Annotated in this window: 854 protein-coding genes, 16 tRNA genes, 1 other RNA gene, 6 pseudogenes and 4 riboswitches (1 of these 881 only partly in view); of the genes and pseudogenes, 340 read left to right on the top strand and 537 right to left on the bottom strand. The window is 69.1% G+C overall.

Features of this window, described 5'->3' with window-relative positions; genetic code table 11:
* Positions 1-4: 4 nt before the first annotated feature.
* Positions 5-535 carry an RES family NAD+ phosphorylase gene (locus tag FNH13_RS06600; RefSeq protein ID WP_143782734.1) on the bottom strand — a complete coding sequence of 177 codons (531 nt, stop codon included), beginning with the start codon at positions 533-535 and terminating at the stop codon, positions 5-7.
* Positions 536-886 (bottom strand): hypothetical protein, encoded by a 351-nt coding sequence (locus FNH13_RS06595; RefSeq protein WP_143782733.1) that lies wholly within the window; start codon positions 884-886, stop codon positions 536-538.
* A 397-nt stretch (positions 887-1,283) separates the two neighbouring features.
* Between FNH13_RS06595 and FNH13_RS19960 the strand changes: the two genes are divergently transcribed.
* Both FNH13_RS19960 and FNH13_RS06580 read left to right on the top strand, forming a co-directional pair.
* Positions 1,284-1,382 (top strand): hypothetical protein, encoded by a 99-nt coding sequence (locus FNH13_RS19960; RefSeq protein ID WP_228266701.1) that lies wholly within the window; start codon positions 1,284-1,286, stop codon positions 1,380-1,382.
* A 91-nt stretch (positions 1,383-1,473) separates the two neighbouring features.
* Positions 1,474-2,217: an alpha/beta hydrolase gene (locus FNH13_RS06580; RefSeq protein WP_143782731.1), complete on the top strand. Its 744-nt coding sequence runs from the start codon at positions 1,474-1,476 to the stop codon at positions 2,215-2,217.
* Positions 2,218-2,467: 250 nt separating this feature from the next.
* On the opposite strand, the gene FNH13_RS06575 is transcribed toward FNH13_RS06580, so the two are convergent.
* Positions 2,468-2,737 carry a hypothetical protein gene (locus FNH13_RS06575; protein WP_143782730.1) on the bottom strand — a complete coding sequence of 90 codons (270 nt, stop codon included), beginning with the start codon at positions 2,735-2,737 and terminating at the stop codon, positions 2,468-2,470.
* A 508-nt stretch (positions 2,738-3,245) separates the two neighbouring features.
* Here FNH13_RS06575 and FNH13_RS06570 point away from each other — a divergent pair.
* The 3 genes from FNH13_RS06570 to FNH13_RS18990 all read left to right on the top strand — a co-directional run bounded on the left by FNH13_RS06570 (position 3,246) and on the right by FNH13_RS18990 (position 5,185).
* The gene (locus tag FNH13_RS06570; RefSeq protein WP_143782729.1) at positions 3,246-3,602 is read left to right on the top strand and encodes a hypothetical protein; all 357 of its coding nucleotides are present in this window, start codon (positions 3,246-3,248) and stop codon (positions 3,600-3,602) included.
* Positions 3,603-3,909: 307 nt separating this feature from the next.
* Complete coding sequence (locus FNH13_RS06565; RefSeq protein ID WP_143782728.1) at positions 3,910-4,545, top strand: hypothetical protein; 636 nt, start codon at positions 3,910-3,912, stop codon at positions 4,543-4,545.
* Between the two features lie 472 nt (positions 4,546-5,017).
* Positions 5,018-5,185, top strand: coding sequence for a hypothetical protein (locus tag FNH13_RS18990; RefSeq protein ID WP_165700038.1), 168 nt, complete (start codon positions 5,018-5,020; stop codon positions 5,183-5,185).
* Positions 5,186-5,856: 671 nt separating this feature from the next.
* Here the strand turns inward: FNH13_RS18990 and FNH13_RS06560 are convergent.
* The 5 genes from FNH13_RS06560 to FNH13_RS06540 form a co-directional block, all read right to left on the bottom strand.
* Positions 5,857-6,480, bottom strand: coding sequence for a hypothetical protein (locus FNH13_RS06560; RefSeq protein ID WP_143782727.1), 624 nt, complete (start codon positions 6,478-6,480; stop codon positions 5,857-5,859).
* The gene (locus tag FNH13_RS06555) at positions 6,477-6,998 is read right to left on the bottom strand and encodes a SigE family RNA polymerase sigma factor (RefSeq protein ID WP_143782726.1); all 522 of its coding nucleotides are present in this window, start codon (positions 6,996-6,998) and stop codon (positions 6,477-6,479) included. The genes FNH13_RS06560 and FNH13_RS06555 overlap by 4 nt, the downstream gene beginning before the upstream one ends.
* Positions 6,999-7,109: 111 nt before the next feature.
* Complete coding sequence (purE, locus tag FNH13_RS06550) at positions 7,110-7,625, bottom strand: 5-(carboxyamino)imidazole ribonucleotide mutase (RefSeq protein ID WP_143782725.1); 516 nt, start codon at positions 7,623-7,625, stop codon at positions 7,110-7,112.
* A complete protein-coding gene (locus FNH13_RS06545) occupies positions 7,618-8,745 on the bottom strand; it encodes a 5-(carboxyamino)imidazole ribonucleotide synthase (protein ID WP_229576579.1) in 1,128 nt (375 codons plus the stop codon). The genes purE and FNH13_RS06545 overlap by 8 nt, the downstream gene beginning before the upstream one ends.
* 190 nt (positions 8,746-8,935) lie before the next feature.
* Positions 8,936-9,298 carry a hypothetical protein gene (locus FNH13_RS06540; RefSeq protein ID WP_143782723.1) on the bottom strand — a complete coding sequence of 121 codons (363 nt, stop codon included), beginning with the start codon at positions 9,296-9,298 and terminating at the stop codon, positions 8,936-8,938.
* A 291-nt stretch (positions 9,299-9,589) separates the two neighbouring features.
* Here FNH13_RS06540 and FNH13_RS06535 point away from each other — a divergent pair, with 291 nt between their 5' ends.
* The gene (locus FNH13_RS06535; RefSeq protein WP_228266625.1) at positions 9,590-10,084 is read left to right on the top strand and encodes a GtrA family protein; all 495 of its coding nucleotides are present in this window, start codon (positions 9,590-9,592) and stop codon (positions 10,082-10,084) included.
* A gap of 106 nt (positions 10,085-10,190) precedes the next feature.
* Here the strand turns inward: FNH13_RS06535 and FNH13_RS06530 are convergent, their stop codons facing one another.
* The 6 genes from FNH13_RS06530 to FNH13_RS06505 all read right to left on the bottom strand — a co-directional run bounded on the left by FNH13_RS06530 (position 10,191) and on the right by FNH13_RS06505 (position 16,052).
* Entirely contained in the window at positions 10,191-11,393 is a 1,203-nt protein-coding gene (locus FNH13_RS06530; RefSeq protein WP_228266624.1) for an MFS transporter, read from the bottom strand.
* Positions 11,394-11,416: 23 nt separating this feature from the next.
* Positions 11,417-12,391 (bottom strand): threo-3-hydroxy-L-aspartate ammonia-lyase, encoded by a 975-nt coding sequence (locus FNH13_RS06525; RefSeq protein ID WP_143782721.1) that lies wholly within the window; start codon positions 12,389-12,391, stop codon positions 11,417-11,419.
* 217 nt (positions 12,392-12,608) lie between these two features.
* On the bottom strand, positions 12,609-13,661 hold the full coding sequence (locus FNH13_RS06520; protein WP_143782720.1) for a sensor histidine kinase: 1,053 nt from the start codon (positions 13,659-13,661) through the stop codon (positions 12,609-12,611).
* Positions 13,662-13,669: 8 nt separating this feature from the next.
* Positions 13,670-14,353 carry a response regulator transcription factor gene (locus FNH13_RS06515; RefSeq protein WP_143782719.1) on the bottom strand — a complete coding sequence of 228 codons (684 nt, stop codon included), beginning with the start codon at positions 14,351-14,353 and terminating at the stop codon, positions 13,670-13,672.
* Positions 14,354-14,442: 89 nt separating this feature from the next.
* Positions 14,443-15,255, bottom strand: coding sequence for an enoyl-CoA hydratase/isomerase family protein (locus FNH13_RS06510; RefSeq protein WP_143782718.1), 813 nt, complete (start codon positions 15,253-15,255; stop codon positions 14,443-14,445).
* Between the two features lie 35 nt (positions 15,256-15,290).
* Positions 15,291-16,052: a biotin--[acetyl-CoA-carboxylase] ligase gene (locus FNH13_RS06505; protein WP_165700037.1), complete on the bottom strand. Its 762-nt coding sequence runs from the start codon at positions 16,050-16,052 to the stop codon at positions 15,291-15,293.
* Between the two features lie 181 nt (positions 16,053-16,233).
* Here FNH13_RS06505 and FNH13_RS06500 point away from each other — a divergent pair, with 181 nt between their 5' ends.
* The 7 genes from FNH13_RS06500 to FNH13_RS06470 all read left to right on the top strand — a co-directional run bounded on the left by FNH13_RS06500 (position 16,234) and on the right by FNH13_RS06470 (position 25,012).
* Positions 16,234-17,841 (top strand): acyl-CoA carboxylase subunit beta, encoded by a 1,608-nt coding sequence (locus FNH13_RS06500; protein WP_143782716.1) that lies wholly within the window; start codon positions 16,234-16,236, stop codon positions 17,839-17,841.
* Complete coding sequence (locus FNH13_RS06495) at positions 17,838-18,167, top strand: acyl-CoA carboxylase subunit epsilon (RefSeq protein WP_228266623.1); 330 nt, start codon at positions 17,838-17,840, stop codon at positions 18,165-18,167. The genes FNH13_RS06500 and FNH13_RS06495 overlap by 4 nt, the downstream gene beginning before the upstream one ends.
* 382 nt (positions 18,168-18,549) lie before the next feature.
* Positions 18,550-20,115, top strand: coding sequence for an aldehyde dehydrogenase family protein (locus tag FNH13_RS06490; RefSeq protein ID WP_202878879.1), 1,566 nt, complete (start codon positions 18,550-18,552; stop codon positions 20,113-20,115).
* A 97-nt stretch (positions 20,116-20,212) separates the two neighbouring features.
* Positions 20,213-21,553, top strand: coding sequence for an aminotransferase class III-fold pyridoxal phosphate-dependent enzyme (locus FNH13_RS06485; RefSeq protein WP_143782714.1), 1,341 nt, complete (start codon positions 20,213-20,215; stop codon positions 21,551-21,553).
* A 13-nt stretch (positions 21,554-21,566) separates the two neighbouring features.
* Positions 21,567-22,877 (top strand): aminotransferase family protein, encoded by a 1,311-nt coding sequence (locus tag FNH13_RS06480; protein ID WP_143782713.1) that lies wholly within the window; start codon positions 21,567-21,569, stop codon positions 22,875-22,877.
* 65 nt (positions 22,878-22,942) lie between these two features.
* Positions 22,943-23,293 (top strand): DUF2200 domain-containing protein, encoded by a 351-nt coding sequence (locus FNH13_RS06475; protein WP_143782712.1) that lies wholly within the window; start codon positions 22,943-22,945, stop codon positions 23,291-23,293.
* Between the two features lie 216 nt (positions 23,294-23,509).
* Positions 23,510-25,012, top strand: coding sequence for an HNH endonuclease signature motif containing protein (locus FNH13_RS06470; RefSeq protein ID WP_143782711.1), 1,503 nt, complete (start codon positions 23,510-23,512; stop codon positions 25,010-25,012).
* A gap of 191 nt (positions 25,013-25,203) precedes the next feature.
* On the opposite strand, the gene FNH13_RS06465 is transcribed toward FNH13_RS06470, so the two are convergent.
* Entirely contained in the window at positions 25,204-25,902 is a 699-nt protein-coding gene (locus FNH13_RS06465; protein WP_143782710.1) for an MOSC domain-containing protein, read from the bottom strand.
* Between the two features lie 25 nt (positions 25,903-25,927).
* Positions 25,928-26,353 (bottom strand): PPOX class F420-dependent oxidoreductase, encoded by a 426-nt coding sequence (locus FNH13_RS06460; RefSeq protein WP_143782709.1) that lies wholly within the window; start codon positions 26,351-26,353, stop codon positions 25,928-25,930.
* Between the two features lie 123 nt (positions 26,354-26,476).
* Between FNH13_RS06460 and FNH13_RS06455 the strand changes: the two genes are divergently transcribed.
* The 4 genes from FNH13_RS06455 to FNH13_RS06440 all read left to right on the top strand — a co-directional run bounded on the left by FNH13_RS06455 (position 26,477) and on the right by FNH13_RS06440 (position 30,712).
* On the top strand, positions 26,477-28,162 hold the full coding sequence (locus FNH13_RS06455; RefSeq protein WP_228266622.1) for a DUF885 domain-containing protein: 1,686 nt from the start codon (positions 26,477-26,479) through the stop codon (positions 28,160-28,162).
* A 3-nt stretch (positions 28,163-28,165) separates the two neighbouring features.
* The gene (locus tag FNH13_RS06450; RefSeq protein WP_143782708.1) at positions 28,166-29,023 is read left to right on the top strand and encodes a MerR family transcriptional regulator; all 858 of its coding nucleotides are present in this window, start codon (positions 28,166-28,168) and stop codon (positions 29,021-29,023) included.
* A complete protein-coding gene (locus tag FNH13_RS06445) occupies positions 29,020-29,940 on the top strand; it encodes a transglutaminase-like domain-containing protein (protein WP_143782707.1) in 921 nt (306 codons plus the stop codon). The genes FNH13_RS06450 and FNH13_RS06445 overlap by 4 nt, the downstream gene beginning before the upstream one ends.
* Before the next feature lie 184 nt (positions 29,941-30,124).
* Positions 30,125-30,712, top strand: coding sequence for a DUF998 domain-containing protein (locus FNH13_RS06440; protein WP_143782706.1), 588 nt, complete (start codon positions 30,125-30,127; stop codon positions 30,710-30,712).
* A gap of 257 nt (positions 30,713-30,969) precedes the next feature.
* Here the strand turns inward: FNH13_RS06440 and FNH13_RS06435 are convergent, their stop codons facing one another.
* Positions 30,970-31,161, bottom strand: a complete 192-nt coding sequence (locus tag FNH13_RS06435) for a hypothetical protein (protein WP_143782705.1) — start codon at positions 31,159-31,161, stop codon at positions 30,970-30,972.
* A 120-nt stretch (positions 31,162-31,281) separates the two neighbouring features.
* On the opposite strand from FNH13_RS06435, the gene FNH13_RS06430 reads away from it, so the two are divergent.
* From FNH13_RS06430 to FNH13_RS06415, 5 genes are all read left to right on the top strand, one after another.
* Positions 31,282-31,926, top strand: a complete 645-nt coding sequence (locus tag FNH13_RS06430) for a Maf family protein (protein WP_143782704.1) — start codon at positions 31,282-31,284, stop codon at positions 31,924-31,926.
* The gene (locus FNH13_RS06425; protein WP_143782703.1) at positions 31,923-32,192 is read left to right on the top strand and encodes a hypothetical protein; all 270 of its coding nucleotides are present in this window, start codon (positions 31,923-31,925) and stop codon (positions 32,190-32,192) included. The genes FNH13_RS06430 and FNH13_RS06425 overlap by 4 nt, the downstream gene beginning before the upstream one ends.
* Before the next feature lie 26 nt (positions 32,193-32,218).
* Positions 32,219-32,350: a hypothetical protein gene (locus FNH13_RS19740; protein ID WP_267873010.1), complete on the top strand. Its 132-nt coding sequence runs from the start codon at positions 32,219-32,221 to the stop codon at positions 32,348-32,350.
* 143 nt (positions 32,351-32,493) lie between these two features.
* Positions 32,494-33,348: a hypothetical protein gene (locus FNH13_RS06420; protein ID WP_143782702.1), complete on the top strand. Its 855-nt coding sequence runs from the start codon at positions 32,494-32,496 to the stop codon at positions 33,346-33,348.
* A gap of 137 nt (positions 33,349-33,485) precedes the next feature.
* On the top strand, positions 33,486-33,974 hold the full coding sequence (locus FNH13_RS06415; RefSeq protein WP_143782701.1) for a hypothetical protein: 489 nt from the start codon (positions 33,486-33,488) through the stop codon (positions 33,972-33,974).
* Positions 33,975-34,004: 30 nt separating this feature from the next.
* On the opposite strand, the gene FNH13_RS06410 is transcribed toward FNH13_RS06415, so the two are convergent.
* Both FNH13_RS06410 and FNH13_RS06405 read right to left on the bottom strand, forming a co-directional pair.
* Entirely contained in the window at positions 34,005-35,597 is a 1,593-nt protein-coding gene (locus tag FNH13_RS06410; RefSeq protein ID WP_143782700.1) for an acyl-CoA carboxylase subunit beta, read from the bottom strand.
* A 26-nt stretch (positions 35,598-35,623) separates the two neighbouring features.
* On the bottom strand, positions 35,624-36,808 hold the full coding sequence (locus tag FNH13_RS06405) for an acyl-CoA dehydrogenase family protein (protein WP_143782699.1): 1,185 nt from the start codon (positions 36,806-36,808) through the stop codon (positions 35,624-35,626).
* A 74-nt stretch (positions 36,809-36,882) separates the two neighbouring features.
* Here FNH13_RS06405 and FNH13_RS06400 point away from each other — a divergent pair, with 74 nt between their 5' ends.
* Positions 36,883-37,290, top strand: coding sequence for a MerR family transcriptional regulator (locus FNH13_RS06400; protein ID WP_143782698.1), 408 nt, complete (start codon positions 36,883-36,885; stop codon positions 37,288-37,290).
* Between the two features lie 68 nt (positions 37,291-37,358).
* Entirely contained in the window at positions 37,359-38,564 is a 1,206-nt protein-coding gene (locus FNH13_RS06395) for a cysteine desulfurase-like protein (protein WP_143782697.1), read from the top strand.
* A gap of 89 nt (positions 38,565-38,653) precedes the next feature.
* Here FNH13_RS06395 and FNH13_RS06390 read toward each other — a convergent pair whose 3' ends face one another.
* Entirely contained in the window at positions 38,654-39,916 is a 1,263-nt protein-coding gene (locus FNH13_RS06390; protein ID WP_143782696.1) for an alpha-hydroxy acid oxidase, read from the bottom strand.
* 125 nt (positions 39,917-40,041) lie between these two features.
* Between FNH13_RS06390 and FNH13_RS06385 the strand changes: the two genes are divergently transcribed.
* Both FNH13_RS06385 and FNH13_RS06380 read left to right on the top strand, forming a co-directional pair.
* Complete coding sequence (locus FNH13_RS06385; protein WP_143782695.1) at positions 40,042-41,811, top strand: acetyl/propionyl/methylcrotonyl-CoA carboxylase subunit alpha; 1,770 nt, start codon at positions 40,042-40,044, stop codon at positions 41,809-41,811.
* Between the two features lie 150 nt (positions 41,812-41,961).
* On the top strand, positions 41,962-42,246 hold the full coding sequence (locus tag FNH13_RS06380; protein WP_228266621.1) for a Na+/H+ antiporter NhaC family protein: 285 nt from the start codon (positions 41,962-41,964) through the stop codon (positions 42,244-42,246).
* A gap of 103 nt (positions 42,247-42,349) precedes the next feature.
* On the opposite strand, the gene FNH13_RS06375 is transcribed toward FNH13_RS06380, so the two are convergent.
* The 20 genes from FNH13_RS06375 to FNH13_RS06280 form a co-directional block, all read right to left on the bottom strand.
* A complete protein-coding gene (locus FNH13_RS06375) occupies positions 42,350-43,060 on the bottom strand; it encodes an ABC transporter ATP-binding protein (RefSeq protein ID WP_143782693.1) in 711 nt (236 codons plus the stop codon).
* 2 nt (positions 43,061-43,062) lie between these two features.
* On the bottom strand, positions 43,063-44,847 hold the full coding sequence (locus FNH13_RS06370) for a branched-chain amino acid ABC transporter ATP-binding protein/permease (RefSeq protein WP_143782692.1): 1,785 nt from the start codon (positions 44,845-44,847) through the stop codon (positions 43,063-43,065).
* Positions 44,848-44,849: 2 nt separating this feature from the next.
* Complete coding sequence (locus tag FNH13_RS06365) at positions 44,850-45,725, bottom strand: branched-chain amino acid ABC transporter permease (protein WP_143782691.1); 876 nt, start codon at positions 45,723-45,725, stop codon at positions 44,850-44,852.
* 25 nt (positions 45,726-45,750) lie between these two features.
* The gene (locus FNH13_RS06360; RefSeq protein ID WP_165700036.1) at positions 45,751-46,875 is read right to left on the bottom strand and encodes an ABC transporter substrate-binding protein; all 1,125 of its coding nucleotides are present in this window, start codon (positions 46,873-46,875) and stop codon (positions 45,751-45,753) included.
* A gap of 329 nt (positions 46,876-47,204) precedes the next feature.
* Positions 47,205-48,209 (bottom strand): glucose-6-phosphate dehydrogenase (coenzyme-F420), encoded by a 1,005-nt coding sequence (gene fgd, locus FNH13_RS06355; RefSeq protein ID WP_143782689.1) that lies wholly within the window; start codon positions 48,207-48,209, stop codon positions 47,205-47,207.
* A gap of 29 nt (positions 48,210-48,238) precedes the next feature.
* On the bottom strand, positions 48,239-49,063 hold the full coding sequence (locus FNH13_RS19480) for a MaoC/PaaZ C-terminal domain-containing protein (RefSeq protein ID WP_143782688.1): 825 nt from the start codon (positions 49,061-49,063) through the stop codon (positions 48,239-48,241).
* A 43-nt stretch (positions 49,064-49,106) separates the two neighbouring features.
* A complete protein-coding gene (locus FNH13_RS06345) occupies positions 49,107-49,871 on the bottom strand; it encodes an enoyl-CoA hydratase/isomerase family protein (RefSeq protein ID WP_165700035.1) in 765 nt (254 codons plus the stop codon).
* On the bottom strand, positions 49,868-51,256 hold the full coding sequence (locus FNH13_RS06340) for an amidase (RefSeq protein WP_143782686.1): 1,389 nt from the start codon (positions 51,254-51,256) through the stop codon (positions 49,868-49,870). The genes FNH13_RS06345 and FNH13_RS06340 overlap by 4 nt, the downstream gene beginning before the upstream one ends.
* The gene (locus FNH13_RS06335; RefSeq protein ID WP_143782685.1) at positions 51,249-52,007 is read right to left on the bottom strand and encodes an SDR family NAD(P)-dependent oxidoreductase; all 759 of its coding nucleotides are present in this window, start codon (positions 52,005-52,007) and stop codon (positions 51,249-51,251) included. Before FNH13_RS06335 ends, FNH13_RS06340 begins: the two co-directional genes overlap by 8 nt.
* Before the next feature lie 30 nt (positions 52,008-52,037).
* Positions 52,038-53,045 (bottom strand): LLM class flavin-dependent oxidoreductase, encoded by a 1,008-nt coding sequence (locus FNH13_RS06330; RefSeq protein ID WP_143782684.1) that lies wholly within the window; start codon positions 53,043-53,045, stop codon positions 52,038-52,040.
* Entirely contained in the window at positions 53,042-53,857 is an 816-nt protein-coding gene (locus FNH13_RS06325) for an alpha/beta fold hydrolase (RefSeq protein WP_143782683.1), read from the bottom strand. Before FNH13_RS06325 ends, FNH13_RS06330 begins: the two co-directional genes overlap by 4 nt.
* Entirely contained in the window at positions 53,854-55,440 is a 1,587-nt protein-coding gene (locus FNH13_RS06320) for an AMP-binding protein (RefSeq protein WP_143782682.1), read from the bottom strand. Before FNH13_RS06320 ends, FNH13_RS06325 begins: the two co-directional genes overlap by 4 nt.
* Before the next feature lie 104 nt (positions 55,441-55,544).
* Positions 55,545-56,864 (bottom strand): amidase, encoded by a 1,320-nt coding sequence (locus FNH13_RS06315; protein WP_143782681.1) that lies wholly within the window; start codon positions 56,862-56,864, stop codon positions 55,545-55,547.
* Positions 56,861-57,595 carry an ABC transporter ATP-binding protein gene (locus FNH13_RS06310; RefSeq protein ID WP_202878877.1) on the bottom strand — a complete coding sequence of 245 codons (735 nt, stop codon included), beginning with the start codon at positions 57,593-57,595 and terminating at the stop codon, positions 56,861-56,863. Before FNH13_RS06310 ends, FNH13_RS06315 begins: the two co-directional genes overlap by 4 nt.
* On the bottom strand, positions 57,570-58,322 hold the full coding sequence (locus tag FNH13_RS06305) for an ABC transporter ATP-binding protein (RefSeq protein ID WP_143782680.1): 753 nt from the start codon (positions 58,320-58,322) through the stop codon (positions 57,570-57,572). The genes FNH13_RS06310 and FNH13_RS06305 overlap by 26 nt, the downstream gene beginning before the upstream one ends.
* Entirely contained in the window at positions 58,309-59,292 is a 984-nt protein-coding gene (locus tag FNH13_RS06300; protein ID WP_143782679.1) for a branched-chain amino acid ABC transporter permease, read from the bottom strand. The genes FNH13_RS06305 and FNH13_RS06300 overlap by 14 nt, the downstream gene beginning before the upstream one ends.
* Positions 59,289-60,137, bottom strand: coding sequence for a branched-chain amino acid ABC transporter permease (locus FNH13_RS06295; protein WP_143782678.1), 849 nt, complete (start codon positions 60,135-60,137; stop codon positions 59,289-59,291). The genes FNH13_RS06300 and FNH13_RS06295 overlap by 4 nt, the downstream gene beginning before the upstream one ends.
* A complete protein-coding gene (locus FNH13_RS06290) occupies positions 60,134-61,303 on the bottom strand; it encodes an ABC transporter substrate-binding protein (protein ID WP_143782677.1) in 1,170 nt (389 codons plus the stop codon). Before FNH13_RS06290 ends, FNH13_RS06295 begins: the two co-directional genes overlap by 4 nt.
* A gap of 95 nt (positions 61,304-61,398) precedes the next feature.
* Entirely contained in the window at positions 61,399-62,022 is a 624-nt protein-coding gene (locus tag FNH13_RS06285) for a TetR/AcrR family transcriptional regulator (protein WP_143782676.1), read from the bottom strand.
* A gap of 118 nt (positions 62,023-62,140) precedes the next feature.
* Complete coding sequence (locus tag FNH13_RS06280; RefSeq protein ID WP_143782675.1) at positions 62,141-63,598, bottom strand: NAD(P)H-quinone dehydrogenase; 1,458 nt, start codon at positions 63,596-63,598, stop codon at positions 62,141-62,143.
* A 32-nt stretch (positions 63,599-63,630) separates the two neighbouring features.
* Here FNH13_RS06280 and FNH13_RS06275 point away from each other — a divergent pair, with 32 nt between their 5' ends.
* Both FNH13_RS06275 and FNH13_RS06270 read left to right on the top strand, forming a co-directional pair.
* Positions 63,631-64,437, top strand: a complete 807-nt coding sequence (locus FNH13_RS06275) for a purine-nucleoside phosphorylase (protein WP_143782674.1) — start codon at positions 63,631-63,633, stop codon at positions 64,435-64,437.
* Positions 64,438-64,439: 2 nt separating this feature from the next.
* Complete coding sequence (locus tag FNH13_RS06270; protein ID WP_143782673.1) at positions 64,440-66,122, top strand: phospho-sugar mutase; 1,683 nt, start codon at positions 64,440-64,442, stop codon at positions 66,120-66,122.
* Between the two features lie 93 nt (positions 66,123-66,215).
* On the opposite strand, the gene FNH13_RS06265 is transcribed toward FNH13_RS06270, so the two are convergent.
* A complete protein-coding gene (locus tag FNH13_RS06265; protein WP_143782672.1) occupies positions 66,216-66,803 on the bottom strand; it encodes a hypothetical protein in 588 nt (195 codons plus the stop codon).
* Between the two features lie 40 nt (positions 66,804-66,843).
* Between FNH13_RS06265 and FNH13_RS06260 the strand changes: the two genes are divergently transcribed.
* The 6 genes from FNH13_RS06260 (at position 66,844) to FNH13_RS06235 (ending at position 73,076) form a co-directional block, all read left to right on the top strand.
* The gene (locus tag FNH13_RS06260) at positions 66,844-67,500 is read left to right on the top strand and encodes a uridine kinase family protein (RefSeq protein ID WP_143782671.1); all 657 of its coding nucleotides are present in this window, start codon (positions 66,844-66,846) and stop codon (positions 67,498-67,500) included.
* A complete protein-coding gene (locus tag FNH13_RS19215) occupies positions 67,484-68,875 on the top strand; it encodes a hypothetical protein (protein WP_143782670.1) in 1,392 nt (463 codons plus the stop codon). Before FNH13_RS06260 ends, FNH13_RS19215 begins: the two co-directional genes overlap by 17 nt.
* A 4-nt stretch (positions 68,876-68,879) precedes the next feature.
* Complete coding sequence (locus FNH13_RS06250) at positions 68,880-69,503, top strand: DUF4129 domain-containing protein (protein WP_165700034.1); 624 nt, start codon at positions 68,880-68,882, stop codon at positions 69,501-69,503.
* A 7-nt stretch (positions 69,504-69,510) separates the two neighbouring features.
* Complete coding sequence (locus tag FNH13_RS06245; RefSeq protein ID WP_143782668.1) at positions 69,511-70,677, top strand: DUF4350 domain-containing protein; 1,167 nt, start codon at positions 69,511-69,513, stop codon at positions 70,675-70,677.
* Positions 70,677-71,666 (top strand): AAA family ATPase, encoded by a 990-nt coding sequence (locus FNH13_RS06240; protein ID WP_143782667.1) that lies wholly within the window; start codon positions 70,677-70,679, stop codon positions 71,664-71,666. The genes FNH13_RS06245 and FNH13_RS06240 overlap by 1 nt, the downstream gene beginning before the upstream one ends.
* A gap of 114 nt (positions 71,667-71,780) precedes the next feature.
* Entirely contained in the window at positions 71,781-73,076 is a 1,296-nt protein-coding gene (locus FNH13_RS06235) for a DUF58 domain-containing protein (protein ID WP_143782666.1), read from the top strand.
* 50 nt (positions 73,077-73,126) lie between these two features.
* Here FNH13_RS06235 and FNH13_RS06230 read toward each other — a convergent pair whose 3' ends face one another.
* The 3 genes from FNH13_RS06230 to FNH13_RS06220 all read right to left on the bottom strand — a co-directional run bounded on the left by FNH13_RS06230 (position 73,127) and on the right by FNH13_RS06220 (position 75,710).
* Positions 73,127-73,678 carry a P-loop NTPase family protein gene (locus FNH13_RS06230; RefSeq protein WP_202878876.1) on the bottom strand — a complete coding sequence of 184 codons (552 nt, stop codon included), beginning with the start codon at positions 73,676-73,678 and terminating at the stop codon, positions 73,127-73,129.
* Between the two features lie 58 nt (positions 73,679-73,736).
* Positions 73,737-74,648 carry a DUF5996 family protein gene (locus FNH13_RS06225; RefSeq protein ID WP_143782664.1) on the bottom strand — a complete coding sequence of 304 codons (912 nt, stop codon included), beginning with the start codon at positions 74,646-74,648 and terminating at the stop codon, positions 73,737-73,739.
* A gap of 66 nt (positions 74,649-74,714) precedes the next feature.
* The gene (locus FNH13_RS06220) at positions 74,715-75,710 is read right to left on the bottom strand and encodes a stage II sporulation protein M (RefSeq protein WP_143782663.1); all 996 of its coding nucleotides are present in this window, start codon (positions 75,708-75,710) and stop codon (positions 74,715-74,717) included.
* A gap of 25 nt (positions 75,711-75,735) precedes the next feature.
* Here FNH13_RS06220 and FNH13_RS06215 point away from each other — a divergent pair, with 25 nt between their 5' ends.
* Entirely contained in the window at positions 75,736-76,551 is an 816-nt protein-coding gene (locus tag FNH13_RS06215; protein ID WP_143782662.1) for an RDD family protein, read from the top strand.
* Between the two features lie 97 nt (positions 76,552-76,648).
* Here FNH13_RS06215 and FNH13_RS19810 read toward each other — a convergent pair whose 3' ends face one another.
* From FNH13_RS19810 to FNH13_RS06200, 3 genes are all read right to left on the bottom strand, one after another.
* On the bottom strand, positions 76,649-80,347 hold the full coding sequence (locus FNH13_RS19810; RefSeq protein ID WP_143782661.1) for a S8 family serine peptidase: 3,699 nt from the start codon (positions 80,345-80,347) through the stop codon (positions 76,649-76,651).
* A gap of 96 nt (positions 80,348-80,443) precedes the next feature.
* The gene (locus FNH13_RS06205; RefSeq protein WP_228266620.1) at positions 80,444-81,589 is read right to left on the bottom strand and encodes an adenosine deaminase; all 1,146 of its coding nucleotides are present in this window, start codon (positions 81,587-81,589) and stop codon (positions 80,444-80,446) included.
* Positions 81,582-81,929, bottom strand: coding sequence for a cupin domain-containing protein (locus FNH13_RS06200; protein WP_143782659.1), 348 nt, complete (start codon positions 81,927-81,929; stop codon positions 81,582-81,584). The genes FNH13_RS06205 and FNH13_RS06200 overlap by 8 nt, the downstream gene beginning before the upstream one ends.
* Positions 81,930-81,989: 60 nt before the next feature.
* Here FNH13_RS06200 and deoC point away from each other — a divergent pair, with 60 nt between their 5' ends.
* The 5 genes from deoC to FNH13_RS06175 all read left to right on the top strand — a co-directional run bounded on the left by deoC (position 81,990) and on the right by FNH13_RS06175 (position 86,636).
* Entirely contained in the window at positions 81,990-82,985 is a 996-nt protein-coding gene (deoC, locus tag FNH13_RS06195; protein ID WP_143784974.1) for a deoxyribose-phosphate aldolase, read from the top strand.
* Between the two features lie 84 nt (positions 82,986-83,069).
* The gene (locus FNH13_RS19210; RefSeq protein ID WP_143782658.1) at positions 83,070-84,515 is read left to right on the top strand and encodes an aldehyde dehydrogenase family protein; all 1,446 of its coding nucleotides are present in this window, start codon (positions 83,070-83,072) and stop codon (positions 84,513-84,515) included.
* Entirely contained in the window at positions 84,512-85,447 is a 936-nt protein-coding gene (locus FNH13_RS06185; protein WP_202878875.1) for an aldehyde dehydrogenase family protein, read from the top strand. Before FNH13_RS19210 ends, FNH13_RS06185 begins: the two co-directional genes overlap by 4 nt.
* A 16-nt stretch (positions 85,448-85,463) precedes the next feature.
* A complete protein-coding gene (locus FNH13_RS06180) occupies positions 85,464-85,868 on the top strand; it encodes a type II toxin-antitoxin system VapC family toxin (RefSeq protein ID WP_143782656.1) in 405 nt (134 codons plus the stop codon).
* A 12-nt stretch (positions 85,869-85,880) separates the two neighbouring features.
* Complete coding sequence (locus tag FNH13_RS06175) at positions 85,881-86,636, top strand: DUF3626 domain-containing protein (RefSeq protein ID WP_143782655.1); 756 nt, start codon at positions 85,881-85,883, stop codon at positions 86,634-86,636.
* 37 nt (positions 86,637-86,673) lie between these two features.
* On the opposite strand, the gene FNH13_RS06170 is transcribed toward FNH13_RS06175, so the two are convergent.
* The 4 genes from FNH13_RS06170 to FNH13_RS06155 form a co-directional block, all read right to left on the bottom strand.
* Positions 86,674-87,411: an ABC transporter ATP-binding protein gene (locus tag FNH13_RS06170; RefSeq protein ID WP_143782654.1), complete on the bottom strand. Its 738-nt coding sequence runs from the start codon at positions 87,409-87,411 to the stop codon at positions 86,674-86,676.
* Positions 87,408-88,568 (bottom strand): ABC transporter permease, encoded by a 1,161-nt coding sequence (locus FNH13_RS06165; RefSeq protein ID WP_143782653.1) that lies wholly within the window; start codon positions 88,566-88,568, stop codon positions 87,408-87,410. The genes FNH13_RS06170 and FNH13_RS06165 overlap by 4 nt, the downstream gene beginning before the upstream one ends.
* A 129-nt stretch (positions 88,569-88,697) precedes the next feature.
* Positions 88,698-89,306: a TetR/AcrR family transcriptional regulator gene (locus FNH13_RS06160; protein ID WP_143782652.1), complete on the bottom strand. Its 609-nt coding sequence runs from the start codon at positions 89,304-89,306 to the stop codon at positions 88,698-88,700.
* 233 nt (positions 89,307-89,539) lie between these two features.
* A complete protein-coding gene (locus FNH13_RS06155; RefSeq protein WP_143782651.1) occupies positions 89,540-89,761 on the bottom strand; it encodes a hypothetical protein in 222 nt (73 codons plus the stop codon).
* 196 nt (positions 89,762-89,957) lie between these two features.
* On the opposite strand from FNH13_RS06155, the gene FNH13_RS06150 reads away from it, so the two are divergent.
* Positions 89,958-91,670: an ABC-F family ATP-binding cassette domain-containing protein gene (locus FNH13_RS06150; protein WP_143782650.1), complete on the top strand. Its 1,713-nt coding sequence runs from the start codon at positions 89,958-89,960 to the stop codon at positions 91,668-91,670.
* Complete coding sequence (locus tag FNH13_RS06145) at positions 91,667-92,122, top strand: GNAT family N-acetyltransferase (RefSeq protein ID WP_143782649.1); 456 nt, start codon at positions 91,667-91,669, stop codon at positions 92,120-92,122. The genes FNH13_RS06150 and FNH13_RS06145 overlap by 4 nt, the downstream gene beginning before the upstream one ends.
* A gap of 6 nt (positions 92,123-92,128) precedes the next feature.
* Here FNH13_RS06145 and FNH13_RS06140 read toward each other — a convergent pair whose 3' ends face one another.
* The gene (locus tag FNH13_RS06140) at positions 92,129-93,421 is read right to left on the bottom strand and encodes a thymidine phosphorylase (protein ID WP_143782648.1); all 1,293 of its coding nucleotides are present in this window, start codon (positions 93,419-93,421) and stop codon (positions 92,129-92,131) included.
* Positions 93,422-93,528: 107 nt separating this feature from the next.
* On the opposite strand from FNH13_RS06140, the gene FNH13_RS06135 reads away from it, so the two are divergent.
* Both FNH13_RS06135 and FNH13_RS06130 read left to right on the top strand, forming a co-directional pair.
* The gene (locus tag FNH13_RS06135; RefSeq protein ID WP_143782647.1) at positions 93,529-94,059 is read left to right on the top strand and encodes a MarR family winged helix-turn-helix transcriptional regulator; all 531 of its coding nucleotides are present in this window, start codon (positions 93,529-93,531) and stop codon (positions 94,057-94,059) included.
* A gap of 115 nt (positions 94,060-94,174) precedes the next feature.
* The gene (locus FNH13_RS06130; RefSeq protein ID WP_143782646.1) at positions 94,175-94,885 is read left to right on the top strand and encodes a hypothetical protein; all 711 of its coding nucleotides are present in this window, start codon (positions 94,175-94,177) and stop codon (positions 94,883-94,885) included.
* Positions 94,886-94,943: 58 nt separating this feature from the next.
* On the opposite strand, the gene FNH13_RS06125 is transcribed toward FNH13_RS06130, so the two are convergent.
* The 7 genes from FNH13_RS06125 to FNH13_RS06095 all read right to left on the bottom strand — a co-directional run bounded on the left by FNH13_RS06125 (position 94,944) and on the right by FNH13_RS06095 (position 103,544).
* Complete coding sequence (locus FNH13_RS06125; RefSeq protein ID WP_143784973.1) at positions 94,944-95,342, bottom strand: cytidine deaminase; 399 nt, start codon at positions 95,340-95,342, stop codon at positions 94,944-94,946.
* A gap of 13 nt (positions 95,343-95,355) precedes the next feature.
* The gene (locus FNH13_RS06120) at positions 95,356-96,678 is read right to left on the bottom strand and encodes an ABC transporter permease (protein WP_228266618.1); all 1,323 of its coding nucleotides are present in this window, start codon (positions 96,676-96,678) and stop codon (positions 95,356-95,358) included.
* Positions 96,675-97,976, bottom strand: coding sequence for an ABC transporter permease (locus FNH13_RS06115; protein WP_407669955.1), 1,302 nt, complete (start codon positions 97,974-97,976; stop codon positions 96,675-96,677). Before FNH13_RS06115 ends, FNH13_RS06120 begins: the two co-directional genes overlap by 4 nt.
* A complete protein-coding gene (locus FNH13_RS06110) occupies positions 97,973-99,598 on the bottom strand; it encodes an ABC transporter ATP-binding protein (RefSeq protein ID WP_143782645.1) in 1,626 nt (541 codons plus the stop codon). The genes FNH13_RS06115 and FNH13_RS06110 overlap by 4 nt, the downstream gene beginning before the upstream one ends.
* Positions 99,599-99,760: 162 nt before the next feature.
* A complete protein-coding gene (locus FNH13_RS06105) occupies positions 99,761-100,930 on the bottom strand; it encodes a BMP family lipoprotein (protein ID WP_143782644.1) in 1,170 nt (389 codons plus the stop codon).
* A 212-nt stretch (positions 100,931-101,142) separates the two neighbouring features.
* Positions 101,143-102,387: an amidohydrolase gene (locus tag FNH13_RS06100; protein WP_228266617.1), complete on the bottom strand. Its 1,245-nt coding sequence runs from the start codon at positions 102,385-102,387 to the stop codon at positions 101,143-101,145.
* A gap of 74 nt (positions 102,388-102,461) precedes the next feature.
* On the bottom strand, positions 102,462-103,544 hold the full coding sequence (locus FNH13_RS06095; protein ID WP_228266616.1) for a quinone-dependent dihydroorotate dehydrogenase: 1,083 nt from the start codon (positions 103,542-103,544) through the stop codon (positions 102,462-102,464).
* 44 nt (positions 103,545-103,588) lie between these two features.
* On the opposite strand from FNH13_RS06095, the gene FNH13_RS06090 reads away from it, so the two are divergent.
* Positions 103,589-104,665 (top strand): mannose-1-phosphate guanylyltransferase, encoded by a 1,077-nt coding sequence (locus FNH13_RS06090; RefSeq protein WP_143784968.1) that lies wholly within the window; start codon positions 103,589-103,591, stop codon positions 104,663-104,665.
* A 134-nt stretch (positions 104,666-104,799) separates the two neighbouring features.
* Positions 104,800-105,954, top strand: coding sequence for a glycosyltransferase family 4 protein (locus tag FNH13_RS06085; RefSeq protein WP_202878935.1), 1,155 nt, complete (start codon positions 104,800-104,802; stop codon positions 105,952-105,954).
* A gap of 4 nt (positions 105,955-105,958) precedes the next feature.
* Here the strand turns inward: FNH13_RS06085 and FNH13_RS06080 are convergent, their stop codons facing one another.
* A complete protein-coding gene (locus FNH13_RS06080) occupies positions 105,959-106,483 on the bottom strand; it encodes a 2'-5' RNA ligase family protein (protein ID WP_228266615.1) in 525 nt (174 codons plus the stop codon).
* Between the two features lie 93 nt (positions 106,484-106,576).
* On the opposite strand from FNH13_RS06080, the gene FNH13_RS06075 reads away from it, so the two are divergent.
* On the top strand, positions 106,577-108,154 hold the full coding sequence (locus FNH13_RS06075) for a S10 family peptidase (protein WP_143782642.1): 1,578 nt from the start codon (positions 106,577-106,579) through the stop codon (positions 108,152-108,154).
* 115 nt (positions 108,155-108,269) lie between these two features.
* On the top strand, positions 108,270-108,977 hold the full coding sequence (locus FNH13_RS06070; protein WP_165700033.1) for a maleylpyruvate isomerase family mycothiol-dependent enzyme: 708 nt from the start codon (positions 108,270-108,272) through the stop codon (positions 108,975-108,977).
* 149 nt (positions 108,978-109,126) lie between these two features.
* Here FNH13_RS06070 and FNH13_RS06065 read toward each other — a convergent pair whose 3' ends face one another.
* On the bottom strand, positions 109,127-110,347 hold the full coding sequence (locus tag FNH13_RS06065) for an NADP-dependent isocitrate dehydrogenase (protein ID WP_143782640.1): 1,221 nt from the start codon (positions 110,345-110,347) through the stop codon (positions 109,127-109,129).
* A gap of 230 nt (positions 110,348-110,577) precedes the next feature.
* Here FNH13_RS06065 and FNH13_RS06060 point away from each other — a divergent pair, with 230 nt between their 5' ends.
* Positions 110,578-111,573 (top strand): malate dehydrogenase, encoded by a 996-nt coding sequence (locus tag FNH13_RS06060; protein ID WP_143782639.1) that lies wholly within the window; start codon positions 110,578-110,580, stop codon positions 111,571-111,573.
* A gap of 280 nt (positions 111,574-111,853) precedes the next feature.
* Here the strand turns inward: FNH13_RS06060 and FNH13_RS06055 are convergent, their stop codons facing one another.
* From FNH13_RS06055 to sucC, 8 genes are all read right to left on the bottom strand, one after another.
* Positions 111,854-112,180, bottom strand: coding sequence for a DUF3017 domain-containing protein (locus FNH13_RS06055; protein WP_165700032.1), 327 nt, complete (start codon positions 112,178-112,180; stop codon positions 111,854-111,856).
* Entirely contained in the window at positions 112,177-113,058 is an 882-nt protein-coding gene (locus FNH13_RS06050; protein WP_143782637.1) for a bifunctional methylenetetrahydrofolate dehydrogenase/methenyltetrahydrofolate cyclohydrolase, read from the bottom strand. Before FNH13_RS06050 ends, FNH13_RS06055 begins: the two co-directional genes overlap by 4 nt.
* Positions 113,059-113,222: 164 nt before the next feature.
* A complete protein-coding gene (locus FNH13_RS06045) occupies positions 113,223-114,230 on the bottom strand; it encodes a DMT family transporter (RefSeq protein ID WP_165700031.1) in 1,008 nt (335 codons plus the stop codon).
* A complete protein-coding gene (purH, locus tag FNH13_RS06040; RefSeq protein ID WP_407669954.1) occupies positions 114,220-115,842 on the bottom strand; it encodes a bifunctional phosphoribosylaminoimidazolecarboxamide formyltransferase/IMP cyclohydrolase in 1,623 nt (540 codons plus the stop codon). The genes FNH13_RS06045 and purH overlap by 11 nt, the downstream gene beginning before the upstream one ends.
* Complete coding sequence (gene purN / locus FNH13_RS06035) at positions 115,839-116,456, bottom strand: phosphoribosylglycinamide formyltransferase (RefSeq protein WP_143782635.1); 618 nt, start codon at positions 116,454-116,456, stop codon at positions 115,839-115,841. The genes purH and purN overlap by 4 nt, the downstream gene beginning before the upstream one ends.
* Before the next feature lie 48 nt (positions 116,457-116,504).
* Positions 116,505-117,761: a cell division protein PerM gene (locus tag FNH13_RS06030; protein ID WP_143782634.1), complete on the bottom strand. Its 1,257-nt coding sequence runs from the start codon at positions 117,759-117,761 to the stop codon at positions 116,505-116,507.
* Between the two features lie 166 nt (positions 117,762-117,927).
* Positions 117,928-118,815 (bottom strand): succinate--CoA ligase subunit alpha, encoded by an 888-nt coding sequence (gene sucD, locus FNH13_RS06025; RefSeq protein WP_143782633.1) that lies wholly within the window; start codon positions 118,813-118,815, stop codon positions 117,928-117,930.
* Between the two features lie 19 nt (positions 118,816-118,834).
* Positions 118,835-120,007: an ADP-forming succinate--CoA ligase subunit beta gene (sucC, locus tag FNH13_RS06020; protein WP_143782632.1), complete on the bottom strand. Its 1,173-nt coding sequence runs from the start codon at positions 120,005-120,007 to the stop codon at positions 118,835-118,837.
* Between the two features lie 294 nt (positions 120,008-120,301).
* On the opposite strand from sucC, the gene FNH13_RS06015 reads away from it, so the two are divergent.
* Complete coding sequence (locus FNH13_RS06015) at positions 120,302-121,489, top strand: M23 family metallopeptidase (protein ID WP_143782631.1); 1,188 nt, start codon at positions 120,302-120,304, stop codon at positions 121,487-121,489.
* Positions 121,490-121,545: 56 nt separating this feature from the next.
* Here the strand turns inward: FNH13_RS06015 and pcrA are convergent, their stop codons facing one another.
* Positions 121,546-123,975 carry a DNA helicase PcrA gene (gene pcrA / locus FNH13_RS06010; RefSeq protein WP_143782630.1) on the bottom strand — a complete coding sequence of 810 codons (2,430 nt, stop codon included), beginning with the start codon at positions 123,973-123,975 and terminating at the stop codon, positions 121,546-121,548.
* A 136-nt stretch (positions 123,976-124,111) separates the two neighbouring features.
* Here pcrA and FNH13_RS06005 point away from each other — a divergent pair, with 136 nt between their 5' ends.
* The 3 genes from FNH13_RS06005 to FNH13_RS05995 are packed head-to-tail and all read left to right on the top strand — an operon-like array spanning position 124,112 to position 125,474.
* Positions 124,112-124,591 (top strand): GNAT family N-acetyltransferase, encoded by a 480-nt coding sequence (locus tag FNH13_RS06005; RefSeq protein ID WP_143782629.1) that lies wholly within the window; start codon positions 124,112-124,114, stop codon positions 124,589-124,591.
* A complete protein-coding gene (locus FNH13_RS06000) occupies positions 124,588-125,043 on the top strand; it encodes a hypothetical protein (protein ID WP_143782628.1) in 456 nt (151 codons plus the stop codon). The genes FNH13_RS06005 and FNH13_RS06000 overlap by 4 nt, the downstream gene beginning before the upstream one ends.
* Positions 125,040-125,474 (top strand): hypothetical protein, encoded by a 435-nt coding sequence (locus FNH13_RS05995; RefSeq protein ID WP_143782627.1) that lies wholly within the window; start codon positions 125,040-125,042, stop codon positions 125,472-125,474. Before FNH13_RS06000 ends, FNH13_RS05995 begins: the two co-directional genes overlap by 4 nt.
* 30 nt (positions 125,475-125,504) lie before the next feature.
* Here the strand turns inward: FNH13_RS05995 and FNH13_RS05990 are convergent, their stop codons facing one another.
* Together FNH13_RS05990 and FNH13_RS05985 are read right to left on the bottom strand one after the other, a co-directional pair.
* On the bottom strand, positions 125,505-125,870 hold the full coding sequence (locus tag FNH13_RS05990; protein ID WP_143782626.1) for a hypothetical protein: 366 nt from the start codon (positions 125,868-125,870) through the stop codon (positions 125,505-125,507).
* 4 nt (positions 125,871-125,874) lie between these two features.
* Entirely contained in the window at positions 125,875-126,489 is a 615-nt protein-coding gene (locus FNH13_RS05985; RefSeq protein ID WP_143782625.1) for an NUDIX hydrolase, read from the bottom strand.
* Positions 126,490-126,913: 424 nt separating this feature from the next.
* Here FNH13_RS05985 and FNH13_RS05980 point away from each other — a divergent pair, with 424 nt between their 5' ends.
* Positions 126,914-128,089 carry a lysylphosphatidylglycerol synthase transmembrane domain-containing protein gene (locus tag FNH13_RS05980; protein ID WP_143782624.1) on the top strand — a complete coding sequence of 392 codons (1,176 nt, stop codon included), beginning with the start codon at positions 126,914-126,916 and terminating at the stop codon, positions 128,087-128,089.
* Between the two features lie 70 nt (positions 128,090-128,159).
* Here the strand turns inward: FNH13_RS05980 and FNH13_RS05975 are convergent, their stop codons facing one another.
* The 8 genes from FNH13_RS05975 to FNH13_RS05940 all read right to left on the bottom strand — a co-directional run bounded on the left by FNH13_RS05975 (position 128,160) and on the right by FNH13_RS05940 (position 136,789).
* Positions 128,160-128,924: a type 1 glutamine amidotransferase gene (locus FNH13_RS05975; RefSeq protein ID WP_228266614.1), complete on the bottom strand. Its 765-nt coding sequence runs from the start codon at positions 128,922-128,924 to the stop codon at positions 128,160-128,162.
* The gene (locus tag FNH13_RS05970) at positions 128,921-130,225 is read right to left on the bottom strand and encodes a Mur ligase family protein (protein WP_143782623.1); all 1,305 of its coding nucleotides are present in this window, start codon (positions 130,223-130,225) and stop codon (positions 128,921-128,923) included. The genes FNH13_RS05975 and FNH13_RS05970 overlap by 4 nt, the downstream gene beginning before the upstream one ends.
* 205 nt (positions 130,226-130,430) lie before the next feature.
* A complete protein-coding gene (locus FNH13_RS05965; protein ID WP_228266613.1) occupies positions 130,431-131,027 on the bottom strand; it encodes a DoxX family protein in 597 nt (198 codons plus the stop codon).
* A 139-nt stretch (positions 131,028-131,166) separates the two neighbouring features.
* Entirely contained in the window at positions 131,167-132,744 is a 1,578-nt protein-coding gene (guaA, locus tag FNH13_RS05960; RefSeq protein WP_143782622.1) for a glutamine-hydrolyzing GMP synthase, read from the bottom strand.
* A gap of 53 nt (positions 132,745-132,797) precedes the next feature.
* Positions 132,798-133,130: a DUF3817 domain-containing protein gene (locus tag FNH13_RS05955; RefSeq protein ID WP_143782621.1), complete on the bottom strand. Its 333-nt coding sequence runs from the start codon at positions 133,128-133,130 to the stop codon at positions 132,798-132,800.
* Positions 133,123-133,932 carry an SURF1 family protein gene (locus FNH13_RS05950; RefSeq protein WP_143782620.1) on the bottom strand — a complete coding sequence of 270 codons (810 nt, stop codon included), beginning with the start codon at positions 133,930-133,932 and terminating at the stop codon, positions 133,123-133,125. The genes FNH13_RS05955 and FNH13_RS05950 overlap by 8 nt, the downstream gene beginning before the upstream one ends.
* A 150-nt stretch (positions 133,933-134,082) precedes the next feature.
* Entirely contained in the window at positions 134,083-135,432 is a 1,350-nt protein-coding gene (locus tag FNH13_RS05945) for a beta-propeller fold lactonase family protein (protein ID WP_143782619.1), read from the bottom strand.
* Between the two features lie 235 nt (positions 135,433-135,667).
* The gene (locus FNH13_RS05940; RefSeq protein ID WP_143782618.1) at positions 135,668-136,789 is read right to left on the bottom strand and encodes a GuaB3 family IMP dehydrogenase-related protein; all 1,122 of its coding nucleotides are present in this window, start codon (positions 136,787-136,789) and stop codon (positions 135,668-135,670) included.
* Between the two features lie 104 nt (positions 136,790-136,893).
* Here FNH13_RS05940 and FNH13_RS05935 point away from each other — a divergent pair, with 104 nt between their 5' ends.
* Positions 136,894-137,682, top strand: coding sequence for a dioxygenase family protein (locus FNH13_RS05935; protein WP_143784963.1), 789 nt, complete (start codon positions 136,894-136,896; stop codon positions 137,680-137,682).
* Between the two features lie 16 nt (positions 137,683-137,698).
* On the opposite strand, the gene guaB is transcribed toward FNH13_RS05935, so the two are convergent.
* Positions 137,699-139,222 (bottom strand): IMP dehydrogenase, encoded by a 1,524-nt coding sequence (gene guaB, locus FNH13_RS05930; protein WP_143782617.1) that lies wholly within the window; start codon positions 139,220-139,222, stop codon positions 137,699-137,701.
* A 238-nt stretch (positions 139,223-139,460) separates the two neighbouring features.
* Here guaB and FNH13_RS05925 point away from each other — a divergent pair, with 238 nt between their 5' ends.
* Positions 139,461-139,796: a WhiB family transcriptional regulator gene (locus tag FNH13_RS05925; protein ID WP_228266612.1), complete on the top strand. Its 336-nt coding sequence runs from the start codon at positions 139,461-139,463 to the stop codon at positions 139,794-139,796.
* A 96-nt stretch (positions 139,797-139,892) separates the two neighbouring features.
* Here FNH13_RS05925 and groL (FNH13_RS05920) read toward each other — a convergent pair whose 3' ends face one another.
* The 3 genes from groL (FNH13_RS05920) to FNH13_RS05910 form a co-directional block, all read right to left on the bottom strand.
* The gene (gene groL, locus FNH13_RS05920) at positions 139,893-141,497 is read right to left on the bottom strand and encodes a chaperonin GroEL (protein WP_143782615.1); all 1,605 of its coding nucleotides are present in this window, start codon (positions 141,495-141,497) and stop codon (positions 139,893-139,895) included.
* Positions 141,498-141,736: 239 nt separating this feature from the next.
* Positions 141,737-142,033, bottom strand: coding sequence for a co-chaperone GroES (gene groES / locus FNH13_RS05915; protein ID WP_143782614.1), 297 nt, complete (start codon positions 142,031-142,033; stop codon positions 141,737-141,739).
* A gap of 163 nt (positions 142,034-142,196) precedes the next feature.
* Complete coding sequence (locus FNH13_RS05910; protein ID WP_143782613.1) at positions 142,197-143,444, bottom strand: phospholipase D-like domain-containing protein; 1,248 nt, start codon at positions 143,442-143,444, stop codon at positions 142,197-142,199.
* A gap of 113 nt (positions 143,445-143,557) precedes the next feature.
* On the opposite strand from FNH13_RS05910, the gene FNH13_RS05905 reads away from it, so the two are divergent.
* A complete protein-coding gene (locus FNH13_RS05905) occupies positions 143,558-144,790 on the top strand; it encodes a THUMP-like domain-containing protein (protein ID WP_143782612.1) in 1,233 nt (410 codons plus the stop codon).
* A gap of 98 nt (positions 144,791-144,888) precedes the next feature.
* Here the strand turns inward: FNH13_RS05905 and FNH13_RS05900 are convergent, their stop codons facing one another.
* From FNH13_RS05900 to FNH13_RS05875, 6 genes are read right to left on the bottom strand one after another with little or no spacing between them, the layout of a single operon-like run.
* Entirely contained in the window at positions 144,889-146,685 is a 1,797-nt protein-coding gene (locus tag FNH13_RS05900; protein WP_165700030.1) for a glycoside hydrolase family 3 protein, read from the bottom strand.
* Positions 146,682-147,743 carry a tRNA (adenosine(37)-N6)-threonylcarbamoyltransferase complex transferase subunit TsaD gene (tsaD, locus tag FNH13_RS05895; RefSeq protein WP_143782610.1) on the bottom strand — a complete coding sequence of 354 codons (1,062 nt, stop codon included), beginning with the start codon at positions 147,741-147,743 and terminating at the stop codon, positions 146,682-146,684. Before tsaD ends, FNH13_RS05900 begins: the two co-directional genes overlap by 4 nt.
* Positions 147,736-148,197: a ribosomal protein S18-alanine N-acetyltransferase gene (rimI, locus tag FNH13_RS05890; RefSeq protein WP_228266611.1), complete on the bottom strand. Its 462-nt coding sequence runs from the start codon at positions 148,195-148,197 to the stop codon at positions 147,736-147,738. Before rimI ends, tsaD begins: the two co-directional genes overlap by 8 nt.
* The gene (gene tsaB / locus FNH13_RS05885) at positions 148,194-148,889 is read right to left on the bottom strand and encodes a tRNA (adenosine(37)-N6)-threonylcarbamoyltransferase complex dimerization subunit type 1 TsaB (protein WP_143782609.1); all 696 of its coding nucleotides are present in this window, start codon (positions 148,887-148,889) and stop codon (positions 148,194-148,196) included. The genes rimI and tsaB overlap by 4 nt, the downstream gene beginning before the upstream one ends.
* A 27-nt stretch (positions 148,890-148,916) precedes the next feature.
* The gene (locus FNH13_RS05880) at positions 148,917-150,242 is read right to left on the bottom strand and encodes an HD-GYP domain-containing protein (RefSeq protein ID WP_143782608.1); all 1,326 of its coding nucleotides are present in this window, start codon (positions 150,240-150,242) and stop codon (positions 148,917-148,919) included.
* Positions 150,239-151,705: an HD-GYP domain-containing protein gene (locus tag FNH13_RS05875; RefSeq protein ID WP_143782607.1), complete on the bottom strand. Its 1,467-nt coding sequence runs from the start codon at positions 151,703-151,705 to the stop codon at positions 150,239-150,241. Before FNH13_RS05875 ends, FNH13_RS05880 begins: the two co-directional genes overlap by 4 nt.
* Before the next feature lie 475 nt (positions 151,706-152,180).
* Between FNH13_RS05875 and FNH13_RS19955 the strand changes: the two genes are divergently transcribed.
* Positions 152,181-152,255: a 50S ribosomal protein bL37 gene (locus tag FNH13_RS19955; protein WP_373288732.1), complete on the top strand. Its 75-nt coding sequence runs from the start codon at positions 152,181-152,183 to the stop codon at positions 152,253-152,255.
* A gap of 81 nt (positions 152,256-152,336) precedes the next feature.
* On the opposite strand, the gene rsrA is transcribed toward FNH13_RS19955, so the two are convergent.
* From rsrA to FNH13_RS05860, 3 genes are all read right to left on the bottom strand, one after another.
* Positions 152,337-152,624 (bottom strand): mycothiol system anti-sigma-R factor, encoded by a 288-nt coding sequence (rsrA, locus tag FNH13_RS05870; protein ID WP_143782606.1) that lies wholly within the window; start codon positions 152,622-152,624, stop codon positions 152,337-152,339.
* Positions 152,621-153,265 (bottom strand): sigma-70 family RNA polymerase sigma factor, encoded by a 645-nt coding sequence (locus tag FNH13_RS05865; protein WP_143782605.1) that lies wholly within the window; start codon positions 153,263-153,265, stop codon positions 152,621-152,623. Before FNH13_RS05865 ends, rsrA begins: the two co-directional genes overlap by 4 nt.
* 211 nt (positions 153,266-153,476) lie before the next feature.
* The gene (locus tag FNH13_RS05860; protein WP_165700029.1) at positions 153,477-154,370 is read right to left on the bottom strand and encodes an SGNH/GDSL hydrolase family protein; all 894 of its coding nucleotides are present in this window, start codon (positions 154,368-154,370) and stop codon (positions 153,477-153,479) included.
* 76 nt (positions 154,371-154,446) lie between these two features.
* Between FNH13_RS05860 and FNH13_RS05855 the strand changes: the two genes are divergently transcribed.
* From FNH13_RS05855 to FNH13_RS05820, 8 genes are all read left to right on the top strand, one after another.
* Positions 154,447-155,691 (top strand): pyridoxal phosphate-dependent aminotransferase, encoded by a 1,245-nt coding sequence (locus FNH13_RS05855; protein WP_143782603.1) that lies wholly within the window; start codon positions 154,447-154,449, stop codon positions 155,689-155,691.
* 99 nt (positions 155,692-155,790) lie between these two features.
* Positions 155,791-156,639 carry an SOS response-associated peptidase gene (locus tag FNH13_RS05850; RefSeq protein WP_143782602.1) on the top strand — a complete coding sequence of 283 codons (849 nt, stop codon included), beginning with the start codon at positions 155,791-155,793 and terminating at the stop codon, positions 156,637-156,639.
* Entirely contained in the window at positions 156,636-157,388 is a 753-nt protein-coding gene (locus FNH13_RS05845) for an alpha/beta hydrolase family protein (RefSeq protein ID WP_143782601.1), read from the top strand. The genes FNH13_RS05850 and FNH13_RS05845 overlap by 4 nt, the downstream gene beginning before the upstream one ends.
* A gap of 52 nt (positions 157,389-157,440) precedes the next feature.
* Positions 157,441-157,941, top strand: coding sequence for a DoxX family protein (locus FNH13_RS05840; protein ID WP_143782600.1), 501 nt, complete (start codon positions 157,441-157,443; stop codon positions 157,939-157,941).
* Between the two features lie 56 nt (positions 157,942-157,997).
* Entirely contained in the window at positions 157,998-159,338 is a 1,341-nt protein-coding gene (gene aroA / locus FNH13_RS05835; protein WP_229576575.1) for a 3-phosphoshikimate 1-carboxyvinyltransferase, read from the top strand.
* Positions 159,335-160,342 (top strand): ribosome small subunit-dependent GTPase A, encoded by a 1,008-nt coding sequence (gene rsgA / locus FNH13_RS05830; protein ID WP_143782599.1) that lies wholly within the window; start codon positions 159,335-159,337, stop codon positions 160,340-160,342. The genes aroA and rsgA overlap by 4 nt, the downstream gene beginning before the upstream one ends.
* Positions 160,343-160,504: 162 nt before the next feature.
* Entirely contained in the window at positions 160,505-161,308 is an 804-nt protein-coding gene (locus tag FNH13_RS05825; RefSeq protein WP_143782598.1) for an inositol monophosphatase family protein, read from the top strand.
* 31 nt (positions 161,309-161,339) lie between these two features.
* On the top strand, positions 161,340-162,044 hold the full coding sequence (locus FNH13_RS05820; RefSeq protein WP_165700028.1) for a M15 family metallopeptidase: 705 nt from the start codon (positions 161,340-161,342) through the stop codon (positions 162,042-162,044).
* 8 nt (positions 162,045-162,052) lie between these two features.
* Here the strand turns inward: FNH13_RS05820 and FNH13_RS05815 are convergent, their stop codons facing one another.
* From FNH13_RS05815 to FNH13_RS05795, 5 genes are all read right to left on the bottom strand, one after another.
* A complete protein-coding gene (locus FNH13_RS05815) occupies positions 162,053-163,432 on the bottom strand; it encodes a M16 family metallopeptidase (RefSeq protein WP_143782596.1) in 1,380 nt (459 codons plus the stop codon).
* A complete protein-coding gene (locus FNH13_RS05810; RefSeq protein WP_143782595.1) occupies positions 163,429-164,754 on the bottom strand; it encodes a M16 family metallopeptidase in 1,326 nt (441 codons plus the stop codon). The genes FNH13_RS05815 and FNH13_RS05810 overlap by 4 nt, the downstream gene beginning before the upstream one ends.
* A gap of 93 nt (positions 164,755-164,847) precedes the next feature.
* Positions 164,848-166,224, bottom strand: coding sequence for an NAD(P)/FAD-dependent oxidoreductase (locus tag FNH13_RS05805; protein ID WP_143782594.1), 1,377 nt, complete (start codon positions 166,222-166,224; stop codon positions 164,848-164,850).
* A gap of 217 nt (positions 166,225-166,441) precedes the next feature.
* A tRNA-Met gene (locus FNH13_RS05800) sits at positions 166,442-166,515 on the bottom strand.
* Between the two features lie 97 nt (positions 166,516-166,612).
* Entirely contained in the window at positions 166,613-169,762 is a 3,150-nt protein-coding gene (locus FNH13_RS05795; protein ID WP_228266609.1) for a UPF0182 family membrane protein, read from the bottom strand.
* 173 nt (positions 169,763-169,935) lie between these two features.
* Between FNH13_RS05795 and FNH13_RS05790 the strand changes: the two genes are divergently transcribed.
* Entirely contained in the window at positions 169,936-170,445 is a 510-nt protein-coding gene (locus FNH13_RS05790; RefSeq protein ID WP_143784960.1) for a PPA1309 family protein, read from the top strand.
* A 132-nt stretch (positions 170,446-170,577) separates the two neighbouring features.
* Here FNH13_RS05790 and FNH13_RS05785 read toward each other — a convergent pair whose 3' ends face one another.
* The 3 genes from FNH13_RS05785 to FNH13_RS05775 form a co-directional block, all read right to left on the bottom strand.
* On the bottom strand, positions 170,578-171,705 hold the full coding sequence (locus FNH13_RS05785) for a YlbL family protein (protein ID WP_165700027.1): 1,128 nt from the start codon (positions 171,703-171,705) through the stop codon (positions 170,578-170,580).
* Positions 171,702-172,136, bottom strand: coding sequence for a molybdenum cofactor biosynthesis protein MoaE (locus FNH13_RS05780; protein ID WP_228266608.1), 435 nt, complete (start codon positions 172,134-172,136; stop codon positions 171,702-171,704). The genes FNH13_RS05785 and FNH13_RS05780 overlap by 4 nt, the downstream gene beginning before the upstream one ends.
* A gap of 156 nt (positions 172,137-172,292) precedes the next feature.
* Positions 172,293-173,399 carry an NAD-dependent epimerase/dehydratase family protein gene (locus tag FNH13_RS05775; RefSeq protein WP_165700026.1) on the bottom strand — a complete coding sequence of 369 codons (1,107 nt, stop codon included), beginning with the start codon at positions 173,397-173,399 and terminating at the stop codon, positions 172,293-172,295.
* A gap of 134 nt (positions 173,400-173,533) precedes the next feature.
* On the opposite strand from FNH13_RS05775, the gene FNH13_RS05770 reads away from it, so the two are divergent.
* Positions 173,534-175,054 (top strand): zinc-dependent metalloprotease, encoded by a 1,521-nt coding sequence (locus tag FNH13_RS05770; protein WP_228266607.1) that lies wholly within the window; start codon positions 173,534-173,536, stop codon positions 175,052-175,054.
* A gap of 10 nt (positions 175,055-175,064) precedes the next feature.
* On the opposite strand, the gene FNH13_RS05765 is transcribed toward FNH13_RS05770, so the two are convergent.
* Positions 175,065-175,649, bottom strand: coding sequence for a M48 metallopeptidase family protein (locus tag FNH13_RS05765; protein ID WP_143782590.1), 585 nt, complete (start codon positions 175,647-175,649; stop codon positions 175,065-175,067).
* A gap of 187 nt (positions 175,650-175,836) precedes the next feature.
* Between FNH13_RS05765 and FNH13_RS05760 the strand changes: the two genes are divergently transcribed.
* Together FNH13_RS05760 and FNH13_RS05755 are read left to right on the top strand one after the other, a co-directional pair.
* Complete coding sequence (locus tag FNH13_RS05760; RefSeq protein ID WP_143782589.1) at positions 175,837-176,010, top strand: DUF5679 domain-containing protein; 174 nt, start codon at positions 175,837-175,839, stop codon at positions 176,008-176,010.
* 131 nt (positions 176,011-176,141) lie between these two features.
* A complete protein-coding gene (locus FNH13_RS05755) occupies positions 176,142-176,981 on the top strand; it encodes a TOMM precursor leader peptide-binding protein (protein ID WP_143782588.1) in 840 nt (279 codons plus the stop codon).
* A gap of 196 nt (positions 176,982-177,177) precedes the next feature.
* Here FNH13_RS05755 and FNH13_RS19735 read toward each other — a convergent pair whose 3' ends face one another.
* From FNH13_RS19735 to nudC, 5 genes are all read right to left on the bottom strand, one after another.
* A complete protein-coding gene (locus tag FNH13_RS19735; RefSeq protein WP_267873009.1) occupies positions 177,178-177,309 on the bottom strand; it encodes a hypothetical protein in 132 nt (43 codons plus the stop codon).
* 33 nt (positions 177,310-177,342) lie between these two features.
* Entirely contained in the window at positions 177,343-177,669 is a 327-nt protein-coding gene (locus FNH13_RS05750) for a WhiB family transcriptional regulator (protein WP_228266606.1), read from the bottom strand.
* A gap of 164 nt (positions 177,670-177,833) precedes the next feature.
* Positions 177,834-178,013, bottom strand: coding sequence for a hypothetical protein (locus FNH13_RS05745; RefSeq protein ID WP_143782587.1), 180 nt, complete (start codon positions 178,011-178,013; stop codon positions 177,834-177,836).
* A gap of 107 nt (positions 178,014-178,120) precedes the next feature.
* A complete protein-coding gene (locus tag FNH13_RS05740; RefSeq protein WP_228266605.1) occupies positions 178,121-180,247 on the bottom strand; it encodes an ATP-dependent DNA helicase UvrD2 in 2,127 nt (708 codons plus the stop codon).
* Positions 180,244-181,212 carry an NAD(+) diphosphatase gene (gene nudC / locus FNH13_RS05735; protein ID WP_202878872.1) on the bottom strand — a complete coding sequence of 323 codons (969 nt, stop codon included), beginning with the start codon at positions 181,210-181,212 and terminating at the stop codon, positions 180,244-180,246. Before nudC ends, FNH13_RS05740 begins: the two co-directional genes overlap by 4 nt.
* Before the next feature lie 81 nt (positions 181,213-181,293).
* Between nudC and FNH13_RS05730 the strand changes: the two genes are divergently transcribed.
* Positions 181,294-183,039, top strand: a complete 1,746-nt coding sequence (locus FNH13_RS05730; RefSeq protein ID WP_143782586.1) for a phosphotransferase — start codon at positions 181,294-181,296, stop codon at positions 183,037-183,039.
* Between the two features lie 7 nt (positions 183,040-183,046).
* Here the strand turns inward: FNH13_RS05730 and FNH13_RS05725 are convergent, their stop codons facing one another.
* The 3 genes from FNH13_RS05725 to FNH13_RS05715 are packed head-to-tail and all read right to left on the bottom strand — an operon-like array spanning position 183,047 to position 189,871.
* Positions 183,047-186,280: an ATP-dependent helicase gene (locus tag FNH13_RS05725; RefSeq protein ID WP_143782585.1), complete on the bottom strand. Its 3,234-nt coding sequence runs from the start codon at positions 186,278-186,280 to the stop codon at positions 183,047-183,049.
* A 41-nt stretch (positions 186,281-186,321) separates the two neighbouring features.
* The gene (locus tag FNH13_RS05720) at positions 186,322-189,582 is read right to left on the bottom strand and encodes an ATP-dependent helicase (RefSeq protein ID WP_143782584.1); all 3,261 of its coding nucleotides are present in this window, start codon (positions 189,580-189,582) and stop codon (positions 186,322-186,324) included.
* A gap of 13 nt (positions 189,583-189,595) precedes the next feature.
* Positions 189,596-189,871 carry an MGMT family protein gene (locus tag FNH13_RS05715; RefSeq protein ID WP_229576573.1) on the bottom strand — a complete coding sequence of 92 codons (276 nt, stop codon included), beginning with the start codon at positions 189,869-189,871 and terminating at the stop codon, positions 189,596-189,598.
* 45 nt (positions 189,872-189,916) lie between these two features.
* On the opposite strand from FNH13_RS05715, the gene FNH13_RS05710 reads away from it, so the two are divergent.
* The 3 genes from FNH13_RS05710 to FNH13_RS05700 all read left to right on the top strand — a co-directional run bounded on the left by FNH13_RS05710 (position 189,917) and on the right by FNH13_RS05700 (position 191,325).
* Positions 189,917-190,609, top strand: a complete 693-nt coding sequence (locus FNH13_RS05710; protein WP_228266604.1) for a TetR/AcrR family transcriptional regulator — start codon at positions 189,917-189,919, stop codon at positions 190,607-190,609.
* A 74-nt stretch (positions 190,610-190,683) separates the two neighbouring features.
* Entirely contained in the window at positions 190,684-190,908 is a 225-nt protein-coding gene (locus FNH13_RS05705) for a DUF3107 domain-containing protein (protein ID WP_143782582.1), read from the top strand.
* A gap of 132 nt (positions 190,909-191,040) precedes the next feature.
* On the top strand, positions 191,041-191,325 hold the full coding sequence (locus FNH13_RS05700) for a GlsB/YeaQ/YmgE family stress response membrane protein (RefSeq protein ID WP_143782581.1): 285 nt from the start codon (positions 191,041-191,043) through the stop codon (positions 191,323-191,325).
* Positions 191,326-191,417: 92 nt separating this feature from the next.
* On the opposite strand, the gene FNH13_RS05695 is transcribed toward FNH13_RS05700, so the two are convergent.
* A complete protein-coding gene (locus FNH13_RS05695) occupies positions 191,418-192,119 on the bottom strand; it encodes a ferritin-like fold-containing protein (protein WP_143782580.1) in 702 nt (233 codons plus the stop codon).
* A gap of 208 nt (positions 192,120-192,327) precedes the next feature.
* Here FNH13_RS05695 and FNH13_RS05690 point away from each other — a divergent pair, with 208 nt between their 5' ends.
* Positions 192,328-193,857, top strand: a complete 1,530-nt coding sequence (locus FNH13_RS05690; protein ID WP_143782579.1) for a DEAD/DEAH box helicase — start codon at positions 192,328-192,330, stop codon at positions 193,855-193,857.
* 70 nt (positions 193,858-193,927) lie between these two features.
* Here FNH13_RS05690 and FNH13_RS05685 read toward each other — a convergent pair whose 3' ends face one another.
* Complete coding sequence (locus FNH13_RS05685; RefSeq protein WP_143782578.1) at positions 193,928-194,794, bottom strand: PHP domain-containing protein; 867 nt, start codon at positions 194,792-194,794, stop codon at positions 193,928-193,930.
* 41 nt (positions 194,795-194,835) lie between these two features.
* On the opposite strand from FNH13_RS05685, the gene FNH13_RS05680 reads away from it, so the two are divergent.
* Positions 194,836-195,558 (top strand): RodZ family helix-turn-helix domain-containing protein, encoded by a 723-nt coding sequence (locus tag FNH13_RS05680; protein ID WP_143782577.1) that lies wholly within the window; start codon positions 194,836-194,838, stop codon positions 195,556-195,558.
* Here the strand turns inward: FNH13_RS05680 and FNH13_RS05675 are convergent, their stop codons facing one another.
* Positions 195,559-197,091 carry a threonine/serine exporter family protein gene (locus FNH13_RS05675; RefSeq protein ID WP_143782576.1) on the bottom strand — a complete coding sequence of 511 codons (1,533 nt, stop codon included), beginning with the start codon at positions 197,089-197,091 and terminating at the stop codon, positions 195,559-195,561.
* A 58-nt stretch (positions 197,092-197,149) separates the two neighbouring features.
* Here FNH13_RS05675 and FNH13_RS05670 point away from each other — a divergent pair, with 58 nt between their 5' ends.
* Positions 197,150-198,643 (top strand): aminopeptidase P family protein, encoded by a 1,494-nt coding sequence (locus tag FNH13_RS05670; RefSeq protein WP_143782575.1) that lies wholly within the window; start codon positions 197,150-197,152, stop codon positions 198,641-198,643.
* 3 nt (positions 198,644-198,646) lie between these two features.
* Here FNH13_RS05670 and FNH13_RS05665 read toward each other — a convergent pair whose 3' ends face one another.
* The 3 genes from FNH13_RS05665 to FNH13_RS19730 all read right to left on the bottom strand — a co-directional run bounded on the left by FNH13_RS05665 (position 198,647) and on the right by FNH13_RS19730 (position 200,612).
* A complete protein-coding gene (locus tag FNH13_RS05665; protein ID WP_143782574.1) occupies positions 198,647-199,666 on the bottom strand; it encodes an LLM class flavin-dependent oxidoreductase in 1,020 nt (339 codons plus the stop codon).
* Between the two features lie 27 nt (positions 199,667-199,693).
* Positions 199,694-200,398: a general stress protein gene (locus FNH13_RS05660; RefSeq protein WP_228266603.1), complete on the bottom strand. Its 705-nt coding sequence runs from the start codon at positions 200,396-200,398 to the stop codon at positions 199,694-199,696.
* Between the two features lie 79 nt (positions 200,399-200,477).
* A complete protein-coding gene (locus tag FNH13_RS19730) occupies positions 200,478-200,612 on the bottom strand; it encodes a hypothetical protein (protein ID WP_267873008.1) in 135 nt (44 codons plus the stop codon).
* Positions 200,613-200,729: 117 nt separating this feature from the next.
* Here FNH13_RS19730 and FNH13_RS05655 point away from each other — a divergent pair, with 117 nt between their 5' ends.
* Genes FNH13_RS05655 through FNH13_RS05645 form a run of 3 tightly spaced genes read left to right on the top strand, consistent with a single transcriptional unit; the run spans position 200,730 to position 204,025 of the window.
* On the top strand, positions 200,730-202,088 hold the full coding sequence (locus tag FNH13_RS05655; RefSeq protein WP_143782573.1) for a magnesium transporter: 1,359 nt from the start codon (positions 200,730-200,732) through the stop codon (positions 202,086-202,088).
* On the top strand, positions 202,081-202,836 hold the full coding sequence (locus FNH13_RS05650) for a DUF1003 domain-containing protein (protein WP_407669951.1): 756 nt from the start codon (positions 202,081-202,083) through the stop codon (positions 202,834-202,836). Before FNH13_RS05655 ends, FNH13_RS05650 begins: the two co-directional genes overlap by 8 nt.
* A gap of 55 nt (positions 202,837-202,891) precedes the next feature.
* Entirely contained in the window at positions 202,892-204,025 is a 1,134-nt protein-coding gene (locus FNH13_RS05645) for an Mrp/NBP35 family ATP-binding protein (protein WP_143782572.1), read from the top strand.
* Between the two features lie 126 nt (positions 204,026-204,151).
* Here the strand turns inward: FNH13_RS05645 and FNH13_RS05640 are convergent, their stop codons facing one another.
* The 3 genes and pseudogenes from FNH13_RS05640 to sigE form a co-directional block, all read right to left on the bottom strand.
* Positions 204,152-204,562 carry a Sec-independent protein translocase family protein gene (locus FNH13_RS05640; RefSeq protein ID WP_143782571.1) on the bottom strand — a complete coding sequence of 137 codons (411 nt, stop codon included), beginning with the start codon at positions 204,560-204,562 and terminating at the stop codon, positions 204,152-204,154.
* Positions 204,563-204,570: 8 nt separating this feature from the next.
* The gene (locus FNH13_RS05635) at positions 204,571-205,944 is read right to left on the bottom strand and encodes a S1C family serine protease (protein ID WP_143782570.1); all 1,374 of its coding nucleotides are present in this window, start codon (positions 205,942-205,944) and stop codon (positions 204,571-204,573) included.
* A gap of 54 nt (positions 205,945-205,998) precedes the next feature.
* Positions 205,999-206,604 (bottom strand): annotated as a pseudogene (sigE, locus tag FNH13_RS05630) (RNA polymerase sigma factor SigE); the annotation flags it as partial.
* A 92-nt stretch (positions 206,605-206,696) separates the two neighbouring features.
* Here sigE and FNH13_RS05625 point away from each other — a divergent pair.
* Positions 206,697-207,329: an O-methyltransferase gene (locus FNH13_RS05625; protein ID WP_143782568.1), complete on the top strand. Its 633-nt coding sequence runs from the start codon at positions 206,697-206,699 to the stop codon at positions 207,327-207,329.
* 6 nt (positions 207,330-207,335) lie between these two features.
* Here FNH13_RS05625 and FNH13_RS05620 read toward each other — a convergent pair whose 3' ends face one another.
* The gene (locus tag FNH13_RS05620) at positions 207,336-207,503 is read right to left on the bottom strand and encodes a DUF3117 domain-containing protein (RefSeq protein WP_143782567.1); all 168 of its coding nucleotides are present in this window, start codon (positions 207,501-207,503) and stop codon (positions 207,336-207,338) included.
* Between the two features lie 144 nt (positions 207,504-207,647).
* Between FNH13_RS05620 and FNH13_RS05615 the strand changes: the two genes are divergently transcribed.
* Both FNH13_RS05615 and FNH13_RS05610 read left to right on the top strand, forming a co-directional pair.
* Positions 207,648-208,466, top strand: coding sequence for a PaaX family transcriptional regulator (locus FNH13_RS05615; protein ID WP_165700025.1), 819 nt, complete (start codon positions 207,648-207,650; stop codon positions 208,464-208,466).
* Positions 208,463-209,266, top strand: a complete 804-nt coding sequence (locus tag FNH13_RS05610; RefSeq protein ID WP_143782565.1) for an enoyl-CoA hydratase-related protein — start codon at positions 208,463-208,465, stop codon at positions 209,264-209,266. Before FNH13_RS05615 ends, FNH13_RS05610 begins: the two co-directional genes overlap by 4 nt.
* 187 nt (positions 209,267-209,453) lie before the next feature.
* Here the strand turns inward: FNH13_RS05610 and FNH13_RS05605 are convergent, their stop codons facing one another.
* The 4 genes from FNH13_RS05605 to dapE form a co-directional block, all read right to left on the bottom strand.
* Positions 209,454-210,653: a hypothetical protein gene (locus FNH13_RS05605; RefSeq protein ID WP_143782564.1), complete on the bottom strand. Its 1,200-nt coding sequence runs from the start codon at positions 210,651-210,653 to the stop codon at positions 209,454-209,456.
* The gene (locus FNH13_RS05600) at positions 210,650-211,069 is read right to left on the bottom strand and encodes a DivIVA domain-containing protein (protein WP_228266602.1); all 420 of its coding nucleotides are present in this window, start codon (positions 211,067-211,069) and stop codon (positions 210,650-210,652) included. The genes FNH13_RS05605 and FNH13_RS05600 overlap by 4 nt, the downstream gene beginning before the upstream one ends.
* On the bottom strand, positions 211,066-211,794 hold the full coding sequence (locus FNH13_RS05595) for an LOG family protein (protein ID WP_143782563.1): 729 nt from the start codon (positions 211,792-211,794) through the stop codon (positions 211,066-211,068). The genes FNH13_RS05600 and FNH13_RS05595 overlap by 4 nt, the downstream gene beginning before the upstream one ends.
* 76 nt (positions 211,795-211,870) lie before the next feature.
* A complete protein-coding gene (gene dapE / locus FNH13_RS05590) occupies positions 211,871-212,947 on the bottom strand; it encodes a succinyl-diaminopimelate desuccinylase (RefSeq protein ID WP_143782562.1) in 1,077 nt (358 codons plus the stop codon).
* Positions 212,948-213,056: 109 nt separating this feature from the next.
* Here dapE and FNH13_RS05585 point away from each other — a divergent pair, with 109 nt between their 5' ends.
* Positions 213,057-213,926, top strand: coding sequence for a hypothetical protein (locus FNH13_RS05585; protein WP_143782561.1), 870 nt, complete (start codon positions 213,057-213,059; stop codon positions 213,924-213,926).
* 182 nt (positions 213,927-214,108) lie between these two features.
* Here FNH13_RS05585 and FNH13_RS05580 read toward each other — a convergent pair whose 3' ends face one another.
* The 10 genes from FNH13_RS05580 to FNH13_RS05535 all read right to left on the bottom strand — a co-directional run bounded on the left by FNH13_RS05580 (position 214,109) and on the right by FNH13_RS05535 (position 226,841).
* Positions 214,109-215,395, bottom strand: coding sequence for a citrate synthase (locus FNH13_RS05580; protein ID WP_143782560.1), 1,287 nt, complete (start codon positions 215,393-215,395; stop codon positions 214,109-214,111).
* 94 nt (positions 215,396-215,489) lie between these two features.
* Positions 215,490-215,819: a ferredoxin gene (fdxA, locus tag FNH13_RS05575; protein WP_143782559.1), complete on the bottom strand. Its 330-nt coding sequence runs from the start codon at positions 215,817-215,819 to the stop codon at positions 215,490-215,492.
* Positions 215,820-215,958: 139 nt separating this feature from the next.
* Entirely contained in the window at positions 215,959-217,683 is a 1,725-nt protein-coding gene (locus tag FNH13_RS05570; RefSeq protein WP_143782558.1) for a VanW family protein, read from the bottom strand.
* A gap of 133 nt (positions 217,684-217,816) precedes the next feature.
* Positions 217,817-218,665: a xanthine dehydrogenase accessory protein XdhC gene (xdhC, locus tag FNH13_RS05565; protein ID WP_143782557.1), complete on the bottom strand. Its 849-nt coding sequence runs from the start codon at positions 218,663-218,665 to the stop codon at positions 217,817-217,819.
* Positions 218,665-221,058 carry a xanthine dehydrogenase molybdopterin binding subunit gene (xdhB, locus tag FNH13_RS05560; RefSeq protein WP_143782556.1) on the bottom strand — a complete coding sequence of 798 codons (2,394 nt, stop codon included), beginning with the start codon at positions 221,056-221,058 and terminating at the stop codon, positions 218,665-218,667. Before xdhB ends, xdhC begins: the two co-directional genes overlap by 1 nt.
* The gene (locus tag FNH13_RS05555) at positions 221,055-222,557 is read right to left on the bottom strand and encodes a xanthine dehydrogenase small subunit (RefSeq protein WP_143784951.1); all 1,503 of its coding nucleotides are present in this window, start codon (positions 222,555-222,557) and stop codon (positions 221,055-221,057) included. Before FNH13_RS05555 ends, xdhB begins: the two co-directional genes overlap by 4 nt.
* A gap of 351 nt (positions 222,558-222,908) precedes the next feature.
* Positions 222,909-223,424, bottom strand: a complete 516-nt coding sequence (locus FNH13_RS05550) for a flavin reductase family protein (RefSeq protein WP_228266601.1) — start codon at positions 223,422-223,424, stop codon at positions 222,909-222,911.
* Between the two features lie 45 nt (positions 223,425-223,469).
* Positions 223,470-224,441: a PIG-L family deacetylase gene (locus FNH13_RS05545; RefSeq protein ID WP_228266600.1), complete on the bottom strand. Its 972-nt coding sequence runs from the start codon at positions 224,439-224,441 to the stop codon at positions 223,470-223,472.
* On the bottom strand, positions 224,434-226,341 hold the full coding sequence (typA, locus tag FNH13_RS05540) for a translational GTPase TypA (protein ID WP_143782554.1): 1,908 nt from the start codon (positions 226,339-226,341) through the stop codon (positions 224,434-224,436). Before typA ends, FNH13_RS05545 begins: the two co-directional genes overlap by 8 nt.
* Positions 226,342-226,424: 83 nt before the next feature.
* Positions 226,425-226,841, bottom strand: a complete 417-nt coding sequence (locus tag FNH13_RS05535) for a (deoxy)nucleoside triphosphate pyrophosphohydrolase (RefSeq protein ID WP_143782553.1) — start codon at positions 226,839-226,841, stop codon at positions 226,425-226,427.
* Positions 226,842-226,985: 144 nt separating this feature from the next.
* Here FNH13_RS05535 and FNH13_RS05530 point away from each other — a divergent pair, with 144 nt between their 5' ends.
* From FNH13_RS05530 to FNH13_RS05505, 6 genes are all read left to right on the top strand, one after another.
* Positions 226,986-228,710 carry an ABC transporter substrate-binding protein gene (locus tag FNH13_RS05530; RefSeq protein WP_143782552.1) on the top strand — a complete coding sequence of 575 codons (1,725 nt, stop codon included), beginning with the start codon at positions 226,986-226,988 and terminating at the stop codon, positions 228,708-228,710.
* A 115-nt stretch (positions 228,711-228,825) separates the two neighbouring features.
* Positions 228,826-229,836 (top strand): ABC transporter permease, encoded by a 1,011-nt coding sequence (locus FNH13_RS05525; RefSeq protein ID WP_143782551.1) that lies wholly within the window; start codon positions 228,826-228,828, stop codon positions 229,834-229,836.
* Positions 229,837-229,945: 109 nt separating this feature from the next.
* Positions 229,946-230,854 carry an ABC transporter permease gene (locus tag FNH13_RS05520; protein WP_267873013.1) on the top strand — a complete coding sequence of 303 codons (909 nt, stop codon included), beginning with the start codon at positions 229,946-229,948 and terminating at the stop codon, positions 230,852-230,854.
* A 5-nt stretch (positions 230,855-230,859) separates the two neighbouring features.
* Positions 230,860-231,909, top strand: coding sequence for an ABC transporter ATP-binding protein (locus FNH13_RS05515; protein ID WP_407669950.1), 1,050 nt, complete (start codon positions 230,860-230,862; stop codon positions 231,907-231,909).
* On the top strand, positions 231,909-233,126 hold the full coding sequence (locus FNH13_RS05510) for an ABC transporter ATP-binding protein (RefSeq protein WP_143782549.1): 1,218 nt from the start codon (positions 231,909-231,911) through the stop codon (positions 233,124-233,126). The genes FNH13_RS05515 and FNH13_RS05510 overlap by 1 nt, the downstream gene beginning before the upstream one ends.
* Before the next feature lie 77 nt (positions 233,127-233,203).
* Positions 233,204-233,935 carry a type 1 glutamine amidotransferase gene (locus tag FNH13_RS05505; RefSeq protein WP_143782548.1) on the top strand — a complete coding sequence of 244 codons (732 nt, stop codon included), beginning with the start codon at positions 233,204-233,206 and terminating at the stop codon, positions 233,933-233,935.
* A 21-nt stretch (positions 233,936-233,956) separates the two neighbouring features.
* Here FNH13_RS05505 and FNH13_RS05500 read toward each other — a convergent pair whose 3' ends face one another.
* Both FNH13_RS05500 and FNH13_RS05490 read right to left on the bottom strand, forming a co-directional pair.
* Positions 233,957-234,850 (bottom strand): universal stress protein, encoded by an 894-nt coding sequence (locus tag FNH13_RS05500; protein ID WP_143782547.1) that lies wholly within the window; start codon positions 234,848-234,850, stop codon positions 233,957-233,959.
* A gap of 752 nt (positions 234,851-235,602) precedes the next feature.
* Positions 235,603-236,556, bottom strand: a complete 954-nt coding sequence (locus tag FNH13_RS05490) for a helix-turn-helix transcriptional regulator (protein WP_143782546.1) — start codon at positions 236,554-236,556, stop codon at positions 235,603-235,605.
* Here FNH13_RS05490 and cobT point away from each other — a divergent pair.
* Both cobT and FNH13_RS05480 read left to right on the top strand, forming a co-directional pair.
* On the top strand, positions 236,534-237,760 hold the full coding sequence (gene cobT / locus FNH13_RS05485; RefSeq protein ID WP_228266598.1) for a nicotinate-nucleotide--dimethylbenzimidazole phosphoribosyltransferase: 1,227 nt from the start codon (positions 236,534-236,536) through the stop codon (positions 237,758-237,760). The genes FNH13_RS05490 and cobT overlap by 23 nt on opposite strands.
* Before the next feature lie 40 nt (positions 237,761-237,800).
* Positions 237,801-238,559, top strand: a complete 759-nt coding sequence (locus FNH13_RS05480; protein ID WP_228266597.1) for an adenosylcobinamide-GDP ribazoletransferase — start codon at positions 237,801-237,803, stop codon at positions 238,557-238,559.
* Positions 238,560-238,569: 10 nt separating this feature from the next.
* Here FNH13_RS05480 and FNH13_RS05475 read toward each other — a convergent pair whose 3' ends face one another.
* Positions 238,570-239,097, bottom strand: a complete 528-nt coding sequence (locus tag FNH13_RS05475) for a bifunctional adenosylcobinamide kinase/adenosylcobinamide-phosphate guanylyltransferase (protein WP_143782544.1) — start codon at positions 239,095-239,097, stop codon at positions 238,570-238,572.
* Positions 239,094-239,636 carry a 2'-5' RNA ligase family protein gene (locus FNH13_RS05470; RefSeq protein ID WP_143782543.1) on the bottom strand — a complete coding sequence of 181 codons (543 nt, stop codon included), beginning with the start codon at positions 239,634-239,636 and terminating at the stop codon, positions 239,094-239,096. The genes FNH13_RS05475 and FNH13_RS05470 overlap by 4 nt, the downstream gene beginning before the upstream one ends.
* A gap of 103 nt (positions 239,637-239,739) precedes the next feature.
* Here FNH13_RS05470 and FNH13_RS05465 point away from each other — a divergent pair, with 103 nt between their 5' ends.
* The gene (locus tag FNH13_RS05465) at positions 239,740-240,330 is read left to right on the top strand and encodes a GNAT family N-acetyltransferase (RefSeq protein WP_143782542.1); all 591 of its coding nucleotides are present in this window, start codon (positions 239,740-239,742) and stop codon (positions 240,328-240,330) included.
* Between the two features lie 4 nt (positions 240,331-240,334).
* Here FNH13_RS05465 and FNH13_RS05460 read toward each other — a convergent pair whose 3' ends face one another.
* Both FNH13_RS05460 and FNH13_RS05455 read right to left on the bottom strand, forming a co-directional pair.
* On the bottom strand, positions 240,335-242,017 hold the full coding sequence (locus FNH13_RS05460; RefSeq protein ID WP_143782541.1) for an alpha-amylase family protein: 1,683 nt from the start codon (positions 242,015-242,017) through the stop codon (positions 240,335-240,337).
* Positions 242,014-242,988, bottom strand: a complete 975-nt coding sequence (locus tag FNH13_RS05455) for a TIGR03885 family FMN-dependent LLM class oxidoreductase (RefSeq protein WP_143782540.1) — start codon at positions 242,986-242,988, stop codon at positions 242,014-242,016. Before FNH13_RS05455 ends, FNH13_RS05460 begins: the two co-directional genes overlap by 4 nt.
* A gap of 66 nt (positions 242,989-243,054) precedes the next feature.
* Between FNH13_RS05455 and FNH13_RS05450 the strand changes: the two genes are divergently transcribed.
* Complete coding sequence (locus tag FNH13_RS05450) at positions 243,055-243,768, top strand: lysoplasmalogenase (protein ID WP_143782539.1); 714 nt, start codon at positions 243,055-243,057, stop codon at positions 243,766-243,768.
* Between the two features lie 34 nt (positions 243,769-243,802).
* On the opposite strand, the gene FNH13_RS05445 is transcribed toward FNH13_RS05450, so the two are convergent.
* From FNH13_RS05445 to FNH13_RS05430, 4 genes are read right to left on the bottom strand one after another with little or no spacing between them, the layout of a single operon-like run.
* The gene (locus FNH13_RS05445; protein WP_143782538.1) at positions 243,803-244,048 is read right to left on the bottom strand and encodes a hypothetical protein; all 246 of its coding nucleotides are present in this window, start codon (positions 244,046-244,048) and stop codon (positions 243,803-243,805) included.
* A 5-nt stretch (positions 244,049-244,053) separates the two neighbouring features.
* A complete protein-coding gene (locus tag FNH13_RS05440; RefSeq protein ID WP_143782537.1) occupies positions 244,054-245,577 on the bottom strand; it encodes a molybdopterin-dependent oxidoreductase in 1,524 nt (507 codons plus the stop codon).
* Positions 245,578-245,581: 4 nt separating this feature from the next.
* Positions 245,582-246,487 carry a formate transporter FocA gene (gene focA, locus FNH13_RS05435; RefSeq protein WP_165700024.1) on the bottom strand — a complete coding sequence of 302 codons (906 nt, stop codon included), beginning with the start codon at positions 246,485-246,487 and terminating at the stop codon, positions 245,582-245,584.
* Between the two features lie 44 nt (positions 246,488-246,531).
* A complete protein-coding gene (locus tag FNH13_RS05430; RefSeq protein WP_143782536.1) occupies positions 246,532-246,975 on the bottom strand; it encodes an RpiB/LacA/LacB family sugar-phosphate isomerase in 444 nt (147 codons plus the stop codon).
* A gap of 141 nt (positions 246,976-247,116) precedes the next feature.
* Between FNH13_RS05430 and FNH13_RS05425 the strand changes: the two genes are divergently transcribed.
* Positions 247,117-247,512: a hypothetical protein gene (locus FNH13_RS05425; RefSeq protein WP_143782535.1), complete on the top strand. Its 396-nt coding sequence runs from the start codon at positions 247,117-247,119 to the stop codon at positions 247,510-247,512.
* Between the two features lie 209 nt (positions 247,513-247,721).
* On the opposite strand, the gene ychF is transcribed toward FNH13_RS05425, so the two are convergent.
* Positions 247,722-248,807, bottom strand: coding sequence for a redox-regulated ATPase YchF (ychF, locus tag FNH13_RS05420; RefSeq protein WP_143782534.1), 1,086 nt, complete (start codon positions 248,805-248,807; stop codon positions 247,722-247,724).
* A gap of 169 nt (positions 248,808-248,976) precedes the next feature.
* Between ychF and FNH13_RS05415 the strand changes: the two genes are divergently transcribed.
* Both FNH13_RS05415 and FNH13_RS05410 read left to right on the top strand, forming a co-directional pair.
* Positions 248,977-249,789 carry a hypothetical protein gene (locus FNH13_RS05415; RefSeq protein ID WP_143782533.1) on the top strand — a complete coding sequence of 271 codons (813 nt, stop codon included), beginning with the start codon at positions 248,977-248,979 and terminating at the stop codon, positions 249,787-249,789.
* A gap of 197 nt (positions 249,790-249,986) precedes the next feature.
* Positions 249,987-251,201, top strand: a complete 1,215-nt coding sequence (locus FNH13_RS05410) for a DNA recombination protein RmuC (protein ID WP_228266596.1) — start codon at positions 249,987-249,989, stop codon at positions 251,199-251,201.
* 83 nt (positions 251,202-251,284) lie between these two features.
* Here the strand turns inward: FNH13_RS05410 and FNH13_RS05405 are convergent, their stop codons facing one another.
* The 5 genes from FNH13_RS05405 to FNH13_RS05385 form a co-directional block, all read right to left on the bottom strand.
* On the bottom strand, positions 251,285-252,040 hold the full coding sequence (locus FNH13_RS05405; RefSeq protein WP_321169220.1) for an amino acid ABC transporter ATP-binding protein: 756 nt from the start codon (positions 252,038-252,040) through the stop codon (positions 251,285-251,287).
* Entirely contained in the window at positions 252,037-252,783 is a 747-nt protein-coding gene (locus FNH13_RS05400) for an amino acid ABC transporter permease (RefSeq protein WP_143782531.1), read from the bottom strand. The genes FNH13_RS05405 and FNH13_RS05400 overlap by 4 nt, the downstream gene beginning before the upstream one ends.
* Before the next feature lie 9 nt (positions 252,784-252,792).
* On the bottom strand, positions 252,793-253,620 hold the full coding sequence (locus tag FNH13_RS05395) for a transporter substrate-binding domain-containing protein (protein WP_143782530.1): 828 nt from the start codon (positions 253,618-253,620) through the stop codon (positions 252,793-252,795).
* 271 nt (positions 253,621-253,891) lie between these two features.
* Positions 253,892-254,911, bottom strand: coding sequence for a 4-hydroxy-3-methylbut-2-enyl diphosphate reductase (locus FNH13_RS05390; RefSeq protein WP_143782529.1), 1,020 nt, complete (start codon positions 254,909-254,911; stop codon positions 253,892-253,894).
* A gap of 51 nt (positions 254,912-254,962) precedes the next feature.
* Positions 254,963-255,193: a hypothetical protein gene (locus FNH13_RS05385; protein ID WP_143782528.1), complete on the bottom strand. Its 231-nt coding sequence runs from the start codon at positions 255,191-255,193 to the stop codon at positions 254,963-254,965.
* A 141-nt stretch (positions 255,194-255,334) separates the two neighbouring features.
* On the opposite strand from FNH13_RS05385, the gene FNH13_RS05380 reads away from it, so the two are divergent.
* From FNH13_RS05380 to FNH13_RS05355, 6 genes and pseudogenes are all read left to right on the top strand, one after another.
* Positions 255,335-257,014 (top strand): DUF885 domain-containing protein, encoded by a 1,680-nt coding sequence (locus tag FNH13_RS05380; protein ID WP_143782527.1) that lies wholly within the window; start codon positions 255,335-255,337, stop codon positions 257,012-257,014.
* A pseudogene (locus tag FNH13_RS20050) lies at positions 257,011-258,017 on the top strand (DUF2804 domain-containing protein). Before FNH13_RS05380 ends, FNH13_RS20050 begins: the two are co-directional and overlap by 4 nt.
* Before the next feature lie 79 nt (positions 258,018-258,096).
* A complete protein-coding gene (gene xseA, locus FNH13_RS05370) occupies positions 258,097-259,353 on the top strand; it encodes an exodeoxyribonuclease VII large subunit (RefSeq protein ID WP_143782526.1) in 1,257 nt (418 codons plus the stop codon).
* Between the two features lie 201 nt (positions 259,354-259,554).
* Positions 259,555-260,220, top strand: a complete 666-nt coding sequence (locus FNH13_RS05365; RefSeq protein WP_143782525.1) for an NADPH-dependent F420 reductase — start codon at positions 259,555-259,557, stop codon at positions 260,218-260,220.
* Positions 260,221-260,247: 27 nt separating this feature from the next.
* Positions 260,248-260,613, top strand: a complete 366-nt coding sequence (locus FNH13_RS19725; RefSeq protein ID WP_143782524.1) for an exodeoxyribonuclease VII small subunit — start codon at positions 260,248-260,250, stop codon at positions 260,611-260,613.
* On the top strand, positions 260,606-261,163 hold the full coding sequence (locus FNH13_RS05355) for a GNAT family N-acetyltransferase (RefSeq protein WP_143782523.1): 558 nt from the start codon (positions 260,606-260,608) through the stop codon (positions 261,161-261,163). The genes FNH13_RS19725 and FNH13_RS05355 overlap by 8 nt, the downstream gene beginning before the upstream one ends.
* 12 nt (positions 261,164-261,175) lie before the next feature.
* On the opposite strand, the gene FNH13_RS05350 is transcribed toward FNH13_RS05355, so the two are convergent.
* The gene (locus tag FNH13_RS05350) at positions 261,176-261,913 is read right to left on the bottom strand and encodes a DUF4245 family protein (protein ID WP_143782522.1); all 738 of its coding nucleotides are present in this window, start codon (positions 261,911-261,913) and stop codon (positions 261,176-261,178) included.
* Between the two features lie 74 nt (positions 261,914-261,987).
* Between FNH13_RS05350 and glpX the strand changes: the two genes are divergently transcribed.
* Both glpX and FNH13_RS05340 read left to right on the top strand, forming a co-directional pair.
* Positions 261,988-263,013 (top strand): class II fructose-bisphosphatase, encoded by a 1,026-nt coding sequence (gene glpX / locus FNH13_RS05345; protein ID WP_143782521.1) that lies wholly within the window; start codon positions 261,988-261,990, stop codon positions 263,011-263,013.
* A 4-nt stretch (positions 263,014-263,017) separates the two neighbouring features.
* Complete coding sequence (locus FNH13_RS05340; protein ID WP_143782520.1) at positions 263,018-263,950, top strand: carbohydrate kinase family protein; 933 nt, start codon at positions 263,018-263,020, stop codon at positions 263,948-263,950.
* Between the two features lie 4 nt (positions 263,951-263,954).
* Here FNH13_RS05340 and FNH13_RS05335 read toward each other — a convergent pair whose 3' ends face one another.
* The 4 genes from FNH13_RS05335 to FNH13_RS05320 are packed head-to-tail and all read right to left on the bottom strand — an operon-like array spanning position 263,955 to position 268,339.
* Entirely contained in the window at positions 263,955-265,208 is a 1,254-nt protein-coding gene (locus FNH13_RS05335; RefSeq protein WP_143782519.1) for an ABC transporter ATP-binding protein, read from the bottom strand.
* Positions 265,209-265,235: 27 nt separating this feature from the next.
* Positions 265,236-266,072, bottom strand: coding sequence for a carbohydrate ABC transporter permease (locus FNH13_RS05330; protein WP_143782518.1), 837 nt, complete (start codon positions 266,070-266,072; stop codon positions 265,236-265,238).
* A 12-nt stretch (positions 266,073-266,084) separates the two neighbouring features.
* Positions 266,085-267,038, bottom strand: coding sequence for a carbohydrate ABC transporter permease (locus tag FNH13_RS05325; protein WP_143782517.1), 954 nt, complete (start codon positions 267,036-267,038; stop codon positions 266,085-266,087).
* Positions 267,035-268,339 (bottom strand): extracellular solute-binding protein, encoded by a 1,305-nt coding sequence (locus FNH13_RS05320; RefSeq protein WP_143782516.1) that lies wholly within the window; start codon positions 268,337-268,339, stop codon positions 267,035-267,037. Before FNH13_RS05320 ends, FNH13_RS05325 begins: the two co-directional genes overlap by 4 nt.
* A 178-nt stretch (positions 268,340-268,517) precedes the next feature.
* On the opposite strand from FNH13_RS05320, the gene FNH13_RS05315 reads away from it, so the two are divergent.
* Entirely contained in the window at positions 268,518-270,251 is a 1,734-nt protein-coding gene (locus FNH13_RS05315; RefSeq protein ID WP_143782515.1) for a fumarate hydratase, read from the top strand.
* Positions 270,251-270,757, top strand: a complete 507-nt coding sequence (locus tag FNH13_RS05310) for a beta-class carbonic anhydrase (protein WP_143782514.1) — start codon at positions 270,251-270,253, stop codon at positions 270,755-270,757. Before FNH13_RS05315 ends, FNH13_RS05310 begins: the two co-directional genes overlap by 1 nt.
* Positions 270,758-270,915: 158 nt before the next feature.
* Here the strand turns inward: FNH13_RS05310 and FNH13_RS05305 are convergent, their stop codons facing one another.
* The 4 genes from FNH13_RS05305 to rplM form a co-directional block, all read right to left on the bottom strand.
* Positions 270,916-272,790: a cell wall-binding repeat-containing protein gene (locus FNH13_RS05305; RefSeq protein ID WP_165700023.1), complete on the bottom strand. Its 1,875-nt coding sequence runs from the start codon at positions 272,788-272,790 to the stop codon at positions 270,916-270,918.
* Positions 272,791-272,849: 59 nt separating this feature from the next.
* The gene (gene glmM / locus FNH13_RS05300) at positions 272,850-274,199 is read right to left on the bottom strand and encodes a phosphoglucosamine mutase (RefSeq protein ID WP_143782512.1); all 1,350 of its coding nucleotides are present in this window, start codon (positions 274,197-274,199) and stop codon (positions 272,850-272,852) included.
* 140 nt (positions 274,200-274,339) lie between these two features.
* Positions 274,340-274,843: a 30S ribosomal protein S9 gene (gene rpsI / locus FNH13_RS05295; protein WP_202878870.1), complete on the bottom strand. Its 504-nt coding sequence runs from the start codon at positions 274,841-274,843 to the stop codon at positions 274,340-274,342.
* Positions 274,844-274,859: 16 nt separating this feature from the next.
* Entirely contained in the window at positions 274,860-275,303 is a 444-nt protein-coding gene (gene rplM / locus FNH13_RS05290; RefSeq protein ID WP_143782511.1) for a 50S ribosomal protein L13, read from the bottom strand.
* Between the two features lie 192 nt (positions 275,304-275,495).
* On the opposite strand from rplM, the gene FNH13_RS05285 reads away from it, so the two are divergent.
* Positions 275,496-276,065 (top strand): winged helix-turn-helix domain-containing protein, encoded by a 570-nt coding sequence (locus FNH13_RS05285; protein WP_143782510.1) that lies wholly within the window; start codon positions 275,496-275,498, stop codon positions 276,063-276,065.
* Positions 276,066-276,160: 95 nt separating this feature from the next.
* Here the strand turns inward: FNH13_RS05285 and FNH13_RS05280 are convergent, their stop codons facing one another.
* On the bottom strand, positions 276,161-276,592 hold the full coding sequence (locus tag FNH13_RS05280; protein ID WP_143782509.1) for an OsmC family peroxiredoxin: 432 nt from the start codon (positions 276,590-276,592) through the stop codon (positions 276,161-276,163).
* Between the two features lie 117 nt (positions 276,593-276,709).
* Here FNH13_RS05280 and FNH13_RS05275 point away from each other — a divergent pair, with 117 nt between their 5' ends.
* Positions 276,710-277,636: an AEC family transporter gene (locus tag FNH13_RS05275; RefSeq protein ID WP_165700022.1), complete on the top strand. Its 927-nt coding sequence runs from the start codon at positions 276,710-276,712 to the stop codon at positions 277,634-277,636.
* 51 nt (positions 277,637-277,687) lie between these two features.
* Here FNH13_RS05275 and FNH13_RS05270 read toward each other — a convergent pair whose 3' ends face one another.
* Both FNH13_RS05270 and FNH13_RS05265 read right to left on the bottom strand, forming a co-directional pair.
* Positions 277,688-279,784: an alpha-amylase family glycosyl hydrolase gene (locus FNH13_RS05270; protein WP_143782507.1), complete on the bottom strand. Its 2,097-nt coding sequence runs from the start codon at positions 279,782-279,784 to the stop codon at positions 277,688-277,690.
* Between the two features lie 26 nt (positions 279,785-279,810).
* Positions 279,811-281,508 (bottom strand): ABC-F family ATP-binding cassette domain-containing protein, encoded by a 1,698-nt coding sequence (locus tag FNH13_RS05265; RefSeq protein WP_143782506.1) that lies wholly within the window; start codon positions 281,506-281,508, stop codon positions 279,811-279,813.
* A gap of 151 nt (positions 281,509-281,659) precedes the next feature.
* Between FNH13_RS05265 and FNH13_RS05260 the strand changes: the two genes are divergently transcribed.
* Complete coding sequence (locus tag FNH13_RS05260) at positions 281,660-282,097, top strand: cupin domain-containing protein (protein ID WP_143782505.1); 438 nt, start codon at positions 281,660-281,662, stop codon at positions 282,095-282,097.
* Between the two features lie 105 nt (positions 282,098-282,202).
* Here FNH13_RS05260 and FNH13_RS05255 read toward each other — a convergent pair whose 3' ends face one another.
* On the bottom strand, positions 282,203-282,526 hold the full coding sequence (locus tag FNH13_RS05255; protein ID WP_202878869.1) for a TraR/DksA family transcriptional regulator: 324 nt from the start codon (positions 282,524-282,526) through the stop codon (positions 282,203-282,205).
* A 101-nt stretch (positions 282,527-282,627) separates the two neighbouring features.
* Between FNH13_RS05255 and FNH13_RS05250 the strand changes: the two genes are divergently transcribed.
* Positions 282,628-282,987, top strand: coding sequence for a UBP-type zinc finger domain-containing protein (locus FNH13_RS05250; protein WP_143782504.1), 360 nt, complete (start codon positions 282,628-282,630; stop codon positions 282,985-282,987).
* Positions 282,988-282,998: 11 nt separating this feature from the next.
* Here FNH13_RS05250 and FNH13_RS05245 read toward each other — a convergent pair whose 3' ends face one another.
* Positions 282,999-283,913, bottom strand: a complete 915-nt coding sequence (locus FNH13_RS05245) for a LysR family transcriptional regulator (RefSeq protein WP_143782503.1) — start codon at positions 283,911-283,913, stop codon at positions 282,999-283,001.
* Between the two features lie 72 nt (positions 283,914-283,985).
* On the opposite strand from FNH13_RS05245, the gene FNH13_RS05240 reads away from it, so the two are divergent.
* Complete coding sequence (locus FNH13_RS05240) at positions 283,986-284,915, top strand: EamA family transporter (protein ID WP_143782502.1); 930 nt, start codon at positions 283,986-283,988, stop codon at positions 284,913-284,915.
* Here the strand turns inward: FNH13_RS05240 and FNH13_RS05235 are convergent.
* From FNH13_RS05235 to FNH13_RS05070, 34 genes are all read right to left on the bottom strand, one after another.
* Positions 284,876-285,529, bottom strand: coding sequence for a hypothetical protein (locus FNH13_RS05235; RefSeq protein ID WP_143782501.1), 654 nt, complete (start codon positions 285,527-285,529; stop codon positions 284,876-284,878). The genes FNH13_RS05240 and FNH13_RS05235 overlap by 40 nt on opposite strands.
* Before the next feature lie 65 nt (positions 285,530-285,594).
* Complete coding sequence (gene truA / locus FNH13_RS05230) at positions 285,595-286,428, bottom strand: tRNA pseudouridine(38-40) synthase TruA (protein ID WP_143782500.1); 834 nt, start codon at positions 286,426-286,428, stop codon at positions 285,595-285,597.
* Positions 286,429-286,807: 379 nt separating this feature from the next.
* A complete protein-coding gene (gene rplQ / locus FNH13_RS05225; RefSeq protein ID WP_143782499.1) occupies positions 286,808-287,443 on the bottom strand; it encodes a 50S ribosomal protein L17 in 636 nt (211 codons plus the stop codon).
* Positions 287,444-287,465: 22 nt separating this feature from the next.
* Positions 287,466-288,488 carry a DNA-directed RNA polymerase subunit alpha gene (locus tag FNH13_RS05220; protein ID WP_143782498.1) on the bottom strand — a complete coding sequence of 341 codons (1,023 nt, stop codon included), beginning with the start codon at positions 288,486-288,488 and terminating at the stop codon, positions 287,466-287,468.
* A gap of 269 nt (positions 288,489-288,757) precedes the next feature.
* Complete coding sequence (gene rpsD / locus FNH13_RS05215) at positions 288,758-289,366, bottom strand: 30S ribosomal protein S4 (RefSeq protein WP_143782497.1); 609 nt, start codon at positions 289,364-289,366, stop codon at positions 288,758-288,760.
* A gap of 28 nt (positions 289,367-289,394) precedes the next feature.
* On the bottom strand, positions 289,395-289,805 hold the full coding sequence (gene rpsK / locus FNH13_RS05210; protein WP_143782496.1) for a 30S ribosomal protein S11: 411 nt from the start codon (positions 289,803-289,805) through the stop codon (positions 289,395-289,397).
* A gap of 97 nt (positions 289,806-289,902) precedes the next feature.
* Positions 289,903-290,280: a 30S ribosomal protein S13 gene (rpsM, locus tag FNH13_RS05205; protein ID WP_143782495.1), complete on the bottom strand. Its 378-nt coding sequence runs from the start codon at positions 290,278-290,280 to the stop codon at positions 289,903-289,905.
* Positions 290,281-290,481: 201 nt separating this feature from the next.
* Positions 290,482-290,595: a 50S ribosomal protein L36 gene (gene rpmJ, locus FNH13_RS05200; RefSeq protein WP_006592630.1), complete on the bottom strand. Its 114-nt coding sequence runs from the start codon at positions 290,593-290,595 to the stop codon at positions 290,482-290,484.
* A 68-nt stretch (positions 290,596-290,663) separates the two neighbouring features.
* Positions 290,664-290,885 carry a translation initiation factor IF-1 gene (gene infA / locus FNH13_RS05195; protein WP_143782494.1) on the bottom strand — a complete coding sequence of 74 codons (222 nt, stop codon included), beginning with the start codon at positions 290,883-290,885 and terminating at the stop codon, positions 290,664-290,666.
* 230 nt (positions 290,886-291,115) lie between these two features.
* Positions 291,116-291,979, bottom strand: coding sequence for a type I methionyl aminopeptidase (map, locus tag FNH13_RS05190; RefSeq protein ID WP_143782493.1), 864 nt, complete (start codon positions 291,977-291,979; stop codon positions 291,116-291,118).
* A 19-nt stretch (positions 291,980-291,998) separates the two neighbouring features.
* Positions 291,999-292,592: an adenylate kinase gene (locus tag FNH13_RS05185; RefSeq protein ID WP_143782492.1), complete on the bottom strand. Its 594-nt coding sequence runs from the start codon at positions 292,590-292,592 to the stop codon at positions 291,999-292,001.
* Complete coding sequence (gene secY, locus FNH13_RS05180; protein WP_143782491.1) at positions 292,592-293,917, bottom strand: preprotein translocase subunit SecY; 1,326 nt, start codon at positions 293,915-293,917, stop codon at positions 292,592-292,594. The genes FNH13_RS05185 and secY overlap by 1 nt, the downstream gene beginning before the upstream one ends.
* 172 nt (positions 293,918-294,089) lie before the next feature.
* Complete coding sequence (rplO, locus tag FNH13_RS05175; RefSeq protein ID WP_143782490.1) at positions 294,090-294,566, bottom strand: 50S ribosomal protein L15; 477 nt, start codon at positions 294,564-294,566, stop codon at positions 294,090-294,092.
* Between the two features lie 2 nt (positions 294,567-294,568).
* Entirely contained in the window at positions 294,569-294,751 is a 183-nt protein-coding gene (gene rpmD, locus FNH13_RS05170; protein ID WP_143782489.1) for a 50S ribosomal protein L30, read from the bottom strand.
* A complete protein-coding gene (gene rpsE, locus FNH13_RS05165; protein WP_143782488.1) occupies positions 294,751-295,398 on the bottom strand; it encodes a 30S ribosomal protein S5 in 648 nt (215 codons plus the stop codon). Before rpsE ends, rpmD begins: the two co-directional genes overlap by 1 nt.
* A gap of 34 nt (positions 295,399-295,432) precedes the next feature.
* The gene (rplR, locus tag FNH13_RS05160; RefSeq protein ID WP_143782487.1) at positions 295,433-295,807 is read right to left on the bottom strand and encodes a 50S ribosomal protein L18; all 375 of its coding nucleotides are present in this window, start codon (positions 295,805-295,807) and stop codon (positions 295,433-295,435) included.
* Positions 295,808-295,810: 3 nt separating this feature from the next.
* Positions 295,811-296,350 (bottom strand): 50S ribosomal protein L6, encoded by a 540-nt coding sequence (rplF, locus tag FNH13_RS05155; protein WP_143782486.1) that lies wholly within the window; start codon positions 296,348-296,350, stop codon positions 295,811-295,813.
* Positions 296,351-296,367: 17 nt separating this feature from the next.
* Positions 296,368-296,766 carry a 30S ribosomal protein S8 gene (gene rpsH / locus FNH13_RS05150; RefSeq protein ID WP_143782485.1) on the bottom strand — a complete coding sequence of 133 codons (399 nt, stop codon included), beginning with the start codon at positions 296,764-296,766 and terminating at the stop codon, positions 296,368-296,370.
* Positions 296,767-296,860: 94 nt separating this feature from the next.
* Positions 296,861-297,046, bottom strand: a complete 186-nt coding sequence (locus FNH13_RS05145) for a type Z 30S ribosomal protein S14 (protein ID WP_143782484.1) — start codon at positions 297,044-297,046, stop codon at positions 296,861-296,863.
* A 3-nt stretch (positions 297,047-297,049) separates the two neighbouring features.
* Positions 297,050-297,640: a 50S ribosomal protein L5 gene (gene rplE / locus FNH13_RS05140; protein ID WP_143782483.1), complete on the bottom strand. Its 591-nt coding sequence runs from the start codon at positions 297,638-297,640 to the stop codon at positions 297,050-297,052.
* Positions 297,640-298,002 (bottom strand): 50S ribosomal protein L24, encoded by a 363-nt coding sequence (gene rplX / locus FNH13_RS05135; RefSeq protein WP_143782482.1) that lies wholly within the window; start codon positions 298,000-298,002, stop codon positions 297,640-297,642. The genes rplE and rplX overlap by 1 nt, the downstream gene beginning before the upstream one ends.
* Positions 298,003-298,005: 3 nt before the next feature.
* Positions 298,006-298,374: a 50S ribosomal protein L14 gene (rplN, locus tag FNH13_RS05130; protein ID WP_143782481.1), complete on the bottom strand. Its 369-nt coding sequence runs from the start codon at positions 298,372-298,374 to the stop codon at positions 298,006-298,008.
* Between the two features lie 114 nt (positions 298,375-298,488).
* Positions 298,489-298,794, bottom strand: a complete 306-nt coding sequence (gene rpsQ, locus FNH13_RS05125) for a 30S ribosomal protein S17 (RefSeq protein WP_143782480.1) — start codon at positions 298,792-298,794, stop codon at positions 298,489-298,491.
* 2 nt (positions 298,795-298,796) lie between these two features.
* Positions 298,797-299,066: a 50S ribosomal protein L29 gene (gene rpmC / locus FNH13_RS05120; protein ID WP_143782479.1), complete on the bottom strand. Its 270-nt coding sequence runs from the start codon at positions 299,064-299,066 to the stop codon at positions 298,797-298,799.
* Positions 299,066-299,485, bottom strand: a complete 420-nt coding sequence (rplP, locus tag FNH13_RS05115) for a 50S ribosomal protein L16 (protein WP_143782478.1) — start codon at positions 299,483-299,485, stop codon at positions 299,066-299,068. Before rplP ends, rpmC begins: the two co-directional genes overlap by 1 nt.
* A complete protein-coding gene (gene rpsC, locus FNH13_RS05110; protein ID WP_143782477.1) occupies positions 299,485-300,351 on the bottom strand; it encodes a 30S ribosomal protein S3 in 867 nt (288 codons plus the stop codon). Before rpsC ends, rplP begins: the two co-directional genes overlap by 1 nt.
* The gene (rplV, locus tag FNH13_RS05105) at positions 300,351-300,713 is read right to left on the bottom strand and encodes a 50S ribosomal protein L22 (RefSeq protein ID WP_143784943.1); all 363 of its coding nucleotides are present in this window, start codon (positions 300,711-300,713) and stop codon (positions 300,351-300,353) included. Before rplV ends, rpsC begins: the two co-directional genes overlap by 1 nt.
* Before the next feature lie 26 nt (positions 300,714-300,739).
* Positions 300,740-301,021, bottom strand: a complete 282-nt coding sequence (gene rpsS / locus FNH13_RS05100) for a 30S ribosomal protein S19 (protein WP_143782476.1) — start codon at positions 301,019-301,021, stop codon at positions 300,740-300,742.
* A gap of 19 nt (positions 301,022-301,040) precedes the next feature.
* Entirely contained in the window at positions 301,041-301,877 is an 837-nt protein-coding gene (rplB, locus tag FNH13_RS05095; protein ID WP_143782475.1) for a 50S ribosomal protein L2, read from the bottom strand.
* A gap of 36 nt (positions 301,878-301,913) precedes the next feature.
* Positions 301,914-302,219: a 50S ribosomal protein L23 gene (gene rplW, locus FNH13_RS05090; protein ID WP_143782474.1), complete on the bottom strand. Its 306-nt coding sequence runs from the start codon at positions 302,217-302,219 to the stop codon at positions 301,914-301,916.
* Positions 302,216-303,223 carry a 50S ribosomal protein L4, sunset domain variant gene (rplD, locus tag FNH13_RS05085; protein WP_143782473.1) on the bottom strand — a complete coding sequence of 336 codons (1,008 nt, stop codon included), beginning with the start codon at positions 303,221-303,223 and terminating at the stop codon, positions 302,216-302,218. Before rplD ends, rplW begins: the two co-directional genes overlap by 4 nt.
* A 4-nt stretch (positions 303,224-303,227) precedes the next feature.
* Complete coding sequence (rplC, locus tag FNH13_RS05080) at positions 303,228-303,884, bottom strand: 50S ribosomal protein L3 (RefSeq protein WP_143782472.1); 657 nt, start codon at positions 303,882-303,884, stop codon at positions 303,228-303,230.
* Between the two features lie 10 nt (positions 303,885-303,894).
* Entirely contained in the window at positions 303,895-304,203 is a 309-nt protein-coding gene (rpsJ, locus tag FNH13_RS05075) for a 30S ribosomal protein S10 (protein WP_006946210.1), read from the bottom strand.
* A gap of 533 nt (positions 304,204-304,736) precedes the next feature.
* On the bottom strand, positions 304,737-305,306 hold the full coding sequence (locus FNH13_RS05070) for a YceI family protein (protein ID WP_143782471.1): 570 nt from the start codon (positions 305,304-305,306) through the stop codon (positions 304,737-304,739).
* A 219-nt stretch (positions 305,307-305,525) separates the two neighbouring features.
* On the opposite strand from FNH13_RS05070, the gene FNH13_RS05065 reads away from it, so the two are divergent.
* On the top strand, positions 305,526-306,089 hold the full coding sequence (locus FNH13_RS05065; protein WP_143782470.1) for a DUF2599 domain-containing protein: 564 nt from the start codon (positions 305,526-305,528) through the stop codon (positions 306,087-306,089).
* A 346-nt stretch (positions 306,090-306,435) separates the two neighbouring features.
* Here the strand turns inward: FNH13_RS05065 and tuf are convergent, their stop codons facing one another.
* From tuf to FNH13_RS05010, 11 genes are all read right to left on the bottom strand, one after another.
* Positions 306,436-307,632, bottom strand: coding sequence for an elongation factor Tu (tuf, locus tag FNH13_RS05060; RefSeq protein ID WP_143782469.1), 1,197 nt, complete (start codon positions 307,630-307,632; stop codon positions 306,436-306,438).
* Between the two features lie 100 nt (positions 307,633-307,732).
* The gene (fusA, locus tag FNH13_RS05055) at positions 307,733-309,835 is read right to left on the bottom strand and encodes an elongation factor G (RefSeq protein ID WP_143782468.1); all 2,103 of its coding nucleotides are present in this window, start codon (positions 309,833-309,835) and stop codon (positions 307,733-307,735) included.
* Positions 309,836-309,893: 58 nt separating this feature from the next.
* A complete protein-coding gene (gene rpsG, locus FNH13_RS05050; protein ID WP_143782467.1) occupies positions 309,894-310,364 on the bottom strand; it encodes a 30S ribosomal protein S7 in 471 nt (156 codons plus the stop codon).
* Positions 310,364-310,738, bottom strand: a complete 375-nt coding sequence (gene rpsL / locus FNH13_RS05045) for a 30S ribosomal protein S12 (protein ID WP_143782466.1) — start codon at positions 310,736-310,738, stop codon at positions 310,364-310,366. The genes rpsG and rpsL overlap by 1 nt, the downstream gene beginning before the upstream one ends.
* Before the next feature lie 295 nt (positions 310,739-311,033).
* A complete protein-coding gene (locus FNH13_RS05040; protein WP_143782465.1) occupies positions 311,034-311,753 on the bottom strand; it encodes a GNAT family N-acetyltransferase in 720 nt (239 codons plus the stop codon).
* A 190-nt stretch (positions 311,754-311,943) separates the two neighbouring features.
* Positions 311,944-315,840 carry a DNA-directed RNA polymerase subunit beta' gene (locus tag FNH13_RS05035; protein WP_143782464.1) on the bottom strand — a complete coding sequence of 1,299 codons (3,897 nt, stop codon included), beginning with the start codon at positions 315,838-315,840 and terminating at the stop codon, positions 311,944-311,946.
* 170 nt (positions 315,841-316,010) lie between these two features.
* Positions 316,011-319,496, bottom strand: coding sequence for a DNA-directed RNA polymerase subunit beta (gene rpoB, locus FNH13_RS05030; RefSeq protein ID WP_143782463.1), 3,486 nt, complete (start codon positions 319,494-319,496; stop codon positions 316,011-316,013).
* 408 nt (positions 319,497-319,904) lie between these two features.
* Entirely contained in the window at positions 319,905-320,294 is a 390-nt protein-coding gene (rplL, locus tag FNH13_RS05025; RefSeq protein ID WP_143782462.1) for a 50S ribosomal protein L7/L12, read from the bottom strand.
* Positions 320,295-320,367: 73 nt separating this feature from the next.
* A complete protein-coding gene (gene rplJ / locus FNH13_RS05020) occupies positions 320,368-321,027 on the bottom strand; it encodes a 50S ribosomal protein L10 (RefSeq protein ID WP_143782461.1) in 660 nt (219 codons plus the stop codon).
* Positions 321,028-321,276: 249 nt separating this feature from the next.
* Positions 321,277-322,215, bottom strand: a complete 939-nt coding sequence (locus FNH13_RS05015) for a hypothetical protein (protein WP_143782460.1) — start codon at positions 322,213-322,215, stop codon at positions 321,277-321,279.
* Positions 322,212-322,841, bottom strand: a complete 630-nt coding sequence (locus FNH13_RS05010) for a VOC family protein (protein WP_143782459.1) — start codon at positions 322,839-322,841, stop codon at positions 322,212-322,214. The genes FNH13_RS05015 and FNH13_RS05010 overlap by 4 nt, the downstream gene beginning before the upstream one ends.
* A 103-nt stretch (positions 322,842-322,944) precedes the next feature.
* Between FNH13_RS05010 and FNH13_RS05005 the strand changes: the two genes are divergently transcribed.
* Positions 322,945-323,676 (top strand): esterase family protein, encoded by a 732-nt coding sequence (locus tag FNH13_RS05005; RefSeq protein ID WP_143782458.1) that lies wholly within the window; start codon positions 322,945-322,947, stop codon positions 323,674-323,676.
* A gap of 30 nt (positions 323,677-323,706) precedes the next feature.
* Here the strand turns inward: FNH13_RS05005 and FNH13_RS05000 are convergent, their stop codons facing one another.
* The 7 genes from FNH13_RS05000 to FNH13_RS04970 form a co-directional block, all read right to left on the bottom strand.
* Positions 323,707-324,717 (bottom strand): GTP pyrophosphokinase, encoded by a 1,011-nt coding sequence (locus FNH13_RS05000; RefSeq protein WP_321169217.1) that lies wholly within the window; start codon positions 324,715-324,717, stop codon positions 323,707-323,709.
* Positions 324,718-325,197: 480 nt separating this feature from the next.
* The gene (locus FNH13_RS19460; protein ID WP_228266595.1) at positions 325,198-325,752 is read right to left on the bottom strand and encodes a hypothetical protein; all 555 of its coding nucleotides are present in this window, start codon (positions 325,750-325,752) and stop codon (positions 325,198-325,200) included.
* Positions 325,753-326,513: 761 nt separating this feature from the next.
* A complete protein-coding gene (gene rplA / locus FNH13_RS04990) occupies positions 326,514-327,224 on the bottom strand; it encodes a 50S ribosomal protein L1 (RefSeq protein WP_143782455.1) in 711 nt (236 codons plus the stop codon).
* Between the two features lie 158 nt (positions 327,225-327,382).
* The gene (rplK, locus tag FNH13_RS04985) at positions 327,383-327,814 is read right to left on the bottom strand and encodes a 50S ribosomal protein L11 (RefSeq protein ID WP_143782454.1); all 432 of its coding nucleotides are present in this window, start codon (positions 327,812-327,814) and stop codon (positions 327,383-327,385) included.
* A gap of 162 nt (positions 327,815-327,976) precedes the next feature.
* Positions 327,977-328,828: a transcription termination/antitermination protein NusG gene (gene nusG / locus FNH13_RS04980; RefSeq protein WP_143782453.1), complete on the bottom strand. Its 852-nt coding sequence runs from the start codon at positions 328,826-328,828 to the stop codon at positions 327,977-327,979.
* A gap of 84 nt (positions 328,829-328,912) precedes the next feature.
* On the bottom strand, positions 328,913-329,161 hold the full coding sequence (gene secE / locus FNH13_RS19205) for a preprotein translocase subunit SecE (RefSeq protein ID WP_202878868.1): 249 nt from the start codon (positions 329,159-329,161) through the stop codon (positions 328,913-328,915).
* 69 nt (positions 329,162-329,230) lie between these two features.
* Positions 329,231-329,303, bottom strand: a tRNA-Trp gene (locus tag FNH13_RS04970).
* Positions 329,304-329,452: 149 nt separating this feature from the next.
* On the opposite strand from FNH13_RS04970, the gene FNH13_RS04965 reads away from it, so the two are divergent.
* Together FNH13_RS04965 and FNH13_RS04960 are read left to right on the top strand one after the other, a co-directional pair.
* Entirely contained in the window at positions 329,453-330,661 is a 1,209-nt protein-coding gene (locus FNH13_RS04965) for a pyridoxal phosphate-dependent aminotransferase (protein ID WP_228266594.1), read from the top strand.
* A gap of 217 nt (positions 330,662-330,878) precedes the next feature.
* Positions 330,879-331,619: an SDR family NAD(P)-dependent oxidoreductase gene (locus FNH13_RS04960; protein WP_143782451.1), complete on the top strand. Its 741-nt coding sequence runs from the start codon at positions 330,879-330,881 to the stop codon at positions 331,617-331,619.
* A gap of 109 nt (positions 331,620-331,728) precedes the next feature.
* On the opposite strand, the gene FNH13_RS04955 is transcribed toward FNH13_RS04960, so the two are convergent.
* The 8 genes from FNH13_RS04955 to FNH13_RS04920 all read right to left on the bottom strand — a co-directional run bounded on the left by FNH13_RS04955 (position 331,729) and on the right by FNH13_RS04920 (position 338,506).
* Positions 331,729-332,454, bottom strand: a complete 726-nt coding sequence (locus FNH13_RS04955) for an ABC transporter permease (RefSeq protein WP_143782450.1) — start codon at positions 332,452-332,454, stop codon at positions 331,729-331,731.
* Positions 332,451-333,365, bottom strand: a complete 915-nt coding sequence (locus FNH13_RS04950) for an ABC transporter ATP-binding protein (protein ID WP_143782449.1) — start codon at positions 333,363-333,365, stop codon at positions 332,451-332,453. Before FNH13_RS04950 ends, FNH13_RS04955 begins: the two co-directional genes overlap by 4 nt.
* Positions 333,362-334,261 (bottom strand): ABC transporter permease, encoded by a 900-nt coding sequence (locus FNH13_RS04945; RefSeq protein ID WP_143782448.1) that lies wholly within the window; start codon positions 334,259-334,261, stop codon positions 333,362-333,364. Before FNH13_RS04945 ends, FNH13_RS04950 begins: the two co-directional genes overlap by 4 nt.
* Positions 334,245-335,174 (bottom strand): ABC transporter ATP-binding protein, encoded by a 930-nt coding sequence (locus FNH13_RS04940; protein ID WP_143782447.1) that lies wholly within the window; start codon positions 335,172-335,174, stop codon positions 334,245-334,247. The genes FNH13_RS04945 and FNH13_RS04940 overlap by 17 nt, the downstream gene beginning before the upstream one ends.
* A 76-nt stretch (positions 335,175-335,250) precedes the next feature.
* A complete protein-coding gene (gene nagA, locus FNH13_RS04935; RefSeq protein WP_228266593.1) occupies positions 335,251-336,402 on the bottom strand; it encodes an N-acetylglucosamine-6-phosphate deacetylase in 1,152 nt (383 codons plus the stop codon).
* 15 nt (positions 336,403-336,417) lie between these two features.
* Positions 336,418-337,203, bottom strand: coding sequence for a glucosamine-6-phosphate deaminase (gene nagB / locus FNH13_RS04930; RefSeq protein WP_143782446.1), 786 nt, complete (start codon positions 337,201-337,203; stop codon positions 336,418-336,420).
* Positions 337,203-337,550 carry a beta/alpha barrel domain-containing protein gene (locus FNH13_RS04925; protein ID WP_143782445.1) on the bottom strand — a complete coding sequence of 116 codons (348 nt, stop codon included), beginning with the start codon at positions 337,548-337,550 and terminating at the stop codon, positions 337,203-337,205. Before FNH13_RS04925 ends, nagB begins: the two co-directional genes overlap by 1 nt.
* Before the next feature lie 83 nt (positions 337,551-337,633).
* Positions 337,634-338,506, bottom strand: a complete 873-nt coding sequence (locus tag FNH13_RS04920) for a patatin-like phospholipase family protein (protein ID WP_143782444.1) — start codon at positions 338,504-338,506, stop codon at positions 337,634-337,636.
* 65 nt (positions 338,507-338,571) lie between these two features.
* Here FNH13_RS04920 and FNH13_RS04915 point away from each other — a divergent pair, with 65 nt between their 5' ends.
* Together FNH13_RS04915 and FNH13_RS04910 are read left to right on the top strand one after the other, a co-directional pair.
* Positions 338,572-339,606 (top strand): adenosine deaminase, encoded by a 1,035-nt coding sequence (locus FNH13_RS04915; protein WP_143782443.1) that lies wholly within the window; start codon positions 338,572-338,574, stop codon positions 339,604-339,606.
* Positions 339,607-339,676: 70 nt separating this feature from the next.
* Positions 339,677-340,204 carry a hypothetical protein gene (locus tag FNH13_RS04910; protein ID WP_143782442.1) on the top strand — a complete coding sequence of 176 codons (528 nt, stop codon included), beginning with the start codon at positions 339,677-339,679 and terminating at the stop codon, positions 340,202-340,204.
* Positions 340,205-340,219: 15 nt separating this feature from the next.
* Here FNH13_RS04910 and FNH13_RS04905 read toward each other — a convergent pair whose 3' ends face one another.
* The 9 genes from FNH13_RS04905 to FNH13_RS04865 all read right to left on the bottom strand — a co-directional run bounded on the left by FNH13_RS04905 (position 340,220) and on the right by FNH13_RS04865 (position 346,680).
* Positions 340,220-341,398 (bottom strand): UDP-N-acetylmuramate dehydrogenase, encoded by a 1,179-nt coding sequence (locus FNH13_RS04905; protein WP_143782441.1) that lies wholly within the window; start codon positions 341,396-341,398, stop codon positions 340,220-340,222.
* The gene (locus tag FNH13_RS04900) at positions 341,395-341,808 is read right to left on the bottom strand and encodes a MaoC/PaaZ C-terminal domain-containing protein (RefSeq protein WP_143782440.1); all 414 of its coding nucleotides are present in this window, start codon (positions 341,806-341,808) and stop codon (positions 341,395-341,397) included. Before FNH13_RS04900 ends, FNH13_RS04905 begins: the two co-directional genes overlap by 4 nt.
* A gap of 2 nt (positions 341,809-341,810) precedes the next feature.
* Positions 341,811-342,257, bottom strand: a complete 447-nt coding sequence (locus FNH13_RS04895) for an FAS1-like dehydratase domain-containing protein (RefSeq protein WP_143782439.1) — start codon at positions 342,255-342,257, stop codon at positions 341,811-341,813.
* A 208-nt stretch (positions 342,258-342,465) separates the two neighbouring features.
* Positions 342,466-342,636: a 50S ribosomal protein L33 gene (gene rpmG, locus FNH13_RS04890; protein WP_143782438.1), complete on the bottom strand. Its 171-nt coding sequence runs from the start codon at positions 342,634-342,636 to the stop codon at positions 342,466-342,468.
* 118 nt (positions 342,637-342,754) lie between these two features.
* A tRNA-Met gene (locus FNH13_RS04885) sits at positions 342,755-342,828 on the bottom strand.
* A 43-nt stretch (positions 342,829-342,871) separates the two neighbouring features.
* Positions 342,872-342,944 (bottom strand) — tRNA-Thr (locus FNH13_RS04880).
* 99 nt (positions 342,945-343,043) lie between these two features.
* Entirely contained in the window at positions 343,044-343,985 is a 942-nt protein-coding gene (locus FNH13_RS04875) for a MaoC/PaaZ C-terminal domain-containing protein (protein WP_202878867.1), read from the bottom strand.
* Between the two features lie 2 nt (positions 343,986-343,987).
* Entirely contained in the window at positions 343,988-345,397 is a 1,410-nt protein-coding gene (locus FNH13_RS04870; RefSeq protein WP_143782437.1) for a 3-oxoacyl-ACP reductase, read from the bottom strand.
* Positions 345,397-346,680 carry an acetyl-CoA C-acetyltransferase gene (locus FNH13_RS04865; RefSeq protein ID WP_143782436.1) on the bottom strand — a complete coding sequence of 428 codons (1,284 nt, stop codon included), beginning with the start codon at positions 346,678-346,680 and terminating at the stop codon, positions 345,397-345,399. The genes FNH13_RS04870 and FNH13_RS04865 overlap by 1 nt, the downstream gene beginning before the upstream one ends.
* An 87-nt stretch (positions 346,681-346,767) precedes the next feature.
* On the opposite strand from FNH13_RS04865, the gene FNH13_RS04860 reads away from it, so the two are divergent.
* Positions 346,768-347,421, top strand: coding sequence for a TetR/AcrR family transcriptional regulator (locus FNH13_RS04860; RefSeq protein ID WP_143782435.1), 654 nt, complete (start codon positions 346,768-346,770; stop codon positions 347,419-347,421).
* 12 nt (positions 347,422-347,433) lie between these two features.
* Positions 347,434-349,491, top strand: coding sequence for an acyl-CoA dehydrogenase family protein (locus FNH13_RS04855; RefSeq protein WP_143782434.1), 2,058 nt, complete (start codon positions 347,434-347,436; stop codon positions 349,489-349,491).
* Between the two features lie 17 nt (positions 349,492-349,508).
* Here FNH13_RS04855 and FNH13_RS04850 read toward each other — a convergent pair whose 3' ends face one another.
* The 4 genes from FNH13_RS04850 to FNH13_RS04835 form a co-directional block, all read right to left on the bottom strand.
* A complete protein-coding gene (locus FNH13_RS04850) occupies positions 349,509-350,312 on the bottom strand; it encodes a sulfite exporter TauE/SafE family protein (protein WP_143782433.1) in 804 nt (267 codons plus the stop codon).
* Positions 350,313-350,439: 127 nt separating this feature from the next.
* Positions 350,440-351,669, bottom strand: a complete 1,230-nt coding sequence (rocD, locus tag FNH13_RS04845) for an ornithine--oxo-acid transaminase (RefSeq protein ID WP_143782432.1) — start codon at positions 351,667-351,669, stop codon at positions 350,440-350,442.
* Between the two features lie 32 nt (positions 351,670-351,701).
* Positions 351,702-352,286, bottom strand: a complete 585-nt coding sequence (locus FNH13_RS04840; protein ID WP_143782431.1) for a DinB family protein — start codon at positions 352,284-352,286, stop codon at positions 351,702-351,704.
* A 184-nt stretch (positions 352,287-352,470) separates the two neighbouring features.
* Positions 352,471-352,556: transfer RNA gene (locus tag FNH13_RS04835), tRNA-Tyr, on the bottom strand.
* A 77-nt stretch (positions 352,557-352,633) separates the two neighbouring features.
* Here FNH13_RS04835 and FNH13_RS04830 point away from each other — a divergent pair.
* The 3 genes from FNH13_RS04830 (at position 352,634) to FNH13_RS04820 (ending at position 355,559) form a co-directional block, all read left to right on the top strand.
* On the top strand, positions 352,634-353,131 hold the full coding sequence (locus FNH13_RS04830; RefSeq protein WP_143782430.1) for a YajQ family cyclic di-GMP-binding protein: 498 nt from the start codon (positions 352,634-352,636) through the stop codon (positions 353,129-353,131).
* A gap of 153 nt (positions 353,132-353,284) precedes the next feature.
* A complete protein-coding gene (locus tag FNH13_RS04825; RefSeq protein ID WP_165700021.1) occupies positions 353,285-353,800 on the top strand; it encodes an RNA polymerase sigma factor in 516 nt (171 codons plus the stop codon).
* Positions 353,801-353,882: 82 nt separating this feature from the next.
* Positions 353,883-355,559, top strand: coding sequence for a hypothetical protein (locus FNH13_RS04820; protein ID WP_143782428.1), 1,677 nt, complete (start codon positions 353,883-353,885; stop codon positions 355,557-355,559).
* A gap of 144 nt (positions 355,560-355,703) precedes the next feature.
* Here FNH13_RS04820 and pepN read toward each other — a convergent pair whose 3' ends face one another.
* Positions 355,704-358,181, bottom strand: coding sequence for an aminopeptidase N (pepN, locus tag FNH13_RS04815; RefSeq protein ID WP_143782427.1), 2,478 nt, complete (start codon positions 358,179-358,181; stop codon positions 355,704-355,706).
* Positions 358,182-358,204: 23 nt separating this feature from the next.
* Positions 358,205-359,320, bottom strand: a complete 1,116-nt coding sequence (gene ald / locus FNH13_RS04810; protein WP_143782426.1) for an alanine dehydrogenase — start codon at positions 359,318-359,320, stop codon at positions 358,205-358,207.
* A gap of 57 nt (positions 359,321-359,377) precedes the next feature.
* Here ald and folP point away from each other — a divergent pair, with 57 nt between their 5' ends.
* On the top strand, positions 359,378-360,322 hold the full coding sequence (gene folP, locus FNH13_RS04805; RefSeq protein WP_228266592.1) for a dihydropteroate synthase: 945 nt from the start codon (positions 359,378-359,380) through the stop codon (positions 360,320-360,322).
* Positions 360,323-360,504: 182 nt separating this feature from the next.
* Here folP and htpX read toward each other — a convergent pair whose 3' ends face one another.
* The 13 genes from htpX to FNH13_RS04740 all read right to left on the bottom strand — a co-directional run bounded on the left by htpX (position 360,505) and on the right by FNH13_RS04740 (position 373,794).
* On the bottom strand, positions 360,505-361,362 hold the full coding sequence (gene htpX / locus FNH13_RS04800) for a zinc metalloprotease HtpX (RefSeq protein ID WP_143782425.1): 858 nt from the start codon (positions 361,360-361,362) through the stop codon (positions 360,505-360,507).
* A gap of 129 nt (positions 361,363-361,491) precedes the next feature.
* Positions 361,492-363,183, bottom strand: coding sequence for a proton-conducting transporter transmembrane domain-containing protein (locus FNH13_RS04795; RefSeq protein WP_143782424.1), 1,692 nt, complete (start codon positions 363,181-363,183; stop codon positions 361,492-361,494).
* Positions 363,180-364,763, bottom strand: coding sequence for a complex I subunit 4 family protein (locus FNH13_RS04790; protein ID WP_143782423.1), 1,584 nt, complete (start codon positions 364,761-364,763; stop codon positions 363,180-363,182). Before FNH13_RS04790 ends, FNH13_RS04795 begins: the two co-directional genes overlap by 4 nt.
* Positions 364,760-366,805, bottom strand: coding sequence for an NADH-quinone oxidoreductase subunit 5 family protein (locus tag FNH13_RS04785; RefSeq protein ID WP_143782422.1), 2,046 nt, complete (start codon positions 366,803-366,805; stop codon positions 364,760-364,762). The genes FNH13_RS04790 and FNH13_RS04785 overlap by 4 nt, the downstream gene beginning before the upstream one ends.
* Positions 366,802-367,170, bottom strand: coding sequence for an NADH-quinone oxidoreductase subunit NuoK (gene nuoK / locus FNH13_RS04780; RefSeq protein ID WP_143782421.1), 369 nt, complete (start codon positions 367,168-367,170; stop codon positions 366,802-366,804). The genes FNH13_RS04785 and nuoK (FNH13_RS04780) overlap by 4 nt, the downstream gene beginning before the upstream one ends.
* Complete coding sequence (locus FNH13_RS04775; RefSeq protein ID WP_143782420.1) at positions 367,167-367,727, bottom strand: NADH-quinone oxidoreductase subunit J family protein; 561 nt, start codon at positions 367,725-367,727, stop codon at positions 367,167-367,169. Before FNH13_RS04775 ends, nuoK (FNH13_RS04780) begins: the two co-directional genes overlap by 4 nt.
* Complete coding sequence (locus FNH13_RS04770) at positions 367,724-368,371, bottom strand: NuoI/complex I 23 kDa subunit family protein (protein WP_165700020.1); 648 nt, start codon at positions 368,369-368,371, stop codon at positions 367,724-367,726. The genes FNH13_RS04775 and FNH13_RS04770 overlap by 4 nt, the downstream gene beginning before the upstream one ends.
* Positions 368,368-369,330 (bottom strand): NADH-quinone oxidoreductase subunit NuoH, encoded by a 963-nt coding sequence (gene nuoH, locus FNH13_RS04765; RefSeq protein ID WP_143782419.1) that lies wholly within the window; start codon positions 369,328-369,330, stop codon positions 368,368-368,370. Before nuoH (FNH13_RS04765) ends, FNH13_RS04770 begins: the two co-directional genes overlap by 4 nt.
* Positions 369,330-369,884 (bottom strand): NADH-quinone oxidoreductase subunit C, encoded by a 555-nt coding sequence (locus FNH13_RS04760; protein WP_143782418.1) that lies wholly within the window; start codon positions 369,882-369,884, stop codon positions 369,330-369,332. The genes nuoH (FNH13_RS04765) and FNH13_RS04760 overlap by 1 nt, the downstream gene beginning before the upstream one ends.
* A complete protein-coding gene (locus FNH13_RS04755; RefSeq protein ID WP_143782417.1) occupies positions 369,881-370,531 on the bottom strand; it encodes an NADH-quinone oxidoreductase subunit B in 651 nt (216 codons plus the stop codon). Before FNH13_RS04755 ends, FNH13_RS04760 begins: the two co-directional genes overlap by 4 nt.
* Entirely contained in the window at positions 370,531-370,887 is a 357-nt protein-coding gene (locus FNH13_RS04750; RefSeq protein ID WP_143782416.1) for an NADH-quinone oxidoreductase subunit A, read from the bottom strand. Before FNH13_RS04750 ends, FNH13_RS04755 begins: the two co-directional genes overlap by 1 nt.
* Before the next feature lie 121 nt (positions 370,888-371,008).
* Positions 371,009-372,169 (bottom strand): AAA family ATPase, encoded by a 1,161-nt coding sequence (locus FNH13_RS04745; RefSeq protein WP_143782415.1) that lies wholly within the window; start codon positions 372,167-372,169, stop codon positions 371,009-371,011.
* A 53-nt stretch (positions 372,170-372,222) separates the two neighbouring features.
* Positions 372,223-373,794 carry a serine hydrolase gene (locus FNH13_RS04740; RefSeq protein WP_143782414.1) on the bottom strand — a complete coding sequence of 524 codons (1,572 nt, stop codon included), beginning with the start codon at positions 373,792-373,794 and terminating at the stop codon, positions 372,223-372,225.
* A gap of 223 nt (positions 373,795-374,017) precedes the next feature.
* Here FNH13_RS04740 and FNH13_RS04735 point away from each other — a divergent pair, with 223 nt between their 5' ends.
* The 3 genes from FNH13_RS04735 to rarD are packed head-to-tail and all read left to right on the top strand — an operon-like array spanning position 374,018 to position 378,014.
* Positions 374,018-375,898 carry a 2-oxoacid:acceptor oxidoreductase subunit alpha gene (locus tag FNH13_RS04735; protein WP_143782413.1) on the top strand — a complete coding sequence of 627 codons (1,881 nt, stop codon included), beginning with the start codon at positions 374,018-374,020 and terminating at the stop codon, positions 375,896-375,898.
* Between the two features lie 29 nt (positions 375,899-375,927).
* On the top strand, positions 375,928-376,998 hold the full coding sequence (locus tag FNH13_RS04730; RefSeq protein ID WP_143782412.1) for a 2-oxoacid:ferredoxin oxidoreductase subunit beta: 1,071 nt from the start codon (positions 375,928-375,930) through the stop codon (positions 376,996-376,998).
* A complete protein-coding gene (gene rarD / locus FNH13_RS04725) occupies positions 376,995-378,014 on the top strand; it encodes an EamA family transporter RarD (protein WP_143782411.1) in 1,020 nt (339 codons plus the stop codon). The genes FNH13_RS04730 and rarD overlap by 4 nt, the downstream gene beginning before the upstream one ends.
* Before the next feature lie 59 nt (positions 378,015-378,073).
* Here the strand turns inward: rarD and FNH13_RS04720 are convergent, their stop codons facing one another.
* On the bottom strand, positions 378,074-379,075 hold the full coding sequence (locus FNH13_RS04720) for a hypothetical protein (protein ID WP_143782410.1): 1,002 nt from the start codon (positions 379,073-379,075) through the stop codon (positions 378,074-378,076).
* Between the two features lie 176 nt (positions 379,076-379,251).
* On the opposite strand from FNH13_RS04720, the gene FNH13_RS04715 reads away from it, so the two are divergent.
* Positions 379,252-381,309 (top strand): PhoX family protein, encoded by a 2,058-nt coding sequence (locus FNH13_RS04715; RefSeq protein ID WP_143782409.1) that lies wholly within the window; start codon positions 379,252-379,254, stop codon positions 381,307-381,309.
* Positions 381,310-381,462: 153 nt separating this feature from the next.
* Here FNH13_RS04715 and FNH13_RS04710 read toward each other — a convergent pair whose 3' ends face one another.
* From FNH13_RS04710 to FNH13_RS04640, 15 genes are all read right to left on the bottom strand, one after another.
* A complete protein-coding gene (locus FNH13_RS04710; protein ID WP_143782408.1) occupies positions 381,463-382,482 on the bottom strand; it encodes a polyprenyl synthetase family protein in 1,020 nt (339 codons plus the stop codon).
* Positions 382,479-384,008, bottom strand: a complete 1,530-nt coding sequence (gene nuoN, locus FNH13_RS04705; protein ID WP_143782407.1) for an NADH-quinone oxidoreductase subunit NuoN — start codon at positions 384,006-384,008, stop codon at positions 382,479-382,481. Before nuoN ends, FNH13_RS04710 begins: the two co-directional genes overlap by 4 nt.
* Entirely contained in the window at positions 384,008-385,540 is a 1,533-nt protein-coding gene (locus tag FNH13_RS04700; protein WP_143782406.1) for an NADH-quinone oxidoreductase subunit M, read from the bottom strand. The genes nuoN and FNH13_RS04700 overlap by 1 nt, the downstream gene beginning before the upstream one ends.
* Complete coding sequence (nuoL, locus tag FNH13_RS04695; RefSeq protein WP_143784938.1) at positions 385,540-387,483, bottom strand: NADH-quinone oxidoreductase subunit L; 1,944 nt, start codon at positions 387,481-387,483, stop codon at positions 385,540-385,542. The genes FNH13_RS04700 and nuoL overlap by 1 nt, the downstream gene beginning before the upstream one ends.
* A 24-nt stretch (positions 387,484-387,507) precedes the next feature.
* Positions 387,508-387,807, bottom strand: a complete 300-nt coding sequence (nuoK, locus tag FNH13_RS04690; RefSeq protein ID WP_143782405.1) for an NADH-quinone oxidoreductase subunit NuoK — start codon at positions 387,805-387,807, stop codon at positions 387,508-387,510.
* The gene (locus FNH13_RS04685) at positions 387,804-388,637 is read right to left on the bottom strand and encodes an NADH-quinone oxidoreductase subunit J (RefSeq protein ID WP_143782404.1); all 834 of its coding nucleotides are present in this window, start codon (positions 388,635-388,637) and stop codon (positions 387,804-387,806) included. Before FNH13_RS04685 ends, nuoK (FNH13_RS04690) begins: the two co-directional genes overlap by 4 nt.
* Entirely contained in the window at positions 388,634-389,311 is a 678-nt protein-coding gene (gene nuoI / locus FNH13_RS04680) for an NADH-quinone oxidoreductase subunit NuoI (protein ID WP_143784937.1), read from the bottom strand. The genes FNH13_RS04685 and nuoI overlap by 4 nt, the downstream gene beginning before the upstream one ends.
* Positions 389,312-389,420: 109 nt before the next feature.
* Complete coding sequence (nuoH, locus tag FNH13_RS04675) at positions 389,421-390,866, bottom strand: NADH-quinone oxidoreductase subunit NuoH (protein ID WP_228266692.1); 1,446 nt, start codon at positions 390,864-390,866, stop codon at positions 389,421-389,423.
* Between the two features lie 68 nt (positions 390,867-390,934).
* Positions 390,935-393,484: an NADH-quinone oxidoreductase subunit G gene (locus FNH13_RS04670; protein WP_143782402.1), complete on the bottom strand. Its 2,550-nt coding sequence runs from the start codon at positions 393,482-393,484 to the stop codon at positions 390,935-390,937.
* Positions 393,481-394,794 (bottom strand): NADH-quinone oxidoreductase subunit NuoF, encoded by a 1,314-nt coding sequence (gene nuoF, locus FNH13_RS04665; RefSeq protein ID WP_143782401.1) that lies wholly within the window; start codon positions 394,792-394,794, stop codon positions 393,481-393,483. The genes FNH13_RS04670 and nuoF overlap by 4 nt, the downstream gene beginning before the upstream one ends.
* Positions 394,791-395,669, bottom strand: coding sequence for an NADH-quinone oxidoreductase subunit NuoE (gene nuoE / locus FNH13_RS04660; RefSeq protein ID WP_143782400.1), 879 nt, complete (start codon positions 395,667-395,669; stop codon positions 394,791-394,793). Before nuoE ends, nuoF begins: the two co-directional genes overlap by 4 nt.
* Positions 395,666-397,006, bottom strand: a complete 1,341-nt coding sequence (locus tag FNH13_RS04655) for an NADH-quinone oxidoreductase subunit D (protein WP_143782399.1) — start codon at positions 397,004-397,006, stop codon at positions 395,666-395,668. Before FNH13_RS04655 ends, nuoE begins: the two co-directional genes overlap by 4 nt.
* Complete coding sequence (locus FNH13_RS04650; protein ID WP_143782398.1) at positions 397,006-397,713, bottom strand: NADH-quinone oxidoreductase subunit C; 708 nt, start codon at positions 397,711-397,713, stop codon at positions 397,006-397,008. The genes FNH13_RS04655 and FNH13_RS04650 overlap by 1 nt, the downstream gene beginning before the upstream one ends.
* Complete coding sequence (locus tag FNH13_RS04645; RefSeq protein ID WP_143782397.1) at positions 397,710-398,264, bottom strand: NuoB/complex I 20 kDa subunit family protein; 555 nt, start codon at positions 398,262-398,264, stop codon at positions 397,710-397,712. Before FNH13_RS04645 ends, FNH13_RS04650 begins: the two co-directional genes overlap by 4 nt.
* 86 nt (positions 398,265-398,350) lie before the next feature.
* Positions 398,351-398,716: an NADH-quinone oxidoreductase subunit A gene (locus FNH13_RS04640; protein WP_143784936.1), complete on the bottom strand. Its 366-nt coding sequence runs from the start codon at positions 398,714-398,716 to the stop codon at positions 398,351-398,353.
* 366 nt (positions 398,717-399,082) lie between these two features.
* Between FNH13_RS04640 and FNH13_RS04635 the strand changes: the two genes are divergently transcribed.
* Positions 399,083-399,961, top strand: a complete 879-nt coding sequence (locus FNH13_RS04635) for a hypothetical protein (RefSeq protein WP_143782396.1) — start codon at positions 399,083-399,085, stop codon at positions 399,959-399,961.
* 87 nt (positions 399,962-400,048) lie between these two features.
* On the opposite strand, the gene FNH13_RS04630 is transcribed toward FNH13_RS04635, so the two are convergent.
* From FNH13_RS04630 to FNH13_RS04615, 4 genes are all read right to left on the bottom strand, one after another.
* Positions 400,049-401,176, bottom strand: a complete 1,128-nt coding sequence (locus FNH13_RS04630) for a hypothetical protein (RefSeq protein WP_143782395.1) — start codon at positions 401,174-401,176, stop codon at positions 400,049-400,051.
* 205 nt (positions 401,177-401,381) lie between these two features.
* A complete protein-coding gene (locus FNH13_RS04625; protein ID WP_228266591.1) occupies positions 401,382-401,957 on the bottom strand; it encodes an exonuclease domain-containing protein in 576 nt (191 codons plus the stop codon).
* Between the two features lie 35 nt (positions 401,958-401,992).
* Positions 401,993-403,858, bottom strand: a complete 1,866-nt coding sequence (locus FNH13_RS04620) for a DUF294 nucleotidyltransferase-like domain-containing protein (protein ID WP_143782393.1) — start codon at positions 403,856-403,858, stop codon at positions 401,993-401,995.
* A 31-nt stretch (positions 403,859-403,889) separates the two neighbouring features.
* The gene (locus FNH13_RS04615; RefSeq protein ID WP_143782392.1) at positions 403,890-404,579 is read right to left on the bottom strand and encodes a demethylmenaquinone methyltransferase; all 690 of its coding nucleotides are present in this window, start codon (positions 404,577-404,579) and stop codon (positions 403,890-403,892) included.
* 43 nt (positions 404,580-404,622) lie between these two features.
* Here FNH13_RS04615 and FNH13_RS04610 point away from each other — a divergent pair, with 43 nt between their 5' ends.
* Positions 404,623-405,957 carry an isochorismate synthase gene (locus FNH13_RS04610; RefSeq protein ID WP_143782391.1) on the top strand — a complete coding sequence of 445 codons (1,335 nt, stop codon included), beginning with the start codon at positions 404,623-404,625 and terminating at the stop codon, positions 405,955-405,957.
* Positions 405,958-405,959: 2 nt separating this feature from the next.
* Positions 405,960-406,586 carry a GNAT family N-acetyltransferase gene (locus FNH13_RS04605; RefSeq protein ID WP_143782390.1) on the top strand — a complete coding sequence of 209 codons (627 nt, stop codon included), beginning with the start codon at positions 405,960-405,962 and terminating at the stop codon, positions 406,584-406,586.
* Here the strand turns inward: FNH13_RS04605 and FNH13_RS04600 are convergent.
* Positions 406,583-407,782, bottom strand: a complete 1,200-nt coding sequence (locus FNH13_RS04600) for an MFS transporter (RefSeq protein WP_143782389.1) — start codon at positions 407,780-407,782, stop codon at positions 406,583-406,585. The genes FNH13_RS04605 and FNH13_RS04600 overlap by 4 nt on opposite strands.
* Positions 407,783-407,865: 83 nt before the next feature.
* Here FNH13_RS04600 and FNH13_RS04595 point away from each other — a divergent pair, with 83 nt between their 5' ends.
* From FNH13_RS04595 to FNH13_RS04580, 4 genes are all read left to right on the top strand, one after another.
* Entirely contained in the window at positions 407,866-409,215 is a 1,350-nt protein-coding gene (locus tag FNH13_RS04595; RefSeq protein ID WP_143782388.1) for a GNAT family N-acetyltransferase, read from the top strand.
* Positions 409,216-409,382: 167 nt separating this feature from the next.
* On the top strand, positions 409,383-410,852 hold the full coding sequence (locus FNH13_RS04590; RefSeq protein ID WP_143782387.1) for a DUF5129 domain-containing protein: 1,470 nt from the start codon (positions 409,383-409,385) through the stop codon (positions 410,850-410,852).
* A gap of 78 nt (positions 410,853-410,930) precedes the next feature.
* Positions 410,931-413,153 (top strand): helicase-associated domain-containing protein, encoded by a 2,223-nt coding sequence (locus FNH13_RS04585; RefSeq protein WP_143782386.1) that lies wholly within the window; start codon positions 410,931-410,933, stop codon positions 413,151-413,153.
* A 120-nt stretch (positions 413,154-413,273) separates the two neighbouring features.
* Positions 413,274-414,743, top strand: a complete 1,470-nt coding sequence (locus FNH13_RS04580; RefSeq protein WP_143782385.1) for an APC family permease — start codon at positions 413,274-413,276, stop codon at positions 414,741-414,743.
* On the opposite strand, the gene menD is transcribed toward FNH13_RS04580, so the two are convergent.
* The gene (gene menD, locus FNH13_RS04575) at positions 414,744-416,498 is read right to left on the bottom strand and encodes a 2-succinyl-5-enolpyruvyl-6-hydroxy-3-cyclohexene-1-carboxylic-acid synthase (protein WP_143782384.1); all 1,755 of its coding nucleotides are present in this window, start codon (positions 416,496-416,498) and stop codon (positions 414,744-414,746) included. It lies immediately after the preceding gene.
* A gap of 46 nt (positions 416,499-416,544) precedes the next feature.
* Complete coding sequence (locus FNH13_RS04570; protein ID WP_143782383.1) at positions 416,545-418,521, bottom strand: M13 family metallopeptidase; 1,977 nt, start codon at positions 418,519-418,521, stop codon at positions 416,545-416,547.
* Between the two features lie 320 nt (positions 418,522-418,841).
* Between FNH13_RS04570 and FNH13_RS04565 the strand changes: the two genes are divergently transcribed.
* Positions 418,842-419,156, top strand: coding sequence for a hypothetical protein (locus FNH13_RS04565; protein ID WP_143782382.1), 315 nt, complete (start codon positions 418,842-418,844; stop codon positions 419,154-419,156).
* Positions 419,157-419,181: 25 nt separating this feature from the next.
* On the opposite strand, the gene FNH13_RS04560 is transcribed toward FNH13_RS04565, so the two are convergent.
* Positions 419,182-420,123: a hydroxymethylglutaryl-CoA lyase gene (locus FNH13_RS04560; protein WP_143782381.1), complete on the bottom strand. Its 942-nt coding sequence runs from the start codon at positions 420,121-420,123 to the stop codon at positions 419,182-419,184.
* Positions 420,124-420,671: 548 nt separating this feature from the next.
* Here FNH13_RS04560 and FNH13_RS04555 point away from each other — a divergent pair.
* Both FNH13_RS04555 and FNH13_RS04550 read left to right on the top strand, forming a co-directional pair.
* Positions 420,672-421,121 (top strand): hypothetical protein, encoded by a 450-nt coding sequence (locus tag FNH13_RS04555; protein ID WP_143782380.1) that lies wholly within the window; start codon positions 420,672-420,674, stop codon positions 421,119-421,121.
* A gap of 7 nt (positions 421,122-421,128) precedes the next feature.
* Entirely contained in the window at positions 421,129-422,787 is a 1,659-nt protein-coding gene (locus FNH13_RS04550; RefSeq protein ID WP_143782379.1) for a DNA repair helicase XPB, read from the top strand.
* Here FNH13_RS04550 and FNH13_RS04545 read toward each other — a convergent pair.
* Positions 422,739-423,440, bottom strand: coding sequence for a phosphatase PAP2 family protein (locus FNH13_RS04545; RefSeq protein ID WP_143782378.1), 702 nt, complete (start codon positions 423,438-423,440; stop codon positions 422,739-422,741). The two genes, FNH13_RS04550 and FNH13_RS04545, sit on opposite strands and share 49 nt — an antisense overlap.
* 106 nt (positions 423,441-423,546) lie before the next feature.
* Here FNH13_RS04545 and FNH13_RS04540 point away from each other — a divergent pair, with 106 nt between their 5' ends.
* Both FNH13_RS04540 and FNH13_RS04535 read left to right on the top strand, forming a co-directional pair.
* The gene (locus FNH13_RS04540) at positions 423,547-424,260 is read left to right on the top strand and encodes a response regulator transcription factor (RefSeq protein ID WP_143782377.1); all 714 of its coding nucleotides are present in this window, start codon (positions 423,547-423,549) and stop codon (positions 424,258-424,260) included.
* Positions 424,261-424,265: 5 nt separating this feature from the next.
* Entirely contained in the window at positions 424,266-425,735 is a 1,470-nt protein-coding gene (locus FNH13_RS04535) for a sensor histidine kinase (protein WP_143782376.1), read from the top strand.
* 17 nt (positions 425,736-425,752) lie between these two features.
* Here FNH13_RS04535 and FNH13_RS04530 read toward each other — a convergent pair whose 3' ends face one another.
* From FNH13_RS04530 to FNH13_RS04515, 4 genes are all read right to left on the bottom strand, one after another.
* Positions 425,753-427,009, bottom strand: coding sequence for an RNA polymerase sigma factor (locus FNH13_RS04530; protein ID WP_143782375.1), 1,257 nt, complete (start codon positions 427,007-427,009; stop codon positions 425,753-425,755).
* An 89-nt stretch (positions 427,010-427,098) separates the two neighbouring features.
* Positions 427,099-427,449, bottom strand: coding sequence for a YciI family protein (locus tag FNH13_RS04525; RefSeq protein ID WP_143782374.1), 351 nt, complete (start codon positions 427,447-427,449; stop codon positions 427,099-427,101).
* The gene (locus tag FNH13_RS04520; protein WP_143782373.1) at positions 427,446-427,799 is read right to left on the bottom strand and encodes a YciI family protein; all 354 of its coding nucleotides are present in this window, start codon (positions 427,797-427,799) and stop codon (positions 427,446-427,448) included. The genes FNH13_RS04525 and FNH13_RS04520 overlap by 4 nt, the downstream gene beginning before the upstream one ends.
* On the bottom strand, positions 427,796-428,179 hold the full coding sequence (locus tag FNH13_RS04515; RefSeq protein ID WP_143782372.1) for a YciI family protein: 384 nt from the start codon (positions 428,177-428,179) through the stop codon (positions 427,796-427,798). The genes FNH13_RS04520 and FNH13_RS04515 overlap by 4 nt, the downstream gene beginning before the upstream one ends.
* Before the next feature lie 297 nt (positions 428,180-428,476).
* On the opposite strand from FNH13_RS04515, the gene FNH13_RS04510 reads away from it, so the two are divergent.
* The 3 genes from FNH13_RS04510 (at position 428,477) to FNH13_RS04500 (ending at position 432,619) form a co-directional block, all read left to right on the top strand.
* The gene (locus FNH13_RS04510; protein WP_143782371.1) at positions 428,477-429,616 is read left to right on the top strand and encodes a S1C family serine protease; all 1,140 of its coding nucleotides are present in this window, start codon (positions 428,477-428,479) and stop codon (positions 429,614-429,616) included.
* Between the two features lie 84 nt (positions 429,617-429,700).
* Entirely contained in the window at positions 429,701-431,833 is a 2,133-nt protein-coding gene (locus tag FNH13_RS04505) for a HelD family protein (protein ID WP_143782370.1), read from the top strand.
* A 72-nt stretch (positions 431,834-431,905) separates the two neighbouring features.
* Positions 431,906-432,619 (top strand): HD domain-containing protein, encoded by a 714-nt coding sequence (locus FNH13_RS04500; protein ID WP_143782369.1) that lies wholly within the window; start codon positions 431,906-431,908, stop codon positions 432,617-432,619.
* A 70-nt stretch (positions 432,620-432,689) separates the two neighbouring features.
* Here FNH13_RS04500 and FNH13_RS04495 read toward each other — a convergent pair whose 3' ends face one another.
* The 3 genes from FNH13_RS04495 to FNH13_RS04485 form a co-directional block, all read right to left on the bottom strand.
* Positions 432,690-438,404, bottom strand: coding sequence for a peroxidase family protein (locus FNH13_RS04495; protein ID WP_143782368.1), 5,715 nt, complete (start codon positions 438,402-438,404; stop codon positions 432,690-432,692).
* Positions 438,405-438,607: 203 nt separating this feature from the next.
* Positions 438,608-439,375 (bottom strand): DUF4031 domain-containing protein, encoded by a 768-nt coding sequence (locus FNH13_RS19200; RefSeq protein WP_143782367.1) that lies wholly within the window; start codon positions 439,373-439,375, stop codon positions 438,608-438,610.
* A 5-nt stretch (positions 439,376-439,380) separates the two neighbouring features.
* The gene (locus tag FNH13_RS04485) at positions 439,381-439,713 is read right to left on the bottom strand and encodes a YnfA family protein (protein ID WP_143782366.1); all 333 of its coding nucleotides are present in this window, start codon (positions 439,711-439,713) and stop codon (positions 439,381-439,383) included.
* 140 nt (positions 439,714-439,853) lie between these two features.
* On the opposite strand from FNH13_RS04485, the gene FNH13_RS04480 reads away from it, so the two are divergent.
* The gene (locus tag FNH13_RS04480) at positions 439,854-440,150 is read left to right on the top strand and encodes a WXG100 family type VII secretion target (RefSeq protein ID WP_143782365.1); all 297 of its coding nucleotides are present in this window, start codon (positions 439,854-439,856) and stop codon (positions 440,148-440,150) included.
* 87 nt (positions 440,151-440,237) lie between these two features.
* On the opposite strand, the gene FNH13_RS04475 is transcribed toward FNH13_RS04480, so the two are convergent.
* The 5 genes from FNH13_RS04475 to FNH13_RS04455 form a co-directional block, all read right to left on the bottom strand.
* Positions 440,238-441,680: an MFS transporter gene (locus FNH13_RS04475; RefSeq protein ID WP_143782364.1), complete on the bottom strand. Its 1,443-nt coding sequence runs from the start codon at positions 441,678-441,680 to the stop codon at positions 440,238-440,240.
* The gene (locus FNH13_RS04470; protein ID WP_143782363.1) at positions 441,677-442,297 is read right to left on the bottom strand and encodes an ArsR/SmtB family transcription factor; all 621 of its coding nucleotides are present in this window, start codon (positions 442,295-442,297) and stop codon (positions 441,677-441,679) included. The genes FNH13_RS04475 and FNH13_RS04470 overlap by 4 nt, the downstream gene beginning before the upstream one ends.
* A gap of 203 nt (positions 442,298-442,500) precedes the next feature.
* Positions 442,501-444,132 carry a chaperonin GroEL gene (groL, locus tag FNH13_RS04465; protein WP_143782362.1) on the bottom strand — a complete coding sequence of 544 codons (1,632 nt, stop codon included), beginning with the start codon at positions 444,130-444,132 and terminating at the stop codon, positions 442,501-442,503.
* Positions 444,133-444,368: 236 nt separating this feature from the next.
* Positions 444,369-446,258 carry an acetate--CoA ligase gene (locus tag FNH13_RS04460; RefSeq protein ID WP_143782361.1) on the bottom strand — a complete coding sequence of 630 codons (1,890 nt, stop codon included), beginning with the start codon at positions 446,256-446,258 and terminating at the stop codon, positions 444,369-444,371.
* 39 nt (positions 446,259-446,297) lie between these two features.
* Positions 446,298-447,164, bottom strand: coding sequence for an MBL fold metallo-hydrolase (locus FNH13_RS04455; protein ID WP_165700019.1), 867 nt, complete (start codon positions 447,162-447,164; stop codon positions 446,298-446,300).
* A 188-nt stretch (positions 447,165-447,352) separates the two neighbouring features.
* On the opposite strand from FNH13_RS04455, the gene FNH13_RS04450 reads away from it, so the two are divergent.
* From FNH13_RS04450 to FNH13_RS19720, 3 genes are all read left to right on the top strand, one after another.
* A complete protein-coding gene (locus tag FNH13_RS04450) occupies positions 447,353-447,901 on the top strand; it encodes a pilus assembly protein HicB (protein ID WP_143782359.1) in 549 nt (182 codons plus the stop codon).
* 67 nt (positions 447,902-447,968) lie between these two features.
* The gene (locus tag FNH13_RS04445; protein WP_143782358.1) at positions 447,969-448,886 is read left to right on the top strand and encodes a DUF4097 family beta strand repeat-containing protein; all 918 of its coding nucleotides are present in this window, start codon (positions 447,969-447,971) and stop codon (positions 448,884-448,886) included.
* Between the two features lie 13 nt (positions 448,887-448,899).
* Positions 448,900-449,031: a hypothetical protein gene (locus tag FNH13_RS19720; RefSeq protein WP_267873007.1), complete on the top strand. Its 132-nt coding sequence runs from the start codon at positions 448,900-448,902 to the stop codon at positions 449,029-449,031.
* Positions 449,032-449,226: 195 nt separating this feature from the next.
* On the opposite strand, the gene FNH13_RS04440 is transcribed toward FNH13_RS19720, so the two are convergent.
* Positions 449,227-449,517, bottom strand: coding sequence for a DUF3263 domain-containing protein (locus FNH13_RS04440; RefSeq protein ID WP_143784935.1), 291 nt, complete (start codon positions 449,515-449,517; stop codon positions 449,227-449,229).
* Positions 449,518-449,683: 166 nt separating this feature from the next.
* Here FNH13_RS04440 and FNH13_RS04435 point away from each other — a divergent pair, with 166 nt between their 5' ends.
* Positions 449,684-450,361, top strand: a complete 678-nt coding sequence (locus FNH13_RS04435; protein WP_143784934.1) for a uracil-DNA glycosylase — start codon at positions 449,684-449,686, stop codon at positions 450,359-450,361.
* Between the two features lie 72 nt (positions 450,362-450,433).
* Positions 450,434-451,264 (top strand): SGNH/GDSL hydrolase family protein, encoded by an 831-nt coding sequence (locus FNH13_RS04430; RefSeq protein ID WP_143782357.1) that lies wholly within the window; start codon positions 450,434-450,436, stop codon positions 451,262-451,264.
* 48 nt (positions 451,265-451,312) lie between these two features.
* On the opposite strand, the gene FNH13_RS04425 is transcribed toward FNH13_RS04430, so the two are convergent.
* From FNH13_RS04425 to FNH13_RS04410, 4 genes are read right to left on the bottom strand one after another with little or no spacing between them, the layout of a single operon-like run.
* Positions 451,313-452,446 (bottom strand): ABC transporter ATP-binding protein, encoded by a 1,134-nt coding sequence (locus FNH13_RS04425; protein WP_143782356.1) that lies wholly within the window; start codon positions 452,444-452,446, stop codon positions 451,313-451,315.
* Positions 452,443-453,267 (bottom strand): ABC transporter permease, encoded by an 825-nt coding sequence (locus FNH13_RS04420; protein WP_143782355.1) that lies wholly within the window; start codon positions 453,265-453,267, stop codon positions 452,443-452,445. The genes FNH13_RS04425 and FNH13_RS04420 overlap by 4 nt, the downstream gene beginning before the upstream one ends.
* Entirely contained in the window at positions 453,254-454,072 is an 819-nt protein-coding gene (gene modA, locus FNH13_RS04415; protein WP_143782354.1) for a molybdate ABC transporter substrate-binding protein, read from the bottom strand. Before modA ends, FNH13_RS04420 begins: the two co-directional genes overlap by 14 nt.
* 8 nt (positions 454,073-454,080) lie before the next feature.
* The gene (locus tag FNH13_RS04410; RefSeq protein ID WP_143782353.1) at positions 454,081-454,476 is read right to left on the bottom strand and encodes a TOBE domain-containing protein; all 396 of its coding nucleotides are present in this window, start codon (positions 454,474-454,476) and stop codon (positions 454,081-454,083) included.
* A 69-nt stretch (positions 454,477-454,545) separates the two neighbouring features.
* Here FNH13_RS04410 and FNH13_RS04405 point away from each other — a divergent pair, with 69 nt between their 5' ends.
* Together FNH13_RS04405 and FNH13_RS04400 are read left to right on the top strand one after the other, a co-directional pair.
* Positions 454,546-455,688 (top strand): acyl-CoA dehydrogenase family protein, encoded by a 1,143-nt coding sequence (locus tag FNH13_RS04405; protein ID WP_143782352.1) that lies wholly within the window; start codon positions 454,546-454,548, stop codon positions 455,686-455,688.
* 65 nt (positions 455,689-455,753) lie between these two features.
* Positions 455,754-456,518 carry an SDR family NAD(P)-dependent oxidoreductase gene (locus FNH13_RS04400; RefSeq protein WP_143782351.1) on the top strand — a complete coding sequence of 255 codons (765 nt, stop codon included), beginning with the start codon at positions 455,754-455,756 and terminating at the stop codon, positions 456,516-456,518.
* A 377-nt stretch (positions 456,519-456,895) separates the two neighbouring features.
* On the opposite strand, the gene FNH13_RS04395 is transcribed toward FNH13_RS04400, so the two are convergent.
* Positions 456,896-457,405, bottom strand: a complete 510-nt coding sequence (locus tag FNH13_RS04395) for a hypothetical protein (protein WP_143782350.1) — start codon at positions 457,403-457,405, stop codon at positions 456,896-456,898.
* A 713-nt stretch (positions 457,406-458,118) separates the two neighbouring features.
* Between FNH13_RS04395 and FNH13_RS19940 the strand changes: the two are divergent.
* Positions 458,119-458,799: pseudogene (locus FNH13_RS19940) on the top strand (transposase); the annotation flags it as partial.
* 428 nt (positions 458,800-459,227) lie between these two features.
* Here the strand turns inward: FNH13_RS19940 and FNH13_RS19715 are convergent.
* The 4 genes from FNH13_RS19715 to FNH13_RS04375 all read right to left on the bottom strand — a co-directional run bounded on the left by FNH13_RS19715 (position 459,228) and on the right by FNH13_RS04375 (position 462,989).
* Positions 459,228-459,353, bottom strand: a complete 126-nt coding sequence (locus FNH13_RS19715) for a hypothetical protein (protein ID WP_267873006.1) — start codon at positions 459,351-459,353, stop codon at positions 459,228-459,230.
* A 376-nt stretch (positions 459,354-459,729) separates the two neighbouring features.
* Positions 459,730-459,805 (bottom strand) — tRNA-Thr (locus FNH13_RS04385).
* A 151-nt stretch (positions 459,806-459,956) separates the two neighbouring features.
* Entirely contained in the window at positions 459,957-460,697 is a 741-nt protein-coding gene (locus tag FNH13_RS19805) for a transglycosylase family protein (protein WP_143782349.1), read from the bottom strand.
* A gap of 8 nt (positions 460,698-460,705) precedes the next feature.
* Positions 460,706-460,845, bottom strand: a riboswitch (cyclic di-AMP (ydaO/yuaA leader).
* Positions 460,846-461,033: 188 nt separating this feature from the next.
* Complete coding sequence (locus tag FNH13_RS04375) at positions 461,034-462,989, bottom strand: serine/threonine-protein kinase (RefSeq protein WP_143782348.1); 1,956 nt, start codon at positions 462,987-462,989, stop codon at positions 461,034-461,036.
* A gap of 189 nt (positions 462,990-463,178) precedes the next feature.
* Here FNH13_RS04375 and FNH13_RS04370 point away from each other — a divergent pair, with 189 nt between their 5' ends.
* Positions 463,179-464,633, top strand: a complete 1,455-nt coding sequence (locus tag FNH13_RS04370; protein ID WP_165700018.1) for an alpha,alpha-trehalose-phosphate synthase (UDP-forming) — start codon at positions 463,179-463,181, stop codon at positions 464,631-464,633.
* Positions 464,630-465,394, top strand: a complete 765-nt coding sequence (otsB, locus tag FNH13_RS04365) for a trehalose-phosphatase (protein ID WP_143782346.1) — start codon at positions 464,630-464,632, stop codon at positions 465,392-465,394. The genes FNH13_RS04370 and otsB overlap by 4 nt, the downstream gene beginning before the upstream one ends.
* Before the next feature lie 23 nt (positions 465,395-465,417).
* Here otsB and FNH13_RS04360 read toward each other — a convergent pair whose 3' ends face one another.
* From FNH13_RS04360 to FNH13_RS04345, 4 genes are all read right to left on the bottom strand, one after another.
* Positions 465,418-466,422: a LacI family DNA-binding transcriptional regulator gene (locus FNH13_RS04360; RefSeq protein WP_143782345.1), complete on the bottom strand. Its 1,005-nt coding sequence runs from the start codon at positions 466,420-466,422 to the stop codon at positions 465,418-465,420.
* Positions 466,423-466,447: 25 nt separating this feature from the next.
* Positions 466,448-467,389, bottom strand: coding sequence for a sugar ABC transporter permease (locus tag FNH13_RS04355; protein ID WP_143782344.1), 942 nt, complete (start codon positions 467,387-467,389; stop codon positions 466,448-466,450).
* 1 nt (position 467,390) lies between these two features.
* Positions 467,391-468,992 carry an ABC transporter permease subunit gene (locus tag FNH13_RS04350; protein WP_143782343.1) on the bottom strand — a complete coding sequence of 534 codons (1,602 nt, stop codon included), beginning with the start codon at positions 468,990-468,992 and terminating at the stop codon, positions 467,391-467,393.
* A gap of 112 nt (positions 468,993-469,104) precedes the next feature.
* Positions 469,105-470,475: a sugar ABC transporter substrate-binding protein gene (locus FNH13_RS04345; protein WP_143782342.1), complete on the bottom strand. Its 1,371-nt coding sequence runs from the start codon at positions 470,473-470,475 to the stop codon at positions 469,105-469,107.
* Positions 470,476-470,784: 309 nt separating this feature from the next.
* Here FNH13_RS04345 and FNH13_RS04340 point away from each other — a divergent pair, with 309 nt between their 5' ends.
* Positions 470,785-471,867, top strand: a complete 1,083-nt coding sequence (locus tag FNH13_RS04340) for an ABC transporter ATP-binding protein (protein WP_143782341.1) — start codon at positions 470,785-470,787, stop codon at positions 471,865-471,867.
* A 25-nt stretch (positions 471,868-471,892) separates the two neighbouring features.
* Positions 471,893-473,134, top strand: coding sequence for a DUF4032 domain-containing protein (locus FNH13_RS04335; protein ID WP_143782340.1), 1,242 nt, complete (start codon positions 471,893-471,895; stop codon positions 473,132-473,134).
* Positions 473,135-473,326: 192 nt separating this feature from the next.
* Here FNH13_RS04335 and FNH13_RS04330 read toward each other — a convergent pair whose 3' ends face one another.
* Genes FNH13_RS04330 through cysS form a run of 3 tightly spaced genes read right to left on the bottom strand, consistent with a single transcriptional unit; the run spans position 473,327 to position 476,195 of the window.
* Positions 473,327-473,782, bottom strand: a complete 456-nt coding sequence (locus FNH13_RS04330; protein ID WP_165700017.1) for an NUDIX domain-containing protein — start codon at positions 473,780-473,782, stop codon at positions 473,327-473,329.
* A 1-nt stretch (position 473,783) separates the two neighbouring features.
* Positions 473,784-474,734 (bottom strand): 23S rRNA (guanosine(2251)-2'-O)-methyltransferase RlmB, encoded by a 951-nt coding sequence (gene rlmB / locus FNH13_RS04325; protein WP_143782338.1) that lies wholly within the window; start codon positions 474,732-474,734, stop codon positions 473,784-473,786.
* Positions 474,735-474,737: 3 nt separating this feature from the next.
* Positions 474,738-476,195, bottom strand: coding sequence for a cysteine--tRNA ligase (gene cysS, locus FNH13_RS04320; RefSeq protein ID WP_202878865.1), 1,458 nt, complete (start codon positions 476,193-476,195; stop codon positions 474,738-474,740).
* Between the two features lie 255 nt (positions 476,196-476,450).
* On the opposite strand from cysS, the gene FNH13_RS04315 reads away from it, so the two are divergent.
* Genes FNH13_RS04315 through FNH13_RS04305 form a run of 3 tightly spaced genes read left to right on the top strand, consistent with a single transcriptional unit; the run spans position 476,451 to position 478,764 of the window.
* On the top strand, positions 476,451-476,864 hold the full coding sequence (locus FNH13_RS04315) for a DUF6069 family protein (RefSeq protein WP_165699938.1): 414 nt from the start codon (positions 476,451-476,453) through the stop codon (positions 476,862-476,864).
* A 17-nt stretch (positions 476,865-476,881) separates the two neighbouring features.
* Entirely contained in the window at positions 476,882-478,141 is a 1,260-nt protein-coding gene (locus FNH13_RS04310) for a sensor histidine kinase (protein ID WP_165700016.1), read from the top strand.
* Positions 478,138-478,764: a response regulator transcription factor gene (locus FNH13_RS04305; protein WP_143782334.1), complete on the top strand. Its 627-nt coding sequence runs from the start codon at positions 478,138-478,140 to the stop codon at positions 478,762-478,764. Before FNH13_RS04310 ends, FNH13_RS04305 begins: the two co-directional genes overlap by 4 nt.
* A 43-nt stretch (positions 478,765-478,807) precedes the next feature.
* Here the strand turns inward: FNH13_RS04305 and FNH13_RS04300 are convergent, their stop codons facing one another.
* The 6 genes from FNH13_RS04300 to FNH13_RS04275 all read right to left on the bottom strand — a co-directional run bounded on the left by FNH13_RS04300 (position 478,808) and on the right by FNH13_RS04275 (position 482,258).
* The gene (locus tag FNH13_RS04300; RefSeq protein ID WP_143782333.1) at positions 478,808-479,263 is read right to left on the bottom strand and encodes an SRPBCC domain-containing protein; all 456 of its coding nucleotides are present in this window, start codon (positions 479,261-479,263) and stop codon (positions 478,808-478,810) included.
* 61 nt (positions 479,264-479,324) lie between these two features.
* A complete protein-coding gene (locus FNH13_RS04295) occupies positions 479,325-479,837 on the bottom strand; it encodes a YidC/Oxa1 family membrane protein insertase (RefSeq protein WP_143782332.1) in 513 nt (170 codons plus the stop codon).
* 3 nt (positions 479,838-479,840) lie between these two features.
* A complete protein-coding gene (locus FNH13_RS04290) occupies positions 479,841-480,026 on the bottom strand; it encodes a hypothetical protein (RefSeq protein WP_143782331.1) in 186 nt (61 codons plus the stop codon).
* 71 nt (positions 480,027-480,097) lie between these two features.
* Positions 480,098-480,421, bottom strand: a complete 324-nt coding sequence (locus FNH13_RS04285; protein WP_143782330.1) for a DUF6412 domain-containing protein — start codon at positions 480,419-480,421, stop codon at positions 480,098-480,100.
* Between the two features lie 107 nt (positions 480,422-480,528).
* Positions 480,529-481,155, bottom strand: a complete 627-nt coding sequence (locus FNH13_RS04280; RefSeq protein WP_143782329.1) for an MBL fold metallo-hydrolase — start codon at positions 481,153-481,155, stop codon at positions 480,529-480,531.
* Positions 481,152-482,258, bottom strand: coding sequence for an S-(hydroxymethyl)mycothiol dehydrogenase (locus tag FNH13_RS04275; RefSeq protein WP_143782328.1), 1,107 nt, complete (start codon positions 482,256-482,258; stop codon positions 481,152-481,154). Before FNH13_RS04275 ends, FNH13_RS04280 begins: the two co-directional genes overlap by 4 nt.
* A gap of 169 nt (positions 482,259-482,427) precedes the next feature.
* On the opposite strand from FNH13_RS04275, the gene FNH13_RS04270 reads away from it, so the two are divergent.
* Complete coding sequence (locus FNH13_RS04270) at positions 482,428-482,811, top strand: hypothetical protein (RefSeq protein ID WP_143782327.1); 384 nt, start codon at positions 482,428-482,430, stop codon at positions 482,809-482,811.
* On the opposite strand, the gene ispF is transcribed toward FNH13_RS04270, so the two are convergent.
* Positions 482,808-483,353 carry a 2-C-methyl-D-erythritol 2,4-cyclodiphosphate synthase gene (ispF, locus tag FNH13_RS04265; RefSeq protein ID WP_143782326.1) on the bottom strand — a complete coding sequence of 182 codons (546 nt, stop codon included), beginning with the start codon at positions 483,351-483,353 and terminating at the stop codon, positions 482,808-482,810. The two genes, FNH13_RS04270 and ispF, sit on opposite strands and share 4 nt — an antisense overlap.
* Positions 483,354-483,391: 38 nt before the next feature.
* Between ispF and FNH13_RS04260 the strand changes: the two genes are divergently transcribed.
* Positions 483,392-484,345 carry an LLM class F420-dependent oxidoreductase gene (locus FNH13_RS04260; RefSeq protein WP_143782325.1) on the top strand — a complete coding sequence of 318 codons (954 nt, stop codon included), beginning with the start codon at positions 483,392-483,394 and terminating at the stop codon, positions 484,343-484,345.
* Here FNH13_RS04260 and ispD read toward each other — a convergent pair.
* Together ispD and FNH13_RS04250 are read right to left on the bottom strand one after the other, a co-directional pair.
* Positions 484,326-485,564 (bottom strand): 2-C-methyl-D-erythritol 4-phosphate cytidylyltransferase, encoded by a 1,239-nt coding sequence (ispD, locus tag FNH13_RS19800; RefSeq protein ID WP_321169215.1) that lies wholly within the window; start codon positions 485,562-485,564, stop codon positions 484,326-484,328. The two genes, FNH13_RS04260 and ispD, sit on opposite strands and share 20 nt — an antisense overlap.
* 29 nt (positions 485,565-485,593) lie before the next feature.
* Positions 485,594-486,076, bottom strand: a complete 483-nt coding sequence (locus tag FNH13_RS04250; protein ID WP_143782324.1) for a CarD family transcriptional regulator — start codon at positions 486,074-486,076, stop codon at positions 485,594-485,596.
* Between the two features lie 184 nt (positions 486,077-486,260).
* On the opposite strand from FNH13_RS04250, the gene FNH13_RS04245 reads away from it, so the two are divergent.
* Entirely contained in the window at positions 486,261-486,794 is a 534-nt protein-coding gene (locus tag FNH13_RS04245; protein WP_143782323.1) for a hypothetical protein, read from the top strand.
* A 68-nt stretch (positions 486,795-486,862) separates the two neighbouring features.
* On the opposite strand, the gene phoU is transcribed toward FNH13_RS04245, so the two are convergent.
* Entirely contained in the window at positions 486,863-487,555 is a 693-nt protein-coding gene (phoU, locus tag FNH13_RS04240; protein ID WP_143782322.1) for a phosphate signaling complex protein PhoU, read from the bottom strand.
* A gap of 190 nt (positions 487,556-487,745) precedes the next feature.
* Here phoU and FNH13_RS04235 point away from each other — a divergent pair, with 190 nt between their 5' ends.
* From FNH13_RS04235 to gpmI, 3 genes are read left to right on the top strand one after another with little or no spacing between them, the layout of a single operon-like run.
* Positions 487,746-489,014, top strand: a complete 1,269-nt coding sequence (locus tag FNH13_RS04235) for a sensor histidine kinase (protein WP_143782321.1) — start codon at positions 487,746-487,748, stop codon at positions 489,012-489,014.
* Positions 489,015-489,018: 4 nt separating this feature from the next.
* Positions 489,019-489,705, top strand: coding sequence for a response regulator transcription factor (locus tag FNH13_RS04230; protein WP_143782320.1), 687 nt, complete (start codon positions 489,019-489,021; stop codon positions 489,703-489,705).
* The gene (gene gpmI / locus FNH13_RS04225; protein WP_202878864.1) at positions 489,702-491,339 is read left to right on the top strand and encodes a 2,3-bisphosphoglycerate-independent phosphoglycerate mutase; all 1,638 of its coding nucleotides are present in this window, start codon (positions 489,702-489,704) and stop codon (positions 491,337-491,339) included. The genes FNH13_RS04230 and gpmI overlap by 4 nt, the downstream gene beginning before the upstream one ends.
* Before the next feature lie 37 nt (positions 491,340-491,376).
* On the opposite strand, the gene FNH13_RS04220 is transcribed toward gpmI, so the two are convergent.
* Positions 491,377-491,892, bottom strand: a complete 516-nt coding sequence (locus tag FNH13_RS04220) for a type III secretion system chaperone family protein (RefSeq protein ID WP_407669969.1) — start codon at positions 491,890-491,892, stop codon at positions 491,377-491,379.
* Between the two features lie 2 nt (positions 491,893-491,894).
* Complete coding sequence (mshA, locus tag FNH13_RS04215; protein ID WP_143782318.1) at positions 491,895-493,238, bottom strand: D-inositol-3-phosphate glycosyltransferase; 1,344 nt, start codon at positions 493,236-493,238, stop codon at positions 491,895-491,897.
* 30 nt (positions 493,239-493,268) lie between these two features.
* On the opposite strand from mshA, the gene FNH13_RS04210 reads away from it, so the two are divergent.
* Positions 493,269-494,093 (top strand): class I SAM-dependent methyltransferase, encoded by an 825-nt coding sequence (locus FNH13_RS04210; RefSeq protein ID WP_143782317.1) that lies wholly within the window; start codon positions 493,269-493,271, stop codon positions 494,091-494,093.
* Between the two features lie 12 nt (positions 494,094-494,105).
* On the opposite strand, the gene FNH13_RS04205 is transcribed toward FNH13_RS04210, so the two are convergent.
* The 8 genes from FNH13_RS04205 to ygfZ form a co-directional block, all read right to left on the bottom strand.
* Positions 494,106-494,561, bottom strand: a complete 456-nt coding sequence (locus FNH13_RS04205) for a phosphomannose isomerase type II C-terminal cupin domain (protein WP_143782316.1) — start codon at positions 494,559-494,561, stop codon at positions 494,106-494,108.
* Positions 494,561-495,397 (bottom strand): alpha/beta fold hydrolase, encoded by an 837-nt coding sequence (locus FNH13_RS04200; RefSeq protein ID WP_143782315.1) that lies wholly within the window; start codon positions 495,395-495,397, stop codon positions 494,561-494,563. The genes FNH13_RS04205 and FNH13_RS04200 overlap by 1 nt, the downstream gene beginning before the upstream one ends.
* Positions 495,391-495,711 carry a DUF2516 family protein gene (locus tag FNH13_RS04195; protein WP_143782314.1) on the bottom strand — a complete coding sequence of 107 codons (321 nt, stop codon included), beginning with the start codon at positions 495,709-495,711 and terminating at the stop codon, positions 495,391-495,393. The genes FNH13_RS04200 and FNH13_RS04195 overlap by 7 nt, the downstream gene beginning before the upstream one ends.
* 71 nt (positions 495,712-495,782) lie before the next feature.
* On the bottom strand, positions 495,783-496,208 hold the full coding sequence (gene dtd, locus FNH13_RS04190; RefSeq protein WP_143782313.1) for a D-aminoacyl-tRNA deacylase: 426 nt from the start codon (positions 496,206-496,208) through the stop codon (positions 495,783-495,785).
* Positions 496,209-496,214: 6 nt separating this feature from the next.
* Positions 496,215-497,198 (bottom strand): asparaginase, encoded by a 984-nt coding sequence (locus tag FNH13_RS04185; protein WP_228266589.1) that lies wholly within the window; start codon positions 497,196-497,198, stop codon positions 496,215-496,217.
* 65 nt (positions 497,199-497,263) lie between these two features.
* Positions 497,264-498,421: a hypothetical protein gene (locus FNH13_RS04180; protein WP_143782311.1), complete on the bottom strand. Its 1,158-nt coding sequence runs from the start codon at positions 498,419-498,421 to the stop codon at positions 497,264-497,266.
* A 24-nt stretch (positions 498,422-498,445) separates the two neighbouring features.
* A complete protein-coding gene (locus tag FNH13_RS04175; protein ID WP_143782310.1) occupies positions 498,446-498,868 on the bottom strand; it encodes a helix-turn-helix domain-containing protein in 423 nt (140 codons plus the stop codon).
* A gap of 107 nt (positions 498,869-498,975) precedes the next feature.
* Positions 498,976-500,055 carry a CAF17-like 4Fe-4S cluster assembly/insertion protein YgfZ gene (gene ygfZ / locus FNH13_RS04170; RefSeq protein WP_143784932.1) on the bottom strand — a complete coding sequence of 360 codons (1,080 nt, stop codon included), beginning with the start codon at positions 500,053-500,055 and terminating at the stop codon, positions 498,976-498,978.
* Positions 500,056-500,108: 53 nt separating this feature from the next.
* Between ygfZ and FNH13_RS04165 the strand changes: the two genes are divergently transcribed.
* Positions 500,109-501,203, top strand: coding sequence for an LCP family protein (locus tag FNH13_RS04165; protein WP_143782309.1), 1,095 nt, complete (start codon positions 500,109-500,111; stop codon positions 501,201-501,203).
* Positions 501,204-501,225: 22 nt separating this feature from the next.
* Here FNH13_RS04165 and FNH13_RS04160 read toward each other — a convergent pair whose 3' ends face one another.
* Positions 501,226-501,723 carry an FABP family protein gene (locus tag FNH13_RS04160; RefSeq protein ID WP_143782308.1) on the bottom strand — a complete coding sequence of 166 codons (498 nt, stop codon included), beginning with the start codon at positions 501,721-501,723 and terminating at the stop codon, positions 501,226-501,228.
* A 117-nt stretch (positions 501,724-501,840) separates the two neighbouring features.
* Positions 501,841-502,620: a hypothetical protein gene (locus FNH13_RS04155; RefSeq protein ID WP_143782307.1), complete on the bottom strand. Its 780-nt coding sequence runs from the start codon at positions 502,618-502,620 to the stop codon at positions 501,841-501,843.
* Positions 502,621-502,685: 65 nt separating this feature from the next.
* Between FNH13_RS04155 and FNH13_RS04150 the strand changes: the two genes are divergently transcribed.
* Genes FNH13_RS04150 through FNH13_RS04135 form a run of 4 tightly spaced genes read left to right on the top strand, consistent with a single transcriptional unit; the run spans position 502,686 to position 507,607 of the window.
* Positions 502,686-503,408, top strand: coding sequence for a winged helix family transcriptional regulator (locus FNH13_RS04150; protein WP_143782306.1), 723 nt, complete (start codon positions 502,686-502,688; stop codon positions 503,406-503,408).
* A gap of 4 nt (positions 503,409-503,412) precedes the next feature.
* On the top strand, positions 503,413-504,357 hold the full coding sequence (gene mshD, locus FNH13_RS04145; RefSeq protein WP_143782305.1) for a mycothiol synthase: 945 nt from the start codon (positions 503,413-503,415) through the stop codon (positions 504,355-504,357).
* A 30-nt stretch (positions 504,358-504,387) separates the two neighbouring features.
* Entirely contained in the window at positions 504,388-506,625 is a 2,238-nt protein-coding gene (locus FNH13_RS04140; RefSeq protein WP_143782304.1) for an RNA degradosome polyphosphate kinase, read from the top strand.
* Between the two features lie 22 nt (positions 506,626-506,647).
* Complete coding sequence (locus tag FNH13_RS04135; RefSeq protein ID WP_228266586.1) at positions 506,648-507,607, top strand: NUDIX hydrolase; 960 nt, start codon at positions 506,648-506,650, stop codon at positions 507,605-507,607.
* 79 nt (positions 507,608-507,686) lie between these two features.
* On the opposite strand, the gene FNH13_RS04130 is transcribed toward FNH13_RS04135, so the two are convergent.
* The 14 genes from FNH13_RS04130 to FNH13_RS04065 all read right to left on the bottom strand — a co-directional run bounded on the left by FNH13_RS04130 (position 507,687) and on the right by FNH13_RS04065 (position 523,568).
* On the bottom strand, positions 507,687-509,150 hold the full coding sequence (locus FNH13_RS04130; RefSeq protein WP_143782303.1) for a phospholipase D-like domain-containing protein: 1,464 nt from the start codon (positions 509,148-509,150) through the stop codon (positions 507,687-507,689).
* Positions 509,151-509,247: 97 nt separating this feature from the next.
* Complete coding sequence (gene pstB, locus FNH13_RS04125) at positions 509,248-510,027, bottom strand: phosphate ABC transporter ATP-binding protein PstB (protein WP_143782302.1); 780 nt, start codon at positions 510,025-510,027, stop codon at positions 509,248-509,250.
* 18 nt (positions 510,028-510,045) lie between these two features.
* Positions 510,046-511,197, bottom strand: coding sequence for a phosphate ABC transporter permease PstA (pstA, locus tag FNH13_RS04120; RefSeq protein WP_143782301.1), 1,152 nt, complete (start codon positions 511,195-511,197; stop codon positions 510,046-510,048).
* Positions 511,197-512,132, bottom strand: a complete 936-nt coding sequence (gene pstC, locus FNH13_RS04115; protein ID WP_143782300.1) for a phosphate ABC transporter permease subunit PstC — start codon at positions 512,130-512,132, stop codon at positions 511,197-511,199. The genes pstA and pstC overlap by 1 nt, the downstream gene beginning before the upstream one ends.
* Before the next feature lie 152 nt (positions 512,133-512,284).
* Positions 512,285-513,481 carry a phosphate ABC transporter substrate-binding protein PstS gene (gene pstS, locus FNH13_RS04110; RefSeq protein WP_228266584.1) on the bottom strand — a complete coding sequence of 399 codons (1,197 nt, stop codon included), beginning with the start codon at positions 513,479-513,481 and terminating at the stop codon, positions 512,285-512,287.
* A gap of 203 nt (positions 513,482-513,684) precedes the next feature.
* On the bottom strand, positions 513,685-514,677 hold the full coding sequence (locus FNH13_RS04105; RefSeq protein WP_165700015.1) for an inorganic phosphate transporter: 993 nt from the start codon (positions 514,675-514,677) through the stop codon (positions 513,685-513,687).
* A gap of 2 nt (positions 514,678-514,679) precedes the next feature.
* Entirely contained in the window at positions 514,680-515,267 is a 588-nt protein-coding gene (locus tag FNH13_RS04100) for a DUF47 domain-containing protein (RefSeq protein WP_143782298.1), read from the bottom strand.
* A gap of 466 nt (positions 515,268-515,733) precedes the next feature.
* Positions 515,734-516,360, bottom strand: coding sequence for a hypothetical protein (locus tag FNH13_RS04095; protein ID WP_143782297.1), 627 nt, complete (start codon positions 516,358-516,360; stop codon positions 515,734-515,736).
* A gap of 5 nt (positions 516,361-516,365) precedes the next feature.
* Positions 516,366-518,141, bottom strand: coding sequence for a malto-oligosyltrehalose trehalohydrolase (treZ, locus tag FNH13_RS04090; protein ID WP_143782296.1), 1,776 nt, complete (start codon positions 518,139-518,141; stop codon positions 516,366-516,368).
* A 172-nt stretch (positions 518,142-518,313) separates the two neighbouring features.
* Entirely contained in the window at positions 518,314-518,769 is a 456-nt protein-coding gene (locus tag FNH13_RS04085; RefSeq protein ID WP_143782295.1) for a hemerythrin domain-containing protein, read from the bottom strand.
* Between the two features lie 27 nt (positions 518,770-518,796).
* On the bottom strand, positions 518,797-521,190 hold the full coding sequence (gene treY, locus FNH13_RS04080) for a malto-oligosyltrehalose synthase (protein WP_143782294.1): 2,394 nt from the start codon (positions 521,188-521,190) through the stop codon (positions 518,797-518,799).
* Between the two features lie 12 nt (positions 521,191-521,202).
* Entirely contained in the window at positions 521,203-522,114 is a 912-nt protein-coding gene (locus FNH13_RS04075) for a hypothetical protein (protein ID WP_143782293.1), read from the bottom strand.
* A 6-nt stretch (positions 522,115-522,120) separates the two neighbouring features.
* Entirely contained in the window at positions 522,121-523,035 is a 915-nt protein-coding gene (locus FNH13_RS04070; protein ID WP_143782292.1) for a hypothetical protein, read from the bottom strand.
* Positions 523,035-523,568: a SigE family RNA polymerase sigma factor gene (locus FNH13_RS04065; RefSeq protein WP_143782291.1), complete on the bottom strand. Its 534-nt coding sequence runs from the start codon at positions 523,566-523,568 to the stop codon at positions 523,035-523,037. The genes FNH13_RS04070 and FNH13_RS04065 overlap by 1 nt, the downstream gene beginning before the upstream one ends.
* A 168-nt stretch (positions 523,569-523,736) precedes the next feature.
* On the opposite strand from FNH13_RS04065, the gene metH reads away from it, so the two are divergent.
* Positions 523,737-527,378 (top strand): methionine synthase, encoded by a 3,642-nt coding sequence (metH, locus tag FNH13_RS04060; RefSeq protein ID WP_143782290.1) that lies wholly within the window; start codon positions 523,737-523,739, stop codon positions 527,376-527,378.
* A gap of 15 nt (positions 527,379-527,393) precedes the next feature.
* On the opposite strand, the gene FNH13_RS04055 is transcribed toward metH, so the two are convergent.
* Positions 527,394-529,841, bottom strand: coding sequence for a phosphoketolase family protein (locus tag FNH13_RS04055; protein ID WP_143782289.1), 2,448 nt, complete (start codon positions 529,839-529,841; stop codon positions 527,394-527,396).
* A 171-nt stretch (positions 529,842-530,012) separates the two neighbouring features.
* Between FNH13_RS04055 and FNH13_RS04050 the strand changes: the two genes are divergently transcribed.
* Together FNH13_RS04050 and FNH13_RS04045 are read left to right on the top strand one after the other, a co-directional pair.
* On the top strand, positions 530,013-530,633 hold the full coding sequence (locus FNH13_RS04050; protein ID WP_143782288.1) for a DUF47 domain-containing protein: 621 nt from the start codon (positions 530,013-530,015) through the stop codon (positions 530,631-530,633).
* A 4-nt stretch (positions 530,634-530,637) separates the two neighbouring features.
* Complete coding sequence (locus FNH13_RS04045) at positions 530,638-531,633, top strand: inorganic phosphate transporter (protein ID WP_321169214.1); 996 nt, start codon at positions 530,638-530,640, stop codon at positions 531,631-531,633.
* A gap of 73 nt (positions 531,634-531,706) precedes the next feature.
* Here FNH13_RS04045 and FNH13_RS04040 read toward each other — a convergent pair whose 3' ends face one another.
* On the bottom strand, positions 531,707-533,266 hold the full coding sequence (locus FNH13_RS04040) for a long-chain-fatty-acid--CoA ligase (protein ID WP_143782286.1): 1,560 nt from the start codon (positions 533,264-533,266) through the stop codon (positions 531,707-531,709).
* A 157-nt stretch (positions 533,267-533,423) separates the two neighbouring features.
* Between FNH13_RS04040 and FNH13_RS04035 the strand changes: the two genes are divergently transcribed.
* Together FNH13_RS04035 and FNH13_RS04030 are read left to right on the top strand one after the other, a co-directional pair.
* Complete coding sequence (locus FNH13_RS04035; RefSeq protein ID WP_143782285.1) at positions 533,424-534,338, top strand: SDR family oxidoreductase; 915 nt, start codon at positions 533,424-533,426, stop codon at positions 534,336-534,338.
* A 66-nt stretch (positions 534,339-534,404) separates the two neighbouring features.
* The gene (locus FNH13_RS04030) at positions 534,405-535,121 is read left to right on the top strand and encodes a hypothetical protein (RefSeq protein WP_143782284.1); all 717 of its coding nucleotides are present in this window, start codon (positions 534,405-534,407) and stop codon (positions 535,119-535,121) included.
* Positions 535,122-535,154: 33 nt separating this feature from the next.
* On the opposite strand, the gene FNH13_RS04025 is transcribed toward FNH13_RS04030, so the two are convergent.
* Positions 535,155-535,847: a GAF and ANTAR domain-containing protein gene (locus FNH13_RS04025; protein WP_143782283.1), complete on the bottom strand. Its 693-nt coding sequence runs from the start codon at positions 535,845-535,847 to the stop codon at positions 535,155-535,157.
* Between the two features lie 462 nt (positions 535,848-536,309).
* On the opposite strand from FNH13_RS04025, the gene FNH13_RS04020 reads away from it, so the two are divergent.
* Positions 536,310-536,615 (top strand): DUF6343 family protein, encoded by a 306-nt coding sequence (locus tag FNH13_RS04020; RefSeq protein WP_143782282.1) that lies wholly within the window; start codon positions 536,310-536,312, stop codon positions 536,613-536,615.
* 38 nt (positions 536,616-536,653) lie between these two features.
* Here FNH13_RS04020 and FNH13_RS04015 read toward each other — a convergent pair whose 3' ends face one another.
* The 4 genes from FNH13_RS04015 to FNH13_RS04000 all read right to left on the bottom strand — a co-directional run bounded on the left by FNH13_RS04015 (position 536,654) and on the right by FNH13_RS04000 (position 544,992).
* The gene (locus FNH13_RS04015; RefSeq protein WP_143782281.1) at positions 536,654-536,956 is read right to left on the bottom strand and encodes a WhiB family transcriptional regulator; all 303 of its coding nucleotides are present in this window, start codon (positions 536,954-536,956) and stop codon (positions 536,654-536,656) included.
* A gap of 264 nt (positions 536,957-537,220) precedes the next feature.
* Positions 537,221-537,478 carry a DUF7218 family protein gene (locus FNH13_RS04010; RefSeq protein ID WP_143782280.1) on the bottom strand — a complete coding sequence of 86 codons (258 nt, stop codon included), beginning with the start codon at positions 537,476-537,478 and terminating at the stop codon, positions 537,221-537,223.
* Positions 537,479-537,601: 123 nt separating this feature from the next.
* The gene (locus tag FNH13_RS04005; protein WP_143782279.1) at positions 537,602-540,232 is read right to left on the bottom strand and encodes a DEAD/DEAH box helicase; all 2,631 of its coding nucleotides are present in this window, start codon (positions 540,230-540,232) and stop codon (positions 537,602-537,604) included.
* A gap of 113 nt (positions 540,233-540,345) precedes the next feature.
* The gene (locus FNH13_RS04000) at positions 540,346-544,992 is read right to left on the bottom strand and encodes a S8 family serine peptidase (protein ID WP_143782278.1); all 4,647 of its coding nucleotides are present in this window, start codon (positions 544,990-544,992) and stop codon (positions 540,346-540,348) included.
* Positions 544,993-545,132: 140 nt separating this feature from the next.
* Here FNH13_RS04000 and FNH13_RS03995 point away from each other — a divergent pair, with 140 nt between their 5' ends.
* Entirely contained in the window at positions 545,133-546,131 is a 999-nt protein-coding gene (locus FNH13_RS03995; protein WP_143782277.1) for a helix-turn-helix domain-containing protein, read from the top strand.
* A 7-nt stretch (positions 546,132-546,138) separates the two neighbouring features.
* Here the strand turns inward: FNH13_RS03995 and FNH13_RS03990 are convergent, their stop codons facing one another.
* Positions 546,139-546,747 (bottom strand): DinB family protein, encoded by a 609-nt coding sequence (locus FNH13_RS03990; RefSeq protein ID WP_143782276.1) that lies wholly within the window; start codon positions 546,745-546,747, stop codon positions 546,139-546,141.
* A 67-nt stretch (positions 546,748-546,814) separates the two neighbouring features.
* Between FNH13_RS03990 and murA the strand changes: the two genes are divergently transcribed.
* Entirely contained in the window at positions 546,815-548,125 is a 1,311-nt protein-coding gene (gene murA / locus FNH13_RS03985; protein WP_143782275.1) for a UDP-N-acetylglucosamine 1-carboxyvinyltransferase, read from the top strand.
* A 54-nt stretch (positions 548,126-548,179) separates the two neighbouring features.
* Here the strand turns inward: murA and FNH13_RS03980 are convergent, their stop codons facing one another.
* Genes FNH13_RS03980 through FNH13_RS03970 form a run of 3 tightly spaced genes read right to left on the bottom strand, consistent with a single transcriptional unit; the run spans position 548,180 to position 552,765 of the window.
* The gene (locus FNH13_RS03980) at positions 548,180-548,827 is read right to left on the bottom strand and encodes a cysteine hydrolase family protein (RefSeq protein WP_143782274.1); all 648 of its coding nucleotides are present in this window, start codon (positions 548,825-548,827) and stop codon (positions 548,180-548,182) included.
* On the bottom strand, positions 548,824-550,365 hold the full coding sequence (locus tag FNH13_RS03975; RefSeq protein ID WP_143782273.1) for a purine-cytosine permease family protein: 1,542 nt from the start codon (positions 550,363-550,365) through the stop codon (positions 548,824-548,826). Before FNH13_RS03975 ends, FNH13_RS03980 begins: the two co-directional genes overlap by 4 nt.
* Before the next feature lie 27 nt (positions 550,366-550,392).
* Complete coding sequence (locus tag FNH13_RS03970) at positions 550,393-552,765, bottom strand: cell wall-binding repeat-containing protein (RefSeq protein ID WP_143782272.1); 2,373 nt, start codon at positions 552,763-552,765, stop codon at positions 550,393-550,395.
* Between the two features lie 193 nt (positions 552,766-552,958).
* Between FNH13_RS03970 and FNH13_RS03965 the strand changes: the two genes are divergently transcribed.
* From FNH13_RS03965 to FNH13_RS03945, 5 genes and pseudogenes are all read left to right on the top strand, one after another.
* Complete coding sequence (locus FNH13_RS03965; protein WP_143782271.1) at positions 552,959-554,068, top strand: endonuclease/exonuclease/phosphatase family protein; 1,110 nt, start codon at positions 552,959-552,961, stop codon at positions 554,066-554,068.
* Positions 554,069-554,085: 17 nt separating this feature from the next.
* Positions 554,086-554,487: pseudogene (locus FNH13_RS19445) on the top strand (alpha/beta fold hydrolase); the annotation flags it as partial.
* Positions 554,488-554,560: 73 nt separating this feature from the next.
* A pseudogene (locus tag FNH13_RS03955) lies at positions 554,561-554,848 on the top strand (GPP34 family phosphoprotein); the annotation flags it as partial.
* Positions 554,849-554,888: 40 nt separating this feature from the next.
* Entirely contained in the window at positions 554,889-556,481 is a 1,593-nt protein-coding gene (locus FNH13_RS03950; protein WP_143782269.1) for a serine/threonine-protein kinase, read from the top strand.
* An 86-nt stretch (positions 556,482-556,567) separates the two neighbouring features.
* A tRNA-Lys gene (locus tag FNH13_RS03945) sits at positions 556,568-556,640 on the top strand.
* 74 nt (positions 556,641-556,714) lie between these two features.
* On the opposite strand, the gene fabG is transcribed toward FNH13_RS03945, so the two are convergent.
* From fabG to FNH13_RS03930, 3 genes are all read right to left on the bottom strand, one after another.
* Positions 556,715-557,485, bottom strand: a complete 771-nt coding sequence (gene fabG / locus FNH13_RS03940) for a 3-oxoacyl-ACP reductase FabG (RefSeq protein WP_143782268.1) — start codon at positions 557,483-557,485, stop codon at positions 556,715-556,717.
* A 115-nt stretch (positions 557,486-557,600) separates the two neighbouring features.
* The gene (locus FNH13_RS03935) at positions 557,601-559,163 is read right to left on the bottom strand and encodes a SulP family inorganic anion transporter (protein ID WP_143782267.1); all 1,563 of its coding nucleotides are present in this window, start codon (positions 559,161-559,163) and stop codon (positions 557,601-557,603) included.
* Between the two features lie 88 nt (positions 559,164-559,251).
* Complete coding sequence (locus tag FNH13_RS03930) at positions 559,252-561,003, bottom strand: AMP-binding protein (RefSeq protein ID WP_143782266.1); 1,752 nt, start codon at positions 561,001-561,003, stop codon at positions 559,252-559,254.
* An 86-nt stretch (positions 561,004-561,089) separates the two neighbouring features.
* Here FNH13_RS03930 and FNH13_RS03925 point away from each other — a divergent pair, with 86 nt between their 5' ends.
* The 5 genes from FNH13_RS03925 to FNH13_RS03905 all read left to right on the top strand — a co-directional run bounded on the left by FNH13_RS03925 (position 561,090) and on the right by FNH13_RS03905 (position 565,475).
* Positions 561,090-561,695 carry a class I SAM-dependent methyltransferase gene (locus FNH13_RS03925; RefSeq protein ID WP_143782265.1) on the top strand — a complete coding sequence of 202 codons (606 nt, stop codon included), beginning with the start codon at positions 561,090-561,092 and terminating at the stop codon, positions 561,693-561,695.
* Positions 561,696-561,779: 84 nt separating this feature from the next.
* Positions 561,780-561,992 (top strand): dodecin, encoded by a 213-nt coding sequence (locus FNH13_RS03920; protein WP_143782264.1) that lies wholly within the window; start codon positions 561,780-561,782, stop codon positions 561,990-561,992.
* A gap of 144 nt (positions 561,993-562,136) precedes the next feature.
* Positions 562,137-564,209 carry an MMPL family transporter gene (locus tag FNH13_RS03915; protein ID WP_228266583.1) on the top strand — a complete coding sequence of 691 codons (2,073 nt, stop codon included), beginning with the start codon at positions 562,137-562,139 and terminating at the stop codon, positions 564,207-564,209.
* A 64-nt stretch (positions 564,210-564,273) separates the two neighbouring features.
* Positions 564,274-564,765 carry a hypothetical protein gene (locus FNH13_RS03910; RefSeq protein ID WP_143782262.1) on the top strand — a complete coding sequence of 164 codons (492 nt, stop codon included), beginning with the start codon at positions 564,274-564,276 and terminating at the stop codon, positions 564,763-564,765.
* A gap of 98 nt (positions 564,766-564,863) precedes the next feature.
* Positions 564,864-565,475, top strand: a complete 612-nt coding sequence (locus FNH13_RS03905) for a CueP family metal-binding protein (RefSeq protein ID WP_143782261.1) — start codon at positions 564,864-564,866, stop codon at positions 565,473-565,475.
* 11 nt (positions 565,476-565,486) lie between these two features.
* Here FNH13_RS03905 and FNH13_RS03900 read toward each other — a convergent pair whose 3' ends face one another.
* Positions 565,487-566,332 carry an ABC transporter permease gene (locus FNH13_RS03900; protein WP_143782260.1) on the bottom strand — a complete coding sequence of 282 codons (846 nt, stop codon included), beginning with the start codon at positions 566,330-566,332 and terminating at the stop codon, positions 565,487-565,489.
* Positions 566,329-567,336, bottom strand: a complete 1,008-nt coding sequence (locus FNH13_RS03895; protein ID WP_143782259.1) for an ATP-binding cassette domain-containing protein — start codon at positions 567,334-567,336, stop codon at positions 566,329-566,331. The genes FNH13_RS03900 and FNH13_RS03895 overlap by 4 nt, the downstream gene beginning before the upstream one ends.
* A gap of 300 nt (positions 567,337-567,636) precedes the next feature.
* Between FNH13_RS03895 and FNH13_RS03890 the strand changes: the two genes are divergently transcribed.
* Positions 567,637-569,376, top strand: a complete 1,740-nt coding sequence (locus FNH13_RS03890; protein ID WP_202878862.1) for a lipase family protein — start codon at positions 567,637-567,639, stop codon at positions 569,374-569,376.
* A 148-nt stretch (positions 569,377-569,524) separates the two neighbouring features.
* Here FNH13_RS03890 and FNH13_RS03885 read toward each other — a convergent pair whose 3' ends face one another.
* From FNH13_RS03885 to FNH13_RS03870, 4 genes are all read right to left on the bottom strand, one after another.
* Positions 569,525-570,373 (bottom strand): aldo/keto reductase, encoded by an 849-nt coding sequence (locus tag FNH13_RS03885; RefSeq protein WP_202878861.1) that lies wholly within the window; start codon positions 570,371-570,373, stop codon positions 569,525-569,527.
* A gap of 88 nt (positions 570,374-570,461) precedes the next feature.
* A complete protein-coding gene (locus FNH13_RS03880) occupies positions 570,462-571,400 on the bottom strand; it encodes an ICP22 family protein (protein WP_143782258.1) in 939 nt (312 codons plus the stop codon).
* Between the two features lie 12 nt (positions 571,401-571,412).
* Positions 571,413-573,728 (bottom strand): aminodeoxychorismate synthase component I, encoded by a 2,316-nt coding sequence (gene pabB / locus FNH13_RS03875; RefSeq protein WP_202878860.1) that lies wholly within the window; start codon positions 573,726-573,728, stop codon positions 571,413-571,415.
* A 12-nt stretch (positions 573,729-573,740) separates the two neighbouring features.
* Positions 573,741-574,739, bottom strand: coding sequence for a pirin family protein (locus FNH13_RS03870; RefSeq protein ID WP_143782256.1), 999 nt, complete (start codon positions 574,737-574,739; stop codon positions 573,741-573,743).
* Positions 574,740-574,967: 228 nt separating this feature from the next.
* Here FNH13_RS03870 and FNH13_RS03865 point away from each other — a divergent pair, with 228 nt between their 5' ends.
* The 4 genes from FNH13_RS03865 to FNH13_RS18965 all read left to right on the top strand — a co-directional run bounded on the left by FNH13_RS03865 (position 574,968) and on the right by FNH13_RS18965 (position 583,319).
* A complete protein-coding gene (locus FNH13_RS03865) occupies positions 574,968-577,007 on the top strand; it encodes an SPFH domain-containing protein (RefSeq protein ID WP_228266581.1) in 2,040 nt (679 codons plus the stop codon).
* Positions 577,000-578,379 carry an SPFH domain-containing protein gene (locus FNH13_RS03860; protein ID WP_202878859.1) on the top strand — a complete coding sequence of 460 codons (1,380 nt, stop codon included), beginning with the start codon at positions 577,000-577,002 and terminating at the stop codon, positions 578,377-578,379. The genes FNH13_RS03865 and FNH13_RS03860 overlap by 8 nt, the downstream gene beginning before the upstream one ends.
* Positions 578,380-578,596: 217 nt before the next feature.
* Positions 578,597-581,878 (top strand): S41 family peptidase, encoded by a 3,282-nt coding sequence (locus FNH13_RS03855; RefSeq protein WP_143782255.1) that lies wholly within the window; start codon positions 578,597-578,599, stop codon positions 581,876-581,878.
* A gap of 184 nt (positions 581,879-582,062) precedes the next feature.
* Positions 582,063-583,319 (top strand): MFS transporter, encoded by a 1,257-nt coding sequence (locus tag FNH13_RS18965; RefSeq protein WP_165700014.1) that lies wholly within the window; start codon positions 582,063-582,065, stop codon positions 583,317-583,319.
* 56 nt (positions 583,320-583,375) lie between these two features.
* Here FNH13_RS18965 and FNH13_RS03845 read toward each other — a convergent pair whose 3' ends face one another.
* Complete coding sequence (locus FNH13_RS03845; RefSeq protein WP_165700013.1) at positions 583,376-584,308, bottom strand: GNAT family N-acetyltransferase; 933 nt, start codon at positions 584,306-584,308, stop codon at positions 583,376-583,378.
* 36 nt (positions 584,309-584,344) lie between these two features.
* Between FNH13_RS03845 and FNH13_RS03840 the strand changes: the two genes are divergently transcribed.
* Positions 584,345-584,974 (top strand): DUF2461 domain-containing protein, encoded by a 630-nt coding sequence (locus FNH13_RS03840; RefSeq protein WP_143782253.1) that lies wholly within the window; start codon positions 584,345-584,347, stop codon positions 584,972-584,974.
* A 147-nt stretch (positions 584,975-585,121) separates the two neighbouring features.
* Here FNH13_RS03840 and FNH13_RS03835 read toward each other — a convergent pair whose 3' ends face one another.
* Positions 585,122-587,383: an MMPL family transporter gene (locus FNH13_RS03835; RefSeq protein ID WP_143782252.1), complete on the bottom strand. Its 2,262-nt coding sequence runs from the start codon at positions 587,381-587,383 to the stop codon at positions 585,122-585,124.
* 132 nt (positions 587,384-587,515) lie between these two features.
* Between FNH13_RS03835 and FNH13_RS03830 the strand changes: the two genes are divergently transcribed.
* From FNH13_RS03830 to FNH13_RS03820, 3 genes are read left to right on the top strand one after another with little or no spacing between them, the layout of a single operon-like run.
* A complete protein-coding gene (locus FNH13_RS03830) occupies positions 587,516-588,928 on the top strand; it encodes a sensor histidine kinase (protein ID WP_143782251.1) in 1,413 nt (470 codons plus the stop codon).
* Position 588,929: 1 nt separating this feature from the next.
* Entirely contained in the window at positions 588,930-589,607 is a 678-nt protein-coding gene (locus FNH13_RS03825) for a response regulator transcription factor (protein ID WP_143782250.1), read from the top strand.
* The gene (locus tag FNH13_RS03820) at positions 589,604-590,326 is read left to right on the top strand and encodes a DUF4097 family beta strand repeat-containing protein (RefSeq protein ID WP_143782249.1); all 723 of its coding nucleotides are present in this window, start codon (positions 589,604-589,606) and stop codon (positions 590,324-590,326) included. The genes FNH13_RS03825 and FNH13_RS03820 overlap by 4 nt, the downstream gene beginning before the upstream one ends.
* A gap of 46 nt (positions 590,327-590,372) precedes the next feature.
* On the opposite strand, the gene FNH13_RS03815 is transcribed toward FNH13_RS03820, so the two are convergent.
* Positions 590,373-590,804 (bottom strand): GNAT family N-acetyltransferase, encoded by a 432-nt coding sequence (locus FNH13_RS03815; RefSeq protein ID WP_143782248.1) that lies wholly within the window; start codon positions 590,802-590,804, stop codon positions 590,373-590,375.
* A gap of 95 nt (positions 590,805-590,899) precedes the next feature.
* Between FNH13_RS03815 and FNH13_RS03810 the strand changes: the two genes are divergently transcribed.
* From FNH13_RS03810 to FNH13_RS03775, 8 genes are all read left to right on the top strand, one after another.
* The gene (locus FNH13_RS03810) at positions 590,900-591,925 is read left to right on the top strand and encodes a PHP domain-containing protein (protein WP_143782247.1); all 1,026 of its coding nucleotides are present in this window, start codon (positions 590,900-590,902) and stop codon (positions 591,923-591,925) included.
* Positions 591,926-592,101: 176 nt separating this feature from the next.
* A tRNA-Glu gene (locus tag FNH13_RS03805) sits at positions 592,102-592,174 on the top strand.
* An 80-nt stretch (positions 592,175-592,254) separates the two neighbouring features.
* Positions 592,255-592,328: transfer RNA gene (locus tag FNH13_RS03800), tRNA-Asp, on the top strand.
* A gap of 156 nt (positions 592,329-592,484) precedes the next feature.
* Positions 592,485-593,816 carry a hypothetical protein gene (locus FNH13_RS03795; RefSeq protein ID WP_143782246.1) on the top strand — a complete coding sequence of 444 codons (1,332 nt, stop codon included), beginning with the start codon at positions 592,485-592,487 and terminating at the stop codon, positions 593,814-593,816.
* A gap of 96 nt (positions 593,817-593,912) precedes the next feature.
* Positions 593,913-594,686, top strand: coding sequence for a CHRD domain-containing protein (locus tag FNH13_RS03790; RefSeq protein ID WP_143782245.1), 774 nt, complete (start codon positions 593,913-593,915; stop codon positions 594,684-594,686).
* A 2-nt stretch (positions 594,687-594,688) separates the two neighbouring features.
* Positions 594,689-595,501 carry a class F sortase gene (locus tag FNH13_RS03785; RefSeq protein ID WP_143782244.1) on the top strand — a complete coding sequence of 271 codons (813 nt, stop codon included), beginning with the start codon at positions 594,689-594,691 and terminating at the stop codon, positions 595,499-595,501.
* Between the two features lie 36 nt (positions 595,502-595,537).
* Complete coding sequence (gene sigK, locus FNH13_RS03780; protein WP_143782243.1) at positions 595,538-596,098, top strand: ECF RNA polymerase sigma factor SigK; 561 nt, start codon at positions 595,538-595,540, stop codon at positions 596,096-596,098.
* Positions 596,095-596,832, top strand: a complete 738-nt coding sequence (locus FNH13_RS03775; RefSeq protein ID WP_143782242.1) for an anti-sigma factor — start codon at positions 596,095-596,097, stop codon at positions 596,830-596,832. The genes sigK and FNH13_RS03775 overlap by 4 nt, the downstream gene beginning before the upstream one ends.
* Positions 596,833-596,864: 32 nt before the next feature.
* On the opposite strand, the gene FNH13_RS03770 is transcribed toward FNH13_RS03775, so the two are convergent.
* From FNH13_RS03770 to FNH13_RS19195, 3 genes are all read right to left on the bottom strand, one after another.
* Entirely contained in the window at positions 596,865-597,275 is a 411-nt protein-coding gene (locus FNH13_RS03770; RefSeq protein WP_143782241.1) for a transferase, read from the bottom strand.
* Between the two features lie 176 nt (positions 597,276-597,451).
* The gene (locus FNH13_RS03765; RefSeq protein ID WP_165700011.1) at positions 597,452-598,108 is read right to left on the bottom strand and encodes a 4'-phosphopantetheinyl transferase family protein; all 657 of its coding nucleotides are present in this window, start codon (positions 598,106-598,108) and stop codon (positions 597,452-597,454) included.
* Between the two features lie 97 nt (positions 598,109-598,205).
* Positions 598,206-598,982, bottom strand: a complete 777-nt coding sequence (locus FNH13_RS19195; protein WP_143782239.1) for a transposase — start codon at positions 598,980-598,982, stop codon at positions 598,206-598,208.
* 43 nt (positions 598,983-599,025) lie between these two features.
* On the opposite strand from FNH13_RS19195, the gene FNH13_RS18955 reads away from it, so the two are divergent.
* Positions 599,026-599,184 (top strand): hypothetical protein, encoded by a 159-nt coding sequence (locus FNH13_RS18955; protein ID WP_165700010.1) that lies wholly within the window; start codon positions 599,026-599,028, stop codon positions 599,182-599,184.
* A 247-nt stretch (positions 599,185-599,431) separates the two neighbouring features.
* Here the strand turns inward: FNH13_RS18955 and FNH13_RS18950 are convergent, their stop codons facing one another.
* From FNH13_RS18950 to FNH13_RS03735, 6 genes are all read right to left on the bottom strand, one after another.
* On the bottom strand, positions 599,432-599,608 hold the full coding sequence (locus FNH13_RS18950; protein ID WP_165700009.1) for a hypothetical protein: 177 nt from the start codon (positions 599,606-599,608) through the stop codon (positions 599,432-599,434).
* Positions 599,609-600,182: 574 nt separating this feature from the next.
* Complete coding sequence (locus FNH13_RS03755) at positions 600,183-600,470, bottom strand: SdpI family protein (RefSeq protein ID WP_228266688.1); 288 nt, start codon at positions 600,468-600,470, stop codon at positions 600,183-600,185.
* A 76-nt stretch (positions 600,471-600,546) separates the two neighbouring features.
* Complete coding sequence (locus FNH13_RS03750) at positions 600,547-601,551, bottom strand: sporulation-delaying protein SdpB family protein (RefSeq protein ID WP_143782237.1); 1,005 nt, start codon at positions 601,549-601,551, stop codon at positions 600,547-600,549.
* Complete coding sequence (locus FNH13_RS19935; protein ID WP_407669968.1) at positions 601,548-602,039, bottom strand: SdpA family antimicrobial peptide system protein; 492 nt, start codon at positions 602,037-602,039, stop codon at positions 601,548-601,550. The genes FNH13_RS03750 and FNH13_RS19935 overlap by 4 nt, the downstream gene beginning before the upstream one ends.
* A 107-nt stretch (positions 602,040-602,146) precedes the next feature.
* Positions 602,147-602,707, bottom strand: coding sequence for a hypothetical protein (locus tag FNH13_RS03740; RefSeq protein WP_143782235.1), 561 nt, complete (start codon positions 602,705-602,707; stop codon positions 602,147-602,149).
* A gap of 284 nt (positions 602,708-602,991) precedes the next feature.
* Positions 602,992-603,525 (bottom strand): hypothetical protein, encoded by a 534-nt coding sequence (locus FNH13_RS03735; protein WP_143782234.1) that lies wholly within the window; start codon positions 603,523-603,525, stop codon positions 602,992-602,994.
* A gap of 153 nt (positions 603,526-603,678) precedes the next feature.
* Here FNH13_RS03735 and FNH13_RS03730 point away from each other — a divergent pair.
* Positions 603,679-603,755: transfer RNA gene (locus FNH13_RS03730), tRNA-Phe, on the top strand.
* Between the two features lie 542 nt (positions 603,756-604,297).
* Here the strand turns inward: FNH13_RS03730 and FNH13_RS03725 are convergent.
* The gene (locus FNH13_RS03725; RefSeq protein ID WP_143782233.1) at positions 604,298-604,858 is read right to left on the bottom strand and encodes a dihydrofolate reductase family protein; all 561 of its coding nucleotides are present in this window, start codon (positions 604,856-604,858) and stop codon (positions 604,298-604,300) included.
* A 188-nt stretch (positions 604,859-605,046) separates the two neighbouring features.
* On the opposite strand from FNH13_RS03725, the gene FNH13_RS03720 reads away from it, so the two are divergent.
* Positions 605,047-606,846 carry a glycoside hydrolase family 15 protein gene (locus FNH13_RS03720; RefSeq protein ID WP_228266577.1) on the top strand — a complete coding sequence of 600 codons (1,800 nt, stop codon included), beginning with the start codon at positions 605,047-605,049 and terminating at the stop codon, positions 606,844-606,846.
* Between the two features lie 27 nt (positions 606,847-606,873).
* Here FNH13_RS03720 and FNH13_RS03715 read toward each other — a convergent pair whose 3' ends face one another.
* Positions 606,874-608,895, bottom strand: a complete 2,022-nt coding sequence (locus FNH13_RS03715) for an NADPH-dependent 2,4-dienoyl-CoA reductase (RefSeq protein WP_143782232.1) — start codon at positions 608,893-608,895, stop codon at positions 606,874-606,876.
* A gap of 200 nt (positions 608,896-609,095) precedes the next feature.
* Between FNH13_RS03715 and FNH13_RS18945 the strand changes: the two genes are divergently transcribed.
* On the top strand, positions 609,096-609,905 hold the full coding sequence (locus FNH13_RS18945; protein ID WP_228266576.1) for a hypothetical protein: 810 nt from the start codon (positions 609,096-609,098) through the stop codon (positions 609,903-609,905).
* A gap of 40 nt (positions 609,906-609,945) precedes the next feature.
* Here FNH13_RS18945 and FNH13_RS03700 read toward each other — a convergent pair whose 3' ends face one another.
* The 3 genes from FNH13_RS03700 to fdhD all read right to left on the bottom strand — a co-directional run bounded on the left by FNH13_RS03700 (position 609,946) and on the right by fdhD (position 612,801).
* On the bottom strand, positions 609,946-611,151 hold the full coding sequence (locus FNH13_RS03700; RefSeq protein WP_143782229.1) for a hypothetical protein: 1,206 nt from the start codon (positions 611,149-611,151) through the stop codon (positions 609,946-609,948).
* An 89-nt stretch (positions 611,152-611,240) separates the two neighbouring features.
* A complete protein-coding gene (locus tag FNH13_RS03695) occupies positions 611,241-611,945 on the bottom strand; it encodes a Crp/Fnr family transcriptional regulator (RefSeq protein ID WP_228266575.1) in 705 nt (234 codons plus the stop codon).
* Positions 611,938-612,801, bottom strand: coding sequence for a formate dehydrogenase accessory sulfurtransferase FdhD (gene fdhD, locus FNH13_RS03690; RefSeq protein WP_143782227.1), 864 nt, complete (start codon positions 612,799-612,801; stop codon positions 611,938-611,940). The genes FNH13_RS03695 and fdhD overlap by 8 nt, the downstream gene beginning before the upstream one ends.
* A 223-nt stretch (positions 612,802-613,024) precedes the next feature.
* Here fdhD and FNH13_RS03685 point away from each other — a divergent pair, with 223 nt between their 5' ends.
* Entirely contained in the window at positions 613,025-615,067 is a 2,043-nt protein-coding gene (locus tag FNH13_RS03685) for a cytidylate kinase family protein (protein WP_228266687.1), read from the top strand.
* A 101-nt stretch (positions 615,068-615,168) separates the two neighbouring features.
* Positions 615,169-615,660, top strand: coding sequence for a tetratricopeptide repeat protein (locus tag FNH13_RS03680; RefSeq protein WP_143782226.1), 492 nt, complete (start codon positions 615,169-615,171; stop codon positions 615,658-615,660).
* Between the two features lie 17 nt (positions 615,661-615,677).
* Here the strand turns inward: FNH13_RS03680 and FNH13_RS03675 are convergent, their stop codons facing one another.
* From FNH13_RS03675 to uxaC, 8 genes are all read right to left on the bottom strand, one after another.
* On the bottom strand, positions 615,678-615,833 hold the full coding sequence (locus FNH13_RS03675; protein ID WP_143782225.1) for a MetS family NSS transporter small subunit: 156 nt from the start codon (positions 615,831-615,833) through the stop codon (positions 615,678-615,680).
* Positions 615,830-617,386 carry a sodium-dependent transporter gene (locus FNH13_RS03670; RefSeq protein WP_143782224.1) on the bottom strand — a complete coding sequence of 519 codons (1,557 nt, stop codon included), beginning with the start codon at positions 617,384-617,386 and terminating at the stop codon, positions 615,830-615,832. The genes FNH13_RS03675 and FNH13_RS03670 overlap by 4 nt, the downstream gene beginning before the upstream one ends.
* Before the next feature lie 73 nt (positions 617,387-617,459).
* Complete coding sequence (locus FNH13_RS03665; RefSeq protein WP_143782223.1) at positions 617,460-619,382, bottom strand: chorismate-binding protein; 1,923 nt, start codon at positions 619,380-619,382, stop codon at positions 617,460-617,462.
* A gap of 108 nt (positions 619,383-619,490) precedes the next feature.
* Positions 619,491-620,066, bottom strand: a complete 576-nt coding sequence (locus FNH13_RS03660; RefSeq protein ID WP_143782222.1) for a DapH/DapD/GlmU-related protein — start codon at positions 620,064-620,066, stop codon at positions 619,491-619,493.
* A gap of 56 nt (positions 620,067-620,122) precedes the next feature.
* Positions 620,123-621,418, bottom strand: coding sequence for a lactate racemase domain-containing protein (locus tag FNH13_RS03655; RefSeq protein ID WP_143782221.1), 1,296 nt, complete (start codon positions 621,416-621,418; stop codon positions 620,123-620,125).
* Positions 621,419-621,428: 10 nt separating this feature from the next.
* Positions 621,429-621,953, bottom strand: a complete 525-nt coding sequence (locus FNH13_RS03650; protein WP_143782220.1) for a gluconokinase — start codon at positions 621,951-621,953, stop codon at positions 621,429-621,431.
* Positions 621,950-623,329, bottom strand: a complete 1,380-nt coding sequence (locus FNH13_RS03645; protein WP_143782219.1) for a mannitol dehydrogenase family protein — start codon at positions 623,327-623,329, stop codon at positions 621,950-621,952. Before FNH13_RS03645 ends, FNH13_RS03650 begins: the two co-directional genes overlap by 4 nt.
* Positions 623,330-623,341: 12 nt before the next feature.
* Positions 623,342-624,751 (bottom strand): glucuronate isomerase, encoded by a 1,410-nt coding sequence (gene uxaC / locus FNH13_RS03640; RefSeq protein ID WP_143782218.1) that lies wholly within the window; start codon positions 624,749-624,751, stop codon positions 623,342-623,344.
* 134 nt (positions 624,752-624,885) lie between these two features.
* On the opposite strand from uxaC, the gene gndA reads away from it, so the two are divergent.
* The 3 genes from gndA to larB are packed head-to-tail and all read left to right on the top strand — an operon-like array spanning position 624,886 to position 628,006.
* On the top strand, positions 624,886-626,310 hold the full coding sequence (gndA, locus tag FNH13_RS03635) for an NADP-dependent phosphogluconate dehydrogenase (protein ID WP_143782217.1): 1,425 nt from the start codon (positions 624,886-624,888) through the stop codon (positions 626,308-626,310).
* Positions 626,311-627,273 (top strand): ATP-dependent sacrificial sulfur transferase LarE, encoded by a 963-nt coding sequence (gene larE / locus FNH13_RS03630; RefSeq protein WP_321169213.1) that lies wholly within the window; start codon positions 626,311-626,313, stop codon positions 627,271-627,273.
* Positions 627,266-628,006, top strand: a complete 741-nt coding sequence (gene larB, locus FNH13_RS03625; RefSeq protein ID WP_143782216.1) for a nickel pincer cofactor biosynthesis protein LarB — start codon at positions 627,266-627,268, stop codon at positions 628,004-628,006. Before larE ends, larB begins: the two co-directional genes overlap by 8 nt.
* Before the next feature lie 3 nt (positions 628,007-628,009).
* On the opposite strand, the gene FNH13_RS03620 is transcribed toward larB, so the two are convergent.
* From FNH13_RS03620 to FNH13_RS03590, 7 genes are all read right to left on the bottom strand, one after another.
* Positions 628,010-629,320, bottom strand: coding sequence for a TRAP transporter large permease (locus FNH13_RS03620; RefSeq protein ID WP_143782215.1), 1,311 nt, complete (start codon positions 629,318-629,320; stop codon positions 628,010-628,012).
* A gap of 2 nt (positions 629,321-629,322) precedes the next feature.
* On the bottom strand, positions 629,323-629,829 hold the full coding sequence (locus FNH13_RS03615; protein WP_143782214.1) for a TRAP transporter small permease: 507 nt from the start codon (positions 629,827-629,829) through the stop codon (positions 629,323-629,325).
* 1 nt (position 629,830) lies between these two features.
* A complete protein-coding gene (locus FNH13_RS03610) occupies positions 629,831-630,841 on the bottom strand; it encodes a TRAP transporter substrate-binding protein (protein ID WP_143782213.1) in 1,011 nt (336 codons plus the stop codon).
* A 163-nt stretch (positions 630,842-631,004) separates the two neighbouring features.
* Complete coding sequence (gene ilvD / locus FNH13_RS03605) at positions 631,005-632,633, bottom strand: dihydroxy-acid dehydratase (protein WP_229576593.1); 1,629 nt, start codon at positions 632,631-632,633, stop codon at positions 631,005-631,007.
* Between the two features lie 125 nt (positions 632,634-632,758).
* The gene (gene ilvC, locus FNH13_RS03600) at positions 632,759-633,787 is read right to left on the bottom strand and encodes a ketol-acid reductoisomerase (protein WP_143782211.1); all 1,029 of its coding nucleotides are present in this window, start codon (positions 633,785-633,787) and stop codon (positions 632,759-632,761) included.
* A gap of 121 nt (positions 633,788-633,908) precedes the next feature.
* Positions 633,909-634,229, bottom strand: coding sequence for an acetolactate synthase small subunit (gene ilvN / locus FNH13_RS03595; protein ID WP_143782210.1), 321 nt, complete (start codon positions 634,227-634,229; stop codon positions 633,909-633,911).
* 196 nt (positions 634,230-634,425) lie between these two features.
* Positions 634,426-636,243, bottom strand: coding sequence for an acetolactate synthase large subunit (locus tag FNH13_RS03590; RefSeq protein WP_143782209.1), 1,818 nt, complete (start codon positions 636,241-636,243; stop codon positions 634,426-634,428).
* 267 nt (positions 636,244-636,510) lie between these two features.
* On the opposite strand from FNH13_RS03590, the gene FNH13_RS03585 reads away from it, so the two are divergent.
* Positions 636,511-637,071, top strand: coding sequence for a hypothetical protein (locus tag FNH13_RS03585; RefSeq protein WP_143782208.1), 561 nt, complete (start codon positions 636,511-636,513; stop codon positions 637,069-637,071).
* Between the two features lie 170 nt (positions 637,072-637,241).
* On the opposite strand, the gene FNH13_RS03580 is transcribed toward FNH13_RS03585, so the two are convergent.
* On the bottom strand, positions 637,242-638,732 hold the full coding sequence (locus tag FNH13_RS03580) for a catalase (protein ID WP_143782207.1): 1,491 nt from the start codon (positions 638,730-638,732) through the stop codon (positions 637,242-637,244).
* Positions 638,733-639,200, bottom strand: a complete 468-nt coding sequence (locus tag FNH13_RS03575) for a Fur family transcriptional regulator (protein ID WP_321169212.1) — start codon at positions 639,198-639,200, stop codon at positions 638,733-638,735.
* A gap of 143 nt (positions 639,201-639,343) precedes the next feature.
* On the opposite strand from FNH13_RS03575, the gene FNH13_RS03570 reads away from it, so the two are divergent.
* The 5 genes from FNH13_RS03570 to FNH13_RS03550 all read left to right on the top strand — a co-directional run bounded on the left by FNH13_RS03570 (position 639,344) and on the right by FNH13_RS03550 (position 646,878).
* The gene (locus tag FNH13_RS03570; RefSeq protein WP_143782206.1) at positions 639,344-640,666 is read left to right on the top strand and encodes a hypothetical protein; all 1,323 of its coding nucleotides are present in this window, start codon (positions 639,344-639,346) and stop codon (positions 640,664-640,666) included.
* Entirely contained in the window at positions 640,650-642,050 is a 1,401-nt protein-coding gene (lpdA, locus tag FNH13_RS03565; protein WP_143782204.1) for a dihydrolipoyl dehydrogenase, read from the top strand. The genes FNH13_RS03570 and lpdA overlap by 17 nt, the downstream gene beginning before the upstream one ends.
* A gap of 8 nt (positions 642,051-642,058) precedes the next feature.
* Positions 642,059-642,583, top strand: a complete 525-nt coding sequence (locus FNH13_RS03560; RefSeq protein ID WP_143782202.1) for a YqeB family protein — start codon at positions 642,059-642,061, stop codon at positions 642,581-642,583.
* Positions 642,584-642,774: 191 nt separating this feature from the next.
* On the top strand, positions 642,775-644,520 hold the full coding sequence (locus FNH13_RS03555; protein ID WP_143782200.1) for an NAD-dependent malic enzyme: 1,746 nt from the start codon (positions 642,775-642,777) through the stop codon (positions 644,518-644,520).
* A 321-nt stretch (positions 644,521-644,841) separates the two neighbouring features.
* Positions 644,842-646,878: a beta-propeller domain-containing protein gene (locus FNH13_RS03550; protein WP_143782198.1), complete on the top strand. Its 2,037-nt coding sequence runs from the start codon at positions 644,842-644,844 to the stop codon at positions 646,876-646,878.
* A 52-nt stretch (positions 646,879-646,930) separates the two neighbouring features.
* Here FNH13_RS03550 and FNH13_RS03545 read toward each other — a convergent pair whose 3' ends face one another.
* The gene (locus tag FNH13_RS03545; RefSeq protein ID WP_143782196.1) at positions 646,931-647,986 is read right to left on the bottom strand and encodes a hypothetical protein; all 1,056 of its coding nucleotides are present in this window, start codon (positions 647,984-647,986) and stop codon (positions 646,931-646,933) included.
* 44 nt (positions 647,987-648,030) lie between these two features.
* On the opposite strand from FNH13_RS03545, the gene FNH13_RS03540 reads away from it, so the two are divergent.
* The 3 genes from FNH13_RS03540 to FNH13_RS03530 are packed head-to-tail and all read left to right on the top strand — an operon-like array spanning position 648,031 to position 650,644.
* A complete protein-coding gene (locus tag FNH13_RS03540) occupies positions 648,031-649,086 on the top strand; it encodes a Glu/Leu/Phe/Val dehydrogenase dimerization domain-containing protein (protein WP_143782194.1) in 1,056 nt (351 codons plus the stop codon).
* The gene (locus FNH13_RS03535) at positions 649,086-649,439 is read left to right on the top strand and encodes a nuclear transport factor 2 family protein (RefSeq protein WP_143782193.1); all 354 of its coding nucleotides are present in this window, start codon (positions 649,086-649,088) and stop codon (positions 649,437-649,439) included. Before FNH13_RS03540 ends, FNH13_RS03535 begins: the two co-directional genes overlap by 1 nt.
* Before the next feature lie 11 nt (positions 649,440-649,450).
* A complete protein-coding gene (locus tag FNH13_RS03530) occupies positions 649,451-650,644 on the top strand; it encodes a YbfB/YjiJ family MFS transporter (protein WP_165700008.1) in 1,194 nt (397 codons plus the stop codon).
* A gap of 97 nt (positions 650,645-650,741) precedes the next feature.
* Here the strand turns inward: FNH13_RS03530 and FNH13_RS03525 are convergent, their stop codons facing one another.
* Together FNH13_RS03525 and FNH13_RS03520 are read right to left on the bottom strand one after the other, a co-directional pair.
* Positions 650,742-651,431 (bottom strand): LuxR C-terminal-related transcriptional regulator, encoded by a 690-nt coding sequence (locus FNH13_RS03525; RefSeq protein ID WP_143782189.1) that lies wholly within the window; start codon positions 651,429-651,431, stop codon positions 650,742-650,744.
* Positions 651,428-652,852, bottom strand: a complete 1,425-nt coding sequence (locus FNH13_RS03520) for an ATP-binding protein (protein ID WP_228266574.1) — start codon at positions 652,850-652,852, stop codon at positions 651,428-651,430. Before FNH13_RS03520 ends, FNH13_RS03525 begins: the two co-directional genes overlap by 4 nt.
* A gap of 115 nt (positions 652,853-652,967) precedes the next feature.
* Here FNH13_RS03520 and FNH13_RS03515 point away from each other — a divergent pair, with 115 nt between their 5' ends.
* The 3 genes from FNH13_RS03515 (at position 652,968) to FNH13_RS03505 (ending at position 655,412) form a co-directional block, all read left to right on the top strand.
* Complete coding sequence (locus tag FNH13_RS03515) at positions 652,968-654,395, top strand: PspC domain-containing protein (protein WP_143782187.1); 1,428 nt, start codon at positions 652,968-652,970, stop codon at positions 654,393-654,395.
* Complete coding sequence (locus tag FNH13_RS03510) at positions 654,392-654,835, top strand: hypothetical protein (protein ID WP_143782185.1); 444 nt, start codon at positions 654,392-654,394, stop codon at positions 654,833-654,835. The genes FNH13_RS03515 and FNH13_RS03510 overlap by 4 nt, the downstream gene beginning before the upstream one ends.
* Positions 654,836-655,160: 325 nt before the next feature.
* A complete protein-coding gene (locus FNH13_RS03505; protein ID WP_143782184.1) occupies positions 655,161-655,412 on the top strand; it encodes a hypothetical protein in 252 nt (83 codons plus the stop codon).
* Positions 655,413-655,453: 41 nt separating this feature from the next.
* Here FNH13_RS03505 and FNH13_RS03500 read toward each other — a convergent pair whose 3' ends face one another.
* Positions 655,454-657,106 (bottom strand): thiamine pyrophosphate-binding protein, encoded by a 1,653-nt coding sequence (locus FNH13_RS03500; RefSeq protein ID WP_143782183.1) that lies wholly within the window; start codon positions 657,104-657,106, stop codon positions 655,454-655,456.
* A gap of 180 nt (positions 657,107-657,286) precedes the next feature.
* Positions 657,287-657,407, top strand: a riboswitch (SAM riboswitch).
* Between the two features lie 220 nt (positions 657,408-657,627).
* Between FNH13_RS03500 and FNH13_RS03495 the strand changes: the two genes are divergently transcribed.
* Positions 657,628-658,944 (top strand): bifunctional o-acetylhomoserine/o-acetylserine sulfhydrylase, encoded by a 1,317-nt coding sequence (locus FNH13_RS03495; RefSeq protein ID WP_143782181.1) that lies wholly within the window; start codon positions 657,628-657,630, stop codon positions 658,942-658,944.
* Between the two features lie 13 nt (positions 658,945-658,957).
* Entirely contained in the window at positions 658,958-660,277 is a 1,320-nt protein-coding gene (gene metX / locus FNH13_RS03490; RefSeq protein ID WP_143782180.1) for a homoserine O-acetyltransferase MetX, read from the top strand.
* A gap of 68 nt (positions 660,278-660,345) precedes the next feature.
* Here metX and FNH13_RS03485 read toward each other — a convergent pair whose 3' ends face one another.
* Positions 660,346-660,996, bottom strand: coding sequence for a hypothetical protein (locus tag FNH13_RS03485; RefSeq protein WP_143782178.1), 651 nt, complete (start codon positions 660,994-660,996; stop codon positions 660,346-660,348).
* Between the two features lie 290 nt (positions 660,997-661,286).
* Here FNH13_RS03485 and FNH13_RS03480 point away from each other — a divergent pair, with 290 nt between their 5' ends.
* Both FNH13_RS03480 and FNH13_RS03475 read left to right on the top strand, forming a co-directional pair.
* Positions 661,287-661,517 (top strand): hypothetical protein, encoded by a 231-nt coding sequence (locus tag FNH13_RS03480; protein ID WP_143782176.1) that lies wholly within the window; start codon positions 661,287-661,289, stop codon positions 661,515-661,517.
* Complete coding sequence (locus tag FNH13_RS03475) at positions 661,501-661,833, top strand: type II toxin-antitoxin system PemK/MazF family toxin (RefSeq protein WP_228266573.1); 333 nt, start codon at positions 661,501-661,503, stop codon at positions 661,831-661,833. The genes FNH13_RS03480 and FNH13_RS03475 overlap by 17 nt, the downstream gene beginning before the upstream one ends.
* Here FNH13_RS03475 and FNH13_RS03470 read toward each other — a convergent pair.
* The 5 genes from FNH13_RS03470 to FNH13_RS03450 all read right to left on the bottom strand — a co-directional run bounded on the left by FNH13_RS03470 (position 661,830) and on the right by FNH13_RS03450 (position 668,176).
* Positions 661,830-662,480 (bottom strand): hypothetical protein, encoded by a 651-nt coding sequence (locus FNH13_RS03470; protein WP_143782175.1) that lies wholly within the window; start codon positions 662,478-662,480, stop codon positions 661,830-661,832. The two genes, FNH13_RS03475 and FNH13_RS03470, sit on opposite strands and share 4 nt — an antisense overlap.
* A 306-nt stretch (positions 662,481-662,786) precedes the next feature.
* On the bottom strand, positions 662,787-664,220 hold the full coding sequence (argG, locus tag FNH13_RS03465; protein WP_143782174.1) for an argininosuccinate synthase: 1,434 nt from the start codon (positions 664,218-664,220) through the stop codon (positions 662,787-662,789).
* A 130-nt stretch (positions 664,221-664,350) separates the two neighbouring features.
* Entirely contained in the window at positions 664,351-665,487 is a 1,137-nt protein-coding gene (locus FNH13_RS03460; protein ID WP_143782172.1) for an SPFH domain-containing protein, read from the bottom strand.
* A 20-nt stretch (positions 665,488-665,507) separates the two neighbouring features.
* Entirely contained in the window at positions 665,508-666,071 is a 564-nt protein-coding gene (locus FNH13_RS03455; RefSeq protein WP_143782170.1) for an NfeD family protein, read from the bottom strand.
* Positions 666,072-666,664: 593 nt separating this feature from the next.
* Positions 666,665-668,176 (bottom strand): hypothetical protein, encoded by a 1,512-nt coding sequence (locus tag FNH13_RS03450; RefSeq protein ID WP_143782168.1) that lies wholly within the window; start codon positions 668,174-668,176, stop codon positions 666,665-666,667.
* 158 nt (positions 668,177-668,334) lie between these two features.
* Between FNH13_RS03450 and FNH13_RS03445 the strand changes: the two genes are divergently transcribed.
* Entirely contained in the window at positions 668,335-669,582 is a 1,248-nt protein-coding gene (locus FNH13_RS03445) for a carboxylate--amine ligase (protein WP_143782166.1), read from the top strand.
* Positions 669,583-669,680: 98 nt separating this feature from the next.
* Here FNH13_RS03445 and FNH13_RS03440 read toward each other — a convergent pair whose 3' ends face one another.
* The gene (locus FNH13_RS03440; protein WP_143782164.1) at positions 669,681-670,754 is read right to left on the bottom strand and encodes a lysylphosphatidylglycerol synthase domain-containing protein; all 1,074 of its coding nucleotides are present in this window, start codon (positions 670,752-670,754) and stop codon (positions 669,681-669,683) included.
* Positions 670,755-670,773: 19 nt separating this feature from the next.
* Positions 670,774-671,406: an IMPACT family protein gene (locus FNH13_RS03435; RefSeq protein ID WP_143782162.1), complete on the bottom strand. Its 633-nt coding sequence runs from the start codon at positions 671,404-671,406 to the stop codon at positions 670,774-670,776.
* Between the two features lie 43 nt (positions 671,407-671,449).
* On the opposite strand from FNH13_RS03435, the gene FNH13_RS03430 reads away from it, so the two are divergent.
* From FNH13_RS03430 to FNH13_RS03420, 3 genes are all read left to right on the top strand, one after another.
* Positions 671,450-672,151 (top strand): copper resistance CopC family protein, encoded by a 702-nt coding sequence (locus FNH13_RS03430; protein ID WP_165700007.1) that lies wholly within the window; start codon positions 671,450-671,452, stop codon positions 672,149-672,151.
* A gap of 249 nt (positions 672,152-672,400) precedes the next feature.
* Positions 672,401-672,601, top strand: a complete 201-nt coding sequence (locus FNH13_RS03425) for a DUF3073 domain-containing protein (RefSeq protein ID WP_143782160.1) — start codon at positions 672,401-672,403, stop codon at positions 672,599-672,601.
* A gap of 162 nt (positions 672,602-672,763) precedes the next feature.
* A complete protein-coding gene (locus FNH13_RS03420) occupies positions 672,764-673,300 on the top strand; it encodes a hypothetical protein (protein ID WP_143782159.1) in 537 nt (178 codons plus the stop codon).
* Here the strand turns inward: FNH13_RS03420 and purM are convergent.
* The 3 genes from purM to purF form a co-directional block, all read right to left on the bottom strand.
* Positions 673,273-674,394, bottom strand: coding sequence for a phosphoribosylformylglycinamidine cyclo-ligase (gene purM / locus FNH13_RS03415; protein WP_228266572.1), 1,122 nt, complete (start codon positions 674,392-674,394; stop codon positions 673,273-673,275). The two genes, FNH13_RS03420 and purM, sit on opposite strands and share 28 nt — an antisense overlap.
* Before the next feature lie 61 nt (positions 674,395-674,455).
* Positions 674,456-675,772, bottom strand: a complete 1,317-nt coding sequence (locus tag FNH13_RS19440) for an AI-2E family transporter (protein WP_143782157.1) — start codon at positions 675,770-675,772, stop codon at positions 674,456-674,458.
* Between the two features lie 37 nt (positions 675,773-675,809).
* Positions 675,810-677,408, bottom strand: coding sequence for an amidophosphoribosyltransferase (gene purF / locus FNH13_RS03405; RefSeq protein WP_143782156.1), 1,599 nt, complete (start codon positions 677,406-677,408; stop codon positions 675,810-675,812).
* 246 nt (positions 677,409-677,654) lie between these two features.
* Between purF and FNH13_RS03400 the strand changes: the two genes are divergently transcribed.
* Together FNH13_RS03400 and FNH13_RS03395 are read left to right on the top strand one after the other, a co-directional pair.
* Entirely contained in the window at positions 677,655-678,569 is a 915-nt protein-coding gene (locus tag FNH13_RS03400; RefSeq protein ID WP_143782155.1) for an LLM class flavin-dependent oxidoreductase, read from the top strand.
* A 5-nt stretch (positions 678,570-678,574) separates the two neighbouring features.
* Positions 678,575-678,811: a hypothetical protein gene (locus FNH13_RS03395; protein ID WP_143782154.1), complete on the top strand. Its 237-nt coding sequence runs from the start codon at positions 678,575-678,577 to the stop codon at positions 678,809-678,811.
* Positions 678,812-679,129: 318 nt separating this feature from the next.
* Here the strand turns inward: FNH13_RS03395 and FNH13_RS03390 are convergent, their stop codons facing one another.
* The 3 genes from FNH13_RS03390 to FNH13_RS03380 form a co-directional block, all read right to left on the bottom strand.
* Positions 679,130-680,122 carry a hypothetical protein gene (locus FNH13_RS03390; protein WP_228266570.1) on the bottom strand — a complete coding sequence of 331 codons (993 nt, stop codon included), beginning with the start codon at positions 680,120-680,122 and terminating at the stop codon, positions 679,130-679,132.
* 401 nt (positions 680,123-680,523) lie between these two features.
* Positions 680,524-680,889, bottom strand: coding sequence for a sterol carrier family protein (locus FNH13_RS03385; protein ID WP_143782153.1), 366 nt, complete (start codon positions 680,887-680,889; stop codon positions 680,524-680,526).
* A 3-nt stretch (positions 680,890-680,892) separates the two neighbouring features.
* Positions 680,893-682,131, bottom strand: coding sequence for an arginine deiminase (locus FNH13_RS03380; RefSeq protein ID WP_143782152.1), 1,239 nt, complete (start codon positions 682,129-682,131; stop codon positions 680,893-680,895).
* Positions 682,132-682,289: 158 nt separating this feature from the next.
* Between FNH13_RS03380 and FNH13_RS03375 the strand changes: the two genes are divergently transcribed.
* The 5 genes from FNH13_RS03375 (at position 682,290) to FNH13_RS03355 (ending at position 686,188) form a co-directional block, all read left to right on the top strand.
* A complete protein-coding gene (locus FNH13_RS03375; RefSeq protein ID WP_143782151.1) occupies positions 682,290-682,964 on the top strand; it encodes a P-loop NTPase family protein in 675 nt (224 codons plus the stop codon).
* A 42-nt stretch (positions 682,965-683,006) separates the two neighbouring features.
* Complete coding sequence (locus FNH13_RS03370; protein WP_143782150.1) at positions 683,007-684,053, top strand: zinc-dependent alcohol dehydrogenase family protein; 1,047 nt, start codon at positions 683,007-683,009, stop codon at positions 684,051-684,053.
* A 74-nt stretch (positions 684,054-684,127) separates the two neighbouring features.
* Positions 684,128-684,215 (top strand) — tRNA-Ser (locus tag FNH13_RS03365).
* 121 nt (positions 684,216-684,336) lie between these two features.
* Positions 684,337-684,433, top strand: an RNA gene (ffs, locus tag FNH13_RS03360) — signal recognition particle sRNA small type.
* 126 nt (positions 684,434-684,559) lie between these two features.
* Positions 684,560-686,188, top strand: coding sequence for a vWA domain-containing protein (locus FNH13_RS03355; protein WP_143782149.1), 1,629 nt, complete (start codon positions 684,560-684,562; stop codon positions 686,186-686,188).
* Positions 686,189-686,396: 208 nt separating this feature from the next.
* Here FNH13_RS03355 and FNH13_RS03350 read toward each other — a convergent pair whose 3' ends face one another.
* Complete coding sequence (locus FNH13_RS03350; RefSeq protein ID WP_228266568.1) at positions 686,397-687,980, bottom strand: helicase HerA-like domain-containing protein; 1,584 nt, start codon at positions 687,978-687,980, stop codon at positions 686,397-686,399.
* 71 nt (positions 687,981-688,051) lie between these two features.
* Here FNH13_RS03350 and FNH13_RS03345 point away from each other — a divergent pair, with 71 nt between their 5' ends.
* Both FNH13_RS03345 and FNH13_RS03340 read left to right on the top strand, forming a co-directional pair.
* Positions 688,052-688,354: a type II toxin-antitoxin system VapB family antitoxin gene (locus FNH13_RS03345; RefSeq protein WP_143782148.1), complete on the top strand. Its 303-nt coding sequence runs from the start codon at positions 688,052-688,054 to the stop codon at positions 688,352-688,354.
* A 31-nt stretch (positions 688,355-688,385) separates the two neighbouring features.
* The gene (locus FNH13_RS03340) at positions 688,386-688,910 is read left to right on the top strand and encodes a LytR C-terminal domain-containing protein (RefSeq protein WP_143782147.1); all 525 of its coding nucleotides are present in this window, start codon (positions 688,386-688,388) and stop codon (positions 688,908-688,910) included.
* Between the two features lie 60 nt (positions 688,911-688,970).
* Here FNH13_RS03340 and FNH13_RS03335 read toward each other — a convergent pair whose 3' ends face one another.
* Positions 688,971-690,041, bottom strand: coding sequence for an alpha/beta fold hydrolase (locus tag FNH13_RS03335; protein ID WP_143782146.1), 1,071 nt, complete (start codon positions 690,039-690,041; stop codon positions 688,971-688,973).
* Between the two features lie 107 nt (positions 690,042-690,148).
* Between FNH13_RS03335 and FNH13_RS03330 the strand changes: the two genes are divergently transcribed.
* Positions 690,149-690,616: an SRPBCC family protein gene (locus FNH13_RS03330; protein WP_143782145.1), complete on the top strand. Its 468-nt coding sequence runs from the start codon at positions 690,149-690,151 to the stop codon at positions 690,614-690,616.
* A gap of 710 nt (positions 690,617-691,326) precedes the next feature.
* Here FNH13_RS03330 and FNH13_RS03325 read toward each other — a convergent pair.
* Both FNH13_RS03325 and FNH13_RS03320 read right to left on the bottom strand, forming a co-directional pair.
* Positions 691,327-691,944, bottom strand: a complete 618-nt coding sequence (locus FNH13_RS03325) for a hypothetical protein (protein WP_143782144.1) — start codon at positions 691,942-691,944, stop codon at positions 691,327-691,329.
* An 801-nt stretch (positions 691,945-692,745) separates the two neighbouring features.
* Positions 692,746-694,641, bottom strand: coding sequence for a cell wall-binding repeat-containing protein (locus FNH13_RS03320; protein ID WP_143782143.1), 1,896 nt, complete (start codon positions 694,639-694,641; stop codon positions 692,746-692,748).
* Between the two features lie 94 nt (positions 694,642-694,735).
* Positions 694,736-694,860: riboswitch (cobalamin riboswitch) on the bottom strand.
* 7 nt (positions 694,861-694,867) lie between these two features.
* Between FNH13_RS03320 and FNH13_RS03315 the strand changes: the two genes are divergently transcribed.
* The 3 genes from FNH13_RS03315 (at position 694,868) to FNH13_RS03305 (ending at position 698,673) form a co-directional block, all read left to right on the top strand.
* Positions 694,868-696,367, top strand: a complete 1,500-nt coding sequence (locus FNH13_RS03315; protein ID WP_143782142.1) for an aldehyde dehydrogenase family protein — start codon at positions 694,868-694,870, stop codon at positions 696,365-696,367.
* Between the two features lie 98 nt (positions 696,368-696,465).
* Positions 696,466-696,942: a flavodoxin family protein gene (locus FNH13_RS03310; protein WP_143782141.1), complete on the top strand. Its 477-nt coding sequence runs from the start codon at positions 696,466-696,468 to the stop codon at positions 696,940-696,942.
* A gap of 192 nt (positions 696,943-697,134) precedes the next feature.
* On the top strand, positions 697,135-698,673 hold the full coding sequence (locus FNH13_RS03305) for a M20/M25/M40 family metallo-hydrolase (protein WP_143782140.1): 1,539 nt from the start codon (positions 697,135-697,137) through the stop codon (positions 698,671-698,673).
* A gap of 246 nt (positions 698,674-698,919) precedes the next feature.
* On the opposite strand, the gene FNH13_RS03300 is transcribed toward FNH13_RS03305, so the two are convergent.
* Together FNH13_RS03300 and FNH13_RS03295 are read right to left on the bottom strand one after the other, a co-directional pair.
* Complete coding sequence (locus FNH13_RS03300) at positions 698,920-700,740, bottom strand: GMC family oxidoreductase N-terminal domain-containing protein (protein ID WP_143782139.1); 1,821 nt, start codon at positions 700,738-700,740, stop codon at positions 698,920-698,922.
* A complete protein-coding gene (locus FNH13_RS03295) occupies positions 700,737-701,462 on the bottom strand; it encodes a TetR/AcrR family transcriptional regulator (RefSeq protein ID WP_143782138.1) in 726 nt (241 codons plus the stop codon). Before FNH13_RS03295 ends, FNH13_RS03300 begins: the two co-directional genes overlap by 4 nt.
* Positions 701,463-701,579: 117 nt before the next feature.
* On the opposite strand from FNH13_RS03295, the gene FNH13_RS03290 reads away from it, so the two are divergent.
* Positions 701,580-702,011, top strand: coding sequence for a DoxX family protein (locus FNH13_RS03290; RefSeq protein WP_143782137.1), 432 nt, complete (start codon positions 701,580-701,582; stop codon positions 702,009-702,011).
* Here FNH13_RS03290 and FNH13_RS03285 read toward each other — a convergent pair.
* From FNH13_RS03285 to FNH13_RS03270, 4 genes are all read right to left on the bottom strand, one after another.
* Positions 701,998-703,089, bottom strand: coding sequence for a hypothetical protein (locus FNH13_RS03285; RefSeq protein WP_143782136.1), 1,092 nt, complete (start codon positions 703,087-703,089; stop codon positions 701,998-702,000). The two genes, FNH13_RS03290 and FNH13_RS03285, sit on opposite strands and share 14 nt — an antisense overlap.
* The gene (locus FNH13_RS03280) at positions 703,086-703,586 is read right to left on the bottom strand and encodes a SigE family RNA polymerase sigma factor (RefSeq protein ID WP_143782135.1); all 501 of its coding nucleotides are present in this window, start codon (positions 703,584-703,586) and stop codon (positions 703,086-703,088) included. Before FNH13_RS03280 ends, FNH13_RS03285 begins: the two co-directional genes overlap by 4 nt.
* A gap of 63 nt (positions 703,587-703,649) precedes the next feature.
* The gene (locus tag FNH13_RS03275) at positions 703,650-704,165 is read right to left on the bottom strand and encodes a tetratricopeptide repeat protein (protein ID WP_143782134.1); all 516 of its coding nucleotides are present in this window, start codon (positions 704,163-704,165) and stop codon (positions 703,650-703,652) included.
* A gap of 38 nt (positions 704,166-704,203) precedes the next feature.
* Complete coding sequence (locus FNH13_RS03270) at positions 704,204-704,827, bottom strand: hypothetical protein (RefSeq protein WP_143782133.1); 624 nt, start codon at positions 704,825-704,827, stop codon at positions 704,204-704,206.
* A gap of 229 nt (positions 704,828-705,056) precedes the next feature.
* Between FNH13_RS03270 and FNH13_RS03265 the strand changes: the two genes are divergently transcribed.
* Together FNH13_RS03265 and FNH13_RS03260 are read left to right on the top strand one after the other, a co-directional pair.
* A complete protein-coding gene (locus FNH13_RS03265) occupies positions 705,057-705,578 on the top strand; it encodes a DinB family protein (protein WP_143782132.1) in 522 nt (173 codons plus the stop codon).
* Positions 705,579-705,636: 58 nt separating this feature from the next.
* On the top strand, positions 705,637-706,389 hold the full coding sequence (locus FNH13_RS03260) for a class I SAM-dependent methyltransferase (RefSeq protein WP_143782131.1): 753 nt from the start codon (positions 705,637-705,639) through the stop codon (positions 706,387-706,389).
* On the opposite strand, the gene FNH13_RS03255 is transcribed toward FNH13_RS03260, so the two are convergent.
* On the bottom strand, positions 706,370-707,392 hold the full coding sequence (locus FNH13_RS03255; protein ID WP_143782130.1) for a Rossmann-fold NAD(P)-binding domain-containing protein: 1,023 nt from the start codon (positions 707,390-707,392) through the stop codon (positions 706,370-706,372). The two genes, FNH13_RS03260 and FNH13_RS03255, sit on opposite strands and share 20 nt — an antisense overlap.
* A 222-nt stretch (positions 707,393-707,614) precedes the next feature.
* Between FNH13_RS03255 and FNH13_RS03250 the strand changes: the two genes are divergently transcribed.
* From FNH13_RS03250 to FNH13_RS03220, 7 genes are all read left to right on the top strand, one after another.
* The gene (locus tag FNH13_RS03250; protein WP_143782129.1) at positions 707,615-708,391 is read left to right on the top strand and encodes a class I SAM-dependent DNA methyltransferase; all 777 of its coding nucleotides are present in this window, start codon (positions 707,615-707,617) and stop codon (positions 708,389-708,391) included.
* A gap of 142 nt (positions 708,392-708,533) precedes the next feature.
* Entirely contained in the window at positions 708,534-709,004 is a 471-nt protein-coding gene (locus FNH13_RS03245) for a hemerythrin domain-containing protein (RefSeq protein WP_143782128.1), read from the top strand.
* Positions 709,005-709,062: 58 nt separating this feature from the next.
* Positions 709,063-709,608, top strand: a complete 546-nt coding sequence (locus tag FNH13_RS03240; protein ID WP_143782127.1) for a YdeI/OmpD-associated family protein — start codon at positions 709,063-709,065, stop codon at positions 709,606-709,608.
* Between the two features lie 123 nt (positions 709,609-709,731).
* Positions 709,732-711,015, top strand: coding sequence for a threonine/serine exporter family protein (locus FNH13_RS03235; protein WP_143782126.1), 1,284 nt, complete (start codon positions 709,732-709,734; stop codon positions 711,013-711,015).
* Between the two features lie 126 nt (positions 711,016-711,141).
* Positions 711,142-712,194 carry an NAD(P)-dependent alcohol dehydrogenase gene (locus tag FNH13_RS03230; protein ID WP_143784919.1) on the top strand — a complete coding sequence of 351 codons (1,053 nt, stop codon included), beginning with the start codon at positions 711,142-711,144 and terminating at the stop codon, positions 712,192-712,194.
* Positions 712,195-712,374: 180 nt separating this feature from the next.
* Positions 712,375-713,358, top strand: a complete 984-nt coding sequence (locus tag FNH13_RS03225) for an iron-containing redox enzyme family protein (RefSeq protein ID WP_143782125.1) — start codon at positions 712,375-712,377, stop codon at positions 713,356-713,358.
* Entirely contained in the window at positions 713,355-713,552 is a 198-nt protein-coding gene (locus FNH13_RS03220) for a CDGSH iron-sulfur domain-containing protein (protein ID WP_228266566.1), read from the top strand. The genes FNH13_RS03225 and FNH13_RS03220 overlap by 4 nt, the downstream gene beginning before the upstream one ends.
* 37 nt (positions 713,553-713,589) lie before the next feature.
* Here FNH13_RS03220 and FNH13_RS03215 read toward each other — a convergent pair whose 3' ends face one another.
* On the bottom strand, positions 713,590-714,210 hold the full coding sequence (locus tag FNH13_RS03215) for a methyltransferase (protein ID WP_228266565.1): 621 nt from the start codon (positions 714,208-714,210) through the stop codon (positions 713,590-713,592).
* A 124-nt stretch (positions 714,211-714,334) separates the two neighbouring features.
* On the opposite strand from FNH13_RS03215, the gene FNH13_RS03210 reads away from it, so the two are divergent.
* Entirely contained in the window at positions 714,335-715,201 is an 867-nt protein-coding gene (locus FNH13_RS03210; protein ID WP_143782122.1) for an alpha/beta fold hydrolase, read from the top strand.
* Positions 715,202-715,243: 42 nt separating this feature from the next.
* Here FNH13_RS03210 and FNH13_RS19435 read toward each other — a convergent pair whose 3' ends face one another.
* The 5 genes from FNH13_RS19435 to FNH13_RS03185 all read right to left on the bottom strand — a co-directional run bounded on the left by FNH13_RS19435 (position 715,244) and on the right by FNH13_RS03185 (position 717,253).
* On the bottom strand, positions 715,244-715,819 hold the full coding sequence (locus FNH13_RS19435; RefSeq protein ID WP_228266564.1) for a helix-turn-helix transcriptional regulator: 576 nt from the start codon (positions 715,817-715,819) through the stop codon (positions 715,244-715,246).
* 109 nt (positions 715,820-715,928) lie between these two features.
* The gene (locus FNH13_RS03200) at positions 715,929-716,327 is read right to left on the bottom strand and encodes a type II toxin-antitoxin system VapC family toxin (RefSeq protein WP_143782121.1); all 399 of its coding nucleotides are present in this window, start codon (positions 716,325-716,327) and stop codon (positions 715,929-715,931) included.
* Complete coding sequence (locus FNH13_RS03195; protein ID WP_228266749.1) at positions 716,324-716,569, bottom strand: type II toxin-antitoxin system VapB family antitoxin; 246 nt, start codon at positions 716,567-716,569, stop codon at positions 716,324-716,326. Before FNH13_RS03195 ends, FNH13_RS03200 begins: the two co-directional genes overlap by 4 nt.
* 98 nt (positions 716,570-716,667) lie before the next feature.
* A tRNA-Ser gene (locus tag FNH13_RS03190) sits at positions 716,668-716,757 on the bottom strand.
* A gap of 10 nt (positions 716,758-716,767) precedes the next feature.
* Positions 716,768-717,253, bottom strand: a complete 486-nt coding sequence (locus tag FNH13_RS03185) for a nucleoside deaminase (RefSeq protein WP_407669944.1) — start codon at positions 717,251-717,253, stop codon at positions 716,768-716,770.
* 241 nt (positions 717,254-717,494) lie between these two features.
* Between FNH13_RS03185 and upp the strand changes: the two genes are divergently transcribed.
* Entirely contained in the window at positions 717,495-718,133 is a 639-nt protein-coding gene (gene upp, locus FNH13_RS03180) for a uracil phosphoribosyltransferase (protein ID WP_143782119.1), read from the top strand.
* 308 nt (positions 718,134-718,441) lie between these two features.
* Here the strand turns inward: upp and FNH13_RS03175 are convergent, their stop codons facing one another.
* Complete coding sequence (locus tag FNH13_RS03175; RefSeq protein ID WP_143782118.1) at positions 718,442-719,101, bottom strand: LysE family translocator; 660 nt, start codon at positions 719,099-719,101, stop codon at positions 718,442-718,444.
* A 192-nt stretch (positions 719,102-719,293) separates the two neighbouring features.
* On the opposite strand from FNH13_RS03175, the gene FNH13_RS03170 reads away from it, so the two are divergent.
* Positions 719,294-720,454 (top strand): pyridoxal phosphate-dependent aminotransferase, encoded by a 1,161-nt coding sequence (locus tag FNH13_RS03170; protein WP_143782117.1) that lies wholly within the window; start codon positions 719,294-719,296, stop codon positions 720,452-720,454.
* A gap of 76 nt (positions 720,455-720,530) precedes the next feature.
* Here the strand turns inward: FNH13_RS03170 and FNH13_RS03165 are convergent, their stop codons facing one another.
* Genes FNH13_RS03165 through FNH13_RS03150 form a run of 4 tightly spaced genes read right to left on the bottom strand, consistent with a single transcriptional unit; the run spans position 720,531 to position 723,880 of the window.
* A complete protein-coding gene (locus FNH13_RS03165) occupies positions 720,531-721,058 on the bottom strand; it encodes a VanZ family protein (protein ID WP_165700004.1) in 528 nt (175 codons plus the stop codon).
* Positions 721,055-722,251 carry an L-2-hydroxyglutarate oxidase gene (lhgO, locus tag FNH13_RS03160; RefSeq protein WP_143782115.1) on the bottom strand — a complete coding sequence of 399 codons (1,197 nt, stop codon included), beginning with the start codon at positions 722,249-722,251 and terminating at the stop codon, positions 721,055-721,057. Before lhgO ends, FNH13_RS03165 begins: the two co-directional genes overlap by 4 nt.
* 47 nt (positions 722,252-722,298) lie before the next feature.
* Complete coding sequence (locus FNH13_RS03155) at positions 722,299-723,393, bottom strand: hypothetical protein (RefSeq protein ID WP_143782114.1); 1,095 nt, start codon at positions 723,391-723,393, stop codon at positions 722,299-722,301.
* Positions 723,386-723,880, bottom strand: a complete 495-nt coding sequence (locus FNH13_RS03150; RefSeq protein ID WP_143782113.1) for an RNA polymerase sigma factor — start codon at positions 723,878-723,880, stop codon at positions 723,386-723,388. The genes FNH13_RS03155 and FNH13_RS03150 overlap by 8 nt, the downstream gene beginning before the upstream one ends.
* A gap of 83 nt (positions 723,881-723,963) precedes the next feature.
* Between FNH13_RS03150 and FNH13_RS03145 the strand changes: the two genes are divergently transcribed.
* Positions 723,964-724,836, top strand: a complete 873-nt coding sequence (locus FNH13_RS03145) for an alpha/beta fold hydrolase (protein WP_143782112.1) — start codon at positions 723,964-723,966, stop codon at positions 724,834-724,836.
* Here the strand turns inward: FNH13_RS03145 and FNH13_RS03140 are convergent.
* The 3 genes from FNH13_RS03140 to FNH13_RS03130 all read right to left on the bottom strand — a co-directional run bounded on the left by FNH13_RS03140 (position 724,823) and on the right by FNH13_RS03130 (position 726,432).
* Positions 724,823-725,218 (bottom strand): type II toxin-antitoxin system VapC family toxin, encoded by a 396-nt coding sequence (locus FNH13_RS03140; RefSeq protein ID WP_143782111.1) that lies wholly within the window; start codon positions 725,216-725,218, stop codon positions 724,823-724,825. The two genes, FNH13_RS03145 and FNH13_RS03140, sit on opposite strands and share 14 nt — an antisense overlap.
* A complete protein-coding gene (locus tag FNH13_RS03135) occupies positions 725,215-725,490 on the bottom strand; it encodes a type II toxin-antitoxin system Phd/YefM family antitoxin (protein ID WP_143782110.1) in 276 nt (91 codons plus the stop codon). The genes FNH13_RS03140 and FNH13_RS03135 overlap by 4 nt, the downstream gene beginning before the upstream one ends.
* A gap of 96 nt (positions 725,491-725,586) precedes the next feature.
* Positions 725,587-726,432 carry an ECF transporter S component gene (locus tag FNH13_RS03130; protein ID WP_228266561.1) on the bottom strand — a complete coding sequence of 282 codons (846 nt, stop codon included), beginning with the start codon at positions 726,430-726,432 and terminating at the stop codon, positions 725,587-725,589.
* Between the two features lie 23 nt (positions 726,433-726,455).
* On the opposite strand from FNH13_RS03130, the gene FNH13_RS19190 reads away from it, so the two are divergent.
* On the top strand, positions 726,456-726,638 hold the full coding sequence (locus FNH13_RS19190; protein WP_202878856.1) for a hypothetical protein: 183 nt from the start codon (positions 726,456-726,458) through the stop codon (positions 726,636-726,638).
* On the opposite strand, the gene FNH13_RS03125 is transcribed toward FNH13_RS19190, so the two are convergent.
* Genes FNH13_RS03125 through FNH13_RS03115 form a run of 3 tightly spaced genes read right to left on the bottom strand, consistent with a single transcriptional unit; the run spans position 726,633 to position 730,893 of the window.
* Positions 726,633-728,417 (bottom strand): ABC transporter ATP-binding protein, encoded by a 1,785-nt coding sequence (locus FNH13_RS03125; RefSeq protein ID WP_143782108.1) that lies wholly within the window; start codon positions 728,415-728,417, stop codon positions 726,633-726,635. The two genes, FNH13_RS19190 and FNH13_RS03125, sit on opposite strands and share 6 nt — an antisense overlap.
* Positions 728,414-729,574, bottom strand: coding sequence for an energy-coupling factor transporter transmembrane component T (locus FNH13_RS03120; protein ID WP_143782107.1), 1,161 nt, complete (start codon positions 729,572-729,574; stop codon positions 728,414-728,416). The genes FNH13_RS03125 and FNH13_RS03120 overlap by 4 nt, the downstream gene beginning before the upstream one ends.
* The gene (locus tag FNH13_RS03115; protein ID WP_143782106.1) at positions 729,571-730,893 is read right to left on the bottom strand and encodes a hypothetical protein; all 1,323 of its coding nucleotides are present in this window, start codon (positions 730,891-730,893) and stop codon (positions 729,571-729,573) included. Before FNH13_RS03115 ends, FNH13_RS03120 begins: the two co-directional genes overlap by 4 nt.
* 70 nt (positions 730,894-730,963) lie before the next feature.
* Positions 730,964-731,135: riboswitch (cobalamin riboswitch) on the bottom strand.
* 34 nt (positions 731,136-731,169) lie between these two features.
* On the opposite strand from FNH13_RS03115, the gene FNH13_RS03110 reads away from it, so the two are divergent.
* Entirely contained in the window at positions 731,170-732,414 is a 1,245-nt protein-coding gene (locus FNH13_RS03110; RefSeq protein ID WP_165700003.1) for a polysaccharide pyruvyl transferase family protein, read from the top strand.
* Here the strand turns inward: FNH13_RS03110 and FNH13_RS03105 are convergent.
* Positions 732,411-733,088 (bottom strand): response regulator transcription factor, encoded by a 678-nt coding sequence (locus FNH13_RS03105; protein ID WP_165700002.1) that lies wholly within the window; start codon positions 733,086-733,088, stop codon positions 732,411-732,413. The genes FNH13_RS03110 and FNH13_RS03105 overlap by 4 nt on opposite strands.
* Positions 733,089-733,434: 346 nt before the next feature.
* Here FNH13_RS03105 and FNH13_RS03100 point away from each other — a divergent pair, with 346 nt between their 5' ends.
* Positions 733,435-735,324, top strand: a complete 1,890-nt coding sequence (locus FNH13_RS03100) for a cell wall-binding repeat-containing protein (RefSeq protein WP_165700001.1) — start codon at positions 733,435-733,437, stop codon at positions 735,322-735,324.
* A 114-nt stretch (positions 735,325-735,438) separates the two neighbouring features.
* On the opposite strand, the gene FNH13_RS03095 is transcribed toward FNH13_RS03100, so the two are convergent.
* Positions 735,439-736,284, bottom strand: coding sequence for a glycosyltransferase (locus FNH13_RS03095; protein ID WP_202878855.1), 846 nt, complete (start codon positions 736,282-736,284; stop codon positions 735,439-735,441).
* Positions 736,281-737,429, bottom strand: a complete 1,149-nt coding sequence (locus tag FNH13_RS03090; RefSeq protein ID WP_228266559.1) for a Coenzyme F420 hydrogenase/dehydrogenase, beta subunit C-terminal domain — start codon at positions 737,427-737,429, stop codon at positions 736,281-736,283. The genes FNH13_RS03095 and FNH13_RS03090 overlap by 4 nt, the downstream gene beginning before the upstream one ends.
* 234 nt (positions 737,430-737,663) lie before the next feature.
* Between FNH13_RS03090 and FNH13_RS03085 the strand changes: the two genes are divergently transcribed.
* Both FNH13_RS03085 and FNH13_RS19795 read left to right on the top strand, forming a co-directional pair.
* Positions 737,664-738,410 carry a hypothetical protein gene (locus tag FNH13_RS03085; RefSeq protein WP_143782102.1) on the top strand — a complete coding sequence of 249 codons (747 nt, stop codon included), beginning with the start codon at positions 737,664-737,666 and terminating at the stop codon, positions 738,408-738,410.
* Positions 738,411-738,565: 155 nt separating this feature from the next.
* Positions 738,566-739,588: pseudogene (locus FNH13_RS19795) on the top strand (O-antigen ligase family protein); the annotation flags it as partial.
* 312 nt (positions 739,589-739,900) lie between these two features.
* On the opposite strand, the gene FNH13_RS19425 reads toward FNH13_RS19795, so the two are convergent.
* On the bottom strand, positions 739,901-740,746 hold the full coding sequence (locus FNH13_RS19425) for a glycosyltransferase (RefSeq protein WP_143782100.1): 846 nt from the start codon (positions 740,744-740,746) through the stop codon (positions 739,901-739,903).
* Complete coding sequence (locus FNH13_RS03070) at positions 740,743-741,636, bottom strand: glycosyltransferase (RefSeq protein ID WP_165700000.1); 894 nt, start codon at positions 741,634-741,636, stop codon at positions 740,743-740,745. Before FNH13_RS03070 ends, FNH13_RS19425 begins: the two co-directional genes overlap by 4 nt.
* Before the next feature lie 229 nt (positions 741,637-741,865).
* Between FNH13_RS03070 and FNH13_RS03065 the strand changes: the two genes are divergently transcribed.
* The 4 genes from FNH13_RS03065 to nadE all read left to right on the top strand — a co-directional run bounded on the left by FNH13_RS03065 (position 741,866) and on the right by nadE (position 745,751).
* Positions 741,866-742,441 (top strand): class I SAM-dependent methyltransferase, encoded by a 576-nt coding sequence (locus tag FNH13_RS03065; RefSeq protein ID WP_165699999.1) that lies wholly within the window; start codon positions 741,866-741,868, stop codon positions 742,439-742,441.
* 137 nt (positions 742,442-742,578) lie between these two features.
* Positions 742,579-742,782, top strand: coding sequence for a hypothetical protein (locus FNH13_RS03060; protein ID WP_143782097.1), 204 nt, complete (start codon positions 742,579-742,581; stop codon positions 742,780-742,782).
* Positions 742,782-744,761 (top strand): asparagine synthase (glutamine-hydrolyzing), encoded by a 1,980-nt coding sequence (asnB, locus tag FNH13_RS03055; protein ID WP_143782096.1) that lies wholly within the window; start codon positions 742,782-742,784, stop codon positions 744,759-744,761. Before FNH13_RS03060 ends, asnB begins: the two co-directional genes overlap by 1 nt.
* Before the next feature lie 9 nt (positions 744,762-744,770).
* Positions 744,771-745,751, top strand: coding sequence for an NAD(+) synthase (gene nadE, locus FNH13_RS03050; protein WP_143782095.1), 981 nt, complete (start codon positions 744,771-744,773; stop codon positions 745,749-745,751).
* An 18-nt stretch (positions 745,752-745,769) separates the two neighbouring features.
* Here nadE and FNH13_RS03045 read toward each other — a convergent pair whose 3' ends face one another.
* Positions 745,770-746,795, bottom strand: a complete 1,026-nt coding sequence (locus FNH13_RS03045) for an aminoglycoside phosphotransferase family protein (protein WP_143782094.1) — start codon at positions 746,793-746,795, stop codon at positions 745,770-745,772.
* A gap of 186 nt (positions 746,796-746,981) precedes the next feature.
* Between FNH13_RS03045 and FNH13_RS03040 the strand changes: the two genes are divergently transcribed.
* From FNH13_RS03040 to FNH13_RS03030, 3 genes are all read left to right on the top strand, one after another.
* The gene (locus FNH13_RS03040; RefSeq protein WP_143782093.1) at positions 746,982-747,242 is read left to right on the top strand and encodes an acyl carrier protein; all 261 of its coding nucleotides are present in this window, start codon (positions 746,982-746,984) and stop codon (positions 747,240-747,242) included.
* A 158-nt stretch (positions 747,243-747,400) separates the two neighbouring features.
* On the top strand, positions 747,401-748,561 hold the full coding sequence (locus FNH13_RS03035) for a glycosyltransferase family 4 protein (protein ID WP_229576564.1): 1,161 nt from the start codon (positions 747,401-747,403) through the stop codon (positions 748,559-748,561).
* A 296-nt stretch (positions 748,562-748,857) separates the two neighbouring features.
* Entirely contained in the window at positions 748,858-749,505 is a 648-nt protein-coding gene (locus tag FNH13_RS03030; protein WP_165699998.1) for a right-handed parallel beta-helix repeat-containing protein, read from the top strand.
* Positions 749,506-749,540: 35 nt separating this feature from the next.
* On the opposite strand, the gene FNH13_RS03025 is transcribed toward FNH13_RS03030, so the two are convergent.
* Entirely contained in the window at positions 749,541-750,614 is a 1,074-nt protein-coding gene (locus FNH13_RS03025) for a PQQ-dependent sugar dehydrogenase (RefSeq protein WP_228266558.1), read from the bottom strand.
* Positions 750,615-750,920: 306 nt separating this feature from the next.
* On the opposite strand from FNH13_RS03025, the gene FNH13_RS03020 reads away from it, so the two are divergent.
* From FNH13_RS03020 to acpS, 3 genes are read left to right on the top strand one after another with little or no spacing between them, the layout of a single operon-like run.
* Positions 750,921-752,420 (top strand): class I adenylate-forming enzyme family protein, encoded by a 1,500-nt coding sequence (locus FNH13_RS03020; RefSeq protein WP_143782090.1) that lies wholly within the window; start codon positions 750,921-750,923, stop codon positions 752,418-752,420.
* Positions 752,421-752,439: 19 nt separating this feature from the next.
* Positions 752,440-753,273, top strand: coding sequence for a hypothetical protein (locus tag FNH13_RS03015; RefSeq protein ID WP_143782089.1), 834 nt, complete (start codon positions 752,440-752,442; stop codon positions 753,271-753,273).
* Between the two features lie 3 nt (positions 753,274-753,276).
* On the top strand, positions 753,277-753,678 hold the full coding sequence (acpS, locus tag FNH13_RS03010) for a holo-ACP synthase (protein WP_143782088.1): 402 nt from the start codon (positions 753,277-753,279) through the stop codon (positions 753,676-753,678).
* Here the strand turns inward: acpS and FNH13_RS03005 are convergent.
* Both FNH13_RS03005 and FNH13_RS19790 read right to left on the bottom strand, forming a co-directional pair.
* Complete coding sequence (locus FNH13_RS03005; RefSeq protein ID WP_143782087.1) at positions 753,666-755,486, bottom strand: ABC transporter ATP-binding protein; 1,821 nt, start codon at positions 755,484-755,486, stop codon at positions 753,666-753,668. The two genes, acpS and FNH13_RS03005, sit on opposite strands and share 13 nt — an antisense overlap.
* A gap of 25 nt (positions 755,487-755,511) precedes the next feature.
* Positions 755,512-756,156 (bottom strand): DapH/DapD/GlmU-related protein, encoded by a 645-nt coding sequence (locus tag FNH13_RS19790; RefSeq protein WP_143782086.1) that lies wholly within the window; start codon positions 756,154-756,156, stop codon positions 755,512-755,514.
* Positions 756,157-756,562: 406 nt separating this feature from the next.
* On the opposite strand from FNH13_RS19790, the gene FNH13_RS02995 reads away from it, so the two are divergent.
* Complete coding sequence (locus FNH13_RS02995) at positions 756,563-757,348, top strand: hypothetical protein (RefSeq protein ID WP_143782085.1); 786 nt, start codon at positions 756,563-756,565, stop codon at positions 757,346-757,348.
* A 10-nt stretch (positions 757,349-757,358) separates the two neighbouring features.
* Here the strand turns inward: FNH13_RS02995 and FNH13_RS02990 are convergent, their stop codons facing one another.
* Entirely contained in the window at positions 757,359-758,423 is a 1,065-nt protein-coding gene (locus FNH13_RS02990; RefSeq protein WP_228266557.1) for a glycosyltransferase family 4 protein, read from the bottom strand.
* Positions 758,424-758,482: 59 nt separating this feature from the next.
* On the opposite strand from FNH13_RS02990, the gene FNH13_RS02985 reads away from it, so the two are divergent.
* From FNH13_RS02985 to FNH13_RS02980, 3 genes are all read left to right on the top strand, one after another.
* Positions 758,483-759,634, top strand: a complete 1,152-nt coding sequence (locus tag FNH13_RS02985; protein WP_143782084.1) for a glycosyltransferase family 4 protein — start codon at positions 758,483-758,485, stop codon at positions 759,632-759,634.
* 126 nt (positions 759,635-759,760) lie between these two features.
* Entirely contained in the window at positions 759,761-759,928 is a 168-nt protein-coding gene (locus FNH13_RS18940; RefSeq protein WP_165699996.1) for a hypothetical protein, read from the top strand.
* Positions 759,929-759,966: 38 nt separating this feature from the next.
* Positions 759,967-760,677, top strand: a complete 711-nt coding sequence (locus FNH13_RS02980) for a PH domain-containing protein (protein WP_143782083.1) — start codon at positions 759,967-759,969, stop codon at positions 760,675-760,677.
* Between the two features lie 15 nt (positions 760,678-760,692).
* Here FNH13_RS02980 and FNH13_RS02975 read toward each other — a convergent pair whose 3' ends face one another.
* Positions 760,693-761,085, bottom strand: coding sequence for a TA system VapC family ribonuclease toxin (locus tag FNH13_RS02975; protein WP_143782082.1), 393 nt, complete (start codon positions 761,083-761,085; stop codon positions 760,693-760,695).
* On the bottom strand, positions 761,082-761,225 hold the full coding sequence (locus FNH13_RS19415; RefSeq protein ID WP_228266556.1) for a hypothetical protein: 144 nt from the start codon (positions 761,223-761,225) through the stop codon (positions 761,082-761,084). The genes FNH13_RS02975 and FNH13_RS19415 overlap by 4 nt, the downstream gene beginning before the upstream one ends.
* 219 nt (positions 761,226-761,444) lie before the next feature.
* Between FNH13_RS19415 and def the strand changes: the two genes are divergently transcribed.
* The 8 genes from def to FNH13_RS02930 all read left to right on the top strand — a co-directional run bounded on the left by def (position 761,445) and on the right by FNH13_RS02930 (position 770,380).
* A complete protein-coding gene (def, locus tag FNH13_RS02965) occupies positions 761,445-762,014 on the top strand; it encodes a peptide deformylase (protein WP_143782080.1) in 570 nt (189 codons plus the stop codon).
* Positions 762,015-762,018: 4 nt separating this feature from the next.
* On the top strand, positions 762,019-762,651 hold the full coding sequence (locus FNH13_RS02960) for a TIGR03085 family metal-binding protein (RefSeq protein WP_143782079.1): 633 nt from the start codon (positions 762,019-762,021) through the stop codon (positions 762,649-762,651).
* A 60-nt stretch (positions 762,652-762,711) separates the two neighbouring features.
* Complete coding sequence (locus FNH13_RS02955; protein ID WP_143782078.1) at positions 762,712-763,815, top strand: acyltransferase family protein; 1,104 nt, start codon at positions 762,712-762,714, stop codon at positions 763,813-763,815.
* Positions 763,816-763,887: 72 nt separating this feature from the next.
* Positions 763,888-765,852, top strand: coding sequence for a glycosyltransferase (locus FNH13_RS02950; RefSeq protein ID WP_228266554.1), 1,965 nt, complete (start codon positions 763,888-763,890; stop codon positions 765,850-765,852).
* Complete coding sequence (locus FNH13_RS02945; RefSeq protein WP_143782077.1) at positions 765,849-767,165, top strand: O-antigen ligase family protein; 1,317 nt, start codon at positions 765,849-765,851, stop codon at positions 767,163-767,165. The genes FNH13_RS02950 and FNH13_RS02945 overlap by 4 nt, the downstream gene beginning before the upstream one ends.
* Positions 767,098-768,168, top strand: a complete 1,071-nt coding sequence (locus FNH13_RS19930) for a glycosyltransferase family 4 protein (protein WP_407669943.1) — start codon at positions 767,098-767,100, stop codon at positions 768,166-768,168. Before FNH13_RS02945 ends, FNH13_RS19930 begins: the two co-directional genes overlap by 68 nt.
* The gene (locus FNH13_RS02935; protein WP_143782075.1) at positions 768,165-769,298 is read left to right on the top strand and encodes a glycosyltransferase; all 1,134 of its coding nucleotides are present in this window, start codon (positions 768,165-768,167) and stop codon (positions 769,296-769,298) included. Before FNH13_RS19930 ends, FNH13_RS02935 begins: the two co-directional genes overlap by 4 nt.
* A complete protein-coding gene (locus FNH13_RS02930; RefSeq protein WP_143782074.1) occupies positions 769,298-770,380 on the top strand; it encodes a glycosyltransferase family 4 protein in 1,083 nt (360 codons plus the stop codon). Before FNH13_RS02935 ends, FNH13_RS02930 begins: the two co-directional genes overlap by 1 nt.
* Here FNH13_RS02930 and FNH13_RS19925 read toward each other — a convergent pair.
* Together FNH13_RS19925 and FNH13_RS19920 are read right to left on the bottom strand one after the other, a co-directional pair.
* Positions 770,328-771,368 (bottom strand): glycosyltransferase, encoded by a 1,041-nt coding sequence (locus tag FNH13_RS19925; RefSeq protein ID WP_143782073.1) that lies wholly within the window; start codon positions 771,366-771,368, stop codon positions 770,328-770,330. The genes FNH13_RS02930 and FNH13_RS19925 overlap by 53 nt on opposite strands.
* A 10-nt stretch (positions 771,369-771,378) precedes the next feature.
* Positions 771,379-772,038: a polysaccharide pyruvyl transferase family protein gene (locus tag FNH13_RS19920; RefSeq protein ID WP_407669987.1), complete on the bottom strand. Its 660-nt coding sequence runs from the start codon at positions 772,036-772,038 to the stop codon at positions 771,379-771,381.
* A gap of 492 nt (positions 772,039-772,530) precedes the next feature.
* Here FNH13_RS19920 and FNH13_RS02915 point away from each other — a divergent pair, with 492 nt between their 5' ends.
* The 5 genes from FNH13_RS02915 to FNH13_RS02895 all read left to right on the top strand — a co-directional run bounded on the left by FNH13_RS02915 (position 772,531) and on the right by FNH13_RS02895 (position 779,357).
* The gene (locus FNH13_RS02915; protein ID WP_165699992.1) at positions 772,531-774,129 is read left to right on the top strand and encodes an oligosaccharide flippase family protein; all 1,599 of its coding nucleotides are present in this window, start codon (positions 772,531-772,533) and stop codon (positions 774,127-774,129) included.
* A gap of 287 nt (positions 774,130-774,416) precedes the next feature.
* Positions 774,417-775,604, top strand: a complete 1,188-nt coding sequence (locus FNH13_RS02910; RefSeq protein ID WP_143782071.1) for a hypothetical protein — start codon at positions 774,417-774,419, stop codon at positions 775,602-775,604.
* A gap of 126 nt (positions 775,605-775,730) precedes the next feature.
* Positions 775,731-776,267: a SigE family RNA polymerase sigma factor gene (locus FNH13_RS02905; RefSeq protein WP_143782070.1), complete on the top strand. Its 537-nt coding sequence runs from the start codon at positions 775,731-775,733 to the stop codon at positions 776,265-776,267.
* Positions 776,267-778,477 carry a hypothetical protein gene (locus tag FNH13_RS02900; RefSeq protein ID WP_143782069.1) on the top strand — a complete coding sequence of 737 codons (2,211 nt, stop codon included), beginning with the start codon at positions 776,267-776,269 and terminating at the stop codon, positions 778,475-778,477. The genes FNH13_RS02905 and FNH13_RS02900 overlap by 1 nt, the downstream gene beginning before the upstream one ends.
* 25 nt (positions 778,478-778,502) lie before the next feature.
* Positions 778,503-779,357, top strand: coding sequence for a TIGR03620 family F420-dependent LLM class oxidoreductase (locus FNH13_RS02895; protein WP_143782068.1), 855 nt, complete (start codon positions 778,503-778,505; stop codon positions 779,355-779,357).
* Here the strand turns inward: FNH13_RS02895 and FNH13_RS18930 are convergent.
* The gene (locus tag FNH13_RS18930; RefSeq protein WP_165699991.1) at positions 779,346-779,510 is read right to left on the bottom strand and encodes a PH domain-containing protein; all 165 of its coding nucleotides are present in this window, start codon (positions 779,508-779,510) and stop codon (positions 779,346-779,348) included. The two genes, FNH13_RS02895 and FNH13_RS18930, sit on opposite strands and share 12 nt — an antisense overlap.
* Before the next feature lie 47 nt (positions 779,511-779,557).
* Positions 779,558-780,109, bottom strand: a complete 552-nt coding sequence (locus FNH13_RS02890) for a hypothetical protein (RefSeq protein ID WP_143782067.1) — start codon at positions 780,107-780,109, stop codon at positions 779,558-779,560.
* A gap of 92 nt (positions 780,110-780,201) precedes the next feature.
* Between FNH13_RS02890 and FNH13_RS02885 the strand changes: the two genes are divergently transcribed.
* Positions 780,202-780,483 carry a hypothetical protein gene (locus FNH13_RS02885; protein WP_143782066.1) on the top strand — a complete coding sequence of 94 codons (282 nt, stop codon included), beginning with the start codon at positions 780,202-780,204 and terminating at the stop codon, positions 780,481-780,483.
* Between the two features lie 365 nt (positions 780,484-780,848).
* On the opposite strand, the gene FNH13_RS02880 is transcribed toward FNH13_RS02885, so the two are convergent.
* From FNH13_RS02880 to FNH13_RS02870, 3 genes are all read right to left on the bottom strand, one after another.
* A complete protein-coding gene (locus tag FNH13_RS02880) occupies positions 780,849-781,289 on the bottom strand; it encodes a TA system VapC family ribonuclease toxin (protein WP_143782065.1) in 441 nt (146 codons plus the stop codon).
* Positions 781,282-781,509, bottom strand: coding sequence for a hypothetical protein (locus FNH13_RS02875; protein WP_143782064.1), 228 nt, complete (start codon positions 781,507-781,509; stop codon positions 781,282-781,284). Before FNH13_RS02875 ends, FNH13_RS02880 begins: the two co-directional genes overlap by 8 nt.
* 240 nt (positions 781,510-781,749) lie before the next feature.
* Positions 781,750-781,822 (bottom strand) — tRNA-Arg (locus FNH13_RS02870).
* A gap of 175 nt (positions 781,823-781,997) precedes the next feature.
* Here FNH13_RS02870 and FNH13_RS02865 point away from each other — a divergent pair.
* From FNH13_RS02865 to FNH13_RS02855, 3 genes are read left to right on the top strand one after another with little or no spacing between them, the layout of a single operon-like run.
* Positions 781,998-783,830 (top strand): phosphoenolpyruvate carboxykinase (GTP), encoded by a 1,833-nt coding sequence (locus FNH13_RS02865; RefSeq protein ID WP_143782063.1) that lies wholly within the window; start codon positions 781,998-782,000, stop codon positions 783,828-783,830.
* Positions 783,830-785,011 carry a glycosyltransferase gene (locus FNH13_RS02860; RefSeq protein WP_143782062.1) on the top strand — a complete coding sequence of 394 codons (1,182 nt, stop codon included), beginning with the start codon at positions 783,830-783,832 and terminating at the stop codon, positions 785,009-785,011. The genes FNH13_RS02865 and FNH13_RS02860 overlap by 1 nt, the downstream gene beginning before the upstream one ends.
* Positions 785,008-785,232: a hypothetical protein gene (locus FNH13_RS02855; protein WP_143782061.1), complete on the top strand. Its 225-nt coding sequence runs from the start codon at positions 785,008-785,010 to the stop codon at positions 785,230-785,232. Before FNH13_RS02860 ends, FNH13_RS02855 begins: the two co-directional genes overlap by 4 nt.
* Positions 785,233-785,322: 90 nt before the next feature.
* Here FNH13_RS02855 and FNH13_RS02850 read toward each other — a convergent pair.
* Positions 785,323-785,413, bottom strand: a tRNA-Ser gene (locus FNH13_RS02850).
* Positions 785,414-785,589: 176 nt separating this feature from the next.
* Here FNH13_RS02850 and FNH13_RS02845 point away from each other — a divergent pair.
* Positions 785,590-787,242 (top strand): LCP family glycopolymer transferase, encoded by a 1,653-nt coding sequence (locus FNH13_RS02845; protein WP_143782060.1) that lies wholly within the window; start codon positions 785,590-785,592, stop codon positions 787,240-787,242.
* A gap of 120 nt (positions 787,243-787,362) precedes the next feature.
* On the opposite strand, the gene FNH13_RS02840 is transcribed toward FNH13_RS02845, so the two are convergent.
* Positions 787,363-787,566, bottom strand: coding sequence for a cold-shock protein (locus FNH13_RS02840; protein WP_143782059.1), 204 nt, complete (start codon positions 787,564-787,566; stop codon positions 787,363-787,365).
* 344 nt (positions 787,567-787,910) lie between these two features.
* Between FNH13_RS02840 and FNH13_RS02835 the strand changes: the two genes are divergently transcribed.
* Positions 787,911-787,993 (top strand) — tRNA-Ser (locus FNH13_RS02835).
* Between the two features lie 46 nt (positions 787,994-788,039).
* Here FNH13_RS02835 and FNH13_RS02830 read toward each other — a convergent pair.
* A complete protein-coding gene (locus FNH13_RS02830; RefSeq protein WP_143782058.1) occupies positions 788,040-788,663 on the bottom strand; it encodes a hypothetical protein in 624 nt (207 codons plus the stop codon).
* A gap of 104 nt (positions 788,664-788,767) precedes the next feature.
* On the opposite strand from FNH13_RS02830, the gene FNH13_RS02825 reads away from it, so the two are divergent.
* Complete coding sequence (locus tag FNH13_RS02825; RefSeq protein ID WP_143782057.1) at positions 788,768-789,973, top strand: MalY/PatB family protein; 1,206 nt, start codon at positions 788,768-788,770, stop codon at positions 789,971-789,973.
* Positions 789,974-790,025: 52 nt separating this feature from the next.
* Positions 790,026-790,385, top strand: a complete 360-nt coding sequence (locus tag FNH13_RS02820; protein ID WP_143782056.1) for a YtxH domain-containing protein — start codon at positions 790,026-790,028, stop codon at positions 790,383-790,385.
* Between the two features lie 198 nt (positions 790,386-790,583).
* Here the strand turns inward: FNH13_RS02820 and epsC are convergent, their stop codons facing one another.
* Together epsC and cysK are read right to left on the bottom strand one after the other, a co-directional pair.
* A complete protein-coding gene (gene epsC / locus FNH13_RS02815; protein WP_143782055.1) occupies positions 790,584-791,213 on the bottom strand; it encodes a serine O-acetyltransferase EpsC in 630 nt (209 codons plus the stop codon).
* Positions 791,213-792,145 (bottom strand): cysteine synthase A, encoded by a 933-nt coding sequence (gene cysK / locus FNH13_RS02810; protein ID WP_143782054.1) that lies wholly within the window; start codon positions 792,143-792,145, stop codon positions 791,213-791,215. The genes epsC and cysK overlap by 1 nt, the downstream gene beginning before the upstream one ends.
* A 232-nt stretch (positions 792,146-792,377) precedes the next feature.
* Between cysK and FNH13_RS02805 the strand changes: the two genes are divergently transcribed.
* Positions 792,378-793,667 carry a DUF2254 domain-containing protein gene (locus FNH13_RS02805; RefSeq protein ID WP_165699990.1) on the top strand — a complete coding sequence of 430 codons (1,290 nt, stop codon included), beginning with the start codon at positions 792,378-792,380 and terminating at the stop codon, positions 793,665-793,667.
* 9 nt (positions 793,668-793,676) lie between these two features.
* Positions 793,677-796,001 carry a (Fe-S)-binding protein gene (locus FNH13_RS02800; RefSeq protein WP_143782052.1) on the top strand — a complete coding sequence of 775 codons (2,325 nt, stop codon included), beginning with the start codon at positions 793,677-793,679 and terminating at the stop codon, positions 795,999-796,001.
* Positions 796,002-796,045: 44 nt separating this feature from the next.
* Here FNH13_RS02800 and FNH13_RS02795 read toward each other — a convergent pair whose 3' ends face one another.
* Together FNH13_RS02795 and FNH13_RS02790 are read right to left on the bottom strand one after the other, a co-directional pair.
* Positions 796,046-797,809, bottom strand: coding sequence for a P-loop NTPase family protein (locus FNH13_RS02795; protein ID WP_143782051.1), 1,764 nt, complete (start codon positions 797,807-797,809; stop codon positions 796,046-796,048).
* Positions 797,790-798,095, bottom strand: a complete 306-nt coding sequence (locus FNH13_RS02790) for a hypothetical protein (RefSeq protein WP_143782050.1) — start codon at positions 798,093-798,095, stop codon at positions 797,790-797,792. Before FNH13_RS02790 ends, FNH13_RS02795 begins: the two co-directional genes overlap by 20 nt.
* 167 nt (positions 798,096-798,262) lie before the next feature.
* Between FNH13_RS02790 and FNH13_RS02785 the strand changes: the two genes are divergently transcribed.
* Positions 798,263-798,790 (top strand): RNA polymerase sigma factor, encoded by a 528-nt coding sequence (locus FNH13_RS02785; protein WP_202878851.1) that lies wholly within the window; start codon positions 798,263-798,265, stop codon positions 798,788-798,790.
* A gap of 26 nt (positions 798,791-798,816) precedes the next feature.
* On the opposite strand, the gene FNH13_RS02780 is transcribed toward FNH13_RS02785, so the two are convergent.
* Entirely contained in the window at positions 798,817-800,244 is a 1,428-nt protein-coding gene (locus FNH13_RS02780) for a dynamin family protein (RefSeq protein WP_165699989.1), read from the bottom strand.
* Positions 800,245-800,420: 176 nt separating this feature from the next.
* Between FNH13_RS02780 and FNH13_RS02775 the strand changes: the two genes are divergently transcribed.
* The 4 genes from FNH13_RS02775 (at position 800,421) to FNH13_RS02760 (ending at position 805,582) form a co-directional block, all read left to right on the top strand.
* Entirely contained in the window at positions 800,421-801,692 is a 1,272-nt protein-coding gene (locus tag FNH13_RS02775; protein ID WP_143782048.1) for a C39 family peptidase, read from the top strand.
* Between the two features lie 96 nt (positions 801,693-801,788).
* Entirely contained in the window at positions 801,789-803,600 is a 1,812-nt protein-coding gene (locus FNH13_RS02770) for an Hsp70 family protein (protein WP_143782047.1), read from the top strand.
* A gap of 141 nt (positions 803,601-803,741) precedes the next feature.
* Positions 803,742-804,920 (top strand): nucleotide exchange factor GrpE, encoded by a 1,179-nt coding sequence (locus tag FNH13_RS02765; protein WP_143782046.1) that lies wholly within the window; start codon positions 803,742-803,744, stop codon positions 804,918-804,920.
* Positions 804,921-805,054: 134 nt separating this feature from the next.
* Positions 805,055-805,582: a hypothetical protein gene (locus FNH13_RS02760; RefSeq protein ID WP_143782045.1), complete on the top strand. Its 528-nt coding sequence runs from the start codon at positions 805,055-805,057 to the stop codon at positions 805,580-805,582.
* Here FNH13_RS02760 and FNH13_RS02755 read toward each other — a convergent pair.
* Both FNH13_RS02755 and FNH13_RS02750 read right to left on the bottom strand, forming a co-directional pair.
* Positions 805,575-807,140, bottom strand: a complete 1,566-nt coding sequence (locus FNH13_RS02755) for a hypothetical protein (protein ID WP_143782044.1) — start codon at positions 807,138-807,140, stop codon at positions 805,575-805,577. The two genes, FNH13_RS02760 and FNH13_RS02755, sit on opposite strands and share 8 nt — an antisense overlap.
* A complete protein-coding gene (locus FNH13_RS02750) occupies positions 807,137-807,616 on the bottom strand; it encodes a DcrB-related protein (protein ID WP_165699988.1) in 480 nt (159 codons plus the stop codon). Before FNH13_RS02750 ends, FNH13_RS02755 begins: the two co-directional genes overlap by 4 nt.
* A gap of 267 nt (positions 807,617-807,883) precedes the next feature.
* Between FNH13_RS02750 and FNH13_RS02745 the strand changes: the two genes are divergently transcribed.
* From FNH13_RS02745 to FNH13_RS02735, 3 genes are all read left to right on the top strand, one after another.
* Positions 807,884-808,183 (top strand): hypothetical protein, encoded by a 300-nt coding sequence (locus tag FNH13_RS02745; protein ID WP_143782042.1) that lies wholly within the window; start codon positions 807,884-807,886, stop codon positions 808,181-808,183.
* 213 nt (positions 808,184-808,396) lie between these two features.
* Positions 808,397-808,666, top strand: coding sequence for a hypothetical protein (locus FNH13_RS02740; RefSeq protein WP_143782041.1), 270 nt, complete (start codon positions 808,397-808,399; stop codon positions 808,664-808,666).
* Between the two features lie 203 nt (positions 808,667-808,869).
* Positions 808,870-810,624 (top strand): esterase/lipase family protein, encoded by a 1,755-nt coding sequence (locus tag FNH13_RS02735; protein WP_228266553.1) that lies wholly within the window; start codon positions 808,870-808,872, stop codon positions 810,622-810,624.
* Between the two features lie 11 nt (positions 810,625-810,635).
* On the opposite strand, the gene FNH13_RS02730 is transcribed toward FNH13_RS02735, so the two are convergent.
* Positions 810,636-811,181 carry a DUF1697 domain-containing protein gene (locus FNH13_RS02730; protein ID WP_143782039.1) on the bottom strand — a complete coding sequence of 182 codons (546 nt, stop codon included), beginning with the start codon at positions 811,179-811,181 and terminating at the stop codon, positions 810,636-810,638.
* Between the two features lie 83 nt (positions 811,182-811,264).
* On the bottom strand, positions 811,265-811,963 hold the full coding sequence (locus FNH13_RS02725; protein ID WP_143782038.1) for a hypothetical protein: 699 nt from the start codon (positions 811,961-811,963) through the stop codon (positions 811,265-811,267).
* 181 nt (positions 811,964-812,144) lie between these two features.
* Here FNH13_RS02725 and FNH13_RS02720 point away from each other — a divergent pair, with 181 nt between their 5' ends.
* Positions 812,145-812,849 carry a hypothetical protein gene (locus tag FNH13_RS02720; protein ID WP_143782037.1) on the top strand — a complete coding sequence of 235 codons (705 nt, stop codon included), beginning with the start codon at positions 812,145-812,147 and terminating at the stop codon, positions 812,847-812,849.
* Positions 812,850-812,861: 12 nt separating this feature from the next.
* Here the strand turns inward: FNH13_RS02720 and FNH13_RS02715 are convergent, their stop codons facing one another.
* From FNH13_RS02715 to dcd, 6 genes are all read right to left on the bottom strand, one after another.
* Positions 812,862-813,770: an ABC transporter substrate-binding protein gene (locus FNH13_RS02715; RefSeq protein ID WP_143782036.1), complete on the bottom strand. Its 909-nt coding sequence runs from the start codon at positions 813,768-813,770 to the stop codon at positions 812,862-812,864.
* A gap of 46 nt (positions 813,771-813,816) precedes the next feature.
* Positions 813,817-814,500: an ABC transporter permease gene (locus FNH13_RS02710; protein WP_143782035.1), complete on the bottom strand. Its 684-nt coding sequence runs from the start codon at positions 814,498-814,500 to the stop codon at positions 813,817-813,819.
* Entirely contained in the window at positions 814,497-815,138 is a 642-nt protein-coding gene (locus FNH13_RS02705; RefSeq protein WP_143782034.1) for an ABC transporter permease, read from the bottom strand. Before FNH13_RS02705 ends, FNH13_RS02710 begins: the two co-directional genes overlap by 4 nt.
* On the bottom strand, positions 815,135-816,247 hold the full coding sequence (locus tag FNH13_RS02700; protein WP_143782033.1) for an ABC transporter ATP-binding protein: 1,113 nt from the start codon (positions 816,245-816,247) through the stop codon (positions 815,135-815,137). The genes FNH13_RS02705 and FNH13_RS02700 overlap by 4 nt, the downstream gene beginning before the upstream one ends.
* Positions 816,248-816,401: 154 nt before the next feature.
* Positions 816,402-818,036: a cell wall-binding repeat-containing protein gene (locus tag FNH13_RS02695; protein ID WP_143782032.1), complete on the bottom strand. Its 1,635-nt coding sequence runs from the start codon at positions 818,034-818,036 to the stop codon at positions 816,402-816,404.
* Positions 818,037-818,058: 22 nt separating this feature from the next.
* Complete coding sequence (gene dcd, locus FNH13_RS02690; protein ID WP_143782031.1) at positions 818,059-818,634, bottom strand: dCTP deaminase; 576 nt, start codon at positions 818,632-818,634, stop codon at positions 818,059-818,061.
* A 173-nt stretch (positions 818,635-818,807) separates the two neighbouring features.
* On the opposite strand from dcd, the gene FNH13_RS02685 reads away from it, so the two are divergent.
* Positions 818,808-818,881 (top strand) — tRNA-Gly (locus FNH13_RS02685).
* Between the two features lie 101 nt (positions 818,882-818,982).
* Here FNH13_RS02685 and cutA read toward each other — a convergent pair.
* Both cutA and FNH13_RS02675 read right to left on the bottom strand, forming a co-directional pair.
* The gene (cutA, locus tag FNH13_RS02680) at positions 818,983-819,357 is read right to left on the bottom strand and encodes a divalent-cation tolerance protein CutA (RefSeq protein ID WP_143782030.1); all 375 of its coding nucleotides are present in this window, start codon (positions 819,355-819,357) and stop codon (positions 818,983-818,985) included.
* 11 nt (positions 819,358-819,368) lie between these two features.
* Positions 819,369-820,718 (bottom strand): aspartate aminotransferase family protein, encoded by a 1,350-nt coding sequence (locus FNH13_RS02675; RefSeq protein ID WP_143782029.1) that lies wholly within the window; start codon positions 820,716-820,718, stop codon positions 819,369-819,371.
* Positions 820,719-820,858: 140 nt separating this feature from the next.
* Here FNH13_RS02675 and FNH13_RS02670 point away from each other — a divergent pair, with 140 nt between their 5' ends.
* Positions 820,859-821,311, top strand: a complete 453-nt coding sequence (locus FNH13_RS02670) for a universal stress protein (RefSeq protein ID WP_165699986.1) — start codon at positions 820,859-820,861, stop codon at positions 821,309-821,311.
* Positions 821,312-821,370: 59 nt separating this feature from the next.
* Here FNH13_RS02670 and FNH13_RS02665 read toward each other — a convergent pair whose 3' ends face one another.
* The 3 genes from FNH13_RS02665 to FNH13_RS02655 form a co-directional block, all read right to left on the bottom strand.
* Positions 821,371-822,519, bottom strand: a complete 1,149-nt coding sequence (locus tag FNH13_RS02665; protein ID WP_143782027.1) for an acyl-CoA dehydrogenase family protein — start codon at positions 822,517-822,519, stop codon at positions 821,371-821,373.
* A gap of 66 nt (positions 822,520-822,585) precedes the next feature.
* Positions 822,586-823,017 carry a pyridoxamine 5'-phosphate oxidase family protein gene (locus FNH13_RS02660; protein ID WP_143782026.1) on the bottom strand — a complete coding sequence of 144 codons (432 nt, stop codon included), beginning with the start codon at positions 823,015-823,017 and terminating at the stop codon, positions 822,586-822,588.
* 47 nt (positions 823,018-823,064) lie between these two features.
* Positions 823,065-823,472, bottom strand: coding sequence for a universal stress protein (locus FNH13_RS02655; RefSeq protein WP_143782025.1), 408 nt, complete (start codon positions 823,470-823,472; stop codon positions 823,065-823,067).
* Between the two features lie 194 nt (positions 823,473-823,666).
* Between FNH13_RS02655 and FNH13_RS02650 the strand changes: the two genes are divergently transcribed.
* Positions 823,667-824,137: a hypothetical protein gene (locus FNH13_RS02650; protein ID WP_143782024.1), complete on the top strand. Its 471-nt coding sequence runs from the start codon at positions 823,667-823,669 to the stop codon at positions 824,135-824,137.
* Between the two features lie 132 nt (positions 824,138-824,269).
* Here FNH13_RS02650 and FNH13_RS02645 read toward each other — a convergent pair whose 3' ends face one another.
* The 4 genes from FNH13_RS02645 to FNH13_RS02630 all read right to left on the bottom strand — a co-directional run bounded on the left by FNH13_RS02645 (position 824,270) and on the right by FNH13_RS02630 (position 826,846).
* On the bottom strand, positions 824,270-824,932 hold the full coding sequence (locus FNH13_RS02645) for an SRPBCC family protein (protein ID WP_143782023.1): 663 nt from the start codon (positions 824,930-824,932) through the stop codon (positions 824,270-824,272).
* Positions 824,929-825,276 (bottom strand): ArsR/SmtB family transcription factor, encoded by a 348-nt coding sequence (locus FNH13_RS02640; protein ID WP_143782022.1) that lies wholly within the window; start codon positions 825,274-825,276, stop codon positions 824,929-824,931. The genes FNH13_RS02645 and FNH13_RS02640 overlap by 4 nt, the downstream gene beginning before the upstream one ends.
* A gap of 89 nt (positions 825,277-825,365) precedes the next feature.
* Positions 825,366-826,145, bottom strand: a complete 780-nt coding sequence (locus FNH13_RS02635) for a putative hydro-lyase (protein WP_143782021.1) — start codon at positions 826,143-826,145, stop codon at positions 825,366-825,368.
* A 47-nt stretch (positions 826,146-826,192) separates the two neighbouring features.
* On the bottom strand, positions 826,193-826,846 hold the full coding sequence (locus FNH13_RS02630) for a GntR family transcriptional regulator (protein ID WP_143782020.1): 654 nt from the start codon (positions 826,844-826,846) through the stop codon (positions 826,193-826,195).
* 114 nt (positions 826,847-826,960) lie between these two features.
* Here FNH13_RS02630 and FNH13_RS02625 point away from each other — a divergent pair, with 114 nt between their 5' ends.
* The 5 genes from FNH13_RS02625 (at position 826,961) to fgd (FNH13_RS02605) (ending at position 831,579) form a co-directional block, all read left to right on the top strand.
* Positions 826,961-828,196 (top strand): NRAMP family divalent metal transporter, encoded by a 1,236-nt coding sequence (locus tag FNH13_RS02625; RefSeq protein ID WP_143782019.1) that lies wholly within the window; start codon positions 826,961-826,963, stop codon positions 828,194-828,196.
* Between the two features lie 27 nt (positions 828,197-828,223).
* Positions 828,224-828,988, top strand: a complete 765-nt coding sequence (locus FNH13_RS02620) for a LamB/YcsF family protein (protein WP_143782018.1) — start codon at positions 828,224-828,226, stop codon at positions 828,986-828,988.
* A 1-nt stretch (position 828,989) separates the two neighbouring features.
* A complete protein-coding gene (locus FNH13_RS02615; protein ID WP_143782017.1) occupies positions 828,990-829,598 on the top strand; it encodes a 5-oxoprolinase subunit B family protein in 609 nt (202 codons plus the stop codon).
* Complete coding sequence (locus FNH13_RS02610) at positions 829,595-830,443, top strand: 5-oxoprolinase subunit C family protein (RefSeq protein ID WP_202878850.1); 849 nt, start codon at positions 829,595-829,597, stop codon at positions 830,441-830,443. The genes FNH13_RS02615 and FNH13_RS02610 overlap by 4 nt, the downstream gene beginning before the upstream one ends.
* 119 nt (positions 830,444-830,562) lie before the next feature.
* On the top strand, positions 830,563-831,579 hold the full coding sequence (gene fgd, locus FNH13_RS02605; protein WP_143782016.1) for a glucose-6-phosphate dehydrogenase (coenzyme-F420): 1,017 nt from the start codon (positions 830,563-830,565) through the stop codon (positions 831,577-831,579).
* Positions 831,580-831,591: 12 nt separating this feature from the next.
* Here fgd (FNH13_RS02605) and FNH13_RS02600 read toward each other — a convergent pair whose 3' ends face one another.
* The 3 genes from FNH13_RS02600 to FNH13_RS02590 all read right to left on the bottom strand — a co-directional run bounded on the left by FNH13_RS02600 (position 831,592) and on the right by FNH13_RS02590 (position 836,617).
* A complete protein-coding gene (locus tag FNH13_RS02600; RefSeq protein ID WP_228266552.1) occupies positions 831,592-832,611 on the bottom strand; it encodes a S66 family peptidase in 1,020 nt (339 codons plus the stop codon).
* A 73-nt stretch (positions 832,612-832,684) separates the two neighbouring features.
* Complete coding sequence (gene icmF, locus FNH13_RS02595) at positions 832,685-835,996, bottom strand: fused isobutyryl-CoA mutase/GTPase IcmF (RefSeq protein WP_143782014.1); 3,312 nt, start codon at positions 835,994-835,996, stop codon at positions 832,685-832,687.
* A gap of 27 nt (positions 835,997-836,023) precedes the next feature.
* The gene (locus FNH13_RS02590) at positions 836,024-836,617 is read right to left on the bottom strand and encodes a MarR family winged helix-turn-helix transcriptional regulator (RefSeq protein WP_143782013.1); all 594 of its coding nucleotides are present in this window, start codon (positions 836,615-836,617) and stop codon (positions 836,024-836,026) included.
* A 158-nt stretch (positions 836,618-836,775) separates the two neighbouring features.
* Here FNH13_RS02590 and FNH13_RS02585 point away from each other — a divergent pair, with 158 nt between their 5' ends.
* The gene (locus tag FNH13_RS02585) at positions 836,776-837,420 is read left to right on the top strand and encodes a GOLPH3/VPS74 family protein (RefSeq protein ID WP_143782012.1); all 645 of its coding nucleotides are present in this window, start codon (positions 836,776-836,778) and stop codon (positions 837,418-837,420) included.
* A 419-nt stretch (positions 837,421-837,839) separates the two neighbouring features.
* On the opposite strand, the gene FNH13_RS02580 is transcribed toward FNH13_RS02585, so the two are convergent.
* Positions 837,840-838,616 (bottom strand): SDR family NAD(P)-dependent oxidoreductase, encoded by a 777-nt coding sequence (locus FNH13_RS02580; protein ID WP_143782011.1) that lies wholly within the window; start codon positions 838,614-838,616, stop codon positions 837,840-837,842.
* Positions 838,617-839,180: 564 nt separating this feature from the next.
* On the opposite strand from FNH13_RS02580, the gene FNH13_RS02575 reads away from it, so the two are divergent.
* Positions 839,181-840,224, top strand: a complete 1,044-nt coding sequence (locus tag FNH13_RS02575) for a zinc-binding dehydrogenase (RefSeq protein WP_143782010.1) — start codon at positions 839,181-839,183, stop codon at positions 840,222-840,224.
* Between the two features lie 106 nt (positions 840,225-840,330).
* Here the strand turns inward: FNH13_RS02575 and purU are convergent, their stop codons facing one another.
* From purU to FNH13_RS02555, 4 genes are all read right to left on the bottom strand, one after another.
* The gene (gene purU / locus FNH13_RS02570; RefSeq protein WP_202878849.1) at positions 840,331-841,215 is read right to left on the bottom strand and encodes a formyltetrahydrofolate deformylase; all 885 of its coding nucleotides are present in this window, start codon (positions 841,213-841,215) and stop codon (positions 840,331-840,333) included.
* Between the two features lie 148 nt (positions 841,216-841,363).
* Complete coding sequence (locus tag FNH13_RS02565) at positions 841,364-842,323, bottom strand: glycine betaine ABC transporter substrate-binding protein (protein ID WP_228266550.1); 960 nt, start codon at positions 842,321-842,323, stop codon at positions 841,364-841,366.
* Positions 842,324-842,406: 83 nt separating this feature from the next.
* Entirely contained in the window at positions 842,407-843,360 is a 954-nt protein-coding gene (locus FNH13_RS02560; RefSeq protein WP_228266548.1) for an ABC transporter permease, read from the bottom strand.
* Complete coding sequence (locus tag FNH13_RS02555; RefSeq protein WP_143782009.1) at positions 843,360-844,643, bottom strand: quaternary amine ABC transporter ATP-binding protein; 1,284 nt, start codon at positions 844,641-844,643, stop codon at positions 843,360-843,362. Before FNH13_RS02555 ends, FNH13_RS02560 begins: the two co-directional genes overlap by 1 nt.
* A 612-nt stretch (positions 844,644-845,255) precedes the next feature.
* On the opposite strand from FNH13_RS02555, the gene FNH13_RS02550 reads away from it, so the two are divergent.
* Positions 845,256-846,314 carry a helix-turn-helix transcriptional regulator gene (locus FNH13_RS02550; RefSeq protein ID WP_143782008.1) on the top strand — a complete coding sequence of 353 codons (1,059 nt, stop codon included), beginning with the start codon at positions 845,256-845,258 and terminating at the stop codon, positions 846,312-846,314.
* A gap of 8 nt (positions 846,315-846,322) precedes the next feature.
* Here FNH13_RS02550 and FNH13_RS02545 read toward each other — a convergent pair whose 3' ends face one another.
* Genes FNH13_RS02545 through FNH13_RS02510 form a run of 9 tightly spaced genes read right to left on the bottom strand, consistent with a single transcriptional unit; the run spans position 846,323 to position 858,497 of the window.
* The gene (locus FNH13_RS02545) at positions 846,323-846,520 is read right to left on the bottom strand and encodes a DUF1707 domain-containing protein (RefSeq protein WP_143782007.1); all 198 of its coding nucleotides are present in this window, start codon (positions 846,518-846,520) and stop codon (positions 846,323-846,325) included.
* A 25-nt stretch (positions 846,521-846,545) separates the two neighbouring features.
* Complete coding sequence (locus FNH13_RS02540; protein ID WP_143782006.1) at positions 846,546-847,433, bottom strand: ABC transporter permease subunit; 888 nt, start codon at positions 847,431-847,433, stop codon at positions 846,546-846,548.
* Positions 847,430-848,371 (bottom strand): ABC transporter ATP-binding protein, encoded by a 942-nt coding sequence (locus FNH13_RS02535; protein ID WP_143782005.1) that lies wholly within the window; start codon positions 848,369-848,371, stop codon positions 847,430-847,432. The genes FNH13_RS02540 and FNH13_RS02535 overlap by 4 nt, the downstream gene beginning before the upstream one ends.
* Positions 848,368-849,774: an acyl-CoA thioesterase/bile acid-CoA:amino acid N-acyltransferase family protein gene (locus tag FNH13_RS02530; RefSeq protein WP_165699985.1), complete on the bottom strand. Its 1,407-nt coding sequence runs from the start codon at positions 849,772-849,774 to the stop codon at positions 848,368-848,370. Before FNH13_RS02530 ends, FNH13_RS02535 begins: the two co-directional genes overlap by 4 nt.
* Positions 849,771-850,919 carry a M50 family metallopeptidase gene (locus FNH13_RS18925; protein WP_165699984.1) on the bottom strand — a complete coding sequence of 383 codons (1,149 nt, stop codon included), beginning with the start codon at positions 850,917-850,919 and terminating at the stop codon, positions 849,771-849,773. Before FNH13_RS18925 ends, FNH13_RS02530 begins: the two co-directional genes overlap by 4 nt.
* Entirely contained in the window at positions 850,919-851,998 is a 1,080-nt protein-coding gene (locus FNH13_RS02525; RefSeq protein WP_143782003.1) for a thiopeptide-type bacteriocin biosynthesis protein, read from the bottom strand. The genes FNH13_RS18925 and FNH13_RS02525 overlap by 1 nt, the downstream gene beginning before the upstream one ends.
* On the bottom strand, positions 851,995-854,910 hold the full coding sequence (locus FNH13_RS02520) for a lantibiotic dehydratase (RefSeq protein WP_143782002.1): 2,916 nt from the start codon (positions 854,908-854,910) through the stop codon (positions 851,995-851,997). The genes FNH13_RS02525 and FNH13_RS02520 overlap by 4 nt, the downstream gene beginning before the upstream one ends.
* Positions 854,907-856,529, bottom strand: coding sequence for a SagB family peptide dehydrogenase (locus FNH13_RS02515; RefSeq protein WP_143782001.1), 1,623 nt, complete (start codon positions 856,527-856,529; stop codon positions 854,907-854,909). Before FNH13_RS02515 ends, FNH13_RS02520 begins: the two co-directional genes overlap by 4 nt.
* Positions 856,530-856,580: 51 nt before the next feature.
* Positions 856,581-858,497, bottom strand: coding sequence for a TOMM precursor leader peptide-binding protein (locus FNH13_RS02510; protein ID WP_143782000.1), 1,917 nt, complete (start codon positions 858,495-858,497; stop codon positions 856,581-856,583).
* Between the two features lie 89 nt (positions 858,498-858,586).
* Here FNH13_RS02510 and FNH13_RS20045 point away from each other — a divergent pair, with 89 nt between their 5' ends.
* Entirely contained in the window at positions 858,587-858,841 is a 255-nt protein-coding gene (locus FNH13_RS20045; protein ID WP_228266547.1) for a hypothetical protein, read from the top strand.
* A 474-nt stretch (positions 858,842-859,315) separates the two neighbouring features.
* Here the strand turns inward: FNH13_RS20045 and FNH13_RS02490 are convergent, their stop codons facing one another.
* The 11 genes from FNH13_RS02490 to FNH13_RS02440 form a co-directional block, all read right to left on the bottom strand.
* The gene (locus FNH13_RS02490; RefSeq protein ID WP_143781996.1) at positions 859,316-861,460 is read right to left on the bottom strand and encodes a YcaO-like family protein; all 2,145 of its coding nucleotides are present in this window, start codon (positions 861,458-861,460) and stop codon (positions 859,316-859,318) included.
* Between the two features lie 212 nt (positions 861,461-861,672).
* Positions 861,673-862,803: a P1 family peptidase gene (locus FNH13_RS02485; RefSeq protein ID WP_228266544.1), complete on the bottom strand. Its 1,131-nt coding sequence runs from the start codon at positions 862,801-862,803 to the stop codon at positions 861,673-861,675.
* A gap of 32 nt (positions 862,804-862,835) precedes the next feature.
* Positions 862,836-863,819 carry a DsbA family protein gene (locus FNH13_RS02480; protein WP_143781995.1) on the bottom strand — a complete coding sequence of 328 codons (984 nt, stop codon included), beginning with the start codon at positions 863,817-863,819 and terminating at the stop codon, positions 862,836-862,838.
* Positions 863,820-863,868: 49 nt separating this feature from the next.
* Positions 863,869-865,083: a M20 family metallopeptidase gene (locus tag FNH13_RS02475; protein ID WP_143781994.1), complete on the bottom strand. Its 1,215-nt coding sequence runs from the start codon at positions 865,081-865,083 to the stop codon at positions 863,869-863,871.
* The gene (locus tag FNH13_RS02470) at positions 865,076-866,101 is read right to left on the bottom strand and encodes an ATP-binding cassette domain-containing protein (protein WP_143781993.1); all 1,026 of its coding nucleotides are present in this window, start codon (positions 866,099-866,101) and stop codon (positions 865,076-865,078) included. The genes FNH13_RS02475 and FNH13_RS02470 overlap by 8 nt, the downstream gene beginning before the upstream one ends.
* Positions 866,094-867,131, bottom strand: a complete 1,038-nt coding sequence (locus tag FNH13_RS02465) for an ABC transporter ATP-binding protein (RefSeq protein WP_143781992.1) — start codon at positions 867,129-867,131, stop codon at positions 866,094-866,096. Before FNH13_RS02465 ends, FNH13_RS02470 begins: the two co-directional genes overlap by 8 nt.
* Positions 867,128-867,946, bottom strand: a complete 819-nt coding sequence (locus tag FNH13_RS02460; protein WP_143781991.1) for an ABC transporter permease — start codon at positions 867,944-867,946, stop codon at positions 867,128-867,130. The genes FNH13_RS02465 and FNH13_RS02460 overlap by 4 nt, the downstream gene beginning before the upstream one ends.
* Positions 867,946-868,896 (bottom strand): ABC transporter permease, encoded by a 951-nt coding sequence (locus FNH13_RS02455; protein ID WP_143781990.1) that lies wholly within the window; start codon positions 868,894-868,896, stop codon positions 867,946-867,948. Before FNH13_RS02455 ends, FNH13_RS02460 begins: the two co-directional genes overlap by 1 nt.
* An 86-nt stretch (positions 868,897-868,982) precedes the next feature.
* Positions 868,983-870,539 carry an ABC transporter substrate-binding protein gene (locus tag FNH13_RS02450; RefSeq protein WP_143781989.1) on the bottom strand — a complete coding sequence of 519 codons (1,557 nt, stop codon included), beginning with the start codon at positions 870,537-870,539 and terminating at the stop codon, positions 868,983-868,985.
* A 302-nt stretch (positions 870,540-870,841) separates the two neighbouring features.
* Positions 870,842-871,672, bottom strand: a complete 831-nt coding sequence (locus FNH13_RS02445; protein WP_143781988.1) for an ABC transporter permease — start codon at positions 871,670-871,672, stop codon at positions 870,842-870,844.
* Positions 871,669-872,568, bottom strand: coding sequence for an ABC transporter ATP-binding protein (locus FNH13_RS02440; protein WP_143781987.1), 900 nt, complete (start codon positions 872,566-872,568; stop codon positions 871,669-871,671). The genes FNH13_RS02445 and FNH13_RS02440 overlap by 4 nt, the downstream gene beginning before the upstream one ends.
* Before the next feature lie 162 nt (positions 872,569-872,730).
* Here FNH13_RS02440 and FNH13_RS02435 point away from each other — a divergent pair, with 162 nt between their 5' ends.
* The 3 genes from FNH13_RS02435 (at position 872,731) to FNH13_RS02425 (ending at position 876,613) form a co-directional block, all read left to right on the top strand.
* A complete protein-coding gene (locus FNH13_RS02435; protein ID WP_143781986.1) occupies positions 872,731-873,903 on the top strand; it encodes a sensor histidine kinase in 1,173 nt (390 codons plus the stop codon).
* Entirely contained in the window at positions 873,900-874,631 is a 732-nt protein-coding gene (locus FNH13_RS02430; protein ID WP_228266543.1) for a response regulator transcription factor, read from the top strand. Before FNH13_RS02435 ends, FNH13_RS02430 begins: the two co-directional genes overlap by 4 nt.
* A gap of 131 nt (positions 874,632-874,762) precedes the next feature.
* Positions 874,763-876,613 carry an acyl-CoA dehydrogenase gene (locus tag FNH13_RS02425; RefSeq protein WP_143781985.1) on the top strand — a complete coding sequence of 617 codons (1,851 nt, stop codon included), beginning with the start codon at positions 874,763-874,765 and terminating at the stop codon, positions 876,611-876,613.
* A 62-nt stretch (positions 876,614-876,675) separates the two neighbouring features.
* Here FNH13_RS02425 and FNH13_RS02420 read toward each other — a convergent pair whose 3' ends face one another.
* Positions 876,676-877,443 (bottom strand): SIR2 family NAD-dependent protein deacylase, encoded by a 768-nt coding sequence (locus FNH13_RS02420; protein ID WP_228266542.1) that lies wholly within the window; start codon positions 877,441-877,443, stop codon positions 876,676-876,678.
* A 64-nt stretch (positions 877,444-877,507) separates the two neighbouring features.
* On the opposite strand from FNH13_RS02420, the gene FNH13_RS02415 reads away from it, so the two are divergent.
* Complete coding sequence (locus FNH13_RS02415) at positions 877,508-878,275, top strand: helical backbone metal receptor (protein ID WP_202878848.1); 768 nt, start codon at positions 877,508-877,510, stop codon at positions 878,273-878,275.
* A gap of 117 nt (positions 878,276-878,392) precedes the next feature.
* On the opposite strand, the gene FNH13_RS02410 is transcribed toward FNH13_RS02415, so the two are convergent.
* Both FNH13_RS02410 and FNH13_RS02405 read right to left on the bottom strand, forming a co-directional pair.
* Positions 878,393-879,220 carry a carbon-nitrogen family hydrolase gene (locus FNH13_RS02410; protein WP_143781984.1) on the bottom strand — a complete coding sequence of 276 codons (828 nt, stop codon included), beginning with the start codon at positions 879,218-879,220 and terminating at the stop codon, positions 878,393-878,395.
* A 22-nt stretch (positions 879,221-879,242) separates the two neighbouring features.
* Positions 879,243-881,198: a cytochrome c oxidase assembly protein gene (locus FNH13_RS02405; protein ID WP_143781983.1), complete on the bottom strand. Its 1,956-nt coding sequence runs from the start codon at positions 881,196-881,198 to the stop codon at positions 879,243-879,245.
* Positions 881,199-881,315: 117 nt separating this feature from the next.
* Here FNH13_RS02405 and FNH13_RS02400 point away from each other — a divergent pair, with 117 nt between their 5' ends.
* The 5 genes from FNH13_RS02400 to FNH13_RS02380 all read left to right on the top strand — a co-directional run bounded on the left by FNH13_RS02400 (position 881,316) and on the right by FNH13_RS02380 (position 885,146).
* Positions 881,316-882,185 carry a maleylpyruvate isomerase family mycothiol-dependent enzyme gene (locus FNH13_RS02400; RefSeq protein WP_143781982.1) on the top strand — a complete coding sequence of 290 codons (870 nt, stop codon included), beginning with the start codon at positions 881,316-881,318 and terminating at the stop codon, positions 882,183-882,185.
* Between the two features lie 226 nt (positions 882,186-882,411).
* Positions 882,412-883,020, top strand: coding sequence for a hypothetical protein (locus tag FNH13_RS02395; RefSeq protein WP_143781981.1), 609 nt, complete (start codon positions 882,412-882,414; stop codon positions 883,018-883,020).
* Positions 883,021-883,252: 232 nt separating this feature from the next.
* A complete protein-coding gene (locus FNH13_RS02390; protein WP_143781980.1) occupies positions 883,253-883,888 on the top strand; it encodes a hypothetical protein in 636 nt (211 codons plus the stop codon).
* On the top strand, positions 883,885-884,442 hold the full coding sequence (locus FNH13_RS02385) for a DUF4352 domain-containing protein (RefSeq protein ID WP_143781979.1): 558 nt from the start codon (positions 883,885-883,887) through the stop codon (positions 884,440-884,442). Before FNH13_RS02390 ends, FNH13_RS02385 begins: the two co-directional genes overlap by 4 nt.
* Positions 884,439-885,146: a hypothetical protein gene (locus tag FNH13_RS02380; protein WP_143781978.1), complete on the top strand. Its 708-nt coding sequence runs from the start codon at positions 884,439-884,441 to the stop codon at positions 885,144-885,146. Before FNH13_RS02385 ends, FNH13_RS02380 begins: the two co-directional genes overlap by 4 nt.
* On the opposite strand, the gene FNH13_RS02375 is transcribed toward FNH13_RS02380, so the two are convergent.
* From FNH13_RS02375 to FNH13_RS02345, 7 genes are read right to left on the bottom strand one after another with little or no spacing between them, the layout of a single operon-like run.
* Positions 885,038-886,546, bottom strand: coding sequence for a hypothetical protein (locus FNH13_RS02375; protein WP_143781977.1), 1,509 nt, complete (start codon positions 886,544-886,546; stop codon positions 885,038-885,040). The genes FNH13_RS02380 and FNH13_RS02375 overlap by 109 nt on opposite strands.
* Positions 886,547-886,606: 60 nt before the next feature.
* Positions 886,607-887,704, bottom strand: a complete 1,098-nt coding sequence (locus FNH13_RS02370; RefSeq protein ID WP_143781976.1) for a nitroreductase family protein — start codon at positions 887,702-887,704, stop codon at positions 886,607-886,609.
* Entirely contained in the window at positions 887,701-888,840 is a 1,140-nt protein-coding gene (locus tag FNH13_RS02365) for a hypothetical protein (protein WP_202878847.1), read from the bottom strand. Before FNH13_RS02365 ends, FNH13_RS02370 begins: the two co-directional genes overlap by 4 nt.
* Complete coding sequence (locus tag FNH13_RS02360; RefSeq protein WP_143781975.1) at positions 888,821-889,300, bottom strand: DUF4188 domain-containing protein; 480 nt, start codon at positions 889,298-889,300, stop codon at positions 888,821-888,823. The genes FNH13_RS02365 and FNH13_RS02360 overlap by 20 nt, the downstream gene beginning before the upstream one ends.
* Entirely contained in the window at positions 889,297-889,650 is a 354-nt protein-coding gene (locus FNH13_RS02355; protein WP_143781974.1) for a hypothetical protein, read from the bottom strand. Before FNH13_RS02355 ends, FNH13_RS02360 begins: the two co-directional genes overlap by 4 nt.
* Positions 889,647-891,257 (bottom strand): phenylacetate--CoA ligase family protein, encoded by a 1,611-nt coding sequence (locus tag FNH13_RS02350; protein ID WP_143781973.1) that lies wholly within the window; start codon positions 891,255-891,257, stop codon positions 889,647-889,649. The genes FNH13_RS02355 and FNH13_RS02350 overlap by 4 nt, the downstream gene beginning before the upstream one ends.
* A gap of 38 nt (positions 891,258-891,295) precedes the next feature.
* Positions 891,296-891,883: a YybH family protein gene (locus FNH13_RS02345; protein ID WP_228266541.1), complete on the bottom strand. Its 588-nt coding sequence runs from the start codon at positions 891,881-891,883 to the stop codon at positions 891,296-891,298.
* 164 nt (positions 891,884-892,047) lie between these two features.
* Between FNH13_RS02345 and FNH13_RS02340 the strand changes: the two genes are divergently transcribed.
* Positions 892,048-893,694 (top strand): HNH endonuclease signature motif containing protein, encoded by a 1,647-nt coding sequence (locus FNH13_RS02340; RefSeq protein WP_143781971.1) that lies wholly within the window; start codon positions 892,048-892,050, stop codon positions 893,692-893,694.
* 37 nt (positions 893,695-893,731) lie between these two features.
* Here the strand turns inward: FNH13_RS02340 and FNH13_RS02335 are convergent, their stop codons facing one another.
* From FNH13_RS02335 to pdhA, 6 genes are all read right to left on the bottom strand, one after another.
* Positions 893,732-894,853 (bottom strand): thermonuclease family protein, encoded by a 1,122-nt coding sequence (locus FNH13_RS02335; RefSeq protein WP_165699983.1) that lies wholly within the window; start codon positions 894,851-894,853, stop codon positions 893,732-893,734.
* A gap of 214 nt (positions 894,854-895,067) precedes the next feature.
* The gene (locus tag FNH13_RS02330) at positions 895,068-895,523 is read right to left on the bottom strand and encodes a VOC family protein (protein WP_143781969.1); all 456 of its coding nucleotides are present in this window, start codon (positions 895,521-895,523) and stop codon (positions 895,068-895,070) included.
* A gap of 14 nt (positions 895,524-895,537) precedes the next feature.
* Entirely contained in the window at positions 895,538-895,927 is a 390-nt protein-coding gene (locus tag FNH13_RS02325; protein ID WP_143781968.1) for a hypothetical protein, read from the bottom strand.
* A gap of 162 nt (positions 895,928-896,089) precedes the next feature.
* The gene (locus FNH13_RS02320) at positions 896,090-897,682 is read right to left on the bottom strand and encodes a dihydrolipoamide acetyltransferase family protein (RefSeq protein WP_143781967.1); all 1,593 of its coding nucleotides are present in this window, start codon (positions 897,680-897,682) and stop codon (positions 896,090-896,092) included.
* 64 nt (positions 897,683-897,746) lie between these two features.
* Positions 897,747-898,748 carry an alpha-ketoacid dehydrogenase subunit beta gene (locus FNH13_RS02315; RefSeq protein ID WP_143781966.1) on the bottom strand — a complete coding sequence of 334 codons (1,002 nt, stop codon included), beginning with the start codon at positions 898,746-898,748 and terminating at the stop codon, positions 897,747-897,749.
* The gene (gene pdhA, locus FNH13_RS02310; RefSeq protein WP_407669940.1) at positions 898,745-899,935 is read right to left on the bottom strand and encodes a pyruvate dehydrogenase (acetyl-transferring) E1 component subunit alpha; all 1,191 of its coding nucleotides are present in this window, start codon (positions 899,933-899,935) and stop codon (positions 898,745-898,747) included. Before pdhA ends, FNH13_RS02315 begins: the two co-directional genes overlap by 4 nt.
* Before the next feature lie 231 nt (positions 899,936-900,166).
* On the opposite strand from pdhA, the gene FNH13_RS02305 reads away from it, so the two are divergent.
* The gene (locus FNH13_RS02305; protein ID WP_143781965.1) at positions 900,167-901,666 is read left to right on the top strand and encodes a gluconokinase; all 1,500 of its coding nucleotides are present in this window, start codon (positions 900,167-900,169) and stop codon (positions 901,664-901,666) included.
* A gap of 37 nt (positions 901,667-901,703) precedes the next feature.
* On the opposite strand, the gene hisC is transcribed toward FNH13_RS02305, so the two are convergent.
* Positions 901,704-902,780, bottom strand: a complete 1,077-nt coding sequence (gene hisC, locus FNH13_RS02300; RefSeq protein WP_143781964.1) for a histidinol-phosphate transaminase — start codon at positions 902,778-902,780, stop codon at positions 901,704-901,706.
* Between the two features lie 103 nt (positions 902,781-902,883).
* Here hisC and FNH13_RS02295 point away from each other — a divergent pair, with 103 nt between their 5' ends.
* The 4 genes from FNH13_RS02295 (at position 902,884) to FNH13_RS02280 (ending at position 904,795) form a co-directional block, all read left to right on the top strand.
* Entirely contained in the window at positions 902,884-903,267 is a 384-nt protein-coding gene (locus FNH13_RS02295; protein WP_143781963.1) for a phage holin family protein, read from the top strand.
* A 3-nt stretch (positions 903,268-903,270) separates the two neighbouring features.
* A complete protein-coding gene (locus tag FNH13_RS02290; RefSeq protein WP_143781962.1) occupies positions 903,271-903,993 on the top strand; it encodes a dienelactone hydrolase family protein in 723 nt (240 codons plus the stop codon).
* Between the two features lie 58 nt (positions 903,994-904,051).
* Entirely contained in the window at positions 904,052-904,396 is a 345-nt protein-coding gene (locus tag FNH13_RS02285) for a hypothetical protein (RefSeq protein ID WP_143781961.1), read from the top strand.
* Positions 904,397-904,528: 132 nt separating this feature from the next.
* Positions 904,529-904,795, top strand: a complete 267-nt coding sequence (locus tag FNH13_RS02280) for a DUF6458 family protein (RefSeq protein ID WP_143781960.1) — start codon at positions 904,529-904,531, stop codon at positions 904,793-904,795.
* A 56-nt stretch (positions 904,796-904,851) separates the two neighbouring features.
* Here FNH13_RS02280 and FNH13_RS02275 read toward each other — a convergent pair whose 3' ends face one another.
* The 4 genes from FNH13_RS02275 to paaN form a co-directional block, all read right to left on the bottom strand.
* The gene (locus tag FNH13_RS02275; RefSeq protein WP_143781959.1) at positions 904,852-906,543 is read right to left on the bottom strand and encodes a substrate-binding and VWA domain-containing protein; all 1,692 of its coding nucleotides are present in this window, start codon (positions 906,541-906,543) and stop codon (positions 904,852-904,854) included.
* 21 nt (positions 906,544-906,564) lie between these two features.
* On the bottom strand, positions 906,565-907,356 hold the full coding sequence (locus tag FNH13_RS19405) for an NUDIX hydrolase (protein ID WP_228266540.1): 792 nt from the start codon (positions 907,354-907,356) through the stop codon (positions 906,565-906,567).
* Positions 907,357-907,449: 93 nt separating this feature from the next.
* Complete coding sequence (locus tag FNH13_RS02265) at positions 907,450-907,908, bottom strand: DUF3817 domain-containing protein (protein WP_143781958.1); 459 nt, start codon at positions 907,906-907,908, stop codon at positions 907,450-907,452.
* Positions 907,901-909,082, bottom strand: partial view of a phenylacetic acid degradation protein PaaN gene (paaN, locus tag FNH13_RS02260; RefSeq protein WP_143781957.1) — the 3' portion only. Its footprint extends 534 nt past the window's final position; the window shows 1,182 of its 1,716 coding nt (coding positions 535-1,716); its start codon lies beyond the right edge, outside the window; the stop codon is at positions 907,901-907,903. The genes FNH13_RS02265 and paaN overlap by 8 nt, the downstream gene beginning before the upstream one ends.

Below are 909,082 nucleotides of genomic sequence, written 5' to 3'. Positions count from 1 at the left end.
CGGGTCAGGTACGCATTCCGCGTGGCACAGGCGGGACGTCGGTGATCGGCGTGGGCGGTGCCTGCGGCATGCAGCCGGCGACCTCACGTCTTTCACGGAAAACGACAAGATTGCGGTGCTGCGGGCGGGCCGCGGAGGCGACCAGTATGGCTTGGTAGCCGTCGCGGTGAAGCTGCTCGCCGATGACCTGGCACGCCGGCCACTGGCTGATGGTGGGAAGCGGCGGCGGTAGGCCGACCCTGCGAAGGCGGTCGTCATCATCGAGAAGTGCGACACGGTCGAGCTCGACCTGCCAACGCCAAAGATCTCGCGGCACGGCATGGGCGGGCGGCAGACCAGTTCCGGCCAAGGCTCGATACCACTCGGCCCATGCAGTGGCTTGCTCGTCGGCGAAGTACCAGGCCGCTATGACGCGGCCGTGCTGCCAGCGGCCATCTGGCGGGTCGGGCGGCTGGTAGAGCGGGTCGGCGTTGTGAGGGATGTGGCGTACGAAGACGCTGTGTAAGGAGTCTTCGTCGACGTCGAGGGTGGGCACTTACGCGACGGGCATTTCCTCGAGCGCCGCGACCAGCCTGGAAACGCTGCGGTAGTCCCCGTCGCGAATCGCGTCGACCGGACGCCGGTCATCGAGGCGGGCGATGGGCTTGACCAGCCAGACCGGGATGTAGGTGGAATCCATCACCTGGGCAAGCCGCTCGACCAGAGCGGTGAGTTGTAGGGCGCGGCTGGCATGCTCGCCTGCAGGCGCGCGAGTGCCGTTCCGCCAGCGACGCGCGCTGCTCGGGTCGCCCCCGGTCGCGTCGGCCAAGTGCGCGGCCGTCAGGTTGCCCAAGCGAGAGACCCGCGCGATCTCTTGGGCCAGCGAAGTCTGAGCCACCGTTGTCATGGGTCCCACGATAGCGCATGAGCACGCTGGAAGCACGCTATACGCTCGCATAACGCCGGTAGGTGACGGAACCGCGACCTTGCGTTCCGAGTCCCCGCAAGCGGATCCGCACCTGGGACTGGACGACGTGATGGACGCATGGAGCAGCGACCCGCTGTTCTACCCGGCGCGCTCGGGCGACCCGAGCAAGTGCCGACTGATCGGCTGCTACGAGGCGTCTTCGGGCCTTGCCACCTACCGAAGGGACCGTGATGAGCACTGACAACACCCCTCAGTCGATGACGCCCGAGCAGGAGTACGAGTTCTACGCCGACCCGCGTAACCAGGAGCCCCAAGGGCCCCCGCGCCGACGCAAACCTCCGTTGAGCACACCGGTGCCGGTGCGTTTCCGGCTGACCTGCTCGAGCAGGTCAAGCAGGCCGCAGAAGCTGATGACCGCTCGGTCTCGGCTTGGATCCGCCGCGCCGTCGAGCACGAACTCTCCCGCCCTGCCTGAGCATCTTCCCCTTGCTGCCTCACGCGGTCGGCGGCAGAAGCGCGTGCTGGGGCTTGGATGCTAACTCTGGGCATGGTGGTAGACACGTCACATGTCAGACGCCTCAACCATCGCGCTCCCAGTTCGGGACCGTGACGTTCGCGCCACGTTGCGCGTGCCGGCGCCCACCCCGAGCGGGGTGGTGCTCTTTGTTCATGGGAGTGGCGACGGCAGCGCGGACGGATTCGCTGACTACGCCGACAGACTCGCCGCCCTTCGTGTCGCATCCCTGGTCGTCGACAAAATTATGGACGGGTACGGACAGTTCCGACGGAACTACGACCAGCTCGCCTCGGACACGATAGATGCCCTGTCCTGGATCCGGCACCACTACGAAGTGCCAGTGGCGTTGCTGGGCTACAGCGAAGGCAGTTGGGTATCAATCCTGGCGGCGACCAGGCGCCCTGATCTGATTGACCGCCTCATCCTTTGCTCGGCGCCACTAGTGCCCCCGCGTCAGCAAACCGCTCACCACTGGTCAAACATCGCCAACTCCAACCCTTCACTGCTCCAGCGATGGCTCGCTCGTGTCCGTTACGGGCTGGGGTGGTCCATGCTCTCGGCCACCGACTATGGCCGCACCGACATAGTCACGTCTCTCGAGGACATCCGGTCGCCGGTGCGGTTAGTGCTGGGCCAAGACGACCCGACCATCGACGTGCCCGAAGCTGTGGCGGCATTCCACCGGCACCGACCGTACGACGAACCACCCTTGCTCGTTCCGCACGCGGCTCATTTCCTACCACCCAGCGGCGACTGGCTCGCACTGATCGCGAGCTTCATCGGTCAGAAGTAGCAACGGTCCGCCCGGGCGCGTCAAGGTCGCTGGCCCCATCACGAGCAGACACCACGCGCTGAACGCGGCATGTCCAGGCGGCCGCAGCCCGCGTCACTTGCGGCGGAAGGACGCACCCCGGAGCTATCAACCCGCCGCCGTGTTCTGTTGGAACCGTGAGCGCTCTGAGCGCTGCCTTCTTCATGCCCGTGCGCGATCCAGCCGGGGTGCAGGCGACGCTTCCCTCGCCTTGCACCCCGGCCACGGGTCACTACTTGACGCGCATCTGGATGCGCGTGCCCTCACCAATGAGCGTCGCGTAGTCGGTCAACTCGGGATCGGAGATCGATCCACCAATCCGAGCCCACTCGCGTCGGAGGACGGGCTTGATTTCAGAGACAGAACGTCCCCGGTAGCGGCGCGACAGGGAATCGAACATCTTCTGGTATTCAGAGGCGATGTCCGTGACGGCTCCCTGCGCCGCCTTCTTCAAGTCCCGCTCGAAGTTGCGGGACATCTCGAACTTGAAGCCCGAACCCATCGTCACACCCGCTGACTGATCGTCGTACTGGGGTGGCGCCGGGCCGTGGACTCCTTGACGAACCGCCCGGTGATGGACGACCGGTGGACGGTCCTCCTGTTGGACGTCCCGCGACCCATCCTCTCGGTCGAGGTTGTCCGAGGGCTTCGACGCGCAGTCGACGCTTTCACAAAGCGCCCGGTACGGGCACTCCTACTCGCGGAGCGTGCCATAGCAGCTCGCCTCCATTCTGGGCCGCAGCCCACTTGCGAGCACTACGCATGGAGCGACTAGAGTCGGAGTCCTAGTTCACCCAACTAGACGCCAGGCCCCGAGCGCTCCACCCCGAGCATTCGGGGCCTCGGTGCTCTGATAGCCAGTCTAGTCGCTACTAATGACAACCATGTAGTCCCGCTGTGGACGCAGGTCCACCCTCCGACACACGGGAGCGCGGTGGTAGCGGAGGTAAGACGCGGCTCGCCTGGGTCCCAGGGCGGCGAACGAGCGATGGCACGCTTACGCTCTGTGCATGAGGGGCGACGAGGAGCGAGTGATCCAGGCCTTCTGCGCCTTCTTGAGCTCGGGAGGATGGTCCGTGACGCGGGAGGTCTCGTTCGTCGACGTCGTCGCAGAGAAGGACGGTCGGCAGATCATCGCAGAGGCCAAGGGGCGAACTGCCGCGATGGGCTTGGACGTGGACACGATGTACGGCCAACTGCTGCGTCGGATGCCCGAGACGAGGCCGGACCCGGCTACCCGGTTCGCATTGGTGGTGCCGACAGAGGCGTCGGCGGCCGTCAGGCGCGTGCCTGGGTGGGTCCTGAATGAGCTCGCCATCGACATCTACCTTGTCGGGCCCGACGGAACCGTGACCGTTCCCGACTAGTGATCCAGCGGCGGCGATGTTGCGCGCCAGTACGGCCTGGTCGGGCGTTGGCGGGCCTAGAGCAGCGTCCGCTCGCGGCGAAATGATGCTGGTGAACGCAGGGTCCGGTGGGATGCAACATGCCATCACGGCGGTTCCTTCGTGATCGGTCCTTACGTAACGGGTCGGAGGCAGACCGCCGCCGTTATGCAAACGTGACATTGGGGATCTTTGCGGACAAGGCGTCGCCCAATACGATGGCTCACACACCATCGGTGGGAGGGGCATTTGCACCCTTATCTCCTACGCTAACGAATGGGGTCACGACGTGACTAAGCAGCGCCCCTCCATGGCCGTTTTGGCCGTGTCTATCCTTGCCCTCATCTTCACGATGTTCACCCAGATCGGGACGACTGATCAAGCGGTCGCTGGCCCGTGCGAGAATCTGAAATCCACAATCGACCTCGAGCATGCTGCTGAAATGGACGCAGCTGCGGGGACGACCGACGAGTATGGTCCTGTTGTCACCACTGATCTGGATGCCCTGGCTGCAGAAGCTCTTCCAGTGTACACAGGCGCCCTCTTCGATGACGACGACAATGCTGAAATGGATGACCTCACCGAGGCTGAGGCATCGTTGGACTGTTTCGCGGGCTTCACTTCTCGGAACTTCCGGAAGAACCTTATGAACTTGACAGGGAAAAGCACCGCGCAAGTTCAAGGCTTTGACGCACACCACGTGTTTCCTCAGAAATTCCAGGCAAGGTTTACTAAAGCGGGAATCAATATCCATCACCCCAAGTACGGTGCGTGGTGGAAATCGAGGCCGCATCAAGCGACAGCGTACGAATACAATAAGAAATGGGAGAACTTCTTCGCCAAGTACCCCAACCCCTCGAAAAGCCGCACCTTGACCTATGGACGGGCCTTGAATGCGAGCTACTCCCTACGTGGGTGGTTCTGACGTGTCCGCCCGCCCTAGACAGTGGTTTCTTTCCGTTTCTGGACTCTCGCAGTACGCAGACCGAATCGACGAGAAAACGTTCCGCATCGCCTATCCCCGCCGGCGAATTCCTGATTTGATTGAAGCGGGCGTGGGACCGAGACTGGCTTCACCGCGGCTCGTTGCCGCGCTTCGCGAGATAGGTGCGACCGGGTGGGACTCGCGACCCGTTGACCTGCATCGCGAGGGTGACCTCCTTCCAGGGTATGCCGAGCTCATCGTCCTTGGATCGTCCCCTCGCATCTCATATGCGTTCCATGACGACCACGTGCGTGAGGTCCGCAACAGTGCCGGCGTATGGTCCCCGGAACATGCCTGCATGGACCCAGCTGTTGACGGTTGGGATGGCTCAGATGTTTACCGTCCAGCCAACAGCGAGCATACGGTGGTCAGCGACCGAGTCGCCGAGGCTATTCTCCGGTCGAAGCTGCTCGTGGATTTGGACCAGGTGGGCCGTGGCCCCCTGCAATCTCTGCTCCTCGACATCGATCACCCGACCGCTGCTGCGGAGTGGCGCAAGCGTGCCGGGTTCCAGCCCGGTGAGCGCGAGGGCACCCCGATCTGTCCGCTACTCCTCCCCGATCAGGACTCCACCGGCTAACCGTCTAGCCTGAGTTTGTTCATGCCGTCGGTCGTCGCGAGTGGGCGTTCTGTTGACCGGCGGTGATGCTGTTCGGTGGGAGTGTTTTCACAGACTAACGGCGGGCGTTAGGGTCCGTGTGTGGCGTACATCAGGCCGTGCGAAAGGTATCAAGTTGGCAATCCCCTGAAACCGTAGAGACCTGATTTTTGTGGTTCCTGCTTCCCATGAGCGTGGGGGACCACGCTCATGGTTGACGGACCGCGCCCGGAGTGAGGGGAAGGGGGCGGTTGCTCCTGGTAGCCCATTCTGGGCGGTATGCAGCGGGCGTCGGTTCGTCCGCGCGGCACCGTCCCGCAGGACGAACCCCATACGGCAAACGTGCACTTGAGCGACAGGCACTCCGGCTGTGAAGGGCAGGTCACGTTCCTTTAGGCCCGTCCGGATAATCGCTCCGGGACAGGGACGTCATACGGCTCCCCTGCTGCCTGGCCGCGAGTGCTCGTCGCGACCGCAGACGTACGTCTCCACATGTCGTCGTCTCCCGTGCGCCAGTCCGCTACTTTGCACGGCAACGTCCATCGCAACGATCTGGGCCAAGTGTCGAGCCAGTGGGCGTGCAATCTTCGTCGCATCTCGACATGGGGAGGTTCCGTACCGCCTCTGCGACTGGAAGCGGCGCGTCGGAATGCTCACCCGTGTGTCGGCATACTCTCGCGGTCGACGTGGAAGGGCACCGCGTCGGTCACGGTTCCGGCATCGTCGCGGGAGATGCGCTCCCACCCCGTCGGGTCCGGCGGCAGCAGCCGTGCGACCGCGATCGAGACGTCGAGCTCGCTCACGCGATAGACGTCCGCGGGGATCGTGCCGCCGCTGGGCTGCTCCAGGACCGCTGTGTCGGTGCTGTCGCGGACCACCCAGACATAGATCTGCGGACCCGAGTCACCGTGGGACCAGCTGAGGGTCGAGCCCTCCCGGAACGCCACGTTCACGCCGCAGTCATAGACGGCGCGTTGCGGGTTGGCCAGGCACAGGCCCTGTCCGTCGACCACCATCTGCCAGTCGTGGCCGATGTCGAAGGTGCCGCTGACCTCGGTCACCCCGGCCGGCACCAGCGCCGGTCCGTCGTCCCCGGGCCAGGTGGCGACGGCGACGCCGCCCGCAGCCAGGACCGCGCTGGCCGCCACGGCACCTGCCCACTGGGAGCGGCGGCGCTGACGGCGGACAGCCCTGACGATCGGCTCGGCGGGCAGGGAGGGGGTCTGTGGGTCGAAGGCCAGCGCCTCGCGCAGGGCCTGCTCGGTCTGGGTGCTCATGATGTTCTCCCCTGGTGGGTCTCGATGAGGTCGGGCGAGCGGCGCAGCTTGGCCATCGCCCGCGAGGCGGTGCTCTTGACGGTGCCGATCCGGACGCCGAGCTGCTCGGCGGTCGCGGCCTCGGTGAGGTCCTGCTGATAGCGCAGGACGATGACGGCCCGCTCTCGCGGCGTCAGGTCGGCCAGTGCCGCCAGCAGCGCGTCCCGGTCGACCAGGCCGGTGGCATGGTCGGGCACCGCCTGGTCACGGTGGTCCGAGGGGTCGGCGACCGGTGTCTCACGCCACCTGGTCCGCCCGCCCGAGAGGTACTGGTTGAGCACCGCCCGCCGCGCATAGGCGAGCGGGTGCTCGATCTGGCGCTTCCGCCATACCTTGAAGACCTTTTCCAGCGCGGTCTGCACCAGGTCCTGAGCCTGGTGCAGGTCCCCGCACAGCATCCGGGCAAAGTGCACGAGCTGGGCCGACTGGGCCGCGACGAACACGGCGAAGTCGGCCTCACGCTGCTGGGAACTGCTCACACCCTCCTAGACCTCCGCGACGGCCGAAAGGTTCTGTCGCGTGCCGGACCGGCCTCGGCAGCGACCTACGAAACCCCTGCAAAAAGGCGTGACCGACCGACGAAACCACTCTCAAAATTGCTGGCGGAGCTTCTCACCCTTGGCGTGGGCCTGGTCGCGCAGCCCCACCGCGTATGCCGACAGGGCCTCCCGCAGGCGCCGCGCCTCGTCCCCGTCCCCGGCACCGAGCATCCGCACGGCCAGCAGCCCGGCGTTCTTGGCGCCGGCGATCGACACCGTCGCCACCGGGATGCCGCCGGGCATCTGCACGATCGACAGCAGCGAGTCCATGCCGTCCAGGTGCTTCAGCGGCACCGGCACCCCGATCACGGGCAGCACCGTCACCGACGCCAGCATGCCCGGCAGGTGCGCCGCGCCCCCGGCCCCGGCGATGATCACCCGCAGCCCACGCTCCTCCGCGGACCGGCCGTAGTCGATCATCTCCGCCGGCATCCGGTGCGCGGAGACGACGTCGGCCTCGAACCCGACGCCGAACTCCTCCAGCACCTGCGCCGCGGCCTCCATCACCGGCCAGTCGCTGTCGCTGCCCATGACCAGCCCGACGACGGGACGTGCGGTCTCACTCATCGATAACTCCCTGCAGGTAGTCGGCAGCGTGCCGGGCCCGTTCGCGCAGCGCCTCGAGGTCGCCGTCGCCGGTGACCGTGACGTGCCCGAGCTTGCGCCCGGGCCGCACGCCCTTGCCATAGAGATGGATTTTCAGCCCCGGGTCACGGGCCATCAGGTGCCGGTAGGTGGGATACAGGTCCGGGTGCTCCCCACCGAGCACGTTGGCCATCACGGTCCACTCCTGGCGCGCCGACGGGTCACCCAGCGGCAGGTCCAGCACCGCCCGCAGGTGCTGCTCGAACTGGCTGGTCACAGCCCCGTCGATGGTCCAGTGCCCGGAGTTGTGGGGGCGCATCGCCAGCTCGTTGACCAGGTATGCCGCACCACCGGTCTCCCCGTCGCGCACCTCGAACAGCTCGACGGCCATCACCCCTGTGACGCCGAGCTCGCCGGCGATCCGCAGGGCGGCCTCACCGATCCTGGTGGCCAGGTCGTCGTCCAGCCCCGGCGCAGGGGCGATCACCTCGGTGCAGATGCTGTTGGTCTGCACGGTCTCCACGACCGGCCAGGTCGCGGCCTGCCCGCTGGGGCTGCGCCCGACCATCACGGCCAGCTCACGGACGAAGTCGACGGCCTCCTCCAGCAGGACCCCCTCGCGCATCGGACCGTCCTGACCGACCAGCTCGAGCCAGTCGGTGACCTCCTCGGGTGAGGAGATCCGGCGCACCCCCTTGCCGTCATACCCGCCCCGGGGGGTCTTGGCGATAACCGGCCAGCCGATCTCCTCCCCGAAGGCGGCGACGTCGGCAGCGGTCTGGGCCGCGGTCCAGCGCGGGCAGGGGATGCCCAGCTCGGTGAGTCGGCGACGCATGACGATCTTGTCCTGGGCGTGCAGCAGCGCCTCCGGCCCGGGGTGCACCGGGACCCCGTCGTCAATCAGCGCGGAGATCACCTGCGGCGGCACGTGCTCGTGGTCGAAGGTGATCACGTCCACGTGGCGCGCGAAGGCGCGGACGACCTCCAGGTCGGTGTGGTCCCCGACCGGGGCGTGCGGGGTGACGAGGGCTGCGGACGCGGTCTCGGACTCGGCCAGGACCGACAGGGTGATCGACAGGTTGATCGCCGGCGGCTGCGACATGCGCGCCAACTGCCCCCCGCCAATGATCCCGACAACCGGGAAACCGCCTTCTGCGCGCCGTGGTCCAGGTGCCTGTGTCACGTCGGTCACCCTAAGGCACCGGCAGTATGCCGCTCCACGCCACCGTGGTGACCGACCCTTAGACCAGGGTCCCGGGCCGACCCCTCACATCTGGGTCCCGGGCCGACCCTCAGTCGGGCTCGCGTACCCGCGGATCCAGCAGGCTGAGTGCCAGCACGGCCAGCGCTCCCTCCGGGCACAGCCTGGGCGCCCGGATGTTGAGCACCTCGCGGTCCTCCTGCTCCACCTGCTTGACCCCCGCCTGGGTCCCGAGCACGGCCGCGACCGGCGTCGCCTCGTCGTCGTAGTGCAGGCGGGCGGCATCCCCCAGCCACAGCGAGTAGTGGAAGCCGTTCTCGCGCAGCTCGTCGCCCGCCTCGCCGCCGGGCTCGGAGGGCTCGACGCCTAGCTCCGCCTGGTCGATGAGGGAGCCGACCGTCACGGGTTCGGCGTCGTCGGCCTCACGCAGCCAGGCCGACGCGGGTGGCAGCACGGCACCACGCAGCTCGGCATCGAGGTGCCGGGCACACCGGCAGGCATCAGGAGAGGGTGCAGTCCACCCACGGGAAAAGGGCCACACGCGAGAAAGGTACCGCCTGGCGACCAACGCGCACCAGAGTCACGAGCGTCGGGTCACCCGAGTCACGAGCGATGGGGCGGGCAGAGTCACGAGCAGGCGGGTCACCCGAGTCACGAGCAGTCGGGCGGGCAGAGTCAAAAGCCGGCGAGTCAGCGCGGACCGGGGCTGACCGAGGAACCCAGCGACCCGGCATACACTCCCGTCGTGACCCACACCCGCCTGACGAGCGACACCGGGCTCATCGGGCGGATCCGGGGAGCCTATGAGGTGCTCGCCCGGGAGGTCGCCAAGTTCGGCACGATCGGACTGCTGGCGTTCATCCTGGACACCACGCTCTACAACTACTTTGTGTTCGGCCTGCCCGGCGGTGGCGACGGCCCGCTGCACGACATCCCGCTGCGCGCCAAGATCCTGGCGACCGCGATCGCGACGGTCTTCTCCTGGCTGGGCAACCGCTACTGGACCTTCCGACACCGGCGGACCGCAGCGGTGGCCAACGAGTTCCTGCTATTCGTGTGGTTCAACATCCTGGGGCTGGGCATCGCGGTCGCCTGCCTGGGCTTCTCGCGCTATGTCCTGGGCCTGGACAGCCAGCTCGCCGACAACATCAGCGCCAACGGCGTCGGCCTGGTCCTCGGCACGCTCTTCCGCTTCTGGGCCTACCGCACCTATGTCTTCAAGGGCGACGCGCTCTCCTAGACCATTTTTGGAGGGGTTTCGTCGGCGCTTCCCGCATTTTTGGAGGGGTTTCGTCGTCGTCGGTGCCTCCCGCATTTTCGGAGGGGTTTCGTCGGCCCCGCATCGGCTACTCCGAATTCACCCCCAGCGGCTCGGGCGCGCGCAGCCATGGGATCAGCCCGATCACACAGATCACCCCGGTGACCGCAAAAGCAACCCCGAACCCGACCGTGTCCGCCACCACCCCGACCAGGATCGGACCCACGATCGCGCCACCATCCTGCGACATCTGGAAGGTGGACAGCACCGTCCCGCCACTGCGCTCGTGCCCGACGACGTCAGCCACTGCCGCCTGCTGGGCCGGGTTGACCAGCCCCGCCCCGATGCCAGACGTCACCGACAGTGCAAACAGCACGGCCAGCCCGGTTTCGGTGGACAGGCCCGGACTCTGCGCCAGCCCGATCAGGCCGAACGAGACACCCATCACCGCCAACCCGGCGATGACCAGGGGACGTCGGCCCACCCGGTCCACCCACCGCCCGGAGAACTGCAGGGTCCCGGCCGTGCCCACCGCGCCGACGGCCAGCACCGCCCCGGCCACCCAGGGCTCATCGAGGACCGCGGCCGCCAGGAGCGGCAGCAGCGCCATCCGCACCCCGAAGTTCGTCCACCCGTTGGCCATCCCGGAGACCAGCACCGCGCGATAGACCGGCGATGTCAGGGCCTCCCGCAGCGTCAGAGCCGGCCGCGCGGCGGCACCAGGCTCGGGACGCAGCCGTGCCCCACCCAGCCCGATGCCCACGACGAGGGCGGCGAGGACCAGCGCCACGCCATACACGATGAAGGGTGCCCGCAGTCCGAACCCGGCGAGCGCACCACCCAGCAACGGACCGACCATGCCTCCGATGAGAAAGGCCGAGCCGTATGCCGACGAGACCCGACCGCGGGCGACCGGCGGTGCGAGGCGGACCAGCAGAGCCATCGCGGAGACGGTGAACATCGTCGATCCGATGCCGCCGAGCCCACGGAAGAGCAGCAGCTGGCCGTAGCTCTGCGCGAAGGCGGTCGCGAAGGAGGAGGCCGCGACCACGAGCAGCCCGGCGAGATAGACGGGTCGCTCGCCCAGCCGGGAGACGAGCAGGCCGCCGGCCGGCGCGAAGACGAGGCGGAAGAACGCGAAGGCCGAGACGATCACCGAGGCCGCGGCCACCCCGACATCAAAGGAGCGGGCGTATGCCGGGAGCACCGGCGAGACGATGCCAAACCCGATCGCGATGACGAAGGCGGCACCGACCAGGATCCAGATCTCGCGGGGGATCCTCGGTCGCACAGGCGCCGCAGTCGGGATGTCGCTCAGGGCGCACCCACCAGCTCGGCGAAACGGGCCAGGTCGATGTTGCCTCCCGAGAGGACCACGCCGACCCGCAGCCCGGCCGTGTCGGGCACCGCGCCGGACAGGACCGCGGCCAGGGCCAGCGCCCCGGTCGGCTCCACGACCTGCTTGAGCGTGGCAGCCAGCAGCTGCATGGACCCGACCAGCTCCTCGTCCGTCGCGGTGACGATGTCGGTGACGCCGTCGGCGATGATCGGGAAGGTCAGCTGCCCCAGGTGGGTGGTCTGGGCCCCGTCGGCCAGGGTGCGCGGGGTCTCGATAGTGACGATCCGTCCCTGGCGCAGCGACTGCTGGCCGTCGTCGCCGGCAGCCGGCTCGACGCCATACAGCCGGCAGTGCGGTGCCAGCGCCCCGGCCGACAGGATGCTGCCCGCCAGCAGGCCGCCCCCGCCCAGCGGGGTCACCAGCACGTCGAGCGGGCCGACGTCGGCCAGGAGCTCCCGGGCCGCGGTGCCCTGCCCGGCGATCACGTGCGGGTGGTCATAGGGCGGGATGACGGTCATGCCGCGCTCGGCCGCCAGCGAACTCGCGATCTCCTCACGGTCCTGGGTATAGCGGTCGTAGCGCACCACCTCGGCGCCGTAGCCCTGCGTCGCAGCGACCTTCAGAGCCGGGGCATCGTGCGGCATCACGATCACGGCGCGGGTCCCGGTCTCGCGCGCGGCCAGCGCGATGGCCTGGGCGTGGTTGCCCGAGGAGTAGGCCAGCACCCCGCCACGGCGCTGGTCCGCGTCGAAGGCGGACAGGGCGTTGAGCGCGCCCCGGAACTTGAAGGCCCCGACCCGCTGCAGGTGCTCGGCCTTGAGGTGGATCTCGCACCCGGCCCGCTCGTCCAGGCGCCGCGAGCGCAGCACAGGGGTCCGGTGCGCGCGTCCCTCGAGGAAGCCGGCGGCCTGCTCGACGTCGGCATAGGTGGGCAGGGTGACAGGTGGCACGCGCTCAGGCTAGGCCAGGAGGGCACTCGGTGTGCGCGCGGACGCCTTGCGGACACGTGGGCGGGTTGCGGGACTCGCGCGGACCAGCCCGTATGCCGGGTCGCCCCGCCGCCGGGAACCACCGGTGGCCTACCAAACCTCTCCAAAAAGGCGGGACACACCTACCAAACCCCTCCGAAAAGGCGGGATCCGCCGACGAAACCTCTCACAAAATGGTTTAGCGGACGGGGGCCATCGAGACGAAGAGGGCGAAGATCGCCGGCTCTGCCTGGGCGAGTTCGAGGCGACCGCCGAAGGACTCGGCCGTCTCCCGCGCCACGGCCAGACCGAGCCCGGTGCCGGTGCCGGTGGTGGCGCCCCGCTCAAAGATGGTGCGGGCAAAGTGTGGCGGGATGCCTGGACCGTCGTCGGTCACTTCGATGACCGCAGCGGGGCCGCTACGCCGGGCCTGCACGCGCACGTCCCCGGCACCGTGGGCCAGGGAGTTCTCGACCAGGGTGTTGAGGATCTGCGAGATGGCCGACGCGCTGGATCGCACGATCATGCCCCGCTCGATGGAGCAGCTGATCCGACGGTTCTCGCCGGCGAAGGCCGCCTCCCACTCCCTGGTCAGCTGGGTCAGCACCGTGTCCAGCGACACCGACCGACCGCCGTCGGCATGCCCCGCCCGGGTGCGGTGCAGCAGGTCGTCGACGACACCGGCCAGTCGCTCGGTCTGCCCGATGGCGATGTCAGCCTCGTGCCGCGCCAGCTCCAGGTCGGTGGACTCGCTGATCTCCTCCAGCCTCAGCAGCAGCGCCGCCAAGGGTGTCCGCAGCTGGTGTGAGGCATCCGCTGCGAAGGACCGCTCGGCGGTCAGCGCCCGCATCAGCGCGTGGTGGTTGCGATCCAGCACCCGGGAGAGGCTGTCGATCTCCTCCAGCCCGGAGGTCAGCGGGACCAGCTCCTCCGCTGTGAGCGGCTCCAGCGCGAATCCGCCCACGCCGTACTCCTCGGCACGCTGGGTCACCTGACGCATCGCCTGGGCCGCCCGGGCGGCGCGCCGCTCGGCCAGCCGGCGCACGGCATACCAGGTCAGGGCGAGGACAACCATGACCACCAGCAGGACGATGAACCCCAGGATCCACGCAGAGACCAGTGGTGAGTGATCCACCGCCCGCTCCCGCTGCAGCTTGAGCAGCAGGGCTGCGACCAGCCACGACAGGCCGAGGGAGAAGACCGCCGAGCCGATCCCGGCGACGACCGCGACCCACCGGAACTCCGCGCCCACCGCTCGGGCTAGCTCTCGGGCTCGTTCTCGAACCGGAAGCCGACGCCGCGCACCGTGACGATGTGCTTGGGATCGGCCGCGTCGTCACCGATCTTGCGCCGCAGCACGGAGACGTGCATGTCGAGGGTCTTGGTCGAGCCGTACCAGGCCGAGTCCCACACCTCGCGCATCAGGTCCTCACGGGAAACGACCCGCCCGCCCTCGCGCATCAGCACCCGCAGCAGGTCAAACTCCTTGGCGGTCAGCTGCAGCTCCTGGCCGCGGAAGAAGGCCCTGCGCGCCTTGGTGTCGATCGTGATCGGACGCTCCTCCTCGTCCTCGCGTCCCTCACCGCCACGGCGCAGCAGCGCGCGGACCCGGGCCAGCAGCTCGGCCAGCCGGAACGGCTTGGTGACGTAGTCGTCGGCACCCGCGTCGAGTCCGACGACCGTGTCCACCTCGTCGCCGCGGGCGGTGAGGATCAGCACCGGGCTGGTGAGTCCGTCACGACGCAGCTGGCGGCAGACGTCCAGACCGTCCACGTAGGGCAGTCCGAGGTCAAGGATCACCAGGTCGGGGGTCTCCTGGGCAGCGGCCTGCAGCGCCTTGCGGCCGTCGCCGCACACGTCAACCTCGTAGCCTTCGCGGCGCAGTGCCCGCGCCAGCGGCTCCGAGATCGTCTCGTCGTCCTCAGCAAGCAGCACCCTTGTCATGGGCTTGATGATACGTAGTCCTCTCTCGCTCGCCCCCGAGGTTCGCGAATTCGTGCTGTCCAGCGCGGCGCGTTCGCCGTCCCCACATGCTAGTGGCCCGGCCAGTTCGGCGGGCGCTTCTCAGCGAAGGCCGCCACCCCCTCGGCCCGGTCTGCGGAGAAGGCCGTGGCGCGCCAGCAGGCGTCCTCCACCTGCAGCCCGGTCTGCAGGTCGACGTCGGCGCCCAGTCGCATCGCGCGCTTGGCGCTGCGCACGCCCACCGGGCTGTGGCCGGCAACGACGGTGGCCAGCTCCAACGCGCGGTCGCGGGCCGTGCCTGGGGAGACCAGCTCATCGACAATCCCGAGCTCGAAGGCCTCCGCGGCGGGCAGCTTGGCGGCGGTGAAGATCGCCTTCGCCGCTCGGGACCAGCCGATACGGCGGGTGAGCAGCTGGGTGCCCCCACCGCCGGGGATAACGCCCACCGACACCTCGGGCAGACCCACCAGTGCACCCTCGCCGGCGACGATCACGTCACAGGACAGGGCGATCTCCAGACCCCCGCCGAGGGCAAATCCCTCGACGGCCGCAAAGGCGGGCACCGGCAGGTTGAGCACTCCGCCATAGGCCTGCTGGGTGAGCGGCCGCTGACGCATCAGGTCGGCGTCGGTGAAGGAGTTGCGCTCCTTGAGGTCGGCCCCGACGCAGAAGGCCCGGGGGTGCGTCGAGGTCACCACCACCGCCCGCACGCTCGGATCGGCCGCCAAGGCACTCGTGGCCGCAGTGATCTCCTCGGCGAAGGCGGTCGAGATCGCATTCATCGCCTCCGGCCGGTCCAACACCAGCTCGGCGACGTGACCGCCCTCCCCGTGCCGGGTGATCTGCAGCATCGTCGGGGCCCCGCGGGTCGTTGCGTCGCTCATGGGGCCAGGTTATCCACGGTGTGCGACAGCCGTCATCAGGCAGGTCGGACGTGCACGACGTCACCTGCGACATGGACGGTGCGGGCGCCGCCGCCCTCGACGACCAGCGCGCCGGACTGATCGACCGCCACAGCCCTGCCGGTGCGGGTCCCGCCCGCCGGCAGGTGCACGGCCACCTCCTGGCCGAGTGTCGAGCACCCTTGCCGGTATGCCGTCCGCACCCGTTCCGGATCCTCCTCCAGAACGCCCATCAGGTCGGCCAGGCGCTGGAGATAGTCAGCGACGAGTTGCTCGCGGGCACCCTCCGGGAGGGGTGCCCCGCCACCGCGGGAGAGTCGCCACGACGTCGCGGTGGCCACCGGCAGCTGGTCGCGCACCTGATCGATGTTGACGCCTGCCCCGACCACCACGACCGACCCGGCGGGCGTGTCGGGGATCGCCTGGGCGAGCACCCCACAGACCTTGTGCCACTCCCCCTCCTCCTGGACCAGCACGTCGTTGGGCCACTTGAGCACGGCGGGCACGGCATACCGGCTCTCCTGCAGTGCCTGCACGACGGAGAGGCCGGCGACCAGCGGGACCCACCCGATCAGGTCCGGACCCGGTGCGGGCAGGACAGCGCTGATCGCCACCGCAGTGTCCGGCGGGGCGGTCCAGGACCGGCCCCGCCGGCCCAGCCCACCACTCTGGTGGTCGGCGACGACCACACGTCCGGGGCGGGGGTCGCGAGCCGCCTCGAGGTTCGTCGAGTCGATGCTCGGGTGCCACTCGGAGGGCTCCCAGGGGATGCGGGCCATCGGGCCAGGGTAGTGACCTGCTCCGCTGCTGCCTCGTGCCCACTGCTCACCCCGCCGCCGCACACCCTCTGCCAGGAGCGGCTCTCCGCACAGTGGGTGTGTGACGAGGAGCGCTTCACCGACACAGCCTTCTTGGACCCGCGCCGTTGGGCCGCGGCGAGCACGGGATAAGTTGTCCCCCATGACCGCGGACTCTCAGGAAGCCACCGCACCCAACATCCACACGACGGCCGGCAAGCTCGCCGACTATCACGAGCGGGTCGAGGAGGCCGTGCACGCCGGCTCGGCACGAGCGGTGGAGAAGCAGCACGCCAAGGGCAAACAGACCGCCCGCGAGCGCATCGACATGTTGCTCGACGAGGGGTCCTTCACCGAGCTCGACGCCCTGGCCCGGCACCGCTCCACCGCCTTCGGTCAGGAGCAGAGCCGCCCCTACGGCGACGGTGTCGTCACCGGCTACGGCACGGTCGACGGACGCCCGGTGGCGGTCTTCGCCCAGGACTTCACGGTCTTCGGCGGCTCGCTCGGCGAGGTCTTCGGCGAGAAGATCGTCAAGGTGATGGACCTGGCGATGAAGGTGGGTTGTCCCGTCATCGGGATCAACGACTCCGGCGGGGCCCGCATCCAGGAGGGCGTGGTCGCCCTGGGTCTCTATGCCGAGATCTTCAAGCGCAATGTGCACGCCTCGGGTGTCATCCCGCAGATCTCCCTGGTGATGGGCCCGGCCGCAGGTGGCGCGGTCTACTCCCCCGCGATCACCGACTTCGTGGTCATGGTCGACCAGACCTCGCACATGTTCATCACCGGCCCCGACGTCATCAAGACCGTCACCGGTGAGGACGTCACCTTCGAGGAGCTCGGTGGGGCCCGCACCCACAACACGGTCTCCGGGGTGGCGCACTACATGGGCAGCGACGAGGCGGATGCCATTGACTACGTCAAGGAGCTGCTGTCGCACCTGCCCCAGAACAACCTGGAGGAGACCCCGGCCTTTGAGTCCGACGCCGAGCTGGAGGTCACCGAGGAGGACCTCGAGCTGGACACGCTGGTGCCGGACTCGGCCAACATGCCCTACGATATCCAGACGGTCATCCGGCACATGCTCGACGATGGTGAGTTCCTCGAGGTGCAGGCCCTGTTCGCACCGAACATCGTCTGCGGCTTCGGTCGGGTCGAGGGTCGCTCGGTCGGCATCGTGGCCAACCAACCAATGCAGTTCGCGGGAACCCTGGACATCAACGCCTCGGAGAAGGCCGCGAGGTTCGTGCGGACCTGTGACGCCTTCAACGTCCCGATCCTCACCTTCGTGGACGTGCCCGGGTTCCTGCCGGGCACCGACCAGGAGTTCGGCGGCATCATCCGGCGCGGCGCCAAACTGCTCTATGCGTATGCCGAGGCGACCGTCCCGCTCGTCACCGTGATCACTCGCAAGGCCTACGGCGGGGCCTATGACGTGATGGGGTCCAAGCACCTCGGAGCGGACATCAATCTGGCCTGGCCGACAGCGCAGATCGCCGTGATGGGCGCTCAGGGGGCGGCCAACATCCTCTATCGCAAGCAGCTGGCCCAGGCGGCCGAGGAGGGACGCGACGTCGACGCCGAGCGCGCCCGGCGCATCCAGGAGTATGAGGACACTCTGGCCAACCCCTACATCGCCGCCGAGCGGGGCTACATCGACGCGGTGATCGCCCCGTCCCAGACGCGCCTGGAGATCAGCAAGGCCCTGCGCACCCTGGCCACCAAGCGGGACACCCGGCCCCCGCGCAAGCACGGGAACATCCCACTGTGAGCGACCAGAGCGAGAGCCCGGACGGCATGAGCGCCACCGACACCGGTGCGGACACTGCCGCAGACACTGCCACCGGGGGCACCGACACCGCCACCGCCGACACAGATCACACATCTTCCACGCCGGTGCTCAAGGTCGTCTCGGGCAACCCCACTGCGGAAGAGGTCGCGGCCCTCACGGCCGTGCTGGCGGTCGTCGGCGGCGGTGACTCTGGCGAGGCGACAGCAACGCCGACTACGTCCCTGTGGGGGCGCTCGGCCCGGCTGCCCGCCCAACGTGTCACCCCCGGTCCGGGCGCCTGGCGCGCGTCGGCCATGCCGCACTGAGGGCGCACCGCACCCGACTACCACCGCACCCCGACTGCCACCGCGCCGCCGAGCGCCGCGCACGCTCGAACGTTGCCCGCGACGTCTGTGCCCACAGCGTGCCATGGCTCCGACACCCAAGACCACCTGTCAGGAGGCCTTCCTGTCAACACCCTCTCCATGAGGACAATCACCGCTATTCAGCGTCTTCAACGGGAAAATAACCGTTGTTTCACCTGTTTGACAGGATCCGGTGGCAGACATCCGAGCCTACCTGAGGTACTGTCCGAAGCATGGTCGCGCACAGCAGTAATCCGTGGCGCGCCCGACACTGCAACCCAGACACCGAGGGGACCCCGCACCCGCTGCGGCGCGTGCCCCACGCATCGACGGAGGAATGACAATGGCGTCCCGCTTCCGGGTCACATACGCGACCCTGTCCGCTGACAACGAGGACCTGCACGCCTGGTACGAGGAGGGGCTGGAGACAGCCCGCGGTTGGCTGGGCCGGCATATCACCCCCTTCGTCAACGGGGAGGACCGTCCCGGCGGGGAGACCTTCGAGGTGCACAGCCCCGTCGACACGTCGGTGACCCTGTGCACCGTCGCGTCGGCGACCACGGACGACGTCACGGACGCGGTGGCTGCCGCCAAGGCCGGCCGCAGCAGCTGGGGCAACACCGACTGGCAGGAGCGGGTGCGCGTCCTGCGCGCCGCCGCCGAGATGATCAGCGACCGCTGCGCCGAGTTCGCCGCCGTGATGACCATGGAGGTCGGCAAGAACCGCCTTGAGGCGCTGGGCGACGTGGAGGAGGCAGCGGACCTGATCCGCTACTACTGCACCCAGATGGAGAAGAACAACGGCTTCGCCAAGGACATGGACAAGCTGCTCGACAAGGAGAGCACCCGCAGCGTCATGCGTCCCTACGGCGTGTGGGGCGTGATCGTGCCCTTCAACTACCCGATGGCGCTGGCCGCCGGTCCCGCGGGCGGGGCCCTCGTCGCTGGCAACACCGTCGTCCTCAAGCCTGCCCCGCAGGGCACCTTCTCCTCCGCCCTGTTCATGGACTGCCTGCGCGAGTCCGGCGTCCCGGCCGAGGCCTTCCACCTGCTCCCCGGTGGGGACGAGGTTGGCCAGGCCATCGTGTCCCACCCGGACGTCGACGGCATCACCTTCACCGGCTCCTACGCCGTCGGCATGTCGATCTACCGCGAGTTCGCCACGGCATACCCCAAGCCGGTCATCTGCGAGATGGGCGGCAAGAACCCCACCATCGTCACCGCCAAGGCAGACCTCGACCTCGCCGCCCAGGGCATCACCCGCTCAGCCTTCAGCTTCTCGGGCCAGAAGTGCTCGGCCAACTCCCGGGTCTACGTCGAGCGGGAGGTGTATGACGAGCTGCTGGCCAAGATTCTCGAGCGCGCCTCCTCGCTCGTCATGGACGACCCCACCAAGCGCGACACCTTCCTCGGTCCGGTGATCGAGGAGGAGTCTGTGCGACGCTACGAGAAGGCCGTCGCCCACGCCCGCGAGGCAGGCACCATCGTGCTCGGTGGCGAGGTCGTCGGTCAGACCCCCGACGGTGTCCAGGGCCACTACGTCTCCCCGACGATCGTCACCGACCTGCCGCTGGAGGACCGGCTCTTCCGCGACGAGCTGTTCCTGCCCTTCCTGGCCATCGCACCGGTGGACTCCCTGGAGCAGGGACTGGAGCTGGCCAACGACTCCGACCTGGGGCTGACGGCTGGCTTCTTCTCCACCGACGAGGCCGAGATCCAGCAGTTCTTCGACACCATCGAGGCCGGCGTGGTCTATGTGAACCGTCCCGCGGGGGCCACCACCGGCGCCTGGCCGGGCGTGCAGCCGTTCGGCGGCTGGAAGGGCTCGGGCACCTACGGCAATGCCGGCGGCGGGCTCTACTACGTCCAGCAGTTCATGCGCGAGCAGTCGCGCACCGTGGTCGCCTGACTCATACCCGACCACCGGTCCACGTGACGAGACAGATCACGCGACCACCCGACATACCAGAGCACCCGAGAGGACCCCTGACCAGATGAGCGCCACCATGACAGAGACCGACCAGCAGGGCATCGACCCGGCCCGGCCAGTCCCGGACATCCGCACCGCCCTGCCCGGCCCCGAGGGGCAGAAGGTGCTGGACCGTGACGGGGCCGTGACCAGCCCCTCGCTCCCCCGCGCCTATCCCCTGGTCCCCAAGCGGGCCAGCGGATCGACGATGGAGGACGTCGACGGCAACCTCTTCCTCGACCTCAACGCCGGCATCGCCGTGAACTCCACCGGGCACACCCACCCAGCGGTGGTCGCGGCCATCAAGGAGCAGGCCGACCAGCTGCTGCACTACTCAGCGAGCGACTTCTACCTGCCGATCTACTCCCAGATGTGCGCCGCGCTGGCCGAGACCCTGCCGATGGAGGGGCCGACGCGGGTCTTCCTCACCAACTCCGGCGCGGAGGCGGTCGAGGGTGCGATCAAGCTGGCCCGCTATGCGACGGGACGCCAGCACCTGATCAGCTTCTTCGGCGCCTTCCACGGCCGGACCTATGGCGCGGTCAGCCTGACGGCGTCAAAGTCGAAGTACCACAAGGGATTCGGCCCCCTGCTCTCCGGGGTGCACCACGTGCCCTTCGCCTTCGCGGAGATCGACGAGAACGGTCACCGCAGCCACGACGAGGAGGCCACCTTCGCCGAGCTGGACCGCCTCTTCGAGACCGAGGTGGACCCCAGTGAGGTCGCGGCGATCTTCCTGGAGCCGGTGCAGGGCGAGGGTGGCTACATCGTCCCGCCGGCCTCCTGGGTGCAGCGCCTGCGCGCGCTGTGCGACGAGCACGGCATCCTGCTGGTCGCCGACGAGGTGCAGTCCGGCATGGGCCGCACCGGCAGGATGTGGGCGATCGAGCTGGCCGACGTCCAGCCCGACATCCTGATCAGCGCCAAGGGTCTGGCCTCCGGCCTGCCGCTGGGCGCCTTCGCGGCCCGGGCCGAGCTGATGGAGAAGTGGGGCGCCGGTGCGCACGGCTCCACCTACGGCGGCAGCCCCATCCCCTGCGCGGCCGGGCTGGCCACGCTGCGCACCATCCAGGAGGAGGGCCTGCTGGCCAACGCCACCACCATCGGCGACCAGCTGCTCACCGGGCTGCGCGAGCTGCAGGCCAAGCACCCCGAGGTGATCACCGACGTGCGCGGTGTCGGTCTGATGATCGGCGTCGAGTTCCGTGACGCGGCCACAGCCGCCGAGGCCCAGAACCAGGCCTTCCAGCGCGGACTGCTGGTCCTGGACTGCGGTGTGCGGACCATCCGCATGTCCCCGCCGTTGGTGTTCACCGCGGAGGAGGCCACCACCGCCCTGCGCGTCCTGGGCGAGGCACTCGCCGCGCTCGAGGCCTGAGCGGGGGCCCCAGGTGGGCGGACACGTCTTCGCCCGCGGCCGCGACCTTCCGGTCGCGGTCCGCGGGCAGGGGTGCGAGATCGTCGACGCCGACGGGCGGACCTATCTCGACGGCTCCGGCGGGGCAATCGTGGTCGGCATCGGTCATGGTGTCGCCGAGATCGGCGCGGCGATCGCCGCGCAGTCCGCGGACCTCGCCTACGCCCACGGCAGTGCCTTCACCGGCACGGCCCTGGAGGAGTATGCCGACCGGCTGGCCGGCATACTCCCGGTGCCTGACGCGCGGGTCTATCCGGTGTCGGGTGGCAGCGAGGCGGTCGAGACGGCGCTGAAGATGGCGCGCGCCTATCACCTGGCCCGCGGCGAGGACCGGCACATCGTGATCGGCCGGTCCGGGTCCTACCACGGCAACACCCGAGGGGCTCTGGACGTGGGCTCCCGGGACGGGCTGCGGGCGCCCTACCTTCCCTGGCTAGGTCAGGCAGCGCACACCGGCACGCCCTACGAGTACCGCTGTGCCTCTCCCGTGCACCCGCAGGCGTGCGGGCAGTGGCACGCGACCCAGCTGGAGAGCCTGATCGAGCAGCTCGGGCCCCAGCGGGTGGCGGCCTTCATCGCCGAGCCGGTGTCCGGTGCCGCGCTCGGTGCGTGTGTCCCACCGCAGGACTACTGGCCGGCCGTGCAGGAGGTCTGCGCCCGGCATGGGGTGCTGGTCGTGGCCGATGAGGTCATGACCGGCTTCGGCCGGACCGGCACCTGGTTTGCCAGCGAGCACTTCGGGTTGGTGCCCGACCTTTTGGTGGCAGCCAAGGGGGCGGCCTCGGGCTACTGGCCGCTGGGGCTGGCGGTGGCCAGTGGCGCCGTGCACGACACGATTGGTGAGGCCTCACTGACCCACGGGTTCACCTACTCCCACCACCACGTCGGGGCGGCAGCCGGCCTGGCCGTGCTGGACTATCTGACCGAGCACGAGCTGGTGACGGCCTCGGCGGTGCGCGGCGATCAGCTGGGCGCTGCGCTGCAGGCGCGGCTGGGCGAGCACCCCCACGTGGGCGACATCCGCGGACTGGGGCTGCTGCGCGCTGTGGAGCTGGTCGTGAACCGCGACACCCGGACACCGTTCCCGCGCAGTGAGCGGGTCACCGAGCGTGTCCTCGCAGCCGGCAAGGCGGCCGGGGTTCTGATCTATCCGGGCACGGGCTGCGCTGACGGCACCGATGGCGACCTGCTCGTGCTCGGTCCGCCGCTGGTTATCACTTCGGAGCAGGTCGAGCGGCTGGCCGACCTGGTCGCCACGGCCGTCGGTGAGGTCCTGCCCGCCTGAGCCGGTCTCCACACAGCCTCGTGGGTCAACCAAGCGCCCTCGGACTCCTCTGCGACGCTGGCGCGATGAGCAAGTTGTTCTCCATGAGCGTCGCGAAGGTCTACCCCCTCTATGTCGCCAAGCTTGAGCGCAAGGGGCGCACCAGGGACGAGCTGGACGAGGTCATCGCCTGGCTCACCGGTTTCGACACCCATGAGTTGCAGGGTCACCTCGACGCTGAGACGACGTTCGAGGAGTTCTTCGCACAGGCCCGCCTCAACCCGCACGCCGAGCTGATCACCGGTGTCATCTGCGGCATTCGGGTCGAGGACATCGAGGATCCGTTGATGCAGCAGATCCGCTATCTCGACAAGCTGGTCGACGAGCTCGCCAAGGGAAAAGCCATGGAGAAGGTCCTGCGCGCCCTACACGCCTGATCTCCACACTCTTCCGCCTTCCACCCTCACGTCCTCCCCGTCCCCTTCCACCTTCCACCTTCCAGCCTCACGTCCCCTTCCACCTTCCAGCCTCACGTCCCCTTCCACCTCCGCCCCCACCCCCTCTACCTCCTCTCGTCCGCTTACCCCTTGTCCTGACCAGGGAAAACTCCTCTGCTTCGCACCACTGTCAGTGCTGGCACATATGTTCTATTCATGGATCAGCGGGAGCGGCACTGCAGCGGCGCGGAGGGCGCCCCAGAGGCCTCTGCGCCCAGCGCCGCGCTCACGGCAGACGGCCCGATGCGCTACCTGCCGGTGATCGGGACCGGCCCCCTCCCCGCGGCCGGCACAGCATCGTCCGGGCCACTGGTGCCTGACCCAGCACCAGGAGTGCCCGGATCCGAGACCGCGTCAGCCGTTGCACTGCTGGCCGCTGAGGCCGCGGCCACCACGTCGGGGCATGCCGTGCCGGAGTTTCTCGCCGGCGCGGCTGCAATGACCCAGATGTTGGCCGGGCAGTTCCCGATGGCCGTGCTGCCCGAGCAGGCGATCGGGGAGACCGTGGGGCTGGCACAGGCGATGGTCCAGGCAGCCCAGTCGTTGCTGGTCATGGCCACCAGCGAGGCGCTGACCCGGGGCCTGCCTGCCGCCACCGGCCACTCGGTCCCTGACTGGGTCGGCACGTGGGCCCCGCAGATCGATCGGTCCGAGGCTCTCTCCACCGCGCGCCTGGCCACGGCCCACAGCGAGCCGTCCCTCGAGGCACTCTCCCACAAGGTCACCGACGGCACGGCTCGTGTCGGTTTGGCCAACCAGGTGGTGCGCTTCGCCCAGGAGATGACCCCCATCGCCGATGAGCAGTCCCTGGCCGCGATGGTCACGTTGCTGACCGACAACATCGAGAGCCTCACCAGCGCCCAGATGACCCTGGCCATCCGCGAGGCCAAGCTCGCCCTCAAGAAGCCTGATGACGACGACAGCGACGAGGAAAAGCTGACCAACCGGCGGCTGTTGCGACGCGTCGGGACCGTCGCTGGGCTGGCCGAGTGGCAGTTGCTGCTTGATGAGGAGGCCGAGGGCATCCTGCAGGCCGCGCTGGATCCGTTGACCAAGCCCCGGCCCAGCGCCGACGAGTTCGGCCACCAGCAGCACGACCCCCGCACCGCCTCCCAACGCCGTGCCGACGCCCTGGTCGAGATCCTCGGCCGGTCCGCCGCAACCGACGACTCCGACCTGCCCACCAGTGGCGCTGCCAAGATTCAGGTCACCACCAATCTGGAGGCACTCAAGGGCCTGGTCCCCGGTGGCGGCATCGACGAGCACGGCCATCACCTGTCTCCCGGTGCCATTCGCCGCCTGGCCTGCGATGCCGACCTCTACCCCGTGGTCCTCGGCGGACCCTCGGAGCCGCTGGACGTCGGCCGGCTGAAGCGACTCTTCACGCCGGGACAGCGCAAAGCTGTCTACCTACGAGACCGGCACTGCAGTTTTCCAGGTTGCACCGTCCCACCCGCCTGGTGCCAGATTCACCACGTCCTGCACTGGGTCTTCGGAGGTCGCACCGACCTGCTCAACGCCGCTGCACTCTGCCAACGGCACCACACCATCGTGCACAAGTACGGCTTCACCGCCACTGTCACCGACACCGGTGTCACCTGGCACCTGCCCAGCACCTTCAGCAGCAACGGCCCACTCACGTCAGCCGGCTTCTCCTGACCACCGAGCACCGCACCCCACCAGATCCGGTGGGGTGCATCGTCATGCCACGACCCATGCATGAGGCGTTCATCGGGCCCACCGCCGGGCACGAGGCATTCATCAGGCCCACCGCCGGGGACGAGGCATTCATCAGGCCCACCGCCAGGCACGAGAGCACCGTGGGCCCCCGCCCTGCAGCGGGCACATGCTCAGGCCGGGCGACGCCCCGTGCGACGCTCGAAGGACTCCGCCAGCTGCGCGAGCTCCTCCCCCACCAACACCCGCGCGGCGATCACCTGCTCGACCAGTTCCAGGTCTCCGGTCAGCGCCCTGAACATCTGCGGCACGGTCAGCCCATGACCCGGCACGTCCATCACCGTGAGAGCGCGCCCGGCCCAGATCTCCCCCGGTTGCTCGACAGCACAGTAGGCGCCGGTCAGCCCACGGGCGGTGAACCGTTTGATCCACTGGCGCTCGCCGAGATGGCCGGCAAAGGTGCGACACGGAATCCGCGGTCCGGCGACCCGCAACACCGCCTCGGGCTCATCGGGATCACCCACCGCGAGGCGCGTCCCCACGGCCAGCCCGTCGACATCGAGGTCGACGGTGGTGACGTTCTCCCCGAAGATGCCCGAGCGCAGCGGCCGCCCCGTCTCGATCTCCCACCAGTCCAATTCCTCGCGGGCAAACAGATAGACCGCCTTGTTGTCCCCACCGTGGAACCGTTGGTCACCGATGTGGTCACCGACCACGCCGCTGCCGAGCCCACCCACCTTCGGCCCGGGCGCACGGACGGTCAGCGAGCTGACGGCATACTTGTCGATCCCTGTTGTCCCTCTCGGTGCGCTCGTGTGGTCGGTCGCCACCGCCTTGCCGATGTTGACGGACAGGACACGTGGTGCGCTCATGGGGGCAACGGTACGCGGCGAGGAATCAGGACGGGACGATGCCGTAGGCGTGCGTCGCGATGACCGAGAGCACCAGTCGCTGCTCGGCCACCATCGCCGCGCGGTACTCCTCCCAGTCGGGGTGTTCCCCCGCCAGGGTGCGGTAAAGGTCGACCAACGCATCACCGGCAGCGTCGTGCGGGTCGCTGGTGACCTCCCCGAGGCTGGCGTCACCATCGACGACGAGATACTCCCAGCGGCCACCGACGACCATCAGGGTGGCGCGCGGGTCACGGCGCAGGTTCTTGAACTTCGCCCGGGTGCCCGTGATCGAGATGCGGAAGGTCTGCGTCCCGGCGTCGAAGTGATAGCCCACCTGGGACAACTGCGGACGTCCGTCGCGTTTGAGGGTCGCCAGACTCGCCAGGTTGTGGTCTGTGAGGAACTGCAGGTGCGTGTCGGTGAGGGCCATGCCTCCAACGTACTGCCCGGTTGCGCGACGTCAGCGAAGCAGACGTGAGGTCCTGGGTGCGCACGCCAGCCCGCCACAGAAAGCGCATGGCTCCAGCGGCCGGCCTGAGATAACGTCCTCACCGTGACTGAGACCACGAACCGTCCCCAGACCGAGATCGACCGCATCGCCGAGGCGCACCTGCAGGACACGATCGCCCTGAGCCCGATGAGCGCCACCTACATGGGCGTGCCCGGACGCACCGACGAGATTGACGACCTGTCCATCGACGGGCTGGGGGCCCACCGTGATCTCAACGCTCGCACCCTGGACCTGCTGGCGGCGTCCACCCCGAGCGACGACGTCGACAAGGTGACCGTCGCAGCCATGCGTGAGCGCCTGTCGCTGGAGATCGAGGGCATCGACCGCATGGTGGCCGGGCAGGACCCGATGGAGCTCAACGTCATCGCCTGTCCCGTCCAGTCCGTGCGCGACATCTTCGACATCATGCCCAAGGAGAGCGCAGAGGACTGGGGCACCATCACCCGCCGCCTCCGGGCGGTCGGACCTGCTCTCCAGCAGTATGCCGGGGCACTCGCCTACTCCGCCGGTCACGGCGCGGTCTCCCCCCGCCGGCAGGTGGAGAAGGTGGCTGAGCAGTGCGCCGACCAGGCCGGTGATGCCTCCACCTACGGGGCCCTGCTCGCCGAGGCAGAGGCCGCCCCGGTGGATGTGCGCGAAGAGCTGGCGGCCGCGGTCGCCGAGGCCAAGGCGGCCTTCGGCACCCTGGAGAACTACCTGACCGAGGAGATCCTGCCCCAGGCCCCCGAGTCCGACGCGGCCGGTGTGGAGCGCTACCGGCTCGCGTCCCGCAGCTTCCTGGGGGCTGAGATCGACCTGGCCGAGACCTACGCCTGGGGTCTGGAGGAGGTGGCCCGGATCGACGCGATGATGCTGGAGACCGCGCAGGCCATCAAGGAGGGCTCCACGGTCAAGGAGGCGATCGCGGTCCTCGACGCCGACCCGACCTACATCCTCCAGGGCACCGACGCGCTGCGCGAGTGGATGCAGGAGAAGGCCGACGCGGTCGTGGCGGACCTGGCCGATCGCCACTTCGACATCCCCGAGCCGGTCCGCGCCATCGAGTGCATGATCGCCCCGAGCCAGACCGGCGGCGTCTACTACACCGGCCCGAGCGAGGACTTCTCCCGCCCCGGACGCATGTGGTGGTCGGTGCCCAAGGGGGTCACCGAGTTCACCACCTGGCGTGAGCTGACGACGGTCTACCACGAGGGCGTCCCGGGTCACCACCTGCAGATCGGGCAGACCGTCTATCGCGGTGAGCTCCTCAACCGGTGGCGCCGGATGGCTTCCTGGACCTCCGGGCACGGTGAGGGGTGGGCGCTGTATGCCGAGTGGCTGATGGCCGACCTGGGCTACATGGACGACCCGGGCAACCGGATGGGCTTGCTCGACGGTCAGGCCCTGCGGGCCACTCGCGTAGTGATTGACATCGGCGTGCACTGCGGTTTCGAGGCCCCCGAGGAGGTCGGCGGCGGCGAGTGGACCTATGACAAGGCGTGGGAGTTCCTCAACAACCACACCAACATGGACGAGGGGTCGGCCCGCTTCGAGCTGGACCGCTATCTCGGGTGGCCGGGTCAGGCACCCTCCTACAAGATCGGCGAGCGGCTGTGGCTGCAGCTGCGCGACCAGGTCCGAGAGAGCGAGGGCGAGACCTTCGACCTCAAGGCCTTCCATCGCCGTGCGCTCGACATCGGTGGCGTCGGCCTCGACACGCTGCGCCAGGCGGTGCTCGGCGAGCTCTGAGTGATGAGCCCCGACCCGACGGCCCTGACGACCGGCGCCTTCCGTGCCGCCACCGGCCTGTCCGTCAAGGCACTGCGCCTCTACGACTCCACGGGGCTACTGCCTCCAGCGGAGGTGGACCGGCACACCGGCTACCGCTACTACGCACCGTCTCAGGTGGAACGGGCACAGCGCATCGCACTGCTGCGCCAGGCCGGGATGCCGCTGGCCCGGATTGCCGCGGTGCTGGACACCAGCGCGGACGAGGCTGTCGTGCTACTGGAGCGGTGGTGGGCAGAGCAGGTGGCGGACGCGAGGCGCCGGGAGGGTGTCGTGGCCTATCTGCGGGATGAGTTGGTCGAGCGACCTGCTCCCGGGCACTCAGTGCGCTCCCGCCACGTTCCGGAGCGCACCGTGGCAACGCTGACCGCCCACGTCACCCAGCCGGACCTAGTGGAGACGATCATCGCCCTGCGGTCCAGACTGCGCGCTCACCTGTCCGAGGGTGGGGCGAGGCACACCGATGAGCATTGGGTGATCTATCACGGCGCAGTGACCCCGGACAGCGATGGTCCTGTCGAGGTCTGCGTCCCCTACTCCGGATCCGCGGCACCGGGCGCCGACGTGGTCCTGCGGGTGGAGCCGGCGCACGAGGTGGCCGGAGTTGAGTTGACCGCCGATCAGTGCGCCTATCCACAGATCCTCCACGCCTATGCGGCCGTGGATCGCTGGGTGGCAGGACACGGGCAGCCGGTCGGCGCGCCGCGGGAGATCTACCCGGTGCCGTGGGACGAGAGCCCCGATGCCGGGACCGTGGCCGAGGTGATGCGCCCCTACCGGGTTGACTCGGCCCCTGGGGCGGCCCTCAGCGTGCAGGGATGAACACTCATCAGAAGGCAGCATTCCGCGCCGACCAGCACACGGCCTACAGCGATCCCGGCCCGTGGGGCCATCTCCTCGCGGCGATCGACCCCGACGTGGAGAGCGTGTCGGCGGCCGCGCGCAACGTCATCGTCCACTATCGCGAGGCCATGGCGGACCTGCCGACGCACACGCGTGAGGACATCCACGGCCGGTGGCTCGTGCGCATCCTTGCTCGGGATCAGGCGCGCCACGGAGTCGGGCTGGCTGAGCACCGGGAGCTGACGCAACGCGTGCAGGGCTGCTGCCGTGACCACACGCTGCTGGCCTGCGCGGTGCTGCGCCACCAGGGAGTCGCGGCCCGCGGCCGCGTCGGCTTCGCCCGCTATCTCAACCCGGACTTCTGCCATGACCACGTGGTGGTCGAGGCCCGGCTCCCCGACGCCGGTGGTCGCTGGGTACGTTTCGACCCCGAGCTCACTGGCCCACACGGGAGCCTGGAGACCCCCACGGACATGCCGGTCGGGCCGGAGTCCCCGTTCCCCACGGCCGCAGAGGTGTGGCGCGGGTGGCGCGCTGGCGACCTCGACGCCCAGGTGTTCGGGGTCAGTCCGGACAGTCCGGTGCGTGGGCCGTGGTTCATCCAGAACTACGTCCTGCGGGACGTGGCCCACCGGCACCGCGACGAGTTGCTGCTGTGGGACTTCTGGGGGGAGATGGCCACCCCCGACGGTCCGCTTCCCGCGGAGCTGGTGGCTCTGACCGATCGGGTCGCCGCGCTGACGGTGGGCGCCGACGCGGGTGACCCGGCGGCCGAGGCCGAGCTGACCGCGCTCTACACCTCGCGGCTGCGGCCCGGTCCCATGGTGCTGCGTCTCGACCCGTTCGCGCCCCAGGCGCCGCCCGTCAGGGAGGCGCTGGACCCGACCCCAGACTGAGCCGGTGAGTCCTCCCCAACGGCCCTGCCCGGGACGCCACGACATTTGCCACACGTCGTCGGAGCGGCCCCGCACGGAGGCGAGGGGCTGCTGTGCCAGGCTGTCGCATGACTTCCGGCACTGCCCCACGCGGCAGAGTCATGGTCTGCTGGACCTGTCTACGTAGCCGGCAGAAAGGACGGTCATGCCCTACTGGGTCGGCGCCCTCGGCGCCGTGCTGTTCGTGATCGTCTTCCTCCTCGACGGGATGACGCGACCGGGCTACTCCCCCAGCCGGCACACGGTGAGTGCGCTGGCGCTCGGTCCGCGGGGTTGGCTCCAGCGCGCCAACTTCGTGGTGTGCGGGGCAGCTATCACCGGCAGCGCAATCACCCTGCTCACCTCCGGCGACCACCGCATGCTGGGTCTGGTCCTGACGATGTTCGGGCTGGGGCTGGTCGTCTCCGTGGTCCCGATGGACCCGATGCGGGGCTATCCGCCGGGCACCCCCGAGCGCGATCCCGCGGAGTTCTCCACCGCACACGCCGTGCACGACGGCGCCGGGATGGTCGTCTTCTTCGCCCTGCCGGTCATCGCTGCGGTCTCCGCCTTCGCCCTGCCGGGGATCGCCTGGACGGTCGGCGGACTGCTCGTCGCCCTCGTCCTCCTGGTCGGCCTGAGTGCTTTCGACCGGACCTGGCGAGAGGACTCCCCGACCACCGGGACCGCCCAGCGATCAGCCCTCGTGCCAGGGCTGCTGTGGGTGGCGCTCGTCTTCCTGGCCTTCGCCTGACGGCTCCCAGGGAGTATGCCGAGGGGCCGGGGCAGCGCTCCACGAACCACTGGATCAGCAGGGGCACGATGACGGCCGCGGACGCGCCGATGGCCGCGACGATCCGGGCCCCCTTGGCCTCCGCCCCCAGCTTCGGGTTCTCCCAGCCCGCACGCTCGAGCACTGCAGCGAGCGGTAGGTCCAGTTCGTTGGTGTTGTAGGTGTAGTCGACCTTGGTCGAGAGCCCGCCCCAGTCGGTGCCCAGCTCGATGCGCCTCTCATAGCGCCAGGTCCAAGGTGACCTGGATGACCCGGTCGTTGTGCTCGACCACATAGGGGGTGGCCAGCGGATCGTGCGCCTGCAGCTCCTGCGCCAGGGCGGCGGCCACGGCCGTGATCGGCCACGGGGGTGGGCTCCCCGTCACCGACCGGCCGCGGTTGCGCCGGGACCAGGTCCTGGTCCACCGCACGGCCAGTCTGCCTGCGAGCACGCGGCGCGAAGGCCAAGGGGGTGATGCCAATGGCCAGATTGCACGGATGCGCCTCAACGGGTCGGCCCCGGCGTCGTCTCCAGCCGCTACCGTGACACCGTGCCGATCCGACTCGTCCTCGCCTCCGCCTCCCCCGCCCGTCTGAGCACCCTGCGCTCAGCCGGTGTCGAGCCCACGGTGATCGTCTCCTCCGTCGATGAGGACACTGTCCTGACAGCGGCTCAGACGGCAGCAGCCGAGCCGCTCGACGCGGCCGACATCGCCCTGCTGCTGGCCCGCGCCAAGTGCGAGGACGTGGCTGCGACCGCCCCTGACGCCGACCTGGTGCTCGGCTGCGACTCGGTCCTCGAGCTCGACGGCGAGGTGCACGGCAAGCCCGCCGACCCGGCCGAGGCAGTCAGTCGCTGGCAGCGGATGCGGGGGCGCTCCGGCATACTCCACAGCGGGCACTGGGTCATCGACCGACGCGACCCTGACGAGGGAGGCACCGGCGGCACGGTCGGCGCCTCGACCTCGACACTGGTGCACTTCGCCGATCTCAGTGACGAGGAGATCGAGGCCTATGTCGCCACCGGCGAGCCGCTGCGGGTGGCCGGGGCGTTCACCGTCGACGGGCTCGGTGGCCCCTACGTGCGAGGCATCGAGGGTGACTACCACGCGGTCGTGGGAGTCAGCCTGCCCGTCCTGCGTGAGCTGCTCCTGGACCTCCAGATCCCCTGGCACACACTGCGATCGGCCGTATGACGCCTGCTCCCGAAACACCCGACCCGCCACCAAGCGGGGCGCACCCGCGGACGCTGCTCGCGTCCGCGGTGGATCAGCTGGGCGAGCGGGAGGTCGTGGCCTGGTGCTGTCGGCTGATCCTCGGGCAGGAGCGGGCCGAGGACCCGGACCTGGCCTGGCTGGGCGGCACCGAGGACTGGCTGCCCTACTGGCGGAGGGTCTGGGGCGCCCGCGGACTGCTCTATCCTGGCACGAGGATGCGCTCGAAGCCACCGCTGCCGCGCTGACGGACGAGCACTGGCGGGTGCGGGAGATGGGCCTCAAGGTCGTGCGCGCCCAGGACCTCACCGAGCTCACCGGGGAGGCTGCTGGTCTGCGTGACGACGACAACGCCCGGGTCCGCGTCGCCGCCGAGCGCGCGCTGCGCACGATCCGCGAGCGCTGACGACCTCCGCAGCAGATTGTTCGCAGGATTCTCCCAGGCCGCTCTCGGCCTTCTCTCGGACAGCAGGTGCAGCGTGGAGAGAGTCCTGAAGCAGTGGAATCTCTGGTGCACCGCCAGGCGCACCACAAAGGCAGGCGAACATCATGAGGAGTCGACGTAGCACCACCACCGTTCTCACCGCGACCGCACTGGTCGCCCTGCTGGCCGGCTGCTCCGGCAACGACCAACCCGAAGTGGTCGCACCGGCGAGCACCAGCACGAGTCCCCCGGACAGTTCTCAGGCCACGACCCCGCCGGACAACGCGTCGGCCACCACGAGTCCGATGGACACCTCACACACGACCTCAGATGCCGGTGCCACCTCCGCCCCCGAAGACTCTGGGTCCTCGACCTCCGATGCCTCCGACACCACCCTGCCGACCGTGCCCGCGGACTACGCCGATGCCTTGGTGCAGGCCTGGGGCTCAGGGGACCGGGCCAGGATGGAGGCTCTGGGCACCGCGGAGGTCCTCCATATCCTGGGCGATCAGGGCGGCCCCCACTGGGACCAGACCAGCGTCGAGGGGGCCACCGGCTCCACGATCGTGACCTATACCAACACCGACAGTGGTGACACCCTCGAGCTGCGGGTCGAGAACGAGGCGGCCAGCCAGGGTGCCGAGCAGTCCGTCGTGGAGGCGCGCTACACGGCCGCCGCCGACGCCGAGGACGCTGTGCCGACCGTCCCGACGGACTATGCCGACTCCCTGGTGGTCGCGTGGGGCACGGACGACCAAGCCACGATGGAACGCCTGGCCACCCCCGAGGTGATCGACACCCTGGGCACGAAGGGCAGTCCGCACTGGGAGCGGATCAGTGCCGAGGGTGCCGCGGGCTCGACGATCGTCACCTATCGCGAGACGGAGAGCGGCGAGGTCCTCTCGCTGCGGGTCGAGAACGAGCTGGCCAGCCAGGGCGGCGAGCACGCCGTCGTCGAGGCACGCTTCGAGAGCAGCTGAGCAGGCCGTATGCCGGACCCGGCCCCTGCCAGACGGCTGCCCCGAGGCGCTGCTCCCGGAAGATCGCTCCTCCCGAGGCGGCTACCCCGGTCCCCCGTCACCAGGTGCCGGTGCCTGCGCGCCGCTACTTTGGCCTCATGGACGGTGATCTGCCTGACGACGACCACCTCACCCCGCCCGGAGTCGATGAGACGACGGTCGAGGCGCTGGGAAAACTCAGCGAGGCCCTCGAGAAGGTCGAGATCGCCCGTGGCGATCTCTATCGCTTCCATCAGATGACCGGCGCCGCCGACTTCGCTCTCGGCGACGCAGTGGAACTGCTCCGACAGGCAGGACACCGTGAGCTCGCCGACCGGATCGAGACCGAGCTGGTTGGACGCAACGTGCTCCCGGGGCGGTGGACCTTCCAGATCGTCGAGGACTACGACGACACCTACTGGTCGGCCTTTCGCCGCCTCGAGCAGGAGGCCAGGGACGCACTGGTCGGCGGCACGCGGCACCTGCACGAGGCCCGCCTCAAGGAGCAGCGGCGCACCCAGGGACGCCGCGGGCACGAGGCGACGCCCCAGCAGACGCCCCAGCAGACGCCCCAGCAGACGCCCCGACGGGAGACGGATCCCACCTGACTCCCGTGACCCGCACGACCCGCTGACGGATCAGACCGGCGGGACCGCGCGGTGACGTGAGGAGAAGTGCCGGTCCCGACGGGCGGCATACCTCAGGCGGTGCAGCAGCTCGTCGCGCAGGGCGTCGGCCTCGATGACGCCGTCGATGACCAGGTCGGCGGCGAGCCGTTCGAGGTCGACGTCCTCCTCATACTCCGCCCGGCGGGCTGCCACGAACGCGGCCTGCTCCTCGGGGTCGGTGATCTCGGCGATCTTGTTGGCATAGACCGCATTCACCGCCGCCTCCGGCCCCATGACGGCGATCTTGGCCGTCGGCAGCGCCAGGGTCGCATCGGGCATGAAACCCGGGCCACCCATCGCATAGAGCCCGGCACCGTAGGCCTTGCGCACGACGACACAGAACTGCGGGACGGTCGCCTCCGAGACGGCCGAGACCATCTTGGCGCCGTGCCGGATGATGCCGCCGCGCTCGACCTCCGAGCCGATCATGAAGCCCGGGACGTCGGCCAGATAGATCAACGGGATCCCGAAGGCGTCGCAGAGCCAGATAAAGCGGGTCGCCTTGTCGGCCGAGTCGGTGAACAGCACTCCGCCCTTGACCGCAGAGTTGTTGGCCACGATCCCGACGGTCTCCCCCGCCATCCGGCCGAAGCCGACCACCAGCTCGGCGGCGAACAGCGGCTTGATCTCGAAGAAGCTGTCGTCATCGACCAGCCCGTCGATCACCTCGCGGATGTCAAAGGGCAGCGACTCCGCCTCTGGCACCGTGTGCCGGGTGAGCGGAGCGGACGGCTCCTCGCCGGCATACCTGGGGGTGGGGGTGCGCCAGTTGTCCGGCACATAGGAGAAGTAGAGCTTGGCCAGCTCGATCGCCTCGGTGTCGTCGGAGACGAGCAGGTCACCGACGCCCGAGACGGTGCAGTGCATCCGCGCCCCACCCATCTCCTCCAGGGAGACCTTCTCGCCGACGACCATCTCGGCCATGCGGGGGCTGCCCAGATACATCGAGGCGTTGCCCTCGACCATGATGATCAGGTCGGTGAAGCTCGGGATGTAGGCCCCACCGGCGGCCGACGGACCAAACAGGCAGCAGATCTGCGGCACCTTGCCGGACAGGGCGACCTGGTTGTGGAAGATCCGCCCGGCCCCGCGGCGACCCGGGAAGAGCTCGACCTGGTCGGTGATCCGTGCACCGGCCGAGTCGACGAACCAGAAGATCGGCAGCTCCTCGCGCAGCGCCATCTCGGTGGCGCGGATGATCTTCTCGACCGTCCGCGCGCCCCAGGAGCCGGCCTTGACGGTCGGGTCGTTCGCGACGACGATCGCCGGCCGACCGTCGACCTCACCGCGCCCGGTGACCACCCCGTCGGCGGGCAGACCGGCGGCCATCGAGTTGGCATACCTCCCGTCCTCCACGAAGGTGCCCTCGTCAAAGAGCAGCGCGATCCGGTCACGGACATAGAGCTTGTTCTGGGAGTCGAGCTTGGCCCGCGCCTTCTCGCTCGGGGCGTCGGAGGCGCGGTATGCCGTGGCGAACCGGCCACGGATGTCACCCACCCTGGCGTCGGCCCCCTCGGAGGGGTCGGCGAACGGGGCGTGGCCGGGAACGGACTGCGGTGTCATGCCGCTCATCGTGTCAGGTGTCCCAGTCAGGCGGACGGCAGGCCGAGACCGCGGGCGATGAGCATGCGCTGGACCTCGGAGGTCCCCTCGCCGATCTCCAGGATCTTGGCGTCCCGATAGAAGCGGGCGACGGGATACTCCTCCATGAAGCCGTTGCCGCCGAAGACCTGCGTGGCCATCCGCGTCGCGGTGACCGCGGACTCGGTGGCATAGAGCTTGGCGATGGCGGCGGCCTGCTTGACCTCGGCGACCGAGCGCTTGCCGGCGGCCTGCTGCTCACGCAGCCAGGCGGCCTTGTAGACCAGGGCGCGTGCCGCTTCGGTCATCACCGCGATGTCGGCGACCTGGAACGAGACACCCTGATAGGTCCCGATCGGCTTGCCGAAGGCGAGGCGCTCCTGGCTGTAGCGCGTGGTCTCCTCCAGCATGCGCTGCAGGCAGCCGACCGCGAGCGCGGCGATGGCGATGCGCCCGTCGTCAAGGGTCTTGAGGAACTGTTTGAAGCCGTGCCCTCGCTCGCCGAGCAGGTTGGCCTCGGGGACGCGCGCGCCCTCGAAGGTCAGGCCGTGGGTGTCGGAGATGTGCCAGCCGAGCTTGCGATAGGGCGGCTCGACGATGAAGCCGTCGGTGCCGTTGGGCAGGATGATCGCGCTGATCTCGGGGCGCCCGTCCGGCAGCTCCCCGGTCTTGGCGGTCACGGTGACGACCGAGGTGATGTCGGTGCCGGAGTTGGTGATGAACGCCTTGGCGCCGTTGACGACCCACTCGCCGTTCTCCAGGACCGCTCGGGTCTTGGTGGCCCCGGCGTCCGAGCCTGCCTCCGGCTCGGTCAGGCCGAAGCCGGCCAGGGCCCTGCCGGCCAGCAGGTCCGGGAGCCAGCGCTCCTTCTGCTCCTGGGAACCGTAGGTCTGGATCGGGTTGATGCCCAGACCGACCCCAGCCTCCAGCGTGATGCCCATGGCCTGGTCGACGCGGCCGAGCTCCTCGATGGCGACGCACAGGTACGAGAAGCCCTCATGGCCCATCCCCGCCCCACCGAACTCCTCGGGGGCCTCGAGCCCGAACAGCCCCAGCTCGCCCATCTTGGGCACCAGGTGCACCGGGAAGTGACTCTCGCGGTCCCACTCCTCGACGTGGGGGCCGATCTCGGCCTCGGCGAAGTCGCGGACGAGGCGACGGAAGTCCTCGTGGTCACTGCTGAGCTCGAACATCGGTGGCCAGCCTCTCGGGGTAATGCGCGCGGTTGCGCTTGACGTTAACGTAAACGTAAAGCAATATGGAGCGCATGGCAAGTGCGCAGGCAGGCGAGGAACCCACGGCGAGGACCTGGACGATCTCCGAGGTCGCCGAGGAGTTCGAGGTCACCCACCGGGCGATCCGCCACTACGAGGAACTGGGCCTGCTCTCCCCCGAGCGGCGCGGCACCCAGCGCCTCTTCCACCCCCGGGACCGCATCCGGCTCGCCCTGATCCTGCGCGGACGGCGCATCGGCTTTCCGCTGGAGGAGATCCGCACGATCATCGACATGTATGACGAGCAGCCCGGCGAGGCGGGCCAGCTGCGCTACCTGCTGGGCCAGATCGACGACCGGCGCGCCGACCTGGAGAGCCGTCGCCGCGACATCGAGGACTCCCTCGCCGAGCTGGCCACCCTCGAGCGCCGCTGCCAGGAGGACCTCGGGCGGCTGGTCTGACCCCTGCTCCGAGCGCCCGTGAGCGGGGTCCGTGGCGGCACCGGCACGGCACAGTGCAGGATCTGCTCATGAGCTATGACGTCGCTGCCGTGCGCGCCCACTTCCCCGCCCTGACCGAGGGGGCTGCCCACTTCGACGGGCCGGGCGGCACCCAGACCCCGGAACCGGTCGCCCGAGCCGTGGCACAGACCCTGACCGCGGCCGTCGCCAACCGGGGCACCGTCACCCCCGCGGAGCAGCGCGCCGAGACCATCGTGGCCGACGCCCGTCAGGCCATGGCCGACCTCCTCGGCGCCGACCTCCGGGGCGTGGTCTTCGGTCGCTCCGCCACCGAGCTGACCTTCCACCTGAGCCGCACCCTGGCCTCCGGCTGGGGTCCCGGGGACGAGGTGGTCGTCAGCCGGCTGGACCACGACTGCAACGTGCGCCCCTGGGTGTATGCCGCGGAGCAGGCAGGCGCCACCCTCCGGTGGGTGGATTTCGACCCGGCAACCGGGGAGCTCACCCCCGAGCACCTGTCGGCGGTGCTCTCGGAGCGGACGGTGCTGGTCGCCATCACCGCAGCGTCCAACCTCATCGGCACCCGTCCCGACCTACCCGCGCTGGCCGCACTGGTTCACGGGGTCGGCGCCAAGCTCTATGTTGACGGCGTCCACGCGACCGCCCATGTGCTGCCCGACCTGCAGGCCAGCGGAGCGGACTTCTGGGTGTGCTCGCCCTACAAGTTCCTCGGCCCGCACTGCGGTGTCCTGGCCGCGCGACCGGAGACGCTCGAGGAGCTGCACCCGGCCAAGCTGCTGCCCTCCACCAACGAGGTGCCCGAGCGCTTCGAGCTCGGCACCCTGCCCTACGAGCTGATGGCCGGCACCACCGCGGCCGTGGACTTCCTCGCCGACCTGGTCCCGGGACAGCCCGGCACCCGCAGGCAGCGGCTCGCCACGTCATACGCGGCACTGGAGGAGCACGAGGAGCGGCTGCGGGGACGTCTCGAGCCGGCCCTCCGCGACCTGCCGGGAGTGCGGGTCTACAGCAACGCCGCCCACCGCACCCCGACCCTGCTGTTCACGATTGACGGCGTCGACAGCCAGGTGGTCCGCCAGCACCTCGCCGATGTCGGCGTGAACGCCCCCGCCAGCCACTTCTATGCCTGGGAGACCAGCCACCACCTGGGCTTGGGCGCTGCCGGTGGCGTGCGCGTCGGGCTGGCGCCCTACACCGACGACTCCGACATCGACCGGCTCGTGGTGGGCCTGCGGACGCTACCGCGCGGCTGACGGGGCAGGGCTGCTCTGCGGTGGGCGCAGTCGGACCTGCTCCCACCATCCTGCTCCCACCATCGCAGGTGCGACCGCACGTTCCCCCGTCAGGGCCGCTCGGTCACCGCACGCACCGCAGGCTCGATCCGGTTGAACCGGGTCAGCTGCGTGACGTGCGAGGGGTTGAGTTCCTCGACGGTGCGCACCTGCAGCAGCTGCATGGTGCGCCGGACCTGGTCGGCCAGGATCTCGATGGTGCGGTCGACACCCTCGCGCCCGCCGGCCATCAGGCCGTAGAGGTAGGCCCGGCCGATCAGGGTGAATCTGGCGCCCAGCGCGAGGGACGCCACGATGTCGGCGCCATTGCGGATCCCGGTGTCCACCATCACCTCGGTGTGCGCCCCAACCTCACGGACCACCTCCGGGAGCAGGTGGAAGGGCACGGGAGCGCGGTCGAGCTGGCGACCACCGTGGTTGGACAGCAGGATCGCGTCCACGCCGAGGTCGGTGAGCTTCTTGGCGTCCTGCACCGTCTGGACGCCCTTGATCGCCAGTTTGCCCGGCCACATCGTCCGGATCTCGGCGAGGTCCGCGAAGTTGATCGAGGGGTCCATCGCCGAGTTGAGCAGCTCCCCCACCGTGCCGCCGGTCCGCGAGAGCGAGGCGAACTCCAGCTTCGGCGTGGTCAGGAAATCCCACCACCACCAGGGCCGCACGGAGGCGTTGGCCAGCGTGCCCAGCGAGAGCTGGGGCGGGATGGAGAAGCCATTGCGGGTGTCGCGCAGCCGGGCCCCGGCCACCGGGGTGTCGACGGTGAAGAACAGGGTGTCGTAGCCGGCTCGTGCGGCACGCTCGACCAGCCCGTAGGAGATCTCACGCTGACGCATGACATAGAGCTGGAACCAGTTGCGTCCGTGGAGATTGGCGGCCTTGACGTCCTCGATGGAGGTGGTGCCCAGGGTGGAGAGGGTGAACGGGATCCCGGCGGCGCCGGCCGCCCCTGCTCCGGCGATCTCACCCTCGGTCTGCATCAGGCGGGTGAACCCGGTGGGTGCGATGCCGAACGGCAGGGCCGAGGTGTCGCCCAGGACGGTGGTCGAGGTGTTGACCTCCGAGACGTCATTGAGGATCGCCGGGTGGAACTCCACGTCCTCGAAGGCCTGGACGGCGCGGTCGAGGGAGATCTCCTGCTCGGCGGCACCGTCGGTGTAGTCGAAGGCCGCGGCGGGTGTGCGGCGTTTGGCGATCCTGCGCAGGTCCTCGATCGTCTGGGCCGACTGCAGGCGGCGCCGCTTGCCGTTGAGGTCGACCTTCTTGAACTTCATCAGCTCAAAGATCTCGGCCGGCTTGGGGACCTGTCGCTGGACCATGGTGGTCGTCTCCTTCGTGGCGTGGGTCGGAGGTGCATCAAGAATGACGGGTTCGGGCAGTTCGAGGCGGGTCATAGCGCCGGCACCATCCAGGGCAGGACCGTCCGGGGGCTAAAGTAACGCCCATGCCGATCAGCAAGGTCCTTATCGCAAACCGCGGCGAGATCGCCGTCCGCATCGCTCGCGCCTGCAAGGACGCCGGCCTCGGGTCCGTGGCGGTCTATGCCGAGCCGGACCGGGACGCACTGCACGTCAAGGTGGCCGATGAGGCCTACGCCCTGGGCGGGAGCACTCCGGGCGACTCCTACCTGCTGCAGGAGAAGCTGATCGACGTCGCCAAGCAGGCGGGGGCGGACGCAGTCCACCCGGGCTATGGCTTCCTTGCCGAGAACGCGTCCTTCGCCCAGGCCGTGATCGATGCCGGGCTGACCTGGATCGGGCCCGGTCCCGCGGCGATTGACTCCCTCGGCGACAAGGTCAGGGCACGGCACATCGCGACCGCAGCCGGCGCCCCGCTGGTGCCCGGCACCAAGGACCCGGTGGCCGACGCCGATGAGGTGATCGCCTTCGCCCAGGAGCACGGGCTGCCGGTTGCCATCAAAGCTGCCTACGGCGGTGGCGGGCGGGGCCTGAAGGTCGCCCGCACCCTCGAGGAGATCCCCGAGCTCTTCGACTCCGCCGTCCGTGAGGCCGTCTCGGCCTTCGGCCGCGGCGAGTGCTTCGTCGAGCGTTACCTGGACAAGCCGCGACACGTCGAGACCCAGTGCCTGGCCGACGAGCACGGCAACGTCGTGGTGGTCTCCACCCGCGACTGCTCGCTGCAGCGCCGTCACCAAAAACTGGTCGAGGAGGCTCCCGCCCCCTTCCTGTCCGAGGAGCAGCGCGCCGAGCTGGACCGCGCATCCAAGGCCATCCTGACCGAGGCCGGTTACGTCGGCGCCGGCACCTGCGAGTTCCTCGTCGGCCAGGACGGCACCATCTCCTTCCTCGAGGTCAACACCCGCTTGCAGGTCGAGCACCCGGTGACTGAGGAGGTCACCGGGATCGACCTGGTCCGTGAGCAGTTCCGCATCGCCGACGGCGAGGAGCTGGGCTACGACAGCACGCAGATCCGCGGACACTCCTTCGAGTTCCGGATCAACGGGGAGGACCCGGGCCGCGGCTTCCTCCCGGCGCCTGGCTCGGTCCTGACCTACCGGGTGCCCAGCGGACCGGGCGTGCGCGTGGACTCCGGCGTGGAGCAGGGTGACGTCATCTCCGGCGCGTTCGACTCGATGCTGGCCAAACTGATCGTCACCGGCCGCACCCGCCAGGAGGCGCTGGAGCGCTCGCGGCGCGCGCTCGCCGAGTTCGTGGTCGAGGGCATGCCCACGGCACTGACCTTCCACCGGGTGGTCGTGGAGGACCCCGCGTTCGCCCCGGAGGACCCCGAGACCCCATTCTCGGTGCACACGCGGTGGATGGAGACCGAGTTCGACAACCAGATCGAGCCCTACTCCGGCCCCAGCGCCGACGCGGACACCGAGCCCGAGGAGCGGCAGAACCTGGTCGTCGAGGTCGGCGGCAAGCGTCTGGAGGTCTCCCTGCCCGGCGGTCTGTCCCTCGGTGGTGGCGGCAACGGCGCCCGCAAGAAGGCACCCAAGCGAGCCCGCTCCGGCAGTGGTGCAGCAGCAGCCTCTGGCGATGCGGTGACCGCCCCGATGCAGGGCACCATCGTCAAGATCGCCGTCGAGGAGGGCCAGCAGGTCGCCGAGGGCGAGCTGGTCATCGTGCTCGAGGCGATGAAGATGGAGCAGCCGATCAACGCCCACAAGGCAGGCACCGTCACTGGCCTGACGGCCGAGATCGGCCAGACCGTCGGCAACGGCGCCGCGATCTGCGAGCTCAAGGACTAACCAATTTTTGGAGGGGTTTCGTCGGCCCTAACCCAATTTTTGGAGAGGTTTCGCTGGCCCCAACCCAACTCTTCGAGGGGTTCCGTACGCGCTGAACCTCTGCTTGCGGGGTTCGCCACGCCAGAACCCTCGTGCCGCACGTCCTCCACGGTGTGCGGTCGCCGGTGCTGTCTCGGCGACCACTGCAGCCCGATCAGCGACACCACGATCCTGTCCAGCACCGGCTCGGGCGCCAATGTCATGACGCTCACCATCCAGCTGCCCTACGCTCTGGCAAGCGCCGCGACCGCACTGCTCGGGTATGTCGTCTACGCCCTGACCAGCAACGGCTGGCTCGGTCTGCTAACCGCGCTGTGCTTCCTCGGGCTGGGGCCGGGGGCGCGAAGGTGCTGCTCACCCCCTGGAGGAGGAAGTTCCGCTGGAGGAGCAGGCTGAGCGCGTCCCGGGTTAGGCACCTGCTTGGCATCAGGGCTCACCGCCCCGATCCGGGCTGGCCGCGTCGTGGGTGGAGCAGTCCGTATGCCGCGGGCGGCGGGTCCTAAACCTCGCCGAGGTAGATCGCAGCCAGTCGGCCGTCGGCCGCGAGGTCTGCGGACCGCCCGGAGGAGACGAGTGAGCCGGACTCAAAGACGTGGGCGGTCTCGCACAGCTCGAAGGCGTCCGGTGCGCGTTGTTCCACCAGGATCAGCGTGACCTCACCGAACTCCTCCAGCCGTCCGAGGCCAGTGAACACTGTCTCTGCCGCAAGCGGAGACAGTCCCATCGACGGCTCATCGAGCATCAGCAGCCTCGGGCATCCCATCAGTCCCCGGGCGATGGCCAGCATCTGCTGCTGCCCACCGGACAGGGACTCCCCCGGCCGGCTGAGCATCTCCATCAGGGTGGGGAAGAGTTCGCGGACGACATCCATCTGCTGGTCGACGTGCGGCCGGGCTGCCCGCCGTTGCGCCCCCACCAGGAGGTTCTCTCGCACACTCATCCCGGAGAAGACGCGCCGGCCCTCGGGGATGTGGATGATGCCCATCTCGACACGATCGTGGGGTGCGACCTGAGCCAGGTTGGTTCCCTCGAAGGAGATCTGCCCCTCCCACTCTTCGACGGTGCCTGAGACCGCCTTGAGCAGGGAGGACTTGCCGCCTCCGTTGGGGCCCACGAAAGCCGTCCGCTCTCCCGCCTCGACCTGCAGGTTCACCCCTGACAAGGCCGGCATGCCGTGATAGCGGATGGTGAGGTCCTCGATCTTCAGCATGGTCAGTCCTCTCCGGTCTGCGCCGTGTCTGCGCCCTGCTTGCTCCACTTGGTGCCGAGGTAGGCCTCGATGATCTTGGGATCCGCGACGACGTCGCCGGGGTCGCCGTGGGCGATGACCTGACCGTGATCGAGGGCAATCAGCGTGTCGACGTGCTCCAACAGCGATCGCACGGAGTGCTCGATGACGAGCACGGCAGTGTCCTCCGGGACGACACGTCCAAAGATCGCGAAGTAGTCCTTGCGCTCGGCCTCGTTCAGGCCGGCGAGGGGTTCGTCCACCAGCAGCAGGTAAGGCTGCGCCACGAGGGCCCGCGCGAGCTCGAGCAACTTGAGCTCATACGTGGTGAGCGCCGTGACGACCGCCGCTCGTTTATCGGCCAGTCCGACGGCCTCCAGCACGTCTCCGGCGGCGCGGTAGGGATCGCCTCCGATCCCACAGCCGATGGCGGCCACCGCGATGTTCTCCAGGACAGTCATCCGCTGGAAACCCTGCGGATGCTGGAAGGTGCGCGACAGTCCGTTCTGGAACCGTTGCGGAGCGTTCAGCCGGCTGATGTCCTCACCGTTCATCGTCACGGTGCCGGCGTTCTGCCGCAGATGCCCCGAGAGCACGTTGAAGAGCGTGGTCTTGCCCGCACCGTTCGGGCCGATGACGCCGACTCGAGCGCCACGCTCGATGCTGAAAGAGACGTCCTCCAGCACGGTCAGTCCGGCAAAGCTCTTGGTGACTCCGTCGACGCGCAGCAGCAGACCGTCCGTGCCGACCGCCTCGCGCTGCGCGGGCAGGTCGCCGTAGCCGGAGTCCGCCAACATCGACAGCTCCTGGTCGGCACTCGGGCCTCGCAGCCACGGCACTCGCGCGCGGAGACGGTCCAGCCAGACGATCAGGCCAGCGGGTGCCAGCAGGGCCGCCAGCACCAGCGCCACCCCGTAGATCAGGGTTTCTGACCCGGGGACCCGGTCCCCGATCGAGAAGGTGAGGACCTGGCTGAGCGGCACCAGGACCACCGCGCCGAGCACCGGACCCCAGGTGCGTCCGATGCCACCGACAAAGGTCACCGACAGCATCAAGATCACGACACCGATGCCGAAGACCTCCTCCGCGCTCACCACCAGGAGCACGGCATTGACCCAGACGACACCCAGCGCGGCACTGATCGCCGCCGAGGTGGCCAGGGCAAACAGCTTCCAGCGGTCGGAACGGATGCCGATCGAGCGGGCCAGGACCTCGTTGTCCCGGATCGCCCGCAGTGCCTGACCGACCCGACCGCCGTCGACCCAGAGGGTGAACGCCAGCGTGCCGACCAGCATCACCAGGAGCAGCCAGACAAACATCTGGGGCTCATACCACTGCATGTAGGCGCCGGGCGCCTCCGGGTGGAAGGCCACCGTCATCTCTGGATAACCCCAGTTGATCACGATGAGCATGAGGATCAACGGGTAGGCCATGGTCGCGAGGGTGAAGTAGAAGCCCTGGAGTCGAAAAGTCGGTATGCCGATGATCACCGCGGCGATGGCGGCCAGCACCATCGCGACGAGGGTTCCGAGCCACGGGTTGAGGCCGTAGTTGTCCATCAGGAGCACGAAGGTATAGGCCCCCACCCCCGTGAAGGCACCGTGTCCAAGGGAGATCTGGCCGGCCTTGGCCAAGAGGTTCCAGGCCAGCCCGCCGATCGCCCACACCAGGGTGAGGACCAGGACTCGCAGCACGGTCCGGTCCTCGATGAGCAGATTGAGCACGCCGACAGCGATCACGAGCGGCAGAAGGTTGCGGAGGTATCGCATGATCAGATTGCCCTACTTACCTTGCCGAACAGGCCCTGCGGTCTCAGCAGCAGGATCAGGAGGAACAGGACGAAGACATAGACGTTGGACAGCGACGCCGGGGACCACAACTGGGACACCTGCTGGACCACACCGATGAGCACTCCACCGGCGAAGGCACCGGCGGTGCTACCCAGACCGCCGAGGACGACGGCTGCGAACATGACGACGACGAAGTCAAGGCCGGTGAACGGGCCGAACGGGTAGAAGGTTGCCAGCGCCACACCGCCCACGGCCGTAAGCCCGATGCCGATGCCGAACGCCAGCCGGTGGGTGCGCTGGACGTCGATCCCCATGTAGGTGGCCGCTTCCCAGTCGGCCGAGGCGGCGCGGACTGCACGTCCCGTCCGAGTCAGGTTGAGGAAGGCGAAGAGCGCAACAGCCACCACGACAGCGGTGAGGAACGCGAAGAGCCGCGGCCGGTCGATGAACAGCTCCCCGATGAAGAAGCCGTTCTGGCCGTACGGGAGGTTGATCAACCGTGGCGTGGCCGAGAAGGTCAGCAGGACGAGGCTCTGCAGGATCAACCCGATGCCAAGCGTCAGGATCACCTGCGCGTCGTGGTTCTCGCGTCGCCCCGAGACCCGCTGCAAGAGCCCTCGGTGCACCGCCATCCCGAGGGCGACGAAGGCAATGAACACCAGCGGGATTGCCAGGAAGGGGTCGATGGAGAGGCCGTTCCACAGGATGAACGCGGCAAACATCGCCAGCATCATGAAGTCCGCCTGGGCGAAGTTCACGATGCGCATCACACCGAAGATCAGGCCCAGGCCTGACGCGAGCAGCGCATACGTGCCGCCCACGAGCACACCTGTGACGAGCAGTTGGATGAAGTCCATGGTTGCCTTTCAGCTCCGGAATCGACTACTGCCAGTCCGGTTCGCAGACTGCTTGCTCGACGGGATAGATCGTGCACGGGATGAGTTCGCCATCGACCCGCTGCCACTGGGCCAGCACCCCGAACGCCGGAGTGATCCGTCCGCCGTCGTCGAACGCGATGCGGTCGGTGGGCATGAGATCGACAGCCGCCCCCTCGCGCAGATCGAGGTTCCGCAGGGCGGTATTGAGGGCCTCTCGGTCGGCCACCCCGGCGTCTTCCAGTCCGGCGGCCACGACGCTCACGGCAAAGTAGCCACCGATCTGGTCCTGCCAGACGTACGGCACCCCCGTGGCCTCCGCCATCTGGTCGGTCAGCTCCTCTGAGCCCGGCAGCGGATTGGTGTAGACGAAACTCGACAGCCCCTGAGCCTCGTCGCCCAGCTCGCGCCACTGCGGCACGATGCCTTGGCCACCGTTCTGGATGACCGGGACATCAATCCCCCTGGCCTGCAACTGTCGAACGATTGAGGAGACGTCGTTGAAGCTGAAGGCGATCAGCAGGACCGCATCCACTTTGCCCGAGGAGACCTTCTGCACCAGGCCAGACGGATCCTGCAGCGGCGGGGTCCACTGCTCGCGGATGGCCACCTCGATCCCCCGCTCCTGCAGCGCCACCTCCAGCCCATCGATCAACGGTGTCGCCGCGGCGGTGTTGTCCCCGATCAGCGCCACCCGATCCATCTCGATCCCGGCCTCGGCCAGGCTGGGCTGCACTGAGTCCAGAAGGAGATCGGCGATCTGGGAGCTCGGGGGCGCGTAGTCAAAGACATGGGTGAAGTAGGGCCGGTCGGTCATGTGGTCGGCGAAGCTCTCACTGATGTAGGGCACTCGACCGCGTTCGGTGACCTCGCTGGCGGCCAGCGACAGCGACGAGAGCCACGAGCCCATCACGGCAACGACGTCCTCGTCGTTGACCAGGCGGTCCGCAGAGGCGACCGACTCGGCAGCCGACGATCCAGCATCAACGACGCGCAACTCCAAGTGCGCTCCCCCGAGCGCCTCGATGCCACCCGCCTCGTTGATGTCGTCCACCGCGGCCTGGGCACCGTCGAGCACCGCGTTGCCGTTAAAGGCAAATGGTCCCGACAGGGGCCAGGCGGCTCCGATCACGACGGTCTCCGTGCCATCGTCCTCCGCGGCCGGAGATCCACATGCCGTGACGGCGAGGCCGCACAACACCATCAGGGTCATGAGAAATCTGCCGTGAAACACACGAGAGCGACGGAATTGATGCACTGGCACTTTCCTTCGGCGTTGGTGACCCCGGGCGCTGCGGACAAGGTCTGCCCAGTCTGCTGAGCGAGGGTGGCTATGTCAAGAGGGTGATGTCGTTTTTTTCTTTGGTCTGTCACGGTGGTCGATCCTGAGCAGCGACCCACAGACCGATCCAGTGACTCTGTCTGTGGGTCCCGGTGGCTCAGGGACGCAGGTCCTGTGTGTCAGGCCAGCTCTCGCAGCCGCGGCACGAGATCCTCGGTGACCTGGGTCAGGAAGCGTTCCTGGTCCCCGCCCGGTCCGTGAAAGACGAGGTGGGTGAAGCCAGCCTCGAGGTAAGGACTGAGCTGGCGCATGGCCTCCTCCGGGTCAGAGGCGACGATCCACCTCCGGGCGACCTGCTCGATCGGCAGCTCATCGGCCAGCCGTTCCATCTCGGTCGGGTTGTCCACCGAGTGCTTCTGCTCTGCAGTGAGTGACAGCGGCGCCCAGAAACGGCAGTTCTCCAGGGCGCGATCCGGGTCACGGTCGTAGGACAGCTTGACCTCCAGCATCCGGTCATAGCCCTCGTCGGTCCGGTCCGCCGCGGCCAGGCCTTCGGCCACCGCAGGCAACAACTTGTCGGTGTAGAGCTCCATGCCCTTGCCGCTGGTGCAGATCATCCCGTCGCCGACCCGCCCCGCATACTTCGCCACGACTGGGCCGCCAGCGGCGACATACACCGGCACCGGCTGCTCGGGACGGTCGAAGATGGAGGCACCGACGGTCTGGTAATAGTCGCCCTCGAAGGAAACGTCAGACTCGGTCCACAGGGCCCGCATCAAACGCACCGACTCCCGCAACCGGCCAAATCTCTCCTTGAACTCGGGCCACTCACGCCCCGAGACCGCGACCTCGTTCAGTGCCTCCCCGGTGCCCACGCCCAGAAAAACTCGCCCCTCGGTCAGTAGCGACATCGTGGCGAACGCCTGCGCGATCACGGCAGGGTTGTACCGGAAGGTCGGGGTGAGCACGCTCGTGCCGAGCTGGATCCGTTCAGTCCGCTCCCCCACCGCAGCCATCCAGGCCAGGGAGAAGGGCGCGTGCCCGCCGCGCTGCCGCCAGGGCAGGAAGTGGTCACTGACCGTCACGCTGTCCAGGCCGAGCTCCTCGGCGCGCACCGAGAACTCCACCAGCTCACGCGGTGCGAACTGCTCCGCGGACGCCTTGTATCCGATTCGAATCCCCACGCCAGACCTTTCCGTAGTTTGCGTTCAGTTCACTTCACGGCGCCGAAGGTGGCGGTCCCGGCGCTGATGACGGCACGGTCCTCGACGAACGCGCCGAAGGAGACCTTCCGTGCACTGTCGGCCTCGGTCGCCTCGACACGGACCGTGTCACCTGGCAGCACGGGCGCGGCCAGTCTGGCCTCGAGGCTGGTGAGGTCGGCCGGGTGGGCGCCACTGAGGACGGCCGTCTCACGCGCTGCGGCCCCCAGGGTGCACAATCCGTGCAGGATCGGCCGGTCAAAGCCGTTGGCACGGGCCACCTCGGGATCGACGTGGATGGGGTGCCGATCCCCGGTCAGGCGATACAGCACCGCCTGGCTGGCCGTCGTCTCGACCTCACCGGAGGAGCTGTATGCCGGAGCCTCACCTCTGGGGGAGGACGGACCCCGCTCGCCGCCCCACCCACCGGTGCCTGGCAGGAAGATGCTGTAGCCCGCGGTGAAGTAGTCGCTGGTCACCTCGATCTCCACGACGCTGGCCTTGCCCTCGCCCTTGTCCCAGGCCGCCTCGACGCGTCCCGACATGACGATCTCCCCGGCCGTCGGCAGGGGCTGGTGGACCACCAGACGCTGGGCGGCGTGCAGGGAACGGTGCGGGTCGTAGGCCCCAAGCCGACCGGTGGCCTCGACGGCCCAGAGCCCGAATCCGCAGGCCATGGTGGGCAGCGCGCGCAGGTCAAGCTCGTAGACCAGGTCCAGGTCATCCGGGGCGGCACCGACGGCGATCGCGTAGAGCATGGTGTCGGTGTCGCGGTAGCCCACCGTGGACTCCCCCAGGGACTGTCCGGCCAATTCAGCCAGCGTCAGCGTCGTCATGAGAATGCTCCGTTCATGTGGCGGATCACCAGGTACGTGGTTGTCACTCTGTTCCCTGTCCTTCGTGCGTTGTGTGGCGTGCGTGGGCCTGCTCGACGGCCCGGCGGCGTGCGTCTGACCCGAGCAGCTCGCGGCGGACCGCCTCCCAGTGCTCCGCCCGATGGCCGGCGTCCGGGTCGGCCAACAGCGCCTTCGTCGCGGCGGTGGCATCCCGGCCGCCGATGCTGAGGGGCGCCAGCATCGCCTGGGCCTGCTCGACGGCGGTCCCCGCGGCCACCACCACGGAGACGAGACCGGCGCTCTGCGCCGAGTCTGCGTCGAACCGCTCCCCCAGCAGGAAGAGTCGCGCCACGGTGTCTGCCGGCAGGCTCCTGCGCATCCGCAGGACCGCGGAGGGGTTATACAGAATCCCCAGGCGCGTCGCGGGCACCTGCAGGTATGTCGTGCTGTCGGCGATCCGGACATTGCACGCGAGCGCAAGATCGGCACCGGCTCCGAGACACGCCCCGTGCAGGGCTGCGACGACCGGACGGGGGCAGTGCTGGATGGCGGTGACAGCAGCGGCGACATCGTCGTCGAACCCCACATCCTCCACGGTGCCCGTGAGGTCCGCGAAGTCGGCTCCCGCGCTGAAGTGGCCCGCTGTCCCGGTCAGGATCACACCGCTGGCGCCGCGGGTCACATCCCCGCCCAGGACCTCTGCGAGGTCACGCAGGGCTGACCTGCTCAGGGCGTTGCGCCGGTTTGGACGGTCGATGCTGACCGTGACCACCCCGTCGAACTCCTCGACCCGCAGCTCACTCGTCACGTGGTCTGCACCTCCTGCGCGGACCACCGCACTAGCACCGGGCGCTGGTCAAACTCCAGTGCCGTCTCGAGGTCCTCGCACAGGTCGAGCAGCAACGCGTGGGCCCCTCGGGCAGCCACCAGCTGAGCACCGACCGGCAGCCCGTCGACCATGCCGCACGGCACGGACGCCGCGGGAGTCCCGGCGACATTGAACGGCGCTGCGAACGGGAAGGCTCCCCACAGGTAGCTCACCGCCTCGCCGTCGATGGTGCGAGGCCGATCCCCCAGCGGAAAAGCCGGGGTAGCCGTCGTGGGCGTGAGCAGCACATCGTAGGTGTCAAAGAGCGCGGAGATGCGCTGACGATAGCCGGGTAGCGCGCGCCTGGCCTCGGCCACCACCGCCGGGTCGAGGTCCACGGCGGCCCGCAGCGAGGACCGCTCATAGCGGGTCAACAGGTCCGGCGCCAGCTGCAACAGGTGGCCCCGCTCCCGGTGCTCGTCCTCGAGGACCAGCGGACCGAAGATGTCGTCCCAGCCGGCCAGCGGCAGGTCGACCTCCTCGACGTGGTGTCCAAGGGCCGAAAGCGCCTGGGCAGCAGCAGCCACTGCAGTCGCCACACCCGGGTCGACGGGTCGTCCCTCTGGCCGGGGGCAGTAGGCCACCCGAAGTCCCTTCGGGGTGAGTCCGCGGGACAGCGAGGTGTCGGTGAGCACCCCCAGCATCACCCGGGCATCGGCGACCCGACGAGCCAGCGGCCCCGGGCAGACGAAGTCACTCATCCCCCGGAAGCCCCGTTCGTCCGGGCACTCACCAATGCCGGGCTTGAAACCGAACAGGCCGGTGAACGTGGCCGGGATCCGGATCGAGCCACCGCCGTCAGAGCCCACCGCCAGGGTCGAGAAGCCGGCCGCGACGGAGGCGGCTGCACCACCGCTGGAGCCACCGGGGGTCCGCTGGGGGTCCCAGGGGTTGCCGGTGTCCGGGCCGAGGAGGTTGTCCGTGGTGGCGGACTGCCCGAACTCAGCGGTGTTGGTCTTGCCGGTGAAGACCGCTCCGGCACCGCGGAGCCGGTGCACGACGCCCGAGTCCGCCTTGGAGATGTGGTTCTCATAGACCCGTGAGCCGATCGTGGTGCGGAGGCCCGCAACGTGGAAGGCGTCCTTGACCGAGACCGGGACCCCCAGCAGGGGGGCGTCGTCGCCGGCGGTATACCGGTCTGCTGCCTCACGTGCCTGGCCGAGGGCCAGGTCGCGGGTCACCTCGACGAAGGCGTGCAGGCTCTCGTCGTGCGCCTCGATCCTGGACAGCGCTTCCTCAGCCACCTCGACGGGGCTGAAGTCGCCGCGACGGAATCCTGCGACCAGGTCGGCGACCGGACGGGTCACCAGGCTTGGATCAGGCATGTGGTGCCACCCCACCGCTGACGCCGTAGACCTCCCCGGTGATGTAGCCGGAGTCCTCCCCGACCAGGAAGGACACCAGGCCCGAGACGTCCTCGGGACGCCCGACCCGCCCCACGAGGGAACGGTTCTCGGCATAGCCGGCGAAGAACTCCTCGGGATAGATCTTGCGCAGGAAGTCGTTGTAGATCAGGCCCGGGGTGATGGCGTTGACCCGGATGCCGTGCTGACCGTTCTCGGCAGCCGCCACTCGGGTCAGGGCCAGGACACCGGCCTTGGCTGCGGAGTAGGCCGCGCCGTGCTCGGTGGAGGTCTCGAAGGCCGAGATCGAGCTGATGTTCACGACATTGCCGGAGCCGGCCTTGATCATGTGCGGCAGCGCGTAGCGCATGGCCAGGAAGGTGCCGGTGAGGTCGACGTCCAGGCAGCGCTGCCACGTCTCCAGGGACATCTCCGCGACGGGCTCGATCTTGCTCCAGCCGGCATTGTTGACCAGGACGTCGAGGCGCCCGTGGTGCTCCGCGGCCGCGTTGACGGCCTGCTCGACCGCCGCGGGATCGGTGACGTCCAGGGGCATCGCGAGGAACGGCCGCTTGTGCTCCTCCTGGAGCTTGACTGCCATCTCGTGGCAGCGCCGCTCGTGGGCATCGGTGATGACGACGTCAAAACCATCGGCGGCCAGACGCTCGCTGATGGCGGCGCCGATGCCAGCACCGGCGGCGGCGGTGACGAGTGCAACTTTGCGGTCTCCCATGACGGGCTCCTTCTGAGGGGGGTGAGGTTGTCAGGCCGGCTGGTTGGTGACGGCAGGGATGATCCGGTCCGCCAGCTGCTCCATGCGCCGCATCCGGCCACCAGACAGCAGGGCGAAGGTGATGCGGTCGATATCCAGGGCTGCCAGCTCCTTCAACCGCTCGATGCACTGCGCCTCGGTGCCGGCCAGCGCGACCGAGCGGACGAACTCGTCGGAGACGACCTTCTTGTGCCCCGCGTGCCGGGACAGGTGGTCGACCAGGTGGTAACCCTCCTTGGCCGCCGAGAACTCGGGACGGAAGCGCTCCCACGCCGGGGGCATGTGCTTCCACACGTCGAAGGTCGCGGCCTGGCTGGTGGCCCACGCGCGCACGTCGCTCAGCGCCTTCTCCTCGTCGTCGTCCACGCTCATCGTCACCAGCAGGTCGATGACCAGGTCCTCGCGCTTGCGGCCGGCCTTCTCCAGACCCTCATAGATGTAGTCGAGCTGCCAGCGGCAGAACTCGGGGTCGGCGGCCCCCATGAGGATGGCTCCGTCGCACTTCTCCCCCGCCAGCCGCAGCATGCCCGGCTGGGAGACAGCCATGTAGATCGGGATCTGCTGCGTGGCGGTGGCCATCTTGACCTTGGTGCCGTAGAGCTCGACCTCCTCACCGGTGAAAAGCTGCTGGAACTCATCGATCGAGGAGCGCAGCTCGGCGAGCTTGGACGGCTTGCCGCCGGCGCCGTAGACGGCCGACCAGCCGGCACCCAGGCCGAGCATGGCGTGACCGCCGGTGAGCTCGTCCAGGGCGATCGTGGCGTTCGCAGTCACCGTGGGGTGACGGGTCACCAGGTTGGTGACCGCCGAGCCGATGTGCATCTCCTTGGTCGCCAGCGCAGCGATGTTCATCGCGGCGTAGACGTCCTTCATGCCGAGCTGGAAGTCGATGAACCACATCGCCTCGAAGCCGCGCTCCTCCGCGGCCGTGGCGAGTCCGCTCACGTTGGTCAGCGGCTCACGCGGGCTCACGCCCATGGAGAGTCCCCATCTGTTCATGTCTGGTCCGTCCCTTCGAGGATTGATCGCAGGACGGCGGTGACACCGTCCGGGTTGTCGACGTTCATGAGGTGCCCGGCGGCCGGGACCTCGTGGTAGGTGCTGTCCGGAAGGGCCGCGACCATGATGTCGGCGGCCTTGCGCGGGCAGAAGGAGTCATCACTGGCGCCGACGACGTCGACGGGGCACCGGATCTCGCCGAGGCGGGGGGTGAGTGGACTCTGGTTGATGGAGGCCATGGCGCTGGCGGCGTTGACATAGCCGCCACCCTCGCCGACAGCCCTGACGCGTGCGGCCACAACCTCATCCAGACGGTCGGTGGCTGTCACGATGGCCGGTGCGGTGTCCTCATGCAGCGCCGCGGCGCGCTCCTGCGCGCTGCCGGACTCCATGAGGGCGATGCGCTCGCCGTAGAAGGCTGCCGCGGTCCTGCCGACGACGCTAGAGGTGCCGAGCACCACCGCGCGGGTGACCAGGTCGGGCCGGTCGGCGGCAGCCCGGAGCACCAGGGTGCCCCCGAGCGAGAACCCGACCAGTACCGCCGGTCCGGTCACCGTCTCGACAAAGCCGACCAGATCGGCCACCAGCTGGTCGAGCGTGCCGTCGGCAGAGCCCAGGCTCGTGTCGCCGAGGCCCCGCAGGTCGTAGGCATAGGTGCGCCATCCCGTCAGCTCACGCTGCTGGACAGCCCACGTGCTCCGGTCCTCGGCGAGCCCGTGGACGAGCACCACCGGGCGCCCCTCCCCTGCCTCGCTGTAGGCCACCGAGAGGTCGCCGACCTCGACGGTGCGGTCTGTGCGTGCCGAACTCATGGGTGGACCACCAACTTCCTGACGTCAACCTTGCGGATCTTGCCGGCCGCTGTCGTGGGCATGTCGTCGCGGACCACGAGACTCTCGGGCATCAACCGCCTGGGCAGCCCGGCGTCCGTGAGAAAGGCCACCAGTTCCGCCAGCGTCGGCGCCGGACCCTGCGGGGTGATCACGGCGCAGATCCGCTCCCCCAGCCGGTCGTCCGGGATCCCGATCACCGCGACGCTGCGGACGCCCGGGTGGGCGGCGAGAGCGTTCTCGGTCCGGACCGGGGAGATGTTCACTCCTCCGCGCACGATCAGGTCCTTGAGCCGTCCCGTCAGCCGCAGGAAGCCGGCCTCGTCGACCGTGGCCAGGTCACCGGTGCGGAAGTACCCGTCCTCGGTGAGGCTGTCGGCATACAGCTGCTCCTGACCCAGATATCCGACGAAGACACCCGGCCCGCGCATGACCAGCTCGCCCCCCTCAGGGTTGAGGGTCCCGTCCGGGTCGACAGTGGCCAGCTCCAGCCCCGGCAGCCCCACGCCGCAGGTGGCCGCCCGCTGCTCCAGGGTGCTGTCGGGCAGGCAGGTCGTCACCCCTCCCTCGGTCATCCCCCAGAGGACCGTGACGAAGGTGTGGGCCAGCTCGGTGGCGGCCCGCTCCATGAGGGACTCCGGCACCGCCGCACCGCCGCAGAGGAAGTTGCGCATCGTGGCGAACTTGGGTCCGTCCCAGGGCGCCTCGACCAGGTCCTTGAGGAACGGCGTGGCCGCAGCAGTGAACTCGCAACGGTGCTCGTCAACCAGTTCCAGCGCGATCCGGGGGTGCCAGCGGTCCTGCAGGACCAGGTGGGCACCGGTGAACAACGACAACCGGCCACCGTGCCAGGCGCCGACGCTGTGGCCGAGCGGAGAGGGCATGAAGATCGGGGTGTCCTCAGTGATGCCGAAGCGCTCCGCAAACCCGATGTTGACCGCCGCGAGGGTGTCAGCCGTGTGCATCACCGCCTTGGAGGAGCCGGTGGTGCTCGAGGTGAACATCAGGTGGTCCAGGTCCACGGGACGGACAACGTCGCTGGTGGGACCGTCGACGCTGACCCAGTCCTGCTGGTCGTCGTCCACGATCAGGATCTCGCAGCGCAAGCCGGCCTCGCGGGCGGCCTCGGCAGCGACCTCACCCAGGCGGTAACCGTGGTGGTCGGCGATCGTCACGATGGCGCGGGTGCCGACCGCCCGGCAGTTGACAGCCAAGGCACTCTGGTCAGTGGTCACCGGCAGGGTGGCCGGGACCGCCGCGAGCTGCAGGCAGGCCAGCAAGGCGGCCTGCCACAGGACACTGTTGGGCAGGTAGACAACCACGACGTCACCGGGGACCACCCCGCGCTCGCGCAACTGCTCGCTCAGGCTCTCGGCGCGCTCCCAGAGCTGTCGACGGGTGAGGCTGGTGCCATAGCTGTCGGTGACGGAGACCTGGTCCGGACCGGAGGCGACATGGCCTCGGAAGCGCTCCAGCAGGCTCTCCCCGGGCCACCAGCCCTGGGACCGGTAGCGCTCTGCCCGGTCCTCCGGGACCAGGTTGGCCGCCTTCAGTTGGTCCGCCATCGTCACCTCTCCGCACCGCTCTCACCGGTCGTCACGACCGCATGAGAACGATGCTCGCGCATCACTGACCAGAAGTCAAGACAGTGATGTCGCTTTTTCTTTTCCTAGTCGAGTGCGGAGCCAAAGGCGGACTCGATCCACCCGCCCAGTCGGATCAGGTCTCGATCCGAGCCGAGGCCGCCGAGCAGTTGGGTCCCGACCGGCAGCCCACCGTCCGCAGGTGCCGGCAGGGCCAGCACCGGGTGGCCGGTGAGGTTGGCGAGCGCCATATTGCGGCACAGCGCCGTGTCCCGGTCCTCCGGCTGACCCGCGACCTCGACCTGGTCGTCATAAGCGGGCGGTGCGGTGAACGGGACACCGGGCAGCAGGAGGACGTCAAACTGTCCCAGAGCCTGGTCGATCGCGGTCCGCAACTGTCGGGCACGCTCCAGCGCGGCCTGGTAGTCCGTCTCGCTCGTGGTCTCCGCGTCCTCCAGTCGCGACCGCACATAGGGCGTGTAGTCGTCGCGGCGGTCTGCCCACCGGCGGTGATACTGCACGGCCTCGAAACCGATGATCAGGAAGTCGTCATAGACCGACTCGGTGCAACCCGGCAGCTCCAGCCCCTCGACCGTGGCTCCCCCCGTTGCCAGCACCTCCTGCGTGGCGGACAGGCCACGCAGGACCTGGTCATCCATCGGACCGAGCGAGAGCAGCCCGACGCACAGTCCCTCCGGCGTCCGCGGGGCAGGATCCCCGGTGGCTGGCTGGCCGGACATCACCGACAGCAGCGGGTCCAGGTCAGCGACACGTCGGGCCATCGGGCCCACCACGTCCAGGGTGGGCGACAGCGGGATCACACCGGTGGGGTCCACCAGGCCTCGCGAGGGCTTCAGGCCGGCCACCCCGCACAGTCCCGCGGGGTTGCGGATCGAGCCGGCCGTGTCGGTCCCGACCGCTCCCAGACAGTAGCCGGCGGCCAGCGCAGCCGCCGGGCCGCCCGAGGAGCCACCGACCATCCTGGAGGTGTCGGCTGGGTGACGGGTCGGCTCAGAGGTGCCGCCATAGGCGAACTCGTGGGTGTTGGCCTTGCCGAGCAGGACGGCCCCGGCCGCCCGCAGTCGCTGCCACACCACGGCATCGCTGGTGGCCATATTGTCGGCCAGGACCCTGCTCCCGGCCGTGGTCGGCACCCCTGCTACGTCGACCAGGTCCTTGAGCACGATGGGTATGCCGAGCAGGTCGCCTCGGTCTCCGGCGGCCAGCCGGCGGTCTGCGTCCTGCGCCGCCGCCCGGGCCAGTTCCGGGGTCTGGGTCACCATGGCGTGGATCTGTGGTTCCCAGTGCTCCATCTCGGCCAGGGCGGTGTCCAGGAGCTCGACCGCGGAGGTGCGGCCCTCGTGGAGTGCTGAGCGGGCTTGCGTAAGTGAGGTGAACATGGTCATCCGACACCCAATCCGATCAGTTGCTGCTGCCGCTCGACGTCTTCGGCCAGCGCCGCGGCCGTGCCGTCGAAGGCGACATCACCCTTGACGAGCACGACGGCCCGGTCGGCCACCTGCAGGGCGAAGCGCAGGTTCTGCTCAACCAGGAGCACCGCGGGAGCGTCCTCCTCCACGAGCAGTCGGCGCACGAGGTCACCGACCTCCTGCACCACCGCTGGCGCCAGTCCTTCCGTCGGCTCGTCCAGCAGCAGCAGCTGCGGGTTGGTGCTCAGTGCCCGTGCGATCACCAGGAGCTGCTGCTCGCCGCCGCTGAGCTTGTTACCCATCGCGCCCGATCGGCGCCGCAGGACGGGGAACAGATCCATCAGCCGCGCGGTGTTCCAGCCTGGTGAGCCATTGGCGGCCGGTCGGTAGGCCATCTCCAGGTGCTCCTTCACCGTCAGTGAGCGGAACGCCTGACGCGCCTCGGGCACCAGCCCGATCCCGAGGCGTGCCCGCCGGTGGGAGGGGAGGTGGGTGATGTCCTGCCCGGCCAGCCGGATAGCTCCGGAGGTCTGGGGCAGCAGGCCCATGATCGCCCGGATCGTGGTGGTCTTGCCCATGCCATTGCGACCGAGCAGGGCCGTGACCGACCCTGCCGAGACGGACATTGAGACACCGTGCAGCACGGTCACCGTGTCGTATCCGCCCTCGACGTTGTCGAGCTCAAGCAGTGGTTGTTCCTGTGGCACCGAGATACACCTCCTCCACGAACGGGTTGTTCGCGATCTCCTCCGGCGGTCCGTCCGCCAGGAGTCCTCCCTGGTGCATCACCAGGATCCGGGTGGCCCACCCGAGCACCATGTCCATGTCGTGCGCGACGAAGACAACGGCCGGGTCGGGACCCAGGGCCCGCAACCGCGCCAGCAGGTCGTCGCACTCTGCGGCCGTGAGCCCGACGTTGGGCTCGTCCAGCAGCAGCAGCCGTGGTTTCGAGGCCACGGCCAGAGCGAGCTCGAGGCGGCGTTGCTCTCCGTAGGACAGCAGCGCCGGCAGGGCGTGGTCACGGTCGCGGTCCAGACCCCACAGGTCGAGCATCTCGTCGACCCGGGCCTGCAGCTCCCGGTCGCCCCGCCAGGTGCGGGCCAGGTTCCAGCGGTGCTTCTCGCGGCACGCCAGCGTCAGGTGCTCACGCACCGTCAGATCGGGAAAGAGGCTGCTGATCTGGAAGGAGCGAGCAACACCGAGCCCATAGCGGGCGTGCGGTTCCAGCCGGTTGATGTTCCGGCCGGCCAGCCGGACGGTCCCCGAGTTGGGCTTGACCTGACCGCCCAGCAAGTTGAACAGCGTGCTCTTGCCGGCGCCGTTAGGGCCGATAACGGCCACCCACTCACCGGCGTCGATCTGGACGGAGACGTCGTCGACCGCTCGCACGCCGCCATAGCTGCGGACGACGGACTCAACCTCAAGTAAGGCCATGCTGGGGACTCCTTCGAGTGACTCGGCGCACCCATGCCGCCAACGCCGCGCGCCGGTGGAAGGTGAGTGCGGTGACGATGAACAGGAGCCCGATGAGGAGTGGAGCACGGGCCTGCGACACCTCTGTCGCGTAGAACTCCAGCAGAACCACGAAGATCCCACCGAGCGCCGGGCCGTAGCGGGTACCGGTGCCGCCGATGATGACCATGAGGACCAGCAGACCGGAAGTCTCCAGCCCGATATTGCTGGGTGCGATGAGTCCGCTGTGATAAGCGAACAGGGCTCCGGCCATGCCGGTCAGCGTGCCCGACACGACCAGGGCCGCGACCCGGTAGCGATAGGTGTTGTAGCCCAGGGCCTGCATCCGCTCGTCGTTGTCGCGGGTGCCGCGCATCGCGAGTCCGAGCGGCGAGCCGCCGATCCGCAGGATGATCCACATGGCCACGACACACACCACCAGGACGAACTGGTAGAAGGTGCCGGGGTTCCACTCCTCGCCGAATCCCAGCGAGGGCCACATGATACCGACGACAGCCTCGGCCCCACCGGTCTTGAGCACGTCCCACTGCTGGGCCAGATTGGCCATTCCCTGCCCGAGGGCGAGGGTAACGAGGATGAAGTACAGACCCTTCGTCCGCAGCGAGATCAGCGCGAAGATGAGCGAGGCGACCGCTGCTGCGGCGCCGGCGGCGAGCATCCCGATCCAGAAGGAGTCGATGCCTCCCTGCACCATGAGCAGGCCTGCGGTGTAGCCGCCCACCCCGGCGAGAGCGGCATGCCCCAGCGAGATGAGCCCGGCCTGTCCGTAGGCGAGATCGAGGCTGGCCGCCATGACCGCGAAGATGAGCGCCCGGGTCAGCAGGCTCTCCATCTGGCTGGAGATCATGAAGGGCAGCAGGAAGGCCAGCACGACAGCGGCTAGCGCCAGGAAGGGCAGCCGTGCCGGGAGCAGGTTCTTGACGGTGTTCATGCGGTCCTCCCGCTCAGGCCGGACGGTCGAATCATGAGAACGAGCGCCATCAGCAGGTACAGCACGACGGAGGCCATCTCCGGGAACTGGTGGCGGGAGAAGGCGTCGAGTAGCCCGATCACGACCGCGGCGACAAGGGTCCCGGGCACGGAGCCCACACCGCCCACCACCACGACGACGAGGGCGAGCAGCAACACGTCCATCGGTTGGCTGGAGCTGGCGCCGAGGACGAGTCCACCCATTCCTCCGGCGATGCCGGCGACCGCCGAACCCAGGACAAAGACGGCCACGACGACCCGGTCCAGGTTGATCCCGAGACTGCGGGTCATCTCGGCATCGTCCATGCCCGCTCGGACGATGGCCCCGACGCGGGTGCGGTCCTGCACCACCCAGAGGAGCACGGCGAGGGCGAAGCCGACGGCGGCGATCGCCAGCCTGGCCGTGGGGATCGAGACGTTGCCGATGGTGAGAGCCCCCTCGAGCCAGGAGACCTGGAAGGGTGCCTTAGCCACCGGTCCCCAGATCCACTGGGCAACATTGGCCAGGACATAGATGAGGCCGAAGGACAGCAGGATCTGCTCGTTCGGCTTACCCGGAATGATGCGGAACAGCCGCTCCAGCCCGAGGCCGACGACACCGCAGACCGCGCCCGCGGCGAGCACGGCGAGCACCAACGAGAGCCCCTGGTCGACGGTGAGCATCCAGGTGACGTAGGCACCGATCATGTACACCGCACCGTGGGCGAGATTCAGCACGCCCATGGCACCGAGAAGCAGTGATAGCCCGGCGGCCATCAGGAAGAGGATCGCGCCGAGCGCGACCCCGTTGGCAACGACCTGCATCATCGGTCCGCCCCCACACTCTCGTAGGTCTTCAGGGGCTCCCAGATGTAGGCGCCGTCAGCCTCCGCGGCGCGCACCACCACCCGGTTGGAACTGGCAATGCCGTCGGCATCAAACCGGGCCGGGCCGATGACCGTGTCGAACTCGTGGCCGGCCAGGGCCTCGCGCAGCGCGTCGACGGAGGGATCGGTGCCGCTGTTCGTGAGGCCCTGGACCACGAACTCGGTGGCGGTGTACGCGAAGGCGGTCGTCTGGTTCGGCACACCGCCGACCTCGGCCTCGTAGGCGGCGACGAAGGCCTGGTTCTCCGGATAGTCCAGCAGGGGGTTGTACTCGTTGAGACCGATCGTGCCCACCAGTTGAGAACCGATCTCCTGGTAGGTCGGGTCAAAGACACCCTGGAACATCAGCAGCGGTACGTCGATGCCCAGGTTGCGGTACTCGCGCACGAATGCCGCAGCGTCCGTGGGCACGAGCCACATGACCAGGGCGTCGACATCCCGGTCCAGTGAGGTGGCGTACTGCAGCATGTCGGTGGTCCCGAGGGGCACCCACTGCTGCTGCACGACCGTGCCGCCAGTGGCCTCAAAGGCCTCGGCCGCACCGTTCATGGTGTCGTGGCCGTAGGCGTAGTCGGGCCCGAGAGTCGCGATGGTGTCGTAGCCCAGGTCCTCACCCGCATAGGTGCCCAGGGGGCGGGCGGTCTGGTCGTCAGGGGCGGGCCAGATGAAGCCGCTGCGCTCCCCCGCCAGTGAGGACTGTCCGCCCAGGAAGGAGAACATCGGCAGCTTGCGCTGGGACAGGTAGGGCGCGACGGCCTGCTGGCTGGAACCGAACACCGGGCCGATCAGGACATCGGCCCCGTCTCCCTCCACGGCCTTCTTGACGCGCTCGAGGGTCTGCGACGGGTCCAGCACGTCCTCGTCCACGAAGACCACGTCCAGCGTCGCGCCGCCGGCCGAGTAACCGGCCTCCTCTAGCGCCAGCTCGACCCCGGCCTGAGCCTCTGGGCCGTAGTTGGCGGAGAACCCGCTGAACGGAGCGATCACACCGATCGTGATCTCGTCACTGGGCCCGCTGGTGGCCCCCGCCTCCCCCGTCGCACAACCTGCGGTCACCAGGACCGCAACGGCCGCCAGGGGGGCCGCATAAGAGCGAAGTAGTGCCATCGAATCCCTCTCCGGACATGGCCGTCGTTGGCCCGGTCTGGATCGATGGTTGCTGGCCCGGCGCCTAAAGTCAAGAGAGTGATGTCGCTTTTTTGTTACGGCTCCATGTTTTGGAAGAAGGATCGGTGCCAGATACGGGTCACCACGTGTGCTGCCTCGTCCACGTCGACCCCTGCTCCGTGCAGCTCATCCTGCGCAAACCAGACATAGGCCGACTGCTCGACCATGCAGGCCAGCGACTCCGCCACCAGCCGCGACTCCGCGGCGGAGGCACCGGCGCCGGTCGTCCCGGACTTCTCCAGCACACGGAGGAAGCGGTCGATGTGTCGGGTGCGCATCGACCACCAGAAGTCGCGGAATCGTCGGTCAACGTGCGCCGCCTCCATAAAGGCACGCATGACGTCGCGATAGTCGTAGTAGACCTGCAGATAGCCTCGGTTGGCCTGGAGCAGAGCCTCAAAGGGCTCCGTCACGAAGTCGTGGTCACGCGAGACGCTCGCCCGGAAGAGGTCCTCGTGGACGTCGGCGATGACGGCTTCGAAGACGTCATCCTTGTTGGCGAAGTAGCGGTAGAGCCCGCCCATGGACAGGCCCGCCTGCTCGGCGATGTCCCCCATCCGGGCATTGACGAAACCGTCCCGGTCGAAGACCGTCCGCCCAGCCTCAACGATCGACTGTCGCGTGCGCAGCCCCTTGGGCGTCGTGGGCTTGGCCGACATCTCACTCCCCTGTGTTTCGCGGTTCGGTGCCGTGATCCTAGCCTAAAGCGACACGGGCCTCGCTCATCGGCCTCGCGTCGCGTCGCACGTCAGCGCCCCCAGCCTCTGTCCTCCAGCGTCAGCCCCCCAGCGTGGTGTGCAGCTGGCGAGCGGCCTCGGCGATCGAGCCGGACATCGACGGATAGACCGTGAAGGTCGAGGCGAACTGGTCAACGTTCAGCCGGTTGGCGACGGCCAGCGTCAGCGGGAAGATCAGCTCCGAGGCGCGCGGAGCCACCACCACCCCGCCGAGGATGGTGTCACTGCCGTTGCGCGCAAAGATCTTGACGAACCCGTGCTTGGTGTTCTGCATCTTGGCCCGTGGGTTGCCGGTCAGCGGCAGCATGACGGAGCGCGCGTCGACCTTGCCGGAGTCCACGTCGGCCTGGGAGACACCGACCGTGGCGATCTCCGGATCGGTGAAGATGTTGGAGCTGACCCGGCCCAGGTTCAGCGGCGCGACGGCGTCACCCAGGGCATGGGCGATGGCGATGCGCCCCTGCATCGCCGCGACCGACGCCAACGGCAGCACTCCGGTGCAGTCACCGGACGCATAGATGCCCGGCACCGAGGTCCGGGAGACCCGGTCCACCACGATGTGGCCGGAGTCCGACAGCGTCACCCCGGCCTCCTCCAGGCCCATGTCCTGGGTGTTCGGGATGGACCCCACCGCCAGCAGCGCGTGGGAGCCACGCACCTCTCGGCCGTCCTCCAGACTGACCACGACCGAGTCACCGTCCCGGACCACACCGCCGGCACGTGAGCGGTTGAGCACCTCCATGCCACGGCTGCGGAAGACCTCCTCCAGCACCGTGGCGGCGTCCTGGTCCTCCCCCGGCAGCACGCGTTCGCGCGAGGACACCAGGGTCACCCGGCAGCCCAGTCCCAGATAGGCGTGGGCGAGCTCGGCACCGGTGACACCGGAGCCGATGACGATGAGGTGCTCGGGCAGGTCCGGCAGCGCATAGATCTGCTGCCACGTCAGGATCCGCTCCCCGTCGGGGATGGCGGAGTCCAGCACCCGTGGCCGGGCCCCGGTCGCGATCAGGATCACGTCGGCAGTCAGTTCCCGGGTCGCCCCGGCACGCTCCTGCGAGGACGGGGCCGGCTCCTCTCCCGACTCCACGCTCGGCACGCCGGTGGCGACCTCGACGACGCCCGGGCCGACGATGTGCCCGGCCCCCTTGATCACCTCGACACCGGCGGTCACCAGCTTGTCGCGGATGTCCTGACTCTGTGCCGCGGCCAGGTTCATGATCCGGGTGTTGATCTCGCTGAGGTGAGCGGTGACGCCCTGGTCACTGGGCGCGTCCTCGAAGTGGACGCCGATGCGCTCGGCCGCGCTGAACCGGTCCATGAAGTCGGCGGTGGCGATCAGTGCCTTGCTCGGCACGCAGTCCGTCAGCACCGCCGCACCGCCGAGGCCCTCCCGCTCGACCACGGTGACCTTGGCGCCCAGGTGTGCGGCTGGCAAAGCGGCCTCATAACCACCCGGTCCGCCCCCGACGATGACAACTGACTTCTCGTGTGCACTCACGCGTCCTATCCAACCATCGGTACGCTGCCCCCGTGATCACCGAATCCTCTGCCGAGGTCGCGCGCGCTGCGGCCACCGTCATCGCCGAGCGCACCGACGCCGCCACCCATGACATCGCCCTGGTCCTCGGATCGGGCTGGGGCCCGACCGCCGACCTCATCGGCGAGACGGTCGCAACCGTGGAGAACACCGTCGTCCCGGGTTTCACCGGCGCCGCCGTGGCCGGTCACACAGGCACCATGCGCTCCGTCGCCGTCTCGGGCAGCGGCAAGCGGGCCCTGGTCTTCGGCACCCGGACCCACTTCTACGAGGGCCGCGGCGTCCGCGCGGTCGTGCACGCGGTGCGGACGGCCGCCGCCGCCGGTTGCCAGACGATCGTGCTGACCAACGGGTGTGGCGGCCTCAACCCCGACTGGGCCCCGGGCACTCCCGTGCTGATCCGGGACCACATCAACCTCACGGGCGAGTCCCCCATCGAGGGCGCCAACTTCGTCGATCTCACCGATCTCTACACCCCGCGCCTGCGCGACCTGGCCCGTGAGGTGGACCCGAGCCTCGACGAGGGGGTCTACGTCCAGTTCCGGGGTCCTCACTATGAGACACCGGCTGAGGTCCAGATGGCCAAGATCCTCGGCGGCGACCTGGTGGGCATGTCCACCACCCTCGAGGCGATCGCGGCCCGCGAGGCCGGCATGGACGTCCTCGGCGTGTCGCTGGTCACCAACGCGGCAGCCGGGATCAGCGAGACCGCGCTGTCCCACGAGGAGGTCCTCGAGGCGGGCCAGGCGGCGGCTCAGCGATGCGGTGAGCTGCTCTCCCAGATCGTGGCGAGGATCTGAGTATGCCGACCCCCACCGACCTCATCGCCCTCGCCGAGGCGTGGCTCGCCGACGACCCGGACCCGCAGACCCGAGCCGAGCTGACCACGGTCCTGGACGCCGCCCGCAGCGGCGACCCGGACGCCGCGGAGCACGCCGAGGCGGACCTGGCGGACCGGTTCAGCGGCCTCCTGGAGTTCGGCACAGCCGGGCTGCGCGGTGCCCTGGGGGCCGGTCCACACCGGATGAACCGCGTCGTCGTGATCCGCACGGCAGCCGGCCTCACGGCATACCTGAAGGAACAGGTCGACCCGGAGCCGACGGTGGTCATCGGATTCGACGCCCGCCACAACTCCGACGTCTTCGCCCGCGACACCGCCGCCGTCGTGACGGCGGCGGGTGGGCGGGCCCTGGTGCTGCCGCGGCCGCTGCCGACGCCGGTGCTGGCCTTCGCCATCGGTCACCTCGGCGCCGATGCGGGGGTGATGGTCACCGCGAGCCACAACCCTCCCCAGGACAACGGTTACAAGGTCTATCTCGGTGACGGCTCCCAGATCGTGCCTCCGGCCGATGCCGACATCGCGGCCCACATCGCGGCGGTGACCTCCGCCGCGAGCGTGCCCTTGGCCTCCAGCGGGTGGGAGACGCTGGACGACCGGCTGCTCGAGGCCTATCTGACCAGCGCCGTCGCCGTCGTCGCCCCGGACTCTCCCCGGGACCTGTCCGTGGTGCACACCGCCCTGCACGGGGTGGGTTCCGACACCGTGCTGGCGGCCTTCACGGCTGCGGGCTTTCCGGAGCCACAGGCCGTGCTGACCCAGTCGGCACCGGACCCGGAGTTCCCGACGGTGTCCTTCCCCAACCCTGAGGAGCCCGGGGCCATCGACGCTGCACTGGCGCAGGCTGAGCGGGTACGCCCGGACATCGTGCTGGCCAACGACCCGGACGCCGACCGCTGCGCCGTGGCAGTCGAGGACCAACAGGGGTGGCGCATGCTGCGCGGTGACGAGGTCGGCGCGCTGCTCGGACAGCACATCATCACCCGAGGCGTCGATCCCGCGGGGGAGCACACCGTGCTGGCCCGCTCGATCGTGTCCTCCCGGCTGCTGGGGGCGATGGCGCGGGCCGCGGGGCTGCCCGCGCAGGAGACGCTGACCGGGTTCAAATGGATCGGCCGGGTGCCGGGTCTGCGTTTCGGTTACGAGGAGGCGCTGGGCTACTGCGTCGACCCGGCCACCGTCCCGGACAAGGACGGGATCACCGCCGCCCTGCTGGTCGCCGAACTGGCGGCCACGCTGAAGCAGCAGGGACGCACCCTGCTGGACCTGCTCGACGATCTCGCACGCGAGCACGGGGTGCACCAGACGGACGCCTTCTCGGTGCGGGTGACCGACCTGTCCCTGATCGCGACCATCATGCAGCGGCTGCGGGCACAGCCTCCGACCGAGATCGGCGGGGTGCCGGTCGCCACGGTCGATGACCTTGCCCTGGGCGACGGTGGCCTGCCGCCGACCGAGGGGCTGCGTTATCTACTCGCGGACGACACCCGGATCATCGCCCGCCCGAGCGGCACCGAGCCCAAGCTCAAGGTCTATCTCGAGGCGATCGTGCCTGTCGCGGGCGCCGACCTGGACGGCGCCCGCGCTGAGGCGACCCGTCGCCTTGCGGCGGTCCGCGCCACCATGGAGGAACTGACCCGGGCCTAACCATTTTCGGAGGGGTTTGGTAGGTCGCTCACGCCTTGTCCGAGGGGTTTCGTAGGTCACTCACGCCTTGTGCGAGGGGTTTCGTACGCCCGGTCAACCGAGCAGGAGCACGACCACCAGGAAAGCGACCGCCGCGGCGAGCGGCACGATCGCCGTCCAGGACCAGGTCGGGCTCACGCCGAGGCCGGGCTCGGCGTGACCACCGGCCAGCTTCCACCGTTGCACCATCTGCTGGACCCGACCGGAGATGACCTCGGCGTTGTTGCCCTCGGCCGTCTTGCCCTTCGTGGTTGCCTCGGCATAGCTGTCGATGTCCCTACGCGGACGGAGTTCACGGCGCACCGGGATCGCCCACGAACTGTGCTTGGTCCCGGCGTTGTCAATGATCTCCAAAGCCCACTGGTGCTCCGCCGCCTTGAGCCGGGAATACGGCACCTCGATGTCAGTGACCAGGTTGCTCATCTGGACCCGGTCGTCGCTGACCCGCACCGCCGGACGCAGCAGGACGATCCAGACGACTGCGGCGACAACGGCCAGGAAGGCCGCGGGCGTGATCGGGTTGTTGCCGCTGGCCGCCTCCATCATCCCGATGGCGACGGCGAGTCCGCTCGTGGCGATCAGGATGGTCCATCCGGTCACACGGGAGGGCAGGGTGCGGTAGGTCGTGGTCTCGGCGGCCATGGTGCGGCAAGTGTAGGCCGGGGCCGTAAACTCAGCGCCCATGACCGCCGACCCTGCCCCTGCCGCGCGGGTGCTGGTGCTTGCCGGCCCCAGCGGCGCTGGCAAGTCCCGTCTGGCGCGCCGCCTGCACGCCGCCCATGGCTGGCCGGTCGTGCAGCTGGACGACTTCTACCGCAACGGTGACGACCCCTCGCTGCCGATGAGCCCGCAGGCCGGGCTGCCCGACTGGGACGATGCGCGTTCCTGGCGCCTCGACGACGCCCTGGGCGCGCTGGAGACGCTGATCCGCACGGGCACTGCGGAGGTGCCGGTCTATGACATCGCGACCTCGCGAGCAACGGGCACGCAGCGCCTGGAACTGGGTGGGCATCCCATCGTGATCGCCGAGGGCATTTTTGCTGCCGACACGATCGCGGGGCTCGCCGAGCGCGGACTGCTCGCCGAGGCCTGGTGCATCCGCAACCGTCCCTGGAAGACCTTCGCCCGCCGCCTCGTGCGGGATCTCGCCGAGCGTCGCAAGCCGCCGCTGACCCTGGTGCGACGCGGCCTGGCCCTGCACCGTCTGGAGCCAGGTATCGTCAGGGCCCAGGAGGCACTCGGGGCCGAGCCGATGACTGCCCGGGAAGCGGAGGCTCGGGTCCCGCGCCTGGGTCACAACGACGAGCAGGAGGGGCGACGACGTGGGGCAACCACCTGATCAGGCTCCCGACACCGGGGACGATGAGTCCTACTGGCAGCCGGGACGGTATGTCGGATCCTCCTCTGAGTCCCCCTCCGGTGAGGTGGAGGAGGACTCAGCCGACCTCACCCAGGCGCACCCGGTCCAGGACCCCACCACCGCGTTTCCGGCGCCTCCGCCGACTCAGGGCGTGCCAACGTCCGGAGCCGGTCAGCCCCCCGGCTATGGCCAGCCCACCTCTGGTCAGCAACCCGGCTATGGCCAGCCCACCTATGGCCAGCAACCCGGCTATGGCCAGCCCACCTATGGCCAGCAACCCGGCTACGGCCAACCCACCTATGGCCAGCAACCCGGCTACGGCCAGCCCGGCTACGGCCAACAGCCCGGCTACGGCCAGCAACCCGGCTACGGTCAACAGCCCGGCTATGGCCAACAGCCCTCGCAGTGGCACAACCTGCCCCCGGAGGACCTCGCTCGGATGCACCAGCCCGGGGTGATCCCGCTGCGCAGACTGACGCTCGGCGAGATGTTCGAGGGCAGCCTGAAGACGATGCGCCGCAACCCCGAGGCCACGATCGGGATGGCCGTGCTGGTGCTCGGCGTCCTCATGGTGCCGTCGTTGGCGCTCTCGATGTTCATCCCCGACCTGTTCCCCAGGCTCGGCACGCTCGACGCCCTCGCCGTCGCAGCGATCATCCCGAGTCTGGTCAGCTCGCTCGCCACCCTGACGCTCAGCGGCTTTGTCATCTATGTCGTCAGTGAGGCGACGCTCGGCGACCGGGTCGGCATCGCAGCGACGTGGGACGCGGTCAAGGGCCGCATCCTGGCGCTGGTCGGCATCTCGCTCCTGTCCTTCCTGGCCGTCATTTCGGTCCTGCTCGGCGTGCTGCTGCTCGGCGTCCTGCTGGCCGTCGCCGTCGGTCCGCTCGGGGCGATCCTGATGGGCCTGAGCATGATCGGTCTCATCCCGTTGATGATGTGGCTCTATGCGCGCCTGTCCCTGGGGGCGGCAGCCGTGGTGCTGGAGAAGGCCGGGCCGATCACGGGCATCAAGCGCTCCTGGGCACTCACGCAGGGCAAGCAGGCCTGGCGGGTGCTGGGCATCAGCTTGTTGGCCGCCATCGTGGCCGGGCTCTTCGCGGCGCTCATCGGAGGGATCTTCGGAGCGCTGCTCGGCGCGATCTTCGGTCTGGTCTCCGACGACCTCGGTGCCCAGTACTACTTCCAGGTGATCCTGGACCACGTGAGCACCTTCCTGATCGGCGCGATCACCACGCCCTTCACCGCCGGTGTGACCGCTCTGCTCTATCTGGACCAGCGGATCCGCCGCGAGGGCCTGGATGTCGGACTGCTCCGCGCAGCGCAGGAGCGCGCCGCCGCACGACGGGCCTGACGACGTGCTCGACCCCGACCGGGACCAGGCCCGGGAGTTGCTGCTGGACGAGCTGCAGAAGCCGGAGTACAACCGTCCCGAGTCGGTGATCACCAAGGTCCTGGGCTGGCTGATGGAGCGGCTGAACCGCCTGATCGAAATCATTCCTGGCTCCAACGGGCTGTCCACCCTGCTGCTCGGCGTGGTGCTGACCATCCTGGTGGCCGGCATCTACTTCGCGGTCCGCGGCACCCGCCGGACCGGTCGCCTCACTGATCGCGCTACCGGCCCCGTCCTGGACGAGGTGGGCCTGACGGCGGCGGACTACCGGGCGCGCGCGAGCGCCGCGGCCCGCAACGGCGACTGGGACCGGGTGCTGCTCGACTCCTACCGGGCGATCGCGGCGGGGGTCGACGAGCGTGCCCTGCTCGATGAGCTGCCGGGCACGACAGCCCGGGAGATCGCCGTCGGTCTGCACGCGCCCTTCCCGGACCACGCCGCCGACCTGCTCGAGGCGGCGGACGCCTTCGACGCCGTCTGCTACGGCGACCAGCACGCGACCCAGGTGCAGGCGGAGCGGGTGCGCGAGCTGGACCGGGTGCTGGCCAAGACCCGTCCGGCCAGACTGCGTGCCGGGATGAACGGGTGAGACGCCGATGACCCGCACCACCACCCGCAAGCTGGCCCTGTGGGGTCTGCTCGTGCTGCTGATCGCGCTGGGCGCGGCGCTGCTGAACGGCATGCGCACCACCAACCAGCTGCCCTTCGACCCCGACAACCCTGAGGACGGTGGGATGCAGGCGCTCGCCCGCGTCCTGGAGCAGGAGGGCGTCGAGGTCACCGTGGCCCGCAACTTGCCCCAACTGCTCGGCACGCCCACCTCCGCGGACACGACCGTGCTGGTCGCCGGGACGGCCCTCCTCGGCGACGAGGCTGGCGAGGAGGTGATGGCGTATGCCGGACAGGCCGGGCTGCTGGTCGTCCTCACCCCGGAGTCCAACACCGCGGACGCCCTCGGGCTCCCGGTCGAGGGGTCCGCCTCCGCCCAGGTCGGAGCCGCAGCACCAGGCTGTGAGTCCACCATCCTGACCTGGCGGGACGGCGACGAGATCAGCCAGGCCAACCGGCTGGTCCGCGTCACCGGGGAGCGTGGCGACGCGAACCCATGCTTCCCCCCGACACCGGGCTACAACGCCGGCGGAGCCCAGGCCGGCTATCTGATCGAGGTCCCGGCGAGCGGCGACCGCCCCGACACCGTCGTGGCCGGCATCGCGTCGTCCCTGACCAACCAACACATCGACAAGGACGCCAACGCCGCGGCAGGCCTGCGGCTACTCGGTGCCCACCCGCACCTGGTCTGGTACATCCCCTCCGTCGCCGACGCCGGGGAGACCCCTCCGCAGTCCCTGCTCGACGTGCTGCCCGATGCCTTCCTGCCCTCGGTCGTGCTGCTGACCGTTGCCCTGCTCGCGCTGATGGTCTGGCGCGGTCGACGCCTGGGACCGGTGGTCACCGAGCCGCTGCCCGCCGTCATCCGCTCCATCGAGACGACCCAGAGCCGTGGCCGGATGTATCACCGGGCCCGGGACCGGGAGCGGGCTCTGGCCGCACTGCAGCTGGCTGCCCGCCGCCGACTGGCCACCCGGCTCGGCCTGACCCAGCACGCCCAGCCACAACAGATCGTGCGGTCCCTCGCGGAGGCGACCGGACGGCATACCGACGAGCTCCACCGGCTGCTGGTCGACCCGACCGCACCCGATGACGAGACACTGGTCCGGATCGCCCGCGAGGTGCGGTCCCTCGAGGAAGGGATGATCGGCTGATGAGCACGCACGAGGAGCAGGGGCGCGAGCAGCGCAGCCCGGAGCAGGCGCGGGAGGCGCTGCACCGGGTCCGCGTCGAGGTCGGCAAGGCCCTGGTCGGGCAGGACCAGGCGGTCACCGGGCTGATCGTGGCACTGCTCGCCCGCGGGCACATCCTGCTCGAGGGCGTGCCGGGGGTGGCCAAGACCCTGATGGTGCGCACATTGGCAGCTGCCCTGGACGTGGACACCAAGCGGGTGCAGTTCACCCCCGACCTGATGCCCGGCGACGTCACCGGGTCCCTGGTCTATGACTCACGCACCAGTGACTTCGAGTTCCGTGCAGGACCGGTCTTCACCAACCTGCTGCTGGCCGACGAGATCAACCGGACCCCGCCGAAGACGCAGTCCTCGCTGCTGGAGGCGATGGAGGAGCGTCAGGTCACCGTGGACGGCACCCCGCGTCCGTTGCCCGACCCGTTCCTGGTCGCCGCCACCCAGAACCCCGTGGAGTATGAGGGCACCTATCCCCTTCCCGAGGCCCAGCTGGACCGCTTCCTGCTCAAGGTGGTCCTGCCGATCCCGCCGCGTGAGGACGAGATGCAGGTGCTGCAGCGTCACGCCACCGGGTTCAACCCCCAGGACCTGGCCGGCGCCGGGGTGCGGGCGGTCGCCGGACCGGCGGACCTGCGCGCCGGGTCGGCCGCGATGCGCCAGGTGCAGGTCGCCCCCGAGGTGATCGCCTACATCGTCGACATCGCCCGTGCCACGCGGCAGTCCCCCTCGCTGCAGCTGGGGGTCAGCCCCCGTGGCGCGACCGCCCTGATGAGCACGAGCCGGGCCTGGGCCTGGCTCAACGGTCGCTCCTTCGTCACCCCCGACGACGTCAAGGCCCTGGCCCACGGCACCCTGGGGCACCGGCTGGCGCTGCGGCCCGAGGCCGAGCTCGAGGGGGTCTCGGTGACCTCGGTGCTGGACAGCGCGCTCAACTCCGTGCCGGTCCCCCGCTGAGGTGGCTGTATGACCTCGCGTCGATCCCCCGCTGAGGTGGCCGTATGACGGCACTCCTCTCTCCCACCGAGGTGCCCGTATGACGGTGCGTCCCTCTCCCGCCGAGGTGCCCGCATGGCGCTGAGCTGGCGAGCGGTGGCCCTGGTCCTGCTGGGGTTGGCCCCGGTGCTGCAGTGGCCGTCCATGACGACGGTCCGGTGGTGGGTGCTGGGCTGCTTGGTGATCATGGCGCTCGACCTGTTGCTCGCGCCCTCTCCCCAGAAACTGGAGTGGTCGCGCTCCGCCGACCAACAGGTCCGTCTCGGGGAGTCCGCGACCTCGACGCTGACGGTCACCAACCCGACGCGGCGGCGGATGCGTGGTCAGGTGCGCGACGCCTGGGTGCCCTCGGCAGGAGTCTCGGGCGGGCGGCACCGCCTCGACGTGCCTGGCGGGGAGCGGCGCAGGATGTCGACCCGCCTGCTGCCCACCCGCCGGGGCGACCGGCGCACCGACCGGGTCACCGTGCGCGTCTGGGGCCCGCTGGGCATCGCGGCCCGTCAACGGTCGGTGCGGGTGCCGGGGTCCGTCCGGGCGCTGCCGCCCTTCCACTCACGCAAGCACCTGCCCAGCCGCCTGGCCCAGCTGCGCCAGCTCGACGGACGCTCGGCAGTGCGCACCCGCGGTCAGGGCACCGAGTTCGACTCGTTGCGCGACTATGTCGAGGGCGATGACGTGCGCTCGATCGACTGGCGCGCCACGGCCCGGCGTCAGCACGTGGTGGTGCGCACCTGGCAGCCGGAGCGGGACCGTCGGGTGATCCTGGTGCTGGACACCTCACGCACCAGCGCCGCCCGGATCGATGACCAGCCGCGCCTGGACGCCGCGATGGACGCCTCTCTGCTGCTGGCTGCCCTGGCCTCTCGGGCCGGGGACCGGATCGACCTGATCGCCGGTGACCGCCGGGTGCGTGGCCGGGTCACCCCCAACACCGACCGCAAGGCGTTGCTCCACCAGCTGGTGTCCACCATGGCGCCCATCGAGCCGGTCCTGGTCGAGGCGGACTGGACGATGCTCGCCGGCAAGGTGACCGGCGTGACGCGCCGTCGTGCGCTGGTGGTGCTGCTCACCGCGCTCGAGCCGGCCGCGGTCGAGGAGGGGCTGATCCCGGTGCTCCCGGCCCTGACCGCCCACCACCGGGTCGTCATCGCGTCGGTCGCCGACCCCGAGCTGGGCCGGATGCGCGAGGACCTCAGCACCCTGGAGTCGGTCTATGACGCGGCCGCGGCCGAGCGCACCGTCTCTCTGCGCCAGCGCACTGCGGACGCCCTGGAGCGGATGGGCGTGCACGTGATCGAGGCCGACCCCGAGCAGCTCCCGCCCCAGTTGGCGGACCACTACCTGGCGCTGAAGGCGCAGGGCCTGCTCTAACCACCACCGGACGCGCCGCGTTGCGGTCCAGCGCCCCACCGGGCGCACGATCAGTCCGGCAGTCCCGCCACCCACCGCTCCACGTCACGTCGGCTGCGCAGCCGCACGCCCACCAGGTGCGGGAACTCCGCGAGCGTCGCCGGCACGCGATGTTCCAGCTTGTGACGCCCGGCGATCGCCCAGCGGACCACGTGCTCCCGGTCGGTCAGGATGGTGTGCAGCGGCGGCTCGATGTTGCCGTGCCACAGCACCTCCCGTCGCAGGCGCCGCCGCACGGTGCGGACCACGAGCCGGCTCAGGGTCAGCGGGAAGGGCAGATCCAGCCACACCAGGAGGTCTGCCCGGACCGTCAGGAGGGGCCGGGCGGCGGCATACTGCCACTCGGTCACCCAGCACTCACCCGAGGCGAGCGTGCGGACATCGTCCAGGAACTGCGGCCGCGGTCTCCAGCCCGGCCCGTGGTGCAGACCGTCGAGCTCGGTGTGCGGTATGCCGAGCCGCGCCCCGATCCGCCCGGCCAGGGTGGTCTTGCCGCTGCCGCTGACACCAGCCACCAGCACGCGCCGCGGCAACGACGGCAGGGGGTCGGCGGCGGTCAGCACCACAGGAGTCTAGGAGCCGCCCGAGCGACACCACGCACGCGACCACGGCGGTGATAGTTCACCCCGACCGCTCCAGCGCGGCGCGGTCCCACCCGGCGGTCTCGGCGGCGGCCTCGTAGGTCGCCTGCAGGAAGTGCAGCAGCACCGCGTCCGGGTCGGCCGCGGTGCGCACCGCCGTGTAGGGCAGAACGAACTCTCCCAGCTCGTCGTCCCACCGGGCCCGCTCGGGCCCTGGGGACCGGTCGCGATATCCGTTCGGCTCGGGGTAGGCGTAGGCATAGAAGATCCCCTCGCCCTCGGCGCCCGGCCAGTAGCCGGCGCTGCTCACCTCGTGGGAGTAGGCCTCGTGCATCACGTGCGGCCCGCAGTTCGGGACACCCCCGGGGTGGGGAGGCGCTGACCGTCCCGAGAAGCGGGTAGTGGCCAGGTCGAGAGCTCCCCAGAACAGATGGGTGGGACTGGACTTGCCGACGAACCTAGCCGCGAAGATGTCCACGACCCGCTCGACCTGCACCAGGGTGCGCCACCAGTCCGTGACCGCTGCCGCGTCATAGGAGTCGTGTGTGTCGTCGTCGGGGAAGGGTATGGCGTCGGGCAGCTCGACGGGAACCGGCCAGATCTGCGTCGCCAGGCCCAGCGAGTCGAGCTGCTCGCAGAACTCCGCATAGAAGTCCCGCACCGACCGGGGCTCCAGCTGCATGCTGCTCCGGTCGCCGTCCGTCGTGGAGATGTCCAGGCGGTGCTCCAGCAGGTCGAGGTCGATGGAGAACATCGCACCGCGCTCCCCCGGGATCAGCGAGGTGGTCAGCCCGGTCGATGTCAGATAGAGCGGTGAGTTCCACCAGTGGTTGAGCAGGGGTGCGCGGGCGATGCGGACCTTGCCCACGATCTGCAACCACAGCATCAGCGTGTCCCGGGTGGGGGCCCAGCTCTCGACGGGCAGTTCGGGCCATCCGGCGCTCTTGGTCACGATGGTCTCCTCGGGTCTTGCGTCGGACCACTGTAGCGAGACGCCGCACCCCTGCCCAGGGGCCGATCAGCCGGCGGTCGGCGCGACGTGGGCCTCGAGCGACTCGTCCACATCTCCGGTGATGCCCCGGCGCACCGCCGAGCGTCCCAGCGTGAAGACATAGACGAGGAAGAGCAACAGGGCCAGCACGCCGATCCCGACGCGCGCCCAGGTCGGCAGGGGCGACGGTGTCACGAAGGCCTCGATGAGACCTGAGATCAGCAGCACCACGACCAGTCCGAGCGAGACGCCGGCCGCGGTCCGGCCCTCATGGGCCAGCGACGACAGACGGGTGCGCGGCCCCGGCGCCACCCAGGACCAGAACAACCGGAGCCCGACTCCGGCCGCGACGAAGATGGCGGTCAGCTCCAGCAGCCCGTGTGGGCTGAGCATCCCCCAGAAGACGTCGGCGCGGCCGTGCTGGTGCATCAGCGAGCCGATCACCGCGACATTGCTGATGTTCTGCCACAACACATAGATCACGGGCAGCCCGAGCACCCCAAAGACGATGCACTGGGCGGCCACCCAGGCGTTGTTGATCCACACCAGTGTCGCGAAGCTGCTCGCCGCGTGCTCGGAGTAGTAGGACTCGAAGTCGGTCTGCACGAGCTGCTGGACCTCCACCGAGGACAGCAGGGTGTTCTCCACGACCGGGTGGTGATAGAGCCACACCCCGAGCGCGAGCCCCACCACCACATTGGCCAGCGCGGTGAGGATCCACCACCACCGCAGCCGATAGAGGGCCGCCGGGAAGTCCTCGACGAAGAACCGGCCGACCATGTCCCAGGAGAAGGTGCGCGTTCCGGCGGACCGCAGCCGGGCACCGGCGAGCAGCCCGGACAGGTGGGTGACCAGCGAGGGATCCGGGGCTGCCGAACGCACGGTCGACAGGTCCGTCGCCACCCGCTGATAGCCGTCGAGCAGCTCATCGGCCTGGGCACCGTCGAGGTGACGCTGCCGGGAGAGCACGCGCAGCCGCTCCCACCCCAGGCGGCGTCGGGCCACCAGTGCATCCAGGTCCATGGAGCCAGAATAGGCTGAACCCACTATGGCGACGCGGGGCATCTTCGACAGCGAGGGCTTCGTCACGTCCGAAGCGGTCGAGATCGACCTGCCCGCCGCGAGCCTGCCACTGCGGATGGCCTCCGGCGCGATCGACCTCGCCGTGGTGGTGGCCGTGCTGGTGCTGGCGCTGTGGATCGCCCCGTGGAACCTGATCGGTGGCGACTTCGCCCTGCTGCAGGCGATGGTCATCCTGCTCCTCGTCGGCTCGCTGGTGGCCGTGCCCGTCGCCAGTGAGACGTTCAGCAAGGGGCGGACCCTGGGCAAGCTCGTCTTCGGCCTGCGCACGGTGCGCGACGACACCGGACCCATCGGCTTCCGGCACGCCCTCATCCGGGCCCTGACGGCCTGGTTCGAGGTGTGGCTGACGGTCGGCTCGCTCGCGGTCCTCATCGCGGCCACCAACGAGAAGGCCAAACGGCTCGGGGACTTCCTGGCCGGCACCTATGTGGTCCGGGAGCGAGTGCGCCTCACCCTGCCCGAGCCGCCGGCGATGCCGGCCGAGCTGGCGCCGTGGGCCATCGGCGCCGACATCGGTGTCCTGCCCGACGCCCTGGCGGTGGCGGTCCGCCAGTTCCTGTCCCGCAGCCGCGAGCTGACGCCGACCAGTCGGGCGGTCACCGGGTCCTCCCTGTTCGCGGACCTGATGCCCTATGTCTCACCACCTCCCCCTCCGCAGGCCCACCCCGAGGCGGTCATGGCGGCGGTGATGGCCGAGCGCCGACGCCGCGACATGATCCGGCTCGAGCGCAACGACCAACTGCGCGCCCGCGTGCTCGGCCCCGACCCGCTGGGTCGCTGACCAGGCGTGCCCCACCTGACCGGATCGACGTATCCACCGCAGACATGACGGTGGCGCAGGTGCCTCGCACCCACGCCACCGTCACCTCACACTGCGGTCAGCCGGTGTAGTCGAGCGCGGCGATCTGCTCCTCGACCTCCTTGGAGACCGCGCCGGTGCCACCGAGGATGACGACCTCCGCCGCCTCTAGCCGCTCCAGCTCCGCCAGGGTGACCGCCGGGATCTGGCCCGGCTTGACCAGCAGGACCGGCGCCTCCACGTGCCCGGCGCGGGCCGCACCGGCCAATGCGTCGGGGAAGTCGAGTCCGGTGGCCACGAAGGCCACCGAGACGCCCGCGTCGTAGTCGGTCGAGATCGCGGCTGCCGTGGCGTACCGGTCAACGCCGGCCTGGCGGCTCACCGCGCCGTAGTCGGCCAGCTCTATGGCCACGTCCGCCGAGATGGCAGTGGTGCCGCCGAGCAAGACCACGCGGGTCGGGTCGAGACGGTCCAAAGCAGCCCGGGTGGCCGCCGGGACACGGTCGGTCTGCACCAGCAGGACCGGTGCCTCGGTGGCCCCGGCGCGCGCGGCACCGGCCAGAGCGTCCGGGAAGTCCGCACCCGTGGCGACATAGACCATGTCGACACCCGCGTCATACGCCTGCGAGATCGTCGCCGCAGTCGCATAACGGTCGGTGCCTGACACTCGCGTCACCGCACCATCGGTGAAGTCCCGCAACTGGCTGGCCACCTTCCCGTCCACGACGCTCGTGCCGCCCAGGACGATGATCTCGCCCGCATCCAACCGGTTGAGCTCGAGCTGGGTGGCCGCCGGGATCGACCCCGGCCGGACGAGGAGCAGGGGCGCACCCTCGGCCCCGGCGAGCGCTGCCCCGGCGAGCGCGTCGGGATAGTCCCGGCCGGTGGCGATGTAGACGCGGTCCACGCCCGGCTCGTACTCGGCCGAGATCCGTGCGGCGGTCGCGTACCGGTCCGTCCCGACATACCGGGTGACCTCCGGTGAGCTCGGCGGGGACACGGCGCTGCCGATGGTGAACGGCTCACTGGTGAAGGTCTCGGTGTGGGCCGGGTTCGCGGGGTCACCGAGCGCCTTCAGCACACTCATCTCCAGGAGGTACTTGCCGTCCGCGACAGCCTCGCCCTGGAACGTGCCGTCCCAGACGAACGCGCTGAAGTCACCCTGGGCCGCCGAGCGCGGCAGATAGTCCTGCGTGGAGACCACCCCGACCTCGGCGCCCTGCGAGCCATCGTCGTTGACCTCGTATGCCGTGAGCGTCACCGAGCGCGCCTGGTGCTCCAGGTGCGCCAGGACCGTTGGGACGTCGCCGTCCACGAGGGTGTAGACCGGCTCGTCGCCGGCACCGGTGTCGGCGAAGGTGTCCCAGACTCCGTTCCAGGCACACTCATCGCCGATCAGCCGGTCACACGCGGTGAGCTGACCGAGCACCGGGAGGGCACCGGAGGTGCCGGGAGTGAGCACCTCCAGGCTCTGGTAGTCACCGGAGAAGCCGGCATACGGCACCCGCAGCGGGTCGCCCTCGCCTGGCGTGAAGGTGATCCACCCGCTGTACATCCGCTGCGAACTCGCCGGCGGCGTGATGGTCAGCTCGACCACCGCGGTCTCGCCGGCACCGACGGTCACCTCGGTCGGACCCGTCATGGAAGCCGGGTCGTAGTAGTAGGACGGCACGTCGGTCGGCGGTCCGACCGCGATGGTCTCGGCGTTGTTGGCGATGTCGTAGGTCGCCGGAGCGTCGGCGGTGTTGGTCACCGACAGCGACACCGTCTGCGGACCCGCCTCGCCCTCACCCAGGGCGAGCTTGCCCGGGGTGATCGAGGTCGTGGCCAGGATCGCGTCGTCCACGTCGAGCATGCCGGCGCCCTGGCGGAAGGCGCCCTCGAGCAGGCCCGTCGCGACGTTGAGCGACCACAGGGCCGGGTCGGCGCTGTTCTGCAGGACGTCCCGGACCTGTGCGGCGCTGAGGTCTGGGTGCTCCTGCAGCAGCAGGGCGACCGCGCCGGCGACGTGCGGGGAGGCCATCGAGGTGCCCGAGATGGTGGCATAGCCGCCGTTCTCCAGCGGCCACGCCGACCGGATGTTGCCACCCGGCGCACCGATGTCCGGCTTGAGACCGAGCTCGGCGGTCATCCCGTAGGAGCTGAAGCTCGAGATCAGGCCACCCGTGGGCGAGGGGATGGTGGTCTCCTGGTCGGTCCAGGTCAGCGTCGTCTCACCGGCCACGACGCGGCCGTCGATCAGCACACCGTCGGCCTGCTGGATAAAGATGACGGGGATGGTGATCGGTGGGTCGGCCGGCGTCGGCGGCTCGACGGTGGGGTTGATCAGGCCGGCAACGTTGTTGTAGATGATCACGGCCTCGGCGCCAGCCTCCTGACCCTGGAGGGCCTTGTTGTAGAACGAGGCGTCGCAGGCAGGGTGGTCGGGGTGCGCCCCGCGCTCGACGAGGACCGTGGTGCCTGTGAGGTCGGCGGTGATGGGCACGCAGGCTCGGGCCTCGGCGCTACCCGGGTCCCCCAGCCTGGAGAGCACCGTGGTGCCCTCGGTCGGGGTCGGGGCCGCACCGGTGGCATTGACATAGCCGATCTCGGCGTCATCGGGACTGATGGTCACCGCGTTGACGACGATCTGAGTGTTGTCGTAGGACGCCACGCCGATGACCTTGTCGCCGACCCCGGGTGCACCCGCGGAGTAGAGACCCTCGGCGCCACTGTTGCCGATCGAGGCGACCACGACGACCCCGGCGTCGACGAGCGCGTCGGCGGCGACGGCGGTGGGGTACTGCTTCCAGGTCACGAACGCCGAGCCGATGGACATGTTGACCACGTCCATGCCGTCCTCGTAGGACTGCTCCATCGCGGCCAGCATGATCTCGGCCGTCGTGGAGCCGGCGCAGCCGAAGACGCGGTAGGCGCCGATCGCTGCGTCGGGAGCGACACCGACCACACCATCGGCGTCCGGGTCACCATTGCCGGCCGCGATGCCGGCCACGTGGGTGCCGTGCCCGTTGCAGTCGTCGGGGTTGCCGTCCGGGACCGGGGTCGGGCTGTAGGCCGCGGACCCGGGGTCGGCGTTGTAGTCGTCGCCGACCAGGTCGATGCCGTACTGGATCTGCGCGGTGCGCCACTGGCTGTGCTGCCCGTCGGTCGGGGTCCCGCCACCGCCGAAGTCGGGGTGGTCCACATCGACTCCGGTGTCGATGATGGCGATCTTCAGACCTTCACCGGTGATGCCCATCGCGTGCGCCTCATCGACGCCGGTCATGCCGATCGCCGAGCCCATCATCGGCTGCATCGAGCCCGTCTGGTCCTCCGGCAGGTCGACGGTGTAGATCGGGAAGATCGCCTCCACCTGGCTGGTGGCCGCCAGCACGGACAGGTCCGCCTCCGTGGCCGAGAGCGCCAGGCCGTTCCAGACGGACTGATAGCTGGTGGAGACCTCTAGGTCCGCGCCCTGCTCCGCCACCTCGGCGAGGAAGGCCTCCTGCTCGGCAGCGACCGTGGCCGCCGAGCCACCGGCGACCACCGGCGGTGCGCTGAGCTGCACGAAGTAGCCGGACGGCACACGCGGCGAGCCGGAGAGCACCCCCTCGTCATAGACCGTGTCCGCGGGCGAGGCGAGCACCCCGTAGTCCGAGGCATCTCCCAGATCGGCGTGCTCCGGGGGTGTGTCAGCGGCGGCGACGCCGCTGAGGGCTGCGGCGACCAGCGCGGCGGAAGCCACGGCGCTGGTGCCGGCCCTTCGGATGGTCAGTGGACGGCTGGATCTCACGCGCATGGGTGGCACTCCCGTAGGGCCGATAGGTGTGTGATCCACCACACAGTAACGTCGATCAGGCCCACTGACCAGAGTCGCTCGCTGACATCTTGCCCATCAGCCGTCGTAGAACGGCTTGATCTGGTTCTCGATGATGTCCAGGCGCTGGTCGAAGGGCAGGAAGGCCGACTTCATCGCATTGACCGTCACGCGCCGCAGGTGGCGCAGGTCCCAGCCGGCCTCCGCGACGAGCAGCTCCATCTCCCGAGACATCGAGGTGCCGCTCATCAGCCGGTTGTCGGTGTTGAGCGTCACCCGGAAGCGCAGCCGGTCCAGCAACGTGATCGGGTGCGCCGCGATCGTGGGTGACGCGCCGGTCTGCAGGTTGCTCGAGGGGCACATCTCCAGCGGGATGCGTCGATCCCGCACGTATGCCGCCAGCCGGCCGAGCTGCACCGAGGCCAGCTGCTCCTCGGTCCACTCCGCATAGGGCACCTGGTCGTCCAGCTCGGCGACGGGCACCCCGTCGATCGTGAGGTCGTCGACGAGGCGCACACCGTGGCCGAGTCGCTCGGCACCGCACCACTGGATCGCCTCCCAGATCGAGGGCAGCCCGAAGGCCTCACCGGCGTGGATCGTGAAGTGGAAGTTCTCCCGGCGCAGATACTCGAAGGCGTCCAGGTGGCGGGTCGGCGGGAACCCCGCCTCGGCACCGGCGATGTCAAAACCGGCGACCCCGGCGTCTCGGTGGCGCACCGCCAGCTCGGCGATCTCCCGGGACTTGGCGGCGTGCCGCATCGCGGTGACCAGGGTGTCGACCCGGATGGGCCGGCCGGCCTCGGCAGCCAGCGCCTCGCCCTCGCGGATGCCCTCCTCAACGGCCTCCACCACCTCGTCCAGGCTCAGCCCCTGGGAGAGGTGCTGCTCAGGGGCATAGCGCGACTCGGCATACACCACGCCGTCGGCAGCCAGGTCCTCGACGCACTCCCGCGCCACGCGGCGCAGTCCCTCGGCGGTCTGCATCACGGCGATGGTGTGGTCGAAGGTCTCCAGATAGCGCACCAGCGACCCGGAGTCGGCGCTGGCCCGGAACCACTCAGCCAGCCCATCGACGTCGTCGGCCGGCAGCTCGTGGCCGATCTGGGCGGACAGCTCCAGCACGGTCGCGGGGCGCAGCCCGCCGTCCAGGTGGTCGTGCAGCAGGGCCTTGGGAGCGACCCGGATGGTCTCGTGGTCCACTGTCTGGTCCTGGGTCTCAGGCACGGTGTGCCCCTTCCTCGGAGAAGGCTGGCACGCAGACAGCGACATAGTCGGCGCCCTCGGGACCGGCCTCATAGCGCACCCGCTCCCCCGCCCGGGTCAGGACGCCGCGTCCGGCCCCAACCGTCTCGGTGCCCGCCTCCGTGTGCACGAGCAGCTCTCCCGCCAGGACATAGGTGACCTCGTCGAAGTCCGGGCGCTGGGTGGGCTCGTCCCACCCCGCGGGTGCGCTCATCCGCGCGACGGAGTAGTTGTTGTGCCCGGTGGCGACGCGACCGGCTAACTCCTCGATCACCTTCCCCCCGGGGACGGGGATGCGGACGGGTTCCAGGTGCTGTGCCATGACAGCGATCTTAGGTGCCCCGCTGACCCGCCGGGCTAGACTCAACGGGTGAGCACAGACATCGACGTCCCTGTGACGACACCGGCCGGGACCCCTGTCCGCGCCCGCGAGATCCTCGGTGTCTCGCAGGTGACCAACAAGGCCCTGACCTCGTGGCTGCACGGCCTGCCCGGAGTGGACCAGGTCGGCGCCGAGGCCCGTGCCGCCTCCCTCGGCACCCGCTCGATCAAGACCACGTCCAAGGCGTGGGCGATCGACACGGCGATCTCCATGATCGACCTCACCACCCTCGAGGGTGCCGACACCCCGGGGCGGGTGCGAGGTCTGGCCACCAGGGCGCTGACTCCCGACCCCAGCGACCTGAGCACCCCGCGGCCCGCTGCGGTCTGTGTCTATGGCGACATGGTCGGTCATGCCAGGGACGTCCTCGGTGACAGCGGCGTCAAGGTGGCCGCCGTCGCTACCGCCTTCCCCAGCGGACGTGCGAGCATGCGGGTCAAGCTGGCCGACGTCGCGGACGCCGTGAGCGCCGGAGCCGACGAGATCGACATGGTGATCGACCGCGGGGCCTTCCTGTCCGGCGACTACCTGACCGTCTTCGACCAGATCGTCGCCGTCAAGGAGGCCTGCGGTGACGCCCGCCTGAAGGTGATCATGGAGACCGGCGAGCTGGTCACCTATGACAACGTGCGCCGCGCGTCCTACCTGTCGATGCTGGCCGGCGGTGACTTCATCAAGACCTCGACCGGCAAGGTGAGCCCTGCGGCGACCCTGCCGGTGACGGTGATCATGCTGCAGGCGGTGCGTGACTGGCGCGAGCAGACCGGTCAGATGGTCGGGGTGAAGCCGGCTGGCGGGATCCGCACCAGCAAGGACGCCATCAAGTTCCTGGTCAGCGTGCACGAGGTCGCCGGAGAGGACTGGCTGACCAACGAGTGGTTCCGGTTCGGCGCCTCCAGCCTGCTCAACGACCTGATCCTGCAGCGGCAGAAGATGGCCACCGGCGCCTACTCCGGTTCCGACTACATCGCCGACGACTCCCCCAGCCTCTACTAGCTCCCACAGGGGCTCCGCCCCCGCGGCCCCCCAAAAACCCAAGGCCCCTCAGACCCGAACTGCCCAGACGCGAGGACGAGAGATATGCCCACCTTCGAGTACGCACCGGCGCCGGAGTCCCCCTCCGTCGTCGACCTCAAGAGCTCCTACGGGCTGTTCATCGACGGCGAGTTCGTCGACTCCCGCGGCGGCACCCCGTTCAAGACGATCAGTCCGGCCACCGAGGAGGTCCTCGCGGAGGTCTCCGAGGCGAGTGCCGACGACGTGGACCGGGCCGTCGCCGCCGCGCGCACGGCATACCGCTCCTGGTCCCGCCTGTCCGGTGCCGACCGCGGCAAGTTCCTGTTCCGGATCGCGCGCATAATGCAGGAGCGGGCCCGCGAGTTCGCGGTGCTGGAGTCCCTCGACAACGGCAAGCCGATCAAGGAGTCGCGCGACGTCGACGTGCCGATCGCTGCGGCGCACTTCTTCTACCACGCGGGCTGGGCCGACAAGCTGGCCTACGCCTCCCTCGGGGACAACCCCCGGCCGCACGGGGTGGTCGGGCAGGTCATCCCCTGGAACTTCCCGCTGCTGATGCTGGCCTGGAAGATCGCCCCGGCCCTGGCCACCGGCAACACCGTGGTGCTCAAGCCGGCCGAGACCACGCCGCTGACCGCGCTGCTGTTCGCGGAGGTCTGCCAGCAGGCCGACCTGCCCCCCGGCGTGGTCAACATCATCACCGGTGCGGGTGAGACCGGGCGCGCGCTGATCGCTCACGAGGGCGTCGACAAGGTGGCCTTCACCGGCTCCACCGCTGTCGGCAAGGCCATCGCGCGCACGATCGCCGGCACCCGCAAGAAGGCCACGCTGGAGCTCGGTGGCAAGGCCGCCAACATCGTCTTCGACGACGCCCCGCTCGACCAGGCCGTCGAGGGCATCGTCACCGGCATCTTCTTCAACCAGGGCCACGTCTGCTGCGCCGGGTCGCGCCTGCTGGTGCAGGAGTCGATCGCCGAGGAGGTCGAGGCCAAGCTCAAGGCGCGCCTGGCCACCCTGCGGGTCGGTGACCCGTTGGACAAGAACACCGACATCGGTGCCATCAACTCCCGCGAGCAGCTGGACCGCATCACCGAGCTCGCTGCCGTGGGCGAGGCCGAGGGTGCCACCCGGTGGGCACCGGAGTGCGAGCTGCCGGCCAACGGCTTCTGGTTCCGCCCCACGATTTTCACCGGCGTCAGCCAGACCCACCGCATCGCCCAGGAGGAGATCTTCGGCCCGGTGCTGTCCGTGCTGACCTTCCGCACCCCGGGCGAGGCGGTCTCCAAGGCCAACAACACGCCCTACGGCCTGTCGGCAGGCATCTGGACCGAGAAGGGCAGCCGGATCCTATGGATGGCCGACCAGCTCAAGGCTGGTGTGGTCTGGGCCAACACCTTCAACAAGTTCGACCCCACCAGCCCGTTCGGGGGCTACAAGGAGTCCGGCTACGGCCGGGAGGGTGGCCGCCACGGACTGTCCGCCTATGTCACGACGGGAGCGTCCCAGTGAGCACTTCGACGCGCAAGCCGGCCGCCAGGTCCACCGCCTCCTCGCGGGTGGACGTCCGCAAGACCTACAAGCTCTATATCGGCGGCAAGTTCCCCCGCAGCGAGTCGGGCCGTTCCTATGAGGTCTTCTCCTCCGGCCGGTCGCCGAAGTTCCTGGCCAACGCCGCTCAGGGGTCGCGCAAGGATGCCCGCGACGCGGTGGTCGCCGCCCGCAAGGCGGTCTCCGGCTGGGCCGGTGCCACGGCCTACAACCGCGGCCAGGTCCTCTATCGCGTCGCCGAGGTGATGGAGTCGCGCCGCTCGCAGTTCGTCGCCGAGGTGCAGGCCGCCGAAGGGCTGACGGCGGCCCGCGCCGAGGCCAACGTCTCGGCTGCCATCGACCGATGGGTCTGGTATGCCGGGTGGTCCGACAAGTTCGCGCAGATCCTGGGCGGTACCAACCCGGTCGCCGGACCGTTCTTCAACATCTCCGCTCCCGAGCCGACCGGCGTCGTGGCGGCGCTGGCACCGCAGGGCTCGTCGCTGCTCGGGCTGGTCTCGGTCGTGGCGCCGATCATCGTCTCGGGCAACACGGCTGTGGTCCTGGCCTCCCAGGGCCGGCCGGTGCCGGCGATCACCCTGGCCGAGGCCCTGGCCACCTCGGACGTGCCCGGTGGCGCGGTCAACCTGATCACCGGCATCACCTCAGAGGTCGCCCCGTGGCTGGCCTCGCACCGCGACGTCAACGCGATCGACCTGACCGGTGCCGCGGACGCCCCCGATGTGGTGTGGGGCGACCTGGAGGCGGCCGCGGCAGAGAACCTCAAGCGGGTGCTGCGACCGGCCGGCTCCGGCGTCATGGCCATCGAGCCGGACTTCGCGGTCGAGCCCGGGCTGTCCCGGATCGAGGCCTTCCTGGAGACCAAGACCGTCTGGCACCCCAAGGGCATCTGAGGCGAGGTCTGCCCAGGTGACGCGCTTCGCGGTCGATGCCCCGACGACGCTCCGGCTCGTCCAGGAGGGGATCGACCCCGGCGAGCACCAGCTCGTCGGGACGGCGAGCCTGCGCTCCGAGGTCCTCTCGCTCCTCTATCGGGAACAACGAGAGCCCGACCTGGGGGCTGCCGAGCGCAACGCGCTGCTCGATCGCCTGGCGGGGCTGCGGATGCGGTTGCTGGGTGACCGCGTCTCACGTCGTGAGGCGTGGCGGATCGCCAGCGAGCTGCAGCTGGACGACACGCGACCGGCGGAGCTGATCGCCGTGGCGCGCCTGCAGGCGGACGTGCTCGTCACCGACGACGAGGCGCTGCGCTCGCTGGCCAACGGCCTGATCGAGGTCGTCGGTTGGCGCGACTTCGTGGCCGCACTGTCCTGAGGAGGGTCGACCGTGCACGTGACTCTCCAGTTCCACCCCGACTGGCCCCACCGTGACGAGATGGTCATCGAGTCGATCGTCCGTGACGGCGTCTATCTGAGCCAGTTCGAGACCGGCACCTCCAACGGAGGGCTGACGGCTCATCAGGGTGGCAACCGCTGGCGGTGGGAGAGTCGCCTCTTCGGTGGGCGCTATGACCGGAGCGGCCCTCGGGAGCGGCCGGTCTATGGCGCTCTGAACTTCGACGACGGGCCGTATGGCGCCTCCGTCAGGTTCGGGTCGGCGCACCTGCGACTGCGTCCTGATGTCAACGCCCGCAGCACCTTTTGTTATCCGGACTCGGTGTTCGAACCCGACGCGGTGCGCGGCTTCCAGGAGGTCGAGGAACTGGTCGACCAGGCCCGAACCGGTGAGCATGACCTGCTGGACCGCTACGTCGAGGCTCACGTGCACGGCGGCGTCTCCATCAGCCGAGACGTCGAGGCCGTCGTCCTCGATCCCTGCTTTCGGGGGACGACGGTCGAGGAGGCCGCGCAGTCGCTGGGATGCCCGGTGGAGTGGCATCCCGGCTTTGAGGTCGCGTCCTCCTCCCTCGACCCGGACTACCGCGGACCTCAGTTCGTCGCTCTCGCACGCGCTCTCGGCCGGGTGGTCACGCCCGACCTCATCGGGGAGGTCGCCCGGTCCCGGCAGTACGACCCCCAGGCTCTGAAGCGCGTCTGGCACTACCTGGCCCGGTTCGGCCAGCAGACCCTTGACGATCCCTGAGCCGAAGGGCATCGGCTGGCACACCTCGGCGTGGACCCTACGCCGGCTGCAGCCGGCCGTCGACCATCTCCGTCACGCGGTCCACGTGGGTCAGGATGTCGTGGTCGTGGGTGACCATGACCACGGCTACCCCGTGTTCTCGTGCCTGGGCGGCGAGGAGAGCGACGATGTCGTGACTGCGCTGCCGGTCCAGCGCGGCGGTGGGCTCGTCCACGAGGAGGAGGCCGGGTGCGTTGGCAAGGGCTCGGGCGATCCCCACGCGCTGCCGCTCGCCGCCGGAGAGCTGTCCGGGGCGGTGCGTGGCGCGGTGATCCATGCCGACCGCTTCCAGCAGGGGCAGGGGGTCGGAGCCGCGCGGCTCGCCACGACGGCGGCCCAGTCGGTGGGCCAGTCGCAGCTGGTCGGCGGCGGTCAGCGCGGGGATGAGGTTGCCGGCCTGGAAGACAAAGCCCAGGTGCTGGCGTCGGAACCGTGCCAGCTGCCCCTGACCTCGACGACGCAGGGACGCGAGGTCCTGCCCGAGCACCTCGACGTGACCGGAGGTCGGCGCTGCGAGCGCGCCCGCCACGGCCAGCAGGGACGACTTCCCGGCGCCCGAGGGGCCGATGACAGCGACGAACTCCCCGGTGGCGACCTCGAGGCTGACCCCGTCGAGGGCGCGGATCTTGCCGTCCCCGTCGCCGACCTCCAGAGTGACGTCGGCCAGGACGAGGGCGGGGGCAGCCGGTCCGGTCGCGTCGGGCGGGGTCGGGTGCGTGCCCGCACGGGTGTTCATCGGGCTCCTCCCAGGGCGGCCAGCGGCTCGATGCGGGTCACCCGCAGCACGGCGACGGTCGCGCCGACCAGGCCGAGCAGGACCATCACTGCGCTCGCAGTGGCGATCGGGCCGGCCTCCAGCGAGAACGGCATGCCGGCCGGCATCAGGCTCCCCAGGGCGATCCCGACCACCAGCCCACCGAGGGTGAAGGTCACCAGCAGGATGGCGGCCTGGGCCAGGGCGTCGCCGAGCAGATAACGCACGGAGGCCCCCATGGCACGCAGGACGGCCAGCTCGTGGCCTCGTTGGATCGTCCACACCGTGAAGAAGGCACCCACCACCAAGGCACCGATGGCATAGAGGAACCACTGAATCATGTCCAGGGTGAGCGTCTCCGCCTGGTAGCCCGGGGAGGCATTGAACGCCTCCTCAAGCATCATCGTGGTCGTGGCAGCATCCGCGTCCCCAGCGGCGAGGACGTCAGCCTTGCCCGCCGCCAGGTCCGTGCCCTCCACCGCGCGCAGGGCGACGACGGATGCGGCATCGAAGTCGAGGGCCGCGACCTCCTCGGAGGTGGGAGCACCGTCAGGTGCCTCACCAGCCGCGATGAGCTGCCAAGTGCCGAGCGGCAGATAGGCGACGTCCACGTGGCCGAAGGTGGCCTGTCCCTCGGTGAAACCGACTACCTCCAGCTCCGTGCCGATGCGGTCGAGCGTGATGACGGTGCCGAGCTCGATCCCGTCCTCCCGGGCGGTGTCCGAGACGACGATCCCCGCCGGGTCGCCGAACTCCTGGCCGGCACTGATCGCGGGGGCCAGGAAGGAGTGTGGCGCCACCCCGAAGAGCGTCAGGTCGATCTGATCGCCGTCGCCGGTCACCGCGTTGACGATGGAGACACCCATGGGCTCGGCGGCCTCGACCTGCGAATGATGTCCCCAGGTGGCGACCTGCTCTGCGTCGACGACGGACCTGGAGAAGGCGTTGTCCTGCTTGGTGCCCTCGTCGAAGGCGAACGCGGTGACCGGCATCGCCTTCAGGCCGGAGACCCCGTCGTTGACCAGGCCGGCGGACAGCCCGGAGAGCATCACCATGAGGACGGCCATGAGGGAGATGACCAGGCCCATCAGGCCGAACCGGCCGCGGGCGAACCGCAGCTCGCGTAGCGCTAGAAACATGAGAACTCTTGTCGTGGCAGCCGCCGCGCACGTTCGGACCCGCTGGTGCGGACCGAACGTTTAACGACAACGTGTCGGGAAGATGTTGACATCGTGCCACAGGCTCGACCGGAGGACGAAATCCGTTGTTCACGGGCTCCCTGTGGCCAGCTGGGCTGTCCCACCGAGCTCGCGCACCAACGGCCCGAGGATCAGCGACACGTGCCCGATGACCATGTCAACGTCGACACCTGACTCCAGGATGCGCGTCGCCCCATGCACGACGGCGCTGACGAGTGCGGCGACGTCCTCGGGCGACTCCACCTCCAAGGAAGCAAGGACCTGGATCAACGGCTCCTGGATCTCCCGGTGCATGCGCGTGGCCTGCTCGTCGAGCTCCTCGTCCGGGGCAAGGGCGGCCAGGGCACTGCCGATGGCGTGGGTTCCCTCGGCCACCAGCTGCAGGTTGGCGACCGCGTAGGCAAGCACACGGTCGGCGTCGGTGGGTGCGGCGGCCATCGCGCTGGTGACACGTTCGGTCCACCGCGGATAGACGTCGCGCACCATCGCACGCAGGAGGTCGGCCTTGGAGCCGAAGTACTGGTAGATGCTGGTGCGCGCCAGGCCGGCACGGGCGGCCACCTGCGGCAGACCGGGAGCCTCACCGGACTCCAGCAACAGCTCGTGCGCCGCGTCAAGCAATGCCCTCTCCCGCGCAGCACGATGCTGGACGAGAGTCGGTGCACTGATCTTCGGCATGGCGCATCACCCTACGCCGGGGCACGCTCGACGGGCACTCTCCCCGCTGCGATCGGCGCAAGTTGGGCTCGGAGCCAACGGGCGAACAGCCGCACGTGAGATCCAGACCCCAGCTGGGCCTTCGCGTGCATGCGCCCTACGGGCGCGAGGAGTCGGTCCGGGCCCTGGCCTGGCTGAGCCCGGCGGAACGTCGCACTTCCTGACGTCGGGCACCGGTGTGGAGGAGCGTGTGGTCAGCGTCCGCGGTTGCGCGGGTGCTGGCGGGCCTGGCGCTCGTTGCCCCGCCGGTAGTTGCCGGTCAGCCTCGCCATCAGCTCCTGCGGATCCTCGTTCCTGACGTCCTCGAGGAAGGCGGCTGCACGTCTCCCTCGAAGGGTCGTCGCCGGCCGACCGTGGTGGGTCACGACGACATCCTCGCCCCGCACCGCGTAGTCGAATCCGTCAGGGTTGGCCACGGGGCAGAGGCTAGCGGGACGTCGCGAGCGCGGCCACCGAATTGCCGCCCAACCCCGGCCCATGCCCGGATAACCACTTGCCCCCGGCCCACCCAGCGCCTTACGGTCCATGCCATGTGGATTTCCTGAAGTTGCCCCGCCGCGCCATCTCGCCCTCGCGCTGACGGCTGCGGTCTCCGCTTCCCACAGGAGTCCCATGACCCAACCCTCACCCCTGCTCACTTCTGCCGCCTCCGGCGCTGATCACCTGCGCCTGGACGGCATCTCGCGGTCCTTCCCCGACCGTCGTGTGCTGACCGACGTCTCGTGCACGGTGGCCTCCGGTGAGATCGCCGCCCTGATCGGCGAGAACGGCTCGGGCAAGTCGACCCTGCTGCGCATTGCAGCCGGCCTCGACGAGCCCGACGCCGGCTCGGTCAGCGCCCCCGGCACGGTCGGCCTGTTCCACCAGGAACCACCGTTTCGCCTCAGCTTGACGATCGCGCAGGTGCTGGAGGATGCCACCGGGCCGGTGCGCGAGCTCGCCCACCTCGTCGAGGTCGAGGGCCAGGCGTTGGCCGACGGCGACGCCACGGCCGCGTCGCGTCTCCAGGCCGCGATCGACGCCGCCGAGCGGCATCACGCCTGGGAACTCGACCACCGCACCGACCGCGTCCTGGCCGGGCTCGACCTGGCCGCCCTACCCCGCGACCGTCCAGCTGGCGAGCTCTCCGGCGGTCAGGTCTCGCGCCTCTCCCTCGCCTGGCTCCTGCTCCGCTCGCCCGACACGCTGCTGCTGGACGAGCCCACCAACCACCTCGACGACGCGGCGACCCAGACCCTCGTCGGTCTACTGCGCGACTGGTCGGGGCCGGTGCTGCTCGCCAGCCACGACCGGGCGTTCCTGGACGAGGCCGCCACCACCCTGCTCGACCTGGACCCCGCGCCGCGCCCCTATGCCACGGTGCGACAGGACCGCGACTCCCCCGGGTCGGGGTTCGGCGTCACGAAGTTCACCGGCAGCTACACGGCATACCTCCAGGATCGGTATGCCGAGCGCGACCGTTGGGTGCGCCGCTTCCGGGACGAGCAGGCCGAGTTGGCCAGGTTGCGTGCCCGGGTCCGGGACGACCACACCGTCGGGCGCGCCGACCGGCCCCCTCGGACCGAGGGAGGAGCGGCCAAGAAGTTCTATGCCGACCGCAACGCCAAGGTGGTGGCGCGCCGGGTCAACGACGCGTCGACTGCCCTGGAGCGCCTCGAGCACGACCAGGTGCGCAAGCCGCCTGCCCGGCTGCGGTTCATCGGCCTCGGCGAGGTCGGCGCCGGCGCAGGCGCGACGGCGGCTGGTGCGACGACCGGCCCGGTGCTGACCGCGACGGGCCTGGCGGTCGCCGGGCGCCTCGCTCCCACGACGCTGAGCCTGCGCCCCCGCAGCCAACTGCTCGTCACCGGACCGAACGGCTCGGGCAAGTCGACCCTGCTCTCGGTCCTCGCCGGCGACCTGGCACCCGACCACGGGTCACTCACCTCGTCGCGGCGGCTGCGGGTCGCCCTGCTCAGTCAGGAGCCGCTCGCCCGTGACGCCGAGCAGTCGGTGCGCAGCGCCTATGAGGCAGCGGTGGGACCAGAGCGTGCCGAGCGCACGCCACTGGCGACCTTCGGGCTGATCGCAGGTCGGGACGCCGAGCGCCGCGTCGGTGCCCTCAGCGTGGGCCAGCGCCGCCGGCTCGACCTGGCGACCCTGCTGGCCGACCCGCCGGACGTCCTGGCCCTCGACGAGCCCACCAACCACCTGTCCCTGCTCCTGGTCACCGAGCTGGAGCAGTCCCTGCCCGACTACCCTGGCGCCGTCGTCGTCGCCAGCCACGACCGGTGGCTGCGCGAGCGCTGGACCGGCGAGCGCCTCCACCTGGAAGGACCGGCATGAACGTCACGATTGTCCGAGACCACGACCCCGAGGCGACCCGCCAGATCCTCGCGGTCCTGCCGGACTGGTTCGGCATCCCCGAGGCCAACGAGCACTACGTGCGCGCGGCCGCCGAGAAGGCCAGTTATCTGGCCCGCGTCGACAACACGACCGTGGGGGTCGCGCTGCTGGACCGGCACTTCCCGATGACCGGCGAGATCCACCTCATCGCGGTCACCCCGCAGGCCCACGGCAGCGGGGTCGGGTCAGCCCTGCTCGCGGCTATCGAGGCGGACCTGGTCGCCGACGGGGCGCACCTGCTCGAGGTCAAGACCGTGGGTGCTTCCTTCGCAGACGAGGGGTATGCCGCCACCCGAGCCTTCTATCAGGCTCGCGGGTTCCTGCCCCTGGAGGAGTTCGAGGGCCTGGACTGGGACGGCCCGACCCTGATCATGGTCAAGCCGCTGACCTGAGCCTGCTCAGTCGGCGGCCACCCGGTCGATCAGCAGCGGCGACGGGGAGTATGCCGACACCTCGGTGATCTCCCAGGCCCCCGCGAGCGCCTCGGTCGCCCGGGCGAACCGCTCGGGGGTGTCGGTGTGCAGGGTCAGCAGCGGCTGGCCCGCGCGCACCGTGTCTCCCGGTCGCGCGTGCCACTCGACACCCGCTCCGGCCTGCACCGGGTCCTCCTTGCGGGCCCGGCCAGCGCCCAGCCGCCAGGCGGCCACCCCGACCTGGTAGGCATCCAGTCGAGTGAGCACCCCGTCGGACTCCGCCGTGATCTGCTGGGTCTCCGCGGCGCGCGGCAGCTCAGCGTCCGGGTCCCCGTCCTGGGCGGAGATCATCGCCCGCCAGGCGTCCATCGCGCGCCCGTCGGCGAGGGCATCGGCGGGGTCGATGTCGTCTCGGCCGGCACCAGCAAGCATCTCCCGGGCCAGGGCCACGGTGAGCTCGACGACGTCAGCGGGCCCCCCGCCGGCCAGGACCTCGACGCTCTCGCGCACCTCCAGCGCGTTGCCGGCGGTCAGCCCGAGCGGGATCGACATGTCCGTCAACAGAGCCACCGTGCGGACCCCGGCGTCGGTGCCGAGCGCGACCATGGTGCGCGCCAGCTCGGTTGCCTGCTCACGGTCCTTCATGAACGCACCGGAGCCGACCTTGACGTCCAGGACGAGCGCCCCGGTGCCCTCCGCGATCTTCTTGCTCATGATCGACGAGGCGATCAACGGGATCGCCTCGACCGTCCCGGTCACGTCACGCAGCGCATAGAGGCGCTTGTCGGCCGGCGCCAGTCCGGACCCGGCCGCGCAGATCACCGCTCCAACGCTCTCGAGCTGGGCGAGCATCTCCTCGTTGGACAGGTCCGCCCGCCACCCCGGGATAGCCTCCAGCTTGTCCAGGGTGCCGCCGGTGTGCCCCAGCCCCCGGCCGGACAGCTGCGGGACGGCCACGCCGCAGGCCGCGACGAGCGGAGCGAGCGGCAGGGTGATCTTGTCCCCCACACCGCCGGTGGAGTGCTTGTCCGCCGTCGGCCGGCTCAGCGAACCGAAGTCCATCCGCTCGCCCGACTCGATCATCGCGGTGGTCCAGTCGCTGATCTCGCGCCGGTCCATGCCGTTGAGCAGGATCGCCATGGCCAGCGCAGACATCTGTTCGTCGGCGATCACCCCACGGGTGTAGGCGTCGATGGTCCAGGCGATCTGCTCGCTGGACAGCCGCTGCCTGTCCCGCTTGGTCCGGATGATGTCGACGGTGTCAAAGTTCTCGCTCACGCCCCCATCCAACCGCACGGACGCCGCGCAGGACAGCGCCGACACCGCATCCCTCCTCCGGACAAATTTTTTAGTTGTGTCCACAAGTTATCGGCTAGGATGTGGCGATGAGCACCCACGGGACACCGACACCGGGAGCGACCCGCTGGCTGAGCGAGGACGAGCTCCAGGTCTGGGTCGGTCTTGTGGCTGTCCTGGAACTTCTTCCCGCGCAGCTGGACTCGCGCCTGCGACGCGTTGCCGACCTGACCTATTTCGACTATTACGTGCTCGCCAGGCTGTCCGAGGCACCCGAGCGCACACTGCCGATGAGCGCCCTGGCCACCCGCACCAACGCCACCTTGCCGCGACTGTCCCACGTCGCCCGTCGCCTCGAGGCCCGCGGGATGATCGAGCGGTCCACGGCGCACCAGGACCGACGCGTCACGATCGTGCGCCTGACCCAGGACGGCTGGGACCTCCTGGAGGCCACCGCCCCCACGCACGTCGAGCAGGTGCGTGAGCTCGTCTTCGACCGACTCAGCAGCGAGCAGGTCAGGCAGCTCGGAGCCATCACCGACACGCTGCTCACCAGCCTCGACCCGCGGGGCCTGATGAGCCTGCCCTACCGTCGACCCGGAGCTGAGCCCCAGCAGTGAGTCCACCCGCCGGGAGGTGGACGGCAGCTGACCCGAGGACACCGACCTCGGTGAGGCGGTGGTGAGCAGCACCCCGTGAGTATGCCGGGTGCCCGGGTTGTGCGATCCTGTGCCGGTGAACCTCGCCCAGGCCATGAAACAGATCGTTCCCGGTGTCCAGGACCTCAAGCGCCGCTCGCTGCGCCAGGCCGGGGGTGAGGCCACGATGTCGCCGACGCTCATCGCCCTGCGCGAGGACCGCGTGCTCGCCGTCATCACGGCACCGCGCCTGGAGGTGGTCCTGTCCTGCGCGTCGACCCTCGCGATCGGACTGGCTCCGCAGATGCTGGCGGTGGCGGCCCAGGTCACTCTCCCCGAGCGTGCTGGCAGCGAGGACCTGCCGCCCCAGGAGGCCGGCGAGGGCATCGCCTACACGACCTTCACCCGGGACCGGGAGGCCAGCCTGGCCGTCCAGCGCTATCAGGTGCAGGACGGAGAGGTGGTCTTCACCGCCCCCGAGCGTGGTCGCCCGGACGACCGGAGGCTGATGGACGAGCTGGCCAAGGCGATGGGTCACGCCCCGCTGGACCCGGCCAAGGTCGCCCGCAAGGACCCTGCTGGGCAGACCGCCGCAGACCAGGCAGGGCAGGCGCCACAGGCCCCGGTCTCCCCCGACTTCATTCCGGCGGCCGAGGGACGGATGGCGATCGACGCCGGCACCATCAAGACGACCTACGAGCGGGTCAAGGGCATCGGTGGCACCGCCCTGTTCGTCGCCGCCGACGGGACCCAGGCCACCAGGATGCTCGCCGCCGGGCTGCCTCAGGAGTGCCTGCTCACCCGCTGAGCAGGCACAACCATCCCTGTCGCCGCCTCGGTCGGCCTGACCGGCGGCGCCGAGATCCTCAGGCCTCGAGGTCCTCGGGACCGAAGGCCTGCGGCAGCACCTGATCCATCGGCAGCACCCCGCGGGGAGTCTCCAGGAGGCACTCGGCTCCGCCGTGCTCCCAGATGAGTTGACGGCACCGACCGCACGGCATGATCGTCGCGCCCGAGCCGTTGACGCAGGAGACGGCCACGAGGCGTCCCCCGCCGGTCGCGATGAGCTCGGAGATCATCCCGCACTCGGCGCATAGGGTGACGCCATAGCCGGCGTTCTCCACATTGCACCCGCCGACCACCCGGCCGTCGTCGACCAGTCCGGCGACCCCGACCGGATACTGGGAGTAGGGCGCGTAGGCACGCTCCATCAACTCGGTGGCCCGCGCCTTCAGCGCGACCCAGTCAATCTCCTGCTCGTGCATCATCAGGCGGTCCTCACTTGGTGTAGGGGATGCCCTCGGCGGCAGGGGCGCGCACCCGGCCGACCAGTCCGGCGACGGCAAAGATGGTGATGACATAGGGCAGCATCGCCAGCAGCTGTGGTGGCATGGGAGAGCCGATCGTGCCCAGGACGTTGCCGAGGTTTTTGGAGAAGCCGAACAGCACGGCAGCAACCAGAGCCCCGGCGGGGTTCCACTTGCCCAGGATCATTGCGGCCAGGGCGATGAAGCCGTTGCCCGCAGACATGTCTCGGCCGAAGGCCAGTCCGCTGCCGATGGTGAAGAAGGCACCACCCAGGCCCGCGACCGCACCACCGAGGACCGTGTTCCAGACGCGGCGCTTGTTCACGTTGATGCCGACGGTGTCGGCCGCCTTGGGGTGCTCGCCGACGGCGCGGGTGCGCAAACCCCACCGGCTGCGGAAGAGCATGAACTGCAGGATGATCACCGCGGCATACATCAGGTAGACCAGGATGGTCTGCCGGAAGAGCACGGGGCCGACGATCGGGATCTGGCTCAGCAGCGGGATCTCGATGATGCCCAGCGGCTGGCGGGCGTTCCAGGTCTCGCGGTTCTCGGCCAGCAGCGTGGAGAAGAAGAAGCTGGTCAGACCCAGAATCAGCGTGTTGAGCACGACGCCGACGATGATCTGGTTGACCTGGTACTTCACCGCGAACCAGGCGAGCAGGGCACCGACCAGACCACCGGCGATCGGGGCCGCGACCAGACCGAGGTAGGGCGCGGTGAACAGCGAGGCGATCACCGCCGCGGCGAACGCACCGAACAGGAGCTGACCCTCGATGGCGATGTTGATGATGCCCGAGCGCTCGCAGATGATGCCGGACATCGCACCAAAGATCAGCGGCACCGACAGCGCCAGCGCACCGGCCAGGAGTGAGGTCACCGGGATCACCGAGGTCTTGCCGGCCCCGGCCCAGGTGAGGAAGGCCACCACAAAACCCACACCGACCACGAGGTGCAGCCAGACCGGTGTCTTCGCGCGGGACCGAGCCAGCACGAAGCCATAGACGGCCGCCGCGAGCAGGATCCCGGTGAGCACGAGCACTGTCAGCATCGATGGGACGCTGAAGTTGGGGATGGTGAACCACTGCTCGCCGTAGCGGGACTGGAACTCCGTCGCCTCCTCCCACACGCCCTCACGCCGGATCATGGTGCCGACCAGGCCCAGGAGTGCGGCGGCGGCCAGCACGGCGTAGGTGACGGGAATCCGGTAGGAGACCTTGCCCAGGACGGTGCCACCGGTGGGTACGTCATCGACCGGCGTGCCGGCAGTCACGGGGACGAGTGGCGTGGTCACGCTGCAGTCTCCTTCGGTGCGGTCCGCGCAGCCTTGGGAGGCGCATCGGGATCAGGGAGTCGGAAGATCGCGCGCACCAGGGGCGGCGCGGCGATCAGCAGGACGATGACGGACTGGACGACGAAGACGATGTCGATCGGTGTCGAGGTGACGGACTGCATCAGCGTGCCGCCCGCCTGGAAGGCGCCGAACAGCAACCCGGCGATAAAGGTGCCCAGAGGCTTGGAGCGTCCCAGCAGGGCGACCGTGATGGCGTCGAAGCCGTAGGTGGCGGCCACCCCGGCGGTCAGGGACCCTCCGGTGATCAGCACCTGTGAGGTGGCGGCCAGACCTGCCAGTCCACCGGCGATGACCATCGTCAGCACGGTGATCCGGCCGACGGACATGCCGGCGGTGCGGGCCGCGTGGGGGTTGGCTCCGGCCGCACGGATCTCAAAGCCTGTCGTGGACCGTTCCAGCAGCCACCAGACGAAGATCGTGGCGAGGATGGCGACCACGAAGCCCCAGTGCAGGCGGAAGGTGTTGCCGGGCACCAAGAAGTCCGGGATCAGCGCCGGATAACCGGCGTTGGGCCCGATCTGCGGGCTGCGCAGGCCGGTGCCGCTCGCGTTGAACTTGCCCATGGTCAGCACATAGGCGATGAGATAGACCGCGATCCAGTTGAGCATGATCGTCACGATCACCTCGTTGGCTCCGGTGCGGGCCTTCAGGATGCCGGGGATGAAGCCCCAGAGTGCGCCGCCGAGTGCGCCGCCCACCACGCAGAGGAGCAGGTGCACGACCGGCGGGAAGTCGAAGGCAAACCCGAGGTAGGCGGCGAAGATGGCACCGAGGATGATCTGTCCCTGCGCACCGATGTTGAACAGGCCGGCGCGGAAGCCGACGGCCACACCGAGGGCGGCCAGGATCAGCGGGGTCGCGAAGGTCATCGACTCGGTGATCGGACGGATCTGCCGCTGGAACTCGTCGGCCTGATAGTCGAAGATCGCGCCGCGGAAGAGCGCCTTGTAGGCCTCGCTCACGGCCTCCCAGGACGCCGCGAAGAAATCCGCGGGGCGGGCGAAAACATAGGACACCGTCTCGGAGACCCTCGGATCGGCAAAGGCGATCAGCACGCCACCGAGGACCAGCGCGATGATGATCGCGAAGACCGAGACCATCACGTCCCCACCGACGATCTGGCGCAGGATGACCGAGCCGGAGCGCGGGTCCTCGCCACTCGGCCCGGGGGGTGCCGTGGTGGCCCCCGCCGTGCCCTGCGGGGAGGGTTGTGGCGCCGGGGTGTTCGACTCGCTCACGTCAGGTCCTTCCCTTCAGCGGCCTTGTCGGCGCCAGCCAGCACCGACTGGTGCCCTGCTGCCTGCGCGACCGCGTCGTCCAGTGGCACGCCTGCCATCATCAGTCCGAGCACGTCCCGGCTGATGCCTCCGGGGCCGGACTCAGCGGCGTCGATGATGCCGATGATCCGTCCGCGATACATCACGGCGACCCGGTCGGCCAGCGCGAGCACCTCGTCCAGTTCGGTGGAGACGATGACCACCGGGGTGCCGTGGTCACGCTCGGCGACGATCCGCTTGTGGACAAACTCGATGGAGCCCACGTCCAGGCCACGTGTCGGCTGGGAGGCGACCAGGAGCCGCAGCGGGCGTGACATCTCCCGCGCCAGGACAACCTTTTGGGCATTGCCTCCGGACAGGGTGGAGATCGGATCGGTGATATTGGTGAGCCGCACGTCGAACTCGGTGGTGCGGTGCTCGGCGTTCTCCGCGATCTTGCCCAGGTTGAGCGAGGGTCCGCGGGAGAACTCCTCGGTGCTATAGAGATCCAGGACCAGGTTCTCGGCGATGGTGAAACTGGCGACGACACCGTCGGTCGAGCGATCCTCGGGCACGAACCCCAGTCCGGCACGCAGCCGCTGCCGGACGCTCTTGCCCAGCAGTTCCTCACCGTCGAGGGTGATCGAGCCTGCCGCCGCCTCGTCGATGCCGAGGATGACCTCTGCCAGCTCGGTCTGGCCGTTGCCCTGCACACCGGCGATCGCCAGGATCTCGCCGCCCCGGACCTCAAAGCTGACGTGGTCCACCACGGCGGTCGCGCCGTTGAGCACTGTGAGGTCGGAGACCACCATCCCGTTGTCCCGTGGCTGTGCCGCCGTCTTGTCCACCGCGAGGTTGACCGACCGGCCCACCATCAGGGAGGCGAGCTCGGTCTCGGTCGACTCGGGGCCGGCCTCCCCCACGACCTTGCCACGACGGATCACGGTGATGCGGTCGGCGATCGCCCGCACCTCCCGGAGCTTGTGGGTGATGAAGACGATGGAGGTGCCGGCGGCTTTCAGCTCTCCCATGATCTTGATGAGCTCGTCGGTCTCCTGGGGCGTGAGCACCGCGGTGGGCTCGTCCAGGATCAGGATCTTGGCGTCGCGAGAGAGCGCCTTGATGATCTCCACGCGCTGCTGCACGCCGACCGGCAACTCCTCGATGAGGGCGTCGGGGTCGACGTGGAAGCCGAAGCGCTCGGAGATGTCACGGACCTTGCGTCGCGCCGAGGCCAGGTCCAGGATGCCGAGTGAGTGCGCAGCAGGGTCCAGCAGGCCAGCCAGGCCGGTCGGTTCATAGCCCAGCGCGACCGACTCGGCGACCGTGAAGACAGGCACCAGCATGAAGTGCTGGTGAACCATCCCGATGCCGGCCCGGACCGCGTCCCCGGGGCCGGGAAAGGTCACCGGGGTGTCGTCGAGCAGGATCTGCCCGCCGTCCGGGTCGTAGAGGCCGTAGAGCACGTTCATCAACGTGCTCTTGCCGGCGCCGTTCTCGCCCAGCAGGGCATGGATCTCACCGGGTTCGACAACAAGGTCGATGTGGTCGTTTGCCACCAGCGGTCCGAAGACCTTGGTGATCCCGCGCAGTTCGAGCTTCATCGCTCCTCGGCTCCATCGGTAGTGAATGCGGGACAGCGTAGCGGCCCAGCCGGGAGTGGCTGGGCCGCTACATCGGAGAGTTGTGACTCCCGCGTACTGCTCAGTGCTTCAGTGCTCGGTGCACCCGGGCTGCGGTGCACCTGTCACCCGTGGATCCGGGTGTCAGGGAGCGTTGGGGGACTCGATGACGAGCTCCCCGGCGATGATCTGGTCCTGGTACTCCGTGAGCTTGTCCTTCAGCTCCTGCGGGACCTCGTCCTCGAAGTCGTGGAACGGCGCCAGGGCGACGCCGCCGTTCTCCAGGGTCCCAACATACGGCTCGTTGCTGAAGGTGCCGTCCGCGGTCTCCGCGATGGAGCCCTCGACGGCCGAGCCGATCTCCTTCAGGACCGAGGTGAGGATGAGGTCGCCGTACTCGGTGGTCTCGTAGCCGTCCAGGTCGACCCAGATGAGCTTGGTGTCGGTGCCCTCGGCGACCGAGGCGGTGCCCAGCCCGACCGGACCGGCGACCGGCATGATGATGTCCGCACCCTGGGAGATGAACTGCTCGCCCAGCGAGGCGCCCTGCGACTGGTCGTCGAAGGTGTTGGCGAAGGCGCCGTTCTGCGCCTCCTTGTCCCAGCCGAGGAGCTCGACGGTCGTGCCGTTGTCCTCGTTGTAGGCGTCGATGCCGTCCGAGAAGCCGTCCATGAAGATCTGGACGGAGGGGATCGGCAGGCCACCGAAAGTCGCGACCTTGTCAGTCTCGGTCATGCCCGCGGCCAGGTAGCCCGCGAGGAAGGCGGCCTCGGAGGTGTTGAACAGAATCGGCTTGCCGTTGTCGAGCTCGATGGGGTTGAAGTCCGCATCGGAGAAGCCGGAGTCGACCAGACCGAAGTTGGTGTCCGGGTTGGCGTTGGCCGCGTCCTCGATGGCCTGCTCCAGCAGGAAGCCGGCACCGATGACGAAGTTGCAGTCCTGCTGGACCATGGCGTCGATGTTGGGGCCGAACTCCGCGTCGGAGTTGGACTCGGCGTCGGCGATCTGGATGCCCAGGGAGGACTCGGCGGCGGTCAGGCCCGCGTGGGCTGCCTGGTTGAACGACTGGTCGTCGAAGCCACCGGCGTCGGAGATCATGCAGGCCTTGAAGTCAGCCATGTCGCCGGCGACAGCGGTCTGGTCGCTGCCGTCGTCGGTCTGCCCGGTGTCGTCAGCGGTCGCGTCGCCACCGTCGCCAGCGTCGGCGCTCGTCTCGGTGTCGGTGGTCTCGGTGTCCTCGTCCGGGGCGTCGGAACACGCGGCGAGGACCAGGACGGCGGCCGCACTGACCGCGGCAATCTTGAAGACCCTCACGGGGCACTCCTTTGTTCTGGGGACGTGGGTCACGCGATGTTAACTCCCCCGTAACCCCTTTCGGGTGCGGGAGAGCCCAGAAACCGCGAGATGTGTCTGATTCGTGACCCAGCAACGCTGATTCGTGACCAGCGCGGTCTCAGCGACCTGGCTGGCGCAGCGCCCCCCGGCTGGCACAGCGACCCGGCTGGCGCAGCGACGCGCTCGATCTCTCAGACCAGGCCGTCCGGACCGACCGAGCTGAGCACCGCGGCCGCCAGGAACTTAGCGGCGATGAGCACCGACTCCTCATCGACGACCAGATCGCCCTGGTGCAGCTCGTGGGTGCGGCCACCCGGGGTGCGGGTTCCCAGCCGGGCCATCGCCCCGGGCACGTCGGTGAGCAGCCAGCCCAGGTCCTCCCCACCCAGCGACTGCTTGGTCGGCACCACGGAGGTGGGGCCGAGGACGGCACCGGCCGCCGCGGTCATCGCGGAGATCGTGGCAGGGTCGTTGTCCACGGGCGGCACGCCGCGCACGTGCCGGACCTCGGCGGTGACGCCGTAGGGACTGACGACGGCGTGCACGATCTCCTCGATCAGCGGCCCCGTCGTCGCCCAGGTCTCCGAGTCCAGCATGCGCAGCGTGCCGACGCACTCCCCCCGGGACGGGATCACGTTGGCCACGGTGCCGGACCGGACCGCTCCCCACACCAGCGCGGTGCCCGAGCGTGGGTCCATCCGCCGGGACAGGGCTGCGGGCACGTCGGTCAGCACCTTGCCGAGGGCGAAGGTGAGGTCCTGGGTCAGGTGGGGGCGCGAGGTGTGACCGCCCCCGCCGGTCAGCGTGACGTGGATGGAGTCCGAGGCTGCTGTGATCGGCCCCGTCTTCAGGCCGATGGTCCCCACGTCGATCGACGGGTCACAGTGGACCGCGAGCACCCGGTGGACCCCCTGCATCCACCCGTCCTCGACGACCTGGTGAGCGCCGCCGGGGATGGACTCCTCGGCGGGCTGGAAGATCAGCCGGACCCCGAGCGACAGGCGCTCCAGCTGGTCCTGCATCGAGGCCAGGGCGAGCCCGGCCCCCAACATCCCCACGGTGTGCACGTCGTGGCCGCAGGCATGGCAGACCCCCTGCTGTCGCGAGGCGTAGGGCAGCCCGGTGAGCTCGTCGATCGGCAGAGCGTCCAGGTCGGCGCGCAGCGCGATCCGCACCCGGGGCTCCGCTGCGCCGAGGTCGGCAACCGCGCCGCTGCCGGCCATCGCCTGGGCCGTGACGCCCGCCTCGGCCAGCCGCTCCATCACCACGGCGGTGGTGCGGTGCTCCTGCCAGGAGACCTCCGGGTTGGCGTGCACGTCACGGCGCAGTGCCAGCAGCTCGGTCCGTCGCGACTCGACGGCGGCCATGACGTCCTCGATGAGGTCGTCGGTGACGGGGACGGGGGTGGCTGCAGGCGGCAGATCGTGCAAGGTCACGCGAGTCAGGGTCCTGTGGTTGGGGTGAGTGGCTGAATTGTCAGGTTACCTCGCCGCCCGGCCCACCCCTGACGTCACAGGGCTGCCACCGCGCGCACCAGGGCAGGTCCGGCATAGATCAACCCGGTGTAGAGCTGCACGAGACTGGCCCCCGCGTCCAGCAGCGCCTGGGCGTCGTCCGCCGTCATCACCCCGCCCACACCGATCACCGGCAGGTCGCTCGTCGCCTCGATGCGGGTGACCACCTCACGGGCCCGCCGGGTCAGCGGGGCACCGGAGAGTCCGCCGGCCTCCCGCTGGGCCAGGTCCCGCTCCGCAGGTGCCACGTGCCGCCGCCCGATCGTGGTGTTGGTCGCGATCAGGCCGGCGGCTCCTGCTCCCTCAGCCACCTCGAGCGCCTGGTCCAGCGCGGCGTCGCTGAGGTCCGGGGCCAGCTTCACGAGGACGGGGGTGGGTGTGCCGGCACCGGCCAGGTCACGGGTCTGGGCGACGACGGCCTCGAGGAGCTCGGCCAGCGGGCCCGCGTCCTGCAGGTCGCGCAGCCCGGGGGTGTTCGGTGAGGAGACGTTGACCGCCAGATAGTCGGCCAGCCCGTCCAGCGCTCGGACCGAGGTCAGATAGTCCTCGACGGCGTGCTCGAGCGCCGTCACCTTGGTCTTGCCGATGGACACCCCCACCGGTATGCCGATCGCGCCGTCCGCGCGTGCCTCGCGCAGCCGTTGCGCCAGCGCGTCCACGCCACCGTTGTTGAACCCCATCCGGTTGATCACCGCCCGGCTGGCCGGCAGCCGGAACAGCCGCGGTGCGTCGTTGCCCGGCTGCGGGTGCGCCGTGACGGTGCCCAGCTCCACGTGGCCGAACCCCAGCGCGCCCCAGGCCCGGACCCCACGCCCGTCCTTGTCCATGCCGGCGGCCAGACCGACCCGGTTGGGGAAGGTCAGGCCCCACAGGCGCACCGGCTCTCCGACCGGGCCCAGCATCCGGGCCAGCGCGTTCACCGCCCGGGGACGGGACCCGAGCGACTCGGCCAGCGACACCATCTGGTGGTGCGCGAACTCGGCGTCACCGCCGCCCTGCCGGAAGAAGACCGGTCGTGCGCCGCGCCGGTAGGCCAGGTCCAGGGCGCGGGTGCGCAGGTCGGCGTGGGGCTGAGTCACGATGTCAACCCTATGCTGGTGGGGTGAGCCAGAGCGACGAGTTGATGCAGCACTTCTGGGGGGTCATTCCGGCTGGTGGGTCCGGGACACGGCTGTGGCCGCTGTCCCGCCGTTCCTCCCCTAAGTTCCTCCACGACCTGAGCGGGTCGGGGCACTCGCTGCTGCAGGACACCGTCAGCCGGCTGACCCCGCTGGCCGGGGACCGGGTCATGGTCGTCACCGGCGTCCGGCACGCCGAGGCCGTGCGCGCCCAGCTGCCCGACCTGCCGTCGGATCAGGTGCTGGTCGAGCCCGGCCCCCGCGACTCGATGCCGGCCATCGGGCTGGCCGCCGCCGTGCTGGAACGACGAGACCCCGACGCGGTGCTCGGCTCCTTCGCGGCGGACCACGTCATCGGCGATCCCGAGGCCTTCCGGGGGTGCGTAAGGGAGGCGGTGGCGGCGGCCGCGTCAGGTGCCCTGGTCACGCTGGGCATCACCCCGACCTATCCCGCGACCGGGTTCGGTTATATCAAGATGGGCCAGCCGTGGTCGTCCGGCACGGGGCACAGCGCCCGCCGGGCGGAGGAGTTCGTCGAGAAGCCGGACCGTGCGCGCGCCGAGTCGTATCTTGACTCAGGTGACTACCGCTGGAATGCCGGCATGTTCGTGGTGCGGGCCAGCACCCTGCTCGATCTGCTGGCCACCTGGCACCCGGAGCTCGCGGAGGAGCTGCGTCAGCTGGCCGCGGAGCCCGAGCTCATCGACCAGAGGTGGTCCGCGCTGACCAAGATCTCGATCGACCACGCCGTCGCCGAGCCCGCAGCCGACGCCGGCCGGGTCGCGGTCGTGCCCGCCGACTTCGCGTGGGACGACGTGGGCGACTTCGCCTCCCTCGCCACCCTGCTGACGGAGTCTGCCGAGGGCATGCACATCCTCGGGCCGACCGACCGGGTCGTCTCCCAGGACAGCACCGGACTGGTGGCGGCCCACGGCGGACGCACCATCGTCACCCTCGGTGTCGACGACGTGGTCGTGGTGGACACCCCGGACGCGCTGCTGGTCACCACCCGCGAGCGCGTCCAGGACGTCAAGGGCATCGTCGAGCTCCTGCAACGCTCCGGACGTGAGGACCTCACGTGAACCAGACGGCCCGACACCGCGCCCCGTCGGGGCGGCTGCGGGACGCCCTGGGTCACCCATTGGTCACGTCCCGCTCACTGGACACCACCCCGGACGTTGCCGTCCCACCACCGACGGGCCGCACGCTGGGTCATGTGCGAGTCGCCATCGTGACAGAGTCCTTCCTCCCCGCCCTCAACGGTGTGACCAACAGCGTCTGCAAGGTCCTGGAGTGCCTGCGTGCCGGCGGTCATGAGGCCCTGGTCGTCGCCCCCGGGACCACGCCCTGGGCCGAGACCGCGGCACCAGAGCACTATGCGGGCTATCCCGTGCACACCGTCAGCAGCCTGCCCATCCGCCAGTTCCGGGTGGGCCTGCCGTCCTACGAGCTGGAGACGGTGCTGCACCGCTTCCGTCCGGACGTCGTCCACGTCGCCTCACCCTTCGTGCTGGGGGTGCGGGGCCTGACGGCCGCGCGCGCCCTGGGCATCCCGTCGGTCGCGATCTATCAGACCGACATGCCCAGCTACATCCGGCAGCACTCCGGCCCGATCGGTGACCTCACCGCGCGGGCTGCCTGGCGCTGGATCCGCCGCATCCACTCCCAGGCGGACATCACCCTCGCGCCGTCCAGCGCCGCGATGCAGGACCTCACCAACCACGATGTCCCCCGGGTGGCGCTGTGGGGCCGGGGCGTGGACTCCACCCTGTTCCATCCCGACCGCAGGACCGATCCAGAGACGGCAGCACTGCGCGCCCGGCTCGCCCCGCACGGTGAGACCCTGCTGGGGTATGTCGGCCGGCTGGCTCCCGAGAAGGAGCTGCACCGACTCCGCGAGCTCAACTCGTTGCCGAGCACCAGGATCGTCCTGGTCGGTGACGGACCCAGCGCCGAGCACCTGCGCGAGGACCTGCCCGGGGTGGTGCTGCTGGGCCGTCAGGAGGGTCTGGACCTGGCGCGCAGCTATGCCGCCTTCGACCTGTTCGTGCACACCGGGACCCGCGAGACCTTCGGGCAGACATTGCAGGAGGCCGCGGCCGCCGGGCTGCCGGTGGTGGCGCCGGCCCGGGGCGGGCCGCTGGACCTGATCGACCCCGGTCGCACCGGACTGCTCTTCGACCCCGTCACCCCCGGGGCGCTGCGCGAGGCGGTGGCCACCCTGACAGGCCCGGAGCGTGCCGGCGAGCGTGAGGCGATGGGTCGGGCCGGTCGGGCCCGCGTCGAGGAGCGTTCGTGGCCGGTGCTGACCGAGCAGCTCATCGGCTACTACGCCCGAGCCATGGGCCCCGCGCGGATCGCCGTGGCCTAAGCGGCTACACCCCGACCTGGTCGCCCGTGAGCTCATAGGTGACCAGGGGGCGCCACACCTCATCGCCGTGGTGCACGTAGACCGCGAACTCGCCGGCCTCGAACTCGGCCACCAGGTCGGCGAACTCGGCAAACGCCCGGTCGAGCACCGCAGACGGCAGGTCGTGAGCCAGGGTGACGTGCGGGTGATAGGGAAAGTCGAGATCCCGCCATACGGGGCCGTTGCGCACCGCCCGCTCGAGCTGCTCGCAGGAGGAAACCCCGCGCGCGATCTGGACATAGACCACGTCCGAGACGGGCCGGAAGGTGCCGGTCCCCCGCAGCACCATCAGGAAGGGGGCCATCCGCTGAGCCACGTCCTGCAGGTAGGTCAGCAGCTCCTCGAGGCGCTCGGCCGTCGTCTCGGTCGGGGGCAGCAGTGTCACGTGGGTGGGGATGTGCTGGGCACGGGCCTCGCCATAGTCGATCCGCGCCTGCTGGATCATGCTCCCCCACGGCTCCGGCACCGGCAACGCGATGCCAACCGTCACGGGCCCGTGTGGTTGGAGAGTCACAATCACTGACCCTACCCCTGCCTCGACTGGTGACGTGCGGGTCGCCCGGAGGCTCTAGGGTCTTGCCCTATGGCCCACCCGGATGACATCCCCACCCACCCCGCCACCGTCGGCGGATCCGCGGATTCCGCGGACCCGGACCGCGCCGGCCTTCCCACGGACCCAGCGGCCCCGGGCAGCGCGGTGACCACCGTGCCTGCCGAGCCGCAGGACGATCTGGTCACCACGACGCACACGCTCGCGGTGGGGCGGAGCACGCTGTCCTACACGGCGACTACCGGCCGCGTCGTGCTGCGCGAGGAAGTCTATGAGGACGATGTCTTCACCGGCACCAAGCCCAAGGCAGAGGTCTTCCTGACCTCCTATGTCGTCGACCCCGCCGACGGTGCCCCACAGCGTCCGGTGACCTTTGCGTTCAACGGGGGCCCCGGGTCCTCCTCGGTCTGGCTGCACCTGGGCCTGCTCGGCCCACGGCGTGTCGAGATGGGCGATGTCGGCGACCTGCTGCCGCCTCCCTACGGCCTGGTCGACAACCCCGAGTCACTGCTCGCCGTCTCCGACCTCGTCTTCATCGATCCGGTGTCCACCGGCTTCTCCCGGGCCGTGGAGGGGGGCAAGTCCAAGGACTACCACGGCTTCACCGGCGACATCGAGTCCATTGCTGAGATCATCCGGCTCTGGACCTCGCGCAACGAGCGCTGGATGTCCCCCAAGTTCCTGGCCGGCGAGTCCTACGGCACGCTGCGGGCCGCCGCGCTGGCCGACCACCTGCAGTCCCGTTATGGCATGTACCTCAACGGCATCATGCTGATCTCCTCGGTCCTGGACCTGGGCTCGATCGGGTTGCAGGAGCCGGACACCGACCGGGCGTTCGCAGGCTTCCTGCCCACCTATGCCGCGGTCGCGCACTATCACGGCAAGCACGGCCGCAAGTCGCTGTCGACGGTGGTCCGCGCCGCCGAGGAGTATGCCGCCCGCGACTACCCCTATGCGCTCAGCCGCGGGGCCCGTCTGACCGGGTCCGAGCGGGCCGAGCACGTCTCCCGCCTCGCCGACCTGACGGGGCTGGCGGCGGACTGGATCGACCGGGCCGACCTGCGCATCGAGCACCTGCGGTTCTTTACCCAGCTCCTGCGCGAGCAGGGGCTGGTGGTCGGTCGCCTGGACTCGCGGTTCACCGGTCCGGCCGCCGCGGGCAACGCCGAGGTGATGGACGCCGACCCCAGCCACGACGCGATCGCCGGTCCCTACGCCGCCGCGTGGAATCATCACGTGCGTGCCGACCTGGGCTACCAGTCGGACCTGCACTATGAGCAGATCTCCGCGAGGGTGCACCCGTGGTCGTATGCCGACTTCGAGGGCAGGTCCGTCGACGTCACCCCACGACTGGCCCGCGCGATGCGCGCCAACCCGCACCTGCGGGTGCACGTGGCCTACGGCTGGTATGACGGCGCGACCCCCTTCTTCGCCGCCCGGGAGGTGCTCGAGCAGCTCGACATCCCGGCTGCGGCCCACGAGAACATCGAGCACCGCTGCTACGAGTCCGGTCACATGATGTATGTCCACGAACCGTCCCGGGTGCAGCAGTCCAAGGACCTGGCCGAGTTCGTCACGCGCAGTTCGGGATCCCAGCCCAGCTCGATGTGACGAGCCGCTGCCGCCACGCCGCACGCTGCCATCCCTTGCGGTCCTCGTCCGAGAGCGAGAGCATCGAGACAAGGACCGCAGGAGGTCCGTCACGCAGGCTGAGCGGAGGCACGAGATGACTGAGGGTTCACTGTCACCGGGTCGGGCGATCGATCTGCTCGCCGAGGCCGACCGTGCGCTGGTGGCGACCATGGCGCGGATGACCGAGGCAGACCTGCGTGCTCCGAGTCTCTGCGAGGGGTGGACCCGGGCCCATGTGCTGGCCCACCTGGCCCGCAACGCCGACGCGCTGCAGCACCTGGTGCAGTGGGCCGCCAGTGGTCGTCAGACCCCCGCCTATGTCTCCCAGGAGCAACGCGACCGGGACATCGAGGAGTCGGCACAGCAGTCGCTCCCCCGATTGCGCGCCGACGTCACCTCGGCCTCCAACGCCTTCCGCAGCCGGGTCGAGGCGCTGCGCGGACGCACTGACCTGCACCCGGTAGTCGCCGGGTCCAATCGTCCGATGCCCGGAGACCGGGTGCCGTGGGCCCGGTTGCGCGAGGTGACCTACCACCACGTCGACCTCGATCTCGGATTCACCTTCGCGCAGGCACCTCCGGAGGTGGTCCGTGCCGGTCTGGTGGAGGCCACGCAGCGACTCGGTCCCCGGGGGACCCCGCCGATGACCCTGATCGGCACCGACGGGCGCCACTGGCACCTGAACGGTGGCGGCACCGAGGTCCACGGCAAACCGGCCGACCTGCTGCTCTGGCTCAGCCGCGGCGTCGAGCACAACCTGACCAGCCACCACCCGCTGCCCACCCTCCCCGCCTGGGGCTAACCCGCCCCCGACCGAGCGCACCGTCTGGCGGGATTCGTCCCCGACCGAGCGCACCTCCGCTGCAGGGCACCCACCGAAGGTGCGGCACGGCATACACAACGGCCGCCCACCCAGGGTCGGGTGGACGGCCGAGGCGTGTCACTCGTGGCTCAGGCAGCCATCGCCTTCTGCAGGTTCTCGTCGATCGCGGCGAGGAACTCCTCGGTGGTCAGCCACTTCTGGTTCGGGCCGACGAGCAGTGCCAGGTCCTTGGTCATCTTGCCCGACTCGACCGTCTCGATGCAGACCCGCTCGAGGGTCTCGGCGAACTCGGTCACCTCGGGGGTGTTGTCCATCTTGCCGCGGTAGGAGATGCCACGGGTCCACGCAAAGATCGAGGCGATCGGGTTGGTGGATGTCTGCTTGCCCTGCTGGTGCTGACGGTAGTGCCGGGTGACGGTGCCGTGTGCAGCCTCGGCCTCGACGGTCTTGCCGTCCGGGGTCATCAGCACGGAGGTCATCAGGCCGAGGCTGCCGAAGCCCTGGGCCACGGTGTCGGACTGGACGTCGCCGTCATAGTTCTTGCAGGCCCAGACATAGCCGCCCTCCCACTTCATCGCGGCAGCAACCATGTCGTCGATGAGGCGGTGCTCATAGGTCAGGTCCGCGGCGTGGAACTTCTCCTTGAACTCCGCGTCGAAGACCTCCTGGAAGATGTCCTTGAACGCACCGTCATAGGCCTTCAGGATGGTGTTCTTGGTCGACAGGTAGCACGGGACGCCACGGTCCAGGGCGTAGTTCAAGCTGGCCCGGGCAAAGTCGCGGATCGAGTCGTTGTAGTTGAACATGCCCATCGCGACACCACCGTCCTCGCCATACTTCGCGACCTCGTGGACCTCCGGCTCGCCGCCGTCGGCCGGGGTGTACGTGATGGTGACGGTGCCCGGCCCCGGCACCTTGAAGTTCTGCGCCTTGTACTGGTCACCGTGGGCGTGACGGCCGATGATGATCGGCTTGGTCCAGCCCGGCACCAGTCGCGGGACGTTGGAGATGATGATCGGCTCGCGGAAGATCACGCCGCCGAGGATGTTGCGGATGGTGCCGTTCGGGCTCTTCCACATCTCCTTGAGGCCGAACTCCTCGACCCGGGCCTCATCGGGGGTGATCGTCGCGCACTTGACGCCGACGCCGTGCTCCTTGATCGCGTGGGCCGCGTCAATGGTGATCTGGTCGTTGGTCTCGTCACGCTTCTCGACACTGAGGTCGAAGTACTTCAGGTCGACGTCGAGGTAGGGGTGGATCAGCCGGTCCTTGATGAACTGCCAAATGATGCGGGTCATCTCGTCACCGTCGAGCTCGACGATCGGGTTGGCGACCTTGATCTTCTCCATGCCTGCAGGCTCCTGTGGTCAGTGTGAGTGGCCGTCTGCACGGCCCGGCGTGAACAGGCGGCTGCGCTGGCAGCCGCCACCCCTCAGGTTATCGCGCGGCGCGGCTCCCCCGAACAACACCCACCGCCAGCCCCTGAAGAGGTGACAAACCCCACCCTTCCCGGGCCTCCGGCATCTGGACGGCGCGGTGCTAACGTCACCCGTGACGAACCTCCCCTTCACACCTAAGGATGAGCACCGTGAACACTCCCGTCAAGGTTGCCGTGACCGGCGCCGCCGGCCAGATCGGCTACAGCCTGCTCTTCCGGATCGCCAGCGGCGACCTGCTGGGCAAGGACATCCCGGTGCAGCTGCGACTGCTGGAGATCACCCCCGCCCTCAAGGCTCTTGAGGGTGTCGTCATGGAACTCGACGACTGTGCGTTCCCGACCCTGGCGGGCGTGGAGATCGGCGACGACCCCAACGTCATCTTCGACGGCGCCAACGTCGCCCTCCTGGTCGGCGCCCGTCCCCGCAGCAAGGGGATGGAGCGTGGCGACCTGCTGGAGGCCAATGGCGCGATCTTCACCGGTCAGGGCAAGGCACTCAACGACCACGCCGCCGACGACATCCGCATCACCGTCACCGGCAACCCGGCCAACACCAACGCGCTGATCGCGATGAGCAACGCCAAGGACATCCCGACCGAACGGTTCTCCGCGCTGACCCGGCTCGACCACAACCGGGCCCTGGCGCAGCTGTCGGCCAAGGCTGGCGTCGCCGTCACCGACATCACCAACATGACGATCTGGGGCAACCACTCGGCCACCCAGTACCCCGACATCTTCCACGCCCAGATCGGTGGCCGCCCCGCGGCCGAGGTCGTCAACGACCAGACCTGGCTCGAGGACACCTTCATCCCGACCGTCGCCAAGCGCGGGGCGGCGATCATTGAGGCGCGTGGCTCCAGTTCCGCGGCCTCCGCCGCGTCGGCCACCATCGACCACACCCGCGACTGGCTGCAGGGCAGCGCCGAGGGCAACTGGCTCTCGATGGCGGTCCGCTCCGACGGCTCCTACGGCGTGCCGGAGGGTCTGATCTCCTCCTTCCCCGTCACCACGTCTGGTGGCAACTGGGAGATCGTCCAGGGTCTGGAGATCGACGAGTTCTCCCGGGCCCGCATCGACGCCTCCGTGGCCGAGCTGGACGAGGAGCGCCAGACCGTCGCCGACCTCGGCCTCATCTGACCAATTTTCCGAGTGGTTTCGCTGCTTCATCCCGTCTTTTTGCAGGGGTTTCGCTGCTCCATCCCGTCTTTTTACAGTGGTTTCGCTGCTGGCCGGGAGCTAGTTCCTGCCAGGCGCCAGGCCCGCCGAGTATGCCGTCAGGCACCTCGGCGGGTCGTGTGGTCTGTGGCGGTGGTCGCGCGCCGGGACAGCGCGTGCCAAACCTCCCCAAGAAGGGGCTGAGCGTACGGAACCTCCCCCAGAAGGGGCTGAGCGCGCACGGAACCTCCCCAAGAATGGGTCAGCGGATGACCAGGGTCGCGCTGAGGATCGCGACAGCGACGGCCATCACCAGCAGGACCAGCACGTCCCAGACCCTCGAGCGGACCAGCAGTCCCCCGACCGCAGCACGCGGCAGCACCAGGCGCAGCAGGGCAGCCACGGCCAGGGTCACGGCGACGGTGTAACCCGCCGTGCGCACGCTGCCGACGAGCAACACCCACAGAGCCACGCTCAGCCCGGCGGGCAGCACCCACCACAGCCCCAGCGGCTGACTGCCCCAGTTGGCCGGTCGCCGCTGGCGCGGGGGCGGCGCAGCGGGCGCACTGCCGGGCTCGGAGGTCGTCACCGGACGGCTGTGACCCGGTCCGCAGGAGCGCCGCCCCGCGCCGCTCGCTCGGCCGCCTCGACGACATTGGTCAGCAGCATCGCGCGGGTCATCGGGCCGACGCCTCCGGGATTCGGTGAGATCCAGCCGGCCACCTCCGCCACGTCCGGGGCGACGTCTCCGGCGATCTTGCCGTCGCGGCGTGCGACGCCGACGTCCAGCACCGCCGCACCCGGTCGCACCATGTCAGCGGTGACGAGGTCCGGGACCCCGGCTGCCGACACGATGATGTCTGCGCCACGGGTGTGCGCCGCGAGGTCGCGGGTGCCGGTGTGGCACAGGGTGACCGTGGCATTCTCCGAGCGCCGCGTCAGGATCAGTCCGAGTGGGCGGCCAACCGTCAGCCCACGCCCGATGACCACCACCTCGGCCCCGTCGATCTGGACCTCGTGGCGCCGCAGGAGGTGCACGATGCCAAAGGGGGTGCAGGGCAGCGGCGCCGGCTCCCCCAGCACGAGGGAGCCGAGATTGACCGGGTGCAGTCCGTCAACGTCCTTGGCCGGGTCGATGCGGGACAGGATCGCGAATTCGTCCAACCCGGTCGGCTGCTGGACGAGGAAGGCGGTGCAGTCCGGGTCGACATTGAGGTCGTCGACGACCGCCTCGACCTGGGCCTGACTGGACCCGGCGGGCAGGTCCCGGCGCAGTGACCGGATGCCGATCTCGGCACAGTCGCGGTGCTTGGCGTTGACATACCAGGTGCTCGCCGGGTCGTCCCCGACCAGCACGGTGCCCAGGCCCGGGACCACACCCTGCTCAGCCAGTGCGGCAACGCGCGCCCTCAGGTCGGTCTTGATCTCGGCCAGCGCGGCGCGGCCATCGAGGATGCGTGCGGTCATGCTCGCCAGTCTATGGACGGCTCACGACACGTCCGCACACCCACCGGTCCCGCGGCCCCCTCGGCGCGCAGACACCCAGGTCGGCGCACCGCCCCGCGGTCCGATGTGATGAACCTCTCGACCGGCAAGCACCGCGCCCGGTCAGCACCGCCCCGACGGGAGCGTCAGTGCGCCGCCCGCCGGCGTGACCTCGCGCGGGCCAGCGCTGCCCAGGCAGCAGCCAGCACGGTCAGGGCGACCCCAACCAGCATCTGCACTCCGACCGCGTCACGCGTCGCCGGCGCCAGCAGGTCCAGGACCACTCCGGTCCCCATCTGGCTGGTGATGGTGACCAGGGCAAACAACAACACCCCGCTGTGCATCACGGCCCAGGCGGCCAGGACGATGAACAGCACCCCCAGGACCCCGCCGGGCCAGGCCCACCACGGGATCCCACTGAGGTCCGGCACTCCGGCGGGCAGCACCGTCCATGCCCCGATCAGCACCAGCAGCACCGACCCGGTCGTGAAGTTGATGAAGGCCGTCACCGACGAGTCCCCACTGATCGTGGTGATCCGGGCGTTGGTGGCCTGCTGCACCGCGGTCAGCATGCCGACTACGAAGGCCAGCACCGCCGGAAGCCACAGAAACTCCCCGTCCCGCACACCAGGGGTGACCGCGACCACCACCCCGATGACCGCCAGGACGGCGGCCGCGACCCGGGCGGGGGTGATCAGTTGCGGGGCGGCGGGGCCGAAGCGGAAGCGGTCCACCACCAGGGCGTTCACCGTCTGACCACCGATCAGGGCGATCAAGAAGGTCGCGACGCCGACCAGCGGCACGGCATAGGTCTGGGTGGCCACCACCAGGCCGCCGGCGAACCCACCGAACAGCTGCCAGAGCGGCAGCTGCCGCTCACGGACGGCGGTGCGGACCCTGGCGACGCCGGAGCGGAACCGAGCGGTGAACCACAGCAGCGCGACCGCCGTCAGGCCGATGAAGAAGCTCAGCCAGGCCGCTGTCATGGCCGGGATGTGCGAGCCAAGCTCACCGTTGACCCGGGACTGCACGGCCAGCAGCACGCCTGCGACGAAGGCGGCGACCAGCGCCAGGGTCAGATCAGTGGGTCGGCGACCGAACCGGGCCGTTCCCCCGCCGGCGCGGGGTGCGCGTGAGGACGCGTCAGTGGGCAAAGTGTCGGGTGCCGGTGAAGTAGAGCGAGACACCAGCTGCCGCGGCCGCGGCGACAACCTCCTCGTCGCGGATCGAACCGCCCGGCGAGACCACGGCCCGCACCCCAGCGTCCAGCAGGATCTGCAGACCGTCGGCGAAGGGGAAGAAGGCGTCGGAGGCCGCCACGGACCCCTCCGCCCGCTCGGCACCGGCGCGCTCCACCGCCAGGCGGCAGGAGTCGACCCGGTTGACCTGGCCCATCCCGATGCCGACGCTGGCACCGTCACGGGCCAGCAGGATCGCGTTGGACTTCACCGCGCGGACCGATCGCCAGGCAAAGGCCAGGTCGGCCAGCATGGCCTCGTCGACGGCTGGTCCGGTGGCCAGCTGCCAGTGCGCCGGGTCGTCACCCTCCGCGTCGATCACGTCCAGGGCCTGCAGCAGCGCACCCCCGCCGATGTTGCGCACCTCGTTGCCGCCACGCTGGACTGCTGCCGCACGGACCACCCGCAGGTTCTTCTTGGCCTGCAGCAGCTCGAGAGCCTCCGGCGCGAAGTCCGGGGCGATGATCACCTCGGTGAAGATCTCGGCGACCTGCGCTGCCAGCTCGGCGGTCACCGCACGGTTGGTGGCGATGATGCCGCCATACGCCGACACCGGGTCGCAGGCGTGGGCCTTGCGGTGCGCCTCGGCGATGTCGGCGCCGGTCGCGATGCCGCACGGGTTGGCGTGCTTGATGATCGCTACGGTCGGCACGTCGCCGTGGTCGTGCGCAGCCCGGCGGGCGGCGTCGGCGTCCACATAGTTGTTGAAGGACATCGCCTTGCCGTGCAGCACCTCGGCCTGCGCCAGCGAGGGCACCGGCTGGAAGCCGTTGCGGTAGAGCGCGGCCTGCTGGTGCGGGTTCTCCCCATAGCGCAGCACCTCGGACCGCTCCCAGGTCGCCCCCATCCAGGCCGGGAAGCCGGTCCCGTCGGAGGTGTCGGTGAGCACGTTGGCCATCCAGGAGGCGACGTGCACGTCATACGTCGCGGTGTGGATGAAGGCCTGGGCGGCCAGGGCCTTGCGCTGGTCGAGGGAGAAACCGCCGCCCACGGCAGCGGCGACGACCTGCTCGTATGCCGTGGGGTCAACGACGACCGCCACCGACGCGTGGTTCTTGGCGGCCGCCCGCACCATCGAGGGGCCACCGATGTCGATCTGCTCGACGCACTCCTCCTGGGAGGCGCCGGACCCGACGGTCTCGGTGAAAGGGTAGAGGTTGACGACGACCAGGTCGAAGGGCTCGATGTCGAGATCGGCGAGCTGCGCCACGTGGTCGGGGTTGCGGGTGTCGGCCAGCAGTCCCGCATGCACCCGCGGGTGCAGGGTCTTGACCCGACCATCGAGGCACTCGGGGAAGCCGGTGAGCTCCTCCACCCGGGTCACCGGGACCCCGGTCTGCTCGATCCGGGCCGCGGTCGAACCGGTCGAGACCAGCTGCGTGCCCGCCTCGTGCAGTCCCGTGGCCAGCTCCTCCAGCCCGGTCTTGTCATAGACCGAGATGAGTGCCCGGCGGATGGGGCGGCGGGCCTCCTCCGGCGCACTGTCGACGTCCGGGATGTCCTGGGCGTCCTGCGGGGTGGCATTCACGGGATGGTGACCTTCCTGTCGGTGAGGGTGTGGCCGTGCCGGGCCAGGCGGCCCACGACGTCCACCAGCATGGCGTGCTCGACGTCCTTGATGCGTGCGTGGAGGGTGTCCTCGGTGTCGTCGTCCTCGACCGGGACGGCACGCTGGGCCAGGATCGGGCCGGTGTCGACGCCGCTGTCGACGAGGTGGGCGGTGCACCCGCTCACCCGAACACCGTAGGCCAGGGCGTCCGCGACAGCATGCGCCCCCGGGAACGCCGGCAGTAGCGCGGGGTGGGTGTTGACCACCGTGTGGTCGGCGAGCACCTGCTCCCCCAGGATCTTCATGAAGCCGGCTGAGACGACGAGATCAGGACCGTATGCCGCCAGTTGCGTCGCCAGGGCTGCGTCCCACGCCGTCCGGTCCGGGTGGTCGCCCACCCGGACGACAAAGGTGGGGATCTGGTGGCGCTCGGCCCGCTCCAGGGCGAGGATCGCGTCCCGGTCCGCGCCGACGGCGACGATCTCGACCCCGTAGCCGGGGTCCGCGGTGGCGTCGATCAGCGCCTGCAGGTTGCTGCCGGTGCCGGAGACGAGCACGACGACCCGCGCGGGCGCAGCGTGGTGAGAGGGCACCCGAAGACGATAACCCCCCACCCATCGATCCTCGCCACGAACGGAGGGTCAGAGCCGGCGTCGGAACAGGTGCAGCACTGTCAGGGTGAGCAGCGCGCCACCGAGCAGCTCTGCTCCCAGCAGGCCGGCCACCCGCAGCGGGTCGGTGCCCACGACGGCGAGCAGACCCGGGGTCAGCCCGCCCAGCGCGAGCCAGCTCAGCACCAGCACGACCACCGTGACGCACACGCAGGCCGACACCGCGATCTGCGCCTTGGCCCACCAGGAGGCCAGGCGGGGGGCGGCGCGCACACTCTGGAAACCCAGCCAGGCGCCGGCGAGAACCGGGATCAGGACCACCAGCCACAGGCCGGGGGGAAGGGACCCGGGCTCGGGAAGCGCGGCCAGGACCGGGACCAGCGGCAGGTCCCCCGCCGTCGACCCGGCCCAGCCGACCTGCACGGTGCCCACGGCGACATCGGCACCGCTGGTCCAGCCCATGGCCCACACCAGCAGGTTGGGCAGGGCCAGGACCTGGCCGAGCGTGAGGACCGACGTGCCCACCGTGCCGGCGTCCAGCGCGTCATACAGGGTCAGCACCCGGTCAAAGCGCATCACCAGGAGCGCGACCAGGATCAGCAGGGCACCGGTGAGCAGGAGGCCGAGGGCCTGCGCCGCCGGGCGCAGTCCACGACGGAAGAGCACCGGGGTGTGCAGCTCGATCCACCGCAGGCCCCGGTCGAGGGTGGGCTGCTCCTGACGCCTGCGCTCGCGCCACAGGCTGAGCATGATCGCCACCAAGGGGATCAGGACCAGTCCGGGCACCGTGCTGGCGACGACCACGGGTGCCTGGCCGAGGCTGGCCAGGGAGACCAGGAGTAGCCCGGAGGCGACATAGCCACCCAGGAAGGCCAGCAGCTCGGCGGCGCCGAGCGCCGCCCAGGCCGAGCGCCACCCACGCACATCCTGGAGCTGGCCACGGGCGTCGGGCCGGTCCACGACCACCTGCCCCACGGCATACCAGCAGGCGAGCAGCGGGACGAGGGTGAGCAGCAACGGGGCGAAGACGACCGAGGTGGCCCCCACCTCGATGGTGCCACGGTGCGCCAGTGCCCACAGGTCGACACCGATGCCCGCCGTCTGCCAGATCGACGTGCTGCTGCGGTCGTCGGCCAGCCACGCGACCACGACCGGCACCAGGACGACGACCCAGGAGATCACGGCGGCCAGCAGGCCGGCCAGCGCTGCCAGCAGGACCGCGCGCAGCCGCCCGGTCAGGGTGGCCGCGTCGGAGGGTCGAGTGGTGGTGCGCTCCAGGAGTGTCATGACGTCACCATCGTCACCCGGCGCGGGACGGATGAAGCGGAGGCACACCGAGAGCAGGCACTCCGCCGGGACAGCACTCGGGCCCCCGACCGACACCAGGGTCGTGGTCGGGGGCCCGAGAGGTCCGTGCCGTGTCCGCACCGCGGACAGCTGGCAGGGCGGTGCGTCAGGCGTCCTGGCTCTGCAGGATCTGACGCATCAGGTCTGCGGTCTCCGAGGGGGTCTTGCCCACCTTGACGCCAGCGGCTTCGAGGGCCTCCTTCTTGGCGGCAGCGGTGCCGGAGGACCCGGAGACGATGGCGCCGGCGTGGCCCATGGTCTTGCCCTCCGGGGCGGTGAATCCGGCGACGTAGCCGACGACCGGCTTGCTCACGTGCTCCCTGATGTAGTCGGCGGCACGCTCCTCGGCGTCGCCGCCGATCTCGCCGATCATCACGATCGCCTTGGTGTCCGGGTCGTTCTCGAAGGCCTCGAGCGCGTCGATGTGCGTCGTCCCGATGATCGGGTCGCCACCGATGCCGATCGCGGTGGTGAAGCCGAAGTCCCGCAGCTCATACATCATCTGATAGGTCAGCGTGCCCGACTTGGAGACCAGGCCGATCGGCCCCTTGCCCGCGATGGTGTGCGGGGTGATGCCGGCCAGGGACTCCCCGGGGGAGATGACTCCCGGGCAGTTCGGGCCGATCATCCGGGTCTGCTTGCCCTCGAGGTAGGCGAAGACCTCAGCCGTGTCCTTGACCGGGACCCCTTCGGTGATGACCACGATCAGCGGCATCTCCGCGTCGATGGCCTCGATGCAGGCGTCCTTGGTGAAGGCCGGCGGCACGAAAAGCACGGACACATTGGCACCGGTCGCCTCCATGGCTTCCTTCACGGTGCCATAGACGTGCAGCTCCTGGTCGTTGAGCGTGACGGTGGTGCCAGCCTTGCGCGCGTTGACGCCGCCGACGATGTGCGAGCCGGCCAGCAGCATGAGCTCGGTGTGCTTGGAACCCATGCCACCGGTGATGCCCTGGACGATGATCTTGGAGTCCTTGTTGAGGTAGATCGTCATTTTTTGTTGTCTCCCGGTCTCAGGCGTTCGCCAGCTCAGCGGCCTTGTCGGCCGCGCCGTCCATGGTGTCAACCTGGGTCACGAGCGGGTGGTTCAGCTCGTCCAGGATCGCGCGACCCTTCTCGACGTTGTTGCCGTCGAGACGGACCACGAGGGGCTTGGTGGCGCTGTCACCGAGGATCTCCAGCGCTCCCTTGATGCCGTTGGCGACCTCGTCGCAGGCGGTGATGCCGCCGAAGACGTTCACGAAGACGGCCTTGACCTGCTCGTCACCGAGGATGACGTCGAGACCGTTGGCCATCACCTGGGCGTTGGCGCCACCGCCGATGTCGAGGAAGTTGGCCGGCTTGACCCCACCGTGCTGCTCGCCGGCATAGGCCACGACGTCGAGGGTGCTCATCACCAGACCCGCGCCATTGCCGATGATGCCGACCTGGCCGTCGAGCTTGACGTAGTTCAGGCCCATCTCCTTGGCCTTGGCCTCCAGCGGGTCGGTCGAGTCCTTGTCCTCCAGCGCGGCGTGGTGCTCGTGGCGGAACTCGGCGTTCTCGTCGAGGGTGATCTTGCCGTCCAGGGCGATGATCTGCCCGTCGGTGGTCTTGACCAGCGGGTTCACCTCGACCAGGGTCGCGTCCTCACCCTGGTAGACACCCCACAGCTTGACGATCACGTCAGCGAGCGCGTCCTGGTCACTGGTGAAGCCGGCGGCGTCGACGATCTCGCGGGCCTTGGCGGCGTCGATGCCGGTCAACGGGTTGACAGCGACGCGGGCCAGGGCCTCGGGACGCTCGACGGCGAGTTGCTCGATCTCCATGCCGCCTTCCTTGCTGCACATGGCAAGGACGGAACGGTTGGCGCGGTCGAGCAGGACCGAGAAGTAGTACTCCTCGGCGATGCTGGCTCCCTGGGCGATCATGACGGTGTTCACGGTGTGACCCTTGATATCCATCCCGAGGATCTGCTCTGCCGCGGTCGCGGCCTCCTCGGCGCTCTTGGCGAGCTTGACGCCACCGGCCTTGCCCCGACCGCCGGTCTTCACCTGCGCCTTGACCACGACGACACCGCCGCTGTTGGCACCGATGCGCTCTGCTGCCGCGGCTGCGTCACCGGGGTCGGTGATCACCTCGCCGGCTAGAACCGGCACGCCGTGCGCCTCGAACATATCCCGCGCTTGGTACTCAAAAAGGTCCACGAGTCAGCTATCCCATCTGCGTGTTGGTTGTGGGTCTGTGCGTGTGTGTTGCTGGGCGGCCGGGCTGAGGTTCTGGGAGGCGCCCAGGTCCTGACCGGATGTCCGTTGCAGATTAGCGCACCGTCCACAGCGTGATCAGTGCCACATCCGCCAGTGGGTCAAGGAAGGGTAAAGTGCTCGCACGTCCAACAGCCCCGGGAACCCCCCGCCCGGCGCGCTGGCCCCCTGTCTGGACCCGTTCGATGTCCCATCGGAGCTGATGTGCGCGAGTCTCCTGACGACCGTTTGCGGTCGGTGTCGCGGCCTGCGGTGCGCCAGGACCAGACCGGCAGCGCTGCGACCAGCGGACGTCACCGCACGGTCCACGTGACTCACGGACAGCCTCGCACGCACGGCGAGACCCCGGAGGCTGCGGAGCCGCGCACGCGCCGCGAGGCCCGGCAAGCCCGCCAGGTCAGTCCACCCCGGACCCGACGCGAGGCTCGGCAGGCACGCGAGGCTCGGCAGGCACGCGAGGCCCGGCAGGTCGTCGACCATCCGACCGAGCCACGCTCGCGCAGGGAGGCCCGGGAGGCCGCACGGGGCCGGAGTCTCGGCAGAGCCCGTGATCCCCTTCCTGCCCCGTCCGCGGCGCCGGAGGCACCCCAGACCCGCAGGGAGGCCCGGGAGGCGGCCGCACGTCTCCAGCGCTCGCTGGCCAACCGGCGTCTGATCAGTCCGCTGGTCGCCACGGCCCTGGTGGCCGCCGGAGCCTCGACGGGAGTGGTGGGAATCCCCCAGAGCGTGTGCGCCGGCACTCACGCTGACCATGCGGCGCGGGCGGCTGTGCTGCGCGACCAGCCCGTCTCGTCAGCGGCTCAGGAGGGCACCGGGCGATTCCTGCCTGCCGGGGCGGGTGGGGCCGCCCTGATCGCGGATCGCTCCACCACGGCGACGGCGCGAGGCTCGATCGGGCGGATGAGCCTGGCGTGGGGCACCACAGCGGTCACCGAGGGGCACCGCCTGATGAGTGCCCAACTTTCCCTCATGGAATCCTCGGTCACCACCGGGGTCGAGCTGACCGAGGGCGCCCGGGAACAGGTCCGCGAGATCATCCAGACCCAGGCCTTCCACGAGCCGATCCTGGACGCACGCCAGACCTCGCGGTTCGACTGGCGGTGGGGGCGGATGCACAACGGCCTCGACTACGGCGCCGACATCGGCACTCCGTTGTATGCCGTGGGGCAGGGCACCGTGACCACCACCGGGTGGAACTCCGGACTCGGCTATCACACCAAGATCACCCTCGACACCGGCGAACTGACCGTCTACGGTCACCTGTCCCGGATCGACGTCTCAGAGGGCGACGCCGTCGTGGCAGGCACCACGGTCGGCGCCGTGGGTAACACCGGGCGGTCCACCGGGGCTCACCTGCACTTCGAGGTGCACACGGAGCAGGGTCCGATCGACCCGACCCCGTGGCTGGAGTCACGCCGCGGCTGAGCCGTCACCCCGACTCAGCCTTGTCGGGCCTCCAGGGCCAGCGGACCGGACCGGACTCAGAGTTTCTCCAGCGGCGCATAGCGCAGCAGGAGACGTTTGACCCCCGCGTCACCGAAGTCCACGTGCGCCATCGTGTGGTCTCCGGTGCCCTCGACCCGGATGACGGTGCCGAGGCCGAAGGAGTCGTGGCTGACCCGGTCCCCGGCGGCCACCGAGATCGGCGCAAGAGTCCTGGGCGCTGCGGAACCGCGGGGGTTGAGGCGGACCACGCCACCGCCGGTCCGTCCCCGGTCCGCGCCTCCCCAGCCCTGCTGGACCGAAGCGCTGGGCCGGCCCGCGACACTCATCCGATCGCGGTCGGAACGCTCCCAGTCGACCACCTCGGGCGGGATCTCGTCGAGGAAGCGCGAGGGTGGGTGGTACTGCGGCGCCCCGAAGGCGGCCCGGGTGCCGGCCCGACTCAGGTGCAGGCGCTGCTGGGCGCGGGTGATGCCCACATAGGCCAGGCGCCGCTCCTCCTCCAGCTCCACAGGGTCATCCATCGAGCGCATGTGGGGGAAGGTGCCGTCCTCGAGACCGGTGAGGAAGACCACCGGGAACTCCAGGCCCTTGGCCGTGTGCAGGGTCATCAGCGTCACCACCCCCGCCTCGGTGCCGTCACCGCCCTGGGGGATCTCGTCGGCGTCCGCGACGAGGGCGACCTGCTCCAGGAAGTCGACGAGCGTCCCCTCGGGGTAGTTCTCGTCGAACTCCCGCGCGACAGCCACCAGCTCCGCGAGGTTCTCCAGCCGCGTCTCGTCCTGCGGGTCGTGGCTGGCCCGCAGCTCCTTGGTGTAGCCAGAGCGGTCCAGGATCGCCTCGAGCAGCTCGGCGACCCCGGCCTCCTCATCGGCGGCGACCTTGCCGACGTCCTCCAGGATGGCCGTGAACGCCTGGATCGCCGTCACCGAGCGCGTCGCGATCCCCGGTGCGTCCTCAGGGCGAGCGAGGGCCGCCACGAAGGGGATCCGCTCACGTGCCGCGAGCGCCGCGACGGCGGCCTGAGCACGATCACCGATGCCGCGCTTGGGCACGTTGAGGATGCGGCGCAGGTTGACGTCGTCAGCGGGGTTGGCCACCACCCGCAGGTAGGCCAGTGCGTCCTTGACCTCACGGCGCTCGTAGAACCGGGTGCCGCCGACCACCTTGTAGGGGTGGCCGGTGCGCACGAAGACCTCCTCCAGCGCCCGGGACTGGGCGTTGGTGCGATAGAAGACCGCGACGTCCTTGGGCTGCACCCCGTGCTCGTCGCCGAGCCGGTCGATGGTCTGCGCGACGAACGACGCCTCGTCACGCTCGTCGTCGGCGACGTAGCCGACAATCATCGGCCCCTCACCCAACTCGGACCACAGCTTCTTGTCCCGCCGGCCAGGGTTGCGTGAGATCACCGCATTGGCCGCCCGCAGGATGCGCTCGCTGGACCGGTAGTTCTGCTCGAGCAGGATGGTGCGCGCCTGCGGGTAGTCCTTCTCGAACTCCACGATGTTGCGGATCGTGGCTCCCCGGAAGGCGTAGATCGACTGGTCGGCGTCACCGACCACGCACAGCTCGGCGGGTGGCACCTCCTCGTCCTCGGTGCCGACGAGCTCGCGGACCAGGGTGTACTGCGCGTGGTTGGTGTCTTGGTATTCGTCCACCAGCACGTGCCGGAAGCGGCGTCGGTAGTGCTCGCGCACCGCCGGGAAGGCCTGCAGGATGTTCACCGTCAGAGAGATGATGTCGTCGAAGTCCAGCGCGTTGGCCTGGCGCAGGCGTCGCTGGTAGTCGGTGTAGGCCTGCGCCACCACCGCCTCGTAGGGGTTGTTGCCCACCTGCGCCGCGAAGGTCTCCTCGTCGATCAGCTCATTCTTGGCGTTGGACACCTTGTGGCAGAAGACCCGGGCCGGATAGCGCTTGGGATCCAGGTCCAGGTCCCGGATCACCATGGCCATCAGCCGTTGACTGTCGGCGGCGTCATAGATCGAGAAGGTCGACTTCAACCCGACAGTCGCCGCCTCGCGGCGCAGGATGCGCACGCACGCCGAGTGGAAGGTGGACACCCACATCGCCTTGGCCCGGGGACCGATCAGGCCCTCGACCCGCTCGCGCATCTCTGCGGCGGCCTTGTTGGTGAAGGTGATGGCCAGCACCTGGCCCGGCTGCACCCCCCGGTGCGCCAGCAGGTAGGCGATGCGGTGCGTCAGCACCCGGGTCTTGCCCGAGCCGGCTCCGGCCACGATCAGCAGGGGCGAGCCCTCGTGGACGACGGCCTCGCGCTGCGGCCCGTTGAGACCCTTCAGCAGCGTGGCGGCGTCCGCGTGGGACGTCGGCTCCTCGTCGGCGAAGTCGGGGGCCGGTGCCTCCTCCAGAGCCCACAACGGCACTCCGGACTCGTCCACCGGCACGCTCCCGCTGGCCTGGGAGGGCGACATGGGGGGCAGGGGGACGTTGTCAAAGAGCGTGCTCATGGTGCGGCTCAGTCTAGGTCGAGACACTGACACCTTCCCGGCTCTGTCCACCGAGCCCGGACACCGCAGGGGACGAGGTATGCCGGACCCGCCCGTCCGGCACCCACCCCACCTCTGCCGACGTACCCTTGTCTGCGTGATCCGCGAAGCAACAGAGCAGGACATCCCCGCGATCCTGGGTCTGGTCCAGGAGCTGGCCGACTACGAGAAGGAGCCGGAGGCGGCGGTCGGCACCGTCGAGGCCTACCGGCAGGTCCTCTTCCCCCAGGACAGCTCCCCGACGGCGTGGGCCCATGTCGCCGAGGTGGACGGACAGGTCGTCGGCATCGCGGTGTGGTTCCTGACCTTCTCCACCTGGACCGGACGCAACGGGCTGTGGCTGGAGGACCTCTACGTCTCCCCCGCCCACCGCGGGAGCGGGATCGGCGGCACGCTGATGGCCACGCTCGCCCGGGTCTGCACCGAGCGCGGCTACCCGCGCATGGAGTGGACCGTCCTCGACTGGAACACGCCCGCCCTGGAGGTCTACCGCCACGTCGGGGCGGAGGCGATGAATGAGTGGACCACCCAACGCCTCACCGGTGACGCCCTGGCCGCACTGGGGGCCGACGCGTGATCCTGCCCACTCCCACCCTCACCCTCACCCTCACCCTCACCCTCACAGCCGGGACCATCTCACCGGCCGGCTCCACGGCATACCTCGACGGGTGGACCATCACCCTGCTCCTGGCCGGCTTCCTGACCCTGGGGGTCTGCGTCGTCTCGGGGCTGCGCGGCCGGGGCCCCGGACGGGTCACCCTCGGGATCACCGCCGCGCTGCAGGTGGTGGTGACCGTCGTGTTCGGGTCCTATCTGCTGCGCACCCTTGAGGGACAGCGCCCGGTCGGACCGTCCTGGGAGCTGTGGGCCTATCTCGTCACGGTGCTCATGGTCCCGGCCGTCGCCTGGCTCTGGACCCGCAGCGACCAGTCCCGTTGGGGCACCTTCGTGCTCGCGCTCGCCGGCTTCGTCGTCGCGGTGATGGGCGCCCGGTGCGCCCAGATCTGGCACGGGGTGGGTTATCTGTGACCTCCACGGACGCCACCACGCACCGCGAGGTCAATCCCCGCACCTCCGGTCCGGGCCGCCTGATCATCGCGCTGTATGCCGTGTTCGTCGTGGGATCGCTGTCCCGGGCGGGTTTTCAGATCGCCACCCGGTTCCACGAGGCACCGCTGGCCTACACCCTCTCCGCGGTCGCGGGAGTGATCTATGTGGTGGCCGCAGTGTCCCTGGCGCTGCGCGGCCCCCGCGCCTGGTGGGTTTCTGTTGTGGCGATCAGCACCGAGCTCCTGGGGGTCCTCGCCGTGGGGCTGTGGAGCGTGCTGGACCCGGCGGCCTTCCCGGACGCCACGGTGTGGTCCAACTTCGGTCGCGGTTACCTCTACATCCCGCTGGTGCTGCCGGTGCTCGGCCTGTGGTGGCTGTGGAGCACCCGCCCGGCGCGGCTGGCGCGCTAGCGGCGAGCCCTCCGGCTCAGGTCACCCGGCTCAGTTCCAGAGCGTCGCGACGAGCACGTTCACCACGGCGAGCAGGCCGGCGCCGTGCACCATCCCCGCGGCGACGGGCTTGTCCTTGCGCGCCCGGGCGGCGGCCACCTCGGTCAGGCCGGCGACCGCGAGCGCGATGACCAGCTTGACGGCGATCTTGGTGTTGTTGACCTCGGCGTCCAGCGCCCCCTGGGCGACACCGACCAGGATCAGGCCGGTGAGCACCTGCACCCGCGCGCCCCACACCATGACCGTGTTGGGCACCAGACCCTGGGAGCTGCGTGTCACCGCCACGAGGTAGCCACCGATGAGGGAGGCCAGGCCGAGCATGTGGGCAGCAACAGTCAGGTCGTAAACGAATTCCATGTCCTTAGCCTAGGCTGCGCGGCAGGATCCTCCGCTGCCAGTCCAGCAACGGGGTGACCGCCAGCTCGGACAGGGGGATCCAGGCCGCATGCGCGGTGCTGCCACCGACGTCGTGGACCACCGGGACGACCGGCTCTGAGCAGGCAGCGAGATAGACCGCGGAGATGGCGTGATAGTCCTCGAGGCGCCCGGACGGGGCCTGGCCGGTCCAGTGCCGGCTGACCAGTTGTAGTGGCGCGGTGACCTGCACCTGCTGGCCGGTCTCCTCCCAGACCTCCCGGACCGCTGCCGCTGCCGGGTCCTCCCCTGGATCGACGCCGCCACCGGGCAGGCCCCAGACGTCGTCGTCGGTGTTGGCAAAGGTGGTGAGCAGCAGGGAGGGTATGCCGAGATGCTCGGCGACGACCACGGCATACGCCCCGAGGCGCTGGTGGGGCTCTGGGCGCTCTCCTGGCTCGACCAGGTAGACCAGCACCACCTCCCCGTCCACCAGCTCGGTGCCGGACCACAACGGCTCGTGGCCGTGCGCCTGAAGGACTGCTGCGGGGTCGATGCCGTGCGGCACGACATCCTCCACGAGCGTTGTCCCGGCCCTGTCAACGGCGCGCACCCTGACCATCGCAACCTTCCTGCAGACCCGTCCTCACCGGGTCAGACTGCCATGGCGGGTATCGTGCTCCAAGGCACAGCCCCGGGCCGGGTCGGGGTCAGCGGACGGGGTGCACAGCAAGGGCGCTGGGTGCTGGTGACAGCAGGGGTGTGCGGACACGTGCCCGACACACGGGCGATCGGGGCAGGTGGGAGATGATGGTGACAGGACGGATACCCAGGGCGCTGGGGCGCGGGTCCGGGGCAGGCGGGTCGAGACGTCCGGGGGCACGCCCGAGCGAAATTGCTGCCAGTGTGGTCCTCGGGGGACGTACGCTTGTCCCTGTGCTGCGCCCTCCTACCCCAGGCTGCCTCCGGGTGCCGGGACGTCGGATCCCTCAGGAGAGGGTTGACCACGCGTCGGCGCTTCGATCGCACCAGCGAGGTGTCGACACGTGACGTCCGTCGGGGACGAGTCGCTGCCGGAGCCGAAGCTCACGCGCCTCGGGCGCCGGGAGATCATCCAGTCGCTGCTCGGCTTCGCGATCGCCCTGGCGCTGCTGATCTTTGGCATGCCGCTGGTCGTTGACACCACGTGGACCCAGATCGGCACCCAGCTGAGCATGGTGGGCTGGGAGGCCTCCGCGGTGATGCTGGGCCTGATGCTGGTGGGCCTCTACTGCTACACCCTCACGCTCATCGGGTCGCTGCCCGGGCTCAGCCACGTCCGTGCCCTCATGGTCAACGCGGCGGGCTCGATGGTCAGCAACATCCTTCCGGGTGGCGGTGCTGTCGGGGTGGCGATCTCCTATGTGATGTATCGGTCCTGGGGCTTTTCCCGGAGCAACATCTCCACCTCCCTGGTGGTGACCGGGGTCTGGAACATCCTGGCCCGCGTGGCGCTCCCGGTGCTCGGCATGGCCGTGGTCATCTGGGGTCCCGTCGAGGCACCCACCGCGATCATCGCCGTCAGCGTCATCGCCGGAGCCGCCGGGACGGGGCTCATCGTGCTCTTCGCCCTGGCGATCTACTCCGACCGGGTCTCGACCTTCCTGGGGCACCTGATCAGCAAGCTGTTGCGGCCCTTCTCCAAGAAGATCCGTTCCGGCGTCGACATGGACCGCATCATCCAGGACCAGCGGGCCCGGATGTCCACCGTGGTGGGCAAGCACAGCATCAAGATGACGCTGGGCCTGGTGGGGATGTTTGGCTTCTTCTTCATCCTCTACTGGGTGGCCTCTCGCACCGTGGGGTTGGGCCTGCCGGTCTACATGCTCTTCGCCGCCTACGCCTTCCGGCAGTTCCTCACAGTCATCGCCATCACCCCGGGCGGCCTGGGCATCACGGAGGTCGGCACGGCCGGCATCCTGGTCGCCTTCGGCGGCGACCCGGGAGCGGCCTCAGCCGCCGCACTGCTCTATGCGATCTTCACCAACCTGTTGTCCGTGCCCTTGGGTCTGGCGGCCTGGGGCATCTGGTGGTTCGGCCCCAAGAACACCTCGCGGGCCGCCGGTCAGCTCAAGCGCAACCTCGCGCCAAAGGACCCCGCGTCACCCAGTGATCAGGCACGACCCGCGCAGCACGAGACGCATCAGGACCCGCACCCACGTCCGCAGCAGCCCAGCGCCTGACCGGGCGTGGGCCGACCTCCGGCGCACAGTGCGCCGACGGCCCGCACGCGCGCTGGCGGTCGGGTTGGCGTCAGCGTCGCAGCAGCTGCCGCACCCTGCTGACCTGCCGCCCCTGGGACATCAGGCGGAGCACCTGCCGACGGCGGGCCTGGTCGGCGAGCGCGTCGTCCGGCTCCCCGGGCTCCCACCCTCCCGTGGCCCGGGTCGCGGCGGCCTCGAGCAGGTAGTCGGCCAGCGCGGGGTTGGCGGGCAGGATCGGTCCGTGCAGGTAGGACCCGATCACGTTGCCGGTGCGGGCCCCCTCCGTGCCGTCCGAGCCGTTGTTTCCCTGTCCGACACGCACCTGCCCGAAGGGCTCCTGCCCCTGACCGAGGACAGTGGAGCCGGAGTGGTTCTCATAACCGACGACCTGACCCACCGCAGTGTCGAGGACCACGGGACCGATCATCCGCGTGCTCCCGCCGGTCGTGGTGACATCGAGTATGCCGAGCCCCGGCAGCCGCTGGCCCTCCACCGTGGTGAAGGCCTGGCCGAAGAGTTGATACATGCCGCAGATCATCAGCATCGGCACCCCGTCCTCGGCCAGCGCCCGGAGCCGGTCAGCATGGGTGCCCAGGTCGTCCTGGACCCGGGCCTGCCCGGAGTCCTGGCCCCCGCCGCCGAGCAGCAGGTGCGCCTCCTCCGGCCAGGGCTCCCCGGGATGGTGGTCGTGCACCACCGGGGTGTAGCCGTGCCAGCGCAGCCTGCTGGCCAGCGTCCGGGTGTTGCCCAGATCGCCGTAGATGCTCATCTCACGCGGATAGAGGTGGACGATGTGGACGGTGCCCTTGCTCACGCGGCGTCCTCTCCGAAGCGCGCGAGACCGTAGCGGGCCGCCAGACGGCGTCGCAGGTGCATCATCGCGGTGTAGGTGCAAAAGATCCGGGTCGGCCGACCGGAGTGCTCGGTCAGGAACCGATCGAGGGCGGCGTCGAGATCGGGTTCGACATCGCCGACCGGCACCCCGTCATACTGCAGCCGCAGGGCCATGTCGAAGGCACGCACCCCGCTGGTGAGGGCGACCCCGTGCTCGGCCAGGCTCTCGAAAGAGACGTCATAGAGCCAGGAGACGTCCCGCCCGTCGGCATAGTTGTCATTGATCGCGATCAGGGTGTCGACAGGCTCGGAGCCGTAGGTGCCCAGCGCCACCGTGAACCCGGCCGGGTTCTTGACCAGGACCAGCTCGAGAGGATGCCCGTCGACGTCGATCACCTCACCCCGCCCGAACGGGGGCGTCACCGTGGCCAGTGCCGAGGCAGCCACGGCCGGATCGAAGTCGTCGGCCAGGACCAGACGAGCGATGGCGGTGGCGGCCGTCGCGTTGATCATCGCGGCCAGCCCGCGCTGCTGCAGGGTCAGCGGCCCGACGTCGGCGGAGCCGGTGACGGTGAAGGAGCGCTCGTCGTGGACCAGCAGCAGGGAGGTGTCGGCACTGTCCGGCAGCGCTGCCGCACCGTCCGCCTCGGGCGCGCGCACATCCGCCTCCTGCAACTCGGGCAGCCGGTCGGCGCAGGAGGGGTCGACGCCGAACCAGTTCACCTGCACCCCGTCCGCCACCCGGCGCCGGATCCGTGCGATGAAGGAGTCGTCGACGTTGAGGACCACCCCGAGGGTGGTCTGCTCGGCCAGCTGGGTCAGCAGCTGGGCGGTCTGATCGATCTCGGCAAACCGGTCGAGCTGGTCGCGGGCCACGTTGAGCAGCAGCGCGTGGGTCGGGGCGACCGTGGCGGCGAAGTGCAGGGCGTGCGCCTCATCGAGCTCGAGCACCGCCCAGTCTGCGTCCAGGCGCCCGTTGAGCGGCACCTCGGCGAGCATCGCTGAGATCACGCCGCGGGTGAAGTTGCTGCCCGTCGGGTTGGTGAAGACGCGCTGGCCGTGCGCCCGCAGCAGGGCGACGACCATCTTGGTGGTCGTGGTCTTGCCGTTGGTGCCGCTGACCACGACGATCCCCCCGGGCAGACCCGAGAGGGCGTGCGCCAGCACCTGCGGGTCCAGGGTCTCCGTCACCAGGCCGGGCAGGGCGGAGCCGCCACCACGCAGACGGGACAGACCCCGGGCCAGCTTGCCGGCGGCGATAGCGACAGAGGAGCGGATCACAGGGCAACTCTAATCGGCCGCGCCCCCACCGCCACGCACCTCACGTCCCGACCACCTCACGTGGCACCCCTGCGCCTCACGCGTCGCTCCGCCACCACACCCCACCCGTCGCTCCGCCACCACAGACGCGCACCGCACACGGAACTGCCCGTCATACTCGCGTGGAGTATGACGGGCAGGTCACGTCAGTCGGTCGACCAGGAGGTCACCGCAGCCAGCTGTTGCCGACCTTCTCGCCCCACCAGCGGCCCAGGCCCCAGGTGTCACCCGAGAGGGTGTAGGCGGCGACCAGCAGGACCGCGGCCTCGATCCAGTGCGAGTCGGTGATCGGGTTGGTGAAGCCCATGTTGGCCGCGCCGATGGGGAGTGCGGCGAAGTACATGAAGGCCATCAGCAGGGTGCCACCCCAGGCGGCGAGCTTCAGGCCCGCGCCGGCGAGCATGGCCAGGCCGATGCCGAACAGACCAAACATGAAGACGAAGTCCGTCAGACCACCGAAGGTCTCTGCCATCCAGACGAAGACCTCCTTGAACGGACCGGAGGTGGCGTTGATCATGTAGCCCTGTGCCGGTGCACCACCCTCGATCCAGGCGCGGGCGGACTCAGTGCCATAGCCGAGACCGAACAGCTTGTCGAGGAAGGGCCACATGAAGGTCCAACCGATCAGGATCCGCATGCCGGCCAGCAGCTTGCGGACAAAGCTGGAGTGGACGATGTCGGTCTGGTAGACGGTGTCGTCGCCGCGACCACCGCGGCCCACAACAACGTCGTCCTGTGCGGGGGTTTGGAGATTCGCGCTCATGACGATGCCTTTCGGATTCTGCGAGGTGGAGGTCGTTCTCGACCTCCACTACAGAGTGTAGTACTACACCGTGTCGAAGTTCCACTTTCCCGGTGTCTCTTACCTCACACCCGCCGGCTCACTCCCAACACCCGTCGGCTCACTCCCACTCGATGGTCCCCGGCGGCTTGCTCGTCACGTCGAGCACCACCCGGTTGACCTCCTCGACCTCGTTGGTGATCCGGCTGGACACCTTGGCGAGCACGTCATAGGGCACCCGGCTCCAGTCGGCGGTCATGGCGTCCTCACTGCTGACCGGACGCAGCACGACCGGGTGCCCATAGGTGCGTCCGTCGCCCTGCACGCCCACCGAGCGTACGTCGGCGAGCAGGACCACGGGGCACTGCCAGATGTCGCGGTCCAGGCCGGCCTTGGTGAGCTCCTCGCGGGCGATGGCGTCAGCCCGCCGCAGGATGGCCAGACGCTCGGCGTCGACGGCACCGATGATCCGGATGCCCAGGCCCGGCCCGGGGAACGGCTGGCGCCACACGATGGCCTCTGGGACCTCCAGCTCGAGGCCGACCTGGCGCACCTCGTCCTTGAAGAGCGTGCGCAGCGGCTCGATGAGGCTGAACTGCAGGTCGTCCGGCAGCCCGCCCACGTTGTGGTGGCTCTTGATGTTGGCCGCACCGCTGCCTCCGCCGGACTCCACGACGTCGGGATAGAGCGTGCCCTGCACCAGGAACTTGACCGGGTGGCCCTCGGCGTCGGCGTGGCCGACCACGTCCCGGGCGGCCTGCTCGAAGACCCGGATGAACTCACGGCCGATGATCTTGCGCTTGGTCTCGGGGTCGGTCACTCCCGCGAGCGCGTCGAGGAAACGCTGCTGGGCGTCGACGACGAGCAGGTCCACGCCGGTCGCCGCGACGAAGTCCTGCTCGACCTGCTCGGCCTCTCCCTCACGCAGCAGACCGTGGTCGACGAAGACGCAGGTGAGCTGGTCCCCCACAGCGCGCTGCACCAGGGCTGCGGCCACCGAGGAGTCGACACCCCCGGACAGCCCGCAGATGACCCGGGCGTCCCCGACCTCCTCGCGGATCGAGGTGACCAGGTCCTCCACGACGTTCTCGCTGGTCCAGGTCTGCTCCAGGCCGGCCCCCCGGACCAGGAAGTTCTCCAGCACGCGCTGGCCGAAGGTGGAGTGCAGGACCTCGGGGTGCCACTGCACGCCGTAGCGGCGGGCCTCGTCGTCCTCAAAGGCCGCCACCTCCGCCCCCGGTGTCGTCGCGGTCACCCGCATCCCCTCGGGGGCCTCGGAGACGGAGTCCCCGTGGCTCATCCACACCGGCTGCTCATCCGGCTGACCGTCGAAGAGGGTGCTGGAGGTGTCGGAGATCCGGGCCTTGGTCTCGCCAAACTCCCGCAGCCCTGTCTTCTCCACCGTCCCACCGAGCGCGCTGGCCATCGCCTGGAAGCCGTAGCAGATGCCCAGGACCGGCACCCCCGCCGTCAGCAGGTCGGCGTCCAGCGACGGCGCCCCCTCGGCATACACCGACGAGGGTCCACCGGAGAGGATCAGGGCCGCGGGGTTCTTGGCGAGCACCTCCTCGGCCGGCATGTCGTGCGGCACGATCTCGCTGTAGACGGAAGCCTCGCGGACCCGTCGGGCGATGAGCTGGGCATACTGCGCGCCGAAGTCGACGACGAGGACAGGGCGCTGCTGGAGGGCGTCGGTCACCGGGACAGGTTATCTGCCTGCGGCCCTTCCGTATGCCGGAGGGCTGGGTTCGGTCAGACCCGCACCCCGGCTCCGCTCTCCCTGGCCTCGATCTGGGCCCGTGCCATCCGGGTGACCCGGTGCTCGACCCAGAAGGACAGGAAGGGCACGCACCCGGCCAGCATGACGAGCACCATGGGTCCGATCTCCCAGCGCAGCGCGAAGCCGAGCAGGGCGACGGACACCAGATAGATCATGTAGAGGAAGCCGTGCGGCATCGCCCACCAGTCGAGGGCGTGGTTCTGGAAGCCGTAGCGCAGCACCATGTGCGTCGTCAGGACCAGCAGCGCGACACCGACGACGAACGCCATCACCTGGAAGAACTTCAGCTTGGCGCGGTCAGACATGGTGGGGCTCGATCCTCTCGTCGGCGGGTGCGGGGGCGCTGCTCACTGTAGGCCCAGACCCTGAGCGTCCTCCGCTGACCTCCCGGTGCCGGGCCGCGTCGTGCAGCAGCTTGAGATACATGAAGACCGCAAAGGCGGCGAACACCCACCACTGCAGGGCGTAGCCGAGGTTGCGCCAGTCGATGTCGCCGGCCTGCAGCGTTGGGGGCGGGACGTGCTGCAGGTCCGCAGAGCTCAGGGCAGGCTCCTCGGCGGTGCTGAAGATGAACCCGTTGTAGAGCGACTCCGGCCACTCGTTGGCCAGCACCGACAGGTCGATCGTGCCGTGCTGGCCCGCGGGCAGTTCCTCCTCGCCAAAGTAGGGCGACTCCCCCGGGGCGAGCTCGCCGCGCACGGTCACCGGCGTGCTGGGGGGCAGGTCGGCGTCGGCCGGGTCCGTGACGAAGCCGCGCAGCACCGGGATCACCTCCGCGCCGTTCCCGGTCACCAGGGGGGTGACCACCCACAGCCCGCTCTCCTGCCCCAGGATGCGGTCGGGGACCAGGAACTGGCGCGTGCCGTCATACTCCCCCTCCACGACCACAGGGTGACCGGCGCCGTCGGCGGGGAAGGGCGCATGCGGCTCCATCACCTGGTCCAGCGGCTTTTCGACGAGCGCGTCGCGCTCGGCCTGCAGCTCGGCGATCGCCGAGTCCTGCGCCACGGCCAGCTGCCACAGCCCCAGCCACACGAAGGCCACACAGATGGCGACGACGACGCCGAGCAGCGTGAGCCAACGTGGGGTGAACAGGGTGCGCAACACCCTCCCAGGGTAGGTGACCTCCCCTGCACGACCGTCAGCGAGGGTCGACTCCCAAGGCCACTACGAGAATGCGGGGTGACAGCGTCCGTGACAGACGAAACCACGACAAAAATGCGTTAACCGCCGACGAAACCACTCTCAAAATTGGGGTCAGGCGTCGGGGTCGCTCGCGAGGGTGTCGTCGAAGACGTAGATCGACCCGCCGTAGCAGGCGACCCAGACCGTGTGGGTGACCGGCTCATAGGTGATGCCGATCGGGTTGGCGTCGGTCGGCTCCTTCTGCAGCACCTCCATGTCCTCGGTGCTGATCTTGGCGACGGAGGGCTCGTAGTAGTTCACGACATAGAGCGCGGTGCCGTCCGAGGACAGGATCATCGAGCGGGGCTCCCGGCCCGACTCCACCTGGTCGACGATCTCCTCGGTCTCGGTGTCGATCTTGTAAATCGTGTCGTTGCCCGAGACGGCCATGAAGAGGTACTTGCCGTCCGCAGAGAGGTTGAGGTGACGCGGCTTGCGGCCGGTCTCCATCATCACCTCGGACTCGCCGGTCTCCAGGTCAACCTTGAACAGCTTGTCGGCATACATCGCCGCGACGTATGCCGTGCGGTTGTCCGGGAGCACCTCGATCCCCCGCGGCGCGGCCGCGATCGGGATGGTCTTGACCTCCTGGGCGGTCTCGACGTCCACGACCGAGATGGTCGAGTCGCACCAGTTGCTGACCAGGATCGTCTTCTGGTCGGGGGTGATGTCAACATACTTCGGGACCGCGCCGACCTCGATGGCTTGGTCCCAGTCCATCGTCTCGGCGTTGAAGCGGTAGAGCAGGGACGGTCCGACGCCGTCGGCCGGGGTGCACGCGTCGAAGCCCTCCTTGCCGAAGCTCTCGCCATACATCGTGTACTGCGAGACGTAGGCGTACTTGCCGTCGTCGGTCCAGGCCGCCTCGACCGGGGAGCCCTTGGCCGTCCCGGGGTGCCCCTCGACGCCCAGCTCGCTCGGGACGACCTCGTCCGAGAGGGTCTTGACCAACTCGCGCGACTCAGCGTCGTAGACCGTCGAGGTGTGGCTGTACATCATGTTGTTGGCGATGACCAGACCCGCGTTGGAGGCCACCACGGACTTCGGGGTGATGCCGCCGGTGATGTAGTCGACCCGCTCCATATAGGACTCTGCGGAGGGAATCGGAGGTGGCCCGGCCACGGGTGCCTCGCTGACCTCCGCGTCGTCTGGCGCAGTCGCAGACTCAGAGTCCGCGTCGGAGCCAGGATCAGAGTCGGCGCCTTTGCCACCGCCCGTGGCGTTCTTGAAGCCCTCCGCCGCACCGCCGCTGGTGGTCGCTGCGTCATCCCCGGCGGTGCCGGTCTGAGCCGCAGGGGTGTTGTCGGCGTCGTCGTCACCGGTGGTCAGGCACGCGGTGAGTGATCCCGCCAGCACTACAGCCAGCGCTCCTGCGACGATCGCCCGGCGACGCTTGAACTTGGCTTCACTGCGCACGTGCATGCTCTGCTCCTCCGACCACTCCGGCGCGCGCTGCTCGCACACCCCAGAGTTCCCTGACTCGACGACCCCTCAAGGGTAAGCGGATCGGCGCCCGCTACCGGCCAGGCGCGCGCCAGACGCCCCCCGGACAACTCTCCTGGCGGCCACGGTGCATCTGGACACAATCTTTCTCACCACCGGCAGGGCGGCCACAGTGCATCTGCACCCAATGGCGCGTGGATCGGTGGCGTGTGGATCAGTGGCGCGTGTAGGGCGCGACGACCACCTCGACGCGCTGGAACTCCTTGACGTCGGTGTAGCCGGTGGTGGCCATCGCCCGGCGCAGCGCGCCCATCAGGTTGGTGGTGCCGGAGGCGTCGCGTCCCGGCCCGGTGAGGATCTCCTGCAGGCTGCCGACCGTGCCGACCTGGACGCGCTCTCCGCGCGGCAGGAACGGATGGTGCGCCTCCGAGCCCCAGTGGAACCCACGACCGGGCGCCTCGGAGGCCCGGGCCAGGGCGGCCCCGACCATGACCGCATCGGCGCCGCAGGCCACCGCCTTGACGATGTCGCCCGACTGCCCCGCCCCACCGTCAGCGATGACGTGGACATAGCGACCACCCGACTCGTCCAGGTAGTCCCGGCGGGCAGCCGCCACGTCGGCGATGGCGGTGGCCATCGGCGCGTGGATGCCGAGCGTGGTGCGGGTGGTGTGGGTCGCACCGCCGCCGAACCCGACGAGGACACCGGCTGCTCCGGTGCGCATCAGGTGCAGTGCGGCCGTGTAGGTGCCCGCTCCGCCGACGATGACCGGGACGTCGAGCTCATAGATGAAGCGCTTGAGGTTGAGCGGCTCCGCGCTGCTCGAGACGTGCTCGGCGGAGACGGTGGTGCCGCGGATCACGAACAGGTCGACCCCCGCGTCGACCACGGTGCGCCAGAACTGCTGGGTCCGCTGCGGCGACAGGGAGCCGGCGACCGTCACCCCGGCCTCCCGGATCTCCCGGAGCCGTTGGGTGATCAGCTCCGGACGGATCGGAGCGGCATAGAGCTCGCGCAGCCGGGGGATGCTCGCCGAGGCGTCCAGCTCGGCGATCTCCGCCAGGTGCTCGGTGGGGTCGTCGTAGCGGGTCCACAGGCCCTCGAGGTCGAGCACGCCGAGCCCGCCCAGCTGTCCCATCATGATGGCGGTCTGCGGGGAGACGACCGAGTCCATCGGTGCCGCGATGACCGGCAGCTCGAAGTGGTAGGCATCGATCTGCCAGCTGATCGACACGTCCTCGGGGTCCCGGGTGCGTCGGGACGGCACCACCGCGATGTCCTCAAAGGAGTAGGCGCGCCGCCCGCGCTTGCCACGGCCGATCTCGATCTCATTCACGCGGTCAGGCTACAAGCAACCGGCGAGGTGCCGGGACAGCCGCCACCCGGCATACTGGAAATTGAATCCTTGACCACGTGGACTGGACACTCTGGAGGACCACCGTGCGGCAGACCACCGATCGCCAGCCCGTGCTGTATCTGAGCCACGGCGCCCCGCCGCTGGCCGACGACGAGACCTGGACAGCTCAACTGCGCGCCTGGTCCGACCAGCTCCCCCGACCCCGCAACATCCTGATGGTCTCGGCGCACTGGGAGTCGGCGCCGCTGACGGTCAGCGCGAGCCAGGAGCGGGTCCCGCTCCTCTACGACTTCTGGGGCTTTCCGCAGAAATACTTCGAGGTGGAGTATGCCGCGCCGGTCGCCCCTGACCTGGCGAACGAGGTGAGCACGATCATCGGCGACTCTGTCCACCGCGACGAGGGCCGCGGGCTGGACCACGGAGCCTACGTGCCGCTGGTCGAGATGTTCCCCGACGCGGACATTCCGGTGCTACAGATGTCGATGCCCACCCTCGACCCGCACGAGCTCTTCGAGATCGGTCGCAAGCTGGCGCCGCTGCGGGACCAGGGCACCCTCATCGTGGGGTCGGGCTTCACCACGCACAACCTGAAGTGGTTCAACCCGCGCAATCCGGCCGATGCTGCTCCGCCCCAGGTGTCGGCGGAGTTCGACCACTGGGCGGCCGAGGCGCTGGCCCGCCACGACGTCGACGCGGTGCTGGACTTTGCGACGCAGGCACCCGGGGCGCACGAGGCGCATCCGCGCACCGAGCACTGGGCCCCGCTCTATGTCACCCTCGGGGTGGCCGACGCCAGCGGCGGGCTCGACAACGAGGTGGCCGTGGACGGCTTCTGGTATGGCCTGTCGAAGCGGTCCTGGCAGTTCGGCTAACCGATGCTGTAGTTCGTTAACCGATGCTGTAGTTCGGCGCCTCGACGGTCATCTGGATGTCGTGCGGGTGTGACTCCTGCAGGCTGGCCTGGGTGATGCGCACGAACTGACCCTTGGCCTGCAGCTCGGGCACGGTGCGCGCCCCGACATAGAACATCGCCTGGCGCAGTCCGCCGGACATCTGGTGCACCACATTGGACAGCGCGCCCTTGTAGGCGACCCGACCCTCCACGCCCTCGGGCACGATGTGGTCGTCGCTGTCCACCTCGGCCTGGAAGTAGCGGTCCTTGGAGAAGGACTTCTTGCCGCGCGAGCTCATCGCCCCGAGCGAGCCCATGCCCCGGTAGGACTTGTACTGCTTGCCGTTGACGAAGATCAGCTCACCCGGGCACTCCTCGCACCCAGCCAGCATCGAGCCCATCATCACGGACTCGGCACCGGCGACCAGCGCCTTGGCGATGTCACCGGAGTACTTCATCCCGCCGTCTGCGATCACCGGCACATTGGCCTCACGGGCGGCCTGCGCCGCCTCGTAGACAGCCGTCAGCTGCGGGGCCCCGATGCCGGTCACGACACGGGTGGTGCAGATCGCTCCCGGTCCGACCCCGACCTTGACCGCGTCGGCTCCCGCCTCCACGAAGGCGGCGGCACCGGCGCGGGTGGCGACATTGCCGCCGACGACCTGCACGTGCCGGGTCGCCGGGTCGGACTTCAGACGCTGCACCATGTCGATCAGCATCCGTACGTGCCCGTGGGCGGTGTCGGCGACGAGCACGTCGACGCCGGCATCGATCAGGGTCGTGGCGCGCTCCCAGGCGTCCCCGTAGTAGCCGATCGCAGCCCCCACCAGGAGGCGACCCTGACCGTCCTTGCTCGCGTGCGGGAACTGCTCGGACTTCACGAAGTCCTTGACGGTGATCAGGCCCGCGAGGCGTCCCTCGTCGTCGACGAGGGGCAGTCGCTCGCGCTTGTGCGCCCGCAGGATGCCGGTGGCCTCCTCGCGGCTGACGTCCGCCGGGGCGGTGACCAACGGAGTGTGGGTCATCACGTCACGCACCAGCGTCTGCTCCCACTCCGCGAGCGGTGTGAAGCGCAGGTCGCGGTTGGTGCAGATGCCCAGCAGGTGCCCCTGCGGGTCGACGACCGGCAGACCCGAGACGCGGTACTGGCCGCAGATCTGATCGAGCTCCTCCAGCGTCGCGTCAGGACCGATGGTCACCGGGTTGGTGATCCGCCCGGTCTGGGTCCGCTTCACCAGATCGACCTGGTAGGCCTGGTCCTCCACGGAGAGGTTGCGGTGCAGGACCCCGATCCCGCCCTGGCGGGCCATCGCGATGGCCATCCGACCCTCGGTGACGGTGTCCATGGCGGCCGACACCAGCGGCAGGCGCAGGCTCAGGTCGCGGGTCAACCTGCTCGTGGTGTCGATCTCCTCGGGCACCAGGTCGGTGTCGCCGGGCAGCAGGAGGACGTCGTCGTAGGTCAGGCCGAGCGCGCGGAACGGGTCAGGAACTACGGACTGGGTGTCGGCCAGGTTCATAGAACCCATGGTAGGTGCCGACAGGGACGGGAACCGCCACGGGTCTGACGGCGTCCGATCCGGCGCCTGCGCCATCCGGAATTCTCAATGGGTAACGATTTGACTACTTCTTGCAGGACTAGGGTTACAGTTCACTCGATCGACGAACCACACCGCACCAGGGCAACTGACATACGGCTAACTCAGAAGCACACGACCAGGCACAGGATGTGCCTCAGTGATGAGAGGTGGAGCGCAGGTGGGAGACCCATCAACCGGGCCTGATCCGGTAGCAGAACAGTGGGACTGGCAGTTCGAGGGGCTCTGCCGCACGGTCAGCCCAGAACTCTTCTTCCATCCCGAGGGGGAGCGCGGATCGGCCCGGCGTCGTCGGGACGAACGAGCCAAGATGCTCTGTCTGCAGTGCCCCGTGCTGGAGCGGTGCCGCACCCACGCCCTGCGTGCGCGGGAGCCCTACGGTGTCTGGGGGGCGATGACCGAGGAGGAGCGCGCCACGATCCTGGCCGAGGCCGACATCAGCCCGGCGCAGGAGCCGGCCGAGAGTCGCCAGGGCCCGAGCCGCAACACAGCCTGAGTCCGCGAGCGGATCACGGCACTATCACCGACCGCAGAACCACGAGAGCCCGGTCCCGCACAGTGTGCGGGACCGGGCTCTTGCGTGTGCCGTGGGTCAGTGGCTGTGGCCGTGACCGGCCTCTTCCTTCTCCTCCGGCTTCTCCACCACGAGGGTCTCGGTGCTGAGCACCATCGCAGCGATGGACGCGGCGTTGCGCAGCGCGGACCGGGTGACCTTCACCGGGTCGATGACACCTGCGGCCAGCAGGTCGCCATACTCGCCGGTTGCGGCGTTGAGACCGTGGCCGAGCTCGAGCTCGGCGACCTTGGTGGTCGCCACGTAGCCCTGCAGGCCGGCGTTCTCAGCGATCCAGCGCAGCGGCTCCTGCACAGCGGCGCGCACGATGCTGACACCCACCGCCTCGTCACCATCCAGCGCCAGGTCGTCCAGCGCGGTGGAGGCGTGGATCAGAGCCGAGCCACCGCCGGCGACGATGCCCTCCTCGATCGCGGCGCGCGTCGCGGAGACGGCGTCCTCGATGCGGTGCTTCTTCTCCTTGAGCTCGACCTCGGTGTGCGCGCCGACCTTGATGACGCAGACACCGCCGGACAGCTTGGCCAGACGCTCCTGGAGCTTCTCGCGGTCCCAGTCCGAGTCGGTGCTAGCGATCTCAGAGGTGATCTGGTCCACGCGGGCCTTCACCTCGTCGGCCGAGCCCTCACCGTCGACGATGACCGTGGAGTCCTTGGTGGAGACGACCCGGCGGGCCCTGCCCAACACCTCGAGCCCGACCTGGTCGAGCTTGAGTCCGACCTCCTCGGCGACGACCTGGCCACCGGTGAGGGTCGCCATGTCCTGCATCATCGCCTTGCGGCGGTCACCGAAACCGGGGGCCTTCACCGCGACGGCGTTGAAGGTGCCACGGATCTTGTTCACGACCAGGGTCGAGAGGGCCTCGCCCTCCACGTCCTCGGCGATGATGAACAGCGGCTTGCTCTCGCCGATGACCTTCTCCAGCAGCGGCAGTAGGTCGGCGACCGAGGAGATCTTGCCCTGGTGGAACAGGATGTAGGCATCCTCCAGGACAGCCTCCATCCGCTCCGCGTCGGTGACGAAGTAGGGCGAGAGGTAGCCCTTGTCGAACTGCATGCCCTCGGTGAACTCGAGCTCCATCGCGGTGGTGGAGGACTCCTCGACGGTGATCACACCGTCCTTGCCGACCTTGTCGAAGGCCTCGGCGATCAGCTCACCGATGGTGGTGTCCTGGGCGGACAGGCTCGCCACCTGGGCGATCTCGTCACGGCCCTCGACCTCACGGGCGTTCTCGAGCAGGCGGTCGGACAGGGCCGTCACGGCCTTGTCGATGCCTCGCTTCAAACCGGCCGGGGCGGCGCCGGCGGCGACGTTGCGCAGGCCCTGGTGGACCATCGCCTGAGCCAGCACGGTCGCCGTCGTGGTGCCGTCACCAGCGACGTCGTTGGTCTTGGTCGCGACCTCCTTGGCCAGCTGAGCACCCAGGTTCTCGTAGGGGTCCTCCAGCTCGACCTCACGGGCGATCGTGACGCCGTCGTTGGTAATCGTCGGGGCGCCCCACTTCTTGTCGAGCACGACGTTGCGACCCTTGGGGCCCAGGGTCACCTTCACGGCGTTGGCGAGGGCGTCGACGCCCCGCTCCAGCGCCTTGCGCGCGTTGTCGTTGAATTCCAGCTGCTTGGCCATCAGGGCCGGTCCTTCCGTAGCTTCGGGTTAGAGCACAACACCCCGGCGACCCCTGTGCACTGCACGGGGCCCCGGGGCGTGGCGGCTTAGTCAGCCGATACAGACACAGTCAGCTTCCGCGCCCCGGTTCCGGGCCTCGCAAGCTCGTGTCCTCACCGGGCTGTCAGCCGACGAGGAGAACACAATCGGCTTCCGCGCCCCGGTTCCGGGCCTCGCAAGCTCGTGTCCTCACCGGGCTGTCAGCCGACGACGGCCAGCACGTCACGCGCGGACAGGATGAGGTACTCCTGGCCGCCGTGCTTGATCTCGGTGCCGCCGTACTTGCTGTAGATGACGCGGTCACCCACGGCGATGTCGAGCGGGATGCGCTCGCCGCCGTTGTCGTTGAAACGGCCCGGACCGACGGCCAGGACCTCGCCCTCCTGGGGCTTCTCCTTGGCAGTGTCCGGGATGACCAGGCCAGAGGCGGTGGTCTGCTCGGCCTCGAGGGCCTTGATGACGATCCGGTCTTCGAGCGGCTTGATGGAAACCGACACGTTGGGACCTTCCCTTCGCGAGTAATCAGCTGTCAGTGTGTCCGGTCCGAGCCGCCGTCGCGGGGGTCGACTCGTGCCGGTATTGGCACTTGCAGGTGCAGAGTGCTAACACTGAATCTATGCACGGATTAGCACTCGGTCAAGCCGAGTGCCAGGAGTTCGCTCAGAGCAGCGGGTGCAAAGGCTCCAGAATCCACTCCGCCGCGCGCGAGAGCAGTCCGCGTTCCTCCCACTCCTCCAGCGTCAACTCTCGTGCGTTGGCCAGGTCACGGGTGAAGATCTCCTCCATCTGGGCAGCCTGCCCCCGATCGTGGATCTCCAGGTTGACCTCGTAGTTGCCGATGAGCGAGAGCCGGTCGATGTTGGCGGTCCCGACCGTGGTCCAGGTGCCGTCGACGGTGGCGGTCTTGGCGTGCACCATCACGTCCTCATAGAGGAAGATCCGCACGCCACCGCGCAGCAGGGTGCCGTAGTGCGAGCGCGCGACCCAGTCCGCCACCACGTGGTTGGATGCCTCCGGCATCAGCACCCGGATGTCGACACCGCGCTCGGCAGCCGCCAGCAGACCACCGAGGATCTCGCGGTCGGGGATGAAGTAACCCTGGGTGATCCAGATCCGGTGCATCGCCCGGTCGATCGCCTCCAGATAGATCCCCCGGACCGGAAAGACCAGCCGGCTCGGCTCGTTGCGCGCCGCCAGGATTCGGGAGTTCCACACCGGTGAGCCGGAGTCCGGCAGCGGGGGGTGGCGCCGTTTGCGGTGCCGGTTCCAGAAGTCGACGAAGGTGTTCTGCAGCTCCCAGACCGCGTCCCCCGCGACCCTCATGTGCGTGTCACGCCACTTGTCGACATACAGGGAGCCGATGTTGTAACCACCGACGAAACCGATCGTGCCATCGACCACGAGCACCTTGCGGTGGTCCCGCCCGGTGCGCCGCACGTTAACAACCAGCCCTGAACGCACCGTCGGGAACTTCAGCAGGTGGACGGACTCGGGGAAGCGCTTGAACTCCCGGGGCACGACGAGGTTGGCGAAGCCGTCGAAGACCACGCAGACCGTCACGCCCCGTTCGGCAGCGCGGATGACAGCATCCTTGAACTGCTGACCGAGCTCGTCACCCTTCCAGATGTAGGTGACCAGATAGACGAAGTCCGTGGCGTTGTCGATCGCCTCGATCATGTCCGCGAAGAGGTGCTCTCCGTAGGTGTAGGTCGTCAGCTCGTTGCCGTCCACGGTGGCGGGCAGCGGATCGTGGGGTGGCACCGAGTGCTGGTCCGGCACCCGTCGCTTGCGCAGGATGTCGACGCCAGTCAGGGCCACCGCGAGCCCGATGGGTGTGGCGACGCTGAGCGCTCCGGCGCCCATGAGGATCTGCCGGGTTCGACGGCCCAGCTCGTCCCATCTGCCCATGGGTGGCAATCTAGCCGCTCCCCCATCCTCCTCCCTACCCGGTTTCGGCAGCGACCGGGACGCGGCGGCCACGGTGTCCCCCGTGTCCGGCTCCTATCAGCGAGGATGGACCGATGGATCTGCAGACTGTCACCGCCCTGCGCGAGCCGTCCGCGTGGGCCCTGCTGCAGTCCCTCCCGGAGTATGACGAGGGGTCTGCTCTCGCGCTCACCACCAGGCTGCGGTCGGCCGGCCACGACCCGGCCCTGGTCGCCGCAGTCCTCACCCAGTCACGCCTGCGTCTGCGGGGGCAGGTGAAGTTCGGCGACCGAGTCGGACAGATGCTGCTGACCCCCGACGGTGTCGAACAGGCCACGCGGTGGCAGCTCGCGGCCCGGCACGCACAACGCTTTGCGGCAGCAGGCGTGGACACCGTGTGGGACCTGGGGTGCGGGCTCGGGGGTGACGCCCTGGCGCTGGCCGCCGCGGGGGTGCGGGTGCAGGCCGTCGAGGCAGACCCCGCCACGGCAGCCATGGCGGCACACAATCTGCAGGACACTCCGGGCGCCACGGTCCACCCGGCGCTGGTCGAGGACCTGGACCTAGAGCCCGGACCTGGCGTGGGGGCGTGGCTGGATCCGGCCCGCCGGATCCCGGGGCGCACCGATCACCGGGGACGCACGGTGCGCACGTTCTCCCTGGACCAGCTCTCCCCCACCTGGGAGGCGGTGCAGGAGGTGGCTGCGGCACTGGGACACGTGGGGGCCAAGCTGTCGCCGTCCTTTCCCCGGGACGCGGTCCCGCAGGGTGCGGAGGCGCAGTGGACCTCCTTCGGCGGGGAGGTGCTGGAATGTGTCGTCTGGTGGGGTGGCCTGGTGGATCATCCGGGTCGCACGGCACAGGTCCACACCGGCCCCGCCGACGGCGGGCGCTGGCTCGAGGTGCGCGACGAGGGCGGGGACGCCGGGCCGGCCCCCGTCCTCTCCACGATTGACGACATCGGGGAGTGGCTCTACGAGCCCGACCGGGCGGTGCTGCAGGCCGGTCTCACGGGCATCCTCACCCAGGCGGTCGAGGGCAGCGAGACGGCCCCAGGAGCTGGATATGTGACCAGCTCGCAGCAGGCCGTAGTGCCCTGGGCGCGCCGCTTCCGGGTGCGCTCGGTGCACCCGCTGTCGATCAAACCGCTGCGCCGCTGGGCCCGGGAGGCTGACATCGGGCGACTGACCATCAAGAAGCGGCTGGTGCCGATCGACCCCGACCGGTTGCGGGCCGACCTGCGGCTGAGCGGGAACCGGGAGGCCGTGGTGGTGCTGACTCCAGTGGCCGGTCGGCCGATGCTGCTCGAGGTCGAGCCTGACGACTGACCGGCCCCCGACCCAGAGCGACACCAGGCTCCTCCACGAGGTGGCGGGTCCTCGACCGTGGAGGTGCGGGCCCTGGGGTGACCCTCCGCCTCACCCGTCTACGAGGAGCAGCCGGAGCCGATTGGGAACTCCCCGACCGGGGTCGGGAGCGCCCCCGGGGCGGTGGTCTCGCCGAGCAGCACCTGCACCAGCGCGTCCATGGTGGCCCGGTCCCGGCCATAGGCAGCGATCAGCGCCGTCGAGGCCGTGCTGTCCGCCAGCACGTAGGGACGGTCCATCGCGACCACGACGTCGCCGGACCCGGTGCCCGGCCCGCCGACCCCACCACCTGCCTGATAACTCGAGCCTCCCACCAGCACCACGGAGTCGCCCGATCCGGTCGCGAGCCCTGCGGCCCCGGCCGCCGCGACGAGATTGTCACGGTCCGCGTCGGTGCCGCCCTGGATGGTGATCGAGTCGCCGACCAGACGCTCTCCGCACGTGCCGGAGAGCTGGGTCACACCGGCAGCGGCTGCGCGCACCGACAGCTCGCGATCCGAGCCGATCACCGACAGGTCGGGGGCGGGCACCTGCTGCTGGTGGCGCAGCGTGGCGACCGTGCGCGCCGCAGAGTCCTCCAGGTCCGCACGCTGCAGGATCCCGTCCTCGAGCGCAAAGACGATCGCGTCGATGGCTGCCGGCGGGTCGGGCGGCATGAGGAGCACGTCGGCTCCGGCCAGGAGTGACCCGACGGCCGGGTGTCCGCCGCCGGCGTCTGTGACAGCACCCATGTTGAGCGCGTCGGTGACCACCATCCCGGTGAACCCCAGGTCCTCGCGCAGCAGGTCGGTCAGGACCGCTCGAGACAGCGTCGCGGGAGCATCCGGGTCAACGGCCGACACCACGATGTGCCCGGGCATGAGCGCCGGGACCCCTGCGTCCACCGTCGCGCGGAAGGGGACCAGGTCCTGCTCCTCCAACTCGCTCAGGTCACGGTCCAGGACGACTGCCCCCAGATGACTGTCCCCGGTGACGCCACCGTGCCCGGGGAAGTGCTTGACGACGGCCACGATGCCGGCATCAGCAAAGCCGGTGGCCTCGGCGACAGCGGTCTCGGCGACCAGCTGTGTGTCGCTGCCGGGCGAGCGGGTGCCGATCGTCGGGTCCTGCGGACCGATGGTGACGTCAGCCGACGGCGCAAAGACGACCGTGTAGCCCAGCGCGCGCAGCTGCTCCCCCGAGGCCGCGGTCACCTCGCGCACCAGCTCAGGATCCCGTGCCGCACCGAGCGCCATCGGCGCGGGCCACCGGTCCAGCGGGGCGGCGACCCGGGTGATCGCCCCACCCTCCTGGTCGATGCCGAGGAAGGCGGGCCAGTCCCGCCCGCTGTCGGTAACGGCCTGCTGCACCTGCGAGGTCATCGACGTCAACAGGGGGACGCGCGCGTCGATCGATCCCGGCACGTTGCCCCCGAGAGTGATCAGCCCGCCCAGGTGCTGCTCCCGGACCAACGCGGCGGCCTCGGCCGGGTCGGTGCCCGAGTATGCCGCGACGATCAGTTGGCCGGCCAGCTCCCGGTCGGAGAGGGCTGCGACGTCAGCCCGGGCCCGGTCCACCTCGGCCACCGACGGCAGTCCGATGCCGCGGTCGCCGGACGGGGCGGTCGTGGCCGCGTCCTCTCCCGGCCCGGCTGTGATCTGCCCTGTGTCGGACCCGTCGGTGGCACCCGCACCGTCGCCGCCACCGCCGGTCTGGGTGGTCTGGTCCGTGTCGGAACCTGTCGGGCCAGGCACCGCGGACCCCGAGGTCGCGGTGCTCTCGGTCGTGGTGGCGTCGCCGACCGTCCCTTCTCCGCCGCTGCACGAGGTCACCAGCAGGGCCGAGACAGTTAGCGCCGCGAGCAGCCCGCGCCTCACGAGGCGGCCCGGGCCAGCGGTCGGATCTGCGAGACCGGCTGGGAGGAGTCCGCCGGCAGGTCCAGCGACGAGGGCTCGTGGCCCTTGGCGATCAGCAGCGACCCGAGGGCAGCCACCATGGCACCGTTGTCCGTGCACAGGTCGCGCCGCGGCACCCGCAGGCGGATGCCCGCCTCGGCACAGCGCTCCTCCAGCACCTCCCGCAACCGTCCGTTGGCCGCGACCCCACCACCGAGCTGCAGGTCCATGACGTCGTGCTCGGTGCAGGCCATGACCGCCTTGCGGGTGAGCACGTCGACCACGGCCTCCTGGAAGGACGCGGCGACGTCGGCGACCGGCACCGGCTCTCCCGTGCGCTCCTGCGCCTGCACCCATCTGACGACGGAGGACTTGAGCCCGCTGAACGAGAAGTCATAACGGTGCCGCACCAGGTCCTTGGGACCGGTCAGCCCACGGGGGAATCGGATGGCCCTCGGGTCGCCCTCCCGCGCGACCCGGTCGATGTGCGGACCACCGGGATAGGGCAGCCCCAGCACGCGCGCCACCTTGTCGAAGGCCTCCCCTGCGGCGTCGTCGATGGTCGCCCCGAGCGAGCGGATATCGGAGGTGATGTCGGGCACGTGCAGCAGGTTGGTGTGTCCCCCGGACACGAGCAGCGCCATCATCGGCTCCGGCAGCGGACCGTGGTCCAGCACGTCGACCGCCACGTGCGCGCCCAGGTGGTTCACGCCATACAGCGGGACGCCGAGCCCGAGCGCCAGGGCCTTGGCTGCGCCCACCCCCACCAGCAGGGCACCCGCCAGACCCGGTCCGGCAGTCACCGCGACGGCGTCGACCTCGTCGAGCGACACGCCCGCCTCGGCGCAGGCCCGGTCGATGGTGGGCAGCATCGCCTCCAGGTGGGCACGGCTGGCCACCTCAGGCACCACGCCGCCGAACCGCGCGTGCTGCTCCACGCTGCTGGCGACCGCGTTGGCCAGCAGGGTGGTGCCGCGGACCAGACCGATCCCGGTCTCGTCACAGCTGCTCTCGACACCCAGCACCAGGGGATCAGTCACGGGACCCCACCTCTTTCTTCATGATCAGCGCATCAACAGCGCCGGGCTGGTAGTAGCCGCGCCGACGGTGCAGCTCCGCGAAACCGTGGCGCTGGTAGAGCCCGATGGCGCCCTCGTTGTCGGCGCGCACCTCCAGCATGATCTGGGACGCGCCGGCATCGGCGGCGTGGTCCAGCAGCGTCTCCAGCAGGACCGTGCCGTGCCCGGCTCCCCGCCGGGCCGGGTCGACCGCGATCGTCATGACGTCCGAGCTCTCCCCCGCCAGGTCGAGCCCGGCATAGCCCACGAGCTCACCAGAGGCATCGGCCTCCAGGACCACATAGTCCCGGCGTGGGCGGGCAGCGAGCTCCCCCCACAGGCTGTCCATCGACCACGGGTCCTCGGCGAAAGCCGCCTGCTCGATGCGATGCACCTCCGGAAGGTCCTGCCAGCGCATCGCACGCACACGGGTCACGAGGCCACCTTGGGTGGCCCGGGCTCAGCCGCGTCGGGGCGCCGGAGATAGAGCGGCTCAGGCGGCAGCAGTATGCCGTCCGCCAGGTCCTGCACGACCGACTGCCCGGCCGCGAGGGCACGGTGGGCGACGACCCCGAGCAGACCGGGCCGGACGTCGACCGGAGCGTCCTGGCTCGCGCGAGAGAGCACGTCATACAGCATCGGTCCCCGTCCCACCGCGGGCAGGCGACGGACCTCGTCGGGCAGGTCGGCGGCCCGGTCGACCCCCGGGGCGCTGGTGCGCCGGACTCGATCCTGCTCGACCACATAGGTGGCCCAGTAGACCTCCTTGCGCCGAGCGTCGGTCGCCACCAGGAACGGACCGTCCACCACCTCGTCGAGCCGAGCCGCCTCGGCGATCGCGTCCAGGGAGCAGATGCCGTGCACCGGCACGCCCCGCACCCGACCCAGGACGAGAGCGCTGACGATGCCGACCCGAAGTCCGGTGAACGGGCCGGGGCCCACCCCGACGACGATCCCGGTGAGGTCCTTGACCGAGGCGCCGGCCTCGGCCAGCGCCTGCTCGATGGCGGGGGCGAGCAGCTCCCCGTGCCGGCGAGAGTCCAGATGGGTCACCTCCGCCAGGATGCGGTCGTCCGCGAGGACGGCAGCACCGATAGCTCCGGTGGCGGTGTCGAGAGCGAGCAGCACCGCACCAGGCTACGTGCTCAGGGGGGCTTAGATGTCCAGACTGTCGACTTCTGCCAGCGTGAGGCGTCCCTCGCGGACCAGCACCCGGCACAGCGAGCGGACGACCACGGGGTCGTACTCATAGCCCAGATTGAGCCGGATCCGCTCCAGGGAGCGCAGCGTGACCGGGCCCCGCATGGCCCCTGCCGACAGATCGTCGAAGGCGTTGCTGGCCTTCAGGATGCGGCACGCCAGGGCGAGGTCCTGCGCCTCACGGCCATACCGGTAAGGCGTGGACTGCCCGGCGACGACCAGCGAGAGCCGGCTCAGCTCGGCGGTGCGGGCCAGGATCGAGGCTCCCGTGTGGGCGATCCGTCGCTGGTCCAAGGGGGCCGTGGCGGTCGTCGCGCCCCCGGGGATGGGACGGCGCAGGGACACCTGCCCCAGATCGTGCAGCAGCGCTGCGTACTCCAGGTCCACCAGGTCCCGCTCAGCCAGCCCCAGGTCCCGACCCATGGACAGGGAGAGATGGGCGACCCGCACGGCGTGACCGGGGGTCGTGAAGCCACCCAGGTCGGTCAGCCGGGACAGCGAACGGATCGTCTGCCGCTGGGCATCACGGACCAGGGACTGACGGGTCACTGCGAGCTGCAGGAGGAGCAGCGGAGCGAGGAAGATCGGGATGGCGATCGGCCCGAGGGCACCCACGGCCAGGGCGATCACGGTCGCGCTCGAGGCGGTGGCCAGAGCCAGCGGGCCGACGGCCCCCACCTCATCGACCAGGGACTGCCACATCATGGCGTGGGTCGTGACCGAGTGCCGCAGGGCCATGAGGAGCAGTTGCAGGAGCATCGCCACGGCTGCCACGGCGAGCATGGCCAGCGCGGTGAGCCAACTGAAGTCGGACCACGCCTCGACCCAATCGGCCAGGGGCTTGCCGTCCAGCGGAATCACGAGATAGAGCAGGGAGGCCACCGCGACCACGAGCACCCTGGCCCAGATCCGACTCAGCACGAACTCTCCGGTCCTGGTCCACTGGCGCACGATGTGCCCCAGCAACGTCGCCAGAGCGACCACGACGACCACAAAGCCGGCGGAGTAGTCCGCCTGCGTCTCAGCCGGCAGCGTGGTGGTCATCGGCATGGCCAGGCTCGCGGCGAGCGCGATCGGCGGGAAGTCACGCGTGCCCAGGACGGTGACCCGCCACAGCTCACCGACCACGATGGTGACCAGGTAGACGAGCGCGACCCCCCACCCCATCGGAGTCACCTTCTCGACGGTGAGGATGGCGTGGACCAGTGCCGCGACCAGCACGGCGCTGGCGGCATAGAGGACGGCCTGCGACCGGCGTGGCCAGGCACGGCCCGGCTTCACCGGCCTGACTCCTTGTCAGGGGACCACTCGGCATACAGGTCGCTGACCAGGGGGTCGTCGTGGTCGTGGGCGTCACCGACTGCGGAGCGCACGTCATCCTCGATCACCGTGGGCCACCATCTCCGGGCGGACAACGACTCCGTCAACGCCTCGACGACCTCGCCGTCCAGGTGGGTGCCGGACCGGGCACGGAGCGCCGCGAGAGCCTCGTCCTGCTCCAGCGCGGCCCGGTAGGACCGGGTCGTGGTGAGTGAGTCGAAGGCGTCAGCCACGGCGATGACCCGGGCAAACAGCGGGATGTCCGATCCGACCAGACCGGCCGGATATCCCCGCCCGTCCACGCGTTCGTGGTGGTGCAGGATCCCCGGCACCGCCCCGCCCAGGAAGTGCATGCCCTCCAGCATCCGCACACCCGCCTCCGGGTGGGTGGTGATCGTGACGAGATAGTCGACGTCGACCGGACCCCTGGCGCGAGGCATGCGCGGCGCCACCGCGATCAGTCCGATGTCGTGCAGCAGCGCCGCATAGTGCAGCGACTCAGTGCCGGTGGAGTCAATGCCCAGGCGCGGCGCGATCCGGTCACACAACTCCGCGACCCGTGCGCTGTGCCCGACCGAATACGGATTGGCCTCCTCCAGCGCCGCCACGATGGTCTTGACCGTGCGCAGGTGCGAGCGACGCTCGACGGAGTCGCGACCCAGGGTCCACTGCCCGATGAGCATCGGGCCGAGGATGAGCACGGCACTGAAGGTCCCGACCCCGACCGGCGCCCACAGCACCACGAAGAGGAAGGCGATCAGGGCGTGGATCAGGTAGCCCCCACCGACCCGTCGAAATGTTCTAAAGGCGACGTCCCACACCCGAGCACCGCTGGTCACCCGGGCCATCCCGCCGATCAGCAGACAGTTGACGAGCGTCATCACGAAGTAGCCGAGCACCAGGGGGATGGCGACCCCTCCCAGCAGTCCCAGGGGCGTCACGTCGCGCATGGCCGAGTCATTGCCGGCGATGGGCACATCGCCGCCAGCCAGGTGGTAGACCACACCTCCGATGCCGCCCATCACACCGGTCATGGCGGCGTTGAAGAGCCGCGTCCGTGGTCGCTGGGTGCGCAGGCTGCACAGATAGGAGACGAAGCCGACGATCACCGCTCCCTCTGGCCCGACCAGGGGCAGGGCGGCGGCGAGAATCACTGTGGCGACGGAGACACCGACGTGCGGGCCCAGGTCTCGTTCCCGCAGGGAGGATCCCAGCACGCCCAGGAGGGTCAGGACGACAACCGCGTCCCAGGCTGGCCCGGTGGTGCGCTGCCAGGCGACAACGGCCAGAAGCAGTGCGAGGGCACAGACCGACGCGATGTAGACACCGACCGGCAGCGAGGTGCGCTCGGTGGCGCGGGGCCGCTCAGCGCCGGTGCGCTGCGGAGATGCTAGCGGCGTCGGTGCCTGGTGTGTGTCAGGCATCGACGCCGCTTAAAGTGCAACGCGGTCGCGAGGACCGGTCAGTCCTCCCAGCTGATGACGTCGATGACGCCTCCAGTGAAGGCGCCAAACAGGCTGAAGATCGCTGCGAACATGGTGTCAGTCCTTTCCCGGGGCCGAAACTCGTTGCGCATCGCATGTGCCCTCATCAGTGTGGGCGCATACGCTGCGCACCTCTAGGGTGTCACACGCACTGGGCAGTTGTCGCCAAACGAGGCTTTCTTTAACGAATCTTTACCCTTTCGCACGGGTTTACTGCCGGAGCCGCAGTTCGATCCGGTCAGGAGACGACTGCCTGGGGTTGACGAGAACCTGTCCAGGCCCTGACGCGGCCGCGGACAGCCGGTCGCGGTGGGGCAGGGAGGATTACCGGTTGTGCGAGAATGGACGACCGGACCCGGTGGTCCGTGAGTGCCGCCGGACAGTTGGTCCGAGGCCATAACAGCGAGGAGATGCCATGAGCAAGCGCGCCCGTAAGCGTCGCGACCGGAAGAAGAAGGCAGCCAACCACGGCCGCAAGCCGAACGCCTGATCCGCTCGCAGACCCACGACGAAGGACCCCGCAGCCGTGCCGGCGCGGGGTCCTTCGTCGTGGGTGGTCACGCCGCCCGCGTCAGGCTCCGTCGTCGGTCGCCAACTGGGTGGTCACCGTGATCGAGCTGATCCGGGCGATGATCTGCGTGCGCAGCGCCGCCGGGGCTGCCTCCCGGTTGCAGGCTCGCTTGACCAACTGCTTGAGCAGCAGGTCCCGCTCGTACTCGCGCAGGCACGAGCCGCACGCGTCCAGGTGTTCCCGGATGCGCCGACCGTCTTCCTCGGCGGCCTCGTTGTCGACATACTCAAACAACCGCAGGACGACCTGCGTGCAGTCGGCATCGCTCTCGGGTCCGGTCTCATTCATGACTTCACCGTTGCCTCGTTGATGAATCCGCGGTCCAGGGCGTAGTCCGTCAGCAGGTCCCTGAGCTGTCGCCGCCCGCGGTGCAGCCGGGACATGACCGTGCCGATGGGGGTCTCCATGATCTCGGCGATCTCCTTGTAGGAGTAGCCCTCGACATCGGCGAGATAGACCGCCAGGCGGAAGTCCTCACCGATGCTGGCCAGGGCTCGGGTCACATCCGAGTCCGGCAGGTGATCCAGCGCCTCGGCCTCCGCCGAGCGCAGGCCCGAGGAGGTGTGCTGGGCAGCACGCGCCAACTGGTAGTCCTCGACGTCGCCCGCATCAGACTCCAGAGGCTGCCGCTGCTTCTTGCGGTAGGAGTTGATGTAGGTGTTCGTCAGGATGCGGTACATCCAGGCCTTGAGGTTCGTGCCGGGACGGTACTGGTGGAAGGCGGCGAACGCCTTGGCGTAGGTCTCCTGCACCAGGTCCTCGGCGTCGGTCGGGTTGCGCGTCGTGCGCAGCGCCGCGCTGTACATCTGGTCCAGCAGGGGCATTGCCTCCCGCTCGAACCGGGCGGCGCGCTCCTCGTGCGTCTCCTCCGCTACATCCACCTCATGGTCCGGGTTGGGCGGTGCCTCGGTCACATCGTCGCTAGTCATCGGGGTCCACGATAGCCCCGACGTTGGTCGGGTGGCGTGTCCACCGAAACGGATGGGACCGCGGGGTCTGGCGTCAGCCTCCGTGGCGGCAAGGCAAGCGACCGTCATACAACCTCCTGCAGTTGGCTCTTAGGACGGTCAACATCTCACCCCCCGCGTGGATTCCCGCCCACGCGTGCACACCGAGGTCAGCCATGGCGCGCCGGCCCCATCAGGGCGACAGCGCCACCGTCACCGTCTCGGCCCACAGCTCGGACCCGGCCTGGTTGGGGTGGACCGGGTCCTCCAGCAGGTCATCGAGCTCACCCTGGGCCAGGAACGCCCCGGCGATGTCGATGGTCGCCAGCCCCTCCGCCGTGGCCCAGTCGTCGATCAGCTCGCGGACCTCGGCGTTGGCGTCACCCGCCTGCGGCTGCTGCAGGCAGACCACCACGGGCACGTCGCCGTGGGCGTCGCGGATCGCAGCAAGCAGGCTCTGGAAGTCTGACCGGGCGTTCTGTGGGGTGTGGTTGTGCCCGAAGTTGAGCAGGACCAGGTCGGGCGACTCCGGGATGATCGTGCCCAGCCGCTCGACCGGGTATGCCGCGGACGCACCTCCCTGGCTCCCCGACCAGATCGTGACGGGTGAGCCGGAGCCGGTCGCGCTCAGCACGTCGGGCTGCACGAAACCATCCTGTGCTCCCTCATCCCAGTGCGAGATGCTCACCGGCCGGTCGGCCGCGAGCTCCTGCGCCCACAGGTGGACCCACTCCTGACGGGTGTTGCTGGTGGAGTCCCCGAGGGCGCTGACGGTGACCGGCGTCCCCGACTGCAGGACCGCACGCGCGACCTCCAACGGGGACTGCTCCCCCGAGCTCTCCCCGTCGGCGGCCGCCTGTGTGCCACTCGCCGCGTCGGTATCGGCTCCCTCATCCCCTGCTCCGCCCCCGTCCTCACCGTCCTCACCGTCCTCACCGGTCGTGGCGCCGCTGGCCACGGGGGTGCCGACCGAGGCGGCACCATCGCCTGGGGGCAGGGGGTCTGCGCCCCGAAGGGCCAGAAAGACAAGGACTGCCGCCAGCACCCCCAGGGCAGTGAGAGCAAGGTCCTGCAGACGACGGCTCACGGGTTCTCCTCGATCTGGTCCTGACAGCGCGGGGTCGCTGGCGGATTCCATAGGTCGTGGGTGACACGATAGGCCCGTGAATGCGTCAGCACATGAGGGGCCGCTCCGTCCGCTCCGGCAGGCCAACAAGCTGCAGAACGTCCTCTACGAGATCCGTGGCCCCGTCGCGGCCCGGGCAGCCCAGTTGGAGGCCGAGGGACACCGCATCCTCAAACTCAACATCGGCAACCCGGCGCCCTTTGGTTACGAGGCACCGGACACGATCCTGCAGGACATGATCGCCGCCCTCCCCACCTCGCAGGGCTACTCCGACTCCAAGGGCATCCTGCCGGCCCGCCGGGCCGTGGTCAGCCGCTATGAGGAGGACCCGGAGTTCCCCCCGTTCGACGTCAATGACGTCTATCTCGGCAACGGGGTGTCCGAGCTGATCTCCATGGTCCAACAGGCGCTGCTGGACGACGGGGACGAGGTCCTGATCCCGGCCCCGGACTATCCGCTGTGGACCGCTGCGACCAGCCTGGCCGGCGGCACGCCCGTGCACTACCTGTGCGACGAGGCCGACGACTGGGCACCCTCCATCGAGGACATCCGCTCCAAGATCACCACGCGCACCAAGGCGATCGTGGTGATCAACCCCAACAACCCGACCGGCGCGGTCTATCCGCGAGCGGTCCTGGAGGAGCTGGCACAGGTTGCGCGTGAGCACTCGCTGCTGATCCTGGCCGACGAGATCTACGACCGGATCATCTATGACGACGCCGTGCACACCAGCATCGCCAGCGTGGCCCCCGACCTGTTGGTGATCACCTTCAACGGGCTGTCCAAGACCTATCGCGTGGCGGGATATCGCTCCGGGTGGCTGGTGATCACCGGCCCCAAGGCGCATGCCACGGGCTTCCTCGAGGGCATCGAGTTGTTGGCCTCGACCCGGCTGTGCCCCAACGTGCCCGGCCAGCACGCCATCCAGGTCGCGGTCTCCGGCCGTCAGAGCATCGAGGACCTGGTGCTGCCCGGCGGCCGGTTGATCGAGCAGCGGGACACCGCGTGGTCGCTCCTCTCCGCGATGGATGGCGTCACCTGCGTCAAGCCGCTGGGGGCGCTATATGTCTTCCCACGGCTGGACCCGGAGGTCCACGAGATCCACGACGACGTGCGACTGTGCCTCGACCTGCTGGAGCAGGAGCGGATCCTGGTCGTGCACGGCACCGGCTTCAACTGGCCAACTCCCGACCACCTGCGGGTCGTCATCCTGCCCGAGCAGCGCGACCTGCAGGACGCCCTGGAGCGGATGGGCAACTTCCTGGCCAGCTATCACCAGTAGCCCTCCCCAACCCGACCGGACGCACCATAAGGCGGCCACACTCCACCTCAGGCATCCGGTGGTGACCATCCTGTCGGCGGGAAGTCCTATCGTGGGGATATGTGCGGTAGGTACGCGGCCACGGCAGATCCCGATGAGCTGATCGAGGCCTTCGAGGTTGATCTCGATGCCACCGATCAGCCCTCGCGCAGCGTCCTGGTGAATCCCCAGGACCCGCCTGCGGGCACCCCGGACTTCAACATGGCGCCGTCCAAGCAGGCACCCGTGGTGCTCACCCGCACCCCACGTGGCGAGGTTGCGGACCGGGGTGAGCAGGCCGACCCGATCCGTCAGGCGCGCCTGCTGACGTGGGGCCTGGTGCCGTCCTGGGCCAAGGACCCCAAGGTCGGCCTGCGGATGACCAACGCGCGTGCCGAGACCCTGCTGGACAAGCCCTCCTTCGCTCGCGCGGCGACGGCCCGCCGCTGCCTCGTTCCCGCCGCCGGCTGGTATGAGTGGCAGGTCTCCCCCGTCGCCAAGGACGCCAAGGGCAAGCCACGCAAGCAGCCGTTCTTCATGCACCGCGGTGACGGCGAGCAGCTGGGCTTCGCCGGGGTCTACGAGTTCTGGCGTGATCGGAGCGCTCCCGAGGACGACCCCACGGCGTGGATCGTCAGCTTCACGATCATCACGACGGCGGCCGAAACGGGGCTGGACCGGGTGCACGACCGCCAACCCGTCGTGCTGGAGCGGGCCGCCTGGCAGGACTGGCTCGACCCGACACTGACAGACCCTGACGAGGTCAGGTCCCTGCTGGAGTCCCCCGGGCCGGGCCGCTTCGAGGCCTATCCGATCAGCACCGCCGTCAACACCACGCGCAACAACGGGCCGCAGCTGCTCGACCGTCTCCCTGACGATCACCTGGTCGGCGCGGTCAACCCAGCCACCGGAGAGGTGCTGGGCGGATGATCGCCGAACCCATCACGGTGCAGACCAGTGAGGGGCCAGCCGCCGTGCGGGTCCACCCGTCGGCGCAGGACACGCGCGGGACGATCGTCCTCGGACATGGCGCGGGCGGGCCGTTGGGCTCCTGGCCCAAGGATCTGCAGAGCGTGCTGACCGCGACTGCACACGGGTGGACCGTCGTCCTGGTCGAGCAGCCGTGGCGCCTCGCCGGCCGCAAGGTGGCCAGCAGGCCACCAACCCTGGACGCGGCCTGGACCGAGTTGCTGTCCGCTCTCGACACCGGTCTCGACGCCGGTCACACCGGTCTCGACACCGGTCTCGACGCCGGTCCCGCCGGACTCAGCGCACTCCGCCACCCACTGCCACGCCCCCTGGTCGTCGGGGGTCGCAGTGCTGGAGCTCGGGTGGCCTGCCGCACCAGTCCCGGCGACCCGGACGCCGGTCTGCCCCGGGCTGACGGAGTCCTGTGCCTGTCCTTCCCGCTGCACCCGCCCGGCGGACCGGACAAGAGCCGCAGCGCCGAACTGGCCACTCCGATCAACCTGACGATTCCGACCCTCGTCGTGCAGGGGGGTGCGGACCCCTTCGGTTCCCCCGCTGAAATTCTCGTTGCCCTGGCAGCCGGGATCGAGGGACGCCCACTCGACACGGCCTCCCTCGATCTGGTCGAGGTCCCCGGCAACCACTCCCCCTCCCGCGACCAGGACCTCGTGACTCACTCGGTGATGTCCTGGCTCGAACAGTTAGGTTAGAGGCCAGAGGCAGACAGATCGTCACCACGACCGGCCGAAACAGAGGAGCACCATGGTCTTCCGCAAGCTCGCCCGTCCCCTGCTCGCCAGTGCCTTCATCACCCGAGGCATCGACGCGCTGCAGCACCCGGGCTCCCGCATCCCCGCAGCCCAGAAGTTCTCGGCTGCTGTCGCCGAGCCCCTCGGCGTTCCCAACGACCCGGAGCTGTTGGTCCGCGTCAACGGCGCGGTCATGGCCGGCGCCGGCACCCTGCTCGCCCTCGGCAAGTTCCCCCGGGTCGCAGGAGCCGCACTGGCACTCAGCCTGGTGCCCGCCACCTTCTTTGAGCACCGCTTCTGGGAGGAGGAGGACCCGGAGGTCAAGGCGGCCGAGAAGAAGCAGTTCTTCGGCAACCTCGGACTGCTCGGTGGTGTCGTCCTGGCCTCCCTGGACACCGCGGGCAACCCGAGCCTGGTGTGGCGCACCAAGAACGCCGCTCACATCGCCTCCCTCGAGTCGCAGCTGGCGGCCAAGAACGCGGTCTCCGCGGTCTCCGACAAGCTGCCCTTCTGAGCACCGTGAGCTGGTCTGCTCCGGCGTCCGCACATCCCGTCTCGGGCTCTGTGGGGGTGCCCGGGAGCAAGTCGCTGACAAACCGTCACCTGCTGCTGGCCTCGCTGGCCGACGGACCGAGCACGCTGCACCGTCCGCTGGTCTCCCGCGACACCGAGTTGATGCTCGGGGCGGTCCAGGAGCTGGGTGTCGAGGTGCAGCGTGCCGCTGACGACACCACCTGGGTCCTCACCCCGCCGCCGGCGCCGCGTGCCGGTGGCAGCATCGACTGCGGACTCGCGGGCACCGTGCTGCGTTTCGTCCCACCCGTGGCAGCCCTGGCGGAGGGACCAGTCCACTTCGACGGCGATGAGCGTGCACGGTCTCGTCCGCTCGCGCCGCTGCTGGACGCGCTGGATCAGCTGGGCGTCACCGTCGACCACGGTGGACGCAACACCCTCCCGTTCAGCGTCGTCGGCACCGGCTCCGTGCTGGGCGGCGACATCGGCGTGGACGCCTCGGCCAGCTCGCAGTTCGTCAGTGCCCTCCTGCTCGCCGCCCCGCGCTTCGAGCGCGGGCTGACGCTGCGGCATACGGGCAACGCACTGCCCAGCACCCCGCACATCGCGATGACCGTCCAGGCCCTGCGGGAGAGCGGGGCCCAGGTGCAGGTCCCGGAGCCGGGCGTCTGGCGGGTCGCTCCCGGCCCACTGCACGGCCGAGAGGTCGACGTCGAGCCTGACCTGTCCACTGCCGCCCCCTTCCTCGCCGCCGCAGCCGCCACCGGCGGCACCGTGGAGGTGCTCGGCTGGCCCACCCGGACCACCCAGGCCGGGGACCAGATGCGCCAGATCCTGACCGAGATGGGCTGCCAGGTGCAGCTCAGCACAGACTCCGGCTCGGGCTCCGGCTCCGGCTCCGGCTCCGGCTCCGGCTCGGGCACCGGGACGCTCACCGTGACCGGACCCGCCCCCGGTGAGCTCCGCGGCGCGGATCTGGACCTGCACGACGTCGGCGAGCTGACACCGGTCGTGGCCTCCCTCGCCGCCCTCGCGAGCTCGCGCTCCCGGCTCAGTGGTGTTGCCCATCTCAGGGGGCACGAGACCGACCGTCTGGCGGCCCTGGAGGCCGAGCTGGGACGGATGGGTGGTGACGTCACCCAGACCGAGGACGGTCTGGTGATCGTCCCGACTCAGCTCCAGCCCGCGGCCTTGCACACCTATGAGGATCACCGGATGGTGATGGCCGCGGCAGTTCTGGGCCTGCGCGTGCCGGGCACCGAGGTCCTGGGGGCGGCGACGGTGGCCAAGACCTTCCCCGGTTTCGAGGACGCCTGGACCAGGCTCGTGCTGGGCGATGCCTCTGCCGAGTCACAGACCAGCACCCACTCCGACGACGCCAGCGGCGGTCGCGGGTGAGTCGTTACGACCACCTCGACGAGTCGGCTGTCCGGGTCCGCCCCTCCCGGCGCGGCAGCCGACCGCGCACCAAAGAACGACCCGCGCACGACGACGCGGTGGAGGGTCTCGTCATCGGCGTGGACCGAGGGCGCTACACCGTCCGCCTGGATGAGCGATCGGCCACCGCCATGCGCGCTCGAGAGCTGGGCCGCAAGAGCATCGTGGTCGGCGACCACGTCGGCCTGGTCGGCGACACCTCCGGCGGACCGGATGCACTGGCGCGCATCGTCAGGGTTCTCCCGCGCTCCTCCGTGCTGCGCCGCTCCGCAGACGACAGCGACCGCGTGGAGCGGGTGATCGTGGCCAACGCCGACCAGATGGTGATCGTCACGGCGCTGACCAACCCCGAGCCCCGCCCACGGATGATCGACCGCTGCCTGGTCGCCGCCTATGACGCCGGGCTCACCCCGCTACTGGTGCTGACCAAGTCCGACCTCGCCTCGCCCGACCACCTCCTGGGGATCTACGCACCCCTCAACGTGCCCGCTGTCGTCACCTCCCTCGACCCGGACACCGGGCTGGGTGCTGGCGTCGAGGAGGTGCTCGAGCACCTGCTCGGCAAGGTGAGCGTCTTTGTCGGCCACTCGGGGGTCGGAAAGTCGACGCTGGTCAACGCGCTGGTGCCGGATGCCCACCGGGCCACCGGAGGGGTCAACGTGGTGACCGGCCGTGGTCGGCACACCTCCACCAGTGCCGTGGCTCTCGAGGTGCCGGGGGGCGGCTGGGTGGTGGACACCCCGGGCGTGCGCTCCTTCGGTCTGGGGCACGTGGACCCCAGCACCTTCATCGAGCACTTTCCCGACCTGGCGCAGGGAGCTGCGAAGTGCCCGCGCGGGTGCAGCCATGACGAGGAGGAGTGCGCCCTGGACGCCTGGGTCGCCGCCGGACACGCCGGCCCCTCCGGCGCGGCCCGCCTGGAGTCCCTGCGTCGGTTGCTCCGCAGCAGGACCAGCGACTCCTAAACCATTTTGAGAGAGGTTTCGTAGGTCTCCCACGCATTCTTGGAGGGGTTTCGTAGGCCTCCCACGCATTTCTAGAGAAGTTTCGTAGGCCTGCCCGCCGACTTGGAGAGCGTCGGCACGGGCTCCACCGACTTCGCACCCCAGGGCACTAGCGTGGTTGAAATGGCCACATTCGAGGATGACCTGCGCCTCGCCCACGTCCTGGCGGATGCGGTCGAGCGGACCACGCTCGACTCGTTCCGCGCCGACAGCCTGCAGGTGAGTTTCAAGGACGACGGCAGCGTGCTCAGCCAGGCAGACACCGAGACCGAGGAGTTGCTGCGCCACCACCTGAGCCGCACCCGTCCCCGCGACGTGGTGCAAGGTGAGGAGCTCTCGACCACCGGGCACGGCAACCGACGGTGGATCCTCGACCCGATCGACGGCACCGCCAACTACGTGCGCGGCGTGCCGGTCTGGGCGACGCTGATCGGGCTGGTCGTCGACGACGAGCCCGTGATGGGGCTGGTCGCGGCACCAGCGCTGAACCGACGCTGGTGGGCGGCCTCCGGCTCCGGGGCGTGGACCGGTCGCTCACTGTCCCGGGCCACGCGCATCCGGGTGTCCGACACCTCCCGCATCGAGCACGCCTCACTGTCCCAGTCCGACCAGAACTCCTGGGACGGGCACCTCCAGCGTGACGGCTTCCTCCGCTTGGCTCGTGCCTGCTGGCGCACCCGGGCCTACGGCGACTTCTGGAGCCATGTGCTTGTTGCCGAGGGGGCGCTGGACATGGCCATCGAGCCTCAGGTGGCGCTGCACGACATGGCAGCCCTGGCGCCCATCCTCACCGAGGCAGGAGGCCGTTTCACCGACCTGAGCGGCGCCGACGGCCCGTTCGGGACCAGCGCGGTGAGTTCCAACGGACACCTGCACGACGACATACTGACGCACCTGCGAGGCGACCTGCCTGACCAGACAGGCTGACAGAAGGCTGCTGACCTGGCAGGATAGACAGGTGCCAACCCCCCGCACCCTCCTTTTCAGTTGCCTTGCTGCGCTGCTCGCGCTGTCCGGCGTCACGGGTGTCGCACACGCCAACGGGGATGACACCGACCTCGAGCGCCACGACCCTGAGCTGCTGCTCGGCGTGGTCACCAAGCAGCAGCCGGTCGCCCCCCTCGACTACGCACCGGACGACCTGGAGCGCGTCCCCGGCACGGACTACGAGCTCCGGGCGGAGGTGCTGGAGCAGTTGGACCTGCTGTTCGCCGCCGCGGAGGAGGAGGACCTGGGCCTGCGCGTGATCAGCGGCTTCCGGTCCTACGACACCCAGGCCGGCACCTATGACTACTGGGCGCGGCACTACGGCCGAGCCTCGGCCGACGCCACAAGCGCTCGCCCGGGGCACAGTGAGCACCAGACCGGCCTGGCCGTCGATCTCGACAACACCACGGGCACGTGCTACCTGGACCCCTGTTTCGGTGAGACCAAGGAGGGTCGCTGGGTCGCCGAGCACGCACACGAGTTCGGGTTCATCCTCTCCTACCCGCAGGGTGCACGGGAACGGACGGGCTATGCCTACGAGCCGTGGCACCTCCGCTACGTCGGGCCGGCGGTGGCCGGCGACATGCATACCCGAGGGATCGCCCTCCTGCCGGACTACCTGGGGGCCCCGGCCTCCTCCGTGCGGATCGGGGAGCTGCTCGGCTCCCTCGGCTGAGCTCGCGGTCAGACGCGCGGCTGGGACACCACGTCCACCGGCCCACGGCCGAGTTCCTCGATGCCCTTGGCGTGCTGCGCGTCACCGACCAGGATCACCGTCCACGGCTCGCCGCGGTGCCGGTCCCAGGCAGCGCGCGCGACGTCAGGGTCCAGGGTGCGCACCTGGTCCACGGTCCGTGTCACGAAGTCGACACCGAGACCGTCCAGCGCCAGCGAGACCGCCTCTGCCGCGACCGCCTCACAGGTCGCGAACCGACCGGGCGCGGTGCGCGCCTGGTATCCCGCAGCATGCGAGAGCTCGTCGTCGGTCAGGTCTGACCCCTGCAGGTCAAGGATGTCGAGCAGGGCCGCGACAGCCTCGACCGTGACCTCCCCGCGCACCGAGCCCAGGGCAGTGAACAACCCGGTGCGGGTCCGTGGGCGGAAACCGGCCCGGATGCCGTAGGTATAACCTCGCTCCTCGCGCAGGACCCGGTCGATCCGTGCCTGGGGAGAGCCCCCGACCGCGAAGGACAGGACCTGGTAGGGCCCCCACCCCAGGGGGTCCGAGCGGGTCGGTCCCGGTCCCCCGAGGTGCAGCTCGGTCTGCACGGCCCCGGGGCGGTCCACGAGCACGATGCGTCCGGCTGTGGCTGCCCGCGTGCCAGGATCCACGGTCGCCGGCCGATGGCCAGGGACGCTGGCCCACGGCGCGAAGGCGGTCTCCAGCAGGGTAGGCAGGTCGATGCCGGACAGGTCTCCGGCCACCGCGAGCACGGCACCGTCGGGGTGGACCGTCGCCGCGTAGTAGTCGCGGACAGCCTCGGCCGTGATGGTCGACACCGTCTCACGGCTGCCGCCACCGGGTCGCGAGGCGCGGTCCGCCGAGTCGAAATAGGTCGCGATGAAGTGCAGGGCCGCCAGGCTCCCGGGGTCGGCGTGGTCCTGACCGATGTCAGCCACCCGGTGCCGCACCTCCCTGCGCACCTCCGCCTCGGGGAAGGTTGCCTCGGTCAGACACTCGACCATCAGGTCCAGCGCCGCGCCCAGGTTGCGGCTGATGACGTCGAGCTCGACGAGGAAAGCGCGCTCCCCCACTCCCGCGTGCAGCGCGATCCCCTTGCGGTCCAGCAGTTCAGCCATCTCATCTGCGGTATGCCGGGCAGTCCCCTGGTCGAGACACCGCGCCATGATCAGGCCGACCCCCTCGACCTCCTTCGGCTCACCTGCCAACGGGGCCGGGATGCCGAGCTGCACGGACAGGACGTGCTGACCCGGCATGTCGAAGGCCTGGACCGCCACACCGTTGGAGAGCACGAACCGGTCCGGCTGCGGGAAGCTCCAGGGAGCCGGCTCCGCAACGACGGGACGCGGGCCCGCGGGAGTGGTCACGCCGTCGGCGCTCACGCCACAGTCTCCGTGACCGGCTGCTGCGCGTCGGTGAGCGGGTGCTCGGTGGTCAAGGACACGGTGGTGAAGGACACGGTGGCGCGTGAGTCGGGGGTCAGCCAGCGGGCCGCCGCCTGCCGTATCTGTTCTGCGGTCACTGCGCGGACCTGGTCCAGGTAGGTGTTGATGTGCTCGGGGTCGTCGTGCAGCAGCGTGTAGTGGCTGATCAGGTCGGCCCGCTCCTGGTGGCTGGCCAACGCCTCCAGCCAGGACCGCTCCGTGTCGGCCAGGGAGGACTCCAGCTCGATGGGCGTCGGCCCCTCGGCGGCGAACCGCTCGAGCTCAGCACAGACTGCCTCCTCGATCTGGCGGGGGTCAGCACCCTCTGCCACATCGATGCCGAGGAAGCCCAGCGACGCACCGTCGATGAGGCCCAGGGAGGCTCCGGACACGCTGATCGCGACCTCCTCGTTTCGCACCAGACGACGGTGGAGGCGGCTGGTGGGCAGCGAGCCCAGGGCGTCCAGGGCCACGGAGCAGGCCAGGAACTCCGGGGTGTGCGCGACCGGGAGCCGAAACCCGAGGTAGAGCCGGTCGTTGGGCACGTCATCGGCACGGTCCAGGCGGGGAGCGGTGGTGAGCGGTTCCAGCTGGGGCCGTGGCTCCTGCGGCGCGGGTGTCGGTGCCGCCAGGGCGCCCCAGTGACGCCGCACTGCCTCGAACCCGGCCTCGGCGGTGATGTCGCCCACCAGCGTGAGGACCGTGTTGCCCGGGGCGTAGTGCCGCCGGTAGAAGTCGTGAACGTCCGCCAGATCGGCGGCGTCCAGGTCGTCCATGGAGCCGATGGTCGGATGGTGGTACGGGTGCCCCTCCTCGAAGACCAGGGCACCAAGGTCAGCGATCGCCGTGCCGTAGGGCTGGTTGTCGTAGCGCTGCCGCTTCTCCTCCTTGACCACGTCACGCTGGTTGTCCAGGTTGGCCTGGGTCACGGCCTCGAGCAGCCGGCCCTGCCGGTCCGCCTCCAGCCAGAGCGCGAGGTCGAGTGCGCCGGTCGGCACGGTCTCGAAGTAATTGGTGCGGTCGAACCAGGTCGTGGCGTTGAGGGTGCCGCCCTGCTCCATGAGCAGCGAGAAGTGCTCTCCCTCTCCGACGTTGGCCGACCCCTGGAACATCAGGTGCTCGAAGAGGTGGGCCAGGCCGGTGTGTCCGGGCTGCTCGTGGCGAGAACCGACACCGACCCAGATGTTGACGGTGACCGTCGGCACGGTGTGGTCGGAGCTGACGACGACCCGCAGCCCGTTGGGGAGCGTGTCGGTCGCGATGGGATAGTCCAGCGGCATGCTGGCCACTGTAAACACGTTCCGGTCAGGCACCGAACCGGACGACCCAGGCTGCCCTGCCGAACCGACGGACACAGCAGCCGGACCAGGGACTCAGTCCTGGTCGTCGCTCTTCCAGCCGAGGTTGCGTGCCGCCCGACCGGGAAGGTTGTCGGCCCTGTGCATCGCCATCCGACCGAAGACCTGCTGCTCGGTGATGTTTCGCTCAGCACGCCCCCTGCCCAGGAAGCTGACCGCCCAGCGCAGCAGGGTCGTGACCCGCGACTTGAAGCCGATGATGTAGACGAGGTGCACTCCCAGCCACAGCAGCCAGGCCACGAAGCCGGTGACCTTGATCTTGCCAATCTCCGCGATGGCGCGGAACCGGGAGATCGTGGCCATGTTGCCCTTGTCGAAGTAGGCGAACGGCTCGGTGACCGGCTTCCCGCCGAGGTCTGCCTTGATCTTCTTGGCGGCGTAGCGCGACTGCTGGATCGCGACCTGCGCGACCCCGGGGAGGTTGTCGAGAGCCATCATGTCTCCGACGACGAAGACCTCAGGGTGCCCGGGCAGCGTGAGGTCGTCCTGGACCGGGATTCGGCCCGCCCGGTCGACCTCGATGCCGACCTGGTCAGCAAGCTGCCGGGCCAACGGGGAGGCGGCCACGCCAGCGGCCCACACCTTGGTGAGTGCCTGGATGCGGTGCGTCTCGCCTGCCTCGTCCTGATAGGCGAGCCCCCGCGCATCGACGTCGACGACTTTGGCGTTGAGGAGCACGTCGACACCCAGTTTCTCCATCGCCCGCCGGGTCTTGGCCTGCAGCGACTCGTCGAAGGAACCGAGCACGGCCCCGGCCGCATCCATCAGATAGATCGTGGAGTTGCGGGGGTCGATGTGGCGGAAGTCGTGCTTGAGGGTGCGGTGGGACAGCTCGGCCAGCTGTCCGGCCATCTCGACGCCGGTGGGGCCGGCGCCGACCACCACGAAGGTGGTCAGGGCCTTCGCCTCCTCGTGGCGGCCGTCCGCGGCGGCGAGCTCGGCTAGCTCGAAGGCCCCGAAGATGCGTCCGCGGAGCTCCAGGGCGTCGTCGATGCTCTTCATGCCGGGCGCGAAGTCAGCGAACTCGTCGTGCCCGAACCAGGACTGGGCGGCACCCGCGGCGACGATCAGATAGTCGTAGGAATAGGTCCGCGGCACGTCCAGGGTGGTCGCCGTGACCGTCTTGGAGGTCACGTCGACCGCTGTCACGTCGCCGAGCTCGACCTGCACATTGTCCTGGTGCGCCAGCACCTCACGGGTCGCCGGAGCGATCTCCCCAGGCGACAGGATGCCCGTGGCCACCTGATAGAGCAGCGGCTGGAACAGGTGGGTCGTGGTGCGCGCGATGAGCCTGATGTCGACGTCCGCACGCGCCAGGGCACGCGCGGCAAAGAGACCGCCGAAGCCGGAGCCGATGATGATCACCCGAGGGCGCTGAGCAGTGGAATTCATGGAGTTCCTCCTCTGGTGAGGTCAACAGCGACCTCACCACGAGTATGCCGTGCTGCTGCCCCTGAGTGTCGTGATCTGCCCCACGCTCACCACATCCGGCGCCGACCTAGAGGCAGGTGCTGCTTCCCAGGCAGGTCCTGCCCACAGGACGGGAACGAAGCCCCAGGACACAGCGAAGGCCCCCAGATCTCTCTGGGGGCCTTCGTTCGCTACTGAGTAGCGGGGGCAGGATTTGAACCTGCGACCTCCGGGTTATGAGCCCGGCGAGCTACCGAGCTGCTCCACCCCGCGTCGGTTCATCCAGCATACGTCACCCCTGCAGGCCCAACCAAATCCGCCGACCGCACGAAGCGGTCGGCGGATCTGGGTTGGCTCTAAACCCTGCCCGTCAGGGGGTTGCGGTCGCCTCGCTGTCGTCCGTCGGAGTCGGCTCCACGCTCACCGAGCCGCCCTCGGGTGACAGCTCGATCGCCCGCGAGATCGCCTCGTCCAAGCGGGTTTGCGCCTCGGCGTAGGCCTCCCAGTCACCGTTGCGCAGCGCCTCCTGGCCATCGTCATAGGCCGCCTGGATGTCGGCCACCGCGTCGGCGAGGTCCCCGCTCGGCGGCGTCGTCGGCTCAGCGGTGGGGTCCTCACCACCGTCGGTGGGCGGCACCACGGGATCAACTGGCTCCTCGGTGCCGGTGCCCTCGTCGGCCGCGGTGGCTCCGGAGTCTCCACCGAAGAGCTCGTCCAGGGCACCGTCGAGGGTGTCGGACCAGGCCAGTTCGTTGCCGAAGGAGACCACGACCAGGCGCTGGAGCGGATAGGAGGAGCTCCCCGCCGCCCGCACATAGACCGGCTCCACATACAGGAGTCCGCCACCGACCGGCAGGGTCAGCAGGTTGCCGATCTGCACCACCGAGCCGGCCTGCCGGTTCAGCGTCAGGAACTGCGACAGGGTCTGGGTGAACGCCTCGGAGTTGGCGTTGGAGGACTCGATCTCGTTCTGGAACTGGCCCGGACCGGTCACCGTGGACTCGCGCGGCAGCTCCAGCAGCCGCATCTGTCCGTAGCCCTCACGTTTCTCGCCCGCCGTCTCGCCGGCGTCGGCGTCCACCGCCAGATAGCCCACAAGGTTCTGCCGGTCACCGCCTGGGATATAGGTGCTCGTCAGCGAGAAGGTTGGCTCCTCCTGGCCCGGCATCGCGATGCTCAGGTAGTAGGGCGGCATCGCCACATCGGTGTCACCGGGGGCACTCTCGTCGGCCGCGACCTCCCAGAAGTCCTGGCCGCCGAAGAAGGCTTCAGCCGTGTTCACGTGGTAACGCGTCAGCACCTCCCGCTGGACCTTGAACAGGTCCTCCGGATAGCGCAGGTGTCCCATCAGCTCGGCGTCGATCTCCGACAGCGGCTGCACCGTGTTGTCGAACGCGGAGGACCAGGCCTTGAGCAGCGGGTCCTCCTCGTCCCAGGCATAGAGAACGACCTCTCCGGTGTAGGCGTCAACCGTGGCCTTGACCGAGTTGCGGATGTAGTTGATGTCGCCCTGACCGATCGAGCGCACGTTCTGCGAGGTCGTCACGAGCGAGTCGGTGGTCGCCTCGCCAAGCTGCTCGAGCTTGCTGTAGGGGTAGTTGGCGGACACGGTGTAGCCGTCCACGATCCAGGTGATGCGACCGTCAACGACCGCCGGGTAGGGGTTGCCGTCCAGGCGAAGCCAGGGAGCCACCCGCTCGACCCGCTCGCGCGGCTCGCGGTGATCCAGCATCCGGGACTCCGGACCCACGCTGTCAGACAGCAGGATCTCGACCTGGCGGTACTTGATCGCGTAAGCCAGCTGGCGCGGGAAGGACCCCATGGCGACACCACCACCGCCGGCGTAGGTGTTTCGGGTCTCACCGGCGTCGGCGAGGCTGTCGGGATAGTCGAGCTCGCGGGGCGTCGCCCCGTCGGGGGCGCCGACGATCGAGTATGACGGCGAGTGCTCACCGAAGTAGACCCGCGGCTCGAAGTCGCCCAGCTCACCGACCGGTGGGATGTTCCGGTGGTAGAAGATCGGCTCGCCGTCCTTGGTGCGCTGGTTGCCGTAGGCGGCGACCAGACCGAAACCGTGGGTATAGACCGTGTGGTCGTTGACCCAGTTGCGCTGGGCCGCGGGGATGCCGTCGAGGCGTAGTTCGCGGACCGCGACCACGGTGTCCACGGTCTCACCGTCGACGTCATAGCGGTCGACGTCCAGAGCGTCCGGGAACTGGTAGTAGTTGCGGACACCCTGCAGCTGGCGGAAGGTGTCGGACACGATGGCTGGGTCGACGATGCGGATGCCGGGGATCGTGGCTGCGTCCTCGCGCAGCTGTCCCGGGGTCGCCTCGGTGACGGCGTCATAGTCGGTGATCTTGGTGTCGGTCAGACCGTACGCGTCCAGTGTCGACTCGATGTTGCGCTGGATGTAGGGCTCCTCCAGCTGCGCCTCCGACGGCTTCACCCGCAGGTTCTGGATGAGTGCGGGATAGGCGCCACCGACCAGGAGCGCGATGACCACGAGGCCGGCGAGGCCGATCAGCGGCAGACGCCAGGTGCGGGTCCAGATGGTGGACAGGAAGAGGATGGCGCAGAGCAGGGCCGCGATGGCCAGCACCCCACGGGTCGGGAGGACGGCGTTGACGTCCGTGTACGTCATACCCGTGATGAGCTCGTGTTTGGCGGTGGCCAGGGAGTAGCGCTCGATCCAGTAGGCGAGGGCGCGCACGCCCACCAGCAGTGCGGCCAGGACCGCCAGGTGGATGCGAGCGGCACGGGTGGTGCGCTCCCCCGGACCCTGCAGCTGTAGCCCGCCATAGATGTAGTGCGTCATCGCTGCAGCGATGAGGGCCAGACCCAGGGTGAGGGTGGCAAAACTGATCAGCACGTTCAGCCAGGGCACCGTGAAGACGAAGAAGCCAACGTCGATCTTGAACTGCGGGTCCTGCACGCCGAACGGCTGGCGGTTGAGCCAGAGCAGCAGGGTCTGCCACTGGGCAGCCATCGCCGACCCGGCAAACAGGCCGAGCAGGACCGGGGCGCCGATGAAGACCAGGCGACGGACAGGATCCAGCGCCGCGCGGTAGCGGTCCAGGTTGATCTGCTCGGGACTGCTCGGGGCATAGATCGGACGGTTGCGATAGGCCAGGTGCAGCGAGCTCCACACGAGCAGGCCCGTGACGATCCCGGCCCCCAGGAAGAGCACGACCTGGGTGAGCAGTCGAGTGGTGAGCACGGTGCGGAAGCCGACCGAGTCATACCAGAGGAACTCGGTCCACAGCTGGGCGAGCCAGGTCAGCGCTATGAGGACACCGAGCAGGATCAGGACCGTCGGCAGGAAGCGTCCCCGTCCACCGACTCCGGGGCGTCGGCCTGCGCCGGCACCGCCGCCCGCTCCCGCTGCTGGCTCTCGGGGGCCCTCCTCGCGCCCGCCGAACCCGAAGGGGTCCGCCGCCGCCCGGTCCCAGGGGTCCTTGGGCGCCTTGGCCGAGTCGTTGTCCGGCTCCTCCGGAGTCGTCCCGTCACGCTCAGTCACTGCTACCCGCTTCCTCATGGCCGGTCGGCCCGGCCTGGCCTGGTTTGTGTTTCCCCAACGCTAACCCAGCGACCCCGGCAGAACGGCTTTCAGGTCACAATCCGTGACCTGGACGAGACAACCCGCACTGCCGGGAGGGCGACGCGAGGTGGCACCATGGCCGGGTGCCCGACATGACAGAGATCCTCACCAAGGCTGCCGCCGACACGGAGCGCCACGTCGCCAGGCTCGGATGGGACCAGGCGCCCAGGCTGTTTGCCCTGGTCCGCACAGACTCCTTGATGGAGGCCGAGCCAACGCTGCGCGCAGAGTTGGAACAGGCTCCGGCGGACGGATTGACCTCGATCGAGCAGGAGGGGCTGCGCAAGACCTCCAACATCGAGTCCCTGCTCGGCACGCTGGGCTGGCCCGAGGCCGTGGACGGCGTCGCGATCGCGCTGGAGCGGATCGTCGTGCCCCCGGAGGCCGAGCGCGACCTCCCCCTCAGTCCGACCGCAGCGACCGAGGCGCTGGCAGCCCACCCGACGCGCAAGGATGTGCGCCTGGTCGCGGCCGTCCTGCGCAGCGGCGAGTCGGTGTGCCTGTTGCGCCAGCGCGAGCACGACAGTGACGATGCCGTCGCGATCGGCAAGGACATCGCCCCCGGGCTGGTCGAGGCGCTGCGCGCCACGCTGTCCACCTGAGCGGCTCAGGGGCGCCACGCCTGTCCACCTGAGCGGCTCGGGTGCCACGCTGTCCGCCTGAGCAGGCTCCGGGGCGCCACCTGCGCAGGCGCGACTCGGGCCCCTGAACCGGGAGGCGCCTCCTGAAGTGGGTCAGGAGCACCGGGGCACGGTGATGTCCTCATCCTCGCCCAGTGCCTCCACGATGTCCCGCGCCTGGGTGAAGTTCTCGATCCTGATGACCTCCAGGTCGCCGGGGATCCGCCCGACGACCTGGGCACAGTTGGCCGCGGGGGCCAGGAAGTAGTCCACGCCCTGCCGCTCGGCGGCATACATCTTCTGCACGATCCCGCCGATGCCGCCGACGGTGCCGTCCGAGTTGATCGTGCCGGTCCCGGCGAAGCGCTTGCCCCCCGTGAGCGGTCCGGGGGTGATCTTGTCGTAGATGGCCAGGGAGAACATCATGCCGGCGGACGGACCGCCGACATTGCCCGCGTCGATCGTCACCTCATAGGGCAGATCGAAGTCACTGGCCAGATAGACGCCGATGATCGTGCGCGGCGGCGCGTCCGGCTCGAGCGTGTCAGGGTCGCTCTCCCCCGTGGGAACGTCCAGCTCGATCTCCTCGCCGTCGCGCAGCAGCGTGAAGGACACCGCGTCACCGGGCTCGTGCTCCTGCAGCTGGACACGCACCTCCTCCGGGTTGTCGATCTTGGTGCCGTCCACCGACAGGATCTGGTCATCGACCTCAAGAGCCTCAGCGGCCGGAGCACCCTTAATGATCTGGCCGACCTTGACCTCCTCGGGCACCTCGATCCCGGTCGCGCGCAGCGCGACCACCGCGGCCCCGAGCTGCGACTGGGTCATCAGCTGGACGTTCTCCTCCTGGATCTCCTGCGCGGTCACGTCAGGCGGATAGATGTCTGCCGCATCGAAGACGTCGACGGCCGGGTCCAGCTCGGCAAGCAGCCAGTCCCAGGCCGTCACGTCGGACCGTGGCCCGCCGTCGATGATGATGGTTAGGAAGTCCAGGGAGCCACTGGTCTCATAGGTCTCCAGACCCTCGACGTTCACGATCGGCTGGCCATCGATCTCACCGAGGGTGTCGTGGACCCCTGCTGGGCGATAGAGCACCTTGTCCACGGTGACGAGGTTGAGCAGCGCCATCGCGATCACGAGCACGACCGCCAGCCCCAGGGCCAGCCCGGTGGTCCACCCGATCCGGGTGTGCGGCGGGTGGGCGGCACGTCGCCCATCCGCCGGACGCCGGTAGTAACTCACAGACCGACCCACTCGGTCGAGCCGGTCTCGAACAGCTGCTTCTTCCAGATCGGCACGGTGGCCTTCAGCTGCTCGATCAGGGCCCGACATGCCTCAAAGGCCTCCGCCCGGTGCGCTGCGGACACCGCGCACACCACGGCCGTGTCACCGACCGCCAACTCTCCCTGGCGGTGCACTGCGGCGACGTGCAGGACCCCCGGCAGGCGCCCGATCTCTTCGGCGACCCGCGCCAGGTGCTGCTCGGCGTCGGGGTGGGCGCTGTAGTCCAGCCGCACGACCCCGCTCTGACCCCCGTCGTGGTCCCGCACGGTGCCCACGAAGAGGGAAACCGCGCCGGCCTCCGGGTGCCTGACCCAGTCCAGGACCTCGTCCAGGGACGGCCCGGACTCCACGATCTGCGCTCGGACCACCCGCTGCTCGTCTGTTGTCACCGCTCCATCATCCAACACCGGGCCGAGAAGACCCTGAGGGTCCCCGTCCACCGCGCTCAGGTCCGCCGCGCTCAGGTCCGCCGCGCTCACGTCCGCCGCGCTCACGTCCGCCGCGCTCAGGTCGGCCCTCAGGTCTGCCCGCTCACGTCCGCCGGCTCACGTCCGTCGTCGACGACGCCGCAGGAGCGCCGCGGTGGCCACGACCGCCACCGCAGCGCTGGCGGCGCCAGCCGCTCCGAGTGCGGCATCCCGGCGCTCCAGACGGCGGACGGTCGCGCCCGCCCCTGTCCGGGCCTCCTCCAGCAGCGTCGCCAGGCATGCCGCATTGTCGTATGCCGGTCGCCACCCGTGCTCGAGCAGCGTCACCGGCTCGATGACCCACGGGTGTGAGATATAGGCCAGGTCGGTCGGGGGCAGTGGCAGCACGCCCAACCGGTGGAGCCGGTCGGCCGCACCGTGGGCGGCTGTGGGTGCCACCGAGACGTGCCGCAGCCCGGAGAGCTGCTCGACCTGCTCCTGCGTCAGGCTCCCCGGGGCTCCCACCGCGACGGCGGGGCCGAGACCGTCGTGCAGCACGGTGGCCACGGCCGACCCCAGGTCCTCGACGTGACAGAACTGCCAGTGTGGCTCAGTGCCCTTGAGCACCAGCATGCGCGGTGCCTCGAAGTGCCGCGTGATGATGCTGTCCACACCCGGCCCGACGATGGCGGCAGGCCGCACCGAGGTGATCCGCACCGAGGGGTGGACCCGACGGGCCGTGTCGAGCAGTTCCTCCACCTCCACGAGGTCGGCGATCATCCCCTCGACGTCGGCGGAGCGCAGCGGGCTGTCCTCCGCAAGCGGCACCGGGTTGTCCTGGCGTGCGCCATACACCATGGCGCTGCTGAGCACGACAACATGGCTGACCCCTGCGGCCGCCGCTGCGACGGTCAGGGTCTGCACCTCCCGGATCATCCTCGCTCGACGTGCCTGCGGGTCCTCGGCCAACTCGTTCCTGAGGTCGACGCCGTGGGCCGGGTGCACGACCGCCTCGATGCCCCGCAGCGCGTCGACCACCTGCGGGGACTCCAGATCCGTCAGCCGCCAGCGCAGGCGCAGGCCCCCGGCAGTCCCGGAGCGTTGGTCCACCCCGGTCACCTGCTCCCCCGCCCGGATGAGCTGTTCCGCCACCGCCTGGCCCAGTGCGGAGCGAGCGTGCGTGACGGCTACCTGCAGCGGGCGCGGGCTACGCCCAGAGCGAACGCGGTCCATCTGGGAACTCATGACCGTCTCCTCATGTTCACTGAGTGTCTGGATGCCGAAGCGGCATACGCGCCCCCGCGAGGCGGCCCGGAGGAACCATCCTCCCAGCACAGGCATGATGAGCAAGCCGATCAGGACGACGGAAGGACAGAGCCGTGCCGGACGAGACGAATCCCGAGGCCCCGGGCCCCGACGAGAACGACACCGGAGGCAACGAGCCCATGGGTTTCCGTGGGCGCGGTGAGGCTGGCTCCGGGTCGCCCTCAGGTGGCCCAGGAGAACACCGCAGCGACGCTGGCTCTTCCCCTGGCGAAGGCAGCCCTGACAACACCGGCGCCGACCCCCTCGGGGCCCTCTTCGGTGGAGACCTGCCGCCGGAGCTGCGCGAGCAGCTGGAGTCCATGGGTCTGGGTCAGATCGACCCCGCCATGATGCAGATGGTCCAGGCCCAGGTCCAGGCCATGATGGCCGGATCGGACGACGGGAGAGCGGTCAACCGTGACGTTGCCACCGACGCCGCGCGCAAGACCGTGGCTGCCGTGGGTGATCAGAGCATCTCGGAGGCCACGGTCCGTGATGTGGAACAGGTCGTGCAGGTCGCCACGCTGTGGCTCGACCAGGTCACCGACCTGGCACCGCCCGAGGGGCGGGCACGGGCCCTGAGCCGGGCGGAGTGGGTTGAACTCAGCACCCCGGCCTGGCAGACCCTGACCGAGCCGGTGGCGGCCGGAGTCGCCGCCGCGATGACGGGAGCGATGCAGGAGCAGTTGCGCGAGCTCGGCGACGGTGAGCTCCCCCAGATCCCGGGCCTGCCTGCCGGGGTCGACCCGCGCACGCTGCTGGGACAGATCGAGCCGATGATGCGTCGGATGAGCGCAGGCATGTTCGGCGCACAGGTCGGTCAGGCCATCGGCACCCTCGCCACGGAGACCGTCTCGGGCACCGAGGTCGGCCTGCCGCTGCTCTCCGGCGAGGTGGTGGCGCTCCTGCCGGCCAACGTCGCCGCGTTCGCCGAGGGGTTGGCCATCGACACTGGCGAGGTGCACCTCTATCTCGCGGTCCGTGAGGCGGCCCGGGTGCGGCTGTTCGCCGCCGTGTCCTGGCTGGGTCCGCAGCTCATGACGGCGGTGCAGGACTATGCACGCGACATCCGGTTTGACACCGACGGCATCGAGCAGGCCGTGCGCTCCGTCGACCCGAACGACCCGCAGGCGATGCAGGAGGCTCTCGCCGGGTCGTTGTTCTCTCCCGAGCCGAGCGAGGCCCAACGCGCAGCACTGACCCGGCTGGAGACCTACCTCGCACTGGTCGAGGGATGGGTCGACACCGTGGCCGGACGGGCGACGGAGCAGCACCTGCCCCACGCCCAGGCTCTGGCTGAGGCGGTGCGCCGTCGCCGGGCGACGGGAGGCCCAGCAGAGAAGACGTTTGCCTCCCTCGTCGGGCTCGAGCTGCGACCCCGACGGTTGCGAGACGCTGCGAACCTGTGGGCCGCCCTGGAGTCCGAGGCGGGACCGGCCGCGCGCGACCGAGCATGGGAGCACCCTGACCTGGCCCCGGGTGCCGCCGACCTGGACGACCCGCTGGGCTTTGTCGCGCGGGTCACCTCCACCGACACCGACGACACCAACCTCGATGAGGAGCTGCAGCGGCTGCTGCGCGACGAGGAGTCCTGACCCCCGCCCCTCACGTGTCGAGGTCACCGTCGGCGTCGTCTGCCGGGATCTGCCGTCCCATGCCGAAGGCGACGCCCTGGAGGAAGGTCGTCGCCTCGTCATAGCGCTCGTAACGGTGCACGAGGGCCTTGAATCTGGGGCCGTGATTGGCCTCCAGCAAATGGGCCAACTCATGGATGATGACGCTGTCCACCACCCAGGACGGCATCCGCTCCAGGTCCGTGGACAGGCGAATCGCACCCGTTGCTGGGCTGCAGGAGCCCCACCGGCGCAGCTGGTTGGTCACCCAGGTGACCGAGACCGGCCTCGCCCGGCCGTCGAGATAGCGCTCGGACAGCGCCATCGCCCGGCCCATCAGGTCGGCCCGCTCCAGACGTCGCCGCGCCTGGGCTCGCAGGTGTCGGGCGAGCAGGTCCTCCACGTGCCCCTGCTCCTGCTCGCGCGTCAGCCCCGTCGGCATCAGCACCACGAAGGTGCCGGCCTCCATCCGGGCGGACACGGTGCGCCGCCGACGCGCGCTTCGCCTGATCTCGACCGGCGGCTGATCCGGGTCTGACGGCACGCGGCTGTCGTGGCCAAGGGGTCTGCGGGTCATGGATGGTCACGTTAGCCGGATCGTCCGACAGCCAGTCGCGCGTGTCCACAGCCGCCCGACACGCAGGGAGTTGAGCACGGATTTTGCCGGTTTTGTGCGTGCAGGAGTCTAGGCTGGAACGGAAATGCAGGTCGCACGACCTGCACGAGACGGGCTCCGGCCCGCGAATGAAGAGGAGTGAGTGACCATGGCTGAGACCAACGAGACCTACCAGGGCGAGTTCTACTGCGTGAAGTGCAAGGAGAAGCGCGAGGCTGAGGGTCGTGTGGTGGAGACCAACGGCCGTCGCATGGCCAAGGGCGTGTGCCCGGTGTGTGGCACCAACCTCAACCGGATCCTCGGCAAGGCCGCCAGCGCCTGATCCCAGGAACTTTTGCCTGTGCGAGGGCGGGTCGGTGAACACACCGACCCGCCCTCGCGCGTTTCCCGACGTCGCTGGGGACCTGTGGACAGCCGGTGCGCGCCGACAGGGTCGGATGGCAAGGTCACCGCATGTGCCCGATGGTCCGACTCCGCCCCACCGCCCGACCCGTGCGCCGCGGTCCCGGCGAGGTCCAGTTTGGCCTGGCACCAGGCCACGGGATCGTCCTCGCGGGGCTGAGCGAGGCCGAGTCCGACCTGTTGCTGTCACTCGCCGGTGACGCGGGCACCTCCCGCGACGCGGCCCTCGCTCGTCGGTTCGGGGTTCCCCAGTCTCGGGTGGACCAGTTCGTCAACACCCTGCGCGCACACCACCTGCTGATGGATGCGGGTGATGCTGCTCGGCTGGCACCGGTCCAGGAGCCACCACTGCTCGCCGTACCAGGAGCCGGGCCGATCGTGGAACGCATCCGGCAGGAGTTTGTGGACGCCGGGTGCCGGGTGACCGCACACGGGGACCCGGGTGTCGAACGGACCGAACTGGTCGTCCTCTGTGCGCTCGACGCCCTCACCCCGGACGCGGGGCGGGCGTGGCAGGCGGCCGGCACCGCCCAGGTGCCGGTGGTGCTGCGGGCGGACGCCGTCGTCATCGGCCCCCTGATCCATCCCGGGAAGTCACCCTGCTTGCGCTGCCTGGACCTGCACCGTCGAGACCGGGACGGCGCCTGGCCGCGCATCCTGTCTCAACTTGCCTGTGACACAGACGATCTGACCAGCCTGGTTGCCGCTCCTGAGACGCAGGCTGCGGCGGTTGCGGCACTCGTTGTCATGGTGGCGCTGGAGTCCCTCATCTCGCCCCAACCCGCCGTCGGGATCTCGTGGCAGATCTCCCTGCCCTGGCCGGACGTGCGCACCCGCCGGTGGGAGCGACACCCGCACTGCCCGTGCCTGTCAGAGCCGTCGAGACGTTGAGCCCGTCGGGAAGAGCACCGGGATGACAACCCCACGTCCACCGCGTCTGGTTCCTGGACGGACACAGCAAGCGGGGCCGACACACGCTGGGTGCGTCGACCCCGCCTCGGTGGGTCCTGCGGCTGGAGCCGGGCGTCAGTCGCGCTCGGCTGCCGCTGGTGCGGTCCCGGCGCGCGCCGGGTGGCCGCCACGGGTCCTAGACCCGGTGCTGGCGCTGAGCGGTCGGCCGCAGGCTCATCGTGAGCTTCTGCCGGTGCTGCAGCTCCAGGTTGGTGGTTCGCTCCAGATGGGCGGCGCGAGCCAGTTCCTGTTCCATCAGGTGATACATCAGTTCTCCTTCGAAAGGTGCTGGGTTGTCGCCTCACGCGGCGACAGGGTTCTTGCGGGGGCGTCCGCGGCGCCGCTTGCGCGGCACCACGACACCTTGGAGGACGAGTTGTCCGCCCCACACGCCCCACGGTTCGCTGCGCTCCAAGGCCTGCTGCAGGCAGAGCGCCCTGATGGGGCAGTCGCCGCAGAGGGCCTTGGCGGTCTCGACGTCCTCGGGCAGCTCGGCGAACCACAGGTCCGCTGGGTGCTCCCGGCACGGGAGCCGGTCCGGGTCGGTGGCTGGTCCCCCGACCAACCAGGGGGACGATGGTGCGGTGTCCTCGACGTCCATGACGTCTGCGTGGGTTGACACGCTCATGCCTCTCTCACGTGGTGTGCAGTTCCGGTGTGGGCCCGCGGCCCGGTGCTGATCAGTCATGACTTGGCTCCTTGTGGGAGGACCCAGGTCTTGAGCACCTACGAGATGCACAAAGGCCGCGGATCCTCTGTTGGGGTTCCGCGGCCTGCGAGGGAGAGTCGGATCTAGCCCGGGATCCTCACAGCAAGGAACGCCACATCGGTGGCAGGGATGGTGTCGGCGCCGGCAACGGCCCCGAAGAGGCCGGTGCGGACGATGCGCTCACGCTCCACAAACGAGCTGGCGGCATCACGGCACACGGCACCCTTGGTGCCAGCCACGTCGATCAGCTTGATGTTGTTCATGTTCCCGCCTCCTCTCGCTCACATCTGTGGACCCCCGGTTGTCACCCCCGGTGGCTCGGTCAGGAACTACCGTACGCGGGTCCCCAACGACGGCGCAACGGAATTAATCAAGAATCTTTCCTTGAAGTGTGAACAACCTCCTGGCCTGCAAGAACAGTGAGGACATCGTCCCCATAGAGCGCCAGTTTGCGCGGTCCCACGCCCGGGATCTGCGACAGCGCGTCCACCGAGTCCGGGCCGGTCTCGGCGATGGCGGTCAGTGTCGCGTCCGTGAAGACGACGAAGGCGGGGACCTCCTGCTCCCGGGAAATCTCGAGTCGCCAGGCCCGCAATCGGTCGAAGGTTGCCTCGTCGTAGGTGGGCGGGCAGTCAGCGCACCGACCGATCTTGCGCTCGGCCGCCGACTCGAGCACCGCACCACAGGTCCGGCAGTTCTTGGGTCGACGGGGTTTGCGCGCAGCGGGAGCCGAGGGCCGACTGCCCGGACCGGTGGTCATCCCCAGCACCCGGGCGGCCGGCTGCAGGAAGCGTGTTGGTTTGCGTCCGGCCCGCCCTCCAGCTCCCCGTGCGGCTGCCCAACTCAGCCGCAGGTCTCGGCGTGCCCGGGTGAGCCCGACATACAGCAGCCGTCGCTCCTCCTCGATCCGCTCTGCGCCCTCGGCCATGGAGATCGGCATGAGTCCCTCGCTGCACCCGATGAGGAAGACGGCATCCCACTCCAGCCCCTTGGCCGCGTGCAGCGAGGCGAGGGTCACTCCCTGCACGGTCGGGGCGTGCTGCTCGGTGGCTCGGCGGTCCAGTTCGGCGACGAACCCGGCGATCCGCAGCTCCGGCTCCGACGCGGAGAGATCATCGGCCAGGTTGGCCAGCGCTTCCAACGACTCCCAGCGCTCCCGGCTCGCCGCGCCGGCCGCTGGCGGCTCCGGGCTCCACCCGGCGCCGCCGATGACGTCGCGCACGGCCGTGCCCAGTGGTGCGCTACCACTGTCCCCACGGCTGGCCCCGCGCAGCAGCAACAGTGCCTGACGGACCTCGGTGCGCGAGAAGAACCGCTCGCCACCGCGCACCAGGTAGGGGACGTCGCGGGAGGCGAGCGCGGACTCCACCGCCTGGGACTGCGCGTTGGTGCGAAAGAGGACCGCGATCTGGCTGGCGGGAGTGCCGGTGCCGATGAGCTCGCGGATTGCGTCTGCCACACCGGCAGCCTCGGCCATGTCATCGGGGTATGCCGTGACTCCGGGCGCGGGGCCGGCCGCACCCTCCGCCCGCAGCTCGATCCCACCACGGGCTCCGGCGCCGAGCACGAGATTGGCCACCTGGACGATCTGCGGTGAGGACCGGTAGTTGCGCACCAGGCGGACCACCGTGGCCTTGGGGTGGCGTCGTGGGAACTCCAGGAGGTGCGTGGGCGAGGCACCGGTGAAGGAGTAGATGGTCTGTGCCGGGTCACCGACCACGCAGATCTCCTGGCGCCCACCGAGCCAGAGGTCGAGGAGTTGCTGCTGCACCGGGTTGACGTCCTGATATTCGTCGACGACGAAGTGCCGGTACTGGTCACGCACCGAGGCCGCGATCCTGGGGTGCGCGTCCAGGATGCCGACCATGAGCAGGAGGACATCCTCGAAGTCGATGGTGTGCCGCTCACCCTTGACGTCCTCATAGGTGCTCATGAGGCGGGCGACCGCCGTCGGGTCCAGGCCGGCGACCCCGTCCCGCTTTCCGGCCACCTCCTGCGGATAGTTCTGTGGGGTGATCAGGTTGACCTTGGCCCACTCGATCTCCGACGCAAGGTCGCGCAGGGCCGGTCGGTCCAGACGCAGCCGCAGACGGCCCGCGGCCTCGGCCACCGCAGGCGCCTTCTGGGCAACGACCTCTGGCGGCGCGCCGCCGACAGCCTGGGGCCAGAAATACTGCAGCTGACGCAGGGCTGCGGCGTGGAAGGTGCGGGCCTGGACACCAGGCACGCCCAGCGAGCGCAGCCGCGTGCGCATCTCACCGGCGGCGCGGGCGGTGAAGGTGACCGCCAGCACCTGGTGGGCGTGGTAGGTGCCGGACCACACGCCATACGCGATGCGGTGGGTGATGGCGCGGGTCTTGCCGGTCCCGGCGCCGGCCAGCACACACATCGGCCCCGTCGGGGTGGCGGCGACCGCATGCTGCTCGGGGTCCAGGCCGCTCAGGATGTCGTCGGCAGAGGCGGGCCGGCCCTCGACTGCCCCGACGGGCAGGGTCACCGGACCGCCCGGGAGGCTCCCGGGCGGGCACCCTGCAGGTCGCTCGCGGCCTCCAGCGGGCCGCCCAGCCAGTGCTCGATGAGGTGCCGGGCGATCGAGACGCGTGGGGGCAGACCGATCTCGCCGGCGCGGGCGGCCAGGGAGAGCTCACCGCGGCTGAACCAGGCCGCCTCGACGATCTCCACCGGGTCCGGGGTGATCGTCGTGCCGTTGGTGCGTGCCGTGTAGCCCACCATCAGGGAGGCGGGGAAGGGCCAGGGCTGGTTGCCCTTGTAGGACAGGTCGTGCACCTCCAGGCCCACCTCCTCCAGCACCTCACGGCGCACCGCGCTCTCCAACGACTCACCGGCCTCCACAAAACCAGCCAGCACCGACAGTCGTCCCTCGGGCCAGTGGGGGCCGCGGGCGAGCAGGATCCGTTCGTCTGGGTCGACCACTGCCACGATGATCGCGGCGTCCGTGCGCGGGTAGTGCTGCGAACCGTCCTGGGTGCAGCGCCGCACCCAACCGCCCTCCTCCACCTCGGTGGTGGAGCCGCACCGGGGGCAGAAGCCGTGCCGGGCGTGCCAGTTCGCCAGGGCGACCGCAGTGGTCAGCACCCCGGAGTCGGTGTCGTCGAGCTCTGCGCCGGCCTCTCGCAGGGAGCGCCACCCCGGGCTCTCCACCGGGTCGGCGCCTCCCTCCAAGTCCTGGACGACGGCCACGTAGTCGATGCCCTCGGCGTCGTGGCCCAGATAGAGCGTGCTGAGGCTGGAGTCCGCAAACCGGGGTGCCCGGTGGACCAGCCGCAACCGTCCGTCGACCCGGCAGGTGAGGGCACGCCCGTCGGCTAGGTCGATGACGCGGGTGCTGGCGTCCGCGAGCGCACGTGAGACCGGATCGCCGTCCCGTCTGCCGTTTCCGTTGCGGTGGAGGGTTCCCCGGGAGAGCGACAGGTCGAGCAGTGCCTCCGAATCCAAACTCACCACTCCACTGTAGGCGCCGCCGCGGGCCCCGTGTCGCGCGGCATCCGGCACGGTGCCCGCATCACGACATACGGTGGGAGGGTGATTCGTAGCGACCTGGCTCTGGCCGCACTGGCCACTGCCGCCGTGCCCGGAATGCGACCGGTGTCGGTCGCTGCCATCCGCACCGGCGAGGAGACCCCGCAGCACCAGTCCGCCCTGATCGAGGACGTGACGGGACGCACCTGGCTGATCCGTTCCCCGCTGGGGGCCGCGGCGGGTGCGGAGCTGGAGCGCAATGACGACCTGATCCGCCAGCTCGGCCGCCACCTGCCGTTCAAGGTGCCGGCGGCCGCGGGCTATGCCGATCTGGGCCCGGACGGACGTGCGGTGGTCTATCCGTATGTCGAGGGGCTGGCCCTGAGCCTGCGTCACCTGCCGGTGGGCCCGGGTCTGGCCAGCGCCGTGGGACGCGCGATCGCGGCGGTGCACAACATGCCGCGCGAGCTCTTCGAGGAGTTCGCCGTCCCGGTCTTCGACGCCGACGAGGTGCGTGCCCGCAAGCTCGCCGAGCTGGACCGGGCCGCCGAGACCGGCCACGTGCCCAACGGTCTGCTCGCCCGGTGGGAGCAGGCTCTGGATGCCGTGTCGATGTGGAAGTTCGCCACGGCGCCGACCCACGGCACGCTGGACGGCTCCTCGTTCCTGGTGGCCTTCTCCGACGACTCCGACGCGGCCAGTGGCCGCGTGGTCGGCCTCTCCGGGTGGGAGCGCGCACAGGTCGGGGACCCCGCCGAGGACTTCGCCCGGCTGGTCGAGTTGGCCAACCCTCGGGCCGTGGACAGCACCTTTGAGAGTTACTCGCTGGCCCGGTCCCAGCGGCCGGACGGTTATCTGCTGCACCGGGCCCGCCTGGCCTCGGAGATGAGACTGCTCACCGGGCTGGCGGCAGCGGTCGGCAGTGGCGACGAAGCCTTCGTGCGCCGTCGGGCCGATGAGCTGCGCAAGTTGGACCGGTTGACGACAAGCGACAACTCCCTGGTCCCGCGGACCGCACTGGAGCCGGTCACTGCGGTGACAGACCTCTCGCGGCAGGAGGAGGGACCCGGCACCGGGGAACCGTTCGGTGACCCCGCTGCGGACCCGAGCGCCCCGACCGTGACGGCGGACGTGGACACCACGGCTCCGGTGCCGCTGCTCCCCAGCGCGCAGCCGGATGCCGTCAGCACCGACCTCGACGCCCGCACAGCGTCCGACTCCGAAGGACCCGCAGAGGCAGAGACCGGCTCCGAGGCACCCGCCGAGGCAGAGACCGACCCTGAAGCACCGGTCGACGCTCAGGCGGAGGCAGAGACCGACCCTGAAGCACCGATCGACCCTCGGGCGGAGGCAGCGGTCGACGAGCAGACCGAGAACCCTCTCGAGTCGGAGGACCACCCGGCGATCGAGGTCGACGACACCGACAACGACGACGAGCCGGCAGTCATCGTGGAGTCACCTGCCGATGGAGCCCACCTGGAGCCGGTGTCAGCAGCGGACGTGACGGCTCCCATCCCGATGTTCCACCCCGTCGGGGCCACGGGCGCTGACCCGTCCCCCGCCGCTGTGGACCTGAGCGCCCCCTCTGCCGACGACACTGCACCGGAGGAGGCAAGCGACCCGTCTGCCGACAGTTCCGCACCGGAGGAGGGGCAGGGCGGACCGCCTGACCCGCAGGAGGCTGAGCTGCTCAAGCAGGAGGCCGACGCCCAGGAGCGGGAGCAGCGCGCCGCGGACGAGCGGCTGCACACGCTCTACGGCATGCCCGACGATCCCGACCTCGGCGCGGCGGACCCCGACGGCCGGTGACGAACGATCAGCCGACCGCTGCCACCCGCCTCACGAGGTCCTCGACGTCCTGCTCGGACGGCAGGTCGGGACGGACCGTCTCACCCGTGGCCGCAAAGAAGAACGCGGCGGTGACCCGCTCAGGGTCGATCCCACGCAGCCGGGCATAGGCCAGACGGTAGACGGCCAGCTGCACGAGCCGACTCTGCTGGGCCTCAGCGGACCCGGGTGAGCCGGTTTTCCAGTCCACGACGACAAACTCGTCTCCGTCGGCGAAGACGGCGTCGATGCGGCCCCGGATCGCTCGCCCTCCGATCACCGTCTCGACAGAGATCTCCACGTCGACCGGGATCTGCCCGGACCATTCGCTGGCGAGGAAGTTGGCACGCATGACGGACAGGTCGATGACGTCCTGCTCCTGCCCCGGCAGCAACTCCTCGAGCTCGACGAGCGAAGGCACGCCGTAGTGCCGCTCCACCCAAGCGTGGAAGGCCGTCCCAGCCCGGGCCGCCTGGGCCGGAGGCCGTGGCAGGGGCCGGCGCAGGGAGCGCAGGTAGGAGTCTGGGTCGGCTGCAAGCTCCACCAGACCTGACGTCGACAGGTGCGGTGGCAGCTCCCCAGCGGTGACCGCGCCCCGCGCTGCCCTGGCGGCGTCCCGTTCCCGCAGGAGCCGAGTCACGTCGAGGCCGACGGGGTCATCGGCGGGGGGTGCCGCGAGGGTGCCGGCACGCCGGGCATCCAGGACCGCCTGCACGACGTCAGTCACCAACTCGCGTCGGGCGTCAGGGTGCACCGGCCACGGCGCGAACTGCTCCTCGGCCAGCAGCGGGTTCACCGCCTGCGCCGGATCGTCCATCTCTGGCATCGGCTCCCAGCGCGCCAGCTCCACCGCGCCATCCCGGGAGGCAATCACCTCGGTGAGGAACCGGGAGGTCTCCCGGGGGGTCTGCCCGGTCGACCACACCGGGGCGCTGACCAGCAGGTCGTGTCGGGCCCGGGTGAAGGCGACATAGGCCAGGCGGCGTTCCTCCTGTAGCTGGTGCTTGCCCCCGGCGACAGCGAAGTCCTCCACTGCGTCGCGCAGCTCGTGGGTGTCCGCCACGGAGTCCAGCGGCAGGGCCGGGAGTCCAGCCGCATCTCCGCGCAGGGGATAGGGCAGTGCCCCGATCCCGGTGAGCCACCCCTTGTCCCGGGGCTGACCTGCTCTCCAGCCGGTGTCACTCACCCGCGTCTGGGTCGTGTATGACGGGAAGATCCCCTCGGCCAGACCCGGCACCGCAACGACGTCCCACTCGAGCCCCTTGGCCGCGTGGACGGTCAGCACCTGAACGGCCGACTCCGACACCGCCACCTCAGCCATCTCCAGTCCGCGCTCGCGCTCACGGGCCGCCTCGAGCCAGTCCACGAAGCCACCGAGAGTAGGTCGCTCAGCACTCAGCGAGAAGGTGGCGGCCACCTCGACAAGGGCATCAAGCTGGGCCCGGCCCCACGCGGGCGGCAGGTCTGGATCGGAGGTGACCTCAAGGTCCAGCCCGATGGCGCGCTCCGCCTCCACCAGCAGCTCGGGCAGCGGCAGCCCGGCCAGGGTCCGCACCCGGCCGATGGCCTGTCCGAGCGCCCGCACCCGGTGCAGGGCGGTCTCGCTGACCCGGCGCCCCCGGGAGGCGCTCCAGGTCGGCGGTGGCAGTCGGTCGAGGGCGTCGGAGAGCACGACCTCGCTGCGCGGCAGCCCGTCCCGCTCCGCCAGGGCCCCCACCCAGGCCCACAGACCGTCGATGTCTGCAGCGCCGAGCCGGCAGACGGGACCGGTGAGCAGTCGCATCAGCGCATCACCGCGAGTCGGGTCCTGGGCCACGGTGAGCACCGCGACCAGGTCAGCGACCTCGGGGGCGCTCAGCAGGCCACCGAGACCGACGATCTCGACCGGGAGGCCCTGGCCGCGCAGTGCCTGGACGATCTCGTCGAACTGTGCCCGGTTGCGGCACAGCACAGCTGCGGTGCGGCCGGTGGGTGAGCCGTCCTCGTCGAGCCAATGGCCACGCACCCACTCGGCGACATAGCGCGCTTCGTCACGGTGCGTCAGCAGGCGTGCCGCGCGCACCGTGCCGGTGTCGACGGCTGGGCGGGGTCGCAGCTCGGCCACCGGCACCTTGCTGCCTCGTCGCAACGAGGCGGAGACATCGTTGGCCACGGCCAGGATGCGTTCGGCGTTGCGCCAGGACGTGGACAACGGCAGGACGGTGGCCGGACGCCCGCCCGCGGGAAAGGCCTCGGGGAAGGTGCTCAGAGTGGTGGCGCTCGCCCCCCGCCACCCGTAGATGGACTGGCTTGGGTCGCCGACAGCGGTCAACGGCAGCTGGTGCCCGGAGAACAAGCTGGACAGCAGCACCATCTGGGCCTCGCTGGTGTCCTGGAACTCGTCCAGGAGCACCGCTCGGTGCAGGTGTCGCTCCTGGTCTCCGACCACGGGCAGACTGGCCGCCAGTTGTGCGGCCAGAGCCATCTGGTCGGCGAAGTCCAGCAGGCCCCTGGAGCGCTTGAGCTCGCGGTAGCGGTCCACCAGCGGATAGACCCGCGCCTGGTCCCGGAGCGCGCTGGCCGTCGCGGGCCCCACCGCGAGGGCCTTCTTGTGGTCCCTGCCGGGCAGCGTGGACAGCCGGTCCGCGAAGCGCTCAACCAGGTCCCTGGCCGGCCCGGGGTCCACGAGGTGCTCAGCCAGCTCCCCGGACAGGGACAGGACCGCGTCCACCAGGGTCGAGGGAGCCTTCTCGAAGCCCGTCATGTCGGCATCAGTGGTGTGCACCACCTCGTGGGCTAGTTGCCACGCCGAGGCCTCGGACAACAACCGCGAGTCTGGCTCAATCCCCCAGCGCAGCCCGTGCTCGGAGACCAGACGACCGGCATAGGCGTGGTAGGTCGAGACCTCCGGGAGCGGCACCTCGTCCTCCTCCGGGGCCCACAAACCCCGCTCGGTCGCCGCGCGCAGCCGGCGACCGATGCGCTCACCGAGCTCGATGGCGGCCTTGCGGGTGAACGTCAGGCCCAGCACCTCCTCGGGGCGCACGATCCGGTTGACGACCAGCCAGACCACTCGGGCCGCCATGGTCTCGGTCTTGCCCGAGCCTGCCCCGGCCACGACCAGGGTGGGCTCCAGGGGCGCCTCGATGACTGCGATCTGCTCATCGGTCGGTGGCAGCTGACCGAGGGCGGCGGCGATCTCGAGGGCTCCGAGCGGAGCTGCGGGAGGTGCAGCGGGCCTCACAGGCACCGTCCCGCCTCCAGCGTGGGGTTCGGCGTGCCGGCTCACGCGAGCATCCGCCCCTCCGGCTGGATCGGGCAGCTGAAGCGCACCGGACACACCCGGCACCAGTGGCCCGGTGAGGCCGGGAACTCGGCTCCCGCCATGCCGTCTGCGGTGCGGGCCACCAGGTCGTGCGCCCAGCCCGGATCCGGGTCCTGGTCCAGTGGTGCCTGTCGCTGGGTGCCATGGGTCACCGTGGTGGTGCCGCTCGCTGCCCCGAGGTGCACGAGCGCCGCACCGGCCGAGCGCTGAGCAGCATCCTGAACCGGGACATCGGTGGTCTGCCCTGCGTCATCGGTCCTGGTGATCTGTCCTCCCTGAACCACCGCGACCTGATAGACCCCGAGCTGTGGGTGGTGCGGGATCTCCTTGCCCGCCGGACGGGACGAGCCGGTCTTGAGGTCGATCACCAACAGGTCACCGGACGCCTCCCGCTCGAGCCGGTCCACCCGACCGGTGATCAGCGCGCGCTCGTGCCGCGCGGTGATGTCCAGTTCGACGCCCACCAGCTCCCGCCCCTCTGCCGCGGCCTCGGCGGCATACCCGGCATAACGCTGCAGCATGCGCACGGCACGCTCCCACTGGCGGGTCTGGACCCAGCCCTCGCCCAGTGCCAGCTCGTGCCACCGCGCGCGCAGCGCCTCGGTCAGCTCCTCCACCTCACCGCCGGGTGCCTCTGCGACGACGTCATGGACCAGGGTGCCGACCGCGCTGGCGGTGGCACCCCCGGCGTCACCACCGTGGGAGCCCAGGATCCAGCGCAACTGGCACTCGCTAAAGACCTGGACGCGTGACGGCGAGACCGGCACCGGCCCCTCCGCCTGCAGGGCCCGGTCGTCGGACAGCGCCCGACCGTGCCACCAGCTGGCGGGATCCGCTCCCGGCACTCCAGCCTCGTCCAGCGTCAGCAGGTGCGCTGCAGCACGATCCCTGGCCTCCTGGTCGCCGGCACGTTGGGCCCGGACCAGGTCTGCGCGCAGCCGGGCCACCAGGCTGCGCAGGGTCAGCGGCGGGGCCACCTCGACCGGCACCCGCTCCCCCTCGACCGGGTCCAGCAGGTCCAGGAAGCTCGACGGCTGCTCATCCACGCTGGCCACTGCAGTCACCAGGAGCGCCTGCCTGCTGCGGGTCAGCGCGGCATAGAACTGACGCACCTCGTCGACCCGGACCTGGGCCTGGGCCGCCCGCAGTCCGGCCGGTCCCTGAACCTCTCGTCCGTGCAGCACGGACACCAGGGTCTCGGCGCCCAGCAATGAGTCACGCAGCCGCAGGTCCGGCCACGCCCCCTCCTGCACCCCAACCACCGCGACCCGGTCCCACTCCCGCCCTGCTGCCGACTGTGGGGTGAGCACCTCCACCGCCTCGGTCGGTCGCGCCCGCGCCACCAGGGAGTCGGGGCTGACCTGCAACGCCCGGACGTGTGCCAGGAAGCCGTCGGGGCCACGCCCGGGCAACCTGTCAACGTAGGCTTCCGCGGCTCCGAAGAGAGTCATGACCGCGTCGAGGTCCCGATCCGCACGAGCCCCGGCTGGTCCGCCGGCGAGAGCCGCCACCCGCCAGGCGTCAGCCACCCCGGCCGTCGACCAGAGTGCCCACAAGACGGTCTCAGCGGTGACGCCCGGACCCCAGCCGCCGTGCTCGTCGCGCGCGGCTGCCGACCGGCCAGCCGCGAGGACCTCGGCGCAGCGCGCCGCGGGCTCCGCGTCCGGTCCCAGGAACTGCAACAGCCCAGGTTGGTCCAGGAGTGCGGCCAGCACCTCCTCCGAGGGTCGGGCCCCACCCGACTCTCGCTCCCCCGCGGCCAAGACCCGACGCAGCCGCAGCATGGCCACCGGATCCGCACCACCGAGCGCGGAGGTCACCAACTCCACCGCCTCGCTGGAAGTGCAGTGCGGGGTCGGGCGCAGGCAGAGCTCATAAGCCAGCAGCAGCGCCCGCACTACCGCGTGCTCCTGCAGCGCCCCAGTGCTGGGCGGATCGTGCACCGGGACACCGGCGTTGACCAAGGCGCGACGCACCTGCTCGAGCCGCGAGCGGCTGCGCGCCAGCACCGCCATGCGCGACCACGGGAGCGCGGCCTCCCCCAGGTGCGCTTCGCGGAACCAGCCGGCCACCAAGGCAGCCTCCTGGGCCGCGGTGCGCACGGTGCGAACGCTCAGCGGCTCCGGCAACGCCGGCGCGGGGACGCAGAGCGCAGAATGACCAGCGCCCTCCGGCTGCTCGGCAGACTCGAGCCCCACGGGCGCAGACTCCCCCCGTGGCTCGGGTCGTCGGTGGTCCACTCCGGTGGCCGCGCCGACCCGGTCAACTACCCGGCCGGTGGCCTCCATCAGCACGGTGCCGCGCCGATGACTCACGGCGAGCACAGCGCGCGCGCAGGCGCTCTCGCAGCGGGCCGCCAACCGGTCCGCCAGTCGCATGAACCGTGCCGGGTCAGCACCCCGAAAGCCCTGGCCCGTCACGTCGCCGTCACCGATCAGCACGACCGACATCCCGGCGTGGTGGACCTGCTCAATCAGACGCGCCGCGGAGGCGGTGAGCTCCTGGGCGTCGTCCACGACCACGAGCTGGATCCGCCGACGCACCTGCCCCAGCAGCTCCTCGTCGGCGGCCAGCCGGTCCGCCGCGGCGGTGCAGATCCAGGCCGGGTCGTAGGCAGCCGGGCGCTGGAGAGCAGTCACCTGGTCGTACTCGCGCAGCACCTCGGCGGCCGCCCGCCACTCCGGACGACCCTGCTGGTCAGCGAGATCGGCCAGCTCCTCGGGGCCGAGGCCGTTCTCGACCGTGCGCATCAGCAGGTCGCGCAACTGGTCCCGGAAGCCACGGGTGCCAAGTGCCTCACGCAACCCGCTCGGCCAGCGGGGTCCGCGTCCCGACTCACGGTGTCCGGCCAGCAGGTCGCCGAGCACCACGTCCTGCTCGGCGCCGGTCAACAGGCGGGGCGCTGGCTCCTCGTCGGCAGCGGCGGCATCGGCCAGGAGACTGAAGGCGAAGGCCGAGGGTGTGCGGGCCGTTGGCTGCGTGGTCGTGCCTCCGACCGCTGCCGTGATCGCGTCACGCAGCCGCCCGGCTGCCACCCGGGTGGGCGCCAGCACCAGGGCGGCATCGGCCGACAGTCCGTCCCGCACCACGCGGTCGGTGACCGTGGCGACCGCCACGTGCGTCTTGCCCGTGCCGGGTGCCCCGAGCACCGTCAGCACCGGCACACGCTCGCGCACGGCCGCACGCTGGGAGGGGTCGAGGTGATCCGTCGGGGTGCTCATCAGGACTATCTGATCAGGGGCCACCGACACCGTCCCACCGGGCCCGGCGCATGTCGATCCCGGTCCTGGTCAGCGGGGTTCCCTCCGCCACGTGCCGCTGCCTGGCCTCGACCTCGTGCCCCTGGGGGAGCCTGCCGTCGGCGCGAACCACCCGCCACCAGTTCGTGGCGCTCCCGTAGCGCGACATGACCTGACCGACCTGGCGCGCCCCGCCATACTCCAGCAGTTCTGCGATGTCCCCATAGCTGAGGACACGCCCGGAGGGGATAGTGTCGACAAGGTCGATCACACGGCCAGCAAACGCCGGAAGCGGCGCTGGGTCTGCCGTGTCCGGGTGCATCGGCCCAGGATAGGACCGAGCGCTCCCGTCGGAGCACGACCCGAGGAGGACAACCTGCCGAGCAACGACGCGACCATCAACGCTCGTCTCCCCCGCGCCGAGCGTCGCGAGCAGCTGCTGGCGACTGCGCAGGGCGCGTTCGTCGAATCCGGTTACCACGCCACCTCGATGGACGAGATTGCCGAGCGGGCCGGAGTGAGCAAGCCGGTGCTCTATCAGCACTTCGACGGCAAGCTTGAGCTCTACCTCGGGCTGCTGGAGACGCAGAGTGACCTGCTCATCAGTCAGTTGGAGGCGGCGCTCACCTCGAGCGAGGACAACGCCGAGCGGATCACGGCCACCGTGCGTGCCTACTTCGAGTTCGCGGACGCACCCAACGGCGCGCACCGCCTGCTCTTTGAGACCGACCTGGTCAGCGAGCCCGCCGTGCGCCAACTGCTGGACCGGCCCTATCGCGCGTGCGCGGACGCCGTGGCCAGGCTGATTGTCGAGGACACCGGTCTGCCCTTCCGCAGCGCCCAACTGCTCGGAGTCAGCCTGGTCGGCATGGCCCAGGCCTGCGCCCAGCAGTGGGTCTCCGAGGGCCGCCCGACCCCGCTGGAAGAGGCGGTCGACCTCGTGGCCACGGTCGCCTGGCGTGGTCTGGGCCGTTTCCCGCTGAACCGGGCAGAAACCAGCGCCGACTAACGTTGGGCCACACGAGAGACTCCGCAAGGGCGCCCCGACCGGCGCCGCAACAGCCATCAGGAGATTGAGGGAGCATGGAAGTACGAATCGGTGTCAAGCAGGTCAGCCGTGAGGTAGTCGTCGAGTCCACCCAGACCCCGCAGGAGGTCCAGGACATTGTGACCGCCGCGCTGGCGGGCGAGGGTCCGCTGTCGCTCTCGGACGACAAGGGACGTCTCGTCGTGGTGCCGGTCGAGGCCATTGGCTACGTCGAGATCGGTGTCGAGGACGCCGGACGGGTCGGCTTCGGAAGTTACTAGTCAGCGCAAATCCCACACCACTCCAGCCACACCAGTACCATGAACACCGCCTAGATCCTCTAGGCCAGCAGCTCCGGAACTCGGGCTGCCAGGAAAAGCGCCGTGCCCGCACGGCAAGAAAGGTGCGATCACATGATTTGGACCATCATCGGGGCGCTGATCGTCGGCTGCATCATCGGGCCGTTGGCACGTCTCATCCTGCCCGGCAAGCAGAACATCTCCCTGCCGATGACCATCCTGATCGGCGCAGTGGGCTCCGTCGGAGGGTCCTGGCTGTACACCCTCCTCAGCGGCAACGAGAACACGAAGGGCATCGACTGGATCGCCTTCGCCCTCGGCATCGTCGTGGCCATCGTGCTGGTGCTCATCTACGGCGCCATCACCGGCAAGGACGACACCCACAAGCGGCTGCGCTGACCTCCAGCACCTAGCCCGCAACACGACGGAAGGCGTGGTCCCCCAGCGGGGACCACGCCTTCTGCCGTGGCGGGCTGTTGTGGTTGGGTCGGTCAGGGAGTCAGCCCGAGCCGGGCCATCCGCTCGCCGTGCAGTTCCATGAGCCTGGTGAACATCCGCCCCAGGTCTGCCAGATCCACCTCGCTGGCCTCCCCACCGACCAACAGGCCCATCAGCGCGTCACGTTCGAGCGCGACATACTGCGTCTGGGCGATGGCCTCACCGACCAGCCGGCGAGCCCAGAGAGCCAAGCGTCCTGCGACTGTCGGGTCCAGCTCGATCGCGTCGGTGACCGCGCGCACGGCAAACTCCTCCTGGGCGTCGACCTGCAGCACCGACTCGATCAGGTCGCGGGCGGGCTGGTCAACGTGTTGGGCGATCTCGCGGTAGAAGTCGCGGGCGATGCCGTCGCCGACATAGACCTTGACCAGTGCCTCGAGCCAGTCCCGGGGCCGAGTGCGCTCGTGAAAGGCATCGACCGGCCCCGTGAATGGCGCCATCGCCGCCTCGGGGTCGCGCCCCATGTCGCGCAACCGTCCCGCGATGCGTTCGAAGTGCTCCAACTCGGCACCAGCAGACCGTCCCATCCAGATCCGGACATCGAGTGCGGGCGCGGTGAGTGCGTCGGCAGCCATGCGCAGGCCCGCGACGAGCTCGGCGTAGCCGATCGCTCCCAGGAGCTCGGTCACCGGCTCGGGGCCGTTGTGCTCCACCGACCGGGGTTCGACGATGCCTGCCTGCTGCTCATGCTCCATGGGTGAACGGTAGCGCGCCGCCGAGGCCTTAGACTGTTGCCACCAGCGGTGCCCGGTCGGCATGACGCCTGGCTGCCAGCGCAGCCGCCCAAGAAGACTTCCGATCGGCCCGACCATGCAGGGTCCGCAGTGCGCGCCGCGGCGCGCCCACCACCGGAGACGTCGCCACGATCCCGGTGCAGGCCCGCCGACCGGAAGACACTCAACCATGGAAGAAACCCGCACATTTGCCGACTTTGCGGTGCACGACGACATCGTCCGAGCACTCGCCGAGGGCGGCATCACCCACCCGTTCCCGATCCAGTCCATGACCCTGCCCGTCGCCCTCGATGGCCACGACATCATCGGGCAGGCCAAGACGGGCACCGGCAAGACCCTCGGCTTCGGCATCCCGATGATCCAGCGCACGGTCGCTCCCCAGGACGAGGGTTTCGATGCGCTCGCCAAGCCGGGAGCACCCCAGGCGCTGGCCGTGGCCCCGACCCGTGAGCTGGCCGTGCAGGTTGCCGGAGACCTCACTCGCGCCGCAGCTCAGCGTGGCGGGATCCGGGTGCTGACCGTCTATGGCGGCCGGGCCTACGAGCCGCAGATCGACGCGCTGCGCCGTGGCATCGAGATCGTCGTCGGCACCCCGGGCCGGCTGATCGACCTGGCTCAGCAGGGCCATCTCGACCTGGGCCACGCCCGCACGGTCGTTCTTGACGAGGCCGACGAGATGCTTGACCTGGGCTTCCTCCCCGACGTCGAAAAACTGCTGTCGATGACTCCCGCCGGCCGTCAGACCATGCTCTTCTCGGCCACCATGCCGGGGGCCGTGGTCTCGCTGGCCCGCCGCTACATGACCCAGCCGACCCACATCCGCGCGATGAGCGAGGACGGCGAGGGCCACACCGTGGCCGCCGTCGAGCAGTTCGTCTATCGGGCGCACGCGATGGACAAGGTCGAGATGCTGGCCCGCATCCTGCAGGCCGAGGGCCGGGGCCTGACGATCATCTTCGCGCGCACAAAGCGGACGGCGGCCAAGGTGGCTGACGACCTCTCTGAGCGCGGCTTCGCGGCCGCCGCGATCCACGGCGATCTGGGGCAGGGGGCCCGCGAGCAGGCGCTGCGAGCGTTCCGCAACGGCAAGGTCGACATCCTGGTTGCCACCGATGTCGCCGCCCGTGGGATCGACGTCGAGGCCGTCACCCACGTCATCAACTATCAGTGCCCGGAGGACGAGAAGACCTACCTGCACCGCATCGGCCGCACCGGTCGCGCGGGTGCCACCGGTGTCGCCGTCACCTTCGTTGACTGGGACGACCTCCACCGATGGGGCATGATCAACAAGACCCTCGACCTCGGCATCCCCGAGCCGACGGAGACCTACTCCTCCTCGCCGCACCTGTTTGCCGAGATGAAGATCCCTGAGGGCACCCGCGGCACGCTGCCCAAATCAGCCCGGACCCGTGAGGGCCTGTCCGCCGAGCGCTACGAGGACCTCGGCGAAACCGGTGGTCGACGCCCGGGCGGACGCTCCTCCGACGGTGGCCGCTCCGGTGGTGGCCGCTCGGGTGGTGGACGCTCGGGCGGTGGCCGCTCGGGCGGCGCCAGCCGTTCCGGCGGTCGCGATGGTGCGGGTGAGGGCAGCACGGCCCAGCGCACACCGGACGGACAGTCCAGTGGTGAGCCCCGTCAGCGCAAGCCCCGCACCCGGCAGCGCCGTCGCGGCGGCAGCGGCCAGCCAGCCACCCAGTAATCACACACCCGGCCGGGGCAGCCACCACGGCTGCCACCGACCGGGAGAGCTCACATCCCGACGGGCGAGATCAGCCCCGACGGGCGAGATCAGCCCCGAATAGGCCCGACCCGGTCCCGAGTTCCAGGATGGCGTGGAGCACCCCTTCACTCGTGGTGTTCTCACCAAGACGGTTCGGCTTGCCGGTGCCGTGATAGTCGCTGGACCCTGTCGCCAACAGTCCCAGCCGCCGCGCCAGCGCAGCGGCTCGCTCCCGAGCCTGTGGTGAGTGGTCGCGGTGGTCGACCTCGATCCCGGCGAGTCCCGCCAGCGCCATCTGCTCGATGACGTCCTCGCCGACCGTGCGGCCGCGCGAGTCTGCAAAGGGGTGCGCGATGACCGGCACACCCCCGGCTGCACGGATGGCCTGGACCGCGGTCACCGGAGAAGGCGCATAGTGCCCGACGTAGTAGCGGGATCGGGAACTGAGGACATCGGCGAACGCCTCGTCACGACTGGCGAACCGCCCGGCAGCGACCATGGCGTCGGCCAGGTGCGGACGGCCCATCGTGGCACCGGCGGGGACCTGCGCCAGCACCTGCTCGTAGCTGTCCAGGTGGCCGTCCTCGATCAGCAGCTCGGCCATCGCCTGCAAGCGGGTCTCGCGCGACTCGCGCGAGCGGGTCGTCTCCGCCAGCAGGTCCTCGGCGGCAGGGTCGAACAGGTAGGCGAGCACGTGCAGGCTGATGCCGCGGAAGGAGCAGGACAACTCCATCCCGGGCACCACGGTGACGCCTGCCTGCGCGCCCGCGTGACCGGCGGCCTCCCACCCCACGGTCGTGTCGTGGTCCGTCAGCGCCAGCACGTCCAGGCCTGCGGCGGCGCCAGCCCTGACCACCTGCTCGGGCGGCTCCGTGCCGTCGCTGGCGGTGGAGTGGGTGTGCAGGTCGATACGCATAGATGCAACCTACGCGGCCCGAGCGCGGCATACTGGGTCGGGTGACTGCTCGAAAAGACCGAGGAACCCTGATCCGACGCGCCTCCACCTGGCGCACCGCAGCCGTGGGAGTCGGGCTGAGCGCCCTGATGCTGGCCGGCTGCAGCAGCGACGACGATCCCGAGATCGAGGACTCCCCCTCGGCGTCGGAAGAGAGCGACACGCCCACCGACGACGTGCAGGCGACGACCGACCCGGCCGACGACGCAGAGGCCACCACCGACCCGGCCGACGACGCAGAGACCACCACCAACCCGGCCGACGACGCAGAGGCCACCACCCAGAGCGGGCCCGCGACGTCGGCGGACCAGGCCTTCACCGTCACGCCACCTGCGGGGTGGCTGGACGTGACCGGACAGGTCGAGCAGGAGGTCGAGATCGCCCTGCGCGACGACGAGAAGACCGATGAGTTCTTCACCAACCTCGTGGTGGCCAGCGAGGACCCCATCGGCGACCTCGAGCAGTCGATCGAAGCAGCGGCTGAGCAGGTCGCCGGCGCCGACGGGGAGTATGAGCTGATCGACCCCATCGAGATCGACGGCGAAGAAGCCTTCGGGTTCGTCCTGACCCGCACCACCAGCGGGGTGGAGGTCGCGCAGACCCAGTGGTGGGTCGAGCACGGAGATCGCCTCTACGTCGCCACCTTCAGCAGTGCCAAGACCCAGCAGGAAGCCACCGAGCCGGTGATGGACGAGGTGCTGGACACCTGGTCCTGGGCCGACTGATCAGAGCGGCGCACCCCGGGACCGCGCGCGGGCCCGCTGCGCCGCCAGGTCCAGCCCGAACTTGCGGCGCGCGGCATACTGCCCGATCCAGACCCCGGAGGCCAGGCCGAGGCCGATCGACAGGGCAATGATGAAGTCGGTCGCGGCGTTCGGGAACAAGACGGTGTTGTCCATCAGCTGGAACAGAGCGCGATAGACGGCGAGCCCGGGGAGCATGGGCACGATCCCCGCAGTGATGATGGCCAGTTCTGGGACGCGCAGGACGCGGTGCGCGGCATACGCCAGGGCACCGACCACGGCGGCGGGCAGGACCACCGACTCGCCGGTGCCCAGCTGGAGCTCGAGCATGACCTGATAGATCACCGAGGCCCCGGCGGAGATGGCGGCTGCCAGCAGCGTCGCACGAAGACCGGTATAGGTGGACAGCGCGAAGCCGCCGGCAATGGCGGCCGCCGCGACGGTGACCACCAGTGGTGACCCCCTCAGGATGAGGTTGGGACTGATCTCCATCGGCACACCGAGACGCCAGGCCAGACCCAGGACCGTGGTCACGCCAACCGCGATGCCGAGGGTGAGGACGAGCACCTCCAGACCCCTGGCTCCCGCCGTGACGTAGTAGCCGTCGATGGCGTCCTGGGCCGCGCCCATCACGGTCAGTCCCGCCAGCAGCATGATGATGCCGGCGATGACCACGAGGGATGGCTGGTCGATGCCGGGGATGTCCCACCCCTGAGAGAGTAACCAGAAGATCAGCACGGCCAGGGCGGTCGGTATCGCGGCGCTGACGGCCTGGCTGAAGAAGGCCGCGACACCGAGCCGGGACAGCCAACGCTGCACCTGATCGATGAGCACCGCGGACAGGGCGGCAAGGGCCATGGTGAACCACTCGGCGCCGAAGAGCACGACGACACCCACGGCCAGCAACGCGCTGCCGCTCGTCGCCAGCCACCGGCGGTAGGGGTGCGGAGCGGACAGGATGTGCGCGAGCCGGTCGCGTGCCACCTCCGGATCGAGGGCCTCCTCGCCCGGCGCCCGGTGGGCAATCTCATCCACCAGCAGCTGCAGGTGCTGCAGCCGGGTGTAGTCCAGGCTCCGCACCCGGATCACCCGCAGCACAGCCAGGGGGTCGTCGTTCAGGCCGCGGTGGATGGACACCGTGATGGACGTAAAGGTGATGTCGACGTGAGCGGACCGGATGCCATAGGCCCCGGTCAGCCGCAGGACCGTCGCCACGACCTCTGAGGCCGAGGCCCCCGTCGACAGCATCGCCTCGCCCACCCGCAGCGCCAGATCGATGACGGCACGGGCGTGTCGTTGGCTCACCTCGTCGTCGCTGCCCGGCACGGCAATCGCCGTGGTGGGCGGGCTGACCCCTCGCACCGCCCACTGCGCGCGCCGCCTCCAGTCCCGGCCGACGCGCGGGGTGGCCCGGACCTGAGGCCCGGTGATCACCTGCGGACCGGTGACGTCACCACCCAGCGGCACCTCGGTGGCACCGAGCGGCACGTCAGGCAGGTTGGGGCGATCGGTCACCCACCCACCCTAGGGACTCCGCAGCGGACCGGCGCCCCGGACATGCGAGGATTGAGCGGTGAGTGAGAAGCAGCCCAAGCCCGAGCACCGCAGCCGCCCGACCAGCCCCGCGTTCCGGGCCTTCATCGCCCGGGGGTGGGCCGAGCACGACACCGAGCTGCCCACCCAGTCCGAGGCTGCACGGTATGCCGACGCGCGCCGGGACAGCGTCTCCGCCGCCTTCCCCGGGGAGCGCCTGGTGATTCCTGCTGGCGGCCTGAAGGTGCGCAGCAATGACACCGACTATGTCTTCCGTCCGCACAGCGCCTTCGCGCACCTGACCGGCCTGGGCTCGGACCGTGAGCCGGACGCCGTGCTGGTCCTGGACCCGTTGGAGGAGGGTGGGCACGAGGCTGTCCTCTACTTCCGTCCGTTGGCCGGGCGCGACAGCGAGGAGTTCTTCGCCGATGCTCGCGTCGGTGAGTTCTGGGTCGGTCGGCGCCCCACCCTGGCGAGCATGGCCGCCGAGCTCGGCATCTCGACCCGGGACCTGTCCGAGTTGCCCGACGCGGTCTCCAAGGACGCCGGGGCCATCGGCATCCGGGTCGTGCGCGAGGCGGACAGCGAGGTCGCGGAGGTCGTCGAGACCGCCCGCAGCCAGTCCGTCGAGCACAACGCCGAGACGTCCGCGCAGGCAGACGTCGATCTCTCCCGCTTCCTGTCCACGCTGCGGCTGGTCAAGGATGAGTGGGAGGTCGAGCAGATGCAGCAGGCCTGCGACGCGACCACGGAGGCGTTCGATGCGGTCGTCGCCGAGTTGCCAGAGGCAGTGCGCCGCGGGCGCGGCGAGCGCTGGGTCGAGGGCGTCTTCGGGCTGCACGCCCGACACTCGGGCAACGGGGTGGGCTACGACTCGATCTGCGCGGCGGGCGACCACGCCACCACGCTGCACTGGATCCGCAACACCGGCGAGGTCACGGACGGGGGACTCCTCCTGCTCGACGCCGGCGTCGAGATCGACTCACTCTTCACCGCCGACGTCACCCGCACGGTCCCCGTCAACGGCACCTTCACCGAGATCCAGCGCAAGATCTATGAGGCGGTCCTCGAGGCCCAGGAGGCCGGACTGGCCGCCGCGAAGCCGGGCAACAAGTTCAGCGACGTCCATGCCGCGGCGATCAGGGTCATCGCCACCAAGCTCCACGAGTGGGGCCTGCTGCCCGAGGGCGTCACGGTCGAGGACACCCTGGACGCCGAGCACGGCCAGCTGCACCGTCGCTGGATGGTGCACGGCACCAGCCACCACCTGGGCCTCGACGTGCACGACTGCGCGCTGGCCCTCCGCGAGGACTACATGGACGCGGAGCTGAAGCCGGGCATGGTGCTGACCGTGGAGCCGGGCCTGTACTTCAAGGCGGACGACCTGCTCGTGCCGGAGGAGTACCGCGGGATCGGGGTGCGCATCGAGGACGACATCGTCATCACCGACGACGGGTGCCGCAACCTGTCGGTCGCGCTCCCCCGCACCGCCGACGATGTCGAGGCATGGGTCCGTTCGGGCGGCAAGCGTTAGGGATCAGCGCCAGCCCAGCCCGGGTGCCACGTGGCGCAGCACGCTGTCCAGGATGTGCACGTTGTAGTCCACGCCGAGCTGGTTGGGCACGGTCAGCAGCAGCACGTCGGCCGCCGCGATCGCATCGTCCTGCGCAAGCTGCTCGATGATCGCGTCCGGCTCCCCGGCATACGTCTTGCCGAAGCGGGCCGGGCCACCCTCGAGGTGACCGACCTGGTCCCGGCTGCGCGTCTGCAGCCCAAAGAGCTGGTGGTCGGTGTCGGTGACGATCGGGAAGATGCTGCGACTCACCGAGACCTGCGGGGTCCAGTCGTGACCGGCCTGTGTCCAGGCGTCCCGGAAGACCTGGATCTGCTCGGCCTGCAGCTGGTGGAAGGGCACGCCGGTGTCCTCGGTCAGCAGCGTCGAGCTCATCAGGTTCATCCCCCTGCGCGCGGTCCACTCCGCCGTGGCGCGGGATCCGGTACCCCACCAGATGCGTCGACGCAGCCCCGGTGAGTGTGGCTCGATGCGCAGCAGCCCGGGTGGGTTGGGAAACATCGGTCGCGGGTTGGGCTCGGCGAAACCCTCCCCCACGAGCACCTCGAGGAAGCGGGCCGTATGCCGGCGGGCCAGGTCAGCGTCGCTCTCACCCTCGAGCGGCACGTGGCCGAAGTGCTCGTAGCCCGCGATGACCTGCTCGGGTGACCCACGGCTGATGCCGAGCTGGAGCCGACCACCTGAGATCAGGTCTGCCGCCCCGGCGTCCTCGGCCATGGCCAGGGCGTTGGCGTAGCGCATGTCGATCACGCCGGTGCCGATCTCGATACGACGGGTGCGGGCACCGATGGCGGACAGCAGCGGAAACGGTGAGCCCAGTTGCTGGGCAAAGTGGTGCACCCGGTAGTAGGCACCGTCGGCACCGATCTCCTCCGCGGCCACCGCGAGCTCGACGGACTGCAGCAGTGCGTCCGAGGCGGTCCGGACCTGGGAGTGGGGTGAGTCGGTCCAGTGACCGAAGGACAGGAAGCCGATGCGCTTCACGTGAGGCGTCCCGTCCTGACGAGGTGGTTAGCGACCCTGGGGGTCGACGGACTCCGTGTCGCCGGGCGCTGCCTGTGGCTCCTGGCCGTGCAGCTCGCCGACCGGCTGCCCACCGGGCGCTCCCTGGTCGGGAGGCGCGGGACGCGACCCGTCCTGGGTCTCGGGGGCGGAGGCCGGCGGAGTGGTCGGCGGAGTGGTCGGCTGCGGGGCCGGGGACCGGGTCCAGGCGCTCGCTCCGGGGTTGGTGGGCAACTCGACGAGCAGGTCGCGCGCCTGCTGGGCGAACTTGTGCTCGGTGAGGACCTCATAGCGCGTGGCGATGACCTGGGAGACCGAGGTGAAGTCGCGCTGACCGCGGGTCAGCGCCTGTCCGATCAGCGCCCAGACGAGAGCAAAGACGCCTCCGAAGAGCATCGCCCACAGGACCGTCATGAAGGCATCGCCGCTCGGTGCGAAAAGCGCGAAGATCAGCCCCACGAAGAGCCCCATCCAGACGCCGGTCACGATGCCGGCGAGCGCCACGCGACCGGTCGTGAGGCGGCCGGTGACCCGCTCGACCTGTCGCAGGTCGGTCCCGACGATCATGCAGTTCTCGACCGGAAACTCACGATCGGACAGGAAGTCGACAGCCTTCTGGGCGTCCTCGTACTTGTCGAAGACGCCCAGGGACATCGGGTATTCGAGAGTCAGGCCGCTGAGTCGTCCGCGGCCGCTGCTGGGGATGCTGGTCACAGGACCATCCTGACACTGATCTCGGGCGCGGGACTCACCAACGGGCCGTGCCGCGCCGATCGGGGTGGTGGTTCACCGCTCAGCGCAGGCTGAAACGGCTCTTGCGCGGCTTCAGCGCCTTGCGTGCAACATCGGAGGGCAGCCGGTGACGGTAGGCGCGAAGAGTTGCGATGTCGTACGTGCTGCCGATGTGGTTACCCATCTGGGTGTTCATGCTCCTTGCAAATGATTGATTGAATCCTTCACTAAGTATGACGTACGCGGCGCCCAGAAGATTCCCAGACGCACGGTGAGGTCGGTCACAGGTGCTGCGGACACGTATCCTGCCCAGGTGAGCAGCAACTCCCGCGTCTTCGTGGCCCGGTTGGTCGGACTGAGCGTCTTTGACCCCCTGGGCGATGAGGTCGGCCGGGTGCGGGATGTGGTCCTGGTGCTGTCGACCCGGCTACGCGGTCGCGGGCCGCGAGCGATCGGTCTGGTGGTGGAGGTCCCCGGACGCCGGCGGGTCTTCGTGCCGATGACGCGGGTGACCACGATCGATGCCGGGCAGGTCATCACCACAGGCCTGGTCAACATGCGCCGGTTTGAGCAGCGTCCCGGAGAGACCAGCGTTGTCGCGGAGCTGTTCGACCGGCCGGTGCGGGTGCTGGTCGACCATGAGACCGGGCTGGAGCCGGCCGTGGTCGAGGACGTCGCCCTGGAGCAACTGCCGAGCCGGGACTGGGCGGTGACTCGCATCTTCGCCCGCAAGGGCGCTCCCAGCCGGTCCCGCTCCGGGCTGCAGCTGCGCCGCCCCAAGGGTGAGACGGTGCTGGTGCCGATCACCGACGTCGAGGGGTTGCACCTGTCGGCCGCGGAGCAGGGGGCGCATGCGCTGCTGGACAGCCTGGAGGACCGCAAGCCGGCCGACCTGGCCGACGCGATCCAGGACCTCACGCCCAAGCGCCGGGCCGAGGTCACCAGTGCGATGAACGACGAGATGCTGGCCGACGTGCTCGAGGAGCTGCCGGACGACGACCGGGTCGAGATCCTGACCAGTCTGACGACCGAGCGGGCCGCGGACGTGCTGGAGGTGATGGAGCCCGACGACGCTACCGACCTGCTCTCCGAGTTGCCCGCGGACACCGTCGAGGAACTGCTGCAGATGATGGAGCCCGACGAGGCCGCGCCGATCCGGCGGCTGCTGACCTACGACGAGAACACCGCGGGCGGCATGATGACTCCGGAGCCGGTCATCCTCGGGCCGGAGGCGAGCATCGCCGAGGCTCTGGCGACGGTGCGGCGTCAGGAGCTCTCCCCCGCCGTCGCGTCCCTGGTCTATGTCTGTCGCCCCCCGCTGGAGACCCCGACCGGTCGGCTCATCGGCATCGTGCACATCCAGAAGTTGCTGCGCGAGCCACCGCACCAGTCGCTGGGCAGCATCCTGGACCGCGACTTCGAGCCGGTGACGGCTGACGCCTCGCTGGAGACAGTGACCAGGTTGATGGCCAACTACAACATGGTCGCCCTGCCGGTGACCGACGAGGAGGGTCGCCTGCTCGGGGCGGTCACCGTCGACGACGTGCTCGATCACATCCTGCCCGAGGACTGGCGCGAGGAGCGGCATGACGAGCCCGACGACCTGACCGGGACGGACCCCGCGAGCCCGGCGGGCCTGACCCCCAAGGGCGAGGGAGCCACCCGTGTCTGAACCAACGCCGTCCACCCCGTCGCGGCGGGACCGACTCGCCGATCGGGCCGTGGACCGTGAGGTCGAGGGGCGCACGGACCGCCTCGACCAGCCGCTGGCGATCCGCCGGCGTCTGGTCACCCGGCGCGCCATGGACCCCGACACCTTCGGCCGGTTCGCCGAGGCGTTCGCCCGATTCATGGGCACCGCCCGGTTCCTGGGCTACATGACCGTCTTCGTCATCGTCTGGATCGCCTGGAACTTCATGGCTCCGGACCATCTGCGGTTCGACCCCTATGCCTTCATCTTCCTCACCCTGATGCTGAGCCTGCAGGCCTCGTATGCCGCGCCGCTGATCCTTCTGGCCCAGAACCGCCAGACGGACCGGGACAAGGTGGTCATCGAGCAGGACCGCACCCGCGACGAGCGCAACCTGGCCGACACCGAGTTCCTCACCCGCGAGGTGGTGGCCCTGCGCATCGCGATGCGCGACGCGGCCACCCGGGACTTCGTGCGCAGCGAGCTGCGCAACCTGCTGGAGGAGATGGAGGAGCGCGGTCTGCGACTGCAGTCCGAGGTCCACGACGTGCCGACGGACGACCGGGCCGGGTCCAGCAGGCGCAAGGGCGTTCGAGGGCCGCGGGCCAAGGACGTCGACCGCCCCAGCGACGGCACCGCCACTCGCACCGACGGCGGCACCGACGGCCGGCCCGGTGACCGCGCCGACCGCGAGACGGGTGCTGGCGGCCCGGCACAGCCACCGCACTGACCCGCAGCGGGACCTGGACACGGAAGTTTCGGGCGGCGCGCATACGATGGGAGACATGTCTGCTCCCACCCTTGATGCCGTCACTGCTGCGCTGGCGACGGTTGACGACCCTGAGATCCGCAAGCCGATCACCGAGCTCGGGATGGTCGACACTGTCGACATTGATGAGGGCGGACGCGTCAACACCACGATTCTGCTGACCGTGCCCGGCTGTCCGATGAAAGAGACGATCACCAAGAACGTCACGGCCGCCGTCGCCGCCGTCGAGGGTGTCACCGACGTGCGTGTGCAACTCGGCGTGATGAGCGATGAGCAGCGCGGCGCGCTGCGCTCCCAGCTGCGCGGCGGTGCCCCCGAGAAGGAGATCCCGTTCGCCCGCCCGGACACCCTGACCCGGGTGTACGCCGTGGCCTCCGGCAAGGGTGGTGTCGGCAAGTCCACGGTCACCGTCAACCTGGCCGCGGCGATGGCCGCGGAGGGGCTGCGGGTGGGGGTGGTCGACGCCGACATCTATGGCTTCTCGGTGCCGCGCATGCTCGGCGTCGAGCACCAGCCCACCCAGGTCGACGACATGATCCTGCCTCCCCTGGCGCACGACGTGAAGGTCATCTCGATCGGCATGTTCGTGCCGGGCAACCAGCCGGTGGTCTGGCGCGGGCCGATGCTGCACCGGGCGATGCAGCAGTTCCTGGGCGATGTGTTCTGGGGTGACATCGACGTGCTCCTGCTCGACCTGCCCCCGGGCACCGGAGACGTGGCGATCAGCATCGCCCAGCTGCTCCCCAACTCCGAGATCCTGGTGGTCACCACCCCGCAGCAGGCTGCGGCTGAGGTGGCCGAGCGGGCCGGCTCCATTGCCCTGCAGACCCACCAGCGTCTGGTCGGGGTGATCGAGAACATGTCCTGGCTGGAGCTGCCGGACGGCACGCGTCAGGAGATCTTCGGCTCCGGCGGTGGGCAGGCGGTGGCCGAGAGCCTGTCCCGCTTGATCGGCGCCGAGGTGCCGCTGCTGGGTCAGATCCCGCTCGACACCACCCTGCGCGAGGGCGGCGATGCCGGACTGCCGAGTGTGCTGGGCACACCGGACTCCCCCGCGGCCACGGCGTTGCGCGGCATCGCCCGTCAGCTGGCCCAGCGTGGCCGCGGCCTCGCCGGCCGCAAGCTCGGCATTACCCCGACCAGCCACTGACCTCCGGGTCGCGAGCCAGGGGCCCGGTCGCGGCGCCACCCGATCCAGGTCGCGGGGCCACCCGCTCCACGTCACGGCGCCACCCGCTCCAGGTCGCGCTGCACAGCCTCCGGTCCTGGCCCAGGCTCAGGTCGCGTCGACGTCCCAGGGCGTGGGCAGCGACGGGTCGTGGTCCTGGACCTGGCGCCCCGGCACACCGCCGCCGGCGATGGCTGCCTCGTTGGCGGCCCGTCCTGCGGTCGTCTCGGTGGGCGCGGACCCCTCGTGGTCATCAGCCCTGGGATCGGTCCCGGACAGCGCCTCCCGCATGATCCGGCGCGGGTCGTACTGCCGGGGGTCGAGGGCGCGCCAGTCGACGTCGTCGAAACCGGGGCCCATCTCCTCCCGGATCTGGGTCTTGGCCCCCTCTGCCATGTCCCGCGCCGAGCGGACGAACTGGGCCAGCTTGGCGGCATACTGCGGCAGTTTGTCCGGCCCCAGGATGACGAGAGCGAGCACGATGAGGAGCAGAAACTCCCCGCCTCCGATGTTGGGCATCCGCTCCCCTACTCCGAGCCCTGCAGCGTCAACTGCACGGTGCGCTCGTCACCGTCGACGCCCTGGACAAGCAGATCGACCTCATCCCCGACCGCATAGCTGCGCAGCACCACGATGAGGTGCGCGCCATGCTCGATCGGCTGGCCCTCGACCTCCAGGATCAGTTCACCGGCCGTGATCCCGGCCTGGTCAGCAGGCCCACCGTCGACGACGGGGTCGCTGTCCGCTGCGCCCTCGGCGAGCACACGGGCTCCCACGCCGCCGTAGGTCATGTCGAGCATGACGCCGATGATCGGGTGGTTGCTGGTGCCGGTCTCGATCAGTTGGTTCGCGGTGTGCTCAGCCTGACGGGACGGGATCGCAAAACCCAGGCCGATGCTGCCGGCCTGTCCGCCCATCTCCCCAGGGATCTGCGCGATCGCGGAGTTCACCCCCACCACCTGGCCGTTGAGGTCGAGCAGCGGCCCCCCGGAGTTGCCAGGGTTGATCGCCGCGTCGGTCTGGATGGCGTTGATGTAGGACGTAGAACCTGTGCTTCCGCCGGCGATCACCGGCCGGTTGAGGGCCGAGACGATGCCGGTGGTGACGGTGTTGTCCAGACCCAGCGGTGCGCCGACGGCCACCACCGAGGCACCGACCTGCACCTGGTCCGAGTCGCCGAAATGCAACACCTGGAGCCCCTTGAGGTCCACCTTGATCACGGCGATGTCGTATTCGACGTCAGCGCCCACGACCTCGGCCGAGGTCTCCGTGCCGTCGGTGAAGCGCACACTGATCGGACCGTCCTCGCCGGCGCTCTCGATGACGTGGCTATTGGTGACGATGTAACCGTCCTCGCGCACCACGAACCCGGAGCCGACGCCGTCCCCACGCTCGGACCCGACGGAGATGAAGACCACGCTGGGCAGGGCGTGGGCAGCGATAGCGGTCACGGGCGTGGCTGGCGTCGTGCCGACCGGCACGGCCTCCAGGACCCGTGGAGCAGGCTCCTGCTCGCTGCGGGACAGCTGCCCACCCACATAGCCGGCCGCCCCGCCTCCGGCCAGCCCCAGCAACAGCGCCGCGGTGAGCAGACCCAGTCCCCCTGCCCGCCGACGGCGAGGTAGGACCGCGGTCGCGCCCCCACCCCAGCCGGGTGTCGCCGGGGGCGTCGCCACCTGGGGTGCTGACATGGCGGGCAGTGCATAGACCACGTCCGTGCTGCCGGGGTGCCGGGTTGGGCTCACCTGGGCGAAACTCGACGTCTCATCGACGCGCAGGGCGGCGGTGTCATCGAGATCGCTGGCCGCGGGGTGCAACGCCCAGGACGCCCCGGAGGGGGGCGTCTCATGAGGTGTCCGGTCGGGCGGGTGGTCCCCGTCCCGATCGTGCGCGTCAGCCATGAGCCCGATTCTGCCTGATCAGGTGGGCCACACCCAACGCCCGGGGTCCGGACGTCAGCCCAGGACCGGGATCGGCTGGCTGTGCGAGACAGGAACGGCCCGCCGGGGCTGCGGTGCCCGGTGGGCGAGGGCCTCGCGCAACTGGGTCCGACCACGGTGGATCCGCGAGCGCACGGTGCCCAGTTTGATGCCCAGGGTCTGGGCAACCTCCTCGTAGGAGTAGCCCTCGATGTCGCTCAGCACGACGGCGGCGCGGAACTGCGGGGACAGTGCGTCCAGCGCCCGCTGGACGTCGTCGTCGAGGTGCGTGGCGTCATACTGCTCCTCCGGCCCACGCAACCGGCTGGGCAGGCGAGCGGCGGCCTCGTCGCTGAGCGCGTCAAAGCGGATGCGCTGCTTGCGGCGGACCCGGTCCAGGAAGAGGTTGGTGGTGATGCGGTGCAGCCAGCCCTCAAAGGTGCCGGGGCGGTAGGTGTGCAGGGAGCGGAAGACCCGGATGAAGACGTCGTGGGTCAGGTCTTCGGCGTCGTAGGGGTTGCCAGTGAGGCGGTAGGCCAACCGATAGACACGGGCGGAGTGGTCGCGGACGATCTCGTCCCACGAGGGGACCTGCCAGTCCTGCTCCGGTGTCTCCATCGTGTCCTCCGTCTGCGTGCGAGCGTCCGCGCCCCTGCCGCGCTGTCACCGTTGCTCAAGCCTGGCAGAGCCTGCTGGGAGATTCCTGAGCGTCGCACCGCATTACAGTGGGCAGCATGAGCACGCAGAAACTGGCCACCTGGTCCTACGCCGAGGGCTTCATCGCACCGACCGATCTGATGGACCGGACGGCGGCCGAGGGCGAGACCCTGGGTGCCCAGCCCGTGCACCCGGCGGTGGGCAGCGCCCTGCGCCTGCTGGCCGCGGCCCTCGCGGCGCGCACCGTGGTGGAGATCGGCACCGGGGCCGGCACGTCCGGGCTGTGGCTGCTGCAGGGGATGGCCCCCGACGGCATCCTGACCTCGATCGACATCGAGGCCGAGCACCAACGGCTGGCCAAGAAGGCGTTCGCCGAGGCCGGCATCCCTCCGCAGCGCACCAGGGTCATCGCCGGTGACGCGACCCAGGTGCTGCCGCGGCTGAACGACGCGACCTACGACCTGGTCTTCATCGATGCCGACAAGACGAGCTATCCGCTCTATGCCGAGCAGGGCATCCGGCTGCTGCGCAGCGGTGGGGTGCTGGCGCTGGACAACATGCTGTGGCACGACCGGGTGGCCGACCCGGCGGTGCGGGACGAGGCCACGACCACCCTGCGGGACCTTGGCAAGACACTGCGGGAGGACGATCGGCTGCTGCCGACCCTCCTCCCGGTGGGTGACGGGCTGTTCGCCGCCGTCAAGCGCTGAGCGGCCTCAGCCGATGCAGCCCTTGATGGCCTCGCCCAGGGCGGTGGCCTCATCGGCGTTCATCTCCACGACGAGCCGACCGCCACCCTCCAGCGGCATACGAAGGACGATCCCGCGACCCTCCTTGGTGACCTCGAGCGGGCCGTCGCCAGTGCGGGGCTTCATGGCTGCCATGTGTGTTTCTCCTCCTGACGCGGCCAAGGGCCGCGAGTTCCTGCCGCGAGGCCGCGACGGTCAGTGCGTGGACCCCCATTATCCCCCGGGAACGGCATCCCGGCGAAATCTGGGTCCGGCGTGCGGGTGCGGCACACTGGGATAGTGCGCGCCCGGGCTGCCGTCTTCGACGTCTATGGAGACCACCTCGCCGACCAGGCCTACTGGGCTCCGATCTCGGCCGTGGTCACTCTCCTGCAGGCCTGCGGGATCGCAGCGCCCGCGACCCGCACGGCGGTGTCCCGGATGACGGCGCAGGGCTGGCTGGAGCCCATGACCAGGCACGGGGTGCGGGGCTATGCCGCCACTGCGGTCGGGCGCGACCGCCTCGCGGAGGCGTGGGTGCGGATTTATCGTCCGGCAGCTCCCGACTGGGACGGACGGTGGCACGTGGTGGTCACCGCGCGGCCGGTGGACCGCACCCAACGGGAACGGGTGACCGCGACCCTGGGTTACCTGGGCTACGGCCGGTTGGCCCCGCAGACCTGGATCGCGGCCCGGTCCTCACCGGAGCTGTCAACCGCCCTGTCGGGGCTGCAGATCGGATACTCCACCTTCTCCACCACCGACCTCAAGGACTCCCGCGAGCTGCTGGCCCGCACGTGGGACCTGTCCGAGCTGGCCAGCAGCTATCAGGCGTTCGCCGATGACACGGCTGCCCTCGGTGCCCGGCTGGGCACCGGCCTGTCCCCGGCGGAGGCGTATGCGCTGCGCGCCGGGCTGGTGCACCGGTGGCGCAAGTTCCTCTTTGTCGATCCTGCCCTGCCCGAGGAGGTGCTCCCCTCGCCCTGGCCGGGCCAGCTGGCACGCGACCTCTTCCTGGAGGCGGCTGGTGACCTGCTGGGGCCGGCGCGTATCTTCGTGGCTGAGACCCTGGCTGCCGCCGGGGTGCCAGAGCTCACCACGGAGGACCCACGCGGATGACCGACGACCCCAGCCACACCCCCGTCCTGCTTGAGCGCGATGGTGGGGTGGCCGTGGTGCGGCTCAACCGACCCGACGCGATGAACGCCCTGGACCTGGCGACCAAGACCGCGCTGTTGGAGACCCTGCGGGAGGTGGCCCAGGACGAGTCGGTGCGCTGCGTCGTCCTCACCGGCACCGGCCGGGCGTTCTGCGTGGGCCAGGACCTCAAGGAGCACGTCCGGTTGCTCGAGGCGGACCCCGAGTTCCTCGCCAGCACGGTGGCGGACCACTACAACCCGGTCGTTGAGTTGCTGTCCACCATGGACAAGCCGGTCGTCGCAGCCGTCAACGGGGTGGCTGCCGGGGCGGGCGCCTCCTTCGCTTTCGCCGCGGACCTGCGCATCCTCGCGGCGTCGGCGGGGTTCAACACCGCCTTCACCGGGATCGCCCTCTCCTGTGACTCGGGGGCCTCCTTCGCGCTGCCCCGCCTGATCGGCACGGCCAAGGCCAAGGAACTGCTGCTGCAGCCGCGCACGGTCCCCGCGGAGGAGGCCCTGTCTCTGGGCCTGGCCACCGAGGTCGTGCCCGACGGGGAGTTCGAGGCCCACGTGGCCCAGGTTGCGCAGCGGCTGGCCGCGGGCCCGACGAAGGCCTACGGTGCCGTGCGCCGGGCCATCGCCTACTCCGCGACCCACTCGCTCAGCGAGTCCCTCGCGCACGAGGGCGAGCTCATGGGCAGCACCGGCGCCACGGCAGACCACCGCATCGCGGTCGCCGCCTTCCTGGCCAAGGAGAAGCCCGTCTTCGAGGGTCGCTGACCCCATTTTGATAGTGGTTTCGTAGGTCGCTCACCCATTTTAATAATGGTTTCGTAGGTCACTGACGCGTTTTGATAGTGGTTTCGTAGGTCGCTCACGCAACTTCATAGTGGTTTCGTTGGTGTGCCCGATAAGCGAAACCACTACGAAAAGACGCGTTGGCCCAGCGAAACCATTACGAAAATGGTCAGGGCGGGTTGTCACTGGGCGGCTCGAAGCGGAAGAGTTCCCAGGACCACCAGAGTTGCCAGCCGACGAAGAGTGCGGCAATGACCACCGTGCGCACGACCAGCAGCCAGGTCGGCCCCGACCGTCGGTCTGAGAGTGGCCAGCCACCGCCGATCATCACCACGAAGACGGGGAACAGCAGGATGAGATAGCGGTAGATGCTGGTCCACGGATCCAGGGCCGCCGCGAGATAGAACGGGTAGGCCAGGCTCCAGGTCTGGAGCACCGGACCCAGCCCGCGGGCCCACGGACCCAGCATCATGACGGCCAGCAGGACGAAGAAGCCGACCAGAAACCAGATGCCGCGCGGGTCACCGAACTGCCACTTCACCATCTCCAGGGTGGGTGCGAACGGGGTGACCGCCTCCCCGTTGCGCCAGGCCGACATGGTTTCGGTGTAGCCCGTCGGCACACCGGTCCCCCGCCAGACCAGCGCCGGCCAGATAAGACCCGACAGACCGCACCCGACCAGGGCCGCCAGCATGCCGGCATACTCCCCACGGCCCACCGGCTCCTCGCGCCGTTGGCGCCAGCGCAGCACCACAGCCACCAGCGCGACCAACCCGAGTGGCAGCGCGATCGGACGGGCCAGGCCGGTCAACAGGGCCACGGCTCCGGCCACCCACCACTGCCGGCGGATGAGGAGCCACAGCACACTGCACAGCAGCAGGGTGGCCAGGGACTCTGTGTAGGCGACCTGGAGGGTCGGCGAGGCCGGGAAGGCAGCGAACAGGCAGACTCCGCCGAGCGCAGCGGCGGCGCCGACCCGCTCACGCAGCATGAGGCCCATCACGACAGCGGCGGCATAACCGATCATCGTCGCCACCACCGGACCGGCGATGGCGAACGGCAGTCCGGTGACCGCCATCAGGGCTCGGGCCAGCATGGGGAAGATCGGATAGAAGGCCCACTCGTTCTGGCGCACCTGCCCGTCCGAGCCGACCGGTAGCTCCGGTGGGTAGCCGTCCGTGGCGATCCGCTCGTACCACGCACCGTCCCACAGCGTCGCCAGGTCGAAGTAGCGCGGCACCTCGCCACTGAAGATCATCGGGTCCTGATGGGCGTCAGTGACCCACAGCAGGATCCCGGTGGTGATCAGGCGGAAGAGCGTGTAGAGACCCAGCAGGACCAGCAGGAATCGCCCCGTCGTGCGGGTCACCGCTCCCCTGCCTGTTCGGAGTGGACCGCCGACTCGGGTCGCTCGGGCTCGTCGAGCGCTGCAGGGGGCACATCCGGCTCAGACCGGATGACCCGCTCAAAGCCTCCGCCCCCGACCGACTCCTCCGCCTCAAGAGGTTGCTCAGCTCGCAGCCGGGCGATCTCCGCGTCCCGATCGCGCAGTTCCTCGGCGAGCCGGTCGAGCACCTCGTCCACCTGGGACATCCGGTAGCCCCGGATCGCCTGATCGAAACGCACCTCGATCACCTGGTCGGGCTGCAGCCCACCGCGCGGCAGCGGCTCAAAGAACTGGGAGGTGACCGGGTCAGGCACCCCGGGAGCACCCGTGCGCAGCACCACTGCCGCGGCCAGCAGACCGAGAGCCAGGACGCCCACGATCACCAGGATCAGGATCACTGGCGCGCCTCACGGATGATCCGGACCGCCTCGTCCGGGTCGTCGGTGATCTCTAGCAGCCCAAGGTCCGCCTCGGAGATGGTTCCTGCCGTGACGAGGGTGCTACGCAGCCAGTCCAGCAGCGGTGCCCAGAACTCGGCGCCCATCAGCACGATCGGAAAGTTGGTGACCTTGCCGGTCTGGACCAGGGTGACGGCCTCGAAGAGCTCATCGAGGGTGCCGTAGCCACCGGGCAGCACGATGAAACCCTGGGCGTACTTGACGAACATCGTCTTGCGGGCGAAGAAGTAGCGGAAGTTGATGCCGAGGTTGACGTGCGGGTTCAGCCCGGTCTCGAAGGGCAGTTCGATGCCCAGCCCCACGGAGGTGCCTCCAGAGCGCACCGCGCCCAAGTTGGCACCCTCCATGGTGCCGGGGCCGCCACCGGTGATCACGGCATACCCCGCCTCCACCAGTGCCTCGCCCACGGCGACGGACAGCTCGTAGACGGGATGGTCGGGACCCGTCCGCGCCGACCCGAAGACGCTGACCGCAGGTCCGAGGTCGGAGAGCGCACCAAAGCCCTCGACGAACTCCGACTGGATCCGCATGACCCGCCACGGGTCGGTGTGCACCCAGTCGGAGGGACCACTGTTGTCCAGTAGTCGCTGGTCGGTGGTGCTGGTGGGCACCTTGCGTCCCCTGAGGGTCACCGGACCCTTGCGGTACTCCTTGGGCTGGCTCACGAGACGAACCTAAACCGTCGCGCTGCCCGGAGCCCAACCGGCACCATCCACCCCCGCCTCCCCCGTCCGGGCGAGCTCAGCCCAGCCATCGTCGCAACGCTTCCTCGCAGGCCACGATCTGAGCCACCTGGCACCGTTCGTCATCAGCGTGGGCGAACTGTGCCTCACCCGGCCCGAAGTTGACGGCCGGGATGCCCAGCGCCGAAAAGCGTGCCACATCCGTCCACCCCTGCTTTGCCCGCACCGGCAGACCCAGTGACTCGGTGAAGGCTGCGGCGGCCGGTCGGTCGAGCCCGGGACGCGCCCCCGCCGAGACGTCGATGATCTCGACCTCCAGCCCCGAGAACACCTCGTCGGTCAGGTAGGAGACCGCCTTCTCAGGGCTCCCTGAAGGGGCGAAACGCAGGTTGACCGTCACCACGGCATGGTCCGGGATGACGTTGTGGGCGATGCCGCCCTCGATGCCGACCGCGTTGAGCGACTGACGGTAGGTGAGCCCGTCCACCTCGGCATCCAGCAGCTGGCCCTCCTCGATGCGCTGCAGCACCTGCGCCACGTCGTGGATGGCGTTGTGGCCCATCCACGGCCGGGCGGAGTGCGCGGCGGTCCCTCGGGTGTGGACCTGGGCCGTGACGTTGCCATTGCAGCCGCCCTCGACCGCATCGTCAGTCGGCTCGAGGAGCACGGCGAAGTCGCCGTGCAGGAGGTCTGGACGGTGACGCACCAGCCGGGCCAGACCGTTGTGCTCGTCGCTGATCTCCTCGGCGTCATAGAACACGAACGTCAGGTCGCGGGAGGGCTCGGTGAGCGAGGCGGCGAGCGCGAGCTGGACCGCGACGCCACCCTTCATGTCCGTGGTGCCACGACCGATGAGGTAGTCACCCTCGCGCCGCACCGGCAGGTTCGGCGGGTCGGTCAGGGGCACGGTGTCGATGTGCCCGGCCAGGATCACGCGCTCGGCACGACCGAGCTCGGTCCGGGCGATGACACCGTTGCCGTCGCGGGTGACGCGCAGGTGAGGAAGCCGCCGCAGGGTCACCTCGATGACATCGGCCAGCTGCCCCTCCTGCAGGCTGACCGACGGGATGTTGCACAGGGCTGTCGTCAGGTCCACCACGTCCTGGTCGAGGTCCAGCACGGTCTGTGTCGTCATGGCCACTGACCCTAGTGCGGGTTCGCGACCTGAAACAGTGCGGGGGTCACGTGTCGGTGGACGCGGCAGAATGCCGTTGCCCAGCGTCGGCAAAGTTAGACTTTGCCCCATGACCCCGGCCGGCCAGCGTGATCCGGCCGCCGAGGCACGACCGCGGCGGCGCGGCTGGCTGACCCTCGCAGCCGTAGCGGTGGTCCTAGCCCTGGTGGCCGCGGTGGGCACCCGGTGGGTCCTGGAGGAGTTCCGGACCCCGACGTGTGAGTTCACCGCGGGCGCCAGTGCCGAGCGGCGCACGCCGGAGCAGGCCGCCAACGCTGCCACGATCAGCATGGTCTCCATCGACCGCGGGCTTCCCCCCAAGGCCGCCACGATCGCGCTCGCGACGGCTATCCAGGAGTCCAAGCTCCGCAACCTCACCTATGGCGACGCCGACTCCCTGGGACTGTTCCAGCAGCGTCCGAGCCAGGGGTGGGGGTCGGAGGAGGAGATCCTCGACCCGGTGTATGCCGCCAACACCTTTTTCGAGGCCCTGGAGCGCATCCCTGACTGGCCAGACTGGGTCGTCACGGAGATCGCGCAGGAGGTCCAGCGCAGCGCCTTCCCCGACGCGTATGCCGACCATGAGGCCGAGGCGCGGGTGATGGCCTCGGGCCTGGTGGGGCAGTCGCACGCCGCCGTGGCGTGCCGCCTGGATGCCGTCGACTCCCCCGGATCCGCGCAGGACGTGCTGGACAAGGCGGAGCGCACGTTCTCCGGGGAGGGCACGGTCGCCGGAGACACCGTCACCCTCTCGGCCCCGGCGAGCGACGAGGCCTGGGCCATCGCCAGCTGGGCCGTCACCCACGCGGACGCCGAGGCGATTGTGCGGGTCGAGGTTGCGGACCGTCTGTGGAACCGCCACGAGGACCCGCTCACGTGGCACACCACCGCTGCCGCTGGCGACGGCACGACAGTCACCATCACCGTCGCCAGCGACTGACTTCCCCGTCGTCAGCGATTCACTGCCCCGTCGCCAGCGACTGACTTCCCCCTCGCCAGCGATTCACTGCCCCGTCGCCAGCGACTGACTCCCGTCGCCAGCGACTCACTGCCCCGTCAGGTCAACGACGCGAGCCCCCGCTCCGGTGACCGGAACGGGGGCTCGCGACAGGTTTGCTCAGGTCAGCGCGCGTCTGCGGCGACGTAGTCGCGGGCCGGGCTGCCGACATACAGCTGGCGGGGGCGACCGATCTTGGTGGCCGGGTCGTTGATCATCTCGCGCCACTGGGCGATCCAGCCGGGGAGACGGCCGATCGCGAACAGCACGGTGAACATGTTGGACGGGAAGCCCATCGACTCATAGATCAGACCGGTGTAGAAGTCGACGTTGGGGTAGAGCTTGCGCTCCACGAAGTAGTCGTCCTCGAGCGCGGTCTGCTCCAGCTCCATCGCCAGGTCCAGCAGCGGGTTGCCCCCGCCGACCTTGGAGAAGATCTCGTGGGCGGTCTGCTTGACGAGGGCGGCGCGCGGGTCGTAGTTCTTGTAGACCCGGTGGCCGAAGCCCATCAGCTTGACACCCTCCTCCTTGTTCTTGACCTTGGAGACGAAGTCCTTGACGTCTCCGCCGCTCTCCTTGATCTGGTCGAGCATGGTCAGCACAGCCGAGTTGGCACCACCGTGCAGCGGGCCGGACAGGGCGTGGATGCCGGCAGAGATCGAGGAGAACAGGTTGGCCTCGGAGGAGCCCACCAGACGCACCGTGGAGGTGGAGCAGTTCTGCTCGTGGTCGGCGTGCAGGATGAACAACAGGTCCAGCGCCTTGGCGACGACCGGGTCGAGCTGGTAGTCCTCGGTGGGCTGGCCGAAGGTCATCCAGAGGAAGTTCTCGACCAGGTTGTAGTCGTTGTTGGGGTAGAGGAACGGCTGGCCCTGGCTCTTGCGGAAGGCGTAGGCCGCGATCGTCGGCAACTTGGCCATCAGTCGGATCGTGGAGATCTCTACGGCCTCGGGGTCGAACGGGTCTAGGCTGTCCTGATAGAACGTGCCGAGCGCCGAGACGGCCGAGGAGAGCACCGGCATCGGGTGCGCGTCGCGGGGGAAGCCGTTGAAGAAGCCCTTCATGTCCTCCAGCAGGAGGGTATGCCGACGGATCCGCTGGTCGAACTCCTCCAGCTGCGTCGCGGTCGGCAGCTCGCCGTAGATCAGCAGGTAGCTGGTCTCCAGGAAGCTGGACTTCGCGGCAAGCTGCTCAATCGGGTAGCCGCGGTAGCGCAGGATGCCCTCGCCGCCGTCGATGTAGGTGATCTCAGACTTGCAGGACGCGGTGTTGACGAAACCCACGTCGAGGGTGACGTCACCGGTCGTCTTCAGCAGCGAGGAGATGTCGAGGCCGTTGTTGCCCTCGACCGCCGGGACAACGGGCAGCTGGAGATCGGAACCCTTGTGGGTGAGATTGGCGGTGTCTGTCATGTGTCCTCCTGCTCGAGTCGGCGTGCCCTGCTCGGACACAGCACGTCAGTCGTTGGCCGAGCAGAGGCCGTCCAGCACCTGCCCGCACCGGGGGTCAGCTCTCGTCGTGGGCCTGTGGGGGAAGTGCAGCCACCAGGGGGTGGTCCTTGGGGATCATGCCGAGCTTGGCCGCACCACCGGGGCTGCCAAGATCGTCGAAGAACTCGACGTTCGCCTTGTAGTACTCGGCCCACTCCTCCGGGGTGTCGTCCTCGTAGTAGATGGCCTCCACCGGGCAGACGGGCTCGCAGGCACCGCAGTCCACGCACTCATCCGGGTGGATGTAGAGCATGCGCTCGCCCTCGTAGATGCAGTCGACGGGGCACTCTTCGATGCACGCCAGGTCCTTGAGGTCAACACACGGTTGCGCGATCACGTAGGTCATCGGACTGCTCCTGCTCCCTGCTGGTGGTGGTGTGACGGTCAGCCACGCGCCGGGGCGCGAGACAGACCGCTTCCTAGTATGCCGTTCGGCCGAGCCGGTCAAGAACCCGCCCTGGATTATGTGGTGGGCATCACGTCGCTCAGCCAGCGCTCGGATTGGTGCAGGTGACCTCGGGGGACGCGGAGTAGCGGGTCGACCAGGACTGCCGGTCCACCTCACTGCCCGAGGCGCTGAGCACCCGGGTGACCGTGATGTCAAAACCCTCCTGGGGGCTCTGGTGCAGACAGTTTGGGCTGTCATCGGTGTGCCTCTCGGGGATCACCACGTTGGCGCGGCCGCCGGTGATCGTCTCCACGGCATACTGGCGGTCGCCCCAGAAGGTCATCACGATGTCGGAACCGTCGATATAGGTCTGGATCAGCACCGGGGTGTCGGTGTCGTTGGTCCACCTGTTGTCCAGCACGCCGACGGCGATGGTCGCTTCCTTGCCCACCGGGTAGCGCGAGATGTAGTAGGAGTGCGGGTGCCACTCATCCAGCTGCAGGCCGGCGTCCCACGCCGCGTTCAGGACCGTGGTGGAGACCTGCGAAAGGCCCCCGCCCATCCCCATCACCAGGCGGCCGTCGCTGATCACACCAGCCTCGACATAACCCCGCTCCTTGGAGATCGGCGCCAGCGTCTCCGCCAGGCTGAAGGTCTCTCCCGGGTAGACGACGGTGCCGTTGACATGGCCCAGTCCGACCCGGATGTTCTCGGTCCTGGCCTCGTTGGAGGGGCCGCCGGGGAACTCGCTGCGGAAGGTCGTCATCTCGGAGATGTCCCACTGCTGCGCGTCCTCGTCGGTGATCGTGGGGCGGACATCCTTGGTGCTGGCCTTGACCAGGCGTTCCTCACCCGTCTTGGACAGCGCCGCCTCGATGCCCTTGACCAACTCGTCCTGGTCGACGACCTGCCCAGCACGCGCCTTGGTGATGACCGCCCGGCCGTTGTCCAGCACCAGGCCGGCGTCGCGCGGAGACACCGTGGCCTCGTCGAGCTGCCCACTGACCACCTCGAGCAGCCCGTCCGTGTCGAGTTCGAGGGACAGGACGTGGTCCGGGGACTCGGCGACAGTGAGCAACCGGGCCAGCTGGTTGGTGCTGATGCTTGACGTGTCGCCGTCGACGTCAACCGTGATCGGCTCGGCGAGGGCCGGCCCGGCGACCTCCTCGGCGAAACGGTCGACCTCGGCCTGGGTGAGCGTGGGCTCGGTCGGGGTGACCACGCCGGTGACCGTGGCGTCCTGGGGCCAGCCGAGCTCGATCAGGTCGCTGGTCGCGGCGACGTCCAGCTCGCGGCCCGGCAGCGAGTCGGTGGTGCGCACCTCCCCCAGGCTGAGCCAGACGCTGCCGTTGGTCGGCTCGATGCTGACATCCCCGCTCACCCCGTCGACGGCCGCCTCCAGTGCCGCGCGGTCGACCGTGACCCGCAGGGGCAGGTCCTTGCCGTCGTCGGTGATCCGCTCCCACATGATCCGTGGGTCATAGCTGACCTGGGTGATGCCGTCCAGCGTGCTGTCCAGGTCGAACTCGAGTCCTGCCGCGGCGGGGTCGATGGTGAACCGGTCGCCCTCGACCTCGATGACGACCTCCTCGGTGGCGAGGTCCTGCAGCCGGCTCTCCAGTGTGTCGTGGGCCGCCTCCGGGCTCTGTCCACCGATGTCGACGCCTTCGACCACGGTGCCGTTGGGGATCCGGTCGCCGAGATACTGGGCCGCGAAGTAGTAGCCGCCCCCGAGCACCAGCACAGCGACCAGCGTGCGGACCAGGATGCCGATCCACTCGTTGCGCTGCGGCTCCTCAGGCAGGTTCTGTCGTTCGCTCACGCGGGTTCTCTCTTTGCTCGGATCCGAGCCGGCGACGGCTCAGGGCTCTGTGGCAGTATGCCGTGCCCCTCTGACGCAGACGCGTCACGAGCAGCGTGGCGTTGTCCGACGCGCACGGATCGATGCCGAATAGTTATCTGGCGCGTCCGGCCGACCCCACCCGTCGTCTCCCAAGGACGTCACTGGCCAGGTCCTCCTGCACCGTGCGGACCAGCGTCGCGGCGACACTGATCGCGATCACAGCGGGTTGCTTGCCCGGCACGTCGGCCAGGCCGATGGGGCTGGTGATCGTGGCGACGGCGGCCTCGGTGTGGCCGGCCTCGAGCAGGCGCTTGCGGAAGCGCTGCCACTTGGCGGAGGACCCGATGACACCGACCGAGCCGAGGTCTCCACGGCGCAGGGCGGCCTCGCACAGCACCAGGTCCTCGGCGTGGTCGTGGGTCATCACCAGGACGTGGGTGTGCGTGGGCAGGGTGTCCAACACGGTCTCCGGCGCCGGCGCGTGCGTCAGGTGCACGTCGGCGAGGGCGTCGCAGACCAGCGCGCGGGACGCCTCCACCTGTCCCTGGCGGCTGTCGACGAGGTGGAGCACCAGCGGCAGCCTGGCCAGGATCCGGCCCAGCTCCTGGCCGACGTGCCCGAGCCCGAAGACCGCCACGACGGGGCGGGCCGGCAACGGCTCGAGCAGCAGGCTGACCTCACCCCCACAGCACTGCCGCCCGAACTCGGTGCGGGCGTGCTCGTTGAGGGACACCTGCACCTGCTCGGGGTCCGAGGTGCCCGCGGCCAGGAGTCGGCGGGCGCGGGCGACGGCGCTGGCCTCGAGGTTGCCGCCCCCGATGCTGTCCCAGCTCTGCTCGGAGCCCACGACCATCTTGGCGCCGGCCTCCCGGGGGGCGTGGCCGCGCACCGCAGTGACGGTGACCAGCACCCCCGAGCGTCCCTCGTCCCGCAGGTGCCGCAGGGCCGACAACCAGTCCATCAGTCCACCATCCGGATGTCCGCCAGAGCCTTGGGCGCCGGTCTGTCAACCCGTCGGCTGTCAACCCGTCCCGCCGCACGAGCCGCCTCCACCGCCCAGAAGACCGCCTCAGGGGTCGACGGACAGCCCAGGTCGACCATGTGACCGGCCGGCCCGAACGCCGCGACGGCCTGCCGCAGGGCCTCCCGCACGCTGAACGCCAGCATGAGCGGGGGCTCCCCGACGGCCTTCGAGCCATAGACGGCCCCGTCCTCGGTGGCTCGCTCGAGCAGGTGCACGTTGAGCTCGGCGGGCAGCTCGGAGAAGGACGGCAACTTGTAGGTGCTCGCGGCCTGCGTCGTCAGACGTCCGCGGCCCTCACCCTCGGAGGTGTCCCAGCGCAGCTCCTCCAGGGTCAGCCACCCCACGCCCTGGACGAAGCCACCCTCGATCTGCCCGATGTCGACCAGCGGTGAGAGGCTGTCGCCGACGTCGTGGACGATGTCGGCGCGCAGCAGGCGGTAGGCGCCGGTGAAGCCGTCCACCTCCACCTCGGAGACGGCCGCGCCGTAGGCGAAGTACTTGAACGGCTCACCCTGCATCCGGGTCACGTCCCAGTGCAGCCCCTCGGTGCGGTAATAGCCGGCGGCGAACAGTTGCACACGGCGCAGGTAGGCCTCCCGCACGACCTGCCCCCACGGCATACTCCCCTCCCCTCCGCTCACCGTCCCGTCGCTGATCGCCACCTGCCCCGGGTCGACACCGAGCAGGTCCGCGGCGACCACGGCGAGACGGTCCCGGATCTGCTCGCACGCGTCCTTGACCGCGCCACCGTTGAGGTCCGACCCCGAGCTCGCGGCCGTCGCCGAGGTGTTGGGCACCTTGTCGGTGCGGGTCGGCGCCAGCCGGATGGCACTCAGCGGCAGGCCCAACGCGGTCGCCGCGACCTGGCGCATCTTGGTGTGCAACCCCTGTCCCATCTCAGTGCCACCGTGGTTGATCAGCACCGACCCGTCCTTGTAGACGTGCACCAAGGCGCCCGCCTGGTTGAACGCAGTGAGATTGAACGAGATGCCGAACTTCACTGGGGTGCAGGCAATTCCGCGCTTGTGGTGGGGGCTGTTGGCGTTGTGTGCCGCGATCTCGGTATGCCGGGTGGCCAGGTCCGCCCGCGAACTCACCTCGTCGATGACGAGCCGGAGCCGCTCCGCGTGACGGACCGGCTGGCCATAGGGCGTGCTCTGCCCGGGCTGGTAGAGGTTGCGGGCGCGCAGCTCGCCCGGGTCCAGGCCCAGGGCCGGCGCGCAGCGTCCGAGGAGGTCCTCCATCACCAGCATGCCCTGCGGACCTCCGAAGCCCCGGAAGGCCGTCTGCGAGGTCTTGTGGGTCTGGGCAATCCGCCCATGCACCTCGATGTCGGGCACGAAGTAGGCGTTGTCGACGTGGCACAGGGCCCGGGCGAGCACCGCCTCCGACAGGTCGAGTGACCAGCCTCCGTCGGAGGTCAGGGTCGCGCGCAGCCCCTGTAGGTGGCCCTGGCCGTCGAAGCCGACCTCCCAGGTGGCGTGGAACGGGTGGCGCTTGCCGGTCATCGTGATGTCCTGCGTGCGGTTGAGGCGCACCCGCACGGGACGGCCGGTGAGCACAGAGCCGAGGGCCGCCACCGCCGCGAGGCCGTGGGGCTGCATCTCCTTGCCGCCGAACCCGCCACCCATCCGCAGGCACTGCACGGTGACCTCGTGACTGCGCAGCCCCAGCACGTGCGCCACGATCTCCTGGGTCTCCGTGGGGTGCTGGGTGCTGCTCTGCACAAAGACCTGGCCGCCCTCGTCCACCAGGGCCAGCGCCGCCTGGGTCTCGAGGTAGAAGTGCTCCTGCCCCCCGAACTCGAACTCGCCGGAGAAGCGGCGCGTGGACCTGGCCAGGCCGGCGTCTGCATCACCGCGGGAGACGGTGCGGTGCGCACCCTGGAAAGACTCCTGGGCGATCGCCTCGGTGAGGGTGAGGACCGACGGCAGCGGCTCGTAGGTCACTGCGACAGCCTCGGCCCCCAGGCGCGCCGACTCGAGGGTCTCGGCCAGGACCCAGCAGACGGCGTGCCCGTGATACATCACCTCCGCGGGGAAGAGCGGCTCGTCGTCGCGGATCCCGGCGTCGTTGGTGCCGGGCACGTCGGCCGCCGTGAGGACCCGCACCACTCCGGGGACGGTGAGGGCAGGGGCGGTGTCCAGGGCGGTCACCGAGGCGTGGGCGTGGGGTGCCTGCACCGGCCAGGCGTGCAGCACGCCCGGGGTGCGCCCGACCAGGTCGTCGGTGTAGAGCGCCGCGCCCGTGACGTGCAGGTCGGCACTCTCGTGGGCGACCGCCTGACCCACCGCGGGCTGTGGGGGTCGCTGCGCCAGGGGCGTGCTCATCGGTCCCCCCCATTTTCAGAGTGGTTTCGTAGGCCGAACCCGTCTTTTTGCAGTGGTTTCGTCGGCCCCTGCTCGTCAAAGAACCGCAACAACGCCTGCTTGAGCATGGCGCTGCGATACCGGGCGCTCGCGCGGTGGTCGTCCAATGGGGTGCCTTCGTTGCCCATCACCTCGGCGGCCCGCGTGGCGGTGGTCAGGTCCCAGGCCTGACCCACCAGCGCCTGCTCGGTGGCCAGCGCCCGGACCGGGGTGGCGGCCACCCCACCCAGGCCGATGCGCACGGACTCGACGACGCCGCCCTCAAGGGTCATCGCGATGGCGACCGCGACCGAGGAGATGTCGTCAAAACGGCGCTTGGCGATCTTGTAGAAGGCCGTCCGGGGCGCCAGCGGCAGGGGGACCCGCACGGCCCGGATCAGCTCTCCGGCCCGACGCACGCTCTGTCGGTAGCCCGTGGAGTACTCCGCCAGCGGCACCTCCCGCTCCCCAGCCGCGGAGGCCAGCACGAGGTCGGCGTCCAGCGCGAGCAGCACCGGCGCGGCGTCCCCGATCGGCGAGCCGGTGCCCAGGTTGCCGCCGAGCGTGGCGGCATTGCGGATCAGCCGGGACGCGAACTGCGGGAACAGGTCCGCCAGCAGGGGCACCCGCCCGGCCAGACCGCGTTCGATCTCGCTGAGGGTGAGGGCGGCGCCGATCTCGACCATACCCTCGTCGACGACCAGGGTGCGCAGCTCCTCCAGCCGGTCGATGGCCAGCACGAGCGGGGAGCGCGTATGCCGAAGGTTGCGTTCGACTCCCGCGTCCGTGGCGCCGGCGAGCAGGACAGCATCGGGACTGTCCGCCAGCAGGGAGAGGAGGGTGGCCAGCTCCGTGGGACGGACGAACTGCCCGTCTCGCTCGCGCACCGCGGTGGCTGCCGCCATCGGGGCTGCGTGCTCGCGACGCGCTGTGAGGGGGTCGGCTGGGTCCGGGTCGCCCAGGGCATAGGCGGCGTCCCGGATCGGGCGGTAGCCCGTGCACCGGCACAGGTTGCCGCTGAGCGCGTGCAGATCAAAGCCGTTGGCTCCACACTCGGGCGAGTCCGGACCGGCCTGCGGCGCCCGCTCGGGGCGATAGAACTCAGCAGCCATCGCGCAGACAAACCCCGGGGTGCAGTAGCCGCACTGAGAGCCACCGCGGTCCGCCATCTCCCGCTGCACGGGGTGGAGCTCGGCCCCCTGCCCGGGGGTCGGCCCGGCACCCAGACCCTCGCTGGTGACGACCTCCTGCCCGTCGAGGGCGAGAGCAGGGGGCAGGCAGGCGTTGACGGAGGTCCAGCGGGTCTGCCCTGGGACGTCGGGTCGGGCCACGAGGACCGCACAGGCGCCGCACTCCCCCTCCGCGCAGCCCTCCTTGGCGCCGGTCCACCCCTGCTCGCGCAGCCAGTCCAGCAGGCTGACGTGGGGGGATGCGGCGCACGCGCGCGGCGTGCCATTGACGATGATGCTGCTCGAGCCCATCGGCGTGCTCCTTCCGGCCGCGGCCGCGCGGGCGTCCTCGACCGCGCGGTGCATGGTTCGGTGCACTTCCGCGACCACCGGTTATCCATGCGAACGATGGCCGCTGTGAGGATCGAGCATAGTCCTGGCACCTGGTGTCCGGGCTGACTGCCGCCTGCACGAGCCGTGGTATGCCGTGGGGCAGCTGCGCGTCAGCCGCCTCCCGACGACGTCGGGCAGGTCAGGCACGGGAAGTCAGCGTGGTCCTGTCCCACGACCTCTCGCGACGAGGCGCACGCCAGCGGCCGGATCGGGCCTACCAAACCCCTGCAAAAAGGCGGGTTCGACCGACGAAACCCCTCCAAAAATGGTTTAGTCCAGGTGCCCATAACGACCGCGGAAGTGGACCAGCGCCGGGTCCACGCGCGGCGGGACCTCCAGGCCGACGACCTCCCCGACGACGAGGCTGTGGTCACCGGCGGCGTGGATGCCGGTCGTGCGGCACTCGAAGGCGGCCAGGGCACCGTCGACCAGAGCCACTCCGGTGGCCGCGCCGCGGTGGTGCGCCACCCGGTCGAGCTGCCCGTGCAGGGGCCGTCCGGGCGTGCTGAGCCAGGACGCGGCGGCCTTGGCGTGGTGCCCGAGGATGCTGATGCCCCACACCCCGGACTCGCTCACCGCGTCGTGCCAGCGCGCCGCGCGCTCCACGGAGATGAGCAGCAGGACGGGGTCGAGCGAGACGCTGGTGATCGAGTTGGCGGTCATCGCGTGGTCGTGCTGTCCCGCGAAGGTGGTGGCCACGGTCACCCCGGTCGCGAACCGGCCGATCGCGCGGCGGTAGACCTGGGGGTCGACCGGGGTCGGTCCGTTGGGTCCGTCGACGTTCACACGCTCTCCTCTCCCCGTCAGCTCCCCTGGCTCAGCCATCCTGCCTCACCGCAGCAGGGCACCGGTCTCCGGGTCAAGCTCGGCATAACCCTCCCGGCCGGGCAGCCGGGCGGCGATGTCGTTGGACAGGGCGTAGTAAGGCGCCGGGGCGTCCTCCAGGATCGTCACCTGGGTGGGGTGCTCGCGCAGCGCCGCCACCTGCGCGCTCACCGCGGCCGGGTCCTCGACGGCATGGGTGACCAGCGTGTCGTCCACGACCGAGGGCGGGAAGGGGTCCTCACCGCCAGGCACGGTCAGTCCGTTGCCGGCCGGCACGTGCTCGGCCAGCCACGCGCGGTCCTCCAGTGCCCAGGATCGCGGCGTCAGCACCGCAAACAGCCTCGGTCGCAGCCGCTCGGGCAGCGCGGCGACTGCGGCCACCGTCACCCGGTGGGTCTGGATGTGGTCGGGGTGGCCATAACCACCCTCCTGGTCATAGGTCAGCACCAGGTCAGGCAGGAGTATGCCGAGTCGTTCCGCCAGCAGTTCGGCGCCCTGGTCCACCGGCGCGCCGGCGAAGGCGAGCGGGTGCGCCGCGGCGTCGGACCCAGCCATGCCGCTGTCCCGCCAGCGAGGCTTGGTCAGCCGGCTGGAGCCGGTCGCGAGATAGTCGTGCTCGGCCCCAAGCCGGGCCATCGCGGCATCCAGCTCGCGGGCCCGGTGCGGACCGAGGGCGGGGTCCCCCTCAAGGTGCGCCAGCTCGATCGGGATGACCTCTCCCTCCTCACCCAGGGTGCAGGTGATCACGTGCACCCGGTCCCCCCGGGCGACGTGGTGGGCCAGCGCGAGACCGGTGGCCAGCGTCTCGTCGTCGGGGTGGGCGTGGACGGCGACCACCCGCAGCGGCCGGTCGGGCACCTCACCCAGGGCCTCCGCCAGCGAGGGGCGGGCGGTGGGCGCCGTGGTGGTGTCGTGCCCGACCGGGATGTCGTGCCCGACCGGGATGTCGTGCCCGACCGGGATGTTGTGCTCAGTCACGATTCTTGGCGCGGGCGGCGGACCGGGCCCGCAGGTTGTGGTCCAGGACGACCTTGCGGATCCGCACGGCTTCGGGCGTGACCTCCACGCACTCGTCCTCGCGGCAGAACTCCAGGGACTGCTCCAGGGACAGGTTGCGCGCCGGGATGAGCCGCTCCAGAACATCAGCACCCGCCGAGCGCACGTTGGTGAGCTTGCGCTCCTTGGTGATGTTGACGTCCATGTCATCGGCGCGGGAGTTCTCCCCGACGATCATGCCCTCGTAGACCTCGGTGGTGGGCTCGAGGAACATCGAGCCGCGCTCCTGCAGGTTGAACATCGCGTAGGTGGTGGCGACACCGGTCCGGTCAGAGACCAGCGAGCCGGTCTGCCGGGTGCGGATCTCTCCGAACCACGGCGAATAACCCTCGAAGACGTGGTTGGCGATGCCGGTGCCGCGGGTCTCGGTCATGAACTCGGTGCGGAAGCCGATGAGGCCGCGTGCCGGCACGATGAAGTCCATCCGGATCCAGCCGGTGCCGTGGTTGGACATCTGCTCCATGCGGCCCTTGCGCGCAGCCAGCACCTGGGTGATCGCGCCGAGGTGCTCCTCGGGGGCGTCGATGGTGAGGCGCTCGACCGGCTCGTGGATCTTGCCGTCGATCTCCTTGGTGACCACCTGCGGCTTGCCGACGGTCAGCTCGAAACCCTCGCGGCGCATCTGCTCCACGAGGATCGCCAGTGCCAGCTCGCCACGGCCCTGCACCTCCCAGGCGTCGGGGCGCTCGGTCGGCAGGACCCGCAGGGACACGTTGCCGATGAGTTCCTTGTCGAGCCGGTCCTTCACCAGGCGGGCGGTGACCTTCGATCCCTTGACCCGACCGGCGAGCGGGGAGGTGTTGGTGCCGATCGTCATGCTGATGGCTGGCTCATCCACGGTGATCAGCGGGAGTGGACGGGGGTCGTCGACGTCGGCGAGGGTCTCACCGATGGTGATCTCGGGGATGCCCGCGATCGCGATGATGTCGCCGGGGCCAGCGCTGGTGGCCGGGACGCGCTCGAGAGCCTCGGTGAGCAGCAGCTCGGTGATCTTGACCTTCTGCATGCTGCCGTCGCTGCGACACCAGGCCACCTGCTGACCCTTGTTGATCGTGCCGGAGCGGATCCGGCACAGCGCCAGGCGGCCCAGGAACAGGGAGGAGTCCAGGTTGGTGACGTGCGCCTGCAGGGGCACCTCGGGGTCATAGGTCGGTGCCGGGATGGTGTCCAGGATGGTGCGGAACAGCGGTTCCAGGTCGCGGCTGTCCGGCTGCTCGCCGTCGGACGGCCGGGTGAGGCTGGCCCGCCCGGACTTGGCCGAGGCATAGACGATCGGGAACTCCAGGGCGGCGGAGTTCTGGTCGGCGTCGTCCAGCAGGTCCATGAACAGCTCGTAGACCTCCTCGGTCACCGCCTCGATGCGCGAGTCGGGCCGGTCCACCTTGTTGATGCACAGGATGACGGGCATCCGGGCAGCGAGCGCCTTGCGGAGGACGAAGCGGGTCTGCGGCAACGGGCCCTCGGAGGCGTCGACCAGCAGGACGACCCCGTCGACCATGGACAGGCCGCGCTCGACCTCGCCACCGAAGTCGGCGTGGCCGGGGGTGTCGATGATGTTGATCGTGACGCCCCCGTCGATGCCGAGCTCCTGTGCCGCCGGGCCGTTGTAGTGCACGGCCGTGTTCTTGGCCAGGATCGTGATGCCCTTTTCACGCTCCAGGTCACCGCTGTCCATGACCCGCTCGACGGTGTGGGACTCGGCGTCGTGTCCGGTGAACGCGCCGGCCTGCCACAGCATGGCGTCGACCAGCGTGGTCTTTCCGTGGTCGACGTGGGCAACGATGGCGACATTCCGGATGTCGTCGCGATTCTTCAAGGGCATGTGGACAATTTTCTCATCCCGGGAGGCATGGTCGGGACACCCGCATGCTGAACCACCTCCCAGCAGGGCCCGGGGCGCTTGCCTCAGGGCTCGAGCGAGGCACGAACGGCCTCGACCATGGGGGCGTTGCTGGCCAGCCACGGCACCGCCGAGAGCTGGCCCCTGGCGAGCCAGCGCAGCGCGTCGTGATCCTCGAGGGGCCGGGGCTCACCCAGCGGCACGGCCCACCACAGCACCAACGTGAGGCCGGGGACCGACAACGGCCAGCGACCCTCCCGGGGCCCGGCGATCTGCTGCCCGAGCTGTATGCCGACCCCCAGCTCCTCACGCAGCTCACGTCGCAGGGCGGTCACCGGATCCTCCTCCGGCTCGACCTTGCCGCCGGGGAACTCCCACTGACCCGCCAGGGCAGGAGGGGCCGAGCGTCGAGCGGCCAGCAGCCGGGTCGGGCGGGTCAGGTCATCGACCAGCGCCGCGGCCACCACGAGTTGAGCAGTCACCCCGTCACGCTAGCTCGGCATCGATTTGGTCAAGGTTCAGCATCGATCGGCGTGAACACCTACCGCGCACGGGGGGACGGGCTTACCTTGAGCCTCATTGCAGTCTGGCCCCGGTCCCCTCCGGGCGCCCCACAAGGAGGCAGAATGACTATCCGCAAGATGGCGGCCATCGCCGGGACGGCCGCACTGGCGCTCGTCCTGACGTCGTGCGCCGAGTCCGATCGAGACGACGGCAACGACGGTGCCAATGGCGGCGACAACGCCGCCGAGGACAACGCCGATGGCACCGACTCAACAGCTGGCGGTGACGCCGGCGCGTCCGACGCCACGTTCATCTTCGGAGCCGCGGGCGCCCCGACGACGTTCGACCCGTTCTATGCCAGCGACGGCGAGACCTTCCGCGTCACCCGCCAGATCTTCCAGAACCTCATCGGCATCCAGCCCGGCGGCACCGAGGCCGTGCCGGAGCTGGCCACCGAGTGGACCAGCAGCGACGACGGCCTGGTCTGGGACTTCACCATCCAGGAGGGTGTGAAGTTCCACGACGGCACCGACCTGAACGCCCAGGCGGTCTGCGACAACTTCGAGCGCTGGGCCGACCAGAACGAGGCGGGCATGAGCCCGTCGGGTGCCTACTACTACGGCAACGACTTCGGCTTCGGCGACGACTCGCTCTACGGCGGCTGCGAGGCCACCGAGGACTACACCGCACAGGTCACCGTCACTCGCGTGACCGGCAAGTTCCCGATGGTCCTGTCGCAGTCCTCCTACGCCATCCAGTCCCCGACCGCGATGGAGGAGTACGACGCCAACGGCATCGCCCTCGAGGGCGAGGCGTTCACCTTCCCGGAGTACGCCCAGGAGCACCCGACCGGCACCGGTCCGTTCAAGTTCGAGGAGTACGACAACTCCGCGGGCACGGTGACCATCACCCGCAACGATGACTTCTGGGGCGAGCAGGCCGGCGTCGGCACCATCGTCTTCAAGATCATCGCCGACGAGAACGCCCGTCGTCAGGAGCTCGAGGCCGGCACCATCCACGGCTACGACCTGCCGAACCCGATCGACTGGCAGGCACTCGAGGACGCGGGCAACCAGGTCCTCATCCGTGACCCGTTCAACGTCCTCTACCTGGCGCTGAACCCGGTCGCCGACCCGCAGCTGGAGGACCCGCTGGTCCGTCAGGCGCTCTACCACGCACTCAACCGCGAGCAGCTCGTCACCTCGCAGTTGCCGGAGGGTGCCACGGTGGCCACCCAGTTCATGCCGGACACGGTCAGCGGCTGGAATGCCGACATCCCCGCCTACGAGTACGACGTGGAGAAGGCCAAGGACCTGCTCGAGCAGGCCGGCAAGTCCGACCTGACCATCGAGCTGTGGTACCCGAGCGAGGTCAGCCGCCCCTACATGCCGGACCCCCAGCGCATCTATGACGCGGTCAAGGCGGACTGGGAAGCGGCCGGCATCACGGTGGAGACGGTCACCAAGCCCTGGTCCGGTGGTTACATCGACGACACCCAGGCCAGCCGCGCCCCGGCCTTCTTCCTGGGCTGGACCGGTGACCTGAACTCGGCGGACAACTTCCTGTGCGCCTTCTTCTGTGGTGACGACAACCAGTTCGGCACCTCGGCCTATCCGTTCCACGACGACCTGCAGGCACAGATCTCTGCGGCCGACGCGGAGCCGGATGAGGCAGCGCGCACCGCGCTCTACGAGGAGCTCAACGCCAACGTCATGAGCGGCGACTGGCTGCCTGGCCTGCCGCTGTCGCACAGCCCGCCGGCCATCGTCGTGGGTGCGAACGTCGAGGGCCTGGTCCAGAGCCCGCTGACGGCCGAGGACTTCTCGACAGTCACGATGAGCGAGTGAGGCGACACCGCCCGATCACGCGTCTATCCTGACGCGACAGGTCAGATGACGGGCTGGGCTGCACAGGCCCAGCCCGTCATCATGTCGAGACAGCCGACTGCCCCCTGGAGGTCCAGTGCTGAAGTTCATCATCCGCCGGCTGCTGCAGGCCGTGCTGGCGCTCTTCGTGCTGAGCATCTTGCTCTTCGCGTGGTTGCGTTCCCTGCCTGGCGGGGTCGTCAGCGCGCTGCTCGGCGAGCGCGGCACGCCAGAGACCGCCGCCCAGCTCACGGAGCAGCTCGGTCTCAATGACCCCATCTTCGTCCAGTACTGGCGGTTCCTGAGCCGCGCGGCGCAGGGCGACTTCGGCATCTCCAACGGCGTCTACCGCGGGGAGCCGGCACTGGACGTCTTCATCCAGCGCTTTCCCGCCACGCTCGAGCTGAGCATCTTCGCCATCGCCCTGGCCCTGATTCTGGCCATCCCGTTGGGCTACATCGCCGCCCGGCGACGCGGCGGTCCGCTGGACACCGGCAGCGTGATCTTCTCCCTGATCGGGGTGGCCGTCCCCGTCTTCTTCCTGGCCTACGTCCTGAAGTACATCTTCGCCGTGCAGCTGGGCTGGCTGCCCCCGTCAGGGCGGCAGACCGTGGGCATCAACGCCACCCACATCACCAATATGTATGTCCTGGACGGCATCATCACCCGTGAGTGGGATGCCGCCTGGGACGCCCTCAAGCATCTGATCCTGCCAACCTTGGCGCTGGCCTCGATCCCCTTCGCCATCATCTTCCGCATCACCCGGGCGGCGGTGATCGACGTGATGGACGAGGACTATGTGCGCACCGCGCGCGCCAAGGGACTGCACGCCAAGACCATCCGTGGGCGACACATCATGCGCAACGCCCTGATCCCGGTCGTGACCATCGTCGGACTGCAGATCGGTGCCCTGCTCGCCGGTGCGGTGCTGACCGAGAAGGTCTTTGCCTTCCAGGGCATCGGTCAGGCCCTGGCGATCGGGTTTGAGCTACGCGACTACCCCGTCCTCCAGGTGCTGATCCTGATGGCCGCCCTGATCTATATCCTCGTCAACCTCCTGGTGGACATCGCCTACGCGGTGATCGATCCGCGCGTCCGGACCAAGTGAGGAGCCACTCGTGAGTGATGACCTACCTGTGACGGACCGCAGCCTGTCCACCACCGCCGGCGGAGGCGAGTCCTCCCGGCACGGCCTCGGGAGCCGCAAGAAGGCCCGCATCGACGCCCTGGCTGAGGCCGGGTCGCTCTCCGACGAGGAGGGCGTGAGCCTGTGGCGCAGCGCCTGGCGGCGCCTGCGCCGCGACCCGGTCTTCCTGATGGGCCTGGTGATCACCGGCATCTTCGTCCTCATCGCGATCATCGCGCCCTGGATCACCCCCCACGACCCGACGGCCCGGCTGCTGATCACGCAGATCACCCCGGCCACCCCCATCCCCGACCCGCAGCCGGGGTTCCCGCTGGGGGGTGACGACGCCGGCCGCGACCTGCTCTCCCGGCTCATCGCGGGCTCCCGCCAGACGCTGATCGTCGGGGTGCTGGCCACCCTCGGCGGTCTGGCCGGCGGCATGATCCTCGGCACCATCGCCGGCGGGCTCGGCGGCTGGGCCGACACGGCGGTGATGCGCGTCGTCGACGTGATGCTGTCCATCCCCAGCCTGCTGATGGCCTTCTCGATCGCGGCGCTGTTCGCCCGACCGAGCCAGTGGACGGTGATCTTGGCCATCGCGATCATCCAGATCCCCATCTTCGCCAGGCTCCTCCGGGGGTCGATGATGGCCCAGCGGCACAGCGACCACGTGCTGGCCGCCCGAGCGCTCGGGGTGCGCCACCCGGCGATCGTCTTCCGGCACATGCTGCCCAACTCCATCGGCCCGGTCATCGTGCAGGGCACGCTGGTCCTGGCGGTCTCGATCATCGACGCGGCGGCACTGTCCTTCCTCGGCCTGGGCAACCCCAACGACGCCGTGCCCGAGTGGGGCCAGATGCTCGGCAAGGCCCAGGAGTTCTTCAACTCCTACCCGCACATCGCCGTCTACCCGGCCGTGTGCATCATCGTGGTCGCGCTCGGCTTCACCCTCATGGGTGAGTCGTTGCGCGAGGCCCTCGACCCCAAGTCACGGAGGTGATGACAGTGACGACACCCACCACTGCTCCGCTCCTGGAGGTGGAGGACCTGCGGGTCACCTTCGGAGCCAAGGGCAAGAAACAGTTCACCGCCGTCGACGGTGTGTCCTTCGGCGTCGCGCCGGGCCAGACGGTCGGCCTGGTCGGCGAGTCCGGCTGCGGCAAGTCCGTGACCTCGCTGGCGATCATGCGGCTGCTCCCCCACCGGGGCAACACGGTGACCGGCTCGGTCCGCTTCGCCGGTGAGGACCTCCTCACCCTCTCCGACGCCGCCATGCGGGACCACCGCGGCGCCGAGCTGGCGATGATCTTCCAGGACCCGCTGAGCTCGCTGAACCCGGTGGTGCCCGTGGGCCTGCAGGTCACCGAGGTGCTCAAGCGCCACAAGGGCATGAAGGGCGCGACCGCCAAGGCCCGCGCCACCGAGCTGCTCGACAAGGTCGGCATCCCCGACCCCACCCGGCGCCTCACCGACTACCCGCACCAGTTGTCCGGGGGCATGCGCCAGCGGGCGCTCATCGCGATGGCCCTCGCCTGCGAGCCACGACTGCTCATCGCCGACGAGCCGACCACGGCGCTGGACGTCACGATCCAGGCCCAGATCCTCGCGCTGCTGCGCGAGCTGGTCGAGGAGTCCGGCACCGCGCTGATCATGATCACCCACGACCTCGGAGTGGTCGCCGGCCTCTGCGACGAGGTCAACGTGCTGTATGCCGGTCGCATCGTCGAGCGATCCGACCGGCACCCGCTCTTCGAGACCCCGAGGCACCCCTACACCGGTGGGCTGCTCGCCTCGATCCCCCGGCTGGACGACCCACGGGGACGGCGTCTGACGCCGGTGCCGGGGTCGGTCGCCGACAACATCCCCTGGGAGGGCGGCTGTGCGTTCGCCCCGCGCTGTTCCAGCGAGGTGGCGGCCTGTCGCACGACGACTCCAGAGCTGGTGCCTGACCCAGAGGTCGGCGGCAACCGGTTGCTGCGGTGTCACAACCCGCTGCCGCCGGACGGGTCGGTCCTGGTGCGCACCGCCGAACCGGTCGAGACGGAGGCAAGCTGATGAGTGAGAACACCCCCGACCAGCCGGGACACCGTGTCGAGTCCCCCGTCGAGGACGCGGTGGAGGAGCAGACCGGCCACGTCGCCACCGGCACCGGCACCGGCAACCGTGAAGTGCTGGTGGACGCCCGCGGCGTCAAGGTCCACTTCCCGATCAAGCGCGGCGTGATCTTCGACAAGACCGTGGGCCACGTCTACGCCGTGGACGGCATGGACCTGCAGATCCGTCGTGGCGAGACCTACGGGTTGGTGGGCGAGTCCGGCTGCGGCAAGTCCACCTTCGGGCGGGCGCTGCTCCAGCTGGAGGAGCTCACCGAGGGTGAGGTCGTCTTCGACGGCGTCGACCTGGCTACGCTCAAGGGTGAGGCTCTGCGCAAGCAGCGGCAGCACATGCAGATGGTCTTCCAGGACCCGCTGGGCAGCCTCGATCCGCGGCAGACGGTCGAGCAGCTTCTCCTGGAGGGCATGCGGGCCCACAACATGGTCAAGGGCGGCGGGGCCACCGAGCGGCTCGCCGAGCTGCTGCAGGCGGTCGGCCTCCCCCGGGCAGCCCTCAACAAGTACCCACACGAGTTCTCCGGAGGCCAGCGTCAGCGGGTCGGGATCGCCCGGGCGCTGTCGGTCGACCCGAAGCTGATCGTCGCCGACGAGCCGGTCAGCGCCCTGGACGTCTCGGTGCAGGCGCAGGTCGTCAACCTTCTTGGGGACCTCCAGGAGGAGTTCAACCTGACCTACCTGGTCATCGCCCACGACCTGGCGGTGGTCCGGCACATCAGCGACCGGGTCGGGGTGATGTATCTGGGTGCGCTCGTGGAGGAGGCGGACGCCGACGACCTCTACGCCCAGCCGCTGCACCCCTACAGCCGGGCCCTCATGTCCGCCGTCCCGGTCCCGGACCCCGTGGTGGAGGACACCCGGGAGCAGATCCTGCTGGCCGGTGACCTGCCCAGTCCGGCCAATCCCCCCTCCGGATGCCGCTTCCACACCCGCTGCCCATGGCGGCAGGAGACCCGGTGCGACACCGAGCGTCCCGAGCTGCGCGTCGTGCAGATCGACGGTGCCCCGCAGAGCCACCGGGTGGCCTGCCACTGGGCCGAGCAGATCGCGAGCGGTGAACTGCAGCCGCACGAGGTCTCGGTCGAGCTGACCGACACCACCGCGGTGGAGTCCAACGTGCCCGACGATGTCGCTCCGCCCACCGCCGCCGACATGGCCTGATCCAGCAGCACGGCGCGGCACATCTACGCCAAGGCGTGGATGTGCCGTTCGGACACGTGCTGGGCTAGATTGCGGCAATGAAGCCCTGCGTGCTCGTGGTGCAACACGAGGACCTTGCCCCACTGGGGTGGTTCGAGGACTGGCTGACCGCCGCCGGTCTCGAGCTGGACGTCCTGGCGGCCCACGAGGGTCGGGCGATCCCGGCCGCCCTGACCGAGCACACCGGGTTATTGGTGCTGGGCGGGGACATGGGCGCCTACGACGACGCCACCACCAGGTGGCTGGCACCAACTCGCGCACTGATTGCCACGACCGCGGCAGGGGGTGCACCCTTCCTCGGGATCTGCCTGGGCCACCAGCTCGCGGCCGTGGCCCTCGGGGGCACCGTGGAGCGCAACCCGCACGGCCACGGCACCGGAGTGACGCCCTACTCCCCCACCCCCGAGGCAGCCACTGACCCGTTGTTTGGTGCACTGCCGGCGGGACAACCCGGCATCCAGTGGAACAACGACGTCGTCACCGACCTCCCACGGGGCGCGACCCGGCTGGCCAGCTCACCCGACGGCACCATCCAGGCGGCGCGGTTCGGTCCCCTCGCGTGGGGAGTGCAGTTCCACCCGGAGGCCTCACCGGCCATCTTCCGGAGCTGGACGACAGACAAGCCATCGGCGCACGAGGCACGCGAGGACGGGATCGACGTCTTCGCCGCCGCCGACGCGGTCGAGGCGCGATCGGGCGCGCTGCGTCGGGCTTGGGAGCCGCTGGCCCGACGCTGGGCGCGCATCGTCAAGGATGCTGCCCGGACCTGACCGTGCGGGCGGCCCCACCCCTCAGTCGGAGGCGCGCGCCTTGACGATGATGACCGGGCACTGCGCGGTGCGCAGGATGCGTTGGCTGACCGAGCCGAGCAGCTTGCCGGAGAATCCCCCGAGCCCGCGGCTGCCCATCACCAGCAGGTCCGCGGCCTCCGACCTGGCGATCAGCGTCCGGACAGCACGGTCGTGGACGATCTCCACCTCGATCTCCACCTCGGGGTAGTCCCGCCGGGCGCTGGCCAGCGCCCGGTCGACCAGGTCAGCCTGACGCTGCTGGATCGCGGCAAACTGCTCCTGGTCGGACTCGGTGACCACAAAACCGTCGACGACCTCCAGCCCCCAGGTGTTGACTGCGACGACCTTGACGCCCCTGGCACGGGCCTCCTGGCAGGCGATGCGGGCGGCGACGGCACTGTCCGCGCTGCCGTCGACGGCGACCATGATCACCCCGTGGGAGTCCCGGTTGCCGCTGTCTGGTGGCACGACGGCCACCGGGCTGGTGGCGTGCATGGCCACCCCCAGGGAGGTGGATCCCAGGATCAGCTCTGAGAGGGTGTTGCGGTGCCCGGTCCCCACCACGAGCAATGCCCCCTCCTGGTGCGCCAGCAGTGACTTGACGTTGTCTCCAACGACCTCGACGGGGTGGACCTCGAGCTCGGGGAACTCCTCCCGCACCCCGTCTGCGGCCTGCGTGAGCATGGAGTGCGACTGCGTGTTGTCCCGCAGCACGGTGCGAGTCGCCTCGTCCGCGTCGGCCACGACTCCACGGGGCAGCCCCGCGACCTCCTCCACCGCGTGCACCATCGTCAGCGGCACCCCGTGCAGCTCCGCGGTCCGGGCGGCCCAGCGCACGGCGTCGCCGCTCGTCTCCGGCGCGTCCACACCTACGACAACGTGTCCCTTGGCCATCACGCCACCTCCCGTTGTGCCTGATCAGGTAGGTCCAGTATGTCGCACCGACACACCGGCGGCACCGCAGGCTCCTGATGCGTCACTCTGGACCGACGGGGCAGTCACCGCCGCCCTGACCATCTGGGCCAGCCTCCACGGCGTCCACCAGGATTTGAGTATCGATCCTCATCGATCCGTTCCACTGCCCGCACCTGGGGGCACACAGAATCAGCCTGCGACTTCAACACACAGAAGAGGTTGCCCTCGGGATCCGTCAGCGTCACCCGCCCGGTGCCCGGCGCGTACTGCATGAGCCTCCTCCGACGTCTCAAACCCTCCAACCCCCACCCAATCCTCAACGCGCTCCGTGACCGACCGCCACGCCGCGCCCGCCACGTCTTGCAGCCGGTTATGTCTCTTCCAGCCGGTTATAACCAGCTCGAAGAGACATATCCGGCTCTAAGTCAGCGGTGATGGCCAGTGGGGCATGGCGACGGAGCAGGCTCGCACGTGGTCACACGCTCCACGTGACGGACTGTCACCCACGTGCGGTGGACCGTCGCTCGTCGGGGTCGCCAGCATCCTTGACATAGCCGAGCACGGCCTACCACCAGAGCGAGAGGGCATAGGCGTCCCGGCAGTCGATCGTCGTGTGCGAGATGAAAGACGCCAGGCCCGCAGCCTCTCCCGCGTCCTGGCTGCGGGCAACCCCATAACGGTGCCCCCCCCCTACACCTAACGGTGCCCCCCTACGACCTAACGGTGCCCCCCTACGACGTTGCTGCGAGCAGGCGCTGGCCCAGTTCGCGCACCGCGGCCGTCAGCTCCGGGCCCGAGACGACGCGGAACGGGACGGGCAGGCAGGCCAGGCGCTCGGCATACGACAGCGGGTTGCTGGTGCTGCCACTGAGGCGGGTGGTCTGGGCGTCGACCACGCTGAGCGCGCCCAGGGCCCGGCCGAGGACGCGTTCGCACTGTGCCAGGGAGCCGTCGATGAGGACCTCGGTGGGGTACTCCCACCCGGCGCCGAGGTGGCGCTCCAGCGCCTCGACGGGGTCCAGGTCCGCCGGCGGTTCGAAGGTGTCGGCCCGCACGGTGGACGACTGCACCCGATCCACCCGATAGGTCCGCACCGCATCCCGCTCGAGGTTGTGGCACAGCAGATACCACCGGCCATAACGCACCACCACCGCCCAGGGCTCCACGGCGCAGGTCCACGCGTTGCCGGACTCCGAGCGATAGTCCAGGTCCACCACACGGCGCTCGGCGCAGGCGCGCACCAGGGTGGCGGTGGTCTGTGGGTCGGGACGCGCCGCGCCGCGGTCGGGGGCCGCCGCAGCGGTCCGACGCACCGACTCCGCCTGTGCTGCAATGCGTTCGGGCATGGCCCGCAGGATCTTGCCGAGCGCCGCGCCGACCGGGTCGCCCGGATCGTCAGCGGCGTGATGACCGTCCAGGACCGCCATCACCAGCGCGAGCGCCTCACTCTCACTGAAGAGCACGGCCGGGAGACGCAGGCCACGACCCGGGCTGTAGCCGCCAGTCGGGCCACTGGCGGAGACGATCGGGACGCCCGCCTCACGCAGGATCGCGACATACCGCCGGGCGGCCCGCGAGCTCACCCCGAGGCGGTCGGCGAGCTGGTCTGCGGTGATGCCCGGCCTGCTCTGGATCAGCTCGAGGGCCAGCAGGGCACGGGCGGTGGGGCTGACCTCGGATGTCATCGCTTCTGCCTCCCTGCAGCGGATCGTCCGGGTCGATCCTACGGCCGTCGCGCGCCGGGTCGGACGCCTCGGATCGGTCAGGACGACCCGGTCGGCGCCCACTCCACCTGGGGCGCCTACGCTGAGCGGCGCCCACCCAGCCGCCCTCGAGGAGCACGCCATCAGCACCGCGACCGTCCCCGCCCCCTCCGCCGCAGCCCGTGAGCAGTCGCAGCTCCGGCTCGCGGCACTCGCCACCCCTCCGGGGGCCCTGGGACGGCTCGGCGACATCGCGGTCTGGCTCAGTTCCACCCAGGGCCAGGTGCCACCGATCCCGCTGACCAACGTGCGCCTGGTGATCTTTGCCGGCGATCACGGCGTGGCCCAGCACGGGGTCTCGGCCTTTCCACCGGAGATCACCGGCGCGATGGTGCGCACCTTCCTTGCCGGCCGCGCCGGGGTCAGTGCGCTGGCCCGCACCCACGACGTGCACGTGCGCGTGCTCGACCTCGGCTGCACCGACGACTTCGCCGATCTCGAGGCTGGGGTCCGCGCTGATCTGCAGGCGCACAAGGTGCGCCGGGGCAGCGAGCCGATCCACCTGGCAGATGCCCTCACCCAGCAGCAGTATGCCGACGCCTGGGTGGCCGGCGAGACCGTCGCCCGGGAGGAGCTCGGGCAGGGCGCCGACCTGGTGATCAGCGGGGACATGGGCATCGGCAACACCACCCCGACCGCCGCGCTGGTGGCCGCCGCGCTGGCGCTGCCGGGCAGCGCGGTCGCCGGTCGCGGGACCGGCGTCGACGACGCGGCCCTGACTCACAAGGCCGCCATCGTGGACCAGGCTCTGGCCCGCCTCGGGGACCGCACCGATGACCCGGCCGAGGCGCTGAGGGTCCTGGGCAGCGCCGACCTCGTCGCGACGACCGCCTTCCTGGTGACGGCCGCGCGGGCTGGCGTCCCGGCCCTGCTGGACGGACTCATCGGCGTCGCGTGCGGCCTGCTCGCCGACCGGATCGCCCCCGGGGCCGCCGCCTGGTTCGCGGCCGGGCACCGCTCGCCGGAGCCGGGGCAGTCCCTGGCCCTGCAGTCGCTCGGCCTGTCGCCCCTGCTGGACCTGGGGATGCGCCTGGGTGAGGGATCTGGGGCGGTTGCCGCCGTTCCGCTGCTGCACAGCGCGGTGGCGCTGCTGCGCGACGTGGCTCTGCTCGAGGACCTCGGGTGAGCAGGCTCCGGGCGGGAAGCGCTCGACCGGGGCAGTCCGCGTGAGCCTGGCGGACAGCTGGCGGCTGGCCCTGAGCACACTGACCCGCATCCCCGTCCGACCGCCCGGGACGATCGACCAGTCCACCGCGGGACGGGCCATGGTGCTGGCCCCGTTGACAGCCCTGCCGTCGGCCGGCGGGGTCGCCCTGCTGGTCTGGCTCGGTCAGGAAGGCGTCCTGTCTCCGCTGGCCCTGGGCCTGGTGGCCGTCGGGCTCCTGGCCTGGCTCAGCCGGTTGCTGCACCTGGACGGGCTCTCCGACACCGTGGACGGGCTGACCGCCTCGACCGACCGTGCCCGCTCGCTGGAGGTGATGCGCTCGGGCACCGCCGGTCCCGCGGGTGTTGTAGCCCTGGTGGTCGTGATCGGCCTCCAGGCGGTCAGCCTGGCAGCACTGACGACCCACGACCTGGGCCCGTTGCTGGCCGCAGCCTGTGTCATCGCCTCCCGCAGTGCCCTCGCGGTGGCCTGCGCCCGGGGTGTCCCGGCCGCCCGACCCGATGGGCTGGGCGCCACGGTGTCCGGCACGGTTCACCCGCTGGCCGCTGTGGCGGTCTTCGGAGCCACTGCGGCCCTGGTCTGGGTCACCGCACTGCTGCCCGGGTTCGACCTGGCCGCCCTGCTGGCGCCGGTGCTGGCCGCGCTGGCGCTGGCCGGTGTCCTGGTGGTGGCGGTCCGCCGACTCGGCGGGGTGACCGGGGACGTCCTGGGCGCGTGCGTCGAGGTGACCCTGGTGGTCCTGCTGGTGGCGGTCGCCTGAGGGGACCGGATCAGAGCACGAGGACCCGCCCGGCGATGACCAGGTGGACCTGCTCGCACGCTGCGGCGACCTGCCGGTTGGTCTCGCCCAGAAGATCCCGGAACAGCCGCCCGGACCGGTGCGCGGGGACCACCCCCAGGCCGACCTCGTTAGTCACCAGCACGACCGGGTGATCCCGCTCCAGGGCGGCGACGACACGGGTGATCTCCTCACGCACGCGCTCGGTCACCTCGTCGACCGGTGCCTCCCACAGCCCCTGCTGGTCGATGGTGCGCGTCAACCAGGTGCCCAGGCAGTCCACCAGGACCGGGCCCGCGCTCTGCTGGATCGCGGTCGCCACGTCGGCCGTCTCCACCGTGGTCCAGTGGGCCGGGCGTCGCCCCCGGTGGGCGGCCAGCCGCAGCGCCCAGTCGGGGTCGGGTTCCTCGGTCTCATCAGGGCCCGGGGCGACGTAGGTCACCGACGCCTCGCCCTCCAGCAGGTGCTCGGCGTGGTGGGACTTGCCGGAGCGCACGCCTCCGGTGACCAGGACCCTCATGACTCTCCTCCCGACGGCTCACCCAGGGGCCACGAGTGCTGCACGTGGCAGTGCCCAGCCTGCCACCACTGCAGCTGCAGCACCTCGGCCCGGCAGTCGACCGGGATGGTGGCGCCCAGCAGCATCCGCACCGCGTGCTCGTCCACCCCCGGCCCCACCGCGTCGAGCGTGACATGGGGCGTGGCGTCGGGGAACTGCCCGGCGTAGGGCGCGTGGCCGGGAAAGCGGTCCCACACGACACGGGTCAGCACCCGGAAGGGGCCGTCCGGCTCGGGGAGCAGGTGGATGATCCCGTTGGGGAAGGCCCCGAGGCGGGCCAGGCGGTAGTCGAAGGCTCGGGTCGCCGAGGCGATGGCGGCCACCGCGGCAAGGTCCGCCAGTGACGGCGAGCGCACCCACGGTCCGAGGACCGTCACGTGGGCCTGCCCGAAGGTCGGGTCGGCCGCCAGGTAGTCGGCGTCGTAGTGCGCCGTCCGCTCCCGCACGAAGTTGTCGAGCTGCGGCACCGGCACCGCCAGCACCGTGTGCCCGTGGTCCACGGGCCTATCAGTTCCGGCGCCCGGCCGAGGTGGAGTGGTGGGCACGGGACGATTCTGCCTGCTGCGCCTAGCGGCCGAGACGCCCGGCTCCTACGCTGCAGGGATGGCCGAGCTTGAGATCCGCCCCGCCAACGAGGCCAGCTGGGAGGACCTGCAGGCGGTCTTCGGCACCCGCGGGCAGGGGGCTCGGTGCCAGTGCCAGCGCTACAAGTTGCTCCCCCGTGAGAACTTCGCCGCCCAGCCGCTCGAGGAGCGCCAGCTCCGACTCCGCGAGCAGACCGCCTGCGGGCATCCCGACGACACCCGCACCAGCGGGCTCGTCGCCTATCTCGACGACCTGCCGGTCGGCTGGTGCGCTGTCGAACCGCGACCGGAGTTCCCGGGTCTGCGCCACAGCCAGGTGCCGTGGGCCGGCCGCGACGAGGACCGTGCGGACGCCTCGATCTGGGCACTCACCTGCGTCTTCGCCCGGGCCCACCACCGCAGGCAGGGGGTCGCCGCGGCCCTCATCGCCGCCGCCGTTGACTTCGCCCGTGCACGGGGAGCCGCCGCTCTCGAGGCCTATCCGATGACGACCCCTGCCGCAGTCGACGAGGAGCTACACGTCGGCCTGATCAGCAGTTATCTGGCGGCCGGCTTCCGCGAGGTGTCCCGGCCGACCGCACGCCGGGCCGTGGTGCGCGTGGACTACTGATCCCTCAGGGCACCGCGATCCGATCGGGTGGCCCCACCCGTAGCCACCGATAACCGAATCCGTCGAGGGTGAGTTCGAGCCGCCCGTCCGAGGGGTCCACCGCCTCGTGCGAGAGCAGATCGACCACGTGCTCGACGGGGTGCTCCAACTCGATCTCGGCCAGGTCCAGATCGACCGTCACCGGCTCGGCAGCTAGGTTGTGCACCGCGATCACGGCCGTCTCCGTCCCGGGGCAACAGTGCGCCAGCACCTGCCGGTGCGGCTGTTTCATAAGCACGAACTCCGACGACCACCCCAGTTCGGGGCACTCGCGCCGGGCCGCGATGAGGGTGCGCATAAACGTCCACAGCGAGTCGGGGTCCCGCACCTGGTCGGCGACGTTGACGTGCTCGGGGGAGTAACCGTCAGGCGCCAGACGCTGGACGAGCCGACGCGCCGGCGCCGAGGAGAAGCCGCCGTTGGGCCCGTCACTCCACTGCATCGGGGTGCGCACGGCCATCCGCCCCTCGGCGGCCAGGTCCTCCCCCATGCCGATCTCCTCGCCGTAGTAGATCGTGGGCGTCCCCGGCAGGGAGAACATCAGGCTGTAGGCCATCCGGATGCGGCGCGGGTCCCCGGCGAGCATCGGGGGCAGCCTCCGCTTCAGGCCACGGTCATAGAGCTGCATGGACTTCTCCGGGCCAAAGGCGGCAAAGACCTCCTGGCGCTCCTGCTCACTGAGCTTGTCCAGCGTGAGCTCGTCGTGGTTGCGCAGGAAGTTGGCCCACTGCGAGGTGGCGTGCAGCGCGGGTCGTTGCTGCAGCGCCTCCGCCAGCGGGGTGGCGTCTGAGCGGGCGAGGGCGAGGTAGGTGGCCTGCATGCCGACGAAGTCGAACTGCATCTGCAGTTGGTCCCCGTGGTCTCCGCCGAAGTAGGTCAGCTGCTCCTCGTAGGGGAGGTTGACCTCACCGAGCAGGACGGCAGAACCCTTGCGGCGGCTCAGGAAGGCACGGATCTCGCGCAGCACGTCGTGCGGGTCGCGGGGCAGGTCACCGGAGCCGCGCTCGATGTCCTCGATGAAGAAGGGCACGGCGTCGACGCGGAACCCGTCGATGCCCAGCTCCAGCCAGAATCCGATCACCCGCAGGATCTCCTCGCGCACGGCCGGGTGGGCGGTGTTCAGGTCGGGCTGATGCCGGTAGAAGTGGTGCAGGTACCACTGTCCCGTGGGCTCGTCCTTGGTCCAGATCGAGTCCTCCTGATCGGGGAAGACCACCTTGTCGGACGTGTCGGGAGGCTCGGTGTCCCGCCAGACGTAGTAGTCCCGGAACGGGTTTTCGGTGCTGCGTCGCGCGGCGCGGAACCACGGGTGGCGGTCGGAGGTGTGGTTGATGACGAGGTCGATGATGACGCGGATGCCACGGTCGTGCGCGGTGCGGATCACCTCGACCAGCTGTCCGTGGTTGCCCAGCCGGGAGTCCACTCCATAGAAGTCCATGACGTCATATCCGTCGTCCCGGTCCGGGGTGGGGAAGAAGGGCATCAGCCACAGGCAGTTCACCCCCAGTCTGGCCAGGTAGTCGATCCGCCGGGACAGACCGGCGAGGTCGCCGGTCCCGTCGCCGTCGGCATCGGAGTAGGTCTCGATGTCGAGGCAGTAGACGATGGCGCTCTTCCACCACAGGTCGCTGGTCTTGCTGATCCTCACCGGTTCTCCTCAGTGCTGCTGACCGCGGGCAGGACGTGCTCCGCGAAGGTGTCGATGAAGCGGGTCTGCTCCTGACCCACGTGGTGCAGGTAGATCTCTTCGAAGCCCAGGTCGGCATACTCGGCGATCCACTCGCGGTGCCGGCCCAGGTCGTGCGAGATCCGGACGCTGTCGTGCACGGCCGCTGGCGTGACGTCCGCGGCCAGTCGGTCGAACTCGGCTGTCGTCTCGGTGTCCCCCGCCACATCGGCCGGGAAGGTGTTGGTGCTCCACTGGTCGACGGCGAGCGCCTCCGCCTCGCTGCTCTCCGGTGCCCAGGACAGGTGGAGCTGGAGCGCGAGCGGACCCCGCCCTCCCCCATCTCGGTATGCCGACACGACCTCCCGCAGAGCCGGGACCGGCTGGACGACGGTCACCAGGCCGTCTGCCCAGGAGGCCGCCCGCGCGGCCGACCCGGCCGAGATCGCCGCAGCACGCAACGGCGCCGGGGTGTCAGGCACGTCCCACAGTCGGGCCCGGTCCACGGTCATCGGTGCCGTCCGGTTAACCTCCTCACCGGCCTGCAGCCGAGCGATCACCTCGGCCGAGGCCTCGAGGTGCTCCACCCGCTGCTCCTTCGCTGGCCACGGTGTCCCGGTGACGTGCTCGTTCAGCGCCTCCCCGCTGCCGAGGGCCGCCCAGGTCCGGTCGGGAAACATCTGGGCGAGGGTGGCGATCTGGTGGGCCAGGACAGCTGGGTGATAGCGCGGGCCGGGGATGGCCAGGGTGCCGATCGGCAGGCGCGTGGTGGCCAGGGCCGCTCCGAGCCAGACCCAGGTGTTGCCGGAGTGTCCCTGCCGGGCGCTCCACGGGGCGATGTGGTCCGAGCTCATGGCGCAGGCGAACCCGGCCCGTTCCGCGTGCTGCACGTCCTGCAGCAACTGACGTGGCGAGGCCTGCTCGTGCGAGGCGTGAAAACCGATGCGTGCCATCAGACCAGTCCATCCCACAACCTGGTCCGCCGCAATCGGGGCCAGCTGCCCGCCTACGATGCGTGCATGACGCGCACCCCGGCCCGGATCGTCCTGAGAGTCTTCCTGGCCCTGGCCACCGTGCACCTGGTGTGGCACCTCACCGGCCAGGAGGCCTATGCCAGCGCCTCCCAGTGGTTCCTGATGCCGGTCCTCGCCGCCTACCTCTTGATCCGCACACGTGGCGCGGCACGCGGGCGCCTTGTCACCCTGACCCTGGTCGCCCTCGGATTCTCCTGGTTGGGTGACGGCGCACCGGACCTGGCTGAGGGTGACATCTCGTTCCTGCTCATGGTCGGCTTCTTCCTGGTCGCTCAGGTCGTCTACATCGTGGCGTTCTGGCCCCACCGCCACCAGAGTGTGCTGCACCAGCGGCGGGGTCTGCTCCTGCCGTATGCCGTAGCGATCGCCGCCCTCATCCTCGCCTGTGCGCCGCACGCCGGTGCGCTGCTCGTGCCGGTCCTGGTCTACGGGCTCCTGCTGGGCACCATGGCCGTGCTGGCCACCGGGCTCAATGGTCTGGTCTGGGCCGGCGGGGCGCTCTTCCTGGTCTCGGACGGCCTGATCGCACTCAACGCCTTCGCCCCCTGGTGGGACCTGCCGGGTCAGGGTTTCTGGGTGATGCTCACCTATATCGCCGCGCAGCTGCTGATCGTGCTGGGGGTGCTCCGGGAGGCCCCGGCCCCGGTGGGGCGTGGCCCGCAGGTGGCGTCCGTGAACGCCGTGGACCCCGCTCCCTGAGGGGGCGGGGTCCACGGGATCCGGTGCGCTGTGGCTAGCCGTCGATGGTCCGGTAGTCACCGGCCTCGGCCAGCGCCTGGTCGATCAGGTCCCGGTTGGGCTGGACGCTGTCCTTGTGCTTGATCCACAGGCGCGTCGGCTCACCCGGCACGATCTCGAAGGTCGCCTGGCCCAGACCCTGCTGAGCGAAGATGTCGAACAGGGGCTGCATCGCCTTCTTCGTGTCGCGGTCGTCAGTGACGCCCTCCACGAGAAAGCACGTCGACACAATCTTCACCATCGGCATCAGATCCTTCCGTTGAACGCCTGCAGGGCGGAGTCCTCTCGTGTCCCGCCTCGACCATCACCGTAGTCGGCATAGTCGCGGACCCACATCACCCGGGAGACCCACTTGACGTGCTTGTAGCCGTGGTTGGACTCCACGCGCAGCCGGGCCGGCGCCCCGAGGTAGTCCTCGATGTCGTGGTCGTTGCGCTCGTAGGCCAGGATCGACTCCTCCTCGGCCATCGTCTCCAGGTCGATGGCGGCGTAGAAGGGCTCGCGAGGACGGTTGTCATACATCTTCTGGGCCAGGCCGTAGGACTCGGTCAACAGGTAGCGGGCGCCCTCTGGTCGTGGGCCGAGCACCTCCATCAGGTCGGTGAGCCGTACCCCGGTCCAGCGGGAGGTGGCCGACCAGCCCTGCATGCAGGTGTGGGTGGCGACGTAGGAGTGGCGCGGCAACTTCTTGAGGTCCTCGACGGTCAGCGTCTTCTCCACGTCGTTGAGGTCATCGCGGAGGGTGATCGTCAGGCCCTCCCAGTCATTGTCTCGGGCCTCGACCCACAACTGCGACTCCTCCTGGGTGGGCGGCAGGCCGTTGGTCCAGTGGAACTCGGAGATGTCCTTGTCGGTGTAGGCCTTCTTCTTCGCGCCCAGCGGACGCAGGTGGTTCAGGAAGATCTTCCGGCCGATCTCGGTGACACCAGCGGTGAACTTCTGGGCACGGACCCGGTCGGCCAGCGACCAGTAGGACAGCGCGATCCAGAACACGATGACCGCGACGATGACCGCGACCATGACGACCAGCGCCTGGGCAGCCCGCGCGGTGGTGACCTCGCCACCACCAAAGACCATGTTGACGATGTTGCGGTCGCGGTGGACCAGGAAGACCAGGGACACGTGCATCACGATGAAACCGGTGAAGATCACCAGACCGATGAAGTGCAGGGAGCGGGCTCCCTGGTGACCGCCCCACATCTTGACGTACCACGGGAAACGGGAGCGGATAGCCGGCGACATCGCGACGCCGGTCAGCATCTGGAACGGGGCCAGGATGAAGATCACGAAGGTGTAGCCCAGCATCTGCAGCGCGTCATAGGGCTCGAAGTGGCTGATGTCCGGGACCTCGAAACTCAGATACATCTTCAAGGACTCCCACGCCTGCGGGATGACGTCCCACGAGGTCGGCACGATCCGCTGCCAGAGCCCGGTGGCGAACAGCAGGATGATGTAGACCAGGCCATTGAGCACCCAGAACATCACCGACAGTCCGTGCCAGTGACGGCCCAGGCCGATGTTCTCCCGCCCTGGGAGCGAGAGGAGCGGGTGGAGCGACTTCTCGTCCATGAGGGAGGTGTAGACACCCTCCTCCTTGGGCAGCTCACGCTTGGTGAACTTCAGCCACTCGGTGCCGGGCGCGCAGTCCTTGCGCCACCACAGCCGGGGCAACGAGGAGAGCATCTCGATGCCCGATCGGATGAGCATCCCGATCAGGATGAAGTTGAGGAGGTGCTGCGCCCTCAACCACAGGGGGAAATCGCCGTCCATTGCCTTACTCCTTTGTGTCTTTGGCTGAGTCGGTGCCTACGGTGGCCTTGCCGATGACCTTCCCGGGGCGGTCGAGGAAGTGAAAGATCGTCCAGTAGAGGACGCCGATCATGACCCCACCGCCGACGATGTTGCCGAGCGTGACCGGCAGTAGGTTGTCCACCAGGAAGCTGGCCCAGGTCAGGTCGCCGTAGGCGGCCTGATCCAAGCCGGAGGAGGCCCAGAAGTCCTGGCCGGCATACGAGCGCACCAGGATGCCCAGCGGGATCATGAACATATTGGCCACCGAGTGCTCGAAGCCGCTGGCCACGAACAGGGCGATCGGCATCGTGACGGCCACGACCTTGTCGGTGGTGGTCCGGCCGCTGTAGGCGGCCCAGATCGCCAGGCAGACCATCAGGTTGCACAGGATCCCGAGCATGAACGCGGTGAGGAAGTCGTGGTGGACCTTCTTCAGCGACACGTCCAGGACCACGGCGCCCCATCCCCCGTCTGCCTGTTCCCAGACCCGGCCGAGATAGACCAGGGCGACGATGGTCAAGGCGCCGATGAAGTTGCCGACGAAGACCACGACCCAGTTGCGCAGCAGCTGCCACGTGGTGATGCGACCGCTAGCCCGAGCCGTCAGGGTCAACGTCGAGGAGGTGAACAGCTCGGCACCGGTGAGCACGACGAGCGCCAGTCCGGTGGCGAAGACAAAGCCCCCCAGGACCTTGGCGACACCGAACGGCATCTGGTCAGCGCCGACCTGGCTCGTGGTGAAGAAGACAAAACCGAGCGCGATGTAGCCACCGGCAGTCAGGGCCAGCAGGAAGGATTTGAGCTGATGACTGGTGGCCTTCCCGAAGGCTGCGTCCTCTGCAGCCCTCGCCATCTGCGACGGCGTGAGGATCGTGCTGTCGCTACTCACGCCATTCTCCGGGGTCCGCTGTGGACCTGGTCCGTCCTGGCCGGTCAGGCACGGGACTCGAACTCAGCGATCTCGCGCACCTTCGGTCCGTAGAAGCCGGACGGATCATGCCGCAGGTCCAGCCACAGGTCCACCAGGATCCGCGCATAAGCGGGCGCGATGACGTTCTGTCCCATGCACAGGATCTGCGCGTCATAGTTCTCGACGGCTCCCCTGACGGTGACCAGGTCGTGGGCGGTCGCGGCGCGAGCACCCTTGACCTTGCTGGCGGCGATCGCGGTGCCCACACCGGTGCCGCAGACCAGCACCGCCCGGTCCGCCGTGCCGTCAACCACCGCGTGCGCGGCCCGAAAGGACACCTCGGGATAGGAGATATCCGCCTCAGAGAGGTCAACCACCTCGCTGACCCGCCCATCGCTCTGCAAGAACTCCTTGATCGCGTCCTTCAGGGCCGCCCCGTTACCCGGGGAACCGATGACTACGCGCATACTTGCCGCCCTCCTCCGTACCATCGTATTTTTTCACTACAGGCAGTAGTAAACACTACGAGGCGTAGTAGACGCCACTCTGACAGTACTCCCACCCGCTCCTGGCTGTCGCCGTGAGGCGGTCGGCGTACAGTCGCAGATATGGTCCGCCCGCGCGTCCTCCAGGTCGGGATGGACCCTGACGTGATCGACTTCTCCCCCTGGCCCGGCCAGTCTGCCGAGACGCTGCGCGTGCGCCTCCGCAATGCCGAGGACGACCTGCGCACCGCGGGACTCGAGGTCACCACCTGCCTGCTCACAGATGATGCGGACGCTGCCGAGACGGCCGTCCGGCAAGCCCTCGCTGGGCAAAGATTTGACGTCGTCGAGATCGGTTCGGGCCTCAGGACCTCCCACGACTACACGCTGATCTTTGAGCGGGTGGTCAACACGGTTCGCGAGTGCCAGCCGGGCCTCCGGCTCTGCTTCAACGACTCGCCCGAGTCGACCCTCGACGCCGTGCGCAGGGGCCTTCGACGCCGTCCGCGCGGGTCATGACGTGACCGCGCTGCCACGCAGGGGCACGGCACCAGAGGGTGTGCGTGCGGTCGCCTGCGACGCGACCAACGAGGCAGCCAACGAACTACGGTCGAGCCGGGGGCCTCAACCCGGCCCTCGGCCTCAGCAGTCACGGATTCGACCTGCAGTACTACAGCTCCGCCCAGGCCGTCACCGACGACCGAGGAGGAGAGCGCAGAAGCGGAAGATCAGACGTTAAACCGGAACTCCACGACATCACCGTCGGCCATCACGTAGTCCTTGCCCTCCATACGCACCTTGCCGGCGGCCCGCGCATCGGCCATCGAGCCGGCGGCGTCGAGATCCTCGAAGGAGACGACCTCGGCCTTGATGAACCCGCGCTGGAAGTCGGTGTGGATAACACCTGCGGCCTGTGGTGCGGTCGAGCCGACGCGGATCGTCCAGGCCCGGGACTCCTTGGGACCGGCAGTCAGATAGGTCTGCAGACCCAGGTTCTGGAAACCGACGCGGGCCAGCTGGAGCATGCCCGGCTCGCTGACCCCGACGGACTCGAGCAGCTCGGCTGCCTCCTCCTCGTCCAACTCGGCCAGGTCGGCTTCGAGCTTGGCGTTGAGATAGATCGCCTCGGCCGGCGCGACCAGGGCGGCGAGCTCGTCGTGCAGGGCGGTGTCAGTCAGGCCGTCCTCGTCCAGGTTGAAGACATAGAGGAACGGCTTGGTCGTCAGCAGGCCCAGACTCTTGGCCAGGTCCATGTCGACCCCAGCAGCGGCACCCTTGACGAAGAGGGTGTCACCGGCTTCCAGCACCTGCTGGGCCGCCAGCGCGGTGTCGAGCACGGACTTGTCGGTCTTCTTGCCCTTGACCTCCTTCTCGAGCCTGGGGACGGCTGACTCGAGGGTCTGCAGGTCGGCGAGCACCAGCTCGGTGTTGATGGTCTCGATGTCGTCCTTCGGGCTGACTCGGCCATCGACGTGCACCACGTCGTCGTCGACGAACGCGCGCACCACCTGGCAGATCGCATCCGCCTCACGGATGTTGGCCAGGAACTTGTTGCCCAGGCCCTCCCCCTCTGAGGCGCCCCGCACGATGCCCGCGATGTCCACGAAGCTGACCGGCGCGGGCAGAATCCGCTGGCTGCCAAAGATCTCGGCGAGGCGGTCCAACCGCTTGTCAGCCAGCGGGACCACCCCGATATTGGGCTCGATCGTCGCGAACGGATAGTTCGCGGCGAGCACCGTGTTCTTGGTCAGTGCGTTGAAGAGGGTCGACTTGCCGACGTTGGGCAGGCCAACGATTCCGATAGTGAGTGCCACGGGGTCAGGAGTCTACCGGCCCCACGGCATACCTCCTGACGCTGCGTGCCCGATGGTCAAGATTCGTCAAAGTTTCCACCGGTCCGGAACCGGTCGAGGAGTGGTCCCGTCGGTTCCATGGCGGTTCGAGACCCCCTGACCGCCGGGGGAGACACACAGGAGCACAGACATGAAGAGCACCAACACCACCCGACGCAGCCTCAGCCTGGTCAGCGCGGCCGCCGTTGCCGCCCTGGTCCTGACCGCGTGCGGGGGCGAGGAGGAGCCCGCCGAGGAGACCTCCGCTGAGGAGACGGTGGACGAGCAGGTGGATGAGGTGGAGGAGACCACCGATGACGCTGAGGAGACCGAGGCCACGGCCGACGACCAGACCGAGACCGAGGCCCCGGCTGACGACGACACGGAGACCGAGGCTCCCGTGGGCGACGCCGCGCAGGAGACCGCGGACCCGGCGACCACTGGCGAGGCCGGTGACTTCGAGACGGCCGCTCCGGGCACCGAGGTGGCCTTCGGCGAGACCGCCGTGCTGCACGCCCAGGAGCGTGAGGAGGGCGAGGAGTACTACGCCTTCGGGTACATCGAGTCCTCGGTGACCGAGATCGTCGCCGGCGACGCCTCCTTCTTCGACCAGTTCGATGACACGGAGGAGTACGAGGGGATGACCCCGTACTTCATCATGTCCGAGCACACGGTGCTGTATGCCGAGGGGGACGAGGGCGCCACCAACGTCGAGCCCGGTTTCGAGGGGATCCTCGACGACGGCAGCCCCGCGCAGGGCCTGATCGTCATCAGCACAGGCATCTCCGAGTGCCCGAACGACTATTTCGAGGACTTTGTCACCGGGGCGACCTCGACCACCTGCGACGTGGCCCTTGCGCCCGAGGGCCAGGAGGTCACCGGTGCCGCCTGGACCGGTGTGCGTGAGATCGACGGCGGCTGGGACGAGAACCCCTACCTGGAGGCTCCTGTCATCTGGCAGTGACCTCTGACCGACCGGCGCGCAGGCACCGGTCATCGCACAGGACAACCCTCGAAGCCCCCGTCCCGCCGTATGCCGGACGGGGGCTTCGCCATCCCAGCACCCGCCGAGCGCACCGGGTTGCGAGAAAGCCACCCCACCGAGCGCGCCGCGTTGCGATGTCAGTGCCTCCTGGCACGGTGTGCGTCATGGAGATATGGATGGTGCTCGTCACCCTGAGCGCTGGGGCGCTCGGTCTGCTCATCGGGTGGCTGACAGCGCGAGCAGCCAACTCTGCGGTGCTGGCCCGCACCCGCGCAGAGCGCGACCTGTTGGGCGAGCGGCTGGCTGCCCGCGAGACCGTGGAGGGGGAAGACCGGCAGACCGCCGCCGAGCTGGCCCCGCTCCGTGCGGCGCTGGGCCGGGTGGAGAACCAGGTCCGCGACCTGGAGCGGGACCGGGTCGAGCAGTTCGGGTCGGTCGGCGAGCGGCTCGGGGAGGTGGCGCGACATACTGCTGAGCTGCGCGACCAGACAGCGAGCCTGTCGGGTGCTCTCAACTCGTCGGGAGTGCGTGGGACGTGGGGCGAGAGCCAGCTGCGACGCATCCTTGAGCACTCCGGCATGCTCGCCCGTTGTGACTTCGACGAGCAGGTCTCCGCCGTCAGCAGTCATGACGTGACGGTCCGCCCCGATGTCGTGGTGCGGCTGCCTGATGACAAGGTGCTGGTGCTGGACAGCAAGGCACCGCTGAGCGCGTTCCTGCGCGCCCAGGCGGACGGCATCTCGGCCGAGGAGCGCTCCGGCCTGCTGCGCCAGCATGCCCGCTCCCTCCGCGGACACGTCGACGCCCTCGCGGCCAAGGCCTACTGGAGTGCCTTCAGCACCACACCCGAGCTGGTGATCTGCTTCGTGCCCAGTGACGCGGTGCTCGCCGCCGCATTGCAGGCCGCGCCGGACCTGTATGACCACGCCCAGTCCCGCCGGGTCGTCCTGGCCTCCCCCGCGACGCTCCTGGCGCTGCTGCGTGCTCTGGCCTTCACCTGGCAGCAGGACGCCCTGGCCGACAACGCGCGCGAGCTGGTGCGCCTGGGGACCGAGCTGCACCAGCGTCTGGGCACTCTGGGCAAGCACGTCACCACGATGGGGTCGGCGCTGCGGCGATCTGTCGAGAGTTACAACAGCATGATCGGGACGCTGGAGTCACGGGTCATGGTGACCAGTCGGAGCCTCCAGGAGATCGGCATCGCGGAGTCGGCCCATCCCGGGCTGGAGCCGGTGCGGACCGCGGTGCGCCCCCTGACTGTGCCCGAACTGATCGATGACGAACTGCTCGAGATTGCCGATGAGCGGACCGAGATCGATCCAACGCTGGCTGCTCCGGGAGGGCTCCAGGACAGGGACTCCTCCTCACAGATTCGGCGAAAGCAGGCCTGACGACACGGCCCTGGGCCGTCAGCGCCGAACCATCATGGGGTGGGCTTTGTCCTCTTCCTGAGTGACATCATTCGGCGATGCGACTACTCCTCGGAGAGTTGGCGCAAGAAGGCCTGACCACGCTCGCTGGTGGGGCTGTCGAGGACCTGCTCGGGGGTACCCTCCTCGACGATCTGCTTGTCAGCCATCAGCACGACGCGGTCGGCCGCACGGCGGGCAAAGCGCATCTCGTGGGTGACCACGATCATCGTCATGCCCTCGTCAGCAAGCTCGCGCATCACGTGCAGGACCTCCCCGACGAGTTCCGGGTCCAGCGCCGACGTCGGCTCGTCAAACAGCATCACGGCCGGGTCCATCGCCAGCGCCCGGGCGATCGCGACCCGCTGCTGCTGACCACCGGAGAGGCTGTCCGGATAGGCATCCGCCTTCTCTCCCAACCCGACGCGGTCGAGCAGCCCCTCAGCACGCTGTCGGGCCTCCGCAGTGGAGCGTCCCAGGACGTCTCGCTGCGCCATCATGATGTTCTGGGCAACCGTCATGTGGGGGAACAGGTTGAACGACTGGAAGACCATGCCGATCCGGGACCGGATCTTGTTGATCGCGGTCTCCTGATAGCTGAGCTGGTGACCATCAACCTCGATGGTTCCTCCGCTGATCCGCTCCAGACCGTTGATGCACCGCAGGAGGGTGCTCTTGCCAGCGCCCGAGGGACCGATGAGGACGACCACCTCGCCGGGGTAGACATCCAGGTCGACACCGTCGAGGACGACGTTGTCGCCAAACCTCTTCACGATGCCGCGCATGCTGACCAGGGGCTCGCCCTGAGATGTGGTGCTCATACTCGTCCTCCCTCGGACTGCCGCCACTTCACCCAGGTCGGGAGTCGCAGCCCGCTGCTGGCGCCGCCGCTGGATGAGCCTGGTTCGATCGGTCGGCGGTGTTTGCTGAGTGAGCGCTCGATCCGGCTCACCACAAAGGTGAGGATCAGGACGATGACTAGGTAGTAGATGGACACCATCAGATACATCTGCAGCGGCTCGTAGTTCTGTGCCTGCAGGTTGCGCGAGGTCTGGAAGAGCTCGGTCATCCCGATGAAGGACACCAGCGAGGAGTCCTTGACCGCGATGATGTACTGATTGCCCAGCACCGGCAGGGTCGTGCGCAGAGCCAGCGGTGCCTGGACTCGCCGCAGGGTCTTGGCCCGGCCCATGCCCAGGGAGCGGGAGGCCTCCACCAGCCCCTTGGGGACCGCCTGGAAACCGGATCGGAAGATCTCAGCGATGTAGGCCGAGTTGTGTGCGGCCAGGGCGAGCGCCCCGGCCCAGAAGGCCGGCATCTTCACGATCTCGGAGATCCCGAAGTAGAGCACGAAGATCTGGGCGATCAGCGGTGTGCCCCGGATGAGCCCGATGTATGCCGTGGCGAGCCACCGCAGCGGGGCGAACCTGCTCATCACCATCCAGGCGATCACACCGCCCAGCACCATCGCGATGACCAGTGCCACGGCAGTCAGGCGCAGAGTGACCCAGCTGGCCTCGATGAAGAGCGGGGCGTAGTCGACGAAGCGGTCGAAGAAGCTCATGACCGGAGCTCAGTCACCGCTGGTCTGCTCGGCGTCGTCAGCCGGCTGACCGGTGTCAGACTCCAGGATGTTCTGCCCAAACCACTTCTCCGAGATCTCGGCATAGGTGCCGTCCTCGATGATGCTGGCCAGGGCCTCGTTCAGCTCGTCCACGAGCTCGGTGTTGCCGTCACGGACCGCGAACGCGGGCTCCTCGGTGTAGAGCGGCTCACCACAGACGCGCAGGTCCCGGTCGGCCTGGTCGATCTGGTAGAGGCCGACGAGGCGATCGGTCATCGCCGCGTCCAGACGGCCGACCTCGGTGTCCTCCAGGGCCGTGATGTCCGAGGTGAAGGTGCGGATCTCGCCCACCCAGTCCTGATCGTTGAGGAAGGTCTCATAGGTCGTGCCCGAGGCGACCCCAATGGCCGGGCTGTCCAGCTGGGTGGGGTCCTCACAGTCACTGTCGTTGGGCACGAAGACGGTCGCACCAGAGAGGTAGTAGGGGTCGGTGAAGTCGACCTGGGCGTCTCGCTCCTCGGTGGGAGTCATCGAGGCGATGAGCACGTCGTAGCGGTCGGACTTCAGGCCCTGGATCAGACTGTCGAAGGCACCGGTCTGAGTGTCCAGCTCCAGGCCCATCTCCTCGGCGATTGCGGCACCGATGTCATAGTCAAAACCAGTCAGCTGGTCGCCCTCGAAGTGACTGAACGGCTGGAACTCACCGCTCATCGCGACAACGAGTGTGCCGTCGTTGAGCAACTTCTCATCGCCACCGCCACAGGCAGTCAGAGCGAGCGAGGCGGCAGCGATCGCCACCAGCGCTCCGGCGCGGCGGTTTGGGGTGGGCTTGTTCATAAGGATCGTCTCTCTCGTGAGTTCGCACTTCTTTGTGTCGAACTTAGAAAGAGGAGAGAGGTCGGTCAAACCGGTCGCGCAGGCTCCCTCTCGGCTCGACGAACCCCGCGGAATGCGATATCGCGCGCGCACGGTGGCAGGCTCTCCCAAACCGCCGGAGACGGGCCAGCCTGCCACCGGGGCGTTACCGACTTGTGACCTGGAGGCCGCTGCGCGGCCCGAACCGCCCCACACAAGGTGAGGGCCCGTACCGAACCTCCCGAAGAACGGATTAGTGGAGGGAGCCTGCGTCGTGGCGGATCTTGGCGGCCTCCACGCCGTCGCGGGCCTTGAGGTCGCGGCGGATCTCGTGGGGCAGCGCGAACAGCAGCGATTCCTCGGCCGCGGTGATCGGCTTGACGTCCTCATAACCCCGGTCAGCCAGGAACTGCAGGACGTCGCGGACCAGGATCTCCGGGACGCTGGCGCCGCTGGTGACGCCCACGGTGCTCACGCCCTCCAGCCAGGCCTCGTCGATCTCGTCGGCGTAGTCGACCAGGTGCCCTGCCTGGGACCCGTGGTCCAGTGCCACCTCGACCAGGCGCACCGAGTTGGAGGAGTTCTTCGAGCCCACGACGATCATCAGGTCGCAGTCGGCGGCCATCTGCTTCACGGCGACCTGACGGTTCTGGGTGGCGTAGCAGATGTCGTCGCTGGGCGGGTCCTGCAGCGCCGGGAACCGCTCGCGCAACCGCCGGACCGTCTCCATGGTCTCATCGACCGAGAGCGTGGTCTGGGAGAGCCAGACGACCTTGTCCGGGTCGCGGACTTCAACGTCGTCGACCTCATCGGGGTTCTGCACCAGCACGATGTGGTCCGGCGCCTCGCCGGCGGTCCCCTCGACCTCCTCGTGCCCCTCGTGCCCGATGAGCAGGATGTCGTAGTCCTCCTTGGCGAAGCGGACGGCCTCGCGGTGCACCTTGGTCACCAGCGGGCAGGTCGCGTCGATCGTCTTGAGCTGGCGTGCCTCCGCCTCCAGGTGCACGGCCGGGGAGACACCGTGTGCGGAGAAGATGACGGTGGCGCCCTCGGGCACCTCATCGGTCTCCTCCACGAAGATCGCGCCCCGCTTCTCCAGGGTGCGCACGACATGCTTGTTGTGCACGATCTGTTTGCGCACGTAGATCGGCGGGCCGTAGAGGTCGAGGGCCTTCTCGACAGTCACCACCGCCCGGTCAACACCGGCGCAGTAGCCGCGGGGCGCGGCCAGCAGCACGCGCTTGGACACCTGGTCAGCGGGAAGGGCAGTCACGCCTCCATGGTAGGCGACCCCGCCTGAAAGACCTCAGCCAGTGAGCCTGGCTCAGCTCGCGACGCGGTGCCGCCCCTCGGCGCGCGCAGCGCCGGAGGCGATCCACCACTCCTCGGAGTCGTCCTCAGTGCGGTGGTTGGCGGCGCGGTCCGCCTCCTGCTGCTCGTGCAGGAAGTTGAGATACAGATAGTCGTTGAGGATGTAGCCGACGCGCTCCCCGCGGGAGGCAGCGTCGAGACAGATGCGGCGCAGTTCTTCCTCGGTCACCGACTCGGTTGCCATGCCGGTCAGCCTGACAAGGGCGGCCGCAAAAGTGGTGCAGACCCGCCGCGCGGCGTCACATTCGTCACACCACAACCACCTGCCCCATCAGAGGTGGGGCCGGTCTCCCGCCCAGAGTCCTCACGCGCGAGGATATGTCGTATGCCGAATCTCACCACTGCTCGACAGCTGGCCGACACCTTCGTGCGCGACCTGGCTGACCTGGACCCCTCCGTCGCCACCGGCCTCGGGCTCAACCCGCAGGACGACCGGCTCCCGGACCTGTCACCGGCCGGTTATCAGGCCAAGGCCGACCTCGCCTCCTCGACCCTGGCCGAGCTGGAGACGCTGGAGGCGGCGGCCGGCCCTGACGGGTGGGACGCCCTGGAGCAGCGCTGCGCCACGCTGTTGCGGGACCGGCTGGGGGTCCAGCTCGAGGCCCACGCCGCCGGCGAGCACCTGCGCGAGATCCGCAATATCTTCGGCCCGCCCCAGGCGATCCGGCAGATCCTCTCGATGATGCCCTCCGCCTCCGACGCTGACTGGACGGTCATCGCCCGGCGCATGGCCCGGGTCCCGCAGGCCTACCGCTCCTGGACCCAGACCCTCGACGAGGGCATCGCCCGAGGCCTGTTCGCCGCCCCGCTGCAGGTGCGCACCACCATCGACCAGCTCACCGAGTGGGCCGACAGCCAGTGGTGGCACAACTTCGTGGCCGGCGGCCCCGAGTCGGTCAAGGGTGAGTTGATCGCGGCGGCGGACACCGCGACCGCGGGCACCATCGAGCTGCGTGACTACCTGCAGCAGACCTACCTGCCCGCCTCCGACGGGACCCCCAACGCGGTGGGCGCGCAGCGTTATCGCCTCAATGCCCGCCGGTGGATGGGGGCAGATCTCGACCTGGAGGAGGCCTGTGCCTGGGGCTGGGCCGAGTACCAGCAGATCAACGCCGAGATGGTCGGGCTGGCCGGAGAGATCCTGCCGGGGTCGACGCCGGTCGAGGCGATGCGTCACCTGGACGAGCACGGCGAGATCATCGAGGGCGTCGAACAGGTCCGCGAGAAGCTGCAGCAGATGATGGACCAGGCGATCGAGGACCTCGACGGCACACACTTCGACATCGCTGAGCCGATCAAGACCGTCGAGGCGATGATCGCCCCGGCCGGCAGTGCCGCCGCGCCCTACTACAGCCGCCCCTCGATCGACTTCTCCCGCCCCGGCCGCACCTGGCTGCCGACCATGGGCCGCACCAGTTTCCCGATGTATGACCTGGTCAGCACCTGGTATCACGAGGGTGTCCCCGGACACCACCTCCAGTTGGCCCAGTGGGTGTATGTCGCCCCTCAGCTGTCGATCTACCAGACCAGCCTGGGCTCCTCCAGCGGGGCCACCGAGGGGTGGGCGCTGTATGCCGAGCGGCTGATGGACGAGCTCGGCTATCTCGACACCGAGGCGCGGATGGGCTATCTCGACTGCCAGATCATGCGCGCCATCCGGGTGGTCATCGACATCGGCATGCACCTGCAGCTGCCGATCCCGGACGACTCCCCCATCGCCCCCGGCCAGACCTGGACACCGGAGCTGGCCAATCAGTTCTTCGCCGCCCACTCCGGGCGCTCACAGGACTTCATCGACTCCGAGATCATCCGCTACCTCGGGTGGCCGGGCCAGGCCATCAGCTACAAGCTCGGCGAGCGCGCGTGGCTGGCCGGACGCGAGGCGGCCCGCCGGGCCCACAAGGAGCGCGGCGAGGAGTTCAACCTCAAGGAGTGGCATATGGCAGCGCTGTCCCTCGGCGCACTCGGCCTGGATGACCTGACCCGGGAGCTGAGCACGCTGTGACCCCACCGGTCGGGGTGCCGTCTCCGCTGGCCGCCGAGATCACCCAGCCGGTGGCACTGTGCGGACCCGACGGCCGGCTCAACCCACGGGCCGTGGGCTGGTCCCGCACCCCGCTGCACACCGACAACCTCCGGGGCTGGGGCCGCACCAAGCGGTGGGAGTACTGGGGCGTGGTCACCCCGACCCACATCGTCGGAGTCGTGGTCTCCTCCCTGGACTATGCCGGCGTGCACAGCCTCTATGTCCTGGACCGGAACACGGGGCAGGAGTGGACACCGGAGGCGGTGGTGCCCCTGGCCCACGGGCCATCCTCCCACCGCGCAGCGGTCAGGGCACGGTGGTCGCCCGCGGTCGTGACCTCGCGATCATCATCGATCAGCAGGACGAGATCACGATCGACGCGGTGGCCGGCGGGGTCGAGCTCCACCTGACCATCGGGCAGCACGCAGGCCACGAGGCCCTGGGGGTGCTGGTGCCCTGGAGCCAGCGGCGCTTCCAGTTCACCCTCAAGGACCTCGGCCGTCCGGTCAGTGGTGCCCTCACGCTCGATGGCACCGAGCACCGGTTGCGCGCCGAGGAGACCTTCGCGGTCCTGGACCACGGGCGCGGGAAGTGGCCCTACTCGATGACCTGGAACTGGGCCGCTGGCTCCCGGCCCGGGGGCGACCTGTCGATCCAGCTCGGCGGGAAGTGGACCGAGGGCAGCGGCCAGACCGAGAACGGACTCTTCGTCGCCGGACGGCTGCACAAGATCCACGAGGAGCTGTCCTGGACCTACGACCGGTCGGACTGGCTGCGCCCGTGGCGGATCGAGGGTGAGCGGGCACAGGTCGTCTTCACGCCCTTCCACGAGCGCGTGGCGCGCACCAACCTGCTCGTCCTGGCCGGTGAGACGCACCAGTGCTTTGGCCACTTCACCGGCTGGGCCAGCACCGACGACGGCACCCGGGTCGACCTCGACGGGCTGACCGGCTGGGCCGAGGAGGCGCGCAACCGCTGGTAGGTGCCTGCCGGCATACTCCTGGGCCTGTCCCGGGAGTCGCTCGCGGCTGCTGTCCCTGCGTCCGCCTATCGTGGCACCCGTGAGCGAGCCAGCCGCCAAGCGCTCCCTGCCGGCCACGGCTCGGGACACCACCGCCGAGACCCCGTGGCCGGTGCGCACCCTGTCGATGAAGATCTCCGACTACGTCGACAAGATGTCGCCGCTGTGGGTCGAGGGTCAAATCGTGCAGCTCAACCGGCGGGCCGGCATGTCGTGGGCCTACCTGACGCTGCGCGACACCGATGTCGACATGTCCTTGTCCGTCTCCATCCCGGTGCCCGCCCTGGACGCGCTGGCCGCTCCCCCGGAGGCTGGCGCGCGGGTGGTGGTGCACGCCAAGCCGACCTTCTGGACCAAGCGCGGCGCGCTGCAGCTGGAGGCCCGCCAGATCCGGCACGTCGGGGTCGGTGAGCTGCTGGCACGCCTCGAGCACCTCAAGCAGCTCCTGCGTGCCGAGGGGCTGTTCGAGCCGAGCCGCAAGAGGGCACTGCCCTTCCTGCCGGCGACCATCGGGCTGATCTGCGGGCGCAACACTGCCGCGGAGCGCGACGTCGTGATGAACGTCCGACGCCGCTGGCCGGCGGCTCGCTTCGAGATCCGCAACGTCTCGGTGCAGGGCCCGACGACCGTCACCGGCGTCAGCGAGGCGCTGGCCGAGCTGGACGGCCTGCCGCAGGTCGAGGTCATCGTGATCGCCCGCGGGGGCGGCTCCTTCGAGGACCTGCTCCCGTTCAGCAACGAGGCCCTGGTGCGTGGCGTGGTGGGCGTGCGCACACCGGTGGTCAGCGCGATCGGTCATGAGACCGACACACCATTGCTGGACTACGTCGCCGACTACCGCGCCTCGACACCGACCCACGCCGCGACCCGGGTCGTGCCCGACCAGCAGGAGGAGCTGCGCGGGCTGGCGGCGACCCGTGGTCGCGGACGGGCCGCGCTGCAGCGCAGGATCACCGAGCAGCGCCGCCGCCTGGAGGCCACGATGAGCCGCCCGGTCATGGCCGACCGGCAGGCGATCATCTCCGCCTACCGCCGGGACATCGACGCGGCAGCGGAGCGGGGCCGCTACCGGGTGACCACGCTGGTCTCCCGAGAGTTCGACCGGGTCGCCAGCCTGAGCACGCATCTGCGCGCGGTGTCCCCGCAGCACACCCTGGAGCGGGGTTATGCGGTGGTGCGGCACAGCGACGGCACCATCGTGCGCGACATCACGGAGGTGGCGGCCGAGGAGCTGCTGCGCGTGACGGTGGCACGCGGAGACTTCGCCGTGCGACCGGTCGTCGATCCCGGCAACTGAGCACTCTCTCGTCACGGGTCGCAGCCAGGGCGGCCCAGACCCACCGGAATACCGTGCAGCCCGTCGCCGCCACGGCGGCCCGCGCCCCACCGGAATACCGTGCGGGCCGCATCGTTGGCACTAGATGACGCTTCAACGGCCGTGGCGCGCCGGTCTCATCCCGCGCTGCCGCCACGGCACTCCCCTCACGGAAGGTTGCGCATGAGCACCCTCGCCATCCTGGGCGCTGGCAAGGTCGGCACCGTCCTCGCGCGGCACGCGGTCGCCGCGGGGCACGAGGTGTTGATCGCCGGCTCCGGTGACCCGGCCCAGATCTCGCTCACGATCGAGGTGCTGGTGCCCGGCGCGGTCCCGGCGACCGCGGTCGACGCCGCGCTCAAGGCCGATGTGGTCATCCTGGCGCTGCCGCTGGGCAAGCACCACACCCTGCCGGTTGACGCGCTGGCCGGCAAGCTGGTCCTGGACGCCATGAACTACTGGTGGGAGGTCGACGGGGTGCGCGACGACCTCACCGATCCAGACACCTCCACGAGTGAGATCGTCCAGCGGTTTCTGCCCGCCGCCCGGGTGGTCAAGGCGTTCAACCACATGGGCTACCACGACATCGAGGACCAGGCGCGGCCAGCGGGTGCCCCCGGCCGCACGGCGATCGGCATCGCCGGCGACGACCCGGCGGACCTGGCGACTGCCTCCCGGATCGTCGACGATCTGGGGTTCGACCCGGTGGTCGTCGGGCCGCTGGCCAGCGGCGCGGCGCTGCAGCCTGGGACCGAGGCCTTCGGGGCAGACGTGGTCGCCGCACAGCTGGAGACGATGCTCTCTCGGCCCTCGGTGAGCCAGCAGGGCCGGGCGAGCTCTGCCGGGTGACGGTGTGGGCGACGTTAGAGTCTTTCCATGAGCGCGGACAGCAGCCAGGCGACCGAGGAGATCAGCGAACTCAGTTATGAGGACGCGCGGGACGAGCTGGTCGGGATCGTCGCCCGCATCGAGGGCGGCAGCGCCTCCCTGGAGGAGTCGATGACGCTCTGGGAGCGTGGAGAGGCTCTCGCCGCACACTGCAAGGCCAAGCTGGACCAGGCACAGCAGCAGCTGGACCGCGCCGCACCGGGCGCTGGGGACGAGGGGACCGGCAGCCAGACGGGCCAGGCTGGGGACGAGAGGACCGGCAGCCAGACGGACCAGGCTGTGGACGAGGGGACCGGCAGCCAGGCGGACCAGGCGGGGGACGCGATCGACGAGGACGACCCTGCGGATGACTGACGCCCCCTCCACGCTCCAGGTGGTGCCTGACCTGCCCCGGCTGCGGGTCATCGAGGAGCGCGACGCGCCGGCGGTGCTCGACGCCTTCGACGACGACGCCATGCGCCGACAGGGCACGATCCGCACCCTGGAGGAGGCTCAGAACTGGGTCAGCTTCATGGGCGGTCGCGGCGAGCGCCTGGCCCTGGCCCTCGACCTGGGCGGCTCGATGATCGGTGCGGTCGTGGTGAGCTCGATCGACCAGGAGAACGAGACCGGCTGGTTCTGGTACTGGATGCACCGCGAGCACCGCGGCAGGGGATGGATGTCGCGCGCGGCGGTCACCCTGGCTGACTATGCGCTCACCGACATGTTCCTGCACCGGCTCGAGCTCGGCCACCGTGCCAACAACCCGGCTTCCGGCGGAGTGGCCCGGGCCGCCGGTTTTGTCATGGAGGGTGTCGAGCGGGAGAAGTTCCTGGTGGACGGTGTGCGCGTCGACGTGCACACCTATTCGCGGCTGGTCACCGACCCGTGGCCGGAGACGCAGCGCCTGCCCCTCGACCTCTGACGAGCGGCGGGGTCAGCCAGCGACCTCGAGCTTGCCGATGAACTCCTCGATCTCGGGCCATCCGGCCGTCCCGCGCACCAGGGTCGTGCCGACCTCGCCCTGCTCGGGCTCGAGGACTACAGCACGCTCCTCACCCTCGTAGGCGGTCCACTCCGCCGGGCCGTCGGGTCCGGTGATCGTGCGGGTCCCGACCTGCTCCCCCGCCTTCTCCGTCAGGGCGCCCACCCACTCCGGGGTGGCCTGAGCGGTCTGGGAGATCTCGACATACTCTCCCGCGGGGGTGACCAGACCCACCCGCCAGGACAGCGACCCGGCGTGCGTCTCAAAGGTGGCGAAGTTGGCCGTCCAGTCCTCCCCCAGGAAGGCTTCCGGTGTCCACACCGGGAAGTCGGACTCCGCCGCCGCGTAGGGCGAGACCATGTCCACCTCGACCGGTCGACGTTCGAGCTGATCGGGGTTGGGCATCAGAGCCCACCAGGCAAACGCGAGGGCCAGGACCGCGAGAAGGGAGTAGACCATGTTCTGGACCGAGTAGTTGCGCAGCCGGGCGACCGACTTGTCCTCGCCCTGCTGCGGACCATCGGTGGTCGGCGGGGTGTCGGCGCCCTCGTCGGGCGCGGTCTGCCCCCGGTGGGGCACGGGTTCCACTCCCTGGTCCTGGGTGGGCTCGTCCTGGTCTGGCACAGGGCGCTCCTGGTCCTGTGCGGTCTCCTCACGGGTGGTCGGGTTGGTCTCGGGGCTGCGGCTCACACTCCTATCGTCCCACTGACAGCCGGGCGGTAGTGTCGGGGCAGCAACGTCGCCCACCTGCCGAGGAGCCGAGCATGCCCACCGAGGACGCCCGCAGCACGTCACACCAGTCGGTCCTGCCCGACCGCAACCTGGCTCTGGAGCTGGTGCGAGTCACCGAGGCCGCCGCCCTGGCCGCCGCTCGCTGGGTGGGCATGGGCGACAAGAACCTCGCCGACGGTGCCGCCGTCGCCGCGATGCGCAAGGTCATCTCCGGAGTCGCGATGGACGGCATCGTCGTCATCGGTGAGGGGGAGAAGGACGAGGCACCGATGCTCTTCAACGGCGAGAAGGTCGGCGACGGCACCGGACCCAAGGTCGACGTTGCCGTGGACCCGATCGACGGCACGACGCTGACGGCCAAGGGCATGGACAACGCCATCGCCGTCATGGCGGTCTCCGAGTCCGGGACGATGTATGACCCGAGCGCCGTCTTCTATATGGACAAGCTGGTGGTCGGCCCCGAGGCGGCCGACCACGTTGACATCCGCCTGCCGGTCAAGGAGAACGTCCGTCGCGTCGCCAAGGCCAAGAAGCGCGGCGTCGAGGACATCACGGTGGTCATGCTCGACCGTCCCCGCCACGAGCAGCTCGCCCAGGAGGTCCGGGAGGCCGGGGCCCGGTTGAAGTTCATCACCGACGGCGACGTGGCCGGTGGCATCGCCGCCGCCCGCGACGAGTCGGGCATCGACATGCTGCTCGGCATCGGCGGCACCCCCGAGGGCATCATCACCGCCTGCGCGGTCAAGGCCATGGGCGGGGTCATCCAGGGCAAGCTGTGGCCCAAGGACGACGAGGAGCGCCAGGGCGCCATCGACGCCGGTCATGACCTGGACGCCGTCCTGGCCACCGACGACCTGGTGACCGGCGACAACTGTTTCTTCGTGGCCACCGGCATCACCAACGGCGAGCTGCTGCGCGGTGTGCGCTTCGCCAGCGGCGGGTCCGCGATCACCTACTCCCTGGTGATGCGCTCCAAGTCGGGCACCATCCGCGAGATCGAGGCCCACCACCGGCTCAACAAGGTCGCCGACCTCGTCGGCCGCGGCGGCACGGACTGACCGGATGGCGTCCCAAGCAGCACGCACCCTGGTGGTCGGCGAGGCCCTGATCGACATCGTGCTCGGCCCCGCCGGGCGTGAGGAGCATGTGGGCGGCTCCCCCGCCAACGTGGCCATCGGCCTGTCCCGTCTGGGCCATCCCGCCGAGCTGCTCACCCACCTGGGACCGGACGAGCGGGGCCGGCGCATCCAGGATCACCTGGCCGCGACCGGGGTCCGGCTGAGTCCTGGCAGCGAGGCGGCGGACCGCACCCCCACCGCCACGGCCCACCTCGACGAGGCGGGCGTGGCCACCTACGACTTCGACCTGCCCTGGGACCTCCCCCCGATCGACCCACCAGGTGGTGTGCACCTGCACACCGGCTCCATCGCCGCGACGCTCGAGCCCGGCGCCAGTCAGGTCCTGGAGCTGGTCCAGCGGTCCCGGGCGGACGCCACCATCAGCTATGACCCCAACCTGCGGCCCAGCATCATGGGTGAGCCCCATGACGTCCGCGCCCGCGTCGAGGAGCTCATCGGCTGGTCCGACGTCGTCAAGACCAGCGACGAGGACCTCGCCTGGCTGTATGCCGGTGCACCGGTCTTCGAGGTGGCTCGCCTCTGGGGCCAGCTGGGTCCGTCGGTCATCGTCATCACCCGTGGGCCGGACGGCGCACTGGTGCACCTCCCGGCGGCGGGTGAGGAGGCCGCGGTGCAAGCGGTCCCGGCACGGGTCGTGGACACCGTCGGGGCCGGCGACTCGTTCATGGCCGGACTGCTCTCCGGGCTGCTGGATGCCGGCCTTCTCGGGGGTCGCGAGGCCAGGGAGGCACTGCGCACGGCCGGGCTGGACGACATACTCCCAGCGGTTGCGCGGGCGAGCGCCTGCGCCTACTGGACGATCGAGCGGGCCGGTGCCGCAGCACCGACCCGCTCAGACCTGTCCGTCAGCGACTAAACCCTCAGGCGCTCGCCTCGGCGTCCAACCGCTTGGCCCGCGCCAGGGCGCGCTTGCGGTCCTCCTCGCTCTCCGCGGCGATCCGCTCGGCCGCCTCCTCGTCGCGCGTGAGGTTGTCACCCGTCTCCGGGTCGAAGACGTGCATCAGCATCGGATCGAAGAAGAACCGAGCACGCTCGCCCTCCTTGACCCGGGAGCGCGCCTCCAGGTTGACCACCATCTGGGTGCGCATGCCCTCACCGTCGAGATCACGGTCCAGCTCGTCGAGTTTGTGCTGCACGGACTGGTCAGCCTCGAAGGGGACATAGGCATACAGCTCGTTGCCGAGCCACTCGGTGACGTCCACGTCGGCCTCGAAGTGGATGGCATTGGCACCCGGCTCCTGGATCTCCGCGTCCTTGACGAACTCCGGGCGCAGCCCGACGATGACCAGCTCCTTGCCGGCGACCTTCCCGGCGAACTCCTCGCCGAAGCTGACCTCACAGAACGGCAGCTCCAGGACGTTGTCCCGGACGCGAGCCGGCAGGAAGTTCATCGGCGGGGATCCGATGAACCCGGCCACGAACAGGTTGACCGGTTGTTCGTAGAGCTCGCGCGGGGACGCGATCTGCTGCACGACGCCCTTCTTGAGGACGGTGACCCGGTCGCCCAGGGTCATCGCCTCGGTCTGGTCGTGTGTGACATAGATCGTGGTCTGCCCCAGGCGGCGCTGCATGCGGGCGATCTCAGTGCGCATCTGGCCGCGCAGCTTGGCATCCAGGTTGGACAGCGGCTCGTCAAACAGGAAGGCGTCGGCGTCGCGCACGATGGCCCGGCCCATCGCCACCCGCTGGCGCTGGCCACCGGAGAGGTTGGCCGGCTTGCGGTCCAGGTGGTCATTGAGCTCGAGCATGGTCGACGCGTCGGAGACCCGCCGCTTGACCTCCTCCTCGCTGATCTCGCCCTTGTTGAGTCGCAGCGGGAAGGCGATGTTCTCATAGACCGACAGGTGCGGATAGAGCGCGTAGTTCTGGAAGACCATCGACAGGTTGCGGTCCCGCGGTGCGAGCTCGTTGACCCGCTTGCCGTCGATGAGCAGGTCACCAGAGGTGATGTCCTCCAGGCCGACGACCATCCGCAGCAGGGTTGACTTGCCGCAGCCGGAGGGGCCGACCAGGATCATGAACTCGCCGTCGGCGATGTCCATGCTGACGCCCTTGACCGCCTCGTAGCCGTCGGCGTAGGTCTTGCCGATCTCTTTGAGCTGAATCTGTGACATTGAGGTTCTCCTTGGGTTGAGTGGGCCTCAGCCCTTGACGGCGCCGGAGGTCAGCCCGGCCACGATGCGCTTCTGGAAGATCAGGACCAGGATCACGACCGGGATGGTGACGATCACCGCAGCCGCCGAAATGGCTCCGGTGGGTTGCTCGAACTGGCTGGCACCGGTGAAGAAGGCCAGTGCTGCCGGCACCGTGCGGGCGTTCTCCGACGTCAGCGAGATCGCGAAGACGAAGTCGTTCCACGCAGTGAAGAAGGTGATCAGGGCCGTGGTGAACACCCCGGGGGCGGCCAGCGGCACAATCACCTTGCGGAAGGCCTGCCAGCTGGTGGCACCGTCCACCTGGGCCGCCTGCTCCATCTCCCAGGGGATCTGCTGGAAGAAGGCGGAGAGCACCCAGATCGAGAGCGGCAGGGTCAGCGACAGATAGGGAATCACCAGGCCGGGGATGGTGTCGAACAACCCGATATTGCGCCACAGGTCAAACAGTGGCGTGACCAGCGAGATCACGGGGAAGAACGAGACGGCCAGGGAGACCAGCAGGATCAGCTTCTTGCCCGGGAAGTTCAACCGCGCGATGGCGTAGGCACAGAACGTCGCGAGCACGACACTGATGATGGTGGCGATCAGGCAGACCACGATGGAGTTGACCAGCGCCGGGTTGAACAGGTCGCTGGCGGTGCCCGTCGTGATCAATTGGAAGTTCTCCCAGGAGAACTCGCGGGGGAAGTACTTCTTGTCCGCTTGGATCGACTGCGGCTTCACCGCGAGGGAGAAGATCCAGAACAGCGGGATGAGGGTCCAGAGCATGACCGGGATTGAGACCGCGGCCAGGCTCCACTTCTGCTTCGGTGTGGCGTCCATGTCAGCCTCCTCCTACTTCGATCCGGCCAGGTCGACCTTGAAGCCTCTGATAAAAAGCAGGGCTATCGCGAAGACCAGGAGGAACAGGACCACGGACAGGGCCGACCCCATCCCGATCTCGACGCGGTCGATGGTCTGTTTATAGGCCAGCGTGGACAGGGTCTCGGTGTTATTGGCTCCTCGGGTCATGACGAAGACGTTGTCGAAGATGCGGAAGGCGTCCAGGGTGCGGAACAGCACCGCGACCATGATGGCCGCCTTCATGTTCGGCAGGACGACCTTGAACAGCCGCTGCCAGAAGGTGGCGCCGTCCACCTTGGCGGCCTCCTCCATCGCGCCGTCGATCTGGGCCAGTCCGGCCAGGAGCAGCAGCGACATGAAGGGTGTGGTCTTCCAGATCTCCGAGATCATGATCACGCCCATGGCCGGCAGCCAGCTGCCGAACCAGTCGAACGAGGCGTCCCAGGCACCGAGGGTCAGGGTGTTCAGCCACCCGTTGACATAGCCGGTGTCCGTCCGGAAGCTGTAGAGCCAGGCGAACGCGGAGACCACCGTGATGATCGAGTAGGGGATCAGCACGATCGTGCGAAGAGTCCTGCGGGGCAGCACGATCCGGTGCATCAGCATCGCGATGGCGAAGCCCAGCACCAACTCCACCGCCACCGTGACGACCGTGATGAACAGCGTGTTCCACAGCGCCTGGTAGAAGAGCGAGTCGGTGAAGATCACGGAGTAGTTGTCGAGGAAGATGAACTCCCGGGAGTCCGGGTCGGTCAACCGGTAACGGAAGAAGGACAGCCAGACCGCCTGAAGGATCGGGTAGGCGGTGACCGCCAGCATGATGACGAAGGCGGGTCCGGCCAGCTTCCAGCCGAGCTTGCGCTCGGCCTTGGCCCGGTCGGACAGCACCGGTTTGGTCTTCTTGTCCTGCCGGTGGGTGCTGGTGGGCGCCGTTGCGGTGCTCATAGCAGGGCCTCCCCTCTGAGAACAGCCATGATGAGGTCGGCCGAACTGGCCGGGGTGTCTTCGGTGACGGCGCCCGGCGGGCTCCACTCCCGCTGGATGGCGGTCGACAGGTCGCCGTAGAACTGGGTCTGCGGCCGGGGCACGGCCACCTCGAGCGAATCGCGGATGACGTCGGCCATCGGGAACTGGTCGATGACCTCCGCCTCGTCGAACACCGCGGCGCGCGAGGCCGGGTTGCCGGTCCCGGTCATATACAGCACCTGGTGCTCGTGGTTGGTGATGCACTCCGCGGCCTGGTAGGCGAGGTCGGGGTCCTCGGTGAAGGCACCAACCCCGATCGAGATGCCGCCGTAGGGCGGCGCCGGGTCACCCTCGTCACTGGTCGCGGGATACATCGCCCAGCCGATGTCGTCGATGAAGTCGACGTTGTTGGCGGGGAAGGCGGCCCACACATAGGGCCAGTTCACCAGGAAGCCGCTGGTGTCGGGGTCCTGGAAGAGATTCAGCGACACGGTCTCGTCGCTCGTGCCCATCGACGGGCCGCCGACACCAGCGTCTGCGACCGAGCGGACGATGTCCGCCGCGGCGCGACCGGCGTCGCTGTCCAGACCCAGCTCGATGTCATCCAGATCCGGCCCCGGATTGACCAGGATCTCTCCACCGGCTCCGGCGATCAACGCATTGATCCACACGGTGTAGCCCTCGTAGCGGTTGGCCTGGACACCGATCGTCACGTCCTGCGCATCCGCGGCCTCGACGATCTGCTGCCAGGTGACATTGCCGCCCTCGATGTTCAACCCCGCTGCCTCGGCGACGCTCTTGCGATACCAGAGCAGCTGGGTGTTGGCCCAGAACGGGACGGTGACCAACTCGTCATTCCACGTCGAGGCCACAACCGAGGACTCGACGCGGTCCTCGGTGAAGGTCTCGACCATGTCCTCGGGCACCGGGGACAGGAAGCCGGCCTGGGCGAACTCCGGGATGAAGGGGGGGTCCAAACTCATCAGGTCGACGCTGGAGTCACTGCCCGCCAGCCGGCGGAGCAACTGCTGGCGCTGGTCGCTGGCGCTGTTGGGCAGCAGCTGGATCTCGATGGAGTAGGCGCCCTCCGACTGCTCACTGCACTCCGCGGCGATCTGCGCCTGACCTCCGCCCTCAGGGTTGGATCCTCCGCCGTCGGGGTTGATATACCAGGTCAGCCGCGTGTTGTCCTCGCTGCCGCCGCAGGCCGTCAACCCGACGAGCACCGAGGCGGCGCAGAGCGCCAGCGCGACCCTGGAGCGTGATCTCTGCCTGCTCACATCTGGCTCCTTTGTCAGAACATGAACCGTTCGCACAGTGCCGACCGTGGTGGGGCAACCATGATCATTCACCGTGTGCGCGACCGGCGTACACCTTGTACCGCAGTCCAATAGAACACCAGCCGTGTGGCCTGCGCCACCCTGACGCGGCCATTTGCCAAAGGTTTAGGCTTCGGGCATGCCCGAGTTCCGCTATTCCGACCTCCTGCCAACCGCCCCGGAGGAGACGCCATACCGTCTGCTCACCAGCGACGGCGTGCGCGTCGTCGACGGCCCGGGGGGTCGCCAGTTCCTGGAGGTGGACCCCGAGGCGCTGCGCCTGCTGACCGAGACGGCGATGCACGACATCGCGCACTACCTGCGGCCGGGGCACCTGCAGCAGCTGCGCAACATCCTGGAGGACCCCGAGGCCAGCAACAACGACAAGTTCGTGGCGCTCGACCTGCTCAAGAACGCCAACATCGCGGCCGGAGGTGTCCTGCCGATGTGCCAGGACACCGGGACCGCGATCGTCATGGGCAAGCGGGGCCAGCAGGTGCTGACCGCCGCTGGTCCGGACGGGCCGGTCTCCGACGAGGAGGCGATCTCCCGCGGCATCTTCGACGCCTACACCACGCTCAACCTGCGCTACTCCCAGCTCGCGCCGATCAGCACCTGGGAGGAGCAGAACACCGGCTCAAACCTGCCCGCCCAGATCGAGCTGTATGCCGACACGACCCCGGGCCACGAGCTGGCCTACAAATTCCTCTTCATGGCCAAGGGCGGCGGCTCGGCCAACAAGTCCTTCCTCTATCAGGAGACCAAGGCGCTCCTCAGCCCGCAGCGGCTCATGGAGTTCCTCGACGAGAAGCTGCGCTCCCTCGGCACCGCTGCCTGCCCGCCCTACCACCTGGCGATCGTGCTCGGCGGCACCTCGGCGGAGTTCGCGCTGAAGACCGCGAAGTACGCCTCCGCCCGCTACCTCGACGGCCTGCCCACCGAGGGATCACTGGCCGCGCACGGCACACGAGATCCTGAGCTGGAGGAGCAGGTGCACGAGCTGACCCGCAACTTCGGCATCGGTGCCCAGTTCGGTGGCAAGTACTTCTGCCACGACGTGCGCGTCATCCGTCTCCCCCGCCACGGCGCGAGCCTGCCCGTCGCCATCGCGGTGTCCTGCTCGGCCGACCGGCAGGCGCTGGCCAAGATCACCCCGGAGGGCATCTTCCTGGAGCAGCTGGAGACCGACCCGGCGCGCTTCCTGCCCGAGGAGGTCGACGCAGCGCTGGATGCCGAGACCCACGGGGTGTCCGGCACCGGCAAACAGTCCTCCGTCCCGATCGACCTCAACCAGCCGATGGAGGCGATCCTGGCCGAGCTCAGCAAGCACCCGGTGAAGACCCGGGTGTCGCTCACCGGTCCGCTGGTGGTCGCCCGCGACCTGGTGCACGCCAAGATCAAGGAGCGTCTCGACGCCGGTGAGGAGATGCCGGACTATCTGCGCAACCACCCTGTCTACTACGCCGGCCCGGCCAAGACTCCCGAGGGCATGCCGTCCGGGTCGTTCGGGCCGACGACCGCCGGCCGGATGGACAGCTATGTCGAGCAGTTCCAGGCTGCTGGTGGGTCCAAGGTGATGCTCGCCAAGGGCAACCGGAGCCAGCAGGTCACCGACTCGTGTGCCGCCCACGGCGGCTTCTATCTCGGATCGATCGGCGGTCCGGCGGCACGGTTGGCGCAGGACTGCATCAGGTCCGTCGAGGTCATCGAGTATGAGGAGTTGGGCATGGAAGCAGTCTGGAAGATCGAGGTCGAGGACTTCCCCGCGTTCATCGTGGTGGACGACAAGGGCAACGACTTCTTCGCCGCGGTGAGCAAGCCGCTGGCGATGTCGATCCCGTTGCGGCAGGGTCTGCAGACGGTGAGGTCCTGATGAGCACTCCCACGGGCGACTTCGCCGACCTCCTCGCCCACAACCACGACTATGCCCAGGACTTCAGCCTCGGCGGCTTTGACGGCATCGCCCGACAGGGCGTGGCCATCGTGACCTGCATGGACTCACGGATCGAGCCGCTGGCGATGGTGGGCCTGACCCACGGCGACGCCAAGATCTTCCGCAATCCGGGTGGCCGCGTCACCGACGCCGCGCTCGAGGCGCTCGTCCTGGGTGTCCACCTGCTCAACGTCAACCGCATCATGGTCGTCCCGCACACCCGGTGCGCGATGTCGCAGATGTCCGAGAACGAGCTGCGCGAGAAGATCACCGAGGTGTCCGGTCAGGACGCTTGGTGGCAGCACTTCCACGTCGTCGCCGACCAGCACGCAGCCCTGGTTGAGGACGTCCACCGGGTGACCAGCCACCCGCTGATCGGCGACCGCGCCCAGGTCGGCGGCTTCCTGTATGACGTGGACACCGGCCTCCTGAACCTCCTCGTCTAACCCATTTTTGGAGGGGTTTCGTAGGTCCCACCCGAGTTTTTAGAGGGGTTTCGTAGGTTCCGCCCCAGACGCTTCTTGGCGGGGTTTGGTCGGCGACTCCTCCGACAAAACCCCTGCAAAAAGGTGGATTCCACCTACGAAACCTCCCTGAAAATGGGTCAGGGGGTGAGCCGGATGAGGGCTCGCTTGACCTTCTCGCTCACCGCGGCAGTGCCGCCCGCGAGGACGATGCGTGAGGGCTCCAGCGCACGGATCGCCTCGGCTGTGACGCCTGGCACCTGGCCGGAGGCCACCAGCAGCACGGCCCCCTGGGCGGCGGCCGAGGCCGGCGCCGCGGCCAGGGAGTCGGCAAAGTTGCTCCCCACCCCGACGTGCAGCACGCCCCCTGGCGGGGTGTCCTGCGCCAGGAGTGCTGCCGTCTCGTAGCGATTCGCGCCACCGCGGCGCTCCACACCCTCCGTGGCGAACCCCCTCAGCTCGTTGACCACCTGCTGCGAGACGGCGGCGTTGCCTCCGGCCACCACGATCTGCCGGGGACGCAGCTCTCGCAGCGCCTCCGCAGTCGCGCTGGGGATGGATCCGGGACGCACGAGCAGGACTGCTGCCTCCGACTGGCCAGCCTGAGCTGCTGCGGCGAGGGCGTCGGCGAAGCCGGTGCCGGTCGCGACATAGACGACGCCCTCGGTCCGCACGGGCGTCAGGGTCGAGATCTCAGCCGCCGTTGCGTAGCGGTCGGGACCCTCGACTCGTCGCACCTGCGCGCCGAGCGTCTGCAGCTCCTGCACGACGTCGGCGCTGATCGCGGAGCGCCCTCCGGCGACCACGATCTCGGAGGGGGCAAGGCGGATCAACGCCTCGCGGGTCGCCTGGGGAAGCGAGGTGCCCCGGGTCAGCAGCACCGCGCCGTCGGTGTGGCCCGCCTTGGCGGCCGCAGCGAGCGCGTCCGGGTAGTCGGTGCCGCTGGCCACCAACACGCGTCCGCCCGGGGTCACATCGCGGGACAGTAGAGCTGCCGTCGCGTAGCGGTCTGCCCCGGCAACACGGTCCACTGACGGGCGGAACTGGGCAATGCCAGCCTCGTGAAGCCGCTGGTGCAGCGGGTCCGTGAGCGTGGCGGCATAGCCCTGGGACAGGTGCGAGCCCTCCGCGTAGATCTGGGCACGGCCAACGACCATGGCGCAGTCCGGACTGAGCCAGGACTCCGGGCAGACCCAGTCACGCAGGTTGATGAAGCTCGCCGACTTCACACGCCAGGCGGCCTCTCGCATCCCTGGGTTGCCGCTGCGCGCGCTGTCGAGCTTCTGCGCGCAGCGAGTCAGGTCGGCACGGTCGATGAGCGCCTCGGCGACACACCGGTCAGGGTCTCCCAGGGGCACTGGGGTGTCCCACACGGCACCGATCTGGGAGGCCCTGAGGTTCTCCAGGAACCGCCAGGCGTTGGCGTAGCCGTCAACCGTGTCGGTCCGCATACCGCCAGTGATGGCCAGGTCCGGAGGATTGTTCTGCAGGTGCTCCCGTAGCGCGGTGTTGTAGAGGTCGCACTGGGGGTAGTTAGGCGTGGGCGGGGCGTCCATCACGAAGTCACAGGCGGTCTTGGTGTACATCCGCAGCGACCAGCCCTCCCGGAGGGCGATCTCCTCCAGGGCCGGGAAGTACTGACCGATCTTGGAGCTGCCGACCACCGCGACGGTGACATTGCTGGTGGTGTCGCCATAGGTGCAGCCGGGCACCACCGTGACCCGCCACCGGGGAGCATGACATCCGTCGGAGTAGTAGACCGGGTTCCGGTGGAGCTCATCAAAGGGGGGCGAAACGGGAAAGACCGGTCCGTACCGGGTGAAGTCCTGCGGCTCTGCGGCCGGCCTGCTCCATGAATCGCCCTTCAGGGCCCGCGCACCGAGATCATCCTCGGTGCCGTCGAGCGCCGAGAGGACCGGGGCCGCCGCCGGTGACGCGGTCGCTGCGGTCGTGCCGAGCCCGCCCAACCCGCTCGGGGCGGAGACTGTGATCGCCGCCGCTAGAAGCACGGTCACGAAGACGGTCCAGGATGACCGGTCGGGGCCGGGCCACCACGACCGTGTCCTGCCCCACGTCATAGGGCGAGTCGCTCCTGGACGGTCGCTGCCAGCCGGTCGGCATACTGCTGGGCGCGCTCGGCCGTGTCTGCCTCAACCATGACCCGCACCAGCGGCTCGGTGCCGGACTTGCGCAGCAGCACGCGACCAGCACCGGCCAGCTCGGCCGAGGCAGCCGCGACGGCAGACTGGACGGCCTCGTCCGAGTTGACCCGGCTGTTGTCCACGCCCTTGACGTTGATCAGGACCTGCGGCAGGCGGTGCATCACCGAGGTGAGCCTGGCAAGCGGGCTCCCGGAGGCCCGGACGCGTCGGGCCACGGCGAGCGCGGTCAGCACCCCGTCGCCGGTCGTGCCGTGCTCGAGCATGATCACGTGGCCGGACTGCTCCCCACCGAGGGTGTGCTTATGGGCCCGCATCTCCTCCAGGACATAGCGGTCACCGACCGCGGTCTGGACGACGGCGATGCCCTCGCGCTCCATGGCCTGCATCAGCCCGAGGTTGCTCATCACGGTGGCCACCAGCGTGTTGTTGGCCAGGGTGCCGCGATCGCGCATGTCCACCGCCAGCACCGCCATGATCTGGTCGCCGTCGACCGGGTTGCCGTCGGCGTCAACAGCCAGGCACCGGTCGGCGTCCCCGTCGAACGCGAACCCGAGGTCTGCACCGCGGTCCACCACAGCCTGCTGCAGCCGCTCCATGTGGGTCGAGCCGTAGCCGTCGTTGATGTTGAGGCCATCCGGGTCTCCGCCGATCGTGTCGACGGTGGCTCCGGCGCGGCGGAACACCTCGGGGCCGACGTGGCTGGCGGCACCGTGGGCCGCGTCGATCACGACGTGCAGACCGTCGAGCCGACCGGGCACCGACGCGAGCAGGTGCTCCATATAGAAGTCAGCCCCCTGCGGGAACGGACGGACCCGGCCCACACCCACACCGGTCGGGCGCTCCCAGTCCGCGTCCAGCCGCTGGGTGATCGCGTCCTCGATGTCGTCAGCCAGCTTGTGACCGCCCTCGGCGAAGAACTTGATGCCGTTGTCCGGCATGGCGTTGTGCGAGGCCGACAGCACCGCGCCCATCTCGGCATCCATCCGGGCCGTCAGATAGGCGATCGCGGGGGTGGGCAGCACGCCGGCGTCAAGGACGTCCACGCCCGCCGAGGCGAACCCGGCCATGACCGCGGCGCTGAGGAACTCCCCCGACGCGCGCGGGTCGCGGCCGACCACGGCAGAAGCCCGCCGCCCGCCATAGCTGGTGCCGCTGGAGCCGAGCTCGTGGGCCACGGCGACGGAAAGCTTGAGGGCCAGCTCCGCGGTGATGTCCTTGTTGGCCAGTCCGCGGACACCGTCGGTGCCGAAGAGTCGCGTCACGTCCACTCCTAGTGCGATAGGGAGGGGCGCCGAGTGACGCCATCAGCCCCACAGCCTAACCGGAACAGCCCGAGGGCCCCGCCCCAGGTGCAGGACGGGACCCTCGGGTCCGGCGCGCTCCGCGTGCGGAGCAGCGTCGATCAGCGCTTGCTGTACTGCGGCGCCTTGCGGGCCTTCTTCAGGCCAGCCTTCTTGCGCTCGGGGACGCGCGCGTCCCGGCTGAGCAGACCGGCCTTCTTCAGCGCCGGACGGTTCAGCTCCTCGTCGACACCGTTCAGCGAACGGGCGACACCCAGGCGGACGGCACCGGCCTGGCCGGAGGGGCCACCGCCGTGGACGCGCACGAGCACGTCGTAGGCACCGTCAAGCTCGAGCACGGTCAGCGGCTCGTTGACGATCTGCTGGTGGACCTTGTTGGGGAAGTACTGGTCCAGGCTCTTGCCGTTGATCTTCCACTCGCCGGTGCCCGGCACGATGCGGACGCGGGCGATGGCCTGCTTGCGACGGCCGGTGCCGGCGCCGGGGGCGGAGGCGGTCGGGCGCGGCGCAGCCTCGCCGACAGGGCCCTCGGACTCGGAGGTGTACTCGGTCAGCTCGACCTCGTCGGCCTCGAGCTCAGTGTTCTCGGTGTTGTTCACAGTCATATCTGTCTCAGTTTCCTTACTGCGCAACCTGCGAGATTTCGAACGGGACGGGCTGCTGCGCGGCGTGCGGGTGGCTGTCGCCGGCATAGACCTTGAGCTTGGACAGCTGCTGGCGGCCCAGGGAGTTCTTCGGGATCATGCCGCGGATGGCCTTCTCGACCGCACGGGTCGGGTGCTGCTCCAGCAGCTGGGTGTAGCTCTTGGAGGTCAGACCGCCGGGGTAGCCCGAGTGGCGGTAGGCCAGCTTCTGCTCCAGCTTGGCGCCGGTCAGCGCGACCTTCTCCGCGTTGATGATGATGACGAAGTCACCGGTGTCAACGTGGGGAGCGTAGATCGCCTTGTGCTTGCCGCGGAGCAGGATCGCGGCCTGGGACGCGAGGCGGCCCAGCACGACGTCCGTGGCGTCGATAACGTGCCAGGCGCGGGTGATCTCGCTGGCCTTCGGTGTGTAGGTACGCACGTGAAACCCTCGTGTTCGTGGGAATGGCTTGAGCCGGACCCGCAGACGCGCGGATCGGCAACAGTCATCCAGTTTACGGGACCGGCCGCGGTTCGCTCAAATCCGCCAAACCAGCAGGTCAGCAGCACTTCTGCGGTCACCTGTGACGCCAATGCACATCCGGTGTGCACACAAACTGTGCATACTGGATGTATGACGGAACGCGCCCTCTCCCCCGGCCGCACCGCCCTGCGGGTGCTCGCCCATCCCCTGCGCAGCCGGCTCCTGGCCCAGTTGCGGGTGCACGGTGCGGCGACGGCGACCGAGCTGGCCCGCGCCCTGGAGACCAACACCGGCGCGACGAGCTATCACCTGCGCCAGCTCGCCGAGGTCGGACTGATCGAGGACAGCGGAGAGGGCACCGGCCGGCGCCGGGTCTGGCAGGCGGTCGTCCCCACCGGACCGGGTGAGACCACTGCCGACGCTCCCGATCCCGACGATCCGGACGACGTGGCCGCGGCCAACTGGCTGGCCCGTGACTATCTCGAGCACTTCACCGGCCGGGCCGGGGACTGGCTCGATGAGCGCACCGGGTGGGACGCACCGTGGCAGTCGGTCCTCGGGTTGGAGGACCACCTGGTGCTGGTGACTGCGGAGCAGATGACAGCGCTGCGCGAGGAGTTGGTCGAGGTGCTCGAGCGCTATCGCAGGCTTGGCCAGGGCAACCCTCAGGCCAAGCGCGTGTCCGTCTACACCTGCGCGCTCCCCGTCAGCCGCTCGTGAGGCGTGCACCGCCTCCGCCGAGCCCTCCGCCGAACCCTCCGTCGGTCGTCCCGCTATCGCGCTGAACCCACAAGGGGTTCAACGCGACGCGGCGCTCAGGCCAGTGTGGCGCTGAGCGTGATGTCGACAGCCTTGAGCGCCTGGCTGACCGGGCAGCCCTCCCTGGCGCCCTCGGCGATCTTCTGGAAGGTCTCCTCATCGATGCCCTCGACCGTGGCGGTCATCGTCAGCGCGATGCCAGTGATGCCGGTGCCGGCCACGAAGGTGACCTCGGCGGTGGTGCGCACCTCGGTCGGTGGGGTGTCGTTCTTTTTGAGCTCGTTGGAGAACGCCATCGAGAAGCAGGTGGCGTGCGCGGCGGCGAGCAGCTCCTCGGGAGTGGTCGTGGTGTCCGAGCCCTCGGCGCGGGCGTTCCACTCCACGGGGAAGGTCGCCGCGCCCGAGCTGTCCAAGGACGTGTTGCCCTTGCCGGTGAACAGGTCACCATTCCAGGTCGTGCTGGCCTTGCTGACAACAGGGTTGGGCATGGAAGCTCCTCATCTCGGGTGGGCGCCGCGGGCAGCGGCCCCTTCTCCTGCACCGTAACGCCCCGCCCGTCCAGCCTCATCCGCAGGGATCACCCCGAGGGGCGATAATGGCTCATCGTGGTGGCTGTCCTGCAGGGTTTCTGGCTGATCGCGGTGGTCATCGCGGTCGGCTGGTTCATCGCGCACACCAAGTTGTTCGGCCGGGAGGGCCAGCAGATGCTGGCCCGCCTCACCTTCTGGGTCGGCTCTCCGGCCCTGCTCTTCCTCGTCGTCGCGGACGCGGACGCGGCCGTTCTGTTCTCCGGCTTCCTGTTCGCCACCCTCGCCGGGGTGTTCGTCACGGCCGGGCTCTATCTCCTCCTCGCGCGGTTGGTGCTGCGCCGTCCGCTCTCGCACGCCGTGATGGGCGGAATGAGCGTGAGTTATGTCAACGCCAACAACCTCGGCGTGCCGATCGCCGTCTATGTGCTCGGCGACGCCTCCTGGGCCGCCCCGATCCTGCTCATGCAGCTGCTCCTCCTGCAGCCGATGTGGCTGGCGGCGCTGGATGCCACCGGTCGCGGCACGGTGTCCGTGCGCAGGCTGGTGCTCTCACCGATCACCAACCCCCTCACCATCGGCAGCCTCCTGGGTCTGGTGGTCGCGCTCACCGGCGTGGAGCTGCCGGCGATGGTGCGCGAGCCGGTGGACCTCATCGGCGGTCTGGCGATCCCCTGCATGCTGCTCGCCTTCGGCATCTCCCTGCGTCTCTCACCCCTGCCCACGGGACGCGGCACCCTCGCCGAGCTCAGCGCCATGGTGCTGCTGAAGCTCGCGGTCATGCCTGCCGTGACCTGGCTGGTCGCCGGTCCCGTCCTGGGTCTGTCGACCCCTGAGGTGCTCGGGGCCGTCGTCATGGCCTCGCTGCCCACCGCGCAGAACGTCTTCATCCTGGCGGTCGCCTATCGCAAGGGCGAGACCCTCGCCCGGGACAGCGTCTTCGCCACGACCTTCCTGGCGATGCCGGCGATGCTGCTGGTCGTGGTGCTGATGGGCGTGGGTTAGCCGGTCAGTGCGCACCGCGCGTGCCGGGCAGGGTCACCTGCGCGCACTCCCCTACTGGGCTTGTTCAGCCACCACAGCCGTGGCGGTGCCGACGGCGATCTGCCCCGCCAGTGGCTTGGCGACAGCCACGATGTCGATCTGTCCCACCGGCAGCGTGGCGACGTCCGGGAAGACCCGGTATGGCGGGTGGTCGTCGGTGCCGAGCACCTGCCACTCTCCCTCGCCACCGGCGGGACGCGCGGCGAAGGTCACCTGCACGAACGGCATACTCTCCGCGTCGGGGACACCCACCTCGGCGGTGATCGGTGCCCGCCCGGCCAACCCACCACCGCTGACCTGCACCTCCAGCCCGATGACGGGCTCGGCCACGGAGGTGGCGCTGCGATAGACGACTGCCGACAGCGCCGGCACCTGCACACTCACCGTGCTCGCGTCGTCGGAGGTGATCGCCTGCTGGGTGCCGTAGACGGGCTCGAACTCCGTTCCCGGAGCGTAGGTTGAAAAGCTCGCTGTCGCGGGCTCGACGTCATTGTTGACGGCCACCACATATTCGATCCCCTCCTCCGGGAGCAACCGGCTGACGGCAAAGATCCCGGGGCCGTCGGCGGCATACCGGGTGACCTGGGCACCGTCGGCGAGCGCCGGGTGCTCCTCACGCAGCGCGGAGAGCTCGGCGATGTGGCGATAGAGCGGAGCGTCGGTGTCATAGCGGTCCCGGCTGCCGGGCCCCCCAGAGACCAGGTCCTCCTGTGCGAACTGCTCGACCTGGGTGGCGAACATGTCCTGCCGGGCGTCCTTGTCCCCGCGCCGCCCGATGAAACCCTGCTCGTCGCCGTAGTAGACGACCGGCTGTCCACGCGTGAGGAACATCAGCGTGTGGCCGAAGGCGACGCGCTCGGCCAGGTCGCCGTGCCGCAGGTCGGCAGGCCCCATGAACTGCGCGAACCTGCCCATGTCGTGGTTGCCGAGGAAGGTCGGCAGCGCGTAGGCGTTGGAGTCGGCGTCGGTGTAGTAATCGTCCCCGGCGAACAGGGTGGCCAGGTCGCGGGCCGAGCCACCCCCGGTGTATGCCGCGGCGCCGGCCTGGAAGCCGAAGTCCAGGGTCGCCGGGAGCCGTCCGGTGGTGGAGTACTGACTCATCGCCAGGGGGTCGGCGTCGTAGACCTCGCCGAACATGAAGAAGTCGTCGTTGCCGCCGGCGACCGCGTGCTCGAGCATGGCGGGTCCGAACGCCTGCCAGAACTCCAGGTCGACATGTTTGACGGTGTCGATGCGGAAACCGTCGACGCCGGTGTCGATCCAGTCGGTGTAGATGTCGATCATCCCCTCGACCACCTCCGGTTGCCCGGTCGCCAGGTCGTCCAGGCCGAAGAAGTCGCCGTAGAGGCTCGACTCGCCCTCGAACGTGCTGTTGCCGCGGTTGTGATAGCGCGCCGGGTCGTTGAGCCAGTCGGGCACCTTGAGGTCCTCGTCCCCCTCGGCCACCACCGGGGTGTAGGGCTCCTGGGTCAGGGGCCGGTAGCCGTACTCCCCCTCCTCGTAGTCGATGACGTCGGCGGTGTGGTTGGTGATGATGTCCAGGAAGACCTTCATGTCCCGCGCGTGGGCCTCCTCGACCAGGGTGGCCAGGTCCTCCTGAGTGCCCAGATGTGGATCGACGGTGGTGAAGTCGGTGATCCAGTAGCCGTGGTAGGCCGCGCTCTCCTGTCCCTGCGGTCCCTGCACCCACTGGTTGGTCATCACCGGGGTGAGCCAGATCGCGGTGGTGCCCAGCCCCTGGAGATAGTCCAGCTGCTCGCTCAGTCCCGCCAGGTCACCCCCGTGATAGAAGCCGCTGTCAGTGGGATCGAAGCCGTGCTCGAGGCGGTCGCCGTCCACGCCGGCGGTGTCGTTGGTCGGGTCGCCGTTGGCGAACCGGTCGGGGAGGACGAAATAGAACTGCTCTCCGGTCAGCGGTCCGCGCAGGCCGTCCAGCGCCAGTGCCTCCAGCTGCTCGGGGACCGCCTCGTCCGGCGGCGCCGAGGTGCTGGTCCCGGTGTCCTCGGCCCCGGGCTCAGCGTCCTCATCGAGCAGGCGCGGCACGACGACACCCGCCGCGACCACGGCTGCGAGCGCGCCGACCGCAACCAGGGTGGTGCGACGATTCATGCCGTGCAGTATGCCGTGGGGCCGGCTCAGCGCTCGCGCACCACGCGTCCCTCGTCCCACACCGGCTCGGTTGTCTCCCGCACCTGACCGTCGGCACCAAACACGAGGAATCGGTCGAAGCCGCGGGTGAACCACCGGTCGTGGGTGACCGCGAGCACGGTGCCCTCGAAGGCCGCGAGGCCGGTCTCCAGCGCCTCTGCGGAGTGCAGGTCGAGGTTGTCGGTGGGTTCGTCGAGCAGCAGCAGGGTCGCCCCTGACAGTTCGAGGAGCAGGATCTGGAAGCGCGCCTGCTGACCGCCGGAGAGGGAGTCGAAAGTCTGCTCGCCGGAGCGGGCCAGCTCATAGCGGTCCAGCACCCGCGCCGCCTCGTCCTGCGGCCGGCCCCGGCGGTGCTCGTCACCGCGGTGCAGGATCTCCAGCAGCGTGCGACCGACCAGCGCCGGGTGGTCGTGGGTCTGGGCGAACCATCCGGGCCGGACCCGAGAGCCCAGGCGCGCGATGCCGGTGTGGGACACCGGGGCCGGCACGACGTCGCCCACGGGCCGGTGCTCCACCTCGGGGTCCGACCCCCCTCCGGCCAGCAGTCGCAGGAAGTGTGACTTGCCCGATCCGTTGCTGCCCAGGACGGCCACCCGCTCGCCGAACCAGACCTCCAGGTCGAAGGGCTGCATCAGGTTGGTGAGCTCGAGCGCCTCGCAGACCACCGCCCGCTTGGCGGTGCGACCGCCCTGCAGCCGCATGGTGACCTGCTGCGGGATCGCCACGGCCTCGGGCGGACCGGCGTCCTCAAAACGGCGCAGCCGGGTCTGGGCCGCGTGATACTGATTGGCCATGTCGGCGTTGTAGGACGCCTTCTGCTTATACATCAGCATCAGCTCGCGCAGCTTGGCGTGCTCCTCGTCCCAGCGGCGGCGCGCCTCCTCCAGCCGGGCGTTGCGCGCCACCCTGGCCTCGTGCCACGTGGCGAAGCTGCCCGGGTGCACCCACATCGCGGCGCCGGCGGCTCCCGGCTCGAGCGTGGCGACGCGGGTCGCGACGTTGGACAGCAGCTCACGGTCGTGGCTGACGAACAGCACGGTCTTGGGCGACTCGCGCAGCTGACCCTCGAGCCACTGCTTGGCCGGGACGTCGAGATAGTTGTCCGGCTCGTCCAGCAGCAGCACCTCGTCCGGGCCGCGCAGCAGCGCCTCCAACGCCAGCCGCTTCTGCTCACCTCCGGACAGCGTGTCGGTGGTGCGCCACTGGGCCTGCTCGAACGGGATGCCCAGCGCGCGGACCGTGCAGACGTCCCAGAGCGTCTCGTAGTCATAACCTCCGACGTCGGCCCAGTCCGACAACGCCTGGGCATAGGCCATCTGCGCCGGCTCGTCGTCGACGGTCATCACGGCATACTCCGCTGCCTCCAGCTCCCGGGCGACCCTGCGCAGGTCCGGAGGGGCGACCGAGACCAGCAGCTCCCGCACGGTCGGTGGCTCGCTGGTGTCGTCGCGCCCCATGGTCCCGATGAACTGGTGCATCACCCCCAGCCCGCCGCTGCGGGCGACCGATCCGGTCTGCGCCGCGAGATCCCCAGCAATCAGTCGCAGCAGGGTCGTCTTGCCCGTGCCGTTGGGCCCGACCAGGGCGACCTTCGCGCCTTCACCGACGCGCAGGGAGACGCCGTCGAGCAGTGGTCGCCCGTCCGGGAGAGCAAAACTGACACCGTTGACCTCGAGATGACCCACGGCCCCATTGTCAGGGGCAGACGGCCGCGACCTCAACGGGGTTTGCTGCGACGCCGCCCCGAACTCCCGGCTCGCCGCCGTCAGACCTCGTGGCTAAGGTCGAAGGCGAACCGCAAGTTCCCTGCATCGACTCAAGTAAGGAGCAACACCCATGGCGGACAAGGAGACCTTCACGACGGGCAAGGACCACGGCAAGGAGCCCTACGTCGTCAACATCGAGAAGATGACGGTCGACAACAAGAACTTCCGCAAGACGCTGTGGACCGGCGCGCACCTGCAGCTCACGGTGATGAGCATCGACGTGGGCGACGACATCGGTCTTGAGGTGCACCCCAAGAACGACCAGTTCCTGCGCGTGGAGAAGGGCAAGGGCCGCACCGAGATGGGCCCGACCAAGAAGGACCTGTCGTTCGTCAAGGACGTCGGGGATGACGACATCGTCCTGGTGCCGGCCGGCACCTGGCACAACGTCACCAATACCGGTGACGAGCCGCTGAAGGTCTATGTCCTCTACGGTCCCGCCGACCACGAGCCGGGCACCGTCCACCCCGAGCACAAGGACGCCGAGAGGGACCCCAACGAGGAGTGAGCGCGGGCTGCACCACGCAGCACGCCGGAGAGGGAGTATGCCGTGAGCACACGGCATACTCCCTCTGCGCGTAGGCGGCGCGGCCAGCGGGGTGAGAGGTCTCGGTCAGCCGTGCGCGACGCAGTGGGTCGACCACGGACGGACCTCGAGGCGACCCGGCGCGATCTGGGTGCCGCACTCGTCACACCGGCCATAGGTGTCCTCGTCCAGCTTGCTCAGCGCGCGACGCACCTGGTCCAGGATGTCCTGCAGGTTGTTGTGCGCCCCCACCGCGGTGAGCCGGTCGACGGCCATCGCCGTGCCGTCGCCGATCCGCTTGCCAAAGCTGATGGCACCCTGGTCCTGCTCGGGGCGGGTCAGGCGCTCCATCTGCTCCAGCAGGTCGGCCTCCTTGACCCGCAGCTTCGCGGAGATCCTCTCCTGTGCCATCCCCTCACTCTGCCACCTCCCCTTCACTCTGGCACCTCTGCTCCCCCACGGGGTCCCGATTGCTGCCAATGTGGATGGGATCCCTCAGGAAGGAGAGTCCGATGACAAATGCCACCGGCATCGATGTCACTGTTCCACCGAGCGGCACCGGCTGTGTCGAGTGTCTAGCGACCGAGGACGGGTGGTGGTTCAACCTGCGCAGGTGCGCCCAGTGCGGGCACGTCGGCTGCTGTGACAGCTCGCCGTCACAGCACGCGACGGCGCACTTCACGGAGACCGGCCACCCGATGATGCAGAGCTTCGAGCCTGGGGAGGAGTGGTTCTACTCCTATCCGGAGGAGCGCAAGGACGCCAGCGGCCCGGACCTGGCGCCACCCACCAGTCACCCGGAGGACCAGCCCAAGCCGGGGCCGGCCGGCAGGGTGCCGGAGGACTGGGAGTCGCGCCTGCACCCCAAGTGAGCCGCTGACCGCTATCGGGGTTCCGCAGCCACGGTGGCCAGGTCGTCGGCGACCTGCTGGATCGTCGCCAGGACCTGACGCACCGCCAGACGTGCTGCCCGGTCCGGACGCTGGATCGCCAGAACTGCTCGCCCGGTGTCGACACCGCCGAGCGGGCGCAGCACGACGCCGTCCCGCAGCCGGGTGGTGAACCGTGGCAGCAGAGCCACCCCGTGGCCGGCGGCGACCATCGCCTCGACCAGCCGGTTGTCCCGCACCCTCTGGACCACCCGGAGCGTCGCCTGCGTCTCGGCCTCGATGGCCTGCAGCACCGTGTCAAACGGAAAGCCGAGCGGCACGCCGATCCATGCGTCATCCACCAGATCCTGAGGCTGCACGGTCTGCTCCCCCGCGAGACGGTGCCCGGTGGGCAGCGCCACGTCCAACGGCTCACGCAGGAGCCTGGTGACCACCAGCCCCGCGGTCCCCGGCGGGCGACGACCGCGAAGTGAGTGACCGATGACGATGTCGTGATCCTTGGTCAGCTCGGCCCAGTCGGCCTCCGCGACATCGGTGTCGTGGCAGGTGATCTCGATGCCCGCCCCGGCGAGCGCGCTGAGCGCCGGTGGCAGCAGATACTCCCCCGCGCTGGGCAGAGCCATCACCGAGACGCCGCCCGTCGGGTGGTGCCGGAAGGCGTCCCAGTCCGCGCTGACCTCGGCCAGGACGGTGGCCACGTCCACGGCCCGACGCGCCAGCAGCTCGCCGGCCTCGGTCAGCCGCAGACCTCGTCCGTGCGGCTCCACCAGCTGGGCGCCCAGCTCTCGCTGGGCGGTCTGCAGCTGCTGGGACACGGCCGAGGGCGTGCGGTGCGTGGCGCGTGCCACGGCTGTCACGCTCCCCCGCTCCGCGAACTCCCTCAGCAGTTCCAGGTGGCGGACGTCCATGTAGGCAACCTACACGCATCTGTCACAACATTTCGCTTGTCCTGGACGATCGCGGGCCGCATGCTTGGAGCCATGCCGATCCGTCACCGCCTCCTGGCCGTCTCGGTGGCCGTCATGTGGGGTCTGAACTTCACGGCGATCCACGCCTCGCTGGAGCACTTCCCGCCGTTCTTCCTGGTGGCCCTGCGCTTCCTGGTCCTGGCCATCCCGACCGTCTTCCTGGTCCCGTGGCCGGAAGTGCCGCTGCGCTGGCTGCTCGGATATGGCCTGGGCTTCGGCACCCTGCAGTTCCTCTTCCTCTACTGGGGCATGGCGGCGGGGATGCCGGTCGGCCTGGCCTCCCTGGTGCTGCAGGCCTCCGCCCCGTTCACGGTCCTGCTCGGCGCGCTCTTCCTGCGTGAGCGGATGACCGGCCAGCAGGTGCTCGGGATCCTGATCGCGGTCGGCGGGCTGACGCTGGTGGCGTTGCACCGCGCGCAGGTCGCTGCGATCCTGCCCTTCCTGCTGACTCTCGCGGGCGCCCTGGGCTGGGCGATCGGCAACATCTGCAACCGGCAGGCCCGCCCGCGAAGCCCCCTGCACCTGACGCTCTGGGTCTCGGTCGTCCCGCCCCTGCCGATGCTGGCCGTCTCGCTGGTGGTCGAGGGGCCGTCGAGGATCGGGGCATCCCTGAGCACAGCGCTCACCCCGGAGGCTCGCCCCGCCCTGGTGGGGTTGGCCTACACAGTGGTCTTCGGCACGGTCGTCGGAACCGGCATCTGGACCTGGCTGATGGCGCGCCACCCGGCCGGGGTCGTGGCGCCCTACTCACTGCTGGTCCCGGTCGCCGGCATGCTGGCTGCCTGGTTCGTGCTGGGTGAGCGGGTCAGCGGCCCGGAGCTGCTCGGTGGAGTCATCGTGGTCGTGGGTGTCCTGCTCGGGTCACTGCGTCGACATCCGCGCGGCGGCACCATCGTGCCGCCTCAGCCCAACCACCAGGTGTCGATGTCGATCAGCCAGTGATTGCGCAGGCTGAGGGCCCGCTCCAGGGACGCCGCGATCCCCGCGACGAAGAGCGTCGTGTTGAGCCAGCCGGGCAGCGCAAGGGGTGAGGTGAAGGTGCCGACCCGCTCGGCCACCAGGTCCCACTCGGTGGCCCGCTCAAGCAGCTGTGGCACGAAGATCACCAGGCCGACCAGCAGGACCGCGATCGCCACGCGACCTATCCAGCGGCTGAGTCGCGGATGGCGGTGGTCGAGGACAGCCCGCCAGTACTCCTGGCTGTGCCGCACCGGACGGAGCACCCGCTCCTCACCGCCAGTATCGGACACCAGGTGCATCCGGGTCACGCCGAACGTCCCCGTGGCCACCTCCACCACTCCTCCGGGGACCGGGAACGCCGCCGGCGCCTCGGCCACCAGCTGCTCGCGGCCGTCGCGATAGAAGCGGATGGTGTCGTTCCAGTCGAAGTAGTCCACGTCGACGGAGTACTCGTGCTCGACCCCGTCCTCGTCCGGCAGCGCGATCCGGAAGACCGAGCGGGTGGGGATGTGCCACGGCCGGTGCGGCTTGAGCGCGGAGCCGTCGCCCGGCGTGGCCTTGGCCAGGTGCTGACGCCGTCGCCATGCCTTCCACATCGGGACTCCTCCTCTCCGTAGGTCAAGGCTACGGGTTGCAACTCCAGCCGACTCTGCGTCCGGGGTCAGGGCAGCGTGCGGCTGGCCCTGGCCTGCTGCGCCCGTGTCGCGAGCTGGTGGTCATCGGCCGGATAGACAATCTCTTCCAGGCAGAGCCCATGCGCAGGCATCACCGTCACGCGCGGGTCCCGGACGCCAGCGGTGAGGATCTCGGCGGGCCAGCCCACGGCATACCGCCCCTCGCCGACCGGGACCACCGACCCGACCAGCGCCCGGACCATGCTGTGGCAGAAGGCGTCAGCCACGACGGTTCCGGTGAGTATGCCGTCCGCTCCCCTCTCCCAGGAGTAGCCCAGCAGGGTGCGCACCGTGGTCGCGCCCTCCCGCTTCTTGCAGAACGCGGCGAAGTCGTTGAGGCCGACGAGTCCACGCGCGGCCTCGTCCATCGCCTCAACGTCGAGCGACTTCTTGTGGGCCACGGTGTCGCGGCGCCGCAGCGGGTCGAGCGTGCTGGGACGGTCGCAGATCCGATAGGTGTAGCGCCGCCGCAGCGCGGAGAAGCGGGCATCGAACGCGTCGGCGACCTCGGTGACGGCACGCACCACGATGTCGGCGGGCAGCACGCCGGCAAGCCGGGTCACTGCGGCCTCGTGCGGTGGCCGGTCCGAGCGGCCCTGGAGCCTCGTCCAGGCGGCGTGGTCGATGTCGACGTGCGCCACGGAACCGCGGGCGTGCACCCCGGCATCGGTCCGCCCACCCACGGTCAGCCGGACGGGGTCGGTGCGCAGGATGGTGCCGAGCGCGGAGGACACCTCACCCTCGACGGTGCGCAGCCCCGGCTGCGCCGCCCACCCTGAGAAGTCAGTGCCGTCGTAGGCCAGGTCGATCCGGATGCGCACGCCCCGAACCTACCCGTCCCGCCCGTGCCCCGGTGCCCCCGCCCCGCTCCCCGCCCGCACCCCCGGTGCCCCCGCCCGCGTGTTGCGCACAGTGCGAACATCGCTGCGGCAAGTCGCGCGCCAGGACCCCGCTGTCGTCGCGCCCTTCCTGCACATTCAGAGGCCCGCCCGCGTGTTGCGCACAGTGCGAACATCGCTGCGGCAAGTCGCGCGCCAGGACCCCGCTGTCGTCGCGCCCTTCCTGCACATTCAGAGGCCCACCCGCGCGTCGCGCACAGCCCGACAAGTGGCAGCACAACGGTGAGCGCCCGCCTCCCCCTGAAGGGAGACGGGCGCTCGGTGTCACGGGACCGTGTGAACCGTCACGGGACGGGTGTGATCAGGCGTCATCCTTGACCGTGTTGGCGGCCTCGGTGACGTCCTCGGTGCCCTCGTCGTTGACCTCAGCGGTCTCGGCGGGGGCGGCCGGGGTGACGTCGGCGCTCTCAGCGGCCTCCACCTCGGCCTGGGCCTTCTCGACCTCGGCGGCGTCGGTGGTGGTCGGCTCCTCGGCAGCCAGCTCGGCGTCCGTGATCGCGGCGGCCTCGGCAGCCTTCTTGTCCTTGGCCGCACGCTTGGTGGCGCCCTCGGCCTGCGTGACGACGGCCTTCTTGGCCACCGGCTCGCGGACCAGCTCGATCACGGCCATGGGGGCGTTGTCGCCCTTGCGCGCCGCGATCTTGGTGATGCGGGTGTATCCACCCTGGCGCTCGGCCATGTCCGGTGCGATCTCGGTGAAGAGACGGTGCACCACACCCTTGTCGCGGATGGTGGCCAGCACGCGACGACGGTTGTGCAGGTCGCCGCGCTTGGCAAAGGTCACCAGGCGCTCAGCCATCGGGCGCAGGCGCTTGGCCTTGGCCTCGGTGGTGGTGATGCGGTCGTGCTCGAACAGGGCGGTGGCGAGGTTGGACAGGATCAGGCGCTCGTGCGCCGGACCGCCGCCGAGGCGCGGGCCCTTCGTGGGGGTAGGCATAACTCAGGTCTCCTAAAGGGAATCAGTACTGCTCGTCCTCGGCGAAGCTGGCGTCGCCCTCGTCTTCCAGGTCCTCAGAGAGGTCAGCCTGAGCCGGGTCGAACCCGGGGGGGCTGTCCTTGAGGGACAGGTTCATGTCGGCCAGCTTCTCCTTGACCTCGTCGATGGACTTCGCACCGAAGTTGCGGATGTCCAGCAAGTCGGCCTCGCTGCGGCTGACGAGCTCGCCCACCGTGTGGACGCCCTCGCGCTTGAGGCAGTTGTAGGACCGGACGGTCAGGTCCAGGTCCTCGATCGGCAGGGCCAGGTCGGAAGCCAGGGCGGCGTCGGTCGGCGACGGGCCGATCTCGATGCCCTCGGCCTCGACATTGAGCTCACGGGCCAGACCGAACAGCTCGACCAGGGTCTTGCCGGCGGAGGCCATGGCGTCGCGCGGAACCATCGAGTTCTTGGTCTCGACGTCCAGCACGAGACGGTCAAAGTCGGTGCGCTGCTCGACACGGGTCGCCTCGACCTTGTAGGTCACGGCGAGCACCGGTGAGTAGATGGAGTCGACCGGGATGCGGCCGATCTCCTGGTCACCGGACTTGTTCTGCTGAGCGGAGACATAGCCACGGCCACGCTCGACCGTCAGCTCCATCTCGACCTTGCCGCTGTCGTTCAGCGTCGCGATGTGCAGGTCCGGGTTGTGCACCTCGACACCGGCCGGCGGCGCGATGTCCGCGGCGGTGACGGGGCCCGCACCCTGCTTGCGCAGGTACATGATGACCGGCTCGTCGTGCTCGCTGGAGACGACCAGGGTCTTCAGGTTCAGGATGATCTCGGTGAGGTCCTCCTTCACCCCCGGGATGGTGGAGAACTCGTGCAGCACACCGTCGACGCGGATGCTGGTGATCGCGGCGCCGGGGATGCTGGACAGCAGGGTCCGGCGCAGGGAGTTGCCGAGGGTGTAGCCGAAGCCCGGCTCGAGCGGCTCGATGGAGAACCGCGACCGGGCGTCGGAGATGACCTCCTCGGACAGGGTGGGACGCTGTGCGATGAGCACGATATTTCCTTTCCACGGGCGACCGCTATTTGACGCCCAGTGATCTGTCGGGACCGAGGTCCCGACCGACAGACCGACTCTGTCCTCGGTGCTGCCGGAGGTATGGCGGACGCTCATCGAACAAGGTGAGCCTCGCCATACCGGCTGTTCGCGAAGCGAACCCGGGAAACCAGCGAGCTTGCGAGCCTTGGTTTCCCGGAACAGCCAGGAACTCGCGAGCTTGCGAGCTCCTGGCCGTCGGGGGTGTGGGGGCCGGAGGCCCCCACTGACTAATTCTTCGAGTAGAGCTCGACGATGAGCTGCTCGGTGAGGATCGTGTCGATCTGCTCACGCACGGGCAGCTGGTGGATCAGGATCTGCAGCGAGCCCGGGACGACCTTCATCCAGGCCGGGACGGGACGGTCACCGAAAGTCTGGCGGGCCAGCTCGATCGGGAACTTCTCGACGGACTGCTTGCGGACCGTGATGATGTCGTAGGGCTCGACGCGGTAGGACGGGACGTCCACGCGGTGGCCGTTGACCTCGAAGTGGCCGTGGGTGACCAGCTGGCGGGCGGCACGACGGGTGCGTGCCAGGCCAGCGCGGTAGACCACGTTGTCCAGGCGGGACTCGAGGATGGTCAGCAGGTTCGAGCCGGTGCGGCCGGGGCGACGTGCGGCCTCGGCGTAGTAGCGGCGGAACTGCTTCTCCATGACGCCATAGGTGAAGCGAGCCTTCTGCTTCTCCTGCAGCTGGGTCAGGTATTCCTTCTCCTGGCTGCGGCGGCGGCCGTGCTGCCCCGGGGGGAACGGACGCAGGTCGAAGTTCTTGTCTCCACCGACGAGGTCGACCTTGAGCCGGCGGGACTTCTTGGTGATGGGTCCGGTGTAACGGGCCATGTTCTTTCCTTACCTTCCCTTCCGGATCTCAGACGCGACGCTTCTTGGGCGGACGCACACCGTTGTGTGCCTGGGGGGTGACATCAGAGATGGCACCGACCTCAAGGCCAGCAGCGGTGAGCGAGCGGATAGCGGTCTCGCGACCGGAACCCGGGCCCTTGACGAACACGTCGACCTTGCGCATGCCGTGGTCCATGGCGCGACGGGCAGCAGCCTCGGCAGCCATCTGGGCGGCATACGGGGTGGACTTGCGCGAGCCCTTGAATCCGACCTGGCCGGACGAGGCCCACGCGATCACCGCACCGGTCGGGTCAGTGATCGAGATGATGGTGTTGCTGAACGTGCTCTTGATGTGAGCCTGCCCGAAGGCAACGTTCTTCTTTTCCTTCTTGCGCACCTTGCGTGCGCCGGCCGTGCTACGGCTCTTGGGGGCATTCATTTCTCCTGACGAATGAGCAAGTATGTCGTCCCCGGTCCATCGGTCCGCGGGCGGAGCGAGCGTTCGGGGGTGCACGGGGGGCGAAGCCCCCGTGTGATTACTTGGCGGCCTTCTTCTTGCCTGCGACGGTCCGCTTGGGACCCTTGCGGGTGCGGGCGTTGGTCTTGGTGCGCTGACCGTGCACCGGCAGACCGCGGCGGTGCCGCAGACCCTGGTAGCTGCCGATCTCGACCTTGCGGCGGATGTCCGCGGCGACCTCACGACGCAGGTCACCCTCAAGGCGGTAGTTGCCCTCAAGGTGGTCACGCAGCTGGACCAGCTGCTCGTCCGTCAGGTCCTTGACGCGGGTGGCCGGGTCGACGCCCGTGGCCTCCAGCGTCTTGTCGGCGCGGGTGCGACCCACGCCGAAGATATAGGTGAGAGCGACCTCGACGCGCTTCTCGCGCGGGAGGTCAACACCGATGAGACGTGCCATATGGCTGTTCTCCTGGTTTCGTGTGGAGGTCGTGGTGCAGCACCGGTCCGCATCCTCTGTGGTGGGCTCTCGCCCGCGGTCCCCGGCCTCCACGCCGGGGGTGACGTCCCGCAAGTCGGGGGTCGGGTGCTGCGTACTGCGTTGAGTTGTGTCGTCGTCGTGATCGGCGACTCGTGCAGGGCGGCGGACCGCCCGGGGTGATCAGCCCTGGCGCTGCTTGTGGCGCAGGTTCTCGCAGATCACCATGACCCGGCCGTTACGGCGGATCACCTTGCACTTGTCGCAGATCTTCTTGACGCTCGGCTGAACCTTCATGTTCTGGTGCCGTCTTTCCGATCTGGTGGGTGGATTGCTGGCTGGTGTGGGCCTAGGGCCCGCGCCGGTCAGCGGTAACGGAAGACGATGCGTCCGCGGGTCAGGTCGTACGGGCTGAGCTCCACGACAACCCGGTCCTCGGGGAGGATCCGGATGTAGTGCTGACGCATCTTGCCCGAGATGTGAGCCAGCACAACGTGACCGTTGGTCAGCTCGACTCGGAACATCGCGTTCGGGAGGGCCTCAACAATGCTGCCCTCGATCTCAATGACGCCTTCCTTCTTCGCCATGTCCTCCACATTTCTGAGCAACCACGCGCAGCCCAGGGTTGACCTGGGAGAGTGTGATCACAAGGTTGGTTGCAACACTCGGTTCGCCCCCTGGGCACCCCTGAGGGAGTCCAGACGTGAACCGAGGGTCAAGTCTACGCCACGAGGTGGCCGGACCACCAATCGCGCTCCCCCTGCACCCGCCCGGCGGCACGAAGGCGCACACCCGGGCGGGGCAGGCACCGCCCGGATCAGTCCAGCGGAGCGATCGTGATGCCGTGCTCGGCCAGTTTGGCCTGACCGCCGTCGAGCGCGGTCAGCACCCAGAGTCCGGCGTCGGTCACCGCGACGGTGTTCTCCCAGTGCGCGGCCCGCGAGCGGTCGTTGGTGATGACGGTCCAGTCGTCGTCGAGCGTCGTGGTCTCGATGGTGCCGAGGGTGATCATCGGCTCGATAGCCAGGGTGGCACCGGAGGGGACGTTGGGCCCCTTCCCGGACACGGCGTAGTTGGGGACATTGGGGTCCATATGCATCTCCGTGCCGATGCCGTGGCCGACATAGTCCTCGAGGATGCCGTAGGACAGGTCCTGCCCAGCGATCCGGCGGCGTTCTAGCGCGCCCTCGACGGAGCCCTCCACCGCGTCGCCGACGTCGAACAGCCGACCACCCACGCGCAGGGCGGCGATGCCGGCCCACAGGGCGGCCTCGGTGTCCTCGACCAGGGCACGGTCCTGCGCGCTGCCCGCTTCGGGCCCCCCGACGATCAGGGAGATCGCGGCGTCACCGTGCCACCCGGAGAAGATCGCTCCGCAGTCGATGGAGACCAGGTCGCCCTCGTGCAGCACCCGCTCCCCCGGTATGCCGTGCACGACCTCTTCGTTCACGCTCACGCAGAGGGAGCCGGGAAAGCCGTGGTAGCCCTTGAAGGACGGGACGCTGTCGAGGCTGCGGATGTGCTCCTCAGCAAGCGCGTCGAGCTGACCGGTGGTGATCCCGGGGACTGCCCGTTCCCGAACACGTTGCAGGGTCTTGCCGACGACCAACCCGGCCTCGCGCATCAGCAGGATCTGCTCGGTGGTCTTGGCCTCGATCTTAGGGCGGCGCAGGAACGACATCAGGAGTCGGTGACCTGACTCAGAGTGCGCTGTGATTGCCGTTGGTGGGCCGGGTATCCAGAGCCTCCTGGACACGCGCGGAGACCTCCTTGACCGAGCCCATGCCGTCGACCTGGCGCAGCAGCCCACGGTCCCGGTAGATCGCAGCCAGCGGAGCGGTCTCCTCGGCATACTTCTCCATGCGGGCGCGGATCACCTCTTCCGTGTCGTCCGCGCGCCCCTGCTCCTGGGCCCGCGCGAGGAGGCGTCCCACGACCTCGTCGGTCTGGACGACCAGCTCCAGCACGAGGTCCAGGGCGGCACCCTGGTCCGCGAGCATCTCGTCCAGCGCCTCGACCTGCCCCACGGTGCGGGGATAGCCGTCCAGCAGGAAGCCCGCGGCCGCGTCAGACTTGGTGAGTCGGTCCCGGACGATGGCGTTGGTCACCTCATCGGTGACGTAACCACCCGAGGCGAGGATCTCCTTGACCTGCAGGCCGAGCTCGGTCTCGTTCTTGATGTTGGCACGGAAGATGTCACCGGTGGAGATCGCCGGGATGGCGCGGTTCTCCGCGATCAGGGTGGCCTGCGTGCCCTTGCCTGCCCCGGGGGGGCCGAGGATGATCATGCGCATCAGCGGAGGAACCCTTCATAGTCGTGCTGCTGGAGCTGGGACTCGATCTGCTTGACCGTCTGCAGACCGACTCCCACGATGATGATGATGGATGCTCCGCCAAAGGGGAAGTCCTGGCTGGTCCCCAACACGTTGAAGGCGATCAGCGGGATCAGCGAGAGGATCGCCAGATAGATCGCACCCGGGGTGGTGATCCGGTTGAGGACATAGGCGAGGTACTCGGCCGTCGGACGTCCGGCGCGGATGCCCGGGATGAAGCCGCCGTACTTCTTCATGTTGTCCGAGACATCGTCGGGGTTGAACGTGACCGAGGTGTAGAAGAACGCGAAGAAGATGATCATCACGGTGTAGATGAGCATGTAGAGCCAGTGCGTGTCCTGGCCCTGGATGCCCATCCCCAGGTAGCGGTTGACCCAGGTCACCCACTCGGGGGCCGGCGAGCCGTCGCTGGGGGTGTTGAACTGTCCGATCATCGTCGGCAGCATCAGGATCGAGCTGGCGAAGATGATCGGGATGACGTTGGCCATGTTCATCTTCAGCGGGATGTAGGTGGAGGTGCCGCCGTACTGGCGACGTCCGATCATCCGCTTGGCGTACTGCACCGGGATGCGGCGCTGGCACTGCTCGACGAAGACGACGAGCGTCATGATCACCACGCCGAGGGCGAGCACCAGGACCAGGGTGCTCCAGGACTTCTGCTGGATGACTGCCAGCGAGCTCGGGAAGCCCGCTGCGATGGCGGTGAAGATCAGCAGGGACATGCCGTTGCCGACGCCGCGCTCGGTGATCTGCTCGCCCAGCCACATGATCAGACCGGTGCCGGCGGTCATGGTCAGCACCATGAGCACGATGACGCCGACGGACTCGTCGGGCATGACCGTCGAGCAGCTGCCGCCAAAGAGTGTGGAGGGGTTGCGCGCGAAGGTGATCAGCGTGGAGGACTGCAGCACCGCCAGACCGATGGTCAGATAGCGGGTGTACTGCGTCATCTTGGTCTGCCCGGCCTGGCCCTCCTTCTTGAGGGCCTCGAAGCGCGGGATCACCACCGTCAGCAGCTGGACGATGATCGCCGCGGTGATGTAGGGCATCACGCCGAGGGCGAAGATCGACAGCTGCAGCAACGCACCGCCACTGAACAGGTTCACCATGCCCAGAGCGGCGTTGGTGGAGGTGGCCATGTCCTGGCAGCGCTGCACCAGACCGTAGTCGATGCCCGGTGCGGGGATGTGGCTACCGAGGCGGAAAATCGCCAGGATGCCGAGCGTGAAGAGGATCTTCTTGCGAAGATCAGGCGTCTTGAACGCTCGCACGAACGCGGAAAGCACGAGGATTTTCCTCCCAAGGATCCCGCAGCGGCGGGCTCAAGCAGTATCCGGGTGACGATAACACCCGTGGATGGGGACAGACGAAGCCCCGGGTGCCGTGGGCACTCCGGGGCTTCGTCATGACGCGTGGTTCAGGGCACGTCGACCGTGGTCAGCGCGCCGCATGCGCATCTCAGGCCTCGGTGACCGAGCCGCCAGCGGCCTCGATCTTCTCCTTGGCGCTGGCGGAGAAGCGGACTCCGCTCACCTGGATGGCGCTGGTGATCTCTCCCGTGCCCAGGACCTTGACGGGGTGGCCCTTGCGGACCCCGCCCTTGGCGACCAGGTCCTCGACGGTCACGGCGCCACCCTGCGGGTAGAGCTCGGACAGCTTGTCAAGATTGACGACCTGGTAGGTGGTCTTGAACCGGTTCTTGAAACCGCGCAGCTTGGGCAGCCGCATGTGCAGCGGGGTCTGCCCACCCTCGAAGGCCTCGGGCACCTGGTAACGCGCCTTGGTGCCCTTGGTGCCGCGACCGGCGGTCTTGCCCTTGGATGCCTCACCGCGACCCACACGGGTCTTCTTGGTCTTGGCGCCCGGGGCCGGGCGCAGGTGGTGCACCTTCAGTGCGCTGGTGCTCGGGGCACCCTTCTCGACGGACTCAGCCATCGTCAGTCAACCTCCTCGACGGTCACCAGGTGGGCGACCGCACGGACCATGCCCCGGAACTCCGGGCGGTCCTCCTTGACGACCGTGTGGCCGATGCGCTTGAGGCCCAGCGAACGCAGGGTCTCGCGATGCATGTGCTTGCCACCGATCTCGGACTTGATCTGGGTCACCTTCAACGAAGCCATCAGGCACCTGCCTCTGCGCGAGCCTTGAGCATCGCTGCCGGGGCCACGTGCTCAAGGGGCAGTCCGCGGCGCGCCGCGACGGCCTCCGGGGGCTCAAGCTCCTTGAGCGCCTGCACGGCAGCGTGCACGACATTGATGGAGTTGTCCGAGCCCAGCGACTTGCTGAGCACGTCGTGGATGCCGGCGCACTCCAGGACGGCGCGCACCGGACCACCGGCGATGACACCGGTACCCGGGCTGGCCGGGCGCAGCATCACGACACCGGCAGCGGTCTCACCCTGGACGGGGTGCGGGATAGTCCCGGCAATGCGGGGGACGCGGAAGAAGTTCTTCTTGGCCTCCTCGACACCCTTGGCGATAGCCGCGGGCACCTCCTTGGCCTTGCCGTAGCCGACGCCCACGGTGCCGTCGCCATCGCCCACCACGACCAGCGCGGTGAAGCTGAAGCGGCGACCACCCTTGACGACCTTGGCCACCCGGTTGATCGTGACGACGCGCTCCATGTACTGGTTGCGCTCGTCCTCACGCCCGCCGCGACGGTTGTCGCGGTCACGGCTGTCTCGGCGGTCGCCGCGTCCTCCGCGACGGTCCGAGCTGTTGTCGGTGCCGCTGGTGGCACCGGTCCCACGGCGCTGGTTGTCGGCCATCAGACGGTCCTCTTCTCGTTGCTGTTCATCGCGGTCACAGGGACAGACCGCCCTCTCGTGCGCCATCAGCGATCGCGGCGACGCGACCGGCGTAGCGGTTGCCTCCACGGTCGAAGACGACCGTCTCGACCCCGGCAGCCTTGGCGCGCTCGGCGAGCAACTCGCCCACGCGCTTGGCCTTGGCGGTCTTGTCGCCCTCCATCTCGCGCAGGTCCGCCTCCATGGTCGACGCGGACGCGAGCGTGGTGCTCGAGTCGTCGTCAACCAGCTGGACGAAGACGTGGCGCGAGGAGCGGTTCACGACCAGGCGGGGGCGCGATGCGGTGCCCATGACCTTCTTGCGCAAACGGGTGTGCCGGCGAATGCGCGCGGCATTCTTGCCCTTGGCACGCTTGATGATCATTGCCATGGCTTACTTACCAGCCTTTCCGACCTTGCGGCGGATGTGCTCACCCTCGTAGCGCACACCCTTGCCCTTGTAGGGGTCAGGCTTGCGCAGCTTGCGGATGTTCGCAGCCACCTCGCCGACCTGCTGCTTGTCGATGCCCGACACCGCGAACCGGGTGGGGTTCTCGACCTGGAAGGTGATTCCCTCCGGGGCCTTTACCAGGATCGGGTGGGAGTAGCCCAGAGCGAACTCCAGGTCGCTTCCCTTGGCCACGACGCGGTAGCCGGTGCCGTGGATCTCCAGCTTCTTGGTGTAGCCGTTGGTGACGCCCTCGACCATGTTGGCGATCAGGGAGCGAGTGAGTCCGTGCAGGGCACGGGACTCACGCTCGTCGTTGGGGCGGGACACCTCGAGGGCACCGCTCTCACCGGCGGCCACGGAGATCGGCTCGGCAACGGTGTGCTCGAGCTGACCCTTCGGGCCCTTCACTGTGACATTGCTGCCGTTGACAGCCACCTCAACCCCAGAGGGCACGGTGACCGGAAGTCGTCCAATACGAGACATGTCTTATTCCTCCGTTCTCACCAGACGTAGGCGAGGACTTCCCCACCTACACCCTTCTGGGCCGCCTGCCGGTCAGTCAACAGGCCGGAGGAGGTGGAAATGATGGCCACACCGAGGCCGCCGAGCACGCGCGGCATGCCGGTGGACTTGGCGTAGACCCGCAGACCGGGCTTGGACACCCGGCGCACCCCGGCGATGGAACGCTCGCGGTTCGGGCCGTACTTGAGGTCGATCAGCAGGGTCTTGCCCACCTCGGCGTCCTCGACGGACCAGCCGCCGATGTAGCCCTCGGCCTGCAGGATCTCTGCGATGTGTGACTTGAGTTTGGAGAACGGCATGCTCACCTGGTCCTTGTGCGCCGAGTTGGCGTTTCGGATGCGGGTCAGCATGTCCGCGATCGGGTCGGTCATTGTCATTGGGCTTCGTGCCCTTCCTCACCGCGGTTTCAGCGGGCCACGTGGGGCCGACCGACCTGCGATGTAGCAGTGCGTGGATGAATGGGGTGCGGGATTACCAGCTGGACTTGGTCACGCCGGGCAGCTCGCCAGCGTGCGCCATCTCGCGCAGGCAGATCCGGCACAGGCCGAACTTGCGGTACACCGAGTGAGGACGGCCGCAGCGCTGGCACCGGGTGTAGCCCCGGACCTTGAACTTGGGCTTGCGGTTGGCCTTGTTGACTAGTGCAGTCTTCGCCACGGGTCAGTTCTCCTTGAAGGGGAAGCCGAGCGCGCGCAGCAGGGCGCGGCCCTCGTCGTCGTTGAGGGCACTGGTCACCACGGTGATGTCCATGCCACGCACGCGGTCGATCTTGTCCTGGTCGATTTCGTGGAACATCGACTGCTCGTTCAGACCGAAGGTGTAGTTGCCCCGACCATCGAACTGCTTCGGGGACAGGCCACGGAAGTCGCGGATACGCGGCAGCGCCAGGGACAGCAGACGGTCCAGGAACTCCCACATGCGGTCGCCGCGCAGCGTGACGTGCGCACCGATCGGCATGCCCTCGCGCAGCTTGAACTGCGCGATCGACTTGCGGGCCTTGGTCACGGCCGGCTTCTGACCGGTGATGGTGGCCAGGTCCTTGATGGCACCCTCGATCAGCTTGCTGTCGCGGGCCGCCTCACCGACACCCATGTTCACGGTGATCTTGACGACCCCGGGCACCTGCATGGTGTTGGCGTAGCCGAACTCTGAGAAGAGGGCCGGCTTGACCTCGTCGCGGTAGCGCTGCTTGAGGCGGGGCGCGGTGCGCTCCTCCGGTGCAGCGGTCTCAGTGGTGGTCTCGGTCGTCATCACAGGTCCTTACCCGAGCGCACGGACACGCGGGTGCGCTGCTGCTTGGTGCGGCCGTCGCGCTCGACGCTGTCGACACGGGCGCGGATCCGGGTCGGCTTCTTGGTCTCGGGGTCCACGACGGCCACGTTGCTCACGTGGATCGGGGCCTCGACGACCTGGATGCCGCCGGTGTTGACACCCTGGTTGTCGCCGGCCTTGGTGTGCTTGGTGACGCGGTTGATGCCCTCAACGAGCACGCGGTTGGTCTCCGGGTAGACCGCGATCACGCGGCCCGTCTTGCCACGGTCGCCGCCCTTGGCCTGGGTGCGCCCGCTGATGACCTGGACCAGGTCGTTCTTCTTGATGCGAATCCTCGCCATGGTTCAGATCACCTCCGGTGCCAGCGACACGATCTTCATGAACTTCTTGTCACGCAGCTCACGGCCCACGGGACCGAAGATGCGGGTGCCACGAGGGTCGCCGTCGGTCTTTAGGATCACGGCGGCGTTCTCGTCGAACTTGATGTAGGAGCCGTCCGGACGACGACGCTCCTTCTTGGTGCGAACGATGACGGCCTTGACGACGTCACCCTTCTTCACGTTTCCACCGGGGATGGCGTCCTTGACCGCGGCCACGATGGTGTCCCCGACGCCCGCATAGCGGCGGCCGGAGCCACCGAGCACGCGGATGCAGAGGATCTCCTTCGCACCGGTGTTGTCCGCGACACGCAGTCGCGACTCCTGCTGGATCACTGTCAAACTCCTGTCGTCGAGCCGGTTCTCTCCCCGGGACTCCGGGTGAGCCTTGCCGAACGTTGTGGATGAATGGTCTTACGGTCCACAGGGCCGGGGCCCCGTGGGGTTTTCTTACTTGGCCTTCTCGAGGATCTCCACGACGCGCCACCGCTTGGTCGCGGACAGCGGGCGGGTCTCCATGATGAGGACGCGGTCACCGATGCCGGCGGCGTTCTCCTCGTCGTGCGCCTTCACCTTGCTGTTCTTGCGCATGACCTTGCCGTAGAGGGCGTGCTTGACACGGTCCTCGACGGAGACAACGACGGTCTTGTCCATCTTGTCGCTGACCACGTAGCCCTGGCGGGTCTTGCGGTCGTTGCGGGTCGACGGCTCGGTCTCGGTCGCAGTGACCGGGTTCTCGACGGTGTTCTCGCTCATCGTCAGCCCACCTTCTCCTTCGTGGTCTCCTCGGACTCGGCCTCGACGGCCTCACGTCCGATGCCCAGCTTGCGCTCGTTCATCTCGGTGTAGATGCGGGCGATGTCCTTGCGGACCGCGCGCAGTCGACCGTGGCTCTCCAGCTGGCCGGTGGCCGACTGGAATCGCAGGTTGAACAGTTCCTTCTTGGACACCGACAAGGCGTCCGCGAGTGCGCTGTCGTCCAGACCGCGCAACTGCTCTGGGGTCAGGTCCTTGCTTCCGACCGCCATCAGATGTCACCACCCTCACGCGCGACGAAGCGGCACTTCATCGGCAGCTTGTGCATTGCCAGGCGCATCGCCTCACGGGCGACCTCTTCGGACACACCGGAGAGCTCGAACATGACACGGCCGGGCTTGACGTTGGCGACCCACCACTCCGGGGAGCCCTTACCGGAACCCATGCGGGTCTCGGCCGGCTTCTTGGTCAGCGGACGGTCCGGGTAGATGTTGATCCAGACCTTTCCGCCACGCTTGATGAAGCGGGTCATTGCGATACGAGCGGACTCGATCTGACGGTTGGTGACGTAGGCGGGCTCGAGGGCCTGGATGCCGTAGTCGCCGAACGCGATCGTGGTGCCGCCCTTGGCAGCGCCACTCCGACCGGGGTGGTGCTGCTTGCGGTGCTTGACTCGACGTGGAATCAACATCAGGACTGCTCTCCCTCAGTGCGTGCCGGGGTGTCGGTGGCCGCAGCCTCGACGGGTGCACCGGCGGCGGCCTCCGCGGCCGGGGCCTCGGTGCCTGCGTCACGACGGGGACCGCGACCGGCGCGGTCATCGCGACGGGGGCCACGGTCGTCACGGCGGGGGCCGCGGTCGTCACGACGCGGGCCACGCGACGGCGGGGCAGCAGCCTGCTCGCGAGCAAGCTCCTTGGCCGTCAGGTCACCCTTGTAGATCCAGACCTTCACACCGATGCGACCGAACGTCGTGCGGGCCTCGTAGAAGCCGTAGTCGATGTTCGCGCGCAGCGTGTGCAGCGGGACGCGGCCCTCGCGGTAGAACTCGGAGCGAGACATCTCAGCGCCGCCGAGACGACCCGAGCACTGGATCCGGATGCCCTTGGCACCAGCGCGCAGGGCGGACTGCATGCCCTTGCGCATGGCGCGACGGAAAGTCACCCGGGCAGCGAGCTGCTCGGCGATGCCCTGGGCGACGAGCTGGGCGTCGACCTCCGGGTTCTTGACCTCGAGGATGTTGAGCTGGACCTGCTTGCCGGTGAGCTTCTCGAGCTCGCCGCGGATGCGGTCGGCCTCGGCGCCGCGACGGCCGATGACGATGCCCGGACGTGCCGTGTGGATGTCCACGCGGACACGGTCACGAGTGCGCTCGATCTCGACCTTGCTGATGCCGGCCCGGTCCATGCCGGTCGACATCAAGTTGCGGATGGCGACGTCTTCCTTGACGTAGTCGCGGTAACGCTGACCCGGCTTGGTCGAGTCGGCGAACCAGCGGCTGCGGTGGTCCGTAGTGATACCCAGGCGATAGCCGTTCGGGTTGATCTTCTGCCCCATTAGCGGGCACCTCCCTGCTTCTCGCCCACCAGCACGGTGATGTGGCTGGTGCGCTTGAGGATGCGGCTGGCGCGCCCCTGGGCGCGCGGACGGAACCGCTTCATGGTCGGTCCCTCGTCGACGTAGGCGGCGGTGACGACGAACTGGTGCTCGTCGAACGGCGCGCCGACCTGCTCTGCGGCATACCGAGCGTTGGCGACGGCGCTGTTCAGCACCTTCAGCACCTGCTCGCTCGCGCCCTGCGGAGAGAACCGCAGGATGGCGATCGCCTCGTCGGTCGACTTGCCACGGATCATGTTGACGACACGGCGAGCCTTCTGCGGGGTGATGCGCACGAAGCGCGCCTGTGCCCTGGCTTCCATGGTGGTTCCCTCAGTGGTGTTGGTGCTCATCGACGGCGGCCCTTCTTGTCGTCCTTCTCGTGACCCTTGAACGTGCGGGTCGGAGCGAACTCACCGAGCTTGTGGCCGACCATCGACTCGGTCACGAAGACCGGGATGTGCTTGCGGCCGTCGTGCACGGCCAGCGTGTGGCCGAGCATGTCGGGGGTGATCATCGACCGGCGGGACCAGGTCTTGATCACGGTCTTGGTGCCGGCTTCGTTCTGGGCGTCCACCTTCTTGACGAGGTGGTCGTCGACGAAGGGGCCCTTCTTCAGACTACGAGGCATGTGTTCGGTTGCTCCCTACTCAGCGCTTCTTGCCGGTGCGGCGGCGACGAACGATGAGCTTGTCGCTGGGCTTGTTCGGACGGCGGGTGCGGCCCTCAGGCTGACCCCACGGGCTGACCGGGTGGCGACCACCGGAGGTCTTGCCCTCTCCACCACCGTGCGGGTGGTCGATGGGGTTCATCACGACACCACGGACGGAGGGGCGCTTGCCCTTCCACCGCATGCGGCCGGCCTTACCCCAGTTGATATTGCTCTGCTCGGCATTGCCGACCTCGCCGATGGAGGCGCGGCAGCGGGCGTCCACGTTGCGGATCTCGCCGGACGGCATACGCAGCTGGGCGTAGGCGCCTTCCTTGGCGACGAGCTGCACGCGGGTGCCGGCCGAGCGGGCGATCTTGGCCCCGCCACCGGGCTTGAGCTCGATGGCGTGGATGACCGTACCGACCGGGATGTTGCGCAGCGGCAGGCTGTTGCCCGGCTTGATGTCAGCCGACGGGCCCTGCTCGATCGCGTCGCCCTGGCGGAGCTTGTTCGGCGCGATGATGTAGCGCTTCTCGCCGTCCGCGTAGTGCAGCAGCGCGATGCGCGCGGTGCGGTTCGGGTCGTACTCGATGTGCGCGACCTTTGCGGGGATGCCGTCCTTGTCGTGGCGACGGAAGTCGATCACGCGGTAGGCACGCTTGTGGCCGCCACCGATGTGGCGGGTGGTGATGCGGCCAGAGTTGTTGCGTCCGCCAGACTTAGTCAGCGGACGGACCAGCGACTTCTCCGGAGTGGAGCGGGTCACCTCGACGAAGTCGGCGACGCTGGAGCCACGACGGCCCGGCGTTGTCGGCTTGTACTTACGAATAGCCATGATTTAAGAAGTCCTCGTCTCGTCTCGACAACCGGCTCAGAGCGTGCCGAAGATGTCGATGGTGCCTTCGCGAAGCGTGACGATCGCCCGCTTGGTGTCCTTGCGCTTGCCCAGGCCGAACCGGGTGCGACGGGTCTTGCCGACGCGGTTCAGCGTGTGGACCGACTCGACCTTGACGCCGAAGACGGACTCCACGGCCCGCTTGATCTCGGACTTGTTGGCCCGGGGGTCCACCACAAAGGTGTACTTGCCCTGGTCCAGGAGCGTGTAGGCCTTCTCAGAGACGACCGGGGAGATCAGGATCTCGCGCGGGTCCTTGTTGGCCTCGAGTGCGGTGCTCACTTGGTGCCCTCCTCATCGGTGCCCAGCTCCAGGCCGGTGTCGGCGGACTGCGCGGCAGCGCCACCGGCCGGCTCGAAGCCAGCAGTCGCGGCGGCCTCAGCCGTGCGGAACCACACCTCGGCGACCGTCTGGTCATACCAGCGGGAGCCCTCGACGTGGTACTTCATGGAGTCCTTGTTGCCCTTGACGGTGAACCCCTCGGGGGCCGACCCGTCCTCGATCGCGCCGGCTGAGTCGGGGCCGAAGCCACCGTCGACCAGCGTGGCAGCCTCGGTGGCCGGGGCCTCCTCGACGACCGGAGCGTCCTCGACGACCGGAGCCTCGACCTCGGCAGCCGGCGTGGCCTCGACGGCCGGTGCAGCAACCTCGGTTGCCACGGACTTGCGGCCCTCGATGAGGGAGGTGAGTGCCGTCTGGGTGAAGACGATGTCGTCGGCGCACAGCACGTCATACGTGTTCAGCTGGTCGACGAACAGGACGTGCACGTCGGCCAGGTTGCGCAGGCTCTTCAGTGCGACCTCGTCGCTGCGGTCCAGCACCACGAGCAGGTTGGGACGCTCGGTGAGGCCGGTCAGCGCCGCCCAGGCGGTCTTCGTGGAGGGGGCTTCCCCCTCGACGACCGCGCTGAGGCAGTGGATGCGGCCGTGGCGGGCCCGGTCAGAGAGTGCGCCGCGCAGGGCAGCAGCCTTCATCTTCTTGGGGGTGCGCTGGCTGTAGTCCCGCGGCTGCGGGCCGTGGACAACGCCACCACCGGCAAACTGCGGCGCACGGATCGAACCCTGACGGGCGCGGCCGGTGCCCTTCTGACGGTAGGGCTTGCGGCCACCGCCGCGGACCTCGCCGCGGGTCTTGGTGGCGTGCGTGCCCTGGCGGGCCGCGGCCAGCTGGGCCACGACAACCTGGTGGATCAGCGGCACGTTGGTCTGCACGTCGAAGATCTCGGCGGGCAGCTCAACCGTGCCGGCGTCGCCACCGGTCGGCTTGGTGATCGTGATGGTCGTCATCGCGTCAGGCCCCCTTGGCTGCGGTGCGGACGAGGACGACGCTGCCGCGCGGACCCGGGACGGCGCCCTTGATCAGCAACAGGCCGCGGTCGGCGTCGACAGCGTGGACGGTGAGGTTCTGCGTGGTCTGGCGCTCGCCACCCATGCGGCCGGCCATCTTCTGGCCGCGGAAGACGCGACCCGGAGTGGACGCGCCACCGATGGAACCGGGCTTGCGGTGGTTGCGGTGCGCACCGTGGGAGGCGCCCACACCGGAGAAGCCGTGACGCTTCATGACACCGGCAAAGCCCTTGCCCTTGGTCTTGCCGGTGATGTCCACAGTCTGACCGGACTCGAAGGTCTCGGCGGTGAACTCCTGGCCAATCTCGTAGTCGGCGGCATCGCTGGTGCGAAGCTCGGCGACATAGCGGCGCGGGGTGACCCCGGCCTTCTCGAAGTGGCCTTTGGTCGGCTGGTTGACCTTGCGGGGGTCAATAGCCCCGAAGGCGATCTGGATCGCGTTGTAGCCGTCGGTCTCGGCCTTGCGCACCTGCGTCACGACGCAGGGGCCGGCCTTGATCACGGTCACGGGCACCAGGCGGTTGTCGGCATCCCAAACCTGGGTCATGCCGAGCTTCTCGCCGAGGACGCCCTTGACGGCGCGTTCGGTAGTAGCAGTCATGGTGGAGCCCTTACAGCTTGATTTCGATGTTGACGTCAGCCGGCAGGTCGAGTCGCATGAGCGAGTCAACGGCCTTCGGCGTCGGGTCGACGATGTCGATCAGACGCTTGTGCGTGCGCATCTCAAAGTGCTCGCGGCTGTCCTTGTACTTGTGGGGCGACCTGATGACGCAGAAGACATTCTTCTCCGTCGGCAACGGCACCGGGCCGACCACTGTCGCGCCGGCACGGGTCACCGTGTCGACAATTTTGCGCGCCGAGCTGTCGATGACCTCGTGGTCATAGGACTTCAGCCGGATGCGGATCTTCTGTCCCGCCATCGCTTGTCTGACTCTCTCTCGTCGTACTACTGGCTATCGGCCGTCCAGGTGGTCTCCGACCCCCGCGGTCGGGCGTGTCGCCCTGCCGCCAGGCACCAGAGGAAAGAAATCTCTTCTGATGGTGTGTGTTCGGAGCCCGGCCTGGCCGGGGCTTGAGCTGCCTCCGCCCGCCCCCACACTCCGACACTGGAGCGCTTCTGAGCGTGCTGGATGGCTGACGGCACCAACATGGGTCAACACCGTGCGTCAAGCAACCTGCCTAGTGTGCCACGGCGGGGCGCCCTCGCCCAAATCGAGGCGGTCAGACCGCCCCGGCCCGGCCCTGCTGGGCACGCACAGCCGCCTGTGCACCCCTTCTGGGGCACAGCCGCATGCTACCTCCCTCTGGCGCACGGGCCCGCCTCCGCGTGCGCGCCTCCGCGTGCGCGCACGGGCCGCCTGCGCACCTCCCCCTTCGGGCATGGGAGGCATGCGCACCCTTCTGCCCACACAGATGGCCCCGCCCGGGCGGGCGGGGCCATCTGGGTCTGCGCTCAGGCGCCGGGCTGCTCGCCCTCGACCTTGATCGCGGAGATCTCAAACTCCAGGGTGACCTTCTCAGACACCAGGACTCCGCCCCGGTCCATCGGCAGGTTCCACTCGAGTCCGTAGTCACGACGGTTGAGTCGACGGGTGGCCTCGAAACCGGCCCGCAGGTTGCCCATCGGGTCGCGCTCGACGCCCAGCAGCTCGATCGGGATGGCCACCTGCTTGGTCGTGTCGCGGATCGTCAGATCCCCGACCACCATGAAGTTGCCTTCCTCCACCTCGTCGATGGTGCTGCTGGTGAAGACAATCTCGGGGTGGTTCTCCACGTCGAAGAAGTCGGGGCTGCGCAGGTGCTCGTCGCGCTTGTCGTTGCGGGTGTCGACACTGGCTGACTGCAGCCTGACCGAGACCGTGGAATTGCTGAGGTTGTCCGCGTCGAGCTCGATGATGCCCTCGACGTCGTTGAAGGCGCCGCGGACGGTCGTGATCATCGCGTGCTTGGCCGAGAAGCCAACCCGGGTGTGCTCGGGGTCAAAACGCCACTGACCACTCATCGAGGCATCTAGGTCCGCCATGGGTCTCCTTTTGCTCAGTCCCAACGGTCTCATCGGGAGGACACTCGCTCAGACGCTACCCTGATCTGCACTCTTGCGGTGAATTGCCTCGCCGGTGCTTAAGGTCGTCCTGTGCAGCTCCGGGACATTCTGCGGGGACCGACCGCCCTCCTCCTTGCGAGTATGGCGGCGCTCACCGCCGCCTGTGGCACCACCTCTCCCCCTGCTGATCCAGGTGTGATGACGACCCCGCAGTCCCCCGCTGTCGGCAGCGACTCCCCCGTTGTCAGCAGCAACTCCCCCGCCGGCAGCACCGCGCATCCCACGGGCAGCACGGCGCCCCCCGCCGACGGAGCACTGACGTCGACACCCAGCTCCCCGTCATACTCCCCTGGCTCTGCCGGTGGATCCGAGGGGACAGCCACCACAAAGTCCGCCGGAGACGATGGCACACGCACCGCCGTTCCGACTGAGGCCGGCACGGGCGTATGCGCGGGCGGGCGGGCGCTGATCGACGAGGTGGCATGGGTCGAGATCGACCAGCGGGCCTCGCTTGAGGTCGTGCCCAGCGACCTCCTGCGCGACTGCGCCCTCGCGGCGGTGGACGACCTGGCCTGGGCGGAGGTCCTCGAACGCCAGCCGGACGCCGACACCCCTGGCATGGTCGAGCAGTTCACCTGTCATGTCCTATTCGCACCGCGCAAGCAGGAGTGGCACCTGGAGCCGTGGCGGCCGGTCGTCGACGGCAGGGAGATGATCGCGACCAGGTGCAATCCCGGCGGCGCCGACCCCGACCTGGGGTGAGCCGCCCGGGGAACGTTGCAGCCGGCATACGTCGAGGGGTGAGAAGCGAGCGCGACTCAGGGGACACCTGACGTGGCCCCCGGCCATTACTGGGGTGCAGAAGCGGTCACCGGTGACCGGTTCTGCACCCCAGAAGAGGTCAGGCCGCCGGCCCACCAGCAACAGGGGCCCGCGGCACATGCAGCCGGAGCAGGGCCCCGCACAAGCACCCGCAGCCCCCCGCATGCAGCCGGAGCAGGGCCCCGCACAAGCACCCGCAGCCCCCGCATGCAGCAGGGCCCGCAACCTCAGTGAGGTTGCGGGCCCTGCTGGTGCCGGTGCCGACGTGCGTCGGCCCGGCGTCAGATCACTTGAGGATCTTGGTGACGCGGCCGGCGCCGACGGTGCGGCCACCCTCGCGGATCGCGAACTTCAGGCCATCCTCCATGGCGATCGGCTGGATCAGCTCGACGCGCATCTCGGTGTTGTCACCGGGCATGACCATCTCGGTGCCCTCGGGCAGGTGCACGACACCGGTGACGTCCGTGGTCCGGAAGTAGAACTGCGGACGGTAGTTGTCGTAGAACGGCGTGTGACGGCCACCCTCGTCCTTGGACAGGATGTAGACGTTGGCCTCGAACTCGGTGTGCGGGGTGATCGAACCCGGCTTGCAGATGACCTGCCCGCGCTCGACGTCCTCGCGCTTGGTGCCACGCAGCAGCAGGCCGACGTTCTCACCAGCACGACCCTCGTCGAGCAGCTTGCGGAACATCTCGATGCCGGTGACGGTGGTCTTCTGCGGCGGGCCCTCCTGGATGCCAACGATCTCGATCTCCTCGTTGACATTGAGGATGCCGCGCTCGATACGACCGGTGACGACGGTGCCACGACCGGTGATCGTGAAGACGTCCTCAACGGGCATCAGGAAGGGCTTGTCGACGTCGCGCTCCGGCTCCGGGATCGACTCGTCGACCGCGTTCATCAGGTCCATGAGCTTGTCGCCCCACTCGGCGTCGCCCTCGAGAGCCTTCAGCGCGGAGACCTGGACGACCGGCAGGTCGTCACCCGGGAACTCGTAGGAGGACAGCAGCTCGCGGACCTCCATCTCGACGAGCTCCATGATCTCCTCGTCGTCGACCATGTCGGACTTGTTCAGCGCGACGACGATGTAGGGAACGCCGACCTGGCGGGCCAGGAGGACGTGCTCCTTGGTCTGCGGCATCGGGCCATCGGTGGCCGCCACGACCAGGATCGCGCCGTCCATCTGGGCAGCACCGGTGATCATGTTCTTGACATAGTCAGCGTGACCCGGGCAGTCGACGTGAGCGTAGTGGCGCTTCTCCGTCTGATACTCGATGTGGGAGATCGAGATCGTGATGCCGCGCTGCTTCTCCTCGGGCGCCTTGTCGATGGTGTCGAATGCCGACGCCTCGTTCAGCTCCGGGTACTTGTCGTGCAGGACCTTGGAGATGGCAGCCGTCAGCGTCGTCTTGCCATGGTCGATGTGCCCGATCGTGCCGATGTTGACGTGCGGCTTGGTCCGCTCGAACTTGGCCTTAGCCACTTGGGTCCTCCTCAGGACTGTGTTGTGTCATCGCCAATCGATCGTGATGTGGCGACACTTGCAAGTTGTGGTGCGAAAACTCCGGTGGGGAGTCTACTGCTCACTCACCACGGATTTTCTTGATGATCTCCTCCGCGACGTTCCGGGGAACCTCGGCATAGGAGTCGAACTGCATCGTGTAGTTAGCGCGGCCCTGGGTCTTGGACCGAAGGTCACCAACGTACCCGAACATCTCTGACAGCGGCACCACTGCGCGCACGATCTTGGCTCCGCTGATGTCCTCCATGGCCTGGATCTGGCCACGGCGGGAGTTCAGGTCACCAATCACATCACCCATGTAGTCCTCGGGCGTGCGCACCTCGACGGCCATCACGGGCTCGAGGAGGACGGGGTCCGCCTTGCGGACTGCCTCCTTGAGGACCATGGAGCCGGCAATCTTGAACGCCATCTCCGAGGAGTCGACGTCGTGGTAGGCACCGTCGAGCAGGGTCGCCTTGATGCCCACCAGCGGGTAGCCCGCGAGGACACCGAGCTGCATGGCCTCCTGGATACCCTGGTCGACACTGGGGATGTACTCACGCGGGATGCGACCACCGGTGACGGCGTTCTCGAAGGAGTAGAGCTCGCCCTCGGTGGTGTCCATCGGCTCGAAGGTCATCTGCACCTTCGCGAACTGACCGGAGCCACCCGTCTGCTTCTTGTGCGTGTAGTCGTACTTCTCCACGGAACGACGGATCGTCTCGCGGTAGGCCACCTGCGGCGCACCGACGTTGGCCTCGACCTTGAACTCCCGCTTCATGCGGTCGACCAGGATGTCGAGGTGGAGCTCGCCCATGCCACCGATGATGGTCTGGCCGGTCTCGTCGTCGAGGCGGACGGTGAAGGTGGGGTCCTCCTGCGCCAACTTCTGGATCGCGGTGCCGAGCTTTTCCTGGTCACCCTTGGTCTTGGGCTCGATGGCCACGTGAATGACCGGCTCCGGGAAGGTCATCGACTCCAGGATGATCTGGTCATTCATGTCGCACAGGGTGTCACCGGTGGTGGTGTCCTTCAGTCCGATCACGGCATAGATGTGACCCGCGGAGGCGTGGTCGACCGGGTTCTCCTTGTTGGCGTGCATCTGGAACAACTTGCCCAGACGCTCCTTCTTGCCCTTGGTCGCGTTCATGACTGGCTGCCCACCGCGGATCTCACCGGAGTAGACCCGGATGTAGGTCAGTGTCCCGAAGAACGGGTGGGTGGCGATCTTGAAGGCCAGGGCCGCGAACGGCTCAGTGGTGTCGGCCTTGCGGTAGATCACCGTCTCCTCGTCACCGGGCTTGTGGCCCTCGGTGGGACGGACGTCCATCGGGCTAGGCAGGTAGTCGATGACCGCGTCGAGCAGGGGCTGGACGCCCTTGTTCTTGAAGGCGGTGCCACAGAAGACCGGGTTGACCTCGCTGGCCAGGGTGAGCTTGCGCACACCCGCCTTGATCTCGTCCTCGGTCAGCTCCTCGCCACCGAGGAACTTCTCGAGCAGCTCGTCGTCAGCCTCAGCAACCTTCTCGACCAGCAGCGCACGGTACTCGTCCGCCTTGGCCTGCAGGTCCGCCGGGATGTCTTCCACGTCGTAGTCCTCGCCCAGCGCGGTCTCACCGTGCCAGGTCAGGGCCTTCATGCGGACCAGGTCGATGACCCCGACGAAGTCGGACTCAGCACCGATCGGCAGCTGCATCACCAGGGGGGTCGCGCCGAGGCGGTCCACCATGGTCTGCACCGAGTAGTAGAAGTCCGCGCCCATCTTGTCCATCTTGTTGATGAAGCACATGCGCGGGACGCCGTACTTGTCAGCCTGGCGCCAGACCGTCTCGGACTGCGGCTCCACGCCCTCCTTGCCGTCGAAGACGGCGACGGCTCCGTCGAGGACGCGCAGGTTGCGCTCGACCTCAACGGTGAAGTCCACGTGACCGGGCGTGTCGATCAGGTTGATCTGGTGGCCCTTCCAGTAACTGGTCACGGCCGCGGAGGTGATGGTGATCCCCCGCTCCTTCTCCTGCTCCATCCAGTCGGTCGTCGAGGCACCGTCGTGGGTCTCGCCCATCTTGTGCTTCACACCGGTGTAGAACAGGATGCGCTCGGTGGTCGTGGTCTTGCCGGCATCGATGTGAGCCATGATGCCGATGTTGCGGACCATCGTCAGGTCCGTCAGGACGTCCTGTGCCACTGTGTCTCTTCTCTAGCTCGAATGCGTATGTCGTCTGGTCGCGGTCGGAAGACCAGCGTCACCAGCGGTAGTGCGCGAAGGCCTTGTTGGCTTCGGCCATCTTGTGGGTGTCCTCGCGGCGCTTCACCGCGGCGCCCAGACCGTTGCTGGCGTCCAGGATCTCGTTCATCAGGCGCTCGGTCATCGTCTTCTCACGACGCTGACGGGAGTAGCCGACCAGCCAGCGCAGGGCCAGCGTGGTGGAGCGACCCGGCTTGACCTCGATCGGCACCTGGTAGGTCGCACCACCGACGCGGCGGCTCTTGACCTCCAGCGCCGGGCGGATGTTGTCCAGCGCACGCTTCAGCGTGGCCACGGGGTCCGTGCCGGTCTTGGCGCGGACGCCCTCCATGGCGCCGTAGACGATGGTCTCGGCGACGGCCTTCTTGCCGTCGACCAGGATCTTGTTGACCAGCTGCGTGACCAGCGTGGACCCGTAGACGGGGTCGGAGATCAGCGGACGCTTGGGAGCGGGGCCCTTACGAGGCATTACTTCTTCTCCTTCTTCGCGCCGTAACGGGAGCGGGACTGGTTGCGACCCTTGACACCCTGGGTGTCAAGCGAGCCGCGGACGATCTTGTAGCGCACACCCGGGAGGTCCTTCACACGGCCACCACGGACCAGGACGATGGAGTGCTCCTGCAGGTTGTGGCCGACCCCTGGGATGTAGGCCGTGACCTCGATGCCGCTGGTCAGCTTCACACGAGCGACCTTGCGCAGGGCAGAGTTCGGCTTCTTCGGGGTGGTGGTGTAGACGCGGGTGCAGACGCCGCGCCGCTGGGGGTTCCCCTTCAGGGCAGGACTGTTGGCCTTCTTGGCCTTGTCCTGGCGCCCCTTGCGGACGAGCTGGTTGATTGTGGGCACTGATTCTCCGTCAGTCGATGTTGTCTGCGCGCCCCGTCGTCCCTGACGGGTCACGCTCCTTGGTCTGGCCGGCGCTTCACCCCCGAGCTCGGGTGTGTCGCGACGGTGCTCTCCCCTGCACTTCCCCGAGCCGACAGCACCGCCCACTGTGCATGGGAGGTATGTTGACTCAAGCGGGGCTGCCCGGCGAGAGGTGGTTGGCCGCCAGGACCTAGCCCGACGGCACGCGTGCAGGCAGGACCTACACACACAATCCTCAAGAATACCGGCGCATGGGGCCTGCGCCAAATCAGCGTCAGCGCTGCTTCTGAGGAGCCTGACGCAGCGTCTCGGGCACCGAACCACCATCGGGGAACCTGCTCCACAGCTCGTCGTCCCACCAGGTCACCCCGTCCGGAGCCAGGACCGCGGCACGGTCGACACCATCACGGGTGAAGCCGAGCCTGGTCAACAACCTGGTGGACGGGCTCGCCGGTGCAAAGACCCGGGCTGTCACACGACGGGCCCCCGCGGCACCGAGCGTGAGGTCCAGGACCGCACGGACACACTCGGTGGCCAGCCCCAGGCCGTGCACCCGAGGGTGGAAGGCATAGCCCAGCGCCGCGTCGACGGCGCTCGTCGTGGCCGGCGACAGCGCCGATGACGGTCTGAAGCGGATCCGGACATCACCCACCACACTGCCGGTCGGCACCGTGCCGCTTTCCCCCGCGCCGCTCTCCCCCGTGCCGCTCTCCCCCGCGTCGTTCTCCCCCGTCGCCGGGCTCAGCCGCTGCGCCACGAGGCTGACCGACCCGGCCTCCCCGCGCCATCGCTCCAGCAACTCCCCTACCCCGGCGGCATCCAGTGGCGGGTGGCCGAGAAACCTGGTGACCTCCGGGTCGCTGCGGTAGGCACTCAGCGCAGCCTCGTCACCGGCCACCACCTCGCGGAGCACGCAGCGCTGTGTGGTCAGGGGCAACGCGGCACGCACCGCTCCGACGGCGCGGGCGACCTCCAGCGGCGTGGTGCTGCTCACGGCAGGTCAGTCTGGCACGCTCGTGGGTCGGCCTCGCACCCTCTGGCGACCCCACAAGCCTGCCGCTCGGCCCCACGACCACGACGCGGGTATGCCGGACAGTGAGCTCCGGCACGCCCCACGACCAAGGGGCGGGTATGCCGGACGGTGAGGTCCGGCATACCCGCCCCTGTGGCGGTGGTGCGGTGGATCAGTAGCGGTCGTCGCCGACGGACAGGTCGTCCAGGCGGACGGCCTCGCCGGAGCCCGGACCGAAGGCCGGGTACTCGAACTGGTCGTAGTCCGGCACGGCGTAGGCGGCTGCCTTGGCCTCCTCCGTGGGCTCCACGGTGAGGTTGCGGTAGCGCGGCAGCCCTGTGCCGGCCGGGATCAGCTTGCCGAGGATGACGTTCTCCTTCAGCCCCAGCAGCGGGTCGGACTTGGCCTGCATGGCCGCCTCCGTGAGCACCCGCGTGGTCTCCTGGAAGGATGCCGCGGACAGCCACGAGTCGGTGGCCAGCGAGGCCTTCGTGATGCCCATCAGCTCGGGACGACCCGAGGCCGGCTTGCCGGACTCGGACACGACGCGACGGTTCTCGGTCTCGAACCGACCGCGCTCGACCAGCTCACCCGGCAGCAGCTGCGCGTCGCCGGCCTCGATGACCGTGATGCGCCGCAGCATCTGCCGCACGATGACCTCGATGTGCTTGTCGTGGATCGACACACCCTGCTGGCGGTAGACCGCCTGGACCTCGTCCACCAGGTGCTGCTGGGCAGCACGCGGACCGAGGATGCGCAGGACCTGCTTGGGGTCGATCGCCCCCTGGACGAGCTGACGGCCGACCTCGACGTGCTCGCCGTCGGCGACCAGCAGCCGCTGCCGCTTGGTCACCGGGTAGGCGTGCTCGTCCGAACCGTCGTCCGGGATCAGCAGAATCCGGCGGGACTTGTCGGTGTCCTCGATCTGGACGCGGCCGGACGCCTCGGCGATCGGAGCGACCGCCTTGGGCGTGCGGGCCTCGAACAGCTCGACGACACGCGGCAGACCCTGCGTGATGTCGTCACCGGCCACACCACCGGTGTGGAAGGTGCGCATCGTCAGCTGGGTGCCGGGCTCACCGATCGACTGGGCCGCGATGATGCCGACGGCCTCACCGATGTCGACCAGCTTGCCGGTGGCCAGCGAACGGCCGTAGCACTTGGCGCAGGTGCCGACCAGCGACTCACAGGTGAGCACCGAGCGGACCTTGACGTCCTTGACGCCGGCGGCGACCAGGGCGTCGATGACCACGTCACCGAGGTCGATGCCGGCCTCGGCCAGCACCTGCCCGTCGAGCTCCACGTCCTGGGCGAGGGTGCGGGCATAGACCGCGGTCTCGACGTCGTCGTGCTCGCGCAGGTCACCGCTGAGGGTGTCGACGGCGATCGGCATGAGGAACCCGCGGTCGGTGCCACAGTCGTCCTCACGGATGATCACGTCCTGGCTGACGTCCACCAGACGACGGGTCAGATAACCCGAGTCGGCGGTGCGCAGCGCGGTGTCGGCCAGTCCCTTGCGGGCACCGTGCGTGGAGATGAAGAACTCCAGCACCGACAGGCCCTCACGGAAGTTGGACTTGATCGGACGCGGGATGATCTCGCCCTTCGGGTTTGCCATCAGGCCACGCATGCCGGCGATCTGACGCAGCTGGAACCAGTTGCCTCGTGCACCCGAGGTGACCATCCGATAGATGGTGTTGTCCTTGGGCATCGTGGTCTCGAGCTCCTTGGCCACCTCATTGGTCGCCTGGGTCCAGATCTCGATGAGCTCCTGACGGCGCTCGTCGTCGGTGATCAGACCACGCTCATACTGCGTCTGGACCTTGGCTGCCTTGGCGTCATAGATGTCCAGGATCTCCGCCTTGCGCGGCGGGGTCATGACATCGGAGATGGCCACGGTCGTGCCCGAGCGGGTCGCCCAATAGAAGCCGGTGTCCTTCAGCGAATCCAGCGACGCCGCGACCTGCACCTTGGTGTAGCGCTCGGCGAGGTCGTTGACGATCCCGGACAGCCGCTTCTTGTCGACCACGTCGTTGACGAACGGGTAGTTCGGCGGCAGGGAGATGTTGAAGATCGCCCGACCCAGCGTGGTCTCGACCAGGAACTCCGAGGCGATGCCGTCCTCGGACACCTCGGCGTCCTCGGGCAGCTCGTGACCCAGCGGGGCGGCGGTGTCCCGCACGCGCAGCCGGATCGGCGTGCCGATCTCGATCTTCCCGGCGTCGTAGGCCATCTGAGCCTCGGCGATCGAGATGAACGAGTGCAGCTCGGTCTCCTCGGCCGGGGCGTCGAACGACTCCGACGTCAGGTGGAACAGACCGATGACCATGTCCTGGGTCGGCATCGTCACGGGACGGCCGTCGGCCGGCTTCAGGATGTTGTTGCTCGAGAGCATCAAGATCCGGGCCTCGGCCTGCGCCTCTGCGGACAGCGGCAGGTGGACGGCCATCTGGTCACCGTCGAAGTCTGCGTTGAACGCGGTGCAGACCAGCGGGTGGATCTGGATGGCCTTGCCCTCGACCAACTGCGGCTCGAAGGCCTGGATGCCGAGGCGGTGCAGCGTGGGTGCACGGTTCAGCAGCACGGGGTGGTCGGTGATGACCTCCTCAAGCACGTCCCACACCACGGAGCGGCCGCGCTCGACCATCCGCTTGGCGGACTTGATGTTCTGAGCATGGTCGAGGTCGACCAGGCGCTTCATCACGAACGGCTTGAACAGCTCCAGCGCCATCTGCTTGGGCAGACCACACTGGTGCAGCTTCAACTGCGGGCCGACGACGATGACCGAACGGCCGGAGTAGTCGACACGCTTGCCGAGCAGGTTCTGACGGAAGCGACCCTGCTTGCCCTTGAGCATGTCGGACAGCGACTTCAGCGGCCGGTTGCCCGGGCCGGTGACGGCGCGGCCACGACGACCGTTGTCGAACAGCGAGTCAACGGCCTCCTGGAGCATCCGCTTCTCGTTGTTGACGATGATCTCCGGGGCGCCCAGGTCAAGCAGTCGCTTGAGCCGGTTGTTGCGGTTGATCACGCGGCGGTAGAGGTCGTTGAGGTCGGAGGTCGCGAAGCGGCCACCGTCCAGCTGCACCATCGGACGCAGGTCCGGCGGGATGACCGGCACGCAGTCCAGCACCATGCCGTCGGGGTTGTTCACCGTCGTCAGGAACGAGGTCACGACCTTGAGCCGCTTGATGGCCCGAGTCTTCTTCTGTCCCTTGCCGGTGGCGATGATCTCGCGGAGCAGCTCCACCTCGGCCTCGAGGTCAAAGTTCTGCAGGCGCTTCTGCAGCGCCGCAGCACCCATGCCACCCTCGAAGTACTGACCGAACCGGTCACGCATCTCGCGGTAGAGGATCTCGTCGCCCTCGAGGTCCTGGACCTTGAGGTTCTTGAACCGGTCCCAGACCTGGTCGAGGCGCTCGACCTGCTGGTCGGCACGACGACGGATCTGGTTCATCTCGCGCTCGGCACCGTCGCGCACCTTGCGGCGTGCGTCGGCCTTGGCACCCTCGGCCTCCAGCTCGGCCAGGTCGGCCTCGAGCTTCTTGGCGCGGGCCTCGACGTCAGCGTCACGACGGTTCTCGAGCACCTTGCGCTCGCTGTCGATCTCCGCCTCGAGCGAGGGCAGGTCCTTGTGCCGCTGGTCCTCGTCGACGTGGGTGATCATGTAGGCCGCGAAGTAGATGACCTTCTCGAGGTCCTTCGGCGCCAGGTCCAGCAGGTAGCCCAGGCGGCTCGGCACACCCTTGAAGTACCAGATGTGCGTCACCGGGGCGGCGAGCTCGATGTGCCCCATCCGCTCGCGACGCACGCCAGCGCGGGTCACCTCGACGCCGCAGCGCTCACAGATGATTCCCTTGAAGCGGACACGCTTGTACTTGCCGCAGTAGCACTCCCAGTCCCGGGTGGGACCGAAGATCTTCTCGCAGAAGAGCCCGTCCTTTTCCGGCTTGAGGGTGCGGTAGTTGATGGTTTCGGGCTTCTTGACCTCGCCGTGGCTCCACTTGCGGATGTCCTCCGCAGTGGCCAGGCCAATCCGCAACTCGTCGAAGAAGTTGACGTCGAGCACGTGGGTCCTCTCGTGAGACTGGGTGGTCTCAGTTAGGTCTTACTACAGTTCTAGATGGCGTATGCCGTGGAGCCGGTGTGGCCGACTCGTAACGTTCTGCCTCGCGTCTGGTCGTATGGCCGGGGCCGGCCCCGCGCACCCGTGAGGGTGAGCGCGGAGCCGGCCGTCCGTCATACCTCTTCGACGCTGCTGGGCTCGCGGCGCGAGAGGTCGATGCCCAGCTCCTCCGCTGCGCGGAAGACCTCGGTGTCGGACTCGCGCAGGTCGATCTGGGTGCCGTCGGAGGACAGGACCTCGACGTTCAGGCAGAGCGACTGCATCTCCTTGATGAGCACCTTGAACGACTCCGGGATGCCCGGCTCAGGGACGTTCTCGCCCTTGACGATCGACTCGTAGACCTTCACGCGGCCGGTGACATCGTCCGACTTGATGGTGAGCAGCTCCTGCAGGGCGTAGGCGGCGCCGTAGGCCTCCAGGGCCCAGACCTCCATCTCGCCGAAGCGCTGGCCACCGAACTGGGCCTTACCACCCAGCGGCTGCTGGGTGATCATCGAGTACGGCCCGGTGCTCCGCGCGTGGATCTTGTCGTCCACGAGGTGGTGCAGCTTCAGGATGTACATGTAGCCCACGGAGACCGGCTGCGGGTAGGGCTCGCCGGAGCGACCGTCGAACAGCCGGGCCTTGCCGGACTCGCCGATGAGGCGCTCACCGGAGGCCGACGGCGTGGTCGACTCGAGCAGACCGGTGATCTCGCCCTCAGAGGCACCGTCGAAGACGGGGCTGGCCACCCGGGTGCGCGGCTCGGCCGTGCGGGCGCCCTCGGGCAGGCCATTGGCCCACTCCGGGTTGCCCACAACTTCCCAGCCCTGCGCCGCGGCCCAGCCGAGGTGCAGTTCCAGGATCTGACCAACGTTCATCCGGCCGGGGACACCCAGCGGGTTGAGCACCACGTCGACCGGCGTGCCGTCCTCCATGAAGGGCATGTCCTCCACGGGCAGGATCTTGGAGATGACGCCCTTGTTGCCGTGGCGGCCGGCAAGCTTGTCACCGTCGGTGATCTTGCGCTTGTTGGCCACGTAGACGCGGACCAGTTGGTTGACGCCGGGGGGAAGCTCGTCGCCCTCCTCGCGGTCGAAGACCTTGACACCGATGACGGTGCCGGTCTCGCCGTGCGGGACCTTCATCGAGGTGTCGCGCACCTCGCGCGCCTTCTCGCCGAAGATGGCGCGCAGCAGGCGCTCCTCCGGGGTCAGCTCGGTCTCACCCTTGGGCGTGACCTTGCCGACCAGCAGGTCGCCGTCGCGGACCTCGGCGCCGATGCGGATGATGCCGCGCTCGTCCAGGTCAGCCAGCACCTCGTCGGAGACGTTCGGGATGTCCCGGGTGATCTCCTCCGGACCCAGCTTGGTGTCGCGGGCGTCGATCTCGTGCTCCTCGATGTGGATCGAGGAGAGGACATCGTCCTGCACGAGACGCTGGGAGAGGATGATCGCGTCCTCGTAGTTGTGACCCTCCCACGGCATGAAAGCCACGAGCAGGTTGCGACCCAGTGCCATCTCGCCGCCGTCGGTCGCGGGACCGTCGGCCAGCAGGTCTCCGGCCTCGACACGGTCACCGGTGTTGACCTTGACCTGCTGGTTGTAGCAGTTGCCCTGGTTGGACCGGGTGAACTTGGCGATCTTGTAGGACTGGTAACTGCCGTCGTCGTGCGCCACGGTGACCAGGTCGGCCGAGACCTCCTGGACCACACCTGCCTTGGTGGCACGCACCACGTCACCTGAGTCCAGGGCGGCACGGTGCTCCATGCCGGTGCCGACCAGCGGCGCCTCGGCCTGGACCAGCGGCACGGCCTGACGCTGCATGTTGGCACCCATCAGGGCACGGTTGGCGTCGTCGTGCTCCAGGAACGGGATCATGGCGGTCGCCGCGGACACCATCTGGCGTGCGGAGACGTCCATGTAGTCCACGTCGCTGGCCGGGACGTCGGTGGCCTCCCCGCCCTTGGTGCGGACCAGGATCCGCTCCTCGGCGAAGGTGCCGTCCTCATTGAGCTCGGCGTTGGCCTGCGCGATGACGAAGTGGTCCTCCACGTCCGCCGAGAGGTACTCGACGTCGTCGGTGACGCGACCGTTGATCACCTTGCGGTAGGGGGTCTCCACGAAGCCGAACGGGTTGATCCGGCCGTAGGAGGCCAGCGAACCGATCAGACCGATGTTCGGTCCCTCAGGGGTCTCGATGGGGCACATCCGGCCGTAGTGCGACGGGTGGACGTCGCGGACCTCCATGCCGGCGCGGTCACGGGACAGACCGCCGGGGCCCAGCGCCGACAGGCGACGCTTGTGGGTCAGGCCCGACAGCGGGTTGTTCTGGTCCATGAACTGGGACAGCTGGCTGGTGCCGAAGAACTCCTTGATGGAGGCGACGACCGGCCGGATGTTGATCAGCGTCTGTGGCGTGATGGCCTCGACGTCCTGGGTGGTCATCCGCTCTCGGACGACGCGCTCCATCCGGGACAGCCCGGTGCGGACCTGGTTCTGGATCAGCTCGCCGACGGAGCGGAGACGACGGTTGCCGAAGTGGTCGATGTCGTCGACCTCGACGCGCAGCTCCCCGGTCTCACCGTTGCGGGTGACCGGGAGGGTCTCCTCGCCGGCGTGCAGCGCGACGATGTACTTGATGGTCGCGACGATGTCGTCGACGCCCAGCACGGACTCGCTCAGCGGAGCCTCGACACCCAGCTTCTTGTTGATCTTGTAACGACCGACCTTGGCCAGGTCGTAACGCTTGGGGTTGAAGTAGAGGTTGTCCAGCAGGGTCTGGGCAGCCTCCTTGGTCGGCGGCTCGCCCGGACGCAGCTTGCGGTAGATGTCGAGCAGCGCCTCGTCCTGGTCGGCCGTGTGGTCCTTCTCCAGGGTGGCGCGCATCGACTCGTACTCGCCGAACTCCTCCAGGATCTGGGCCTCGGTCCAGCCCAGGGCCTTCAGCAGCACCGTCACGGACTGCTTGCGCTTGCGGTCGACACGCACACCGACCATGTCGCGCTTGTCGATCTCGAACTCCAGCCACGCACCCCGGCTCGGGATGACCTTGGTGGAGTAGATGTCCTTGTCTGCCGTCTTGTCGAGCGTGCGCTCGAAGTAGACACCGGGGCTGCGCACGAGCTGGGACACCACGACACGCTCGGTGCCGTTGATGATGAACGTGCCGCGGTCGGTCATCAGCGGGAAGTCGCCCATAAAGACCGTCTGGGACTTGATCTCACCGGTGGTGTTGTTGATGAACTCGGCGGTGACGAAGAGCGGGGCGGAGTAGGTCATATCCCGCTCCTTGCACTCGTCGATGGAGTACTTCTGCTCCTCGAAGCGGTGGTCCCGGAACGACAGGGACATGGAGCCGGAGAAGTCCTCGATCGGGGAGATCTCCTCGAAGATCTCCTCGAGGCCGGAGCGGTCTGGGACGTCGTCCTTGCCGGCCTCCTTTGCGGCGGCGACGCGAGCCTGCCAATGCTCGTTGCCGAGCAGCCAGTCAAAGCTCTCCGTCTGAAGTGCCAACAGATCCGGGACCTCAAGGGGCTCCCGGATCTTGGCAAAGCTCAGGCGGCCAGATGCCGTCCGAGCGGTGGACACAGTGGTCTTCGCAGTGCGCGAGGCAGCCAAGGATGGTCCTTCCACAGGCCTTACATGATCAGCGGGTCCGCCACTCCAGGCCCGTGAACACACCGATGACAGACCAGACGCGGCGGTGCGTGATGGTCGGCAACAGGTGGGTGCGGCACGGGATAGGGCAGCGCAAAGAGATAGCATACACGAATCACCGGTCGGGTCCAACCGCTCCCCCTCGCGGTGCCCACGCCGGTGCGTGCTGATCGCCACGATGGTGCCTGGGCAGGGGGCGATTCGTCAAGCCCGACCCGCCGAAAGAGCTCGTCTCGTGGTCAGAAATTCACCCCAACCGAGCGCACTGTATGACGGCCAGCCAGCTTGCAACGCAGAGCGGGCGGGACCGACCAGGGGTCAGTCCCGCCCGCTCGACAGGCAGTCACCGGGTCATCGACCCGGTGGGGGTCACGTGAGGGTGACGGTGGCGCCAGCGCCCTCGAGGGCCTCCTTGGCCTTCTCGGCGGACTCCTTGTCGACCTTCTCCAGGACCGGCTTCGGAGCGCCGTCGACGAGGTCCTTGGCCTCCTTCAGACCCAGGGAGGTCAGCGAGCGGACCTCCTTGATGACCTGGATCTTCTTGTCGCCAGCGGCCTCGAGAACGACGTCGAACTCGCTCTGCTCCTCGACAGCAGCGGCGTCGCCGCCGCCAGCGGCCGGGGCAGCACCGGCAACGGCGACCGGGGCCGCGGCGGTGACGTTGAAGGTCTCCTCGAACTGCTTCACGAACTCGGAGAGCTCGATCAGGGTCATCTCCTTGAAGCTCTCCAGGAGCTCCTCGGTGCTCAGCTTCGCCATGGTGGCGTTCCTTCCTAGTGGTGCCGTGAGTGGCTGTGTGTGGATTGTGCTTCCGCGTGCCAGGTGGCTCGCGTCAGCTGTCGTCGCCACCCTCGGCGACGTCGGTGGTGCCCTCCTCCGCAGCGGCCGGAGCCTCCGCGGACTCGGTGGCGTCCTCCTCCGCAGCGGCCGGAGCCTCCGCGGTCTCGGACGGGGCGGCGGTGTCCACCGCCGGGCCCTCCTGCTCGACCTTGGCGCGCAGCGCCTCGACGACGCGCGCGGTCTGGGACAGCGGCGCGGCGAACAGGTAGACGGCGTTCGTCAGCGAGGCATTCATCGCCCCGGCCAACTTGGCCAGCAGGACCTCGCGCGACTCCAGGTCGGCGAGCTTGGTGATCTCCTCGGGGCTCAACGGCTTGCCGTCGAGCACACCAGCCTTGATCACCAGGGCAGGGTTGGCCTTGGCAAAGTCACGCAGGCCCTTGGCCGCCTCGACCGGGTCACCGGTGACAAAGGCGATTGCGGTGGGACCCTGCAGGTGCTCCTCGAGGTCGGTCACGCCGGCCTCGGTCGCAGCAAGCTTGGTGAGCGTGTTCTTCACCACGGCATAGGTCGCGTGCTCGCGGATCGAGTTGCGCAGCTCGGTGAGCTGCGCCACGGTCAGACCGCGGTACTCGGTGAGCACGGCCGCACCCGAGTTGCGGAAGTGATCCGTCAACTCGGCAATGGCAGCAGCCTTCGCAGCAGTCGCCATGGGGCCTCCTTCATCGTGGTGCCGGCACCCTCCCGGTCCGACGACAAGAGCCCCGGCGCAGGCGCACGGGGCTCGAAGAACGGCAGTGGTATGCCGTCAAGCTCAGGTCACCTGCGCAGGTCGCCCGCATCGTGCGGAGCCTTCGGTCGGATGCCCTCGCGGGCACGCCGACAACCGGCGGTCATTGGGTATGCACGAACTGTACCGGCCCAGTGTGCGCCGGGACAAATCCCGCACGTCCCGCCCCGCTCACGCCTCCTGGCAGGCCCGCTGCACGAAGTCGTAGAGCTCCACCGTGACCTCGCGGGGTGCGGACACCCCGACGGTACCCTCGCGCCCGTCCAGCTCGACGTCAAACCGGAAGCGGGTGCCCTGCTTGTCCTCGGCCACCGCGTGGGCGTCGCACCGGGCGGGCACCACCGTGAGGACAACGGAGTGCGGCGCAGCCTCGCCCCTGATCGCGTCCGGGAGCATGAGGTCAAGCTGGCGTCCCTCCGGTCGGCGCTCTCCTGTGTCCGGATCGATCAGCTGGAGGAGGGTGGTGTTGCGGACCCGGACGAGCTCCAGCACGCCCGGACCACCACCGGGAGTCACCTCGACCACGAGGTCCGCGACGAGAGCCTCCCCCAGTGTCCGCACCTCGGGGAGCCCGGTGATGGACAGCGTCGCGAGGTCGTTGACCTCCTGCTCGAAGCACTCCGCGTCGTGCAGGTCGACGATCCGGCCGCCTTGGTCGTCCGCCGGGACGGTGAGCGTGCCGACCTGTCCGTCGTCGAGCACATAGTCCAGACGGACCGTGTGCTCGAGCCGCCCACCGGTGCAGACGGCAGGGCCGAGCAGGACGGGGAGGTCGACGACCCGGCCGGATCCGATGCTGATGTTGCTGAGCTGGCTGGTCATCGGCGACTCGAAGCCACTCGACTCCAGACTCAGCCCGAGGACGGTGAAGCCGGTGTCCGACCCGTTCGTGAGCTGCACCTCGAGCTGACCGGCCACGACGTCGAGCCGGCTCTGGTAGACGCTGGCCTGCACGCCGACGAGCTGGCGCGCAGACGCACCCGGTTCCGACGACGACCACGCTGGGGCCGCACTGTTCGTCTCGCCGTCGGAGGTCGGTCCAGCGGTCGAGCAGGCGGCCAGGAGCAGCACCGCGAGGGCGAGGATGACCCGCGACGACAGCTGTCTCACCCCAGGATGACCTCCTGGTCCCCGGTGTCGATGACCAGGGACATACGGGAGGGCTCACCCACGCGGAGCTGGATCGGGCCACGGGGAGCCTGGAGCGCCTCGAGCGTGCTGCGCAGCCGAGCCACTTCCGGGTGCCGGAACCGGACGGACACCAGTTTCACCGCGGGCAGACCCACGCTGGGGTGCGCCGTGTCGCCCCAGTCGATCAGGAAGGGCACCATCCCCTGCATGTCGGTGTCCACCGAGGTCAGCTGCCACGACAGCTCCGTGCCGTCCGGTGTGTGTCGGCTCATGGCGCGGGGATCACCGGGGTCGACTCCTCGCCCCCGGGCGTGCGCCACCTGATCGTCCAGCCCCGACGCTTGCAGCGCCCAGCCCACCGGGGTCGGCTCGCGCAGCTCGTCCACCCGGAACGGTCGCGGCCGCCCCGGGTCGGGTTGGTCGGGGTCGGGTGCGACCAGCTCCAGGTAGCGCCGCCCACCGAGCCCCACGAGCGAGTTGCGCGTCCCCAGGCCGGGGTGAGCTCCGCCTGGTTGAGGCGTCACGCCGAGGTGACTCTCGGCATACTCCTCCAGCTCGCTGAGGTCCGGCCCACCCAGGATGACGTGGTCGATCTGTGCTCTCATCGCCCTGCCCTTCGTCCACTCGCCGTGCTGCGGTCACGAAAGGTCCAGCCCACCACGGAGTGGCGCGGTGGCGCAATGCGTCGCGACGCGGTAGCACTGGTGCATGAAGGCTGTCGAGCGGTGGCTGTCCCCGCGCATGGAGCAAGAAATCACCCTGGCCCGCTGGGGACGCTCCGGCGCCGCATCCGGCACCCCGGTGCTGGTGTTGCCCACGGCGGGCGGTGATGCCGAGGAGGTCGAGCGGCACCACCTGATCACCAAGCTGGGTCATCTCATCGAGTCCGGGACGATCACGGTCTACTCGTGCGACAGCGTGGCGGGGAAGGCGATGACCCACTCGACCGGGACGGTGGAGTACCGCAACTGGCTGCTCAACCAGTTCCACCGCGCCGTCGCCCACGAGGTGGTGCCGGCCATGCACGCCGACGGCGGCACCAAGCTCGCGATCGTGGCCGGCGCGTCGATCGGCGCGTTCAACTCGGTCGCGCTGATCTGCCGCTTCCCCCACCTGTTCGGTGCCGCGATCGGGATGTCCGGGACGTATGACGTGGAGCGCTTCGTCGGTGGCGTCACCGACGACCTGTACTTCGCCACGCCGCGCCGCTTCCTGCCCGGGCTGGAGGGACCGGCCCTGGACCTGCTGCGGCAACGCTTCGTGATGCTCGCGTCCGGCACCGGCGCCTGGGAGAACATCGAGGAGTCCTGGGACATGGCAAAAGCGCTGGGCGCCAAGGGAATTCCGAACCGGGTGGATGACTGGGGCCCGGACTATGAGCACGAGTGGCCGACCTGGTGGGCGATGCTGCCGCAGTACCTGCGCGAACTGCTGGGTTGACCTCCGCCCACGTGATGCGCGTCACTGTGGTCACTCCAGCTTCGACAGCCGCTCCATCAGCTGCTCGACGCGGTGGCCGTTGCCGTGCAGAGCGACATAGTCCTTGCCATAGACCGACAGCAGCGCGTCATCAAGGCGTCGCACCGCCGCGGGCGGATAGCGGTATCCCATACGAGCCGTGATGGCCTCACCGTCCGACGCAGCCAGCGCATGGGCCAACTCATCGAGTGAGGTGATGCCGAGCTCGAGCAGCAATCCGGAGATCCACGTGTAGTGCTCGGTGCGCGACCAGCCGGCGTCGGGATACTTCCCTGCCAGGAACTTGGCCAGTTCCTGGGCGCTGAGCCGCGGGTCGTCCACGTCCGGCTCCTGTGCCGGTTGCTCGGGCAGGGTCTCCTGGAGTCGGTCGCGGATCGCCGAGAACTCCTGGTCAGCGAGCTCCAGCAGCCCCGCGGCCAGGGTGAAGCGTCGGTTGAGATCAGGGGCGTAGGCCTCGGGGATCGTGCCCTTGTAACGGATGTCATGCTCGAACTCGGCCCAGGCGTGCTGCAGCACCGTGCGGATCTGCACGGACGCGGTGAACGTGCGCAGCATCGCCTGCTCGGCACTGAGGGTGCGACTGGCATCGACCGCCACGACCAGGTGCCGGCTCACGTAGCCCCACCGCCCCTGGTCAGCGGTCTCCTGCCCCATGTCACGGTCCTCCAGGACCGTCAGCTCCCCCGCCAGCAACTGAGCGACCGCGTCGACGTCGTCGCGCACATAGGTGATCACGCGCAGCCCGATCTGGTCGGTGATCTGCTTCAACGGGTCTGGATAGAGCAACTTCCCCTCGCCCCGGCGAGCCGCCTTGCCGGCAAAGCTCTCGGCCGACTTGGTGCGCCCGGTCACCGCGAGATAGTTGATGCCAGCGTCGTCCAGGGCGGATGTCACCAGCGTGATGAAGCCGTCCGTGGCCCGGGTCAGCTCCGGCACGCGCGCGACATACTGCTGCACGGCATCACGGACCCGATCGGATTCCTGCGGGTCCACGGTCGTCATGTCCCCATCCTGCCGCACCGGGCACCCGCCTGCCCTCGCCAGGCCCACCTCGCCTCTGCGCATCGAGCCGGCCTCGCCACGCGCCCGCCGAGCCCCACCCCGGACCGCGCCCCACCCCACCGGACCGCGCCCGCCAAGCCCCACCCCGGACCGCGCCCGCCAAGCCCCACCCCGGACCGCGCCCGCCAAGCCCCACCCCGGACCGCGCCCGCCAAGCCTGCCCCCTCCCGCACCCGTACGTGCAAACCCACTGGCAGTTCGACCGTAGAACTCGTTGGGACCGACATCCCTGCAGGTCAACGGTCCGCAGTGGCGACCGGTCCCACGAACTGCCAGCAGTTATGCAGGCGCCTGACCAGGTGGCGGCTGTGCCGGCGCGTGGTCAGGCGGTGAAACCCTTGGCACGCTGCATCGCTACCGCCCGGCGCACGACCTGGATAACCCATTCCCGAGAGAACATCACTTGATCCCAGGTGAATCTCAGGACACCTGCGGCACCATGAGTGGGCCGACCGCCTCGATGCAGTGCGCTCGCAGGGTTGACTCGAAGGCATTCGCCGGCGCGGCCGAGGCGTTGAGCAGGACAGTTTCCGCCCTCGACCGGCCGGTTCGGGGCAGCCCCGCGATGGCCCCGCGCATCTCCCGCGGGCTGATCGCACCAGCCCGCCGAGCCGAGTCCGCAATGGGCAGTGCCTCCTCGAGCGGGAGGTCGCGCGCAACGTCGAGCACGGTGCGCAGCGGGGGTGTGACACGGGCCTCCAGCTCGGCGGCGCTCACTGCGCGCCAGCGCACAGCCACTCCCTGCCTCTTCGCCTGGAGGATGTCTCGGTGCCTGGGCACGATGATCTCGGGTTCAGGCGGTGGCCGCCGAAGCTCCCAACCGTGAGCCAGAGCCGCGCTGCGGTGGCCGATGACCCCATTCAGCCGCACCGCCGCCATCATCGCCTGGTCGAGGTTGGGCAGACAGTAGCGGCCATGAGCGGCACGCACGGCGCGCGCCTCAGCCAGGGCTCGCTGAAGCTGGTGACGCGACACGAGCGTGAGCAACTGTGCGTGCGTCGCCGCTCCACCGAACTGGCCAGGGCGAGGACCACCGGGTCTGGTTCTTGCATGGCGTCCAGCCTGTCGTCCCGACTCGATGCGGCCGGCAAGTTATCCACAGCCATGGTCTCGGGCGCGTGCCAGTGCGCGGCCCGCAGGTGTCCGAGCGCGGCGCGCGCTTCCGAGCGCGGAGCTCAGGCGATGCAGACGGCTGCCGCGCTCAGGCGATGCAGACGGCCGCCGCGCTCAGGCGATACAGACGGCCGCCGCGCTCAGACGATGCAAACGGGCTGGCAGTTCAGTCCGGCCCGGGAGTCGCTGACTCGCTGACCTGCGGACTCTCAGCTCTGCAGCGACGTCACCCGTCGAACTGCCAGCGGTTCTGCAGATTTCACGCAGGGCGCAGCCGTCACCCACCTCAGGCACGCAGGGCGCGGCCGTCAGGCACGACGGCCGCTGCGGCGCTCAGGCCCCGACGATGCACACGGGCTGGCAGTTCAGTTCGGCCCGGGAGTCGCTAACTCGCTGACCTGCGGACTCTCGACCCTGCAGGGGCGTCACCCGCCGAACTGCCAGCGGTTCTGCAGAATTTCACGCAGGACATGGGGACCGAACTGCAGCGGTGCTGCAGGGACATCGCGACATGAGTCACCGAACTGACAGCGGTCAAAGCACGCCAGATCACCACCCGGACGCAAAACGACGGGCCCGGTGAGCACCTGCTCACCGGGCCCGTCGAACGGGTCAACCGTGGGTCACTCCGCCGCAGCAGCGACGCCGGAGACGCGCGAGGGGTCGAGCGGGATGCCCGGGCCCATCGTGGTGCTCATGGTCGCCTTGGTGACGTAGCGGCCCTTGGAGGAGGACGGCTTCAGCCGCAGCACCTCGTCGATGGCTGCGCCATAGTTCTGCGCAAGCTTGTCGGCGTCGAACGAGGTCTTGCCGATAATGAAGTGCAGGTTGGCGTGCTTGTCGACGCGGAACTCGATCTTGCCGCCCTTGATGTCGGTGACCGCCTTGGCGGTGTCCATCGTCACGGTGCCGGTCTTCGGGTTCGGCATCAGACCACGGGGACCGAGCACCTTGCCGAGGCGACCGACCTTGCCCATCAGGTCCGGGGTTGCGACGACGGCGTCGAAGTCGAGCCACCCACCGGCCACCTTCTCGAGCAGCTCGTCGGAGCCGACGTAGTCCGCGCCGGCCTCGCGAGCGGCGTCAGCCTTGTCGCCATTGGCGAAGACGAGGACGCGGGCGGTCTTGCCGGTGCCGTTGGGCAGGTTGACGGTGCCACGGACCAACTGGTCGGCCTTGCGCGGGTCGACGCCCAGCCGCAGGGAGACCTCAACGGTCGCGTCGTACTTGGTGGTCGAGGTCTCCTTGGCCAGGGCGATGGCCTCGACGGGGGTGTAGAACTTGCCGTCCTCGATCTTCTCGGCGGCGGCGGTGTAAGCCTTGCTGCGCTTCATTTCTGCTCCTCTGTGTGCAGTGGTGGAGTTGTGGTCTGCGGACCAGCGCTGGTCCTGCCACGGGATCCGGTATGCCGCGCGCTACCTGAGCGGGCGACTCACCGATCCGGTGTGCCGGGTGCTCAGGCGAGCGTCCGGCATACCGGGGCGTCAGGGGCTCAGCCCTCGACGGTGATGCCCATCGACCGGGCGGTGCCGGCGATGATCTTGGCAGCCTGGTCGACGTCGTTGGCGTTGAGGTCGGCCATCTTGGTCTCGGCGATCTCGCGCACCTGGGCCTTGGTCAGCTTGGCGACCTTGGTCTTGTGCGGCTCGCCGGAACCCTTGGCGACGCCGGCAGCCTTCTTGATCAGCTCGGCAGCCGGCGGGGTCTTGGTGATGAAGGTGAACGAGCGGTCCTCATAGACCGTGATCTCGACGGGGATGACGTTGCCACGCTGGGACTCCGTCGCGGCGTTGTAGGCCTTGACGAACTCCATGATGTTGACACCGTGCTGACCCAGCGCGGGGCCGACGGGCGGGGCGGGGGTGGCCGCACCGGCCTGGATCTGCAGCTTGATGAAGCCGGAGACCTTCTTCTTGGGGGGCATATCTGTTCCTCTGTGGTTGTGGGCCCACGCCGTGGGCGATGACCCGGTTGCACTCCGCAGGACGGAGTCTTGCGGAGTTCCGAGGCCGGCGACGACCTCGGAAATCTATGGAGTTGTAGAACCACCCTGGGTGACGCGGCGTTCTTCGCGGACGAGGTCCGCTCAGAGCTTGGCCACCTGGTTGAACGCGAGCTCGACCGGGGTCTCCCGGCCGAAGATCGAGACCAGGACCTTGAGCTTCTGGCTCTCGGGGATGATCTCCGAGATCGTGGCCGGCAAGGTCTCGAACGGACCCTCCATGACGGTGACGGACTCGCCGACCTCGAAGTCGACCTCGGGGCTGGCGGGCCGCGAAGCAGCGGTGGTCCCGCCCGAGCCTGCCGCGGCGGGCTCGCCGGTCTCGGGAGTCTCAAACACCGGAGCGAGCATCGTGATGACCTCGTCGATGCTCAGCGGCACGGGCTGGTGGGCGTTGCCGACGAAGCCGGTGACACCGGGGGTGTGCCGGACCGCGCCCCAGGACTCGTCCGTCAGGTCCATGCGGACCAGGACATAGCCGGGCATGCGCACCCGGCGCACCTGCTTGCGGACACCGGACTTGATCTCGGTGACCTCCTCCATAGGCACCTCGACCTGGAAGATGTAGTCCTCCATGTTGAGGCTCGTGGAGCGGGTCTCCAGGTTGTGCTTGACGCGGTTCTCGTAGCCGGCGTAGGAGTGGATGACGTACCAGTCGCCGAACTGCGACGCGAGGGAGTCGCGGAACTCCTCCATGGGGTCGCCAGCGGGCTCCTCGTCCTCAACGGACTCGTCGTCAGCGGCTTCGCCCTCGGTCGCCTCGTCGTCAGCGGCCTCGTCCTGCGCGTCAGCCTCTCCGGCGGGAGCGTCGGTCTCGGCGTCCTCGACAGGCGCCTCGGCATACTCCTCGACGTCGGCCTCGCCCGCGGCGGGCGCCGACTCGGCCGTCTCGGCCTCGGGCGTCTCGTCGACGTCGTTCGTCCACTGCTCGGACATGACTACTTCCTTACTACTGGCGGGGCGGCTGGCCACCGAGGCGGCCGGGTGCGGTCATCGAGACCGCGGCACAGAGGACCTGGCTCAGTCGCCGAAGGTGAACTCGACGACGCGGGTGAAGATCTGGTCCACACCCACCACAAATCCCATGATGATCAGCACGAAGACGAACACGACGATGGTGTAGACGATCAGCTCGCGCTGGGTCGGCCGGTGCACCTTGCGCAGCTCGGCCATGACCTGAGCCACGTAGGTGCTGGGACGCGGGGGTCCTCCGGCCTGCGTGTTGCCGCGGTCGACACCCTGGGTGTCACGGGCACTTGTCTCAGACACGGATAACCTTCCTTTGCCCCTCGCAAACGGGCCTGTTCTTGTCGGCAGCGATCTGGTGATCGCGTCGCGCAGGGCACGAGGGACTCGAACCCCCAACCCCTGGTTTTGGAGACCAGTGCTCTACCAATTGAGCTAGTGCCCTTCACCCGCTGAGGCCCGGTGGGCAGGCTCCAGCATGGGATGCGTCAACATCCGAGGATCCATCCTACGCGATCAGAGTGGTCCGTGCTAACCAGCCTCCGCCGGCAGGCGGGTCGGCACCCGCGCGGGCCACGGTGGCAGAATGGCCACGTGACCCAGAGCACCCCGAAGCCCCGCATCTCCACCCGCATCGGCTCGATCGCCGAGTCGGCCACCCTGGCCGTCGACGCCAGGGCCAAGGCTCTGAAGGCGCAGGGCCGGCCGGTCATCGGCTTCGGCGCTGGCGAACCCGACTTCCCGACGCCCGACTATGTCGTGGCAGCGGCCGCGGCCGCTGCGCATGACCCGGTCAACCACCGCTACTCACCCGCCGGTGGCCTGCCCGACCTCAAGGCCGCCATCGTCGACAAGACGCTGCGCGACAGCCAGTATGCCGTGGAGCCGGCCAACATCCTGGTCACCAATGGCGGCAAGCAGGCGGTCTACAACACCTTCGCCGCCCTGCTGGACCCCGGCGACGAGGTGCTGCTGCCCACGCCCTACTGGACCACCTACCCCGAAGCCATCCGGCTGGCCGGCGGCGTGCCGGTCGACGTCTTCGCCGGAGCCGACCAGGGCTACCTCGTGACCGTCGACCAGCTCGAGGCTGCCCGCACCGAGGCCACCAAGGTCCTGCTGTTCTGCTCCCCGTCCAACCCCACCGGCGCGGTCTACCCGCCCGAGCAGGTCGAGGCCATCGGGCGCTGGGCGCTGCAGCACGGCATCTGGGTGGTGACCGACGAGATCTATGAGCACCTGCTCTATGACGGTGCCACCGCGCCCTCCCTGCCGGTGCTCGTGCCTGAGCTGGCCGAGACCTGCGTGGTGCTCAACGGGGTGGCCAAGACCTATGCGATGACCGGGTGGCGGGTCGGGTGGATGATCGGCCCCAAGGACGTCATCAAGGCCGCGACCAACCTGCAGTCGCACGCCACCTCCAACGTGGCCAACGTGTCCCAGCGCGCTGCCATCGCGGCGCTCCAGGGCGGGCTGGAGGCCGTCAGCGAGATGCGCTCGGCCTTCGACCGGCGCCGCCAGACGATGGTGTCGATCCTCAACGAGATCGACGGCTTCTCCTGCCCGACACCTCAGGGCGCCTTCTATGCCTATCCGAGCGTCGCCGGGGTGCTGGGACGGACGATCCGTGGCCGCACCCCCCAGACCTCGGTGGAGCTCGCCGAGATCATCCTGGACGAGGTCGAGGTGGCCGTCGTGCCCGGCGAGGCCTTCGGACCCTCCGGCTACCTCCGACTGTCCTACGCCCTGGGCGACAACGACCTCGCCGAGGGCGTGGGCCGCATCCAGGAACTGCTCGCCTGACCCCCATTTTCTTAGTGGTTTCGCTGGTGCCTCCCGCATTTTCGTAGTGGTTTCGCTGGTGCCGCTCGCATTTCCGTCGTGGTCTCGCTGGTGCGCCGCACATCGATTGTGCTAGCGGTGAGCTACGACATACTGGCCTGATTCGCTACTCCTACATCGCGTAGTAGATAATGGAGGTGCGGCGGACAACCGGTTCGCCCGGCACCAGGAGGCAGGCATGGCACGGTTCGATGGCAGGGTCGCGATCGTCACGGGAGGGGCCAGTGGGATTGGCCGCGCCACGGTGCTGAAGCTAGCCCGCGAGGGCTGCGCGGTGGTGGTCGCCGACGTCCAGGACGAGCTGGGTCAGCAGGTGGCGGCGGAGGTGGCCGCCTCTGGTGGCACCGCGACCTACGCCCACCTCGATGTCGCCGACGAGACCGGGTGGACCGACGTGGTAGCGCAGACCCTCGCAGAGCACGGCCGTCTCGACATCCTGGTCAACAACGCGGGCATCGGCGATGACGAGCCGATCGAGGTCACCAGCACGCAGACCTGGGACCGGGTCGTGGCGATCACCCAGACCAGCGTGTTCCTCGCCATGCGGTCCGCTGCGGAGGCACTGAAGGCCTCCGGTCACGGCTCGGTGATCAACGTGTCCTCGATGTTCGGGATCGTCGGCGGTTTCGGGACCGGACCGGCCTACCACTCCGCCAAGGGAGCGGTGCGGCTGCTGTCCAAGAGCGCCGCGCTGGGCTGGGCCACAGAGGGCGTACGGGTCAACTCCGTCCACCCCGGCTTCATCGAGACACCGATCTTGGGCGAGACGGACCGCGAGATGCTCGCTGGGGCCACTCCCATGGGCCGATTGGGCACCCCGGACGAGGTCGCCGCGCTGATCGTCTTCCTCGCCGGGGACGAGGCCGGCTTCATCACCGGTGCCGAGTTCGTCGTCGACGGTGGCTACACGGCGCGCTGACATCGCAAGCTGACGTGTGACGGGCCCGATACCTGCAATCCCGCAGGTGTCGGGCCGCGTCAGTCTCGGTGCACGCAGCCCGCTCCTCGTGCCGACAGCGGCGGTGAGGCTACTCGTCGCCGCGCAGTTGGAAGCGCGAGAGACGCAGCCCGGCCACCCAGTAACCGGCCACGATGACGACCAGGCTGGCGATCCAGGCGTAGGCCAGTGGCAGGTTGCCGGCGACCAGGTTGAGCGACTCATCAAAACCCTCGGCGATCCGGCGCCCGAAGGCGGAGACGCTCACATAGCGCAGGCCGGAGAGCCACGAGGCGAGCAGCCCCTCAAAGACCAGCACATAGATCAATCCGGAGATCATGCCGTGCCGGTTGATTGCCGAGAACATCACAAAGGCGGAGCAGTATGCCGTGCCCGCCACCGCAGAGCCGACGCCCACCGCGATGGCCCGGCCGGGTGAGGACGGATCCAGGATCAGTCCGGCCACGAGCAACGAGCCCGCACCCAGCACGATGGTGACCACGACGGCCACCGCGAGCTTGCTCAGCGCGATGGCAAAGCGGGAGATAGGCTTGGAGAGCAGATAGACGATCGAGCCGTCGTCGATCTCGGGCCCCAGGACGCCGGTGGTGACCAGTAGTGCGACCAACGGCAGCACCAAGCCCAGCCCGAAAACCACGATGACTGCCTCGAAGGAGGTGGCTGCCGCGTCGCCTCTGGTGAGGATCTGCACCAGCGCACACAGGCCGATGAGCAGCAGGGGCAGGGCGACCAGCACCCACCACCGCTTCTGACCGAACAGCGACTGCACTGCCAGCCGGGCGATGGTGGGGTTCATGCCGACACCAGGTAGGCGAAGACCGACTCCAGCGACTCATCGGTGGGGGTGACCTCACGCAGTGTGATCCCGTGCTCCTTGGCCTGGCGCGGCAGCGCGCGGGCGAACTCTCCGAAGTCGGTCACCTGCACGACCACTCCTCCCCGGGGGTCGAGCTGGACGCCGGCAACGCTCTCGGCCCCCATCAGGACCGTCGCCAACCGACGGTCCGCGCTGCTGCGGATCAGATAGACGTTGGGGCGGTCGCTCATCAACCGCCGGATCGCGCCGAAGTCACCGGAGGCCGCGTGACGGCCCGACACGACGACCTCGATGTGCCGGGCGATCTGCTCGACCTCCTCCAGGATGTGGGAGCTGAACAGCACCGTGCGCCCCTCGGCACCCATCCGGGTGAGCAGGTCCATCAGGTGCATCCGCTGGCGGGGGTCCACGCCGTTGAACGGCTCGTCCAGCAGCAGCACACCCGGGTCGTGCACGAGCGCCGCCGCCAGCTTGACTCGCTGGCGCATGCCCTTGGAGTAGGTGCTGATCAGCCTGCCGGCCGGCTCGACGAGGTCGACGATGCCCAGCGCCCGCTCGGTGGCCTCCCCGGGGGCGGACAGCTTGTGCAGCTCGGCGTTGGCCCGCACGAACTGTCGGCCGGTCAGATAGCCGAAGCTGGCCTCTCGCTCCGGGACCAGCCCGATTGCGCGATAGACCGAGACGTTGTTCCACACGGGCTGACCGTCGAGCTGCACCTCACCGGCCGAGGGTGCCAGGAAACCCGCCATCATCGCGATCAGCGTGGTCTTGCCGGCACCGTTGGGCCCGAGCAGACCGGTGACCCCCGGTCCGATCTGCATCGAGACGTCATTGACCGCCACGACATTGCCATACCACCGCGAGGTGTTGGTCAGCTCCAGGACGCTCATCGGCCCGCCTGCTTCCGGTAGTAGCGCACCAGCAGCCACAGTCCCACCACGATGACCGCCAGGGCGGCCAGGAGATAGAGCAGCCCCCAGGCAGTGGTGTCCGGCGGCAGGGGGAAGGAGCTCTGGCCACCGAGCAGCTCGGCCTGCACGCCGTCGACGAGTGAGAACGGGGAGACTAGCCCGGCAAACAGCCCGACGGTCTCGCTGCCCTCTGCAGCGGTGATCGCCTGGACCGCCGACACCAGGCCCGTGCTGACCAGCAAGGCGATGATGGTGACCCCCACGGCGAGTCCACGTCGGCGCGTGTGGGCGGCGACCAGGCCGGACAGGGTGGCCAGCACGGCCGACAGCAGCACGATGCCGACCATCGCGGCGAGGAAGTCGCCGGTGTGCTCGGCGACGTCGGCCTCGGCGGTGAGCGCCCCGACATACAGCACGATGACGGGGAGGGCGACGAAGATGAGGATGGCCACGAACAGCGAGGCCCACCGGACCAGGGCGTAAGCCGGGGCGCTCAGTGGTCGTGCGAGGTAGAGCGAGATCGCCCCGGACCGCAGGTCGCGCGAGAAGAGCACGGGCGCCTGCGCGGCCACGAAGATGACGATGACCAGCATCATGTTGACCGGGTAGGCCCCGTAGTCGAGGAAGCCCTCGGTCAGGCCGAGGGTGACCATCACCGCGACCATGATCGCGGCGGGGATCACCATCATGACCAGCAGAGTCATCGGCAGTGCCTTGGCCTTGCCGGACCGGCCGATGCCATAGGCGTTGAGCACGCCGGTCACAAAGAGTGACCGGGCGGCCGCGCCGGTGCCCAGCCGTGGGCCGCTGTAGGGCCGATAGCCGATGTCGTGGATGACACCGCTGGCCCCGTTCGTCTCAGAGTGCTGGGCCATGACCTGCCTCCTCCCGGAAGACGTCCTCAATGTGTCCGTGGTCCGCGGCGAGGCGGACCAGCCCGACGTCGAGCTCCACCGCCGTGTCCCGGATCAGGTCGTGCAGGTCGGCACGTCCCGGGGCATTGATCTCGATCAGCTGACCGCGAGGGCGGCAGGCGATGCCCTGCGCGGCCAGACGCTCCCCCATCGCTGTCTGCGCATTACTCTCACCGAGCACCTCCACCAGCAGCAGCCCGGTGTCGGAGGTGAACTCGGTCGTCGCCGAGGAGCGCAGCAGCCGGCCCCCGTCGAGGACGACCACGTGGTCGCTGACCCGCTCCAGCTCACCGAGCAGGTGGGAGGTGACCAGGACCGAGATGCCAAACTCAACGCCGATCTTGCTGACCAGCGCGAGCATGTCGTCCCGTGCCGCGGGGTCCAGGCCGTTGGTCGGCTCGTCGAGGAAGACCAGTCTCGGATCGTGCGCGAGGGCCTGCGCCAGTTTGGCGCGCTGCTTCATGCCGGTGGAGTAGCCGCCCATCAGGCGGTAACGCTCCTCGGCGAGCCCGACGTGGCGCAGCACGTCGGCGGCCCGCTCCCGTGCCGCGGTCGGCGGCAGCCCGGACATGCGGGCCATGTGCACCACGAAGTCGATGGCCCGCACGTCTGGCGGCAGGCAGTCGTGCTCGGGCATGTAGCCCACCAGCGTGCGGATCTGTTGGCCCTCGGCACGGATGTCGTGCCCCAGCACCTGCGCCGTGCCCTGGGTGGCGTCTATGAGTCCGAGCAGGATCTTGATCAGCGTCGACTTGCCGGCGCCGTTGGCACCGACCAGGCCGGTCACGCCCTCGCCGATGGTCAGGTCCAGCCCCTCGAGCGCTGTGACCTGCCCGTAGCGCTTCGTCAGCCCCTGGGTGTCGATGATCCCCACGGGAACAATCTAACTGGTCGCGCCGACACCGTGGCTCATTCTGCTCGGCCGGGGTGGGGTCGTGCTGTGACGTGCCTCACCTCGGCGCGGGGGCACGGTCCATCCACTGCCCGGCCCGCATCACCTCGTGCACCCGCAGGTCCTCGTCGAGCGCGACCAGGTCGGCGCGGGCACCTGGCGCAAGGCGTCCCAGGTCGCTCCACCCCATCGCGGCCGCGGGGGTGGCGGTCGCGGCACGCACAGCGTCGAGCAGCGGCACACCGCAGCCGACCGCGGTGCGCACTGCCTGGGCGAGGCTCAGGGTGCTGCCCGCCAGGCCGGTCCCGTCCTGCAGACGGGCCACTCCGTCGACGACGTCCACGGCGAGGGTGCCCAGCTGATAGGTGCCGTCACCCAGCAGCGCGGCCGCCATGGCGTCGGTGACCAGCATCCACCGCTGCCCGGCGGCCCGCGCCGTAGCCCGCACGACGGCTGGGTGCAGATGGGCCCCGTCGACGATCGACTCGACAAAGACCGCCGGGTCCTCGAGCAGCGCGACGGACGGACCGGGCTCGCGGTGGTGCGGCGGCCGGGCCGCGTTGTAGAGGTGTGTGGCCACCGTCGCCCCGGCCTCGAGCGCGGCACGGGTCTGGTCATAGGTCGCATCGGTGTGCCCGACCGCGACCCGCACGCCACGATCGCGCAGCAGCCGGGTGGCGGCCAGCGCTCCCGGTCGCTCCGGGGCAAGCGTCACCATCACCAGGGCGTCTCCGGCCGCGTCGGCGAGCGCGGCGACGTCGGCCGGGTCGGGGTCTGTCAGGAGGGCGACCGGGTGGGCACCGCACCACTGCGGCGCCAGCCACGGTCCCTCCAGGTGTATGCCGGCAAGCTCACCCGCGCGCACCAGGGGCAACAGCGAGCACACCTGCTCGAGGAGCGCCTCCTGGGTGTCAGTCACCAGGCTGGCGACGAGCGTGGTCGTGCCCTCTCGCAGGTGCGCGGCGCGGGCCGCGCGCGCGGCCTCAGCCCCCTCGGTGAAGGCAGCACCTCCCCCGCCGTGGTTGTGCACGTCCACCAGCCCCGGGATCAGCACCGCGTGCTGCCGTCCTCCCGGCGGGGCGGCTCCGGCGGGCGGACGACCCTCGCCGACCTCCACGATCTGCGCGCCACGGACGGCGACCCAGGCGTCGCGCGTCTCACGCTCGGGCGTGAGCACCCGGTCGGCGCGGACGACGTGCACCTGCTCCACTCAGCACCTCTCCACTCAGAACCCCTGCCAGGCCGGTTTGCCGCTGAAGGTCTCACGGTAATAGTCCCGCAGCTCCAGCCTGGAGGCGGCGGCCTCGTCCAGCAGGACCGTGACGTGCGGGTGCAGCTGGAGGACCGAGGCGGGGCACACAGCACTGACCGGTCCCTCCACGAGTTGCTGGACGGCGTGTGCCTTGCCCTCCCCGAGGGCGACCAGCACCAGGTGCCGGGCCTGCAGGATCGTGCCGACCCCTTGCGTCAGGCAGTGGGCGGGCACCGCCTCGACCTCACCTCCGAAGAAGCGTGCGTTGTCCTGTCGGGTGAGGGCGGTCAGCGTCTTGATCCGGGTGCGGGAGGCCAGTGAGGAGCCGGGCTCGTTGAAGGCGATGTGCCCGTCGCTGCCGACACCCAGCAGTTGGACATCCACCCCACCGGCGTCCGCGATCGCCTGCTCATAGGCGAGGCAGGCCGCCGACAGGTCGTGGGCCAACCCGTCGGGGCCGCGCACGTTGGCCGGATCGATGTCGACCAGCTGCACGAATTCCCGCTCGATCACCGCGCGATAGCCCTCGGGGTGGTCGGCAGCCAGTCCGACATACTCATCGAGCAGGAAGGCCCGGCACTGGGCCAGGCTCAGCTCGCCGCGGGTCACCTGCTGGCCCAGCTCGCGATAGACCCGCAGCGGGCTGGAGCCGGTGGCCAGCCCCAGGACGGCGTCGGGTCTGCGGGCCACGTGCTGGGCGATCGCCTCGGCTCCGGCCAGGCCAACCCGGTCCTCGTCGGGGAGGATCACGACCTCCATCAGCGCGTCTCCTCCACGAACCAACGGGTCAGGGAGGTCGGGTGGGTGATAGCGGTGCCGGCGCAGACCGCGCAGACCGCGGCCTCCAGCACCCGGTCCGCGACGGAGCTGCCGTCGGCACGCGTGCAAAGAGTGGCGTCGATGGCCGGGACGTCGACGGCTCCGACCACGGTGCGCAGGTCTTCGAGACCCTGCAGCCGCATCGCGACCGCACCTTCCTTAACGACGGCCGAGGCGACCCGCGACATGGTGTCTGGGGTGCGCATCGGCTCGCCCGGATAGGCCTGGCAGGAGACGATCAGCCCCCCGGCTGTGAGCGCGCCCAGGTCGTCCAGTGTCGTGGTCATCGAGCATCTTCCTCGGGGGTGGGGGATGAGGTGGGTGGCGGATGAGCTGGGGGCGGATGTGGTGGCGGAATCCGGGCAGGGTGCTAGCTGACCTCCGGGAGCAGGCTCAGCAGGTCGGCACGGTGCTCGCGCGCAGCAGCCTCCCCTGCCTCGATGGCCTGCTTCGCCTTGTGGAACTCGGCGATCTCCAAACCCTCCATCAAGGGGTCGAGCAGCACGTCGGGCTTGTAGAACGAGATCCGCGCCATGGTCAGCTGGGCCTGCATGACGTCGACGGCCCGCATCAGCTCACGGATAGCGGTCATCCGGATCCGGCGACGCGGTGCCCCAGCATCGTCCTGTGGGTGGTCGACGCGGGCCAGTGGTGTCGCATTGACGGCCAGCACCTTGTGGGCTCCGAGGAAGAGGGCTCCGTCGACCGGGATCTGGTTGAGCAGGCCGCCGTCGACGAGCCGGGCCCGCCCCAACGCCACCGGCTCGAGCGCGCCGGGATAGGCGGTGGTGGCCCGCAGCGCGGTGATCAGATCCCCGTGCTGGCTGTAGTGGATGCGACCGTCGTTGAGATCGGTCGCGGTGAGCACCAGCGGCAGCTCGAGCTCCTCGAAGGTCGCCGGGAGCAGCTCAGCCAGCCAGCGCTCGAACCCCTTGGTGTTGACCAGGCGCCCCGAGATCGGACTCCAGTCGATCAGTTTGCTCCACCGCAGATCGGTGGCGATGTCGGTCATCTGGTCGGCGTTGTAGCCCGCGGCGATGAAGGCTCCGATCAGCCCGCCCATGCTCGTGCCCGAGACGACATCCGGGCGGATCCCGAACTCCTCCAGCACCCGCATCACCCCGATGTGGCACAGACCCCGGGCTCCCCCGCCGCCCAGAGCGAGGCCGAGCACCGGCTCGGGACGGACGTCCTCCGACGTCACTCTGGGCACTTCCGGGCTGCCGCGCCTTGCGTCAAACATGCCCCCATTGTGTGCCATCCCCGCCTCCCCTCAGCGCCGCACCGATGAGGTAGAACTGGGGGACCATGACCCGCTCACTCGCGGCGCTGCCCAAGGCGCACCTGCACCTGCACTTCACCGGATCCCTGCGCATCGCCACCCTGCGCGAGCTGGCCGACAAGCACGGGTTGCGGCTGCCGGCCGCGCTGCTGCAGGACTGGCCGCCCACGCTGCGGGCCACCGACGAGCGCGGCTGGTTCCGCTTCCAGCGCCTCTATGACACCGCGCGTGCTTGCGTGCGGGACGAGGCAGACATGCGGCGGATCGTGCGCGAGGCCGCCGAGGACGACGCGTCCGAGGGGTCCCGGTGGCTGGAGATCCAGGTTGACCCCACGTCATACGCCCCATTTGTGGGTGGCATTACCCCGGCGATCGAGATCGTGCTGGACGAGGCCGCCGTGGCCACTGCGGCGACCGGCACGCAGGTGGGTGTGATCGTGGCCGCCAGCCGCATCCGCCACCCGCTGGACGCGCGGACCCTGGCTCGGCTGGCGGGACAGTATGCCGGCGACGGCCCCGGCACCGTCGTCGCCTTCGGCCTGTCCAACGACGAGCGGCGCGGGGACACCGCGCAGTTCGAGCGGGCCTTCCAGATCGCGGCCCGGGCCGGTCTGGCGAGTGTGCCGCACGCCGGTGAGCTGCTGGGTCCCTCCCACGTGCAGGACGCGCTGGACCATCTCGCTCCGGACCGGCTGGGGCACGGCGTGCGGGCGGCCGAGGATCCCGCCCTGCTGGCCGCGCTGGTGCGTCGAGGGGTGACGCTCGAGGTGTGCCCGGCCAGCAATGTGGCCCTCGGCGTCTATGACGAGCTGTCCCAGGTGCCGCTGCGACAACTGTTGGAGGCGGGGGCCAGCATCGCTCTGGGGGCTGACGACCCGCTGCTGTTCGGGTCCCGGTTGCTGGCGCAGTATGAGTCGGCGCGCCGCGACCACGGCCTGGCCGATGAGCAGCTGGCCGAGCTCGCGCGCGGCTCGATCCGTGGCAGCCGGGCTCCGGAGGGCTTGCGCACTGAGCTGCTGGCTGGGGTGGACTCCTGGCTCGCCGCGACCTCCAGCCCATGACCCCCCGCTTCGCACGTCGAAACAGCCGACGGCACCCCCGCGGCGTCCCGGACATCACGCAAGGAGTCCCGTGAACGGATTCGAGTGGCGCTGGATCGCCGCCGGCACCGGTTGGGGGTCTGTCGTCGGTATGGCGACCGGCACCCTGATCGGGTGGGTCCTGGTGTTCACCGGGGCGGGACCGAGCAACGCGGGCTTCTTCGAGCAGCTCGGCGGTCTGCTCCTGGGACTGTTTTTCATGGCCTTCTACGGCAGCCAGTTGGGCTTCATCCCCGGCTTCGTCTGCGGCCTGGCACTCGGCATCCTGCTCAGCGTCGCGGTCGGCCGCCAGCGCGACGAGCGCCGGGCCGTGTGGACCACCACGATCGCGACGGCGCTCCTGGACCCCTCGCTGGCGGGCCTGGCCGTGACGCTGCTGGACTGGTACTCCTCGAACCTGCGCGATCCGTGGCTGTGGCTCGTCCTGGCCATCCCCACCCTCCTGGCCATCCCCACCCTGGGCTGGTCCGCCCGTCGGATCGTGCGGGGACGGGTCGTCAGGGAGCGCGAGGCGCTCGCCCACGCCTGGCCGCACCAGGACGCGCCCGGGCGATCGTGAGGTGCGGCGTGGGGCCTACAGCTCCAGGCCCACCAGCACCGGCTCGTTGACCAGGGTCACGCCAAAGACCTCTCGCACGCCGTCGCGCACCTCGCGGGCCAGGTCCAGCACGTCCTCGGCGCGGGCCGAGCCCCGGTTGGTCAGCGCCAGCGTGTGCTTGGTCGACAGCGCCGCCGGGCCGGGCATCCGGTGGCCCTTGCTGAAGCCGGCCTTGTCGATGAGCCACGCCGCCGACGTCTTCACGGTGCCCTCAGCCGCCGGGAACCGGGGCGGGACCGGTCCGTCCGGCCCCAGGTGGGCGGCCGCGCAGGTGACGAGCTCGGCATACTCCCCCGCGGGCAGGATCGGGTTGGTGAAGAAGGAGCCGCACGACCAGGTGTCGTGGTCGGCGGGGTCGAGGACCATGCCGCGGTTGCGGCGCTGCGCCAGGACCGCCTCACGCGCCTCACCCAACGGCACGCGCGCCCCCAGCTCGACCCCCAGACCGTCGGCGAGCGCGGCATAACCCACCGGCTGGCTCAGCTCGGTGGGGCGCAGCGAGAAGGTCACCGACAGCACGATGTGGCGCGGCGTCACGGCACCGGCGGGTGCCTGCGGTCCCACCATGGAGTCCTTGAGCACCGAGTGGCGGTAGGAGAAGGCCAGGTCAGCGGCGAACATCGTGCGGACCCGCTGCTCTGTCCTGTCCCACACCCGGACGGAGGCGATAGTCTGGGCGACCTCCTGGCCATAGGCGCCGACATTTTGCACGGGCGTCGCCCCGGTGGCTCCGGGGATGCCGGACAGCGCCTCGATGCCCGACCAGCCCTGCTCACAGGCGTGCGCGACGACGTCGTCCCAGGTCTCCCCGGCGGCCACGGTCGCGGTCACGCCACCGCAGGCCGAGGCGTCGGGCACCTCGATCCCCGTGGTGCGCACTAGCACGACCGTCCCGGCGAACCCCGCGTCGGCGACCAGCAGGTTGGACCCGCCCCCGACGACCAGCAGCGGCTCCCCCGCCTCGTCGGCCTCCCGCACCGCCTCGATCAGCTCGGTCTCGGTGGTCGCGGCCACGAACCGGTGCGGCGGTCCCCCGACCCGCATCGTGGTCAGCTCCGCCAGGGTCTCGTATGCCGGGGCGCCCGTCGGCAGGCTCCTCACCTGGGCGTCGTGCGTGTCGGAGCCGCCCGTCGGTCGGCCGGGGGCAGACGTCATGCGCGCACGACCGCCTGGCAGCGGCCGAGGACCTTGTCACCACCACAGGTCGCCGTGAGCTCGATGGTCTGGGTGCCGGCGGCCTCGTCGGTCTTCGTCACGACACCCTCGACGAGCACCTCGACGGTCTCACCCTCGGGCACGACGACCATGCCGGTGAAGCGGGTCTGGCAGGACAGCACGCGGCCGGGGTCGCCGCCGACATACGCGGTCACGACGTCGAGGGCGGCGCCCATCGTCCACATCCCGTGGGCGATGACGTCCTGCAGTCCGACGGAGCGCGCGAACTCCGCGTCCTGGTGGATCGGGTTCTGGTCACCCGAGGCGTGGGCATAGTCGACCAGGCGGGCCCGGTCGACCGTGACGGTGCGGGTCAGTGCCGAGGCGTCGGTGGTCAGCTCGTTGGTCATGGTCAGCCCTCTCCGCGCACGACGATGGTGGACTTCACGGTGGTGAGGGGCTGGCCGTCCGCGTCGGTGAGCTCCACGCGGGTGGACACCATGCCGTGACCTCCGGCTTCGCGGATGCGGTCGACGTGCAGCACGCCAGTCAGCACGTCCCCCGCGGTGATGGGCCGGTGGTGGGTGAAACTCTCCTCGCCGTGCACCACCCGGGAGAAGTCGATGTTGGCCTCCGGGTCCTGGATCAGCTGGGCCTCACACTGCTGCGCGATCCGCACCGCGAAGGTGGGCGGGGCCACGACGTCGGCGTGCCCCAGCGCCCGGGCCGCCGCGGGGTCGCGGTGCGCCTGGCTGGTGGAGCCGATCGCGTCGGCGAAGGCCGAGATCTCCTCGGCGGTGACCGGGAACGGGCCGGCCGGCGGATACTCCCGGCCGGCGTAATCGGGGTTGACTGCCATGCCGGTCAGCCTATCGGCCGGGTCCCACCCCCCACCCAACCTGGGCACGCGGAGCGTTGCCGGTGCGACAGGTATATCCCGCGCACAGCCCTCACAAGCGTGCCCAGGCTCTGTGTGCCGCGGGCACCACGAAGGCCGCCACCCAATGCGGGTGACGGCCTCGAAGGTGCTGACCGGGGTCAGCGGTGCCGGCTGGTGCCGGAGTGCGTCAGCGAGTCTCGCGGTGCGCGGTGTGCTTGCCGCAGCGCGAGCAGAACTTGGCCAGCTCAACCCGGTCGGGGTTGTTGCGGCGGTTCTTCTTGGTGATGTAGTTGCGCTCCTTGCACTCCGTGCACGCCAGAGTGATCTTCGGGCGGACGTCGGCGCTCTTAGTAGCCACGGGGCAACCTGCTCTCAAACGGTGATGGGTGATGCGTGCGGGAGTCCTCCACGCGCGGGTGGCGGACAGCAGCACACAAGGATACGCGACGGGCGGCTCTGCACCGAATCGCGACCTGTAGCGGGAGCGGGGCTCGATCCCGCGACCTCACGATTATGAGTCGTGCGCTCTAACCAGCTGAGCTATCCCGCCATGGGGTGACGCCTCCCCGACCGGCAGCCAGGTGGCTTCCCTGAGCCCCCCAACGGAATCGAACCGTTGACCTTCTCCTTACCATGGAGACGCTCTACCGACTGAGCTAGGGGGGCCTGCGTCCGTGCTCCGGGACTCGCCCGAGCGTGGAACGCTCCGCAGACTTTACACGGCACACCCGGCACTCGCGAAATCGGGCACCGAGCGGGCCGCGGTCAGGCCACGGTGCCGGTCAGGTGGACCTTGCTGCCGTCCTTGCTGGTGACCCGAAAAGCCAGGTCATCACCCTCGCGGGCGAACGAGAAACCGACCGTCGAGGGCAGCAGCACCGGCTTGCGGAAGTCCACCGAGACGCCATAGGTCGCAGGCAGTCGGCCCTCCAGCGCCGCCAGTGCCCGCGCGTGGGTCCACATGCCGTGCATGATCGTGCGCGGGAACCCGAAGGCCTTGGCGGTCAGCGGACTCAGGTGGATCGGGTTGACGTCACCGGACACGCCGGCATACGTCCGTCCCAGGCCCGCGGGCAGACGCCACAGCGCGGACGGAGTCTCCCCCATTTTTGGAGAGGTTTCGTCGGCTCCCCGCGCATTTTTGGAGGGGTTTTGCCGATCGGCCGCACCATCCGCGTCGGAAGAAGACGGCGGAGAGACCTCAGCGGCGCCGGTGGGGCGCTTCCCGCGGGCCAGATAGGTGCTGCGTCCGGTCCAGACGACCTCGTCGCCGACCCGGGCCTCACCCAGCAGATCCACCTGCGTGCCGGAGCGGTGCGCCCGCAGGTCCGCGGCACTGCTGGACAGCGTCAACGCCTCCTCGACCTGCACCGGGCGGTGCAGCCGCATCTCGTTGGACACGTGCACCATGCCAGCCAGGGCGAGCGGGAAGTCTCCACCCGCCATCAGGTGCACCTGCAGCGGGAAGGTCAGCACGTGCAGCCAGGTGGCCGGCACCGCGTCCCGCAGGGTGAACCCACAGACCCGGGAGTATGCCGCGAAGCGCTCCGCGTCCTGCTCCAGATCGGTGACCATCACCCGCCGGGTCGGCAGCGTGCCGTCCGGACCGCCCCGCGTGGTGGGCACCAGAGCGCGGGCGATCTCGACGCCGATGCTCGGGGCCTTGTCCAGCAGTTCCACGTCCACGTCCTGTGATGACGGGCTCATCCTCAGGCCCCGATCTGGCTCTGACCGCAGACCCGGATGACCTGCCCGGAGACGGCACCGCTGTCCGGGCCCGCCAGATAGGCGATCGTCTCGGCTACGTCGACCGGCTTGCCACCCTGGCTCAGGCTGTTGAACCGTCGGGCGAACTCGCGGGTGGCGAAGGGGATCTTGTCCGTCATCTCGGTCTCGATGAACCCGGGCGCCACGGCGTTGACCGTGATCTCCCGGTCCGCCAGCAGCGGCGCCTGAGCCCTGACCAGCCCGATGACACCGGCCTTGCTGGCCGCATAGTTCGTCTGACCGCGGTTGCCCGCGATGCCGGAGGTGGAGGCCACGCCCACGATGCGTCCACCCTCGGCCAGACCACCGGCGACCGACGCATCGAGCAGCACCGTGTTGATCCTGATCTCCGCGGCCAGGTTGACGTCGAGCACGCTGCCCCAGCGGTCCTCGTCGGTGTTGACCAGCAACTTGTCCCGGGTGATGCCGGCGTTGTGGATGATCGCGTGGATGCGAGCGTCCTTGCCGTGGCGGGCCGCGACGTGCGCGGCGATCTTCTGGCCCGCGTCCGGGGAGGTGATGTCGAGCTGGAGGGCGGTGCCGCCCAGCCGGTTCGCGACCTTGGTCAGCGACTCACCGGCCGCGGGGATGTCGACCACGACCAGGGACGCGCCGTCCCGGGCGAAGACCTCGGCGATGCCTGCTCCGATGCCGCGGCCGGCCCCGGTCACCACGACCACCTTGCCGGCAAAGGGCGCCGACGGGTCCCGCGGGATCTCGCCGGGCTGCGCCCCGAGGGCGCGCCACGGCTGCCCCGAGACGTAGGCCGAACGGCCCTCGAGGAGGAAGGAGAGGGTGGAGGCCAGCGCCTCTCCGGTCGTGTCGGTGGAGACATAGACCAGGTTGGCGGTGCCGCCCTTGCGCAGCTCCTTGCCCACACTGCGGGTGATGCCCTCCAGGCCCTGCTGGACCGCCGCGGCCTCGGGCCAGTCCACCAGCTCGGGCGCCGTGCCGACGACGATCACCCGTCCGCTGACCCCCAGCGCGCGCAGCGCAGGTCGCAGGACCGCGCGCACGCCCTCGAGCTCGCTGACGGCGGCCAGTGCGGTGGCGTCCAGGACGATGGCACCGATCTTGGTGGTGTATGCCGGGGGGACGGCTCTCCCGTCCTCTCCCGTGGTGCGGGCCGCCGGCTCATCGCGCACGGCCTCGACCGTGGTGACGCCGAGACCCTTCAGACCGTCACGCACCGCGTTGCTGGTCGCTCCGGAGCCCGGCAGCACCGCGAGTGCCACGTCACCGGTGGGCAGGGAACGCCCCCGGCGCAGCTCGGTCGCCTGGGGAACACCCAGCTGCTTGCCGACGGCCTTGGCCACCGGGTTGCCGGTCAGGACACTGAGCACCTTGGTCATCACACTGCCTCCAGGATCGCGACGACACCCTGGCCGCCGGCGGCACAGATCGAGATCAGGCCACGAGAGCCAGACCCCTTCTCGGACAACATCTTTGCCAGTGAGGCGACGATGCGCCCACCGGTCGCGGCGAACGGGTGGCCCGCCGCCAGGGAGGAGCCGTTGACATTGAGCCGGCTCCGGTCGATGGCACCGAGCGGGGCGTCCAGCCCGAGGCGCTCGGCGGCGAACTGCTCGTCCTCCCACGCCGCGAGCGTGGAGAGGACGGTGGAGGCGAAGGCCTCGTGGATCTCATAGAAGTCGAAGTCCTGCAGGCTCAGCCCCTGGCGGGCCAGCAGCCGGGGCACGGCATAGGCCGGCGCCATGAGCAGACCCTCCTCGCCACCCACGTAGTCCACCGCAGCGACCTCGGCGTCCACAAAGCGCGCCAGCGCCGGCAGGTTGCGCTCGGCGGCCCACTCCTCCGAGGCCACCAGCACGAGCGCGGCACCGTCGGACAGCGGCGTGGAGTTGCCGGCCGTCATGGTGGCACCCTCACCCTTGCCGAACACCGGGGACAGCTTGGCCAGCTTCTCCACCGAGGTGTCGGGGCGCAGCCCCTGGTCCTTGCTGAGTCGGCGGAACGGGGTCACCAGGTCGTCGAAGAAGCCCTCGTCCCAGGCGCGGGCCATGTTGTGGTGGCTCGCGGCAGCCAGCTCGTCCTGGGCCTCCCGGGTGATCTCCCACTCCTTGGCGGTGCGCGCCTGGTGCTCACCCATCGACAGACCGGTGCGCGGCTCGGAGTTGCGCGGCGTCTCCGGCGCGAGATCGCCGGGGCGGATCGAGGCAAACGCCTGCATCCGCTGCACGGCCGTCTTGGCGTGGTTGGCCTTGAGCAGCGCCCGCCGCAGCCCCTCGCCGACGGCGATGGGGGCGTCGCTGGAACTGTCGACACCACCGGCGATCGCGCTGTCGATCTGACCGAGCTGGATCTTGTTGGCCACCTGGATCACGGCCTCCAGGCCGGTCCCGCAGGCCTGCTGCAGGTCGTATGCCGGGGTGGTCGCGTCGAGCGACGAGCCGAGCACGGTCTCACGGACCAGGTTGAAGTCACGGCTGTGCTTGAGCACCGCGCCACCAGCGACCTCACCGACGCGCTGACCAGCCAGGCCGAAGCGGGCGACCAGGCCGTCCAGGGCTGCGGTCAGCATGTCCTGGTTGGACGCCGATGCGTAGGCACCGCCGGCCTTGCCGAACGGAATGCGGTTGCCGCCGACGATCACGGCATTGCGGACTTGGGCCATCAGGATCTCCTGGGAGGAAGGGCGACACGAGGTAACTATCCGATACCGACAGTAGCAGGTACGCCGAGTACTCGGTACTGTGTCTGTATGTCCACACGCGCAGATGGTCGAGACACCCGCTGGGCCCAGCACCGGGCGGTGCGCCGGCGCGAGCTGGTGGAGGCCGCACTGCGTGCCATCCGCCGCCACGGCCCGAGCGTCGGCATGGACGACATCTCCGCCGAGGCCGGCACCAGCAAGACCGTGATCTATCGCCACTTCGGTGACCGCACGGGACTCTACTCAGCGGTGGCCGAGTCGGTCGATCAACGCATCCTGGACAGCCTGCGCACCGCCACCGCGGACTGGAACACGCAGGACCCGACGGCACTGGTCGGGCCGATGGTGGACGCCTACCTCTCCCTCGTGGAGAAGGACCCGGAGATCTATCGGTTCGTGGTCACCCGCCCCCTGTTGGACGGTCCCGTCGAGCACGACCCGGTCGCCGGCCTGACCGACCAGATCGGCGCCCAGGTGGCCCAGGTGCTGGAGGCGCACCTGACCCTCCAGGGGCGCGACGCCGCGTGCGCACAAACCTGGGGCCACGGACTGGTCGGCTTCGTCCGGGCCGCCGCCGACCACTGGATGGACTCGGAGCGCTCCCGACCACGCCAGGACGTCGTCGCCGACGTCACCTCCCTCTTCGCACCCGCCCTGAGCGGTATGCCGTCAACCCACCAGACCACTCACGACCAGGACTGAGGACTGAATCCCATGAGCACCAACACGAGCACGACCGACCAGACCACGGCAGGGGCGACCACGGCAGGGGCGACCACGGACCATAGCGACGACGTCGGGGAGACCAGTCTCGCGGCATACGAGCCCTCGGGGGCAGGGGTGAGCGTCGGGTCGGAGGAACTGACCGCGCTGGGCGCGGCCCTGCGCAGCGCAGCCGACGGCACCTTCGGCGACACCCGTGCCGAGATGCGGGCCCTGCTGGTGGCGGAGGGACTGACCCGTGACCCGTCGATGAGCGTGGCGGAGGCCCGCGACTGGACCCGCAACGCGATCGCCACGCTGGCCGCACAGGGCCGCGGCGGTGCGGGCTTCCCGACCTCCCTGGGTGGGGACGGCGGACTCGCCAGCTCCATCGTCAACTTCGAGTCCCTGGCCCTGGCCGACCTGTCCCTGACGGTGAAGGTGGGCGTGCACTTCGGCCTGTTCGGCGGGGCCATCGTCAGCCTCGGCACCGACGAGCAGGCAGCAGAGTTCATCCCGCGGGTGATCACCCTCGACCTGCCGGGCGCCTACGCCATGACCGAGATCGGTCACGGCAGCAATGTCCAGGCGCTGGAGACCACGATCACCTACGACCGGCAGACCGACGAGTTCGTGGTGCACTCCCCGACCGAGTCAGCCACCAAGACCTACATCGGCAACGCGGCGCAGGACGCCCAGATGGCCGTCGTCTACGGGCAGCTCGAGGTGGCGGGCGAGCAGCACGGCATCCATGCCGTGCTCGTGCCGGTGCGCGACGAGTCGGGCTCGCCCCGCCCGGGAATCGCCCTGGGGGACAACGGCGCCAAGGGCGGGCTGGACGGTGTGGACAACGGCACGATCCGCTTCGACCAGGTGCGGGTGCCGCGCTCGATGCTGCTCAGCCGCTATGGAGGAGTCACCGCCGAGGGCGTCTACGAGTCGCCGATCGACAACCAGAACCGGCGGTTTTTCACCATGCTCGGCACGCTGGTGCGGGGACGGATCTGTGTCGCCGGTGGCGCCGCCCAGGCCGCCCGCAAGGCCTTGTCCATCGCCACCCGCTATGGCATGGCCCGTCGACAGTTCGACGCTCCGGGGCGCGAGGGTGAGGTGGTCCTGCTCGACTACCTGGCCCACCAGCGCAAGCTCCTGCCGGCCATCGCCACCGCCTATGCGCTGGCCTTTGCGCAGGACGAGATCAACAACGCGGTCGCCACGGTGCAGGGCAAGCCGGTCGGTGAGCGCGACCAGAAGGCCCAGCGTGAGCTGGAGACCCGCGCCGCCGGACTCAAGGCCGTCAGCACGCGCTTTGCCAACGACACCATCCAGATGTGCCGCGAGGCCTGTGGCGGGGCTGGCTACATGGCCGAGAACGGCTTGACCGAGCTGCGTCGAGACGCGGACGTCTTTGCCACCTTCGAGGGTGACAACACGGTGCTGCTGCAGCTGGTCGCCAAGGGCCTGCTGACCAACTACAAGGAGATGTGGGGCGACCTCGACATGCTCGGCATGGTCCAGGCCGCGGTCCGCACCTTCAGCGGCACGGTCATCGAGCGCACCGCCGCCCGTCCCGCGATCGAGCGGATCATGGCCACCGCCCAGCGCACCTCCGACGCCGACACGGTCCTGGAGCGCAGCTGGCACGTGGTCATGTTTGAGGAGCGTGAGCAGCACGTGCTGGACAGCCTCGCGCAGCGTATGCGCACTGCGGGCAAGGACGAGAGCAAGGCTTTCGAGGCGTTCAACGCCACGCAGGACCATGTCCTGTTCGCCGCTCGGACGCACATTGACCGGGTCGTGCTGGAGGCCTTCATCGCCGGCATCGAGTCCTGTGAGGACGAGGAGTCCAAGCGGGTCCTGAACCTGCTGTGCGACCTCTATGCCCTGGAGAACCTCTCGGGCGACCGCGGGTGGTTCCAGGAGCACGGACGGATGTCCTCGACGCGGGCCAAGGCCATCATCCCGGCGATCAACCAGCGTTGCCGGGAGCTGCGCCCGCTCGCGCTGCCCCTGGTCGAGGGCATGGGCGTCCCCGAGCAGCTGCTGCAGTCCGCAATGCTGCAGGGCTGAGCCGGCAGGCGCCGAGATCAGGCCAGCAGCCCCTGGATGCTGTTGACCGCGGTGTAGATCGCCACCAGGACGAGGAAGACCGCGAACGCCCGGCTGAGCCGACCCGGAGACACCCGGGCGCTCAGCCGGCCGGCCGCGAGGCTCGAGAGGACGGCCGTGACCGTGAAGGCGATGATGAGCGGCCAGTCCAGCTCGACCGGTCCGGTGACCCGGGTGGCGAGCCCGACGAGGCTGGTGATCGCCAGGACCAGCAGGGAGGTGCCCACTGCCCGGCGCATCGGCAGGCCGAGCAGCAGCATCAGTGCGGGCACGATGGCAAAGCCACCACCGACGCCGAAGAACCCGGTCAACCAGCCGATACCGGTCGCGGCCAGCGCCACCTGGGTGGCCCGTCTCCGGTCCAGGTGGAAGGGGCGGAGCTGAAGCCAGTGGCGGGCCACGTCGTCCTCGACCTGCTGCCCCCGCTGGCGGCTCCACATCAACCAGGCCACCGCCACCAGCAGCACCGCGAACAGCGCCATGAGCACGTTGCCGTCGACCACGAGCGCCATCCGTGCCCCGACCACCGCCCCCACGATGCTGAGCACGCCGAACGCCAGTGCATCGGTGACGTTGACCAGCCCCGCCCTGCCGTATTGCAGTGCGCCGACGATCGCCGTGACCCCGACCACCACCAGCGAGGTGGTGGTCGCCTCCAGTGGAGGCTGGTCCAGCAGATAGACCAGTGCCGGGACCGAGATGATCCCGCCGCCGCCGCCCAGGGACCCCATCACCGTGCCCACCACGAGCCCGACGAGGGCGGCGAGCAGCAGCTCGTTCACCCGGTCACCCCGCTGTCTCCACAGTCGGGACGCCACGACGGGTGCCGCCCCTGGAGGCAGCACCCGCCGTCATGCGTCACCCCTGGTCTGCTGTGTGCCAACCCTGGTATGCCGTGTGCCTGAGTTCTCAGGCAGCGGCCTCGGTGAGCACTGCGGCCAGGGCGTCGATCACCTGGCGCAGCTCCTCCTCGGTGATCGTCAACGGCGGGGCCAGCCGGATGGTCGAGCCGTGGGTGTCCTTGGCCAGGACCCCCTTCTTGGCCAGACCCTTGCAGGCGTCCTTGCCGGTCATCAGGTCGGGGTCGATGTCGACACCGGCCCAGAGCCCGCGCACCCGCACGGTCTCCACGCCCTTGCCGATCAGGGCCTCAAGGCCCTCCCGGAAGACATCCTCCAGGTCGGCGGCGCGCTGCTGAGGCTCACCGGTCTGCAGCATCTTGACGACCGCGTGGCCGACGGCCGCGGCCAGGGGGTTGCCACCGAAGGTCGAGCCGTGCGTGCCGGGGGTGATGACGCCCATGACGTTCTCGTCGGCCGCGACGGCAGAGACCGGGACGATGCCACCGCCGAGCGCCTTGCCCAGGGTGTAGATGTCGGCCTCGACGCCCTCATAACCGCAGGCCAGCGTGGTGCCGGTGCGGCCCAGGCCGGACTGGATCTCGTCGGCGATCATCAGCACGTTGCGCTCGGTGCACAGCTCGCGCAGCCCGGGCAGGAAGCCCTCCTTGGGGATCTGCACGCCCTGCTCGCCCTGGATCGGCTCGACGAGCACGGCGACGGTGTCGTCAGTGATCGCGGACTCGATCGCCGCGAGGTCGTCATAGGGGACGGCGGTGAAGCCGGGAGTGTAGGGGCCGTAGTCGTCGTGGGCCTCGGGGTCGTCGGAGAAGCTGATGATCGTGGTGGTGCGGCCGTGGAAGTTGCCGTCCATCACGATGATGTTGGCCTTGCCCTGCTCGACGCCCTTGACGCGGTAGCCCCACTTGCGGGCGATCTTGATCGCGGTCTCGACGGCCTCTGCGCCGGTGTTCATCGGCAGGATCTGGTCCTTGCCGACGAGGGCTGCCAGGTCTCGGCAGAACGGGCCCAGCTGGTCGTTGTGGAAGGCACGGCTGGTCAGCGTCGAGCGGTCGAGCTGGTTCTTGGCGGCCGCGACGAGGTCGGGGTGGCGGTGGCCAAAGTTCAGGGCGGAGTAGCCCGCCAGGGCATCGAGGTATCGGTTGCCCTCGACGTCGGTCACCCACACGCCCTCGGCCTCGGCCACGACGACCGGGAGCGGGGAGTAGTTGTGTGCCGCGACGCGGTCCTCGAGCTCGATGAACGCTGCATTTGTCTGCGGGAGCTGGGTGTCGGTCATGGGGCAAGACTAGGACCACCCACCCCACGACGTCACACCTGGTCGCGCACGCCGTGGGCCCACAGGTCACGCAGCAGGGCGATCTCGGCCAGGTGGTGGATCGCCTCACGGTTGATGTGCAGCACCAGCTCAGCCATGGGGTGGTCCGCGAAGGGCCCCTCAGCCTCCCCCACAGCCTTGGCGAGCGCCGCGGAATCGAGCCCGCGCACCCCGGCCAGCCACGCGGCATACGTCTCGTCGAGCTGGGCCAGCGCCCCCTCTGCGGTGCCCGCGTAGTCCCAGGTGACGTAGTCGCACGGACGGAACCCGAAGTGGGACGCGGCCCGCGCACCGAAGATGCCGACGATGATGTGCCCGAGCCGCCAGGCGATGGTGGTGACGGGCGCAGGACTCGGCTCCGGTAGGGCGAAGTCGATCTCCCAGTCGCCGCTGCCTATAGCCTGCGCGGTCGCCCCCGTGCCGCGGGGCCGCACACTCCAGGCACCGGCGACCGGCTCCCAGAGGTATTCCTCGTCGGTCAGCCCGTCCAGGCGTGGCCGGGCGTGGTGCTCCCAGTGCCAGGTCAGTTGCTCGATCGCCAGGCTGTGCCAGTCGGTGTCAGAGTCTGCGGTGCCCATGCTCACTCCTCAGGTTCGGATGGCGCCGAGCCTATGACCAACCACCGACACCCGCGGGCTGGTGGCCCACGAGCTCCGGCGTGCGTACTAAACCTCCCCCAAAATAGGTTCCCCGCGTACCGAACCTCCCCAAAAACGGGTGGGACACGCGAAGGGCCCGACCGGTGTGGTCGGGCCCTCGTCGTGGTGGCAGGTGCAGGATTCGAACCTGCGTAGGCATACGCCGGCGGATTTACAGTCCGCTTCCATTGGCCGCTCGGACAACCTGCCGTGGAGCGCGGATGAAACAATAACAGGGAAGCACACCACGTCCGAACCGGACCCGCTACCCACTGAGGAGAAGCATCATGGCCGACTCGTCGTTCGACATCGTCAGCAAGGTCGACAAGCAGGAGGTCGCCAACGCTGTCAACCAGGCCGCCAAGGAGATCAGCACGCGCTACGACTTCCGCAACATCGGTGCCCTGGTCGAGCTGTCCGGTGACTCGATCACCATGAAGGCCAACAGCGAGGAGCGCTGCCTGGCCGTTCTCGACGTCCTGCAGACCAAGCTGGTCAAGCGCGGCGTCTCGCTGAAATCGCTGGACTACTCCGATGACGGTGACCCGCGCCCTTCCGGCAAGGAATACCGCCTGGACGCCGCCCTCACCGAGGGCATCAGCAGCGAAAACGCCAAGAAGGTCTCCAAGCTCATCCGCGACGAGGGCCCCAAGTCAGTCAAGGCCCAGATCCAGGGCGACGAGCTGCGGGTGACCTCCAAGTCCCGCGACGACCTGCAGGAGGTCCAGCGTCTAGTCAAGACCGCCGACCTCGACTTCGCGGTGCAGTTCACGAACTACCGCTAACTGATGTCTCCCCCAGCGCCTGACCGGGTCAGTGGGCGGCCGGGACATGAAGTCGCCCAAGCGGTGCAACACCTGTGAGCTCCCTGACAGTGACTGGGCAGACGCCCCTGACGCTGGGGCGACCGGGTGTCGGAGGCGGCGATGGTGCTGGGCATGGCAGAGGGACATAGTCCGGGGTCACCGACCCGCGACGAGGCGTGGTTTGACCAGTTGTTCGCCGAGCACGCGGTGTCGGTGCACCGCTACTTCGTGCGTCGCGCTCCCCGTCAGGAGGCGGAGGATCTGGCCGCGGAGGTCTTCGCGGTCGCCTGGCGGCGGCGCGACTCCATCCCCGAGGAGTTCACCCTCCCCTGGCTCTACAAGACGGCCTCGTATGTGCTGTCCAACCATCGCCGCAAGCCGACGCTGACGCTCCTGGCCGACTATGGCGCCGGGTCCGACGACGACCGCAGCCGCAGCATCGACCCCGCGGAGCTGGTCGTCGAGGACGACGACGTGCGCCGCGCGATGGCCCGGCTGAGCGCCCGAGACCGCAAGGTCCTCATGCTGCATGCGTGGGAGGGCCTGGACGGCGAGGGTCTGGCGAAGGCCCTCGGCGTCACCCGTGGTGGTGCCGCCGCCGCCCTGTCCAGGGCGCGCGCCCGACTGCGTGAGGCGTGGGCGACATGAGGCTGCGCAACGTTCGGAGCACCAGCGACACAGAGCAGGTAGGCAGCCACGCTGAGGGTGGCACCGTCAGGGAGGACACACGATGAGCGACTACCAGGACGATGAGGCACTGGCCCGGCTCCGCGCTGCGGACCCGGCGACAGGAGCACACCCGGACCTGCACAAGATGACGGCGCGGCTGCGGGGGCGCACGCCACTGGGCGACAGCCAGACCGGCCAGCTGCCCGGCAGCACTCATCGCCCGGTGACCGGCAGCACTCATCGCCCGGTGACCGGCAGCGACTACCGGGCGGCCTACAGCGCCAGCGACTCGAGCAGCAGCGCGGTCCACATCTCAGACCCGGGAGTGCGCACCGGACGCAGCGGCCTCCTGGTCGCAGCAGCCGTCGCTGCCGTCGCCCTCGGCGGTGGTGGTTATGCCGTCGGCGCGGCCACAGCCGGAGGGGATGACGGGGGCGGCACGAGCGTTGCGTCGTCCACTCAGGACAGCGACAGCGGGTCGGACGCGGGTGGAGCCGATGCGTCTGGAGATCAGCACCCTGCGCTCATGGGCGCTGCTGAGGACGCGGCCGAGCGGGCCATGGGCGACGAGCACTACGTTGGCGGGGATGCGGGGATGTCCGCGGAGGGAGGCGGCTATGCCGGGCCAGCTGTCCCGGTTGCCGGTGCGGGTCTGTCGACCGAGCGGACCACCGGCCCGGTCTACGCGGTCCAGGTCGGGGACACCGACGCCGCGAGCGCGCCCGACCTGCTGAGGCAGTATGCCGACGGTCTCGGCATCGACGGCGAGATCGTTGACGACGGGACGGACAGTTCCTCCGTCACGGACAGCACCGACGGCCGGATGCTCAACGTCTACAACTACAGCGGTCTGACGATCGACTACAGCAACCCCGCCCTGGATCCCTACTGCGACCAGATGATGGCCGACATGGCCGAGTCCGACGAGGGCTACGGCTGGTTCGGTCCGGGCTCCCCGACGGAAATCGAGTGCGTGCCAGCGGGCGAACTGCCCGACGACGAGGCAGCGATCGCCGCAGCTCAGGAGTTCCTGACGCAGGCTGGGGTCGACTACTCCGGCCTGGAGTTCACCGTGGACTCCTATGACGACGCGGCGATGTTCGGCGCGGGTGACGAGTCCAGCACCGGCGAGTCCGGGGACGGCGAGTCCGGGGACGACGAGTCCAGGAACGACGAAGAGGCCAGCACCGCCGAGGGGGACGCCGCGGCCAGCACAGCCAACCCCGCGATCGACAGCGAGCTGCTGGAGGACTACCAGTCCATGATCGACGCGGACATCACCGACGTCCCGGTCACGGTGACCGATCCGAACTCTCCGCTGTCGGCATACCGCTCGTGGCACTTCTCGGTGGCCAGCGGCGGGGTGGTCTACGCCAGCCTGCTGCTCGGTGACTTCGCGGAGCTGGGCACCTACAACGTCATCTCACCGACCGAGGCCGTGACCCGCGCGACCGACGCCCGCTACCAGCAGATGGGTGCCTACATCCCGGACCTGGAGTACATCTATCCGGCGGACCAGTGGGGCGAGCCGGCGAAGCTGCCGCCGGTCTCCCCGGGTGACCCCATCCCCTACCCCCTCAGCGAGTCGACCGTCACCAGCGTCGAACTGCACACCGGGGTGCTGAGCCTGTGGGACGGCACCGAGTTCCTGGTCCCCATGTATGCCCTCTCTGATGGCAAGGGCAATTACTGGGAGGTGCTCGGCCTGGCCGAGGAGGCCCTGGACTTCACGCCCTGACGGCGCGCTCAGGCGCCACTGGCTTCAGGCGTCCCTCGTGGTAGGCGTCCCTCGTTTTCGGCGTCACTGACTTCTGTGGGGTGCAGGATCGGTCACCGGTGACCGATCCTGCACCCCGACGATTGTGTGCGCAGCGCGGTTCGGTCAGGCGAAGGCCTTCCGGGAGGCCAGCACCTCGCGCAGCACCGACTGCTGGTCGATCAGGGCACGGCCGACGGCGGGCGACAGGTCACCGGCGGCCAGGCGCTCGTCCGTGGCGGCGACGGTCGCCTCCTCCACCACCGTGCGGGGGTAGGCGATCGTGGCGACCCGCGCCAGCGCGTCCTGCCCGACCCGACTCTCCAGTGCTGGCACATCACGGTGGAAGCGGGCGACATACTGCCGGAGCAGGTCGGCGTGCCGCCCGAGCCAGAAGCCGCCGGCCAGGGCATTGCGCTCATGGTTGGACCGGCCGTCCCCGACCAGCTGCTCCCAGGCCCAGGCCTTGCTCGCCTCGTCCGGCAGGGCGGCACGGGCGGTGAGTGCGCCGAGGTTGCCCTGCACCGAGTTGTCCGCCTCCCGAGCGGACTCCAGCTCCGGGACGGTGACCTCCCCGGCGACGGCAAGGGAGCGCAGCACCAGCCAGCGGAAGTCCGCGTCACCGGCCAGGCCCTGCGGCAGTTCCTCCCCGTCCGCCCAACGGCGCAGCAGCTCGGGGTCTGCCGTCGCCGCCAGGACCCGGGCCGCGCCCAGCGCCTGCGACGAGCCCGGCTCGGCTGAGTCAAGCCGGGCACGGGCGGCACCGGCGACCGCGGTGCGGGCGGCGGGCACGTGCCGGTCAGCGAGGTACTCGCCCAGGACCCGTGCGGTCAGCAGGAAGCCCGTGCGGCTCAGGATCGAGGGGTGGTCCTCACCGGGCCAGGTCGCGGCGAAGGTGTCCACGACCAGGCGGGGGTCGACGCTGGCGTGGGCCAGCCCGTCGGTCAGCGCCACCCAGACCACCGCCCGGTGCTGGGCCTCGCTGACCTGTGCCAGCTCGGCAGGCAGCGCCGCCAGGCTCTCCGCCGAGAGCTGCACCGTGGCCCACGTCAGGTCACCGGCGTTGGGGATCAGCAGCGCGGCCGGCTCGCTCCCAGCCACCGGCAGCGTCGCCTCGTCGCTGGTGAGCACCGCCGGGAGGGCCAGCACCTGAGCTCCGTCGCTCCACCCCGCGACGTCGAGCGTGTGCGGCCGGTCCGCGGCTGAGCCCGGGGGTCGGGTGCGGGTGAGCCGCACGCTGTCGTCGGCCTGCTCGGCGGCGATCGTGTCGAGCCCGGCGGTGGTCAGCCACCCCTCGGCCCAGCCGGTCAGCGACCGGCCCGAGGCGGCCTCCATCGCCCCCAGGAAGTCGGCCAGGGCGGCGTTGCCATAGGCATGGTCGCTCAGGTATGCCGTCACGCCGGCGACGAAGGCGTCGTCACCCAGGTGCGCGATCAGTTGGCGCAGCACCGCCGCGCCCTTGGCGTAGGAGATCCCGTCGAAGTTCTGCAGGGCGGTGTCGGCGTCCGGAGCCGGGGACCCCGCCACCGGGTGGGTCGAGGGGGCCCGCTCTGCGGCATACCCCCAGGCCTTGCGGGAGACCGTCGCATCGACCCAGGCGTCGTCGGAGCCGGTGACGGCACTCAGCGTGCGGTGGGCCATGTATTCGGCGAAGGACTCGTTGAGCCAGAGGTCGTCCCACCACTGCATGGTGACCAGGTCGCCGAACCACATGTGCGCCATCTCGTGGCAGATGGTGTTGGCCCGCCCGAGCCGCTCGTCGTCGGTCGCGGCGCCGCGGTGGATCATGGCGTCGCGGAAGGTCACACAGCCGGGGTTCTCCATCGCACCGGCGTTGAACTCGGGGACGAAGACCTGGTGGTAGGACCCGAACGGGTAACGGATGCCGAACAGCTGGTGGTAGTAGTCGAAGGCGTCCCTGGTGACCTGCAGCATCTCGGGCGCCTGCTCGCGCAGGTGCTCAGCCAGGGAGGCGCGGGCGTGGATGCCCAGCGGGATGCCGTCGTGCTCATCGGTCACCGAGGCATAGGGGCCGGCGCAGACCGTGACGAAGTAGGTGGCCAGCGGCTTGGTCGTCGCCAGCTCCCAGCGCCCGTCACCGGTGTGCACCGCGGCACCGTTGCCGAGCACCGTCCACTCCGGCGGCGCGGTCACGGTGAGGCTGTAGGGCGCCTTGAGGTCGGGCTGGTCAAAGCAGGCGAAGACCGTGGGCGCCGCGTCGAGGAAGAGGTGGCCATAGACATAGGCCAGTCCGTCCGCCGGGTCGAGCGCCCGGTGCAGTCCCTGACCGTCATTGCTGTAGGCCATCGTCGCCTCGACCACGACCGTGTTCTGCGGGGCCAGGTCGGTCAGTGTCACCCGACCGTCGGTCACGGTCGCCGGGTCGATGGGCGTGCCGTTGAGGTCGATCGAGTGGACCTCGCGCGCCCGCAGGTCCAGGAAGGTGCTCGCTCCCGGAGTGGCCGTGAAGGAGACCGCGCTGCGTGAGCCGAAGGTGGGGTGGTCGGACTGGTCGCCACGGGTCAGGTCCAGCTCGACCTGATATGCCGTCACGGCGATAGTCTGCGCGCGCAACTGTGCGTCCGCACGGGTGAGGGAGGACATGGTCCCCCACCCTGCCACGTCGGTCAGTCCACGACGTCCTGGACCGGCACCGAGTCGAGGCCGACGGCCTGGCCGACGGCGGCGTTGGTCAGCAGCCCGGCGTGCGTGCTCAGCCCGCGGGCCAGGCTGGGGTCCTCGCGCAGCGCCTGGGCCCAGCCCTTGTCGGCGAGGGCCACGGCATACGGCAGCGTGGCGTTGGTCAGCGCATAGGTCGAGGTGTGCGGGACCGCCCCCGGCATGTTGCCCACGCAGTAGAAGATGGAGTCGTGCACGGTGAAGGTCGGGTCGTCGTGGGTGGTCACCCGACTGTCCTCGAAGCAGCCGCCCTGGTCGATCGCGATGTCCACCAGGACGGAGCCGGGCTTCATCCGGGAGACCAGGTCGTTGCTCACCAGCTTGGGGGTGGCGGCGCCGGGCAGGAGCACCGCCCCGATGACCAGGTCGGCCCCGAGCACGGACTCCTGCAGGGTCAGCTCGGAGGAGGCCAGCCCGGTGACCCGACCGTGCGAGCGCAGGCCGGCGGTGCGCAGCTTGCCGACATCGGTGTCGAGCAGGGTGACGTCGGCGCCCATCCCGACGGCGATGTCGGCCGCGTTCTGCCCGGCGACACCGGCCCCGATGATGACCACCTTGGCGTTGGCGACCCCGCCCACACCACCCATCAGCACGCCGCGGCCGCCGTGGGCACGCAGCAGGGCGTGTGCGCCGACCTGCGGCGCGAGGCACCCGGCGACCTCGGACATCGGATAGAGCAGCGGCAAGGCGCCTGAGGACAGCTGCACCGTCTCGTAGGCGATGGCCGTGACCCTGCGCTCCATCAGCTCCCGGGTGAGCTCGGCGTTGGCGGCCAGGTGCAGGAAGGTGAACAGGATCTGTCCCTCCCGCAGCCGGTCATACTCCTCCGGGACCGGCTCCTTGACCTTCAGGACCGCCTCGGCGCTGCCCCACAGCTCGTCGACCGCCTCGACGATCTGGGCACCGGCACGCTTGTAGTCCTCGTCCGGGATGTGCGATCCCGACCCCGCGTCCGTCTCGATGAGCACCTCGTGCCCGTGCGAGACCAGCTCGTGGACCCCGATCGGGGTGAGCGCCACCCGGTACTCACGGTTCTTGACTTCCCTGGGCACGCCGATCCTCATCGTTCGATACTGGTCGCTGTCGCGGCCGGGGGCAAGGCCGCGTGGCACGATGGCGGCGTGGCGACCCCCTCAGCACCGGCAGCAACCGACCCTCTCGCGCTGGCGCACACTCCTCCCCTGCGGTTGCGGGGCCGGACCTTCGACCACACCCACCTCGCAGTCATGGCCATCGTCAACCGCACACCCGACTCGTTCTGGGGCGGCAACCGGCACGCCGAGCTCGACTCTGCCCTCCAGGCGCTGCGTGAGGCGGTAGCTGCGGGAGCGGACATCGTGGATGTCGGTGGAGTGCGCGCCGGGGCGCAGGGTCCGGTCGTGGACGCCGCCGAGGAGCTGCGCCGCGTCATGCCCTTTCTAGAGGCCGCGCGCACCGAGTTCCCCGACCTGGTGCTGAGTCTGGACACCTGGCGCAGCGAGGTGGCCCGCGAGGCGAGCAGCGTGGGGCTGGACCTGGTCAACGACACCTGGGCCGGTCATGACCCCGACCTGGTGCACGTCGCAGCCGAGATCGGAGCCGGGATCGTCGTCTCGCACACCGGCGGTCTGCCCCCGCGCACTGACCCCGTCGCCGTGACGTATGCCGACGAGCAGGGCGGCGATGACCTCGCGGTCGTCCGGGACGTGCTGCGGGTGCTGGCCGAGGGTGCCGCGGCAGCGGTCACGGCGGGGGTTGCGCCCGAGCGGGTGCTGATCGACCCCACGCTGGACTTCGGCAAGACCACCCGGCACAGCCTCACCGTGCTGGCGCACACCGGCGACCTGGCCGTGCTGGGCTATCCGATCCTGCAGGCCCTCTCGCGCAAGGACTTCGTCGGCGAGACCCTCGACCTGCCGGCCGACGACCGGCTGGAGGGGACGCTGGGCGCGACAGCGATCGCGGCGTGGCTAGGGGCCACCGTCTTCCGCGCGCATGACGTGCGGGCGACCCGCAGGGTCGTGGACATGGTCGCGACCATCCGGGGCGACCGCCCCCCGGCGCTCAGCGTCCGCGGCGAGCCCTGAGCCGGCCCTGACCGCGCGGCTCTCCTCGGGGCTCTCCTCGCGGCTCTCATCGGGGACCCTGGGCACGCTTAAGGCGCCGGTGCGACAGCTATATCCGTGACACCGACGCCCTAAGCGTGCCCAGGTTGAGCGGGGTCAGCGCGGCCCTAGGCGTGCCCAGGTTGAGCGGGGTCAGCGCGGCCCTAGCGCGGCCCGCCCGCCATGGCCTCAAGCCGTGCAACGCGGTCCTCCATCGGCGGGTGCGTCGCGAAAAGCCGCTTGACGTCGCCGGCCCGGAAGGGGTTGGCGATCATCATGTGGCTGGCGTTGACCAGCTGGGGCTCCGGTGCCAGCGGCGCGGCCTGGGCGCCGAGATGGATCTTGCGCAGGGCGCTCGCCAGGGCCAGCGGGTCGCCGGTGAGGGCGGCGCCGTCCTCGTCCGCGTCATACTCCCGCGTGCGGGTGATGGCCAGTTGGATGAGCGAAGCGGCCAGCGGGGCCAGCAGCGCCATCGCGATCATGGCAAAGGGGTTGGGCCGGTTCTCCCCACCGCCCCCGCCGAAGAACAGCATCATCTGCGCGACGGAGGTGATGATGCCGGCGAGCGCGGCGGCGACCGATCCGGTCAGGATGTCGCGGTTGTAGACGTGCATCAGCTCGTGACCGAGGACACCGCGCAGCTCACGCTCGTCGAGCAGGTGCAGGATCCCCTCGGTGCAGCACACCGCGGCGTTCTGCGGGTTGCGGCCGGTCGCGAAGGCGTTCGGGGCGGCCGTCGGGCTGACATAGAGCCGCGGCATCGGCTGGCCGGCGCGTGCCGAAAGCTCCTCGACGATGCGATACATCGCCGGCTGCTGCTCCGGGGTGACCGGGTAGGCCTTCATCGCCTTGATCGCGATCTTGTCGGAGTTCCAGTAGCCGTAGGCGGTGGTCGCCACACCGATGAGTGCGAACAGCCAGATATAGCGACCGTTGCCGATCACCGCGCCCAGCGCCAGGAGCAGGGCCCAGATGCCGCCGAACAGCAGGGCGGTCTTCAGGCCGTTGTAGTGCTTGTGCATGCTCGTCAAACGCTCCATTCCCTCGGGGTGTTCCGGCCTCGGCGCCGCGATCGTCACGACAGTGGGGTGCAAAAGCGGTCACCCGTGACCGATTCTGCACCCCACAGTGCCTTCTGGTGCTCAGCGGGGCTAGAAGATGCCCACCGGCGCGATGCTGCCGAGCAGGAGGAGGGCCGCGAGCACCCCGATCAGCACCCGGTGCGTCCAGGGCATGACGTATGCCGCGTGCGCCGGGGCCGCAGTCGTCCTCGAGTGGGTCGTGGGGAGGGTGTGGTCGAGCACCGACCCGGCGTCGTCTTCTGCGCCTGCGCTCTCCGCACTCGCCGTCTCCGCGCCGGCCGGGATCGGCTCAGCACCGCCCGGGATCGGCTCAGCACCAGCCGGGGCCCGCTCCGCGTCAGTCGGGGCCCGCTCCGCGCCGACCGGAAGCGGCTCAGCACCGACCGGGACGACCTCCGCACCGGCCGGAACCCGCTCGATCAGGGCAGCGAGCCAGCGCACGTAGACCGCGATCCCGAGGGCGATGTTCAGCGCCGCGACGACGAGGAGCCACCAGGTGCCGTCAGCCGCGACCGGGCGCAGGACCACAACCTTGGCGACCAGACCGATGATCGCCGGCGGCAGGCCCGCGAGGGTCAGCAGGGCCAGACCGAGGGCGGCCGCGGTCAGCGGCTGGCGCCGGGACAGGGTGCGGTGGTCGGCCAGTGCGGTGCCCCCACCGGGCCGCTGGGCCACGGCGATGACCACCACAAAGGCGAGGACCGTGGCGACGACATAGACCGCGAGGTAGCCACCGGCGGCGTGCACCGCGCGGGAAGACAGCGAGGCCAGTGGGAGCATCAGCCACCCGGCCTGGGCGACCGCAGACCAGGCGAGCAGGTGCACCAGGTCGTCCTGGCGCAGCGCCATCGTGTTGCCCAGGGTCATGGTGAGGGCGGCCAGCACGGCCACCGCGACGAGGGCGAAACTTGAGGTGCCGGCCAGCGCCTGCACCAGCACGATCATCCCGCCCAGGGCGGCCACCTTGGAGGTGCCCGCGAGATAGGTGGTGACCGGAAGCGGGGCGCTCGCATAGGTCAGCGGCGTCCAGGCGTGGAAGGGCACGGTGGACAGCTTGAAACCCAGGCCAGCCAGCACCAGCACAGCGGAGAGCAGCAGCAGGGCCGAGCGCTCCGGCACCGCTGCGGCCTCGGCGGCGGCCACCGGGTCCAGGAGTGCCGTGCCGGTCGCGGCGACCCAGAGGGCGGCGCCGAGGGCGAGGAGGGCGAAGGACACCAGCGAGGTCGTCAGCAGCGCCACGGCACCAGCCACGGCGCCGGCATGGCGGCTCGCTCGGCGCTCCAGCGCGACGAGGCCCACGACCGGCAGCGTGGCCAGCTCGAGGGCGACCAGCAGCGTGCCCAGGTCGCGGGCGGCCGGGACGGCGACCACCCCGGCGGTGGCGGCCAGGAACAGTGCCACCAGCACGACTGTGGGGGCGCTCGTGCCGCTCCCCCGACCGGCTCGACCCCACTGCGACCAGGTCAGCACCAGCACGACCAGGGCACTGCCCAGGGCGAGGAGTTGCAGCCCTGCGCTGAGCGAGCTGGCGGCATACAGGCAGGTCCCGGAGGGCAGGCAGAAGGCCCCCGCGACGTCACCCGGCGACTGGGTGAGGGCGGGAATGGTGGCCAGGCCTCCGCCGACCAGACCCGCCGCGGCGAGCCACAGGTGCGCGGTGCGGGCCCGGGGCCAGGCAATATCGAGCACGAGCACCGCGATCGCCGCAAAGGCGGGGGCTAGCACCGGCCAGAGAGCGGCAAAGTTCAGCTCCAGGGTCATCGGCCCGCCCCCAGACCGGTGATGATCGACTCGACGGTTGGTGCGCTGAGGTCCAGCAGGGCCACGGGATAGACCCCCAGCGCGACGATGCCGACACCGAGGACCACGAGGATGCCGAGCTCGACGCCGCGGGTGTCCCGGATGGCGGGAGCCCGGCGGTCGCCGGCCCAGACCTCACGCAGCACCCGCACGGCATAGGCCACGGCCAGCGCCGCTCCCACCGCGGCGAGCACGGCGAAGAAGCGGAACCACCCCTCCGTGCGCCCCTCCCCTGGAGCCCAGGCGGCAAAGATGGCTCCCCACTCGCCCCAGAACCCGGCCAGACCGGGCAGGCCCATGGCGCCCGCCATGCCGAGGACGAGCGCGAGGCCCAGTCGCGGGGACACCTCACGCAGGGCGGCGCGCGGGGTGGCCAGGTCGGCACCGCCCCACTGGTGCTTGAGCGAGCCGACCAGGACGAACAGCAGCGCGGAGATCAGCCCGTGCGCCATGTTGCCGTAGACCGCGGCCTGCAGCCCGGTCTGCGAACCGGCCGCGATGGCCAGCACGACGAAACCGAGGTGCCCGATCGAGGCCCAGGCGATGAGCCGCTTGAGGTCCTGCTCGACCAGGCAGGCCAGGCCGGCCCACAGGATGCCGGTCACCGCACAGCCAGCCAGGACCGGCGAGACCGTGCTCAGCCCGTCCGGCAGCGGTGCGGCGACCAGGCGGATCATGCCATAGGCGCCCATCTTGAGCAGCACGGCCGCCAGCAGCACCGACCCGGCCGTCGGCGCGGTCGCGTGCACCCAGGGCAGCCAGGTGTGCAACGGCCAGACCGGCACCTTGATGCCGAGCCCGATGAGCAGTATGACGGCGACGATCACCTGGGTGCCGTGGTCCAGGGAGGACCCCGCCAGATCGGCCCAGCGGACCAGGTCGGTGGTCCCGGTGGCCCCCCACACGGCCAGGATCCCGATCAACATGAGCATGGAGCCGGTCGCGGTGAAGAGCAGGAAGCGCAGGGCGGCACCGTCCCGGTCTGCCGTGCTGGTGGCATCACCGTGCCTGGAGATCAGCACCCACATGGGGATCAGGACCAGCTCGAAGGCGACGAAGAAGACGACCGCGTCCCGGGTCAGGAAGGTCAGCAGCGACCCACCGATCACCACGAGCAGGCAGGAGTAGTAGGTCGCCAGTGACGGTGCAGCGGGTGTCGTGACCCCCACCGGCAGGGGCTCGGTCGGTTCGGGCCGTCCGGGCAGCCCGAGGCGGGCGTCCGAGAGGGGCTCGTGATAGGGCACCAGGGTCGCCACCAGCGCCATCAGGCCGGTGAGCAGCACAAAGGGAGCGCTGAGCCCGTCGACCCCGACGTCGATCCGGACGCCGAGGCTCTCGATCCAGGTGAACTCGAGCTCGGGACGACGCCACACGACCACGACCGTCGCGGCAGCCACGAGCACGGCAGCTGCGACGGAGACGCCGCGGCTGGTGCCCGGCCGGGGAGGAGGGCCGACCCGGTCAGCAATCAGCAGCCAGACCCCGACCAGCAGGGGCACCAGCACCAGGACGGGCAGGGCGAGGTCCTCCAGCAGGCTCATGTCAGGACCACCCCGAGAGCAGCCAGCGCGACGAGGCCGCCGAGGACCAGGACCAGCCCGGGCGCCGGACGACGCGGGTGCGTGTGCTGCAGGGCCCCGCCGAGCAGCCGGGCTGCCGGGCCGGTCGCCCGGACATAGGCGTCCAGGACCTCACGGTCCGCCCACTGCACGCCGTGGGCCAGCGCGAGCACCGGGCGCACCACCAGGAACTGATAGAGGCGGTCGAAGCCCAGCCCCCGCTCGGCGGCGAGACTGACCGTGATCGGCAGGCGGGCTGCGGCGTCCCGGGAGCCGACACCCCGCGAGGCGACCCAGACCGCGAGGGCGGCCAGGGCCATGAGCAGCAGCGAGGCACCGAGGAGCTGCAGGTTGAAGCTCTGGTCAAAACGGATCTGCGGGGTGAAGACGAGCAGGCCACCCACGACCGACAGCAGACCCAGCACCGCGACGCCTGAGCGGGCCGAGGAGGAGATGGCGGACTCGGCCTCCTCGATGCCGATCGCCTCCTCCACGACCTCGGGCTCGGCAAAGAAGTCGTCGATGATCTGCTGCCCCTGGTGACGACGGGGCTCCCGGACGCTCCGGCGGCGCGGACCCCGGTCCAGGATGAGCCAGGCCCGCATGCAGTAGGCGGCGGTGAGCGGCACGCTGGCTCCGACCGCAGCCAGGACGATGGTCCCGGAGATGCCGGCTCCGTGCTCCACCCCGTGCTCGGCCTGGGCCAGGACCAGCTCCTTGGAGACGAAGCCGATCAGCGGCGGCACGCCGGCGAGCGAGAGCAGCCCGAGACCGAGCGGGCGGCGCAACGAGCGGTAGCGCTTGGTGGCCGAGACGACATAGCGCACGACGGTTCCGCCGGTGAGCACGCCCATCCAGCCGACCGCCAGGAAGAGCAGGGCCTTGAACCAGGCGTGGGAGATCAGGTGCATGATGGCCGCGTCCGGCCCGGTGCCCGCCGGCACGACGGTCAGGGCGGCAAGCATCAGCCCGACCTGGCTCACCGTCGACCAGGCGAGCAGCCGCTTGATGTCGGGTTGGGCAAAGGCGAGCAGCGCGGCCAGGACCACGGTGACGGACACCAGGACGGCCAGCAGCACCCGGGCCGGAGCTGCCGCCTGCAGCAGCGGGAAGAGCTGGGCCAGCACCACCGTGCCCGCGGCCACCATCGTGGCAGCGTGGATCAGGGCAGAGGCTGGCGTCGGACCCTCCATGGCGTCGGGCAGCCAGTCCTGGAAGGGCAGCTGCGCGGACTTGCCGAGGATGCCGAGCACGATGCCGATCATCGCCAGCGACAGCAGGGTCTCCTGGCCGGGTCGCGCGACGACGTCTGTCCCCACGGTGACCCAGTGCTCGATGATCCCGCTGATCGAGGTCGTCCCTGCCCCTGCGGCCAGGGCGACCAGACCGATGACGAAGCCGACGTCGGCCAGCCGGGTGACGATCAGCGCCTTGGTCGCGGCCCGGTTGGCGGAGTCCTTGGCGGACAGGTGGCCGATGAGCAGGAAGGAGCACCAGCCCATCACCTCCCAGCCGATCAGCGTGAGGAGGATGTCTCCGGAGAGGACGACCAGCAGCATCGCGGCGGTGAACAGCGAGACGGTCGCCGAGAACTGCCGGTAGCGCGGGTCGTACCAGAGGTACCAGCGCGCAAAGACCTGCACGACACAGGCCACCAGCGCGACGACCGCGGCCACCAGGGCGCTGAGTCGGGAGGCCGACAGCTCCAGCGGCACGGTCAGTTCGCCGAAGGCGAGGGTGCCGATCGTGCCCGACAGGGTGGGGTCACCGGTCTCGGTGATCGCATACATCTGCCACAGCGAGGTCAGCAGGACCAGCCCGGCCGGCAGGATCGCCAGCCATGCCGCGACCCGTGAGGACCGCGCGGACAGCAGCAGCCCGAGACCGGCCGCGACCGCCGAGAGCAGGATGACTGCCTGCGCGGGCGTGAGCGGCAGGTCGGGCACCGGCACGTCCGGCAGTGTCGGCAGCGGGATCTGCGGCAGCTCCCAGTCTCGCCAACCGATGTCGAGGGCGCGGATCACGTGCTCCCTCCGGACCTCGTGCTCGTCGGCACAGTCGGGATGGCCTCTCCGGTGCTCGTCGGCACAGCCGGGATGGACTCTCCGGTGAGGTCCACGTCACCGCGGGTGCGGAACATCGCCATGATCACGGCGAGCGCGACGACGATCTCGGCCGCTGCGATCGTGATGATGAACAGGGTGAGCACCGCTCCCGAGGCCAGCGGATCCGGGTTGAGCTGACCGACCGTGACCAGGATCAGACCGGCAGCCGCCAGCAGCAGTTCGACGCCGATGAGCATCAGCACGGCGTGCCGCCGGGCCAGGACGCCATAGGTGCCCGCTCCGGCCAGCACTGCGGCCAGCAGGAAGGGCAGCGCCGCGCTCACCGCTCGCCCCCCGAGCGTGAGTCGGCACCCGCCACGGCCTTAACCCCCGAGCCCTGTTCAGCGCCTGCCCGCCGGCCGGTGGTGGCCACGGCGACAGCCGCCACGAGCGCCGCCAGCAGCAGCAGGGACAACAGCTCGAAGGGCCACACCCAGGTGCCGAAGATCTGCTCACCGATCTGCTCGTTGCTGGCGCCGGTCACCGGCCGTTCCTGCCAGCCATACGCGGCAATCAGGGTGCCGCCCACCAGCACGGTGACCCCCGCGCCGATCGCTGCGGCCAACCAGCGCTGGCCCGGCGTGCTGTCCACCTCCGCGACGCCCGTCCGGGTCAGCATGAGGGCAAAGAGCACGAGGACGACGACGGCACCGACATAGACGAGCAGCTGCACCAGTGCCACCAGCTCGGCGCCGAGCACCAGATAGCAACCAGCCACTCCCCCGAGCGCGACGACCAGCCACAGGCCGGCGTGCAGCACCCGGCGGCTGGTGACCGACAACACGGCAGCGGCAGCGGTGATCAACCCCACTGCCGCGAACAGGACGTCGCGACTGGTCACTCCTCACCCTCCGGGGCGGCGGCACCAGAGGCTGGCCCGTCGGGCTCGACCGCTGCGGAGCCCGCGACCTCGGCAGGGCCGGCAATCTCTGCGGGGCTCTCGTCCGCTGCGGGTCCTGCGTCGGCTCCGGGCCTGACATAACCCTCCGGCAGGGCGGAGTCCGGCACCCGGGCCATCCACGTGCCCAGCCGGGACTTGTCGTGGAGCATGTTGCGGATGTCTCCCTCGGCATACGCAAAGTCGGGGGCCCAGAAGAGTGCGTCGAACGGGCACACCTCGATGCAGATGCCGCAGTACATGCAGAGCGAGAAGTCGATATCGAAACGGTCCAGCACGTTGTGCTGCCGCGCCCGCCCGCCCTCGGTCGTGGGCTCGAGGGTCTCCTTGTGCGAGTCGATGTAGATGCACCACGACGGGCACTCACGGGCGCACAGCATGCACGAGGTGCAGTTCTCCTCGAGGAGCGCGATGACCCCGTGCGAACGCTCCGGCAGGTCCGGCTCGACGTGCGGATACTGGCGGGTGTGCGCGGGCGTGACCAGCGTCTTGGCGGTCGTGGCCAGGCCGCGACCCAGGCCGCGCAGCAGGTCCAGGGCCCCTGGTGTCGCGTCGCCGCGACCCGTCTGCACCGGTTCCTCACTCATCCCCAGATCACCACCCCGACGCCGGTCAGGGCCAGCTGGACCAGCGCCAGCGGCACCAGCACCGTCCAGGCGAGGCGCTGCAGCTGGTCCTCGCGCACCCGGGGCCAGGCGATCCGCAACCACAGGATGAGTATGGCGACAAGTGTCGCCTTGAGCAGGGTCCACACCGGGCCGAGCGTGTCGGCGAAGGGTCCGGACCAGCCCCCGAGGAAGAGCACGGTGAACAGCAGGGACATCACGACGATGCCGGCATACTCGGCGAGCAGGAAGAAGGCGAAGCCGAGGCCGGAGTACTCGGTGTAGGGGCCGAACACCACCTCGGCGTCGGCGATGGGGGCATCGAAGGGCACCCGCTGCAGCTCCGCGACCGCCGCGATCAGGAAGACCAGCGCACCGGGCAGCTGCCAGACCAGCCACCACCAGGACCAGGCCTGGGCGATCCCGGTGAGGGACAGGGTGCCGGCCGCCATCGCCACGGAGGCGGCCGCCAGCACCATCGGCAGCTCATAGCTCACCAGCTGCGCACCCGCCCGCATGCCTCCCACGAGGGAGTACTTGTTGCCGCTGCCCCACCCGGCCATCAGGGTGCCGAAGATCCCGATGGAGCTGACGGCTAGCACGAACAGCAGGCTCGCCGGCACGTCGGCAGCGACCCAGGCCGCGGACCACGGGATGGCGGCGAGCGCGATGAGATAGGGGATCAGTGCGACCGCCGGAGCCAGCCGGAAGACCCACCGGTCCGCGGCGGCCGGGGTGATGTCCTCCTTCTGGACGAACTTGATGCCGTCGGCCACCAGCTGGGCGATGCCGTGAGGGCCGGCCTCCATCGGGCCGAGGCGCCCCTGCATGTGCGCCATCACCTTGTGCTCGGTCTGGCCGATGGCCAGGGGCAGAGTCAGGAAGGCCGCCAGCACGACCACGGCCTTGAGGATGATCTCGACGGTCAGAGGCAGTTCCATCAGCGCGGCCCCCAGGACTCGTCGGGGACCCCCGGCGGCAGGAGCCGGCGGCGGGCGCGTTTGCGCGGCGCCGGTGTCTCACCGTCCCGGCCCGGACGCGCCGGCCGTTCGGCGGCGGCCTCGCCGCCCTCGCCCGGCTCCTTGGCGCCGGGCCACGGCTTCGAGGCTCGCGCGGTCAGGTGGAAGGACTTGCGCAGCGGGTTGCCCTCGAAGCCGTTGGGCAGTAGCAGCGGCCGCAGCCCGGCGGAGGTGCCGTCGTCGAAGCCGGCGAAGTCGATGCCAAACATCTCGTGCGTCTCGCGCTCGTGCCAGGCCGCTCCGCGAAAGACCTCGGTGACGCTGCCCAGGGACGTGCCGACCGGCACGCGGGTGCGCAGCAGCACCCGCTCCCACGGGTCGGTGCGGATCAGGTGGCACAGCACGTCGAGGCCGGGGTCCGCCTCGGCATCAAGCTGGTCGACGGCGGAGAGCCAGTCAAAGAAGTCAAAACCCTCGGCGTGGGCCGCCCGCACCTGCTGCGTCCACTCCTCCACGGTGACGTCCCAGGTGATCACCGGCTCTCACCGCCATCCGACGCGCTCGGTGGGGTGGTTTTGTCGCCATCCGACGCGCTCGGTGGAGTGGTGTCGGGTGGCGACAGCAGGCCTCGGGTGACCTCACCCGCGCTGGCCGGCAGCTCGGCATACGGTCTGGGTCGAGAGCCTGCCCGGGCGCGACCGGGGGTCTCGGCGGCGATCTGCTCCTGCAGGGTGAGGATGCCGTGGAGCAGCGCCTCGGGCCGGGGCGGGCAGCCGGGGACGTAGACGTCGACCGGGATGATCTGGTCGACGCCCTTGGTGACCGAGTAGGAGTCCCAGTAGGGACCTCCGGAGTTGGAGCACGCGCCATAGGAGATGACGTACTTGGGCTCGGGCATCTGGTCATAGAGCCGACGGATCGCCGGGGCCATCTTGTCCGTGACCGTGCCGGAGACGACCATCAGGTCCGATTGGCGCGGCCCGGGGGCAAACGGGATGACGCCGAGCCGGATGAAGTCGTGCCGGGCCATCGAGGCGGCGATGAACTCGATCGCGCAGCAGGCGAGCCCGAAGTTAAAGACCCAGAGGCTGTACTTGCGCCCCCAGTTGAGCACGACGCGCACCGCGTCGGGGGCGGCCTCCGCGGCGCGGCCGACCCGCGGGGTGGGCAGATCGACCGTCATCACACCCACCTCAGCAGACCGCGGCGCCACACGTGGCCCAGACCGATGAGCAGGACCCCGAGGAAGATGCCCATCTCGACGAGTGATGCGGCCCCGATCTCGGTGCGCAGCACCAGCGCCCAGGGGAACAGGTAGACGACATCGACGGCAAAGACGACGTAGAGCAGGGCGTAGATGAAGTAGCGGACCGCACCCTGGGCCCAGCCCGAGCCGACCGGGTCCACACCGGACTCGTAGGTCGTGAGCTTGCGGGGCTGCGGGTCGTGCGGGGCCAGCACCCGTCGTGCACCAGCGGCCGCCACGACCAGGAGGATCCCGGTCATGGTCACGGCGAGCGCCACGAGGTAGTCGGTCATCACACGCGAGCCTAACGCGCAGGCCACACCTTCCGCAGGAAGACAGGCAGCCTCACCCCCTACGACACGGTCGCCCTCAGCACCGGCGTGGCCGTCCCGGTCACCAGCGTGGACGCACCGGTCACCGGCCGGGCCACACCCAGCGCGGCACGTCGAGCAGACCACCCCGCCCGGCGACACCCGTGCCGCCTGGATCCTTGGTCAGCTCATGGCGGACGGCCCCGTGCCTGCCGAGAGCCTCGATCAGCTCCGGAGAGTGCGTCACCACCAGGACCTGGGTCGACCTGGAGGCATCGGCGATCAGGTCCCCCAGGGCGGGCAGCAGGTCGCGGTGCAGGCTGGTCTCCGGCTCGTTGAGCACCATCAGACCCGGCGGTCGGGTGGTCTTGAGGGCGGCGACGAGCAGGAGATAGCGCAACGTCCCGTCGGACAGCTCAGCTGGAGCCAGGGCGCGCAGCAGCCCCGGCTGGCTCAGCGCAGCCTCGACCCGTCCGTCGGGCAGGTCACGGGTCGACAGGGTCGAGCCGGGGAAAGCAGCCTCGACGGCGGCGTCGACACCGCGCTGGTCTCCCTGGAAGGCAATCGTCACCAGCGCTGCCGCGAGGTTGGCACCGTCGTGGGACAGCACAGGTGAGATCGTGCCCATGGACGGCGCGCGAGCGGGGGCCTGCGGGTCGGTGCGGAAGTGGTCGTAGAAGCGCCAGGTGAGGATCTCGCGCCGCACGGCGGTGATCTCGGGAGCCCCCTCGACCCCGGCAACCTCGGCCAGCACCGACTGGTGCGGCAGCACCTGCTGCTCCAGGTGTCGCCACTGCTCGTCCCGCACGCGGATGTCCGGTCCGCGCCGGTCGACCAGGAGGCTGCCCGGCCGGGCCACCGCGCCGTGGAAGATCTGCTCACGCTTCAGCTCGGGATCGTTGACGAACGGGCTGTGGCACGGGATTGGGACGCCGAGATCCACGAGATAGCCGAGCTCGTCGCTGGCATAACCCAACCGCAGGCTGATCGGCTCGCGACGGGCGGTCCCCTGCGCCGGGGCTCGTCCCGCGACAACGTCCGCGGACGGGCGCTCCGGCCCCGCCCACAGGATCGAGGACAGGCCACCGTCGCGGGCGATCGCCGGCACGATCGATCCGTCGGCACACCCGGCCAGCAGTCGCAGAGCACGATAGAGGTTGGACTTGCCGGAGCCGTTGGCTCCGGTGACCACGTCGAGGCCGCCCAGCTCAAGGGTCAGGTCGCGGATCGAGCGATACCCGTGGACGGCGACTGTGCGGATCACGCTGCTCACCCTGCCACCCCGCGCTGACACCGGGTGACACAGCCCGCACCGTCTCACTCCTGCGTGAGCAGCTCCAGTCCGGCCTGCGTGAGGTCGGTATAGGCGGTGGCCAGGATGGGCCCGGAGTGGGAGACCTGGACGCTCAGCACCCGGCCGCTGCCCACACCCGGATCTCCGTCTTGCGAGGTCTCGACATAGAAGGTGTAGGCGAGCACGCCGGGGGCCGACCCGCCCTTGAACGCCTGATAGCGCGCGCCGTCGGGTCGCGGCAGCCCTGGGTTGGCGCTGAGGATCTGCCGCAGCGGCTCCCCCGCCTCACCCTGAGCCTGCTGCTGCAGCATGGCGTGGAGGGTGCAGATCTCCGCACCGGTGAGAAACCACCCGACGCCGTCCTGCCAGGCAGGGTCGGAGACCGAGAACGGGTTGGCCCGCAGGCCTGACAGGTCCTGCGGCAACTGCTCCAGCAGGGCGGTCCGCTCGGCCGGGTCGGCGTCGGCCCACTGCGCCCGCACGTCCGGCGCGTCCCACCCGAGCAGGAAGAACTGCTGGGTAGTCAGCAGCGGAGCACGGCGCTCTGGCTCCTCGACGACGCTGTCCATGACCGCCGCCAGCCGCTCCGGTCCGATCGTCTCCATCAGCAGGTCGGTGGCGGTGTTGTCACTGATCGAGATCATCAGGGTGGCAGCCTCCCGCACCGAGAGGGTCGAGCCGTCCGGGCGGTCCTGCAGCTCCCCCGAGGGCAGGCTCTTGACCGGAGCGGTGAGGGTCAGTTCGTCATCCCAGGCGAGCTCACCGTTCGCCACGGCGTCGGCAACCGCCGTGAGGACGATGAGTTTGAAGACGGACCCTGACGGAGTTGGCTCCTGAGCAGCCTCGGAGGCGTGGACGGTGGTGCACCTGCCGGCGGACACCTCCCCGACGAAGACCGCCGTGGTGCCCCCCAGCGCAGAGAACTCCTCGTCGAGCTCCTCCCACGAGCCCAGCTCCGGGAGGTTTTGAGGTGGGCCGGGCTGGATCAGCAGAGCATCGATGAGGCCGTCGGCATCGACACCCAGCGACAGGCGCAGCGGCTGCTCACCGGTGAGAGTCAGCTCGACGCCATACGCACCATCACCTCGCTCCTGCACCTCCCCCACCGCGCTCAGTGTCAGCGCGGGTCCTCCGCGGAACTGCGTGAGCACCGGCTCGATCTGATCGGCGGGCACGGCCTCAAGGAAGTCGGTGCTGAAGCGCTCGGCAGCCTCCTCCTCGCTCGGACCCGTCGCCCCCTCGGTCAGGCGCTCCAGGAGCCACTGCGTCTGCTCGCGCAGCTCACCGTCCAGCCGCCCGAGGTCGAAGGGCGGCACGAGCCCGGTCTTCGCGGTCCCTGGATCGGTGGGATCGGCTGGTCCCGGCGCGGAGGTCGGGGTCAGGTCGTCCGCCCCGGTCGGGGAGGTCGTCTCCTCGGTGTCCGTCTGCTGGGTGTCCGTCTGCTGGGTGCCCGATGTGGCGCTGCCATCCGAGGTCGGCGCGTCGCCCCCGGTGCAGCCGGTCAGCACCAGCACGACGCACGCGAGCGCAGCACCGGTGCTGCGCGCCCGCCCGTGCCGCCGGTCCGCCCGTACCAGAGCGCGGCTGCTCCTCATGCCCCTCACGTCATGCCCCTCACGTCTTGCCCTCACGCCGAACTACTCCTCCCCGCAGGCACCGCTCCCCGGTGATCCTGTGCGTGAGACACCCTACGGTCCGCGCCGCGGCCCACCGTCACGCGTGAGGGCTATCACGCACCTCCAAGGAATAACACGAGGCGATTCGGGCCTACCATGAGAGGACGTATTCAGCGACACGAGATCTGGTGACCTTCGCCGTATGAGTAGCAAGCCCCTGCAGCGCCTGGACCGTGTTGTCATCCGGTTTGCGGGCGACTCCGGCGACGGGATGCAGTTGACCGGTGACCGCTTCACGTCAGAGACGGCGGCGCTGGGCAACGACCTGTCGACCCTGCCCAACTTCCCTGCTGAGATCCGGGCCCCTGCTGGCACCCTCCCGGGCGTCTCGAGCTTCCAGTTGCACTTTGCCGATCACGACGTGCTGACCCCCGGGGACGATCCCGACGTGCTGGTGGCGATGAACCCGGTCGCGTTGAAGGCCAACCTGGGTGACCTGCCTCGAGGCAGCACGATCATCGTCAACACCGATGAGTTCTCCAAGCGCAACCTCACCAAGGTTGGCTACGCAGCCAGCCCGGTCGAGGACGGCAGCCTGGAGTCCTGGCACGTCCATCCTCTGCCGCTGACCTCGATCACGGTGGAGGCCCTGGCCGACTTCGGTCTGACCCGCAAGGAGAAGGAGCGGGCCAAGAACATGCTCGCCCTCGGCCTGCTGTCGTGGATGTATTCCCGGCCGCTGGAAGGCACCGAGGCGTTCCTGCGGGCCAAGTTCGCCAAGGCTCCCGAGATCCTCGAGGCCAACCTGACCGCCCTGAGGGCCGGCTTCAACTATGGGGAGACGACCGAGGACTTCGCGGTCCGCTTCGAGGTCGCCCCGGCCACGATGCCACCGGGCACCTATCGCACGATCACCGGCAACGCCGCGATGGCGCTCGGCCTGGTGACCGCCGCGCAGCGCTCCGGCCTGCCACTGGTGCTGGGAAGCTATCCCATCACTCCGGCCTCGGACATCCTGCACACGCTGTCCGGGATGAAGCGTTACGGGGTGACCACCCTGCAGGCCGAGGACGAGATCGCGGCGGTCGGCATGGCTCTGGGCGCCAGTTTCGGCGGCGCACTGGGGGTGACGTCCACCTCCGGACCGGGCCTGGCCCTGAAGGCCGAGACCATCGGCCTGGGCGTGTCCACGGAGCTGCCCCTCGTCATCCTCGACATCCAACGGGGTGGGCCGAGCACCGGCCTGCCCACCAAGACCGAGCAGTCCGACCTGCTCCAGGCCATCCACGGCCGCAACGGAGAGTCGCCGGTGGCGGTGATCGCGCCTCAATCCCCCTCAGACTGCTTCGACATCGCGCTGGAGGCGGTGCGGATGGCGGCGACCTACCGCACCCCGGTCATCGTGCTCTCTGACGGCTACCTCGCCAACGGGTCCGAACCGTGGCGGGTCCCCGATGTGGCGGACCTGCCTGAGGTAAACGTGGAGTTCGCGACGGGCCCCAACGACACCGACGCTGACGGCAAGGCGGTCTTCCACCCGTTCCTGCGTGACCCGGAGACGTTGGCCCGGCCGTGGGCGGTGCCGGGAACCGCTGGTCTCGAGCACCGCATCGGGGGCATCGAGAAGGCCAACATCACCGGCCACATCTCCTACGACCCGGACAACCACGACCTGATGACCAGGCTGCGCCAGGGCAAGATCGACGGCATCGCCGACACGATCCCGAACCTGGAGGTCGACGACCCGTCGGGCGAGGCTCGCGTCCTGGTCCTGGGATGGGGCTCGACCTACGGACCAATCGCCGCCGCCACCCGGCTCGTGCGAGCCACCGGCATCCCGGTGGCCCGGGCCCACCTGCGCCACCTGAACCCGTTTCCACGCAATCTGGGTGAGGTCCTCCATGCCTATGACCGCGTGATCGTGCCGGAGATGAACCTGGGCCAGCTGGCCCTGCTGCTGCGTGGCACCTTCCTGGTGGACGTCCAGTCCCACACCGCGGTTCGCGGCCTGCCGTTCCCGGCCTCCGAACTGGCCGAGGTGCTGCACAAGGCCGTCGCGCAGTCCCTGGAAGGAGTGCAGTGACCAGTTCGACGCACGAGGGAGCAGTCCCCGTGGAGATTCAGCCGCGCCCCTCAGGGACCCAGGCGGTCCCGTCCCTGCCCGAGGGCGCGCCCAAGCAGACCAAGAAGGACTTCACCTCCGACCAGGAGGTGCGCTGGTGTCCCGGATGCGGCGATTACGCCGTGCTGGCCGCCGTGCAGGGCTTCCTGCCCGACCTCGGGCTGAAGCGGGAGAACATCGTCTTCATCTCCGGCATCGGCTGCTCCTCGCGCTTCCCCTACTACCTCGACACCTACGGGATGCACTCGATCCACGGACGCGCACCGGCGATCGCCACCGGCCTGGCCACCAGCCGCGAGGACCTGTCGGTCTGGGTCATCACCGGTGACGGCGACGCCCTCAGCATTGGCGGCAACCACCTCATCCACGCGATGCGCCGCAACGTCAACCTCACGATCTTGCTGTTCAACAACAAGATCTACGGTCTGACCAAGGGTCAGTACTCCCCCACCTCCGATGTGGGCTCGGTGACCAAGTCGACCCCGGTCGGCTCCGTGGATCACCCGTTCAACCCGGTCTCCCTCGCCCTGGGCGCCGAGGCCACGTTCGTGGCACGGACGATGGACTCGGACCGCGCACACCTGACCACCGTGCTGAAGGCAGCGGCGGAGCACCGAGGCACGTCCCTGGTCGAGATCTATCAGAACTGCCCGATCTTCAACGACGGCGCCTTCCAGCTGCTCAAGGACCGGGACGAGAAGGAGGCCAGGGTGCTCAACCTGGTCGACGGCGAGCCCGTGCGGGCCGGGGCCGACCATGTCGTCGTGCGGCAGCCCGACGGTGCCCTCGCCGTCGTGACCGAGGACGAGGCGGAGCCGGGGACCGTCCTGGTGCACGACGCCGGGAGCACCGACCCCTCCACGGCCTTCGCGCTGTCCCGCCTGGACGACGGGTCGATGACCCACCTACCGATGGGCATCTTCCGCTCGGTGTCGCGGCCGACCTATGACGATCAGGTCCGGGCCCAGGTCGACGCAGCCCGCTCCACGGAAGGTGGCCCGGCCGACGACGAGCAACTGGCAGTACTGCTGCGCGGCGGCGACACCTGGACCGTGGGGTGAGCCAGGCCGCCGGGACCCACGTCCCGGCCGGCGACCCCGCCACCTCGGCCGGGTCCTCAACGGGACCGAGCACCGGCCCCGCCAGCCCGGACGAGGCCGCGACAGTTCGGCGTGGCACGGCCTACGGTTTCCTGGCCTACCTGCTGTGGGGTGCCTTCCCGCTCTACTTCGTGGCGCTGAAGCCCGCCGGTGCGCTGGAGATCCTGGCACACCGCGTGATCTGGTCACTGCTGCTCTGTCTGCTGATCCTGGCGCTGACCCGACGAGCCCGCTGGGTGCTCGACATGTTCCGGGACCGGCGTCAGCTCGGCACGCTGACCCTCGCCGGGCTGCTGATCGCGGTCAACTGGACCGTCTACCTCCTGGCCGTGCTCAGCGGCAAGGTCACCGAGGCCGCCCTGGGCTACTTTCTCAATCCGCTGGTCACCGTGGCCCTCGGCGTGATCATCCTGCGGGAGCGGCTGCGCCCCGCCCAGTGGGTGGCCGTGTCGCTCGGCGTCGTCGCGGCGATCTACCTCACGATCAACCACGGGTCTCCACCGTGGATCTCCTTGGTGCTGGCCTCCAGTTTCGCCTGTTACGGCCTGCTGAAGAAGCGCCTCGGCGCCTCCCTGTCGGCGCTGCACTCGCTCACCGGCGAGACGGTGGTGCTGACCCCCTTCGCCATCGCCCTGCTGGTCTGGCTGACGGTCGCCGGGGAGCAGACCTTCACCGGCCACGGCACCGGCCACATGTTGCTCCTGGTCAGCGCCGGAGTGGCCACGACCGTGCCGCTGCTGCTGTTTGCGGCCGCCGCCAAACGGGTGCCGCTGGTGACCATCGGCCTGTTGCAGTTCCTCACGCCGGTGCTCCAGCTGCTCGCCGGTGTCCTGGTCCTGGGCGAGGTGATGCCAGCCTCGCGGTGGGTTGGCTTCGGGCTCGTCTGGGTGGCGCTGGTCATCCTCTCGGTCGACTCGGTCGTCTCCGCCGGGCGCTCCCGCCGGCTAGCCCGGGCCGCGCAGGGCGCCGCAGTCTGAGCCGCTGAGAACGCCGCCACCCGCGTCACAGACCTGCCGCCGTCCGCGTCACACCCCCGTCACCCGTTGGCTCGGTGTCCCGTCGCCATCGCCTGACCCGCAACGCCCAGCAGCGCGCGCACCCCGGCCGCCGCCACCTCTTCTCCCTCGGTCACCTCAAGTCCGAACGGGCGGCCCGACGCGCGGTGCACGACCATCCCCGGCCCGCCCCTGACGATGTATGCCGTGCGCCCGGGCAGCCAGCGCAGACCGATCCCTCCCCACTTCATCGGGTCCAGGTCGGCGGCCTCGACCCCGACCACATCCTCGGCAGCAAGGCGCAGGAGTCGCACGGGCAGCAGCGTTGACCTGATGGTCAGACCCACCTCGTCCACGCGGGCCTCCACCCGCGACCAGGCCACCACAAAGAGAGTGGTCAGGACCGAGATGACGGTGATGACGACCCCGAGCAGCGGCGTGCTGGTCCAGGACAGCACCGCGGTGAGAGTCAGGACGACCGCGACGAAGACCGCGGTCCCCAGCATCACTCCAGAGTCGAGCCGGGTCGCCCACGGCGCGGGCACACCAGCCCCGGAGGCCACGACCCGGGAGCGCTCCGGCACGGTCTCCAGGACTGCCTGCCGATCAACCGGGGCCGGCCGGTTGAGCAGATAACCGACCCACCCCCAGAGCACGCCGAGGACAAACGGGACGAGGGACCAGACGACGTGCACCTGGGCGGGCGACCCCGCCAGGTGTGTGCCCCAGGACGCGGCTCCATAGGTGGCGGCCGCGGTGGCTCCGACCCCGGCGAGCAGCGCCATGATCCAGCGGTGCCAGAGCGGCGGGACCCAGGCGGACAGCAGCGCCAGCAGGGCTGCCACGACAGCGCAGAAGCCCGCGACCGACAGTGCCACCGAGAACACGCCGGCCCCGGTGGAGAACGCGTCCGGGAGGTCGGCCGACCAGTGCGTCGGCAGCCTCTCGGGGGTGTCCCACAGGGACACGGCGAGCAGCAAGAGGGCAAAGGGCACGATCGCCCAGAAGCCGGCCGAGATCCGGCTGACACGACGTGAGTTCACCGCCCCAGGTTAACCGGACGACTCCCTGCACTCCTGACCTGCGCCTGACTCTCCCGACGACCAACCGCCACCCGCTGGACCGCTGCCGTTTACGTCTCGGTGGGGCGATCGGCAACCCCGGCAACCTACGGTGCCGACGCAGGACCTCGTGGGTCCTGGACTCAACCAAGCAAAGGATGATCGTGACTGCCCCCACCACCCGACGTTCCTTCCCCCTGTTGTCACTGACCCCGGTGCACAACGGGGGTCGTGACCGGATGACGTGTCAGTATCGCTGTGGAGACGCCTGTTTCCACGAGATCCCGAACACCTCCGCCAACCAGACCTTCCGCGAGGTCGTCAACGCTCGCGTCTCCCGCCGCACCGCCCTGCGGGCGGGCGGTCTCGGCGCCGCCGTGGTCGGCCTGGCCGGCCTCGGTGCGAGCGCACCCGCAGCTGCGGCGGCTGCCGCATCCGGCGGCGGGTTGTTCACCGCCATCCCCCCGACCCCGCGCACCACGGACAACGTGATCGTGCCCGACGGCTTCACCTGGAGGCCGATCATCTCCTGGGGCGACCCGGTCGAGCCCGGCGCCCCGGCCTTTGACTTCTGGAACCAGAGCTTCGAGGCGCAGAAGGGTCAGGCCGGCTACAACGCGGACTACGTCACCCTGCTCCGCAACGGCAACGGCGGCAACAAGGCCGTGCTCGTCTTCAACAACGAGTACACCAACGACGAGATCATGTTTGAGAACATCTCCTCCTCGAACGACCTCACCGACGAGCAGCTGCGGATCGTCATGGCCGCCCACGGGATGACCGTCGTGGACGTGCGCCGTCAGAACAAGCACGAGGCATGGGAGTACGTCCGAAACGGCCGCACCAACCGTCGGATCCACGCCTGGACCGAGTTCGCGGTCAGCGGCCCGGCGGCCGGCCACAGCGCACTGCAGACCTCGGCCGACCCCACCGGCAGGCTCGTGCTCGGCACCCTCAACAACTGCGCCGGCGGGGTGACCCCCTGGGGCACGGTCCTGTCCGGCGAGGAGAACTTCAACCAGTACTTCAAGGCCGACGAGGCTGCGGACCCCGACGGCAAGCTGGCCCGCTACGGCATCCGCAGCGCAGGCCGTGGCTGGGAACGCGTCGAGGAGCGCTTCGACGTCGCAGTCGAGCCGCACGAGGTCAACCGATTCGGCTGGATCGTGGAGGTGGATCCCTCGGACCCGACCTCCACCCCCGTCAAGCACACCGCGTTGGGCCGCTTCAAGCACGAGGGCGCCAACGTCATCGTGGCCGACAACGGCCATGTCGTGGCCTACCAGGGCGATGACGAGCGGCACGACTACATCTACAAGTTCGTGTCCAAGGAGAAGTACCGCCAGGGCAACGGGCACCGACGCCACAACATGCAGCTGCTGAGCGAGGGCGACCTCTATGTCGCCAAGTTCGTGGGGGACGGAATGGAGGACGGCGAGTGGGACGGGTCAGGGACCTGGATCCCGTTGGTCGTTAACGGCGAGTCGCACGTGCCCGGCATGGACGTCGCGGAGGTGCTGATCTGGACCCGCCTGGCCGCGGACAAGGTCGGTCCCACCAAGATGGACCGCCCCGAGGACGTCGAGCCCAACCTGCACAACGGTCGGATCTATGCGGCCCTGACCAACAACAGCGCCCGGGTCGAGATCGACGAGGCCAACCCGCGCCTGGGCAACAAGCACGGTCATGTCATCGAGATGACTGAGGACCACAACGACCACACCGGCACGACGTTCAGGTGGCGCATCGTGCTGCTGGCTGGCGACCCGTCGGACCCGTCGGCCTACTTCCTGGGCTACGACCGTGAGGACGTCTCCCCGATCAGCTGCCCCGACAATGTGGCTTTCGACCCCGACGGCAACCTGTGGATCTCCACCGACGGGCAGCCGGGAACCCTGGGCAACTGCGATGCGATGTATCTGTATCCGGTGGACGGTCCGCAGGCCGGGCACCTGCAGCAGTTCCTCTCGGTCCCGGTCGGAGCAGAGTGCTGCGGTCCCTACATCGATCTGCATGACAACACGGTCCTGGCGGCAGTGCAGCACCCGGGTGAGATCTCGGGGGCGAGCCCCTCACAGGTCTTCAGCACCTACCCCTACCTCGGAGACGGCCAGCCTCGTCCGGGCGTCTTCCACGCCTACCGCCCGAAGGGCAACGGCAAGGGAGGCGGCAACGGCAAGGGAGGCGGCAACGGCAAGGGCAACGGGAAGCCCTGAGGCAACGCCGCCCACCCCCGGTGTCCCCCAAGGGGCTCCCTCTCAGGCCGGTGGCTCACGCTGAGCGTCGAGGCCAACGACGTCGGCCCCGACCCGCACTCCAGCGGGGCGGGGCCGGTGTCGTATGCCGACAAGCGTCACTGAGTGGAGAGGTCAGGAAGAGCGCAGCGCGACGCCGTCGACCAGGACCTGCAGGGCCAGTGCGGCGGGCCCGTGGGGCAGTGGCGCCAGCAGCTGGCGCGCCTCGTCGGCCACCCGGAGCGTCTGCTCCCGCGCAGCGTCCATCGCGCGATGGCCCCGCAGCAGTGACAGGGCTTCCTGCAGCTCAGACTCCTCCAGGATGGGGCCGGCAAGCAGCTGCTGGAGCCGGGCATCAGCGGGATCGCGGGACCCGCGGGCGATCAGGACCGGCAGGGTGGCCTTGCCCTCACGCAGATCGGTGCCCGGGGTCTTGCCTGAGTCCTCCGCATCAGAGGCGATGTCAAGCAGGTCGTCGGCGAGCTGGAAGACCATGCCGACCTTCTCGCCATAGTCGGTGAGGAGCCGCACGTCCTCCGCGTCTCCGCCGCCGAACATCGCGCCATAGCGTGCCGCAGTGGCGATGAGCGCGCCGGTCTTGTCGGCCAGGACGCCCAGGTAGTGCTCGATCGGATCCGCTCCGGCAGGCACCGGACGGTCGTCGCGGATCTGACCCGCGCAGAGCCGCACGAAAGTGTCTGCCTGGATGCCGACCGCCTCCGCGCCCAGGCCCGAGATCACCTTGGAGGCGGTGCCGAAGAGCAGGTCGCCCACCAGGATCGCGGTCGCGTTGTCATAGACGGCGTTGGCGCTGGCAACCCCTCGTCGCAGGTCAGCCTCGTCCATGACATCGTCGTGATAGAGCGAGGCGAGGTGAGTCAGCTCCACCCCGACCGCCGCGTCGATGACCTCACGGGGATAGCCACGCTCGGGTGCCGCCAGCGTGACGTCGGCGGCCAGGAGGGTGAGCATCGGCCGGAAGCGCTTGCCACCGGCGTCGCTGAGGTAGCGCGCGGCACCAGCGACAAACTCGTCATCGTGGTCGACGACCTCGTTGAGCCGGCGCTGGACCGCCTCGAGCCCCCCCACCAACCGGTCGTTGAGCTCTGCGTCGACCCCGGGCACCAGGTAGGTGCCCGCGTCCTGCCCGGTCACCGCAGGAAGTGGGCGGCGTTGGCGGCCAGGTCGAGCAGCGGAGCGGGCGCGACGCCGAGCCCGAGGGTGATCAGCACCCCGGTGACCACCGCGAAGGTCGTCACCGCCGACGGGGAGGCCACCACGGTGTCGTTCTGCCGCTCACCGAAGTAGAGGGTCACGATCAGCTTGAAGTAGATGTAGGCGGTCACAGCACTGGCCAGGACGCCGATCACGGCCAGCCAGGCGTAGTCGTTGGCGACCGCCGCCGCGAAGACGGCGAACTTGCCCGTGAACCCTGAGGTCAGCGGGATGCCGGCAAACGCCAGCAGCAGGAAGGAGAAGGCTGCCGCCATCCACGGAGACCGCTTGCCCAGTCCCGCCCACTGGCTGATGTGCGTTGCTTCGCTGCCTGCCGAGCGCACCAGGGCGACGAGAGCAAAGGCCGGAATCGTCATGAAGCCGTAGGCCATCAGGTAGAACATCGTGCTCGAGGCACCCACCTCCTGCATCGCCAGCAGGCCGGTGAGGACGAAACCGGCGTGAGCGATCGAGGAGTAGGCCAGGATCCGCTTGATGTCGGTCTGCACGATCGTCAGGACCGCGCCGATGACCATCGTCAGCGCCGCGATCACAGCCAGGATCGGCTGCCAGTCCAGCCGGGCCGCCTCGAGCCCGACATAGAACAGGCGCAGCATGGCGCCGAAGGCGGCGACCTTGGTGCACGCGGCCATGAAGCCCGTCACGGTGGTCGGGGCGCCTTGGTAGACGTCCGGCACCCACGAGTGGAACGGGACCGCGCCGACCTTGAACAGCAGGCCGACCGCGAGCAGCAGGGCACCGGGGATCAGCAGTCCGTCCATCCCGGTCTGGGTGCTGATCGCGTCCGCGATCACGTCCAGGCGCATCGACCCGGCGTAGCCATAGAGCAGCACGGCACCGAAGAGGAAGAAGGCCGAGGAGAAGGCACCCAGCAGGAAGTACTTCAGGGAGGCCTCCTGCGAGAGGAGGCGTCGCCGCCGGGCCAGCCCGGACAGGACGTAGAGCGGCAGCGAGAGGATCTCCAGCGCGATAAACATCAGCAGAAGGTCGTTGGATGCGGGGAAGAGCATCATGCCGCCCACGGACAGCAGGGTCAGCGGGTAGACCTCGGTGGTCGTCCCACCCATCCGGACCGCGTCGGCCTCGTCGACTGACCCGGGCGCGGAGAAACCGGACTGGGTGAAGGCATCGGGGGTCGAGCCACCCAGTCGCTCGCTCATCGCCAGCACACCGATGATCGCCAGCGCCAGCAGCAGACCCTGGATCAGCAGAGTCGGGCCGTCCACGGTGACCGTCCCGGCAGCGGTGATGCCCTGGTTGTCCCGGGCCACCCAGATCAGGGCCACGAGCGCCGCCACGAGGGTGACGATGGTCAGCCACAGCTGCACTGTCGGCCGCTGGGCACGCTGCAGGAAGCCTTCGAGAAGGCATCCGATCAGACCGCCCGCGAAGACGATGATCAGGGGCAGCAGGGCCAGATAGTCGATCTGCGGAACCTCAAACATCAGCCCTCACTCCCCTCGGCCGCGACGGTGGGCGTCGGATCAGTGATGCCGACGTGCTGCAGGGTGGAGGTCACCGCGGGCTCCAACAGGTCGATAACGGGCTGGGGATAGAAGCCGAGGACCAGGAAGGCCGCGATGAGCGGAGCCACGACGAACTTCTCACGCATCGTCATGTCACGCGTCGAGGCGGCCACGGCCTCCGGCTTGGGTCCGGTGGCGATCTTCTGATACCAGAGCAGGATGTAGAGGGCCGCCAGGATCACACCGGTAGCCCCGATGATGGCCGCCACGGGGTAGCGCTGGAATGTGCCCACGATCACCATGAACTCGGAGACGAAGGCGTTCAGCCCGGGCAGCGCCAGGGCCGACAGGCCCGCGACGAGCAGGGAGCCGGCGATGAGCGGGGTGACCCGCTGCCAGCCACCGTAGTCGGGGATGTAGCGGGACCCGCGACGCGCCACGAGCATGCCGGCGATGAGGAACAGTGCCGCCGTGGTGAAGCCGTGGTTGACCATGTAGAGGGTCGACCCGGTCTGGCTGATGGTGGTCATCGCGAAGATGCCCAGCACGATGAAGCCGAAGTGGCTGATCGAGGTGTAGGCGATCAGTCGCATCATGTCCTTCTCCCCGATCGCCAGGGCCGCGCCATACAGGATGGAGATCACGGCCAGCACGATGACCACCGGGGTCGCCCACTGGCTGGCCTCGGGGAACATCTGCAGGCAGAAGCGAAGCATCCCGAAGGTGCCTACCTTGTCCAGCACTCCCACCAGCAGCACGGCCGTGGCCGGACGGGCCTCGGTCGCGGCGTGCGGCAGCCACGTGTGGACCGGGAACATCGGGGCCTTGATCGCGAAGGCGATGAAGAAGCCGAGGAACAGCAGCTTCTCCGTCAGCCCTCCGATCTCCAGGCCGGTCAGGTTGCGCAGCAGGAACCCGTCGTCACCGCCGGGACCGACCGTGTAGAGGCCGATGACGGCCACCAGCATGATCAGTCCGCCGAGCAGCGAGTAGAGCAGGAACTTGGTCGCCGCACGGGCACGGTCCGGACCGCCGTACTGGCCGATCAGGAAGTAGACCGGCACCAGCATGGCCTCGAAGAAGACGTAGAAGAGGAAGACGTCGGTCGCCGCGAAGACGCCGACCATCATGGCCTCGAGCAGCAGCATCCACGCCAGGTAGCCCTGCAGCCGTCGGCTGCCGTCCCGCGGGACGTCGTCCCAGGCGGCGATGAGGCACACCGGCACCAGGATCACGCTGAGCAGGATCATCGACAGCGCGATGCCGTCGACCCCGAGCGCAAAGCTCACCCCGAACTGCGGAATCCAGGAGTACTCCTCGACCAGCTGCAGTTCGCCCCCGCTGCCGATGGAGAACTCCAGGGTCGCCAGCACGGCGAGCACCAGGGTCACCAGCGAGACGCCGAGAGCGAACTCACGGGCACGGGAGAAGCCGCGGGGCATCAGGACCAGCGCGAGGGCGCCGAGCGCCGGCACCGCGAGCAGGATCGTCAACCAGGGCATGTCGGTCATCACTGAATCACCCACACAGCACCGAGGATGGCGACGATGCCAGCGAGCATCGTCAGGGCATAGGAGCGGACAAAGCCGTTCTGGGCCTTGCGCACGACGTCGGCCAGGCCGGCCAGGCCGCGGCTGGTGCCGCCGACCAGCCCGCCGTCGATCACGTCGTTGTCTGCGACCTCCAGGGCGGCCACCGTGGCCGCACCCGGACGTCGCAGGAAGTTCTCGTTGAACTCGTCCTGGAACAGGTCCTGACGGGCCGCTCGCGTGACGAACGAGGCCTGCGGTGCGACCACCGGCACGTCGTCACGTCCGAAGCGCAGCCAGGCCAGTCCGACGCCCAGAGCCATTAACACGAAGACGCTCACCTGGATCCCGATCAGCGGAATCAGTGACTCGTGCGCCGCGACGTGACCGAAGACCGGGTCCAGCCAGTCGCTGAGGATCCCGGTGGGGTAGAGCGCGGCGCCGAGCACCAGCGACCCCACGGCCAGGACCATCATCGGCACGGTCATCGTCAGGGGCGACTCGTGCGGGTGGATGTCGTCCTCCCAACGGGCCTTGCCGTGGAAGGTCATGAAGAACAGGCGCGACATGTAGAAGGCGGTGATCCCGGCGCCGATCAGGGTGACCAGTCCGAAGACCCAGCCCTGCCAGCCCGGTGCGGAGAACGCGGACTCGATGATGTGGTCCTTGGAGTACCACCCCGCGGTGAATGGGAAGCCGATGATGGCCAGCCAGCCTGCGGCGAAGGTGATCCAGGTGATCTTGATCTCCTTGCCCAGCGCTCCGAAGCGACGCATGTCGACCCGGTCCCTCATGGCGTGCATGACGGAGCCGGCCCCCAGGAACATGCCCGCCTTGAAGAAGCCGTGCGTGATCAGGTGGAAGATCGCGTAGGCGTAACCGATGGGCCCGAGGCCGACGGCCAGCATCATGTAACCGATCTGGCTCATGGTCGAGGCGGCCAGGGCCTTCTTGATGTCGTCCTTGGCACAGCCGACGATCGCGCCGTAGAGCAGGGTGATCGCGCCGACCACGGCCACCGCGAGGCGGGCGTCCGGGGTGAGGTCGTAGATCGCCTGGCTCCGGGCGACGAGGTAGACACCGGCGGTGACCATCGTCGCGGCGTGGATGAGGGCGGATACCGGGGTGGGGCCGGCCATCGCGTCACCGAGCCAGCTCTGCAGCGGGAACTGCGCAGACTTGCCACAGGCACCGATCAGGAGCAGCACGCCGATGATGGTCAGCGTGGTGGTTGGCGCCGAGCCGGCGTTGCCGTGCACCGTGGCGAAGTCGAGTCCGCCGAAGGTCGCCAGCATCCAGGCCATGGCGATGAGCAGCGCGAAGTCACCGATGCGGTTGACCACGAAGGCCTTGTTGGCCGCGCTGGCGTAGGCGGGGTTGTGGTTCCAGAACCCGATCAGCAGGTAGGAAGCCAGACCGACACCCTCCCAGCCGACGAACAGCACGAGGTAGGAGTCGGCCAAGACCAGGATCAGCATCGCCGCCACGAACAGGTTCAGGTAGGCGAAGAACCGGCGCTTGTCCGGATCGTCCTTCATGTAACCCAGCGAGTAGACGTGGATCAGCGACCCGACGAACGTGATCAACAGCACGAACGCCATCGACAGGGGGTCGACCAGCAGCCCGGCATTGACCGTCAGGTTGCCGGCACTCACGAACTCCCACAGCTGCACGGAGACCGAGCGCTCATCGGCACTGAGGCCATAGAGCTGCACGACGATCAGGGCACCCACCACGAAGCTGCCCCAGGAGAGCAGGGTCGCCAGCAGGGGACCGAACGAGTTGGTGGCCCGCCCACCGACCAGCAGCAGACCAGCCCCCAGCAGGGGCAGGGCGACCAGCAGCCAGGCCAGGGCAGAGGTGCCGGACGCCTCAAGCGCCCGGACCGCACTGGGATCGGCGAGCGACAGGCCCGCAGATGTCATCACAACAGACACGCAGCGCGCTCCTTACAGCTTCAGCAGGTTGGCGTCGTCGACCGAGGCCGAGCGACGCGCCCGATAGATGGACATGATGATGGCGAGTCCGACAACCACCTCGGCGGCGGCCACGACCATGATGAACAGTGCATAGACCTGTCCGTCGACCGAACCGTGCATCCGGGCAAAGGTGATCAGCGCCAGGTTGCAGGCGTTGAGCATGAGCTCAACCCCCATGAAGACGATGATCGTGTTGCGTCGCAGCAGGACGACCAGCGCACCGATCGTGAACAGCAGCGTGGCCAGGTAGATATAGGCCGAGAGATTCATGCCTGCTCCCCCTGGCTGGTGGATGTGTCGGAGGTCGATGCGTCGGGTGTACCCCGGTCCGCAGCCGACGGTGCGTCGGCCAGCTCGGTGTCCGGTGCGTCCCCGGTCGGGTCGCTTCCGCGGTAGGGGACCGCAGCCATCTGGCCGCGGGCCACCAGGACACGAGGCACGGAGACTGCGGCCGGCGTGCCATCGGGCAGCAGTGCCGGAGTGTCGGACGCGTTGTGCCGGGCGTAGACACCGGGGGCCGGCTTGCCTGCCACGAAGGTGTTGTCCCGCACCCGCTGGGCCGCGAGGTCGCGCTGGGTGGCCCGGGGCACGAGTCGCTCGCGGTGGGCCAGGACCATCGCCCCCATGACGGCGATGACGAGCAGCGATCCGAGCACCTCGAAGCTGAACACCTGCCGGCTGAAGATCTCGCGGGCCAGTGCCGTCACCGTGCCCTCGGCCTGGACTGCCTCCAGACCGACCGGCTCGGGGAAGGACACCCGACCCACGCCGTACATCGCCACGGCCAGGAAGAGCAGCCCGAACGTCCAGGCCCAGACCCGCTGGCCGGAGATGGTCTCGAACGGGGAGACCGAGGACTCGGTGCCGACCGTCATGACGACGAACAGGAAGAGCATCATCACGGCGCCGGAGTAGACGAAGATCTGGATGATCCCGACGAACTCGGCGTACTGGGCGATGTAGAAGATGCCGAGACCGACCATGACCAGTGCCATCGCCATCGCGGCGTGCACCGCCTTGCGCGCGAACAGCAGCCCGAGGGCACCCAGGACACACACTGGTCCGAGCACCCAGAAGAGCAGCGCCTCACCACCGCTCACCGGGTCACCTCCTGGTGATCGTTGCCCTGCTGGTCTCCCGGCGGGACGGATGCGGCCTGATCAGCCTCGGCAGCCCGCTGGGCCGCCTTGTCCCGAGCGAAGACATGGTCCCGCTGGGCCCGGGTGGGAGCAGTCACCGTCCCGCGGTAGTAGTCACGCTCGCTTGCGCCCTCAGCCATCGGGAAGGGCGGCGGCAGCTGGCCCTCTCGCAGCGGCGCCAGGAGCTGGTGCTTCTCGTAGATCAACGGTGCGCGCTCACTGTCGGCGAGTTCGTACTCGTTGGTCATCGTCAGCGCCCGGGTCGGGCAGGCCTCGATGCACATGCCACAGAAGATGCAGCGCAGGTAGTTGATCTGGTAGACGCGGCCGTAGCGCTCACCCGGGGAGAACCGGGCGTCGTCAGTGTTGTCCGCGCCCTCGACATAGATCGCGTCCGCCGGGCACGCCCAGGCGCACAACTCGCAGCCGACGCACTTCTCCAGTCCGTCGGGGTGCCGGTTGAGCTGGTGCCGACCGTGGAACCGGGCCGCAGTGGGCCGGGGCTTCTCGGGATACTCCTCGGTGTAGATCTTGCGGAACATGGTGCCGAAGGTGACACCGAATCCCGCGACCGGGGCGAAGAGTTCCTCCAGGAAGCCCGGCTTCTCCTGGGTGCCGTCGGGTCGGGTGACCAGCGCCGGAGCGCGATCCTCCTGGGGCACCTTCGCCACCTCCTGGCCTCGGTCGGCCGTCACCTGCTCCTGCTCGGAGCCGGCGTCGGTCGAGTGTCTCGGGTGCTTGCGCTCAGCCACGGGTGTCCTCCCCGGTGGTGGTGTCGGTCTCGTCGGTCTCTTCGGTGGCGTCCCGGTCCGCGACCGCCGTGGTCGTTGCCGTGGTGCTGCTCGAATCGGTGGTCACAGAGTCTGCGGCCGAGGGATCGGTCGTCGTGGTGAGCGGTTGCGCACGCTCGACGGCTGGTCGACGTCGGGAGGGCTCCACCAGCGTCTGCCCTGGCAACGGGGGCACGGGGAATCCACCGGCGAACGGGTCAACCTCGGTCGGCGGACGCCGGTCCTCGATCGCCTGTGCCTCCTTGGACTCCAGGCGCGACATCAGCAGCATGATGCCGCCGACCACGCCGAGGATGATCAGCCCGGTCGTGATGATCACGGGCAGGCGGCCCTCGCCGAAGTAGCCGATGCTCGGGTCCGCGGCGCGCATCAGGACCACCGCGACGACCCACACCAGGGACATCGGGATCAGGACCTTCCAGCCCAACTTCATGAACTGGTCATAACGCACTCGCGGAAGGGAGCCGCGCAGCCAGACATAGAAGAAGATGAAGCACCACATCTTCAGCGTGAACCAGAGCAGACCCCACCAGCCCTCGCTGAACATGCCGTCGTTGATGGCTCCGATCGGCCAGGGAGCGTGGTAACCACCGAGGAACAGGGTGGTGGCCAGCGCGGAGACGGTGAACATGTTGATGTACTCGCCGAGGAAGAACATGCCGAACTTCATCGAGGAGTACTCGGTGTGGAATCCTCCGCCGAGCTCGCCCTCACCCTCAGCCAGGTCGAACGGCAGTCGGTTGGTCTCGCCGACCATCGTGATGACATAGACGATGAAGGAGAAGAACAGCGGGAAGGCAAACCACCAGCGGTCCTGCGCGGCGACGATCTCGCTGGTCGACATGGACCCGGCGTAGAGGAAGACCGCGACCAGCGACAGACCCATGGCGATCTCGTAGGAGACCACCTGTGCGGTGGAGCGCAGTCCACCCAGCAGCGGGTAGGTCGAACCGGAGGACCAGCCGGCCAGCACGAAGCCATAGGCCCCGACACCGGCGACCGCCAGCACCAGCAGCGTGGCGACCGGCATATCGGTCAACTGCAGGGGGGTGGTGTGGCCGAACAGGCTGACGTCGCCACCCATCGGAATGATGCCGAAGGAGACGAACGCCAAGGAGCCGACCATCAACGGGGCGATGACGAACATCACCTTGTCGGCATTCTTGGGAGTGACGTCCTCCTTCATGATCAGCTTCAGACCGTCAGCCAGTGTCTGCAGGATGCCCAGCGGACCGAACCGGTTCGGTCCGGGGCGCTGCTGCATGATGCCGATGACGCGGCGCTCGAACCAGATGACGATCAGCACCGACAGCAGCAGATAGACGAAGATCCCGACAGCCTTGATGGCCGACAGCCACCACGGAGTGTCGCTGAAGTCAGCTCGTGGCCCGTCTGCCATCGGCAGCGGCACCGCAGCCAGCAGGGACGAGGACTGCGTTGCCAGGTCATGCACCGCGCTCAGCGTGCTCATGCCTGACCTCCTGTCGCGACGTGATCGGCCGTCTGCTGCGCGGCCGGTGCGTGGCCGGCGCTGATCCGCACGATCGTGCCGGACTCGGCACCGAGCGTGGCCCGGACGGCTGAACCCGGCGAGTTGGTCGGCAGCCAGACCACGTGGTCCGGCATCTCCGTGAGCTCGACGGGCAGGGTGATGGTGCCGCGGTCCGTGCTGACGGACACCACCGAGTCGGCAGCCAGCCCGGCCGCGTCGGCCGTCGCTGCAGAGATGCGGGCGACCGGCCGGGGAGCGGTCCCGGCCAGGAAGGGCTCACCGTCCTGCATCGACCCCATGTCGAGCAGGTGGTGCCAGGTCGCCAGCACCGCTTCTCCCGGTGCCGGACGGGCCGGCCCGGGGGCCGCAACGCGGTGCACCGAGCTCGTCCCCTCCCAGGAGCCGAGGTCGGTCAGCTCGTGCCGCAGACCCTCGAGGTCGCGGGCACCCAGCTGCAGGCCCATCGCCCCGGCCAGCAGGTCGAGAATCGCGTGATCGCTGAGGGCACTGGACTGCAACGCCCTGTCGAAGGTGCGCAGGCGTCCCTCCCAGTTGGCGTAGGCGCCGGCCTTCTCCTGCTGCGGGGCGACGGGAAGGATCACATCGGCATACTCGTGGACCGGTGACTCGCGGAAGTCCAGCGAGACCACGAACGCCTGGGCCAGTGCCGCCCGGGCCAGCTGCGGGTCAGCCGTGTCGTCGGGGTCGACTCCCCCGACGAGCAACGCACCCAGGTCACCCTTCGCCGCGGCAGCCAGCATCTCGTCGGTGCTGCGTCCCGGCACGTCAGGCAGGCCCGTGCCCCAGGCCGTGGCCACCGCATCACGCGCGGCCTCGTCCTCGACCGGACGGCCACCGGGCAACAGGTTGGGCAGCGCGCCCACCTCGACGGCACCTCGCTCACCTGCTCGGCGGGGCACCCAGGCCAGTCGGGCACCGGTCGCCTCGGCCAGCGCCGCGGCTCCGGAAAGACCGCCGGCCACCAGCGCCAGGCGCTCGCCGACCAGGATGATGGAGTCGGTGGTCAGCGCCGCCGCAGCGGCGCTCAGCGCGTTCGCGCCGTCCCCGGGATCGCCGGAGCGATCAGTCGCCAGGGCGTCCAGGATCTCGGTCTCCGTGCCCGGCGCCGCGGTCAGCAGGGTGCCGCCCATCTTGGTCAGGCCGCGCGTCGCGAACGGCGCGATCGAGTAGACGGCCGTCTTGTGCTTGCGGTTGCCCTTGCGCAGCCGCAGGAACAGGATCGGGCTCTCGTCCTCGGGCTCGAGCCCGACGAGCAGCACCGAGGACGCGGTCTCCACGTCCTCGTAGGTGACCGAGTCGTTGCGCGCCACGTGCGAGCCCAGGAAGTCAGCTTCCTCCCCGGACAGCGGCCGGGCCCGGAAGTCGATGTCGTTGGTGCCCAGCGCGGTGCGCGCGAACTTGCTGTAGGCATAGGCGTCCTCGACGGACACGCGTCCGCCGACCAGCACTCCGGCGCCACCGTCGGCCCGCGCCGCCGCCAGACCGGCAGCGGCCGCCGCGAACGCCTCCTCCCAGGTCGCCACGGAGTACTGTCCGTCCGCCCCGCGCACGACGGGGTCACGCAGGCGGTCCGGCTGCACGGCATACGGGAAGGCCCAGCGGCCCTTGTCACAGTTCCACTCCTCGTTGACCGCTCCGTCCTCCAGCGCCATCCGGCGCAGCACGGTGCCGCGACGGTGGTCGGTGCGGAGGGAGCAGCCCGAGGCGCAGTGCTCACAGACGCTGGTGGTGGAGACCAGGTCGAACGGGCGGGACCGGAACCGGTAGGCCGCACCGGTCAGGGCGCCGACCGGGCAGATCTGCACGGTGTTGCCCGAGAAGTAGGACTCGAACGGCTTCTCCTCGTAGATGCCGACCTGCTGCAGCGCCCCGCGCTCGATGAGCGCGATGAACGGGTCACCGGCGATCTGGTCGGAGAAGCGGGTGCAGCGGGCACACAGGATGCAGCGCTCGCGGTCCAGGAGCACCTGCGAGGAGATGTTGATCGGCTTGGGATAGGTCCGCTTGATGTCCTCGAAGCGGGAGACCGGCCGGCCGCTGGACATCGCCTGGTTCTGCAGGGGGCACTCGCCACCCTTGTCGCACACGGGGCAGTCCAGGGGGTGGTTGATCAGCAGGAACTCCATCTGCCCGTGCTGCGCCTTGTCGGCGACCGGGGAGGTGTACTGCGACTTGACCTGCATGCCCTCCGACACGGCCAGCGTGCAGGAAGCCTGCGGCTTGGGCATCGGCTTGACGTTGCCCTCGCGGTCCGGGGTGGCGACCTCGACCATGCACTGGCGGCAGGCACCGACCGGGTCGAGCAGCGGGTGGTCGCAGAAGCGCGGGATCTCCACGCCGATCTGCTCCGCCGCACGGATCACCAGGGTGCCCTCGGGCACGCTGACGTCGACACCGTCGATGGTCAGCGAAATCATCTTCACATCGGGATCGGTGGGGATCTCGGCGTTGCCACCGGTGTCCACCGCGTTGCCGCCGGAGGCCGGAGAGGTGTTGACGGTCATGCTGGCTGGGTCTCCTTCACGAACAGCGTCGAGCGCTCCGGGGGGAACAACTCTGACGCCGGGGTGTGCATGCCGGCCTCGAACTCCTCGCGGAAGTACTGCACCGCAGAGGTGATCGGGCTGGTGGCACCGTCTCCCAGGGCGCAGAAGGCGCGGCCCAGGATGTTGTCACAGATGTCGACGAGCTTGTCGATGTCGTCCTGGCTGCCCCTGCCCGCCTCAAGACGGTGCATGATCTGCTTGAGCCAGAAGGTGCCCTCCCGGCAGGGGGTGCACTTGCCGCAGGACTCATGGGCATAGAAGTCGGTCCACCGTGAGACCGCCCGGACCACCGAGGTGGTGTCGTCAAAGATCTGCAGGGCGCGGGTGCCGAGCATCGAGCCCTCCGCGGCCACGGACTCGAAGTCCAGTGGCACGTCCAGGTGCTTGTCGGTGAACAGCGGGGTCGAGGACCCGCCGGGCGTCCAGAACTTCAGGCTCCGGCCGTTGCGGATGCCGCCGGCCATGTCGAGCAGCTCGCGCAGCGTGATTCCCAGCGGCGCTTCGTACTGGCCCGGGCGGGTCACGTGCCCGGAGAGGCTGAAGATGCCGAAGCCCTGTGACTTCTCGGTGCCCATGTCGGCGAACCAGTCCGCGCCGTGGGCGGCGATCGGCGCGATCGAGGCGATCGACTCCACGTTGTTGACCACGGTCGGGCGGGCGTACAGACCCGCGACCGCCGGGAACGGCGGCTTGAGCCGGGGCTGTCCGCGCCGGCCCTCCAGGGAGTCCAGCAGCGCCGTCTCCTCACCACAGATGTAGGCGCCGGCACCCGAATGCAGGGTGATGTCGAGGTTGTAGCCGGTGCCCAGGATGTCGGTGCCGAGGTAGCTGGCGTCGTAAGCCTCCTGGATCGCGCGCTGCACGCGGCGGTGCACGTGCGCGACCTCACCGCGCAGGTAGATGAAGGCGTGGTTGCAGCCGATCGCGAACGAGGTGATGATCATGCCCTCGATCAGGAACTGGGGAGCCGCCATCAGCAGGGGGATGTCCTTGCAGGTGCCTGGCTCAGCCTCATCGGCGTTGACCACCAGATAACGCGGACCACCGTCCGGCGGGGGCAGGAAGCTCCACTTCAGGCCGGTTGGGAAGCCGGCGCCGCCACGGCCGCGCAGGCCGGAGGCCTTGGCCATCTCCACCAGGTCGGCCTGCTCGGTCCGCAGGGCCTTGCGCAGGCCCTGGTAGCCGCCGTTGTCCTCGTAGGTCGCCAGGGTCCAACTGGTGGGGTGGTCCCAGAACTTGGTCAGGATCGGGGTCAGCTGGGTGCTCACGCGTCCTTCTCCTTCTCTGTGCCCGCGTCCTCGGACGCCTTCTCGGCGGCCGAATCCGGGTCGGCACCGGCGTCAGGCTGCTGTGCCGAGCTGTGCTCCTCACCGGTCTCCGGCTCGGTGTCGCTGGTGCTCGCGGCGGGTTCCTCGGCTCCGGCGTCGCTGCCAGCCGGAGCGCTCCACCCGCGCTCCTTGGCGATCTTGAGCCCCTCCAGGGAGGCGGGGCCAGCCCCGACCCCCTCGTCGGCGAGACCGTCCGGGAAGCCGGCCAGCATGCGGGAGACCTGCTTGAAGGTGCAGACTCGGGAGGCGCCGCGGGTCGGCGCGACCGGGGCGCCGGAGCGCAGGTCGTCGACCATCTTCTTGGTGGTCTCAGGGGTCTGGTTGTCGAAGAACTCCCAGTTGGCCATGACCACCGGGGCGAAGTCGCAGGCCGCGTTGCACTCGACCCGCTCGAGCGTGATCTTGCCATCGGGGGTGGTCTCGTCGTGCCCGATGCCGAGGTGCTCGCTGACCTCGTCAAAGATCTGGTCGCCGCCCATGATGGCGCACAGCGTGTTGGTGCACACCCCCACGGTGTATTCGCCGTTGGGGTGGCGCTTGTACTGGGTGTAGAACGTCGCCACGCCCGACACCTCGGCGCGGGTCAGGTCCAGCATCTCGGCGCACAGGTCGATGCCACGGCCGGTGACGAAACCATCCACCGACTGGATCAGGTGCAGCATCGGCAGCAGCGCGGAGCGCTTCTGCGGATACTTGGCGATGATCTGCTCCGCGTCGGACCGCAGACTGGCGAGCACGTCCTCGGGGTAGGGCTCGTCGCTCGCGTGCAGCGGGGTGTAGCGGTGCACAGGGTCGGTGTGAGCATCGGTGCTCATCGGTCCACGCCTCCCATCACGGGGTCGATCGAGGCCACAGCGACGATGATGTCGGCGACCAGGCCGCCCTCAGCCATCACCGAGGCCCCCTGCAGGTTGTGGAACGAGGGGTCCCGGAAGTGCGCCCGGAAGGGACGGGTCCCACCGTCGGAGACGACGTGCACGCCCAGCTCGCCCTTGGGGGACTCGATGCCGACGTAGGCCTGTCCCGGCGGCACGCGGAAGCCCTCGGTCACCAGTTTGAAGTGGTGGATGAGCGACTCCATGGACTCGCCCATGATCTCCCGGATGTGGTCCAGGCTGTTGCCCTGACCGTCGCTGCCGACGGACAGCTGTGCCGGCCAGGCGATCTTCTTGTCCGCGACCATCACCGGCTCGCCCTCGCTCGCGCGCAGCCGCGCGATGGCCTGCTCGGCGATCTTGAGCGACTCCCACATCTCCTCGATGCGGATGCACGCCCGGGCGTAGGCGTCGGAGCCGTCCCGGGTGACGACGTTGAAGTCGTAGGTCTCGTAGCCGCAGTAGGGCGACATCTTGCGCAGGTCCATCGGCAGGCCGGTGGAGCGCAGGATCGGCCCGGTCAGGCCGAGCGCCATGCACCCCGTGAGGTCCAGACCTCCGACATCAACCGTGCGGGCCTTGAAGACCGGGTTCTCCAGCAGCAGGTTCTCCAGGTCCCGGATGCCGCGACGCAGGTCGGGCAGCTCGGCCTCGAGGGCGTCGAGGGCCTCGGAGGGCACGTCCTGCGCGACCCCGCCGGGTCGGACATAGGCGTGGTTCATCCGCAGCCCGGTGACCGCCTCGAAGAAGCGCAGGATGCGCTCGCGCTCGCGGAAGCCGATGGTCATGACCGTGGTCGCGCCGAGCTCCATGCCTCCGGTGCCCATGCAGATCAGGTGCGAACCGATCCGGTTGAGCTCCATCATCAGCACGCGGATGTCGTTGGCCCGCTGCGGGATCTGGTCGGTGATGTTGAGCAGCTTCTCGACCGCGAGACAGTAGGCCGCCTCGTTGAAGATCGGGGTCAGGTAGTCCATCCGGGTGCAGAACGTGGTGCCCTGCGTCCAGGTGCGGAACTCCATGTTCTTCTCGATGCCGGTGTGCAGGTAGCCGATGCCGGCACGAGCCTCCCGCACGGTCTCCCCGTCCAGCTCCAGGACCAGGCGCAGCACGCCGTGGGTCGAGGGGTGCTGTGGCCCCATGTTGACCACGATGCGTTCCTCGCCCAGCAGTGCCGCGTCCGCCGCGATCTGGTCCCAGTCGCCGCCGCTGGCGGTAAAGGTCGGAGCGCCGCTGTCCACGCCGCCGCCGTAGAGGTCTTCAGTCCGGGTCGTCATCAGCTGTAGCTCCTGCGCGTGTCCGGCGCCGGGATGGTGGCGCCCTTGTATTCCACCGGGATGCCGCCCAGCGGGTAGTCCTTGCGCTGCGGGTGGCCGGGCCAGTCGTCCGGCATCAGGATCCTGGTCAGGGCCGGGTGGCCGTCAAAGATGATCCCGAACATGTCCCAGGTCTCGCGCTCGTGCCAGTCGTTGGCCGGGTAGATCTCCACGATCGAGGGCAGGTGCGGGTCGCTGTCGGGGCAGGACACCTCGACCCGGACCCGCCGGCCGCTGTGCGTGATCGACATGAAGTTGTTGACCGCGTGCAGCTCCGCACCGGCGAACTGCGGGTAGTGGACACCGTTGACGCCGAGGCAGAGCTCGAAGCGCAGCGCCGGCTCGTCCCGCAGTGCACGGGTGATCGTGACCAGGTGCTCGCGGGCGACGTGCAGCGTCATCTCGCCGCGGTCGATCACGACCCGCACGCCGTCGGTGTATGCCGTGCCGGTCGCCTCCTCGAGGGCGTCGGCGATCTCGTCGAAGTAGCCGCCGTAGGGCCGCGCGGACTCACCGGGGAAGAGGATGTCGCGCTGCAGTCCGCCGTAGCCGGACGTGTCACCGCCCTCACTGGGGCCGAACATGCCCGTCCTGCGGGCCACCACCACCGGCTCGCCCGGAACGCCGTCGTCGCTCGACCCGACCGGCAGGTTGGGATTGTCCGTCACGCCAACAGCCCCTTCATCTCGTGCGTCGGCGTTGCCGCCAGCGCCGCTGCCTCGGCCTTGCGGGCAGCCTCGACCCGGTCGACGCCGAACTTGGTGTCGCGGATCGAGTCGTGCAGGGAGAGCAGCGCGTTGAGCAGCATCTGCGGGCGCGGCGGGCAGCCCGGCAGATAGATGTCGACCGGCACGATGTGGTCCACGCCCTGCACGATCGCGTAGTTGTTGAACATGCCGCCAGAGCTGGCGCACACGCCCATGGAGAGCACCCACTTGGGGTTGGGCATCTGGTCGTAGACCTGCCGCACGACGGGAGCCATCTTCTGGCTGACCCGTCCGGCCACGATCATCAGGTCGGCCTGACGCGGCGTGGCGGCGAACCGCTCCATGCCGAACCGGGCGATGTCGTAGTCCGGGGTGCCGACGGCCATCATCTCGATGGCGCAACAGGCCAGGCCGAAGGTGGCCGGCCACACCGACCGGGCCTGCATCTGTCCGACCAGGCCCTCGACCGTGGTCAGCAGGAAGCCCGACGGAAGCTTGTCCTCAAGACCCACGTCTCACACCATCCCTTCACAACGACTTGCGGCACAACACTCGGCGGTTCCGCGCGACGGGGCGCACGGCAGACTCGGATCGGGGCTCAGTCCCACTCGAGCCCACCCCGGCTCCACTCATAGACGAAGGGCACGGAGACCACCACGAGGAAGAGCATCATCGCCAGGACCGAGAACAGCCCGACCTGGTCGAAGGCGACGGCGAAGGGGTAGAGGAAGAGCACCTCGACGTCGAAGATGATGAACAGCATGGCCGTCAGATAGAACTTGATTGGCACGCGCTCCCCCTGGCGGGCGTGGGGGGTGGGCTGGATGCCGCACTCATAGGCCTCGGCCTTGGCACGGTTGTAGGTCTTGCGCCCGACGACGGCGCCGGCCCCCATCGACCCACCGGCGAACAGCAGCCCCAGGGCAAAGAAGAACAACAGTGGGAGATACGGGTGATAGTCCATCATCCACGCTCCTTTCGGCACCGGGCAGTCGGCGCCTCAATCCTAGGGGTCCGGGGAGCAATCATGCAGCAGGTCCGATCTCCGCGAGTGCCGGGAGGGGTCGAATCACCGGGACGACACCGACCATGGGTGACGTCAGCCGTCTCGTCCGCTGCGGTCCGGGAACCGCACGGGATGGATAGGGACACCTGGGCTGCCTCGCTTGTGAAGAGTTTCACGAATTCCGCGTCAGTCTAGGTCGGCCTTTTGACCCCAGTCACTAAGGCATGCCTCACCTCCTGATCGTCGTGCTCAGAGCCCGAATTAGCACTCATCCGTGTGCCCGTTTTCGCCGTGGCGGGGAGGGTCTGCAGACTGGCTCACGCCATGAGCAACGAGACGACACCGGCCAACGAATGGGGTGACTGGTCCCCCAAGCCCGCCGACACCACGACGCCGCACCGGCAGTCGGTGCTGGTGCTCGAGCACCTCTCCGATAGCCAGGTCGAGGCCTATCTGCGCTCCAGCGGGCTGCCGGCAGACACCTCCTGGGCGGAGGCTGCACTGCACTTCACCGCGCGGCGGGTCACGGCGCTGCAGGAAGCGGCTGCCATCCGCGAGCAGACGGCCGACGCAGCACCGAACCTCCCGGCGGCAGCCGAGGACGAGCTGGAGTCGGCGCAGGTGGTCGGCCGGGCTGCTGGCCAGATCTCCCAGACGCTGTCCACCTGGTGCGGCATCGCGGGCTTCGTGATCGGGTGGGGCTTTCTGGTCACCGGCGCGGTGGGGATGGTGCCCGGGTTGCACGTCCTCCTCGCGGCGAGCGCCCTGTGCCTGGTCCTGAGCGCGTTGCTGATGTTCGTGGTCGCGCCCGCGCTTTATGCCCAGGGGCAGAAGGCGTCACGGGCGGCGCTGTTCGAGTGGGCCGTGCACCGTCCCGGTCAGTTGGAGCGGGGCCTGCCAGGGCTGCACAAACGCGTCGATCAGACGGCCACCATGGGCGGCTCGTTCTGCCTGGGCCTGATCAGCATGGGGGTCGGCGGCTTCTGCGCGCTGATGGGCCTGTTCATGATCCCCATCGCACTCCTTGACCAGCAGGCCACCACCTGGCAGATCACCGGGATCCTGCTCGCCGTTGGTGCCGTGCTGCTGCTCTCCCCCAGGCTCGTGTCCGCCTGGAGCCGCTGGACCATGCTCCGCAATGATGAGCTCGACGAGGCTGTGAGCTGGGTCTACTCCTCCGCAGTGCCCGACGGCGACCGGTGACGCGACCCCGTCCGACAACGACCCGCGCGTGCGGGGACAACGCATGCGGGGCGACACACGCGTGCGGGGACGAGGGTGTCGCGGTCCTCAGTTGTGCGCGAACGGCACGTCGCGTCGCTGCAACTGATCGACCAACCACCGCACGTGGCTCGTCTCGGTGGGCCGGACCTGCACCACCAGGACCTCCCCGTCAGCCTCGACAGAGACCAGCTCGACCGCCTTGCTGACCTCTTGTCCCGAGGTCAGCGTGACGCCGTCCCGGTAGAGGGACTCAAACTCTGGGACCGCCTGCTCCGCGGCGTTCTCCGTCCCGAGGTGGTAGGCGACCGTGATGTCGGCCGCACCGTCCGCGACGCCCCAGCCGATCCCCACGGTGCCGAAGGCGGTGGAGGGCAGTGCCTCCAGGTGGGACTTCAGCTGCTCCTGCTGCGCCTCGGACGCCCCGAGCTGGCCGAGGATCGCACTCCCGGCGAAGTCCCCTCCGGAGAGCAGGAGTGCGGAGAGCGCGTCACGCTCATCCAGTGCCGAGGCGACGCCCGCCAGTGCGGTGTCGTCGGCAAGAGTCTCCTCCGGCCCGCTCAGCCACTCCTCGACCCTCGGTGTGGAGGTCGACGCGGCTATCCGACCGTCCTGGTGCGCCAGCCGGACCGGGGTGCCCAGGGTGTTGATCGCTGAGCCAGCACCCGGGTCGACCGAGAAGTCCTCACCCTCGCCATAGGTCACGACACCCTCGGCCACCTCCGGGAGGTCGGCCAACACGGTGTCCTCGCTGAAGTCGCCGGCGATCACGGCAAGGCGGTCCGGTGGCAGCGACATCTCGGCGAAGGAGTCCACGTCCACCAGGGACCACCCCAGAGCAGTCTCGTACTCCTCGTGCCGGATGAGTTGCTGCACGTTGAAGACCTCCGCCACCGGGACGAAGATCGGCGAGGGGTCAGAGCCCTCAGCCACCGGCGCGCCGATCAGCGGGCCGATCCACTCGGTCATCGCGTGTGCCTCCGGTGCGTCGGGCCGTTGCAGACCCGCTGCCTCCGTCGCAGCGGTGAGGTCACCGGTCTGGATCATCAGTCCCGGCGTCGTCGGCCCCGGAAGCTCGGCAAGCGCCCCCAGCACCGTGTAGTCGTCCCCGGTCCCCAGGCGGTCCTCGCCGCCCCCGCCGCACGCGGTGGCGGTGAGCGCGAGGGCTGTGATACCCGCCAGTGTCGTCCTACGCATCGTGTGACCCCTTTGTCTTCCTCTGTGTGTCCCCTGACCGGGCTCCGGCCGATCGGTCGTGGCCGTCACCATAGCGACGGCCCGCACCGCCCCGCGGTTCCCTCGACCGCCGATCGCTCCTGGCCGATCGCTCCTGGCCGGGCGCTCGGCGCCCCTGGAGGCGCCAGACGATGCGCTCGGTCGACGGTGGGGGGCTGGTCTGGGGTCAGCGCAGGAGCTGGCGCACGGTGAGGTTCTCGCCCAGGGCGGCGACCTGAGCGAGGTAGAGCTCCGCGCACGCCAGGGCGTCGGTCAGCGCATCGTGGGACCGGTAGCGCGGCAGACCGTGATGGTGCCGGGAGGCGGACAGCGTGAGTTCACCGCGGCTGGAGTGGTGGTGGAGACGGGAGCGCCGCAGGATCCTGCGCTGCAGCTCCAGGGTGTCCACCGCGACCAGATCTGGCACCGCGAGCCCGGCGCGCCGGCAGGCCGCGGTGAGAAAGCCGGTCTCCAGCGTGGCGAAGTGGGCCAGCAGGACCCGGCCCTCGAGCGCCGCGACCACCTCGGGTAGCACCTCGCTGAGCGGCACCGCCGCGGCGGCCTCGTCGTCGGTGATGCCGTGCACCGTGGCACTGTGCCCGACCCCCGCGGCACCCGTCGGTCGCACGGCATACTGCCTGGCTCCGGACAGATCGATAGTCAGCCCGTCCACGGGAACCAGTCCGAGGCTGAGCACCTCATGCACCTGGGGGTCCAGCCCGGTGGTCTCCAGGTCGACGGCCAGCAGACGGAGTTCCTGCACAGGCCGATCGCTTCCGGCCCGGCGACGGCGCCACCTCACGACAGGCTCTCCAGCGGGAACCGCTGCGAGAGAGCCAGCTGAGCGGACCGGACGATGCGGAAGGCGTCCCGAAGGTGCCGCTGCTCGAAGTCGGTCAACGTCGCCGGATCGACGTAGTTGTCAGGGGGGCGCCCGGCCCGCACGGCGCGGCCCTGGTGCCGGAACCGGAGGTAGGCGATGAACTCCAGCGCGTCGGCGACCTCCGCGGCCAGCTGGGGGGAGATCGAGTGGGTCCGGGCCGCCGCGGTGAGCCGGGCCTGGGTGTTGACCTCCACCAGCCCGTGGGACAGGGCGTGCACCCGGGCCAGCTCGACCACGGCGGCGACCCCACCGCCCTTGAGGTCCAGCCGGTCCCGGTGCGCGCCCTCCTTCTCCAGCACCAGGCCGCGGAAGAACCCCAGCGGGGGGCGTCGAGCGACGGCGTGCTGAGCCAGGTAGGCCAGGAAGAGGTGGGAGCGCCGGGTGCGGGACAGGATGTCGGCCCGCAGCTCCTCCACCAGGGCCGTGTCACCGTGCAGCGCCCTCATGTCGAAGAAGATCGAGCCGTTGAGCACGGCCTGCGGCTCGGGTGTGGTCAGCCAGCCCTCGAAGTGCTGTCGCCACCGCGCTGCCGGGAGGCGCCACCTCGGGTTGGTCGCCATCACCTCACCGGGACACGGCGGGTAGCCGCACGCGGCCAGCCCGTCGGACACCTGCGCGGCGAGCGCGGCGAAGTAGGAGTCCTGGTCGGGAGTCATCGTGTCGCTGATGATGATCGCGTTGTCCTGGTCGCTGGCCAGTCCCTGCTCGTGCCTGGCCTGCGAGCCGAGGACCACCCAGGCGTAGGGCACCGGAGGAGGCCCGAGGCCGGCCTCGGCGAGGGTCAGCAGCCGCCGCTCGATGGCATCCCCGATCGCGGTCACCGCCCGGCCGATGTCCTGTGCTGTCGCATCCTCGGCCACCAGCTGCTGCACGATGAGCGGGATGCGTTGGGCGAGGGTGGCCAGACTGGCGGCGTCGGCAGCCGCAGCGATGTCGGCGACGAGATAGATCGGGTTGGAGTGCTCCAGTCGCATTAGGTCGGTGACGCTGACCAGGCCGATGACCGCTCCGGCCGTGTCCAGCACCGGCAGGTGGTGGATGTTGCGGTCGACCATCTTCATCAGTGCCTCAAAGGCGAGGGCGTCGCTGCGCCCGGTCGCCGGGCCCGGTGTCATCACCGAGGACAGCGGCTCCTGTGGGTCGCGGCCGGCTGCCACCACCCGGGTGCGCAGGTCCCGGTCGGTCACGATGCCCACCAACCGGGAGTCCTGCAGGACCAGCACCGACGAAACACGCTCGGCGGCCATCAGTTCGGCTGCCTCGCGGATGGTGGTCTCCGGCGAGGCCGCGACCGGTGGGCGGCGGACCAGGTCGGCGAGTGAGGTCCGCAGCACGGCGCCGCCGCGTTCGGCCACGTGCAGGCTGGCCACCGCCCGGCGCAGTCGGGCGGCATGGGCCGAGGTGTAGAACAGCTCGAAATGAGGATCCCTGGCGCAGGTCTCCCGGAAGGCGGCCTCGGTGACCACCAGGAGCAGACTGTCCTCGCTGACCGTGAAGTCGTAGCGCGAGGGAGCCCGCTCGACGAGGGTGGACATGCCGAACGAGGTTCCGGGGTCGCTGCGCTCGACCAGGCCCCCCTCGATGTCGGTGATGTCGACGGCACCGGAGCGCACGACATACATCACGTCGTTGGACTCCCCCACCGACAGCAGACGGGTGCCACGACGGACGTAGCGCAGCTGGCTGCGGTGGACCAGGGCATTGAGCGCAGATCGTGGCAGATCCCGGAACGGTGCGTGCTCGGTGAGGAACTCCACGAGCTCGGTGATCTCGATGGCCATGGCTGCCGGTCTCCGCGCGCGTTCTCCGGCCCTAACGCACCGCGTGGTGCAGCGCGACGATGCCGCCGCTGAGGTTGCGCCACCGCACGCCGCTCCAGCCGGCGGCACGGATCAGCCGGGCCAGTCCGGCCTGGTCGGGCCAGGCCTGGATCGACTCGGCGAGGTAGACGTAGGAGTCGGGGTTGCTGCTCACCCGGCGCGCCACCGGCGGGAGGGCCCGCATCAGATACTCCTGGTAGACGGTGCGGAACGGACCGAAGGTCGGGGTGCTGAACTCGCAGATCATCAGGCGACCGCCGGGCTTGGTGACCCGGTGGAACTCCTCGAGTGCCGCTCCGGTGTCGGCGACATTGCGCAGACCGAAGCTCATGGTCACCACGTCGAAGGCCCCGTCGGCGAACGGCAGAGCCAGGGCGTCGGCGGCCGTGAAGGCCAGGTCGGGCCGGCGCCGGTTGCCCTGGCGCAGCATGCCGAGCGAGAAGTCGGCCGGCACCACGTCGATATCTGCGTCGGCGAACGGCTCACTGCTGGTGCCGGTGCCGGCGGCGATATCCAGGATGCGCTCCCCCGGGCGGGCGTCGACCGCCCGGACCACGGCCCGGCGCCAGAGCCGGTCCTGACCCAGCGACAACACGTCGTTGGTCAGGTCATAGCGACCGGCCACCCCGTCAAACATTTCAGCGACCTCGTGGGGCGCCTTGTCCAGACTCGCGCGACTCATGCGAGTCATCCTCCCATTCCGACACGGCATAGGCTGACCTGCCGTGACCGTCCCCGTCCTGCCCCGCCTGCGTGCGCGCACCCTCGAGACGCCGCCGCAGCCCGACCTGTTCGACCTCATCCCCTCGGACGTGGACCCGCGGTCAGTTCTCAGCTGGGTGCGGGAGGGCAGCGGGCTGGTGGGGTGGGGCCGGGCGGCCTCCAGCGCCCAGGCCGGCACTTCGACAGCGGGACCGGACCGGTTCGCGCTCGCCGCGCAGTGGTGGCGGGACGTCGTGGCCGGTGCCGAGATCGAGGACGAGCTCAACCTGCCGGGCACCGGACTGGTCGCCTTCGGCTCATTTGCCTTCGCCCCCGAGTCACCCGACGGCGGGGGGCTGGTGGTGCCGCGCGTCGTGGCGGGGCAGCATGACGGGCGCGCCTGGGTGACGAGCATCGAGGCGATCGAGGACGAGAGTGTCCCGTCGGCACCACAGGCGACACAGGCACCGGAGCACTCGGCCGGCCCCACCCCAGGTCTCACCCTCCGGGACGGCGCCGTGCCCGCGCGGGAGTGGCCGTCGGTGATAGCCACCGCGATCGAGCGGATCGAGGCGGGCGAGGTCGATAAGGTCGTGCTGGCCCGTGACGTGCTGGCAGTGTCCGACAGGCCCATCGACACGGTCACGCTGCTGCGCCGACTCGCCCAGAGGTATGCCGCGACCTGGACCTTTGCCGTCGACGGTCTCGTCGGCGCGACGCCGGAGATGCTGGTGCGTCTGCAGCACGGCAGGGTGCGCTCGCGCGTGCTCGCCGGGACCGTCCGGCGGGACCAGAGCCCGGCGCCGTCCGTCACCGAGCCGCACCCTGAGCTGGAGGAGCCGCACACCAGCGACCCACGCCTGCACCTGGTGTCCAGCGCCAAGGACCTGGAGGAGCACGCCTTCGCCGTCCGCTCCGTCGCGGAGGCGCTCACGCCGCACTGCGCCAGCCTGGACGTGCCGGAGGAGCCGTTCGTGCTGGAGCTCCCGGACGTCTATCACCTGGCCACCGACCTCAGCGGCGAGGCGGGGGACGACGCCACCTCCCTGGATCTCGCGGCGGCCCTGCATCCCTCAGCCGCGGTGTGCGGGACACCGTCCGAGGTGGCTGCCCGTCTCATCTCCGAGCTCGAGAGGATGGATCGGGGTCGGTATGCCGGGCCGGTCGGGTGGATGGGTGCCTCCGGGGACGGCGACTGGGGGATCGCACTGCGCTGCGGCCAGCTGACGGCACAGAGTCACGCCATGCGGCTGTTCGCGGGCGGCGGCATCGTCGCCGCCTCGGACCCTCAGGCCGAGCTGGCCGAGACCGAGGTGAAACTGGCTGCGATGCGCCACGCCCTCGGCCTAGGGTCGTGACCATGCCCCCGCATGACAGGGAGACGCGGCACGCCTCGCGCGGGAAAAGAGGGACGACCGGTCGGGAGGCGACCGGTCGGGGGACGACCGGTCGGGGGGCGGCCGGCCGGCTGACCCTGCGTGAGCCCCGCCACGAGGACCGGGACCAGGTGCTGGCTGCCCAGTCCGAACTCGCCGAGGACGACTTCAACTTCGCCCTCTGGGACTTTCCCGAGGCGTCAGCCGAGCAGACCTGGGAGCGCTACCTCGACAAGGTCGAGAAGGACCGGACCGGCACCGATCTGGCCCCGGGCCGCGTCCCGGCGACCATGCTCTTCGCCCTCGTCGACGGGCAGATCGTGGGGCGAGTTCACATCCGGCACCAGCTGACCCCCGCACTGCTCGAGGTGGGTGGGCACATCGGCTACGGGGTGCGCCCGGGATACCGTCGCCTCGGTTATGCCACCGAGATGCTGCGCCAGGGACTCGACGTGGTGCGGCGGCTCGGCATCGAGCGCTCCCTGGTCACCTGCGACGCGGACAATCCGGGGTCGATCGGCACCATCGAGCACTGCGCCGGCGTCCTGGAGGACACCCGGGTGCAGGAGGACGGGACGCTGACCCGCCGCTACTGGATCGACCTGAGCTAGCGCCGGGTCGCCCGGGAGCGTCGCTCGCCGAGATTGCCTGCGAGGAGCACCATCACCGCGAGGAAGCCGACGACCAGCCACAGCGCTCGGTCCAGGCCGAAGAGTCCGGCGAGCAGCCCGATGGTGGGGGCCCCGAACAGGAACGCGCCGTAGGCGATCGTGCTGACCACACCGATCGCCTGGTTGCCACGGCCCGGGACCTCGCCGGCGGCGGAGATCGCTGCCGGGAAGACCGTCGAGATCCCCAGGCCCCACAGCAGTGAGGCCACCAGCGCCACCTCCAACGAGGGCACCAGGGTGATCAGCAGGATCCCGCTCCCCGCCAGGACGCCACCGCCTCGAGCGAGGTTGGCCCGACCCCAGCGCGTCGTGGCCGCGCCACCGACCAGCCGACCGATCAGCATCGTGACGTTGAAGGCCATGAACGCCAGACCGCCGAACCCCGCTGGTGCCTCGTGCACGTCGACGAGCAGCAGAGCCAGCCAGTCGTTGGCCGCTCCCTCGGCGAGGGCGGCAGCCAGGCAGACGAGCCCGATGAGCAACTCGGCACGGGTGATGCCACGGCTGCCGGTCCGGTGGTCGTCGGTGCTTTCCTGCGGCGTCACGGCCTCGGGCGGGTCGGCCGGGATGAAGCGGCGCACCGCGGCCAACCCCGCCAGCAGGCCGGCGATCGCGCCGGCGGCCACCTGCACCAACCCCACGCCCTGCCACGCCGCCCACGCCCCCAGGCTGGCCCCGAGGACCGCGCCAGCAGAGAAGGCGGCGTGCAGATAGGGCATCAGGGTCCGCTGGTGCAGCTGCTCGACCCGGGTGCCCTGGATGTTCATCGACACATCCCAGATGCCCACGGGGGCTCCGGCCAGCACGAGGAGCCCGGCCAGCGCCCACACGTTCGGGGCGAAGCCGACGCTCCCCCAGCCGAGGCTGCCCAGGACGAGCGCCACGGCCGTGACGCTGCGGTTGCCGAACCGGTCGACCAGACGGGCCGTGTGCGGCATCGCCAGGAGCGAGCCCACGCCACCCCCGACCAGGGCGAGCCCGAGCTCGGCCTCGGACGCCCCGACGCTGTCGCGCAGCGCGGGCACCCGGGAGAGCGTCTGGGCCATCACGAAACCGGAGGCGGCGAAGACCAGCGCGACGGCCAGGGGTGAGCCCTGACGTCCTGCCGTAGCGTGCGCCTGGTGAGTCTCCTGCACCCGTCCTCCTTCGGCCCCGCACGAGGGCTCGCGTTCTGTGAAAACCACTGGTCCCCACGGCACTCGCGCGGGAGACTGGCTGAGTGAATCACGAGAGTCCCGCGACGACCACACCCGCTGTCGACCCGCCTCCGGCACCTGCCACGAGGCTGGTCGACCTGGGCCCTGGCGATGCCGAGCGCATCATGGCCCTGGAGCACCTCGTCTGGTTTGAGGTGGCGCCCGGGGTCAGCACGGAGGAGGCCCTGGCCGAGCTGGACTTTGAGCGCACTCGAGGCGCCGAGCTCGTCACGCCGACACCACGCGTGGGTGCCTCTGCCGGCACCCCCGCCCCATTGGCCGGGATGTATGCCTCGTGGGCGATGGCGGTCACCGCCCCGGGCCCCCACGGATCGCTGGTCCGGCTCCCGATGAATGGCCTCACCTGGGTCGGTGTCCACCCTGACCAGCGCCGTCGCGGCGTCCTGCGCCAGATGATGACCGCACACCTGCACACCGCCCACGACGAGGGCGAGGCCGTCGCCGGGTTGCAGGCAGCAGAGGTCGGGATCTACGGACGATTCGGCTACGGGGCAGCCTCCCTGGACGTCACACTCACCCTCGGACGAGGGGCCAGCCTGGACGCGGGCGCCGCACTGGCGAGCGCTGCTGACCAGGTCACCACGCACATCGTCCCGGCCGGCACCCCCGAGGCGATGAAGGTGATCCAGCGAGCCCACCTGCGCGCTGCCGAGCACACCCTCGGCGCCGTCACCCGGACGGATGCGATGGCTGCGGTGTGGTTCCGTGACTTCCCCGTGGCGCGCGGCAGCAAGGAGCCGATGCAGGTCCTGTTTGCCACGCGTGGCGAGGACGTCTGCGGCTACGCCCTGTTCCGACGGTCCCCCAAGTGGGAGCACGGGGTGCCCGGTGGCGAGGTGACGGTGCGCGAGATGGGAGCCACGGACACCGCCGCCCTGCTGGCCCTGGCCCGTCGCGTCGTCGACTTCGACCTCACCGGCACGGTCACCCTCGACGGACGGGGAATCGATGACCCACTGCTCTGGTGGGCTGGTGGTCCCCGCTCGGCAGGGTTGCGTGCCGGGGACTCGCTGTGGGTGCGGCTGGTCGACGTCGACAAGGCGATGACTGCTCGTGGCTACAGCACAGCCGTCGATCTGGTCCTCGACGTCCTCGATCCCGTGTGCCCCTGGAACCAGCGCCGCTGGCGACTCACGGCCGGCGCCGACGGTGTCGGTCGCTGTCTGCCCACGGACGATGCGCCCGACGTGCGCCTACCGGTCGCCGCGCTCGGGGCGGCCTACCTCGGCTCGCGTCCCATCGCAGGCCAGGCTGCGGCAGGCACGGTGACCGAGCTGCGACCCGGCGCCGCCGCCGAGCTGTCCCGGGCGATGCGCGCCGACGTCGAGCCCGTCGCGGCCATCGGCTTCTGAGGGTCAGCGTCGCCGAGCAGGCCAGGGCGGTCGTCCCGGACCCGACACCCTGTGGGCAGCGGAACCACACCCGGACGGCCAGCGTCGATAGATTGTGAGCCTCCGGTCGCCCGTGCGCCCGGAGTCAGGCATCCGGCAGGGGGTCGGTGCCAGGGAGGAATTGCCGTATGTCGATCCGCCAGCGTGCCATCATCGGAGGCGCCGCGACGTTAGGCGTCGTCGGGACCAGTCTGGGGCTGTTCCTCAGCCAGGCTCCCGAACACGGCGCCACCGCGCTCCAGATCGAGGACACCGCCGGGATCCTCTATGCCCCGGACCTGGAGGCTGCGGTCGACGAAATGAGTTTTTACGAACCGACCGACGTGGCGGTCTTCACCCACCGCGGTGGGTCCGAGGCGCTCATAGACGACTACGCACTGAACGACGCGGCGCTGGAGCATGCCAAGACGACCCGGCCCGACTGGCTCAGCGACAACGAGCAGAAGTGGGCCGACGACCTCTTCATCCTCGGGGTGGACCCTGAGGGACGGCTGGTCGGCACCTATTTTGGGGAGAACCGCAAGGTCTCGCAGGACGCCCAGGACGACATTCAGGAGGCCATGAAGGACGACTTTCGCAGGGGGCACTGGACCGAGGGTTCGATCGCTGGCGTCGAGGCCGCCGCCGGGCAGATGAACCGGCCTTTCGCGCGCTCGGGCGGGGGCATGTTCGTGGGTGGCGCGGTGTCGCTGGCCACGCTGACGGGAGCTGGCGGCTACCTCTTTGCGGGGACGAGGCGGCGCAACAAGAGCAGGGCCGCCCGTGCTGCCGGTGATAGGGCGATGGCCAACGTGGTCCGCGACTATGACGAGACGCAGGTGCACGCCAATCTGATCCCTGAGCAGTCCCGCTACGGCGGGGCCATGCTTGAACGTTATGCGGACTACACGGCCGCCTTCCGGGAGCTGACCGAGCTGGGCAACCAGGCCCGCTCGATCCCGGAGACCAGTTATGACAGCAGCGACTCCCTGTCGACGCTGACGAGATATCAGCACGCTGGGGAGGAGCTGGACACGCTCGACGACGTCATCGCGGACACCGCCGCCCTACTCAACCTGGACCGAGCCTGGCCGCAGGCCTGGGAGCGTCAGATCGCCTCCCTGCGCCAGGACCTCCACGGCGTGGACCCCCTCCTGTCCGCCACCCTCGACGAGGAGGTGCGGGGCCTCGACGTCGCCCAGCCGCTGCGCGAGTTCGCCTCCCAGTCCCTCGTGGACCTGGATCAGCTGCGCGGGGACCTGGACACCGGAGCGACCACACCGGACGATGCGCTGGACGCCGTGCGCACGATGCGTGACACGTTGAGCGGGCACCTGGACACGTTGGCTGGCGCGGTGGCCCGTGCCTACAGCGATGACGAGTCCGAGCAGGAGACGATGCAGGACGCGCTGCGCCGGGAGCGGGTCCGGTCCGAGCCCACGATCCTGAGCACCACGGACCACATGTGGACCTGGATCACCATCGACTCGTTCCACTCCGGCTACACGACCGGCACCCAGCAGGTCCAGGCGTCCCGTTCCTCGTCCTCCAGCGGCTCCACCTCCGGCTACAGCAGCGGGGGCAGCTTCAGCGGCGCGGGCAGCTCGTCACGCTTCTGACCGGCATGCGGTCAGCACACGATGGCGTCGGTCCGCGATGGAGTCGGTCCGGCGGTCGGTGGCGGCTACCGTAGTCAGGTGTCCACCCGTGCCCGGAGCCTCGCTGACGACCTGCGCGGACGCTCCCCCGAGGAGCTCGCCGCGCTGCTCGTGGCGCGACCCGACCTCGCGCGCCCGACCCCGGCTGACCTGACTACACTGGCCGCCCGCGCAACGACCCGCTCCAGCGTGCAGCGAGCCCTCGACGGACTCGACCTGGCGCTGCTCCAGACCCTCGAGGTGGTGTGCGTCCTGGGCGCTGCCCAGCTCGGTGACATCGCGGCAGCACTGGGCGAGGCCCGACGGTCCCCGCGGGTCACCGAGCTCATCGACCAGCTGTGCGACCTCGCCCTGTGCTGGCGCAGCCCCGAGGGATACCGCGCTGCCCGCACCGTGCAGGAGGTGATCGGCGCCCCGGCCGGCCTGGGGCCCGACAGTGAGGACGCACCGACCGGCGAGCCGCTCACCCAGGCGCTCCAGGGGCTCGGCCCCCGGGCCCGCGCCATCCTGGACGCCCTGACCTGGGGACCCCCGGTCGGGGTGCTGCCCGCCGGCGGCAGCGGCGACCACGCCATGCGCGAGGCTGGCGAGCAGCTCCTCCAGCGACACCTGCTGCACCCCACGGACGAGAGTCATGTGCTGCTCCCCCGGCAGGTGGCCCTGCACCTGCGCGAGGGGCAGGTGCACCGGCAGCCAGAGCTCGAACCACCGGTGCCGGACGACCCCGCCCTCGACACCGACCTCGTCGACGCCACGGCGGGCGGACGGGCAGCACAGTTGCTGGAGCAGGCCGGCGAGCTCCTGGACGAGTGGGGCACCCGACCGGCACGGGTCCTGCGGACCGGCGGCCTCGCGGTGCGCGACCTGGCCCGGGTCGCCACCCTGCTGGAGACGACCACCGCTGAGGCGGCCTGGCTGGTGGAGGTGCTGCACGCCGCCGGGCTGCTGGGCGCCGACACCTCCCCGGACCCCGCCTGGATGCCGACGGGCGACGCCGACGACTGGGCCGAGCTGCCCGCCGGGCAGCGGTGGGCGGTTCTCGCCAACGCCTGGCACCGGATGGTGGCAGCCCCCTCCCTCGTGGGCTCCGCCGACGGCAGCGGCAAGGTCAACGCCCTGAGCACCCAGACCTCCTGGCCCTTTGGCCGCCAGCGCCGTCAGGACGTGCTCGCTGCCCTCGCCTCCCTGCCGCCAGGCACGGCACCGGCCGCCGACTTCCTCGGCGACCTGCTGCGGTGGCGCCACCCGATCCGGATGACCCGCTCTGCCGACCCTGGCGTCCAAGTCGTGCTGCGCGAGGCCGACTGGGCCGGCCTCACCGGGCGCGGCGCCCTGTCCACGGCCGCCCACGGCATACTCACCGGGGACCCGGCGGCCGCCGGTCAGCAGATGGACGCCCACATCCCCGAGGCTGTCGAGCACGTCCTGGTCCAGGCCGACCTGACGGCCGTCGCCCCCGGCCGGCTGGACGGTCCGGCCCGCTCGGTGATGCGCCTGCTAGGCGAGGTGGAGTCGCGCGGGGGCGCCACCGTGCACCGCATCACCGAGGCCGGCATCCGACGCGCGCTGGACCTGGGCTGGTCAGCAGACCGAGTCCTGAGCGAGGTGTCCTCGATCAGCCGGACCGGAGTGCCTCAGCCGTTGGAGTACCTGGTCCGCGATGTGGCCCGCCGGCACGGTGTGGCCCGGGTCGGGTCGGTCGGGTCCTATGTGCGCTCCGATGACGCCGCCCTGCTCGACCGGGTGCTCGCCGACCGCGGCGTCGCCCTGCTGCAGTTGCGCCGGATCGCCCCGACGGTGCTGGTCAGCCCGGTGCCGGCCACGACCGTGCTCGACGTGCTGCGGGAGGGGCAGTACGGCCCCGTCGCCGAAGGCACGGACGGTGGGATGACGCTGGTGTCCCTGCAGGACCACCGGGCTCCGCGACGGTCGACCACTCCCACCCGGGTGAGCACGGTGGATGCGGAGACCGCCAGACGCATCGTCGAGGTGATGGTCGGTGCCGAGTCCACCCGCCCCCGCGGCGGCAACGGCCTGCCCGCAGCCACCGACCCCGTGGTCACCTCGGCGCTGCTGCGTGAGGCGGCGGCCGAGCGGCTCCCGGTCTGGATCGGCTATGCCGACGAGGTGGGTGGCATCCAGCGTCTGCTGCTGCGTCCCACCGCCGTCGAGCAGGGGCGGGTGCGGGGCACCGTCGCCGACCAGGACGCACCCCGCACCTTCCTGCTGCACCGGATCTCCGGCGTCGCCGCCGCCGACTGACGCCCTTCCACGGTCCTCGGGGACGGCATCAATCTGGTCCAACAGCGTGTGGCTGGCGTGCGCCAGGGCTCCTGACGGCATACGGTCAACCAGGCTCCACCCACCGGACGGAAGACGAGCGTGAGCACACCATCCGCAACGGACCGCACCGAGCTCCAACGCACCTTGAAACCGCAGTGGGTCTGGGCCATCGCCCTCGGCTCAGCCATCGGGTGGGGGGCCTTCGTGCTGCCCACCGACTGGCTGGCCACCGCCGGCCCCCTCGGCACCATCATCGGGCTGCTGATCGGCGGGGCGCTGATGTGCCTGATCGCGGTGAGCTATGGCTTCCTGATCCGCACCTTCCCCGTCTCCGGGGGTGAGTACGCCTATGCCTACACCGCGTTCGGGCGGCTCAACGCCTACATCTGCGGGTGGTTCCTGACGCTGGGCTACATGTCGATCGTGGCCCTCAACGCCTCCGCCTTCGCGCTGATCTTCCGCCGGATGGTGCCCTGGGTGGTGGAGTGGGTGCCGTTGTGGGAGGTGGCGGGCTGGCAGGTCTACCTCGGGGAGGTCGTCGTGGCCAGCCTGGCGCTGCTGCTCTTCGCAGTGCTCAACGTCAGAGGTGCCACGCTGTCCGGCCGGATGCAGTTCATCTTCTGCATCGTCATGCTCGCGGCGGTCGGCTTCCTGCTGATCGGTGCCCTGCTGCACCCGGACACCCCGCTGTCCAACCTCAGCCCCGCCTTCCCGTCCGGCACCGGCGCCGTCCCCGCGATCCTGGCGATCGTCGCGATCGCCCCGTGGGCCTATGTCGGCTTCGACAACGTCCCGCAGGCCGCCGAGGAGTTCGACTTCCCACCGAGCAAGGCCTTCGGTCTGATCATCATGGCGATCGTGGTGGCGGCCGGCATCTATGTCGCGATGGTGCTGACCACCGCCATCGCCTTCCCGTGGCCCGAGCTGGTCGCCGGCGAGACTGCCTGGGGCACCGCGGATGCCGCGTCCTCACTATTTGGCAATGTCGGTCTGCTGGTCCTGGCCATCGGGCTGTGCATGGGGGTGTTCACCGGCCTCAACGGCTTCTTCGTGTCCGCGAGCCGGCTGCTGTTCGCGATGGGCCGGGCGCACACCATCCCGCCGGCCTTCGCCCGGCTCCACACGACGACCGGCACCCCTGCCCTGGCGATCTGGTTTGTCACCGCCCTGTGCCTCATCGCCCCGTGGTTCGGGCGCGAGGCGCTGGTCTGGGTGGTCGACATGAGCTCGGTCGGGGTGACCATCGCCTACACCTACACCTGTTGTGCGGCCTTCCGGATGTTCCGTTGGTCCGACTCACCCGCCCGCCCAGGGGACCCTGAGGGTGTGCGATCGAGCTTGAAGAAGGTGATGAGCGGCCTCGGCACGATCACCGGAGTCGGCTTCTTCCTGCTGCTGATGACTCCCGGCTCCCCGGCTCAGCTGGGCACCCCGTCGCTCATCGCGCTAGGTGTCTGGATCGCGCTGGGCGTGGTCTTCTACCTGATGCACCGCTCCAGCCAGCAGGAGCTGTCCGACGAGGAGATGGACCACCTGGTGCTCGGTGAGCACCGGGTCACCGCCGACTGATCAGCCCAGCTCGGCCAACGCTTCGGCCGCGGCCCGGGTGAGCGCTGCGCGCAGGGCCCGGTGTCCGTCCCGCGGCACCGGCACCTCCAGCACCCGGATCCCGGTGCCGCGGCGGGACAGTGCCTGGCGGAGGGCACCTGGGGTCTCGACCCGCTGGCATCCCACGCCGTATGCCGACGCGAGCGCTGCCAGGTCGGCCCCGGTCGGGGTGGCGAAGACCCGGCCGAAGTCCGCGGCCCGGTCTGGTTCGCCATACTCCAGCGTGGTGAAGATCCCGCCGCCGTCGTCGTTGACGACCACGATGGTCAGGTCCGGACGCGGCTCGTCAGGGCCGATGAGCAGGCCGTTGACGTCGTGCAGGAAGGTCAGGTCACCCATCAGGGCTGTGACACTCCGCTGTGGGGAGGCCAGGGCGACCCCGACGGCGGTGGCCGTGGTGCCGTCGATGCCGGCCAGCCCACGGTTGCCGGTCACCAGCAGGAAGCGGCCGGTCAGCCCGGCCCGATCAATGTCGCGGGCCGCGTTGGACGAGCCGAGCACGACGATGTCGTCGTCGAGCACGGACTCGAGCAGCGTCCGGGCCACCGCGGGACCCGAGGGCCAGGAGTCGGTGAGGAGGGGCAGGGCCACTGTCGTCACCGCCTCACCGGCACGCTGCCAGAGGCGGGCCCACTCGGTGTCCTGACCGGCGAGCGACCGCTGCGTCAGCGCCGACCAGCAGTGGACCCGGTCCACGACGTGCGAGGGATCGGACCAGGTGCCAGTCGGGGTGACCGCCTCGACCTGGGTCCCGGTGCGGCGCAGCAGGGCACCGGTCTCCCGGTTGAGGGTGAACCGCCCGACGACGAGCACCCGCTGCGGCGCGTGGCTGTCGAGCCAGTCGGTGGCCGTCAGCAGCAGTGACCCGTGCGGCAGCACCGTGCTGCGGTCACCGGCGCCGAACGGCTCGGCCACGACCGGCCACCCCTGCTCGACCGCGACGGCGAGCGCCTGCTCGGCCAGCACGGGGTCGGGCAGGTCGCCGAGGACCATCAGGGTCGCAGGACCTGGCTCGGCGGTGATCCCCTCAGGACCGGCTGCACCCTCTTCACGCCCCGGCACGGCCGTCCACGCGGACCCGTCGGAGCGCCCAGCCAGCTCCGGTGGGAGCTCGCTGGGAGCCGGCAGCTCAGGTGCCAGCGGGTCCCGGAAGGCCACGTTGAGGTGTACCGGTCCCGGTTCGCCACCGAGGGCACCGGTCGCGGCTGCCCAGGCACGGTCTGCGATCGTGCGCCAGGCCGGGTGCGGGGTGGACGAAACCTGCCCGAAATTGCGCGAGGAACGTGCAAAACCTCCCCAAGAATGGGTGAGGTCGTGCTGCCACCGGACGGAGCCGGCGAAGATCCCCGGCTGCACCGTCGTCTGGTTGGCGCCGGTGCCGCGCAGCTCATCCGGCCGGTCGGCGCTGAGCACGATCAGCGGCACCTGCCCGTGGTGTGCCTCCAGCACCGCCGGGTGCAGGTTGGCCACGGCCGTCCCCGAGGTCGTGATCACCACGGCCGGACGCCGGCTGACCTTGGCCAGCCCCAGGGCCAGGAAGCCGGCAGACCGCTCGTCGACCCGGACGTGCAGACGCAGGCGACCGGCGCGCTCGGCTGCCAGCACGGCATACGCCAGCGGCGCGGAGCGGGAGCCCGGGGCCAGGACGACCTCGCGCACCCCGCACCGCACGAGCTCGTCGACCAGCACGGTGGCCAGAGCGGTCGAGGGGTTCACCGGGCGCTCCGTGCCGGTGCCGCGGTCGAGGCAGCCATGGCGCGGATCAGAAGATCCGGACCCGGTCCTGCGGCGCGAGCCACATCCCGTCGCCCTCCTGCACCCCGAAGGCCTCGTGGAAGGCATCGGTGTTGCGCGGCAGGTTGGCCCGCAGGTCCGAGGGGGCGTGCGGGTCGATCGCGAGCAGCCGCTTCGCCTCCTCCGGACGTGCCTTGCCCTGCCAGATCTGCGCATAGCCGAGGAAGAACCGCTGGTCGCCGGTCCACCCGTCGATCTCGGGAGCGTCGCCGCCGGTCGCCAGGCGGTAGGCCTCCAGCGACACCGCCAGACCGCACAGGTCCCCGATGTTCTCGCCGACCGTGAGGCCACCGTTGACCTTTGCCCCGGGGGCGCTGCGGGACTCCAGCTGGTCGAACTGGGCGATGAGCTGTTGGGCACGGGTGTCGAAGGCGGCTCGGTCCGCCTCGGTCCACCAGTCGGTCAGCGAGCCGTCCCCGGCATAGCGCGAGCCCTGGTCGTCAAAGCCGTGCCCGACCTCGTGCGCGATCACTGCGCCGATGCCGCCGTAGTTGACCGCGTCGTCGGCCTCGACGTCGAAGAAGGGCGGCTGCAGGATCGCTGCCGGGAAGACGATCTCGTTGAGCATCGGGTGGTAGTAGGCGTTGACCGTCTGCGGCGTCATCTGCCACTCCTCGCGGTCGATCGGACCACCGATCCGCGCCGTCTGGTAGTCGGTGTCCGCAGCGTTGCCCCGTCGCACATTGCCCAGCAGGTCACCGGCCTGGACCGCGTATGCCGAGTAGTCCCGCCAGCGGGTGGGGTGCCCGATCTTGGGGCGGAAGGCGGCCAGCTTCTCCAGCGCCTTGTGGCGGGTCTCCTCCCCCATCCACTCCAGCGTCGAGATGCGGTCGCGGAAGGCGGCGAGCAGGTGCTCGACCAGCTCGCCCATGCGCTGTCCCGCCTCCGGGGGATAGTGCCGCTCGACATAGAGCTTGCCGACCTCCTCACCGATCAGCTCCTCGACCAGGGCGACCCCCCGGCGCCAGCGGTCCCGGTTCTGCGGGGTGCCGGTCAGCGTGCGGCCGTGGAAGTCGAAGGCGGCCTCGACGAAGTCGTCGGTGAGGTAGCGGGCACTGCTGTCCAGCAGTCGGACTGCGAGCCAGGCACGCCAGTCGGCCACCGCCACCTCGCTCAGTGCCTGAGCGGCGGCGGCGAGGAAGTCGGGCTGGCGCGCGATGACGTGGTCCAGCGCGCCCTCGGGCAGGCTCAGCCCCTCGGCGAAGGCGACCCAGTCGAAACCGGGCGTGGCCTCGGTGAGTTCGGCCTGCGACCAGCGGGTGTAGGACTTCACCGCGTCACGTGCGGCCACCCGGTCCCAGTGCCCGGCGGCGATGCGGGTCTCCAGGTCGAAGACCCGCTGGGCCGCCCCGTCGCCCAGGTCCAGACCGGCCTCAGTGAGCGCGGGCGCGGCGAGCGTCAGCAGTGTCTCGAGGTAGGCGACGTAGGCAGTGCGCGCCTCGGAGTGCTCCTCGTCGGTGTAGTAGGCCTCGTCGGGCAGCCCGATACCACCCTGGTGCAGATAGGCGATGTACTCCTCGGGGTTGCCGGCGTCTGCGGTCACGAACAGGTAGACCAGCGAGTCCACGCCCCCGCGCTGCAGCCGTGCGGACTCCCGCACCAGGTCGGAGGGCTCCTGCACAGCGGCGACCGCGCGCAGGTCCTCCACGAGGGGGGCGGTCCCCAGCTCGGCGATCCGATCGACATCCATGAACGAGGCATACAGGTCACCGACCTGACGCTCGGCGCTGCCCGGCGCCGCATCGGCGGCGGCCGCCGCGCTCTCCTCGATCAGTTCCCGGACGTCGGCCTCAGCGTTCTCCCGCAGGATGTCGAACGCGCCGTAGCGGCCCTTGTCCTGTGGGATCTCGGTGCTGGCCAGCCAACCACCGTTGACGTGCTCGAAGAGGTCGTCCTGCACGCGAACATCGGGGTTCATAAACTCCCGGCGGACTCCGGACTTCATGGGCGAGGGCTCCTTCGGATCGGTGACTGGGACCACCGTAAGCGTTCCGGGCCGCGCCCCGAACTCTGGCCTTGCTCAGCCCGTGCCCTGCCTCGGGCCGACCGGTGATCCGCTGGCCGGGCGGATCGTGCGGCTCGAGGTGACCGTCCCGGCTGATGCGGAAGGTGTGTGCACGCGGTCCTCGTCGACCCCGCGGCACACGAGCTCGGAGGGCGCAGGCGGGGAAACAGGTCTGGTCGCACTGGCCGCAGGACGTCCGGACGACTACGGTCAAGACACACGCCGGCCGTGACCGGCACCACCGAGGGAGAGGCGATCGCGTGAGTATTGCTGGCGGCTTGTTCAACTCCAACACCAAGGATGAAAAGGGCGGCGACACCAAGACCACGGCGGATGGCGACGCGACGGCCACCACCGAGGAGCCGGTGGACCTCACCACGTCCATCCCCGGATTTGACGACGCTGACGAGGGCTTGGTCATCGAGACCGGTGGCCAGTTCCGGGACGTCGAGGGTGACCTCGACCGGCTCGACAACGAGGACGTGGAGGGCATCAGTGACGGCGGCTCCGGCGACGACCTGGCCTTTGACGTGGACTCCACCTCCTGCGACATCAGGCTCGACCCCGAGTCCTGAGGGAGCTGACAGGCACCGCACGCGGTCAGGCGCCGGCGAGTGCCTTGACCACGCGCGAGGGTGAGGGACGCCCGAGTTGCTGCGCCATCCACACGCTGGTCTCCACGAGCGCATCGAGATCTGCACCGTGCTCGATGCCCAGTCCGTCGAGGGCCCAGACCAGGTCCTCGGTGGCCAGGTTGCCAGTGGCTGACTTGGCGTAGGGGCACCCGCCCAGACCGCCCGTGCTGGCATCGACCACCCGCACGCCGTGCGCGAGCGCCGTCATCGTGTTGGACAGCGCCTGCCCGTAGGTGTCGTGGAAGTGCACCCCGACCTGGTCCGCGCCGATGCCCGCGCCCTCCAGCGCTTCCAGCAACCGGCTCACATGTCCAGGGGTGCCCACCCCGATCGTGTCCCCGATCGAGAGCTGGTCGCAGCCCAGGTCCATCAGGCGCGCGCACACGTCGACGACCTGCTCGACCGGGACCGGACCCTCCCAGGGGTCACCGAAACACATCGAGACGTAGCCGCGCACCCAGGCGCCAGCATCCAGCGCCCCACGCACGACCGGCTCAAACATCGCCAGCGACTCGGCCACGGACCTGTTGAGATTCTTGCGGGCGAACGTCTCGGTGGCACTGCCGAAGACCGCGATGGCCTTGACGCCCTTGTCCAGGGCGCGGTCCAGGCCGCGCTCGTTGGGGACCAGCACGGGGCGCGCCTGCCCCGCCGCGACCGGTCCCAGCAGGTCCAGGAGCTCCTCGGCGTCACCGAGCTGCGGCACCCACGCGGCCGGGACGAAGGAGGTCAGCTCGATTGTCTGCAGGCCGGCGTCCACGAGGCGCCGGACGAACTCGGCCTTGACCTCAACGGGCACGACGGACTTCTCGTTCTGCAGCCCATCGCGCGGGCCGACCTCGTAGATCGTGATCCGGTCTGGCAGTCCGGTGGCCGGCTCGGTCATCGGCAACGTCCTGGTCGTCATGGCACCATCCTCTCAGGAGCTGGCCGCAGACACGGGAGACAGTCGTGCGGGCGCCTGAGACCTCAACCTCCCGGACGGACGACTCACCGCCGGCGATCTGGCCGCCACAAGCGCCAGAAGACACAGCCGCGTTAAGCCGGACTACACACTTCCGGAAATCTTCGACTCACGCGACAAAGACTGCACACAATTGACGACGCTAAATCATACTCCCCCAGAACAGAACCGAAAACGTCTCACACTCTGCTGCGGTTTCTGGGGCGATGGGTACTATCCCAGCCATGCGGACAAAGCGGTTGATGGGGTGGCTAGCAGGCGGTGTCGTCACACTGGTTGTGTTGCACCTACTCCTGCACGGCTTCAGCGCGTGGTTCGACAGGATGCCAATAGCAGTCGGACGCTGGCTCGATATGAATTCCGAGAGCTCGGTCGCAACCTGGTACAACATTATGTTGCTGGGCCTCGTCGCTGCTCTGGCCGCCCTCGCCGCAATTGCGTCCGCGGAACCACGCACCAGGTTGGCCTGGGGAACATTGGCGGTGTTGGTCATGCTCCTGAGCATTGACGAAAAGGTGCAGATCCACGAGCAACTTCCCGACCTTCTGGGGATGACCCGAGGCGACATGGTCACCCACGAGTGGGTGATCCCGGGCACCATCATCGCCGGGCTTGGCGGGGTCGTCCTCCTCTACCTGTTCCAGGCTCTGGAGCGGCCGGTTCGCCGTGGCCTGCTCGTCGCGGGCCTGGTGTACGCGGCCGGGGCGATCGCTGTCGAGGCAGTGACCGGACTCGCGACCCGCACGCTTGCCCTCGACCACCCGGCCCGGGCAGCCTTCCCCGTGTGGGAGGCCCTCGAGGAGTCCTTGGAGATGGTGGGCTGCATCCTCGCGCTCGGCATGATTGTCGACTACCTGCTCCGCACGGGGGTGTTGATCGTGCGGCCTCCCGAGACGGAGACGCGCACTCCCGGGAATGCGGTCGGGGCGTTCTACCGTTGACCCCACGATGAATGGCCCACTGATTGTCCAGTCCGACAAGACCCTGCTCCTGGAGATCGACCACCCGGACTCTGCCGAAGCGCGACGTGCCGTCGCGCCCTTCGCCGAGCTCGAGCGCGCCCCCGAGCACGTGCACACCTATCGCATCACCCCCCTGGGGCTGTGGAACGCCCGGGCCGCTGGGCACGACGCCGAGCAGGTCGTCGACGCCCTGGTCACCCACAGCCGCTATCCGGTGCCCAACGCGCTGTTGCTCGACATCGCCGAGACGATGGACCGCTATGGCCGGCTCACCCTGGAGAAGGACGACTCCACCGATCCCGGTCGGTTGCTGCTGCGCACCACCGACCGCGCGGTGCTGGAGGAGATCCTGCGGCACAAGAAGATCACGCCGCTGATCGGGGAGCGACTCGACCCGGACACCGTCGTCGTGCACTCCTCCGAGCGCGGCCACCTCAAGCAGGAGCTGATCAAGGTCGGCTGGCCGGCCGAGGACCTGGCGGGCTATGTCGACGGCGAGAAGCACCCGATTGACCTGTTCCAGGAAGACTGGTCGCTGCGGCCCTACCAGCAGCAGGCTGTCGACGGCTTCTGGGACGGCGGCTCCGGGGTCGTCGTGCTGCCCTGTGGCGCGGGCAAGACCCTCGTCGGCGCCGGCGCGATGGCCAGGTCCGGCACCACGACGTTGATCCTGGTGACCAACACGGTCTCGGCCCGCCAGTGGCGCGCTGAGCTCCTGGCCCGCACCTCCCTCACAGAGGACGAGATCGGCGAGTACAGCGGGGCCCGCAAGGAGATCCGACCGGTCACCATCGCGACCTACCAGGTGCTCACCACCAGGCGGGGCGGGGTCTACAAGCACCTCGACCTCCTGGACGCCCGCGACTGGGGACTCATCGTCTATGACGAGGTGCACCTGCTCCCGGCCCCGATCTTCCGGATGACGGCCGACCTGCAGGCGCGTCGCCGACTCGGGCTGACGGCGACGCTGGTGCGCGAGGACGGCCGGGAGTCGGAGGTCTTCACGCTGATCGGTCCCAAGCGCTATGACGCTCCCTGGAAGGACATCGAGGCGCAGGGTTATATCGCTCCGGCCGACTGTGTCGAGGTGCGGGTCACCCTGTCGGACTCGATGCGCATGGCCTACGCCACCGCCGAGCCGGACGAGCGCTACCGGTTCGCCTCGTGCGCGCCCGCCAAGGACCGGGTCGTAGAGGAGCTCGTGGACAAGCACCGGGGGCAGCAGACCCTGGTGATCGGCCAGTACCTCGACCAGCTCGCGCAGTTGTCAGAGCGGCTCGATGCACCGCTGATCACCGGCGAGACGACGGTGACCGAGCGGCAAAAACTGTTTGCTGCCTTCCGCACCGGTGAGATCAGCCTCCTCGTGGTCAGCAAGGTCGCGAACTTCTCGATCGACCTGCCAGAGGCCTCCGTCGCGATCCAGGTCTCCGGCACCTTCGGCTCGCGTCAAGAAGAGGCCCAGCGCCTCGGTCGGGTGCTGCGTCCCAAGGGCGACGGCCGGACCGCGCACTTCTACACGATCGTCTCCCGGGACACCGTGGACGCGGAGTTCGCTGCCCACCGCCAGCGTTTCCTGGCCGAGCAGGGTTATGCCTATCGGATCGTCGACGCCGAGGACCTGGGGATGCTCGACCCGGTCTGACGGCGCTGGGTCAGCGCCCGGTCCGTCTCGACGACCAGACGCAGGAGGAAACCACCAGCCAACAGACCGCCCAGCAGGTCGGTCGGCCAGTGGAACCCCAGATAGAAAGCCACCGCGATCGAGCCGGTCGCGATCAGCGTCACGACCCAGAAGGTCCGGGTCCGGCTCCGGGTGTCGGGATGGGCGTAGGTGCGCAGGAGATAGGCCGCGGCGCCATAGATGAGCACCGCCTCGGAGGCGTGCCCCGAGGGGTAGGCCATGCCATACCAGCCGTGCTCGAGGAAGCCACCGGAGAAGAACTCTCCGTCACCCACGGCCGGTGAGGACCGCGCGAGGACCAGCTTCAGTCCCCCGATCCCGGCATAGAAGGCCACCTCCGCGGCCCCCGCGATCACGATCGGGTGCCAGGTCCGGTGCCGCACCGCCAGCCAGATCGCGACGGCTGCCAGCACCGGCAGGCACACGGCCTGGCCAGCGACAGCGTTGGGGAAGGCGTCCAGGAAGTCGTGCCAGTTGGGTGTGTAGCGTCGCGACCAGTAGGCCTGCAGCTGATGGTCCAGCCCACGCAACGGCCCCGTGGCCGCCAGCACGGTGACCAGCACGAAGGCGACTCCCAGAACAGGCAGAGAGGTCAGCTTCGGCAGGCGATCCATCAGGGCTGCATCGTATGCCGAAGCCGCCACCCTGACTCCTCCGCGAGAACGACAGTCCCAGCACTCTGTCAGGAATCTCCCAGGCTTTGGTCACACACTGGTGCCTATGAGCACACCCGAGGCCACTCTGCTTGTCGTCGAGGACGAGACCAACATCCGCGAACTGCTCACCACGAGCCTGAAGTTCGCCGGGTTTGAGGTCTACTCCGCCCCCGACGGCAACACGGCGATGCACCTGGCTGAGGAGCACGACTTCGACCTGGCGGTGATGGACGTCATGCTCCCGGACATGGACGGGTTCACGGTGACCCGCAGGCTGCGCGACCATGGCCGAGACCTGCCGGTCCTCTTTCTCACCGCCCGCGACAGCCTGGATGACAAGGTCAAGGGCCTGACCGTCGGCGGCGACGACTACGTCACCAAACCCTTCAGCCTCGAGGAGGTCGTCGCCCGGATCCGGGCGGTGCTGCGACGCACCCAGAACGCCGAGCCCGAGGACGAGGACACCACCTTGCGGGTGGCCGATCTGGAGCTCGACGAGGACCGCCACGAGGTCATCCGTGCCGGGCGGGTCATCGACGTCTCCCCCACCGAGTTCAAACTGCTGCGCTATCTCATGCTCAACGTCAACCGGGTGCTGTCCAAGGCGCAGATCCTGGACCACGTGTGGGACTACGACTTCCGCGGCGAGATGGGCATCGTGGAGTCCTACATCTCCTACCTGCGGCGCAAGATCGACACCGAAGGCGAGCCACTGATCCACACCAAGCGCGGCGTCGGCTACGTCCTGCGTGAGCCACGCGGCCCCCAAGGCTCCTGACCGTCGTGGGCTGGCTCGGGACCTCCCGCCGGTCCGCCGTGACGGCGCTGCACAACCTGTCCCTGACGGCACGGCTGGTGACCGTCGTCGTCATGCTGGTGCTCACGGCATACGTCATCACCACCGCCTTGACCGCCACCCTGCTGCGGGACTACCTGACGGACCGGACCGACGCCGACCTGAAGGCCTACATCGAGCCGCTTGCCAAGCAGGCCTACTCCCGGCTCGGTGGCCAGCAGCCCACCGACGTCGTCGTGCCGAACCCCTACTACCTGCGGATCACCAGCCCCTCCGGTGTGGCCTATGCCAACCGTGCCTTCGGCAACGAGCAGATCCCCGACATCGGTGAGATCCCGGTCGATGACCCCCGGATCGGTGAGGAGCCCTTCACGGTCGACTCCCAGGACGGTGACACCCAGTGGCGGGTCCTGCTGGCCGGCTACTCCAGCCAGCAGGGAGAGGGGACGGTGGCCGTCGCCCTACCACTGTCACCGGTCACCAACACGGTCCAGAAGCTGCTGGCACTGACCACCGTCGTCGGACTGTCCACCCTCCTGGCAGTGGCCCTGATCAGCTGGTTCGCCGTGCGCCGCGCCTTCCGGCCGCTCACCCGCATCGAGGACACCGCGGCCACCATCGCCGCCGGCGACCTCACTCGCCGCATCCCCGAGCGCAGGGCCAACGACGAGGTGGCCTCGCTGTCCGACTCGTTGAACGCGATGCTCACCCAGATCGAGCAGTCCTTCGCCGTGCGCGAAGCCTCCGAGGCCCGCATGCGCCAGTTCGTCGCCGACGCCTCCCACGAGCTGCGGACGCCGCTGGCCACGGTCAAGGGCTATGCCGAGCTCTATCGCGTCGGCGGCGTGACCCAACCAGAGGATGTTGCGGGTGCCATGCGACGCATTGAGGACGAGTCCTCCCGCATGGCACGGCTCGTCGAGGACCTGCTGCTGCTGACCCGTCTGGACACCACCCCGCACCGCCCGATCGACGACGTTGACCTGACCGTGGTCGCCAACGACGTGGTGCAGGACGCCCGCGTCCGGGCGCCGGAGCGGACCATCTCGTTGCGACGTCTCGGCCCGGCCAACGGCCCGGTGGTGGTGCCCGGCGACGACTTTGCACTGCGCCAGGTGCTGACCAACCTGGTGGCCAACGCGGTCTCCCACACCCCGGCAGACAGTTCCGTCGAGGTCCTGGTCGGTCAGATCGCGGACCGGGCGGTCATCGACGTCACCGACCACGGCCCGGGCATCCCGCCCGAGGCTGCGGCCCGGGTCTTCGAGCGGTTCTACCGCGCCGACCCCTCCCGCTCCCGCGGTCCGGGGCGCGGCGGAGGCACCGGCCTGGGCCTGTCGATCGTCGGCTCCATCGTCGTCCGTCACGGGGGAACGGTCAGCCACCGCCCCACCCCCGGGGGCGGAGCGACCTTCCGCGTCGAGCTGCCGCGTCGAGCGCGTCCGGCGACCGACTGACTCTGGCGAGCGCTGGGTCACCCGCCCTCATCGTGGGACGAGAGGGCAGCCACCTGGTCGCGCAGGTGGGTGAGCTCGGTCTCGTTGCGGCACAGGCCGATGGCCTCCTCGAAGGCGTCCCTGGCCTCGACGAGCCGACCCGACCGGACCAGCAGCGCGGCCCGCACCGAGGCGGGGCGGTGACTGCCCGGCATACGGATTTCCTCGAGAGCAGTCAGACCGGCCTGCGGGCCCAGCGCCTCGGCCACCGCTACAGCCCGTGCCAGCTGAGCAGCGGGTGAAGGGGCGATCTGCAGGAGGGTGTCGTAGTGCTCGACGATACGGTCCCAGCGCGTCTCCTGGGCAGTGGCCGCAGTGGCATGCTCGGCCGCGATCCGGGCCTGCACGACATAGGCCGCAGCCTGTGGGCTCAGCACACGGGCGGGTCCCAGGGAGCGGAGCAGCTTCAGGCCCTCTGTGATCTCCTCGGCGTGCCAACGGGACCTGTCCTGGTCGGCGAGCAGGACGAGCGTGCCATCGGGGCCGACCCGCGCGTCCCGCCGCGAGTGCTGCAACAGCAGCAGGGCCAGGAGCGCGACCAGCACCGGCTCGGCGGGGCGCAGGGCGAGCACCACGCGCACCAACCGGACGCTCTCCCCCGCCAGCTCAGCGCGCAGCAGGTCCGGTCCGCTGCCCGGGGCATACCCGGCCGTGAAGGCGAGGTAAGCGGTCTGGGCGACAGAGTCCAGCCGGTCCGGGAGCGCTGCCGGCCCCGGCACCGTGAACGGGATGGCATCCGCGACGATCTTCTTCTTGGCCCGGGTGATCCGAGCCGCCATGGTCGGCTCCGGCACGAGAAACAGGCGCGCGACGTCATGGGTGCTCACCCCCAGGACCAGCCGGAGCGCCAGGGCGCTGGCTCCCTCGGGGCCGAGCGCCGGGTGGGTGCACATCAGGACCAGGCGCAGCACGTCGTCCTCGAGGAGGTCTCCGGTGTCGACCATCGTGCTCGCCCTCTCCTGGCCCCGTTCGGCCTCGGTCACCAGCAGGGGCGCGCGGCGCTGGTGCATCGCCTCGGCCCGCAGCCGGTCCAGCACCCGTCGGCTGGCGACCCTGTGCAGCCACCCCGCCGGGTTGTCCGGGACACCGTCGGCGGGCCAGCGTCGGGCCGCAGTCTCCACCGCGTCGCCGAGAGCGTCCTCAACCAAGTCCAGGCGGCGATAGCGCGCGAGGAGCAGGGCGATCAGAGCGCCCCACTCCTCGCGCACCACGCGCTCGAGTGCCTCGCTGCTCACGTGATGGTGATGGCGGGGCGGACCTCGTCGGTGATGCTGCTCCAGTCCGTCGGCTCATAGGCGATGAGGATCAGATAGCGCTGCACCGCTCACATCTCCTGGACGGGATTGATCTGCATGTCGTAGGCCGGAAGCACCGCGAGCAGCTCGACGAGCACCTCGCGGTCCGGCACCTCGATGAGATAGAAACCGCCGAGTCCCTCCACGGCCTCGGCATAGGGCCCGTCCGTCATCGTGAGCCTCCCCTCGCGGGTGCGCACGGTCGAGGCGCCGTCTCCATCCTGCAGCGCCTCGCCGGCCAGGATGGTCACGCCCTCGCGGGCGGCGCACGCCTGGCCGAAGGCACCGAACTTCTCCATGAGGACTCCCTGCTCCTCCGGAGTCTGCTCGTCCCAGGACTTCTCGGCACCGTCTGCCATCAGCAGGACCACGAACTTCATGGCGCCTCCGCCTCCCCGATCGGGCTGATCTGCAGGTCATACGGTGGCAGGAGCTCGGTCAGCTCCAGGAGCGTGTCCAGATCAGGCGTCTCGATGACATACAGCCCGCCCAACTGCTCGATGGCCTCGGCATACGGTCCCTCCGTCACGCTGCGCTTGCCTCCGCGGGTCCGCACGACAGTGGGCACACCATCCAGGGCCTCCCCGGTGAGGATGCGCACACCCTCGCGGACCGCGCACGCTGCGCCGAAGTCGTCGTGCTGCTGCATCGCCGCGGCCTGCTGCTCGGAGGTCTGCTCCCCCCAGGGCGGCATCTCACCCTCGGACATCAAGAAGAGTGCGACCCTCATGACGCACTCTCCTGCGCCGAGGCCGCCCGCTCCTCGGGCGCCACGGTGCGGCGGATCTCGACCCCATCACCCAGCGCCGCGATGATCTTGGCGCACTCGGTCAGGTCGTCCAGGTCGTCGGTCTCGACCAGATAAAAACCGCCCACGTGCTCGGCGGTCTCCGCGAACGGTCCCTCGGTCACGACCTGCCCACCGGGCTGGACGGTCCGCGCCTCCGTCGTCGGGTGCAACTCTGCCCCGCCGGTGATCCGGTGTCCCCGTCGGGTGAGCTCCTCGCCGAAACGGGTGTACTCGGCATACCCGTCCGCCCGCTCCTGCCGGCTCATCGTCGACCACCAGCGGTCGGCGTCGCCGACGATCACCACCATGTATTCGGTCATGTCCCGATCCTTCCTCGTCGGGGCCGGCGCCGCTCGCCGACCCGGGCCGCGGTCGCGACCTCACTCCCATGACGGCCGAGACACCCGTAAATCGACAACACCTCAGACCTGGCACTGCTCTCGGCCCTGTGCGCGGGATACTTCCCTCTCGCACTGACGACACCCGTGCTCGGGAGCAGGGGGGGCCGCCATTCACAGGAAATCTGCAGGACTGTCACAGCCTCCGTAGATGTCGGCGTAGTTGTCTTGTCTCATCCCCGCACACGGGCACCACGCACGACACGAAGGAGCAGGACCATGGGCAAGACGAACCCGACCATCTGGACCCAGGTGACGGCGGTGGGCCTGCTCTCGGCGATTCTGGCCTCCGGCGGGACGTATGCCGTGGTGCAGGCCTCCCGGGACGATCAGCCCGTGGTCGTCCAGTCCTCCTCCGGCCCCTCCACCAGCTCGGCCGCCCCGGCGTCCTTCTCCCCGTCCACCGACTGGGGTGGGGTCGCCGCCAATGTCACGCCGAGCGTGGTGGCGATCAGCGTCTCCTCCGGCACCGGTGGTGGGGCCGGCTCGGGAGTGGTGTGGGACTCCTCCGGCCACATCGTGACCAACGCCCACGTGGTGGCCGGAGCGCAGGAGGTGCAGGTGACGCTGGCCGACGGCCGCACCTATGACGCCGAGATCGCCGGGTCCGACCCCTCTACCGACCTGGCCGTGCTGACCCTGACCGATCCTCCTGAGGACCTGCACCCGATCACCACCGGTGACGATGAAGGATTGGCCGTGGGCGACCCGGTGATGGCGATCGGCAACCCGCTGGGGCTCAGCGGCACCGTGACCACCGGCATCGTCAGTGCACTGGACCGGCCGGTGACCACCGAGGCCGCCAGCGAGGGTGGCGCCCAGCCCGGTGCGGTGCGGCAGGCTGAGCCGGTCGTCACCAACGCGATCCAGACCAGTGCCGCGATCAACCCCGGCAACTCTGGCGGAGCCCTGGTCGACGCCGCCGGCGCACTGGTCGGCATCAACTCCTCGATCGCCACGATGGGCGGTGCCATGGGCGGGCAGAGCGGCAACATCGGCATCGGCTTTGCGATCCCGGTCAACGAGGTGTCCTCGATCGTGGGCCAGCTCATCGAGGACGGGACCGCCGAGCACGCCTTCCTGGGCGTGGGACTCACGGACGCGACCGCCGAGAAGGACGGCGCGACCCTGCACGCGGCGGGCATCGCCCAGGTGGAGCCCGGGTCACCCGCCGCGGGTGCCGATCTCGCCGAGGGCGACGCGATCACGCAGATCGACGGCGAGCGTGTCAACGGCTCCCTCGCCCTGGTCGCCCAGGTGCGCCAGCGTTCCGCCGGGGACGAGGTGCAGCTGACCTACCTGCGCGACGGCGAGGAGCACGAGGTGAGCGTGACCCTCGACGCCCGCGCCGACAGCTGAGTCGGCACACCTCGTTCTGGCCACCTCGGATCGGTTAGGGTCGCTCTTCTCCCCGTCCCCTCCCCGATCCGAGGTGGCCTACCCATGTCCGAGCACTCCCACCCTCCAGATCCCTCGGCGGCACACGCCGCCCCGCCCCAGCAGTCCGACAGCGAGCTGGCCCGCGAGCAGGACTACCTGATCTCCGCCCGCGCCGAGATGGCGCGCATGCGCGAGCACACCCTGGGCCTGCAGGCCCAGGCTGGCGACAAGATCGCCGGTGAGCACCTGGCCCACACCCTCTGGCGCCGCGCCCAGTCTCTCGTGGACGACCCGGGCGGCACCCTCTTCTTCGGACGCATCGACACCCTCAGCAGGCAGCACGGCACCGAACGGCACTACATCGGACGACGTCACATCTCTGACGCCGACGGCGAGCCGGTCGTGGTCGACTGGCGCGCCGACGTCTCCACTCCCTTCTACCGAGCCTCCCCGCGAGAGCCGATGGGAGTCAGGCTGCGCCGCCGGTTCGGTGTCGACCGCGGCCAGCTCACGGCATACGAGGACGAGCACCTCTCCGATCCCCAGGCGGAGGACCTCAGCGGACAGCGCCACAGCCGCATCCTGGCTGCTGAGATCGAGCGCCCCCGCTCCGGTCCGATGCGCGACATCGTGGCCACCATCCAGCCCGAGCAGGACGAGATCGTCCGCGCTGACGTGGGCACCACCATCTGCGTGCAGGGGGCTCCGGGCACCGGCAAGACCGCGGTGGGCCTGCACCGCGCCGCCTGGCTGCTCTACTCCTACCGCGACCGGCTCTCCCGCACGGGCGTGCTCGTCATCGGGCCGAACCGCGCCTTCCTCGAGCACGTGGGGGCGGTCCTGCCGACCTTGGGTGAGATCGAGGTGGGGCACACCACCGTGGAGGAACTCACCGGTCGCTCGCATGGCACGGAGCCGGCCGAGGTCGCCACCCTCAAGGGCGACGCCCGTCTCGCGCAGGTGCTGCACCGGGCCGTCTGGTCCCAGGTGCAGCCTGCGAGCGAGCCTCTGGTCGTGCCCCGCGGCTCGCGCCGCTGGCGGGTGCCGGAGTATGACGTGCAGCAGATCCTCGACGAGCTCACCTCCCGGGGGGTGCGCTATGACGCGGCGCGCCAGATGCTCCCTCGCCGGCTCGCGCACGCGGTGCTGGTGCGGATGGAGGGCTCCGGCGACACCCCGGACGACCGGGTGCAGGATGCGGTGGCCCGGAGCAAGCCGGTCAGAGACTTCGCCAAGACCGTCTGGCCGGTCCTCGACCCGCCCGCGGTCCTCTTCGGCCTGTGGTCCGACCCGGCGGCACTGGCCGCGGCCGCCGACGACCTCCTCACCGGGGACGAACAACGGATCCTGCTGTGGGAGAAGGCACCCCGCACCAGGGGAGCCGCGCGGTGGACACCGGCCGACACGGTCCTGCTCGACGAGATCGGTGACATTCTGGAGCGCACCACCAGCCTCGGACACCTCATCGTGGACGAGGCGCAGGACCTCTCCCCCATGCAACTGCGGGCGGTCGGACGTCGCGCGTCCACCGGGTCGCTGACGGTGCTGGGCGACCTGGCCCAGGGCACCACCCCCTGGGCCACCCGCTCCTGGACCGAGTCGTTGGAGCACCTGGGCAAGGCCGGGGCACACGTGGAGGAGCTCACCCGCGGCTTTCGCGTGCCCGCGGCGGTCATCGAGTATGCCGCCCGCCTCCTGCCCCACATCGCCGCCGGACTGGCGCTGCCGGAGTCGGTCCGCTCCAACCCCGGTCGCCTCGACCTCCTCTCCGCCGACGGCAGGCTGCTGCCGGCCACGGTGGCCGCGGTCCGCTCATCACTCGAGGGCGCTCCTGGCACGGTCGGGGTCATCGTCAGCGACACCTCCCTCACGTCGGTCGCCGGTGCCCTGCAGGAGGCTGGCATCCGGCACGCCACGGTGGGCGGCCCACCACCGGGCCCTGGGACGGACGCTGGGACGGACGCCGAGACGGACGCGATGGAGGTCTCCGAGGCCCGTGTGCAACTGGTCCCGGCGACCCTGGCCAAGGGTCTGGAGTTCGACCAGGTCATCGTGGTGGAGCCGGCCGCGATCGTGGCGGCCGAGCCGGACGAGCGGACCGGGCTGCGCCGTCTCTATGTCGTGCTGACCCGAGCCGTCTCCGGCCTCACCGTGGTGCACGACGATCCTCTTCCGGCAGCCCTGCGGGAGAACTGACCGGGTGCCCCCAGCACCTCGTGGGCACACCGCGTCCGGGTGGGGGGCGGGTCGCGGGGGCAGACTGGTGGGATGACCTCCCTGCCGCCACCTGAGTCCGAGCGCTCCCGCGACACGAGCCTGAGCGCCTCCTGGCACGGTGACCTGCAGGTCCTGGCGCCAGAGGCGCCCGCGTCCCTGCGCACCGGCGAGGTCGAGCTGCTGCTGAGCCGCTGGTCCGAGCCGCAGCGCCGCTACCACACGGTGCAGCACCTGGTCGAGGTCCTGCAGGCGATCGAGGGGCTCGCCGCTGCAGGGGAGGTCGACACCGTCGGTGCCCGGCTAGCCAGGGTCGCGGCCTGGTATCATGATGTCGTCTACGACCCACGGGCCGCGTCGGGGAGCAACGAGCACCGGAGCGCCGCCCTCGCGCGCGACCACCTCAACGCTCTCGGCGTGGCACGAGGCAGCGTGGACGTCATCGAGGCACTGGTCCTGATGACCCTCGACCACGACGCGAGCGCTGGCCCAGCCGCGCTGGCGAGCAGACGGCATACGGTCGAGGTGCTGCACGACGCCGACCTGTGGGTGCTCTCCGCCCCCGTCGCCCGCTATCGGGAGTATGCGCGCCAGGTCCGGGCCGAGTATGCCCACGTGCCGGACGACCTGTTCACGCACGGAAGGTCCGCGATCCTGTCCCAGTTCCTCCAGCGGGAGGACATCTACCGCACGGGGCACGCTCGCAGGCACTGGCGGGCGCAGGCGCACCGCAATCTCACCACCGAGCTCGCCCGGTTGCGCGCCTGATCCGTGGGCCGGGACGCCACGAGGCCCGCCGCTGGTGTGCGGCGGGCCTCAGGATCACGGGACCTTGGCGCTACAGTCCCAAGCCGACCGGGTTGGTCGGAGGCGAGATCAGCGTCTCATCCGTACCCTGGTCGTCGGTGTAGGACACCTGGACTCGGATCTGCTTCCCCGCGTCGGCGGCCTGCACCGTGTAGCCGAGGAGGAAGGTCTCCGGGGTGACCCTGGTGGCGACGACGTCGTAGGTGGCGAAGCTGTCGCTCGACGTGTGCCACTCATACGTCATGCCGCCCTCGACCGACTCCTCCAGCCCGTCGTCGTCGTGGAAGCCGCTCGGCACCAGGGCCGAACCGACGACGGGGTCGAGGTTGTTGATCACCAGGCCGGAGGGGTCGTCGTTGATGTTGACGACTGCCTGGTTGGTCGGCCCACCGACCACCTCAGAGGCGATCTGCCTGAGCACACCGTTGTCATCCTCGAAGGTGACCACCACCCGCAGAATGGCACCGGCCTCGCCGTCACCCGGGATGAAGGTGTCCACCCGGCCGTTCGGCTCGTCCGGCAGCGAGTCGCCCGAGGAAGCCGGGTCCCACGCCTCGCCGACCTCGCCGGCCTGCCAGTTGAACCTGATCGCGGTCGGGTTCGCGACCGTGGGGTTGTTGTCCTCGTCCTCGAAGACGACCGTGGCGATGATCTCCTCATCCTCCGTGGGCGGGTTGATCTGCCCTTCGAAGGTGATGTGGCCCAGGGACGGGCAGGCCTCGAGGTTCTCCGTGTCGGGGCTGAGGATGAAGCACCCTCCGCCGCCGAACTGGACAACCTCGATGTTGTTGATGATGTCCTGTCCCTCGCTCTCCTCGAACTCCGCACCACCGATGTGCACGACCTCGTAGTAGTTGTCGTGGAGGTGCTTGATGGTGTAGTTGGGCTCACCTGCCTCATTGAGGAACGGGTCCTGGTAGATCGCCGTGTCGGTGGCGCTTTCGGCCCCCGCGTCGACCACAATCTCGCGGTGCATGGTGATCTGGCCAGGATCGATGGTTCCGTTGAAGACACCCGCCTTGAGCTGGCTGGCGCTGTTATAGCGGACGCCGTTGTACTCCAGCTGGACACGGATGGCCGCATCGCCGTCGATGTAGTCGTCACCGAAACGACCCTCCATCACGTCACTCCCGGCACCGCCGAAGAGCAGCGTGCTGACTCCGTCGGTGTCCTGGCGCAACGGGTTGTCGACCAGGAACCTCAGGGCATAGTCCTGCTCGGCGGCTGGTGGCCGCAGCAGCTCCTCCAGCCCATCGATCAGGTCCAGACCGTCCTCGGTCATCAGGTTGACGTCGTCGGCGGCCAGGTCGTCCGGTGAGACTCCCAGACCTCGGATGACGTCGTCGCCCGCACCACCGGAAAGCGACTCCACCTGCAGGAACCGGTCCCGGATCGCGGTGACGTCCGGAGGCTGGAGCAGGTTGAAGTTCAGGTCGGCGTCGACACCCTGGCTCGCGCCGTCGTAGGTGACGTAGTCGAACCCGAACATGCCGTGGTAGCGGTCCGTGCCGCCGACGCCGCCGACCATGATGTCGTCACCGCCCTCGGCGTCCATGTCATCAGACCCTGGACCACCGATCAGGATGTCGTCACCGCCGTTGACGTCGTTCTGGAACTGCTGACCGTTGTCACCCATCAGCAGGTCCGCGTGGGGTCCGCCCTCTAGCCAGTCGTCACCCTCATTGCCGAACGGGTTGTCCCGGCCGGTTCCACCAAGGAAGATGTCGTTTCCGGTCCCGAGGAAGCCCGATGCGCCATTGGCATTATCGCTCGTCTTGGTCACGAAGTCATTGCCCGAGCCACCAAGCAGCAGGTCGACTCCGGGCCCACCATCAATGGCGTCGTTGCCCTGAGCGCCCTTGATGTTGTCGTCACCGAAGGAGTCGGTGATGATGTCGTGGCCGGGGCCGCCGACGATGGTGTCATTGCCCGAGCCTCCTCGGATCCGGTCGTTGCCGCCATAACCCCAGATGGAGTCATCGCCCTGGCCGCCCTGGATGTTGTCATCCAGCGCTCGGTGACCATGGATCTCGATGTGCTCGTCACCGTCCCAGAGCCACATGCTGCCGACCTGCCGCAGGCCCGCAGGCAACGGACTCGGAAGGTTTTCGAGGTCCAGGTAGGGGTCGTGCTTGGAGAAGATGTCACCCGGCAGCAACGACGCGTTCGTGTTGCGCTGGATCAGCGACGAGAATGAGTTGGCCTCGAGTGCCCCAAACAGTTGGTTGCCCTGGTTGCGGAACAGGTAGTAGAAGCGGTCACCGAACTGGAGGTCCTCCAACTGCTGCTCGAACACGTGGTTAAACGTGCTGCCGAGCATGCCGCCGAAGGGGTCCAGCGCCTCGGCGAGGCCACCGGTCCAGAAGTCGACCTCCTCCAGACCAGTCGTCGCGATGCCACCAGACGCGTTGGCCCAGGCACCCTGACTGGTCATGAAGTCCTCGCGGTCGCCCGGTGGCACCGCGTCCGGGAACAGCGCCTCCACGAGGGCTTCCTGGATCGCGGTGATCACACCCGTGCCACCCAGGATGACAACCCGGTTCGGCTCCAGACGCACCAGCTCGGCACCCGTCACGGCCGGCAGTGCGTCCGAGCGGGGCATGAGCAGGATCGGTGCGCCCTGCAGCCCGGCGATCGGAGCGGCCGCCAGGGCGTCCGGGAAGTCCTGCCCGGTGGCCAGGTAGGCGTTGCCGCCGACCGTGGCGAACGACTGACTGATGTTCACGGCCGTCTCGTAGCGGTTCGCCCCGGACAAGCGGACGATCTCGCCGCCCGGCTCCAGATAGCCGGACAGCGCCGCGGCCACGGTCGGGGAGATGACTCCCTCGCCACCGAGCAACACGATCTTGCTCGGCGTGAGTCGCGCCAACTCCGCGCCGGTCGCCCCAGGAACACCCGTGTCGCTGACCAGCAGCATTGGGGCACCCTCGGCAGCCGCCGCCGCTCCACCGGCGAGAGCATCGGTGAACGAGACTCCGCTGGCGATGTAGACGGCGTCGGCAGTCGGGAAGGCTGCCTGGCTGACGGCTGCAGCCGTGGCATAGCGGCTGGAGCCAGAGACCCGGTCGACCGTGTTCGTGGTCGTGTAGGTCTCGAGCGAGTTAGCCACCTGGTCCGAGATCACCGAACTGCCGCCCAGCACCACGATCCGCTCCGGCTTGAGCCGGAACAGTTCCAGTGCCGTCGCCGCCGGGATGGAGTTCTGCGCCACGAAAAGGAGTGGAGCATTCTCCGCTGCCGCAGCAGGTCCCGACGCGAGAGCGTCGATCGGGCTGGTGGAGTTGGAGACATAGACCACCGGTGCCGTGAGGTAGTGGGAACGGCTGATCTGGGCAGCCGTCTCATACCTGTTGGTCCCCGAGATCCGGTCCACGATGTCAGTCGTCGCGACGCCGTTGACCAGGACCTCAGCCGCCTGCCGACGCCCGATCGTCGAGGTCTGTGCCTCGATGCTCGGGTGTGTGCCGTAGGCGGCCACGAAGTTGACCAGGGAGCTGGTGCTGTCGCCACGCCCGAAGTTGTTGCCATTGCGCAGGGCCAGTCCGAAGTCCTCCCAGTCCGTGTAGGGCTGCAGGTTGGGGTTGCCGGTCTCGGCGTAGAAGGTGCGGCGCGCCTGCTGCAGCGTGGGCATGCCGGTGTCCCGGCCACGGATGATGTTGATCGTGGCCAGGTCGAGCGGCAGCCCGAGCAGGCTGTTGCGCAGCGTGCTGGTCACCAGTTCGTCGATCTGGTTGGCAGCCTGGTTGGTCGTGCCGTTGACGATGGCACCAGCCGCTTCCTCGGAGGACATCAGATCGCCCGGGGCACACTCGTTGTTGATGTCCGGTTGGACCCGGCAGTGGAAGGCGACAGGGTTGAGGAATCCGTCGAGTAGGAGCGCCGATTCGGCACCAAAGCCCTCACGGTGGATGTCCTCGGTGAGCATCGAGTGCCCGAAGCGGTAGACCACGTGGGCGAACTCGGCGCGGATCGAGGCGTTGATCGTGCTGTCGTAGGCGTTCTCGTTGAACACGACAGCATCGATCTGTGGCTGCACCGTGCGGGCGAACTCCTCGAACACCAGGTGCTGGTACTGCATCTCGTTGGCGAATCGCGCGACCTGGAAGAGGCGCTCCTCGTAGCTCCAGTCGTCTACCTCACCACTGGTCTCAAAGGCAGCCTTGAGGTCCTCGTTGCCGGGACGGTTGAGGATCTCCTCCGCGTGGTCATAGAGCCGGTTGTGCTCGGCGTGGAAGACGTGGTGCACGGCGGTCAGACCGATATTCTCGTTGCCGCGCCCGTCTCCGGTGATGAAGTGCTCGCCGAGCAGGACGTTGTCGTAGCCGGGCAGGTCCGGGTCGGTGCCCGGCTTCGGGACGGCACCATTAGCGATGTCGTCCAGGAAGGCCTGGTCGGCCCTGAGCGCGTCGGCAGTAGACACCGGAGCGGCCGGGTTGCCCTCCACCACGCCGGTGTCGGTCATGAGCTGCGGGTAGCCGTTGTCACCCGGCACGAAGTTGCCGTAGTAGTCGACAACCACCTGGGGCACCGCGAGCACGTCCTCGTCCACCAGCTCGATGCCGAGTTCGGTGCGTGCCTGCTCCTTGATGTCGTCCCAGGTGGCCAGGCCGTCGCGGACCCCGTCACCATCCTGGTCGTCACCGTTGAGGAGGCGGCCGGTCGCGTGCAGGTTGCCCTCCGCTCCGCCAGCGTACTCACGGAGGAAGACCTGGTGGGACGGGTGCGAGGTGTAGGTCTGGTTCTGGTCAACCCACGGCGTGGTCCGGTTGGCGTGCTCGCGCACGTCGTCAGCCGTGCCGATGCTCTCATCCGGGCCGGCCAGGTTGGTCGCCCGGGTGAGCGCCATGAAACGCAACTCCGCAGGAGTGGTCGCCCAGAGCGGGTCGTCCTCGGCCATCGGCACGATGATCGTGCCGTTGCCACCCTTGTTGACCTGGTCCAGGCCGTGGTCAAAGAACTGACCGAAGAAGACGAACCACATGTTGACCGGGGCGGACAGACCCTCATCGGCGGTGGTGTTGGGCAGGTAGAGCTCACCGGTGTCGGGGTCGATCTCCGCGTCGGGGTTGTCCGCGGCAGCATCCAGGACCGTGGGGTTGGCGGTCGAGTTGTCCACGATCAGGTTGCTGATCGTGCGAGCCTCCGCGTCGTAGACGAATCCGGAGGTCTGCTCATAGCACGTGTTGGTGCCCTCACAGACTGCTGTCGCACCGGGTGGGTTGGGCGGCGCCGGGGGCGCCGCGGCCTCTCCCGCCTGCCGCCAGTGGATCGGCACGAGCCGGGGCATGAGCTGGTTGGACCTGCCCCAGTCGGTGTTGAACTCCAGGTTGTTGAAGGAGCCGTCCACGGTCCGCAGACCGTGCGGCAGCATGGGGTCCCGCACGCACTTGCCACTCGTGTCAGTCTTGGTCGGGCACAGCAGGGAGTAGCCCGTGTCACTAGTGATCTGCGCGTAGGCGTGCGCCTCGGAGATCTCGATCTGGGCGAGGATGAACTCCAGGTCGCTCTCGATCAGCTCGAAGGCAGGATCCTCGTCGGTGGCCATCGGAGCGAAGTCCTCGGCCACCGCCAGGGTGGGGTTCGGCGCGGCAGGTTGCGGCGCTGCGGCCGCCGCGGGGACGGCGATCATGGCCCCCACGGCGATGACGCTCACGGCCGTCCGACGACGGCGCGTGGGCAGTGAAGTGAAGCAGAAGAACGCGATAGCGACGCCCACGAGCGTGAGCAGTCCAACCACCGCTGGCATAGATAACACAGTGATCTCCCCTCAGGGTAAGGCCCTAGTCACGTAAGGGCTCGCCCTGAGTTTGGCCTAACTGTTACCCAAGTCACAAGGGTTTCTTCAAGAAAAGTTCATCGAATCTTCATGTCCCCCCAATTTTTGGTTCACAATTGGCCGAGAGCGTCCCCGCCAGTTCCCACTGGCCACGTGAGCCCCAAGGTCCTGGATCACCCGGTCGCGAGGAAGCGCTCCACCAGAGGCCACCACAGCTCGGTGGCACAGCGCGCCAGCAGGGTCCGGTGGTCGACCCACTCGGCAGCCAGGACGTCACCGGACTGAGGGGCCACCGGCATCCGATCTGGCACCCGGGTCCCGAAGACGGCGATGTGGTTGTCACCTGGCCCCCACGCACCTCGATGCAGCCCCGCGGCAATGGTGATCCGCTCATAGCCCACGGGGCGCAACCGTCCCGGATCGAGCCTCAAACCCGTCTCCTCGGCCACCTCGCGGACGGCAGCACCTCGCGGCGTCTCCCCCGCGTCCCGCTTGCCACCAGGCGGGGCCCATCCCTCGCGGCCCACGCTGCGCACCAGCACCATCCAGTCCCGAGGCGCAGCAATCAGCACCACGGACGCGCCGGCGGTGGAGACGGGCTCGTGGGGGGAGCCGACGACGTCGAGCACGTGCGGTCCCCCGACCGCCGACAGCCCATCGACGAAGCGACCCAGCGGGCGCTCCCCCTTGCGCTTGCGGAAACGCAGACCGCTGGCCTGCAGCACCCGCGCGAGCTCGCGGTTGCCGACAGGGACCGCACCGGCACGCACCAGGTCGGCATGCCGCTCGTCCGGAACGTCATAGTGGTCACCCTCGAAGGAGCGTGCCGGCAGTCCTACCTCCCGCGCAAAAGCATGCAGCTCCACCAGGGAGGTATCACTGATCACGTGCGACCACAGCCGGCCGTGCGCCGGCCAAGTCGGTGGGTCAATGAGGATCATTCAGCTCACCCCCGAGGCGCATACATGATCACAGCGACCCCGACGAGGCAGACGAGGGCCCCGATCACGTCATAGCGGTCCGGGCGGAACCCGTCGACGACCATCCCCCACGCCAAGGATCCCGTCACGAAGATGCCGCCGTATGCCGCGAGGATCCGTCCGAAGTTGGCGTCCGGTTGGAGCGTGGCGACGACGCCGTAGAGACCGAGACTGATTACCCCGATCCCGACCCACAGCAGGCCCTTGTGCTCACGGATCCCCTGCCAGACCAACCAGGCACCGCCGATCTCGAGCAGGGCAGCCAGGGCAAACAGGAGCAGCGAGCGGGTGACGGTCACCCTGCCGAGCGTATCCGGCACATCGACCGGTGCGGGTCAGGGCGTTGTGGACAACTTCAGCGCGCGGTATCCGTTTCGTCCTACCTTCTCGGGAAACGGCTTGACCGCAGGGGTCGGGCCGCCCGACGAAGGGATGGACCATGAGCACAACCTTTGCGGTCGACACGGCCCGCATCGCTGCTGCCTCCGGAGACATTCAGCGGATCTCCGCCCAGATCGAGGGGGACGTGCGCGCGATGATGGCCCGCCTCAACGGGCTGCAGGACTGCTGGCGCGGCGCCGCCGCGGGCAACTTCACCAGCATCACCCAGCAGTGGAGCGCCACCCAGGAGCAGGTGCGCGCGTCCCTGCAGCAGATCTCGGTGGCGCTCAAGACCGCTGGCGATGACTACGACCTGGTGGAGCAGACCAACCGCATGCGCTTCACCGCCCAGTAAGGGCCCGGAGCGTCGGTGGGGCGGCTGAGGAGGTCGCCCCACCAACGCACCCCGACGAGTCCGGTCCCGAGCCGGTCACCGCTGCGCTCAGTCCTGGCGGGGGGCCTCGCTGTCCGCAGTGCCTTGCTCGACCTGCGTCGTGCCTTGCTCGACCTGCGTCGTGCCCTGCTCAACGTCCACCGCCGCCTGATCGACCTCTGCAGCCGCCTGCGCCGCAAGGATCTTGGCGGTGTTGAGCCGAGGCAGAGCCACGATCAGGAGCAGCAGGGTGGCCACGCCGGTGACGAGGAAGGGCATCCGCAGGGCCCACTCGCGCCCCAGGAAGGGTTCACCGACGGACACGAGCACTCCACCGAGCAGGGTGCCGATCGAGATCGTGCCCCAGCCGAAGAAGCGATAGACCGAGTTGACCCGACCGAGCAGGTGATCGGGGATGATCCGCTGCCGCAACGAGACGGTGATGACATTCCAGAGCACCACGAACAGACCACTGATCACCCCCATCACCCAGACCACGGGAGCGGAGGAGGTCAGGCCGATGACCACCATCGTCAGGCCCATCCCCGTGATACTGGCAAACAGGGAGGTGCCCGGGCTCAGCCGCGCCGAGATCTTGTCCGCCACCAGTGACCCGGCCACGGCGCCCACGGCCGTGCCCGTGATAACCAGTCCAAACTGCCACCCCTCATAGAGCCCCAGGATCTCCTGCACGAAGAGCACCATGATGATGAACGCCAGGGCCGAGAGCATGTTCATCGCCCCCAGGATGATCGCGAGCGTGCGCAGCAGATGGTTGTCCCACAACCACCGGAAGCCCTCGCCCATCTCGGCACGCCACTGGATCTTGCCGCTGGTGCTCTGCCCCTTGGGCCGAAACGACCCGCTCAGCGCAAAGATCAGTGCGGCCCCGGCAGCCAGCAGGCCGGCGTTGAGGAAGAACGGGAGCGCAAGGGCGAGCGCCACGATGACACCACCCAACGGCGGTCCGACAAAGTTGTTCATCGCCGTCTCGGCACCCCACAGTCGCCCGTTGGCCCGCTCGAGCTGGGGCTTGTCCACGATGGAGGCCATCAGGGTCTGGGCCGCGTTGTCCCGGACCACCTCCGCAGACCCGAGGAGCAGTGCGACCAGGCAGAGCGCGGCGAGCAGGAGGCCGCTGTTGTCCGGGGCCGGCGCCGTGCCGGCGGCGAGCTGCTCCGGGGTCGGCAGACCCTCCTGGTTGAGGAGCACCAGCACGGCGAAGCCACCGATGACCAGCACCCGGAGGGCATCCATCCATCCGACCAGCAGTCGACGGTCATAACGGTCGGTGATGACGCCGGCTGGCAGGGAGAAGAGCAACCAGGGCACCCGGGAGGCGAGACCGATCAACGCGATCAGCAACGGGTCACGGGTGATCGAGGAGGCCAACCAGACCACGGCGACCGACATCAGCCCGTCCCCTAGATTGGTCATCGTCGAGGCGGTGAACAGCTTCCAGTAGTTGGCACCCAGAGGTGCCGGTCGGGTGCGGGACGTGGTCCGGCTCATGATCCCTCGCCCGCGCGCTCAGGCAGGACGTCCAGCGAGCTGGGGAAGATGCCGAACACCATGGCGTAGGTGGTGTCTCCCGCCCTCGGCTCGTCCGCAAACTCCAGGAGCAGGTCCGCCAACCGGTCCCGGAACTCGCGGGCACGCTCGGCGGGCACCCGCACGTCACGGCGGTTGACGTCCATCACGATCTTCTCGCCCTGTCCGCTCGCCTCGACCCGGCCCACCTCGGCGGCGGAGCGCTCCAGCAAGCGCTGAGCCGTGCCGGCCTCGAGCGTCTGGTAGTAGAAGACCCGCGCGGTGCGACCCCAGTATTTCGCCTCGAGTGCCCGCACCTTCTCGGTCCGCACGACGTGGACCAGGCCGGCACTCGCCAGGACCTGGACGTGGTGCCCGACAGTCCCCTTGGGTCGATCCAGCACCTGCGCGAGCTCCGACACGGTCGCAGCCCGTTCGCTGAGCAGCGTGATGATCGCCTGGCGGGTGTCCTCGAAGAGCGCGCGGTACTGCTGAGGCTCCTCCAGGGTCAACGCGTCGGGCAGGTCGTAGTCGGGCACCGCACGCTGCGGTCGCCGACCCCCGTCAGCATGGTCGGGATATCCGGTTTGGTCGGCCATAACAGTATGGTCGGCTATTCCCGACCGTTCTGTCAAGGACGGTCGCGGCGGGTGACACTGCAGTCGCGGCGGGTAACACTGCAGTCGTGGTGGGTGACACTGCAGGTGACACCCGTCGGCACAGCACAACGGGGCGGCCTCCCGAAGGAGACCGCCCCGCTGCTGGTTGACCGCGAGGAACGCGGGAACTCAGTGGTGGTGGGTCAGAAGCCCATGCCACCCATGTCGCCCATGCCACCGTCGCCACCGGGCATCGCCGCGGCGGGCTCCGGCTTGTCGGCGATGACTGCCTCGGTGGTGAGGAAGAGCGCGGCGATCGAGGCGGCGTTCTGCAGCGCAGAACGGGTCACCTTCACCGGGTCGGCCACGCCGAAGCCCAGCATGTCGCCATACTCGCCGGTCGCGGCGTTGAGGCCGTGACCCGGGGGCAGGTTGCGCACCTTCTCAGCCACGACGCCACCCTCGAGACCGCCATTGATGGCGATCTGCTTCAGCGGAGCCTCGATGGCGACGCGCACGATGTTGGCGCCCGTGGCCTCGTCGCCCTCGAGGGAGAGCTGGTCGAACGCGCTGGACGCCTGGATGAGGGCGACACCACCGCCGGCGACGATGCCCTCCTCGACGGCAGCCTTCGCATTGCGGACAGCGTCCTCGATGCGGTGCTTGCGCTCCTTGAGCTCGACCTCGGTCGCGGCACCGGCCTTGATGACCGCAACACCGCCGGCCAACTTGGCCAGGCGCTCCTGCAGCTTCTCGCGGTCGTAGTCGCTGTCCGAGTTCTCGATCTCGGCACGGATCTGGCTGACCCGACCGGCAATGGCGTCGGCCTCGCCGGCGCCCTCGACGATCGTGGTCTCGTCCTTGGAGACCACGACCTTGCGGGCGGTGCCCAGCAGGTCGAGCTCGGCAGTCTCCAGGGACAGGCCGACCTCCTCGGAGATGACCTGGCCACCGGTGAGGATGGCGATGTCGGCCAGCATGGCCTTGCGGCGGTCACCAAAGCCCGGGGCCTTGACGGCGACGGACTTGAAGTTGCCCTTGATCTTGTTGACGACCAGGGTGGCCAGGGCCTCGCCCTCGACGTCCTCGGCGATGATCATCAGCGGCTTGCCGGACTGCATGACCTTCTCGAGGATGGGCAGCATGTCCTTGATCGCGCTGATCTTGGAGTTGAGCACGAGGATGTAGGGGTCCTCGAGCACCGTCTCCATGCGCTCGGTGTCCGTGACGAAGTAGGGCGAGATGTAGCCCTTGTCGAAGCGCATGCCCTCGGTGAGCTCGAGCTCGAGCCCGAAGGTGTTCGACTCCTCGACGGTGATGACACCCTCGTTGCCGACCTTGTCCATGGCCTCGGCGATCATCTCGCCGATCTCGCTGTCGGCCGCGGAGATCGACGCGGACTGCGCGATCTGCTCCTTGGTGTCGACCTCGGTCGCCATCTCCAGCAGCTTGGCGGAGACGGCCTCCACGGCCTGCTCGATGCCACGCTTGAGGGCCATCGGGTTGGCTCCGGCCGCGACGTTGCGCAGGCCCTCGCGGACCATGGCCTGGGCCAGAACGGTCGCCGTCGTCGTGCCGTCACCGGCGACGTCGTCGGTCTTCTTGGCGACCTCCTTGACCAGCTCAGCGCCGATCTTCTCGTAGGGGTCCTCGAGCTCGATCTCCTTGGCGATGCTCACACCATCGTTGGTGATGGTGGGGGCGCCCCACTTCTTCTCCAGGACGACGTTGCGGCCCTTCGGACCGAGAGTCACGCGCACGGCGTCGGCAAGGGTGTTCATACCCTTCTCGAGTCCGCGACGAGCCTCCTCATCAAATGCAATGATCTTGGCCATTCGGGTGGTTCCTCCCACAGGCTAAACGGGTTGGAGACCGGCCTCACGCCCGCGACGGACGGACCGACCACACCGGGCTCACGTCGCGCCAGCGCGGCCGACCCTCGCTCGGTCGGTCATTGTCACTCTCATGGGTCGAGTGCTAAGTCCATGATTAGCACTCTCAGGGTGCGAGTGCAAATATCGGGGGCTCCCTGAGCACAAAAATTGACCTCCGGGCCGGTGCGTCCACCCCGTCAGGCGCCACCCTCCAGGACGCCGCGCAGCCCGTCAAGGACGGAGACGTCCTCGATCGTGGACGGCACCAGGGCCTCATCGCCGTCAGCGATCTGGCGCATCGTCTTGCGCAGGATCTTGCCCGAGCGGGTCTTGGGCAGCGCCTCGACGATGTCCACCCGGTTCAGAGCCGCGACGGCACCGACCTCGGCACGGACCCGCTGGACCAGGTCCCGGCGAAGCTCCTCGCCAGCTTGCTCGTCGGGTTCCACCCCCGCCTTGAGCACGACGAGCGCTCGGGGGACCTGACCCTTCAAGGCGTCCCGGACACCGATCACGGCGCACTCGGCGACCGACGGGTGACCGGCCAGCGCCTCCTCGATCGAGCCGGTCGACAACCGGTGCCCCGCCACGTTGAGCACGTCGTCGGTGCGGCCCATGATGAAGACATAGCCGTCGTCGTCGACGTAGCCGCCGTCCCCGGAGAGGTAGTAGCCGGGGAAGGCCGACAGGTAGGAGTCGACATAACGCTGGTCGTCGCGCCAGAGGGTGGGCAGGGTGCCCGGCGGCAGGGGCTGCTTGAGGCAGATCGCGCCCTCGACCCCCGCCTCGACCGGGACCCCGCTCGGGTCCAGCACCTGCACGTCATAGCCGACGGTCGCCGGCCCGGAGGACCCGGGCTTGATCGGCAGCGCCTCGATGCCGACGGGGTTGATCGTGATGGGCCACCCGGTCTCGGTCTGCCACCAGTTGTCGATCACCGGGACGCCGAGGGCGTCGGTGGCCCACTGCCAGGTGTCGGGGTCGAGGCGTTCCCCGGCCAGGAACAGGGTGCGCAGGCTGGAGAGGTCGTAGTCGGCCAGGAGCGCGGCGTCCGGGTCCATCTTCTTGATGGCCCGGATCGCGGTCGGTGCCGAGAAGGCCGCGACGGCTCCGTGCTCCTGGATGAGGCGCCAGTAGGCACCGGCGTCCGGGGTGCCCACCGGCTTGCCCTCGTAGAGCACGGTGGTGGCACCGGTCAGCAGCGGGGCGTAGACGATGTAGGAGTGACCGACCACCCAGCCCACGTCGGAGCCGCAGAACCAGGTCTCCCCCGGCTGGACGCCATACAGGTTGGTCATCGACCAGCGGAGGGCGACGGCGTAGCCACCACTGTCGCGCACGATCCCCTTGGGCCGACCGGTCGTGCCGGAGGTGTAGAGGACATAGAGCGGATCGGTGGACTGCACGGCGACGCACTCGGCGGTGGCCACCGCGTCCGGCTTCATGAGCAGCTTCCAGTCCAGGTCCCGCTCCCCCAGGTCCGCCGGCGACTGCTCGCGCTGGACGATCACGGTGTGCTCCGGCTTGTGGCTGGAGCGACGGATCGCCTCGTCGAGCATTGGCTTGTACTCCACGACCCGGGTCGGCTCGATGCCGCAGGAAGCCGACACCACGACCTTGGGCTCGGCGTCCTCGATGCGGACGGCCAGCTCGGCCGGGGCGAAGCCGCCAAAGACGACCGAGTGCACGGCGCCGATGCGGGCGCAGGCCAGCATCGAGATGACCGCCTCGGGGATCATCGGCAGATAGATCACGACCCGGTCGCCCTTCTCGACACCGAGGTGGCGCAGCACCCCGGCGAACCGGGCGACCTGGTCGAGCAGCTCGGCGTAGGTGTAGCGCCGCTGGCTCCCGGTCACCGGGCTGTCGTAGATGAGGGCCGTCTGATCCGCCCGCCCGTCGATGACGTGCCGGTCCAGGGCGTTGTAGCAGACATTGAGCACACCGTCGGGAAACCAGTCGTAGAACGGCGCACGATCGGCCAGGACGGTCTTGGGCTGATGGATCCAGGTGAGGTCCTTGGCCGCCTCGCCCCAGAACGTCTCGGGGTCACTCAGGCTGTTGGCAACGAGATCCTGGTAGGTCATGGAACTCCTCCTGGGGGCGGGTCGGACGGGTGCCTGCCCCTATCGTGCTGCGTTCGGGTCGATCGTGCGAGATCGGGTCTCCAGGGTGCGGACTGCGGCGTCGCGCAGCGTGGCGTCCTGCAGCCCGAGGCCACGAGTCTTGGCCACCAGTCCGTCGACGTCCTGCACCCCGGTGGCGAGCGCGGCGCGCAGCTCATGGGCCAGGGCGGCCAGCGTCTCCTGCTGGCGCTCCACAAAGGCGAGGTCGACGACGGCTCCGTGGCCGGGCACGTGGAGCCGAGCACCCTCGATGTGCGGGTGGCGCAGCAGGTCCGCCAGCGTCGCCGCCCACTCCAGCGGGAACGAGTCGTCCATGGCCGGGTCGGCGCCCTGCTCGACGAGGTCAGCCCAGAACACGGCGGACACATCGGGGACGGCCACGACCAGGTCGTGGTCGGTGTGGCCGCGACCGCCAAAGATCAGGTATGCCGTGCGGTCGCCCAGGTTGATCGGGGTGACCTCATCCTCGACGAGATAGAAGGGCAGGACCACCTCGGTGTCCAGATAGGTCTGGGCAAGCTCTGGCCGCTCGGTCCGGCGCAGGTGCTCCACGACCTGGCTGCGCTGGTGCTCGGCGGTCCGTTGCAGGCTCTCGGCCGCCCCCACATGACCATAGATCTGCGAGTCGCGGAAGGCGGCGTTGCCGAAGCAGTGGTCGTAGTGCGCGTGGGTGTTGACCACGACCTGCTCCACCGGGGTGATCGCCCGCACTGCGGCGGCGAGCTCCTCACCGCGCGCCGTCGTGCTGCGGGTGTCGATGACCAGGGCGCGCTCTGAGCCGACGACCAGACCGCAGTTGAGGTCGAGCTCGGAGGAGCGACGCGCGTAGGTTCCGGGCGCGATCTCTCGGAACGTGCCCACAGTCATGCCTTCACGGTAGGCGAGGCGGGCCTGCATCCCAAGCACCTGTGCGGCACGGCACACGGGACTGAAGCACATCGGCCCAGGTGACACGCATACGACGCCACTTGTGACACAAGATGACGTCGCGATGCAATCACTATGACGTCATTTCGGTGTTGACATGACACCATTGTGGTGTCATAGTTGGCGTCATGGAACTCACCACATACGTCGAGAGACTGCGCGGCGAGGTCGCCGCCGCCACCGAGCTGGGCGGACCCGAGATCTCTGCCGCGGCCCAGCGCGTGCTGTCGGCGGTGGATCCCGCCATCCGCCTGGTCCTGCTCGAGGCCCTGACGGATGCGGCCGCCGAGATCACCACCGAGCTCCCGTCCGGGAGCGTCGAGACCCGGCTGCGGGGCCGGGCCGTGGAGTTCGTCCTCGACGGGGTCAGCTCCCACGAGGAGCCTCAGGAGAGCTATCCCCAGGATGCTGACCGCGAGCCGATCGACGAGAGCGGCGACCAGATCCGGATCACCCTGCGCCTCCCCGAGGGGCTGAAGACCCGAGCCGAGGAACTGGCCGCCGAGCTCGGCCAGTCCCTCAACAGCTGGCTTGTGGATGCCGTCCGCGATGCCACCACGTCGGGCCTGCGCATCAACCTGCGCACCCACGGCGTCCGTTTCGACTATCCACCCGCCCCGCCCGGTGCCCCCCGGCCCCCGAGCGGGCCGGGCCGCCGGATGACCGGCTGGTCCTGAGCACCAGCACCCAGTCGCCCGATCCCGGCGCAGACCACCCGCCGAAGACCACGAGGAGAGCAGCACCATGGACCACACCTTTGAGACAGCGAATCCCCCCGACCTGGCCGTCGAGATCGGCTCCGGCGACGTCGAGATCACCGCCGGCGAGACCAACGGCCGCACGCTGGTCACCGTCACCGGCAAGGGGGCCGAGGAGACGACCGTCGAGCAGCACGGCAACACCATCTCCATCACCGGGCCACGATCCCGGCACGGCTTCAGCTTCAGTTTTGGCAGCAGCCTGTTGCGGGTGCGCATCAGCACCCCCACAGGAAGTGGGCTGAGCACCAAGCTCGGCTCAGCGGAGCTGACCGCCCGCGGCCTGCTGGGCCCGTGCGACCTCCGCTCTGGCTCGGGCGACACCGTCCTGGAGGGCACCGGCCCCCTGGAGGTGACGGCCGGATCGGGCGACCTGCAGGTCAGCACCATCGGCGGTGACGCGTCGGTGCGCAGCGGCTCCGGCTGCATCCGCATCGGGCACGCTGCCGGTGACGTGCACTCGGTCACCGGCAGCGGAGACGTCCTCATCGGCGGGGTGAGTGGACAGCTCAACGCCAAGTCCGGCTCCGGCGACATCCGCGTGGAGAGCGCCGGCAGCGGCGCCGAGATCACCACGGCCAGCGGGGACATCCGCCTCGACCGGCTGGAGGTCGGGCGGGTCCAGGCACGCACCGCCTCTGGCGATGTCGAGGTCGGCGTCGCATCCGGCCTGCCGGCCTGGACCGACATCCACACCGTCACCGGTGACGTCAGGTCCGCCCTGGCCTCGCTGGGCAAGCCGGCTGAGGGTGCGCCCTTCGTCGAGCTGCGGCTGCGCTCGGTCTCCGGCGACATCACCGTCGGGCACCTTCCGGCTGAGCAGACGACCCGGTCCGCAGACGCCCCGACCGAGCCCCCCACTTTCCGACCCACCACCTCACCCGACCCGACCCGGACCTTCTGAGAGGAGATGCATCATGTGCTATCCGTTGGACGTTGACCTCGCCCGCGCCCTGCACGCCGAGCGTGACCGCGAGCTCGAGGTCGAGAACCGCCTCACGCTGCGCGCCCCGGTCACTCCCGGCCGCAGCACCCGCAGCCGCCGCTGACCGCAGCGACGCACGAGCTCAGTTCCGCGCCACCGCAGGAACTCAGCCGGCGCAACCGGCAGACGAGAACCGGCCCGGAAGTCCAGTGGACTTCCGGGCCGGTTCATGTCTCACGCGGTGACGAGCCTCAGGATCTGAGCCGAGTTCACACCGACGGAGAGTGAAGCAGCCCGGCGGCAGCGGCGGGAGCGGGTCTCAGATCTGCACTCCGAGGCGGCGCGCCGAGCGCGACTTCTGCCGTTGCGCACGCATCCGGCGCAGCCGCTTGACCAGCATCGGGTCGTGCTCCAACGCATCCTGGGTGTCGATCAGCTCATTGAGGAGCTGGTAATAGCGCGTCGCACTCAAGTCAAACAGGTCCTTGATCGCCTGCTCCTTGGCCCCGGCATACTTCCACCACTGCCGCTCGAAGTCGATGATCGCGCGCTCGCGCTCGGTCAGTCCCGCGGAGCGCTCAGCTCCCTCGATCCGCGATGCGGCACCCATGTGATCCTTCTGTCCCTCGACGTTCGTCGGGCGGCCCACCCGACTCCTTGACCGACACTCTACGACGTGAATGACACCCTTGTCATTACGACGGGCCGGTCGAACTGCCCACCTGGGACGCTGACGCGGTCGCCGCCACCCGGCATACCCTGTCGTCGTGAGCCAACTGCCCACCGCCTCGCTGGCCGACCTCGTGCACCCCTCATGGTCGCGCGCCTTGGCGCCGGCCACCGACACCGTCCGCGAGCTCGGAGCATTCCTGCGCGCCGAGGTGGTCGCCGGCCGGGGTTATCTGCCGGCGGGCCCGCACATCCTGCGGGTCTTCGAGCAACCCCTCGACCGGGTGAAGGTCCTCATCGTCGGGCAGGACCCCTATCCCACGCCCGGACACGCCGTCGGTCTGTCCTTCTCGGTGGCACCCGACGTGCGACCGGTGCCGCGCAGCCTGCAGAACATCTATGCAGAGCTGGCCACGGATCTAAGTATGCCGACCCCCAGCTCCGGCGATCTCACTTCCTGGGCCGAGCACGGCGTGCTGCTGCTGAACCGGGTGCTGACCGTGCGTCCCCACACCCCGGCCAGCCACCGCGGCAAGGGATGGGAGCAGCTCACCGACCTGGCGATCGCTGCCCTCGCGGGGCGCGGTGGTCCGCTGGTGGCGATCCTGTGGGGGCGCGACGCCAGATCACTGGCCCCCGCCCTGGGGGACGTCCCCACGATCCAGAGCGCGCACCCCTCACCGCTGTCCGCCCGCGGCGGCTTCTTCGGATCCCGGCCCTTCAGTCGCGCCAACGACCTCCTCATCGCGCAGGGCGGGGAGCCGGTCGACTGGAGTCTGCCCTGACCTCCAGGCCGTGAGCCCACCGCGCATACAGTCCGCTCCACCCACCGCTTGCAGAGAGGTCACCACACAGCCATGACCGGCACGACCCGCACCGGCAGCATCCGCCCCGAGGCCCATCCCTGGAGCCGTTATGTGGCCCTGGGTGACTCCATGACCGAGGGCTTGGGTGACCCCGGCCCGGACGGGGCGCTCGGCGGCTGGGCCGACCGCCTCGCCGCACTCCTGTCCGCGCACTCGCCGGACTTCGCCTACGGCAACCTGGCAGTCCGCGGACGCCGACTGGACGACATCGCCGGCCGCCAGGTCGACCTCGGGCTGGAGCTGGAGCCAGATCTGGTCAGCATCATCGGCGGCGGCAACGACATCCTGCGGCCGGGGGCCGATCCCGACGCCCTCGCGGCCGAGCTCGAGGATGCTGTCGCCCGCATCCGGGCGACGGGCGCCGACGTGCTCATGGCGACACCGACTGACCCCGCCGGGGCACCGGTCGTGGAACGCACCCGTCCCAAGGTCGCCGTCTACCTGGCCCACCTGTGGTCGATCGCCGACCGCCAGGGCGCCTACCTGCTCAACCAGTGGTCCCTGACCTTCCTCAAGGACTGGCGCATGTGGGAGCCGGACCGGATCCACATGAGTGCCGAGGGGCACCGCCGGGTCGCTCTGGCCGCCTACGAAACTCTGGGCCACACGGCCGCTGAGGCGAACTGGCGGATCCCCCTGCCCCCGCAACCGCGACCGGGCCGCATCGAGGCGCTGCGGGAGAACGCGGTCTGGGCCAAGGAGTATGCCGCTCCCTGGGTCGGCCGCCGCCTGCGTGGCCGGTCCTCGGGCGACAACCTGCCGCCCAAGCGGCCAGACCTCGGTCCGGTCCAGCCGACAGGGCGCACCCACCAGGACCCGTGACGGCACCCCAAACACCGCAGGGATTAGAGCGCACCATCATGCGCCCGGTCAGTGGGTGGCGCCCGGATACACGTGCGTGTCGGTGGCCTTGAACGACACCCACACGTCGGCGCCGACGGCGAGCTCAAGCTCGGCGACCGCTGCGGGGGTCACATCGGCCAGCACCGGCGGGTGCTCCGGCGCCGCGACCTGGACCCGGATCGTGTGGGCGTGCTGCTCCAGACCGGCGATCGTGCCCCGCCACACATTGCGCGCCGAGCCCTCGGGCTGGTGGCGGTGCACGGTGACCGAGGTCGGCGGGAAGGCAACGAGCACAGGCCCGGCTGCGGCGTCCGCGACGTGCAGGACACCACCGGCATCGAGGCGCACCGTGGCACCGTCCCCCTGCCCACGGTGCAGGTTCAGACCGACCAGGCGCGCGACATACTCCGTGCGCGGTGCGCGGGCCACCTCCGCAGGGGCATCGTCCTGCACGATCTGCCCGTTCTCGAGCACGACGATGCGGTCGGCCACGACCATCGCGTCCAACGGGTCGTGGGTGACCATCACCGCGCTGCCCCCGAACTCCCGCAGGTGTCGGGCCAGGTCCGAGCGCACCTCCAGCCGGGTCCCGGCGTCCAGCGCGGCCAGCGGTTCGTCGAGGAGGACGAGTTGCGGACGGGTCGCCAGCGCCCGCGCCAGCGCCACCCGTTGGGCCTGGCCACCGGAGAGTTGGGCGGGGCGGGATCCGGCGTGGCTGGCCAACCCGACCCGCTCCAACCAGGTGCGCGCCTCCTCCCGGGCGGGGCCGCGGGCCAGGCCGCGCGCACGGGGACCGAAGGCGACGTTCTCCAGCGCGCTCAGATGCGGAAACAGCAGGTAGTCCTGGAAGACCACACCCACATCCCGTCGTTGTGGTGGCACGAATGTGCCCGACGCCGGCTCATCGAGCAGCCGCCCATCCAGCGCGATCACACCGTCCCGCAGCCGCAACAGCCCGGCGAGTGCGTGGAGCACGGTGGACTTGCCCGCGCCGTTTGGTCCGATCAGGGCGACCACCTGTCCGGGCGGGACGTCCAGCTGTGCCTCCAGCCGGAACCGGCCGCGGCTGATGGGCAGGTATGCCGTGAGGCCACCGCCGAGGCCGGTCTCGCGGGGGTCGTGGGACCGGTCTGTCGCGTGCGGGTCGGGCGTTCCGGTCATGAGGTCACCCCGCTGACCCAGCGGCCTCGCAAAGCCACCAGCACGATGACCGAGACCAGCAGCAGCACCAGGGCCAGCACGATGGCGGACTCGGGATCGGACTCCAGGGCCAGATAGACCGCCAGGGGCATCGTCCGGGTGACGCCCGGGAAGTTGCCGGCGAAGGTGATGGTCGCCCCAAACTCCCCGAGGGCGCGGGCAAAGCACAGGACAGCGCCGGCTGAGATGCCGGGGGCGACCAGCGGCAGGGTGACCCGGCGGAAAATCAGCCAGCGCCCGGCTCCGAGCGTGGCGGCCGCGTCCTCATAGCGCCGGTCCGCACCACGCAGCGCACCCTCCACGGCGATCACCAGGAAGGGCATCGCCACGAACGCCTCGGCGATCACGACCGCCGCGGTCGTGAACGGCAGGCTGACGCCGAACCAGTCATAGAGGTGCTGCCCAATCAGGCCACGGCGCCCGAGGAGCAGGAGCAGGGCGACGCCCCCGACGACGGGTGGCAGCACGAGCGGGAGGGTGATCAGGGCGCGGACCAGCCGCAGCCCCGGGAACTCCGCACGGGCCAGCACCCAGGCGAGCGGTACGCCCAGCACCAGGCAGACCAGGGTCGCCAGGAGAGCCGAGACCAGCGACAGCCGCAGCGCCTCCAGCACGGCGGGGTCGGAGAGGTGCTCGCCCAGGTCGGTCCAGGGCGCGCGGACCAGGAGTCCCACGAGGGGAAGCTGGAGGAAGAGCAGTCCGAGAGTGGCCGGGATCAGCAGCACGGGCGGGATGCCGCTGCCCCGGCCGGCGCGGGCCACGGCCACCTCAGGGGAGGTCAAAGCCGGCCTCTGCCAGGGTCGCTCGTCCGGTGTCGCTGAGGACGAAGTCGATGAACTGCTGGGCCCCGTCGGGGTTGAACGCGCCGCTCAGCAGCGCGATCGGGTAGTCGTTGACGCCCTCCTGCGGCTCGGGGAGGTCGATGCCCTCCACCGCCTCCCCTGCCGCCAGGACGTCGGTGCGATAGACCAGTGCGGCGTCGACCTCGCCGAGCTCAACCTTTGTCAGCACCGCCCGGACGTCCTGCTCATAGGTGTCGGGCGCGGGCGTGAGTCCCGCCGCTTCGAAGACCTGGACCGAGGCCGCCCCGCAGGGCACCTCCTGCGCGCACAGCGCGATCGTGAGGTCCTCATCGGCGAGGTCCTCGAGCCCGGTCACCCCGGCCGGGTTGCCGGCTGGGGCAGCGATCATCAGCCGGTTGCGGCTGAAGGTGATCGGGGCACCACTGCCCCGCCCCTCCTCGGTCACCTGCGCCATCGCCGCCGGCGAGGCCGCCGCGAACACATCCGCGGGCGCCCCCTCGACGATCTGCTGGGCCAGCCCCGAGCTGCCCGCGAAGTTGAACCCCACCGTCGTCCCGGGGTGCTCGTCCTCGAACTGCTCCCCCAGCTCGGTGAAGACGTCGGTCAGCGACGCGGCCGCGAACACCATGACGTCGGGGCCATCGACGCCCTCAGCACCCCCGCAGCCGCTCAGGGCACCCAGGAGTATGACGAGACTCGCGACGACGGGCAGGCTGCGGCCGGCGGACGGTTGGCATCCGACGGATGGCTGGCGGCGAGTGGGCGGTTGCCTGCGGGAGGACATGGAGGCTCTCAGCGCTCGGCCGGGATGGCGACGACGACCTGGGTCGCCTTGATGGAGGCGACGGAGACCACACCGGGCTCGAGGCCGAGCTCGTCGACCGCCTCGGCACTCATCAGCGACACCACCCGGAACGGCCCGCACTGCAACTCGACCTGGGCCATCACGGTGTCTCTGGTGACCTTGGTGACGATCCCCCGCAACTGGTTGCGCGCCGAGCTGTGGAGACCGGACTCCTGGTCAGTCGCCAACTCCTGGGCGAGCGCAGCCAGGTCCTTGCCCTCGACGTGCATCCGACCGGTCTCCGAGCGCTCCACCGGCAATCGCCCCTGATCGGCCCAGCGGCGCACCGTGTCGTCGCTGACGCCGAGGAGCGACGCGGCCTCACTAATCCTCAACTGCGGCATATCAGGCACTATAGCGTCGCATCTGCGGCGCGCGCACGGCTCACTATCCCTGGCGGTAAAGTGCGCGCCATGCCAGTGACGCGCCTGCTGCCGACAGAGGAATCCCACGAGCTCATCGCTCTGGTCAGGGAGATCGCCCGGGAGCAGCTGCTGCCGGCCGTGGACGAGGCCGAGGCTGCCGCCCGCCTCCCCCGTGAGGTCTTCACCCTGCTCGGACAGGCCGGCCTGCTCTCCCTGCCGTATGCCGAGGAGCTGGGCGGCGGGGGTCAGCCCTACGAGGTCTATCTGCAGGTGGTCGAGGAGATCGCGCACGCGTGGATGTCGGTCGCGGTCGGGGTCTCGGTCCACAGCCTCACCGCCTTCCCGGTGTCCACCTTCGGCACGCCGGAGCAGCACGAGACCCTGTTGACGCAGATGCTGTCGGGCGAGCAGCTCGGTGCCTACTGCCTCTCCGAGCCGCACGCCGGCTCCGACGTCGCGGCGATCCGCACCCGCGCCACCAGGGTCGACGGGGGTTATGAGATCACCGGCGGCAAGGCGTGGATCAGCCACGCCGGGCACGCCGACTACTACACCACCTTTGTCCGCACCTCCGACGACGGCGGCCGCGGCCTGAGCTGCTTCATCGTCCCGGCCGACGCCGAGGGTCTGACCTTCGCCGAGCCCGAGCGCAAGATGGGCCTGGACTCCGACACCGTCGGCGAGGTGCTCTTCGACAAGGTCTTCGTCCCCGACGACCGCCTCATCGGCGAGCCCGGCCAGGGCATGTCGATCGCCCTGGCCGCGCTCGAGGCGGGACGGCTGGGCATCGCAGCGGCCGCCACCGGGCTGGCCCAACGAGCGCTGGACGAGGCGGTGTCCTATGCCAAGGAGCGCGAGCAGTTCGGCCGACCCATCGCCGACAACCAGGGTCTGGCCTTCCTGCTGGCTGACATGGCCGCAGCCGTCGGCACCGCTCGGAGCACCTATCTGCACGCAGCCCGTCTGAAGGACGCCGGCCTCCCGCACAGCCAGGAGGCCTCCATCGCCAAGCTGGTCGCAACGGACGCGGCGATGAAGGTCACCACCGACGCCGTGCAGGTGCTCGGCGGCTACGGCTACACCAAGGACTTCCCGGTCGAGCGCTTCATGCGCGAGGCCAAGGTCACCCAGATCTTCGAGGGCACCAACCAGATCCAGCGTCTGGTCATCTCCCGCCAGCTGCTGCGCTGAGCCCAGCTCACCCCTGACCCGACCACCCGGCATACTCCCCCGTCACCGACTCTGAAAGGCCCACCGTGCAGATCACCCAGGACACCGTCGCACTGATCACCGGAGGCGCGAGCGGCCTCGGCGAGGCCACCGCCCGTCGGCTGTTCGAGGAGGGGGCGAGCGTCGTGCTCGTCGACCTGCCCGGTGGACGCGGTGAGGACCTCGCGGCCGAGCTCGGCGAGCGCGTGCGCTTCGCCCCAGCTGACGTGCGGGACGAGGAGGCCATCCGCGCGGCCGTGGCGACCGCCGCCGAGCTGGGCACCCTGCGGATCGTCGTCAACTGCGCCGGCATCGCCACGCCGGGCCGCATCCTGTCCCGCAAGGGGACCCTGGACCTGGAGACCTATCGCGCCGTCATCGAGATCAACCTAATCGGCACCTTCAACGTGCTGCGCCTGACCGCCGAGGCGATGGCGGCCAACGAGCCCGTCGACGGCGACCGTGGCGTGGTGCTGATGACCGCCTCCGTGGCGGCCTATGACGGCCAGATCGGGCAGGCGGCCTATGCCTCGTCCAAGGGCGGCATCGTCGGGCTGACCATCACCGCCGCGCGCGACCTGGCCGACAAGGGGATCCGCGTGATGACGATCGCACCGGGCATCTTCGAGACCCCGATGATGGCCGGCCTCGGCGACGACGTCCGCGCCTCCCTCGAGGCCCTGGTGCCGCACCCGGCCCGCCTCGGCAAGCCGGAGGAGTATGCCGCGCTGGTCACCCACATCGTCGACAACCCGCTGCTCAACGGCGAGGTCATCCGCCTCGACGGCGCCCTCCGGATGCCCCCGCGCTGATGTCCTGATGGCACCCGGGTCCGGCCCCGCCCTCGGTGGGCGGGCGTGAGCTTCTCCCGCCGCGCGGTCCGCGGAGCCCGTCGACGCGCGGTCCGAGGCGCCGAGCACCTGGCCGTGGCCGCGACCACCCCCTTCCGCGGGTTGCGCTGGGAGGTGCGGCCGCCGACGCGCTGGCGGCCGTCGCGACCTTCCTGGCCCACGCCCTGCGTCTCGGGCCGCCGGGTGCCTTCTTCTTTGTGCTGCTCGTCGGGATCGGCGGCTATCTGTCCCCGCGTGGCCTTGATCCGTGGGCGATGGTCGGGGGTCACAGCCCCGTCGACCAGGGATTCAGCCCACGGTGATCAAACTCAGGCTCGACATGGGAAGAGCGCCCGCGCTCACCAATCGATACTTACCGGACACCAGCGCTGGACCTCATCCAGTTGCGTGTCTTGGAAGGCGATTTCGTAGGGGTGCCAGATCGGCAATGGGTGGTCCATCAGGGTTTCAACGAAGGTGGCCCTGCTGGGCGGGTCCTCGACCTCGATCCCGCGCCCAGTCACGCACTCAGCCACCTCGAGCAATTCGTCGTATAAGTCGCCAGCCATCTCCTCGGTGATCGTGGGTCCTTCCGAGGGAAAGCCGTGCAGATCTCGGCACTTCTCCGCGGATTCAAAGTAAGCTTCCTCCTGCCCCTTCAGAAGTTTCACTTCGTATCCCGTTGCTTCAATGCTGACGTCCCAGCCGTCCTCCTCCATGCAACGTCCCATCTTGGTGGCGTATTCGAGGGGATCGGGCAGATCAGCCGCCACCGAAGGCGCTTTGGAGGCGACATCTTCATCGATGTCCGATGAATCCGGTCCTGGCTCTGGCGTCCCGGTCGAACTATTCGGCGTGTCCGGCTTCATCTGCGAATTCCCGTCCCCGGAGCAGGCCCCGAGGAGAACCACAAGCGTCACGCAGACCAGCAGGACCGTCCGGCCACTCCCCTTGCCACCGAGGCACTGCCCAGGCTGTGAATATTCGCTGCCCAGTCGACGGATACCGTCCAAAGACATGTTCTACGGCTCGCTAAACTGCGGGCGACACACTGCTGAGTGTGACTCCAGATAGTCGGCTTGAGCGCCCCACGAAAGGACGTTCCGATCACCCGTCCACCAAGCCCGGTAGGGACTCAATGTGGACACAACGCCATGGTCCAAGAAGGTTATGTAACTGCCCACCTCTTTCTGGTGGTAGGTTTGACCTGCACTCCGAGACTCTATAAGGATCTGCTGGTTCGCTGAGCAACCCTTTCCAGGGTGGTAGTAGTGGGCCGCGGCAGGCATGGCCAAAGAAACGGCCAACATGACGCCCGCAGTCAAGATCCCAAACCCACGCATGAGAACCCCAAACATGTTGCGCCTCCTTCCCCGAGGGTCCCGTACCCTTGACGAGACTGCGGCGCGCTCACGACGCTAACACCACCTCAAGGGACCGTCAACCGGCTCTTCACGAACGAGGGTGTAGGGCTGGGGTGCTGAGTTTGGCGGGCGGGGCGGGCGCGTCGGTGTCGGGGTGAGGGTCCAGGTCTTCCGATGATGGGAGTTCTCACACTGGCCCACCAAGGAAGACCTCGACGATGCCTGACGCTACCTTTACGACCCCTGACTTGACGACCTTCACCGGGCTGGACGAGCTCGGCCTGGAGGTGACCGGTCAGCTGATCGAGCCCGAGCGTGCGGTGCTGACCTGCCGGGTGGTGGAACCGGATGACTGGTGCCATAACTGCGGCAGCCAGGGCGTACCGCGGGACACCGTGGTCCGTCGGTTGGCGCACGAACCGTTCGGGTGGCGACCGACGACGTTGCTGGTCACGGTGCGCAGGTACAAGTACACCGGGTGTGGGCACGTGTGGCGCCAGGACACGACCAAGGCGGCCGAGCCGCGGGCGAAGATCTCCCGGGCCGGGCTGACCTGGGCGTTGGTTGCCATCGTGTGCCAGCGCCTGACCGTGACGAGGGTCGCCGAAGGTCTGGCGGTGTCCTGGAGCGCGGCCAACGACGCGGTGCTGACCGAGGGCAAGCGTGTTCTGATCGACGACCCGCACCGCCTCGACGGGGTCCAGGTCATCGGCGTCGATGAGCACGCTTGGCGGCATACTCGCAAGGGCGACAAGTTCGTCACCGTCATCATCGACCTCACCCCTGTGCGTGAGGGCACCGGCCCAGCACGGTTACTGGACATGGTTGAGGGCCGCTCCAAGAAGGCGTTCAAGACCTGGCTGGCCGAACGACCCCAGGCCTGGCGCGACGGCGTGGAAGTGGTGGCCATAGAGTTCAACACCTGTCCGACCAGGTTCTACCTGTCGGACATCGCCCGTGCCGACGCCTCGATGGCCGACCCGACATTCGGCCATGGCGTCTTCTATGTGGCCCCGGGTTCGCACTCCTTGGACTTCGTGAACAAGGCCATCTGGAACGGCACCGACAGCCGGCTCGTTCGGCTTCTTCCGGCTGGAGACGGCTTCGCTGTCCAGAGCCGACTGCATGGCCGACGGCTGGCAAGACTTCGGCACGCTGTTCCCGAACCAGGGACAGTGCATCGCCCTGTCCAACTCGCTATCGCATCTGACGGCCGCCAACATCGGGCCGGTCACGTTCGAGGCGTCTCCGTTCGGGACCGTTGCTCGCGGCCTGACGCCCCGAGGAGCTGGCACACGTGGGTCGGCCCCTTCGCCCACGCCACGACCTACGACACCAGGAGGACCGTCCCACGCACCCAGGCCGACCCCGGTCGTGAAGTGTTGACCACCACCGTGCCGGTGTCCCTGTCCCGCGCCGGTGCTGGCACGGCCTCGGTAGTGACTGTCACCATGACGTTGACTCCTCAGGACCAGGCCTTCTCCTTCGTCCCAGCTGGACAGTACGGATCCTTGGGCAACACTGCGTGGGAGCTCGTCGGAGACCCGACCATCTCCGACCCGTCGATGGTGACGACCTGGACCTTCCGCTCGACCGCACCGCTGACCCGGGGCGTGGCCTCACCGGCTACGCCACCGGCACCGGCTCTGGGTGGTATCTGCCGCGACGGTGACCCGGCGCGGGCACCCGCGATCCATGCAGCTGAACGCATCCTTCACGCTCCCGCGCGGGCACGTGTGAAGGATGCGTGCACGTGCACCGCGATGGCCGACCAGGCCGCACCAGGGCCATGCCACCCACCCGGCATACCTCTCCTCGACACTGACCGTTGGAGCCCCCGACAGGAGTCGAACCCGCGACCGTCCGCTTACAAGGCGGATGCTCTACCAACTGAGCTACAGGGGCGTGCCGCTGCTGGGCAGCGACGCAGGAGCCGACCACGGCGGGCGGCAACGACGACGATGCTACCTGCCTGTCGGCATCCGCACCGCCTTGGCCGAAACGTTGCGGGCCCGGTGCCAGGGACTCGCACCGGGCGCGCAACGTCGCGGTCAGCTCAGCCGATGACGTTGGCGTTCAAGTGCTTCTGCAGGGCGAGGACCGTCCGGTAGTTCATGAAGGTCGACCCGTCGCGGGAGAGGCCGAGGTAGTCCTGCAGCGCCGCCTGGGACTTCGGGCCCCAGATCCCGTCGGGATAGGCACCGACCTTGGTCTGCAGGGCCCGCGTCGTGATCGGACCGAAGATGCCGTCCTGGTAGGTGCCGACCCAGCGCTGGATGGCCGTGGTGGTCAGCGGTCCGCGGATGCCGTCGCGCGCCAGTGGCGCCATCGCTGAGTGCCCCCCGCCGCGTGAGGCGGAGCCGTTGTCCCTCGGCTGGGCGGGGGCGGGGGCGGGCGCAGGACTCGGAGCGGGGGTGGCACCGCCGTTGTCCCGCGTCAGCCCGGCTCGCACGGAGCAGACCGGCCAGGCGCCCGGGCCCTGGACCGCGAGGACCTTCTGGGCGATGGTGATCTGCTGGGACTTGGTGGCCTGGTGGGCATAGGGGGCGTAGGCGCCACCGCCGAACCCGGTCCAGGTCTGGGGGTGGAACTGGAGACCCCCATAGAAGCCGTTGCCGGTGTTGATCGACCAGTTGCCACCGGACTCACAGGCGGCGACGCGGTCCCAGACGGACTCGGCGCTGGCACCCGGGGCGGTGAGACCGATGCCCGCCACAGCCACGGCAGCGGCGACGGTCAGTCCTCCGACTCGTCGGGCGATGGGCTTGCGGGGTGCGCGATGCTTGGCAGTTGCCATGGTGGATGAACCTTCCTGACAGTGCGCCTACGGAGTTAGCTGTCGGGTTCGGGCGGTCAGGTGCCCGGCCGCTGACGCGGCTTCACCCCAAGACGCCGCAGCGGGCGTCGATGGTGGGTTCCCCATCCTCGTCTGGCGCCCGGACGGTCCGGGATGCGTGCCCTGGTGACGAGGTTCGGCGCCTCAGGGGCACACGCCGTGGGTGTGCTCTGGCCTATGCAGTTGTGGTCCGCAGGGGGCGAACCGAAGTGCCCAGACTAACCACAGTTGTGGCCCTAGCGGAGGCAGGTTGTGGACAATCGAGACTTCTGTGCAGGTCACGCCCCGGAAAAAACTTCAGGGCCGAAGTGCCTGCGGGATCAGGTCCAGGAACGGCGGTGCATCCCAGGTGGTCGGCCACCAGGACACCTGGTTGCCCTGGAGCAGCGCCCAGACCAGGAGTGCCAGACCGCCGACGAGCAGCACACCAGCCACCGCGGTGGTGATCGTGGGGTGCGGCAGCACAGAGCGCACCATGGTGCGGGAGCCGCGGCGCAGGGCGAGCCCGCCGGGCCCCCACCAGGCCATCAGCATGCCCAGCAGGCTGCCCACCGCCATGGGGAGCGAGTCGGCGACGCCCACCTGCAGCAGTCCGGACTCGGTCAGTCCCCCTGCGGTGATGACGGTCGCCGCAATGGCGAACGCGACCGGGAGCAACAGTGCCAGCCCGGTGGACAGGGCCGCCACGAACAGGTGCCAGGGACTGGTCAGCACAGTGACCGGCATGTCCGAGCGGCGTGGGCCGGCCTCGTGGCGACGCAGCACCAGAGAGGTCACCACGTGGTCGACCGCTCGAGCCGCGACCGACCAGATGACCAGCAGTCCCCAGGCGAGCAGCGGCGCCACGGCGGCGATGCCGACCAACGCCACCAGTCCGGTGGCCAGGGTCCCGGTGCGCATCGGTCGTCCGATGCGTGGGTCCGGGCCGCGTGCCGGCTGGCCGAAGCCCTGGGGCCCCGGGGCGGCGTAGGGCGACTGCCCGCCGGCCGTGTAAGGCACGGGGCCCTGCGAGGCGTAGGGCCCCTGATTGCCGTGGACCGGTTGCGGGCTGCTCGGGCGAGGAGCGCTTCCCGCCGTGCGCTGTCCGGCGCCCGGCCCATTCGGCTGACCGGCCGGGGCAGGATAGGAGCGTCCCAGCGGTGCGGCATACCCTCCGGCAGGTCCGGCCTGTCCGGCACCCTGCCCGGCTGGTCGCTGGAGCGGCGCCTGACGGGTCTGGGGAGTGGGCGCCATCGGCTGGACGCGTGTCGGGTCCACCCGCGGGGTCACCGCCGTGTGCGGCGACCAGCTGTCGCCGGAAACGGCATCGGTCCTGGCATGGACCTGGGTGTCATCAGCATCCGGGGCAGGGCGCACACCTGCGCTCCGGACCCGCACGGTCAGCGCCTCGGTCACCGGACGGTGAGCGGCGTAGAGCTCCAGCGCGCGCATGACCTCGTCGCTGTGTGGCCGTCGCTCGGGCTCTGGGTCCAGGGCGGCCGCGAGCAGCGGGCGGATCGCGGGGTCGACGTCGTCGAGCTGGGTGCGGCCGCGGATCACCCGATCCAGGACGACGCTCATGGGCCCACGACCAAACGGCGGCGTGCCGCTGTTGGCGAAGGCGAGGGTTGCCGCCCAGCCCCACCAGTCGGTCGCCTCGGTGACGGCACCGCCCTCGACGACCTCGGGCGAGAGATAACCAGGTGTGCCCATCACCAGTCCGGTCATCGTCAGCCGGACGTCGTCGGCGACCTGCGCGATGCCGAAGTCGATCACCACCGGGTCGGGGCCGACCATGAGGACGTTGCCCGGCTTGAGGTCGCGGTGGACGATCCCGACGCCGTGGATCGCGGTCAACGCCTCGGAGAGGCCGCGTCCGAGGTCCACCAGGGCTGCACCGGTGACCGGCCCCTCCGCGGACACCACGTGGTCCAGCGGTGGCCCGGGGACGAACTCGGTGACGATATAGGGCGCCGGGCCCTCGGTGTCGGCGTCCAGGACAGCGGCGACCCGTGGACTGCTGACCCGCGACAGGGTGGCCACCTCGCGGGAGAGCCGGGTCCGGGCATCGGGGTCGTGGGCGATGTGCGGGCGCAGCACCTTGATGGCCACGTCCCTGCTGCCGTCCTCGGGTCCGCCATCGGGCCGGGCGCGATAGACGACGCCCATGCCACCCTCACCCAGGCGCCTGCCGAGGGTGTAGATCCCGAGACGCCGTGGCGTCTGCGGGACACCCTCGGCGTGCCCACCGAGGGGCGTGGTCTCCGGGCTCATGGTCTCCACCGTATTGCGTCTCCTGGTCACAACAGTGCCAACTCGCGTGCCCACCACCCCGCGGATCGCGGGATGCCAGGGCTCCGACTAGGCTCGAAGGACAGCAACGATCGGGGCACCAGGATGGTTTCCCTCACGACCTGATGACCGTTCGTCCTCGCGATCTGACGGCCATATGACGGCACAGGAGTGGTTTTGGTTTCCGCGGCAGGCACCTTCGACTTCGTCGTGGCGGCAAACCGCCTGCCGGTCGACCGGGTCGTCGAGGCAGATGGTTCGGCGCACTGGCAGACCAGCCCCGGCGGGCTGGTGAGCGCCATGGACCCGGTGATGCAGGGACGCCGGGCCGCCTGGGTCGGGTGGGCCGGCGACCCCACCGACGAGATCGCCCCCTTCGACCGGGACGGCATCCGACTGCACCCGCTGATGCTGACCGTCACCGAGATCCAGGATTACTACGAGGGCTTCAGCAACGAGACCCTGTGGCCGCTCTATCACGACGTCATCGTGCCGCCGCGCTACCGACGCCGGTGGTGGGCCGCCTACGAGCGCATCAACACCCGGTTCGCCGAGGCGGTCGCCGACCTGGCCGCCCCGGGAGCGACGGTGTGGATCCACGACTACCAGCTCCAGCTGGTGCCCAGCATGCTCCGGGCAGCGCGCCCCGACCTCAGGATCGGCTGGTTCAACCACATCCCGTTCCCGCCGGTCGAGTTGTTTGGGCAGTTGCCCTGGGGCCGCTCCGTCCTCCGCGGCCTCCTCGGCGCCGACTTCCTGGGCTTCCAGCGCACCAACGACGCCGGCAACTTCATGCGGGCCTGCCATCAGCTCCTGGGCACCACCTCCACCGGAGACGTCGTCTCCTGGGCCGGTGCCGACGACGACCTGCTGGGCGCGGAGCCGCGCCGGGTCCGCACGGGCGCGGTGCCGATCTCGATCGACTTCACCTCCATGGACGAGCTCGCCAGGGAGCCGGCGGTGCGCCACCGGGCCGCCGAGATCCGGGCATCCCTCGGCGATCCGCAGACGGTGCTGCTGGGCGTGGACCGTCTCGACTACACCAAGGGCATCCGGCACCGGCTGCGAGCGATCTCCGAGCTCTTTGCTGACGGAGAGATCACCACGCCGGACGTCACCCTGCTGCAGATCGCGACGCCGAGCCGTGAGCGGGTGCGGGCCTACCAGGAGCTGCGCAGTCAGATCGATGGACAGGTGGGCCGGATCAACGGCGACTTCTCCGGCATCGGGGCCAGCGCCGTGCACTATCTGCACCACTCCTACCCCCGCGAGGAGATGGCCGCGCTCTATCTCGCCGCCGACGTCCTGCTGGTCACCCCCCTGCGGGACGGCATGAATCTCGTCGCCAAGGAGTATGCCGCCAGTCGCTGGGACGGTGGCGGCGCCTTGGTCCTCAGCGAGTTCACCGGTGCCGCTCAGGAGCTGAGCCAGGCGTTCCTGTGCAACCCGCACGACATCGTCGGCCTGAAGCAGACCATCCTGCGCGCCATGCGCGAGGACCCGGCCGCACTGCGCAAGCGCATGCTGGCCATGCGTCGACGGGTGCGCACCCATGATGTGCACGCCTGGGCCCGTCGCTACCTCGACGCGCTGGAAGCCGCCCCCGGGAAGCCGTCCCGCGGATGAGCGGGGCAACTGCGCTGCTCCAGGCGCTGGAGCAGTTCGCGACCCTCCCCCGGGTCCTGATCGCCGTCGACTTCGACGGCACCCTCGCCCCGCTGGTCGACGAACCCATGGCCGCGCGGGCCCTGCCGGGCAGCCTGGACGTGCTCACCGACCTGGCTCGCCTCTCGGACACGGTGGTGGCTGTGGTCTCGGGACGGGACCTGTCGACCCTGCGTCAGCTCACGGGCGTGTCCGATCCGGTCCTGCTCGTGGGCAGTCACGGCGTGGAAACCTCCTACGAGGAGCCCGCTCCGCAACCGGGCCCCCGTGAGCGGGCTCGCTTCGCCGCTCTTGAGGCCGAGCTCACCGACGTGCTGCGCGCCCATCCGCTGGCCCGCCTCGAGCGCAAACCGCACTCGCTGGTGCTGCACACCCGGGGTCTGCCCGAGGACGCGGCGGCCACCGCGCTGCGTGCCGGCCAGGACGTGGCCGGCCGCCACCCGGACCTGCAGGCCACTCCCGGCAAACAGGTCCTGGAGCTCGCCGTCCGACACGTCGGCAAGGGGGTCGCCCTGCGCGACCTGGCTGCTGCCCGGCAGGTCGACGCCACCTTTTATGTCGGCGACGACGTCACGGACGAGCGAGCCTTTCAGGACCTAGCGCCGACCGACCTGACCGTGCGCGTGGGCCCTGGCCAGACCCTGGCCCGTCATCGGGTGGACAACGAGCGTGCGGTGCTCAGGCTGCTGCGCGCGCTGTGGGCGATGCGCAACGCCCGCTGACCACGAGTCACGGCGTCCCCGGCTCAGGTCGTGGGGGCCGCACCGGTCGAACGACGCAGGATCAGTTCTGGGGCAAAGAGATACTCGCGGTGCACGACCTCCTCGCCCTGGATCTCCTCCAGGATGGCGGTCACGGCGGCCTCGCTCATCGACTCGACGTCCTGCCGCACGGTCGTCAGCGGCGGGTCGGTGAAGCCGATCAGCTGCGAGTCATCGGATCCGATCACCGAGACGTCCTCGGGCACGCGGAGTCCGTCCTGGCGCGCCGCGCGCACCACTCCCAGCGCCATGATGTCCGAGCCGCAGACCACGGCGGTGACACCCTGCTCGAAGAGCTTCCGCCCGGCAGCCGCGCCGCCCTCCACCGTGAAGAGGGTCTTCTGGACGAACTGCTCCGCCCCCGGCAGGAGCTCATCCATCGCGGCCCGGTAGCCGTCAGTCTTGCGCTGCACCGGCACGTAGCGGGCCGGGCCGGTGGCCAGCGCGATGCGGGTGTGCCCGAGATCGCGCAGGTGCCGCACCGCCAGGTGCATCCCCGCGACGTCGTCGTTGGAGATGAAGCTTGCCTCGATGCCGGCGCGCCAGCCGTTCAGCAGAGCGATCGGCAGTCCCCGCTCACGCAGCGCCACGTAGCGCTCGATCCCGGCCTTGGTGTCGGCGTGGTAGCCGCTGATGAAGATGATGCTGGCCACGCCGCGGTCGAGCAGCATCTGGACGTAGTCGTCCTCGTGCATCCCACCGGGCACCTGGGTGCACAGGACCGGGGTGTAGTTGGCGGCCGCCAGCCGGGTCTCCACCGCCTGCGCAAAGGCGGGAAAGATCGGGTTGGTCAGCTCGGGCACCACCAGGCCGACCAGGCCGGCACTGTTGCGGCGCAGCTTGCTGGGGCGTTCGTAGCCGAGCACGTCGAGCGCGGTGAGGACGGCCTGCCGGGTCGCCGGCGCCACGCCTGGACGGTCGTTGAGCACCCGGCTCACCGTCGCCTCACTGACGCCCGCGTGCTGGGCCAGGTCCGCGAGCCGGCTCATCGGGCACCTTCGCTGGTCACTGGCACTACTTGACCGAGCCCTGGGTGAGCCCGCCGATGAGCTGCTTCTGCAGGGACAGGTAGACCGCCACAGGAGGCAGCGAGGCGATCAGCGCCCCGGCGCAGAACATCCCGAAGTACTTGTTGCGGTCGGCCAGGTTGAGCGAGTAGAGCCCGACGCCGAGGGTGCGGCGCTCCTGGTCGAGCAGGAAGATGCTGGCCAGCATGAACTCGCCCCACAGCGCCACGAACGCCAGGATGCCCACCGTCGCGAGGATGGGTGCGACCAGCCGCAGGGTCATCGTGAAGAAGATCCGTGCGTGGCTGGCGCCGTCCATCATGGCGGCCTCGTCGAGCTCCTTGGGGATGGTGTCGAAGTAGCCCTTGAGCAGCCAGACGTTCGCGCCCATCGAGCCGCCCAGATAGACCAACAGCAGACCCCACAGCGTGTTGAGTCCGATGCTCGGGATCACCTCACCAATGCGCAGGAACATCAGGTAGAGCGCCGGGAAGGCCAGCAGCGCCGGGAACATCTGGGACAGCAGCAGGGCCAGCAGTCCCGGGCGTCGCCCCTTCCACCGCAGGCGGGAAAAGGCGAAGGCCGACGCGGCACCGATGAAGACCTGGAAGAAGGTGCCCAGGCCGGCAATGATCAGCGAGTTCTGGAACCAGCTCCAGAACGGGAAGGTCGCCGAGTCGAACAGATCGGTGAAGTTCTTCAGCGAGAAGGACGTCGGGATCGGGGAGGCGCTGTTCAGCGTGCCGGCGGGGTTGAGCGCGGCCGAGACCACGAACATCACCGGGAACAGCGCCCAGACCAGCGCCAGGATGGCCAGCGCGTGCCGCCACCAGACACCGGTGCGCGGCTTCTGACCGACCGGACGGACCTCGACCGCGTCAGTCTCGGTCGTCGGGATCGCGGCCTCGGCGGGGACGGCGCCGGGCGCGCCCGCGGCAGGCTGAGTCATCTCAGTTCACCTCTTCGAGAGCCTTGGACTGGCGGAACCCGGCATAGCTCAGGGCTCCGACCAGCAGGAAGATGATGATGCTGACGGCCGAGGCGAGCCCGATATTGGGGCTTCCCGACTCCAGCGCCAGACGGTAGGCGAAGGTGATCAGCAGGTCGGTATTGCCCACCTGGCTGTTGGTGGCATCGAACGGACCACCGCCGGTCAGCAGATAGATCAGACCGAAGTTGTTGAAGTTGAAGGCGAAGGAGGCCACGAGCAGCGGGCCCACAGCCACCAGCAGCAACGGCATCGTGATCGACATCAGCGTCCGGACCGGGCCAGCCCCGTCAACCGAGGCAGCCTCCTTAACGTCCCCGGGGATCGACTGCAGCGCCCCGGTGCAGATCAGGAACATATAGGGGAAGCCGAGCCACAGGTTGGTGATCAGCACCGCGGCTCTGGCCGCCCAGGGATCACCGAGCCAGTCGATATTCAGCCCGGTGATGTCATTGATCATGCCGAAGTCCTGGTTGAACATGGCCGCCCAGACGATCGCGGTCACAAAGATCGGCAGGGCATAGGGAAGGATCAGCAGGGACCGGTAGATCCCCTTGCCCTTCAGCCGTGGGTCGTTGAACAACAGCGCCAGCAGCATGCCGAGGATGAACGTCGAGCCGACGCTGACCAGCGGGAAGACCAGGTTCCAGAGGAAGATCTTGAGGAAGCCGTTGCGCAGGCCCGAGTCGGTGAAGATCGAGGTGAAGTTGTCGAAGCCGACATTCTCGGTCCACCCCGTCGGCAGGGCGGCTCCTTGCCCGTCCTGGGGCACGAAGTTGCCCTCGTCTGCCACATAGACCCGACCCTCGATCGTGGTCATCGTGTCGGTGGCCTCGTCGTAGGTCGTGGTCGCCCGGCCGACGAAGGCCTGGGTGCCGGTGGCCGCCTTGATCCCGGCATCGCCCTCCATGGGCACCGCGAACTCCGAGACGTCCTGAGCGCGCTGGTTGGCCTCGACCAGGGTCAGCACCTGAAATCCCGGGGCGGTGGCGATGGTGCCATTGCCCCGCAGCGTGACCCCGTCGACGGGCAGGGGTTCAAGTCCCTCCAGCGTGCCGACGAAGAGTTCCTGTCCGTCCAGGATGTTGTCTGCGTCCGCGTCCTCCGCGGCGGGCCTGGTCAGCAGGAAGGAGAGTTCTGCCGTGGCGATGGTGTCAGCCTCGGGAATGGCCACGGACAGTCCGTAGCGGGCCGAGTCCGGCTCGGGGCGCACCGACTGGGCCTGGATGGCCTCGATCGCCTCCTCCTTGGACAGCGAGTGCCCGTCGCCGTAGTTGGTGAACGCGGTTGCCACCGTGTAGGCGATCGGCCAGACCTGGAAGAGGGTCAGCAGGATGAGTCCGGGCAGCAGATACTTCAGGGTGATGCCGCGGCGGCTGGAGTAGACCACCAGCACCGCCATCGCGATGAAGGCCGCGACCGTCACGATGATCCAGGACCCGCCCTCGACGGCACGCCAGGCCAGATAGGTGCACCCCAGCAGGGTGAGCAGGATCAACAACCACTTGACTGCAACGACCCACGGTGGGGTCGGAGTCGGCGTGCCGACGGGGGCTTGCGACATCTGGGCTCCAGGGTGACGACGGTGTCGGAGGGCGGTCCACGGCGTTGGGCACGTGCAACCGACGGGTGGAGTATGCCGACGGGCGCGTCGGCATACTCCACCCCAGGTGTGACTACTTGCTGGTCAGCGTGCCCGCGACCTCGGTCTGGGCCGTTCCCATGCGCTCGGCGGGGTCGTCACCGTCGACGATGTCGGCGGTCGCCTTGCCCAGCGGGCCCCAGACGGCGTTCATCTGCGGGATGTTTGGCATCGGGACCCCGCCCTCAGCGGCAGCTGCCCACGCCTCGATGTCCGGGTCAGCGGACTGGACCTGCTCGGCCGCGGCGCTCAGGGCCGGGGGACGACGGTCAGCCTCGAACATCCCGACCTGGATCTCCTCCGTGGGGACGTACTCCTGCACGAAGGTCTGCGCGATCTGCGGGTTCAGCGACTCGGCAGAGACATAGAACGCCTGGACGCCCAGGAACGGAGCGGTTGCGCCGCCGTCCTCGAAGTCCGGGATCGGGTCGATCGCGTAGTTGATGCCACCGGTCGTGATCTGCTCGATCGCCCACGGGCCGGAGACCATGTAGGCCGCCTTGCCGTCGACGAAGTTCGGGATGACGTTGGAGGCGTCCTGGTTGGTGCTCAGCGCACCGACCTCGCCGAGCCACCCCAGCTTCTCCGCGCCCTTGAGGGTCTCCGGGGAGTCGAGGATGGCCTCGCTACCGTCGAAGCCACCCTCGTCCAGCAGCGGGAAGATGCCACCGCCATAGGCGGACAGGTACGGGTACATCGAGTAGGCGTTGCCCTCCTTGCCCAGCTCCTGGGCGAGGATCAGCTCGGTGTCGCCGGCCTCGACGAGGGCCTCGCCGTTGGCGACGAGCTCCTCCATGGAGGCCGGGGCCTCCGGGGCCAGATCGGTGTTGCGGATCAGGGCGAGGGACTCGACCGAGTAGGGCACGGCATACAGCTGGCCCTCGAAGGTCACGGCCTCGATGGACTCGGGCACGAACTGCTCGGCCACGTCCGGGGCGATCTGCACGGGGGCCACCACGTTGTTCTGGACGAGCTCGCCCAGCCAGTCGTGCGCACCGATGGTGATGTCCGGACCGGCGCCCTGACCCACGGCGTCCTTGAACTGCTCACGCAGCTTGTCCTGCGCCACGATCTGGACCTTGACCTCGACGCCGGTGTCAGCGGTGAAGGTCTCGGTCAGCGGCTGGATCGCCGCGGCGCGCAGGTCGTCTGCCCAGATCACCAGGCTGGTGCCGTCAGAGGCAGCCGGGGCGCCGGCGGTCTCCCCTGCGGCGTCCCCCTCGGTCTCGCCGGCGGCATCGCCGTCGTCGGTGGTCTCGGCGTCATCACCCGCAGGCTCCTCGGCACCGTCCTCCGCGGCCGGGGTCGTCGAGCTCGGGTCGTCGGACTCGGTGTCGCCACCGCAGGCGGTCAGCAACAGGGCAGTGATACCTGCCATCGCGATCGCGCCGGTCGTGCGCTTCATGTGCTCTCCTTCGAACAAGGTCCTCCGCGGGGCTCGCGGTGGCCGCAGCCGGTGCTCGTCCGAACAGGACGGGGGCTAGCCGGACTCGGCGTGGGATAGCATGACACCAACCTTACAGAAACTGCAAAATCTTGCAGATGGAGTACGGTGACTCTCAGTCACGGGCAGTGCCGCCGGTGACCGGCCCTCACGGGTCGGGACTCTCGGGGCACACCTGCCCCGGCTACTGCCCGTCGGCACCCGCCGACGGGACCGTCCTTTACAACGGATCGTCCGGCACGTTCCTGCCGGTGAAGGAGAAGTCCCCTTATGGCAACTGTGACCTTCGACAAGGCCACCAGGATCTATCCCGGCTCGGACACCCCGGCCGTGGACTCCCTCGACATCGAGATCGCCGACGGCGAGTTCCTCGTCCTCGTCGGGCCCTCCGGCTGTGGCAAGTCCACCAGCCTGCGGATGCTCGCCGGACTGGAGGAGGTCAACGACGGACGCATCCTGATCGGCGACCGCGAGGTCACCGACCTCCCGCCCAAGGACCGTGACGTCGCGATGGTCTTCCAGAACTACGCGCTCTATCCCCACATGACAGTGGCGGACAACATGGGTTTCGCGCTGCGCATCGCAGGCAAGTCCAAGGACGAGATCCGTCAGCGCGTCGAGGAGGCTGCCAAGATCCTGGACCTCGAGCCCTACCTGGACCGCAAGCCCAAGGCACTCTCCGGCGGTCAGCGGCAGCGGGTGGCGATGGGTCGCGCGATCGTGCGCCAGCCCCAGGTCTTCCTGATGGACGAGCCGCTGTCCAACCTCGACGCCAAACTGCGCGTGCAGACCCGCACCCAGATCGCGTCCCTGCAGCGGCGGCTCGGCGTCACCACCGTCTATGTCACCCACGACCAGGTCGAGGCCATGACGATGGGGGACCGCGTCGCCGTCCTCAAGGACGGCATCCTGCAGCAATGCGACCCTCCCCGCCGGATGTATGACCACCCGGACAACGTCTTCGTCGCCGGCTTCATCGGCTCCCCGGCCATGAACCTGATGGAGGGCTCGGTCAGTGAGGGGGGCGTCCGGTTGCCGGACTACGACCTGCCCGTCCCCCGCGAGTCGCTGGCCGGGGCCAGCGACCGTGTCGTGGTCGGCGTCCGCCCGGAAGACCTCGTGCTGTCCACGGACGGCACCGGCCTGCCGATCGAGGTGGACGTCGTCGAGGAGCTCGGCGCCGACGCCTACGTCTATGGCCGGTCGCCGGGTGCAGCGGCCGACGACAAGCCGTTCATCGCCCGCGTCGACGGCCGCACGCCACCGATGAAGGGTGAGGTGGTGCACTTCGTGCCCAAGTCGGACCACCTGCACGTGTTCGACGCTGTGTCCGGCCTGCGCCTCGGCGACTGACCGACCAAGACCCAGGACGACCGTCATGGCCCTGCAGATCACCGCCGCCCGACCGGATCCGGCGATCTTCGACCTGCCCTGGGACGTGCCGCTGGAGGACTGGCCAGAGCATCATCTGGCCGCCCTCCCCCGCGGTATCTCCCGGCACGTGGTGCGCTTCGTGCGGCTGTCCGGGCGGGTCATCGCGGTCAAGGAGATCAAGGCTGAGCTCGCCCAGCGGGAGTATCAGACCCTGCAGCTGCTGCGCCGTCTCGGGCAGCCCGCTGTCGAGCCGCTGGCCGTGATCGCGGGGCGGACCGACGCGCAGGGCCACGAGCTGGATGCGTGTCTGGTCACCCAGCACCTGAAGTTCTCGCTCCCCTACCGGGCGATCTTCAGCCAGCGGCTGCGTCCCGACACTGCCCGCCGGGTGCTGGATGCACTGGCCGTCCTGCTGGTGCGTCTGCACCTGGGCGGGGTCTACTGGGGCGACGTCTCGTTGTCCAACACCCTGTTCCGCCGGGACGCGGGTGAGTTCGCCGCCTACCTGGTCGACGCCGAGACGGCCGAGGTGCACAACCAGCTCAGCAACGGCCAGCGCAACCACGACCTGACCATCGCTCACGGCAATATCGCCGGTGAGCTGATGGACCTGGCCGCGGGTGAGCTGCTTGCCGAGGATGCCGACGCCCTGGAGATCGCGGACCGGCTGATGCACCGCTACGAGTTGTTGTGGCGCGAGCTGACCGCCACCGAGCGCTTCGAGCACGGCGACCGGTGGCGGGTGGATGAGCGGATCCGCCGGCTCAACAACCTGGGCTTCGACGTCGGCGAGCTGGAGATGAGCACCGACCTGGACGGCACCCACATCCAGATCGAGCCCAAGATCGTGGACGCCGGACACCACAGCAGGCGCCTGCTGAGGCTGACCGGACTGGACGTGGAGGAGAACCAGGCCCGGCGTCTGCTCAACGACCTGGATGCCTACAGCGCCTCGCAGGACCGGCAGAACGAGGACGAGGAGCTCGTCGCCCACGACTGGCTGGCCAGCATCTATGAGCCAGTCACCCGCACCGTCCCTCCGGAGCTGCGCAGCAAGTTGGAGCCCGCCGAACTGTTCCACGAGCTGCTCGAGCACCGGTGGTATCTCTCCGAACGCGCCGACCAGGACGTGCCCCTGGAGCATGCCGTCGAGGACTACGTGGCGACCGTCCTGCCGAGCAAGCCGGACGAGGTGGCGGTCCTGGGGCTGGACACCCAGGAGATCCCAATCCGCACCAAGGGCTGACCGCTCCGACAGCTGCACCGACTGCCCCACCATCTCGCGTGTCGCGCACAGCTCCGCTACCGCTGTGGCGTGTCCGGCGCTGGGGCACCCATGTCGCACACAGCTCCGCGACCGCTGCCGCGTGTCGCGCACAGTTCCGCTATCGCTGTGGCGTGTTGGGCGCTGGGGCACCCATGTCGCACAGCGACTGACTCAGTTGACGTCCCCGAGCCAGGTCGGACGGGTCTCGGGGTCCTCCTGCAGCCAGGTGGCCAGGCGTCGCGGATACAGCGGGGACCCGATGAGTTCCGGGACCGGCACCCACTGGACCCCGGTCTGGTGGGTGTCGTGCTCGACGGCCGCCGGGTCGGGGTCGGGATCGAGCAGGTGGCACCAGAAGAACAGTTCCGTCTGTTGGAAGCCGGTGTCCCAGTCCGGGAAGTGGCGGGCGCCGAGGTAGTCGCGGCCACAGGCCAGGTCGCCCACGCGGACGCGGTAACCCGTCTCCTCCAGGACCTCGCGCGCGACGTTCTCCTCCTTGGTCTCACCGAAGTGCTGGCCGCCGCCGGGCGTGAGCCAGAACTCGCCGGTCCGCCCGTGCAGCATCGTCACCAGCAGGCGTCCCTCGACCAGGACGAGACCGCGCGTGGCTGCCCGGACCCTGGCCATCTCAGCGTCGCCTCTGCCGCGCGATCTCATAGAGGGTGACCGCTCCGGCGATGCCGGCGTTGAGCGACTCGGTGATCCCGGCCATCGGGATGGACACGATCTGGTCGCAGGTCTCCCGCACCAACCGGGACAGACCCTTGCCCTCCGAGCCCACCACCACGACCAGGGGCTGGTCGGCCAACTCCAGGCCGGGCAGGTCCACGTCTCCGTCGGCATCGAGTCCGATCACGAAGAAGCCGGCCCGGCGATAGTCCTCCAGGGCGCGCGTGAGGTTGGTGGCCTGAGCCACCCTGACCCGTGCCGCCGCCCCTGCCGAGGTCTTCCAGGCGGCCGCGGTCATGCCCGCCGAGCGACGGGCCGGCACCACGACACCGTGCCCCCCGAACGCACCGACCGAGCGGATGATGGCCCCCAGGTTGCGCGGATCGGTGATGCCGTCCAGCGCCACGATCAGGGGGGTGCCGGGCAGCTCGACGTTGAGCAGGTCCTCGGGGTGGGCATAGTCGTAGGGCGGGATCTGCAGCGCCACACCCTGGTGGACCGATCCGTCGGTGAGCCTGTCAAGCTCACCGCGGGGAGCCTCCAGCATGGCGACCCCCTGCCCGCCGGCCAGCTTGATGATCTCGCGCACGCGGTCGTCAGAGTCGATGCGGGAGGCGACGAACAAGGTAGTGGCGGGCGCGTGGGTGCGCAGGGCCTCCAGCACCGAGTTTCGGCCGGCCACGATCTCGGTCGACGCCTTGGGGCTGCTGCGTCGCTGCGGTCGCCGGGGTGCGTCGGCCCGTTCCTGGCGGCCCGCCTGCCGGGCGGCCGCGTGCCCGGTGCGCTCCGTCGCCTTGGGCGTCGGGCCGCGGCCCTCCAGCCCCTTGCGCCGCTGTCCGCCGCTGCCGACCTGCGGTCCCTTCTTGGCGGCCTTGCGGACCGCGCCCTTGCGCTGGGAGTTGCCTGCCATGGTCTACCTCGTCCCTGCGTCGGAGGCCAGCGACCAACGGGCGCCGGCCGGGGTGTCCTCGATGATGACGCCGACGTCCGCGAGCTGGTTGCGGATGCTGTCGGCGGTGGCAAAGTCATGGTCGGCCCGTGCTGCGGCCCGGGCGTCCAGCTGAGCGCGCACCAGCGCGTCGAGGACCGCGTCGCTGGCTCCGGTGGCGCCGGAGGCACCCCAGATCGGGTCGAAGGGACTGATGCCCAGCACGTCGGTCATCGCCAGCACCGCCAGGAGCGTATGCCGCACCGTCGCCCGATCGGCCCCGCCCGCCTGCTCGAGGGTCTTGTTGCCCTCACGCACCGCGCCGAACAGGACGGCGAGCGCCTCCGGCACGTTGACGTCGTCATCCAGTGCGTCCGCGAAGCCCTGCGGCACGTCCGTGCCCGCTGCCTCGTCGCGGAGTGTCTCGGGCGACTCTCCAACCACCTCCAGCGCGCGCTGCAGATAGCCCTCGATCCGCTCGACCGCGGCCTGGGCCTCCTCCAGTGAGCGGTCGCCATACTCGATGGTGGACCGGTAGTGCGCGGCGCCCAGGTAGTAGCGCAGGACGAGCGGTGGCACGGTCTTGGTCAGCTCGGCGACGGTCAACGTGTTGCCCAGCGACTTGCTCATCTTCTCGCCGCTGAGGGTGACCCAGGCGTTGTGCATCCAATAGCGGGCGAAGCCGAGCCCGGCCGCCCGCGACTGCGCCTGCTCGTTCTCGTGGTGCGGGAAACGCAGGTCGACCCCGCCACCGTGGATGTCGAAGGTGTCGCCGAGGTACTTGCGGGCCATCGCCGAGCACTCCAGGTGCCATCCCGGGCGCCCGCGACCGTAGGGGGTGGGCCAGCTGGCGGTCTCCGGCTCTCCCTGCTTGTGACCCTTCCACAGCGCGAAGTCGCGGGGGTCGCGCTTGCCGCGGGGGTCAGCGTCGGTGGCCGGCTCCATGTCGTCGAGCTTTTGGTGGGTCAGCTCGCCATAGTCGGGCCAGGAGCGCACGTCGAAGTAGACGTCTCCGCTGTCGTCGGCGGCCGGATAGGCGTGACCACGCTCGATGAGCAGGTCGATGAGCTCGATCATCTCGGAGATGTGCCCGGTGGCGCGCGGCTCATAGGTCGGGGGCAGCACCCCGAGTCGTTCCAAGGCCTGGGTCGTTGCCCGCTCGTGGGTGTAGCTCCACGCCCACCAGGGCCGGTCGTGCTCGGCCGACTTGTTGAGGATCTTGTCGTCGATGTCGGTGACATTGCGCACCAGCGTCACGTCGTAGCCGTGGCCGCGGACCAGCCAGCGCCGCAGGATGTCGAAGGCCACCGCGAAGCGCACGTGACCGATGTGCGGCACACCCTGAGTCGTGAGTCCACAGATGTAGAGGCCCACCCGACCCGGCTCGACGGGTTCGAAGTCCCGCAGTTCACGGGTGGCGGTGTCATACAGGCGCAGGCTCACCCGCGTAAGGCTACCTGCGTCTTCGCGCTGGTCCCGCACGCTTGCGTCACCACCGCCCACACAGCCGTCACCCCCACCCGCGACGGCGGGCAGCTGCGTGGCACAGGACAGATGTCCTGCCAGACCCAGGACATCGCCTTCTACCCCGGCGACAGCGGGCTTCCTAGCGTTGAGGTCATGCGAAACCAACTCCGTGAAGACCCCTCGACACCCGCCACCGCCATGACTGGAACGAAACCGACCACAACAGGGCCGATGGCCCAGCGGTCTGCCTCGACGCAGAGACATCCACTCGTCGTCGCGGTCGCCACCGTGGCCGCACTCCTGACCTGGCTCGTTGCCGATCCCGTCCTAGGCGTCGACCTTGAAGTGCTCACGACCCCCGGCGGCGATGCCACGAGGCTGGTCTCCGCCGGAGCCATCGTCAGCTCGACCATCATCGTCGGCCTGCTGGGCTGGGCCCTGCTGGCCGTGCTGCAGCGGATCTCCGGACGGGGAACCACCATCTGGCGCTGGACCGCGACCACCGTGGCCCTGCTCTCCCTGGCCGGCCCGCTGACCCTCGCCCAGACAACGGCCGCAACCGTCGTGCTCACTGTGCTCCACGTCGTCGTCGCCGCCATCCTCCTGGTGGCCCTGCCCGTTCAGGGTTCCGCCGGACGGAAGTGAGCGTAATGTGGAACGGCGTGGCACCCCTGGACGAACGGCACCAGTCGTCCGACGCCTGCCTCGGTCCGCCGGCGCGGCACTCCCGCAGCCCGCTGGCGCGCTACGGCTCGTGGCTCATCCTGATCTGGGCGCCCCTGCTGCTCGGCGCCTACGTCATCGCCGCGGCTCAGGAGCGCCAGTGGCGGGACATGGTGCTCCTGCTGTCCGCGTGCGCAGCATTCGCCGTGAGCATCGTCAGCGTCTACCGCCCTCCCCCGCTGCGGCGACTCACCCCACCCGCCTGGGCCCCGCTCGGTCTGCTGGCGGCACTCGTGGTCATCATGGTGGCCACGGTGCGCACCGTGCCCGCCTCCGAGCTCGCCTTCATGGGCGTGGCCCTCGTGGCGATCGCGACAGCCGTCGTGCTCCCCTCACGGGTCGCGCCGGCGGTGGTCGTGCTCATCGGCTGTGCCGCAGCGATCACCGGGCTCGTCGCGGGCTGGGGCTGGGGGTTGGCGAGCTGGCTCGGCGTCACGACGGTGCTCAGCGGGATGGGCACCTTCGTCATGCACTACCTGACCGCCACCATCCGTGAACTGGACGCCACCCGGGTCCAGCTCGCCGAGGCCGCAGTGAGCGCCGAGCGGCAGCGCTTCTCCCGCGACCTGCACGACCTGCTCGGCCACACCCTGTCGGTCGTCGTGGTCAAGGCCGAGGCGGTGCGCCGCCTCGCCGAGACCGACCCCGCCGCTGCCGCGGCGCACGGCGCTGAGATCGAGACCCTTGGCCGGTCTGCGCTCACCGAGGTGCGACAGGCGGTCGCCGGCTACCGCGAGGGTGGCCTGGAGGACGAGATCTCCCGAGCCGCGGCGGCGCTGCGCGCTGGCGAGATCCGCCCGGACATCGGTCACGTGCCCCACGGACTTGACCCCGGCGCCGAGCGCCAGCTCGCGTGGGCGGTGCGCGAGGCGACCACCAATGTGCTGCAGCACTCGGGTGCCACCACCTGTCGGATCCAGGTGGAGCTGGACCCGGGGTGGGCCCGCGTCACCGTTGCCGATGACGGACACAGCACCCCAGAGCGTATGCCGACCGGCTCCGTTCCCACCGGGCATCGCGGGAGCCGGACCGGCACCGGCCTCACCGGGCTACGGGAGCGGCTGGCGGAGCGCGGCGGCACCGTGACCGTCGAGCGGCGACCGGAAGGCTTCACGCTCGCCGCCGAGGTGCCCCACGCCACCACCCGTTCCCCGCAGGCTGCTGACGCCGGTCGCCGTGGTCGGCAGGAGCACCCATGACCGACGCCGATAAGGCTGTCACCCGCATTCTGCTCGTGGAGGATCAGGGGATGCTCCGGTCCGCCCTGGCCTCGCTCCTGGACGTCGAGCCTGACCTCGAGGTCGTGGCGCAGATCGGTCGGGGCGACGAGATCCTGCCCGCCGTGGCCCAGCACCGGCCCGACGTGGCCCTGATCGACATCGACCTGCCCGGGGGCAGCGGTCTGGACGCCCTGCCCCAGTTGGCGGCGGACCACCCTGACTGTGTGGCGATCATCGTGACGACGTTCGCCCGGGCGGGTTATCTGCGTCGCGCGATGACGTCAGGAGCACGTGGGTTCCTCGTCAAGGACGACCCGGTGGACCAGTTGGCCGCAGCTATCCGGCGGGCTCTGGCCGGGGACATCGTGGTGCAGCCCGATCTGGCGCTGGCGGCACTTCGTGCTCCAGACAACCCGCTGACCGCGCGGGAGCAGGAGGTCCTGCAGGTCTCCGGTGGCGGTGCCACCGTGGCCGACATCGCCGCCCGGCTCTACCTGTCGGAGCACACGGTGCGCAACTACCTGTCCTCGGCCATCGGCAAGACCGGGACCCGGAACCGGGCCGAGGCACGCGCCGTGGCCCAGGACCACGGCTGGGTCTGAGCCCGGCCCCGGCAGGCAGGTCGACCCTCTGGCTCTGACGCAGTCAGTCGCTGACGGCCGTCGCGGCGAACCGTTCGAGCAGATGGGGCCACTCGGTGAACGTGCGACGCGCACGGGCGTTGTCCTCCTCCCACCCGCCGTGGGTGAGGGTGACCAGCGTGCCGCCGTCGGCCGGGGTGAAGTCGACGGTGAGCGTGGTCGGATGGTCCCGTGGCAGGGCCAGGTGGAAGCTCATCGCGAAGCAGACGCCGATCTCCCACTCGAGCACCTCACCGATCGGATAGTCCTCACCGTCGTGGTGCAGGGCCACCACCCCGCCCTCGACCTCCTCCACGTCCGCACCCTCGAAGGAGCGTGGGTCCGGGGTCAGCCGCGGGTCCCACCAGTCACCGAAACGCTCCGTGAACACCTCGAAGGCGTGCACGGGGTCGACGTCAACGTGGCGCGTCGCGACGATGGGGTCGAGGATCAGCTCCCGCTGGAGCTCCGGCTGGGTCATGGGCACACCTCCTGCAGTGGGTCACCCAAGTCTGCTCCCGCCAAGCGCCCTGCGCTAGTGGCTAGAGCGTGACGAGACGACGCACGGCATACCGCTCGAGCAAGGTCCACAGAGCACTCGTGACCAGATAGAGCCCGGTGCCCAGCGGCAGCACCGCAACGGCGAAGACCGAGCCGAAGGACAGCCACGACATGACCTGCTGCATCGTCTCGGCGACCTGAGCCTGGGCAGGGTCCCCACCCGGTGCGGGGGCGATCAAGGAGGCCCGCGTCTGGCGCATCGTCAGGTAGGCCACGACCAGGGAGATGGCGATGAGCCCGAGAAACACGGGCAGGCCGGTCCCCGCCGTGGCCAGGTGTGCCGTCAGCGGCGCACCGAACAGGGTGTGGTGCAGCAGCGCGTTGTCCTGCCCCGCGATCTGTGGTGCCGAGAACAAGCGGTAGACGACCATGATGACCGGCATCTGCACCAGCGCAGGCAGGCATCCCGCCACCGGTGAGACCCCCTCGCGACGGTGCAGCTCCAGCATCTCCTTCTGGAGACGCTCGGGGTCCTTGCCGTGCTTGGCCCGCACCTCCTACAGCTGTGGCGCGAGGCGTTGGCGGTGCAGGGTCGCACGGTAGGTCGCGCGGTTCAGCGGGTGCAGCACCAGTCGCACGAGAACGGTCAGCAGGACGATCACCAGGGGCATCGGCAGCCACTGGGCGGTCGCATCGATGAGGTGATGGAAGGGCAGGAGCACAGGGTCGAGAAACGAGAGCATGGGAAACCTCCGGAAGCAACGGGACGGGGAGCGTCTCGGAGGTGTTGCGTTGCTGACAGGCGGCAGAGCGCTCAGGCAGCGGCGAGCACGGGCACCTCCGGGGCGGTGTGCCCCGGAGCCCTCGGTTGCGGCTTGCCCGCGAGGTCCGGCTCGAGCATCGGGATGGGCGTCCGGTCCCACTGCCTGCGAAGGCGGTTGGCACCGGGGATCACCGCCCCGGACCCGGTCACCGCCAGCGTGGCCGCGTTGGTGGTGACCGTCATGCTCACCAGCAACAGCACGCCCAGGCCGACGGCCATGGTGGCCGCGTCGGCGGAGGTGGCGGCCAGCGCACCGACCAGGACCGTGCTCAGCAGCATCCCCAGCAGGGAGCGACGACGGTCGATCAGATGCACGAGATCGAGGATACGCGACCGACTAGACCCTCACGTGACGTGAGGGTCTAGTCGACTTGGGCACGCAACATACGGCTGCGGTCCGCGCTCCGGGCCTCGCGCTGTCGTCAGGCTCCGCGGTCGATCCACTCCTGCCGGTGCGGCTTCTCGGCGCCGATCGAGGTGTCATCACCGTGACCCGTGTGCACCACCGTCTCCTCCGGCAGGGTCAGCAGCTTGTCGGTGATCGAGGCGACGATGGTGTCGAAGTCACTGAACGAGCGCCCGGTTGCGCCCGGCCCGCCCTGGAACAGCGTGTCGCCGCTGAAGACCACACCCAGCTCCGGCACGTGGAAGCAGCAGGCGCCCGGGCTGTGACCGGGGGTGTGCAGCACGTGGAGGGTCACTCCGGCGACCTCGATGGTCTGCCCGTCAGCGAGCTCGTGGTCCGGGCTGGCGTCATACACCCGGTCCCACAGCATCCGGTCCTCCGGATGGAGGTATGACGGGGCGCCGGTCGCGGCGTGGAGGTCACCCACCGCACCGATGTGGTCATCGTGCGCGTGGGTGAGCAGCACTGCCTTGACCGTGCGGTCGCCAACGACCTCACGGATCGGCGCGACGTCGTGGGGTGCGTCGATGACGACGCACTCGGTGTCGTCCCCGATCACCCAGACGTTGTTGTCAACCTCCCAGGTCCCGCCGTCCAGGCTGAAGGTGCCGCTGGTCACTGCCTTGTCGATGCGCGCGGTCATGCCGTCGCTCCCTTCTTGTCGAGGATCACGACGGAGCGCAGCACGTCGCCGCGCTCCATCTTGCTGAAGGCTGCCTCGACGGACTCGAGGGGGATGGTCTCGGTGACGAAGGCGTCGAGATCGAAGCGGCCCTGGCGATAGAGGTCGATGAGCATCGGGAAGTCGCGGGAGGGCAGGCAGTCGCCATACCAGCTGGACTTCAGCGAGCCGCCGCGACCGAAGACGTCCAGCAGGGGCAGCTCGATCATCATCTCCGGGGTGGGCACCCCCACCAGGACGACCGTGCCGGCCAGGTCACGGGCATAGAAGGCCTGCTTGTAGGTCTCGGGACGGCCGACGGCGTCGACGACCAGGTCGGCACCGAAGCCGCCGGTCAGCTCCTGGATCGCCACGACCGGGTCACGGCCAGAGCTGTTGACGGTGTGGGTGGCGCCGAAGCTCTTGGCGCCCTCCAGCTTCCGCTCGTCCAGGTCGACGGCGATGATCGTGGTGGCCCCGGCCAGCGCCGCACCGGCGATGGCGGCGTTGCCGACACCACCGCAGCCGATGACGGCGACCGAGTCGCCTCGACCGACCCCACCGGTGTTGACCGCGGCGCCAAAGCCGGCCATGATCCCGCAGCCCAACAGTCCTGCGGCAGCGGCCGAGGCCTCCCGGTCGACCTTGGTGCACTGGCCCGCGGCCACCAGGGTCTTCTCGATGAAGGCGCCGATGCCCAGCGCCGGGGAGAGCTCGGTGCCATCGGTCAGCGTCATCTTCTGGGTGGCGTTGGCGGTGTTGAAGCAGTACCAGGGCTGCCCCTTGGCGCAGGCCCGGCACTGCCCGCAGACGGCTCGCCAGTTGAGGATCACGAAGTCGCCGGGCTCCACCTCGGTGACTCCCTCGCCGACCGCCTCGACGACGCCAGCGGCCTCATGTCCCAGCAGGAACGGGAACTCGTCGTTGATGCCGCCCTCGCGGTAGTGCAGGTCGGTGTGGCACACCCCGCAGGCCTCGACCTTGACCACCGCCTCCCCCGGTCCCGGGTCAGGCACGATGATGTCGACGACCTCGACATCGGCTCCCTTGCTGCGGGCGATGACTCCCTTGACGGTGCTGGGCATGGCATGACTCCTCGGGTGGTCGGTGCGGCTGGCCCCAATCTAGGCCGTCGGCATTGGCCCAGCACCCCCGCCCTCATATCCGCCCACGCGCCTCCGTCGCCCAGCCTGCCCGGCCCTCGCGCCACCGCCGGAGCCAGGGCCTGCACCGAGGACGCGTTATCCTGCCGCGGTGAGTGGGGACACAACCAGGACCTCGAGCGAGCACCATCGTGCGGACGTGACCTCGCCGGTGCCACCCGACGAGATGCGCTGCCCGTGCGGCAGCACGGTGCTCCGGCCGCACACCGGCTTCTGGAGGCGGCTGTGGTGGTACTTCCTGCTGCCGGTCATCACCCTGGGGATCTATGCCTTGATCGCCCTCATCGGGGCGGCAGCCGCGCAGGACTATGCCGCAGTCGGGGTGGCCATCGCCCTGCTGCCCGTGTTGTCCGCCGTGATCGTGTGGATCACGCTGCGGGTCTTCCGCCACCGCGGATGGTGCCTGGTCCGGCGCACGGTGGCCTGGTGGTTCTGGTGGCCAGGAACCCTCCTGGTCCTCCTGGCGAGCTTCTAACCGGCCAACTTCTCACCGCCCGACTTCTCACCGGCCGAGCTCTCACCAGCCGAGACCACCAGGGCGGTGGCGATGGCGGCCATGCCCTCGCCGCGCCCGGTCAGACCAAGACCGTCGGTCGTCGTGGCCGAGACCGACACCGGGGCACCCCCGAGGACAGCGGACATGGCGGCGGCCGCCTCGGCGCGCCGCGGCCCGACCTTGGGACGGTTTCCGATCACCTGGACGGCTACATTTCCCACCGACCACCCCGCCTCGGCGAGCAGCCCGAGCACCTCGGCGAGCATGTCCGCCCCGCTGGCGCCGGCCATCTCGGGACGGTCGGTGCCGAAGACCGTCCCCAGGTCACCCAGGCCTGCGGCCGACAACAGCGCGTCGCAGGTGGCGTGGGCGGCCACGTCGCCGTCCGAGTGCCCCTCGATGGCGCGCTCGCCCGGCCACTCCAGGCACCCGAGCATCAGCACCTTCCCGCTTGCCTCGGGGGCATAGCCGTGCACATCGACACCGGTGCCGACACGGAACGGGGTCGCGGGGGCGCTCATGGCGCCACTCTAGAGCGGCGTGCGCCAGACTGGGCCGCATGCACCTCCGTCTCTTCTGCGAGCCCCAGCAGGGTCTGACCTACGACGACCAGCTGCGCGCGGCTCGCACCGCCGAAGCATGCGGCTTTGACGCCTTCTTCCGTTCCGACCACTATCTGGCGATGGGCGAGGGCGACGGCCTGCCGGGGCCCACAGACTCCTGGGTGACACTGGCCGGCCTGGCCCGGGAGACGACCACCATCCGGCTGGGCACCCTGGTCAGCTCGGCGACCTTCCGACGGCCCGGGCCGACCGCCGTCGCGGTGGCGCAGGTCGACGCGATGAGCTCGGGTCGGGTCGAGTTCGGCCTCGGCTCCGGCTGGTTCGAAGCCGAGCACACGGCCTACGGCATCCCGTTCCCGGAGATCGGCGACCGCTTCGACCTGTTCGAGGACTCCCTCGCGGTCATCACCGGGTTGTGGGCAACCGGGCCGGGGCAGACGTTCTCGTATGCCGGTCCGAGCGTCACCGTGACCGACTCACCCGGCCTCCCCAAACCGGTGCAGCACGACCCGTTCTCGGGCGGTCCGCCGATCATCATCGGCGGCCAGGGCAAGCGTCGCACTCCCGCGCTCGCTGCACGCTGTGCCGCGGAGTTCAACGTGGCGTTCACGTCCGTGGCAGCGGCCGAGACCCAGTTCTCGCGGGTCGATGCCGCCTGTGCGGCGGAGGGACGGGATCCGGAGAGTCTGATCCGGTCGGTGGCGCTGGCCACGGTCGTCGGTCGCGACGAGGAGGAGTTCCGCCGCCGCGCAGCGGCGATCGGACGGGAGCCCGCGGAGTTGCGTGAGCACGGGTTCGCCGGCACCCCCGCTGAGGTCCTGGACACCCTCGGGACCTGGGCCGAGCGGACCGGCGTCAGCCGGGCCTACCTGCAGATGCTGGACCTGTCCGAGGACGCGGTGGACCACGTGGAGCTGATTGCCGCGGAGATCATGCCTCACCTGCCCTGACGGTCTCCTCGGACTCTCCCGCCTCGAGGGCTTCCTCGATCCGAGCGACGAGGTCCTCGACCCCACTCCCGGTGGTGTCCAACTGCAGAGCGGCCTCCGGCCAGGGGCGGTAGTCGTGAGCCTGGACCGAGGCCCAGTCCGGGACCTCGTGGCCGGGGATGTCCCCCTGGCGAGTCTGCACGCGGGCACGGTGCTCGGCCGTGGCACAGGTGAGGTTCACCTCAAGCACCGTGGCTCCGGCACGGGCGCCCGCCTCCCGCCACGCCCTGCGGGTCTCCGGCAGCGGGTTGACCGAGTCAGCGACGACGTCGAGGCCCAATCGGAGCTGATCGACGGCGAGGGCGTAGGCCGCGGCATAGCCCTCCGGTCCGATCTGCGTGGCACCGGCTCGCTTCAGGGCCTGCTCGATGGTGTCCACCCGCACGTGCACCGCACGACGGGGCCGGGCCCAGTTCTGCGCCAACGTTGTCTTGCCCACCCCTGGTGGGCCGCCCAGGACGAGCAGGACCGGGAGACGACCGGTTCCGGCGTCCGAGGCGACCAGCGCGGAGGGGATCCAGGTGGCGATGGTGGCCAGGTCCTCGGGTCCGGTGACCTTCAGCGACCGCGGGTCGCCGTCGACGACATAGACCGTCCCACCGTTGGCCTCGACGAGGCCGGCGTCGTCGGTGACGGCACCACCGCCGTGCGCGTGCGCACTCTCCAATGTCTCTCGGAGGAAGCCTTGCGGGGTCTGCACGGCGCGCAGCACGCTGCGCTCGGGCGTGGACACCACGTGATCGCGCAGGTCCACCGCCTTGATCGTGTCGATGACCCGCACCGCCGGGATCACCGCCGCATGGCCGTGGCGGACGGCGGCCACCACACGCTGGAAGACCGCCGTGGGCGTGAGGGCACGGGCGGCGTCGTGCACCAGGACAATGCCCACATCGGCGGGCAGGGCAGCCAGGCCGGCGGCGACCGAGTCGGCGCGCTCGGCACCGCCCGCGACGACGCTGACCTGCACCCGCTCGGCGACCTCGGCGGTGACCTGGACCGCAGCCGCGAGTTCCGGCATACGGTCTGCTGGCGCCACCACGACGACGTGGGACAGGTCCGGACATGACAACACGCCCCGGAGGGCGTGTGTCACAAGCGGTGCTGCGTCAGGTCCGTGCCCGAGGGGCACCAGAGCCTTGGGCCGGTCGGCACCGAGGCGGGTGCCCCGGCCAGCGGCCACCAGGATGACGCCGACGCGGTGCTGCGGGCTCAGGAGGCCAGGACCTCGTCCAGCGTGGCCTCGGCCTTGTCCTCGTTGGTCTTCTCCGCGAGCGCGAGCTCGGAGACCAGGATCTGGCGGGCCTTGTTGAGCAGGCGCTTCTCACCGGTCGACAGGCCACGGTCCTTGTCACGGCGCCACAGGTCACGGACGACCTCGGCCACACGGATGACGTCGCCGGAGGCGAGCTTCTCCAGGTTGGCCTTGTAACGACGGGACCAGTTGGTCGGCTCCTCGGTGTGCTCGGCGCGTAGCACCTCGAACACCTTGTCCAGACCTTCCTTGCCGACGACGTCCCGGACACCCACCAGATCGCAGTTTTCTGCGGGAACTTCGATGGTCAGATCACCTTGAGCGACCTTGAGTTTGAGGTAGACCTTCTCCTCACCCTTGATGGTGCGCGTCTTCATTTCTTCGATGAATGCGGCCCCGTGATGCGGGTACACAACAGTCTCGCCGACCTTGAACGTCATCTTCAGTTAGCCCCTTTCGCGGACCTCAAGGATAGCATGCGTGGCGCAGATCACGTAATGACAGTCATGACATTTATGCTGGTCAGCGTCTCAGCAGGCCGTTCAGACCCCTCTGCGGCGCCTTCGGGACACCCCTGCGGGGCGGGTCCGCGCACGGGTCGCCGACGGGCGATAGAGTGGCCCCGTGACCACCCGGAAGACTGCCCCGCAGCACGCCCCCCGTTCCCGTCGCCTCGCTGCCAGCGGGCTCGCGCTGGCAGCCGCGCTGACGCTCAGCGCCTGCCAGATCAGCTCCCCCGTGACCACCGACATGGGCTACGACCCTGCCGACGGTGTGTCCGTCGACGCCGGAGACATCGCGGTGCGTGACCTGCTCGTCGTCAGCGAGGGCGCCGGCGCCCCCGGTGTCGTCAGCGGGCTGGTCGTCAACAACGCCGAGGAGCCCGCCGAGGTGACTCTGTCCATCGCCGTCGACGGCCAGACGCAGACACTGACCCCGACCGTCAGCGTCGACCCCGGCCAGGCCGTCCGGCTCGACGGCGGCGGCGACTCCAGCGCCCAGATGACGATCCCGAGCGTCTCGCAGAGCGCGGGCGGCAACGTCGAGATCCTGGTGCAGAGCTCGCTGGGTGAGGCGGACAACGGCATCGCCCCGGTCATGCTCCCCACCGGCTATTACAGCGACCTCGCGCCGAGCACCGCCGACGTCAGCGAGTAACCCACCGCGCATGACTGTGGCCCGCACCTCCGGGGTGCGGGCCACAGTCATGTGCTGTGCAGGGCCGGTCAGTGACGCACCTCGGTGACCTCGAGGCGCTCGTCGATCTCGATCGCGTCCTGGCTCCACTCACCGGTGACCAGATAGACCACCCGCTGGGCGATGGACACCGCGTGGTCGCCGAAGCGCTCGTAGTAGCGGCTGAGCAGGGTCGCGTCGATCGTCGCCTGCGCACCGCCCTCCCACTCGTCGGAGAGCAGCGTGCGGAAGACGTCGCGGTGCAGCTCGTCCATCTCGTCATCAGTGATGTGGAGACGGGCGACGGCATCGACATCGGTCGTCTTGATGATCCGTCCCGCCTCGGTGACCAGGTCCTCGGCCACCTCTGCCATCCGCGCAAAGGTGGGCCGGAGCTGGAGGGGCAGCACCTGCTCCGGATAGCGCAGTCGGCTCAGTTTTGCGACGTGCCGGGCCAGGTCACCCATCCGCTCGAGGTCGGCGCTCATCCGCATCGAGGTCACCAGCATGCGCAGGTCCGTGGCCACCGGCTGCTGACGTGCCAGCGCGTCGACCGCGCGGGTGTCCAGGTTGCGACGGACCGCGTCGATGTGCTCGTCCGCGGAGATGACGGACTCGGCCTTCTCCAGGTCCGCCTCCATCAACGCCTCGGTCGCCTGCTGCAGTGCTGAGGACGACAGTCTCGTCAACTCCACCAGTTGGTCGGAAATGAACTGCAACTCCTCAGTGAATGCCTTGCGCACTCGCCTCTCCCTCTATCGGCGTGCTGGAAACTCTCTCGCGGAGAGTTTCACCCTCTGGTGAACGGTAGACCTATTCGAGGTTAACGGCGCTGGGCCACAGCATCGACGCTCATCGACACAGGTGAGAGGGCCAGACGCGCCCACCTGCCCGACTGCGATCACCGGACGGATGGATAACTAGGCTAGGCGTGTGGACGTGCTGACGGCGGGAGCCCTGGGGGTGGTGTGCGGGCTCGCGCTCGCCGCTATCGCCACGTTCCTGGTGCGTCTCCACGAGCGCCGCCAACGCCCTCCGCTGCCGGCGAACCCGCCGGAGCCCCAGGTGCCGGGCGGGGTCACGGACGTGCTGGCCGTGTTGCGCGACGGCGCCATCGTGCTGGACGCCAGCGGCACGGTGGTCCGCACGAGCGCCTCGGCCGTCGCCCACGGACTGGTGCGCGGCACCACGCTCACGCACGCCGAGCTGCGCGCCCTGGCCGTCCAGGTGCAGCGGGACGGCATCATCCGTGACGTCGAGCTCGAGCTCGCCAGGGGTCCCCTGGGGCAGGGCATGATGCTCATGGGGGTGCGGGTCGCCCCGATCGGCAGGGACCTCGTCCTGGCCCTGGTCGATGACCGCACCAAGGCCCGGCGGGTGGAGGAGGTGCGGCGTGACTTCGTCGTCAACGTCAGCCACGAGCTGAAGACACCGGTGGGTGGGCTCGCCCTGCTCGCTGAGGCTGTCGAGGGTGCGGCAGACGATCCCGTCGCGGTCCAACGCTTCGCCCGTCGGATGAAGGTGGAGTCCACCCGCCTGACCCGGCTGGTCAGCGAGATCGTCGACCTGTCCCGTCTGCAGACGGCAGACCTCACCGACCCCTTGGTCCCGGTCGATGTGGGCGAGTGCGCCGACGAGGCGGTCGAGCACACCCGCGTCGTCGCTGGCGAACGCCGGCTCACCCTCAGCCGCGACACCCGCGATGACGTCCTGGTGCACGGTGACGCCGAACTGGTCACGACCGCGATCCGCAACCTGATCACCAATGCGATCAACTACTCCGAGGACGGCAGCCCTATCGCCGTCGTGTGCCGCCGGCGCGAGGATCTCGTGGAGGTCTCGGTGACCGACCAGGGCCAGGGCATCTCCCCGGGCGACCAGGAGCGGATCTTCGAGCGCTTCTACCGGGTCGACGCGGCCCGGTCCAGGGCCACCGGCGGGACCGGCCTGGGGCTATCCATCGTCAAGCACATCTGCGCCAACCTCGGCGGCGACGTGGTCGTGTGGAGCCAGCTCGGCCAGGGCTCGACGTTCACCGTGCGGTTGCCCGCGGCTCACCTCACCGGCGAGCCACCATCCCCCCAGACCCCTGGCCCCACCCAGAATGCTCGATCTGCCGCCCCACCGGTAGCCTCGGGACGGGTGCCGGCCCAGCCGACCCCACATCACACGATCCCGGCAATGCGCCCGAACGAGGAGTGAGTTCATGACCCGCATCCTGGTGGTGGAGGACGAGGAATCGTTCAGCGATCCGCTCTCCTACATGCTGCAGAAGGAGGGTTACGACGTTGCTGTTGCTGAGACCGGACCCGACGCCCTCACCGAGTTCGACCGCAATGGTGCGGACCTGGTGCTGCTCGACCTGATGCTCCCGGGCCTCTCCGGCGTCGATGTCTGCCGTTCCCTGCGGGCCAAGTCCAGCGTGCCGGTGATCATGCTCACCGCCAAGGACAGCGAGGTCGACAAGGTCGTCGGGCTGGAGATCGGGGCCGACGACTACGTCACCAAGCCCTACTCAGGCCGCGAGCTGCTCGCTCGCATCAAGGCCGTGCTGCGGCGCCAGGTCGAGCCCGAGGAGCTCCTCCCCTCGACCGTGGAGTCCGGGCCGGTGCGGATGGATGTCGAGCGGCACACCGTCTCCGTCAACGGCACCTCGGTGTCCTTGCCGCTCAAGGAGTTCGAGCTCCTGGAGATGCTGCTGCGCAATGCCGGACGGGTCCTCACCCGAGGGCAGTTGATCGACCGGGTCTGGGGCAGCGACTACGTCGGTGATACCAAGACCCTGGATGTGCACGTCAAGCGACTGCGCGCCAAGATCGAACCCGATCCGGGGAAGCCGCAGCACATCATCACGGTGCGCGGTCTCGGCTACAAGTTCGAGACGACGCCGTGAGCACCCCGGCGCAGCAGGCCCGGCCGGTCGTCCTGGTGATCATGGACGGCATCGGCATCGGCACCGGCGACGAGTATGACGGCGTCGCCGCCGCGCAGACCCCCCACCTGGACGCGCTGCGCGAGCAGGGGACCTACCAGGAGATCTACGCCCACGGCACGCACGTCGGGCTCTCCAGCGACAGCGACATGGGCAACTCCGAGGTCGGTCACAACACGATGGGCGCGGGTCGGATCATCCCCCAGGGCGCCAAGCGGGTCGACGACGCCGTGCGCGGCGGCGAGATCTGGCAGGGGGCCTGGCGCGACGTGGTCGCCGCGGCGACGACGGACGGCGCCGCGCTGCACCTGATCGGGTTGCTCAGCGACGGCAACGTGCACAGCTCCTGGGAGCATCTCACCCTGCTGCTCGAGCAGGCCAAGAGCGAGGGGGTCCAGCGCTTGCGGCTGCACACCCTCTTTGACGGGCGAGACGTGGAGGACCGCACCGCAGACCGCTACGCGGCCCAGCTGGAGAGCACGTTGGCGGATCTCACCGCGGGCAGCGACCTGGACTGGCGGATCGCCTCCGGCGGCGGCCGCATGGTCACCACGATGGATCGCTACGAGGCCAACTGGGGTGTCGTCGAGGCCGGCTGGCGGGCCCACGTGCTGGGCACGGCACGTCCGTTCACCTCGGTGGACGAGGCGATCACCACGCTGCGCGCAGAGACCCCGGGCATCAGCGACCAGCTGCTGGAGGCCTTCACCGTCGTGGACCAGGATGGTCAGCCGGTGGGCCCGGTGCGTGACGGCGACGCCGTGGTGATCTTCAACTTCCGCGGTGACCGCGCGATCGAGCTGACCCGCGCCTTCGTCGAGGGTGACGGCTTCACCGGCTTCGACCGCGGTGACCGACCCGACGTCTTCTTCGCCGGGATGACGCTCTACGACGGGGACACCAACATGCCACCGGTCCGGCTGGTGCAGCCACCGGTCATCGAGGACACAGTCAGCGAGCTCATCGCCCGCGCCGGACTGCGGCAGCTCGCCGCGTCCGAGACCCAGAAGTACGGTCACATGACCTACTTCTGGAATGGCAACCGGTCAGATCCGTTCGACGCCTCCACCGAGACCTATGTCGACATCCCCTCAGACCAGATCGAGTTCGACAAGGCGCCGAGGATGAAGGCGGCCGAGACGGCCGACTGTGTCATCGACGCCCTGGCCGAGGGCGATTACACCTTCCTGCGCTCCAACCTCGCCGGCGGCGACATGGTCGGGCACACGGGCAACTTCGAGGCCACGATCGTCGCGGTCGAGGCGGTGGACGAGGCCGTGGGGCGGATCGCTGAGGCGGTCAGGGCTGCTGGTGGCTGCCTGGTGGTGACCGCCGATCACGGCAACAGCGAGGACATGGTCGAGCGTGACAAGGCCGGCGCCCCGCGGATGGCGCCGGACGGCACGCCGTTGTGGAAGACCGCGCACTCCACCAACCTCATCCCGCTCTATGTTGCGGACTACTCCGGACAACGGTGGACCACCGTGCCGGGGTTGGACGCCCCGGGGCTGTCCAACCTGGCGGCGACGTTGCTGGTGTTGCTGGGTCTGCCGGTGCCGGAGGACTATCGGCCCTCGCTGATCAGTCCTGCCTGACCACGCGTCAGACCGAGGCTCCACCACCTCAGACGGCTCAGACGCTCGCGTCCGGCCCTTGCTCGTCACCCTCCAGCAGGTGGCGGAAGGCCTCCAGGTTGGCGGTCGACTCGCCGCGAGAGATCCGCCAGCGCCACTCTGCGCGCATTGAGGTTAGAAAGCCCCGCACGAGGAGCTCGTTGAACGGTTCGTCGCAGGCGGTCAGCACGGTGCCCAGCAACTGGTCGAGAGTTGCCGCGTCGATGGCCCGTGCGGGCAGCCGGCCGGTGAGGTAGACGTCGCCGGCTCCGTCGATGGCATAGGCCAGCCCCGGCATCCGCAGGTTTCGACGCAGCAGGTAGCGGTAGAACGCGGCATGGTTCTCGTCGGGATTGCGGATCACGAACGCCTGGACCGACAGCGCCTCAGAGCCCACCACCAGGGAGCAGACCGTCCGCAGCTTGCGCTCCCCCGGCAGGGTGACCACGAGCTCCCCGGGTCGTGCCCCCTCCTCGTAGTCCACGCCGACCTCGTCCAGGGCGGCCCGGAGCCGCGTCAGGCTCTCCTCGTCCACGCTCACGGCGAGACCATGACCGGCACCGGGGCCCGCGGCAGCAGCGCGACATCTCCCACACCCCGCAGGTCTGCCCGGGCCTGTCGATAGACCTCGTCGAGGAGGTCCACGGTGCGGTCCCACCCGAACGCGGCCGCATGGCGCACCCCGGCCCGGGCCAGGGTGGCCCGTCGCTCCGGGTCGGCGAGCAACCCACCGATGGCATCCGCCCAGCGGACCGGATCGTGCCCCTCGAGCAGCAGCCCGCCGTCGCCGACCGCCACGGGCAGGCCCCCGACGGCAGCGGCCACGACCGGTGTGCCGCTGGCCAGGGACTCCATGGCCACCAACCCGAACGACTCGTTGTGGCTAGGCACCGCGACCAGGTCCGCCGCGCGATACCAGTGGGCCAACTGCGCCCGGGAGACAGGCGGCACGAACCGGACCAGGTCACCGAGGCCGAGCTCGGCCACGAGTTCCTGCAGCGCCTCGGGCCGCTCCAGGCCCGAGCCGGAGGGCCCGCCGAGCACGCCCACGACCAGCCGCGAGCGCAGCGACGGCTCCCGGCGGACCAGCTCTGCGGTCGCCTTGATCAGGACGTCGGGTGCCTTCAGCGGTTGGATCCGACCCACGAACAGCACCACCAGGGCATCCTGCGGCAGCCCCACGGTCTGTCGCGCCTCCGCCTGGTCCCCGGGCGTGAACACCCCCAGGTCAACCCCTGGGGGGACGACCCTGACCTTGGCCGGGTCCGCGTCATAGAGCCGCACCAGTTGGTCGGCCTCGTCGTCGGTGTTGGCGACCAGGACACTGGCGGCCTCGACCACCTGCGCCTCCCCGATCTCCCGGCCAGGAGGCTCGGCGCTGTCCCCCTCGGCCAACTGGGCGTTCTTGACCCGGGCCATCGTGTGCATCGTGTGCACCAGGGGCACGTTCCACCGGTCGGCGGTGAGCCAGCCCACCTGGCCCGAGAGCCAGTAGTGGGAGTGCACCACGTCATACCAGCCCTCCGGGCGACCCGCGGCGGTGCGCATGACGCCGGCTGTGAACGCGCACAACTGGCCCGGCAGGTCGTCCTTGCCGAGCCCCTCGTAGGGGCCCGCGGGGATGTGGTGCACCAGGATGCCCTCGCCCATGCGGACCGTCTCGGGCAGCGCACCATCGGTCGCTCGGGTGAAGATCTCGACGTCCGTGCCTCGGGCAGCCAACCGCCGAGCGGTCTCCACGACATAGACATTCAGGCCGCCGGCGTCACCGGTGCCCGGGGAGTCAAGGGGGGAGGTGTGCACGCTCAGCATCGCCACCCGAGCAACCCGGTCGGTCTCACTCACCGTCGTGGTCTCCTCACGCTCGCGGTTCTTGATCATTCAGTCTTGCATGACCCCTATCGTGGTGTCGTGGCTGGGGCGCGCGGGAACAAGCAACCGGTCGGCACGATCACCCGGGGCACCACCAACCCCAACAGGCTGAGGCGCGTCGACCGGTGGACGGTGCACACCTATGGTCCCCTGCTGCGTGCCGCCGCCCCCTCCCCGGTGGTCGTCGACCTCGGTTATGGCGCGCATCCCGTGACCACCCTGGAGCTGCGCGACCGCCTCGCTGTTGTGCGTCCCGACGTGGTGGTGGTGGGCCTGGAGATCGACGAGGAGCGGGTCCGCGCGGCGCAACCACACGCGGACCCACCGGGGCTCAGCTTTGCCCGGGGCGGCTTCGAGATCCCCCTGCACGGACTCCCCGCTCCCCTGCTGGTCCGCGCCTTCAACGTGCTGCGTCAGTATGACGAGGGGCAGGTCGCGCAGGCCTGGTCCCGGATCGTCGGGCGGCTGGCACCCGGGGGCGCCCTGGTCGAGGGCACCTGCAACGAGGTGGGACGTCTGGGCTCCTGGGTCGACGTCCGGGCCGTCGACGGCCAACCCCAGCCACGGTCGCTGACGCTGTCCTGGCGGTTGCGGGACATCGAGGCGCCCTCGGTGGTCGCCGAGCGGCTCCCCAAGGCACTGATCCATCGCAACGTGCCCGGCGAGCGGGTGCACGAGTTGATGGTCGCCCTGGACACCGCCTGGTCCCGGGCCGCCGGACACGCGCCCTATGGAGCCAGACAGCGTTTCCTGGCAACGGTCGAGGACCTCATCGGCCAGGGGTGGCCGATGCTGGGCAACCGGCAGCGCTGGCGCCTGGGCGAGTTGGAGGTCGCCTGGGCGGCCGTGGCACCCCGGCCGTAGCCGCGGGTCGTCTCAGGTGCGGCGGTAGTCGTCCTCGACGCGGGTGATGTCACCCTCGTCGAAGTCGCCGAAGGCGAGTTCCAGCACCCTGGCGGGCTGGTCACCGGAGTTGCCCATGCGGTGCATCGTGCCCACGGGCACCCATACCAGTTCGCCGGGCTGGGCCGACCAGGTGCGCTCACCCAGCGTGATGTCGACGGGGTGGTCCAGCACCTGCCACATCTCGTTGCGCTCGCCGTGGAACTGCAGGGACAGTCGCTGCCCGGGCTGGATCGTGACGGTCTTGACGGTCACCGTCTCGTTGGTGGCGAACTGCTGGAAGCTGCCCCAGGGTCGTTCGATCTCGAAGACGTCCTGGGTGCGGTCGTGATAGGCGGTCGGCGTCGCCTCCGTGGCCTGGGCGCTCGCGGCCTCGGCGAGCTCCTCGGGGGTGTCGAGGTGCTGTGTCGTGGTCTCGTGATCGCTCATCAGGCGCTCTCCCCCGGCGTCGGTTGTCGTGTCGTGCTGGCAGGTGTCAGGAACGCACCCACCAGGTCACGGACGCGGGAGCGGTGCTCCCACATGATGCCACCCGGGGGCAGCACCTGCAGAATCGCACCGGGCAGCACCTCGGCCAGCTCGCGCGCCACGGACTCGGGGTGGGTGGGGTCGCCCTGCTGGGCAAGGAGCAGCACGGGCGCGGTGACGTGGGCAAGCATCGCCCGGTCGGGCAGCGGGGCGAGGGCCGGCAAGGTGCGCAGCGCCCGGGCGACGTCGGTGCCGACCAGTCGAGCCGCCTGGCCGCGTGCCCACTGCTGGACCGCGGGCTCGGCCCGCACGGATGCGGGCTCGGAGCCGAGCAGGTGCGCGGCCACCGCGTCCTGGTCCCTGCTGTCCACCAGGTCCGCCAACGCGCCGAGGCGACGCATCGCGGTGTCGTCCCGGGGCCGGTCGATCGCTGCCGGCAGGACCAGGACCAGGCGGTCAAACCGGTCGGGGTCGCTGACCAGTCCGGCGCAGAGGGCACCAGCACCCATGCTGATGCCCAGTGCCTGGCTGGCACCCACGTGGTCGGCCACGGCCCAGAGCTCGGCGGCGAGGCCGGCATACTCCCAGGGCCCGTCCGGGCTGGCTGAGTTGCCGTGGCCGCGAAAGTGCAGGAACGTGCGGGCACCGGGGACCGCGGTGGCGTAGGGGCGGGTGGTGGGGATCGACCCTGCCAGGCCGTGGGCCAGGACCGTGTGCGGTTGCCCACGCCCGGCGGTGAGGATCTCCAGCTCACCGGTGGGACCGGACATCCGCGAGGTGCGTGCCGCGGTCACCATGGCCCGCGGGTCGTCCCACCCCGGCCACGACCCCGGATCTGGGCGACCGCTGGCCGCACGTCGGTCAGATAGACGGCTGCCGCGACGATGGCGATCAGGTTGAACAAGCCGAACGGCTGCCGCAGGTGCACCAGGCCGATCGCCGAGGCGACGCCTGCGACGGCCACCCAGAAGCCCTTGGTCCGCTTGCCGGTGGCGACAAAGGCGTCCGCGCGGGTCAGCAGCGCGTCGACCAGCGCCCACACCTGGATGCCGAGGGCCAGGGCACCCAGCGCAAGCCCCACCCACTGCTGGACGTCGAGGAAGGTCGGCATGAGTCCAGCCTACGGTTCGCCGGGCGGTGGGCTGGTGTTGGCCGGTGGGCTAGTGCTGGCCGGGGCGCCGGTCAGGTGTCGACGAGGATGGTGAACGGCCCGTCGTTGACGAGTTCCACCTGCATCTGTGCGCCGAACACGCCTGTCGCCACGTCGATGCCGCGCGAGCGCAGGTCCTCAGCCACGGCTGCCACCAGTGGCTCGGCCACTGGTCCGGGCGCCGCGTGGGACCAGCCGGGACGGCGGCCCTTGCGGGTGTCGCCATAGAGCGTGAACTGGCTGACGAGGAGCACGGGAGCCCCGAGGTCGGAGACTGAGGCCTCGTCGGGCAGGATCCGCAGCTCAGCGATTTTGCGGGCCATCCGCTCCACGTCCTCGGGGCCGTCGTCGTGAGTGGCGGCGACCAGCGCGAGCAGACCGGGACGGTCGATCGCTCCGACGACCCGGCCCTCGACGGTCACGCTGGCGCGGGTCACCCGCTGCAGGACGGCACGCATGCGGGGTCAGCGCCCGAGGGGCAGCGCGCTGATGGTGCCGACCGGCGCGCCGTGACCCAGGACCGGGTCAGCGTCCAGGGCGGAGAGGTCCTCGGTGACGCCCACGGCGCGCAGCGCCTCCGCAGCGACGACCGTGCGGGCCCGCTGGTTGCCGTCGGTGATCTTCAGGGCGATCCCGGTCCCGTCGGACAGGCCGATGGCATAGACCGCCTCGGCACCGTCCTTGGCGATCAGCCCGGGCACCGCCCGGATCAGGTCGGTGACATCCCGGCCGGTCCCGCCAAGGAACTCCGGGTGCTGGCGGATCGCACGAGCCACCCGGCCCTCTGGGGTGTCCGGTGCCGCGGCGGCCAGCCGTCCAAAAGCCCTCGCAAGGCCGGCGGTGCTGATCGCGAGCACCGGGGCACCGCAGCCATCGATGCCGGTGGCGGCCACGTCCTCCCCGCTGAGCTCGGCCAGGGTCTGCGCCATGGCCCGCTGGAGCGGGTGCTCCGGGTCGCGGTAGGTCGTGGTGTCCCAGCCGTTGACGACGCAGGTGGCCAGCATCGCCGCGTGCTTGCCTGAGCAGTTCTGGGCCAGGGAGACGGGCCCCTGCCCCGCGGCGATCCAGCGCTCTCGCTCAGGCTCATAGATGGGGCGGTCAGGGGTGTTCTGCAGGGCCTCTTCGGTGAGTCCTGCCGACGCCAGGATCTCCCGGACGCCGTCGAGGTGAAAGACCTCACCGTTGTGGCTGGCGCTGGCGAGCGCGAGCAGCGGGCCGGGCAGGTCCAGTCCGTGCCGCAGCATCGCCAGCGTCTGCAACGGCTTGTTGGAGGACCGGGGGAAGATCGGGCTGTCCACCGGGCCCACCGCGTGGGTGAGCTCTCCTCCCGGAGCGACCGTGGCGATGATCCCGTGGTGCACCGACTCAAGGAAGCCGCTGCGGTCCACCTGGGCCACGACGGGGGCGGTGTGCAAAGGGGGCTCAGACGACGACTGCGGTGGGGTCACGGCGTGAAGCCTAGTCCCCACCGCAGTGGTCATCGTGCTCGGTCAGTCGGACCGAGCGGGGTTGATCAGTTGCCGACCTTGGAGGCAGTGGCGGTGGCGGCGTCGACGACCTTCTCGGTGGTCTTCGCGGTCTCGGCCACGACATCCTGGGTGGACTCGACGGTCTTGGTCGCAGCGTTGCGCGCCGTGGTGGCGGTGCGCTTGGCGGCCGCCGTCGTGGTGGTGCTCTTGTCCGCCGCAGCCTTGGCGGCCGGGGTGCTCGTGGCCGTGGTGTCGGTGGACTTGGTGGCCGTGGACGTGGAGGCCGGCTTGCTGGCAGCCTTGGCCGTCGTGGACTTGGTCGCGGCAGCCTTGGTGGCCGGCTTGCTCGCAGCCTTCGTCGTTGCAGCCTTCGTCGTCGCAGCCTTCGTCGTCGTGGACTTGGCCGTCGTGGACTGAGTCGCCGCAGCCTTGGTGGCCGGCTTGCTCGCAGCCTTCGTCGTCGTGGACTTGGTCGCGGCAGCCTTGGTGGCCGGCTTGCTCGCAGCCTTCGTCGTCGTGGACTTGGTCGCCGCAGCCTTCGGGGCCGACGTGGTGGCGGCCTTGCGGCTCGCAGCGGGCTTCCTGGCGGCCGGCTTCTTGGTGGCGGGCTTGGTGGACACCGTGACGTCCTCACCAGCAACGGCGTCGGCGACGACGTCGGCGGCCTGGCGGCGGCCCTTGGTCACGGTCGCCTTGGCGGCGCTGCGGGTGTCGGTGACGCCCTTGGACGCGGTGCCCAGCAGCTGCTTGCCCTGGTCAACGACGGTGCTGACCTGCTTGCCCAGGTCCTTGGTGGCCTGTTGGCCCTTGACCCGGCCAACGAGGTCCTCGCCACGCTTGGCCAGACCCTGGTAGGCGTCCTGGACCTTGCCCAGGCCCTCGGTCACGTCGCTGACTGCCTTGCCCGGCAGGGCCTCGGCCTTCTTGCTGACCTCGCCGGCCTTGACCGCAACGGTCTTGCTGACGTTCTTGGGGGCCAGCGCCCGGCCGACCTTGTTGGCCTTGGCGACGGTCTCGGTGACGGTCTCACGGGCACGCTCGACGACGGAGTCGGTCAGGCCGACAGCGGCATACAGCGGAGTCGGGTCGGTGGCCACGCGGGTCGCCTCGGCGCGGACCACGGCGGTCTGCTTGCTGGCCTCGTCGGTGACGCTGTCGACAACCTTGGCGGTGTCGTTCTTGATGTTCTTGATGGTGGGCATTTCTGCTCCTTCAGGTCGTGGTGTTCAGGCTTGCGCCGGGGCGGCCGGCTGCTCAGAGGTGTCGGCACCGTCGGACTCGTCGGACTCGTCGGCCCCGTCGCCGACAAAAGATCGGTACACATCGAGCAGGGCTCGCCGTTGCCGGTCGTTCAGACGCTCGTCGGCGAGGATCGCCACGGTCACGTCGTAGGGCTGCTGCACCGGTGGCCCAGCAGCGCGGTCGTCCAGGATGCCGGCACGCACATACAACTGCTCTGCAGAGATCCGCAGGCCCTTGGCGAGCTGCTGCAGGATCTCGGCGCTTGGCCTCCGCAGACCCCGCTCGATCTGGCTGAGGTAGGGGTTGCTGATGCCGGCTGCCTTGGCCACCTGGCGCACGGACATCTGGGCGGCCTCACGCTGCTCACGCAGGTAGGCACCCAGGTCAGGCACTGGTAGGCGGCTCATGACTCCATTATGCTTGCAACTGCAAGCACAATGCAAACTGAGTTAGCGCAGGTGGGGTGCGATCCTCGTCACACTGCGCGCCTCCAGGCCCACTGACCTGTCCCGGGTTAGCGCTCGACGATGACGGTCTGCGCTGCGCTCGTCGGACCCGAGACCAGCACCGCTGCAGCATCGGTGTTGCGCTTGATGACACCGAGCGCGATCGGACCCTCCTCGTAGTGCCGCGCCACGGAGGTGACCCGCCCCACGACCTTGTCCCCGTGCGCCAGCTCGTCACCGGGCTCGGGCAGCGTGTGACCGGAGCCGTCCAGGTGCAGGAAGACCAGGCGGCGCGGGGGCCGGCCCAGATTGTGCACCCGGGCGATGGTCTCCTGGCCGCGGTAGCACCCCTTGTGCAGGTGCACCGCCGTGCGCAACCAGTCCAGCTCGTGGGCGATCGTGCGGTGATCGGTCTCAGCTCCGGCGCGAGGACGCCAGGCCGCCACCCGCAGCGCCTCGGCGGCCCAGATCCCCGACAGGGGGCGCTCGCCGACGTATGCCGACAGGTCAGCGCGCGGGATCAGGACCTCGCGCCAGGGCCGGTCGGCGCCGGGGTGGTCCTCGCTGGGTCCGTAGAGCGCGGTGTCCCCGATCGGCCCCGGCCAGTGGTCCACCCAGGCCAGCGGCTCGCCCTCGACCGACTCCCGTGCGACCGACTCCCCGACGACCGCGAAGTCCGCTGTGCGGTCCGCCACCTCGACCCGGAGCATGAACCGCATGGAGTCCAGCCAGCTCTGGGCAGCCGGAGCCGTGGCAGCGTCGGTAATCAGCCAGGTCGTCTCGCCGTCGTCGACGACGTGGAGAGCGTGCTCGATGTGGCCCTTGGGTGAGAGGACCAGCGTCTCGGTCGAGGTGCGCGGCGCCAGGTCGGTCAGCGCCTGGCTGGTCAGCGAGTGCAGCCAGCTCAGACGGTCCGGACCGGTCACCGTCAGCACCGCCCGGTGGGAGAGGTCGACGACCGCGAGCCCCTCGGCCAGCAACCGCTGCTCGCGGTGGGGGTCGCCGTAGTGTGCCGCGACTCCCGCGTCGAGGCCGCTCGACGCGACGGCGCCAGACCGCTGCAGCAGGGGGCTGGGCGGGGCGGGCGGGGGCCCCTGAGGGGTGAGGTCCTCGGGCTTGTCGGCGGCGCTGGTGGGCGAGCTGGTCACGTGGGTCACCTCTTCACGGTATCCCCCCAGGTGCGGTGCATAGAATCGGCGCCATGGCAGGCAGCAACGAGGGAGACCTACCGGACTCTCGCGCGGATGATGACATCTTCGACGGGGCCGGCACCGAGGACGAGACGCCGGTGCGCCCACGTCGCACGCGACGTGGGCTGCGCATCGCGGTCGTCTCGCTGGTGACGGTGGCCCTGTTGGCCGTGGGGGCGGTGGCTGGCTACCTTGCCTTCCTCAACTGGCGCGTGAGCAGCAACATCACGCATGCCCAGCTGCTCCCGGAGTCTCCCTACCCGGGCGAGGACTCTCTGGTCACCCCGGCGCCGCCGGAGAAGCCGGCATCAGCAGGTGATGCGCTCAACATCCTGGTCATCGGCTCGGACAGCCGGGACATCGACAGCGACCGGGGCCGCTCGGACGTCATGGTGCTGATGCACGTCTCGGACGAGCGCGACCGGGTCGACCTGATCCACTTCCCCCGCGACCTGTTCGTGCAGATCCCCGGGTCCGAGCGCAAGAACAAGCTCAACGCCTCCTACGCCTTCGGCGGACCGCCCCTGCTGGTCGAGACCCTGCAACCGCTCATCGGCGTGCCCGTAGACCATGTCGTCATCACGGACTTCGAGAGCTTCAAGTCACTGACCGACGCGGTGGGCGGCGTCGACGTCAACGTCACCCAGGCCAGCCCAGGCTTCGACATCGGCGTCCGGCACATGGACGGCGAGACCGGCCTGCGTTTCGTGCGTGAGCGCTATGCCCTGAGCCAGGGCGACATCTCCCGCGGCGAGCGCCAGCAGGAGTTCATCAAGGCGGTCATGCTCAAGGTCCTCACCCGCGACACCTTCACCAACCCCTCCCGGTTGGCCAACGTGGTGGACGCGGCGACCGAGAACCTCACGGTCGATGAGGACCTGCAGGTCAGCACCATGCGCGATCTGGGGTGGAACCTGCGCAACCTGCGCGGCGACGACATCCACTTCGTGACCGCCCCGTGGAGCGGCATCGGCTCGGACTCCCTGGCCGGCTCGATCGTGATCCCGCACGAGGCGCAGTTCGAGGTGCTGCGTGAGCACCTGCAGACGGACACCATGGAGGACTACCGCGACGAGGTCTCTCCGCAGGAGGGCTTCGGCGGCTGAGCCGGGCCCGGCGAGCGAGCGCTCAGCCGACCCGCTTGAGCTCGGCGGACAGGTGACTGGTGAGGGGCTGGCCCATCGCCGCCATGTCCATCACCCACATCAGGTTGGAGTTCACGAGCCCATAGAGACGGTGTGCCGCGGAGTACTCCTTGGCGTGCGGGCTGCGCACCACGCTGTCGGTGCGCACCTCGATCTTGGCCGGGCTGGAGTTGCCGAAATACATCTCCACGATGCCGGTGGGGTGGGTGAGCAGCAGCTCGACCTCACCGTCGGGCAGCGGCCGCCAGAATCCCAGCTCGGTGGCGCCCGGGCGCACCTTGTTGCCGTCGTCGTCCAGGATCCACGTCTGGGACTCCCACCGCAGGAACGGCCGACCGTCGTGGCTGACCACGAGCTCCTGACCGAAGTTGCGCGACTCGATGGTGGGATAGCCGACCACACCAGCCCCCTCCCACCGGCCGATCAGCCACGCCAGCGGGGCGAGCTCGGAGGGCATGTTGGGGTCCAGTTCAAAAGCCACGACCTCATCGTATGCCGTGCCGGCTCCGGCCTCGCGCTCTGCCGGAGAAGCTCTGCCGGAGGAGTCAGGCCCGGACAGCGCTGCGCGAGATCAGCTGCGACGCCGGTCAGGCGAGGGTCAGGAGAGCCCGGTCGCGGGGAGCAGTGCCCAGCCGACCCCGTAGGCGACCGGACCGGCCACCAGCAGCGCCGTCACGGCCATCACCAGGCGCGGACGGGCGTGCGCCATGGTCGGCAGGGTGCACAGCACGCTGCGCAGCGCATGGCTCGCGGCACCGGCGACGACCCCGGCGAGCAGCAGTGCACGCCACGGGTCCCCGGCCGCGGAGGCGACCAGGACCGCGGCGGCTCCCCCGGAGAGCAGGGCGAGCGGGACCAGCCAGGGGCGCAGTGCCTCCCACCGGCCCAGGGTGTCGGTGAGCGCGCTGGCCGCTGCCCCGGCGACCGTGGCGGCGACCAGCCCGGCCCCCAGCTCGGTGTGGGCCAGCGGCACGAGCAGGACACCGCAGGTAATCAGGCCCAGGCCGAGCACGACCGAGCTGACCGACTCCACGATCCGGGGGCGACCGTCCACCCGCAGCAACTGGTGCAGGAACGCGCCGATCAGTGAGATCGCCAACGCGGCCGGCACCCAGGCCAGACCGGGGCGCGAGGTGTCCAGCACAGCGCTGAGCACCACGGCGAGCGCGCCGCCGAGCAGGACCGCTGACGTGCCCCGGGGTGCGGGGAGGGCCAGCATGCCGGCCCATCCCCACGCGAGGACGGCTCCGATGAGCCAGAGTGCCAGCGCCAGTGTGGTGGGGCCGGCCATCGCTGCCAGCGCCACCACCAGGGCGGCGCAGCACGAGATGGCCGCGACCTCGACGGAGGGCGGCACCAGGGCTCGACTGCGGCGCACAGAGGCAATGGTGCCATCTGACCCGTGTGGAGCCCGGGCAGGCTGACAGCGTCTATCGTTGCACCGTGGCCGAGTTGGCTCTGCTCACCCCCGGTGGCGCCCCGGACGCGTCCTCCCGCCTGCTGCCCTCCTTGGAGCTGCTCCCCCACCGGCTGCGCACCCTGGACCTGGATCCGGGTGCGTTGCTCTCCGGCCCTCCGGTCGACCTGGTCCTGGTCGACGCCACCAGCTCACTCGTGCAGGCCCGCGCCCTGGTCCGCACCCTGTCCACGATGCAGGTCTGCGGTGCGGTGGTCGCGATCTTTGACGCTGGTGGCCTCGTGGCGCTCGACGAGCAGTGGCCGATCAGCGACTTCGTGCTCACCGGCAGCGGACCGGCGGAGCTGGCGGCTCGACTGCGCCGCTGCCTGTCCCAGGCCGCTGCGGCCCGGACGAGCAGTGACGCCGAGCAGGAGGCCAGTCCGATCCGGGTGGCGGACGTCGTGGTCGACGAGTCCAGCTGGACCGTTCGGGCCGGCGGGGAGCCTCTGGACCTGACCTTCAAGGAGTTTGAGCTGCTGAGGTTCCTGGTCCGTCACCCGGGGCGCGTCCTCACCCGGGAGCAGTTGCTGCACGAGGTGTGGGGCACCGACTACTACGGCGGCCCCCGGACGGTGGATGTCCACATCCGTCGGCTGCGGGCCAAGTTGGGCAGTGAGCGGGAGTCCCTGATCGGCACGATCCGCAATGTCGGTTACCGCTTTGCCGGACCGTCCCGGACCACGCCGGAACACGGCGTGATGGAATAGCCGGATGCAGCCGAAGGCGACTGACACCCACCTCGAGCCCGCACAGTCCGCGGACGTGCTGGCCATGGCGGTGCGAGCCGCCACGCACGACGGCGTGCGGCCCCTGTCCGAGCAGACGGTGCTCGACGTGCGCCGCCTGCCCGACTCTCCGCCCGGGGACAGCCCCACCCACCACCTCGTCGTCGAGGACAACCCGGACTCCCCCCGACCGGGAGCCATCGCCTACGCCCACGTCGAGCTCTCCGACCCGCCCGCAGCCGAGATCGTGGTCGACCCAGATCACCGCCACCAGGGCCTCGGCCGGATCCTGGCCGAGCGGGTGCTGGCGAGCTGGCCGGACGTGCGCTTCTGGGCCCACGGTGACCTGCCGGCCGCCAAGAACCTGTTCGGCAGCCTCGGGCTGGAGCCGGTGCGCACCCTGTGGCAGATGACCCGGCCGCTGCGCGGCGAGTGGTCCGAACTCCCGGAGGTCTCCCTCCCCGATGGGTTCACCGTCCGCTCCTTTGAGCTGGGGCGTGACGAGCAGCGCTGGCTGCGCGTCAACGCCCGCGCCTTTGCCCAGCACCCCGAGCAGGGCCGGATGAGCCTGGCCGACGTCCACGAGCGCACCCAGGAGCCCTGGTTCGACCCGCACGGCTTCCTGCTGGTCGAGCACGGCGAGGACCTGGCCGCCTTCCACTGGACCAAGGTGGAGCCGGCTGAGCCGGGCCACAGCGTCCCCACCTCCGGTGAGGTCTACGTGGTCGGGGTCGACCCGGCATACCAGGGGCGTGGACTGGGCACGGTGACGACCCTGATCGGGCTGCACCACCTGCGCAACCGAGGGCTGGCCAGCGCGACCCTGTATGTCGAGGGAGACAACGATCCGGCGCTGGCGACCTATCACCGGCTGGGCTTCGAACGGTCCGCGGTGGACGTGATGTATGCCGCCGCCCCAGACCCCGCCTAGCGTCCACTTCCTGGTGGCAGACTGTCTGTCATGACCGCCAATCCCCGCGCCGTCCCGGACATCGTGGAGTCCTCCTCCGTCGTGCCGCTGCCGACGATCCGCCCGCAGCGGGCGCGCGCAGCCAACGGTCGCTTCGTCAGTGCCAGCGCCTCCGCGTGGGGACAGTCGGACGATCACGCCGAGGAGCCGCTGCCCGCCGACCGATTCCTGGACCGGGAGGTATCCTGGCTGCAGTTCAACGAGCGGGTCCTGCAGTTGGCCGCCGATCCGCATGTGCCGCTGCTGGAGCGCACCCGATTCCTGGCGATCTTTGCCAGCAACCTCGATGAGTTCTTCATGGTCCGGGTCGCCGGTCTCAAGCGTCGCATCGCCACCGGGATCGCCACCCGCTCGGCCTCCGGTCTGGAGCCTCGCGAGGTGCTGGAGGAGATCTCCGTGGGCGCCCATGAGCTGATGGAGCAGCACGCCCGGCTCTACCGGGAAATCATTGGCCCGGCCCTGGGCGGGGAGGGCATCACGCTGGCGCGGTGGGACGAGCTCACCGAGGAGGAGCAGAGCCGGCTGGGAGACATGTTCCGCAGCACCGTCTATCCGGTGCTCACCCCGCTCGCGGTCGACCCGGCGCACCCCTTCCCCTACATCAGCGGGCTCTCGCTCAACCTGGCGGTGATCCTCAACAACCCGCAGACCGGCCGGGAGCACTTCGCCCGCGTCAAGGTGCCACCGTTGCTCCCCCGCTTCATCGAGCTGCCGGGCGTCGACGACCTCTACACCACCCGCTACGTGCTGCTCGAGGAGCTCATCGCCGCCCACCTGCGCTTTCTGTTTCCCGGCATGGAGGTGCACGAGACCTACACCTTCCGGGTCACGCGCAACGAGGACCTGGAGGTTGAGGAGGACGACGCCGAGAACCTGCTGACCGCGCTGGAGAAGGAGCTGACCCGCCGCAGGTTCGGCCCACCGGTGCGGTTGGAGGTCGAGCGGGACATGGACGACCACGTCCTGGACCTGCTGACCCGCGAGCTGCGGGTCCACCACAGCGAGGTCTATCGCCTTCCGACCCCGCTGGACCTGACGGCGCTCAACACCATCGCCGACCTGGACCGCACCGAGCTGAGCTATCCCAACTTCCTGCCCTCGACCCACCCGGAGCTGGCACCGGTGGAACGCTCCGCTCCGAGCGACATCCTGCGGGCGATGCGCGCCGGGGACGTGCTGCTGCACCACCCCTACGACTCCTTCTCCACCTCGGTGCAGGCCTTCATCGAGCAGGCAGCCGCTGACCCGCACGTGCTGGCCATCAAGCAGACGCTCTATCGCACCAGCGGCGACAGCCCGATCATCGACGCCCTCATCGACGCCGCGGCAGCGGGCAAGCAGGTGCTGGCCGTCGTGGAGATCAAGGCCCGCTTCGACGAGGAGAACAACATCTCGTGGGCCCGCAAGCTCGAGCACGCCGGTGTGCACGTCGTCTATGGGATGGTCGGCCTCAAGACGCACGCCAAGTTGTGCCTGGTCGTGCGTCAGGAGGAAGGCGTGCTACGCCGCTACTGTCACGTGGGCACCGGCAACTACAACCCCAAGACGGCCCGGCTCTATGAGGACCTCGGCCTGCTGACCTGCGACGACGCGATCGGAGAAGACCTGACGCGGCTGTTCAACCAGCTCTCCGGGATGGCCCCCAAGAGCAAGTTCAAGCGACTGCTTGTGGCGCCGCGCTCGGTGCGCAGCGGACTGGTCGAGCGGATCGACGCCGAGGCGGCCAGGGGCAAGGACGGGTCCGTCCGGATCAAGGTCAACTCGATCGTCGACGAGGCGGTCGTCGATGCCCTCTACCGCGCTTCGATGGCCGGGGCGCGGGTCGATGTGTGGGTGCGTGGCATCTGCGCCCTGCGTCCGGGTGTCCCAGGGCTGTCGGAGACGATGCGGGTCCGCTCCGTGCTCGGGCGCTTCCTCGAGCACTCCCGGGTCTTCGCCTTCGGCACCGGCAAGACCGCGAGCGTCTATATCGGCTCGGCTGACATGATGCACCGCAACCTGGACCGCCGCGTCGAGGCCATGGTGCCGATCACGGACCGCGACCAGGTCAAGCACCTGTTGACGATCTTCGACCGGGTGATGACCGACGAGGTCGCCAGCTGGCACCTGGGGGAGGACGGCCAGTGGCACCGTCACCACCTCGACGCCGACGGCATCCCGTTGGCCGACATCCAGTTCGAGCTCATCGACTCCTACAGCCGGCGGCGCCGTCCGGGCCGACGGCGCTGACCCGGCCAGAGACCCCGACACCGTGGCAACCCAGACCGAGCGGGCCGTGCTCGTGCGCGCCTCCGGCATCGTCCCCTGGCGTCGCAAGGGCAAGAAGTTGCAGGTCGCGCTCGTGCACCGGCCCAGATATGACGACTGGTCCTGGCCCAAGGGCAAGTTGGAACGTGGCGAGGAGTGGGTCGTCGCGGCGGCGCGCGAGACGCTCGAGGAGACGGGTCTGCGGGTGCGTTTGGGGACCCCGCTGCCCACCTCCTGGTACGGCCTGGGCACCAAGGACGGCCGCCCGCAGCTCAAGCAGGTGCGCTACTGGGCCGGCACGGTCGCCGGCGGCGACGGTGCCCTCGAGCACGAGATCGACGAGGTCTGCTGGCTCCCGGCCGACGAGGCCCGGGAACGTCTGACCTACCGCCGCGACCGGGAGCAGCTGGACGCCCTGGTCGACGCGCAGGCTGACGGCCTGCTCGACACCTGGACCCTGCTGGTGGTGCGTCACGCCCACGCGGTCGGCCGAGGCAGTTGGGACGGCCCTGACCCCGCGCGTCCGCTGAGTCCCGTCGGCGTGCGCCGGGCCGACCGGATCGTTCCCCTGCTCGAGGCCTACCAGCCGGAGCACCTGCTCAGCTCCCCGTCACTGCGCTGCACGGACACGATGGCGCCCTATGCCACGGCCTCGGGACTGGGTCTGCAGACGCGCAAGAGCCTGTCGGAGGAGGGCTTCACCCGCTCGCCCGACAAGGCGCTCACGCGCCTGGACCAGGTCCTCGCCCGCGGCGAGGGGACCGCGCTGTGCACCCACGGGCCCGTCTTCCCGGGTCTGCTCCGGGCGCTCACGAACCTGGCGCCTCAGGGGCGCGAGCGGACGATGCTGACCAGGTTGGCGCGGCAGGGCATCGACAAGGGTGAGGTGCTGGCCGTGCACCTGGCGGGTATCGGCCCGCAGGCCACGGTGGTGCACCTGGAGCGGCACCGGCCACCCGCCTGATCCTGACCACCGCGCTGGGTGGGTTTCTGCCTCTGGTGGACTCAACCCCACGCGGTGCCTGCCTCGCGGGGCGGCCACTTCACATGAGCGCTGAGGTCAACCGGCACACATTGTCGAGATAGCGCTGGTGCCAGCGTTGCTGGTCCCACTCCTGCAGGGTCAGTTCGCGACACGCCGCGCGATACTGCTCGTCGTTGGCCTGCAGCCTGGCGACCAGGTCACCCCCGAAGCCCATCATCATGACCTCGTAGGTCAGGCCGAAGGACCGGTAGTCCATGTTGGAGGATCCGATGACGCCGACCGCGTCGTCGATGGTCAGGTACTTGCCGTGCAGCACGGTGGGGGCCGGATAGAGCTGGATGACCACCCCGGCGGTGAGCAGCGCCCGGTAGTAGGAGCGCTGGGCATGACCGACGAGGAACTGGTCGGCCTTCTCCCCGACGAACAGCTCGACGTGCACTCCGCGGTAGGCGGCGGAGGTGATCGCCGCCAGCAGCGACTCGTCGGGCACGAAGTAGGGACTGGTGATGGAGATCTTCTCGGTGGCCAGGCTCACGAGGGCAGTGAACATGCGCAGGTTGGGCTCGGTCGGAAAGCCCGGGCCGGACGGGACCACCTGCAGGATGTTGGCCCGGTCTCCCGGCTCCAGGTCCGGGTGGTCGAGGAGGTATGTCGCAGCGTCCAGCCGCTCTCCGGTCTCGGTGAACCAGTCTGTCAGGAAGACCGACTGCAGCGAGGTCACCACGTCACCGGAGACCCGCATGCTCAGGTCCTTCCACCGCCGGCCGGCCCGTTCGTTGGCAGCACTGCCGTAGGCGTCGCCGATCAGGTTGTGCGACCCGACGAATCCGGTCTCGGCATCGACCACCAGCAGTTTGCGGTGGTTGCGCAGGTCGGGGCGGCGCCACCGTCTGCGCAGCGGGTCGATCGGCATCATGTGGTGCCAGTCCACGCCGCCGTCCGTCAGAGCCTGTTCCATCTCCTTGCGGCCCGGATACTTGCGCGACCCCAGGTGGTCCAGCAGCAACCTGACCTGGACACCGCGCGCCACGGCTCGGAACATGGCCTGAAAGACCGCCTCGGTCGAGGCGTCGCGGGAGACGATGTAGAACTCGATGTGGGCGTGGTGCTCGGCAGCATCGATCGCCTCAGCAAGGGCGGCGAAGAACTCCCCGGTGTCCCCGTAGAGTCCCTCGTCCGCTCCGGTGACACACGGCAGGCTGGTCAGCCGACGGTTCATCCGGACCACGGAGGCGAGTCCGGGCAGGATGTCCACGCCTGCGGGCAGCATTGGCAGGTGCTCGTTGGCCTCGGCGAGGAGCTGGTTGGCACGGGACTGCACCTCGTGCCGGCGCCCGCGCACCCAGGGGCTGCCGATCAACCAGTACAGCGGGAAGCCCAGCAGAGGGACAAACAGGATCAGCAGCAGCCAGGCGGAGGAGGAGGCTGGGCGCCGGTTCTCTGGGACGGTGCCGACCGCCCAGATCTTGAGCACATACTCCAGCACGATGAGGGTGGCGCTCAGGGCTGCCAGCCAGGTCATGACCGGAGTCTAGGGGCCTCGGAGTCTAGGGGCTTCGGACTCTAGGAGGCACCGCAGCGGAGGCCCCCACCTGTGACTCACCGGAAACGACCGAGGTTCACCCGAAGCGACCCGAGATGTAGTCCTCGGTGGCCTTCTGGCTGGGATTGTTGAAGATCTTCTGGGTGTCGTCGAACTCCACCAGCTGACCGGGCTGACCCGTGGCCTCCAGGTTGAAGAAGCCGGTGCGGTCGGAGACGCGCGCCGCCTGCTGCATGTTGTGGGTGACGATCACGACCGTGTAGTCGGTCTTGAGCTCGTTGATCAGGTCCTCGATGGCCAGCGTCGAGATCGGGTCCAGGGCCGAGCAGGGCTCATCCATCAGCAGGACCTGCGGCTGCACCGCGATCGCCCGGGCGATGCACAGTCGCTGCTGCTGCCCACCGGACAGGCCCGAGCCGGGCTTGTCGAGCCGGTCCTTGACCTCGTTCCACAGGTTCGCGCCTCGCAGTGAGCGCTCCGCGAGCTCGTCACCGGCCTTCTTGGACAGCCGCTTGCTGTTGAGCCGGACCCCGGCGAGCACATTGTCGCGAATGGACATGGTGGGGAAGGGGTTGGGCCGCTGGAAGACCATCCCGACCTCGCGGCGGACGTCGACCGGGTCGACGCCGCGACCATAGAGGTTCTTGCCGTCGATGCTCACCTCGCCCTCGACCCGGGCACCGGGGATCACCTCGTGCATCCGGTTGAGGGTGCGGATGAAGGTGGACTTGCCACAGCCGGACGGGCCGATGAAGGCGGTCACCGACTTGGGCTCGATGACCATGCTGACGTCCTTCACGGCGTGGAACTTGCCATAAAAGATGTTCAGGTTGTTGACGTCGATTCGCTTGGACATGACTTGCTCTCCCATGGGTTAGCGCCCGGCGGTCTTCGGAGCGAAGAACTTGGCAATAGCGCGGGCAGTGAGGTTGAGGAGGACCACGATGACGACCAGGAGCACGGCGGAGGCCCAGGCCCGCTCGATGCTCGGGTCACGGTAGCCAGGGTTCAGGGGCCGGGTGAACATGTAATAGGCATACAGTGCCAGGTTCATCATCGGACCCTCGGTGGGGTTGACGTTCATCGCCCGGGTGAAGCCGACGGCGACCAGCAGCGGGGCGGTCTCACCGATGACCCGCGCGATGGCCAGGGTGATGCCTGAGGCCAGGCCGGAGGCTGCCGTGGGCAGCACGACCTTGGCGATGGTGGCCCACTTGGGCACCCCCAGGGCCAGGGACGCCTCGCGCAGCTCGTTGGGCACGATGCGCAGCATCTCCTCGCTGTTGCGGACCACGGTGGGGATCATCAGCACGGACAGGGCGATCGCGCCGGCCAGCCCGTTCTTGGTCCCGACGCCGAAGAGCACACCGAACAGGGCGAAGGCAAACAGACCGGCGACGATCGAGGGGATGCCGGTCATCACGTCGACCAGGAACCTGGTCCACCGGGCCAGGCGACCCTTGCCGCCATACTCCACCAGGTAGATGGCGGTGAAGATGCCGATCGGGACGGAGATCAGGGTGGCCAGACCGGTGATGACCAGGGTGCCGATGATGGCGTGGTAGGCACCGCCGACCATCGGGGCACCGTCCTCGGCGTAGGCCTTGTCATGGACACCGGTGACGCCATTCATCGACTGCTGCAGGAAGTCAGGCATGAAGGCGCGCAGCGCGCCGTTCTCCACCACGGTCCAGATCAACGACACCAGGGGGATGACCGCCAGGACGAAGGCGCCGTAGATCAGGGCGCGCATGGTCTGGTCCGTGGCGACCCGGGCACCACCGGCGATGCGGTAGGAGGTGTAGACGCAGACCACGCAGAGCAGGTAACCGGCCGCGAGGGCGACAGCAATGTTGGTGCCCAGCCCCCACCAGAGCACCAGCACCACCAGGATGCCGACGCCGGCCGAGACCCAGCCCGGCAGGGAGGTTGTGGCGCGCACCGGTGACGGGACGACGCCGCGGACGTGGTCGAGGGCGTGCTCGGTCGGGCCGCTGGTGGGTGGCTGCTGTGTCTGGGTGCTCATCAGTTGGCTCCTGAGAACTCGGAACGGCGGTCCACGATCCACCGGGCGAACAGGTTGACGGCGAGGGTGAGCACGAAGAGGACCAGGCCGATGGCGATCAGCTCGGACAGTCGGAGCCCGGCCGCCTCGGGGAAGTTGAGGGCGATCTCGGAGGGGATCGTCTTGTTGCCGCTGCCGATCACGTTCCAGCTGAACGGCCCGGGAGACAGGATGATGGCCACGGCCATCGTCTCACCCAGGGCCCGCCCCAGGCCGAGCATCGTGCCACCGATCACGCCGGGGGCACCGAACGGGAGGACGGCCGTCCGGATCATCTCCCACTTCGTCGCACCGAGGGCCAGGGCCGCCTCCTCGTGCAGCTTGGGAGTCTGCAGGAAGACCTCCCGGGAGACCGAGGTGATGATCGGCAGGATCATCACGGCCAGGACCAGGGATGCGGTCAACAGGGTGCGGCCGGTGGCCGATCCGTCCGCGAAGAACGGGATGAACCCGAGATTCTCCTCGAGCCAGGCGTAGAAGGGCACCAGTTTGGGGGCGAAGACCTGCCAGCCCCACATGCCGAAGACCACGCTGGGCACCGCGGCCAGCAGGTCGATGATGAAGCCGATCACGCCGCCGACCCGGCCACGGGCGTAGTGCGAGATGAACAGTGCGATCCCGACGGCGATCGGGGTGGCCACGATCATGGCGATGACCGAGGCGATCACCGTGCCGGCCACCAGGGGCCAGACGTAGGCGAAGAAGCCCTCGCCCTCGGTGATCGACTCGGGGTCGGCGCCGAAGACGGGCAGTGCCTCGGTGGTCAGGAAGACCGCCACCCCGGCGAGGATCAGCAGGATCAGCAGGGCCGACCCGACAGAGGCGCCGCTGAAGGCCAGGTCACCCGGTCGGCGGACGGCACCGCTGCGGGTTTGGCGTGTTGTGGTGTGGCTCATCACTTTCCTCTGGACGGCTCAGTCGGGACCAGGCGACGGCACCAGCTGGGGGTGCCCTCGGTGCCAGATGGCGGCACGATGCGACGACCACCGCCCGAAGGCGGCAGCCGTCGCATCAGTGCTCGGTCCTCTGGGACGATCGTCGCCTCAGCTCACTTGCCCGCAGTGATGGAGTCGAGGGACTCCTGGGCGGCGGCGCGCAGGTCCGGGGAGATCGGGGCGGAGCCAGCGGCCTCGGCAGAGGCCGCCTGGCCCTCCTCGGAGATGACATAGCCGATGAAGTCCTTGACCAGGTCACCCTGGGCAGCGTCCGAGTAGTTGCTGCACACGATGTGGTAGGAGACCAGCACGATCGGGTAGGCACCGGACTCGGTGGTGTCCCGGGCCAGGTCCAGAGCCAGGTCACCCTCGACACCGGTGTCAGCCGGCTCGGAGGCGTCCACGACCTTGGCGGCGGCGTCCGGCGAGAAGGCGACGAACTCCTCGCCCACACCGACCAGGGCAGTGGTCAGCGAGCCGACCGCCGACGCGTCAGCATAGCCGATCGAGTTCTCGGTCGAGCCCACGACGGTGATGACACCGGTGGTGCCCTGGGCGGCCTCGCCCCCGGCGACCGGCCACACCTTGTCAGCCTCGTGCTCCCAGTCCTCGGCGGCCACGGCGCTGAGGTACTCCATGAAGTTCTCGGTGGTGCCGGACTCGTCCGAACGGTTCACCACGGTGATGTCGGCCTCGGGCAGGTCAGCGTCCGGGTTGATCTCGGCGATCGCCGGGTCGTTCCAGGTGGTGATCTCCTGGTTGAAGATCTGGGCCAGCACGCTCGGGGACAGGTTCAGGGTGTCCACGCCGGGCACGTTGTAGGGGATGGCGACCGGAGAGATGTAGACCGGGATGTTCATCGCACCACCGTCGCCGCAGACCTCCTTGACAGCCTCGGACTCCTCCTCGTCGAGGTAGGCGTCGGAGCCCGCGAAGCCGATGGCGCCGGCGATGAGCTGCTCACGACCGCCACCGGAGCCGACACCGTCGTAGTTCACGGTGACGCCGGGCTGGGCCTGGTTGTAGCCCGCGACCCAGGCCGCCATCGCGGAGTCCTGGGAGGAGGCACCGGCGCCCGCGAGGGTGCCGGACAGCTCCGCGCCGGCGACGGGGGCGTCCCCGGTGTCCTCGCCCGCGTCGGCCGTGTCGCCGGCGGAGTCCTCGGTCGTGCCGCCGTCGTCTGCGCTCTCGTCGGCAGCCGGGGTGGTGGGGTCGTCGCTCTCGGTGGGGTTGTCGTCGCCGCACGCGGTCAGGACCAGGGATGCTGCCATCGCGATCGCGAGGGTGGAGCCAAAGCGGTTGAGCTTCACGGTGTTGCCTCTCTTGCTCTCTTGGTGTCAGGTGGCACGCGACCGCAGCTTCTTCCCCGCAGTCCAGCGTGCTGGCGGCGTTGCCAACCTCGCTGAACGTTAAGCAGGGGACGTGACCCGATCGGGCGTGCTGGGTGAACAGACCGTGAACGATGTTTGAATCTGCAACGCACGGGTGTGGGCTCCGTCACCAAGTGCGCAGGTCAGAGCGCGAGCAGGACTCCGCACACCAGGGCGCTGAGCGCGGCCGCGCCGGGGAAGGTGCACACCCAGACCAGCAGGATCTGACGGATCACGGTCCAGCCCAGGGCCGAGCGGGGCCCGGTGAGCCCGGCACCGACCAGGGCCGCGGTGACCGTGTGGGTGCTGGAGACCGGCAGGTGCAGCACGGCGGCCAGATACTGGATGGCTGCCGTGGACGCCTGGGCCACGGTCCCCTGCGCCCGGTCCGGAGCGGGACGGATGATCCGCCGACCCAGGGTGCGCACGATGCGCCATCCCCCGGCATACGTCCCCAGGGACAACGCCACGGCCACGCTGGCCACGACCCACCACGGGACTGTCTCACCGGAGGCATGTCCGCTGATGGTCAGCGCCACCACGACCACGGCCATGGTCTTGGCCGCATCCTGCAGTCCGTTGCCCAGGGCCACCGCACCGGCGGCGGCGACCTGCGCGCCACGCATGTCACGCCCGACCTGGGTGCGTGAGCGGGTGTCGACGATCCGTGCCACCAGCCAGAGGGCGCCACAGGCCAGGACCAGACCCAGCAGCGGGGAGAGCAGCATCGGCAGGGTGACCGTCACCCAGACGCCGTCCCAGACCACGGAGGTCCCGGCGACCAGCGAGGCCCCGGTGAGACCACCGATGAGGGCGTGGGTGGAGGAGGACGGCATCCCGAACCACCACATGAGCAGGTTCCAGGCGGTCGCCGCGACGAGCGCCGCCCCGATCACACTCAGCCCGGCCGCCCCGCTGGGCGGGACGACGAGAGCCTCGACGAAGCCGTCGGCCAGGGTGTGACCCAGGACGGCCCCGCCGAGCCCGAGCGTGGCGGCCATGGTCACGGCGAGGCGCGGACTGAGGGAGCCGGTCGCGATCGGGATGGCGATCGAGTTGGATGCGTCCTGAAAGCCGTTGCTGAACGCAAAGATGAGGGCCGCAGCGAGCACCAGGGCGACCGGGAGCCAGTCCACCCTCAGGACTCCTTGACGACGATGCCCTCGACGACCGCGGCCACCTGCTCGAAGCAGCGGACCGCCAGGGTGATCTGCTCGGTCACCGACACCGTGCGCAGCGCCACCAGTGGGTCAACCCGGTCCCTGAGGGCCTCGGTCATGATGTCGCGTCGCGCTCGCTCGGCCTGCTGAGTGAGCCTGCGAGCCTCGCTGGGATAGCCGGACACGAGGTCGACGGAGCCGAGGTTGGCCATGGCCTGCGCGGTCAACTCGGCCAGCCGGACCACGGCGTCGACCAGTCGTGCGGCGCCCTCCGGGGACTCATCGATGCCGTGCCGGATGCCGCCGTCGACGACAGCCTCCATGCGGGTCACGCTCTCGACGAGGCGCACGCTCAGCTGCTGGAGGTCCCCACGGTCAAAGGGCGTCACGAACGCGTCCCGGGCCAGGCCGACGATCTCGGCATGCATGGCGCGGGCCTCACCCTCGATCCCCCGCAGCCGCTCCAGGTCCGCCGTCCGTCCCCGGCTGTTGGTGCCGAGGGTGTCCCGCAGGACCACCGCACCGTCCACGACCAGACCCGCCAACCGCGTCAGCGACTGGACCACCGAGGGGGTCCTAGGGGTCAAACGAAACGCCACGCGTCTGCTCTCCGGGGTCGGCTGGGGCGGCTGGTCGCCGTATGCACCACGAATGTTACGCACGAGTCGAAGAAGCGTCGAAACCTTCTGTTCCCCCGCAGGTCACCCGCCTGTCACTCCTCGCGCATCTCCTGCCTGTCCCGCCGCGCCAGGAATGCTGATAGCAGCAGGCTAGGTTGCGCGCCCGTCATCAGGGCGTGCGGAAGCGACCCGGGTGTGCGGTGGGGCGTGACTAAGCGATCCGGGTGTGCGGCGGGGCGTGCCTAAGCGATCCGGATGTGCGGTGGGATGGTGTGTGCCGGACCGGGAGCGCCTCTCGGCGTGTGGCCGCTCGTAGCGGCGAATGTTGGAGCCCGGGGCTACCGCGGCCCGGCACACGTTCAAGACTAACCGCTGCGCGGGCGGGCGCATTCCCGCAGTCCACAACCGTGGGTCAGTGCAGGTCGCCGCGCAACCACAGCTTGGCGCAGGCCTGCAGGTCGGCCGCGGTGTCCTGCAGCCGTGCGGCCCGCTGCAGCTCCACCGAGCCGTGGGCCTCGTCCTGCGTCACCGGGCTGCCGTCGCCGTGCAGCACCGCCAGTCCGGTCGCAGTGACGTGGCAGAAGGCGGCGGCCCGCTCCAGGGCCACGTCGAGGTCGCCCTCGTAGATCCCGTTGAGGATCTGGTGGGTCAGCTCCTGCAGATCCTCCGGGCGCGGCGGCTCGACGACGCCGGAGATGACCCGATAGACCTCCGCGTGGGCGGCGCCGGCGGTGAAGGCCTGCGCGACACTCTCGGGAGAGCGCTGCACCCACTCGTCCAGCACATAGAGCCGCCACAACGCGCCCGGCAGCGTGCGAGCGGGGCGTGCGGACCAGACCTCAGCCAGCGTCTGCAGACCGACCGTGCGGGGCAGGTCCACCAGTCGCTGGAGCAGCTGCGGGTCGTCGCTGGCCCGGCCGCGGTCCACCAGGACAGCCGCGCTGCGATGCGCCATCTCGGCCACCTCGAGCTGGTCGGGCGCCGCGGTCTGGGCGTCGATCGACTCGGGTGACATCGGGATCGGCTTGTGGAACCTCATCGCCCCTAGGGTACGCATGGCTCTGCGTTCTCGTCGGTGACGAGCACGATCACCGAGTGGGCCGGCAGCTGGACGGTGTCCTCCGCGACCTGCACCCCGCCATACTCCGCCGCCGTGCGCCGTCCGCTCGGGTCACCGACCAGACGCAGCTGAGCAGGCTCCTCGGCAGGGTTGGCCAGCACGTGCACCCGGCCCCTGGTGAGCAGCAGCAGGTCGCCCTCACGGATCAGCGACGAACCGGCCAGCGGACCCTCCGCCAGATCAGGGAGATCACGGCGCAGCCGGATCAGCGTGCGGTGCCAGACCAGCAGGTCGGCGTGCGGGGGCTCGGACACCTCAGCCCAGTGCAGTCGGGACGCGGTCACGGTCCCCTCGTCCTGGGGATCCGGCACCTGCGTGGCCCACCCGTGCTCGGCGAACTCCCGCGAACGCCCGGTGCGGATCGACTCGACCAGTTCCGGCTCGCTGTGGTCGGTGAAGAACTGCCACGGGGTGCTCGCCCCCCACTCCTCACCCATGAACAGCATCGGGGTGTAGGGCGCGGTGAGCAGCAGCGCCGCCCCGATCGCCGCCTGTCCCGGAGTCAGGCTGTGGCACAAGCGATCTCCCGCGGCACGGTTGCCGACCTGGTCGTGGGTCTGCAGGGACGCGACGAAGCGCCAGGGCGGTGTCGTCGCCTCGTCGACCGGCCGGCCGTGGACCCGCCCGCGGAAGCTGGAGTAGGTGCCGTCGTGGAAGAACGGGGTGGCCGTGAGCACCTTGCCCAGGGCGCCCGGATCGGCGAAGTCGGCGTAGTAGCCCTGCGACTCCCCCGTCAGCGCCACGTGCAGCGCGTGGTGGATGTCGTCGGCCCACTGCCCCGCCAGGCCGAGGCCTCCCGCACCACCGGGACCGCGCGGGCTGACGGTGGCGGGGTCGTTGCGGTCGGACTCGGCGATGAGGTGGCGCGGTATGCCGGTCTGCTCGCTGATCTCGTCGGCGAGCGCGGCGAGGGACTCCAGCAGGTGCTCAGCGCGCTCGTCGTGCAGCGCGTGGACCGCGTCGAGGCGCAGTCCGTCGAGGTGGAAGTCGGTCAGCCACATCCTCGTGTTGTCCAGCAGGAAGGCCCGCACCTCGTCGCTGCGGGGACCGTCCAGGTTGACCGCATCGCCCCACGGCGTGTGGTGGCGGTCGGTGAAGTAGGGGCCGAACTGGGCGAGGTAGTTGCCGCTGGGCCCGAGGTGGTTGTAGACGACGTCGAGGTGCACGGCAAGGCCGCGCTGGTGGCAGGCGTCGACAAACGCCTGCAGGCCCCGGGCACCGCCATAGGGCTCGTGCACGGCAAATAGTGCGACACCGTCATAACCCCAACCGTGGCGTCCCGGGAAGGCAGCCACCGGCATCAGGGTGATCGTGGTGACCCCGAGATCGACCAGGTGGTCGAGCCGCTCGGTGGCCGCGGCGAAGGTGCCCTCTGCGGTGAACGTGCCGACGTGCAGTTCATAGAGGACCGCGCCGTCCAGCTGGTGGCCGGTCCACGCCCCGTCACCCCAGTCGTGGGCGGCGAGGTCGACCAGCGCGGATGCCGCATGGACGCCGTCGGGCTGGGACAGGGAGCGTGGATCGGGACGTGGCTCACCACCGTCCAGGCTAAAGGCATAGCGGCCGTCGTCGCCGGGCTCCATCGGCGCGACCCACCATCCCGGCCGGCCGTGGCGCACCATCGGTCGACGGTCCGCACACACCACCTCGACCTGGTCCGCGTCGGGCGCCCACACTGCATACTGCCTCGGAGTGTCCATCGACGCCGATGATGCCATCTCCGCGCCCCGCGGCACCATGACACCCGTCAGTGCCGAGCCCCCGAACCGACTCACATCGACCTGCTACCAGGATCGGTGTGAGCGGTCTGCTGCCGGTGCGAGGTCAAGGACGTCACGTCGGCGCACTTCTGCTCGCACCGATGAGGCGGGGTCAGCCCTGGCCGCCGATGTCCACGTCGTAGGCCTCATAGACCAGATCCCCACCGCGCTGCCGGTGCCGCACGAGCTGCCCGATCAGCGCCGTCGCGCTCTCCCGCAACGGGGCCAGGTCGGCGGCATCCGGCCCCTCGGTGAACGCGCCCAGGCACTGCGCGATGGCCTGGCTGAGACCGACGTGCTCACCCACGAGACGCTCGGCGGTCGTGGCCAACCGGGGCGCTGCGGACCGGGCGCTGTCATAGACACCACCCGGGCGCTCGGTCAGATGGATGTGGTCCTCAAAGTCGCGGGACAGCTCAGCCAGGGCGACGGCGACGCGGGTCCGCCACACCCCGCCCTGGGCGATGGGTGAGGACAGGGCGTCCTCGACCCGGCGCACCGCCTCGCGGAGCTCGGCGCGGTGGGCGCGCAACTGCTCCAGGTATGCCGCGAAGTCCTCTCCCGTCATGGTGCCTCCTGCGTTGCACCCATCGTCCTACGTTCGGACGAGCAGCGCCACGGGCAGTGTGTCCAGCAGGGCATCAGAACTCACCCTGCCCTCGTGGTGGGTGCCGGTGAGCCGGTCCACCCAGGCACCCGGGGGCAGCTCCACCGGCGTGCTCGGGACACCGCCGTCGGCGTCGGGCTGGCGAGCCGCGAGCACCATGACGTCGTCCCCGCGGCGATATCCCAGGAGCGCCTCGTCCACGTCCAGCGGCTCGTAACCTCCGGTGAAAGATTCAGGCTGGTCCCGCCGCAGCCGCAGCACCGTGGCCGTCACCAACAGTTTCTCGTCGGACAGGTCCCGGGGTGCCTGGCCCGCATCGAGGCTGGCCAGTCGGGAGACACGATCCGCGAAGTCGACGTCACGACGGTTGTCGGGGTCGACCAGGGACAGGTTGACGAGCTCACACCCCTGATAAGTGTCCGGCACGCCAGGCAGGGTCAGCTGGAGCAGTTTCTGGGCGAGGATGACGGCCCGCACCCGACCGTCGTTGGCGGCCACGGCGGCGTCCGTGACCTCACGCAGCGGAGCGTCCGCGAGCGCCGCCCGAGCGAGTCCGAGCACCCTGTGCTCGTAGTCCTCATCGACCGCGACCCAGTCGGTGTGCTCCTTGCCCTCGCGCATCGCCTTGACGAGGTAGTCCGTGAGGCGCTGCTCGTCCAGTTCGTGACCGGTCCCGCGCTGGCCGCCGGCGCCGACGACCGTCTGCCACACCAGGTGGGCGGTGGGTCCGTCCACCCCGTGCTCCGCGGCCGCAGCCGAGAAGGCATCGGTGCACGCCTGCCACGCGGCAGCATCCGCCGCGACCGCGAGCAGCCGCGCGCGCACGTCCTCGCTGCGCTTGGTGTCGTGGGTGGACAGTGTGGTCATGCCCAACGGCCAGTGCTGGACCTGGTGCCGAGCCCAGTCGTTCAGGGCCGCCACGCCGGGGGCAGCGGCCGGGTCGGCCCCCACCTCGTTGAGTGCGGTGAGGCGGTGCCAGCGATAGAACGCGGTGTCCTCGATGCCCTTGGCCATGACGGGCCCGGTGACCTGTTGGAAGCGCACCGCCAGGTCGCGCGCCGCCACCGGGTCGCGGGAGGTGTCGGGGTCCGCCAGGACCTCCCCCAGCGCCCGGGACTGCTCGGGCACCGCGGCAGGGCTGGCGACCGCGCGCTCGACTGCGGCGTGCAGCCTGCGCACCGACGCCGGGTCAGTCTCGTGGCCGGGCCGCACGTAGGCGCGATAGACATCGACCGCCACGAGCAGGTCGGCCAGCGCCGCCCTGAGATCCTGCGCGTCGTCGTCCGGCAGCGCGCGGCGGGCCAGCCGCAGCAGGCGGGCGGTCTCAGGGGTGAGCAGGCGGGCCACCGCCCCCTGCTTGGCCTCGGTGACCACCTCCTCGAGGGAGGGGGTGCCGCCGATCTGCTGCCAGGCCGCGTCAACCGCGCCGGCGCTCGAGACGGGCGTCAGCGCCCGCTGCAGCGTCGCGTTTGCGTCATAGCCGGTGGTGCCCGAGCACTCCCAGCTGTCCGGGAGGCGTTCGTCACCCTCCAGGATCTTCTCCACCCAGACCGGGGTGCCCGGCAGCGACTGGCGGGTGAGCCGGCGCAGATAGTCCTCAGGGTCCGCCAGCCCGTCGGGGTGGTCCACCCGGAAGGCGTCGATGACCCCGCTGTGGTTGAGCTCCAGCAGCAACCGGTGGCTCTCCTCGAAGACGTCAACGTCCTCCACCCGGACCCCGATGAGGGAGTCCACCTCGAAGAATCGCCGATAGTTCAACACCGCCTCGGCCTCGCGCCAGTGCGCGAGCACGTAGTGCTGCCGAGCGAGCACCTGCGCGACGTCGTCGGAGCCGGTCCCCTCGGCGACCGGGAAGACGTGCTCGTAGTAGCGGATGACGGGCTGGCCGGCCGCCGGGCCCTCGTCCTCGCGACCGGTGTCGAGCACCAGCTCGCCGGCCGCCAGCACCTCGCCCAGAGGGGCACCGAGGACCGGCAATCCAAAGCGTCCGTCCAGGGCCTCCCAGTCCACATCGAACCAGTGAGCCGTGGGCGCCCGGCGGCCCTGGCGCAGCACCTGCCAGACCTGGGCGTTGGCCCACTCGGGGGCGGTCAGTGCCATGTGGTTGGGCACGATGTCGACCACCACCCCCAGACCTGCCTCGTGACAGGCGGCCGCCAACCGCTCCAGGCCCTCCCTGCCGCCCAGCTGGGGGTCGATGGTCTGGTGGTCCAGCACGTCATAGCCGTGTTGGGAGCCTGGGACCGCAGTCAGCACCGGTGACAGGTACGCGTGCGTGACACCGAGCTCGCGCAGGTAGGGAACCACCTCCCGGGCATCGTCGAAGGTGAAGCCGGCGTGCAACTGCAACCGGTAGGTCGAGGCTGGGGCAGGAGGAAGCACCCTGTGAGTGTCTCAGTCCCGGGCGTGCTCCGGGTCCAGCGCGCGCAGGTTGGCAGCGGTCTTGGTCGCGATCTCCGCGGCCACGTCAGCGTTGTAGGGACCGTCGGAGTTGGTGACGGCCACCTCCACCAGGTAGTCACCCTGTCGGGCGACCGCGAAGCCCAGCTGCAGGCCGTCGACGTCGGACCACAGGAGCAACAGGTCCTCGCCCTCCTCGACCGTGCTCCACTGGGTGCCGGTGGCCCACTGGCAGGTGGTCAGTGCCTGGTCACGGACCAGATCTCTGGCCCGCTGGCTGTCCTTCCACCCGGTGACCTGGATGTCGACAGTGGCCGGGTCAGGGGCGTCAGCGCCGGAGTAGCTCCAGCTCTGTCCCGCGACGGGTTGGGCGTCAAGGCTGCCGGTGAGGCAACTCCGCTCTGCGGCCAGAGGGACGACCAGCACGTTGTCGAGAGCTCGCCGTGGGACCCCGACGTCGTCGAGGAAGGCGACACCCGTCGGCCGGGCGTCGGGCATGTCCCAGGCGTTGACCCCGCCGCCCCCCGCATCCTCCACCCCCTGGTCCGGCACCGGCGGCAGGTGGGCCTGAAATGGCGGTGTGGACGGCTCGTCGGACCCTGACATCGGTGCTGCCTGGTGCGACGTCGGTCCCCCGGCAGCGTGCGACAGCGTGGCGACCTCCCCGGCCCCCACACCCCCGGGGAGGAGGCTGGGCAGCACCAGCGTGGCCCCGCCGACCAGGGCCGGGCCCAGGACGGCCACGGCTGCCCCAGCGGCGACGGCACGTCGCCGACGCAGCCGTCCAGCCCGCTGGTGCACGCCGGCGATCAGGTGCAGGTAGTCGAACTCAGCCTCGCCCACCTCCCGCCGGAGCAGGTCGCGGAGACCGTCATCGCGACGGTCCTCCTCGAGCACGGAGCTCATGACCGCTCAGTCCCGCCCGTGCGCCGGGTCGAGCACCGCGAGGTTGGCGGCGGTCTTGGCGGCGATCTCGGCGGCCACGTCCTGGTTCTGACCCTCGTCACCCTCCGAGACCGTCACGGCCACGAGGTAGTCACCCTGCCGGATCACCGCGGCTGCCCGATCTGACTCGGCGGCATACAGCAGGTAGTCCTCATCGCCCTGGTGCCCGCTCCACTCCTGCGGCTCGCCCTGGACCCCGTCCCAGGTGCACAGGGTGTAGCTGTCATGGAGCAGCCCGTCGCGGGCCGCGACGCTGTCCGCCCAGCCGGTCACCGTGAGTTCAATCGCCAGGTCCTGGCTGGCGTCGGAGTAGAAGCTGAACGACTGTCCGGCCTCCGGCTCGGCGCCATCGGCACGGCCCGGGTCGCACGTCATCAGGGCACTGACCGGGACCGTGCGTGGATAGTTCATCGCGAGCTTCGGGACACCGAGGTCATCCAGCTCGACCACGCCGGTGGGCCGGGCGTCGGGGATCTCCCAGGCATTGGGCAGGTCGTCGTTGACCTCGAAACCACCCTCCGGCTGCGGCAGCTCACCGTCCTGCCACGGCACCTCCGCGACGACCGGTGCACTGGTCACGGCGGCGTCGTCCGGACGTGGTGTGTCGGTGGCGTCCACCGACTCCGGTGCCCCGGCCGGGGCCACCGTCCCGGAGTCCCCGGGCAGGATCTCCGGCAGCACCAGGGCCGCCCCACCCACCAGCGCCGGCCCCAGCACCGCCACCGCCACCCCGGTCGCAATGGCCCGGCGGCGCCGGATCCTTCCGGCACGGTGGTGTGTCCCGGCCACGAGCGTGTCGTAGTCGAACTGCGCGTCACCGACCGCACCGCGCAGTGCCTCACGGATCTCGTCGTCGCTGTGGCGACCAGACGTGCTGCTCATCAGCCAACCCCCTGCCCTGTCTGAGCCGGAACGATCCGGCGAAGTGTCTTCATGGCGTTGTGGGCCGCGCTGCGCACGGCCTGCTCGGAACAGTCGAGGGCCCGCGCGATCTCAGCATCGGGCAGGTCCTCATAGAAGCGCAGGGCCATCACGGCGCGCTGCCGGTCCGGCAGCTCCCGCAACAGTCCCAGGACCGCGTCGCGGTTCGTCACCTGCTGGGCGATCCCCGCACCGGTGGGCTGGGCCCGGTCGGCGGTGACCACCTCGTGCGAGACGACCTCCGTGGTCCACTTGCGCCGCTTCTTGGAGATCAGCGTGTTGACCATGGTGCGCCGCACATAGGCGTCGATGTTCTCGGCCACCGCGACGCGTGACCACTTGGTGATCACCGTCGCCAGCGTGTCCTGGACCAGGTCCTCCGCGTCGGCCCGGTTGCCGGTCATGGCATAGGCGAGGCCGACGAGGCGTGGCATCGCACCCTCGACATACGCCTCGATCTCACCCTGCTCAGCGGAGCGGCCGAAGAGCCTCATCCACTACTCCTGTTCCTCACACTGCCTATGACGAGCCCACCCGAGCCAAATGTTGCACCCCACTGCCCACCTCCCACAGCCTCCGGTGCCGCACTATCCTCAGTGTGCCGTCCCCAGGCCCAGCCCTCACAGGCTGGAAGTCCACAGCCGTGGCACGAGAGGTGAGCAATGAGCAGCGCAGACCTGCACACACTGGCGCGCGAGCGGATCCTGGTCCTGGACGGGGCGTGGGGCTCGCTGCTGCAACAGGTCGAGTTGACCGAGGAGGACTTCCAGGTCGAGGGGATGCCGCAGGACCGCAGCTATCGCGGCAACTTTGACCTGCTGCAGCTCACCCGCCCGGACGTCGTGCGGCAGGTGCACCGGCGTTATCTCGAGGCCGGCGCCGACATCACGACCACCAACACCTTCACCTCCACCTCGATCGCTCAGGCCGACTACGGCACCCAGTCGCTGGTCCCCCAGCTCAACCAGGCGGGAGCGGCACTGGCCCGCGAGGTCGCCGACGAGTTCACGGCCCGGGACGGACGTCCACGCTGGGTCGCCGGGGCGATGGGGCCGACGAACCGCACGGCCTCCTTGTCCCCCGACGTCGAGCGGCCCGAGTTCCGGGCGGTCACCTACGCGCAGCTGCACGAGGCGTATGCCGAGCAGGCCCGGGCCCTCCTGGCCGGCGGGGCGGACCTGCTGCTGATCGAGACGGTCTTTGACACTCTCAACGCCAAGGCGGCACTGCGGGCCGTCGACACGGTGGGTCGCGAGCTGGGGCGGGCGGTCCCGGTCATGCTCTCGGGCACGATCACCGACGCCTCGGGCCGCACCTTGTCCGGGCAGACCCCCGAGGCGTTCGTCATCTCCACCGACCTGGAGACCGAGCACCTCGACCTGGTCTCAGTGGGGCTGAACTGTGCGCTCGGGCCGGCCGCGCTGCGCCCACACCTGCGAGACGTCTCCGGCGCCACCTCCCGGTTGGTGTCGGTCCACCCCAACGCCGGGCTGCCCAACGCCTTCGGGGGCTATGACGAGACGCCCGAGCAGATGGCGCAGGTGCTCGGGGACTACGCCCGCGAGGGGATGGTCAACATCGTCGGCGGGTGCTGCGGCACGACTCCGGCGCACATCGAGGCGATCGCTGCCGCGGTGCAGGGTGTGGCGCCCCGTCGCTCCGCCCAACCCTCGGCATACCTGCGTCTGTCCGGTCTCGAACCCTTCACGGTGACCCCGCAGATCAACTTCATCAATGTTGGTGAGCGGACCAACATCACCGGGTCCCCGCGCTTCAAGAAGGCTGTCGCAGAGGGCGACTGGGACGCCGGCGTGCAGATCGCCCGGCAGCAGGTGGAGGCCGGTGCGCAATTGGTCGACGTGAACCTCGACGAGGGCATGCTCGACGGGGTCGCCGCGATGACGAACTTCCTCAATCTGCTTGCGGGAGAGCCGGACATCTCCCGGGTCCCGGTGATGATCGACTCCTCCCGGTGGGAGGTGCTGGAGGCCGGGCTGCAGTGCCTGCAGGGGCGCGGGGTCGTCAACAGCATCTCGCTCAAGGACGGCGAGGAGGAGTTCCTGCGCCGGGCGGCGATCGTGCGACGTTATGGCGCGGCCGTCGTCGTGATGGCCTTCGACGAGACCGGCCAGGCCGACACCCTGGCGCGGCGCCAGGAGGTGTGCAGCCGCGCCTACCGGCTGCTGACCGAGCAGGCCGGCTTCGCGCCGCACGACATCATCTTTGACCCCAACGTGCTCACGGTCGCCACCGGCATGAGCGAGCACGACCTGTATGCCCGCGACTTCATCGAGGCGACGCGCTGGATCAAGGCCACCCTGCCCGGGGCGCTGGTCAGCGGCGGCATCAGCAACGTCTCGTTCAGCTTCCGAGGCAACAACGTGGTGCGCGAGGCGATGCACGCGGTCTTCCTGTTCCACGCCATCGAGGCCGGCCTGGACATGGGCATCGTCAACGCCGGCATGCTCGGCATCTATGAGGAGATCGACCCGGAGCTGCGCGAGGCCGTCGAGGACGTGATCCTGGCGCGCCGCCCGGACGCGGCCGACCGGCTGCTGGAGCTGGCCGAGCGCTATCGCGGCGAGTCCACCGGGTCGGGCACCCCCGCTGCCAAGCTCGCGTGGCGGGAGGCTCCGGTCGCGGAGCGCCTGCGGCACGGCCTGGTGCACGGGATCTCGGACTATGCCGTGGAGGACGCCGAGGAGGCCTATCAGCAGCTCGGCTCGGCGCTCCTGGTCATCGAGGGTCCGCTGATGGACGGCATGGACGTGGTCGGTGACCTGTTCGGCAGCGGCCAGATGTTCCTGCCCCAGGTGGTGAAGTCGGCCCGGGTGATGAAGCGGGCGGTGGCGCACCTGACGCCCTATCTGGAGGCCGCGTCGGCAGAGACGGGTGGCCACACCAAGGGCAAGATCCTGCTGGCGACGGTCAAGGGCGACGTGCACGACATCGGCAAGAACATCGTCGGGGTCGTCCTGTCCTGCAACGGCTATGACGTGCGCGACCTCGGCGTCATGGTGCCGGCCGAGACGCTGCTGGACACCGCCGCGGAGTGGGGTGCCGACCTGGTCGGCGTCAGCGGGCTGATCACGCCGAGCCTGGACGAGATGGTCGCGGTGGCCACCGAGATGAGCCGGCGGAGGCTGAGCACCCCGCTGCTGATCGGCGGCGCCACGACGAGCGCCGCCCACACGGCCGTCAAGATCGACCCGGCCTACTCGGGCACCGTCGCCTATGTCATCGACGCCAGCCGGGCCGTCGGTGTCGCCGCGGACGCCATCAACCGGGAGTCCGAGCTGGCTGCGCGGGTCGAGAAGCAGTTCTCCGAGCTGCGCGAGCGGCACGGCGCCAAGCAGGTGACGCTGGTCGACCTGGTCACGGCCCGGTCCGACACCCGGGCCGTCTCCTCTCCGGGACAGCCCGCCCCTCTCCAGCTGGGCCGGCACCTGCTCGAGCCGAGCCTGGAGGAGCTGGTCGACGTCATCGACTGGACCCCGTTCTTCAGCGCCTGGGAGCTGCGTGGCACCTATCCCAAGCTGCTGGACGACCCTCGTCAGGGGCAGCAGGCGCGCGAGCTGTTCACCGATGGTCAGGCGCTGCTGCGGCGGATCATCGACGAGAGGCTGCTGACCCCGAGGGGGGTGGTCGCGCTGTGGCCGGCGCGCCGCCTCGGCCCGGACGACATCGAGATCACCGAGTCCGACGGGAGCACCACGGTCTTCCACACCCTGCGTCAGCAGAAGCAGCGGACCAACCGCTATGCCGCCCTTGCCGACTTCGTCGCCCCCGAGGGCGACCACCTGGGCGGCTTCGCTGTCGGGATCCACGGCGCCCACGAGCTGGCGATGGCGTTCAAAGAGGAGCTGGACGACTACTCCGCGATCCTGGCCCAGGCGCTGTCCGACCGCCTGGCCGAGGCGTGCGCCGAGTGGGTGCACCAAAAGGTGCGCACGCAGCTGTGGGGCTATGCGCCCGACGAGGCGCTGCAGGTCGCCGACCTGGTCAAGGAGCGCTACGACGGCATCCGGCCGGCGCCCGGCTATCCCGCCCAGCCCGACCACACCGAGAAGCGCACGCTCTTCCGGCTGCTCGGTGCCGATGAGATCGGGCTGGAGCTGACCGAGCACTGCGCGATGACGCCCACCTCGGCGGTCTCCGGGCTCTATCTCGGCCACCCCGAGTCGGTCTACTTCGCCGTCGGCAAGGTCGCCCGGGACCAGGTGGAGGACTACGCCCGGCGCAAGGGCTGGACCCTCGAGGAGGCCGAGCGCTGGCTGGCGCCCAACCTGGGCTACCAGCCCTAGGGTCGCTCGTCCCCGCTAGGCGTTGTCACCGCCGGTGTCCGAGCCCGGGGCGCCGGAGCCCTGCGTGTTGTCGTCGTCGTTGAACACCCACGCGGCCACGTCCGGGATGTCCTCGCCGTGCTCGCGGGTGTAGGCGCGCGCCTGTTCGCGCCGGTCCAGCATCTGCTGGCGCAGGCCCGCGGCCCGCTCGGCCAGTCCGGGCACCCGGTCGATGACGTCGGCGACCAGGCGATAGCGGTCGAGGTCGTTCATCATGAGCATGTCGAACGGCGTGGTCGTCGTGCCCTCCTCCTTGAAGCCGCGCACGTGGAGGTTGGCGTGGTTGGTCCGCCGATAGGTCAGTTTGTGCACCAGTGCCGGATAGCCGTGGAAGGCGAAGATCACCGGGCGGTCGGTGGTGAACAGCGCGTCGAAGTCACGGTGGCTCAGCCCATGAGGGTGCTCGCGCTCGTCCTGCAGACGGAGCAGATCGACCACATTGACCAGGCGCACCCGCAGCTCGGGCAGGTGCTCGCGCAGCAGTTTGGCCGCGGCGATCGCCTCCAGGGTGGGGACGTCCCCGGCGCAGCCCAGCACGACGTCGGGCTTCTCGCCCGCGACCTCGCTGCCGGCCCAGTCCCAGATGCCAATGCCTCGGGCACAGTGCAGCGCTGCTTCCTCCGCTGAGAGCCACTGCGGCCCGGGCTGCTTGCCGGCGACCACCACGTTGACATAGTTCTTGCTCCGCAGGCAGTGGTCATAGGTCGACAACAGGGTGTTGGCGTCCGGCGGCAGATAGATCCGGATCACATCAGCCGTCTTGTTCATCACCACGTCCAGGAAGCCCGGGTCCTGGTGCGAGAAGCCGTTGTGGTCCTGACGCCACACGTGCGAGGACAGCAGATAGTTCAACGACGGCACCGGCACCCGCCACGGGATGTCGTGGGTCGCGTCGAGCCACTTGGCGTGCTGGTTGAACATCGAGTCGACGATGTGCACGAAGGCCTCATAGCTGTTGAGGATCCCGTGCCGACCGGTCAGCAGATAGCCCTCCAACCAGCCCTGGCACTGGTGCTCCGAGAGCACCTCCATGACCCGCCCGGTCGCCGACAGGTCGACGTCGGTGTCCACCACCTCCGCCACCCAGGTCTTGCCACCCTTCTCGACAGCGGCACCGAGCCGGTTGGAGTGCGTCTCGTCCGGCCCGAACACGCGGAACGTCTCGCGGTTGCGGTCGATCACGTCGGCCACCCAGGTCCCCATCACGCGGGTCGCCTCGGCGCTCGCGCCACCGGGAGAGGGGACGTCCACGGCATACTCCCGCCAGTCGGGCAGGTCAAGGTCACGGGTGAGCATCCCCCCGTTGGCGTGCGGGTTCGCGCTCATCCGCCGGGTGCCGACGGGGTTGTTGCGCGAGATCTGCTCGGCGATCCGGCCGTCCTCGTCAAAGAGCTCCTCCGGCCGATAGCTGCGCATCCACTCCTCGAGCAGGCGCGTGTACTCCGCGTTGCCGCGCACCGCGGCCATCGGCACCTGGTGACTGCGCCAGGTGCCCTCGACCGGCAGCCCGTCGACCTCCTCGGGGCCGGTCCAGCCCTTGGGCGTGCGGAAGACGATCATCGGCCAGCGGGGACGACCGGTGAGTATGCCGTCAGCCGCCTCGGTCCTGATCCTCGAGATCTCGTCGAGCACCTCGGACAGGAGTGCGGCGAACCGCTGGTGGAACTGGGCCGGCTCCTCGTCGTCGAAGCCACCTTCGAAGAAGTAGGGCTTGTGGCCGTAACCGACCATGAGCGCCTCCAGCTCCTCACGGGGGATCCGGTCCAGGACCGTGGGGTTGGCGATCTTGTAACCATTCAGGTGCAGGATCGGCAGCACCGTGCCATCGACCTGCGGGTTGAGGAACTTGTTGCTGTGCCAGGCGGTGGCGAGCGGCCCCGTCTCGGCCTCACCGTCACCGATGACCGCCGCGACGACGAGGCCGGGGTTGTCGAACGCAGCGCCATAGGCATGGGACAGCACATAGCCGAGCTCGCCGCCCTCGTGGATCGACCCCGGGGTCTCCGGCGCGACGTGGCTGGGAATCCCACCGGGGAAGGAGAACTGCCGGAACAGCGCGTTCACCCCGCGCTCGTCCGTCCCGACGTGCGAGTACACCTGTGAATACGTGCCCTCGAGCCAACCGGCGGCCACCAGTGACGGGCCCCCGTGCCCCGGCCCGGACAGATAGATCATGTCCAGGTCCCGGGTGATGATCTGGTGGTTGAGGTGGGCATAGAGGAAGTTCTGTCCCGGGCTGGTGCCCCAGTGACCGAGCAGCCGTGGCTTGACGTCCTCCTCCTGGATCGGCCGCTTGAGCAGGGCGTTGTCCATCAGATAGATCTGACCGACCGCCAGATAGTTGGCCGCGCGCCACCAGGCATCGACCGACGCGAGATCCTCGCTGGACAGTGGCTGTTCTGCGGGCTGGGTCTCGGCACTCATCGTCGTGGCTCCCTGCTTGAGGACGGATCACCGCCACCCTGTCACTGTCATCGGCCGGCGCGCTACCGGAAGACCCCTCACGGCGGAGGACGCACCACGATCGACCATGAACATCGGGTGGACGGCGGGCGACGCACGGGCAACCGCGCGGTGTCACGTAGCATCAGGGCCGTGCGCTTCAAGCTGACTCCCCAGAACACGAGCTTCTATGGCCAGTTCGCCACCCTGGCCACCCACATCCGAGATGCGGCCCACCTCCTGCAGGCGACGGTGGAGGGGCCGCCCGGTGAGTGGCAGACCGCGGCCCGACGGCTCAAGGAGCTCGAGCACGAGGGGGATGAGGCCACGCACGCGATCCTGTCGGCGGTGAACAGCTCGTTCATCACCCCGTTCGACCGCGACGACATCTATCGCCTGGCCGCGCGCTTGGACGACTGCCTGGACCACATCGAGGCCAGTGCCGAGATCATGGTGCTCTACCGCATCGGCGAGCTCCCCGCTGCGGTGGCCGAGCAGGCACGGGTCCTGGCCGAGATGGCCGACCTGACCCTGGAGGCGATGCCCGGGCTGGAGAAGATGCACAACCTGCGGGAGTTCTGGATCGCGATCAACAGCCTGGAGAACGACGCAGACCGCAACTACCGGCAGATGATCGCCGCGCTGTTCGACGGCGACCGGGATGCCGTGGACATCATCAAGCTCAAGGAGCTCTTCGACGAGCTCGAGGCCGCGGCCGACTCCTTCGAGACCGTGGCCAACACGGTCGAGAGCATCGCAGCCAAGGAGTCCTGAACCGGTGGAGGGGCTGCTCCCGGTTGTCCTTGTCGTCATCCTGGCGATGGGCTTCAACTACACCAACGGGTTCCACGACGCAGCGAACGCGATCGCCACCTCGGTGTCGACGCGGGCGCTGACCCCACGGGTCGCGCTGGCCATGGCGGCCTTCTTCAACCTGATCGGGGCCTTCCTCGGCACCGGCGTCGCCAAAACGGTCGGCTCGGGCATCATCGACCCACCGGAGGGTATGACCGGCCTGGCCATCGTGGCCGCGGCGCTCGTCGGCGCCATCGGGTGGAACCTGCTCACCTGGTGGTACGGCCTGCCGTCCTCCTCCTCCCACGCTCTGATCGGTGGCATGGCCGGAGGCTCACTGGCCGCTGGGACCACCGTGCTGTGGGACGGCATCCTCTGGAAGATCGTCATCCCGATGCTCGTGTCGCCGATCGCCGGCATGATCCTGGGCTTCCTGGCCATGACCGCGATCCTGTGGATCTTCCGCAACGGCCACCCCGGCAAGATGTCCCGCAACTTCCGGCACGCCCAGACCGTCTCAGCCGCCGCGATGGCCCTGGGCCACGGCCTGCAGGACGCCGCCAAGACGATGGGCATCGTGGTCCTGGCGCTGGTCGTCGGCGGTTACCACGAGGGCGACAGCATCCCGCTGTGGGTGACCGTGAGCTCTGCCCTGGTCATCTCTGCCGGGACGTATGCCGGGGGCTGGCGGATCATGCGCACCCTGGGTCGCCGGATCATCCACCTCGACCCACCGCAGGGCTTCGCCGCCGAGAGCGTGGCCGCCTCGGTGCTCTATATCGCAGGCATGGGCTTCCAGGCGCCGATCTCGACGACGCACACGATCACCTCGGCCATCATGGGCGTCGGCGCGACCCGCCGCCTCTCCGCCGTGCGGTGGGGCGTGGCCGGCAACATCGTCGGCGCCTGGGTGCTCACCTTCCCCGGTGCCGGCATCGTCGCCGCCGTGACCTACTGGCTCCTCGCGCTCTTCATCTAACCCATTTTGATAGTGGTTTCGTCGGTCCAACCCGGATTTTGATAAGGGTTTCGTAGGTCCCGATCCACCGCCCTCAGCTCAACTCGCGCTTGAGGATCTTGCCGGTCGCCGTCATCGGCAGGCCGCCGACGATCTCGACCAGGCGCGGATACTTGTAGGCGGCGAACTGCTCCTTGCCCCACGCCACCAGCTCCTCGCTGGTCACCTCCGCGCCGGTCTCCGGGATCACATAGGCCTTGATCTCTTCGCCGAGGCTCTCGTGCGGCACGGCGATCACGGCGGCGAGCGAGACGGCCGGGTGGGTCATCAGCACCTCCTCGATCTCACGCGGATAGACATTGAACCCGCCGCGGATGATCATGTCCTTGGCCCGGTCGACGATGTAGAAGTAGCCGTCCTCGTCCTGCCGCCCCAGATCCCCGCTGCGGAACCAGCCGTCCCGGATCGCCTCGGCCGTGGCCTCCGGGCGGTCGTAGTAGCCCTTCATGATGTTGGGACCCTTGATCGCGATCTCGCCCACCGCATCCGGGTCGCCGGAGCGGTCGACCGGCGACCAGTCGCTGGCGATCAGCCGCATCTCCACCTCCGGGATCGGTATGCCGACAGACCCGACCCGGGGCTCCTCACCAAAGACGGAGAACGACGCGACCGGGGAGGTCTCCGACAGTCCGTATCCCTCAAGGATCGTCACGCCGAAGCGCTCCCGGAACGCCTTGTGCACCTCCCCGGGAAGAGCCGACCCGCCCGAGGCGGCGACCCGCAGGTTCGCGGCAATCGCCCCGACATCGACGGTTTCGTCAAGTGCGCCCAACAGACCCCAGTACATCGTGGGGACGCCGGCGAAGAAGGTGACCGACTCCTTGAGCATCAGCCCGAGCGCCGCCGTGGCCTCAAACCGTGGGAGCAGGACGACGGTGCCACCGAAAGCGAAACCACTGTTCTGGATCACGGTCTGACCGAAGGAGTGGAACAGGGGCAGCCCGCAGAGATAGGTGTCGGGCGACTCGGCATCCCCCCGGAACAGTTGCCGTCCGACCAGGGCGTTGGAAGTCATGTTGGCGTGCGTCAGCTCAGCCCCCTTGGGCTGGCCCGTCGTGCCGGAGGTGTAGAGGATGACGGCCGTGTCGTCATCGGCGACGTCGTGGGTGTCGAAGGTCGGTGCCTGCCCACCCAGGGCCGCCCCGAAGGTGGTGGCTCCCTCGATCGGCGACGCAGCCGCGGGGTCGGCGGTGACCACGAAGAAGTGCTCACAGCCGGGAGACTGCTCGAAGGCGGCGTGGCCCTCCTGCGCCATCGGCAGCTCGGCGGTGCCCTCGAAGCAGAAGTAGGCCTTGGCGTCAGAGTCCGCCAGGTGATAGGCGACCTCACGGGCCTTGAGCAGGACATTCAACGGCACCACGGTCGCTCCGGCCTTGAGGATGCCGAAGTAGATGATCGAGAAGTGCGGCACGTTCGGGCAGGTCAGCGCGACCTTGTCACCCGGCCCGATGCCACGCTCGGCGAGCAGGTTGGCCACCTGGTTGGCCGCACCGTTGACCTGGGCATACCTGAGCCGGGTCTCCCCCAGCACCAGCGCGTCACGGGTGGGGTAGGTCCGGGCGGAGTCCTCGAGGAGGACAGAGAGATTCGACATGGCGCAAAAGTAGTCCTCCTCGCCCACTCCCACCAGCAGGGCCGCAGGGTGTTGCGAGCATCCGCACCACGGCATACCGTCGGACGCACCGTCGGCGGTGCAACTTCTCCTGAGCCGCCGGAGTGCGGGACCTTGGTGGGCTGCCTACGCTCGAGATATGCCTGAGAACCCCGACCTGACGGCCCCTGTCGCCCGTCACGCCGCATCTCTGACCACGGAAGAGGGCGGATTCCCGGCGCAGGAGCAGCAGCCTCCTGGCCTGACCCCACCGATGGACCCACTGCCCGACCATGGTGAGGACACCTATGTCGGCCATGACCGTCTGAAGGGCCTGCGGGCCCTGATCACCGGTGGGGACTCCGGGATCGGACGCGCGGTGGCGATCGCCTACGCCCGCGAGGGGGCTGACGTCGCGATCGGCTACCTGCCCGAGGAGCAGGAGGACGCCACTGCGACGGCCGAGCTGATCCACGAGGCCGGTCGCACGGCGGTCCTGGTCCCGGCGGACCTGCGCGTGCAGGCCGCGTGCACCACGACGATCGAGCGTGTTGTGGCTGAGTTGGGCGGGCTGGACATCCTGGTCAACAACGCTGGCTACCAGATGGCTCGCACCCAGGGCCTGGAAGAGTTGACGACCGAGGACATGGACCGGGTGTTCAAGACCAACCTCTATGCGATGTTCTGGTTGACCCAGGCCGCACTGCCGCACCTGGGCCGTGGCGCCAGCATCATCAACGTCAGTTCCATCCAGGCCTATGAGCCCTCCACGACGTTGCTCGACTATGCCGCCACCAAGGCGGCCATCAACAACTTCACCGTCAACCTGGCCGCCGAGGTCGGCAACCGAGGCATCCGAGTCAACGCCGTCGCGCCGGGCCCCATCTGGACCCCACTGCAACCGGCCACCCAGGAGGGTGACCATCTGAAGACCTTCGGCGCGGACACTCCCCTGGGCAGGCCGGGACAGCCGGCCGAGCTCGCCGGCGCCTTCGTCTTCCTCGCCTCGCCCGCCGAGGCGAGTTATGTGTCCGGGACCGTCGTGGGTGTCACCGGCGGCAAGCCCGTCTTCTGACAGACTCAGCGACATCGGTACCCGCGTCACCCACCACTCGCTCACTGCTGAAAGTAGACCCCGCACGTGTCATCCCCCCGCGTGGCCATCCTGACCACGGCTCACGATCAGCATGCCGAGTTGCTCCACCAGGTCGAGGCCATCGCCCTCGGCACGGCCATCCCCGTCCTGCATGTCCTCGTGGCGATGGATGACAAGACCCTGGGCAAGAGACAGCTCCCCGTCACCTCCGACCGGTGGGAGACCATCGTCCGGACAGCCCGCACGGACACCCGCGGGCCCCTGCCGATCGCTGCCGCGCGCAACCTGGCAGCAGCAACGGCCATCGACGAGGGCTGCGACGTGCTCATCTTCCTCGACGCCCATCTCATCCCCGGGCCCCGGCTCGTGCAGGTGGCCGCAGCCCGGACCGGCTCGTCCCGACACACCGCGCCCGTGCTCTGGATCGGTGAGGTGCGCGCCCTGGAAGCACCCGTCGGGCCGGGGCAGCCGGTCCACGGGCTGGAGGCGAGGACACGTCAGGACAATCCCCCCTTGCTGCCCTCGGACTATGAATCGGTCCTGGCGGAGCCGAGCGCCGTCTCCCCCGGCGTCCCGGTGATCAGGGCGGAGGGGTTCCGCGCGACGGACGGATTTCCCCTCGCGACCACGGGCGAGCTCGACCTCGACACGGCCTTCGCGGCGCAGGTCCGCTCCGCCGGAGGAACTCTCGTGCGCTTTGGTGGCGGTCCGTCATACCAGCAGGCGCAGGGGGTCCAGCGGCGTGGCCACCCCGCTGGATGAGGTCACCGGCGTCCCACCGTGGGCGCCAACGCTCTAGTTGACGCTTGCACCCCCCACCTGGGGCGCCGTCAGAGCGGACGGTGCGCGCCCGCCCTCCCCAGCCAGGATCGGGCTGTCCGGGATCCTTCCGGTCGTGACCATCAGGTTGGCGATGTCACGCAACTTGGTGTTGGTCTCCTGGGACCGGCGGAGCAGAACCTCGAAGGCGCTATCGACCGTCAGGCCGTAGCGCTGCATGAGCATCCCCTGAGCAACCCCGATCACGTGCCGGCTGTGCATGGCCGTCCGCAGACCATCGATCTCGCGAGTCGCCTCGATCGCTCCGGAGGCGTGGTGGGCGAAGACCAACGCGTAGTCCACATCAACCTCGGTGTAGACGTCGGCCTGCCGGGCGTAGAGATTCAGGGCGCCGAGCGGCACCCCCTCAAAGTTGACGAGCTGGACGCTCAGCACGGACAGAAATCCCAGGTCGGCCACCAGCGGACCCCAACGCGGCCACCGGCGATCGGTGCGGGTGTCATGGGCGACATAGGTCTCTGCCGCCCGGATGGAGTCCAGGCACGGGCCCTCGTCCAGGCCGTACTGCAACTCGTCGGCGCGCATGACGTCCGCCCCGGTGGACGCCGCCGTCTCGATCATCCCAGAGCTCTGGCGCAGCGAGATGCCGACAGCATCTGCCGAGGGCACCACCTCCACCGCCAGGACCGCGACCCGCTCCAGTGTCATGGCCTCCTGCTTCTGGGCGAGGAGGTCCCGACTGATCTGGGCGAATGCTGCCGCATGACGTTCCACAAAAATCCCTTCGAAGGACTCACTAGGTCTTAACGATACCGCTGACACCGGGTCGCTCACGCCGCCCTCGGGGGGTCAGCCACCTCGCGTTCAAACACCTCAAGGCACGCCCAGACAGACAGTGCGAGCGCACCGCGCGCGGATTGGCCCGTTGCGCCTGCCGGCCGTCGGAGATCAGCGTCAGCAGGCGCGGCATACTGCCGCAGCTGTCTGACCAGCAGCTCGCGCACGGACACCACCACGTCCTCCAGGTCGTGAGTGCCCAGGGGCGCCAGCAGGACGAGATTGACCAGTATGCCGACCGCCGCCACAGCGGGGACCGCGGCAGCCTGACGGCCACCTCGCGTGGTCAGCCGCGAGGATGACTTCTCGGCACACTGAGGGCATGCTGAGGTGATGAGTCGTCAACCTCCGGAGCAGGCACCCGGGGACGGGGACCACAACGCACAGCGGTCCCGCGCCCGCCCCGACTACCACGACCCCACGGCCGGGATCGGTGGGGCTCCTCCGGCTCACAGTGCCCTCACCCTGCGCCTCGTGCTCGCGACCTTCGGGCTCGTGGTGTGCACGGTCGGCGCGATCTGGAACGCAGCAGCAGACGGCCCCGCGTGGCTGACCATCGTGCTGGCTGTGCTCGCGGCCCTCGCCGTCGTCGACGTGGGCGTCATCATCCGGCGCAAGAGGCGCGGCGAGCCGGGCTGAGGGCACGCTCGCTGCGGAGCCCCGCTCGCGCGGGCACCTCAAGAGGCTTCGGGGACCGCTCCGCTCAGGATCGCTGCTCGCTCATCCTCGGTCAGGCCTCCCCAGACCCCGTAGTTCTCGGGGAAGCTCAGGGCGTGCGACCGGCACTGCTGGATCACCGGGCACTCCCGACACATGGCAGTGGCGAACGACTCTCGGGACCGACGCGCGGCACCTCGCTCGCGCTCCGGATGGAAAAAGATCTCCGCACCGCGGGTGCGGCACAGTCCTTCGAACTGCCATTCCCAGACGTCCAGCGTCGGTTTTGGCGTTGTCGTCTGCGGCAGGGTTGCTTCAGACATGGGTGGTGCTCCTTGTGTTCGTTGATACTCAACGGACACCACTCACCAGTTCCGCACGACGACAGCGTCGTGCGAGAGAATCCGACAGATCCTGCGACACAGAGGGCGCAGTCACCAGGATGCGAACCGGTGATGTACCCCGTGGCTTGAGGTGCCTAAGTATGTGCACATCTCGTCGGGGGCCGCAACCGCAACCTTGCACTCTCGCAACGACGGAGGAGCACCCAGCCCGGGCGGGCGAGGTGCTCCTCCGTCGGAGATCTGTCAGTGATTGCGCAGCGCGTCGATCAACTCGTGCTTGGTCAGGTCGCTATAACCCTCGAGGCCCAGTTCCCTGGCCCGGCCCCGCAACTCGTCCACGGTGCGGTCCTCATAGTCCTCCGCGGCACCTCCGCGGCTGCCGACCGCGTCCCGTCCCTCCGCGGCCGCGGCATTGCTGATTCGCGCAGCCTTCTCCTTGGAGTTGCCCTCCTCGCGGAGGGACTCATACATCTCCTCGTCCTTGATCGAGTTCTCACTCATGGCGCCTCCTGGGTCCCCGCCGGGTCTCGGCGGTCCCTTCCAACGTAGGACCGGAGCAGCGGGGCCGCTCGTCCGCAGCCCCCGGCCAGATCCGCATGCCGCGACCGCCAGAGACCCCGACCGCTACAGCCGCCGCATGCCAGATGCCAGCAGCACCGGCTCGCCCACCTCGTCGGAGGCGTCCAGGTCACAGACCGCCTCGATGACCCAATCGTTGTTGCCCTCCGGGTCGGCGAGAGTCTGCCGCACCTGCCATAGCCTTGCCTCCGTCGGGCCGCTCGAGGCCACGCCCGGCACCTCGCGGACACCGGGCTGGGGGCCGCGCTCGGGCGTGATCGACAACATCGCCGGGCCCCGGGCGTCCGGACCCAGGCCGATCTCGTCGTGCTCGTTCCAGTAGGTCTCGAGCGCGCGGTCCCAGTCGTCGGCGCCCATCAGGGGCTCGCGCGGCGGCTCGGTGAGCGCAGCGACCGCACGCTCCAGCTCGGCCAGGTCGTTGTAGACGTCCCGCGCCGCCAGCTCCACCCGTCGGAAGATCGCGTTGCGCACCATCACCCGGAAGGCCCGCTCGTTGCCGGTGATCGGCCGGCTCGGGGCCAGCGGCACCCCCTCGGCGGCTCGGGCAGCGGCGGCAGCCACGGCATCGGGGTCGGTCAGCGCCTCCCACTCGTCCAGCAGCGACGAGTCGGTCTGCCGGATCGTCTCCCCGAGCCAGTGGATCAGGTCGTCCAGCTCCTCGGTCTTGGCGCTGTCCGGGACGGTGTTGCGCAGGGTGCGATAGGCATCGGTCAGATAGCGCAGCACGATCCCCTCGGAGCGGGTGAGCTGATAGAACCCGACGAACTCGGTGAAGCTCATCGCCCGCTCATACATGTCCCGCACGACCGACTTGGGGCTCAGCGCGTCCTCACTGACCCACGGGTGCGACTGCCGATAGATCGCCAGGGTCCCCTCGAGCAGCTCGACCAGCGGCATCGGCCAGGTGACCTCCTCGAGCAGCTCCATCCGCTGGTCATACTCGATGCCGTCGGCCTTCATCTGGGCGACCGCCTCGCCCTTGGCCTTGGACTGCTGGGCATAGAGCACCTGCCGCGGGTCCTCCAGGACCGCCTCGATCACCGAGACGACATCGAGGGCGTATGCCGGATCCTCCCGATCGAGCACCTCCAGGGCAGCGACGGCAAAGGGGGCGAGGGGTTGGTTGAGGGCGAAGTTCTCCTGCACGCCGGCGGAGAGGATGACCTGCCGACCCGACTCCATCGGCTCCGGGAGGCGTTCCAGCACACCGCTGTCGAGCAAGCTCCGGGCCAGCACGATGGCCTTGCGTGACAGACGTGTCTGGTTGCGCGGGTCCTCGTGGTTGTCGCGCAGCAGCCGGCGCAGATTGACAAACGGATCACCTTGTCGGGCAACGATATTGAGGATTATGGAGTGATCCACCCGCATCCGTGACACCAGCGCTTCCGGCTCACCGGTGACCAGCTTGTCGTAGGTCTCCTCGGTCCAGTTGACGAAGCCCTCCGGAGGCTTCTTGCGCTGCACCTTGCGCTGCTTCTTCGGGTCGTCGCCGGCCTTGGCCACCGCCCGGAGGTTGTCGATGTGGTGTTCGGGCGCCTGCACCACGACATACCCGCTCGTGTCATAGCCCGCGCGGCCGGCCCGGCCAGCGATCTGGTGGAACTCCCGGGCGCGCAGCACGCGTTGGCGCGTCCCGTCATACTTCGTCAGCCCGGTGAACAGCACGGAGCGGATGGGGACGTTGATGCCGACCCCGAGGGTGTCGGTCCCGCAGATCACCTTGAGCAACCCGTCCTGAGCCAGCTGCTCGACAAGGCGGCGATAGCGCGGCAGCATCCCGGCGTGGTGCACCCCGATGCCGTTGCGCACCAGTTTGGACAGGGTCCGCCCGAAGCCAGCGGTGAACCGGAAGGCCCCGATGCGCTCGGCGATCTTGTCCTTGTCCTCACGGCTGGCGATCTTGAGCGACATCAGTGACTGGGCCCGGTCCAGCGCGTCCTTCTGGGTGAAGTGGACGATATAGACCGGCGCCTGGTGGGTCTCCAGCAGTTCGGTGATCGTCTCGGTGATCGGGGTGACCGCCCAGCTGAAACTCAACGGCACGGGACGCTCGGCACCGGCGACAACAGCCGTCGAGCGCCCGGTCCGACGGGAGATGTCATCGACAAATCGGGTGACGTCGCCGAGCGTGGCCGACATCAGCAGGAACTGGGCATCCGGCAGCTCGAGCAGCGGCACCTGCCAGGCCCAGCCGCGGTCCGGCTCGGCATAGAAGTGGAACTCGTCCATGATGACGAGCCCGACGTCGGCCTGGGCACCCTCGCGCAGCGCGATATTGGCCAGGATCTCGGCGGTGCAGCAGATGATCGGCGCGTCGGCGTTGACCGCGGCATCACCGGTGAGCATGCCGACGTTATCCGCGCCGAAGATCTGGCACAGGGCGAAGAACTTCTCGCTGACCAGCGCCTTGATGGGGGCCGTGTAGAAGCTCACCCGGTCCTCGGCCAGCGCCTGGAAGTGGGCGGCGGTTGCGACGAGAGACTTGCCGGAGCCGGTCGGCGTCGCGAGGATGACGTTGGAGCCGCTGAGCAGCTCGATGACCGCCTCCTCCTGGTGCGGATAGAGCGCGGTCCCTCGCTCCTGGGCCCAGCCCGCAAAGCTGTCATAGAGCGCGTCGGGGTCGGGATTGGTGCCCTCAGGTGGGAGCAGGTCGGTGAGCGTGCTGGGAGTGGCCATCCGTTCCATCATCCCGTATGCCGTCGGTCACCGAGGAGGCCCCGTCCCCAGGTGGTGGGGACGGGGCCTCCTGCCCTCTCGGTGTGCTCGGCCGGGGCCGAGCACACCGGAGGTCAGCCGCCGAGCAGCTCGGTCAGCTGGGCGAAGACCTGCTCCGAGACACTCTTCGTGCCGCCGAGCACCGTGGCGCGGCTGAGCTCAAGGCGCTCCAGCTCCGCACGGGTGACCGCCGGGAGGCTGCCCGGCTTGGTGAGGTTCACCGGCTCGCCGCGGAAGGCAGCCAGCGCAGACCCGGTCAGGGCGTCCGGCCAGTTCAGCCCCGTCGCGACAAAGCTGTTCTCGACACCGGCCGGGTGCTGCGCCGAGATGGCCGCGGCCGTGGCATACCGGTCCGGGCCCGACAGGCGCCGGTCGGCACCGAGGTCTGCGAAGACGCCCTCGGAGACGGCTCCGGTGCCGCCCAGGACCACGACCTCACCGGCATCGAGCCGGTCCAGGGCTGCGGTCACCGCAGCCGGAACGTGGTCGGTCTGGGTCAGCAGGACCGGGACCCCCTCGTGACCAGCGAGCGCTGCACCCGCCAGGGCATCCGGGAAGTTCTGGTCCTCACCGCTGGCCACATAGACCGTGTCAAGGCCCGTGGGATAGAGCTCGGAGAGCAGGGCGGCCGTCTCATAGCGGTTCTCACCGGCGATGCGGTCCACCTCTCCCCAGCTGCCCAGCTGCGTCACGACCTCGTCGGAGATCGCGACCCCGCCACCGAGCACGACGAGGCGCTCCGGCTGGACCGCGTCGAGCGCGGCCCGCGTGGCGGCCGGGATCCGGTCGGCCTGGACCAGCAGGACCGGAGCCGGGGAGCCGTCCGCGGTGAACAGGTCCACCGAGCCGGGCAGTCGTCCCTGGCTGGCCGGTGCGGCACCGGTCAGCGCGTCGGCGAAGTTCTCACCGGTGACGATATAGGCCGTGTCGACCCCGTCGGGGTACTCGGCCGCGACCTGTGCCGCGGTCGCGTAGCGGTCGGCGCCGGAGATCCGCTCCACCGTCGGCCCGGTCTGCTCGGGCACACGGTAGGCGTCGTAGACCTCCTGGGTGATGGCGTTGCCCTCGGAGTCCGCCGCGGTCGCTCGCAGCGACACGGTCTGGGCACCCGCGGGGTAGGTGACGTCTGCTGTCCAGTCACCGGGCGTCCCGGAGAGGTCCAGCTCCTCCCAGGTCGTGCCCTGGTCGTAGGAGATGGCGAGCGTGCCATCGGTGATCTCACCGGTCAGCTGGCTGTTCGGCAGCTGCCAGGCAGACAGGCCGATGGTGTCGGTCGGTCCGTTGACGGCAGCTCCGTTCCAGTCGGTCTCCACGGCGAAGTCGACCTGCACGAGGGGCAGCTCGGCAAACCAGTCGGCAGGATGCTCGCTCCAGAAGGTCCACTCGGTGCTGCTGGCCGGCGTGACGCCCCAGGAGTCGGGACGACCCACATCACTGGTGACCCGGAGCTGGGTGCGCTCGGACGGCACACCGTCGATCCATGAACTCTGCCAGCCGACGTCCTCCTTCAGCAGGGTTTCGCCCTGATACCACCGGATGGTCTGGTCGTCGGTGCCCTGGAACTCGCCCATCCCACCGGTGTGGGTCGGCTCGTCTCCGGCCCAGCTGGGCAGGTTGACCTGCAGCATGTCGCCCTGCCGGTTGGGCAGCCAGTAGCCCTCCCCGAGCCGCGGCTGGACGACGGCGGCGAACCAGGACTCTGCGGTCGTGCTGCCGGGCTCGTAGCCCTGACGCAGACCCCGCTCGTTCCAGTTGCCCTCCATGACGGCGGCGTCCTGATACCAGCTGGTGCCCTCCTGCGCCGAGACGTACTCGGTGCGGTCGATCGGCATGTTCATCTTCTCCGCGAAGCCGACGCCGTAGGCGGTGTGCGGTCGGAGGTCGTATCTGAACTCGCCGCCGGCCCGCTGCTGGTTGCCGTGGAAGCTGGCGTCGATCCGGGCGAGGTCCTCCAGCTCCGGCGCGTAGGCCAGGTCGGTGGGGATGCTGCCGGGGTGCGGGTCCACCAGGTCGTAGACGACCGGGCTGTCCACGCCACCGCTGACGGTGAGCTGGACCGGGCCGGCCTGGATCCGTGAGATCAGGCCCGCACCCTCGACGCCGCTGACACCGACCGCCGGGTAGGACACTGTGCCCTCCCACGCGACACCGGCAGCGAACTCGCCGGGCTCGTCGTTGACCACGACCAGCAGTGCGGCGCCGGCATCGTCAACACCTGCTGCGATCTCGGTGAGGTCCAGGGACTGGTCGCGAGTGATGACCACGGCCTTGCCCTCGGTCTCCACGGCCGACAGGTCGGCCGGGGTGCCCGTGCCTGCGTAGACCGCGTCGAGGGTGACCTCCTCGGTGGGTGCCGTGCTGCCGACCAGTCCGGTGACATCGAGGGCAGCCGCGCCCTCGGCCACGGCGACGAAGGGGGTCCGGAGGCGCCAGCGGGTGAGGTATTCGAAGTCGCCGTCGGTCGTGCCGTCCATCGGGGCGGCAAACAGGTGGTCGACCATGACCGGGATCTGGTAGGCACCGACCAGACCGGTGCCGGCGCTGATGCTGTACTCCATCCGGCGCTGGCTGGGCTCCAGCCCCTCGTCCGGCACCTCGGCAGTGATCTCATGGGTCTCGCGGGCGTCGAGCTCGACGACGGTGTCCTGGGTCAGGTCGATCTGCGGGTCACCGACCATGGCCACGCCGAGCTCATCCGCGGACACATTGACGTCCATGAAGCTCATGGCGGCGTAGGTGCCGACGGGCAGCCGCAGGGTCGTCTCGCCGTCGACCTGGATCTGGTTGGGCCACATGTCGTCGCGGCCCATAAACACGACGTAGGCCAGAGCTGGCGAACCGTCCCGGTCCGTAGCGCGCAGGGTGAGGTCGTAGCGCTCCTCCTCCTTCATCACTCCCCACCCGGTGCGGGCCAGGTCGGTCCCCTCAGCGGAGGCGATGACAAATCCGGACAGGGTCGTCGCCAGGGGGACGATCGCCGGGTCCAGGGTCACCTGCACGTCGGCCGTGCCGCCGGCTGGCACAAGCACCTCGGTGGCGGACAGTTCTGTCAGGCCGGCGGGCAGCCCACCGCCCGTGCCGTCATCGCCCTCCAGTCGCAGCGCCAGGGTCAGCTCGCTGTCACCGTCGTTGGTGTAGGTGATCTCGCGGGTGACCGGCTCGTCACCCTCGTGCGGCCAGTCGAAGTAGCCGAACGAGATCGATCCGGTGGCGATCACCTCTGCGTCCAGGGCCGCTGGCACGTCCAGGCGTCCAGCACCGAGCTGGAAGGGTCCCTCGCTGAGCGGGAAGGAGGAGGACATCAGCGTGTTCTTCAGCTCGACGCGGGACAGGTCGGGGTCGTCCTGCAGCAGCAGCGCCGCAGCGCCCGCGATGTGCGGGGTGGCCATCGACGTGCCGTCCATCGAGGTGTACCAGCCCTCACCGGCGCTGGCCTGTGAGCGCGCGGCCAGGACGTCAGCACCCGGCGCGGACAGGTCAGGCTTGACCAGGGCGTCGCCCAGGCGGGGACCCATGCTGGTGAACCAGGTGCGGTAGTCCATGCCGTCCACCGCGCCGACGGTCAGCGCCGCCTCGGCGGCACCGGGCGACCCGATGCCGCTGACCTGACCGTTGTTGCCGGCCGCCACCACGAACAGGGTGTCGGTCTCCTCACTGATCGTCTGCAGGGCAACAGCCATGGGGTCGGTGCCGTCGCTGGCCTCCATGCTGCCCAGGCTCATGTTGACGACGTCGGCGTTCTCGGCCGCCCACTCCATGCCGTCGATGATCCAGGACTCCTGGCCGAAACCGTCGTCGCCGAGAACCTTGCCCACGATCAGGTCAGCCCCAGGGGCAACGCCGACCTGCAGTCCGTCGGAGGCCGCGCCGGAGCCGGCCACGGTCGAGGCCACGTGGGTGCCGTGACCGTGGACGTCGGTGACCTCCTCGCCCGGGACGAAGCTGTGCGACTCGACGACCACGTTGGCCAGGTCCGGGTGGGTCAGGTCCACTCCGCTGTCCAGCACCGCGACGGTGACACCGGTCCCGTCGATCCCACGCGCCCACGCCTCGGGCGCACCGACCTGCGGGACGCTGTCCGCCAGACTGGCCTCGACGAGTCCGTCGAGGTGGATCCGCTCGATCCCGCGGGCGAGCGTGCCGTCGCTGCGGTCACCGGTCAGGGACTGCCACAGGCTGTCGCCGGTGCTCGCCTCGGGGCTCAGCGCCACGGCATTGATGCTCTCCAGACGGGCAGTGGTCTCGCCGACAAGGGACTGCAGCGAGGCGCTGGACGCACCGTCGGCGAACTCCACGATCAGCGGAGCCCCCGCCTCACCGACGCCCTGGTCGAGGAGCGCAGAGACATTGAACAGCTCGTGGTCCAGGGTTCCAGCCGCCAGGAACGGACGCGCAGCGTCCGGGATGACGTGGAGCTGCCCCTTGACGGTCAGCGCCTGGAAGCCGCCGGCCGTCCCGTCGGGGCTCGCGACGTCTGCGACCTGGGTGCCGTCAGCTCGCTCGGTGACGGTGACGATGTCACCGGTGATCAGCGTCAGTCGCTGCGTCTCGCCGTTGCCGGCCTGCAGACTGCGCTGCGGACTCGAGGTCGCGCTCGTCGCGGCCGTGGCCGCGGCCTCGTGGTCAGGCGCCGCCGAGGCGACGCCTGCTGCTGCAGTCGCCACGAGGGCGGCTGCGGCGACGCCGGACACAACGGTCCGTGCGCGTGGTCGGTGGGTCATGGGGGTGTCCTCGCTACGTTGCAGGGATTGCTCTGACGGCACGAATATGCCACAAGAGAACTGAGCGTTACCGACGTATTTATGCCGTGGCACGAACCCGCCGTAGAGTTGGTCGTCAACGCTGACGGAAGAAGGCCAAGATGCTGGATGTGTTAGGACTTGATCCCGTGGAGGAGGCGACCTATCGCCACCTCATCACCCTGCCGTCGGCCAGCTCAGCGGACCTGGCTGCTCAGTTGGAGGTCCCACCCACGGACCTGCAGGCGGCTCTGACGACGCTGGCCGAGAAGGGCCTGGTCGCCACGTCGTCCAACGGCGCCGAGCAGTATGTCGCGTCCCCACCCCTGGTCGCGCTGGGCTCGCTCGTGCGCGATCGCCAGGACGATCTCAACCGCGCGCGCTCCGAGCTCGAGTCCCTCACGGAGCAGTATCGCGGCGCCGCGGCACAGCGCACCGTGACCGATGTGATCGACGTCGTGACCGGGCCGGAAGCGGTCGCCCAGCGGTTTGCCCAGCTGCAGCGCTCGGCCCGGGAGGAGGTGCTGGTGCTGGTGCGCTCCGGGGTGGCCGTGGTGTCAGCGGCGGAGAACGCTGAGGAGGACCGCGCGGCCGAACGCGGGGTGACCTTCCGGGTGATCGTGGAGCGGGCGGTGCTGGAGCAGCCGGGAGTCTTTGCCAATGCCGAGGGTGCCGCAAGTCGCGGCGAGCAGATCCGCGTCGCCGACCAGGTCCCGCTGAGGATGCTCGTCGCCGACCGGGAGCTCGCGCTGATCCCGCTGGCGTCCGCGGAGGACGAACGTCGCGGCACGGTCGGAGCCCTCCTGGTCCACCCCAGCGCCCTCCTCGACGCACTCCTCGCGCTGTTCGACCACTCTTGGGTCGCCGCCCAGCCACTGTTTGCCGACACCACCGCCGCCGCCCAGCGCGACGGGCTCGACGAGATGGACCAACGCGTGCTGACCCTGATGCTCGCCGGCCTCACCGACCAGGCCGTCGGCAGTCAGCTCGGCCTCTCGATCCGGACCGTGCAGCGGCGCGTGGCCGCCCTGATGGAGGCGTGCTCGGTGCACACCAGGATCCAGCTGGGCGTGCAGGCCGAGCGCCGGGGCTGGCTCGGCACTCCTGCGTCCGTGCCCTGACGGTCTGCTAGCTCCCAGCCGACTCCTGAGCCTGACGAGCAGCGGCCTCGATCTGCCGACGGTGCTCTTCCCAGTAGTCCTCGCCCTCGCCCGCCCACATGTTGTCCATGCCCTCGCCGATCCCCACGGACCCGTCGATCAGCTCCCGGATGATGTCGGCATGGCCCGCGTGACGCTGGGTCTCGGCAATCACGTGCACGAGCACCTGGTGCAGCGTCACCTGCCCTCGGTCGCCCCACCACGGCACCTCACCCACCGCGTCCAGGTCGAGCGCCTCGATCGTGGCGTCTGAGTTGGCAGCAACCTGGTGGTGCAGGTCCACGATGAACTCGCGTGACTCGTCAGCCGGCACCCACAGGTCCGCATTGGGCACCTCCTGCGCAGGGTCCTCGGGAAACCACGGCAACGCGATGCCTGAGGGTCGGCCCATCACCGCACCGAGGTAGCCGTCGGTCACGCTCGCCACGTGCTTGACCAGGCCAAGCAGGTTGGTGCCGGTGGGTGTCATGGGGCGACGCACGGCGTAGTCGTCGAGCCCGTCGAGCTTCCACAGGAGAGCGTCGCGGGCACTGATGAGATAGCGATGCAGGATCGCCTTCTGGTCCGGTGCGTTCATGGGCCCAGCCTGTCAGGACCCACCGACAGGCAGCAGGGACGGACCAGGGCTGCGTAACCTTGGCCCCATGGCAGCCACAGCATGGTCAGTAACCCCCTCCGGACCGCTGCGCGGTGACGTGCACGTGCGCGGCTCGAAGAACGCCGCCACGAAGCACATGGTGGCGGCCATCCTGGGCGACGGCCCGAGCCGCATCAGCAATATCCCGCAGGTCGGGGACGTGGCGATCACCACGGACATCCTGCGGTCCCTGGGGGTGGGTGTGGACTACGACCAGGAGCAGGGCGTCATCACCGTCGAGCCCCACGATGCGGTGACGGCTGACGTCCCCCTGTCCTTCAGCGGGCTCAACCGCATCCCGATCCTGCTGCTCGGCCCGCTGCTGCACCTCACCGGTGAGGCCTTCGTCCCCCTGGTCGGCGGCGACCCCATCGGGCGCCGCCCGGTCGACTTCCACATCGAGGCCCTCACGGCCTTCGGTGCCGAGATCGAGCACCGCCAGGACGGCATCGTCGCCCGAGCCACCCGGTTGCGCGGCACCCGCCTCGAGCTGCCCTATCCGAGCGTGGGAGCGACCGAGACGGTGCTGCTCACCGCGGCCCTCGCCGAGGGACGCACCGTGCTGCGCAACGCGGCCACCGAGCCCGAGGTCATCGAGCTGGCGCTGTTCCTGCAGCGGATGGGGGCCCGGATCGTCCTCTCCCCCGGCCGCAAGTGGACCATCGACGGCGTGGATCGTCTCCGGGGCGCCGAGGTCCGCCTCGAGGGCGATCGCAACGAGGCGTTCAGCTATCTGGTGGCCGGCCTGGTCACCAGCGGTGACGTCCGCGTCCACGGGTGCCGGCAGGATCGGCTGGTCACCGCCCTGACCACCCTGCGGGGCATGGGCGCCCAGTTCGACATCACCGACGACTACATCCGGGCCACGGCACCGGACGGGCTGCGACCGGCCGCCGTGCAGACCGACACCCATCCCGGATTCATGACCGACTGGCAGACACCGCTCGTCGTGCTGTTCACGCAGGCGAACGGCATGTCGGTGCTGCACGAGACGGTCTATGAGGACCGCCTCGTCTATGTGCCGGCACTGCAGCAGATGGGCGCCGAGATCGAGCTCTTCTCCACCTGTCTGGGCGGGGAGTCCTGCCGCTTCCACGACACCAACGCGGTCCACTCGGCAGTCGTCAAGGGCGTGTCCTCGCTGCACGGCGCCGAGGTCGAGGTCCCGGACGTCCGGGCCGGCTTCTCCTCGGTGATCGCGGCCGCCATCGCCGACGGGCCGTCCCGCATCGGCGGGATCCGGCACCTGGTGCGCGGCTACCACCGACCGGCCGAGCAGTTTGCCGCGCTCGGCCTGTCGATCACGCCAGCAGACTGACGCCCGCCCCCAGGTGCGGCCGGTCACCGGGGGAGGCCCACCCGGTGCGCCGGGTCAGGAGGTGGTGGACGCCTCGGCCAGGATCTCGTCCGCCGTCACCACGAACAACTGCGGGGCATAGAGCGCCATCGCGTCCAGCGCCCGCTGGTGGTTGGTGTCGTCAGAGCCGGCACAGGCGTCGGAAACCACGCTCACCTGGGCACCGGCGTCGATCGCCGGCAGCGCCGTCGAGAGGACGCAGCAGTCGGTCGCCACCCCGGTCAGGACCAGGTGCGGAGTGGGCCCCGTGATGGCCCGCAGCTGCTCACTCCACTTGCCAAAGGTGGGCTCGGAGACGGTATGCCGAGCGCCCAGGTCCACCGCCGCCGGCACCAGGTCGAAGAGCGGGTGATCGGGAGCCTGGTCGGCAAAGGTGAACTGCTCAAAGTAGGGCACCCAGGAGCCGGCCTTCTCGGCCGGGGGCACCCAGCGGGTGAGGATCACCCGGTCCCCGAAAGCCTGTGCGAGGCGGTGCACCGGCTCCACGATCTCCTCAAAACGGGGAGCGCACCACTGCGATCCCGAATCGGCGAAGACAGCCTGCGCATCGATCACGACCAGCCACGGGTCCGTGCCGGCGGACTCCGCGACGTCCGCGGGACCGGACTTCGTCTCTCCCGTGTGCGTCGGGAGATCGGAGCCGGCGGCCTGGTCCGGGCTCATGCCAGCGGCTCCTGGGTGACCCCGCCACGGCCCGCCGGCGCGAGCGGCTCGGCCTCCTGGCGACGGACCGCGGCGGCCTGCAGCACGGCATAACCCACGAAGCCGATGACCAGGGCGAGCAGCACCCCGAGGTTGGCGTAGGCCCAGTTGCCCTCCCAGTAGCCACCGGCCGGGTCATCCACGAAGGTGCCCAGGCCCAGCGGCTCCAGCAGATAGCCCTGCCAGTTGTTCCAGGCCGCGTCCTTGGCAAAGTTGTTGACGACCAGGCCCCAGCCGACGACCGACGCGAACGCCATCAGCCCCACGGACACCCAGTTCCAGTTGCCATAGCGACCGCGCCCGTCGAACAGCGCGGCCCCGTCATAGTCCTTGCGACGCAGCATGATGTCGGCGATCAGGATGCCGGCCCAGGCCGCGATCGGGACGCCCAGCGTGATCAGGAAACTCTGGAAGGGGGCGAGGAAGGACTCGGCGAAGAAGACGACATAGATCGTGCCGATCGTCAGGATCGTGCCGTCGACCAGGGCAGCCATCGGGCGCGGGATGTCGATGCCCAGGCTCAGCAGGGTAAGGCCCGAGGAGTAGATGCCCAGGATCGCGCCGCTGACCAGCGCCAGCACCGCGGCGATCCAGAAGGGGATGAGGAACCAGGTGGGCAGGATCGTGGCGAGCGTGCCGACCGGGTCGTTGGCGATGCCGTCGATCAGGGCCGGGTTGGAGCCGGCCAGAGCCAGGCCGTAGCAGACCAGCAGGACCGGGGCCAGGGCGCCACCGAGGGTGTTCCAGAAGACGATCTGACCACCGGAGGCGTCCCGCTTCTGATAGCGGGACCAGTCAGCGGCGATGTTGATCCAGCCCAGCCCGAAGCCGGTCATCACCATCACCAGAGCACCGACCAGCGCCTGGTTGGAGCCGGCCGGCAGGGCGGCCGCGGCGGAGAGGTCGATGTCGCGGAAGGTGATCGCGATGTATCCCAGGGTGGCCAGGCCGGTGACCCAGGTCAGCACCGACTGCATCTTGATGATCGTGTGGTAGCCGGCGACAGACCCCAGCACGATCAGCGCGGCGATCACCGCACACGCGATGATCTTGGTCGCCGTGCCGCTGCTCCAGCCGAGCTCGTTGAACACGGTGGCGGTCGCCAGCGTCGCCATGATGGCCAGGAAGGTCTCCCAGCCCATCGAGATCAGCCAGGAGAAGATGCCCGGCACCTTCTGCCCGTTGACGCCGAAGGCCGAGCGGGAGAGCACCATGGTCGGCGCGGAGCCTCGTTTGCCGGCGATCGCGATGATGCCGCAGAGCAGGAAGGAGATGGTCACGCCAACGACGGTGACCAGCACTCCCTGCCAGAGGCTGACGCCAAAGCCATAGACGAACGCGGCATAGCTCATGCCGAAGACCGAGACGTTCGCGGCGAACCACGGCCAGAACAGGTCGGAGGGCTTGGCCATGCGCTCCGACTCGTCAATGATGTCGATCCCGTTGAGTTCGACGAGGGTGCCCTTGGCCGCGGGCACCGCGGTGTGCGTGTCAGTCATGGGCGGATTCTCCCACCATGTCGGGACCTAGTTCAGGTAGGCCGCAAGGGCGGCGAGCGTGGTGTTGCTCACCGAGTCGGTGCCACCGAGCACGCCGATGGTGGCCGGACCGAGGTGGTTGAGCGCCTCGACCGTCCCGGACGGGATGCGGTCAGGACGGGTCAGGACGACCGGAACCCCGCGCCGGCCGGCCAGAGCGCCACCGACCAGGGCGTCGGAGAACTGCTGACCCGAGGCAACGACGGTGGAGCTGACCCCGCCGGGGAACTCCTGCGCCACCTCGGCCGCCGTCTCATAGCGGTCGACGCCGGACAGCCGCCGGTAGGAGCCGGTGGTCGCGTAGGTCGCCGCCCTGGAGGCCACGGCCGAGGAGACCGACGAGGTCCCGCCCAGCACGACAATCTCGGTGGGGTTCAACCGGTCCAGCTGGGTGCGGGTCGCCGAGCTGAGCCAGTCGCCCTGCGTCAGCAGCAGCGGCGTGTGCTGGCTGCCGGCGAGCGCTGCCGCTGCCAGGGCGTCGGGGAAGTCCTCGCCGCTGGCCAGGAAGACCCGCGGCTGGCCCGCGCCGTAGTAGGAGGCCAGGTTGGCAGCCGTCTCGTAGCGGTTGTCACCGGCCACGCGCTGCGTCGTCCCGGTCGTGTAGGCCCGGAGCTGGTTCTCGATCGTCGTGCTCACCGCTCCGGTGCCGCCCACCACGACCAGGCGTCCCGGCTTGAGCCGGGTCAGCGCATCACGGGTCGCCTGCGGGAGGTGGTCCTGCTTCACGAGCAGGACCGGTGCGTCGTAGATGCCGGCCCGGGCCGAGGCTGCGAGCGCGTCCGGGAACTGGGCTCCGTTGACCAGATAGACCACGCTCACGCCGGGCGACCACTGCTCGGAGACCTTGCGGGCGGTGTCATAGCGGTCCACGCCGGAGATCCGGGTGACCTCGCCGGAGGGCGGCGGCGCGGGATCGTCGCCGGGGTCACCGAAGGTGAAGTAGTCCGAGGACAGACCGGTGTTCCACGCCGGCCAGGGCCGCGCGAGATACAGGCCGGTGCCGGAGGCGTTGGCATAGGTGTACTGCCCGCCGGCGGTGTAGCCCTCCACCTTCGCCGAGAGGATGCGACCTCCCCACAGTCCGTGACCGTCTCGGGACAGCACCTGCACCCGGGTCACGTCGTGGATGCCGTAGCGCGCCTCCAGCGAGGTCTCGGTCAGCCGCGCGGTCCACCGGTTCCGGGTGTTCAGCGGGGTGTTGTCGTAGGGGTCCGGCTGCGCTGTCAGGTAGGGGTGGCCCGCTCCCCCGGGGATGGTGTGCCCACCGGTGGAGGCGGCATACATCGTGGTGGCCAGGCCCTTGCCGCCGGGGAAGGGATAGGTGAGCACCTGCCCGTCGGTGGCGTTCACTGCCGCCGTGTTCTCGGGGTACTCATAGCTGGTTACTCCGCCGCTGCTGGTGCGCGCGCCCCGCCCGCGATAGGCCTGGCAGGACGTGGTGTCGCAGGTGTCGTAGTAGCTGGTCCCGTTGACTCCGCGCTGGGCATAGGTCCGGGCCGCGACGGACTGGGCACGCAGCGCCTGGGTGTGGAAGAAGGGCGACATCTCGATGGAGACCACCGAGCGCAGATAGTGCTGCATCGACAGCCGGTTGACGGTGGCCAGGTTGCTGGTGGTGCCGCGGTGGTGCGCGGTGATCTGTCCGCGATAGATGCGCCGCGACCCGTTGGGCAGATAGAGGTCGACCGTGCCCTCACTGGGCGAGGCAAAGGTGATCGGACATCCGCTCGGCAGCCCCGAGGGCTTGTATGCCGACCAGGCACCGGCGCTGCGACCCTCTAGGACGCAGCTGCTCGGGCTGGTGCTGGTCGCCCGCACGCGCCACTGCTCTCGGCTCGGCAGCGCATAGGTCGTCCCGCCGGTCCCGTGGGAGACGACCAGCCCGGAACGGTGGTCGACCCGGGTGACCCCGTCATTGTCGATGGTGATGCCGATCCGGATCATCCCGCTGGCCCAGGTCTCCAGGGCGGTCCCCGGATAGTAGAAGGCGAGGATCTGCGAGTGGCTCAGGCCGGCGATCCCGGCGCCGTGAGCGCCGTACTGGGACATCCCGATCCGGTGCCCCCAGCCGCCTCCGGTCACCTCGTAGTAGCCGCTGGCGGGCATCGGGTAGACCTCGGCCTGCGGCTCTGCTGCCGGCAGCGCGGTGAGGTCGGTGACGACGGTCGGCTCGGTCAGCGCGACGTCCTCGGGGTCGCTGGTGATCAGGCCGTGCTCGAGGTCCAGGTGCTCGTCGGGGATCGCCTCGCTGACCTGCTCCGTCTGCGGGTCGGCCTCGTCGTCGGGGGTCGCCAGCGCCGCGCTGGGCAGCAGCGTGACCGTCATGGCGAGGGCGAGAGAGGCGGCGAGGGCTGGTCGCACGGTGGACTCCTTGGTCGGGGCGCCCACCACTATGGTGCAGAAGTGACTGTTGTTACAAGAGTTGCTACAGAATTACACGCGTGTGATTCTTCGTGCCGATTCTTTTGTCACAGGAAAGCCTGTTTGATCTTCACTGGGCGTTCATCGCGAGCGCACGACACGGCATACCTCTCAGCAGATCGGGGGAACGGGCATGGACGTGCGCTTCTCGACGTTCAACGCCTCCCTCAACCGGAACGCCGAGGGCGAGCTCCTCGCGGACCTGTCGACGCCGGACAACGTCCAGGCCAGGGTGATCGCCGAGATCATCCAGCGCACCAACCCCGACCTGCTGCTGGTCAACGAGTTCGACTATGTCGAGGGCGGGGCAGCGGCCGAGCTGTTCCGGGACAACTACCTGGCCGTCGGGCAGCACGGCGCCGCGCCGGTGGACTACCCCTACTATTTCGTGGCGCCGTCCAACACCGGCATCCCCTCCGGGCACGACCTCACCAACGGTGTGGTCGGTGGACGTGACGACGCCTTCGGGTTCGGGCTGTTCCCGGGCCAGTACGGCATGGTCGTCTACTCCAGATACCCGATCGACACCGACGCCGTCCGCACCTTCCAGCACTTCCTCTGGAAGGACATGCCGGGCAACCTGATCCCGGCGCAGTTCTACTCACCCGAGGCGCAGGCCGTCCTGCGCCTGTCGAGCAAGTCGCACTGGGACGTGCCGGTCCAGGTCGGTAAGAACACCACTGTGCACTTCCTGGTCAGCCACCCGACGCCACCCACCTTTGACGGGCCGGAGGACCGCAACGGCCGCCGCAACCACGACGAGATCCGGTTCTGGGCGGACTACCTCAGCCCGGGCACGGCCTCGTCCTACATCTATGACGACGCGGGCGAGCGCGGTGGCCTCGCGCCGGGCTCGCGCTTCGTCATTGCCGGCGACCAGAACGCTGACCCGCGCGACGGTGGCTCCTGGGCAGGTGCGATCAACCAGCTGCTCGAGCACCCCACGGTGAACGCCAGCAACCCGCCCACGAGCAAGGGTGCCGTCGAGGCGAGCGAGTTGCAGGGCGGCAGCAACCGAGAGCACCCGGGTGATCCCAGGTTCGACACCGCCGACTTCGCCGAGCCGCCGGGCAACCTCCGCGTCGACTACGTCCTGCCCAGCACGTGCCTGCGGATCCTGTGCTCCGCGGTGTTCTGGCCCGAGTCCAGCGACCCGCTGTCGGCCCTGACCGGGATCTACCCGTTCCCCTCCAGCGACCACCGGCTCGTGTGGGTGGACGTTCAGCTGCCACACAAGCCCTGACCACTCGCACCTGCTGAGACGAGATCGCGACCGCGGCCAGGACAGACCGGTTCGCCTGGTACACGCAGTTCTGCACGAACTTCTACAACCTCGATGAGAACCTCGGCTCCCGGATCAGCCAGGAGGCAGTCGACGGCAGCTGGAGCGTCGCGATCTCCAGTGCGCCGGTGGCTGCCCACGCGGTCGCCCCCTCCTGGCTCGAGGACTTCCGCTCCGACATCGAGGCGGTCCGTGCCAGCGGCATACCGGCCCTGATCCTGCACGGCACCGCCGACCGGATCCTGCCCATCGAGGCCACCGCCCGCCGCTTCCGTGACCTCCTCCCGGACGCGGACTATGGGGAGATCGACGACGGCCCGCACGGGCTGCTGTGGACCCACGCGGACGAGGTCAACGACGCCCTCGGCGCCTTCCTGAGCTGGCCCGGAGCCCGCGGGCACCCGCACCGAAAGGAACTCACCATGACCGAGAGTTGCGGCACAGACCCAACGCGTCCAGCCGTTGCTCCTCACGATCGGGGCCGACCTGTGGCAGATCGTGCTCGACCGGCTGGTCGCCCGCGGCCTGATCCGCCGTCGGAAGTCCCGGATCCTCGGCGTGTTCCGCACCACGACGAGGCCAGCCACGGACGGGCGCCACGAGGCACAGTTGCGGTCCCGGATCCACCAGGTGCTGGTGGATCCGGGAGGCACCCGACCCACGCACGGCGGCAGTCGTCGTGGCCGCCATCTCGGCGGTCGCCGTCAGTGGGCGGAGCACGTAACCACCCGGGCACCTTAGGGTAGGTGCTCGGGCACGCACGCGTCGGGAGGAGTGCCTCGTGACCGAACTGACCGTCAGGGACCTGCTGGCTTCCGGCCAGCCCCTGCACCGTGCCGATGTGCTCACGGTGGCCGAGGTGCTGGCGCACCAACTTGCTGACGAGCACTCCCGCGGTCGTTGGCACGGTGACGTCGGGCCGCACACCGTGCTGCTCGCCCTCGCCGACCCAGCGGCAGCGGGAGTGCAGGACGCCCGGCTGACAGCTCCTGACCCGGCGCATCGTCCGAGGGACTGGCCCAGGGCACCGGAGGGCCGCACGCCCAGCGCCGCCGGGGACATCTTCGCGCTGGGCCAGCTGTTGCTGAGTCTGGACGCCGCAACGCATCCGTCCCCGCAGGAGACCGACGGGCTCCCGTTCGTCGGGCGGCTGATCGACCCTGATCCGGCGCGGCGACCCACGGCACAGGATCTGCTCACGGCCTTCGACGAGGACGTGATCCTGGCACCTACCGCGCACCAGGACAACGTCGCAGCCGCCGATGATGTCCAACCCCACACCCCCGTGGGTCGCCCACCCAGTGACCCGGTCAGCCCGCCACGCCCTGCTCCCGCCGAGGCCACGGCGGGGAGCACCGGGCCCCTGGCGCTCGCCGCGCTAGCAGTCTTCGCCCTGTTGCTGGGTGGTGGCCTGTGGTGGAGCGGCCAGGACGAGCCGGTGCCGCCGGCACGGGCGATCAGCGGCGAGGCCCAGCCGGCCGGGCTCGTCGGCGGCGATCACGGCTCGACCACGGCCGACCAAGGGGATGCAGGCACCGACTGGGCCACACAGTCACCGTCCACCGGTGGGGACGGCGACGGGCCCATCGACGGTGGGAACAGCGGGACGGGCAGCACGGGAGGCGACGACGCACAGGGAACGCGGACGCGACCGGAGGTGACCTTCCCGCCCGGGAGCGATCCTGGTCCGGGGGCACCCAGCATGGAGGCCAGCCAGGCCCCCGTGGCCGAGGGCGACACCGAGTTTGATCAGGCCTGGTGCCGGTCCCACGGCGAGTTCGTCGTCCGGGTCCAGACGGTCAACTACCGGGCCACCATCTGCCGCGACGGCGACAGCGTGAACTATTACGGTGTCAACCTCATCGACGGACTCACGATTCGGACCCCCGCCACCGAGCACAGCACCGGATGGACGGGTCACGGTGAGGACAACGTCACCTACGAGGTGTCCAGGGACGTGTTTGAGGTGCGTCGGGGCGACACTGTGCTGGCTTCCGAAGAGGTCAACAGCCTCACCGATCAGGCACAGAACGGTGATCACCGCCCCTGGGACCTGCACCTCACCGACCCGATCTCTTTTCCCGCCTGCGACGGTGGTGCCATCGTGGTGGTCGACACCTTCTACAACCTTCAGGGGGTGAACCAGCAGGTCCGGGAGTCGGTGGAGGCACATCCAGGCGCGAACTATCTGAACACCGACGCCTCGTGCGACAGCCTGCAGCACCCCACCGACCAGCGCGGGAACCAGTTCCTGATCTACTACTGGGCTGGGCACGACGAGGCCGAGATCTGCGATCTGGTCGAGTCAACCGGGACCCACGGGCTCTGGCTGCGCGACGACGTCGACCCGCTCGATCCGGTCGACTGCGGGTGAGTCCGATGTCGCGCCCAGCGCCGTGTGGGACTTGCGAGCAACGCACGTAGACTTGCCCGCCGAGCGTCCTGCACCGCGGGCGCCCAGGGCCTCTAGCTCAATGGTTAGAGCTGCGGACTTTTAATCCGTAGGTTGTGGGTTCGAGTCCCACGGGGCCCACTGGGTGATGTCTCGGGACATCGGCATGGGCCGGACCCATAATGTGTGGGTCCGGCACTTCGCCCTTGGCACGGTCAGTCCATCGGCCCGCCGGCGACATACAACACCTGTCCCGAGACGAAGCCTGCACCCTCGCTAACCAGATAGGACGTGGCCGAGGCGATGTCCTCGGGTTGACCGATCCGGCCCACCGGGATGCCCTTGGCCATCCCGGCCGCGAACTCCTCGAACGAGACGCCGATGCGCTCGGCGGTCGCTCGCGTCATCTCGGTCTCGATGTAGCCCGGTGCGATGACATTCGCCGTCACCCCGAACTTGCCCAGCTCGATCGACAGGGTCTTGGTGAACCCCTGCAGCCCGGCCTTGGCCGCCGCGTAGTTGGCCTGTCCCCGGTTGCCCTGCGCCGACACGGACGACATGTTGACGATCCGGCCCCACGTAGCCTCAACCATGTGCTTCTGGCAGGCCCGCGACATCAGGAAGGCGCCGCGCAGGTGGACGTTCATGACGGCGTCCCAGTCGGACGTCGTCATCTTGAACAGCATGTTGTCGCGGATGATCCCGGCGTTGTTGACCAGGACCGTCGGGGCACCCATCTCGGCGGCCACCCGCTCGACGGCCGTCTCGACACCGGCCTCGTCGGAGACATCTACCCCGACAGCCAGAGCCCGACCCCCGGCCGATGTGATCTCGGCAACGACCGAGGCACAGCCTTGCTCGTCAAGGTCGAGGACTGCCACGGCCAGCCCATCAGCGGCGAGGCGGGTGGCGATCGCGGCCCCGATTCCACGAGCACCTCCCGTCACGATGGCGGTGCGGGCGGGTGCGGTCGGCTGATCTGTCATGGTGGGCAGGACTCCTGTGTGCGCGGGACGGGTCGGGGAGTGTCACGGACACCCGCGCCGACCCTAGCCGGACAGGTCATGGCGCCTGCAGGAGGCCCGTCGCCACGCCAGGTATCTAGTGCCCGTCGCCCAGCCTGCCGGTCAGGAGACGGTGACGTGCGTCGGAGGAGCGATTGAGACCGACGATCGCGACCGTCTTGCCGAGGCGGTGGTACTTGGTCTGCACAGCATCGAGCGCGGCCACGGTGGAGGCGTCCCAGATGTGGCTGCCACTCAGATCGATCACCACGTGGTCCGGGTCGCCCGCGTAGTCGAACTGGTAGACGAGGTCATTGCTGGTGGCGAAGAAGAGCTCACCGGTCACCGCATAGGTGCGGCTCTCTGGCTGTCCGTCGCCGTCCAGGTCGGTCTCGATGACCTGGTCGACGGAGGCGAAGTGCGCCACCCGTCGGGCGAAGAGGATGATCGCGGCGTTGACGCCGACGATGACGCCGTAGGCCAGGTTCTGCGTCACCACGGTCACGATGACGGTGAGCAGCATGACGATGTTTTCGCTGTGCGGCATCCGGCGCAGGGTCCCCGGGTGGATGCTGTGCCAGTCGAAGGTCGCGACCGAGACCATGACCATCACGGCGACCAGCGCTGCCATCGGGATCATCCCCACGGCGGGTCCGGCCCCCAGGACCAGGGCGAGCAGGAAGACACCGGCTAGGAAGGTCGAGATCCGAGTTCGTGCGCCGGAGACCTTGACGTTGATCATCGTCTGGCCGATCATCGCGCAGCCGCCCATGCCGCCGAAGACGCCGGACAGCATGTTGGCCACGCCCTGCCCCCAGCTCTCGCGGGTCTTGTCCGAGTGGGTGTCGGTGATGCCGTCGACCAGCTTGGCCGTCATCAACGACTCCAGCAGCCCCACCAGCGCCATCGCCAGGGCATAGGGGCCGATGATCTGCAGCGTCTCTAAGGTCAGCGGCACGTCCGGAACGATGAGTTCGGGCAGCGAGGTGGGCAGCTCGCCCTGATCGGCGACGTCTGGCAGTTGCCACCCGGCGGCCCACGCCACCCCGGTGATCACCACGATCGCGACCAGCGGGGCGGGGACGACCGTGGTCAGGCGCGGCAGCCCGACCATGATCAGCAGCCCGAGAGCGACCATCGGGTAGACCAGTGACGGAACACCCAGCAGGTGTGGCAACTGGGCCAGGAAGATCAGGATGGCCAGGGCATTGACGAAGCCGACCATGACCATCCGCGGGATGAAGCGCATCAGCTTGGCCACCCCGAGTGCTGCCAGCACGATCTGCAGGACTCCGGCAAGGATGACGGTGGCCAGGAAGTAGTCCATCCCGTGCTCTCGAGCCACTGGGGCGATGACCAGCGCGACAGCTCCCGTGGCTGCCGAGATCATCGCGGGGCGTCCACCGACCACGGCGATCGTGACCGCCATGATGAAACTGGAGAACAGCCCAACCCTGGGATCAACGCCGGCGATGATCGAGAACGAGATGGCCTCGGGGATCAGGGCGAGCGCGACGACCAGACCAGCCAGGACCTCGGTGCGCAGTCGTCGCGGGTTGCGGAAGGCGGCCCGGGTGGAGGTCTCGCGCTGACCGGCCTCGGGCACGACCGTGGCGCGCGACGGCTCCGGTGACGGAGCTGTCGGAGGTGATTCGAACATGGGACTCCTAGATCAAGGGCGTTGGGGACCGACAGCGTGCGTCACGGCCGCTACACCGCTGCCTCCCGTCACGTCGCGAGGCTGATCCCTAGGCGCCACCGGGCTGGCGCAGCTCGGGGAAGTCAGTGTCGCGGTACTCCTGCCCGATGATCCCCGTCGTCCCCGGCATCGCGGCCTCGTCAGCCAGTTCCTGCTCGCGGGAGCGCAGCTCGACGCGGCGGATCTTGCCGGAGATGGTCTTGGGCAGCTCATAGAACTCGATGCGGCGCACCCGCTGCCACGGGGCGAGCTGCTCCCGGGCGTGCTTGAGGATCGCGAAGGCGGTCTCCCGTGTCGGCTCATGGCCCGGGGCGAGGGCAATATAGGCCTTCGGCACCGCCAGCCGGACCTCGTCCGGGGCCGGCACGACCGCGGCCTCGGCCACCGCTGGGTGCTCGATGAGCACGGACTCCAGCTCGAACGGACTGATCTTGTAGTCGCTCGCCTTGAAGACGTCATCGGTCCGTCCGACGTAGGTGATCATCCCCTTCTCGTCCCGCGCCGCGACATCACCGGTGTGGTAGAAACCGTCGGCCATCGCCTCGGCGTTGCGGGCCTGGTCTCCCTGATAGCCCGTCATCAGAGCGACCGGTGCCGCCGACAGGTCCAGGCAGAGCTCACCCTCCCCCGCTCCCTGCACGACCTGGCCGGTCTCCACGTCGACCAGCACGCACGGCATACCGGGCAGGGGCTTGCCCATCGACCCGGGCTTGACCGGGTCCCCGGGCATGTTTCCGATCTGGGCTGTGGTCTCGGTCTGGCCGTAACCGTCCCGCAGGGTCCGGCCCCACTGGCGTTGCACCTGCGCGATGACCTCCGGGTTGAGCGGCTCGCCGGCACCGATCACCTCGCGCAGCGCGCCCGGACCGCCGGAGAGGTCGGCGTTGATCAGCATGCGCCACACCGTCGGCGGGGCGCAGAAGGAGGTGACCCGATAGGCGCGCAGCACCTTGAGCAGCGCCGCCGCGTCGAATCTCGCGTAGTTGTAAACCATGATCGTCGCCTCGGCGATCCACGGTGCGAAGAAGCAGGACCAGGCGTGCTTGGCCCAGCCCGGCGAGGAGATGTTGAGGTGCACGTCCCCGGGGCGCACCCCGAGCCAGGCCATCGTGGACAGGTGACCGACCGGATAGGACGCCTGCGTGTGCTCCACCAGCTTGGGCCGGTTGGTCGTGCCGGAGGTGAAGTAGAGCAGCAGCCGATCCCCTGGTGCGGTGCCCGGATGCTCCAGCCCCTGCTCCGGGACGCTGAGCGCGTAGGCCGTGCGCAGGTCGGTCCACCCGCTCGCCTCCCCGACGCTCACCTGCAGATAGTCCCCCGGCACCTCCTCGAACTTGCCGGTGTCGGCGGCGTTGGCTACCACGGCACGTGCGTCGCCGCGCTCGATGCGGTCACGCAGGTCAGCCGGTCCCACGGCGGTGGTGGTCGGCATGATGACCGCACCGATCTTCATGATCCCCAGCATCGTGTCCCACAGCTCGACCTGGTTGTCGAGCATGACGATGACACTGTCGCCGCGGGTGACGCCCTGCTGCGCGAGGAAGGTCGCGACCTGGTCCGAACGGGTGGCGATCTGCCCGAACGTCAGTGTCTCGTCCGAGCCGTCCTCCTCCACCACGATGAGCCCGGGCCGGTCGTTGCCGCGGGCGAAGGCGTCGAACCAGTCCACCGCCCAGTTCCACACCGGTCCGACGTCGGGATAGGTGAACTCCGCACGAGCCCGCTCGGGATCACCAGCCAGATCGAGGAGCTGGTCGCGGGCAGTGCGGTAGGCGGTCGTCGCAGTAGTCACGGGCACCATTCTGTCAGCCACCTCGACCCGTGTCAGCGGTGGTGAGGGCTCCACGCGGCACCCACCACCGACACCGGCCGACCTATTCTGGCCGCATGGTCGAGCAGAGCGCATGGATGGATCAGGTCACCCAGGACCCTGGGCACTCCCAGAGGTATGTCGACCGGTTCCGTCGGCTCGCTGCCGAGGGTGCCGATCTGGTCGGCGAGGCGCGACTGGTGGATGCGATGGTGCCCCGCGGCGCGCACATCCTCGACGCCGGCTGCGGGCCAGGTCGGGTCGGTGGCTATCTGCACACGGTGGGTCACACCGTCGTCGGCGTCGACGTCGACCCGGTCCTGATCCGCGCCGCCGAGGAGGACCATCCCGGACCCACCTGGATCACCCAGGACCTGGCGCTGCTCGATCTGCCGACACACGGCATACGACAGCCCTTTGACGCGGTGGTCAGCGCCGGCAATGTCATCGCCTTCCTGGCGCCGAGCACCCGTCGGGAGGTGCTGCGGCGGCTCCGCGAGCACTGCGCGCCGCAGGGTCGGGTCGTGATCGGCTACGGCGCGGGTCGCGGTTATCCCTTCCCCGAGTTCCTAGCCGATGCCCGAGCCGGTGGCTTGCATCCCGACCTGCTCCTGTCGACGTGGGACCTGCGCCCATTCGCCGACGACTCCGACTTCCTGGTGGCGGTCCTGCGCCCGACCTGACACCACTGTCGCCGGGGCGGCATCGGCACTACGTTGGAGACAGGCCGGGCGACCGGCGTCCGGCGCGACGCCAGGAGGCACCCCATGGCCAATCACGTCTATGCCATCTCCGAGCTGGTCGGCAGCTCCCCCGACGGTGTGGAGGCAGCGGTCGCTAACGCCTTGACGTCTGCCAGCTCGACCGTGCGCAACCTCGACTGGTTCGAGGTGACCCAGATCCGGGGTCACCTCGGCGACGACGGACAGGTCGCTGACTGGCAGGTCGGCATCAAACTGGGCTTCCGCGTCGACAAGTAGTCCCGCGCCGGCGACCGCGTTTGCACCCGCGAACCGCGATCCCCTAAGGTTAGACAAACATTATCCAAACAGATTGCGGGTTGCGTCATTATGGGGTCGATCGGTCGCGGAGTCGTCACGGTTGTCACAGGTCGCCGATCGTGGATGGTCGTCCTCCTGGGACTGCTGCTCGGCGCCGGCATCATGGTCGGCCTGGGCGAGGCGGAGCGCGAGCCGCATCCCACGGACGCCGTGCCCGCCGGGGCCGACTCGACCCGCGCGGTCGAGCTGCAGGAGCAACTGCCCACCGAGGACACCGCCACCGCCATCATCGTCTTCAGCGCGGACGAGATCGGCGGATCGCTCGGCGACCTCGAGCAGGTCGTGGCAGACCTGGACACCGGCGCTGAAGGGCCTCCCGCGTTTGTGCAGCCTGCCGAGGACGGCACGGCGGCGATCTCGGTCGTCAACGTCCCCGCCAAGACCGCCACCGAGGTCGCCGACTCGGTGGCTGGCCTGCGCAGCGACCTGGCTGACGCCGCACCTGAGGGCGTCGAGGTCCAGGTCACCGGCCCGGCGGCCGTCCGGGCCGACCTCACCGAGGTCTTCGCCGGGGCCAACACGACACTGCTGGCGTTCACCGCGTCCGTGGTCGCGATCCTGCTGCTCATCACCTACCGCAGCCCGTTCCTGTGGCTCATCCCCCTGACCGTCGTCGGGATCGCCGACCGGACGGCCGCCATCCTGGCAACGCAAGTGCTCGCCGGCTTCGGTGTCCCGTGGGACGAGTCCACGATCGGCATCCTGTCGGTGCTGGTCTTCGGTGCCGGCACCAACTACGCCCTGCTGCTGATCTCGCGCTACCGCGACGAGTTGCGCATCCATGAGGACCGGCACGAGGCGATGGCGGCGGCACTGCCGCGCACCGCCGAGGCGGTGCTGGCCAGCGCAGCGACCGTCGTGGTGGGCGTGCTGACCCTGCTGCTCTCCCTCACCCCCAACACCCGCGGTCTGGGCCTGGCCAGCGCCGTCGGCATCCTCGTTGCGGCCGCGGCTGTGCTGCTCGTGCTGCCGGCAACCCTCGTGCTCTTCGGTCGCTGGATCTTCTGGCCCCGCGTGCCGCACGTCGGTGAGGAGGGCCAGGCCAGGCGACGGTCGGCATGGCGCCGCATCGGCGACCGGGTTGCCGTCCGTCCCTCCGCCTTTGTCGGCGGCACCCTGACGCTACTCGCCGTGATGGCTTTTGGCCTGACCCAGATCCAGCTCGGCCTGCCTGCCTCGGAGCAGTTCACCGACAAGCCCGAGGCGATCACCGCAGCCGAGCGGCTGGCGGAGTCATTTCCGGAGGGCGCCGCCGACCCCACCACCGTGGTGACGGCCACCGAGGAAGAGTCTGCGGTCGAGCAGCTCGTCGCCGACCTGGAGGCGCTCGAGCCCGTGGGGTCGGTCAGTGTCGGCGCCCAGGGCGGCGGTGTCACCCAGCTCAACCTGGTGCTCACCGCGGCATCGGACTCACCGGACTCCCAGGCTGCGCTCGACGAGGTCCGGACCGTGACGGCCGAGGTCCCGCAGACCCATGTGGGCGGCACGGCGGCCGAGGCAGCCGACACCGCCGACGCCGGAGCGCGCGACCGACTGGTCATCCTGCCGCTCATCCTCGGCCTGGTGCTCGTGGCACTGATGGGCATCCTGCGCTCTGTGCTGGCCCCCGTGATCCTGGTGGCCAGCGTGATCGCCAGCTTCGCCGCCGCCCTCGGGGTGTCGTGGTGGCTGTTCACCGAGGTGCTGGGCTTCAGCGGTCTTGACCCGATCGTGCCGCTCTACTCCTTCCTCTTCCTGGTCGCCCTCGGCGTGGACTACAACATCTTCCTGATCACGCGGACCCTGGAGGAGGCCCGCGCGGTCGGGACCCGCGAGGGGGTGCTCCGTGCCCTGTCCGCCACCGGCGGGGTGATCACCAGCGCCGGCATCCTGCTGGCCGCAGTGTTCGCCGTGCTCGGGGTGCTGCCCCTCGTGGTGCTGGCCCAGGTCGGCGCGGTGATCTGCATCGGCGTGCTCCTGGACACGCTGCTCGTGCGGACCGTCCTCGTCCCGGCGATCGTCCTCATCCTCGGTGAGCGCTTCTGGTGGCCCAGACGGGTGGAGCGGGTCAGGCAGGTCGGGCAGGTCGGGCAGGTCGAGGCAGTCCAGCCGGCGGCGCCGGCACCCAGTGAGGCGGGACGCCACCGAGAGAGTTGAGGCCAGCGGGTCCACCTGAGCGACCCGTTGGCACTCACCCCCTGCCGGGGCGAGACTTGGCCACATGGAGTGGGCAGCGCTGGCCCTCGCCCTGGTCCTGACCCTGGGGCTCGGACTCGCACGCGCCCTGCGCGAGCGGCACCCACCACCTGACTCCGTCGTTCCGCAACGCCGCGAGGCCGATGCGCCCGAGTTCGCTCCGGAGGACGCGGCCGAGCTCGAGCGACAGCTGGCCGCCATCGCGGCCGAGGGGGCCCACACCCTGGAGTCGCTGCTGGGCCTGCGACTGCGGATCCTGTCCTCACGCCACGTGCCGCTGCGTGCCGTCCGGGCGGCACCGGGCCCACGCACCGGACGCCTCGTCTTTGCCGACAGCACAGTGCTGCTGGCCCGGGCCCGCCGCTCCGGCGAGCTCTTTCGCCTGGCACTAGCCATCCGGGAGCACGCGGTCACGATCGAGAGCTGGTCCCACGAGCAGGACGGCACCGTGCTCACCTTCACCTGGCCCCGGGAGAGGGCGGAGCTGGTGCTCATCGGACTGGACCAGGCCGACTGACCCTGCGGTGCCCCTCCCACCGCGTCATCGTACGCTGGTCCTTCCTCCTCCAGCTGACGGATTGTTTCTTGCTAGTTCGTGTTGGTTATTATCTCTGCATGCCTTCGCGGATCCGTTCGACTGCCCTGACAACCGTCGCCACCGGCCTCACCGCCGCACTCCTGCTGACGGGCTGCTCGGATGAGCCCGAGTCCGCCACCTCTCCGGCAGAGGCCACCACCACCGCCCGGGCGGACACGCTGCTCTCCGCCCACGGACTCGAGGGCAAGGACGCCCGCACGCTCATCGACGAGCTGGATGCCACCCCGGTGGCGGAGCGGTCGAGCGAGTTCATGGCAGCGATCCAGGTGGACAGGCTCGTCATCTCCGACGGCAGCGGGGCCACGACCTCCCTCGCCCTGCCGACCGAGGAGTTCTATGTCTCGATCGCGCCCTTCGTCGACCAGACCCACGAGTGCTTCTTCCACAGCCTGACCACCTGCCGGGGCGAGCTGGCCAACCAGGCCATCGACGTGGAGGTCATCGACGACTCCGGGACGGTGCTCGTGGACGAGACGATGACGACCTTCGACAACGGCTTCCTCGGGCTGTGGCTCCCCCGGGACATCAGCGCCACGGTCACCCTGGAGGCCAACGGCCGCACTGTGACGGACACCCTCTCCACCGGGGCCGACGACCCGACCTGCGTGACGACACTCCAACTGGTCTGACAGGAGGGGCCCTAGGCGGAGGTCCGCCGGTAGCGGGCGATCGACAGGGGCGCGAAGATCAGCACGATCAGAACGGCCCAGATCAGGGTGTAGAGCACCGGGTTCTGCAAGGACCACGCCTCGGACGGCGCAGCCATCGGCAGATTGTTGCCAAACAAGTCCCGGGCCGCCTGGGTCACCGTCGAGACCGGGTTCCACTCCGCAAAGACCTGCAGCGGGGCCGGGAAGGACTCCAGCGGCACGAAGGCGTTGGAGATGAAGGTCAGCGGCATGATCACCATGAACGAGGCGTTGTTAATGACCTCGACGCTGGGCACCAGCAAGCCGACATAGGCCATCACCCAGCTGAACGCATAGGCAAAGACCAGCAGCAAGGCGAATCCCGCGACGGCGTCGAAGAGCGAGCCCCGGATCCGCCAACCGACCAGCAGACCGGTCAACGCCATGATGATCAACGTCAGGACGTTATAGATCACGTCCGAGGCGGTCCGCCCGATGAGCACGGCAGCCCGGGACATCGGCAGCGACCGGAACCGGTCGATGATCCCCTTCTGCATGTCCTCGGCCAGCCCGGCTCCGGTGAAGGTCGCCCCGAACACGACGGTCTGGGCGAAGATGCCGGCGATGAGGAACTCGCGGTACTGCTCCGGGTCGCCCGGGGTAATGGCCCCACCAAAAACGTAGGCGAAGAGCAGCACAAACATGATCGGCGACATCAGGATGAAGACCAGGATCTCTGGCACTCGCTTGATCTTGATCAGGTTGCGCTTGGCGATCACCCAGCTGTCACTGAGCACGCTGGCCGGGGTGGTCCGCCGCGTCTGGATCACCGGACGGGTCTGTGTTGTGGTCGTCATCGGGATCCCTCCTCCGAGCCGACGAGCTCACGCTCCGGCTCCGGCTCCTGCTCGCTCTGGTGCTCCTCGGCCGCGTGGCCGGTCAACTCCAGGAAGACGTCGTCCAGGGTGGGCCTGCGCAGGCCGATGTCGAGCACCTCGACCCCGGCCTCCTCGAGCCGGTGCAGCACCTGCGCCAGCGCCCGCTGACCGGTGTCGACCCGAGCGCTGAGCCGCTTGCCGCCGGCCGATCGCTGGACCTCGCTGGTCGCGACGGTCGCCAGGGCGGCGAAGGCAGCGCGAGCGTCCCCGTCGTCCGCCACGACCAGTTCCACCCGCTCGCCGCCGACCTGGCTCTTCAGCTCATCAGCGGTGCCGTGGGCGATCGCCCGCCCGTGGTCGATCACGATGATGTCGTCCGCGAGCAGGTCGGCCTCCTCGAGGTATTGCGTGGTCAGCAGCAAGGTGCTGCCGCTGCTGACCAGCTCACGGATCACGTCCCACATCTCCTGGCGGGCCCGCACGTCCAGACCGGTGGTGGGCTCGTCCAGGACCAGCACCGGCGGCGCGGCGACCAGGGCGGCGGCCAGATCAAGCCGACGTCGCATGCCACCGGAGTAGGTCTTGGACGGCCGGTCGCCGGCGTCGGACAGACTGAACCGCTCGAGCAGCTCGCGGGCTCGTTCCCTCGAGCGGGCACGTCCCAGCCCATAGAGCCGACCCACCATGTCGAGGTTCTCAAAGCCGGTCAGGTACTCATCGACAGCTGCGTACTGTCCCGACAGTCCGATCCGCGAGCGCACACCCTGCGGGTCCTTGGCGACGTCGACCCCGGCAACTGTGGCATGACCCTCATCGGCCCGCAGCAGGGTGGTCAGGATGCGCACGGCTGTGGTCTTGCCCGCGCCGTTGGGACCCAGCAGGCCAAGCACCGTGCCCTCAGGCACGGTCAGGTCCAGCCCGTCCAGGGCCGTCACCTCGCCATATCTCTTGACCAGTCCCCTGGCCTGAATAATGTCTGTCATCACACTCCCTCGGTGTCGTCCCGACTCTCAGATAGACAGGGCTCGTATCCGAAAGTCATCGGCGCCCCGTGGCCTGGTCTGCGGCGACCGGCCCGGTGGTTTCTCGCAGATCGAGTGTGTCACCGAGCACCGACAGACACGACTGATTTTCGGCGAGGCCCCGCGACGTTGCCGCGGTATGCCGACCGGTACGGGCTCTCGTGCGGGTCCTCCACTACGCTGCCGACCAGATGGCCGCGCGGTGCGGCCCCCGCCGGAACGGACGCCATGGCCTCGGCAACTCCTGGGCAGCACGGGCACGTGACCAGGCTGCCGTCCTTGCCCCGGTGGGGACTGGTCCTGGTCGGGGTGCTGGCCGTGGGGGTGGGCGTCGTGCTCGCGACCCGGCCGCTGACCTCGCTGCAGGCCCTCGGGCTCTATCTCGGATTGGCTCTGGTGCTGCTGGGTGGACTCGGTCTGATCCGGGGGCGGAGTGAGTGGGACGCCTTGGACACGGCGCGGGCGACCGGGGCGGTGGTCCTCGGAGTGCTGGTCCTGCTCTGGTTGCGCCACGACTTCGACCTGCTGGCCCTGGCTGTGGGTGCCGCCCTGGTCATCTCCGGACTGCGCCGGCTGTGGATGGCGGCACGAGGGGTCAGCGGCGCGGGTGCTGTCGACCGGCTCGCCAGCGGTCTGCTCGCCGGCGCGGAGATCCTGGTCGGTCTCCTGGCACTGCGCTGGCCGGACCTGACTCTGCTGGCCGCGGCCGTGATCTTTGCCGTCCGGCTCGTGGTGCACGGGGTGCGCCTCATCGGTCGCGGCCTGGCAAAACCCCAACGCGCTGAGGTCCGCGCCGGGCAGCACCGTGCCTGGCTCCGCCTCACCGGCAGCGTCCTGGCGCTCCTCCTGGCACTCGGCGCCGGTGTCCTGGGCTACCAGGCCCGCACCCACGCCCCGGCCGTCGATGCCTTCTATGCCACGCCCGATGACCTGCCGGCCGAGCCCGGGGTCCTGCTGCGCAGCGAGCCGTTCACCCGCGACGTGCCTGCGGGCGCCACCGGGTGGCGCATCCTCTACACGACCACCGCTGCAGACGGCTTGCCCGCCACCGCCAGTGGCCTCGTGCTCACCCCCGACGACGTCGACGGCCCGGCCCCGGTGATCGCCTGGGCGCACGGCACCACAGGCTGGGCCACCCAGTGCGCCCCGACCCTGCTGACCCACCCGTTCGAGGCCGGCGCGATGCCGGCCCTGGAGCCGCTCGTCGCCCAGGGCTGGGCACTGGTCGCCACCGACTACACCGGACTCGGCACCCCTGGTCCCCATCCCTATCTCATCGGCGCGGGTGAAGGACACTCGGTGCTGGACGGCATACGCGCAGCCCAACAGCTCACCGACGCTGACCTGGCCTCCGAGACCGTGGTCTGGGGGCACTCCCAGGGCGGGCACGCGGCGCTGTGGACCGGCCAGCTCGCGCCGGACTACGCCCCCGACCTCGACCTGCTCGGCATCGTGGCGATGGCCCCCGCCGCCGACGTGACCGCCCTGGCACAGAGTCTGCCCACGGTCAGCGGCGGCGAGCTCTTCTCCTCCTATGTCATCGCCGCCTATGCCGCCCACTACCCCGGCGTCACGCTCGAGGAGCAGGTCATTCCCCCGGCGCGGACCCTGGTGCGCGAGATGTCCGGTCGGTGCCTGGCCGAACCAAGCATTCTGGCCTCCCTGGTCTCGGTGCTGTCGCTGGCCCGCGACCAGTCCGTCTACGCGATCCCGCCCACCGAAGGCGCGCTCGGCGAGGCGCTGGCCGAGAACATCCCGACCGGGCCGTTCCCGGTGCCGCTGCTGATCGCCCAGGGCGAGGCCGACACGCTGATCCAACCCACCGACCAGCAGGCGTATGTCGACCGGCTCTGTGCCGCAGGCCAGTCACCCGAGTACCGGATCTACCCCGGACGCGACCATCTGTCGGTCGTGGAGCCCGAGTCGGCACTCATCGACGACCTGCTCGCCTGGACCACCAACCGGTTTGCCGGTGCTCCCGCGGAGGACGGCTGCGGCTAGGCGAGCCTACCCAGGAGATTGGCCCCTATCACCCGGGAAACTGGCGGCGGCCTTCGTCTGAGGGCGCTCTCACGCAGACGGGTGGCTGAGTCACAGGACGACTCAGCCACCCGTCTCGTGTGGCGGGTCCCAGGCCCACCTCAACCCGTCAGGAACGCACCTGCGTGAACGCCGCGGTCGCCGGGTCCGCCCCGATGCGCTCGTCGGTGTCCAGCGCGCTGACCGCGCCCATGTCCTCATCCGACAGCTCAAAGGAGAACAGGTCCAGGTTGGAGGCGATGCGCGCCGGGGTGACGGACTTGGGGATCACGATGGTCCCCTGCTGGACGTGCCAGCGCAGCACGACCTGGCCGGTCGTCACACCCAGGCGCTCGGCGGCGGCGGTCACCGCCGCGGCGTCAAGGTCCTTGCCCTGACCCAGCGGCGAGTAGGCCTCGACCGCGATGCCCGCGGCCCGGCTCGCGTCCTGGGTAGAGGTCTGCTGGAAGGTGGGGTGGAGTTCGATCTGGTTGACGGCCGGGACCACGTCGGTCTCGGCCAGCAGGCGCTCGAGGAACTGCGGGAGGAAGTTCGAGACACCGATCGCGCGGACGGCGCCCTCGGCATACAGCTTCTCGAAGGACTTCCAGGTCTCGATGTACTTGTCGGCGCTCGGGTAGGGCCAGTGCACGAGGTAGAGGTCGACGACGTCCAGCCCCATCGCCTTGCGACTGGTCTCAAAGGCCGCCAGTGCCGACTCCGCCCCGTGGTCGCCGTTGCGCAGCTTGGTGGTGACGAAGATGTCCTCGCGCGGGATGCCGCTGGCCTTGATCGCGGCCCCGACCTCGGCCTCGTTGTAGTAGGCCGCGGCGGTGTCGATGTGCCGGTAGCCCGCCTCCAGTGCCTGCTCGACGGTGCGCTGGGTCTCGCCCTCGGGGACCTGGAAGACGCCGAAGCCGACCTGCGGGATGGTGACGCCGTTGTTGAGCTCGACGTTGGGGATGGTGGATTTCGTCATATCAGTGATTACGTCGCGGGATGCGCCGCTATTCCGAGCTCCCCACCTGCAGTGCGTCGTCCGGCCTCACGCGCCGGAGCAGTCTCCGTCAGTTCGTGGCGAGCGTCTCCAGGATCGTCGGCAGCGTGGCGTCGAGCAGGGCCCGTGCACTCGCCTCGTCGACGCCCGCAGTGTTGAGGACCGTGCCGATGACCAGGTCGTCCCGGTTCCAGAGTGCAAAGCACAGGTCGTCGTCGCACATCGTCACGACCTCGCCGCCGAGCTCCGCATGCCCTGGCTGCACCTCTGCACCCGGGAACAGCATGTCGGGGGTGGCGGCCGTGCCCTTCAGGTCGACGGCCGCGATCCCGCTCGCCACCCCGTAGTCGGAGTTGTTGGGATCGCCGTCGCTGTCCCCGCCGCAAACGATGCCGATGACATCGTCGCCGACGTCCTCGTACTCGTCCCACTCGATCTCGGTGGTCCAGCCGCCCAGGACGGTGTCCGGGTAGCCGACGCCGGCGAGAGCCGCCTCCAGCACCGTCTGCTCGATGGCGGGGCAACCGGGAATGTTGGTGCTCGTCTGCGGGGTTTCCGGCATGTTGGCCTCGAGATAACGCGCCAGCCCTGCCCTAGCAGCCTCGATGTCCGCCTCGACCCCGGAGTCCCCGGCCGCCGCAGTCCCGTCGTCGTCCGACCCAGCGGTGCCGTCGTCAGCCCCGGTGCCGTCGTCACTCCCCTCATCGCCAGTGGCACCACCGTCGGTGCTCTCCCCGGTGCCGCCAGTGGTGGCGTCAGTCGGGTCGTCGCCACCAGCAGCGCCGTCCCCAGCCGTCTCGTCGACGCCCTCGCTGCGCACACTGGCCGCGTCGTCGCCTGACGTCTCATCCCCGGCGCCGTCAGAGGTCTCAGCCTCCACCGCCGTCTGTGGGTCGGCCGGCTCCACCTCGGGCTCGTCGTCGGACCCGCACGCGGCGAGAGTCAGGACGAGTCCCGCGGCAGCGAGGGCGGAGGTGGCGCGGCGGTTCAGCAGCAGTCGTGGCTTCATGACACAGAGACGTTACCTATCCCGGTCCGGTTCCTTGCGCACCGGAGAGCTTCTCCCCGTCCGGTTCCTGCGCACCTTCCGGCACACCGTGGCCGCTCGCAGCGCGGAGGTGAGGGCTGCCGCCTTCACTTGTGTCTCGGCATACTCCTCGGCAGGGTCGGACAGGGCCGTGATGGCGCCCCCGACACCGAACCCGGCCGTCCCGTCGACCAGCGTGACGGTGCGGATCACGATCGACAGGTCCATCGCGCCGTCGAGCCCGATCCAGCCGAGCGCGCCGGAGTAGACCCCGCGCGTCCCGCCCTCGAGCCGGTCCAGGATCTCCATCGTGCGGACCTTGGGCGCGCCGGTCATCGAGCCGCCGGGGAAACATGTGCCGATCACGTCCAGACAGTCCATGCCCTCGGCCAGCTGTCCGCGCACGGTGGAGACCAGCTGGTGGACCGTGGCATAGCTCTCCACCTCGAAGATCTCCGGCACGTGCACCGACCCGGAGCGGCAGACGCGGTGCAGGTCGTTTCGCAGCAGGTCGACGATCATCAGGTTCTCGGCCCGCTCCTTGACGCTGCTGCGCAGCTCCTCGGCGAGCGCCGCGTCGGTCGCCGGCTCAGTTCCGCGAGGACGGGTCCCCTTGATCGGGCGGGCCTCGACCATCCCGTCGGCGGTCACCGACACGAACCGTTCGGGCGAGGCGCTGAGCACGGTCGGCCCGGGGCCGCGCAGCCAGGCAGCGAAGGGCACCGGGCTGACGGTCCGCATCTGCCTGGCGAGCTCGACCTCGTCGACCAGGCCGGGCCACGAGGCGGTGTTGGTCAGGCAGATCTCGTAGGACTCCCCCGCCCGGATCTGCTCTTGGCACTGGGCGATCAGGTCCAGGTAGGACGCCTCGGTGTGCCGGAAGGTCGCGTCCACCGGACCGTCCACTGGCCTCTCCCCCACGGCCAGCTCATCCGCCGGCCCCTGCCGTCCACCCCGTCCGTCCACCTGCATGGATCCTTCACGCAACGCGCCGAAACCGCTGTGAACGATGCGTGCACCTGCACGGTCGGCGTCGGGCAACGGCAGGGTGGCGAGCTCGGAGCGCACTGCCTCAACCCAGGCCTCCTGCGCGGCCCGGACCTCCTCGTCCCAGAGGTAGACCGCGTGGAGGACCCCCTGCTCGTGGTCGACCACCAGCGCCCGGTCGGCCAGCACGAGCCGGGCATCTGGGTGCGGTGAGACGTGCGCGGCGCTGCCGCCGAGCTCGGCCTTGAGTTCATAGCCCAGGTATCCCACGAACCCGGGTCGGAACCTCCCCGCCGGCTCAGCAGCACCAAGCGGGTCAGCAGCATCGACCAGTTGCAGACGGTTGCGCAGTCGAGCCAGGTTCGGCAGCAGCGGACCTGTCAACCTTTCCCCGGTCGAGAGTTCGGTGACGGGGCCGTCGTCGCCCGACGCCACCCGGTGCGTCAACAGATAGGACAGCGGCCCAGACGCGTCCCCCAGCACGGAGCATCGTGCCGACGCAAGGCCCGTCCCGGGGGACGACGTTGCACCTGAGGCATCCAGCCAGAACGCCGTGGGGCTGTCGGCAAACACCCTCTGATGCAACGTCCAGGTGTCCGGTGCCGGGCCCAGCGCCACCCCCGCAACGCGCACGCGGCGGGCACCGGCGGTCGAGGTGGGCAGGGGCTGGTGCACGTCACCGATCGCTACGGGTTGACGGTCCCCGTCCGTGACGGGCCGACGTGCCGTCTCCGCCCCCGCCACCCGCACGCCCGCAACCCGCACCCCCGCCAGGCGCAGGAAATTGGCAACCAGCTGCTCGCCGTGCTCGGACAGCACCGACTCCGGGTGGAACTGCAGACCCCACCGTCGAGCACCGGGGTCCGCGAGCGCCATGACGACACCGTCGTCCGCGGCCCGTGCGGTGACGAGGAGAGATGGCGACGAGCCCGCTCGGACCTCCAGGGAGTGATAGCGCACGGCACGAAACTGGGAGGGCACCGCCTCGAAGATCCCGGTGCCGTCGTGCACCACCTCGCTCACCCGGCCGTGCATCGGGGCTGCGAGCTCGACGACCGCATCACCGGCGAGGTGCGCGAGGCCCTGATGGCCCAGGCAGATCCCGAGGACCGGGATCTCCCGCTGCTGCAGTGCGAGCAGGCTCAGCCCCATGTCGGCGGTACGCTGTGGCCGGCCCGGACCCGGTCCCACGACGATCGCAGCAAACCCGGTGAGGTCCCCGCGGTGGTCCTGCGCCCAGACGGTCGGCGCCTGCCCGAGGACGCGGTGCAGCAGGTCAGCGATGTTGTAGGTGAAGCTGTCGACATTGTCGATCAGCAGCACACGGGGCAAACCTCAGCCCCTCGGACGCAGACGCACCCCGGGCAGCACGGGGGCGGGCAGCGGGTCGCCGTCATACGCAAAGAGACCGAAGCGGGTCTGGGCCCCCTCCTCGACCCGGGCCTGCCACTCCTCGCGGTAGGCCACGACCTCGTCGTGGTCGCGGCCGATGAAGTTCCACCACATGACGATCTGCTCCTCGAAGGGTGTGCCCCCGAGGATGATCACCCGACCACCGTGCTCACCGGCGTGGATGTCGACGGACTCCCTCCCCGGTGCGAGGTAGGCCAAGTCGTGCATCGCGATCTGCTCTGGACCGACGCACACCGGTCCCCCGTCGACCAGCACGCCGTGCTCAAAGGTCGGGTCCAGGCGCAGGGTGATCACCGCGCCCGGCTGCAGGGTGAGCTCGGCCCCCAGGAGCGGGGAGTATGCCGTGGCGCTGGAGCTGATCGGCTCGCTCACGTGCTCGTCCTCCACCGTCAGCGAGCCCAGAAAGACGGAGAGGCGCCCGCCGGAGGCGAGGTCGACCGGCTCCGGGACGTAGTGCTCGAAGCCCGGCTCCACGAAACGCGATTCCTGCGGCAGGACCGTCCACAGCTGGACCCCGTGCAGGATCCGGGTGTTCTCGGTGGACACCTCGGAGTGCGAGATGCCGGTGCCCGCGGTCATGATGTTGAGCTCGCCGGGGCGGACCATCGCGTGCATCCCCGTGCTGTCCCGGTGCTCGATCTCGCCGGTGAACAACCACGAGACGGTCTGCAGCCCGGTGTGGGGGTGCGGGGGGACGACCATGCCGCCGCTCTGGTCCACGGCATCGGGTCCGTAGTGGTCTGCGAAGCACCACGCTCCGATGGTGGTCCGCTGCCTGGTCGGCAGAGTCCGGCGCACCAGCATCGCGCGTGGGCCACCGAGGGGAACGTCGCGGGGGGCGATCACCTCCACCTCGGCGGTCTCCTGTGCCTCTGCGCCTCCACAGAGGATCTCGGGCGGCGCGACTTCCAGGTTGCTCATGATCTGACCCTACCGAGACGGGCGGCGCCAGGGCGCTGGGTGCGATCACCAGCGGCTTCACACGCCGCAGCAGCACCTGCGCGATGGGCACCGGCGCCTCCCGTCAGGGAACCGCGGGCCTGTGGGCGCCGTCGGTGCCTATGAAAGACTCGGACCCGCGCGACACGGTCGTGCCCAGCAGGCAGGCGGCAAGGTCGTGCCAGGAGGAAGTACAGAGGGGAAGATGGTGTGAGTAACCGATCACAACAGTTCATCGAGGCCGCCCGGCAGGTCGCCGGCGGAGCCGATGTGCGCGATGTCGTGGGGCAGTCGCTCCAACAGGCCGTGGGAGGTGGCGGAGCCCAGGGAGGCGGAGCAGGTTTTGACCTCAACGCTCGTGACTTCCCGGCCGCCCGTGGCGAGGGCGGGTCGGCAGGCACCCGCATCGCGTCCGAGAGCGTCTCGCTCGACGATGCCGCAGAGAAGCTGAGCCGCAGCCACTTCGAGATGGGCCCCGGCGGCCCGGTGCACGTGATCACCCCGATGGTCATGCCGCGTGGGCGCAAGCTGCGCGCCATGATGCCGGTGATCATGATGGTCATCGTCGGGATCGTCGGCTATGTCGTGCTGCTGCCGTTCGACGACATGAGCTCAGGCGTCTTCGGCGTGCACTACTGGATCCTCGTCGTGCTGCTGGCCGCCTTCATGTGGTGGCGTCAGGGCATGGTGATGGTCCCTGAGGGGTGCACCGCGCTGATCAGCCGATTCGGCAAGGTCGAGGCGGAGGTCGGCCCGGGCCGCGTCACCCTGTGGAACCCCTGGAAGCGGGTCTCCTACATCGTCAACACCACCCGTGAGTACCCCTTCAACGCCCCGATCCGCCAGGCGCCGACCAAGTCCGGTGTCCAGGCCTCGGTCGACCTGTTCCTGCAGTTCCGGATCGTCAACGCCCGCGAGTTCGTCTTCGTGCTCGGTGCGGTCCAGGGCTTCCAGGACAAGCTCAACAACGCGATCTCGGAGACCACCCGGTCCCTGATCTACGACCAGGAGGCCTCCGGCATCTACGACCTGGTCGGAGAGAGCACATCCCGGCTGCTGGAGCAGCTCAACGTCCAGTTCGCACCGGCCGTCGAGCTGACCACAGCCAACATCACCCACGCCGAGCCGTCCGCGCAGGAGTACCGCATGGACCTGGCCGCCCCGGAGATGATCCGGGTGGCCAAGGAGGCTTACACCTACGAGTACGAGCTGAACCTCAAGAAGGAGCAGAACGAGGGTGACCTGAACAAGGACCTCGCCTCCCTCAACGAGAACCTCTCGGCGATCCAGGCCGACATCGCCCGCTACCAGGCGCAGATGGACACCGCGCTGGAGCGGGAGACCAACCGCGCCAACGCGATGGCCCGCCAGCGCTTCGTGGAGTCGGAGTCGACCGCTCACGCCAACGCCGCCATGCTCGAGGCCCAGGCCCTGGACATCCGGGCGCTGAGCGCGGCCCTGGCCCCGGAGATCCTGGACTACCGCTACCAGCAGGACATGCTGGACAAGATGGACGGCCTGGCCGACTCGCTGCCGCAGATCGTGCGCGTGGGTGGCGACGCCGACGGCGTCGACTACCTGCAGATCGCCCGCGAGCTCGTCGGTGGCCAGGACGACAAGCTGTTCTCCGCCGAGGACATGGAGGCCATCCGCTCCCGCGAGGGAGACATCGCCAAGCGGGTCGCCGGCCGCAAGGACGAGATCGAGGTCCTGCTGCAGGCACCGGAGGCCACCGAGGTCGAGATCCTCCCGACCTCCGAGCCGGTCGATGACCCCGAGGGTGAGCAGGTGCTGGACCAGATCCGGCGCTCGGTCAGTGACGAGCACGTTACTGCCGATCTGGAGGAGGCGCGCAGCTCAGGCGGCGCTCCGGAGTCGTCCGCCGACGACGGCCCCACCCAGGACGCTCCTGCAGACGAGGGCCGCTCCGGCTCGGGGGCTCCCCAGGCTGGATCGGGTCAGTTCCCGACGGGCCAGCGCCCCCAGGGGCCGCCGCAGGGTCAGCGCCCCCAGGGTCAGCGTCCCCAGGGTCAGCGTCCCCAGGGACAGTTCCCGCCCCCTCACGGGCAACACCAGCGGCCCCAGGGCGCTCCGCCGCAGGGCCAGTTCGGGCAGGGCCAACACCCCCAGGAGCCGCAGCAGGGCCAGTTCCCGCAGGGTGGGACCGGGCAGTTCCCACCGCCCCCCGGTCAGCAGCCGGCCCGTCCCCAGCACGACGAGATGAAGAACGAGGGTGAGGACCGTGGCTGAGCAGATGATGGAGCAGGCGTCACGCACCGTGCGTGGCCAGGGCATGAGCTCGATCAAGGAGGTCGTCTCCAGCTGGAGCGACGTCGCCCGGTTGCTGCGCGGTGGTGACTCCGGCGCCCTGGTGCCTGTCGTCATACCCCGCGACAACCGTGGCCTGCGCTGGACCACCCTGGTGTGGTTCGGCCTGTGGGCGCTGATCAGCGGATTCATGCTGCTCAGGGGCGCCTGGGGACCCATCGCGATGGTCGTCGCGATCCTGTCCTTCATCCTGGCGGCACTGTGGTGGTGGCGCTCCTCGATCGTGGAGATCGAGGAAGGCACCGTCGGCGTCCTCACCAAGTTCGGGGCCATCAGCGGCCCCGGGCTGGCACCGGGTCGGCACTACCTGTGGCACCCGTGGGCGCGCGTCGCCTACGTCGTCGACGTCACCACGGAGATCCCGTATGCCGCGCCCGTCCTGTCCTCCCCGACGCACGAGAACGTGCCGCTGAAGTCGATCGAGTTCTTCCTGCGCTTCCGCATCGTCGACGCGATCCGTTTCGTGCAGACGATCGGTGCGGGCAACTTCGACCTGGTGCTGTCCAACTCGGTGCAGGACGCGATCCGTCAGCGCAGCCGCCAGGTGCGCACCGAGCGTGCCTACGACCTGCGCGGCAGTGACGTCAAGGACATGCAGGAGCTGCTCAACCGGCAGCTGACCCGTTACGGCGTGCAGATCATGGGCTGCAACATCCCGGATGTGCAGCTGCCCGACCAGTACCGCGAGCACCTGGCGACCCGCGAGCGCGTGGCCAAGGAACTCGTCGCCTACGAGAAGGAGTGGGAGCTGACGCGCAAGCGCCGGATCGACACCCTGCTCATGGAGATCGAGCGGTCCAAGAAGATCCGTGACGCCAAGATCGTGGAGGTCAAGGCCTCGCTGAACAAGGCGCGCAAGGACGTCGCGCAGATGCTTGAGGAGCGGGAGACCGAGGCTCAGGCGATCCGCTACGAGATCGAGACGCAGGCCCGCACCAACCTGGTCGCGGCCCAGGGTGAGGCCAAGGCCCAGGAGCAGCTCGCGACCGCCTATCGGGACAACCGCGCCGTGCTCGGTTATGAGCTGGCCCGGCGCCGTCTCGACGTGGGTGCCAACCTGGCCGAGAACGCCCCGCGTCCGGTCATCGTGCACACCGACGCCGGGTCCGCCGACAACTCGGCCCTGTCCACACTGCTCATGGCGCAACTGCTCCCGCAGATCCAGGCAGGTGCCGCCTCGCGGTCCCGTCCAGCGCTGCGCCAGCAGCCCCAGCCGACCGGCGACGAGGTCGCCCAGGCTGCGGGCAGCGCAGCCCAGCGGGCGGTCCAGGCCGTCCGGGGGCGCCAGAAGTAGTCCCACTCAGCACCACCGGACCCCGGGTCGCGATCTCTGCGGCCCGGGGTCCGTGCTGTCCGCACCGTGTCCGCGCTGACTGAGCTCGGAGTCGCGCCGACTGAGCCCGGAGTCAGGCGCCACACGGCTGCCGCGGGGAGAGCCGGCGGGCTCACTTTGCCCAACTGTGACCTGTGGAGGGGGTCCAAATGGCGCATCGGCAACTACCTTGGGACGGGTGACTTCTGCCTACCTGCGCTATCCGCACCTGCACGGAGACCTCCTCACCTTTGTCGCCGACGACGACATCTGGTTGGCGCCGCTCACGGGGGGACGCGCCTGGCGGCTGACGACCGAGGACGCTCCGACACGCACTCCGCGCTTCTCACCGGACGGCAAGCACATCGCCTTCGTCTCCCACCGCGATGGTCACCCCGAGGTCATGGTGGTCGAGATCGCCACCGGCCAGGCCCGGCGGCTCACCTGGTGGGGCGCTAAGAACACGCTCGTCCTGGGCTGGACCGCCGATGGCAAGGTGCTGGTCGCCTCCCATGCGGGCGAAGCCAACATCCGCCATCTCACGGTGCGGGCCGTGGCTCTGGACGGCAGCTGGGAGCGGCTGTCCTACGGGCCGGCCTGGGGTGTCGCGGTCCGCGCTGACGGAGCCACCGCACTGTCCACCCCCGGGAGCCGTGCCCCCGCGCACTGGAAGCGCTACCGGGGCGGCACCGCACCGCGGCTGTGGCTGGACGCTGCTGGTGACGGGTCATGGACGCGGCTGCTCCCCGACGACACGGCGGGCCTGGTGGACCCGATGTGGATCGGTGACCGGTTGGTCTTCGTCTCCGACCGCGCCGCGACCTTCCCCGACGCCCCGGAGGAGCAGGCCAACCTGTGGGTCTGGGACACCCCCGGCACGGGTGAGCCCCGACAGGTGACCAGGCAGGGGCCCGAGGACGGCTATGTGCGTGACGCCACGAGCGACGGCTCGCGGGTCGTGTGGCACAGCCGGGGATCACTCTGGCTGCTCGACGACCTCGATGCCGAGCCGCGCCGGGTCGACGTCGACCTGCCGGTGAGCACGCCGGGCACCTGGGCGGCCAAGACCACCAAGTGCCTCGACGCCGTTGCCCCGGATCACGGCGGGGACGCCAGCCTCATCGGGTGGCGGGGTGCCGCCTTCTGGTTGAGCCACCGAGAGGGCCCCGCCCGGGCCCTGGTCGCCGACTCCGGGGTGCGGGTGCGCGAGCCCGCTCTGCTGGCCCGCACTCACCGGGTCGTGCTCGTCACCGACGCCGAGGGTGAGGACGCCCTCGAGGTCCACCACCTCGATGGCAGCCAACCACCGCGACGACTCGCGGTCGGCACGCTGGGTCGGGTGCTGCATACCTCTGCCGACCCCACCGGTGAGACGGTCGCGGTCGTCTCCCACGACGGACGGATGAGTCTGGTCACGGTCGCTGACGGGGCGGTCCGCGAGATCGGCCACTCGCTGGACGGGGAGCCGACGAGGCCGGTGTTCTCCCCGGACGGGCGTTACCTCGCGTGGGCCCAGCCCGTGCTGCAGGGCGAACGGTTCCGGCTGGTCATCACCGACCTGAGCGCCGGAGGGGAGCCGGTCATGCTCACCGAGGGCAACCTCAACGACCGCTCCCCCGCATTCACCGCCGACGGGCGTTACCTGGTCTTCCTCTCGGACCGCACGTTCGACCCGACCTATGACACCCATGAGTTCGCGCTCTCCTTCAGTGGGTCAACCCGGCCCTGGCTGCTCCCGCTGTCGGCCACCGATCCCGCGCCGTTTGGTCCCAGCGCCGAGGGCTGGCGGATCAGCAAGCCGGCAGCGGCGGCCGCTCAGGACGATGCCGCCGTAGCCCCCGCGACGTCCGCGCCCTCAGCCTCGGGGACTGCCGCGACCGCCGCGGAGACCCTCCCACCCCCGCCGGCCAGTCCCGATCTGGATGCCGAGGGCGCCGAGGAGCGCATCGTGCCCTTCCCTGTCACCTCCGGCGACTACCGTGACCTGCGTCAGGCCAGGGACGGCGTCCTGTGGGTCAAGATCGCCAGCGGCAGCGGTGTGCTCGGCACCCGCCGGGCCGGCGTGGCCAGCGAGCCTGAGAAGGACTCGTTGGAGTTCTGGTCGTTCGAGCAGCGCCGGGTCTCCACCGTCGCCGACAAGGTGGACTCCTTCGCGGTCTCCGGTGACGGGGAACGGGTCGTGGTCCGCGCCGGCGACGACGTCATCGTGCAGCCAGCCGACCACAAGCCGGACGAGAACGCCTTCGAGGCCGTCACCGTCGACCTGAGCCGACTGCGCCTCGAGATCGACCCGCTGGCCGAGTGGCAGCAGATGTATGACGAGAACGCCCGGATCATGCGCGACCACTACTGGCGTGAGGACATGAACGGGGTCGACTGGGATGCCGTGGTGGCCCGCTACCGGCCCCTGGTGTCCACGGTGCGGACGCACGACGACCTGGTCGACCTGCTCTGGGAGGTCGTGGCCGAGCTCAACACCTCGCATGCCTATGTCACCCCGCCGGAGCCGCTCGGCGACCAGTCCCGACGGCTCGGGCTCCTCGGGGCAGACCTCTCCCGTGCCGACGGTGGCTGGCGGATCGACCGGGTGCTGCCCGGAGAGACCAGCGACCCCGACGCCCGCTCTCCCCTGCGGGCCGCCGGGGTCGACGCCCGGGAGGGTGACCTGATCATCGCTGTCAACGGCATGCCGGTCGACCCCTCTTTCGGCCCCGCCACCGGGCTGATCGGTGCGGCGGACAAGCCGGTCGAGCTGACCCTGCGGCGGGACGGGCAGGACCGGCGCGTGGTCGTCGTCCCCATCGCCGACGAGGAGGTGCTGCGTTATCAGGACTGGGTCCGCTCCCGCCGCGACTACGTGCGCGAACGCTCGGATGGACGCGTCGGCTATCTGCACGTGCCCGACATGACGAGCACCGGCTGGGCGCAGCTGCACCGGGACCTGGGCCGGGCCGTCCGGTCCGAGGGTCTGATCGCCGACGTGCGTTATAACCGTGGCGGGCACACCTCTCAGATGGTGCTCTCGCGGTTGCTGGGTCGAGTGGTGGGTTGGGGTCTGGGACGCCACTTCGCCACCGCGGCCAGCTATCCCGACCAGGCGCCGCGCGGACCGGTGGTCCTGGTCGCCAACGAGAACTCCGGGTCGGACGGCGACATCGTCAACGCCGGCGCGCAGGCGCTGGGCATCGGACCGGTCATCGGCGTGCGGACCTGGGGCGGGGTGGTCGGCATCGACGGTCGCTTCGACCTGGTCGACGGCACCTCGATCACTCAGCCGCGTTACTCCTTCTGGTTGGAGGGCCGCGGCTTTGACGTGGAGAACCACGGGGTCGATCCCGACATCGAGGTCGTGCACTCCCCGGCCGACTTCTTCGGCCCAGCCGACCCGCAGCTTGACAGGGCCATCGCCGAGGTGCTGGCCCGGCTGGAGCAGACTCCCAGCGCCCAGCCGCCAGACCTGCCCGAGCCGCGCGTCCGCTGACCCACTGCGAGGGAGGATCGGTCCGCGGCGAGGACCGGCATACCGTGACAGAGCTGCGGTGACGCGTCTCACCGTCCTGGTGGCCCGGCAGCGCGCTGACCTGCGGTATCCTTAGAGGAGCACAGGGTTGACGCGCCAGGGGTGGGATGGCGCGAATTCGCTGAACTCCCCCCGGAGGATCCTGGTGTCACCCGTCGCGTCCTATCGACGCCTCTTTGCCCTGACCGGTCCCGTCTATGTCCTGGTCGCTTTTCTCGGGCGCATCCCGTTGGCCATGTCCCAGCTCGGCAGTCTGCTGCTGGTCTCCGGAGTGACCGGGTCCTATGGCGCCGGCGGAGCCACCGCCGGCGCGCTCGCGGTGGCCAACGCCATCTGTTCGCCACTCGCCGGCGCGCTGACCGACCGGGTCGGACAGCGCCCCGTCCTGCTCGTGCAGTCTGTCGTTGGCTCTCTCGGGCTCCTCGGACTGGTCCTGCTCGCCGACGGCTACGAGCAGGGGCAGGCCTGGTGGCCGCTGCTGGTCGTCGCCGCGGTCGCTGGCGCGTTCACCCCCCAGGTGGGCACTATGGCGCGGGTGCGCTGGCGCCCGATCAGCCGTCGCGCCGGGGTCGAGCGGCGTGACGTCGTCGACGCGGCCTTCTCCTACGAGGGCGCGGCCGACGAGGCCTCCTTCGTCCTGGGCCCGGCCCTGGTCGGCGTGGTCGGCGCACTGCTGAACCCGAGCGCCGCGATCATCGCCGCCGCGGTCCTGCTGGCAGCGTTCGGCACCTGGTTTGCACTGCACCCCACGGCCGCCCTGGTCGGTCGCATCTCCAGCGCCACGCCCTCCGTGGGCCGCCTGCTCACGCCGTCCCTGATCATCCTGGCCCTCGTGCAGTTGTCGGTCGGGGTGATCTTCGGATCGGTCCAGGCCGGCACGTCGGTCCTGGCCACCGACGCCGGCGAGCCCGGTCTGACCGGCCTCTTCCACGCGCTGCTCGGCGTCGGCAGCGTCCTGGCCGGCCTGGCGGTGGTCGCGGTGCCGGACACCTATGCCTATGAGAGCCGCCTGCGAGCCTTCACGATCGCCCTGGCCGTCCTCGTCCTGCCCATGCTCGCCGTCGACAGCCTGGGGATGCTCGCCTTCGCGCTGTTGGTCCTGGGAGTGGCGATCGCCCCGACGATGATCACCACCTTCACCCTCGCCGAGCGGATCACCCCGGTGCACCGCATCGGTGCGGCGATGACGATCCTGGCCGCGACGACCGGACTGGGGTATGCCGTGGGGTCCAGCATCGCCGGCCGGCTCGCTGACTGGGGTGGCCACCAGCCGGCGTTCGTGGTGCCGGTGATCGCCGCTGCCATGGCACTGCTCTTGGCGCTCGGCGGCGCCCGCACTCTTCGCGTCGCCCAGTCCACCCCCCTGGTGGGAGAGGTTCAGACCGTCGACAGCGCCCTCTGAGGGATCCCTGGACCGCTCGACCCCTGGGCCGCCGGGATCGTTCGGCCCCTCGTCGCTCAGTCTGCGAGGTCCCGCACGTAGCGCGAGATCACCCGCACCGGCACAAACCCGACCGAGGTGTAGAGCCGGTCCGCCCCGGTCGGGTTGGTCGAGTCGACCTCGAGCTCGCTGATCCGATACCCCGCATCACGGGCAGCACGCAGGGATCCCAGCAGGACGTCACGGGCCAGCCCTCGGCCCCGTGCCTCACGGCGGGTGCCCACCAGCTCGATGTGACTGACTCCTGGCTCATGCTCTCCGGTGAGGGCGTAGGCCAGCACCCGTCCGTCCTCGACAACGACCCGGCTCTGCTCTAGTCGTTGCGCGGACGACTTGCCCCAGAAGGCCCAGTGCTCCGCGGAGATGGGACTGAAGTTTCGGTGGTCACGGAAGGCGTCGTTGTGCGCATCCCGCATCGCGTCCAGCAGGCTCTGGGCCGGTCGGACAGCCACGGACTCAACACCGGGGTCGGGCCAGTCCTCCAGCTGCGCCTGCATGGTGACGAAGTAGTTGTCCGGTGTGAAGCCACGCTCTTCCAGGAGTTGCTGCGACGACGAGTCCGGCAGCCCACCGGAGGTGCGCAGCCTGAGGGGCGCTCCAGGGTGCCGCTCCGAGGCGAGCGTGACCGCCCGCTCCTCCAACCGGGTCAGGAGCTCACTGCCCACGCCCCTGCCGCGGTGGTCGGGGTGGACAGCACCCTCGACGCCGACCATGGCGCGTCCGTCCACCAGGGCGTCGCGGGCAAACACACTGCCCAGGGCGAGCAGGGCTCCACCGTCCCAGGCGCTGACCGTGTCGGTCGAGACGTCGAACCGCGGTGCCTGAAACATCTCGGCGGTGGACTCCTGCGTGGTGACCGCCCCGGTGCCATCACGCTCCCCGACGAGGTTGGTGAATGACACCACCGCGGGGATGTCGGCAGGGGTCACGGCACGCCAGGTGAGGGTCATATCCACAATTCTGCACTCCGGCATACCCTCAGTGCCATGAGCTTCACGGGGATCCCGCTCGATGCCGCCGACTTCTACGCCGAGCTCGAGCTCGACAACAGCACTGGCTTCTGGCAGGCCCACCGCGAGCGTTACGAGAGCAGTGTCCGCGGCCCGATGACCGCACTGCTCGCTGCCCTGGAGGAGGAGTTCGGGCCCGCCAAAATCTTCCGGCCCCATCGCGACGTGCGGTTCTCCGCCGACAAGAGTCCCTACAAGACGCACCAGGGCGGATACGTGGCCGCCGGGACCCGATCAGGATGGTATGCCGAGGTGTCGGCTGACGGGTTTCGTCTCGGAGGCGGGTGTTATCACATGGACAGCGCCGTGCTGGCGGCCTATCGCAAGGACGTCGACGGACCCCGCGGTGCCGAGTTGGAGCAGATTGTCGCCCGGCTGCGCGGGTCCGGGTGGGAGGTCAGCGGGGATCAGCTCAAGACCGCCCCCCGCGGCTGGAGCCGGGACCACGAGCGGATCGCGCTGCTGCGTCACAAGACGATCTCGGCGATGCGCTGGATCGAGGATGCCGACGTCGTCACGACCGGAGCGCTCGTGGAGCAGGTGCGCGCAGACTGGCGTCAGGTGCGGCCGCTCGTCGAGTGGCTCCGGCCGGTGACCGCGGCCTGACCCACGCCCCCAACGCCCCCTCCCCCCGACGCCCCCTCCCCCCCGACGCCCCCTCCCCCCAACACGCTTGTGTCATGCAGTGCCGGGGCTAGAGCCCTGGCACTGCATGACATAGCGCACGTGGCACCGCAGCAGGCGGCCGGAACCTCAGTGGTGGAGGCGCGGCAGCCAGGAGGGACCGGTGTGGGCTCGCTCGCCGAGCAGGGTCAGGACCGCCGGGAGCAGCACCCCGCGCACGATCGTGGCATCGATCAGCACCGCGACGGCCAGGCCCACGCCGAGCTGCTTCATCTCCAGCATCGACAGCGTCCCGAAGATCGAGAACACCCCGACCATGACGGCCGCGGCTGCGGTGACCACACCGGCCGAGCGGGCCACCCCCTGGCGGACCGCCCGCCGCGGTGACGCCCCAGCGTCGAAGGCCTCGCGCACCCGGCTGGTGACGAAGATGTGATAGTCCATCGACAGCCCGAAGAGCAGGACGAACAGCATCATCGGCAGCCAGGAGGCGATGGCCCCCGTCGAGGTGAAGTCGAGCAGCCCCTCGGCCCAGGTGCCACCGAAGACGACGACCAGCGCACCGTAGGCGGCGCCCACCGACAGCAGGTTCAGCCCCACGGTCGCAGCCGCCAGCGCCGGAGACCCGAAGGACACCAGCATCACCAGCAAGGACAGGACCAGCACGAAGCCGACAACCCAGGGCAGTCGCTCGTCCATCCAGGTCGTCAGGTCGGCCACCGCTGCCTGCCCGCCCAGGTGCACGTCGGCGCCGGGCACGTCAGCCAGCTCGGCCCGCACCTGCGGGAGCAGTTCATCTCGGACCTGCTCGACGGTCGTCGTCATCTCGTCGTCGCTCGGGGTGACGTCGAGCCCGAGGTCCCAGGTGGTGACCGTACTGTCCGTGGACCGCACAACCTCACCTGCGGCACCGGAGACGTGCTCGATGCCCTCCGCGTCGGGCGTCGTGCCCAGCAGTGCGGCCTCGACCTCGTCCGCGGAGTCCGCCGGGGCCCGCACCACGACCTGCAGGGAGTCGGACTGAGCAGGGGCGGCGGCGTTGAACTGGTGGTAAGCCTGCACGCTCTTGAGGTCCTGCGGCAGGGCCTCAACGTTGCCGATGGCGGTCTTCATGCCCAGGGCCGGGGCGGCCAGCGCCACCAGCAGTCCACCCACGACGAGCAGGGCCGCAAGGGGGTGTCGGGTCACGATGCCGGCGAGGTGGCCCCAGAAGGTCTCCTCCGAGCCACGCCTGGCCTCCCGCCGACGGGTGAACGGCAGTCGCAGCGCGTCGATCTTGTCGCCGAGCAGACCCATCAGCGCGGGCAGCACAGTCACGGCGGCGATCACGGCCACACCGACGACCAGCATGGCGCCGAGCCCGAGCGAGGTGAACATCCCGCCGGCCACGAGCATCCCCGACATCGCGATGACCACGGTGAGGCCGGAGATCAGCACGGCACGACCGGCGGTGGCCCCCGCGATGCCGATCGAGTCCAGCACGGAGGCACCGGCACGCCGTTCCTCACGGGCACGCCGCAGGATCAGCAGGGCGTAGTCGACACCCACGGCCAGGCCGATCAGCAGCACGATGGCCTGACTGTTCTGGTCGACCGGCAGCCAGGTGGACACGAGCGCCGTCAGACCCAGGGCTGCGGCGACGCTGCCCAGTCCGATCACCAGCGGCACGCCGGCCGCCACGACGGCACCGAAGGCGAGCAGCAGGATGATCAGGGTCGCGGGGATCGCAAACAGCTCGGCCCGTTGGAAGTCCTCACCGACCGTGGCATTCATCTCCTGGTCCAGGGACGTCTGCCCGAACTGGGAGATCGTCAGGTCGCTGTGCGCGGCCGCGAGCTCATCGGTCGCCCGGAGTGAGCCGTCGATCTCGAGCGCGACGCCCTCCTCGTCGGTGGCAAACTCCAGGGGCAGCACGATGCTGCCGTCCTGGCCCGGGAAGACATCTCCCACGTCGATGACACCGGGGACGGTCTCATAGGTGGTGACCAGCTCGGAACCCAGCTCCGCGGCACGGTCCGGCGCGATCGGACCCTCCGGGTCGGTGACGATGACGAACTCGGTCGGAACGTCTCCGAAGTCGGCGCCGTCCAGGATGTCGTAGGCCTCGGCCGAGTCGCCGACCAGCTGATCGTTGGCGCCCGTGGTCGTGATGCCGACCGCCGCCAGCAGCCCGATGCTGCCGAGCACCAGGAGCAGCGAGGTGCCCAGCACGACCCACCGGTGTTGGGCGCACCACAGCGCCAGCGGGCTGCGCGGCAGATCAGGCCGGTGGACGGACTCGGGCACGCTCCCGACCCGCTCGAGCGCTCGTGCCTGCGTGGTCCCCACGTCCTCGGCAGGGTCGATCGGCGCCCCGTGACGCCGCGAAGTCTCGGTCTGGTTCTGGATCATGCCTTCCAGCCTCGCGAGCCCGGCGTCCGCGCACACTGGCGTGGACACCCAGAACCGACGGGGGGATAACCCCACCCTGATCCGGTGGGCAGCAGGCTCCCGACCGCGGCGCAGCAAACCTAGGGTTGAGTCATGTCCACCTCCACGACACCGCGACGCAGCCTGCTCCGGCACTGGCTCAGCGGTTGGTCCCACGCCGCCTTCCTGGTGCTCAACCTGCTCACCGGTCTGGTGGCCGTGGTCCTCGTCGTGCTCATCATCGTGGGCGCGGTCGGGATCATCGCCGCCGGCTCCGGCCTCCTGCTGCTCGTGCCCGCACTCTGGGTCACGTGGTTGTTCGGGCGGGCCGAGCTGGGCCGCATCGAGGCCTTCACCGGCCGCCGCATCACCCCACGGCGGGCCTCGGGCGAGCCTCGCTGGCTCACCGTCCTCGGGTTCGGCGAGGAGCACCGGCGCGCTGCGGCATACACCGGGTTGCACGCCCTGTGGGGGTTGCTCACCGGTGCCCTCGTCGCCACCCTGCTCTCCGGGGTCATGGCGGTCCTGGCCCTGCCGCTGTATGTCGGACGCCTCCCGGGCGAGGGCACACGCATCTTTGGGGTGGTCCCCGTGGCGTCCGGAGGCAGTGGGCAGGCGCTCCTCTGGGTGCTCGCGCTGGTCGCTCTGCTGGTCACCCCCTTCCTGGCGCGACTGGTGAGCCAGGTCGACGTGCAGCTGGCGCGGACCCTGCTCGGGCAGGACGCCGAGGTGGAGATCGCCCACCTCTCCGAGCGCGTGGAGACCCTGACGACCTCACGCACCGAGACGATCGACTCGGTCGAGGCCGAGCGGCGCCGGATCGAGCGCGACCTGCACGACGGCCCCCAGCAGCGCCTGGTGGCGATCGCGATGGACCTGGGCATGGCCCGGGCCCGGCTGGCACACGACCCCGCCGGTGCCCAAGAACTGCTGGACAAGGCCCACCAGGCCTCCAAGGAGGCGATTGTCGAGATGCGTCACGTGGCGCGCGGCATCACTCCCCCGATCCTGGCGGATCGCGGCCTGGACGCTGCCGTCTCGGCCCTGGCCGCCCGTTCCGCGGTGCCGGTGACCGTCTCGGTCAGCGGCGTCGGCCGGTTGGATCCGACGACGGAGGCGATCGCCTACTACTGCGTCTCCGAGCTGCTCACCAACGTCGCCAAGCACTCCGGGGCGGCCAGTGCGCGGATCCGGCTGGGCCGCAACGAGGCCCTGACCCCGCCCGCCCTGGTCATCGAGGTCGAGGACGACGGCGTCGGAGGTGCCGATCCCCGCCGCGGGACCGGTCTGGTCGGCCTGCGCCAACGGGTGAACTCGGTGGACGGCACGATCGCGGTGGACTCACCGCGCGGCGGTCCCACCCGGGTCGTTATCCATCTGCCGGCGCGTCCGGTCCCGACGCAGCAGGACCGCTATCTGCCGAGCCCTGCGCAGCCTGCGCAACCTGCGCCCGCCCAGACCGCCACGCAGAGCTCCCCCACCCAGACCTCCCCCACCCAGAGCTCCCCCACCCAGAACGAGGACTGACATGACGACGCCCACCAAGGTTGTGCTCGCCGAGGACTCGGCGCTGCTCCGTGAGGGTCTGGTCCGGCTGATCCGCGAGGGCGGGTTCGAGGTGGTCGAGGCCTGCCACGACGCCGACTCCTTCCTGGACGCGGTCGGGCGCCATCGCCCGGGACTGGTCGTGGTCGACGTGCGGATGCCGCCGACCTTCACCTCCGAGGGGATCGTGGCCGCCCTGCAGGTCCGCACGCGCTACCCCGACACGGCGGTGCTCGTGCTCAGCCAGTATGTCGAGGAGCAGTACGCGACCGAACTGGTCGCCAGCCGCGCCGGTGGTGTCGGCTATCTGCTCAAGGACCGGGTCGCCGACACCGCCGAGTTCATCGCAGCCCTGCGGGAGGTCACTGGTGGCGGGACCGTCCTGGACCCCGAGGTCGTCCTCCAGCTGCTCTCCCGGGCCCGCAACACCGATCCCCTGGGTCGGTTGACCCCACGCGAGCGGGAGGTGCTCGGCCTGATGGCCGAGGGACGCACCAACGCCGCGATCGCCGCTGCCCTGTTCATCGGCGAGGGCGCGGTGGAGAAGAACGTCTCGTCCATCTTCAGCAAGCTCGACCTGCCCCCGACAGATCAGGATCACCGCCGGGTGCTGGCCGTCCTGCGGTGGCTCGATCACGGCACGACCAGGAGTGAGTCATGACCTCAACAACCAGACGTGCAGTCCTCATCGTCGGCAGCATCGTGGCGCTGCTCATCGTGATGGCTCTCGCGCTGCCGGCCGTCGGCCGGATCGTCCAGAGCACCGTGCGCGGGACCCACGAGCTGCCCGCGGACCTGCACACGCTCGTCCTTCACGGGGAGGTAGGTGAGATCAGCGTCCGCGCCGCCGGCCCTGGCGAGGAGCCGAGGGCGGAGGTCACCGTCCGCTCCACCCTCAGGGATCCGGAGGTCACCTCGGAGGTGGGCGAGGGTCGCGCGGAGCTGGTCAGCAGGTGCCAGGACTGGTGGTGGCTGGACAATTGCTCGGTCGACTGGGAGATCATCGTGCCCGCCGAGACCGAGCTGACGATCGGCAACACCGTCGGGGACATCACCGTCAGCGACGTGACCGGGGCGCTGTCCCTGAGCGGAGACGTCGGGGACCTCTCCATCGTCGGGGTCGGGAGCCCTACGGTCAGTGCCCGCAGCAGCGTCGGAGACATCACCCTCAGCCTGGTCAGCGCGCCCGAGGAGGTCACCATCACCTCCTCGACCGGTGACGTCACCGTCACGGTGCCCGAGGACGACTCCGGGTATCGCATCGAGACCGACACCTCGATCGGGAGCGTCACCAACCAGGTCGGATCAGATCCCTCGCAGAGTCGGCTGATAGACCTGCGGACCTCGGTCGGCGACATCACGGTGCGCCGCGGCACATAACGCATCGCCGGGTCGCGGTACTGCACGCATCGTCGGGTCGCCGCCCCTACCGCACCATGGGTAGGTGCATGATCCCGTCGTCGTCATAGTCCGGGCCGGAGCGGACGAAGCCAAACTGGGCATACCACTGCTCCAGGTGCGTCTGGGCGCCAATTCTGGTGGGGCGATTGCCGATTCGCTCCAGGGCGACGCGGATCAACTGCGCTGCATACCCTCGACCCCGGTGTCCGTCGACGGTCACGACCCGGCCGATGATCGCGTGCGAATCCTCCTCCAGGACACGCACATAGGCAGCCACCTCGCCGTCGACGTCCACCCACAGGTGCTCGGTACCCGGCTCGGTGTCCCGGCCATCCAGCTCGGGGTAGGCGCAGGCCTGCTCCACCACGAAGACGTCCACCCGCAGCCGCAACACGGCATACAGCTGGTCAGTGGTCAGGTCGGCGAACGAGGCGACTCGCACCTGGACTTCAGTCACCACCCCAGCGTAGATCCACGGGGTCGGCCCACCACCGTCTCACCCCACGGCCCTGGTCGAGACGCCGCGCAGACCCCGGCTGTAGCGTCGACTCCATGACCATCGAACCGGTGGATGCCCTGCGACGGATCGCCTTCCTGCTGGAGCGCAGCCGCGCCTCCACCTATCGGGTGAAGGCCTACCGCCAGGCAGCCGACACCCTCCTGGCGATCCCCGAGGCCGAGGTCCACGAGCGGGTGCGCAAGGGCACCCTGAAGCAGCTGGAGGGCATCGGCCCGTCCACCGCCGCCGTCATCGAGCAGGCCGCGGCCGGAGCAACCCCCGATCGGCTGGCCGATCTCGAGGCCGAGGCCGGCGGACCCCTGGTGGAGGGAGGCGAGTCCGTGCGCGCCCGGCTGCGCGGAGACCTGCACAGCCACTCGGACTGGTCCGACGGAGGCTCACCGATCCAGGAGATGGTCGCCACAGCGCTGGAGCTCGGCCACGACTACCTGGCGCTGACCGACCACTCGCCACGCCTCACCGTCGCCAACGGTCTCTCAGCAGCTCGGCTGGCCCAGCAGCTGAAGATCGTCGATGCGCTCAATGCTGCTGTCGGAGACGACTTCCGGCTGCTCAAGGCCATCGAGGTCGATATCCTCGATGACGGGTCCTTGGACCAGAGCGAGGCGATGCTGGACCAGCTCGACATCCGCGTGGCTTCCGTGCACTCCAAGCTCAAGATGGAGTCCACGGCGATGACTCGACGGATGATCGCCGCGGTGCGGCAGCCGCACACCAACATCCTGGGGCACTGCACAGGACGGTTGATCACCGGCAACCGCGGCAAGCGGGCGCAGAGCAGCTTTGACGCGAGCGCGGTCTTCGAGGCCTGCGTCGAGACCAACACCGCCGTCGAGATCAACAGCCGGCCCGAGCGCACCGACCCGCCCGATGACCTGCTCACCCTGGCGATCGAGACCGGGTGCCTGTTCGCGATCGACACCGACGCGCACGCCCCCGGGCAGCTGGACTTCCTGGCCTATGGCTGCGAGCGTGCCGAGCGCCTCGGCGTCCCCCTCGACCGGATCGTGAACACCTGGTCCCTGGACCAGCTCCTGGACTGGGCCAACGCCACCTGACCCCCCGCTCGATGTCACCCCGGTGGGGCGGCTCGAGCCCAACCACGGGCCCGAAAACCGTGCTCAAGCCCGGCCACGAGAACCCGTTTTGGTGGCAGCCCGATCCGTCACGTATGCTCTGTCACTGTCCTCATCGGAACCGAGCTGCGGTTGGCGGCGAGGGGGCGGCAGGACGGGTCCCCATCGTCTAGCGGCCTAGGACCCCGCCCTTTCACGGCGGTAACACGGGTTCGAATCCCGTTGGGGATACGTGGTCCTTGGACCATGCGGTCTACGGACCGAGCAGGAAAGGTAACCTTTCGGGGTTGCCGCACGAAGGCCTGACACCAGGCCCCGTAGCGCAGTTGGTTAGCGCGCCGCCCTGTCACGGCGGAGGTCGCGGGTTCGAGTCCCGTCGGGGTCGCCGAGAGGCGCCGACACCCACCAGGGTGCCGGCGCCTTCGTCGTCCCGACCGCCAGGGCCAAACTCGCTACCTGTGGGACACAGCGAGGCGCGGGAACGACTTGCCTGGTCCTGGCGTCGTAGCAGCAGTGTTGCCACCGCACCGGAGGACTGATCATGCGCCACCGACTCATCCCGCTCGCCCTGGCATCCGCCGGTGCCGTCCTGCTCAGTGGGTGCGGGTCGGCCTGGCCGGCCAGCGACGCGGAGGAACGCTTCGTCGAGCACTTCAGCACGACCTACGCCGAGCACGTTGTCTCGACCACCACCCAGTCGTCGGGCAAGTGGCCCTATGCCGGCGGGGACCTGTCCGCCCTGGTGGTGCTGGCCGACGACACCCCACCCGAGCTGTTCGACCAGATCACCCAGGAGGTCATCGCCTGGGATCCCGACAACTCGACCACCTACGACGGGCGGGGCGCCACCGCCAACGGGCTGGGGGTCTGCGCCGGGGACGAGCAGCGCGAGGCCAAGCAGGAGCTGCGCCATGGTCTGTATGCCGAGGGGCTGGCTCTGGCCGGCGACTGGCCGTGCACGACGTGGGAGCGGGCCGAAGGAGCGCCCTACCAGGCCTCAGTCGCCGACTTCAGCGCTGACGGGGCCACCGTGCGCCCCCTGCTGAGTGAAGACGGTGCTGACCTGTGGGTCCGGGCCGAGCTGCGTGAGCCGTGGGGCAGCGTGGACGCGCGCTGGGTGTCGGTCCCGCCCCAGCTGGAGGACACCCTCACCGCGGTGGGCGAGGTCATGCCGATCCGCACCTTCGAGTTCACGCAGGCCCAAGGCCTGCGCATCGCGGTGCCGGCCACGAGCGATCTCAGCGCCGCTCAGCAGGCGGCCGAGGAGGTTGCTGGCCCAGACCTGCCCGTCGAGGTCGTGCAGGGTGACCTGGACCCCGTCAAAGCCGCCGAGATCGAGGCGCTGGCGCCTGTCGCGGACCACGTGCGGGCTGTCCCTGGCGTCATCGACGTCACCGCCCGTCCTGGCCACCTCTTGATCGCCGTGGACGACCCGGACACGGTCACCGCGGCCGTGCAGGCGGCCACCACCCACTCCGCCCTGGGCGCGGCGAGCGTGGAGCTCAACCTGGATGCGACAGGCCCCGATGACGAGTGGGCTAGGCACCGCTACTTCTGGGACCGAGGCGGGAGCGATGAGATCCTGGACGTCTTCGTCGACCTGGTCGGGCACGAGTCGGTGTCACATGTCCAGGTGAGCAACCGGGCGACGACGCCCGCGGTGTCGGTGACCCTGTCCATGCCGCTGGCGGACGGATTTGCCCACCTCAAGCAGGTCCTGCCGGACGGCCTGTCCGTGAAGGTGGCCGGACACGATGCGCTGCCCTCGGTCCAGTTCATCTCGGCCCGCACCCTGGCGCCGGAGGATCTCACCACCCAGTTCACCACGCCGGATCTCGACCAGCTCGCCAGCGACTGGAACTCCGCCCCCTGAGCCTGCGCGCCTGAAATATCTGCAGGACGGACCAATCCGCCCCACCGACGGCTCCGAACCACAGGGTGACTGAACATCGCACCCAGAGGAGTTGTCATGCGCACCTATCGCACCCGCACCACCCCGCTCGTCGTCCTGGCCCTCGTCGGCCTCCCGCTGCTGGGCACCAGCCCGGCCTCGGCCCACGAGGGCGAAGGGACCGAGCTCTCCGGCACGCTGACCGAGCTCAACGACTCGGGAGCCTCCGGCACCGCCTGGGGCATGCTCGAGGGCAACCAGCTCCACGTCATCCTGGAGACCCAAGGCCTGCTCGACAGGGCGCCGCACGCCCAGCACGTCCACATCGGCGGCACCCACAGCTGCCCCGGCGCAGACGTCGAGGGCACAGGGCCCAACGGGGAGCTGCAGACGTCTGACGGCGTCCCCTCCTACGGCGGGGTGGCGCTGAGCCTGACCAACGAGCCTGGCATGACGTCCGGCGACCACGCCCTGGATGTGACCAACTTCCCCGCCGAGGGGAGTTACACCTACGAGCGCACCATCGAGGTCGACGACGCCACCGCCCGCGACATCGCCGCCGGCGCCGGTGTGGTCGTCGTCCACGGTGTCGACCACGACGGCAGCGGCACCTATGACGGTGACGCGAAGTCCGACCTGGACCCGATGCTGCCTGCCGAGGCCACGAACCCCGCGCTGTGCGGTGAGTTCGAGGTCGCACAGATGACGATGCCCGAGGACGGCGTCGCCACCGGTGGAGCCGGCACGGAGGGGACCGAGCACGTCGGTCTGATGGTCCTGGGCGGCGTGACGCTCGCAGTCGCCGGGCTGGGTCTGGCTGTCACCCGTCGCCGCGCAGACCAGCGCAGCTGAGCATGAACAGCACACCGACCGGGGGTCACGGACGACGCCTGTCGCTCGCGGCCATCGGGCTGCTCCTCGCCCTCGGCGTGGGCATGCCCTGGTGGGCTCTGGCCCACCAGGTCGGTGAGCCGCCACGACCCTCCTCAGACTCGCACGCCGCCAGCACCTCCGGCGTTGCCGACATCGCCGGGGCCACGGACAGCACCGGGGAGTCCGTGGCCCCGGACAGCACGGAGGAGGGGCTGGCCCCGGACACCACCGGCGAGGCCACGGGCCCGGGCACCGCCGGGGAGGACGCCGCCCCAACGGCCCCGGACACACACCGTGCCCCACGGTCGGCAGCCACCCCCACTCCCCCGGTCACGCTGCCCGCCTCGGTTCCGGTCCGGATCACCATCCCCGCGATCGGGGTGGACAGCCCCCTGCATCCGCTCGGGCTCGACGCGGAGGGACGGTTGGAGGTGCCCAGCGGAGAGCGCTACGGGGAGGCCGCCTGGTATGACGGATCACCCACCCCAGGAGAGGCGGGACCGGCGGTCATCGAGGGGCATGTCACCAGCCAGGGCTCGGTGCCCAGCGTCTTCTTCGAACTGGGGGCGCTGGCTCCCGGCGACCTCGTCGACGTCGAGCGGACGGACGGCACCACCGCCACCTTTGAAGTCTACGGGGCGGAGAGCTTCCCCAAGGACTCCTTCCCCAAGACCACGGTCTATGGCAACACCACGGGTGCGGAACTGCGTCTGATCACCTGCGGAGGGGCTTATGACGCAGAACGCCGCGCTCACGTCGACAACGTCGTGGTTTTCGCCCGACTGGTGCCGTGACCCCATCCGAGGACTTCACTCGTGCATGATGGGTTGGTGGCGACCGATTCGGGGCAGGACCTTGCCGAGTTGGTGGTGGCCTCAGCCGCGGGCGATCGGGTGAGTTTCGCGGCGTTGTATGACGCGACCGCGCCGAGGGTCTTTGGTCTGGTGGTGCGGGTGGTGCGGGATCGTTCGCAGGCTGAGGAGGTCACGCAGGAAGTCTTCTTGCAGGTGTGGGCCTCGGCGGGGTCGTTCGATCCTGCCCGGGGCAGCGCCCTGGGGTGGGTGCTGACGCTCGCGCACCGGCGCGCGGTGGACCGGGTCCGGTCGGCGGTGGCCCAATCCAGGAGAGATGTTGCCTACGAATCACGGCAGAGCGAGACTCCTTTTGACAGCACCGCCGAGAGCGCTGAGGAACGGATGGAGGCCACGCGGGTGCGTGCTGCACTGACAGTGATGACCCCGACGCAGCGTTCGGCGGTTGAGCTGGCCTTCTTCGACGGGCTGACCCACCAGGAGGTCTCCCAACAGCTGGGCGTGCCGCTGGGCACGGCCAAGACCCGGATCAGGGACGGCCTGAGACGGATGCGTGATGAGCTGGGAGGTGTCCCATGAGCGATGCGAGTCTGCACGACCTGGCGGCCGCCTACGCCCTGGACGCTGTCGATGACGCTGAGCGGGCCGCGTTCGAGGCGCACCTGCCGACCTGTCCGCCCTGCCGGGAGGAGGTCGCCTCGTTCAGTGACGTCGCCGAAGGGTTGAGCGCGGACCTCTCAGCCACCCCACCCCCTAGTCTGCGCGAGCAGGTCCTGACCCAGATCGCAGTCACCCCTCAGGACAACCCCACACCCGGCGCTGTGTCCGATGAGCTGGCTGGGCGGCGTGCGGGTCGTCACCGCGGTGCCGGGGGTGTGCGCGGGTGGGTCCTGGCCGCGGCTGTGGCAGCAGCGGTGGCCATCGGGGCCGTGGCGGTCACCCAGTGGACCCAGGACAGTGTGGACCCTGCTGTCGTGGCGGTGCAGGAGGTCCTCGACGCCCCCGATGCTGTCCGGTCCACCGAGTCCGTCGACGGGGCCAGGGTCACGGTCGTGACGGCATACTCCCTCGACCGGTCGGTCCTGCTGACCCAGGACCTGGCCGGTGCCCCGCCCGGACAGGACTACCAACTGTGGTTCGTCGACCAGGACGGCGCCGCGGTCTCGGCCGGGCTCCTACCGACCGGCACCGACCAGTTCCTCCTCGAGGGCGACCCCAGCGACGCCATCGCCCTCGGCATCACCCTCGAACCAACCGGCGGATCCGACCAACCCACCAGCGACCCCCTCATCGCCATCCCCCTGCAGGGGTGACCGGGCACCGGTGAGGGCGCCCGGTCAGCCGCTCAGGCCGCGCTGCGTTCCATCGCCGCACCGAGCACGGCACCGGATGGCACCCGCTCGTCGGTGTCAACGCTGACGAAGTCAGCGACCTGTGCACCCTTGCCGATCGCGACCCGCATGCCCAGCCGGGCTCCACGGCCCAGCCGAGCACCAGCACCCACCCGACAGTTGGTGCCGACCACCGCGTCCTCGCCGACGAAGGCGTCCTCAGCCACCCAGGCACCGGAACTCACGCGCGCACCGGGCGCCACACGGGCACCGGGGTCGACATAAGCCGACTCGTGCACGTAGGCCCTCGGGTCCACCACGGCACCCTCGGCAACCAGTCCCCCACCCAACTCGTGGGGCCAGTACCGCAGCGGCTTGCCAGGCACTTCCTCGATTTCGACGTACTTCTTGCGTCGCCTCGCCAAATCTGATCCCTCCCTCGGGATGTCGTCATATGAATGGTGCGGTCACGAACTCCGCCCGCTTAGGTCCAACGCACGAGTAACGTGGCGTGTTCCCGCGCTGCGAGGCACCTTGTCCCCCGGTGGGAAAGTCTCCCGCTGCCGAGAGTCGAGCTCGTCCCACGAGGTTGGCGAGCGGCCTAGTCTGCCTGCGGGACAGCGAGGTCGATCTCCGTGACTCGTGGGGCCGCGCGCCCCAGGAGGCAGACCGCTGCCCGGTAGCCAGCACGGTCACCCAGCCGGATGAGCCGCGCGCTCGGCCTGCCCAGGAGGGCGACGCGGCTCCCGCTGACGGACACGGTGGAGAGGGGCACGGTCAGGCCGGTGCCGATCGCCTTGAGGTAGGACTCCTTGGCCACCCAGAGGGACATCAGGGCGTCATCATCGTCGGCCTGCTCGCGCGGGCCCAGGATGAGGTCCCGGGGCATTGGCAGGCCCCCGGCAGATCCGAGGTCTTCCACGTCGACCCCGACCGGGCCGGTCGCGGTCGCGGCGATGACCACCCACCGGCCTGCGTGAGAGAGGGAGACGTGCAGGTTCCCACCGCTGACCACGGGCCGACCGTGAGGCCCTCCGCACCAGTCGCACGTGCGCTCGATCACGACCTGGGGGGCTGGCACGCCCAGGTGCTGAGCAACCACAGCCCGCAACGCCCCCGCTCCGACGATGGAGCGCCACTCGTCCTCACGGTGCCGAAAGCGCGTGGCCCGCTCACGTTCCAGACGTGAGACCCGGGTGCTGAAGTGTGTAGCGGTCCTGGAGTCGACCGGCACCCAGTGCACGGACACCGCCACCATCCACGCTCCCCTCTGGCGATCGGGAGTCACACTATGCCACCCGTGCGGAACCGGCCACCACGAAAACATGGGGTTGACCCCGTTTCGTGGACATCGGTTAAGCGGCCTGATCGACCGCTGTGCTGAGTCGGTGCTCGAAGGCTACCGGGTTGATCTGGCCGAGGGCGCTGTGGCGTCGGCGGCGGTTGTAGACGGTCTCGATCCAGGTGCTGACGGCGGTGATCGCCTCAGCGTGGGTGGCGAAGTCGTGGGCGGTCAGGTACCGGGGGTCGAGTCCTTCCGGGACTGGTGCGTGTGTGTGGCCGGTGAGCAGGCTGTAGACGGTGGAGCGCGCGATGCGCAGATGGTGGTGAATGAGGGCCCGGGCGGCGTAGGGTTCCATCCCTTGGAGGATGAGGCCCTTGCTGAGTGCTCTGGTTTTGTCGCGGGAGCGGTCCCAGACGTTTCCGGAGCGGAGGTACGGGTGGGTGGAGATCTGGTCGGGTGGTGCCGTGCACGCGGCTTGGGAGCGGTTGATGGCGTTGATTCGGGAGTCAAGGCTCTCGCCGGTGGGCACGGTGAATGGGATCAGGCCGACGAGAATGTCTGTCCCACCGGCGTTGGGGAAGGCGATGATGACCTCGCCGGTGGCATCCCAGTCTCGGATGTTGGTGAATCGAAGCCGTTCGATGACTTGTGCGAGTGCCGCCCGGGTTTTACCGTCACCCGTGTCAGAGTCGGACAGGTGCGCCAGGACGTGCGCGACGAGCGCCAGGTCGTCCCGGGTGATGGTGTCCGCCGGATCGTGAGGCTGCGCTGGGGTGGGCGTGCCCTTGGGCTTCTGCCGGGCGCAGGGGTGTCCGGTGTAGCGAGCGTGCGTAGCTTGCTGCAGCATCAGCGTCCGCCTGGGCTGTCCGGACGAGGTTCTCCAGTTCGGTGTGCTTCTGGCGGTCCGCGGCGAGTTGGCCGGCGGCGGCCGCTGGCAGCAGTCCGACGGCGGCCGACTGCCCACGCAGGATCCGGGCGACTCCTACCTGGTCTGCGTCGACCGCGTCGACGACCGCGTGCGCGATCGCCGCGTGGAGTTCACGCGCTAGGGACCGTGCGAGTACCACAGACCCCGCACGGTTCGCCTGCCACCCACGTCTCAACGACGCCATCGGCGACAGGTCCGCAGAAGGTTGACGGGTACGCCATCGGTACGACTGCCCGTAGGCGACCAGGATGTTCTCCCGACCGGTCACCTCGTCGATCCACGGTTCGAAACCGACCAGGAGCTTCTCTTGCTTGCTGCGTGCGGGTGTTCGCACAGGGACGTTCTCCGCGACGACGCTTGCAGCGAGCTCACGAAGCCAGGGCCTGAGCGAGTCTCTCCCCCATGAGGTATGCGCGCTCCCCGCCCTGACCTGCCCAGCCGACCTCCTCGTCCGACAGCGCGCGGTCGTGGCGGACCCGGTGGAGCAGTTCGTCGCGGGCGGACAGTTCGGCGACCCACGCGGACGCGGGCCGGCCCAGGCTCACGTTCCTTCGCATCGCGAAACGAACCGCAACCCGAAGGTCGTCTTCGTTGAGCTGAAGGAGCTCACCATCATCCGGCCCCTGTCCAAGTATGGCGTGGCCGCAGATATCCGCGTCATCGACGAGACCGAGGCACGCCGTGTCCTGGGACCACAACAACTGGCACGTGTACGAGCACGGCCAGACGTGGGTGTCTTCCCGAAGTGTCATCGGCGTGGCGGCCCTCGAACTGCCTCGCTCGGTCCGGCGCGGCTGATACATTCCCATCGTCGCTGACACACTGATACGCATCGACACCGATCTCGTCGGGGACGTCGCGGCGGACCCTGACTGACCACCGCAGGCGGCCCGGCCTAGCAGAGTTGACCTGAGGCGGCGGGCAGCCGAAGCAGCCTGAACACCAACCGCCTCAACCAAACGCGACGCGCACACTGGCTCCGTCAATCTCAGTGACTCTCAAGCCGGACGATCTCTGCAGCCAGTCGCTCGATCATCGACCTCAGTTCGCGGTCGCCTTCCTTTAAGGACCGGACCTCATCCAGGGTCCTGAGCCTCGAGAATGCGGGTCGTCGTCAGTTCACTCCGCTGACGAAGCCGCGTGCTCAGCTTTACGGAAGGCGATCAGGAAGGTAATAAGAATGGCGATTGTCGCCGCCCCCGTCCCTAGCGAGCCGATCTCAAACTGGCTCAGCCCCGAAGGCATGGCGGCGACCACACCTGCTGCGGCCAGTAACACCAGGGCCAAGAGGCAACCTGCCCGGGCAGCCGGCCAAGCAGCTCGGTGAGCTGCGGCCCAAGCCTGAGGTGATGCGACGGTCGCCGGACTTCGCATCCCGATCCAGGCGTTGGGTCCCTTGCGTTCCATGCGGGATGGCTCCAGTTGCCACATCGACCAACACACAAGCACAGCCATCCCTACGATCAGCACCACACGCCGCTCCTCATGCGCTCACACCCGCCGGCGCTTCCCGATCTCGGACCTTCACTTGGCAGCCCGCAGGAACGGTCCGACCCGATTCGTCATCAACGTGGGCCACTGAAATGAAACCATGATGGGACCCACGGTCCGACAGCGTCGCCAGAACTCCTGCGATCATGATCGCCCCGAAACTCCATAGCCCGATCGTAAAGATGATTCCGACATGGAACATGGCTGACAAAAAGAACGCCCCACGTCGATACCGGTATGGCAACAGAACCAGGATCGCGATTGAGAGTTCCAGAATCATCGATCCCCAGGTCAACCCCAGGCTGACGATAGGGATTTCAGTGAGGAAAAGGATTGGGCCGGCGAGGGGGCCATCCACCCCGAAGAATACTTGACGAGTCACATAGTATATGGCACTCCCGTCAGCCCACTCAGCCACGGAAAACTTGGCAATACTAGCCGTCACATAAATCCAAAATACCTGCACCCGAAGGCCCCACCATCCAGCCCAAGCGGCAGGCGCCAATGGCGACGGTGATGTGCCAGCAGGCGAGACCGACCAGTGGTTCCTCCTAGAGTCAGCGAGTCCAATCAACAAAAAGAACACACAGAACAACTGCGCGGCCGACTCCCCTCCGTCCGGAAGAACAATGGCAGTGGAGATCGAGAAGGTTATCCAAACATGCAAAACGGCGGTCATCCTCGGCAGCGCCCCTGAGATCACCAGCACGAGGCCCGCAATTAGGAGCCAGGAGACCCACTGAAGATCCGTGCTGCCCACTAGACAGTAAGCCGTCCAGTCGTTGAAATTTCCACACTGAGGTCCAGTCGGCGCCCCCGCTACCGGGACGATCAAGTACGAGGTCGGGGTGAAAAGTAGGACTGTAATCTGGGCAATTGCCATGAGGGACCGCGCAACGGCAAAAACACGCGATCGCCGAACGTCGAAGTCCCCGACAGCTTGGGCGATGGATGGGATGACATCGGTATTCCTGCGACGAATGGAGCTCCAAGTCACCGGGACTCCTCACATTTAGCTTCAAGCAACGTGGCCCGAACAGGCAATCGTTGGCCCTCGTACACGTCACGGAAAGACCACCGGACCGGTTCGTTCTCAACGAGGACGGACTTTCCGCAAATCGTGGGGACAGTCGAGGTGTTTACGATCTCAATCACATCAAGTTCTTCGGTCGCGCGGCGTGCGCAGTCGACCTCAGCCGTCAAGTCCCCACAGGCGACCCACGAATCTGACCCGACCACACCGACGAGGTTTGCCATCTCTGGGCCTTGGGCTCGCTGCTTACGGGCTAGACCGAACAAGTTGTCTGGGTTCGTCTGCGGAAACCGCAGTGCGGAGACAATCTCGCCGTTTCCTTCCACGCTGTATGGAGTCAATTCGTGGTACGAAGGTGGCCGAGTGAAAAATACCCAACTTTGTTGCGCCAACTCCACGCTCACTGTTCGCAGTTTGGAGCCATCCCGCGTGCTGAGAACGTTGCTCGGCATTGAGTAGAAGATCGTGAGAGCAAGCGTTCCCAAGACCAAGAGCAGTGACACCAAACCCTGCCAGCCGAGTTTTCGTTCAACTGCTTCAATGGAACCCAAATCAGACATCAGGCTGCGAGTGCCTCGGCAATACGAAGTGTGATCTCGTCCTTCTCCAAGGCCGTTGCGCGCGAATCCACGCCGTTCTTGTCGTCAAGGTAGGCAATTGGACCGACGACGAAGACCGCGGCTGCAGCGACAAAGACAAAGGTGACGCCAGCCACAGTCGCGTAGGCAGCGCCGTTCGCAACTGCCAAGCCTGTAACTGCAACATAGGCACAGGCCACTGCCCACCCGCAGCCCGCCATACCGTAGTCGCCGGTGTTTAACCGCACCTCATAAGTCTCTAGGTAGTACCCCTCATACACAGTCGTGAGGTCCATCAACGCATGCTCAACCTGCCTCGGATCTCCTGATTCAAGGGGTGCCCGGATCTCCTCGGAAAACTCGGGATAGTACTCAAGGAAGTCCACAACCAGTTCGTCGAGAATCTCAGGGTCGGTCATCGGCCGATTTGCTGCGAAACCGAGGTAGCGCAGCAGTTCGGGGTTGTCGTCGGCTACCGGCCCCTGGCCTGCCAGCAGCAACTTCAAGACGTCTCCGTCGCTGTACTTTCGGTCGATGTCCACCACACTGACGTTGTCAGCTCCAGGACGCGCTCCGTCCGATTCCGATGCTGCCATCACCGGACTACCCGCAAGAAGCAATACTGACACCAGAGTCGCGGTCAAACTGCGTTGCCACACCTGCCAGCGCGACTCAGGCTCGCCCGTGGTATGGCTCCTTGACATCTCTATCATCGTCTTCATTGCAACCCCATCCGCCCATTACGAATCTGTCCCTTGAGATCGTGCCATGCATCGGCCACCACTAAGCCTCACGCCAGTAAATTTCTAGTTCGCGTTGGCCCAGTTCACAGTAAAGCCTTGGTCAACCTCACGCCTGAGTTCCGCAGCTGTCGGGTTGACCCCAACTGACGGTGTTGATCGGGTGGGTCGGGGCCGACTTGGGTGTGCGGGCGGGCGGGCCGGGGGTGCCCGTGCAGGTCGCGGAGCACGTCGGTTGGCGTGGTATCGGCGGCATTGGCCTGGCGTTCTGGTGCGTCGGGAGTGCTCTCGCGCGCGACGGCGGCGATGGACCACATGGTGACGAGAGCCGCGAGAAAGAGCAGCACTGCTAGCGGGAGTAGCCACTGAGCACCCTTGAGGCTCGCGGCCGCCGCGCCCGCCCGACGCATGTCGCGGTCCGAGCTCTGCTCGAGTGTCTCCCTGATTTTGGTATCCAGGCAGGCAGGGCCGTGGGCGGCGCGGAGCGTGAAATAGAGGCTGACCAGGACAAGCGCCGCCGAGAGGGCCATCGCACCCGGGACGTAGGACACGATCTTGGCACTGTCACGGATGGACCGGAACGTCTCTCCGCCGAGTACGAGAGTCGCGGTGATCTTCAACGTAGTTTCCCAGCATCTTCCCATGGATGGGGTGATCCACCGTGACACCAGGCGATACGGGACGACACGCACCCGTCAGGTATAGTGATCCCGCGCCGGATCACTCCGGCGTCCTGTTTGCGCAGGTCAGATCACCTCTGGCAGCGCAGACCCGGCCAGGTAGCTCAGTTGGTACGAGCGTCCGACTGAAAATCGGAAGGTCGGCGGTTCGACCCCGCCCCTGGCCACCATTCGGTTTATCGGCATCCCGCACCCTAGTTTATGTGCTGGAAATGCCGGTTGACCTGCGAGAACGCCAACCCATCCCACAGTTGGCCGTGCCGGTGGAGGCTAGGGACTGCCGGGCCCTCGAATCATCTAGCCGAACTGATCCAGGCGTTGCTGCTGACCACGATCTGGCGAGTCTCGTCCTGGCAGGCTGTGGGCAGCGCGGTGTCATCCTGAATCAGCATTCCGGACACATCGAGCTCGTCCCCCACAGCGAACTCGTAACCAGTCCCGCACACGGTCTGAGATCTTGCATCCCAAGAGACAGGCATGGGTAGCGCGAGCGTGACGAACCTGTGGTCCCCCGCATCGTCGGCGTCAAGGACCCCTAAGCACTCGCCTCGGAGAGTGATGACCCCCTGGAGATCCCAGTTCGGCGCCATGAGCTCGCCGCGGTACTTCAGGGCGCTGCCATCAGCAGCGCACGGCGTGGACTGTATCCCCAGCACCCTGACGCACTGTGGTGTCGGCGGCGGGGGGAGGCCCTCGTTGTGACCTGGCGGGCTCAGGTGGGGCGCAGCCGGTAGGTCTGCACGACATTGCCTGCCGAGGTGCGAACGAGGTCGGTGAGGTCAAGACGGGTGGTCGGATCCTCGTGCTGGAAGAGGCGGCGGAAGGACCTGCCGGCAATCACCGGGTGGGTGACCAGCACCAGTTCGTCGAGCAGCCCGGCAAGGAACAGCTCGCGCACGATGCTGATGCTTCCCTGCACCCCGACGTCGTGCCCTTGGCTCTCCTTGAGATGGCGCACGTGGTCGTGCAGGTTGCCCTCGATCAGGTGCGAGTTCTGCCACGCCAAGGGTCCGGTGAGGGTGGTGGAGGCGACGTGCTTGGGGACCGTGTTGATGAACTCAGAGAAGGGGTTGTCCTCGCCCGGAGCTGAGTTCGGCCAGTAGCCGGACCACTCCTCATAGGTCACCCGGCCCATGATCGCCTCGTCGATGCTGCCGATCGTGCGGGTCATCAGCTCACCGAGCTCGGCATCGAAGCTGTCGAACTGCCACTGGTCTGGCCCCTCGACAGCTCCGTCGAGGGAGTGGAACAGGCCAGAAACTACCTTGCGCATGGTGCCTCCTGGGTCGTGGTGGTCCTACTCCCTGAACCGACCACTCCGAACGGTCAGACTCATCGGCGTGCCGGTCGCCCCGGGGACCACAGTCTCGCCCCGCCGACCGTTCGCCGGTTGCGGCTCCTCCCGGGAGCAGGTATGACGGAGAGCAAGCCGTCCGGCAGTGACGGCGGGACGGAGGACACGTGGCGCTGGCCATCGAGGACTACGGGGTCATCGGGGACCTGCACACGATGGCCCTGGTCGGCAATGACGGATCGATCGACTGGCTGTGTCTGCCGCGCTTCGACTCCGGCGCCTGCTTCGCCAAGCTGCTCGGCACCGACGAGAACGGCTACTGGCACATCGCCCCGGTCGGAGCCGATCGGTGCACCCGCCGGCACTACCGAGGCGACTCCCTGGTCCTGGAGACCGAGTGGCAGACCCCGGACGGAACGGTGCGGGTCATCGACCTCATGCCGGTGCGGGACGACGCCGCTGACGTGGTGCGCATCGTCGAGGGGGTCTCCGGCCGCGTGCGGGTCCGCAGCGACCTGCGGCTGCGCTTCGACTACGGCAACATCGTCCCCTGGGTCAGACACCACGGCAGCCAGCTCTCGGCCATCGCTGGCCCCGACTCGGTGTGGCTGGACACCCCGGTGGAGGTCCACGGGCACGACCTGATGACCACCGCCGAGTTCGAGGTCTCGGCCGGTGAGCGGGTGCCGTTCATCCTCACCCACCACCCCAGCCACGAGAAGGAGCCGAGGCGTCGGGACGCCGAGCGTGTGCTGGCGCACACCGAGGCATTCTGGGCGGAGTGGATCTCCCACTGCGACTACGGAGGGGGATGGTCCGATGCCGTGCGCCGCTCGCTCATCACGCTCAAGGGCCTGACCTATGCGCCCTCGGGCGGGATCGTCGCCGCCGCGACGACGTCACTGCCCGAGGATCTCGGCGGTGTCCGCAACTGGGACTACCGCTACTGCTGGTTGCGTGATGCGACGTTCACCCTGCAGGCCCTGCTGGGCACCGGCTTCGAGGGCGAGGCACTCGCCTGGCGGGACTGGTTGCTGCGAGCGGTTGCCGGAGACCCCGCCGACCTGCAGATCATGTATGGCATCGACGGGCGGCGGCGACTGCCTGAGTACGAGCTCGACTGGCTCGCTGGTTATGAGGGGTCTCCCCCGGTCCGGGTGGGCAACGGCGCGGCCGGACAGTTCCAGCTGGACGTCTGGGGGGAGGTCCTCGACATGCTCCATGTGGCCCGCGAGACGGGTCTGTCCTCCGCACCCGACGCCTGGGACCTGCAACGGGAGATGCTGGACTTCCTCGAGGGCAACTGGCAGCAACCGGACAAGTCCCTGTGGGAGATCCGCGGTCCGGACCGACAGTTCGTGCACTCGAAGGTGATGGCGTGGGCGGGGATCGACCGGGCGGTGCGGGCGGTTGAGGACTTTGGGCTGGAGGGCCCGGTGGACCGGTGGAGAGCACTGGCCGGAAGGATCCACCACGAGGTGTGCACCGAGGGCTTCGACGCCTCACGCGGGACCTTCACCCAGTTCTATGGCTCTCCCGGGCTGGATGCCGCCCTGCTGCTCATGCCTCAGGTCGGGTTCCTGCCGTGGGACGACGAGCGCGTCGTCGGGACTGTTGAGGCGGTGCAGCGGGAGCTCACCGAGGGCGGGTATGTGCTGCGTTATCGCACCGAGCACGGGGTGGACGGCCTGCCCGGGGAGGAGGGCGCTTTCCTGCTCTGTAGTTTCTGGCTCGCCGACGCCCTCGTCGGCATCGGCCGGGTGGACGAGGGGCGCGAGCACTTCGAGCGCCTGCTGGCCCTCCGCAACGACCTCGGCCTGCTCTCTGAGGAGGTTGACCCGGCGACGGGACGCCACCTGGGCAACACGCCTCAGGCCTTCAGCCACGTGGGACTGGTCAACACCGCCCGCCATCTGAGCGGAGCCTCGCCCGGGCACGGTCTGACCAGTCCGCAGCGTCCCGCCTGAGTCGTGCCCGCCGGTCTGGCCGAAAACTCAGAGGGTGGCGGCCAGCTCAGTGCCTTGGCGGATCGCCCGCTTGGCATCCAGCTCAGCCGCCAGGTCGGCCCCGCCGATGACGTGCACAGACCGTCCGAGCGCGGCCAACTCCGCGCCGAGGGTGTTGACCGACTCCTGACCGGTGCACAGCACGATCGTGTCAACCGCGATCGCGGTGGGATTCCTGCGCTCCGGGCCGTGGGTGATGTGCACCCCGAGGTCATCGATCCGCTCATAGTTGATGCCGGTGTGCTGGTGCACACCCTTGGCCTTGAGGGAGGCGCGGTGCACCCAGCCCGTCGTCTTGCCCAGGCCCTTGCCGATCTTGCTGTCCTTGCGCTGCAGCAGGTGCACCTGGCGGGGCGAGGGCGTCGGCAGGGCTGGGACCAGGCCACCGCGGGCGACCTCCGGTGAGCCCACGCCCCACTCCGCCATCCAGGCCTCCACACTCACCGGGCTCGGACCGCTGTGCGTCAGGAACTCGGCGATGTCCACACCGATGCCGCCGGCGCCGAGCACGGCGACCCGCTCCCCCGCTGGCCGCCGGTCGAGGACCAGCTGCGCATAGGTGAGCACCGTCGGGTGGTCCACGCCGGGGATGTCCGGGATGCGAGGGGTGACACCGGTCGCGACGACCACCTCGTCGAAGGACATCAGATCCTCGACCCGGGCACGCCGCCGAAGGTGCACGGTGACACCCTCGAGCTCGAGCCGTCGCCGGTAGTAGCGGATCGTCTCGGCGAAGTCCTCCTTGCCGGGAATCTGCAGGGCGATGGCGAACTGTCCCCCGATGTCGGAGGAGGCTTCGAACAGCTCCACCTGGTGTCCGCGCTCGGCAGCCGTCACGGCGGCGGCCAGGCCCGCCGGCCCGGCCCCGACCACGGCGACCGACTTCACGGTGCGAGCTGGCCCGAGCACCAGCTGCGTCTCGTGGCCGGCCCGCGGGTTGACCAGGCAGGTCGCGGTCTTCCGCGCAAAGGTGTGGTCCAGACAGGCCTGGTTGCAGGCGATGCAGGTGTTGATCTGGTCTGCCCGCTGCTCCATGGCCTTGGCCACCCAGTCCGGGTCCGCCAGGAAGGGTCGGGCCATCGAGACCAGGTCCGCACTGCCAGAAGCCACCACGTCCTCCGCGAGGTCGGGCATGCTGATCCGGTTGGAGGCGATCACCGGGAGGCTGACCTCGGGCCGCAGCTGCGCGGTGACCCGGGTGAAGGCGCCCCGCGGCACCGAGGTGACGATCGTGGGCACGCGTGCCTCGTGCCAGCCGATGCCGGTCGACAGGATCGTCGCCCCCGCCGCCTCGACCTCCCGTGCGAGAGCGACGGTCTCGGCCCAGGTCTGACCATCGGGCACCAGGTCGAGCAGGGAAATCCGATAGATGACGATGAAGTCGGGTCCGACCGCCTCACGCACCGACCGGACGACCTCGACCGCCAGGCGGAGCCGCTTTTGCGGCGAGCCGCCCCACGCATCGGTCCGGCGGTTGGTGCGCGGCGCGAGGAACTGATTGATCAGATAACCCTCCGAGCCCATGATCTCCACACCGTCATAACCCGCCTCCTGCGCCAGTGCCGCGCAGCGGGCGTAGGCCGCCACGGTCGCCCGCACACCCCGTCCGGTGAGCGCCCGCGCCCGGAACGGGGTGATCGGGGACCTGCCTGCCGAGGCGGAGGCCGCCAGCGGGTGGTAGCTGTAGCGCCCGGCGTGCAGGATCTGCAGCGCGATCTTGCCGTCCCACGCGTGCACGGCATCGGTGATCACGCGGTGCTGGGCCAGTTGCCGCCTGCTGATCAGTGCCGAGGCCCCCGGATAGAGCGATCCGGTGAGGTTGGGCGCATAGCCTCCGGTGACGATCAGCGCGACACCTCCTCGCGCGCGTTCGGCATAGAACGCGGCGAGCCGGTCTGCGTTGGCGCCGCGGTCCTCCAGGCCGGTGTGCATCGAGCCCATGACCACGCGGTTGCGCAGTTCGGTGAAGCCCAGGTCAAGTGGCTCGAGCAGGTGGGGGTATGCCGTCACCCGGCTCAGCCTACCGACGCTGGTTACCGCGGGGTAACGCGGTGGGGTGCGCCTGCGGCGCCCGAGTCGTTTCTACCCGGGAGATGGAACACCGGTCTGCCCGGGAGATGGAACACCGGGCGGGTCCCATCGCGTCTCCCAAGGTGAGGGGGCCAGGGCGGCCCACGGGAGAGCGGGGAGGCAGCATGAAGATCAGACGGATGAGCACACTGCTCAGTGGGGCAGCACTGATGGTCGCACTCGGTGGTTGTGGCGCCGACGAGGCACCAAGCACGGACCCTGGGCCCACTGCGCCTACCGCATCGAGCGAGCCCGCAGAGCCGACCACGGGGACGCCGTCTGAGTCCGCTGAGCCCACCGAGCCAGCTGACCCGACCACGCAGGCACCCACCGCGACCGAGGATCAACCTGACGGGGACCTACCGACCAGCGCCACGGCATACGCCGATGCCTTTATCCAGGCCTGGCGCGGCGGCGACCCCGCCGAGATGGAACAGTTCGCGACCGACGACGCGATCCACGCCCTGGCGGGGTTCACCCCCTGGGGCGGGGCCGAGTGGCTCCACGTGTCCAACGAGCCGGTGGACGGAGCGGAGATTTCCGGGACGATGGTGCACTATCGGACCGCGGACAACCAGCTCCTCACGATCTCGGTGGACAACGCGATCGTCGAGGCCGGTGGCGAGCGAGCCGTCCTGATGGCGGACTACTCGCTGGGCGACTACCCGGTCCCGGACACCGTCGACGACTATGCGCAGGCCTTCCTGAGCGCCGTCGGCACGGACGACACCGAGTTCGCCCTGCGTCTCGGGCCCGTCGACGGCTTCGCGAGCACCGAGCTGTGGAGCCACCTGACCTACGGGATGATCGATGTGTCGGACGCCGGTGACGGCGAGGCCCTGGTGACCGTGCCCTTCCAGGAGGGTGGCGAGCTGCAGCTCACGATCGCGGTGGCCGCCGCCGAGGACGCACAGCCGCACGCCATCACCTCGGTCGTGTTCGTCGAGTAGGGCGGCACCGGCCCGGACCGATCGCCGACCCGGAACCTGTTCAGAGGTCCTTGAGCATCGAGGTGACGAACGTGCGGGCGTCCTCGTCGGTCTCCAGCGGGGGCAGGTCCGGGTCCGGCGACTCCTCGGTGGCTTTCCGGGCCAGAAACCGGATCATGGACCACGGGCTGGCCAGCCAGGACAGGTCGAGCATCTCCTCGAGCTCGGCCGCAGTGGCAGCGACGTCACCTGTGGGGACCTCGTCGGCCGCGTGCTTGGCCGCCATCTGCTCCCGGTGCTCGATCATCGTCTGCTGCTGGCTCAGCCACAGGTCGACCTGCTGGTCCACCATCTCGTGCCTGCGGCGTCGCCACGGATCTGAGCTGACGAGCAGGTCAAAGATCCACTTCTCCTCGTCCCACCACCGTCCGCTGTCGCCGAAGGTCACGGCAGGAGTCACGGGCGGCCACGCCGCACCGACTGCTGGGAGCGCATCGAAGGCTTCCGCCAGTGCCCTCGTGCCACGCCCCGTCCACCAGGGTCGGGCGTCGACCGCGCTGACCACCTCGTGCAACCGGGTCCTGATCAATTCAGCACCCACCCGGATCCGCTCCAGTTCCCGCTCGGGGGCCCCGTCGCCCCTGGGGTCCTCGTCCAGGTGGCTGAGCCGGTCCGCGACCTGCTCCGTCTCGCTGGTGAGCAGGTGCCGAAGGGGGATCGACAGCGGCACCAGCAGCGGCGCAACCACCGGCTTCCAGAGGCCCCTGCCCACCACCCGCAAACTCACCCGGAGCTGTTCGCCGGCCTCGGCAGGGACGACCCGCGCTCGCAGCCTCAGCAGGAGCCAATCGAGCGTGATCTCGACGTCCAGCAACTGGTCCCGTTCGGGCCGGAACCCGGCCGTGACCGCAAGGTGCTTGAGCGTGCTGGTGGCGCTCAGCGACCGGCAGCTCTCCAGGCTGTCCAGGTGCAGCTCCACGCGTCGCTGTGGATCGGCGCTCTCGTGATACTCCGCAAAGACATCGCGTCGCCCCGTGCGCCCGCCGATGCCTCCGCCGGCCCGGCCCCGCGCAAAGCCCTCCGGCGGGATCCAGTGATAGATCGCTCCCGGGCGCAGGTGCTGCCCCGACACCAGCGTGAGGTCGTCACTGTCCGCGAACCCGTGCCTCGCGTCCTCGGCCTCCTCCAGGGTTTGCCCCAACCCCACCTCATCGGTCATCACGTGGGTCCACCACGCCTGCCACCCCTGCCCACTCGGCCAGGTCACCGGAGCCCTCGCTGTCCACCGCACCCCCCGATCCTGCCACCGCACGGTCCGAAGACCCGGTGGTCTTCCCGGTCGACCGGCAGCTCGTATCAGTCCGCCAGCGACAGCAGCCGGTCCAGGTCAAGTAGCCGCACGGTGCGGGGGCCGTGTTGCTCAATCACTCCGGCGTCCTGCAGACGCCGCAGCTGTCGGCTCAACGACTCGGGCGTGGTGTCCAGCAGTGAGGCGATGTCCTTCTTGGCCAACGGCAGGCGCAACGTCATGGCGCCGTCCGGCTCGTGATGGGCGGGCAGGTCCACCAGATAGCGGGCCAGTCGACCCCCGACCTCCACGGAGGTCGCTGCGGCCAGGCGTTCCTCGGTCTGCTCGAGCCGACGGCTGACCCCCTGCAGCATCCGCAGACCGATGCTCGGGTGCCGCGTGATGAGCTGGCCGACATCCTGGTGACGGAAGACGCACATGCTGCCCGCCTCCAGCGCCGTCGCGTAGTGATCCGGGCGTCCGCCGTTGAGGAAGGCCGACTCCCCCACGAACTCTCCCGGCTCGAGCACCCGGATGATCTGTTCCTGGCCGTCGACCGAGATCCGGCTGATCTTCAACAGGCCGGTGTGCACCACCATCAGCTGCGACACGTCGTCCCCGGCGGAGTAGATCCGATCACCCCGGGCGACGCGGACCGGCCGGGCCAGCCCGGCGACCGCCACCTGCTCCTCGTGGGTGAGCGCCTGAAAGAGCGGCACGCGGGCCACGCACAGGTCGTCGGAGGGCTCTGTCACGTCGGTGATCTCAAGCACGCGACACACCTTCCTGCCCAGGCTCCGCCGCCAGGACGATGACGCGGTCGGGACGGGTATAGACATTGAGCGTCTCACCCCTGTTGAAGCCGATCACGGTCACCCCGAGGTCCGCGCCCAGCTCCACCGCGAGCGCTGACGGCGCCGAGACCGCCGAGAGCACCGGGATCCCCGCCATCGCGGCCTTCTGGACGAGCTCGAAGGAGGCCCGGCCGGAGACCTGCAGCACCGTGCCGGCCAGCGGCAGGCGGTCCTCCAGCAGTGCCCACCCCACCACCTTGTCGACAGCGTTGTGCCGGCCCACGTCCTCGCGCAGACACACCAGCTCCCCGTCGCTGAACAACCCGGCCGCGTGCACCCCGCCCGTGCGATCAAAGACCGCCTGCTGGGTGCGGAGCTGCTCCGGCAGTCCCAGCAGGGTCTCCAGGGGAAGGGCCAGGCAGTCCTGGCTGACGTCATACGGGGAGGACTTGCGCACTGCCTCGATGGAGGCGGTGCCGCACACCCCACAACTGCTCGAGGTGTAGACGTGCCGCTCCAGTGACACGTCCGGCTGCGGCACGCCTGGTGCCAGCCGCACATCGACGATGTTGTAGTCGCGCTCGCCGGTGGCCGCAATCGCCGCGCGATAGTCCATGGACCGGATCTGCTCCCGGTCGACGACCACGCCCTCGCTGATCAGGAAGCCGGCTGCCATCTCGAAGTCGTGGCCCGGTGTGCGCATGGTGACGCTGAACGAGCGGCCGTCGAGGCGGATCTCCAGGGGCTCCTCGCCAGCGAGCGTGTCGGCACGCACCCGGGTAGCCCCGTCACGTCCGAGTCGGGTCACCCGCCAGGACTTGGTCACACGTGCCATCGCTCCATTGTGCTGCACCGGCCCCCGGCCCGGGCATCGATCCACGCAAGACCTGGTGATCGAGCGGGAACCCACCTGTTCAGCCCCCGCGTGCCTTTCTCTCCTATAGTCGAGCGAACAGTCTGATTCCTGGCGCTCACGCGTCTGGGGAGGAGCGATCATGGCGAAGAAGCGAGCCACGGACAGTGGGACGCTCTCGGGTCGGCAGGTCTTCTCTTAATCGCTGGGCGACGTCGCCAACAACCTGACGTTCATGATGACGTCGATGTTCCTCATGGTCTATATGACCGACATCGCGGGGGTTTCGGCCGGGGTCGCGGGCACCATCTACGGTGTCACCAAGATCTGGGCGGGCGTCGCCGATCTGATCGCCGGCCAGACCGTGGACCGCACCAACACCCGCTGGGGCCGATTGCGTCCGTGGCTGCTCTTTGGCAGCACTCCTCTGGCGATCGTCTTCGTCCTGCTGTTCAGCGTGCCGGCCGGTCTCAGCCCCGCGCTCACCATCGCTTGGATCTTCCTGCTGGACGCGATCTTCCAGCTGGCCTACTCCTTCGTCAACATCCCGTATGGTTCGCTCGCCTCGGCGATGACGCAGGACCCGGTTGACCGTTCGAAGCTGTCGGGAGCACGTTCCATCGCGGCCTCGCTGAGCGGTGTCGCGCTGTCAGCGGTGGTCGCTCCGCAGTTCCAGGACACCACCGGCGACGGTGTGCGGCTCCAGTTCACCCTGACCACGGCGGCACTGGGACTGGTTGCGGTTGTGCTCTATCTGATCTGCTTCAAGAACACGAAGGAGGTCGTCCCACGCAGCGCGACCCCGATCTCCCTGAAGCGCACCCTGAGGATGATCCGCAAGAACCAGCCGCTCCTCGTCCTGTGCCTCGCCGCATTCTTCCTGCTCGCCTCGATGTTCATGATGAATGCGGTGGCGATGTATTACGCGCGCTACATCCTGGGCAACGCCGGGTGGTACACATTCTTGACGCTGGCCCAGGCCGTCGGCACAGTGCTCATCGCCTCCCTGGTCCCGGGGATCACCACCCGCTACGGCAAGCGCAACGGCTATATCGGAGCCGCGGCGATCACGGTCCTGGCGTTCGTCCTGATCTACCTCGTGCCCTCGGGAAGTCTGCCGATGGCGATCGTTGCCTGGCTCGCTTTCGGCGTCGGCACGGGCGGCACCAACGCCCTCATGTTCTCGATGCAGGCTGACACCGTCGACTATGGCGAGTGGAAGACCGGGGTGCGCGCGGAGGGCGGCTCCTACTCGATCCTGTCCTTCATCCGCAAGGTCGGTCAGGGCGTCGGGGGCTGGGCCGGAGCCGCGCTCATCGGCGCCTACGGCTACGCCGCCCAGGCCGATGTGCAGGACGCGACGGCGCAGCAGGGCATCCGCCTGGCCACCGGCCTGGTGCCTGCCGGCATCGCGGTCCTGGCTGGCGTGGTGATGATCTGGTACACCCTCAACGTCGACACCCACCGGGCCATCGTGCGCGACCTCAACGTCCGACGCTCCGAGGGCGCGATCAGCAGCACCTTCGGAGTTGACTCCTCGCGGGTGCGGTCCGAGGAGCTCGGCGACACCCGCGACCTGCTGCTGCGCCCACGCTCCCGGGGAACCCTGCCGGTGGTCACCATCTTTGAGCGAGAGGGCGCCGGGGCCACAGACATCGGCCCCGCGGTGGCCGAGAAGCTCGGGGTCAAGTACGTGGCTCAGAAGTTCAGCTCCGACCAGGTGGCCGGGGTCACCACCCATGCCCTGACCTCCGACACCGCCTTCGACCGCTGGCTGCGAGCCGTCTCCTACACCGGCACGCAGGACGCGGACATGGCCAGGGCGATTGACTTTGCCGAGGACCACGTGGTCGCCGAAACGAACCGCCGGGAGCTGTTGAAACTCGCCGAGAACGGTGCCGTCATCGCGGGCCGCAACGGGGCCCTGGTGCTCGGTCGTGCTGTCGGCTCGCTGCACGTGCGGCTGACCGCACCCATCGAAAAGCGCATCGAACGGGTGATGTCCAAGACGGGGCTGAGCGCTGCCGAGGCCGAGCGACGGATTGCTGTCGAGGACCGCGTGCGGGCCGAGATGTCCCGCAACCTCTATCAGTGGGACCCGCACACCGACGAGTACTACGACCTGGTGATCAACACTGGCACCGTGACGTATGCGCAGGTCGTCGACATGATCGTTGGCTATTACCGCAGCAAGTACCCCGAAGCCGATTCCTCGGCCCCGACGAGCACTCCTCCGCCGAGCACCTGACGTCCCAGCACCACGGCTACCGCCTCGTCGCGCACTGGCGACGCACGACGCCGCGACCCGGCAGGCACCCACGGTGAGGCAAGCGCGGGCACTATAGGGGCATGGACCACGAGGAATACCGTCTGCGCTGCATCGAGCTGTCCGAGGCCTTCGACCGCGGGGACTTCGCAGCGGCCGAGGCCGGCTGGCACGAGTTGCTCGGGAGAGCGGAACTGCCGCAGATCGATCGTGCCGTGCTGGTGCACAACCTGGCCCTGACTGTCTCGGCGGCCGGTCGCGACGACGAGGCGGAGAGTTACTTCGATCAGGCGATCGCGCTGGAACAGCCACTGATGCGCGCCCTGGCCAGGGCCGGGAAGTCAGACTGGCTCGCCGGTCGGGGCCGGACGTCGGAGGCGGTGGCGATCCTGGAGCAGGTGATCGCGGAGCCGTGGATGACGTGGGGCGAGCGAGACGCGTTGCAGCGCCGGATCATCGCGTTCCGGGAACCGACAGCCCCGGGCAAGGACGGCGGGACCGCCACCGCAACCACGTCTCAGCCAGGCTTCGAGCCCGAGTCGTCGCGCAAGAAGTGGTTCGGCAGGCGCGGCTGACGCCGGGAGCCGGGTCGTCAGGTGTCGCGGGGCCAGGAGACGTTGCCCTCCCGGTCCCGGGGTGGCTGTCCACCGGCAGCGCCGGAACGGACGTAGTAGACGACGGCCAGGGCAAGACCGCCCCACAGGATGATGATCGCCAGCAGCAGGAAGGCGATAGCGGTGCCGGTCATCGGACCTCCTCCCTCTCCTCTTCCTCACGCAGGTCGTCCGGATCGAAGAGCTCGTCCTCGTGCCTGCGATCGCGGCGGCCTGGCAGCGCGGTGAAGACGAGGGCGAAGATGATCGCAAAGCCGACCGCACCCCAGCCCATGAGGTTGAGATACCAGGTCGGGTAGCCCTCGTAGCCGTCGATCAGCAACGAGTAACCCGTCGAGCCGAGCATCACCAGGAGCATGATCGGCACGACCACCGCGATGAGCCAGTGCCACCACATGCCGACCTGGAAGACGGACACCCGGTTGAGGTGGGCCCGCAGCTCGGGCAGCTTGCGCACCCCCCAGGCGACGATGACCGTCATCAGGATCGCCGAGGTGATGATGCCGATCTCGTTGATGTACTTGTCGACGGTGTCCAGGGTGTAGAGGCCGGTCGTCGTGGCGAACAGCAGGATCGAGATGGTGCCGCAGACCCCGACGATCAGGGCCGAGGCCGCCGCCCGGCCGAGGTCGAACTTCTCCTGCACGGCAGCGACGACCACCTGGGTGATGGAGACCATCGAGGTGAAGCCGGCCAGCACCAGGGAGCCGAAGAACAGGACGCCGAAGATCGGGCCGCCGGGCATCATCGAGATGATCTGCGGGAAGGTGACGAAGCTCAGGATCGGGCCGGTGATCCCCTCCAGCTCATTGACGCCGACTCCGCTCTGGGCAGCCATGAAGCCCAGCGTCGCGAAGACACCGATACCGGCCAGGATCTCGAACGAGGAGTTCGCAAAGCCGGCGACCAGGCCGGTCGATGCCAGGTCGGACTTGCGCCGCAGGTAGCTGGAGTAGGTGATCATGATGCCGAACGCGATCGACAACGAGAAGAAGATCTGCCCGTAGGCCGCCAACCACACATCGGTGTTGGTCAGCTGCCCGAAGTCGGGCGTGAAGAGCGCGTTGAGACCCTCCATGGCCCCGTCCAGGAAGAGCGCCCGGACGACCAGGATGGCGAACAGGACCACCAGCAGCGGCAGGAAGAGCTTGTTGGCCTTCTCCACCCCGTTCTGCACACCGAGCACCATCACGAACATCACCGCGAGCCAGACGAGCAGCAGCGGAAGGAGCAGGTGGCCGACGACGTCGAGGCTCAGGCCCGGCTCGTCGGCCAGCTCCAGGTAGTCGCCCAGGAAGAACGCGGTCGGGTCATCGCCCCAGGCCTCGTTCACCGAGAAGATGGTGAAGCTCGCGGCCCAGGCCAAGATCACGCCGTAGTAGCACATGATCACGAAGGAGATCGCGACCTGGAACCAGCCGAGGGCCTCCCCGCCTCGGAACAACCGACGGAAGACCGTCGGCGCCGAGCCCTGGTAACGGTGGCCCAGTGCATAGTCCAGGAAGAGAATCGGGATGCCCGCGGTGAGCAGCGCGACCAGATAGGGGATCAGGAACGCGCCGCCGCCGTTCTCGTAGGCGACACCTGGGAACCGCCAGATGTTGCCCAGGCCGACCGCGGAACCGATCGCGGCCAGCAGGAATCCGGTCTGACCCGACCACTGCTCACGCTTGGTTGCCTTCGCCATCTGCACAGTGTCCACCCGAATCGCCCCGGCGTCTAGATACTCACCAGTCGCAGGAGTCCCATGCCCCTTTCCGTCAATCCAGGGCGTGCCGGATCATCGCGTGCAGCGTCACCAGCCCGTCGCGGGACAGCACCGACTCCGCGTGGCCCTGGATGGTCGCGATGCCCGGGCCGCGCAGCGCCACGACCCCGTGCACCGGATCGCTGGACACCTCCAGCTCCACCCGCTCCCCCGCCCGGTCCAGCACTGCGGCTCCCGGCCTGGCGACAAAGGTGTTGTAGAACCCGATCCGCGCCGGGGTCCCCCACAGGTCGACCTCGAGCTGGACCCCCTGGTTGGGGCGGTCCAGCTTGCTGATCTCCAGGCCTGCCAGGCGGGAGAGCACCTGGTGGCTCAGGCAGACCGCCAGCAGGGGCGCCCCCGAGGCCACCCGCGCGCCGATCAACCGGCGCAGGTGCGCCAGCCGCGGATCTGCGGGATCGTCCGGGTCCCCCGGGCCAGGCCCGAAGAGCACCAGGTCGGGTCCGGCGATCTCCTCGACGTCGACCTGGTCCCATCGGCTCACCCGCGCGGTCAACCCGAGGTGCCGCAGCTGGTGGGCCAGCATCTGGGTCCACATGTCCTCCGCGTCAACGACCAGGACGTCGACGCCGATCAGCACCGGGTCCGGCCGCGGCTCCTGCGGGGACAGCCAGAAGGCAGCCAGGGTCTCGTTGCGCGCCTCGAGTGCCTCCCGCGCCCCGGGGAGCTCGGCAAGCTCGGGCGTCTGCCGGATCAGGCGGCGCGGGCGCAGCCCCAGCGCGGCCAGCATCCCGCTGGCCTTGGCGGTGGTCTCCGCCACCTCCGAGACCGGGTCGGAGTGCCGCACCAGCGTCGCGCCGGCACTCACGGTCACCGTGCCGTCCTCGCCGAGATGTGCCGCACGGATCAGGATGGGTGCGTCCAGGGATTCTGGGCCAGCGGCCTCCGGGTCGTCGGCGGCACCGGGACCATCCGGCATACCGCGTCCGTCGCCCTCCCGCTCCAGCAGGGCGAGCACCCCGGAGTAGTAGAGCCGGCCGCCCGGCTCGTGCCGGGTGATCACGGTGCAGGCGTTCTCCATCGGGGAGCCGGTCACGGTGGGCGCGAACATGGTCGCCCGGAGCACGTCCCTCGGGTTCGCCTCGGCACGGCCGTCCAGGAGGTACTCGGTGTGGGTCAGGTGCGCCATCTGCTTGAGGTAGGGCCCGGTGATCCGCCCCCCGTCGGTGCAGATCTGGGACATCATCTTCATCTCCTCATCGACCACCATGAAGAGCTCCTCGGTCTCCTTGGTGTCGGCGATGAAGCGCCGGAAGGACGGCTCCAGCTCCGCCGGGTCCGCCGGGTGCCGGAAGGTGCCGGAGATCGGGTTCATCCGCACGCGACCGGCGCGGAGCGAGACGTGCCGCTCGGGGGTAGCCCCCACCAGGGTGTGCCCGGGGGTGCGCACCGCGAAGGTCCAGTAGGTGCCGCGCTCGTCGGTCAGCAGCGTCCGGAACCAGGTCAGCGCGGCCCGCGCCGGGGCGGTCTCGGTCCGGGCCAGGACGTCACGGCGGATGACGAAGTTGGCGCCTGCCCCGTTGCCGATCTCGTCCTCGATGACCCGGCGCACGATCTGCGCATAGTCCTCGTCAGAGACGCTGAACCGCTCGTCGGTCACCTCGACCGGGTCCGTCGGTAGGGCGGCGACCACCTCGTCGACCTTGAGGCGCGCCACCTCGGTGGCGACCAGGACGCGCAGCGGCGCCCCGTCGTCGTGGGCGTCGAAGCCTCGCTCAGTGATCTGCCGGAAGGGCACCATCGCGAGGACGGGGTGCTCCAGCTCTGCGGCAGGTATGTCGGCCAGTTCCCCGACGTCGTGCACGTCACCGACGAGGAGCTCGACCTCGGGGCCCTCCTCGCGCCACAGCAGCGCCCAGGACAACCCGTCGGGGTCGGCGAGGACACGGTCGAGCAACGGATGCACGGAAGGCATGGGCTGATCCTGCCATCAGCGTCGGCGCCGCCAGTCATCCGGCCCAGGGCCATCGGTGGCGACGAGTCAGCCGAGGACGGCGCAACACCCGTTTGCCGCCAGCCGCGGTCAGGCCTCGAAGCCGGTCTCGCGGATGACCCTGGCCGGCACGCCCGCGACGATCGTGTTGGCTGGGACGTCCTTGGTCACCACGGCTCCGGCACCCACCACGGCGCCGTCGCCGATCGTGATGCCGGGCACGACCGTCACCGACGCCCCCAACCACACCTTCTGTCCGATCACGATCGGGGCAGGGAGCATGTCGCCGCGTCGCTGCGGATCCATCCCGTGGTTGAGCGTGGTCAGGGTGCTGCCGTGGCCGATCAACGAGCCGTCGCCGATCGTAATGCCACCGGTGTCCTGAAACCGGCAGCCGATGTTGATGAAGACTCCCTTGCCCAGCCGCAGGTTCTGACCAAACTCGCTGTAGAACGGTGGGAACAGCGCGACCGACTCATCGACCGGTCGGCCAGTCAGCTGCGACAGCAGGTCCCGCACCTCCTCCGGGGTGCGGTAGCTGCCATTGAGGTCAGCCAGGATCCGCAGCGCCTCCTGAGCCCGGCCGTGCATATAGGCGTGGGCCTCGGAGCCGGCCTCGACCAGCGCCCCGCTGTTCACGTGGTCCAGAAAGTCCTGCAGGTTCATGGCATTCACCTTTCCAAACGGTCGCGGCGGCAGGGCGTCGGTCAGGACCCGGTGGCTCAGCGATCGCCAAGCTTCTCCTTGGTGGCCCACAGACCGGCCGACGGGGTGGAGATGTAGAAAACCCGCTCACCGTCGGGCATCTCGTTCCAGCCGTCCTTCATCACGTCCGGGTTGTAGCGCTCCAGGGCGTTTTCGAGCGACATGTACTGGTAACCCACGGACTCGATGTCCTCCTGGGAGAGGGCACCGGGGGCGTAGGTGATCGTGAAGCGCCCCTCGGACGAGCCGTGCACCAGGTGCGCGGTGCCGTGCGGGATGTCCTGCATGTCGGCCTCGGTCCGATAGAGCTCGAGCACCTCGGACTGGGACAGGTAGCCGTACTTGCGGATCAGCTCGTCGACCTCGGGCTGCTCTCCGAAACGCTCGACACCGGGGGCGATGACGAGCAGCTCACCGCCGTCGGCGATGGCCATCCGGGTGCGATAGACGGCCTTGTTGGCCACCCAGGTCGCCCGGAACTCATCGGCCTGCATGACGGCGACAATCTTGTCGACCGGCTCGTCGAAGGCCGTGATGTTCTGCGCCTTGGAGGCCCGCGCGGCGTCCAGGTAGGTGTCCAGGTCGTCGCCGACATACACCCCGGTGTGCACCAGCTGGCTGTTGTCGTCGTAGTCCATCACGACCTGGAAGTAGAGGTCCTTGAGGTCGCCCAGGAAGTGCTCCTCGGCATAGTTGAAGCAGTGCCGCACGGGGGTGATGAGGTTGCCCAGGTTGTTCTCGATGCCATAGACCGCCGAGGCCATGTGCGAGGAGCCGAGCAGCCGCTTGCCACCGAGCCCGATGAAGTAGTTCTTGTTGTGGTTGGCATAGCCCAGGACCTCGTGCGGCACGACGTGGCCGATGTTGATGATCAGGTCCCAGTCCTCGGTGACCGTCATGGTGTTGAGGTCGATCGGAATCTCCCAGTCAACGGCGCCACCGGTCTGCTCCCGGACGAACTCCGCCGGCACCGTGCCGACGTTGGTGACCCCGTTCTTCCAGTCGTGGACGTGGATCCGCTCCTCCGGGATGTTCCCGAACATCCACCGGTTGTCCTCAGGGGTGTGCGGGACGTGCTGGCCGAGGGTCGGGATGAGGTGCACGTCCGCGCCCTGCTCGGTGAGCAGGTTGTAGAAGTGCTCGGTCATCCAGCCGACACCGGCGTGGGCGCGGGTGATGTCCGGCGGCAGCAGCAGGACCCGGGTGTATGACGCGATCCCGAGCCGCTCCTTGGCTTCGGTCAGGGTCCGCTCGATCATCTCCTCGATGGTCGCGCGGTCGATGGGCTTGGCCTCGTGCTTGAACCAGGTCATGACGGCCAACCTAGTCCTGGGGGCCGAAGGATTCCAGGGGGCCGCGATCCAACCACGCGACGGCCGCGTCGACGAGCTGGTCGGGGGTCAGCACCAGATCGAGGACCACGCCGCGCTCGTCCTCCTGCAGCTCCTCCAGGATGGTGAACTGTGAGGTGAGCAGGCTCGCGGGCATGAAGTGGTCCCGGGCCCGCATCCGGGCCTCGATCAGCTCCGCAGGTCCGTGCAGGTGGACGAACTCCGCCAGGACGTGGGTCCTGAGCAGGTCGCGATAGCTGCGCATCAGCGCCGAGCACGCGAGCACGGTCGACTTCCCCGCCCGTCCCTGTTCGGCCATCCACTCGGCCAGCGCGAGGAGCCAGGGTCGCCGGTCGGCGTCCGTGAGGGGGATGCCGGCGCGCATCTTGTCGATGTTGGCCACAGGGTGGAAGGAGTCCGCGTCGGCGAAGGTCCACCCGACGCGCTCGGCCACCAGGGCGGCGATCGTGCTCTTGCCCGACCCCGAGACTCCCATCACCACCACGTGCCGGGTCATGAGGATGCCGCGGCCTCGAGGGCGGCGATCTGACCCAGCACCTGCGAGACCAAGTCGTCCGCCGGTGCGTCGATGCCCATCCAGCCGAGCACGGTCCGGACCGCCTCGGCCGGTTCGGCGGCGGCCACCTCGGCCACCCGGTCCTGCTGGGCGTCGGTGACCGGGGCCCCGTGGCCGTGCAGGTGCGCGATCCAGGCGGCGACCGGGCGGGTGGCCCCGGCCGGTGAGCGTCCGGCAGCCACCTCGCCCGCGAGCACCGGACCGAACCGGATCGGCACCTTCTGCGAGCCGTCCGCGGCGATCTGCGCGAGCAGGTGGCGGATCCGTGAGTTGGCGAAGCGCTCCACCAGGGCCTGGCGATAGGCGGCGACCTCGTCCGCGTCGACCTCGAGGTGTGCGGCGGCCACGTCCCACCACTCCTCCACCCAGCCCCGCACCGTCTCGTCCCCGATCGCGGCCGACACGGTCTCGTGACCCAGGATCGAGGCGCCATAGGCCATCAGGGAGTGTGAGCCGTTGAGCAGCCACAGCTTGCGCTGCTCGTGCTTGCTGACGTCGTCGACGAACTGGGCACCTGGCCACTCCGGCCGCCCGCGGGGGAACTCGCCGGCCAGCACCCACTCGGCAAACGGTTCGGTGACCACGACCTGCGGGTCGTCCACGTGCAGCAGCTCGCCAACGGTGTCGCGGTCCTCGTCGGTGCCACGCGGGGTGATCCGGTCGACCATCGTGGTCACGACGGTGACGTTGGCCTCGATCCAGTCGACCAGCGTCGGGTCGACCTGCTCGGCCAGGTCGCGCACGACTCGGGCGACCATCGCGCCGTTGTCGGGCACGTTGTCGCACGGCACCAGCGCGATCGGCCCGGCATCAGCGCCGCGGCGGGCGAGGAGGCCGGCCACCAGACGGCCCGGGGTCGTGCTCACCTCGCTGCTCTCCGGGTCAGCCCGCAGCGCCTCGATGTCCGCAGCCACGTCCAGGTCCGTCAGGTCCAGCCCGCCCTCAGTGTCGCGGCGATAGCCCGCCTCGGTGACGGTGCTGGTGACCAGCGCCAGCTCCGGCGAGGCGAAGTAGCCGCGCAGCGCGGCGAGATCCCTCCCCGGGTGGACGGCGCTCAGCGAGCTGACCACCTCCGGCCGGTCCCCGTCGGGCTCGCGCACGAGGAGGGTGTAGATCCCGTCCTGGGCCGCAAGGTCGTCGGCGACCCCGGCGGAGCGGCCGGTGAAGGCGGCATAGCCCCACTCCGCGGCGTCCTGCGAGTGCTCGGTGAACCACGCCTGGTGGGCGCGGAAGAAGTTGCCGACACCCAGGTGGACCATCCGCACCGGCGCGACCGGGCGACCGTGCTCCTGGCGACTCAGTCGCTGCTCACTCATCAGGCCTGCCTCTCAGAGGTTGAACGCCGCGGAAGGGATCGTGGTGACCAGGTCTATGGCGATCTGGTGCGCGTCCTCCTCACGCAGCCGGTGGTCGGCGACGAGCCTGGCGAGGAAGCCGCTGTCCAGCCGCCGCGACATGTCGTGCCGGGCCGGGATGGAGCAGAAGGCCCGCGTGTCGTCGATGAAGCCCGAGGTGCGATAGAAGCCGATCGTGTCGGTCACCGCTGAGCGATAGCGACCGATCGCCTCCGGTGCGTCGAGGAACCACCAGGGCGCCCCGGCATACACACTCGGATAGAAACCGGCCAGTGGCGCGATCTCGCGGCTGAAGACCGTCTCGTCGAGGGTGAACAGGATCAGCTTGAACCCGTCGGCGGTGCCGAACCGGCTGAGCAGGTGCTGCAGCCCACGGGTGAACTCCATCTGGATCGGGATGTCGTGGCCGGTGTCCGGTCCGTGCGCTTCGAGCGTCGGCTCGTGGTGGTTGCGGTAGGACCCGGGGTGCAGCGTCATGACCAGGCCGTCCTCGGTCGCCATCCGCGCCATCTCGACCAGCATGTGCCGGCGCAGCGCGGTGGACTCATCCTGCGTGGCGGTGCCGGCCAGCGCCCCGGCATAGATCCGGGCGGCCTCCGACTCCTCCAGGGCGAGGGTCACGACATCGGCGTGGCTGTGGTCGCTGGAGACGGCACCGTGCTCGGCGAAGTAGCGGCGCCGGTTCTCGAGGGCCGCCACGTAGCCGGCATACGACCCGGTGTCCTCACCCGAGACCTCGCCCAGGCGGGCGACCAGGTCAGCGAAGTCGGGGCGGCCGGGCTCGAGATACTTGTCCGGGCGGAAGGTCGGCAGCACCCGCCGGTCGAAGGTGTCGTCCGCAGCGAGCGCGGCGTGGTGCGCCAGGTCGTCGCACGGGTCGTCCGTGGTGGCCAGCACCGAGATGTCGAACTGCTCCATGAGGGCACGGGGCCGGAAGTTCTCACCCGCGATGACCTCGGCGATCCGGTCATAGCTGGCGTCGGCGGTCTGCGGCGACAGCGTCTGGGTGAAGCCGAAGATGCCGACCAGCTCGTCCTCGAGCCAGTAGCGCACCGGTGTGCCGAGGAAGAGGTGCCAGTGCTCGCACAGGTGCGCCCAGGCCCGGCGGGCTCCCGCCTCGTCCAGCTCAGCGCCCCCGACCCCGAGCTCGGCGAGCGGCACGCCGGCGGCGTGCAGCATCCGGAAGATGTAGTGGTCGGGGCTCAGCAGCAGGGAGGTCGGGTCCTTGAATGGCGTGTCCTGGGCCAACCACTCCGGCGGCACGTGACCGTGCGGGCTGATGATCGGCAGGTCCTGCACCGCCGCATAGAGCTCCCTGGCGATCTTCCTCGTGCCGGGGTCAGCGGGGAGGAGGCGGTCCGGATGCAGTGCTGCAGTGCCCATGCCTCCATCCAACCCGGTCTGTCGGCAAGTCTCTAGTGGTGGGGTCTGACCAGGTCCGGGACCCTCCTCTTGTGAACGTCCGCCGGGTTGGGGAGAGTAGGCCCAAGCGCAGGTCCCCACCCACAGGAGAAGACATGGTCGCAGCAACAGCTCAGGTAGGCGTGATCGGTCTGGCCGTGATGGGCAGCAACCTCGCCCGCAACTTCGCCTCCCGGGGCCACACGGTGGCGGTCTACAACCGCACCGTCGCCAGGACCGAGACCTTCAGCGCCGACTTCGGCGCGCACGGCACCTTCGTGGCGGCGCCCACCCTCGAGGAGTTCGTGGCCGCCCTGGAGCGACCGCGCAAGGTGATCATCATGGTCCAGGCCGGCCTGGGCACCGACGCCGTGATCGAGCAGCTGATCCCGCTGCTCGAGAAGGACGACATCGTGGTGGACGGCGGCAACGCGCACTACGAGGACACCCGTCGGCGGGAGGCTGCGCTGCGCGAGGTCGGGCTGCACTTCGTGGGGGCGGGCATCTCCGGTGGTGAGGAGGGCGCCCTCAAGGGACCGAGCATCATGCCCGGTGGCAGCCCTGAGTCGTATGCCGCGCTCGGCCCGTTGCTGGAGGACATCTCGGCCAAGGTCGACGGGGAGCCCTGCTGCGCCTACATGGGCACCGACGGCGCCGGTCATTTCGTCAAGATGGTGCACAACGGCATCGAGTATGCCGACATGCAGTTCATCGCCGAGGCCTACGACATCCTCACGGCGGCCGGGATGACCGCCCGCGAGGTCTCGGACGTCTTCCGCGAGTGGAACACCGGCGACCTGGACTCCTATCTGATCGAGATCACCTCCGAGGTGCTCGACCAGGAGGTCGACGGCAGACCCCTCGTCGAGGTGATCACCGACCAGGCCGAGCAGAAGGGCACCGGCCGCTGGACCGTGCAGATCGCCCTCGAGCTGGGGGTGCCGGTCAACACGATCGCCGAGTCCGTCTTTGCCCGCTCCACCTCCGGCCACACGGGCCTGCGTGAGGCCTCGCAGGGGTTGACCGGCCCGGACCGCACGATCTCCACCGACGACCGCGCGGCGCTCGTGGACGCGGTGCGCGCCGCCCTGTGGAGCTCCAAGGTGGTCGCCTACGCCCAGGGTCTGGACCAGATCCGCACCGCCAGTGACACCTATGGCTGGGACGTCAACATCTCCGAGGTGGCCCGCATCTGGCGCGGCGGCTGCATCATCCGGGCCAAGCTGCTCGAGCGGATCCGCCAGGAGTATGCCGGGGCGAACCTGGCCACCCTGCTCGCCGCCCCGTCGGTCGCGGCCGAGCTGGGCAACTCCCAGGACGCGTGGCGTCACGTCGTCGCAGTGGCCACCCAGGCCGGTGTCCCGGTGCCGGGCTTCAGTGCGGCGCTGGCCTACTACGACACGGTCCGGTCGGAGCGGCTGCCCGCGTCCCTGGTCCAGGGTCTGCGTGACTTCTTCGGCGCCCACACCTATACGCGCATCGACAAGCCCGGCACCTTCCACACGCTCTGGTCCGGGGACCGGAGCGAGGTGGAGATCTGAGTGGTCGACACCCATCGTCTCCTTCCCGTTGTTGAGGTCTCCCAGGCCGGAGTCCCCAGCACCCCCCCGGCCACCCTGCTCACCGGCGGGGCGGACCTGCCGGTCGCCGCGCGGGTCGACGCCCACCAGGGCGTCTCCGCCGAGGTCGCGGCCCTGATCGAGGCCGTCACCGCGCACCTGCCTGCTGAGGGCAGGCTAGGTGTGGCCTACTCCGGCGGCGTGGACTCCACCACCCTCCTGGCCGTCGCGGTCCGCGCGCTGGGGGCCGACCGGACTGTCGCCATACTCGGCGTCTCTCCGAGCCTGGCCACCGTCGAGCGGGCGGCCGCCCACGACATCGCCGGCCAGATCGGGGTCGGCGTCGTCGAGGTGCCCACGGACGAGGGGTCGTCGCAGGCCTATCGCGCCAACGGGCCGGACCGCTGCTTCCACTGCAAGGACGAGCTGTTCGCCCGCATCGACGACGACGTCGCCGTGGCCCACGGGCTCACCGCGATCAGCTATGGCGAGAACGCCGACGACGCGATCCGGCCGGACCGCCCGGGTGCCCGCGCCGCCACCGAACACCGCGTGCTCCGGCCGCTGGCCGACGCGGGGCTGACCAAGGCCGACGTGCGGGCGGTGGCCGCCGCCCTCGGCCTGCCCAATGCGGACAAGCCGGCGGCCCCGTGCCTGGCCTCGCGCATCCCGCACTTCAAGGAGGTCACCCCGGAGAAGCTGACCCAGATCGACCGGGCCGAGGCGGCCGTGCGCGCCCTGGGCTTCTCGGACTGCCGGGTTCGCCACCACGACGACGTCGCGCGTCTGGAGCTGACCGACCACGAGCTGGCCCGCGCGGCCGACCCGCAGGTCCGCACCGCCCTCGTCGAGGGGGTGCGCGCCGCCGGCTTCCGGTTCGTGGCCCTGGACCTGGTCGGCATCCAGTCCGGCGCGTTCACGATGCCGCTCGTGTCCCGTGGCTGACCCGCCCGGCACTCCAGCTGACCAGCCCGGCACCCCAGCTTCCCCGCCGACCACCAGCCTCGAGGGCATCGCGGAGTTCGACTTCGGCCGGGCCGCACGGCGCGGCTATCCCGAGGCGGTGCTCTGCGAGGGCAAGACGATGGAGCACCTGGTCGCGATCGCCCGTGCCATCGGTGAGCGCGGTCGCTCCGACGGGGGCGACCCGTTGGGCACGATCCTGTTCACCCGCGCATCAGCGAGCCAGGCCGAGGCCGTCTGCGCGGAGCTGCCCGGCGCGGTCCACGACCCGGTGGCCCGCATCGTCGCCTGGCCGGGTCCGGTGCCGGAGCCCAGCGGTGGCACCGTCCTGGTCCTGTGCGCCGGGACGGCCGACATCCCGGTGGCGCGCGAGGCGTTGCTGACCGCCCAGCACCTCGGCCGGCCGGCCGAGCTGGTCGTCGACGTGGGCGTCGCGGGCCTGCACCGCATCCTGGCGCGCGTCGACCAGATCGCCGCCGCCTCGGCCATCGTGGTGGTGGCCGGGATGGACGGCGCGCTGGCCAGCGTGGTCGCCGGCCTGGCCTGCGCCCCGGTCATCGGCGTGCCGACCTCGGTGGGCTACGGCGCGGCCCTGGACGGGCTGGCACCGCTGCTGTCGATGCTCAACGCGTGCGCTCCCGGGGTGGCCGTCGTCAATATCGACAACGGCTATGGCGCCGGACACCTGGCCGCGCAGATCGCCGCCAGCGCCTGACTGCTAGTCGCCGAGCAGCCCCAGCATCTCCGGGATCCACAGCGACAGCGGTTCGACATAGATCACCAGCAGCAGTCCGCCGACCAGGGCCAGCAGGAACCAGATCAGCTTGCCGACGACGGGTTCGATGCCCATCCCCGCGACGCGTGCCCCGACGAAGAGCACGTTGCCGACGGGCGGGGTGATGACACCGACGGAGAGGGCATAGACGATCATCGTGCCGAAGTGCACCGGGCTCATGTCGAAGGACGTGACGATCGGCAGGAAGATCGGGGTGAAGATCAGGATCGCGGGAGTCGGGTCCATGAAGGTGCCGACCAGCAGCAGGATGATCATCATCAGGAACAAGATCACCTGCGGGCTGTCCGTGAGCCCGAGCAGCCCGTCGGACACGGCCTGGGGGATGTGGGAGAAGCTCATCACAAAGGACAGGGCCGTCGAGACACCGACCAGCAGCATGATGATGGCCGTGGTGCGGGCGGCGTCCAGCAGCGCCTTGGGCAGGTCCGAGACACCGATCGTCCGATAGGCGAAGCCGAGGACCAGGCAATAGACGACCGCGATGGCCGACGACTCGGTCGCGGTGAAGATGCCGCTGACGATGCCACCGATCACCACGACGATCATCAGCAGTGACGGGACGGCCCGCCAGATGACCAGCAATGCCTCCGAGAAGGTCACCGACGACGGCGGCTGAGGGGTGCTGAACCGGCGATAGGTCAGCAGCACGACCAGGATGCAGGCACCGGCCCAGATCATCCCCGGGATCACCCCCGCCATGAACAGCGCGGAGATCGAGGCACCACTGACCAGTGAATAGACGATGAAGGTGTTGCTTGGCGGGATCAGCATGCCGGCCGGGGCAGACGCGACGTTGACGGCAGCCGACCACTTCGGGTCGTAGCCCTCCTCCTTCATCCGCGGAGTCATCACCGTGCCGATGGCCGCGGCGGCAGCCACCGCGGCACCACTGACGGCTCCGAACATCGCGTTGGCCACGACGTTGGTGTTGGCCAGGCTGGCCGGCGTCCTGCCCACGAGCACCTTGGCGGCGTCGATCAGGCGGCCGGCGATGCCACCGGTGTTCATCAGCACGCCGGCGAGCACGAAGAACGGGATCGCCAGCAGGGTGAACGAGTTGATGCCGGTGAACAGCCGCTGGCTGGAGACCAGGGCAGCCTTCTCGACGTCGAGCAGGACGATCGCGGCAAAGAAGGACCCGAGGCCGATGCTGACCGCGATCGGGACGGAGAAGACGATGCCGATGACGATCGTGCCGACCAGGACGATCGCCGCGAGTGCAATGGGATCCATGGTCACACCACCTGGGGGTCTTCCTCGTGCGCGATGGCTTCCTCAGCACCACGCAGGACGGCCTGGAGGTGATAGACCGCATAGAAGGCGATCAGCACCCCGACGATGGGCATCGCGAGATACATCACGCCGACCTGGGTGGGCAGGGCGCTGAGCGACTGGTTCCAGGCGCCGTTGGCCGCACGCAGTCCGCCGTACACCAGCACGGCGAGGGCGAAGAGGATGATCGACAGCTGGACACAGACGGCAACGACCTTTTGCACTCGCGGTGAGAACTTGTCCACCACGAAGTCCACCGCGATGTGACCACGCTCCGAGAAGACCAGTGCCGTGGCGAACAGACCGACCCACACGAACGTGTAGCGGGCCAGCTCCTCGGTCCACGCGCTGGGTGAGTTGAGCACCTGTCGGGTGAAGACCTGCCAGACGACAATCACCACCAGCAGGGCGAACAGGACCACCGAGGCGCCCTTGAGCACCTGGTCCAGCCCCTTCTTGATCGGTTCCACGTCAGCCTTCCTGGCTCGGCGCCGCAGCGCGGATCTTGTCGTAGAGCTCTCGTTGCACGGGCGTGGTGAGGAAGGTATCGGCCAGCGGCTCCAGCGCGGCCTGGACCGCTGCCTGGTCGATCTCGATCCACTCTGCGCCGCCCGCTCTGGCACCGTCGATGGCCTCCTGCGTGGCCTCACCCCAGAGCTCGGTGTGGTCCAGATAGGTGTTGACCCACTCATCCTCGAGCAACTGGCGGTCGGCGGGGTCGAGATTCTCGAGCATCTCGGTGCTGGCCACCATGTAGTCCAGTCCGACCAGGTGGTTGGAGTTGGTGAAGTAGGGGGCGACCTCGAAGTGCTTCTGGGTGAAGTAGCTGACCTCGTTGTTCTCGGCGCCGTCCAGCACACCGGACTGCAGTGCGGTGTAGACCTCGCCGAAGGCCATCGGCGTGGGCGACCCGCCCAGGGCGCGCACCATGGCCAGGTTCAGCTCGCTCTCCTGGACGCGGATCTTGACGCCATCAAGGTCAGCGAGGGAGCTGATCTCGTCCTTGACGTAGATGTGCCGAGACCCCTGCGTGAACCCACCCATCACCGTGAGGTCGTTGCTGTCCTCCAGGGAGGTGTAGAGCTCCCCGACGATCTCCGGGTCATGCACGACCGGCATCTGGTGCTCGACGGAGTCGAAGACACCCGGCATGTTGAGCACCAGGAAGTCCTTGCTCAGGTTCTCCATCTGGGACCCGGAGATGATGCCCAGGTCGATGATGTTGTCGCTGAGCAGCTGCAGCACCTCGGCCTGGGCACCGAGCGTCTCGTTGGGGAAGATGTCCAGCCGCATCCGCCCGTCGGTCTGCGCCTCGAGCCGGTCGCTGTAGTTGGCCAGCGCGACATACGACGGGTGGGTCTCGGTCTGGTTGAGCGCGACCCGCAGGATGGTGACGCCACTGCCCGCACCCCCGCCCCCACAGCCGGCCAGGCCGAGGACTACCGCCACTGCCGTGCCAAGCGCCAGGATCCGCTGTCTCATGGGCGGCCTTCCGTCAGTAGGGCTGGTGGTGGCCACACTAGGCCAGCGCTGCCACTGTGGCGACAGGTCCGGCACGCGCCGTTGGTGAAACGTTCTGGCCGGGGGTGATGGGGCACCCCCGGCCACCGCGACGACGGGCACTGCGCCGGGCAGGCCAGCCGCGTCAGCCGGTGACGGCGCCCTCGGACGCGGACCCGACCAGCTTGACGTATTTTGCGAGCACTCCACGGGCGGCCCGGGCCGGAGGGGGCGGTGGAGTCCACACAGCGCGGCGCTGGGTGAGTATGTCGGGGCTCACCTCGACCTCGAGCGTCCCGCGCGCGACGTCGAGGACGATGGCGTCACCGTCCTCGACCAGGGCGATCGGCCCACCCTCGGTGGCCTCGGGCGCGATGTGGCCGACGCACAGGCCGGTGGTGCCGCCGGAGAAACGTCCGTCGGTGATCAGCAAGACATCCTTGCCCAGGCCGGCACCCTTGATGGCGCCGGTGATCGCGAGCATCTCGCGCATGCCCGGACCACCCTTGGGGCCCTCATAACGGATGACGACGACGTCACCGGCACTGATGGTGCCGTTCTCCAGCGCGTCCATCGCTGCGCGCTCACCGTCGAAGACCCGAGCGGTGCCACGGAAGACCTCGGAGTCAAAACCGGCTGACTTCACCACCGCACCACCCGGAGCCAGCGACCCGTCCAGGATCGTGAGGCCGCCGGTCTTGTGGATCGGGTTCTCCAGGGCCCGCAGCACCGTGCCGTCCAGGTCCGGGGGCGGCACGTCGGCGAGGTTCTCAGCCACCGTCCGACCCGTGACGGTCAGGCAGTCGCCGTGCAGCAGACCCGCGTCGAGCAGCGCCTTCATGACCACGGGGATGCCGCCCACCCGATCCACGTCGACCATGACGTGCTGGCCGAACGGCTTGACGTCGGCCAGGTGCGGCACGGTGGCACCGATCCGGCGGAAGTCGGCCAGGGTCAGCTCCACGTCGGCCTCGTTGGCGATCGCCAGCAGGTGCAGCACCGCGTTGGTCGACCCGCCGAAGGCCATCACGACCGCGATGGCGTTCTCGAATGCCTCCTTGGTCATGATCTGACGCGCCGTGATGCCCCGGCGCAGCATCTCCACCACGGCCCGCCCGGAGGCCCGGGCGATCCCGTCACGGCGCCGGTCCGTGGCTGGCGGGGCCGCCGACCCAGGCAGGGCCATGCCCATCGCCTCCGCGACCGCGGCCATCGTGTTGGCCGTGTAGAACCCGCCGCAGGCGCCCTCACCGGGACAGATCGCACGCTCGATGGCGTCGACGTCCTCGCGGGACATCAGGCCGGCCGAGCAGGCACCGACCGCCTCGAACGCGTCGATGATGGTGACCTCGCGGGTCGACCCGTCGGACAGCTTGGCCTGCCCGGGAAGGATGGTGCCGGCATACACGAAGGCGGCGGCCAGGTCGAGGCGCGCCGCAGCCATCAGCATGGCCGGCAGTGACTTGTCACAGCCGGCCAGCAGCACCGATCCGTCCAGCCGCTCGGCGGCCATGACCGTCTCGACGGAGTCGGCGATGACCTCGCGGGAGACGAGCGAGTAGTGCATGCCCTCGTGGCCCATCGAGATGCCGTCGGACACGGAGATGGTGCCGAACTCCAGCGGATAGCCGCCCGCCTCGTGCACGCCGTCCTTGGCGGCCTTGGCCAACCGGTCGAGCGAGAGGTTGCACGGGGTGATCTCGTTCCAGGACGAGGCGACACCGACCTGAGGCTTGACCCAGTCGTCATCACCCATCCCGACGGCCCGGAGCATGCCGCGAGCAGCAGCACGCTCCAGACCGTCGGTCACGTCCCGGGACCGGGGCTTAGGGTCGACAGATCCCGGCGCGGACCCTTCAGACGCCCCGGCAGGGGCCCGGGAAGTATCAGAGGTGGTGCTCACCGCGCTGCGGTCCCCTCGACGTAGTCGCTGTCGTGGGACTTGACCCACGACATCATGCCGCGCAGCTCGCGACCGACCGCCTCGATCGGGTGGTCCTCGCCCTCGGCCCGCAGCTTCTTGAACTCCGGCGCGCCGGCGTCCTGGTCGGCGATGAAGCGCGCGGCGAAGGTGCCATTGCGCACGTCCTCGAGCACCGCCTGCATGTTCTCCTTGACCTTGTCGTCGATGACGCGCGGGCCGGAGACGTAGTCGCCGTACTCCGCGGTGTCGGAGACCGACCAGCGCTGCTTGGCGATGCCGCCCTCATACATCAGGTCGACGATCAGCTTGAGCTCGTGCAGGCACTCGAAGTAGGCGACCTCCGGCTGGTAGCCCGCCTCGGTCAGGGTCTCGAAGCCCTTCATGATCAGCTGGCTGACACCACCACACAGGACCGCCTGCTCGCCGAAGAGATCGGTCTCGGTCTCCTCGGTGAAGGTCGTCTTGATGCCACCGGCGCGCAGCCCGCCGATGGCGGCGGCATAGGACAGCGCCAGGTCCCAGGCGCGCCCGCTGGCGTCCTGCTCCACGGCGACCAGCACCGGCACACCCCGCCCGTCGACATACTCCCGGCGCACCAGGTGACCGGGGCCCTTCGGGGCGACCATGCACACGTCCACCCCGGCCGGCGGGGTGATGTAGTCGAACCGGATGTTGAAGCCGTGGCTGAAGAAGAGCGCGTCGCCCTCCTCCAGGTGCGGCTCGATGGCCTCGGTGTAGAGCGTGCGCTGGATGTGGTCCGGGGTCAGGATCATGATCAGGTCAGCCTCCTGGGCCGCCTGCTCCGGAGTGACCACCCGCAGCCCCTCAGCCTCCGCCTTGGCGCGGGAGCGGGAGGTCTCGGGGAGGCCGACGCGCACGTCCACCCCGGAGTCACGCAGCGACAGCGCGTGCGCGTGCCCTTGGCTGCCATAGCCGATGACTGCGACCGAACGGTCCTGAATCAGACCGAGCTCGGCGTCGTCGTCGTAGTACATCTTGGCCATCTGAAGTCGTTCTCCTTTTCCCCATGTCGTGGGGAGGGTCGGTTACGGGTTTCGCGGAACTTTGGGGAGGTGTGGCACGGGCAGGCACGGCGACCGCTGCGTCATGCCCTTCCCAGCACGGTCAGGCCCAGGCAGCGGCCATCGCACCGACCGGGCGCGGCCCGTTGTCGTTGATCGCCCACAGCTGGTCGCGGATCGCAGACGGGTCGGACAGCTCCTCGATGTGGATAACCTCGATCAGCTTGTCTAGCTGGCTGGTCACCTTGTGCAGTTGCTCGTCACCGACGTTGAGCACGATGGTCATCCGGGAGACCTTGGGGTCCTCGGTGGGGCCGACCACCAGGTGGTCGATGTTGAAGCTGCGGCGGGCGAACAGGACCGAGACCCGGGCCAGGACACCCGGATTGTTCTCGACCAGGACAGACAGTGCGTGACGGCTCATGGTGTGCTCCCTACGTTGGCGTCACCGCGGGACTGCGGCGACAGGTGTATGTCGTGTGCTCGGGCGGCGTCGTTGCCGCCCGGTGATCTGTGGTGGTCCGCGCGACGCGGACCGTTCGGTGGTCGCTAGCTGAGATGCCCGGCCCCCACCCGGACTCGGATAATCAGGAGGCTGCGCCAGGGGTGGCGGTCGGTCATCAGTCGTCCTCCTCGAACTGGGGCGCGAGGTCACGGGCGTACTTGATGTCGTCATTGCTGGTGCCGGAGGCGACCATCGGCCACACCATCGCGTCCTGGTGGACTCGGAAGTCCACGACCACCGGGACGTCGTCGATGGCCATGGCCGTCTCGATCGTGCGGTCGATGTCGGCCGGGTCCTCGCAGCGCAGCGCCTCACAGCCATAGCTGCGAGCCAGCATCACGAAGTCGGGCACGTGGATCGGGGTGCGGGCCTCCGGCCGCGAGGGGGTGCCCCGCAAGCCGGTGTTGCTGTAGCGCTCGTTGTAGAACAGCGTCTGCCACTGCCGGACCATGCCCAGGGTGCCGTTGTTGATGATCGCCACCTTGATCGGGATGCCCTCGACAGCGCAGGTGGCCAGCTCCTGGTTGGTCATCTGGAAGCAACCGTCGCCGTCGATGGACCAGACGGTGGCGTCCGGCCGTCCGACCTTGGCTCCCATCGCCGCCGGCACGGAGTAGCCCATCGTGCCCAGCCCACCGGAGTTGATCCACGTGTTGGGCCGCTCGAAACCGAGATAGTGGGCCGCCCACATCTGGTGCTGCCCGACGCCCGAGGTGAAGATCGCGTCCGGTCCGGCGATCTCCCCGAGGCGCTGGATCACCTGCTGGGGTGCCATCTCACCGGGCGGGGGTGCGTCATACGACAGCGGGTAGCGCTCGCGGGTGCGCTCGCAGAAGGTGACCCACTCGGTGTAGTCCGGGACGTTGCCGGCCTCGACCTGGCTGCGGAACTCGGCGGTCAGCGCGGCGATGGTCGCCCGGCAGTCGCCCAGCAGACCGACCTCGACCGGACGGACCTTGCCGATCTCGGCGGGGTCGATGTCGGCGTGGATGACCCGGGCGTGCGGTGCGAAGGAGTCCCGCACACCGGTGACCCGGTCATCAAAGCGCGCGCCCAGGGCGATGATCAGGTCCGACTTCTGCAGCGCACCGACGGCGGCGACGGTGCCGTGCATCCCCGGCATCCCCAGGTTCTGGGGGTGGCTGTCGGGGAACACGCCCCGGGCCATCAGGGTGGTGACCAGCGGCATGCCGGTCAGCTCGGCCAGCGCGCGCAGCTCGCGGTGCGCTCCGGACCGGATCGTCCCTCCCCCGACATAGAGCACCGGGCGACGGGCGGTCACCATCAGCGCAACCGCGTCCCGCACGGCCTCGGCGGCGGGCTCGGTCACCGGGTGATAGCCCGGTAGCCGAAGGTCACCCGAGGTCAGGCGCTGGGTGGTCGCCGTCAGGGCGTCCTTGCTGACGTCGACCAGCACCGGGCCGGGTCGGCCGCTGGCCGCCAGCCGGAAGGCACTGGCGACGGTCGGACCGATCTTGGCCGGGTCGGTGACCAGGAAGCTGTGCTTGGTCACCGGCATCGTGATCGAGCGGATGTCGGCCTCCTGGAAGGCGTCCGACCCCAGCGCGGTGCTGGGCACGTTGCCGGTGATGGCCACCATCGGCACCGAGTCCATGTTGGCGTCGGCCAGCGGGGTCACCAGGTTGGTCGCGCCGGGCCCGCTGGTGGCCAGGCAGACCCCGACCCTGCCGGTCGCCGCCGCGTAGCCCTGGGCGGCATGTCCGGCGCCCTGCTCGTGGCGGACCAGGATGTGGCGGAGCTCGGGGCGGGTGTACAGCGCGTCGTAGAGCGGCAGGACCGCACCACCGGGGAGGCCAAAAATGTGCTCGGCCCCTACGCGAAGGAGCGCGTCCACGAGTGCCTCGGCACCGGTCGTCGTGCTCGGCAGCGCGGCCAATTCGGCAGGCGCTGGATGCGTGGGCTGAGCAGTCATCGTTCTCTCTCTGGCTGGTTCCGGGTACAAAAAAACCTCCGACCCAGATGGGCAACGGAGGTAGGACGCGTCTCGGTAGTGGTTACCGCGTGACGCGTCCTGAGATAATAAGTACGAGGCCGTAGTGCATGACATAACCATGCACCCGGACGCATAGCTTTAGCAAGGGCGATTCGTTGTGACCCCCATCACAGCGCTCCTGGGGGCGTCCGAGATGGGGCGACTCGGCGGCATACTGACGCCAGCGGCAGCGAGGGAGGACTGATCGTGATTGCGGATGTGACCGGCGACCAGCGGGTCCAGCGACGGGGACGGATCGTCATCGTGACCATCATCGCCCTCTTCCTGCTCGCGTGCGCGGTGCTCGGCGTCTTTCTGTGGCAGCGCCACCAGGAGGAGCAGCGGCTCGGCGAGCTGACCGCCCCGGGCCTGCTCTCCGTGGGAGTCCCGCCCCTGGACCAGGAGATCGACGAGCTGGCACCGCTGGAGAACAACCGCGGGCTGGTCGCGACCTACCGCGACGCCGAAGCCGAGCCCATCACCCAGTTCCGGTTGCTCAACATCCGCGTCGGCCCGGGCCTGGACCTGTGTGCCGCGTTGGGCGAGGTGGAGCCGGAGCTGGCCGACAACTGCGAGTCCACCGCTCACGACCTGTCCGCGCACGCCGACGGCCCGAGCACGATCCTGCTCGCTGAGGGGCAGTTGCGGGCCGCCACCCTCGTCGTCCTCGTCGCCCACCCCGCGAACTATGACGCCGAGACCCTCCGGTCCTACGTCGAGCAGGCCGAGTGGATGAGCGTCCGAGACCTGGCCGACCAGGTCGGCTGAGCCCGCTCGCCGGGCAGGGAACGCCCCTCCCGACGTCGCACCGAGCTCACCCTCGGGGGGCGCGCACGGATGACGAAGGGCCTGCGGCAGGGACGGCATACTGCCGCTGCCGCAGGCCCTCCTCGGGACTGCTCGGTCCAGGGTCAGGCGACCGTGGACCTAGCCTCGTCTCAGGCGGTCTGCTCGACCGGGTCCAGGCCAGGAACCTGCTCCTCCAGACCGGCGCGGTAGGCGGCCTCGATGGCAGCGCCGACCTCGGCGTCGATCTTGGTCCAGTACTCGAAGACGCGGCTCAGCACCGGCTCCTCAACGTCGGTGAGCGAGCCCACGACGGTCTCGACCAGGCCCTGGCGCTCTTCCTCGGTGTAGACCTCGCGGACCAGGGTGTGCGCCTGTCCGAAGTCATCGTCCTCGGCGTGCAGCGTGTAGGCCGCGCGCACCAGCGTGCCGTCGGACTCCCACCCGTTGTCGACCGGGCCCTGGGTGTCCGCGTAGGAACGACCGTAGGAGTTCGGGGCGTAGACCGGCGCGTTGCCACTGTGGTGGAACTGCATCGCGCCCTCCTTGTCGTAGGAGTTGGTCGGGATGGCCGGCATGTTGACCGGCAGCTGGTTGAAGTTGGTGCCGAGGCGGTTGCGCTGGGCGTCGGGGTAGGAGAAGACGCGCGCCAGCAGCATCTTGTCCGGGGAGACGCCGGTGCCCGGCACCGTGTTGGAGGGGCTGAACGCAGCCTGCTCGATCTGGGCGAAGTGGTTGACCGGGTTCTCGTTGAGGGTGAACCGGCCGACCGGGATTCGCGGGTAGTCCTTCTTGGACCAGGTCTTGGTCAGGTCGAAGGGGTTGAAGCGATAGTTCTTGGCCTCCTCGTAGGGCATGATCTGCACCTCGACGCGCCAGCTCGGGAACTCCTCGCGCTCGATGGCGTCGAACAGGTCACGGCGGTGGAAGTCTCCGTCGGTGCCGGCCAGCTCGGCGGCCTCCTCGTTGGACATGTTGTGCACGCCCTGGTCGGACAGGAAGTGCCACACCACCCAGAACTTCTCGCCGGCCTCGTTGACCCACATGTAGGTGTGCGAGGAGTAACCGTTCATCTCACGCCAGCTGCGGGGCAGACCGCGCGGTCCCATCAGGTAGGAAACCTGGTGGGCCGACTCCGGGGAGAGGGTCCAGAAGTCCCACTGCATGTTGCCGCTGCGCAGGCCTGAGTCGGGGGTGCGCTTCTGGGAGTGGATGAAGTCCGGGAACTTCATGGGGTCGCGGACGAAGAAGATGGGCGTGTTGTTGCCCACCATGTCGAAGTTGCCCTCGTCGGTGTAGAACTTCAGCGCGAAGCCGCGCACGTCGCGCCAGGTGTCGGGCGAGCCGAGCTCACCGGCGACGGTGGAGAAACGGGCCATCAGGCGGGTCTTGGCGCCCGGCTGCAGGAAGGCGGCCTTGGTGTAGGCGCTGACGTCCTCGGTGACCTCGAACTCGCCGAAGGCCCCCGACCCCTTGGCGTGCGGGCTGCGCTCCGGGATGCGCTCCCGGTCGAACCGGGCGAGCTTCTCGACCAGCGCGACGTCGTGCAGCATCAGCGGGCCGTTGGCCCCCAAGCTCAGTGAGTGGGCATCGGACTCGCGCGGGGCGCCATTCTCGTGGGTGCCAGCTGAAAACTCAGACATTCATCCTCCGTGGGTGTGGGTGTGATTCGCGCTGCGGTCGACAGCGCGGCAGTTCGGGCAGAGTCCGGAGTAGAGGACGTCTGCGACCTCGACCTCGAACCCGTGATCATCGCTGGGCAACAGACACGGCGCAGACCCGACGGCGCACGGCACATCGGTGAGCGCGCCGCAGCCGCGGCACAGCAGGTGGTGGTGGTTGTCGTGGGTGTCCACCTCGTAGCGAGAGGCGTTGCCGACCAGCATCCGGCGCACGAGGCCGGCGTCGGTCAACGCGTGGAGCACGTCATAGACGGCCTGCCGGGAGACGGCCTTGCCCCCCAGGCCCTGGAGGGCGTCCAGGACGGTGTCGGCCGTGCTGTGTGGCCGGTTTGTCAGGGCCTCCAGAACGGCGACGCGGGGCCGCGTGACGCGGAGTCCTGCCCGCCGCAGGCTCTCCTCAGGAGTGTGTATGCCGTGACTCGCCAGCACCTTCACCCTCCGTTCTCGCCCGTGGCCTGCTTGTTTTCTGGATTAGATCCATTATAGATCTTTTCTGGACTTAATCAAGTTCGTCACGTGCGTGAGCTCTGTCAGTGGTGACACCTACGCTGCACGACGAAGGGGGTCAAGGGATGGGCACTGCCGGAGCGGACCGACGAAGGACCAGGTTTCTGCGTGCGTCGTGTGCCGCTGCCCTCGCCGCCTACAGCACGTGGCACGCGGCCGCCGCGCCAGCGCACTCCCCACAACGGTCTCGGATAGACCTCACGGATGACTTTCTCCTCGACGACGCGACTCACCTCGAGCAGCTGCGGATCCGACGCAATGCCCTGGTGTTCAGCTTCCTGAGCGCCGCGGGGGCGTTCTGCGTGCACTTCCTCTTCTCTGCGCTCGGCGGCCTCGTCCAGGCACTCCAGGACCCAGCCGGTGGTGCCCCTGGCTCGTCCGTCACCCAGTTCTGGCACTACCTGTCAGCCCTACCCCGGAGCACTACGGCCGACCTGCTGGTCCCCGCCGTCATCACTCTTGTTGCCGTCTGCCTGACCCTCTTTGTGGCAGTCAGCATCAGCTCCGAGGGTGGCCAGAACACGCCGGCAGCCATCGCGAGGGGCGTCCTGCTGGACTCGGTGACCCTCCTGACCATGATCACCGGAGCAGTTCTGTGTTGGGGAGCCATCGCCTATCTCGATCTCACGTCGATGGCCGCCTGGCCCGGAGCGGCGCTGCTCGGGGGCCTCGGGGTGCTGCTCAGTTGGCTCGCGGCCCTCAGCAGGCCTCACTCCGCGCTGCACGCCCACCTGCTCGCTCAGGTCACCCGCGGCAGGCACAACCTTGGGACGGCGCTCGGCCAGCTCGACATCGCCTCAGCCCGCAGGGCCTCGGACGGGCCACTGGGCCGCTGGCGTGCCCCCGTGGGTTGGGCCGTGTCCATCGCCACCCCGCTGGCGATCCTCCTGCAGGTGCGCTTCTCCACCTGGACGCTCACGACGTTCTACGCCGGTGCTCTGCTGCTGCTCGTGCTCGGCCTCGTCCGGTGGGCCATGTCGCAGCGGGTCGCAGCTCTTCGGCGGGACAGCACGTCGGCGTCGACCAGCATCGTGAGCGCAGGTCATGGGCTGGTGGCGGTCCTGCACCTCATCGGGGTCGCCGCAGTGGTCTACCCGGTCCTCGTCGTCCTCCGTGGCGCACCCGTCGTCGCCCTCATGACGGCAGTAGCCCTCCTCGCCGGACCGTGGGTGGCGTGGGCTGTCGGCCACCGGCTAGGTCACTTCACCGGACTGCTCAGGGCACACCTGCGACGGGAGATCCGGCGCTCTCTGGCGGCCCAGGCACTCCAGCAGGAGCGGCTGCGTGTCGAGTGCAGCCAAACACCCTCGTCGAATTCTGCCGCACGGGGTGCGGCTGCCCTCGGAGTCGACAAACGGCATACTGTCCCCCATGGCCGATCACTATGACGTTGTTGTTCTCGGTGCTGGTCCCGGAGGGTATGTCGCGGCGATCCGCGCGTCCCAGCTCGGGAAGAAGGTCGCCGTCGTGGAGAAGCAGTACTGGGGTGGCGTCTGCCTCAATGTCGGCTGCATCCCCTCCAAGGCGCTGATCAAGAACGCTGAGTTGGCGCACACGCTGACGCACGACAAGGCGAAGTTCGGCATCGAGGGCGACGCCACGATGTCCTACGGCCCAACGCACAAGCGCAGCCGCCAGGTGTCCGCGGGCATCGTCAAGGGCGTGCACTTCCTCATGAAGAAGAACAAGATCACCGAGGTCGACGGGTGGGGCACGCTGACCTCCAAGACCTCGATGAGCGTCGAGCTGAGCGACGGCGGCAGCCAGGAACTCACCTTTGACAACCTGATCCTGGCCACCGGGGCCACCACCCGGATGATCCCTGGCGTGCAGGTCAGCGACAACGTGGTGACCTACGAGGAGCAGATCCTCGACGAGAACCTCCCCGGCTCGATCGTCATCGCCGGCTCCGGCGCGATCGGCGTCGAGTTCGCCTACGTCCTGACCAACTTCGGTGTCGACGTCACGATCGTGGAGTTCCTGGATCGGATGGTCCCCACCGAGGACATCGAGGTGTCCAAGGAACTGCTCAAGCACTACAAGAAGCTCGGCGTCAAGGTCATGCTCAAGACCAAGGTCGAGTCCGTCGAGGACACCGGCAGCGGCGTCAAGGTGACGGTGAGCCCGGCCGACGGTGGCGACTCCGAGGTGATCGAGGCCGACCGGCTGCTGTCCGCGATCGGCTTCGCGCCCCGCATCGAGGGCTACGGCCTGGAGACGATCGGGGTCGAGACGACCGAGCGCGGCGCGATCGCCGTCGACGGCCGCGGTCGCACCAACATCGACAACGTCTATGCGATCGGTGATGTCACCGCCAAGCTGATGCTGGCCCACACCGCCTCGTTCATGGGGATCGTCGCCGCCGAGACCATCGCCGGGGCCGAGACCCAGGAGATCGACTTCGACTTCATCCCGCGCGCGACCTACTGCCACCCGCAGATCGCCTCCATGGGCTACAGCGAGGAGCAGGCCAAGGAGAAGGGCTACGACGTCAAGACGTCCAAGTTCCCGTTCTCGGCCAACGGCAAGGCGCAGGGCCTCGGCGACGCGGTCGGCTTCGTCAAGATCGTCGCGGACGCAGAGCACAACGAGATCATCGGCGCGCACCTCATCGGGCCGGACGTCACGGAGCTGCTGCCGGTCCTCAATGCCGCACAGACCTGGGACCTCACCGCCGACGAGCTCTCCCGCGTCGTCTTTGCGCACCCGACCCTCGGCGAGGCGGTCATGGAGGCGCTGCACGGCATCGCCGGCCACATGGTCCACCTCTGATCGGCCGTATGCCGTCCGCTCCCCAGCCGGGCCCCTCACCGGGTGACCCGCCTGACCAACAGGCCACCCGCCTCGGGTTCGACACCAGCGCCAAGGCCCTGGTCGCGGGCGTCTGCGCCGCCGTCGGGCTGCTGCTCGGGGTGGCGATCCGGCCGGTCGCCGACTTTGCGACCGGACTGGAGTGGGTGCCCTTCCAGGGGCCGCTGCGGCTCATCGCCTCGGCCGACCACTCGTGGGTCGCCTGGGCGCTCCCGGTTCTGGGACTGCTGGCGGGTGCGGTCTTTGCTGCCGTGATCATCCATCAGTCACCCGTGCTGCACGTGGGGCGGGACCAGGTCAATGTGGAGCAGAAGGGTCAGGTGCGCACCATCAGACGTGCGCAGGTCGCCACCGTCTATCGCGACGGCGGCAACCTGGTGCTCGAGACCGAGCAGGGCCGCACCCTCTTCCGCGGCGAGGTCGAGGGCGGCAAGGACGCTGTCCGGACGGCCTTCGTCACGCACGGCTATCCCTGGGACGCCGAACCACACTGACCGGGGTGGGATCCCGTCGCCCAACGCGGTGGGCAGCGTGACCACACAGGTGAGCGCGCAGCTCGCCGGCAACCGGCACTGTGCGGGGGTCGCCGTCCAGGACCCGCGCGGGGGTCGCCGTTTACGACCTGCGCGGTTGGCTCGACCTGCCCCGGTGATCTGCACACCGCGGGGTGGACTAGATTTCCGCTATGGCGCGCCAGTTTCAGTTCCGCACCGAGAACGGTGTCGAGACCGTCCAGATCGCTGTCCGCGGACGGCAGGTTCTCGCGCGCCCGATGCTCAACTTCGGTCCGGCCTACACCCTGGAGCAGCGGCGCGCGCTCGGCCTGCAGGGGCTGCTGCCACCCGCCGTGAACTCGATGAACGAGCAGCTCAAGCGGGTCTACCGGCAGTTCGACAGACAGCCCGACGACCTGAGCAAGTACGTCTATCTCAACCAGCTGCAGGACCTCAACGAGATCCTCTACTACCGGCTCGTCGCCGAGCACCTGGACGAGATGCTGCCCATCATCTACACGCCGACCGTGGGTGAGGCGATCGAACGGTTCAGCTCAACCTTCGACCGGGCCCGCGGCATCTATCTGGCGATCGACAACCCTCAGGACATCGACGAGGCCCTGGCCTCGCACGGCGCAGGCCCGGACGACATCGACCTGCTCGTGGTGACCGACTCGGAAGGCATCCTCGGCATCGGCGACCAGGGCGTCGGCGGCATCCGGATCGCGGTCGGCAAGCTCGCCGTCTACACCACTGCCGCCGGGATCCACCCGCTGCGCGCGGTGCCGATCGTGCTCGACGTGGGCACCGACAACCTCGCCCTGCTCAACGACCCGGCCTACCTCGGCGCCCGGCACGCCCGGGTCCGCGGGGAGCGCTATGACGAGTTCATCGCGACCTTCGTCGCCGCCGTCAAGCGACACTTCCCCAAGGCTCTGCTGCACTGGGAGGACTTCGGCGCCAACAACGCCCACCGCATCCTGGACACCTATCGCGAGGAGCACGTCTCCTTCAACGACGACATCCAGGGCACCGCCGCCGTCGTGGCCGCCGCGGCGATCGCGGCCGTGCGCGCCAAGGGTGAGCGGATGAGCGACCAGCGCGTCGTCATCCACGGTGCGGGCACGGCCGGCATCGGCATCGCCGACCTGATGCGCGATGTGATGGTCCAGGAGGGGATGACGGAGGAGGAGGCAGCGCGTCTCTTCTGGGGCCTGGGCAGCCGCGGACTCTTGCACACGTCCGGTCCGATGCGGCCCTTCCAGGAGCGTTATGCCCGCCCGTCCGATGAGCTCTCCTCGTGGACCGTCGCCGAGTCCGGTCGTTACGCCCTGGCCGACGTCGTGCGCAATGTGCAACCGACCATCCTGATCGGCACCTCCGCGCAGTCCGGGTCCTTCACCGAGGCGATCGTGCGTGACATGGCCGCAGGATGTGAACGGCCGATCATCATGCCGCTGTCCAACCCGACCGCCAAGGCCGAGGCCGTGCCCGCTGACCTGCTGGCCTGGACCGACGGCCAGGCCCTCATCGCCACCGGCTCACCGTTCGGGCCTGTCGAGTATGCCGGCACGACCTTTGACATCGCCCAGGCCAACAACGCGCTGGTCTTCCCCGGCATCGGGCTGGGTGTCGTGGCCTGCCGGGCAACGAAGGTGAGCGACCGCATGATCGCCGCCGCGTCGCGGGCCGTGGCCGAGATGACGTCGGCCAAACGGCTGGGCGCCTCGGTCCTGCCGACGATGCGGCAGCTGCGCGCGGTGTCCGCTGCCGTGGCAGTCCGCGTGGTGGAAGCCGCAGAGGCGGAAGGCTTGGCCACGGTCACCCTGGACAACCCGATCCAGGACATCCAGGACCTCATGTGGCAGCCGGTCTATCCCACGGTCGAGGTCGTCACCGAGATCGCCGAGCCCTCGGCCCGCCCCACCGATCCGTAGACCTACACACCGCCCCACCGACCCGTAGACCTACCCCCGCCCCACCGACCCGTAGGCCTACCCCCGCCCCCACGGCGCGCCAGCACCCCCTGACCGTCCCCGCCGCAGGCGTCTTAGAGCCGGAAAAGTGTCTTCGAGCCTGTTGTAACCGGCTCGAAGATGCAGTTCCGGCTCTAAGACGTCGCGGCAGCGGGAAGGATCGGGTGCCACGGCCTGGGACTTGCGTGGAACCGAACCTGGGACTTGCGTGGAACCGAAGTCGGGTGGGCCTGCGTCTCACTGCAGACACTGCCGTCAGCCCGACTCGCACCGGAGGCCACGATGCCTCGTTCGCCACTGCCCAGCCCCGCTCTTGCTGCGCTCGTCAGCCTCTCGCTGCTGACCGGCCTCACCGCGTGCGCGCAGCCACCCGGCACCCGCGCTCCGGCAGACTCACCGCCACGACCCTCGAGCACGGCGGCGCCGTGGGACAGCACCACAGCATCCGCCGCGATCACAGCCCTGCCCGCCTCGCTGATCCAGCCCTTCGACGACTGCGCCGGGCTGCTCACCTACTACCAGGCCAACGCTCTGGAGCAGGTCGGCCCCTATGGCATCGGCAGCGGCGGCTATGACGGCGACCGCTGGCTCGCCGCCGGTGGCGACGCGGGGGTGGAGGACAGCGCGGCCGCGGGCTCCAGCGCGAGCTCGGCCCCAGAGCACTCCACCACCAACGTGCAGGAGGAGGGCGTCGACGAGGCCGACCTGGTCAAGACCGACGGCCGCATCATCGTCACCACGATCACGGGCACGGTCCAGATCATCGACGTCGCCACGGAAGAGGTCCTCAGCACCGTCCAGCTCCCGGCACGGGCAGACAGCATCCAGGCCGGTGAACTGCTGCTGCAGGACAGCACCCTGGTGGTGCTCTCGCACGAGTGGCCCCACTGGGCGTCGACGAGCGACACCCAGCACCTGGCCTTCCCGATGTCCCGCACCGTGGTCACCACGGTCGACCTCAGCGACCCGGCTGAGCCGCGCACCATCGGGTCGGTGCGGCTGGAGGGCGCCTATCAGTCGGCACGGATGATCGACGGCACGGTCCGGATGGTGCTGGTGAGCGACCCGCCCTCGGTGCAGCAGACCAGCCCGCAGGATGGCCGGCTCAGCTCGGAGCAGGAGGCTGAGGAGACCAACCGTGACCTGATCCGCGCGACCGAGATCGACGACTGGATCCCGCACGTCTCGACGCTCGACGCCGACGGGAGCGTGCTCTCGATCGAGCCACTCCTGGACTGCGAGGACATCTCCCGACCGCGAGACCCCGCCGGACTGACCACGATGACCGTCCTGAGCTTCGACATCGACTCCGGCACACCGGTGCCCACCTCCGGGGCCGGCCTGGTCGCCACCGGCAGCACCGTCTATGCCAGCACTGACCGGCTGATCGTTGCCACCAACCGGTGGGACCCGTGGCGGTGGACTGACGGCGACATCTCCGAGTGGGGCGACGGGAGCACCGCTCAGACGGACCTGCACTCCTTCGACATCAGCGACCCCAACGGCACGACCTACCAGGCGTCCGGCACGGTCGACGGCTATCTCCTCAGCCAGTGGGCTCTCGACGAGGAGGACGGCGTGATCCGGGTGGCCACCACGACCGACCCGCGGGCGGCCTCGGAGGAGTCGCAGTCCTCGCTGATCATGATGCGCGAGGACGGCGACACCCTCACCGAAACCGGTCGCGTCGACGGGCTCGGGCTGACCGAGCAGGTCCGGGCGGTGCGCTACCTGTCCGCCGACCTGGCGGCCGTCGTGACCTTCCGCCAGACCGACCCGCTCTATCTGATCGACACCAGTGATCCCACCGCGCCCCACGTCACAGGTGAGCTGAAGATTCCTGGCTACTCGGCATACCTGCACCCCCTCGACGAGGACACGCTGCTCGGAGTGGGCCAGGATGCTGACCCCGAGAGCGGGCAGTCCGAGGGCATGCAGGTCTCCGTCTTCGACATCAGCGATCTGAGTGCACCGACGCAGACCGCGGTGATGACCTGGGACGGTGGCTACACCCCCGTCGAGTGGGACCACCGGGCGTTCACCTCCTGGCCGGCCACGGGTCAGGTCTTCCTGCCGATGGCCCGGTGGGGAGAGTCCAAGGACGAGTCGTTCGGTGGCGTGGTCGTGCTCGGTGTCAACGACGGCGACCTGACCGAGGACGGCAAGATCAGCGTCGGCCCTGACCAGAGTGAGTACTGGGGTGAGGGACCTAGCCGCACGATGGTGATTGGCGATGAGCTCTGGACGCTGGACTATCAGGGACTCGCGCGCTTTGACCTGGACACCCTGACGGGCGGGTGGGTCGTCGACCTCATCTGACATTCCGTATGCCGACACGTGCCTCAGCACAGCCGCCCCTGCGCGCCGCGACTCAGAGACCGGTCGGCTCCTCCAGCGGGTCGACGTCGCTGCAGACCCCGAGCGGGACCAGGTCGGCGAGGGCGAGGTTGGCTGCGGCGCCCGGGTTCGTGACGGCATACTCCAGCTCCCCGACGGTGCCGTCGGCCCCCGTGACCGATCCGCTGCCGAACCCGTCGGAGAAGCCGATGGACTCGGTCGTCGGCCAGTCCTGCGCGAGGGCCAGCCGTGCCGCGAGGTCCTCCTCGATCGCCACCGTTTCCGTGCCGCCTGGATAGCCCAGCCGGACGGTCGCGGACATCCCGGTGAATGCGATCGCCACCGCCTCCACGTCCAGGAGGCCCTCGACATCGTGCGCGCTCAGCACCCGCTCCTGGTCCTCGATCGTCGCGTCCACGCCCAGCGCGGCAGCGAAGGGCGCGCACCCGTTGCGCACGATCAGGCTCTCGGCGGGCACGTCCCCCACCTCGGTGAGGGCGGTGGCGCTGCCGCTTGCCCACACCCCCTCGGTGCCCGCGCCCTCCAGGACCGTGGAGGTCGCCCGGTCGAGGCTCGCCCCGCCCAGCCCCGGCGCACCGTCCTCGATGGCCGCCTGCACCAGGTCGAGGTCCAGGTCGGGACGCAGCGCGAGCAGGAATCCACCACCGTCCGGACCACTCCATCGCGCTTCGGCATCGACGTCGTCCTGGGTGAAGTCATAGGTCAGGTCATAGCGGCTGTTCTCCTCGCGCAGCAGCCCGTCGGTGAGCAGCACGCTGGAGGTCTCCGCCGACCGCCAGAACTCCAGCCGGTCGGTCATGATGTCCGCCGAGGTCAGGTCCGGCACCCCGAGCCGCGCCCGGATCGCATCAAAATCGGTGACCGTCAGGTGGGTCGCTTCTGCCGGAGTGGCCAGCAGCGCGAGTCCGTATGCCGACAGGCCGGTCTCAGAGCCGTCCGCCGGAGCGGTGGTCACCACTGCGCTGTCGGACACCGCCTCCGACCCAGCGGTGTCCGGGTCGTCGGCGCCAGCACACCCGGCAGCGAGCACCAGGACGACTGCAGCCAGGGCGGCGGTGGTGCGTGACATGACCCTGATCCTCGCACCGACCGGCGCTGTGGTGAACTGACCTCATGGGCACCAACACGGGGAGCAACGTGGCTCCTGACTTCTTCAGTTCCGAGCAGGTCATCACCTGCCACGACGACGCGACGGGTCTGCGGGCCGTCATCGCCATCGACGACACGACCCTGGGACCGGGCTTCGGCGGCACCCGCTGGCGGCCGTACGACTCCCCCGAGGCCGCCGTCATCGAGGCGCAGCGGCTCGCCGCGGCGATGACCCTCAAGCACGCGTGCGCCGACCTTCCCTACGGAGGTGCGAAGTCCGTCATACTCCAGGACTCGGACGCACCCCTGACGGGCGAGGAGCGCCGCGCCGCCCTGGAGGCCTTCGGTGAGTTCGTGGCCCGCACCAACGGCACCTACATCCCGGGCGTGGACATGGGGACCACGCCGGAGGATATGCGGGTGATCGAGACCCGCGGCGGGCGCGCGTTCTGCGACGAGGTGGACCCCGGCCCCTACACCGCCCGGGGTGTCTACGCGGCGATGCGCGCCGCGGTGCGGCACACCCTCGACCGCGACATGGAGGGGGTGCGGGTCGTCGTCCAGGGCACCGGACATGTCGGCGCCAGCCTGGCCCGGTATGCCGCGGCCGACGGCGCTCTCCTGTCCGTCGCTGACATCGACGGCACCCGTGCGCAGGCCCTGGCCGACGAGCTCGGGGCCAGCATCATCGACCCGCACGAGGCGCCCTATGCCGAGACGGACGTCTTCGCACCCTGCGCGGTGGCGCGGGTGCTGACCACCGACAACGCCAGCCGCATCCGCGCCCGCGTGGTGGCCGGCGCGGCCAACGACACCCTGGACTCCGCCGAGGCCGGCGAGGCGCTGCGCTCGGCGGGGGTCACGGTCGTGCCCGACTTCGTGGCCAACGCCGGCGGTGTCATCCAGGTCCACTCCGGAGTCGTCGGCTGGGACGAGGACACCCTGGTCAGTGCCCTGGAGCGGATCGGCGAGCGAGTCACGGACATCCTGGCCGAGGCCGACGGCCGCGGGGTGACGCCCGAGCAGGCGGCCCGCGACCGGGCGGCCCAGCGGCTCGCCGGGGCTGCGGAATCGCGCTGATGGACCTGGTCGAGGCCACCCAGCGCTACTACCGCGCGGTGGACGCCGGGGACACCCAGGGCGTCGTGGACTGGTTTGCCCCCGACGCGGTCTATCACCGCCCGGGCTATGAGCCGATGCGCGGGCGCGCGGAGCTGCAGGCGTTCTACAGCGGCACGCGGGTGATCGCCTCAGGCAGTCACCGGGTCGACCAGCTGATCGTGGACGGCCCCTCGGTGGCGGTCCGCGGCGTGTTCACCGGAGTGCTCAGGGACGGCACCCAGGTGACGGTCGGCTTCTGCGACTTCGTGGACTACGACGAGGCGGGGCTGGCGGCCGAGCGCCGCACCTACTTCGACACCCCGGCCGTCTGACCCTCCCGCCGGTGCAGCCCGTCGCAGCCGAGGGTCACGGTCGGTTGGCCGTGGCGATCGGGCTGGCCGCGGGGCCGCTCGTGGCGCTGGGCCTGGCCCGGTTCGCCTATGCGCTGCTGCTGCCGGCGATGAGCGACGACCTGTCGTGGTCCTACTCCGCGGCGGGCGCCCTCAACACCACCAACGCCGCCGGTTATCTGCTCGGTGCCCTGGTCGCGGCGCCACTGGCCCGGTCCTTCGGCACGCGGCGGACCTTTGTGTGGGGCACCGCGGTGACCACCGTGGCCCTGGCACTGACCGCCGCGACCAGCACGTATGCCGTGCTCCTCACCATCCGCTTCGTCGCCGGGCTGGCTGGGGCGCTGGCCTTCGTCCTGGGAGCGGCGCTGGTGGCGGAAGCGAGCCATCGTGGCTCGCGCGGCCGGGCCGCGGTGCTGCTCGGGGTCTACTTCGGCGGCGCCGGTGCCGGCATCGTCGCCGCGGGTCTGCTGGTCCCGCTGCTGCTGGACGTGACCGACGGCGCGGGCTGGCGGCAGGGCTGGCTCGCCCTGGCCGCCGTCGGCGCGGTGGCCACGCTCGCTGCGGCGCGGGCGGCCCGCCAGGTGAGCGACCCGGTGCCTGCCCAGGACCTGGCCCGACACTGGGACCGGCGGCTCATCGGCTGGGCCGTGGTCGCCTACACCTGCTTCGGGCTGGGCTATATCGCCTATCTCACCTTCATCAGCGAGTACCTCACCGACGAGGGCATGTCCGGTCCGCTGATCGCCGGGTTCTGGGCGGTCGTCGGGCTGGCTGCCGCCCTCTCCGGCCTGGCCTGGGGGCCGCTGCTGGGCCGCCTGGGTGGCTCCCGCGGGATGGCCGTGGTGATGACCGCCCTGGCCGCGGGCACCGTGCTCCCGGTGCTGCTGGACGGTCCTGTCGCGGCCTACCTGTCCGGCGCGGTCGTCGGCGGCAGCTTCCTGGCGGTCGTGACGGCCGTGAGCATCGCGGTGCGGGAGTCGCTGCCCCAGCCGCACTGGACCGCGGGACTCGCCTTCGCCACCATCGCCTTCGGTCTCGGTCAGACGGTCGGGCCGACCCTGACCGGGTGGGTCTCGGACCTGACCGCTGACCTGGGCACCGGCCTGCTGCTGTCCGGCGCGATCCTGGTCGTCGGTGCCGTCGTGGCCCTGCTGCAGCCCCGCCACCCCGAGCGCGAGACCTGACCCGTCCCGACCTGACCCGACCCGTCCCGGCTGAGCGGCGCCCGTCCCGACTGAGCGGCGTCCGGTCCGGGTGGGCGGCGCCCGGTCCGGGTGGGCGTCAGAGCAGGCGGCGGGCCGAGGCCCACGCCGTGAGCTCGTGCCGCGAGGACAGCTGGAGCTTGCGCAGCACCGAGGACACGTGCGTCTCCACCGTCTTGATGGAGATGAACAGTTCCTTGGCCACCTCCTTGTACTGGTAGCCGCGGGCGATCAGCCGCATCACCTCACGCTCGCGAGCGCTGAGCCGGTCCAGCTCCTCATCGACCTCGGCGATCTCACCGGCGGCCGCGCCGAAGGCGTCGAGGACGAACCCGGCCAGCCGCGGGCTGAACACCGCGTCGCCGTCAGCCACCCGCACGATCGCCCCGCCGAGCTCCGGTCCGCTGATCGTCTTGGTGACATAGCCTCGGGCACCGGCCCGGATCACGGCGATCACGTCCTCTGCCGCGTCCGAGACGGACAGCGCGAGAAAGCGCACCGGCGCTCCGCTCGCGGTGGTGACCCCAGCGCATCCGGCGATCACATCACTCCCGCCGCGTCCGTTGCCTCCGGGGAGGTGCACGTCCAGCAGCACGACGTCCGGACGGTGCTCGTGGATCACGGCGACCGCGGCGTCGACGGTGCCGGCCTCCCCGACGATCTCCAGGCGCCCGGCGGAGATCTCGTCGAGCTCGGCGCGGACACCGGAGCGGAACATCCGGTGGTCGTCGACGAGGACGAGCCGGATGGGCGCGGGCGTGTCGGTCATGAGTCGGCTCCTTGGTCGTGCGGATGATCGGGGGTGGTCGACGCGGCGGCGGAGGCGTCGGGCTGGCGCGGCCCGGCATCCGCCGGGGGCCCGCCCACGGGCAGCTCGAGGCTGACCTCGGTCCCCTGCTCCAGGCGTCGCACCGCGGCGGTCCCGCCGTGGCGCTGCATCCGGCCCAGGATCGACTCGCGCACCCCGAGGCGGTCCTCCGGCACGTCGTCCAGTTCGAACCCGGGCCCGTGGTCGCGGACGAAGGCCTCCACGGAGGCGGTGCCGACCTCGACGTAGGCCGACACCGGCGCCGCGCCGTGCCGCACCGCGTTGATCAGCGCCTCCCGCAGGGCGTTCACCAGGGCCTGACCACGGTCGTCCAGCGGACGGTCCCCCGTGACGACCAGCTCGATGGGCACGCCATACAGGTCCTCCACGTCGTGTCCCGCGGCCGCGACCGCCCCGGCGAGGGTGGCGGAGTGCCCGACGGGTCCGGCATACAGCCAGCTGCGCAACTCGCGCTCCTGGGCGCGGGCGAGGCGGGTGACCTGCCCAGGGTCGTCCGCGCGGCGCTGGATCAGGGCCAGGGTCTGCAGGACCGAGTCGTGCAGGTGCGCGGCGATGTCGGCTCGCTCGGTCGCGCGGGCGGTGGCGGCCTGCTCCTCGCGCAGGTCGCGCCAGAGACGGGTCACATAGGGGGCAGCCAGCAGGCCCACCCCGACCAGCGCCAGCACCACGGCGAACCCGACATCGCGCAGCTCGTCGAGGCTGCGTCCCTGGGCGGTCAGCGCGATCAGCGCCGCAGCGACCAGACCGACCCCGATGATCAGCCGCCCCAGTGCCTGCTGTCGGTTGCCCTGGTGAGCCAGCAGCCGGTCGCGCCCGTTGGTGTCGAGCTGGGACCAGACAAAGACGGCTCCGATGGTCAGCACCAGCACGGGGAGGGTGATGTCCAGGCGCAGGTTGAGCCCCAGGGTCTGCACGAGGGCGATGGCTCCCACCAGGATCGCCAACCCACCCCCGAGGACGAGCAGGATGCCCGTGCCCGGTTGCCGCAGGCGTGCCTGGACCATCCCGTATGCCGTGCCGGACCCTCCCGCCGATCCGCTCCCCACAGCGTCTGGCTGGGAGGTGGGGCCGGGCGAGGTCGGACGAGGTGCGGCCGAGCCGGGTGGCGCCGTGCTGGCCTGCCTCTCCACGGCAGGCTCGATGGTGGCCCAGAGGAAGGCATAGACCAGGGCACCGAGACCACCGACGGCGGTCAGCACGATAAATCCCACCCGTAGTGCCAGCGGGTGCAGTCCGAGATGATCCGCCAGCCCGGCACACACCCCGGCCAGCACGCGCCCGTCGGCAGCACGGCGCAGGGCTGGTCGCGGCCGCTGCGGAGGACTCCCCGGCGGCAGCGACGAGGGCTGTGGGCTGCTCACGTCCCCATCCTCCCCCAATGTCAGACCGCAACCCCGACGGATCGGGGTGCGGTCAGGGTCCGATCAGGGTCGACCCTCATAGCGGCGGGGCCCCCTCCGGGGAGAGAGTTGAGTCATGACACAGACACCACCCCACGGCGGACAGTTCGGTCCGTCGGGAACCGACAACTTCTTCACGGGACTGCGGCGCATCGACCTGCGACGCTCCGACGACAGCTGGCTCGGCGGCGTGTGCTCCGGGCTGGCCGAGCGCCTCGGCGTCGACGCCCTGGTGATCCGCGCCCTGTTCGTCGTGCTGAGCCTGGGGATGGGCCTGGGCGTCGTGCTCTATCTGCTGTCCTGGCTAGTCATCCCCAACCGCCACGAGGAGACCCACATCGAGTCCGCGCTGCGGGACGGCAAGGCCGAGTCGGTCGTGCTCCTGGTGGCCGCCGTGCTGAGCGTGTTCGGCTCGTTCGGCTGGTTCGGCGGCGGCTGGTGGGACGGTGGTTTCGCCGGTTGGGGGGTCATCTCGCTGGTGATCCTCGGCCTGGGGGTCTGGTGGCTGTGGACGGAGTGGACCAAGCGTGAGCAGCCCGGCTTCTACGGCCAGCGCGCCCAGCAGTTCGCGCAGTCTGCCGCTCCTGGCGAGTCAGGCAGTGCGGCGGGTCACGCCCCGCCGCCCTACGCTGCGACCTCCGCTGGGACCTCCGCTGCACCGGGCCACCCGGGCGGCAACGAGGGCTGGTCGCACTCCGACAGCTCAGGTGGCACCGGCGGCGCCACGGCGTGGACGCCCTCCGGAGCCGCCAGCACCACCGACCCCACACACGTCGGGGTCACGACCACCGACCCGGCGCTCGGTCACGGCGGTTGGGGTGGCCCTCCCCGAGCGGCCCGACCGGCCGCGCCAAAGCCTCCGCCGGCGCCGCGCCGTCCAGGGCGCCGCTCCGCAGGGGTCGCCGGCACGCTGCTGGGCACCGGTCTGGCCCTGTCGGCAGGTGGCGGTCTGGCCTGGGCCGCGTCCGAGTACAACTGGTCGGTCAACCCCTGGTTGGTCGGGCTGGCCGGGGCGTTGGGCGCGCTGGGGCTGGTGATCCTGCTGCTCGGGCTGGTCGGCCGCACCTCCGGCTTCCCAGGCTTCCTGGCGATCTGCACGCTCGTCCTGACCGTGGTCGCGCTCCCGATCGGCAACTACTTCGTGCCCTCCGGCCGGGTGGGTGATGTCACCTGGACCCCCGACGCGACGATCGACAACCAGGGACCCTTCCGGCTCGGTGCCGGCACCGGGATCCTCGACCTGCGCGACGTCGACCCGCAGGACTTCCCGGACCCGATCCTGGCCAGCGTCGCCCTCGGCAACCTGACCATCCTGGTCCCGGACGACTTGACCGTCCGCATCGAGGCGGGCACCGGCGCGGGCAGCGTCGACGTCAACGACGGCCGGTCGATGGACGGGATCGGTGTTGACGAGGTGATCGTGGTCGGCGACGGACCGATCGATCTGGAGGTCGAGGCCAACGTGGGCCTCGGTCAGGTCCTGGTGGAAGGAGACGGACAGTGAGCAACAACGACGCGTTCCGCAACGATGACAGGGGGATCTGGTCGGATGACACGACCGCCCTCCAGCACGACGAGTCGGTGACAACCGACCACGGTGACCAGGCAGCCTTCGGGCACGGCGACCAGGCGACATCTGCCCACGGTGACCACACGAACTTCACCGCGGGTGAGGCGAGTGGGTCGCGGGAGCAGCCCGCCGACATACCGCCTCGTGCCCTGCCCCGCCCCTCCGGTCCGTCCTGGGGCACGGTGGCCCTCGGGCTGATCTGCCTGGTCGTCGCCGGTGGCGCCTTCTGGGTCGAGTGGGCCAGCCTCGACCTCGACTGGACCCGGTCCGGGCCCCTCACCCTGGTCGGCCTCGGGATCATCCTGGTGCTCGTCGGTCTGGCCGCCCTGCTGCGGCGCAGTGATGACGACGAGGACCTCGACAGCGGCGGCTGAGCTGCAACGTCCGGGGACGGGCGCACACACACCATCTGGGCGATGAGCCCGACCGCACGCCTCGGGCAAGGGCAGCGCGGTCCACCGAACGGCCGGTGACGACGCGGGGAACGTCGTCACCGGCCGTTGTCCGTGTCCGGGGGGCTCCAGGAGGAAGCGTGCAATCCCCCTGTACCGTCAGCACGTGCCCAGTTCCCGCTTGGACCTCAGCCTCGAAGGGTCTGTGCGGGAACGACGTGATCGCAGGGGCGGGACAGTAGTCGCCGTGGCAGCGTCCCTCGCCGGGGGCCTGCTGGCAGGAGTGCTCTCATATGTGGGAGCTTTCATGCTGTGGCACGGCCTCAGCGTCGCCATCGGTCGGGGTGACCCGACGTGGAATGACGGCGAGGGAGTCTGGCTCACGGGGTTCGGCCTGCTCTACACCGCCCTGGTGGGTTTCGGGATCTCTCAGGGCGTCCGCTTTTTCAGTCTCCGCGGCGGTCCGGGCAGCCGCCTGGTCACAGCCGTGCTGTGGATCGTCCCCACCGTTGCCCTCCATGTGCTCTTCGCGGCAAGCGTCCTGGGACCGGGCGACTGACGGCGGTCAGCCCGTGGTCAGCCCGGTGGTCAGCCCGGTGGTCAGGCGTTCACTCGGATGACCTCACGCTGGTAGGGGGCCATCACCTCGCGGCTGATGCGCAGGTCGAGCAGCAGGAACGGACGCTCCGCGACCGGGCGCTCGGTCCACTGCGCGAGGTGCTCGAGGTCCTCGAGGGTGCGGACGATCACACCCTCGGCACCGACCGCGCGGGCCAGGCCGGCGAAGTCGACCTCGTCGATGAGCATCGGCTCAGGGGCAAAGCCCTTCCGGCCATAGAGGTGGACCTCGGCGCCGTAGGCCCGGTCGTTCCAGACCACCGCCATCCCGCGGCCACCGGCCACCCGCACCGCGGTCTCGAGATCGGCCAGCGCCATCAGCCCGCCCCCGTCACCGGTGGTCAGCACCACGGTCGAGTCCGGCTTGGCCCGGGCCGCGCCGGCCACCGACGGGAAGCCCTGCCCGATGGCCTGATAGGCCGTGCCGATCATCATCATCCGGTCCGGGGCGGCGACGGGCCAGTACATATTGGCCCACGCGATGAAGTGACCCCCGTCGGACACCACGACCCGGTCCTGCGGCAACAGCTCGGCGAGACGTCGGGCCGCCGAGCGCGGGTCCAGGCGTCCGTCTGAGGCCAGCCCGGTGCCGGGGTCATAGGCACGCAGCGCCGCCAGGTCGACGCTCTCGCGCCAGGTGCTGCTCTGCGCGCCGGTCGCTTCCAGTTCGGCCAGGATCGCCCGGGCGGCCAGGGCGGCGTCGGCGTGCAGGTAGTCACCCACCTGGGGGTGGGTCGCGGTGTTGGACAGGTCGACCTGGATGACCCGCGCGGCCGGGTCGAACAGCTCCCCGAAGCGCATCGTGAACTGGTTGAGCGAGGCGCCGAAGACGACCGCGACATCTGCCTGGTGGATCAGCTCCATAGCTCCCTCGGCGCCGAAGCCGCCGGCGACCCCCAGGTCGAACTGCTGCTCGGGGAAGATGCCGCGGGCCAGGGCCGTGCTCGCGGTGACCGCACCGGTGGCGGCGGCGAGCGCCCCCAGGTCCTGACCGGCTCCGGCCAGCCACGCCCCGCGCCCGGCGAGGAGCACCGGGCGTTGAGCGCCCGCGAGCGCGCGGGCGATCTCGGCCACCTTGCCCGTCGCCAGCTCACCGGTGGGCGCGACCGGCGGGGGCACCATCGGGTCCGGCGCCGCCGGGATGTCCCCGACGTCAAGGCCGGCCACGTCATACGGGATGGCCAGGACGGCGGGCAGGGAGTAGGACAGTGCGTGCTCGATCGCGAGCATGGCGGTGGCCGCCGAGTCGGTGCGTCCGACGGTGAAGGTGCGCACCCCCACGGCGCTGGCTAGGGCCAGCTGGTCCACGTCCCACGGTCGGCGCCCCCAGCGGGGCGCCTCCCCGGTCACCAGGATGAGCGGGATGCGTGCCTGGGCCGACTCCGCGAGGGAGGTGAGGGTGTTGGTGAACCCAGCCCCGTAGGTCGTGGTGGCGGCAGCCAGCCCACCGCCGGCGCGGTAGCAGGCGTCGGCGGCCACCACCGCCCCCGCCTCGTGGCGGACCGCCGTGAAGACGGCGTCGGTCTCCCGCTCGAGCGCGTCGAGAAAGTGTGCGTTTCCGTTGCCCATCACCCCGAAGACCTGGCTGATGTGCCGGGTCAGCGTGGCGGCGACATGCGCGGAGACAGTGGCCATGAGTTTATTCCTCCTGGGGTGTGACAGCCGACTGTAGCCGCCTCTCTTCGGCCCGAAGGCCCAAACCGCATGATCCGCACTGATTCGTGGCCGTTTTGTCGCAGAACCTTCGATCTGGACACCCTGTGAGGCCTGACAACCGAATTGACCTCGGTGACGCCTTCTGATAGAACTACGTCAGGTCATGAGTCCCAACGTCAAGCCCCGGCTCGTTGGGCGGCAACCCTCCACTCGCGGTGGGGTGCCCCGGGTGATGACCCGGCGGACGTGGCACCGGAGCTGCGATCCGCAAGCGCGGGCCCGTCGACCGGTGGGCCCAGTGACGCACAAAGGAGCGCTGCTGTGACCTGTTGCCGAATGCCCAACCGCTGAGTCCGCCACCGGAGACCAGCACGCCCGACCCCGGGCCGAGTCTGCGCGACTCAGCCGGCGCCACCACGCCGCCTCACCTCGATCCACCCTTCCCTGACACGCCTCGCGCGCCCTACCCGCGCACCCTGAAACCCTTTGGAGAGCACACCATGTCCTGGTCCTTCGCCACCCGACAGATCCACGCCGGTCAGACCCCGGACACCGCCACCGGTGCCCGCGCCCTGCCGATCTACCAGACCACCTCCTTCGTCTTCGACAACGCGGACGTCGCCGCCGCCCGGTTCAACCTCGAGGACCTCGGCCCGATCTACACCCGCATCGGCAACCCGACGACCGAGGTCGTGGAGAACCGCCTCGCCGACCTCGAGGGCGGCGTGGGGGCCCTGCTGCTGGCCAGCGGCCAGTCCGCGTCCACCTTCTCGATCCTCAACGTCGCCCAGGCCGGTGACCACCTGGTCGCCTCCCCCAGCCTGTATGGCGGGACGCAGAACCTTTTCGCCCAGACCCTGCCCCGGCTGGGCATCGAGGTCACCTTCGTCGAGGACCCGACCGACCCGGAGTCCTGGCGCGCCGCATCCAACGAGCGCACCCGCGCCTTCTTCGGTGAGAGCATCGCCAACCCCAGTGGTCTCGTCCTGGACATCCGTGGGATCGCCGACGTCGCGCACGAGGTCGGCGTGCCGCTGATCATCGACAACACCATCGCCACGCCCTACCTCACCCGCCCGATCGAGCACGGCGCTGACATTGTCGTGCACTCCGCCACCAAATACCTCGGTGGCCACGGCACCGCGATCGGTGGCGTGCTGATCGACAGCGGCAACTTCGACTACGCGCAGTACCCCGACAAGTACCCCGGCTTCAACGAGCCGGACGAGGGCTATCACGGCCTGACCTTCGCCAAGGACCTCGGCGTCGGCAATGAGACCTTCGGCGGGACCAACCTGTCCTACATCCTGCGCGCCCGGGTCACCCTGCTGCGCGACATCGGCCCGGCGATTTCCCCGTTCAACGCCTTCCTGATCGCCCAGGGCGTCGAGACCCTCTCGCTGCGCGTGGAGCGCCACGTGGCCAACGCCAAGAAGGTCGCGAACTGGCTGCTGGACCAGGAGCAGGTCGTCTCGGTGAGCTATGCGGGACTGCCCGGGCACCCGTCATACGAGCTCGCGCAGCGGTATCTGCCCGACGGCGCCGGGGCGGTGCTCGCCTTTGAGATCGCCGGCGGCCTGGAGGCGGGCAAGGCCTTCGTCTCGGCCCTGGAGCTGCACTCCAATGTCGCCAACATCGGCGACGTCCGCTCACTGGTCATCCACCCGGCCTCCACCACCCACCGCCAGCTCAACGAGGGTGCCCTGGCCGCGGCCGGGGTCACGCCGGGGCTGGTGCGCCTGGCCGTGGGGCTCGAGCACATCGACGACATCATCGCCGACCTGGAGACGGGTTTCCGGGCCGCCAAGGGTCTGTGAGCTCTGAGTCCAGATGACCTCTGACACTGTCCGGTCCGGCAGCCGACGGCACACGCTCCCCGTCGGTGACCTGCTCCTGGAGTCGGGGGAGCACCTGCCCGGCGTGCGAATGGCCTACGAGACGTGGGGACGGCTCAACGAGGCCAGGGACAACGCCGTGCTGGTGCTCCACGCACTCACTGGAGACTCCCACGTGGAGGGTCCTGCCGGGCCGGACAGTCCGACGCCCGGGTGGTGGCCCGGGCTGATCGGCCCGGGGAGGGTGCTGGACACCGACCGCTACTTCGTCGTGGCACCGAATGTGCTCGGCGGGTGTCGCGGGAGCACCGGCCCCTCCTCACCTGGCCCGGACGGACGGCCCTGGGGTTCGCTCTTCCCCCAGGTCACCGTCCGGGACCAGGTCCGGGCCGAGGCGCTGCTCGCCGACCGGCTCGGCATTCACACCTTCGCGGCCGTTATCGGCGGCTCGATGGGTGGGATGCGCGCCCTGGAGTGGGCCGTCACCCTCCCCGGGCGGGTCCGTCGCTGTCTGCCGATCGCCACCTCGGCGGTCGCCTCCGCCGACCAGATCGGCTGGGCCACACCGCAACTGTTCGCGATCCAGCAGGATCCTGGTTATCACCGCGGCGACTACTACCCCGGGCCGGGGCCGCGCACAGGCCTGGAGATCGCCCGCCAGATCGCACACGCGACCTACCGCAGTTCCACGGAGCTGCAGGACCGGTTCGGCAATGAGGCACAGCAGGGCGAGCACCCTGCTGCCGGTGGCCGGTTCGCCGTGCAGTCCTATCTGGAGCACCACGGGCAGAAGCTGGCCCGTCGGTTTGACGCCAACAGCTATGTGCGGCTGACCCAGTCGATGAACAGCCACGACATCGGCCGGGACCGTGGCGGCGTCGAGGCGGCGCTGCGCCGCATCACGGCGGACCTGACGGTCGTCGTGGTGGACAGCGACCGGCTGTTCACCCCGGCCGACGGCGAGACGATCGCCCAGTCCCCAGCCTGTCGGGGACTGGTCACCGTGCAGTCCCCCTACGGGCACGACGCCTTCCTCATCGAGACCGACCAGGTCTTCGCCGCGATCAGCGACGCGCTGGCGGACCGCCCGGCGGGCACCAGCACTCCCCCGCGCGCGGCGAGCGCGGCGAGCACGGGCACGGGCACGGGCACGGGCACCCCACGGACCCGCAACGAGGACGCCCGCGGGGCAGGCGCTGGGAATGCCGGGAGCGGGATCCCCTCGCCCCACGACCACCGCGCGGAGGTCCGCCCAGCAGTGCCGTTCAGCGCCCCCGGCCTTCCTCCTGTGCTCAACGGCACTGGCCTCTGGTAGTCAGGGCGCTACGACGCCACCGGGCCGCCGTGCTCCGCGAGACTCCCTCAGCCCGGCGGGTTCGCAGCTCACGCGGGCGAGCCGGCGGAGCCCAGGTCAGGCGGCCCGGGGGCGCCCAGGTCGGTCGAGCTGGCGGCGCCCAGGACGGTCGCACCGCGGGTCCGCAGGAGGACGACTCCCAGGCCTGCCCAGGCCAGCCCGAAGGGGACGGCCAGCAGCACCTGGGACGTTTGCTCGTTGGCCAGGGGCAGCAGCAGCACGCTGAGCACCACCACCACTGACAGGCCGCGCGGCAGGACGTCGCCACGCCAGACACTCGTCGCAACGAGCAGCAGACCAAGCACCAGGAGTCCTAGCCCGGGCATGACCAGGAACGGCATGCCCGACCAGTCGCTGTCGCCAATGGTCGACACCGCCCCGGCTGCGAGGAACAGCGCCAGGCCCAGCCCAGACGCGACCATGCCGGTGAACCCGACGCGGCCTCCGCCACCGCGCCGCCGTGCCAGGAGTGCGAGCCCGACCAGGGAGGCCGCCAGCATCGTCCCCGCGATCAGGAGGAGGACGTCGGTCGTCGGCGTCGACCCTCGCATCGGTCCGGAGACCGCACACGCCTCACCCACGCAGCCCGGCGGCTGAAGGCTGTGGAGCACGGCCGCAGCTGTCCAGGACAGTCCCGCGACGACCGCGCATGCCGCGGTAACCCTTGCCAGTTGACTCATCACTCACTCCCTATGACGCGCCTGCGGTGTCACCGCCGGTCACCCGCGAGCCAGCCCACTCGTCGGATTCGATTCCAGAAGCACGTATGTCGGGTGAGCGGCCGATGTTGCGCTCCGAGGGCCAGGCACGGATCCGGCCGCGCGAGATGCACCGCGTTTTGCCGCCGAGGACATCGCCCCCCACCTGCGCGTCATACGCACGGACCCGGGGCATTCTGAGCCCCGCTGCCGGATGAGTTGACCACAACGAGGCGTGTGACACCTGTGTGACACCGCGCTATCGTTGCATCATGGCGATCGTGAATGTGCGGATCTCAGGCGAGGCAGAGCGTGCCCTGCAGCAACTGACGGCCGACGGCACGAGCACCTCGGAGGCGGTCCGCCGGGCGCTGATCGAGGCGGTCGCGCTCCGCCGCCGCCGGGCGATGCTGGACGACGCCCGGCTGGCGATGGCCGATCCGGCAGACCGAGAGGCGATCCGCGCGGCGATGCAGGAGTGGGCCGATGTTGATCCGTGGTGACGTCTTCGAGGTTCCCGCACTACGACGAGCGGTGGGACACGAGCAGCGCGGCCCACGACTGGGCGTCGTCGTGCAGTCCGACGACCTCCCGCTGTCGACCGTGCTCCTGGCGCCGACCTCACGATCCGCCCCGCCCCGATCCTTTCGACCGCTGATCCAGGTGGGTCGCGAGAGGACTTGCGTGCTGGTCGAGCACCTGCGGACTGTTGACGTCAGCAGGCTGGGCCGCCTCGTGGGCCATCTGGACAGGGACGATCTCGAGGCCGTCGACGACGCCCTGGAGCTCGTGCTGGCCCTCGACCTACGGCACCGCTAGCGTGCCCCGATAGGGTCCCGATGGCGCCGGTCCGCGCTGGCTTGGTGGCGGGACTCGCGAAGCCCGAAAGCGGCGATGACGACCAGTGGCAGGTGTAGCACGCCCATCCACCAGTCGGCCGAGTTGAGCACGAACCAGACCCCCATGTTGACCAGTCCGAACAGTAAGCCAACAAAAGAGGCCACGGACAGGGTGCGGTGATCGACGCCGTCCGGGAAGAGCAGCAACACGCCCAGCACCACTGGAGTGATCATGCAGAACGTCACCCCGGCGTCGTTCCACAGCACCGAGCCGATCGCCGGAGTGATCCGCTCCTCGGCAATCCCGTACGGCATCAGGAACGCCAACGCCATGGGAAGCAACAGCCACAAGCGGTTCCTTCGGAGCGTGCTCCGGCGGAGGCGCGTGCGTTCGCCGATCACGTCGATCAAGCACCAGGCGGCCACGACCAGTTGGACGATCGTGTTGCCGATCAGCCACGCGAAACCGAACGACTCGGTGTCCCCCATGTTCTGAAAGAACGCGACGAGCAGCAGGATCCCGGTGTAGTAGGCCAGGAGAATCCGACCGGACTGGCGAACCCCAAGGAACGGCAGCAGGACGGCGATCAGTAGTGCCAGTTTCGCAACCGGAAGCAGCCAAGGCACGGCTACTGAGTACGGCGCTTGGAGAACCTCGCCGACGACAGCGGGGGCCTGGTCCGGGGTAGGCCGCAACTCCACCCACGCCGGGACGACGAAACAGGCCAGCAGGAGGAGCCGAAACCATATGCGGGAACTCACCGGTGTGGACACGGCGTGGCGGTCCGTCACAGGTGGGTGTTGCCTCCCAGTCTCGCTTGCCATGGCGGGCAGACTACTAGCGCGGACGAAACCGCTATCAGAACGCGGAAGGACGTACGAAACCGCTATCTAAATGCGGGTAGGACGTACGAAACCGCTATCAAGATGGGGTCAGTCGGTGCCGAACTCCATGGCCGCGTTGTCCAGCGCCTCACCGGAGCCGTTGATCGGCACCCCGTCACGAGAGGCGATCCGCTCGGCCCCACCGGACTCGATCGCGCCGAGCAGGATGCCGTTCTCGACCAGCACCGTGCCCTCGTCCAGCGGCTGGGTCGCATAGAGCTCCAGCTTGGCGCGCGAGTCGGCGATGTCCAGGTTGCGCATGGTCAGCTGACCGATGCGGTCCTTGGGACCGAAGACCGCGTTGTCGGTGCGCTCCATCGACAGCTTGTCCGGGTGGTAGGAGAAGTTCGGGCCGTCGGTGGCCAGGATCGTGTAGTCCTCTCCACGCCGCAGCCGGACCGTGACCTCACCGGTCACCAGAGAGGCCACCCAGCGCTGGATCGCCTCGCGAGCCATCAGCGCCTGCGGCTCGAGCCAGCGCCCCTCATAGAGCAGCCGGCCGAGCCGGCGGCCCTCGAGGTGGTAGTGCTCGATGGTGTCCTCGTTGTGGATGGCGTTGAGCAGCCGCTCGTAGGTCAGGAAGAGCAGCGCCATGCCGGGCGCCTCGTAGATCCCTCGGGACTTGGCCTCGATGATCCGGTTCTCGATCTGGTCGGACATGCCCAGACCGTGCCGACCACCGATGGCGTTGACCTCATGCACCAGGGCAACCGGGTCGTCAAAGCGCTGGCCGTTGATCGAGACCGGCCGGCCCCGCTCGTAGCCGATCGTGACGTCCTCGGTCTCGATCTCGACCGAGGGGTCCCAGAACTTCACGCCCATGATCGGCTCGACCGTCTCCAGCGACACGTCCAGGTGCTCAAGGGTCTTGGCCTCGTGCGTGGCACCCCAGATGTTGGCGTCCGTGGAGTAGGCCTTCTCCTGGGAGTCGCGGTAGGGCAGGCCACGCTCGGTGAGCCACTCACTCATCTCGGCGCGGCCGCCGAGCTCCTCGACGAAGTCAGCGTCCAGCCACGGCTTGTAGATGCGCAGGTCAGGGTTGCTCAGCAGCCCGTAGCGGTAGAAGCGCTCGATGTCGTTGCCCTTGAAGGTCGACCCGTCGCCCCAGATGTTGACGCCGTCCTGGCGCATGGCCTGCACGAGCATCGTGCCGGTGACCGCCCGGCCTAGCGGCGTGGTGTTGAAGTAGGCCCGACTACCCGAGCGCACGTGGAAGGCCCCGCAGGCCAGCGCCGCGAACCCCTCCTCCACCAGCTGCAGTTTGCAGTCGACATGCCGCGCCAGCTCGGCGCCATACTCCATGGCGCGCCCCGGCACCGAGGCGATGTCCGGCTCGTCGTACTGCCCGATGTCGGCCGTGTAGGTGCAGGGCACCGAGCCCTTGTCGCGCATCCACGCAACCGCCACGGACGTGTCGAGGCCCCCGGAGAAGGCGATGCCGACGCGCTCGCCGGCGGGAAGACTGGTCATTACTTTGCTCACGAGCGTGAGTGTATACGCCCAACCGCATAAGTATGCAATCTGACCCCGAGGGCGCCCCCCGCGCGCCCGGTCCGGTGCGGCGAGTGGTGCGTGCGTCCCGGGTCGAGGGCTGGGGCCAGCGCGTGATCGGCTACTGCGTGGGCTCGTCGAACGTGCCGGAGTCCGGTTGCGGGGCGGGGCTGGGCTCGGGTGCTCCACGGCGAGCGGTCCGGGACGACTCCTCCGCCTCCCGGGCCGCGCCGGCTGCTTCCTCCCTGGCCCGACGCAGCGCCTCGGCCGGATCCTCCAGCGAGGGCTCGTCGACCTCAACGGCGTCAAAGCTCCCACCGTCATCGCCATAGCTCGGGGTCGGCGGCGCGTCGAGAGAGCCCGTCCCGGAGGGCCCGTGGGGCCCGAGGGCGGCTCCGATGCCCTGCAGCGCCTGGGTGAGCTCGGTCGGGACGATCCACATCTTGTTGGACTCGCCCTGAGCGATCTGCGGGAGCATCTGGAGGTATTGGTAGGCCAGCAGTTTGGAGTCCGGGTTGCCCTTGTGGATGGCGTCGAAGACCCGCAGGATCGCCCGCGCCTCACCCTGCGACTCCAGGATCGCCGCCTGGGCGGTGCCCTCGGCGCGCAGGATCTGGGCCTGCTTCTCACCCTCGGCCGTGAGGATCTGGGACTGCTTGATCCCCTCGGCGTTGAGGATCGTGGCGCGCCGATCACGCTCAGCGCGCATCTGCTTCTCCATCGAGTCCTGCACGCTGGCCGGCGGGTCGATCGCCTTGAGCTCGACGCGGTTGACGCGGATGCCCCAACGGCCGGTCGCATCGTCCAGCACCCCGCGCAACTGGCCGTTGATCTGGTCGCGGCTCGTCAGCGTCTGCTCCAGGTCGAGGCTTCCGATGACGTTGCGCAGCGTGGTGACGGTCAGTTGCTCGATGCCCTGGATGTAGTTGGCGATCTCGTAGACGGCGGCCTTGGGGTCGGTCGGCTGGAAGTAGATGACGGTGTCGATGCTCACGACCAGGTTGTCGCTGGTGATGACCGGCTGGGGCGGGAAGGAGACCACCTGCTCGCGCAGGTCGACCGTGGCGCGCACCTTGTCGATGAACGGGATCAGGAAGTGCAGGCCGGCGTCGAGCGTGCGGCTGTAACGCCCGAGTCGCTGGACGATGACAGCGCTGGCCTGGGGCACGATGCGGATGGCCCGACTGATCGCGACCCCGGTGAAGATCACCAGGAGGGCGAGGACAACCCACAGCGCGACTGTTGATGGCTCGGGCATGGGACGACCTCCGTGAGTGGTTAGGGACTTTCGGTATGCGTGGTCCCGCCCGCGGGACGCTCCGGCTCGTCGACGGCGGCACCGGACCCACCGGCGACGGGACGGTCAGGCTCGACTACGCCGGACCCGCCGGCGACGGGAGACAGGGCCTCGACGATCGCGGTTGCCCCCTCGATCCGCAGCACGTTGACGCTCTGGTCGATGGGCAGGACCGCGCCAGACGTGGTCCGGGCGGTCCACGTCTCGCCGGTGAGCTTGACCAGACCTGAGCGGTCGGTCACCTCCTGCAGCACCACCGCGGTGCGTCCCACCAGGGCGTCGGCGTTGGTGCGCTCCTCCTCACCCGCGGGCTTGAGCTTGCGCAGCGCCACGGGGCGCAGCACCGCCAGCAGGAGCGCGGCGACGGCGACGAAGGTGAGCACCTGCACCGTGATGCTGGCGTCGAGGCCCGCGGCGGTGGCCGCCGCCACCGCGGCCACAGCCAGCATGAAGAAGACGAGGTCCAGCGAAGCGATCTCGATCAGCCCGAGCACGAGGGCACCGGCGATCCACCAGAGCCACTGTGTCTCCTTGAGCCACTCCATGGTGCACCTCCCTCACCAGCCACTCTAGCCGTGAGCGTCGATCAGTCGCGGCAGAACTCCTCCTGTGTCCACAGCGCGCACCCGACGGCGCTGGCAGATCCTCAACTGCGCCCAGCCCTCGCCCGACTGCACCCAGCCCGGCACGCTCAGGCCCCAACCCGCACCGACCGTCCAGCGCCACCCCGGCTGGCGCCCGACAATCGCGCTGGCAGTTCGGCAACGGCCACCGCAGCGCACCCCGCTGACCTGCAGATATGGCAACGGCCCCAGACGCTGGTCCGCGAACTGCCAGCCGATCTGCACGCCCGGGCACGCACCCCAACCCGCACCGACCGTCCAGCGCCGCCCGACAGTTGCGCTGGCAGTTCGGCAACGGCCACCGCAGCGCACCCCGCTGACCTGTAGATATGCCGACGGGACAGAACCCTGGCCAGCGAACTGCCAGCCGATCTGCACGCCCGGCAAGCTCAGGCCCCAACCCGCGCTGGCCGTTCGGCCCCGGCTCCCAGCCCAGCACACACAGGCCCCAACCCGCACCGTCGTGACCGTGGGAAGCCGGGACTGGCTCCGCAGGCGCCGCGCCCGCGCTGGGCTCAGTCGCCATAGGTGTTGCGCACCCAGTCGAGGTAGCCCTCCTCGAAGTCCGCCAGGTCGACCCCGACCCCCTCCACCAGCACGTTGTCCAGCGTCTCGTCCTCATCGACCCAGAGATTGAGTCCGTGCAGGGCCTCGCCGAGCGCGCCGGCCGTGTCGGCGCCGTGAGTCTCCTCGACATAGAGGAAGACGTTGGCCGCCTCCAGATAGTGCCGCTCGACGCTGTCGTCGTCATCGACGAAGAACTCGAAGTAGTCGGCCGGTGGCAGCGCGTCGGGTAGGTCGTCCACGTCGGCCAGCACGGCATACCAGTCCTCGTGGGCCTCCCTCACCTCCTCGTCGCCGGCGAGCTCGAACCAGCCGGCGAAGCCCTCGACGGCCCACCGCGGCGGCTCGTTGTCCGGGTGGCGCAGCATCATCGCCAGGTGCAGCCCCTCGTGGCGCAGCAACGGCGAGCCGCCCTGCGGCTGGTCGAAGATGTCCCACTCGTCCGCCGAGTAGTCCACATCGACGATGAGCCGCGCACCGATCGAGTCATCGGTCACAACATCGGGCAGGTTCCGCCCAGGCTGGACCTCCGCGGAGGCGAGGACGGGGACCGCGAAGCCGGCATAGGTCCCCTCTTCCGAGTCACCGAACAGGGTGGCCACCAGCGACTCGTCGACCACGGAGACCACCATCCGCTGCACGCCCTCCACCGGGAAGCTGTCAAAGACCGCCGCGGCCGCCTCGTCCATGCCCGCGCTGAGCTCCGGGAGCCCGCTGCCCGGCTCAGCGATCAGCACCGTGGCGTCAGTCTCGACGACCTCGATCGGTCCCAGATCCCACAACTGCGGGTATGCCGAGTCGACGCCCTCCGATCCGGCCACCTCGACCACGCGGTAGGGACCGTCGGTGCCGACCCGCTCGAGGGTGAACTCATAGAGCTCTACGACCGGGACCTTGTCGGCACCGGTGACCCGGTGGCGGAAGGAGAACTCCACCAGCGGGCCGTGCACCTCACCGTCGACGTCGCGTTCGAGCAGCCAGGTCGGGTGCATCTCACGCACGTCCATCGGCACCGCCTGCACCCCGGCATACCAGTCACGCTGTTGCTGCGCCGCCTCCCCGGTGAGCGTGGTCAGAGCCAGCCACCGCTCGACGTCCCCGCTGTCCAGCGCGGCGGTCAGCTCCTGCCCGAGCGCGATCAGTTCGGCATGGTCGACCCCCGCCTTGTGGCCCCGCCCCTGGCGGGTCTCTGCGCTGCCCAGTCCGTCGTGACCACCGGCCTCTGTGGGATCGGCCCCGGTCTCCGTCGGACCGGCATCGGTCTGGATCGGAGCGGAGTCGGTCTGGGTGGGGCCGGCTTCGGCAGCACTGGTCGGACGCGCCGGGGTGATCGTGACGGGAGCCGGAACGGCACACCCGGCGAGCACCGCGGCAGCCAGCAGTGCCACCACCCTGGTGAGGAACGGGGAGCGGCGCCCGGTCGGCATACTCCCCCGGTGCTCGCGCTGCGCTCCCCCTGGCATGAGTGCATGGTAGGCCGGTCCACGCACGGACCGTGGCTTGCCACGAAACTCAGGCGACCTGCACAGCACACCCCCGCGGAGCGACTAGGCTCTGCCTCTGCACCAGTCCTGCCCGCGCGGCCGCGCACCGGGGGCGGGGCACGACCCCGAGGAGCACCATGGCCACCGTGAACCCCGACCCGGACTTCGACGTCGTCCTGCTCGGCACCGACATCGGCATCTACGGTCTGGCACGGGCCTTCCACGAGCGCTACGGCATCGTGAGCACGGTCATCTCCCGGGTGATCGCCGGGCCGATCAAGAACTCGCGCATCATCGACACCATCGACATCGGCGAGGACTCCGGTCGCCCCGAGACGCTCGCCGCACTGGAGCGCGAGGGCAAGAAGCGCAAGGCCGCCGGGCGCACCACTCTGCTGTTGTCCAACGCGGACACCTTCAGCCGGATGCTGTCAGACCAGGCCGAGTGGCTGCGCCAGTGGTATGTCGTGCCCGCCGTCGAGGGGACCGTGCTCGACATGGTGGCCGACAAGGTGGAGTTCGCGAAGGTCTGCGAGGAGCTCGACATCCCGACCCCGCGCACCCTGGTGCAGGACTTCTCCGGTGCCGACGCGGCCGGGTGGGAGCCCGCGGCCTTCGACCTGGACTTCCCCGTCGTGGCCAAGCCTGCAGTCGGCGCGGCCTATGAGGGGTTGAAGTTCGAGGGCAAGCAGAAGATCTACAAGGTCGACACCCCTCAGGAGCTCCGCGAGATCTTCGGCCGGGTGCGTGGCGCCGGTTTCCGGGACCGGTTCGTGGTGCAGGAGCTGATCCCCGGCGACGACACCGCCATGCGTTCGATCACGGTCTATATGGACTCCTCCGGCGAGGCCACGCTGCTGGCGACCGCCCAGGTGCTGCTCCAGGAGCACCAGCCCCTGGCGATCGGCAACCCCGCCGCCATGGTCACCACGCCCTTCCCCGAGCTGATGAACCAGGCCGAGCGCTTCCTCAAGCACGTCGGCTATCGCGGCTTTGCCAACTTCGACGTCAAGCTCGACCCGCGCGATGGCGTGATGAAGTTCTTCGAGATGAACCCGCGCATTGGCCGCAACAACTACTACGTGACCGCCGCCGGGGCCAACGTCGCCGAGTTCATCACAACCGACCTGATCGAAAAGCAGTCGCACGACCAGGTCGTCGTGCGCAACGAGGTGCTCTACTCGGTGCTTCCCCAGCCGCTGCTGCGCCGTTATCTCAGCGGCGACGCCAAGTCGCTGCACAAGCGCATCTCGGCCAAGGGGGTGCACCACCCGCTGGTCTACCCCGACAGCCTGTGGCGCAAGGGGTATGTCCTCGCGGCCAAGGCCAACTTCGTGAAGAAGTACGCGAAGTACTACCCGAAGCCCACCGACTCCGGCTTCTAGGACCTGGCGCCGCCGGGCGCCGCCCAGTCGCTGCCCCGGACCGGGCATCGTGAGCGGTCAGCTGGCCGCGCTCGACGTGGCCGCGCTCGACGCGTGGGTCACGCGTCCCTGCTCAGGTCGCCCTCGGATTCCATCGACCACGCCCGGCCCGGTCGGGTCTGCCGGACGTGCCACGGATAGGCGATGGCCCCACCGGGGATCTCACAGAAGAACGTGAAGAAACTGAAGAGCAGCACTCCGGCCATGGTGGTGGTCGGGTCACCGCCGAGCGCCACCAGCACCGCGGCTGTCCCGGTCTCGGTGAACCCGGTGCCACCCGGCGTGAGGATGATCGTGGTCAGCATGCGCCCGATCGCGTAGCCGGCGGTCACCTCGGCCCACCCCAGGTCGCTCCCGACGACGGCGAAGCAGGCTGCCATGAGCACGCCCTGCAGCACCAGGTAGGCGAGCATGCCGACGGTAATCGGCACCCGGCCGGTCCGCAGCAGGTCCCGCGCTGTCGCGAGCAGTGCGGCCAGTCGCTCCCCGAGGTCCTTCGGCACCGGCCGGCGGACGAGCTCGCTGAGCCGGGCACCCACCCGTCCGGTGATCTGGCTCAGCCACCGGCCCGCGCCGTCGTGCACCAGGGCCGTGACCGCGACCGCCAGGAGCAGCACGGCGAACACGACCCCCACGAGTGCGGGAGCGAGGAAGGTGTCGTTGAGCTGCGAACCAGCCAGCAGGAGGGCACCCAGGCCGGCGATGGGGAGAGCCAAGCGCGCCAGGATGTTCCACAGTCCGGTGACCACCGTGTAGATCCCGATCGCTGCGTGCGAGTGGCCGTAGGCACGCATCATGCTCCAGGTCACCGCGACCCCCACCGCGCCGCCCACGGGCAACAGATTGGACACCGCGCTGCCGACCATATAGAGCCCGAGAGCCTGGGTCTTGCGCAGACCGGGGAGGCAGGCCGCCATCACGTAGGTATAGGCCCACACCCCGACCAACCACAGGGCGGTCAGACCAGCCAGGTGCCACAGCCGGACGAGCGAGAGAGTCTCGAACGTCGAGCGCCAGTCCGAGCCCGTGACGGTGGGCAGGACGAAGGCGATGAGCACGATCAGCAGGGCGCCGGAGAGCACCCCTCTGGCCGGGCGGGCCCAGGACCGCCACGATCGCCCCGCTGTCGCCACGTTGCTCGTGCCCCCTTGCTTACGTCCGGTCGACCCACTCGGTTTCGCCGAGGACGAACTCGGCCCCTCCGCCGGTGAGGCGCGCCACCTCCTCGGTCACCGCGGCCCGCTCCCCGACCGGCACCGCCAGGTGCAGCGTAACGAACTCCCCGTAGTCGGCGTCGGTCACCAGCACCCCACCGGCCCGGAGCTCGTGCTCGACGCGTCCGGCGTCGGCGTGACCCACCGCGAGGCTGCCGAGCTGGCGCAGCTCCCGGGCCTGCGGCACCGCCTCCGCCAGGGCGGTGCGGACCGCATCGCCATAGGCGCGGACCAGACCGCCCGTGCCCAGCAGGGTCCCGCCGAACCAGCGGGTGACCACGGCCACGACGTCGCTGAAGCCGCTGTGAGAGAGGGCCTCCAGCATCGGGATCCCGGCCGTGCCCGACGGCTCCCCGTCATCGTTGGAGCGGGTCAGATCCCCCTCCGGGCCCAGCACCCAGGCCGAGCAGTGGTGACGGGCGTCCCAGTGCGTGGTGCGGGCTTCCTCCACCACAGCCCGCGCGGCCTCCTCGGAGTCCACCCGCCGCAACCAGCACTCAAAGACCGAGCGACGCTCCTCGATCGTGGCGGTGACCGGCCCCCGGACGGTGCGGTAGGCGGTGCGCGACATGCCCTGGAGAATACGGCTTGCGGACCCCGCGTACCCTGGAAGGGTGTTCACCCTCACTCACCGAGGGCGACGACCTGGGGGTCGAGCCGTTCTCGGCACGCTCCTGCTCTCCCTGTGGTTGACGCTCCTCGCCATTCCCGCCAGCGCCCACGACTCACTGAGCGGGAGCTCGCCCGCCGACGGCGAGGTGCTCACCGAGGTGCCGAGCGCCCTGGAGCTCACCTACACGGGTGACATCTCCGATCTCGGGGTGCAGTTCATGGTCACCGGACCGGATGACCGGGATGTGGTCCTGGGCACCCCCGAGGTCGACGGCAACACCGTGACCCAGGAGCTGGTCGAGGAGCTCGCTGACGGCGACTACGAGGTCGCCTGGCGGGTCACCTCCTCCGACGGCCACCCGATCTCGGGCACCTATGTCTTCACGATCGAGGCCAGCACGGCTGCGGAGGACCCGGCGCAGACGGACCCTCCCGCCGAGACAGGCACTGAGACCGACTCCGCGACGCCGACCGAGACTCCCACGGACGCGACTGCTCCCCCGGCTCCTGCCGACGATGCGACCCAGACCACCGCTCCCGCAGCGACTTCCGCCCCGGACGCTGGCGCCGAGACGGTCTCTGACGCGGCGGCCAGCACGCCGTCCGAGTCCTCCAGCGGCATCCCGGCGTGGGGCTGGCTGGTGGCTGGCCTGGCCGCGGTCGGCCTGGTGGCCTGCGGCTTCCTGGCGTTCCGACGCAACTGAGCAGGGCCCAGTCGGCCTGAGAGGGCACGACGGCGGCTCTGCCGGCACCCACCTCAACCGGCCACCGGCCGGTGCGGCGACGGGGCTTTCGACGACTTCAGCGGATATCGATGACGCTTCGGTGCGCGAAGTCATGTACCGTAAGCCTCACGACAGATACATTCCCCGGACCGGCTCCGCGGAGTGCTGACACGAAGGTGCCATCACTCAGGCGATGCCGTTCCGCACAACGCACAAGGGGGTCTCGCCATGGGGCGCGGCCGGGCCAAAGCAAAGCAGACGAAGGTCGCCCGGAGACTGAAGTACTACTCTCCGGAGACTGACCTCAACGCACTCGCGCGCGAGTTGGGAGCGGACGGCAAGCCCGTCACCGCCCACGCCGCCGAGTCCGGTGAGGACGAGTTGGAGGAGGACGACGCCTACGACCGTTGGGCTTCTTCCGACAACTGACACCACCGCCGCCAGTCCCAGGGCCTCTGGGACCGGCGGCGCTGTCATGACGATATGAGTGATCTGACGGGCTGCCGTGGCCGCCCGTCCAGCCGGGCCCGACCCGATGCGCTGCCCGGTGTTGTGTGAGGGCGCGAGGACCGATCGGCGAGGGGAGCCAGGTTGAAGGCATGGCACGCGGCCACCTGGGAGGACCCAGATGATGCCGCCACCACGAAGCGCAGGTTCAGCTGGGGCTGGTTGTGGCTCCTCCTCATCCCCGCCGCGCTGATCCTGTTCTCGCTCGCCCGGTTCAACGACTACTGGCAGTACGACGACTGGACTGTCGCGACCCTGCACTGCGACGAGCCACTGACCGCCGACCCCGCCTGGTCCGACCTGCAGGCCGCGGGGTGCGAGCAGGCCCCGATCCCGGGAGCTGAGGTCACCTTGCTCGACGTCGGCAAGCCGGCCCAGGAGTTCGAGACCGATGGCACCACCTGGACGTTCCGCAACATGCCGTCCGCCTTCTCCACGATGGGGCTCAACGTCTTTCTCGAGGAGCCCGCCGGGAGGGTCTTCATCGTGGACGCCTCGACGACGCCACCCACGGTGCACCGCGAGATGACGCCCAGCGATGTGGAGCGCACCGTCTTCGCCCGCAACTTCGGCACGGTCGAGACGACGAACTTCTATGTGGCGGTCGCACCGCCGGAGTAGGCACCGGTGACGCGCACCGCGCCACCGTCGACGCCCTTGGCGCCGCGCACGATGCCCTCCCCCGTCTCACCCGTGTCCGCCTGCACCTCGCCGAGCACCCAGGCCGGCACCCCGAGCTCGGCGCTGCGGGCGACCGCTGCGTCCGCCTGGTCCCCGGGCAGCACGGCGACAAAGCCCACCCCCTGGTTGAGGGTTCGCTCCAGGTCCTCCAGCGGCACGGCACCGAGCTCCTGGACCACGGAGAAGACGGCCGGCGGGGTCCACGTTGAGCGCTCCACGGTCGCCAACGCCCCCACGGGCAGCACCCGCCCGAGGTTGGCAGCCAATCCGCCGCCGGTGACGTGCGAGAGCGCGTGCACGTCGAGGCCCGGGGTGCGGATCAGGTCCAGCAGCATCCGCGTGTAGATCCGGGTCGGCTCCAGCATCTCCTCGCCCAGCGTGCGACCGAAATCCTCGACGTGCCGCTCCCAGGACCAGCCGGCGGCGGCGATGACCCGGCGCACCAGGGAGTAGCCGTTGGAGTGCAGCCCCGAGGACGCCAGCGCGATCACGGCGTCGCCCTCGCGGACCCGTTGCGGACCCAGCACGTCGTCATACTCGACGACTCCCGTGGCAGCCCCTGCCACGTCATACTCGCTCTCGGCCAGCAGGCCCGGGTGCTCGGCCGTCTCGCCGCCGACCAGGGCCACCCCCGCCAGCTCGCACCCGCGGGCGATGCCGGACACGATGGCCGCGATGCGCTCCGGGACCACCTTGCCGCAGGCGATGTAGTCGGTCATGAACAGCGGCTCGGCCCCGCTCACCACGATGTCGTCGACGACCATGCCGACCAGGTCCTGGCCGATGGTGTCGTGCACGTCCATGGCCTGCGCGATGGCGACCTTGGTGCCGACGCCGTCGGTGCTGGTCGCCAGCACGGGGCGCTGCATGCCGCGCAGCGCGCTGGCGTCGAACATGCCGGCAAACCCGCCCAGCCCGCCGATGACCTCGGGACGCTGGGCCGCAGCGACCGAGGCCTTCATCAGCTCGACGGCGCGGTCGCCGGCCTCGACGTCGACGCCGGCGCTGGCATAGGTGATCGGCTGGTCGCTCACGGGTCTCCCCTTGGTGTGTGATCGGGCGGTCGGGACCAGGGTATGCCGTGCCCCCAGCGCGTCACCGCGTGGCCGTCGCGCTGTTTCTGGTGCCGGTCTCTGGTTCGTCCCCGGTGCCGTCTCCGGTGCCCCCGGCCCGCTCCTCTCCGGCGCCGCCAGCCCGCTCCTCTCCGGCGTCGCCAGCCCGCTCCTCTCCAGCGTCGTCCCCTGTGTCGTCGCCGGTCTCTGCTGCCTGCGGCCGGGCGGAGACCCGCTCGACCAGCTGATCGAAGGTGGGCGAGGGGTTGACGCCGATCTCGCGCGCCGCCCGGACATCCTCGGGCAGCTCACGACGCCAGGCCCGCACCGCTGCGACGATGACGCCGGCCGCGGGGACAGCCAGGAACAGACCCGGCAGGCCGAGCGCGACACCGGCACCGGTGGAGATCAGCAGGGTGATCAGCGGAGGGAAGTTCATCGCCCGCGAGAGCAACAGGGGCGAGAGCAGGTTGCCCTCGATCTGCTGCACGGCCAGCACCAGCAGCAGCGTCCAGAGTGCGGTCGGCACCCCGCCGAAGAACAGGGCGATAGCCACGGCCAGGGCCCCTGCGACGGTGGCGCCGATCATCGGGATGAAGGCCAGGATGAAGGTGACGACGCCGAGCGGCACCGCCAGGGGCACGCCGAGCACGGCCAGGCCCAGCCCGATGAAGATGCCGTCCACCGCGCCGGTGACGGCGGAGGCGATCACCCACCACCGGGCGGTCGTGGTGGCGTCCCGGATCGCCGCGAAAGTGCTGAGCTGACGGCCCGCCGGCATGAATCCGACGATGCCCTGGGTCATCTTCTCCCCACCGATGAGGGCAAAGAGGGTGGAGAAGAGCGCGACCAGCACGATCGAGGCGATGCCTCCCAGGATCCCAGCCACGGTCATCGCCACCCCGCCCAGCCCGGAGGCCAGGGTGCCCAGCCGGGTGACCAGCTCCTCCTCCAGGTTGGCCGTGAGGTCGGTGGAGAAGGTCCACCCCTGGGCGACGACCCAGTCGTTGGCGGCCCGCAGGGAGCCGACCACGGCGTCGTAGAACTGCGGCCAGGCGTTGATCATCTGCGTGATGATGAAGAAGCCGAGCAGCAAGATCACCGCGGCATAGACCGTGACGGAGATGATCGCGGCGAGCATCCGCGGCAGATAGCGCTGCAGCCACTGCACTGCCGGCCAGAGCAGGGCCGCCTGGGCGAAGCCGACGAAGGCCGCGACCGCGATCACGGTGATCTGCAGGACGAGCCAGACGCTCAGCAGCGCCGCGGCGATGACCAGGATCAGCCGCCAGGCGATGATCGCCTCAAAGCGAAGAAAGCGTGGGTCCTCGCCCATCTGCTGCGTGTGTGTCGTCGGCACGCCACCATCCTTGGTCACGATGACAAAGAGCGCGCGGTCAGGGTCGGCTGACGGCGTCCGCAGCCCCGCCGTGGGCACCCACGGCGACCCCGTCGACGTCCACGGCGCGCACGTGCAGGGGCGTATGCCGCTCCGCCGGGGCCGCGAGCTCCTCACCGCCGGGGAACTCGAGTTCGAGGACGTCCTTGCCGAGCTTGTCGCTGGCTGGCAGCTCGATCGGGTAGACCCCGGAGAAGCACGCCGTGCACAGCTGCTCGCGCGGCTGGCGGGTGGCAGCCACCATGCCCTCCTCACTGATGTAGCCCAGGCTGTCCGCCCCGATCGACTGACGGATCTCCTCGGTGCCCAGGCCGGTCGCGATGAGCTCGGCGCGGGTGGCGAAGTCGATGCCGTAGAAGCAGGGCCAGCGCACCGGCGGGGAGGAGATCCGCACGTGGATCTCGGCGGCTCCGGCCTCGCGCAGCATGCGCACCAGGGCGCGCTGGGTGTTGCCGCGCACGATGGAGTCGTCGACCACGACGAGCCGCTTGCCGCGGATCACCTCACGCAGCGGGTTGAGTTTGAGCCGGATCCCGAGCTGACGGATCGTCTGGCTCGGGGCGATGAAGGTGCGCCCGACGTAGGCGTTCTTGACCAGTCCGTTGCCGTAGGGGATCCCGGAAGCCTCGGCATAGCCGATCGCCGCCGGCGTCCCCGACTCCGGCGTCGGCATCACCATGTCGGCCTCGACCGGGTGCTCCCGGGCCAGGGTGCGGCCCATCTCCACCCGGGACTCATAGACACCGCGCCCGTTCAGCGTGGTGTCGGGGCGGGCCAGATAGACATACTCGAAGACACAGCCCTTGCGGTCGGTCTCGGCGAACCGCTGGCTGCGCAGCCCGTCCCGGTCGATGGCGATCAACTCACCGGGCTCGACCTCCCGGACGAAGGAGGCGCCGACGATGTCCAGGCCGGCGGTCTCGGAGGAGACCACCCAGCCCCGCTCCAGGCGACCCAGGACCAGGGGGCGGACCCCCTGGGGGTCGCGTGCGGCATACAGCGTCTGCTCGTCGCAGAAGACCAGGGAGAAGGCACCGCGCAGGGTGGGCAGCACCTGCAGGGCCGAGGCCTCGAGGGAGAGGTCCGGGTCGGCGGTCAGCAGCCCCGTGACCAGGGCGGTGTCGGTGGTGTTGCCGCGGCGCACCTCACCGGGGGCGTTGCGCAGGTCTCCTCCGTGGAACTCGGCGAGGCGGTCGCGCAGCTCGGCGGTGTTGATCAGGTTGCCGTTGTGCGCCAGGGCGACCGTCTGGTCCTCGGTGCCACCCAGCGTGGGCTGGGCGTTCTCCCAGGAGTTGCGCCCGGTCGTGGAGTAGCGGCAGTGCCCGACGGCGAGGTGTCCGCGCAGCGAGGCCAGGCTCGACTCGTCAAAGACCTGGGAGACCAGACCGACGTCCTTGTAGACCAGCAGCGAGCGCCCGTCGCTGGTCGCGATCCCGGCGGCCTCCTGGCCGCGGTGCTGCAGGGCATAGAGGCCGTAGTAGGTGAGCTTGGCGACCTCTTCCCCCGGCGCCCACACGCCAAAGACACCGCAGGCGTCCTGCGGGCCCTTCTCGTCGGGCATCAGGTCGTGAGAGAGCCGTCCGTCTGCGCGTGCCACTGCCACATCGTCCCACAATCGAGCGAGCGAGCAGTGTTGCCGTCCTCAGCCCCACCGACCTCGCCGTGTTGCCGTCCTCAGCCCCACCGACCTCGCCGCGTTGCCGTCCTCAGCCCCACCGACCTCGCCGCCCGCTACCGCTCCTGGCTCAACACCGCTTCACAAACAGAGACGCATCGCGTGGCCTGACGGCCTGACCGGCCACGGGGACCATCGAGTGTCAGGCGACCGCCCTACCCTGGCCCCATGCGTCACGGCGTCTGCATCCTTCCCGAGTATCCCTGGGCCGAGGCCCAACACCTCTGGCGTCGTGCCGAGGAGTTGGGCTTCGACCACGCCTGGACCTACGACCACCTCGTGTGGGGCGGGCTGCCGGACGCTCCGTGGCACTCGACGGTGGGCACACTGACCGCAGCGGCGATGGTCACCGAGCGCATCCAGCTCGGCACCCTGGTCAGCTCGCCCAACTTCCGGCACCCGGTGACGCTGGCCCGCGACGTCGTGACACTGGACGACATCAGCGGGGGTCGGATGCTGCTTGGGGTCGGCGCCGGCGGCGACGTGGACGCGGGCATCCTGGGCGATTCCCTGACGCGCGGCGAGCGCTCCCGCCGGTTTCGTGAGTTCGTCCCGCTGCTGCAGCGGAGTCTCCGGGAGGACCATGTCGACCACACCGGCGAGTTCTACTCCGTGGTCAACGGCCGCAACCTCACGCCGTCGCAGGCTCCCCTGCTCGTGGCGGCCGACGGCCCGAAGGCGATGGCCCTGGCCGTGGAGTATGCCGACGGCTGGGTCACCACCGGACCGGCCAGTGGCGACTGGGCCGAGCGGGATGCGGTGGAGCAGTGGTGGCGGGGAGTCGCCGACGCGGCGCAGCGGTTCACCGATGCGGAGGCGTCCGTGCACGAGTCGGCGTCCGGGCACGATGCGAAGGCCGGGGCGGGGTCAGCTCAGGCAGCGGGTGGCCGGCGGCTGGATCGCTATCTGACGCTTGACGCCTCGGGACCGGTCGCGTTGAGCAGCGTGAGTTTCCTGACGGAGCAGGTCGGGCGGGCTGCCGAGCTGGGGTTCACCGACGTCATCGTGCACTGGCCGCGGTCGGAGGCTCCCTATGCCGCAGACCTCGGCGTCCTGGAGCGTTATCTCGACGTGGCATCCTAGAAGGCGTGACCACCCCGCAGCGCCGACCCGTCTTCCGTCGACCCCGGATGGTGCCCTTCCTGGCAACCGGGGCCCTCATCGGGTTCTTTCTGGGCGCCGTGCTCGCCTACTTCGGGCCAGACGCCCCCATGGCCTCCACGGGTCAGGAGACTCTGGCCCTGGCCATCCCGTTCGGCCTGATCGGTGGCCTTCTGGGCGGTGCCCTCTATCTACTGGCGGAGCGTTTCTCCAAGCGGCGCTGAGCCTCTCGCCACCTGTCGCGGAGCTTCTCTCCGCAGCCACTGACCACCGGGCACAGGGGCACCAACCACCGGGCACAGGGGCACCAACCACCGGGCACGGCACCAACCACCGAGCACGGCACCAACCACCGAGCCTCGACCACCGGGCACGGCACCACCAGCGACCACCGACCACCCACCAGCGACCACCAGAATTGGACCTTGGGCCTTCGCGCACCGGCACGAAACTGCATGGTCGATATACCAAGGTCAGCGGTGTGTGCGCGCCGTCGCGCGGCCCAGTCGAGGGGCGCCCGCCGGCACGCTCGACGAGGCAGGTCAGCGCGAGTCAACCCTCCCCGCGGCGAGCGCACGCTGAATCTGTGCAAAGAACGCCTCGGGCTGAGTCCTGAGTCCCAGGACCGGCACCTGCAGTGTCGTGAGATCCCTGGACTGCAGCCGCACGTCGTTGAAGCGAAGTGAGTCACTGATGACCCCGAGCCCCTGATAGTGATGGGCGCCCTGAATCTCGATGTGCAGCCCGGGGCCATCCCAGAACACATCCAGGTAGACCCGGCCGTGTGGCCCCATGCGGACGACCTGCCGCTTGGGCTCCGGCAGCCCGCGTCGCCGACACTCGCGGGCAAAGTCCAGCTCACTGAGCGAGTGCGCCCCGTTGCAGACGTCCTGGATGACGTCATGGAGCAGTGCCCGCCGCGTGGAGTAGTGGATCCCGGACCAGCGTGACAGCACGGACGCAGGGCTGGCGAGCCGCTGCTGCACGGTCATCGCGACGATGGTTGCGGCGGCACGATCGGACCGTTCCCACTGAGCGGCACGGATCACCGCGACCTCCGGCTTTGTGCGCCGAAGCCCAGCCGTGACGACAGGACCGATCCGGCGCAACCTGTGGTGGACGACTCCGTCGAGAGCCCTGACGGTCGCTCGGTTGGGGACACTCACATGGATGACGCGTTCAGTCCACGAGGTAAGGCCGGCGGCGATCAGAGCAGTCGCCCCGTCGAGGACGGACTGCCGCCCTGACTCCCAGAGCGCCGTCCACCAACCGGCACGTTGCGGATCACCCGTTGCCGTCACGCGCACGGTGTGACGCCCGACCTTGGTCCACACGCCACGCTCGATCTCGCCCTGGATCTGACCGCGGGTGAGCCCTGCCTCCAGCAGCATGGCGATCGTTGCCACCCCGTCAAGAGGCTGCGCGATCCTCTCGGCCACGGCATGACGGCGTTCCCGCTCAGCCCGAGCTGCTGCGGCGCGCTGGGCACGGGTGGCGCTCGGTTCTGACAAGAGGCTACGGGTGTGCTCGTCCATGCGGACCCAGTGTGCCGAGAGCCCCCCGTTTGCCGAGCAGGTTATCCACAGTGATGCTTGGAGGGCCGTCGTGACATATCCCGCTCCTGTGCGCGCTCGCGAGCCCTCGTTCGCTCAATGGACGTTCCGCAGCGCTACTTGCTTCGGTGACACCCCCTACCGACCACCGGATTTCGACCTCGCTCACTCATGCACGGGTGCGAAAGAGCAAGGTCCAAGTAGCTTGGTCACCTGCGGAGCGGGCACGGGGCAGGCCACAGGTGCCCTCGTCGACGGTCAGCGTCGCGCCCTGCTTGATCCAGTCCCGGGGCAGGCCACAGGTGTCCCCGTCGACGGTCAGCGTCGCGCCCTGCTTGATCCAGCCGCGGGGCAGGGCCACTGGGGGACCGCGCCGACGCGTCTCAGAGTCCTAGCGGGAGCCACTCGGAGAGGTCAGCGCGCTGACCGCTGGCGCGCACGGCACCGGTGTCCCGCTCCTGCTCCCAGGTGCTCGCGCCGGTGACCAGCCGCAGCCACGTCTGGCCGTCCGTCTCGATGACGTTGGTGGGGGTGCCCCGGGTGTGCCGCGGTCCCTCGATGCACTGGACGGCCCCAAAAGGCGGCACCCGCACCTCCACTGATCTCCCCGGGGCGCGGGCACCCAGCTCCTCCAGGGTGTAGCGCACGGCGGTCGCGACGACCTGGCGAGGGGCCTGGTCAGGGGCGGTGCGCCATACGGAAAGAGCCTGCTCCCCCTGGTCAGGGGCGATGCGACGACGAGGAGGCAATGCTCAGCCCAGCGGGTCGCGCTCGATGGGACAGGACATGCAGCGGGGCCCGCCGCGGCCACGACCCAGTTCCTGGCCTGCGATCTCGAGGACCTCGACGCCCAGCCCGCGCAGATAGTCGTTGGTGACCGTGTTGCGCTGGTAGGCCACGACGACTCCCGGCTCCAGGGCCAGCACGTTGCACCCGTCGTCCCACTGCTCACGAGCGGCGGCACGCGGGTCCTGGTCCGCAGCGACCACGCGCGGGGTGCCGATGCCCATGGCCTCCCCGATGACCTGCATCATGTCGGCCGGGTCGTTGGCGCGGATGCGCAGGTCGGGCAGTGCCGCGTCGCCCGCCCCGTTGGAGGTGATGGTGTATGACGTGAGGTCCGGCAGTCCGGTGTACTTGGTGAAGGTCTGCTCGTCGAGCATCGTCATCACCGTGTCCAGGTGCATCACGGCCCGTGCCTTGGGCATGTCCAGCGCGATGATCGTGTCGATCTGGTCGGAGGCCAGGGTGCGCTGGGCGAGCCGCTCGATGCCCTGGGTGGTCGTCCGTTCGCTGATGCCGACCAGGAGCACCTTGTTGCCGAGCACCAGGATGTCGCCGCCCTCGGCCGTCGCCGGTCCCGCCTCGACCCCCTCGGTCCACCAGTCCATGCCGACGTCGCGGAACATCGGGTGCCACTGATAGATCGCCTCGTAGTGCACCGTCTCGCGACGCCGAGCCTTCTTGTGCATCGAGTTGACGGTGACGCCGCTGTAGAGCCACGCCGAGGTGTCCCTGGTGAACAGGTGGTTGGGCAGCGGCGCCAGCAGCGCCTCGTGCTCGTCCATCGCGCTGATCACGACCGAGCGCGGGGCGTCCATCCGCTCCAGCACCTCGGCCTTGGTGATGCCTCCGACGAGGAAGCGGGCCAGGTCCGCGTCACCCATCCGGTCAAAGAGCTCGTGCATCTCGTATGCCGCGAAGGGACCCAGGTGCCGCTCGTCCAGTGACTGGGACAGGATCTGGCGGCGTGCCTCCGGGATCGCGACCGTCTCCTCCAGCAGCTGGTGGAAGTGATGCACGGTGATGTCGCGCTCGCGCATGACCCGGACGAACTCGTCGTGCTCCTCCTGGGCGCGCTCGACCCACAGGATCTCGTCGAAGAGGTAGCGCTCCTTGTTGTCCGGTGTGAGCCGGTGCATCTCCAGGCCGGGTCGGTGGACGATCACCTGCCGAAGTCTTCCCACCTCGGAGCCGACGTGAAGTGGCATCACTTAAAACCTTTCATCATGGCGGGCGCGCGCCGTCATGGCCTACGCGCTGGAGTCCAGCATCCATCCTCGCACCGTCTCTGTCACTGGGGTGCACAAGCGGTCACCGGCGACCGCTTGTGCACCCCAGTGACGTGGCTGCATGGCAGGCTTTGCGGATGCAGCTCGTCGTCATCTTTGGTCCGCCCGCCGTTGGCAAGATGACGATCGGGCGGATGATCGCCGAGCGCAGCGAGTTCAGGCTCTTCCACAACCACGCCATGATCGAGCCGCTGCTGGAGGTCTTCGACTACGGCACTGCGCCGTTCCGGCACCTGCTCAGGTCGCTGCGCCAACAGGTCGGCGCGGAGGCTGCGGCGTCCGGCACGGACCTGATCCTCACGTATGTGTGGGGGCTCGAGTCGCAGGACGACGTCGAGGAAATCGCAGAGCAGATCGCGCCCTATGTCGATCGGGAAGCAGTCGTCTCGTTCGTCGAGCTGGCCGCAGGCCTCGACACCCGCCTTGAGCGCAACCGCACCGAGCACCGGCTGGCGGAGAAGCGATCGAAGCGTGACCTCGACTGGTCCGATGCAAATGTGCGCGAGATGGAGCGCTTCGTGATGAACACCGACGGCGAACGCGGGCCGGGGCCGACCGCCACAGGGGACGGCCTGCCCGGCGCCGCACCGGACGGTCGGCCCGGCGCCACAGCGGACGACCTGCCCGACGCCACAGCGGACGACCTGCCCGGCGTTCAGCTGCTGAGCCAGCACCGGCACTTCCGCCTGGACACCAGCGAGCTGACCCCGGAACAGTCCGCCGAGCGCATCCTGGAGTGGCTGCGCACGTAGGCCGGTGTACTCGGGTGGGGGACGGCATACAGAATGTGGTGCATGGACGCGACTGTGCTGCACGCCCCCGGTGACATCCGACTCGAGCAGGTGCCCGACCCGCAGATCATGGCTCCGACCGACGCCGTCGTGCGGGTCGTTGCGTCGTGCGTGTGCGGCTCGGACCTGTGGCCCTATCGCGGCATCTCGCGAGTTTCACGGCCGCGGCGTATCGGCCACGAGTTCATCGGCGTCGTCGAGGAGGTGGGTGGCGAGGTCTCCACGGTGCGTCCGGGCGACTTCGTGATCACCCCGTTCCTGTGGTCGGACAACACCTGCGCGCACTGCACTGCCGGGATGCAGTCGGCGTGCGCCAACGGTGGTGGGTTCGGGGGGCCGGACCGCGACGGCAACATGGTGGACGGGTGTCAGGGTGAGTATGTGCGAGTCCCGCTGGCCGACGGCACGCTGGTCACCACGCCAGGGCAGCCGGACGAGGCGCTGCTGCCCTCGCTGCTGACCCTGACGGACGTGATGGCCACCGGGTGGCACGCGGCGGTCTCCGCACGGGTCCGCCCCGGCGCGACCGTCGTCATCGTCGGCGACGGGGCCGTGGGGCTGTGCGGTGTGCTCTCCGCCGCTCAGCAGGGCGCCGGGCGGGTCATTGCGATGTCCCGGCACGCCGACCGTCAGGCGGTGGCCACCGAGTTTGGTGCGACCGACATCGTCGCCGAGCGAGGGCCGGAGGGAGTGGCGCGCATCATGGAGCTCACCGACGGCATCGGCGCCGACGCGGTGCTGGAGTGCGTGGGCACCAAGGAGTCGATGGAGCAGGCGTTCGCGAGCGCGCGACCGGGCTCGATGGTCGGTTTCGTGGGGGTGCCGCACGGAGCCGAGGCGCCGATGGGCCAGATGTTCAACCGCAACGTCGGCCTGGCGGGCGGCATGGCGCCCGTGCGCGGCTATCTGGACGAGCTGCTGCCGCTGGTGCTCGAGGGGCAGATCAACCCTGGTCGGGTCTTTGACTCGACGGTGCCGTTGGCGCAGGTCGCGGACGCCTACCGGGCGATGGACGAGCGCGCCGCGATCAAGGTGATGCTGCGGCCCTAACGCCAGCTCCCCACCGGGCCGGCAGGCCGGCACCGATTTCCGAGCTCAGCGACCCGTCAGGTAACCTCTGCGACGGAGGATTCGCATAGTGGCCTAGTGCGCACGATTGGAAATCGTGTTGGGATAAAACCCTCGGGGGTTCAAATCCCCCATCCTCCGCCATAGGTCCGACAGGACGACGAGACCCTCGACCCGCATCGGGTCGAGGGTTTCGTGCTCTCGGCCTCAATTCTCCCGCCGGGGCCGCAGTTTCGTCCCGCGGCCGCTTCCCACGTACCATGGAGCCGGTCCCCCGTGCGGTGGTACCTCACTGAACTCCCCCAGGGCAGGAATGCAGCAAGGGCAGGTGAGCTCTTCCAGGTGCGCGGGGGACCCTTTCTGTGTCGACGGGTCTGGGCCACCTGTGGCCGAGCGCGCGCACACGCGGCGTCCCTCCGATCCGACCGTTACGTCATCGTGACCTGAGCCCTCGGAACCGAACACGTCATCATCGCCGTCGCACCGCCATGAAGACGACGAAGTTGCTCGCAATGCTGCTCGTGGTGGGGCTCGGTGCCACAGCATGCTCAGGGGAGACCGAGCCAGAGACGCCCACCGAGGGCACCAGCGGCGTGGACACCGACGCTGCGCGGGACTACTTCGAGGACTACGAGAACTCCGCGGACATGGACGGCGCCGCTGGCGCAACAGCCCCGGTCGCGGTGGATAGTTCCGAGAGCGGGGCCGAGCCCACCCCGATGCCGCCGCCTCCGCCGCCCGAGCCGGGGGAGGACAACACCTTCACCGACGTCGGCGAGACCGTCTGGGTGTCGGCGCAGGAGAGCCCGCTGTCCACCTTTGCCCTTGACGTCGACACCGGGTCCTACCGGGTCGCCCACGGAATGGCCGCGGAGGGGTTGGCGCCGGAGCCGGACTCGATCCGGGTCGAGGAGTGGGTCAACTCCTTCGAGTATGCCGACAGCGCGCCTGAGGGGAACGCGTTGGGGCTGCAGGTGGAGACTGGGGCAGCGCCCCGTGCCGAGGAGGGGACGGCACTGGTGCGCGTGGGGATCAGCTCGCTGGAGATCGCTGACGAGGACCGCCCGCAGGCCAACATCACCTTCGTCATCGACACCTCTGGATCGATGGACATCCGGGAACGCCTGGGTCTGGTCAAGTCTTCTCTGGCGCTGCTCGCCGAGAGTCTCAACCCGGACGACACCATCGCCATCGTCATCTACGGCGACGACGCGAGCCCGGTGCTGGAGCCCACGAAGGTCTCCGACCGCGACACCATCATGGGTGCCATCGACGACCTGCAGGCCGGGGGCAGCACCAACATGGAGGCGGGCCTGCGGCTGGGTTACCAGCAGGCGAGGGACGCTCACGTCGAGGACGGCATCAACGTCGTCATCCTGGCCTCGGACGGGGTGGCCAATGTCGGCATGACCGAGGGCGACACGCTCGCCGAGGAGATCGCCGGCGCCGGCGAGGAGGGCATCCACCTGGTCACCGTCGGTTTCGGGATGGGCAACTACAACGACACGTTGATGGAGCAGTTGGCCAACCAGGGCGACGGCTTCTACGCCTATGTCGACACCTTCGAGGAGGCCGAGCAGCTCTTCGTCGAGGACCTGACACAGACCTTGACCGTGGTGGCCCGCGACGCCAAGAGCCAGGTCGAGTTCGACCCGGAGTTCGTCGAGTCCTACCGGTTGATCGGCTACCAGAACCGTGCGCTGGAGGACGACGAGTTCCGCGACGACACCGTCGACGCCGGCGAGATCGGTGCCGGCCACCGGGTGTCCGCCCTCTACGAACTGGTCCCGACCGACGCGGTCTCAGACGGCACCGAGGTTGGCGAGGCGCGGCTGCGCTGGGCGGACCCGGACACGGCAGAGACCATCGAGATCAACGCCCCGATCACCTGGTCCCAGGACGAGGCGTCCGAGACGCTCCGGGTGGCCGCGCTCGTGGCTGACTCGGCCGAACTGCTCAAGGGCAACAGCATCGTCAGCGAGCGTGGCTTCACGCTCGGGGATCTGCGTGAGGAGGCCGAGGCACTCGCGGGGTCGGACGTGGCCGGCATCGAGGAACTGCGCGACCTGCTCGACGAGGACCTGCAGGCGCCGGTCACCGACGAGGACAGGGACTGAGCTTCACGCTCACAGTGAAATTTGCCGGTGGGGACAGCGTCCCTCCGGCCCGAGACCGGGACCGGTCACCGCGTGGGGGCGGTGGCCGGTCCCTTGGTATGGGGGCGTGGCCGGTCCCTGGAAACCTCTCTCAAAATTGGGTAGGCACGGCACCGACGAAACCTCTCTCAAAATTCGGTGCGCACCGACGAAACCCCTCTCAAAATGGTTAGCGACGACGCCCCGTGCCGAAGATGCTCCGGGAGATCTCCCGGCCGATCACGGTGCCGGCCGAGCGCAGCATCGACTTGAAGGCCGAGGAGCCGACAACCTGGTCCACCACCGAGGGGTCCTCCTTCTCCCGCTTCCGAGCGGCCTTCTCCGCCGCGGCGGCCTCCTTCTGCGCCGCTTCGCTCGCCCCGGCCGCAGCCTCAGCCGCAGCGGCCTCCTCGGCAGCCTTGGCACCGGCCTCCATCTTGGCCGCGAGGATCTCATAGGCCGACTCGCGGTCCAGCTCCTCGGCATACCTGCTGGTCAGCGGCGACGCGGAGATCACGCCGTCGACGGTCGCCTCCGGGGAGGGGCCGATGGTGCCCTGCGGGGCGCGCAGCAGCGTCCACGCCACGGGCGTCGGGGCACCCCGATCGGAGAGCACCGTCACCACGGCCTCACCGGTGCCGAGCTGGGTGAGCACCTCCTCCAGGTCATAGTCACTGATCGGGAACGTCTTGGCCGTCGCCTTCAGCGCCTTGGCGTCGGAGGGGGTGAACGCACGCAGCGCGTGCTGCACCCGGTTGCCGAGCTGGGCCAGCACCGACTCCGGCACGTCCTTGGGCACCTGGGTCACGAAGAAGACGCCGACCCCCTTGGACCGGATCAGCCGCACGGCCTGCTCGATCGACTCCAGGAACGCCTTGGACGCGTCCTTGAACAGCAGGTGCGCCTCGTCGAAGAAGAACACCAGCTTGGGCTTGTCGAGGTTGCCGACCTCCGGCAGGTCCTGGAACAGGTCCGCCAGCAGCCACATGAGGAAGGTCGAGAACAGCGCCGGCTTGTCCTGCACACCGGGCAGCTCCAGACAGCTGATGATGCCGCGCCCGTCCTCCGCCGTGCGCAGCAGGTCGGCCGTGTCAAACTCCGGCTCCCCGAAGAAGGCGTCGGCACCCTGCGCCTCGAAGGCGATCAGCTCACGCAGGATCACCCCGGCCGTCGCGGTGGACAGCCCACCGAGCGCCTTGAGCTCGGCCTTGCCCTCGTCGGAGAGCAGGTGCTGGACGACCGCACGCAGGTCCTTGATGTCCAGCAGCGCCAGCCCGGCCTGGGCGGCATAGTGGAAGATCAGTCCCAGGCTGGACTCCTGGGTGTCGTTGAGCCCCAGCACCTTTGACAGCAGGATCGGGCCGAAGCCGGTGATCGTCGCCCGGATCGGGATGCCCTTGCCCTGCCCGCCGAGGGAGAAGAACTCGACCGGGTATGCCGTGCCCGCCCACTCCTGCGCCAGTCCCGTCATGCGCTCGGTGACCTTGGGGTTGTCACCCGCCGGGGTCACCAGGCCGGTCAGGTCCCCCTTGATGTCCGCCAGGAAGACCGGGACCCCCTCGGCGGAGAGCTGCTCGGCCATCACCTGCAGTGTGACGGTCTTGCCGGTGCCGGTCGCCCCAGCCACCAGCCCGTGCCGGTTCATCGAGGCGAGCGGCAACCGGACCGGGGCATCGGGGACGGGGGTGCCGTCCTGGAGGGTGGCCCCCAGGGTGATGGACGGGCCCTCGAAGGAGTAGCCGGCGCGGATCTGGTCAAGCTGGTTCTCGGTCACGGGCAGCACTCTAGTAACTGCTGGTCCGCGCGGCGGCCCATCCGGCACCAGGTGCCTCCTATCATGGGCTCATGATCTTCAAGGGAGTGGGCGACGGGCAGCCATACCCTCCCCACCACCTGGAGGACTGGTCGCACATCCCGCCGCAGATGGTGCGCCTCGATGAGCTGGTCACCACCAAGGCCACGCTGGACCTGCAGCACCTGCTCGCCGCGGACTCCACCTTCTACGGCGACATCTTCTGCCACGTCGTCGAGTACCGCGGCCTGAAGTATCTCGAGGACGGCCTGCACCGGGCCCTGCGGGCCGCGCTCGCCGGACGCGCTTTCGTTCACGGGCGTGTCCTCGTCGTCCCTGACCCCGCCGCTCGGTAGCGTTCGCTCACCGGATCACAAGGAGTTTCCCGTGGGTTACGTCCGTACTGCTGGCATGTCCACCGCCGCGCGTCGGCGGCGACGCCGTGCCGCCCTGGTGCTGTCCGCCCTCCTGCTCCTCCTGGTCGGGATCGGGGGGTATGCCGTGGCCTACTACCAGGGGTGGCTGCCCGAGGGCGACGGGGTCGCTGGCGACGCCGACGCGACAACGGCCACCGCGGAGGTCCCTGCCGTGCTCGCCGAGGACGTCACGGTCAACGTCTACAACGCCTCCGGTGCCGCCGGCATCGCCGGCAACACCGCCAAGGCCCTGGCCACCCACGGCTTTGACATCGACGCCGTCGACAACGCCCCCTCAGGCACCGAGACACCGGCGGTCGCCGAGATCCACCACGGTGTCGAGGGGCTGCAGGACGCCGAGCTCCTGGCCACCTACGTCGAGGGCGCCGTCCTGGTTGAGGACGCCCGGCAGATCGACGAGATCGACCTCTACATCGGCACCGACTTTGTGCCGGTCGAGTCCGCGCCCGACGACGGCGCCACCTCGACCGGCTGACCGGCTGAGGTGGCGCCGTCACCCACCATCACGTGACCGAGGGCGGCGACTAGCGGTCCGTCATACCGACGTCTCGAGCAGCTCCCGCAGGATGGTGTCGACCGACTCCAGATAGTCCGGCTCAAAGCCAAACAGGCCGAAGTGCCCGGCGACGGAATGCAGTGGGCGCAGCTGCGCTCCGGAGACCTGCTCGCACTCGGCGGCACAGTCCCGCGGCGGGAAGAACATGTCCTCATCGATCGGCATCACAAACATCGTGGCGGTGATCCGGCCCAGCGCCGCGGCCAGGTCACCATCGGTGTTGCGCGCCACGTCGCCGCGCTGCCACTTCCAGGCCTGCACCAGCAGGGAGTTGGGGTCCAGCGCGGTGAACACCGAGCGCAGGAAGCGGTCCTTGAACTCGACCGCGGTGTCCCAGGTGACGTCCGGGATCTCGATGCCGCGCCAGAACTCGGTGCGCCAGAACTCGGTCGACAGACCCATGACGGCCCAGATGTCGGCGTGCCGGCTCAGCCCATCCACCACGTCAGCGTGCGAGGCATAGTCCCCGCCGTTGAAGCCGGGGTCGGAGGTGATCGCGTCGACCAGGGTCTGGGTGAACAGGAAGTCGTGCGGCGTGTTCTGGGCAGTGCCGGCGATCGGAGCAGCACGAAGCACCTTGTCCGGGAAGCGGACTGCCCACTCCCAGGTCTGCTGCGCGCCCATCGACCCACCGACGACCAGGGCCAGCTGCTCGATGCCGAAGACCTCGCGGAGCAGCTGCTCCTGGGCCCGGACGTCATCTCCGATCCGCACGTTGGGGAACTGGCTCATCGCGATCGGACCGTCGGTGTTGTGCGGTGAGGTGGACAGGCCGTTGCCGATCTGGTTCACCACGATGATGAAGTACTTCTCCGGGTCCAGCGCGCGTCCCGGCCCGATGTAGACCAGCTCCCACGTCTGGTGGGTCCCGCTGAACCACGTCGGGATCAGGATGACGTTGTCCTTGGCCTCGTTGAGCTGACCATAGGTCGCGACGGCGAGCTGGAGGTCAGGGATGACCCCGCCGTCCTCGAGCTCGAACCGGCCAAGGGAGTGGAGCTCGTAGGCTCCCTGCATCTCGGGGGTGTAGAACGGGTTGTCCAGCGCCATGGCGTGCTCTCTTCGTTGAGGGAAACCGGAGTGTGCCGTCAGGCTAGGGGGTAGTCTCCCCGTTGCCCAGACCGGGTGTGCCAGAGCCGAACGCCCCCAGGAGTGATGTGGACCAGATCGTCGTCAGCAAGGTCATCGGTGCCCCGCCCTGCCGGGTCTGGGAGGTGCTCACCGACGTGCGGCGCGCCGCCGAGACCCTCTCCGGGGTCACCTCCGTGCAGACCCTCACCGACGGGCCGTATGCCGAGGGCACCCGCTGGCGGGAGACGCGCACCATCTTTGGTCGCTCCAGCACCGAGGAGATGTGGGTGACGCTGGCCGACCCGCTGCGCGAGACGGAGGTGCGAGCCTCCTCCGGGGGCGCCGACTATGTGACGACCTTCGTGCTGGTCCCCGTCAGTGACGAGGCCACCGAGCTGAGCGTCACGTTCAGCGCCGAGCTCAGCACCCCGTCGGCGATGCAGAAGCTGGGGATGAAGGTCTTCGGAGGGATGGCGACGAAGGCGACCCGCAAGGCTCTGGAGCAGGATCTGGCGGATATCGCGACCGCGGCCGAGGGCCGTCGCCGGCAGTGAGGGCCTGACGTGGCGAGGGCAGTCGCCGACAGTGAGGCCTGACGCGGCGAGGGCAGTCGCCGACAGTGAGGGCCTGACGCGGCGAGGGCAGTCGCCGACAGTGAGGCCTGACGCGGCGAGGGCAGTCGCCGACAGTGAGGGCCTGACGCGGCGAGGGCAGTCGCCGACAGTGAGGCCTGACGCGAGGTCCGGGCGCGTGGACATGGGTAGACCCCGCGAGGAGGGGGGCTTCGCGGGGTCTACCTGGTAGTGCCAACGACCCTCGGGGGTGAGCCGTTGGCACAGGTCCCGAGCATCCAGTGCCTCCTGCTATGCCTTCAGGAGTGCCAGATGGATGTGCTGCGCCGCTGACGCTAGTGCCCTTGAGTGAGGTGAGCATGAGAGTCCGATGAGAGATCTCTCAGGATTTGGTGTGTCGCAAGTATTCTGCGGCCGTGCCCGGCGCATCTTCACCGCGGCACCCGCGTCACCACCCGGCACCCCCATCACTGCTGTGGCACCCGCATCACCACGCGCCACCCCGTCACCATGCGCCACCCCGCGGCACCCCGTCACCATGCGCCACCCCGCGGTACCCCATCACCCTGCGGCACCCGCACTACCACGCGGCACCCGCATCACCACCCTGCTGTGGGGTGCAGGGTCGGTCACCGGTGACCGGTTCTGCACCCCACACGAAGTCCCAACGTCAATTCAAGGTCGGTTCGGCGTTAGCCAATCTCACGCGACACGAGGAAGCGCGCCACCTGATCCATGACGCGAGCGGCGTCTGTGCGCAGAAGCAGGACCGGGATGCGCAGCACTGCCTCTCCGCCGATGACCATCTCGTTGTCCCGCAGTGAGTCCTCCGCCGCGCGCAGGCCCCACCCGTGCTGAGCCCCGTCGATCTCGGCACCAGCGCGGTGGGACTCCCACCAGACGTCGAGGTAGGTGCGGCCGTTTGGACGGTGGCGCACCTCCTGGCGGGAAGGTCGCGGCACGGCATGAGCACGACAGAGTCGGGCGAAGTCGAGCTCACCCAGCGCGTGCGCACCATCGGCGATGTCACGCAGGACGAGGGTGATGAAGCGTCGCCGGTGGATCCTGTCACGCGAGGCCAGCTCCGCCAGCAGACGTGGACCCGTGGTGAGTCTCTGCTGCACCGACATGACCATGAGCAGGGCAGCCTGACGATCACTGACGGCCCGCTGGGCAGCGTTGATCACAGCCGCCTCGACCGTCACGCGGGGCAGACCGCCCGTGCGGGCGGGCGTGACGTGCCGAGATTTTCGCACCCGCACTCCCGGCAACCGTGTGAGGTGGCGTCCGTGCGGCAGCGTGACGTGCACGAGCCCTTCCTCGAAGTGCTCGAGCCCGGCGAGGAGCAGCGCTGAGCTACCGTCCAGAACCGCTCCGGATCCGGCCTCCCACACCGCCCACGCAGCGGACGCGGGCCACTCTGCAGGGCGGGGCCACGGCCAGTCTCCGCACGCATTGTGCTGCGGCCCAGAGCTGCCAGCCGGGCCTCTCAGCCGACCTGAATGGGCCGACGGGCCCGTCAACGAATCTGAGTGGGCCGACGGACCCTTCAGCCGATCTGAGTCGGCTGGGCCGATGAAGATCGTGTGGGTGCCGAGGGCGGACCAGCGCCCGCCCCGGATCTCACTTCGGGCCTCGTCCCGAGAGATCCCTGCCTCGCGGAGCATGCGCCGGTGGACGACGCCGCCGAAAGGTGCAGCCAGCGCAGCTGCCGTGCGTCGACGCCAGGCAGGGCGTGCCAGGTGAGTCTCCCGAGCCATCCCGCAACAATGACGGAATCAACCACACCCGTGGAGGGCCCTGTGGACAACGCCCCGTCTGTCCGAGGCACCGACTGGTCCCGTGGTCATCGCCGCCGACACTTCCTGGCGAACTGTCACTCGCGCCAGCGCTCGCTTGGCGCGAGTAGGGCTTTCTGGGGTGAAGCGGTCTGGGGTGGGCGGCCTGGGTGGGGCGATCTGGGGTGGGCGGCCCGGGGTGGGGCTGTCTGGGGTGCAGGATCGGTCACCGGTGACCGGTCCTGCACCCCAGTTCGTCGCGCCGGGAGACCGCGACAGGTGAAACCGCGCCGGGAGGGTCGCTGCAGGAGGGACCGCGGGGTGCGCGAGGGATCAGTCCGCGTAGTTCAACTCCTCGAGCACGGCCGTCACGTGGGTGGACACCGCGCCGGTGCCACCGAGCACGAGCAGCTCGCGGGCCGCGGTGCGGTGCAGTTCGCTGCGCGTCGCTGCGGGGACGGCGTCCGGCTTGACCAGCAGGACCGGGACGTTGCCCTGGGCGGCGTAGGCAGCACCCGTGAGCGCGTCCGGATAGTCCTGGCCGGTCGCCAGGACCGCACCGTCAGCCTGGGGGCGCAGCTCGGAAAGGGCGGCGGCGGTCGCATAGCGGTCGGTGCCCGCCACCCGCGTCACCTCGGCCAGTTGCTCCAGCTCGGTGACGACCTCCGCCGGGACGGCACCCGTCCCGCCCACCACGGTGATCCTGGTGGGGTCGATCGACGCGATCGTCTCGGCGGTCGCGTTCGGCACACCGTGGGCGGTCACGAGCAGGACCGGTTCACCCGCCGCACCGGCGGCCGCGGAGGCCGCGAGCGCGTCGGCATACTGCGCACCGGTGGCCACGTAGAGGTGCTCCCCGGGCGTGAACCGCGCGGCAACGGCGGCCGCGGTCGCATAGCGGTTGGCGCCGGAGACCCGCTCGACATTGCCCTCGGCGTGAGTGCCGACCTGGGCCATCACGGCGTCGGACACGGCGGCCGTGCCTCCCAGGACCACGACCTTGCCCGGGGCCAGTCGCTCCAGCTCCGTGGCGGTCACCGCGGGCACGCCGTCGGGCTTGACCAGCAGGACTGGTGCGCCCAGGTGACCGGCCAGCGCCGAACCCGACAGGGCGTCCGCGAAGTCGGCGCCGGTGGCGACATAAACGGTGTCCACGCCCGGCTCGAAGGCGTCGGCACTCGCGGCGGCGGCGGTCTCATAGCGGTTGGCCCCGCCGATCCGCTCGACCAGGTCGGGGTGCACAACCAGGTCGACGGTGTCGGTGCCGCCAGCTCCGACTGATAGATAGCTCTGGCCGGTGAACGGCAGCAAGCCCTGCGTGGTGGCCATCAGGTTGCTGGTGCCGCCGTCCATCACGTTCGGCAGCCCACCATCGGCGAGCTGCTGGCCGCCCAGCCACGCAACGGCATCGTCGGAGGGCACCCCGACGGTCTGCAGGGCCGGGGCCACCAGTCCGGTCGCGTTGATCGGCGAGTAGTTCTGCCAGTAGCCCTCGGCGGTCTGCGCGTCGACGAGGTAGTTCCGGGCGGCCGCCGCGGAGAGCGCGGCGTCGCGGTCCACGGCAGACCCGGACGAGTCCTTGACGTCGGCGACACCCGAGAGTGCGCTCAGCATCAGGCCGGTCGCGTCGGCCTCGGGCGTGAAGCTCTCGCCCGCGAAGAACCCGAACGCGCCGGTCTCCGGGTCCTGGAAGCTGTAGGAACTGCCCAGCAGGCTGGTCGGCACGTCGACCCCGTTGCGCTCCAGGCCGAGGATGCACAGCGCATTGCCGAAGGCGAATCCCCAACTGCCGCAGGAGCCGTCGGCGGCGATCGACCCCTGGATCGCGGCGATCAGGTCGACGCCGCCAAAGTCGGTGGCATCCGCGCCGGTGGCGGCTGCCACGAGGGCGAGCTTGCCGGCAGCGGGGCCGCCCGCCCCGGCATAGGAGACGGCCTGGCTCTCCAGGTAGTCGACCAGGAGTGCCACCTGATCGTCGTGGCCGCCGGTGGCGAGCAGGGCCAGGGCCGCGTCCGCACTCCCTCCCGGCCCACCGAGGTTGCCGTCTGCGGGGACGTGCGTGGCGACATACTGGCCAGCCGCGGCAGCGGCAACAGGGTCGTCAGCTGCGGCAACGGCAGCTGGGTCCTGCGCGGTGGAGTCGGGATCGTTGGGTGCGGCCAGGGCCGCCGGTGAGAGCAGGGAGAGCGAGCCAGCAGCGGCTAGCGCCAGGGCGAGGGTGCGAGACATCAGGACCTTCCACGAGGGTGCGGTGGTCCACGAGGTGCGCCGACGAGCCGGAGAACCGGCGAGAAGGCTCGATCCGCAGACCACGACGGATATCAAACGAGCTCCAGAGCCGGCAGGCATTCCGACTTCCCACGAGTGGGTCACGGCTGCGGGTCAGCGCCGGAATTGCACCGGCTTCCCCTGCTGGTCCTTGGTGAGTCGCACTCTAGCGGGTGATGATGACGCCATGAGCACCGAGTATGCCGACGCACCCGCCCCCGCCCCCGTCGCCGAGGACTCCGGGCTGGTGGGCGAGGCGGTGGCGCTCGCACGAGAGACCCAGTCCTGGTGGGCGGCAATCGGATTCGCGGGCCGCCGTCACCTGCTCGACCGGTGGTGCCGGGACCTGGCCGACAACATCGACGAGTTGGCCGCGCTGGTGCGCGCCGAGACGGGCAAGCCGCACGGTGACGCCGCTCTCGAGATCGGCCTGGCCATCGAGCACCTGGCGTGGGCGAGCAAGCACGCGCCCAGTGTGTTGGGCCGGCGCCGGGTCGGGTCGACGTTGCTGGCCTTCCACGTGGCGGCGACCGTGGAGTATCTCCCCTATGGCGTGATCGGGGTGATCGGCCCCTGGAACTATCCGGTCTTCACCCCGATGGGCTCGATCGGCTATGCGCTGGCCGGGGGCAATGCCGTCGTCTTCAAGCCCTCGGAACTGACGCCGCGGACCGGGCAGTGGCTCGTCGACAGCTTTGAGCGGGCCGTCGGACGTCCCGTCCTCCTCGCGGTCCAGGGTGGTCCCGAGGTGGGCGATGCGCTGTGCCGCTCAGGGGTGGACAAGCTCGGCTTCACCGGCTCGACGGGCACCGCCAAGAAGGTCATGGCCACCTGTGCGAAGACGCTGACACCGGTGCTCATCGAGGGCGGCGGCAAGGACGCCCTGATCGTGGACGAGGACGGCGATGTCGAGGCTGCGGCAGCCGCTGCCGTGTGGGGTGGGATGAGCAACGCGGGGCAGACCTGCATCGGGGTGGAGCGGGTGCTGGCCCACACCGCGGTCTATGACCAGGTGGTGGCCGCGATCGTCCGGGAGGCCAGCACCGTGCGGGCCGGCACCGACGACGAGGCCGACCTGGGTCCGATCACGCTGCCCAAGCAGGTGGGGATCATCCAGGAGCAGGTCATCGACGCGACCTCCGGTGGAGCGCGGGCGCTGGTGGGTGACGGCCAGTTCCCGGCGGGCGCCACGGGGGTCGGCCCGGACAGCGAGCTGAGCGACCCGGCCCGGTTGATCCAGCCGGTCGTGCTGGTCGACACCCCGTCGGGGGCGCTCATCCAGACCCAGGAGACCTTTGGCCCGGTGATCACCGTCGACCGGGTGAGCGACATGGACGAGGCGGTGGCGGCGGTCAACTCCGTGTCCTACGGACTGGGCAGCGCCGTCTTCTCCCGCCGGAACGGGCCCGAGCTCGCCCGCCGGATCCGCAGCGGCATGACGTCAGTCAACAATGTCATCGGCTTTGCCGGGCTGCCGGAGCTGCCCTTCGGTGGCGTCGGCGGATCGGGCTTTGGCCGCATCCACGGAGCGGACGGGTTGCGTGAGTTCTGCTATGCCAAGTCGGTGGCCACCCAGCGCTTCACCCCGCCGGTGGGTGTGACCAACTTCGAGCGTCGGGCGCGGGTGGACGGCATCTTCCGGACCGCGGTGACGCTGCTGCACGGCACCCGCCCCTGGCAGCGGTGACGCCGCCGCCCCCTGCTGCTAGCCCTCAGCGCCTACGTCGTGGTGTCGGTTGCCGATAGCGGTGCCGTCGCGCTCGAGCCTCGTCTAGCCTGATCGGTATGTCGGACACACCAGACCGTCGTCGCCTCCTGGTGGTGCACCACACCCCCTCCCCCGGGATGCAGGCCATGCTCGAGGCGTGCCTGGCCGGGGCCCGCGACGAGGAGATCACCGGGGTGGACGTCGTCGTGCGGCCCGCCCTGGTCGCCGGCGCGGTGGACGTGCTCGAGGCCGACGCCTACCTGCTCGGCACACCCGCCAACATCGGCTATCTGTCTGGTGCTCTGAAGCACTTCTTCGACCAGATCTACTATCCGTGCCTGGACGCCACGAGAGGGCGACCGTTTGCGGCATACATCCACGGCAACGAGGGTCTTGAGGGCGCGGTCCGTGCGATGGGGAGCATCACCTCGGCCCTGGGTTGGGAGGCGGTGGCCCCGACGCTCGAGGTCCAGGGCGGAGCAGACAAGGAGTCGCTGGCTGCCTGCACCGAGCTCGGTGCGGTCCTGGCCGCAACCGTGATGCCCGAGGCCTGAGGGCTGATGCCCGAGGCCTGAGGGCTGATGCCTGAGGCCTGAGGTCAGCGGAGCGGGCCAGTGCAACGCTCCTGACGGTTTGGCAAAGACTTCGCAAAGTCCCTTCCGGTGCATTCCTGCGGGCCGTTAGCGTCAGTGGTTGCCCCGGCCCTTCGGGCGGAGCAGTCCCCGAGCGACATGGAGGTCGCGCTGATGTCCCGTTCCCCTCACCTGCGCCGGGCTGGCGTGCTGCTCGCGGCCGGAGGGCTGGCTGTGTCCGGCCTGGTCGCGCTGCCGAGCACCGCCGCCCAGCCGAGCAAGCCCAACCCTGTGGCCTGCGAGAACCGCAACAACAACACCTACGACAAGTTGCTTGACTGCGTCAGCGGTGACGGTGCCTTCGAGCACCTCGAGGCCTTCCAGGCGATCGCCGACGAGCACGGGGACCGTGCCGAGGGCACGCCCGGCTACCAGGCCAGCGTCGACTACGTCATCGAGGTCATGGAGGACGCCGGCTGGGACGCCGAGGCTGTGCCCTTCGACTACGAGGGCACCGACTCGGTCCTGGAGCAGACCGCTCCGATCACCGCCACCTATGAGCACTACGTGGCCGAGGGATCCGGTGAGGGCGACGTGACCGCCGCGGTGACGCCCGTCGACCTCGCGCTGGATCCCCCACGGGCCAGCACCAGTGGCTGCGAGGCCGAGGACTTCGACGGGTTCGCCGCGGGCAGCATCGCGCTGGTGCAGCGCGGCAGTTGCGCCTTCGGCCTCAAGGCCGAGAACGCCGAGGCCGCCGGCGCCAGCGGCGTGATCGTGATGAACCAGTGCGACACCCCGGACCGATGCGGGCCGCTCAACCCGACCCTGGTGCCGTCCGTGGTGACTATCCCCGTCGTCGGAGTCACCTTTGACGACGGGCAGGCCCTGGCCGCGGAGGGTTCGACCGCCCATCTCCAGGTCGACTTTGTGACCAAGCAGTCGCTCAATGTCATCGCCGAGCTGCAGGGCAAGAACGACAACAACGTCGTCATGGCCGGAGCCCACCTCGACAGCGTCGACGGTGGCCCGGGCATCAACGACAACGGCAGCGGCTCGGCTGGCCTGCTGGAGGTCGCCGAGAAGCTGGGCAACCACAAGCCGCAGAACACCGTGCGCTTCGCGTTCTGGGGCGCCGAGGAGATCGGGCTGATCGGGTCGACCGAGTGGGTCGCCGACCAGCCGCAGTCGGAGCTGGACCGCGTCGCGCTCTACCTGAACTTCGACATGATCGGGTCGCCGAACTACTTCCTCGGGGTCTATGACGCCAACGAGTCGACCTTCCCGGCTCCCGCGGGCGTGCCGATCCCCGACGGTTCGATCGCGATCGAGGAGACCTTCGAGTCGTTCTACACGCTGGCCGGTGAGCGCTATGACGACACCCAGTTCAGCGGGCGCAGCGACTACCAGGCCTTCATCGCCAACGACATCCCCTCCGGTGGGCTGTTCACCGGCGCCGAAGAGGTCAAGACGGACGAGCAGCAGGACATCTGGGGCGGTGTCGCTGGTGAGTCCTTCGACCAGTGCTATCACCAGGCCTGTGACGACCTCGGCAACGTCGACCTCCACGCCCTGGACGTCAACACCGACTCGGTCGCGTTTGCCGTGCTGACCTTCGCCTACTCCACGGAGTCGGTGAACGGCGTCAAGGGCAAGAAGGTCCCCGGCAACTTCAGGATCCCGGCACCCGCCGGCCCGGAGGGCACCTTCTAGTCGCGCGGTCACCGACCGTCAGAGGACTGCGCCCCAGGATCTCGGTCCTGGGGCGCAGTGCTGCCGTCACCCTGGCGCCTCTGCCTACGATGCCCGTCGGCGGTGTCTTGGAGCCTGATGTGTCTCTTCGGCCCGGTTGTAACCGGCTCGAAGAGACACAGCCGGCTCCAAGACGCGGTGGCGCGGGGTCTGCAGGGCGCGCGGGAGGGCGGTGCGTCACACCGTGACCGGTGGGCGCGAGGCAGGTTAGACCGGGGTGATCGGGAGCCGCAGGGCACCGGGTGCCGGGCCGGGGACCGCGGGGGTGCGGGGCGGGACCGGGCGCGTGACGGCATACGGCTCCCCTAGGGTGGGTCGAGGATCCGTCTCACCCTTGTTGGGCCACAGCGCCATGGCCCGCTCGGCCTGGGCGGTGATGCTCAGCGAGGGGTTGACGCCGAGGTTGGCCGAGATGGCCGATCCGTCAACGATGTGCAGCCCGGGATAGCCGAAGACCCGGTGATAGGGGTCGATGACACCCGTCTTGGCGCTCTCCCCGATCACGCAACCCCCGAGGAAGTGCGCCGTCAGGGGGCGGTTGAACTGCTCGCCGATGTTGCCGCCGGGCACACCGCCGACGATCCGGGCCATCCGCCGCACCGCCTCGTTGGCCACCGGGATCCACGTCGGGTTCGGCGTCCCGTGGCCCTGTCTGCTGCCCAGGACCTGCCGCCCGGTGAGGCGACTGCGACGTGGGTAGGTCGTGATCGAGTTGTCCAGGGACTGCATCACCAGCGCGATCACAGTGCGCTCCGACCAGTGCCTCAGATCGGTGATCTTGAGCAGGACCCGTCGCTGTCGCCACAGCTCTGCCGTCCAGGTCCGCCAGCGCGGTGTGCCCTCGACCTCGTCGGTCAGCACGGTCTGCAGGGCCGACATCGCGTTGCTGCCGCGGCCGTAGCGCACCGGCTCGATGTGCGTCTGCGGGTCGGGGTGGATCGAGGACGTGATGGCCACCCCCCTGCTGTAGTCAGGGCCGTCCCCCAGGCGGATCGCGCCCAGCAGCGACTCGGAGTTGGTGCGGGACAGCGCACCGAGCCGCGGGGAGAGGTCGGGCAGGTCCCGGTCGGCGCGCAGCCGGTGCAGCAGCCGCTGGGTCCCCAGCGCGGACGCCGCCAGGACGACGTGGTCCGCGGTGAGCTCGTAGGTGCCCCGCCGCGTCGGCCGCGTGTCGCGCACGGTCACGGTGTACCCAATTTTCCGAGTGGTTTCGCTGCCCGGCCCCGTATTTTCCGAGTGGTTTCGCAGGTTCGCTTCCGCTCCCCCCGTGCCGCCACCCTGCAACGGGCGGATCCGCGTCACCGTGCTCAGCGGTCGGATCTCGACCCCGAGCCCCTCCGCGAGGTGCAGATAGTTCTTGACCAGGGTGTTCTTGGCGTTGTGTCGGCATCCGGTCATGCACTCCCCGCACTCCAGGCAGCCGGCGCGCTCAGGTCCGGCGCCGCCGAAGTAGGGGTCTGACGCGCGCTGACCCGGACCCTGACCGAAGTGCACACCGACCGGGGCGTGCCGGAAGGTGTCCCCCACACCGAGCTCCTCCGCGGCCTGTTTGAGCACCTTGTCGGAGGCCGTGTGGGTCGGGTTGGTCACCACTCCGAGCATGCGCTTGGCCTGGTCGTAGTAGGGCGCCAACTCCGAGCGCCAGTCCGTGATGTGCGCCCACTGGGGGTCGGCATAGAACTCGTCGAGCGGCTCATAGAGCGTGTTGGCATAGACCAGCGAGCCACCGCCGACACCGGCCCCCGACAGGATCATCGCGTTGTCGAGGGTGTCAATGCGTTGTATGCCGTAGCACCCGATCTCCGGGCGGAACAGGAAGCGTCGCAGCCGGAACGACGTCGTGGCGAAGTCCTCGTCGGCGAACCGGGCGCCCGCCTCCAGGACCAGGACCCGATAGCCCTTCTCTGCCAGTCGCAGCGCGGCGACGGACCCACCGAAGCCTGAGCCGACGACGATGACGTCCCAGTGCTCGGCCGCACCGGTGCGCCAAGGGTGGCCCTGCGGCCAGCGCCGCCTCCGCCCGGTCAAGCGATCCCCACGCGCGTCGCAGCCAGCGAGAACTGGTATCCCATGAAGTCATCGGCCGGCTCGAAGGTGTTGGCGAACTGTCCGAACAGCTCGAAGCTGATCAGGCCATAGACCTGGGTCCAGGCACTCATCCCCCGCAGCAGCACGTCGTCCGGGACGTCCACGTCGAAGTGGTCGCGGACCACGTCGAGCTGCCTGCTCAGCTCGGGGCTCACGGGTGGGTCCTCTCCCTCAGGCGGTGCGCTCACCCGGCCGGCGGCATACTCCTCGATCAGCAGGGCGAGCATGGCGGTGGGCACCCGGATGCCCGGTATGACGGTGACCTGGGGCGCGCGGTAACCGGGGACCGGGGAGCCGTGGAGCAGTGCGTACTCCTGCGGGTGCTCCCTCGCCCAGTCGCGGACGGCGCTGGCGATCGCGACGAACCGCTCAGCCGCGGTGCCCTCGGTGGCCGAGGCTCGCTCCGCCGCGAGCCCGACCGCGTTGTAGCTCTCGATGATCAGCAGGGTGAGCAGTTCGTCGCGGCTGGCGACATAGCGGTAGACGGCCGAGGAGACCATCCCGATCTCGCGCGCGACAGCCCGCAGTGACAGGCCGTCTGCGCCGTGCTCGGCCAGTTCACGACGGCCGGCGGCCATGACCTGGGCCATCACCTCGGCGCGGTTGCGCTCCCGCGCGGTGGGCGCCTGGGGTGCGCTGTCGCTGGGCTCACCGTCACTCATGCCCGGATCATCACATCCGAGAGCGGTGCACGCAATCTGCTCGCGGCGCGGCGAGAGCGGTACACGCAATCTGCTCGCGGCGCGGCGAGATCGCCACGGGGACCGCAGAATGGGCTTATGGAACCTCGAGGTCTGCCCCTGGTGATCGTCCCGTTCGCCGTGTCCGGCGTGATCCACCTGGTCCGCCCGGAGACCTTTGAGCCGATCATTCCTCGCCCGCTGCGCCGCTGGTCGCGGCCCTTGGTGCTGGCCTCAGGGGTGGCGGAGCTCGCCTGCGCGGCCGGGCTGATGCATCCGCGGACCCGCCCGGTCGCTGGTCTGGCCAGCACAGCACTGCTCACCGCGGTCTGGCCGGCGAACGCTCAGATGTCCGTGGACCTCGGCCGCCGTGCGGCCCGCCGGCGCGACCCGAGGTCCCTGGCGTCCTTCGCGGTCAGTCTGGCTCGACTGCCCTTGCAGCTGCCGCTGATCAGGATCTCCTCGGCTGCCTGGCGCCAGCAGGAGCGGCACACCCACGATGGGAGGGGCGCCACGGCTACGGACGGCTGAACTCGACCCAGCGCCCATCGCTGTCGATGACGACCCGCCAGCCCTCACTCTCGAACACGTGCCGGGTCCCCTCGGTTGTCGACGGGACCCCGAAAGTTGCCTCGAGCCGGAGGTAGGCGCCGTTGTCGTCTGGGGTCGCCAGCTGCTCAGCGACCGTGCCCTCCCCGACCGAGACGGTGGTGCCGTCGGCGAGCGCGCGGGCGATCAGCCCGTCCTCGTCGCAGTACGCAGCCAGGCCGATGAGATCGTTCGCCGTCTCGAGAGCCGGTGCGCTCAGGCCGGTGGCGTACAGCGACGGCGGGTTCTGCCACGACGTCGAGCACTCCATCTCCGGTGGCGGCGGCTGCACCGGCCGGGCGGCGACCTCAGCGTCCGACAGCACGGCCGCCAGCTCGTCCACCGAGCCGACCGACGGCCAGTCCTGCGGCATCCTCGTGTAGTCGGTGTAGGGGTTGCCGATCCCACCGGGCACGTCGATCCAGAAGCCATCGACATAGGGCCTCACCGGCGCGCTGGCGTCCAGCGGTTGCACCTGGTTGCGCAGGACCACAAGCACGGGCCCACCGACGGCCGCGCTCATCTGCGGGGTCACCTCGTGCAGCGGACCGCTGTCCAGCAGGACGTCCATCCGCTCGGCCGCGAGCGGGTTGTCCGGGATGGTCTCTGCCACGTCGACGGTGACCACGAAGTCGTCCCCACGGGGCCGGATGTCCCACACCTCCCCGACGACGACATAGGCGGCAGCCGGACTGATGGCCAGCCGGGGGCTCTTCAGCGGTCGGTAGTCCACCTGGACCCCGCTGGCGCGCATCCCGTCCAGGAAGGCCTGGTTCGCCATCAGCAGGTCATCCACCGGCTCGGGTGCCAGCGTGGTCTGGACGGCCGGCGCCAGGTCGACCGGGTCACGATCCCACTGGCTCACCGCGAAGCCACCGCCCGCCACCGCAACCACGGCAGACCCGGCCACGAGACGGCGGTTCCGGCGACGCCGGCGAGCGGTCCGCCATACGCCCTCCACCAGGTCCACATCGGGGGCGCCGGCGACGCCACGATCCAGGAACTCACGCAGGTCACTCATCGGGCCTCCTCGACAACCATGACGCCGAACTCCTCGCGGAGCCGGCGCAGCGCCACGTGCGCCTGACTCTTGACGGTGCCCGCGGTGACGCCCAGGGTCTGCGCGATCTGCTGCTCGGACAGGTCGTCGTAATAGCGCAGCACCAGCACCGCCCGCTGTCTCGGCGTCAGCGCCTGCAGCGCCGCCCGGACATCGGCCCCCGCCACCCACGCCTCGCTCCGGCCCGCGACACCCGTCTCGGGCAGGTCGGCCATCGGGGTCTCACGACGACGGCGTCGCCAGCGGGACACCGCGGCGTTGTAGATGATCCGCCGCGCATAGGCGTCGGGTGCCTCGTGCCGCAGCCGCGACCACCGGTCGGCAACCTTGAGCAGAGCCTCCTGGACGAGATCCTCCGCGGCGGACTGGTCGCCCGTCAGCAAGATCGCCGAGCGCAGGAAGCCGCGCTGGCGCGACACCGCCCACGCCTCGAACTCCTGCTCCTGGTCACCGCTCACGGGCACCTCCTCCCCTACTCAACGCGGGGAGGGTGCCGAAGGTTGGTGTCGAGGGGTGACGGGTTATCTCTCGGTCTCGAGGTGCCCGGCCGTGACGAGCTGCCGGGCACGCTCACACGCCTGGGCGCTGGAGGCGACCAGGTCGGCCGGCGCCCCGGCCGCGACCCGCATCGCGTGCGCCGTCTCGAACTCGGCGAGGGCCTCCTCGATCCGCCCGGCGGCCAGCAGCGACTTGCCGTGGTGCTGGCGCAGGACCGGCTCCCAGGGTGTGTCGGTGCACTCGGCCATCAGGTCGGCATACGTCTGCAGTGCGTCGTCCACGTCCCCCAGGTCGCGGGAGCAGTCGGCGAGCAGGGCGCACACCCGCACGGTGGGATCTGCCGTATGCAGCAGCTCACGTGCGCGGACCGGGTCACCCGACCAGAGGGCCTCGACGGCGTCGGCCAGCGGGTCCGTGTTCATCCCCTCTCGGAAGGCCGCCAGGTCGGTGATGCGTGGCAGCAGGCTCGCCCCGTCAAGGACCCAGCCGGGTCCACCCTCGACGGCGGCAGGTGGCACGGGAGCAGTGGGGAGCATCACAGGTGGCATGGTGCCACGCCCCGGCCCCGCAAAACCCCTCAGCCGCGCTCGAGGTGGGTGGCCACGTCGCGCAGGATCTCAGCCGGGCGGCTGACCGTGTCGTGCCTGGTCCCCTCGAGCAGCAAAGTCACGCCGTCCTGCACCAGCTGGCACCGCGAGACCCGCGTCTCCACCTCACCGCCACTGTCACGCCGCACCAGCTGGATTGGCTCGACGAGGCACTCCACCTCACCATCGCGCTCGACCCACTCCATCGGCGTCTCCAGGACCATCAGCTCGGCCATCGCGTCGCTGTCCCGGGAGCTCCACAGCGCCGGCGACTCGTCCGCCACGACCCAGATCGTGACGCGCTCCTCAAACTCATCATCGGAGTAGACCTGCACGTCCGTGGCCGCCTCCCCGCGGCTCATCGACAACAGCTCGGCCGTCTCGGCGAGCGCCTGCACCTGCCCCTCGATCGCCTCGCCTCTCACCTCCTCCTCCACGATCGTCTGGAGGCGCAGACCTGCTGCCGTCTCCGGCAGCGTCAGCGTGTCGGCGCCGGAGGCTCTCTCACCCGACCAGCCCAGGGCGACGAGGACTGCCACCGCCGCGGCTGCCCCGACAACCGCACCTCCCCCCGCTGCCAACCAGGTCCTGCTGCCCGCAGTGTCCGTGCCCATCGTTGCGCTCCCTCGTCGTTGCCGGTCGGCGTCGTTGCCGGTCGGCGTCGTTGCCGATCTGCCGTTGCCCATCTGCCGTTGCCCATCTGCCGTTGCCCATCTGCCGTGGCGCGGCCCATCATTCCTGCTCCTGCGACGGCGCATGCCCCTGCCGGGTTCCCGCACCACGTCACCGGCGTGGCGCAAAACCTGGTGCCGCGCCACGACCTGGTCCGTACATTGGACGCCCATGACTGACAACGCCTTTGCCACCAACCGTCAGGACCCACCGCACTCCGGGCCGGAGCGAGCCATCCTCGAGGGCTTCCTCGACTTCCACCGCGACACGCTGCTGCGCAAGTGCGAGGGGCTCTCGGACGAGCAGCTCAAGACCCGCTCGTGCGAGCCGTCGACGCTGACCCTGCTGGGCCTGGTGCGCCACCTCGCCGAGGTCGAGGCGTGGTTCAACAACGACCTGACCGACGGCCAGATCCCCGGGATCTACTGGAGCAAGGCCGACCCTGACGGTGACTTCGACAATGTCGCCGACGCCGTGGTGGCCGACGACCTCGCGACCTATCGCGGCACCGTCGAGCGCTCGCGTGCCTTCGCGGGTGGCGTCACCGACCTCGACACGGTCCTGACGCGCAGCAGCTCCGGGAACGACATCACGCTGCGATGGATCTATGTCCACATGATCGAGGAGTATGCGCGCCACAACGGTCACGCGGACCTCCTCCGTCAGCGGATCGACGGCGCTACCGGCGAGTGAGCTGCCCCGTCACGCGGGCTCGCCGGGCGAGTTGGCGAGCGGACGGCATACTCCCCTGATGCGGTCGTTCGAGGAGTTGGTGGCAGAGGCGGAGGCAGCCGACGTCTCGGGATGGGGCTTTGGCTGGCTGGCGGGGCGGGCGACGGAGGAGCGTCCCCCGTGGGGGTATGCCGCGCGCCAGGCTCAGCGTCTGGCGTCCGCCTCCTCCGCGCTGGACCTGGACACCGGTGGCGGTGAGGTGCTCGACGAGACGCCGACCCTCCCGCCGCGGATGGTGGCGACCGAGGCGTGGCCGCCCAACCTGGCCCGGGCCCGGGCACGCCTCGGGCCACGTGGCGTCGAAGTGGTGGACACCTCTGCGGCGCAAGGGATTCCACTGCCGGACCGCTCGTTTGAGCTGGTCACCTCGCGGCACCCGATCGCGCATGACTGGCCCGAGATCCACCGGGTGCTGGTCGACGGCGGGACCTATCTGGCCCAGCACGTCGGACCCGGGTCCGCAGCCGAGCTGATCGCCCACTTCGTGGCGCCGGAGGTGTGGGACCGCCCCAGTGGTCGTGACCCGGGGGTGGAGTCCGCCGCGGCCGAGGCGGCCGGCCTGACCGTGGTCGCGCTGCGGACCGCGCGGTGTCGGATGGAGTTCCACGACATCGGGGCGGTCGTGTGGATCCTGCGCAAGTGCGTGTGGTGGGTGCCCGACTTCAGCGTCGAGCGCTATCGCTCGGTGCTGCTCGAGCTGGATGCCCAGCTGCGCGCGGGGCAGCCCGTGGTGGCCCACTCCACGCGGCACCTCATCGAGGCCAGGCGCTGAGACAGGCGTCCTCGGCAGCCAGGTCCGGCCCCTCGACGTCCAGCCACCCGGGCAGCGCCCACGTGCCGTCCGGTTCCCGCCGGGCGAGCGAGCGCAACCAGTCGAGCTCGGCCACGGCTCCGTCGGCGAACGAGGTCACCGGCACCCCCAGCGTTCGGGCCGCCGCGGTGTCCAGCACCATGTCGAGCGTCCACGGCAGACGGCCCACTGACTCCGCACAGTGGCCGCCGTCGACCTCCACCAGCTCCAGGTCGCCCCCGGCGAGCTCGGCCGCCTCGCGGAGCAGTTCACGAGCAGGTCGTGGATCCCCATCGGCCACGTTGAGCACCCGCTCACCCGGGCGGCCCGCGCACGCCAGGACGGTGCGTGCCAGCGCCTCGGTCGAGGTGGTCGACTCCACCACCCCACCGCGCACGACCGGCATCGCGGTGCGCCCGGCCAGCACCCGCGCGAGCACACCCCACAGGCGTGGTTGCCGCACCCCGGCACCGTGGATCTTGCTCGGCCGCAGCACCGAGACCCGCTGTCCCTCGGACCGGAGCACCCGCTCCGCCTCGGCCTTGTTGGCGCCATAACCCTCCGCCGAGCGGAACTCCTGGCCCGCATAGGCCATCGTCGGCTGCCCCTCCGCGACCGCCCCCTCCCAGTCCGGTGCCTCGGGTGAGTTGAGGTGGCGGCCGTGCCGGTCGGCATACACCGCCTTGGCGGACAGCATCACGGTGGAGGCGCACCGGCGGGACCACCGAGCCAGCTCCTGCGCCTGCTGCGGCGTGTAGCACTGTCCGTCCACCAGCAGGCCGACCCCGTCCCCGACCAGCGCCGAGGTCGCCTGGGCATCGGACCGGTCCGCGACCACCATGCGTATGCCGAGACCCGCCCAGTGCTGCGGCGTCGCCGAGGCGTCGCGCCCGGTGACCGTGACCTGCCAGCCGTCCATGGCGAGCAGTTCCGCTGTGCGGCGCAGGGTGCCGGTGCCGCCGAGCAGCAGGGCGGTGTCGGGCATGGGGGGTCCTTCCGGAGCGGTCGTCCTGGGCACCCCACCGTAGGGGCAGTCGACTCGAGGGAAAACCCACCGTCTGGCAGCCGACTGTAGGGGGGCCCACCGTCTGGGGTGCAGAACCGGTCACCGGTGACCGGTTCTGCACCCCACAGGTCAACGGCCGTGTCCTGGGCGGCGCCAGAAACTGGTGGCCGCGGGGCACCCCGCCCGACAGGATGGTGCGCCATGGACCTCACCGCACTGGACGACCTCTCACAGGACGAGCTGTGGGACGCCCGGGCTGCCGCGGCATACGACACCCCGGGCACCGGCATGTTTGCTGCGGAGGTGCTCGGGCCGACCGTCGACCGACTGGCCGAGCTCGCGGATGACGGTGCGGCGCTGGAGTTTGCCATCGGGACCGGCCGGGTGGCGATCCCGCTGGCCGAGCGTGGGGTGCCGGTCACGGGCATCGAGTCCTCCGCAGCGATGATCGAGCGGCTCCGGGACAAGGTCGACGAGCGGGCACTGCCGGTCGTCCAGGGTGACATGGCCACGACCCGTGTCGAGGGCGAGTTCTCCCTGGCCTTCCTGGTGTTCAACACGATCGCCAACCTGCTGACGCAGGAGGAACAGGTCGAGTGCTTCCGCAACGCGGCGGCCCACCTACGCCCCGGTGGCCGGTTCGTGATCGAGCTGTGGGTGCCGGACCTGCGTGGCACCTCCCGGGCTGCTCCGGCGCAGGTGTTCACGGTCGCGGACGGCTATGTCGGGCTGGACGCGGTCGACATGGTCAACCAGCGCGTGGTCTCACACCACTTCCGGTTTGACCGAGACCCTGCCGACCGGCGGCGCGCCACGCTCGGCCGCACACCGCACCGCTATATCTGGCCCGCGGAGCTGGACCTGATGGCACGCCTGGCCGGGATGGAACTGGAGTCCCGGCACGCCGACTGGTCGGGAGGAGAGTTCACTGCGGAGTCCGGCTCGCACGTGTCCGTCTATCGCCTGGTCGACGCCTAGCGGAAGATCCTTCCTCTGGCCGGTGACTACACCCCCATTAGGCTGGGTCGCAGCGTCGCGTGTCGGTGGCAGATCAGTGCCAGACATGGAGGCGCCGGACACGAAGGAGCGACGATGATGACGTCACCCCTTCGCCCGCAGCGTGGCTGAGGGCGAGAAGACCAGGCTGGTCGCCTGGAGCCGAGAGCTGCGCGCCGTGCACGAGCGGCTGCGCGAGGCACTGCACCTGACCCGGGAGGCGTTGGCCGACGGGACCCCCGCTGAGGAGGGGAGCAGGGACCTGCTGCTGTTCTGCCACGGGTTCTGCACGGCGCTGACCGGGCACCACGAGGGCGAGGACCGCCGACTGTTCCCGGCCATCGCTGCTGCCCGCCCCGAGCTCGCCGACACCCTGCGCTCTCTGGAGCAGGACCACTCGATGATGAACCACCTCATCGGTGGGCTCCAGCAGGCGGTGGACCGTGCCGCGCCCCGGACCGAACTCGAACTGCACCTCGACGGCCTCGGGGCGATCATGGAGTCGCACTTTGCCTATGAGGAGCGGCAACTGCTGGGCGTGCTCGAGGCGCTGCAGCTGGACGACGACCCACGGGAGGTGCTGGGTCCACTGTGAGGCCACCCACGCCGGAGGCACACACGACCGGGGCGGACTCGGCACTACCGTGGTCACTATGAGCATCACCTTCACCGGCCGCGTGCAGCAGATCGGCGACCGCCTCATCGTCCCGCTGCCGCAGGACGCCAGCGCGGCGCTGCCCTCGCGCGGCCAGGTCGCAGTCAACGGGGAGGTCGCGGTCGACGGGGAGGCCGATGGTCACGCCTTCTCCACCGTGCTCGAGCCAGATGGTCGCAGGGGTCACTGGATCGCGGTCGACGAGAACCTGCGGGAGACCTTGTCCCTTGAGGAGGGGCGCACCATCACCGGTGCGCTCAGCCCGACCAGGTCCTGGCCCGAGCCGGTCCTGCCCGACGACCTCGAGTCAGCACTGGACGACGCCCCGGACCTCAGCGAGACCTGGACGAGTCTCACCCCGATGGCACGGTGGGAGTGGGTGCGCTGGGTCAACGCGACGCGCAACCCGCAGACCCGCGAGCGCCGCGTCGAGGTCAGCATCTCCAAGCTGCGCGACGGCAAGCGTCGACCGTGCTGCTTCGACCTGTCCTCGTGCACCGATCCCGAGCTGTCCAAGAGCGGCAAACTCATCGACGCGGGCTGATCTGCAGCCGGAGGGTGACACGAGCCGGAAGGTGACCCGCAAACAGAGGCGATCCGCAGCCAGGGGACTGATTGGCGGCCGGGCGCCCTGTCGGCCTGGGACCAGCTGCGCGACAATGGCATCGTGCCCGAGGAACCCCCCGAGCGGCGGACCCGCCGACTGCTGGCCTGGCTCGGCTGTGCGCTCCTGGCCGGAGGTATGCCGGTCCACGAGGTCGAGGAGGATCTCCTGGAGGTCGCCGCGCACCTGGGGCACCCGCGCGCCCAGGTGGCGTGCTCCCCCACCAGCACGACAGTGGCCCTGGCCTCGGGCAGGTCGGCGACCTTTGAGCGGGTCGAGGGCGGGGTGCGACTGGACCAGCTCGCCGAGGCCTCGGTGCTGCAGGCGGGGCTGCGCACCGGCGCGATCCCTGTCGAGGACGCCCTGGACCGACTGGCGACCCTGAGGGCACAACCCCACCGTTATCCGCGCGGCGGCCTGCTCGCCGGGGGCATCCTGGCTGGCGTCGGGATCGCCCTGGTCCTCGCGCCGAGTTGGGCGTCCGTGCTCTTCGGTGCCCTGATCGCCCCCTGGACGGTCCTGCTCATGATCCTCGCTCGGCACAGCCTGCTGGTCCGCACGCTGATGCCGTTCTTCGCCGCCTTCATCGCGGCCCTGATCGTCTTTCTCGCAGCCCAGCAGGGACTGCTGGAGTCGCCCCTGTGGACCATGGTCGCGCCGATCGCGGTGCTGCTGCCGGGCGCGGTCATCGTCACCGGCCTGACCGAGCTGGCCGCCGGGTCGATCGTCGCCGGGACCGCACGGCTCGGGCACGGGACGACGCAACTGCTGCTGTTTGCGCTCGGCCTGGGAGCCGCTGTCGTGCTGCTGCGCGTCCCCGTCGAGGACCTGGACCCGGCCCGCCCGGACGGCCTGGGCTGGTGGGGACCAATGGTCGGCGTCGTCGTGGTCACGATCGCCATCTCGCTCATGGAGTCGGTCTCGATCTCGATGGTGCCCTGGCTGCTGGTCACGATCCTGGCGACCTTCCTGGCGTTGACCGCAGGCAACACGGTCTCCGACGCGCCCTGGCTCGGGGCCTTCCTGGGCGCAGCCGCCGCGAGCCTGGTCTCGACCGTCGTGGAGTTCCTGCGACCCCAGGTGCCCCGCGTGATCGCCTTCCTGCCCAGCTTCTGGCTGCTCGTTCCCGGCTCGCTCGGGCTGGTCTCCCTGACCCGCGTCGAGGTCGAGCCGGAGGCCGCGATCAGCGCGGTCGGCAGCGTCACCATCGTCGTCGCAGCCATCGCCCTGGGCATCATCGTCGGCGCCGCCCTGGCCCGACCGCTGCGCTCGGCCGCCCGGCGGATCGGCCTGCTCCCGCTGCTGCAGTCCTGGCAGGCGAGCAGGCGACGCTCCTCCGCAGGCTGAGCACACGGCATACGACAAACCCGACCCCACGTTCCCCTTGTGCGGCAACGGATCCCCCACCAGACTGAGTGCGCAGTCCCCACAATCCTCATGTCGCGGCGTCAAAGGAGACCCCCAGTGAGCACCATGAAAGCGTTCATCATGCCCGAGGTCGGAAAGACCGACATCGTCGACAAGCCGATCCCCGAGCCTGGTCCCGACGAGGTCATCGTCAAGACGACGCACGCGCTGATCTGCACCTCGGACCTGCACACGGTCAAGGGCGCGCTGCCCGTCGAGCCGGGTGTCACCCTCGGGCACGAGTCGATCGGGGTGGTCCACGCCATCGGCAGCAACGTCACGGGGTTCACCGAGGGCCAGCGGGTGGCGGTCAACGCCGTCACGCCGTGCTTCCAGTGCCGCTACTGCCAGTCCGGATACACCAGCCAGTGCGGCGGGCCGTTGGGCGGTTACCAGTACACCGCCCAGCGTGACGGCAACATGTCCGAGTACTTCATGGTGCCCCACGCGATGGCCAACCTGGCCCCGATCCCGGACGACGTCAGCAACGAGGCCGCGGTCTATGCCTGCGACATGCTCTCGACCGGCATCATGGGCGCCGAGCACTGCTATCTGACCATCGGCGACTCGGTCGCAGTCTTCGCCCTCGGAGCGGTGGGGCTGTCGGCCGTCCTGGGCGCCACCATGCTCGGTGCCGGCCGGATCTATGCGGTGGACTCGGTGCCCAAGCGCCAGGAGCTGGCCCGGGCCTTTGGCGCGACGGACATCATTGACTTCACCCAGGGTGACGCGGTCGAGCAGATCATGGAGGCGACCGGCGGCGAGGGCGTCGACGCGGCGATCGAGGCCTTCGGCTTCCCGCAAACTTGGGAGTCCTGCATTCGGGTGACCAAGGCCGGCGGTCGGATCTCCAACATCGGCTACCACGGTGAGAACCCCGAGCCGCTCCAGGTGCCACTGGATGCCTTCGGCCTCGGCATGGCCGACAAGTCGATCCACACCGGCCTGTGCCCCGGCGGCAACGACCGGATGCAGCGCATCTTTGCCCTGATCGGCGCGGGCCGCTTCGACCCGACGCTGATGACCACCCACACCTTCGGCTTCGACGACGTGGGTGAGGGCTTCCGGCTGATGGAGGCCAAGGAGGACGGCATCATCAAGCCGCTCATCACCTTCTGAGCCTTGCCAGGACCAGGGAGCCCCGTGACCTTCTGAGCCTTGCCAGGACCAGGGAGCCCCGTGCTCCCTGGTCCTGCGCCGGGGGCCGGGGTCTCGGACCGCTCAGTCGGGGACACGGCCGGCCACTCCCTGGTCCCACGCCAGGGAGCGTGCGGGCTGCCTGCGGGTGAGACTGGGCGCATGACCACGGTGTCCGGGATCCGTCCCGCCACGTTGCCCAGCCCCCGCGGCCCGCTCAGTGAGCAGGTCATGACCGCGCTGCGCACCGATCCCAGTCGGCTGGACCCAACTCCGGCCCAGAAGGACGAGGCGGACGCTGTGGACGCCGCCCTGACCCTGTGGGTGCTGCACGAGCTGTCCTACCGCGGCTTCGGGGACGTCTCGCCCGAAGCCGAGTGGGAGCCGTCCGTCCTGGCGGTGCGCCGCCGGCTGCAGCAGGACCTGGAGGCCCGCCTGCGGAGCCGCTGGGCCGGTCACCCGTTCTCCGCCGACTCTTTCGCGGACGACCTCATGGCCTTCATCGAGAGTGACGACGGCCCGTCCGTCGCGTCCTATGTGCACACCAGCGCCACGGCCGAGCAGGTGCTCGAGCTGCTGCGGTGGCGCTCGATCTATCACCTCAAGGAGTCCGACCCCTCGAGCTGGACGCTCCCCCGTCTGACGTCGGCGCCCAAGGCAGCCCTGGCCGAGCTGCAGTATGACGAGTACGGCTCGGGGCGTCCCGACCGGCTGCACGCCCACCTCTTTGCGCGGGCGATGGAGTCACTGGGCCTGGACACCAGCTATGGCGCCTATCTCGACGAGTGCCCCCTGGAGGTGCTCGAGATGAACAACGTGATGACCCTCTTCGGCCTCGACGGCCGTCTGCGCGGAGCGTCCATGGGTCACCTCGCCGCGTTCGAGGTGACCAGCTCGGTGCCCAGCAGCCGTCTGGTGCGGGGGCTGCAGAGGCTGGGGATGGGCGAGGAGATCATCGACTACTACGCCGAGCACGTGGTGGCCGACTCGGTGCACGACCAGATCGCCGTCCGCCTGATCTGTGGCGCCCTCGCCGCGGACGAGCCCGACCAGGCGGACGACATCTTCTTCGGAGCGTTCACCTGCCTGGACCAGGAGGCACGGTTCGCGCGGGCGATCCTGGGACGGTGGGGGGTCGCCGCGTGAGCACCGAGCAGACCCTGGTGTGCCCCGGCGGCCCGCTGCTGGTGCGCGGCGCGCACACCTACACCGATGAGGAGGGTGTGGAGCATCCGGTGGACCGTCCGGTCGTCGCCGTGTGCCGCTGCGGTTTCTCGGGCCGGCTGCCGTGGTGCGACAGCACCCACAAGCGGCTCCCGCCCGACAAGCGCCCCGTCTGAGCGGCCCGTCTGAGCGACCCGACTGAGCAGCCCGGGGTCACAGCAGGCGGCGCAGCCCGGCGAGCACGCCGCGCTCTCCGTCGCGCACCTCGGTCACCCGCAAGCCGTATGCCGCCGCGTCCAGCGCCTCGACCTGCCCCCGGTCTCCCAGCTGCAGGACCGCAGTCCCCTCGCGGTGCAGGTGCCGCTGCGCCACCTGTGCGCAGCACCGGGCCACCGTCAGCCCATCGCCCCCACCGTCAATGGCGAGCAGTGGGTCATCCGGAAAGCGCGACGTCTGCGCGGTGGGCACCCAGGGCGGGTCAGCGATGATCACCGAGAAGACCTCGCCCTTCTCGAGCGCCGCACTCATGTCCCCGGTGCGCACCTCGAGCCAGTTGGACAACCCCGCAGCAGCGGCATTTGTCCTCGTCAGCGCGGCCGCCGCGGGGTTGAGGTCCACCGCCACGAGCTGCCGTCTCTCCTGCGCGGGGGTGGCGGCGGTGGCGAGGAGACCGATGTGTCCGGCACCGCAGCACAGCTCCAGCACCCGGCCCGGCGGGGCTGTGCGCATCAGCGCTGCGGCCCACTGCGATTGGTCGGCGGTCCAGGGTCGGGGCTCCAGCACCCGCTCGTCATAGGTGATCCGCAGACCGGAGAAGTCGATCGTCGGCGTCACCATTCAACGCTAACCGCGACCCCTCACCGGCGCCGCCGGTGAGGGTGGGGAGAGGTGCGTGACGGCATACTGGCCGTCCAGTGCCGACCCACCGCAATCCGGCACCCGACCCGGAGGTCGCCTGTTGCCCAGCTGGCAGGCCCGCGCGGTCTCGCGCTATCTGCGCGTCACCCGCAAGCGCCGATATCGCACGCCCGAGGACGGCGAGCGCTCGCTCGCCCACGCCCTGCCCGAGGCGCCCCCGGTCAGGTCCCTGGCGGGCCGGGTCAGCGCCGAGCGTATGGCGGGTGCCACCGTCCACCGCGTCGCTCCCGCGGGCGGCGCTCCCGACGGCGGTGGTCCGCTGATCTACTGGCACGGCGGAGCCTTCGTCAACGGCGTCGCCCGGCAGCACTGGCAGCTGATCGACCACCTCACGCGCGCCACCCGTCGGGACGTGCTGGTCCCGCAGTATGGGTTGGCGCCGACCCACGACCTCGGCGATGCCCTGCCCCTGCTCGCGGCCGTGCTGGAGGCTGTCCCCGACGATCTGCCGGTGCACGTCCTGGGCGACTCGGCCGGCGGGACCCTCGCGCTCCTGCAGACCCAGCGCCACCCGGGTCGGGTCGCCGGCCTCACCCTGATCGCGCCGTGGCTCGACCTGTCGATGAGCAACCCCGCCGTTGACGCCCTCGAGCCGCACGACCCGTGGCTCACCCGGGCGGGTCTGCGGCCGGCCGCACGCGCGTGGGCCGGCGGCCGGGACCTGCGCCACCTCGACGTCAGTCCCCTCTTCGGCGACCTCGAGCGGCTGCCACCGACGCTGGTGCTGGTCGGCAACCGCGACATCTGCCTGCCTGACTGCGAACTCCTCGCCGCGCGGGCTCCCGCGGCTGTCACGCTGCGGGTCGGTGTGGGTCTGCCCCACGTCTATCCGCTCCTGCCCATCCCGGAGGCACGTCCCGCACGAGCCGAGATCGTGCAGCACACCGAGGACACGCTGTCGTGGTGACCTTCGCTGCAGGAGACCCTCGACTTCTTCGTGAGCTGAGCTTCAGGCGGTGTTCGTTCTTCGGGTCAACACCGTCATGGCACCGGCCCGGCTGGACACTCCCAGCTTCTGGTAGGAGTGCTCCAGGTGTTTGCGCACGGTGGCCTCGGAGATGCCCAGGTCACGCCCGATCTGGCGGTTGGTCAGGCCCAGGGCCACGTGGCGCAGGACGGCTGCCTCACGGCCCGTCACTGTCGGCATACTCTCGGCTTCTGTCGGTCGGACCGTCGCCATGACCAGATGTGTCAGATGCGGCAGGAGGAGCTCCATCAGGGACAGTTCGCGGTGCCCGAATGGGGAGCCCGCCTCCCTGGCCAGCAGGAGTCGTGCGCTCCGGCCTTCGCGTGTCGGATAGCCGACGAGGAGCTCGTCCACCCCTGGCCGGTAGTCACGCAGCGGGTCCGACAACCTCTCGCGCTCAGTGTAGGCCGACCGGTCCGAGACCACGACTGCCGCGCCGCGCCGTTCCGGCAGGCTGCAGATGGCGGTCCAGTACCCGGGCCAGAACTCCCGTTGGCTGCGACGGTCGGCTGCACTGCCCCTGACCCGGGCAGCGTCGTTTCCTTCGGTCCGAATCACCCCTATGCAGAGTGAGCCGGTTGGCACCGGAGGTGCCGCGGCAGGATCCTCACGCAGCGAGACCCCCAGTCCGGGGAACCGGAGCTGGGGGTTTCGTACAAGCCGGACCCTACGGATCCAGGGCGTTCGGCACGCCAGCAGCCGCAAAGTCCGTGCCCTTGAAGAGCACGGGCTCTCCCGTGGTCCGGTGTAGGGCATATGCGAAACAGTCCCCCAGGTTGAGCCTGGCGGGATGGCCGCTGCCTCTCCCGAAGTCGATGTAGGCCTGGCGCGCGAGGGCGGCCTGATCCTGGTCGAACGACACCACCTCGACCCCCGCCAGATCGAGCAGGTCGTCCAGTCTGCGCCGCTGCTGGGGTGCGGTGCGGCTGTCGAGAACTGTCGTGGCCTCACAGAGCGTGGCGGCCGAGATGCGGGCCGGCTTGATAGTGACCAGAGCGCGCAGCAGCGGATCGGCGTCGGCCCCGCCGGTCAGGATCGACACAAGCGCCGAGGTGTCCACGATCACCGAGGAAGTCCTGCCTCGTCATACAACTCGTCCTGCGCGGCGCGGATCCGCAGCCGGTCCTCGTCCTTGAGGTCCGCCTGGAAGTCCGCCACCAACCGCTGAGCAGTGGCCAGCACGTCACTGTCTTCAGCCCCGAGGGCGGCCAGCCGGCGGGCCACGGCATCCTCGACGGCACTGGTCTGAGACTGACCGGTGCGGCGCGCAAGCTCGCGGACGAGCTCGTGAGTGCGCGGGTTCTTGATGTTGGGGCATGAAACCGGCCCCCGACCGCTACGGGTCAGGGGCCAGCTCCGAAACTGACTTTCGTCAACATCAGGCCGTCGGTTTCAATGACAGCCCATGGCGGTGGCGGTGGGATTTGAACCCACGGTGGACTTGCGCCCACACGCGCTTTCGAGGCGCGCTCCTTAGGCCGCTCGGACACGCCACCGCCAGGCAGGTTACCCGAGTCGGTGGGGACCGAAGAAATCGACCAGCAGCGCAGCGCACTCGTCCTCCAGGACGCCACCGACCACCTCCGGCCGGTGCAGCGCTCTCCGGTCGCGCGGCAGGTCCCACACGGAACCGCACGCTCCGGCCTTGGGGTCCCAGGCTCCGAAGACGATGCGCGAGAGCCGTGCCAGCACCGCTGCGCCGGCGCACATGGCACAAGGCTCCAGCGTCACCACGAGCGTGCAGCCCTCGAGCCGCCAGGCACCGACGGCCGCGCCCGCCTCCCGCAGCGCCACCACCTCGGCGTGCCCGGTCGGGTCGTGCAGCACCTCCCGGACGTTGAAGCCACGACCGATCAGCACACCCTCCGGAGAGAGCACCAGCGCACCGATCGGCACGTCACCTCCCTGCTCGGCCCCGACGGCGAGGTCGAGAGCCTGACGCATCCAGCCGGCATACTCCCCGGTGCCCCAGGGGGTGATGGGCGGCGTCATGCGCTCAGCCGGGCGAGCCCGGCAGGTCTCACCGGGGCAAAGCATGGGTCAACTGGGGATCCGGTCATGTCATCTCCTCAAGCCGTCGGGTCCACCCTGCCAGGCGCGACGATCTTTGGGGTGCAGGACCGGTCACCCGTGACCGGTCCTGCACCCCAGTGACGGAGTGCGCGCTGGTGACCCTCCCGCTGAAGGCCGCATCCACTCGTCCCGGCACCACCTCACCGGGTAGGTTCGCCCTATGCGCGTCCACGTTGCCGACCACCCGCTGATCGCCCACAAGCTCACCTATCTGCGGGACAAGCGGACCGATACCCCGACGTTCCGGCGCCTGGCGGACGAGCTGGTGACGCTGCTGGCCTATGAGGCGACGCGGGAGGTGAGGGTGACGCCCTTCGACATCGAGACCCCTGTGGGACCCACGACCGGCATCCACCTCGCGACCCCCAAGCCACTGGTCGTGCCGATCCTGCGCGCCGGGCTCGGCATGCTCGACGGCATGATGCGGATGCTCCCGACGGCCGAGGTCGGCTTCCTCGGCATGGTCCGCAACGAGGAGACCCTCGAGGCGCACACCTACACCAACCGGTTGCCCGACGACCTGTCCAACCGCCAGTGCTACGTCCTGGACCCGATGCTCGCGACCGGCGGCACTCTCGCTGCGGCGGTGCACTTCCTCGCCGAGCGTGGCGCCCACGACATCACGGCGATCACCCTGCTCAGCGCCCCCGAGGGCATCGAGCGGCTGGAGCGGGAGCTGGCCGAGGTCGCCGCACCCGTCACTCTGGTCACCGGTGCCATCGACGAGCGGCTCAACGAGCACGGCTACATCGTGCCCGGGCTGGGCGACGCCGGGGACCGCCTCTACGGCATCGTCTAGGGCGTATGCCGAATCACCAGCGGCCGGGACCGGGCTGACTCAGGCAGTGTGGGACGCCTCGGACAGGGCGGTCACGGCACCGGTCCGATTGAGCACGCCAAGCTTGGGGAAGGAGTGCTCGAGGTGCTTGCGCACGGTCGCTCGTTGATGCATGAGGCCGCTCCTTGATCGGAGACGCGTAGCCGACTGTGGATGCTTGAGACCCTGTCGACACCCCAAAAGCGCTGATCGTGGCGAGCACGTATGCCGGCGGCACCGGCCCCTGACGCCCGCACCTTGGGAGTCGGTGGGCCGATCGGTGGGGATCGCTAGTTGCGCACGACGATCGAGACACCCAGCCCCACCATCATCGTGCCGCCGGCAGCGCCCAGCTGGTCCAGCCGCTTGGGGGTGCGCGCGAGCCAGGTGCGGGCCCGGCCGGCGACGAGCGCCCAGATGCTGTCCGAGCAGACCGCCAACGCTCCGAAGGCCAGGCCCAGCAAGGCGGTCTGCGCGGCCACGTGACCCGCCGCGGCGTTGGTGAACTGCGGAAGGAAGGCGATGAAGAACAGGACCGTCTTGGGGTTGGTCAGGCCGACCAGGAAGCCGATCCGCAGGGAGGCGCTCGCCGCAGGTCTGGCCACCGTGGCACCCCCTCCACTGAGCGCAGCGACCTCGTCCTCCATGGCTGCGCGAGCGTCCGCGCGGTGCCGGATGGCCTGGATCCCCAGCCAGACGACATAAGCCCCGCCCACCACCTTGACCACCGTGAAGGCGCTCGCGCTGGCCGCGAGGATCGCGCCAAGCCCGAGGGCGACCGTGAGCGCCTGGACGACCAGGCCGGTGCCGTTGCCGACGACAGACAGCAGCGCCTCACGCCGCCCGACGGTGAGCGCGCGACCGATGGTGAACAGCAGGCTGGGTCCAGGGACCTGGATGAACAGGATCGACGCGATGAGGAAGGCGATCCACTGGCTCGAGGTGGGCACGGGGACAGTGTGCACTCCCGGGGCTCACCAGGGCAATGGGCCGCAACGCCGTGCCTCTGGTGACGCTGGAGAGCAACAGGTCACGCTGGAGAGAGCAACAGGGCGCGCTCGGACGGAGAGGGTGCTGGGTCGGGGAGCGCGCTCAGTCGGGGGGCGCGCTCGGTCGGGAGAGCGGGCGGATAGGTTGCCGTCATGGCGCAACCTTCCTCCCGCAGCAATGTCGAGCCCTTCCACGTCATGGAGGTGCTCGCCGCCGCCGCCGAGCGCCAGCGCACGCACGGTGACGCGATCTTCCTCTGCGCCGGGCAGCCGTCGACGCCGGCCCCGCAGGCCGTGCGCGACGCGGCCGTGAGCGCCCTGACAGGTGAGGTGCTGGGCTACACGGAGGCGACCGGCATCCTCCCGCTGCGCCAGGCCATCGCCGACCACCACCGCGACTGGTATGACATCGAGGTCGACCCCGCCGACGTCATCGTGATGACCGGCAGCTCCGGGGCGTTCACCTCGCTCTTCCTCGCCGCCTTCGAGGCCGGGGACCAGGTGGCGATGTCGCGACCGGGCTATCCGGCATACCGCAACACCCTCGCGGCGCTCGGGTGCGAGGTGATCGAGCTCGACTGCGGACCGGAGACGCGCTATCAGCCGACCGTGGAGATGCTGCGTGCCCTGCCGGAGCCGCCGAAGGGACTGATCGTGGCGAGTCCGGCCAACCCGACCGGCACGATCATCGACGCCGAGGAGCTCGCCGCGATCGCGCGGTGGTGCGAGGAAGTCGGGTGCTTGCTGATCAGCGACGAGATCTATCACGGGGTCACCTATGGTCGCCCAGTCGCCAGCGCCTGGCAGACCAGCCGTGAGGCGGTGGTGGTCGGGTCGGTCAGCAAGTACTTCTCGATGACCGGCTGGCGCCTGGGGTGGGCGATCGTGCCGCCGTGGTTGCGCCGCCCGATGGAGGTGCTGACCGGCAACCTCAACATCTGCCCGCCGGCGATCACGCAGTATGCCGCGCTGGCCGCCTTCTCCCCCGAGGCCAGGGCGGAGCTGGAGGGCCACGTCGCCCGGTATGCCGCCAACCGGGACCTGCTGCTGCGTCGCCTCCCCGAGCTGGGGCTGGGTTCCTTCGCTCCGCCGGACGGGGCGTTCTATGCGTGGTGCGACATCTCGCATCTGACCGACGACTCGCTCCGCTGGTGCCAGGACGTCCTCGCCGCGACCGGGGTCGCGCTCACGCCGGGCGTGGACTTCGACACGGTGCACGGCCGGCAGTGGATGCGGCTCAGCTTTGCCGGCGCGACCGCCGAGATTGATGAGGCGCTGGACCGGCTGGACGCCTCCGGCCTGCTCCGCCCCTGAGCGATGCGACGCAATGTGCGCGAAGCGACGTCCTGGCGCGCACATCGCGCACGAAATGTCGCATCGGTGTATGACGTCACGCGGGATTAAAACCAAACCCGCCACTACGCGCGCGGCGACGGCGCGCCAGCGCCAGCACGACCAGTCCGCCGAGCGCCGCGCCGACGAAGGCGCCGGTGGTGTTCATCAGCAGGTCGACAGGATCGGCGACCCGGGCGCTGAGCAGCGCGAACTGGGTCAGCTCGATGCCAGCCGAGAGGCACAGCCCCAGCAGACCGGCCAGCCACCACCTCGACGGCCGCAGCAGCAGCGCGACGAGGAAGCCGAGCGGGACGAAGACGGCGGCGTTGGCGGCGGCCTCGACATAGCCATAGCGGAAGCTCTCGGGTGCCCCGTGATCCGTCAACCAGTCGACGAGGTCCTGGACCTGGCTGCGCACCGGGTCATCGACCGAGGTGAGCCACAGGCCGATCGCGCCGAGCACCACCAGATAGAGGACGAGGGCTGCCCAGACCACCCGCCTCCCGCGGGGTGAGATAGCCCCGGAGGAGCTCTCCGGTGACCTCTCGGCTGAGCCCTCGGCTGACCTCTCGGTCACACTCACGGCCCGAGCACCTTCAAGACCTCCCGGCCGACCATCTCCCCGATCGGGATCGCCGATGTCGCGGCAGGTGACGGCGCGTTGCACACGTGGATCTGGCGGGCGGCGCTGCGCAGCAGGAAGTCCTCGACCGAGCGGCCGTCCCGGGTGATCGCCTGGGCCCGGATGCCCGCCGGATAGGGCAGCAGGTCCTCGACCGTGAGCGAGGGGGCGTACTTCTGCACCCGTCGCAGATAGCCCGAGCGGAACGCCGAGTCGCGCAGCTCCGCCAGGCCCGTCCTCAGGTTGGCGCGCCCGAAGCGCCATATCCCCGGGAAGCTGGCGTATGACGCGACGTCCCGCAGGCGGACCGCTCCCCTGGGATAGCCCTCGCGGGAGAGACCGAGAACAGCGTTGGGGCCCACCGTGATCCGCCCGTCGATGGTGGGTGAGAGGTGCACGCCGAGGAAGGGCAGGTCGGGATCGGGCACCGGATAGATCAGGTGGGAGACCAGGTCCGCCTTCGTCGCGGGGAGCTGGTAGTACTCCCCGCGGAAGGGAACGATGCGGAAGTCGACGTCGAGCCCACCCAGCCGGGCGACCCGGTCCGCCTGGAGCCCGGCGCAGGCGACCAGGGCTCGGGCGCGGAGTGCACCGGTGTCGGACTCCACGCGCACCGCCGACGCCTCCTCCGCGATGGCCCGGACCTCCGCGCGGGTGACGACCCGGCCCCCGGCTGCGACGATCCCCGCGGCCAGAGCGCGCGCGACCTGACGGAAGTCCACCACCCCGGTCGCCGGTGACAGCAGCGCCTCCAGACCGTTGACGTGGGGCTCGAGCTCGCGCAGCCTCGCCCCGTCCACCGGCTCGAGCTCGATCCCGTTCTGGGCGGCCCGCTCCCCCAGCGCCCGCAGCCGCTCGACCTCAAGCTCGTCGGTGGCGACGACCAGCTTGCCGGGCACGGCATACGGGATGTCGTGCTCCTCGCAGAAGGCCTTGGTCGCCGCCTCCCCAGCCCGGCACAGTCGTGCCTTGAGGGAGCCGGGGGCGTAGTAGATGCCCGCGTGGATGACGCCGGAGTTGTGGCCGGTCTGCGCGGTGGCGACGTCGTCGGCCTTGTCGAGGACCGTGACGGACAGGCCCGGCCGGGCGCGCAGCAGAGCCCGGGCGGTGGCCAGGCCCACGATGCCCGCACCGATGACAACGACGTCCTCCATGCCGCTCCCTCTCTCAGGGAGAGTGTGGCAGCCTCTGGCGGCCGGGGTCAGTCGAACGGCGTGTCCTGGACGACGAAGATGCCATCGACGGGGGTTTCCTGGCACACCGAGGTCCAGTGCTCGTCCTCCGCAGCGCCGCCGCCCCCGCCCCAGGAGATCGGTTCACCCTCCTGCGCCATGGCGGCGGAGGAGCCGTCGCCGAAGTACGAATAGACCAGAGGCGGGTCATCCGTCCCGGGATCCTGGAAGCCCTCGGCGTTGGGGAAGACCAGACCGGTCACCACGCCATCGGTCTCGACGAACGGGCAGCCCTCGTCGGAGAACTGCACGACGCCCTCGATCAGGGCGTCCTGCCGTGCTCCCTGCGGGTCGAAGTCAAAGGTCGGCACGTCGAACCAACCGGCCTCCTCCCGCGTCGTGGGCACCGTGGGCAGATCGTCACGCCGCTCGGGCGCCTCGGTCAGCGGTTGGTGCGCGGCGATGTCGTTGACATAGACGGCGTCCCGCCCGGGAGTGTCACCGCACAGGCTCTCCCACGCCTCTGCCAGGTCGCCGGTCATCGGCTCCTGCCAGCCCCCGGCATACTCCATCGTCTGTCCCTCGGTGGCATAGACGCGGCCCTGCGCATCAACCACACCCCGTGCCCCGTTGTCGTAGGTGACCCCGGTCGCGTTGGGCAGGAACAGCGGCGTCGCGCTCTCCCCGAAGAGCAGCATCGGGCACCCGGCGTCGGTGAACGCCAGCGCCCCGGCCACCTGGGCCGCGTCGCCGCCACCCTCGTCCCACGCGAAGGTAGGCACCTCGAAGGTCTCAACGATCGGCCCGCCGGTGGGCTGCTCGGCCGGCCCGACGTCACCGTCCGTGGCGGGCAGGCTCGCCCAGATGATCGCGCCGGCCACGGCCGCGGCGGCAGCCAGGCCGCCCGCGATCAGCCAGGGGCGTCGGCGACGGGCGGCTGCGCGGCTGTGCAGGTCCTCCAGCGGAGGGGGCTGTATGCCGTCACTCGCCCGGGCGGCCTCGTCCCGCAGGAGGGTGGCGAGCAGGGCGTCGGTGTGGTCATGCTCGGTGTCGCCACCGGTGTGGTCAGGCTCGGTGTGGTCAGGCTCGGTGGGGTCAGGCTGCGTGTGGTCGCGCTCAGACATCGTCGACCTCCAGGGTGAGTGCGGTGGCCAGGGCAGACCTGGCGCGGGAGAGGCGGGACTTGACCGTGCCCTCGGCGACGGCGAGTTCGGTCGCGATCCGGGCGATCGGCAGGTCGTGCAGATAGTGCAGGACGACGGCCTCGCGGTGGCCCTCAGGCAGGTCCTTGAGCGCCGCGAGCAGGCTGAGCCGGTCGGCGGCGTGGACACCCTCGGGCTGGGGCGGCTCGGGCAACTCATCGAGGGCGAAGGTGCGCTTGTCGTGGCGGCGCCGGTTGAGCCAGATCCGCCAGGCCACGGTGCGCAGCCAACCGTCCGGGCTGTCATAGGAGCGGATCTGGTCCCAGCGCGGGATCAGCCGGACGAACGCTTCCTGGGCGACCTCACCCGCGTCGGCGCCGGGCACGCCCATGACCCGCAGCGTGCCGACGAGCCGCCGGTACGCGAGCGGGTAGTAGTCGGCGAGGCCGACGTCGGGCTCCAGTCCCATGTCAGATACACCCCTCCACAGTGTCAAAGGTTCCCTGGAGCGTAGGGCCGATGAATACTGGAGGCACAGGAGGTCGACACACAATGACGACCACGACCCACACCCTCGCCACTGACGGCGCTGAGATCACCTACGACGTGCACGGCTCGCTGCCCTCCGCCGACGGTCAACCGCCGTTGATGATGGTCGGCCAGCCGATGGACGCCAGCGGCTTCGCGGCGCTGGCCGCCGAGTTCTCGGACCGCACCGTCGTGACCTATGACCCGCGCGGCATGGGTCGCAGCACCCGCTCCGACGGCCAGGTCAGCAACGAGCCCGAGGTGCAGACCGGGGACGTGCACGCCGTGATCGAGGCGCTGGACGCCGGCCCCGTCGACCTCTTCGCCAGCAGCGGTGGCGCGGTGACAGCACTGGCGCTCGTGACGGCATACCCGTTGGACGTGCGCACCCTCGTCGCGCACGAGCCACCGCTGGTCGGCGCCCTCCCCGACGCGGAGGCAGCCCAGCGGGCGACCACAGGGTTCCAGCAGGCCTATCAGGACAACGGTTGGGGCGCGGGCATGGCGGCCTTCATCGCGATGACCTCATGGCCGGGCGAGTTCACGGACGCGTACTTCGCGCAGCCCTCGCCGGACCCCGCACAGTTCGGCCTCCCGACCGAGGACGACGGCTCACGCGACGACCCGCTGCTCAGCGACCGGTCGGTGGCGGTCACCGCCTACCAGCTCGACGGGGCGGCGCTGCAGGGCGCGCCCACCCGGATCGTGCTGGCGCACGGAGTGGAGTCGGCCGACGTCATGACCGGGCGCGCCGCCCAGGCCGTTGCCGGACTGCTCGGCCAGGAGTCGGTGGAGTTCCCCAGCCACCATGGCGGCTTCGGCGCACCGGACGGCCAGTGGCCAGGTCAGGCTCCCGAGTTTGCGGTGCGGCTGCGGGAGGTGCTCAGCGGGGCGTGATCACCGGCAACCCAAGGTGTCGCGCCGCCTCGGCCTGCCGCTCGTCGTAGGTCACGACCCCCACCAGATCGTCACCCAGCTCCAGGGCCGTCATCAGGTGCAGCGCGGCCAGGCTGCGCAGGGAGGGTGGCCCGAGTGTCCCTGCACCCTGGGTGATCCGGGTCAGGAGGGGCACCAGCACCAGGGCATCCAGCACGGCCCGGGCCTCGCTCCCGCGTGGCGGATCACACCGTCCGGCCTGACGCATCACCTCGGTGCGGGCCAGGTCACTGGATACGAGGTCACCGTCGTGGGTCGTCCACAACCGGTGCATGGCCGCCGTGTGCTCCTCCTCGGCCACCAGCTTGCACAAGGCGGAGGAGTCGACATAGAGCGCGCTCACCGCAACCGCTCCTCGCGGTCAGCCTCCAGCGACTGACTCAGGCTCGGTGCATCGTCGGGGAGTGGCGCGGGCAGGGGCACGTCCGCCGCCGACGCTCGCGGCTCCCGCACCAGCCCCTGCTCGCGCAGCGCCTGCAACCCGTTGGGCGTGCGTGGTCCGATCTGGGCCACCGGCCGCCCCCGGTCCGTGATCGTGATCGTCTCCCCCGCGGCTGCCCGTGCGACGACGGCAGACGCGCTCTGCCGGAGCTCTCTGATTCCCACCGTGCTCATCCTGACGCACCTCCTATGTGCTACAAGGTAGCACCAGGGATACCTGTGGATAACTCACTCAGGGGTGGAATTCAGGGGTGGAACTCAGGGTGCCACTCAGGGGTGGGTCGTCGAAGACGTGAGACTGGTTGCCTCAGCCGTACCACCAGGTCGGGTGGTTGCCGAGCGTGCACCAGTGTCACGTCTCCCGAAGGTCCCCCGCACCCCGAACGACGCCCGCCGGCTCGCCCGCCGCAGGGTGGTCAGCAGTGCCGGGCCGAGGACGACGATGAGCAGGGCGTTGGTGACGGCGCGGCCGGTGTCCCAGCCCAGCGTCGAAGTGAACAGGGTGAACACCAGGAAGCGGTGCAGGTTGTCGAGCACGGGCGCGCCGGGCTCATAGGCCAGCGAGCCCTCGATGCCGGAGACCGACGCACCGGTGACGAACGGCCAGAACCACATGTTCATCAGGGCCCCGAAGGTGTAGGCGACCAGGACGCCATACACCGCCAGCATCGCGATCTCGGCCTTGCCGCTGATGCGTCGCGGCAGCAAACCGGCCCCCAGCCCGATCCAGGCCGCGCACAGCATCTGGAACGGCAGCCATGGGCCCACACCGGCAGTGAGCAGCGCGGAGGCAAACATCGAGGTGCAGCCGAGCACGAACCCGAAGCCCGGTCCGAAGACCCGCCCGGCCAGCACCATCAGGAAGAAGATGACCTCGATCCCCATCGTGCCCGCCCCCAGCGGGCGCAGCGCGGCGTTGATCGCCGAGAGCACGCCGAGCATCGCCAGGGCCTTAGAGTCCATCCCGCCCTCGCTGATCTCGGCGAGGACGATGAGGACCAGCGCGGGCAGCACGGCCATGAAGACGAAGGGTGCGTCGACGGTGTGCTGCACCACGGTCGGCTGCGCGGGGATCCACAACGGCCACAGGAACATGGCGAGTCCGGCGAGCGACACCAGCGTGATCGCGAGCGCGGACCGTGGCCCGATGCGGACGGCACCTGTCCGGCCAGCACCTGTCCGGCCAGCACCTGTCCGGCCAGCACCTGTCCGGCCGGCACCTGTCTGCCCGGCACCTGTCCGGCCGGCACCTGTCTGGCCAGCGCCGGGCCACCGGCGGCGCCGGGCCGGGGCCGCTTGCCGGTGCGCCGTGGCGCTCATGAGTCGCCTCCAGCCTGCCGCGCCGCCGCGGCCGGATCTGATCCCCGACTGTGGGGTGCAGAACCGGTCACCGGTGCCCGATCCTGCACCCCATTGACTGGTATGCCGACAGGCACCTGCGACGCGCTCCTCGCCTGCCGCACCTGGTCGACGGTGAGCCACGGGGCGCCGAGGACCTTGGCGACCTGCGGGGCGAACATCGGCGAGGAGCCGATCACCTCCGCGGCCTGGCCGTCCGCGACGATCTCGCCCTCTGCCATGACGATCACCCGGTCGGCAGCTCCGGCGACGAACTCCACGTCGTGCGTGGCGATGACCACGGCTGTGCCCGCGGCGGCGAGCTCGGCCACGATCCGCGCCAGCTCGTCCTTGGCGCGGTAGTCCAGTCCGCGTGTCGGCTCGTCGAGCATCAGCACGCCGGGGGCCGCGACGAGCTGGACCGCGAGCACCAGCGAGAGCCGCTGGCCCTCGGACAGGTCCCGGGGGTGCCGGTCGCCGTCGATGCCGGGGGCGATGCGGTCCAGCAGCGCCCGGCAGGTGCCCGGGGCCAGGTCGGACTCGGCGTCCGCGGCAGCGCACTCGGCCTCGACGGTCTCCAGATAGAGCAGGTCCGAGGCGGACTGCGGGACGAGCCCGACCAGGGCGCGGGCCTCACGGGCGGGCAGGGTGCCGGGATCCTTGCCGGCAACCGAGACGGCGCCCGACTGTCGCGGCCCGGAGCCCTGCAGAGCCCACAGCAGTGAGGACTTGCCCGAGCCGTTGCGCCCCATGAGCGCAGTGACGGTGCCGGTCTCCAGGGTGAGGTCGACCCCGCGGACGGCCAGCACGTCGCCATAGCGGACAACAACCTTGCTCGCCGTGAGCGCCGCCACACCCGGTGCGCTCGGTGGGGCGAAATCGTCACCGCCGGTGCGCTCGGTGGGGGGAATTCCCGCAACCCGGTGCGCTCGGTCGTCACGGGGGGTGAGGGTCGCCAGCTCCCCCCGCAGGGGCCCGGCGCGGCGGCGGGCGTCGCGGATGGACAGCGGCAGGGGCGTCCACCCCGCGACCCGCCCCAGCTCCACCACCGGCGGGGCGACGGGAGAGGACGCCAGCACCTCCGCGGGCTCACCGGAGACCACGACACCGTCACCGGGCAGGAGGACGAGACGGTCGGCATACTGCACGACGCGCTCCATGCGGTGCTCGGCGACCACAACGGTCACCCCCAGGTCGTGCACGAGCCGGGTGATCGCGGCCAGGGCCTCCTCGGCAGCGGTCGGGTCGAGCGCGGACGTCGGCTCGTCGAGCACCAGGACCCGCGGGCCCATCGTCAGCACCGAGCCGATCGCGACGCGCTGCTGCTGGCCCCCGGACAGGGTCCGCAGGGGACGGCCGCGCAGCTCGGCGATGCCGAGCAGGTCGAGGGTCTCCTCGACGCGTTTGCGCATCACCGGCGGCGGGACGGCGAGCTGCTCCATGCCATAGGCCAGCTCCTCCTCCACCGTGTCGGTCACAAACCCGGCGAGCGGGTCCTGCCCGACCAGACCCACGACGTGCGCCAGGTCGCGCGGCGGGTGGTCGCGGGTGTCGAGCCCAGCGACGGTGACACGGCCCTCCAGGTGGCCCCCGGTGAAGTGCGGCACCAGTCCGTTGATCGCTCGCAGCAGGGTCGACTTGCCCGCTCCGGTGCGGCCGACGACCAGCACCAGCTCGCCCTCGGGCAGCTCGAGGGTGACGTCGCGCAGCGCGGGGCGCGGGGCACCGACATAGGTCACCGACACGTCCTCAAAGCGGATCATCGCGCAACCTCCATGGCCGCCTGGGTGTGCCGGGTGCGCGCCGAGCGGATCTCCTCCGCGGTCAGCGGGGTGGGCGGGGCCAGGACCGCCGGCAGGGCACCGACCAGGACCGAGACCACGATCGGCAGGGTGAGCTCGGGCCAGCTGAGCGGGCTCAGCGAGGGGTGCAGGTTGGTCGGGTCGACCTGCAGCGCGAGATAGAGCAGCAGGCCGACGAGCACACCGGAGCCGGCGACGACGGACTCGGCCAGGCCCCAGGCATCCGGCCGATAGCGGGTGCGGGACACACGTCGCCCGGTCAGCACGAAACCGACCGTGGCGGCGGCGATCCCGAGGACCAGCATGGGCAGTCCGAGATAGCGCGGGGTGGTCCCGTCGAGCATCCCGTAGACCCCGACGCACACGCCGACCAGCCCCAGCAGGGTGCAGGCACCCGCCAACAGCCGGGCTCCGCGAGAGACCTGCGCGGAGCGGCCATAGCCCCGCGAGTCCATCGCCGAGGCGAGCAGCAGGGAGCGGTCCAGGGCGTCCTCGAGCACCGGGATGATGATGCCGCGCAGAGCCCGGAAACCCTTGCCGGCCCCGCCGCGCAGCCGCCGGGCCCGGCGCACCCGCACGACCGACTCGGCCAGCTGGGGGAAGACGGACAGGGCGACGACGACGGCCGAGCCCACGTCATACAGCGCGGAGGGCACGGTCTTGAGCAGACGCTTGGGGTTGGCCAGGGCGTTGGCGGCGCCGATGCAGATGATCATCGTGGCCAGCCGCAGCCCGTCATAGAAGCCGCTGAGCAGCGATTCCGCGGTGACCGGTCCGAGCAGGGTGATGCCGACCAGGAAGTCCGGCAGCGGGATCTGCGGCAGGGTGAACAGCACGTGCCCGGAGGTGGTGCCGCCAAACAGGATCCGGAAGGCGACCCGCATCACGACGATGAAGATGCCGACATAGACATAGAGCCGGAAGGCCAACGCCCACGGGGCGTCCCCGCGGCGGGCGACCACGACCGTGCAGGCCACGGCGATGATGACCGCCAGGATCAGCGGGTTGGTGGTGCGGCTGGCAGCGACGGCCAGGCCCAGCGCCCAGACCCACCAGGCACCCGGGTGGAGGGTGCGCGGCAGGTGATAGGCGCGCCAGCGCAACGCGAGCTCGGTCACGGTTCGACCTCGTGGGTGAGGCCGGGCTCTGCGCGCCGGCGCCGGGCCAGGACTGCGGCACCGCCCAGCAGCAGGAGTATGCCGAAAGTCACCCAGAGCGCGCCCGCTCCGGTGCCGCTCGGGTCGGCGGCGAACTCCTCGCTGGCCAGCTCCGCGGACGGGTCGCCCTGATCGTCGTCCTGGTCCGCGTCCCGCGCGGGGTCGGGGTCGCTGCCGCCGGCGGCGCCGTCGACCCCGGCAGAGTCACCTGCCTCATCCGCCGCAGACCCGATGAGATCGTCCGTCGAGGCCGCCACGCCCGCGTCGAGGTGACCGGCTGCCAGCGCGCTGAGATCGACCGCGGCCCCTCCTGCCGCGTCACCACCGGCTGGGATGTCTGCGGGCGGAGCGGCCTGCTCCCCCGCGTCGGCGTCACCGGCATCCGCTCCTGGGGTCGATGCCGAGCCGCCGGCGCCAGACCCAACACTGCCTGCGTCTGAGCCCGTGCCACCCGGGGCAGCGTCGCGCGGCGTCTCCGACGCACGGCCGGGTCCCTCCGGTGCAGGGGCTCCGGGTGCCGGCTCGGCCGGGCCCGGATCATTCGGCGGGCTCGGTGCTCCACCGGGGGGCGGCGTGGGCTGTCCAGGGTCGGGGGTCGGCTCCGGCTCAGGGGTCGGCTGCGGCGTGGGCGTCGGCTCCGGGGCTGGCCGACTGGGGGCTGTGCGCGGGGGCGCCGAGGTGGAGTTCAGGGAGAACGAGAGCGCCTCGAACCCGCCGGCTCGGGCGGTGCTCGCGGAGATGCCGAGGTTGCTGAAGGTCCAGGCGCCCCCGTCGTCGGCCTGCCAGTAGGACCAGAACGCGGTCGGTGGCGGCATGTCGAGGCAGGGCTCGGTGTAGGCGTCGTTGCCGGGGATCGACAGCGGCTCGTCGGCGGCCGGACGTCCGTTGACCCGGCAGGCGACGGTGGTGCCAAAACGGGTGGTGCCCGCGATCGAGACACCCGCGGCGTGGAAGGCGTCGAGTCCGCTGCCCTGGAACGGCGCTCCCCCGGCGCCTGGGGCACAGCGCACCACCGTGGCACCGGCGTGACCGCCGTGGCTGCCCAGACCCTGGAAGTCGACGACGACGGTGACCCCGAGGTCGTCGGTGCACGGTCCGGCATAGCTCTGCGGGGCGACGGGCTGGGCCGTGACCGCGGCTGGGGCCGGGGCTGCGCGAGTGGCCAGGTCCGCTGCCGGGACGACGCCGGCGGTGGAGGCCACGGCCGGGACCACGAGCGTGGCTGCAGCGAGGAAGGCGGTGGCGAGCGCACGGCATACGGTGCGGTGGGTGGTGCGCATCGCGGCGGCTCCTGGTCTCTGGCCGGGGAACGAGACCGGCCGGACCCCGACGAACTGCCGGCGCCCGGACTCCGGCCCGCAGTCCTCGGCGGGTGTCGTGGAGTCCAACTCGGCTGCGGGATGATCGGGCTCGCCACCTGATCGGTGGCCTACCGTTGCGGGTCAGCGCCGGAGTTTGACCGGCTTCCCCTGCAGCGTCGTGGGAGTCCTTTGAGGGTAGCACCGAGCGCGTCGAGTGATGGCGCAGGTCAGGAGAACTCCGCTACGGTCGGAGGCGTGGCCAAGGGTCTGCGTCTGGTGCTCGCTGGTGCGCCGTTCGACAACGGTAATCGGGGGGTCGAGGCGCTGGGGCGTTCTGTCGTCGACCATCTACTAGGCAGTGGCAGGGTCGAACGACTCAGTGTCTTGGACGATGGGTGGGGCGTGCGCGCGGAGAGTGAGTCACTCGAGTTGGCGGGGGTCCGCAACTCACGGCGTCTGCATCGGCGGGAGAGTTGGACCCGGATCACGTTCGATCAAAGGCTCGGAGGACTCGGCAACCCTGTGGCCCGACGCTTGCGCGAAGCTGATGCGGTCCTCGACATCAGCGGTGGAGACAGCTTCGCCGAGCTCTATGGCCCCCAGCGTCTGGCCACGGTGTGCGCGCCCAAGGAAGCAGCACTCCGGGCCGGCAGTCCACTGATTCTCCTGCCGCAGACCTATGGGCCGTTCCGGACGGATGCCGGTCGAGCGCGTGCGACGCGCATCGTCAGGGCAGCCACCCTGGCCTATGCCCGAGACGCCGCGAGCCACGGGCAACTACTCGACCTCGCGGGAGCAGACGCAGACCCTGAGATCCTGCGCGAGGGCGTCGATGTTGCTTTCGCGCTGAAGCCACGTGAGCCCGATGCCCAGACTGTCGACCAGGTCCGCAGCCTGGGTTGTGACCTGCTCGTCGGCGTCAACGTCAGCGGCCTGCTGCGCACCCGCGCCGACCACACCCGATTTGGCCTTGCCGGTGATTATCTGGAGACCATGGCGGCGCTCGTGCAGTCGTTGATCGCTGCGGGAGCCTTCGTCCTGCTGGTTCCGCACGTCCATGACGACAAGGACAGCGAGAACGACGCCACCGGCATCCACTCGGTGCAGTCGGCGCTCTCGGCGACCGACCGCAACCGGACCTGGATGCTGCCCACACACCTGCGGGCAGCGGAACTGAAGTGGTGCATCGGACAGACCTCATGGTTCACCGGCACCCGCATGCACGCCACCATCGCCTCTCTCAGCTCCGGAGTGCCCACGTTCGCGTATGCCTACAGCGACAAGTTCCGCGGTGTCTTCGGCACCTGCGGGATGACTGACCACGTCGCCGACGCTCGACACACTGCTGGGGATGCGATGGTCGGTCAGGCTCTTGCCTCCTTCGGGGCTCGTGATGAAGTGGCGCGAAGCCTCAAGGCTCAGACGTCAGCGGTTGTCGCACGCGCCCGTAGCCAGCTCGACGAGGTCCTGACCGTCGTGACGGCTCTCGCTCAGTCCTAGGACGGCACGTGGAGGCGATAGCCGACGCCACGCACAGACTCAATCAGCCGCGGGCCGCCCGCGGCGATGATCTTGGTGCGCAACCGGCTGACATGGCTTTCGATGGCGTGCGGGGCGACCCGCCGAGACTCGTTCAGCAGATCAGAGAGCACCTCCTTGCTCACCGCGCGGTCCGGGTGCTGAGCAAGGAGGACCAGCAACCGGAACTCCGTGCGCGTGACAGGAACACGCTCGTTGTCGACATGGACCTCATAGTGGTCAGGGCGCACGGTGACGTTGGCGAACTGGTAGGGCGTGCGAGAAGGCTCCCTCTCGTGGACGTGGTGAAACATGGTCCGCAAGCGTGCGCCGATGAGACGGGGCGAGGCAGTTGCTCGGACGATGTCATAGACCCCGGAGTGCAGCAGAGTGACCTCGTCGGCCTCGCTCAGCTCCTCGGCGACCACAAACACCGGGACCAGCAACTCGCGCAGGGTACGCACCAACTCAACGGTGGGCACATCGAGTCCGCGCACCAGCGCGACCACCAGCGACGCCCGCTCTATCGGAGAGCTACGGACGAACTCGTCGGTGGACATGACGTCGTAGTCCAGGCGTTGGTGCACCAGCACCTGGAACAACGCTTGGGCGGTCGCGTGCCCCGCCGTCGCGGGAAGCACCGCGATCGGGCGCATGAGTGGCTCCTCATGCTTGTCAACGTGGGCGGAAGTCTCACGTAAACCCCCGTTGCCTGTTGAACAAGCCTTGACCATCGTCTTACGAAAGCCTTGCATTGCGCAAGGGGCTGGTGTCCCTCGCCTGCCTCACGTAAGGTGAGTGGCTGCGGCGGGAGTTCGGTTCGGGTGAGCCAGGGGACGTTCGCAGTCGCAAACGCTGAACGCCTGTGGGAGCGATCACAGCGCCCACGGGGTCAGTTCCCTCACGAGGCTGGGCGGCAAACTCACGGATCGTCCAATGGTTGGTAAAAGTCGATCCCCGTTTCTGCAGAATGACACTTCGCAGGTTGGGCCAGACCGCACCATGGATGCATCCCCCCACATCTGTAGGAGATCACCCATGCCCCGAAGTGCCCTCAGCGTCCTTGGCGCTGTCGTGCTGACCGCAACGGTCAGCGTCGCCCCCGTCATTGCGGCACCCCAGACCATCACCACTACCGACACCACCGCCGAAGACACCACTGCGCACGCGACTTCCGCGATTGCCGTTGAGCGGATTGCCGGAGAGAACCGTTACGCCACGGCCGCCGAGATCGCGAAACAGTGGACCACTCCGGTCGACCGTGTCTACGTCGTGAGCGGTGATACCTACCACGACGCCGTCATTGCGGCGGCGAGTGCTGGTGTTGACGATGCACCCGTCCTGTTGACACAGCACAAGAACCTCCCGGGTGTCACAGCCCAGCAGCTGGAGCGCCTGGACCCGGAGACGATCACGATCATCGGCGGCACGTCGGCTGTATCTGTCCAGGTGGAGAGAAAGTTGGTGGACTTCGCTGGATCTGGGGGAGTCGAGAGGGTCTCCGGGAAGAACCGCTATGACCGGTCAGCCCAGATGGCGGCGCGCTACAGCCCCGGCCCGGAGCGCGTCTACCTCGCCAGCGGCGAGGACTATGCCGACGCCCTGTCGGCGGCCGCTCTCGCCGGCGCTCAACACGAGCCACTCATGCTCACCCGGCCGGGAGAGCTCCCCGATGAGGCGGCGGCCCAGCTCGAACGTCTGCAGCCGACGGAGGTTGTTGTCGTCGGCGGCACCGGCGCGGTGAGCGACGGCGTCCTCGCCACAGCAGCGTCCTATGCCACCACCGGGGAGGCCCGGCGAGTGTCCGGCCAGGACCGCTACCAGACCTCCGCGGCAGTCGCTCGCGAGTTCCCGAGCGGAGCCGAGACGACCTATCTCGCGTCCGGACAGAACCACGCCGATGCTCTCGTCGTGAGCGCCCTGGCTGCTCGCAATCAGACCGCCGTTGCCCTGACCCCCTCCAAGAGCGTGGCGGAGGGCACCCTGGACGCGCTGCAGCACCTGGCTCCAGGCACCATCGTTGTTGCCGGTGGCCACGCTGCAGTCTCGGACAAGGTGATCGAGCAGATCACCGATCTACCAACTGAGCCGCCGGTCGACCCCGAGCCCCCCGTTGACCCCGAGCCCCCCGTGAATCCAGAACCCCCGAGTGGAGATTTCCCCGACGAGAACTCAACTGGGGTTCCCGATGGCATGGACCTGACGCCGTCTGGCGGGATCACGGTCACCCAGGACGGCACCGTGATCGACGGGCTGCATGTCTCCGGCAGAATCACCGTCGACGCGGACAACGTGACCATCCGGAACACCCTGATTCAGACCGACACCAACCTGTATCCGATTCGGGTGCTGGGTGGAACAACTGGCACGGTCATCGAAGACGTCGAGGTTGACAACCTTGGCGGAACCGGCATCGGCATCTTCTTCAGCGGGAGCGGCACCGTGCGTCGCGCAAACATCCACTCCGCCGAAGATGGCGTCAGGATCCAAGCCGATGATGTGACGATCGAGGACTCCTACATCCACGACCTGCAGCGCCAGCCTGGTGGACACCACGACACCATCCAGATTCGGGAGGGTGATGACGTCACGATCAGCGGGAACAATCTCCAGCCCTACGTCGAGAGCACCAACGACCCGATGAACTCGGCGCTCCAGATCGGCTCGCTCCTGGGCGACGACACGATCACCAACCTCGTGGTCACGGGCAATCTGATGAACGGTGGGAACTACACCATCAACGGCGGTGGCCGGGGCGAGGTGGATAGCGCCCTGTACGCCTACAACGAGTTTGGTCGCGACTTCCGGTATAGCGTGGTGGGCAACCTCCAGAACAGCGACTGGAAGAGCACCAACGTCTGGCACGACACCGGCGAGCCAGTCCAGCCCTGACCGCCGCGGTCTGCGCCCTGCGTTCGTTCGGGGCAGGGCGCGGGCTGCCGTTTCGTGCCGGAGGTCACCGAGCAGTCCGAAGACTGCAGCCACGACTGCCCCGGTGCAGGCCGGTCACCAACGTGCGGGTCGACCCGTCAGGCGCGTCATGCGACGGCGCAGGGCGGTGACCTTGGCTCGCCACCCGGAGTAGTCGCGTGGGTCGAGGGAGGCGGATTGCAGGACCACTGCGCTGCGCCTGAGTTGGTCGGTCCAGGCCTCAACCGTCGACACTCCGTTCGCAGCGGCAGACAGCGGCATCCGGTCGGCCAGGTCAGCGTCGGAGTGGATCAGCGTGTGAGGGGACCGTGGGTCATCCATGTGATCCTCGGCCACGAAGGGGTAGTAGAAACCGTTCACTGCTCCACTTAGTGATGCCCTGATGCAGAACTCAGTGAAGGATTCCGCCGGTTGGAGACCTCTGAGGCGTTCCACCAAAGTCCGGCGCAAAAGGTAGCCGCTGCCCTGCACCCAGAGGTTGCGCATGAGTTGGTGCCCGCCATGAAAGATCTGGATCTTGCGACGAGCGAGATCGGGCCGGAAGTCTTCGTCGGGGTGACGCCAACTCCCGATGACTCCGAACTCTGGGTTCGCCTCATGGGCAGCGGCAAAGGTGTCCAGCCAGCCGGCGGTGACGAGACAGTCGTCATCGACCTTGGACACGAAGCGAGCTGAGGACTCCTGCCACAACCAGTTCGTCGGTTCACGCAACCTCACGTTTTCGCGACTGTGGTGATAGCGGTAGACCCGGGCATCACTCGTGAACGGCCGTAACGCCTCGATGGTGGCCTCGTCGTCGCCGTTGTGCCACAGCCACACGCGGTCGTCCTCACCGACAGTGTCAAGCAGTCTGGGCAGGCTCAGGTGCAGATAGCCGGCGCTGCGGTAAGTGATCATCACGATGTCTGCGCGGTGGCTCATCGCGGCACTTCCTGGGAATCGAACTCCGGTCCGCGCAGACGTCGGGCTTGGATCCGGCGCCAGGTCCCCCCCGTGGAGGTGACCTTGCCGCGCAAGGGCAGCTTCCACCAGAGCCGCACGGAGGGCATGCCGCGAAATCGTGGGATGGGCAGCCCAAGGATTCGCATCGTCAACACCCGGCCCCAGACTGCACCGCGGGTGGATTCGAGTCCAGGTTGAGACTGCGGGAGGCGCTGCAGCGGCAGCTCGTGTCCCTCCAGGGCACCATCGGCGAGAGCAGCAGCCAGCGCCGCACGTCCGCGTTCGGTGCGCACCACGACCAGCGAGCGACCAGCCTCGTCTTCGCGCACCGTGCGATACCACGGGTCGCCGATGCCCAGGTCAGCAAACTCTCCCGTGTGGTCCGGACAGACGAGACAGCGCCACTGCCGGTGCTTGGTCAGGGCTCCCCAAGACTCCTCGTATGACGTCGAGGCGCGTCTCCCACTCACCGTCTCGACGCGAAACCGGCCGGGCCAGCCCTCGCCCCGGTAGTCGAGTTTGCGCACGTCGCCTGGTTCGACTCCGAGGCCGCGGATCACCTGTTCGGACCCAGCCGTGGACGGGGTGCCGGCGCAGAAGATGCCGATGGTTAGGCCCACGTGCTCGGCAAGCGCTGGACGTCGGCGTGCTGCTTCCTGCACGGCCGCAATGTCACACGGCTTGCCCACGACGACGCACGGCCCCTCGGCTGCTTCGACAAGGTCAAGGCGTTCACACGGGCTGGCCGGTGAGTAGCGGGAACCTGCGGCTCCGACGATCTGGTCGTAGGTCCGGTTGAGCACCGTTTCATTGAGCAGAGAGTTGTCCCTCGACGCCTGGATCTGCAGAGCCCCGACCATGGCACCAGAGGTGACGGAGTGGGCAGCTAGGGCGCTCACCACCCCACCGGACGATCCCCGGTATCGCACCTCTGGGTCAGTCGACCAGCACTCGAACAGCGCGAGCACCGGCCCCCACTCGCCGCCGAAGGGAGCGCCGTCGAGCGCTCCGGCGGGATGTTCCAGCCGGCGGCCAGGGCAGGCTGCGACGGCATCACCACGCACTCCGCCGGTAATCTCAGCGATGGGGAGTGGGCGACGCCCTACGCTAGGGACATCGACCATTTCGAGCGCCTCGGGGCGCAGGTGCGCACACACTCCGCAACCGGTGCACAGATGCGCATCGACCACCGCGCCGATCGTTGAGAGCTTCCTATCTTTCATCGGGCCCGCGTCCGGCGACCAGGGCCTAGCGAAATCTCAGCAAGGCTCACCATGCCCCCAGTATGGTGTAACCGTGGCTCTCTGAGCCCGGGCATCTGACCGATGGGCGGGTGGGGCCACCAGAAGGGAGCGAAGATGGACGTCTGGCAGATCACCGTGGCAGCCCTCCGCCGCTGGTACATCCTGCTTCCTCTACTTGCCCTGACCGCTGTCGGAGCCCTGAAGATCGGTGAAGGTGTTCACCCGCAGTATGAAGTGACGGCGACGGCGATCTTGGTGCCCGGTCCGGAAGTCACGGAGATCGAAAGTCCCTACGGGAACCGCAACGAGACCGCCCAGGTGCTCGGAATTTTGCTGGGCAACACCGAGGCTCGGGATGCCATTGAGACACAAGGGCTGAGTCCGGAGTATGAGATCAACGTCAGAGATCGAAGCAACATTGTGAACCTGACGGTGCTCACCGACTCCGAGGACGAAAGCCTGTCCACGGGGGAAGCAGTCCTCGGTCTGGGTCAGAAAGAGCTGCAGCAGCGTCAGGACGCTGCGGGGATTCCCGCCAACGCACAAATTGGCCTACAGATCCTCCAGCCGCCGACCGTGTCCGATGTCGTAGCAGAGGGCAAGTTACGAAATATGGCCATCGTCGGCATACTGGGCGCCGCGCTCTCGCTCCTCGCCGCCGTGCTGTTTGACGATCTCATGGGACTGGCCACGCGCAGCGTGCGACGCTGGCGCGGACGGCAGTCCGCAGACAGGCCCACGCAGTCCACCGCAGCCGAGGTGCAGGAGGATCCACCGGTGGGACAGGCCGACCAGGATCGCGATCTCGCTGCCGAGCCGCACAGCGCAGACGACCTGGAGCGGTCGGGCAGACGTCGCTGACGTCTCTCGGCCCGGGTGGTGACGAGCAGGTGAGGAGCAGGGCTGGCAAACACCGTCACGAGTTGCCTGAGGACTGGCGTCCCGTGCTACTCAGGGTTCACCCCTCCTTCGGGCAAGCGAGGCGCGAGTGGACACCGATATTGATCCGCGGCGGCATGATCACCACCCTCGGCCTTCTGCTGATCTTTCTGGCCCTGCAGTTCCTCTTACCGGCACGTCTGGTGATCGGTGGCATGGGTGCGGCTGGACGCCCCTCGGTGGCAGTCGGCCTCCTGCTGGCCTTCCTGTGGCTGCTCTCTGCGATCCGCCCGCACCGACTCCCCGCCGGTCGACAACCCATCCGCTGGACGGTGGGCATCTTCGTGACGGTCCAGATGGTCGGATACGTGGTGGGCTTCGATCGGCTGGCAACGGAGGCCCAGGCGAGTTCGGCCGACCGGTGGCTCATCATCACCCTCGCCATGGCAGGGGTCACCCTGGCTGTTGCCGATGGCATTCGCACAAGAGATGAACTCGATCGTCTGCTGCGGATGGTGGTTGCCTTTGCGTGTGCCATGTCGCTGGTCGGCACGCTTCAGTTCTTCCGGATTGTCGACCTGACGCGATACATCCGGATCCCTGGCCTGCGGCTCAACTCCGATCTGATTGTCGTGGGCAGTCGCGGCGACGGTAATTTTGCTCGTGTGGCTGGCACCGCAAATCACTACATCGAATTTGGCGTGGTGCTCGCCCTCGTCCTTCCCATCGCACTGCACTTCGCACTCTTCGCACCGAGAGGTGTCACCCGGCAGCGGCGTTGGATCGCCGTCGGGATTATTGCCGTGGGCATCCCGTTTTCTATCTCGCGGTCAGCCATCGTGACCGTCGTTGTCGCCATGGCCATGATGGCAATCGTCTGGCCGTGGAGACAGCGTTACAACGCACTAGTGCTGGCGTTTGTGGCAACCGCTGCCTTCCACGTGCTCAACCGTGGCGTCCTGGGCACGATCAAAGCCCTGTTCATGAATGTCGAGAACGATCCCAGCGTCCAGGACCGAATTGACCGCACGGCGACCGTCCTCCGACTGTGGCACGAGCGCCCGATTCTCGGGTGGGGATCCGGGATGGTCAGTCCCGAGGAGTTCCTCCTGCTGGACAACCAGATCTACATGTTCCTGATCGCCAATGGCGTGATCGGCGTTGCCGCCTTCCTACTGTTCTTCCTGATCCCCCACTGGCTGGGTCGCAGCGTCCGACTCCGCGGGAAAGACGAGGAGACCCGGCACCTGGGCCACACCCTCGCCGTCACGATGCCAGCGGCAGTGGTGGCGAGCGGCACCTTCGACTCGTTCTCCTTCGCGACGTTTCTCGCGACCATGTGCATCCTGATCGGGGCCGCAGGAGCCCTGTGGCGCCTGGACGGCACCACGATCTCGCGTCCTCTGCAGGTGGCTGCTCCTGGGGACAAGTTCGTTACCACTCCACTTATGGCGGGTCTGTTGGAGCAGCGTTCAGTCAGTTCTCCGGGAACTCGTGTCGCGCTCCCACCGCGACGAGGAGTCGACTCGGGCACGCAGTCGCGAGACCGTAAGAACGGCGAGGTAGACGCCGACATCCACGACGTTGGTTGGTCGACGACGCAGGAGTGACCAAAGGTCGCCTGCCTGCCGTCGTTGGGCTCGCGAGAGACGGGGCCGCCCGACTTCCTCGACGACGTGCTCCTGAGAGCGATAGCTGCGGGTTTTGGTCCGGACGAGGTCCGTCACTGTGCGCGGAGTGCGCACGATCACCGGGTCTGTGGGGATGATCGTCACCTCGTCAGCGGTGAACAGGGAGTCGATAAAGACATCGTCACCCAGGATCTCCGGGAATTCGCCGAACCGGGCCCTACCCTGCTCAGAGAGCCCATAGCACCCGGCTCCCCACAACGCACGGGAGACCGACGGCAGCTGCTCCCGCACGGCATACCAGCGCCGCACCGCCCAGGGTGCCTTTCCTGCATCAAAGGTGTGCCGGGGCCGTCCCGCGAGCGCACCGTCTGCCAGCGCTCGAAGCGTCGCCACCGCTGCCCGACCAGTCAGCTCGACATCCGCGTCGAGATAGATGCGGGGCCCCGCCACCGCGACACGATCACCCTCTCGCAGGGCAGCGGTCTTTGAGGGCCGCTCGAGCTCGAGTGCCCGCACGCCACGGAATCCGCGGGCCACCTCCGCTGTGCGGTCGCTGCACCCATTGCAGACCACCACCACATCGACAAGACCGTCGGCCAGCACGCCGGTGAAATGCGCCAGGGTGCGTCCGATGACCGACTCCTCGTTGTGCGCAGCGATCACGATGCTGCCGAGCGGGGTAGTCATCGCGCACCACCGGGCAGGGCGGCCCGCGTCGTCGGCGACACCAGGGCACGCAGCGCAGCCCGACTACGTGCCCGGTGGCTGCGGAGTAGGTTGTTGAGCACCACCACCGCGGCGAAGGCCGTCGCGGTGAGCACCCCGTGCCACTTCCGGTAATAGCGGACCCGGTTGACCTCGAGCAGCGCATGCAGAGCGTCGGAACTGCCCGACCCGGCACCCTGGTGCCGCACGACGGCCTCGGGTACGAAACGGATCTGGGCCCCGGCCGCGCGCAGACGACGGCAGTAGTCGGTCTCCTCAGAGTAGAGAAAGAACGTGTCCTGATCCCAGCGCCCCACGGCATCGGCCAGAGCCGTGGGCACGACAAGCGCAGCCCCGGTGGCCCAGTCCACGGCGCCCGGAACCTCGTAGACCGCAGGCATGCGGACGGTCTCGCTGAGGAAGGCCGGGCGCCCCGGCCAACGGTTCCCCACCAGTGCGTCGCCCAGTGACCTCAGAACGCTCGGCTCGCGGCGCAGCGAGCGTTGGAGTTCCCCGGCGCGGTTCCGGATCAGGGGAACCGCAGCGTCGTGCGCACCAACCTCTGCCACGAGATGTGCGATGGACTCCGGGTCCAGTGTGAGGTCGGGGTTCAGGAAGACGGTCCAGGTGGAGGGCGGCGCGACGCTCCGGCCGAGGTTGATCCCGCCGGCATAGCCCAGGTTGGCACCCGCCTCAACCACTTCAGCTTCCGGATGTTCTGCCACTGTAGGGGCCAGATCGTCCCCCTCGTCGTTATTCACGACAACGGCTCGCCATGACAGAGAGCCGACTGCTTGCGGGATCGTGCTCAACAGGTCCTTCACGTCGCGCGCGCTCCGGTAGGAGACAACGATGACAACGCAGTCGACCATCGGACCTCCATCGCCGGCGGAACCTGGGCCCGCTGCCGAGTATACGAAGATCAGACTGTCGGGGTACTGATCGATCGCGCTACTCTGGGTTCGCGCTCGAGTAGTCTCACGTTCACGATGCCGCAGGAACCAACTCACGGACGAGGCCGCAGGAGATATGCCCGTTGTCGCGTGGCTAAAACACGGTCCCGCTCGATCTCTCGCTCGCGCGGTCAGTAGCCGCTCTCGGATGCACAAAATCGCCTTGCTCCGCGCCAACATCTCGCCTGGCGCGTCTGTGCTCCTCGTCGGCGTGTCACCCGATGAAGGAATCGGCACGGAGTCGGCTGTGGAGAGAGGACTTCTCGAGCACGCTGAGGTGACGTGCCTCGTCTATTCCCCAGTTGATGGTCAGTTGCTCGGGCGGCCAACCGTGCAGGGGGACGCACGGGACCTTCCCTTTGCCGATGCGTCCTTCGACTATGTGGTGAGCAACGCGGTGATAGAACACGTCGGCGGGCCTGAGGGTGCCCGCCTGATGATCGCCGAGTCCGAACGTGTCGCCAGGGTGGGCTATCTACACACCACACCCAACCGGTGGTTTCCGATCGAACCGCACGTGATGATTCCGCTGCTGCACTGGTTGCCAGAGCAGGTGCGGCAGCGAGCATTTGCCGCAGTCGGCTTCCCCTCCTACACACGAGAGAACTACTGGCTTTTTTCTTCCCGCAGCCTTCGGGCGTTGGGAACTCACGCGTCACGCTGCACTGGACGGTGGCCCGCGATGACCCTGATCGCGCATTCCCGGCCCCTCCAGCACCCCTAGCCTGCGGGTCGATCCGCCCATTCAGACTCAAGGGCCCCCTGATCACCCATGATCAGTGAGGAGTGACGAGCCCCTGAGTGCTGTGCCATGCTGGCTGCCAGGTGCCCTCGCCACCCAGAGGAGGTCGGCAGAGCGTTATGACGACGGATCACAGTCGGGTGCTCGCAGAACTGTCCCTCCCCCTTGCCTCGGATGCGGACCTGCTGGAAGCCATCGGCATTGCTGTCGCCGTCGAGGACGCGTGCCAGGTGACCCTGCCGGATGACGTGATCACCGTCTCGACCCTCGGGCAGCGCTCCACCATCGAGGCGATGCTGGACGTCATTGCCGGCCCAGACTGATGTGCGGCATCACCGGGGTCCTCAGCTTCGAGTCCACGCCCGACCTGGGCCTCATCACCCAGATGCTCTCCCGACTCCCGCACCGAGGCCCCGACGGCAGCGGGATCTACCGGGACCCGCACGTCGCGCTGGGCCACGCCCGCTTGGCCATCATCGACGTGGCCGGCGGAGCCCAGCCGATGAGCAACCGCGACGGCTCGGTCTGGGTCACCTTTAACGGGGAGATCTTCAACTATGTGGAGCTGCGCCAGGAGCTGACCGCCCTCGGTCACCAGTTCACCACCGCCAGCGACACGGAAGTCATCGTCCATGCCTGGGAGCAGTGGCAGGAGGGCTGCTTCGAGCGGTTCAACGGACAGTGGGCCCTGGCGATCTGGGAGCGCGACCGGGAGCGACTCGTGCTCAGTCGGGACCGCTGTGGTGTCCGGCCCCTCTACTTCACCCGCCATGGCGGACGTCTGCTCTTCGCATCAGAGGTCAAGGCACTCTTCGCTGACCCACAAGTCCCACGGGAGTTCGACCGGGTCGGCCTGGCCGAGGCCATGACGTTCTGGAGCACCGTCGCCCCCCGGACCGTCTTCGCCGGCATCCAGCAGTTGCCACCGGGCCATGTGAGCATCATCGACCGAGGCGGTCAACGAACCTTCCCCTACTGGCAGCTGCAGTTTCCACCGCGCGGAGAGGAGGAGCCACAAGACTTTGAGCAGAACGTCAGGGACCTGCGAGAGCGGGTCATCGAGGCGGTCCGGGTGCGCTTCGAACGCAGCGATGTGCCGGTGGGGGCCTATCTCTCCGGCGGTCTGGACTCTGCCATCACCGCAGCCGTTATCGCCAGATACACCGACGCACCCCTGCAGACCTTCTCGCTTCGCTTCGCTGACAGCGACTACGACGAGGGATCTTTCCAGTCGGTGATGGCGCAGCGGCTGGGCACTGAGCACCATCACCTCACGGTGCACGCCCACGACATCGGCGAAGCATTCCCGACGGTGGTCCGGCACACCGAGGCCCCCATCCTGCGCGCGGCACCCGCGCCGATGCTGCTGTTGTCCGGACTCGCCAGGGAGCGGGGCTTCAAAGTCGTCGTGACGGGCGAGGGTGCGGACGAGGTCTTCGCCGGCTACGACATCTTCCGCGAGGCACGTCTGCGTCAGTTCATCGCGCGCAACCCCGACTCCGAGGTCCGCGCCCGTGGGCTGGAGCTGCTGTACCCGTGGCTGGGGCGCTCGCCCGGACAGTCACCGGCGTTCGCCCGGGAGTTCTTCAGTCAGCGGCTGGACCCTGCTGATCCTGCGTTCTCGCACCGGACGCGCTGGGACACCACCTCAAAGCTGCTCGGCATGACCATGCCCCATCCGGATCAGGACAGTGACGTGGCAGCCACACTCCTGGAGCGCATGCCACCGGAGCACTCCCAATGGGATCCGCTGAGCCGCGCCCAGTGGCTCGAGATGGTGACCCTGCTGCCCGGCTACATCTTGTCCTCCCAGGGTGACCGCATGCTGATGGCCAACTCTGTCGAGGGACGCTTTCCCTTTCTGGACCGAGACGTCGTCGACCTGGCAAACCGTCTCCCCGCCCGACACAAGCTGCTCGGGCTCAACGAGAAGCACATCCTCAAGGAAGCCTTCAAGGACCTCCTGCCGGACGAGATCCTCAACCGCCCCAAGCAGCCCTACAGGGCACCTGATGCGGCGAGCTTCTTCGACGGCAGCTCGGCCACGTGGGTCGATGAGATGGTTGACTCCGATCTGGTGTCCGCAGCAGGGGTCTTCGAACCTCGGTATGTCGCAGCGCTGGTGGCGAAGTGCCGGCGCACCGGTGGCGTCCGCATGAGCAATACCGACAACATGAGGATCACGGCCGTGCTATCCACCCAGCTCATCTATCACCAGTTCATCGAGGGGGACGGCTCCTCCGAGCAGGACCGGCCACCGGCTCCGCCGATGACGGTGGTTGACCTCGTGACCGCGAGTTAAGGAGACACAGTGACGCCACCGTTCGGCCCGCATGCACTCGACCTCGACCTGCCAGCAGAAGTGGATCGAATCACCGATCACATCAAGACCTACCTGGCACGCACCCGCCGCAAGGGGCTGGTCGTGGCACTGTCCGGAGGCATCGACTCCAGCGTCGTGGCCGCGCTCGCCGTCCACGCCCTGGGACCGAGCAGAGTCTTCGGGATCCACATGCCTGAGCGGGAGTCCTCCCCCGAGACGCTGCGGATCAGCTCGGCCGTCTCCGACACCTTCGGGTTCGACTCAGTGATCGAGGACATCACGCCCATGCTGGAGGCCGCCGGTGCCTACACCCGCCGCGATGACGCCATCCGCTTGGTGTGCCCGAGCTACGGGCCGGGCTACAAGTCCAAAATCGTCCTCCCCTCGGTCATCGACTCCGACAGTTATCGCCTCTATTCGGTCGTGGTTTTGGACCCCGACGGCAAGCAGGAGAAGTACCGGCTCACCCCGGAGGCGTACCTAGGGATCGTCGCTGCCACCAACTTCAAACAGCGGGTCCGGAAAATGCAGGACTATTACCACGCTGACCGGCTCAACTACGCGGTGGCCGGCACACCAAACCGCCTCGAGTACGACCAAGGGTTCTTCGTCAAGCTCGGCGACGGATCAGCAGACATCAAGCCGATCGCCCACCTCTACAAGTGCCAGGTCTATGCGCTGGCCGAGCACCTCGGCGTCCCCGAGGAGATCAGGTCACGTCCCTCGACGACCGACACCTACTCGTTGCCCCAGTCGCAGGAGGAGTTCTACTTCTCGCTCCCCCACGAGCGCATGGACCTTTGCCTCTACGGCATGAACAACGACGTGCCTCTCGAGCAGGTCGCGGCAGCGACCGACCTCACCGTCGAGCAGGTGGAACGGGTCTACCGGGACATCGAGCAGAAGCGGCGGGCCACGGCGTATCTCCACCTGCCACCGGCCCTCTGCGGGGACGTCCCTGAGATCTGAGGTCGGTCGAGACTCACATCACCGGGAGTGCAGTTGCTGCAGCGACGAGTGGAGGTCTCGGCACCAGGACTCCAGCAGGGCGGTCTCCTGCCGGTGTCCCTTCAGGTGCGTGGTGATGGAGTTCAAGATGGACTGCACGCATTTCATGGACATCGCCAACTCCAGGGCGGCCCAATCGACTGACCTGCGCGTTTCCTCCTCATAAGCCGCGACGAACTCCGCGACGCGTCCGCGTTCTGCTCCCGCGAGAACCACGGCCGCAGCACCGACCTCGACCACCCGTGGGGCGCGGGTGACATTGTCAAAATCAAGGAGTGCTCGAAGCTGTAGACGCTCATCGAGAATAAGATTCTCCCAATTGATGTCGTTATGGATGACGACATTGTCCGACCTATCAATCGGGTTGCCCAGAGAGCGATCACGCAGCCGAGCCGCAAAGGTCGCCACACCGCCGAACTGCCGGATGATCCACTGGTCAAAGTCGGTCTTCTCCCGCTTGAGGCGCAGCATGTGCCAGCTCGACAGCAGTGGTGGCTGACGGCGCGGCCTGCGGATGCGCCGCACCGCATGGTGTGGACCGCGCAACAACATCTCGCCCGTCGTTGCCGGAGCGTCAAGCCCGGCCAGGTCCGCACTGTTCGCGATCTGGTGGAGGGAGCCAAGGTCGCGGCCGGCTTCCCGCAGGAATGCAGGGTTTTCCGCGAGGACGGCATCTCTGTCTGCGATGGCGCGCTGCTGCCCGTCGACCCACTCGTGAAGGGTGTAGTGCCGACCTTCGTGCGCCACGAGAGCCCGCCCCGTGGCAGTCAACCGGACAGGCGCAACCGGAAACCCCGACTTCTCAAGCTCCACCTCGACAGCGCGCGCGAGGCCGATCCGCGAGGCCTGGCCATCCGTCAGGGACTTCAGGACCCAGCCACGCCCGTCGACACGAAGGCGGACGCTCGCGTGGTTTGTCCCACGCACCAGTGGCTCCATGGATTCGATCGATGACTCGATCCGGAAATCGTGAAGAATTCGTTTGGCAGTTGATTCATCAATCATGGGTCCTCAACGGTCAGATGAGTCTGCAATTCTATCAGTGAGACTGCATAGATATGTCATCCCCCAGATGGTGGTGCTCCGTTTTCGCGGGCGCTAGTGTGGTGTAGCGCACATCAATGGTTGCTGAGGTCGCCCACCGTGAAGGGCCGAGACCTCCCCCGAGAAAGGTGTGCGGACGAGGGAGACATGAATAGCATGCATGCGGAGATCAGGTCGTTCGTCGTGACGAACTTCCTGTTTGGCGACACGTCCCGCGCCCCAGGGGACGCCGACTCACTCCTGGCCACCGGCGTGGTGGACTCCACGGGAGTCCTGGAACTCGTGGAGTTCCTGGAGGGTGACCTGGGTGTGCCAGTGGCAGACCATGAAACGGTCCCTGCCAACTTGGACAGCATCGACAACATAGCGAGGTTCGTGGACAAGAAGCGTGCGGGAGTTTCGGCGTGAAGTGGCTCCCAGCTCTTACCGTGACGGGGGTGCAGCACAATGTCCCTCCCCTCGCAGGGGTGGGGCACCATCGCCCCCTGAGGAAAAGACCGCGGAAGCGCCCAGCAGGCCACGTTGCCATCATCATCCAGAACCTGCCGCTCCGTCTGGACCGCCGAGTGCGCAACGAGTGCCGTGCGCTGGTCGAGGCTGGTTATGCGGTGAGCGTGATCTGCCCCAAGGAGACCCCAGACGAGGTGGACCGCCACACGATCGACGGCGCAGTCGTCTACTCCTACAACGCTCCTGAGGGAGCTCACGGCCTGGCGTCCTACGCCCGGGAGTTCGTGATCTGTTGGCTACAGACTGCGCGACTGAGCTTGCGAGTCAACCAGGAGCAGCCCTTTGACGTGCTGCAGGCCTGCAACCCGCCGGACACCTACTGGTTGCTCGGTGCCCTCTGGAAACTACGAGGACGGAGCTACGTCTTCGACCAGCACGACCTGTGTCCAGAGGTCTTTGAAGCACGCTTCGGCACCAAGGGACTGCTCCATCGGGGCCTGCTGTTGCTGGAGGCTGCGACCTACCGGGTCGCCGATCGGGTGATCGCCCCAAACCCCGAGTATCGACAGATGGCCATCGAACGGGGTCGCGTGCCGATCGAGCGCACAGCCGTCGTCATGAGCACCCCCGACCCGGACCTGATGAAGAGGGAGCAATCTCATCCGGAGCTGCGTGGCAACCGCGAGTTCCTGGTCTGTTATGTGGGGATCATGGGCCCGCAGGATGGTGTTGACTCCCTGCTGGCCGCGATCGACGCCTATGTGCACGAGGTGGGCCGACTGGACACACACTTCGCGCTGCTCGGCTTCGGTGACAGCCTGGAGGAACTTCAGGCGGACTGCACCCGTCGACGACTCGACGAGTGGGTGACCTTCACCGGCCGCGTTGACCACGAGGAGCTCGGGCGGTGGCTGTCCACCGCAGACATCGGAATCATCCCGGACCCGCCGTGTGAGTTCAATCAGCGGTCAACCATGAACAAGACTCTCGAATACATGGCGCACGAGGTCCCGATCGTGGCGACGGATCTGCGAGAGACACGGCGCTGCGCCGCCGACGCGGCCGTTTACGTGTCGGGGTTCGATCCCACCGAGACAGCGGTGGCCATCTCCGAGCTGCTCGACGACCCCCAGGAGCGCGAGCGCATGGAACACGTCGGGCGGGACCGCATCGAGCACGAGCTGGCCTGGCAGATCCAGGCAGACAACTACATCGGCGTCTTTGATGACCTGATGTCGGCAAGCCCGGAGGTCCACCCACTCCCGTCAGCGACGTGAGGCCGGCTCTTCTGCTGACGGCGGCACTTGCTGCCGTCTGCGTGCTGACGAGCGCCTGCGAGGGCTCGGGGGCTGACGTCGTTCTGGCGACCCGGAGCCCAGACTCTGGCTTGGCAACCTCGGCGCCACTCCCCGACACGGGGATTCCCTCACCGCCCGCCTCCGCGTCGTCCGCGGCGTCGGAGTCGGCTTCAACGGTGCCCGTCCCGGAGTTTCCCGATGAGGCGACGACAGGGGTCCCAGAGGGTGTGGCACTGAAACCGTCTGAGAGCTTAACGATCGCTGAGGACGGCACGGTGATCGACGGACTCCATGTCAAGGGCCAGATCACTATCGATGCGGACGACGTGACGATCCGCAACACCCTGGTCCAGACCGACACGAGCCTCTACCCCATCCGCGTCCTGGGCGGCACCAGCGGCGCACTCATCGAGGACGTCGAGGTCGACAACCTCGGCGGCACCGGCCTGGGCATCTTCTTCAGCGGCAGCGGCACCGTGCGGCGCGCCGACATCCACTCGGCTGAGGACGGCATCCGCATCCAGTCCGACGACGTCACGATCGAGGACTCCTACATCCACGACCTGCACCGTCAGTCGGGTGGCCACCACGACGCCATCCAGATCCGTAGCGGTGACAACATCACCATCCGTGGCAACAACCTGCAGGCCTATGTCGTCCCCGCCGACGACCCGATGAACGCTGCCCTGCAGATCGGCTCACTGCTCGGCGACGACACGATCTCGGACCTCGTGGTCACCGGAAACCTGATGAACGGCGGCAACTACACCATCAACGGTGGTGGTCGGGGTGAGGTCGACAGCGCCCACTACGCCAACAACCGTTTCGGTCGTAACTACCGGTTCAGCGTGACCGGCAACCTCCACAACAGCGTCTGGGAGGACACCAACGTCTGGCACGACACCGGAGAACCGGTCGACTAGGCCAGGTGCCCTGAATGGGGTATCTCACCCGCGGCTCACGGAGCAACCACCCGGACGATCCGGTCATCGTCAGCGCTCGGATCGCCCCGCCCGTCGGTGTTGGACGTGACGACCCACAAGGCGCCGTCTGGTGCTGTCACCACCGCTCGCAGCCGACCCAGGTCGAGGTCGTGCTCCACGGGATCGCCCACCTCGCCATCTGGACCCAGCGGGACAAACCAGAGTCGCTCCCCCCTCAGGGCAGACATCCACACGCCCTCATCAGTGACGGCAATGCCAGAGGGCGAGGCCTCGTCCGTCTCCCAGGTCACCAGGGGGTCGACATAGTCAGGGTCACCCGCCCATCCCTCGATGAGGGGCCAGCCATAGTTGCCACCCGCCTCAATGAGGTTGAGCTCGTCGAACTTGTCACTGCCGAACTCGGAGGCATACATGCGCCCATCGCTGGTCCACCCGAGCCCCTGCACATTGCGGTGCCCATAGCTCCAGACCTCGTTGTCGAAGGGGTTGCCGGGAGCCGGCTCGCCCTCCGTGGTCACGCGCAGAATCTTGCCGGCGAGGCTGTCCGTGTCCTGTGACAGATCAGTCTGTCGGGCGTCGCCGGTGGTGATGTAGAGATAGCCGTCCGGCCCAAAGGCGAGCCGACCCCCGGAGTGGGTCCGCTCTGTCGGGATCCCATCGAGGATCACCCGTGGGTTGACGAGGGTGTCGCCCTCAAGGTCGTAGCGGACCACCCGGTTGTCCGCCGACGTCGTCAGATACAGATAGATGCCGCCCTCTGGCCCCTCCGCCAGCCCGAGGAGCCCGTCCTCAGTCTCGTGATGCACGTCGGGGACGGCGCCGTCCGGACCGTCGGCCACGACCGGCGACACCTCTCCGTCAGTGGTGATGCGCAGCACCTCCCCGGTGTCTCGTAGACTCACCAGCGCGGACCCGTCGGCCAGGAAGTCCACGTCCCAGGGGGTGTGCAACCCGGTCGCGATCGTCTCGGCAACGGCGACCTCGCCCGCCTCGACACGGGGCTCCGTCGTGCCACCGGTGGGCTCGTCCGTGGCCGGAGCTGGAGCTGACGCACTGCCCGGGTCGGTGTTGGCGTCGCCGTTCTGCACGGGATCGGTGTGCGCTGGTGCAGGCCCCCCGACCGGTTCCTCCTCGGCGGGCGACCCGCTGCAACTCGCTGTGCCGATCACTGCAGCAACGACGAGGACCCAGGATGGACGCACGGGACGTAATGGTCGAGGCATCGGAGACCTCCCTCTGGTCTGCTCTCATCGCACCAGTGACCGGTGCGACTGTCAAGTGTTGTCAAGGCATCTCATCCTGCAGGACGATTCCGTCGCGCGTCGCAGAGCGCTAACCTGAAGGAGCCCTGCACTCCCGTGACCGCAGGGCCCTCGTCCACCTGAGGAGGACAGGTGCCACACCCTGCTGACAACGTCAGCGAGCAGTTGTTGGGAGCGGGCCACGCGGCAGACGTCGCCGTGATCGACCGCACCGGCCAGCACACCTATGCCGAGCTGCGGGCGGCCACGCAGGTCCTGACCCAGCACCTGGCCAACTGGAGTCTCCCGGCGGGTTCCCGCGTGGGGCTGCTGAGCCGCAACTCCCTGTTCTGGGTGGCGTCCTACCTCGCGATCCTGCGCGCCGGCCACGTCGCGGTGCCCTTCGCCACCGTGCTGACCGCTGAGGACGTGGACCACAAGGCCGCCTTCGTGGGCTGTGAGGCATTCCTGTTCGACACGGGCCTGGCCCGCACCTTCGGTCCCCTGATGGAGACCGCGACACACGTCGCCGACGAGTCAGCGATGGTTGCCCCGGTCGTGCCCAACGGCGCCGGAGAGCTCGGAGCCGTCGCCGTGGATCCCGACGACGACGCCGTGCTCATGTTCACCTCCGGCACCACCTCCGCCCCGCGCGCCGTGCGGGTCAGCCACCGCAACATCCGGGCCAACACCGACTCGATCGTCAGCTATCTCAACCTCACCCCCGACGACCGGATGCTGGTCGTCCTGCCACTCTCCTACTGCTACGGCGCTTCACTGCTGCACACGCACCTCAGCGTGGGTGCCAGCGTCGCCATCTGCGACACCTTCGCCTTCCCGGAGACCGTCATCGAGCAGATCCAGCGCGACCGGTGCACCGGGATCGCGGGCGTCCCCTCGACCTACCAGCTCCTGCTGCGCGCCAGCACGTTCGAGTCCACTCCCCTGCCCACGCTGCAGATCATGCAGCAGGCCGGTGGGCGCCTCCCCCAGCCCCAGATGGACCGGGTCGCAGCAGCCCAGCCACAGGCACAGCTCTTTGTGCAATATGGCGCGACCGAGGCGACCGCGCGCCTGTCCTATCTGCCCCCCGACCTGCTGCACGAGCGGCGCGGCTCGATCGGCAGAGGCATCCCCGGCGTGGAGCTGACCGTGGTCGACCCGGACGGTCGACCGGTGCCACCAGGGGTGGTCGGTGAGGTCTTCGCCCGCGGCGACAACATCACCCAGGGCTACTGGAACGATCCTGCGGGAAGCGCGGCCAAGTTTGTCGACGGTGGCCTGCGCACCGGGGACCTCGCCCGCGCCGACGACGACGGCTACCTGACGATCGTCGACCGACAGGCGGACTTCATCAAGTCCTGGGGCATCCGCGTCTCCAGCCATGAGATCGAGGACGCCGTCGTGGCGCTCCCGGGGGTGGCCAGCGCCGCTGCGGTGGGCCGGCCCGACGAGGACGCCGGGGAGTCGATCGTGCTCTTCTATGCCGCCGCACCCGACTCTGACGTCACGCAGGAGGAGGTGCTCACGCACTGCCGCGCCACCCTCGCCAAGCACCTGGTGCCCCACGAGGTGCGGCGGCTGCCCGACCTGCCCCTCAACCAGAACGGCAAGGTCCTCAAGTCTGAGCTCAAGGTCCTAGCCACCACCTGACCATGGAAGGAGATGTCCCGTGCGCAGAGCCGTGATCCTCATCGCCGCGGCCGTCTCGATCGCTGCCCTGACCGCCACCTTCGTGTTTGTCAGCGGCCGGTGGGCCGACGGCGAGCCCTTCGTTCCCCCGACCGCCACCCCGGACGACCTCACCTCGGTCGGGGAGGCACGTGTGTTCTTCGCCCACCAGTCCGTGGGTGTCGACATTGTCAGTGCCCTGCCCGCTGTCTATCGCGCCCAGGACCTGGAGCCGCCTCGCATCGCCGAGCTGACCGAGGCCACCCCCAGCGACAACCTGCTCGACTACCGCATCGGGACCAATGGTGACCCGATCGGCAAGATCGAGGAGTTTGACGCCCTCATCCGCGGCGGCCTCGGTGACGAGATCGATGTCGCCGTGCTCAAGCTGTGCTACATCGATGTGCGGGAGGGGACCGACATCGACGCGTTGTTCACCACCTACCGGGACACCCTGGCGGCGCTGCAGCGCGACTATCCGGACGTCACCTTTGTCGCCGCGACCGTACCGGTCAGCGTGCGCCGCGGCCCCCTCGGGACGCTGAAGGGCTGGCTAGGACAGGGTGACGACTTCGGCTCGGAGCACAACGTCACCCGAGAGCAACTCAACGCCCAGATCCGGCAGGAGTATGCCGACACGAACCTGCTCTTCGACGTGGCCGCGATCCAGTCGACCACCGAGGACGGTGACCGGGTGGCAGGCACGCACGGTGGGCAGCTCTACTACGCGCTCACGAAGGACTACGCCCGCGACGCGGCGCACCTCAACGAGACCGGCGGGGCGGTTGCCGCCGAGAGCCTCGTGGCGGTCATCGGCACCGGGCTGCGGGACTGACCCGTGCCGGTCGTCGGGGTGGGCACGGACGTGGCGGATGTCGCGCGCTTCGCCCGGTTGCTAGAGCGCGGTGGTCAACGCTTCCTGGAGCGGTGGTTTCGCCCCACCGAGGTGGAGTGGCTGAACACGAAGAAGGCGCGCGCCCGGCATACGGCAGCGCAGTTTGCGGCCAAGGAGGCGGCACTCAAGGCGGTGCGGGTCCCAGACCTCGGTCCGGTGCGCTGGCGCGAGATCGAGATCACCCACGGCCTGCACGGGAGCCCCGGTGTGGTGGTGCACGGGTCGGTCCGCGAGTTGGCCGACGCGGCGGGAGTCAGCGACTTCCACCTGGCGCTGTGGCACGACGACCGGGTCGCGACAGCAACGGTCGTGGCCGTCTCGGAGCCCGCGCGTCAACTGCCCTGACGCGCCGTGATCTCGTGCACCTCGCGGAAGAAGTCACTCTGCTTCATCAGGTCGGTGTGTGAGCCGACCGCAGAGACCCGACCGTCGACCATCACCACGATCCGGTCGCACACGGACAGCGTGGACAGTCGGTGCGCGACCAGGATGATGATGGTGTCCTGCTTGATCGCCTGCAGGGACCGCTGCACCAGCTCCTCGGAGCGGACGTCCAGTGCGCTGGTGGGCTCATCGAGCACGAGCACCTGCGGCTCCGCCACGAGTGCGCGGGCCAGGGCGATGCGTTGTCGCTGCCCTCCTGAGACGGCGTTGGCACGCTGGCCGATGAGGGTGTCATAGCCCTGCGGCCAGGCGGAGATGTCGTCGTGGATGTGTGCCCGCCTGGCGGCCGCCACCACCTGCTCGTCGGTGATCCAGTCGCGGTGGAAGCGGATGTTGTCGGTGACGGTGCCCCAGACGACCTGGGAGGCCTGCGGGACATAAGACACCCGAGCCTGCCAGTCCACCCGCCGGGTTCCCCGGACATCCTGCCCGTTGACGAGCACCGCCCCGGACTGCGGGTCACGAAGCCGCAGCAGGATCTGCACGATCGTGGACTTGCCGGCACCGGACGGGCCGACGATGCCGATCGCCTCTCCCCGCCTGACCGCAAAACTGACGTCGTGCAGGACGTCGCTCTCGGCGTTGTAGGCAAAGGAGACGTGGGACAGGGCCAGGTCGCCGACGTCACCCAGGGGCGCGTCACCATCCTGTTGCGGCTCCTGGCGATAGCGCTCCAGGGCATCGACGATCTGGTGCATGAAGGGGATCCGTTCGTCGATGCCGGTGAGGGTCGACTGGATCTGCTGGGCATAGGTCAGGGCGCGGATCAGCATCAGGATCACGGCCGCCAGGGAGGCAAGCTGCGCGGTGCCCGACAGGGAGATCGCGATGAGGGCGAGCACCAGCAGGAGCAGGGCCACGCTCTGATAGAGGCCGGGGAGCCCGGTGGCCAGGAAGCGGGTGCGGACATACGGGCGGCGCACGGACTCGGACTGCTCCCGGAAGTCGCGCCGATAGGTGTCCGTCGCGCCGAAGACCTCGGTCTCCTCGGCCACCTGGACGACCTCCTGCACCGTGTTGGTGAACGACATCGCCTCCGTGCTCAACATCTTGGCGTGCCTGCGCAGCCGGCGAGAGAGAGGCCGCAGCACAAAGAAGAGGGCGAGGGCGGCCGTCAGGAAGACGGCCGCTGCCACGAAACTCTGGGTGAAGGCAGCCGCGGTCATCGTCAGGAACATGATCATCGCCGTGATGCCGAGCCCGAGGGCGGTCACGGCCTGCGCCGTGTTGGTGACGTTCTGGGTCATCAGCGTCTGGAACGCGCCATCGCGCTCCTTGGCCTTGACCGACCACGCGCTCGCGGTGAAGGCCTCAAAGAGCTGGATGCGCAGGTCGGTGAGCACCCGCGAACTCATCAGCGCGGGGAGATAGGCCAGGGCCAGTTGCAGTCCGGCCCGGGCTGCGGCCAACCCGACCGCGACCGCAAAGGTCGTGTTCCGTGCCATGTCCACAGACACCGGCCCGAGACCGACGGTGATGACCTGGTCCCCCTCGGCAAGACTGACGGCCATCGTGGCGATGATCGCGAGCAGGGCCGCCTCCGCGAGACCGGTGACCATCGCGAGCGCCACAAGGAGGACGATCCCCGACCTGGACGAGCGAAAGAACGGGGACAGTCGCCGCCAGGCCCGGCGCATCCCGACCACGGCGCGCAGCGGTCCCGAGCGCCGTTGCGTCCTGCCGGAGTCGCTGTCACCCACCGGGGTCATCCGTTCTGGGTCGTTGGCCGATGGGTCACTCTCCGATGTCGTGAGCGTCGATGAACCGCTGTATGTCGTCGCTCATCATCAGCGGAAGCCCTTCCACGATGCGCTCCTCGCTCCAGTCCCACCACCTGATGCGCAGCAGCGCCTCGATCTGCTCAGCGGAGAACCGGAACCCGGCCACCCTGGCGGGATTTCCCATCACCAGGGCGTAGGGCGGCGCGCTCTGGCGGACCACGCTTCCGGCCCCGACGACGACACCGTCACCCAGGGTCACCCCGGAGAGGATCACCGACTGGTGCCCGATCCACACGTCGTTGCCGATGGTGACGTCGCCCCGTCCCACAGAACTGTCCGGGACGGGCTCGAACCACTCGTTGAACGGGGGATAGACACCGAACCGATAGGTCGTGGCGAAGTCAGCGCGGTGCTCGCCGCCGAGGAGCACCTGAGTGCCATAGGAGAACGAGCAGTAGCGCCCGATGGAAAGTACGCAGCCAGGCGCCCGGTTGCTCACCGTCAGGTGACCCCAGGAGTATTTGCCGATGTCGTCGTCACGCAGGTCAGGACGCTGATCGAGGCGGCCACCGGGTGGGAGCGCGTGCTCGGGGCGGGGCGTGAGGCGTCGTCTCACCCGCCCGACCTGCTTGCGCACCGATCGGTAGTAACGCTCCATGGCTCTCCCTCGTGCCTGGCATGAACTCGCAGGGCACTGGTGCCCCTTGAGGCCAGTGTCGAGCCTAGCGGAGCGGGCACAACAGCGTCGTCGCTCTGGAGGACTACGGCAACCTTCACCGACCTCGAGCCTCAGCCTGAGTATTCACCTCCCATGGGCGAGAGGTGGGGATTTCATTCTATTACTCTTTTCCAACGGTGAGATATTTGTCGTCACGAGAATTTACTGCACCCCTCCGCTGGGCCTATGGTGAGAGATACCTCGATACACAGTGATCGGGTTCTCGTGAATGGAGTTTGTTGTGGTTCGACGCTCACGTTTCGCAGCCTCGATCGCTCTTGCGGCTGTCGCGAGCCTCAGCGCGTGTGGAGGGCAGGGTGGTGCCCCTTCCACCGAGGCGTCACCGGTGACAACCGGAGAAGACTCCGCAGAGCCAGCATCTGAGCGCCCCACCCCGACGCCGGAAGCCACCGCAGAGAACGTCGAGGGGCCAGACCCGTCACAGGTGGAGGCTGAGGCAGAAGCCAGCCGTTCGGCGCAGGAGGCCGAGGCAGAAGCCAGCCGTTCGGCGCAGGAGGCCGAAGCAGAGGCCAGCCGCTCCGCCGAACAGGAAGCCTCCCAGGCACTGCTTACGTCAGTCTGGGAAGCGCAGGACCCCGAGTACCAGGCCATGCTGTGCCACTACCTCGTCAGCGACCCAGACGAGTTTGAGGAGAGTGTGACCGGGGGCCTCTCATCCGAGAGCGGCCTCACCGACACGGAAGTCACCGCCTTCTTCGAGGACACCTGCCTCGATCTGGAGGTGGAGTGGGCCAAGACGTCCACCGACGCGAGCACCTACACAGAGTTGTCCACACGAGATCTCGCTCTGGTCATGAAGGATCCCGACGCACACTCCGGGGAGCGTTACGTCGTGTACGGATACATATGGCAGTTCGATGCGGCGACGGGCACAGAAGGCTTCATGGCCCGCATAGATCCTGTCCAACACTCTCGCTCGTACGACTTCGATCACAACATCGCAGCCCACGCTGGGGAAGCGGGACTCTTCGATGACCTCGTTGAGGGAGACATCGTGCGGATGCACGTCCAGGTCCGCGGGGCTTACAGCTACGACACCCAGATTGGCGGCAACACCACGGTCCCGATGCTGCGCGTGAACATCGTGGAGGCAGTCGGCTTCGACGACTAGGTCGAGGGGGCTACGACGCCCCAGCCACCTGACGCCACACCTTCGCATGCCCCGCAGCGCTCTGCTCCCACGTGAACTCGGCCGCACGCGCTCGCCCGCGCTCGACGACCAACCTCAGCCCGGCATCGCCCGACGTCACAAACTCGATCCCCTCAGCGAGCGCCTCGGGCGTCGGATCGACCAGAGTCCCGCCGTCGGCCACGACCTCAGGAAGCGAGCTGCGGTTGCTCGCCACCAGCGGCACCCGGGCGGCCATCGCCTCGAGCGCGGGGAGCCCAAAGCCCTCATACAGCGACGGCACCACCGCAGCCCCAGCACCGGCCATCAGCGGCGCCATCAGCTCGTCCGCGAGCCGACCCAGGTGCACCACGCGGGGAGCGCCGGCAAACAGGCTCTGCCGTTCAGGGTTCGTGGGCCCCGCTAGCGCCAGCTGCCACTCCGGCCGGCGCTGGGAGACCAGACGCCAAGCCTCCGCGAGCGCGGGGAGGTTCTTGCGGCGGGCCGAGCCCCCGGCATACAGCAGGTAGGGAGTCCGCAGACCCAGCGACTCAAGGACGTCCGCAGCCAAGGGAGCCGCCTCGAAATAGTCCTGGCTCACCCCGTTGGGCACCACCACCGGGTCGGTGACGCCCAGGAAGGTCTCCGCCCGCTCCGCCGTGAACTGGGAGACACACACGACCGCGTCCGCGCGGCGCAGCTCCTCCGGAGCCGCCTGCACCGGGTCCGACTCGTCGTCAAACTCCCAGGCGACGACATCGTGCAGCGTGACCACGTCGGGTCCGGGTGGTGGCGGCAGGATCAGGTCCATCCGGTGCACCACCGAGCCCCGCGGATAGATCGCGCGCCCCAGCGCTCGGCGCGCGGCCGGGCTCGCGCCGAAGAGCCATCCCATGGGCAGTCGCCGGTTCCCCTCCAGTGGTGAGCGCAGGGACCGGGCCACGACGTCGTGCACGACCCACTGCTCGGGAGCGTCAGCCAGGGCGGCGCGTGCCCGGCTGCGGATGGCGTGCTCGTAGGCTTGGGCACCCATAGGGGTCGCAGTCGCGGTCGTGGCGATCGACAAGGCAGGTGCCACACGCACTCCTCCCCGGACGACCACCCGGCACGTCCACCAGTGAACTCTCGAAGGTGAGCATGTCAGAAGGCACGAAACGACGACGCATAGCGCTCGTGGCCAGTTCCTACCATCCCCACTTCGGCGGTGTGGAGGAGCACGTGCGGCACGTTGCTGCCGAACTTGCGATCAGGGGTCACGCCGTCGAGGTCTGGACCGTCGACCGGGGCGACCACCTGGGTGTGCAGGAGGTGGACGGCATCCGCGTCCGCTATCTCCGCACACCGATGCCTGCACGACGGACAAGCAACCTCGCGAGGTTTGCTTTCACTGCGCCTGTTGCCCTTGCTCGGTGGCTGGCGGCTGCCCGCGCGTTCAAACCTGACCTCGTCCACGTCCACTGTTTTGGCCCCAACGGGCCGTATGCACGTTTGGTCGCCGCTCTCATTCGCGTCCCGTGGGTCCTCTCCTCCCATGGCGAGACCTTCATGGACGCCAACGACGTCTTCGGTCAATCTGCACTGATGCGTCAGCAACTCCGGCGTGGCTGTGAGACTGCCGATGTCGTGACCGGGTGCTCCATCGCGGTCGCGGAGGACCTTCAGTCGCACTACGGCGCCCACGGGGTCGAGGTGGTGCCGAACGGGGTGCGGGCCCTCTCAGCGTCAGAACTCGACCAGCACGGAACCGCGCGTGGTCGGGGTCGCGTGGTTGCGGTCGGACGGTTGGTGCACGTCAAGGGATTTGATCTGCTAGTGGACGCCGTTGCGCGGTCAACGGAGATTCAGACCCTTGACCTCGTGGGCGAGGGGCCCGAGAGCGAAGCCCTCAAACGTCAGGTGGAACGGCTCGGTCTCGAAGACCGGGTCAGTTTCCTGGGGAGGCGATCACCCGAGGAGGTCCAGCAGTTGATGGCAGCGGCCGATGTAGTCGCCATGCCCAGCCGACGGGAAGCCTTTGGGATCGTCGCGCTGGAGGCGTGGGTCTCCGGAACCCCGCTTGTGGCCACGACCCTCGGCGGGCCGGCGGGGTTCGTCACCGACGGAGTCGACGGAGTCCTGGTCGACCCACAGGACACAGCGGCCCTGGCCCGTGCCATCGATGGCCTGCTCAGCGACCCCGACCGGGCACGGACCCTGGCCGCACGAGGCCGTGAGACCGTGCGCGACTACACGTGGGATCGCGTCGTCGATCACTACGAGGCGATCTACAGCACTCTGCCCACGGACTAGCCCACGGGGCAGGTCCTCCTGTGGATGGCACGGCATACGGCGTGGCACCCACAGGAGGACCTGGCTCCCTGACATGATGTTCGGCGGCCCCCAGACTTCGTACGCCCATTTTCCAGAGGAGATGAGATGCCCAGGAACATCAAGCAGATCTTGATCTGGCTGCTGTTCGGCTTCATCATCTACGCGATCATCACCAGCCCGGAGCGTGCAGCCGACATCGTGCAGGCGGTCTGGGACATCATCGCCCAGGGCTTCCGCAACATCGGACAGTTCTTCAACTCGCTCATCGACTAGCCGATGCAGGCGACGGGAGGCGAGCGCAGGTGAGTCCGGTGCGGGGCACACGGGTCAATAGCCGCCTGCTGGATCGCTACCTGCTGGAGCACGAGGAGATCATCGTCGCGATCCGGCACCACTGGGGCCGGATGATCGAGCCGGTCCTCACCACCCTCGCCGCACTGATGCTGGCCATCTGGTTCTCCGCGAACGCCACACCCCATGCCACGATCCTGCCGGACCTGCTCATCCTGATCTTCCTCGTGCTCCTTGCCCGGCTGGTGTGGAAGGCCATCGAGTGGCGCAACGAGTGGTTTGTCGCCACCGACAAGCGGCTGATCATGACCTACGGGCTGATCACCCACAAGGTCGCGATGATGCCGCTGCGCAAGGTCACCGACATGAACTACAGCCGCTCGCTGCTCGGTCGGATGCTGGGCTATGGCCAGTTCCTCATGGAGTCGGCCGGCCAGGATCAGGCGATGCGCGAGATCAACTGGGTGCCGGACCCGGACGAGACCTACCGCCGCATCTGCGACACGATCTTTGGTCCGGACGGGCAAGACCCCGACGACGACATCCACGGCTTCCAGGACCCTCAGTCCCCCGATTCACAGGTCGACTACGAGGAGCACGACAGCGAGGAGCACGACCGCTACGAGGACGCGGCCTGGGAGGTCTCCCATGACCACGAGCCGACCTATGCGCCGGTCGGCCACTGGGACGACCCGGACATCACCGGCCCGATCGCGCGACCGCGCGGCTGAGTCACAAGCCAGTTCTCAGCCGATGAGCACGCTTGAGCGGGGGTGTGCAGCCACGAGGGCGCTGTCGAACGTGGCCAGCATGCCGTCGTGCCCACGGGCGAGCCCGACGAGATAGGTGTCGGTGACCTGCCGATGACCCCGCACGACAGTGAGATCCACGTCTCGGTAGGACAGGTCGTCGGGCCAGAACTCGCACCGCGGGTGGGCCCACACACCGCTCAGAATCTCGCTGGCCGTCCGAGTGGACTCTCCGATGCGAACGAGGAACCGGACCAGGGCGCCCTCCACGACCGGACACACCGCGAAACGGTCAACGGTCGGCAGCCACGTTGCGGCCCGCTCGTGGTGCTCATGCTCAACGACGGTCAGGGCGATCAGCACATTGGCATCGAGCAAGTAGTGGCTCATTCGTCGTCGAGGATCTCGGCGACCTCGTCCGTGCTGATCGGGCGACCGATGCTGAGCACGGGCAGTCCGGTCAGCTCATCGAGGGTCAGAACAGCAGGAGCATCGAGTTGCGCGAGCCCGCGAGTCGTCAGTTCAGCCACCACCGCAGACAGCGACCTACCCTGCTCCGCCGCCAGCCGCCGGGCACGTTGATGCACGCTCGGGGGGAGGTCGACTGTCGTTCGCACAGACAACATCATAGCTGCATCACATGTGATGCGCCACCATTCAACTCCTGCCAAAGCCACAGCCACGATCCACAACCCGCGCACCGCTTAGGATCGACCCGCACGTCCGTCCGCACCAGAGGAGTCGACCCTGTGACCGTCCGTGACATCACCGTCATCGGCCACCGAGCCCTGCACCAGCCCACCAAGAAGGTGCGCGAGGTCACCGATGAGGTTCGCGAGCTCGTCGCGGACATGTTCGACACCATGGAAGCAGCCGAGGGGGTCGGGCTGGCTGCGAACCAGGTCGGGGTGCGGCTGCGGATCTTTGTCTATGACTGCCCGGTGCCTGGAGCTGAGAACGCCAAGGGCGTGGTGATCAACCCCGTGCTCGAGCGCCTCGGAGCCCCCGCGCCGTTGGACGAGGAGGAGGACGGGGAGGGGTGCCTGTCCGTTCCCGGTGAGTACTTCCCGCTGGCCCGCCACCCCCAGGCCCGAGTCACCGGCATTGACCTGGACGGCAACGAGGTCGTGATCGAGGGCGAGGGTCTGCTGGCTCGATGCCTGCAGCACGAGACCGACCACCTGGACGGCCTGCTCTATGTCGACCGGCTGATCGGCCCCGTCAAGCGCGAGGCGCGCGAAGCAGCCAAGGACCGTGGGTGGGCCGAACACGGCGTCACCAAGTGGGACCCGACCACCACCAAGGCCGAGGACGTGTGATCCCGTGACCCACCTCGCCGCGATCGAGCGTCAGGCGCTCTGTGACACCCTCGACCGGATCGGTCCGACGGCCCCCACGCTGTGTGACCCGTGGTCGACCGCGGAGCTGGCGGCCCACCTCGTCATCCGCGACGGCCGGCCGGACCTGGCTGTGGGCGGACTGATCCCGCCGCTGGCCGACCGACTCGAGTCCGGGATGAACGATTACGCCACGCGCGAGTGGGCTGAACTCGTCCACCTGGTGCGGTCCGGCCCCCCGGCCTGGTCTCCAGCACGCGTGCCGGTCGTCGACAACCTCATGAACCTCACAGAGTTCTTCATCCACCACGAGGACGTGCTGCGCGGCGAGGGCCAGGTCGGGCCGCAACGGAAGATCTCCCCAGAGCTTGAGTCGGCCCTGTGGGGACAGCTGACCAAGAGCGCGCGGTTGATGCTCGCCAAGCTCGACTGCGGCGTTGTCCTGGTCGCACCGGGCCATGGCCGCAAGGCTGTCAAGCGACCCACGGAGGCGGGTACCGCCGTGCTCACCGGCGCCCCGGGGGAGTTGGTCATGGCCGCCTTCGGACGGCTTCGCGTCGCAGCGGTTGAGGTCAGTGGCCCTGAACTGGCCGTGAGTGCGGCCCGAGCAGCGCTCTAGCGTGGAGACTTTGCTGGGGTCATCCCCGCAGGTTCGGGAATCGCTCCTGCGGGATGCAGCATGACATCTCCTTCTCCGCCACCTGGCCGCCTGACCGGCATTGACACTTTGCGTGGTCTGTCGGCGATCGCTGTCCTCGTGTGCCATATCGCGGGCTACTGGACGTTCATGAACCTGCCATGGAAGCTCCCACAGTTGATGGCTCTTGGGGCCCACGGCGTGGACATATTCATCGTTATCTCAGGATTCGTGCTTTTCCTTCCCGTCGTCCGAGCCATGGGCCAGTTGGACAGCAAGCAGTTTTACGGACGGCGCGCACTGAGAATCCTGCCGGCTTACTACGTAGCACTAGCTATTGCCGCCTTGCTAGCGATGGGTCCACGCACCTGGGATTTGGTGGTGGGCAGCCAGGCAACCTTCCCAGAACTGCTGCTCCATATTTTCGGTGTTCAGACATGGTTCCCCGGCACACTCGGCTCGATCAACGGATCGCTATGGAGCATTTCGCTCGAACTGCACCTCTACCTCGTCTTCCCACTACTCGTCGCGGTCTGGCGACGCTGGGGGATGGCCCCGCTACTGATCGGAAGCGTGGCACTTGCGGCTATTTGGACGCTGTCCCGTGGACTTGACGTGAGCGGGCCTGTTGGCTTTGGGCTTGGTGGCATCCACGCGCTACCGGCACGTCTTCTGCAGTTCGTGATTGGAATGTGGTGCGCTACGCGGCTGGTGAGCGGGGGATCCGTGCGTCCGCGAACGTGGGCCGCCGGGTCCCTCGTTTTTGGCTTGGTAAGCGTCATAGCGTCTACGACCGAGCAGAACGAAGTCCTCGTCCATATCGCTTGGGGCGCTCTGGGAGCATGCCTTGTTCTGCTCATGTGCGGGTTGCGCGTCGGGGGCAAGGCCATCGAGGTTTCGGAGGAGTTCGGCGAGCGTGCTTACAGTTTCTATCTCCTTCACCAGCCCGCCCTGCTCGTTGTAGGACCGCTGGTTGCCCTTCTCCCTGGGTGGCCGGCTCAACTGCTGATCGGTGGCACGGCCACGTTTCTGCTGATCACCGCGATGGCCGCGGTGATGTATCGCTACGTGGAACTTCCCACGCATCGGCTCGGAAGGCGCATGTTCCCAGGGCCCTCAGTTCGACGGACGCACGCCGCACCATAGGTCCATGCACAGCAACCCGTTGGTGAACACTCAACGGAGCTCCGCTCCGAGCGGGACCGTATCCTGACTACCGTGAGGGTTCTCCGTGTGTTCCACAGCGCCGTCGTCGACGCCTGGCGCGCGCGGGAGCGTGAGCTGCGGGAGCTCGGGCACGACGTGCACCTCCTCACAGCACAGCGCTGGGACGAGGGTGGCAGCGATGTCCACCTGGAACCGCGCTCCGGCGAGCAAGTCGAGGGTCTGCGGACGTTTGGGCGCCACCCGGCACTGTTCCTCTATGACCCCCGACCGATCTGGCGAGCGATGGGCCAAGACTGGGATGTCATCGACATTCATGAAGAGCCCTTCGCCCTTTCTACCGCTGAGATCCTGGCGATCCGCAAGCTCCGACGAAACTCCGCGCCCTACGTTCTCTACTCCGCGCAGAATCTCGAGAAGCGCTACCCGGTGCCGTTTCGGTGGTTGGAGGGTTGGTCCCTCCGGCACGCAGCAGGCGTTCAGGTCTGCAACGACGAGGCCGGACGGATACTTCAGCGCAAGGGCTTCCCTGGTCAACCGCGGACCATCCCCCTCGGGGTTGACCTCGCCCACTTCACCGTGAGTGATCGGCCGCCGGTGTCGGACGCCCCCGTCCGGGTGGGCTATGTCGGTCGACTGGCTCCGCATAAGGGCGTGGCGGTGCTCTTGGCATCCCTTGCGAAGCTGCCTCAGTTGCACCTGACAATCGCGGGCAGCGGACCGCAAGAAGAGGAACTTCGGCAGCTTTCCCGTGAACTCGGGATCGAGACCCGAATGACCTGGCTGGGCGGAGTGTCCCAGGAGGACCTCCCAGCGGTGTACGCCAGTTTCGACGTTCTCGCCGTGCCCTCCCTGACGACCCCGGGTTGGGTCGAGCAGTTCGGCCGCGTGGTAATCGAGGCCATGGCCAGTGGGGTTCCGGTGGTGGCGTCAGTGAGCGGTGCCCTGCCTGAGGTGGTGGGTGAAACTGGGATTCTCGTGCCGGAGGGTGATCCCACCGCGCTGGCCGAGGCACTGATGCGCGTCGGCTGCTCCACTGACTTGCAGGCAGTCCTGCGACAACGTGGGCTGCACCGGGCGCAGGAGTGCTCCTGGCCGGCTGTTGCTGCCGACTTTGACGAGCTGTACCGCGTCGCGACCCACCAGCAGAGCCTGGAAGCAACCGACCTTGCTCCCGAAGTTGTGGTCGTCGCGTACGGCGCCCCGGACCTGCTGAGCGAGACGCTAACTTCGGTGGCTGGCCTCACAGTCACTGTGGTCGACAACTCGTCGCGAGATGACGTGATGGCGGTGTGCGCCGTCGCCGGTGTCCGCTACCTCGATCCAGGACACAACGGCGGCTTCGGCACAGGCGTCAACTACGCACTTGCCCGACGCCTCACTCCTGAGTCGGACATGCTCCTACTCAACCCTGACGCTCGCATCACAGTTGACGGCGTTCGTCGGCTTCATCACGCACTCCGGTCGGACCCAACACTCGGTAGTGTTGGGTCGGCCCAAGTCGATATTGCGGGCGCGGCGGCACGCGTGGCGTGGCCGTGGCCGACCCCCCTCCGCTCGTGGATCGAAGCGGCAGGTCTGGGCCGTCTCAACAGTTCAAAGGACTACGTCATCGGCTCGGTGCTGATGCTGCGGTCCGAGGCACTGGCTCAGGTCGGCGGTTTCGATGAGGACTTCTTCCTGTATGCCGAAGAGACGGACTGGGCCCGCAGGGCCTCGCTCATGGGCTGGCGTCACCGCGTGGTGGACAGTGTTACAGCAACACACGTCGGTGCCGGGACGAGCAGCGATCCGCTTCGTCGTGACACACACTTCTACGCTGGCCAGGAGAGGTATTTCCGGAAGCATCACGGTGCTCTCGGGTGGCAGGTGACGAGACTCGCACAGTTGTCAGGAAGTCTGGTTCGAGGCGTCCTCTTGCCTGGCCCCCGCGGGACCGCCGCACGCACACGAGCAAAACTCTTGAGGGCAGGACCGCGTCGCCGCGAACGGGAAGCACTGGCAAGGCTCGTGGCATGATGCACTCCGAATGGATGAGCCGGGCACTGCTTGCCTGCACCGGAGTTGCCGCGCTCGTCATAGCCGTAGGCGTTGGTTACGCTTCGACAACACGGCCGACCCTGGCACTGCTCGCCGCTGCGATTGTCGCAGTGGCTGGGGCAACTGTTGCCCAGCCGGCCGCGCTTCCCGCCCTAGCGTTCGCCCTCGTCGTCGTCACCGCCCGCGTGGCAGTCGGGCCCGTCGACCTGACTGTCTCAGACGTCGCTCTCGGAGTCTCGTTCTGGCCAGCGCTGTTCATGTCCCCCCGCCCCTTTAGTAGAGAGCTGCGGCAACTGCTGTGGCTCAACGCCATCTATCAGACGACCACTTTGTTCACGGTGATTCAAAACCCCTTCACCGCCAACAGGGTGGAGTGGGTTCACGCATGGTTGCTCGTGAGCGGGGCGCTGATTATAGGCTGGGCCGCTGGACGCGCAGGACTGGCGAAGACTGCTCTAGCTCTACTCCTTCTGTCCAGCGGCATCCTCGCAGCCGGGACCGTCGTTCAAGGAGTTACACAGTGGGCTGTCGGGGACTTCTCGCCAGTCTTCCCCCAGTGGCCGTACCCGATGCACAAGAATGCCATCGGCTGCATCCTGGGATTCAGCGCCGTAATCGCCTACGCTCGCCCGTCCTGGCTCGGTTGGCCTCGGTGGGGAACAACCGTGATGTTCTGGCTATCCGTCACTGGCATCGGAGCAGCTCAGTCACGACAAGCCATGGTCGGCCTGGCCATCGGACTGGTTGTCGTCAGCGTCCGGAACCACCCCGAACGCCGCCGGTCACTCCTCATTCTCTTGGGGATTGCCCCCGTGCTAGCGGTCGTCGCAACCATGGTGCGAGATCAACTTGCCTCGGACAACATCCACAACTCGGCCTTCCAACGCCTCACCTGGTTTGAGGAGTCGATCGAAGCCTGGCAGCAGAACCCATGGGTCGGCACGGGCCTGCGCTACTGGTATACCGACACACAGTACAATTTTCAACCCCCCAATGGAATACTTGAAGTCCTCGCGACCGCCGGCGTGGTGGGACTGGTCGGCTTCCTGATCATGATGATCGGCTCGCTAGTGGTTCTTTGGCGATTAGACAAGACCTACGGAACCCTGGCGTTCGCGCTCTTACTCTCTCGACTCGTGCAGGGACAACTGGACCTCTTCTGGGTTGCTGTGCAGACGTCGATTCCGTTCCTCGTGGCCGGCCTCTGTCTCGGGCTGGCTGCCCGTGCCGCAGCGGACTCAAGGCCACGGTCTACTCCAACCCAAGCCGTCCCAGCCCCCACAGGAGGCTGATACGGTGCGGGTTGTTCACGTCGTGTGCACTGCAAACTTCGCAGGAGTCGAGTCCCACATCGCGTCGCTCGCTCATCAGCAAGTGATGGATGGGGATGATGTCACGGTCGTCGGCGGCGATCCCTCCAGGATGCCTGGCGCGGGGAGTTACGCATGGCTACCTGGCACTAGTGCGCCGGAAGCTGCAGGGTCACTGAGGCACGTAGTTCCAAACGTCACCCATGCGCACATGACGCGCGCCGAGTTCACCGCAACACTGCTATCGCGGCACCGGCCGATCGTTGCAACGCGCCATTTCGCGAGACGCCGAGCCATGTCGACGCGAGGCCTCCTGGCACCTATCATTTCCTCACGTGTGGATGCCCAGATTTCGGTCAGCAAGTTCGTCGCCGACGCGATCGAGACACCATCGGTCGTCATCCCAGCTGGAGTGCCTAACCAGTCCGCGATAAAGCCTGCGGCGGATCGAGACAAGGTCATCCTTGTGCTGCAGCGCCTTGAAGTTGAGAAGCGGCCACTAGACGCCCTCAAAGCATTCCATGCCAGTGACCTCTGGTGGGACGACTGGCGGCTCCAGTTCGTGGGTGGAGGCAGCATGACCGACGAGATTCGCACCCTGGCTGCAGGTATGGGATTGGCCGCACACGTGGACTTGGTCGGCTACCAAGAGGACCCGGCCCCCTACCTCGATCGGGCTCGAGTTCTACTCGCGCCCTGCACCATCGAAGCTCAGGGCCTAGCGGTCATCGAAGCCATGGCTCGGGCACTACCAGTTGTCGCAGCGGGCGCAGGGGGGCACTTGGAGTCCGTCGGTTCAGTCTCTGGAGCGGCACTGTATGACCCTGCGGGACTAACTGAGGCAGGAGAGTGGCTCCGACGCATCGCAACTGAGGACTCGTTGGCAGACCAATACGGCCACGAACTCCAAGCGCGACAACGTGAGCGATTCAACCTGGCGGCGCAGAGCCGCGACGTACGACGCGTCTATGAGGGGGTTCTGTGACAGACCTGATCGTCGTTTCACTCGAAGACTGGGATGAAGTCTGGCGGAGAAATCAACACCTCGTCGCTGGTCTGTTGCGGTCAAGGCGTGTCGATCGGGTCCTCTTTGTTGAGCCAGGCTCCGATCCAGTTCATGCCCTGCGACGTCGCGAGCGCCCACGGAGGGGTCGAGGCCTCCAACCCATCACCGACGTCGCAGGCGTGGGTGCCGATCGCATCTGGGCCTACCAACCCACTAAGTGGCTGCCACGCAAGTTCGACCCGAACTCCGATGCGCGGTGGGCCTCCGAGATCCGACGCCAAGTGAAGGAGTTTGACTTCGCAAACCCTGTGCTCTGGGTCAATGACCCTCTGGGGGCCGAGCTTCTCAGCACCGGATGGCCAGCGCTCTACGACATCACCGACGACTGGCTTCTTGCGGACCGCCCTGCACCTGAACTCGCACGCTTGCGACGGCAGGAAGACCGACTTCTCACCGCGTGTAGGGAGGTCGTCGTGTGTTCCCCCGCCCTTTCGCGTACGAAGTCAGTTCAGCGAGCAGTCACCCTCATCCCCAATGCGGTCGATCTCGACCCGTATCGGACACGTCAGTCTCGACCGGCAGACCTGCCCTCTGGCCCGATCGCGCTCTACCTGGGGACATCCCACCGGGATCGGCTGGACGTCGAACTCTGCATTGCGACAGCCGCACGCCTGGCTGATACCGGGGGGCACGTGGTGCTCATAGGTCCGGCACCCCTGCCAGACGAGGACCTTAAGCGACTGGACCGCGCCGGCGCCCATGTCCTGGGGCCACGACCAAGCGCGAGTGTGCCGACCTACCTCCAGCATGCCGACGTCCTCCTGGTGCCACATGTGCTCTCAGATTTCACCGCCTCGCTAGATCCCATCAAGGCATACGAGTACCGGGCAGCACGTCGACCTGTGGTGTCTACACCCGTACCCGGGTTTGTCGAAGCATCCGACCACCTTGTGAGAACCGTCGATCCAGAAGTCTTCGCTGAAGCGGTCGCGACCGCGATAGCTCTGCAGGTGCCCTGGTCGGGCGACCTACCTAAAGACATCCCTTCCTGGTCACAGCGGGTGAAGCACATGGCGGAAATCATCTCGAAGGTCGAGGTCTCTCACTAATGGCCGATCCCACAATGATCACGTTTGTATCCCACACGAACGAACCCGGGGGCGGAGAGCTCGCGTTGCGTCGCTACCTGGACGCCACACAGGTCCCCGTCCGACTCGTGACCTTGGAAGGCGGCGGAGTTTGGGAAGGCGCACGTTTCGAAGTCGTGACTACGTCGGGCCTGCCCGACCTACGACAAGAACTTCGTGCAAGCAGCTTGATCATTGCCAACTCGATGCGCGCAGCCTTCCTTGTTGCCCTTCTAGCACCTCGCCGAGCGCACCTAGTCTACTGGGTTCGCGACGGCCTGATTGACAGCGCCATGTCGCGGGTGGCGCTTACCCTCACCAAGCAGGTAACCGCACGGCGTATGAGCCGTTATCTCGCCAACTCAGAGTGGACCAAGCGCACCGTGCTGGAGGCGTTGGGTGTCAGACCAAACCAGGTTGATGTCGTCCAGAGCATGTGCGGCGTGGCCCAAGCCGACCTGCGCCACCTGCCGCGGGAGGTTCCCCAATCCGACGCGCCGCTGCGTCTGCTCTACCTCGGACGACTATCCCCCTGGAAAGCACCCGATGTTGCAGTCCACGCACTCGCCGCTCTAGGGGAACTTGGCGTCGACGCCAGCCTCACCGTTGCTGGAAGCTCACTCTTCGGCGAGGAGGAGTATGCGAAAGCACTGGCCACCCTCGTCGCAACCGAACCAAACGCCTCGCTCGTGGGCCATGTGAACGACGTGCGAAAGCTCCTAGACTCACATGATGTCTTGGTCCACTGCTCTACCGTTCCGGAACCGTTCGGTCAGGTAGTGGTCCAGGGGTTGGCGGCTGGACTGCCGGTGGTGGCTACCGCGGCGGGTGGCCCCTGCGAAATCCTGAGAAGTCCCCCGATTGACCTTTTGTACCAACCGGGCAATGCCGATAGTTTGGCGTCGATGGTTGTAAAGGTCGTACGAAATTACGCCGAAGTCGCGACGTGGGCGCTCGCCCGTGCGCACTACTTCACCGATGAAGTCGCCGTGGCCCATACCGATACGACGCTCAGAAATCTTCAAGCCACTGGAGAAGCGGAGCAGTCGCGTTCTCCCAACTGAACATCGTTGGATTCACCCCAGTGTCCGCGGGTGGGCCGGAGCCCCCCAAGAGGCGCCTAAGAGTTTGCGTCCACTTTGTCGCATCGTCAGAGACGAGTGCCGCGTCGTTACGCGCCATCGGGGCTCCATCTGGAGTGCTCAAGACTGGCGCGCGAGTCGCAAGGGCCTCCAGATACTTAACTGGGGCGCCGACCCCGTTGATGACGGGGACTGCGACTGCCCACGCATCCCCTGCCCACTGACTGACGCTCGGGACCCGTCCCACAAACGTGACTGTCCTCCCACATGAGGACGGTATGACAGCGCCGGTTCCGGCGATCTCACACCGCGCTTCCTCAATGTTCACTCGAGGCCAGACCTCGGTGAGGAACCAATGCAGACCCCGTCGATTCGGATCCCATTGCCAATTTCCGAACAACTTGACGACTGGACGTGCCCTAGGAGATCGCAGCTCATCCCACTCGTGAGGATCGAGCCCATGGTTCATCACGACGACTCGCGCCTCATCGTCCGGCTGCTGGGACAGCAGCCTCTCGCGCTCCTGCTCCGAGCAAACACTCACCACCGAGGCCTCCGCACAGATCTGGCGCTCCATGTCGTCCCAACGGGTTCGCAGACCATCGACGTCGCGCCCCAGCACATTGTGTAGATCAACCCAGCTGGGAGTCGGACCCTCTCGGATAGCACCCCGAAACGTTGGCCAGGACTCTGTATGCGCCACGACTGCGGCGTCCCACCGCTCCTGGGCCAGCCGGCGAAGTAGCAGCGGATGCCCAATGCGAGGGACCCTGCCCCGCCACCGGGTGCTTGTCCGAATCACGTGTGCGTGTTGCCGGACCTCGGCATCACTCTGGGATCCAGCGAGCGTGCACAAAGTGACCTCATGCCCCCTGCCGACGACCTCTCGGAGCTGAAAAAACTGCCGCCGCTGCCCTCCTTGACCTTTGCTGTCGGGGGTCTCATTGCTCACCCACAACACTCTTGCCATCTCGCAGACCCTAGCGTCTGGACAGCACGTGTGCAGGAGCAGTTAGTGGATTGAGGCGAGGCAGATCAGCGGTCGCTAAGGCACGGAGCAAGCCTCTCTGTCGCTGCTGGACAGTCTGCGCATCCACCGTGTCTGCAAACCTCACGATCGCGTCCAGGTCGACATCATCATCAACATCCACCATCCGGGTCCGACCTGGCGTCAGCACCGACTCATAATCGTCAAATTTGAAGCGCCCACCCCACAAGTCCGGCGCCCGACGCGTCCAAACAGCTGGTATTCCGTACGCATCGGCAGTAATCAGTCCGTGGAGGCTTGTACTCACGATCGCCGCGCACCGAGCAATGTCCCGCAGGACCGCCGTCGGACCTCGGCGGACATCTATCACTCGCACCGCTGGGCCAGCGGCGATAGCCAGACGGTCCCACAGGGTGTCGTCCTCATGGAAGTGGTGCGGCACGATGCCCACGCGCCATCGGAGGGGTGGACGGGGCAGGAAGTGAGAGACGAGGATACCTGGATCCCCAAGTGCCGGGTCCCCGGGCGCATCGACGAGTTCGCGGGTCAGTTCCCCCCGCACGGCGAGGAACTGCGCCTCCGGGAGAGCCAGCGGCTGACCATGCAAACTGCCTGCCCCCCAGACATATCCGGCAAATTCCGACGGAAGCATCTCTAGAATGCTCCCAACACCCACTAGGTCGGCAGCACCAGCCTTTGAATGCACGGGAATGACGCCCGCCCGCTGCAGAAGCCACGGGGTCAGCCCGTCCCCGAAGTTGGCGATGCCGTCAAACCAGAACGCTCGCGCGATCGAGGAGGTGGGATACATGCTGGGAGTCACCGCCGACCGGCCCATCCGGGCAGCAAGCCGGGCGCGGCGACGAAGCACGCCGTCAAAGCGAAGAAGTCCCGCTCCTGTGCTCATTGGCTGTCCCCCCGCGATCTCAGAACTGTGTGGCAGCGTCCGAGCAGGGAATCGCTCGTTGCCGATCATCACGGTATCCTGAGTGGGAGGGGTGCACGCAATGGACTGCCATCTCTGCAGGCCAACGTCGGATGGACTGCCGCAACCCATCATCGAGTGGCCGCTATCCTTACCGCAGACTACCGGCGGTCAACCGCGGGGAGGAGTTCGTGGCCCGGTATGCAGGACCACCAAGAAATGACGCCACCTGACGTTCCGCCCAGTGGCGTGCCCCTCGATCGCCGGGGGCTGCAGAATCGGGCGGCGAGCGGGGCCCTGTGGACCATCATCCACGTTCTTGTCTCGCTGCCGCTGGCCTTCGGCGTCAACATAATGCTGGCCCGCGTCCTGGGCCTCGCCGACTATGGCCGACTCGCCTACCTCACCATGATCATGGAGATCGCTGCTGTTGTCGTGACAGCGGGCGTCGGGGCGGGCCTTATCCAGTACGGGGCGAAGGCGCATGCCATGGGTGACATCCCCCGTGTGCAGTCGCTCCTCAGCCGTAGCCAGGGCTTCCGGTTGCTGGTTGGCGCACCCGTCCTGAGCCTGATCGTCATCAGGCTTGCCGACGTCCCCGTGGCCCTCCTGATCCTGGCACTGGTCTTCGGCATCTGGGTACCCGCCGGGTTCGGCGGCGCAACTGCCTCGCTCACAATCCAGAACGAGACTGCGCGAGCGGCGCGGCTGGCCATGGCGATGAATGTCCTGTCACAAGCCGTAGTCATCGCGGTTGTGCTGACACTCGCCACGCCGGACGCCGTCTGGGGGTCCCGACTGGTCATGGCTGGCGCTGGGGTGGTCGCGGCGATCTTCCTGGTCAGGGCCCCCTATCGCCAAGCTGTTCTGCGGCCAAGATTACCCCGAGGCATGCCTAACGGGTTCTGGCGATTCGCCATACCTATGGGCCTGTCGGGGATCATCGCCACGCTTGCGCTGAGCCGTTCCGAGGTAGTGCTCCTAGAGCATCTATCGACCGCGGAGCAAGTGGGCCTCTATGCGATGGCGTTCGGACTCGCAGGGCACCTCTTCGCCCCTGCCCAAGCCCTGCTCACCCCCTTGACCCCGGCTGTCTCTGCACTTCGAGAAGTCGATGTCACTGCGATCCGATCAGCCTTTCTGCGGACGACTCGGGTCAGCGGTACGCTGGGAGGTGTCATTGTCTCAATGGGCGCACCATCCCTCGCACTCCTAGTCCCCATCCTTTACGGAAAGCAGTTCGAAGTCGCCAGAGAATTGGTGCTCGCATTGACAATCGTCTCTGGCTTTCTGGTTCTCAGTTACCCAATGCAGTCATTCGTAACCGCCCGGCTACGCTCGGGAAGCACACTGGCAGTCAATTCCATGTCTCTGGCGGCGACCATACTCGTTGCTCTTGCGCTGATCCCGTGGATCGGCGCTTGGGGTGCCGTTCTCGGCAAAGTTGCAGTTGTGCTGACCCGTGTCGGGTGGCTCCTATGGCGTGAACCAGCAAGTTTCATGGTCAGCCGACTCGAATTTCTAGGGACCTTTCGAACCACCACGGTTGCCTCATTCGCAGCTATCGCTGCCTTCTTCGCAGGTGACCGAGTTGTCGACTTGAGTGGGTCAGCACTGCTGGGGTCTAGCGGGTCACTCATCTTCGGAGCCTTGGCCTACCTGGTCCTCCTACGCCTCGTTCACGGTGGGCTTCAGCGGAATGACATCGCAGCCATTCAGCGCGCCCTACCCATAAGATTTCGCGCACTCATTAGCTGGGCAACAAAGCCGCTCAGGTCACATGCGGGAAGCTCGGCGCCGCGGCGGCCGAGTAACTGACTCGTCTAGCCACTATTTAACAACGAGGGTGCAATACGGAAATTTCGACGACGGGATCGACGACGGGATCGATGTCGGGATGGATAGGAACCAGCGTAGAGATCCCCATCTCGCTTCCGGCTCGATAATCGTCACCCGACTCCGACCCACTGCAAAGACGCCCGCTCGCGGGTCGCCTTCGGCCCGCATGATGCACTCGTCCGGGAAGAGCCCAGGCCCGTCAGAGGCTCCAAGCTCCCGGCGAGTCTAAGTGAACGGCAACGCCACACTGGTTCTATGGTGGACCGGTGGCCATCATAACCGAGGCACCCCGTGTCACCCACGAACGAGATCGAGCTGTTTGGACGACCAATGTCGCAGAGGTCAGCAATCAAAGGTTGTGGTTCAGTATTCCGGTCGAACACGAAGGCCTCATCAGCAGGCGCTCTGACGCAGCACTCCTGAGTCTCCTACTTCCTGCGATGCGCGTCGGGAAAGACCTCCATGTCGGTGGTGTAGTCACCGACGAGCTGCTATACAACGTGAACGGACCTGCTCAGGCCTGGGTGCGCTCAGTCTTGCCGATGTACAGGCCGATCCAAGTAAGCGCTGAGCGCGTGGAACCCGCAGACGATCGACGCCCGACAGGCGTAGCGACAGGGTTCTCAGCTGGTGTCGATTCCTTCAGTGCACTAGGCGACTATCTGTTCGACGGAACTCTGCCTGACTCCCTGCGGATCACGCACCTTTTGTTCAACAACGTCGGATCTCACTCCAGCGGTGACGAGTTGGCGGCGTCCCGCCTCGCGGGCGTCCGGAACCTCAGTAGCAACTGGGGCATCCCGGTCATCGACGTCAACTCGAACCTTGACGATCAATTCTCCAACATCGGAAACAACACCGCCTTTATGAACACCCACACGGTCCGCAACGCGGCTGTGGCGCACCTCTTGGGCCGAGGCTTGGGAACCTGGTACTACGCGTCCGGTTACGCCTTCCGGGACGTACATGGGGGACCGAGCGCATCAACAGCGGCCTCCGACGTCATCAGTCTGCCGCTGTTGTCGAGTGCTTCACTCCGCTTGGCGTCGGTGGGATCGGAACGAACACGCCTCGAGAAGACGCTCCAGGTGGCACAGATAGCGAGCGCTAGGGTGGGCCTAGACGTCTGTATCGACGGCGATCCCGCGAGGGAACGAAATTGTTCGCGCTGCTGGAAGTGTCAGCAGACGTTGGTTACCCTCGACCTAGCGAATGAGCTCGAGGCGTTCTGCCCCAGCCGATTTGACCTGAACGTATACCTGACACATCGCTCCGCATACATGGCCACAATTCTGTCTCGCGGACATCCACATGACCGTGAGATCATTGAGTACGCCGAATCGATCAACTTTGCATGGCCAAAAAAAGCCCACCGCCGCGCGGCAATTAGCCGTGCAACTGCAACATCTCTCCACGCCGCTCGGGCTGCGAAGAGACGCCTGAACCGACCATAGGCGACAGATTCGCAGTGTCCGTACACACGTGATGCAACCTGCGACACCCCTTTTCGCGTTCAACTCCTAACGGGTCTGCCTCGACACGGCAGGCTGGGACCACCAACGGTCGGCACAGGAGGTGACGTGGACCCGCTCGAGGAGGAGTTCGTCGCCTTCGTCCGTGCGCGCCAACGCGCACTGGTGCGGGCGGCATACCTCGTCTGTGGCGACCACCAGATCGCCCAGGACCTCGTGCAGGAGGCGCTGACCAAGCTGGCCCACCGCTGGGAGCGGGTCCGCACCGGGTCACCGGAGGGGTTCGTGCGCCGCATCGTCTATCGCGACGCGGTCTCCCGCTGGCGCAAGGTCGGTCGAGAGCGGCCCCACGACATACGAGACGACACGTTGACCGGCACCGGAGGCGAGGACCACTGGACCGACCCGGTGGAGTCCTGGATCTCCGGGGCCGACATGCGCGACGCCCTGGTGCAGCTGCCGCCGCGGCAGCGAGCGGTGCTGGTGCTGCGCTATTACGAGGACCAGTCCGAGGTCCAGATCGCCGATGCCCTGGGGATCAGTCCCGGCACCGTCAAGAGCCAGGCGCACCGCGCGCTGGTCACGCTGCGCGGGCTGCTGCCCGAGCTGGCCCCTGTGGCACCCGCTGAGGGAGATGAGCGCTGATGTCCGACGACGAGATCCGGGACGCGCTGGAGCGCGCCGCCGACGTGGTCCCCGACCCAGACCTGTCCCACACTGCCTGGTATGCCGGACGCTCCCGCAAGCGCCGCACCTCCCGGGCGTGGTGGGGTGCCGGCGGCGCCGTTGCTGCGGCTGCTCTGGTCGGGGCGATCGCCTGGAACGGGGGTGCCCTGTCGTTGCCCGACTCCGGACCGGCCGGCACCGCCGGTGACGACACGGCACTGACCTCCGAGGCCGGCCCCACGTCCGGGACGGATGAGCCGGCCAGGAGTGGACAGCCGACGATGCTGACCTTCACCAGCGAGAAGGGCGAGATCGAGCCCACCGGTGGGGTCCTGGAGCCGTGGGCCCCCGAGGAGGAGTCGGCGACGACCTGGCACCTCACCGACGAACTCATGTGGATGGTGCGGCCTGAGCAGGCCGACCAGCACGACCCCAACGTCACGCTGACCCTCGAGCAGGGCACCTGGTCGGTGCGGGGCTGCGGGTTGGCGATGCAGGCACCGGGCACGGTCACCGACGGGCAGATGACGATCACCGGCGACTGGGACGTCGATGCCGACCCCGACCCGGGGGCTGCTTGCGTGCCCGACCGGACGCCCTGGCGGGACTCGCAGTGGTGGGAGTCCCTGCTCAGTGGTTCACCGCTGCTCGCGCGGGACGGCACCACCTTGCTCCTGAGTGGCACCGTCGGTGAGCAGCCGGTGTTTGACCGGGTGTCTGTCGGTTTCAAGCGGTCGGGCGTCACGGAGCCGCAGATCGGGGCCGGACGTGCTGCCACGTGGGAGGACCTGGCGCAGGACTGGGTGGAGGCTCCTGTCGATGAGCTGATGGCGCAGGTCCCGGGTCGCGAGTTCGTCGACACCGAGCCCGACCCAGAGGCGGACCTGCAGCTCACCTCACCAGGTGTCGGCGACCTGAGCATCTCCGGCTGTCGTGACGGCGGCTTCACGCAGTCCTGGCTCCTCGACAGCGGGGGCACGGCCCTGTTTCTGGACCCGCTGGAGGTCCGTGCCGCTGTCGGCTGCATCGGACCGGGGGCGCGTCAGGAGTCCTTGGTGACGGGGATGCTGACCAACGGGTCTGAGATCAGCGTCCACGGCGACTACCTGATCATCGACGGCTGGGTCGACCCCACCGTCCTGGACCCGCAACCGATCGTGGACACCCGCCCGGCGCTGCTGTCTCCGCCGATGCTGCTGCCCGAGGTCAAGCAACTGACCCAGGCCGACACCCTTATGCCGGAGGTGCTCGCGGTGCCCGGTGACGGCATACCGACCCTGGCCGAGGACCCGACCGACTCGTTTGTCGCGGCCTTCGTGTCCGAGGACCACGACAACGCACTGCTCCTCCTGGGGTCAGACCAGCAGTGGCGCGTCGCGGCCACCGGCGTGGGCGGTGTGAGCCGGGACGGGCTCTTCATGTCGATGCCCTCGATCCTCGACACGTCCATCTCGCCCGGCGGCGATCACCTCGCCTATCGCACCGCGTTGCGGACCGACGCCAGCGTCATCGTCATCAGTGCGTCGACGGGCGAGGCCGTCGAGTTCGAGACCGACGGGGAGTTCCCCGACAACTTCGCCAACGACTTCTTCTGGCTCGACGACGACCGCCTCGCGGTCGACCTGCGCGAGGACCGCGCCATGATCATCGACCTCTCAACCGGGGAGGTCACCCACGACGCCTCGTGGAGCCAGCTGCGGGAGGTCGCCCCGTGGCGCATCATCGTGCAGGCCGACGAGGACGAGGAGTCCGGCGAGATCGAGCAGTCCGGCCCCGTCGTGCTGCAGCAGTTGGACGCAGCAGGTGCCGTGGTCGAGGAGACCCCGCTGGGCTTCACCAGCCAGCCTGGATATCAGTCCGCGCTGGCCGAGGACCGCGTCGCGACGGTCATCACCACCCAGGACCCGACGGTGATCGAACCCGAAGGGTGGCAGGGCGAGGTGCCGGAGTCGGTCAGTCTGGTGCTCGCCAAGGACGGCACGGAGGACAGCATCAACGTCCTGCAGGCCGAGGCCCACACCGTGACGCCGGTGCGCTGGGTCGACCGCGGCACCCTCATCGTGCGGGTCGCTGGCGACGGGTTCCACCACTATGTCCTCTGGGACACCCAGAACGGCGGCACCCAGCTGCTCACGCAGGTCGACCTGCCGCTCGGCCAGGGTCCGGTCTTTGGCAGGGTCGTCCCCTGAGCCCGTCCCCACGATCGGAGTCCCCATGACCACCGCCTCTCAGGCAGCCGCACCCACGTTCGGCCGCGTCGGACTCTGGCGCGCAGCCGTGCTGCTCACGCCCGAGCTGGCCACGGCCGTGGAGCGGCTCGGCTACGGCACGATCTGGATCGGCGGCTCACCCGCAGCGGACCTCCGCATCGCCGAGCAGCTGCTCGACGCCACCGAGCACGTGACCATCACCACCGGCATCGTGAACATCTGGCAGTCCCCGGCGGCCGAGGTCGCCGCGTCCTTCCACCGGCTCGAGCAGCGGCACCCGGGCCGGTTCGTGCTCGGGATCGGCATCGGGCACCGCGAGGCACTGGGTGACCAATACGAGAAGCCGTATGCCGCGCTCGTCACCTATCTCGACACCCTGGACGCCGAGGGCGTGCCCGCCCAGCGCCGGGTGGTCTCGGCGCTGGGTCCACGCACGCTCCGGCTCTCGGCCGAGCGCTCCCTCGGCACCCACCCGTATCTGACGACGCCCGCGCACACGCGCTTCGCCCGCGACATCGTCGGCCCCGGAACCCTCGTGGCGCCGGAGCAGCGGCTCGTGCCGACCACGGACGTCGCCGTTGCGCGGGAGACCGGTCGGGGGTTCCTGGCCCGCTACCTGACGCTGGCCAACTACCGCCGCACGCTGGAGCCCCACGGGTTCACCGCGGCCGAGCTGGACGACGGAGCCACGGACGCCGCCGTCGACGCGCTCGCTCCCCACGGCACACCGGCCGAGCTGGCCAAGACGGTCCAGGGACACCTCGACGCCGGAGCAGACCACGTCTGCGTCCAGCTGCTGCCCGCCACAGAAGACCCGCTGCCCGGCCTGGAAGCCCTGGCCAGCGAGCTAGACCTCTGACCGTAGCGCCTCCAAGCGCGGCAGATCCGCCGCCGGCACGGCCGGCAGGGTGACCGTCGAGCCGTCGGCCAGCCTGGCCTGGACGTCGGCTGCCCAGGCATCGGGCGGGTCCGCGCGCAGCTCCTCGACGTCGGCCCACGCGGGCGAACACACGCCATCGCGGGCCCTGGGCCCACCAGTCGGTCCGGTCCTCGGAGTCCTCACGCCCCACGATCCCGCTCCCACTCCTCATAGGCTTCGTCCTGCTGGGCGAACATCACCAGGAACCCCCAGGCCACGATGAGCACCATGAAGGCGACCAGAAGGGTCCACATGAGGACCGTGGCCCAGACTGCCCGCTCTGGACCCGTGACCCAGGCGGTCAGATAGGTGCCCACGTAGCAGACGGCAGCCAGGCCGCCCAGGCGTGCCGCGAGCGCCCGCTTACCCGCCTCCCGCGGACCGCCTCCGAGCCACTGTCCGGTGACCGTGCGGCGCAGACGCAGCGCAAGGACGAGGTTGACCAGGAAGAGCAGTCCCGCCGCCAGCCACATCCACCAGCGGTCGTCACCCGCACGCACCGCAAACCACGAGCCGAGCAGGAGGAGCAGGGTGGCGGCGCCGGGGATGACGAGCGCGGACCCTCCGGTCACGCGTCGCGCCAATGCCTCTCGGTGCTCCGGCGGAGTCGACTCCGATTCGAGGCGACGGCCCAGGACAAACGTCAGGGGCATCCAGAGCACCCCCATGATGAGCGCGAACACCGGGTTCATCCGGTATGTCTAGCAGCGCGCATGCGACGGCACACGCGCAGAGTGGCCCTGCACGGGTCATTCTTCAGCCGATCAAGCCCACCTGGTTGAGGATGAAGAGCACGGCGAAACGTGCGAACCTCGGAAAGAAGATAGCGCTCTCCATCCAGGCCTGCGCAATCCTGACCAACCCGGACCGGGCCCCTGGTGAAGTCGGCCAGGGCTTCTACAGGGACCGTCACCTGCCAGAGGACGGCGGGTGCACTGACGCCGGTCGTGGCATCGATCATCTGCTGAAGGTCACTCGGGGAGAAGCCTTTCTCGCGCAGCTCCTTCAGGAGTTCATCGCCGTCCTCGGACTCTTTCAGGGCTCGATAGGCGCTGAGCCCTGCTGATGAGGCGCGGCGGGTCCTGGCTGCTCAGTCCCCCACGGACCTGGAGTCCCGTCGAGCCATGGTGGATGACCTGCTTGACGCTGGTGTCGACGCCTCGGCGACCACCGTGCCCGAGGGTATGGGGGGTGTTCCACGTCCTGCTCGGAAGTCGCCGGGACGAACCAGTGGGACCACACGATCCTCGACCAGGCACGCATGTGGCGACGCACCCAGCTCGTCGAACGCATCGAGGCCTATCTCACCGAGCACGGCGAGGCCGTGCCGCCGGTCAATCCCGCGTTGCCTCGACCGAAGCCTTCATGACTGCTCCCTCCGCTGCGCCGCGACTGGTCGCCTCCGGCGTCTGAGCACCAGCGCCAGGCAAGTCAGGCTGGGATCACGACAGTGCGGGGGCGATCCTTCGGGGCGAGCCACGACGGGATGGCGGCATCGAAGGTGGCAAGCACGCCGTCGTGTCGTGCTGCCACATTGACCAGGTGCAGATCAGTGACCTGCCGGTGTCCCATGAGGACCGTGATGTCAACCATCGGTTCCGCCAGGGCCGTCGAGTCCTCCAGGAAGGTCCATCTCGGATCTGCACGCATGCCCTGGAGGATGGCCATCACCTCGGGCGCCGACCGCTGGGAACCGGTGACCAGCGGGTTGAGCAGCAGCCGGAAAAGGCCGGACTCGGTGAGTGGCGTGGTCGCCCATCGACCCGCAAGTGCCCTGAGAAATCGATGCGCGGCATGATGGTGCTGATGGGTGGTCAGAGCTAAGGCAACGAGGGCGTTGACGTCGAAGAGAGTGACCCGCCGTTCAGTCATCGCGCAGGTCCGCGATGAGCTCATCTGTGACCAGGACCGACTCGTCACCGGCCATGACAGGGAAGGGACTGTAGTGCATGTCGACCTGAGTCGTGACCGACCGCATCAGGCCTCGACGGGCGAGCTCGGAGACCGCTGCGCCCAGTGAGATCCCGCGACTGCGCGCCAGGGAACGCGCCGCGGCCATGATCTGGTCGTCGATCTCCAAGGTTGTCCGCATCACAACATCATAACATCATAACATCATGATGCTGGACGCGATCGCAGCCCATTGGCTGAGTCATAACCGAGATGAGGAGTCAGCCCAGCCCACACAACCGATCGTCAACGTCTCGTGATGAGCCGGTCAGCGCGCGGAGCCAGCCATCCGGCATACGCCCCCAGAGACCACGAGACGCCCCCGGCATCCCGGGGGCGTCTCGCTTGGTCTGTCTCAACACAGAGTGGTCGCAACTGCGAGCGCGCCCGAAGGGATTCGAACCCCTAACCTTCTGATCCGTAGTCAGATGCTCTATCCGTTGAGCTACGGGCGCACGGTTGCCGAACGGCAACGAGGGATGAGACTACCGGAGTCTGGGCCCACGCACGAAATCGGGGTGACCGACCTCACGCTGGGCCGCCCCGGTCCGGACTGTGCCCAGCTCAGGGACCGCGTTAGGTTGGGTCCACGAGTTTGGCAGCGCAGCCAACGAGCACAGGAGCGTATCGATGACGACGATCAGCACCCGCGGGACCACCCGTCATACCGAGTTGGCGCAGTGGGTCTCAGAGGTGGCCGCCCTGACCACTCCCGACGAGGTCGTGTGGGTGACCGGCAGTGACGAGGAAATCCGCGAGATCAACGCCCTGCTGGTGCAGGCCGGCACCTTCGTGGCGCTCGCCGAGGACAAGAAGCCCGACTCCTTCTATGCCGCGTCCGATCCCGATGACGTCGCCCGCGTCGAGGACCGCACCTACATCTGCTCGGCGGACGAGAAGGACGCCGGTCACACCAACAACTGGATGGACCCGGTCCAGATGAAGGCCACCCTCGAGCCGCTGTTCGCCGGCTCCATGGCCGGCCGCACGATGTATGTCATCCCCTTCGTCATGGGCCACCTCGAGGCCGACGAGCCCATGTTTGGTGTCGAGATCACCGACAGTGCCTATGTCGTGGCCTCGATGCGCATCATGGCCCGGGTCGGCGCCCCCGTCCTGGAGAAGATGGAGGAGCTGGAAGCCGACTACGTCAAGGGTCTGCACTCCGTCGGCGCCCCGCTGCGCGATGGCGACGGACGGGTTGTCGCTGACGTCCCCTGGCCGTGCAGCGAGACCAAATACATCGTCCACTTCCCGGAGGAGCGGGCCATCTGGTCCTACGGCTCCGGCTATGGCGGCAACGCCCTGCTGGGCAAGAAGTGCTATGCCCTGCGCATCGCGTCGGTGATGGCCCGCGACAACGGGTGGATGGCCGAGCACATGCTGATCCTCAAGCTGACCAGCCCGGAGGGTGCCGTGCACTACATCGCCGCTGCTTTCCCGTCGGCGTGCGGCAAGACCAACCTGGCGATGCTGGAGACCACCCTGCCCGGGTGGAAGGCCGAGACGGTCGGGGACGACATCGCCTGGATGCGCTTCGGCGAGGACGGGCGGCTGTATGCCGTCAACCCCGAGTTCGGTCTGTTCGGCGTCGCCCCGGGCACCGGCTACGGCACCAACCCCAACGCGATGCACACCATCGAGGCCGGTCACTCGATCTTCACCAACGTGGCCCGCACCGACGACGGTGACGTGTGGTGGGAGGGCATGACCGAGGAGACCCCGGAGCACCTAATCGACTGGCACGGCAACGACTGGACCCCGGCGGACGGCGAGGACGGCACCACGGCCGCCCACCCCAACAGCCGCTTCTGCACCCCGATCGAGCAGCTGCCCACCCTGGCCCAGGAGTACTACGAGCCCAACGGCGTCCCGATCTCGGCCATCCTGTTCGGCGGCCGGCGCAAGACCACGGTCCCGCTGGTGACGCAGGCCCGCGACTGGCAGCACGGCACCTTCTTCGGCGCCACCCTGTCCTCGGAGACGACCGCCGCAGCCACCGGCGCCGTCGGTGTGGTGCGCCGCGACCCGATGGCGATGCTGCCGTTCATCGGCTACAACGCCGGTGACTATCTCGGCCACTGGCTGAGCACCGGCAAGCAGCACGACGAGTCCAAGATGCCCAAGATCTTCCTGGTCAACTGGTTCCGCCGGGGCGAGGACGGCTCCTTCCTGTGGCCCGGCTTCGGGGAGAACGCCCGCGTCCTGAAGTGGGTCATCGACCGGCTCGAGGACACCGTCGGCGCCGAGGAGACCCCGATCGGGTTCATCCCGCGCCCGGAGGACCTGGACGTCGACGGACTCGATCTGACCCCTGAGCAGGTGGCCGCCGCACTGGCCGTCGACACCGAGGAGTGGCGCGAGGAGCTGCCGCTGATCCGCGAGTGGTTCGACAAGTTCGGCGACTCCCTGCCCCAGCAGCTGGAGGACGAGTTCGCCACCCTGCAGGAGCGCCTCGGTTAATGCCCGCGCAACCGAGCATCGCGATCGCGCACGACTACCTCACCCAGCGGGGCGGCGCAGAGCGGGTCGTGCTGGCGATGGCCCGGGCCTTTCCCGGCTCCCGGATCTACACCACGCTCTATGACCCGGAGAACACTTATCCGGAGTTCGCCGACCTGGACGTGGTGGTGTCCCCGCTCAACCGGGTCCGGTTATTTCGGCGCCACCACCGCCTGGCGTTGCCCCTGCTGGCGCCGACCTCGGACCGCATGGAGATCCCGGAGGATGTGGTCGTCGCCTCCTCCAGCGGCTGGGCGCACGGCTTCCGCTCCCGGGGTGCCAAGGTGGTCTACTGCCACTCCCCCGCCCGCTGGCTCTATCTGACCGATGAGTATGTCGGCAACGGCCCCCGCAGCCGGCTCAAGTCGGTGGTGGCCCACGGGATGAAGCTGCCACTGGCCCAGTGGGACAAGAGGGCGGCCGGGACGGCGGACCGCTATCTCGCGAACTCCACCGTGGTGCGCAACCGGATCGCCCACGCCTATGGCATCCAGGCCGACGTCCTGCCGCCCCCGCACGGGGTCGCCGCCGACGGGCCACGGCGCGCGGTCCGTGGGATCCGCAAGTGGTCACCGAGCGGTTATCACCTGGTGGTCTCCCGGCTGATGCCCTACAAGAACGTCGACAAGGTCGTGGAGGCCTTCCGGCAGATGCCTGACGAGCGGCTGCTGGTGATCGGCGCAGGCCCGCTGCGGGAGGCGCTGACCGCGTCGGCCCCGTCGAACGTGAAGTTCGTGCAGGACCTGTCCGACGAGCAGATGCGGTGGGCGTATGCCGGTGCCCGCGCACTCATCGCCCCATCCCGGGAGGACTTCGGTCTGACCCCGTTGGAGGCTGGGGCGTTCGGCAAGCCGGTGCTGGCGCTGCGCGCCGGCGGCTATCTCGACACCGTGGAGGAGGGCGTGACCGGCCTGTTCTTTGAGCACTCGGTGCCCGATCAGATCGCGGCGGCCGTGCGCGCGGCCGATGCCCACGAGTGGGACGAGGAGGCGATCCACGCTCACGTGGCGACCTTTGCCGAGCCCCGCTTCCGGGCGTTGTTGCGCGAGGCCGTTGCCACCGTGCTCCCACCGCACGCGCAGGAGTCATTCAGAAACCAGTGGCAGGATGCCACGATCTATGACAAGGAGGAGCCCCGATGATCTCTGAGGAGCCCAACGGGCCTGAAGACCACACTCGCCCCCTGCTCGCTGACGAGCCGACCCCGCCCGGCAGCGACATCGCCGAGCTGGTGGACGCCATGGAGGAGCGTGTGCTCCACGGCGAGGCCGAGGAGGCGCAGGAGGAGAAGGAGTCCACCGACGCGTCCGAGGAGGCCCCCGAGCCCGAGGACGTCGACCCCAGTGCCGGAAAGCCGGTGTGAGCGGCTCCACCTCGGGGCAACGAGAAAGACCCCCGGATGTCGTCCGAGGGTCTTGCTCATCTGCTGGGGCGCGTCGATGACGCGCTGCGGCGGAGGCGGAGGGATTTGAACCCTCGATGGGGTTGTAGCCCCAAACCCGCTTAGCAGGCGGGCGCCATAGACCAGACTAGGCGACGCCTCCACGTCCCATCGGGAGTAACCGCCGCGGAACGGCTGTCAGGTTACCCGCGCCGGGGTGGCTTCACCAAACCAGACTCACCTGCAGCACACTAGGAAGCCCACAACAGCTTCAGGGCGCAACGTCCTCACGCTCCCAGGGCGTCTGACTCAAGAGGACGAGACTCGCGGAAGGCATGCATGACCCACGACGACACCCCCGACGGTGGGGCCCCACACCGTCGGAACCGGCCGGCGGACGACACCACGCCCCACGGCCGGCGACGGGAGCTGCCTTCGAGCAACCACCCCACCCGCGCTGCGGCCCTCGCTGCCCAGACCAACCGTGGCGTGGGGCGGGCCTACGGGCTGACCGCACTGGGCACTCTCCTGCCCGGAGCGGGTCTGATCGCGACCCGCCGGCGGATGATCGGCATACCGCTGCTGGTGCTCGCGGTCGGCAGCGGTCTGGTGGCCCTCGTCTATCTGATCCGCAACGGTGCCTTCCGCTCCGCGCTGGACCTGGCCGCCCGGCCCGACCTGCTGCGCACCCTGGCGATCGTGCTGGCCGTCGGGGCGGTGATCTGGATCGGGTCGGTCATCCTGACCGCCCTGACCGCCCGGCCGCGCCGGATGACCGGCGGGCAGCGCGCGGGACTGGCCGTCTTTACCGGCATCATGTGCCTGCTGATCGCGGGGCCCACCGCGCTGGGCCTGCGCTATATCGATGCGCACAACACGGCCGTCGACACGATCTTCACTGGCGCTGACGAGCGCCCGCACCAGGCGGGCGTGCCCTCCGTCGGCCCCGCGGTGGACGAGCCCGACCCGTGGGCCGAGGTGCCCCGGGTCAACGTGCTGCTGCTCGGCTCGGACGCTGCGGACACCCGCGAGGGGACCCGCACCGACTCGATGATGGTGGCCAGCATCGACACGGTCACCGGCGACACCGTCCTGTTCGGCATCCCCCGCAACCTGCAGAACGTGCCGATCCCGACCAACAGCCCGCTGCACAAGCGCTATGGCGGCTCCTATGACTGCGGCAACGAGTGCCTGATGAACGGCATCTGGACCGCCGCGATGGACCTGCACGCGGAGAACCCCGGCTGGTTCGCCGGTGACCCCAACCCGGGGCAGACGGCGACCCGCCAGGTGATCTCCACGATCATCGGTCAGCCCATCCACTACACCGTGATCATCGACCTGGACGGCTTTGAGGCCCTCGTGGACGCGATGGGCGGGGTGGACATCAACGTCCAGGAGCGCGTGCCGATCGGCGGCCGGACCTACACCGACGCCGGCGGCGGCATCCACCTCATCGAAGGCAGCGAGCGCGGCTGGATCGAGGTCGGCCCGCAGCACCTCACCGGTGACGAGGCCCTCTGGTATTCCCGCTCGCGCGTCACCAGCGACGACTTCTCCCGCATGCGGCGCCAGCGCTGCGTCGTCGGTGCCCTCATCGACCAGGTCAACCCGATGACGCTGCTGCAGCGCTATCCCGCGATCGTGTCCGTGGCCGGCGACAACATCACCGTCGACATCGACCAGTCCGAGCTGCCCGCCTGGGCCGACCTCGTCGAGCGGGTGCAGGGCGGGACGATGCAGAGCCTGCCGTTCACCGCCAAGAACACCAACACCGCCGATCCAGACTTCACCGCGATCCGCCGCGAGGTCTATCTGGCGCTGCACCCCGAGCCGACCCCCTCCGTCGAGGCCGGTGGCAACACGTCGACCGCGACGACCCCGGACGACGCGGCCCCGACCACCGAGGCCCCCACGGGCGCGACCACGGACGCACCCGAGACCACGACCGAGGAGACCGACGAGCTCGCGGACCTGGGCACCGTCTGCTGACCGGGCGCACGATCTGACCGCGCGCATCGTGTTGCGGCCCAGACACAACGAGGCCCCCGAGTCGTGCGACTCGGGGGCCTCGTTCAAGCTGTGGGGCTGAGTGTCAGCTCCAGGTCAGCCTCAGACCGCGCGGACGGACTCCGCCTGCGGGCCCTTGGGGCCCTGGGTGACCTCGAACTCGACCCGCTGGGCCTCGTCAAGGGACTTGTAGCCGTTGGACTCGATGGCCGAGTAGTGGACGAACACGTCCGGGCCACCGCCATCCTGCGCGATAAAGCCGAAGCCTTTTTCCGCGTTGAACCACTTCACGGTTCCCTGTGCCATGGGACAATCTCTTTCTGCTGTGCGATCAACCCCCACACCTCGCAGGGGCCGGCTCAGATGAAACCCCCCACCACCGGGACCATGCCCGACCTGCTGACCATCTGTCGTACCCAAGGGTGTGACTACATGCTCTACTGCGAGGAACTGCAACTGCAAGCACACAAACGGTAGCAGGACCGAGATCAAAAGTCCCCTTTCCTCTCTGGCGGTGAATCAGCCTGTCTGCGCTGGTGAGGGGCCTGGTCCGCCCAGATCTTCGGCTCCTTCCCGCTGACCCACTGGCTGCAGACCACACTCTCGCTCATGCGATGATGACGTCTGGGTCCGGCCTCGGCGGGACCCCTGGAGGGTTCGCATAGCGGCCGAGTGCAGGCGCCTTGAAAGCGCCCGACGGAAACGTCCGTGGGTTCAAATCCCACACCCTCCGCTCACCGCCTGTGCACATCCGCGCAGGTCACGCGTGCTGTCGAAGGTCAGGCAAAGAGCACGGCGGCCAGCAGCCCCAGGACAATGAACCCCAGGACCAGCCCGGCTCCGAGAAGCACCCCTGCCCTGGGGTTGGCATGGGACCAGGGCAGCATGTGCGGCCACCGCACCCGCGCCTCGGCAGGGTGAAGCACCGGGACATGGGTGACCACCGGAGCCGCCTGCGCCAGCGCCTCGACATCAGACAGCTCCCGCACCGGGGAGGAGACGAGCAAGACCTGGCCGTTGCGGTCGAGCAGGATGGTGCGGGGCCCGCTGGCGCCGGGCACGGCATACTCCCGGGTGACGACCGCCTCGACGACCTCGGCCCGCGGTATCACCAGGGCCCTCCGCAGGAGGCGGTGCTTGATCACGTGCGTCTCGGTCACCACGATGCGCGCGTTGAGATGCACCACGGTGAGGAGGACGGTGACCAGGACGATCACGTAGGTGGCGCCGATGATCAGGAGGTTTTCGCTCAGGTCAGAGTCCGCGTTGCGGGCAAACGCGTAGGGGATGGCGAGCAGGCAGCCCAGCACGACGGCCGCCATCGACCACTTGCCGGTGCGGTCCATCCCCGCGCGCGCCTCAAAGAGCACGGTCCCGTGCCCGGTCACCTCTCCGACCGCCATCTTCACCCCTCACTCTCGCCGTGCCCGCTGGCCCTCCCGGAAACCCAACGTCAGGAACCCCATGCGAGGTTACCCGCCACCGGGCACGCCGATAGCCTGGCACCATGACCGTGGCAAACCCTCTGGAACAGCTCACCGAGTCGGACCTGCGCGAGCAGCGCACCAGCGTGAAGTGGCACGCCTTCGCCCCCGACGTGCTCCCCCTGTGGGTGGCCGAGCAGGACTCCGTGCTGGCCGAGCCTGTCGTCCGGACCGTGGTCGAGGCGATGCAGCGCAGCGACACCGGTTATGTCTTCTCCGGCAAGGAGTATGCGGAGGCGCTGGCCTCCTTCGCCGTCGATCGATGGGGCTGGTCCGAGCTGGACCCGGAGCGCACCGCGATCGTGCCGGACGTCATGATCGGCGTCACCGAGATGCTGCGCCTGGTCACTGCACCCGGCGACAAGGTCGTCGTCAACTGCCCCGTCTACCCGCCGTTCTACTCCTTCGTGCGCAGCATGGACCGTCAGATCGTCGAGGCCCCGCTGACCGCCGAGCACCGCCTCGATCTCGACACCCTGTCCGACGCCTTCGCCGCGGCGACAGCGGGAGGAGCGCGCGCGGCATACCTGCTGTGCAGTCCCCACAACCCGACCGGCACGCTGCACACCGCCGAGGAGTTGGAGGCGGTCGCCGCCCTGGCGCAGCAGCACGACGTGCGGGTCGTGGCGGATGAGATCCACGCCCCGCTGGTCTATCCCGGGCACGCCTTCGTGCCCTTCCTGAGCGTGCCCGGCGGTGAGCGTGGCCTGTCGCTGATGTCGGCCTCGAAGGGCTGGAACCTGGCCGGGCTCAAGGGCGCGCTGGCGATCGCCGGACCCGAGGCCGCGGCGGACCTGGCCCGGCTCCCCGAGGAGGTGGGGCACGGCGCCAGCCACCTGGCGGTGATGGCGCACATCGCGGCCTTCCGGGACGGCGGGATGTGGCTCGATGCGCTCCTCGACGGGCTCGACGCCAACCGGCACCTGCTCGCCGAGCTGCTGGCCGAGCACCTGCCGACTGTGGGTTATCAGCTGCCGGAGGCGACCTATCTGTCCTGGCTGGACTGTCGTGCGCTGGGGGTCGAGGATCCGCCGGCCGAGCCGGGCCTCGTCACGCTCAGTGTTGGGCCGGCCGCATTGTTCGCCCGCGAGGCCAAGGTGGGGCTGAGCGCGGGCACCGCGTTCGGCACCGGCGGCTCCGGGCACGTCCGGCTCAACTTCGCCACCTCACAGGCAATCCTGACCCAGGCGATCGAGCAGATGGGCCGGGCGGTCGCGGGAGCGCGCTGATCTGGTTAGTGTCGGTGGCGAGAGCAACACGACCTTGAAAGGGGTGCACCTCATGAAGAAGGTGTGGTTCATCATCGGCGCCAGCGTCGGCTACATCCTCGGGGCCAGGGCTGGCCGCGAGCGCTACGACCAGATCACCCGCCAGGCCAGCAAGGCCTGGCAGAGCGACACCGTGCAGACCCGGGTCGACGACGTCAAGACCCAGGCTGCCAAGGCACCGGCCGCGGTGGCCGGGACCGTTGCCAGCTCGGCCAAGGAGTTCGCGGGCCAGGCCAAGGCCAAGGTCACCGGCCACGAGACCACGGACCTGCACGGCGACTACGAGAACGAGACGGGCTCCTGGGACGGCGAGACCGGCACCCCGTCGGTCGACGACTCCACCTTCGGGCCCGGGGGCGACAAACTGCCCTGACGTCCCCCGCATTTTGAGAGGGGTTTCGTAGGTCCCACCCGAGTTTTTGCAGGGGTTTCGTAGGTCCCACCCGCATTTTGATAGCGGTTTCGTAGGCCGCACCCGCATTTTGATAAGGGTTTCGTAGGTCCCACCCGAGTTTCCGTAGGGGTGTCGCACGTCCTGCACGCTGGGACGTGCGACACCCCTACGAACTGGCTAGATCCAGAGTGCGGGGTCCGCGAAGAGGACGTCCTCGCCGTGCAGCTCCGGAACCCGGTTGGTGGCGGGCACCCCGACGGCCGTGGCGCCGGCCGGGACGTCCTTGACCACCACGGCGTTGGCCCCGACCTGGCCGCCAGCGCCGATCACCACGGGTCCGAGCACCCGGGCGCCCGCGCCCAGCACGGCACCGGACTCCACGGTCGGGTGGCGCTTGATCTTGGCGTTGGCCCGCCCGCCCAGGGTGACGGCGTGATACATCATCACGTCGTCGCCGATCTCGGCGGTCTCACCGATAACGACGCCCATCCCGTGGTCGATGAACAGGCGCCGACCGATCTGGGCCCCGGGGTGGATCTCGATGCCGGTCGCGGCACGGGAGGCCTGGGAGAGCAGCCGCGCCGGGAGCCGCGCACCCCGCGTCCACATCGCGTGCGAGACCCGGTGCGCCCAGAGTGCGTGCAGCCCCGGGGAGGCCAGCGCCATCTCCACCCTGCTGTCGGTGGCCGGGTCACGCTCGATGGCCGCGTCGATGTCCTCGCTGATCCGCGCGGCGACCGTGCCGACCTCCTTGCTCACCCGGGCCCACGCGGCGCCGACGCGGCCCCGCAGAGCACCGGGGGCCATCAGTCGGTCAGTCCCTCGAAGAGCACGGTGGACAGGTAGCGCTCGCCGAAGTCCGGCACGATCGCCACGATCGTCTTGCCGGCGTTCTCCTCGCGCTTGGCCAGCTCCAGGGCGGCCCACACCGCAGCGCCGGACGAGATCCCGGCGAGGATGCCCTCCTTGGTCGCCAGGTCACGCGAGACCCGCACGGAGTCCTCGAGGGAGGCGTCGATGACCTCGTCGTAGAGCTCGGTGTCCAGGATCTCCGGGACGAAGTTGGCGCCCAGGCCCTGGATCTTGTGGGGGCCAGGCTCACCGCCGTTGAGGATGGGGCTGTCCACCGGCTCGACCGCGACGATGGTGATGTCCGGCTTCTGCTCACGCAGGTAGCGGCCGGCCCCGGTGAGGGTGCCGCCGGTGCCGATGCCGGAGACGAAGATGTCGACATTGCCCTCGGTGTCGGCCCAGACCTCCGGACCGGTCGTGGCCTGGTGGATGGCGACGTTGGCCTGGTTGGCGAACTGGCGGGCGCGGACCCCGCCGCGCTCCTGGGCGATCTCCTCGGCCTTGGCCACGGCACCCTTCATCCCCTCGGCCCCCGGGGTCAGGACGAGCTCGGCACCATAGGCACGCAGCAGCGCACGGCGCTCCTTGCTCATCGTGTCCGGCATGGCCAGGACGACGTTGTAGCCGCGGGCGGCACCGACCATCGCCAGGGCGATCCCGGTGTTGCCCGACGTGCCCTCCACGATCGTGCCTCCGGGCTGCAGCTCGCCGGCCTCGACGGCGGCGTCGATGATCGCGGCGCCGATGCGGTCCTTGACCGAGTTGGCCGGGTTGCCCGACTCGAGCTTGACCAGGACGGTCGCCCCCAGCCCCTCGGTCAGCCGGTTCAGCCGGACCAGTGGGGTGTTGCCGATGGTCTGGGTGATGTCGTCCTTCACGGGCACGATGGGCCGCCTTTCGCTCGGGGGCGCCCGGCAGCGCGCCGGGCTAAAGCCTTCGATGGTTATAAGTAGACAAAGCCCACGTTATTCCCTACGGCCCTCGTCCGCTCGATCGGAGGCCGACCCTGCTCCTCTCGCGTGGGGGCGCGCACCACCGAGTGCGCCGTTACTGTGCGTCAAGAGCCATGCCACCGGAGCGCCGTGCCCCTGCTGGTGCGGTGGACCAGGAGGACACGCCATGTGGCTGACCAAGATCTACAGCAACCTGCGCAGCGGTCTGTGGTTCATCCCGTTGCTCTATGCGGTGGCCGGGATCGTCATCAACCTCGTCACCACGTCCCTGGACAGCCACTTCGGCTTTGACGTGGTCTCGATCCACGTCATCGGTGGACCCGACGCCGCGCTCGCCATCCTGGGTGCCGTCGCCGGCTCCATGGTCAGCCTGGTCGCCACCGTGCTGTCCATCACGATGGTGGTCGTCCAGCTGGCGATGGCGCAGTTCTCACCGCGGATCGTGCAGACCTTCCTGCAGGATCGACCGAGCCAGCACGCGATCGGGCTGTTCGTCGCCACCTTCGTGCAGGCGATGCTCACCATGCGCCAGGTCCTGGTCAGCGAGGACGCCCCCGTCGTGCCGGGCATCTCGGTCGCTACCACCTTCCTCATGGTGGTCATCAACATCGTGGTGCTGGTCGTCTATATCCACCACATCGGCCGCGAGCTGCGGGTGTCGTCGTTGATCGAGCTGGTCAGCGAGGGAACTCGCGACCTGATGGACGAGGTGTATCCGCACCGCCTCGAGCACGTGGGCCAGGACGACCCCCGCCTCGTCACCGCGCACAAGTCCGGAGTGCTGAGCCTAGTCGGTCGCGAACACCTGGTCGCGCTCGCGGTCGAGGCCGACTGCCGCATCGACGTCATCCCGGCCGTCGGCGAGTTCGTGCCCGCCGACGGCAAGCTGGCCCGTCTCTCCGGCAGCACGGTCGACCAGATCGACGTCGACGGGATCCGCGACGCCCTGGTCCTGTCCCTGGAGCGCAGCCAGGAGGAGGACGTGGCCTATGGCCTGCGCATGCTGGTGGCCATGGGACTGAAGGCCATGGCCGACAGGGTGCACGCCGACCCGACCACGGTGGTGCAGGTCCTGGACCGGGTGCAGGACGTGCTGCGCCAGCTCTCTCGCCGGGAGCTGCGCGAGGACACCTCGTCGGACGACGACGGGACCATCCGCGTGGTCATCCCGTCCATGGACTGGCAGGCCTATGTCCGTCTCGGCTTTGAGGAGCTGCGACTCTTCGGCTCCGGCTCTCCCCAGGTCGCCCGCCGGCTGCGGGCCGCCCTCGAGGACCTGCTCGACTACGCCCCGAGCGAGCGGCGCGGCCCCCTCCACGAGCAGCTCACCCAGCTCGACGACACGCTGACCAGGGCGTACTCCGCCGAACGGGACGCCGATCTGGCGCGCCGTGCTGACCCTCAGGGCATCGGCATCGCGGCAGGTGCTCACCAGCCCGTCCCCCCGACCCCCTAGGATCACGTCATGTCACCGGTGCAGATCATCGCCATCGTGCTCGGCGTGGGCGTGACCCTGGTCGCGGTCTCCCTCTTCGTGCGCACCATCGTCGGCTTCGTCGCCAAGTTCCGCCTGGGCCAGCCGGCCACGGGACGCACCGACGAGCCCGGTGCCCGCACGCTGACCCTGCTGCGCGAGTTCCTCGCGCACAACCGGATGGCTCGCAAGCCGATGGTCGCGGTCGCCCACTGGTTCGTGATGCTGGGCTTCCTGCTGCTCACGACCACCCTCGCCACGGCATACGGTCAGCTCTTCAACCCGCACTTCGCGCTGCCCCTGATCGGGCACTGGCCGCCCTACATCTGGCTGGCCGAGCTGTTCGGCTGGGGCACCCTGATCGGCATCATCGCCCTGATCGTGCTGCGCCAGCGACTGCACCCCCGCACCCACGACCGCGAGAGCCGCTTCTGGGGCTCGACCTTCTGGCAGGCCTATGTCGTGGAGTTCGTGATCCTCGGCGTCGGTCTGTGCATCGTGGCCCTGCGCGGCCTGGAGTACGCCCTCGGCAAGGCGACCGGAGCAGAGTGGGCCGACTTCGTCCACTTCCCCACCACCGGATGGATCGGCAACTTCTTCGACGGTATGTCGGAAGGTGCCCTGGAGACCACCATCGTCCTGGTGGCGCTGGTCAAGATCCTCATCTCCATGGGCTGGATGATCACCATCGCTGTCACCCCCACGATGGGAGTGGCCTGGCACCGGTTCCTGGCCTTCTTCAACATCTGGTTCAAGCGCCACCCGGACGGGCGCACCTCCCTCGGTGAGCTGCAGCCGATCGCGGTCGGTGGCGAGCCGGTGGACTTCGAGAACATCGAGGAGCTCGACGAGGACGCCGCGCTCGGCGTCGGCAAGATCGAGGACTTCACCTGGAAGGGTCTGCTCGACTTCTCCACCTGCACCGAGTGCGGCCGCTGCCAGGAGCAGTGCCCGGCGTGGAACACCGACAAGCCGTTGTCTCCCAAGATGATGGTGATGAACCTGCGCAACCACCACCACGCCAAAGCACCGTGGCTGATGGCCTCCGAGGAGGCCCGCGACGCAGCTGGCGACGGCACGGCGGAAGCACCTGCGGCGGGAGTGACAGGTGACGGGTCGGCGGCGGCACGGCACGGCATACCCCTCTCCGCGGTGCTGGAGGCCCAGCGGGAGCTGGTCGGCGCGACCGAGGGCGACCCGACCATCCCCACCGGTGGCGCGGTCATCGACCCGGACGTGCTGTGGTCCTGCACCACCTGCGGGGCATGCGTTGAGCAGTGCCCGGTCGACATCGAGCACGTCGACATGATCGTGGACCTGCGCCGCTATCAGACGCTGATCGAGTCGGCCTTCCCCAGCGAGCTGGGCGGGCTGTTCAAGAACCTGGAGAACAAGCAGAACCCCTGGGGTATGTCGGCCCGCGCCCGGATGGACTGGGCCAAGGACCTGCCCTTCGAGGTCAAGGTGGCCGGGGCGGACGTCGAGGACCTCGACGAGGTCGACTATCTGTTCTGGGTCGGCTGCGCCGGCGCCTATGAGGACCGCGCGAAGAAGACCACCCGCGCCGTGGCCGAGCTGCTCAACACCGCCGGAGTGAGCTTCGCGGTGCTGGGCGACGGGGAGACCTGCACCGGTGACCCCGCGCGCCGGGCCGGCAACGAGTTCCTCTTCCAGATGCTGGCCCAGCAGAACGTCGAGGTGCTCAACGAGGTCAACGCCACCAAGATCGTGGTGACCTGCGCCCACTGCTTCAACACCATCAAGAACGAGTACCCCCAGCTGGGCGGCAAGTATCAGGTCGTCCACCACACCCAGCTGCTCAACCGCCTGGTGCGGGAGAAGAAGCTCACCCCGGTCGCCCGCCCGGAGGAGGCCGACACCACGGGGGTGGCCTCCACCGCGGAGACGGTGACCTATCACGACCCGTGCTACCTGGGTCGGCACAACGGGGTCTACTCCCCGCCGCGTGAGCTGCTCGGCGCACTGCCCGGGGTGGAGATGCGGGAGATGCCGCGCTCGAAGGAGAAGTCCTTCTGCTGCGGTGCCGGTGGTGCCCGCATGTGGATGGAGGAGAAGCTCGGCAACCGCATCAACGTCAACCGCACCGAGGAGGCGCTGGCCACCGGCGCCGACCGGATCGCGATCGGCTGCCCTTTCTGCCGCGTCATGCTCTCCGACGGCCTCACCGAGAAGCAGTCCGAGGGCGCCCGCGAAGAGGTCGAGGTCGTCGACGTCGCCCAGATGCTGCTGGCCGCGGTGCGCCGCGGTGGGGGCGGCACGGAGGCCGAGCCTGAGGTCGCCGCCCCCAACGTCTAGACCGGGGGCCCCACACCATGCTGCGAGCAGATCCGCGAGCAGCGTCACAACGCGCGCAGGAGTCCCAGGGCCTTCTCGAGTTCGACGAGGCTGTCATCCACGCTCTGGATCGCTGCCTCGATGGCCTTGCGTGATCTCTCGGCCTCACTGATGGAGGCACCGCGTTGTTTGCGCTGCTCGGTCAAGAGGGCGCCCTTCTCCTGGATCTTCTGGCCTAGCAACTTGCGGTAGGCGGGCACGATCTCGGGTTTCAACTGAATGATCAGTTGATCCCACTGGCCCACCAGGGCCTCCCGCTCCTCCTTGGCGAGACGGGCGAGCTCGTAGTCCATCTGGCTCAACGTCTTCTTGCCGTGCTGGCCAGTGCGCAGCGCCACGAAGTACCCGATCCCGCCAGCGGCTGCGAGCGCCAGGCCAACCGGGTTGGACAGGTGCAGCAGAGATGTGGCCAGGCTGTAGGACAGGTTGGCACCGAAGAACCCGGTCAGTCCCGAACTGACATCGAGCGGATCGCGCAGCACCCTCGCGAGCGCTCGGTTGACGGGCGCGTGCTCCGCCCCGAACTGGTCGATCAGATCGTCCTGCAGGGCCTCTCCGACCTGCGCCCGGAGCACCGCTCTCAGCTGGTCCAGCGCCTCGGAGAAGATCAGGGCGCGCATGGCGTTGAGCTCCTGCTGGATCTCCTCCTCCAGGGCGCTGATCTGAGCCTCCCCGGAGAGCCTCTTGATGTCACGAACAGCGGCCCGGCGCGTGGTTCGCCACTCCTCCAAGCGGGTGGCGGAGTTCTTGCTGAGGGCCGCGCGGACGAGGGCGATGTCCCGGTCGAAGTGCAACGTCCACTCCTGCTGGCGCTCCTTGAGCCTGTTGACCTCGGCTTCTGTCACTGCCATGGCCTCTGCCAGATCCTGGTCCGAGGCGTGGGTGACCGCCAGCCGCTGCCCCAGGTGCGAACGCAGGTCCTTCAGCCCCGCCTCGGTCATCCGCAAGGCATTGGCCATCGGCAGCTCAGCATGCCGACGCAGCTCGTGGGACACGACGCTGAGAAGCTCGGTCCACCCGGACCTGTGGAGCAGCAGTTCGCGGCGGGCCTCGTCGTCCTGCCGGTAGGCATGGGCGGCCATCGTGGTGGAGACGCCCACCACCGGGATCCCGCTGCGGAGATGGTCCCGCAGCACCTGAGTGTTGGTCTCGACGACCTCGGACCAGGAGTCCGGAAAGGTGTCGATCTTCGTGACAACAACAACCAGTGCGTCGACTGGGCGCAGGTAGGCCCGCAGATAGTCAACCTCCGGTTGCAGGAGGGGAGCTCCGGCGTCTGTGACGAAGACGCCGACCGAGGCAGCCCGCACCAACATGCGGCTCACCGTGGCCTGGGGTCCGTCGATGCCACCCTCACAGGGGGTGTCTAGGAGGACGACATCGTCGCCGAGGGCACAGGAGGACCACTCCACCTCCACGCCCACGGCCCCCTCGTGGAAGGTGTCAGACGCCGAGCCCTCGGCCCCCAGCCACCGGAGAGGAGCGCTCCCGGTGCGCGGCGGGATCACGCGCCGGTAGCGGTTGACCAACCGCTCCTCCATCGACGCAGTGGTCTCGTGCGGGGACAGCAAGTGCACCAGCGTGCTCTTGCCCTTGCCCGGCTCCCCCAGGAAAAGAACCGACGGCGCGTGCGGTCGACCTGCTGCGATGGCCTGCGCCTGCTCGGCGACAACTGGCTGGTCGTGCGTCCTGAGCAGTGACCAGGCGGCAGTGCAGGCGGCGTGTCCGACACGCCTGGCCGTCAGGTGCTCAGGAGAAAGGGTCGCCATCGAAGTCCTCCCCGTCGTAGGGCATCGGGGCTCCTGCGTCCGCGATGTGAGGTTCGGCGTCGGCAAGGCCGAGGTCACCGTCCTCAACAGCACAGTCCCCGACCGCCTCATCGAGGCTCTGGTCGTGGGCGACCTCGTCCGGGTGGTCATGGGCGACCTCGTCCGCGTGGTCGTGGGCGTGGTCCTCCTCCGGCGCGGTCAAGCGCAGGGCGGCCTGCCAGATGCGCTCGGGCGGACCCTCTGGGGTCGCCAGCCAGTCGCCCAGGTTCACGTCGTGCGATGACATCAGCGCCACGCCACCGATCGCGGACCTGCAGGGCAGTGCGCGCCCTCGCCCGTCTTCCCGCCGCTCATCCCTTTACAGCGGGAGCGGCGGCTGGCTATGCTCCGGGTGCAGTCGTTAGGCCTCCGGGGTCCGAGCCCCACTCCCGTGAAGGGGCCACCGTGATGGACGTGCGCGCAGCGACCGAGCAGGAACTCGTGGTAGCCGCCAGTCGTGGTGATCACGCGGCCTTCGAGGCCCTGGTCAGCGAGCACAGGACCCTGATCTGGGCCGTCTGTCTCCGTGTGACGGGCAACCAGAACGACGCGGAGGACGCCCTGCAGGAAACCCTGCTTGCGGCGTGGCGGGGCATCGGCTCGTTTCGCGGCCACAGCCGGTTTAGCACCTGGCTCTATCGTGTCGCCTCCAACGCAGCCGTGCACCAGTCCCGCAAGCGCCGGGACATCCCCAGTGATATCACGGACGATCAGGTCGTCAAGCCCGAGTTCACCCAGGCGCTGGCCGACGCCGACCTGATCCAGCTGGCGCTGCGCCGGTTGCCTGAGAACTTCCGGGTCGCCATCGTGCTGTTCGAACTCTGCGACTTCACGTATGCCGACATCGCCACCTATCAGGGTGTCGGGATCCAGACCGTCAAGAGTCGCCTGAGCCGGGCGCGGCAGGCCCTCCACGCCGCGATCCGCGGACTGGACGAGTAAGCGTCTTCCCACCATCACTGCGCTCCTTACCTCCACTGTGCTCCATGCGTCGCAAGCAGGATCATCGACCGGGACAGCACCCGTGCAGCCTGGGCCTCCGCACCGGTCCCCGCCGTGCCGGCCAGGGCCTGGAACCTGCCGGCCAGGGCGAGCGGCTCGGTGTCACCGACCCCAGCCAGACGGGACGGCACCCTGTCCGGTTGCCGCTGGAGGGCCTCCAGGACCGGGATGAGCTCGTGACCGGGAGAGGCCCTGCGTAGTTCCGCCAGGGCACGCCACTGGTCGAGCCGGTGAAACTCGGGTGAGGCAAGGGCCTCCTCGAGAGCACTCTCCAGCTCCCCTCCCCAGCGTTCTCGCCTCGCCATTGTGGTCACCTCACCGAGGATGGAGTCGACCCGGGCCAGACCGCCGGACGCGCCCAGGACGTCCTCAAGCAACCGCTCGAGAGGCCGCATCCCGCTGAGCTCCTCCACCCAGTCCAGCAGGCCGGGGGAGGAATCCGCGTGTTGCCTACCGTGGCGCACACCGTAGGCGCCCAGCAGCGCCGTGAGCCGGTCGAGACCCTCCTGAGGCACGTCGGGCACGGGCCCCAGCAATCCGGCATACTGCAGATCGTCATCATCCACGTCACGCAGCAGCCGCAGCGCCCTGATGTCCCGCTCCCGCAGCAGCCCGGTGCGGACGGTCTCCGCGAGCAACCCGGAGACGGCCACCGCACCCGCCAGGACGCCATGGGTGTCGGGCAGTTCAGCCGCTGCTCGCTGCGCCTCCTGCATCGGGTCCACAGCCCCCCAGGGACCGGCCCCGTAGTTGTCCGCGTGTGAGAGCACAGCCAGCACCCCAGACTGCGCCGGGAGGTCGGCGACGGAGGTCCAAGCCTGGGCGAACCGCTCGAGGAAGGCCACATCGTCCGCACGGAACATGTCGCGCACGACGTAGAGCACCACATCCGGCCGAACCCCGTGCGTGGCAGCCGTTGTCAGCGCGAGCTCGGTGTGCTCCGAATTGCCCGTCATGGCTGAGCCCAGGCCTGGCGTGTCCAGGATGGAGAATCTGCGCAGCGCGGCTTCCTGGACGTGGACAGTCAAGTGGGCCACGTCGTCTGCACCCAGGGCGGCGAGGTCCGGCCCGTCGTGCCCCATGGTCACCCGCTGGCTCGACCCGTCTTTCATCGTCGCCTCGGCCCGCGCCGGTGCCCCGAACCGGTAGGTCGTCAGGACGGCGGTGGTCTCACGGGCCGCAGTGGGCGCGACTCGGGCGCCGATGAGGGCATTCACCAGCGTGGACTTGCCCGCACTGACCCGGCCGGCGATCAAGACCAAGGGCGGCTCTGCCAGCCTCGCGCGGTGCCCGTCGAGAATGGCCTTGACCCCTGGGCCCGCCGTGCGGCTGAGCCTGAGCAGCAACTCATCGGCAGCAGCTTCCACTCCCCCGGTGTTGGGCAGACGGGACACCTCGGCTCCTTCACCACGCACTGCTGGGGTGGGCGTTCAGACTCATGCTGTTTGAGTCGATGCAGCCTACGGATGTTCCCTAGCACGAGCAATCCCCTCCGCGGGAACATCAAGGCACCGCTCCGGCTCTAAGCAGTCACGATCCGAGGGCGCTGGCCCCGACAGAGGAGAGCACCATGGAAAGCTTCGACGCAGATCCGACCTTCGATGCGGCGGACGTTGCACCTGGTCCGCCGATCGAGCCGGCCACGCTCGTCATGGACGGCTCGGGACCGGACGCCACAGCGGTGGAACCGGACAGCGGGTTGGAGAGTGCCTGGTACACCCTCGGGGACGTCGCGGTCCTCGTCGAGGACACCGACGGGGACGCCGAAGCAGACACCGCATGGATTGACCTGGACGGGGACGGGGTCGCTGACCTGATCGTGAGCGAGGTCGACGGCGGCTACCTGCTGAGCGATCCCACCGGTGTGGAGTCGGACCTGTGGCTGTCCGCTGACGAGGTCCTCGCCAGCGAGCCGGAGTTGGTGGCGCTTCTGGACACCACCTTTGGGCAGACCGATGGTGAGGTAGACCTTGTCCCGGAGGGCGGCGGAGAGCAGCAGTGGGTGCAGGACGGTCGCCTGGTCGGCGATCCGATGGGGGACGCGCAGCACTGGTTTGAGCAGGCGGCCAATGGCTTCTGTCTACCAGCCAGCATCGCCCAGGTCGTCTCGGAATACACCGGGATGGACTTCACCGACGAGCAGGCCTTCGTCGACATAGCGAACGAGCTCGGCGCCTTCGTCGTCGGCCCTGACGGCGTCCCGGGCCTGACCCTGGACAGTGGGGTGGCCATCCTCCACGAGGTCGGCGTCCCCGCCGTGTCGGGCTTCGGTGACCTGGCCTCACTCGAGGCTCAGCTCGACGCCGGCTACAGCATCATCGTGGCCGTCGACAGCGGTGAACTGTGGACCGGGGAAGCCCAGGAGGACCACGCAGCAGACCATGCCCTTGTCGTCACCGGCATCGACCACGAGCGGGGCACCGTCCTGCTGTCCGATCCCGGCACCCCTGGCGGGAACCTGGCTGAGTACCCGCTGGGGCTCTTCGAGAACGCCTGGGCGGACTCCGACCACTCCTGGATACTCGTCGAACAACCCGCCAGCAACGTCACCGCTGATCCCAGCTCAGCACCCCACGATGCGATGGAGGTGGTCGAGCCCACGGACAGCGTGCCGCAGCCCGCACCGGTCACGTCCGAGGAGCTGGGCGACCTGGTGCAGCCCACCCCCATCGACACCGAGGAGATCCTGGACTCCATCCGGAATCCGGACCTGTCCGAACTGGGGACCGATGATGACACCTTCCTTGAGCAGACCACCGCCTGGGCGGTGCAGCACCCATGGATCCTGATCCCCGTGGCGCTGGTCGCCGGCCGCCTGATGAGCCGGCCCAACAACGGATGAGACCCGTCGGGGTCCTCGTCTGCGGGAACATCGGAGCCGCACCCAGCCTCTAAGGCTCAGGTCATCGACGGGAGTCAAGGAGTCAAGGAGGAGTCCGTGGAGGGTCAGGCGAGGACGGGCTGGCGCCTGGCGATCGACTTTGGCACAACGAATACCGCCGCAGCAGTCGAACACATGGGCCAGGTGCACCCGCTGCGATTGTCTGCCAGCTCTCACCTGATGCCGTCGGCCGTCCTGGTCACGGACGGCGACATCAGGACCGGCTCGGCCGCGACACGGGGGGCCGCGATCCATCCCGCTGGGTACGAACCGACCCCGAAACGTCGCCTCATAGAGGAGCAGATCCTGCTCGATGGTGATCTGATCCAACCAGTGAAACTGGTGGCAGCCATCCTGCGCAAGGTCTACGAGCACGCCCTCGCCGATGCCGACCAGGTGCCGCCGACCGAGGTGGTGCTCACTCACCCCCAGGCGTGGCACGCCCATCGGATCGGCCTGCTGCGTGCTGCCGCCGAGCAGGCCGACATACCCGCGGACCGGCTGCGCTTGGTGTCCGAACCGCTGGCCACAGCCTGGTATTACAGCGCGGGCGACCCCTTGCCTGCGGGCGCCTACTTGGCCGTGCTGGACCTGGGCGGGGGCACCAGCGACGCCGCGCTGCTGCGCTACGTCGTCGAGGCGGGCACCGGCCGCTACGAGGTGGTGGACTCTGACGGCATCGACCCGCTCGGTGGTCACGATTTCGACTCCCGTCTCGAGACCTGGGCGCAGAACCAGATGTGTCAGGACGGCCCGCCGGACCTGCTGGCCGAGCTTGAGCACCCCCGCCAGACCCGTGCCAGGTTGACCCTGCGAGAGGACGTTCGAGCGGCCAAGGAGAGCCTGAGCGAGAACCAATCCGAGACCATCGGCGTGATGGCAGGCACCCAGGAATGGGTCGGTGTCGTCACGCGCAACGAGTACGAGGAACTGGTCGCGGTCGACATCGACCGCGCCGTCGGCCTGGTCCTCAACCTCCTTCGTGACCTACCCGGCGCGCCGGAGGTCCACCGGCTTTATCTAACCGGTGGATCCAGCATGACACCGCTCCTGCAGCGGCGCCTCGAGGAGGTGCTGCCCGGTCGGATCGGCACTCGTGGAGACCGCAAACAGGTGACCGCCCTCGGGGCTCTGCACGTCCCAGCCGTGAGCGCCCCGCGCCCGCCTGCACCTCTGCCTCCGCCCGTTCCTCACTCGACGGATTCTGGTCCCGCCCAGCACACCGTCCCCAGCCAACCGACAGATGGAGGGCAGCCGACGGGCCCGAACCACGAGGCTCATGCTGGCGCGGGGCGCAACACGACCAGGACCGTCATGGCTGTCGGCGGCGTCGTCGCCGCGGTGGCAGCGACCGTGGCGGCCTTCTTGACTCTTGGCTCCGACGATTCGGAACCGAACTCTCCTGGAGATACCCCGACCTCAGGTGCGCCACGCTCAGACGCAGTCATCGCGACGGCCGCAGACATGGAGCGGCTCATCGCCGATCACCAGCTTGCCCTGCGGTCCAGCTGCGTCGAGGTCGACCTGGCGGATCTGCCTCAGGATGACGGTGAAGTCGTGGTTCTCGAATGCAGTGACCCTCTCACCGACTCCCCAGCGATGCTCCATCTCTCAAGCTTCGCGTCAGTGGCTGACACCGCGGCCGCATTCGACTCCCAGATCCAGGTCTTCGACGACCAGGGCGCACTCCCGCTCTCGGAGCGCGCCTCCTGGGGAGACGGCGTGTCGCAGGGCCACGAGAGTTCCTCCGCAGCGACCTTTTCCTGGACCGATGAGTCGACGATGACGCTCAGCGTCCTCGCCTCAGCCGACCTCAGCGCAGCCGACCTCTACGTCCACTGGCTGGACTACCCGGACTACTCACCATAAGTCAGAACAACCAGGAATCGTGACGCCCATGAGCGACCACTGAAGACTCTCAACTCGGGACATCGTCCAACAACCAGCACGAAAGGGGTCACGATGAATCTGGGACTAGCCGCTCGTCCACCACTCTGCGTGGTGGCGCTCGTGATCGTCACTTTCGTCAGCCTCATGGTCCCGACTGCATCGGCGAGCGAGGAGCGGCTCTACGTGGATGTCAACCAACCGCACTATGCCGACGCCAACGAACTCGCCCGGGACGCGGATCTCGTCGTGAGGGGCACTGTCACCGCGACGGTCCCGCAGACAGAAGGCCCCATGCTGCAGGAGGCCCATGAGGTGAATGTCACCCACACCCTGGCCGGGCGGCCGCACGGGACGCTAGTGGTCGTGCAGGACGTCGGGTCGGCCGACGGGGCTGTGCACATGGAAGGACAGCACCTGCTCACAGAAGGGACGGACTACGTGCTCTTCCTGGTGTCAGACGGGCCTCACTTCCGCACTGTGGGCGGAGCCCAAGGAGTGTTTGTGCTGTCCAGATCGGGCTGGATATCAGCGGCGCCCGCACGGGAAGACCTTGACCTCGGGACGCTGGCAGACGCCGAGATGACAGGTCAGGCAGGACCAACGCCTACGCCTGTCGTCACCACGCCCCCTGCCCCATCCAGCGCGACGGCAAGTCCAACCACTACCAGCCCTCGGCCCACGTCGTCTCTGCCACCCGAGACGTCGACCTCAACCGCGATCGACGGCCCTACCGCCACTCTGATCGCTCCGGACATCTCTGAGCAGCCTGACCTGCCAGCGGGTGAGGATGGGCCGGGGTCGTGGCTCCTCACTCTGGTGTTCTTCGCCGGTCTGGCGCTCGGGGCGGCCGCGACAGCCGTTGCGCTCGCCCGCCGGCGACCTCCCACGCAGGGCAGGGAACACGCTGCGCCCGACGTGGCGCGGCCGGATGGCTACACGACTCCGAGCGGCGAGGCGGTCTCCGCACAACCTTCAGCCGGAGTGCCCCTTCAGGATCAGACCGCCTCCGAGTCGGCAGCGGCTGCGGTGCAAGGCCTGATTGCCGTGGCAGACCTCACGGACAGCCCGGTGCTCTTAGCTCAGGTGGAACGGAGCCTGCGGCGGGCGGGGGTGGAAGTCGTCACGGCCACCGAAGGGCAGCCATTCGACACAGCATGGCACCACGGGGTGGGCGTGGTGCCCGCGCCGAGCCCAGACCTTGACCTGAGTGTGGCGCGCGTGGTCCGGTCGGGATGGCGCACCGCGGACGGGCTGCTCCGTCCGGTCGAGGTCGAGGTCTATCGCAGCGATGTTCCCTAGCTTGCGCCAACCACACGGTCGCACTCGCTGCCCGGCGGCAAGAGCTGTTGGATCGGGAACAATTGACGCGTTCTCACCCTCCAACTCGGCAAGACAGGCGAACATCGACGAGTTGCCGGCATGAGGGAGCGATCATGGGTGAGTGGCAGGTTGACAGTGACGGTGACGGCTATGCCGAGAGCACCCTGGTGGACACCACCGGTGATGGTGTCGTGGACATCTCGTTCAATGACACAAACCTCGACGGCGTCTGGGACATGATCGGCTACGACACGACCGGAGACGGCTGGGCGGACCAGTACCGCTTCGACTTCGACCAGGATGGCTTCTACGAGGCCTGGGCCTTCGACCCCGAGCAGGACGGCAAGATCCTGACTCTGTACTACGACCAGAACCGCGACGGCATCGCCGACGTGCTCTTCTGCGACGACAACCAGGACGGCGTGCTGGACAGCCTCTACGCCCCCTACGAGTCAGGGACCTGGATCCGAGTCTACTCAACGCTGGCTCCAGGTCCGGCCACGGGAGACCTCGGCCACGGCGAGACCAGCACCTGGAACCCGGGGCTTCAGCAGGTCTACGACCTGATGAACAACCATTACCAGAAGATGGGCTATATCACCTTGGGCATCCCCTTCGAGGAGCGCACCATCATCAACTGACCTGCTTGTCGAGAACCTCTTGAGCGTGCTGGCGGGTGCCTTCAACCGGATCGGCGGCGGCGAGGTGTCGGACCTGTTCCAGCCCGTCGCGAGGCCAGGCAGCACCAGGCCAGGCCTGTAGAACATTGAGTGCCATGTTGCGGTTGCGCACCACGGGGCTACGCAGCGCGGCGCCCACCAGATCACCCCCGACCCCGGGATAGTTCCGCAGAGCCTGGAGGGTCCAGTCGAGGGCCCGGTGCGCGCTGAACCCGACACCGAGACCGAGTTCGTCGCGTGCTCCGGTGGCCATCTCCGCCAGAGGAAGCACCTCACGCGCGAGGTCCACCACCTGCCGGGCCCGGGTCTCGTCAACCTGCTGCCATGCGTGGAACCACCAGTTCCCGAAGGGATCCACAGCCAGACGGCGAAGCAGCAGGTCGAACGTGTCAATGCCTCGTGACCGGGCGACCTGGTGCGCCGCCCAGAAGACCGATCCGTCGTCCGACCGGAGCCCCTCGGACATCCTCTCGTTCCACAGGTCCCTGCTGAGCACCTCGGCGCACCGGCGGAGCAGCCGCTCGCGGAGCACCGCAGACCAGCCGTCCTGGATGCGCCGTTCCCAGCCCTCCGGCTCGGCCAGGTAGGACTCGACTGCTGCGACCGCTTGGTGGTCACCGAGGGTCTCGGCCCGGGCGACCATGTGACCAAGGAAAGCCTCGACGGCGGCGGGGGCCTCGGTGTAGTCGTCGATACCTTGCGCTGGCCCACCCGCGACCAGCGCGACGAGGATCTCCCCCGCAGCGGTCAGCAGTTCGCGATCGGGGTCACGGTGCTGCAAGGCTTCTGCGAGGTTCCCCGTCGTGGCGGCGATATGCGCGAGGTACTCGTGCATGACCGTGTTCCGGAAGCCCGTGCGGAGGATCCAGGACCGAATCTCAGGATCCGTGGTGTGCCGCAGACGCTCCACGCTCTGGATCCGGCCCCACCCGTCGACCACCTGGGCGAGCGCCCACAGCTCCCGGTCCGGTGCCGGCAGCCCGTTGCGGATGGCGATCGACGCGTAGAGCGTGAACTCCTCGTGCGCCCCCAGAGTGCGCAGGATCACCAGGTCCTCGTCGTCCAGGACCGTTCCCCCGAGGATCAGCATCCCGATCTTGACGGCCCCACGATCGGGCGCTGTGGTTGCGAGCCACCGCCCCAGGTCATGGACGTCGGAGACGCTCGCGTTGAGCTGGCCGAGCCGCCGCATCATCGGGCCGACATAGGCGAACGGTCCATCAGCGCTCACTGCTGCATACACCGCTGTCAGACTCTCTCGGTCCGGGTGTCGCCCGGCTGCAGCGATGAGACCCGCGACCTCCTCTGCCTTCTCCTCCTGGGAGACCCTTGCGGCATGATGACCGAGGACACCGTCGCGCGCTCCGGCAGCCCACCGGATGTCTCCGGATGACGCGGCAGCAGGATCATCGGGCAGCACCGGGCTGCTGTCCCCAAGATGCCCGGCAGCGTCGAGTCGGGCACGGATGACGTCGTAGATCGCCGGCCCCTGGGCCACCCGCCCCGCCAGCTCGGTCACGACCGCTGACCCGAGGCTCGGGACGAGATTCCACCGAGCAATCCCCGGCGCTGTCCCTGAGGGCTGGCTAGCACCACCCCGAGAAGCACATCACGCAGCAGGACCTCGACCCGTGAGAAGTTCGGACGCGGGGTGGTCGCGGTGGCGGTGAAGCCGCGCCCTGCCCCGGCGTAGTAGGCCTGCATCTGAGTGACCGGAACACCGTCCTGCGGGGTCCAGGTGAAGTGGCGCAGGAAGGCGCGCTTGCCGCCGAGCCAACTGATCGGTCCGAAGCTCATCTCGGAGAGCCACGGGAACTCCCGGGTCAGCAGTTCACCCTGGAGTTGCGCGTAGGCTGCGCTGTCGAGCGTGGGATCCAGCGGCTCGCTGGAGACGATGACGTTGGCCTGCCCGTCGGGCGCCAAGATCGTGATCGACTCCTTATGGAACCATCCCTCCGGCAGCGGCACGGACAGCTGCGACGCGACTGCTCTCATCGTCTCTCCCATGGCCTCGACGGTGGTGGTCTGCCCGTTGGAGAGGTGCCGTCCCGAAGATGTTCCCGCGCCCCGACATATGGTCGAAGACCGAGCTCGGCCACGAGACGTTCACTGGCCTCCTCGGGCCGGTTCCCGACCAGCACCCCTGATCTACTGCCACCACCAGCACGCCGGCCAGTTCGACCTGGTCCAACACCGGCGACCAGAATGTCAGCTGATGTGAACTGTCCTCCCGGCTGGTGCTGGACCGCACCCTGCTCGCCGATGAGCTGCAGGAAATCAGGGGAGTCGACGGCCCGGGACGCCGGGTTGCAGGCCGTCACCGTAGTCCCAGGCTTTGCCGCCCAGCACGACGGTGAAGGACCTGGTGCATCTCACGGACGAGTGCTCCTTCCTGGTGTCACCGGCGCGGACGACCGCTGGAGCCGTGGCGCAGCTGACGTGCACGCCGAGGTCGCGCAACGCAGGCTGGACAACCTCTCGGTGATCGTGCGCCCCGGCGGTCACAGCTTCCCGGCCAACGATCGTCAGGACGTCTACGCGTTGCGCGCGACATTGCTCTGATATATGTGCCACATGGCCCCAGACCGGATAGTCCGCAGGATCTCAGGCCCCCTGGTCATGTCCCTCATCGGGCTAGCACTTCTGGGTGCCTGCTCCGGAGACGACGGACCGAGCGCAACACCTGAGGTTTCCTCATCCACCCCCACCCTCGAAGCTACTGAAATCGCGAAGGCGCCAGAGGAGCCTGCTACTCCGACGGTGCCCGACGTCCCGGTGGCCGAGATCGAGCAAATCCTTGCCTCGGGAGACGGAGACCTGATCCTGGACCTGGTTGGCGCTCCCGCCGAGGCGGACATCGACCCGGCCGCTCTTTCCGAGATCACTGAACTATTAGTGGGCGCAGAGCTTGACCCCGATGGCATCGCACCGTTCGGGGATGGCGTCGTCACGATCCCGGCTGTCGTTGATGGCAGGGCGTGGCTTTTCTATCTGGTTCTGCACAATGGCGAGTGGAAGCTTGCGCTGACCGAGGAGACACCATGACTCGGGCCCGGATTCGCCAGCTTGTCGTCGTTGCTCTGACTGGGATCGCCTTGCTCTTCACGCCATCGGTGGTGGCTCCGACCGAATCCGCGAGCGCAGCAGGACCACGGTGCCCCGTGCCTCAGCGCCTGCAGATGGAGCCCATCCCTGCCGGGACCACACCTGTGGTGCTCGTCCACGGCTGGACAGGCAAAGCTGAAAACATGGCGACGCTGGGCAGCGCCCTCCAACAGAACCACGGGGATGAGATTGCCGTTCGATACTTCGACTACTGGTCAGACTCGGTCCGGTGGGCAGCCGAGCCACCCATCGCCTCCTGCCTGGCAGAGTATCTGCACCAAGCATCCGCGCAGGCCGGTGTCCCCGCCGTGGTAGTAGCCCACTCCATGGGCGGACTGGCAGTCCGTTTCGCCGGCAGCCCGGATCACGTGGCACGTCCGATCACCGCGGATCAGGTCTCTGAGGTTGTCAGCATCGCAACACCGCACCGCGGCTCCCCGTGGGGTGGTGGTATGTCCAGCAGTCTTGTGGAGTTATGGAAGATCCTTGAGTCGCATGGAGCGATGCCGCCAGCGGGTACAGCCGATACGTGCCTCGCTCTTCACGACGCTGGCGAAGGGCTAGCAGCAGAGTGCGACGTGCCACCGTATCTCCCGGCAGGCATCAACCTGCTGCAGATTGACGGCGCGAACACCCTCCACCGCGAGATCATGGGGATCAGGCTCTACAGCATCGATCAGCGGGGTGACGGCGTCGTCCTGGAGGACTCCGCCGGGCTCTACGCAGGATCAGCCGGTCAGCCCACACCAACGGGTTACCGGCTCTCCAACAAGACAGTGTCCTGTGACGCCAGGACCAGTGAACAGAAGAACGCCCTAGTCAGGCTCTTGCAGAGCGGCGAGGACCACTTCGTGATCGCCTGGATTCGCACGTTGACCGATGGCCCGACCATGGACTCAATCCTCGCGGGCCGGTTGGACGCGCTGTCCGGCCCACAGTGGGGAGCAACCGCACTCCTTTCTGACTGCAGTCACACGCGGATCGCGGATCACCCAGAGACAGCACAACACGTCACCAGTTCCATCGAGCGTGCGCTCACGAGTCGGCCGCGGCCAGATCTTGGGGCGGTGCTGGCGCCCGCCTACTGCGACCAACCCGAACGCATGGTGGTCAACGGCCACCTGGATCACGGTGAGGGCAACGGCGAGACCCAGCTGGCCCTAGAAGCAGTGCACTTCTGGTTCCCGGAGGAGGGGACGCGGGTGCGTGTAGTCGAGATGAGCTGCACGGCCGGAGGCGTGAGTTGGCCAGGCGCCCTGCTCTTTTTTGACGACCGCGGAAACCGTGTCGGCGAGGTCTTCACAACGGCGTTCGACAACGATGTATGGCGGGGACACACAGCGGTCGCCGACGCACAGCCCGGTGACGGTAGCCTGCGCGTCACCTGGTTCGCCGACCACGGTGCCGGTGAGACCGCCTCGGGTACCGGGCTCATCTCTTGGGAGGGCGGCACCCTCACCGTCAGCTCTGAGGAGAGAGAGATCGTCGTGGGGTCCGAAGGCATCGGCCCCGCCACGTTCGGGATGCCGTTAGACCGAGCCGCTGACCTGCTGACCGAGCTTTTCGGTCCACCAGATGCGACTCCCGACGGTCCAATGCGCGACTACGCCTGGGGCGACCTGCGGATCACAAGCCTCACCGAGGGGTCCCAGACCTTCGAGAACTGGTCAACCTCGAGTCCGGATCTGCCACCCGGGGCGGTGTTCTTCGGCGGTGCCGGCCCGGGTTCACCGGCCGCGGACGCCCGTGCCCTCTTTCCAGGGGCAGATGAAGTCGGCGGCCCGTGCGGATTGATGCTCTTTGGCGAAGGCATCACCTACTGCATCTTTCCAGGGATCGACGGCTCCCCGGAAACCATCAGCTTCGTCCAGGGCGGCATCCCATTCATCGGTGAGTAGATCGCAGCCGTTCACGCCTCGAGTTTTTTGACGATCCGCTGGACCGTCAGCCAGGTGCGGGTCGTGATGTCCTTGCCGTGCGTCTTGTCCAGCCAGACCATGAAGTCCGGCGTCTTGCCGGGCTCGCTGTTGTCGATGACGGCGAGGAAGACCCGGGCCTGCGCGTCATATCCCACGACCGTGGTGCGCGGATCCGGGTCCTCCGGCAGACTCGACGTGCCGCTCGCGCCTTCCTTGAGGAAGGTCGCCGTCAGGTAACTGCCGCGGCCATGGGTCAACCCCGGGAAGGGGTCACTGTCCAGGAGGGCACGCAACTCGGGCAGGCTGCGAATGATCGTGCCACCCGCGATCCCGAGCTGCTCGGACAGTGCCTGCTGGATCCGCTGCTCGAGCGCAGGCACATCGTCCTCGTCGCTCTGGAACACGATGTTGCCGCTCGCCAGCACCGAGCCGACCTGCTCAAAGCCGAGCCTGACAAACACGCCACGCAATTTGTCGTTGGTCATGTTGGGGTTCGACGGCGCGATGCCGCGCAGCAGGGCGACAAACCTGGTCATGGAGTCGACCCTACGCGCGGCGTCCGTCAGTCGCCGTGCCCGCAGTCAGCCGGATCGGGCCGGGCTGTCAGGACCGCGCTCGATCAGCCGCGCTTGCCCTTGATCAGGCCGAAGATGCTGGCACCGACCACGACGAGCCCGCCGACGATGATGATCGGCAGACCGGGACCGACCGAGACCAGAGACTCGTCAGAGGCCAGGGCCGAGATGTTGGACAGGTCGTAGGCCCCGATCCCGGCAGACAGCAGACCGAAGAAGGCCGCGATGCCCAGCAACCAGTTGAGCCTCTTGCCCAGAGCGGCCGGCAGGGCTAGCAGGGCGGCGATCACGGCGCAGACCAGGGTGATCACGCCGTCCCCGTCCGTGCCGTGGACCGACCCGACGAACGCGACGCTCGCCCAGGGGAGGACAGAGCCAAGGATCACGAGGCCGGCTCCGGCGATCACGGCCCACCCGGCCAGCCTACGGGTCTTGGCGTTGGTGTCCAGTGCCCGGGGCTGCGCCGACGAGGTGGCCCAGGGCGCCTGCTGGGCGCCGTGCGGGGGCGGAGCCTGCTGCCCCAGTGGCTGACCCTGCGGGTAACCCTGGTTCGTCTGGTGCCACGGGGCATAGCCGGGCGCGGCGTGCTGGCCGGGGGCCGCGGGCGGTCCAGCCTGCAGTGGCTGACCCTGCAGTGGCTGACCTTGCAGTGGCTGGCCCTGCGGTGGCTGGCCTTGAAAGGATGCCCCCGAGGGCGGAGCCGGCGGTCCATAGCCGGCTCCGCTCTGGGGTGGTGCTGTCACGGGTGTCTGCTGTCCCGGCGCTGCGTGCGGCGGGGTCATCGGGGAAGTCATGATGCTCATCCGACCACGCAGCAGCAGCTGGCCGCGTCATCCCCAAGGCTGAACTCCGGACGCCTCAAGTCGGTGCCTGCCTCGGGCTGGAGAGTGACTCGAACGGGGGCGATCGGCATACGCTGAGCAGATGGGGACACTCTCTCGGGCCGTCGGCACCCTGGCAGCGGCGCTCCTTGCCGTCGGGCTCACCGGGTGCGGCGACGGTCCCACCGCGCGGGAGGTCCAGGACGAGCACGAGGCGGAGTCACGCACGACCCAGGACGAGATCGAGTCCGCGCTGGAACCACTGTCCACGACCGGCGAACTGCTGGGGACGGCCGTGCGGGACAGTTGCGTGACGGGCCAGCACAACTGGAAGATCGACGATCCGTATGACGTGCTGTGCACCGTGCAGGTGGTCCACGCCTACCGCATCACCGGGCCGGACTTCCGCACTGCTGCAGACGGTGTGACGCAGGCCTATCCGCAGTGCCCCGAGGGAGTCTCCGACGCGGAGGAGACGCTGCGGGACTACTGGGACAAGCTCAAGGGCACGCAGACCCACAACTTCGAGCAGCCCTACCGCCCTGACTACCTGCCCGACTACGACCTCGGCTGCGAGGACCGCCCTGCCGTGCAGATCACGGTGACTGGTTGGGCCACCCTGCCCGCCGACGAGGAGACCCTGCGGCGGCGCGAGCACGGGATGGGCCGGCCCTGCGTCATCAACACGCAGACCGACCCCTGCCGCTGGGACGGCATCCCGGCTCGCAACATCTTCCAGTTCGATGCCGCGAACGAGGGCTGGATCGCCTTCGTCTCCGGCAGCGCGGAGTATGCCCGCACCTCGTGACTGACCGCAGGCTCAGAGCCCGTCGACGAACTCCCGTGCGACGTCAGCGGGGTCGGTTTCCTGCACCTGGACCATCATCTCGGTGAGGTTCTCGGTGGTCAGCGCGGCAGACACGGCGTTGAGCGCCTCCTCGACCTCGGGGGTCACCTTGTCGGTGGAGATCAATGGCACGACATTCTGCGCCGCGAAGAGCGCCTCCGGGTCCTCGAGGACCACAAAGTCGTTCTCGGCGATCGCCGGGTCCGTGCTGAAGATGTTGCCCGCGTCGATCTGCCCGTTGAGCAGTGCCTGCACGGTCAGCGTGGAGCCGGCGTCCAGCGGCTTGAACGAGGAGAACTCCAGGCCATAGACCTCCTTCAGCCCGGGCACCCCGGTGAACCGGTCGCGCCACTCGGCCGGCCCACCGAGCACCATGTTGGGGGCGTGCGGGGCCAGGTCGGCGATGCTGGTCAGCCCGAACTCCTCTGCCGTCTCCTGGGTGACCACCACCGAGTCCTTGTCCTCGGCCTCCGCCATCTCCAGCACAGTGAGGTCCTCGGGCAGCGATTCCTGCAGCTCGGCATAGACCGCCTCGCTCTCGGTGGCCTCGGCGGACTCGTTGAGATAGAGGGTCAGGTTGCCGGTGTACTCCGGGATCAGGTCGATCGACCCGTCCTCGAGGCCGAGCATGTAGGCCTCCCGGTTGCCGATGTTGAGGTTGGTGGTCACCTCCACGCCCGCGTCGCCCAGTGCTGCGGCATAGATCTCCGCCAGGAGCACGTTCTCGGGGAAGTTGGCCGACCCGATGACCAGCGCGGCGTCCCCACCTCCGCCGCCGGTCTGCTCCTCGTCGCCCTCCAGCGGGTCTTCCCCGCCGCACGCGGACAGGGCCAGGGCCCCCACGAGAGCGGAGACGAGCAGTGCGGGATGGCGACGGTTCATGAGGGAGCCTTCCGTTGTCCGGGACCTGGGCCGTCCACCACTCTAATCACCGGGCACGGATCAGGCCTGGTGAGACCACCATGCGCTGCAGCACGGCAAAGACGGCATCCACGAGCAGGGCGAGGACGGCGACCAGGACGGCACCGCCGGCCATCTCGGCATACTGACGGTTGGCCTGCCCGTCGATCAGGAAGCGGCCCAGACCGCCCAGGCCAACCACGGCCGCGATGGTCGCCGTCGCGATGATCTGCAGCATCGAGGAGCGCAGGCCCGAGAAGATCAGGGGCAGCGCGCACGGCACCTCGACCTTCCAGAGCCGTTGCCAGCCGGTCATCCCCATGCCGGTGGCGGCGTCGCGGGCAGCCGGGTCGACCTGCTGGATGCCGGCATAGACCCCGGACAGGATCGGCGGTATGCCGAGCAGCACCAGCACGATCAGGCTCGGCAGCTCGAAGGCCAGTTCCCCCCGCAGCCGGGGCAGCAGGAGCAGGGCCGCGATGAACAGCACCCCCAGCGAGGGGATCGCCCGGAAGGCGCTGACCAGGTTGACCAGGACGACGCGTCCGCGACCGGTGTGGCCGACATACAGCCCGATGGGGACCGCGATCGCGGCGGCGACGACCAGGGCGATGAAGGAGAGTCGCAGGTGCTCGAGGGTCTGCGCCGTGATCCCGCCGGGTCCGGCCCAGTTGGCGGGGTCGGACAGCCACGCCCAGATGGTGGCGATCATGCGCGCACCGCCCGCTGCCACGGGGTGAGGACCCTGGTCAGCGCCAGGATGATCAGGTCAAAGACCAGCGCCAGGAGCACGCAAGCGAGCACCCCGACCACGAGCGTGCCCATGTCGGAGCGGGAGAAGCCGTCAGTGAACAGCATGCCGAGCTGGGACACCCCGATCAGCGCGGCCACCGAGACCATCGAGACGTTGCTGACCGCCACCACCCGCAGACCGGCCGACAGCACCGGCACGGCCATCGGCAGCTCGACGGAGAGGAACCGGCGCAGCGGCCCGTAGCCCATGGCCGTCGCCGCCTGGCGCACGTGCTCCGGCACCGAGCTCAGTCCGTCGGCGACGCTGCGGGTGAGCAGGGCAACTGTATAGATCGTCATCGCCACGATGACGTTTACCGGGTCGAGGATCTGGGTGCCGAGGATGCCGGGCAGCAGCACGAACAGCGCCAGGGAGGGGATCGTGTAGAGCAGGCCGGTGCCCAGGACCAGCGGTGGGAACAGCCAGCGGCGCTGCACCGCGAGCCACCCCAGCGGCAGGGAGATGAGCAGGCCGAGCAGCAGGGGTATGCCGGCGAGCCAGGCGTGGTGGCCCCCGAGCGTCAGGAGCTCGGTCAGGTCCGTGCCGAGGATGCTCACCGGTCCGCCGTGTCTGCGTGCTGGTCACCGGCCCCGGGGGCGGAGCCGTTCTGGATCACCGTGAGCACCTCCTGGGCCCGGACGGTGCCGACCAGGGCTCCGTCGCGCACCACGACGCCTCGTCCGGACGGGGAGGACAGTGCGGCATCGAGCAGGGAGCGCAACGACCCGCCCTCGGCAGCCACCGTGCCGGCCCGGTGCAGGTGCTCAGGTCCGATGGAGCCGGTGCCGACCTCGGCCGGGATGATCCAGCCCTGCGGCCGGGAGTCAGCGTCGACTGCCAGCAGCCAGGGCTCCTCACGGTGGCCCAGCGGCTGGCCGAAGGCCACCGGCTCCTCGGGGTGCAGCGGGACGTCGGCGTGCTGGAAGCTCAGGGCCCGGTAGCCGCGGTCCCGCCCGACGAAGTCTGCGACGAAGTCGTCGGCCGGATGCGCCAACAGGTCTGCGGGGGTGGAAAACTGGGCGAGCACCCCGCCCTGACGCAGCACTGCCACCCGGTTTCCCAGTTTGATCGCCTCGTCGATGTCGTGGGTGACCAGCACGATCGTGGTGCCCAGCTCGGACTGCAGCCGCAGCAGGTCGTCCTGCAGGCCCTCGCGGGCGATCGGGTCGACGGCGCTGAACGGCTCGTCCATCAGGATCACAGAGGGGTCGGAGGCCAGCGCCCGGGCCACCCCGACCCGTTGCTGCTGCCCGCCGGAGAGTTGCGCCGGATAGCGGGCGGCGAAGTCTCCCGGCAGCCCCACGAGCTCCAGGACCTCCCGGGCCCGGGTCTCGGCCCGGGCGCGGCCCCAGCCGTTGAGGCGCGGCACGGTCATCACGTTGTGCAGCACGGTGCGGTGTGGAAAGAGCCCGGCGTGCTGGATGACATAACCGATGTCGCGGCGCAACTTCGCCGCGGGCACCTGGGAGGTGTCCTTGCCGTCGAGGAGGATGCGACCGCTGGTCGGCTCGATCATCCGGTTGATCATCCGCAGCGAGGTCGTCTTGCCACAACCCGACGGACCGACCAGCACGGTGATCTCACCGGTGCGGGCCTCGAGGGTGAGGTTGTCCACGGCAGGTGCCGCGTCGCCATACTGTTTGGTCACGCCCTCGAGCAGGATCATTGTGTGACCCTAACGAGCGCTGCCGACCTGCGGGTGGCGACATGCGACCGGTGGCGCGCGCCACACCGACGAGACCACTGCAAAAAGCCGGGGCGGACCAACGAAACCACTGCAAAAAGTCGGGGCGGACCAACGAGACCACTACCAAAATTGTCTAGAACTGGCCGTCCGCGACGGCGACCGGCTGGTACGTGTCCCAGTAGTCCCGGTCGCGCACGTGCATCATCCAGGCCGCCCGCGGTCCGACATAGCGCAGGTGCCAGGGCTCGTAGTAGTAACCCGTCACGGGGGTGCCACCCTGCGGGTAGCGGATGATGAAGCCGTAGCGGTGCGCGTTGGCCGCCACCCACTTGCCCTCCGGGCTGGTGCCGAAGCAGTTGCCCCCGCACGTCGGGCCCGCGATGTCGGCCGCCAGGCCCAGTTGGTGCTCGCTGTGCCCTGCCCGCGCCGAGAGCATCGAGGCCTTCTCCTCGCCATAGACCGAGACCCAGTAGTCGTAGGTCGCCTGCTGTGTCGCGTAGGAGCGATACGCGCTGGTGACATAGAGGCCGCCGCGGTCCGCGGCGGTTGCGCCGTCGAAGAGCGCCTGCAGCATCTGGGCGGTCTCGGGGCGCAGCTTGTGGGAGGTGCTGCGCCACGTGACCAGGTCCTGCGGGACATACCGCAACGGGCTGACCGGCTGGGCCTTGGTGAGCAGGTCATACAGGCGCGCGGTGTCCCCTGCCTCCATCGCGGAGAAGACCCCGAGCCGTCCTCCGGTGTGCAGCTGCTCGGTGCACACGGCACCGGGTCCGCCGAGGGCGACGAGCTTGGCGGTCGGCGGCTGGGTGCTGATGCGCCGCCACACCGGATCGGTGAGCACCCGGCAGTCGCCGGGCACCAGCAGGATCGGTCCCCTGGTCAGCGCCCCGCCGACGACCGCATCGGCGACGGAGACGCCGTTGGTCAGATAGGTGCGGCTGCTGCCCTCAGGGAAGGCTCGGTCAGCGATCGCCGCGGAGGTGGCATAGCGGTCCGGGCCGGAGACGCGGTCCGTATGCCGTCCCTCACCGGCTACCCCCAGGGCCTGGTCCGTGACCGCAACAGTCCCGCCGAGAGCCACCACCTCCTGAGGGTCGAGCGCCTCGATCGCTGCCAGCGTGTGCTCGGGCACGGCCGTGGAGCCGTTGCCCACCAGCAGGATCGGGCCGTCGGTGAGGGTGCCACCGGCGACCGCGTCGACCGAGTCGCGGTGCTCGGCCAGATAGACGGTCTGCGCCCCCTGCGGGAAGGCGCGCTGTCCGATCAGGGCAGCGGTCTCGAAGCGGTCGCCACCCGCCACCCGGTCAGTGTCCCGGCCAGCTGCCGCCTGCTCGAGCGTGCCCTGGCAGATCGAGCCGGTGCCGCCGAGCGCCACGACCCGATCCGGATCGACCCGCTTGATCTCTGCGGCGACGGCAGCTGGGACGGCACCACAGCTGCGGACCAACAGGATCGGACCGTCGGTCAACGAGCCGGCGGCGATGGCATCGGCGAAGATGTCGCCGCGCGCGAGATAGACGGTGTCGGCGCCGTGCGGGAAGGCACTCCAGGAGATCCTGGCGGACGTCTCATAACGGTCAGCACCGCTGAGCCGGTCAAGCGGCAGCGAGAGCACGGGCGCCGCCGCCGACGTCGTGCTCGCGATCTCACCGGTCAGGGCGGGGTCGACGGTGGCCGGGTCCGGGATGGCGGGGTCGGCCAGAGCGGGCGCGGCCAGGGCCAGTCCGAGGACTCCGGCGAGGAGGACCGCTCCGGCCCGTGACGGCACACGCCTGCCCCGCCGCAGCACGTCAGACCCCGGACCGGTGGAAGTTCTGGAACGAGCGGCTGGCAGTGGGGCCGCGCTGGCCCTGATAGTGCGAACCCTTTGCGGACGAGCCATAGGGGTGCTCGGCCGCGCTGGAGAGCTGGAAGAAGCAGAGCTGACCGATCTTCATCCCCGGGTGGAGCACGATCGGCAGCGTCGCCACGTTAGAGAGCTCGAGCGTGACGTGGCCGGTGAACCCGGGATCCACGAAGCCGGCGGTGGCATGCGTGAGCAGACCGAGGCGGCCCAGGGAGGACTTGCCCTCCACGCGCGCCGCGACGTCGTCCGGGAGGCTGACCTCCTCGTAGGTCGACCCGAGCACGAACTCCCCCGGGTGCAGCACGAAGGACTCCTCGGGCTCGACCTCGACGAGGCGGGTCAGCTCGGGCTGGTCCTGGGCAGGGTCGATCACCGGGTACTTGTGGTTGTCGAACAGGCGGAAGTAGCGGTCCAGCCGGACATCGACGCTCGAGGGTTGGACCATGCTCGGGTCCCACGGGTCGAGCCGGACGCGGCCGGAGTCGATCTGGGCACAGATATCGCGGTCGGAGAGCAGCACGACGCACAGGCTATCGCGGCCACCTCGTGCATCACTCGGGCCGTCGAGCCAGATACTGATTCGGCTGTCGGACCAACGGCTGACAGCTGGGGAATCCCATCAGCGCGCACCCTCGGGACCGGCCTGTTTCGGAGCCTCGCTCAGGCGTCAGTTACACTCTCGGGGCACACCCTGCGGGCGTAGTTCAATGGTAGAACATCAGCTTCCCAAGCTGAATACGCGAGTTCGATTCTCGTCGCCCGCTCCACGCTCGGTCGGCTCACTGTCTGCTGACTCACGCCTCTACCTTCTTCCTCGCCGCCCTCGGGACTCCCTGCCGACCCCGAGCCGCCCACGGGAGTCGTCTGCTCAGTGACTGACCTCGGTCGGGGCGAAGATGGCATCGCGCACCCACGCGCCATACGCACTGAGGGCGTGCGTGACCGGCACCGCGATGACCTCGGGCACGTCATAGCGGTGCCTGGCCGCCACCAGGTCAGAGACCTCCTGGAACATCTCCTCGGTCGTCTTGACCAGCAACAGCCACTCGATCGACTGGTGGACCTCGCCGCGCCAGGTGTAGACGGACGTCATCGGCCCCAGGCACTGGACGCACGCGGCGAGCTTGCGCCCCACGATGTCACCAGCCAGCGCGTGGGCGGCGTCGGCCTCCGGCACACTGATGTGAATCTCGATGAGCGCGCTGGTCCCAGGGACTCGCTGGGCTGGCGTGAGGTCGCTCATAGGTGTCCATCTTAGGTGAGTCCCGCGAGCGCGTTGCCGATGACCTCGATGGCCTGCTTGGCCTCATCCTCGGTGATCACACACGGGGGAACGACGTGGATCCGGTTGGCCATGATGAGCGGCCAGACGCCCGCGTCCTTGCAGGCGCGCCCGATCTTAGCCATCTCCGCAGCGCCCAACGGCTCCCGTGTCTCCTTGTCGGACACCAGCTCCAGCGCCCAGAACATCCCCAGGCCCCGGACGTCGCCGACGACCGAATGCTCGGTGAGCGCCTGCAGCCCGGGGCCGATGACGCGCTCGCCCAGGTCCCGGACGTGCTCCAGGATGCCCTCGTCCTCCATGATCTGCATCGAGGCCACCGCCGAGGCGCACGCGAGGGCGTGGCCGGAGTAGGTCAGTCCGCCCGGGTAGGGTCGCTCGGTGAAGGTCTCGGCGATCTCGTCGGAGATGACGACCCCACCGAGGGGGATGTAGCCGGAGTTGACGCCCTTGGCGAAGGTGATCAGGTCGGGACGCACGTCCCAGTTCTGGATCGCGAACCACTGGCCCGTGCGGGCGAAGCCGGCCATCACCTCGTCGGCGATCAGCATGATGCCGTGCTCGTCGCACAGCGCGCGGACGCCCTCGAGGTAGCCCGGCGGCGGCACGAGGATGCCGTTGGACCCGACGACCGACTCCAGGATGATCGCGGCGATGCGGTCCGGCCCCTCGAACTGGACGGTCTGGCGCAGGTGCTCCAGCGCCCGCTCACTCTCCTCCTGCTCGGTGGTGGCGTGGAACGACGAGCGGTAGAGGTAGGGCCCCCAGAAGTGCACGACGCCGGGGATGCTGGGCTCGGACCCCAGACGTCGGGCCTCGCCGGTGAGCGAGATCGCGCCGTGCGTCGCGCCGTGATAGCTGCGGTAGGCCGCCAGCAGCTTGTGCCGGCCGGTGTGCAGCCGTGCCAGACGGATCGCGTTCTCCACCGCCTCGGCGCCGGAGTTGGTGAAGAAGACCTTCGACATGCCCTCCGGGGCACGCTCGGAGATCATCCGGGCGGCGTCGGCGCGGGACTGGCTGTCAAAGCCCGGTGCGATCGTGGCCAGCTCCCCTGCGGCCTGCTGGATCGCCGCGACCAGCTTGGGGTGCTGGTAGCCGATGTTGACGTTCACCAGCTGGGAGGTCAGGTCCAGATAGCGGTTGCCCTCGAAGTCCCAGAAGTGGGCACCCTCACCGCCGGCGAGGGGCAGCTGGTCGAGCCCGCCCTGGGCCGACCACGACGTGAAGACGTGATTGCGGCTCATCTCCTTGATGCTCGCGACCCGGTCCGGGTCGGGGGCGGGCTGGGTGGTCTGGGTGGCGGGGTCAGTGGTCAACGACATGCTTCTGAGTATGCCGCTCGTCCGGATCTATGGCTACGGCACCTCCGCTGTCCGAACCGGCGATAGGGCCGTCGCTGAGCCCACACCGACGTGTACTACACTGTGTAGTATTAACCAATGGCTCCCGGGCCACTCGCTCGGTGAGCACGCAGAGGGAGAAGATGATGGACCGGATCGTCGTCGGAGTTGATGGCTCAGAGGGCTCGAAGGTGGCACTGGCCTGGGCCGTCGAGGAGGCCCTTCTGCGGGAGGCGACCCTGGAGCTGGTGAATGTCTATGCGCCGCCGATGATCTATGACGGCATCAGCATCGCGATCCAGGCCGAGGAGCTCCTGCTGGCGCCGAGGCGTGCGGCCGAGGCGCTGGTCAAAGAACTGGCTGGCGGCATCGACGCCGTCCCCGTCGAGACCCACGCGATCGAGGACGCAAGTGCTCCCCGTGCTCTGGTCGAGCACGCAGACGGCGCGGCCATGCTCGTGGTGAGCGCCCGAGGCCTGGGCCCGTTCCGCAGGATGTTGCTGGGCTCCGTGAGCAGCAACGTCGCACACCATGCGACGTGCCCGGTGGTCATCATCCCTGCAGCCACTTCCTGAGCCCTGGAGGGGCGCAGTTCGCACCCCTCCAGCACCCCGGTGGACCTCGGCCTCCTCGCTCACCCCAGGCCGAGGTCTCGGCCGATGATCTCCTTCATGATCTCGTTGGAGCCGGCCCAGATGCGGGTGACACGTGCGTCGCGCCAAGCGCGGGCCACGCGGTACTCGTTCATGAAGCCGTAGCCACCGTAGAGCTGCACGCAGGAGTCGAGCACCTCGCTCTGCACCTGTGCGGACCACCACTTGGCCTTGGCCGCGTCGACGGGCGAGAGTGCGCCCTCGGTGTGGGCCAGGACGCACTGGTCGACAAAGGCCTGGCTGACGTCGATCTTGGTGACCATCTCAGCCAGCAGGAACTTGTTGTGCTGGAAGGCACCGACCGGCTGGCCGAAGGCGTGCCGCTCCTTGACGTAGTCCAACGTCTCGTCGAGGATCTGCGCGACGTGCGCGAGGTTGGAGACCGCGGCTCCGACACGCTCCTGGGTGAGGTGCTCCATCATCGAGATGAACCCGCGCCCCTCCTCCCCGAGCCGGTGACCGTCCGTGACGCGGACATTGTCCAAGAACAGCTCGCAGGTGTCCGCCTCGTCCTGGCCGACCTTGTCCAGCGGGGCGCCCTTGGTGAAGCCGTCCATGCCGGCCTCGAGAACGAACAGCGTGATCCCCCGGGCACCCTTGCTCGGATCGGTCCGGGCCGCGACGATCGCCAGGTCACAGCTGTGGCCGTTGGTGATGAAGGTCTTGGAGCCGTTGATCACCCAGCCCTGACCGTCGCGCACCGCGGTGGTCTTCAGGGCGGCCAGGTCGGATCCCCCGGACGGCTCGGTCATCCCGATCGCGATGATCGACTCGCCGGCGGCGATCGCGGGCAGCCAGCGCTGCTTCTGCTCCTCGGTGCCGTGCGCCACCAGATAGGGCGGACAGACGTCGGAGTGGATGCCCATGCAGGATGACAGTGCCGCGCTCAGCCGGGACTGTTCCTCGGCCAGCACTGCGTTGAACCGGTAGTCCCCGGCGCCGCTTCCGCCATACTCCTCTGGGATGCACAGCCCGAGCAGCCCCTGCTTGCCCGCCTCGAGCCACACCTCGCGCGGGATGCGGTGCTCCCGGATCATCTCCTCGGCCCGCGGTCGGGCAACCCGGTCGATGAACTCGCGGGCGGAGGCCCGGAAGGCCTCATGGTCCTCGGTGAAGATGGTGCGGCGCACGGGCACTCCTGGGTTGTTACTGAGCGGTTAGGGACCATCATGCCGCGTCGGTCACCAGATGCGCCCCTACTGCCCCGTCGCGCTGCCCAGACCGCCCTGGATCGGGAACCTTCGCCCGGTGATCGAGTCAGGGTCGATGCGCACGAAGGTGGGCTTGGCGCCTCCCTGCCAGGGGAAGACCGGCAGTTCCAGCGCCTCGAGAACCTCATGCAGTTGCTGGATCTGGTGGGCCGTGCCGGAGACGACGACGCTCCAGGCCGTGCCGGTGGACTCGTCCACGCCGTCGGCCTCATAGGCCACGGGTTGCCCCACCGCCCCCTCCAGCTTGGAGCCACTGGCGGTGCGGAAGACCACCGAGCCGTGGTGCACCGCATGGTTGACGGGAAAGATGTCGGGTCGTCCGTTGACGATGACGGCGAGACGTCCGAAGGGCACCTCGCGCAGCAGCGCCAGACAGGTGGCGCTGTCCAGCTCCTCGGTTCCTGGGTGAGCGTTCATGCCTGCCAGCCTGACGTCTCGGGGTCGCGGTGGCAAGGGCTCGGTGCTCAGTTGTAGGCACCCACCGGGATCACGACGACGGGGCAGGAAGCCAGGCGCGCGACATACTCGCTGATGGAGCCGAGCGCTGCGCGGCGGATCGACTGGACGCCGTGGGCACCGAGCACCAGGATGTCCGCCCGGGCCGACGCACTGACCAGGACCTCCTCGGGCCGGCCCTCCACGACCTCGAACGCGATCGTGGGCAGGTCGTCCTGGCCGGCAAGGATCTGGGTGCGCACGTGCTCCTGGATCTGCTCGGCCTTCTCACGGGTGTCGTCCGGACTGTCCTCGCGCCAGGTCGTGATCACCTCGATGGGGCAGTCGCGCCGGTGCGCCTCCTCGACGGCGAAGCGCAGCGCGTCGTGCGCCCGGTCCGATCCGTCCATGCCCACGACAATCAACTCGTTCGCCATCTCGAACTCCTCACTCCGGGCGCCTGGCCCCAGCCTCTCGTGTCCGGGAGGGGTGCGCCAGCATCCATCGTCCCAGCCAGCGTGAGAACTCTCTCACCCTGGTCAAAGAATCTGCTCATCTCGCGGCCCGAACATTGAGTCATCAGGCCCACGCCGCCCCGGTCAAAGCCACCACGGTCCCGAAAGGACAGATCATGAACTCCACCCCGAAGTCCCGCGCCTGGTCCGTCGTGGTCGCCGCCACCGCGATCACCGCCATCGGTGGCGCGAGCGCCGCCGCCACCTGGGCCAGCTCGAGCGCCCCGACCACCGAGACGGCCGCCGTCGCACTGACCCAGCAGCGTCCGATCGCCGAGGGCAAGGCCCCCGGCAGCACCGGCCAGTGGGCGGCGCTGGCCAGCAAGGTCGGCGACTGGAGCCCCACGGCCGTGCCATCCATGAGCAGCCCGTTCAGCAAGGCCCGCGAGGCTGCCGCCGCCCAGGATGTGCAGTCGGCCAGCGTGCAGTCCATCGCCTCCCTGGCCTCGGTCGTCTCGGCCCAGTCGGTGCAGTCCGCCCAGTCCGTCCAGTCACCGGTCTCCGTCCAGTCCGTGCAGTCGCCGGTGTCGGTGCAGACGCCCAACAGCCCTGACTCGGTCAACTCTCCTGACGACTTCAACGCCTGATTCCCCCGTGAGGACGGGCACCCCACGAGCCCGCCTCGCCCGCAGGGGAAAGCCCCGGCCTGTCCCCGGCGGGGCTTTCCCCTGCCTCAGGCGAGACCGCGGTGGTGAGCGCTGGCGGGCGCCATCTCCGTCTCAGCCAGCCGGCTGCCCGGTGTAGAACGCGGTCGTGCGGTCCCGCGCCGCGGCGGCATCCTCGCGGGGTGTGCCGTGCTCGATGCTCGCCTCGGACCACAACCGACTGCTCTCGGTGATGAAGGCCAGCCCCTCCGGGGTCGCCTCCCAGCCCTCTGCGGCGGCGCCGGCGATCGAGGCACCGGTGACAAGGTGCCTGCCCAGCCCCATGAACGCCAGGTCCCAGCCGACGCCGGTGGCGCCAGGACCGTACTGGTCCCAGAAGCTGGTGTCCTCGGGCACCAGGGCAGTGTGCTCGAGCTCGAGGCGCGCGCCGGCGCCCTCCGGGACCACACGGACCGCGATCCAGGTCACCTGGCCCCCGAACTCCCACGTCGCGCTGAACCGGTGCGGCGGCTCACAGGCCTCGATCGTGCCGCCGGCGTTGCCCTCAACCTGATAACGGCCACCCTGCTGCAGGTCGCCGCTCACAGGGGCGAACCAGCGGGGCAGGCGCTCGGCGTTGGTCACCGCGTCCCACAGGTCCTCCACCGTCGTGTCGTAGACCTGGGCGACGGTCTGGACCTTGGTCTCGCCGTCGCCTCTCGTCCCGGCCACCAGCTCGCGCGTGATGGCGTGAGCATCGGCCCCGCCGGGAGTGCTGGTCGTGTCCTGCTCAGTCATGTCGGATCCTCCTGGGCCTGTCGTCGCGCCCGCTTGCCGCGGGCGATCTCGGTGTCGAGGGCGGCCAGTCGCGGACCCCAGAACCTGCGGAACGGGGTGAGCCACTCGTCGACCTGCTGCAACGCCTCTGGTCGGACCGCGTAGATCCGCCGGGTGCCCTCGGGGCGGACTGTCGCGAATCCCGCCTCCCGCAACACCCGCAGGTGCTGGGAGACGGCCGGCTGGCTGATGCCGAACTCGGCGCGGATCACCTCGCTCACCGACCCGGCTGTCGCCTCACCGTCAGCGAGCAGCTCAAGGATCCGGCGTCGCACCGGATCGCCAAGGATGTCGAAGGCGTGCACCCGTCCATAATGCAGCGGTGTCTTATATAAGTCAAGAATGAATATGGAGAGTAGGACAACTGCTCACTGAGTCTGAGGGACGGGTGAGGTCAGGGTTGCCGATAGACCGCGTCCGGCACGTCCGTGACAAACATGTGCCCGGGCGCGTGGGTGATCGCAAAGGGCGGCTTGGACGCCATCAGCGCGGCCTGCGGCGTGACACCGCAGGCCCAGAAGACCGGCACATCGCCGCCCTGCGCCTGGATCGGCTCGCCGAAGTCCGGAGCGCCCAGATCCGCGATGCCCAGCGAGGTCGGGTCTCCGACGTGCACCGGCGCCCCGTGGACCGCCGGCATCCGCCCAGTGACCTGCACCGCCGTCGGCACCAGTGCCGCAGGGATCGGCCGCATCGAGACGACCAGCTCGCCGGAGAGTCGCCCAGCGGGGCGGCACTGCCGGTTCGTGCGGAACATCGCCACGTTGCGCCCCTGCTCGATGTTGCGCACCGGCACCCCCGCATCGAGCAGCGCCCGCTCGAAGCTGAACGAGCAGCCGATCAGGAACGAGACGAGATCCTCGCGCCACAGCCCTGAGATCTCCGGCACCTCCTCGACCAACTCGCCCTCCCGCCATACGCGATAGAGCGGCAGGTCGGTGCGCAGGTCGGCCCCGGGCGCCAGCTCGGTGTGCGCAGACCCCGGCTCGGTCACGTCCAGCAGCGGCACCGGCTGGGGGTTGCGCTGGCCGAACAACAGCATGTCCCAGGCCCACTCCCGCGGCAGCATCACGAGGTTGGCCTGGGTGAAGCCGCTCGCGTGGCCGCTGGTGGGCACCACTGCACCCTGTCGGTATGCCGCGCGCGCACCCTCGGGCGTATCCGTCACCGTCATCCTGACCTCCTCGGTAGACGACCCTGCCTCCTCAGTCTGCACCCGTGTCAGGCGGACTGCTCCTTCTCCTCGAAGGCGGCCACGATGGCCCCCTCGGAGTCGACGAGATAGGCCTCCAGGAAGCCGGCGCCCTCCTCGAAGCGGCCCTTGGCCATCAGTGCGAGGAGCTCACGGTTGCGCTTGACGAAGGGCTGATAGAGGAAGCGCGGGTCGTCGATCACGGCAAACAGCAGGCGCAGCTCGGCGGTGAGCCGCCGCATCATGACGTCCAGGCGGGGACTGCCGGCCAGCGCGACGAGTGAGCGGTGGAAGTGCATGTTGGCGGTGCCGACGCCGGGCCAGTCACGCCGGCGCGAGGCGGTCCGCGCTGCACCGACCGCCGCCTGCAGAGGGCCCAGGCGGTGAACGTCCGCTGCGCTGAGTGACCGCACGACGGCCGGCTCGATGACGCGGCGGAGGCGATAGACGTCCCGCACATCGGCGCTGGTCACCAGGGGGACGAAGACACCGCGGTTGAACTCGTGAACCAGGAGACCGTCGTGGGCGAGTAGGCGGAAGGCCTCACGCACGGTGTTGCGGGAGACCTCGAGCTCGGTGGCCACCGCGGTGTCCGACACCTTGGCTCCGGGCAGCAGCCGTCCCTCGGTGATCCAGTCGCTGACGTGCTCACTGACCGCCCGTGCGGTCGAACCTTGGCCCATGCCTCATTCTGACCCACCCAGACGGATTGTTCAACACTCTAGACAGATTGTTCAACAAAATGTACCTTCGTAGTTCTAGGGTCCAACGGAGGACCCCCCACGCGGAGGATTGACATGGCCGAAAATCTCTCAGCAACACCGACGGACGCGAAGGCACCCACCGTGACCAGCAAGGGCACCTTGCTCGGCGCGATCTTCCTCATGGCGACCTCGTCCATCGGGCCCGGCTTCATCACCCAGACAACCACCTTCACGGTCCAGCTCGGTGCGGCCTTCGCGTTTGCGATCGCGGTCTCGATCCTCGCCGACATCGCGGTCCAGACCAACGTGTGGCGGGTGATCGGCGTCTCAGGCCGGCGCGCCCAGGAGCTGGGCAACCTCAGCCTTCCCGGGCTCGGCTACTTCATGGCGGGCCTGCTGCTGATCGGCGGCCTCGTCTTCAACATCGGCAACGTCGCCGGGGCCGGCCTGGGCATGAACATCATGACCGACATCAACGTCAAGCTCGGGGCGATCATCCTGGTGCTGGTCGCCGTCGGCGTCTTCCTCTCCAAGCGCGCAGGGGTGGCGATGGACCGGATCGTCGTCCTCCTCGGCGCCCTGATGATCCTGCTGACTCTCTATGTCGCCATCACCTCGGGCCCGCCGGTCGTGTCCGCCCTGAAGAACACGGTGGCACCGGAGACCTTCAGCGCCTTGGCGATCACCACCCTGATCGGTGGCACCATCGGCGGCTACATCATCTATGCCGGCGCCCACCGGCTGCTCGACGCCGGCGTCTCCGGACCGAGCCGCGTCAACGAGCTCACCCAGAGCGCCGTCCTGGGGATCATCGTGACCGGCATCATGCGCGTCATCCTGTTCCTGGCCATCCTCGGTGTCATCCACGCCGGAGCGGCTCTGGACCCGGACAACATGGCGGCCAGCGCTTTCGAGGCGGCTGCCGGCACCGTGGGCCTGCGGCTGTTCGGCGTGATCTTCGCCGCGGCCGCCCTGACCAGCGTGATCGGTTGCTCCTACACGACCGTGACCTTCCTGACCTCGCAGGAGAAGACCTCCCCGCGCACGACCAACCTGCTGGTGGTCGGCTTCATCGCGCTGTCGACCATCCTCTATCTGACCATCGGCGCCGCCCCGCAGGAGCTCCTGGTCTTCGCCGGTGCGTTCAACGGGATCCTGCTCCCGGTCGGCATCGGCGTGATCATGTGGGTCGCCTGGCGCCGCCGCGACCTGCTGCACGGCTACGAGTACCCCAAGTGGCTGGCCGCGCTGGGTACGGCAGCATGGGTGCTGACGGTCTATCTGGCAATCCGCTCCATCGAGCCCGCGATCGACCTGATCACCGGCTGACCATCCCAGCTGACACAGGAGGACGACATGTCTGTTGATCTCAACTCGGACCTCGGCGAGGGCCTGGGCAGTTGGTCCATGGGCGACGACGACGCACTGCTCTCGATCGTCACCAGCGCCAACGTCGCCTGCGGCTTCCACGCCGGGGACCCCTCGATCATGCGGCACGTGACGACCCGGGCGGTCGCCAACGGGGTGGCGATCGGGGCACACGTCGCCTATCGCGACCTGACCGGCTTCGGGCGCCGTTTCATCGACGTCGACGCCCCGACGCTGCGCGACGAGGTGACCTATCAGATCGGTGCCCTGGACGCCATCACCCGCCAGGCCGGCGGGACGATCGCCTACGTCAAGCCACACGGCGGCCTCTACAACGCGATCGTGACCCACAAGGAGCAGGCTGGGGCGGTCGTCGCGGCCGTGCGGGCGTTCGACCGCGACCTGGTGCTGATGGGCCTGCCCGGCTCCGAGGTGCTGCGGCTGGCCGAGGTGGCCGGGCTGGAGATCGCGCACGAGGCCTTCGCCGACCGCGCCTACACTCCCAATGGTCACCTGGTCTCCCGCAAGGAGAAGGACTCGGTCCTGCACGACCCGGAGCAGATTGCCCGCCGCTGCATCGCGATGGCAGCCGGTGAGCCGATCGAGGACATCAACGGCGACCCGATCACCTTGCGACCCGACTCGATCTGCGTGCACGGAGACACTCCCGGCGCCGTCGAGATCGCGCGCCAGGTGCGCGTCGCGCTCGAGACCGCCGGGGTGCCGCTGGCTCCCTTCACCCGGGCGAGCTAACGTGCGCGTCCTGCCCAGCGGATCGCGCGGCCTGCTGCTCGAGTTCGACTCCCTGCCAGACGTGCTCGCGAACTATGCCGCGCTGCAGGCTGCCGACCTGCCGATCCTGGACCTGGTCCCTGCCGGGCGCACGATCCTGGTCATCGGCGACCGCGAGACGGATCTCAGGGCGCTGGCGGGAGAGCTGCGGAGCATCGAGCCGGCGGAGCACATCGGCCACGACAGCACCCCCGTCGAGGTGCCGGTGCGCTATGACGGCGAGGACCTCTCCGAGGCTGCCGACCTGCTCGGCTGCTCACCCGAGGAGCTGGTGCGCCGCCACCTCGAGGAGGACTGGACCGTGGCCTTCTGCGGGTTCGCGCCCGGTTTCGGCTATCTCGCCGGGACTAAGTTCACCTGGGACACCCCGCGCCGATCGAGCCCGCGCACCAAGGTGCCGCCCGGATCCCTCGCTCTGGCAGGGGAGTTCACCGGCGTCTATCCCCGTGAGTCCCCCGGCGGTTGGCAGCTGATCGGTCATGCCCTGGTCGACGTCTTCGACCTGGACCGCGACCCGGCGGCGCTGCTCGCCCCGGGTGCGTCCGTCCGCTTCGTGGAGTCGACGTCATGAGCAGGATCCTGCGGGTGCTCGAGCCTGGAGCCCTGACAACGGTGCAGGACTTCGGCCGACCCGGACAGGCTGCCCTGGGCATCGGCCGCTCCGGCGCCTGTGACCGCGGCGCGCACCGACTTGCCAACGCGCTCGTGGGCAACCACCCGACCCTGGCCACGCTCGAGGCGACCTTTGGTGGACTGTCCCTGGAGGCCGGGTCCGACCTCGTCGTGGCCACGACCGGGGCTCGGTGCCCGGGAGCGCCGCACCTGGCACCCTTCCGGCTCGGTGCCGGCGAACGCCTCACCCTCGGCCCGCCGCAGGCCGGTCTGCGCACCTACGTCGCAGTCCGGGGCGGCATCGACGTGGAGCCGGTCCTGGGCAGCCGGGCGACCGACATACTGTCCGGCCTGGGACCCGGGCTCCTCCAGCAGGGGGACGTGCTGCCCATCGGCACCACCCCCCGGCCTGTGCCGGGGGTGGACGTCGCCCCGGTGCCTGAACCGTCCGCGGAGCGACTGACCGTGCGCATCACGCCCGGGCCGCGTCGGGACTGGTTTGACGACGCGGCGTGGGACCTGCTGACCTCCCAGGTGTATGCGGTGGACAGCCAGTCCAACCGGGTCGGGGTCCGTCTGACGGGAGAGCCGCTCCCCCGCCTCCGCGACGGTGAGCTGGTCAGCGAGGGGATGCTGCGCGGCGCCCTGCAGATGCCCCCGTCGGGGCTGCCCGTGCTCTTCCTGGCCGACCACCCGGTGACCGGTGGCTATCCGGTCATCGGGTATGTCGACGACCTCGACGTGGACCGGTGCGCCCAGCTGCGTCCCGGGCAGGAGGTGCGCTTCACCACCCACGCGCGCTGAGGGCGTTCACGGATCGCCGCAGGTGCACACTGACGCGGCGACCGAGTTCCCCCATAGTTCAGGTCTATCGGCTCCCCCCAGGCGCCGTCCAGCTGATTGCGCTGTGGAAGAGTGCAACCGTGAGCACACTCAAACTGGGTTACAAGGCCTCGGCCGAGCAGTTCGGCCCCCGCGAGCTGGTGGACCTCGCGGTCGCAGCCGAGTCGCACGGCATGGACTCGGCCTTTGTCAGCGACCACTTCCAGCCGTGGCGGCACAACGGTGGGCACGCGCCGTTTGCGATCTCCTGGATGAGTGCGGTCGGGGCCCTCACCGATCGGATCGTGCTGGGCACCTCGGTGATGACACCGACCTTCCGCTACAACCCGGCGGTCATCGCGCAGGCCTTCGCGACGATGGGTTGCCTGTTTCCGGAGCGGGTCGTGCTCGGTGTCGGCACCGGGGAGGCGCTCAACGAGATCGCGACCGGTGGGCTGGACGGGGAGTGGCCAGAGTTCAAGGAGCGCTTCGGCCGGCTGCGCGAGGCCGTGCGCCTGATGCGTGAGCTGTGGACGGGCGACCGGGTCGACTTCGAGGGCGACTACTACCGCACCACCGGCGCCAGCATCTATGACGTGCCCGACGGTGGCGTGCCGGTCTACATCGCCGCCGGTGGCCCCCTCGTCGCACGGTATGCCGGACGCTCCGGTGACGGCTTCATCTGCACCTCGGGCAAGGGGATGGAGCTCTACACCGACAAGCTGGTGCCGGCCGTGCAGGAGGGGCTAGAGAAGTCCGGGCGCAAGATGTCGGACATCGACCGGATGATCGAGATCAAGCTGTCCTACGACCGCGACGCCGACGTCGCGCTGGAGAACACCCGCTTCTGGGCACCGCTGTCACTCACTCCCGAGCAGAAGCACAGCATCGACGACCCGATCGAGATGGAGCGGTTTGCCGACGAGCTGCCGATCGAGCAGGTCGCCAAGCGGTGGATCGTCTCTGCGGACCCCGACGAGGTCGTCGAGCAGGTGCGACCCTATGTCGAGGCCGGCTTCAACCACCTGGTCTTCCACGGCCCCGGCCATGACCAGGAGCGCTTCCTGACCCACTTCGAGGAAGACCTCGCCCCGCGCCTGCGCGCCCTGGGCGGCTAAGTTCCCCTTTCGCTAACCCAGCTCCTGCACGAGCGTGCGCTCGTTGTCGGTGACGGTCAGGTGGGCCAGCGCCCCGTTGACCAGCGGCATCATCGGCGCGACGTGGCCGCACTCGACGTCGAAGACGATCGGCAGGTCCAGGTCCTCCAGCGCGTCGAGCACGGCGTCACGCTGGGTGAAGTCTCCTGAGTCCGGGGCCGCGGTCCGGCCGATGAGGATGGCGCGGGCGTGCTCGAACCACCCCGCCAGACGCAGCCCGTGCAGGATCCGGCAGGTCTCCAGGGCCGGCGCCTCGCCCGCCTCCAGATAGACGATCAGCCCCTCCTCGGCATGCTGCTGGCCGAAGGCCGCGACGTCGCCGAACGCGGAGCCGGCCAGGTGGTGGATCGTCTCGATGCAGCCACCGATGAGCCGACCGCTGACCTCGATCTCGTCATCATCGGCCACCTCCCAGGCGCCAGTGCCCTCCAGGACGTATGCCGTGGGGCTCGGGTCCTCTTCCCAGTCATCGAAGGCACCGCTCCGGTAGACGCCGCTCTGCTGCTGGGTCACGGGACCGGTGGCGGCGGCCACCTCGGTCCAGTGCGCGAGGCCGGGTGCTGCGGCATACGGGGTGTCCATCAGGTTGACACCGTGCAGGCTGGCCCAGCCGGCGCGCAACGTGAGCGGCAGCAGCAGGGTCGAGAGGTCGCTGAACCCGACCAGCCAGGTGGGCTCAGCCGCGGCGATGGTGTCCCAGTCGAGCAGGTCGACGAGGTCGATGGCGGTCTCCCCGCCCCACGGTGGCACGACGGCGCGGATCGCGGGATCGGTCAGCATCCGCTGCAACTCGTCGGCGCGCTCCACCGCGGGGGCGCTGACGTGGGAGTCGTCGCCGTCCATGCACTGCCCGACCACGACGTCATAGCCGCGCTCGACCAGCCAGCCGGTGGCGAACTCCAGGCGGGGCCACAGTGTCTGCGGCACACCACTCGACGGGCTGGTGACGCCGATGCGGTCGCCAGGTTGCAGGGGCTGTGGGAATCGGATCACAGCACCACCCAACCTGGTCGGCCCGAGCTGCGCAAACGCTCGTCGGAAGGTCCCGTAGGGCGTTCGACCGGACTCAGACGTTGCGCCGGTACTGCCCACCGACCTCGAAGAAGGCGTCGGTGATCTGCCCCAGGGAGCACACCCGGGCGGCGTCCATGAGCACGGCGAAGACATTGTCGCCAGACATCGCCACCTCCTTCAGACGGGCCAGCGCCTCCGTGGCTTCGCTCTCGTGCCGCTTCTGGAAGTCGGCCACGCGCGCGAGCTGGGACTCCTTCTCCTGGGACGTGGCCCGGGCCAGCTCGACCACCACCGGCTCGCGCTCCTCCTTGGGGGCCCGGAAGGTGTTGACGCCGATGATCGGCAACGACCCGTCGTGCTTGCGGTGCTCATAGAGCATCGACTCGTCCTGGATCCTGCCGCGCTGGTAGCCCGTCTCCATCGCGCCCAGCACGCCGCCACGGTCGGAGATCCGGTCGAACTCCAGCAGCACGGCCTCCTCCACCAGGTCGGTGAGCTGATCGATGATGAACGAGCCCTGGTTGGGGTTCTCGTTCATCGCCAGGCCCCACTCGCGGTTGATGATCATCTGGATCGCCAGGGCCCGGCGGACGGACTCTGTCGAAGGGGTGGTGACGGCCTCGTCATACGCATTGGTGTGCAGGCTCTGGGCGTTGTCATAGATCGCGATCAGCGCCTGCAGCGTGGTGCGGATGTCGTTGAAGTCCATCTCCTGGGCGTGCAGGGAGCGGCCCGAGGTCTGCACGTGGTACTTCAGCTTCTGGCTGCGGTCGTTGGCGCCATACTTCTCCCGCATCGCGATCGCCCAGATGCGCCGCGCCACCCGACCGATGACGGAGTACTCCACATCCATGCCGTTGGAGAAGAAGAAGGACAGGTTGGGCGCGAAGTCGTTGATGTCCATCCCGCGCGCGAGGTAGGACTCGACATAGGTGAAGCCGTTGGCCAGGGTGAAGGCCAGCTGGCTGATCGGGTTGGCCCCCGCCTCGGCGATGTGGTAGCCGGAGATGGACACCGAGTAGAAGTTGCGCACCCCCTGGTCGATGAACCACTGCTGGATGTCGCCCATCATCCGCAGCGAGAACTCGGTGGTGAACAGGCACGTGTTCTGCCCCTGGTCCTCCTTGAGGATGTCCGCCTGGACGGTGCCGCGGACGCTGGCCAACGCGTGGGCGCGCAGCTCCTCGGACTCGGCGCCCGAGGGCTCGCGACCCTCCCGCTCCCGGAAGGCGTCCAACTGCTGGTCAATCGCGGTGTTGAGGAAGAAGGCGAGCACGGTCGGCGCCGGCCCGTTGATGGTCATCGACACCGAGGTGGTGGGCGCGAGCAGGTCGAACCCGTCATACAACGCCTTCATGTCCTCCAGCGTCGCGACGGAGACTCCCGAGGTGCCGACCTTGCCGTAGATGTCGGGGCGCTCGGCGGGGTCCTGACCATAGAGGGTCACCGAGTCGAAGGCCGTCGACAGCCGAGTCGCGGGCTGACCCTCAGACAGCAGCTTGAAGCGGCGGTTGGTGCGGAACGGGTCACCCTCGCCGGCAAACATGCGCGCCGGGTCCTCGTTGTCGCGCTTAAACGGGAAGACGCCGGCGGTGTAGGGGAAGTAGCCGGGCAGGTTCTCGCGCCGCCAGAAGCGCACCAGCGCGCCGGCCTCGTCGTATGCCGGCAAGGCCACCCGAGGGACCCGGTTGCCGGAGAGCGACTCCTTGGTCAGGGCGGTGCGCAGCTCCTTGTCGCGCACCCGAACGACCTGCTCGTCGCCGGAGTAGGACTCCACCCGGGCCGGCCAGCCCTCGATCAGATCCTGGATCTCGACGGGCACCTCGCGGCGGGCGCCCTCGAGCAGCTCGTCGACGCCGTGGTCAACCTTGCCGGCGGCCGCGAGCTCGTCGTCCACCATGGCCAGTCGCTCGACGCGGCGTGCCGCCTGGGCGAACTTCTCGGTGTCCTGGTGGTAGCCGCGGATGGTCTCGGTGATCTCCGAGAGGTAGCGGACCCTGGTGGCGGGCACGACCTGGCGGATGCCGGAGGAGTGGCGCACGTCCACGGCCGGGAGCACACCGTCCTGGACGGACAGGCCCACCTCGGCCAGTTGCGAGCGCAGCTCCTGATAGAGCGCGGTCACGCCGTCGTCGTTGAAGGTCGCCGCGGAGGTGCCGAAGACCGGCATGTCCTGCGGCTTCTTGCCGAACGCCTCCCGGTTGCGCACCAGTTGGCGGCCGACGTCACGCATGGCGTCCATGGCGCCGCGGCGCTCGAACTTGTTGATGGCCACCACGTCGGCGAAGTCGAGCATGTCGATCTTCTCCAGCTGGGAGGCGGCGCCGAACTCCGGCGTCATGACATAGAGCGAGACGTCCGAGAGGGGCACGATGCCCGCGTCGCCCTGGCCGATGCCAGGCGTCTCGACGACGATCAGGTCGAAGCCGGCGGCCTTGAGGATGTCGATCGTGACGGGCAGCGCATCAGGCACCTCCCGGTCCCCGCGGGTGGCCATGGAGCGGAAGTAGGTACCCACGGGGGGCTCCGCCCCCCGTGCACCCCCCGAAAGCTCTGTCCTGCCGCCGGTGGACTCGGTCTCCTCGGTGGCGCCCGCGCGGGTCATGCTCCCCAGGGAGTTCATCCGGATGCGGTCGCCCAGCAGGGCACCGCCGCCCTTGCGTCGGGTCGGGTCGACCGCGACCACCGCGATGCGCAGCCGGTCTCCCTGGTCAACCCGCACCCGGCGCACCAGCTCGTCGGTCAGCGAGGACTTGCCCGACCCTCCGGTGCCGGTGATGCCGAGGACCGGCACGGTCCGCGCGGCGGCCGCGTCGGCATACTTCTGACGGTCGGTGTCAGGGAGGGCGCCGACCTCGACGCCGGTGATGGCGCGGGAGAGCGCCACCCGGTCGCCGGCCAGGACCGCCTCGACGTCGGCGGCGGCGGTCTCCCACAGCGGGTAGTCGCAGTCCTGCAGGACCTGGGCGATCATCCCCGGCAGGCCCAGTCGCTGCCCGTCCTCGGGGCTGAAGATGGTCACGCCCGACTCGCGCAGCCGGGTGATCTCCTCGTCGACGATGACGCCGCCGCCACCACCGACGACCTTGACGTGACCGGCCCCGGCTGCCGCCAGCTCCTGGACGAGATACTCGAAGTACTCCACGTGGCCGCCCTGGTAGGACGACACGGCGACGCCGTTGGCGTCCTCGTCCAGGACCGCGTCGACCACCTCCTGCACGGAGCGGTTGTGCCCGAGGTGGATCACCTCGGCACCCTGGCTCTGCATGATGCGCCGCATGATGTTGATTGACGCGTCGTGGCCGTCAAAGAGGCTGGCCGCGGTGACGATGCGGACCGGGTTCTGGAGAGCTGGCTTGGGCATGAAGAGTCCTTCGGTCTGGGGCGTCAGTTAAATACTAGGACATCCAACTATCTTCTGGCAATTGCTCACGGCGGTGCGTGATGGCGCGTGCGGGGATGACCTCGAGGCTCGTGCTGAGCCCCGGGCGACGTGGTCACCGGCCGCGGCGCGCAGGTCAGCGAGCAGGTCGGTCAGCTGCTCGATCTGCTGCGGGTGCAGGCCAGGAGCCTCGAAGACCGCCTGGTTGAGACCGGCCGTCGCCTCGGCCACGACCTCGCGGCCGGAGTCGGTCAGCGACGCCAGGACGACCCGGCCGTCCGTCGTGCTCCGCACCCGCTCGACATGGCCCTGACGGACCAGCCGGTCGACCGCACTGGTGACGCTCGTGGGGTGCACCTGCAGCAGCGACCCCACGCGCGTCATGGGCATGGCACCGCTGGAGACGAAGGCCAGCAGCCGCAGGATCTCGTAGCGCGCGAAGGTCAGACCCAGCGGTCGCAGCACCGCGTCAATGCGCTCCTGGAACAGCTGGTTGACGCGCACCAGCGAGGTGACCATCGACATGCCGTCCGCCGCGTCCTCCCACCCGTGGCGCACCCACTGGCTGTGCGCCTCCTCGATGGGATCCCGCTGCGTGGTCATGCTCACAGGTTACGGGCACGCCTGGTGCGGAGTCGGCCGGCCGACATACGGTGGGGGCACTGCACCCGTCCAGCAGGCGGGACCGGTGCGGCGACGGAACCGTCACCGAGCACGGCCCGTCGCAGGGGTGCGCACAGATCTGCTCTGGGAGGAACGCGATGTCGATGCTGCTGGCCGAGGAGCTGGTGCTGCTGCTCATGGACGACGAGACCGGGCACTGCGAGGTGCCCGAGCGCGAGGCCTCGCAGGGGGTCGCCCTCGCGCTGGTCTTCGAGTTGTCGCTGCGCCGTGCGCTCGCCGTCGAGGGCGACACGCTCGCCCTGCAGCGCACCACCTCAACGGGCGATCCGCTCCTGGACGTGGCGGCCCACAGCGTGACCGCCCTGACCCCGGTCGCCGCCGTCGAGAAGCTCGCCGGCGAGGGCGTGCTGGAGGCCGCTCTGGCCCGGCTCGTCAGCCGCGGCGTGCTGCACGACGCCGCGGTGTGGTCCCCCGGCATCCACCTGCCCAGAGATCCGCACCCGGAGTCCACGGTCCGCGCGCGCCTGCGCGAGGTGCTCGCCGAGGGCCGCGGCGCCAACGACCAGGAGGCCGCTCTCGTCGCGCTGCTCCACCACCTGGAGATCGTCCCGGCCGTGCTCCCCGACGACGACCCGGGCATCACCGTGCCCCGTGCCGCCGAGGTGGCCAGCCGGTCCCGGCCGATGCAGGACTATCAGGGTGGACCGAAGAAGAAGCGGTCCTGGTTCAACGCCATCGACCTCCTCGACCTGGTGGGCCAGGGGCTCAACATCTTCAATTAGCCGCTGGTCGGGCGCCTGCCGGCATCGCCGAGCACGCTAGAGCCCCGGCAGCCAATCAGTCCTGGAAAGAGCACCGGCATGGATTGGCGCCACCACGTACAACGTCGCCACCCGGACAGCCATGGATGCCGACGTCGCAGCCGAAAAGCGCACAGTCCGCGTGGCTGGGGGCACGTCGTGCGAGCTGCAACGCTGGCGGTCAACAGCGCCTGTCCGCATGGGGAGTTCGTTGGCGAGGTCGCGACATTCTGGAGTTCTGAGGATCACCTTGGACAGGGATAGAGCAGGCGCCCCGCTGGGTGCCGACCCCTGCTGCGCCCTCTGGCAAGCACCCGGTGGTCCGCACGGATTCTCCTCTGCCCCGGCACAGGGCGTCAGCGAGAGAAATGACGCTTTCTAGATCAACGCGTCCGCGTCGGTCAGCCGAAGGGTGGGGTGAATCGCCCGTCGATCGCGGTCCACCCGCCGTCGACGAGCAGCTGGCTGCCCGTCACGAAGCTCGCGGCGTCGCTGGCCAGGTAGGCGACCGCACCGACGAGCTCCTCGGGTCGCGCCCAGCGACCCAGCGCCGACTTCTCGGCATAGGCCCGCCCCCACGCCTCGTCGGCACGGATCTGCTCGGTGAGCGGTGTCTCGACCACGCCGGGGGCCACCGCGTTGACCCGCACCCCGCGCGGACCCAGCTCGGCGGCCAGCGCGCGCAGGAGTTGGACCATGCCAGCCTTCGTGGCGGCATACACCCCTTGTCCTGGCTCGACCGCGAGCGCCCGGATCGAGCTCAGCGCGATGATCGACCCGCTCCCCCGCGCTGCCATCGCCGGCGCGAACGCCTGCACCGCGTTGAAGGTCCCGCGCAGGTTGAGGTCCACGACGCGGTCGAACTCCGCGGCGCTGTAGTCGAGCACCGGTTTGCGCACATTGGTCGCCGCCGTCAGGACGAGCACATCCACGTCCGCCACCTGCGCAGCGACGTCCGCCAGGCTGCCGGGGTCCAGCACGTCCGCCCGCCGTGCCGCGGCCTCCGAGTGCTCCGCCGCGCGGGTCGCCGCAGCTGCCGCGACCTCCTCCTGCGCGTCCAGGCAGGTCACGCGTGCGCCTTGGGCAGCCATACCCTCGACGATCTCTGCGCCGATGCCTCCGCACCCGATCACCACTGCGTGCTTGCCATCGAGCCGGAACATCGTGCTGTAATCCATGGGCTGAGGGTATCGACATCGGCTCGTCGTCGGTCACGCGACATTGCCGCGACGGGATGATGTGGACTTGTCTCATGACGACCCATCGTGAGCATCGACGCGGTCACTACTTCCGCGGAGATCGCGGGGGACGCAGAGTTCGGGCAGGATAGCGCCCAGCTCTACCGCACCAACGAGGATCACCTGACCCAGCTGCTACGGCCAGCGACCGAGTCAGTCACGCATATCTGTCAGTCGTGCCTGACGGAGCACGCAACCAAATGACCATCACGGCGCCCCGCCAGGACCGACTGGTCGCGTCCTGGGAGTACGGCCTGTTCCGCAAGAAGTCCGGAATCCCTCGTCGTGCCGTACTCCGCAATCCGGAAGGTCAGCGCACAGGCCGCAGCAACAGACCCGTCCCTCGCGGGCAATCCGACGGTCACCATCGAGACCCACCGTCCTATCATCATCGCTATCCCACCCAAGGGGTCTCCTTTGGCGGGCTCTGTCCGCGATGCCCTCACCGCGACAGGGTCATGATGAGGCCCACCCAGGGTCGGTGATCACACAGAAAGGACCACAGTGCGCACGGTGACGTTCAACGCCTTCGGGGAGCTGCCCTCCGTCACAGACGTTCCCGTGCCACCCGCACCGGACGGCGGCGTGGTGGTCGAGGTGCGGGCCACCGGTTTGTGCCGCTCGGACTGGCACGGCTGGGCGGGCCACGACACGGACATCACCGTCCTCCCGCACACGCCGGGCCACGAGTTCGCGGGCGTCATCCACGCGGTGGGCGCAGGGGTCGAGCGCGTGGTGCCCGGGCAGCGGGTCACCTTCCCCTTCGCCCTGGGGTGCGGGCAGTGCCGCGTCTGCCGAGCGGGCGCCTCCCACGTCTGTCCTGACCAGTGGCAGCCCGGGGTCAACGGGCCCGGTTCGTTCGCGGACTACGTGGCCCTGCCCTGGGCCGACTTCAACGTGGTCGCGCTCCCGGACTCGGTGAGTTTCGCCGTCGCGGCAGGGTTGGGGTGCCGGTTCGCCACGGCATATCGGGCTGTGGTGGACGTGGGTCAGGTGCGCGCCCGGGAGACGGTCACCGTGTTCGGCTGCGGCGGTGTCGGGCTGGCTGCGGTGATGATCGCGCACTCGCGGGGTGCTGAGGTGATCGCGATCGACGTCGACCGCGGGGCCCTCGACCTGGCGACCAGCCTCGGCGCCGGGAGCGTCCTTGATGCTGGCAACGGAGACGTGGCGGAGCGGGTTCGCGAGCTCACCGAAGGTGGGGCGGACGTGGCAGTCGAGGCGCTGGGCAGTGTCGTGACCGCGGAGGCAGCGATCCGGAGCCTGGCGATCCGTGGGAGACACCTGCAGATCGGGCTCCTGCCCCCGGCGGTCGTCGGCGACCGGGCCACCGTGCCGATGCACACCGTGATCGCCCGGGAGCTGCAGGTGCTGGGCAGCCACGGTATGCCGGCACGGGACTACCCACGGATGCTGGCTGACATTGCGTCAGGACGGCTGGCCCCGGAGCGGCTGCTCGGCCGCACGATCACCCTTGAGGAGGCGCCGGCAGCCCTGGCGGCGATGGACAGCGCGTCCACACCGGGCGTGACGATCATCGAGCCGTGACACGGCGCGCTCGGTCACCTCTCGAACGCAACGCGGCGCGCCCCGGTTCCCGCTGGGGACGCAACGCCGTGTGCCCTGTCGAGGACGGGCTGCGCGCGAGGGTGAGTCAGTCGAAGACGACGGTGCGCCGACCGCGCAGCACCACCCGTTGCTCGGCGTGCCAGCGCACGGCCCGCGACAGCGCCATGGCCTCGAGCTCCTGGCCGACCGAGGCCAGCTCGGCCGGGCTCATCCGGTGGTCCACACGCCGGAAGTCCTGCTCGATGATCGGCCCCTCGTCCAGGTCCGCGGTCACATAGTGCGCTGTCGCCCCGATCACCTTCACTCCACGGTCGTGGGCCTGGGTGTAGGGCTTGGCACCCTTGAAACTGGGCAGCAGTGAGTGGTGGATGTTGATGATCCGGCCGGGCAGCTCGGCGCACAGCCCCTCGGAGAGCACCTGCATGTAGCGGGCCAGCACGACCGTGTCGACCTGGTGCGCGGCGATCAGTTCGCGCAGTTGCGCCTCGGCCTGGCCCTTGGTGTCCGGGGTGACCGGCACGTGATGGAACGGGATCCCGTGCCACTCGGCCAGTGCCCGGAAGTCCTCGTGGTTGGAGACGATGACGGGGATCTCCACGTCCATGAGACCGGTGCGGGTGCGAAAGAGCAGGTCGTTGAGGACATGACCCTGCCGGCTGACCATCACCAGGATCCGGTGCCGCACCGAGCGGTCCGTCAGCCCCCACTGCATGCCAAACTCGCGCACGGTCGGAGCGAGCGCCGTCTCCAGCTCTTCCGGTGCCAGCGGAGCGCCCTCACGTCGCAGGTGCATCCGCAGGTGGAACTCTCCAGTGCTGGCGTCGCCGAACTGCTGGCTGTCGAGGATCGTCAGCTGCTGCTCCATCATGACGCCGGCCACGGCGTGCACGACGCCGCGCCGGTCCTGGCAGGACACGGTCAGGACAAACTCGCGGCCGGGCTCCAGCCCCGGTTGCTGCACTTCAGTCACGGGGCGCGAGTCTACGTCGCGCGCCCACGGCAACAGTCCGTGGAGCGGACCGACCCGTGGGCCACGGCAGCGACCCCCTGCCCACAGCAACGGCCCGCCCCGGAGTGAAAACTCCGGAACGGGCCGTGCTGATCTGCGCTGCCTGCGATCAGCCCGTCAGGGTCCCGACGAAGTCAGGGTTGGCCTCGAGCCAGGCCTCGATGGCCTCGGCTTCCTGACCGCCACCAAACTCATTGACAACCGTGTCCTCCAACGAGCCGTAGGCGTCGTCGTCGAGCTTGAAGTTGGCAAACATCTCAGCAACCTCGGGGAACTCATCGCTGAAGCCCGCCGTGGCGATCGCGTTCAGCGTCTCCGCCTCGCCGAGGGCACCCTCCGGGTCCTCCAGGTCCTTGACCGGGAACTCGCTGTTGGCCCAGAACGGCCGCCACAGCGTGACGACGATGTCCTCCTCGTTGTCGATCGCGGTCCCCAGCTCGGTGAGCATCGCCGTCGTGGACGACTCGACCAGGGTGTAGTCATCAAGGCCGTAGGTCGGCATGACCGACTCCTTGGTCGCCTTGGTCAGGCCGGCGCCGGGCTCGATCCCGATGATCTCGCCGCCGAACATGTCGACGTTGTCCGGCAGTTCAGCGATCGAGTTGATCTCGGTGTACTCCGGCACGGCGAAGGTGAGTTTCGCGTTTTCGTAGTAGGCGCCGAGGTCCTCGAGTTGGTCGCCGTACTCCTCCATGTAGGAGGCGTGCGTCACCTCGGGCCAGGCCGAGGGATAGATGTCGATATCGCCGTTGGCGACGCCGGTGTAGAGCAGGCCGGCATCGGCGATCTCGGTGATCTCGACCTCGTAGCCCTCGCCCTCGAGGACGTTCTTCCAGAGGTATGCCGTGCTGAGACCGTCCGTCCACGACGGGATGATGCCCAGCGTGATGGTGCCGCCCTCACCGCCGCCAGCAGCGTCCTCGCCACCCTCGTCGGTGCCCTCGGCTGCGTTGTCGCCAGCGTTGGCGTCGTCCTCGCTGTCACCCCCGTCGGAGCCGCAGGCGGTCAGGGTCAGCGCGAGCAGGCCGGTGATGGCTCCGGTGCGCATGATCATCGAAGTGTGTTTCATGAAGTTGTTCCTCCTTGGGGGAGTTTGTCGGCCTCGCGGCCGCAGGTGCTGCGGACTCAGGTCCGCCGTCGCATCAGCCCAGCTCAGACCATCGCCTTTCGTCCCTCGAGATCAGCGTCCTCATCCACTGCCTGCACTGGCACGACGCCGGAACTGCGCCCACGTCGGCGCAACAGTGAGAAGCCACCACCACCCACCGAGGCGGTGACCCGGTCCAGATAGATCGCGAGCACGACCACCGACAGCCCGGCCTCGAAGCCCAGCCCGATGTTGAGCGTCATGATCGCCGAGACCACCGCACCGCCCAGGCCGCCGGCGCCGACCAGCCCGGCGATCACGGCCATCGACAGCGCCAGCATGATGACCTGGTTGACCCCGGCCATGATGGTGGGCATCGCCAGGGGGAACTGGATGCCGCTCAGGATCTGTCGCGGTGTGCCGCCAAAGGCCTGACCCGCCTCGACGACCTCGGCATCGACCTGTCGGATGCCGAGCTCTGTCAGCCGCACCCCCGGAGGCAGCGCAAAGATGACGGTGGCAATCAGCGCGCCGGGCACGCCGATGCTGAAGAGGGTGACGACCGGGACCAGCCACACAAAGGCTGGCATGGTCTGCATCAGGTCCATGACGGGTCGGATGGCCGCGCTGAGTCCGTCCCAGCGGGCGGCCGCAATGCCCAGCGGGATCGCAATCACCAGCGCCACGACCGTGGCCACGACGACCAGCGCCAGCGTGACCATGGAGTTCTCCCACTGGTCCATGCCGATGACGGCACCGAGGCTGAGCAACGATCCCAGCCCCAGCTTCCAGTCGCGGGCGAGCCAGGCAAGCAGCGACAACGCGATCACCACGGCGATCGCCGGTGGCCACGCAAGGAGGTCGGCCAGGCCGTCCACCGCGTTCTCGATGCCGTCCGCGAGGAGGTTGAAGAACTCGCGGAAGTTGGTCTTGACCCAGTCGAAACCGGTGTCGATCCACTCGCCGACGGGGATCCGCGGGATCCCCGACTCGACGGTGTCCATCGTGGGCAGCATCATCAGAGTTCTCCTCCTGCCGCGCCAGCCTCGGCAAAAGCCTGGCTCCCGCCCACGGCATGGATGTCAGCCTCAGCAACGTCCTGCCCGCCCACGCTGGCCAGGGCGCTGAGCATGGTCACCCTCGGGATGACACCCACCAGCCGGGTGCCGTCCATGACCGCCAGCGCGTCCGGGCTCACCGCCGAGGCGGCGAACAGGTCGGCCAGCGCCACGTCGGGCGCCACCGTGACGACGGGCTCGACGAGGCCGGTCAGGTCGTCCTGCTGCAGCTCCACCGCACGGGCCACGTCGTCCTCACGCACCACACCCAGGAGCGAATAGCGGCGGTCGACGACCATCAGGTGCGAGAGCTGGTGCTCGCGCATCAGGCGGTGCGCCGTGCGCGGGCCCTGCTCGGAGCCGAGCACCGCCACGGGAGGCTCCATGACCGAGGATGCAGTCAGCACCCTAGTGCGGTCGACGTCCTGGACGAACTGGGCGACATAGTCGTTGGCGGGGTCGTTGAGGATCTGCTCGGCGGTCCCGATCTGCACGATCCGGCCGTCGCGCATCATCGCGATCCGGTCGCCGAGACGCATCGCCTCGTTGAGGTCGTGGGTGATGAACAGGATCGTCTTGTCCAGCCGCTGCTGCAGCTCGATGAGCTGATCCTGCATCTCGCGGCGGATGAGCGGGTCGAGCGCGCTGAACGCCTCGTCCATCAGCAGCACGTCGGTGCCGGCGGCCAGAGCCCGGGCCAGTCCGACGCGCTGGCGCATGCCACCGGAGAGCTCGCCGGGCAGCGAGCCGCCCCACCCGCCGAGGCCGACCATCTCCAGGGCCCGCTCGGCCTGGGCCTGCCGGTCGGCCCGGTTGATGCCCTGCAGGGTCAGGCCGTAGGCAGCGTTCTCACCGACCGTGCGGTGCGGCAGGAGTGCGAAGTGCTGGAAGACCATGCTGATCTTTTCGCGGCGCAACGTGCGCAGTCCCTTGTCGTCCAGGTCCTTGACGTTGTGACCAGCGACCTCGACCTGGCCAGCCGTCGGGGTCAACAGACCGTTGACCATCCGGATGAGGGTCGACTTGCCCGATCCGGACAGTCCCATCACGACGAAGATCTCTCCAGCATTGACCTCGAAGGAGGCGTCGATGACTGCGGCAGTCACGCCCTCGCGGTGCAACTCCTCGCGGTCCGCCCCGGCCCGCAGCCGCTCCACCGCCCGCTCTGGGCGGCGACCGAACACTTTGTAGGCATGCTCCGCCCTGATCACTGACACCGTGATGAGCTCCTCAGGTCTTGACATCAACCGTACGCTGACATCTCGGACAGCACCTCAACGTCCCTGCAGTGTCAGCGCATGCGTCACAGCACGCCGAGCGGCCGGAGCCGGATGACCCCAGGAGGAGGCGCCGCGCGCTCAAACGTACCAATGACACCCGGGGGATTCCCAAATTTTTATAACATTCCGGTCACTATTCAGGAATCGATTTAACGGCGTCGCTGGATAAAGAGGGGCGCGTCGTTCACTCACGTCCAGACAGTTCCACCGTTCGGCGAGCGGTGTTGCGCCCAGGGATTCTTCGGTGATCGTGTGGTGGGGCGGACGCTCTCGTGGGAGGACCGCACGGGCCGTCACTCGGTGTGATCCCAACACGTGATGCACGCGGGGTCAACCTCTGTCTCCGCTGCGCTGGCCGCAGTGGGGGCCAGGAGGGCGAGGGCGGCAATCGCCGTCGCGGTGAAAACCTTCAGGGACATGAGAACCTTCATGGGAGTGCTCCATCGTTCGTCGCTAGAGTGGTCGTAGTTCGCACGCTAGCGGCGCCGCGAACCTCGTGGGGAAATTCGAGTTGTCCGGAACGGGCCATGACAGCAATTGCGCATCAGGCCACGTTCCACGGGATGTGGAGGGCACGTGGACACGGAGTGTTCGGAGCTGACCAAGGTGTTGTCCGAGGTGCTCTCCGACGCGGGCGAGGACCCCGCTGGCGCCGGGGTGTATGCCGTGCTCCTCACGCAAGGGCCGCTGGAGTCCGAGGCGATCGCGGCCACGCTGGGCACCAACGCCGACGCGTTGGCGCCCGTGACTTCGCGGCTCATCGAGCTCGGCCTGGTGCGCTGTGACCATGTGCGCGAGGAGTTGCTCGTCGCCGTCTCCCTCGACGCCCCGATCAACCGGATCGTCGCCGCAGCTGAAGCCAGCGCCGCCACCTCGATCGACCGTGTCTCACGCATGCGCGCATCCTCCTCGGAGGCTGCGCGACTGCTCCGCCAGGTCCAGAGCCTGAGCACCGAGGAGCCGGAGTCCCAGACCCTGGACAGCGCCAGCGAGGTCGTCACCTTCCTGCACCAGATGAACGCCGAGTGCACCTCGGAGGTGCTGGCCCTGGTGGACCACAACCCAGGCCCCGCCGCGCTGCGGCAGTCCCGCGACCAGGACCTCGCCCTCCTCGACAAGGGCGTCCGGGTCCGCAGCATCTATCTCAGCTCAGCCCGCAGCCAGCCCGAGCTGATGGCCTACCTGCGCTGGCTGGAGGAGCACGGGGCACAGGTGGCTCTGGCACCTGTCGTCCCGGTCCGCACCCTGGTCTTCGACAACCGCACCGCCCTCGTCGTCCGTGACCCCGAGGACCGGTCTGCCGGGGCCGTGGTGGTGCGCAGCCCCGGCCTGGTCATGGCCCTGACCTGGCTCTTCGAGTTCCGGTGGCAGCAGGCTGAGCCCCTGGGTGCACCCACACCTCCGAGCGACGGCCCCTCCGCCGTCGAGCTCGAGTTGCTCCGCCACTTCGCGCAGGGTCGCAAGGACGCCGCCATCGCACGCCGCATGGACGTCTCGGTCCGCACGGTCCGTCGCACCGTGACGCAACTGAGCGAACGCCTGGGCGTCTCCAGCCGCTTCGAGCTCGGCGCTCGCGCGGCCGAGATGGGCTGGATCAGCCTCCATCCCACCCGGACTGCCCACGACCCGGACTGACGAGGTCGTCACTCGTGCTCGCGTGGCTCCGCCGGTGCCTCGAGGTCGTCGAGCAAGCCGTCGAGATCGCTGGCCACGACCGCCGCCCGGGCTCGCGCCACCCGCTCCTGATATTCCTGCGCCGTGAGCCGCCCCATCCCCTGGTGCCGCATCAGCGACCGCACGACCCGCTCGCGCTCGCGCGTGCCAATCCGCAACTCCGTCATCAGACCGATCCTTTCGTCGTCCCACTCACAGCACATCACGGCGCTGGAACGCCCGCACGGCGAGCGCCAGCCCCACGACCGTCCACACCAGGATGATCAGCACCGCGACCCAGCCGTCGGTCACTGCTCCGACTCCGGGCAGCCCCTGTCCACTGGTCACCCCTCCGTGGTCCAGTGCAGCCGCCAGCGAGCCGACGTTGGGTGTCAGCAGCACGGAGCGGGCGGCGTCGGCGACGGGCAGGGCCCCCGCGAGGCCCCCGATGAGCAACATCTCGACGGCCACCAGCCAGGCGATCGCCACCACCGAGGCCGTCATCGTGTTGCGCAGCAGGATGCCGAGGGAGAAGCCGACCGTCGCATAGCCGGTGGACATGATCCAGACCCCCGCGGCCCCGGCCGCCAGGTTGCCCAGGTCGAGTCGCAGCGAGCCACCCTCAAGGAGGGTCAGTGCTGCACCGCTCACCAGTCCGAGCACGACCGTGAGCACCGCGGTGACCGCGAGGACGGCCAGGATGGCGCCATAGCGGGCCAGCAGAAAGCTCACCCGGTGTGGACAGCGGGCGACGAGGGTGCCCAGCGTGCCGAAGCGGTAGTCACCAGCGGCCACGAGCGCCCCCAGCACGACGAAGACCGGGATGCCGTATCCCGGAACGGAGGCCGCGACATACGTCCCGGCCAGTTCGGGGGCGAGCGAGGCGACCATGTTCGCTGCCTGCTCCGGATCGAGCTCGGCGCCCATGGCGCGGTAGACGGTGAACTGCACCACGTAGGCGAACACCAGGATCTGGAGCAACCAGACGCCAACCGCGATGCGCACGCCCGGTCGGCGACTCAGGGCGGACAGCTCGGCCCGCAGGTATCGGACGCCAGGCGATCGCCGAACCATCACCGGCTGCGCAGTCACTGCGCTCATGAGACTGCTCCTCTCACCACATGCTCGGTTCCCGCATCGGGATCTGCGGTCAGTGCCAGGTAGGCCGATTCCAGGGATTCACCCTGCGTGACGGATCGGACCTCGATCCCCGCCCCGACGAGGGCTCGGACCACCGGGGTGGTGCTGCCGTCCGTGGAGCGGGCGTGCACGGCGCCGCCGCTGGCCCGCACGTCGGTGACGCCCTCAGCCGACTCCAGCACCCGCACGGCCTCGGCCGTGTCGGACACCTCCAGCACGATGCTGATGCCACTGCCTGTCCCCCGGCGCAGCTCCTCGGGGGTCCCCTCGGAGACGACGGCGCCCTCGTGAAGGATCGCGACCCGGTCACAGACCTGCTCGAGCTCGGCCAGCAGGTGGCTGGAGAGCAGCACCGTCCGTCCCTCGTCCCGGACCCGCGCGAGGAGGTCACGCACGTAGACCATGGCCTGCGGGTCCAGCCCGTTGACCGGCTCGTCCAGGATCAGCACGGGTGGGTCACCCAGCAGGGCACCGGCGATCCCGAGCCGCTGCTTCATGCCCAGCGAGTAGCCGGAGAACCTGCTGCGTGCGCGCTCACTGAGACCGACCGTCTCCAGGACCCGCTCGACAGCGGGAGCCGACTCACCCAGGTAGCGGGCCAGGAGGAGCAGGTTGTCCCGCCCGCTCAGGTGCGGATAATAGGCAGGTGTCTCGATGAGCGACCCCACGAGCTGACCGGTTGAGCACCCGCCAGCCGGGTGGCCCAGCACGCTGGCTTGGCCCCCGGTCGGCGCAACCAGGCCCACGAGGATGCGCATCAGGGTCGTCTTGCCGGCGCCATTGCGCCCCACCAGGCCGTAGATCTGACCGGCCTGGATGCTCAGATCAATGCCACGGAGCGCCGTGACGCCCCCTGGGTAGGTTTTGGACACATGGGTGCACTGGACCGCGACAGTCATCGGGTCCTCCTCTCTGCGGCGCCGGACACGCCGGCGGGCGCTGGATGCAGGTCGTCGAGCATTGCGGTGGACATTGGGAGACCGTCGAGTGCTGGAGGAGCCGGATCGAGCCCGGACCGCCACCGATCCAGGAAGTCCAGCTGCCGCACCCAGGCGTTCACGGCAGCGGCGGCGTGCTCGGCCCGCTCCCCGCCGAAGTCGATGCTGAAGAAGGAGGTCGGGCTCAGGTCAATCGACGGTGGCATGCCGGGGATGCCCATCGGGAAAGCCACGAAGTGCCCGACCCGGGCATAGCGCAGGTCCTCGGCCAGCTCGACCCGGCCGTGGGCGTGGAGCCGCGCCAGGATCAGGTCAGCGAACTCCGCGGACGGCCAGAGCTGATCGTCCTCTCCACTGACCAGCAGGAGCGGTCCGGTGCACCGTTCCACCGCGATCCCGGCCCGGCGCACCCGGTCGGGATGGCGCAGGTCCTCACGGAAGGACTCGACCTGTCGCATCGGACGCCTGCGCAGCATCCCCCACGCGCTCCCCAGCCAGTCACGCATCCCCAGCTTCGAGCCGTTGAACGGCAGCGGAACCGCGCCGCGCACCCAGGCCGCGTGGGTGAAGTCGGAGAAGTTGGTGGTCAGGCCCGGCTGGCGCAGGGCCGAGGGGGCCACGGCGACGACCGCGCCGACCCGGGGGTTGTCGGAGGCCAGTTGCAGGGCCAGCTCAGCACCGCGTGAGATGCCGACCGCTGCGATCTGCGCGCCGGTCACGTCGGGCCTGGCCAGGAGCCAGGAGACTGCTCCATCGATGTCGTCGAGGTCGATCCCGGCGAGCGTCGGGGGTCGGTCCTCGACCCCGAAGTAGGCCAGCGCCAGGACCACGTAACCCTCGTCCGCCAGCAGTGACGCGGCGTGGTTCAGGCTCCCGCCGTCCGACCCGCCGAGCAACAGCACAGCGGGACGGGGCTGCCGGTCCCCGGGCCGGTGCACCGTCCCGACGATGCCTGGCTCGGCGACCGACTCCTCCACCACCCGGTGACCGAAATGGCGCACCACCGCGTCCACCACTGCCACCTCACCGGCCGTCCCGAGCTCGACGGCAAACCGGTACTGGAGCGGCGTCGCGCGCTGCTTGCGGAACAGCGCGGTGCCATCACCCACCACGGACCACAGCGGACCGGTCGGATCGACACCCGCATAGGAGCTCCCGGTCAGCGGAGCGTCCCGCGTCAGATCGATCACCCCCTCACTGTCGGCCCGGAAGGCCGAGCGCGAGGTCCACACCCGCAGCGCACCATCGGTCGTCGTCACGACCAGGTCTGCCGGGGCATACGGCGTCAACCCCTCGATGCGGACCGAGAGACTGTCATCAACCCTGGTCCGGCGGGGTGCTACTTGCAGGGTCACGGCGCTCACCAGGGCACCTCCCCGGTGAGGAGCAGGTGTCCAGCCACCCACAGGGTCCACAACGTCACCACGCTCAGCAGGATCATCACGACCAGGCCATAGACCGGCACCACCCAGCGGGCCGCGCCGGAGGCTGCCGGGATCGGACCGCGACGCAGGACTGCTTTCCACCACGAGCGGCTCTCGGCCGCGATGTCCCAGACGCCGAGGGCGTGGCTCAGGGCCTTCTGCCCGTCCAGCCCGAGGACCGGCACCAGGTTGACCAGCTGTGCCATGGCGCCGAGGATGAGCACCACCACGCAGGTGTCCGCGACCGGGTGCCCCGCTGGCACCAGCAACCACGTCACGAAGACCGGCAGCAGCACAACCAACCCAGCCAGGACCCCGGACAGGGACACCACGACCCGCTGCCACCGGTGCGACACCAGATAGATGTCCTCGACCTTGGTGTAGACCGTGACCAGGGGAAATCTCCAGGAGAGGCCGATCTCCCGGCACCGGCCACCGAACTGGACGCAGGTCACCGCGTGCGTGAACTCGTGCACCACCAGCGACAGCAAGACCACGACGACCCCGACGGCGACCGAGAGCGGCGCGCTGGTCCAGCTGTCGGCATACCCCTCCCAGAGCGCCGGCAGGTGCGCCCCGACGGTCGCCAGCATCAGCAGGACGAGCACGCCCGCGACGGCGGCGGTTGCCGGGTGCAGCAGCCACGCCGCCCTGCGCTGCAGCCATCCGATGGCTGCACCGGGGTCGATCAGCGGCAGGCGCACCCTGGTCAGGCGCGCCGGCGTGGCCCGACCCGCGGTGTTCTGCTCACGCAGTCGGTCGTATGCCGTCTGGCTGGCCTGCGGGGACTCCCCCGGTGGCACGAGGAGCCGGCGGGTATAGAGAAGCCCCATCAACTGGTGCCAGGAGGCATCGGCGAGAGCCTTGCCGAACTCCGCCTCGTAGTCCTCCTCGATCTGCCCGAAGGTCTGGGTGCCGTCCAGCCGGGCGAGCACGAAGGCCTCCCGGGGCGAGACCTGGAAGTAGCCGTCCGAGCGGAGGTCACGCACGACGTGCACGGTCTGGCCCACCCGGCGGACGGGCGGACCGACCGTCACCTCCTCGCCGAGGACCGGCGTGGCGTGCGGGGCCAGGGTGGAGGCCATCAGGCCACGTCCGCCAGCAGCGTCTCGAGGTAGCGGGCCAGCAGGTGGGAGAGGTAGACCTCCTCCACGATGCTGACCCCCAACCGGTTGTTGGTCATGTGGATGAAGGGCACCAGCATCGTGCGCAGGGTCACCTCAGGGTCGGTGGTCACCACGCGGTCACCCTCCAGGATCCGCTCGGGAAAGACCAGGTCACCGGCGTCGGTCGCGGCCAGGACCCGGTCGCGGGTCTGCGCCATGTGCGCCGCCCAGTCACCGAGGAACCCCGGCAGGCTCTCCGGTCGGCCCGTCTCGATCGCGGTGCGCACCGCCGAGAGGCGCTCACCCAGCTGGGCGGCCATCTCCTGGTAGTTGGTCTCGAACCCGTCCCGGGTGGGAGAGTCCTTGGCCAGCATCGTGGTCTCCCACATCGTCTGGTAACCCTCGTGGAAGCGAACTCCGTCCTCGGGGCGCGGCAGGAAGGTCAGCGTGCTGACCGCCATCAGCTGCAGGGCCAGCCCGAACATCACATTGCGCACGTGCAGGTTGGTGCTGGCCACGAGCCGCAGCACGGTGTCGCTGGAGTGCTCGAAGTGCTGCTCGGCCAGCCGCACGCCGTGGGGGCCGCCGTACTTCACGTACTCCGGTTCGTAGGGGTACTCGGCGATGGTGTTGCTCTCCTGCATCGGCATGCTGCCGTCGGTGCCGTACTTCTCCTCCCACTCTGCCTCGGAGTACTCCATGAGGAACATGTCCTTGTAGAGGGTCCCGAGCACGGACGGATCACTCTTGTAGAGGGAGGGGCGGCTCTTGATGAAGGTCTCCGCGGCATAGCGCGTCCGGGCCAGGACGACCGCCCGGTCCTCAGGGTCCGTGGGGTGCAGCCGGAGCCGGATGTGCGGCCCCTCCATCCAGTAGCGGATGAAGAACCAGCCGTCGATCAGGCCCTCCTCGCGCAGGGTGTCGACGAGGGGCTGGACGCACTCCTCCAGCAGCGGGTTGGAGTTGCTGCTGTAAAAGATGTGCAGTGCGATCCAGTCCTCGGCCACGGGTGGCTCCTGGAGCGCGGCCAAAGCTCGGGGTGCGGTGGACGTGGTCATGATGGGGACCCTTCCGTGATGATCAGCTCAAAGGTCTGCTCTGAGACGTAGGACCCGTGGTCATCGGTCAGCCACAGGGCCTCCGGGCCCGGGAGCATCTCGTTGAACACGATGCGGGCGGTCTGCTGGCGCAGCATGTCGTCGAGGAGCTGCAGACAGGGCTCGCTGGTGAAGTCGATGTATTGCGGCTTCCCACGGCTGGCGCTCATCCCCGCGCCGTCGGTCTCCGGCCTGGTCTGGTCCGGCTGGTCCTCCAGCTCCTCTCCCCCACCGGCCGACAGAGTGGCGAAGACGTGGCGGGGCAGGCCGTGGGTGGCCCGGAATCGCTGCCACTCCAGATACCACCTCGACGCCGAGTCGAAGTCCCGGCGGTGCGGGAGCTTGTCGGGGTTGGCCTTCCAGGTCTCCCGGACCAGGACGACGTCGCCATAGCGGACCCGGGGATGGGAGCTGATGACCTGCTCACCGAGCGGGGCATCGGTGCCGCTCCACAGGTCGAGCTGGGCCATCTTGTTGAGCGAGAACAGCAGGAGGACACGTTGGATGTCCGAGAGCGCGAACGGCAGCAGGAAGCCCAGGTAGACCGGGATGACCCGCTTGCCCAACCGAGGGCAGAAGAGCACCAGCTGCTCGGTCTGCGGGTCGTGGCGCACCTCCAGGTCCGACACATAGATGCGGTCCGCCTCAGAGCGGCTGGTGACCTCACCGGGACAGACGATCTCGTAGGCCGTCACCGAGGGGTGCAGGTTGAGGTTGGTGGTGTCCACCCCTCCGGTGATCTCAGCAAAGACCGCATCGTCCGGTTGGTGCTCCAGCAGGTGCGCCCGCAGGTCCTCGACCAGCCCGGCACCGGGTTGACCGTCCTGCGCGAGAGCGTGCAGGAAGCGGGAGAACATCAGGGACAGACCGGTGTAGGACTTGTTGAGCACCACACCGGGTCGGTCACCACCGATGAACTGTGCGAAGAAGCTGCGCGGGTCCGGGTCCCCGGTCCCGGCGGGCAGCTCGGCGACGATGTCGTCGAAGAACGTCTCGGGCAGCACCAGTTCGTCGTGCACGTCGTCGACGGTGGCGAAGGCGCGGCGCATGCCCCGGATCAGCGCTAACCGACCCTGGTGCAGGGCGTCAACCTCCGCGAGGTCCAGCCAGTTGGGGGGCGCGGCGGGCAGCCCGTCATCGTCGGTGAGTCCCGGCCCGCTCGTCGTCTTGAGGAACTCGTCAAAGATGTCGAGGTGGAAGTCCTGCACCAGCTTCACCAGGTCGTAGCAGACCCCGCCGCGTCCGAAGCGCACCGTGAAGAATCCGGTCAGCAGGTAGCGCTGCGGCGCGAGGGCGTCGAAGACCGGCAGGATGCTCGCGACCCGGTGGAGGGCCGGAGCCAGGTCCTGCTCCCAGCGGGTCCGGGAGGCGAGCACCTCGTGGCCGTCGGGGGCGGTGTCCTCATAGATCAGGGTCTGGGGCACTGAGCCCTCCGGTGCGTCCAGCGAGGTCATCACCTCCTCCAGTTCGCCGCGCGTGGCCCGCAGCAGTTCCCGGCGGTCGCTGGCTGAGGCACTGGCGAACTGGTCCACGAGGTCGCTGACCCGGTCGAGCCGCCCCGCGATCTGCTCCGCCCACGGCTGGCCGATCGCCCGCAGCCCGGCCGTGAAGGCCCGGGTCGGGTCGTCCGAGTGCAGGTCGACCTGCAGCTGCGGGGTGGTGACCAGGTCCAGGCGGACCACCGAGTCCAGGAACCTGTCGATGTCCTCCCGGGAGGCCGTCTCCAGCCGGTCGTGCATCGCCTCGGCCACCTGCCCGAGCGTGGTGCCGGGAGCGGAGGTGAGGACCTCGATCAGCTGGGCCAGCAACTGTCCTGCTGCCAGATAGAAGACGTTCTCCTGCATCGAGTCGAGGGTGATCGCCCCCGCATCCGAGCGGTTGGTGACCCGGCGGCGGCGCAGATAGCGCAATCGCTCCGAGCGGATCTCCCATCCGGTCACCAGCTCCAGCGGCAGGTCGAGGCTGTGCTCGGGGTGGAGGCGCAGGGCCTCGACGATGCGCGGGACCACTGCGACGTTGAGCCGGGTGCTGCCCACGACGCGGCTCAGGTCACCGGAACCGGCGACCAGGGCGTCCGTCTCCTCGGACAGTCGCCCGGGGGCGACCGTCGTCAGGGTGCTGAACGGGCTGGTCTTGCAGGCGGTGCGATAGACGTAGTGCAGCAGGGACCTGGCCTGCTTGCGCGACTTCTTGGTCTCCCGCCCGGACTCGACGCTCTGGGCGTAGTCACCCAGGCGGGCATCCAGCAGGGGCGAGGCGAGGGTCAGGCCCTGGCGGAAGACCTCGTTCTCCGCCAGGTCCAGTAGGTGCCGGCGTGCGGCAGCGACGTCCTCGGCGAGCGCTTCCTCACCGTCTGACACGGTGTCCTGGAGTTCGCGACAGTCCGCGAGCCACCGGGTCAGGGTGTCCCGCAGCTCCGTGCCGTGGCCGGCGACCGCGGACAGCGCGGCCTCGGGGTCGCGGGGGAGCCGCTGGTTGTGCACGTCGCGACGAAGTCTCAGGAGCGCCTGACGGTTGGCCTGGTCGGCGTTGCCACCGATGGCCGATTCCAGGAGCAACCCGATGCGCTCCCCCGCGCCAGCCAGCCGGGCCTCACCGGCCAGGACCTCACGGGCCCAGTCCGCGGCGCGTGGGCTCGACAGCCCGGCCACCACGTCATACGGCAGGCCACCGGAACGGGAGACAAAGTGCGGGTTGAAGGTGCAGGCCTGGTCGGCTGACTCGGTGCCCGCGGCCCGGGGCGGGGTGGCCCGGGGTTGATCAGCTCGGAGTTGATCAGCTCGGAGTTGATCAGTTCGGGGTTGGTCAGCTTGGGGTTGATCAGTTCGGGACGGGAAGGCCTGGGTCTCAGGTCGGATATCCAGCTCGGTCATCGCGTGCTCTCCTCTGCCAGGCGCAGGTGCATCTGGGCACCTGCGGTGTCCTCGTGGCCGACCATGAGAATCAGCATCGGCCACTCTGCCGTGGTGTCATCCGCCTCCAACGAGGCGGTTCCGAAGGCCTCCCCGTAGGAGGTGTTGTCGAAGCCGAGGGCGGCACCACAGCCCAGGCCGCGAGCGGTCGCGGCGAGATAGCCGTACTGCGTGGCTGCGCCGATCGCGGCGTTCTGCAACCGCAGTCCCCGCGGCCCGTAGTGCTCGATGATCTGACCGGGTCGGCCGGTCAGGACGATGACGGCCGCGATCCGTGCCATGTCGTAGTTGCGCAGGAAGTAGTTGCCCTGCAAGAACAGCTCCAGCCCGGCCTCGAGGGTCTGGGAGAGTTCCCCCGTGGAGCCCTCGTAGCGATAGATTCCCTTGGCGACATCCGTGACGTGGGTCGCGCAGACCCAGGTGCTGACCAGGTCATCCGGCAACTCGCCAGCAATGCCAAACCCGTCATTGGCGGCATTGACCGCGTCCAGGATGGCGCGCAGGTCGCCCTGGCTGATCGGTGGATCGGCGGCGAATCGACCAAAGCTGCTCCTGCGCCGCAGCAGCACCTCACGTAGCGGCATCTCACCGAGGGGCTGCGCGGGCAGCACCACGTGGGGGGCGGCATCGTCCGGCGCGTGTCGTGGCTTCCGGGGCGGCGGCGGAGGCACCTGCCATGGGTTGTCGCCGCCCGCAGCAGCGAGGATCTCGGACTGGATGTCGTCGATGACCTCAAAACTGCGCGGCGCCCGGGACTTCTCGTGCTCACGGTGTCGGACGGGCGTGCTGTGTCGCCCGCCCTGGGCGACGGCGCCGCCCATGGGCACCGGCACAACAGCCACCGTGCTCTCCGCATAGCCGTCGAGACCCAGGAGGTCATTGAGGTCACGCTCGTCAAACCAGAGGTTGGCTCGCAGCGGCAGGCCCTGGTTGCGGCACCACAGCTCCCAGGTTGCCAAGACCGTGCCGATGTCCATGGCGGTCACGTGGGGGCAGAAGCTGTTGTACTTGAAGGCGTTCTGCCAGAACTTGATGGACAACACCAGATAGCTGCCCGCCCCCGTGGCGTGCGGCCCGAGCGAGTCCTGGATGCGGCCGAGATAGTTGCCGACGGCGAGCCTGCTCAGCGAGTGCCGGGCACTGTTCCAGTTGTAGATCCCCGGTGCCAGTCCCTGTTCGCCGTTGGTCACCAGGTAGATCTCGATGGGATAGAGACCTCCTCCGGAGGCGGTCCCGCGGGACCAGACCGCCCGGTCGTACCACGGCATGGCAGGCACATCGTCGTTGCGGTGCACCGCAGCACGCCGACCCGACAGACCGTAGGAGTGCCACAGCATGCTGCCCAGCGAGGCCAGGTCGAAGTCACCGGGCCGCTCCCGGCGCGAGCACCCGAGCGCATAGCCCAGGGGCCGGTCCACCGCGGGAGCCTGCCGCGCCAGGGCGATGGACTGCGTGCCGGGATAGACCTTGTAGCGGCGAGGTTGGTCGTCCCAGGGCACGTCGTACTCCAGGGGGGCCATCGGGACCCGACCACGGCGCAGGATGTCGTGCATGTAGGTGGCGGTAGCAGTTGCGGTCATCGTGGGCTCCTTCTCACGTCGCTGTGCTCTGTGGTCTCGGGGGGCGGGTGTTCACGGGAACGGGTGGGGGTGCATGTTCAGGTCATCGGCCGTCAGCTCAGTCTCCCGCCAGCCCGCGGCCACCGGAGCGACCCGCAGCCGGCGCATCGACAACGCGCGCTGCATGGTCCACCCGAAGTCGATCGGGATGAGGCCCGGCACGATGGTGGAGACGGTCGTCAGGCCGACCGAACGCTGCTCGGGCGAGGTCTGGTCGGCCATCAGGACATCGAGTCCACGGTCCGTGATGGCCTGCACGACCGCGTTGAGGTCGTCCGTGAGGTCACCGGTGCGGGGACGATCACGCTCCCACTCGGCATACAGCTCCTGCACGGACTGGGGCTCCCGGTCCTGGGCGAGCAGGAAGTCCGCGTGCTGGGCCATCTCCGGGACGCCGTAGAGCAGCGCGTGGTGCTTGAGCTCCTGGACCACGAGGTAGTCCTCCTGCATCGACCGGACGAGGTCCAGGTGCTCGGCCACCCGCTCGGGGAAGCTGGGCACATAGGAGGCGATCTCGCACAGCGCCGCGCGGATGGCGTCCTCTGGGTCGAGCCCGGCCCCCGCGGCGAAGGAGAGCGTGCCCAGTCCGCCGTCGCGCCGGACCGCGACACCCGTGACGCAGGGCACTGGCAGGTCGATGCGGTTGTCAAACATCCGCACGTCGTAACCCATGAGGGAGAGGCGGTCGACCATCATGCGGATCTGTGGGGAACGGCAGGTCGAGGTGTCGATCTCTGGCAGTGGCGCCTTGCCGTACCAGGCATTGAGGAAGGCATCCCGCTCCAGCAGCTCCAGGAGCCCGTAGAGCGTGGCCTCCTCGCGGCTGCCACCGGTCGCGCACCCGTTGGAGCACTCCTGGAGGAAGTTGGTCGCCGGGTCGTTGATCAGGTAGTAGACGAAGGCGTGCGGCACCAGGACCTGACGGTTGTCCCGCAGGCTGTGAGCCCACACCCAGGGGATGGGTAGGTCATCGCGGAAGGTCGTGAAGCGCGATCCGATCAGCTCGTAGAAGATGTCCGGGTAGAGCCCGACGGACCGCGGGTCCAGGGCGTGCTCCCGCACGTTCTCGAAGGTGTCCACGACGGCCGGGCGGATCCGACGCTCACGCAGCCCGGAGTGTCGCTCCAGCCCCTCGAGGATTCCCAGGATCTGGCTGTCGGCGAAGTTGTCCGCGTGACCGCTCCAGAAGAACTCGTGCAGGTGGTAGTCGCCGCGGATACGCGTGTAGCCGGTCACCGGGGCGGTGGTCGTCGAGTCGTAGGCCCGGCCGGCGACCGTGCCGAGCATCCCGCAGATCGGGTTGGCGTAGGTGTCCGGGTCGAGGGGGTAGTCGTGGATGCTGCGCACCCGGGTCGCGTCGGGCGTCGGCTTCAGCTGCGGGGTCAGGACCAGCGCCGCGGCCTCTGCGCTGTCGTCCTCGCGCAGGTCGCACAGCGGGCAGTCGGCGTCGGCGGTGAGCGGGTAACGCGTCATCGCCCCCGCATCGAGGCGCACGTGGAAGACCTGGGTCAGCCCGGCCTCGGTGGTGGGCCAGTCGGTGTCCGCGAGGCTCTCGAGAGTCGACTCCACCAGGGATCGTCCGAAGCCGGTCAGGAAGGGGGCCGTGGCGGCCGCCTCCATCGACGCGCCCAGTTCCAGGGCGTTGCGCTCGTCCTCGCCACGCAGCAGTTGCCAGCGGCGTTCCAGGCAGTGGAAGCACCCTCCCGTGCCGGGCACCGGCGCGGTGAAGGGGACCAGGAGCACCGAGCTACCGCGGGTGAGGGCCACCACGTCCGGGTTCTCGGCCGCGAGCCGCGCGGCACGCAAGCGTCCCACCTCGGGTGGCAGCACGTTGACCGTGCCCAGCGTGTCGTAGCTGATGCGGCGCCCGCCGATCTCGGCGGCGGTCGTCTCCGTGGGCACAGCCTCAGAGGTGGCGATGGCGAACATGTGACTCCCTTTCAATGCTCTGGTGGGTCGTGAGGTGGTGCCGGACTCCCCGGCGGTGTTCCCGGACACCGCCGGGGAGCGATCAGCCGGTGTTGCCTCAGGCGCAACTGCTGGTGGAGCCGCACGAACAACTGGTGCAGCCGCAGCAGCTCGACGTGGAACAGCTGCAGCAGGACGTCGTGGAGCAGGCACAGGAGGAGGTGCTCGTGGCACCGTCCATGTCCTGCGAGGCGTCAGCGATGTCGATGACCTCGAAGGTCTCGACCTCGAGCTCCTTGAGCTCACGCCCCAGGCTGTTGATGGACATATCTGATCTCCTTCACATGGGTGTCCCGGCGTGGTGACACCGGGGTCAATCTCAGAACTGACCCGGGTCGCAGACCCAGATCGGTGATCTCAGGCACAGCTCGCGCAACTGCAGGAGCAGGTGCTGCTACAGCTCGAGCTCGACGTGGAGCAGCAGCTGGACGTGGAGCACGAACACCACGCCGCCATGTCCTCGGCAACCTCGGCGAGCTCGAGGACCTCAAAGGTCTCGACCTCCAACTGCACAAGCTCCTCGTGTGGGAATCGCGTCGTCATGCTTTCTCCGTTCTCTGTGGTGCGGACAGGTCAGGCACAACTGCTGGTCGAGGCACAACTGCAGGAGCAGCTGGACGTGCTGCCACAGCTGGAGCTCGACGTCGAGCAGCAACTTGACGTGGAGCACGAGCTCCAGGCCGCCATGTCCTCAGCAACCTCCGTGAGCTCGAGCACCTCAAAGGTCTCGGCCTCCAACGACGCGATCTCAGTAGTCAGAAAGGGGTCCATGGTCTTCTTCACCTCCTCTCGGGGTGGGTCGGTCCGTCGTCAGACGCCAGAGGAGCGTCCTCACCAGAGGGTCCGGAGGCTGTGGTCAAGAGGACCCGAGCGGTCCGGATGCCGCCCTGAGCAAGATCGGGAAGGCCGGTGTCCACCACGAGGACATCGGTGTCGGGGCCGAGCGCGGCAGTCATCGCGGTGACCGACAGGCGCTCGGTTGCGGCCGGGCGGCTCAGGCCGGACAGCGGCAGACCGCGCGGGTCAAGGTCGGCGAGCGGTCCCACCTCGGTGGTCGCCGGACCATCCGTCTGGATGCGCCCGACCAAGGACACCAGGGCGTCAACCACGGCCAGCTCGACGGATGCCCCGGTCGCCAGGGCGACCACGGGCTCACCGTCACGCTCGACGTAGGCGATCACCGTGCCGCCGCAGCCCGGCAGGGACACATCGACGAGCACCGGCGACAGGTCGAGGGTGCGGCAGGTGTCGGTGAGGAAACGCAGGACGGTTCCCAGCTCGCCGCCCTGCACCTCGACCGTGTCCAGCGGCGCACCGCGGCGCACCGCCGTCATCACGGCACGGAAGGTCACGGCCGAGTAGAAGCCCGCGATCGCGGCGTCCGCCGCCGTGGCCGCTGCGCCGGCGCCAACCGTGCTGGTCAGCACCTGCTGGCCAGCATTGGCGGAGGAGAAGGGGTAGGCCGCAGCAGTCGGGACACGACGCCGGTCACCGGTCACCAGACTGGTCGCCCAGACCCCGGTGCCGTCGGCCTGCGGGGCCAGCCCACTCCACACGTCCAGCGTGGTGACCGGGACGTCCACCTGCTCCAGGACCTGGCGAGCTGCCTCTGGGCCCCAGGTGTCGACATACTGCAAGGAGGCCTCGCACAGGGCGCGGAAGCGCGCCTGGAGCGGGGTGCGGGTGTGAAAGCCGGTGATGGTGCGGCGGGCGGCGGCCGACCCGTCGCGACCGACGAGTCCACCGACCTCCACCCGGCCCACCTTCAGCGGGGACTGGTCGATCTCCAGATCGGTGAACTGCCGGAAGACGCCAGTGTGGTGGCGCACCAGGTCGAGGTAACCGTCGGCCTGCTCGTGCAGTGCCCGGGACTCCACCTCCGCCTCGGGGTCGAGGAGGACATCCACCGCGGCCCGCAGTTCGTCGGCCGGCGTCTCGGCGACACGGTCGGTGGCCCGTGGGTCAGCCGGGTGTCCCAACAACGGCTCCTTGACGATGTCAAGGGTCTCCAGGTTCTGGACGACCACCGCCTCGCGGGTCTCGGGATCCAGGCACCCGGTCAGCAAACGGAACGCCTCAAAGCCGATCAGGGTGCCGAGCATCGAGGCGTGCTGGTCGACCACGGCCGGACGAGCAGCGGACGGCTGGCCTGCCAGACGGCGCCAGAAGTCGGCGCCTTCGTCGCTGTCCAGCCCGGCGCCCAGCCGGGCGATCAAGGAGTCGACTCCCGTGGTGCTCGCCGCATCCAGCAAGGGACCCACGAAAGTCCTGCCGCCGACCGTCACGGCGGGGATGAGTGGCACGCCGGCGTCGGCCGCCACCCGTGCCAGGGCGCGCACCCCGTCCAGGCCGATCTCGTCGCCGAGGGCGATCACCACGTCGGCAGCGAGGTCGCCCGGCCGCGTCGGCACCTGGTCGGTGACCGTGGCGCTCTCCAGCCCGTTGTCCCGCAGGATCCGGGCGGTGGACTCTGCGAGGGTGCCGGATCCCAGGATCTGGACCCGGGCCGCGCGGAACCGCTCGAAGCGCTGGACCGGGGCGTCGACGTAGTGCCGGATGAACTCGATCTGACCGGCGAACGGGTGGTCCAGCACGGCCTCGCCGAGCTCCTCGGGGACGCTGTCGCGGGCGAAGTTGCGCTCCAGGAGGACCGTGACGAGGGAGGTCAGCATCTGCTGCTGCGCCTCCGGCAGGGAGCTGCGCAGGTCCCCGACGGTGAGCGAACCGTCCAGGTGCGGCGCCAGAACAGACAGCCACCGATAGATGCTGCTGCCCCGCATGACGAACGCATCGTCAGCGTGCCGGATGAAGACACCCTGCCCGGTGTCGGCATACAGCACGTCTCGGCGCAGCAGCGGCCGGACGGCGTCCAACGCTCCTGCAGTGTCCTCGTCTCGCGTGGTCTGTGTCGTGTGCGTCGACATGGCGTCCTTCCCCAGAAGCCGATCCGGTGAAGCGCAGCTGTTGGCTGTGCTCGTGGATTCGACAGTAGGAAGGCCGACGCGGGGCAGGCAATGAAATCTGAGGTCCACAACGTGCCGTGGCACCGTTGGGACAGGAGCCTGAGCCTGGGTGGGTGCTCGGCGCTGCCGCCGTCAGGAGGTGATGACGGCGCGGGCGCTGGGTGCTGCCGCCGTCAGGAGGTGGTGACCGCGCTGGGGAAGGCCTCGCAGTAGGACCGCACGGTCCCCGCCGGGGTCTGGCACCCCTCCGCGGCGAGCACGGCCCGCACGATCGCCCGGGTCACGGTGCGCGCGGCCACGGTCAGCAACCCGTGGAAGGCCACCGGGTCCGGCGCCGGCCGGGCGCCCGTGGCGATCGTGAACAGGGTGTCGCCGTCAAACATCGTGTGCACCGGGTCGATCGCCCGGGCCATGCCGTCGTGTCCGATGCCGGCGACCTTGGCTGCCTGCGCCTTGGTGAGCGTCGCGTCGGTCGCGATCACTCCGATGGTGGTGGCCAGCACCTTGGGCATCAGCCCGCCCGACCGGGCACCGGCCCGCTCCCGCGCCTCCTGGAGCTCCCCGGGGTCGGGACGGCGCAGACCGTATGCCGCGCGCTCGCCCAGGACATCCAGGTCACCCTCCAGCAGGGCCGAGGCACCGAGCAGCCCTCCGGTGCGCAGGTCCAGCACGTGCCCGCCGGGGTTGGCCACCACCAGCGCCGCCACGGTCGTGCCGTCCGGCAGGACCGCGCTGGCCGAGCCCACCCCGCCCTTGAGCCCGCCGCACTCGGCACCGGTGCCGGCCCCGACCGAGCCGAGGGCCGGGGCGGCAGTGGTGGCTGCGGCGCAGGCGGCGGTCCCGAACGACGCGTCAGGGGTGGCGCCGAAGTCGCCGCCACGGCCCAGGTCGAAGACCACTGCGGCCGGGACGATGGGGACCACCTGGCCGGGTTCCGGCCCGGCGGGGAAGCCGACACCCTCGGCATACAGCTGTTGCATGACGCCGTCGGCGGCAGCGAGCCCGAAGGCACTGCCCCCGGTCAGGACGATGGCGTGGACCCGGTCGACCTGGTTGAGCGGGTCGAGCAGGTCGGTCTCCCGCGTCCCCGGTCCGCCGCCGCGGACATCGACCCCGGCCACCGCCCCCTCCGGCGGCGCGAGCACCACGGTCGTGCCGGTCAGCCAGCCATCGCCACGCCGGTCGTGCTGTCCGACCCGCAGGCCGGCCACGTCGACGAGCGAGTTGGTCGGACCCGGTCGCACCTGCGGGTCCAGGGCCCACATCGGGTCCGGCCCGGTGCTGGTGTCATCCTGCGTCGTCATGGGGTGAGTATGCCGTGGCGTCCCGGGCCTGGTCAGCGACCGTCCTGCACGGCAGTCAGTTCCTGCTCGATCGCCTGGCGGAAGACCTGCTCGGGCTGCGCCCCCACCAAGGCGGTGGTGTTGACCAGGAAGGTCGGTGTGGACCGCACCCCCAGCGAGTCGGCCTCGGCGTTGTCGGCCTCCATCGCCTCGCGCAGCTCGTCGGAGTCCAGGTCGGCCTCGAAGCTGGCCAGGTCGGGGATGCCGATGTCCTCGGCGAGGCCGAGCAGCTTCTCCCGCGGCATGTCCGGGTGGCCACTGTCGGGCGCCGCGGCGAAGACCGCGTCGTGGTATTCCCAGTACATTCCCTGCTCCCCGGCCGCCCGCGCGGCGAGGGCGGTGGCCTCGGAGTCCTCCCCGAACAGGACCCGGTCGCGGAACTCGAAGCGGACGGTGCCGTCGTCGATGAGGTCCTGCAGGGCGGGCTGGACGTCCCGACCCCAGGAGGCGCAGAACGGGCAGCGGTAGTCGGCATACTCGATGATCACGACCGGCGCGTCCACGTCACCCTTGGCCAGCGGGTCATCGGCCTCACGTCGGGGCAGGTCGAGCAGGAACTGGCGCTGCTCGTCGGACAGCGTGGGCCGCTCGGTCGCTGGCTCCTCGGGGGCGGCCGTCGGCGCCGCCGCGGACTCCGGGGCGGCCTGTGCGGTCCCGGCACCGGTGCCCGGCTCGGGAGTCTCACCAGCCGGGTCAGCCTCGGTCGGGTCAGCCTCGGTCAGTTCCTGGGAGGCGTCGGTCTCCGAGTCTGCGGTGGAGTCCGCTGACGAGCCGGGGCCGGCCTCTGCGGGCTCGTCGTCCTGCGTGATCGCCGTGTAGATCAGGAAGCCTCCGACCAGCGCGACCACGATCGTCGCGATCGCCCACATGATGCTGGCGGTGTTGCTCTTGTGCTGACCGGACTGCTGCGGGATGGGGGCGATCGGGGCGCTGGACTGGTCGTCGCCGCGCGGCCCCTGCCCCGACGGTGTGCTCACCCCGCCACCCTAGCCAGGCCGGTATGCCGACACGTCCCGCGGGTCCGCATCACCCGTGGAGGAACCGTCGCGCCGCCTCGGCATAGACCGAGGTGGCCTGGATGATTTCCGACACCTCGACATACTCATCGGCCTGGTGGGCGATCCACTTGCCACCGGGGCCGTAGACGACGGTCGGGATGCCGGCGTCCCGGGTCAGGATCGTGCCGTCGGTCGCCCCGGGCACCCCGCCATAGACCGCCGGCTCGCCGGTGACCGCCTCGTGGGCGGCCGCGAGCGCGACGATCATGGGGTGGTCGACGGGGGTGTCCACCGGGGGACGGTCGTCGATGACCTCGACGGTGGCGGTGACCCCGGCGCCCTCGCCGCAGCGTCCGGCCAGCTCGGTGAGCTCACCGTCGAGGGCGACGTGGTCGACGCCGGGAATGGTGCGGATGTCCAGGCAGACGAGGGCCACCGCCGGGATCACGTTGATCTGGTCGGTGTCCCCGGCCTGCACGACCGTGGGGGTGATGAAGACCTGCCCGAGGTGTTCGTGGACCCCGTGCCGAGTCAGCAGCTGGGCCTCGACGTCAGCGACCCGGCGGATGAACTCGGCCGCGACCGGCACGGGGTTGCGGGCGTGCTGTGGCATCGCGCCGTGTGCCATCGCCCCCTCGAACCGGATGAGCAGCCGCACCGCGCCCTTGGAGACGGCGCAGATCTCGCCCGCCTCCGGCTCGCAGCAGATCGCGCCGTCGATCTGCGCGGCCAACGGTGTGCGGGCGAACGCCTTGGCGCCGAGCATCAGGCCCTCCTCGTCGACCAGGGCAGCGAGCACGAGCCGCCCGGGGAAGGGCCCGGCGTCGACCAGCGCCTTGGCGGCATAGATCATCGCGGCCACACCGGCCTTCATGTCGGCGCTGCCGCGCCCCCGGAGCTGACCGTCCACGATGTCACCGGCGTAGGGGTCGAAGCTCCACGCCGCGAGGTCGCCCTCGGTCACCACGTCGGTGTGTCCCTCGAGCATGAGGGTGGGGCCGGGACCGCCGCCGCCAGCGATGACCGCCACCACATTGGGCCGTCCGGGCGCGACCTCGCTCACCTCGGGATCCCACCCGAGGTCCCGCATCCGCTGCTCGACCAGCGCGGCTGCCTCGGCCTCGGCGGTGCCGGCGCTCGGGTCGTTGACCGAGCGGATCCGCACCAGCTCCTGCGTGAAGGCCACCACCGCCTCCTCGTCGATCACCAACGGACGGTATGCCGGCAGGTCACCCTCAGGCATGGGGATCCTCCTCACTGGGCAGGGTGGGTCGAGGCTCATCATCGACCACGGCGTCGACCTCGTCCTCCCCCACCCCCTCGGCCTGCAGCGCGGCCCTCGTCCGGGCGGCCAGCTCGGCGGCGGAGCGACCGGCCAGCGCTGCCCCCAGCCGTGGCACGGAGGCCAGCAGCTGTCGGGTGTAGGGGTGCTGCGGGTCCTCGTAGAGCTGCTCGGTCGGTCCGACCTCGACGATCTGACCGGCCCGCATCACGGCGACCTGCTCGCAGACGTGCCGCACCACCGACAGGTCGTGGGAGACGAAGACCAGGGTCAGATCGAAGCCGTCGACCACCTCGTCGATCAGGTTGAGCACCTGCGCGCGCACCGAGACGTCCAGGGCGCTGACCGGCTCGTCGGCGATCAGGATGTGCGGGTCCGGCGCCAGGGCCCGGGCCACCGAGATCCGTTGCCGCTGACCGCCACTGAACTGATGGGGGAACCGTCGGGCGGAGTCCGCCGGGAGGCCCACCCGCTCCAGCAGCTCGTCAACTGTGGACCCTCGCGGAATCCCTTGTGCGACAAGGGGCTCAGCGATGATTTCGCGGACCCTCATGCGAGGGTCCAGCGAGCTCATCGGGTCCTGAAAGACCAGTTGCAGGCGGCGGCGCAGCCACTTCAGCTGACGCTGGGAGCGGCCGTGGATGGGTTGGCCCTCGATGAGCACCTCACCGGAGGTGGGGTGGTCGAGCCCGCTGATCATCTTCAGCAGTGTCGTCTTGCCCGAGCCCGACTCCCCCACCAGGCCGAACCGGACCCCGGCCGGGATCTCCAGGCTCACGTCGCGCACCGCGTGCACCACCGCACCCGGGCGGGTCAGGGAGGTGCGGGGCCGCCGGAACTCTCGGTGCACCCCGCGCAGGCTGATGGCCACCTCCCGACCGGGCGCGGCGTGTTGCGCGTTTTCGCCCTCACCGAGAGCACCAGGTTGCGGCGATTCACCCCGACCGGGCGCGTCGTGTGCCGTGTCCTCGTCACTCATCGGTCTCACCTGCCACCGGGTGGAAGCAGGCGTAGCCGAAGGCTCGCTCCCCAGCCTCGTGGTCGCCGCGGGGGGTCCACGGCGGCAACTCCTCGCAAGCGGTCGTCGCAAAGTCACACCGGTTGCGGAAGACGCACCCGTCGGGGAACCGTCCAGCCGGGGGCACGTTGCCGGCGATCGTCGGCAACGGCTCGCGCTGACTCGCACCGCGCGCCCGCTCCAGGTCGCTGGCCGCGACCAGCCCCTGCGTGTAGCGGTGCTGCGGGTTGCCCAGCACCTCGGTGACGGGGCCAGCCTCGACGATGCGTCCGCCATACATCACCAGCACCCGCTCGCAGACGGTGGCGACGACGGCCAGGTCGTGGGTGATGAAGAGCATCGCCGCGTCGCGTTCCTCCACGCCGCTGACGATGAGGTCGAGCACGAGGGCCTGCACCGTCACGTCCAGCGCGGTGGTCGGCTCGTCGCAAACCAGCAGCAGCGGGTCGTTGGCCAGCGCGATCGCAGCGACCACCCGTTGACGCTGGCCGCCGGAGAGCTGATGGGGATAGGAGCGCGCCACCGCCGCGGCGTCGGGGAGTCCCACGTGCCCGAGCAGGTCGACCGCGCGCCGTGCCGCTGCCCGCCGGTTGGCGGTGCCGTGCAGGGTCATCACCTCGGCCACCTGGGCGCCGACCTTCATCGTCGGGTTCAGGGCCGTCATCGGCTCCTGGAAGATCATCGCCATGTCGTTGCCGCGGATGTGGCTCAGGCGCCCCTCGGAGGCACCGAGCAGCTCCTTGTCCTGCCCGGCCAGGCGGACCTCGCCGGTGGCGGTCAGTCCCTCCGCGAGCAGTCCCATGACCGCGAGCGCGGTGAGGGACTTGCCCGACCCGGACTCGCCGATGAGCCCGACCCGCTCCCCGCGGTTGATGGCGAAGGTCACGTCGTGCAGCAACTGCGTCGAGCCGGCCCGCACGTCCAGTCCCGTGACGCTGAGGACGCTCGCACCGCCACCCGGTGCGCTCGCTGGGGTGGGTGGGATGCTCATCGCCCCTCCAGCTTGGGGTCGAGGTAGTCGCGCAGTCCGTCACCGAAGAGGTTGAAACCCAGCACCGCCAGCGCGATCGCCGCGCCGGGGATGACCGCCAGGTGCGGCGAGCGGTGCAGCACGTTCTGGGACTCCAGCAGCATCCGCCCCCACGAGGGCTCACCGGTCGGGGTGCCCAGCCCGAGATAGGACAGCGCCGCCTCGGCCAGGATCGCGATGGCGAAGGAGACCGAGGCCTGCACGATGACCAGGCCGACCACATTGGGCAGCACGTGCTGCCAGGCGATCGGGAGCGGTCCGCGGCCGGCGATCCGGGCGGCAGCGACATACTCGGTGTTGACCACCTGCAAGGCCCCTGAGCGCACCACCCGCGCGAACGCCGGGATCGTGGCGATGCCGATCGCGATCATGGCCACGACCGTGCCCCCGCCATAGATCGCGGAGAACATGATCGCCAGCAGCAGCGCCGGGAAGGCCAGCAGGATGTCGTTGCCGCGCATGACCAGCTGACCGAACCAGCCCGGTGACATCGCCGCGAGGATGCCGATCGGGACGCCGATCACCGCCGCGACGGCGACCGCGACGAGACCGACGAGGAGGGTGGTGCGGGCACCGAGCAGGATCTGGGTGAGCACGTCACGGGCAGAGCGGTCGGTGCCCAACCAGTGCTCCGCATTGGGGGTCTGCTCCTTAGGGACGGGGAGGTACTTGAACTCGTAGGGCGTCCAGACGTAGGAGATCAGCGCCATCGCCACCACCAGCAGGACCAGCGCCCCGCCGATGAGGAGCGGGGCGTTGAGCCGCCGGCCGCCCATCAGCGGGCTCCTGTGCGCAGTCGTGGGTCGATGAGCAGATAGAGCGTGTCGACCAGGAAGTTGATGATGAGCACGGCCGCGACCAGGACCATCACGATGGTCTGCACGGTGATCAGCTCGCGTGAGGCGACCGAGTCGAGCAGGAAGCTGCCCAGACCGGGGATGACGAAGACCCGCTCCACGACGACCGCACCGATGAGCAGGGTCGCCAGCTGCAGACCCAGGATGGTCACGATCGGCACCGCGGCGTTGCGCAGCCCGTGCCGGGTCAGCGCCTGCATCGGGCGCAGCCCCTTGGCCCGGGCGGTGCGCAGATAGTCCTCGCGCAGCACGTCGAGGACCGCCGAGCGGACATAACGGGCCAGCACGGAGGCCTGCACCAGGGCCAGCGAGATCGCTGGCAGCGCGAGCCGGCGCAGGAACTCGACCGGGTCCTGGGCCGGGGGCACCCACCCGCCGGAGGGGAACCACTGCAGCTGCTTGGAGAAGTAGGTGATCAGGATGATGCCGGCCAGGAAGGCGGGGACCGCCACGCCGACCTGGGACAGGGCCGACAGCGCCACGCCGTCCGCGTGGCGGTGCCGCACGGCCATCCAGGTGCCGACCGGCAGCGCGATGACCAGCGCCAGGATCATGGAGACCCCGACGAGCCACGCGGTGACCGCAAACCGGTCCACCAGTTGCGGGGCGATGGGGGCCTTGCTGACCCACTCCACGCCCAGGTCCAGGGTGAACAACCCACGCAACCAGTCGGCATACTGCACGAGCAGCGGTCGGTCCAGGCCGAACTGCTCGCGCAACCGGGCCACGGACTCCTCCGAGGAGTTCATCCCCAGCGCGATCCGTGCCGGATCTCCCGGCAGCACCTGCATGAACGCAAACACCAGCACCGAGGCCACGGCGAGGCTGGCCACCAGCACCAGGAAGCGTTGCAGGACGCGGAGCAGCACCTCGGTCAGGCTCCCGTCAGCCGCGCGCCGGCACGGTGCACCGGCACACGACTCACCCGCGCACTCCCGTCACCGGCGCGTCCCACTCAGCCGCGGGCGAGGTTGGCCAGGTCGAAGGACTCGGAGAGCGCGTTCTCCGGGAGGCCGGTGATGTCCGGGTCCGCCACGATCAGGTTGGGCAGCAGGAAGAGGAAGTCGGAGGCGGCGTCCTCGGAGATGAGGGCTGCGGCCTCCTTCATCTTCTCCACCTGGACCTCCTCGCTGCCGGCGTCCGCCTCCTCCAGCAGTGCGCGCAGCTCGGGGGTGCCATAGCGGATGTAGTAGTCGGGGTTGCCGAAGACGTTGCCGAGGTCGCGGGGCTCCACGTGCGAGACGATCGACATCTCGTAGTCGGCGTTGGTGAAGACGTCCTCGACCCAGGCCGCCGGGAACTCCAGGTCGTCGATGGTGACGTCGAAGCCGACCTCCTCCAGCATGGTCTCCACCACGGGGGCGCAGGCCTGGGCGTAGGGCAGCGTCGGGATCCGCAGGCGCACCGCGACACCCTCGGCGCCGGCCTCCTCCATCAGTGCCTTGGCGGCCTCCACGTCGTAGGGGTAGTCACCGGTGCGGTCCTCGTACCAGGGGTCGGTCGGCGGGACCATGCTGCCGATGAGCGCGCCCCGTCCGTCCCAGCAGGTGTCCAGCAGGGCCTGGTGGTCGATGGCGTGGCGGGCCGCCTGCCGCACCCGCAGGTCCTGGAAGGGCTCCGTCTCGTTGTTGAAGCTCAGGACGACCTCGCCGTTGGTCGTGCCCTCGATGATCTGGTAGTCGCCGTCCTCGAACTCGCTCAGCGCCTCGGGGGCCTGCACGGTGCCGACCACGTCGATGCCATCGGTGAGCATGGCGCTGTTCAGCGCGTTGGCGTCCTTGAAGTAGCTCAGCACCACCTGGGAGAAGTAGGGCTCGTCGCCCCAGTAGTCCGCGTTGCGCTGCAGCGTGATCGAGGCACCGGGGTTCCAGTCCCCGAAGGTGTAGGGACCGGTCCCGATCGGGCGGGTGGCCAGGTCACTCATGCTGCCGGAGTCGAAGATCGCGCCGACCCGGGTGGTCAGGCTGTAGAGGAAGGAGTTGCTCGGGTGGGTCAGGGTGACCACCACCTCGGTGTCGCTGGTGGCCTCGACCGACTCGATGATCTCGAACTGGCTCTTGAGGCTGACCGTCCAGTCGTTCTGCACCGCCTCGAAGGACGTGACGACGTCCTCGGCCGTGAAGGCCTCGCCGTTGCTGAAGGTCACCCCCTGCTGCAGGGTGAAGGTGTAGGTGAGCCCGTCCTCGCTGACCTCGTAGTCACTGGCCAGCGCCGGCACGATCTCACCGCTCTGGTCGACCTTGACCAGCGTCTCGTAGACGTTGTAGAGCAGGGCCTGCGGGATGGCCGCGCCATCGGTGGTGGTGAAGTCCAGGCTGGCCGGCTCGGCGACCAGGCCGACCCGCACGGTCTCGTCGCCAGCTGGTGCGGCGGTGCCCTGTCCGGCGTCGGTGCTCGACCCGGTGTCGGGAGTGTCCTCGGTCGGGTCCTCGCTGCTGGACCCCGCGTTGCAGGCGGTGAGCAGGAAGGAGAGGGAGAGCGCTGCGGCGAGCGCCCGGGTGCGAGTCGTCATGGTTCGTGCCTTCCTGATGTGCCTGCGCCGGAGCAGCACAGAACAGCCGGTGAACGTGACCACCATGCCTCACGCGGCGCGCCGGTGAATACCTGGCCACACAACCGATACGGAGTCGTTATCCGACGACCACCGAGATCGGGCCGTATGCCGTGGGGAAACGCACCCCTGCTGGCCAGCGGTCTGGCTCCCGGACGGAGGCGGTCACACACCCTCCGCCGCACAACAGAAGGACGTCAGCGGAGCCTGCCCCCAGGCTCCACTGACGTCCTTTCCCCGATGGGTGCGGGGCTACGCGCAGGTCACTTGACCTCGCGGCGCAGCACGCGCCACACCCCGATGGCCATGGGGACTCCAATCCACACGGCCACCGACACCGCGAGCTGTGCCCACTGCTCGCCGGTGAGTGCCTGCCCCATGGTCAGGGGCGACGTCGTCATCGTCAGATCAATCCACTCGTAGGGCGTCCGCAGCCAGCTGACGAGCATCATCAGCGGCAGCAACGTCGGCAGGGCGAAGTAGGCCACGATCGCCGCCGGAGTGTTCAGGAAGGCCAGACCGAACGCCAGACCCTGCAGGACATAGAGGACCAGCATCAGGGTCAGTCCGGCGATCATCCAGCCGTTGATGCCCCAGGGGGTCTCCGCGCCACGCAGGTCACCGAGCAGTCGTCCCACAGCGCCGAGGACGAGGGTGGCCACGACCGCGCCGAGTCCGATCAGGACGGTGCTGACGATCTTGGCCCAGATGACCTGGCCCCGGCGCGGCACCAGCGCGAAGGTGGTCATCGCGGTGCGCTGGCTCCACTCCTGGGTCGCGGACATGATGCCCAGCACCGGCAGACCGATGCCGAGCGGCACCCCGGCCGCCGCGAGGTAGGAGCCGTAGCTGTGGTCGCCCTGGTCGACGAAGAGCATGATCGTCATCACGACGGCGATGACCAGTCCGAGGACGATCAGGAACCAGCGCCCGGCGAGGGTGTCGACCTGCTTGCGTGCCTCGACCCGCACGAGCCGGCTGAACGGGATCGGCTTGATCGGTGCGTCGATGGTCGGCAGGTGGAAACCGCCAGTGGTCGCCGTCTGCTGGCCGTGCTGGGTGTCCGGTGTGGTGGTGCCGAGTGCGGTGCTCATGCTGCCGTCTCCTGTCGTGCGTCGTCCGAGGTGAGAGTGAGGAACATGTCCTCCAGGCCCTGGCTGTCCGCGCCGCGCAGCTCGGTCAGCATCACGCCCGCGGCGAAGGCGATCGAGCCCACGCGCGGGGTCTCTGCGTCCACGCTGAGCCCGCCGCCGGGCACCGGGTTGGCCTCGATCCCCTCGGCGACCAGGGCCGCCTGGAGCTTGCTGTCATCGATGCTGCGCACCAGGGAGCCGGAGGGGCGCAGCAGCTCCTCCTTGGTGCCCTGGGCCACGATGCGGCCGCGACCGATCACGACGATGTCGTCAGCGATCTTCTCGATCTCGTGCAGCAGGTGGCTGGAGAGCAGCACGGTGCCGCCCTCGCCCGCGAAGGTGTCGAGCAGGTCCCGCATCCAGCGGATGCCCGCCGGGTCCAGCCCGTTGGCCGGCTCGTCGAGGATCAGGACCTTGGGGTCGCCGAGCAGCGCATTGGCCAGACCGAGCCGCTGCCGCATGCCCAGGGAGTAGTTGCGCACGCGGCGCTTGGCCTCCTGCTGGGTCAGGCCGACGACCTCGAGCATCTGGTCGACGCGACGGTTGTTGATGCCCAGGGTCATAGCGCCCAGGGTGAGCACCTCACGCCCGGTCCGGCCGGCGTGCTGTGCTGAGGCGTCGAGCAGGACACCCACGTGGCGTCCCGGGTTCTGCAGTGCTGCATAGGGCGTGCCGAGCACCGTGGCGGTGCCTCTGGTCGCCGGGGTCAGCCCGGTCATTACGCGCATGGTGGTGGACTTGCCCGCCCCGTTGGGACCGAGGAAACCGGTCACCCGTCCTGCCTCGGCTGTGAACGACACATCGTCCACTGCGGTGAAGTCCCCGTAGGTGGTCACGAGGTTCTTTACCTGAATCATGTTTCTACTGTGCGGGACCACCGGCCTGCGGCGCATCAGTCCACAGGCTGCACCTGCGTCATACCTTGGTATGCCGTCCCGCGCCCGGTCCGAGACCTTTGACTGCTCGGCGGGGCAGGTGGGACGACCTAAGGTCAGGGTGTGCGACCTGGCCAGCCTGCGATGACCCTCTGGGGTGAGACGTGGCGGACCCTGCTCGCCGCGGGCGCCGGCCTCGTGGTGTGGCTCGCCTCGTGGGCGGTGATCGACCTGGAGGGACGCACCGGACCGGAGTGGTGGCTCTATGCCATCGACCCGGCCCTCGGGCTGCTCTCCCTGGTGCTGCTGCGATTCCGTCGGCGGTGGCCGTTGGCCATGGCGCTGATCCTGATCGTGCTCTCGACCGTCGCCACCACTGCCAGCGGTGCCGTGCTGGTCGCTCTCATCTCGCTGGCCACCCGGCGCCACTGGCGCGAACTGGCCGTGATCACCCCCCTCTATCTGGCCACCTCGTTTGTGTGGGACGCGATGTTCAGCCCGCCCGGTGGTCAATCCTGGGTCACGACCCTCACCAATGTGGTGATCCAGGTGCTCATGCTGATCGCCGCGATCGCGGTCGGCTACTCCATCGGTGTGCGCCGCGATAATGTCGCGGCGTTGCGCGAGCGTGCAGAGGTCGCCGAGCGGGAGCAGGGGCGCCGGGTCGAGCAGGCGCGGGTGACCGAGCGTGCGCGCATCGCCCGCGAGATGCACGACGTGCTGGCCCACCGGATCAGCCTGATCGCGATGAACGCCGGCGTCCTGAACTTTCGCGATGACCTGCCGCCGGAGCAGGTGCGGGAGATTGCGGGCACCGTGCGCGACAACGCCGACCAGGCGGTGCAGGAGCTGCGCGCCGTGCTCGGGGTGCTGCGCGGCAGCGACGAGCCGGACCAGCCGCGCGGGCCACAGCCGGACCTGGAGCACCTGGCCGGCCTCCTCGACGAGGTGCGCGCCGGAGGCACACCGGTCGTCACGACGCTGCGGGTCGACCCGGCGGCGGTGCCCGAGGCGATCAGCCGGCATGCCTACCGGATCATCCAGGAGGGACTGACCAACGCACGCAAGCACGCGGCCGGGCAACCGATCACCGTCTCCCTGTCCGGCGGTCCGGGGGTGGGTCTGGATCTCACCGTCGTCAACCAGCCCGCGACCTATGGCGGATCACCGCAGACCGACGAGGTCCGAGACAGCGGGTCCGGCATGGGGCTGCTCGGCCTGGCCGAGCGGGCAGTGCTCAGTGGTGGTCAGTTGAGCTATGGCACCGACCGGTCCGGACGCTTCGTGGTGCGGGCCTGGTTACCGTGGTCCACGTGAGCACCACGCCAGAGCCCCACGCCGCGGGACAGGACAGCACCGGCAGCATCTCGGTCGTGCTGGTCGATGACGACGCCCTCGTGCGCACCGGCTTGGGCCTGATCCTCGGCGGGGCCCCGGACCTCGAGGTCGTCGGGGAGGCGAGCGACGGCAGAGCGGGCGTGGACCTGGTCGACCGGGTCCGCCCCGACGTGGTCCTGATGGACATCCGGATGCCGGTGATGGATGGGCTGGCCGCCACCACCGAGCTGCTCGCACGCGACGATCCACCCAAGGTCATCGTGCTGACCACCTTCGACACCGACGACATGGTCCTGGAGGCACTGCGCATCGGCGCCCACGGCTTCCTGCTCAAGAGCACCCGGCCGGAGCACCTCGTCGAGTCGATCCGCGCAGTCGTCGCGGGCGAGCCCCGGCTGTCGCCGTCGGTGACCCAGCAACTGATCGCCCAGGTGTCCGGCGGCGCCCGGCAGGCCACCGCCAGCGCGGCCGATGCCAAGCGGGAGCGAGCACTCGGCCTCCTCGAGGAGCTGACCGATCGCGAGCGCGAAGTCGCCGTCGCGATCGGTCAGGGGTGGTCCAACGCCACGATCGCCAACACGCTCTACATGGGCCTGCCCACGGTCAAGGCCCACGTCTCACGGGTGCTGGTCAAGCTCGGCGCGGACAACCGCACCCAGATCGCGCTCGTCGTGCACGACGCCGGTCTCACCGAGGACCCCGCCTGACACCTGCCTCCCTTGCTTTTCCGCGTCCCGACGGGCACACTGTTACTGACAAGTAGGTACCGGGAGTATCGGGTACTTGGAACGAGCGGGATCACGGACGATCCAGCGGCGCGGCACGAGGACTGAGGGACATGAGCCACTACAAGAGCAACCTTCGCGATCTGGAGTTCAACCTCTTTGAGGTGCTCCGCCGTCAGGACATCCTGGGGCAGGGCGCCTTCGGGGACTTCGACGAGGAGACCGCGCGCGACATCCTCGCCCAGGTCTCCACGCTCGCCGAGAACGAGCTGGGCGCGAGCCTGCTGGAGTCCGACCGGACCCCGCCCACCTTCGACCCCGCCACCGGCGAGGTCACCATGCCCGAGGCCTTCACCAAGTCCTTCCTGGCCTGGCGCGACGCCGAGTGGTGGCGCTTGGAGGTCAGCGAGGAGCTCGGCGGCACCCGCGCACCCGCGTCGCTGACCTGGGCGGTCTCGGAGATGGCACTCGGGGCCAACCCGGCCGTGAAGATGTTCTCCGCCGGCTACACCTTCGCCGAGGTGCTGCGCACCCTGGGCACCCCCGAGCAGCAGGTGCTCGCCCAGCAGATGATCGACAACCACTGGGGCGCCACCATGGTGCTGACCGAGCCGGACGCTGGCTCCGACGTCGGCGCCGGCCGCGCCAAGGCTGTGCAGGCCGAGGACGGCACGTGGCACATCACCGGCGTGAAGCGCTTCATCACCTCCGGTGAGGCCCCCTTCTATGACAACGTGATCCACTTCGTGCTGGCCCGCCCCGAGGGTGCCGGTCCGGGCACCAAGGGTCTGTCGCTGTTCATCGTGCCCAAGTTCCACATCGGCGAGAACGGTGAGCTCGGCGAGCGCAACGGCGTCCAGGTCGCCAACATCGAGCACAAGATGGGGCTGAAGGTCTCCACCACCTGCGAGCTGCGCTTCGGCGAGGACGAGTCCGTCCCTGCGGTCGGCACCCTGCTCGGCGAGGTCCACGAGGGCATCGCCCAGATGTTCCACATTATCGAGTACGCCCGGATGCTCGTCGGCACGAAGGCGATCGCGACCCTGTCGACCGGCTACCTCAACGCGCTGGAGTATGCCAAGGAGCGCGTCCAGGGCGCCGACCTGGCTCAGATGGCCGACAAGGCCGCCCCGCGCGTGACCATCACCCACCACCCGGACGTCCGCCGCAGCCTGATGCTGCAGAAGTCGTATGCCGAGGGGCTGCGGGCGCTGATGCTGTTCACTGCGGCACAGCAGGACACCGTGATGATCGCGGGAGACTCCCCCACCGAGGAGTCCCAGATGGCGACCAAGGTCAACGACCTGCTGCTGCCGCTGGTCAAGGGGTGCGGCTCGGAGCGGGCCTGGGTGCTGCTGGGCACCGAGTCGCTGCAGACCTTCGGCGGCTCCGGCTTCCTGCAGGACTACCCGATCGAGCAGTACATCCGCGACGCCAAGATCGACAGCCTCTATGAGGGCACCACCGCGATCCAGGGTCAGGACTTCTTCTTCCGCAAGATCGTGCGCGACCAGGGCCAGGCCTTGATGCACCTGTCCGCGCAGATGATGGAGCTGGTCAAGGGCGGCGGCGCCGATGACTTCCTGGCCACCGAGCGCGGCCTGCTCGGCCGGGCGCTGGAGGACATCCAGGGCATGGTCGAGTTCATGGTCGGGCGGGCGATGGCCGCCGACCCGCGCAACGGCGGGTCCCCCGAGGCGATCTATGCCGTGGGCCTGTCCACGACCCGCTTCCTGCTGGCCGCCGGCGACGTTGTCATCGCGTGGCTCCTGCTCCGCCAGGCCGAGGTGGCCCAGGCCGCCCTCGATGCCGGCGCGACCGGTGCGGACAAGGACTTCTACCTCGGCAAGGTCGCTGCTGCGCGCTTCTTCGCGCGCGACGTGCTGCCCCGTGTCCACTCCGACCGCGGCATCATCACCCACGTCGACGACTCGATCATGACTCTCCCCGAGTCCGCCTTCTAAACCATTTTCAGAGGGGTTTCGCTGGTCCTGCCCGCATTTTCGTAGCGGTTTTGCAGGTGGCCTCAGGCCACGGCCGACACGAGAGCGGGCAGGACGTTGGCCGCGGTGCCGCGGATCGCGTGGTGGCACATGTCGGTGATGTCGGTGTCGACCGGGTTCACCTCGATCACGGTCGCTCCCTCGGCCAGGGCCATCGCCGGATAGCCCGCTGCCGGGAAGACGATCCCGGACGTCCCCACGACCAGGCAGACATCGCCGGGCTCCAGCGCCTCGATCGCGGCCTCGGTGGTGGCCACCGCCGCCTCGGGCAGCATCTCGCCGAACCAGACGACTCCCGGTCGCACGTCCCCTCCGCAGGCCGCGCAGGTCTCCGGGTCCAGGCGCTTGACCGGCTCCGGGGAGAGAGTGGGCTCCCCGTCATACGGCTCGTGGCAGTCCGCGCAGCGCAGCTCGGTCAGCGATCCGTGCAGGTGCGCGGCGACCTCGGAGCCAGCACGTTCATGCAGGTCATCGACGTTCTGGGTGACGATCGTGACGTCCCGGTGGGTGGCCAGCTCGGCCAGCGCCCGGTGACCCGCGTTGGGTGCGACGTCGCGGACCAGGTGGAGACGCCAGGCATACCAGGCCCACACGAACGGCGGGTCGTCCGCCCACGCGTCGGGAGTCGCGAGCTGGCTGGGGTCGAAGTTCTCCCACAGTCCGCTCTGGGCGTCCCGAAACGTGGGGACGCCGGACTCGGCGCTCATCCCGGCACCGGTCAGGACCAGGATGCGGCGGGCGCCTCGCACGGCGGCGACGACAGGCCCGGGCAGATCTATGCGCTCACTCACGTGCCTGTCCTATCACGGCGGCGGTCCGTGCCGACCGGAGCGGGCACCCGGCTACGGTGCTGGTATGCCGCGCATCCTCACCGACGATCTCGGGCACCCCGTCGAACTGCCCGGCGGACCCGTGCAGCGTGTCGTGTCCCTGGTGCCGTCACTGACCGAGGCGATCGCGGCCACCCGCCTCGAGGCGCTGGTCGGCGTCACGGACTGGTGCACCCACCCGGCGGATCTGGACGTCACGCGGGTGCGCGGCACCAAGAACCCTGACCGCGCCGCGATCCTGGAGCTGGCGCCTGAGCTGGTGGTCGTGGTCCAGGAGGAGAACCGCGAGCTGGACGTGCGCCGGTTGCGGGAGGCCGGCGTCCCGGTCTGGGTGGCGGTGATCGAGTCCGTGCCGCAGTCGCTGCAGGTGATGCGCCAACTGTTCACCGAAGTGCTCGGGTGGGGCGCTCCCGGTTGGCTGGAGCAGGTCGAGGGCCTGTGGGGGTCACCGGAACTGCCGCCGGTGCGGGCGTCCGTGGCGGTGCCGATCTGGCGGGATCCGTGGATGGTGGTCGGCGCCCGCAACTTCACGACCGACCTGCTGGCACGGGCCGGGTTGCGCAACGTCAATGCCGACCACGAGGACCGATACCCGCACGTCGAGGTCGCAGACCTGGACGCGGTCGGGGCGGACGTCGTGCTGCTGCCTGACGAGCCCTATGAGTTCACGGCCGACGACGGTCCAGAGGCCTTCGCAGCGACACCGACCCAGCTGATCAGCGGCCGGCTCATCACCTGGTACGGCCCGGCCATGCTGGAGGCGTGGGAGGCCCTGAGCACCATCGAGGGGTGACACCAGGGTCGGCCTGGACCGACCCGGCGAGGCCCGGACCGGACCGGGCCTCGCCGTGGGGGCGCGGCCCAGCCTGGTCGGACGCCTACCAAACCTCTCGGAAAATACGCTAGCCGCCTACGAAACCCCTCCAAAAATGGGTGGGAGCCGCCGGTCCGCCAGCACCGGGAACTGCTCGCGGAACTCCGGCACGACCGCGGGGTCGATCTCCACGGACAGCACCTCCTCGCCAGTCCCGGCCTCGGCAAGGATCTCCCCGCGCGGGTCGATCACCGCGCTGCGCCCGCCCATCTCCGTGCGCGCATGAGTGCCCGCAGTGTTGCAGCCGAGCACGAAGCACTGGTTCTCCACCGCCCGGGCGCGCAGCAGCAGCCGCCAGGCCTCCACCCGGGCCGTGGGCCAGGCAGCCGGCACCACGAACAGCTCCGCACCCTGGTCGAGCTGCGCCCGATAGAGCTCGGGAAAGCGCAGGTCATAGCAGGTCGACAGTCCCGCCCGCAGCCCGTTGGCAGGGGCTGGCAGGTCGAGCACGACGACCTCCTCGCCAGCCTCCATGAGCCGGGGCTCCCCGTTGCCGAAGCCGAAGCGGTGCATCTTGCGATAGCGCGCGATCCGCTCGCCCGCCGCGTCCAGCAGGACCGAGGTGTTCCACAGCCCCCGCCCCTGGGGGCCGGGCTCGTTCTCGGGGGCCTCGGCGATCGACCCGGCGTGCACGACGGCGCCGATCTCGCGGGCGGCCTGCGCGACTCGCGAGATGACCTCTCCGTCCACCGTCTGGGTCCGGTCCGGCCAGCCGCGGTAGTCGAACGCCCCGGCGCTCCACATCTCGGGCAGCACCACCAGGTCGTGCCCGGCCTGGGCCCGCACCAGTTCGACCACGCGGTCAGTGCGGTCGGGGACGGACTCGCCGTCGGCATACTCCAGTTGGATCAGGGCAATGCGCACGTCGGTCTCCTTCGCTCAGTGGCTAGCGCGGCCGGGGATCGTTGCCGTGCTGCGCCAGGTCTGCCAGGTGCTTGTTGTATGCCGCGAGGTCGGCATCGCCGTCGCGGTCCGCCTTGCGATCGTGTCGTTTGGCCTCGCGGTTGTCGCTGCGCAGCCAGTCCAGGGTGACCATCATCGCCAGCACCACGGTGGGCAGCTCGCCGATGCCCCAGGCGATCATGCCGGCGAGCTGCTGGTCGGCCAGCAGGTCATCCACGCCCGGCATGTCGATGGTCTTGAAGAAGGTCGGCGCCAGCAGCCAGTTGCCGGTCATCAGCGCCAGGCCGAAGAAGGCGTGTGCGGCCAGCGTGCCGATGAGGACCATCAGCCGCAGCGGGGCGGGCCACTTGGGCGGCCCGGGATCGGTCCCGGCCAGGGCCCACACGAAGGCATAGCCGGTGAGCAGGAAGTGCACCACCATCACCACGTGCCCGGAGTGGGTCGACAGGGACCACTCGAACCAGGCCGTGTAGTAGAAGGCGATGAGCGAGCCGAAGAACATCACGGCGGCGACGACCGGGTTGACGAAGAACGCGGCCCACCGGCTGTGCACGATCGCCAGGATCAGCTCGCGGGGGCCCAGGGTCTTGTCGGTGCGCGCCTTCAGCGCCCGCAGCGCGAGGGTGACAGGGGCGGCTGGCACCAGGAAGATCGGGACCGCCATCATCAGCGCCATGTGCATGACCATGTGCATGCTGAACATGACCTTGCCGTACATGCCCGGCGCGCCGCAGGTGGCATAGATGAAGATGGCCCAGCCGATCACCCAGAGCACACTGCGACGCAGCGGCCAGGCGTCGCCACGTCGGTGTAGCCGGCGGACCGCGACGAGATAGAGCCCGACCGCGAGCAGCGACGGGATCAGGAAGAGCCACATCGGCTCCCAGGCGGTGAACAGCTTGCCCAGCGTGAACGGCTCGGGAGTGGGGAAGCCGGTCAGCGGCAGGGCGGGGTCGGCACCGGTGATGTCCTCGATGACGGGCGGTGGGGTGCGTGACAGTGCCACGCCCAGGCCGACCGCGGCGCCCATCACGGCGAGCTCGGTGAGGGCCAGGCGCGCGAAGACACCGGGCCTGGTCGTGTCACGCTGAAGCAGCAGCTGGCGCTGGTTGTAGCCGAACAGTCCCAGGACCGCCAGGGCGAGCACCTTGAGCCAGAGGACCAGCCAGTAGGGCGAGGTGAGGTCCGCCAGGTCGTCGGCCTGCAGGAGCGCGAAGAGCACCCCGGAGGCACCGACCGCGACGTAGCAGGCGAGGGCGATGGGGGAGTAGCGCTGCAGCGTCACCGGCATCGCCACGCCCAGCACGGGCCGCAGGACGACGATCGCGAGCAGGCCCCCCACCCACAGCGAGATCCCGACCAGGTGGATGAGCAGACCGGTCATGCCCTGCTCGTGGCCGATCAGGCTGCTGCCGTGACCGGCGAAACTGATCGGCCACAGCGTGGCGATGGCCAGGGTGAACGCCCATGCGAGCTGGCCGCGGGTGCGGGCCCACGCCGCCCCGACGATGAGCAGCACCACCATGACGAGCTCGATCACGATCAGCCGGGTGATCTCCAGGCGCCAGGCGGTGCTGCGCAGTTCCGACCAGAAGGCCGGGTCGCCCAGGAGCAGACCGGAGGACTGCGAGAAGGTGAAGACCAGGCTCAGCAGGCAGGTGAGTGCCCAGGCGCCCGCACTGTATGCCGCGGCCACGGCTGCGGTGGACCGGCGCGAGGTCGCCCGGGCCTCGGGGGTGAGAAACGCGGCCACCAGCAGCAGCCCGATCGTCAGCGAGCTGGACAGGTCGTGCAGGACCCGGGCGACCACCTGGCCGTACCGCACGACCGGCCCGGTATCACCCAGGATCAACGGCTCGACGGCTCCCGAGATGCTGGCGATGACCACCGCCACGAGCACCCCCACCGCGATGACGACGGCGACCGGCACCACGAGCACACGGCGCACCTCTGGCCGCGGTGGGGCCGAAGCTGGGGATCGCAGGTCTGTCGCCACCCCTCCATGCTAGGTAGCCGAGGGCGAGAACACCCTCTCCACCCCCGCTAGTCTCCTGGTATGCCGATCCATCCAGCCCCGCCGCTCGACCTGGCCGGTCTCATCGAGGGATATCGACAGACGGTCCAGGCCGTCATCGACCTCGGGCACTCCTGCACGGCCGAGGACTTTGCCGCTCCCTCCTCGTGCCCGGGCTGGACCCTGCAGGACCACATCTCGCACGTCGCGGCGGTGGAGCACTATCTCAACGGCGGCGAGAACCCTGACGTCGACGTGAGCTGGCTGGAGCACGTGCACCACGCGTTCGCGGCCTGGATGGAGCAGGGGGTGCAGGCCCGCCGGGGACAGACCGGGCCTGAGGTCGTCGCCGAGCTGGAGACGCTCCTGCACAACCGGCTGGCGACACTCGCCGACCCGTCCCTGACGCTGGACACGCAGGTGCGCGCCCCGGTCGAGGGCACGATGCGGCTCAGCTCCCTGCTGAAGCTGCGCCACCAGGACATCTGGACCCACGAGCAGGACGTCCGAGAGGTGCTCGGACGCATCGGCAACCTCGACTCCCCCGCTGCAGCAACCTTCGTCAACGGGTTGGTGCGCCACTTCGCCACCCTCGTCCGCGACGTGCCGATGGCGGACGGTCAGACCGTGATCCTGGAGAGCACCGGTCCGGTCACTGCCCGGATGGGGGTGCGGGCCAGCCACGAGGACGGACAGATCACGCATCACTCGTTGTTCACGGGAGAGAGCGAGAGCGGCATGGGGCAGAGTGTCCACTCCGAGTCCGACCCGAGCACGACGATCACCCTGTCCACCGAGGCCCTCAGCCGCCGCGCGGCCGGACGACGAGCCACGGCCGACACGGCATACACCGTCGTCGGCGACAAGGAGTTGGCCGTGCGGGTGCTGGACGCCATCGCCTTCACCCCGTGAGCTCCCCCTCCTGCGGTCCTCTCCGTCCGTGCTGGAAACGGCCCCCCACTAATCAAGTTGCTTTGGGTAAGTAATCGTCGCAGAATAGGGAAGTTGCCACCTCGGCGAGATACGTCGGGGGCACACACCGGGTCAATGAAGCCGCCGCGTGCGATGGACCGACCTCACTTGCTCCTCGCACCGCAGCCCACGACCTGACCGAGGGACAAGACATGAGGAGTTTGCAGTGAAGAAGTTCAGTGTGATTGCCGTGGCGATGACCGCCACCCTGGCCCTGGGCGCGTGCTCCAGCGACGAGGAGCCGGAGGAGCCCACCACCGCAGAGCAGACCACCGAGGACACGACCAGCGACACCGGGACCGAGACCGGCGACACCGGGGCCGAGACCGGCGACACCGGGGCCGAGACCGGCGACACCGGCGCGGAGACCGGCGACACCGGGACCGAGACCGGCGACGCGGGCGCAGAGACCGGGGACGCCGCCAGCTTCAGCGAGCCGGCCTGCCAGGAGTTCTTCACCGAGGGTGGCCCCATGGCCGACCGCGCCGAGGCCGGTCGCCTGGCCATCGACAACGGTGAGATCGTCGACACCGTCACGATGAGCGAGGTGACGCTGCTCAAGAGCCGTCTCGACGCCACCGCCAAGGACGCCCCGGAGGACATCTCCGCGCTGATCCTGGAGGTCAACGCCCCGTTCGCCGCGGCCCAGGACGCCGTCAACGAGGCCAGCGAGGACGTCATCGACCCGGAGACCGGTGCGATCACCCTGCCGGAGATCGACACCCAGGCCTCGGCCGACGCTCAGGCCGAGCTGGAGACCGCCTGCGCGGGCTGACCTTGACTTAACTGGTCCCCCGGACCATGGCGGCGCCGACCCCTCGTGGGGTCGGCGCCGTTCTGTTGCCCGCGCCGTTCTGTTGCCCGTATGCCGTGCGTGCCCTGCCCGTAGGCCGTGCATGTCCTGCCCGTAGGCCGTGCGTGCCCTGCCCGTAGGCCGTGCGTGCCCTGCCCGTATGCCGTGCGTGGCCCTGGTCTGTCCCAGTCCAGCGGCGCGTTAATCTGTCGTCGTGACAGAGCCTGGGGGGATCACCGCGCGCACCGCGCTGGCATTCCTGCTGGCCACCTGGCCGCGTCGACTCCTGCTCTCGCTCGTGCTTGTTGCCCCCATGGTGGTGGCGGCCGCGGGCGGTCTCGAGCCGGCGGCGCCACCACCGCGCCAGGTCCAGGCCGAGGCGGTGACCGACACCGGCGCCTACCACGTCGTGCCACGCTCCTACTTCGTCTCCGAGCGGGTCGATGCCGGCAGTCTGGAGGACGGCGAGCGTTGGGTGGGGGCGCTGGCGCAGATCACCAACCAGGGTTCGACACCCATCAGCGCCGCGGTCAGCGACGAGACGTTCGAACTGCCCGACGACGTGCCGAACGACAGCTTCGCCAACCCCCATGAGGTGCTGCGCCTCGACACCGGCTCCCGCTTAGGCGCTGCGCAGCCCGGTGTCACCTATGAGGTGGCCCTGTTGTGGCGCACGACCGGGCTGGAGGACCCACCGTCGGAGCTCACCTTCACCATGCGGGAGACCGCCTGGACGCAGTGGAACATCGAGGCGGGCTTCTCGAGTTGGCGGGCCACCCCCCGGTCTCTCGATGTGAGCTTGCCCCTCGTCGACGCTCCGGCGGCCATCCTCGAGGAGGAAGACGAGTGAGGCGCAGGTGGGCAGTCGCCGGGATGCTCGCGGCTGCCGTCGCCGTCGGCGGCGCAGCCAACGCGATCGACAACAACTTCCTCGCCACTGGCTGGCACTCGGTGCAGCGCGGCGCGGAGGCCACCGACCTCACGGTCGGCAACTTCCAGGTCCACGTCCACGGCGCCTCGTCGTCCCCCGACCTCGAGGACGGCGAGGTGGTGACCAGCCCGGCAGTCTTCGTGGTGGTCGATCTGTCCTACGCGAGCACCGACGCCTGGAACACCCCCGAGGAGGTGGTGCTCATCGACGGGTCCGGTCGTGAGTTCACTGAGCCCTCCGGCTTCGGCTCGGCCGCGGGGACCTGGGAGGCGGGACCAGACATCTGGCTGCGCGGCACCCTGCTCTTCGAGGTGCCTGCCGATGCCGCCGACGACCTCACCCTGGAGTTCCGGCCCGATCGACCTCATATCCAGCGGCCCGCGGCGGTCCTGCGGGTCCCGCTCACGGTGAGCGCGGCCGCAGAGCCACTCGCTCTCGAGCGCGCCAGGGTGCTGGCCGGGGGCGAACGATGACCGACGAGCAGCAGACCGACGAACGCCAGCGCGACGAGCAGCAGACCGACGAGCAGCAGACCGACGAGCAGCGGCCACCGGAGCAGCAGACCCAGGAGCAGCCGCGTCGGGGCAGCCGGACCGTGTCCCGCCGCCACACCACCGCGCTGGCTGCCGCCGCAGGTCTGGTGCTGTCGCTCGCGGGCTGGGGATGGTTCGCGACCGAGCAGGCGCGCGAGGGCTGGTGGACCTTCGGGCAGCACGTCGCGGTCGAGCCGGATGACCAGGGATGGGCAGACATCGACACCGTGCGCGTGCGGTTCGATCACGCCGAGGCGCTGACGGAGGTCGATGAGGAGCAACCTCCGCCGGGCTTTCGCTATCTCGCGCTGGACTTCACCATCGACCCGGACCCCGCCCCGTCTGAAGAGGACGGCTCCGCGCCCGATCCGGACGCCCCCGACGCACCCACCCTGCCGCGAACGTGCGAGGTGCAGGTGCGCGACACCCAGGGCCGGCTCTTCCTGGCCGGCCGGGAGGTCCCGTATGCCGATCCCTACGACTCATCACTGACCTGCGGCACCGCGGACCCTCAGGAGGATCCGGTGCCGCCGAGTCAGTCGGTGCTGGTGCTCGTCCCGGCCGACGCCGAGCTGGTCTCGGTGCGGGTGGACGCGCGCGAGTTCCCTCCGGCGAGGTTCATCGAGTTCCCGCTGCCGTCCTGACCCCGGCGTCGACCACGCAGCTGCCCACGCGCGCCGAAGCGCATGAGCAGCCGGTCCGCGAAGACCGCGGTGAGCGCGACCGTCAGCACCAGGGTCAGCATCTCCGAGATGCCGCCGAGCGGCACATACAGCGCGTCCCAGACCAACTCGGTGCGCCAGCCGAGCACGAGCCGGGCCAGCCACCAGACCACCACGTCCAGTTGGGCGACGAGCGTGAACAGCATGCAATAGGCCAGCACCGGGGCGAAGGCCGATCGCAGCACGAGGGCAAGCCCGCCGGCGAGCGCACCAAAGCGGCCCTCGGTGTCCGAGAGCCGGTTCCAGGCCTGCCGCAGGGGAGCATCCGCCACCCGGTTGGTCAGCGCTGTCCAGCGCCCGCTCCTGACAGCCCGGACCACCTCGTCGGGACTGACGGTGTCGGCGATCTGCAGGCCGTAGACGATCACCGCGATCGTGAGCATCGAGATCGGGACCACCAGTCCGGTGACCACGGCGTCCGTGAGGACCGGCACGACGCTGACGATCCAGTCACCCAGGGCACCCAGGCTGGGCAGGTTCACCCGCACCCGCTCCCAGATCTCGTCAACCTGCTGGACGACGGCGCGGGCGGACCACCAGGCCGCCAGACCGCCGAGCACGCCGGCCAGCACCCAGGCGCCAAGGGTCATCCAGACCGCCTCGGCATAGCCGAGCACGACGTGCAGCAGGCCGCGGCGGGGGCCCTCCACCGTGGCCCACCGGCTCTGACTCACGAGACGGGTGCCCGCGGCGCGGACGATCAGGGCTGCGACCACGATGCCCAGCACGAGCCAGGAGGCGATCTGCGGCAGGGCGCTGATGATCGTCTCGGCGCCCAGCTGTTCATACAGGGTGCCTCGCACATAGTCGATCAGGTCGGCCCGCAGGTCACCACGACTCTCATAGACCACCAGGAAGGGCACGAGCACACTGCCTGCGGCGGCGACCACACCCCAGAGGTTGGAGTGCCGGGCCTCACGGCTGCGCACGACAAGCAGCATGCCCACCAGGGCGGCCAGGCTCGCGAGTGGGACGAGGGCGAGGGCGAGGAAGCCGGGCACGGCCCCCACGAGACCGGCGGCCACCGCGAGCCTGGACAGCAGTTCGTGGGCCAGCAGACTGAGGGCCGCGATGGACAGTAGCGGCAGCCAGTTTCGAGCCAGCAGCAGGGCCGTGGCGCGCAGCAGATCAGCGGACTCACGCAGGCCCAGGGCGTCCCTGCCCAAGGGGGCGTCCGGACCCGGCGAAGCGCTCGTCACCCCCGCCCCGTCGCCACTTCCGGACCCGTCGCTACCCCCGGAGTCGGCAGAAGACACCCCGTCGTCCCCATCGGGCAGCGGGTCGGCCGGGGCTCCTCCCTGCTGGCTCTCGTCGTCACTCATCGCGCGCAACTGTAGCGACTCATCACCCGGGGCCACCTCGGACCGGCACCTGCCGACGGCTCAGTCGGTCACCCGGGCCGAGCGCACCGGCCGGTGCCGCGGCTGGCCGAGCCGGAAGACGGAGTATGCCGTCCGGTCCGCTCCCACCGCCCCCTTCACCTCGGTGGCGGTGCCGGGGCAGTCCAGCAACTGGCTGAGCGGGTGGGCGGACAGACCGACCCTGCCGGCCGCGAGCCAGACCCGGAGCAGGTGCCGGCCGCAGTCGAGAACCTGCTCGTCGGTCAGGTCGGGTGCCGCGGTCAGCGCGACCACCGTCCCCAGCGGTCGGTCGGTGGCGGTGCGACCCAGCAGGGCAGTCAGCCTGGTGCGACGCAGCAGTCCGAGCACCGCGGGACGCAGGGCGAGGTTCAGGCCGATCCGCTCCCAGGACGCCAGCCCCAGGGCGGTGTCGGACAGTCCGTCGCGGGCATACGCGGGATCCCGTTGGTCCAGTCGCAACCACGCTCGCAACTCACCGGTGGCGGGCCCGTCAAAGGTCCAACGGTCCGCCTCCCGCAACTGGCTCTCCACCAGGTCGGGCGGCAGCACGAGCAGGTCCGTGAGCGGGGCGGGGTCGTCGGGCCGGTCCGGGCGCGGCACCTCAGGCCGCTCCGTGCGCGGCCCGAGACCATCGGGCTGGCCCGTGGCACGACCTGCCTCACGCGCGAGGTCAGCAACCTGCTCGGGTGTCACGAACGGCGATTCGTAGGCCGCGCGAGCAGTGCGCCGGGCCAGGAGCTCGGCCACCGTGAAGGCCGCGGGCGCCCGCCCGCCGGAGTCCGCGTCCGCTCGCAGTTCCAGTCGGCCGGCCAGACCCCGGCCGTGGTCGACCTGCCAGCGGGGGTGCACGGCATACCCCTCGTCGGCAGCGACGATGGAGATGGCCTCGGCGACGCAGCCCAGGGACAGGAGCAGGTCCCTGCGGGTCGGGTCGCCGATCGTGAGTACCCGGTCGGCGTGCCAGCCCAGCACGAGCGTGTCGGGACCATCGGTCCGCACGTCCCACGGCTGGGTGTTGTGCGCGCTGGGAGCCCGGCCCCAGTCGGCTGCCCGCGCGAGCAGCAGCGCGGCGGGAGTCACCCCCGCCCCGGAATCAGCGGTCCCCCCAGCTGCGCTCACGCCAACTCCTTGCGATAGAAGGTGACGCCGTGCAGCGGGCGCCCACCCAGCGCCGCGAACTGTGCTGCCGAGGCCGGGTTGTCCTCGCCGATGAAGGTGACTCGCAGCGAGCGGTAGTCACCGGCCTGCAGGTTGGCCAGGAGCCGGTGCGACAGGATCGACATCAGGCCTCTCCCCTGCGCGTGCGGGACAGTGCCCTTGATGATGAGCACCGCGTCGCGACGATAGCGACGCCGGGTCAGCAGCAACCGGACCTGATCGCGCCGCGCCATCCGTCCGCCCGTGGCCTGCACGAACGCGGTCAGGTCCGGCACAACCAGCACAAAAGCCGACGGCTCCCCGTCGACGGTGAGCCACAGCAGCAGCTGCTCGTCCAGCAGCCAGGCCAACCCGTCGGTGGCGGCTGCCAGCTCCGCGGCGGTGATCTGCGTGTAGTAGGGCAGTTGCGCGAAGCTCGGGTTGAGCATCGAGCGGAGGGTGCCGAGCTGCCTGGCCAGGCCGCGCCGTCGCCCATGGTGCAGCTCGACCCCGTCGGGCAGTGGGCCGGCCCCGCGGGCACAGACCTGCTCCGGGTCGTGCGCCGCCAGGTCCTCACAGATCCAGGTCGCGGCGGGCCAGACCGGCTGGAACCCGGCGGCCTCCCAGGCTGCGGGATAGTGCTGCGGGTTCCACGGCGAGTCGACGAAGCCCCGCTCGTCGAAACCGGAGGTGATCACCCCACCGGTCTGGTTGGGCAGCAGTGAGACCGGGCCCAGCATCGCGCTCCGGCCGGCAGACCGCGCGACCTCCTCGACGTATGCCGTGAGGCCGGCGAGCACGTCGCTGTCGGTGAACTCGGTGGCACCCAGCAGCTGGGTGGGGGCGCCGAGCTTGGTGTCCATCCGCTGGTCCGTGTGGACGGTGCTGCGACCGACCACCGAGCCGTGGGCGTCGCGGGCGAGCACGAGTTCGACGGGCCCGTGCGCGGTGTGGGGTCCCTCGCCCTTCCACCAGCGGCGGATGGTGTCCTGCCACAGGGGGACGTAGCGGTCCTGTGGGTGCAGCCGCAGCGGCAGGTCGATGAACTCCTGCACGTCGGCATCGGTGGAGACCGGTGTCACGGTGACGCCACCGGCCTCACCCGGTGGCGTTGTCACCGGTCTCCCGGTCCCGCTTGACCCGGACGACAGGCGGACCGACCTCCTCCATGCCGATCGGGGTGAACGTCTCGATGTTCTGCATGACGTTGCCCTCCGCCCGCCACACGCCATTGGTATAGCCGTGCGGGGCGGCGGTGTAGACCCGGATCCACCCACCTATCGCGTTGCGGGAGCCGTCGGTGACCCACGCCATCAACTCCCGGTGCGTGCCGGTGCGGGCGAAGCGCATCAGGTCGTCCATGGTGTCGAACCAGGCGATGGTGCCCAGCGTGAACGGTGGCTGCCAGTAAGTGCGGTGGCCCCGGTAGCCCCGCATCCGCTTCATCTCGCTGATCATCGTCCGGTAGCGCCCGGCGTGCCGCAGCCAGGCGACGGGTCTGGTGTAGCGGGTGCCTCCGACGAACATCACGCCCGCCTGGGCGATGTCCGGCGCCCTGCTGAAGTCCTGCGTCCTCATCGTTCCCCCTCTGCTGGCGGTGCTTCGCCGGTGCGCGGCGCCGTGGCGTGGAAGACCCGGATGTAGCCACCCGTGGCGTTGCGCTCGCCCACCACCCACTGCATGAGCTCGCGGTGCTGACCGGTCCGGGCGAAGCGCATCAGGTCGTCCTGGGTCTCGAAGAAGCCGAGGGTGCCCAGGCTGAACGGCGGCTCGTAGTAGACCCGGTGATAGACGTAGCCGGGCATCGTCTTCATCTGCCGCACCATCCGGACCCACCCGGGCGCCAGTCGCAGCCAGGCCAGCGGCCCGGTGTAGCGGGTGGCACCGACGAAGACCGCACCGGCGTGGCCGACCCTCGGCATCCTCATGCCTGATCCTTGCGCAGGTAGACCCGCTTGAGCGTGGTGTTCTCGACCTCGAAGGGTCCCGTGCCGTGGTCGTGGACGCGCACCTCGATGTCGCCGGTGCGCGCGGACTCCTCCAGGGACTGGGCGAAGTCACGGCTCACCCTGGCCAGATAGCCGACGATCCCCTGCTGGGCGTCGGTGGCCAGTGCGGCGCGCTCGTGCTCGGACGGGTGCACCTCCTCGCGCAGCTCCAGGTGGACCACGGGCTGACTGGCGGTGCCGCCGTCCCGCTCCTCCAGGGTGAGCGTGAAGGAGGCGAGCTGCGCGGCTCGGGAGGAGTCGGCATACAGCCCGTTCTCGACGTCCTGGGGATAGATGTTGGCGCCCATGAACGAGATCGTGGCGTCCTTGCGGCCGAAGAGGAGCAACAGCGGCAACTTCATCCCCTGCGCCTGCCAGGCCTGGCGTGCGGCGCTCTGCCACTCGGGACGGGTGCGCAGGATTGCGGCGAGATCGTGCCAGTCGAGGATCACCCCCTCATCTGAGATGTTGTAACGCAACTTAGGGCTGAGCACCGACGTCGAGGTCAGGGTGCAGAGGATCTCGCCCTCGTCGGTGATCTCGAGGTAGGTCTCGAGCGGGTTGTACTGGAAGATCATCGGGGTGCGTGACTCGTCCGGCCCGAGCACCACCTCGCGCAGCTCGTGGTCCTGCAGGAGCTGGCGGCGCAGCCACACGGTGAGCTCGGTCTCCCCGCCGATACCGATGGTCAGGTCGGAGGCGCCGTAGCCGGAACGGACGGTCAGGAAGCGCTCCTCGCAGTAGTCACGCAGCGCCTCGGTCATCCCCTCGCCGCCGACTAGCCCGTGCATCCGGTGCTGGTCCCAGTCGAAGCCGTCGGCGTCGAGCCGGTCGCGCAGGTCCTTCAGGAAGGGCGGGTAGGCGGTGATCAGGTAGGTGAAGCCGGGCCCGAAGTGGTTGATGGTGTCGACGATCTTGTCCAGGTCCGGTCCGGTGTTCTTGACCATCGCGATCTTGGCCATCGCGATGCCGGTGTTGGTTCCGGTCGCCCAGGCGCCCATCGAGTAGGCGTTGATGACGAACAGGCGCGGCTCGTCCTTCATCATCAGCGAGGTGAAGCCGGCGACGTTGCGGTGGATGTCGGCCAGTTCCTCGCGGCCACGCACCCAGTTGAAGGGCCGGCCCGAGGAGCCGGAGGACTCGTCGACCAGGGTCCCGCGCAGGTCCATCTCACCGTGCCAGCAGCGCGCCTCCTCGCCGTAGCGGGTGACGTAGTTGTCCTTGCTGGTCGGTGGGTAGTTCGTCAGGTCCCACCACGTGAAGCTCCAGTCGCGCTCCTTGAGGAATTGCTGGTAGGCCGGCACGTGCAGAGAGCCGAGCTGGCAGGTCATCCAGGCGTGCCAGCGGGCGAAGTCACCCATCCACGGCCGGTAGTGGGTCGCCGTGAGCCGCCACATCGCCGGGTGCACCTTGTAGAGGCTGTATCCCTGGGTCAGCACGCCGGTGCTCGCGCGGAGCGCGGTGCGGCGCACCACCTTCAGTGGCCTGCTCGTCCACACCCGTTCGCCGACGTCATAGATGGTCTGCCCCGCTCGCTGCCGTGCCATGCCGTGAGTATGCCGGTCCATGCCTCCTCCGACGCGACTCAGCCGGTGCCCGGTTCCGTCCGCATCGGCTCGTAGTGCGCCGGGCGTCGCTCGTAGTGCGCCGGGTGTAGCCCGGAGCCGTCGTCCAGCAGCGTCTGCGCACCGGGGATGATGTCGGTGTTCTGTGCTGCGACGGTGAGCCACCGCCCGTCCTCCTGGCGGTGAACGACGAAGGTGAAGATGCCCCGACGCTCACCTGGTTGCTCCTGCCTCGGCACCGGTTCTCCTCCGAGGTCACCCGTCGGCATACGACCCGCAGTGCCTGCTGGCGCCTCACGCCCGTCGCCCGCGGGCCTGCTCTGTCCAGCGACCCGCCAGCGGGCGTGCACCACCGCGGTGTCCTCCAGGTCGCGCACCCGCACCCGGTCGAGGGTCATGGTGCTGCCGGCGAAGATCTTCTCGAAGCCATACGCGTGGTTGTGCCGGATCTGTTCGCGCCTGGTCCACCAGAAGCCGACGACGTTGACGAAGTCGGCGTCTGCCGCAAACAGGGCAGCGATGCTGTCGGCGTCACCGCGGTTCCACGCCTCTGCGAAGGCGCGGGGGACATCCTCTGGTGCGTGCAGTTGCACGGGTCCTTCGCCCACCTGTCTCCTTTCGCCCACCTGTCGCCGCTCCCGGCATGTCATCCATCTCTGGCTCCGTCCACAGCCTGCCTGGGGCAGTCATCCCTGTCCACAGATCCTCGTGAGGCGTTGGGCGCCAGGCCGGGTGTTCCTAGTGTCGAGGCAACCGAGTGGGAGGGGGAGCCATGGCAATCCAGGGTTGGGCACAGCCGAGCGGACAGCCGCCGGAGTGGGCGGTCGACGACGGCACCAACCAGGCCTCCTCCCACTCGGATCCCGCCGCTGCCAAGCCCATGGAACACCCCATCGGCAAGCCCACCGAATATCCCATCCACAACCCCACAGAACACCCCATCGCGGCTGCGTTGACCGCGGTCGAGGGGGCGCTGGATGCGGTTGATCCGACGCTATGGCAGGACGTCCCTGACGCCTCACTTCGGGGACTTACCCGACGGATCGCGCGGTTGTCCGCCCGGCTCTCTGCTCATCACATCGCCGCCGCCCGGTCTATGGAGCGGGTGGGGACCGCCCGTCAGGCCGGAGCAACCTCCACCGGACAGCTGATGGCCAACGACTTCGGTGGTGACCGTCGCACGGCCGAGGACCTGGTCAGGACCGCCGGGATGCTGGAGGACTCCGGTGCCTCCGCGACCGAAAGCGCTCTCGGTGCAGGAGACATCAGCCACGACCAGGCCAAGATCATCGGCCGCACCGTGGCTGCCCTGCCCAAGCACCTCACGGAGCAGGAGCGGGCACAGGTGGAGCAGAAGCTGCTCGCCGAGGCAGCGAAACTGTCGCTGCGTAACCTGCGCCTGCGCAGCAAGCGGGCCCTCCAAGACGTGCGGCCGGACCCTGAGTCGGACGAGGACGAGGACCGCGAGACGGAGCGACAGGAGAAGTCCGCGTGGGAGAAGACCTCCTTCTCGCTGTGGGACCGCAAGGACGGCACCCACGGGTTCAACGGGATCATGCCCGACCTCCAGGCCCACCAGCTCCGCGCGATCCTCGATGCGCTGGTGTCCCCGCGTCGCAAGCACCTGGCCACGTCCCAGGCCGCTGACACAGACACGGATGGCGAAGGACTGAGCGGGTGCAACGACCACAACTCCGGCGACGGGACCGCAGGCGGTGCCAGGGCTGCCGGAACCGCGGGCGGTGCCAGGGCTGCCGGAACCGCGGGCGGTGCCAGGGCTGCGGGGACCGCGCCGCCACCGACCACGCCGGAGGAGATGACGCCCTACCCGAACCAGCTGGGGCGGGCCCTGTGCGGCCTCATCGAGCACTTCCCCACGGATGGGTTCGCCCAGGCCGGCGGTGCTCCGGTGTCGCTGGCCATCACCTTCGCCTACGAGCACCTCGCCAAGGAGTGTGCGGAAGTGGCCGGGACCCTGACCGATGGCCTACGGGTGTCGGCGGGTCAGATCCGCCGCCTGGCGTGCACACAGCAGCTGATCCCGCAGGTCTTCAACGGACGATCAGTCCCGCTGGATCAGGGGACGGCCAAGCGACTCTTCACCAAGGAGCAACGCAGGATCCTGGCCCAACGGGATCACGGATGCGCCTTTCCCAGCTGCGACCGGCCTCCGCAGTGGTGCGACGCGCATCACCTGCTCAGCTGGTCCGCCGGTGGCGCCACCAACCTGGGCAACGGCGTCCTGCTCTGCTTCTTCCACCACCACGCGGTCCACGACCAGGGGTGGAGTGTGCGCCTGCACCCTGGCGACGGGCTCCCGGAGTTTGCGCACCCCGAACACACCGAAGGCGTCTGGCAGCGCAACCACCGTTTCCGAGCCTCGACCGATCTCGTCCCGCAACTCGGCGCGTTCCCATGAGCCGGTCGGGGACACGTCAACCCCGTCCTGCTGTCCGCTAGGCGAGCGGAGCCTTCGTCTTGCAGTCGATCGGCATGTATCCCCGGCCCTTGTCGTCAAAGTAGGGTCCGGGCTTGCTGTAGTCGCGGCAGCCGGTATAGCCAGCGCCGGGGCGGTCCGGAGCAGGAGCAGGCGGAGGAGCCGGGGCAGGCGGAGGAGCTGGAGCCGGGGCTGGAGCAGGAGCCGGAGCAGGAGCGGGAGGCTGACGCCTAGCCTCTTCCTCTGCCTGGCGGCGCTGCTCCTCTTCCCGCTGGGACTTCTCCTCGGCCTCACGTTGAGCCGCCGCCTCCGCCTCGCGTTGCACCTTTTCCTCGGCCTCACGCTCGGCCTTCTCCTCAGCCGCACGCTCGGCCTTCTCCTCAGCCGCACGCTGAGCCGCTTCGTCGGCGCGCTTCTGTTCCTCGACCTTGCGTTCTGCGATCGCCGCCTCCCTCGACACGGCCTGGTCATGCTTGTCGCTCCACGCGGCATGGGTCGTCGTGAGGGTGGCGTCGATGCCATGCACCGTCGAGCTCATCTCCGCGATGTCGTCCGCGGTGTACCCCGCGAGCGGGACAACGCTCGAGTCGCCTCCGAGAAGCAACAGCAAGGCAGCCGCGCCACTCTGCTCCCGCTCAATCTGCTCAAGGAAGGCCGCGATCTCCGCAGCGGAAGCATCCTCGGCAGGAGTCGCCTGTGCCAGTTGGTCCTGCGCGGTCCGCAGTTGTTCCAGCTGTGCGGGAATCGAACACTCCGCGGCCGGGTCATACAGACCGAGCTGGTGGCTTTCTGCTTCGGCATGCGCGCTCTCGACCTGCGACAGGAACTGCTTGTTGGGTGCGAAGTACACCGGCACGCCCAGCCCCGCACGTGCGATCTCGGCATTGATCAGGACGTCATCCTTGAAGACCCCCGCCAGGACACGGTCGTACGGGTCGACGAGGTCGACGTCAAACTCGAGGGTGACGTCCCTGCCCACAGGGAGTTGATCAGCAAGGAACTCCGAGGCTGCCTGCCCCAGACACTCGACTGGCCGATTCGGATCCTTGCTCTCCGGCGCATCAACATTCAGCAGGCGGACTCGGTGGACCTCACCGCCATACCGCACGTCGAGGGTGTCCCCGTCCACCACCTTGACCACCGAAGCTGCCAGAGAACCCCCGGCCGTTGCCTCGGTTGGTCCCCCCAGCACGTGCACGGCTCCGGTTGTCACGACTCCGACGGATAAAACGCCAATGGCGATCTTGGCGAGAAGGCTTGACAATCCTGTCCCTTTCCCGAATGTTTGCTCAAGAAATGGTAAATGATGCTGCGGTGGCCCCGTGTACCACGACGAGGCACAGCGCCGGCCCCACTCAGGTGAACAGGCAGAACGGGTGGCCGTGCGGATCCACCATGACCCGCACGTTCTCCTGGGGCTGGTGCGGATGCTCGGTGGCACCGCACTCGATCGCCCAGGCCACGGACGCCGAGAGGTCCTCGGCCCACAGGTCGAGGTGAGCCATGACCTGCTGTGGTGCGGGCCCGGCGGAGACCTCTCCAGAGACCGAGGGCCAACCCAGGTGGCTGGGGGCGGGGGTCGGCCACGCCGGTGGAACGTAGTGCTCGTCCCACTCGAAGTTGAGAGTCATGTCCAGACGGCCCTCGACGGGTCGGATCTGCGCCCAGCCCGCGTCAACCGGCTCGCCCTCGCGAGCGCCTTCGGCGACCGTGATCTCGAGGTCCAGCAGCCGGGCATAGAACTCGGCGAGTGCCCGCGGTGCCGGAGTGCTGATCGAGACCGAGGTGCCCCGGATCCTCGGTGGTGTCATGCCTGCTCCTCGACTCAGCTCTGCGGCGTGCGGCCGAACCACCAGAGGGCGACCACGAACGAGGCCACCACGACCACAGCGGTGCCGGCGACCCACAAGCCGGTGTCCCAGTCCGCGAACAGCGCCAGGGCAACGCCGACCACGGCGACGAGCAGCGCCATCTGACCGGCGGTGCGCATGGCGCGGAACTGCGTGAGGCGCTCCGCCTGGTCCGCCTCGTGACCGGTGACCAGCCGAGCCGCTGGCTCCAACCGGCGCACGACCGAGTGCAGCACCGCATAGCCGAGGAACAGCCCGCCGCCGATCGCTGCGGCCCGGGGGTTGCCGCGGGACAGCGCAAAGAGCACGACAGCCACGGCGGCCAGCACGCACAACCCGACGAAGAGTCGATCCTTTAGCCGCACCCGGCGGCGCGGACGCGGAGACCGACCGTCGTCGGCTGCGCCACGGAGTGCGGGCACACGGCCTCGGGCGGTGGAGGAGTCCGCGCCGGACGGGCCCGGGTCAGAGCGCCGAGCGTGGGACGGGCCCGGCTCAGAGCGCCGAGCGTGGGACCGCGCCACGACTCAGCCCCAGACCAGCGCGCGACCCGGGTCCTCCAGGATGGCCGCGAGGTCGGCCAGGAACATGGATCCGAGCTCACCGTCGATGAGGCGGTGGTCGAAGGAGACCGCGAGCTGGGTGATCCAGCGCGGCACGATCTCCTCGGAGCCGTCGGGCGCAGTCACGACCCAGGGCTGGCGGCGAACGGCGCCGAAGGCCACGATGGCCGACTCACCGGGGTTGATGATCGGGGTGCCGGTGTCGACGCCGAAGACCCCGACGTTGGTGATCGTGATGCATCCACCGGACATCTCCGCGGGCTGCGTGCGACCGGCGCGGGCGGTCTCCACGAGGTTGGCCATCGCGTCGGCCAGCTGGCGCAGATCCATCAGGTCCGCGTCCTTGATGTTGGGCACCATCAGGCCGCGCGGTGTCGCGGCGGCGATCCCGAGGTTGAGGTAGTTCTTCTGGACGACCTCCTGAGCGGCCTCGTCCCACACGGCGATCATGCCGGGGTTGCGCTTGACGGCCAGGCACACGGCCTTGGCGACCAACAACATCGGGTTGACCCGCACGCCGCGGAACTCACGGTCGCTCTTGAGCCGGGTGACCAACTCCATCGTGGCGCTGACGTCGACGGTGATGAACTCGGTGACGTGCGGCGCGCTGAAGGCCGAGCTGGTCATCGCCTGAGCGGTCATCTTGCGCACACCCTTGACCGGTGTGCGCGTCTCCCGCTCACCCGTGCGGTCAAACACCGGGGCGGTGTATGCCGGGGCGCTGGCTGCGTCGCTGCCAGTCGCGGGCGTCTGCGGAGCCGCTGCCGCGGGTGCGGTAGCCGCGTGGGTGGCGCCGGCGGCTCCTGCCGCAGCACCCGCAGACAGTGCGCCGACAGCCGGGGCGGACCCGGCGACCAGGTAGGCGTCCACGTCGGCACGGGTGATCACGCCGTCCTCGCGGGTCGCGGGGACCGACCTCAGGTCGACCCCCTTGTCCTTGGCGTACTTGCGCACCGGCGGCTTGGCCAGGGATGGGCCCGCCGGGGCCACGGGCTCGGCCACGGGAGCAGGTGCAGGAGCAGGTTGCGCCACTGGCTCGGGCTGTGCCTGCGTAACTGCCTGGGCCTGCACCGCGGGCTGAGCCTGGGGCGCGCTCGGGGTCGCGGCCGACCTGCGGGCCCGGCGCTGGGTGGCACCGGCCGAGGGTCCGTAGCCGACGAGGTTTGCCTCACGGGTCGGCTCCTCGGGAGTGGCCTCGCCCGGCGCCGCCTGGGTGCCGGGCGCCGCCGTACCCACCGTGTCGCCGCCGGAAGAGGCCTGCTCACCGCTCGCGCCGGCCTGTCCGGCCTCGGCGCCGCCCGAGCCACCAGTCCCGCCGCCGTCGCCGGTGTCGATCACGATGATCGGCGCTCCGACCTCGACAGTGGCGCCCTCCTCGACGAGGATCTCCTGGACCGTGCCGGCCCAGGGGATGGGCAACTCGACCAAGGACTTGGCGGTCTCGATCTCCACGACGATGTCGTTGACCTTGACCTCGTCGCCGACCTTGACCTTCCAGGTGACGATATCGGCCTCGACGAGGCCCTCACCGGGGTCTGGCAAGTTGAACTGTGGCACGGTGCGTACTCCTAGGAGAGGGAGTGGTCAGTGGCTGTAATGGTGGCAGGCGTGGGCTCGACCCTCAGTGGGCCAAAGCCCGATCGACGGCGTCCAGGATCCGGTCGAGGTCGGGGAGGAAGACCTCCTCGTGCCGGCTGGGCGGGTAGGGGATGTTGTAGCCACCGACCCGGATGACGGGTGCCTCGAGGTGGTAGAACGCCTCGGCCTGGATCATCGCCGCCAGCTCCGCGCCCATGCCGAGGAAGGTCTGCGCCTCGTGCGCCACGACGACCCGGCCGGTCTTCTTCACCGACTCCAGGATGGTCGGGACGTCCAGCGGTGACAGCGAGCGCAGGTCGACGACCTCGATCGAGCGTCCCTCAACCTCCGCGGCCTGGGCTGCGATGAGCGCTGTCTTCACCATCGGCCCGTAGGCCAGCACGGTCACATCGGTGCCCGAGTTGCGGACCACCGCGTCGTGCAGACCGAGACGGGCGCTGTCCGTGAACTCGATCTCACCCCGCTCGTGATAGCGACGCTTCGGCTCGTAGAACACGACCGGGTCGTCACTGGCGATCGCCTGCTGGATCATCCAGTAGCCGTCCTCCGCCGTGGAGCAGGTGACCACCCGCAGGCCCGCGGTGTGCGCGAAGTAGGCCTCGTTGGACTCACTGTGGTGCTCCACGGCACCGATGCCACCGCCATAGGGGATGCGGATGACCATCGGCAGCTTCAGGTGCCCCTGCGAGCGGTAGTGCATCTTGGAGACCTGGCTGATGATCTGGTCGAAGGCCGGATAGACGAACCCGTCGAACTGGATCTCAACCACCGGACGGTAGCCACGCAGGGCCAGGCCCACCGCGGTGCCCATGATCCCCGACTCCGCCAGCGGGGTGTCGATGACCCGGTCCTCGCCGAAGTCCTTCTGCAGGCCCTCGGTGATGCGGAAGACCCCGCCGAGCTTGCCGATGTCCTCACCCAGCAGCACGACCTTGGAGTCGGCCTCCATCGCGGCCCGCATGCCGGCGTTGAGCGCCTTGGCGATCGTCATCTTCTGGGGCGCGGCCCCACTGGTGGCACTCATGAGTCCTCCTCAAAGCTCGCCTGGTAGGCCAGGAACTCCGCACGCTCGCGATCCACGAGCGGGTGCGGCTCGGCATAGACCTTCTCGAACATCTGCGAGTGCGGAGGGTTCGGCATCTCCTGGCACGCCGTGCGGATGCGCAGAGCCAGCTCGTCGGCCTCTGCGTCGAGGGCCTCGAGCCACTCCTGGTCGGCCAGTCCTTTGCTCTCCAGGTGCTTGCGCAGCCGGTCGATCGGGTCCTTCTTCTTCCAGATGTCGACCTCGGCCGCGATCCGATATTTCGTCGGGTCGTCCGAGGTGGTGTGCGCCCCCATCCGATAGGTGAACGCCTCGATCAGCGTCGGGCCACCAGCGCTGCGGGCCCGGTCCAACGCGCCCTGGGTGACGGCCAGGGAGGCGAGCACGTCGTTGCCGTCGACCCGCACGCCCGGGATGCCGAAGCCACGCGCGCGCTGGTAGGGCGGGATCGTGAACTGGCGGTCGTTGGGCTCGGAGATCGCCCAGTGGTTGTTCTGGACGAAGAAGACCACCGGCGAGTGCGCCACGGAGGCAAAGACCAGGGCCTCGTTGTAGTCACCCTGGGCCGTCCCTCCGTCACCGGTGAAGGCCATCACCGCGGTGTCCCGCTCCGGGTCCCCGGTGCCGACCATGCCGTCCTTCTGCACACCCATCGCATACCCCGACGCGTGCAGCATCTGGTTGCCGATGACGATCGTGTAGAGGTGGAAGTTGTTCTCATTGGAGTCCCACCCACCGTGGTTGACCCCACGGAACATGCCGAGCAGGTTGATCGGATCAACCCCCTTGCACCACGCCACACCGTGCTCGCGGTAGCCGGGGAAGGCGTAGTCCTGCGCTCGCATCGCGCGACCGGCACCGACCTGGGCAGCCTCCTGCCCCAGCAGCGAGGGCCACAGGCCGAGCTCACCCTGACGCTGCAGGGCGTGGCCCTCGGCGTCGACACGGCGCACCAGCACCAGGTCGCGATAGAGGCTGCGCAGCTGCTCGTCGTCGATCTGGTCGACATATTCGGCATACGGGCTGTTGACCTCGGTGAGCGCGACCCGCTGGCCGTCGGCATCGAGGAACTGGACCATGTCCGGACCGCCATCGGTGATGTCTCTGGCGGGTGGTTCGTGGGTCGCGGGCGCGGCGGTGTCCACCGGCGCGACGACGTCGTCGCTCACAGGTTCTTACTCCTTCATCGGGCTGGCGCCGAAGCACCAGCACCTGTCGCAGGGTTCTGGACCACGCTACCGCAGCGCGGGGCCACCGTTGTCCCCGTCTCCGGAACCACCATTGTCGCCGTTCGTGGGAGCCCCATTGTCCCTGACTGCGGGACGTCCCTTGTTTCGCGTGCCAGGCCGCCCCTGTCCCGCATCCGGCAGAGCCGGGTGAGCGCACGGCATACTCGGGTCATGGGACCGAGCTTCGAGATTGACCTCGACCAGGCCGAGGCCCCGCTGGTGCTCGCCGTGGATGTCGGGTCCACCGCGACCCGGGGCATGATCTATGACGCCCACGGGCGGCCGGTCGGCAAACGCGTCAAGGTGCCCCACACCTTCACCGTGGCCCCCGACGGCACCTCAGAGATCGACCCCGACCAGGTCGTCGACGAGGTCACCACGGTGATCGACAAGCTCACCGACGCGCTCGGTGAGGAGTCGGTGGCGGGGGTGGCACTGGACACCTTTGCCTCCTCGCTCGTCGTGGTCGACGCCGATGGCACGCCGCTGACCGCCTGCTACACCTACGCCGACGGGCGCTGCGGACGACAGGTCGAGCAGCTGCGGGACGAGTTGGACGAGGAGGCGCTGCAGCAGCGCACCGGCACCCGCGTGCACTCCAGCTACTGGCCGGCACGGTTGCGCTGGCTCGCAGCGGAGAAGCCCGAGGTCGTCGCGGCAGCCGCGCACTATCTGTCGCTGGGCGACTACGTCCTCCGCCGGCTGACCGGCGTGCTGGCCACCGGCACCTCGACCGCCGCGTGGACCGGGATGGTCGATCGGGACACCGCCGACTGGTATGCCGACATCGTCGCCACCGCGGGGGTCCGCGTCGATCAGCTGCCCCCGATCCACCACCTGGACCAACCACTGGAGCTGCCGACCAAGCGGGCCGCGAAGATCGCGCGGAAGTGGCCACAGCTGGCGAACGCCCAGTGGTTCGCGACGATCACCGACGGACTGGCCGCCAATGTCGGCCTGGGCGCCTATGACGAGACCTCGATCGGTGCCTCCTGCGCCACGTCCGGTGCCCTGCGGGTGCTGGTGCGCACCCTGCCCGAGAAACTCCCCGCGGGCCTGTGGTGCTATCGGGTCTCGCACGACAAGTCCCTCGTAGGAGGTGCCCTCAACGATGTCGGCCGCGCTCTCGCGTGGGCCGATGTCACGCTGCGCACCGACCAGGTCGACGAGGACGAGCTCTCCGCCGCCCTGGTGGCCGAGCCGCACGAGACCACGCCGCTGGTGCTGCCCTTCCTCAGCGGGGAGCGCAGCACCGGGTGGGCGGCCGACGCACGGGCCGTGATCACCGGGATCGGTGCCGGGTCGGCCCCGGTCGAGGTCTATCGCGGCGTGGTCGAGGGCATCGCGCTGTCCTATGCGCGGATCGCCGCACAGCTGCGCACGGTCGCTCCCCAGCCCGACAAGCTGTTCTGCGGCGGGCGGGTCACCACCGACCGGCCCGAGCTGTTGCAGGTGATGGCCGACGCGATGCGGACCTCGGTCACCCCCGTGCAGCTCAAGCGGACGACGCTGCGTGGGACCGCCCTGCTCACGCTCGACACCCTCGCGCCAGATGTCCCGCGCGCCCGACCCGACCTCGGCAAGGCGCTGGCCCCGGACACCAACCGGCGGCCCTACTACACCCAACGGTTCGGGCAGTTCGAGAAGGTCTACGAAGCGCTGTTCACCTGAGCGTGCTCGTCGGGCGACGCGTTCATCGTCCGGGACCTCAGCGGTTGCGGAACTCCCCCGCGACCTCGATGAGGCGCGTGTTGGCCTCCGTCTCGCCGATCGACACACGAACGCCCTCACCGGGGAACGGGCGGACGGTCAGACCCCGCTCCTGGCAGGCCGCGGCGAAGTCGAGAGTGTCCTCCCCCAACGGCAGCCACACGAAGTTTGCCTCGGTGTCGGGGACCGGCCACCCCTGCTCGCGCAGCACCGTGAGCACCCGCTCCCGCTCGTCGACGAGAGCTTTCACGCGGACTTCCAGCTCGTCATACGCCTCCAGGCTGGCCACCGCGGCCCGCTCCGCCAGGTCGCTCACCCCAAAGGGCGTGGCCGCCTTGCGCAGGGCTGTGGCCACCTCCTCCCGGGCGATGGCATAGCCGACCCGCAGACCAGCCAGCCCGTAGGCCTTGGAGAAGGTGCGCAGGACCGCGACGTTGGGGAACTCGCGGTAGATCGCCAGCGCGTCCGGGGCGTCGGCGGCGGTGTTGAACTCCAGGTAGGCCTCGTCGACGACGACCAGCACGTCGTGGGGCACGGACTCGAGGAACTGCCGCAGCGCCGCATCGGTGACGTGGGGGCCCGTGGGGTTGTTGGGGGTGCAGACCAGGATGAGGCGGGTCCGGTCGGTGACCGCGGCGGCCATCGCAGGCAGGTCGTGCGCGGCGTCCGCGTCGAGCGGCACCTGGACGGAGGTCGCGCCGGCGAGGGCCACGACGATGGGATAGGCCTCAAACGAGCGCCACGCATAGATGACCTCGTCACCGGGCTCACAGGTGATGTTGATCAGCTGGGCCAGGACGCCGACGCTGCCGGTGCCGGTGGCGATGTGCGTCGTCGGCACCTCAAAGCGCTCGGCGAGGGCGCTGGTGAGCCGGGTGACGGCCATATCCGGATAGCGGTTCATGCTCTCCGCGGCCTCGGCGACGACCGCCAGGACGGAGGGCAGGGGAGGGTTCGGGTTCTCGTTCGAGGAGATCTTGTATGCCGTCACGCCCTCCACCGGGGCGGCCGGCTTGCCCGGCTTGTAGGCGGGGACGCCCTCGAGCGTCTTGCGGAGGCGGACAGCATCGTTCATGCGACCGAGGGTAGACGCTCACCCACTGGGCCGACGATTGCCACCCTGGGCATAGTGGAGGACGTTCGACCAGGATGACGGTGGCAGGTGCAACGATAGGGTCATGAACTTCCTGATCAAGGTCGCCGTCAACGGCGTCGCACTGTGGATCGCCTCGCTGCTGTTTGATGGGATCGTCTTCGAGGACACCTCAAACACCACGGCCAAGGTCCTCACGGTCCTCGCCGTCGGCCTGATCTTCGGCGTCCTCAACAGCATCATCAAGCCCATCCTGTTTGTGCTGTCCCTGCCGATCATGCTGCTGACCCTGGGACTGTTCACCTTCATCCTCAACGCCTTCATGCTGTGGCTGACCGGGACCGTTGCCGGGTGGGTCAACCTCGGGTTCGAGGTGACTGAGTTCTGGTGGGACGCCATCTGGGGCGCGCTGATCATCACGATCGTCTCGATGATCCTCAACGCCATCCTGCCCGACGGCAGGGACTGAGCCATGGCACCCGAAGCAACCGCGGTCTCGGTCCCGACGGCCGACGGGGCCATGCCGAGCCTGCTGTGGGTCCCGGACGTCCCGGACGACTCCGGTGGCAGTGCCCTCGTGGTCTTCCAGGAGATCTTCGGGGTCAGCGACTACATCCGCGACAGATGTGCTGACCTGGCCGACCTGGGCTATGTCGTGCTGGCACCCGAGCTCTACTGGCGCCTGCCCGTGCAGCGGGTCGATGAGGACGCCGAGGACGTGTTGGAGCAGGGCATGGCGCTGATCTCCCAGCTGGACTGGGACACTGCCGTGCGTGACGGGGCGTCAGCCCTGCAGCACACCGCGAGCCTGCCGCACGTGGACCGGGTGGGAGCGCTCGGGTTCTGCCTCGGTGGGGGTCTGGCCTATGCCGCCACCGCAGCCGCACCAGCGACTCCGGCCGCACTCGTGAGCTACTACGGATCAGCCCTGCCCCAGCTCGTGGACGCTGGGATCGAGGTCGACGTCCCGAGCCTGCACCACTTCGGCACGGCTGACGCCTACATCCCGCTGGAGACCGTCGAGGCGATCCGCGCGTGGGCCACGCGAGGAGACAACCACGTCGAGTTCGAGCTCTATGAGGGTGCCGGTCACGCCTTTGACAACCCGAACCCGTTGTTCCATCACCCTGAGGCCGCAGCGTCCGCCTGGGAGTCCACCGTGTCCTTCCTCACCCGGCAGATGCCTGTCGAGTGAGGTTCGCCGGGGGGCCCGAGGGTGCACGTGAGGTGCCGCCCGGGGGTGGCTTGGTCTCGTGAGCCTGTGGCTTGAGCTGCTCCTCGCGGGGGCCGTGGCGCTGGTGCTGGTGGGTGCCGTCGGTGCCTTCTGGCTGCTCACCGACTGGCTCCGGAGGAGGCGCCGGGCTAGGTCCGTGTCGTCGGCCCCGCGGTCGTCTACCGCGCGCGGGGTCTCCACCGCAGTCCCGGGCGAGGAAGAGTGGCCCGTGAACGAGACGCACGCTGCTCCTCCCGTCGTGCGGGGCGGCCTCGACTATCGCGACCACCCTGGCCCGGTCGTGGAGCGGCGCGGGCCGGACGTGACGGAGCGCCGTTATCGCGACGCGATCGACCGCACGAGCGGTGAGAACCCCCGCACCTGAGCCGCCTGAGGACTGCTGCCTCTCCTGCCTGGGCTGCTCGCTCCTGGTCCCGTCGGGACGAGCATCTTGTCGTCACCCCGGTCATAATGGGGCGGAAGGTTCATCCCCCGCAGGACTGATGAAGGAGTGTGCATGGGTATCGGACTTGGCATCATGCTGTTGGTCGTCGGAGCCATCCTGACGTTCACCGGCCTCGATGAGAGCTATCTCGACACCAGCCTGGACACGGTCGGTTGGATCCTCATGGGTGGTGGCGCGCTCGCCCTCATCATGGGCGTCATCCAGAACGCACAGCGCACCCGCCACACCGTGGTCGAGGAGCGCCGTGGCGGACCCGACGTGATCGAGCGCCGTGGCGGACCCGACGTGATCGAGCGCCGCGACGACCCTCGCGTCTGACGCTCCGGAGCCGCGCCGAGGCTCAGGCCCTGGCCCTGTCCTCTGGGGGCAGGGCCTTAGCCGTGGCGGGCCGCGATCGCCTGGATGAAGACCTGGCCGATGTCACGCGGGTCCTCCGCGATGTAGGACTGCCCACCAGCAGCGGTGGCGACCCGGTCCAACGCCGCAGAGTCGACGTCGGGGCCCATGCCGATGAGGATGAGCCGGACCTCGCGTGCCGGGTCGGCAGCCTCATCAAGGGCGGCGATCAGTTCCTCCTCGGACAGGCCACCGGTGGAGTCGTCGTTCACGCCGTCGGTGAGCAGCACGATGGAGCTCACGAAACCCTCTTCCCACTCCTGCTGCATGTGCAGATAGGCAGCCAGGATCGTGTCGTGCAGGCCGGTGTCGCCGGTGGTGAAGTCCTCATCGAGAGTGCCAGAGGCCTCCTCCAGCAACTCACGCTGCGTGGTGCCGTCGACGTCCTGGGACAGCACCCGCACCGGCAGCATCTCCACCCAGTCCTCGCCACCCTCGCCCCGGCTGGTCGAGAAGGCCCACAGGCCCACCGCACTGTCATCCGGGAAGAGAGCCAGCCCACGTTGGGCTGCCTGGCTGGTGATCGCGATGCGGCTGGACTCACCCACCTGCTCGTCCATCGAGCCGGAGACGTCGATCACGGCAAGGAGACGAGAGGGCGGGTTCAGCGCCCCCCACGTCTCGTTGAGCGCCGCGAGTGCCTCCTGGTCCACCGGTGTGGCATCCGCGTCTCCGGCAGAGAAGCCGCCCGCCTCAAACGCTGCGACCGTCTCCGGCGCCAAGAGCGCCTCCTGCAGTTCGGTGACCCCCGGGGCGTCCGCGCCACCGGGCAGCACGACATACGGGTAGGAGAGGGAGCCTGCACCACCGCGCGGGCTAAGACCGGCCAGTTGCGTGTCGGTCCCCTCGGAGGCAGCGACCTGTCCTGCCGTGGCAGGGACGAAGATCGGCAGGCCCTGACCCACCGCCGCCAACGGGTCCGCGGCGGAGTTCTGCGCGAGGTTAACCATCAGGTTCTGGGTGAGCACCCGCGCGGCGTCAGAGTCACCCAGGCCACCCTGGGCCGCCAACAGGATCGCGGAGGTGGGCGGGTCGGTCTGTGGGTTGCCCACGACGAGCGGGAGCTCGGCGGTGACCAGATCGGCCCAGGTGGGCTCCTCGGCGAGACCGGTCGTGGCCTCGTCGAAGACGGGCTGTGCCGCAGCCAGCACCACGGGGGAGGTCGCCACGACGGGTCCGTTCTCGACGCCGACCCCGGCCTCGGCCAGGACGGCGACGAAGGCCGGCGAGTTGGGGATCCATACCTGTGCCTCGGGCGCCGCTCCCGTGGAAAAGGCCGTGGCGACCTCCAGCGGGGGCTGCGCGGTCACGGTGTAGCTGATGCAGGGGTCCACGCCCTGGGCGATCTCGGTGAGTACCGGGGCGATGTCTGGCGCGGCCAGCACGGTGACCTCGTGAGTGGCCTCACACGTCACGGGCGGGGGCCCCTCGGTGCTCACCGCACCGTCTGAGGTGCTGGATGCGTCGTCCCCCGTGGCGTCACCCCCATCGTTGCCGTCAGCGATAGGGCCATCGCCGTCCTCTGTCGAGGTGCCGGCAGTGTCCTCAGTCCCGTCACCGCCAACCGCCTGCACGATGCCGTAGATCGCGAGCGCGGCAACTGCCAGCGCCAAGAGAATCGCCAGAGGGCGCTTCAGGGACGTCTGCTCTTCACTGCGGTGGCGTGGCACAAGACTGCATGGTAGAGGAGTTCACCCCTCGATCAGTAGACCGTCTTCCAGCACGAGCGGTGCAGACCGATCACCGGCCCCCAGGATCGTGCTGAGGTGCCGCACCGCGTAGGGGGCCAGGTGAGTCGCCAGCTCGCCCGGTTCGACCCAGTGCACGGCGGCCAGCTCCGAGTGGTCCAGCCGCGCCCGCTCCACCACATCGGGAGACTCTCCGAGGTCAAAGACGAAGTGCACTGCATCGTCCCACTGCCGGTAGGGCGGCATCCAGTTCACGGCCAGCAGGCGTCCGGGCCGCAGGTCCAGTCCCAGCTCCTCCCCCACCTCCCGCTGCAGCGCCCTGCGCGGCGACTCGTGAGGGTCGACGACGCCACCAGGCAAGTCCCAGTCGGACTTGTAGGTCAGCTCGCAGAGCAGCACGCGCCCACGACCATCCCGCACCAGCCCCTGGCTGATCACCCGGGTGCGGGGCAGGGTGGCATTGAGCATGGACAGGAAGGACGCCCGGGTGCCGGGCTGCGGGTCGTCGGCCAGGCGGGCCAGGCGGGTGACGTCGACAACCTCACCGGCGGGCGACAGCTGTCGTGCCCGCGAGGTGCCCTCGGGCCGCAGTCCCGCACGCTGCAGGGCGACCCTGGTGTCCCGCTGCCCGACCGGGACCTCCGCCTCCACACGCCGGGCGCCCTCCGCGAAGGCGCGGTCCAGCAGCGGGATCAGGTCTGTCTCGACGAGGACGTCACCAGGGGGCCAGGTGAGCTCCAGCACGCCCGGCGCGACCTCGGCCAACGAGGGGCCAGCGGGCGGTGAAGAGGTCACCGTGCCACCCTAACGGCCGGTCAGCCGCTGGTGCGGTGCGGGACCGCTGGTGCGGTGTGGACCACTGGTGCGGTGCGGGAGGTCGGGCGTGGGCTACTGCTGGCGCAGCGGCGCAGGCTCCCGGTCCGCCAGGTGCCCCTCGCGCAGGGCCCACCGCTCGAAGAACCACGTCGCGAACGGGGGCACCGCGGAGACCAGCGCGAGCAGGGTGACCTGCGGGCGCCACTGGAAAACACTCGCTGTCGCCAGGGTGACGACGCAGTAGATGATGAACACGGTGCCGTGGATCGGCCCGAAGATCTGGACGCCGAGATCGCTCGTCTTGGCGACCCACTTGAAGTACATGCCGACCAGCAGGGCCGCCCAGGAGATCGCCTCCGCGACCGCCACGGTGCGGAAGATCTTGCGGGTCACGCCCGTGTCCCGCGCCCAGTAGGTGAGGGCCGAGTCACGGTTGCGTGAGCGCCAGTCTGTGGAGGACCGTGCTCGCTTGCGCTGCGCGAGCTCCTCGGCGGCGCGGGTCGCGCGGTCCGTCGCCGGCGGCTCAGACATGGCGCCGGCTCGTGATGATGCGGAACCGGTTGGCGACAAAGGCGGCGTCGCTGTAGGCCGCGTTGGCGGCCGGGTTGGCGCCGGTGCCGTGGAAGTCACTGAAGGCGGCTGTCTGGTTGACGAAGATCTGCCCGGTGAGGTTCTCCGACAGGGCGACTCCGGCATCCGCCGCGGCCTCCCGGGCGTCCTCGAGCACCTCCTCGTCGGTGGAGTAGACCGAGGCGGTCATCGCCCCATGCTCCTGCACCGTGCTGCGCAGCAGATCCAGCGAGGCGTCGGTGCTCTCCGTGCGGATCAGGAAGGCGACCGGCCCGAAGCACTCCTGGGAGTATGCCGGCAGGTTGGCGGCGTCGACCCCGATCAGGGCGGGGACGACGACCACGGCGTCGGGATAGCTGGGGTGGGTGATCGGACGGGCATCCAGGATCACCTCGCCACCGAGGCGCTGGGCCAGGCCGGGCACGTCGGTGGCCCGCTCGCGCACGTCGGGGTTGACCGTGGCACCGAGGATCTCCACGGCGCGGGCGTCGTCGGCGTTGAAGGCGCTGATCGCTCCGGCGAGCTTCTCGCCGAACTGCTCATAGGTCAGCTCGCCCTCGTCGGTGCTGATGCCGTCCGCGGGGACGTAGACGTTCTGCGGGGCGGTGCACATCTGACCGGAGTAGAGCGAGAAGGAGAACGCCAGGTTGCCCAGCACACCCTTGAGGTTGTCGGTAGAGTCGACCACGACGGTGTTGAGGCCGGCCTTCTCGGTGTAGACCAGCTTGCCCTCCGCGGCAGCCTCACGCTCCAGCCAGCCGCCGAAACCGGGGCCACCGGTGTAGTCGATGATCCGCACCGCAGGGTGCAGGGCGAGGATCTTGGCCAGGCCGTCCCGTCCCTCCACCGGCTCGCCCTCTGCCGCCAACTGCACGAGGGCCTTGTCAAAACCGGCCTTGGCCAGCACGTCGCGAGCGATGGAGACGGTGATCGCCAGCGGCAACACCGCCTGCGGGTGCGGCTTGACGATGACCGGGTTTCCGGTGGCGAGCGAGGCGAACAGGCCCGGGTAGGCGTTCCAGGTGGGGAAGGTGTTGCAACCGATCACCAGGGCCAGTCCCCGCGGGACCACCCGGTAGTCCTTCTGCATCCGGATCGGGTCACCCTTGGTCGGCTTCTCCCAGGTGACCGAGGC

This window comes from Ornithinimicrobium ciconiae (assembly GCF_007197575.1).
Taxonomy (GTDB): Bacteria; Actinomycetota; Actinomycetes; order Actinomycetales; family Dermatophilaceae; genus Ornithinicoccus; species Ornithinicoccus ciconiae.
This window is presented reverse-complemented; position numbering and strand designations above follow the sequence as displayed.

Coding starts and splice junctions, on each gene's coding strand:
- infA (WP_143782494.1), bottom strand. CDS start 290,885: ATGGCGAAGAAGGAAGGCGTCATTGAGATCGAGGGCAGCATTGTTGAG.
- FNH13_RS05000 (WP_321169217.1), bottom strand. CDS start 324,717: ATGACGACCGTGGACCCGCAGGAATCCGATCGGGTCCGTGATGCCGTG.
- FNH13_RS03525 (WP_143782189.1), bottom strand. CDS start 651,431: ATGACCGACACGCCCGCGCCCATCCGGCTCGTCCTCGTCGACGACCAC.
- asnB (WP_143782096.1), top strand. CDS start 742,782: ATGTGCGGCATCACCGGGGTCCTCAGCTTCGAGTCCACGCCCGACCTG.
- FNH13_RS04620 (WP_143782393.1), bottom strand. CDS start 403,858: ATGGCCATCGAGATCACCGAGCTCGTGGAGTTCCTCACCGAGCACGCA.
- purE (WP_143782725.1), bottom strand. CDS start 7,625: ATGAGTGAGACCGCACGTCCCGTCGTCGGGCTGGTCATGGGCAGCGAC.
- FNH13_RS04405 (WP_143782352.1), top strand. CDS start 454,546: ATGCCAGTGACGCGCCTGCTGCCGACAGAGGAATCCCACGAGCTCATC.
- FNH13_RS06295 (WP_143782678.1), bottom strand. CDS start 60,137: ATGATGCAGGTCGTTGCCAACGGGGTCGCGCTCGGCGCGATCCTCTTC.
- FNH13_RS02490 (WP_143781996.1), bottom strand. CDS start 861,460: ATGTCGACGCACACGACACAGACCACGCGAGACGAGGACACTGCAGGA.
- FNH13_RS18925 (WP_165699984.1), bottom strand. CDS start 850,919: ATGGCCTCCACCCTGGCCCCGCACGCCACGCCGGTCCTCGGCGAGGAG.
- FNH13_RS04830 (WP_143782430.1), top strand. CDS start 352,634: ATGGCCGACTCGTCGTTCGACATCGTCAGCAAGGTCGACAAGCAGGAG.
- FNH13_RS04510 (WP_143782371.1), top strand. CDS start 428,477: ATGGGCAAGACGAACCCGACCATCTGGACCCAGGTGACGGCGGTGGGC.
- epsC (WP_143782055.1), bottom strand. CDS start 791,213: ATGGCCCCCGGTGCTCTGCGGGGCCGCGTCGGCGCCGCGTGGGCCCGG.
- rplX (WP_143782482.1), bottom strand. CDS start 298,002: ATGGCGAGGATTCGCATCAAGAAGAACGACCTGGTCCAGGTCATCAGC.
- FNH13_RS19810 (WP_143782661.1), bottom strand. CDS start 80,347: ATGCGCGTGAGATCCAGCCGTCCACTGACCATCCGAAGGGCCGGCACC.
- FNH13_RS03825 (WP_143782250.1), top strand. CDS start 588,930: ATGACGACGCCCACCAAGGTTGTGCTCGCCGAGGACTCGGCGCTGCTC.
- FNH13_RS04330 (WP_165700017.1), bottom strand. CDS start 473,782: ATGGCCAGGGTCCGGGCAGCCACGCGCGGTCTCGTCCTGGTCGAGGGA.
- FNH13_RS05425 (WP_143782535.1), top strand. CDS start 247,117: ATGGTCCGCCCGCGCGTCCTCCAGGTCGGGATGGACCCTGACGTGATC.
- metH (WP_143782290.1), top strand. CDS start 523,737: ATGAGCAGCGCAGACCTGCACACACTGGCGCGCGAGCGGATCCTGGTC.
- groL (WP_143782362.1), bottom strand. CDS start 444,132: ATGGCCAAGATCATTGCATTTGATGAGGAGGCTCGTCGCGGACTCGAG.
- FNH13_RS03310 (WP_143782141.1), top strand. CDS start 696,466: ATGTCGGACACACCAGACCGTCGTCGCCTCCTGGTGGTGCACCACACC.
- FNH13_RS02710 (WP_143782035.1), bottom strand. CDS start 814,500: ATGATCGCCACCATCTGGGCGTGGCTGTCCGACCCCGCCAACTGGGCC.
- FNH13_RS03085 (WP_143782102.1), top strand. CDS start 737,664: ATGGACGTCTGGCAGATCACCGTGGCAGCCCTCCGCCGCTGGTACATC.
- FNH13_RS05245 (WP_143782503.1), bottom strand. CDS start 283,913: ATGGACGTCCGCCACCTGGAACTGCTGAGGGAGTTCGCGGAGCGGGGG.
- FNH13_RS03895 (WP_143782259.1), bottom strand. CDS start 567,336: ATGACAGACATTATTCAGGCCAGGGGACTGGTCAAGAGATATGGCGAG.
- FNH13_RS03910 (WP_143782262.1), top strand. CDS start 564,274: ATGGAGTGGGCAGCGCTGGCCCTCGCCCTGGTCCTGACCCTGGGGCTC.
- FNH13_RS06240 (WP_143782667.1), top strand. CDS start 70,677: ATGAGCACGCACGAGGAGCAGGGGCGCGAGCAGCGCAGCCCGGAGCAG.
- FNH13_RS03185 (WP_407669944.1), bottom strand. CDS start 717,253: ATGACGCCGCCCATCACCCCCTGGGGCACCGGGGAGTATGCCGGCTGG.
- FNH13_RS03370 (WP_143782150.1), top strand. CDS start 683,007: ATGGACGCGACTGTGCTGCACGCCCCCGGTGACATCCGACTCGAGCAG.
- FNH13_RS05280 (WP_143782509.1), bottom strand. CDS start 276,592: ATGCCCAACCCTGTTGTCAGCAAGGCCAGCACGACCTGGAATGGTGAC.
- FNH13_RS03755 (WP_228266688.1), bottom strand. CDS start 600,470: ATGGAACGCAAGGGACCCAACGCCTGGATCGGGATGCGAAGTCCGGCG.
- FNH13_RS05500 (WP_143782547.1), bottom strand. CDS start 234,850: ATGGCCAAGGGACACGTTGTCGTAGGTGTGGACGCGCCGGAGACGAGC.
- FNH13_RS05610 (WP_143782565.1), top strand. CDS start 208,463: ATGACCGACGACCCCAGCCACACCCCCGTCCTGCTTGAGCGCGATGGT.
- FNH13_RS05385 (WP_143782528.1), bottom strand. CDS start 255,193: ATGGCAACCGAGTCGGTGACCGAGGAAGAACTGCGCCGCATCTGTCTC.
- FNH13_RS06465 (WP_143782710.1), bottom strand. CDS start 25,902: ATGAGCGCACCACGTGTCCTGTCCGTCAACATCGGCAAGGCGGTGGCG.
- FNH13_RS02650 (WP_143782024.1), top strand. CDS start 823,667: ATGAACTCCACCCCGAAGTCCCGCGCCTGGTCCGTCGTGGTCGCCGCC.
- FNH13_RS04010 (WP_143782280.1), bottom strand. CDS start 537,478: ATGAGTGAGAACTCGATCAAGGACGAGGAGATGTATGAGTCCCTCCGC.
- FNH13_RS04065 (WP_143782291.1), bottom strand. CDS start 523,568: ATGAGGCTCTTCGGCCGCTCCGCTGAGCAGGGTGAGATCGAGGCGTAT.
- FNH13_RS03335 (WP_143782146.1), bottom strand. CDS start 690,041: ATGGCGCTGGACAACCCGTTCTACACCCCCGAGATGCAGGGAGCCTAC.
- FNH13_RS19730 (WP_267873008.1), bottom strand. CDS start 200,612: ATGAACACCCAGATGGGTAACCACATCGGCAGCACGTACGACATCGCA.
- rplJ (WP_143782461.1), bottom strand. CDS start 321,027: ATGGCGACTGCTGCGAAGGCTGCTGCCATTGCCGAGTTGACGGATCAC.
- pstC (WP_143782300.1), bottom strand. CDS start 512,132: ATGAGCCACACCACAACACGCCAAACCCGCAGCGGTGCCGTCCGCCGA.
- FNH13_RS02380 (WP_143781978.1), top strand. CDS start 884,439: ATGACCGACGAGCAGCAGACCGACGAACGCCAGCGCGACGAGCAGCAG.
- FNH13_RS04040 (WP_143782286.1), bottom strand. CDS start 533,266: ATGTCGAATCTCTCTGTCCTCCTCGAGGACTCCGCCCGGACCTACCCC.
- FNH13_RS04560 (WP_143782381.1), bottom strand. CDS start 420,123: ATGACGACCAGGACGTTGCCGATGACCGAGCCGGCCACCGGACTGCCA.
- FNH13_RS02840 (WP_143782059.1), bottom strand. CDS start 787,566: ATGGCACAGGGAACCGTGAAGTGGTTCAACGCGGAAAAAGGCTTCGGC.
- FNH13_RS06135 (WP_143782647.1), top strand. CDS start 93,529: ATGAGCACCCACGGGACACCGACACCGGGAGCGACCCGCTGGCTGAGC.
- FNH13_RS05945 (WP_143782619.1), bottom strand. CDS start 135,432: ATGCACGTGCGCAGTGAAGCCAAGTTCAAGCGTCGCCGGGCGATCGTC.
- FNH13_RS03400 (WP_143782155.1), top strand. CDS start 677,655: ATGCGTCACGGCGTCTGCATCCTTCCCGAGTATCCCTGGGCCGAGGCC.
- FNH13_RS06330 (WP_143782684.1), bottom strand. CDS start 53,045: ATGAACAGATGGGGACTCTCCATGGGCGTGAGCCCGCGTGAGCCGCTG.
- FNH13_RS06415 (WP_143782701.1), top strand. CDS start 33,486: ATGGACGGTGATCTGCCTGACGACGACCACCTCACCCCGCCCGGAGTC.
- FNH13_RS05405 (WP_321169220.1), bottom strand. CDS start 252,040: ATGAGCACCACATCTCAGGGCGAGCCCCTGGTCAGCATGCGCGGCATC.
- FNH13_RS02875 (WP_143782064.1), bottom strand. CDS start 781,509: ATGCGGACAACCTTGGAGATCGACGACCAGATCATGGCCGCGGCGCGT.
- FNH13_RS02645 (WP_143782023.1), bottom strand. CDS start 824,932: ATGACTGAGCAGGACACGACCAGCACTCCCGGCGGGGCCGATGCTCAC.
- FNH13_RS19935 (WP_407669968.1), bottom strand. CDS start 602,039: ATGCCGAGCAACGTTCTCAGCACGCGGGATGGCTCCAAACTGCGAACA.
- fdhD (WP_143782227.1), bottom strand. CDS start 612,801: ATGGCACGTGTGACCAAGTCCTGGCGGGTGACCCGACTCGGACGTGAC.
- FNH13_RS03315 (WP_143782142.1), top strand. CDS start 694,868: ATGAGCACCGAGTATGCCGACGCACCCGCCCCCGCCCCCGTCGCCGAG.
- FNH13_RS04900 (WP_143782440.1), bottom strand. CDS start 341,808: ATGACCAACGAGCTGACCACCGACGCCTCGGCACTGACCCGCACCGTC.
- FNH13_RS02540 (WP_143782006.1), bottom strand. CDS start 847,433: ATGAGCGCAGTGACTGCGCAGCCGGTGATGGTTCGGCGATCGCCTGGC.
- FNH13_RS04350 (WP_143782343.1), bottom strand. CDS start 468,992: ATGTCGCAAGCCCCCGTCGGCACGCCGACTCCGACCCCACCGTGGGTC.
- FNH13_RS03500 (WP_143782183.1), bottom strand. CDS start 657,106: ATGGCCACTGTCTCCGCGCATGTCGCCGCCACGCTGACCCGGCACATC.
- FNH13_RS05285 (WP_143782510.1), top strand. CDS start 275,496: ATGACGGAACGCGCCCTCTCCCCCGGCCGCACCGCCCTGCGGGTGCTC.
- FNH13_RS03680 (WP_143782226.1), top strand. CDS start 615,169: ATGGACCACGAGGAATACCGTCTGCGCTGCATCGAGCTGTCCGAGGCC.
- nusG (WP_143782453.1), bottom strand. CDS start 328,828: ATGTCCGAGCAGTGGACGAACGACGTCGACGAGACGCCCGAGGCCGAG.
- FNH13_RS02930 (WP_143782074.1), top strand. CDS start 769,298: ATGGCCGATCCCACAATGATCACGTTTGTATCCCACACGAACGAACCC.
- FNH13_RS06405 (WP_143782699.1), bottom strand. CDS start 36,808: ATGTTCGAGCTCAGCAGTGACCACGAGGACTTCCGTCGCCTCGTCCGC.
- FNH13_RS02555 (WP_143782009.1), bottom strand. CDS start 844,643: ATGTCAAGACCTGAGGAGCTCATCACGGTGTCAGTGATCAGGGCGGAG.
- rpsH (WP_143782485.1), bottom strand. CDS start 296,766: ATGACAATGACCGACCCGATCGCGGACATGCTGACCCGCATCCGAAAC.
- FNH13_RS03980 (WP_143782274.1), bottom strand. CDS start 548,827: ATGAGCCCGGACCAGGCCGCCGGCTCCGATCTCCCGACGCACACGGGA.
- FNH13_RS03260 (WP_143782131.1), top strand. CDS start 705,637: ATGCGGTCGTTCGAGGAGTTGGTGGCAGAGGCGGAGGCAGCCGACGTC.
- FNH13_RS02470 (WP_143781993.1), bottom strand. CDS start 866,101: ATGAGTGACGAGGACACGGCACACGACGCGCCCGGTCGGGGTGAATCG.
- FNH13_RS06090 (WP_143784968.1), top strand. CDS start 103,589: ATGCAGCACTTCTGGGGGGTCATTCCGGCTGGTGGGTCCGGGACACGG.
- FNH13_RS19720 (WP_267873007.1), top strand. CDS start 448,900: ATGTGCTATCCGTTGGACGTTGACCTCGCCCGCGCCCTGCACGCCGAG.
- FNH13_RS06395 (WP_143782697.1), top strand. CDS start 37,359: ATGAGCTATGACGTCGCTGCCGTGCGCGCCCACTTCCCCGCCCTGACC.
- FNH13_RS06335 (WP_143782685.1), bottom strand. CDS start 52,007: ATGGGAGACCGCAAAGTTGCACTCGTCACCGCCGCCGCCGGTGCTGGC.
- FNH13_RS05355 (WP_143782523.1), top strand. CDS start 260,606: ATGACTGACGCCCCCTCCACGCTCCAGGTGGTGCCTGACCTGCCCCGG.
- FNH13_RS02805 (WP_165699990.1), top strand. CDS start 792,378: ATGTGGCTGACCAAGATCTACAGCAACCTGCGCAGCGGTCTGTGGTTC.
- FNH13_RS02675 (WP_143782029.1), bottom strand. CDS start 820,718: ATGTCGTTGACCACTGACCCCGCCACCCAGACCACCCAGCCCGCCCCC.
- FNH13_RS04855 (WP_143782434.1), top strand. CDS start 347,434: ATGAGCACCAACACGAGCACGACCGACCAGACCACGGCAGGGGCGACC.
- FNH13_RS19425 (WP_143782100.1), bottom strand. CDS start 740,746: ATGACTACCCCGCTCGGCAGCATCGTGATCGCTGCGCACAACGAGGAG.
- FNH13_RS03375 (WP_143782151.1), top strand. CDS start 682,290: ATGCAGCTCGTCGTCATCTTTGGTCCGCCCGCCGTTGGCAAGATGACG.
- FNH13_RS05395 (WP_143782530.1), bottom strand. CDS start 253,620: ATGAACAAGCCCACCCCAAACCGCCGCGCCGGAGCGCTGGTGGCGATC.
- FNH13_RS04655 (WP_143782399.1), bottom strand. CDS start 397,006: ATGACGACCCGGACTGAAGACCTCTACGGCGGCGGCGTGGACAGCGGC.
- FNH13_RS02900 (WP_143782069.1), top strand. CDS start 776,267: ATGTCCGACGACGAGATCCGGGACGCGCTGGAGCGCGCCGCCGACGTG.
- upp (WP_143782119.1), top strand. CDS start 717,495: ATGCGCGTCCACGTTGCCGACCACCCGCTGATCGCCCACAAGCTCACC.
- FNH13_RS03450 (WP_143782168.1), bottom strand. CDS start 668,176: ATGCCAGGGGGAGCGCAGCGCGAGCACCGGGGGAGTATGCCGACCGGG.
- FNH13_RS05955 (WP_143782621.1), bottom strand. CDS start 133,130: ATGTCTGACCGCGCCAAGCTGAAGTTCTTCCAGGTGATGGCGTTCGTC.
- FNH13_RS03590 (WP_143782209.1), bottom strand. CDS start 636,243: ATGACTGCTCAGCCCACGCATCCAGCGCCTGCCGAATTGGCCGCGCTG.
- nuoN (WP_143782407.1), bottom strand. CDS start 384,008: ATGTTTGAGGTTCCGCAGATCGACTATCTGGCCCTGCTGCCCCTGATC.
- FNH13_RS02630 (WP_143782020.1), bottom strand. CDS start 826,846: ATGGGCCAAGGTTCGACCGCACGGGCGGTCAGTGAGCACGTCAGCGAC.
- FNH13_RS03070 (WP_165700000.1), bottom strand. CDS start 741,636: ATGGTCGACTGCGTTGTCATCGTTGTCTCCTACCGGAGCGCGCGCGAC.
- FNH13_RS04925 (WP_143782445.1), bottom strand. CDS start 337,550: ATGACCACGACACTGGACGACCTGGGCGCGCTCACAGCCGGGGGGCTG.
- FNH13_RS05840 (WP_143782600.1), top strand. CDS start 157,441: ATGGTCTTCCGCAAGCTCGCCCGTCCCCTGCTCGCCAGTGCCTTCATC.
- FNH13_RS04375 (WP_143782348.1), bottom strand. CDS start 462,989: ATGAGCCCGGAGACCACGCCCCTCGGTGGGCACGCCGAGGGTGTCCCG.
- FNH13_RS05905 (WP_143782612.1), top strand. CDS start 143,558: ATGGATCTGCAGACTGTCACCGCCCTGCGCGAGCCGTCCGCGTGGGCC.
- FNH13_RS03145 (WP_143782112.1), top strand. CDS start 723,964: ATGACGACCACGACCCACACCCTCGCCACTGACGGCGCTGAGATCACC.
- FNH13_RS04230 (WP_143782320.1), top strand. CDS start 489,019: ATGACCCGCATCCTGGTGGTGGAGGACGAGGAATCGTTCAGCGATCCG.
- rplA (WP_143782455.1), bottom strand. CDS start 327,224: ATGAAGCGCAGCAAGGCTTACACCGCCGCCGCCGAGAAGATCGAGGAC.
- FNH13_RS04480 (WP_143782365.1), top strand. CDS start 439,854: ATGAGCACAACCTTTGCGGTCGACACGGCCCGCATCGCTGCTGCCTCC.
- FNH13_RS03270 (WP_143782133.1), bottom strand. CDS start 704,827: ATGGGCACGGACACTGCGGGCAGCAGGACCTGGTTGGCAGCGGGGGGA.
- rplB (WP_143782475.1), bottom strand. CDS start 301,877: ATGGCTATTCGTAAGTACAAGCCGACAACGCCGGGCCGTCGTGGCTCC.
- FNH13_RS03230 (WP_143784919.1), top strand. CDS start 711,142: ATGAAAGCGTTCATCATGCCCGAGGTCGGAAAGACCGACATCGTCGAC.
- FNH13_RS03675 (WP_143782225.1), bottom strand. CDS start 615,833: ATGACCGGCACCGCTATCGCCTTCCTGCTGCTGGCGATCATCATCCTG.
- FNH13_RS02945 (WP_143782077.1), top strand. CDS start 765,849: ATGATGCACTCCGAATGGATGAGCCGGGCACTGCTTGCCTGCACCGGA.
- FNH13_RS04095 (WP_143782297.1), bottom strand. CDS start 516,360: ATGAGGTTCCACAAGCCGATCCCGATGTCACCCGAGTCGATCGACGCC.
- FNH13_RS04525 (WP_143782374.1), bottom strand. CDS start 427,449: ATGAAGTTCGTGGTCCTGCTGATGGCAGACGGTGCCGAGAAGTCCTGG.
- FNH13_RS04445 (WP_143782358.1), top strand. CDS start 447,969: ATGGACCACACCTTTGAGACAGCGAATCCCCCCGACCTGGCCGTCGAG.
- FNH13_RS06285 (WP_143782676.1), bottom strand. CDS start 62,022: ATGTCGGCCAAGCCCACGACGCCCAAGGGGCTGCGCACGCGACAGTCG.
- FNH13_RS05065 (WP_143782470.1), top strand. CDS start 305,526: ATGACGACCCCGCAGTCCCCCGCTGTCGGCAGCGACTCCCCCGTTGTC.
- FNH13_RS03965 (WP_143782271.1), top strand. CDS start 552,959: ATGGACGTGCGCTTCTCGACGTTCAACGCCTCCCTCAACCGGAACGCC.
- FNH13_RS04395 (WP_143782350.1), bottom strand. CDS start 457,405: ATGAAGCCGGACACGCCGAATAGTTCGACCGGGACGCCAGAGCCAGGA.
- FNH13_RS03785 (WP_143782244.1), top strand. CDS start 594,689: ATGAACAGCACACCGACCGGGGGTCACGGACGACGCCTGTCGCTCGCG.
- FNH13_RS02295 (WP_143781963.1), top strand. CDS start 902,884: ATGAACTTCCTGATCAAGGTCGCCGTCAACGGCGTCGCACTGTGGATC.
- FNH13_RS05400 (WP_143782531.1), bottom strand. CDS start 252,783: ATGAGCTTCTTCGACCGCTTCGTCGACTACGCCCCGCTCTTCATCGAG.
- xdhC (WP_143782557.1), bottom strand. CDS start 218,665: ATGGACTGGTTGTCGGCCCTGCGGCACCTGCGGGACGAGGGACGCTCG.
- FNH13_RS05965 (WP_228266613.1), bottom strand. CDS start 131,027: ATGAGCGCGAATCTCCAAACCCCCGCACAGGACGACGTTGTTGTGGGC.
- ilvD (WP_229576593.1), bottom strand. CDS start 632,633: ATGCTCCGGGCCGTCGGGATGGGTGATGACGACTGGGTCAAGCCTCAG.
- FNH13_RS02525 (WP_143782003.1), bottom strand. CDS start 851,998: ATGACCACGTCCACCGCACCCCGAGCTTTGGCCGCGCTCCAGGAGCCA.
- FNH13_RS06260 (WP_143782671.1), top strand. CDS start 66,844: ATGACCGCCGACCCTGCCCCTGCCGCGCGGGTGCTGGTGCTTGCCGGC.
- FNH13_RS02400 (WP_143781982.1), top strand. CDS start 881,316: ATGCCGATCCATCCAGCCCCGCCGCTCGACCTGGCCGGTCTCATCGAG.
- FNH13_RS02790 (WP_143782050.1), bottom strand. CDS start 798,095: ATGTCATCGCACGACGTGAACCTGGGCGACTGGCTGGCGACCCCAGAG.
- FNH13_RS05760 (WP_143782589.1), top strand. CDS start 175,837: ATGGCTGAGACCAACGAGACCTACCAGGGCGAGTTCTACTGCGTGAAG.
- FNH13_RS04305 (WP_143782334.1), top strand. CDS start 478,138: ATGACCGACGCCGATAAGGCTGTCACCCGCATTCTGCTCGTGGAGGAT.
- FNH13_RS03930 (WP_143782266.1), bottom strand. CDS start 561,003: ATGGTGCCCGTGACTACTGCGACGACCGCCTACCGCACTGCCCGCGAC.
- FNH13_RS05010 (WP_143782459.1), bottom strand. CDS start 322,841: ATGAGAGCACAGATCGACCACGTCATCCTGGGTGGGCCGGACCTCAGC.
- FNH13_RS18940 (WP_165699996.1), top strand. CDS start 759,761: ATGCCCAGGAACATCAAGCAGATCTTGATCTGGCTGCTGTTCGGCTTC.
- FNH13_RS02520 (WP_143782002.1), bottom strand. CDS start 854,910: ATGACCGAGCTGGATATCCGACCTGAGACCCAGGCCTTCCCGTCCCGA.
- FNH13_RS19725 (WP_143782524.1), top strand. CDS start 260,248: ATGAGCGCGGACAGCAGCCAGGCGACCGAGGAGATCAGCGAACTCAGT.
- FNH13_RS05810 (WP_143782595.1), bottom strand. CDS start 164,754: ATGCCGCTGGACTATCCCATCGCGACCGACACGCTCCCCAACGGGCTG.
- FNH13_RS05445 (WP_143782538.1), bottom strand. CDS start 244,048: ATGGTGAAGATTGTGTCGACGTGCTTTCTCGTGGAGGGCGTCACTGAC.
- xdhB (WP_143782556.1), bottom strand. CDS start 221,058: ATGAGCACGCCCCTGGCGCAGCGACCCCCACAGCCCGCGGTGGGTCAG.
- FNH13_RS05465 (WP_143782542.1), top strand. CDS start 239,740: ATGGCCGAGCTTGAGATCCGCCCCGCCAACGAGGCCAGCTGGGAGGAC.
- htpX (WP_143782425.1), bottom strand. CDS start 361,362: ATGCACAAGCACTACAACGGCCTGAAGACCGCCCTGCTGTTCGGCGGC.
- FNH13_RS02860 (WP_143782062.1), top strand. CDS start 783,830: ATGCCCGCGCAACCGAGCATCGCGATCGCGCACGACTACCTCACCCAG.
- FNH13_RS03790 (WP_143782245.1), top strand. CDS start 593,913: ATGCGCACCTATCGCACCCGCACCACCCCGCTCGTCGTCCTGGCCCTC.
- FNH13_RS03425 (WP_143782160.1), top strand. CDS start 672,401: ATGGGGCGCGGCCGGGCCAAAGCAAAGCAGACGAAGGTCGCCCGGAGA.
- nagB (WP_143782446.1), bottom strand. CDS start 337,203: ATGGAGGTCGTGATCCTCCCCGACGAGGACCGGGTTGGCCTGGCCGGA.
- FNH13_RS03665 (WP_143782223.1), bottom strand. CDS start 619,382: ATGCCTTCCGTGCATCCGTTGCTCGACCGTGTCCTCGCCGACCCCGAC.
- FNH13_RS04955 (WP_143782450.1), bottom strand. CDS start 332,454: ATGAACCCCACCATCGCCCGGCTGGCAGTGCAGTCGCTGTTCGGTCAG.
- FNH13_RS04715 (WP_143782409.1), top strand. CDS start 379,252: ATGATCGTGACTGCCCCCACCACCCGACGTTCCTTCCCCCTGTTGTCA.
- rplV (WP_143784943.1), bottom strand. CDS start 300,713: ATGGAAGCCAGGGCACAGGCGCGCTTCGTGCGCATCACCCCGCAGAAG.
- FNH13_RS02545 (WP_143782007.1), bottom strand. CDS start 846,520: ATGACGGAGTTGCGGATTGGCACGCGCGAGCGCGAGCGGGTCGTGCGG.
- FNH13_RS19925 (WP_143782073.1), bottom strand. CDS start 771,368: ATGGCAAGAGTGTTGTGGGTGAGCAATGAGACCCCCGACAGCAAAGGT.
- FNH13_RS04825 (WP_165700021.1), top strand. CDS start 353,285: ATGGCAGAGGGACATAGTCCGGGGTCACCGACCCGCGACGAGGCGTGG.
- FNH13_RS02865 (WP_143782063.1), top strand. CDS start 781,998: ATGACGACGATCAGCACCCGCGGGACCACCCGTCATACCGAGTTGGCG.
- FNH13_RS03925 (WP_143782265.1), top strand. CDS start 561,090: ATGGTCGAGCAGAGCGCATGGATGGATCAGGTCACCCAGGACCCTGGG.
- FNH13_RS06065 (WP_143782640.1), bottom strand. CDS start 110,347: ATGGAGAAGATCAAGGTCGCCAACCCGATCGTCGAGCTCGACGGTGAC.
- FNH13_RS02700 (WP_143782033.1), bottom strand. CDS start 816,247: ATGATCCTGCTCGAGGGCGTGACCAAACAGTATGGCGACGCGGCACCT.
- FNH13_RS03670 (WP_143782224.1), bottom strand. CDS start 617,386: ATGGCGAAGGCAACCAAGCGTGAGCAGTGGTCGGGTCAGACCGGATTC.
- FNH13_RS04175 (WP_143782310.1), bottom strand. CDS start 498,868: ATGAGCCGCCTACCAGTGCCTGACCTGGGTGCCTACCTGCGTGAGCAG.
- FNH13_RS05255 (WP_202878869.1), bottom strand. CDS start 282,526: ATGGCACAGGAGAGGATCTCCGCGAAGCTGCGGGTCAAGGAGGCCGAC.
- FNH13_RS04755 (WP_143782417.1), bottom strand. CDS start 370,531: ATGACGGTCGATCTGCCCACCCCGCGGGTCGGCCGCGCCGCGGAGGCC.
- rplQ (WP_143782499.1), bottom strand. CDS start 287,443: ATGCCTACCCCCACGAAGGGCCCGCGCCTCGGCGGCGGTCCGGCGCAC.
- FNH13_RS06440 (WP_143782706.1), top strand. CDS start 30,125: ATGCCCTACTGGGTCGGCGCCCTCGGCGCCGTGCTGTTCGTGATCGTC.
- FNH13_RS04570 (WP_143782383.1), bottom strand. CDS start 418,521: ATGAAGTCCGGAGTCCGCCGGGAGTTTATGAACCCCGATGTTCGCGTG.
- nuoH (WP_143782419.1), bottom strand. CDS start 369,330: ATGGAACTGCCTCTGACCGTCGAGATCATCCTCAAGGCCGTGGTCGTG.
- FNH13_RS18945 (WP_228266576.1), top strand. CDS start 609,096: ATGAGCACACTGCTCAGTGGGGCAGCACTGATGGTCGCACTCGGTGGT.
- FNH13_RS03380 (WP_143782152.1), bottom strand. CDS start 682,131: ATGCCACTTCACGTCGGCTCCGAGGTGGGAAGACTTCGGCAGGTGATC.
- FNH13_RS06410 (WP_143782700.1), bottom strand. CDS start 35,597: ATGACACCGCAGTCCGTTCCCGGCCACGCCCCGTTCGCCGACCCCTCC.
- FNH13_RS05910 (WP_143782613.1), bottom strand. CDS start 143,444: ATGGGCAGATGGGACGAGCTGGGCCGTCGAACCCGGCAGATCCTCATG.
- FNH13_RS06030 (WP_143782634.1), bottom strand. CDS start 117,761: ATGACACTCCTGGAGCGCACCACCACTCGACCCTCCGACGCGGCCACC.
- FNH13_RS04905 (WP_143782441.1), bottom strand. CDS start 341,398: ATGACGTCTGCCCCCGGCCGACCGACGGGCGGCTCCGACACGCACGAC.
- pstB (WP_143782302.1), bottom strand. CDS start 510,027: ATGTCCAAGCGAATCGACGTCAACAACCTGAACATCTTTTATGGCAAG.
- uxaC (WP_143782218.1), bottom strand. CDS start 624,751: ATGGGCACTGCAGCACTGCATCCGGACCGCCTCCTCCCCGCTGACCCC.
- FNH13_RS06125 (WP_143784973.1), bottom strand. CDS start 95,342: ATGCACGAGCAGGAGATTGACTGGGTCGCGCTGAAGGCGCGGGCCACC.
- FNH13_RS06150 (WP_143782650.1), top strand. CDS start 89,958: ATGACCCAACCCTCACCCCTGCTCACTTCTGCCGCCTCCGGCGCTGAT.
- FNH13_RS04020 (WP_143782282.1), top strand. CDS start 536,310: ATGAGTCGTCAACCTCCGGAGCAGGCACCCGGGGACGGGGACCACAAC.
- FNH13_RS04345 (WP_143782342.1), bottom strand. CDS start 470,475: ATGAAGCGCACGACCGGCGCGATCGCGATGGCAGGTATCACTGCCCTG.
- FNH13_RS06340 (WP_143782686.1), bottom strand. CDS start 51,256: ATGCCTGATCCAAGCCTGGTGACCCGTCCGGTCGCCGACCTGGTCGCA.
- rplO (WP_143782490.1), bottom strand. CDS start 294,566: ATGGCTGAGTCCGTCGAGAAGGGTGCCCCGAGCACCAGCGCACTGAAG.
- FNH13_RS06400 (WP_143782698.1), top strand. CDS start 36,883: ATGGCAAGTGCGCAGGCAGGCGAGGAACCCACGGCGAGGACCTGGACG.
- FNH13_RS04875 (WP_202878867.1), bottom strand. CDS start 343,985: ATGAGCCCGTCATCACAGGACGTGGACGTGGAACTGCTGGACAAGGCC.
- FNH13_RS04165 (WP_143782309.1), top strand. CDS start 500,109: ATGGCAGGCAGCAACGAGGGAGACCTACCGGACTCTCGCGCGGATGAT.
- FNH13_RS03095 (WP_202878855.1), bottom strand. CDS start 736,284: ATGAGCCACCGCGCAGACATCGTGATGATCACTTACCGCAGCGCCGGC.
- FNH13_RS04895 (WP_143782439.1), bottom strand. CDS start 342,257: ATGGCAGTCAACCCCGATTACGCCGGCCGGGAGTATCCGCCGGCCGGC.
- FNH13_RS06470 (WP_143782711.1), top strand. CDS start 23,510: ATGGATCAGCGGGAGCGGCACTGCAGCGGCGCGGAGGGCGCCCCAGAG.
- FNH13_RS04355 (WP_143782344.1), bottom strand. CDS start 467,389: ATGACTCAGCCTGCCGCGGGCGCGCCCGGCGCCGTCCCCGCCGAGGCC.
- FNH13_RS02880 (WP_143782065.1), bottom strand. CDS start 781,289: ATGACTGAACGGCGGGTCACTCTCTTCGACGTCAACGCCCTCGTTGCC.
- FNH13_RS03505 (WP_143782184.1), top strand. CDS start 655,161: ATGCTGTGGCACGGCCTCAGCGTCGCCATCGGTCGGGGTGACCCGACG.
- FNH13_RS04945 (WP_143782448.1), bottom strand. CDS start 334,261: ATGGCCCAGCACTCTGAGACGAACGGGGCCAGCGGTGTCATCCACGAC.
- FNH13_RS03775 (WP_143782242.1), top strand. CDS start 596,095: ATGAGCGATGCGAGTCTGCACGACCTGGCGGCCGCCTACGCCCTGGAC.
- FNH13_RS03540 (WP_143782194.1), top strand. CDS start 648,031: ATGGGCACCAACACGGGGAGCAACGTGGCTCCTGACTTCTTCAGTTCC.
- FNH13_RS02715 (WP_143782036.1), bottom strand. CDS start 813,770: ATGAACCGTCGCCATCCCGCACTGCTCGTCTCCGCTCTCGTGGGGGCC.
- fabG (WP_143782268.1), bottom strand. CDS start 557,485: ATGACAGATCAGCCGACCGCACCCGCCCGCACCGCCATCGTGACGGGA.
- FNH13_RS02340 (WP_143781971.1), top strand. CDS start 892,048: ATGGCAATCCAGGGTTGGGCACAGCCGAGCGGACAGCCGCCGGAGTGG.
- FNH13_RS02795 (WP_143782051.1), bottom strand. CDS start 797,809: ATGGCGACCCTTTCTCCTGAGCACCTGACGGCCAGGCGTGTCGGACAC.
- fdxA (WP_143782559.1), bottom strand. CDS start 215,819: ATGACCTACGTGATCGCGCAACCGTGTGTTGACCTCAAGGACCTGGCG.
- typA (WP_143782554.1), bottom strand. CDS start 226,341: ATGCCCTTGAAGAATCGCGACGACATCCGGAATGTCGCCATCGTTGCC.
- FNH13_RS04700 (WP_143782406.1), bottom strand. CDS start 385,540: ATGACCGACATGCCCTGGTTGACGATCCTGCTCGCGGTGCCGGCGCTC.
- FNH13_RS03445 (WP_143782166.1), top strand. CDS start 668,335: ATGGCCACCGTGAACCCCGACCCGGACTTCGACGTCGTCCTGCTCGGC.
- rpmC (WP_143782479.1), bottom strand. CDS start 299,066: ATGGCGGTCGGAAGCAAGGACCTGACCCCAGAGCAGTTGCGCGGTCTG.
- FNH13_RS02585 (WP_143782012.1), top strand. CDS start 836,776: ATGTCGATGCTGCTGGCCGAGGAGCTGGTGCTGCTGCTCATGGACGAC.
- FNH13_RS06425 (WP_143782703.1), top strand. CDS start 31,923: ATGACGCCTGCTCCCGAAACACCCGACCCGCCACCAAGCGGGGCGCAC.
- FNH13_RS05250 (WP_143782504.1), top strand. CDS start 282,628: ATGACAAATGCCACCGGCATCGATGTCACTGTTCCACCGAGCGGCACC.
- FNH13_RS03645 (WP_143782219.1), bottom strand. CDS start 623,329: ATGAGTGAGCAGCGACTGAGTCGCCAGGAGCACGGTCGCCCGGTCGCG.
- FNH13_RS04425 (WP_143782356.1), bottom strand. CDS start 452,446: ATGACCGGAACGCCCGACCCGCACGCGACAGACCGGTCCCACGACCCC.
- FNH13_RS04440 (WP_143784935.1), bottom strand. CDS start 449,517: ATGGGTGCCGCATCGCGGATCGAGGGAGCTGAGCGCTCCGCGGGACTG.
- FNH13_RS06445 (WP_143782707.1), top strand. CDS start 29,020: ATGAACACTCATCAGAAGGCAGCATTCCGCGCCGACCAGCACACGGCC.
- FNH13_RS03915 (WP_228266583.1), top strand. CDS start 562,137: ATGGTCGTCCTCCTGGGACTGCTGCTCGGCGCCGGCATCATGGTCGGC.
- FNH13_RS03845 (WP_165700013.1), bottom strand. CDS start 584,308: ATGACCCTCACCTGGCGTGCCGTGACCCCTGCCGACATCCCCGCGGTG.
- FNH13_RS03795 (WP_143782246.1), top strand. CDS start 592,485: ATGCGCCACCGACTCATCCCGCTCGCCCTGGCATCCGCCGGTGCCGTC.
- FNH13_RS05875 (WP_143782607.1), bottom strand. CDS start 151,705: ATGCCTGACACACACCAGGCACCGACGCCGCTAGCATCTCCGCAGCGC.
- FNH13_RS05775 (WP_165700026.1), bottom strand. CDS start 173,399: ATGAGTTCCCAGATGGACCGCGTTCGCTCTGGGCGTAGCCCGCGCCCG.
- rpsC (WP_143782477.1), bottom strand. CDS start 300,351: ATGGGGCAGAAGATCAACCCGAACGGCTATCGCCTGGGTATCACTACG.
- FNH13_RS03170 (WP_143782117.1), top strand. CDS start 719,294: ATGGCGCAACCTTCCTCCCGCAGCAATGTCGAGCCCTTCCACGTCATG.
- FNH13_RS06160 (WP_143782652.1), bottom strand. CDS start 89,306: ATGCCGAAGATCAGTGCACCGACTCTCGTCCAGCATCGTGCTGCGCGG.
- FNH13_RS02355 (WP_143781974.1), bottom strand. CDS start 889,650: ATGAGGATGCCGAGGGTCGGCCACGCCGGTGCGGTCTTCGTCGGTGCC.
- FNH13_RS04670 (WP_143782402.1), bottom strand. CDS start 393,484: ATGACCGTCAACACCTCTCCGGCCTCCGGCGGCAACGCGGTGGACACC.
- FNH13_RS04840 (WP_143782431.1), bottom strand. CDS start 352,286: ATGGGCACCGCAGACTCTGACACCGACTGGCACAGCCTGGCGATCGAG.
- FNH13_RS02885 (WP_143782066.1), top strand. CDS start 780,202: ATGAAGAGCACGGCGAAACGTGCGAACCTCGGAAAGAAGATAGCGCTC.
- dapE (WP_143782562.1), bottom strand. CDS start 212,947: ATGACGACACAGACCGTGCTGGACCTCGACCAGGACGTGGTGGACCTG.
- FNH13_RS02560 (WP_228266548.1), bottom strand. CDS start 843,360: ATGATGCTGCCCACGATGGACACCGTCGAGTCGGGGATCCCGCGGATC.
- FNH13_RS02290 (WP_143781962.1), top strand. CDS start 903,271: ATGGCACCCGAAGCAACCGCGGTCTCGGTCCCGACGGCCGACGGGGCC.
- metX (WP_143782180.1), top strand. CDS start 658,958: ATGACCTCTGACACTGTCCGGTCCGGCAGCCGACGGCACACGCTCCCC.
- FNH13_RS05070 (WP_143782471.1), bottom strand. CDS start 305,306: ATGGCGGACCTAGATGCCTCGATGAGTGGTCAGTGGCGTTTTGACCCC.
- FNH13_RS03545 (WP_143782196.1), bottom strand. CDS start 647,986: ATGTCACGCACCACCGCCGCCCTGGCTGCAGTCGTCCTGGTGCTCGCT.
- FNH13_RS05765 (WP_143782590.1), bottom strand. CDS start 175,649: ATGACCCGCAGACCCCTTGGCCACGACAGCCGCGTGCCGTCAGACCCG.
- FNH13_RS06215 (WP_143782662.1), top strand. CDS start 75,736: ATGGCGACGCGGGGCATCTTCGACAGCGAGGGCTTCGTCACGTCCGAA.
- FNH13_RS05310 (WP_143782514.1), top strand. CDS start 270,251: ATGAGCACTCCCACGGGCGACTTCGCCGACCTCCTCGCCCACAACCAC.
- FNH13_RS02730 (WP_143782039.1), bottom strand. CDS start 811,181: ATGACCAGGTTTGTCGCCCTGCTGCGCGGCATCGCGCCGTCGAACCCC.
- FNH13_RS19480 (WP_143782688.1), bottom strand. CDS start 49,063: ATGACGACGCTGACGCTGGCTGAATTGGCCGGACAGTCCCTGGGGGAG.
- FNH13_RS05510 (WP_143782549.1), top strand. CDS start 231,909: ATGAGTGAGAACACCCCCGACCAGCCGGGACACCGTGTCGAGTCCCCC.
- FNH13_RS04750 (WP_143782416.1), bottom strand. CDS start 370,887: ATGACCGACTACCTCGTGGCGCTCGCCGTGACCATGACCGGGATCCTC.
- FNH13_RS02635 (WP_143782021.1), bottom strand. CDS start 826,145: ATGACGGTGACGGATACGCCCGAGGGTGCGCGCGCGGCATACCGACAG.
- FNH13_RS05555 (WP_143784951.1), bottom strand. CDS start 222,557: ATGGGCTCGAGCAGCATCATCGTCAATGGCACGCCGCGCGCGTGCGCC.
- FNH13_RS03290 (WP_143782137.1), top strand. CDS start 701,580: ATGGAACCTCGAGGTCTGCCCCTGGTGATCGTCCCGTTCGCCGTGTCC.
- FNH13_RS05365 (WP_143782525.1), top strand. CDS start 259,555: ATGAGCACCCTCGCCATCCTGGGCGCTGGCAAGGTCGGCACCGTCCTC.
- FNH13_RS03535 (WP_143782193.1), top strand. CDS start 649,086: ATGGACCTGGTCGAGGCCACCCAGCGCTACTACCGCGCGGTGGACGCC.
- FNH13_RS19210 (WP_143782658.1), top strand. CDS start 83,070: ATGCCCACCTTCGAGTACGCACCGGCGCCGGAGTCCCCCTCCGTCGTC.
- FNH13_RS02475 (WP_143781994.1), bottom strand. CDS start 865,083: ATGCCTGAGGGTGACCTGCCGGCATACCGTCCGTTGGTGATCGACGAG.
- FNH13_RS04860 (WP_143782435.1), top strand. CDS start 346,768: ATGTCCACACGCGCAGATGGTCGAGACACCCGCTGGGCCCAGCACCGG.
- FNH13_RS03560 (WP_143782202.1), top strand. CDS start 642,059: ATGCCGTCCGCTCCCCAGCCGGGCCCCTCACCGGGTGACCCGCCTGAC.
- rplL (WP_143782462.1), bottom strand. CDS start 320,294: ATGGCGAAGCTGAGCACCGAGGAGCTCCTGGAGAGCTTCAAGGAGATG.
- FNH13_RS19790 (WP_143782086.1), bottom strand. CDS start 756,156: ATGGAGCGTTACTACCGATCGGTGCGCAAGCAGGTCGGGCGGGTGAGA.
- FNH13_RS04280 (WP_143782329.1), bottom strand. CDS start 481,155: ATGACCGCGCGCATCGACAAGGCAGTGACCAGCGGCACCTTCAGCCTG.
- nuoH (WP_228266692.1), bottom strand. CDS start 390,866: ATGGCAGACGGGCCACGAGCTGACTTCAGCGACACTCCGTGGTGGCTG.
- FNH13_RS04500 (WP_143782369.1), top strand. CDS start 431,906: ATGACCTCCCTGCCGCCACCTGAGTCCGAGCGCTCCCGCGACACGAGC.
- FNH13_RS03885 (WP_202878861.1), bottom strand. CDS start 570,373: ATGACGAAATCCACCATCCCCAACGTCGAGCTCAACAACGGCGTCACC.
- FNH13_RS04200 (WP_143782315.1), bottom strand. CDS start 495,397: ATGGTGACCGCGGCACGCACCTCGCGGATGTCCGGTCCCACCGGTGAG.
- sucD (WP_143782633.1), bottom strand. CDS start 118,815: ATGACGATCTACCTCAACAAGGACTCCAAGATCATCGTCCAGGGCATC.
- FNH13_RS03435 (WP_143782162.1), bottom strand. CDS start 671,406: ATGTCGCGCACCGCCTACCGCACCGTCCGGGGGCCGGTCACCGCCACG.
- rplD (WP_143782473.1), bottom strand. CDS start 303,223: ATGACGACCATCACGATCACCAAGCCGACCGGTGGCGACGCCGGCACG.
- nuoE (WP_143782400.1), bottom strand. CDS start 395,669: ATGAGCACCGATGCTCACACCGACCCTGTGCACCGCTACACCCCGCTG.
- FNH13_RS06570 (WP_143782729.1), top strand. CDS start 3,246: ATGAGGGGCGACGAGGAGCGAGTGATCCAGGCCTTCTGCGCCTTCTTG.
- FNH13_RS04430 (WP_143782357.1), top strand. CDS start 450,434: ATGACCGGCACGACCCGCACCGGCAGCATCCGCCCCGAGGCCCATCCC.
- FNH13_RS05620 (WP_143782567.1), bottom strand. CDS start 207,503: ATGGCAGCCATGAAGCCCCGCACTGGCGACGGCCCGCTCGAGGTCACC.
- FNH13_RS04735 (WP_143782413.1), top strand. CDS start 374,018: ATGAGTAGCAAGCCCCTGCAGCGCCTGGACCGTGTTGTCATCCGGTTT.
- FNH13_RS03870 (WP_143782256.1), bottom strand. CDS start 574,739: ATGAGCAACCTGGAAGTCGCGCCGCCCGAGATCCTCTGTGGAGGCGCA.
- modA (WP_143782354.1), bottom strand. CDS start 454,072: ATGTCCTCCCGCAGGCAACCGCCCACTCGCCGCCAGCCATCCGTCGGA.
- FNH13_RS04035 (WP_143782285.1), top strand. CDS start 533,424: ATGCCTGAGAACCCCGACCTGACGGCCCCTGTCGCCCGTCACGCCGCA.
- FNH13_RS02315 (WP_143781966.1), bottom strand. CDS start 898,748: ATGAGTGCCACCAGTGGGGCCGCGCCCCAGAAGATGACGATCGCCAAG.
- FNH13_RS04180 (WP_143782311.1), bottom strand. CDS start 498,421: ATGCCCACCATCAAGAACATCAAGAACGACACCGCCAAGGTTGTCGAC.
- FNH13_RS03840 (WP_143782253.1), top strand. CDS start 584,345: ATGAGCTTCACGGGGATCCCGCTCGATGCCGCCGACTTCTACGCCGAG.
- FNH13_RS04515 (WP_143782372.1), bottom strand. CDS start 428,179: ATGACCGAATACATGGTGGTGATCGTCGGCGACGCCGACCGCTGGTGG.
- rpsE (WP_143782488.1), bottom strand. CDS start 295,398: ATGGCCGACAACCAGCGCCGTGGGACCGGTGCCACCAGCGGCACCGAC.
- FNH13_RS06145 (WP_143782649.1), top strand. CDS start 91,667: ATGAACGTCACGATTGTCCGAGACCACGACCCCGAGGCGACCCGCCAG.
- FNH13_RS02735 (WP_228266553.1), top strand. CDS start 808,870: ATGGCGACGCTGGGCAGCGCCCTCCAACAGAACCACGGGGATGAGATT.
- FNH13_RS04470 (WP_143782363.1), bottom strand. CDS start 442,297: ATGGCCGACCAAACCGGATATCCCGACCATGCTGACGGGGGTCGGCGA.
- FNH13_RS04075 (WP_143782293.1), bottom strand. CDS start 522,114: ATGAGCTCCGTGCTCGAGGAGGACCGTCGCGATGACGGTCTCCGCGAC.
- FNH13_RS05700 (WP_143782581.1), top strand. CDS start 191,041: ATGATTTGGACCATCATCGGGGCGCTGATCGTCGGCTGCATCATCGGG.
- FNH13_RS02610 (WP_202878850.1), top strand. CDS start 829,595: ATGAGCAGGATCCTGCGGGTGCTCGAGCCTGGAGCCCTGACAACGGTG.
- FNH13_RS06460 (WP_143782709.1), bottom strand. CDS start 26,353: ATGGCCCTCACCGACACGCACCTGCAGTTCCTCACAGACCACAACCTG.
- FNH13_RS04870 (WP_143782437.1), bottom strand. CDS start 345,397: ATGACCAAGGTGCTCAGTGTCCTGACCGGCAACCCGGTGGCCAAGGCC.
- rpsM (WP_143782495.1), bottom strand. CDS start 290,280: ATGGCACGTCTCATCGGTGTTGACCTCCCGCGCGAGAAGCGCGTCGAG.
- FNH13_RS06235 (WP_143782666.1), top strand. CDS start 71,781: ATGGCGCTGAGCTGGCGAGCGGTGGCCCTGGTCCTGCTGGGGTTGGCC.
- FNH13_RS02580 (WP_143782011.1), bottom strand. CDS start 838,616: ATGGATTACAGCACGATGTTCCGGCTCGATGGCAAGCACGCAGTGGTG.
- FNH13_RS03900 (WP_143782260.1), bottom strand. CDS start 566,332: ATGACGACCACAACACAGACCCGTCCGGTGATCCAGACGCGGCGGACC.
- FNH13_RS19200 (WP_143782367.1), bottom strand. CDS start 439,375: ATGATCCTCATTGACCCACCGACTTGGCCGGCGCACGGCCGGCTGTGG.
- FNH13_RS02660 (WP_143782026.1), bottom strand. CDS start 823,017: ATGAACGCTCACCCAGGAACCGAGGAGCTGGACAGCGCCACCTGTCTG.
- FNH13_RS03355 (WP_143782149.1), top strand. CDS start 684,560: ATGAAGACGACGAAGTTGCTCGCAATGCTGCTCGTGGTGGGGCTCGGT.
- FNH13_RS03835 (WP_143782252.1), bottom strand. CDS start 587,383: ATGATCCAGAACCAGACCGAGACTTCGCGGCGTCACGGGGCGCCGATC.
- FNH13_RS06070 (WP_165700033.1), top strand. CDS start 108,270: ATGACTGAGGGTTCACTGTCACCGGGTCGGGCGATCGATCTGCTCGCC.
- FNH13_RS05640 (WP_143782571.1), bottom strand. CDS start 204,562: ATGCCCAACATCGGAGGCGGGGAGTTTCTGCTCCTCATCGTGCTCGCT.
- FNH13_RS05865 (WP_143782605.1), bottom strand. CDS start 153,265: ATGACTAGCGACGATGTGACCGAGGCACCGCCCAACCCGGACCATGAG.
- FNH13_RS02485 (WP_228266544.1), bottom strand. CDS start 862,803: ATGACGACGCAGGATGACACCAGCACCGGGCCGGACCCGATGTGGGCC.
- cutA (WP_143782030.1), bottom strand. CDS start 819,357: ATGAGCGACCTCACGCCAGCCCAGCGAGTCCCTGGGACCAGCGCGCTC.
- FNH13_RS02435 (WP_143781986.1), top strand. CDS start 872,731: ATGACCCTCTGGGGTGAGACGTGGCGGACCCTGCTCGCCGCGGGCGCC.
- FNH13_RS04300 (WP_143782333.1), bottom strand. CDS start 479,263: ATGACCCAGCCGGAGCTCCAGCGGGAGCTGATCCTCGACCCCATCGTC.
- murA (WP_143782275.1), top strand. CDS start 546,815: ATGGCAGCCACAGCATGGTCAGTAACCCCCTCCGGACCGCTGCGCGGT.
- FNH13_RS05235 (WP_143782501.1), bottom strand. CDS start 285,529: ATGTGGAAGGCATGGCGACGGCGTCAGCACCTGGCCAAGGCCACGCCG.
- FNH13_RS04960 (WP_143782451.1), top strand. CDS start 330,879: ATGGCACGGTTCGATGGCAGGGTCGCGATCGTCACGGGAGGGGCCAGT.
- FNH13_RS05430 (WP_143782536.1), bottom strand. CDS start 246,975: ATGCGCGTAGTCATCGGTTCCCCGGGTAACGGGGCGGCCCTGAAGGAC.
- FNH13_RS04140 (WP_143782304.1), top strand. CDS start 504,388: ATGACCGCCAATCCCCGCGCCGTCCCGGACATCGTGGAGTCCTCCTCC.
- FNH13_RS19715 (WP_267873006.1), bottom strand. CDS start 459,353: ATGGTGACAGTCACTACCGAGGCCGTGCCAGCACCGGCGCGGGACAGG.
- rpsJ (WP_006946210.1), bottom strand. CDS start 304,203: ATGGCGGGACAGAAGATCCGCATCCGGCTGAAGTCCTATGACCACGAG.
- FNH13_RS03345 (WP_143782148.1), top strand. CDS start 688,052: ATGATCTTCAAGGGAGTGGGCGACGGGCAGCCATACCCTCCCCACCAC.
- FNH13_RS03995 (WP_143782277.1), top strand. CDS start 545,133: ATGCTGGATGTGTTAGGACTTGATCCCGTGGAGGAGGCGACCTATCGC.
- FNH13_RS03610 (WP_143782213.1), bottom strand. CDS start 630,841: ATGAGACAGCGGATCCTGGCGCTTGGCACGGCAGTGGCGGTAGTCCTC.
- FNH13_RS03455 (WP_143782170.1), bottom strand. CDS start 666,071: ATGGAGTGGCTCAAGGAGACACAGTGGCTCTGGTGGATCGCCGGTGCC.
- FNH13_RS05505 (WP_143782548.1), top strand. CDS start 233,204: ATGAAGCCCTGCGTGCTCGTGGTGCAACACGAGGACCTTGCCCCACTG.
- FNH13_RS04770 (WP_165700020.1), bottom strand. CDS start 368,371: ATGAGTGAGGAACCGGTGCAGACGGGTCGCGGCGACGCGACACCAGGG.
- FNH13_RS02280 (WP_143781960.1), top strand. CDS start 904,529: ATGGGTATCGGACTTGGCATCATGCTGTTGGTCGTCGGAGCCATCCTG.
- FNH13_RS06575 (WP_143782730.1), bottom strand. CDS start 2,737: ATGGGTTCGGGCTTCAAGTTCGAGATGTCCCGCAACTTCGAGCGGGAC.
- FNH13_RS05685 (WP_143782578.1), bottom strand. CDS start 194,794: ATGCGTATCGACCTGCACACCCACTCCACCGCCAGCGACGGCACGGAG.
- FNH13_RS04260 (WP_143782325.1), top strand. CDS start 483,392: ATGCACCTCCGTCTCTTCTGCGAGCCCCAGCAGGGTCTGACCTACGAC.
- FNH13_RS06490 (WP_202878879.1), top strand. CDS start 18,550: ATGGCGTCCCGCTTCCGGGTCACATACGCGACCCTGTCCGCTGACAAC.
- FNH13_RS05805 (WP_143782594.1), bottom strand. CDS start 166,224: ATGAATTCCACTGCTCAGCGCCCTCGGGTGATCATCATCGGCTCCGGC.
- FNH13_RS03255 (WP_143782130.1), bottom strand. CDS start 707,392: ATGCCCGACACCGCCCTGCTGCTCGGCGGCACCGGCACCCTGCGCCGC.
- FNH13_RS02830 (WP_143782058.1), bottom strand. CDS start 788,663: ATGGCGGTCGGAGAGGTGACCGGGCACGGGACCGTGCTCTTTGAGGCG.
- FNH13_RS03975 (WP_143782273.1), bottom strand. CDS start 550,365: ATGACTGACACGCACACCGCGGTGCCCGCGGCCAAGGGCACCCTCGTC.
- FNH13_RS05330 (WP_143782518.1), bottom strand. CDS start 266,072: ATGGACGCCACACCGAAGCAGAAGTGGAGCCTGGCCGCGGTCTCAATC.
- FNH13_RS04070 (WP_143782292.1), bottom strand. CDS start 523,035: ATGAGCAGCACGTCTGGTCGCCACAGCGACGACGAGATCCGTGAGGCA.
- FNH13_RS05005 (WP_143782458.1), top strand. CDS start 322,945: ATGAAGGCTGTCGAGCGGTGGCTGTCCCCGCGCATGGAGCAAGAAATC.
- rpsI (WP_202878870.1), bottom strand. CDS start 274,843: ATGACTGTGAACAACACCGAGAACACTGAGCTCGAGGCCGACGAGGTC.
- FNH13_RS05580 (WP_143782560.1), bottom strand. CDS start 215,395: ATGACAGACACCGCCAATCTCACCCACAAGGGTTCCGATCTCCAGCTG.
- rplR (WP_143782487.1), bottom strand. CDS start 295,807: ATGGCAATGATCATCAAGCGTGCCAAGGGCAAGAATGCCGCGCGCATT.
- rpsQ (WP_143782480.1), bottom strand. CDS start 298,794: ATGAGCGAGAACACCGTCGAGAACCCGGTCACTGCGACCGAGACCGAG.
- ilvN (WP_143782210.1), bottom strand. CDS start 634,229: ATGAGCCGTCACGCACTGTCTGTCCTGGTCGAGAACAATCCGGGTGTC.
- FNH13_RS02510 (WP_143782000.1), bottom strand. CDS start 858,497: ATGTTCGCCATCGCCACCTCTGAGGCTGTGCCCACGGAGACGACCGCC.
- FNH13_RS03475 (WP_228266573.1), top strand. CDS start 661,501: ATGTTGATCCGTGGTGACGTCTTCGAGGTTCCCGCACTACGACGAGCG.
- FNH13_RS03555 (WP_143782200.1), top strand. CDS start 642,775: ATGGCGCGCCAGTTTCAGTTCCGCACCGAGAACGGTGTCGAGACCGTC.
- FNH13_RS06450 (WP_143782708.1), top strand. CDS start 28,166: ATGAGCCCCGACCCGACGGCCCTGACGACCGGCGCCTTCCGTGCCGCC.
- FNH13_RS19740 (WP_267873010.1), top strand. CDS start 32,219: ATGGGCCTCAAGGTCGTGCGCGCCCAGGACCTCACCGAGCTCACCGGG.
- FNH13_RS03570 (WP_143782206.1), top strand. CDS start 639,344: ATGGGCACTGCCGGAGCGGACCGACGAAGGACCAGGTTTCTGCGTGCG.
- FNH13_RS04000 (WP_143782278.1), bottom strand. CDS start 544,992: ATGACCCACCGACCACGCGCACGGACCGTTGTGTCCGGCGTCGCCGCA.
- hisC (WP_143781964.1), bottom strand. CDS start 902,780: ATGAACGATGCTGTCCGCCTCCGCAAGACGCTCGAGGGCGTCCCCGCC.
- lhgO (WP_143782115.1), bottom strand. CDS start 722,251: ATGGAGGACGTCGTTGTCATCGGTGCGGGCATCGTGGGCCTGGCCACC.
- FNH13_RS06110 (WP_143782645.1), bottom strand. CDS start 99,598: ATGAAGCTCGAACTGCGCGGGATCACCAAGGTCTTCGGACCGCTGGTG.
- FNH13_RS19920 (WP_407669987.1), bottom strand. CDS start 772,038: ATGCTTCCGTCGGAATTTGCCGGATATGTCTGGGGGGCAGGCAGTTTG.
- FNH13_RS03920 (WP_143782264.1), top strand. CDS start 561,780: ATGGCCAATCACGTCTATGCCATCTCCGAGCTGGTCGGCAGCTCCCCC.
- FNH13_RS04605 (WP_143782390.1), top strand. CDS start 405,960: ATGCCCCCGCATGACAGGGAGACGCGGCACGCCTCGCGCGGGAAAAGA.
- FNH13_RS03650 (WP_143782220.1), bottom strand. CDS start 621,953: ATGACCCGGCACGTGGTGGTGATGGGAGTCTCGGGGTCGGGCAAGAGC.
- FNH13_RS04545 (WP_143782378.1), bottom strand. CDS start 423,440: ATGGATCGCCTGCCGAAGCTGACCTCTCTGCCTGTTCTGGGAGTCGCC.
- rplC (WP_143782472.1), bottom strand. CDS start 303,884: ATGACTGCTACTACCGAACGCGCCGTCAAGGGCGTCCTCGGCGAGAAG.
- FNH13_RS06245 (WP_143782668.1), top strand. CDS start 69,511: ATGACCCGCACCACCACCCGCAAGCTGGCCCTGTGGGGTCTGCTCGTG.
- FNH13_RS05635 (WP_143782570.1), bottom strand. CDS start 205,944: ATGGCTGACGCGCACGATCGGGACGGGGACCACCCGCCCGACCGGACA.
- FNH13_RS05750 (WP_228266606.1), bottom strand. CDS start 177,669: ATGAGCGTGTCAACCCACGCAGACGTCATGGACGTCGAGGACACCGCA.
- rplK (WP_143782454.1), bottom strand. CDS start 327,814: ATGCCCCCCAAGAAGAAGGTCTCCGGCTTCATCAAGCTGCAGATCCAG.
- FNH13_RS02915 (WP_165699992.1), top strand. CDS start 772,531: ATGACGCCACCTGACGTTCCGCCCAGTGGCGTGCCCCTCGATCGCCGG.
- ald (WP_143782426.1), bottom strand. CDS start 359,320: ATGAGGATCGGCGTGCCCAGGGAAGTCAAGAACCGTGAGTACCGGGTG.
- FNH13_RS05850 (WP_143782602.1), top strand. CDS start 155,791: ATGTGCGGTAGGTACGCGGCCACGGCAGATCCCGATGAGCTGATCGAG.
- mshA (WP_143782318.1), bottom strand. CDS start 493,238: ATGATCAAGAACCGCGAGCGTGAGGAGACCACGACGGTGAGTGAGACC.
- rpsG (WP_143782467.1), bottom strand. CDS start 310,364: ATGCCTCGTAAGGGCCCCGCTCCCAAGCGTCCGCTGATCTCCGACCCC.
- FNH13_RS06560 (WP_143782727.1), bottom strand. CDS start 6,480: ATGAGCACCCAGACCGAGCAGGCCCTGCGCGAGGCGCTGGCCTTCGAC.
- FNH13_RS02565 (WP_228266550.1), bottom strand. CDS start 842,323: ATGAAACACACTTCGATGATCATGCGCACCGGAGCCATCACCGGCCTG.
- FNH13_RS06505 (WP_165700037.1), bottom strand. CDS start 16,052: ATGGCCCGCATCCCCTGGGAGCCCTCCGAGTGGCACCCGAGCATCGAC.
- FNH13_RS03820 (WP_143782249.1), top strand. CDS start 589,604: ATGACCTCAACAACCAGACGTGCAGTCCTCATCGTCGGCAGCATCGTG.
- FNH13_RS04410 (WP_143782353.1), bottom strand. CDS start 454,476: ATGCCGCAGTTGAGGATTAGTGAGGCCGCGTCGCTCCTCGGCGTCAGC.
- FNH13_RS05325 (WP_143782517.1), bottom strand. CDS start 267,038: ATGAGCACCGCAACGGCGCCCACCAGCACCCACCGGCAGGACAAGAAG.
- FNH13_RS06060 (WP_143782639.1), top strand. CDS start 110,578: ATGAGCACCGTGAACACTCCCGTCAAGGTTGCCGTGACCGGCGCCGCC.
- FNH13_RS02265 (WP_143781958.1), bottom strand. CDS start 907,908: ATGTCTGAGCCGCCGGCGACGGACCGCGCGACCCGCGCCGCCGAGGAG.
- FNH13_RS03655 (WP_143782221.1), bottom strand. CDS start 621,418: ATGACCTGGTTCAAGCACGAGGCCAAGCCCATCGACCGCGCGACCATC.
- rsrA (WP_143782606.1), bottom strand. CDS start 152,624: ATGAATGAGACCGGACCCGAGAGCGATGCCGACTGCACGCAGGTCGTC.
- pcrA (WP_143782630.1), bottom strand. CDS start 123,975: ATGAGCACGCTCTTTGACAACGTCCCCCTGCCCCCCATGTCGCCCTCC.
- FNH13_RS02415 (WP_202878848.1), top strand. CDS start 877,508: ATGCCGCGCATCCTCACCGACGATCTCGGGCACCCCGTCGAACTGCCC.
- otsB (WP_143782346.1), top strand. CDS start 464,630: ATGAGCGGGGCAACTGCGCTGCTCCAGGCGCTGGAGCAGTTCGCGACC.
- FNH13_RS03115 (WP_143782106.1), bottom strand. CDS start 730,893: ATGCGCACCACCCACCGCACCGTATGCCGTGCGCTCGCCACCGCCTTC.
- FNH13_RS03580 (WP_143782207.1), bottom strand. CDS start 638,732: ATGTCTGAGTTTTCAGCTGGCACCCACGAGAATGGCGCCCCGCGCGAG.
- FNH13_RS03150 (WP_143782113.1), bottom strand. CDS start 723,880: ATGGGACTGGAGCCCGACGTCGGCCTCGCCGACTACTACCCGCTCGCG.
- FNH13_RS03225 (WP_143782125.1), top strand. CDS start 712,375: ATGACCACGGTGTCCGGGATCCGTCCCGCCACGTTGCCCAGCCCCCGC.
- FNH13_RS02330 (WP_143781969.1), bottom strand. CDS start 895,523: ATGACACCACCGAGGATCCGGGGCACCTCGGTCTCGATCAGCACTCCG.
- FNH13_RS06500 (WP_143782716.1), top strand. CDS start 16,234: ATGACCGCGGACTCTCAGGAAGCCACCGCACCCAACATCCACACGACG.
- FNH13_RS04475 (WP_143782364.1), bottom strand. CDS start 441,680: ATGAGCCGGACCACGTCCCGCACCCGACCGGCACCTCTGGGTGCCAAC.
- FNH13_RS03305 (WP_143782140.1), top strand. CDS start 697,135: ATGTCCCGTTCCCCTCACCTGCGCCGGGCTGGCGTGCTGCTCGCGGCC.
- FNH13_RS04335 (WP_143782340.1), top strand. CDS start 471,893: ATGGCCCTGCAGATCACCGCCGCCCGACCGGATCCGGCGATCTTCGAC.
- FNH13_RS03725 (WP_143782233.1), bottom strand. CDS start 604,858: ATGCGCAAGGTAGTTTCTGGCCTGTTCCACTCCCTCGACGGAGCTGTC.
- FNH13_RS02820 (WP_143782056.1), top strand. CDS start 790,026: ATGAAGAAGGTGTGGTTCATCATCGGCGCCAGCGTCGGCTACATCCTC.
- FNH13_RS06315 (WP_143782681.1), bottom strand. CDS start 56,864: ATGACCATGTTCACCTCACTTACGCAAGCCCGCTCAGCACTCCACGAG.
- FNH13_RS02975 (WP_143782082.1), bottom strand. CDS start 761,085: ATGAGCCACTACTTGCTCGATGCCAATGTGCTGATCGCCCTGACCGTC.
- FNH13_RS05415 (WP_143782533.1), top strand. CDS start 248,977: ATGAAGAGCACCAACACCACCCGACGCAGCCTCAGCCTGGTCAGCGCG.
- FNH13_RS05745 (WP_143782587.1), bottom strand. CDS start 178,013: ATGAACAACATCAAGCTGATCGACGTGGCTGGCACCAAGGGTGCCGTG.
- FNH13_RS03005 (WP_143782087.1), bottom strand. CDS start 755,486: ATGACCCCGGTGGGTGACAGCGACTCCGGCAGGACGCAACGGCGCTCG.
- rpmJ (WP_006592630.1), bottom strand. CDS start 290,595: ATGAAGGTTCAGCCGAGCGTCAAGAAGATCTGCGACAAGTGCAAGGTG.
- FNH13_RS05705 (WP_143782582.1), top strand. CDS start 190,684: ATGGAAGTACGAATCGGTGTCAAGCAGGTCAGCCGTGAGGTAGTCGTC.
- FNH13_RS05340 (WP_143782520.1), top strand. CDS start 263,018: ATGGCGTCCCAAGCAGCACGCACCCTGGTGGTCGGCGAGGCCCTGATC.
- FNH13_RS03060 (WP_143782097.1), top strand. CDS start 742,579: ATGACGACGGATCACAGTCGGGTGCTCGCAGAACTGTCCCTCCCCCTT.
- FNH13_RS04505 (WP_143782370.1), top strand. CDS start 429,701: ATGTCCGAGCACTCCCACCCTCCAGATCCCTCGGCGGCACACGCCGCC.
- rplP (WP_143782478.1), bottom strand. CDS start 299,485: ATGTTGATTCCACGTCGAGTCAAGCACCGCAAGCAGCACCACCCCGGT.
- FNH13_RS06325 (WP_143782683.1), bottom strand. CDS start 53,857: ATGAGTTCGGCACGCACAGACCGCACCGTCGAGGTCGGCGACCTCTCG.
- FNH13_RS06370 (WP_143782692.1), bottom strand. CDS start 44,847: ATGCGATACCTCCGCAACCTTCTGCCGCTCGTGATCGCTGTCGGCGTG.
- FNH13_RS03065 (WP_165699999.1), top strand. CDS start 741,866: ATGCACAAAATCGCCTTGCTCCGCGCCAACATCTCGCCTGGCGCGTCT.
- FNH13_RS06200 (WP_143782659.1), bottom strand. CDS start 81,929: ATGGCACAGCACCTGGAACCCGTCCGCATCCCCGTCCCCGGGGGGAAG.
- FNH13_RS04790 (WP_143782423.1), bottom strand. CDS start 364,763: ATGAGCCTGCTGGAGGACCTCGCCCTGCCCGTCCTGGTGCTGGTGCCC.
- FNH13_RS02760 (WP_143782045.1), top strand. CDS start 805,055: ATGGGTGAGTGGCAGGTTGACAGTGACGGTGACGGCTATGCCGAGAGC.
- FNH13_RS05335 (WP_143782519.1), bottom strand. CDS start 265,208: ATGTCACAGATTCAGCTCAAAGAGATCGGCAAGACCTACGCCGACGGC.
- FNH13_RS05440 (WP_143782537.1), bottom strand. CDS start 245,577: ATGGACGGCGATTTCCCCCTGTGGTTGAGGGCGCAGCACCTCCTCAAC.
- FNH13_RS04795 (WP_143782424.1), bottom strand. CDS start 363,183: ATGACCCTGGAGCTGAACTTTGCCGCTCTCTGGCCGGTGCTAGCCCCC.
- FNH13_RS03905 (WP_143782261.1), top strand. CDS start 564,864: ATGCCTTCGCGGATCCGTTCGACTGCCCTGACAACCGTCGCCACCGGC.
- FNH13_RS02515 (WP_143782001.1), bottom strand. CDS start 856,529: ATGACCGCAACTGCTACCGCCACCTACATGCACGACATCCTGCGCCGT.
- FNH13_RS02895 (WP_143782068.1), top strand. CDS start 778,503: ATGACCACCGCCTCTCAGGCAGCCGCACCCACGTTCGGCCGCGTCGGA.
- FNH13_RS05585 (WP_143782561.1), top strand. CDS start 213,057: ATGACCCCGGCCGGCCAGCGTGATCCGGCCGCCGAGGCACGACCGCGG.
- rocD (WP_143782432.1), bottom strand. CDS start 351,669: ATGACCGACACCCAGCTCCCGCAGACAAATGCAGCGTTCATCGAGCTC.
- FNH13_RS03515 (WP_143782187.1), top strand. CDS start 652,968: ATGACACAGACACCACCCCACGGCGGACAGTTCGGTCCGTCGGGAACC.
- FNH13_RS06420 (WP_143782702.1), top strand. CDS start 32,494: ATGAGGAGTCGACGTAGCACCACCACCGTTCTCACCGCGACCGCACTG.
- FNH13_RS02985 (WP_143782084.1), top strand. CDS start 758,483: ATGTCAGAAGGCACGAAACGACGACGCATAGCGCTCGTGGCCAGTTCC.
- FNH13_RS02855 (WP_143782061.1), top strand. CDS start 785,008: ATGATCTCTGAGGAGCCCAACGGGCCTGAAGACCACACTCGCCCCCTG.
- FNH13_RS03285 (WP_143782136.1), bottom strand. CDS start 703,089: ATGAGTGACCTGCGTGAGTTCCTGGATCGTGGCGTCGCCGGCGCCCCC.
- FNH13_RS05985 (WP_143782625.1), bottom strand. CDS start 126,489: ATGGTCAGGGTGCGCGCCGTTGACAGGGCCGGGACAACGCTCGTGGAG.
- FNH13_RS02890 (WP_143782067.1), bottom strand. CDS start 780,109: ATGAACCCGGTGTTCGCGCTCATCATGGGGGTGCTCTGGATGCCCCTG.
- FNH13_RS05475 (WP_143782544.1), bottom strand. CDS start 239,097: ATGAGGGTCCTGGTCACCGGAGGCGTGCGCTCCGGCAAGTCCCACCAC.
- FNH13_RS03880 (WP_143782258.1), bottom strand. CDS start 571,400: ATGAAGCCACGACTGCTGCTGAACCGCCGCGCCACCTCCGCCCTCGCT.
- rplE (WP_143782483.1), bottom strand. CDS start 297,640: ATGACGACCGAGACCACCACTGAGACCGCTGCACCGGAGGAGCGCACC.
- FNH13_RS06170 (WP_143782654.1), bottom strand. CDS start 87,411: ATGAACACCCGTGCGGGCACGCACCCGACCCCGCCCGACGCGACCGGA.
- FNH13_RS02845 (WP_143782060.1), top strand. CDS start 785,590: ATGACCCACGACGACACCCCCGACGGTGGGGCCCCACACCGTCGGAAC.
- FNH13_RS06305 (WP_143782680.1), bottom strand. CDS start 58,322: ATGGCCTTACTTGAGGTTGAGTCCGTCGTCCGCAGCTATGGCGGCGTG.
- FNH13_RS04865 (WP_143782436.1), bottom strand. CDS start 346,680: ATGGCCCAAGTCCGCAATGCCGTGATCGTCGGCGGCAACCGCATTCCG.
- FNH13_RS04450 (WP_143782359.1), top strand. CDS start 447,353: ATGGAACTCACCACATACGTCGAGAGACTGCGCGGCGAGGTCGCCGCC.
- rpsD (WP_143782497.1), bottom strand. CDS start 289,366: ATGGCCCGTTACACCGGACCCATCACCAAGAAGTCCCGCCGGCTCAAG.
- FNH13_RS04025 (WP_143782283.1), bottom strand. CDS start 535,847: ATGACACTGGAGCGGGTCGCGGTCCTGGCGGTGGAGGTGGTGCCCTCG.
- FNH13_RS04015 (WP_143782281.1), bottom strand. CDS start 536,956: ATGTCTGAAGCAACCCTGCCGCAGACGACAACGCCAAAACCGACGCTG.
- FNH13_RS04635 (WP_143782396.1), top strand. CDS start 399,083: ATGAGCAACGAGACGACACCGGCCAACGAATGGGGTGACTGGTCCCCC.
- FNH13_RS04540 (WP_143782377.1), top strand. CDS start 423,547: ATGAGCACACCCGAGGCCACTCTGCTTGTCGTCGAGGACGAGACCAAC.
- FNH13_RS03250 (WP_143782129.1), top strand. CDS start 707,615: ATGGACCTCACCGCACTGGACGACCTCTCACAGGACGAGCTGTGGGAC.
- FNH13_RS03155 (WP_143782114.1), bottom strand. CDS start 723,393: ATGTCTGAGCGCGACCACACGCAGCCTGACCCCACCGAGCCTGACCAC.
- FNH13_RS02955 (WP_143782078.1), top strand. CDS start 762,712: ATGACATCTCCTTCTCCGCCACCTGGCCGCCTGACCGGCATTGACACT.
- FNH13_RS04290 (WP_143782331.1), bottom strand. CDS start 480,026: ATGCTCTCGTTTCTCGACCCTGTGCTCCTGCCCTTCCATCACCTCATC.
- FNH13_RS06165 (WP_143782653.1), bottom strand. CDS start 88,568: ATGTTTCTAGCGCTACGCGAGCTGCGGTTCGCCCGCGGCCGGTTCGGC.
- FNH13_RS05530 (WP_143782552.1), top strand. CDS start 226,986: ATGACTATCCGCAAGATGGCGGCCATCGCCGGGACGGCCGCACTGGCG.
- treZ (WP_143782296.1), bottom strand. CDS start 518,141: ATGGACACTCCGAGGCAGTATGCAGTGTGGGCGCCCGACGCGGACCAG.
- FNH13_RS04550 (WP_143782379.1), top strand. CDS start 421,129: ATGAATGGCCCACTGATTGTCCAGTCCGACAAGACCCTGCTCCTGGAG.
- FNH13_RS06390 (WP_143782696.1), bottom strand. CDS start 39,916: ATGGTCCAGCGACAGGTCCCCAAGCCGGCCGAGATCTTTGAGCTGATG.
- FNH13_RS04520 (WP_143782373.1), bottom strand. CDS start 427,799: ATGAGGGTCGCACTCTTCTTGATGTCCGAGGGTGAGATGCCGCCCTGG.
- FNH13_RS05410 (WP_228266596.1), top strand. CDS start 249,987: ATGGTGCTCGTCACCCTGAGCGCTGGGGCGCTCGGTCTGCTCATCGGG.
- FNH13_RS06365 (WP_143782691.1), bottom strand. CDS start 45,725: ATGGACTTCATCCAACTGCTCGTCACAGGTGTGCTCGTGGGCGGCACG.
- FNH13_RS04085 (WP_143782295.1), bottom strand. CDS start 518,769: ATGACGGGAGAGGACTTCGCGGCATACCTGGAGCAGTTGCGCGCCCAC.
- FNH13_RS04250 (WP_143782324.1), bottom strand. CDS start 486,076: ATGACGTTCAAGGTCGGCGAGACTGTTGTGTACCCGCATCACGGGGCC.
- FNH13_RS03830 (WP_143782251.1), top strand. CDS start 587,516: ATGTCCACCTCCACGACACCGCGACGCAGCCTGCTCCGGCACTGGCTC.
- FNH13_RS02800 (WP_143782052.1), top strand. CDS start 793,677: ATGTCACCGGTGCAGATCATCGCCATCGTGCTCGGCGTGGGCGTGACC.
- FNH13_RS06595 (WP_143782733.1), bottom strand. CDS start 886: ATGACAACGGTGGCTCAGACTTCGCTGGCCCAAGAGATCGCGCGGGTC.
- FNH13_RS06050 (WP_143782637.1), bottom strand. CDS start 113,058: ATGACCGCACGCATCCTCGATGGCCGCGCCGCGCTGGCCGAGATCAAG.
- FNH13_RS06220 (WP_143782663.1), bottom strand. CDS start 75,710: ATGGACCTGGATGCACTGGTGGCCCGACGCCGCCTGGGGTGGGAGCGG.
- FNH13_RS04590 (WP_143782387.1), top strand. CDS start 409,383: ATGTCGATCCGCCAGCGTGCCATCATCGGAGGCGCCGCGACGTTAGGC.
- FNH13_RS06510 (WP_143782718.1), bottom strand. CDS start 15,255: ATGAGCGACGCAACGACCCGCGGGGCCCCGACGATGCTGCAGATCACC.
- pstA (WP_143782301.1), bottom strand. CDS start 511,197: ATGAGCACCCAGACACAGCAGCCACCCACCAGCGGCCCGACCGAGCAC.
- FNH13_RS05690 (WP_143782579.1), top strand. CDS start 192,328: ATGGAAGAAACCCGCACATTTGCCGACTTTGCGGTGCACGACGACATC.
- FNH13_RS03135 (WP_143782110.1), bottom strand. CDS start 725,490: ATGAGCACGGTGGGAATCAGAGAGCTCCGGCAGAGCGCGTCTGCCGTC.
- groL (WP_143782615.1), bottom strand. CDS start 141,497: ATGGCCAAGCAGCTGGAATTCAACGACAACGCGCGCAAGGCGCTGGAG.
- FNH13_RS05695 (WP_143782580.1), bottom strand. CDS start 192,119: ATGGAGCATGAGCAGCAGGCAGGCATCGTCGAACCCCGGTCGGTGGAG.
- FNH13_RS05720 (WP_143782584.1), bottom strand. CDS start 189,582: ATGAGCACCCCGACGGATCACCTCGACCCCTCCCAGCGTGCGGCCGTG.
- FNH13_RS04950 (WP_143782449.1), bottom strand. CDS start 333,365: ATGAGCGTCCTGGAGCTGACCAACACCTCGCGGTGGTATGGCAATGTC.
- FNH13_RS02360 (WP_143781975.1), bottom strand. CDS start 889,300: ATGAGGACGCAGGACTTCAGCAGGGCGCCGGACATCGCCCAGGCGGGC.
- FNH13_RS06290 (WP_143782677.1), bottom strand. CDS start 61,303: ATGGCACTACTTCGCTCTTATGCGGCCCCCCTGGCGGCCGTTGCGGTC.
- FNH13_RS19195 (WP_143782239.1), bottom strand. CDS start 598,982: ATGCTGCAGCAAGCTACGCACGCTCGCTACACCGGACACCCCTGCGCC.
- FNH13_RS06375 (WP_143782693.1), bottom strand. CDS start 43,060: ATGCTGAAGATCGAGGACCTCACCATCCGCTATCACGGCATGCCGGCC.
- pepN (WP_143782427.1), bottom strand. CDS start 358,181: ATGTCCTCCCTCACCCGTGCGGACGCACAGTTGCGCGCGCAGACTATC.
- nuoK (WP_143782405.1), bottom strand. CDS start 387,807: ATGAATCTCTCGGCCTATATCTACCTGGCCACGCTGCTGTTCACGATC.
- FNH13_RS06300 (WP_143782679.1), bottom strand. CDS start 59,292: ATGAACACCGTCAAGAACCTGCTCCCGGCACGGCTGCCCTTCCTGGCG.
- FNH13_RS04205 (WP_143782316.1), bottom strand. CDS start 494,561: ATGAGCGATCACGAGACCACGACACAGCACCTCGACACCCCCGAGGAG.
- FNH13_RS03460 (WP_143782172.1), bottom strand. CDS start 665,487: ATGCCCGAGCCATCAACAGTCGCGCTGTGGGTTGTCCTCGCCCTCCTG.
- FNH13_RS06265 (WP_143782672.1), bottom strand. CDS start 66,803: ATGGCCGCCGAGACCACGACCTACCGCACCCTGCCCTCCCGTGTGACC.
- FNH13_RS03040 (WP_143782093.1), top strand. CDS start 746,982: ATGAATAGCATGCATGCGGAGATCAGGTCGTTCGTCGTGACGAACTTC.
- FNH13_RS04055 (WP_143782289.1), bottom strand. CDS start 529,841: ATGAGTGCCGAGACCCAGCCCGCAGAACAGCCACTGTCCAGCGAGGAT.
- FNH13_RS03810 (WP_143782247.1), top strand. CDS start 590,900: ATGACCATCGAACCGGTGGATGCCCTGCGACGGATCGCCTTCCTGCTG.
- FNH13_RS02425 (WP_143781985.1), top strand. CDS start 874,763: ATGAGCCACTACAAGAGCAACCTTCGCGATCTGGAGTTCAACCTCTTT.
- FNH13_RS04315 (WP_165699938.1), top strand. CDS start 476,451: ATGGCCCAGCGGTCTGCCTCGACGCAGAGACATCCACTCGTCGTCGCG.
- guaB (WP_143782617.1), bottom strand. CDS start 139,222: ATGAACCTGGCCGACACCCAGTCCGTAGTTCCTGACCCGTTCCGCGCG.
- FNH13_RS05240 (WP_143782502.1), top strand. CDS start 283,986: ATGCCGATCCGTCACCGCCTCCTGGCCGTCTCGGTGGCCGTCATGTGG.
- lpdA (WP_143782204.1), top strand. CDS start 640,650: ATGGCCGATCACTATGACGTTGTTGTTCTCGGTGCTGGTCCCGGAGGG.
- FNH13_RS05455 (WP_143782540.1), bottom strand. CDS start 242,988: ATGGCACGCATCGGTTTTCACGCCTCGCACGAGCAGGCCTCGCCACGT.
- FNH13_RS02375 (WP_143781977.1), bottom strand. CDS start 886,546: ATGAGTGACGACGAGAGCCAGCAGGGAGGAGCCCCGGCCGACCCGCTG.
- FNH13_RS03265 (WP_143782132.1), top strand. CDS start 705,057: ATGACTGACAACGCCTTTGCCACCAACCGTCAGGACCCACCGCACTCC.
- FNH13_RS06075 (WP_143782642.1), top strand. CDS start 106,577: ATGGCCCACCCGGATGACATCCCCACCCACCCCGCCACCGTCGGCGGA.
- FNH13_RS04195 (WP_143782314.1), bottom strand. CDS start 495,711: ATGCCGACCTTCCTCGACGTCCAGCAGTGGGTGGGGCTTGCGCTGGGT.
- nuoL (WP_143784938.1), bottom strand. CDS start 387,483: ATGACATCTGCGGGCCTGTCGCTCGCCGATCCCAGTGCGGTCCGGGCG.
- FNH13_RS02305 (WP_143781965.1), top strand. CDS start 900,167: ATGGGACCGAGCTTCGAGATTGACCTCGACCAGGCCGAGGCCCCGCTG.
- FNH13_RS05270 (WP_143782507.1), bottom strand. CDS start 279,784: ATGAATCGTCGCACCACCCTGGTTGCGGTCGGCGCGCTCGCAGCCGTG.
- FNH13_RS06580 (WP_143782731.1), top strand. CDS start 1,474: ATGTCAGACGCCTCAACCATCGCGCTCCCAGTTCGGGACCGTGACGTT.
- ispF (WP_143782326.1), bottom strand. CDS start 483,353: ATGAGCGCCCCCGCGACCCCGTTCCGTGTCGGCACCGGTGTCGATGTG.
- FNH13_RS02775 (WP_143782048.1), top strand. CDS start 800,421: ATGGAAAGCTTCGACGCAGATCCGACCTTCGATGCGGCGGACGTTGCA.
- FNH13_RS04915 (WP_143782443.1), top strand. CDS start 338,572: ATGACCCGCTCACTCGCGGCGCTGCCCAAGGCGCACCTGCACCTGCAC.
- FNH13_RS04130 (WP_143782303.1), bottom strand. CDS start 509,150: ATGACCTGGCTGGCAGCCCTGAGCGCCACCCTCATCGTGCTGGAGTAT.
- FNH13_RS05845 (WP_143782601.1), top strand. CDS start 156,636: ATGATCGCCGAACCCATCACGGTGCAGACCAGTGAGGGGCCAGCCGCC.
- ilvC (WP_143782211.1), bottom strand. CDS start 633,787: ATGGCCAAGATGTACTACGACGACGACGCCGAGCTCGGTCTGATTCAG.
- FNH13_RS05260 (WP_143782505.1), top strand. CDS start 281,660: ATGGCGGACAAGGAGACCTTCACGACGGGCAAGGACCACGGCAAGGAG.
- FNH13_RS06545 (WP_229576579.1), bottom strand. CDS start 8,745: ATGTCGCAGCCGCCGGCGATCAACCTGTCGATCACCCTGTCGGTCCTG.
- FNH13_RS02535 (WP_143782005.1), bottom strand. CDS start 848,371: ATGACTGTCGCGGTCCAGTGCACCCATGTGTCCAAAACCTACCCAGGG.
- FNH13_RS05825 (WP_143782598.1), top strand. CDS start 160,505: ATGGCCACATTCGAGGATGACCTGCGCCTCGCCCACGTCCTGGCGGAT.
- FNH13_RS02825 (WP_143782057.1), top strand. CDS start 788,768: ATGACCGTGGCAAACCCTCTGGAACAGCTCACCGAGTCGGACCTGCGC.
- FNH13_RS05380 (WP_143782527.1), top strand. CDS start 255,335: ATGCCGAATCTCACCACTGCTCGACAGCTGGCCGACACCTTCGTGCGC.
- rpmD (WP_143782489.1), bottom strand. CDS start 294,751: ATGGCTTCGTTGAAGGTGACCCAGATCAAGTCCGAGATCGGTGGCAAG.
- FNH13_RS02590 (WP_143782013.1), bottom strand. CDS start 836,617: ATGACCACGCAGCGGGATCCCATCGAGGAGGCGCACAGCCAGTGGGTG.
- FNH13_RS03240 (WP_143782127.1), top strand. CDS start 709,063: ATGAGCATCACCTTCACCGGCCGCGTGCAGCAGATCGGCGACCGCCTC.
- rpsS (WP_143782476.1), bottom strand. CDS start 301,021: ATGCCTCGTAGTCTGAAGAAGGGCCCCTTCGTCGACGACCACCTCGTC.
- FNH13_RS05625 (WP_143782568.1), top strand. CDS start 206,697: ATGAGCACGCAGAAACTGGCCACCTGGTCCTACGCCGAGGGCTTCATC.
- FNH13_RS03660 (WP_143782222.1), bottom strand. CDS start 620,066: ATGAACCTGCAGGACTTTCTGGACCACGTGAACAGCGGGGCGCTGGTC.
- FNH13_RS02445 (WP_143781988.1), bottom strand. CDS start 871,672: ATGAGCACCGCACTCGGCACCACCACACCGGACACCCAGCACGGCCAG.
- FNH13_RS04360 (WP_143782345.1), bottom strand. CDS start 466,422: ATGAGCCGGCTCGCGGACCTGGCCCAGCACGCGGGCGTCAGTGAGGCG.
- FNH13_RS04275 (WP_143782328.1), bottom strand. CDS start 482,258: ATGCCCAGCACCGTCAAGGGAGTCATCGCCCGCAGCAAGGGAGCCGAT.
- FNH13_RS03480 (WP_143782176.1), top strand. CDS start 661,287: ATGGCGATCGTGAATGTGCGGATCTCAGGCGAGGCAGAGCGTGCCCTG.
- FNH13_RS03320 (WP_143782143.1), bottom strand. CDS start 694,641: ATGTCTCGCACCCTCGCCCTGGCGCTAGCCGCTGCTGGCTCGCTCTCC.
- FNH13_RS06475 (WP_143782712.1), top strand. CDS start 22,943: ATGAGCAAGTTGTTCTCCATGAGCGTCGCGAAGGTCTACCCCCTCTAT.
- FNH13_RS03990 (WP_143782276.1), bottom strand. CDS start 546,747: ATGAACGCACCGGACCAGAAGGCGATCCTGCATCGCTATCTCATCAGT.
- FNH13_RS03100 (WP_165700001.1), top strand. CDS start 733,435: ATGGATGCATCCCCCCACATCTGTAGGAGATCACCCATGCCCCGAAGT.
- FNH13_RS02465 (WP_143781992.1), bottom strand. CDS start 867,131: ATGAGCATCCCACCCACCCCAGCGAGCGCACCGGGTGGCGGTGCGAGC.
- FNH13_RS05450 (WP_143782539.1), top strand. CDS start 243,055: ATGACGCGCACCCCGGCCCGGATCGTCCTGAGAGTCTTCCTGGCCCTG.
- FNH13_RS03390 (WP_228266570.1), bottom strand. CDS start 680,122: ATGGACGAGCACACCCGTAGCCTCTTGTCAGAACCGAGCGCCACCCGT.
- FNH13_RS03105 (WP_165700002.1), bottom strand. CDS start 733,088: ATGCGCCCGATCGCGGTGCTTCCCGCGACGGCGGGGCACGCGACCGCC.
- FNH13_RS02625 (WP_143782019.1), top strand. CDS start 826,961: ATGGCCGAAAATCTCTCAGCAACACCGACGGACGCGAAGGCACCCACC.
- FNH13_RS03295 (WP_143782138.1), bottom strand. CDS start 701,462: ATGAGTGACGGTGAGCCCAGCGACAGCGCACCCCAGGCGCCCACCGCG.
- FNH13_RS04005 (WP_143782279.1), bottom strand. CDS start 540,232: ATGGCCACTCCCAGCACGCTCACCGACCTGCTCCCACCTGAGGGCACC.
- FNH13_RS02350 (WP_143781973.1), bottom strand. CDS start 891,257: ATGGCACGGCAGCGAGCGGGGCAGACCATCTATGACGTCGGCGAACGG.
- FNH13_RS06385 (WP_143782695.1), top strand. CDS start 40,042: ATGCCGATCAGCAAGGTCCTTATCGCAAACCGCGGCGAGATCGCCGTC.
- FNH13_RS02750 (WP_165699988.1), bottom strand. CDS start 807,616: ATGAGAGCAGTCGCGTCGCAGCTGTCCGTGCCGCTGCCGGAGGGATGG.
- FNH13_RS04340 (WP_143782341.1), top strand. CDS start 470,785: ATGGCAACTGTGACCTTCGACAAGGCCACCAGGATCTATCCCGGCTCG.
- FNH13_RS06270 (WP_143782673.1), top strand. CDS start 64,440: ATGCCGACCCCCACCGACCTCATCGCCCTCGCCGAGGCGTGGCTCGCC.
- FNH13_RS02720 (WP_143782037.1), top strand. CDS start 812,145: ATGGGGACACTCTCTCGGGCCGTCGGCACCCTGGCAGCGGCGCTCCTT.
- FNH13_RS05315 (WP_143782515.1), top strand. CDS start 268,518: ATGCCCGAGTTCCGCTATTCCGACCTCCTGCCAACCGCCCCGGAGGAG.
- FNH13_RS03550 (WP_143782198.1), top strand. CDS start 644,842: ATGCCTCGTTCGCCACTGCCCAGCCCCGCTCTTGCTGCGCTCGTCAGC.
- FNH13_RS03125 (WP_143782108.1), bottom strand. CDS start 728,417: ATGATCCGCTTTGAGGACGTGTCGGTGACCTATGTCGGTGCCCCGCGC.
- FNH13_RS04630 (WP_143782395.1), bottom strand. CDS start 401,176: ATGCGTAGGACGACACTGGCGGGTATCACAGCCCTCGCGCTCACCGCC.
- FNH13_RS06515 (WP_143782719.1), bottom strand. CDS start 14,353: ATGACAAGGGTGCTGCTTGCTGAGGACGACGAGACGATCTCGGAGCCG.
- FNH13_RS19735 (WP_267873009.1), bottom strand. CDS start 177,309: ATGTATCACCTGATGGAACAGGAACTGGCTCGCGCCGCCCATCTGGAG.
- FNH13_RS19805 (WP_143782349.1), bottom strand. CDS start 460,697: ATGGCAACTGCCAAGCATCGCGCACCCCGCAAGCCCATCGCCCGACGA.
- FNH13_RS06320 (WP_143782682.1), bottom strand. CDS start 55,440: ATGGCGGACCAACTGAAGGCGGCCAACCTGGTCCCGGAGGACCGGGCA.
- glpX (WP_143782521.1), top strand. CDS start 261,988: ATGCCCACCGAGGACGCCCGCAGCACGTCACACCAGTCGGTCCTGCCC.
- FNH13_RS02745 (WP_143782042.1), top strand. CDS start 807,884: ATGAGCTGCAGGAAATCAGGGGAGTCGACGGCCCGGGACGCCGGGTTG.
- FNH13_RS06485 (WP_143782714.1), top strand. CDS start 20,213: ATGACAGAGACCGACCAGCAGGGCATCGACCCGGCCCGGCCAGTCCCG.
- FNH13_RS02655 (WP_143782025.1), bottom strand. CDS start 823,472: ATGGCGAACGAGTTGATTGTCGTGGGCATGGACGGATCGGACCGGGCG.
- FNH13_RS02450 (WP_143781989.1), bottom strand. CDS start 870,539: ATGACGACTCGCACCCGGGCGCTCGCCGCAGCGCTCTCCCTCTCCTTC.
- rpsK (WP_143782496.1), bottom strand. CDS start 289,805: ATGAATGCCCCCAAGAGCCGTAGCACGGCCGGCGCACGCAAGGTGCGC.
- FNH13_RS03765 (WP_165700011.1), bottom strand. CDS start 598,108: ATGGTGGCGGTGTCCGTGCACTGGGTGCCGGTCGACTCCAGGACCGCT.
- FNH13_RS03620 (WP_143782215.1), bottom strand. CDS start 629,320: ATGGATCCCATTGCACTCGCGGCGATCGTCCTGGTCGGCACGATCGTC.
- FNH13_RS02460 (WP_143781991.1), bottom strand. CDS start 867,946: ATGGGCGGCCGGCGGCTCAACGCCCCGCTCCTCATCGGCGGGGCGCTG.
- icmF (WP_143782014.1), bottom strand. CDS start 835,996: ATGCCCAAGCCAGCTCTCCAGAACCCGGTCCGCATCGTCACCGCGGCC.
- FNH13_RS04920 (WP_143782444.1), bottom strand. CDS start 338,506: ATGTTTGACGCAAGGCGCGGCAGCCCGGAAGTGCCCAGAGTGACGTCG.
- FNH13_RS04820 (WP_143782428.1), top strand. CDS start 353,883: ATGAGCGACTACCAGGACGATGAGGCACTGGCCCGGCTCCGCGCTGCG.
- FNH13_RS04640 (WP_143784936.1), bottom strand. CDS start 398,716: ATGGACTATCACCCGTATCTCCCACTGTTGTTCTTCTTTGCCCTGGGG.
- rlmB (WP_143782338.1), bottom strand. CDS start 474,734: ATGGCAGGCAACTCCCAGCGCAAGGGCGCGGTCCGCAAGGCCGCCAAG.
- FNH13_RS03090 (WP_228266559.1), bottom strand. CDS start 737,429: ATGGTCGATGTCCCTAGCGTAGGGCGTCGCCCACTCCCCATCGCTGAG.
- FNH13_RS04615 (WP_143782392.1), bottom strand. CDS start 404,579: ATGAGTCGCGCGAGTCTGGACAAGGCGCCCCACGAGGTCGCTGAAATG.
- FNH13_RS03485 (WP_143782178.1), bottom strand. CDS start 660,996: ATGAGTCAACTGGCAAGGGTTACCGCGGCATGCGCGGTCGTCGCGGGA.
- FNH13_RS05790 (WP_143784960.1), top strand. CDS start 169,936: ATGACAGAGATCCTCACCAAGGCTGCCGCCGACACGGAGCGCCACGTC.
- FNH13_RS03045 (WP_143782094.1), bottom strand. CDS start 746,795: ATGATTGATGAATCAACTGCCAAACGAATTCTTCACGATTTCCGGATC.
- FNH13_RS02440 (WP_143781987.1), bottom strand. CDS start 872,568: ATGATTCAGGTAAAGAACCTCGTGACCACCTACGGGGACTTCACCGCA.
- FNH13_RS02620 (WP_143782018.1), top strand. CDS start 828,224: ATGTCTGTTGATCTCAACTCGGACCTCGGCGAGGGCCTGGGCAGTTGG.
- map (WP_143782493.1), bottom strand. CDS start 291,979: ATGTCGTTCCTGCGCCGCCCTAAGATCGAGGCCAAGACCACCGAGCAG.
- FNH13_RS04555 (WP_143782380.1), top strand. CDS start 420,672: ATGCTCCTGAGCATTGACGAAAAGGTGCAGATCCACGAGCAACTTCCC.
- gndA (WP_143782217.1), top strand. CDS start 624,886: ATGGTCGCAGCAACAGCTCAGGTAGGCGTGATCGGTCTGGCCGTGATG.
- mshD (WP_143782305.1), top strand. CDS start 503,413: ATGCAGCCGAAGGCGACTGACACCCACCTCGAGCCCGCACAGTCCGCG.
- FNH13_RS05990 (WP_143782626.1), bottom strand. CDS start 125,870: ATGGAATTCGTTTACGACCTGACTGTTGCTGCCCACATGCTCGGCCTG.
- FNH13_RS04740 (WP_143782414.1), bottom strand. CDS start 373,794: ATGAGGAGCAGCCGCGCTCTGGTACGGGCGGACCGGCGGCACGGGCGG.
- FNH13_RS04455 (WP_165700019.1), bottom strand. CDS start 447,164: ATGACTGTGGGCACGTTCCGAGAGATCGCGCCCGGAACCTACGCGCGT.
- FNH13_RS05755 (WP_143782588.1), top strand. CDS start 176,142: ATGTGCCCGATGGTCCGACTCCGCCCCACCGCCCGACCCGTGCGCCGC.
- dtd (WP_143782313.1), bottom strand. CDS start 496,208: ATGCGTGCCGTCCTGCAGCGGGTGACCCGCGCCAGCGTGACCGTCGAG.
- FNH13_RS03935 (WP_143782267.1), bottom strand. CDS start 559,163: ATGTTCGAATCACCTCCGACAGCTCCGTCACCGGAGCCGTCGCGCGCC.
- FNH13_RS05490 (WP_143782546.1), bottom strand. CDS start 236,556: ATGACATCCGAGGTCAGCCCCACCGCCCGTGCCCTGCTGGCCCTCGAG.
- FNH13_RS04460 (WP_143782361.1), bottom strand. CDS start 446,258: ATGACCTACCAGGATCTCGTTGCCAACAGCCTGAGTGACCCCGAGACG.
- FNH13_RS03495 (WP_143782181.1), top strand. CDS start 657,628: ATGTCCTGGTCCTTCGCCACCCGACAGATCCACGCCGGTCAGACCCCG.
- rplF (WP_143782486.1), bottom strand. CDS start 296,350: ATGTCTCGTATTGGACGACTTCCGGTCACCGTGCCCTCTGGGGTTGAG.
- FNH13_RS05185 (WP_143782492.1), bottom strand. CDS start 292,592: ATGCGCATGATCATCCTCGGCCCCCCCGGGGCAGGCAAGGGCACGCAG.
- FNH13_RS04495 (WP_143782368.1), bottom strand. CDS start 438,404: ATGCCAGCGGTGGTTGGACTGCTCACGCTCGTGGGCGTCGCTATCGCG.
- FNH13_RS05645 (WP_143782572.1), top strand. CDS start 202,892: ATGTCTGCTCCCACCCTTGATGCCGTCACTGCTGCGCTGGCGACGGTT.